Below are 922,746 nucleotides of genomic sequence, written 5' to 3'. Positions count from 1 at the left end.
ATTCGGTGGTGCAAACAGGCGTATAATCGCCCGGGTGCGAAAATAGCACGCCCCAGCTATCGCCTAAATAATCATAAAAATTAATCTCACCTTGTGAGGTTTGTGCTGTAAAATTTGGTGCGGTATCGCCTAATCGTAAACTCATGATATTTTAAATTATAATGTCTATAGATTTAATAGATAATATCACAAAGCTAAAAGGTATTTCTTTTATTTTCAAGTTTATTTTTAATACCAATGTAAAGATAATGCTGCTTGTCGTTGCGAGGCACGAAGCAATCGCACATAAGCCGAGCCGCTATACCGGGCGAATTGTCTGCGTGCGGTTGCTTCGTGCAACGACAGCCTTTTTAATACTTTTTTAAACATTATACCACCTCCGCCGTTATCAATTCATTATGGAAAAACACACCTATCAAACAGGCATTATTGGCAATTGCGGTTATTTGGCGCATGTACATAAAAATACCAATATTGAGTGGCTTTGCTGGCCCCGCTTTGATAGCACCTTTATTTTTGGTGGCTTGCTGGACAAGCAAAAAGGTGGCGAATTTTCCATTTTACCCGAAGGCGATTTTACATCCAACCAATACTATCTGGAAAATACCAATGTACTGATAACCGAAATTACCTGCCACGATGGTTCCAAATATAAAGTTACCGATTATGCTCCCCGCTTTCGCGAGCACGACCGCTATTATAAGCCACTGATGCTGATACGCCAGATTGAACCTGTAGAAGGATCGCCGCGCATTAAAGTGAAGTGCGAACCCGTGTCGGACTATGGTGCCACCAGGCTAACCGTAAACCGTGGCAGCAACCATATTCAGTTTTTAGGCGGCGAAGAAAAGATACGCCTCACCACCAATATACCCGTGAGTTATGTGTTTGATGAGCAGTTATTTGTGCTTAACGAGGTTAAATATCTGGTGCTAACCTACGGCGAACCGTTAGAAGCTCCCCTGATAAGCACTTGCACCCGCTTTTTACGCGAAACCATACAATACTGGCGCATATGGATAAAACACTCGTCTATTGCAGGGTTTTATCAACCTTATGTTATACGCTCGGCACTGGCCCTTAAAATACACCAGTTTGAAGATACCGGAGCCATTATAGCTGCCAGTACCACAAGTTTGCCCGAATCGCCGGGAAGCACCCGCAACTGGGATTACCGCTATTGCTGGCTGCGCGATACTTACTATGTTATTACCGCCCTCAACCACATTGGCCATTTTGAGGAAATGGAGAAATACTTTGCCTATGTAACCGATATTTCCTTTTCGGAAGATTTTAGGTATCAGCCCTTGTACAGCATAACCGGGCAAAAAAACATTGAAGAGAAGGTTTTGGATGACCTGGATGGTTATTTAGGTAACAAACCGGTGCGCATTGGTAACCAGGCCAGTGAGCACATTCAAAATGATATTTACGGCCAGGTTATGATTTCGGTACTTCCGCTTTATACCGATCACCGTTTTGTGTACAGCGAACGTAAAGACAGTGCCCGCTGGATTGACTACCTGCTCTATAAAATTGAAAGAACCATTGATGAAAAGGATGCCGGAATTTGGGAGTTCCGCAACTTTGCCAATATACATTGCTACAGCAACCTGTTTCAATGGGCAGGAGCATCTGCCGCCGAAAAAATGGCAAAAACCATAGGCAACCAGGAGTTAGAGGCCCGCGCCGTTACCTTAAAAAACAGAGCAGCAGCGCACATTGAAAGTTGTTACGACCCGGTACGCAAGGTTTACACCAACAGCGTTGGCAGCCAAAACCTGGATGCCAGCACTCTGCAACTGATAATGATGAACTACCTAGACCCGGCAAGCGACCGCGCCAAAGACCATTTAATTGCATTGGAAAAAGAGCTAAAAGCCAGTAATGGCTTATTTTACAGATATTTATACAAAGACGACTTTGGCAAACCTAAAACCACATTTTTAATTTGCGCCTTTTGGTACGTTGAGGCCCTGGCCGCAGTGGGCCGAACCGAAGATGCCATCCGCGAGTTTGAGAACTTGTTGCAGTTTAGCAACCACCTGCTCCTCTTTAGCGAAGATGTTGACGAAAACGACGGCAGCCAATGGGGCAATTTCCCGCAGGCATACAGCCACGTTGGGCTAATGAATGCCGCCTACCGCATAGCCATGAAATTAGATAGGCCAATATTTTTATGATGGAAGATGTTAAAGGTAAAATGGAAGATGTAATCGCCTAAGTTATAAATAAACGTCAGTGGTCATCAGTTAGTCCCGATTTTTAATCTTTCGTTACGTTAGTCCGGATTTTTAATCCCGGACTAAAAAGAAAGGGGATTTGTAATCCGCGTAAGCAAAGTGTTTCGTGGATTATAAATCCACCGTTAATGTGGTCGGGGATTATAAATCCCGACCAACGGTGGTCAATCTCTTAATACTAACTAACGTTAGTCCGGATTTTTAATCCTGGACTAAAAAGAAAGGGGATTTGCAATCCCCGTAAATTAATGTGGTTATATCCGCATCATAAATCCCAACCAACACCAACATCATCTTGCAAAATTAAATTAAATTCATTTACTTTGTATATCAAAGTACTTTTATAAATGAATTACAAATACACCGCTTTCCTACTGTTTTTAACAGAAGTTATCATAGGCCGTTACATACACGATACCATTATTCGCCCTTACATTGGCGATTTATTGGTTGCCATTTTAATTTATTGCATAGTTAAAAGTTTAGTAAATACACCCGTATTTAAAACCGCCGTTTGGGTACTTGTATTTTGCTATTTGGTAGAGGTTTCGCAGTATTTTAACCTAATTGGCCTGCTTGGCTGGCAAAACTCAAAATTAGCTCACATTATATTAGGAAGCCATTTTTCGTGGATTGATATGCTTTGCTATACCATAGGCATACTCCTTGTATTGGTAGTGGAAAGATTGACTTTAAACCTTAAAACAAAAACAGTATGAAGTATTTTGTTCATCCAAATTCAATTGTCGGCAAATTTGGGGTAAAGGCGATACCATCTTGTTTATTTTTGCGGGTGCGTCTGCGGAGTTTGCGCTTAACAAGGCTGTAGATTGGTTGTACTATACAGGCAAACTCCCTACCGATCCACTCGGTCGGCTTTTTTCAACTGTGGCTTATGCCAGGCAAATCATCTTTTCGGAGTACGATGCCGCAATTGCCGCTATCGATACAATAACGGCCATTCACCAAGGTGTTGAGCAAAGCCGCGGCGCACAAATTCCGGATTGGGCTTATCGCGATGTGCTTTTTATGCTTATAGATTATTCAATCCGTTCATACGAGATATTGGAACGCCCACTTACCGACCACGAAAAGCACGAGGTATTTGAAGTATTTAACCAAGTAGGCAACCGAATGGGCCTTACCGGGCTGCCGCAAACATACCCGCTTTGGCTTATTATGCGCCAGCAGCATCTACAACAAAACCTTATCTATAGCAATTTCACTACCCACTTATATCAACAGTATCAAAAGCATCTCGGTTACATCAGGTATCACTTGCTCAAACAGGCTCAAATACTGGTAACACCTGGTATTGTAAACCGTTTACTTAAACTGGGCAGCATTAAGTGGTTAAACCCGGTTATTGGGGCGTACAAGTTAGCCCGCGCTGTTAAGTTAGCAAACCTGTTAAAAAATGCCATACTACCGCCCCAATACAAAGCGCAAATAACAGACCTTGATGTAGCTTAAAATGCAGCATGAAAAAGCCCCTATTGCATTGCAACTATCTAAAAATGATACTAAAGTGTCGTTTACATCGCTTACGCGCCATTTAGCTGTATTTGGTGTTCAACAGGCGCTCTCCTGCATATTCCCGGTATTGGTGTTCACACCGTTGGGGTTATCGCACTTCGTTACCCATTGGCTTCCGCGATACGATTTTATGCTCATCATGTGCATTACCATACAAATGCTGATGTACTTTACAAAAATTGAAACCCGTGACGAAGTGTTGGTGATCTGCATCTTCCACCTGTTAGGTTTAATGATGGAGCTTTTTAAAGTGCATATCGGCTCATGGTGTTACCCCGAAGATGCCCATACCAAGTTTTTGGGTGTACCCTTATACAGCGGTTTTATGTATGCCAGCGTAGCCAGTTACATGTGCCAGGAATGGCGACGGTTACATTTACAGATAGCCAATTGGCCAAACCATATTGCAGCACGGCTTGTTGCAGCATTAATATACATCAACTTTTTTAGCAATCATTTCGTGCACGATGTGCGCTATCTTATCGGTATGGTAGTTATATTTCTTTTTAAACGTTCAATAGTGCTTTTTACCATTCAATCTAAAACATACCGTATGCCAGTGGTATTATCTTTTGTGCTAATCGGTTTCTTTATTTGGCTTGCCGAAAACATCGCTACCCATTTAGGTGCCTGGCAATACGCTTACCAGCACAACGCCTGGCAAATTGTAAACTATCAAAAGCTAAGTTCGTGGGCGTTTTTGGTTATTGTAAGCTTCATCATTGTTGCCGAATTAAAAATGTTTAAGCAAAAAGCATAATCAAATCATTTTCAGTGAACTAATGCCTATACCTCAATTCGCTTTTTAATCCGCAGGGGGGGTATACTGGTGATTTTTATAATAGTTTCTAAAAAAAACAACATATGCAGCCAGTAAGTTAACACATACCAAACCCCATATTAGCCTAAACATCACTACCCAAAACAGTACTATAAAAAGTGCCAATACCCAGGTAATGTATTTTTCCATATCCAGCCCAAACTTATAAAGCAGGCTATGGAAAAGTAAAGTCAAGCTTAACGCGAAGGCCAATAAACCTAAAGCCATCAATGGCGAAAACCTCACGAAAAGCCATACCGCCTCTGGCGATAACAAGATCAGGTAAACGGCTAAAAACGACAAAAACAGTTTCAATCTTGAATACGGAAGCGTTCGCGAAAAAACTAAAAAGGTCTCTTCAAATTGCCGCTCGTCAAATATCAATACCGAGTGCGATACCGCAACGGCAAGCAAGGCAATACCTGCAACCCGCAAATCATGACTAACATCGGCAAACATTAAAAACACGCCGGTAATAATAAGATACGATAGTGCTTTGGTTACCAAATATTTAACCTTCAGCTTATCAAGTATGTGATAAACATATAAACTAAAATAAGGTTTCTTCCAGCTTTTTGTCAATTTGAGTATAACCGATTGTGTACTGCCGTCGATAAGTTTGTTTATCAATCGCATATAAAACCAGGCTCCTATCGCATTAAGCGCCATGCAATAACCTAAAACCGCCAGTGCGCCCAAATAAAAATGATTTTTTACGCCCACTCCCACTGCAATAAAGGCGTAAACTAATATTGGCGTACTTAAAGCTGCTTGTAAAATAAACCATGCCGCAAACTGCCTGGTTTTTTGGTACGATGTGCTGCTATAAAACAAAAATTGCTGGTTAAGAGCAAAAATATGCCCGGCTACAAAGTGCCAGCACTTAACAGCATAAAGCAGCCAAAACAAAAATACAAGCCCCATCATTAACCAACTGCTTATAAAAGCAAGCATTAATGTTTTATGGTAATTGAGCAATTGCGATGGCTCAACCATACCAAACATTACAAATAGCGCAAAGGCAAACATGCCGCCATGTGCCTTGTAAAAACCATTGGAAAATATTTTGAGCAGTATTTTAGCTAAGGGCGATGTTTTCATAAAATTAAGCAAGCTGCAATTGCGCTTTATAATAACTAAAATAAAATACTGTAAATGAAATAATTAAACACAATGGAATAAGCATCCACATTAAGCCAAATAATACCATACAAAACAAAACGGTAAACGTGGCAAATATAAACGGCAAGTATTTATTAACCGCCAAACCAATTTGATATAACAGGCAATGGAACAATAAAATTAAACTTAACATTAAAAGCAATAAACCAATGGTAATAAACACATTAAAACTAATTACCAACCAAATAACTTCGGGCAGTAGCAGTATGGCATAACTAACAATGTACTTAATATATAGGTTAACCATACTAAAAGGCAGGTTACGCAACAGCCCCAAATAAATTAGCTCAAACCTGTGTTGCTGGTAAATGAGGATGCTATGTGTGGTTACTACGCCTAAAACAATTAACCCGGCCACACGCACATCATTCTGCACATCAGCAAACGAAAACATGATGGTAACAATCACTAAATACGATAACAGCTTGGTTATAACATAAGCAACTTTAAACCTGTCGAAAACCTGGTAAATAAACAAACTAAAAAACGGTTTGCGCCAGCTTCGGCTCACCTTAAACATCCACGAGTTATTTTTGGCTGTAACCAATTTATTAACCACCAATACGTATAACCATGCACTTGCACAAATGAGCAAAGCAGCAAAAAGCAATATGCAGCCAACCATCAAATAACGATGGAAAATAATACCAACAACGCCTGCCACCAAAGCATAAAATACAAAAGGCAAACTGATGATAAACTGCATATACAGCCAGCTTTTAAACTGCCTACCCCGTTTAAAGGCCGGTGCCGTGTAATACACAAACTGATGGTGCGGCACAACCAATTGCGAAGCAACGTAACCCCAGCTTTTTATGGTGTACAACAACCATGTTAAAAAAAACAGGCCCGTCATCAACGGGTCGCTTATAAAGGTCACTAACAAAATAAAGTTGTAAAAAAGTGCTTTCGATGGTGTTAAAAGCTTAATATCGCCGGCAGTATTAATAAAAAAACAATAGCTAATAAAGGCCACAAACAAAAACACCAGCATACCGGCGTGTACCTTATAAAAGCCACGCGCAAATATCTTGCTTAAAATATGGCTAAGGGGCGCAGCCATTAGCCGTTTATAGTGAGTGTTTGGTTTGCTACCAGCAACTCCCCTGCCCTGGGCAGTTCATCGGCATCAAGGGGTTGGTGCGATGATAGCATAAAGCTAACGCCATGTTGGGTGCTTTGCTCGCTTATCCAGCTATACAGTATTTTTAGGGCCGCGGTATCTATGGTAATCAGCGGTTCGTCAAGCAATATCAACTTGGGGTTACCTAAAAAAGCCAGCACGAGCGATAGCTTTTTGAGCATCCCGCTTGAGTATGTACCTATTGGGCGTTCCATATAGGTTTGTATACCCATACTTTCAATGTATTGTTTCTCCTGTCCTTTAGGTGCATCTTTAGCGTCGGCAAACAAGCTTATCATTTCGGCCCCGGTTAAAAACTCGGGGAACAGCGGCTCGGCTTCGGCAAAGTTTACCAGTTTTCTAAAACCTACAGGTTGCTTTTTTATGCTCACATTGCCGTCTAAAACAATATCGCCGTTAAACGCCAGTATACCTGCTATAGATTTTAATAAAGTACTCTTTCCCGATCCGTTTACGCCCTTTATCCAGTAAATGCCCGCTTCCAATTCCAAATCGGGTATTTGCAGGGCCGGATAATCGCCGTAAGTTTTTTTATAATTTACAAATTGCAGCATGGGCAGGTTTTTATTTTTTTAGATGGTTTACCAGATAATTTGTTACAACTACCGTAAACCGCCTACTATCAATGCATCATAAAAATCCTTAATATCAATTCCCGCTGCGCGCACCTGCTGTGGTATCAGGCTGTTGGCTGTTTGGCCGGGCGTGGTATTAATTTCAATAAAATAAAAATCCAAAGTATCTTCCTGCAAAATAAAATCCAGGCGGGTCATGCCGTGGCAGTTAAGGCGTAGGTAAACATCGCTCACAATACGGCCAATGGTTTTATACTGCTCGGGGCTAAGGTCGGCCGGTGTTATTTCTTCAGACACGCCATCGGTATATTTGGCTTCGTAATCAAAAAACTCTTTCGAACTTATAATTTCCGTAGCAGGCAAAACCTTCAGTTCGCCATTAAGGCGCACAATACCAATGCTAAATTCGCGGCCCTTAATAAACTCCTCAACCAAAACCTGGTGGTCTTCGTTAAAAGCTTTTTCAAGTGCTTGCGGTAATGCAGCAACATTGTGTACCTTGCTCATGCCCACACTGCTACCACCATTATTGGGTTTAATAAATAACGGAAATTTTAACCGTGCGGCAATGCTGGCAACATCGTGCCCGTCGTGCTGAAATAACTGCATCGATTTTGCAGCATGTAAACCCTCAATACCATTTACTATCGCCTTGGTATAAGCCTTGTTCATGGTAATGGCCGATGTTGTAGCATCGCAGGTATTATAAGGGATGCCTATCATATCAAAATAACCTTGCAGTTTACCATCTTCGCCGGGAGTACCATGCACGGTAATAAAAGCAAAATCAAATGTTATTTTTTCGCCGTTAAGGGTAAGGCTAAAATCGTTTTTATCAACATTAACTTCTTCGTTGCTATCGGTAACGTAAAACCAGCGTTCTTTGGTTATTAAAATGGTGTAAACCTTATATTTATCAGTTTTTAAATTGGCGGCAATGTATTTAGCGCTTTTTACCGAAACTTCGTATTCGCCGCTAAAACCGCCGGCCAACAGGGCTATGTTTTTCATTAGTATATTATTGTTTTTTAAGGCTGTGAAAACGCAGTAAGCCAATAATTAATATGGCTTGGCCCACCTTGCTTCACTATTAAATTATTTTTTTCAAACTAACTGCTTCCAATTTGTTATAGGTTTGAAAACAGATTAACAGGCTTCCAAATATAAACCTTCGCAATCATTTTCCGCGTTAAAAAATTTATTCATTGTTATTTAAAATGCCCGGTTAAGGCTTCAAATTTGGAATTTTTAAGCTATGTTTGGTCAACAAATAACAAAACAACAAGAAAGTTTAAATTTAAATGAGTAAAGTTTTAGATTACCTGAAAACCCGCAATTTTTACATCAATTTGGGCGTAGCCATAGCAACCGTTGTTGTTATCGTAATGATAGCGTTTTTTAGCCTTGGTTATTATACCCGCCATGGCTCGGGCGTTCCGGTGCCTAATCTGGAGGGTATGCAGGCCGATAAGGCCATTGCTTTGCTTGATGCACAGGGCTTTCACGATCCGCATATCGATTCGGTTTATGTACTGGATAAAGAGCCCGGCACCGTTATTTTGCAAGATCCCGACGCCGGTACTAACGTAAAAGAGAACCGCGCCATTTATTTAACCGTTGTAAAACGCCAGGCTCCCGATGTTTCCCTGCCCGATTTAACACAGGATACTTACCGCACGGCTGTTGCTAACATTTCAAACTTTGGCTTAAAAGTGGGCGATACAACCTACAAACCTGATATTGCGCGCGACCGTGTACTTGAAGTACGCTTTGGCGGACAGGTTTTAAAACCAGGAAGCCGCATACCTAAAGGCTCAAAAATTGATTTGGTTTTGGGCGACGGCGCAGGCGCAAGCGAAGTTGAGATACCCGAAGTAGTAAATTTAGAGTTGGACGAAGCACGGTTTGCCATTAAAAACTCGGGACTGGTAATTGGCAATATAACTTACCAGGGCACCATAACCGATACCACAAAAGTTACCGTTGTAGCGCAAAACCCAATGAAGAGCGATTCGGTAGGTAAAGTGAGTATTGGCACACATATTAACCTTACGGTGACGCAAAAAAATTAACAATGAATATTAGTGCAGCCGCTTTAATTGAAAAATTGCAAAGTGGCGAAATTATAAATTTATTAGACGTGCGCGACGAACTGGAGTTTCATACCTATAACATAGGCGGCTCCAATATACCATTAGGCAAACTTCCAACTATGTTGGATGATTTGGATTGGGATAAAGACGAAGAAATTATTGTGATTTGCAAAATGGGTTTACGCAGTAAAACCGGCAAACATATATTACAGCAAAACGGTTATCAAAACGTTAAAAACCTGGAAGGCGGTTTAACGGCCATCCAAAAACTCAATACTAAGTATTAATAACATGGATACTACCCAAAAAAAGGATAAAGGCGGCATTTTCCGGAAGTTTATCATAGCACTCGTTATCATTATTGTATTCGCATTAGGGGCAACCGGCCTTTTTTATTACCTCAGATACTACGGCCCTAACGTTACCGATCAGCAGCAGTATCTTTACATCCGCACAGGTTCAAATTTTAGCGACGTTTATAAAACTATCCGTGAGCAAGGTATCGTGCGCGATTCAACTACCTTTATGTGGGCCGCCCATAATAAAAAATACGTAAACCATGTTAAGCCGGGCCGCTACCGCCTAAAAAGCGGCATGAGCAACCGCGACCTGATTAATATGCTGATGAGCGGCAGGCAGGAAGCCGTTAAAATAACCCTCAAAAACCTGCGTAAAAAAGAAGATTTTGCAGGCTATATGGCAAAAAAGCTGGAGGCCGATTCGTTATCCATAATTAACCTGCTCGACTCTGCCGAATATGAGCAGAAACTCGGTTTCACCAAGGATAATATTTACGCAATGATATTGCCCAATACCTACGATTTTTACTGGAACTCATCTCCTAAAAAATTACTGGCCCATTTTTATGGCGCCTACCAAAAGTTTTGGACGCCGGAACGTAAACAAAAAGCCCAAGCCATTAATCTTGATCCTGCCCAGGTTTCAACTTTAGCTTCTATTGTTGATGCCGAAGCAACGTACGACGCCGAAATGCCTGCTATTGCCGGGCTGTATTTAAACCGTTTGAAAAAGGGAATGAAGTTAGAATCGGACCCAACGGTAATATTTGCCGCTAACGATTTTACTATTCATAGGGTATTAAACAAGCAACTGGCCATTGTTTCGCCATACAACACCTATATGTACAAGGGTTTGCCTCCCGGCCCTGTTATGATGCCTAGCATCAATGCCATAAAGGCTGTATTGGATTATCAGCATAACGATTACATATACATGTGCGCTAAGGAAGATTTTTCGGGCTACCACAACTTTGCCACCACAATGGCGCAGCACTTAATAAACGCTCATAAATTTCAGAAGGCTTTAAACGAACGTAATATTAAACGCTAATGTTTGTAACCACCAACAAGTTGCGGGTAAGGTATGGCGAAACCGACCAAATGGGCTATATGTACTATGGTAATTATGCCGAGTTTTACGAAGTTGCCCGTGTTGAAATGCTGCGAACCCTGGGCCTAACCTATAAGGGGATGGAAGAATATGGCGTAATGATGCCCGTTTTAGAGCTGCACTGCAAATACATTAAACCCGCTCTATACGATGAGGAAATAACCATTAGGGTAACGGTAGAAAAAATGCCCGGCGTGCGCATCCATTTTAAATACGAATTGTTTAACGAGAAGGAAGAACTAATTAATATTGGCGAAACCCTGCTCGTTTTTGTAAACATGGAAACCAAACGCCCATGTATGCCCCCAAATTACTTTCTGGCTAAAATGAAGCCGTTTTTTGCTTCGGCGCAGTAATTGTATTAACTTTCGGGTAGCGCAATTTCTTAATCAGGATTCATTTTTTGTGACTGCATTGTTGCCCAACTTTGTATCAACAAAAAAGATATAGAAATGATGAGCAACAGAATTAACGTCCTAAAAACCGAACCCGCCGCATACAAAGCCATGCTTGGTTTAGAGCAATACCTCGAAACAACCGGCTTATCCAAAACACACCAGGAATTAATAAGGATAAGGGCATCGCAAATTAATGGTTGTGCTTATTGCATAAACATGCACACCAAAGATGCCCGCAAGGCAGGTGAAACCGAGCAACGTATTTACGCCCTAAACGCCTGGCACGACACCAACTATTTTACTCCCGAAGAAGAAGCTATTTTGGCACTTACCGAAGAAGTCACGCTAATTACCAACCGCGTATCCGACGAAACCTACCAACGCGCCGCGCAATTATTTAGCGAGCATTACCTGGCACAAATCATAATGGCCATAGTTGCCATAAACGCCTGGAACCGCATTAGCATAACTACGCGACTGTTACCTGCCGATTAATGCGCATTATCTGTATAACCAAAGCATCCTTTTTTCAGGATGCTTTGGTTGATATTGAAAAATGATTATTTTTTTATTAACGATGCTGCTGGCTCATCTAAAAACCAATGAACATCGGCATCTGTGCGAATCAACTGAGCCGGATATTCTTCAATATTCCGCTCATCTTCAAGTACATGATGAACGGCCTCGGCCTTGCCCTGCCCGTAAACTAAAAATGCAATATACCTGGCCTGGTTAATTAGCAAGGCCGTAAACGATATACGGAAAACCTGCTGATCTTCTAAAAAAACCGGCTCAACGGATGCACTTATATCATGTAAAATATCGGTATGCGGAAACAGCGATGCCGTATGTGAATTATCGCCCAAGCCAAGCAATACCAAATCAAAAACAACCTCCTGGTGATTAAAAAAGGCTTTAATATCATAGGCATATTCTTTTGCGGCCTCATCCGGACTGTGCAAGGTGTTTACCTTAAATATTTGCTGTTGCGCAATGTTTAAAGGGTCAAATAAAGCCTTCTTTACCATCAGCGCATTACTATCGGGATTGGTGTCGGGCACGTTGCGCTCATCTCCAAAAAAGAAATAAACTTTATCCCACTCAACCTGTTCCTTATAAGCTGCCGAAGCCAAAAGCTCATACAATTTTTTTGGCGAGCTTCCGCCAGATAAGGCAACGGTAAACCGTTCACGCTCGGCAATAGCCTCCGTTGCCGATTGTACAAAAAAATCAGCAAGCCCGGTTAAAACTTCGTCGGTAGTACTAAAAATATTCAGCGTGGCCATATTACTTCTTTTTGCTGTTATTTAAAGGCAAAGTAAACCAATGGAAACCATCGCGGGCAATAAGTGCTTCCGCAATTTCTGGCCCCCACGAGTCTGCCGCGTAATTAGGGAAACTCAGGCTCTTTTTAGTTTGCCATGCGTTTAATATCGGCATTATCAGTTCCCAGGCTGCTTCAACCTGGTCGCCGCGCATAAACAGGGTTTGGTCGCCCAGCATGGTATCAAGCAATAAAGTTTCATAAGCTTCGGGTGCCTGGCCATCGTAAGTGCCGCTGTAATCAAACACCATATCAACGGCGTTCAGTATCATATCTAACCCCGGGCGTTTAGCTTGCACCTGTAAACGAATGCTCATTTCGGGCTGTATGCTAATAATGAGCCGGTTTTGCTGCCAGCTCTCGGTTGCTTCGGACGGAAAAACAAAGTGCGGAACATCCTTAAACTGTATGGTAATTACCGAAGCCGATTGATGCAGCCTTTTACCTGTACGCACGTAAAAAGGCACACCCTGCCAGCGCCAGTTATCTACAAAAAACTTAACAGCCGCAAAAGTCTCGGTGTTCGAATCGGGGTTAACCTTATTCTCTTCGCGGTAACCGGGTACTTGCTTCCCTTCAATCCAACCAGTACCGTATTGCCCGCGCACTGCCGAGTGGCGTATATCGTCGGCTGTAAAGCGGCGCATGGCGCGTAAAACTTCCACCTTGCGGTTGCGTAATTCGTCGGCGCTAAAATTAATTGGCACTTCCATTGCTACCAAACAAAGCAATTGGAGGATATGGTTTTGTATCATATCGCGCATAGCACCTGCACCGTCATAGTAATCGCCACGCTCGCCCATACCCAATTGCTCGGTTACCGATATTTGCACATGTTCTATGTAATTACGGTTCCAAAGCGGCTCTAAAATGGCATTTGCAAAGCGGAATGCCATAATGTTCTGCACGGTTTCTTTACCCAGGTAATGGTCAATACGGTAAATTTGCTTCTCATCATACAAACCCGCAAGTAGCGAATTTAAATCGCGTGCGGTTTCAAGGTCATGGCCAAATGGTTTTTCAATCACCACACGTACCCGCTCTTTATCAGCGGCCAAGCCAGCCTTAGCAATATTGCTTGATATGATAGGAAAAAAGTTTGGCGACACGGCCAAATAGTATATCACATACGGCTCCTGCCCCCACTCCTCGCGCTTTTCTTTTATCTTGACGCCAAATTCTTTATAGGTTTCGGCATCGTTAGCGTCCGACACCTGGTACATTACATTTTTAGAGAAAGCGTTCCACTGCGCGTCTTTTGTTTTTCCGCTGCGCGAAAAGCTGTTGATACCATCGTGAATTTTTGTTTGAAAATCCTCGTCGCTCAATTTGGTACGGCCCGTGCCCACAATGGCAAATTGCTCGGGCATAAAGCCGTCTAAAAACAAATTGTATAATGCGGGTGCCAGTTTACGCGAACTTAAATCGCCGGTTGCACCAAAAATAAAGAATATGGTAGGTTGTGATTTGATGGTTTTCATTTTGATAGTTTAAAAAATTCATAGATCATAGTTAATGGCGAGCAGAAACCTCATTGCATTATTTCTGCCATAAACCACGATCTATGAACTATTCACTAATTTATTTAGGCATCCATTGCGTATGGAAAACGCCCTCTTTGCCAATTAAGGCATAGGTGTGCGCTCCAAAATAATCACGTTGGGCCTGTGTTAAGTTTGATGGCATATCTTTAGTGCGGAAGTTATCAAAATAACTCAATGATGCCGCGTAAGCCGGAACGGCAATACCTGCACTTACAGCAGTTGCAATAACATTACGCGCACCAGGCAAAGCGCCCAAAACCAAATCTTTAACATCGCCGTCTAAAAGTAAATGCTCAAGGTTGGTATCTTTGCTGTAAGCATTATAAATTTGCTCTAAGAAGGTAGAACGGATAATGCAGCCACCTCTCCAAATTTTAGCTATCTCGTTAAGTTTTAATTCGTACTTGTATTCTGTTGAGGCCTTAGATAACATGTGCATACCCTGCGAGTACGTAATAATCATACTAAAAAAGTAAGCTTCTTCAAGCACCGCCAAAAATGCATCTTTATCAACTGCCAGTGCATCGCTATGGCCATACAATTGGGAGGCTGTGGTACGTAATGATTTGTATTTAGACAAATCGCGCATAGAAACTGCCGAATCAACCGATGGAATTGGAGTTTCCAAGTTCATGGCTTCTTGCGATGTCCACTTACCTGTCCCTTTGGCGCGGGCTTCGTCCTTAATATCGTTTACCAATAAATGGTCGGTACCTTCGGCTTTGTAAGTAAAAATATCACGGGTTATTTCAATCAAAAACGATTGTAAACGGCCTTCGTTCCATTTCTCAAACACACCATGTATTTCGGTATCGCTTAGTTTTAAGCCGTTACGCAAAATTTCGTAGGTTTCGGCAATTAATTGCATCAAAGCGTACTCAATGCCGTTATGCACCATCTTAACAAAATGGCCTGATGCTCCGGGGCCAATGTAAGTAACACATGGCGCCCCATCAACCTTAGCGGCTATGGATTCCAGTATGGGTTTCATTACGTTGTAAGCTTCCTTATCGCCACCCGGCATCATGCTCGGGCCCTTGCGCGCACCTTCCTCGCCACCAGAAACGCCCATTCCAAAAAAGTGGAAGCCCTTACTTTCCAGATAGTCAACCCTGCGGTTGGTATCAGTAAAGTGCGAGTTGCCGCCATCAATCAGTATATCACCTTTGGCTAAAAACGGTAATAGCTCTTCAATAACCTCATCAACAATTTTACCTGCCGGTACCAGCATCATAATAGCTTTAGGGCTATTTAAACTGGCAACAAAAGGTTCAACTTCGCTAAAGCCTTTCACTTTTTTGCCTGTACCTTCTTTTTCAAGTTGCGCACCTTTGGTGGCATCCTTATCAAAACCGGCACCGGCAACACCGTGGTCGGCCATATTTAATAACAGGTTCCGGCCCATTGTGCCCAGCCCTATCATTCCAAAATCGTATTTATCGTTCGTACTCATTATTATAGTCGAGTTTATTGGTTATTGAGTTTATTTCACCACCATCGTTGCTAGGTACGAGGCAATCTCTATTCTGTACAGAGAAACCTGCTTAACGGCTCTGCATATGTAGAGATTGCTTCGTACCTCGCAATGACGCGTTTGTTTAATCGTTTTCCTTTTTCAATCTCTCAAGTATCGCCTTAGTTTTTTCAAAATCGGTGTACTGATAAGCCTGTATGCCAAGTTTTTGCGCCGTGGTAACAAACATTACCCTATCGTCAAAGTAAACGCATTGCTTTTCGGATACCTGTGCAATACCCATGGCAAGTTTAAATATACCCGGATCAGGTTTTCGCATCTTTACCTCGCATGATGATATAAAAGCATCAAAACACTCGTGAAGCCTGAATTTTTCAACCCGGTAATCGTTTAACTCCTTGCCCTCGTTATTGATGGAGATGATGCGGAAACCGCATGTTTTTTTCCATTCTTTTAACCAGGCCAGCATATTTGGCAGCTCAACCGATTGGGCGTAAATAAACTGTTTAAAATCTTCCCTTGTAAAATCTCTTGGCTCGTTAAAAATAACGGTATCAAGGTAATCATCCAAAGTTATGCTGCCAATTTCGTACACATTAAATATAAAATTGTGCAGCACATTAACCTCGGCATAATCCAAACCAAATTTTTCGGCAGCCACCTTGCGCGATTCGTGCCCCCAGCCATTGGTAAGCAAAATACCGCCAACATCAAAAAATAATACTTTTATGGGTTGAGGTTTCAAAGCGTTTTATACTTTAGTTTTTTGATCTTCAATGGCTTGCAGCAATTTTTCAAAAGGTTTGTTAAATTTATCAATACCCTCATCTTCTAATTGTTGCGTTATCTCGTCAATATTAATACCGGCAGCTTTTATTTTCTCCAATATTTCGGTTGCAGTATCTAAACCATCTTCCAAAACGTCGGCAGCAACACCATGATCGCGGAAAGCCTCAATAGTTTCTAACGGAACGGTATCAACAGTGTCTTTACCAATAAGCGCCTCAACATACTTGGTATCTTTAAAAGCAGGGTTTTTGCTGCTTGTACTTGCCCATAATAAACGTTGTGGTTTTGCTCCGGCTGCAGCTAATTTTTCCCAACGCTCGGTACTAAACACGTTTTTATAAATTTCGTAAGCCTTTTTAGCCGATGCAATAGCTACTTCGCCTTTTAGCTCACCTAAGCCTTTTTCATCTAACATGGGGTCAACCAAAACATCAATACGGCTTAAAAAGAAACTCGCTACCGACGAAATGTTATCAATAGCTTTACCGGCAGCCAACCTGTCTTCCAAACCTGCAATATAAGCTTCGGCAACAGCTTCGTAGCGTGGCAAACCAAACAATAGGGTAACGTTAATATTTAAACCTTCGCTAATTGCTTTGCGGATGGCGGCCAAACCCGGTTGCGTTCCAGGTATTTTAATCATTACGTTTTCGCGGTCAACTTGTTTCCAAAGTTTTAAGGCTTGCGCAATAGTTTCGTCTGTTTTTAACGCTAAAAACGGCGATACTTCTAAGCTAACATAGCCATCGGCACCTTTAACTTCTTCGTTATAAATACCGCTAAATAAATCGCAGGCTGTTTGAATATCCTTTACAGCCAGGCCAAAAAACAATTCTTCGTTGCTGGTGCTGTCTGCTGCTAATACTTTAATATCCGCATCATAGTCTGAACTGCTGGTTATCGCTTTTTCAAAAATGGCCGGGTTTGATGTTACACCTCTTACTCCATCTTCGTCTATCAGTTTTTGTAATTTCCCGGTCGAAATGATTGCCCGGTCTATAAAATCAAGCCATATACTTTGGCCAAAACTGTGTATCTGTTTTACTTTATTTGTTGACATTGTAGGTTATTTTTAATTTAATGTTTTTAAATAGATCGCGATCTGTGAGTTAAAGTTGGGAATTAATATTTTTTGTTTGATAATGGCAGTATCATTATTGCGCTATGGCATGGTAAAAATGGCTATTTATTTTCGGCTTCTAAAATATTAACGTTGTAACCTATAAAAAGCCCACTTTCAATAACGCCGGTTATGCCCTTTATGTTTTTTTCCATGTTGCTGTCAATATCATTAAACTTGCAATCGAGTATAAGGTTATTGTTTTCCGAAATTATCGGCCCGTCTTTTCCCTTCGCGGGCCTTAAAAGTATGTTTGTTGCGCCTAATTGCTTTAACTCCTGCTCAACGTACAACAACGATTGCGGAAAAATTTCGATAGGCACCGGGAAATTAGTTCCCAGTTTATCTACTATTTTCGATTCATCCACAATAATATAATTTACCGGGCTGCAACTTATCAGCAGTTTTTCTTTAAACATTGCCCCTCCCCTGCCTTTTATCAGGCTTTTGTTAGGGTCAACTTCGTCGGCACCGTCAAATAGCCAATCGGGTTTGTTTTCAAACAGGGTTGTTAACGGAATACCCAACTTGCTGCAAAACATGGATATTTCCAACGAAGTTGGTATACCTTTAATGTTGAGTTTCTCGTTTTTTATCCTGTCGGCAATAGCAAGCAACGCCAAATAAACTGTAGAACCGGAGCCAATACCTAACACATCGCCATCTTTAACCTTTTCGGCAATTTGGGCTGCTACCTTTTGCTTACCGCCGATATTGATAATATCGGCACTCCAGCCAAGGTTTTTAATTAAGCTACTTTCCCAGTTCATATTTAATCAGAAGTAAGAGCCAAGAATCAAGAAGTAAGACAAAAAGTCCTAATTCCTGATTCTGGCTTCTTGATTCTCATTGCTTATTTCCCCAATACTGCTTTAGCCTTAGCAACTACATTATCAACTGTGAAGCCGAAATGTTTGTTCAACTCTTCTGCCGGGGCAGATTCGCCAAAAGTATTCATGGTTACTGTATCACCTTCGTCGGTAACGTATTTATGCCAGCCCAAATAAGAACCTGCTTCAATAGCGATACGTTTTTTTAACGCTTTAGGCAACACGCTTTCTTTGTATTCGGCACTTTGTTTTTCAAACAACTCCCACGATGGCATACTTACCACTGTGGCAGCAATACCTTCTTCTTTTAATTTGGCTTGTGCTTTCATAGCCAAATCAACTTCCGAGCCTGTACCAATCAAAATCAGTTCGGCATCGCCTTCAGCCGGCGAAAGTACGTATGCACCTTTAACCAAATCTGTTGCTTTACCGTATTTATCCTGATCTAAAATTGGTAATCCCTGGCGGGTAAATACCAATACAACCGGGCCGGTAGTATGCTCTATAGCTACTTTCCAGGCTTGAGCAGTTTCGTTAGCGTCAGCCGGGCGAATTACTGTAATGTTAGGGATAGAACGTAGCGATATCAATTGCTCAACCGGTTGGTGAGTTGTACCGTCTTCGCCCAAACCAATACTATCGTGTGTGTAAACAAATATCGAACGGATCTTCATAATGGCCGCCAAACGGATAGGCGGGCGCATATATTCGCTAAACATCAGGAAGGTTGCGCCAAAAGGGATAATGCCAGGCGTTAAAGCCATACCATTAAGAGCCGAACCCATAGCGTGTTCACGGATACCGAAGTGGAAGTTACGGCCACCGCGATTCTCGGATGTAAACGAATCGAACGATTTTAAGTTTGTTTCTGTGGAAGGCGATAAATCGGCAGCACCGCCAATTAGGCCCGGTATTTTACCCGCAATAGCGTTTAATACTTTACCAGATGCCTGGCGGGTTGCCATTTTCGGGTCGGATGCTTTAAAGGTTGGTAACGATTCTAACCAATCGGCAGGAAGTTTACCGCTGGCAGCTAATTCGTATTCGGCAGCAAGTTCAGGGAACTGTTTTTTATAATCAGCAAATAACGCATTCCATTTTTCTTCGGTTTTAGCACCCCTTGCACCAATTTCGTGGTAGTATTTTAAAACTTCGGGATCTACGTCGAATGATTTTTCGGGATCAAAACCAAAAAATTCTTTCACCAATTTAATCTCGTCGGCACCCAGTGGCGAACCGTGCGAACCTGCAGTACCCGATTTATTTGGGCTACCGTAAGCTATTAACGAACGCACGCGAATTAATGATGGTTTTTGCTTTTCGGCCTTAGCATTTGTAATGGCTAATTGCAGGGCATGAACATCGTTAACATCATCAACAAACTGCACATGCCAGCCATAGGCTTCAAAACGTTTGTTTACATCTTCGTTAAAGGTAATATCTGTGCTGCCTTCAATTGATATTTTGTTATCATCGTATAAGTAAATCATGTTACCCAATTCCAGGTGCCCTGCTAACGAAGCCGCTTCCGCAGAAACACCTTCCATCATATCGCCATCACTGCAAATTGTATAAATATGATAATCAAAAAGATCAAAATCTGGCTTGTTGTAAGTTGCTGCCAAATACTTTTGGGCTATTGCAAAACCAACTCCGTTAGCAAAACCTGCGCCTAAAGGGCCTGTTGTTACTTCAACGCCGGGGCACAAACCATACTCCGGGTGACCAGCAGTTTTGCTGTTCATCTGGCGGAAATTTTTAATATCATCCAAACTTACATCGTAACCGGTAAGATATAGAATGCTGTATTGCAATATACAGGCATGGCCCGCAGAAAGAATAAACCTATCGCGATTGGCCCAGTGTGTGTTTTTAGGGTTGTAGTTTAAAAACTCTTTCCATAAAACGTGCGCCATTGGTGCAAGCGCCATAGCGGTACCCGGGTGTCCGGAGTTTGCTTTCTGAACTGCATCTGCAGATAATACCCTAATGGTATCAATACCTTGTTCCTCAATGCTTTTTGTTGTTGTACTCATTGTTTATTATGTGATAATTATTGATTTTTTTTTAGTGATGTTGTTAAATGTTCGCGGGTATCTTCTTTCCATAACCTCGCCCCGCCCTTAATGCCGTCGCGGTTTGATGTTAATTTAATATTATCGTCAAGCTTAAAGGTTATTTTACGGGCATTACCGCCGCCTATATATAAGGTATCGTAATTAAACACTCTTTTTAAAATATCAATTACCTGTTTTACGCGCTCGTTCCATTTTGCATCACCCTCTTTTTCAAGGGCTTTTTCGCCCACATACTCGTCATAAGTTTTGCTTTTGGTAATGGGATGATGCGCTATTTCTAAATGCGGGAGCAAATACCCGTCGGATAATAAGGCTGTGCCAAAACCTGTACCCAGGGTTACCACCATTTCAAAACCCTTACCATCAACAACGCCTAAGCCTTGCATATCGGCATCATTAACAACTTTGGTTGGTTTACCTAAGGCTGTTTGCAGGGCAGCGGCCAAATCAAAACCTTTCCAGGCTTCGGTACCTAAATTAGGTGCCGTAAATATAACGCCGTTTTTAACGTATCCGGGGAAACCAACAGATACCTTATCATAAGCCGGGAAAGCCTTAATGAGTTTTTGTATTACCTCAACCAGTTGTTTTGGTTTTGGCGATGGCGGGGTTTCAATCTTCTCATAGTCCATTTGTAAAGCGCCATCATGGTCCAATATAGTCGCCTTAACATGCGATCCACCGATATCAATTGATAATATCCTATCGCCCAGATTTATTTCTTTCATAAATTTTATTCAGTTCGTACCCTTGCGACAGATACATTACAAGTATAGATATATGTTACAATTAAAAAAGCTTTGTGTTTGTAAAACTTGTGTGGTTTAAAAACAACAGCGCGGGTAAATATATAAAATTACAACCGATTGCATAATTAAAATTTATCTTAACGGTAAATCAAATATGAGGCAAAACAATTAAACTCTTTCAAATTTATTGTTAAATATTTAATTAACATACAATCAAAATTATTTAAACCCCGCCTTAACTAATTTATGAAGGAGTTAAAAAAGGCATTGTTCCGGCTTAATAGGCAATTACCACATTTTATAATAGCCCGCCCCAAATTATTGCAAATGTTTGAACTGTTTTTTTAGTTATTATTTACATTTTGATATATTAGTGCTTTTAAATTATCATATGAATATAAAAAAACTTGGTTTCACAATTTTACTTAGCGTGGGTGCCGCTGCAACTTTTGCACAAAGCGCCTTTGTTTGGAAACAGGCAACATCGGGCGGCTATACTTATAAGTATGTAACCGGCGATCCTACCCATTCGCGGTTTTACACGCTTAAAAACGGGCTCACCGTTATTTTAAGCCCAACGCCTAAGGCCCCGCGCATACAATCGTTTATTGCGGTAAAGGCAGGCAGTAAAACCGATCCGGCAAACCATACCGGCTTGGCACATTACCTTGAGCATATGATGTTTAAGGGAACCGATAAATATGGTTCGCTTGATTGGGCCAAAGAAAAACCACTGCTCGATAAAATAGATGCCCTTTACGAGCAATATAACTCAACCACCGATACCGCTAAACGTAAAGCTATTTACGTGGAGATTGACCAGGTATCGGGCCAGGCAGCAAAATTTGCCATTGCAAACGAGTACGATAAAATGATGTCGTCAATGGGTGGGCAGGGTACAAATGCCTTTACCTCATTTGAACAAACAGTTTATACCGACGATATTCCATCATCGGCGGTTGATAAATACCTGGCCTTACAGGCCGAGCGTTTCCGTAAACCTATTTTGCGTTTGTTCCATACCGAACTGGAGGCTGTTTACGAAGAAAAAAACCGTGGTTTAGATAACGATGGCGAAAAAGTTTTCGAGGCTACATTTGCCGCCCTTTTCCCAAACAATAACTATGGCAAACAAACTACCATTGGTACCATTGAGCATTTAAAAAACCCATCGTTAAACCACATACGTAATTATTATTACACGTATTATGTACCTAACAACATGGGCGTCATCATGTCGGGCGATTTTAATCCCGATGTAATGGTGAAAAAAATTGACGAGAAGTTTGGCTACATGAAAGCGAAGGTTGTACCTCCCTATACTTTCGCGCCCGAAAAACCAATCGCCGCGCCTATCCGCCGTGATGTTTACGGGCCAAACCCCGAAAACCTCACTATTGCTTACCGTTTTCCTGGTGGCAATACACGCGACGCCCGTTTGTTAGATTTATTGAGCTCGATGCTAACCAATGGCAAAGCCGGTTTATTTGATTTGGACCTCATCAAAAAACAAAAATTATTAAGCGCACGTGGCGAATCAAACACGCTGAAAGATTACTGCGACCTTGAGTTAACAGGCTTCCCAATTAAGGGCCAATCGCTTGATGATGTTAAGGATTTGATGCTGGCCGAAATAGAGAAATTAAAAAAAGGCGAATTTGCTGACGATTTGATCCAATCTATCGCTACCAATACTAAAAAGAACAAAATACAACAAAACGAGGGTTACTACGCGCGTGCATCAAACCTGATGAACGATTTTACCACCGGAATTGACTGGAAAAACGATGTTGCCAGCGTAAGCGAATTAACCACCATTACAAAACCTCAAATGGTAGCCTTCGCCAATAAATATTTGGGTACCGGTAACTATGTAATAGTTTACAAGCACCAGGGCGAAGACAAAAACATTATTAAGGTTGATAAACCACATATTACCGCTGTAGAAGTTAATCGCGAAGCTGCTTCGCCATTTTTAAAAATGGTTAACGATATTCCGGCAAATAGCGTAAAACCTGTTTGGTTGGATTATGATAAGGACATCCAGAAAGCCAAACTTGGCCCGGTTGATTTGCTTTCGGTTCAAAACAAAGACAACAGCATTTTTAGGTTATACTACCGTTACAACATGGGTAGCTGGAACAATAAGCTATTTGCATTGGCCGCCCAATACCTGCAATATTTAGGTACCGATAAAATGAGTGCCGATGATATTAGCAAGGAGTTTTATAAACTGGCATCGTCATTTAGCGTTTCAACTACTGCCGAAATTACCACAGTTAGCATCAGCGGTTTGCAAGAAAATTTTGGCAAAACCGTTAGCCTGTACGAAAACCTGATAGCCAACTGCAAGCCCGACGAAGCTGCACTGGCGGGTTTAAAACAACGCCTCAAAAAATCGCGCGAAAACGCTAAACTAAATAAAGGCGCTATTATGCAAGGCTTGGTGAGCTACGCCATGTATGGCGAAAAAAACCCGTATAACAATGTATTGACTGACACGGAGTTGGATGCTGTAAAAGCCGACGACTTAGTTGCCATTTTACACGGCCTTGCCGATTTTAATCATACCGTATTATATTATGGCCCGCTAACTGCCGCCCAGGCCGCCGTTACCTTAAAACCATTGCATAACATACCGGCCAGCTTTAAACCTTACCCTCCGGTAATGGTGTTTACTAAATTAACCCAGGACAAGCCTAAGGTATTATTTGCCAATTATGATATGGTACAAGCTGAGATTGACTGGATACGCAATTCGGATACGTTTGCCGATAGCCAAACACCAACAGTTGAGTTATTTAATAACTACTTTGGCTCAGGCATGAGCGCTATTGTGTTCCAAACCATTCGCGAATCAAAGGCACTTGCCTACTCAACTTACGCCTTCTACGCCCCTCCTGCTAAAAAAGACGATCGTTACATTATACAGGCTTATGTTGGTACCCAGGCCGATAAATTGAACGAAGCTATCAAAAGCATGAACGAGTTGTTGACTGATTTACCACAATCAGAAAAAGTTTTGGTATCTGCAAAAGACAATATCCGCAAATCGTTAGAAACCGAGCGTATTACGCAAGACGGTATTTTATTTGATTACCTGGCCGCAAAACGCCGCGGTATTAACTACGATACCCGCAAAAACACCTTCGAAGCTATTGATAAATTAGGATACCCGGATATTAAAACCTTCCACGAAAAGGAATTTAAAGATAAGGCTTACACCTACTGTATTGTTGCTTCGGATAAACGCGTTAGCGATGACGATTTGAAAAAGTATGGCGAATTAACCAAACTTGATTTGAAAACCATATTTGGTTATTAACAACCATCTTTCCATAAACAGCAAGAGCGGCAGGTTTTATAAACTTGCCGCTCTTGCCGTTTTATAGGTATTTTTTGTCAATCTACATTCCAGCCGTTTAAGGTAATTTTTGCATCTTTATTTTTAAGCACGCTCAAAGGTGCGCTTACGGTAACCGTAACCGATTCGTGCGGGGCAAGGGAAAAGTAATTTGCCGACCAATAGCTTGGCCGCAGCTCTTCCCCATTGCTTATCAGTTGCGGATTGATGAAAAAAGCTACCTGCTTGCTGGTATTACTTACTGATACTATCCATTTTTTCTCAGTTGCCGTGTTGCCCGCCTTTAAAACCTTTACCTGTAGTTTTACACGCGGCATAGTAGCCATATCTTGATAGTTATTGCCCGGAGCCAGCCAGTAAACATTATGCGATATAATATTACCTGCGCCATCCTTAATTTTGAGCATCACAAAAGCGGTGCCTTCAACTTTAGGAAATACGTAAGATAACGAGAAAAGCTCTTTAACACCCGTTGATGATAAATTAAATTTCTCTGTTCTATGTTCAACCAATTTGCTTGCTGTGCTATAAACATCGGCATATGCAGTTAAATTACCCGTTGCGTGGTAGGTGCGGTTTACAATAGCCACCGTAGAATCGTTTTGATTGAATTGGATGTGTATTGGTTCGCAGGCATTTTGCATAAAGTAATAGCCAGCATTGGGTTGCAAATACCAATCGTAAACCTGCCATATAACACTCGGCAAGGCAGCATTAAGTTTCCATAGCATTACGCCGCCGGTTTCGTTTAGCTTATGGCCCGCAGCCTCAAATATTCCCTGGTAACCTATAGCGTTTAAAAGCTGCATCTTTATCGAAAAATCTTTTAAATTATTAGGCTTGCCATACCGGGCAATCATTTCATTGTAATACAAATCATACCGGCCTGCGCCGGTTGCAGCATCATGATAGCCCCAGCTATTATTTAAGGGGTAAGGCAGGTTTTTATCCCAGGTTAAATCGGGAATATTTTTTTGTAACGACGAATATGGCGGTTGCGATGGCAGGCCTGTTTCATCCTTAAAAACCCAATCTTTTGCGGCATCTGCCAGTTTGTAATATTCTTTAGGGTCTTCCCATTGGTATGGGCCGCCACTGTAAACACCCGACGGACGATCGTCGGGCCAGGAGCCTTTCCAACCTGCCGGCAGTTTAGCAAAGCCCGACGAACTGGGTATAAACGGCCTTGTACCATCCAGTTCAATAATGCTGTTGCGCATAGCATCATATAACGGCTTTCGGGCATGGCCTTCGTTGCCGCCTGTCCAAACTAAAAGGCTTGGGTGGTTGCGTATGCGGTATAGGGTACTCACCACATTGTCTACAAAAACATTACCTTCCAGCGGCCAATCTGCCGATCCTTTAAACTCACCCTGCGTATCGCCGGTAATCCAAAAGTCCGACCATATCATCAATCCGTATTTATCCGCGGCATCAAAAAAGGCATCGGGCGGTGTAACGCCGCCACCCCAAATCCTAACCAAATTTACGTTTGCGTTTCGGCAAAGGTGCAACTCGGCATCATACCGGGCCGAATCGCGGTTTACCATCATATCCGGCACCCAGGCACCACCAACCAGGTTTACTTTTTTGCCGTTTACAAAAAAACTACGTCTCACAAAGTTGTTCACCGTATCAACCTTACTTCCCACGGTGCGGATGCCAAAAACAAAGCTTGTATCGTCGGTAATACCGCTTGCATTACTGTATTGTAGCCTGATGCGGTATAAATTAGCTGCACCATAGTTATTGGGCCACCAAAGGTGCGGGTTTTGAACCAACAATTGCTTTACCCTATCGGCATCCAGATATAAATTTATAGTAGAATCGGCAGGTACGGTTATTTTTTGCGAATACTGTATGGGCGCCGGCCCCTGGAAATTTTGCGGCGTTATGATAAATTTGACGGAGCCATAGTCAACCACATTACTGTGGTTTGATAAATAAAAACTTACAGCAAGCTTTGCCGGCCCGTTATTGGGCTGATTAGGCAGGTCTGTTTTAATTTTGGGTCTGCCAATAGTTATTGCTCCCGTTGTGCGCAGATAAACCGGTTGCCAAATACCCATGTTTCTATCGCGCACAGGCGGCATCCAATCCCACCCTACCGAGCAAAGCATGGTTACATTTTTACCAATATCGCCAGTAGGGCCGCCGTTTTCGTAAAAAGGGCCAAGGGCCTGCAATTGCTCTTTGGCGGGCAGGCCCGGATAATCAAGCGGGTAAATTTTTACGGCTAGTACATTTTGGGCACCGGGTAGTATATAATTGCTAACCTGTAGGTTAAACTCGGCAAACATGCCAACCATACGGGCCGAATCGGCAATTTGGTGCCCGTTTAGCCAAACTGCGGCGCGGTAATTAATACCCTTAAATATCAGTTGAAAATTTCGCCCTTTATCGGCAGCAGCTACTTTAAAACTGGTGCGGTACCAATACGGCTTTCGCCAGGGGTTAGCTTTATTGGGCAGATAGCTAAATTGCTGCAAATTATACAGCTTGTTAAACTCGTCGGACGCATCGGGGATAATCATGTTATTTAAGCCCTGGTATGGGCTGGGATAAACCCCATTGGCAACAAGCCCTGTTAGCACGGTTGACGGTACTTTAACCGGATACCACTTTGAATCGGGATGATAAGCCCCCACGGATAATTGGGCACCGGTGGCACTAATAACTTCCGTCGATTGCAGTTCAAAGTCCGATAACTTAACTTGTTTTATCTTTCCGCCCTGCGCCAACAGCCCATTTGCGGCAATTAAAGTACTCCAAAAAACCAAGCAAGCTATATACTTCATGTTTGTTATGTTTATCCTATCAGCAATTCAATTTTATTAAGCAATTCGTCAATATTAAAAGGCTTTTCCAAAAAATCATCAGCACCTGCCTCCGTGGCCGACCGTTTAAGTTCAGGGCTGGCCGAAATCATAATTACGGGTATATTGCTTGTTTCGCTCTTCATCTTCAGTAACTTGCATATATCGCGCCCGTCATGGCCAGACATCCATACGTCTAACAACAGTAAATCCGGAAAATTATCGCTCATGCTGATAATGGTATCGCCGGTTAAGGTGGTAACAACATCGTATCCTTCAAAGGTCAGGGTCATTTCTATTGCATCCACAATGCCGGGGTCGTCGTCGGCTATCATTATTCTTTTACCTTTATTCATCTTCTACAAAGTATTGGCTTTAAGTGTGTTTATTGTATTTTTTTAACGGGCAGTGCAAAACAAAAAGTTGAACCCTTACCTATTTTGCTATTTACCCATATCCGGCCCCCCTCGCGCTTAATAATCTCCGACGAGATGTATAAACCGAGCCCCAGGCCCGGAAACGTATGTTGCATTTCGCCGCTTACCCTGTAAAACTGCTCAAAAACCCTTTCTTGTTTCTGCTGAGATATACCAATACCAAAATCCTGCACACAAAGCCTAACCTCGTTACCCTCTTTTGATGCATACACAATAATGGTATCGGCATGAGGTGAATATTTGATGGCATTGGTAATTAAGTTGGTTACCACCTGGCTTATGCGTTCTCTATCGGCATACACCATCCCGGTATATTCAAGGTTTTGTATAATGGTATGTTTGTCAAATGTATGTTGCAAATCGTCCGTCAACTCCTTGATGAGCGAATTAAAATCAAACTCCCTGTCGTTAAACTGCAACCTGCCCGAGTTTATTTTGGTAACGTCTAACAAATCGCCTATTAAACTGGTGAGCCGGTTTATTTGCGAATCCATTTTGCCTATCATCCCCGCTTCCCGGTTATTGCCCTGGCTGATGAGCATTTTTTCGAGTATCTGTGTATACGCCTTTATACTGGTTACAGGTGTTTTTAATTCGTGACTTGCAATACCAATAAAATCATCTTTTTGCTGCTGCAGATGCTTTTGCTCCGTAATATCCGAGCACGAACCTATGTAACCTGTAAATTTTCCGTTATTATCATACTGCGGTTTACCCGTTGCCACGCACCAATGTACGGTTCCGTCGCTATGGTTTAACCTAAACTCGGTCTCATACAATACCCGTTGCCTTAAATCGCCTAAAAATTTATCTATGGCGCGCAGCCTGTCGTCTTTATAAATGGCATTTGCCCATTGTTCGCCAAGGTTATCTTCAAATACAGTTCCTGTCCAGTCTACCCAGGTTTGGTTTACATATGTTATAGCACCTTCCTTGTCGGCCATCCATAGCGCCGTTGGCGCGGCGGTTGTAATGTTACGTAGTAGTTGTTCGCTATCGGCGAGGGCTTGTTTGGCCGCAAGTTCGGGCCGCAAATCGCGCATAACGGCTCCAACGGCAATTGGTTTCCCCGAAACAGGATCATCAATACGAAAACAATTGTTAAATACCGGGAAAACTTCACCGCTTTGCAAATGTTTAACCATCATTGTGCCGGCCCAACTCCCCTTATTCATTACGCTGGGTAAAACCTCCGCCTCTATAAACGCAAGTTGCTCGGCGGTGTGCAGTTGGGCTATGGGGGTTGTTTCAACCTGTTCTTCGGTTTCAAAACCAAGCAGGCGCATACCTGCTTTGTTGATATAAGAGTTTGTACCATTGACGGCTAAAATGCTCATTAAATCAACACTATTGTCAACCAGCGATATTAATTTGCGTTGTTCTTCCCCAAAATTCCGTTGTTCGGTAATATCCAGCGTGGTTCCTAACAGGCGGGTGGCCTTTTCACCCTCATAATAAACCTTACCTTCAACACGCATCCAGTGTACGGTTTCATCCGGCCATATTACCCTGGCTTCATAAAATATGCGGCCTTTTTCTATAGCAGCCTTGTGCGCCTGTGTACGGGTTTCTCTGTCATCGGGGTGAATAACGTTCACATATTCCGAATGGTGAACGGGCGCATTAAATCCAAATATTTTATCAAACTGTGCGCTGGTTATCATGTTGCCGTTCTGTAGGTCCAAATCAAACGTACCCAATCCAACGGCGTCTACGGCAAGGCGGGCCCGCTCTTCGGCTTCTTTAAGCTTGTGTTTTGATTTAATGGTTTCGGTAACGTCAATAGCAATGGCTATAACACCCGAAACCCTTCCGTCTGCCTCAACAAGCGGCTCATAAGAAAAATTAAAATATAAGTTTTCGGGTACACCATTACGCACAATATGCACTTCCAGCTCGTTGCCCTGGTATGCTACACCTGTTTTTAAAACACCCTGCAATAAACTGCTAAAAGTTTGGCTCTCAACTTCGGGCATACCCTCCAATAGGGGCCGGTTTTCAAATTCTTCACGCTTTTTACCAACCAGTTTAAGGTAGTTGTCGTTCACAAGCTCAACAAAAAGGTCGTTCCCCTTTAATATCAATATGCCAACGGGTGCCTGCATAAATACCGAATAAAGCTGTTGCCGTTGGTTGTTAAGTGCCAAAACCCCAGCTTTTTCGCGTTGCCTTAATTTGTATGTTTCGGTTACGTTTGCCGGCGAGTGGATAAAGTAAATCACCTCGCCTTCGGCGTTTAGTATTGGCGTATTGCTGGTTGTCCAGTAGCGTTCCTCAAAATCGTTGGTGCCGGGGATGGGAATATCATACCTGTAGTTACTCATGGTATGGGTTTGTTTAGTTTTGATGGCTTCTTCAAAACTAAACAGGGTACGTTCTATATTTTTTGATCCAATATCGCTGGGGTTGGGAGGAAATACCGCGAATACCGATTTGCCCACGAGCAATTCGCGCGTACTGTTGGTTGCTTCCAGATACGCTTTATTTACATCTAAGATAGTATAGAATGGTGCATCGATACTCATGATGAGCTTGGCCGACGGACTGTAATAAAAAATGTCCTTATACCCCCCTTCGGGAACTTCGAAAATGGTGTCTTTCATCTATATCCTATGAAGTTGCTGATCACATTTAACAATACAGGTTACAAACAGAGTTTTGTATATGGCACAATAATATTTTGTATTGATAAATGGCTTACTAATTTACCCGTAGTGCATTATAAAGAAAGTTGTTCATTTCGCCAATAAATGGTATATTGTATTGACTGACAATCAATTACAAACATGAACAACTTGATTCAAAATTACACTTTTATTTTAGAAGAGTTTAGGAAACTGTCAATAAAAGAGGACTTTTATTACAAACCAGTAAGGCCAAGACTGTCTGATTTAGAGTTAATTACGTTAAATTTGACCGCTGAATATTGTGGAATAGATTCTGAATATCAGTTATTTAGAAACCTGAAAGGTACCCCGCTTGATATCTTGATCGAACGAAGTGTTTACAATAAGAGAAAAAGAAAATTGTTCCCGCACATAAATGAGGTGAGAAAAAAGCTTGTTCAGAAACTGAACGCTGTCCAGGACTGTTTCATTGTCGATTCAATGCCTTTAGAGGTATGTAAAAATGCCCGTGCAGCAAGAAGTAAAATCTGCAAAGAACAGGAATACGCTTTTCCAAACCATGGTTTTTGTGCTGCGCAAAGTTCGAGGTATTATGGATACAAACTGCATGCAGTTTGTTCAGTAGATGGTGTTTTTGAGAACTTTGACCTAAGCCCTGCTTCCGTACATGACATACATTACCTGAAAGATATACAACAACAAATGACTGATTGCGTGCTACTTGGAGACAAAGGCTATTTGTCCGCAGAGGTACAGGTCAATCTTTTTGAATCTGTAAACATTAGATTGGAAACCCCGATGAGAAACAATCAAAAGAAATTCAAACCGTATCCATACCTATTCAAAAAATCAAGGAAAAGGATTGAAACGCTATTTTCGCAACTGTGCGATCAGTTTATGATCAGAAGAAATTATGCCAAAACTTTTGAGGGGTTTAAGACAAGGACGTTAAGTAAAATAACTGCCCTGACCACCATTCAATACCTCAACAAATTTATCTTTAAAAGGAACATGAATCACATTAAAATAAATTTAGTCTGATAATGCACTACGGGTTAATTTATAAATAATTTTGGTGTTAAAACTAATAATTAGCCGCCACGAATAATAATCCGGCTTTTTGGTAGTTTAAGTAACAATTTAAACGCTGTGCATAATATCTATCGTAATTTTGTTTTTTAACTAATATCTTAGTATTTGTGATAAAGTATCTGCTCCTACTACCACTTTTTTGCAATACCCTGCTATTACAGGCACAAACAGATACGGTTACCAGCAAAATAAACAAGATACCCCATAAGCGCGTTGATGCTATTGCCAAATTTTTGCAGGGCGATTTCAAAAATTACATTACCACAAAGCTGCAAACTAACCATACAGTTGCCTATAGTATAAAAGGGCAAATAATTTTGGTAATGACCATTAATGCCGATGGCAGTGTGTCGCACGTATCGGTACTAAAAAGCCTTTCTCCGCAGATAGATCCCGAAGTGGTGCAGGTAATTAAAACATCGCCTAAATGGCAGCCTGCCACATTAAACGCACAAAACGTGAGCATGGATATGGTTTTAAATATTGATTTAGCAGTTAACGGCGTTACCCCTGCAACTGTAAAACCTAAACCTGTATTGGTTACAAACGTTAATTTGCCGCCTATAAACAAACCTGCACCGCTTACAGTTAAAAAAGCTACTCCCCCTGCTATTGCCAAAGCAAAGCCACCTTTACCACAAAAAGCACCGTTAATTGCTTTAAAAAAGCCAACTGTGCCGCCGGTAAAAAAACCAGTACCTGCGCCTGTTAAAAAAGTTACTACCCCGGTAGTTAAAAAAGCAACACCGCCAGTTGTTAAAAAAACGGAGCCCCCGGCAGCCAAAAAAACACTAATAGCTAAAGCACCTGCTGTGCCTGTTGTTAAAAAAACACCTCCACCGGTAATTAAAAAGCCCCAACCGCCATTGGTAAAAAAACCTATAGCACCTATAGCAAAAAAGGTTGAGCCACCTATTGCAAAAAAGCCACCTGTTATAGCAAAAAAGGTTGAACCACCCGTTGCAAAAAAGCTACCTGTTGTAGCCAAAAAGGTTGAGCCACCTATTGCCAAAAAACCCGAAGTTAAGCCTGCTGCTAAAGAGCCGATTTTGGCCAAAAAGGCCGAACCTGTTGTGGTGAAAAAGAAGAAAAGAGTTGTTGCTAAAATGGACCTGTTTCACCCAAGCAGCCATAATGCGGAGTTTCCGGGTGGCCTCTCGGCTTTTTTGCGTTACCTGAGCGAAAATATTACTTATCCTCCCGATTCGAAAAAAGCTAATGTACAGGGCAAAGTTTTTATCACCTTTACAGTTGAGGAAGACGGAAGCGTTAACGACGTTGAGGCCGTTAGCAGCCCCGCCGAAGATTTAAGCCAGGAAGCCATACGGGTGTTGCTTGCATCGCCAAGATGGAAACCGGCATCGCAAAACGGGCGCAATGTGCCGGTATCATACACTATCCCAATTAACTTTACCTTAGCCGATAAAACAACTAATTAAACCATATTACGTTATTAAACCATGACACGATTTATTTTTGCTTTGCTTTTATTTACAGTTCCTTTTAACTCAATAGCACAAAAGGTTACTGTAACCAAACTTTCGGATAGTAAATTTAACAATAAGGCTATTGATTTTGAGCCTCAGTTTCCGGGCGGTGCAAAAGCATTTTATAAGTATATATCCAAAAATATTGCTTACGATAAAGATGCGAAGGTAAAAGATATGCAAGGAGCCGTAACGGTAAGCATGGCCATTGAAACAGACGGGCGTATAACCGATGCCCAGATAACAAGCGGTATATCGCCAATTGTAGATAAGGAAGTGCTGCGCGTTATCAATGCTTCGCCTTTATGGAAACCCGGCAAGCAGCATGGTAAACCTGTTAAAGTGCGCTATACATTTAAAATTGTATTAAGCAATACCAAATAACCAAAAACCCCACAAACTAAAAAAACCTGTTGGATTTGCCCAACAGGTTTTTTTATATCTATTAATTGCTAATTAAGCTTCTTCTTCTTCGGTTGAATCAGCAGCTTTTGCTTTTGGTGCTTTTGGCGCCTTTGGTGCTTTTGCAGGAGCTTCTTCTTCAGTTGCAGCTTCAACAGCCACTGGTGCTTGTTTTGCTACCGGTGCAGCATCTTCGGCTACGGCAGTAACCTGGAATGGAAGTACCGATACGTACGAACGGTTATCAGCTTTCTTTTTGAAAACTACTTCGCCATCAATTAAAGCAAATAATGTGTGATCTTTACCTATGCCAACATTTTTATCAGGGTTGTGTTTTGTACCACGCTGACGAACGATGATGTTACCGGCAATTGCTGGCTGACCGCCAAAAATTTTAATACCTAAACGCTTGCTATGTGACTCGCGACCGTTCCTGGAACTACCGGCTCCTTTTTTGTGTGCCATTTTTTTATATTTTTATAAGCCTTAACGGCTCTTATGGTTAAACTTAAATTATAACGAAATACCAGTGATCTCGATCTTAGTGAATTGCTGACGGTGACCGTTTTTCTTTTTGTAACCTTTTCTTCTTTTCTTCTTGAAGATGATTACTTTATCACCCTTTAAATGAGACACGATTTTAGCTGTTACTTTTGCACCTGTTAAATCAGAACCTAATTTAATAGCACCTTCGTTTTCTGCTAACAATACCTTGTCAAATTCAATACTAGCGCCTTCATCTCCCTGTAAACGGTGTACAAAGATCTGCTGGTCTTTAGCAACTTTAAATTGCTGTCCGGCTATACTTACTATTGCGTACATTGTTAATTATTTTGTTTGTTTAAAATGAGGTGCAAATATAGGGTTTTACTTTTAAATTAGCAATAGCACGTAAGTTATTCGTTTTATGGTTTAAGCTATCCGCGCAAACCCAGCACCAACAGGCCAACAGAAACCAATATCAAAAAAATACCACCATAAATAAATACCGGACTCAAAGCCTTCGACCGGATATCATCCAACAAAAAACGACCAGGGTTTTGCGGGTCGTAAATCACTTTCACGTCTTCGCCTTCTTTATACGTCCATTTATTACCGCCAATTTTGTATTTTTCGGTTACACGGTCGTGTTGCTCCGTAAAAAACCTAACCACTGCATAATAAGTTGGGCTGCTGCTTTTACCATCGTTAATAATCTGGAAGATGATGCCATTAACACGTATACCATTGCGCAGCAGTTTCCGTTTTTCGTTGCTGCGTGCAAAACCAATTAACAGGGCCGCAAAGCCTATCACAAACAATACCATCACTGTTTCTACCGATTCCATTTTTATTGATAATGAAGATAATTGAAGTTTTTACGCTGATGGTTTCAAATTTAATCATATTCCAGTAATTCCACCAAGTTTCCGTAAGGGTCGGTAAACATAAACCGTTGCCTTCCGGGGATGGCTTCAGTGTCGTCTATCTCAATATTATTGGCTTCTAAATGCGCGCGGGCGGCAGGCAAATTGGTAACTTCCAAGGCAAAATGCCGTTTAGATGGGCTCACAACTGTTTCCGTGCCTAAATGCAGCTCTATCCCACCCATATCATACCAATACCCTGCCGATGTAAACACATCCGGCCTGGGCTTAGGCGTTAGGCCCATTACCTGGCTATAAAACTCATTAGCCTCATGCATCTTGCCCGGCGGCACAGATACATAAACATGGTCGGCCCGTTTAATATTTATCATTGATGTAATAGAAAAAATGTATCATCTAAATGTTGGATATAAAAAAAATTCCAAATTGAAATTCCCAAATCCAAAATCAGGTTTGTATCACACCTACATTAAATGCGCGCTCAATTGGTGCATGGTTAGCAGCCTCAATGCCCATGCTAATTACCTTGCGGGTATCTAACGGGTCAATAACGCCGTCAACCCAAAGGCGTGCGGCTGCATAATAAGGTGTGGTTTGGCTATTATACCTGTCGGTAGTTTCTTTAAGCAGGTCATCTTCCTGCTTCTGGGTAACCACCTCTCCTTTTGCCTTCATGCTTGCGGCCTGCATTTGCACCAATACTTTTGCTGCTTGTGCGCCACCCATTACCGCTATTTTAGCCGATGGCCATGCGTATATCAATCGTGGGTCGTAAGCTTTGCCGCACATGGCATAATTACCCGCTCCGTATGAGTTACCCACCACAATGGTAATTTTGGGTACAACCGAATTAGCTACCGCATTAACCATTTTGGCTCCGTCTTTTATAATGCCGCCTTGCTCACTGCGGCTGCCTACCATAAAACCGGTAACATCCTGCAAAAAAACCAGTGGTATTTTTTTCTGGTTACAATTCATAATAAACCGTGTTGCCTTATCTGCGGAATCCGAATAGATAACGCCGCCAAACTGCATTTCTCCTTTTTTCGATTTGAGTACCGTGCGCTGGTTAGCCACAATACCCACGGCCCAGCCGTCAACCCGGCCCAGGCCGCAAATTATAGATTGCCCAAAGAGTGCCTTATATTCTTCAAACTCCGAATCGTCAACCAACCGTTTAATAATTTCTTTCATATCATACGGTTTGTCGCGGTTCTCGGGTAATATGCCATAAATATCCTGCTCATCCAGTTTCGGTAATGATGGCTTAATGCGGTCGAAACCAGCCTCGGTATTATGGCCGGTTTTACTCATGATATTGCGGATAGCATCTAAACAAGCCGCATCATTGGGATGCTTATAATCGGTAACGCCGCTAATTTCGCAATGCGTGGTTGCGCCGCCCAGGGTTTCGTTATCCACATCTTCGCCTATTGCCGATTTTACAAGATACGACCCTGCCAAAAAAACCGAACCCGTGCCATCAACAATCATGGCTTCATCGCTCATTATAGGCAAATAAGCCCCTCCGGCAACACAGCTACCCATAATGGCAGCTATCTGGATTATGCCGTGGCTGCTCATCCAGGCATTGTTGCGAAATATCCGCCCGAAATGTTCTTTGTCAGGAAATATCTCATCCTGCAAAGGCAAGTACACCCCCGCCGAATCTACCAGGTAAATAATGGGCAAGCGGTTTTCCATCGCAATTTCCTGTGCGCGTAAATTTTTCTTAGCCGTTATCGGGAACCAGGCCCCCGCCTTTACCGTGGCATCGTTAGCAACAATAACACATTGCCTGCCGCTTATATAACCAATACCGCACACCACCCCGCCCGAAGGGCAGCCGCCATGCTCGGCATACATGCCATCGGCTGTAAAGGCACCAACCTCAAGCCAGGGTTTATTTTTATCAATAAGATAGCTAACCCTTTCGCGGGCAAGCATTTTACCCTTTTCTTTTTGTTTGGCAGCGGCCTTTTCGCCACCGCCCAGGTATATCTTTTTGAGCTTTGTTTTCAGTTCGTAAACCAACTGCTTGTTAATGTCTTCGTTCTTGTTAAATTCCAGGTTCATAATTAGCGTTAGTAGAGAAAGCTATAAAATTGCGCAAAATTATTGATTTGAAATAGCGGTAACTTTTAAGCCTTTAGCCAAATAATACAGTAGCGTTACTTTGCATTTTGTAAATTAGCCCCTAAGTAGCCTTTATCATGATAGCCCTTATTAACCACATTAAAAAATTTGTGCCTTTAACTGACGAGGAAGCGGCTCTTATCTCCAATTCGGTAACTATTCAAAACTTCAGGAAAAAGGATTTGCTTTTACAGCCCGGTAAAGTTTGCAAAAGCACCTATTTTGTTGTACAGGGTTGTTTACGCCTTTATTTTATAAACCGTAAACAAAACGAACAAATTACGCAGTTTGCGATAGAAAACTGGTGGATAACCGATCAGGATAGTTTTGATAACCGCATTGCCACAGGTTATTACATTCAGGCTGTTGAAAACACGCAAGTAATTGCTTTAAATAAAGATGTACTTGATGAGCTTTTTATCCGCATACCTAAATTGGAACGATACTTCCGCCTTGTTTTGCAAAAGGTTTATACCGCTTGGCAACGCCGGATGAAGTTTATTTTTGACCAAACCGATGAAGAACGCTATGGCCATTTCAGTAGTAGTTTCCCCGAATTTATGCAGCGCGTTCCGCAGTATATGATAGCATCGTACCTGGGCTTTACACCGCAGTTTTTGAGCAAGATACGGGCTAAAAAGCAGTAAAAGCAACAGCTTGCTTATCAGCATATCAAGCTATAATGTTTGGCATGTTGCAAATGCCATGATATTAAAATGTGATTTTTTGCGTATTTTTGAACTAAATGGATTGGCTGCACCGAAACTTACTACGATTAAGATTTTACCGTTATATACTTGATTGGACAAAGGTTATCATCCTTCCGGGTTTTAGGCCCCTGCCGCTTTATACCGTAGCAACCTTTTTTTTTGAAGAAATAAAACAAGAGTCGCTGGTTAACAAAGCTTCGTCGCTGGCTTATAGCTTTTTGCTGGCTATTTTCCCCGGCACTATATTTTTATTTACGCTAATACCATACATACCTATACACAAATTCCAAAAAACCTTGTTGGATTTGTTGCAGCTCATTTTACCCAAAAACGCTTACGATGTATTCCAGTCAACTATTATTGATATTGTAAAAAACCAGCACGGCGGCCTGCTTTCATTCGGCTTTCTATCGGCAATGTTTTTTGCTACCAACGGCGTTCATAAATTAATGCGGGCCTTTAACAAATCGTCGTTATTGTTAGAAACCCGCACCTGGTTACGGCGGCGCTGGGTAGCGTTGGTGCTTACCATGCTTATTTTGCTATCGCTTATTGTGGGAATTTTTATTTTGGTGATGAGCCAATCCATTATAAGTTACATACAATTCAAGCTAGATACCCGCGGTAAATTTTGGATATACCTTATCACGCTGCTGCGCTGGTTTATAGTGGTTATCTTATTTTTTGTAACCGTTTCAATTTTATACCGTTACGGCCCCGCCCATAAACGCCGGTGGAAGTTTTTAAGTCCGGGCTCTATAATGGCTACTTTTTTAGCGTTGCTAACATCGTGGGGGTTTACCTTTTACATTAACCACTTTTCGGCATATAACAAACTGTACGGCTCAATTGGCACCCTCATTGTTATTATGCTTTGGTTGTATATTAACTCCATCATTATTTTGGTTGGTTTTGAACTAAATGCAAGCATCGATCTTTCAAAGCAAAACATCAAAATTGCTAAACCCGAGTACAATAGGTTTAAAACAAAAAATGCCGAGATAGACAGAAACCAACAACGGGAATTTACCGATTAACTATCTGTGGCCTAATCGTTGGCAATCTATCAAGCCAAACAATTGTTGCGCTACATATTTTATTGTAGTATCGGCGTATTTACTTGAGTTTAAATACGGTGCGTTACCCGCATTATAAAAGGTATGCAAAGCCGAGGCCACCTTGGTACCTGCTGCAGCCGAATCTATTGAGAAACTTCCATAAACCCTCGTTTCGGTATATGGACCAGCAATTGCCGATTTGTAGGGCATCACGGCATCATTAGTGCTATGTACCATAATTACAGGCATACTGCCATTGTTTAACCAGTTAACATCCAGCATAGCGCCCGATAAGCTTATCACCCCAGCTATTTTTGATGAATAAGGCAAGGTAGTAGTACCCTCTATACCGTTTAGGTTGCTTAGTATTAATGCATCGGCAGTTTCGGCAAACTCGGCTGTAGTATTTAAATAACCCATTTGCAGGGCCACAATAGCTCCCGATGATTCTCCGGCTATATAAATCTGCGCAGTATCAATACGGTATGGATTGCCTTGCTCAATAGCGGTTTGTTTAAAAAAACGCACGGCAGCCTTGGCATCCTGCACGGCACGTATTTGTGCGCTAATTACATCGTTATCGCCATTGTTACCAATGCCCAGGCGGTAATCAATACTTGCAGTTACATAGCCGCGTTTGGCAAAGGCTTGGCAAAATTTATTTGCAAATGCCCCATTGCGGGTTCCGGTTGTAAAACCGCCGCCGTGGCAGTAAATTATTAAAGGCCGGTGGGCCAAAGTATCGGCAGCCGGTTGGTTTAAATCCATTTGCAGGCTTTGGGTTTTACCGGTATAATCAATGGCTTGCCCGTATAACACTGTTGAAGTTACATACGTAAATTGCTCGGTAATAAAACGATTTGCCGGACACACATACGAAGGTGCCGCGCCATTACCAGCGTTTTTACAGCAGATAAATAAAGTAGATACAAGTAACAGCAACAACGGATAACGTAAATAATTACGCATAATTTAATGGTTAGATATAGGTAAGACAATAAATATCACAAAAGGTTTAATTGTAATAATAATATTATTAACCACATACTTTTAATTATATGGCTATGATAAAATAGATTAACAAAATTATGTTAGGAGAATATAGCCTTAGCCGTTAAACAATTTATGCCGTTTAATTGGCTTATCTTTCCTGATGCGGAAGGCGTGATAAAGTGTTGGAATATCGTTTGTCCACTTTTTAATTACAATAAGCATCAAAATAATTTCCAACCGGGTTAGTAAACCCAGGTAAAAGCAAATGTTAAACAATATTACCGAATTACCAACGGCTATCAATTGTATTAATGTTGCAAATAACACCAGTGCCCAAAGTTTTGAACCTATGGCATGGGTAGCCACTTCTTTTTTAAATTTGATATAGCTAAACACGTAACTAACAAGCTCAAAGCCAATTAACAAACAAAGCTTCAACCAGTTTTCCCGAAAAAATAAAGGGCTTATGACGTAAGCGGCCACAATAATGCACACCCAAAATATCATATCGACGTTAGAATCCATACGTCGCAGCTTTACGCTTGATATTTTTAACTGCCTTGCTATTATACCGTCGAAAATATCAGTTAATAAACCAACTGCTACCAGTGTAATAATGATAGCCCTGAAATGAGGTATTGCATAAATGGCCAAAAGCAAAATAACGACCCCAATAAAAATTCTGGACAAGATCAATGCCTTGGGTATGTTTTTCATCCTTATTGATATAATAAAAGGTAAATTATTATTAGGGATGAGCAATAGTAAACAAAATAAAGTATTTAATAGCAGGCCGGTGCTTTATTTAACATTTAACTGTTTTCTTTTTTTTGCCTATTGTTCCTTTATCTTGTATTTTTTTTATGTACTCGGCTGCCGGGGGTACTTTGCAGGCCGTTCCGTTGGCGTCGACAAATACAGTGCCTATTTTATTTGCTGTAGCTATGGCATCGTGGGTTAACGGAGCCACGTAACTGCCTGCCGCAATAACAAACGCATTCATAACCTGCCGCACCCGGTTTGGTGCTTTGTGAATATTTTTTTCTACCCTGTATAATAATGTTTTTAGGCTTGTTAGGTTTAATTCGCTATCCGCTTTAAGTGCCAGCAGGTTTGATAGTGTTGACCATCCGGCTACGGCAATATTTTCGTTAGCGGACTCTATCCAATCCATTGCCATTTCATAACCATAATTGCTCCCGGCAGCAACCCACGGAACGGTGTAACCATTAACATTGCTTGATAAGGCTTGCTCCACCCAGCTTTGCAAATCGGCTTTGGTCATTTTTTTATCATCGGCAATTAACCCGGCAAGGTACATCGCGTCCGCATTGCCGGTGGCATACAAATCTTTCGCGAGATGGTAATCTGTTTTAACCTTTTTTTGAATGGTTTTTAAAAACTCAACCTTCACCCCAAAAAATGGTTCTTTTACACCGTGTTTAAGTAAGGTTTTTTTGATGCTTTCGCTACCGTTTGCCTGTAGCTCGGCCATGATGGTTTGTAAGGTAAGCATAGGTTTTTAAACAATAATAGATACTGCAATTTAATACTTATTACCGAATGTTTTATGGCCTTTCTAAAAGCATTGAAATAAATCCAACTTGCTGTCAAGCTTTAACATCAACCTGCCCCTGCAACATTGCCTACTTTTTATTTAATAAAAAAGGCCGCTCTTTGCCGAGCAGCCTCAATGTTTATATTGAAAAAATAGTCGTTACTACAACATTACTTAACCTCTTTAAGATAATCGGCCATGTTATCGGTCAATTTTACGTTTAAATTATTGAGTTTACTCAGATAAAAGGCCCGCAATGCCTGCCACTGATAATAAGGAAATAATTTAGTAGCCAGGCCGTTTATATGCACCTCGCGCTCGTTAAGCAATATTTTGACCAATAAATTACTGCTCCCTTTTTTGCGGTAAAAAACCCATTGAATATTTGAACTGAGCGATATAACCTGATCCGACCGCCAGCTTTGGCTCAATTGGTTGATATCGGTAGCTAAAAGGCTCGCCTTGTCTATCCCCAATAGCGTAGCAAATGGCGAAATGGTTTCAGCATGAGCAAAACGAAGTTCGGCATTGATATCACCATTTTTAATAAACTGATCTGTTGTATTAATAAAGTTAACCAGTAAGGGTACGGCTATCCTAACCTGGATACCGTTTTTATTGGTACCCGGCCCTTTTTTAAGGTAATCGTCGGCTACATCAATTTTGCTTAAAGCTTCAATTTCGTCGCAATTAAATAAGCTGATAAAATTAACGCTACCGGGCTTCATATCAGCTTTAGCTATTTCAACTCTTAACGATGGTACAATGGTAGCAAAGCCAAAAATATCGCTCACTAATTTTTCTATTTCGGCTGGTTTTAGTGTTTCGGTAAAAGCCGGTTTTATCCATCGGTTTATTATTTTGGTATCAACATCGGCAATTTTAAGTTTTTGCTCCAGTTGGTGCATTACTGTTTGCCAGTTGCCGCCATCTTCAAACGCTGTGTAAGTTGGCGAAGCATCATAAAAGCGTAAATCGGTGTCATCGGTGTATTCACTAATTTTCGCACTATCTAAAAAGCCGGCTTTTAATCCATTCAAAAAAGCATCAGCACTTTGCTTGGTTCTAATTTCCTTGGTAATGGCCACATTTAACCGGGGCGAGCCGGCAAATACCTTGGGGTAATTGTTAAACATTCGCTGCCCAATACCTTGCAACTCCTCCCTACCTCCGCCCGATATGGATTTAACCTTTCCGTGTTCAACTTTATCCAACGCCATCACCATATCTTTAAGCTTTTGCCCCTCTGCTGTTAAAGCACCGGCACTATCGGCATGCATTAGCAATTTATAGGCAAAGCTGGTGTTTACCTCCTTGGTTAAATGCCTGGCACCGTGCCTACCCACATGGTTAATAAATATGGGCTGGTACCGTGCTGGCGGTACCGTGTTTTTGTAAACCTGCACACTGTAAAGTGTTTTAGTACCCAAATAAGGATAATTGCAGGTTTGTGCCTTTAACTTGTATGTTGTACAAAGTACAAGTAATAACAGTGTTGCTTTAAAGTATTTTAACATAAAATATATTATACAAATAAACCCAGATTAGCTTTACTAACCTGAGTTTATTTAATTAAAACGGATTAACTATTAATGTTGATTACCTGTACCATCGCTTTGGTAAGCACCCAAATCGCGGCCCGGCGGCGTAATGGTGGCACCGTATGTGCCGGTAGCTGTAACCGTGTTTAATGGTAAAAGCGAAGTATTACCCTTACCTATTGCAGGCGATGCTGCCGTTAACCTAAAGTTAGCCGCGCCCATAGCTACTACAACAAAGGGTTGCAAACTGGCCGAAATTGGGCCGGGGTTAGATGTAAAATTATATTGGTTTACGTCGTAACCGTAAAATAAAGGGTTATTGGTTTGTACCGTGGTTGATATAATATCGCTGCTGCCCTTTGGAATACCCAGGTAACTATCGGTGGTATAAAACTGCCCAACAATTGCTGTAGAATAACCATAAAATAAGTTGTTGTTGTATGATACATTGGCAATATCGGCATCGCTGGTTACACGCATGCTAAAGCGGCAGTTAACAAACAGGTTGTTAAAGGCTTTGCCTTTAGCCAATTTTTCATAGTCAATAGCGCCACCGCGGCCTGTTTTTGTTTGCCTGTAACCGCCGTTAACCATGGTATTGTTGTACATATTTACGTTGGCCTGTACGCCTGTGCTACCGGCATCTGATAGCTTTAACGAGTTAGTTGCCGAACCGATACACATGTTGTAAGCCACATCGCCAACGGTGCCGCTTTTCATGTTTAAAAACTCGCCACCTACGCCGCCGCAAAGCTCAAAGGTATTGCGCATGATGCTTATTTTACCACCATCTGTACGAATGTTATCGTCTTTTGCGCCAAAAAACCACGAATCTTCGATAATTAAATTTTTGGTGATGTTTGCGAAATAAATATTGTAACGGGCGTTTCCGGTTGCGTAAAACGCCTGATTATCGGCAGAGCCCGCAGGACCGCCGCCAAATTCAATATGCGTCCATTTAATAATGGCATCGCCGCCTTTAGGGTTTGGGTTAGTTGGCGTAACAGCCGATGGCGTGCAGGTAATACCGCCCCACCAGCCAAAAAACACGTTAACATAATTTTGTTGGGCCGCCTGCGCATGCAGGTCGTCGGCATTTTTAACGGTAATATAATTTGGCTGGTCTTTAGTTCCCAGGCTTATAAAAGTACCGTGCATAAATATTTCGGGGGCTGTTGCAGGTGTTTTTCCATCGCACAAGGCAATAAGGTGTACACCGCTTTGCAGTAACAGGGTATCACCGTCGTTTACGGTAATATCGCTGCTAAAGTAATATGTTTTCCCACTCAACAAGGTACCTTTTATAGTTCCCTTTAAGGTGTCGGATGTGATGGCGTTTGCCGTTTGAATTAACGCTGGCGAGATATTAGTTATCTCTTTTTGATGACAGGCGCTCAGTGCAAGCGCACCGCACAACACTACCAATAACTGCTTAAATATCTTTTTCATGTAAATTAAAGTTTATAGTGTAGGCCCAAAATATAATACTGTTGATAGTTGTCTTTACGGATAAAGGTATTTTTGCCCGCTTCCTGGTATTCAATAGCCTGGCCCGTAGAACCTGGAAGACCCAGCGGTGGGTATGGCAATTTAACAAACAACTCGTAAGGAGTATTGAGTAAATTGGTAGCTTTTGCATAAATAAAAAGGTTTTTAAACACCTTCTTTTCGGCCGAAACATCTAAGGTTACAAAACCTTTTTGCCAGATGTCGTTATCCAAATAAGTAGACACGCTGTTTATCCTCTCGCCGGTATAAACCGCTGATATTTGAGCGTCGAGCCCGCTTTTGGCGTCTTTGTAAAGTAACGACAGGTTGCCAATATTTTTTGACTGGCCTTGCAAAGGACGGGTTTGATCTACCAAACGAGTTACTACGTTACCGGTAGCATTGCGGTATTGTTGGGCCTTGCTAGATGTAATTTCCGAATTGGTGTAAGAGTAATTTGCCCGGAAACCAAAATGATGAATATATTTGGTTATATCGGCCTCAAAACCATAATTATGTGCCGTACCAAAGTTGCTTGCCTGTAAAGCAAAACCACCAGAACCCGCGGCCATTTGGTTTACTAAAGCATATTCTATGGGGTTAACTATTTTTTTGTAGAAAACACCAACCAACAATTGGTCTAAAGCTTTAGGGAAAAACTCGTAACGCAAATCGTAATTATCGGCAGTGGTGTGTTTTAAATTTGGATTACCTTTTTCCTGGTAATCAGCATCGGGGTCGCCGCTGGTGTGTGGCACCAACTCATAAAAATTGGGGCGACTAATAGCCGAATAATACGCTGCACGTAAATTTTCCTTGTCAGATAAGGTGTACTTCAGGTTTAAACTCGGCAATATATCGTAGTATTTAATAGAACCCGTTTTGCCTACCGAAGTGGCTGGTAACGCATCGTAATAGTTTTGATCGGTATGTTCGTATCGGGCACCGCCAACTGCTTCCAGTTTATCAATATTAAATTTAAACTGCAGAAAGCCTGCTCCAACATTTTCGGTAAAGTCGTAATTTAACGGATCAGAAGCTGTTCCTTGTAATGTGGCTACCGAAAAAGTATTGTGATCGATATTACCATCATAAATTTGGGTGGATGCTATAATTGACGGCAGCGACAAGGTGTATTGATCGAAAGTACTGCTCCGGGTTTTATTGCGGTACATACCACCGGCGGTAAAAATCACCTTAGTATCAAACAGTTTAGGCGTGTAAACAACATTTAGGTACCCGCTTTTATCCTGGTCGGAGTTATAACTAAAGGTTTGTGTTTGGCCCTTAGAAGCGTCAATTGTAGTAGGTGCTTGTAAAACCGATCCATCTGATTGCAAAGTATTGCTGGTTATTAAACCCAGGTCGTAACGGTTACCATTGGCTGTAGCCTTGGCGTAAACGCCGCTATAGTTAAAGCTTAGGATATCAGTTAAGCTATGTTCGCCGTGAAGGGTAAAGTTATATATTTTTTGCACATCGCGCTCGCTGCGTGGGTCTTGCGTAACGCGGCCCTGGCCTATAGCCGTGCGGGCCAGCGTTAAGGCTGTATCCGATGAAAAGCGGTATAAGTTTTGAGCCAAATTAATGTAATCGGCGTCTAAAGTTAATTTGTTACGTTTGTTAAATTTGTAATCAAACCTGCCAATAGCACTGGTGCGTTCTTGTTGAATATTGTATATCCTCCGGGTAATATCGGTAACCTGCGGCGAATTATTTGCGTCAACGTCCGACCCAAAAAGAACGCTCTTGTTATCCTTGTAAATATTTTGATAACTTAACGATACCAAAGCTCCAAACTTTTTATCTGCCGACCGGCCACCTACGCTTAAACCTGCAATGGTACCAACCGGCAATTTTGAGTTGGTAAAACGCTGACCGTCGTAAGAAAAATCGCTCAATACCGCGTTATACGAACTACCATTAATAATACGTGGCGAGCGCACGGTAACATTGTTGGCTTTAAAGTTTGTAAAGCCATTATTAATAACACTTTGCGAAACGCCCATACCCAGGTTAGCTTTAACCGTAAATTCGTCGGGCGCATCTTTTAAAACTAAGTTAACACCGCCGGCTATTGCATCGCCTTCCATAGATGGGGTTAATGATTTATAAACCTCTAAACGGCTCACAATATCGGCAGGGAAAATATCAAGCGGTATATAACGGTTTTTGTTATCAGGGCTCGGTATTTTAAAACCATTAATAAGGGTGTAGGTATAGCGTTTTTCCATACCGCGGATAATAGCATACTGGCCCTCGCCATTGTTACTCCGCTCAATTGATACGCCCGATACGCGTTGCATAACGTTTGCAACAGTAATATCCGGAGATACTTCAATTGTTTTGGCCGATACAACATTCATCACCTGGTCTGCCTGCTTTAAGGTTCTGATAGCCGACTGATCTGTTTCGCCCGAAGCACGGCCTCCAATGGTTATCTCTTTAAGCTCGCTCCCTTTGGCCACGAGTTGAATTTTAACAATTGTTATACCGGCATCTTTAACATTAATACTTTTTGTTTCCTCTTTAAACGAGATGTACTTGCCCTCTATTTCATATTCTCCCGCAGGCACATTTTTAAACGAGAAACTACCATCCAAACCACTGCCTGTTGACAGTTTAAATTTGGTATTTTTGCTTTTGATGCTAATTGTTGCACCAATAAGTGGCTCGCCGCTATTTTTATCAGTAATATTCCCTTTAATTATACCACCTGCAAAAGCAAAGCCGGTAAAAAGAAACAAGGATAAGATTAAGGTTAATGTTCTCTTCATGTATTGTGATTTTAGCGCAAAGGAACGCCTACACTATGAGAAAAATATCAATAAAACATTAAGAAATTGTAAATAAAGTTAATGAAAAGTTAACAAATAATAGTGTGATGCAGATTAGAAGCCACCCGAAATTTTAAATTTGTTACCCGTCGCACTGCTTAAAATCATAAACTAAAATGATTGCCGTCATTCCGCAGGCTCATTTTAGTAGCGAGATTTGGATAAACAAAAACCGCAAACCATGAAAACCATTATTGTGCCTACCGATTTTTCGCCCGCAGCAGATAATGCGGCAAGATATGCGTTGCAATTAGCCAAGTTTATAAACGCCGACGTTAAACTTTTTAATGCGGCCAAGGTTCCTGCCAATTCACTTATGGCATTGCAAACCGCCTGGCCGGTTGAAGATTACCAAACTATTAAAACCGATGTTGACCACGAGTTAAGCATATTTGCCAAACGTTTGATGCTGGAGCAGTCGCACCAAAACAATGTGGAAACACATTATAAACCTAAAGTTACTTACTGTATCCAAATTGGTAGCGTAACTGATGTTACAACAAACCTGGCTGCAAACCATGATGTTAGCCTTGTGGTTATGGGGCTAAAAAGTGATAATGCCATAAGCCGCTTTTTAGCCGGCAGCATAAGCAACGATGTGATTGATAAGGCAAATTTCCCGTTGTTACTGATACCGCCTGCCGCAAAATTTAAAAAATTAAATACCATAGCCTTTGCCACTAACTTAGACGACCAGGAAATTGATGTTATCCACTCGATAGTGAGCCTGGCGCGGCAATTTAATGCCGAGTTGCTATTGGTACATATTATGGATGATGGTGGCAAGCAAAAGGACTACCGGCATAAAGTGAGCAATTTTTTAACTAAAGTGACCAATCTGGTTAATTACCCCCACATTTACTACCGGGATGTTAAAAGTAAAGATGTTGATTTGGGATTAACCTGGCTTTTAGATCATCGTGAACTTGAAATGCTGGCTATGGTCCATCTCAAACATGATAGCTTTGAACGGCTATTTAACCAAAGCCACACCCAGCACATGGCCCGCAATGCCGATTTGCCCGTATTAGTTTTTCCGGCTGTAAATAAGTCGGTTGTGTTTTAGCATTTTTTTAATTGCAATACCTGTACAATCTATAAAAAAACAGCAGGCCCTAATTTAAAAATATGGGCCTGCTGTTTTTATATTTACTTATTTAGGCGTGTTCAAAACGTTCCAAATACGCATGGTGGAGGCTTTCGCGATGGTTGGGATGTGCAAGCTCAATTAAAGCCTTGGCGCGTTGTTTAAGGTTTTTACCAAATAAATCAACCATACCGTATTCGGTTACTACCCAGTGTACGTGGCCCCGTGTAGTAACTACCCCGGCACCCTGCTTTAAAAACGGAGTAATGCGGCTAATACCCTTGTTGGTTTGCGACGGCAGGGCAATAATAGGCTTTCCGCCTTCGGATAAAGAGGCCCCGCGAATAAAATCCATCTGACCACCAATGCCGGAGTATTGGTAGGTGCCAATAGAATCCGAACATACCTGGCCAGTTAAATCGATTTCGATGGCGCTGTTTATAGCCGTAACTTTAGGATTTTGCCTAATAATACTAGTATCGTTTACATAACTAATATCCATTACTCTTACCCCAGGGTTATCATCAACAAAATTATACAACTTGCGGGTTCCGGTAATGAACGCCGTAACCGACCGGCCTTTGTTTAATTTCTTTTGGCTGTTATTAATAACGCCGCTTTCAATTAGCGGAATTATTCCGTCCGAAAACATTTCGGTATGTATGCCAAGGTTTTTATGGCCTGTAAGGTTTTTCAAAACCTGGTCTGGAATGCTGCCTATGCCTAATTGCAATGTGGCACCATCCTCTACAAGCGAAGCAACATGATAACCTATTTTTTCAACTATCGCATTGGTTTCGTTGGCATAATTAACTTCGGGTAAGTCGGCTTTATGCCAAACCATGGCGTCAATTTTATCAACGTGAATAAAACTCTCGCCATGCGTTCGGGGCATTAACGGGTTTACCTGCGCCACTACGTGTTTAGCCATATCAACGGCAGCGCGCGCAATATCAACCGATGTACCTAACGAACAAAAGCCATGCACATCGGGCGGCGAAACGTGAATTAATGCTACATCTACCGGCAAAATATTTCTGCGAAAAAGCTGCGGAATCTCGCTTAAAAAAACCGGAACATAGTCTCCCCTTTCGCTATTTACAACGTTGCGCGTTGCTGCCGAAACAAACAGAGAATTGAAGAAAAAAGAATTGCGGTGTTGGGGGTTATCAAAATTAACGTTGCCTAAGGTGGTAATACTTACCAATTCAACATCATGGAGTTCGGCATGCCTGTTTTGCAAGGCCTCCACCAGGCAAACCGGCGTTGCGGCACTACCGTGAATAAAAACCCGGTTTCCGGGGTTTACAAACTTCAAAGCCTCTTCGGCTGATATATATTTAATTTCGGTCATGTAATTTAAGATGGTGCTTTTAGCAATTAAAATCACACACAAAGAAAGCAAAAAATTTAGCTACCCTTGTGATGATTGGTTTTATGGTTTAGCTATTTCCAGAACTATGCGTCCGTCAATTTGCTTTTTTTTCATTTCGTCAAATACAGCGTCTATATCTTCCAGTTTAGCCGCCGCTGTTACCGTTGCTTTAACTGGACCTCCATTGTTATAGGTTATCCAGAGCGGTTATTTTGAGGTGAAACTGAACGCTCAGCTTATCATTGGTTTTAATCATACCACCTAATTTTCTGGGTGCTATCAAATTAAAATCCGAAAAATTAACGTCGCGCGTGCCCAATAAATGAATACATTTTTTTTCATCAACCGAGGCCTGATAGTTAACTTCAAACCGTTTACTAACGCCCGCAAGTTCAATATTTACAAAGCCTGTTATGGGTTTAGGGGTTAGGGTTAGCTCGGGCAGCTCGCTAAGGGTTAAAAAATTAATGCGCATACGCGGGAATAGTTTTTCTTTCAGCGTGTTCCGCAAATCGTGGGTCATTATTGAGTTATGGCAATCAAAACTTTGTATTTTAAGATTAATACAACCCGATAATAAAATTTCTTTACTACCCTTCGCTTTCGAGAGGGTTAGGGTATCGGTATGGTCATAATCCGGAATTTCACATGCAAACTTATTGATGTTTGTACTGCCGTTAACACAAAGGCTGCTGCTTTGGTTAATTACCCATACCTTGCCTGTGGCAGCCGGCCCCGGTGCATGGGCAGGTAAGGCGGGCACGGTAATAACAGCCAATAACCAAGTACACCAAGCGTTTTTAATTAACATTGGATCGGGATTTTATCGCTTAAAAAATAAACTGGGTTTCGGTATTTTATAAATGCGTTTTGGCTAGGGGTTGATACGGGCAAAAACAACGCCGGCAATTAAAGCCTGGCCCAAACCATAGGCAAACCAGCTGAGCACCATGGTTATTGTAATATCTAAAGCGCTAAACGATATCCACATAACGGGTAGCAACGCAATAACAGAATACACAAGGCCAAACTCCAGCCCGCGAAGCAGTATAGCTCCCTTAAACATGCCTTTAAACCTTTCCCAAAACCAGGATAAGGCAAAACTGATAATGAAGGGATGGAGATAAAAAAGCACATCGCGGCTGCCGGTAGAGTTAAATAGCGGACTATTATATTCCACAAAAAACTGCGGGAAAAATTTAACGGCAAAAAACAGTCCGCCGTAACTCAGCATAAATAAAATGCACCCTGCAATCAGTGCCGAAGTCAATACTTTTTTCATCGCTATTATAGATATAACTGTATGTATTTATAAGTAACGATCCCGAAGATTACCTTCGGGATCGTTGTTATTAATTGTGAGTTATTTGTTATCATATTAAAAACCAATGGCGGCAGACACCATGAAGCCTTTAAATTCACCACCGTTTAAAATGTTGGTTGAGTCGAAGTTCTTATATTGTTGACTTACGTATTCGCCTTTAAGCATAATATTGTTAGTTAAAAACCAACCTGCCGAGCCAACATTACGGTTAACGGTAACATCTGTTGAGTTACCCACAATAGTGGCGCTTACAGTGTTGTAACGGTATGCTACCCAAAAGTTTTCGGTTTTAGCCGGAAACCTGTATATCACGTCGGCTGCGTATTGTTGAGCGCCACGGTTTGAGGTTTCGGTAATGGTACGGCCTTTAGCAGTTTCGGCGGTTCCAAAAAACTCAAGGCCTTTGTATTTTACAAACAGGTTACCCATAAAGCTGTGGTTCTCTTCGCTAAAGCCAGGGTTAAACCTGCCCGAAAATGCATTGTAATCAATTGCCTGTGTAAGTACTGTACCAGCAGCTGTTGTTGGGTTTGACATTACGTTGTAGTAGTTTGATCCGGTACGGTCGCCACCAAACAAAGTGCTGCTGTTAGCGCTATTTACCGAGTATGCTGAACCGGTTATTCTTAACCTTAAATCGGATGTAAGTTGTTTATCGTAACCTAATTTACCCAATACAGCCGGTGGATATTTGTTAAGCTGGCCGGTTTCGGCATCTGTTTTTGTAGCTTCGATGGTGGTTGGGTTTAACTCGCCATTGGTTATACCTGCCATAGCAAATAAGCCGGTTTTTTGGCATTTGTAGTACACCTGCATACCTAACTCGGTTGCAAACTCATCCATTATATAGTTTTCTAAAAAAGGATTGTAAATGGTATTACCACCGTCTGATCTTCTGTAGTGCTGATCGCCGTAATCCAAATCATATTCGCCAATAGTAAAGGTTAAGCTCTTCATCAGCTTATCAATCAACTGGCTGTGTAAAAACGGCAGTTTATCAATTTGCAGGTAGCCACCTTTTACCCAGGTTTCTTCGTGGTGCCTTGATGCCAGGTACGATGTAAGGTTTAAACGGATACCATCGGCCAATTGCACGTCAAAATTAAGGTTGGCCATTGGCAGGTTAAAACCATCAATTAACGGGGTTAAACTATTAACGTTGCCGGTAGCTGTACCAACTGTTTTAATTAGCGGGGTGGCTGTATTAGAGGCCCTTAACGATTGAAAGTTGAGCGTAAAGCCACCACCAACTTTTACTTTTACACCGGTAAAAGGTATAGTATCGGCTTTACTGGTTTCAAACACGTTGATACCCAATTTGTTATTCGGACGAAAAAATTGCATTTGCTGTTCTTGTGCGCTGGCATTACCTGCAACAAGGGTTAAGCCGGTTATAACTACCGACCCTATAAGGGTAAAAATTTTTGTTTTCATGATGCTATTATTAATTGTTTGATTTAAAGAGTTAATTACTTTTTGTAGTTAATGTTAAATTTTATAGTAAGGTCGTTAGCCACCTTCATGGCACCCAGCATAAAGCTTGGTGGGTCAATTTTGTAGTCTCTCAGTTGTAATTTTTGCGCTCCGGTGCAAGTGATTGTATTATCCGGATTAACGGTGGCTGTAACATCCAGAGTAATGTTTTGGGTGGTTCCGGCAATGGTTAGGTCGCCTTTGGCTTTAATTAAAAACTTTCCCTTTTGCAATTCTGTGATGGTTGTTGAATTGAGTTTGAAAACTATTTTAGGAAACTGCTCGGCCTTTATAGTTTTATAGGTGCGGTCGTCCATTGAAGAATGCTCGCTTTTTAACGATTTGGCATCTACCGAAAAAGTAAATGATGTGAGCGATTTGAGCTGATCGCCCTCAAACTTAAAATCGCCCTGGCTATCGGTTGTTGCCGAGGTCATTGTCCAATCGTGAACGTTGGACGAACCCAATACCTTAATAAAGCTCTCTTTGCTGTTTACCACTTTATAAATGCTTTGCGCTTTTGAAAACTGAACCGTACTAAATAGAACTAATGCAGTTATTAAGCTGTATAGAACCGATTTGCTTGTGCTTGAATTTTTCATGTTGGTTATAATTTTTATGATGGTCAAAAGTATACCCGATGTGCCTGGTATTAAATGACTGGCATCAGTTACTATAATGAGTGAAAGCAGTATATTAAGTGACGGCCATCATTATAATATATGCCTGATTATTTGATATTTACGCTATTAAACCATATCAAAATGAAAACTATACTCGTATTAACCAACCTATTATATAAAGCCGAAAACGCCGCTTTATATGCTGTTAAGCTGGCCGAGAAAACCGAAGCCAATGTTATTTTATATCAATCAATTAAAATTCCGGTTTACCAGGCATCAGGCGCAAATGCCGACGCCGACTATAACTTTGCCGAGTTGCAAAGCGACAGCCTGGCCCAGCTAAACAATTTGGCAGCGCGTTTATCAAGGCACCACCCGGTTAGTAATTTTAAACCACATATTGAGGTACTGAGTGATTTTGGCGAACTGGCCGCTAACGTTAATGACTTGATAGCTACACGCAATATTGACCTTGTGGTTATGGGTGCCAAAAGCGACGGCAACCTTGCACACATGGTTTTTGGGGAAACCAATGCGATAATAACTCGCGTAAAATGCCCGGTGCTGTTTGTTCCTTATACGGCTTTTTTTGAAGAGATGAGGACGATTGTATTTTCGACCGATTTAAAGAAAGCTTACCCCAAGGCTGTTGCCTTTTTGGTTGACCTGGCAAAAGTTGATGAATCGGACATCATTATCACTCATATTGGAAGCGACGAAAAATTTAACCATGTGCAATGCCTGGATTTGTTTCAAAACATATTTGAATATCCTAACGTTACCTTTAAACAATTACCAAACGGCAATGTAAGCGAACAGTTGGAAAGGTTTGCCGTAGCTGTAAATGCCGACCTTACCGTGATGATACACCACGAACACACCTTATACGGCATGCCATTACCCGATAACAGCACTAAAATGTTAGAAAAGCGCGCCTTACCACTTTTGGTACTGCCAGACTAAGTTTTGATAAAAAGGAAAGAGGCTGTCTCAAAAGTGAGGCAGCCTCTTGTTATTTTAGAGTGATTTTTGTTAACTTAAAGGCATGGGAGCGAAAGTAGTTTTTAAGCCATATGACCCTGACCAGTTAACATTTTTACCGTATAAACTGGAGGAGTTAGTACCTGAGGGCCACCCGGTACGCATAGTCAAACAAGTAGTTGACTTGATAGACGTTAAACCGATCAACCGCAAGTATAAAGGCGGCGGGGCATCAAGCTTCCATCCGCGGCTGATGCTGAAACTGCTGGTGTATGGTTACCTGACCAATACCTATTCATCAAGAAAGCTGGAAGACCAGGCGGCACAGAACGTCCACTTTATGTGGCTGTTGGGGATGAAGAAGCCCGATCACAATACCATAAACCGTTTCCGGAGCGAAAAGCTGTCGGGTATCTTAAAGCAGATCTTCTCTCAGATTGTACTGCTGTTGGCAGAACAGGGTATCGTTTCGCTTAAAGAGACTGTGTTTACCGATGGCACCAAGATCGAATCGGTGGCGAACAAATACACCTTTGTATGGGGCAAAAGCATCAAGAACAGTAAAGAGAAGATCAAAAGCCAGCTGGATGAACTATGGAAGTACGCGCAAGGCCTTGCGGCAGAAGAACTAAAAGATACCACGCCAATATCTTTTGAAGAGATCAACCCTGAAAAAGTAAAAGAAACCATAGCTAAGATCGATGCCGCTTTGAACGACAAGGAAGAAGTAAGCAAGCAGGTCAAACAAAAGCTGAACTATGCCAGAAAGAACTGGCCTGCAAACCTGGAACGTTATGACCAGCAGGAAAAGCAGTTAGGTATCCGTAACAGCTTTTCAAAGACCGACCCGGATGCGACTTTTATGCGGATGAAGGAAGACCACATGCTGAACGGGCAGCTTAAACCTGGATATAACCTACAAATATCCACACAAGATCAGTTCATCCTTAACTACAGCCTGCATCAAACCTCTACCGATTATCAGACCCTGCCATCTCACATAGACCAATACGAAGCACTATACAACACACTTCCCCAAGCAGTTGTGGCCGATGCCGGCTACGGTTCAGACGAGAACTACGGCATCTTACAGCAAAAAGGCATCGAAGCCTATATCAAGTACAATACGTTCGACAAAGAACAAAAGGAAGGCATCAAAGCGTTCAGTAATGACAGCCTGCATTACAACGAAGGGGAAAACTACCTGACCTGCCCGATGGGCCAGCGGATGGCACATATCGGTGATGGTCAAAGAATAACCACATCGGGCCATGTACAGCTGATCAGCCGTTACCAGGCAAAGAATTGTAATAACTGCCCCATGCGTGGCGTATGCCATAGCGGGCAGGGCAACCGGATCGTTGAGGTGAACCATTCCCTGAGAAAACACAAGCAGGAAGCAAAGGAAAGATTAAATACAGAACAGGGCATCAAATACCGAAAGCGAAGGCCTGCCGATGTGGAACCGGTATTTGCCCAACTGAAGCATAATCATGGCTTCAGGCGCTTTCTGCTGAAAGGCATGTCCAAAACCGAGGTCGAAATAGGCCTGTTATCCATCGCTCATAACCTCAGAAAGTGGAAAGCCTGAGGCTTTTCGCCCCCTTTTTCCAAAAAACGCTCTTAGAATCGATCAGAAACGAAATATCTGCACAATAGAGCTTCAGCCCCTAATAGCACAATCCAAATATATTCCATAAAAAAACCGCCTCATAATTGCTTATGAGACGGCCTCATGCCTTTTTATCAAATAATATACAAAAAACCAATATTAACAAGTTAAGAGAATTGATATTAAAAACCTGCTGATGAGTTTTTTGTATCGGATACTTATCCAATTGTTAATTTAAGTACATGATAACACGATATTACGCCCGCGGGGGTACAAAAGCTAAATAAAAACGGTTTGCAGCGCTAACACTGCAAACCGTTTTTATTTAGTACTTTACCAATGAGCAAGGCAGGTAACAGCCACCAATTTATTAATTTTTTAAGCCTGCATTAATAACGGTTTCGGCACAGGCAAACAAGCTTTTTTTGGTAGTTTTTACCGCCGCAAATAAAGCTTTTATTTCATGGTCCAACCCGTTGTACTGTTCAAGTAAATTTAGGCTCATTGCTTTTTTAAGGTCGGCAACGTAGGGCTTTAGGTGCTCTAAAAATTGCGGTATAGCCTTTTTAAGTTGAACTATATGTTGTTCCTGCTCATCAATTTTTTGGCTAAACTGGGCCCACTGAGCCACAAGGTTGGTTTGGGCCGCACCTCCCTGGTATTTTTTTAAAAGGTTTTTAAAAAAATGCAGTTCATCTTCGGCAAACGAAATATCTTGTAGCCTGTGTTTGGCCAAAATATATAACTCTTGTATCTCATACTCAAGTTCGGTATCGGGTTGCACAATCGTCATGATTTTTTTTTATATTAAAGGGTAAGTATTTTAGTTAATTCTCTCTTCCGGCTGATAAAACCAGCATTGGCAGGCAAAGCCTGTCGCTCATTTTTTTAGTGTGGCTGCCTTTAAATAGCGATAAAAAAAAGCCTTGGGCATGGTGCGCCATAGCCAGCATTTGTATATTACCATGCTCACAAAGCCAGTTAAGCCCGGCTTCTACATCTTTATCTTCAATTAAAAGCGTTTTTATTTGGGCGTAGCCTGTTTTTTTGGCCAGGCCGGCTAGTGTTTGATTTAAATATTCCTGCTTTGCCAAACTGGGTTGTTTGCGGGTATCAATGTGGGTAAGTAAAATTTCGGCATCTAATAGCTTCGCTATCGCTATAGTTCTGAGCAAGGTTGCCAGGTCTTGATTCAGGTCATCAAAATCAAGAGCCAGAGCTATTCTTTTAACCGGTTTAAAGGTGGCTGCGGGCGGTACAATAAGCAATGGTTCGGAGGTGGTATCAATAAGATTGCGGGTATGGTTGCCAATAACAAATTCGGCAACTCCGGTACTTGAATGCGTGCCGGCAATAACCAGCGATGCGCGGCTTTCTGCCGCGGCATGGCTCACAACATCGCCTACAATGCCGGCCGCATTTACACACCTGATGCGCGGCTGGAATGAGCCGTTGCTGCCTGTAGATGCTTGCAGTAATTTCCGCAGCTGGTCTAATTCGTTGCTGCTGCTTTGCATCATCGCCTCGTATTCATTATCGGGCCAACTAACAAAACCGGTTTGCGGTATTTCGGCTGGTATAGTAATGGCGTTACATAATATCACGTCGGCCTTAAGCTGACAGGCAAGCTCGTAGCCATACATAGCAGTTAGCTTTGCGTTTTCAGAAAAATCGGTGGCAATGAGTAAAGTTTTCATGGTTTTTATATTTGGTTTAACCACTGTAAAACTCATCATTTATGACCACTGAAACCATGATTAGCATCACATTTTACCATGACTGTTAACCACTTATCAAAAATAAAATGATGCTGACAGGATTTGTGACGCCGGGCATTTTTTTAATAAATGCTTATGCGGATTTTTGTATCCACCACTAGCAGAACTACACGTTTATGATAATATTTAAAAAATTTACTTTTGATTGTGCCCATTACTTACCCAAAGTACCCGTAGGCCATAAATGCCGTAACATGCACGGCCATACTTACCACGTTACCTTTTTTATTGATGGCCCGATAGACGATAATTTGGGATGGGTGATGGATTTTACCGATTTAAAAAACATTGTGAAACCGGTAATACAACAACTAGATCATGCGGTGCTGAACGAAATACCGGGCCTGGAAAATCCAACAGCCGAGAATCTAGCGGTTTGGTTATGGAACGAGCTAAAACCGGCGATACCTCAGCTAGATAAAATTGAACTTATGGAAACGCCAACTTCGGGTGTGATATATAACGGGAGTTAACGGCCCCAGGCTTCGCTCCCACCCCAAAAGTTTCAAACGGAGTGTAACGGATGGCTGCTATGGTTCCTTTAAAATACTCAAAGTCGCCCTCGGGTCGACGCCATATTGTAGCAAAAGCTGATGGAATATTACCGCCATGATGAGGGCGGTAACTATCAACCCTTGCTAACCACCTGGTTTGCACGTATTCTCCGGTTTTTGTGGTATAATAGCGGTCGTTAGTTTCAAAACTCAAAATCTGGCCGGCTTCGCCAAAATAAAACAAACCCGATGCACATATGCCTTTGTAATTTATAGTCCCTTTAACACAATTAGGGTTAAGTTGCTTCCACGTAATATAATACTGCAAGGCGTATGCCGGTATCAATATAGTTTCGGCCAAAATGGTAACCAGCTCTGCTTTATCCATTTCTTTACCAGTAGCATGGCTCACCGTAAAAAAATTTAATAATTTGATAAGCATTTGACTATTGTTTTGCATAAACTCGTCAATAGCCCCAAAAGGAAAAACACCCAATAGCTTTCTACGTATATAAAACAACCTAACAGGCTGTGGCAAAACGTTTATTTGTGTGCATACCACTTTTTTCCATTTCCCTTTTAAAGCGAGTTTGAGCCAGGCACTTTCCCAATCAACAGTTACCGCCCTGGCGCACTCTTTGCCGGTGTACCCGCAAAACTCAAAATACCGTTGCAACGGAACAGGCAAATCTGTTACAACCCTGCAAAACTGGGCAGCCATTTTCAATTGCTTTATTTTTGCAAGCTCAGTTTTAAAAACCGATTGTAACGATTTTAGGGCCATTTTTTTGCTAATTGTAAGTCAATGCCGTTTAGCTAAGCTATAAAAATGCAACCCATGGGTTCCGCCTCTTAACTAAACAACATTAACTTGTAAGTACTGGTACTTTAAAATATCGGGCAGTTTTTAGTTAAGCACTAAAAGGCTGTTCAATTTGCTTTCCATAAAATCAAGCTCTGCCGTAAGCGAACCAATAAGGCCGGATGTTTGCTGCGGTAACTGCTCCCAAAGCTGTTTGTAATACTTTATTCCTTCGTGCAGTTGAGCCCTAAACTTATCAAAATACTTTTTCTTCTTGTCGTTTAAGTCATTCAAATGAGCTTGCATGTCGGCCTGCAAATAATCAATATAAAGTTCAAGTTCTTTAATAAACAAGTTGGGCCTGCTAATATTCTCAAGTAAATCAAGCTTGCCATAAATATGTTTCACCATATCATCAAGCGAGTACACTTTAGTAAAGTAGGCCAAATTGGGTCCGGGGCAAATAGCCACGGCCTTGCTTTCTTTTGGTTTACTGATAGCATATTTAACATAGGCCGATGAGCATAGTCCCTCGCACAAACATATTTTTTCGGTTATGGCTTCAAATTGCTTGTCGTGCTCGTCTGGTGTTAGTTGCAAATTGTCAAGCTGTTTTAACTTTAAATTTTGATACTCCCTAGATGCCGTGCATATAGGCTGCGGAGTAAACTCGGTGTTGGTGCATAAATATTTTTTAGTGCAGGGGCTGCCGGGCCGTCCCTGGTTTAAACGTTCAAGCCGTTGAACGTCAATACCGCTGTGCCTGAAATTATTGAACAATATGCCCAAAGGCGATGAGTTGCTTAAGTAATAGTCGTCCTCGCCGGCGTTGGCTAATTGCGTTAGGGTATCATCATCAACATTGGTTACTTCGGGCACCAGCAAAAACGGACTTCCCCAGCCCGTTGCATCCAGGTTATAATTTTGCAGCAAAAAATTATTCTCACCGGCAGTACCAATACCACCCTGTACGCTCACCTTTTGTTGCGGGGCATCCTCAATATTAATCTCCCTGGCGGCCAGGGCCGGGTGGTACAGGCTAAAAAGTTCGTTAACCATTTCGGTACGTTTTTGCTTAAACTCTTCCAAAATGGGGCCAAGCAGGTAACCCTCTGTTGCAAAAGCGTGGCCGCCGCAGTTTAGGCCCGATTCGACTCTGAATTCGGACACCCAAATACCCTTTTTTGCCAAAAACTTGGCTTGTATTAATGCCGACCTGAAATCGCTAACCTTGAGGATGACCTTCTTTTTGATGCGACCTGTTTTATCAGGAAAGAAATCCGCAAAATTTTCGATATAACTATACAATCGGGGATTCATCCCAGCCGATAAAATAATTGACGACTCCAGGTTGCTTTCGGCAAAGCCGCGCAATGCAATCAAGGCATCGGTATTTTCGTTTCCTGTGTATTCGCCGTCGGCGGTAAAGTTCATTTTATCAACTTTGGCCATAATGTTTACATCAATGGCTCCCAATGTCATCCGGCTACGCAATATGTTTTGAAATATTTCCCTTCGCGTATTATCCGGGTATTCCATCATTAACTCATATCCCTGCCTCAGTTGAGACGATTCTGGCAATAGTTCAAAATAACGGCACAAATCGTTACCTGCCGTAAACGGTTGGGTCTTCATTTGCTCAAACTGTTCGGATACGTACCGGTTAACCAAGTTTAGGTAGGCTGTTATGCGTTTTGCCCGGCTATCCGGTTCGGCTTTTGAGATTGGCGTAAATACCTCGTTATGGTTGTTGGTGTGGTATTCCCTTATTCGTTCAATCAACTCATCGTCAACTATAGACATAACGGACGAAATACCGTAACGGGCTACTTTAAGTGGCGTATCTATTGAATAGCCCAAACCTAAAACGGGTATGTGAAATGTATGGCTCATGTTTTATTATCCTTATCTGCCAAAATTATGCAGAACGCCGTTGCTAAAAACTGACGAAAATCACCTTTTTATCTATTTCAGATCATTTTTTAGCCAGCCATATTCCCGCAGTTTTGGTTGCTAAACCAGTATTGTAAAATGAAGCAAAGCGCAACACTTGAAAAAACCACCTGTTACCATTGCGGCGACGAATGTTTAACTAAGGCCTACACTATTGAGGAAAAGCATTTTTGCTGCCACGGCTGTGAAAGTGTTTACCACATATTATCACAAAATAACCTGTGCAGCTATTACAATTACAACGATCATCCGGGTGCTACGCGAAACCGTACCGATAAACGATTTGCCTATTTAAACGAGCCCAGCATTTTAAGCAGTTTGCTTGATTACAGCGACGGGCAAATTAGCATTGTAACGCTTTATATCCCTCATATTCATTGCAGCTCGTGTTTGTGGTTGCTTGAGCAGCTAAACAAAATCAACCCGGCTATACACTATTGCAGGGTTGATTTTTTAAAGAAACAATTGAATATCCGTTTCGACCATCAAAAACTGAGTTTGCAGGGCCTGGTTGAGATATTATATGATATTGGCTATGAACCACTAATTAGTTTGCACGATATTATTAAAGAGCAAAACACAACAAATGCAGATAAGCTGGTACAAAAAATTGCAGTAGCAGGCTTTTGCTTTGGCAATGTAATGCTATTGAGTTTTCCCGAATATTTTGGGCTATCGGTTTACGAGCAAACGTTTAAACACTTTTTTGGCTGGCTCAATATTTTATTTGCCTTACCCGTGGTTTTTTACAGTGGCAAAGATTATTTTATTTCGGCCTGGCAAAATTTAAAGGCTAAGGTACTGAGTATAGATTTTCCGCTGGCCTTAGGTATAGCAGTTTTGTTTTTACGAACAGTGGCAGAGGTGTTAACCGGCACCGGCGCCGGTTTTGCCGATACCCTTTGCGGCCTGGTTTTCTTTTTACTGGTGGGGAAATTTGTTCAGAAAAAAACCTATCATCACCTGTCTTTCGAGCGCGATTACCGCTCATTTTTCCCGGTAGCTGTACATTTGATTAATGGCAACCAAGAGCAGCCCATACCGTTATCGCAATTAAATACCGGCCATCGTATTATTATCCGTAACAACGAGATTATTCCGGCCGATGCTATTTTATTAAAAGGTGAAGCCCTGGTAGATTTTAGCTTTGTAACCGGCGAAACGCTCCCGGTAACCAAAGTACTTGGCGAAATTATTTACGCCGGGGGCCGCCAAACCGGCTATGCCATTGAAATGGAGGTTATTAAACCCGTATCGCAAAGCTACCTTACCCAACTTTGGAACAACGAGGCCTTTAAGCGCCATAAAGATACCCGCATACAAACCTTTAACCAACGGGTAAGCAAGTACTTTACCATTGTTTTGCTGGCCATTGCTATTGGCTCGTTACTGTTTTGGTTACCAACAAGTGTTACACGCGGCCTCTCGGCCTTTACGGCTGTGCTGATAGTGGCTTGCCCCTGCGCGCTGGCCCTGAGCACGCCTTTTACCATGGCTGCCGCTTTGAGCGTTTTTGATAAAAACCTGTTTTATTTAAAAAACACCAGTGTTGTAGAACAGATGGCCGGGATTGACACCATAGTGTTTGATAAAACCGGAACCATTACTACCCGCGAAAACACGCAGGTGCAAGTACCGCCAAATTTAACTGATGAGCAAAAACAGCTAATTTACAGCGCATGTATAAACTCCGCACATCCTTTATCTGCTATGATATGCCGGGAACTGGCCGGTGTTAAAAAACACGTGCCAACGCTTTACTTTGAAATAGCCGGTAAAGGCATACTGGCTACCATTAACGGGCATAAGTTGCGGATAGGTAACTCCGCTTTTGTGCTTAACCAAACCGAAGTTAACGCAGATGTAACTAAAGTTTATGTGATGGTGGATGAGCATTATCTGGGTTATTTTGCGCTGTTGCACCAATACAGGGGCGGGTTAAACATTATATCACAGCTAAAACAAGCCTATCAAACGTATCTCCTCTCGGGCGATAGAGACCATGAACGCAACGCTTTGCAAACCTTTTTTGTTGAGCCGGGCCACATGCTGTTCAATAAATCGCCGCAAGACAAACTGGATTTTATTGACTTGCTACAGCAACAAGGTAAAAAAGTAATGATGATTGGCGACGGCGTAAACGATTCGGGCGCGTTGCAACAAAGCAACCTGGGTATAGCCATTACCGACAATGTAAACAACTTTACCCCCGGCAGCGATGCCATACTCGACGGAAAATCGTTTGATAAGTTGCCCGCCTTTATGCGTTTTTCTAAAGATGCCGTTAACATCATTCATCTATCTTTTCTCATCTCGGTAACTTATAATGTAATTGGTTTAAGCTACGCCGTTACCGGTATGCTTTCGCCGCTAACGGCAGCTATTTTAATGCCGGTAAGTACGGCTACTATTATTTCATTCACCAGTATAGCTACACATTTCGCAGCTAAAAAACGTAAATTAAAATGAGCATTATTTATTTCTTAATCGGGTGCAGCGTTTTGCTTGCCCTGGCATTTTTATCCGCTTTTTTTTGGGCGCAAAACAGCGGCCAAAACGACGATCTATACACACCCTCGGTGCGCATATTGCTTGACGAGGACAACGATATCGAACAAAAGTGACAATAGTCACGCTTTTGTATAACACGCGTCATTCTCTCATCTATTACATCACCATAATTTTACAGCCATAAACAATCACAATTTTATGCAGCCCGAAAAATTTTACTATGACAATAAAATCGTCCGGAATTTTGGTATAGCTACCGTTATCTGGGGGATTATCGGCATGACGGTTGGACTGATCGTTGCCATACAGTTATACCACCCAGCGGCAAATATGGGTAACCAGTACACCACCTATGGCCGTATACGCCCGCTACACACCAACGCCGTAATATTTGCCTTTGTGGGCAACGCCATATTTATGGGTGTTTATTACTCGTTACAACGGTTACTTAAAGCGCGCATGTTTAGCGATGTATTAAGCTACATCCATTTTTGGGGATGGCAACTCATTATTGTTTCGGCAGTAATTACCCTGCCACTTGGCTTCACAACATCGCACGAATATGCCGAGCTGGAATGGCCGATAGATATTGCCATAACGCTCATTTGGGTGGTATTTGGTATCAACATGTTTGGCACCATATTTAAGCGCCGCGAAAGGCACCTTTATGTAGCCATTTGGTTTTACATTGCAACCTTTGTAACTATAGCTGTTTTGCACATCGTTAACTCTGTTGAGCTACCGGTTTCGGCCTGGAAAAGTTACATGGTTTACGCCGGCGTGCAAGATGCTTTGGTACAGTGGTGGTACGGGCATAACGCGGTAGCCTTCTTTTTAACCACACCCTACCTGGGCATGATGTATTACTTTTTGCCTAAAATGGCAAACAGGCCCATCTATTCGTATAAATTAAGTATTCTGCATTTTTGGGCGCTCATTTTTATTTACATCTGGGCGGGCCCTCACCATTTATTATATACCACCTTGCCGGGATGGGCGCAATCGTTAGGTGTAGCATTTTCCATTATGCTCATCGCGCCAAGCTGGGGCGGTATGATAAACGGGCTGTTAACCCTGCGCGGCGCCTGGGACAAGGTGCGAGATGATGTTACCTTAAAGTTTATGGTTGTTGCACTAACCGCCTACGGTATGGCAACCTTTGAAGGGCCTATGCTATCGTTAAAACAGGTAAACAGCATTGCCCACTTTAGCGATTGGATTATTGCCCACGTACACGTTGGCGCCTTAGGCTGGAACGGCTTTTTAACATTTGGTGTTTTATACTGGCTGATACCACGTATTTATAAAACCGATTTATTTTCGAAAAAACTGGCCTCCTTTCACTTTTGGATAGGCACGCTGGGCATATTGTTTTATGCTATACCCATGTATTGGGCCGGCTTTACACAAAGCCTGATGCTGAAAGAATTTACACCCGAAGGCTTGTTGAAATACCCCAATTTTTTAGAAACAACCTTGCAGATATTGCCCATGCACATTATGCGCTCGGTTGGTGGAGCAATGTATTTGTTGGGTGTAATTGTAATGGCTTATAACCTTTGCCGTACAGCTTTGCAGGGCAAACTGGTAGCTAACGAAGCCGCCCAGGCCATGCCTTTAGCACCCATTGAAACCGTGGCCAGAGAAAGCGAGTGGCACCGCAGGCTGGAGCGTAAGCCAATACAAATGCTTATTGCCGCTTTGCTGGTAATTTTGATAGGCACTTTTATTGAGTTGATGCCAACCTTAACCATATCATCAAACATACCTACTATAGCCGCTGTTAAACCTTACACCCCGCTGGAGTTACAGGGCCGCGACCTGTATATTAGAGAAGGCTGCTCAAACTGCCATTCGCAAACAGTGAGGCCTTTTAGATCGGAAACGGAACGATACGGTGAGTATAGCAAGGCGGGTGAGTTTGTTTACGACCATCCCTTTTTATGGGGCTCAAAAAGAACCGGCCCTGATTTGGCCCGCGAAGGTCAAAAATACGGTAACGCCTGGCACTATAATCACCTGATGGACCCCAGGTTAATGTCGCAGGGAAGCATTATGCCAAATTACGATTGGCTGATTACGCAAACATTAGATACATCGCTTACCAAAGCAAAAATTAACGCTATGCGCAAGTTAGGCGTTCCGTACCCTGCCGGATATGAAAATATAGCCAATAACGATTTGGATAAGCAAGCCAAAGCAATTGCAGACAACTTGTACACAGACCATATTAAGGTTAAAAAAGACAAAGAGATTATTGCCCTTATTGCTTATCTGCAACGTTTGGGTACCGATATTAAAGCAAATAAAACAGCCAATAAATAAAAAGAAATCATGTTTAAGCAATTTACAGAAAACATTAACGCTAACCAGGCCTACCTGCTTTTCTCCCTGGGTATATTCTTTGTATTTTTTATTGTGGTAACCGTTTTGTTGATCCGTACGCGGAAACAACATGTAGAACACATGAGCGATTTGCCACTGCAAGACAGTTATACCGATTTACCACAATCCATCTAATCATGAATTACAAAAGGATCATATTATTATCGGCTTTATTTTTAACAGTACAGCCGGTTATGGCGGCTAACGATACGCTTATTCCGGCTGATGTGCGGGATTATCTGGGCTACGGCCTCATTTCAATAACCTTGCTGTTATTTATTGCAGTATTGTTGGTGATGCTCAAAACTTTCAGAATATTAACCAGGGTAGTTTTTAAATATCAGGGTACAACCGAAGAAGCAATAATTGCAGCCGAAAAGGAAGAAAAAGCAGCAAAAAAAATAGTTAAACCCAAAGTAGAGGTATGGAATAAATTACTTTCGTTAAGGCCGTTAGAAGAAGAAAAGGACCTGCTCATTGCTCATGATTATGACGGCATCCAGGAACTGGATAACCCTATACCGGCTTGGTTTATGTACCTGTTTTATGGCACCATTATTTTTGGCATTTGCTATTTGCTTACCTACCACGTATTTGGCTTGGGGCAATTACAATACGACGAATACAAAACCGAAATGGCGCAGGCTGATGTTGCAAAAAAAGAATACCTGAGTAAAGCTGCCAATTTGGTTGATGAAAACTCGGTAAAATCGTCGTCAGACCCGGCAGTGATTAGCGCTGGCCAAGCCATATTTACCCTACGTTGTGCACCATGCCACGGCGACCACGGCCAGGGCAATGTTGGCCCCAATTTAACAGACGATTATTGGTTACACGGAAGCAAAATTAACGACCTTTTTAAAACCATTAAATACGGTGTTTTAGCAAAAGGTATGCCCACCTGGGAAAAACAATTATCGCCAAGGCAAATAGCCGATGTAGCCAACTTTGTAAAATCAATACATGATACACACCCGGCGGGTGCCAAAGCCCCGCAAGGCGTTTTAGAAAAAGAGGAATCAAATAAACCGGCTTCAAAATAAAAACATGACCGACGCAACACTGGATAATAGGGAGGGCAAGCGAAAATGGATGTATCCGCTTTTACGTGCAGGTATTTATTACAAATGGCGCAGCGCCATTAGCTATGTTTATTTAATCTTCTTTTTTGCCGGGCCTTTTTTGCGCATCAATGGGCAGCCACTGTTGTTACTCAATTTTATGGACAGGCAATTTGTCCTGCTGGGCCAGGTTTTCTGGCCCCAGGATATTTTTTTATTCGTTTTGGCTACACTGGTTTTTTTGGTTTGCGTAGTACTGTTCACCATTGCATTCGGTCGAATATTTTGCGGCTGGATATGCCCCCAAACCATATTTATGGAGATGGTTTTCCGCAAGGTAGAAACATGGATAGAGGGCGATGCCAACACGCGTAAAAAACTAGATGCCGGACCGTGGACTAACAACAAAATTTATAAAAAAACAGCAAAGCACATTGCATTTTTACTCATTTCGTTTTTAATAGCCAATACCTTTTTGGCCTATCTCATTGGTAGCGCTTCGTTAATCAAAATCATCATCGAGCCTGTTAATTTGCATTGGGTTGGCTTTTTCAGCATCTGGGTATTTACATTTATTTTTTATGCCGTTTATAGCCAGGTGCGCGAGTTGGTTTGTACAGTTATTTGCCCCTATGGTCGTTTACAAACCGTATTGATTGATAAAAATACGTTGGTAGTTGCCTATAATGATGTGCGTGGCGAACCTCGCGGAAAGCTTGAACGTAACCCCAACCCTTTAAATTTAAAGGGCGACTGTGTGGATTGCGGCTTGTGTGTATCGGTTTGCCCTACCGGCATAGATATTAGAGAAGGTACGCAATTGGAGTGCATTAATTGCACCATGTGTATTGATGCCTGCGACGAGGTGATGGATAAGATACACAAGCCCCGAAACCTGATTGGCTTTTATTCGGAAAACATGATCCACTCCAAACAAAAGCCATCTTTTACCGCCAGGATGAAGGGGTACACGGCGGTTATTGTTGTAATGATAAGCGTTTTAAGCTACTTTATTTTGAGCCGGAGCGATATGAATATAACCGTAATGCGTGGCGCGGGCATGTTGTATCAGCAGCAAACCGGCGGCTACATCAGTAATATTTACAATGCCGAGGTTATCAACAAATCAAACACAGCTAGAGACTTTGTAATTACAACCAACGACCCGGCAGTTAAGATAAAATACATACAGGCACCGGGCAAAGTTGCTGCAGGTGGCTCGGTTAAAATGATGTTTTTTTTGATGGTGCCAACGGCAAATATTCATACCCTTAAAACCGACATTAAATTAAACTTAACACTTAACAATAAAGTATTACAAACTGTAAGCGCCACGTTTGTGGGGCCAACTAACGATTAAAACTATGAATTGGGGAAAAGGAATTGTTACCGGGATGCTTGTTTTTATACTTTTTATTTTGAGCATGTGCATTTACATGTTTACCACACCGCAAGACGAATACGACCATCAGTATTACGAGAAGGGTTTAAACTTTGACCAGGATTACAACAAAGAAATGCAGGTTACCAAAGACAAAGCCCGCCCCCTGGTTAAAATAAACGGTAATTTTTGCAACATCGGTTTTATTGAACCGGCCATTGGTACTGTTAAGTTCATCAGGCCATCCAGCCAGGCTATGGATAAAACAATAGCGCTCAATACGCAACTCGGCAACAGCGCCCAGGTTTCCGTAAAAGATTTGGTTAGCGGCAAATGGAAGGTGATTTTGGAGTGGAAAAGTGCCCGCAAAGCCTATTTGTATCAACAAGATGTTACCATTCGATAATAATGAACAGTAACGAGATCGCATTTTTTATTGGCCTTTTTGGAAGCATTCATTGCATAGGCATGTGCGGGCCGTTAGCCTTCGCCATTCCGGTTTCCAATAACAAATGGTGGCTGGTTGTGTTTGATAAAGTAACCTACAACATTGGCCGCTTGCTCAGTTATACCTTTTTGGGTGCTATTATAGGGTTGCTTGGCAGGCAGCTTTGGCTTTTGGGCGCACAACAAGGGCTAAGTTTTATAAGCGGCCTTTTAATTATTATGGCAGGTTTATCGCGTTTGTTTAAGGTAGGTTTTGCCAACAATTCAAGGTTGGCCAGGTTGTTATCGCCCATTAACCGGCTTATTGTTTACGCGTTGCAGCACCGGGCGGGGCATTTAATTATTGGTGTGCTCAACGGGTTTTTACCGTGTGGTTTTGTTTACCTTGCGCTGCTTGGCGCAGTAAATACTCCTTCGCCAGCCAGTGCTGCACAATATATGTTTTGGTTTGGCCTGGGCACCTTCCCATTAATGCTATTGGCCACATTAGGCTCGGGCTTTATAAGTGCAGCGCTGCGCAGGCAGATAAACCGCGCCATACCCTATTTTATGATATGCCTGGGTTTTTGGTTTATCATTCGCGGCATGGAGCTTAATATACCCTATTTAAGCCCGGCAAAAGGCCAGGTAAACGTATGCCATTAATTACCTTAATTTTATAATATGCTGCCTACTCGTAATTTGCCTGGGCAGATTTATCTGTTATGCTTTTAATAACATCATCAAGCTCGTTTGCCGATTGCTGAAGATACGTTATCATCACTTCGCCATCATTATATTTTTCGCTGATAAGGGGTATTAAGCCCAATATGCGCGCCAGCGGCGATCTGATAACGTGTGACTGTATCCAGGATATTTCTCTAATTTTTTCGTTCTGGTCTTGTAAATTTTGATTGAGAACCATTAATTGGCTCTCGGCCTCCTTTCGGTGCGTTATGTCTTTAAAATAAACCGATAACCCGTTTTCCGACGGATAGGCACTCACTTCAAACCAGCGGTTAAGTGCCGGATAAAAGTCTTCGAAATGTTCGTTTTGAGCACCAACCATCGCCTTTTGATATTTATTAAACGACTCTGATCCCACCGACGATGAAAACACGGCCCACAAATTTTTATTCAAAACATTAACCCTATCGATTTCCAGTACTTTTTCGGCCATATTGTTCCAATAGGTTACCGTCCAGTTGTTGTCAACCGCAAAAAACGCGTCGCCTATACTTTCTAAAATAGTATTCTTTTCTTTTAACGAAACCGTAATCTCTTCGGTGAGCTTGCGCTTTTGTTCCTCCTCATTTTTAGCCTGCGTTATATCGCGTTCAATAGCTATAAAATGAGTGCTTTGCCCTGCGCCATCCTTCACGGCACTTACCGAAAAGTTGATCCAAAACTCATCACCGTTTTTTTTATAATTAACGGTTGTAACTTCACACGGCTCCCCTTTTTGTAACGCAACGCGTAACCGTTGCAACTCAATTTTATCGGTTTTTGGGCCCTGTAAAATACGTGGGGTTTTGTTAATCATTTCTTCGGCACTATAGCCGGTCATCCTAGTAAATGCTTCATTTACGTAAACTACGGCGGGGCCAGGCTCATCAAGCGGAGAAACCTTTGTAATTAAAACAGCGTCGGTTGTATTGGTTATAACGGATTCTAACAATCGCAGATGCTTCTCTTCGTCTTTGCGCTGCGTAATATTCCGTATAAAAATTGATAACCCGCCATCAGCTGGGTAAACCCTGTTTTCGTGCCATAAATTAAGCGGCGCATAGTAATCCTCGTTGCAAACATATATTTTTTCGGTAAAGGCGGTGTTTATAGCATCCCAGGTTGGGGTGCGCACGCCATCCGGAAAAATGTCACCTATACTTTTGCCCACCATTTCAACTTCTCCCCAACCAAATATTCGCAAAATTTGCTTATTTGCATAGGTGCAGCACAGGTTTGCATCAAGAGCTATAAAGCCGTCGGGTATGTTTTCGAGCAGGTTTTCAATTTGACTGTTTTTTTCAACAATCTTCATTTCTGCCTTTCTAATATCCGTGTAATCACATACTAACGAAAAAAAGCCTTTTACAACGCAGTCCCGAATATCGGGCACATACTGTGTATGCGCGTAAATAGTTTGATTATCCCCTTTATAAAACGAGCGATAAAATTTTTGAGGCGCACCTTTTAAAACAGCCCTTACGTAAGGCTCGCAATTTGCATATTCGCCGGCGTCCATTAACTTTTTTTTGTGGATGCCTTTTACTTCATCGGCGGTTTTGTTATACCAATCGAGCAACATTTTATTGGCAAATAAACACTGTTCGTCGGCATCCCAATAGGTTATCATTGCCGGCAAATTACCGGTAATTGTTTTTAAAAAACGTTCGTTAGCTGCTATACGTTCTTCGTTTAATATGCGCTCTGTGATGTCTGATCGGATGGCGATATATTGATAAGGCTTACCCTGGTTATTAACAAAAGGCACAATAGTAGTTTCAACCCAATAATAAGTACCGTCTTTGGCTTTGTTTTTTAAGGTACCTTTCCAAATTTTACCATTTGCTATGGTTACCCACAAATTTTGAATATAATTTTTTGAGTGGTGCGACGAATTAATAATACGATGGTCGTGCCCTATTAACTCCTCGCTGTTGTATTTGGATATTTTGCAAAAATTATCATTAACGTGTTGAATAATCCCCTTCTGATCGGTTACGGCCACTATGGCCGATTCATCCAAAGCATACTTGTAAGCCGAAAGTTCGCCTATGGTTTGTTTTAGTAATATTTCGCTTTCTTTTTGCCTTGTAATATCATGAAAATCGCAAACTATTGCGTTTATTCCATCCTCGTGCAGCATATTTGTATACGTACACTCCAGCCAAATATAATGCCCTGCGTAATGTTTAGACTGAATAATGCAGGTTTTAGGAATGCCGGGGCTTAATAAAACATCCGCAAGCAACTGGCTCACCATTGCTTGATGGGATGGATGAGTAACTTGCTCAATAGTGACGTTTGCTCTCTCAATATCGTTCCAGCCACCTATGCGCTCGGCAGAGGGGCTTCTGTAAAATATTTTTAAATTTTTGTCAAGTAAAGTTATACCCGAATAACTGTTCTCTATTAGTTTTTTGAAATGAATATCGTCGCGAATAGTTTTTTTTATCGCCAAAATCATTCTGTTGGTCCATACACTTAATAACGGAAATTGGCTATAGCAATTACCGTTATTAAATTTAAGTATTATTTAACGGGCACAGCCTAATTTCGCTTTAATATTAACGTTAATATAATTTGAGCTTTTCGAAATTAAAACACCACTAACTTAAATAAATTGCTTGTATCGTTATACTTTTTTTAACAATTACGCAAATAAATGCGTTTAAGAAAATTATTCTAGCACATTAGGCTGATGATTGCTCTAATCGAAATCGTTAAAAGCGTCGCGAAATGTGATTTATATCACCTTTTTTTGCGTACTCCGTCATACCCCATAACCAATTATATACGGACGTTTGTTGTATTAAAACAACAATAACATGACAACTTTAGCAGCTAAAACACCCTTAAAACAACAAACTATAAACAGCTTAACAGGCACCTCGGTATGGACCAAATGGCTCGCCTTTGCCGATAGCCAGGCACCAAAAAAAACTCTTTGGTTTTTAATTTCGCTTGTTTCGCAGGGCGTACTTTTTTTACCTATACCGGCTTTGTTAATGTATTATTTTAACGCGCCAATTGCCGTTTTAGCGGTAACACTTATATTATTTTTTGCAAATTTTATAGCCGGTATGGGCGGCTCAAATATCAGAACAACGCTTACCCTGTTTGCTGCAAGTATAGCAATACATGTGCTTATGTTACTGGTTTATATACTGTAGTTAGCCACTAGCATTGTTTAATAAATATCCCCTTTAAGCTATTAGCTGCCAACGCACTAATAGCTTAAAGGGGATATTTATTATAGCTATACATAACTATAGCACCAATGTTTATAAACAGCTATCAATTAAAAGCAGATAACTGATGTTGAAGATACACAGCACAGCAAATGCGCCTACCCTTTCTTTTAAAGTCGGCGCTAAAATTTGGTTGTTGGTGAAGCTTTTTACCAATGAAGCTTACCTGTAAAGAGGATTAACCCTAATAAGGTTATATAGACATGCTAAAAAGTTGTGTAGTAGGTTGATGGGCCCATAAGCGGGCGTCAATAGCCATACAAATATTTCTGAGGAAGCGCTTGCCAACCGGTGTCACCTTTAATCCGGAAGGGTTAAGTACAATTAATCCATCCTGGGCTATGGTTTCCAGGCGTTTTATACCTTCTTCCAAAGCAGGGCATGGTTCGGTATCGTGGTTCCAGGTGGTTTCGCCTTTGCACATAATATTTAAAATATGCTTTTTGATGACCAGATCGTCGTTTGTTAAAAAGTGGCCTTTAAAAGTGGGCAATAAATCATCATCAATATAAGCCAGATAAGCTTCAACCATTTTTACGTTTTGGGCAAAGGCGTTGCCCGTATCGCTAATAGACGATACACCCAAACCCACCAGCAACTGCGTATGCTGGCTGGTATAGCCCATAAAATTGCGGCTAAGGCTGCCATTTGCTTCGGCAATACAAAGGTCGTCGTCGGGTAAGGCAAAATGATCCATACCAATTTCTTGATAACCATAGGTTGCAAAAAGGCTGCGGCCTATCTCATAAAGTTTTCTTTTGAGATTGGCATCGGGCAAGTCGTTCTCGGTAAACTTGCGCTGCCCGGGCTTTATCCAGGGCACGTGGGCATAGCTATAAAATGCAATACGGTCTGGCCGCAATTCAGTAACCATTTGCACCGTATTAATTAGCCCTTCAACCGTTTGCAGCGGCAGGCCATAAATTAAATCGTAATTGATAGATGTGTACCCAATACGGCGGGCGTCGGCTGTTATATTTAATACCTGCTCAAAACTTTGTTCGCGATTAATGATGAGTTGCACCGTTGCATCAAAATCTTGAATACCGATACTAACCCGTCTAAAACCCAGGTTATATAGTGTTTGTAAATGGATGGCGGTAGTATTTGCCGGGTGCCCCTCAAAGCTAAATTCGGCTTGAGCATGTACGGTGGCATTTTCAAGTATGCCGCTAATTAGCATATGCAAATTTTGCGGACTAAAAAATGTGGGCGTGCCTCCACCTAAGTGCAATTCGCTTATTATTGGGGTTTCGTCAAATATTTTGAGGTACATGGCCCACTCTTTCAATACCGCTTGAATGTAGGGTACTTCTACATTATGGTTTTTTGTAATACGTGTATTACAACCGCAATAAGTACAAAGGTTTTCGCAAAAAGGCAGGTGGATGTACACGCTAATACCTTGACTTGCATTGCTTTGTTTAAAGGATACCGAAACCGATTTTTTCCACTCCCAAACATTAAAATCATCAACGTGCCAGTAAGGCATAGTAGGATAACTGGTATAACGAGGAGCAGCTATATTGTATTTATTAACCAATTGTTGCAAAAGTATTGCCATAACCTTAACAATTATTTTGTGTTGTTTAGGTTAGTTCGGCAACTGTTGGCGCAGGCACATGCATCGCCCACACATTTGTTTTGTTGCCACAAATCGAGATTTTTAATGGTTTGATAGGCTGCCCGCTGCAACTCGTCAATATCTTTTTCGTTTTCGGATATAAATATTGGCACGTTAGATATTTTGATACCCAGGCGCGATGCGGTTTCTTTATCAATATGCGCTGTGTTTAATGTACGCGTAACGATAAACCGAACACCCATTGCAGCAAGTTTTTCAATAACCGGACTAAATACGTCGTCTTCGGCCGTAACGATAACTGCATATTTGCCCTTGGCGTAGGCAACGGTATCCAAATTTAACGGATTTGAAATTAGCGTTATATCGTGCTTTTTGTGGTTGGCTTTAGCCAGGTGTTCTTTTTCGAAGGGTTTGATACTGTATGCTACCGCTTTCATGCGCAAAGTTTTATTTAAACAAAATTACGCTCTGGGCAGCATCCGCAGAATGAGAAAAATCAATAAGAAAAGTGATTTGGATCAGTTTTTCATCCGCGACAGGCGTTTTTCGTCCAATACAGTGATTGAACTGCCCTTTTTAGCAATCAATCCCTCCTCTTTAAAGTCTGATAGTGTGCGGCTAACCGTTTCGGTGGCCATCCCGGCCATAGCGGCCAAATCTTCACGGCTAATCTTAAAGTTTTCGGATTGGTTTGCTTGCTGGTGGTGCAAACGCAGTACAGCCTCGGCCATACGTTTACGTACAGAGTTATAGGCAAGCCGTAACAGTTGTTCTTCTTTTTCGCGTATATCGGCAGCCAGCAATTTAATAAACTCGCGGGCAACTTCGGGGTGCTGGTTTAACAAAGGCTCCAACAAATCTTTAGGTATCAAACACAGGGTACTATCTTCCAGTGCTGTGGCGGTATCATTGTAAGCCTCGTTGGCCAGCATGGCGTGTATACCCAAATAATGGTCGGTAGCGTAAATCCCGGTCATTAACTCCCGGCCATCTTCGGCCAGTTTAATTGTTTTTACCCGGCCTGCTAATACAATATAAAGCCCGCCAGCCTTATCGCCCTCGTAATATATAACCTGGTTTTTACCAAACTGGCGGCTTTTACGTTCCTGTATTATCTTTTTCAGTTCGGCAAGCCCGTTATTTTTCGAAACCAGCATACCCAAATTATCCAAAGATTTGCTGTAAAACGTATGCTGCAATTCCTTTTTTTTCAAACGGCTTTCTATGGCATTTAATAAGTCCATATCATCAAAAGGTTTGGTAAGGTAATCGTCGGCGCCCATCTCCATACCCTTCCGCAAATCAAGGCGTTCGGCTTTAGCAGTTAAAAATATAAAAGGTATTGCGGCCGTTTCGGCAGTTTTACCCAGCATATATAAAACCCCGTAACCGTCTAACTCGGGCATCATAATATCGCATAAAATTAGGTCGGGCAGGCTTTTAGTTGCTAAATCAACCCCGGTTTTGCCGTTGTTGGCTTCAAATACTTCGTAACCGGCCAATTGTAATATCTCAACAACATTGTCGCGTATGTCATTATTGTCTTCAATTATCAGTATCTTTTTACTCATGCTATTGGAAATGAAATTGTAAATAATGTACCTTGATTTACGTCGCTCTTAAAATCAACTTTTCCCTTCATCAAATTAACGTAGCGGGCCACAATATTTAAACCCAAACCCGTACCGGGGATATTGCCGGTATTGTGCGCTCTAAAAAACGCCTCAAACAAATGTTTTTGATCCGCTTCCGGTATTCCAATGCCGTTATCTTTAATGGTTATCACACACCCGGATGGTGTGATTTCGGAGTTGAACTCGATAAAAGTATTTTCGCCCGAATATTTTATGGCATTGCCAATGAGGTTAATTACGCAGTTTTTTAGCAAATTGGGATCCAGGTTAATTACACCCGCGGTACCCGTGTGCTGATAGATAATGCTTTGATTTTGCTTTGCCATCATTTGCATTTCTTCGGTAATCTCTTCGGATAGTTTAACCAAATCAAAATTATGAAAAGTTGGCTCTACTTTCCCGGCCTCCAGTTTTTCTAACGACAAAAAATCGTTTAAAATAGTGGTGAGGTTGATAACCGCATTTTTTATTTTTGAAACATGCTTGGTAATGTTAACATTATCAAACGGGGCGGCATACTTATCTATCAACGATGCCGATAGCTGTACTGCACTTAATGGCGTGCGAAACTCGTGCGAAGCCATAGAAACAAAGCGGCTTTTTAACTGCCCAAGCTCTTTCTCCTTTTCAAGCGACATACTAACTTCCTCCTTAGCAAGCTGCAAATCGTATACTGATTTTTTTAGGGATTGGGTACGATGCTCAACCAGTTCTTCCAGATGGGCGGCATATTCTTTTAATGTTTCTTCGGCTTCTTTTTCGCGGGTTAAATCGTGTATAAAACCGGTATATATTTTTCGTCCGGAATACTGAACCTCGCTCACCCCCAGCCTGAAAGGAAATATAGTACCGTCTTTACGCAGTCCTTTTACTTCGCGCCCTATGCCTATAATATGCGGCACACCGGTTTGCCGGTATCGGCTAATGTACTCATCGTGCAAATCCCTATCTGGCGGAGGCATCAGTACGGCCACATTTGCCCCAATTATTTCTTCGGGTAAACGTTGAAATAACTTACATGCAGCCGGATTTATACTTTCAATTTTACCCCTGTCATCAATAGTAATTATACCATCTATCGCGTTTTCAATAATGGCTTTTAACAGCGCTGCATTTTCCATAGATAGTTTTACTGGCAAATTGTGACAGACGTCACAAATATGATCAATGATTTACAAACAAAATGTAATTATTATCAACTAAAAAAATGATGTTAAACACATTTTTTATTAATTAACAAGCAAATTAAGCCATAAAAATTATAACCGGCAAAAAGTGGCTCCTATGCAACACCTTTCGGGATATAAGCTCTTGCTGGCCGCTTACTTAAAATTAGGGCAGTGTTATAAGCAAAAAGGGTTTAATTGATGTAATAATCAAAACAAAAAGTAATAATCGGATATTTTACCTTAAAAACCTATGCCAGCATTGTTAAAAACCATACTCAAAATTGTAGGCAGCCTTATATTGGTAATTGCATTATTAATAGTTGCGGCTTTTGCCTATATAACCTTGCGGAAAGATAAATTTTTAAAAATGGTTAATACCGAACTTAACAAAAGTGTTGATGGTACGGTTATTATAGGCAATATGCACCCCATGTTTTTTAAAAGGTTCCCTAATATATCTCTTGGCCTGGAAAACGTACTGATCCGCGATAAACGCTTTAATGAGCATCATCATACCTTGCTCGACGCTAAGAATTTTGACCTATCGGTAAATACCGCCAACCTGCTTACCGGCACCATCGCAATTAACCATCTGGCAATTAGCAATGCCTCAATCGATTTATATACCGATAGCACGGGCTACAGCAATACCTCATTGTTTAAAAAGGGACCAAAAAAAACAGATAACAAATCGTCCAAAAATGAGTCTCCGGCTCAAATCGGCCAATTCAGCCTTACCAACGTGGGCTTCAAGGTTGACGACCAAAGAGCCAGGAAACTGTTTGATTTTGTGATTAACAACATCGACGGAAAAATGCGCTATCCGGATTCGGGCTGGTACGCCGCTTTCCATATGGATATAACAGCTAAAAGTATGGCCTTTAGTACCCAAAACGGCAGCTTTATAAAAAACAAAGCTTTGGAAGGTAACTTCACTGCCGGATTTAACGCGGAAAACGGTAAAATAAATGTGCAGACGGACAGGCTTGCCATAGGCGACGATCCATTCCAAATCAGCGCGGTTTTTGAAACCGGAAAACCGGCGGCCACCTTTTTGTTCCATATCTACTGCAACGAATTACTATGGCAGCACGCCTCTGCACTGCTTGCACAAAATATTGCCGTAAAGCTCAATCAGTTTAATATGGCCAAACCCATAGCCGTAAAGGCAATTATATCGGGTAGCTTTAGCGGTGGCGACCCTTATTTATATATTACCGCAAAGGTTAAAAACAACACCGTTACTATCCCCGGAAGTACAATAGATGATTGCAGCTTTGATGGTGTATTTACCAATAATTACAAAAAAGGAAAAGGATTGTCTGACTCGAACTCCGTTATCAGGCTGATTGGTATGACAGGCAGCTACCAGCACCTGCCCTTTAAAATAGATACCGGTAACATTATTAACCTTAACAAACCCATTGCCACAGGTAATTTTAGTGCTAACTTTCCGGTGGCTAACCTTAATTATTTATTAGGTGCCAAAATTGCTAAATTTAGCAAAGGCAGCGCAAACATAAATTTGCGCTACAAGGCAGATATTGTTGATTACCGTATTAACAAACCCACAGTTGCCGGCAGCATCAGTTTTAAAAATACCGATATTTATTACCTTCCGAGTAATCTTAAATTAAACAATACCTCGCTAACACTTAATTTTGAGGGCGACAATTTAATTTTAAGCAACATAAGGCTGCAAACCGGGCGCAGTATTGTGTTTATGAATGGCCGCGTTAACAATTTCCTCAACCTGTACTATAATTCGCCCGAAAAGATTTTACTAACCTGGAACATCAGCAGCCCGCAAATGTACCTTGGCGAATTTTTAGGCGTGCTTGGCGGCAATGGGGCCAGCAACCAAAAAACCAAAAACAGCGGCAATGCCATTGACCAACTGAGCAACGTATTACAAAAGGGCAGCGCCAAAATGCACCTGGAAGTGGCTAAATTACATTATAATAAATTTTTGGCCACCAATGTAAAGGCCGACCTGCTTACATCGCCAAATGGAGTAGCAATACAAAACGTGGGATTAAAAACCGCAGGCGGATCATTGAGCCTAAATGGGGGCATCAAAAAAAGCGGTGCCCGTAACGGTTTGAACCTTAACACTACTGTTCATAATGTAAACGTGCAGGAATTTTTTGAGTCGTTTAATAATTTCGGGATGAAGGATTTTACTTCCGATAATTTGAGAGGTACTTTATCTGCCAAAACTCAAATTACGGGTATTATGGATAATAATGCCTCGTTAATTGGCAAATCGATTAACGGTAACCTAAATATTAGCTTAACAAACGCGGCCCTTGTTAATTTTAAACCGCTGGTTAGCGTGGGCAAGTTTGCCTTCCCCTTCCGCGACCTGAAAAACATCAGGATACCTAAACTGGATGCCAAATTTGCAATTAAAGGCGAAAAGATAGAGATCAGCCCGATGCAGATCAGTTCGAGCGTTTTGAATATGGACGTGGCAGGCACTTACGGCTTAAACAAAGGGACCAATATAGCCCTCGATATTCCGTTACGTAACCCCAAGGGCGACAGCACCATTACCGATAAGCAAGAATTGCAAAAGAAACGCTTTAAAGGAATTGTTATCCATTTACTGGCTAAAACCGATGAAGAGACAGGTAAAGTTAAGATTAGCTTAAACAAACATCACAAGGATACTGATAAGTAGCAACAAACCAATCGGCTTTTTGACGCTTTCATAATACAGTCGAAAATTAGCATTAAGGACATTTAAAAGGCTTCGGCCAGGTTTACGGAGAAAGAGCTGTAACCTTTGCTCACGCCATAATCTACACCGATATTGGTTTGAGATTCTTTGTTAAATTTAACCCGCAAACCGCTACCAACAGCCGGGTGCCACGAAGTTAAAAAGGTGCCCGAGCCACTTACCGAATTGGCGTTGGTGAATACCACGAAACCAAAAAGGCCATCGTTAGTTATATCGCGGCGGTATTCTGCCTCCAGGTAAGCTAAAGACTTGCCACGGTAGCGGTTCTGATCGAACCCGCGACCTGAGCGGTTAAAAGGATCCCAACCCAGGCTCGGCAAATCCAGATAAGGGGCGTTGCTATCAAAAACCGTCCACAGGTATCCCCAAAAAGCCAGTGTATTTTGCTGATTTGGCCGTGCCGGATTCATGGAGACATATTTCCGCAGATCGACATATAGGGAATGCCAGTAATTATTGCTCCCCAAAAATGTGGGATTAATACGGTAAACAATACTGGCATAAGCTCCGGGCATGGGGTTAATATCGTTATTACGCGATTTGCTGCGGGTATCGTAAACGGCATTTAAACTAATGCCGCTGGAAACGGAACTGCCGGCAATGCCATTGTTGTAACCTGTAAATTTAGCCAAATCAACCTGCGGATCATCCGGGCCGATGCCGAAGTGATAATCGAGGTTATAACCTACCCCCGCAAAAAAATAGGGTGTAATACGTTTAAGTGCGGCCTGGTAAAAGCGGATGTATTCGTAATTAATTTGCGTTTCGTCGTCGTTACCACGAGAACTCCCTAAACCCCACGAATTTTGGGGATAGCGCAAAAAACGAACATCACCCTGTACTGTCCAGGTGTTTCCCGGCAGCCAAACACTGGTACGTAAAGGTAAACCAAACCGATCGCCCAGATTCCAATAAGGCGCAAACGAAGCACTCGACAAATTTGTTGTTTTACGCGGCCCTAAATATACGCCCGCCGTAGTGCTGGTAATTAATGCCCGGCCCGTACCGCCGGGAACGTTGGCCCCTATCGGCAGGAACGAAAAAAAGTACTTCTTGTCTTTATCATCTTTTACCGGCTTGGACTCGATATGCACTATTTTTTTAGCAATGTCAATCAAATCGCGCTGCTCCGAAGTATCGTTAAGCGTTTTATTAACAGGAATTATATCAGATGCGTTTTGTGCAAAAAGCACCGACGGCAAGAGGCAAAGCAATAATAAAGTTTTTTTTAACGGCATGATAAAGGATAAATTGGGAATAAACTATAAAAACACTTAACATACAGGCGAAACGCCGCAACTGTTTTGCCCTACCTAACCAGAGCGCGGAGTTTGACAATTGCGCGACAAACTGAGGCGGAATGACGCACCTCCGGCTACGTTACCTGGTCTTGAGGTAATACCGCTTTTTTCTTCCTGCGGTCGCGCCATCGGTCGCCCATGTGCCTGGTAGGAATGTTATCGCCAAGCAATTTACCCCAGGGTTTCAATTCGTCTATCCTATCAAAAACAATTTTCAACACGGCAACAAAAGGGATTGATAAAAACATACCAGGTATTCCCCAAAGCTGGTTGCCCAAAAGCACCACAATGATTGACATGAGCGCATTAATTTGCACCTTGGACGAAACAATGCGCGGTACAAGTATATTATTATCAATAAATTGAATGATGCTATAGGCAGCTATGACACCGATTTGTGTGGAGAAGCCGTCTTTGGTAACGGTAGCCATTAATACGGGCAGCGCAATGGCAATGATACCCCCAAGGTAAGGAATGAGATTTAATATTGCCCCCAGGCTACCTATTAAAATACCGTATTTAACGCCAAGCAGTAAAAGTGCCACCGAATTCATGACACCAACTATCAGCGTTTCAATCAGCAAGCCCACAATATAGCTTTGTATGGCACCCTTTGTTTCAACAAGTACCTCGCTTACCTTTTTAGAGTTTTCTTCGGCAAATACCTCAAACAGGAAATTGAGAATCAAGGTTTTGTACAGCATCATAAAAAAAATGTAAACCGGCAGCAGTACCACAATACCCAATATGCCTAAAAGGCTGTTTAAGGTTTTGCCTACCAAAGTCTGGCTGCTGTTTATTACTTGCTTTACCATTTGGTCCTGCTTGCTCTCGGCTACACCTAGGTGCTGGCTTACCCAAACTTTAAGGTTGGCAAATATTTCTGAGAATTTTTGTTTTAGCATCGGCAGAGATTCGCCGAACTGCATCATTTGGGTAGACAGGAAATAAAACAACGCGGCCACCAAAATAATGGCGATAAGCAGCGCGAGCGAAATGGCCAGTACCCGCGGCATCTTTAGCCGCTGGAGCCAGTTACTGAGCGGATTAAGTAACACAGCAAGAAACGCGGCAAAAGCCAGCGGAATCAAAATATCCGCCAACACCGAAAAGGCATAAATTAAGGCGATAATACCAATTAGCACCGTAGTGCTTTGTTTGTAAAAAGGGGCGTCTTTGATATTAAGGCGTACCATAGCGTTGGTGTTTTTTTTAAAGATTGAGTGATAATTACTCCCTTTAACAGGTTTCGAACACTATTGTTCGCCCAACAAACTAAATACTTTAAGGTAAAACGCGGAGATTTTTAAAATGAGACTGCAATAACTATTGCGCTATAAAAAAAACAGTTATTGATATTGTAAATTGGGGAGATGTAAAAAACCCTGGCGGGTTACTTTACATCTCCCCAATTTTAGCTTAAAAAAGCTTATTTTTAGCTAAGGCTTACCTTACTTGAGCAAAAAAGCATCCATAGCCACGGTGGGTTTGCCCGATAGGTCGAAGGCTCCCAAGTTATATCCCTGCCAGTTGTAGCATTCGGGTTCCCAATAAAATACGCCAAGCCCATTACCGCCACTTACCGAATTTACTTTGGTTATCATATCGGTAATAAAGGCCTTGCTAGTGGTTGGCGAAGCATAGTCCATACCAATTTCGCATATCATTACCGGCTTGCCGTAACGGCTAACCATATCGTTCATATTAACAAGGCACTGGTTATCTAAATCGGCCCAATTGGTGGTGCTGGGATATAGCGACATGCCTATCACATCGTAGTTGGCACCGTTTGCCTTTAAGCCGTCAAACATCCAACGGAACAGTGAATTATCAAAACCGTTTGAAATATGTACAATTACTTTAATGCTGCTGTTTGCCGCTTTTACTGCCGAGCAACCGCTATTAATTAGCGCGGCAAAGTTAGCCATTGATTTTGATGCCCGGCCCTCTTCCCAAAGCATGCCATCGTTGGTTTCGTTACCAACCTGTACCCACTCGGGGGTAATGTTATTGGCTTGCAAAGTGTTAAGCACATCAAGTGTATGGTTATAAACCGATGTTTTAAGCGCATTAATATCCTGCCCTACCCATGCCGCAGGTTTAGGCTGCTTGCCAGGATCGGCCCACGAATCAGCATAATGAAAATCGATCATGATGCGGAAACCCATATTTTTTGCGCGGATGGCTTTTGCCAGTACATCGGCTTTATTGCACCATCCATCTGTTGGGTTAACCCAAACCCGTAAACGGATAGCGTTAATACCTTTATCTTTCAATATCTGCAAACAATCTTGCTGAACGCCGCTGCTGTTATAAAACTTATAACCTGTGGCTTCCATCTGCGTAAGCCAGCCCACATCGGCCCCTTTGGCAAAGGTTGATGGTAAACCAATGGTTGCAGTGTTAGTAGTTTGCGCGGTAGTATCGGTATTGCTACCGCTTTTACCACAACCTGTGGTGGCTATGAGCAATAAAAACAAGAGGCATTTCATACTCTGCATGGCGTTAGTTTAATCTGGCCGAACTGTAAATATGGTATTCGCCCGGTTGGAGGGTTAAACTGGTTAATGCTGTTGCTACGGTAATGCTTGTGCCGCTAACGTAATCATAATAAGTGCCCGTTGAGGGGAATGTTACCGCCCCGGTTGCCGGTACTACATCAAAGTTACCTACCACCAAAACATTGGTACCTGTACCCGTTAAACTCATTGATTTGATGCTGCCAGTTGCCACATATTGTACCGCCGATGTATTAAAAACATCGTTCTTGATCTTCATTTTAACAAACTTGGAGTAAGCGGTGTACAATGCCTTTCGCAACGGATCGGCCATGTATTCCCAATGCGCGGGTTTATCGCTTAGGCGGCCACCATTATCAATACTAATATCATAACCGCGTTCGCCAAACTCCCATATCATTTTAGGCCCCGGAATACTTAAAAAGAAAGCCGCCGCCATTTCTTGCCGTTTTAAACCTGTAGCCATTGTTTTTACGCTGTAGCTACCGCTTGCATTGCCATAGTTCTCGTTCTTAAACATCAGGCGTTCCTCGTCATGGCTTTCCATGTAAGTAACCAGGTTATCGGGTGCGGTAAAGGTATGGCTCGCAAAGAAGGACCGTGTTAAATCGGATGTTGACACCCAACCCATTGTAGCCTCGTTGTAAGCATAATTGAGGTTGTTCCATTGCATCATGCCTTCGGCAGATTCTTCACGCTCTTCCTGGTCGGAAGCAAAGTTCTCCAGTATCACATAAAAGTTATTGGCATCAACACTTTTAATGTAGTTGTTATAATCTTTCCAAATGGCTACGCGGCTGGCATCATAAGCACTCCATGCGTTTACATCGGTAGGGTTATTTTTTTGTGTGAAGCCTTTGGCCAAGTCAAAACGATAACCATCAATTTTATACTCGGTCATCCAAAACTTCATCACATTTTTAGCAAAGTATTTGGTAGCCGCACTTTCGTGATTAAAATCGTACCCTACGTTGTAAGGGTGCGTAGCATCAACATTAAACCAGGGGCTTGATGCTAAAGGCTTTTGCGTAGTTTGGTCGAAATATAATTGTACCATTGGCGATGAGCCGAACGAATGGTTTAATACCATATCTAGTATCACTGCCATGCCGCGCGAGTGGCATTCATCAATAAAGGCTTTCAAATCATTTTTTGTACCGTAATATTTATCGGCAGCAAAATAAAAATCAGGGTTATACCCCCACGAGTCGTTGCCCTCAAATTCGTTAACAGGCATCAGTTCAACCGCATTTATACCCAAATTGGTTAAATAATTAAGGGTGTCTTTCAAGGCTTTATAATTGTGGGCGGCCAAAAAATCGCGCACATGCAATTCATAAATAACCAGTCTTTTTTTATCCGGGCGGGTAAAAGTCGTGTTTTTCCAGCTATAAGCGGTTGGCGCACCTTGTAATACACTCACTATACCGGTTGTTGAGCCCGTAGGGTATGCTTTAAGGTTAGGGTAAACATCGGCACCAATATATTTATCGTTATCGGGGTCTAAAATTTTTTCAGTATAGGGGTCGGCCACTTTCAGTTTGTTATCAACATAGTACTGATAAGCATATTCTTTACTGGCATCAAGGTTATCTATTTGTACCCACCAGCGTGTGCCGTCGGGAGTTTGGTTCATGGTTGTTGGCTGCCAGTTGTTAAACTCGCCGATAAGGCTAACCGAAGTTTTGTTAGGCGCGTATATGTTGAATATGGCCGACGTACCCGAATTAAGATAAGTAACACCATCAACCGCTCCGGCAGGTAGTGCTTTACCATTGGCTACTACTACGGTTCCGCCACCGGTACCAGTGCCATCATCTGATACCGATTTTTTACAGCCAAGGCCGGCAATAACTATTGCGCTGGCCAGTATAAAATATTTTATTTTCATTTTGGTTTGATGTTTTTTATTAAAATTGTTTTACCATTTGTTATGCCGCAGTTTGCTTAAACATTACATCCGTGTCGTCCTGAACGTATAGTACCGATATAGCGGCGCAAAGCATAAATATACCAGCCAATACAATGGCATAAATAGCTTGTCCACCAAAAAAGCTTTTTACTATCCACCCGCCAAAAAAGCCATTTATAATTTGAGGGAAGGTGATAAAGAAATTAAATATGCCCATATATACCCCCATTTTTTTGGCAGGGATAGAACCCGATAAAATAGCATAAGGCATAGCCAAAATACTTCCCCATGCCAAACCTATACCTACCATTGATATGATGAGCGTAGTTGGGTTTTGTATAAAAAAGATAGAAAGTAAACCTACCCCGCCCGCTATTAGCGAAAATGCATGTGCAATTTTACGACTGGTGGCCCGGGCAATAGCCGGAAGTACCAAAGCGTAAACAGCCGATACACCATTATAAATACCAAAGCAAATGCCTACCCAGTTACCGGCATCGGCAAAGGTGGCGGATGTAGTATCCTTTGCAGAAACGTGGTAAACATGCTGTGCAATAGCAGGCGCACCAAATACCCACATAGAAAACAACGCAAACCACGAAAAAAACTGAACCAGGCCTAACTGCCGCATAGTGCGCGGCATGTTTGCAAAATCGGTAAATATGGTTAAAATACCTTTGGGCTCGTGCGCGTCAACTTCCTGGGGTTGGAACGCGGCATATTCTTGCGGCGAAAACTCTTTGGTGCGTAGCACTGTCCACAACAAACAGGCAATCATAGCGAAAGCGCCCACATAAAAAGAGAAAATAACGTTGTTTGGCACATGGCCCGGCGCCGCAGTTTTTGATATATGCAACCACTCCGAAAATATGTAGGGCAACCATGAACCCAATACCGCACCCAAACCAATTAAAAAAGTTTGTACCGAGAAACCCAAACCACGCTGACTATCGGGAAGGTTATCGGCAATTAAAGCTCTAAAAGGTTCCATGGCTACGTTAAACGATGCATCCATAATCATTAACACCCCTGCCCCAATGATCACCGGAGGCAAAAACAACAGCATTGATGCGTTTGGCATAAAAACCAACGCCAGTGCCGCCAAAACACCGCCCACTAAAAAGTAGGGTTTACGCCGGCCTAAACGGTTCCAGGTTTGATCGCTGTAATGGCCTATAATGGGTTGAACAATCATCCCGGTAATGGGCGCGGCCAGCCAAAAAAGCGATAAATGCTCAACATCGGCACCAAAGGTTTGCAGTATGCGCGATGCGTTGCCATTTTGCAGCGCAAAACCAAACTGAATACCCATAAAGCCAAAGCTCATGTTAAATATTTGCCAAAAGGTAAGTTTTGGGCGTTCCATAACTTTCCTTATCGGCGATATTCCGGGTTCGGTAAGGGTAAAATTCTGGTCCGTTATCACGTTTGCCTGTATTTGGTTGCCTGTCATGATGCTTTATTTTTTCAGTTCGATAACCACGGTAGTTTTGGCCGGTATCGTCAGTTCATTTATTGATGCAACCTTATCTTTTGTAACTACATTTACGCCGCTGCCAAAGCCAACTGTGCGTTCGGCAAAACGATCGGTATTGAGGGTTGAAGTTTTGTCGTTACTGTTGTATACTATCATCACTGTGGATTTAGCATCGTAGCGGAAGTAAACGTAAATTCCGTTTTGCGGGGCATATTGCATTTGTTTACCGGTTTGTATTGCCGATGACGATTTGCGATAATTGGCTAACGTTTTAACATAATTAAAAGCCTCGTTCTCTTTATCGGTACGCCCGGCAGCCGTAAACTTATTACTCTTATCACCCGGCCAGCCTCCCGAAAAATCGGCACGTACCAAACCATCCGGATTGGAGTAGCCTGTCATCAATATCTCATCGCCATAATAAAGCTGCGGAATGCCGCGCATGGTTAACAACATGGCCATACCCGATTTATATTTATCGAAATCTTCCTTAACTACCGAAAAGAAACGGCTCATATCATGGTTATCCAAAAAAATACAATTGCGCATCGGGTTTTGGTACATAAAATCTTGCGCCAAGGTTGAGTACAGGCGGTTAACGCCGCCATCCCAACTATCCTTACCGTTAAGTGCTTCGGCTATAGCATCTTTTAAAGCAGCATCGGTAATGCCGGGTAGGTGTGTATCAAAACCACGGTTAACGGTATTACCTTGTGTAAAATAAGCTTCGAAGGCAACCTGCGAATCAAGCACTTCGCCAAAAATGGAAAAATGCGGATATTCGGCCTTTACTTTTTGAGCCCAGTCGGCCATATAAGCAGGGTCGTTATAAGGGTAAGTATCCAAACGGAAACCATCAACACCGGCATATTCCACCCACCAAATGTGGTTTTGAGTTAAATAATTTTGTACGTAAGGGTTACTCTCGTTCATATCGGCCATACGGCGGTCAAACCAACCATCAAGCATTTGTTTACGATCACTTGCCGGGGCATTAGGGTCGGTGAGTGCGGTATATCTAAAGTTAGAATTTGTATATTTTGGCCACTGGTGTACCCAGCTTTTCATGGGCATATCGGTAATAGTCCACCCTTCGGTACCGGCGTGGTTGTGTACCAAATCTTTAATAACCTTTAAACCCATGCTGTGGCATTTTTCTACATAGGCTTTGTAAAGCGCGTTGGTGCCATAACGCGGGTCGGTTTTGTAATGGTCGGTTACGGCGTAGCCGTGGTATGATGCATGAGGTTCGTCGTTCTCAATTTCAGGAGTCATCCAAACAGTGGTAATGCCCAATTCTTTCAAATAATCCAAATGATTCATCAAACCCTGAATATCACCGCCATGACGTGAGTACATCGAATCGTGGTTTAAACCGGTTTCGCGCATACCCTTTACCACATCGTTTGATGGATCGCCGTTAGCAAAACGATCTGGCATCAATAAGTAAATTAAGTCTTTACTGGTAACACCCTGCGCGCGGTTAGCCGAGCGGTCGCGTTGGTTCAATACGTATTTGTAAGTTAAATCCCTGGCTCCTGCTTTGGTAAATACAATGTTGAAAGTACCGGGTTTGGCTGCGGCTGATATTTCCAGATCAAGAAACAAATAGTTAGGGTTTTCAACCTGGTGTACCGACGTTAACTTTACACCAGCGTAGGTAAGTTTAACCGTACGCTCTGCTATCTTATCGCCATGAACAATTAATTGCAATTTCGGATTTTTCATTCCGGCCCACCAAAAGGCAGGCTCAACACGTTCTAAAGCGGGTAGCTGCGCAAACACCCTTGCCGATATTAAAACAAATAACAAACCTGTAGATAACCTTAATTTCATTTGTTTAGTAATTGATAGTAAACTGGGCACTGCTATTTTTTATCACCATACTCTTTACCTTTTCGCCCTCAGCCGCGTTAGCATTGCCCTGTGGGTCAAATTTGGATATGGGTGTTAGGTACGATGCAAAATCGTCATTCCAGTCGCCTTTATTTGTTGCACCAAAGCCATGTAAAACCAGCTTAATGTTATTGAATTTAGATGCTGCCGACCCTTCAACTTTATCAAAAGTGATGGCTTTTTTAGCCGGATCGTAGCTTATGGTACGTTTGTAAAAGCTGCCATTTTCGTAAGCGTAGCTTTCGCCGTCGTCTTCGTAGTAAACATATTTGTTTGGTATTTCGCCCTGGTAAACATTTACCACCAGGGTATCGGTAGGTTTTTGCGAGGTTGACTGCACCAGCGATTGCATTGGGATAATACTGCTTTGTTTAACATACACCGGCAGTTTGTTTGACGATAGCTGAATGATTTTTTCTTCGCCACCGGTTTGAACTGCACCGCTATACAAATCGTACCATTTGCCTTGCGGGAAATATACTTTGCCAAATTTAGCGTCGCCCTCAAAAGGCATTACTAAAAATGCGCTGCCAAACAGGTATTGGTTTTGAAACTGCTCGTTATAAATATTTTGATCGAACGTATAATCAATAGCCAGCGAGCGCATAACCGGGTGGCCGTTTTGTGTTGCTTCGTAAAAAGTAGAGTACAGGTACGGAAGCAATTTGTAACGCAGGTTAATATAGTTTCGAGATATCTCCAAAACTTCTTCGCCAAACGTCCATGGTTCGGCAGATTTTGTATTTACTGCGGTATGGTTACGGAAGTATGGATTAAATGCGCCAATCTGAATCCATTTAGCAAACAACGATGGCGTTGCGTTACCGGTAAAACCGCCAATATCCATCCCTGTAAAGGCTACGCCGCTTAAACCTAAACTGTTTAATAAACGCACGCCCAACAGCATGTGGCTGTCTTCTGATCGGTTATCACCCGTCCAGATAGCTGAGTAACGCTGCAAACCGGCGTAACCCGCACGCGTTAAAATAAACGGACGCTTACCCATAGCCGCCTTTGCACCATCATAACTGGCACGGGCCATTTGCAATGCGTAAACGTTGTGTGTTTGCAGGTTAGATGCTTTTTTGCCGTCGTAATCAAAAATAATATTATCAGGCATTTTTTGGCCCCAGGTGGCAATCTCGTTCATATCGTTCCAGATACCGCTGATGCCGTCGTCGCCATATTTTTTCATCTCGGTTCCCCACCAGGCACGGGCCTTAGGGTTTGTAAAATCCGGAAAGTGGCATAGGCCCGGCCAAACTTCGCCGCTGTAATTGGTACTATCGGGGTATTTGGCAAATATATTTTGAGTTAACCCGCGCTCGTAAGTGCCATAACCTTTTTCAACCTTAACGCCTGGGTCAACAATTACGGTAAGTTTAAAGCCCATATCCTTGAGCTTATTGTTCATGGCTTTAGGGTCGGCGAAACGGTTTTTATCCCAGGTGAATACCTTGTAATGATCCATGTAATGAATATCCAGCGTAATGCCATCGGCAGGAATTTTCTTTTCGCGTAAGGTGCCCGCTATTCTGAAAACTTCGGTTTCCGGGTAATAGCTGTAACGGTTTTGCTGATACCCGAGGCTCCACAACGGCGGCATTTTCATGCGCCCGGTAAGTGCAGTGTACGATGTAATAATATCAGCTATATGTGTATGATAGATGAAGTAATAATTCATTTCGCCCCCACGAGCGCCAAATGATGAAAAACGGTTATTACTTGCACCAAAGTTAAAATCGCTTTGATAGGTGTTATCCATAAAGATACCGTAATTGATACCGTGATGAATACCGATATAAAATGGAATAGTAGAATAAATAGGATCGGCATTGGTGGCATAGCCGAACGAATCGGTATTCCAATTGGTGTAACCGTTTCCCTTACGGTCGAGATTACCGGTTTTTTCGCCTAAGCCGATAAAGCGTTCGCCGTCCTGCATTTTTTTGTAGGTAGTAACCGATTCGTTTACCCACGAGGTGGTAAAGCCGGTTTCGTCCTGATTGATTACTTTACCATCAGGCGTGTAAAATGTTACTAAGAAAGGTATTTTGGTGATACGCGCATGTAATGAATCGGTAACAATATCCACTTCCTGAGCATTTTGGGTAATGGCAGCTTTGGTTTGCTGTGGGGTTTGAATAACTGCGTACGAAAAATCGGCAGCGAGCTGTTGTTTATCAATGCGCACACGGATAACATTGGCACTGTATACACTTATGGTAGCAAAGGCATTATCGGTAACAATATCCACCTGCTGATTGTGAATATTTACACTGGTTACCTTACCCACACTTTTAACCTGGGCATTGGTGCTTATTGATGCAAGGGCTAATAAAAATACTAAAAAGCCGGATTGTTTGATGTTCATTATAGGTGCGTTAATAACAGGCCATATAAGTTAACCCGTTGCTAAGTAATTACCGGCTCATTTAAGCCGGATGTTAAAACTAACCCGCAATTGCTTGCGGGTTAGTTGGCATTATGAGGTCAGTTAAAAAAATTATTGTTTTACCACACTATACGTTGCCGTTGTAGAAGCCGGTGCAGGCGGCGGCGTTGTTGTGTATAAAGTTATTGGCGCGTTAAATGTAACTGCGTAACTACCGCTCGAAGTAATGGTGATGTTATCATTACTTGTTCTGTTTAGCGTATTAGCTATACCATATCCGTCAGTATTTGCTTTCGGGATACCCCAACTGTAGGTCCAATCGACATCTTCCCTTATTTTAAACGAACCAGACGACAGCAATGGCAGCGTTACCGCCCAGTTGCTGTTGCCATCGTTTACATACTTCATTGCAACATCGGTACCCCAACCTTGTGCTGCGTCGCCAATAATGGTGTAGTAATCTACTAGTGCAAATGTAATTTTATTGGTATTCAAATTTAGGGTTACCAAATACTGCCCTGCCACTGTTGGAGCCGAAAAATTATTTCCTCCACCTTGCGCTACGTTGCTGCTCGTTACATTGATAGCATCGTTGGTAGCATATTTATTATCATAACTACCTTTTTTAGGTACCACCAAAAACTGATTGTTACCTGCAGTAAAATTGGCGATACCGATATAGATATTATTACTTGTTGCAGAGTATAAACTATCTGTTCCATTAATGTTCCACCCTTGAAAAGCACCTACCGTATATAACCACGATTTTAAATTGAACGGTGTAATAGTTAATGCTGCTATATTGGTGTATACAAAAGTATTGGTACCAATAGCGCTTTTTACCCTTACATTAACCTGGCCGGCCACTCCGCCTTTAAGGCCAATTTTTAACATAATGGCATTAAAATCGGGAGTGTTGTAGGCCTGCGTAAACACATTAGTACCTAATGCTACGGTGTAGGGGTTAGCCCAATTATCACTGGCGGCATCTATCTGCAATGTGTTGGTTATTGCCGATTGATAACCATAACTGGCCTGGGTAAAATTGAAAGTAATAATGGTACTTACATCTGTAAGTTTTGCGCTATTTAACACCAAAGTATTTGTGGATGAAGTAAGCGTGCCCCCGGTGCCATTTGTAGCAGTTACTATGGTGCCGTCTTTTTTACATGATGACGATAGCACAAGTAGCGTTAAACTACTAACAGCTAATAATTTATTTAAAAATGATTTCATTTTAATAATTTTTTTAGGTTAAAAATTAGTAGCCTGTATTTTGTTTAAGATTTGGGTTGGCCGTAACATCTGTTGCGGGCAAAGGATATAGGGCGCGGAAATCAGGAATTGCTGTACCGCTAAGTACTCCTCCTTTAAATGGCCACAGGTAAGAGCCTCCCGTAAACTTACCGAAACGGATCAAATCTGTTCTGCGGGTTGCTTCCCAGTATAACTCACGTGATCTTTCGTTTAAAACATCGTTTAACGTGATGGTGGTTACATTACCCGATGGGCCACCATAAGCGCGCGTGCGCAACGCATTAAAATATTGTAATGCTTGTGTAGTAGTGCCGCCTGTACCTCCACGTAAAACAGCTTCAGCATAATTTAAATAAACTTCGCCTAAACGGAATAACGGAAAATCGGTTGAACAATAAACACTCGCCCCTGGTAAAGTAGCCCCGGTAGAAGTTAAGTTGCTAAATTTAGTTACCGCAAAACCCGAAGTAAATGATGTAACATCGGTAGTGTTTTTTGTTGTAGGGGCAGTGGTATAAAACATAGCGCGTTTATCTGTAGCACCACTGTAGTCGCCAAATATATTTGGTAAAGCCTCGGTAGTGTGATTACCAGACCAACCACCTCCCGGCACGCCAAAATTGGCCGGCCCTTCTGCGCCACTTACCGAACTGTTGATGATAAAGGTAGTACCGCCGTAATTTTGTGTATTTACCAAATCGTAAGCAATAGGCAAAATAACTTCGGGGTTATTTACATTGTTATCGGCCAAAAATAAGTTTTTATAAACCGGGTTTAATGAGTAGCCCGCAGCTATAACTTTGCTTGCATAGGTAATAGCATCGGTATTCCGGGCTGTACCGGTATAAACCTGCGCATTTAAATACATACGTGAAAGCAAGGCCCAGTCGGCACCCTGATCTACGCGTGCATATTCATTTTTTGCAGGTGCTACTAATAAGGGGTCAATAGCCTTCAGTTCCGATTCAATGTAAGTGAAAAGATCAGCTCTGCTAATTTGCGGCGGAAGCGTTTTACCAATTGGTGTTGCTTCGGTAACAAATGGCGGATTGCCAAACATATCCATTAATACCCAGTATTGGTAAGCCCTCAAAAAACGTGCTTCGGCGCGGTAGTAACGAACATTGGTAGCATCGCTGCCGGTAATGCCACGTGCAGATAAATTATCGTCGGACGACTCGTTAATGAACGAGTTTGCCAACGTTATCTGATAAATACTGCGGTTGTACAAGCCTAACAATATCAAATTGTTAGATGTCCAGTTGTTGTTATGAAAATCGGGCACACCCGGGTCATTCCAGATACAAACAGCCTCATCGGTAGGTAGTTCTTCGGCATTCCAATATAAACGGATAAAGTCGGATGTTCCTGCATCTATACCCGCAATATCTCCCGATCCCGAACCGCTGCTTCCAGTTGTGGCGAAGGCACTGTAAACTTTAGCCAGGCCCTGTTTGTAACCCAGGGATGTACTAAATGCCACAGCATCGGTAGTTGTATTAATTGGTGATCTGTTCAGATCTTTTGAGCATGAAAATAAAAATCCGGTAGTGGCAAGCAGTAACAAGGATTTTTTCAGTATTGTATTTTTCATTCCTTTATTTCTTAAAATTTATTTTAAACCAATGTTTAAACCAACAGTAAATGTTCGCGGCCTTGGATAAGTGTTATTATCTATACCCGAATATACTTCGGGGTCTAAGCCGGTATATTTGGTGATAACAAAAACATTTTGGCAGTTAAATGCAGCACGCAAATTAATGTGGTTGTTAAAAAGATTGCCAAAATTATATCCTAAACCCGCGTTGTCCATTCTAACAAACGAAGCATTTTGAACCCAATAATCGCTCAGGTAATTGTAGCCCGTAAATCCCGATCCGTAAATTCCGGTAGTGGCGTTATTTACTACTCCAACGTTATTGATTATACTACCGCCTGTAGCCAGGTTGGCATCAACGTTATTATACACATAATTGCCAATGTTGGCGCGTATAACAGTACTTAAACTCCATTTTTTATAGTTTACCTGAGTGCTGAAACCCATGGTAACCGGTGGAGCTGCACTATGATAAAGGTACCTGTCGGCAGCAGTAATAGCACCGTCGCCATTTAAGTCGGCAAATACACCTTCTAACGGTTTACCGTTTGCACCGTAAACTTGTTTGTATAAATAAAATGTACCTGGTGTTTGGTTAAGTGCGTTTAATTGTACGTAATTACCTGTACCACCAGATATACCTCCGGTTTGAACACCTACGCTGGTTGGGTTAGGTACCAGGTACAAGTTTGTAATACTAACCTTATTGTAAGCTATGTTGTAGTTAAGCGTCCAGCTTAAGTTTTTAGTTTTTACCGGTATGGCGTTTATGTTTAATTCAACACCGTGGCTAATTGAATTACCAACGTTGGTTGTTAACTGGTTAGTAAAGTTAGTACCCGATGGTATAGGCACGGTAGCCAGCAAATCTTTTGTTTTACGTGAGTAAAAATCAACCGAACCATAAAGCCTTTGGTGGAAGAAACCATAATCAATACCCGCGTTAAAGGTGTTTGTGGTTTCCCATTTCAAGCTGGTATCATATGCCGACGGGGTATAGCCATTGTAATAAGTATTACCAAATTGGTAACGGGTATCATTAGTGGTTAACGAATAAATAGGCAAATAACCATAGTAGCCTATTCCGTCCTGTTGGCCGGTTACACCATAACTTACCCTTAGTTTAAGGTCGGAAATAGTTTTGCTGTCTTTTAAAAAATCTTCGTCACTTACGCGATAAGAGAATGCTCCTGCAGGAAAAATACCCTGACGCGTGCTTGGTGAAAATTTAGAAGTATTATCAGACCGGATAGATCCCTGTAAGGTGTACTTCTCATCGTAGGTATAAATTAAACGGCCATAGTACGATATAATAGTATACTCGCCCTGGCTATAAGGATATAACGGGGCAGATGAGTTTGGCTGAGGTTGATTATTAGCACTCAACGCCTGGAAATTATAATTGGTGTTTAAAAAATTATAATATCCGTAACCTGCCTGAGCGTTAATGGTGCTCTTAATAGATTTGATGTCGTTGGTATAATTTAAATAATACTCAACTGTTGTGTTTTGATTTTTTTGCAGGTATGGTGTATTATTACCCAACGAATTAAATGCTTGTGCAGCACTTGCCGGAATAGATGTTACACCTTGCCCCTTTGATACATCATACCCAAAGTTAGCACTTGCAGATAAAGCCTTTAAAAATGGAAATTTATAGTTTACAACTGCATTACCAAAAGAACGGTAAACCTGCGATGTGTTTTGATCGTCAAACAAAAGGCCAACCGGGTTTCTTGGTGTGTTAGGATTTAAGCCGCTGCTGATTAAACCGGGGGTATTGTACGACTCGTAATAGCCATTGTAAGGCGATTTTGGATCATAAACCGGTTGAGTTGGATCAAATGATAAAGCCGCACCAATTGCCCCTGTATTTGCAAACCTTGATTGCTGATAGGTTCCGTTAGCATTGATATCAACTTTAAGGGAGTTATTAAAGAATGTTGGATTTAAACGCAAAGCACCAGATGTGCGTTTAATATTATCGGTTTTTAAAAGGCCATTCTGATCGAGATACCCAACAGAAACACGGTAAGGCATATTTTTAACAGAGCCAGAAACATTTACGTTATTGTTGCTTGTAAATGCCTTTTGAAAAATTTGATCCTGCCAGTCGGTATTTGCAGTACCCAGCGTACTTGAAAGTGATGGCTTGTTTGCGGCAACATAGGCGCGAACCTGATCTGCCGACAATACCTGAATCCTTCTAGCCAAAGTGCCTATCGAATTTTCGGTAGAACCATTTACCTGAGCTGCACCTTTAGCACCCTTTTTAGTAGTAATTAATAATACTCCGTTTGAAGCCCTTGAACCATATATAGCGGTTGAAGCAGCATCCTTTAGCACAGTTACACTTTCTATATCATCCGAATTTACAAGGCTTAAGGCACTGGCCGCACCACTTATTCCATTGGGGCTCAACGGAACGCCATCAATAACTATTAACGGATCGTTGCTGGAGTTTAATGATGCTCCCCCACGTATACGGATGGTACTACCAGAGCCCGGCGAACCATTGGTGGTAATTGACAACCCGGCTACTTTACCTTGAACCAATTGATCGGCAGAAGTAACGGTACCTGTTTGAAAATCCTTAGATGATACCGTGGATATCGCGCCCGAAACCTCACGTTTACTTTGCGTACCATAACCAATAACAACTACCTCATTTAAATTTTTTGAATCGGGTTTCAAATTAAAGTTAACTATTGCTGTCCCGGATGTTACTGTAACTACGCTTTGCATTGGCGCATAACCAATAAACTTTGCCTCAAGCGTATACTTACCGGCCTTTAAGCCTTTAATTAAAAATTCGCCATTTGTTTCTGTAGCGGCGCCCTGGGTGCCACCAATAACCGAAACTGTTGCACCTGGCAAGGGTTGTTTGTTTTCGTCAACAACCTTACCGGATATGCTTCCCGATTGTGCAAACAATAAGTAAGGGATAAAAATGAATGCACTTAGGAGCAGATACTTTTTAAAATAAAATATTCTCATTTAATTTAGTTTTTACTGTTGTTAATTAAAAAGCTTTGTTGTGTTTATAATTGGTTTATAATAAAAAAAGCTGTAGAATGTAATTGCTCAACAACTTAAATGTTGAGTGCTGTTGGTGCTACGTTGGGTAAAGTTTTATCATCTGTTGGTTTTAAAGGTTTACAAAGTTTATTGCAGCACATTTACCCGCACAAAAGCGCATAATACCAAATCAGTTTACTTGCAGGACTACCCTACCGTGACCGAAATATTTGTACAGATAAAAATTGGTTATATTGGTTTGTGTCTTTTCAACTCAATGTGCAATGCATTTTAAAACTAAATGCCAGCGCGCCTGGATTTGATTGACAATACAAATGTGTGTGGACTTATGACAGAAAACTATTTGTTTAAAAATAATTTAAAAAAATATCACCATTTTTAATTTTAAAATACTAAAAATCAATTAATTGCAAATTAAACAAAATGAAAAAATTTAAATGAAATTTCATCTTTTTATGCATGCATAGCAATTTTTAGCTTAAAAAAAACTGCTTTATCACTGTAAAAACAGTTTTAAATAAGGCCCTAAGCAGTAAAAAAACAGGGTTTTAAATTGCGGTGTTTCCGCATAAAAAAGCGGTATTACTTGTTAGGCGTGTTTGAAGCATCAACAGCTTTTATGGCCATTATTCTATGGTCAAATTCATCGCCCTGTATTAAGGCTTTTGCTTTGATGCGCATTTTGTACACGTAAATGGTTTTTTCGGAGTATTCTAAAATCTTGGCTATAGTTTCGGTATCGTTTATACCCATCCTTATCAGGGCAAATATCCTCAGGTCGGTTGTTAATACTTCATCTTCTTTTGGCCATATCTGGTCTTCCTCTTTAAACAAAGCGTTAAAAGCGGTAACAAAGTTTGGAAATATTTTTATAAACACGTGGTCGAAGGTGTAAAACAGGTTATCGCGTTCCTTTTTAATATTTATCCTGTCAATCAATATCTGTATGTCGTCATACTTTTTAGCATGCAGTTTCATATCAACCGATCGTTTAAGTTTTTCGAGCTGCAAAATATAGCCCGATATTACATTAAAAAAGTAACCTATATAATCTTCCTTTATCTTAGTTCCTTCAACCAGCCTTTCGTTTATCTTTTCGAGCAATACGTTTTTATCGTCGATGATTTTCTCTTTAATCTTAACCTTTTTTAATTGTTTAAACAGCGTTACCGCAAACGAAATAACCAGCAAAGCCAACACCGTAATAGAGCTTAAAAATATCAGGAAGCGGGTATTTTCGCGTTCTATATAATTTACCTTTTCTGATGCAACGATGGGTAACAAGGTATTGATTTGTATTTTTCGTTGCCTGGCACCATAAAATTCGGCATCATTTAACGCCTGCTGCAAAAACTGATATACATTTTCGGTATCGCTACTTTTGTAAAGCAATTGAGCCAGCCACAAAAGCGCAACCGTTTCTTTGGTTGACGATTTGATATCGCTTATAGCCGCCCTAGCCAATAAAGCAACGCGCTCGCTGTTATCGGGCGTTATTTCACTCAGGGTTGACGAAACTATGGCATATTGATGTGTGCTTAATTTATAATTATTGAGCAGGTTTAAAAAAAATGGCGAAGCTTGTTTATACAAGCCGTTTTTAAGCTTTTTAAAACCGCTGAGGTATATTTTATCATACGAATTGGGTGCTGAAAGCGCAATGGCCGAATCAATATACTTATTGGCTAACTGACGGTAAACGGGCGAATAGATTTTGTCGTTATCATAAGCGGCTACATCATAGTAGGCGCGGGTTAGCAAGGAGTAATATTCAATTTTAGTATCAACATCCAGATCTTTAACACGCACACCTTTTAAATTTTCGAAGGTTTCCTTAAACATTCCCGACGAGATCAGAATGAAGGCGATTTTTATCTTACTATAATCTTTTTTCGATTTATCTTTTAAGCCCCCACTCAGCTCAAGCATTTTACCGGCATAAACGTATGCCGAATCGTACTGGTACGATTTATATTCGTCGTAAAGTTTAAGGCAAATATTGTACTGCACTTCAAAGTTACTTTTAGAAACCGAGGCCAAACTTTTTTTGAGTTTTAAAATGGCGTTTTCCTTTTGACTGTCATAAACACTTTTTTGACTGAATTCGTACTTCAACCGATCAAACAAACTGTCTGTTTTTGATGATGAAAATGCAGTAAAAGGAATAACTAATAAAAGGTATAACAGATAGCTCCGCATAAAAGGGGTTTACAAACACAAACTAATATAATTTAAACTAAAAAATAAAAAATATATTACAAGCCGCAATGAAAATTACATTTGGGCATTAATATTAAATATATATTATATTGGTAACAACTTGCAAGGTAAACTAATTTATAAAGCTCATGCTATTTATACCTTTACAAAAATTAATTACTTTGCCATATATCAAACGTAAGAATGAGACAATCAATTATTCACGTTACTCTTTTAGTTAAAGATTATGATGATGCTATTGAGTTTTATGTAAATAAACTAAATTTTAAAGTAGTTGAAAACACAAAGCTTTCTGATGTTAAGCAATCGGTTTTAATTCAACCGCCTGGTTTTGGCAGATGTTATGATATTGCAATTAGCCATTTCAGCGTTGGATAGCTTAAATGCATACTTGTAAATTTAGAATATAATCACAGTTATATTCTAAATTTACAAGTAATACCCCAAATTATGATTTTATAATATTTCTGGCGATATCACCACATAATCATATTTTTCAATTAGCTTATAGGTGTCTAAAGTTAATGAGCCATCATTTTTAATCCTGCGTCTTAAACTTCGGATATCTATTGTTACCCATTTTTCCCTATCGTACAACCTGGAAAACACTTTAGGGTTTTGATGCTCATCGCTTTCAATATCGTCAATAACCTTGTCTTTATCTTTCCAATACCTCACCATAAAATATACATTTGCAAAGCCGGTTCCGTTATGTTCAGATAGTTCAAAAATCGTGTTTCCAATATCATACAAATTGGTTTCCAGGTTCATTCCCCTTGCCAAATGATTGCTTCCCATTTTAAAAAAAATCTTCTCGTTTTTTGATTTAAGAGCATCAAAGTAGTTATAGAAATTGCGTTTCATTAACGTTGCTCTGGTTTGCGAATCGCCGGTATTATAAATATCTCTCGAAATTTCAACCTCATCTATTAAGTGTTTTAAATCCGGCCTTTTAACAACCTTCCTCAAACTATCCAGTAATTTAGCATCGGGCATCCACCATTTGGCCAGCAAGCTATCGCGTACTGCTTTATAAAGGGGTTTTGAGGCATTGGGTACACCCGCAAATATTTTGCTGATACAATACGGAAAGGTCAATTGAAATTCCTGGTCAATTCCCCAAATCCGGTAGTTAAGTTTGCTGGCCGTTTGTAGCATTTGTATATCAGCTCTGCTTTCAAAAAAAGGAAATGTGGGCGTTAAATGATTGGTTTTGGAAAAACTGATAATGGTATCGTAAGGGTTACTTGTTTTGGCAATCCAGGTAAGTTGGGATGCTGCAAAAGGGCTGGTTTCTGTACACCAGGTTTTATATCCGTTTTTTGACGCGCTTGCCAAAGCAAAACCCGTGAGCTGCGATAACAAGGGCGAATTATGATATTCGCCCCAAGCCACAAACTGATTTTGCGCAAATAGGTTTTCGAGCCTGCTCCACCCCTCTCCCGCCGGTTCTGCGCCGTTAAAAGTAAAATAGGCTGTGTTTTCTAAAATGCATTTATTAAGCCGGGCATCATCGGTAATTGCTTTTTTAGCTTGCCCGTAACAAAAACAGGATGCCATGAGCATTGCGGATAGTAATTTTTTTTTCATGATTGTTATTGGTTTAAAGGCAAAGGTCATCTGGCGAAACCGTGTTGTATAATTTATTATCCCAATGCCTAAAAACGTTATATTAACACCGAATATTAACTTCAGTTATCCCAACAGCACGCAAAAAATGTTTTCGGATTCTAAAAAGGCATGTTGGGATAATAAATTTATGGATTTAGCTTAGGCTATTATATTTGATGCATGAAAAAAAACCGGCTACATGTTTATTACCTATTGGTTTGGGCCTGCCTGGTACTCTATCTGTATGTAGATAATGTAGCCAATAACCGGGGTTCGCAGCCTTACGTTTGGTCGAACCTGATGGCCAGTTTTGCCGAATTTTCTTTTTGTTTCTTTTGGGTTTACCCGAGGTATTTAAAATTAAAGAAAATGCCATTATTAATTGCGGGGCTAATATTGGCTGATATTTTATTTGTAGGGTGCCGTTATTTGATAGAAGAAGTAATTTACCTATGGCTATTGGGTTATAGAAACTACGATCCGTCGGTTAAGGCACTGCATTATTTAAATGATAACTGGTGGAGGGCTTTGAAACCGGTGCTATTCAGTTTTATTGCCTGGTCGTTATTGGATATATACCGCAAGGAAAAAGAAACCGAACAACTGAAGCAAGAAAAAATTAAAGCCGAACTCCTTTTTCTAAAAACTCAGATTAACCCACATTTTTTATATAATACGCTCAATTATTTATATTCACTAAGTTATCCTATTTCAGAAAAACTGGCCGATGCCATCATCAAACTTTCGCAATTGATGCGTTATATGCTTGATAACAGCATTGATGGCCTGCTTAACTTGCAGCAAGAAATAGATTATCTTCAAAATTATATAGCTATTTATAAACTAAGATTTGAAGAAAACTTTTTTGTTGATTTTAAAGCAGAAGGTGATATTGGCAACAAAAAGATAGCTTCGCTTATACTGATACCATTTGTAGAAAACGCATTTAAGCATGGGGTTATCAATAATGAGCAGCGGCCCGTAAAAATTCACCTCAAAGTGATTGAGAGCCGGTTATCGTTTATGGTAAGTAACAAAATTATTTATGGCGAAAAAGACAATTCAAGCGGCATCGGGCTGGCGAATATCAAACGCCGGTTGGAATTGATTTACCCACAAAAATTTGAATTGCTAATAACAAACAACGGCGAAACCTTTAAAACCACGCTAAACATCAAGCTAAACTAAAACAACTTAAAAACTAAATCCATCAAATATGATACGCTGCCTTGCGGTTGACGACGAAGCTTATGCCACTAAAATGATGGCGGGATATATTGCCAAGGTGCCTTATTTTGAACTTGCCGGGATAGCCAATAATGTGGTTGATGCATTGGGTATCATCCAAAACGATAAAATTGACCTGGTTTTTATGGACATACAGATGCCGGAATTAAACGGTATTCAATTTTTAAAACTTTGCGGAAATAAATGTAAAGTTATTTTAACTACCGCCTACGCTCAGTACGCGCTTGACGGATTTGAACACGATGTGGTAGATTACCTGTTAAAACCTATCGCTTTCGACCGCTTTTTAAAAGCCGCCGCAAAAGCATGCAGCGTTATTGAAGCCACAAAATTAAAGGCTGTTATTGAACCCTTACCTGCGGCACCAGTAGCGCTTGCCGCTAATGATGAATTGCGATACATGTTTGTTAAAGGGGAAAGTAAAAACAAGTTTTTAAAAATTGACTACCAGGATATACTTTACATTGAAGGACTTAAAAACTACGTTTGCATTTACACCAAAACGCAACGCGTGGTTACCTATCAAAGCCTTCGCGATCTCAGCACTCAACTACCGCAACAATCGTTTCAAAGGGTTCATAAATCGTACATTGTTTCTATGGATAAAATAAGAATGGTGGATGGTTATACGATATTTATTGGCGACCAAGCCATACCCATTGGCGAAACTTACCGGAATAGTTTTTTGAAACTGGTTAAGGAGATTTAACAACACATTTCCCAAAAAAGCAATTACTAACCAACCAATTATATACCTATGCTAACCCAAAACGTGGAATAAGAGGTCCTCTATAAATCGGGTAGTAAAGTCGGGCTGTTCTCCGGGAGATATATCTGTGAGTTTGGGAAGATTTACGCTAAAAAATTGCTGATGATGAGAGGTTTCTATCAACGTAGTACTTAACGACCGCGGGAATTTGTAGGCAGGATTATAAGAGGTAATCACTTCGGCAATTTTTGCGCATAAGTCTTTATAGGGTTTAAATACTTCGTCTTTATTTATTTCTGCCACATCCTTCACCAAATACACCTTACTGCTTTCGGATATAACAATTTGATTGAGGTACTTTTTATTGTAATCAAACTGATTGGCACTTTGGGCAAACTCATGGGTTAATAATTTTACAATAATTTTTAACTGTTCTTTTTTATCGGTAACGTTTTCTAATTTAAACGTTACTAAAAACTCCATATAGCACCAATACCAATTCAGTATATAAAGTAACAAGCGGTGTTTGTTTTCAAAGTAGCGGTATATGGTAGCCTCGGTCGAGCTTATTTCGGTAGCTAATTTTTTAAAAGTAAACTGTTCAAAGCCCAACTCATATATCAGGTCAATCGCTTTTTTCACCATCAGCTTGCCAACCTCACTCGTTTCGGGGTTACGTAAAAATATCTTTTCGTTGATAGCAAACTTTACCTGAAATTCCATAAATCCCAAACTTTTAACAAAGATAGCAATTTAGTAAAACAAAACTCCATTTTCACTATTTACAATAGCAATACTATTATTGTAAATAGTTTTATAACTTCGTTTTGTAATTAAACAAATTTATGCTTCTTAAAAAACGAATCCCTGTTTCGTATATACTCCAAAAAATATGGTTGGAGGTATTGTATGTACTGGTTGTTGGGCTGTTGGTAAATTATTTAACGGCTAAATACAAAAACCTGATACCGGCAATGCCCATCGCTATCCCGGCCTTCATCGGTACGGCTATTTCGGTAATTCTATCTTTTAAAATCAATCAGTCTTACGATAGATGGTGGGAGGCCCGCAAAGTGTGGGGAAGCATTGTGAACGAAAGCCGCAGCTTTGTGCTTCAACTACAATCGTTTGTTGCTAAAGAAAAAGAAAAGGAAATTAAACAAATTGCTTACCGCCAAATTGCGTGGTGCTACAGTTTAGGGCAAACCTTGCGCGGCCTGGATGCTTTAAAAAATTTGAGCAATTATATTTCGGCAACCGATTTGGATAAAATTAAAAAGCACAATAATAAGCCTTTGGCACTTTTGCAGTTAAATGCATTGCAAATTACCGACCTAAAAGATAGCGGGAGTTTAGAGCTATTCAGTCATATCCAAATCAATAGCACATTAGTTAATTTTTCTAATGCGATGGGCATGGCCGAGCGCATTAAAAGCACCGTGTTTCCGCAAACCTATCGTTTATTTTTGCACTTTTTTATTTACATTTTTGTGGTAACGCTTGCTATCGCTTTAATTGATATTGATAGTTTTTTTGAAATCCCGTTACTATTGGTAATCTCGTCGGCCTTTTTTCTTTTAGAAAAATCGGCCACTCACCTGCAAGATCCATTTAGTAACCGCCCTACAGATACAGCGATGACAACAATTGCTACAAACATTGAAATTAACATTAAACAACTATTAGGCGAAACAGAGGTACCCCAACCCTTACAGCCACAAAGTTTTTATTCACTCTAACACCAATTCAACTTTAAAAGTTATGCGTACACAATCAAAAGAAACTCAAGGTAGCTTAAACCCGGCAACGGCTTTGCAAATTTTGAAAGAAGGTAACCAACGCTTTGTAAATAATTTAAAAGCTAACCGCAACCTTTTACAGCAGGTAAACGAAACTTCGGCGGGCCAATTTCCTTTTGCTACTATTTTAAGTTGCATAGACAGCCGCACGTCGGCCGAACTTATTTTCGACCAGGGGCTTGGCGACGTGTTCAGCATCCGTATTGCCGGAAACATATTAAATGAAGATATTCTGGGCAGTATGGAGTTCGCCACCAAGGTTGTTGGCACCAAAATTATTATAGTGCTCGGTCATACCAAATGCGGGGCAATTGTTGGTGCCTGCAACCATGTAGAATTGGGAAACTTAACCACCTTGCTCAATAAAATTCAACCTGCAATTGTTAGCGAACAAACAATTACCGGAAACAGAACCGGCACCAATGCCGAATTTGTAAATAAAGTTACCGATATACATGTACGTTTAACAATTGACCGGATAAGAAGAGAAAGCCCGATAGTGGCCGAATTAGAAAACCAGGGAAACATTAAAATAATAGGCGGCATGTATGATGTAGAAACCGGCATTGTTACCTTTTTTGAGTAAAACCTTGTTGATAGCCAGCTAAATTGCCATAAGCAACATCATTTAGGCCGGGTATAAAATCTGTTTTTATCCGGCCTAAATACAGTATCATTAATAAATAATTACCTCAAAGGCAACCAATAGTTAACTGGTACAGTAATAACAGTAATTAACAAACTAAATAATTACTACCACATGAAACTATCACTCAAACTTGCATTAATTGCCACCACACTATTACTAATCAATATTAAAGTAAATGCCCAAACAACCGCCGCCAAAACCTTTGGTTTGAGTTTGGGATTAGAGCCGGGTTTACCAACCACAACACAATCCACCTATACAGCCTTTACTTTAGGCGGAACAATTCGTTTACAATACGGCATCACCAACAATTTATCGGCAACGTTTACAACCGGCGGTTACCACTTTTTTAGTAAAACCATACCCGGCACCGATATCCGGTACGGCAGTTTTGGCGTTGGCCCGGTTAAGGCAGGGCTAAAAGAGTTTTTTATACCTAATTTTTACATTAATGCAGAAGCCGGTGTTGGTGTAGAAGTTACCCAGCAGGGCTTTAGCGGCGGCCAAAAAAAATTACTATTATCCCCGGGCTTTGGCTATGGCGATAAACATTGGGATGTAGGCTTCCATTTTGAGAGTTTAACCGGGCAGCAAAACAATTATGGCATATTTGGTTTACGCATAGCCTACGGCTTTAAACTGTAAGTAAATATAAAACAGGCATTAGCAACTCATGATTAAGCCCCAAACGTTAGTGATATTAACGCCCGGTTTCCCGGTGAATGAGTTGGATAGCACCTGCCTGCCACCGCAACAAATTTTTGTACGATCATTAAAACAACAATATCCAAACCTCGATATTGTTGTTTTAACGTTTGAATACCCGCTGGCAAAAATAACTTACAATTGGTTTGGTGTTAAAGTTATTGCCCTTGGCGGGAAAAATAAAAAGCGCCTATACAGAGCATTGAACTGGGCGCGCGCCTGGCGTGTTTTGCAACAACTTAATAAGCAGCAAAACGTTGTTGGCTTACTTAGTTTTTGGTTGGATGAATGCGCTTTGGTAGGCCATTATTTTGCAAAAAAACACAACATACAACATTTTAGCTGGATACTTGGCCAAGACGCAAAGCCTGGTAACCGGTATTTTAAAATGATGAAACCTACAGGCGATTCGCTAATTGCGCTATCGGATTTTATCCGGAAGCAGGTTTACACCAATTATGGTATTATGGCTAAACATACCATTCCTCCGGGAGTTGATGTTTCGGGGTTTGAGCCCGGCAAGCCTGATAAAGACATTGATATTTTGGGAGTAGGCTCATTGATAGCGCTAAAGCAATATGATGTTTTTATTGAAGTTATTAAAACGATATCGCGTTACTGGCCAGATATTCGTGCGGTGCTTTGCGGAAAGGGTCCTGAAAAAGAAAATTTGCAAAAGCTCATCCATAAATATGGCCTGGAAAAAAACATCCTGCTTTGCAACGAGTTATCGCATAGCGAAGTGTTAGCGTTAATGCAGCGGAGCAGGGTATTTCTACACACCTCTAACTACGAAGGTTTTGGTGTTGTTATTTTAGAAGCCTTATACGCCGGCGCCCAGGTAGTATCGTTTGTTAAACCAATGGATGAAATAGCAGAACATCATTCGGCAGTAAGTAATTTGGAACAAATTCAACAGAAGGTGTTAGAGCTTTTATTAGATGAGCAAACAGATCATTCCTCTGTTTTGCCTTATCCGATAGAACAAACAGCCGAAAAGATTATGCACTTATTTATTCAAAGCGACGATGCTATCTGCGATATTTTACCTGCAATTGCAGAAAAGGAAAGTTCGGTTTTGTAATGGTCTAAGATAGTTACTTGCGCGTCTTGTATGTTCACCTCCGCTGTTTTTAACAAGCAGTTTAATAATTCTTGTTTATTTCCCGCCTCATAAAGCAACCCAAATTTCCCGTTGCCTGTCATCATCTGGAATGATGGAATTGCTGTTAATACAGGGAACAGTCCACATGATATAGCTTCGCAAATAGCCGTACCCGCTCCTTCATAAATTGAACCGGAAATAATAAAATCGGCACTGTTATACCAATATATCAGATCGTCGTGTTGGAGTTGACCAACCAGAACTATCGAGCCGGATACATCTGCATATTCATTTAACACTTCGTGAATGTTGCTCAGCAAGTCATCTACATGATAGATCATGTATAACCTTGCCCCGGTATTGATCTTTGCAAATTCTAGAAAGGCCCTGACTACATTCAACGGATCTTTCTTTTGTTCAAGCCGCGCCACCCACAAAAATACCGGCGCACCTTTAACACCTGTTTTACTAATTGCCGATTGCCTATCAATTGGATAAAATACCGAAGATACTTCCATTACCTCGTGTATCTTTTGAACCGAAGCCAAATTGCCCCTGTTAACCCAGTTTAATCCCAAATTATGCGAAGCAAATAAGTAAGCATTGATATACCTGTCTGCTAATTGTTGTAATATCTCTATCATGCCATTGCCCGGGAGCTCGGCATGATGTTGTACCATAATTTTAACCTGGCTACCGAGATATGCCCGCAATTGCAACAGTTGTAATGGAAAATGCAGCCCGTGAACAAACACAAAGTCGGATTCTAAGCTCATAATGAATCGGTGCAGCCTGACCGGAAACTTCCTTCCGAATTTAGAGGTTCGTTTAAAATAATATTGTACCCCATTATGTAAAAGCGCTCCTTCATAATCAATTTGCTCAATACTGATCACGGTATGATGCAGCGCCAACGCTTCCAGAATACCACCATAAAATTTCACGCGGTTGAGCCATTCTTCCGGGCGCTTATATTCTGGTGTATAGCAGTAGCTGGCAAAAACAAAACGCATGGCTTAAGTTGTTTGATGCTGGTTAATTTGCACCGGAAAAACGGCATTTGGATAATACTGATGAATTTGGTTGATCAAAGCGGGTAAATCACCTTTTAAATATTTACAGGTACTATTAGTATAAATTTTGCTAAAACCCGTTAAATCAAAACTATCATTTAACTGATGCAACAATTCTTCGTCAAATAACCGGATGTTTCCCTGGTGAATCACCAATAAAATATCTTCGGGCGTGGTATCAAAAAAGTTAGTCGAACCATTTATTTTTTCCTTTACGATGATAACATCCGCATCCTTACCCGGTTCAATAATTCCGGTGTTTAGCTTCCATATCTTTGCTGCCGCTGATGTTAACGACTGGTACAACTCACTATCGGTAAGTAAATCAGTTTTTCGCGCCAATCGAATGTGTTTCCAAATATCCCAACCGGCAGTTAAGGCAGAATCCGAACCAAATAAGATGGTGGTATTATTTTTAAGCTTATCAATTTGCGCCGTTTTATTGAGTAAAAAATAATTGGTTTCGGGGCACCATATTAAAGCTTTAAAACTGCGGGCCTGTTGCGGTTGCATGGCAACGCCATGTACACCTACCAAATCACGATTAAAAATATTCCAGCGTATCAATTCATTAATTTCCCATACAGCTTGGGCATCCGTGCCTTCGCCAATGTGCATTACTGCAGGTGTGCTTATTTTTAATGGATTATTTAACCGGAGCCTCCAGTTTTGTTGTAGTTTAACCGAGTGGAGCGTTTCACAGTGGTTAAAAACCGTAATTGGCGCATCCGGGATATTAAAATCAGGCCCATGATTTACAACTGTGGTTACACCGCAAAGCAGGTTTTTATAAACACCCCATCTGGCACGTAAACCAATAGGAATATTCAAAACTTCATCGATCTCTTTTTTATAATGCCGATGAATATATTTGCCCCATTCCACGTAATTGGCATAAATCTTATCGCCTAACTGCGGAAACAAATTAAACTCCAGATGATCGTGCGAATTGGTTAATCCCGGAAAGGCCCGGGTATTTTTGAGGTTCAGCCTAATAGTATCAGCTTCTGTTTCAATAGTTTCTTTGGTAACCGAAGCTATTAACCCGCCCGTTATCCGGATGTTAAATGCACCTTCAAAACCAGCCAATTTTACCCCGTTTAAAACCATTACAATTTTTTAAAATGCAAGCCGTAAATCATCGGCATCCCCCTAAATTTTTGATATACGTGAATGGCATTTTGCTTAATATAATAATGCATTACAGTGTTATCAATTACTTTTTCTACCTCGTTAACCAGTATAAGGCCATTATCCAGCAAAATTCTTTTAATTAATTCGGTATCATGTACATAATTCACAATCGGGATATGTTCGTTATGGTATTCAAAGGTACGCTTACCACCTGCCGCCAATGCTTTGGGATGAAAATCAGTGATGATCATATCACCGCCGGGTTTTAAAATACGCGCCCATTCCTGCAATGCTTCTTCAATGTTTTGGATGTGGGCCACCGTTAATGTGGAGAGTACAAAATTGTGCGTAGCATCTTCCACATTGCTTAAAATACTATCGGTTATTTTAACCGTATTAGCATCCGGAAACTTGAGTTTTAAACGTTTCAGCATTCCTTCAGATATATCATAACCCGTTAATTTTGCCGGCTTATTTTGAAATAAAAAAGGCCAGTGCCTGCCGGTGCCACAACCCATATCAGCAATTACTTTTCCGCGTAATTCAATATCGGGCATAAACTCGTTAAAAACAAGCTGATCCAAATAAAACATGAGGTTATCAGGCTGGTCATCATAATTCTCGGCCCAAAGGTTGTACGCTTCATCGGCTGCTTTATCCGGTATGCTAACCGACTGGTATTTGATTAAATTTTTGATGGTTTGTATCACGGCTTGTGTTCTTTACAAACAATACGCTTGGTTTTGAATCAGGGTTGCCAATCACTAATTATTTACAACACAGGCAACGGATGCTAAGGTGCAAGCGTATTTGTTAAACACGATTATTGAATATCTAATCCGCATGAACAAGGTTTTATTATTTAATCCACGAAGCGCCAACAATACTTTTCGTATCCCAAACTCTATTCTAAATATTGCCGCCTCGATAGAGAACCGGTACGAATGGGTAATTGTAGACGGTAACCGAGAAACCAATCCGCAGCAAACCATTCTGGATTATTTGGCTACCGGCCAATTCAAATACCTGGGTTTTACCGTAATGCCCGGCCCGCAACTAAGGCAGGCCATCCCGATAGCCAAGGCGGTTAAAGAGCAGTTTAAAAACACCACTATGATTTGGGGCGGATACTTCCCTTCAAACCATTCCAAAGTTGTTTTAGATTCTGGCTATGTAGACTTTATTGTGAATGGCCCCGGCGATAATTGCTTCCCCAAGTTACTTGATGCCTTAGAAAGATTTGAGCCCTATGAATTTTTAAAGAACCTGATTTATAAAACAAACGGAAAAATAGTAAAAACGGCTAAAGAAGATCTGATAGATCAGGATTCGCTACCACCGCTCCCCTATCATCAGCTCAACCGGTTTTACCCGATGGAAAAGTACCTGGGCAAAACCTTTTTGGGCGACAGAACCTTTGCGTATCATTCCAGCATCGGCTGCCCGTTTACCTGTTCTTTCTGCGCTGTGGTGCCTATTTATGAGGCTCGCTGGAAAGCCAAATCGGCCATTACGGTATATAACGATGTAAAATACATCAAAGAAAAATGGGGTGCCGATGCTATCGAATTTCACGACAATAACTTTTTTGTATCAGAAAAACGCGTAGTTGATTTCTCAGGCATGGTAAAAAATGATAACATGACCTGGTGGGGAATGGCGCGTATTGATACCATGGATAAATTTAAAGATGCCTCGCTTGCTGCCATCCGTGAAGCAGGCTGCAAGATTATTTTCTTCGGCGCCGAAAGTGGTAACGATAAAGTACTGGCGCAAATGGATAAAGGCGGTACGCAAACCGGAGAGCAGATTATCCGTTTTGCCGAGCGCATGAAAAAGTTTGATATCATTCCCGAATATTCGTTTGTACTTGGCACGCCTGCCCCAACACAGGCCGAGGTACAGGAACAGATTGATTTCGACATCAATTTTATTAAACAGGTAAAGCATGCCAACCCAAATACCGAAATTGTTATCTATACTTACAGCCCGGTGCCTACCGAGGGATCGGAAATGTTTGAGGAAGTAATTAAAAGCGGGTTTGCCTTCCCAGAAAAACTGGAAGACTGGATAAGCCCGGCATGGGAAAGCTTTGATTTGCGAAAAAACCCGCTTACACCGTGGTTAACAGCTGATATGATAGACAAGATTAGAAATTTTGAGACCGTATTGAATGGCTTATACCCAACGGTTACGGATATCCGCTTAAGCTTACTTAAAAGAAAGGCCATTAAATTAATGGCCGGATTGAGATACAAAGCCAACTTGTTTGATTACCCATACGAGATTAAGCTATTACAAAAGGTTTGGAAATACCGCCAACCCGAGATCCAGGGATTTTAAGATTAATGGATATGAATAACATTCTTTTCACCCATTCGTACTTTTTACGTTTTGACCCCAAACAATGGGCGCAGGGCCAGCCCTATCCGCCATTAGGAACATTATATGCAGCAGCCGTTATGCGGGATAAGGGCTTTGATGTGGAAGTATTCGACACCATGTTTTCAAAAAAGGCCACCGAAATTTTGCAGCCATTGCAAAAGCATGCTCCCCGTTTTTTTGTTATCTATGACGATGGGTTTAACTACCTTACCAAAATGTGCCTCACTAATATGCGCGAGGCAGCTTTTGAGATGTGTAAATTAGCAAAGGCTAATGGCTGTACGGTAATCGTTTCCAATTCAGATTCTACTGATCGTTACGAGGAATACCTGCAGCATGGTGCCGATTTTATTTTGATAGGTGAAGCCGAAGCTACTTTATCAGAATTAATTGATAGCATCAAAAACAGAAACGATAACTACGAAGCGATAACAGGTTTAGCTTTCTTACAAAACGGACTAGTAAAAAAAACTCCGGGCCGGGCTGTACTGAAAGACCTTGATCAACTGCCGCTACCCGCCTGGGACTTGATTAATATTGAAGCATACCGGGAAATGTGGTTAAAAAGCAAAGGTTATTTTTCGTTAAACATCACCACTACCCGTGGTTGTCCGTTTAAATGCAACTGGTGCGCTAAGCCTATTTACGGCAGCAGGTATAATTCGCGCAGTCCGCAAAATGTGGTTGCTGAGTTAGTGATGCTGAAAAAACAATTCAATATGGACCATATTTGGTTCTGCGATGATATATTTGGCTTAAAACCCGGTTGGCTAATTGAATTTGCACAATTAGTAAAAAAGGCTAACTTAAACTTTAAATACAAAATTCAAACCCGTGCCGATCTGCTTTTACAGGATGACCAGATTAGCGCACTGGCAGCATCAGGATGCGAAAATGCGTGGATTGGCGCCGAAAGCGGATCACAGGCAATACTTGATGCTATGGATAAAGGCACAACCATTGAGCAGATATACCGTGCAACTCAACTTTTAAAAAAGCATCACATTAAACCATCCTTCTTTATTCAGTTTGGTTACCTGGGCGAAACCAAGACCGATATTGATAAAACAATAAAAATGATTAATGATTTGCTTCCTTTTGAAATCGGTATATCGGTATCATATCCGCTGCCAGGCACAGTTTTTTACCAAAAAGTAAAAGCCGCCATGCAGCATAAAACCAACTGGACGGATAGCGACGAAATGGCTTTAATGTTCAACAATACTTATCCGCCGGCATTTTACAAGCAGTTGCACCGTTATGTACACCAAAATTACCACAAGCATTTGGCCAAAGATAGTATTGCCAAATTGTTTACCCAACCTTTAAACACCAGCGCTAATACCATTAAAAAAGCACTATCCATTTTATATTATACACCGGTTACTTTTATGGAGAAGCTAAAGTTGCGTTATACCGAAAGGGCAATATCATGACAGCTATTACCAGCAATCTTAACGAGCAGGCCACAGCCGAGGCCTTTAGCAGGCAATCGCGCGTTTTTGATGAGATATATGCCGGCAACACCATTGTTACCTACAAGCGTGAACGCGTTAGGGCACGTGTATTAAATTATTTAAAACCCAACAGCAATATACTGGAGTTAAACAGCGGCACCGGTGAAGACGCTACCTTTTTCGCCGAAAAAGGCCATCGCGTACATGCTACGGATATCTCCACTGGTATGCAGACACAATTACGTAAAAAAGCGGCTCTATACGGTCTTGACCAACAGATAAGTACCGAGCTTTGCTCATACACTAACCTTAGCGCATTACAAAACCAGGGCCCGTATGACCTGATATTCTCGAACTTTGCAGGACTAAACTGTACTGATAAGTTGGATGGCGTTTTGTTATCGCTTTCCCCGCTACTTAAAACAGGTGGTTTTGTTACACTTGTTTTGCTGCCCAAATTTTGTTTGTGGGAAACGCTGCTCATATTTAAAGGAAAATTTAGAACTGCTTTACGTAGGTTTAATAGTAAAGGTACCACAGCGCATATTGAAGGCACCTATTTTAAATGCTGGTACTACAATCCAGCTTTCGTAATCAGTACATTACAATATAATTTTAATGTACTGAATGTAGAAGGTTTATGCACATTGGTACCGCCATCATACATCGAAAATTTTGCCGAAAAGCATCCTAAAAGTTATGATTTTTTAAAGCGACTAGAAGATAAATTGAAGGGTAAATGGCCATTTAAATTAATTGGCGATTATTACATCATCACTTTACAAAAGCGCTAACTAAACCTGCGCCATGCTGCTTTCTATACCCTGCAAAAGCTCATTTAAGCGATTTTCATAACGCTCAATTAGCCTTTGTTGAAAGTTGGCGGGATCGGGCTTGGCAAAATGCTTATCAGCTTTCATACCCATAATTATCCCTTTACTGTTTACCTTACCTTGCTCGGTTTTTTTGTTCCAGCGGTATGCTGTAATTTTTTTAAGTACATTATCTAAGGTATTGCCTGCAGAATTGTTAAACAACGCTTCAATAATAATTTTAAACAAATACCTTTTTAAGGGCCTTGCCGATGATATACGCATGCAGTTATTGGGTAAATAAAACCGCGTCCAGGCATTTGCCGAATAAAATTGATCCAGTATCAAATCACCTTCTATCGGTATTAATGTTACCACCTCCGTTGCTGTGTAAATATTTTTTTCGGCTATTTGCAGCGCCTCCTCATCAATAAAATAGTTCATGCAAAACAACTGCTCTTTATTAACCAAAAAGCTAAGTTTTTTAAGCATATGCAGCAATGTACGAGCTATCCAGAGACGATTTGCGGCGGTGATGATAAACAGATCAATATCCGAGTTATCATCAGCAAAATTCTTCGACAGTGAGCCTGATATAGCTATCCCTCTAACGTATGGAAACTTAATGAGCAGCCTGCCCACTTTGTGCGCCACTTTAATTAGCTCGGTAGCTTTTTGATTGCCTGTCCGTCTTCTAATCGCAATTTGCGGATCATTTTTCAGCGTAAAAAAAGTATCAAAGCAATAAACGCTATCATTAATCAACAAATAAGATAAAGCGCTGTTAAACGTTTCCTGGTCGCATTTAACAGTCATAAACAAAAACATCTCGCCCCGGGTTAGCGGGTAATTAAACACATCGAAATAAGCGAGTGTTGCGATGATATTTTTGTTAATGACTGACACTTTTCTCAAAATTTAACTCACAGATACTATTGCTGAATCTTCATATATAACACGGTTGGAATCGGCTTTTGGTTGCCTGCCGGGTAAATATTTATCCCGATCAACCGAAATATTTTTTTGTTGCGAACACATAAAAAAGGAGAAGAACAAACCGTAAAATATAGTGCCTTTATCTACATCTAAAACATTTTCTGATAAGGATACAATCGCAATCAGCAGCAAAAAAGTACAAAATATTACGTCGCGCTTATTAATCGCTGTCTTGAATCCGTAAGCCAGCGTAGCCAGGTAAGTCAATAACCCAATAATACCCGATTTTAATAAAAAACTCAGGTATTCGTTGTGCGCGTTTAATCCATTGAGATACGAATTGTAAAGCTTTTTTGAAAAATAAGCTTCCTTAAGCATTCTAATTTCCGAACCGGAACCATGACCAATAACCGGCGACTGGCGGATCAATTGCAAAGCGGTTTCCCATCGTGCCAGTCGTGGATCAAAAGGTTCGTTTAAAGATGCCTGCGACATATCTTCTTTCAGCCCATAGATAAATCTATCTTTAAAAGCTGCTGATTGAGATACCACAAAACCTAGCAACAAAATTATCGAAACAGAAAACCCGATGAACCAATAACGTTTTTTACCACTCAAAACAAAATAGGGAACAACCAAACATACAGCAATTACAATAGCTGCAACCGCAGATTTTGAACTTAACTGTAATATACCTGCCGAAAGAATAACACAGCAAAACATATAGAAAAGCTTACCGGATAATGGCTTAATTTTTAATACTAATGTGATGAGATAAACCAATGCCAACCCTACCTGCAACGAAAAAAAGGTAGCATGCATTTCAATCGGATCTGAAAAATTATGATTGGTAAATGCTTTACCGAAAAGCATTTTGGTAGGATAATGGTAAAAACGAATAACATGCAAAGCATCAAAATACAGGTAAGCTACGATTAGTGTACAGCATAAACTAAAGCCCAGTAATAACTGTTGCCTGTACCTGTATATATCAAAACTGGTTAGCACCATCAGCACAGGTATTAATAATATTAATGTGCGCCTGCCTAATTCGTTATAAGCCTCGCTTTTATCGGGGCTGTGAATAGTAAATATGAGCGATACGAAAAAAACGGATTGCAGTATCAATACCTTTTTAGTAAACAACTTTAGCAAGTTTGCTTTTTTTATATGTAATAATGTATGTATTGCAAAGCTAATGAGGATAATGTGACTGTAAAACATATCAAAAGGTAAACTGCACAGCAATAGCAATAAGTGGTAATAACTTATTTTATTGCTGAGGCTATCTTCGATAACAAATATATTTTTCATGGATGGCTCACAATGGTTTCGAATTTGGAATGATGGTGACAATCCAAAATATATTCCTCATACTGATCAATAATGCGCTCCCAGTTAAATTGGTTCTGAATTTTATACAGGTTATTTTTAACCATATCCGTTTCAACCTGTTGCCGCTGTACGGTTTCAACCAAATATTTCACTTCTTGCGCGTTCGAAAAATAAAAGGCATCTGTGGTTAAAACCGCCTGGTTAAACGGGTTTTTATGCGCAGCAATTAATGCTTCACTGGCCATAGCCTCCAATAACGACGGATTAGTACCGCCTACGCTATGCCCGTGAAAATAGAGGTGCGAATTATTTTGCATGGCCCTAACCTTTACGTTATCAAAAATTGCTCCCTGGAACTGGATGCGATCGTCGTTATTAAATTTGTTGGTGATAAACTTACCGAAGCGGTTACCAGTATCGCCAATTACTTTAAAGTTTTTGCTGGAGTTACTGCTGTTAAAACCATCCAATATAGTCTCAATATTATTTTCAGGTTCCATGCGTGCCATCAGCAAAAAGTAATCTGGATTTACGTTGGCGTTTAACTGGTTCTCTTCTCGCTCCTCTTCGGCTAACAAATCGGCACCATAAGGTATGTACTCACTATCTATCGCGTACTTTTCGCCCAGGTATGATTTAATGGCTACCGAATCCGAAATATAGTAATCGCTATATTTTACCGCCAGCTTTTCGGCATATTTTAAAAACTGCTGTACCTTTTTGGAGTACTTTGATCGCTTCCACTCCATCCCATCCATATTAGTGATGATCACACTTTTTTCGGGATACAACATTCCCCAAACCGAACTGCTGGTATACCCCATAAGCAATACCACATCAAACTTTTTGCGGCGTGCATCCATAATACAGTTAAAATCATACACAAATTGGCCCGCGGTGCCTATTACGTATTCCGGATCGTAGCAATGCACAATATCAACCCCATTCCAGGTTGCTTGCTGGTATGGGTGATTATGCGAATTATATACCGTTACCGAATGCCCGCGTTTAACCAGGCCTGCCGACACATATTCTGATATATGTTCAAAGCCACCATAGTAGTTGGGTATTCCGCGAGTGCCTAATATTGCGATCCTGAGTTTCATATTAATGAACTATTTGATTGGTTAAATGGTATAGTTTGGTTACTGGTTTGTGTACTTCATGGCGCTCCGGGAGCGCTGTTAGCAAATCGTGAAATAATTTTGCGCCGGGTTGCCATTGATATTTTACAGCTATTACTTTTGTAATATTATCAAGAAAACTTTTAGTTGGTGGGTTGGCTATCATGGCCAGCAGCTTGGTTTCAAAATCATGTTCATCATCTGGGTTAAACACATGTGGTTTAAAAAAATCAAAGTCGCTCATGGCTGTGGCCGATGAACATAGTACCGGCACACCACATACTGCCGCTTCCAGTGGCGGAATACCAAAGCCTTCGGCTTTAGATGGATACACAAATAGCTTGCAACCTGCATAAAAAGCTTTCACATCAACATCATCAACCTGTGGAAACCAGTGAAACATTGAGCTTTGGGCTAAAGTCAATCCCTTTATTATAGCTTCTAAATTTTTATCAGCAATTGAATTTTTACCAATAAATACCAGCGGGATATTTTGTTTATATAACTGCAGTTTTAGGTAGGCTTTTAAAACCAACGTATGGTTTTTGCGCGGTTCTACCCGGCTTACATAAAGTACATAGTTTGAAACATTGTATTTGGCCTTTACAAACTGCCTTGCTGTTTCGTTTGCAGGCACCCGGGTGCTAACTCCATTTGGAATTACTTTAATATCCGTTTCCGGGATGCCATAATAGCGGGCAATACGTAATTTTGAATAGTTAGATACTGTAGTTTTAATAGCTGCATTTTTAATACTGCGGCCAAACAAAAAGTTTCTGCTTAAGCGATAAGCTAAAGAAAAATATTCAGGAAAATCGTTAAACAAAACATCGTGTGTAGTTACAATGTACTTGCATCCGCGTATTTGCACCGGCAACAGGTACTGGAAATGCGCATAATCAAACTTATACTTTTTAATATACTGCGGAATATCAACAGCAAACCTTAAAATTGCCAGCTTCCAATTTTTATAAGATAAAATATGATCCGATTCAACAGAAGGAAATGCTTTTTTAACCGCTTTTACATCGTAAGCTCCAAAATAAATATCCAGATCGGGATAGGTAAGTAATATTTGCGTATATAATTCACGGATAAAAGTTTGCGTGCCCTGAAATCCGGTATCAAATGAATGGGCGTCTACAAATAAGCTGATGCGTTTATTGCCCACTATACACCTCCATTTCTTCCCGGTAACGGATCAATTTTGCGGGTACACCGCCATAAATATTGTTGGCCCCATATACGCCTGCTTTTAAAACTGCACCGGCGGCTATAATACAACCATCTTCCATCACCACGCCATCCAGTACAGTTACCTTGGCTCCTATCCAGCAGTTTTTCCCTATTGTTATGCCTCTATGGCTCACTCCTTGTAAGCGTATAGGCTTTTCCAAACTATTAAACACATGGTTCTCGGAGTGGAAGCTCACATAATTACCAATGATGGTATCATCGCCAATCGTTATTCCGCCAGAGCAACCATAAAAACTATCGTAGCCTAAACCTACATTGTTGCCTACGCGCATGCCTTTACCCAATACCTGTAAGTTACCGGTACCTTCTATCCGGGTATTAATTCCCATAGCTACATTGTTACCTAACCGGATTCCTTTTTCCGAAAGCGCATCTATCAAACATCCATCGGCTATACTAACCGAACGGCCAACCTTTAATTTAAACCGCGCCTTAACTTTGGCTTTTCGCGATAGAAAGAACAACCCTTTATTGCTAATACCGCTTAGGTAACCATTAACTAACATCATACACCTATTCAATACCAATAAAATAATGTAGTACATAGGAACACGCTTATCTATTTGATAATCAAAACCCTTCCAGGTGCTAATCATTTTATTCAGATATCGTTTCAGCATGGCTATTTAATAATATTGTAAAGTCTCAATAGTAGCCCCTTCGGTAAAAAAGAGAGCAGAAACAGCGCATAACTCGTGCCGCCGAAGCGGTTAACCTGTATTACCGCTTTCAAATTTTCACGTGCCTTGGCGGGTTGGTGATTGTTCCACAAAAACTTCTTAGCAAGCAGCACGTAATAGGCACCCTGTTTTATTTGAGGTTTATATTGAGATTTGCTAATTTGTTGTAGCTCGTTCCCTTCAACTGGTGTGATGTAACCTTTTTCCAAGATGTGATACTTCAGTTCTCTAAATCTTGGGGTACACCAACTTTCATCTATAGTTACAGATTCTGGGTTGAGCCGTACTTTAATTAAAGATTGCGAAAAGTTAAATAGCTTGCCTTTAGTGCCAATGTTTCGCCATAACAAATGATCTTCAAAACCCAGTGCGTTTACGTTATAACCGCCGGCGCTAATAACTACATCCTTTTTATAAAATACGGTAGAATGAATAAAGGGGCAATTTGCGTAAGCCAATTGCTGTAATTGCTCGTTACTATGGCCGGGAGGTTGATAGTTAAATACATAAACACCATTTTTATCTACATAATTGGCAGCCGAACCGATGATATGATACTCGGGATTGGCCAGCATAAACTGGTATTGGGTTTCTAACCGTTTGGGATGGCAAATGTCATCTGCATCAAAACGTGCTACATAGTTTGCTTTCGCATGTTTTAGGCCGGTATTTAATGCCGCGGCTACGCCGCCATTGGGTTGTTTAATAACTACTATCCGATCATCCGAAAACGAGCGCACCACCTCAGCTGTATCGTCGGTACAGCCGTCGTTAACAATCAACAATTCAAAATTCACAAAGCTTTGCTGCAGTACCGATGCAATGGCCTCTGCAATATATTTACCGGCATTATAAGCCGGCATTAAAACGGTTATAGCCGGGTTATTGCTTGGCATAACTTAAAGTTTTAGGTGCCGGTTGTTTAATATCAACCAGCATTAACAATTCAAAAAAAACGATCACCGAGAGCTGCTCAAACCAGTAATCAATAAAAAATACACCGCACATTAATAACATCAGCGCAACGCCGTAACTCATACTTTTATAATGCTTTAAAAAGTAACCTAAATAATAAATGGCAAAGGCTAGTAAACCAATCAGTCCGTATTCACTAAGCAACTGGTCGTACACCGAATTGGGACTATTGATCAACGAATGGAAACCATCGGCCCGACTAAAAAAATTGAGGTAAACATCTAAATGGTTTGTTAAAAAAAGCGGATTGATATAATCATATTTAGCCGGAAAGCCACCCGAATTTCCTAAACCGGTAACTTTAAAAGCCAACTTTGAGGAAAAGTTACCTATACCATTTCCGGTTAATGCCTTTTGGGGATAATGTTGTAAAAAGCTTAATGTTTGCCCTAAAGCTACAACTTTACCCGGCGTTGCCGATGGTTTAATACTTTGCAAGCTAGCAGTTGGCAAACTATATTGGTGGGCTTTTACAAAATCAAGCAGCCTTTGTTTCTCAGGGCTTAAAGCATCAACATGCTGAAACGGCGCGGTATGAATGCTTGGAACAGGAATATCGGGCTTAGTTACCTCTGCGGCAGTGGTTGAACTATTTATAAATTGCTTTTTAACATCTAAATTAAAAACCGGTTTTTTTATACTATCCAGGTATAGTTTCGCTATTTTTTGTTTCCGCTCATCGGGAGATAATACACTATCGGGTTTTTGTGTGACCGGGATGGTGTGGACAACAAATAAGCGGTCGTCATATTTTTTATGGAAGTGTAAGCGGTAATAGGTTTTAAAAATATAATCATCGTTTTGTGGTGATATTTTAAACATAAAAACTGCCAGTAACATCAGGCAAATTACAATCACACTTTTTTGATCGAGGGTGCTTTTTACAATAAACAAAAGTGTTAGTATACCCACCAGCATCAAGTTAATGGTATTACTTCCGGTTAGCAGTAATACAGCCATACAAGCCAACACCATTACTACATTTTTGCGGCTTAAAAAATAAATTACGCCAAAAGCGTTAAGCACCGCATTGGTGGTAGATACATCGAAAGTAATGCCCTTAATATAATCGCCGGTACCGATAAAGTATTTTTGATAGTTACCCTGGTACCGGTATGGGTTAATGGTATGTATCTCACAGATTATATTAAGCAACGTTAAACCCGAAACAACTGCATTGAGTATAAAAAACAGCAAAATAGTACGATGAACAACAGCAGGCTCATTACGCTCTACCGATAATTTAACCTGATGAATAGCCAATACACAAAGTAGCCAAAAGCCTATCCCGGTTAAAAAAACAACATTGTAATTAATGCTGGCATAGCCCTTATAAATTATCCAATTTATAATAGAAATTGCAATGGCAATGAGATAAAACAGCGGTAGTCTCGAATTTTTAAAGCTAAAACCCAGTTTAAAATCAAACTGAAGCAAATAAATCAACATGAGGGCCATTATTTTAATCGCTATCTTAACATCCAAAAAAAGCACCAAAAAAGCAAGTAGCTTCCAATCTACCAAAGTGGTATATTGTTTCAGATCCTTAATTTTTGTTTGAATACCCATAACAATCTAAGCTGGCTAACGGTATTGTTATTGATACCGTTCAACATCATAGTTACGTGCCGAAAAATAGATTGGTTGCCTGTGCAAGCACGGCAGATGATGATAAATTAGCTTAAAGCGTGTTTGATGATTTGCCAATCGCCAAGGCGGATTTGCTTTAATGGCAACAGCATTATCAAATACATCATAATGGCAGATAAAAGAATAAGCCAAACATTTTGGAAAAGATAGCGTGCCATTATGCCACTTGTTATAGCGCATAACAAACAAATAAATAAGGGCCGCCAACTTCTACGTAGTTCTTTCAAATCAGTTTTAACCAGATACATCATCAATTGAACCAGCATGGCTAACAGATAAGCAAGTGCCGCGCCGTCGCTTTTATATAATGGGATGAGTAAAACGTCTCCAACTAAATTTACAACAAAGGTTATCATGATAATCCCGAAGATCATTTTTAACCTGCCCTGCGCAAAACTAATGCTCCATAAGTAATTATTGATGTACAAAAAAGGCATGCACATAGCCAGGATAAGGATAGTTACTGAATTTACCGCACCATATCTCCCCGCAGTTAACCAATCAACCAATGGCGACCATACCAGGTACAAAACAAGCGCTATCAAAATAGATACCACCATTTCCATCCGCAACAGCAGTTGCATTTTGCTAATAGATAGCTGGCCGCTTTTTAACAGCCGTGTAAGGCGTGGCACAAGTAACGGAGCCAGGGCCAATAATGGCAAAGTACTCATCTCAAATATTTTATAGGCAAAGCTATAATCGGCAAGTTTTGCCGCAGATACCATGAGGCCGATAAATATCCAATCGAAACGCGCCAATGCGGAGGTAAATATTACTACGCCAACCTGCGGAAAAGATTGTTTAAGCAACACCCTATAGGCTTTAACATCGGGTTTAATTTTAATACTTATAAGCGAGTGGCACTGGAAAAGAACAATACTCAAAATCAGTTCGGCAAAATCGCCTGCTATAAATACGATGATCACACTATTGATGTTAACCTGGTGCAGCCATCCCAAAATTAGCAATGCGCCTCCGCGGATGATATTAGAAATTACCGACATTACCGATAACAGTTTAAATTGCTCAAAACCTGCCGATAACTGCTTGAATGGCATAGAAAAAAAGATCATCAGCTTTCCTGCCCCTATTAATAATAACAACGCATTGCCACCTAATAATTGCGGATCAAAATAATGGAGCAGGAACAGAATAGCATAAAATAACGCACCCGTTATAATCACATGAAAAAGGTAGCTTGATAATAACGATTCCGCATCGTCGCCAGCGGCTATTTTACGAACAATAACCTGGTCGATACCGAAAGAAAGCACATTAAATATGGCCAACAACATGGCCAACACTAAGTTGAGCTGCCCGAAGTTTTGCTTATCCAAATGGGCAGAGAGTACGAAAAAAATAACTACCCCGAACAATTGATTAACAATAAGCTGAACAGAGTTAGCCGAAAGGTTTTGCAGCAGTTTACCTTTCATTTATTAAACCGCATTTTGCTGATAGCGAGAGGGGGCTGTTTCATCAAGTTAATACTCTATAGCAAACTTTTTTTGGATGTATACCTTTTTCGCTACCTTGCTGTTGTTCATTTTTTGCAGTAATAAGTATTTTAAATGGGTATGCTTAAAGGTAGTTCTAGCTATTTGCCAACCGGCCTTCCCATCCAAAAAGCCTAAGCAAAATAAGTAATTTTTTATAAAGTTAAACACCGGCGAAACGTAAAGTTTAAGCATACTTGCTTCCTTGCCTTCCCCATAGTATTTTACGGCATTGAGGGCAGCATAGGTTTCGGATTTAGTTTGCAGTTCGGCAACATCTTTAACCGAATAATGGTGAATATTCCCTTTAATGCGCTCGCGTTTTACTCCTTTTGGTATCAGTAAAGTTTCGTGTACCTGGGCGGCCATCCATTTTACCTGCGTACGGTTAAACAACCTTACGTGGTGATCTCTGCCCCATTTCCCAAATCGCACCTGTTTTTTTCCAATGTACGATCTGAATTTGATATCATATACCTGATTACAATCGCATAGTACAAGTTGATGCAGGCTTGCTATCAACTTGTCATCAGGTATCTCATCTGCATCTAAACTCAATATCCAATCGTATTCGGCCAGTTCAATTCCTTTGTTTTTATTGGCACCGTAGCCGTCCCATGCTTTTTGGTAAACACGGCAGCCGTTTCGGCGTGCAATCTGCACGGTATCATCTGTACTGCCATTATCAATAACAACAATATCATTACTTATCAATTGCGCCTTTGCAATGGTTTGGCCAACAATGTGGGCCTCGTTCAATGTTATAATAACCACCGATACAGGGATCATAAAAACTTTGGGTTAGTGAGTAATTATAATCCATCACGATGGCCAGCCATAAATGGTTGCTTAAATACAACAATATTTAATTTAACTTTAGTTAAATACCAGGTACATCAATAATTATCCCAATAAAACAACTTATTATCAATTAATTAATAATATTTTTAATTTTTTATAGCATTAAGGCAACTATTTGGTATTTTACCGCGTAATGCTAAAAAGGTTTGATTTTATATTGCAAAAGATATCACAGCCTACATGACTGAACAAGAGTTTCATCAACTGATCATCGACTGTAAAAAGCACGACCGTAAAGGTCAGAAATTGCTCTATAAGGCATTTTATGGCTTTGCTATGGGTATATGTTTGCGTTATGCGGGCAACCGCGATGAAGCAGCCGATGTGATGAACCAGGGCTTTTTTAAGGTATTTACCAATATTGACAAATATGATACCGAAAGACCCTTTAAAGCATGGCTCGGCAGGATAATGATGAATACTTCGATTGACTATTACAGGTCGAACCTAAAAATGGCTTACGCCGAAGATCTGGACAAGGCCGAGCATTTAACCGATGGAGAACTGCCAGATAGAAAATTAAACTACGACGACCTGCTGAACATGATTCAGCGCCTGCCGCAAGCGTACCGTACCGTGTTTAATTTATTTGCAGTTGAAGGTTACACGCACGACGAAATTGGCGTGATGCTAAATATTAACGCAGGCACATCCAAATCAAACCTGCATAAGGCCAGGCAAAAATTAAAGCAGATGATACTTGATGCCGATGCACAAGGGAACAATGCCACTAACTATAAAGGCCTCAATTACTCTTCGGTAGTGGCAATTAATACCACGCAGATCAGAGAATTTTTTAACAGGAGTATCCGGTAATGAGAACAGAGAGAGAAAAGGAATTAGACGAATTATTCAGGAAGGGACTTGAAAACCCTACCCGGGATACTAATTTCCGTGATGACGATTGGGATGCCATGGAGGCCCTGCTGGATAAAAACAAAAAACGCCGCGGAATTATCTTTTGGCTGCCAATATTGGGTAGCGTAGCCGCTTTACTTATTTTAGCTTTAGGTTGGTTATTCATAGGCAATAAACATAATACCCACGTTACTGATAAAATCACTCATGTAAACAAACCTGTTAGTGGTAATGGTAGAAAGTTAGACACTGTAACTGTTACTGCCACCGCCCGCGCCGGCCAACCCTTGCTTACAAATAACAGTACAGCTAACAGCTCCAATAAAATCAACAACAGCAATAATACGAGCCAAAAAGCAGGCGCATCCAGAATACGGAATAGATCACTGTTAAATAAAAACTTCGCCTATAATGCGCACTTAAACAACAGGTATTCTGATAGCTATCAGCAGCCAAACCAAACTGACAATGCAGGCCATATTGATATTTTGCAAGTAAGTAACAGCAACTTACTCTCGGCAAACCTGCCATCCATTAATCTGCCCGATATGAATAGTGAATTAGCCAATGGTAAATTACCTATGGCTACGCTTAAACCAATAGTTAATACGCTGGTTGGTAAAAACAAACCCACTATTAAAAAAACGGGTTCTTTCCATCCCAATTTAGCTATTACGGTATTGGCTTCGCCGGATATTAACGCTGTTAGCAGTTCGTTTCAAAACAGCAAAGTTGGCACCAATGTGGGTATACTGTTCTCTGTTGGTGTGAGTAAAAAATTCACTATCAGTACAGGTGCTTTATACTCAAATAAACCCTATATGACGGATTTTGGTAATTATCATACTAACTATCGATTTAGTACCAATCCCGAAAGTGTGAGTGCTAACTGTAAAGTTTTAGATATACCTATTAACGTAGATTACCAGTTTTACAATAAATACAAAAATAAATTTAGCATAGGCTCTGGTTTATCATCGTACTTTATGCTGCGCGAAAACTACCATTATAATTACGAATACGCCAATACAGCCGGCCCAGTTGAATATAATATAGCGAACAAAAACAAATACTTTTTGGGTGTGCTAAACCTTGATGTTACCTATCAGCGTCAAATCAATGCTAAATTTAGCCTTAACGTACAGCCTTATCTTAAAGTACCGCTTACCAATATTGGTTACAGCCAGGTTAAGCTACAATCTACCGGTGTTGCAGTTGGGGTAACCTGGAATGTGGGTTCATCGCCTAAACACTAACAACGTTACTCTGCGAAAGTTAAATTATCAGCTAAGAAGGTAGCTGGAGTATTCGCTGTCGAGATCAACGTTCCTGAATGAGGAAAAATTATAGGAAGATATTATTGAGCTAACACCTTCCTATAATCATCAGCTTTTGCTGCTATTGGCAAAGCACTTATCATTTGGTAACCGGTACAGTTAAATTAACTGTAACCTCATCGGGAGTACCCGCTCTATCTACACCAAACTCTTTAGGAATAACTTTAAAGCTTCCTTTAAATACACCCTGATTACCTTTATCATCAAACGTAAAGCGGATGGTAACCGGTTTGGTAGCACCCTTCATGGTAAGATTACCTTTTGCCAGATAAGCATCACCGGCTTTGCTAACCGATGTTGAAGAAAACTTTATTTGGGGATGCTCATCTGCACCTAAAGCATCTTTAGCGTGGCTATTCTTCAAAAAAAAGCCGGTAGCAATAGTCGGCACTTCTATAGATGCCGAAATTTTAGCCTGTTCGGGATGCTCTTTATCAAACACAATATCGGCCTTAAGCCCTTTAAAAGAACCGCTGATTTTGCCGCCTGTAAATTCAACCACGGCTTCATCGCCTTTCACTTTCCAGGTGCTACCGGCCAAAACCAGTACAAATAAACCAATAAACAATAGTACAATAGATTGATGGATGTTCTTTTTCATAGTTTTAATGTTTACAATAACTTTTACTAATAGGTACGCAGTTTTTTATCATGAGGTTGCTTTAAAACAACGCATTTGCCAGTCACATTTTATAAATTATATGTTTTGGCTGAGAGTACAACATCTATCGACATGAAAATCGATTGGCTGTTTAAAAGGCACCTCAATTATTTTCAGGCATAAAAAAAGCTCACTACGTTATGTAATGAGCTTTTCTTTGTTTTGGTGGCGGAGAGTTAGGGTTTTGTAACACCTCTAAATGGGGTTGATAACCAATGTCTTATAAGTGGGATAAAGGCTTACGCACCGAATTACGCACCACTTTTTTGCTACAGATTAATTGCAAATCTTATGACATAAAGATACGAATTAATACAATATTTATCAAATTATATGCTTTGTAATTTAGCAATTCGGGTTTGAAACTTCAAATAAGATTCAGTAGGTCTTGACCGGCTTTTAAGATTCTTAGAATACAAACGCTATAAGGATTGCCGCATGTCCTTCATTTGCGTTTTAAAATCCCTGTAAGGCTTAAAAAACGGAATATGATGGCATAATGAACCGACAGCCAAACCCAACCCGCCCCCTGGCTGTAAGAGCGGACATGGCCGCCTTGCAAGTAATTACGCACACCAACCCATTTTCATCGCTTAGCCACCAAAAGCGCGTAGCCGGGTCAACTGTCAAGGCCGGACGGGGCCGCTGAAAGCGAACAACTCCCGTCCGCTCGTTATAGCCTTGACGGGTGATCCCGGCATGGGCTATCTTTGCGACTGCGGTGTAATTGGGTTCTCTTTCTTTTTTCACCAGCGAGGGGAAAAGCAAGTCGGTTATGAGCGCAGCGAATCTCCGTCTTGCTGCGCGAGGAGAGGCGGGCGGTGGCAGGTAACCCGCCTTATCGCGGGTGGCGTGTCGCCGCTGGCCGCAACCGGGGCATTAGCTTTTGGTTTCGTCATCTGTTAATGAGCGTACCTCGTTTTTGATCCACGCCTCAACCTCTTTCTTCGCGTCCTTGCTGACTTTGGCGATTTCATCGCATGGGGGTATCAGTTCCAGGGTCATACCCCGGTCGGGATGTTTTCTCGTTCTATCGACAGCATCGCGGGTGATGATGAAATTGCGGCTGGCCCGGCAAAAGATTTCCGGGTCGAGTAGCTTTTGTACTGCGTTGAGTGATTCCCAGAAAATGACCGAACTTGCATCGTGCCGCCGAAGCACCAAAGGGCCTGTTTCCGTGCGATAGATATAAGCAATATCGCTTACCCGTACCCGGAGTTCTTCCTTTTCATCCGAAATCCGCAGGTACAGGTAGTCTGCATAGGATGGCTGCCGTTCTATTTCCGTTATGGCTATTTCTTTTACAGGTTTGTTCTGATGGTGGTAATAGAAATTGCAGAACAGGTATAAGCCGTTAAAGTTAACGGCCATATTGAGGATCTCTTTAAGCATATAGCCCGTATAGGCATAACGTGCGCTATGCTGATCGAACGGAAAAAATAGCCAGCTGACCAATAAGGATGCAATAACGGGAAGCGGTAAGCCTAACAAGAGCTGCCATACGAGCCTTAACCAAAACTGTGTCTCCCAGTCATACTTTATATCCAGCCGCTTACAGATCAAGTTAATGATAATGATCTGTCCATTAGCAATCGTAAAGAGCGCGGTAAAAGAATAGAGAAACCACAGGTGAGTGACCAGCTTAAAGAACGGTTCAGATGGTAAAGGACATAACGCGTAGATCCCGGCCAAAAAAGCGAGCAGCAGCAATAGCGGGCTATTGGGATACGGACCTTCCCTTAAATGTAAACGTAACCATGCCACTGCGCGTTTTTTCATCGGCTTAAGTTTTTACACCCGGCGATAAAGCGGTCATTGGCATTTATTCCTGTTAGGTGTAGCGTAGACTGCTTATGATGTTTTCATCAGCGGGTATATGTTAACCTAAAATTACAAAATCAACCTAAGTGAAATTGCTTACACCGGGGGATTCAGCAAAAAAGTTGACGGTTCAACCCCTGTTTTTGTACGTTTCACATAAAATAACACAAACGGCTTAAAAAAAATGACGGTTCAAGCCCGTTTTTGTACGTTTCGCATAAATTGGTTCCGTCCGCCTGAAAAATTTCAGTAAAAACCAATATACCTTTGTATTAAGCAATTAACCAAATGGCAATAAAGAATCCTCAACCGGATGGCGATGATGAAGGGCAAGAGGTTAACCGTTATGACGGGCATAACGAAATGAAAAAAGAAAGCTGGCTAAGTCGGGTGCTTGGGGCTTACATGCGTATCCCGTTACTGCGAAAGATTGACCCGGTCAAGTTGTGCGTGTTCTTATTGATCATGCTGATAGAAACAACGCTATTAAGGCTTTTCATGCCACCGGGCTGGCCAATTCCAGTGGTAACCTGTACTTGTGAAGACCAGTACAGCGATACGACACTGGAAGCGATGGCGAAAGCAGGGAACCAAGATGTAAAACGTTACCTGGCTCAAAAGGACAACCCCATCAATTGCGCAGGAAGGCGGAAGGAGCTATTAGACAAATTGGAAAAGGCAAAGCATAAAAGCCAGCCAAAACGATAGGCGGGCGGTCGATAATATTAAAAATATGGATGGGGAATACCGGCTTTTCATAGCGCCCTTTCCGGGCGTAGAAGTGCATAGAGCTACGATGATCGCCCCCTTCAATTGAAGCGATCATCAGTGCAGAAACCGGCGGTATTGGCAAGTTTTTACCGGAACGGCACAAGGAACGTTGGCACGACGATAAGTGCAAATAAGCAAACAGGGCAGGCCATATCAAGGTCGTATGGCCGGGTTAAGCAAAGTGAAAAAATGTAAGCAGATGAAAACGTTAGATGCAGCAACAATCAGGGACATGGCAGAGGCAATAGCCTACAAGACCATGCTGGCCGCTATAGCAACGCTATGCAGCCGTTTCATCCTGAAGTACATGGCTGTAGGTCTGTGTTATTACCATAACATCCGGCCTTTTCTTTATCGCGCTTACGCCCAAAAGAGAATTGCTAACAAAAACATCCATGACCGTAAGTTTGCCTTATTCACGGGTTGCACCGAACAAGGAGATACCCAATCAATAGAAATGAAAAAGACCAGTCTGAAGCAGACCGGTCTTTCTCTCGGGCAGCCGTGACGGGCTTGCCTTAAAAATTAATTAACCTAATTTTCAAGTTAAAGGTACGCATTTCCTGTAAAATGCATAATACTGCTTATGGCAACTTCACAAAAAAAATGGCAACGCGCCATTTCATTTATAGCATTGTTTTTTGCAATTGTAGGTATCGGCTTTGTTGTTAAAGCTGAAGGTAATAAAACTGCTGATTCCAAAGGAAATTCCGCAGTTAATAAGTCAAACCACCACAAAAAAGCTGTGCGCAAATTTGCGACAGAGGTTTGGTATTACACCCCTGATACCGCCCCCTCCGGTTCTGCTATTTATACCAGTAGCAATTATACAAGCACGGAACCTGACAATTGCGGCGGGGCAACCACCGTGCCTTGCGAAATCTCGTTTACGGAGAACGCTAATTATTCAACATTAGCGCAATATCTTTCGTATCAGCAAGCGCATAGTTTGCCTGTGAATATTGTTAGCTTTAAGGACTTATAAATAATTTATAAACCTTAAATAAAACGAGTATAGTGTATTTACTATACTCGTTTTTATTTAGCGCGGATTCTGTGGCATTCCAGACAATGCAATCACGTCTTCAGGAATGGGTAGCGCATACTTTGGGTCATTTGGCGGCAAAGTGTAGGTTTGTCCGTTTACCGTTCTCGTTAAAGTAATATTGGCACCGACTTTATTTAAACGCTTCAAGTCCATCCATCGTAAACAGCGATATAGCAGTTCCTTTCTTCTCTCTACCAAAATAATATTTAAGGCATCATTCGCTGTTGCGGCACTCAAAGGAGTGTAAACAATTTTGTTAGAATATCTTGTTTTCAACAGGGTGTTCAAGTCAGTCATAGCTTGCGTTGCGTTTCCCTGCCTTGCTGCACATTCAGCCCGTATTAAGTAAACTTCATCTGTTGCTATACCCCCAAACAGGCCATTACTTCCCTCGTAACTGCCTTTAAATCCAAAACTTCCATCACTATTCTTACTGAAAAAGACCGATTTTCGTAGATCATTACTGGAATAGGAGTTGTATAGATCGGCTACAATTTTCGCTCTGACTTTACTAAGGTTCGGGGGGACAGGCACGAAATTTTCTACGAGCACCTCGGCATTGAACTGTTTGAATGGAAATGTAGCGGTTGCTGAAAGGGTATTGTAATCTATGAGTGTGCTATTTAATTGCAAACAAGAATCAGCGTGTAAACCTGCTTTATTATAATCCCGCATAAAAAGGTAGGTTCTGGCTAATAAAGCATAAGCTGCTGGTTTTGATGAGCGCATTACCTGAAGTGGTTTTACAGGTAGCAGACGGATAGCTATGTTAAGGTCTGTTATGATTTGCTGATAGGTTGCTGCAACTGATGACCGAACAGAAGGTTTATTGAAGTCCGGGTCTAATCTTAATGGCAGTCCCAAGTCGGTCGATGCTGTATTCGGATCATAAGCTAAGCACCAAATCGCTGCGGCTTGCAAAAAGGATTGTGATCTCAAATACAATGCCTGGCCTTTAGCATTGTCCCAATCGGCTGCATTGGCGGATGACCTTTCTATACTGCTAAGGCTCAACAGACTGGTATTAGCAATATTAATTACGTCATATAATTGCCCCCATGTATTTGGCGAAGTCGTAAATAGGTGATCCTTCCCCCAAATATACATTCGCTGGTTGTCCGGATTGGTTAAAGCCGACCAATCGGCATCTGTCAGGTAATAATTATCAGCACTTGATTCGCATGCAGATGCGCCAAAGTTGTTCACCCTCGGATAGTAGTCTAACAATGCCTGCACGTCGCCGACTGTTGACGGCACAACCAGTTTACTGTCCGGTTTTGCGTCCAAGAATTTTTTGCAACCATACAATGAACTGGCAACCAGTACGATATATAGTAAAATGATAGTTCTTTTAATATTTGACATAACTGTATTTTTACGATATGAGATATAAATCTTAAAATGTTCCTTTAATGCCTAAACTAATTGATTTAGAAGGTGGTATAACCGAACTGTTATAATCAGGATCTACGGGTGCATGGGTTGCTTTCCAGATTATTCCTAAATTGTTAAACACAACAAATGCCTGTAGCTTATTGAAGCCGCTGGCAGATGGTCTAAGCTTAAAGGAATAATTGATATTGATGTATTGTAACCTGATGTTATCAGCCCTGTCAACCAACGCCTCTGATCCATTATAAAATGCATCACGTGCCGGGTCGGCAGGGTAAACAATGGACGGCACATTAGTGGCTTTCTCATCACCGGTTTTCTGCCAGCGCAGACTATAATCAGAATGACCTACGTTATTGGCAAAAAGAGAAGAATAACTGATTGATTGTCTTTGAAAATAATAGCCAAACTTATATAGAACCCTTGCGGTAATAGACAGATTCTTATACGAAACTGTATTACCCATCGAACCAAAAATAACAGGGAATGCCGGGCCATTATATTTCAAATCATTTATCGTGGTACCGCTCCCCGTTATATTCAAATAATCTTTGCTAACCTGCCCGTTTAGATAACCCTGTGGGTCGCCCGTGGCCGGGTCTAATCCAGCCCATTTATAGGAAAATATTGAATAAACCGGTTTGCCGATAATGCCAGCAATTAACTGCCCGCCATTGACAAAATTACTGCCTTGGTATGAACTCAAATAATAGTTGGTTATCTTGTCCCGATAGTAGCTCAAATTGATATTGGTTAACCATTTGACTGCCCCGTCTAAGTTGATGGAATTAAGTTCCAGGTCGGCACCATTACCCTGCATACTCGCTACATTTTTAACAATAGTGGTATTGACCAAGCCTACCGTATAATCCACAGGGACACTACCAAAAAGGTCAGTGGCATTTTTACGGTAATATTCCAGGCTTCCGCTTATCCTGTTATTCAGCATTTTAAAATCAAGACCAATATTTAAGATACCGACTTTTTCCCATCTTAAATCGGGATTGTAAAATTTGTCAATCACCGCTGTAGGTGTCTGTGTATAGGGTGAGGTAATATTATATGCAACTGTCGTAACTGCGGTTGCATCAGGGTTTACATTGCCACTGTACCCATAAGTTGCCCGCAATTTCAAATAGGGAACAAGCTTACTATTATAAAATTTCTCTTTTGATATATCCCAACTCAACCCCGAAGACCATAATGGTGTCCATTTATTATTCGTGGAAACGCCAAACAGGTTTGAGGCATCCCTGCGCCCGCTTAGTGACAGTGTATATTTTTCATCATAAGTTAGCGCGGCGTTTGCATAGGTGGATACATAGCGGTTCAGATTTTTAAGGAAATTAACGTTGGATGGAATAAAGCTGTAAATTCCCTGAACGAAGGTCGGATAAGAATTAGCGTAGTCTACATTAGTTGTTGTTAAGATGTTGCCGTCATAACCATATACCCGGTAACTGTTTTGATCTAATGCCTTTTGACTAATTTCACCGCCTGCAATGGCGCTGATGTCAAATTTGCCGCTTGTCTTATTGAAGTTTAACTGACCTCTTACGTCATTTGACGTGATATTATTGATAGAAAGATCATAGATGCCCCCTTTCGGAATTACATTTAGAACGGTATTAAAAGTCTGGTTAATTTGCGTAAACTGGTTAATCAAATTGCGAGCATAATAACTGTTTGCATCATAAATGGTATTGTTTGTGACCTGCTGCTTCTCAAACTGGTATTTAATATCAGCGTTCAGCCATGATGTTATTTTGTAATTTAAGCCAAGATTGGCTAAAAGGTCATTGCCTTTAATAGTTTTATTTACATGCTGGTAGTCGGTGAGCGGATAATAGTTCCAGTCCAGCAACTTTCCGCTGCCAGCTGAATTGATATAGCTTAATCGGTAATCTTTCGCAACAGGCAGCGGGTTGCCGTTTGCATCAGCTATTTGAGTATAAGGCGGAATACTGCCAATACTGGTTGATATATCGGAATAGGAAGGTTTGCCGCTTGTGTTATTCGTCTGTGTGTATACTGCCCCGACAGAAAGTTGCAGATTCTTGGCAAGACTAAAAGTATTTTGGGTTCTGATATTGAGCCGGTCATTCTTGGCGTTCAATTCATTGATATTCTTATCATATCCTGCAAAGACCAACCAGGCAATATTATTGCTTCCACCGTTCATATTGATTGAGTATTGCTGGTTGACCGCTTTCTGATAAAAATATTTATTCAAATCATTTCGGACATCAAGATTACGGAGCGCATTAATCTGTGCGGTTGCAGCCGCCTGGGAAAGCTGGCCGTTCTGTTGTTTTAATAGGATTTCATAAACTGGAGAAAAGGGCGGGTGACCTGTACTGGCAGTATCGGAAAAACGATAACCTTTACTAAATAAAAACTGCTCCACATTGATAAAATCGTTGGATGACATCTGTGGCAGATAAAAAAGGTTCGGTTTGTCGGTAATAGTCGTTATGGCATTTCCTTCAACCGCGGTTTTTTGATTGAATTTCCCTTTTTTAGTAGTGATGACAATTACACCATTCCCTGCTTTAGTGCCCCAAACAGATGCGGCAGCGGCATCTTTCAAAATGGTAATATCCTGTACCTCATTAGGGTTAATGTTATTGATATCGCCATCGTAAGGAAAATTATCAACGATAATCAAAGGTTGCTTCACACCTTGTATCGTGCTCAATCCGCGTACCATTAGTTGAGCAGTATTTCCTGCCGTTTTTCGGGACACGGAAACACTGTTGGCCACTGCCTCCAACCGGCTAATAACATCAGTGCTGACCTGTTCATTGAATGTTTTATTATCAATTTGCGTAAATGAACCTGTTGCCCTTTCTTTTGGTAAGGTTTGATAACCTGTGCTTACTGTAACTTCTTTCAATTGCGAATAAGTGCTTTTCATCGAGATCAACAATTGTGACGAGTTAGCAGAACTTACAGGCATTGCTAAACGTGCATAACCTATATGAGTTACAATTAATGTGTCTGCACGGGTAAGAGATATTCTAAAATGACCATCTATATCTGAGATCGTATATTGAGCATTTTTTTTAAGGATAATCGAGGCTCCCTGTAAGGGTTGGTGAGATTCCGCGTCAATTATAGTTCCTGTAATTTTTGTCGTCTGTGCTGAAGCATAAAAAAGATCTGAAACCAAGATTATAAAAAGGTATATTTTTTTCATGTGGGGTGCGGTTTAAAATGAGAATGATTTTTTTGTTACCCATTCAGTTAGTGATCACACACATTTCTATTGTGCGTTTTTGCCGGATGAGGGTAAAGCCATATCTTTTTAAAGAAGTATTCAATGAATTAATGTCATCCATTCCAGCGGATGAAAGAAGCATATCTACTGGCGTTGGATAATTGGTTTCGTCCACCACTATAGGCATCGTGTCTTTAAAAGAAGGGTAGTAATTCAGGTAATCTGTAAGTTCTTTTACGGTTGTATTAGTGACAACCAAACTGTCTTGACGTTTATTTAATCTAATGGCTTTTGCTTCTCCGGCATGAGGTAATAGCGTAATGTTATTAGAACGGGACAAGACATAACAATCTACGACACGCTGTTCTTTTTTTCCATCCAGTTGAAAATACAGGTTAAGGTCGGATAGCATTTTTGCACATACCCGGTCTTCCGGTTCTGTATTGGGTATGATCAGTTCGTATGAAAAAAGGTTATTCTTACGCCAATCGCCCATTTCATCACTTTTGACATTTTTATTTTGATATGGAAATTGCCGTCCGTCCTTTGTATCTACCAGGATACGGTTTGGTGAACAATTGAATGCAAACTGGTAGAGGCTAATTAGTGGCCTGTTTATAAAATAGTACCTTTTCCTGTTTCCATCCTCATAATTATTTTTTGAACTGACCAATCCCGGTAGGTAACGCATGATCATGCTGGTGGTCAACATCGCGGAATCGGCCTCTTTACCTAAATTTGTCCTGAAAGATTTTCGGTAATCAAAACTGATCCGATCAGATTTAACAACAAATGAATGCGCAGGGTCTTTTAAAACAGCAGCAATATTTTTCCCTGTAACTTCATAAGAGTCAGTAGATGCCAATATCTTTCCCTGATAAATCCACACATAGTGAGGTAGTATGTTGTGTGGAAATAATTTGTCAAATACCGTGTCATTAGCAATGGTAGGTACTGAAAATAAAGTAGCCTTTGTTGTTGTTATGCGTTTGAATACGGCATCTATTTTGGCTTTAGTATCTCGTGTGCGTTTTGCATTAACGAGTAAGATTTTGACATCTACAGTACTGGTGCTCAAAGAGTCAAGTTTGGGAAAAGCGTTAATACATGAGCTGCACCAGGTAGCCCAAAAATCAAGAATGATTAATTTTTTATTGCGGTAATCATTTAGAGTGATAGTTTTCTTACCCGCGCGTTCATTGATGACCTGTAAAGGTATTTTCCAGATAACTTCGGAAATAGTATCACCAATAGAAAGAGGTTTTATAATATTATTTCGGCCCTGTGCATTGGCATTAAAATTTAAGCAAAGCGTGGCCAATACTATGGTGAGTAGCGTTTTTTGCATAGTGGGTTGAGGGTTAAAAACCCGCGACCGGCTATGTTAATTGCTTTTACACCCGGCTCACGGGTGGTTAGATAATCAGAAAATGGAGCGGTCAGGCTCTTTAAAAAAGGGGAATTATTATATAGGGGCTTTCGGTTTTAGGGGAAAGAGCATTTGTTGCGGGCTGATACCGGATGGAATCGCTTTGTAAAGAAAAATAAACAAACTATGCCTGGCCTTAATATTGAGGCCCTCAATTTCTTTGTAAAATTTAGTTATGGCTTGTTGTTTCATATTTCAATCAGCAAAAAGACTAACTGATAATACGAGCCTTATTATTGGGAATTATACATAATCAGAATACTACAGTCATGGTTCCCAACTTATCGTTCTATAGCTGAATATAGGCATCCCGGCTTCTCATGTTGTGTCCATTTACAATGCTAATTTTCAGAATAAGGCTCGAAGCGAATGCTTTAATTTCATTTTAAAGTATTCGCAAAATCATCAATTCTATTCTGGGATCTATATCAATACATCATTTATTTGACCGATTGGATCACATAATGACAAAATAATTCCCTTTAACAAATATAATTAATTGACTTAATAAATCAATTAATATACTCAATAAATCATTTAATTGATTCAATAAGAATTATAAATACTTGATTTTCAGAGATTTAATTTTAATTTATATTTGATGGAATAAACAGTTAATGAGCGGAAACAAAAATAAGATTTACAGAATTGGGGCTGTGCTTGCAGATAAAGGAATAGATAACAAGGTTTTAGCTGAGTTAATGGGCGTAAAAGCGGAAACTGTTTCAAGATGGTGCAATAATGAAATTCAACCCAAGCCTGATAATTTGTACAAGATCGCACAGCTAACCAAAACCAATCTACAAGACCTGCATATTGCAACTTTAGATTGGCCGCCAGGCCTTTCAGCGGCAGAACTTGCCCAAACTGAATATGATGCCAAGCAAAAGGCCGAACGCCAAAAGAATTTGAAAAACAAAAGTAAAGGGTAGTTCAACTGTTAGGAAACGTTTTAACTAAATAAAATGATCAAAACCATCACCATAAAGAACTTCTTCGGGTTTAAAAACTTTGAGGCCAAAAGGTTGACAAATGTGAATGTTATCATTGGTGCAAATGATAGCGGTAAGACTGCTATATTAAAATTATTTTATGGTATCTCTAAGTCACTGGAAGACTTTACCCAAAAAAACGCGCACAACCCATCACCTTATAAAAGATTACTTTCAGAAAAACTCATCAATACTTTTCAGCCCCGTAAAAACGGATTGGGTGAATTAGTTACCAAAGGGTCGGGTGAAAAGCTGAGTGTTAATATCACTTATGAGGGAAAAAGTAAGCAACAGATACAGTTTTCCTTTGGTGAAACCACGACAAACAGTATTGTAGACTGTACTGAAAACAACCATATAGAAAGTTTCGCTGATCAATATAATGCGCTTTTTATCCCGGCAAAAGAGGTTTTAACTGCATTCGATGCTATCGCATTGACCAGGGAGCAATACAACATGATAGGATTTGATGATACCTATTACGACCTTATTCTCGACCTTCGGGTTCCTACCCAACAGGGCAATGTTAACTCGGAATTGAGAAATGTAAATAGCGATCTTGAAGCATTATTTGAAGGTGTCATTACACAAGGGCCAAAAGACAATCCTTTTATATTTAAAAAGGGCAAGACTGAATTTAGTATGCCGTTGACGGCTGAGGGGATCAAAAAAATCGGCATTCTTACTACCCTGATTAAAAACAGAAAGCTAAGAAAAAATACAGTATTGTTTATGGATGAGCCGGAAACAGCTTTGCACCCCAAAGCTGTCCGTAACCTTGCTGAAATGATCGTATTGATGAGTAAGGCTGGGGTACAGATTTTTATCACAACACATAATTATTTCCTCATTAAACAATTGGCCATTATCGCCAAAAGGGACAATACCGACATCAATTGCTTTTCTTTAAATAAAGTTCAAGGCCAGCCTATCGGTTATACATTGGGCAATATGAAAGATGGTTTGCCTGAAAATCAGATCATCGATGAGGCCTTAGCCATGTTTAATGAAGAAATTATAAATTCTTTAGGAATATGATGCCGCATTCAGAAAATGGTGTTCAAGTGCATTTTCCAGATAATAATTATTTCTTTTTTGGCAATTGCGCGGCGTATAAAGTCATCAGTGCTCATTCTGTCAAAGAAATGGATATTTGCTGGTTGGATACTACTTTGAATACGCTTTGGTGCGTGGAATTAAAAGCATTTGATGACCCCAGCAATGCAAAATTTTTACAGCAGGATTTATCAAGTGGTGGGATTGTTAAATATTGGATAGACGAACTGTATAAAAAGACTTTGCATACACTTTGCATGTTGGAAACTGACAGGTCAAACACCAACTCCTGCATAGTTCAGGGAATTACTGATCAAACCATTTTTAAGCTGGTACATTTAATTAATGTTCTGCCTGGTCAGGAAACATGGTTACAGTTTATTCAGGATGAACTAAGAATCATGTTGAAGCCTATATTGGCTATTTATAATGTTCATTCTTTAACCGTTATTCCTTATTCACTGGCTAAAAATAAAGCGATCTTGCCGTGGATTGTGTAATAAGTTTAATTTATTCAAATCCCTTTATATGGATAAGAGGCAAGTAAGCCAAAAGCTTATATCGGTAAGTTAACTGATTGTTGGTAAAAAACTCATTAAACGATAGAAATCTAATTTAACTTTTAAGAAAATTTACCGGGATTTTTAGTTGGTTACAACTACGAATTTTCGGCAGCCCGATGGGCTTATAGGTAGTAATTACCCTCTGCGATTATGGCGCTTTGCGCCATAATCGTATTGGCTACCATAAAGTTTTTACGTTTTTGGCTGTTTTCCGTTTTGCACTTTTTCGGTGCCATAAAGAACGTTCGTTAGGGTAAAGATAAGCGTTAGTTTTTCATTTGCAAGGCGGCGTTTGTTGGTAGTTTTATTGCCGGGTGGCCGTGGTTGGTTAATCATCTGTTACAGCAAAGGTAGCCTCCGAAGCCAGGGCAGTAAAGGGACTTTCGCGGCATAAACCCGCTGGGCCATTCACCCACAAGGCAATTTATTCCACGTTCCCTTGACGGCCCTGTCTTCTCCCGCTTTTGGTTGCTTAACAGAAGATCACCTGAACCCTTGATGATTAGGAAAGGTTTAACGGATGGTGCTTGTTAAGTGCATCTTTCAAGTCTTCAAGATTATTGGTCTTGTAGCGCTCTGTGCTGCTGATATAGCGGTGGCCCGCCATGTATTGCACCGTTCGCAGGTTCTTATCTTTCAGCCATTCAGTTATTACGCTCTGCCTGATCTGCATCCCATGTTTATATTTAGGATTTATCTTTCGTAAAGCATAGTTGAGGTGCAGCAAGCTGGCTTTGATCGTGTCCTGCCCATTCATCGTGACAAAAAGCCGGTGTACATCTTCCACCGCTTTATATTTGTCCGGCTTTCTGCCAGAACGCTCGGCCATACGTTCAGCCAGTATCTTAGGCCGCACGACCAATAGATATTCCTGCAAGTCTAAGATTTGATGGGGCTGCAAACCAAGTTCCCGGCTATTCAGTTTGCCGGTGGGCGGTATATGTATTTTGCCCTCCCTCAATTTTAGGTGTTCAGGGCGCAGGGTTTCCAGTTCTTCCCTCGTCAATGCCTGGTAAACCAATAAGCCTACAATCACCTTATTGCGATGGGTTCGTTCGTCTTTTACCGGGTAACTTTCATAAAGTACTTCCAGTTCGGGCAACGTTAACAGGTCATGCGGAATATGCCTGATCGTGCCTTTCAGAATAATCCCGGCTGCGGGATTATAACCTGCCTGTCCATCCTGTTGCAGCCAGTTAAAGTAATACCTTACGGCAAGCATCACCCGGTTGATTAGCCGGATACTATCGCCGTTTTGTTTAAGCTGGTCTGCAAACTCCAATATATCCGCATGGGTAACCTGTTCGACTGCAAGGCTTTCTTCCTCTGCCCATTCCAGGAATATGCCTGCATAGTTTTTATGCTGACGGATATAGCCTTTGCCATAATGTTCCTGTTGTAAATAAGCTTTGAAAGGCTCTAAAGCTGCCAGTATTGCGGGGGCAAACTTATATTTGTTCATGCTTCAAGTGCGTGTAGATCTGTGTGCTTTCCATGCTGCTATGCCCTAAAAAGCGCTGGATCTGTTCCAAAGCCATACCTGAATGCAGCAAATGACTGGCAATGCTATGGCGCAGGGTATGCAAGCCTGCGGGCTTTTTTATCTTCGCTATGGCCTTTAACTTTTGTAGCCGTTCATAGGCCATGTGGCCGCTTAAACGTGTGCCGTTTACGTTCAATAACAAAGCATCCTCTTTTTTATCAGTTGCCAAAAGCGGACGGCCATAAAGGATATAGTTCTCCAAATCGGCTTTTCCTGTACCTGCAAGCGGTACGTAACGCTCTTTGTAGCCTTTGCCCTTACGAACGTAAACCAGGTCTTTATCTAACAGGATGTCTTTAACATTGATATTGGCACCCTCGTTTTTACGCAGGCCGCAACCGTAATACAAGGCCAGTATCGCTTTATCCCGCAAACCCAACGTATCATCTTTGACCGCTTCGTATAAGCTGCTGATCTCTGCCATGTTAAGAATACACTTCACGTTGGTGCTTTTGCCTTTGATGCGCAGTTTCACCGTAAAGCTTTCCTGTCCGCTTTCGGTAAGGTAACGGCTGAACTTGCGGATTACCTGCAAGTGCTTGCGGATATAGTTGAGGCTGATCGCACCGGCGGCTGTTTTGCTTGGCCGCTCATGCAGGTGTTCCATGTATTTTTTCAAATGCTCCTGTTGTATGTCGTGCGGACGATGGCAGTTGTGATCTTGCAGATAGATCAGGAACTCGGTGAGGATTTTAGGCATATCCCGTGGGCTGCTCGGTTCAAAGTTGAGGATGCGCAGCCATTGGCTAAAGCCTGCCTGCAGGCGGATATAAAGCGGATTATAAAGGGTGCCTTGCATTTTCTGTTACTCGTGGGTTACTGGTCGTTCTCCGCTGATTTTCTGCATTTTATGTAACCCATTAAGGCTTTGGGTTACTGGTGGGATACGGGTTACTAACTGGATGTTTTCAAGGATAGATTTAACCATGCTTTGCGCATCGTTTGCTAAGTTTTCGAGGTCGTTCCAACTTTGTATTTTATACTCAAAGCCTTTGTAACGGCTTCCTTTGGCGATTTTGATATAGCCCATCCGTTCCAGTTCATACAGGTATCGGCCTATACTGCTTGGGCTTAAACGGAATGCAGCCCGTACTTCCTTGCTGTAAAAGGTGTCGGTATCCTTTTCTTTCAGGTAGGTTTTAAGCTTTTCAAAGAAGTCCCGGCAGGCATCGTTTAACTCATCGCTCTTTTTAAGTAAGGTGGTTTCCAGTAAGCTAAAAGCGGCCTGTATGTCCTCGATGGTGGTTTCAATATACTGCTCCCCGGTGTCCTCGTCGGTTTTCAGTTCCCTTTGATACTGGTGGTAGTAAGTAATAGTTTCCGTGAATAACAGCAATAAAAGCATGGTGCGCCGGGGCTTAAAAACAGCCTCCGGCAGTTGCAGGTAAGGGGCGTAAGGATTTTTAACACTAACAGGTTTTAACAGGCGCTGCACGTTTTTAAGCTGCTCCCGTACTTTCTTTTCTGCGTACCGGTCAATCAGGCCTGCGCTCATTTTACGCTGGTAATCCATGATTTTTACATCCTGCTCGGGACTGTTATCCATATAAAGCAGGATGCAGCGGTTCGCATTGTCTTCATACATCTGCTCCCTCGTGGTGCAGCCGCTGATACAAACAGGTCCCTCCACTTGCAGGGTGATGGTTTTTGGGTTGCCCTTGCTGTCTTTCAGCGTTACTGTTTTGCTGATCTTACGCTTGCTTTGCAGTTCCCTGATCGGGTACAGTACATCCTCTGCGCCGTCCATGTCTTCGAGCAATAACAGCTTATATTTCAGTTCATCCTTACCGAAGTAGTAAAAAGCGTTTACGCTAAGCGTGGTGATCTCCAGTTTATCTTCTTCGGGTATCAGCTCGCCCACTTTCTCCTGTAACCAGGTCTTGCCTGTGCCGCTTGCGCCCAGGCATAACAGGTGTAAAGGATTTTCACGGGTTCTTGAGGTGTAAATGAGATAGGCGATCAGGGCATTGGTTTCTTCGCCTACGATACCGCTTTGGCCGATAGCCTGCTTGGTTCTGCCCAGCAGATCAGGGTTTTTCAAGTAAGCTATGGCCGCTTTGCGCTCGGCTTCTGATAGCTGTTTCTTTTCGGGTTGTTTGGGCTTCATGGCCTCCAAACGTTCGGAACGGTATTGTTCTAAAGAGGTGGTCAGCCCGGTTATGGCCGTGCTGATCTCACGGGTGCCGATGTTTAGCGCATCGGCTGATTTCTCGATCAGCTGCTCGGCCTGGATGCTATTGTAAAGATCTAAGTTGTGGCGAAAGACGTTAAGCTTATCATCTGTGTTCACCAGTTTAAGCGTAACCTTTAAACGGTCAAAGCCGGTCAGCTTAATGCCGCCCAATACAGTAATGTGTAATTTGCCGTCTAAGTACAATAGTAACTCCGGGTTGTCTGTGATAAGACCTATAGGTTTTTTCATGAATAAACTTTATGGCATATTTAACAACTGCTAAAACTACAATATTTGATTTATTTATCAAATTCATCGATGTATTTTATTGTTAAAGTCAAGTAACCTTTAGATTAATGTTATTAACGCTTGTCTTTACATTAGACAAAACACTTGATAAACAATAAGATTAGGCCTTTTCAATGAAACCAAGCGCTTGGACTGCTAAAGAATGCTACTTTTACACAATATGGCCAATATGATTTATTAGTCAACAAACAAAGTGGAGATTATCGCAAAGGCTTGAATAATCAAGCATGAATGACGAAATTAGATGTGCTATTGGGCATTACATGGACATTGGAGAGCAAATAAAGAAAACAAGAACAGCTAAGAACCTTTCACAAAAGGAAGTGGCACTGGCGCTTGAAATGGATCAGGCACAATTCTCACGTATTGAGAATGGTAAAACCGACCCGTCTTTCTCTACTATTGAAAAGATAGCCAAGGCATTAGGTGTTGGCCTTGTTGAGCTGGTTAATGCGGATGATATATTTAAAGAGGTAAACTCTTACGATAAATCCATCTTTGAAAAGCTGGCTTTAGTAGATCAGCTTGAAGAAAAGGAAAAGTCAGCTTTCTTTTCAATACTCGATGCATTGGTGTCCAAAAAGAGATTGAAAGATACTTTAGCCCACGCCCTTAATATGATATAACAAGAAAGCCGCCCATTCGGGCGGCTTCTTCATTTAGCTTGTTTTTTTCTTGGGCTTTACCGGTGCTTTCTTAGTCTTTGTACTATCAGCAAAAGCATAGGGATTATTTTGCTTAGGGTCTTTTTTACGCATAAGATGATATTGCCGGTGAGCGCTATCTTGCTGCGCAGTTTGCGCCTCGGCTGTAAAAGCCAAGTTTAGCAACAGTAGTAAGATTAGATTTTTCATGCTCTAAAAGTTACGTTTATGTTTACAATGGGAAATGATGCCCATTAGATATATATATATCTATTAACCAATAACCTAACAGGCCGATTAAAAGTATTGGAATGATTAAAGGAATAAACATATATTTTTTATACCATCCCCAATATAAAATTGGGGACACTAAGCTGATTAATATAAGACCAATGACTGCTATATTCGCTGTGTGTCCTAAAAGTGTTAATGGCACTTGTTCGCCATCAGCATGACCCATGCTTAATCTTAATATTGGAATCCCTATAATGCAAAAAAGTAATAATGCAATGAACCATAATAAATAAACGCCCATTGGATTGCTTGAAAGTCTTACTATTATATTTCTTCGGGGTGTGTCTTGCATAATCATAAATTAATCTGTTTTAACAAATTGACCATTTTCATATTTGTATTTTCCTGGTGCGAGACCGCTTACTGCTTTCATAAAGTCCGTTATGGAATGCCCGCCTTTGGGGTTAACATTATCATTGCTTCCTTTTTCATCCCGGCCCTTTTCATGTGCATGATGGCTATTGTTCATTCTTCCAAATGTGCCATCCACAACCGCATCACCTTTATTGTCAAATTGATATAGTGTTACTCCTTGATCAGGTGCAGGTAATTCATTTTGCTGGAATGCTGCAAAATCATACTCTGTAATACTTAATCCACGAGTTTCTTCGGGATGCGCTTTAACATATTCAACAATTGAAGCAATTAACCCCCTTGCATAAGCCGCACCCATACTGTGAGCTACAACTTTAATACTTTCAGTTATAACACCATTTGTTCTTTGCAAACTATTTATTAAATCACCTACATCAATTCCAGAATGCTCATATCCAGCCACTAATCTATCATCAACATTCAAATTAGATGGTGTTGAACCCCAATGATTGAACGTGTTACTCCACCCACCTAATCCTCCATCAATATATAATGCACCATTTACAGCACCTTTCATATAAACATCAGTAGAGCCACCAGACACATAATTGTCTGCATAATTTTGATTATAATCATTAAAGTGTTGTTGCACCGCTCTATTAAAGCCTCCCCAATACCCAGGAGTTCCACCTGAACCTGCATGCTGACCATTCACGAAAATTACTAAATGGCCATCAGGGTCAATAGCGTTAACCGGGGTATTAGCTGCATAGGCATAAGGTGTAATCTGGAAATATAACTCTGCTTTCGGATCAATGTGTCCCCATCTCGCTATCACAGGATCGTAAAAGCGCGAGCCATAATCGCAGAGGGTAATTACTACCTATAAGCCCATCGGGCTGCCGAAAATTCGTAGTTGCAACCAACTAAAAATCTGATTTCTATTGTAACTGGATAAAACACACCAAAAGTAACTATTAGTTAACCCAAATGTGGGTCTTTCTGATAAATCAATCATTGAAAATTAAATAAACCTGTTATAGTTCCAACACTTCAATTAGTTATTAAAGGGCAAAATAGCAATAAAATATCTATTGAAAAAAGTAGTTCGTTATTTTGCCCTGAAGGAATTAAAATAGTCCTATCCTCATTTTAGCTGCCACGCTTTGCGGACGTTTATCTATTATTTGCTTTGCAAATGAAATGGCAATTTTATCGCTTAGTGGTTTCTCGGGTATCTGATTGTAATAAAGCAAGTATTCAAGAATATCTATATTATCAGGATCGAGGCGGGAAGCTTGCAAACCATGATATAGCCCAATTGATTCGGCGTTCCTAATGTGATTAAGTGTAACACCCATTAATTTACTGATTAAGAAGTGTAGTTCTGAAGTTTCATGCTTGCAAAGCAGGTAATATAAAAAGGTATAAACCAATAAATTGCTTTCCTCTTTAACAGAATCATAAGCTAACCTATTTATAATATCCTCCATTACATTAAAAGGCATCTCCATTAGTTTTTGTTCAAGCTTATCAAATTCTAATCCGTTTAATAAATCGATATAAATACTTATCTCCATTTATTTATCTGAAATTATCGCTTTTAAATTAATTGTTATTGATGTAATGATTAAACCTATAAATCCACCCGCTATTACTGTAACTATTACATTGCCATATTGATGATAAGAAAGCCCTGCCATTAACCTAACTGCAAGTATGATAATGGATATAACAAATATTTGAACCCAAAAAACTACTACATGATGGTTCTTTTTGGGATTACCTAATGGCAAAGTGTAAACAGCCAATACAATAACTATTACTCCGATTATTGAACTCCCATGCTGAATGATTTTATAAACGAATAGCTGGTGTTCTCCTAAGTGTATTGTATCGGATAGGACTGGCATCACTTTCACAAAATAGCCATTCGGATGTGTAAATCCGTCCCAAAGAATATGTGATGCAGCCCCAATTAAAATAGAAAGAATAACAATTAATAAGTATTGTAAAAATGAACCTTGTTTATCGACGCCTCTAAACCGTGAAAACCGTCGATTTAATGCTACTGGCAGATGTAAAATAACCCTATCCTTAATTAATATCTGATAAACAAAGATTATTATCAAACCTAACGGAAGATCAAACCAAAACAATCCCGGCCATGTGTGGCTATAAATGCTTTTAACCCTCATGCGTATAAAATACTCAAAATCAGGCACCATACTACCAATTATTAGACCTGTTAATGAAGCCCATCTTTTAGGTAAATACCTCAATGGCAGAACAATAGCAGGATGGGAAAAGGTAAAGGGCATGGTTCTTACTTTATAGGCAAAAAAAAAGCTGGATTAATATCCAGCCTTTGTTATGATTTTTAAATGTTTTATTTCTTATTTTGACCAGGCAATCCAACCCTTTGAAGGGTCTGTGTGGCTTCTTCTAATTTTTTGATAAAAAACTGCTCATTGCCGTGACTTTTAACGTAATCGCTAACAGTCCCCGAACCAAAACTTTTTATCGTTTTCAATTTTTTCACTACAATAGGCATACTTACTCCTTTCATTTCGTAATATTCAAATATAATTAATTACTTCTGTTTTACCAAAAGCGCTTCGTAATTGAAAGTGTTGGGCTTAAACGCGTGACAAGTATCAAGGCTTGCCCCTCATTTTCCTCAAACTGTCCGCCTCCATTTCCAATTGTTTAATCCGCAATTCCGTTGTCTGAATTTCCAGGTAACGTTCTATACTATCCGTTCGATATTGATTGATCGCCGGTACATTCAGGCTGTCCAGCTGGCTTTGTAATTTCTGCCTTTTAGAACTATCTGCAATCAAATAATTCCAGTACCAGGCTTTACGGTAGCGGCTGTTCTGGCTGTCCCTATACCAATATCTGAAACCGAACCAACTAACGAGGCCAACAACGATAGCTATAGCAGTTAAGTACATACTGCGCTTAGCCATAGTCTTTAAAAAACCTTTCCCAGCGTCCTCCGGCAATACCAAAATCCTATTTTTGGAAAACAGTTCATGCAGTACCTGTATGACGGCAGTTCTCGTGGCAGTCATACCCTCACTGGCAATTTGGGAAATGGGTAAAATACTCGGTGGTGGTAAGGTGACCTCAATCTTCTGATATTTCTGTTCAAAGTTGCTAATCAGTTTTTGGGTATGATTATCCTTTTCTGCAATAAGCGCATTCTTTTGATCGATCTGCTGCTGTTGTTCTTTTATAAAACTTTTGATCTCCTTTAAATCAGTGGCGTGCTCGTTTAACACGGATGTTAAGGTGATTTCATCTATTGGGGTTTCTTCGTTTGATTTCATGATGTTATCATTAAATTTTATTATCTGTTCATTGTTGCAATAGCGCAGGTTAACGGCCAATGCTCGGCGTATGCTTATGTTGTTGCTGTTGTTCCTTTTCCTGCTGTTGCTGTTTCTTTAATTCATCCTGCTGTTGTCTTAGTAATTGTGCCTGCCTGTTTTGCTCCTGCTGCTGACGTAAAAGCTGTTCCTGTTTTAGCTTCTTCTCAATATCCATGAGGGCGTAGCCAACCTGGCTGCCTTTAAATCGCACATGCTGTGAATCCGTAAAAGCGATACCCCGACCTAACTCCACTTCGTAGCCCTGCTGCTCCATATATTTTTTGACCTGCTGTACATCTTTACTTTGTTTGATGGCGGCCCACAAGTGCTTTTTCAAAGCTTCCTTACGGTTGTCAACACGCTGGCTTTGCGCGACCCTTTGCTCCGGTTTTAAAAATTTATTCGGGCTTAACACCTTTTCTAATTTGTATTCCAGTTCCATCTGCCGCGCGAACTCGGCCACATGCTTATAGCTATTGCTGTCACTGGCTGTCTTGCCGTCAAAGCCGATACGGTTAGCGACGATATGCAGATGCTCATGATCGGTATCTTTGTGCGCTACTACTACATACTGGTGATCTTTAAAATCAAATTTTTCTGCCAGCTTTTCTACCATGTCGATCTTGTCCTGCAAGCCTAATTTCCCGGCATCGCTGTGGGCGAAGCTTAATGAAAAGTGAAACACCGGTTTGGATTGGTCAGGGTTTAACTTGGCTACTTCGATCATTTCCCGTACCAACTCCAAACGAGTGCCGAAACATTGGTTATAGGCGATGACCTCCACCTGCTTTTTTTCAAGTTCCTGCATTTGCCGTTCTTTACTTTCCTGTCGCCTGCCCTCAAAGAGGTAATGCAGCACGCCCCGGAAACTCTTACCTGTGCCGACTTTTCCGATCATGATACATAGGCGTTAATGTTCTTAATTAAGCTCCGCAGGCTTCGCACCTCCTGATCGAGCAAAGCCCGTTCCATTGCATTCAAGTCATCGCCCCGGTTGCGCCTCCTGGCAATTTGGTTGAGGTTGGCGGCAATGTGATTGAGCGTACCGCGCATTTCCAAAACCGGCTTGGGCAGTGTCTTGACCCTGACCTCTATCCGCGTATTCAATCCCAGGTTCCTCAGGAAAACGGATGCGTTCATGCCTGCACGTTTCGCGTTGGCCTCAATGACTTTTTTTTCGATGAGCGTACACATTACGCTCACATTACTGCGCCGCTTATGCGGTACGCTCGGGCGGCCGCCTTTATTAACCCGGCCCACCGGGGCCAGGTCTTTTGTACTTGTTGTCTTTTTAACTGCACTTTCCATAAGCTTCAATTCGTTAAAAAATTCTCGAAAAAATCCCCCCGAATGCGATAGCATGAGCGGGGGCCAGCAAGTTTCGGCATGGCCGAAACATAGCTGGCTCCGCTTACAGGCCAAGGGCCTGTTCCGCTATCTGTATATATGGCTATCGCCATATATACAGAGGTGCTGCCCCGCCAAAAGCGGCCTGCCGCTTTCGCGGTTCTTCGATAATCGCTCTTGCGATTATCGGACTGTTTAAACGGTGGCACCAAAGGTGCCGCCCGTTCTTTCCGTCGGCTTGCCGCCGGTACTGCTTAACACCCGCTTGCGGGTGCCGGGCTTTCAGCATACCGCCTGCGGTATTGCTAATCTGCCCGTTGTTCTTTTAGATGCAAGCACCTTTGGTGCTGCATCTGGGGGTGCAATTTTAGCCTGACCAATCCGGCCAGTAAATTAAACTTCCCTTTGTCGGATGGTAGGATGGCATGTAACGGATATACCCAAACTCGTCCAGTTCCCGGATGCATTTGTGATAGGTCGCTACTGATGCGATGCGGCTGTAAGCCATTAGCGTTTTCCGGTTAACGGAAAACGGATCTTCAAATCCGCTCCGCTGCCAGCAAACGAACAGGCCCGCAAACAGGCTTACATGAGTAGCCAGTATTCTGCTGTCTGCGCTCATGCGCCTGACCCATCGGCTATAGTCGGCTGCTTCCTGTTGGATTGCTGTCGGTATCATGATTGGCCTCCCTCTAATAGCTTGGTGATGTCCTCCAATTTGTAGTAAATCATCCCGCCGATCTTAGTGTACCTAAGCGTTCCGTTGATCCTTAAATTTTGCAGGGTGCCCGGTGAGATGTTCAGTAGCTTACGTACTTCTGCGCTTTTAAGCCATTGTTTAGCTTGCCCTTGTTCCGGTTTAACAAGCTGTTTGATCTCCGTTAATAATTCACTTTTAAATTGTTTTAAATCTTCCCTGGTCACGATTTCAATTGCTGTCATAGCTGATATATGTTGATGATGAATAATATTTGTGCAAATTGTACAAGTCATGTTTTATTGCTTGGTGACTTGTATGGGGTGTCCCCTAATTTTGTCTGTAAGCGACTGGTTTACAATGATGGTTGGCCTCCTTTCTTAACCTTGCTGTTTTGCTGCATGATTTCCAGCACCTCACTCTTTTTGAAATAAACCCGTTTATGCAGGCGCAGAAAGGGCAGGCCCTTTTTCATCCAATCGGTCACTGTCACGAGCGACACGCCTAAATCGGCGGCAAGTTCCTGTTTGGACAATAGCCGTTCTTCGGCTGCCCGGCTTGGGCTGCCCGCTGTTTTAAAATGTTGCTGTAGTTCTGCCCTTACTGCATCCTTGACGCACTGCCTAAGGGCTTGTTCGTTGATAATTTCCATAGCCTTTGTTTTGGAACAAAAGAATGCTATGGAACTGTCTTTTTGTTACCACGACGACTGCGTGGTAAATTTGAAGGGGTTTGGCTATACCTGAAGCAGAGTATTAAAATACTCTATATCAATTTGATACAGGACTATTGCTTTTGAAGATGCCGATCAGCAACATAAAGGATTATTTGCCCTTTTTTTTCGGTGTGATCGTGTATAGTTTGTGTTTTGCGGGTATTTCATTCTCCCGTTTTAGCAAATCTTTAGGATCAAGGCCTCGCAAATAATACCTTAATTTGTCTACTTTAATTTCTTTTAGTTGACCTGGGTTTTCTTCATCAATCTCCCTAAAGTACTTGCTGATCATCTTTGCCCAGGTGTTCTGTGCAGGCGTGATCAACAATTCTTCACCATCCGTGGCTTTCAGTTCCTGCATTTGTATGCAGAGATCAAGTACAGCCAACCCCTGACCATCTCTGACTATAATATAACCGTCCCACTGGCGGGCCTCTTTCAGTTCCGCTGTTAAGTCTGCCACCTGTTGTTTAAGCGTAATGATTTCAAACTCTTGCTGTGCAATGACCGTATCGTTGGATTTGTGAATATTCCAGCGGTCAACAGAGATCAGCATGTCGGTAAATAGGTTAAGCTGCCTGATCTGCCGCTCGTTTTCGATGTGGTCTTTATCGTAAATGTTTTTTCCCATCAATACTTTTAATTGCCTTTCGATCAAACCCCATAAATATTTAAAGAATACTTCTTCACTGCCATCGGTATGTTTTGCCAAGTAATAAGCCAGGTGACGTTGATAAAATTCTACTATACGGTTTTCACTGATCGCAAAAACCCTTTTAAAAAGGTGCTTCAAAAAATGTTTACGATCCCATTGTAAGGGATTGCCAATGTCCAGTGTATCCTTTGAAAAATCAAAACGATCACGGGGTTTAAAATAGTTAACGCTCATAAGTAAGTGGATTTACTCAAAAATAAGCAATCTTAACTTTTTCTTAAATACGTAGCGGTGTACCGATCGTTAAATAAAATGTATACTTTGCATTAATTATTTAAGCCTAACCACGCCTTATGTACAATTATCGAGCGATCACAGATGAATTGGTCAGTAGCAGAATTATTCCGCAAGCGGACATTTACGACTATGCAGCCGATCCGATAGGTGAAATCTACAACCGTTATTTCCAATATTGCCAAAAGGCACTTTCCGAATTTAGTACGGAGTTTAATATACAGCCCGCAAAGATTTATTTTAATAATTTACCCACTGTAAATGCGGCGGCAGGAATGGGCAATTCCTATTATGTAATTAAAATAAACAAGGGGCTAATATCAACCCTATACAATTTGCTTTATGTAAACAATAAAGTATTCGATCAAAGCGAGCTGAAAGAAACCTATGATCGTTTGGCATCTTCTTTTGATACTCCATTGGAGTATGTTATGTATCAATTGGCCACATACTTTACTTTCTATCACGAAAGGGCCCACTTAGTTCAGAAATCTCCGATTTTAACCAATTATCTGGACGAAATAAACTTAGGGCCAACTGTCGCGAATTATTCCAGCCTCCACCATTCATTAGAGTTTGATGCGGATATTGATGCCGCACACAGGCTAATATTCGTAATCCTCGAATATTGGGATAAGTTACCTGAACAATATCGTGATGAAGCTTATGCCACTGAAATACTGGCGTTGACCACAGCCAGTATTTTTACCTATTTTATGTATTTAGAGGAGAAATATAGCGAAATCTATTATAAGGAAGGTACGCATCCTCACCCGGTCATCAGGATAACCTATATCCTCGATGTAATGATCGGGGTAGCACAACAGAATTTCCAAAATATCACGCTGGACGACAAAAAAATACTAAGGCAGTGTTTGAGAATTGCAACCGGATTTTGTGAAGCAGGGCAACATGCAGACATGGTTAAGGGATATGCAGAAATGTGGCAGAAAGAAAATGATCTTATTGAAGATTTTATCAATAATGTGCTTATACCGGAATCTGTTGCTGTTCCTTGTCTAATTAAAAACAGAAGATAGTATGAACCCTAAAGTAAGAGAATACCTGATTAACGCAGCAAGAACAAAGGATAAATTCGTTTTCTACAGTGATGTAGTAAAAGACTGTAATCTTGGCTTTGACCTAAGCAACGAATACGGACAGCATCAACTAAGTATAACTTTGGGGGAGGTTTCGGAATTTGAGCACCAGCACAAAAGGCCGTTAGTAAGCGCGTTAGCTATTTATAAAAATGAAAAAATAAACGATCATGGAGATGGTTTTTATAAGCTTGCACAAAGTTTAGGTAAAGGTAAAATTAAACAGTTAAGGGAAGATCTTTACGCTTTTGAGGAAGCTAATGCCAGCCGTATCTTTTGGCAAAACGAAGAAAATTACAACCAGTTTTTTAAGCTTGACATAACGACCGGCACATCGGAAGAACCAGTTTTTTTCACCCAGGAAGAAATTGACTTTTTTAAAGAATGGCAATACAAGTCATACGACCCCAAACAAAGCGAGCATGTGAATGCGAAGAATAAGCTGATGAATACGGTATGGAACAAAAGTATCTATTTGGGCAATCAGGTTGTAAAAAGATTAGCTGGATTTCAATCGGATGGAAAAAGGTATTGGAGCCAGCGGGGTTGGACGAAAAATGATGGGATAAATATACAGGCTGCAATATTTAAGCCTTATACCTGGATAAAGATTTATCGCGACACGGATAAGGGGAAAGATGTCTTTTTTACATTTGGCATTGATGTACATCCAAGTACCAATGCCTTTGTGTATAAAATTGATTGCCAAAGAACACGGGATTCAAAACTGAGCAATAAACAAATCCAGTTGGCAGATGCCCTGATACCTCAATCCGCTAAATGGAACACTATACCGTTCGATAAATTATTAGCCGGAAATTGGACATCATTGATTGACGTATGTGTTGAGTTTATCCGGGACAACCTGGAACGGTATGACGCTACGGTGGATGCGCTTTGGGGCGCGGATATTCCAAGCCAATTATTTAAGGATACGCTTATTTGCAGGGATAAACCCAAAGATGGTAAATCTGATATACCACAAACACCAAAGACTTTTGAGGGAGTTGATGTTGACTTTGTGCAGAAAGCCAAAGATCAAAAGGATTTGGGTGACGCTGGTGAGGGGCTTGTAAAACAATATGAAATTGCCGAACTCAATTTAAAAGGAAAAACGGATTTAGCGGACTTGGTGGACATTGTGAAAGACGGCATGGGCTATGATGTTCTTTCTTACGACGAGTTTGGCAATGAGAAATACATAGAAGTCAAAACAACAACCGGCAACGAATATGCCCCATTCTATCTGAGCGACAATGAAATTGAATTTTCAAAGTTTCGCAAAGGTAAGTATCATATTTACAGGATATTTAAATATGATGCGGAAAGCAACTTTGGTGAGTTCTACAAAATATCAGGAGATATAGAAAGTCAGTTATTGTTTAAACCGATTAGTTACCAGGTGTTTTTAAAGAAAGAATAATAAACTGTATAAATCATGGTTTTTCAGAAAGTGTTAAAGGGAATAAACGGATTGGATGCCATTAAAGCGCAGCACATCGTTGATAATGGTTTGCTATCCAACTGGTGGCGAACAGCCGGAGAAATCACCCCGGCAGAAATTAAGTTACACCTGAACAGCGTCAATGCAGAGCTGCATTTGAACCATTACCACAAACCCGTGCCCATAGGCAATCCGCTTTCCAAATATAGTAAAGCTAAATTCGGCGATGTAACACCCTTTATCTCCACAACGGCGGGCGTGGTAGAGCGTGATTGGAAGTCAAGACAAAATCTGTTTTTTCCTCCCTTTATGACGGCTTTGAGATTTGCTACTGATAATTTTAAATCTACGGGCTATATTTTTTATGCATACTTAATAACAATTGGAAAAAAAGCAATAGAAATGGAACAGTTTTCTGAAGAAATCAGGGAATTACACGTTTACAGGGACTACCAGCCTTATTTCAGACAGGGAGAAATTATGGCAAAAATCCTAATTCCATCAGTTCAAATTGAGAAAGCAATTGGTTATAATGGCCCCTCGGCATTAAGGGACTTAAAGGCAGGTAGAATACCGGCTTCTATTCAAACAATTACCAATTCAAGCTATCAGGAGCCTGAAAAATTGTCGAATATACGGGAGATCTTATCATGAGCAGATATACCGAAATTTTAAATCTTAATACGGATGATGTTAGCAATATTGCAGATGCTTATACCGGATATGCGGAGGCTTTAAGTGAACGAGCGGAAACCCAAAAATTGCCCTTTGCAGCGAGCTGCTGGTTAATCGGAGCACTTTACAAAGCTATATTAGCCCCCCAGCAAGCCAGGGATTTATTTGCCCGTTCGTCGGAAGCTTACCGACAGTTAGGAATGCCGATATGGCGTCTATGTAGCATATGCGCTCAAAATAATAGTGATCGTATATATAGCGAAGAAATACCACTCAATTCATATGATGATGAGGATTCGTTTTATGCTAATTTACAACGGTTTGATTATAGCCAGAAAATTGAGGGGGAATTCAATTATACATGGGGTAATGAAAATGAACGACCGTACTCCGGTAGGGTTCCAGGACTAAACATCCCCTACAGCTTGGTGCTACAAGTGCTAAACGATACACGATATGGTGTTTATACAAATAAATTCTCTGGTTTGGATAGTTTTTCAAACCTGCTTGAACGGTTGGGGGAACTTACAGAACTCTATCAGTCTGATGAATACCATTGGGAAAATCTCGAAGGCGCAATAGTACCGTTTGAGCCTGCGGCATTGGCGATTGTAATTGTAGCATTAAAAACATGGTTGCGTGTGCAAAGCTATGATATGATATTGAGCCGCTTAAATAAACTCGATCAACAGCAGACGGTTTTACTAAATATAGCCCATGATATACTTCAACCCAATAAGGGCTAAAACTTAAACTAATGAAGAGCAAACAATATTGGAAGATTAAATGCACTGAACATTTGAAGACGCTTTTCGAGTGTAAAGTAAGTGTTAATCATCTTTCGGAGAAACGGTTAAAGGAATTTATGCAAACGTTAATAGCTAAATACATACTTACACCGCAAGAGATCCTGGATGAACATAAATCAATTCCGTTTAAGAAAAAAACGCAATATGTCCATATTACCCGCACCAATGAAAAACTGTCGGGTAAAACGACTATCAACTTTATGGCAGATAGTGCAGGTATATCCGTAATTGCCTATTTAATTGAAGAATTTGAATAAAGGATTATGATTTTTTTTGCCTTGCATTAAAATAAGCATCATGCAGCAGCCTAAGCTCAGCATTCTGTGCCTCGTCCATTTTTCTTAGTCCGAACAGACTGGCAAAAACATCAAAATTAAAGACCTTCTTTTCTACTCCGGAAAATAGTTTTTGAAATTTTTCAATTGATACCAATAGGTCAGCTGCAAGATTGGCCAAATCAGGATGCTCCAAGTTTGATTGTTCTATTTTTATGCATATCTCATCGGTAAAATCATAGAAGACATCAATATGCTGCAAGTTTATTTTTAGATTTTCCTGTATTAGTTCGTTCTTACTTTGATTTAGTTCTCTTAAATGCTGCACCTTGAACCGGATGGTTTGAATATTTTTTAGGAATATGTTGGCTAATGCCCGCTTGCAATGTACTTCATCGTCTATGCTGCCTTTATCTTCGAAATACCCTCTAAACTTCGTTTTCAAACTACTGTCCAATTGTTGCACGACCGACAGCAAACTGCTAAATGAGATATCATGGAGTAATTTATTTCTAAAGACGCTCAATAACTCCATTTCAGCGTTTTCAGCTTTTGTAAACACTTCCAGATCAAATAATAAATCAATCTTGTTTTTAAAGCTAATACCTGCTTTATTACTGGAGATTATGATGAATGAGACCACACCATTTCGGCGCAAGATTACCAAAAAGCCTGGTCGATTTGCCACCATCAAGTATGCCCAGGTTAAGAAGTAAAAGACTATTTACACCCTCTTCCAGATGCAGGGAATATCCCAAAACCTCTGATCGTAATTCTAAATTTAAGTCCTGCATGTGTCTGTTTTAAACTGGCAAAAGATAGCACAAAAAAGCTGAAGTTATCTTAAAAGCCACCCGAAAGTGGCTTTAGTTCTTGTGGAAAGTTTGCATTAGCCTGAATACTTTTGCCGGAGCAAAGCCATATCGGCACCCACCTTAATATCTAATATTTTAGCATAGTGCTGTGTGGTTTGAATGTTGGTATGGCCTAACATCTTGGATACGCTTTCAATCGGTACGCCGTTTAATAGCGTTACCGTGGTTGCAAAGGTGTGGCGGGCAATATGGAAGGTGATGGGCTTGTTAATGCCGCATACGTCCGCTATCTCTTTTAAGTAGCTGTTCATCTTCTGATTGCTCAATACCGGTAAAACGCGCCCGCTGTTCTCACAATGCGGGTGATCGGCATAACGTTGTATCAAAGTCATAGCTGTTGGCAATAATGGGATGCGTGATGGCACATCGGTTTTTAGCCTGTTGATTGAAAGCCATTTTTCGCCATCCACGCCGGTTACAATTTCCCATCTGCGCAACTTCTTCACATCTGCATAAGCCAAACCTGTAAAACAGCAAAAAAGAAAAATATCACGCACCTGTGTCAAACGGTCTGTGGCCATGTCTTTAACCGCCATTTCCTGTAGTTCCTCTGTTGTTAAATAAACCCGGTCAACGGTTTTGATCTTGTTCTTATAGCTTAAAAACGGGTTGTAGGTCAACCAGCGGTTAGCCAGGCAAATACGGATAATCTTACCAAAGTTCTTAATGTATTTAACAGCGGAATTATTGGCACATTTTCTTTCGGAACGCAGATAAAACTCATACTCCGTGATAAAGGCGTGGTCGACCTGCTTAATGTCAATATCGGTCAGGTTATACTTCCACTTTAAAAAGTCCTGTGTGTGTTTTAAAGAGGTTTTATAGCGGCACAACGTACCTTTGGTGTATTCCTTGCCTAACAGGGCTTCCATCTTTTGATTATGCTCCTTAAAGATGGCAATTAGGGAGCGGGGCTTTTCGGTCTTGCCCATGAATTTATTGCGGATAGTTTCCGCAGTAATAAGCGCATCCGTTTCGGTCAACTGACGGTGGGCCTCATAAACTTTGCTTTGCAGGTCGTCTAAATAAGCGTTAAAGGATTTTACTTCTTCTTTTGTGCCTTTTTGGCGGCCTGCCGCATTGTTCCATTGGGCTGGCTCACATTCCCGGCCTGATGGCGTTTCGGAACGTTTGCCGTTTACAGTAATACGTACCCATACAGGTATGGGGCCGCCAACATAATTTTTTGGCTTTCTGATATAGAATAACAAACTGAATTTAGTTTTCATAACAATGATGTTAAAAGTGAAACAAAATTAAGCTTGCAATCAATCGCAAACAAGATGTTCAACTATTGAACTGGTTGATATTCAATTAGATATATCATGTTCGGTGCGTAGGGTATTAGTGAAAAATGACGCACCGAAATACGCACTTTTTTGTTGCTAATTGGTGCATAAATTGGGGGTTTGGCACCAAAAGAAAAGCCTGCAATCATTTGATTTGCAGGCTTTTAGCTGTTTTTGACAGGGTTATTCGCGGAGAGTTAGGGATTCGAACCCCAGGACCCTTTAACAAGTCAACAGTTTTCAAGACTGCCGCAATCGACCACTCTGCCAACTCTCCGGGGTCAAAAGTACAAATCCCGGTTGAATTGGCAAATTTGATGTTAACTTTTTTTTAATGTCCATAAAAAGAGCTTTTTTTGTACAAGAATTACTATATAAACATTTGGTTACTAAATTATTAAGTAAATATTTAAAAATTTAAATCCTTTGGTAAAACCGGCTTTTATTGCTCATATGGGCCCAAAAACTTGAACAACTTGCTGTTGATGAGTTGCTTTTTCGGCGTATTTTGTTCAGTTTCGGCGTAAAGCTTGTTGTTTTTTTAAGTCCATTACATGCCTTTTGTAGTTAATCCGTTTAAATTACCTCCGTTCCCATCAAATGAATAATCGTATTGTTATCCGCAAGGTAAATGCCACTGAGGCTGATGCTTTGTTGCAATTAAGCAAAAAAACGTTTTTTGATGCTTTCGCGGCTATTAATAATGCAAACGATATGGAGGCTTATGCTGCCGTTAGTTTTACGCATCAAAAAATAGAGATGGAGTTAAATACACCTGGTTCTGCGTTTTACTTTGCGGTTTATAATAACGAGGTGGTTGGTTATGTTAAATTGAACACTGGCGATGCCCAAACCGAATTTCAAGACAGCTATGGCTTTGAGATTGAGCGTATTTATATTTTAGCTAAACACCAGGGTAAGGGGTTTGGCGAGCAATTGATAAACTATGCTATTGCAACCGCAAAACGCGAGGCTTATAAATACATCTGGCTGGGCGTTTTCGAAAAAAATGTAAACGCCATTCGTTTTTACGAACGACATGGATTTTCCCGCTTTAGCGATCATTATTTTATGCTTGGTACCGATAAGCAAAAGGATGTTTTGATGAAAAAAGAGCTATAACAAAAAAACGGGGAGATATGCATTTCCCCGTTCATTTTTTTTAACTGTGTTTCTATTCATAAATAAAACTACCATCGCCACGGCGATTCATTTTCTTGCCGTTACGTGTTGGCGCGCCGCTCCATTTTTGCAGTCTTAAACGTATACCAACTAAAAAATAGCGGCTTAACGAGTTCGAGAGGGTATTGGTTACTCCTCCGGTGGTTAATGTTTGCTGTATAAAATTGTTTTGGTGCAGTAAATCGTAAGTATTTAGGGTTAACACCAGGCTTTTCTTTTTAAAAAATTCTTTTTCGAAACCTGCATTAATAACTAACGGATTGGTACTTAGGTTACCTAAACCTGTAACGTAACTTTTGCTTGCATTATAGTTAACCTGCCAGGTTTTAAAGAAATAAAAGCGACCATCTACAGCTAATGATGTGGTTTGCACCGATGTTGACATAGCGGTAGCTAATGAAGTGAACGAGCGCGACAGATCGTAACCAATATAAGGGTTAATCTCTATCGATTCGGTTGGGTTTAATCTCGGACCAAAACGCTCGTCAAACCGCCAGTTGGTATTGTGGTATTCTACATTGTTGCTAAAACCAACATTATAACTGTAGGTAATGTTGCCGTTTAAGGATAGATTATAGCGACGATCGTCAAGCTGTTTGGCAATGTTATAGCGGCCAACTATGGCGTGCGAACCATTGAAGTTTACGTAATGGGTTTCGTATATGGTTTTATAGAGTACCGTATCGCGAGCGCCGTTAGTACCTTTTTTTACGCCGATAGGCTCAGAAAAAAACAACCTGTTAGAACCAATCTGGTTATCTGTTAATGTATAATTAACGCCAAAGGAAAAATTTAGCTTTGAGTTAGCGATGTAGTTGTTGTATTGTGCCGTAATTGAGTGTGCAAAGGATGGCTTCAAATCGGGGTTACCAACAATTAAGTTATCAGGGTTAGTTCTGTCGGTAAATGGCTGTATCTGTTGGAAACTTGGTTCGGTATTGGTGCCAGCATATGCCAACGTAAACCGCTCGGTACGCGACCACGAATAAGCGAAACGAAACACTGGAATGGCCCTAAAATCGTTACGTATTGATCCGTATGTGTTTTGACTGCTGTTATCAAGCTTTTTACCCTGCAATGAACTTGGTACAAGCGTTGTACCTAAAGACCAGTTCCATTTAATACCATTAAACCGGTAGTTAAAGGTTAGGCGTGTTTCGGTAAACGAGTAATCGTAAATATTGTCATATCTGGTTACGTCAACCAGTTGATTGTTAATCACGGTATCGGTGGTAGCAATGTTGTTATATTCCGACCTTCTGGTTTGCCCATTAAATTCAAACTGCGAATAGATGCTAAACGGCTCAACATAGGTAAAGCTCGCCCTATATGTAGTATTGATACTGTTTCGGAAAGTGAATAAGTGCGCAGTTGAATCTTTAACAACAACGTTAGTGGTGCTATCGGCATAGTTTTTGGTATCGGCATTTCTTTCGCCATCTGCGTCGGTATTTGCTTTGTTAACACTAAACTGAACAGATAAATTTCTGCGAGGCTTTTTAAATATGTGCTGATAAAACACAATACCGCTATAATTAGGTGCCGTGTTTATCGAACTGCTTAAACTTTGTACCACCGGATGTTCAAAACCGGTAACGTATTTGTTAAAATTATCGGTAAATGAATTTGACGAATTGCTTGAATTTGCATACGTAAAAGTTGGCGTTACCTGTAAATAGTTGGCGCTATCAATTGTATAATCCAATTCAAAGTTAAAGCTATGGTTTCGGCTATTGCGCTGCGCTGTACTTTTATCGGTAAAGTTGCTATTTCCTTTGTCGGAGTAGTTGGTTCCATAACTCTGGTTAATCGAATTATTGTCCGAAAAATTATATCCATAACCAGCCGTAACCTGTACCTTTTTGCTCCATTGGTCGCGGTAATTTAATTGTGGTCCGCCAGATTTTGTGGTACCGGGGCTGCTGCTTCCAGCTGCTCCCGCGCCAACACCAGTACCTCCCCCGCCGCCGTTGGTTGCACCACCTGCAACGCCGCTTGATGCCACTCCGTTAACGGTGTTACGTATATTGGCAATTACGCCCAGTTGCTGGTTGGCATTAATGCGCTGCACAAACAAATTGGCGTTATACCTGTCGTCGCTTCCGTATTGGGTTGTTAAGGTACCCGTTGTACCTACCGATCTATCTGCCTTGGTTGTGATGTTAAGTACTTTTTGAGGGTCGCCATCTTTAATGCCGGTTCGGGCTGCCTGGTCGCCGTAATCATCAACTACCTGTATTTTCTCAACAATATCTGCCGGCAGGTTTTGTATGGCTGTAGCCACATCGCCGCTGGCATAAATTTTACCGTTTAATTTGGCTTTGGTAATTTGCTGGCCCTGGTGTGTTACCGTCCCGTCAGATCCTACTTCAAAGCCTTCCATTTTTTTCAACAGCTCGTCAATAGTAGCATTGTCGCGCACCTTATAATCGCTGGCTTTATACTCAACGGTATCTACCTTGTAAACAATACTTGGCGTACCATTAATTTTTACCTCGTTCATCATAATAGTGCTCGATTTTAATATGATGGGTTCAAGCACCAGCCTTTTAACGGCATCGTTTTGTAAATATTTACGTACCGATGTAATAAAGCCAACCTCGCTAATGGTTAAAGTAAAAGTAGCCAGCTTTACGTTTTTTAATACAAAAACACCATCGGCATTGGTAGTGGTACGCAAGGTATCTTTACGGGATGTTAATGTAATTGTGGCACCTATCAGGGTATTATCACTTGTATCCCTCACTACTCCGCTCACCTCGCGAAACAGCACGGGCGGCGCAGCGGGAGTATTACCCCGGCCCCCGTTCCCACGATTTTGGGCGAAAAGGTTTGCCGTTGTTAATGAGATAACAAAAAGTAAAAGTAATTTTTTTATCATTATATACTTATAATTGAATAAGTTAAGGTAAATGTATATCAGAAATTAATTGTATGATCTATCAGCATACCATTGGTTGCAAAAATCTGATGGCAGCATAGCTAATGTTATGGTAAAAAAATTATTTTTTTATGAGCGTGTATTTACCCCAAAAATCGGTATCGCTTAACAAATCGTTCATGGCTATGTTAATGTTGCCTCCTCCCCCATTACCGCCGCCACCAAAACCGCCGCCACCACCACCGCCAAAGCCGCCACCGCCGCCTGCACCACCAAAACCACCGCCGCCGCCATTTCTGGCACCACCCTCGCCACCGTTTCGGCCACCGCCATCGTTGTTTCTTCGGCCACCCATTTGTATGCCGTTAACCTTAATATTGTAAGCAAACTCCTTTGGTTTATCGGCTGAAAGGCTAAGTAATGATAGTGGTACCGATAACTCAAATTGTAAATTGCCTTGGGCATCGTAAGCCGCTATCGCTTTAATACCGTATACATTGTAAATAGATATCAGGGTATCCGTTATATCTTTAAAGCCGAGCACTTCAATTTCTTTTATTGCCGCTATGGCTTGTTTGCGCGCTGCGGCAGCTTCGGCCATTGAAGCCGAATCCATCACGGTGGTTGAGCTTGCACCGCGCGGCCTGCGTATACCCCGCAATAACGAACGTTCGACTATGGGGAAACGAATGCTGTAGGCGTTCTCTTCTTTCTTTTTATTAGCTGTGTTTATGGTTAAGGTAACGCCGCCACCCATTATTTTGGTATTGTTTTGCAAATCGGTAGATTTTACAACCAGATACAGGTTTTTATCATCATTAGCCAAAGTGTAAAACAACTTGGTAGCTTTATTAAAGGCCTCAAAATCGCCTCCCCACTCGTCTATCTTACCATCAACTTTTACTTTTGGTGGGGCCAGCAAACTCCCGGTTTGTACGGCGTTTAGTTTTTGAGCCTTTGAACTGATATTTATGCCCATTATAAGCAGAACCGGCAAAATAGTTTTTGTAAATAGTAATGCTCTCTTCATTGCGTTTGTATTGTTATAGTTTATATATAAATTAGGTTGTATAAATTTACAGGGTATAAAAACACCTGCTATATTGTACTTTGGGCTTATTGACTGTGAAAATACCACGAAGTTTAATCAATATGGCATTTATCCCTTACATTAACCCAATTGTTACATTCAGTCATAGTAATGTAACATTATCGTTAGATACATGCCTCTGATTGACTTATAGTTTGTATGTTTGGGTTAAACCAAATGATTTAATATCAAGAAACACAATGGGTAAAGCAGGGGCGGGTATTGAAATTAAACACAAAAAGAGCGAGGTTGATTGCGATGTAAAACAACTTAGATTAAAAATAGGTGCTCTTATTTCTGAATTTAGAGATAAATACAAAGATGCTATTTTGGTTACTTTTGGTAGTAGCGAAGAGGGTAGTTATGGCATTGGTGTTATATGTCATGAATTATCTGTAGAAGATAAATGATAGCTTTCTAAATTATGCTCAAATAGCATAGTATTTGATTTGGTTAAGAATACAATTCTGCACTCTCTATATAATAGAAAATTAGAATATTCTAAATCGTAAGGATTCTCCCACTTATGATGGCTTTCCCACTTTAAATCTGCCGGAACTACCGTAATTAAGCCAATCAGTATCGACTTATTTGTCTCTTTATTAACTATTCTTGTTCTTAATAAATAGTTATAGCTATTCAATTTCTTTAAGGCTTCTTGATATGTCATCCGATAAATATATAAATTACACCGGATATTTACACGGGTATTATTTATATTAGCACCCAGTAAGATATTTGTACTTAACATTCGCTTGTCGTCACGAATTACCACATAGACAATCCAAGCCGTGAATGATTATGGTACGCTGTAATGGCGTAACCGTGTCATTTGCTTTGGTAGGCTGTGGTAAGCCTGGTGACGGCGTGATATTGGTTACGCCTATTTTATTTAGATCAGTCACCAAATTACCACATATAATGAAACCTCTCTTTATTTTATCGCTATTCATTAGCGGGGCTCTTTGCCATGCGCAAGCGCAATCTTCCAGGTGGATGCTGTATTCAAAATCTCCCGGCTATACGTACAAAATAGATACACTCTATTCTGACATAAAACAATACAATAAGTATGACGATCATTATAGTGTTGTTATATTGTGGTGTAGCACAATAAAAGAAACACATTCTAAAAACATCCATCACGTATCTGAATATAGGTACAAAATGGCTATTGATACTGCTAACCTGCAATATGAAATAAAATCAGCTATAGAATATTTAGACAAAGAGGTTGTTCATTCAGAAGTGTTTGACGGAATAAATTGGCAAGAAATCATCCCTGATACAATTGCTTAATTGGTAGTAAACTGGGCAAAAAGATTACAATAGATAAGATATGAAACCACTATTTGTATTGCTCATCATATTTTTTCTAAATAAGCCAGACAGTGTCTGGATTTGCACCGGCAAGTATTCTAAGGCCTATCATAAAAAAGCTTATTGCAAGGGCTTGCGTAATTGCAAAGGCGACGAAATAAAAGTGCCTCTTAAAGATGCTATATATATTTATCACAGGAAACCATGCGGTTATTGCGAAAGATAAATCTTATAAACCATTAATCACCAAATTACCACTCAATGAAATATCTATTAACTACTCTTTTAATAACTGGGCTGTCATGCTCGTGTTATTCGCAAACCTCACGATGGAAAACACTTTTTTATTCCGATGATGGAAAAAAGCAAACTTGTGTCGATACTATTAGCCCGGTTAGGGTTGAATTTTTTGATGGGCATTCAAACGTTATTTTGATTTGGCTTAGAGAAAATTCAATGCCAACACGGGAAGGTGAATATGTACAAGTAGAAGATCAAAGAATGGCTGTTGATATTAACAAACAGCAATATGAATTTAAATCACGTGTCATAAAGTACAACAAAGTTATAATATCTAATAAAGACTATGATTTACCCGAATGGTCTAATATCGTACCTGATACTTTTGGAGAGTTAATTCTAAATTACTGCAAATACTATGTATCACTAACTAAAAATAAATAGTCCTATTTTGTTTTATCTTTAGGTGGATTAGCCAATATCTTCATTACTTCCTCAAATGGCATATTTAGCCCGTCAATCTCCTGCTTTTCTTTAGGGGTTGGCGGGCTTACTGCTTTTGCTTTCTTTTTGGCCATGATCTGTTAACGCTTTATATGTTATCCTGTGATTGCTCAAAGATACCAATTTATCAAAACGTTGCGCCTCTGTTATATTCCTATTGTTAAACCTAAATGCAAACTCTTCTAAATAGTTCTGTACGTGCTTTACCGTGATGAAATGATATGTACCATAAATACCCCGCTTTAATACCGACCAAAAGTTTTCAATCGTATTCGTATGCACATCACCCCTTACATACTCCTTTAACATATGCTTGATTGTCTTATGCTTGAATAGCCTTTTAGCCGTTGTGTAAACCGAATGCTCGTCGGTCATTAGCTTAGTGCCCTGATGTACATTTTTTATAAGGAATGGTATTATATGCTCATAGTTGGTTTTTGGGATGTACTGCGCTCTAACCTCTCCACCGCGTTCTATTGCCCCGGCTATGGTTAGTTTTTGCTGCTCTCCGCTCTCTAATATCTTTGCCAGTTTCTTTTTATGCATATTGGCCTGTTTGCCACCTATGTAGGATTCATCCATCTCAACAACCCCGGTTAGGCCTAATTTATCCCGGTTGAATGATTGCATCTTTACCGCATATCTAATGCGCTGCATCATAAACCATGCTGTTTTTTGCCTTACTCCAATATCCCGGCCTACCTGTATACTGCTTATACCTTTCTTATGCGTGCTTAATATGTAGATCGCCATAAACCATTTACTTAATGGTATCGCACTATTTTCAAATATAGAGCCTTTCAACGCGCTAAAATGCTTCCGGCAGGCCGCGCATTTAAAATGTGGCTTGGCTCCCTGAATGTTATATACTTTTTTGTGATCGCAAAATGGGCATTCTACCCCGTTAGGCCAGCGTAATTTAATCAGATAGTTAATACAGGTCTTTTGCTCCTGAAAATATATTGCTATGTCGTTAATCGTTTTAAATGGTAGTGTTTTGCCTGTGGCTTCCATATTGTAAGTATTTGTATTAATCGTTAACTATACTTACATTTGAAGTAAGTAATGCCAATTAGGGGGCTGAATATTCGTCTTGACAACTCTATTCAACCCCATTAAAATGGCTACGTAAAACAAATGTTTGTATGATATAGCGGGAACATCTCGCTGTAACATATATCATTACTAACCATTGTTATTTTCTTAAAACCACATTTCAAAGCTTGAGACCCGGCGAAATGTGGTTTTCTTATTTAATTATATTTCTATCCTATTATCATTAAAGCTTTTATCTATTTTGGTTAATTGAAAAACACTTTTTTGATTTTCCCAAAGATTGTATTTTAATGCTCGTTCTACTTCTTCTTTAAGCTCATTCTTATTTGTAAACCATGTTTTAAATCCATAGAAAAAACCTTTAAAGCCAGGTAATGACATACGATATAATAATCCGTTATCGCACTGAGCATTTAATGCAATAGAAAGGGCATTAATATAATTTCTCCTTTTAATGGGTTCAGTAATATTTAACTTTTTATCTTTTTCACACATACAGTTAAATATATCAATTGTACGTAAAGGATGAACATGTATTTTAAGACAATCTAAGGCGCTATTTTTCCAATCAATTGGTTTTTCTTGATTCCCTTCTAATGCCTTTATAGCATCATCTAATGATGCAGCAGCCGAAAGTAATTCAGCTTTTCTTTGCTTTAAGTCTCTTATCTGAGCAAAAATCATATCCGGCTTTAACATAATCTTCAAATCTATGTAATAACTATATACAAACCAAACTTTATCCTAACAATCTATAAACATTTTTATTCTTAATCTTATAGGCATCGATTTTACCAGCCTTATACATCCGGCTCGCTACCCATGTTAACCGCTCATATATCTTTGCTCTTTGGCTTGGATGAACTGTACTGTCTATCTCCATTAAATAATTGGCTATATCATTTATATCACCCTCGCCAATCTTACCCAGTACGTAAATTACTTTTTGTTCCCTCGTCATCCGCGCGTTGTACATTAGCTTTGTAATCGCTAAATCTTGGCTCTCTGCCTCACTCATTCCCTCCGCATCTTCTTCTGCACTTTCATAAGCCTCTATTGCTATCTCAACCTTTGCTAAATCGCTTTTTAAACGCTCTCGCTTTACTTTTAACTGTGATAAAATGTAAGATTCTGTCAGTTCCATAATATGCTGATTTTTAATAAATTTGGGGAAGGTAATTATTTCAATCACTATTCTAAACTTGTGATATGCCACAAAAGGTATTGGGTCGATCTAAGGGATAGATGCCATCAATATCCTATTGTCATATAATTGTTGCTTGATTGTCATATCATTGTTGCAGTAACAATTAATAATAGCATTATTGGTATAGTTGCCTTTAGAACCAACTTTGTATATGAATTATAAATTAACCGGCTTAACGCCCATGTTAGAAACCCAGGATATGGAAGCCACTATTTACTTTTATACCGAAGTACTCGGCTTTAACTTGCGCAGCTATAATGCTAAATGGGGATGGGCATCGTTTAATTTTGATGAGGTGAATATGATGTTTACCATACCCAATGAACATCGCAACATGCCAAAGCCCATTATGAGTGGTTCGTTATATTTTAACCCCGATGATGTGGACAAGGTTTGGGAACATGTTAAAGAGCACTGCCTGATTTGCTACCCCATTGAAAACTTTGATTATGGTATGCGCGAATTTGGCATTTACGATAATAATGGCTACTTATTGCAATTTGGGCAAATAGTTGCCGACGATTAGGCAACAACAAACAATAACGATTACAAGCAACCAATTTAGTGTTGGTTTTTCTGTTAAATAAATTTTAACTATGCCCGAACCTTTACATTTTAAGCCCGTCCGGTTTTCTGAAACCACCATTACCGAACTGATGATACCCTCCTACTCAAACTTTGGCGGTAAAATACATGGTGGTATTTTGCTTTCGCTGATGGATAAGGTAGCCTACGTTTGCGCCGCGAAACACGCCGGTAATTATTGCGTAACGGCATCTATTGATACTGTTGATTTTTTGGCACCCATAGAGGTTGGCGAACTGGTATCGTTAATGGCATCGGTAAATTATGTGGGGAAAACATCATTGGTGATAGGTATACGTGTAGTATCCGAAAACGTAAAAACAAACTCGGTTAACCACACCAATACCAGTTATTTTACGATGGTTGCCAAAGACGAAAACAACGCGCCAACCATAGTACCCGGCTTAATACTGGAAAGCCAAAATGAGGTTAGGCGTTTTGTTGAAGCCATACGCCGTAAAGAATTGCGCCAAAATTACCGCCAGGAGGTTGAACAAATAAAGGCCCCCGTAAATTACGACAAATACGAGCATCTACTTTTAAACGAGCGTTGCAAGTTAGCTGTTGATATTTAATGTTTTTATATATGGTTTAGGAAAGGCAAAACCATTTTCTTAGCCTTGTCTATAGCAACGGTATCATAAATAACTTAACCACCATTGCTTGTGGCTCATTTTGTATTTCATAAACCAGCGGCAGGGGAAATATAAAATAAATATTGCCAACGCCCATACCAGGTAAACTACCGGCAAACCAAAGTTTGGCTTAATATTTTGATATTGAGCTACTTTAAATACTACACCGGCCATTAACTGTAACAAATAAATGTGCATGAGGTAATAAAACAGCGGCACGCGGCCAAACACCAATAATATATTTGTTAAACGGTTATGTATCCCTTCTAAAGCGGCTAAAACCAACATACCGGGGCCAATGGTTATCAGCAAATAATCCAGCGAGGGCGGGTATTTTTGGGCGTTTATAAAGGATAATATGGTACGATACCATACACCCTGATCTTTCCAGGTATTAGGATCGCCGTAGATATTAAAGGAGCGGATGATGATGAACAGCAAAATTGCCGATGCGCCAATAGTAACTAATATTTTTTTGCGTTTGGCTTGCTCCATTTTAAATAGGCTGCCAAAGCTAAAACCGGCTGCCATAACGCCTACCCAGGGTATTAGCGGGTATAATATAAAAATATGCCTTTGTTTGCTGTAAGTAATAAAGCTCTCTACATGTAAAAACTCCCATATTACCGCCCCGGTTGGGCCAAAACTTTGGGGGCTTACTTTATCAAAAGCATTATGCCCCAAAATTAAAACCAGGCCTATGGTTGCAATGGCACCTAAGGGCAAATAAATTAGTCCGGCTAAAATAATCATGCTCCATCCTATCACCCAAAAAACCTGTAAAAAGAAAAAGCTATAATCCATGCTAAACCGCCACGAACCATGATCCATAGCGAAACCCCAGTTTACCAAAGTTAGCTCTAATACCAATATCCATATCCCGCGCGATAGTAAAAACCTGGCAGCCTGCCCCTTTGTTTTTCCACGACTTATAGATAAAAAGGCACCTGTTCCGGCTAAAAAAACAAACAGAGCTGCACAGTAATGGGTTATAAAGCGGGTTAAAAACAAAGCTGTGGATGCCTTGCTCAGGTCGGTAGGGTCAAAATCGCTATTGGTGAAAAAATCGCGGGTATGGTCGAGCACCATAATAACCATCACAATTCCGCGAAGCACATCTATTGATTCTATTCTCTTTTTAGGCGCGGCAAGCTCAGTCGTCATTCAACAAGGTTTAGAGGTACAACTTACAAATTAGCTGTTAAATATGCAAATTGAATTTACCCCTAAAAAAATCCTAATTAAATCAAAAACAACTACTTATTACCAAGCAATTCATCTTTTTTGCGTTCATCAATGTCGGCTTCCAGCCTCACTTTTTTCAAATCAATTCGTATAAGGGCAAACAGGCTCATGTAAACATTAGCAACAAATACCAATGCAAACCCAGCTATCATGTAGCCGCGCCAATTATCAAACAATAAAGTATAGTTGGTAATGATAAGCATAAGCACGGTTACATAATGGCTAAAACAATACTCGCAGGTAAACAGGTAAAAAAACTTACGCGTGGCAATTGTTTTGCCCGCTTTGCTTCGCTCAACGCAGTATTCGCGGGGCTCTCTAAAAACCTCTTCGTGCGTAACCGTCCAGGCTATGCAAGCTATGGGGATAGCCAAAGTAAAAAGCCATACTATTTGTGTGCCTAATGCCATTATATACAAATGCTTAAAAGGCGCAAAATGTTTGATAAATGGCCAAAGCAATACAAAAAATTTGTGTGATAAGTGTCATGCAGATAGTTTTTGCGGTAAAACTTAAATGTTACCTATTAAACCTTATTTTTGCTATTCAATATTTACCTGTTACCCCGCATCCCGGGGCAACGCAACACTATAATTATTTATGACAGTAGGGCTGTTCATTCCTTGTTATGTAGATCAGTTTTATCCTGGTGCAGCTATAGCCACCTTGCAATTGCTTGAAAAATTAGGGGTTAACGTAGTTTATCCGGCAAACCAAACCTGTTGCGGGCAACCAATGGCCAATTCGGGCTTTGAGCATTTAACCGGGGGCTGTAACGAGTTGTTTATCAAAAATTTTGCCGAGTTTGATTATATCGTGGCTCCATCCGGAAGTTGTGTGCTGCACATTAAACATCATATCCATGATGAAAAACAGCCCGAAAAGGCTGCAAGCGTGAGCCATAAAATTTACGAGCTTACTTCGTTTTTAACGGATGTTTTAAAAGTAACTTCGTTACCTGCTAAGTTTCCGCATAAGGTGGGTATGCACCAAAGTTGCCACGGGCAGCGCGGGTTGCACCTATCGCAAATGACGGAGCTTGTTGCACCTTACTACTCCAAACCGGGCAGTTTGCTCAACATGGTTGAAGGCATTGAACTGATAGAACTGAACCGCGCCGACGAATGCTGTGGTTTTGGCGGCACGTTTTGCGTTGCCGAGGAAGCGGTATCGGTTAAAATGGGGAAAGACCGCGTGGCAGACCACTTAAAACATGGTGCCGAATACATTACCGGGGTTGATATGAGTTGCCTTATGCACATGGAAGGCATTTTAAACAGACAGGGCAGCAAAGTGAAGATATTGCACATTGCGGAGATACTGAACGGAGGCCCCCTAAACCCCTGAAGGGGGAAACAAATGGATTTACTGAAGGGAAGTACCATTAAGTTAGAGAAATTAATAATGAACACGGAACATCCAATGCTGAATGATGAAGTACGATTGTAGTGTTACAAAATTGAATTAAGATGAGCCAAAATATAACTACCCATACCGATAAAAAGCTCCCCCTTCAGGGGGCGGGGGGGGCTGACCATGCGGCCTTAGCTGATATTTTTAATAAGGACGAAGACCGCGTTAACTGGCACGACGAAACTTTGTGGTGGATAAGGGCGAAGCGCGATCTGTCGGTTCATAAAATTCCGGAATGGGAGGCTTTGCGCGATACGGCATCGGCAATAAAAAACAATGTATTATCAAACCTCAACAGCTATTTACAGCAGTTTGAGGCCAATGCGCAAGCTAATGGCATTGTTATACACTGGGCCGCTGATGGGGCAGAACATAACGCCATAGTGCATTCGCTTATTAAAAAGCACAATGTTACGCGCATGGTTAAAAGTAAATCCATGCTTACGGAGGAGTTACATCTTAACGAATACCTTGCCGAAAACGGTATTGATGTGATAGACTCGGACCTGGGCGAACGTATTGTGCAATTAGCTAAGGAACCGCCCAGCCACATTGTTTTACCTTGCATCCACAAAAAGAAAGAGGAAATTGGCGAACTTTTCCACCAGTTTTTAGGCACACCGGCAGGTAACGCCGATCCGCAATTTTTAACCGAAACTGCGCGCCATCATCTGCGCGAAACATTTTTATCCCGTAAGGTTGCCTTAACCGGCGTAAACTTTGCCATTGCCGAAACCGGCGAATTTGTGGTTTGCACCAACGAGGGCAATGCTGATATGGGCGCACACCTGAGTGATATACACATTGCCAGCATGGGGATAGAAAAAATTATCCCCGAGAGGAAGCATTTGGGCGTATTTTTGCGCTTATTAACACGCAGCGCAACCGGGCAACCCATAACAACCTATTCCAGCCATTTTAGTAAACCACGGGACGGGCAGGAAATGCATATTATTATTGTTGACAACGGCCGCACGGTACAGTTAGGCCGGGAAGATTTTCGTAATTCGTTAAAATGTATTCGTTGTGGTGCTTGTATGAATACCTGCCCGGTTTACAGGCGCAGTGGTGGGCATAGCTATCACAATGCCATATCGGGCCCTATAGGTGCTATATTGGCGCCAAACCTGGATATGGAAAAGTATGCCGACCTACCCTTTGCATCAACACTTTGCGGATCGTGCTCAAACGTGTGCCCGGTAAAAATTGACATTCACGACCAATTGTACAAATGGCGACAGGTGATAGTGCAAAACGGTTACGCGCCAACTGCAAAAAAACTGAGTATGCAGGCTATGGCAACAACACTGGCTTCGCCTTTTGCGTACCACATGGCCGGTAAAGCGGGCCGCCTGGTAATGAAGTATGCGCCTTTTGCTTTAAACAACAAACTTAACCCCTGGTACAAACAACGCGATATGCCTAAACCTCCCGATGAATCGTTTGGCGAATGGTATAAGAAGAACAGGAAAGCCCCCTAACCCCCTAAAGGGGGAAAAAAGTTGACGACTCGTATAATAGAAACATTGCTTTAACTATGAACCAAGAAATTCAAAACCCTGCCAATCAAAAGCTCCCCCTTCAGGGGGCTGGGGGGGCTCGCGAAAAAATATTAGCAGCGGTGCTGCAAAACCAGCCTGCTTTGCAGAATTTGCCCGATATTACCTTTGTGAAGGGAGATGTTGAAGGCGCGCAGGAGCGGTATATCACTACGCTTACCACCATTGGCGGCAAGGTTTTTAAGGTAAATAGCTTTGACGAGATTAAGGCTTTGATACCTACACATTTTGATGCCAGTAAACGCGTAGTAAGTACCCTACCCCAATTGAGCGATATTGCCGAACTGAACCAGGGCGAGCCGATAGACCCGCATAGTTTGGAGGATATTGAGTTGAGCATTATCAGGGCTCATTTTGGTATTGCAGAAAATGGCTCCGTTTGGGTTACCGAAGATTTGATGGGCCAACGGGTGCTGCCCTTTATTTGTCAGCATTTGGCGGTTGTTATTGATGCCGAAAACATTGTACCTACTATGCACGAGGCTTACCAGCGTATAGGTTTAATTAAATATGGTTTCGGCACCTTTATTGCTGGTCCTTCTAAAACAGCAGATATTGAGCAATCGTTAGTGTTGGGTGCGCATGGCCCCCGCAGCATGACGGTGTTTTTACTAGGATAAAATGGATACAGCAAATAACCAGGGCTATGTGAATGCCATAACGCTCGAAAACGGGATAACTACTATTTCGTTTTTTCATCCGGCGCAAAACTCGCTGCCTGGTAATTTATTACTGCAATTGGCACAAAGCATTCAAAATGCAGGTAAAAACCCCTTAACTAAAGTTATTATATTAAAAAGCGACGGCAACCACGCCTTTTGTGCCGGAGCAAGCTTTAACGAGCTTTTGCAGATTACCAATAAACAGCAAGGGCTTGATTTTTTTGCTGGCTTTGCTAACGTAATTAATGCGTGCCGCACATCAACTAAAATAATTATTGGCCGCGTGCATGGTAACGCAGTAGGTGGCGGAGTAGGTATTGCAGCCGCTACCGACCATTGCCTGGCAACCAGCAACGCAGCAATTAAATTAACCGAATTAACCATTGGCATTGGCCCCTTTGTTATTGAACCCGCTGTAAAGCGCAAAATTGGTTTGAGCGCATTTACGCACATCACGCTAAACGCCGCCGATTTTTATAGTGCGCAATGGGCTAAAGAAAAAGGTTTGTTTGCGCAACTGTTTGATAACGAAGAGCAAATGGATAACGCCATTAATTTGCTAACTCAAAACATCATAACATGGAGCCCCGATGCTGTTTCGGCATTTAAAAAAATGCTGTGGGAGGGCACAGAAAATTGGGAAACCTTACTTACAGAACGCGCGGCTATTAGCGGCGAACTTATACTTTCGGCATTTGCTCAAAATGCTATCAGCAAATTTAAAGCTCACAAATAGTTTATTTTATAGGCCAGAGTGCCGGTAATTATGCTCGGTTTACTCAATCCCAAATCAAAAAACCCAATCTTAATAATTTCATATCGGCAAACGCAACTTTGTTTAAGCCGCTTTCGTAATAGATAACAAAAGCGAAACATTAAGTCATTTATCCCATGAATTACTTAACTTACATTAGCACTTCGGTTAAACTATTTTCGGACAGTGATTTGAAAGAGATGCTGGAGCAGAGCCTGATTAATAACACGCAAGCCGGTATAACGGGCCTTTTATTGTACAATAAAGGCACCTTTTTCCAGGTGCTTGAAGGTGAGGCCGAGCAAATAAAAGCGACATTTGAAAAAATAAAAGCCGACCCGTGCCACCACAACATTATAAAAATGAAGGAAGGTAAATTAGCCAAAAGAAATTTTAGCGACTGGCGCATGGGTTTTACAACACCCACGGCTTACAACTTAACTAACGCGGCTGGATTTGTAAACACTGCCAAAGGCGACTTTATTTATCAATATCAAGCTAAACACCCGGCAATTGATTTGCTAAAATCATTTGTGATGGCTAACAATTTTGCCTACTGAAGATTAATCCCGAAGACCGATAAAATTTGAGTTAATAAATCTGTTGCTTAGCTAATATTTTAGTGTATGCCGTTGGCATGAGATAAACCTTTGCGGATACCAACCAATTTTAATGCCATCTTAATTTATTTATTGCCGCCGCTTTATTAAAAACAATTGCAGGTTTTCTATATTTAGCGAAACATTTTAATAAAGGCAAGCTTCACTTCATGGCAAAAAAAATAAACAAACTCAAGATACGAACTTCTAAGAAGTATGGCAATATTGGCGACAGCCCCGGTATGATTCATATTGATGCCGATGCTAAGAAGCCTTTGCTCACGCTATACTCGTACAATAGCGAAGAAGTGCAGGAGTGCGACGGACGCGACTTTGAAACCATTTTAAAACAGCTTGACCATTGCCACACGCATACCCATTGGCTACAGGTAAACGGCCTGGGCGAACAGCGCCTGATAGAACAGGTGGGCGAACATTTTAATATTAACCGCCTTGTACTTGAGGATATTGTAAACACGCACCAACGCCCCAAGTTTGACGATTATGATACTTACTTTTTTGCTACCAGCCGCATAATTACTTACAACGACGATGAATTGAGCAATTGCCAAATATCATTCATTGTAAAAGACAACCTCATTATAAGCTTTCAGGAAGATTATACCGATAATTTTGCGATGATTGTAAAGCGGCTGATTAGCGGCAAAGGGCTTATACGCACTGCAGGCCCGGCTTACTTGTGCTATGCCATGATGGATACCATTTTTGACATGTATTTTAGCCTGCTCAGTAATTTAGGCGATAGGCTTGACGATGTTGAGGACCGGCTGTATGATAATCCGGACCGATCAATCATGTACGATTCGCAAAAAATTAAGCGTACCATGATTATGCTGCGCCGAGCCATTTGGCCAGAGCGCGACAAGGTTAATGAAATGATACGCGACGATATATCGCTGATAAGCGCCGACGTTAAAGTTTTTTTACGCGATGCCTACGACCATTGTATCCAGATTATTGATATGATTGAAAGTTACCAGGAAATTACATCGAGCATTATTGATGTGTATTTATCCATTATCAGTAACCGGATGAACGAGATTATGAAGGTGCTAACACTTATTTCGGTAATATTTATGCCCATAACCTTTATAGTAGGTGTATTTGGGATGAATTTTGCCCGGCAAGACCCGCTTACCAACAAAGCACTGCCCGATAATATGCCCGAGCTTTACAGTCCGCATGGTTATACCTATTGCCTGGTAGCCATGTTTGTTATTACTATAGGCCAGGTACTATTTTTTTGGAAAAAAGGCTGGTTCAGTCGCTTTTAATTGTAGCGGGGCATCAATAATTTACCACTTAGGTAAGGATACCGTTGGTTTATAATACTTTACTATTTTCTCGAACAAAATTTCGGGCACAAATGGTTTTGTTAAATAGTCGTCCATACCATGTTGTTCGGCTTTTAAGCGTGTCTCTGGCATTGCATCGGCACTTAGTGCAATAATGGGCAAGTCGGGCTGCGTTTGCTTTATAATTGCTGCAGCCTCAAAGCCGTCCATTACCGGCATTTGCAAATCCATAATAATAATATCATAATTATGCTGCATTGCCTTTTCAACGGCAATTTGCCCGTTAATTGCCTGGTCTACATTGGCATGCCAGTTTTTAAGAAATTTATTGGCTATCAGTAAATTCATTTTATTATCATCTACCAATAAAATTTTCATGCCTGTTATATTAGTTTCGGTAGGCTTAGAACCTTCTATCGTTCGCTGATCTGTTTCAAACACGTTTGCTTTTTCAAACACAATAGCAAAACTAAACTCGGTTCCTTTACCCACCTGGCTAACCAGGTTGATAGTGCTGTTATGAAGTTCAACTAGCCGCTTTGTAATTGCTAAGCCTAAACCAGTACCTCCATAGTCGCTCTGCGTTGAGCTGTATTCCTGTGTAAAGGGGTCAAATATTTTATCAATATTTTGGGGCGCTATGCCAATGCCCGTATCTTTTATTGAAAAGTTTATAACTACGCTATTAGTTTTTTGTTGCTTTACACTTAATGTTATTGTTACACTACCCTTTGGAGTAAATTTAACGGCATTACCTATTAAATTATTTAGTATTTGCCCTAACCGAAGTTGATCGCCAATTAGATTTTGGGGTATATTTTCGTCAATATCCAAAACCAGTAAAGACTCCGAATCGTCGGCCTTGGTTTTAAACGATTGCAAGATATTTTGCACCATTTTTTGTATGTTAAATGGTGTTTTATAGAGTTCCAGCTTACCTGCCTCAATTTTGTTATAATCCAAAATGTCGTTAATTAATTGGAGCAGGGTATTACTTGAGTAGCGCAGCGTGTGCAGATATTCTATTTGGCGCGGTGCCGGGTTGTCTTGCAATAGTAAATTGGTTGTGCCTATTACCGAATTCATGGGCGTGCGTATTTCGTGGCTCATGATAGATAAAAACTCCGATTTAAATCGCGACGATTTTTCGGCATTTTCTTTAGCTATAATAAGTGCTTCGCGTGCTTTTTTAATATCGGTAATATCCTCGCCTATGCTTGTGGTTTGCTCAATTTTGCCAAACTCATCATAAGTAACTGTGTTTTTCCAGTTGATCATGCGCTGTTTACCATTGCGGCAAATTATAGGGCTGGTATGCTGTGAGTAAAAACTATTGCTATTAAGCCAGGCCCTAAATTGGTCTTTCAAATGCTCGGCAACAAAAGTATCTATCCAATTCATACCCAGCAGGTCGGCTTTGTCATAGCCGGCAATATCTGCCAGGTATTTGTTACAAAAAACAATATCGCCTTTTTTGTTTAGCGTAACAGCAGCCATGTTAATGGTTTCGAGTACGTTTTTATACTTGTTTTCGGCGCGCTCAAAATCAAAATCAACTTTTTTCCGGTCGCTTTGGTCCTGTAATGTGCCGGCAATGCTTTTTATACCATGTTCGTTAATAAGCGTTTTGCCAATAATCAAACTCAGATATTTTAGGTTACCTGCAGCGGTAATAATGCGGTACTCAAAAAACTCCTTGTCAATTTTTAAATAGTTTTTAAATATCAGTGCAATATTCGGCCTGTCGTCGGGATGAATAAACGATAAAAATAGTTGAATATGATCTTCATGTTTAACTACTTCTCTATCCAATTCGTATATCTTATATACCTCATCGCTCCATGTGAGGTTATTTAACGAAATATCCCATTTCCAACCTCCTATTTTGGCAGTGGCTTGAATTTCAGCCAGTTCGGCTTGTTTCTTCTTAATGGTTAGTATGTCTGTTTTAGTATCGGTAATATCCTGAATAATGCCGACAACTTTAATGAGTTTACCGTTTTCGTCTTGCACGGGATAGCCGCTTACAACTTTTAAATATTTGAGGTTGCCTTTAGGTGTTGTGAGCCGGTGTTCAAATTCAATTAAAGGTTTATCGGCCAGTGTAGTAAAAAAGTGTTGGGCACCGTCTCTATCTTCAGGATGTATCAAACTGATGTAATAGTTTAATTTGCTGCGTTCGGGTGGTATTTCTGAAATTTCGAGGATAGAGAAAAGATTGTTTGACCATGAAATATCGCGCCCGGTAATATCCGTCCACCAGCTTCCCATTTTGGCAACAACTTGTTCATTATAAAGTACCAGGTCGCTCTCTTTCAATGCGTTAAATACCTTTTTAACTTCGGTAATATCGGTTAGCGTTAGGGTTAAACTTCCGGTAAACCGCAACTCATCATTAAACAAAGGGTTAACAACGGCTCTATACCAAACACGGTTACCAAATAGCGACTGAAACTCAAAAACCGATGGTTTAAGTGTTTTTAACGCCATTTTAATTTGACCGGGCAAGGCATCGATATATAAATGGGTAATTGATTTGCCGGTCATGGCTTCAACTTTAGGAGCCAAATCATCATCGGCGGGGCACCAGGCATTAACGCATATTTTATACTGGTTAAACTCAAAAACCAGGTTTAAATTACTTGAAGCTAAACTTTGTAGTTTTGAACTATTTTGTTCGAGCAAACTGCTTGTTTTTGTTAATAAAGCATCCTTTTCATTCACCTGCTCCCTGGTGGCTAAATATTTAACAATAAAGGCGCGCCTGTACAAAAACATCATGCAACCTAAACCCGAAAATAAAGCTACCGTTAATAGCTTTACCGGTATATCATCAACAGGGTTTGTGGTTAAGCGCGATGCCACGGCAAAAGCAACAAAATTTATAAGTATAAATAAGGCAAGTTCCTCAATTTTGGTGCAGGTATAGGTAATAACAACTAACCCGATTAACGAACCCAAAAAGTATTCGCCTGTATAATTGTTAACACCAAGTAAATAACAATTGTTAACCGCTAAAAAAACAACCACCGCAAAGTAGCCGCCTATTTTAAAAACCGAAGCCTGGCCAGAAAATGAAAGAAGAAAGGTTATTAAAAAACAAAAACTGCAAATTATCCTTATAGCTACAGGATCAAACGATAGCGAGGCATAACTTAAAAAAAGGAAATGCAGTAACAGATTTAAAAGGCCGATAGCAATAAAAATAAACCGATAAAGGTTTTTATCGACATCACTTTTTAATAGTCTCTGTAAATTCAAAAACATACTCTAAAACTCAAAAACATACAAAGTGGAACTATTGACGTTAAATATTGGTTATAATTGTTTATTAACAAAGCGAAAATAAAAATTTACATTACCCGGCAATTCATATCCATAAAAGTACGCAGATTTATTTACATTTGCCAATAACAACCAATTTTCTATGTCAGAATTAATACAGTTAAAAATCGAGGATAAAACGTACGACCTTCCAGTTATTAAGGGTACAGAAGATGAAAAAGGTATTGATATTTCTAAACTTCGTGACCTTACAGGGTATGTAACTTTAGATATTGGATATAAAAATACCGGTGCAACCAAAAGTGCCATCACTTTTTTAGACGGTGAAGTTGGTATATTAAAATACCGCGGCTACCCTATTGAGCAACTGGCTCAAAAATCGTCGTTTTTAGAAGTTGCCTATTTGCTGATATATGGTGAATTGCCAACTGCCGAGCAAATTAAAAACTTTCAAACCCAAATTAATCACCACACGCTGGTGCATGAGGATATGAAGAAATTTTTTGACGGCTATCCGTCAAATTCTCATCCTATGGGCCAGTTAACCGGTTTAATCAGTTCGTTATCGGCATTTTATCCAGAATCATTAAACTCTAACCAAACTGCCGAAGAGATAAACCTTACTATTGTTAAACTGCTTGCTAAAATGACTACGATAGTATCGTGGATATACAAAAAATCATTAGGGCATCCGGTTATCTATCCGCAAAACAGGTTTGACTATGTAACCAACTTTTTATACATGACGTTTGGCCAGCGCACCGAGGAGGTTGTTATTGACCCGGTTGTTGTTGAGGCCATGAATGTACTGCTTATTTTACACGGCGACCATGAGCAAAACTGCTCTACATCAACTGTACGTATAGTAGGCTCGTCCGAAGCTAATTTATATTCATCTGTTACGGCTGGTATTTGTGCCCTTTGGGGCCCGCTGCATGGCGGTGCTAACCAGGCCGTTATAGAAATGCTTGAAAAAATTAAGGCCGATGGCGGCGATACCGAAAAATGGATAAACAAAGCTAAAGATAAGAACGATCCTTTCCGCCTGATGGGATTTGGACACCGCGTTTACAAAAACTTTGACCCACGCGCCAAAATTATTAAGAAGGCCTGCGACGATATTTTGGAGAAATTAGGTATTGACGATGAAGTGTTAAGCATTGCTAAACAACTTGAAGAAGTAGCCCTAAAAGACCCTTACTTTATTGAACGCAAACTATACCCTAACGTTGATTTTTACTCGGGTATTATTTACCGCGCCCTTGGCTTCCCTACCGAAATGTTTACCGTGCTGTTTGCATTGGGCCGTTTACCGGGATGGATTGCACAATGGAAAGAAATGAAAGAAAATAAAGAGCCTATTGGCCGCCCACGTCAAATTTACGTAGGCGCTGTTGACAGGGATTATGTTGATATTGACAAGAGATAAGCTATTTTAGCTAACAAACAAAAACGGCTCCCAAATTGGGAGCCGTTTTTGTTTGTGTTATGTTTTGATAAATATTGCTCAGCGATCAGATTTTTTCGAGTAGTATTTTTTGATCGTTAAATGCAGAGGCAGTTGCTATCAGCTCTTTTACCAATGGCCAATCGGCAGCTTTTTCAAAGTTATTAGTGTATGAGCGGCTTAAAGTAATAGTTAGCATATTGCCCTTAACAGATGCCACGGATGTAAACGAACCCGTTTTATTTGCTTTTTTCTGGTTCATTTCTTCAACACCCTTGGCGCTGAATCCTGCGGGAATTTCTATTGTTATGTTATATTTAAAGGTGCGTGCCGATGGCATATAAACATCAATGCTGCGCACTTTATCTTTCTCGGTAAGGGTTAAAAAGCTTCCGGTTAATTTACCGGCATCGATAATATAATTGCTGCCAGCCTTTTTAACCAGGTTATCCAACACAAACGATGCGCTGAATTGAAACACAGGATTGTCGTTTTCCAAAGCGGGGTTAACAATTTTGTAATTGCTCAATTGTTGTGGTTCCTGGTCAAATTGCTCTTTTATTTCGTTGCTGAAATTTTTGCTCATTTCCTCGCGCTCTTTATTGAATGAGAAGGCATAATCTTCTTTCATCTTTTTTGTATCCCTATCGCGCGATAAGCGTTTGGCAAGCGGCTCGCCGTTAACCATCGTCATAAAACTGTTATCAACATCCTGTACCGGGATCAACTTGCGTTGGGCATCGTGCCTTAAGCTTCCGGCTTGTTTTACGGTACGGTTTATTTTTAACTTTTGCATGTTGGTTGGTAACAGGCTTACCTGCAAAGTCTCTTCCATATAGTTTTTATGGCTGGCGGTAACGGGCAAAACAATATCACTATAGGTGGCGGAGTAATTGGAACTACTGCGGCGTTTAACGTGCATTTCTACGGCCTTTTCGCCCTGAAATTGTGCAGGAATCTCGTTAAAATGCGTTGTCACATCGTCAAATGCCATGTACGTTGGGGTATCGCCGTTTATACGTATCATGGCACTAAAATCGCTCATGTTATATACGTTTTCCAGGGTATTGCTATTGCGCGATGATACCAGTATCACATCGTGCGAAATTTTCATATCCGTGAGTATCATGCTCATATTTAGTGCGGCATAGCGGCTGTTGGCCCGTCGATAATTCAAATCGCGAACGCTTTCCAACTCGTTGCCCTGGTAGCTACAAAAAGTTAGATATTTCCATTCGTCGTATAAAATTTTCATTACGCTATCCTGCGGGGCATTTTTTAAGGCCTTGCCACTTTTAAAATATTCTTTTAATTTTTTCTCTGCCTCATCAAAACCGGGATACTCTTTAAACGATGCGATGTAGAGCGATTCGTTACCGTCGAGCATTGACGGTCCGCTGCTTATTTTTTTATCGCCGGCACCGTAAATATCCATAGTGCCCGTGTACGAACTTCCTATTTCGATGTAAGGATACTGCCGCAGCGGAACCATCCACAACTGGCTTTGGTACTTGGCCATATTTTTAACGGTAAGGCTTAACAGCAGATCGCCGTCGGCATTACGTGTTACGGTAAAATGCGGCGCACCGTTTGCATAAATGTACCTTACGTTTACCTTTTTATTGAACTGAAAATCAATATTGTAATATAAAACGGGATACTCGTCGGCCAGTATAAATATATCGTCGTTATCTTTATAAGTATTGCCTTCGTTGGTTTCGTTGGTACTCATGTTACATACGTAATAATCCAATATGTCGCCAACCTGTAAACCCGGAATAGCCAGTTTGCCCTTTTGATCTTTAGTTTCGTTTTTGGTTAATACCTCTTCACTTGTATTTACAATGATCTCTTTACCATCGGGCTTAACAATTTTTGCCCCTATATAAGTATTATGCGAGTTTTTGAATGATGTAATGAGAAGGGAAACTGATTTGTCGAGCTTTTTTTGATATTCAAGCGTCGAATAATTTTCCAGGGCTACCTTATCGTTTATTTTAACACGCTCGTGCATGGTGTTAATTTTGGTGGTGCGCGTGGTTACAGTTGCGGTAATAATTAAATATTTAAACTTGCCAGCAGATGAGCGTTGCGAACTGTATGAACGAGCCATTACTACCGCGCTCTCGTTAGTGAGGTTTGCCGGAATTGTTGTTGACTTAAATTCGGGAACGGTAGTGCCCCATATCTCTTTTTGCAATTGGGCCGCCTTTTCTGAATAAGGCATTTTATCCTGAGCAAAAAGGCTTAGAGAAGTTAATAAAGCTAATGAGAAAAGTAAACTTAGTTTCATTGGTTGATAGGTTTTAGTACTACAGATTCGTTATAGGTTTTGGCGAGTTGTTCAATATCCTTGTTCCATTGCTCAAACTTTGTAGCTGCAAGATGTGTGTTTTTAATGAGGATAGATTTTTTGTAATTCAACTTACCCGTTTGAGCGGTGTATTGGATATGGAACTCGTAATCGGCATTCACAATATCTAAATTTGGCGGAATGCTTGAAGCTTTATAATCTACAGGGATAGTTAGTTCCGTTTGCTTTACAATGTTCATGCGGTGGTAAAACCAATAGTCATGCTTTCTTTCGGCGGTTTTAATGGCGGAGGTTAAAAATTCTTTTTTAAGATCGAGATCAACATAATAAGCTTTGCTGAAAGATGATACCGCATTTTTATGGTCTACGTTGTAAGCAACGGTTAATTCCTTATCGGGATCATCCATGTTCTGCATCTTTAAATCGTGGATGCCATAATTGGTATTTTCGTCTGATAAAAAACGGATCATGGCATCATCCGTTTTTTCCTTTTTGATGCTGTTTAATCCGCTAATTACCATTTCCCTGTCCTCCCCTTTCCATAAATGGTCTACATTGCCTGTTAGGCTGTTACCCGTAATAGTGAGCTTGCTGTTTTCAAAATCGTAGTTTTGAGTTGATGTTGCAACCGGTATGCGGTTTAAAAGGTATTTATCTCCATCTTCCATTAAAACCTGCCTGCCTTGTATGCGTTCGGCGTATTCGTTAATGCCAAGGTATGTTTCTGTGGCGTCCAGGTAAATGGTTTTGCCCTGGTAATTTAAACCGCATATCATGTGGTTATCAACCGCCATTGATGGGGTTTGATAATCATAAGCAATATGGTCGGTACCTAACCAGCATAAACGGGCATCATAGCCTAAGGCTACGAGCAGGGCTTTTGTTAAATTAGCCATGCCTTTACAATCGCCATATTTTTTGCGTAAAACCTCGTCGGCTTTTTCGGGTTTAAAGCCTGCCATACCGTCCTCAAAAGCAATGTAACGAATGTTATTTTGCACGTAGTAAAAAACTGCCTTAATTTTATCCATGCCGGTTGCCAAGCCGGCGGTTATTTCTTTGGCTTTAGCAGCTAGAATATCTTTATCGTTCACAACACCTTTTACAAGTTCGCGATACCAGCCGTACTGATCGGCCAGGGTATTGAAATAGGTAAAGCTATGGCCGCCTGCGGTTGCCTGTTTACATAACACCATTAAATGCGGGTAAATGTAGGTTGGCCCCGGGCTATTGCTTTCCCTATACATAGCGGGCAGGTTTTGAGCTGTATAAGTAATAATGTCGGCATCGGCCCCGCTATCATACACGGAAGTTTTTTTGATGTTAAAACCCCCGAAATTCATTTCTTTGAGCTCAACTTTCATCCATCGGGGAATTTTGAGCACAACATCCTTAGTGGTAACGGCCAGGTTTTCCGGAAAAAATATTGATGTAAAATACCGGGGATCTGTTATGGTTTCATTAAAGGTAACATTGGCCGTGCTGCCCTTTTTGTTTAAAAATAACGGAAAGTAGCAAATCCGTTCGTCGGAATAAAACACATCGCTTACAGAATAGTATGAATCGAGCGGTTTAAAATCTTTGGGGGTATGGTTATCTACCTTGCAATCAATGTCGTCAATTTTAACCTTATTATTATAAGTTTCACTTATAGGCAAATTAACCTGGTAGTTATTGCTAACATAGTTTGTGGTGGATATTTGTTTAATTTCAACTCTGTCTTCCTTGTGATTATAAACAAACTGGAAACTACTCTTTGCTGATGATATGAACGCCGAAGAATCGGGCGGGGCAGCATAAGCGCAAACAACCGAGAATAACAAAACAACACATAAATATAAACGCCTGTCCATAGTGAGATTTGAGTAACGCTCTAATATATCGTATTATTTTTAAAATGATAACCCGGCTGTTATAAATTGTAAAACATTGCTACAGTTATTTCAATTGAGAATAATTAGAACTACAGTTTGTTAACTAATTAAACCGCCATCAACTTCAACCATCTCGCCCTCCCATTTGCTAACTACGGCTGTTGCCATTGCATTGCCTAACACGTTGGTGGCCGATCGGCCCATATCTAACAACGGGTCAATACCGATGAGCAGTGCAAGGCCTGCTTCGGGTATATTGAATGTGGCTATGGTACCTGCTATTACAACCAGCGATGCGCGGGGTACACCGGCAACACCTTTACTGGTTAACATTAAAATGAGCAGCATGGTAAACTGTTGCGCGGTTGAAAGGTGGATGCCATAAGCCTGAGCGATAAAAAGCGAGGCAAACGTCATATACATCATGGAGCCATCTAAATTAAAAGAATAGCCTAAGGGTAATACAAAGCTTACTATTTTATCTTTACAGCCAAAACGTTCCAGTTCTATGAGTACCCGCGGGTAGGCGGCCTCGCTGGTTGAGGTGCCGAAGGCTATGAGCATGGCATCTTTAATGCGGTTAACTAAGGTAAACACCCGGTTTTTTAGTACGAAGTATCCCGCAAGGATAATGATGAGCCACAACAACAAAAGTCCCGAATAAAACTCGCCGATAAAAATGGCATAGGTTGACAGGATACCTAAGCCCTGTTTGGCTACAATAGCTGTAATGGCACCAAATACGGCCAGTGGCGCCAGTTTCATTACGTAGCCGGTAATTTTCATAATAACGTGCGCAATGGCATCCATAGCTTTAATAACTACTTTGCCTTGTTCGCCTACGGCTGCGGTGGCTACGCCAAAAAATATGGCGAATACAACAATCTGCAATATCTCGTTATTAGCCATTGATTCGATAAAGCTTTTGGGTACTACGTGGTTCACAAATTCCCGTAATGAAAGGGCCGATTTTTTAATATCGGTACCTAAATGACTATCAGGCAAAGGGATGTGCATGTGGCTGCCGGGCTGGTACAGGTTAACCAATACCATACCCAACAACAGCGAAATTAGTGTGGCACTGATAAACCACAGCATGGTTTTGCCGCCTATGCGGCCTACGGCATTAATATCGCCAACTTTGGCTACGCCTACCACCAACGTGGTAAACACCAGGGGCGCTACTATCATTTTAATGAGACGTAAAAATATGTCGCTTAAAATGCTGAAGCCTTCCAGTTTATCTTCGCGAATGGTGTCACTTTCTTTACGTGCTTTAACCTGTATGGCCCGTTGGGTTTTTAAAGCTTTGTAATTTGTGGTGGTAGTATCTTTTATTAAAACAATAGCGTTATCAAGCGTTTTAATAGTAGTTTCTGCATTACTAAGCCGGGTGTTATAGGGCTTTAATACGGTTACGTTATAAATATAACCGGCAATAACACCGGCAACAAGGGCTATAAAAATGAAAAGCGTAAGTTTGTTTTTGGCCATTTAGAAAATGTTAAGATTCTAAATCTACAACTAATTAATATTTTGTTGAAATTTAAAGCGCATAATGAGCATTAAACAATATAGCTTACTCGAAATAAAAAAAGAACTGCAACAGCTTAACGGCAAACAAGCTGCCGAACTGGTTTTGCGCATGGCCCGTTATAAAAAAGAAAATAAAGAGCTGCTTGCCTATTTACTTTTTGATGCCGATAATGAAATGGCTTTTGCGGATAGCTTTAAACAGGATGTGGGGTTAATGATGAGTCAGTTACCATCGTTAAGTTACCAGGCGGCCAAGGTTTTGCGAAAAACTTTAAAGCAAATAACTAAATATGCTAAGTTTACAGCATCTAAACAGGTGGAGGTTGAGTTGTTGATGAATTTTTGCCGAAACTATGTTGAATACGTTGACCGCCGTACATCGTACAAACCTTTACGGCTGATATTGACCAAGCAACTGGAAAAAATAAAAAAAGTGATTGCCAAACTACACGAGGATTTACAGTTTGATTATACCCGCGAATTTGACGAATTGCTGGATGACGCCGTTACGCGTTTGCCCTGGTTATATAAACATGATTTAATGTTGTAACATTTTTTTAGTCCGGTAGTCTAAACTTCAAAATCTATTAACAAAGTGCCGAACAAGGAAGCAGTTTTCAAGCAAATATTTGAAGCTAATTCGAAAAAGATATTCCATTTGTGCCTGGGGTATGCCGGCGACGATGATGCCGCCAACGATTTGCTGCAAGAAACTTTTTTAAAAGTTTGGCAAAACCTTGATAAATTTAGAAACCAGGCTATGATATCAACCTGGATATACCGCATTGCGGTTAATACCTGTTTAACCTACCTCCGGTCGGAAAAGCGGCAAGGTAAAGAGGAACTTACTCCCCTTATTGCCGATACACAAAAAGAAGAGTTTAGCGAAAAAAATGAGCAGGTTGCCCTGTTATATAAGTGTATATCCAAACTGGAAGAATCGGAAAGAATTATTATTACTATGGTGTTAGATGAGTTACCTTATCCGGAAATTGCCGATATATCGGGCATATCCGAAGGCAACCTGAGGGTTAAAATTTATCGTATTAAACAAAAGTTAACAGATTTATATAACCACTATGAAAGACTTTGAGCATTTAATGACGGTGTGGCAAGGCCAACCCGTTAAAGAGCAGCTTTCGGTGGATGAGGTGCTAAAGCAAGTGAAGAAAGGGATGGGGAGTTTGAGGTTTAAAACCTTACAGGGCATTATAGGCATCTCGGTTGCATTGGCGGTTACGGCTATAGCTTTGTTATTTGCCGTATTTACGTCGTGGGCAAGCTACATAGGGCTGATAACTCTCATCATCGGTATGAGCATTTACCTTTCGTTACAAATTGGCGATTACCGCACCATATCCAGCCACGACCCTACCATCGACCCGGTTAAATACCTGGATACACTTAAAATTTACCAAAAACGCAGGGCTTACCTGTACGATAAGTTTTATTACATATACGCCGTCATCATCACCATAGGCGTAGGCTTTTACGCCGTAGAGGTGCTTGAAGATAAACCGTTAATGGTAAAACTGGTGTACTACAGTTTAACAGCGGCTTTCATTATATTTTGCTCCCTGTTTTTAAAAGACAAGATCATCAAAAGTGAAAAAGAAAAGGTGAGCCTATTGATTGAGAAACTGGAACGGTTGCAGGAACAGTTTGAGGGTTAGTTATTAGTTATTGGGTTGATTGAGTTTATTAAGTTGACTGGTTTTATCGCTTCTGTAAAACGGGTAATCCACTTAATAAAGTATTCTTATATAATCCCGGGTTGGGAATATTTATTTTGTAATATAAGTATATAAATAAACCGTAGTAGTGGTAGCTGTTGATGTACTGGTATTTTGCACATCAGTTTGCTTTACCGGGAAACCCTGGCTATTATATTCGTATGTGTCTTTAACAATTATCGGCACGTGATTAGGATAAACAAAATCAGTTGCTATTATTCCGGTGATATTATTAAGACCAATGGTTGTGGTGAATAGATATAAATTACCTTTTACATTGGTGAAAGGACTCTTTTTTTGGTCGAAGGTAGCGATTACCTGAGTTGTTGGGGTAGTTGAACCATTTAGGTAACCAATCCGGGTGGATAAATTGCCTGCCGCATCATAAGTATATACCTCGTAGTTGTTACCGGAATTATCAATATTATATCTAATAAATTGTTGTTTATCATTTAAAACATAAGAATAGCTACTTGTAGTTGTCGATGAACTCTGGTATGACCTGGTACATGTATTTACATTTATGGTATTTGCGGTATAGGTGAAATTATTTTGTTGATAACCTGTTTTAAAGTTAAAAGTTGCCTGTATAATACGATCGTTATTGTCATAAACGTAGGTATAATCATGTGCTGTCAAATCGTCATAGCGTTCTATTAGATGGTTTTGATCGTCATATTTTAAAGTAGAGATTTCTCCAGTATTAACATTTGTTATCGGGCTTAGTAACAACGTTCCTTGCGGTTGCGCATCGTTAACTTTACGGCAGCCGGTAATAACACTAAATGCTACGCCTATTATAATTGATAATTTTACTTTCATGAGGTAATATTTAGTATTTAGCTAAAATATTAATAAATACTAAATATTACCCATGAAATAAAATATAACCTAATCAATTATCTTGTATAATTAGGTGCTTCTTTAGTTATTGTAATATCGTGGGGGTGGCTTTCGCGGATGCCGGATGCGGTGATGCGCACGAACTGGGCTTTTTGGAGGGCTTCGATGTTGGCGGCGCCGCAGTAACCCATGCTTGCGCGCAGGCCGCCTACGTATTGGTACATCACTTCGGCAAGGGTGCCTTTAAAGTTTACGCGGCCAACAATACCTTCGGGAACGAGTTTTTTGATGTCGTCTTCCACGTCCTGAAAGTAGCGGTCTTTTGAGCCTTGTTCCATTGCTTCGATAGAACCCATGCCCCGGTATGATTTGAATTTACGGCCTTCGTAAATGATGGTTTCGCCCGGCGATTCTTCAACACCTGCAAATAACGAACCTGCCATTATTGAGCTTGCACCTGCGGCTATTGCCTTTGCAATATCGCCAGTGTGCTTAATGCCACCATCGGCAATTACGGGTACGCCTGTGCCCTGCAATGCGCGGGCGCATTCGTAAACGGCATATAGCTGCGGTACGCCCACCCCTGCAATAATACGGGTAGTACAAATAGAGCCGGGCCCTATACCTACCTTTACAGCATCGGCTCCGGCATCAGCAAGGGCCCTGGCACCGTCGCCCGTGGCTACGTTGCCTACAATAACCTGTAATGCTGGATAATGCGCCTTAACTTGTTTAAGCTTATCAATAACGCCTTTGGAGTGGCCATGTGCGGTATCAATAGCAATCACATCAACCCCGGCCTTTACCAGGGCGTCTACACGCTCCAATGTATCGGCGGTAACGCCAACCGCAGCACCAACGCGCAGGCGGCCATGCTCGTCTTTACAGGCTTCGGGGTAATTTTTAAATTTCTGGATATCCTTAAAGGTAATTAAACCGCTTAAACGGCCCTCGTTATCAACAACGGGCAGTTTTTCTATCTTATAGTTTTGTAATATCTCTTCGGCTTGTAGTAAGGTAGTGCCTTCGGGGGCAATAATGAGGTTTTCTTTGGTCATTACCTCCACAACCGATTTACCCATGTTTTTTTGGAAACGCAGGTCGCGGTTGGTGATGATGCCTTTTAATTTATGATCGCCATCAATAACCGGGATACCGCCTATTTTATGCTCCTTCATTATCTTAAAGGCATCGGCCAATATCGCTGTTTCGGGAAGGGTAACCGGGTCTTGTATCATACCACTTTCAGATCGTTTTACCTTGCGCACCTCATCGGCCTGCTGGGCTATGCTCATGTTTTTGTGCAGCATACCAATGCCGCCTGCCTGTGCAATAGCAATTGCCAAAGTTGCATCGGTAACGGTATCCATAGCGGCCGAAACAATGGGCACATTAAGCCTGATGGTACGGGTTAAAAACGACCGGGTATCAACTTCGCGAGGTAAAACTTCGGAGTAAGCGGGTAACAGTAAAACATCATCGTACGTTAATCCTTCGGCAACAAATTTGGCGGGGTCTAATTGCATGGCAAACAATTTTTTGGGGTTATTATTTGCCGGGCAAAGATAGGTAAAAATATTGGACTACGGATGTGTGGTTAATGAATTATTGCTTAAAATGATGCTTAATTAAAATATTTTATAAATTTGACATACCACTATGACTTACACTAACACCAATATTAAAGTTATTGCCTTTGATGCCGACGATACCCTTTGGGTTAACGAGCCTTACTTCCGCAAAACAGAAGAGAAATTTTATGCCCTGCTGGAAAACTTTTTAACCGGGCATAATATTGAGCGCGAACTGCTGAAAACCGAAATTGGCAATTTAGCACTGTATGGTTACGGCGTTAAGGGCTTTACGCTATCGATGATAGAAACGGCACTCAATGTATCGGACAAGAAGATAAATGTTGATATAGTTGAGAAGGTGATAAAGATGGGTAAAGAGCTGCTGGAAGAACCCATTGAGTTGCTTGAAGGTGTTGAAGATGTGCTTGCACAACTGAAACCGAAATACAAGTTAGTGGTTGCCACGAAGGGCGACCTGCTTGACCAGCAACGGAAGCTACATAAATCGGGCCTAGGGCATTACTTTCACCATATTGAGGTGATGTCGGAAAAAGGCGAGGAAGATTACAGCAAGCTGATAGGCCGGCTGGATATTAAACCGGAGGAGTTTTTGATGATAGGTAATTCGCTAAAATCGGACGTGCTGCCGGTGGTAAAAATAGGCGGGCACGGCATTCATATCCCGTTCCATACTACTTGGGCGCATGAAGTTGTTGATACCAATTTCGAGCATCCTAACTTTAGGATTGCGGAGAAGATTGCGGATATTTTAGAATGGATTGAGTAATAATACGAGAAAACGATGCATGTTTTATTTTTACTGGCTTCCCTGATTATAAAACCTCATTTAGACACAGTTGATAACTGGCAGGTTTATCAAAATAAAAAACTTCTGGCTGCCTATAATACTACGGGCGAGACAATTGCATTGAAAAGGAATCAAATTAAGCAAGGCGATTTAATAACCATAAACTATTTTAGAGACACACCGTGCAGCACTTGCAGCACACAGCTTTATATTGAGGATGCTAACAATGCGATACTAAAAACGCTTAAAGCAAAAGGCACTTTTACTCCTTTTAAATTTACGCTCAACGACATTTTAAAAAACACTAAAACCAGCACCTATTTATTTTACCGGTTAGAAGATGGGCAAAATAGTAGGAAGTTGCTATTTAAATTGATGATACGATAATTTATTATGCCATCTACCCAACTCCTTAATATTGCCAAGCGGCTAAAAACGATGTCGCATTTAGGTTTAACCTATGCCAATAATGATTACGATATTGAGCGTTATAAGGAACTTGAACAGATAAGCCTGGAAATGATGCACCTGCTTACCGAACACCCTTTACAAGCACTTGCCCTGTATTTTAACGACAAGAAGGAATACATTACGCCAAAGGTTGATATACGGGCAGTGATATTTAACGAGCACAAAGAGATTTTGCTGGTGAAGGAAAAAGCAGATGGAAAATGGTCGTTACCGGGGGGCTGGGCAGATATTGGCCTCTCGCCTACCGAAATTGCTGTAAAGGAAGCTTTGGAAGAAACGGGTTTTACCGTTGAGGCTAAAAAATTACTGGCCGTTTTAGATAAGCGGTGCCACCCGCACCCGCCGCAACTGGATTATGTTTATAAAATTTTTATCCAATGCGAAATTGTTGGCGGCGCATATGTACAGGCCTTTGATATTTTAGAAGTGGCTTTTTTTGCGCAAAATGCAATTCCGGAGTTATCGATAGACCGGGTTTTGCCGTCGCATATTGATTTGATGTTTGAGTATTTGAATGATGCTGATAAGGCGGCAGTTGTTGATTAAGCGGTAGTGTGCTAATCAAAATCTCTGTGCCCTTCGTGTAAAACCTTTGTGAGCTCTGTGGTTAATTTTTTCACCACAGAGTACACAAAGAGAAAATCACAAAGAGCACAGAGCTAATCATGTTTAATAAGTGATTTAACTCTGTTTTTTAAGATAGGATGTTTAACCCTTCATCACCTCCAACTTTGTTCCATTCCATTCGGGGAACAGAACCCGGTCGTTTTTGAGGCCGAGGTGTTTATCGGCAACATCGCTAAACACGGCGCGGAAATCGGTGGTAACGGCCAAATCGCGGCCATCTTCTAAATTATCTACCGATAGTGGTTTCATATCGCCATATACTTTGCCCCCGGCAACATTGTTACCTAAAATAAAGTTACACGATGCACGGCCATGGTCGGTGCCGCCGGTGCCGTTTTGGTGTACGGTGCGGCCAAATTCGGTCATGGTCATGAGGGTTACATCGTCCTGGTATTGGCCAAGGTCTGTCCAAAAAGCTACAATGCAATTACTTAAATCGTTTACGTTACGGGCAAAAATGCCGTTCTCGGTACCCTGGTTAAAGTGGGTATCCCAACCGCCCGATTCGGTAAAGGCAACCTCTAAACCAACGTCCATTTTTATTAACTGGGCAATTTGTTTTAACGAGTTACCTACAGCAGTATTGGGATAAATGGCACCGTTAGCCGGCTTGTAATTTTTGGTATCGGTTTTTTGCAGCATTTTAACGGCATCAAAACTTTCTTTGCCGGTTTGTTTTAGTAAGCCGGTTGATGCCTGTCCGTACAAATCTTCGAAACTTTTAGCGGCCATGTTAGCTCCCGCCGGGTTGCCGCGCATTTGTATTGCAAAATCCTGAAGGTTGCTTATAGCCAACGACGGATTATCGCCGTAGAAAGAACGTGGCATGGCCGATGTTAAGCTAACCGCCTGGAAAGGCGTTGTAGCGGCATCGTGCCCCAGCAAACCAACAGCGCGGTTTAACCAGCCACTGGCGGTGCCCTTGTTAAACGGCGTGCCCGATTCCATGTAGTCCTGCGCATCAAAGTGCGAGCGGGTATTATTTGGCGAGCCTATACCATGTACTATCCCCAGGCGACCATCGCGAAATAAAGGTTCGAAAGCATTCATTGACGGGTGCAACCCAAAACGGCCATCCAAATCAATTAATGGTTTGTTGGTTCCTCCCTTTGCTGCCGACATAAACAAGGTTGGCCTTGCCGCCTTTAAATATTCGTCGGTAAATGGGGTTACTGCCATTAAGCCATCCATTGCTCCGCGTTGAAAAATACAAACCATTGTTTTTTTCTTTTTATAGGGAGCATATATTTTATCACTGGCAGCGGCTTCGGCTAAAAAACCGGGGATGCCGCCAGCCAAACTCACGCCGAATAACGCCAGTCCGCCTGCTTTTAAAAATCCTCTTCTCGATGTCATGATATTGATATTTAATAGTTAGATGTGTCTTAATTATCTTCTTTGATACTCCGGCGAACCGATAATAACCCCTACCACCTGCGACAGCATATTGTTATTGCCTTTGGCGTTTTGCATAGCATAATCAACATTACTCAGCCTGTTCAAATTACCGGCAGCCTTTTTAGGTTTTGCAGTACCATCAGCGTTCATCATATCATTACTTGGCGCCATGTTCATTTGGGTAGTTGGGGTGGTTTTGCTGGCCGCGGCATCAACCTTGGTTATCAGTTCGGGGTCGTTAACCATTGGCGTTAAGTATTTTATGGTTTGATCGAGGTTTCTTTCCGGAATAATCAGCTTGCTGTACGTTAGCAGGGCCGATTGCGCGCTCTCCGGTTCGTGATGATTGTTAAGCGCAGCCAAATCAAACGTGATACCGGGGATACGTTGCGTAGCGAGTGCCAAACCAAAGTTCATGCGGTTAAGCAGCGCGCCGGTGTTTATCCAGTACTGCCCTTTATCGGGGAAACCTGTTGGAGCCTGATAAAAATACATTTTTTGGCCCATTTTGGTTATCCAAACATACAACTGGTATGGCTGACGGATGGTGGCATTCAAGCTCCTAACCGAACTAATAGCCAACTCAAAAGGCGATTTTGTTTTTTCGCGTAAGGATTCTTTACTCCAAAACTCGGGCGACGAAGCCATTGTTATCATCACCTCGCGTATATCGCCATCATGGTCTGTAAATGATTGGGCCATTTTGTTAAGCAAGGTTTGCTGAGGTGCATCGCTTACAAAGCGTACCGCTAATTTTTTGGTTATAAACTTTGCTGTTGATGGGTTATGAGCCAACATCTCCAACAAGGCCTCCCCTTCCTGGTAACCATCGTTAGGGCCAAAGTATTTACCTAATACCACCTTTTCGCCTACTTCGTGGCGGTTGGGTGTGAATAAAAAATCGCCTTTGCGCAAAAAACCGGGTTGGTTAACGCGGTTTTCAACCAGCTTTTTTAAAGGGTTAGCGTAACCATTATCCATAGGGTAAACCGTCCAACCGGTTAACACGCGGGCAGCTTGTGTAACATCATTTTGAGTATAACCGCCATCAACACCTAAAGTGTGCAGTTCCATTACTTCGCGGGCATAATTTTCATTAAGTCCTTGTGTTTTTTTGGCTTTGATGGCTTGCTTAATAAATTTGGCGCGTTGCGATGTAGAATCGGCACCCATCATCATTTCGGAGTTTTGAATAAATTGGTTTCTGGCTGGCCTTGCGTTGGTGTTGGTGCCCACACTGCTAACCAAATCCAGATAGTACAACATAGCCGGAGATTGAGCAGTAGCTATCAGTAATTTATCAAACTTGCCCAGCACGTTGGGGCGTATCACGTCGCGCTCATAATCGGGTATAAATACGGCGCACTGGTTTTTGGTTATAGATACGTTAAAGTGGTTAAACCAAAAATCGGTTAATACCTCTTGTAACTGGTTGTTGGTATAAGTAGCCCTCAATATTTTTTGATTGATAAACTGGCGCAATAGCTCCTGCTCGGGTTTGTAACCCTTTTTAAGCATATATTCGCTAAGCTGTGTGCGGTATTCTTTTTTGTTGATGGCATTGCCTATGGAGTCTTTACTAATAATGCCATCTTTAACGGCCATCCGGGCTACGGCTCCGCCGCGCGGAAACTCGGCAGCTATTTCGCTATTGCTCAGTTTTAAGTCGGGGTATTGCTGTAACATTTGTTTAAGCGAGTCGTCGGGCTGTTTGGCATCCAGTTGTTGCTCAAACCATTTTTCGAGGCCCATATTAACTACCGCATCTATCTGGCCGGGCGTGGCACCATAGGTAAACCGGTTAAGTAAATGGGCGGCAGCCTGGCGCTCGGTTAAGCCGGCCTGTTGATAAGGAAAGGTAAAACGCTTGGTTGTTGATTTTGGCCCGCTTAAAAAAGAAGATGCCATAAAACCCGTTGTTGCAACGGCCACCGCTATACCTATATACTTTAAAGCCTTCATAATAAAAAAGATGAGCTGTTAATTATATGTATCAGACAAATAAAAATGGCCGGGGTTTAATCATTTGTATAAATTTATAAAAAAGCTGTTACACGGGTACCCGTACACTACTTGTTAACCTTACAGTTATCGTAATTTGCTTTTAATTACATATTTTTACGCACTATGAACATCATGAAAAAACTTATTTTAATTGCCCTGTTTTTTTACATCCCGGTACAGACTATGGCCTGGGGACAATTAGGGCACCGCGTTGTGGCACAAATAGCCGATGCTTACTTAACGCCCAAAGCGCGTATTGAGCTGGAAAAGATATTAGGAAACGAATCGCTGGCGATGGCTGCAAACTGGGCCGATTTTATTAAATCGGACCCTAATTATAAGTATCTATATACCTGGCATTACGTGGATTTGAAAGAAGGAATGACGTTTGAACAGGCAGAAGAATACCTTAAAACCGATACCATACCCAATGCTTTTAATAAGCTAAACTTTATGATAAAGGAGTTAAAAACCAACAAAACTTTAGCTAAAGATAAAAAGCTATTGTATGTACGCATGATAATACATGTTGTGGGCGATATACACCAACCCTTCCATGCGGGCCGTGCCGACGACCAGGGTGGTAACAAGATACAGTTGATGTGGGGAAATGAGCAAACCAATATGCACAGCATCTGGGACACCAAGTTAATTGAAACACAACAATACAGCTATACCGAATATGCGCACAACCTAAACCATACCACAGCCGCACAACGCGCAGAATGGCAAAAAACCAGCCTGGCGCATTGGATATATGAATCGAACCAAATTGCAGAATCGTTATACGGAGAGATTAAAGAACCTAACCAAAAGTTGAATACCTATAACTACATTTTTTTACACATCCATACCGCCGAAGAGCAAATGCTTAAAGGTGGCGTAAGGTTAGCGGGTATATTGAACCAGATATTTGGTTAATAAGTAATTCTCTCGCAAAGGTGCTAAGAAGGGAAGTTTAGTACGCTTTCTTAACTGCTTTGCGAGAGATATAAAATCTGCGCTTATTTACTTAGCCTACTTCCGAAAATAAACTCCTTGTTAACAATCATTATATTATTGATAATTTTTTATTCTCATTAAATAATCTTCCGTTAATTTGGGTTTTATATTCAACTGATAAAAATATACAACTCCGTGAAGATCGCTAAATTAATACCGTTTACTTTTTCGTTTCTATTAGCCACTTTAGCAGCTACTTATTGTAACGCTACCGACCCGGCTACCATTATTGCACGCAAACAGGTGCCCATTTTATGTTACCACCAAATACGCGACTGGACAGCCAAAGACTCCAAAACTGCTAAAGATTACATTTGTCCCATAGCTACTTTTAAGGCCCACATGAAAATGCTGGCCGATAGCGGTTACCATACTATTTTGCCCGATCAGCTTTATGCTTACCTAACTACTGGTGCTGCTTTGCCAAGTAAACCTATTATGCTCACTTTTGATGATACCGACCTTGACCAGTTTACCATTGCCAACCCGGAATTAAAAAAATACCACTACAAGGCTGTATATTTTGTAATGACGGTTTCGTTAGGACGGCCTCACTACATGACTGCCGACATGGTTAAAAAACTATCTGACGAAGGCAACATCGTAGGCAGCCATACCTGGGACCACCACATGGTATCAAAATACACCCATAACGGTGTATTTAAAATTAAAGGCAAAAACGGAAAAATAACCACGCGCCCTGTTGACGACTGGGTTACACAAATTGATAAGCCAACCAAAAAACTGGAAGAAATTACAGGCAAAAAAATGGATTACTTTGCCTACCCCTTCGGGATATGGAACAAAGCTGCCTTGCCCGAACTAAAAAAGCGCGGTTTTAAAGCCGCATTCCAATTAGCTGATAAACGCGACCCGGTTGACCCGCTAATGACCATACGCCGTATTATTGCCAGTGGCTTTTGGACAGCAAAAAACTTGAGCAATAGCATTAAGGCAAGTTTTAAATAACCACATGCAATTGCATATGGAGGCCGTTAACAGCGAGTACTTTTAACGGCCTCTATCTTAAACCGATTGTTTTTTTTACTGATATTTTTCTAACTGTGGAAATGCCAGCGACTTTAATATTCGTTTGTTATTTCCACATTTTGGTAAATCATGGTTGTGATATAAAAACGCCCTTCAACTTAAAGCAAGCTGTTTCGCCTAAATACAACGCACCTGTTACATGGTATAAGCTATCGTTGGTTAGTTTATAATTGATGTTAATATTAATGAGGTTATTTACAGCCGGATTAATTAATTGAATAAATTTTAAATGATCTGCTTTTTTTAACCTTAGGTTTAGCTTTAAGGTTTGCTCCAACACCTCTTTAGTTATTTGCAGCATACATGCACCGGGCAATACAGGCTGACCGGGGAAATGGCCCTTTAAAATATCATGCTGTGCGTTAATTTTTAAGGCGGCTATAATATTGCCATCGTGGTGGGAAGTTGACTCGATATGGTACAGTGAATCCCTCAACATGAGCAGGCAGCAATAAGCATTAACGAATGATACATATTTTGGTAATGATTATAAATCAATACCATTTTTGGCGATTGGTGCTGCGCATCAGCCTCCATTACTACGGTTGGCAACGCTCCGGTTTTAACAATATTTGATGCCAGCCAAAGCGCAAATGACGACGAGGTTGAATATTCGCCGCAAAGGTGTTTGTAATTGGCTAACGTTTTATTTTTAAATAGCGAAATACTGAGTTGCTTGTATACTTCATCGTTTTTAGTATCGCCGTTTTTACCTGTTATAACAAGGTGTAAGTTGGCTATATTGATGTTTTGTTCTTCAAAAAACCCGATGATGCGGTTTTCAATTTGCTGGTTATCAAATTTGCCATAAAAGGTTTTAATCCCTTTTAATTCGGCTAAATTACCTGGCGAAGGTTTATCCGTTATCAAAAAAAATGCAGCCCCCTCGCCACCAATTGTACCCTTTGATGGTGTATTGTACAAATTGAGGTTTGAAATTGGCCAGCGTTTATAAAATGCCAAACGCGTTAAAACCTTAAAACTGGTATCAACCATTTCTTCGGCACCACCTACCAGTACATCGTTAGCTTCGCCCTCATTAAGCAACATCATGGCATCAAACAAAGCACTTTCAAACGAAATACCTTTGTGTACAAAAGTGTTGTTATAGTTGTGGCATTTGAGCATGAGGGCTATTTGAGCGGCCACCGTGTTATGGGTAGATTGTATAAACGCCGTAGGCGGCAGCATTTCTTCGTCAAGCTCAACAATGCGGGTTAAAAACGTTACCGTATCTTCCATACAGCCAAAGGCCGTGCCGGTAATTATGGCGCCGGGCATTTGTACACCGGCATCGGCCAAACATTGTTTTGCGGTGGCTACCCCCATTTTTATCACGTGGCTCATGCGGCGGGCCAGCTTGGCATCAATGTATTTGGTATAGTCAGGGTTGATGGTTTTGAGGCGATTACCTGTGTGTTCAACAACATCGGTTAAAAAGCCAACATCGCCAAAGGTGTTTTGCGGTGATATGCAGGCGGCAGAACGGATATACAGCCTCATATTTTTGAGAATATTAATGATGTACAATTACCACCGAAGCCAAACGAGTTAGACATGACATGGTTGATTGGTTTACCCCTCAGCAGTTCGGTTTCGGGCGTAAAAGGCACCTCTTGCATTTGTGTTTCAAAGCGTAAATTAGGGTAAATTACGCCATGCTTAATAGCCAATACCGAAAATACGGCTTCAACCGCGCCGCTGGCACCCAGGGTATGCCCGGTATACGCCTTGGTTGAACTCATTGGCGGATAGTGCGATGCAAAAAGGCGTTTTACGGCTATTCCTTCGGCACTATCGTTATTGGGCGTGCCTGTACCGTGCAAGTTAATGTAGCTAATATCGGTAGTTTGCAATCCGGCTTTTTTTAAAGCCCCTTGCATGGCCAGGTACGAGCCCGTTCCATCGGGCGAAGATGCCGTTTGGTGATAAGCATCGTTACTGTTGTTATAGCCACTCAATTTTGCGTAGGGTTTTTTGTTTAAGGCATCAGCCACTTTTTGCGATACCAAAACTACATAACCCGCCCCCTCGCCCAGGTTAAGGCCCTGCCGGTTTTCGTCGAAGGGTTTGCAAAGCTCCTTATCTAATATCATTAAAGTATTAAAGCCGTTGAGGGTAAACTTGGTTAAAGCATCGGCACCACCTGCAACTACAACGTCAAGCAAGCCGCTTTTAATCATGCGCGCGCCATAAAAAATGGCGTTTGCCGATGATGAGCAAGCGGTGCTAATGGTGGTCATGTAATCGTTAATGCCCAGTTTTAGGGCTACGGCCTCGGTCATGCTGCCGCATTCGTGGTCAAATACGTTTTTGAGTTTACCTTTGTTATTGTCGGCCAAAAACTCAACAAAAAAATCTTCACTTTTATCCATACCGCCAACAGTATTTGCCGAAACAAAACCAGTACGAAAATTCGATAAATCGCCTATTTCGGCATCATCGAGCGCTTCGCGGGCGGCTGTAAAGCTGAGTAAGGTTGTGCGGCTCAAATTTGCCGGCATATCTGCCCTTGCAGCCAGTTCTTCGTTGGTTAATTTTACCTCCGCTACCGGGAGTTTTTTCCGGTGAATGGTTTGCATTTGTGTAATATCGCCTATCCCCGCTTCGCCGCTTTGCAGGGCGGCAAAACACTGCGCTACATTGTTACCAATGGCAGTTACTACGCCTAAACCTACTATATATACCTCGTTATTCATTATTTTGTAAACACCTTTTCCATATTTTTTGCGGTGAACGGTATTGCTCCGCCGCCTTTTTCAACTAAAAATAAAATGGCCTTAAAGTTGTTGCCAAGCACATCAACCCAACCGCAAATACACGATTCAAAAATATTATTATTGAACAAATGATTAACGTATTGTTCAATAAATTGCGGGTTGAAAGCTGGAGATATAAACAGGGCAGATTCCCCTTTAAAGTTATTCCTGATGCTTATTTCGCCCATCATAATATTTGGCAGCGTATATACAAACAAGGCCGGGCTGGCAATATCGGCTACCGAAGCCATGTATTTAACATCCGAATCTAAACTTGAATTGGCGTTACTCAATACAATGCCGGTTTGGTAAGGTTGATATTTATTTTTATCAAAACTATCTTTCAGCAATACTTCCGATGCCAGCCAACCCAGTTTGCTCAGGTTATCCATTTTGTAAAAGCGCGTATAGCTAAACTGAAAATGCTGATATATGGCAACAAGCAAAGCCTGCAAATTGGCCCCGGTGCCTTTAAACAACTCCTGGCCATTTTTACAAACCGATAGGCTATTTATAGTAACGCTTGCGCTGATATGTGTATTTAACGGCATCAATTTGTTTTGCTAAATATAACTGCCCCGTTACAACCGCCAAAGCCCGATGCCGTTTTAAGGCAATTTGTTAATTTACCCGTTGTTAACTCACTGCTCACGTTTATAGGGGTTGTTACGCCAATTTGCTTGAAACCGGGAGTTGGTAAAATTACGTTTTCTTTTAACGATTTTATGCTCATGATAGATTCTAACAAACCGGCAGCACCCAGGGTATGCCCGTAAAAGCCTTTTAAGCTATTGACCGGTATATGCTTTAAACCAGCCAGGGTTATGGCCCTTGCCTCCATCTCGTCGTTATAAAGGGTTGCTGTGCCGTGGGCGGATATGAGGCTGATTTGATGCGGCAGTAGTTGAGCCTCGCTTAAACTTGTGTTAATGGCCTGTGCCAGCTCTTCGCCCGTGCGCGACGGGGCTGAGATATGGTTGGCATCATTACTGGTAGAACCGCCTGTTACCTCTACGCCCGTGCTGTATTTAGAATTGGATGACAGGATAATAGTTGCTGCTCCCTCGCCCAGCGTAATGCCATCCCTATCGGCATCAAAGGGCCGACAGGGCTGCGCGCTAATGGCATTGAATGACTGAAACCCGGATAAAATAAATTGTGAAATAACATCGGCACCGCTAACAATAACGGTATTAAACTGCCCGGACTCAATAAGCCGTTTAGCAGTTAAGATGCCCAAAATACCCGATATGCACGCGTTTGATACCACAACAGGCTGCGTGGTGATACCAAAATAACCGGCCACTAAATTTGCCGAAGTGTGTAGTGCAATACGCTTGTTTAATTGTGGCGTTTGAATATTGTTTTCTAACAAACCAATGTTGCCTTTGGTGGACGAAATAATAAGCCCCGTTTTGCTACCGGCAATATCAGCAGTTGTATTTTGTAAGGCCTGCTCAATTGATGCAATGAGCAATTGCTCAAATTTGGTATAAACGGCGTTATCTGCATAAGCACCTGCCTTAAATAAGGAAGCATAAAACGGCAGTGCCGCCATTTGGGTATCATGATGAAGGCCAATGCCCGAAACACCTTTTTTTATTTGCTCAAAATTAGCATCGGTTGTTAGGCCTATTGGCGATATGATGTTATCAGAAACTACGTAAACCCCTGCCATTATTTGCTTATAAATATCTTCATCTCGCATGTTGCCATTAGGGCATCATTGCAATGTACCGTTCCGGTAATTACGGTAACATCAAAAATGTGGTTTTCTATTTTAATTTCGGTAATCAATTGGTCACCAACTTTGGGCAGGGCAAATATTTCTAAATTTTTAACGGCGGCAATATAGCCAGGTTCTACAGCTTTATTTTGGCTCATGGCCTGGTAGCCCGCTTTTGCTGCTGCGGTTTGAGCTATGTTTTCCATTAAGCCCGCCTCGGTAAACAGGCCGTTTTGTACCATTACGTTATTACCGGTTATCGTAAATATGGTGCGCGCTCCGCTATCATTTGCATCCAATAACGCATCTACCATTACAAATGGCGGCCTTTGCGGAATGAGGTTAAGAATATCGGTTTGGTGCATTGTTTTTACTATTTGTTATTGCGATGGCTTTAGGCACAACAAATATGTTCCTTTTTTCACTTATTCGTGCATAAATTATGGTGTGAGGGTTAAAAACCAATATAAAGCGTAACCAGTGTTATTGCCATATAATTGGTAATGGTTTGAATACTAATGAAGTTGAAAATTTATGCGGCCTAGCTGCCACCATTTTAGGATAAATAGAAAAACCCTGGCCCTGTTTTGGCTTCAAAACCAGATTAATTAATTTACTTTGCATAGCTTAATTAGCGTTTAACGAACACGTATTACTATGACTTATTGTTTAGGCATAAAGGTTAAAAAGGGATTGGTTGCAGTTGCCGACACGCGCATTACCTCGGGAACGGATGTAACTACCAAGAAAAAGATATTCACTTACCAAAACGACAATTGCTCGCTGTTTATTATGACGAGCGGATTGCGCTCTGTGCGGGATAAGGCCATTGTTTACTTTCAGGAGGTGATGGAACAGGAGTTTGAACAATTTACTAAACTGTACCAGGCCGTTAACGCCTTTGGAGAACAGGTGAAAAGGGTTGGTATTGAGGACAGAGAATCGCTTGAAAAGGGCGGTTTTAAATTCAATTTAAACACCATAATTGGCGGGCAGTTAAAAGACGACGAAGACCATAAACTATTTTTATTATATCCGGAAGGTAACTGGGTTGAGCTTGGCGAGGGCGCTCCTTATGTTATTATTGGTAACGCAGCACAAGGCAAAGCCATTTTGAACCGCATACTTAACAACGATACAAGTTTAAAACAGGCTTTAAAAGCTGGCTTTTTATCGTTTGATTCAACGCGCATTAGTGCAGCCGATGTTGATTTCCCGATAGATATTGCCTTGTATAAGGCTAACAGCTACGATATGGTTGAACAGCATTACGAAAAAACGGATCTGGAAAACGTATCGGCACAATGGGACAGACAATTAAAATCGGCATTAAAAAACATTTCAAACCAATGGATGGATCCTGCGTTTGATAAACTCGGTAAAACGGTAAAAAAACGAAAAAAGGTATGAAATTTAATGTTTCGGGTAAACTAACATATGATATAAAAGAACACTCAACCATTATCCTCAACATACATGCTATACGGTCGGCAGCCCAAACGGTGTTGCGGGAAACCTTTAGTATTGAACCTTACCATAAATCCGAAGAACTTATACCGGTACAAGGCGAAAACCGTTACATCAGGTTTGAAGTGCCCGAACCTGTGGTTATAAATATTGATTATAGCGCCCTTATTGATACTTCGTTTAAAAAAATAACCGGCAGCTTGCTCAATGATGTGCCGGTTATGCAGTTGCCGCCACAGGTACTACCTTATTTATCGCCAAGCAGGTATTGCCAGTCGGACAAGTTATACCGCTTTGCCAATAGCCGCTTTGGTAAAATAGATAACGCCTTTGAACGTGTACTTGCCCTTACCGACTGGATATTTGAAAACGTGGAATACCTAAGCGGATCTACCAATTCGGAAACATCGGCTTATGACACCGTTACCGAACAGGCCGGCGTTTGCCGCGATTTTGCCCATTTGGGTATTGCTTTGTGCAGAGCGTTATCTATCCCGGCAAGGTATTTTACGGGGTACTCCTATCTTTTAAAACCATCCGATTTTCACGCTTGTTTTGAAGCTTTTTTGGGTAACGAGTGGGTACTGTTTGATGCTACTAAACTGGCACCGCTTAACGGCCTGGTAAAAATAGCAACCGGGCGCGATGCTGCCGACACCGCTATTGCTACCATATTTGGCAACGTTGTATGCACAGCCATCTCGGTATCGTGCGAGTTAGCCGAAGAAAAATTTAAACCATTTAATTACGACAGGAAAAAACCACGCGGCCTAACCTATTTGTAGTTTATGCTATAATTAAAAATCCCGGAGCGCAGTTGGCCATCCGGGATTTTTTTTGGTAAGCTGTTAGTTAAATTATGCTCAATAGTAATAAGCGTTTTTTTGTATATCGGCACTAAAAAGTGTTGCGCCCGTGCCTGCTATTAAACCATGCGCCCAGATAGTGTATACCGACCCGGCGTTGAGCTTAATATTAATAAGGCTTGATAATACTGCCGAATTACTGTGCTGACGTACCTCTACCGTGTAATTGGTACCTGCCGCTATGGATACAAAAGACGAGTAAGTTCGGTAAGTTTTGTTTGAAGCGAGCAAAGCGCCGCTCCGGATACCCAGATCAAGTGCAGGAGCATCGGGGCTAACGTTTACCAGGCGTATGGTAGCCATGCCTGCTGCAGGTTGCACCAATGTATCGCGGGTAAGCAAATAATCGGGTTTGCTGGCCAGGTTTGCCAAGTAAAGCGTATAGTAACGATTTGCATTTAAGGTTATGGTATCGCTTTTAACAACGGTTTTTGTACCCGCCGAATAAAATGTTGCGGTGCGTTTGCCAATGTAGGCGGCCAGGTAATCTAACCCGTCGTTATAAACTATTGGCGAACGGTTGGCCTTGTTAGCATCGAGGTAAAAATCCAGAGATGGGGCATCCGGTGAGGCATCTATTACAGATATTAAAGCTGCCGGTGTAACATCAACACTATTGTTGCTGTTGTAGTAGTCGTGATCTTTTACGCACGAAGACAATGATGCAGCTAACAAACATATCATCCCGACTATGCCTGCCCGCCTTTTTAATTTTTGTTGAACTTTTTTCATGTTTTTATCAGTAGTTAATGTGTTTTTATACTATTGATATACGCACCCGGGCCTGCATTTGCTACAACCCGGGGTTGTTTTTATCAAAAGCATTTTTTCAGATTAACGCAGCACCCTGCATTTTGGTATAACGTAATGATATTAAGATAGTTCAATACAAAATTTTGAAACATGGGGTGTTTAAACCCTGTGCTTTAAATGGTCGGTCTCTCCCGGTAAGGGAACAAAGCCGGTTTCGCCGGGTACTTTTGCAAAGTTTTGCGCCAGCCATTGTTGTTTAGCTGCCTCTATCCTACCATAGTCTGACGATACAAAGTTCCAGAAGATAAACCGCTCTTCGGGGAAGGGCTCACCACCAAAAAAATAGATAATGGTATTGTCGGCCATCGTAAATTCGCACAGCTGGTTGTTTTTAGCTACCAATAATTCTTTGGGGCCAAAGGTAGTGCCTTCGCTTTCAATACTGCCTTGCAATATGTACAGTCCGGCTTCGCCAAACAGGTGTTGGCCAATGTTTACGGTTTGCCGGTGAGTATTTTTCAATTGTAAAAAATAAAGCGGACTATAAACCGGCACCGGCGAGGCTTTACCCATTATATTACCTGCAATAAGTGTGTAAGCTATACCATCGTTTTCCCAATACGGTAAATCGCTGGTATCGGCATGGTAAAAGGTGGGGTCCATTTCTTCTAAAGCTTTTGGTAAGGCTACCCATATTTGCAGGCCGTGCAGGTTTTTACTGGTATCTCTTAAATATCCGGGTGTTCTTTCCGAGTGTGCAATACCTTTACCGGCTGTCATCCAGTTTACCTGGCCGGCCTTAATTTCAACTTCGGTGCCAAGGCTGTCTTTATGCATTACGTTGCCCTCAAAAAGATAGGTTAAGGTTGAAAGGCCAATATGCGGATGCGGCGGAATATCTAAATTTTGGCCGGCAGCCATGTGAGCAGGGCCCATATGGTCGATAAAAATAAAAGGCCCCACCATTCTTTTATCTTTAAACGGCAGCAGGCGGCCAACCATAAAGTTACCAATATTGCGCGGACGTTCTTCAATTATCAGGCTGATGTTTGACATGGCTATCAGGTTTTAAACGTTATATTAAGCAAAGATACTTATTTCTGTACGTTACCAAATTGGCAATGGATAGTTGAAAAATTTCTTTTTTTAGCAGTTGATTAATAAACCAGCACTCATGATAACGCATTAGCCAGGCACATATTCGAAAAAGATGGCAGGTTAAAAGTTATTTTGTCATTTTTCATAAATTCTGCTAACTTTATCGTAAAGACGCATAAAAAAAAACAATTTTGATTAAATTCATTCTAAATAATACAGAAATTACTACAAGCATGGCACCGGGCATGGTGCTGCTTGACTATATACGCTATGAACGAAACCTTAAAGGCACTAAAATTGGTTGCCGCGAGGGCGATTGCGGAGCCTGCACCGTTTTAATTGGCGGGGTAACAAACGGCGTGTTAAAGTATTCGTCGGCAACCTCGTGCCTAACGGCTTTAGGCAATATTCATCATAAACACATTGTAACAGTTGAGGGCGTAAATTTTGATTATGAACCTAACCCTATACAACAAGCCATGTGCGACCAGGCAGGTACGCAGTGCGGATTTTGCACGCCGGGCTTTATTGTATCAATGGCTGGTTTTTGCCTGAGCGATAAACAACCAACGCAGCAAAATGCCATCGCAGCAGTAGATGGCAATATTTGCCGCTGCACGGGATACAAATCGATAGAACGCGCACTTGAGCAGGTTACCGAGCTGATAAAAGACAAAACGGGCGATACGGTGGAATATGTAACTTCTAAAAATATACTTCCATCCTATTTTAAAAATATAAAGGAACGTTTGCAATTATTAGCTACGCAAACCAACGGTGAAGCAAATATGCAAAGTATTAACACCCGTTTCCTTGGCGGTGGTACAGATTTATATGTGCAGCAACATGATAAAATGGTTTATGCCGATATTGATTTTTTAACCCGCAAACAGCAATTAAAAGGCATTACCAAACACGGCGATAAATGTGTAATAGGTGGCGCGGCAACCGTTACCGACTTGATAACCTCGCCTGTTATATTAGCGCATTTCCCTAAAATTGCCGAAGTTGGCAAACTTATTTCGTCAACCCCAATACGTAATATAGCTACCCTTGCGGGGAATTTTGTTAATGGCTCGCCTATTGGCGATTTTTCGATATTCTTTTTGGCCCTCGGCGCGGTTTTAACTTTGAGCGATGGCGAAAACAAAAGCGATGTTGCTTTAGAGAAATTTTACAAAGGCTACAAAACCCTGGATAAACAGCCTAACCAATTTGTTGAATCTTTTTGGTTTACCTTGCCCGATAAAAACACCTGGTTTACTTTCGAAAAGGTGAGCAAGCGAACTCATTTGGATATTGCCAGCGTAAACTCGGCCATGAGTTTAACTATGGATGGTAACATCGTTACCCATGCCCGCATATCTGCCGGTGGTGTGTACGCGTTCCCATTATATCTTGCCAAAACCTCAGCATTTTTAGTTGGAAAGGAATTGACCGAAGAGTTGGTAACCGAAGCTACCGAACTTTTACAAACCGAAATAGCACCCATAAGTGATGCCCGGGGCACGGCCGAGTATAAACGTTTATTGTTGTCGCAATTAATTAAGGCGCATTTTATTAAACTATTCCCGCTGTTGGAAATTGATAAATTACTGGCTTAATTAACAGTTTAAGATACCGAAGATGAAGAATATAGATAGCAGGACACATACACGCGGCGAATCGGTTTACCTTGACGATGTACCTTTAATACAGGGCACCTTGTTTGGTGCATCATTCGGTTCGCCAATAGCTAACGGGCACATTACTTCGCTCGATTTGAGCGAGGCCGAAAAAATACCCGGCGTTGTGCGCATCCTCACTTACAAAGATATTACCGGCCAAAACCAGATAGGCGGCATTATACCAGACGAACCACTATTGGCCGAACATCATGTTGATTTTTGCGGAATGCCCGTAGCATTTGTTGTTGCCGAAACTTACGAAGCTGCACATGCCGCCGTGAAAAAAATTAAGGTGGAGATAGACCCCTTACCCATTATTACCGACCCGCGCGACGCCCATGCTTTGGGGCAACTCATCGTTCCGCCGCGCACGCACCGTTTGGGCGATACCGAAGCCGCCTGGCAAAGTTGCGAATACATTTTTGAGGGCCTTGCCGAAACTAACGGGCAAGAACATTTATACATTGAAACGCAGGGCGCCTACGCCATTCCGCAGGAGAATAACGCGTTAAAAATATATTCGTCAACGCAAAGTCCGCGTGCAACGCAGGCTGCAACCTGTAAAGTTTTAGGCGTTGCCATGCACCAGGTTGAGGTGGACGTGATCCGTTTGGGCGGTGGTTTTGGAGGTAAAGAAGATCAGGCGAATGCCTGGGCTGCACTGTGTGCCTTAGCTGCACACATCCTCAAAAAACCTGTAAAATACGCGCTCGACCGTATGGAAGATATGGCCATGACGGGTAAGCGCCACCCCTACTCGTCCGATTTTAAAATTGGGCTCGATAAACATTTTAAGATACTGGCCTACGAGGTTCAGTTCTACCAAAATGCCGGTGCCGCCGCCGATTTGTCGCCCGCGGTGTTAGAGCGCACTTTGTTCCATTGTACCAACACTTATTTTATACCCAACGTACACGCCGTGGCTTACAGTTGCAAAACCAACTTACCGCCCAATACGGCGTTCCGTGGTTTTGGCGGCCCGCAGGGTATGTTTGTAATAGAAGCCGCCATAGTTAAAGCTGCCGAAAATTTAGGTGTCGATGCATCGGTTATCCAACAAATAAACCTCAATAAAACAGGCGACGAGTTCCCCTACGGGCAAAAAGCTGTGAGCGAGGCACACGCCTGTTGGGATAAAGCCATGGACCGATTTAACATCGAAAGCGTTATTAAAGAAACCCATTATTTTAACAGTACAAATAAACTCTATAAAAAAGGCATTGCCATGATGCCGATTTGCTTCGGCATATCGTTCACCAATACCATGATGAACCAGGGCCGTGCGCTGGTACACGTTTATACCGATGGCAGCGTGAGCGTAAGTACCGGCGCGGTAGAAATGGGCCAGGGCGTAAATACCAAAATGCTACAGGTTGCGGCTTATGTTTTTGGTATTGATGCCGATAAGGTAAAACTGCAATCAACCAGTACCAGCCGCGTTGCCAATACTTCACCATCTGCGGCAAGTGCAACGGCAGATTTAAACGGGAAAGCTGTTTTTATGGCATGCACCGAAATTGCCAACAGGCTAAAGCAAGTAGCTGCCGATGAAATGCACATCCCGATAGCAAGCATTACTTTAAAGGATAACCACATCCACGTAAGTGACCAAAAGCACGAAATGACCTGGGAACGGCTCATTATGTCGGCATTTTTTAAGCGGGTAAGCCTATCCGAACATGCACATTACGCCACTCCCGAAATACATTATGATAAACTAAAAGAGAAAGGCCACCCCTTTGCCTACCACGTTTACGGAACGGCTATAACGCAAGTAACTATTGATTGCCTGCGCGGAACTTACCAGGTTGACGCCGTTAAGGTAGTTCACGATTTTGGAGTGAGCATGAACCCGTTGATAGATCGCGGGCAAATTGAGGGCGGCATTGTACAAGGGATAGGTTGGATGACCTTAGAAGAATTGATTTATGACAAGGAAGGTAAACTAAAATCGAACGCGCTATCAACATACAAAGTGCCCGATATTTATTCGGTACCCAAGGTTTTGGAGATTGATTTTTTAGAAACCACTGCCGATAACCTGGCAATATTTAGATCTAAAGCGGTTGGCGAACCGCCGTTAATGTATGGTATAGGTGCTTACTTTGCGTTGCGTAATGCCATTAAGGCGTTTAACCCCGATGCGCATATCCCTTTATCGGCACCCATGACGCCCGAAAAAACGCTGATGGCGCTGTACTCAAAACCGTTGAAACCCGACCAGGAAAAGAATGAGGAAACAACAAGCAGTCTGGAAGTTAATCAGCGATAGTTTATCGCAGGGGGCACAGGTAATGTTGTTGTATGTTTTACAAAGCAGTGGCAGCAGCCCCGGCAGGCAGGGTTTTGCTATGGCGGTAAACCAAAGCGGCCAAATAGCAGGCTCAATAGGCGGCGGAATTATGGAACATAAATTTGTTGAAATGGCTAAAGAGCAATTAAAACAAAACCAGCAAAGCATAACGTTGAGGCAACAGTTTCATGATAAAAAAGCCGCCAAAAACCAAAGCGGTATGATATGCTCGGGCGAGCAAACGATATTGATATACCCGGTTAAAGCTATCGAAAAACCTTACATTGATGCTCTAATTAAAAGTATTGATGCCGATAAAAATGGTTTGCTCAAACTTTCGCCAAAAGGTATAGAGTTTAGTGACGAAGCTGCCGAAAGTGATTTTGTTTTCGGCATGGAAAGCGAAAACATTTGGCACTACCAGGAAAAAACAGGTTATAAAAACCACCTTTTTATTATTGGCGGCGGCCATTGCTCGTTAGCGTTATCGCAATTAATGAGTACGATGGATTTTTATATCCATATTTACGATAACAGGCCGGAGTTAAATACCCTGGCCGATAATGATTACGCGCAAGAAAAAACGTTGGTTAATGATTACAGCGAATTGAAGGATGTGATCCATTCGGGCGCAAGCCACTACGTAATCATCATGACGTTTGGTTACCGCACTGATGATGCCGCATTACGGGCCTTGCTGGATAAAAGCTTTAAATACACAGGCCTATTAGGCAGCAAAACCAAAATAGCCGAAATGTTTAACACTTACATTGCCGAGGGCCTGGCTACAGAAGAACGGTTAAAAAAGATACATTCGCCGGTAGGTATTCCAATAAAAAGCCAAACGCCCGAGGAGATAGCGGTTAGCATTGCAGCCGAGATTATCAAAGTAAAAAACGCGCATTTAAATTGAATTTTTATATATTGATATATATTTAGCAACATGCACTTAACACCCAGGGAATCGGAAAAATTATTGTTATTTCTGGCCGGCGAATTGGCCGAAAAACGCAGGGCCCGCGGACTGAAATTGAACTATCCGGAAGCCATTGCCTTAATAAGCAGCCAGTTGCAGGAAGCGGCGCGCGACGGTAAATCGGTTGCCGAATTAATGCAGTTTGGCGCCACCATTTTAACCCGTGACGATGTGATGGATGGCATTGCCGAAATGATACACGAAATTCAGATCGAAGCAACATTTCCGGACGGGACAAAATTGGTTACCGTGCATGATCCGATAAGGTGAGCCCCCCGACCCCCTAAAGGGGGAGGAATAGTCCTAAATATGTTAAGACATCAAAAAAAAAGAAAAAAGCATTTATGACAAACCCAAATGAACATAATAACAATACAGATAAAGCTCCCCCTTTAGGGGGCGGGGGGGCATCCCCGGAGAATACATCCTAAAAACCGAACCTATTGAATGCAATGTTGGCCGCCAAACCATTAGCATAGTGGTAACCAATACCGGCGACAGGCCGGTGCAGGTTGGTTCGCATTTCCATTTTTTTGAGGCCAATAAACAGTTGGAGATGGATAGGGAAAAGGCATTTGGTATGCGCCTTAACATTGCCGCAGGTACAGCCGTGCGTTTTGAACCCGGCGAAGAAAAGGAAGTTACCTTGGTAACTTTTGGCGGTAGCAGGCATGTTTACGGCTTTAATAATTTGGTAAATGGCGATACCACATCGGCACAGGTTAAAGCAAAAGCGATGGAAAAAATGGCGGCTTTAAATTTTAAACACAAACCACAATGAGCCTAAGCATTAACCGGATAAAGTATGCCAATATGTTTGGCCCAACCACAGGCGATAAAGTGCGCCTGGCCGATACCGACCTCATTATTGAAATAGAAAAAGACTATACCGTTTACGGCGACGAGGGTAAATTTGGCGGCGGCAAAACCATTAGGGATGGTATGGCGCAATCGGCCACCAAGGTACGGGCCGATAACGTGCTCGATTTTGTGATTACCAGCGTAATGATTATTGACCACTGGGGAATTGTAAAAGCCGATATTGGCATTAAAAATGGCAAAATTGTAGCGATAGGCAAAGCCGGCAACCCCGATACTATGGATGGCGTTACGCCCAACATGGTAATAGGTGCCGCTACCGAAGTACATGGCGGCGCAGGCTTAATTGCCACCGCTGGCGGTATTGATACCCACATTCACTTTATTTGCCCCCAGCAGATAGACCATGCTTTATTTAGCGGTGTAACCACCATGATAGGCGGCGGCACCGGCCCTGCCGATGGTACCAATGCCACAACGGTTACGCCCGGCGCATGGAACATTGAAAAAATGCTGCAAGCTGCCGAAGCCTTCCCCATGAACCTGGGCTTTTTTGGTAAAGGCAACTGTGCCGAAATTGCCCCCCTGGAAGAGCAAATTGAAGCCGGTGCGTTGGGCCTGAAAATACACGAAGACTGGGGCTCCACCCCTGCCGTAATTGATGCATCGCTACAGGTTGCCGATAAGTATGACGTGCAGGTTGCCATACACACCGATACCCTTAACGAAGCCGGTTTTTTAGAAGATACCCTGAACGCCATTGCAGGCCGGGTTATCCACACCTTCCATACCGAGGGTGCAGGTGGCGGCCATGCGCCCGATATTATTAAGGCGGCAATGTATCCCAATATTTTACCGTCGTCAACCAATCCTACGCGCCCATACACCGTTAACACCATTGATGAGCATTTGGATATGCTGATGGTTTGCCACCACCTGGATAAATCGGTACCCGAAGATGTGGCTTTTGCCGATTCGCGCATCAGGCCCGAAACCATTGCGGCGGAAGATATTTTGCATGATATGGGCGTGTTTAGCATGATGAGTTCAGATTCGCAAGCCATGGGCCGTGTGGGCGAAGTGATAACCCGCACCTGGCAAACTGCCGATAAAATGAAAAAACAACGCAGCTTTTTAACCGAAGACGAGGCAAACAATAACGATAACTATCGCGTAAAGCGCTATGTAGCTAAATACACCATTAACCCGGCAATATCACACGGTATTTCGGAGTATGTGGGTTCGATAGAGGCCGGTAAACTGGCCGACCTGGTGCTGTGGAAGCCTGCCCTGTTCGGCGCAAAGCCAGAAATGATAATCAAAGGCGGGATGATAATTGCCGCCAAAATGGGCGACCCGAATGCATCTATACCAACACCGCAGCCGGTAGTTTACCGCCACATGTTTGGTGCTTACGGCAAGGCTTTGTTTAAAACCTGTGCAACCTTTGTGTCGCAGCTTTCGCTGGATAAAAATGTGGTGCAGGGTTATGGTTTGGAAAAAATGCTACTGCCTGTTAAAAACTGCCGTAACATTGGTAAAAAAGATCTGATCCATAACGACGGCACACCGCAGATAGATGTTAATCCGGAAAATTACGAAGTAAAGGTTGATGGCGAACACATCACCTGCGCACCGGTTTCGGTTTTGCCATTAGCGCAACGGTACTTTTTATTTTAGAAAAAAATGCTCGTTAAAGAAAAACTCGGCAACATCAATACAATTCCCGCAGGAAACCAAACTATCGATTGGCTTGATCTGCAATGGTACGAAACCAACAAGCGCATTATGCACAAGCGCAGTACCGCAGGCGTAGAGGTGGTAATGAAGTTTATGAACGAGGGACAGAATTTAACGCAGGGCGATATTCTTTACCAGGATTCGGAAACAATAATTGCCATTAATATTCCCGCTTGCGAGACTTTGGTTATTAAACCGAAGAATATGTTCGAAATGGCTTCGATATGCTATGAAATAGGCAATAAGCATTTACCACTATTTTACCAGGACGAAGAGGTATTGGTAGCCTTTGATGCACCATTGTACAGGCTTATTTCATCATCGGGCTACGAGGTTGAGCAAGGCGAACGCAAGCTTATTAACCCTTTAAGAACATCGGTATCGGCACACGCCCATTCATCAGGCAATAGCGAAACCTTGTTCTCCAAAATTATGAGGCTCACAAATCAATCGGAATGAACACCGAACTATTAAGCCTGCTGCAACTGGCCGACCCTACCTTGCCCATAGGCGGTTTCTCCCATTCGTCGGGCCTGGAAACCTATGTGCAGGCCGGTATTGTTAAAGATGCAGCAACGGCCCAAAGTTTTGTGGTTGAAATGCTTACGCAAAATTTGCAATATACCGATGCCGCCTTTGTATCATTAGCTTATGATGCCGCTTTTAACAACAATATTGAGCAGCTAATTACATTAGACGAAGAATGCACCGCAGTAAAGTTACCTAAAGAAATGCGGCAGGCCAGTCAGAAATTAGGAACACGTTTACTCAAAATATTCCATGAATATTGCGACAACAAATTGATAGATGAGTACAAACAAGCTATTGATACCAGGCAAACAAATGGCAACTATTGCATTGCATTTGGCCTTATAGCAGCGGTGCAGCAAATACCAAAAGCCCAGGCGTTAACAGGCTTTTACTACAACGCCGCAATGGGCATGATAACCAACAGCGTTAAACTGATACCACTCGGCCAGCAAGACGGGCAAAAATTGCTATTCGCCATTAAACCGCTGATACAAAAGCTCACAGAACAATCATTAAACCCCGACAGGGATTTGATAGGCTTATGCTGTGCCGGTTTTGATGTGCGGTGTATGCAGCATGAGGATTTGTATTCGAGGTTGTATATGAGTTAGTTAACCACAATGTAATCCAATTATGCATCCCCTGCAATTACTAAGTACCAAGTAATCTCTAAACGATACAGAGCGGCTCTGTAAGTCCGTTTTGTGCTGCATAGAAATGCTTCATACCTTTAAAGTAACTCAATCTGTTTGGGATATTTTTAAACAGACGCTGTTTTACTTTAATAGTGACCTTAGTGGCAACCTACCGCTAAGATACCCGGAGATTTTGCACAGAGAAACATGGAATTTTATTAGCCATTTTATTTCTGTTTCTGTTAAAGCATACCTTTTAACCTTAAACCTTCCAGCGGCTTACCCACTCTTTTTGCTGCTCATCGTCTAAAAACGTCCAGCATACCATGCGGGTTTTTTTTTGGCCCTGAGCCATGTTAATCAGGGCCGACGCATTAGGAATTTGTTTTAGCGATTAATTGTAATGAAAGAAGAAATTTATGGTTCCACCCGGCCATTTTTCTTTTTGCTTTCAGGCTGGCCTTACTGGTTTTGTCGGCTTTTAGGATATTTAGGGCTATCTTTCTGACTACGGCAAGGTTTTGGGCGGTCTGTTTGTTCCGTGTGGTATTGTAATCTTCGCCAAATCCGACATCCAACTGCCAGTGCAATTGGTTCTCAATGCCCCAATGTGCGCGGATGGCTTGGTTAAAATAGGCAGCATCAGCACGGAGGCTGGAGATATAGTAGCGGTCTTGTATGGAGTGGCTGTCACCTATTATCCTTTCCGAGGTTATTTTGATGATGGTCTTTATTCCCTTCCAATTTTCCTTTTCGTCAACCCAGTTAAGTTCATGAATGACTTTGCAGTCTCTGATCTCCGCCCGCCCGTGGCCCTTATCCAGGTGCTGGCTGTAACTGTCTTCTTTAAAGTTGAACTGATTGATTACCTGTTCATAAAGTGTTTCCTGGTTCTGTTTCAAAGCAAGGATATAATCGCCCTGGCTTTCGACAATCTGTTCAGCAATCGCTTTCTGTGTACCCATTGCGTCGATGCTTACTACCGCCCCTTTGATGTTCAATAGCGATAACAATGCTGGGATCGCCGTAATCTCATTGCTCTTGTCATCCACTTTTTGTTGCCCCAGTACCAACTGGTTACGACCCGACCAGGCGCTTACCAAATGCAAGGCCCCCAACCCCTGGTGTTTGCAGGCGCTGTTACAGATGCTCTTTCCATCGATAGCGATCAACTCCTTTTCGCCAGACAGGCCCGACTCCTCAAGACCCCGGCTAAGTTCCGCTGTCCAGGCACGAAAACACTGTTCAAAAAGCGCCGAATCGATCAGCATAAAAACCCGGTTGATCGTGTCATGACTGGGTATGCCGTTTTCAAGAGGCAGCAACTGCTTTAAAAAATCTTCTTTCTCCTTCCCGAATTCTTCCATCTCGTACCAGCTTTCTGCACCACATAGAACGGCCAATACCGACAAAATGATAACTTCCAGTAAATTGTGTTTCTTATTATTACCTGTACGAGGATCAGGTATCCATCTAAAATGATTGTGAAGTGAAGTCGTCATATGCTTTTACAAAGAAAAAACGCTAACCCGACTCTAATCCTCCCGAAACCACAAAAGTTATACCTACGTTTCCAACACTTTGTTCATAACCATATCAACTTTTAACTATTCTTATGCGTCAGCCCTGCCATGTTAATGGTTTGCACTTCAAAAACGTTTACTTTTTTTAAGGCTTTATAAATATTGTGCAGGTTGTCTTTTTGAGATACCAGCGTGGTGTACCAAAAACATTGCTGCGGTGCCTTTGAACTTTGGTAGATCATTTTGCTGATAAAGGCCGATTCGCCGCCGGGATACCATAATTCGGTATTTTGGCCGCCAAAGTTTAACATGGGCTTATCGGTTTCGGCTTTGCCTAAATTAGATTGTTTGCGCATATTGGCCTGCTCGGCCTCTTGCTGCGATGAGTGGAAAGGCGGGTTGCAAATAGCCACATCAAATAATTCGCCGGGGTTAATAACGCCTGTGTAAATGCCCGAAACGTTAGTTTGCTTGCGCAGCTCAATCACATCAGCAAGTTTGTTATCGGTAACAATCTTCTGTGCCGATTCGAGCGCGGTGCTGTCTATATCCGTCCCTACAAAACTCCATCCGTACTCGTGGTTACCTATTAAAGGGTATACGCAATTTGCACCCACGCCAATATCAAGCACTTTAATGGTTTTTCCGCCGGGGATATTGCCGTAATTGTAAAGCGCCAATAAATCGGCAACGTAGTGTATATAATCTGCACGGCCAGGTATTGGCGGGCACAGGTAACCCTCGGGAATATCCCAACTACTTAATTTATAAAAATGGCGTAACAAGGCTGCGTTAAGCATTTTAACAGCCTGGGGGTCGCTAAAATCAACCGATTGATCGTTAAATTTATTTAACGATACAAAGGGTTCCAGTTCGGGGCAAGTAAGCACCAAAGCATCAAAATTATATCTCGAACGGTGTTTGTTGCGGGGGTGCAGGCCATTCTTTTCGGCAACGGGCGTTTTGTTTTTATCGGGCAAAGTGCAATTATTTTAAGCCACAAAAATAGCTATAATAGTTAAGGCCAATAAAAGTTAATTTTAGTACATAATTGTTACTTAAAAGCAATAACTAGTTTACTAATAACCAGATGGTTATTAAAATTTAATTGCAATACTTGTAACAACAATAATTATATTTGGTCATAATCGTATCACAAAATAAAAACATTATGGATTATTCATTAATAACAACCAGCATTAGTTTAGATGGCTACAAGGTAACTAAACATTTGGGCGTAGTACGTGGCATTACCGTGCGCAGCCGCAGTGTGGTGGGCAATATAGGTGGCGGCATACAGGCCCTTTTTGGCGGCAGGCTATCAATATACGTTGAGCTTTGCGAACGTGCGCGCGAAGAAGCATTTCAGCTACTGGTACAACACGCCCGCGAGCGCGGCGCAAACGCTATTATAAATATGCGTTATGATGCTAACGAGGTTATGAAGGGCGTAACCGAAGTTTTAGCATACGGCACGGCTGTTGTTGTAGAAAAAATATAATAGGCCACAAAAAGCGTGAAGCCGCTAAGTTAAATTTTAGCGGCTCCTCACTTATTTTGCTCATTTAAGCGTTACGGCTTAAATTTTAATGCATAAAATATTGACGGAGGCAAGGTTTTAAGATCAGCCGGATCGTTAAACAATACAAAGCAATAGGCGTAGCCAATACTATCTTTCTGTATGGCAATTATCATACAATTTTTATAATCCTGGGCAAAGGCTGCGCCTGCTAAGGTGATGCCCGTCATGCCTCTGTCGGCATTGTATTCCCTTTTAACAGCCAGGCTATCATAAGCTTTAGTCTGTGGCATTCGCGCACCGCTTGATATATTCATTAGTATAGCCACTATTCCCGGTTTAAAATAAGTATTGGGGTGTAATATTACACTGCCTTTATCTTTCATTTTTTGGTATTGAATGAGTAAGGAATCCATCGGCCTTATGGTGTAACGCAACTCAATGTTTTTATCGGGGCTTTTAATGGCATAATCGTAATGCATTTTACTGTTGCTGATAACGGGCACTTCAACCCAACCCGTAGGTTGTTCAAAGTTTAACTGGGCGCGGGCTAATAGTTTAGTAAACCTGTAGGGAGGTGGTGCATAAAACGAGCACAAAGCCAACAGTAGCAAACCCGCTAAAATTTTAAAACGTAATTTCATAGGTATAATTTAAGGATTATTATAAATGCAGATGAGTAGGTATTGCCTATTCCATAAAACAAAAATAATTTTTCTTTTATTTATATAATTCGGCTAATCTGTAAAAACTTATATCCGGTTATGGTGTTTAGCTTATACGTCAAAAATCCTATTTTATGGAAACCACAGTCATCGTTATTATTGTTCTGCTGGCCCTTGCCTTCATCTTTTTTTTGATTAGGCGTAATGCTAAGGATGAAAATGATATTAACCCCGACTTAACAGACGAACTTGAAAAACGAAAAAGCGAGGGTAAAGATATTAAGTAACCACCGCCTAAACGTTACCGTTGCGTATCACAATTGGCGCACGGTTAATATTTTAACTTAATTATAAATTATTTGTACATTTGCGCCCTGAAAATATTTTTTTTATCGTATGAAATTATCCCAATTTAAATTCAATTTACCCGACTCATTGGTGGCCCACTCGCCATCAGAAAACCGCGACGAATCACGCCTGTTGGTGTTACACCGCGATTCCGGAAAAATTGAACATAAAATATTTAAGGATGTTCTGAATTATTATGACGACAAGGATGTAATGATTATCAATAATACCAAGGTTTTTCCGGCCCGTTTATATGGCAATAAAGAAAAAACCGGTGCTACTATTGAAGTTTTTTTATTACGCGAATTAAATAAAGAACTGCGCCTTTGGGATGTTTTGGTTGACCCGGCCCGTAAAATACGCGTAGGTAACAAATTATATTTTGGCGACGACGATTTGTTGATTGCCGAAGTTGTTGACAATACCACATCGCGCGGCCGTACCATTCGCTTTTTGTTTGACGGCACCGACGAAGAGTTTCGCCGTAATGTTGAAATACTGGGCGAAACACCACTGCCAAAATACATTAAGCGTAAAGCTACCGAAGAAGATAAAGAACGTTACCAAACCATATTTGCCAAAAACGAAGGTGCTGTTGCTGCACCTACCGCCGGCCTGCACTTTAGCCGCGAATTAATGAAACGCCTTGAATTAAAAGGTGTTGAATTTGCCGAAGTTACCCTGCATGTTGGCTTAGGAACATTTAGACCGGTTGAGGTTGAAGATTTGACCAAGCATAAAATGGATTCGGAACAGTTTATTATTGAGCAAAAACAGGCCGATATTGTAAACAAAGCTATTGAAGATAAACGCCGCATTTGCGCCGTTGGTACTACATCTATGCGTGCGGTTGAATCGGCTGTGTCGGCAAACAAAACATTAAAATCTGCTAACGACTGGACGAGCAAATTCATTTTCCCGCCATACGATTTTAGCATTGCCAACAGCATGATAACTAACTTCCACACGCCCGAATCGACATTATTGATGATGATTTGCGCCTTTGGCGGTTACGAAAACGTAATGAATGCCTACGAAATTGCAGTAAAAGAAAAATACCGCTTTTACAGCTACGGCGATGCGATGATGATTATATAGTATTGAGATTTGCGTATTGAGTATTGAGATAAAAAACTGAAGCAATTAACTGTGGCAGCAAACAATCTCGATACGCAATACGCATTAAGCAATACTACCTACTATGCCATTATAGTAGCCGGTGGTTCGGGCAGCCGTATGCAGTCGGCATTACCTAAGCAATTTTTGCTGTTGAATGGCAAACCTGTGCTGATGTACACGGTTGAGGCCTTTTATAAAAGCAATTCGCGCCCTTCCATTATTATTGTACTTCCTAAAGATTATCACCAGTATTGGCTGGAACTCTGCAAAGATCACGATTTTAGGATACCGCACCATTTGGTTAACGGTGGCGACACGCGTTTCCAGTCGGTTAAAAACGGATTGGCTTTGATAGACAACCCCGATGCTGTTATTGCCGTGCATGATGCCGTTAGGCCATTAACCCAGGTTACAGCTATTGATAACGCCTTTACCTACGCACAGCAACACGGCAACGCCATTGTAGCGGTAAAAAGCCGCGATTCGATAAGGCAGCTAAAAAACGGTATTTCGGCGGCCCTTATCAGAAACGAAATATACCTGGTACAAACACCGCAAACTTTTCAATCGGGTTTACTGCGCCGGGCCTACCAACAGCCCTACCGCGACGATTTTACCGACGACGCCAGTGTAGTTGAATGCCTGGGTATTAACATCAATATTATTGAGGGCAGCTATACCAACCTTAAAATAACCTTCCCCGAAGATATTGCCATTGCGGAAATGCTGTTAAGTAACCAGCAATAACGCGGGGGGAGTAGATAAAAAGCAAAAAAAATGTTAGATTTGAGATTACAGACAGCTTTGTGCCTCTCATCCCAAATCTAACATCTTATATCTAAGTTATCAGGCGCGGCGTATCACACCTAAAATTAATGAAATAATGGCTATCACTAATAATACGTGAATAATGCCACCTGCTGAGTAATAGAAAAACCCGAAAGCCCATCCAATAATGAGTATAACGGCAATTAGATACAATAAACTTCTCATGATAATATTTTTTAGTTTGATAATATTTGTTTCATCAATAACTAAAACCATTCCAAAAAGCAATATTGTATTATATTTAAACAACAAAGGCCTCTACTATGCAGAAGCCCCTGATAATATGGCATTTAACTAAATTTAGTATTCGTCTTCGTTAAAAAAGAAATCATCCTTTGTAGGGTAATCAGGCCATATTTCCTCTATATTTTCGTACGGTTCGCCGTCATCTTCCAAAGCTTGCAGGTTTTCGATAACCTCAACTGGTGCTCCCGAACGTATAGCGTAATCAATTAACTCATCTTTAGTAGCCGGCCATGGCGCATCTTCTAAGTGCGAAGCCAATTCAAGTGTCCAATACATATTTTTAAACGTTTTTCTTTAAAATCCTAATTTTGCAAAAGTATAATATTTTTAATGTGATTATCAAATTATTTTTTTTTCTAATTTAATTGTTTTGATTAATGATAAAACCGGGTATCGTTATTTTTCCGTTTTATCAAAATTTAAAACCGTCATACCCTTGGTATCCATTCATTTTCAATCACTTGCTGCTCGTTGCCAATTTTACGGCTTAGGGTAAACAGGTAATCACTTAGGCGGTTAAGGTAAATAATTACCTTTTCGTTAACATAACTATCTTCGCTCAAATGCACCGAAAGGCGTTCGGCCCTGCGGCAAACGCATCTTGCAATATGGCAAAAAGAAACCGCATTGCTGCCACCCGGTAAAATAAAATGACGCAGGGCGGGTAGTTCGGTATCCATCCGGTCAATTTCCTGCTCCAAAAGTTCAACATCGGCATCGCGCAAATCGGGTATTTTCATTTTCGATTTCTCCGGGTCGGCGGCCAGGCTGGCACCAATGGTAAATAATCGGTCCTGCACTTCTTTCAGCAAAACTTTATGGCCAGGAGCAATATCCTGATCGCGTATGAGGCCGATATACGAGTTTAACTCGTCTACAGTTCCATAGCTTTCAATCCGCAAGTGATGTTTGGCAACACGTGTGCCGCCTATTAGCGAAGTAAGCCCTTTATCACCCGTTTTGGTATATATCTTCATGCTGATGCAAATAAATATGATTTATGCATTGTTTTATAAGTTGTTGATAAATTTTAGTGATCACCTTTTTAACTGCACATTTTGATTTTAATTTTTTTTTATTATATTGTAGTAATTAGAAAAACAACATAACAACATTTGCCTTTATATAAAATAAAAACTCTTACAATTTCCCCCCCTCGTAATAAAACAAACGGTAAACCTTTATACCCATATTTACCCATGTATCTAAAAAACACAATCAAACTTATTGCCATCATCCTATTGTTTACACTGCCCGGCTTTAAATGCGGCATAGATAGCGGCAGTGCGGCGCGGCCAACTGTATCGTCAATTTTTTCGGAAAAAGATTTTAACGATATTTTTCCTATGCGGGATAAATTTTATAGCTATGCCGCATTTATAAAAGCCTGCAACCAAATGAGCGCAATAAAAGTAAAGGTTGAAAAACGCTCGGTTTCAATTTACAAAATTACCCGTACAGATAGCCAAACGGGCATTACCAAAGTGGTACGGCAGGATGATGAGTGGGAAGAAACCTGGGCCAAGGCCAAACCTTACAGTACGGTAGATATTAGTTATGTCGATTTTTGCACCGAAAAAGACGCGGCAACCAACAAAAAAGAACTGGCTGCATTTTTGGCCCATATTGCGCATGAAACCCGCCACGGCGAAAATGGCAAATATAACGACGGCCTAATGTACACCCACGAACTGAACACTGCCTTACCATATTATGCCGAAAATGACACCTACCCGCCGGTAAAGGGCAAAAATTATTACGGGCGCGGGCCTTTGCAATTAAGTTATAACGGAAATTACGGTTATGCTTCCGACTGTATTTTTGGCGATAAAACTATATTGCTTAACAACCCCGACCTGGTAACTACCGACGCTGTTGTGGCCTTTAAAACCGCCATTTATTTTTGGATGACGCCGCAAACCTTCAAACCATCGGCACATAACGTTATGGTTGGTAACTGGAAACCCAATGCCGATGATATTGCCAAAGGCCGCGTACCCGGCTTTGGCATGACTATTAACATTGTTAACGGCGCCGTTGAGTGCAACAAAGGCGAAGACGTTTTTAGCATGACCGACAGGATTGGTTATTACCGTTACTTTTTAAAAAAACTGGCCGTTACCGACGACAACTGCCAATGCTCGTGCGGCAAGATGCAGCCTTACGAGTAGCCTCACCCCGGCCCTCTCCAAACGAGAGGGAGGTTTTGGGAAAGGCCAATTTAACACATGCATTACATTTAAAACTCTTAAATAAACGTACCTTAGTGTACAAATAATTAATATGTCTAAAAAAGAAAAAAACCACTCTATCAAACAAGTACTTACACAATTGGTACTTAACGTGTTTGAACAGAATGGCAACCTGGCACTAAACCACAAGCAGGTATCTGCAAAGCTTAATATACTCGAACCCGAATCAAAAGCTGTTATACTCGAAATACTTAAAGACGAAGCCTTTAATCAAACTTTAAAAGAAACTTCGCCAGGCAAATATCAATTGCTTGAACTAAAAACATTTGTTGAGGGCAAGGTTGATTTAACCAACGATGGCTCGGCCTTTATTGTTACCGACGACGAATTTGAAAGCGATATTTACGTAGCCCCACGCAAGTTACGAAACGCCCTTAACGGCGATATTGTAAAAGTTTACGTATATGCCAAAAGCAAGGGCAAGCGTAAAGAAGGTGAAGTGATAGAGATTATTAAACGCCATAAAATGGAGTTTACGGGCATTGTAAAACTATCGGAACGGTTTGCATTTTTTGTTCCCGATGATCGTAAAATGCTACATGATATTTTTATCCCGCTTAACGAAATAAACGGTGCAAAAAATGGCGAGAAGGCTTTAGCCGAAATAACCGATTGGCCGCCCGAAGCTAAAAACCCGGTTGGCCGCATTAAAAGTGTACTAGGCAAACAAGGCGAAAACGATACCGAGATGAACGCCATACTGGCCGAATACGGTTTCCCCCTATCTTTCCCCGCCGAGGTTGAGCATGAGGCTAACGCCATATCCGACGTTATTACCGCAGAGGAAATTGCCAAACGCCGTGATTTTAGGGATGTGCTAACCTTTACCATTGACCCTTTTGACGCCAAGGATTTTGATGATGCCATATCGTTTAAATACCTTGATAACGGCAATTACGAAATTGGTGTTCATATTGCCGATGTATCGCATTACATCATTCCCGATTCGGCATTGGATAAAGAGGCTTATGAGCGCGGCACATCGGTTTACCTGGTTGACAGGGTTATCCCGATGCTTCCCGAAAGGTTATCAAACGGTTTATGCTCGTTGCGCCCTAACGAGGATAAGCTTTGCTTTTCGGCAGTGTTTGAATTAGATGCCGAGGCCAACGTAGTTACCGAATGGTTTGGTAAAACGGTTATACACAGTAACCGCCGTTTTACTTACGAAGAGGTGCAGGAAATTATAGAGAACGAAGACGGCGAATACATTAAAGAGATAACCATATTAAACCAGCTTGCCTACAAACTACGCGACCGGAAATTTAAAAACGGCGCAATTAGCTTTGAAACTAAAGAGGTTAAGTTTAAACTTGACGACACCGGCAAACCCATAGGCGTTTATGTAAAGGAGCGTAAAGACGCCCACAAACTAATTGAAGATTATATGTTGCTGGCAAACCGCAAGGTTGCCGAGTTTATAGCTAAAAAAGGCAAAGGAAAACATCAATACACCTTTGTTTACCGATCTCACGATTCGCCTAAGCAAGATACGCTGGCCGGCTTTGCGCTGTTTGCGGCAAGGTTTGGTTATAAAATTAACACCAAAAGCGACAAGGAAATTGCCCGATCGTTAAACCATTTGATGGAAGATGTTGAGGGTAAAAAAGAGCAAAACGTGTTAACGCAATTAGCCATACGCTCAATGGCAAAAGCCATTTATACCACCAAAAAAACAAGCCACTACGGTTTGGCTTTCGATTTTTATACCCACTTTACCTCTCCAATACGCCGCTATCCGGATGTGATGGTACACCGCTTGTTGCAGCTTTATTTAAGCGGAGGCCAATCGGCCAATGCCGAAAATTACGAGGTGCTTTGCGTACACAGTTCGCAAATGGAGAAAAAAGCCGCTGATGCCGAACGCGCATCGGTTAAATACAAACAGGCCGAATACCTTAAAGACCAGGTGGGCAACTTGTTTACCGGCATTATTTCGGGCGTTACCGAGTGGGGCATGTATGTGGAGATTATTGAAAATAAATGCGAAGGCATGATACGCCTGCGCGATATATCCGACGATTTTTATACCCTCGACGAAAAAAATTACGCCATTATCGGTCAGCGTAAAAAGAAAACTTACCGTTTGGGCGACGAGGTGAAGATAAAAGTGAAGAGTGTTGATTTAACAAAAAAACAGATTGATTTCACGCTAATTCACGAACAGTAGTTTTAATTACCGGATAGCAAGTATTTTTGAATGCTAAAGTTTTAAATTTGGTGTAAAATAACGTTGGCTTTAGCACTTGATACTAACTACTTGCTACTAATTATTACTTTTGCAAATTATAGGTTACAGGTTACACATGCAGCAAATACAGCAGTTACAAAATTCAATAAATCAATACATTGCCAATAAACGCTACGGCGCTTCGCCTGCAGAGCTTTACGACCCGATAGGCTACATTATGTCGCTCGGTGGTAAACGCTTGCGCCCATGCCTGCTATTGATGGCCTGTGATATGTTTGGCGGCGATGTTGAACAAGCCCTTGCGCCCGCCCTGGCTATTGAGGTTTTTCACAACTTTACGCTGATGCACGATGACATTATGGACAAAGCTCCATTACGCCGTGGCAAACCAACCGTACACGAAAAATGGAACGCCAATGTAGCCATCCTTTCGGGAGATGTGATGATGGTAGAATCAAACAAACTCATTATGCAGGTTAACGATAGCATTTTGCGCCCTGTATTGGATGTTTTTAATAATACTGCCGTTGGCGTTTGCGAAGGCCAGCAAATTGACATGAATTTTGAAACACGTGCCATTGTTGGTATAGACGAATATATTAACATGATACGCCTAAAAACTGCCGTGTTAGTTGGTGGCGCACTAAAAATGGGCGCACTAATAGGCGGTGCTACCGACAGCGAAGGCACTTTGCTATACAACTTTGGCGAACAACTGGGCATTGCTTTCCAACTACAGGATGATATTCTGGATGTTTACGGCGATCCTGAAAAATTTGGCAAACAGGTTGGCGGCGACATTATATCCAATAAAAAAACTTACCTGCTTATTAAAGCTCTTGAATTAGCCCAGGGCGAAACCCTTACCCAACTTAACCAATGGCTTGCCGCCGATGATTTTGACCCGGCAAAAAAAGTTGAAGCCGTGAAAAGCATTTACAACCAACTGGGCATTCGCGAGCGTGCCGAAGCCGAAATGAGCCAATATGCCGAAAAAGCCTTACAAAACTTCGAAAAAATTAACCTGCCCGATAACCGCAAAACAGTTTTGAAAGAGTTTGCTGATGCGCTGTTGGTGAGGGAATATTAAAGTTATGAGAAAGCTGGTATACATAATTCTGTTAATATGTCTGCCGCTTTTTTGTATTGCTCAAAAAGCAGAGGTCGATACCACGGTTTATAATGCTGTTGAAGTGCAGCCAAAGTTTCCGGGTGGTGAGGCGGCACTTGGCAAATTGCTAATGGATAACGTACATTATCCAAAAAATAATGAAAATGTGATGCTGGAAAGTCGCACGGTTATTCAGTTTATAGTTGAAAAAGACGGTACATTGACTAATTTCGAAAAACTTAAAGGTGCAGACGTAATATACGACCAAATAGTTAACAGTCTAAAAAAGGCACCCAAATGGACACCAGGTAGTTTAAATGGAAAAGTAGTGAGAGTGCGATATTTCATACCCATTCAAATTTGCTTAGGGGAATAATAGCTTCCTGTTATAAGGAGCAAATTCATATGCTTGATACTATCAAATGATACTATCAAAGCTAAATTCAATCAATATCCACAAGTTCAACCTGCCAGCTTTTACGGTTGGCCCAGTCGCCACCGGTAAATTTTAGTTTAGTTGTCCATTGTTGCTTTATAAACCTGCCGCCTACACTTTGGGCATTTACATAGCCGTTTAAAACGTATGTGTTGGTTGAGGTATCAATATTTGCGTGAAAATTATTTTTAGAAAAATCTGCCGAGGCCGGTAGTTTCAGTTTGTCTTTCACAAAACTTTGTGCCATGCTGTAGGCCTGTTGAGCATTAGGTTTAACGCTAAGATGGCGGGTTTCGTTTTTATCGATGCCAAAGATAAATAGCATCGCAAAAAGAAATAACACTACGCCAAATAAGCTGGCGGTTTTAATGTGCGGACTTTGTAGCAACTTTCCCTTTTTGCTTTCATCCACACTTTGCGTTCCCGGTTCCAAAAAACTCATAACAATATATTTTGCTTATATTAAGCGTTATTAGCCCGTTTTGTTTTACATTAACAAACAAAACATTTCACTCTCCGTATGCTAAACAATACCGTTTTGATAAAATACCTGCTTACAGCCACGCTGCTCATCTTAGCCATGAGCACAAAAATGTATGCGCACGCTATGGTAACCGATACCATGACACGTGCGCAATACATTCGCTCGCAAACGGTAAAAGCCGATACATTAAACCGGTTGGCGCTTAAGCTTGCCGTGCCTACAGCCACTCAAAAAGAATTAAACCAGGCTATTGAATATATTATGAAGGGTTTGCACATGTATTCCAAATTTAGGGATACCATAGGGGTGCGAGAAACCTTTGACCATTTGGCATTGGTTTACCATTTGCAAAAAAAATACACCCAGGCTAAATGGTTTTCAGTTCAGTCTAATTCGCTATCAATACAACTTAAAGATACCGGCAACATCATAAACTCGCTTATTGCCCTGGCCGTTGTAAAAACCGAAACCAAAGACTACGCTATAGCCAGGAAAGATTTACATGAAGCAATGAGATTTGCCAAACTCACACCAGGCATAACGCTCCAGATAAAGGTTGAGGAAGCATATGCTGATTTTTATACGCAACAAGGTGATTCGAAAAAAAACAAACAGATTACAAACCGGATTGCTTTTTTGAAAGATTCGGTAAGCAAACAACAAAACGCTCAAAAAATCGCATTGCTCAAAAAACAAAACGATTCGTCTCAACTTAAATTAAAGCAAAAACAAGCCACAACTCAAAAAGGTCCGGGCTCGCAAAGATCTGAGTCAAACCATATTTTTACTACGCTAATTGTTGGGGGCGCCATAGCGGTTACTATTTTACTAGTACTGTTTTATTTTAAAAGGAAGCGGCGCTAACAATTTATAAAGTGTGGAAATTGCTCCTTTTATTGGAATAAAAAAGGGGTATTGAAACCCCAGAGCGTGCAAGCAATACCACTTACATAGAAGTAACCACCTGATAAACAAATAACTAAATTGATAAAACCTATTGGCACCGCTATTGCCATTATCTTTAATATCAAAAACATTAAGATAATGGCAAATACTTTGTTTATAATTTCGGCGTTGGTTATTGGAGTTTTAGTGTTCGACGCACTGATGCATAAGTTTATTGATTTTTTCAATAAAATGCGCTAATTGCAATCTTACCTATTGTTTGCCAGCTTTAATAAGGCTTAACTACGCAATTAGCTCAGTATTTGGGCTAAACTTGTGGTTTCGCTATCGGCTAATTTTTGTAACGGTCCGCTTACCAGCATTTTCATCATCATGTTTAAATCGGCAGCAATTTTATAAACAGCAGTTGTTGTAGTGCCATTATCTTCCAACACCCATTTTAGCTCCAAATCAAAAGGCGCAGCCTCAGCCGGTACAATTGATATTTCTTTATTTTCAACGCGGTTGTTCACTTTTAAAACCAGCTTGGCCATGTTTTGTATAGTAAAGCGGGCCTCATCGGCGGTTGATGTCCAATTATAAATGTTTTCGGGCATCAACTGTTGGTGGTTATTCAAATCGGCCAAAAAGCTATAAACCTCACCTACAGGTTTATTAACGGTAACGCGGCTTTCAAAATCAGTCATATCTCAAATGTTTTATGTGGTAGCTATTTGTCCCCATTCAGCCGGGTTTTCGCGCCATTGCTCCAAAAGGTAAACATCACTTTTAGAGATGTACTGATGTTGCTCGGCATACTCAACAAGGGCTTTATAGTTTGATAAGGCAGCAAATTTGCAACCTGCATCTTTAAAGTTTTGCACAGCCAAATCAAAACCATAAGTAAATATGGCTACCAGGCCGGCAACATCACAACCGGCGGCGCGTAGCGCGTCAACCGCCTGAAGGCTGCTTTTCCCGGTTGATATTAAATCTTCAACCACTAAAACCCGTTGGCCCTCAAACACATCGCCCTCAATTAAATTGCCGGTGCCGTGTTCTTTGGCTTTGGCACGCACGTAAACAAAGGGCAAACCCAACTCCTGCGCCACTAATACTCCTTGCGGAATACCTGCGGTGGCAACACCTGCAATACAGGCTACGGGGCCAAATTCGTCTTGTATTAAACGCACTAATTTTTGGCGGATATAGGTACGGATAGCCGGATGCGAAAGCGTAACACGGTTATCGCAATAAATAGGAGATTTCCAGCCCGATGCCCAGGTAAAAGGATCGTTAGGTTGAAGTTTTACAGCTTTAATCTGTAGTAAAAATTCGGCAACTTCTTGTTCAGTCTCACTTTTATCAAACATAGTTAGATGATGTATTTAATTTAATTTTTATCTCTTTTTAATTTTCGAGGAGATTTAAAGAGAGTTTAGTCAATATTTATCGGCTATAAAAGAGTTAAAAAAAGCGCTGCTTTGTTGGTCAACCAGTGCTTTCAAAACCACACCAATTGCAAAATGATAATTCAAAATCTCCTACTTTCAATTAAGCAAAGTTAAAAAACCAAAAGATTTTATATCTACCCAACCGCAGATTTATTTTTCAACTTCAAATTTGTTTTATTTGATGATTGCAATAAATTGCGCCCTTAGTAAAATACCTAACCAGTATTTTGTGCATATTAGGCAAGTAATTAAACACAATTGAAAATGCCGATTAACAATATTACAGGGATGTTTGAGATTAGGAAATCAGTTTTTACATTACTTTTTTTGCTAACCGGTATACCTGCCCTGGCCCAGGATAAAGGTACCTGGAACAATAAACAGTGTGCAGTGGTACTCACTTACGATGATGCTTTGGATATAGACCTTGATAATGTGATACCCGCGCTGGATTCGTTAAAGCTAAAGGGTACTTTTTATCTCATTGGCTCATCGCCGGTGATTAACAAGCGGCTGGGCGAATGGCGCACAGCGGCAATGCATGGCCACGAACTGGGTAACCACTCGTTGTTTCACCCTTGCAGCGGCGGACCGACAAGAAGCTGGATAACACCCGAAAACGATTTAAGTAAATACACTGTGGCCCGCGCCGTTAACGAGATAAGGCAAAATAATACTTTACTAAAAGCAATTGACGGTAAAAACCTGCGCACCTTTGCTTTCCCTTGCGGCGATTTAACCATTGGCGGCGAAAATTTCTATACTGCACTCAAACCCGATTTTGCGGGTGCCCGTGGTGTAAGCCCCGGTTTGCAAACTGCAACAGACGTTGATTTGGATAATATAAAATGCTATGCCATTAACGGCCAAACTGCCGATTATATGATAAACCTGGTGAAGCAGGCCCAACAAAGCCATACGCTGCTTGTATTTTTATTTCACGGCGTAGGCGGCGGCCACAACCTTAACGTTAGCCTGGCCGACCACAGCAAGCTGATACACTATTTAAAAGCCAACGAAAAAGAAATTTGGATAGCCCCAATGGTTGATGTTGCAACCCGCATCAGCGCTTTGCAAGCGTCAAAAGGTTCGGCAAAGTAATATCGGAAACAAACAAACTATCAAACGGATAGTTACCCTTACCAGTATTTTCCACAAAAGCCAAAGTGCTTTGCTGTGTTATAATATGACCGGACGCTGTCCGAAGTTTCCAACTTCGGACTAATATGCAAATAGTTTACAACTACATTCAACAGAAAAAAGCCTCAAATCTTCTGATTCAAGGCTTCTCATTCTCTCTGTAACCGACGAACCCGAATTTTCGAACCATTTTTTACAAGATTTGAAAAATTTGGCGGCTACAGCGGAAAATATTTTAAAAAAGGTCCAAGATAAATTGGAGTAATAATATTATTTGCTGTTGACCTCAATGATCATATTCTTCGCAAATAATTTCTCTTCTTTAGAAGTAATTTGAAAAGCCTGTTTACTATTATAAAATTGATCAATTTTTGAAAGTATAATCTTGGAAAACAGGTAATCGCAGCTGGTGGCAAACTCGGGGTCAAGTTCCGGCACTTCAGGGATCAGCACGCTTTGCACCTCTACGCCACGCACAAATAACAGGCTATCCAGTTCAGTTGCCCCGAGGCGATAGTACTGGTAATAAAATGCAATCAGCCTAAAGAAACGCTGGATCACCTTCAGTTCCTCGTTATAGGCGGCTTTCAACACTTCTTTGTCCCCGGCAGGGATGCCGGTTACGATCCCGTACCATTCCAGGTAGTAAATACGCAGGGCAAAGAATTTAGGCTTGATGTGCTTAAAGAAATGTATCTGGGCGGCTTCATCGGCAAAGGGGTTTTTAAGCACATGGTCTTTTAACTTTTTAAGTGCTTCTCTGACACATTTCAGCACCGCAGACAGAATTTTAAAAGGCTCTGTTTCCCTGGCAACAATTTTCTCAATGTCGCCGGTAAGCTGTCCGTACAGCTTTTCACTCATCTTTTCTAACATAGTAAACAGGTTAAATGATTCCTGCTGCCTGCCGGATTTTCCGACGATCAGCCTCACAGGAGATGCGTATCCGTTCTTTGCATAGTACTTCTTTTTTTAAGATGAAGCGACAAATTTGAGGGAGATTTCGAGCTTTTAAGTGAGCAATTGATGCGTAATTTGCTACGCATTGTTTGCGTAATTGAGATTACGCTAAGGTTAAGCAATCGAAATAAAGCCGATTTTAACACTAACTTAAAAACTATTCATTTTACGGACCAGTTCAGAACGGGTGGTAACCTCCACTTTGTTAAATATGTTCTGGACGTGTTTGTTGACCGTTCTTTCGGAGATAAATAGTTTTTCCGCGATCTCCTTGTAGCGAAGCCGCTGGCAGATCATGTTAACCACATCATTTTCCCGGGGCGAAAGGGCAAAACGCTTGCAGTTCGCGTCAATTGCAACCTGATCAATGGGGATAACTTCCAATTCTGCATACATTTCTCTTTCCTGCTTGGCACGCCTGGTCGCCTTAAAAATAAACATGCCTGTAATGAACAGGAACCCCAGATTTGTAAACAGCACTTCTATGGCCTGACTGAAATGAAAATAAGTGATCGGCACCATTGCCACCCAAGGCACAACAGCGCAATAGACCGCTATCTCCTCGATATAAAAACGCCGATTCCGGTTCTCCTTATAATGTACCCTGATCGCAATGAGTATGGCGCGAAGCACGATAAAGGAATAAAAAAAAGGGATAATGATCCCGTACTTGACCGCAAAATCAATATTGTCGTTCAGGGAATAGGAAATGATAAAGAATACAACATAGGGCAGCAGCAGGAACAAGGGAACACCGTAAATGGCATGGAAACGTAACCGTTTTAGCTCGAAAGCCATGTAAAAATAAAACGGAAAATAAGAGGCCATGAGAAAACCACTGCCGTAGGCAATGATGTTCTGCGTCCGGATGGATATAAAAGTAATTTCGCTATCAGGGAACAATCCGCCTGAAACGTTATAGACGATCAGCAGCCCCAGTAACAACAGGTACCAGAAACGGGGCTTGTCCTCCGGCTGGTTCAGATAATAGCCAAACTGCACCCCAAACATCACCAGTTCCAGTGTGACAAAAAATAAAGTAACCACATGCATCTCTGTTCCAAACACCAGCATAGCCCGATTTATTTAGGTTCATATTTCAGGAAATGCAATATGTAACCCAGATCAAGGGTATCGTAAACAGCAAAACCATGTTTCTCGTACCATGACAGGTTTCGTTCTGTCGAGGTTTCAAGGTATACCGGAAGGCCAAGGCCAGTCGCATGGCCGAGCACTTCTTTTAGTAACCTGCCGCCTGTGCCCTGGTGCTGGTAAAGCGGGCTGACCCCAATAAACCAAAGGTAAGCCATCGTTTTTTTAGGCCGTTTTGCCTTAATCCTTGCTTCCTGGTTAAGCGCCTTTCTAATGCCGCTGACCCCTACAGCTTTTAAGATCAGCTTTATATCCAGCCATAAAGAAGCAAAAGTGGTTCTTTTTTGATGGGGGAACAGTACCAGGGCGCAGGCTTTTCGGTCTTCCGATAGCCATACCTCACCAAACCGGTAACACACTTCAAAGGAATAGTCCATCAGCGCCAGGATGCGCTCTTTGCGTTTATCGTCCTGTCGGATGATATAATTTACACTTAAATTGTCGTTAAAGGCGGCGGATAACAGCTCGGTTACCAGGCACTTGTCGGTTCTTTTCGCATTGATCATAATCTTCTCACTGTCGGTGTTCCAGTTTAGGTTAAATGCGAAAGGGCGGGAATGACCCGAACTGTCTGAGAGGTACGACTAAATACCCAAAAAACAGAACAAGCCAGCCCGCACTTTCGCAGGCGTAAACTTGCTCCTGTTTTTTATTCAAAAATTTAGTCGTTTTCTCAGACAGGAAGCGTGTAGACGCAGAATGTGTATATTTTGTTATAGTTTAAATTGTAAAATTACATCATAGGCATTTAATTAATAATTGCTGTATTTTCAATAGTGCTATTCTTTTTTCCAATCATCCCAAAAACGTTTTTCCCTCCGGGTGTCATTGATGATGGCTATAATGACACCGATCAAAAAAACGATCAACATTCCAAAACCGATTATCGTCGCAGTTTCCATAGTTTAGCTTTATTGTAATGGCATTAATTGCGTTTATCTTATTTATGCCCTAAACATACCCAGGCAAAGCCGATCAGGGTGTAGATCAATAAGCCGCCGCCTGCGGCAACTATACCTAATGATACCATGTTAGGGTTGTCAATCGGCTCTTTCTTTTGTTTCATTACCGTTTCTAAGAATGGCACATAATACCGCATGTCAAACCAGCGGGTCAGAAGTAAAACCGCGATGTCCAGAACCAATAAAATCGAAACGGCGATATAGATATTACGCATGATCTATAGTTTTTAAAAGGGCAGGCATTGCTGCGCTGCCCTTGATTACAATTATATATTCAAGTTTCGGCTAAGTACCGTAAGCTATCCTAATGTTTTGCACCAGCACCGGGAAACCCGGCATCTCCACCGAAATTTCTTTTTTCAGTTCTTTCAGCTTTTTGCCCAGGAATTGAATTTTAACATGGCTGTACATCACCTCATAATTCGTGATTTGCCGAGCCAATTCTTCGAGCAATCGTTCATAATTACTGTGCATGTTTTCCAGGTCCACTCGGTATTCCGTCGCCTGCTGCAAACACTCGCATTCCTTTCCTAAAAGCGTTTCCAACTGAAGCAGGGCATCCATCAAATGCACATGCCTCGATTTTGAGATGCCCTGCATAAATACCTGTTGTTAATAGTAGAATACGATCTTATCAAATAGTATCGGGGCGGCATTTGGGCTTCCTGTAAATGGCCTTGATGCGTTGTAGATCCGGAACTGAGGATTAGCTATAAAGGCAGTCGCCCTGTCAGCACTCACACCTTTCGCAATCAGTTCGTCTTTAGTCGGTATTGTATATTCAAAGGTAAAGAACTTGCCTTTTTGATTATAAGCTGGAGAAAGTGCCAGAATGGGTTTAACGGCGTCGTAGCTCATGTTATCGCCAGCATCTATTAAAGGCATGTTATCAGGCAAAATGGGTAACACGGCTATTTTTACAGAATCTGTAGTACCAAATGTAAATGCATATTCTCTTTGACTAAGTACAGTAACCACTTTTTCGGCAGAGGTTGCAGCAAACGAGATCGCTACCTTTTTAAGTCCCTGGTTGTTTGTGAAGTTTGATCGCAAACTTGCACCTGTGGTATTTACACTGGTATTGAATGCATATAGATAAGTTCTCGTCGGTGTAGTGAAAGTTGCATCATAGGTCGCGCCAGGGTAGAAATTAAATGATTGGGCGGTTGACAACCATTGTCCTACAGCCGTAGTGAACGGCGCATTAGCTGTAGATGGGACCACGATGGCTGACCCATCGCTAACTTTTTTCAAGTTTTGGAAATCTTCAGTTACGATACGTGAATACGGGCCGGATGCGAGGTCTGCCGTAGTTCTGATGTCTACCCTAAGATTGCTTCCGTCTATCCGCAAAATACCAGTGATATTACTTACGCTAACCGGGTAATCTGTGTTTTCAAAGGTTGCACCGGAAAGAACTTTTGAACCGAATGTTTGGTTACCTTTTTGAACTACCAGATTGCCTGTAAACTTTCCATTACCACCTGTTAACCCGTCAACAGGCAGGCTCACTAACATACCGTTCCAGGCGGTTTGATTGGTTACCAGATCAGCCGCCGTAGTCACTTTGGCAGTAATGGCTCCCGTTCCGGTTTTTTTAGCGTTAGCAACCGGGATCTTGTCAAGTATGATCTCGCCATTTACCTGGCTTAACTGCTGTTTCGAGATCGTAACCTCTACTTCGTCGTTTAAAGCGAAGTTGTGCGCGCCATCGAAATTAATGATGATACCGGGTTTATCAGTCGCTTCCTGTAACACGATACTTTTGGCATCGATGTTTTTGGCTGAGGCGTCCGAAATAACAATACCCTTGATCTTTCTGCCATCCGGCACAGTTACCGATGCGGCAGTACTTAACTTTTTCAGATCGGAGACAGCGATATTATCTACCGGAACCGGCCCGGTATTATCGTTTCCATTGTTCTTTTTACACGAGGTCATGCCCAAAGCCAGTAATAAAACCAGCCCGGCGGCTCTAAAAGTAATTTTCGTTTTCATTGTTTTTGTTTTATGGCCCTTTTACCGGCCGGTTTTTATGTGTTTTTAATTGTTATTCTTTTTTTTGACAAAGGCATAGCCTAAGCATACCTCTCCGGCATCTTTATTTATGTCTTATTTCTATTTTTTATTGATCCATAGGCTTAATAGCTCCGCCTAAGATTGGCCCGGAAGTTGGGCTGAACAGTTAACATTTCATATACAGGGCTACCATCGGCATTATGTCCGGTAAGTATCCGTCTTGATGTTGCCTGCCTAAAACCTTGAATTAACACGACGAAAGAACCGTTAGGTTCGGCTGGTACTGCCGCCGAAAGAATCACATTATTCGGAGCATCCTTTTCACTTATTTTCAGAATGATGTTACCTGAATTTCTGGCTGCGCCCACGGTGTCAATCTCCGTATAACCGGAAAAGGAACCAAATGCAAGGTCTTGTGGCAGCCCTGCTGTTTTGAGATTCCCCGTCGCATCCAACTGTTTAAGCATCAAATTTTGGCTATCAGTTCCTAAATGGACAATCCTGATCCTGACTTTTCCGGGAGTGCCCTGATATTCTTCCGGTACCTTAACTATCCGGTAAGCATCCATTGCTTCGGGGCTTTCGACAAGGTAAAATGATTGTAACTCATTCCTTGCAACTAAAGTCGTTTGTATGTCTTTAAGAAATACTTTGTCCGTGCCTGAAAAAATGAATTTATAATTACCCAAAGCAACGGGCATGTAATACATGTACTGGTAACCTGTAGGTACAAAGCCGGGATTAGGAAATATAGTGCCTGTGGCATTATATGGGTATTGCCGCAAATCGCTGGTTTCAGTGTAAACATCCTGATACTTAGGAAAAAGGAGAAATGGGCCATTAGGAACGCTATCGTTAATAAATACCAAGTTGTTTTTCCGCAAAGATTGGCGGCTGTTCAATACTTCTGAACCATTGTAGAAGTTTACGCCTCCGCTTATATCTCCCGGCAAAATTTCTTTTACCTCTTTTTTGCAGGATACTACCAATAAGATTGGCAGAAGGCTGCAAATAAATATCGATTTAATATTTCTGATCATTTTTTTACAGTTTTTACGATTACGGTTTTATTGTTGGCGGTACTGTAAATCATACCTTCTTCATCATAATTCAGCAACTGATCCTGTCCCGAATCACCGCTGAACATTTTGTAACTACCTGTTTCAACAGCGCCTGGCGCATAACGGTCGCCACGTTTTTTTATAAAATCCATTGTGCCGAAAGCCGGAAAACGATGATCGGAAAATGAAGCCGCTCTTTGTTGATAGTAGTAGATTAGTATGCGCCCTCCCGGTAAAGGCATAAAACCAAACAGGTCTGGGGTATCGAATGATCCGGCATTACACACAGCCGTTAATGTATTGAACACCCCGGATATATAGGGTTTATCGGTCGTGGGCGGCATGCTTAATTTTGAGTATTTATATAAGGTCACAGTGTTTTCCAGGTCGTACTGTAAAATATCTGTTAAGGCATTTATATTGCCCGAAGGAGCAAGTGCGTAACAATACATCCGCTGTTCGTCCGGCATGATATTACCCTGATTATAAATAATGCCAGTACCAGGAATTTTAAGGATTGAGGCGTTATATTCAGTTTGCAGGTTGGAATCATAATTAGGCGCAAGGGTTGTTTTAAACAGATACTTTATTGAACCGTTACTATTTAACAATGCAGTCGCGTAGTTATTGGCAAATGCGTAACCTCCACTGATGATAGTTTTACCAAGCCTTAGGTAGACATTGCCCTTACTGTCGGGATAAATTCCTGAAACGTCCATCAGGTTAACCTGGTTTATTGTTCCCTCTAACGGCAGAGCAGTGGGAATAACCGGTAATGCCATTGATTTTGGATAAAGCGTTTTATTTAACGTCGTGAGGGTTTTGGTTTTTAAGTCTATTTTACAGAGCCTATATATATAGCTGGTGGTACTGTTGGCCGAACCGTCAGTGGTCAGGGCCGAGAAATACAACGTGGATTCCTGGGGATCAGTTCCACCAGAATTAAAACCGGTGATGGCGAACGGGCCATCTGCGTCACTAAAGGTGGTCGTATTGATTACCGTTTGAACATTTGCAGATTTATCGATTTTAACGATCTGTCCGCTGGCGTTCGAATAAACATAAACGCTCCCTTTGCCGTTCAGGCAATACAAAACAACATCATTAGCTTGCGGAACAAAATGGCTTTGCAGCTTTAATTGAGCAGCAATAACTCCCGGAGACAAGATCTCGATAGATGGGCAATCAATAGTGTTACCGGCAGAAGTAATCTTAACCGGCCTGTTTTCGCCGATTCCCATTGCATTGGTAATGGTGATCGTCGCCTGGTCGCCTTCATACGGGTCCGACTGCGTTCCCCCAACTGTTACTTTTTTCAGGCTTACAATTTTTGCCTCAATACCGCCGATCTCAATTTTAAGGCCTTTCTCCGGATTTAGTCTTCCGGTAATAACCATTGTACTGTCCACCTCGTATGCCTTGTTATAGTTGTTCACTACTTCTGGCATGTCTACCAACTTTTGATAAAAATCCTGTGATTTCTTACATGCAGCTAAAGCGGATATAAGCATCAGGATAAGTACGATCTGACTTGATTTTTTGAATTTATATATCATTGTGCGCTTTATTAAAATGAATAAGAAAATGACAATACATAATGCCTGCCCGGATTGTATCTTGATGCGATATTGTCTCCTTCAACTTTGGTAACGCCATCAGTTACCACGGTTTTTACAGGTTCATATTTAGAAGTAAAATTGTAATCTTCCGCCATTTCGATTGGCTTATTCAACAGGTTTTGAACCGAAAATCTGGCCTGGATGGTTTTCACGATACGTTGTGTTACCGAAATATCAACCACATGCCGCGGCAGTTCCATCAGGCTTCCCCGGAATTGAGATCCATTTAAAGTTGGGTCAGCAGCAAACCCTCTTCCCGCCGCATAGATGCGGGTGCCCACGATATTGTAAATGCCTGATATTTTCGTCCCTGTCGATGCGTTATCATAGTATAAGCCGACGTTTACAATATAGGGTGCCTGGCCCTGTAGCGGGCGTTTGATGATAAAATTGCCTATCCGCTTATCAGGTTGATCTTTTTGCTCATTGGCTACGTCGGCGCTGTCTTTAATGGCTTCGCTTTTGATCAGCGTAAGGTTACCGATCACCGATAAACGCTTGAACAAGTTACCCGGAATGAAATCCAGATTTTTTCGCAATTCAAATTCTACTCCTTTAATGGAAGCCCTTGCGGCGTTCTGAAAAGTAATCAGCGCAGGGCTATTTAAAATCCTGTCGCTTGCATTAATTCGTTCAATCGGATTTTGCAGGGTCTTGTAAAAAGCGCCAATTGAGATGGTTTCCCCATATTGGTTCTTACGGGGATAAAACTCCAGCCTAAGATCGTAATTAGATGCGGTTGCCGGGCGCAAATAGGGATTACCTTGTCTTCTGGTATTGTTTTCCAAGTCGTAATCATTAAACGGAGAGATTTCCGTGAACTCGGGACGGTTAACCGTTTTACCGTAAGCGGCCCTGAGCACCCAATTATCATGCGGCCGATAGCTTGCATTAACAGATGGCAATATATCCAGTTTGGAAATATTGACCAGCACCGGACGATTGATCCCAGTCTGATCGGTAGGCTGAACGGCAGCGCCTACCCGCTGACGGTCGTATTCAATTCTAACGCCGCCGTAAACTTCAAATTTCCGGTGAGCAGGTGTAAAGCTCATAAGCGCGTAACCGCTGTTGTTCTGTTCAGTAGCCGTGTAAGCGTCGCTACCTTGTGTATTATCGACAACCAATAAGCCGGTCTTGTCATCCCGCAGATAATTGGCAGACCAGAGTCTGCTGAGATCTTGTTGCTTGAACGCTGTAAGGGCGGGGTCAACGTATGTGCCATATCCCCCCGGTGCCGTTATGTAATCGCTGTAAGTGCCTGTAAAGTCACCTTCGTGTACGGTATAAACCCTTCTGAAAACTTTTCGCTCCTTCCATTGCTGAAACGTTCCAGCTTTAAGGAACAGCCAGGGCTTAAACTTGTAAGTATAATCCAGTGAAGCATTGTAAATCCCTTCGTTATTGCGCGTCCAGGTGCGGGAAATCATACCCTGGTTGATCCTGCTTTGATTTTCGGAATCTTCCGGATCACCCTTTCTGCCCCTTGCGAACCAGTAAAGGTTGGGGTCGCCGGTTGTAAAAGCAGTTAGCGGAGCCTGCAACCGGATTACCCGCTGATCCGGAAGTTCCTGGCTGCTGTAGGTTAAGCCACCATTCCAGTCAAAACGATGTTTACCGCCGCCGTAATAGTGTGTTCCGCCGACATTACCTGCATATAAAAAACGCTGGCTGTAGGAAAGCACAATATCTTTATTGTCAAACGCTCTTTGATCGGCCATCACTCTGCGGTGAAATACCTTTTCTATGGTTGTTGACACGCCTTGTTGTAACAAGAAATTTTTAAACTGTAAGTTACTGCTATCCCGCAGCCTGTAAGTGAAGTTTTGCAGAAGGTTTAATTGAGCGCTTTCCCGGTTATTATTTTCGAAGGTTATCGCGTCATTCGGTATGGTACTTTTAAAGGCATCATCTATACCTTGCTGGCGATAAATATTGGCTTGCTGATCTTCGTGTTTGTAACTGAAAGAAGTTAGCATCGACAACGGTTTCCCAAACAACTTGTAGCTATCATAGTAATTTGTTGTTATCTGAATGGTAGGTAATGCCTGTTTTTGCCCCAAATACAAATAAGGGGAAAAGCCTTTAGCATATTGCTGCTGGGAGATGGTAGCTTTTTGTAAACTACCGTAGGCTGGTACTACAGTTGGTAGTTTGCGCGTTCCGTCGTCAAAACCTAAAAAATCAAATTTTCCGCCCTGATAGGTAAGCACATTTTTAAAGGTTGTACCCTCTCGCAAGCCAGTCTGCACTTCGATGTCGAAATGCTTTAAATTTTTTGCATCCTTGGTGTAGATCTTGACCACGCCGCCTGTGGCATCGCCCTGGTTTTCGGGTGATGGAGATTTGAAGACCAATATTTTATCAATGATCCTGCTTGGTATCAGGTCGAGCGCGAAAGCCCGGCTATATAACTCGGTACTTGGCGCTACGTTATCATTAAGATATGTTAAATTATACCTTTGATTCAATCCGCGAACAATGACAAATTTGTCATCTACAGTAGTTACCCCCGATACGCGTTGCATAACTTCAGCGGCATTTCTGTCGGCAGATTTGCTGATCTGTTCAGAGGAAATGGCCGATACCACCATTGATGCCTGCTTGACTTCTTCCAATACCTGGCGTTCAGAGGTATGTGAAACGGGGGCACGGCTTTTTTTGACACTGCTGATCACTACCTCTTTTAATGAGTTAGATCCCTGCAATTTAATATCATAGGTCGCTTCTTTGCCTGGCTTGACTTCTACAATTACTTTTTCTGTTGCGAAGCTGACATATGATACCTGAACCGTATATTTACCAGATGGAATATTGGTGAAGCTATAATATCCATCGATATTGGACTGCATACCTTTTTGTAGTTCAACAATGTATACTGACGCCCCAGGCAGGGGCTGCGAGGTTTCAAATTCTACAACGCGACCTTTAAGGGTGCCGGGGCCGCCGCCGGCTGATGCGTTTGGGCTTTTCGGAGCAGGGGTTTTAAGAACCACATACGACAAGCCGTTCTTCTGATAAGTAAAACCACTGCCTTTCAACACCATTTCCAGCAGCTGATCAACAGAAATGTTTTTAAATTCGCCACCTGCAACCTCAACAGCCTGAATATCTGATTTATTGTAAGCGATAACTACCCCGTAGGTAGTTCTGATGTTTGCAATCGCTTTTTCGAGTGTACTTTTCTCTATTTTCAGCGTCTTTTGTCCCTGCGCCTGTGTATACAAAGGCAACAGTAAAAATGTTAAGGCTACTAAGCGGGTTAACCATGTGCGGCCTGATAAACGCCGATTTAATTGCGGCGTAAGGTTCAATTTCATAAATTCGTGCTCTATTTTAAAATTTAACATGGCAAGGTGCCTTGGTTCCAAGCAGGGCCCTTGCTTTTTTTATTGGGGTTTAATATAATTCTACTTCAGTTTTGCTTATCCAACGGAATTTGCAGTCTCCCAGCAGACAAAAAGTGCTGATGATCTCTTCTGCGGTTTGTCTTTTATTAAAATTGGCGCTTACTTCAACTTTGTCCAAAGATTTTTTAGTATGCTTTAAAGTGATACCATATTGGTTAAACAGGACAAGCGCGAGCCCCTCTACACCACGTCCCCTTAATTCCCATTGTCCGGTGCGCCATGATGCCATGGTTTCCGCATTTTCGATCCTTTTATCAAATGTTTTTGTTGATCTGTTAAAGCTGATCATATCGTTCTTGACCAAGACACCTTGTGCTTGCTGGCTGATCTTTCCAACCTTAACCCGGCCCTCTAAGACGGCAACCTGGGTTTCGGTCAGCCCGTCATAGCTGCTGATATCGAACTGTGTTCCTAAAACGGTAGTTTCTATACTATCCTGGGTCTGAACTTTGAAAGGGTGTGTTTTATCGTGCGTTACCTGGAAAACGGCCTCGCCATTCAGCCGGAGCGATCTGTTGTTTTTAAAATCTGGAGAATAAGAAAGCTTCGTACGTGCATTCAGCCATACAACGGAACGGTCAGGCAGGGTCACTTTTCTTACTTCACCCTTGCCGGTGCTGATCTGTATGTATGCTGTTTCCTGCTGTCCTGAATTTCTGATGCTCTTATTGATCCATAAGCCCGATAGTACTAAAATGCCGACCATTGAAGCCGCCACTGCAATTTTTTTCCAAGCCGGGAACATAGAAATGATACGGTTTTTCCCTTTCGCGAAGCGTGGGCTTTTCCTCAGTGAATTGAGCATGCGGTGCTGGTCGGCACTACTTAGGTCTTCGACTTCCTGGTTTTCGCCAATGCGAGTGAACCAAGCCTCTAACAGTTTGGTTTCTGCTGGACTGCATTTGCCGGAAGCGTATTTTTCAAGCAGTTTTTTTAATTCCTTTTCTGTGGGCATCGTATTTTATTTTTCAATTGAGCGCCCCATGATCAGGCCCTCTATTTATATAGTAACCGAAAATGAAATTTCGGCTATATGAAAAATACGATTTAACGATTTGTTAATATTCGGATAAATTACTTAACATTGAAATTTTAAAAAAAACAGCCTCTAAGGGCTAGAAAAGAAGTGTTTTGAGATAGGACAATTATTATAAAAGAAAGCTCGATTTTCGAAGCGCAGAGGTGAAACGTTTACGAACTTCCTTTAAATGATTGTGAACGGTATTGTGAGATATGGAAAGACCATCAGCAATTTCAGCTATACTTAACCTCTTTTCGTAGCGTAACTCATATACACGACGCATTTTCTCGGGCAGGTTTGATCGTTCTTCTTCCAGCAAATGTTCCATTTCTGTTACCTCGGCAACTTTGAACGCCTGGGGCAATTCTGCCAACTGAGCAAGATCTTCTGGTAAGGTCTCCCAGGTCTCAATAAAGTTTGCCGGTATTTTGTTCGATCTAAAATAATTAAAGACCTTATTAATAGCAATCCCATATATATAGGGGTATATGGCTCCTTGTGGATTACTGGTCACCCTTTTTTCCCAAAGGGACAGGAATACTTCCTGTGTGAGATCCTCGGCCTGATCACGGTCACTGATACGTTTGTTGATCTCGGTAAAGACAGATTTCAAATACCGCAGGTACAATGTTTCAAACGCAGTATGGCTGTCCTGCTTTATCAGTTGCCATAATTCCTCGTCCGTTTGAATGTTTTCTGTCATACAATTTCGATCACCATTTGCAGGTGATTTCCATTTTGTTTTTTTACAAAGGTATTTAATTCATATTAACTTTATATTATGGTTACGTTTCACATAAGTGCGGTAAAGCATTGCCACTACCTTGATAGCGGTTTTTCTTCCGAAAACTGTTCATTTTTATCAATCTTTTTCCGTTGGGTCAACATTCTTTTTTCTTTCCTGGATTGCCGTTTTCCAGGCTTTTTACTGTCTGTTTCTATAATTTCTTTCGACGTAACAGCAGTTGGCTTAATCTCCGCTTCTGCGTGCTTCTTGACTTCTTGCTTTGCCGCATCCAGCGCTTCTTTTCTTGCAGTCAAAATGCCAATTTCCCTTTCGATCAGGTCTGCGATTTCAGCTTTGATCGTCTTGTAATTCTCTTCCACATCCAATGTGCTTACGTTTGCAACAGCCGGAATGGGTTGGTAATTATCTTCCTCAGCCTTGATAGCCGCATGGTCATTCTGTATCTCGCTGTGAAATATCTTCAGCTCGATCTTTTCGTCCGGGTTATCTGCCACCATGCCTACAAATGAACCTGAAGACAGGCTGGAGATCTTTGATGCCGGTACGGCATATTCCAGTTGTGTGGATTTGCTAACCGAAGTATCGGAGCTGTTGATGCTGACACTGTTGCGCTCCTGCATGATCTTGCCCAGCCGCTCGGAAAGCTGCTTGGCCGTATCACCGGTGACCTGCCCGCTGATAATATTACCGACAATATTCATGATGACCTCCGCCTGTTCCCTCCCGTAGTCCTTCTTTAACTGGCTGTAGTCCTGTATCCCAAGCGTGGTAGACACCTTGTTCGAACGAGCGGTAGCGATCAGGCTATCTATGTTATTAAAATAGATGGTAGGGAACTCATCAAAGATCAGGCTGCTTTTGAGTTGGTTCTTCCTGTTCGCCAGTTTGATCACCCTGGATATGTAGAGCGATAGCACCGCGCCGTAGGTTTGCAGTTTCTGCGGATTATTCCCCATGCAAACGATCTTTGGGGATAAGGGGTTATTGATATCCAGCGTAAAATCGTTACCGGATAATACATAATACAATTGCGGTGAAGACAATCGAGCGAGACTGATCTTGGCGCTGGCTACCTGTCCCTCCAGCTGGTCGGTGGCTTTGTTCTGGTAGGCAGAGATAAAGGGATTGATCAATACTTTGATTTCTTCCTCTTCCTTCAGCAAAGGAAACAGCTCTTCATAGTCGGCCTGCATCAGTTCGATCACATGCGGAAGGGTACAATACCTGCCATCGCGGTACCTGCGCAAGTACCAGATAATGGCCGTTAAAAAGTTGATCGGGCTTTCTACGAAGAACTCGCCCTGTTTTTTTATCCAATCCCTGTTCAGTCCCAAAAGTATTGTTCTTGAAGCTTCGGTCGCATCGGTAATGTCTTCCATGCTCTGCGGGTCGAGGGGGTTACTGCGATGGGTACGCGAAAGGTCATCAAAATTGATCAGGTAGAATTGCGGCTTAACCTTGAAGTTTTCTTTGTATCTGATCAATTTATTATAGGCGATCTTCGTCAGGTCATCAAACTTAAAGTCGTAAATGAACATGCTAAAGCCCTTTTTCAGGTGCTGGTCGATTACATGGCGGATCACGAAATACGATTTACCTGCACCGGGTGTACCAACTACAAGCAAACCCCGGAAAGGGTTGATAAAATTGATCCAGGAACTGCGGATCTTCTTTCTAAGGGCATACCGTGCCGGAAGGTTGACCGAGTATTCATTTTCCAATAGCCGTTCTTCCTGGGGAAAGGTTTCATTTTCTGTATTAAAAATATCTTTGGTCAGCCCCAGGCTGATCAAGCGGGATAGCCGTACGCCACCTGTTAGGATCAATAGGTAGCCTAAAGCGGTCAAACCTATGTAGCTGATGGTAATAATCGCTGGCGAAGCTATAAGGTAAAATGATAAGCCGCTGATAAAATATAATAGCAGTCCTGCACCCAGATAAATGGCAATCGTATCCTTTCTGATCTTTTCCTCCTTTTTGCCTTTGGCACCGATCAGGGAAATAAGCAGGAATACCAATGCGGCAAGCTTGGGTTTGAGCATACCCATGAACAGCCCGGTCTTTCCGATATTGAGCACAATTCGCGTGGTGATCTCTGCCGTCAGGTGCCAGGCCTGAAAGGCGGCATAACAGCTGATGTAAAAATGGATACTAAGTATAAACAGGCTGATGAGCCTTGTAAAATCGATGATCTTTCTAAGTCCCTGGGAGTCTTCTCCGGTCTGCATAGCTGTATTTATTTAATGGTTAATGGATGGTCAGAAGCGTATGCCCTTGCGTTTCTTTCGTTTTTTTCTTGGCATGAGTGGGCTGCCGTCTTCCCTGTTCGGGTTTTCCAGCAGGGATTGCAGTAAACGATCGGGTTCCCTATGTAACAGGTTTGGCAGGTCTTTCTGTTCCTTTTCCAGCAGGTTTACCGATGGCCTGTTTTTGGTGAGCAGTGATGTCTGTTGCGGTTTCACTTTTAGTTTATCTGAAGTGGCGAACTGCTCTATCAATGCTTTTGCGCTGTAGGCCTTGCCCAGGTCGCTGCCGTTAAAGACTGATTTATTACCGTGGTTGATATAAGTGATGCCATAGGTTCGGCCTTGTTCATTAGTGCGAAAAGCAACCTGAATGTTGTAATTTTTAAGCTCTGCCACAAAGGTGGACTTGCTGATGGCCGTGTATTTATTCAGCGTTTGATCAAGGGCGTTCTTTAGCGGTTCTTTGTAAACCTTTCGCTTCTCAATATTCTGCTCAAACTTCTTTTCCAGGTTCCTTAGCGTTGGCTTGCTGTAAAATGAGCTGGCCTTGATCGGTACGCCAAGTGTTTTGCCATTTACATCGATCAGCGAAAACATCAGGCCTTTCTTTTCAAACATCGCGGTATGCTCGGCACCACGCATCGCCACTACGTTAAAGCTTTTGAGCACGGCATTCAGTTCGGCGAGGCTCGTGTACTTATAATCCCTTGTTACCGCTGTCACCACATTGCTGATCGCCCGTTTGGTGGGCAACTGTCCATATTGTGCTTTGGTCAGGTCGGCAGGCTTAATGCCGGGTTCCTGCTTGAACTTCCTGCTTTCGGCTCTAACCAGCTTAAACTCCTGCTCGATGGCCTTACGGGCAGGTTCCGATAGGAGTTTGCCGATGTTGTGCAGGTCGATGCGTTCGCCTGCCGCTGTAATATTGGTCGTGGTAACATGGATGTGCTGGTGGGCGGCATCATCATGGCGGTAGACCAGGAAAGGCTGGTCGCCAAAACCTATCCTTTCCATATAGGCAATGGCAATGTCCTGTAATTTGGCGTTGCTCAGATTTTCGCTGGCATCAAAGTTCAGCGAGATGTGCAAGGCATTGGTTTTTACATTGGGTTTTAGTTCAGTGAGGTGATTAAAACGTTGCAGCTTCTGCTGAAAATTCATTTTTTCTATCTCTCCCGCAAACCCACTGGCCAGGATCAGGCTGGCTTCTCCGGCTATTACCTTGTTCTCGTTGTAGTGCAGCATTCCCCTGATACTTTTGCCGGTACTTATTTTTGCAACCATTTTTCAGCGAGTTTGGACATGATCTTTAGCAGGCGGTCTACCTTTATATCTACCTGCTGATAGAGTTCTGCCACTTTTGTAACATTGTACGCCCGGCTGGTTCCGGTTCTGTCCTGGTTAAAACTGCGGGTGATCTGGTTGATGTTTACGCCGATGGCTTTCAGTTCCTTTCGGATGAGGGCTAGTTCTTCCATAATTGGGTTTAGCGAAACATCATGGTGATAGAGGTTGATCTTTTGGCCGGACAGGATCTTACGGGCCACCGCTGCTATAGAAAGATTTTTACTGTCTTTCCTTAACTTTTCCAGCCGGTTGTAGGTGCTTTCTGTAACTCGGATGATGAGGTTATGGCTAAGCAGGTCTTCGGGTTCGTTCACTTTCTTTCGTGTCATAAACTACACTTTTTGAAAGTTCAGGGTTTGCGAGTTCCGAGCAAATCCCCTGGCCTCGAGGCCAGCAAAGATTCTTTTGCGCATGCAAAAGTACATCTTTGCTTAGACCACGCGGGCTACAGGAAAGCTCCTTCGGGAAGTTGTCCTGAACTTTGGTGATGTGATGAATAAATGTTATGGGTTCGCTTTAAAAAGCGGTGCCGGAATTAGCGGATTTGTCAACTGTTTTTTCGTTGGATTGGAACTTTTCCAGTGGTACGAAGCTTATTAAAAGCTGCAGGATCTTTTGGCGCGGCTCCTGGCGGATGCGCTTGATTTTCGGCAATGATGTGCCGTTGAATTTTCGGCCTTTCAGGTCGGTTATTGTCTTTGGATTTCTCATGACTATCTGAATTGATAATCAAAGGTGATGAGGTTGAACGGTGGGTGTTCGCAAGTGGGACGGTAGTTGCGAACGATTTAGGTTTCTGCCACGTATGCGTATGTTATTGGTTATTCAAATTCATGCATCACAATACGGCTATAGATTCAATGTTTAATTAGAATTATGCTATGATTAAATATTGCAATAGCGACTATTTAATCAATGTAACTTTCTGTAAATTAGCCTAATTAACCTTAATCCTTTATAAGATGTCACAGAAAGTATCTTTAGTCCCGACTGGCATAGTTACGCCTGTTGTACAGGCGTCTCCGCCAATAATATCTGTTTGCTCCAACAATGACCAGGTGATTGTTGCCTGGAAATACGCCGAGCCCATCAAAGATTGTATAGGGTTCGCGGTGTATCGTAAATTGAATAATGAGAGCGATACAGAAGCGGACGCGTTGATGAATCGTGTCGGCTTTGCAGACGAAGCCTTTAAAAAAGGCGAGCAAAGACCAAGTTATGAATGGCCGATCCAAAGGTTTATCTGGACTGATTTTTCCGTCAGCGAGGGTGATACCGCCAGTTACAAGATTGTTCCTATATTATATGACGGCGATCAATTATCTAAGGATATGCTAAATGCTTCAGCATGGTCGGCTGTGGCCCAAATGAAAACGGGGATAGACGCAGCAGGTAACCCATCACCATACCATGTATATTTCAACCGAGGTATAATTTCCTCTCAGTTCTTCTCCCGTATGAAGGAGAACCTTTCTTCCGAATTGCCGGGTACAACGATTAAAGCGATCATAGGCGGGGCAAATAATAAACTAAGGGATTTCCTTGGTGGTTTTCTTGATAACAGGCTTTTTTCTTTATTAGACGATGTGATTGGTAATCCTGACCTGACCATTTATTCGGCGCTATATGAACTCCATCAGTCCGACCTGCTGGATAAATTAAAAAAGATCGGATCAAGGGCTCATGTTATTCTAGCAAACGGCGCGGCAAAAAAGAAAGGCGAAGATAAAAATGAAGATAGCCGGAAAGAAATCAGGGATGCCGGTGTGGATGTTTACGACAGGATAGTAGATGTTACCCAAAAACACTTCGCCCATAATAAATTTGTGGTAATTTGCCATAAAGGCGACCCTATACAAATCTGGTCTGGAAGTACGAACTGGACACCCGGCGGATTGTTTTCGCAAGTGAATAATGGTATCTTCATCGAAGATCCTGCATTGGCAAAAGTTTACAAAGCGGAGTGGGATGCGCTTAAATACGATGTGGTAACAGATGACAGCGGTTATGGTACTGCTTTATATGATAAGAACAAGGCAGCCCATTCGTTTGGCAGCGCAAATAGCAGGGTATGGTTTGCGCCGACACCTGCTTTCGATGATCTGAAAGATGTGGAATCATTGATGGAAGCTGCTACCACCGGCATATTATTTTTGATGTTTAACCCCGGCCCAAAAAATACATTCTTTAACTATATAATTGATCTACAGACGAGGAAACCCGATCTGTTTATTCATGGCGTAATTAATCAAGACCCCGGTGCGACAGGTAAGATCCCGGCACCATTGATATTCTTTCACCAGGGGCAACAGACCGAGACGGATTGGAACGCCATTATGCCCGAAACGATTTCTGAAGAGTTTAGTTTTTGGTATAAAGAGGTAAGCGCGGGAATGGTTACTATTCATAGTAAAATCCTGGTAATTGATCCGTTCGGGCCAAATCCCTATGTGGTAACAGGCTCCCACAATTTCGGGCCTAAGGCAAGTTCAACCAATGATGAAAACCTGCTGATCATCAATGATAAAAAGGTAGCGGAACAATATGCGGTAAATATTATGGCTGTATATGACCACTATCGCTGGAGATATTCGTTATTCAAAAAAAACACGGATTTCAAGGGCTTGAGCAAGGACAGGGAATGGATGGCTGATTATATGGAGAATAAACTGCGGGCCAAAGAACTTGATTTCTGGTTGTAATTGTTCATTCTATATGATAACAAAGAGTTGTTGTTATCATCACTTTACACTCTTACTTTTGCCCCACATTTATTGGGCTTGCAGGGTGTTCTTTATACAATGGATAAGATCAGTTAATAATTAAATTAAAAGAGTAAGCAAAGCACTCTTCAATATGAATTATAATTAAGCAATCATTAGTAGAGGGCTGGACGGCAGCAGTTGAAGGTTCGATTCCTTCCTCTACATCTAAGTTTTAACAGTCAGAAAGACATCATACTGGTTGATTTAAACAAAAGAATCCAAATTATAACCACCAATGACTTAATATGTAATTAACCTGAAACGGAATATCTTTGTGTGATGGAACATGCTACGGATAAAGAACTCATCAGGCTGATCCGCCTATCGGATTACGCCGCTTTCGATGAGCTACACCACAGGTATTGGGCCAGTTTGCGCAGGCTCGCTTACCGGAAAACCGGCGACCGGGCGGACGCCTTTGATTTGGTACAGGAAATGTACATTGAGCTTTGGGAAAAAAGAGAAACGCTGGCATTTGGCGATGAACTGAACGGCTGGTTGCACAACCGGCTTTGGTTTAAGCTATCAACCTATTACCGCACAAAGGGCTTCCAGGAAAAGCACCTTGAAAATATCAGGATAAATCTGGAGGCGGATCTGAGCTTCCCACAACACGATGTATTGGAACTGGTGGAAAATCAAAAGAAATATGACCGGTTACTGGATGTGGTCAATCAAACCATTGAAGAAATGCCGGACAGGATGCGCGAGATATTCCTGCTGAACCGGAACGAGCAAAAAAACGTGTCCGAAATTTCCGAAAAACTGGGTATCTCTCCCAAAACTGCACGTAAACAGTTAGACAGGGCCATGGTCAGGCTGCGGCTCTCTACACAAAATTACAAAGCCTCGACGATGGAACTCCTGTTTATTGCCTGGATAATCTACAGTTAGCAATTATTTAATCATTTCTTAATATGAATCTTGTACGTCTTTGGGTGCATTGCTGCTTTATGTAAGTAGCAGTATATTTATGGAAAACCAAAACGATCAACAAGAACAAGAATTCCGGCACCGGCTCTCCCGGCTCAATTTTACGGACGGGGACCTCATTGAAGAACAGCTCAAGGCCGAACAGTTGTGGTCAAACCAGGAATTACGCTTGCTGCTTAAACCAAGAAAGATCATAAACATCAGGAGATGGATGTCAGCAGCATCCATCGTACTTATGCTTTCGGCTGCATTTATTTTTCAGTACATCAGGAAGGAAAAGGCCGATGTTACAGCTGCAATAGCTTACGGCCAAATCCGTACTACTAAAGGCGAGCGTAAAACGGTGATCTTATCAGACGGTTCCCGCGTCACCATGAACAGTGCTTCTGTACTGAAATATCCGTTGGATTTTATTAAGAAAAACAGGGAGGTTGAACTTCAGGGGCAGGCTTTTTTCGAAGTAAAACATGACAGCGCACATCCTTTTATTATTCAGACCTCCAAATTAGCGGTACAAGTTCTTGGGACAACGTTTGACGTCAATAATTATGAAAATGAACAGGAACTTGCGGTAACAGTAAGTTCCGGAAAGGTCAGCGTTCTGGCTGCAAAAAAAGCCGGTTACCGCATATTGCTGCCAGGCGACCGACTGGTTTATCATCCGGAAAACGGAAAGCTGGAAATGCAAAAGGTACAACCGGATGATTATACTTCCTGGCAAAAAGGATACTACGTATTTGAAGACAAAAATCTTTCTTACATCTGCAAACAGCTGGAAAAAACCTATAACGTAGAATTCTTTTTTCAAAATCCTGAGCTAAAAAACAAGAAAATGAGCTTCAGGATCAGGGGGGAAAATATCACCAGGGTAACAGGAATGCTATCGCTGGCGGGCGGTTTCGATTACACCATCAAGGGCAGAAAGATCACATTAACGCATAGATAACCACCTTTATTAACCTCAAACCCCATACACTATGATATAAGCAAACATACCACCCCTTAAAAATAAAATGGCCTGTAAGCAGAAACGGAGGGCCTTCACCTCCTCCGTTCCCATAAGCTTCAGCGATCATTTGCAGTTAACACAACAAATTCATTCCAATAAGCTATGTACAATTTTACAAAAAAAAGTGTAATTAAACTCCTATATCAAATGTCGAGACTAACTTTTCTCGCAGTGATCGCCGTATTGACTACTTCAGGCCTTTTGATGGCCAGGGATGTAAGATCTCAGGACCTTAAAGAAATAAAGGTAAACGTCACCAAAACCTCATTGCTAAAAAACGTCTTTAAAGAACTTGAGCAGCAATCAGGTATCAGCTTTTATTATGCAGCGGACATTGGCGACGTTGCGAACGTCAGGCTGAAAAACAGAGCCGCGAGCATGCAGGATGTGCTGCAGGATATTTCCCGGATATACCGTTTAAAATTTACCCAATCCGGCTCGATGATCGCCGTTACAAGAACCCCGGTTCCCGCCAAACCCGGCCACATTTCTGGCAAAATTGTTGACGACAAAGGAGAAACCCTGCCCGGGGCAAACGTTAAAGTTGTGGAAACCGGTGCGGGTACGCAGGCCGGTGCGGATGGCAGTTATATCTTAAGCCTGCTGCCCGGTACCTATACGCTGGAATTCAGCTACGTATCTTTCGCTACGCACCGGGTTACCGGTGTGATCGTAACAGAAGGTAAAAATACGCCGCTTGATATTTCTTTGAAAACAGATTCGAGGGGATTGAAAGAAGTGGTGATTACTTCCGGGTACAAAAAGGCCTCTGTGGAAGGCCTTCTGGTCAAGCAAAAAAATGCTTCCGAGATCAGCAATGGCATCAGTGCAGAGCAACTGGCCCGAACGCCCGACAAAAATATAGGTGAAAGCCTGAAAAGGATCAGTGGTGTAAGCACGGTAGACAATAAGTTTGTGCTGGTTAGGGGAATTGGCGAGCGTTACAATACCGCCATGATGGATGGAACCGTGTTGCCCAGTACCGAAGCCCAAAGCCGTAATTTCTCGTTTGATATGATTCCGTCAGGCCTGGTAGATAACGTGGTAGTAAGCAAAACGGTTACTCCGGATATGAACGCCAGCTTTGGCGGCGGCCTTATACAGGTTAATACAAAGGATATTCCCAACGAAAACTTTATGAGTTTTACCGCCGGTGCTTCTTATAATGACCAAAGCACCGGTAAGGACTTTCTGAGCCATCAACGCGGCAAGTATGACTACCTGGGTTTTGACGATGGTCGAAGGGATTTCCCTACGGGATTAGTACAGACCAACAGAAACACGAGCCCTAACACCCAAAGTGAGCTTTCGGAAGCGGATTTTCAAAAAAAGGTAACCGATCAAAGTAAAAAGTTTACGAACGATAATTTCACCGTCTATCAATATAAAACGGCACCCTCACAAAATTACCAGTTTTCTATTGGACGTTTGTTAAAGTTAGATACGAGCAGCAATAATAAGCTGGGTTTTACCGGCGCTATCAGTTACCGCAATACGCAAAATATCAATATTATCCATAACCAGAACAGGGGCGATTGGAACCCGAACGCGCCCGATAATCAGGGAGCAGCGTATAGTTTTAATACCACCCTGGGCGCTTTGTTTAACATGGGTTTGCAATTGGGGAAAAACCGGTTCAGTTTTCGTAATACCTATACGCATGTTTACGATAATACCCTGGTGAGAATTAATGGCTCAACAATCGACGGAAGTGACTTCATGCGGATCAAGGAAGCTGATGATCCAACCTATACTGATCTATTGCAAAACAAACTAAGCGGACAGCATCAGTTAGGAAAAGTAAAAATTGACTGGGATTTTGCCAGAACTTCTATAAACAGGCAGGAAAAGGATGCCATTATTGCCTCAAGCAGATCCTTTTTGGTGGGCGATGAATATAAATATTTTTACTCTACTGGTACTATTACTGAACCTTCGATAACACAAACTTCACGTCAGCATTCCGAGAATAAAGAGCGCCATTATTCATGGAACTTGTCGGGCACCTTGCCTTTTACCCTGGCGGGAATCCGTAGTAATATAAAAACCGGTTATTTTGGCAATCAAAAAAAGGCAGAATTTGCTTGGCAGATTGCGGCCCTCGTAGCCAATAACCGACTCCCCGATAGTTTAAGTTACATACCCATAAGCCAGATGATAAGCCAGGGTAACCTTACTTATGATAAGTACAGTTATGGTATCCAACCATTTTTTGTAGATAATTACGAGGGTAAAAGCCAAACGCACGCAGGGTATATCATGCTCGACAACAGGATCTTAGATAAACTGAGGTTAGTATGGGGAATCCGAAGTGAATATTACAAATATACCGAGATCAAATACGGAACAAATAACAAAGAATCTGTAGGCGTATTCAGCGTAAAGCCCGACAAGCTTTGGCAATGGCTCCCATCGGCAAATTTAACCTATAGCCCTATACAATCCCTCAATATCAGGGGAGCGGTTTCCAGCAGTGTGGTAAGGCCCGAATTGATGGACAATAACCCATTTTTCAGATATAGCCCTTACCTGGATGGTTTATATGGTAATAAAGGTTTGTACAGTACCCGCATTAATAGTTATGACCTGAAAACAGAGTGGTTCCCGGGGTTGGGCGAGATTATTTCTGTAGGGGGCTACTATAAGCGTTTTGATAAACCTGCAGAACTGACCTACTTTTACAATGGTAGCGATAATTATTACCTGCAAAGCGCCGATTGGGCAAAAGTATACGGTTTGGAATTTGAGGCGCGTAAAAGCCTCGGCTTTATCGCTGCTGAGGGCATCTTAAAAAACGTAACGGTTTATGGCAACCTTACCCTGCAAAAATCAACCGTTCAGGCAACCTACGCTGTAGAAAACCCGGAAGCTGGAAAACCCAACTTGCAGGTTCCTGTTGCGCAAAAGAGGGCCATGTACGGGCAGTCTCCCTATTTATACAATGCTGGTTTTCAATACACAGGCAAACATTTCGGTTTGAATGCAGCTTATAATAAATCTGGTTATAAAACCTATATCGTGAGCGATGATCCCACGCTTATTGATTATGAAAAGCCGCGGGAACAGTTTGATCTTCAGGTTAGTTACCGGTTTTTGAAAAACAAAATAGAAATTAAGCTCAACGCCGGTAACCTCACCAACAATGCCTCAGTTTTTTATAGGAATACAGCCAGCTATGAAATGGGTGGCGATAAAAGCAAAGGTTACCGCCTGAAACCCGGGTTCAGCAATAATTATGAAAATGGCGACCAAATTAGATTTCAACAGAAATTTGGCCGCACCTACAGTACATCGCTTACTTATAATTTTTAACAAAGCGCATATATCATGAATACAGATTTGATATTAACAGGGCTATTTAAAACTTTGAATAAACCGAATAACCGGGGCGAAAAAAAACACTACTTTAAATTATATGATATGCATAAAATAAAATACATCGTTTTTCTTTTTCCGATTCTTTTGTCGGCTTGTAAAAAGGAACAGTTATTAAACCCGGAGAAGGGTACAAGCCCTGTAAACTTTAATATCCGGGGTGCGGTACTGACCACAGATACCCTGGAGCTGATTTTTAATAATAAGGTATTGGGTACGATTCCTGCTGGCAAAGTACCGTTTACAGGAGGGCTCTTTACTCCCGGAGATAAGATACAATTGCGTAAAAAAGCGGATGGTAAAATAATTAAAGAATTTGAGGTTGCCGAAAAGCCGTTTAATCAGGTTAAAAATTTCTTTTATGATGGTGCCACGCTGTCTGATAACATAGTGCTTACGCCTGTTAGCAACCCTGATAATATGGGTTTCCGGTTCAGGTTCAGCACCACTTTTAAAGATTTTTACGGTGGCCCGGTAGATCTCGAATTTTTGGACGTTGACGACAATACATATGAAATTGTACCTTATATCAAGGTAAAAAATATTACCGGGACTTTCGGCGATTTTATAGAATTTGCGCCTTTAAAACCAGATCACTCTTATTACTTATTGGTTTACAAAGCCGGCACAGAAGATCTACCTTATACAAGTCTGGAAAATGTTTCAGACGATGCGCAGTCAAATCCCTATCAACGATTTCTAACTTTCACTGATTTTAAAAAGGGAGACAGTCAATTACTTTCAATTTCACCCTATCTGTCTGAAAAGAATAAGGTATTGCAAGGCTACGATATGTCTGATCTTTCGGCTATTTTCAAATAAAAAATAAGCTTATATGCGTATCAGTGGAAAACGGCATGAGTATCTAAAGGAGCTTTACTGAAAATGGAGCCAATAGACCTGATAAGGAAATCCCAAATAAGAAGGCTGCTATTTTAATGCTGAAAGCAATTGTTAGGTTGGCTTATGGTGCTTAACAAGAATAAAGAGGCTGTATCAATCAAGGTACAGCCTCTTTTATATTTGTAGTATTCAGGGGATTTCACGGTTGAGCATTTATATTGATAATCTGATCTTCGGCACTAAAGTGCCAGCAATGGTCACGGCGGTGGGAATAACGCAGTAACATCCGTATAAAAGACGACGAGCTTGCCCAAGCAGGTAATGGTCGTTATGTCGCCAAATTTTCATCTTTGACATTGCCACCAAATAGCGGCGACAAGGGCATAAACCACCAACCCGCCGCCTGCGGCCATCAAGCCCAGGCGGATCAAATACGGGTTATATTCCGGTTCTTTTTTTTGCTTATTCATAGCTATTAGGAAGGGCACATAATACCGCCGGTCAAACCAGCGGGCCAACAGCAAAACGGCTATGTCCAGTACCAGTAAAATTGAAATGGCGATATAAGTGTTGCGCATCATTAAAGTCTTAAAAAAGGGCAGGCATTGCTGCACTGCCCTTGGTCACAATTCATATTAAGGTTAGGTGCCGTAAGCCTGCTGGATATTTTGCTTCAGCAGGAAAAACACCAGGGATTCTTGCGGGATCACTTTCTTCAGTTCCTTCAGCTTGACGCTTAAGAATTTGATCTTAGCCTCGTCGTACTGTTCGCGGTAGGCGATGATCTGGGTCAGCAATTCGGCAAGCAGCCGCTCATAACCAGCCATCATGCTTTCCAGCTCCTCCTGGTAGATCGCGGCTTGTTGCATGGCCTTTACCTCGCCGTTTTGCGCTAGTAATTGCTGCAATTGTGTTAAGGCAGCGATGAGGTGCCCGTGCTGTGTTTTGTTGATGCCTTGCATATATATCATCTTGAACTACCCGTGGTGCGTAGTTATCGTGTTCTTTTTTGAAAGGAATTGGCAGGTTAAAACGGCTGCCGCGTAAGGGCAGCCGTTTTTATAGCTGTTTATGTTGCGATTTTGCCTGCTGGCCTAAAGGTCAATGGCTGCTGAGGTGAACATGAATCCGGTGCCGGTTTCATCGGCGTTTAAAATAGCGACGGCGTTTGCTCCGCTGCCGGAAGTGAAATAAAACTGGCCCGTACCGTTCTCATCGGTGATCACCGCCCCTGTGGCCCGGTTGACCAGCTCGATATAAGCAATGGTAAGGGCCGGTATCAGGAATGTTTTTGGATGGAACTTATTGCGCTGAATGTCTTCATAGATGCCCACATCGTAAAAACCGCCCGCATTCGGGTCATACGAAACCAGGTGCGCGTCGATGACCGTGCCGTTTGGTTGTACACTGGCCGGTAACTTGTTATACAGCTGCACAGCGGCAGAATCGGGCGAGACCTGTAGTCGTTTGGTGAAACCTGATATCCCATAGAGTTCACTGTACGCGAAAACGAGCTCGATCGTTTTGTCCCTGATCATCGTTATGGTGGTATCAGCGACCAGGTCGCCCTTTGGAGCCAGGTAGATTCGTACCCGTCTTTTATTATCAACTATAAATGTTCTTTCGGGATAACTGTTCGATCCCGCCTTTAGCGTACCTACGAAATCATCGTCATAATATACGCTCAGATCCGGAAGGTCCGGCGTGTTCAGTGCGGAAACCTTCAGGTTGCCGTAGTAGTATTTTTCATCCCGAAGTTCCTCTTTTTTACAGGAAAACAATGCGGCAAGCATGGTCAGGATCAGGATGGCAAGTTTTATATGTTTCATGTTATTGGATGGTTAAAACTGATAACTGAATGATAAACTGAAGGTGCGGCCGGGTTTTGTCTCAAAGTCAACGACGTCCTTGTCCTTCTGGTAAAGTAATTGCTGCGTGTTCGGGGCTTTTTTAAAATTATTGATCTCCGGATCGTCGTAACGGTTAATATAAACCACAGAGGAACTGCCCAACAGGTTGCTGACGTTCAACTTTACTTCAGCGCGTTTTTTGAGCAGCCGGAAGGCCAACTGGCCGTCGAGGGATTCCAGGGGGCGTTCAAATAATGAAAACGCATACTGTATGTTCGGCCTGAACATCCGGTTGGTTACATAGTTGTAGGACATACTCAGCGAAAAAGGGCCGTCGTCATAATAAGCCCCGGCATTGTACATAAAGTTGCTCGCTCCTGTTTGGGGACGTTTTTCTTCTTCGCCGATATTTTCAATAGGCGTGATCTTGAGCGGATTGTCCGGGTTCCGCTGATTATAGCTCAGCAGCATGGGCGTAACCCTGGCGTCCAGGGCGGTGAAATTCCCATACAGGGTGAGGTGTTTGATGACCGGCAGGCCGGTGAAGGCCAGCGATTTACGCAATTCGACCTCGATCCCCCTGTTTTTTGCCGATTTGTTGTTGCGGAGCTCGTACTCGCGATTATCACCCACCTTGTAGATCTCCATCGGGTAATCGAGTTTCTTATAGAACAGCGAAATGGAGATGATCTCGCCGGGATTCGGATACCATTCATAACGAAAATCCAGGTTGTGGATGAGGGTTGAACGGATCAGTCCGGCTGTGTAGGCTCCGCCCAGCTCAAAATCATATTCCCTGAAGTAAGACAGCTCGCGCAGGTCGGGACGGACGATACTTTTGGCATACGCGAGGCGGAAGTTCATTTTCGGGGTCAGGCTATACGTCAGGTTCGCGGAGGGGAAAAGGTTCAGATTCGGCTCCCGGTTGAGCAGGTCGGAATAGTCGTACTGGTCTTTTTCGGGTTTGCCCTTATTGATATTGGCAAAGGCCGTGTCGAGCACCTGGTTAACTTTGTTAAGGTTGACATATTCTGCGCGCAGGCCCCACACGAGCCTGAGCTTTTCGCCGATGCGGTTGTCGAACATCAGGTGAGGCTGTCTCAAAAGTGAGGCAGCCTCTTGTTATTTTAGAGTGATTTTTGTTAACTTAAAGGCATGGGAGCGAAAGTAGTTTTTAAGCCATATGACCCTGACCAGTTAACATTTTTACCGTATAAACTGGAGGAGTTAGTACCTGAGGGCCACCCGGTACGCATAGTCAAACAAGTAGTTGACTTGATAGACGTTAAACCGATCAACCGCAAGTATAAAGGCGGCGGGGCATCAAGCTTCCATCCGCGGCTGATGCTGAAACTGCTGGTGTATGGTTACCTGACCAATACCTATTCATCAAGAAAGCTGGAAGACCAGGCGGCACAGAACGTCCACTTTATGTGGCTGTTGGGGATGAAGAAGCCCGATCACAATACCATAAACCGTTTCCGGAGCGAAAAGCTGTCGGGTATCTTAAAGCAGATCTTCTCTCAGATTGTACTGCTGTTGGCAGAACAGGGTATCGTTTCGCTTAAAGAGACTGTGTTTACCGATGGCACCAAGATCGAATCGGTGGCGAACAAATACACCTTTGTATGGGGCAAAAGCATCAAGAACAGTAAAGAGAAGATCAAAAGCCAGCTGGATGAACTATGGAAGTACGCGCAAGGCCTTGCGGCAGAAGAACTAAAAGATACCACGCCAATATCTTTTGAAGAGATCAACCCTGAAAAAGTAAAAGAAACCATAGCTAAGATCGATGCCGCTTTGAACGACAAGGAAGAAGTAAGCAAGCAGGTCAAACAAAAGCTGAACTATGCCAGAAAGAACTGGCCTGCAAACCTGGAACGTTATGACCAGCAGGAAAAGCAGTTAGGTATCCGTAACAGCTTTTCAAAGACCGACCCGGATGCGACTTTTATGCGGATGAAGGAAGACCACATGCTGAACGGGCAGCTTAAACCTGGATATAACCTACAAATATCCACACAAGATCAGTTCATCCTTAACTACAGCCTGCATCAAACCTCTACCGATTATCAGACCCTGCCATCTCACATAGACCAATACGAAGCACTATACAACACACTTCCCCAAGCAGTTGTGGCCGATGCCGGCTACGGTTCAGACGAGAACTACGGCATCTTACAGCAAAAAGGCATCGAAGCCTATATCAAGTACAATACGTTCGACAAAGAACAAAAGGAAGGCATCAAAGCGTTCAGTAATGACAGCCTGCATTACAACGAAGGGGAAAACTACCTGACCTGCCCGATGGGCCAGCGGATGGCACATATCGGTGATGGTCAAAGAATAACCACATCGGGCCATGTACAGCTGATCAGCCGTTACCAGGCAAAGAATTGTAATAACTGCCCCATGCGTGGCGTATGCCATAGCGGGCAGGGCAACCGGATCGTTGAGGTGAACCATTCCCTGAGAAAACACAAGCAGGAAGCAAAGGAAAGATTAAATACAGAACAGGGCATCAAATACCGAAAGCGAAGGCCTGCCGATGTGGAACCGGTATTTGCCCAACTGAAGCATAATCATGGCTTCAGGCGCTTTCTGCTGAAAGGCATGTCCAAAACCGAGGTCGAAATAGGCCTGTTATCCATCGCTCATAACCTCAGAAAGTGGAAAGCCTGAGGCTTTTCGCCCCCTTTTTCCAAAAAACGCTCTTAGAATCGATCAGAAACGAAATATCTGCACAATAGAGCTTCAGCCCCTAATAGCACAATCCAAATATATTCCATAAAAAAACCGCCTCATAATTGCTTATGAGACGGCCTCTTGCCTTTATAACCGTCATTGAATTTGCTGGAATTGATTTCACCCTGCGGGTTAATGACCGGGTCAAAGCGTTCGCTGATCGGCTGGTTGTTGCCAAAGCGGGAAGAGGTCGTATTTAATACCCAGAACAGCCTGTCCTTACGCCAGCCTGCGTACCCGGTTTTTAAGGTGTTGCTTACTTTTAACTTACCGGCGTTGAAGGCAAAGGGCACCGAAAGCGCAGCATCCCAGCTCAGATTTTTTTCATAAGCGCGGTTCCACCAGCGCAATACGCCCTCGCTGAAATTACTCTCCGCGGAGCCAACGGTAAAATCAGTATTGCCCGAAAAAGGATCGTCAGGTTGAGGGAAGTAGCCGAAGTTCATCGCGCGGTTATCCGGTTTTTGCTTGTCCAGAACCAGGTAACTGCCGCTCCAGTTGATCTTTATGCCTTTGCTGCCCAGGCGGTGTTCGCCTTTGAGCTGGTTTTGCCATAAAGCCGTATAGGTGGTGAGGTCATACAAACCGCCCGGGCCTTTGCTGTTTTCACCGGTGCCCAGTATTAACAACTGGTCAAGCGTACGGAAATAGAGCGCCTGGTAGCTGAGCTTGTTTTTAGCGTCGGTATAGCCGATTCCGGCCAGACCGCTGAGGTTTACATTAAAATCATAACGCTTACCGGCAAAATTGGTCAATTCATTATTGGTAGGCTCATAGCCGTCCCTGGTCATGCGCACATCCTGCGTTTCCCAGGTATTGCGGTAGCCGGCCGAAGCGATAACGCCGATCCGTTTGTCATCCTTTAAGGGGAATATATGTCCGTAGGCTGCTTGAAAATTAGGCGATACGGGCGGACTGTACCGGTATAAGGCCCAGTTATTCGCGATGTTTTTAGCAGAAACCGCACCGGCGGCCACGATGTCCTGGCTGCTTTGCCAGTCCGTGCGCCCGAGCAGTTTCCGGTGATCCGGGATCGCGCCGAAATATTCCTTTTTTTCGATCTTCAGCCCGGTGAAATATTTGCCGGTAGTCTTATTGTTATAACTTTCCCCAGCGGTTATCGTCAGGAAATTTTCGGTAGGAATGGTCTTGGTTTCCACGCCGACCAGGCCCCCGCCGAACTCTGCGCTGAGATCGGGGGTGATGGTTTTGCTGACCACGACGTTCTCGACCATGTTGGCGGGTATGATATCGAAGGAGAATTGCTTGCGGTTGAGTTCGGTGCTGGGCATGAGCTGCCCGTTCAGCATGGCGCCGTTGTATCGTTCACTCAATCCGCGTACGACGACGTATTTGTTATCAACGGTAGAAAGGCCGCTGATGCGCTTCAGCGTTTCGCCTATGTTCTTATCGGGCGTCCTGGCAATCTGTTCGGCACTGATCCCGTCGGTAATACCGGCATTGTTTTTCTGGCGGGCATACAGGCCATCTACCGATGCTTTTTTATAGCTGGAACTGATCACCACTTCGTTCAGTGCGTTGTTCGCAGGTTGGAGGGCGACATCCAGCTGGGTAAGCTTTCCTTCGCTAATAATCAGCTCTGTGATCCGTTTGGTTTGGTAAGACACAAAACTGACTTCCAGGGTATAAGTGCCCGGAACGAGGCTCAACTGGTAGGTACCATCTGTTGCAGATTGAATAGCTTGTCCCGTTTGAATGACCTTGATGGTCGCACCGGGCAGGGGTTCTCCTTTTTCGTCGATCACCTTCCCCAACACCTTGCCCGGTTTCAGGTCTGCCGGCTTTTCATCGATAATGATATAAGTGCCGTACAGCCGGTATTGCAGATGGGTATTCCGCAGGATCTTGCGCAGGGCGTCGCCCGCCATCATGCTTGCGTTGCTGAGCGTGATGCGCTTGCTCTCCTTTTGCAGGGTTTCTTCCGAATAAGAAATACGTACGCCGCTTTTTTGTTGCAGCAGCACGAGGCTTTCCTTTACGGTAGAGCCGTTGAGGCTCAGGTTGATTTTGATCTGATCTATGTTCTGCCCCTTTACCATGCCGGCCAGCAAAACGCCCGTAAAGGTGAGCTGGAGCGTTAAAAGGGCAAAGGTCAATTTCATGATAAATGGTATATGGGCACGTAGTTGTACTACAAATTGCATAAATTTGAATGTTAAGGTTGTGTAATGCACTTTAATCGGGCTTTCATGAGCATCGCGTCTGGTAAACAGTTGCTCTGAAGCTTACAAAACGCCGTTTCCGGCCTGGCCGGAGCGGTTTTTTTATCTGTCAATGTCCTGGCTTTAGTCCTCCTCTTTTTTAATGGTTATCCGTACTGATCACAAATGCGGCCTTGCCCGTTGCACGGTATTTCAGGTGCGCGGTGGCGCATAAGATATCGAGCGCGCCGTTGACCGGCCGGGTGCCGTTTACGCTGAATGAAAAATGTCTTCCCGTTATCTGACTATCGTCGAGGTAGATGCTTACATTATACCAGTTCTCCAGTTCGGCGGCAATCTCCCGGACGGATCTGGATGTAAAGGTGATCTCACCGTTTTTCCAGGCCCGCAAAGTTGCCGGATCGGTTCCGATGGCTGCTGTCTTTTCATTCGCCTTATCCCATAGGATGCCCTGGCCCGGTGTCAGTACGGCCAGTGAATGCAGGCTGCCGCTACCTTTTATATGACGATCCACCCGGACTTTTCCGGTGGCTACCTCGACCGAGAAGGCCCGGTCCCGGAAGGCGGTGACCTTGAAGGAGGTGCCGAGTACTTTGGTTTGGATATCGCCAGTGCGGATCAGGAAGGGATGGCGGGGATCTTTGGTGATCTCAAAAAAGGCTTCCCCCGAAAGGCTGATCGCTCTTTCGTTAGCGGCGAAGTGTTCCGGGAAACGGATACTGCTGCCAGGCCCGAGGTAGACCTTGGAACTATCGGGCAGCGTAATGACCGAACGTGTGCCGCGCGGATTGCTTTTTACAAGCATCGCAACGGCTTGCTGTTTACCGGCAAGGCCGAGGCCTTTTTGCAGGAAATATGCTCCTGTGCATAATATCAAAAGACAGGCGGCGGCATAAGCCAGCCAGGAGCTGCGCCACAATTTTCTTACCGGGGTTGTCTTCAGGTACTTGTCCCTGAACTCGCGGTTCCAGTCTTCCAAAGCCGCACCGGGTGCGCCCTCGTCGGCCATCGTTTCAAAATCAGCCTGCAGCAGATCGGTCAATTCCTGCTGCCATTGCGGCCGCTGCAATAATTCCTTTACGCGACGAAGTTCCTGCGGGCTGCAGTCATCCCTGATATAACGTTTTAATAATTCCCTGTCCTGGTCGTCCATATCTTACAAACCGTAAAAACCGGGCGGGATGACCAATCAAAATGCAGAAAAAAAAATAATTTGTGAATTTCTGTCATTATTCACAAGACCAAACTAATTCAACTTCCTGTATTCCTGCGGAGTTAGTCCCGTCTTATTTTTAAACAAGCGACTGAAATAGTGCGGAAGTTAAACCCTAAACGATAAGCTATTTGATTGACGGGCTCTGCTTCGCTCAATAATAATGTTTTGGCTTTTTCAATAATAAAATTATTGACGTGATCGGTTACCGTATAACCCGTTTCTTTTTTTAACAGGTCGCTTAAGTAATTTCCGGAAAGATGGATCTTATCCGAGAAATATTCAATGGATGGTATCCCTGTTTCCGCAAATTTCCCGCTTTTGAAATAGCTGTTCAGCAGGGCATGAAACTGGCTCACAATATCCGAACTTTGGGCCGACCGGGTGTTGAACTGCCTTTCGTAATAACGCCTGGCTAAGTTCAATAACAATTCCAGCGAAGAGGCGATCACGGTTTGGCTATGATTGTCTATGCGTTGCATGATCTCATTTTGGATCATATGCTGGCAATCGGTAATCGTCTTTTGTTCAGCATCCGACAAATGAAGCGCTTCATGAACCTCGTAATTAAAAAAGCTGTAATCTTCAATACGATGGCCTAATGGCGTGTTGCGAATAAGATCGGGATGGAAGAATAACATCCATCCCTGTATCTCATCTAATTCCTGTGCTTTTGATACGGACTGTACCTGGTCGGGTGCGGTAAATATCAATACCCCTTCATTAAAATCATAAGTGTTCCTTCCGTATTGCAAACCACAGCTTTTGTCTTTTAAACCAATTGTGTACAAATTAGAGGTATATTTTACGCCGATAAATTGTTCCGGGATCTCCCATTTGGAAACATCGATAATACTGATCAATGGATGGGTAGGTTTGCCAAACCCAAAGATCTCATGCAGCTGGCTGATCGACCTGATATTTTGAATGTCTTGCTTCATTTTATTGGCTGTTTTCAATGTTGCTTTTTAAAAGGATATTGTGTTGTTCAAATGCCAGTTCCATTTTTTTGACAAAACTTTTCGGCAAAAAGTACGAAAAAAGGCCCGTAAAGTATTCCCCGTGCTGCAATTCGGTCTGGGTGTCTGAAACCACTTTTAGCCGGTAATAATGTTTGGCGGCCAGCAAAAACTTTGCACCCAGTGCGCCCTGCCAAAGCAGTTCCCGGTTCTCGTGATAACGCAGCAAAACAGGATAGAACGTGCCTTTTAAAGGAACAATATAAGTAGAAATCTTTTTACCTTCCTTCATTTCCCCTGTTAATTTGCCTACAATAGGGTTCCAGTCGGGGTAGCTTTTAAAGTTGGTCAATTCCCGCCAAACCTCGTTTGGCATACCGTTGATGGTTATGGAGGTGTGATATTGCTTCATGACACTTTTTATTACTTAACCTGGCTCATAATTACTTTATCGAATACCTTATCACCAAACCATTTTCTTATCGCTATGGTTAACGCAGCCATATAACCTTTTACATACCTGGTTTTTGGCTTTTTGTCGGTAGCCGCCTTCGCAATTGTTTGCCCTAATACTTCGGCTTCAGTTGGTTGCTTGCTGGCGTTCATTTGCTCAAAATTGGCTGCAATTTTATTGGCTAAACTGGCATAAGCACCGCTACCCGAAGTTTTCCTTAAATTTTCTGTAGCGATTGCACCCCAGGGAGTTTTGATGATACCCGGTTCTACAACGACTACGTCAATGCCAAATTCTTTTAACTCTAAGCGCAAACAATCGCTCCAGCCTTCCACGGCATGTTTGGTGGCGTGGTACCAGGCGCCCATCGGTGTATAAATTTTACCACCCATTGATGATATATTCACGATCCTTCCCGACTTCTGCGCACGCATAGTTGGTAATACCAGTTGCGTTAATCTGGCCATGCCAAAAAGATTTACTTCAAACTGTCTCCTGGCCTCGTCAAGGGGTACATCTTCAACCGCGCCGTAAGAACCATACCCGGCATTGTTCACCAAAATATCAATCCGGCCTTCTTTTTCAAGGATGGTGTTTACGGCCTCCATAATGGAACTGTCGTTGGTTAAGTCCAGTGAAACAATACCCATTCCTTTGGCTTTGAGGTCGTTCATTTCGTCGGTACGTCTGGCCGCGCCGTAAACTGTATAGCCCTGGCTATAAAGGATGTTAGCTGTTGCTTTTCCCATTCCCGAACTTGCTCCTGTAATTAATGCTACTTTTTTCATGGTTGCTAAATTTTAAATTGTTGATGAATTATTTACAATACAAATTTAGCCCGGGCAATCAGGGTGGATTAACACAGTAAACGGGATGTATAACACAAATTCCGGAATGTGAAATTAACCTGTTTGGCGATTGATGAAGTTAATTTAGAGGATTTAGGCTGGAGGAAGAATTGAATTTAATTTGGGTATGATTACCTCGGCTGATAATCCGTCTAATAACCGGCCAGCAAAGTAATAGCAAGCAGTAAGGCGATATCCCCCTTTTCCCGCAGGAACTGCCGGACAATGATAAAGGCATCGGTCAGGTGGCGGTTAACGGTACGGTTGGAGATGTTCAGGCAGTCAGCGATCTCCTGGCGGCTCATGCCCTGTTCGTGCCGCATTTCCAATACCAGCCGCCTTTGCGGGGAGAGTTGTTGCAGGCCTTCACGGTACAGGTTTGTCAGTTCGCGGTAATGCAGGCGGTCATCTGCCCGGTCCGCCGATACCGGATCACGGGCGGTATCATCGTCAAACGCCAGCAGTTCGATCCTTTTTTTGCGGTACTGATCGATCAGGGCACATTGCAATAGGTGGAAAAGAAAAGGAAGGATACCGTCGGCACCAAAGTTCAGCGTCTCTTTTTTTTGCCAGGTTTTGAGCATCACGTCCATGACCATTTCTTTGGCCAGTTCCGCGTTTTTGGTATAACCGGTGGCAAACCGCAGCAATTTATAAAAGTGTAACTGGAAAATCCGGTCAAACGCGCGCTCGTCACCGTTTTGCCAGGCCTGCAGTAAGGCTGATTCATTTTGCTGGTTTGCACTCATTTCACACTTCTATCCACGGCAAATTTATCAACTGCATGTTAGCTTAATGTTAACGATATAACACCAGGCTGTGCAAATGGAATCAGTTGCTGCGCGCTTTGAAATTACCGTGCCAACCCCCAAATGATTATTCCCCATAGTACTGTACCACCAATTGCCGTCAGCATCCCGCTTAACAATAAGTTAGGATTATGAGTGCATTGCTCTTTTGTATCTTCACTAAACCGTGGTATCACAGGAAATGTATTATGCGAACGTTATCAAAATCAGCCCCGTAAATGGCAGTGGCGCTTTTTGCATCAGGAAAAAAGTATAAAAGGCAGGCTTTTCAGGGCGCTGCCTTTGTTGCTGGTTGTTAGAGATCAATTCCCTGTACGTCAATGATCCCGGCCGCGCTTGTTAACGAGACGATATGGGTACCTCTTTCCACTCCAATGTCAAAGTTGAAATAGTCCCTGTTTCTGGGTGGGTAGGTGATGAATTGCCCCGTCGCGTTATCTTTGAACTTCACAGAATATACATAGGTCTGATAACTTGCCCGATCATGGTAATAAGGCAAAACGACCGGCGCAGACAAGCCTGTCTTTTCGAAATTATGGATCACGATCCCGGTTTCGACCCGCTGAAAGGTGGTATAATCCAGGACAAATATATACAGGTCAACAGATGGATGCGCCGTATAAAAATCCCCGATCTTGTTAAAAAATACCAGGGCGGCAGAATCTTCACCCACCGGTTTGGTATTCAGCCAGCCCTTTATACCCAACTCGGGGATATAGGCCACCCGAAATGCTGAGGTTTCGTTTTTTTTGACCGTTATTGCAGTATCAGCGATCTTTTCGTTGGTGCCTTTGATGTAAACTTCCAGCTTGCCGGGAGCGCCTGCTTCAACCTGTACAGCAGGGTTTAATGGCGCATTTCCCAATACTACATTGTTGTAACGCACTTCTAAAGCAGAGGTATCCTCAGGGAGCTTTGACGCAGTAACCTGTAGTTTTCCATAAAAGGTCTGATTGGGTTTCTCCTGTTTTTTAACACAGGCAGTCAGTACAGTAATAAACCAACTGTGGTGTATAATACTTTTTTTATGTTGTTTTTCATGTTGATCAAATTAAAAGTTATAGTTAAAACTTAAGCCATAGGTACGCCCGGGTGAAGCCTGGTAATCAATAAAATCGCCTTTTTCATACAAAGAGGTAGTGGCCAGGTCCCCCTGCCTTTTTTTATAAACCCGGTTGGATTTATTGAGCAGGTTACTCAGGTTCAGTTTGAACTGCCCTTTATTTTTTAACACATTAACCGTCACTTGTCCGTCGAGGGAGGGCAACGGGGTTTCGAATAAGGATTCTTTGTAAACCTCTGATGCCCGGAATACGCGATTAGTTACGTAATTGTAGCTCAGGCTGAGGGATACCGGTTTGCTGTCGTAATAAATGCCCGCATTGTAGGTATAATTACTTGCACCGGCCTGCGGCCTGTCTACTTCTGGCAGCGCCACATCAACAACCGTTATTTTGCCTTCACGGCCCGGAAAAGCACTGTTGTAAACCACATTCATCGGCGTTACTTTAGCAAACAAGCGTGTAAAATTGCCATACAAGGTGAGGTTACGTAATACAGGCAGTCCGGTAAAAGCGAACGACTTGCGGGCCTCCAGTTCGATGCCTCTATTCTTTGCGGACAGGTCGTTCCTGAGCTCGTAGGTCCGGTTGCCCAGGTCATAAATCTCCATGGGGTGCAGCAGCTTTTTATAAAACAGGGATACGGATAGTATATCGCCAGCGCTGGGATACCATTCATAACGAAAATCCAGGTTATCGATCTTGGTGGAACGTATCGGCGACTGGCTTTGGTAGATGCCGCCCAGTTCGAAATCATATTCCTGGAAAAAAGAAAGTTCCCGCAGGTCGGGGCGGATAATGCTTTTAGCGTAAGCCAAACGCAGGTTCATCTTTTTTGTTAAACCATAAGTAAGCGCCGCCGATGGAAAAAGGTTAAACTTGGGTTCCTTTCCGTACAGATCACTGTAATCCGTCACGTCCTTATTCTTATCGATCTGGTTTTTCACAAATCGGTCCAGTACCGTGTTGACGCTGTTCAGATCATAATACTCTCCGCGCAGGCCGCCGGTAAGCCGGAATTTACCGCCTATCTTGCTGTCCAGCATGACGTAGCCGGCCTGCAGTGCGGCTTTATGCCGGTAATCGTCGCCAAAGCCGCTGATATTGATGCTGCCGCCGGGGTGAAGGCTTTGGTCGAAAACCTGGCTGAGGGGTTGCGGATCGGAAGCATTGTAGTTGGAACCCGTATTCACTACCCAGAACAGGCGGTCCTTGCGCCAGCCTGCATAGCCGGTTTTTAGGGTATTATTGAACGCCGTTTTTAAGAAGTCGAATTTTACGGGGACACTCAGGTCCAGGTTCCAGCCCAGGTTCTTTTCAAATGACCGGCTCCAGGAACGCAGCACGCCTTTGTCGAAGTTACTTTGGGGAGCAGTAATACTGAAATCGGAAGCGGGCAAATCCGGGCTGTCGGTCGCGCTGCCGATATAGTGAGCGTCCAGCTGGTGATTATCGGGCTTTTGGCGGTCAATGACCGCGTAGCTTAACAACCCTTCCAGTTTGATACCGTGGCTTCCAAATTTCTGCTCCGCCCGGAGCTGGTTTTGCCAGAGATTGGTTTGCGTGGTCAGGTCAAAATAGCCAACCGCCGGCCCGTAATCGTATTTGTCGCCTTTACCTAATAATAGTTGCTGATCAAAGGTGCGCAGATAAATGCTTTGCAGGCTGACTTTGAACTGTTGACCGGTATACCCGGCGCCGACGATCCCGCCCAGATTGGTCGTGAAACCATACCGTTTACCGGTAAAACCGTATAATTCATCTTGCTTATCATTGCCGGGATAGCCGTTACGCCCGGAAAGCACATCCGAGGTTTGCCAGGTGTTGCGGTAGCTGGCCGAGGCGTTGAAACCGATCTGGTCATTGTGCTTTAGGTTAATGACACGGGCCAACGATGCCTGGAAATTGGGCGATACCGATGGGGTATAATTGTACAGTTTCCAATTGTTGGAAAACAGCTTGGGGTCTGAATGATTGGCCGCATAATAGGTCCGGACATCTGCCGCGCTTGTCCAGTCCGTCCGCCCAAACAAAGTACGGTCTCCGGTTGCCGATCCGAAATAGCTGCGGGTTCCGATATACTGCCCCGTAAAATTTTTGCCGGTGGTTTTATCATTGTAACTCTCCCCGATAGTGATGTTGAACGAATTTTCGGTGGGGATGCTTTTGGTATTCACTTCGATCAGCCCGCCGCCAAACTCGGCGCTTTTATCCGGGTTAATGGTTTTGTAGATCGTGACATTGTCCACCATGTTAGCGGGAATAATGTCGAAGGAAAATTGCTTACGGTTCAGTTCGGTGCTGGGCATTACCTGCCCGTTCATCATCGTGCCGTTATAGCGTTCGCCCAGGCCGCGGACCACCACGTATTTGTTTTCCAGCACGCTCCCCCCGCTGATGCGCTTCAGTGTTTCGCCAATATTCTTATCCGGCGTGCGGGCAATTTGCTCCGCGCTGATGCCATCGGTTATGGCTGTATTGTTCTTTTGTTTGGCATACAGGCCTTCGACAGATGATTTTTTATAATCGCCGGTAATGGTGACGGTATTTAAGGCATTGGTAGCCGGTATCATGGCGATATCCAGCGGCGTGTTTTTACCCTCCGTTACCAAAATCCCGGTAATGCGTTTGGTCTGGTAGGAAATATAACTGACTTCGAGCGAATAGGTGCCGGGAGCCAGGCCGATTTGGTAGGTGCCGTCTACGTTGGACTGGATACCCTGCCCGGTTTCTACGACTTTGATGGTAGCCCCGGGTAGTACCGCGCCTTTTTCGTCCAGCACTTTGCCGATGATCTTGCCGGGCGCAGGCCTTTTATGGATATAAATATTCTCGCCCTCCTGCCGGAATTCGATATTGGTATTTTTAAAAAGCGATTCCAGCACGGCTTGCAGGGATTGGTTTTCCGCTGCGATGCTGACTGCTTTTTTGGCACCTATTGCGTTTACATTATACATCAGGTTAAAGCCTGATTGTTGCTGCAGGTCCTGCAATACCTTGTCGAGGCTTGCTGATTTGACGTTAATGGAGACTTTTACGTTATTGATGTTTTGCGCTTTACTGTTATTCGCCCACAGCGTGCCGCTCATGATAACGATGGCCGTGAAAGTGATAAAAGAAAGTTTCATTAGCTTAAATAAATTAAATAGTATCCCATTTAATGTTTTTTTCATTACTTTGATTTGTTTTTAATAAGTATTAAGACCCTTGTTGAAGACATTGAGCCGGGGTTGCTGTCAACAATTCCCGGTTTTTTTATGCTTATAATTTGAATAGTGTTTAGTTCATGCTGCTCTCCTTATCTTTTAATGTGTATTAATTGCACGGTGGGTTGTCTATCCACAATGTTTTACCTTTCATCCTGTATTTAAAATCATTGATCTGTTGCAGGGAACGCAGCACCTCGCTGATGGATTTGTTTTTGAACCTGGCGGTGAACAGGCAGTTCCCGCCGGCCGGGCGTTGGAGGATCACCGTGAGTCCATACCAGTTTTCCAGTTTTCTTTTGATCTCCCCGAAACCGGCATCTTTGAATAACAACATATTATCCTTCCAGGCATTTTGCATTAGCATCCCTGTAGCGCGTGTTTTATATTTTCCTGTAAGCGTATTTAACACCAGGCCCTGGTCGGGGCTTAACAGGGCCAGCACCTGGCGCTGTTTCCTGTCGATCCGCATGACCGACACCCTGCCGGTGTTTACAGATACGGCGAACTGGTGGCCATCGGGATCATTGCTGATGTTGAAAGAGGTGCCCAACACCCGGGTATCGAGATTGCCTGAATGGACAATGAAGGGCTGCTGAGCCTTATGCCTGACCTCAAAGAAAGCCTCTCCCGAATCCAGGAAAACCTCGCGGGTTTTAGCATTAAATGCGGCAGGATACCTGAACCGGGTGGCGCTGTTCAGCCAGATCTTTGAGCTGTCGGGCATGGTCAGTAAAACGCGTTCACCTTTTCGGGTTTGATAAATGTGGTAGGCTGAAGTTTGTTCAGCAACCGGCGCGGAGCTGAAATAGCGGTAAATAAAAACAACTGAGATACCTATTGCCAGCACTGCTGCGATACGAAGGAAGGGTCTGATCATTGTATAGCTAACGGCCTTCGTCTCGCGGAAAGGCAGGACTGTCGCCAGCCTTGTCCGCTGCAACAGTTCACCCGCTATCCTGTTGCGCTCAGCCGGCGTTAATACCACCTCGGTCTTTTCAGTTTGTTCAAACCAGCGGTCTACGGCGGAACGTTCGATGGGCGAAGCGTTGCCTGAAATGTATTTGGTAAATAATTTTTCGAGTTGTCTGATCTCCATATATTGCCCTATATACACATGCGTGTCAAAGGGGCAAATCGTACCATCCTATACGTGTTATTAAATTGTTAAATAATTAACAATGAATTCTAAAGGCGGGAAAGTAAAATGAGGATGAACGCTTCTTTCAGCCCTGCGCGGAGTTTTTTTAAAGCCGCGCTCAATTGGTTCTTAACAGTCTGTTCCGACAGGTTCAGCCGAAGGGCTATTTCTTTGATGCTCAGGTTTTCTTCCTTGCTCAACTGATAAATTTCTTTTAAACGGGCCGGTAGCGCCGAGATCTCCCGGTCGATAGCCAGCATCAGCTCGCTTTGCTCCAGGGGATCAAGCGTGGCAATGAAATCGGGCAATACAACGTTCGTGTAATGGAGTAATTTTTCTTCCTGTTTATTGGCGCTGGCGATCTTGCGCAGTACTTCGTAGCGCACGGCGCTGAATAAATAAGCTTCCAGGGTACCGGTCAGCTCCAGCGTAGCTGCGCGTTGCCAGTAACCGATGAAGACATCCTGAACCGCATCTTTTGCCTCGTCCTCGTCCTTCAAACGCTTAAAAGCAAAAATATACAAATGCTCCCAAAAGCGTTTAAAGACCTCCTCAAAGGCACCTGCATGGTTCACCCTAACCTTTTCTGCTAACGCGTTATCTGCTAATGCTTTTAAATCCATGCCTTGACAGGCAAAGGTAAGGGTAATTTATTACCGGGATATTAAATTGTTCTTTTCCGGTACGGGAATCAGCGGGAAAGGAAGTTCAGTACCTGGAAAATGAGCAGCCAGCAGACAGCACCCATCAATGCAACGAACAGCCCCCGGCTCAGCAAGCCAGGGTTGTGGAAGTCCTGTTGATCATTTTTTCCGTTAAATTGGGGCATGTAGGGATTTGACTAATGAATAATTGCGGGGTTGCCTATGGTATATATTTTAAATATATAAGGCAGGCTTTTCAGGGCACTGCCTTTTTATAGAATAATAAGCGACTATAATTTTATGCCTGGCACCGATGTGTCGATATTAGCATCATTGATACTGTAGATTAAAGAGGAACCACCTAAATCTTGTTCAAAAATGAAAAAATCGTTACCGGAACCAAAAGTGACAAACTGGCCTGTAGCCCTGTCTTTTAATTTACCCAGGTAGTAAATGGGGGTGGACAGGTCTGTCGGAAAGGCCCAGGGCAACGTGATCGCTGTGGGGTATAATTTAACTTTTTGAAAATCAGGAATCACGAATCCCTGCGGTACCGCATCCCCTATATTAAAGTCGAAATAAAAAAGGTAAAAATCATATACCGGGTGCGTTTTATTAAAGTCCGACAAATTGTTCAGGAATTGAAAGGAGATACTGTCTGCTGCTACCGGCTTACTGTTGAGCCAGCCCGCAATGCCAAGTTCCTTATTATAGGCCACCCTGTAGCTGGTGAGTTCGCCGCCTTTTAAATGCAGTGTCGTGTCTGCCACCAGTTCATCCGTGCCTTTTACATACACAGACAGCTTGGTAGTTGCCGCTGCTTCTACCAGCGTTCCTGGGATCCGCAGCGGTGCCTCACCGATCAGCTGCCCCTGGTAGCGTACCTCCAGTTTTGGGGTACCGGGCAGGTTGGCCACGTCTACCACCACCTTTGCGTACTGGGTTTTACCGGTAATTTCCTCTTTTTTTGTGCAAGCGCTGAATAAGACCGAAAATACGGTAAGCAGGGCTGTTAATATTTTGATATTTTTCATAAATAGATGTCTAAAAATTATAATTAAAACTCAAACCATAGGTACGGCCGGGGTTGGCCTGGTAATCGATAAAATCACGCTTTTCGTACAACAATGTGTTCGATAAAGGGCCGTCTCTTTTTGAATAGATCTTACCGGCACGGTTCAGCAGGTTGCTGATGTTGAGCTTGATCTGCGCCTTGCTTTTTAATAGGTTGACGGTCGCCTGTCCGTCAAAAGACGGCAGTGGGGTTTCAAACAACGAATTCTGGTACACGGTTGATGCCCGGAAGACGCGGTTCGTGATATAATTATAGCTCAGGCTTAACGAGAAGGCCTTATCATCATAATAAATACCCGCATTATAGGTATAGTTACTGGCACCGGCCTGCGGGCGTTCTACTTCGGGGCCGGGGTTATCCGTTACGATGATCCTGTTGGGATGCGCCGGGTCTGAGTTGCGGTAGATAACGGTCATCGGGGTTACTTTGGCGAACAGCCGGGTAAAGTTGCCGTATAAGGTCAGATTACGCAAAACCGGCAGGCCTGTAAAAGCGAGTGATTTGCGGGCCTCCAGTTCGATCCCCTTGTTTTTGGCAGACTGGTCGTTCCTGAGTTCATAGGTAGCGCTGGTTTCCGACTGGTAGATTTCCATCGGGTACTTCAGCTTTTTGTAGAACAGCGAAAAGGACAGGATCTCGCCTGCACGAGGATACCATTCGTAGCGGAAATCAAAGTTGTCGATCTTGGTGGACCTGACCGGGGTATTGCTCTGATAGATACCGCCCAGCTCGTAATCAAATTCATTGAAGTAAGCCAGCTCGCGCAGGTCGGGGCGAATGATGCTTTTCGCATAAGACAGGCGCAGGTTCATTTTCTGAGTAAGACTGTAAGTAAGGCCCGCCGATGGGAACAGGTTAAACTTTGGTTCCTGGCGCAGGACATCGGAATAATCGGTCAGGTCATTATTCTGTCTGATCTGGCCTTCCACAAACCGCTGCAATAAGGTGTTAAACCGGTTCAGGTCATAGTACTCGCCACGCAAGCCACCCGTTAAACGGAATTTACTGCCGATCTTGCTATCCAGCATCACATACCCGGCATGCAGGTTTGCCTTATTCTTGTACTGATCGCCAAAGCTCAATATATTGATCCGGCCGTCCGGATGCAATACCGGATCGAAGGCCTCGCTCAGCGCCTGCGGATCTGAACCGGCGAATCCCACACTGTTGGTGTTGGCAACCCAGAACAACCGGTCCTTCTGCCATCCGGCATACCCGGTTTTAAAGCTGGTATTCAGGGGGACTTTCCCGATGCTGGCTTTCACCGGCACCGTCAGGTCCAGGTTCCAGCTCAGGTTGTTCTCATGCGAGCGGCTCCAGTTACGCTGCGCTATTCCGCCTGCCCGGTTCCGGGGATTGAAAATGGAAAAATCCGAATTGAGTACATCGGGGCCGTCCGCTTCGCTGCCGATATAATTGGCATCAAACTGGTGATTATCCGGCTTCTGCCGGTCAAGCGCGGTGTAGCTCAGCAGCCAGTCCAGCTTGATGCCGTTTTTGCCAAAACCCTTTTCGCCCCGAAGCTGGTTTTGCAGCAGGCTGGTCTGTGTAGCCTGGTCATAATAGCCTACCGCGCGCGGGAAATCATTCTGATCGCCGGTACCCAGCAACATTTGCTGATCATAGGTGCGCAGGTAGGTGCTTTGCAGCGAAACTTTGAATGAGCCCCCGGTATAACCGATGCCTGCGATGCCCCCGAGGTTGGTGGTAAAGCTATAACGTTTACCGGTAAAGCCATAACGTTCCGGCTGGTCGCCGTCGGCTCCGAGATAACCGAAGCGGGACATGACAACATCAGCCGTTTGCCAGGTATTGCGATAGCTCGCGGAGGCGATAATGCCGATCTGGTCATTGTTTTTCAGGCCGATAACGCGTCCGAAGGAAGCCTGGAGGTTAGGCGAGGGAAGCGGTTTGTAGTTATATAATTTCCAATTGTTGGCGAACAACGCGGCAGATGAACCCTGTGCGGCATAAGCAGCCCGGATGTCGTCCAGGTTCTTCCAGTCCGTCCGCCCTAGCAAAGTCCGGTCATTGGGGGCCGAGCCGAAATAGCTGCGTGAATCGATATTCAGCGACCGGAAGTTTTTACCGGTGGTTTTATCGTTGTAATTTTCCCCGAAGCTGATGCTCAAGAAATTTTCTGTGGGAATGTTCTTTGTATTGACTTCAACCAGGCCGCCGCCGAACTCCGCGCTTTTGTCCGGTGTAATCGTTTTGTAGACTGTAACATTATCGACCATGTTACTCGGTATAATATCAAAAGAGAACTGCTTGCGGTTCAATTCGGTGCTGGGCATCAACTGCCCGTTCATCATCGTGCCGTTGTAGCGTTCGCCCAGGCCGCGGACGACCACGTATTTGTTATCCAGCACGCTGACGCCGCTGATGCGTTTAAGCGTTTCACCGATGTTCTTATCCGGCGTACGGGCGATCTGCTCGGCACTGATGCCATCGGTCATGGCTATATTGTTTTTCTGTTTGGCATACAAGCCTTCGACAGATGATTTTTTATAATCGCCGGTAATTGTGACGGTATTCAGGGCATTGGTAGTGGGTATCATCGCGATGTCTAACGGCGTGCTTTTACCTTCGCTTACGGTGATCCCGGTAACGCGTTTGATCTGGTAGGAAATATAACTGGCCTCCAGCGTGTAGGTGCCGGGTGGCAGACTGAGCTGGTAGGTACCATCCACGTTGGACTGGATACCCTGCCCGGTTTCTACGACCCTGATGGTCGCTCCGGGCAGCACCAGCCCTTTTTCGTCCAGGACCTTCCCGGTGATCTTACCGGGCTTCACCTGTTCGACGATCTTGATGGCAATAAGCGGGCCGACCTGCATATAGGTAAGGTGCATGGATTTTGAAAGGGCTGTTAGCAGATCTGACAGTGGCTGTGCCTTTGTTTCATAGTGGTCAAGCGGCAGTTCGCCTAACTTCCTGGCATAGGAGAAGGTAAATCCGGATTGCTGTTCTATGCGGTTCAGCAGGCCGGCAATATTGCCGTTATCGATCTTTACGGTGATATTGGTGCTGGAGAGGTTTTGTGAGCGCACATTGGCCGCCATTAAGATCCCTGTCAGTGTAAGGCTTACGATAGTTACCAGGAAGGCAAATCTGGTCATAACAAACAAGGTTTGAATTACATTACTTTTTGTATAATTGTTCATAGTTTTTTTAAATGATTTGTTGTCTCGAAAATGATGGATCGTAAAAGCTATACCGAGCGGAAGTGTACCACCACTTTCGCTCTATTTTTATCGCCCACCTTTGATGGATATTCAGCGTTTTTTACATAGGCAGTTTTTTTAAGGTTAATCGTTTTTTTGCTGCTTTACCAGATCAGCACCTGTTTGTTCTTGATGCTATAGTTAAATTCACCGGCAGAACCCAGTGCCTTCATCACCGATTCCAGGCTTAGGTTGTTCGCTTTCAGGCTTAATTCCGTGGCCATCAGTTTTTTGTTCTTAAAGCGGATTTTTACACCGTAAAACCTTTCGAGCCTGCGGGCTATCGCTTCCAGTTTTTCGTTCTTGAAAACCAAAGTGCCTTTTTGCCAGGCAATGATCGCCGCCGTTGCTATCGTGGAGGGGCTGAAGGCCAAATTCTTACGGTTATAACTGAGTTGTTGGCCGGGCAGTAGCATATAAGTCTTGCCGTCCCTGGCACCATTGGCGAAAACGCCCACCTTACCGCTTGCTACCGCAACGTCAAGGCCGGATTCATCCGGATAGGCCTGTATGTTGAAGGACGTTCCCAATACCTGCACAGCCAATTTATCCGTATGCACCCTGAATGGCTTGTTGGCATCATGTTTTACCTCAAAGAAGGCCTCTCCCGTCAGGAATACTTCCCTGGTGTTTTGATTGAATTCTTCGGGGTATTTTATACTGGTTTGATTGTTCAGGGTAATGCGGCTGCCATCAGACAAAGTAATGATCTTCATTTCACCGGCATGGGTGCTTGCCGTTGCCAGCTTCAATGCTTGTGGCGCCTGGCGGATACCAGCCTGGTAAATCAAAACGCCGGCTGTTAAGAACAGCAATATACCGGCTGCCGCCAGCCCCGTGCGGACGATCATCCGGCGGACCCGGCCATAACCGGCAGCGGCAGGCCGCAGCAATGCCCGAAGTTCCGTCTCCGATCTTTGACGTTGCGCTGGAAAAGAGCGAATCGTTTTATCCTTCCGCAGGTCAAGGCTCCGGAGCCAGCGCCCTATTTGCGCCTGCTCCGCAGCCCCTGCGTTACCCTCGCTGTATTCCTTAAACCTTTCGTTTAATCCCTAACTCCGCTAATTTAGGTAGTCTATGTCAATAGATTTAAAGAGGTCTTTTGTCTTTTTTGTTATTTCGGATCTTACCCAGGTGTTTCGGATTTTAGTTTGGTAGATGCTTTTTGATATTTCTACTATGTCCTTTGGTGCATATTTTGAAAGTTTGTTTGCTGTTTTTAGTCGTGTATACAACCTGTAGTATGCGATCATGGCTATAAAATTTGCCATTAACCATCCTTCCAGCACATATCGGTTCTGCATGTAGGTTTTGTCTGCAAGCAGGAAGTGCTTGTAGGCGTCAAACATGACTTCTATTTCATTGCGCTGTTTGTAGGTTTCATATAACATTTGTGCGGACACCGCTTCAGGCAGGTGATTCGTGAGTGTAAGTGTTCCAAAACGGTCAACCCGTTCAAAGAAATCAACTTCTTTATACTTATCAGGATGTGTTTGAGTACGGGTAAGGAAATCAGCTTCTTCTTCTACTCTAAGGCGCTCGTCAAGGTAAGTAGTTAGCATCAGTCCTTCTTTTTCATATTCATAATACCAGACCACCCTCTTCTGATAGGTGAAATAATTCTTTATACCTTTTTTAAAATTGGCTTGCTGTAGCGGTTCATAATCTATGAGATTATTATTTCTGTATAGTGGGATAATGAAATGAATGGAGGCAGTTTTGAGGTCAGCGACGTTTTTCTTGCTGTAAAATCCCTTGTCGGCAATGAAAACCACATCTTTGATATTTAGTTCGTCTACACATATCTTCATCGATGTAACGTCAGTAATATTCCCATTGATAAGTCTATAATACACCGGTTGTTGCATTTGTGCAGAAAAAATGTACATCAGGCGTATTTGTGGATCATAGCTATGCTGTGGATTATAACCCATTGCGTTGACTGAAAGATGTTCTGAAAGGGATGGTATGTGCGTAGAATCAATCATTACAAATTTATCCTGCATAGCTTCCCTTACCCCTAATCTGCCTTTCATCCAGCCCAGCAATAGTTCTCTGTTTTCTCCTACATATTTCAATGCAGCTGTAATTGCTTTGTCATCAAGACCTTTTGTGACCCAGTTCAGAGAACAGTAGTCATGTGCATGTTGAAACGGCATACGCTTTATTGGGTGCTGATAAGCAAAACGCATCATTGCTACTGTCAATAATGTTTGACTAACAGGCTCTGGGAAGAGTGTAAGTAAACTGGGAAGATCCTCAGCAAGCAAAGACGTAAAGAGATTATACAATCCGTATGTTTTGATATCTACTACCGGCAGGCTGTTGCCTTTATCTTTTATTAGTTTTTTATCCGACGGGACAAAGCCCTCCTTCTCGGTGATTTTACCAAGAAGTTCCAGGGTTATTTTATCCGTCCGCTTTTTTTCAGAATTATAACGATACTCAACAGCGTACTTGTAAAATGTACCCTTGATAAGCCTGATCTCTGTTTTTGGCTCTTTAAATTTTTGAATCCAGGAAGGTAACGACATAGACAACCTAATTAGGTAGCCCAAAATAAACAAAAAAAGGAACAATCAAGCGTTGTTCCACTATATTTTTCAAAATAGACGGGGTAATTATGCGGAGTTAGGGGTTAATTTGTTTTCTTCCTGCATATGCCCTTATAAGTAGCAAACCGGAAAAAGTACCAGAAAGAAATCGTTAAGTTATTATTAAATATTTGTTAAGCAGACCAGGGCGAGTAAGCCGGCGGCGGATAGTCCCGATTGGGCGGTTGCCTGCCGCAGGCGGGTGAGCGCGTTGCTGATCTGGTTTTTTACCGTTTGCGGGGAGAGGTCCAATTGCGCGGCGATCTCCGCGATAGAATAATCGTTGCTGCGGCTCATCACAAAGATTTCGCGCATTTTCTCGGGCATCGCCTCAATAGTCCGGTTAATGGTATCGATCAGTGCTTCGTAATTGAGCTCGGCCTCGTAGATATCTCCTGCTGCTGTTACAGGCCCGGTTTCCTGTTCGCTTTTCAGGAATTCAGCAAAGTGACGGAACTGCTGCTGCCGGAAACCCTTGGCGCGGAAATGGGAAGATAACTTGAACCATAAACGGTTCTTCAGGTAATTTTCCAGCGGGTTATGGATAAAAAGATCCGCCCGCTTAAGCCATAGCTCGGTAAAAAGATCTTGCAGCAGGTCGTAGGCTTCGTTTTCGTCCCCCAATTTTTTAAGGGCTAGGCCAAACAGCAGGTCGTAATGCCGGCGGTGCATTTCCCCGAACGAATCGTAATCACCCTTGCGGATCATTGCCAGTAATTGCTGTTCGCCTGTTTCGGTCATCATCGCCGGTAAAGGTAATCACTGTTTATTAAATTAGTTTAAAGAGATCAGACGCCTGAAAACGTTTGATTTTACCCACCCGATGAATGCAGGCATCCGATTACAGCGAATTGTTTTTAGCTACGATCTGCTACCCCGGATTCAGGACAGGAGGTAATAGATCCGAAAAATGACCAGCCAGCATACAGTGCCGCCCAATGCCACGCAAATCCCAAGGATCAGTAAGCCGGGGTTGTGGGTGTATCGTTGCTGATTTTCTTCGTTAAATTTGGGCATCGCTCAAATAGTATAAAAAGATCGTGATGAAAAGAAGTCCGGTAAGCAGCAAGCCGCCTCTGCTCAGTAAAAATCGGTTGACCCGCTCGTCGTAATCCGGGTTGCAAAAGAAATGACCGGCTCCGGATTTTTGCAAGGTACGTTGCCGGTAAAGTTGACGGTCGACGCTATGGGCGAGTACCAGGATGCTCAGATCAAGTACCGAGAGGATGGTAATAGCTGTTTGGGTATTGTTCATCTGCTGGTTGAATAACAGGCGGTCCTTGCGGGACCGCCTGTTCAAGAAAGGATGGATCGATCGAGATAGCCTGGCCTATAAAGGAAAATACAGAAAGGGGCTGTTATAGAAATTGCCATATAGCGGATCGCTGATAATATCGACTTTAACGACATTGTTTTTGCCGGGTTCAACAGTTACCTGCCCGTAGCCACTGAAACCGGGAAAAAGATTCGAAAGGATAGTGCCGGTATCCGGATCAACTGTCTGGATATAGTAGGTTGGCATAACGCCCACCGCGTCTTTGGTTAAGGGGAGCATCAACGGAGCCGCCAGTTTTCCGTTCTCCAGGTTTTTGACTTCGTAAGTTGTCGGATTAAATGTGTTCGCATTATCGTAAGTGGTGAAAAGTTTGAAGGTCAGACCTTTTCCTGTCATTCCGCCTACTACTGAATTACAGAATAGTTGCACACTACCGCTGTCGGCTGGAATGGGCTTGGTGGATGGTGTATAAAATGTGGCGATACCGAGTGAATTGTCGACCAATACGGTAAAGCTGTTCTTAGGTTTGACCGTAAATGTAGAATCCAACAGCGTTTTACCAGTTTGCAGGTTTTTGATCGTCAGCTTCATGGTCGTTTTTTTGCGCTCGATCAGTATGGTACCAGCACTGCCACCACCTACCGTATCCAGCAGTACACTATCTACGTAAACCGTTAGCGGGGGGACATCCAGCAGGGCCTTACTGATCACCGTGATATTGGCAAAAGATTTCTCGGGCAATGGTTCGCCTTTCTTACAGGCATTCAACAGAACGGCGAATGCGAACAGGTACAGAAGCGTCGTGTATTTTTTCATGGGATAATGCTTTAGAAATTATAAGTAAATGCCAGTGAATACGTCCGGCCCGGCGACGCTTTGTAATCCAGCCGGTCGCTTTTGGGATCGTATAACAGTTGTTTGGTAGTTGGAGCCGGGTAATCAACAAAACTCCCGCCGGGCGTTTGCAAACCGTCGTAGTAGTTGGTATAGACAATACCCGAAGCGTTTAGGAGGTTGGAAACATTGAATTTAACCTCGGCCTTTTTCTTCAGTATCCTGAAGGCCAGCTGCCCGTCCAGGGAGTTGATCGGCCTTTCGAACAAAGACTGCGGGTAGATGTCTGTGAGGCGATAAGTGCGGTTGGATACATAATTATAGCTGATATTGAGGGATAGCCCGCTATCGTCATATTGAAAGCCGCCGTTATAAGTATAATTGCTGGCCCCTGCCTGTGGCCTGTGTTCCGTTTTTCCAAATACCTCTATCGGCGTTATCTTTAATGGATTATCCTTATTAAGGGCACCGAAATTGACCGTCATCGGCACAACGCTGGCATCCAGCGCGGTGAAATTGCTGTATAGCGTGATGTGTTTAATGAGCGGCAGGCCAGTGAACGCGAAGGATTTACGCAATTCCAGTTCAATACCTTTGTTTTTAGCCGACTTGTTGTTACGCAGGGTATATTGCCGGTTACCGCCCAGGTTGTAGATCTCCATCGGGTAATCCAGGTCTTTGTAGAACAAGGAAAAAGAGAGGATATCGCCGGGTTCCGGGTACCATTCGTACCGGAAATCATAATTATGGATCGTAGTAGAATGGATCGGATCATTGGCTTCGTAAGTACCGCCAAGCTCAAAATCATACTCCTTGAAAAAAGAAAGTTCGCGCAGGTCTGGCCGGATGATACTTTTGGAATAGGCCAGGCGCAGGTTCATTTTGGGTGTCAGGCCGTAAGTAAGGTTGGCAGAGGGGAAAAACTGCATATTCTTTTCCCGGTTCGTCAAATCCGAATAATCGTATTGGTACTTGTTGCCTTGCCCCTGGTTAATCAGTACGAAAAGGGAATCCAGTACACCGTTCACCTTGTTCAGGTTATAAAACTCTGCCCGCAGTCCCCAAACGAGGCGCAGCTTTCCTATTTTTTGATCCAGCATAACGTAACCGGCGTGCAGAGCGGCCTTACGGTGAAAGTCATCACCAAAACGGCTGTACGTAATACCGGTTACGTGTTCATTGTCAAAAGCCCGGGATAAAGGCGGGTTGTCGCTTACGTCGGACAGCGTTGTGGTATTGAACACGTATAAAAAACGATCCTTATACCAACCGGCATAACCTGTTTTAAAAGTATTGCTCAGGTCAGGTATCAGATGAAGTTTCAACGGCACCGCAAGGTCGGCATTCCAGCCCAAATTCTTTTCACCGGTGCGGTTCCACCAACGACCCGCACCGCCGTCGGTTTCAAAACCACCGTCAACCGGGCCACTAGTGTTGATCTGATCAAGCGAAGGGTTATCTTTCGTGATCCCGACACGGACGATATGGTTATCAGGTTTCTGGCGGTCAAGATCCGTATAAGAGACATTCCAGTTGAGCCTGATGCCCTCCTTGTTTGGGCTGTATTCGCCTTTCAGGGAATGCTGAAAAAGCGTGGTCTGGGTGGTGATGTCGTATAAGGCCGCCTGGTAGCCGTTGTCCCCGTGAGCGCCCTGCCCCAGGATCAGTTGCTGATCCAGCGTGCGCAGGTACATGCTCTGCAAGCTGATCTTGGTATGGCTATTGGTATAGCCGACACCGGCAAGCGCGCCGATATTGGTAGTAAAACCGTAGCGTTTTCCCGTAAACGTTCCGGTGCTGTCATTGGCAAAACCATCCCGGCTCATTTGGATGTCCTGGGTTTGCAAGGTATTGCGGTAACTGGCCGAAGCGATGATACCGATCTTGCCATCTTCACCTGCTTTGGGAAACAGGTGCCCATATGCCAGTTGAAAATTGGGTGATGGCGCTGGGTTAAATTCCGACAATCCCCAGTTATTATTGAATTCCGAATTGTTTTTCAGGTAGTTGACATTATTCCTTGTCTCAAACTTTCCGAGTGCCAGGATCTCACCGGTATTTTTCCAGTCGAAGGTGCCGAACAGTTTGCGGTGATCGGAAAGGCCGCCCCAGTATTCCTGGCCTTCCAGTTTAAGTGAGCGAAACCTTTTACCGGTCGTATGGTCGTTTACGCTTTCCCCTACGGTTACCGAAAGGAAATTTTCGGTGGGGATGGCTTTGGTGTTGACCGCGACCAACCCGCCGCCGAATTCGGCGCTCATATCCGGGGTGATGGTCTTGCTGACCACGACGTTATCTACCAGGCTGGAGGGGATGATGTCAAAGGAGAACTGCTTGCGGTTGAGTTCGGTGCTCGGCATAAGCTGCCCGTTGAGCATAGCCCCATTATAGCGTTCGCCCAGGCCGCGTACCACCACGTATTTGTTATCGATGGTGCTCACCCCGCTAATTCTTTTTAAGCTTTCACCAATATTTTTATCGGGAGTACGGCCGATCTGCTCGGCGCTGATCCCATCTGTGAAGGCTGCATTGTTTTTCTGGCGGGCATATAATCCTTCTACCGAGGCTTTTTTATAGCCCGAAGTAACCACTACCTCGTTCAATGAGTTCTTGGCAGGCTGCATGGCGATATCCAGCTGGGTCAATTTACCTTCCGTGACCAGCACGCCGGTGACGCGTTTGGCCTGGTAGGAAATATAGCTCACTTCAATGGTATAGCTGCCGGGGGGCATGCTGAACTGATAGGTGCCATCCACGTTGCTTTGGATTGCCGTACCCGTTTCAGTTACCTTGATCGTCGCGCCAGGTAAAGGTTCGCCTTTTTCGTCGAGCACCTTTCCACTGATCTTTCCCGGCGTTGCCGGTGCCGATACCTCGCTAACAGAGATCATCTGGTTGATCCGGGTGAACTTCAGCTTATTGGCCTGAGCCAGTATTTGTAATATTTCTTTTAAAGATTGATCTTTAACCTGAATGCTGACCGGGCTGATATTGGCCATTCTTGTGGGATAGGTAAAGGAAAAGCCGGATAGTTTTTCCAGTTCGTCGAGTACTTCGCCGAGCCGGGCCTTTTTTAGATTAACGGAAATATTGGCTTTGTCCATATCCTGGGCATTACCGCTGAAAGCGAGTAAGGTACAGGTTAAAGAGAGCAGGAATATGATCACCATAAAGGTTAATCTCATCATAGAAAACAGTAGTTTAATTACAGTTCTTTTTGTAGAATTGTGCATTGTATTTAATGGTTATTGTTGCGTTAGAAACTCGATGGATCATGAATACTTTAACAAGCGGAAGTGGTGGTACACTTTCGCTTTTTTATTGATCCATTATTTAATAGATAATATCATCAGCTTTATTTTTTCATATTGCGGTTTTAGGGTTAAATACTCAGTTAATTATAAGCTTACCAGATCTGTACCTGCCTGCCTTTGATCCGGTAATGGAAGCCGTCGCCGGAAAGGCTCAGTGAGGCCAGAACATGGTCAAGGCTTTCGTTATTTTGTTTGATATTGAATTGCTCCTGTTGCAGCCTGGTGTCCGGTATACTGATTCTGACGTTGTACCAGCGTTCGAGTTGCCGGGCGATCTCCCGCAGGTTTTCGCTTTTGAGGATGAGGATGCCCTGTTGCCAGGCGTGCTGATCGTCTGGGTTGACCTGACTGGTGCTATACGTTGCCGTGGTACCGTTATAGGTAAGCTGCTGCCCGGGCAGCAGCATTTGCGTAGCTGTTTTGTGCTGGGTACTATATACGCCAACTTTACCGGAGGCGACGGTCACTTTGGCCTGCGCTTCATCGGGGAATGCTCTCACGTCAAAGGAGGTGCCTAATACCTGGATATGCAATTGGCCCGTGCTAACGATGAACGGGCGCGTAGCATCATGGCGTACCTCGAAAAAAGCCTCACCGGTTAGGGTGACGGCCCGGGTCTTCCCATCGAAGTTGTCGGCGAATCGAATGGCAGATACGTTATTTAAACTGATATGGGTGCTATCAGGGAGGATGACGGTCTTGCGTTCGCCGGCCTTTGTGCTGATCGTAGTATAAGTGATGTGCAAGTCTTTTGCAGAGTATAATTGCCTGTAGCCGAAAAGACCTGCCATGAAGGCCAGCAGCAGCACCGCCGCGATCTTTAGAAAGAAAAAGCCGTTTTGTCGTTTTCGCTGCGGCGACCGGATCGCCCGCAGGACGGCGCGGTTAATTGCTTGTACGGATCGCCTGCGCAACAGCGGCGGTACGCCTTCATTTTCCTGCGCGTCGAACCATTCATCGACCTGCCTGGCTTCTTCAGGGGTACAGGTGCCTGCTCGGTAACGTTGCAGGAGTGCTATTTCGGGTGTTGTTTCCGGTGTCTTTGCCATTCAACAGTATAATCTGTTAAGACGCCCTGATATACCGTTAAGAAATCATTAAACTTCTGTTAGGGAATTAATTTGCCATTGTTCATGGCTCATCATACACCTTAACTCTTCTGATAATTAAACCAAGAAAGTTGATAAAGGCGTATTTCGCATCTTTCCTGACATGGGCTTTCCCTTGAGTTCATTAAATAGTTTACTATGCAGATTCTTCCAGATCGTGGTTGATGCAAACAGGAGGCATCATTTATCACTAATTTTCTTTCTGTGGTTTTGCCCCCATAAGATCATTTCTTTAATAACAGGCAATAGGGAATGCATATAATTCGGTACTTTGTATTCAACGGCAAGCGGAGCGTGATAAACCGTTCTGATCACTAACTTGTTCTCTTCCAGATGTTTTAATTCTTTTGATAACACCCTGGTCGTAATCAAGGGCAAACTTCGTTGTATATCACGAAAGCGGTAATTTCCGCTGTGTATGGCTCTCAATATGGGGAGCTTCCATTTACCGCCAACGACGAATAAGGTATCTTGTAAATACCTCATTGCCTGTTCCTCCGTCATTCCTTTCATAATTAAACCGCTTTGGTATCCTTCAGGATATTGATATCAAAAGTACAGTGGATTTAGAAATACATTTGCATAAAACAATGATAATAATGGATAAGAACACAGCGATCATTAACGATATTGACGGTAATATTTATCATACCATATCCATCGGAACACAGGTATGGATGGTAGAAAATCTAAAAACCACCAGATACAACGATGGCACGGAGATCCCATTGATAGTTGACACGGCTGAGGCTTGGTATAAACTGAATTCACCAGGCTATTGCTGGTACGATGATCAGGAGACGAATAATGGAGCTACAGGCGCATTGTATAACTGGCACGCTGTAAATACCGGCAAACTTTCCCCCAAAGGCTGGCACGTCCCAACCGAGAAGGACTGGTCATTATTGGCAGAATTTCTTGGTGGCGAAACTGTAGCGGGCGGAAAAATGAAAGTAACAGGTACGGTATCCTGGTCAGGCCCGAACACAGGCGCAACAAATTCAAGCGGATTCACCGCTTTATACAGCAGTTTTCGTGGCCAAAGCGGATTTATTCCTTCAAGCAATGGCACTTTACTATTTTGGAGTAGCACCGCGTATGACGATGTGGATGCCTGGGCGTGGTATTTGCGATCCGACAGTGAAGCATTAGGCAGCAACCACGGCGGAAAGTATCACGGCTTTTCTGTGCGCTGCCTGAAAGATTAGCTGATAGTAAAAGTGCAAATGCTTTACACGTTGTTTAATGCTAAAAAGAATGTATGATATGTTGTGAAAAAAGTGGTTGATAAACTCTGATTAATGACTAATGCGCGGCCAGGGCGGAAGAAATGTACAGGCTGAGCGGCAATAAAACGATCAGTTGGTCGGAGCCGAGGCTAAGCCGCAGCTTTTTCAGGGCCAGCGTAATGTTATTTCTGACGGTTTGTTCCGAGAGCTGTAATTGCGCTGCGATCTCCCTGGCGGAGAGGTGCTGGTCACGGCTGAGCCGGAAGATCTGCTGCATGGTACCGGGCATCCGGGCGACTTCTTGTTCGTATTGCTGCCGGAGTTCAGCGGCGATCAACGAATTTTCAGCGGGATGAATAAATGGCTCGTCCTGTTTGGCTAACAAGCTTTGATAAGCGCTGACGCGTTGGTTTCTGACAGCCAGGTCAATGACGGCATACTTGGCCGAGCGGTGAAGGTAAGGATAAATAGAGTCTTCGATTCTGATCTTATCCCGGTTGTTCCAGAACGATATAAAAATGTCCTGCAAAATATCTTTGGTATCGTCATCGTCACGGGTACGCTTGTAGACCAGGTCATACACCCGGGCGCTGTACCTTTCCAGCAGGACAGCGAACGCGCGTTCATCATGGTCCTGAACCAATGCGAACAGGGTTTTATCGGGTAGCTCTTTCACCTTTTCAAAGATAAGCCGGCCAGGTTAACTTGTTGTTAATAAATAAGAGCTTAGGCATTCCCCAGGCACTTAGGCTATTTCTCCGCATAAACCAAAGCCTCATCAATCCCTTTCCCAAAGTTTTTCACCGAATAAGCAATCGCCACATCCGGCATCAGCGGGCCGTCATGCCCCTTCCAGTTTTCCCAATACCGGGTAGAATAACCGATCACGATTTTCGTGTGCGGCAACCTGAAACCCCTTACCTCCCCATAATGGTTTACCGTACCGCTTGTCGCTTCACCTAATAAAATAGCATTGGTGTTCCGCTTAAAATCAACCGCGTTCATCAAAGCAGATGAAAAGGTTTGTTTGCCAATAAGGACAAACAATTTTCCTTTGGCATTTAAATAACTTCGTTTGACACTATCGATAAACGGCGTCAGCACGCCCGAATTACCACCACTATTATCCCTCAGGTCGATCACCAGCCGTTTGGGCTTTTTTTGATCGATCAAAGCAAAGAGTGCATTATTAAACGCCGCGAACGGATGCGCATCGTTATCCTGGCAATTATTATAATTAAAATAAAGCGTGCCTGTCCGGGCATCATAATTATCCCAGTAATTCCCCTTTCTTTGTTGTTTCTGCGCTGCCACCAGCGGCAGATTGCCGGCATCTGTACCCGGCACAGACTTCATAACGCGCCTGGTCGTTTTGCCGTTTGGGGCAGTTAAATCAAATGAAGTTTCATCGGTGCTGCCCGTTAACTGCAAGCCTTTCAACATCACCGGGTTATTGATCAGGTGCAGGAAGCGTGAGTCAAAAAATGATGAATTCCCGCTTTGAATGATCGCTTTAAAACGGCTAATGACCTCACCGATCGGGTGCCCGTTTATGCCGTCCAGCTTATACAGCAGGACATCCGTATCAGCCGAATCTGTGGCGGTAACAAAGATCCCCTCGGAGAACTTGTCAAAACGGATGGGGGCCGCTTTGGTAAAAACAGGCTCAATATGGGTGTGCTCATCGCCAATGGCAACCGGCAGTTTATAAAGCTCAACGGTAAAGCTTTCCATATCGGGATCGGTCAGCCGGGCTGCCATGGCAGCGATGGTATGCTCAAAATCGGCTTTACTGATCTTCGCAAAAAGGTTGATATGCCTTTTGGGCAGGGTATCTTTTAAATAGTACAGGTCTGCCAGGTAATCGGCTTTCGATAATTGCTGGCAAAAAACCAGACCGCTCTGAAACAGGATAAAGCAGAGGCTAATTATTTTTTTTATCATATACAGCGAAAAGACGATAAGTAGGTATTAAATGTTGCAGCAATTTAAAATTCTTAATCTTTTTCCAGGTTAAGTTCTTTATATAACGAGGCCAGTTCTTTGGTGCGTTGTTGCATCAGCTCCAGCGCACTCCTGAGCAGGGCTTGGTTGTCCAGGCCGAAACCCATAAACTTCCGGATCAATTCATCTGCGGACGCATCAAAACCATTCCGCAGTAAGGCCGCGTAACGCCGCCCGAAATCAGTAGGATCACGGTGCGCCTGCTCATAAAGTCGGCAGGTAAGCAGCATCGCATACAGGTAGTTGACATTGTACAACGGGTCGTCAAATACCAGGCGTTTATTGATCCACTCGCTCCGTCGTTCCGGCTCTGCCTGAAAAAACAGGTCATAGCGCCCCATGATGCCCGCATATAAACTGTCCACATCCTTGCGGTCATGCATGCGCCCGGCAGCCACGCCGTCATAAAGGCCCTGTTCGAAACTGCCTTCTTCGGCAGCGGTAAATATTTCCAGGGAAAGCTTATCGAGGAAAGCCTGGGTATAAAATGCCTTGGCTTTGGCAGTGGTGGCCTGCTGCTGCAATTCATCCAGTACCAATAACTCGTTGAGCATGGCATAGGCTTCAAAAAGGAAACTTGGCCCTGCGGCATAGGAAGGAACGATACCGGCCTCACTCATCAGTCGCATGTGAATGGCATGGCCGCCCTCGTGGGAAAGCCTTAAAACTTCCCCAAGGCTGCCGCCGTAACTTTTCATATACAAAGTCACCGGGACACCGGGGTAGCCCACTGACGTATTTTCATTGACCCTGTCCGGTCCGGCGGCTATATCCAGCGCCCCGTTGGCCGGGTCCAGCAGCCAGGCAAATAGATGCTGGTAAGGTTTGCCCAAAGGCAGGAACGCCCGGAGCGTTAAGGCTTTCACCTGCCCGAAGGGCAGCTGCTGAAAGCTGTAGCCGGACGGCAACGACATATCCCAGCTGTGTACGGTATCCAGCCCGTTAATCAATTTAACCTGGGTAGCCTGCACCCGCTGGTAGTTCTTCAGCACTGCCGCAAGGCCCATCATTTGCCGGAGCATAACCCGGACGCTGTCTTCCGGCAGTTGCAGGCGGCGGGCATAGGTGGCCTCCGGGGAGCTTTTAAACCCCCTTAACTGCGCCAGCTCATTTTTTGAAGCGGTAATATCGATCAGTGTACCCGCCAATAGCTCCGCATGCGCGCTATAGGCATTATAATACGCTTTCATGCCGCGGGCACGAACCGCCGCATCCGGGTACTGTAATACCTTATTACGGTTAGTGACAGGATTCAGTTTTTGCCCGTCGGGCAGTAACAGGTCGGGTGCCCTGATATCGTCCATCAGGTTATCATACCTGTCCGTCAGCCTTTGGATCAGCGGATCGCTGAGCCTGGCAGCGATAGCCGCAGGGACAGGATTCAGCTCGTGTTCCGCATCCGAACGTGTTTTTTGCAGTAAATAATGATAGCGGTAGGCCTTATTATCGGCCTGCACGCTAAAAAGCGGCCTGCGCAATTGCCCTGCCGTATACCGGTCCAGGCTGTCTATTAACTGATCCACTTGATCTTTGGCGCTCCTTGCCGCTGTATCCCGTTTGTCCCGGTAGCCCAGCAACTGAAAATAAGCGTAGTGCCTGTTCAGGGAAACCAGCAGCTTTTCGTAAAGCGCCAGTTGATCGTCCAGCATGGCAGGCGTCCAGGGTTCGTTTTTCGTGAAAACAGCTGTCTTATCCAGTAAGCGCTTCCGCTGTTCCAGCTCTTTGGCCGGGCTGCTGAAATAACGTTCCGGACTGGCCCGGAAGGCGGTTGAATGCCCGTCGAAAGGGTCAAATGATTGTGCCGCAGCGGGCGCAGCATTCACGCAAAGCACCAAAGCCAGCCAATAAAAACGTGTCCGTAACATCTGCTGTAAATTAGCCCGCAAGCTAAAGCGAAAGGCTGACTTAAAATAGAACAGGATTAACCTGCTTAAATTTTCCGGAATTGTTTCGGCAGATAACCGGTTACCGCTTTGAAGGTGCGGGTGAAATGGGCATGGTCGGCGAAGCCGCATTGATAAGCGATGTCGGTCAGCGACAGCTTTCCATCGCCGAGCAGCGGTAAGGCCCGCTCGATTTTCAGCTTACACATGTATTCACCTAAAGTAGTAGAGAAATAGACCGGGAAGTAGCGGGAGATCGTGACGGGGTGTACACCTACCTTTTGGGACAGTTCCCCGAGATCATAGCAGGCAGACCATTCATCCTGCAATAACTCCTTCAATTGCATTACCCATGCTGGCGTATAGCCTTCTCTTTTCCCTTCCGGGTGTAGCAAAGCCGTCAGCAGCAACTGCGCCGAAGCCTGCGTTTCAACCGCCGGGTCCTCCAGCGCATGGTAAAGCTGAAGCAGCAGAAATTTAGAATTAAGTTTTGTACTGAGGAGGCTATCCAGCCGGTCTTCCGCATGTTCTGCTAATATACCGGGCCGGAACGATAGATTGATCTTCAATGTTCCCGGCTGATAGCGATCGCACCGATGAACCTCTCCTGCGGGGATAAATTTCAGATCGCCGGGTTGCCGCTTGTGATATTTACCGTAAAGATATTCGTCGTGCCCACCTCTGACCAGCAGGCTGATACTGGCTTGTTCATGGCTATGCCATTCCTCCAGCTCCTTATCGGCTGAATAAAGCGTGGGCATCACGCCGCAGCCATCGACCATCTTCACGGACCGCACACGGCCAAGGAATGTATCACCGCTTTGCTTCATATTATTAAATTTGGGCGTTTTGCACGAATTCATTTTTGCTGTCGAAGGCTATTGATCTTTTCTTTAGCCCCCGCATTGGAGGGGTCCAGTTCCAGTGCACGTTCGTAATTAAGCAGGGATTTAGCCTTGTCGCCCTGATTGAAGTAAGCTTCCGCCAGGCTGTCAAAAGCGTTGCCGGAATGGGGGAACAAGATGGTATTGTATTCAAAAACCGCGATAGCGCTGTCATAGCGTTTCTTACCCAATAAAGTATAGCCGACCACGTTCAGCGCCGGTTCATTGAAGTTGTAATCGTTGGGATATTTGGCTTTCAATTCCTGATAAGCTTTGATCAATCCGGCTACGCTTGCCGTATCCAGTTTGTCCTGCCAGGCCGTAATCAACTGCTTCTTCGGCTGTACATAAGTTTGACCACCGAGTATATTTTGTATAGCCGCGTTGATGTCGTACAGGCTGTTTTGCCGGTTATTGGTCAGTAAGATCACGGTACGACCCTGCTTTACGTCGGCGGTCAGCAAAGCCTGGTATTGCATCGCCGTGCCGTCATGCGTGTGTTTACCGAGTTGATCGCCAGCCATTTCACCGCCACCTAAACCGCATTGCTTGCCGGATGCAAATGGCGTCAGCAGGATTTTGGTGGAAGCGGGACTGATCAGTTTGAATTGCTCCAGGCTTTGTTCCCATTTGTAAAAATCATCCATCGTAACCGCTGTCCAGCCGGAGATAGCCGATACCAGCGGGGCTTGTACCAGTGCGTTGGTATAGGATTTAGCCATCAGTGGCGCAGCATCGTCCGGATCAACCAGTGAGGCGCTCATTTTCAGGGGCCGGAGTATATTTTGTGTCACGAAGCTGGCGAAACTCCTGCCGCTTACCCTAGCCACGATCTGGCGCTGTAATAAAGTATTGCTGTTATTATAGGCGTATTGTGTACCCGGCGCAAAGTCAGGCTTGACCGCCTGTTTGATGGCATCCATAGCCAGAGCATCACTGGTGATCGTTTTCCATTGGAGGTCCGGCAGGCCGCTGCTGTATTGTAACAGGTTCCTGATGCTAATTTTATCCGCCCAGCCCGGCAGTCCGTCCAGGTATTTGGTAATCGGGTCATCGATGGATAGCTTTCCCTGTTCCTGCAGCATCATGATGGACACCGCGTTGAACTCTTTGGCGATCGAGCCGATATGGAACCTGTATTGATCTGTCAAATAGCTTTTGCCGGAAGCATCAGCAGCGCCTATCGCTTTGCGGTACAGCTCTTTTCCGTGATCGATCACCAGCACATTCCCGGTGAATAAACCCAGCCGGTGGGAGCGCTCGATGAGTGTATCGATCATTGCTTGTTTGGTTTGTGCCTGGCTAAGTTGGACTGCAAGGCTAAAGCTGACCAGCAGCAGAGTCTTATGAACGCTGAATTGCATAATTAGATATTTTGTATATAGACGGATTTTACGCCCATACGTTACAGGTAAGGAGTTTTTAAGGCTTCAACCGCTCCGCCAGTTCACGGGTATGGGCATTCGGTACCAGCAAATAGGCGCGTTCCGCCCATTGCTGCGCATCTTTCCGGCCCGAATCGTTTGACGGTAGTACTTCGGCAAAGGCGTCGGCGACATTGTAAAGGATAGCAGCTGCCTGCCCGGAGAATTGGGCCATGGCCAGTTTTTTTTCTTCGGCAAAGTCCTTTTTTTTGGCCGGGTCAGCAGGCTCATTCGTGTAAAAACTTTTCACCTTTTCATACATCACTTTGTCCTGCTGCCGCGCGAAGGCGGTGTCAATGGCCATTTGTTTTCCGGCCAGCCGATAGCCCACCTTTCTCAGGCCGGTTATGTCCCGGAATTTGCGGCAATGGAACAAGGCCACGTTATCAAATGATGCTTGTTGCTGTTCGCCCAACAGGGGGTGCAGCCTTTCCGCAACGGCCATGGATTGTTCGGCTTGCGGCTTGTCGCCTGTTTTGGCTGCATAACGCCAGACATTATACACCAGGCGGCTATACAGGTCATTCGCCACGGTTTTTTGTTCGGCAGTGTCCAGCTGATCCAAGTGATTAACTATCTGGGGCACCGCTGCCGACCAGGTATTGCCGCTGTTGGCTACCAGGAACCGGAGCTCTTCTGAACCAATCTTTCCCTTACTTGGTCTGATAGTGATATATGCATTCAGAATTTCTGCGTTGTCCAAACGGAGACTTGTCCGCTTTTCCAGGTATTGGTGCAGAAATGCGCTATCGCGCTCCCCGCCCTTAAATCGGGCAGAAAGGACGCTTAGGCTATCCGCCACAACGCCCTTGCCCAGGGCTACTTTTGCAGATGCTATAAAATCGGCAGATGGCATATAAAGCATCCTAAAGCCTGGGGTACGTGGAAGAAACAGGGCCAGACTTTTTTACTGACGAACAGCAAAGGGCAAACCAATGATTACAAACTTGGTGAAGGCAATTGGTTTCCGGCCTATGCCTATACAGGCGCACTTAAACTAAAGCCTGCTTACGAAAAAAGTAAGCGGCGGTGATTATGGTAACGGCCTGAATGCGCTATCTATTAAAAAAATCACTTTTTTAGATGCCACCCATTTTAACGAAGGATTAAACGCAGGCATGTCAACCGGAAATGCTGCGGCCTGGAAGAAATCGGCAACTGGCGGAACCTACCGCATATCTGGGCATTCGGTTGAGTTTACCTATAACAATGGTACCGTCGTTAAAACATCATTTGCATTGGGTGCAAAAGGTGGGCCTATCCGGCCAGACAACGCACTCATCTTTATTGGCGGTTATGCTTATACCGACGTAGAATAAGCCATCTGCCAACAGCCTAGGATTTAACGGATTTATCAGCTGTTTTTGATACTGATGCTTTTTTAGGAGTTTTTGGTGCTACATTCGTCTTTGCTGCTGATGTACTTGTATTGGTAGCAGTATTTGCTGTTGTTACTTGTGGCTCAGCTTTTTCCTGCTTGTTCGCTGCCACCAAGCCTGCTTCGTCTATAGCTATTTCTTTAGCAATTTTTTTTGCTAAGCCTTTAGCGTCTTTTTTGATCGCCTTGTCTATTTTCTTTGAACCCGGTACAACTTTATCCGCTACCGCTTTAAGTTCCCTAACTAAAGTAGATGCGATATCTTTTTTTGCAGTTTTCCTTGCGGTTTTTACCAGTGTTCTAATTTTCTTTTTTGTCATAAACTTAGGATAAACCGCAAAGGTAGGTTATGTAAACATCAATTCAATGTTATATTTATGTTAACTATCTAACTTTAAGTTACCTTGATGTATCTCTTAAACCCAAATTATTCGACGCCTATTAAATTCGTTTTGTTTAAAGCCCGGTTTTGAAATAATCATTCGCAAGTTGCGAGCCGCTTGCGAAAATGACAAAAGCCTTTCTGCCAGATTTGCTACTTATGAAAGGAAAGGAGCAATCAAATGGTTAGTGAAAAACGTAATATTACACCGGAAAAAGCCGTTAAAATATTAAGCGAAAGCGGTGTGAAAATAACTGAAAAAAAAGCCGAAGAATTGTTGGAATTTATGTATTTTTTAGCTAAATTGATTGTAAATCAGAACTTTAAAAAATGAAAGTAGCCGATCTATATATACGGGTAAGTACCGACGAACAGGCGGATAAAGGGTACTCCCAGAGAAGCCAGGAAGAGGTACTTCGCAAGTACTGTGAAATTAGCCGGATCACTGTCCGAAACGTGATTTTTGAGGATCATTCCGCCAAGTCATTCATTCGTCCCGAATGGACAAAGCTGCTTGTATTCCTCCGCAAAAACCGTAATAAATCTGACCTTATACTTTTTACCAAGTGGGACAGATTCAGTCGTAATGCACCGGATGCCTATCAAATGATCAACACATTGAAAGGACTTGGTATTGAGCCGCAGGCGGTAGAACAACCGCTGGATATGAGTGTGCCGGAAAATAAGATGATGCTGGCAATTTACCTGACCGCTCCTGAAATTGAAAATGACCGCCGGGCATTAAACGTATTCTATGGTATGCGCCGCGCAAGGAAAGAAGGCCGGTATATGGCCACAGCGCCGATTGGCTATGTTAACCGTACACAAGAGGGTGGTGCGAAGCGGATTGTTTTTAAAGAACCTCAGGCATCTATCATGAAATGGGCATTTAACGAGATCAGCGAAGGAAAATACTCTACCGAGCAAGTTTGGAAACGGGCAAACGAGCTTGGATTGAATTGTAGCAAGAACACGTTTTGGGTAGCTATTCGTAATCCGGTCTATTGCGGCAAAATTGTCATACCGAAATTCAAAGATGAAGATATGTTTACCGTACCGGGCGTACATGATCCTTTGATTTCAGAAAGCTTATTTTATGATGTTCAGGATGTTTTAAATGGAAGGAAGCGCGAGAGTACAGGTACTACCATAGTGTCTATGAATATGCTGCCACTAAGAGGATTTTTGAACTGTTCAAAATGCACAAGAGTTTTATCGGGCAGCGCATCTAAAGGTAGAACCCAATACTACCACTATTACCATTGCTCGTCATACTGCGGGTACAGACAGAAAGCAGAAGATGTAAACGAAACATTTGTTTCTGGCTTGAAAGATTATGTGCTGGACATCAGGGCGGCAATACTATTCAAAAAAGTGATACTCGATGCATATAGCAATAGTACGCAGACTGGACGTGATGCCCGCAGACAATACATAGATCAGATTACTATTCACAATAACAAGCTAACCAAAGCCCGCGAACTGTTGCTAAACGGCGACATTGATGGTACAGACTACAAGGCTATCAAATCAGAAAATGAGCACAAGATAATCGTACTGGAGGCCAAGCTGTCAGAAATAGGAACTGAGGTGATAAAGGTGCAGGATTTGGAGCCGATTGTTGACGGTGCAATTAGTACCTTGACTAAGATTGACGTAATCTATTGGAAATCAGAGCCTGACACACAAAGAAAAATTATTGGTTCGATCTACCCCGAAAAATTCACTTTTGAGGAATTGAAAGAACGAACCGCTACGGTGAGTGATCCATTCAAAATTACCTATCTGATAAACAAGAAATTAGGGGAACAAAAAAGCGGGACAACGAACCAAGATTTGGTGTTGTCCCGCTGGGTGACCGAGGATGAAGAATTTTCGGAACATTTCATGGAAGATTTCAAGCGTTTGTCGAAGTCGGCGGAGAACGTTCTTAAATATGTCCAAGATATGATCGATGACAAGCCGGAAGAGATAAATTATGTATTTGGGGCGAAGAAGGATGCGAAACGTTTGACCAAAAAAGCCCAAAAAGCGCTGGCAGAAAAATCAAAGTTACATAATGATCAGGATTTTATAGAATTTTATAGAAAGGAAAAATCTAAAGATTAAACGGTATTAAGATGTTCATTTCAGTCTGAAAAACTACATTTTTGTGATGCCTGATATAGCATCTAATTTTAAATGGGCAGGAAACAAGATATTATTACATTAATAACAGAACAGTTAGCAAAAATCAAGGGTAACAAGTACGCTTATATTGGGCCTGATACAGTCCTGGATGAAAATTTGATCTCGATGAATTTTTCTGTGACGGTGCGCCATGCAAAGAGTGTGGTTACGGTAAGGAGTTTTATTGACGAGCCGATACGTTTAAAGGCGCAATACGATATGCGATCTGATTTTTATGACCAGGTGAACTTGCAACAATTGATTGATCGTGATTTATTGGAAGTTTCGGCTTATGTGAACCAACATATTTAGGCTTGGGAATATTGGAGCAATGACGTTACTTTTGCTTATTAAACGTTACCAGTCATGATACCTGCAAAGTTTATAGATATGCTACTGGCAAAGACTAACTTGCCAGAATTGATAACGGAGTTTAGTGAGCTTACCCGCGAAGGTGAAGAATATAAAGGCTCTTGTCCGTTTCATGGCGGTACTAATCGCACATTTTCGGTGTCGCCATCGAAACAGATATATAAGTGTTTTAAATGTGGCAAGGGCGGCAATGCGATCCGTTTTATGGTTGAATACAAAAAGCTGGACTATCCTGCGGCCGTGCGTTATTTAGCGGATCGGTTAAACCTGGAAATACCTGTTTGACCTGAATAACACCTAATCAGGAAATTTTTTACAAAAAAAGCCCTGTGTCTGTTATAACACAAGGCTTTAGCTGAATCGCCGGGTTTATATTTCTACGATCAGACCCTCTTGGCAGTCGGAAGCTTCTGCATCGGCATCCGCGCGGCTATCAAATACACGATTGTTACCGTCTTCGTCCGTGGCGATGACGGCGTGTTCCGGCACGCCGTGTAATTCCAGTACGATATAGCTGTAATTCCTATTATTAATTGGCTGAACAGGTAAATAAAAAAGATCAATAGCCAGTTTGAATTTTGGCGATTGTGCTTTATTAATGCTGTACTGTTCTAAGCAATGATTGCTGAATATGGCTAAATACCCATCAAAAAGTTGATCGGTGAATAGGCTGCCGCTTTTTGTTAAGTTTTTGCCGTACTTTTTAATGGCGCTATTCACCTGTTCGGAAATTTGAAGCCACTGGTGATAACTCAAAAACGGGTTTGTCCAGTTCGCTAATAGTTCCTCTTTGTCATTGGCTACTTTATCGGCAATGGCTTGGGTATAGCTTAAAAATTCAGGGATTTCGTCTCTAAATAAATCGAACATGATCTTTGCTTTATCAAGGTTCATTAACTGATCTATCGTTTTCATGATCTTTACATTTAATAAGGGATAAAATTGCAGGGGGAATATTTCCCCCCTGCAAATGATTAATTGAGTAATAAGGCATTACCGTATTTTGCAAACTCACCGCATAGGTCAAAGGCGGTTTGGTTGCGCTGTAGTCCCGTACCCTGCATGATGGATTTGAATTTGGCTTCATCGTCCCGGTAATTGCGGACGTTTTGATGATACCCGGTGATCGCATTATAAAAACCAAACAAAGTTCCTTTGGTCGTGTCTTCCAACTGGCTTGGGCTGTTGTAACTATAATCGAAAACTGCGGAAATGGTATTGTTGAACTGGCTGGATAGTTCGGTTTCCTTGCGTGGTCAATAGCTGATAGGTTTCTTTGTTCGGCACCATAGCCAGTTGAATGAGCCTTTTTAATTGAGGGTCGCTGATACGGATACGTGACCAACGGTTAAATATGGCTTCCAGTTCTGTACTTAACTGATCGGTTAGCCCTAACATTTTATGCGCTGATTTCAATTTTTCGGCGGCACTGGCGGTATGCCTGATCTTAATGGCGTTATTGCAGTTCTGCATAGCGGCATTTAAAGTATTGGAACACCAAATTCTGATCGGTGTAAAAGCAATGGTTATACTGCCAGTACCGTCATGCGTTGATGAAAGGAACAAGTATTGGTCGATCAGATCATCCCGCCCAATACGGATATGTTCCGGCAATTTAGCTGTCAGGAATACATTGCCCCCAAAACCAAGACTTCCGGCATAATCAAATTTAATTAAGCCGTAGTTTTTAATGATCTCATCAAAAAAAGCAAATGTTTCGGTATTCTGTACCACCTGATAATCTGCGCCAATTTTATCGCCTAATACCGCCTCGGTATCGGTACGAAAAGTAAAGAAACTGTTATCGGAAATAATATTGTTACCGCTCGGCAGCGTGTGTAGGTTCGGGTGTTTAAGTACCGTAAAATCCAGACCTGCTTCCTGTATCGCCTCTGTACTGGTCTTGCAATGGCTGACTTTCGTTCCTAAAATCTGCCATATTTGGGGTTTTACCCCGATATGTGGTGTGTTCATGCTTTTTTAAGTTTATAGTCCATTAATGTTAGTTCGTGTATTTTTACCTTTTTGGTATTGGTAATCGTGCAGGTGGCTGTTTCCTGTATTTCGGCAATGGCTTCATGCACATTTTTATGCGTGGTTTGTATGGTCGCTTTGACCAATAAAAAGATGGTATCGTACATGATTTTATAGAGTATAGCAGTTGATAAAATCTGTTAATTCCCGCTGAAACCCGGCGGGGTTCTCCTTGGCCAATTGTTCGGCGTAACCTTCCCAAAAAAGTTGGTTGGTTATCTCGATGAAAATATCTATCATTGTTTTGTAGGTTAAAGAAATTTAACAATCAAAACGTCCCCTGTACGTGCGAAATACAGGGGCGTTTTACCTATTTATTTTAAGCAGTAATGACAATTTTGGCTTCCACTTCGCCCAATTTAGCCACGCAAATGCTATTGATCTGCTGTGCTACCGTCCAAATAATCAGCGGGTTTTTAGTCGTAAACTTTTTGCGGGTATCGTCCTCAATGGTGAGGATACAGCCCGTGTAATAATTGCCCTCTGTTTCGTCGAAGTCCTCTTTCAACCCCACCTCGAAACTTTCCAGATTGTCGATAGTCGCCAGTAACTTATTGCGTTGTAAGGTCAAACGGTGCAGTTCTTCCAACACCTTGATGGTTTCGGTCAGGTTACGTACAGGTTTAACAGGTTCGGCCTTTAGTTCGGGTTTGAAATGTTCCGCTTGCGGTTGTTCGGCGACCGGTGCGGTTGAAGCCTTGACCTCTTCTTTCGGCTTTTCCGTTTCTGCGGGTTTGGCGCTGTCCTTATTAACCGGGTTACCCGCCACAAATTGCGGGTTCTTGTTTTCCTCGGTTACCGGGTTAGCGGCTTTATTAACTACTGCGTTATTTGCTCCTTTTTTGCTTTCTAATTCTGCGGTTTTCATAATTTCTATTTTTTATTGTTTCTATCTCCATTCTTATCAATTCTCTGTGTGAAAGGTCTGCGGTAACATCCTGTCCGTGTGGTGGGGCTCTGCCGTTTGTTGTTTCCATGTGCTTTTTTTTAAGTCCGCTCGCATACGCTCGCTCTCGCTTTTTATTGAGCACCTCACCTAAATAAGCCGGACGCTAAGGCAAGCCTTTTGGAAAAAAAATACGCTCCCAACACCCGCCGCGATAGCGGCAGCCAATGAAAAAAGGAGGAAGATTTTTTTTTCAAAACCGGAGGCCCGGGCTTGACGTGCGGCCGGCTTTTGAGAAATTTGTGTCAATAAATGGTGAGAAAGGGCTTAAAATCAGGGCTTTAATAAGCGAAGCCGTAAAAAAGAAAAGCACGGGCGAAAGCCGGTGCTTAAATGCGGGGAAGCTGCTGAATTGAGGTACGAAATGAAGCGGCTGGTGCCGCTGACCTGAAATTATTCTATATCAAACCTGATATCCCGCACATCAATGGTTTCTTCAAAAGCGCTTTGGCCGTATTGCGCACCAATCAGCTGGCTGTTCAGTTGTTCGAGGTCGCGAAGCAGTATATCTTCCTGTGCTGTGGTGTCACGGTATGACCAGATCAAAGACAGGTCGCACAAGTTCAATAAGTCCCCCGTCAGCTTGATAAGTTCCGGCCGGGTCAACCAGCAGGTTTCCTGGAACTGGTAAACAGAATGCACCGGCGCATCAATGCGAAGCCTCATGTATAGGCATTCATGGGCAAACCTGTACAGGTCACGCATATATTCCCGTATTTGCATCCTATCCCAATCATAGACCGGTTTCAAACCGGGGCCTTCAAGTTGCCAATAGAGCAGCGAAGCTTGTAGTTCGTCGAAATATTTTTGCAGATTTTCCAGACTGACCGGCTGATTTTTCATGGTTTGTTCTTTTCATGAATTTACGGAATATGAAGAAAATATCAAAACAATCCGTTTATAGACCTTTAGAGCCGTATATCAACGCCCGGCATCATAAAGCGCTTTATCCTGGCGTTTTAATATCTCCATCAGATCCCCGCCTGACTTAATGTATTTAAGCAATAGATTTTTATTGATCCAGGGCATCGTTTCCGCCCCGGTACAGTGCGCCGAGGTAACGGTTTTGAACTGTAATTTTTGCTCAGGCGATAAGTTTGCGGTCTTTGCTCTGCACCAGTGATGCACCAACACGGGTTTATTTGTGATACCCGGTTCTGGCAGCTGTACGGCCTTTTTAGCCCACATCAGCAGTTTTTTATACAAGGGCTGGCCTAATCTTGCCGGTACGATATCAAAGGGCATGGCGCAATAAAAGCATTCTTCAGCTTCACCGGGCAACTCATCTTTGACACGCTGTTTGATCGCTTTATTCGACAATCTTTCGGTCTTAACCGCATGCAGGTGCAGCCAGGGCGGGCTTTGCTGTTCCTGAACTTGTTTAGTCATGGTATCTTTGAATTCCAGCCGCCCGTCATGCGATAATGGCCGCGAGGTAATATTGCACCAACTGTGCGCCAAAACGAACTGTGGGCCACGCTCATCTTCCAGCTTGCCGGGCAAGTAAAAATGCTGGGTCGTCTTTTTCGCGTATTTAGAGAATTGATGATACAGCGCGTCGTCGGCAGGGAGCGGATTCTCCCCAAATTGTAACCCGCAATAAAAACAGTGTTCAGCTAACGGCGCATCCACTGTGACCGCTAAGGTATTATGATCCATAGGTGATAATTAATGAATGACATAATTAGATCAGCAAATTTAAAAAACTCTGCCCGATAAAGAAAATGCCCCACTTTTCAGCAGGGCATTCGGACATTTGTAGCTATCTTCAGGATCTTAGCGGTAATACTAAGCGATTATTTTTTCGCTTTGTGCTTTAATCCGGTGATCTCCGCCCGGCAGCCGTGGGCCAGGTTCTTGATCTCCATACAGGCTTTGCGCAGTCTTACACCTGCCGATTGGTTACCTTTGCCGTAGAATTTCACTGCGTCGGTTTCAGCAGCGTTTACCATTGCTTTCAATTTTTCAAATGTGTTCATGAATTTAATTTTAGGGTTAATATTTATTGATTCGTTTTTTAGTGATTAAGCGCAGCTTAAATGCTCATGCCCATATCTTCGCCTTTGTCTTTGGACTTACCTCTGTCTTTTCCGAGGTCAAGGTTTTGGGATGGCGCTTTCTGGAACAGTTCGCGTTTTAATTTATCGCCTTTGCCGCTATAGAAATCCATCGTTTTATAGCGGGGCTGGGCTTCCAGTAGTACTTTTTGCTCTTTATTGTCCTTGCCGGTTACAGTTACTTCGATACGATCGCCGTTTTTAATACCCTGCACGATGGCGGCTTTTTGCGCGGGATCGGCCAATTCCTTGATCTTAAACTTGTTCAGGGTCTTATCCAGGTCAAAACCGAAATTGGGATCGTTCATTTGTTTCAGCTTGTAATTGCCGTGATCGTCTTTAGGTATGCCCTGATCCAGATTGATCCAGGCGCGGTAAGTCTCGCCGCTGTTCGGATTGAGCATATTATCCCGGTGTACCGTGCGGCCCTGCACCATATTGGCCGCTTGCTGGGCGCTAAAACCGACACCTTTCTGCACGTAAAAGGTCTGGCTCACGGCGCTGCCGAAATAGGCCTGTTTAAAATCATTGTTCACGTAATTGACTGTTCCCTGCTCTTTACTGGCCAGGTTCTGTTTAGCTTCCGGGCTTTCGCCTATGGCCAGTTCACTGTTGCCTTTTTGCTTTTTAAAGAACTCAATGGCCTCATAGCCACTGTCAAAAGCTTTGACCAGCGGCCTTTCCGGGTTATCCTTATTCTCCGATATGACCATATACTGCTGCCCTGGCACCACGGGCGGTATCTTACCCGCGACCGCTTCAAACTTGTTCAGGTTATAATATTCCGATTCGTTCGATTTGCGCAAATGCAGGGTCAGATCGACGGGTAGCCCGTTGTCACCGGGCAACTGTTCCCGAACGTTAAAATAACCGGTACCTGTCCGCATCTGCGGTTCCAGTTGGTCAATACTCTGCTGGCTGAACCCCAGGTTCGCCACTTCTTTTTTGATATCTTCCAGATTGTTCAGATTCATAGCTTGTCTATTGTTTAATGAATGAGTTGTTTGTAATTCTTCGAGCAGGCGGTCTATTGGCCAGCAATAAATATGTCGGTCGTCATGACCAGACCAGCCGCCTTTATCCGCTAAGGCCTGCCGTTGCTCTTGTGCGGCACCCATCGTTTCGAAAACCTGCCAGTGATGCGGCTGCATCGTGCGATCATCCGCATACAGTTCAAAGACCACATGCGAGAAGCCCACATCCTGGGCGTCTTCCAACTGGCTGATAACCCCCGCGGCATAACTACTGCTTACCATCCGTTAAGATTTATTTACCCTAAGCAGTACCGTTACGCCGCCTTTCAATTTGACCCGGATCTTTTTAACCTTTTTGGACAGCAGCCCCGTCGCGGCGGAGATACCTGCCGTTGCGGCCTGGGTGCCTATACTTTGATCCATCGACAGGAACTGCATACCCGATAAGGCGTTAGCTGTGCCATTGCCTGCCGCTTCGCCCAGTTCTGCTTCCGGGGCATTAATGCCCGTCAACCCATCCAGAGAGAACACGGTCAGGTTGACCGGGATAATGGCCGTTCCAAGGCGAATGTTCCGAATATCCAGCAACAGCCGCTGGTTGGTAATGCTGCACGCCCCAAACAAAAGCTGCCCTTTAGGGATAATCAATTTACCCAGGTGAATGGTATCCGAAAGGCGAAGCTTAACCACGCCGCCTGGCGCGACTTTTTGGTTGCCGTCAATGATGGCTGGTATCGCTTTGAAAGCCGTATCTTCCCGGCTGAGGCTATCCGGCCGCTGCTTCAATTTGGCCGAAACCCGTTCAGGATGTTGCAGGTCAAGCAGCTTATTCATCAGCCCATCGATTTGTTTGAGTTCCGGGTCTTCAGTATTGCTTTTCTTCAAGGCCTCCACCATTTGCTGCAATTTTTCAGTTTGCGCATCCGTAGAATTGCTACGCTCACTGTAGTTTACGGGCGCAGCAGGCCTGTTCACTTCCCGGTTGATCCGCGCCAGTTTTTGATTGATCTGCGCCACACTTTCTTCCGGCTTCGGGCTGGACGACAAACGCGCCGTATCAAAACCCATCCCGGAAATAAAGCCGGACGCATCATGCTGTTTGGCGTTTATCGAATCCCGCTTTTGCTTTTCGTACAGGCTGAATTTGTCCTCCGGTGCTTTGCCCTTTTCAAAGGTGGCACCTGGTAAACTGGCGTTGATGCCTTTTTGAACAGCAGCGGTTTGCTGACCGCCCTGGCCGCCGCCCATCGCGTAGAAGATGAGGGCAATAAAAGGTATCAAAAACAAAGGCAGGAAAAGCAGGAATTTGCGCTTCCGCCTGAATTGAATGGTTTGTTGTTCCATAATGTTATTGAATTGATATTTGTTTAATAATTAATAAATGGCCCGTATCAGCAGCCAAAGGCTGGCCCCGCCGAAGGCCAGGCAGAATAAGAGCAGGGCGATCAGCTTGGAAGCTTTATCCCAGTACTGCGTTTTGCGCGACAAATAGCGGGCAACACGTAACTGGTAATTGATTATGCGATCCGCCAGTCTTTGGGCAACCGCTTCGCTACGCTGACTAAGCGGCTTTTTTTGATTTTTTACTGAACTTCCACATGGCTACTGACTTTTCGTGCTGATGTCCTTGTTTTCCAATGTTTCCCATTTTTCAATCAGGAACCCGTGCGGGTTATTATCGCTGCGGGATACATTGCGGGCAAATCCCTGTGTGACCAGGCTGCGGTTCACCGTTCCGCTCGTGCGGATCAGTTTTTCGGTAGCATAGCACTTGAAGTAAAAAGGATACTGGTTCATATCCAGCTGCACACTGTCCACTTGTACTTGCTGTGAGATATTCCCCGATACCAGGCCGGAATAAAAGTTGCTTTCCCGCAGGTTGTCATAAGCCGTTTTAGCGCTTCCATCGGCCAAATACAAAGCTTTCGTTACCGTCTCCTGTACCTGCTTTTCATCCGGATCGAGGTTGAAGAAATACTGGTGGAACATGCGGATATGATCGCGCAGCTCCACGGGTATATTATCTTTCCGGTCGGCCGCATAGGCTTCCAGCGCCTTGCCGTTGGCCAGGATATAGATATGGCTGCGGTAACTCTCCGATGAGCGGTAGCTTTGATAGACGGCAAAACAGGTGATCAGAACGCAGGCCGCGATGAGCAAATAGCTGAATCGCTTGATATGCTGAAAAGCCGTATCGATATTTTTAAGTTGTTTGAACATGGTCTTAGTCTCCTTTCAGTTTACTTTTTTGATAATCATTGCCGGATTGACCACTGCCATTATAGCCCTCCATGACGTTTTTAGGTAGATTAGCAATATTGGTTAAGCCGCGCCCCATGCGCTGGGCACCGGCACTGCCCAAACTGCTGGCGGTGCTACTCACGATGGTGGCACCGGAAGCGGTCAGGCTGGTAATGCGTTGCAGCATACCGTTGCCGCCCTGCGCGTGGACGATATAACCCGCCACGGTCGGCACCGAGAAATAGCCCACAATACCGATGAGCAGGAAAACGCAATAGGCCGTGTCGGTAGGGCTAAAGAAGGTGTCCCCGGCAGCATTGATCTGCGCGATATCCAAACGCAACATATTTTCCTGTACCTTACCGATGATGCTGCCGAAGATGTTGGCGACCGGCAGCCATAAGAACACGTTGATATAGCGCGCCAGCCATTGCACCAGACTGTTCTGCAAGCCGTCGAATACTGAAAAGCCCAGGACAAGCGGCCCGATGATAGCCAGCACGATCAAAAAGAAAGTACGCAGCGTATTGATACACAGCGATGAAGCGGCGTAAAGCACTTCCAGTACCTCCGATAACCATTGCTTGATACTGTTGCGGAACGCATAATTCTGCTTGGCCAGCCAGAATTTCACATCGTTGCCGATACCCTCGAAAACTCCCTCATTGGTATGATCGGGATCGTCCGGATGCGAATACCGATACCAGCGATCCTGGTCGCCATTCCCGTCAGTGCCCTCGTACATCTGGTAAGCCGATGAGTGTTTGATGGCATCTTCCTTTTGCTTCAGCAATTGTGCCACCGCTGTATTCGAGCTTTTGACCATATCCCCGGTTGCCACGACAATAGGCTGTAAAATCCCGTTCATGACCGGGATGACCACCGACTGAAAAAGCAGGATAGCCAGCCCCAAAGCGAAAGGCCGCAATAAAGGAAAGAAGTCAATAGCCTCGGCGCTGGCGATTTGCCGCCATACCCGGATGGCGATATACCAAAGCGCCCCGAAGCCCGCCAGGCTGCTGGCCACGCTGATGAGTTTGCCGCATTGCGGCAGCATCTCTTTGTACACATTATCCAAAACGGGCTGCAAGCCCGTCAGGCTGTTTGCCAAATCACTCATGATACATATTTTTAAGGGTTTGTAATTGATCTGCTTCCCGCTGCCGGTTCGCCTGGAGCAAACCAGCCTTGCGGTTAAAGGCCCGCAGGAATTGCAGCTTGTTATTGGTATCCGCATAGATCCGGTCAATGGCGTTCAGCCGCTCATCATCCGACATGCGCAGCTTCCCGGCGGTAATGACATTCGCCAGTTCTTCCAAGTCGGCTAAGGCCGCCTTGTTCAATTGCCCGTAGACCTTGCCCATATAGTCCAGCTCATCCAAACTGAACCTGCCGCTATTTTGAAAGCGGCTATAGGCTTTTTTGTATTCAGATACGATATGGCTTTCATCGCTGATGATATCCGCAATCCGGGCATACTTCCGTACTTCCGGGCTGACCTGTAACAAACCATCCAAAAAGACCTGGTGCAAACTGAAATTGCCTTGTGTCAGGTTCTTTACGGTGCCATAACCCTGTGTTAGAATGCTGTAGCCGTCGTACATCTGTTTGAGGATGCCTTTGAACTGCGCCAGCTTCTCCACATCCAGGATCAATTGCTGCACCTCATAGGATTGAGCGGAAGAACGTTCAAAACTGAAAGCCGAAACAAACACTACCAGCAGTACTTTAAGGCACTTCATACAGCCTCCTTTCTGTCTCCAAAACCAACAACCTGACTTGATTGCAGAAATGTTGTGTAAAACGGTATTTATCCTGCGCCGCGTCGTATAACTGATCTAACCGCTTCAGTCGTTCATCATCCGTCATTTCGGTCTTACCCGAGGTCATAACCAGTTGCAGTTCCGAAACATCCCGGTCGCATTCGGTCAGCATTTTATCCCTAACCGAACCGATATACTGTCGGTTATCAGCGGACAGGCCGGACAACTTCAGCACCTGGTCAAACAGTCCCGGAATCGCTTGCAGGTATTCCTCAATGGCGCTGGCTTTCGGATTATCTTTAATTCGCGGGTTTACGGTCTTTAAAGAATTATAATAGCCACGATGCAAGCTAAATTCGCCGTCTTTCCAGTCACCGATCACGCCTAAACCATGCTGGGAAATATCGTAACCCTTTTTTAAATAGCTGGCATAGACCTGTAAGGCTGCGATCTGTTGTCCGAGATAGCTGATCTGCGTTTTTTTCTGCGACCACCATTCCGCCCAGGTTTGCGCTCTCGCGCAAGAGCCAAGAATCAGGAGGCAGGATACAAGCCCCAAACCCCTGGTCAATAGACCTTTCTGTTTAATGGATGCCATAATAGTTTTTTAAGGTCAATAATTCGTTTTCGTCTTTTGCCCGGTGAAGACTGAGCGTAAAGTTTTCCGTATTGAAGCGCTTGAGATCGCTGCAATTGGTATCCATACGTTTAGCCGCCGCATCGATCAGCTCCAGTCGCTTTTCATCGCTCATCTGAGTTTTAAAGGAACTGATGAGCAGCATGATCTCATCCAGGTTCTTGACGCTCTCTTTCAGGATACCGCTGTAAACGCCCTGCATGTGTTCCAACTCGGTGCTGCTGAAATGCTGATCCTGCCTGAGCAGGCCCCAGGCGTGGTTATACTGGCTGACCAGCGTGGTTTGTGTTTCGGTCACGTCGCGGATACGCTGGTAATACCGGATCAATGATTTGACCGCCTGTAACTCTTTATAGTACTTTTCGTACAGGTCTTTTTGCTTTTGCGACCAGCCTGATATTTCATCGAGCTTCAGTTTGGATAACTGGTTCTCGATGGCTTTTTGCGCGTTCTGTAGCCAGATGGTCTGGTTTTGCAGTCGCTGTACTTTGAGGTCGATGGCCTTGACCACCTTTTTGATCGCTGCCTTGATCACTTCGGCGATAGCGAATTGCGCGTCTGCCTTTTCCGGCAGGGACACGAACAGCATCATCGCCGAAAGCGGCAGGATGACCATATATTTTGGTTTCATAAAAAAATGCCCCCTTTCCCCCGAACCGCAATTGCGGCTCGGGCGGTAATTGTTAGCCCCCGGCCCCCTAAAGGGGGCGAGGGATTGGTAAATAAATTTTAGTGAATTTTGTGGTAGATGCCCTTGCTGCCTACGGTGAGTGTTTGTTTTTCGGGGTCAAATGTGAGCGTTCGCCCTTTGACCATTTCCTGCAAGATGTGCGTTTGCGGGTCGTAAACACCGGACAAAGTTTCCGTTTTGTGTTTGGTGGGCTGTTTCTTGCCATTCCGGATGGCCACATACGCCGCACGGCGGGCAATCGTATAGTGCAGGTCGGTACCGGTGGTACTAACGGTTAGCGTATCACTGACGGTACTGTATTCTCCGCTCACACTTTTAACATAGGTGCCGGATATGAAATTTTTGATCGGATCGTTGCCACAGCCGGATAGGCTTACTATGGCTATCGCAGCTATTAAAACATACTTTTTCATAATTGTTGATGTTTATTTGGTTTGACGTTCTTGTTCGATCACTTCGGCCAGAGCTTTGATCCCCTCAGCCATACTGCCGTATTTTTTGGCGTATTCCTGTACCCGGATCATTTCATCTTCTTCCGTGGTGTAGCACAAATATTCGGGTACGGATAGCTCGTTACGGTAGACCTTCAGGTCTTGCCCGCCCTGGTCGATAAACACCTCGCGGTACACCCGGCCGGGTTCATTGGCTTTGTTCAGGGATAAGACCATCGCTTTAGCTTTGGCGGATAGGCCTAATACTTCCTGCAACTTATCGAACTTGTTCATGAACTTGCGCATATCCAGCAGCAGCTTGGTATCCGACAGGTTAATGACCGTTTCCTTAATGATCGGCGAACTGAGCAGGTCGTCCACTTCCTGGGTAATTAAAGCGGCGATACCGTTGAATTTACGGATCGTTTTGTAGAGAAACTTAACAAATCCTGCCATACCCGCCTTGGCGATGGCCACCCATGCCTCATCAATGGCCAGCAATTTACGCTGGCCTTTGAGCTTGCGCATCTTGGAGATAAACATTTCCATAATGATGATGGTGACCACCGGGAATAGGATGGGATGTGACTTGATATTGTCCAGTTCAAAGACAATAAAGCGCTCGTTCAGCATATTCAAATTCTCCGTAGCATTCAGCAGGTAATCGAATTCGCCGCCTTTATAATAAGGGTTGAGCACGTAAAGGAAGTTTGACATTGAAAAATCGCGCTCCTGTACCTTACCGTTCTCCAACACTTCCAGGTATTCTTCCATCAGGAAATCATAAAAGGAATTAAAGCCGGGAAAGATCAGTGGGTTCTTCGCCAAATGCACATAATACAAAGTGATCGCATTGGAGATCGCCACATATTCTGAGCGGCTATGCGGTTCATCCTCTTTTTTCCAAAGCGCCAGCAGTAGATTCTTCAAACTTTCCTTTTTCTCGGTATCCAGTACCTCACCTTTAGCCAGATAGAAAGGGTTGAAGCGGATCGGGTTATCCTCGGTATAGATAAAGTAATACCCGCCCAATAGATCGCAAAGCCCTTTATAGCTGCCGCCGATATCGATGGTCACGCAGTGGGTGCCCCGGTCATACTCGGTGCGCAGCAAATGGTTCATCACCATTGATTTACCGCCACCCGAACCGCCGCAAACAAACATATTGCGGTTGGTGATCAAACCGGTTTGCATTGGCTTATCAAACAAATCAACCTGTACGGGCCTGCCGTAAAGCCGTTCGGATAAGCGCCATCCTTTTTCCAACGATGCGTAATTGCCATCGCTGTTAAAAAAGCAGGCGGCCTGCTCTAAAAATGTATCAAATGTATCATTCATCGGAAAGTCCGCCGCGTTACCCGGCAGGCCAGCCCACCAGATCTGCGCTGCGCCATCGGTTTCCAGTTTGGCATTGGCATCCAGTTTCGCCATCGCGGAACTCACTTTGTTGCGGATCTCCTGCTTTTCGCTTTCCCTGTCCGTCCAGGTCAGTACATTGATATGCGCTTTGACCGGCAGCCTTTGCTCAGTGATCGCCTCATCCAAAAAGTCAGATACCGCGTCACGGGCAATACCATTCTCCCGGCTATAACCGGATAAGGATTGCAGCCGCAAGCGCTTTTTCTCCAGGTCTTTAAGCGTTTTCGGCCCATCACCAATAAAGATATACTGGTTAACCATATGGTTGGTATCCAGCAGTAAACCCAAAGGCGCGGCAAACCCTACACTGAAACGGGTCTGCTCCGTGCTATAACCCTCATAGTCGATCCGGCTGCCACAAAGCGCGGGCAGGTCTTCCGCATCCGAAAGCGTAAATAGCTGGCAATGATCTTCCCCAATGCGGATACCATCTTTAAGCTGTACATCCTTAATAATAGGCCGCTCATCCATACCGCTCAAAAAACAGTAACTCTCCAAAATACCGGCACGTCCTTTAGTACCCGCCAACTCATCATCGCACAGGCGGCGCAACCGGATACCGCCATCGCGCAGGATGCGCTCAAAGGCACCTGCCTTTTCCCCGAACTCTTGCAGGAATAAAGGGTTAAGGGTCTGGACAGGCACCGGGCTTTTGCGGAGTAAGACCGAGCTGGCGCTGGAAGCGGCTTTTCGGCCATTGGGTATTTTCGTCAGGAACAGGAAGGAGCGCTGGGCCAGGTAAGGGCGGCCGCTAAAGGAAGCTTCCCCGGCGGCAGACAGGAAGCTATCGCCGGGACTTAATTGCTCCCTGTAAGGCATCCGCATAAACCTGTCCTGCTGGTGGATGATCGTAAACGGCGACAATACTTTGATCGCTTTAACCCGTGCCTGGTGCATCGCTTCGTATTCCTGCGCCGAGCGGGTAAAGATAGCGGGCAATTCCACCTCGTAGCAGATCGTGATATCGCCCTGGCGGGAAATGATCATATCATTTTCCACCTTATACACCGGTAAATTATTTGCTATATCGACCATCATCAACCTTTTTTAAGTTTATAAATAGTTTTCTTGACCTGAATTTCAGGCAGCGGGGCAGGCCGTGTTTGGCCGTCTTTTTTAGTAGTCCATACTGACCGTACTTATGGCTGAGACGGAATACCGTACTGACCAAACCAGTACCCAAACCGGCTATTAAAAACAGGCAGACATATGTGTTCAGACCAGCGATATACAGGATCGCGAACAGTACCAGCAGGCCTACCAGGCCACCGGCCAGGTAACCGATATACTGCGCTTTCAGTCCCTTAAAAGTGATCGCGCGGTTAATGCCCTTATTGATCTGATAGACGCTGCTCATACGCCAAAGAATGATTTGATGACGGTTGCCACCACCACTAAGAAGATACAGGAGCCGAACCAGGCGGCTGCGACCTTATTGGTATCATGATCACCTTCATTCCATTTTCTAAACACTTTAATTGCCCCGACGATCCCCAGGATCGCACCAATGGCATACATCAGGTTACAGCCCGCATCGAAATAACCCTTGACCATACTTGTTGCCTGCTGAATCCCGGCGGCACCATCCTGCGCCTGAACAAAAAACCCTAACAAAAGTAGGGCGCAAACCAATAAAAAACTCTTTTTTAAGCGTTCCATAGGCCCTCCAACTCTTCGTTAGTGATCTCAAAGGATACGTTCTCCCGGATATGCGCATGGATCGCCGGTAGCTTAGCGCTATCCTTCAGCTCAGGATACTTTTCCGTTACCTCGCCGAACAATTCCAGAAAGTCGGCTTTGGTTCCATCCGTCTGCTCCAATTGGTAAAAGATATACTTCAACTCTTCCAGCACATCCGGTACCAAGCCCAGTTCTTCGGAACCTGGCTGCGACGCGAAATGCAGATCCTGCATACTCACCGTTTCCATCCCCTCCGGTTCCAGTCCTTTGCCCATCAGGCCGCCGTCCTGTTCCTCCTCCAATTCTTCCCGCCAGGCATCTTCCTCGCTTTTTCCCCGGCCTTTGAACAGCCCTTGGAATTCTTCCCGGTAATACAAAGCCGCTATGGCCAGGCACCAAAGTCCTCCGAATACCCCCGCAGCTACCAGGAACTGCGGCCAACTAATTGCGTGTAACATATGATTTGCTTTAGCCCCCGGCTCCATTGCCGGAGGTAAAGCAAAAGTGGCCTGACCGGCCCTGGCGGAAGCCAAAGCCGGAACCGGCGGGGAAAGAAAAAAATAAAATTATTGCGGTTTCCGCTTGGGTTTAAGCGAAAGATCATCATCGATACGGCGTATGATCGCGTCCCGCATCTGGTCAAGGAAGTTGGTCGGGCTGAGTAGCTTCCGATCTTTGATCTCCGTAAAGCGCCGGTAGAAACGATCCAGCTTCACTTTAAAAATCTCGGCGAAGAAATTAGCGATCTCCTGCAATTCCGCTTTCCCGTGGTTGATCTGGCCTGTATCATAGATACCATAAATCAGTTCGACCAAATTACAGGCATCACCCGTCCAGCGCATATCCACGCCGTTCACGCCCAGGTCAGGCAGACGCACTTCTTCCAACAAGCGTTCACGCAACCTTTCATAAGCCATAATCTTGGCAAATACATAATCGCAGCAGGTCGAGAACTCCGGGTCAATTTCCACCAATTCGGGAAGAATGATCGTATCCAGCGACTTACCGCGTATAAAGCCCAGGTGGTCGATCTCCGTGGCTTTCATTTTAAGGTACTGGTGAAAGAAAGCCACCATATCCAGGTAACGGTCAACCGCCCTGATCTCATTTAAAAAGTAGTGGTTGGTCAGTTCATCATCGCCTACAGGAATACGGCGCTCAATATGGTGCCATTCCGTATGATAAATATGCCAGCTCATTAACTGCGGCTTGGCGATCTTGAAACACCAGATCTCTTCCGCATCATCCTTGAAACCTACTTTAACTACCTGGTCGCGCAAACGCTTCAGGTGTTCCCTGATACAAGGTACACTGGCCGCTAAACGATCCATACCGCTGCTCTGTTCTTCGGCGATCCTGGCCATCTCATTCATAAACTCCATGTAGAGTTCGTCATAAAACTTTCTCAGCATAAAATAAAATTTACAAACAGCCCGGCACACGACCGGGCATAAGTAGCGATTTATCCATAGGCCATCATTTGATCTATTCCTCAAAGGAGTATCGCAAATGTGTCCGTTAAAATATCTTCCGGCAATAGCCCGATGGGTATATTTTATGCTTATCCCTTTCGGCACAGATCAGGTTTCAGTAGTAGAAGACCCCAAAGGGCCATGTTCGAGCAAATGGATCAGTTCCGAACGCGTGGCCACCTCTGTTTTTTTAAAAATATTTTTGAGGTGGTTCTTGATCGTGCCCTCCGTCCGAAAAAGATGGTCGGCTATTTTCCGGTTCGTCCAGCCTTTACGTACCAACAAAGCCACTTCTGTTTCGGTCTTTGTCAAACCAAAAGTCACGCAATGCTCCAGGTAAGCCAGTTCGGGTGCTGAACCCGCTTCCGGGCTGGTAAACAATTCAAACTCACGACGGCTCCGGCGAATATGCTTCACGATCAGGAATATTGTGACCACAGATAAACCCAAATTCCCCACCACCAGCTTCAGCCATTGCGGGAGCGTAAAAAAAGGAAAAGCACATAACATCTCCCAAAACAGTACCGCCAGCCAAACCGCTAAGGCTTCAATGAACGGCGAACGCTCCGAAGTTTCCTGGAACCGATCTATTATTGCCTTGACTATAGCCATCAAGGCTACCAAACCGTAGACCGCAGGAACCATCACGCCCCATTGCCGGTCAATCGTTAACTGACCATTGATATTATACAAAACCACCTCAAACACCAGGAAAGGCAATAAAACAAAAACCGGAGCACCATAAACCGCATGAAAACGCAACTTATCAAGCTCATACATCTTATAAAAGTAAAAGGGGAAATAAGCACCGACCAGGTAGGACGAACCATCCGAAAGCAGGTATTGCAGTTTAAGAGAAACAGCTGAGCTATAATCCGGAAAATTGCCGTTTGTCACATTGAAAAAAAACAACAGCGCTACCAATACCAAGTTCCACCATTGCCAGCGCTCCTTCGGCCTGCGCAGCACATCATATACTTCTAAAACCAGGAAAATTGCGGTAAGGATAATAAATGCCAATGCCAACCAGTGCATTTGCAGCTCGGAAATATTCATAGGAATAGGCTTTGTGGCTCCGCTTAGGGGAATGACGGGAACCCAGTCATCAAATCGGTTAGTAAAAAAACCTGCCCCCGTTGCCAGGGACAGGCAAGGCGAGGGTGATGACAAATTCAGGCAGTCCAACCGCAACCACGCGGCCAAAACCAGAAAAGTCAGCCCGCGCTTTTGCAGCGCGTTCTGATCTTCCCGTTTTAGTCTTTTTGTGGTTGTATTTGGACTGCGGAAAGCGTATAAACGCTATATTTTGTAAGCCCGAGGGCTTATGATGAATCTGTCGTAAAAGTAAACTTTCGTGTTAACATATTCGACTATAATTTAAGTTTCAACATTCCGACTAAAAATGGCCAACCGCTCCATTGGTGGACACATTACATTTAATTAACTATTATTTTCTCATAACTGACATGAAAAACTAAAGAACAGGGAGAATTATTAATTACTTATTTTTATTTCCATTTACCGGGTTATTTTTCTCTTTGATCATATCCATTACCTGCCAAACGATCACACCAATAATGAACAAAAGAAAAACACCGAAACCGATATAGTACCATATTTCCATATAAGGTTGTTAAGAGCTGGTTTAAATTTTGTTTCGCGATTATGCTATACTGTGTATCAAGCATAATTGGGTAATGGTTAAAGGGCTAAAAAACGATGAGAATAATTGAAATTTCTATTCAAAACGCCGACAGCAAAATACTTTAATTAGATTTAAACAGGCTCTTAATTAACCGATCTCATAAAGAACTAAAAGAGTATATTATGTCAGTAGCGCGTTTTTTTAATTACTATAACGTCGACTTCCCTTTGTTTTAGTGTAATACTTAAACCCGATTTTAAAAGTTCATTTTGTAGAGCAACTAAATCCTCGGTGTTAGCATTTACCACTAAATCAATTGGTTCTTCGTAACCAGTATCATCGATAATTGGCGTCGGCAATTTTCGGTATTGATTAGCAAGAAGCATAATGAGGCTATTAATCGGAAGATTTTTAAGAATAAAATGATTTTTATCCGACTGAAAAACTGAATCTCCTCCTTTACTTTTGAGCGACTGATATCCAGGGACTTTAGAAATAACCAAGCACCCTAAAGTCCGCTTTTCAATCTTCGCGTTTATATCATATTTTGATTCAAAAAATCTATTCAAGTCGGTTTGCATTATTGAGGTTAAATCACCACTATAATTTGGTGGCAGAACTAAATCATAGCAAAAACCGTATTGTTTCATCCACTGGTGAAAGTTTGAATTGGCGGGTCTTACCAATTGAATTTTTAGTGAATCAGGGAGATCAATAACCGTTCTATTGTCAAATGCCAACAATGGGTCCAAATGTTTAAATGCCTGATGATACAGACTAATTACATTTGCGTTAATTGACGAAGAATGGACCATTTCCACATTTTTATAATAGGTTTCTAAACTTCTTAGTCCTTCAATGTAGGGTGTAATTAATGAATGATAGTATATACTGCTTTTACCACCGTTACCATTGATAAGTAGTGGTTCCATATTATTAAAGGATAAATTATCCTGTTTAATATCAATATTAATAAGCTGGTTGTTAATCGCCGCTATAATTGTCTTTTCATTTACGTCCTCACCATAACCTATTGAAATTACCTTCCCATCTTTTATCCATACTTCATGTGGAATGGACGTATGCGGAAATAGTTTAGCTAAGGTTATATCGCTTGTCGCTGAGGGCAATGTGTAATGAAAACGATCAAGTAATGCAGTCGCTTTTTTGGCGCTCTCACTTGTTACTAATAATATTTGAAGTTTATCACCCAATTTCTTCTGTAATGAATCATACTTTGGGAACAAATGCAAACATGGAGTACAGTAGGTAGCCCAAAAATCGAGTATTACCAATTTGTTTTTAAAGTCTGAGATTTTAACAGTTTTATAGGGATAATTAATAACGTTATTGATGGTTATGTCTGGAATTATGTCACCGATTGATATGCTTTTTGATTGTGCTTTTGAATCGCTTACAAACAGAAATAAGCCTATGAATGCTAAATAAGTGCCTTTTTTCATTTTTGATTTATTTTCATGATCTTACTTACCTCGCGTTTTGTTCAATTCCACTAAGCTGTATTACTAAATCAGGTATAGGAAACACGTACCTGGCATTATTCGGCATAAGTGTATAGGTCGTACCATTCAGGTTTCTGTTCAATATAACTGCGTATTTACTATCCTGATTTAATCGCCTTAGATCACTCCATCTCAATCCGCGGTAAAGCAGTTCTTTCCGCCTCTCCTGTAGAATAAATGTCAGTGCTTCGTCTGCGGTTGCCGCTGTGTAAGGCGTAAAAGTTCCGCTAACCCAACGCTTCACCAATAAAGTATTCAGGTCAGCTAATGCCGCGTCTTTGTTATTCTGTCTTGCGTAACATTCTGCTCGGGTTAGGTATAGTTCGTCGGTTGTAATACCGTTAAAGAACTGAGAGGCACCGCTATAACTGCCTTTGTAGGTATTCACTCCTGAACTAACCCTGAAAAATAGCTGTAGGCGCAGATCATTCGTTTTGTACGTTTTATATAGAATAGTATCAATAATTAAGCGAGAAACATTGGACATGGATGTCGATAGCATCGTACTGTGAAAGATCACTTCATCGTTATAACGCTGAAAGGGAAAGGAAGCTGTTTTGCTAAGGTTGTTATAATTAAGTAACGTTGGATATTGTTTTAAACCGGCGTCTGCATTAGTTAATGCCCCGCTATAGTCCCCCATAGCAAGATAAACCCTGGCCAGCAATCCAAAAGCAGCTGTTTGATTAGGCCTTGTTTTGACGCTAACCGTTGGAGGCAGGAGATTGATGCTGCTTTTGATGTCTGTTATGATTTGGGCATAAGTTTCCGCAACCGTCCCCCTTGCACTAACCTGGTTAATATCCGATTCTGTCCGAACGGGCACGCCCGGATCGGTGGATGCGGTTGATGAATACGGCTTGCAAAATAACTGTGCTACCTGAAACAATGAAAAAGCTCTATAGAACAAAGCGCTGCCTTTCTCTGCCGCGAATTGTGGGTCTGCCTGCTCACTTGCACCAAGCTTATCTAAACCTTCTAATACAATGTTAGCATAGAAAATTTGACGGTAACGATAATTCCAATCAGATACATCAGGACTTCCGGCGTAAATATCTTTGTTCCAGGTGTAGGAATTTTTGTACATGGCCACTGTTACGGATTGATATGATGCATCCTTAATATAATAATCATCAGAGGAAATTTCCTGAAGGCTGGGCATGTTGATGTTCATCACATCGGTGTTGTCCAATAATGCCTGAAAATCTTTTAGGGTCTGCGGAACTACGAGCGATTTATCCGGCTTAATGTCCAGATATCCTTTTGTACATGCCGTAAAAAGTATAATAATAAAACTTAATGTTATGCTGATCTTTTTCATGTTGACGATTTTAAAATTGTGCCCTAAATCCGATGGAGAAGTTTTTTACCGGTTTGATCGCGGAATAATTGTAGAAATAATCCGGGTCAAGTCCATGCTTATTTGCCCGCCAAATGATCCCTAAATTATTGGCATATCCGTAAACAGTGAGTCCTTTAATAGGAAAATTTATGTTTTTGAAACGGGGCAGTGTATAGGCAACCTGTAAATCCTGCAATCGGATATTGTCTCCTTTCTCTACAAGGATGCTGGATCGACTGTATGCCAGGTCGCGATTTACGTCACCTGAAAGGGATAGTGACGGCACATTTGTTGTTTGCTCATCTCCTGGTTTTTGCCAGCGTTCTGTAAAGTCCTGATGTCCCTGCCAATTATAGATCAGGTCGGAGTAAGAAATGGAACTTCTATGAAAGTAATAACCGAACTTATAGATAACATTGGCGCTTACAGTAAAGTTTTTATAGGATATAGTATTTAGAACAGACCCAAAGTATGGGGGTATTGCGGGGCCATTGTAAATCAGATCATTCATTGTTGCTGTCGTAGCGATGGCGGTATAGTCCTTGCTTGGAACGCCGTTCAAATAGACAATTGGGTCGCCGGTTGCATGATCCAGCCCGGCCCATTTATAACTATAAATACCTAATACCGGCCGTCCAACTAAAGGTGGAGAATCAGGTGAGAAATAATCGCTCAACGGACTTTCATATTGATATTTTGTTACTTCGTCCAGTGCATAACTGAATAGTATGCGGCTTTCCCATTTGACCTTTCCACGAGTATTGATTGTGTTTAGTTCAATATCAATTCCTTTCCCCCTAATAGAGGCCCCGTTAATAGAATAGCTATATCGTGTATCAATAAAATAACCCGTAGTCGGGTCTAAAGGTGCGCTGCCTAACTGGTCTGTTCCTTTTTTGGTATAGTATTCCAAACTGCCACTAATCCGTTTGTTGCGGGTTTCAAAATCTAATCCCAGATTGAGAGTCCCTACCTTTTCCCACCGCAGATCAGGGTTGGGGGGCGTTGCTATCATGGCACTGGGTAATCCGGTTAACAGACTGGTCATATAGCCTGCCGTTGTATAAGCCGTAATGGATTTGTTCACATTACCCGTATAGCCATAGGATGCGCGGAGTTTAAGATAGGGCAACCAGTCCAGATGATAGAAATTCTCTTTGCTAATTTGCCAACCCACCCCTGCGGAATATAAAGGAATGCCTTTCTGGTTGGTGTTTACTCCGAATAGATTGGAAGCATCTTTTCTTGCGCTGGCGGACAAATAATATTTCTCTGCGTAGTTGTAATTTGCATTAATATATTCTGACACGTAACGATCGGTCAAATCACTTTGGGTAGCGATGTAGGGAATCTTTCCGGAATTTGTACCGGGATTGAGTGTGAAATAAGTCAAATAGTCAACAGGTTGATTAAGCAACAGGTCAGCATCATAGCCATACAGGCGATTATTACTGCTCAATGCATGAATGTTGCGTATTTCCGCTCCTGCGACAGCGGTTAAATGGTGAAGTCCTGTAAATAGTTTATTGTAGTTCAACTGGAACCTGCCGGATTGAGAGTTTAAGGCGCTTCGTGTGGTGTTTAATATCCCTCCTAACGGTACAGGGTATTGATTTCCGGCCTGTTTGTACTGATTTATCAGGTTGCGGGTAAAATAAGTATCCTGGCTAAAAAGAAAATCTCCTGTTTGATTGGCATTCTGATATTGGTAAATACTTTCTGCGGAGAATCCAGGTATAATGATATATTTCAAACTAAATTTCAAACGGACATCCTTTAGCCCGGTCACATTATTTGCCAAATTAATTTCATCTAATGGCTTGTATTGCCAGTTTAAAAATCCCAGGGTGGTGGCATTGTTGGTATAAGACAAAGGATAGTCTTTTGCAATAGAAAGAGCGTTGCCATTTGCATCAGCCAGTTGAGCATAAGGATATAATACATTTTTTCCGCTTCCACTATTAATGGCGGACATCCCTGGATTGTCTGAAGTGTTTTTTGTTGCCGTGTAGTTAATGCCCAAACCAATCGAAAGGTTTTTAAATGGGTTGAGGCTATTTTGTAAATTGAGGGTGTATCTGTCATCACTATTCCCGACGAGGTTTGCGCGGTTGGCATCATATCCGCCGGAAATATAAAAGTTGTACTTTTCGCCACCACCGGTTAATGCCAGGCTATATTGCTGTAAAACACTCTTGCGGTAAAAGTACTTTTCAAAATCATCACGTACGTCATAGCTTTTTAATTTCTCTATTTGCGCGTTTGCTGCGGGGGTGCCAAGTTGTAAAAGTTCCACAACAGGGGATAGTACCGGTTTGTTGTCAGCACCAATATCAGCAGCATAGAAGCCGGCTGCATAAAGTTTCTTTTCTACTTCAATGAAATCCGATGAGTTTAGAAAGGCTGGATTGTAAAAAAGATCTGGTTTACCTCCAATAGTTAAGTTACTGTTGAAGTCCACACGGCTTAATTGATTAAATTTTCCACGTTTAGTAATAATCACAATTACACCATTTCCGGCCCTTGCCCCCCATATAGCGGCAGAAGCCGCATCTTTCAAAACTGTGATGCTTTCTACATCATTTGGATTGATATTGTGCAGGTCGCCATCATAAGGGAAATTGTCCAAAACAATTAATGGCGCATTATCTGAGAGGATCGTGCTTCTTCCCCTAATGCTCAAATTCTGCCGGTCTGTTGCTCGGTTGTCAAATACCAAAGCGGGGGTGATTCCATTTAGACGTGGTATAATATCTGTTGAAACGCTGCGCTCCAATAATGCTTTATTCAGTTCTGCGTACGAGCCTGTAGTATGGCTTTTGTTTAACTGCTCGTAGCCGCTGCTGACAATGACTTCACTTAATTTATTAAAACTGGCATGTAACACTATATTCTGAAAAGGCAAATTATTGGTTACTACAAACGTATAAGGCTGATATCCAATAAACGTCACAGTTACCTGCTCTTCTGGTTGAGCTTTAATCGTGAACTCACCCTGATTGTTCGTGATCGAAGCACTGCTTCCTTTTATAACTACAGTAGCTCCGATTAATGGTGTACCTGTTGAATCAGTCACTCGTCCAGTCACATCAATAGCCGCCAAAACAGCTTTAACCTTATCAACCACCGTTTTTTCTTTAACTTTTATGATCACAGTACCATCCTGTATATCATAAGTCAATTGCTGATCCGCCAAACTGGCTTTAAGCGCATCCTCTAATGCAACATTGCTTACCTTAACACTCACTGGGCCAGCGGCATCCAGCATATCATTACTATAAATAAAATCGTAGCCGCTTTGCTGGCGGATCTTAGCCAGCACATCTTTTAAGCTGGCGCGCTTTTCATTCAGAGTGATCTTTTGCGCATAAGAAGCAGCGCTGACGGTCAGAACTGAGATCAGCAATAAAACTGTGGTGATCCTCATGACTAAAAAAAATTTACGCGGGACATGGAAATGCGCACCGCTGATGCGTATTGCATTAAAATTCATATTTTTGATTGTTCGGGTTTTAAATATTGTTTCTTGACAAAATTTTTTATCCCCAGGGCGGCCTGGCCGCTCAGGAAAGGGTAACTCGGACGTTAACGTATCCCGGGGCTCAAGCCGGGGTGCGTTTTTTTATCCGCTTACCATATCTCTTTTCTAATTGCGTAAAATTTTTTTCATCGTTTTGAATAGTTTGGTGCGTTTAACAAATAATTTATTTTAGTTCATAGGTATATCAAGATGTCTTCTTCTTCATTACTTTAACCGTTTTTCCTTCCACAATAAAATCTACCTTTCCAGTTCCCCGGTAAAAGTTCAATACTGACGATAATTTTTTGGCATAATTAAACGAACCACCGAACCGGAGTTTACGGGCGCTTTCATCGATCCAAACCACTTTAATATCATAGATACGCGCAATACGGTTCATGATTACTTCCATTGGCTCATTATCAAATACCTGTTTACCTTGCAGCCAGGCAGTCGTTTCCTCCAAATTCGCGGGTTTATCTTCAAAACTATTCGCGGTTGCAATAGTCTGATGACCGGGTTTAAGCAATATTGCTCTATCTTTATGTCTGACGTTAACCGCGCCATCGATCAGCGTGGTTTTCAAAGCCGGTTCATCATCATAGGCGTTAATATTAAACTCTGTGCCGATATCCTCAATGACCTCATCCTTAACCGTTACCCGGAAGGGCTTCGCACCATTATGTTTTACTATAAAATAGGCCTGGCCTGTAATACTGACACGGCGTTCTTTACCATTAAAAGCAACCGGATAGGTGATCGATGAAACGGCATCCAAATAAACAGCGGTGCCATCAGCTAACACCAGCGCATATTTGCTACCCGTATTATTGGTTAGTGTATGTACCACCGGCTCAGTTTCATCCTTGGACTGATAGTAGGCGAGTCCGCTTTCGGACTGCTGTGCGAGGGAACCATCTGTCGTATTCAAAGTACCCTCGTGACCTTTATTTAAGATGATCTTTTTACCGCCCGCCAATGTCAATACCACGCCTTTATTCATCGGCGTTAATTCTTCGGGACGAAGAGTTGCCATCTGATTAGATGGAGCTGAACGATGTAATATAAAATAAGCACCCGCGCTAAAGAAAATAAGAATAGCCGCCGCCGCTGCAATCTTGTACCACCCGATAGAAGGGTTACGTCGCGACCTGATAGCCAATGTCAACCTGTTCAGCATTTTTTGCTCCAGTTCTTCACGAGCGCCTAAAACACGCGCGTCCCATTCTGTTTCTTCCTGGAAGCTCTCAAAAAAGTTTAGCAATAATTGTTCTTCGTCCAGTGAAGCCTGGCCGGCAAGGTATTTATCTACGAGTGTTAAGAATTCGGATTTGTTCACCTGTATGCGTATTTATACAGGTGAGTAAAAAAACAGGGGTAGCCCCCACGCGTTATGGAATTATTTTTTCAGCAGGTAAATCACCAGTTCCAGCGACAGCACACTTCCTAAACTTGTACGGAGGTGGTTCAGCGCCTTTGTGATCTGGTTTTCTACCGTTTTAGTAGAAATATCGAGCCTTTCGGCAATCTCCTTGTGAGATAATTGTTCTTCCCGGCTAAGCTTATAAACCTCGCGGCACCTGTCCGGCAAAGTATCTACAATAGAATTGATTTGCTGTAATAACTCCTTATGTTCCAAATTACCATAAGCCGCTGGCGTATGCAGGCGCTCGTAGATCGCATCGAAGATATCCTCCCGTACATTGCCGATCTTGATCTGCCGGTAAACCTCATAACGCATCGCGGCATATAAATAAGCTTTGAGCGATACCTGGATTTCCAGTGTTGCCCGCCTGTCCCATATTTTGATAAATATTTCCTGGATAATATCTTCACAGGCAGCCTTATCTTTAAGTAAATTGAATGAAGACCGGAATAAGCTTTGCCAATGCCTCTGGTAAATTAAAGTCAGCGCACGTTCATCGCCCTTTTTCAAAAGGCCGACCATTTGGATGTCGGTCAGTAAGCTTGAAACGTTCATTACGCTGATTTAAACACCTAATATAATTCATAGAACGTTAAAAATCAATTTACAATGCGTTAATATTTACATCCTATTAAAAATCCGCCTCGGTTCCAACCAGTGTCTTTAGTATTTGTGCGTTCTATTCCCCGTGGTGGCTCATATACTTGGTTTGATGCAATAGGTCACGTTTCAGTTGTAGAAGATCCCAAAGGGCCATGTTCGAGCAAATGGATCAGTTCCGAACGCGTGGCCACCTCTGTTTTTTTAAAAATATTTTTGAGATGGTTCTTGATCGTGCCCTCCGTCCTAAAAAGATGGTCGGCTATTTTCCGGTTCGTCCAGCCTTTACGTACCAACAAAGCCACTTCTGTTTCGGTCTTTGTCAAACCAAAAGTCACGCAATGCTCCAGGTAAGCCAGTTCGGGTGCTGAACCCGCTTCCGGGCTGGTAAACAATTCAAACTCACGACGGCTCCGGCGAATATGCTTCACGATCAGGAATATTGTGACCACAGATAAACCCAAATTCCCCACCACCAGCTTCAGCCATTGCGGGAGCGTAAAAAAAGGAAAAGCACATAACATCTCCCAAAACAGTACCGCCAGCCAAACCGCTAAGGCTTCAATGAACGGCGAACGCTCCGAAGTTTCCTGGAACCGATCTATTATTGCCTTGACTATAGCCATCAAGGCTACCAAACCGTAGACCGCAGGAACCATCACGCCCCATTGCCGGTCAATCGTTAACTGACCATTGATATTATACAAAACCACCTCAAACACCAGGAAAGGCAATAAAACAAAAACCGGAGCACCATAAACCGCATGAAAACGCAACTTATCAAGCTCATACATCTTATAAAAGTAAAAGGGGAAATAAGCACCGACCAGGTAGGACGAGCCATCCGAAAGCAGGTATTGCAGTTTAAGGGAAACAGCTGAACTTTCATCCGGAAAATTGCCGTTTGTTACATTGAAAAAGAACAATAGCGCCACCAATACCAGGTTCCACCACTGCCAGCGCTCCTTCGGCCTGCGCAGCACATCGTACACTTCTAAAACCAGGAAAATTGCGGTAAGGATAATAAATGCCAATGCCAACCAGTGCATTTGCAGCTCAGAAATATTCATAGGTATAGGCTTTGTGGCTCCGCTTAGGGGAATGACGGGAACCCAGTCATCAAATCGGTTAGTAAAAAAACCTGCCCCCGTTGCCGGGGACAGGCAAGGCGAGGGTGATGACAAATTCAGGCAGTCCAACCGCAACCACGCGGCCAAAACCAGAAAAGTCAGCCCGCGCTTTTGCAGCGCGTTCTGATCTTCCCGTTTTAGTCTTTTTGTGGTTGTATTTGGACTGCGGAAAGCGTATAAACGCTATATTTTGTAAGCCCGAGGGCTTATGATGAATCTGTCGTAAAAGTATCCAATTGTATCAACATCATCATTTATTTTTTTTATTCCTCAATTCCATTACTTAATGCATCGGCCATGATACTATCGGCTAATTCAGTAATCTCCGGTGCAGTTAAAAGTGCCTCCGGTTGCTGTTTTCGCACATATTCTTTTTCGTACAGGCGGTCTTGGTTAACACAGGCGAAGATCCGAAGGATCATTTTATAGCGTAGGGCATTGATGACAGACATTTTGTGCTTGCCTTCCTGCACCGTCTTACGTTCGTAATAAGCTCTTAATTCCGGGATATTGCGCATGGCCTGTATGGCCGCCAGGTGAAGCAGCGCCTTCATTCGTTTATTGGCAAATTGTGATACCCTTGTTTTACCCTTCATGGTTCCCGATACCTGCATAAAAGGCGCTACCCCCGAATAGCAAGCGAACTTCTTTGGGTCCTTGATATCCCGGAACTCATTGGTACAAACGATGATCTGAGTTGTAATAACCGGGCCGATCCCGACCACGGAGTTCATGATCTCCGACAAGCGTGCCAGTCTCTGGTCAGCGGCGATCAAACGGGCAATAGTTTTCTCGACATCCAGGATATCGGCTTTGATGGCTTTTTGGGTTCGGCTGCTCAGTTGCTTGCTCATTTTCACAGTGCCCTTTTTATTAAAATCGCCCTCTTCTTTGAGCGGGATAGCAATACTGCCCTCCAAAATGACCAAGCGGTTCCGCAGGGCGGACAAGTTCGCCAGTTGCAGAATCACCGGCCGCTTGGGTATCCACAGGCGCAGGTGTTCACGGTTCTTGTACGCATATTCCGCGATACGTTTCGCGTCCAATTTATCCGTTTTGCCCCGTATCTGGCCCAAAGAGTTCCTGATCTGCAAAGGCCCGTCAATGACGACATTGGCTTTGACCGTTTTTAAACGCCCCAGCAAATGGTTGGTATAGATACCGGTTTGTTCCATACAGAACACTGCCCTTGTCATTACGAAACCGGGTAATTGCTTCAGTTCCATAATAAAAGCCATGATGCTTTCCGGATCGTTACCGGTTTCCCGGTGAAAGAGCATATCCCGTCCACGGAATACGGCGTGGTCAAGTTTATTACGGGATACGTCGATCCCGATAAAGTAGGTGTATTTTTTAACTTTCGTTATTTCCATTATATCAAATTATAAACAGCATGGGATTTGTTCGGATTACAGGTCATTCCTGGACTTCGGCTAATGCACCCATGCTGTTAAATTTTAAAACGGCGGTTATTAACTCCACTTAAAAGGCCTCCAAGCCTGGAACGCAGGGTAATACCACCGCCGTTAATTTTTTCGCACACCGCAAGGGATGCGTTCATATTACAGGTCTTTAACCTGGAAACCGCCTTATGCGCCCTTGCGGTGAACGGTTATATTTAACGGCAGCGATTAACTCCACTTAAAAGGTCTGTAAACCTGGAACTCAGGCTAATGCCACTGCCGTTATTTTTTACCCGGTTACCACAAGGGATGCGTCCTAATTGCAGGCTTGTATTCCTGGAAATCATCTCATGCGCCCTTGCGGTAACCGGTTATGTTTTTAGAACGGCAGCGATTAACTCCACTTAAAAGGCCTCGAAGCCTGGAACGACGGGTAATGCTGCTGCCGCTGTGTTTTTTACCAGTCAATTACAGCAAAGGATGCGTTCCATCAATAGGCCCTGTCGCCTGGACGGCCGCTCATGCGCCTTGCTGTAATTCACCCTTTATCATTTAAAATCGCGACAGCTATTAACTCCACTTAAAAAGCCTCGAAGCTTTGAACTCCGGTCAATACCGCTGCCGCGATCTTTTACCGGTCAGCGCAAGGGATGTGTTCGTACAACAGGCCTTTAATCCTGGAGACAGCCTCATGCGCCCCTGCGCTAACCGGCATAATCATATTAACGGCAGCTATTAACTCCACTTAAAAAGCCTCGAAGCCTTGAACGCCGGAAAATGCCGCTGCCGTTATACTCTTCCTGGCTACGTGACTGCCCGGTAGGATGGGTTCCAAAGAAAGGCCTTATTCCTGGAATGGCTCTCATTCCCCATACCGGCAGTCCACAACCAGGTAAACGGCAGTCATTATATCCACTTAAAAAGCCCTCAGCCTGGAACAGCGGTTAATGCCACTGCCGTTTAGGTTTTGCGTAAACTTCTGTTTAAGAAGCGTACCCGTTTCACAGGGCACGCTCATTCTATTAACTCAAACTAAAAAAACGTACTCGCTCCCAAGTACGTTTTACTATTAACTGACCTTATAAAGAACGAAAAGAGTTTTTAGGTTATAGGGTTTCTACTCCTGCGCAAACTTGCGTATTCCTGCTAAATACAGCCTTTATCAGTTTGCGCATTCTCATTTATCTGTTTGTATTTTTGCCTGAAATCTGAAGGGGAAATCCCCTTGTATTTCTTAAAAAAAGTCCACAAATGCGAGGAGTCGCCAAAGCCTAATTCGTAAGCAATCGTTTTGAATGAACTATCAGTTGAAGCAAGCAATGCTTCACTTTCTGCCAGCCGCCGCATAGCTACCATATCCTGAACCATGATTCCCATATTGCTCATTGCATATTCATTCAACTTTCGCGTAGGTAATCCTAAAATTTCACTATAAAAGGGTGCAAACCGTTCCTTTTTATAATTAGCTTCAATCAGGATTTTTAGCTTTCGCATCAGATCAGCTTGTACTGAATTTTCCGTAAAATGGTTCGACTGTAAATGCTGCTTACCCGCATATAACAATAGGATAGATAGGTAATGCTGGTTAAGCGGCATATTATACACTTTCGCCGTTTCCTCTTTCAGCATATTAACGATGTAAGAGAATGTGTGCATCATCGTTTCATCCAGGTCAACAAACGGTGAACGGTTGAAATAATCAAATAAGCCCGTCTGCTCCATCTGTTGGTTGTGCTTTAAAAAAGCCTGGAAATACATTTGATTAAACAGCACCATATAGCCATCCTCTGGATAGGTTACCACTTGATGCACCTGGTTCTGCTGCAAAAAGAAAACCCGTCCCGGTAACATTTCATATTCCCTAAAACCAATCAGGTGCAACCCTGTACCCGCCGTGGTCCAATATAGCATATAAAATGAATGGCGATGGGGAAGTAAAGACGGCTCATTAAAGAAGCCGCCCATTCGGATTATTTGTATAGGTTCATCGCTCAGCATGGGCTGAAAAGGTAATTGCATTGTTGCCGATGAATTCATCAGTGTTATCGTTATTTTATGGGAATGGAAAATTCCACGTCATTAGGCGGCAAGCATTTCTCATCATTACAAACCATAAAGTTTGATTTGCCTTTTAAAATGAACCGCTGTTTGAAAATTTTAATCTTTTGCTGAAAGATGACCGACTTTTCAAAGAATATAACGTTAATTTCAAATGATTTTTCGTATTTCTTCAAAGGTTTTGGTTCGATGAGATCACCAATTATGCAATAATTCGGGGTTTGCGTAAAGCTAATTGTAGTCTTTAATGGTCCGCCATCCTCTTGGCGCGTGGAGTAGATATGCCAACCCTTATCAATCGTCGCCTTGATAAATATAACTGCTGTATTTTTACCAGTTTTTTTTGCTGCATAACTCCACTTTACAGGTGTTAAGATTTGACCAAAAATTGATTGAACGAAAAATACAAAACTTGTTATAATTAAAGTTGTTTTCATGGTGTATGTTAACTTGGTGTTATGTTATATGAGCTTACAACGCTCAATTATTGTTTTTTTTCGTGTCTTTTATAATCAATACATCTAATAATCTCGTTTCCTGTAATAGATCAAATCCGTACTTGCGTAAAGATTCCCTCACTTTGGACAGATCTTTTAAATCGCCCGTATTAATCTCTAAATCTACTTTTAAATTCAAGTCCTTATTGACACCAGATTCATCGATAAAAGCCGTCAAAGTTTTTACATCGTCAATTTCGTCCATAAACGCATATGGGATTCTATACATATTGTAGTTAACCCATTTATGTAAAGTTTCAGATTTTATGTATTTTTCTTCCTTGGAGGTAGATCCTTTTAATAACCCATCCTTTGTTTTAATAAGAATATAACAATTGAAAGGTCGCTTTTCGATATTACCTTCTATATCTCTCAGATTACCAAAAAAACGATTCAAATCCGTTTGCATAAATTGATTTATATTCCTTTCATCTTTTAGAGGCACACATATTTCATAGGAAAATAGATTTTGGATGCTCCAACTATCGACTTTGTTTCTATCCAACGGTAATTCGAATTGACTTTTGTTTTTTACCTCTACCAACATTCTGTTTGTTCCCGCAAATGCCAATTCATAAAATTCTAAGATTGGGCGATTAAATGAAAATCGTCTAATCGTTTGGTTTAAAGTATCAATAACTTCCCCTCTTCCTCCATGCATGCCATTGTTAAAGCTGAAAAATGAGGAGTAAAAGATTGGTTTAAGTGAAGGGTGTGCTGGCTTGATCAATCCCTCTTTCCATGCATCATAACCTTGCCTGGCTTTGAAGTCTAAATTTTCCACCATTAAGGGTTTTTCTCCATCCAAAGCTTTCTGAATATTTTCTTCGCTGGTGTTGTATGCCAACGGCATTGACAAAACTTTTCCTTTACTATTAATCCATACATGATATGGAACACCTGAATGCGGAAAAAAAAATTGCCATTTGCTATCACCATATACCGTAGGAAGTGTTGAAAGTCCTACGCCTGGGATGAACTTTTTATATTTTTGAATTCTTCCTAAAATTTGATCTTTTCTTTCGGAAGAATTTAACAGGATAATTTGTATCTTATCTCCAAATTTCCTTTGCAGAGTTTCCATTTTTGGAAAAGCGGCGAGGCAACTACTACAGCCTGTGGACCAGAAATCAAGAATTATAAGTTTACCTTTAAAGTCAGATATCTTTGGCGATGAGAGCTTATAATTGACGATGTTATTAAAAGTGCTATCTGGCACTTGGTCTCCTATTTTTAAGCCTAATGGTACTATATTTTGGGCATATGTTCCATAGAGGCAAAGAAAGAAAACGGCTGACAATAATGCCTTTTTTATACTACTTTTCATATCTTTCATAATCATTTTATCTTAAATTTTGATTCATACCGCTAAGCACAATCACATCTTCAGGAATCGGTAACGCGTACCGTAAATCATTTGACGGCAAAATATAAGTCTGTCCGTTCACTGTTCGCGTCAAACTTATATTGGCACCTTCTTTATTTAAACGCTTCAAGTCCATCCATCGTAAACAGCGGTATAGCAGTTCCTTTCTTCGCTCTATCAAAATAATATTTAAGGCATCATTAGGAGTTGCGGCACTAAAAGGATTGTACGCAACTTTGTTAGAATATCTCGTTTTCAACAGGGTGTTTAAGTCAATCATCGCTTGCGTTGCGTTTCCCTGCCTTGCAGTACATTCGGCCCTCATCAGGTAAACTTCATCGGTGGCAATGCCTCCAAACAGGCCATTACTGCCTTCATAACTGCCTTTGAATCCAAAACTTCCGTCACTGTTCTTGCTGAAAAAGACGGTTTTTCGCAGATCGTTACTGGAATAAGAGTTATAAAGATCAGCTACAATTTTTGCTCTGACTTTACTAAGGTTCGGGGGTACAGGTACGAAATTTTCTACAAGCACTTCTGCATTGAACTGTTTGAATGGAAACGTAGCAGTAGCTGAAAGGGTATTGTAATCTATCAGTGTGTTATTTAATTGCAAACAGGAATCAGCATATAAACCTGCTTTATTATAATCCCTCATAAAGAGGTAGGTTCTGGCTAATAAAGCATAGGCCGCCGGTTTTGATGAGCGCATCACCTGAAGTGGTTTTATGGGTAGCAGACGAATAGCTGTGTTAAGGTCTGTTATGATCTGCTGATAAGTTTCGGCGACCGATGACCGAACCGATGGTTTATTGAAGTCCGGGTCTAATCTTAACGGCAGTCCCAAGTCGGTCGATGCTGTATTCGGATCATAAGCTAAGCACCAAATCGCTGCGGCTTGCAAAAAGGATTGTGATCTCAAATACAATGCCTGGCCTTTAGCATTGTCCCAATCGGCTGCATTGGCGGATGACCTTTCTATACTGCTAAGGCTCAACAGACTGGTGTTAGCAATATTGACTACATCGTATAATTGCCCCCATGAATTTGGCGATGCGGTAAATAGATGATCCTTATTCCAAATATACATTCGCTGATTGTCCGGGTTGGTTAAGGCCGACCAATCGGCATCTGTCAGGTAATAATTATCGGCACTTGATTCGCACGCGGATGCGCCGAAGTTGTTGACCCTCGGATAGTAGTCTAACAATGCCTGCACGTCGCCGACTGTTGACGGCACAACCAGTTTACTGTCCGGTTTTGCGTCCAAGAATTTTTTGCAACCATACAATGAACTGGCAACCAGTACGATATATAGTAAAATGATAGTTCTTTTAATATTTGACATAACTGTATTTTTACGATATGAGATATAAATCTTAAAATGTTCCTTTAATGCCTAAACTAATTGATTTAGAAGGTGGTATAACCGAACTGTTATAATCAGGATCTACGGGTGCATGGGTTGCTTTCCAGATTATTCCTAAATTGTTAAACACAACAAATGCCTGTAGCTTATTGAAGCCGCTGGCAGATGGTCTAAGCTTAAAGGAATAATTGATATTGATGTATTGTAACCTGATGTTATCAGCCCTGTCAACCAACGCCTCTGATCCATTATAAAATGCATCACGTGCCGGGTCGGCAGGGTAAACAATGGACGGCACATTAGTGGCTTTCTCATCACCGGTTTTCTGCCAGCGCAGACTATAATCAGAATGACCTACGTTATTGGCAAAAAGAGAAGAATAACTGATTGATTGTCTTTGAAAATAATAGCCAAACTTATATAGAACCCTTGCGGTAATAGACAGATTCTTATACGAAACTGTATTACCCATCGAACCAAAAATAACAGGGAATGCCGGGCCATTATATTTCAAATCATTTATCGTGGTACCGCTCCCCGTTATATTCAAATAATCTTTGCTAACCTGCCCGTTTAGATAACCCTGTGGGTCGCCCGTGGCCGGGTCTAATCCAGCCCATTTATAGGAAAATATTGAATAAACCGGTTTGCCGATAATGCCAGCAATTAACTGCCCGCCATTGACAAAATTACTGCCTTGGTATGAACTCAAATAATAGTTGGTTATCTTGTCCCGATAGTAGCTCAAATTGATATTGGTTAACCATTTGACTGCCCCGTCTAAGTTGATGGAATTAAGTTCCAGGTCGGCACCATTACCCTGCATACTCGCTACATTTTTAACAATAGTGGTATTGACCAAGCCTACCGTATAATCCACAGGGACACTACCAAAAAGGTCAGTGGCATTTTTACGGTAATATTCCAGGCTTCCGCTTATCCTGTTATTCAGCATTTTAAAATCAAGACCAATATTTAAGATACCGACTTTTTCCCATCTTAAATCGGGATTGTAAAATTTGTCAATCACCGCTGTAGGTGTCTGTGTATAGGGTGAGGTAATATTATATGCAACTGTCGTAACTGCGGTTGCATCAGGGTTTACATTGCCACTGTACCCATAAGTTGCCCGCAATTTCAAATAGGGAACAAGCTTACTATTATAAAATTTCTCTTTTGATATATCCCAACTCAACCCCGAAGACCATAATGGTGTCCATTTATTATTCGTGGAAACGCCAAACAGGTTTGAGGCATCCCTGCGCCCGCTTAGTGACAGTGTATATTTTTCATCATAAGTTAGCGCGGCGTTTGCATAGGTGGATACATAGCGGTTCAGATTTTTAAGGAAATTAACGTTGGATGGAATAAAGCTGTAAATTCCCTGAACGAAGGTCGGATAAGAATTAGCGTAGTCTACATTAGTTGTTGTTAAGATGTTGCCGTCATAACCATATACCCGGTAACTGTTTTGATCTAATGCCTTTTGACTAATTTCACCGCCTGCAATGGCGCTGATGTCAAATTTGCCGCTTGTCTTATTGAAGTTTAACTGACCTCTTACGTCATTTGACGTGATATTATTGATAGAAAGATCATAGATGCCCCCTTTCGGAATTACATTTAGAACGGTATTAAAAGTCTGGTTAATTTGCGTAAACTGGTTAATCAAATTGCGAGCATAATAACTGTTTGCATCATAAATGGTATTGTTTGTGACCTGCTGCTTCTCAAACTGGTATTTAATATCAGCGTTCAGCCATGATGTTATTTTGTAATTTAAGCCAAGATTGGCTAAAAGGTCATTGCCTTTAATAGTTTTATTTACATGCTGGTAGTCGGTGAGCGGATAATAGTTCCAGTCCAGCAACTTTCCGCTGCCAGCTGAATTGATATAGCTTAATCGGTAATCTTTCGCAACAGGCAGCGGGTTGCCGTTTGCATCAGCTATTTGAGTATAAGGCGGAATACTGCCAATACTGGTTGATATATCGGAATAGGAAGGTTTGCCGCTTGTGTTATTCGTCTGTGTGTATACTGCCCCGACAGAAAGTTGCAGATTCTTGGCAAGACTAAAAGTATTTTGGGTTCTGATATTGAGCCGGTCATTCTTGGCGTTCAATTCATTGATATTCTTATCATATCCTGCAAAGACCAACCAGGCAATATTATTGCTTCCACCGTTCATATTGATTGAGTATTGCTGGTTGACCGCTTTCTGATAAAAATATTTATTCAAATCATTTCGGACATCAAGATTACGGAGCGCATTAATCTGTGCGGTTGCAGCCGCCTGGGAAAGCTGGCCGTTCTGTTGTTTTAATAGGATTTCATAAACTGGAGAAAAGGGCGGGTGACCTGTACTGGCAGTATCGGAAAAACGATAACCTTTACTAAATAAAAACTGCTCCACATTGATAAAATCGTTGGATGACATCTGTGGCAGATAAAAAAGGTTCGGTTTGTCGGTAATAGTCGTTATGGCATTTCCTTCAACCGCGGTTTTTTGATTGAATTTCCCTTTTTTAGTAGTGATGACAATTACACCATTCCCTGCTTTAGTGCCCCAAACAGATGCGGCAGCGGCATCTTTCAAAATGGTAATATCCTGTACCTCATTAGGGTTAATGTTATTGATATCGCCATCGTAAGGAAAATTATCAACGATAATCAAAGGTTGCTTCACACCTTGTATCGTGCTCAATCCGCGTACCATTAGTTGAGCAGTATTTCCTGCCGTTTTTCGGGACACGGAAACACTGTTGGCCACTGCCTCCAACCGGCTAATAACATCAGTGCTGACCTGTTCATTGAATGTTTTATTATCAATTTGCGTAAATGAACCTGTTGCCCTTTCTTTTGGTAAGGTTTGATAACCTGTGCTTACAACTACCTCGTTTAACTTACTTGAACTTACTTTTAAAACAATACTTTGAAAAGGCATGTTATCAATTACCCTAAACGTGTAAGGCAGATAACCAATAAAAGTTACTATTACTTGTTGCCCTAATTCGGCCTTGATCGTGAACTCGCCCTGGTCGTTAGTGGTCAGCGCGTTGCTACCCCTTATGGCTATGGTTGCCCCGATTAAAGGTGCCCCCGTGGTGTCAGTTACCTTGCCGGATACGATTATAGGAACAGCAAGGGCGCTTTTTATTTTATTAATAAAGCTTTCCTCTTTAACCTTAAAAACCACTGCACCATTTTCAATCTTAAAATCAAGTGCCTGATTTTTTAAACTCGCTTTAAGCGCCTCATCCAGCGTCGCATTTTTTATATTTACCGTAATAGGCGATGCATTCAGAAACAAATCTTCACTATAAACAAAATCATAACCGCTTTGCTGGCGTATTTTGTTCAGCACCTGTTCCAAACTGGCATTCTTTTCACTAAGGGAGATCTTTTGTGCCAGGCTAGTAGCGCTGACAGTCATTATAGTCATCAGCAGAAGAAAGGTCGTAATCTTCATGACGAGTAGTGTTTTACGCGGCACACATAAATGCACGCTGCCGCTAATGCGTATTGCATTAAAATCCATAACTTTGATTGTTCGGGTTTAAATAAATTTGTTGTCATACACGAATTATTTTTTTCCATTGCGGCTCTGCCACAGGGGAGGGTTCCCGGACGCTTAACGTATCCCGAGGCTCAATTCGGGGTGCGTTTTTTTATTTCCGTTCACCGTTGGCCTGCGGCCCTTAATGAAGTAAAATTTCTTTCATCGTTCTTTGGGGTTAGCGTGTTTAATTTATAGGGTTAATTATTATTTCTTCTTTTTAAATACCGTTACGGTCTTTCCATCCACTGTAAAATCCACTTTGCCCGTATTACGGAAAAAGTTCAGAATATTGCTCAGCTTTTGGGTGCGGCTGACCGCTCCACCAAATTTCAATTGCTTCAGGCTGGCGTCCTGCCAGATAAACTGCACATCATAGATACGGCCGACTTCGGTAAGCACACTTTCCAATGTGCGGTGATTCAGCGGTATCTTGCCCTGCAACCAAATCGTCGCCATTTCCAAATCGGCTGTGGTACTAACCAATTCGTTATTTTCCAGATAAGCTTCGTTACCCGGCTTCAAGACAAGTGATTTTGTTGCACCTGTATGGATACGAACAGCGCCCTGCACCAATGTGGTTTTAATGTTATGATACGCATCGATATTGAATTCCGTACCAATATCCTCAATAACCTGATCTCTCACATGAACACTAAAAGGCTGTGCTGCATTATGCTTTACCTTAAAATAAACCTGCCCGGTCACAGTAACATTTCTTTCTTTACCGCTGAAAGCTACCGGATAGGTAATACTTGATGCAATATCCAGATAAGCCTGGCTACCATCAGCCAATACCAAACTGTATTTAGCGTTACTATTGTTGGTGAGCGTATGCACTTGCGGTTCCGTAGCAGCATTTTCTTGTTGATAGCTTAATTCGTTGCTGTTTTGATCGAGCTGTGTGCCATCGGCTACTTTTTTGCGGCCAATGTGTTTTTGATCGAGCGCTATTTTTTGACCATTAGATAAGGTAAGGTAAACACCCTTTTGAACAGGGGCTATCAATTCCGCAGTAACGCTGTTTTGTCCTGGTGCCTCCCGGTTCATTAAGTAATAAGTACCAAAAGATAAGATGAGAAGAATAGAAGCTGCGGCAACGATCCTCGGCCAAAGCCTCCGGGTTTTTTCAGATGTTTGGGGTTGTATTACTACATAATCGTAAATCGCTTTTTCGGTGTCCTGATCCATTACAAGTTCTGAAACCTCTGCTTTTGACCACTGATTTTCCAACCACTCAGCAAAGGCAGGACTTTGCTCACCAGAGTTAACATAGCTTTCCCACTCTAGCCGTTCATCAGAGCTTAGTTTTCCTTGTTGGAATTGTTCAAATAAATACTGGAGTTTGTTTTCGTCCATCATTAATATAGCCAGCCATAGCGCTGTTTATATTGTTAGTCGAACGGGACGGTGGTTTCGGGGTAATGAAAAAGTAAATTTTTTAACAAAAATTTAAAAATAAGGTAACATTGGTGAATTTTTGTGCCTATAAACCAATGACGCTTCCGAAAACACCAATAAAATGCGTGAGTTTTCACTCGAAAATATTTCTAATCGCGTTAATGCAAAAAGATTAGTGAGCTAAATGTCTAATTTGTTGCGATTTTACAGAAACTTTAAAATTATAAGCAGCGCCGCATAGGAAATATTGTTTTTTAACTGCTCCCGCAACGCGCGAAGGGCTAATTTCATGTGCTTTTGCACCGTGCCGTGAGATATTTTCAATTGTTCAGCCGCTTCTTCGTATTTCAGACCCTGTTGGTAACACAAGCGGTAAACCTGTTGTTGCTGGTTTGGTAATTTGCTTACTGCCGCTTCGATCTGGTCACGAACATCTTTCAGCAACATACTTTGTTCGGTTTCATTCTCGGCTTCCTGCCAGTTCCGGCCAAACGTAGCCTCGCTCTTTTGCGCGGTCAATTGTTTGCGGAGCATATCAATACCGCGACGTTTGACATACGTTTTCAGGAAAGCCAAAGGCTTTTCCATCATGCTCAATTCCCCGGCACGCTGCCAGACGTATAACATGGTTTCCTGTACGATATCCTGCGCCTCCTGCTTAGAGCCGGATAAATGATAGGTGAATGCGAAAATGACCGGGTGGTATTTTTTGTACAATATCCGGAATGCACGCTGGTCACCCCCCGCAATCAATTGCAGCAGTTCATGATCAGTATGCAGGGCTTTGACGGACATTGAAGTGTTTTTTTCTTCCAATAAAAATAAGGAAAACAATTCAATGATGCCAATTTTAGTGATTTTCAACAATCCAATGATGTAAGATTTACCTATAAACCGTCACATACTTAGCTCCGGTGGTGTACCTGGCTGGTCGTTCTTTTTAATATCCTCTGCTGGCTTTTGCGTTTCAATTGTTTGTTGCTGCTCTTGCGTTTTCTGCTTTTCCTTTTCTAGCTCTGCCTTTTTACGTTCGAGCAAAGGCGCTAACTCCGTCTCTACCAAATCCCTGATCTCCTCTTTGATGCGTTCATAATTCTCCATAATATCATCCTCAGTCACAACACGAGCAGCTGGAATCGGCTTATAAGCGTCCGTTTCCTTTCTGATGGCTTCATGGTCATTCTGTATCTCACTATGAAAAAGTTTCAGATCGATCTTATTATCCGGGTCGTCGGCAACCATCCCCACAAACTCACCCGAAGACAAAGCCGAAATACGTGAAGCCGGTATGGCATGCTCCAACTGCTTGGAGCGGCTAACCGAAGTATCCGAACTGTTGATAGATAAACTCGTCCTGTCCTGCATGATCTTGCCAAAACGCTCCGAAAGCTGCTTGGCTGTGTCCCCGGTCACCTGGCCGCAAATGATATTCCCCACTATATTGGGGATCACATCCGCCTGCTCTTTACCGTAATCCTTTCTTAGCTGGCTAAAATCTTGTACGGCTAAAGTTGTCGATACTTTATTGCTACGCGCCGTAGCGATCAGGCTATCCATATTATTGATAAAGATCGTCGGGAACTCGTCGAACAACAAACTGCTTTTCAACTGCCCCTTGCGGTTGGCCAGTTTGATCATCCGGGAAACAAATAAGGACAGCACGGCACCATAGACCTGCTGCTTCTGCGGATTGTTACCGATACACACGATCTTCGGTGCCGCTGGGTTATTGATGTCCAGTGTAAAATCATTACCGCTTAATACATAGTATAATTTAGGTGATGACAAACGCGCCAAACTGATCTTCGCACTTGCTATCTGACCTTCTAACTGGTTCATGGCCTTGTTACGGTAAGCCGAAACGAAGGGATCAACCAGTATAGATATTTCCGGTTCTTCCATCAGGATCGGGAATAGCTGGTCGTATTCCGTCCGCATCAGTTCGATCACATGCGGCAGCGTACAGTACCTGCCATTTTGATACTTGCGTAAATACCAGATAATCGCCGTCAAAAAGTTGATCGGGCTTTCCACAAAAAAATCACCCTGCTTGCGTATCCATTCTCGGTTGAGGCCCAGCATGATGGTTCTCGATGATTCCGAAGCATCGGTTATATCCTCCATACTTTCCGGGTGAAGCGGATTGCATTGGTGCTGTATATGGTCAAAGTCGATCACCCAAAAACTGGGCTTGACCTTGTAGTTATGCCGGTATTTCAACAGGGCATTATAAACGATCAGGGACAAGTCAGGGTATTTAAAATCATACAGGAACATCGAAAAGCCCTTTTTGATATGCTGTTCAATGATATGGCGGATCACAAAGTAAGACTTACCCGCACCGGGGGTACCGGCTACCAATAAACCACGGAACGGATTGATGATGTTGATCCAACTTTTCCGACTTTTATCTTTATAATGATATTCCGCAGGCAGGTTGACCGAGTATTCATTTTCCAGCAACCTTTCTTCCTGCGGGAAAGTTTCGTTCTCCCGGTTGAAAATATCTTTATTCAGGTTGGCTTTGAGCAGACGCGACAAACGACCGCCACCCGTCAGAATGAGCAGGTAACCCATGCTGGTAACCGCCATATAAGTAACCGCAATAAAAGTATAGCTCGCCCGCAGGTATAAACACAAGATGCCGCCAAGGTAGAATAGCAGACCGGCCCCGATATACATGGCAATGGTATCCCGCCTGATATGCTCATCCTTTTTTCCCTTAGAGCCGATAAGCGAAACGGCCAGCAATAACAGCGCTGCCCATTTAGCTTTCCACAATCCGCCAAATAAGCCTGTACGTGCAATATTGGAAATCAGATGGTCGGTAATATTTGCTGTCCAGTGCCAGCCCGCAAACACCTGGTAACAGGTAATATAAAAGTGCAGGCACAATATCGCAATGCTGATACCCCTGGTCAGGTCGATGATCTTGCGTAGTCCGTTGGTGTCTTCCCCGGTTTGCATAAAAATGTTTTGGTTGGATTATAAACTCATTTCCTGGTCGTTACTATGACCTTTACGTTTGCGGCGTTTAATGCCCAATAAACTGGCCGTCGCTTCATCCCTTGTCGGCATGAGCAAGGCTTCCAGCACATCTTTGGTGCTGATCGTATGGTTTTGTACGGTAGCTTGCGTAGTTGGGGCAGTGGGGTTCATATTGGCCTGCTTGCTTTCCGATGGTTTTGCTGCCTGCTCATTGTTCAGGTTCTGCCTTTCTTCGGCTGTTCCATTTTTGATACCGTTGGCATAACGGAAGCTTTCGGACAGGCCACGTTCAAAAGCGAATGTCTGGTCGAAAATGTGCTCGCCGGATGCCTTAAATGCTACCCGGTCGAACTGGCCGACCTTTTTAGAATGTTCTTCGTTGCTGCCCCTTGACTTATTCTGCGGGCTGAGTTTGATCTTATTGGTGGCATCCTTGCGGGAAACAATGACCTGTATATGCAGCTGGTCACCCTCTTTGCGTGCACCGTTCTGTTTTTTGCCTTGCCTGACCTCTTTATCTTTATAAGAGTAGTAGCGGTAGTGTTCCAGTTTACCGAACCATACCAGGTCTTTACTGCCGCTGATACCCGGCCTTTTAAAGTTGCGGGCGTATTCGTCCATAATCTTTTCAGCATACCTTTTGAGTTGTTCCTCCCGGCCTGCATCCCCGTAATTTTCCATCAGGTGGCGCAGCTCCTTTTGACTGGGACTGATATTGACCAGGAAAAATTTTGCGTCCACCCGCAGCAGCTTGGCTACATTTTTGTCTATTGCCGCCCGTACCTCGTGCGGCTGTATATCCGTGCGACCATTGCTAAACCAGCGTTCGGATTCTTTTTCGGGCTGCTGTTTGGCAGCCTGCCGGTTCTCTTTTTCGAGGTAATGCACCAATTCTCCGCTGCTGCCTTTATTGTTACCAGTCTCGCTAGCTGTAATATTGATATACATGGCTATAAGTTTTTAACCTGTTCCTTTATTCTTATTAATAAATCGTCTTTGTTGATGCCGCCGCCCTGACTGCTGGTTTTGGCGTAACTGTCCAGTAAATACAGAAAGCGTGCTTTGAGCTGCTCTTTGTTTTGCTGTCCTTGTACTAATTGATTTTGCATTGCCGTGAGCTGCTGTTCACTCTGCCGGTTATGCTCCAGTATTTGCTTGTTAAAACATTCCAGTATTTTCTTCTGGGAGCCGATCATGCGATCCATATCCTGCTTCATCGGCATGAGCAGGGTTTGTTCCTGCACCCTGATAAAACCGGTCAGGTTTTGATGCCCTTTAACGATAGTGTTCTTTAGCAGTTCATCATTAATATCCAGCGGGTCTTTCTTGGTACGATAGAAGTATTCGACCATTTGCTTAAAGACCGTGAGCTTTGTCCGGCCAAGTTTTTCGGCCAGCCTGATCAGGTGCTTATCGGTTTCTACCGGGAAGCGGATATTCTTGATATTTTGATCTTCCATAAGCGATGGTGTACCGTAGCGTGTACTTTTTGTATCGTTCTTAGTGATGCCGCAGCTAAACAGTACACCCGGAGTGTACTGCAAACCTTGTTCGCCGGGCGAACAGGGCAAGAGTAGGGCTGTAAGTCCAACTCCCGCTTGCTCCGTTTTTCTTGCGAAAAATGGACGCACCTTTAAGTTCTTTCCGGCTCTTTTAAAATGGTGATCCTGTGTAGTGTGGGTTTGTCGCGGCCGTTCAGTTCGACCTGTAAAGCCACAGTGCTGCCAATAGGGAGATTAGGCACATAGACATTTTGCAGCCGGTATTCTTCTTCCTGATCCCGGAATACTGTCATGCAGATACGCTGGCCTGTTTGGGTAAGGGTGCAATACAGGTCAACACCTGGCACCTTGTTAGCCCAGATCATAAAGTCTAAAGTAGCGTGGTATTCGCCGGTGGGTATATCCGTTGCCTGGTAGCTGTAATCGCGTGGGTTGTGGCCGTTATTGATGGCGGTATTAAATGCGAGTACGTTGTGGTGTTTTGTTGTGGTATTCATGGCTCATTTGTTTGAGCCAAAGGTGGGGTTGGTTGTTTAGGGGGATTGCAAAGGTGGTTAGGGTGGGGAGAGAAAAATTGAAAGAGTTATTATTTATCTTTGATAGTAATGGATTTACACGCAGATACAGAAACGTCAGTACATTTGGAAAACCTCATGGTTGAGGTAGGTGAATTGGTTAGAAATAAAATTTCCTCTGATAAGGTTACGCCCGACGTAGACGAATCCTATAGTTGGAAAATTAACAACTTTTCTTACAACCAGGACGGAGTGGAGATCGATCAGGCATCACGTATAATTCACAAAAAGAAGAATTGGACAAAGGCTAGTTTTGATTTAAGTTCTGATATTTATAAGCTTCCGACATTTCTTGCCGCAGAAAAATACTTACGTGAACGACATGCAGATCAATATGCCATTATTCCCATTCAGAGTTTTATTTATAAAATTCTTCCGGTATATTTTGAAGGGAACGGAAGCCCAGATGAAAGCGCCTTACAAGCAATAAAAAATAAAGTCCTTTCGGAATTAAGTGGTGATCCTGTATATGGCACAGCAACAGTGCAGTTATCAGGTCTAATTTTAGATTCCCAAGAGTTTATTATAGATGAACATGCTGTTTTGAGACAAACTAAGCAGTCTGATTTTGAACAGCTCGAAGTTCAGGATTTACCAATTCAACATATTTTTCCTTTTAATACAGCCATTCTTGAGATTACTTATATTTCAAAAGATAGAAATGGCGCTTTGCTTCAACAAAAGGTTGAAGAATATATGGCCTTGCTAAAATTATATTTCCCTGGCAGTATTCAATACAGATCAAATTAAATTCGATATAATAACACCACTTTCTAACGGCGGCAACATGGGCATACCCGCTAAACAAATATTCCCCTGGCAAAAAAGTATATTTATAAAAGAAAAGGAATCGTCTTTTAAAAACTTCATTTCAAAATTGGTTGTTCCAACAAACTTTTATGCTATTGAAAAAAAGGTAGATTACCTATCAACTGCTTTCGATAGATATAATGAGGCTCTAACTGAAAATGTTCCTATTGAAAGAAGGATAGCCAATGCTATGATGGGAATTGAAGCACTTCTATCTAATGATACGCAAGAATTGTCCTTTAAGATGCAAACCCGAACAAGCAAAATTCTGGGTATTTTAGGCTTTGAGCCATTATTGGTTAGAAGTCACCTTAGTAAAGCATACAGTATTAGAAGCAAATTTGCACATGGTGGCTATTTAACTGACGGCGACAAATCAAAATTTATACAAGAATTTACCAGCATTGATAGTTATGGAGTAATTATTATCAACTATGTGAGAATGGTGTTAGTCACCTCTATAGCAATTGGTCTGAACAAAAACACATTGATAAGTCTTGTCGATGATTCTTTTATAGATGATACTAAGGCTGCTGAACTTAAAAGTAAACTCGAAAACGTAAAAGAGCTTGTAATCTGATACGAATAGTAATACTTCCCCGCCGTTTCCGTCTTTGCCTACCATTTGTATGTTTATCCAAAGCTTTGCTGTTTAATAAAACTGCTATGGAAACTATAGTACCTGAACTAACAGCCTTTGATGTGGTTAAAATCTATGAAAAAAATGGGGAGAAAATCACCGTAGATGAAGCCCGAGAGGTCTTGACCTTTATGGATAAAATGATTAAATTGGTGAAAAAAGAACTCGATACAGATGAAAACAGCCGATTTATATATAAGGGTTAGTACCGACGAACAAGCCGATAAAGGATATTCTCAAAGAGACCAGGAAGAAAGATTGAAGCGTTATTGTCATTATAGCGGCATACAGGTCAGGCATGTGATTTTTGAAGACTTTTCTGCTAAAAGCTTTAAACGACCTGCCTGGCAAAACTTGTTGATCACCTTAAAAAAGCAACCTAATAAAACACAGTTCGTCTTATTTACCAAATGGGACAGATTCAGCCGTAACGCCGGGGATGCTTACCAAATGATCAACATCTTAAAACACCTCAATGTAGAACCGCAGGCCATTGAACAGCCTTTAGACCTGTCCATCCCTGAAAACAAGATCATGCTGGCGGTTTACCTCGCTTCACCGGAAGTAGAAAACGACCGCCGTGCCTTAAACACTTTTAACGGTATGCGCCGTGCTGTGAAAGAAGGGCGTTTGATGGGATGTGCGCCGAAAGGTTACTTAAATAAAATCACTGAGGATGGCCGCAAATATATTGCAGTTGACCAAACCCTGGCACCAATTATTAAAGCGGCTTTTGAGGAAATCGCCCGCGGACGCTATACGGTATCAGATATATGGCGTAAGGCTGTAGATGACGGCTTAAATTGCGCACAAAACAGTTTCTGGAAAATGATCCATAACCCAGTGTATTGCGGCAGGATATTGGTCAAAGCTTATAAGGATGAACCGGAGCAAATCGTGGAGGGCAAACATGAGGCTATTGTGTCTGTTACCACATTTAATAAGATACAGGAACTGATTAATGGTAAGAGCGCCAGCCGTACCACCTTTGTGGCAAGCGATGAAATACCTTTGCGTGGTTTCCTAATTTGTCCGCTTTGCGGTAGGCATTTAACGGCCAGCGCATCCAAAAGTAAAACTGGGCGTCGTTATCACTATTACCATTGCTATAAAAAATGCACTTTCCGGCACCGGGCAGATCACACTAATGAACTATTTGTCCAGCAACTTAGCCGTTATATTGTCAATACTTCGGCTGCGGAAGTATTCAGAAAAAAGGTAGAACGGGAATTTGCCAAACCAAGCGCCGGTAATCATAAATCGGAGATACAAACCTTATCGGCACAAGTTGCAGAAGCCAATGAAAAGATCAAAAAAGCACGGGAATCCTACCTAAGTGGTGCCTTTGACGAAGTTGATTTTAAAGAAGTAAAATTGTCGAATGAGAAAAAAGTGTTACACCTTGAAGATAGAATTTTCGAACTCCTCCGGAACCGGGAGACGGTAGACCATAACAAGATGATAGACAATATTTTACGATTATTTAATCGTCTGGTAGAGTACTATAAATTCATGGGTTCAGAGGGTAAAAGGGACTTATTGAGTTCGATGTATCCCGAAAAGATCGTTTTTGACGGGGCGGAAGTTCGAACTCCGAGAATTAACGAAGTTGTCGCGCGTATGTATCAGATTAACAGTGGATTGGATGTAAAAAAAGAGAGGTTGAGCGAGAAAAAATCTCGTCAACCTCTAAAGGTGACCCCTCAGGGACTATTAACACAAACGAAGGCCAAAAAGGGTAAAATAAAAAACATTGATTTATAGACACATAAAGCTCATTTATACAAAATAAAGCTAAGTCAAACAAAATAAAACTAAATAAATCCGCACAATTTGAGCACATAATATTATCTTTGGGTAGATGAAAATTTATCACGATGCCAATATTTAAATACGCCGTAAAATTCGTTTTACAACAAGTAAAGGATAAAAAGAAGCCAACGCCGCTACGCTGCTTCGTAAGGTATAATAATACCAGGTGTGTATTCAAAAGCGGGGTTGTAATTGAACCCCAGTACTGGCTTGTAGAGCCTCAAAAACCAAGGCAGGTATCAGCTATCGATTATAAAAGTATTGATAGCGGTTTGGAAAGTGTAAAAAACTGTGTAAAAACGGCATTCGATTACTTGTCGGATAAAAACAAGGAATATCCAGATCCGGACAAATTAAAAGATTTGGTGTCGCTTATCATGAAAAACAATGGCGATAATCCTTACATAGAGAAGCCGGCAAAAAACTACACGCTATTTGAATTTATAGAAAAACTAATCCGCGATACAAAAGAAGGCAAGCGCGTTTTAGGTAGTGGCAATAGGTATAGCCCTGGCACCATTAAAGCCTATGGCAGTGCTTTTGGCGTGCTCAAAGGCTACCATGATTACAAAGTATCAAAGATTACCCGGGGCAAGGCCATTGAGCCTATACGATTTGAAGACATTGATCTTAATTTTTATGAGGATTTTAAAGACTGGTGTTATCTGTACAGATCGGAAACGTTGTCCGATAATTACTTCGGCACGGTAATAAAATTCATTAAGACCGTAATGAGTGAATCACTGGAGCAGGGGCTGCACGCTAACACCAAATATAAAAGCAAAAATTTTGTCAAGGTCAAAACGGAAGTAGATAACATTTTTCTAAATAAAGACCAGTTAGAAAAGTTTGCAGCGCATGATTTCTCAAAAAATAAAAAGCTTGAGCGTGTACGAGACTTGTTTTTAGTCGGTTGTTGGACAGGCCTTCGTTTCTCCGACTTTACAAATATTAGCCCGAAAGACATTGCAGATGGCTTTTTTGAAATCAAAACTCAAAAAACCAAAACCGATGTAGTTATACCCATATTTCCGGTTGTGTTGGACATAATGACGCGCTACCAAGGTATTACACCCAATTCGTTGCCGCCAACATTATCAAACGTTAAGCTAAATGAATATATTAAGGAAGCTGCAAAGGAAGCGGGTTTTACTGAAATAGTAACCCTTGAAAAATCAATGGCCGGGCGTAAAGTTAAGATCACGGAACCGCTTTATAAATTAATTACCACACACTCGGCCAGGCGCTCTTTCGCTTCTAATATGTATCATATCGGGATGTCAACCAACGTAATTATGGCCGTAACCGGGCATAAAAGTCAAACCGCATTTAACACGTATGTAAAAGTAAAGCCCAAGGAAAAAGGCGAAATGATGAAAAAAGAATGGGATAGATTGAATATGAAGGTTGTCAACGAATAAATTATGAAAATAAATTATACAGATTTCAACAAGTTCCTCAAAACTGGTTATGACATTCTCAAGTTAAAAGGTTTAGAAGAAATTGATCATTATATTGAGGCAAGAATCGCTGGCGATAAGTCCTTTAACAAGCAAATTGCATCCGGTTTAAAAGATCATATGATTTACTACCATGGGTTAGTTTTAACCTTGGAGTTGCCTACTGAAAATGAAATAAAATTAAACATAGCAGCCGTAGACGATGGGCGGGCATTAAGATACCTAAATCTTATTTATGAAAAAATTGAACCAATTACAGAGCAAATGGGGATGGTTTTATGTATGTATAGCCTGAGCGAAAAGAGTTTAACTATGGAATTATTCAATGAAAAAAAAGCGGATGATTTCGGAACGTGCGCCACCATATTATACTTTATCTTAGATGTCTACGTAAATATGTCTGTATTAATTGAAAACTTAGCTGCCCGTAGCAATTTTAAATTAGTAAGTGATAGGTCTGTATACTTTGATAGAAAAGAATTTTTAAAAATAAGGGGTGTCGATTTTAATCTTGAGGGATTATGCAAAAAATATAATGTTATCGACAAGGTAGATAATGATGAAGCAATAGGCACTACTCCCGATGATATTGGTAAGGCAAAAGCTTTGCCGTCCGGGTTTGAAGTGTATTTAAATGATACCTCGATAATTAACAAATTAAAAACGGAATATAGTAGTAAGAATGGATCAAATAGTTTTGCCCTAATGGTCGTTGCTTTATACAATCTTAAAAAATTGAATATAAACGCATTTGAAATCGACCAAACAAAATTAGCAAACGCACTTAAATTAACTTTTGGCTTTAATCAAACACCTCAAGGCATTGGGGCAGCAATGAGAAAATATAAAAATGACACAAAGAAACATTTCAATACAGAAGTCAAATCAATAGAAAAAAGCATAACAAATCTTATTACAACTACTGACTGACGTGTGGATTAGTTTCGTTTGTTTCATTTTTTGCTGAAAATAACGAAAAGCAAATTAGTGCAAACTTTGACCTATAAATAAAAATAGGTCATTATGTATAATCCACATGCCGAAATTTTAGAACGTTTTGAAAGAGTCGAAACGTTAATTAATCACCTTATTGAAGGTAGAAGCCCAATAAATGTATCAGCGAATAGTACCGAGCCACCGGCTACAAGGGGGCACGCTGCATCCTATTTAGGTATCTCCCTACCTACGCTCGACAACCTTATTAAATCAGGTCAAATTAAGTCCTTTAATATAGGCCGCCAGGTTCGCATTAAATGGGCTGATCTTGAAGCGTACGTAAACGGTAAAGGAGTATCTGCCTGATGGAAACTTCATCACATCAAATCGGCATCCCAGATTGGGAAACAACTGAAAAAATAAATCAGTTTCTTAAAAACGTTAATAGCCTGGATTTCTCTTCTACTGGCATCGAAAATATTGCGAACAGCTATAACGTTTCGATCGATCAAGTAAATCAATTAATCTATCGTGCCAGAAGATCGCGGCGAAAAGCATGAATTATATAGACCTCGTTAATAATTTTTGGCTTGTGCATGAAGAGCACCCACTAACACCAAATGAGGGTTTTCTATACTTCCATCTTTTAAAAGTTGCCAATATGCTGAGGTGGCCGGAAAAATTTAACAGGAACAGCACTAAGATAATGGGAGATATAGGAATATCCAGGTCAACACTGGAGAAGAGCAGGGTTAAATTGAAATCTTTGGGATTGATTGACTTTGTATCAGTCAATGGTACCGCAAATATTACATGGACTATTAACGACCTGCGTTTTAAAAACGCAGGTACGCAAGCAGCTAACCAAAAGGGTAAGCAAGCATCTGCCGAAGGGGCTAAGTATACAGGTAACGGAGGACTAAATAAAGACAAAATAAAGACTAAACTAAACCAAAATATATACAGGGAATTTGAGCACTTGGCCATTAGTGTTGATGAGTTTGATTTGCTTATTGATTTGGGGTATTCAAAACATGAAATAGACGAAATAATTGATGCTGTACACAATTACAAGGATAATAAAAAGTATACCTCGCTGTATTTAACTGTAAAAAACTGGCTTGGAAAAAATGCCGAACAAACCAAAAAAACAGGCAAGAAGTCAACCGATACACCCGCTAAATCGGACGATAAAAAGCTGGTTAATAAATCTATAGAGGCCTTTGAAACTTATAAATCAAAAGGACTATACACCGATTGGGATAATATAATTTACGATTTCTTGCATATAAAAAGCCTAATTGTTTTTGCTGATAATGATAATAGGCTTCCCGAAATTATAGAGCTTGATAAAGCTGGCCGGTTGCCGGAAGCAAAACAAATTGCTCTGATCGCCTACTTCCACGATCTGGCCGAGGCTGGCCGCGAGCTAAAGGATTTACTTAATTAAAAAATATGCCGATAGATTATAATGATTACCCGCCAAACTTCAAAAGCGAAATTATACCCCGGATATTATTAAGGGCCGGTAACTGTTGCGAACTGTGTAAGCTGGATAACGGCGTAACTGTTTACTCGGTGCAGCTTAAAATTCAGGACGAAGATGGCAGGTATAAGAAAAAATCTATTTGGTTTCAAATGATTGGTGACGCGTTAAGGATTGCCAAATACAACATGGAGTTGATTAAACCGGTAAAGGTTGTAATTGCAATTGCCCATCTCGATCACGATGAAAAGAACTGGCAAGTTACGGATGATAGGCTAACGGCCATGTGCCAGCTCTGCCACCTCAACTATGATGCGGCGGAGAAATACCGGCGTCGCCAAACAGGAGTGTATAGTAGGCCACTTAACCAGGTTAAAAAGACAATAGATACTAACAAACACCACCTATGAATTTAACAGATAGATTTTGGCGTTTTCACGAAGAGTACTCATTTAAAGCGGTGGACGCTTTCTTGTACTTCTACCTATTAAAAATATACCGCAACAGCAAGTTTAAAGAACGCTTTACTCATAGTAACAAAATGATACTTGCCCAGCTAAATATTACCAAACCGATGTTTGAAAGAAGTAGGAAAAAATTAAAAAGCGTGGGATTGATTGACTATGTATCGGTACCCGGAAGCCAGCAGATAACCTGGATAATGAAAATTCAAAAAAAGCCAAGCATATATGAAGTTTAGCCAATTAAAAAGCGAATGCATGGGGAAAAATTGTACCGGTAAGCGCACCGCAAATAGTGCTAAAAACCTAAATAAAAAGGTAAAAAACTGCAATATGATCCTTAAAGGACTACTTCATACCGCCTCTATTTATATCAATAGAGCTTTTTACCAAAATTCTGTGCGGATTATGTGCTAAGTTTTCAAAATGCATGAAATAAAGCAAAAAGAGTTAAGATTTTGAAAAATACAAAAAAATACAAAAATGGGACTTAAACCAGGACAAACGAACAATAAAGCCGGGAAACCAAAGGGTGCGAAGAACAAAATTGATGCAGATTTAAGAAAGAAAGTAACAGACTTTCTAAGCGGGAAATTCCCGGACGTGATGAATCAATATGAATTGTTAGCACCAAAGGACAAAGTAAAATTCTATACCGAGATGCTTCAGTATGGTTTGCCAAAACTTCAGTCAGTTGATATGACAATGGAGATTGACAAAACCCTATCGGCACTAAATGATGAGCAACTCGACGCGATTATTGAAAAATTAACATCGTGAAAATTGAGTTCGACTCGTAATCGGTTTAATGACTAATAAATAAAATTTACTAAATAACTTACAAAATGGCAACCGAATTCCAGAAAAAGGAAAAAATTGAAATAATTAAAGATGTTGCAGCAGGAAGACTTGATCCCAATGTAGCCAAATTATTATTAGAGCACTTTCACACAAATAGACTTGTAATACTTGTGCATGATGACCAGACCCGAGAGCTGGTGCCCGAAAGTCAACTCAAGAAAGATCTGCTTGATAAACTACCCGAAAAATACAAGAAGTCAATCTGTGTAGTTGAAATTGATGAACAAGATGTGCAAGTGGGAATGGCAACCGAATTTTAAACATGAATAAACAACCAAAAAGAAGCGATCTGCTCCAGGAGCGGAACCTTAAAGTAATCAACAATGCATTGCAAGCAATAGAACAGCTAATGGCGTCAACGGCCCGGACGAGGCGGGAGCTGGCCGAGCGAAGCGGGGTAGCGAGGTTTACTCAAAAGATGAACCAGCGAAGGGCAATGTACAAAACACACAATAAAAAACAGAGAAAGTAAAAAAGAGCATGGGAAAAGAAAAAAGAATTTTTATTTCGAGAGACCAGAAAACGATTGACGAATTTAGGGATAGCCTTGATTTAATGATACCTCACATCAGGAGTTTTGTATCATTATTCAATAAGTTAGGCGTTGGCGAAATAAAAGATAGCGGAGAGTTATATGCTGCTTATGAAGATTGGAAAGGTTTTTACTCCAAAAAGCAATTTGATTCCTTTGAAATGAACGACGCTTTTGTTCAGATGAAAATCACAAAGGAGAACTGTATTAAAATGCGGGATTGGATTGATCCGAAAGGATTTTATGAAGCGGTTGAAGTTGTTTTCAGTAAATTACCTTGGCAAAAATGTAGCATAAAGGATTTTGTGATCGACGAGCACGGGGCCGTTGTAATAGATAACGAGTTGTTTGATGCCTATGTGGAGGCCAACACCGTATATGCCGAAACGGAAAACGAGATTAAATTACACACCGCCTTAACTAAAGCTGCCGATATTTTAAACGAAGTAAATTCGATATACAAAAGCATCACCGGCAAGGCAGCATTTATAAAATCATGGTCTGTTCAAGATAGGTCGCACACTATGCCTATTAATTTTATAACCTGTGAAACAAATACATACAGCCGAGAAGGTGCTATCGAAAATATAACACCCAATTTCGACCTAATTTCTAAAGCACAAAAACAAAAAAAGCCATGATTAAAATCAAATTAAACAATAAACCATATAATTTCCCAACCAACCTAAACGAGATACGCCTGGGCCAGTGGTTACAGTTAAGAACAGCAAACGGCGGCCAGATAGGAGATATTGCAATATTAACGGGCCTGGATGCCAGCCATATTGCCGGGTTTAAAACCGACGACGATTTTAAAAGATGCCTGGCCTTGCTTCAGGTATTGCGTAATAATTTTGAAAGCGATCTCAAAAAAGCCAAAATACCCGACACAATACAATTGGGCGATAAAACAATCACAATACCTAAAAAATTGGAATTAGAGCCCATTGGTGCCTATGTTGGGGTTTATAATGTTATAGCGTCAGAGTATAACACATTTGAGGCTAACGGCAATAATTTTTCTGATGATAAGATGATTGCTGACATACTCGCCTATTACTTATGGAAGCCTTATAACAATGAAAGCGCAGTATACAGCGACGAGGCGGTTGATGATCCCGAATATCGAAAGTTGATACTCAACATCGGGTACCTGGATGCCGCAACCATAGCAATGTTTTTTTTTCGGAAGTTTCCAAACTTATAAGGCAAAATCTGCAATTGTTTAATAGGAAACCTGAATTTGATGAAATACGGGCAAAGCCCGAAAAGCTGAGTCAATTCGGGTGGATGCTCAATATCGACATATTGGCAAACCACGATATTACGAAGTGGGCTGAGGTGATGAACCAGTCTTACGAGCGGATTATTATAAAACTATTGATGAACCGGGAACGTGAAGAATATCAACAACGATATAAAGAAATTATCCAAAATAATAAGTAATGGAAGATACTAAAAAATCACTGTTAAGTGTCGATATTGATACTTCAGCATTAATAAAAAACACGGCGGACGCTAAACAAAAGGTTGCCGACTTAACGGCGCAACTCAAAGCACTCAAGGGCACCACTAACGAAAACTCTGCCGAAGCGGTTAATCTGGCCGCTCAACTTAAAAACGCCCGTGCGGAGGTTACCCAGGGTATAAACACGGCAGCGCAATACGACAAGGCAATTAAAAGTAATACCGGTTACCAAAACGGTCTCAAGCTGGAGCTTTCATTACTGCAAAAACAAATAGGTGAGTTAAGCAAGGAGCAGCTCAATAACGCGGAGGTAGGCGGAAAAATGCAAGCCAAGGCCCAGGCATTGTCTAAAGAGATAATGGGTCTTGACAAGGCGATGGGTAGTAACAAATCAACCATCGGGGATTATGAAAACAACATTGTATCAGCTCTTAATAAAACCGGTCTGTTTGGCGACGTTTTAGGCAAAGCGGCAGCCACGGCCAAAAGTTTTAAAGATGGAATTACAACCGTTAAAGATGGGGTTGAATCAGCAACAACCGCGCTAACAAATTTCGCTGCTAGTTCGGGTGCGTTTGCCAATGCAAATTCTGCATCAACCATAGGGCTAACCAAAACCGGGGCCAGTGCCGAAGCGGCAGGTGAAGGCATTGAGGTAATGACGGTAGGCACGGCGGCAGCCGGCGCGGGCATGCTCAAGCTATCAAAGGATGCGCAAGAAACAGGCACCGAAGTAAAGACTTTTACAGATACCACCGGGATAGCCAGCAAAGGCCTTGACCTGATGGCAGCAGGAACTGAAAAAACTTCGCGCGGATTCAACATATTAAAACTGGGTATGAAGGCAACCGGTATAGGCTTATTAATATTTGCCTTTTCAGCACTCATAACCTACTTTGAAAAAACAAATGAAGGGTCAAAAAAACTGAAAGTGATTATGGCCCAGTTAGGATCAGTAACCGAAAGCATTTTTAAAATTTTAGGCCCGATAGGTAAGGCGATATTTGACGTTTTTACCGAGCCACAAGGAGCAGTAAAATTAATGACTTCTTTATTTAGCATCTCAATAATACCCATAAAAACCTTGTTTTCAGTTTTATACGATCTCTATAAAGGAAACTTTAAACAGGCCTTTTTAGATATTGGCAATGGAGCCATTGAGTTTGCACAGGGTGTTAAAGAAGCGGGTGTAGCAGGCATTCAGATGTTTAAAGATACTGTTAAGGCCTCTGGCGAGGCTGCTGATGCCATTAGTAAAGTAAGCTTTAAGAAAAGTTTTGAAAGCACTGGCGATGCTATAAAGGCCCGTCAAGCATTAACAAAAGCAGAAAGGGAATGGTCAACAGAAAAGCTACAGCAACAAGATACGCTTGGTAAAATAAATAGCAGTTTAAAAAACGTAAATATCACCGAGGCGAACAGGATTAAGATGATAGAACAGGCCAAAGCAATTAGAGAAACGATTTATAAGCGTGATCTTGAAATTGCACAAGAAAACCTTCGCATCATTACGGAGCAGCAAAAATTTAAAAGTATGGAGAATAAGCAGGCCGTTACCGATGCCAAAAATCGGGTGCAGGAGCTTACCAATTCATACGATGCTGAAATAGCAGCCTACGATACCAAAACAAGTAAATTGCAAAAAAGAGGGCTTACAGCGAAGCAAGCCGAAGATAGATTATTGAAAGAGGCAGAAAGCGACCGTGTTGCCTCTCTTTCCAGAACCCAGCAAAAGCTTTACGATTCATACGCTGAAGAAATTTTAAAAAACGACGAAAAATATCGCAAGCTGGAAGAAAAATATAAAAATTACACCGGTAAAAACCTCGAAATAAGAGCAAAATACTTACAGACAATTGCCCAGTTGGAGCGTGAAAAGGCCGCCGAGCAAAAAGTTATACAAGATAAATTTAACAAAGAGGCGCAGGATAACCTTGAAGCCTTAAACAAACGCCTGGCCGATATTCGTTCGAAACAAAGCGATGACGATACGCAAAAGCAACTGGACGAACTTCACCAGCAAACCAAAGATCAGCTTGATGAAATAGATAAACAATCTATTGCCCTGGTAAACAAAATGGCCGAGCAACAACAAAACATGTATGATTTGAAAGCCGCTGGGGACGATAAAGCCGCCGCCGCTTTACAGCACGCATTAGACACTGAACTTAAAGAGCTCGAAGTATCCGGCCAGTTAAAAGAAGAGATACTGAAGGATCAAAAGAAAAAGGAAGATGCAATAAAATCCGGTGTCGACGACAAGAAAACAAACGATAAAATTTCAGGCGACATTAGTGACGCCCAAACTTCAAACAGGCCACTCAAAGAATTTCAGAATAGGCAAAAGCAACTCGATGCCGAACATGACCAGGCGGTAAAGGCGGCCAAGGGAAATAAAGAAGCGATTTATAAAATCGATATGGACTATCAAAAGAAGACGAAAGACCTTGGCAAAGAAAAATTAGATTTTGAAATAAATCTTGCCAAAGGAGTTATAGGGCTACTTGGGAAAAACACCGAAGCTTACAGAATAGCATTCAAAGCTTATCAGGCTTATCAAGCGGCCAGCACTATAATAGCTACCGAAGCTACAATAATGAAAATCTGGACAGCTACAGCCGACGTGCCATTTGTTGGCGTACCTATGGCCATTGCCGAAACGGCCATAGCTGCCGCCCAGGGAGCAATTGCGCTTGATGCAATTTGGAGTGCCAAAGCTTTCGCCACTGGCGGGGTATACCGTTCCGATGGTACTGGTGGTAAGCTATCCGGCCCGGGCACCGGCACATCGGACAGCATAAATGCCCGGTTATCTCATGGCGAATCAATTGTAAATGCAAGGTCAACGGCCATGTTCGGGCCTTTATTGTCGGCATTAAATGTTGCCGGTGGCGGTCGCCCGTTTGATGTGCCAGCGTTAAACCAACACTTCGCAATGGGCGGCTACTTTAATGCTGGTGCCAGCTTAAATATACCAACGGATATGACGCCAATAACGGATGCAATAAACAATAACTTCGAGAACCTACCTGCAAAAATTGGCGACCATATCGCGGCGAGCATGCCAAAGCAAGTTGTAGTTATAGAAGATATTCAGGCCGCGCTTGCAAACAAAGCAATGCTAAAAAACAGAAGTAATTTTTAACTATGCTTATAAAGTTACTCGAATTGCAAAAAGATGGAACTTTAAAACAACTGGTAAAACATGGGTTATTATCTTCTAAAGTGTTTTCTTATATGGAAATATACATGTGGGTGGATGCAAAAGAAAAAGCGACCTCAAAAAGCCTTAGTGAAATTGTGATAGATGCCGAAATTACTTTTGATGTATCCAGGGCTACAGTTTTCAGGGCATTAAAGGCAATGAAATAAATTTTAATAAATCAATGATTTATTAAAATAAATGGCTATTTTAGTAATGCAAAAGAGTTAATTAATAGATTGTTTCACTAACGCCAAATCACCAATTCAAAGCTTAGTTTATTAAAATACAACCGGGGGAGGATTTTAGAAATCCATTTTCTAATTGGCATAAACAATGTTAATTGGCTCTTTTGCAGCCCCCGGTTTACTTTATTTGAAATTTCATAGAAATGCAAAAGAGCCATGAAAATTCAATGACCGGTACAGCGTGTACCGATTCAATGACGAATAACCTACGAAACAGGTTAATCCAGTTCGAAGCTGCTTTAAACAACAGCAATCAATTATTAAAGGTAATTTTATCACACCCGCTCACCCCTACCGAACAGAAGTCGGCAATTATACAACGGGTTGTCATTAATAACTTTGCGTTAGGAAGAAAGGATTTGATCCATGAATAATAGTAACAAAATTTTTATTCAACTTGAACTATCAACCAATCTAATTAACGCTTAAACAAAACATCATGGAAACTAAAAATATAAAAATCACAGAAAAACAACATAAAAATTTAGAAGTTTTAAAAACAGTAATTAAAGATTATTTCTATGAGTCCTCACTTTCCGAACATTTAGATGATCTTTTTTCCACGCTTAACAATGCTTGTGAAACAACACTTCACCCCGAATCTATGTATGTTCCAAGTTACGTAAGAAACTTAATATATTCTACAACAAGGACCGCCTTGTTATTAGTAAGATTGAACGAAGTAAATACCAGGTTGGACGATCCTGAAAATTGATTAACAAACGTTTTAAAACAGTTGAGCCGGGTAATACCGGCTTTTTTGTTGTCGTTTGAATTTTCCGTGTCAGTATACGCGCGCGTGCGATGCTTACCGGGATGTTTTAATTTTCGGAGTCCATGAATACGCGCGCACAAAGCACATGTTTATTTGAGCTTAATTTTAGCCGAGCAGCAATATGTAATAAAGAAGTTAGGATTTATTCGTTGAAAATGTAAAGCGGCTTAAAACGCCTTATTTCATCCTCGCGGTTAACCTGCCTATTGCGCGTTGGTATGCTTTTTCCCCATCCACTTCTACAGTTTTTTCATAATTCTCCATGTGCGCCTTCAAATCAATATAAAACTGGGCTCCCGTTTTATCAATTCGTTTGTTTATCTCGTCCATAGCCTGTGTTTTAAATTCAAGTTTAAAGGATGGATTTCGCTTTTTCATTTCAAAAATATCACGAACCCTTGTACGAATTTCTGTAAGAAAATATGTCCTGTCTAATCTACCAATAAGTTCTTTTCTTCTTTTAAAATCAAGCTGGCTTTTTGTCGGTTTGGGAACTGCCGCGGCGATTGGTTTTACTGTTTCAATCGTATTTACCGGGTCGGCAACGGAGTTAATACCCATCTTCTCATTGATCTGGGTTAAAATGGAAATAATTTGATCGAGCTTTTCTTCAATGGTGGTCATGGTAAATATTGAATTTTGAGGGAAAAACAATAAAACAGCACACTATCCGCACAATAAAAACAACAAAACCGCTTAATAATCATAATTAAGCGGTTGTAAGTGACCCCTCAGGGATTCGAACCCTGGACCCAATGATTAAGAGTCATTTGCTCTACCAGCTGAGCTAAGGAGTCTGGTGTTTTTAGGGAGGGCAAATAAACGAATTTTTTTGATGGTCTCAAAGAAGATTTTTAATTATAATCCCTCGTTCGTCAATTGCCAACTCTTCAGGCGTACATTTCTTCGCGTTGTTTTTGTACAGTTTCGTTGTTAATATACTCGTCGTAATCCATTAATTTATCAATAATGCCTTTAGGTGTAAGTTCAATAATGCGGTTTGCAACGGTTTCTATCAATTCATGATCTCGAGATGTAAACAGCATAGTGCCCCTAAAATCTTTCATGCCGTTGTTAAGTGCCGTTATCGATTCCAGATCGAGGTGATTGGTAGGCTCATCAAACAAAAGCAAATTGGGTTGTTGCAGCATCATGCGGCTAAACATGCATCTCATTTTTTCGCCTCCCGATAGTACATTACATTTTTTCAAAACTTCCTCGCCCGAGAAAAGCATGCGGCCCAAAAATCCACGGATAAACTGATCGTCTTTTTCACCTTCCGAATATTCGCGCAACCAATCAATCAGGTTATCATCTTTTCCGGTAAAATAGGCCGAGTTATCCATAGGTATATCTGCCGCTTTAATGGTAACCCCCCATTTAAATTCGCCTTTAAAATCTTTATCACGGCCGGTTAAAATATCGTAGAAAGCGGTTGTAGCTAAACTATTTTGCGATAGTACAGCAATTTTATCGCCTTTGTTAACCATTAGCCTAACGTTATCAAACAGTATTTCGCCGTTTAATTTTTTGCTCAGGTTTTCTATCTGTAAAATCTGGTCGCCGGCTTCGCGGCCAAGGTTGTTGAATATAATGCCCGGATATTTACGCGTAGAGGGTTGTATCTCGTCGAGATTAATCTTATCCAAAGCTTTTTTACGACTGGTGGCTTGTTTTGATTTGGATGCGTTGGCGCTAAACCTGCGGATAAAATCCTGAAGCTCCTTAACTTTATCTTCCAGTTTTTTATTCTGGTCCGACCGTTGTTTTAAAGCGAGTTGACTTGATTGATACCAAAAGGTGTAGTTACCGGTATAAATAGTCATCTTACTAAAATCAATATCCACAACGTGGGTACACACGGTATCTAAAAAGTGCCTGTCGTGCGATACTACCAATACTATCGCTTCATATCCTGCTAAAAAATCTTCCAGCCAGGCAATGGTATGTATATCTAAATCATTGGTAGGCTCATCAAGCAGTAAAATATCGGGTTTGCCAAAAAGTGCCTGTGCAAGCAATACACGCACCTTTTGGTTACCATCAAGCTCTTTAAGTAGTTTGTAATGAGCCTCTTCTTTAATGCCCAGGTTACTTAATATGGTGGCAGCGTTACTTTCGGCATTCCATCCGTCCATTTCGGCAAACAGGTTTTCAAGTTCGCCGGCGCGTTCGCCATCTTTATCAGTAAAATCTTCTTTTAAATAAATGGCATCTTTTTCCTTCATAATGGCATACATCTCTTTGTATCCCATTAAAACGGTTTCAATAACCGGTATCTCGTCAAACTCGTAGTGGTTTTGTTTTAAAACGGCCATACGTTCGCCCGGCGAAAAACTGTAACTGCCACTGGTAGGGTCTATTTCGCCCGAGAGTATTTTTAAAAAAGTTGATTTACCCGCGCCATTGGCACCAATAATGCCGTAACAGTTGCCGGGAGTAAATTTAAGGTTAACATCTTCAAAAAGGGTGCGTTTGCCATAACGCAAGGAAAGATTAGAAACGGTAATCATGCTGCAAAGATACGGTTTTTGAGTTTAAATGCTGAATGCGGTAAATATATTGTATTAAATGCGAAACCCGTTTGGGCACCTTTGCGTTAAAAATGCTTGTGTATTATTTTGAATGTATTTCCCCGATGCATCTAAATGATAGAGTAATTTTTTTATTTCTCAATTATTTATTCTATTTGAAGCATCTGTGGAAACAATTAAAGATAAAGACGAACTTTTGTTGCACATATCCGAAACTATAGGCAAAAGCAAAGTGCTTAAGTTAACCGATATATTGCATAACCGCCAATTTGATATTACCGATTTGATTGAGCTTACCTTTACCCGCCAAAGAGAAATAGCCTTTAGGGCCGCCTGGATACTGGAAAACCTACTTTTAAGTACACCAACCAAGTTTGTTAACCATTTAGAATACATCATAGCGCAATTTCCTGAGGTTAAAAACAAAAGCTGCCAGCGCCATTATGCCAAAATAATTATGCATTTAACCCGGCCCGATGCAGATAAAGCAGTTAAGCAAAAGTTAGATGCCATAAACATGGAGGCCATTGTTGAGCGTTGTTTTGATTTGCTGATAGAACCTAAAACTCCCGCCGCAGTAAAGGCTTTTGCAAGCGAAATATTATTTAATATGCGCCTCCGTTATACATGGATAGGTGCAGTATTAAGCGAACAACTACAAATTATGATGCCCGGCGGTAAACCCAGCATACAGGCCAAAGGCCGCCGCCTGCTGAGTTACCTTCAGCAAGGTGAGTAAACCCTTATTGGTTTACCTGATGGTAATTTAATTTAGCATCAATAGCCGATGAACTGTTGTTGGCATAGGTGCCGAAGGCATTAACCAAAACGCCCTTTAAATTATACTTTGCCGATTCCACGGCGTAAACTATAGACATATCTGAGGGGTTTGACGCGCCTTCGAAGCGATAAAATTCGTTAATTGTAAAGTCGTCGGCAGTCATTTTGATGCCTTGCGCTTTATCGTCAATAGTATCTCCTTCAAGGCTTAAATTAGCTGTATATCCTCTTTTATTCAGATCTTGGATAGCTTCAAGAGATGTTTCAAAATTTTTCATGGCCTGGTTGTATTAGATTATTAAGTATTGACATAACCTAATTTTTGGCCGTTTTGTTTCAATAAATATTAACGGGGTTTAAATATCTTATCCGCCTCTATCAGGTTATTTTCATCTGCCGACTCCTCGAATGATAAAAGCACCTCATCTTTTTGGTCATCAGTCAATTCATCCCATAGTTTGCCTGTTTGTGGTTTAATTGATTCCATAGCTATAAAACTACAAAATCTTTCATACAAAAAAAATCCCCGGCTCGTTGGCCAGGGATTGTTAGTAGTGTATTTGAAATTCTCTTAAACCGTTTCGGGCTTAACATCTTCATTTAAAAATACAAACTGATTGTCAAAGCTATCCAGTTTTATTTTACTGTCTTTATCAATTTTGCCGGCCAGTATTTGTTTGGATAGCTCGTTGAGTATTTTTTTCTGTATAACCCGTTTTAAGGGGCGCGCGCCATATTGAGGGTCGTAACCTAACTGGGCCAGCCAGTCTAACGCTTCGGGGCTTGCGCTGAGGTTTATACCCATTTCGGCGAGGGTGTTTTGTAACTGCGCAAACTGGAGTTTTACTATATCGCCAATTTCGTCGCGGCTTAAAGGTGTAAACATAATAATCTCATCTATCCGGTTTAAAAACTCCGGACGGATAGTTTTGCGCAACAAATCAAACAACTCATTTTTAGTTTTGGCTATCACCTCATCCTTATCCCGTTCCTCGTAACTCTGGAAATTCTCCTGTATAATGTGCGACCCGATGTTAGACGTCATGATGATTATAGTATTCTTAAAGTTTACCACGCGGCCCTTATTATCAGTTAAGCGGCCATCATCCAGCACCTGTAACAAAATGTTAAATACATCGGGGTGAGCTTTTTCAATCTCATCAAGCAATACCACGCTGTAAGGTTTGCGGCGCACGGCCTCGGTTAACTGCCCGCCTTCATCATAACCCACGTATCCCGGAGGGGCACCTACCAGGCGCGATACCGCATGGCGTTCCTGATATTCCGACATATCTATCCGCACCAATGCGCCTTCATCATTAAACAGATATTCGGCGAGTGCCTTGGCCAACTCGGTTTTACCTACACCGGTAGTTCCTAAAAATATAAACGAACCAATTGGCTTGCGCTTATCCTGCAAACCGGCGCGGCTGCGGCGTATCGCATCGCTAATGGCCTCAATTGCTTCCTCCTGCCCCGCTACGCGTTTATGCAGTTCATCTTCCAGGTGAAGCAGCTTTTCCCGCTCGCTTTGTATCATTTTGCTAACCGGGATGCCTGTCCAGCGGGCTACCACGCCAGCAATATCTTCGGCGGTAACTTCTTCTTTAAGCATTCGCGTCTCATCCTTGTTTTCCAGCAGGGCTTGTTTTAGTTTTTCAACCTCTTCCTGCGTTTCGCGGATGCGGCCATACCTTAATTCGGCCACTTTGCCATAATCACCTGCACGTTCGGCCTGGTCGGCTTCCAACTTAAAGTTTTCTATCTGCTCAATTTTATTGTTAATATTGTCCACAGCATCTTTTTCGCCCTGCCATTTGGCGCGTAACGAATCACGGTCTGCCGAAAGGTTGGCTATTTCTTCGCTCAACTCTTTCACCCGTTTATCATTATGCTCGCGTTTAATGGCTTCGCGCTCAATTTCCAGTTGCATAATGCGGCGTTCCAGTTCATCCACAACTTCGGGCACCGAATCCATTTCTATACGCAGTTTGGATGCCGCTTCGTCCATTAAATCAATAGCCTTATCGGGAAGGAACCTATCAGAAATATAACGTTGCGACATTTCTACCGAAGCGATAATTGCTTCGTCCAAAATCCTCACCTTATGGTGCGATTCGTATTTTTCCTTCAGGCCACGCAAAATAGATATGGCATCCTGTGTATCCGGCTCATCAACCATTACTTTTTGAAAACGGCGCTCTAAAGCCTTATCCTTTTCAAAATATTTTTGATACTCGTTTAAGGTTGTTGCGCCAATGGCTCTTAGTTCGCCACGGGCCAGTGCAGGTTTTAATATATTGGCAGCATCCATTGCACCGTCGCCGCCACCTGCGCCAACCAGGGTGTGTATCTCGTCGATAAACAAAATTATATCGCCATCGGCCTGTATAACCTCTTTTACTACCGATTTTAAGCGCTCTTCAAATTCGCCCTTGTATTTAGCTCCGGCTATTAAAGCACCCATATCTAACGAGTAAACCGTTTTTGATTTAAGGTTTTCGGGCACATCGCCTTTTAATATCCTGAAGGCTATACCCTCCGCAATGGCGGTTTTACCAACGCCGGGTTCGCCAACAAGTATGGGGTTGTTTTTGGTACGGCGCGATAATATTTGTATCACGCGGCGTATCTCGTCATCGCGCCCAATAACCGGGTCAAGCTTGCCCGATTCGGCATACTCGTTTAAGTTGCGGGCATATTTGTTTAAGGCGTTGTAAGTAGCCTCGGCATTTTGGTCGGTTACCTTATTGTCGCCACGTAATTCAATAATGGCTTTTTTAAGGTCCTTTTCGTTAACGCCCATATCTTTTAACAGGGTGGCGGGTTTATCATTGGCAGCCAGCACCCCTAATAAAATATGTTCAACCGATACAAAATCGTCTTTAAACTCTTTTAAATAATTATTGGCCTTTTGCAGGGCCGTATTAGCGCCCGATGATAAGTAGATATTGCTGCCACTAACTTTAGGGAAACCCGCAATTTGCTGATCTAAAGCCTCGTTTAAACGGTTAATATTTACGTTGAGCTTTTTAAGCAAATAGGTGATAACGTTTTCGTCAACAAGCAATAATCCCTTTAATATATGGGCATTTTCCACCGCCTGCTGCTGGTTACCAGTGGCAATTTCCGAAGCTTTTTGAACGGCTTCCTGTGCTTTGATTGTAAAGTTGTTAAAATTCATAGTGATTAGTGTTGTTCAAAACTATTGCCATTCTCCGCGCACCTGATAAAAAGTCAGCATAAATTAAATTGAGATGACTAATTGACTGTAAACACCTCAAGATTATGCTATTAACCTGCAACGTTAACACGCCGTGCCTCAATAGTTAGTTTCGGTACCTGCCGGATAAAAGCGTTGGTTAAAGTTAACCAAAAACAATGCAGTTGTGGCGCGCGTACATGCTGTATAAAACCAGCGCAAAAAATCGTTATTTACCATCTCTTCGGTTAAATAACCCTGGTCAACAAAAATAGCATCCCACTGGCCGCCTTGCGCTTTGTGGCATGTAACGGCATAGGCAAACTTAATTTGCAGGGCATTGTAATAGGGGTTAATTTTCAGTTCATCAAATTTTGCACGCTTGTTGGTAATATGCTCGTAATCCTTCATTACCTCAAGGTAAAACCGTTTCTGATCGGCAGGTGGCAGTGCCGGAGCCTCAGATGTTAAGGTATCAAGCATTACCTTGCAATTGATGGTAAGGTTTTCGGCATAATCAATAAACTCCACCGAAGCATCTGCAAAACGGAAACCATATAAATCCTGAAAATTGCGTATCTTTTTTATCCGCGCAATATCGCCATTGGCAATAAAGCCGGTACTGTTTTCCTCTTCCTCTTTGAGCCAAAAATAATTGTTGCGCACCACCATAATCTGGTCGCCGCCGGTAATTTCTTCGTCCCTAAATAAAATACGTCCGCGTATTTGCTGGTTATACAGGTTTGCGTTTTTGTTCGATCGGCATATCACCAGTGTGCGGTCCATACCATATTTTTTATAAGCGTAGTTTAAACCTTCTTCAAGTTTATCGCCATTAAGGCGAAATACATCTTTAAAACCTTTGGTTACAATATGTGGTATTTCGTTTTTGTTGTTTCTAATCAGTTCGCGTATTCGGGTAACGTTCATCAAAATTCCCGAATCCTTTTCTTGCCTAACAACATCGGTTAATTCAAAGGAAAAAACATTTAGTCCAAAGGTGTCTTTCAACACCTTTGGCTCCAAAGCCGGGCTGTTAACCGAGCCAACCGGCGGCAATTGCGCGGTATCGCCAACCAACATTAGTTTGCAGTTTTTGGTGTTGTAAACATAGCGTACCAAATCGTAAAGCAGGCTGTTGCGGTTATTGCCGCCGGCCTCGTCGGATATCATGGAGGCTTCGTCAACAATAAACAAGGTATCGGTGGCAACGTTATCACCCGGCTGGAATGATTCATCTAAACTCATTGCCGATTTTTTACGGTAAATGCGCTTATGAATGGTATATGCCTTTTTAGCCGAATAACCCGATATAACCTTTGCCGCCCTTCCGGTTGGCGCAAGCAATACATACTTATAATTGTATTTGCGCAGTGCTTTAACCAACGCACTTATTACGGTTGTTTTACCCGTACCGGCATAGCCTTTAAGTAAAAAACATTCGTCGCCGTCGTCGCTAATTAAAAAACTGTGCAGTTTGTTAAATAGTTCCAGTTGCTGCCCGTTGGGCTGGTGCGGAAACGAACTGATTAAATAATCGGCATTGGTATTCACACTTCAAAAATGCGCAAAAAAGCCTTAACCATACATGTGTTATTTTTTTTACTTTTGCTTTATGAGTAAAGGCCGGTTTAATTATTACGACCCTGAATACGACCCGAAGGTTACCGATGGTAACGAGTTGTTGCTGGTAGTTAACAATAATACATTTGGGTTTATTGTTTCGCAAATACGGACTAAAAAAGTGCTGGTTTGGGGCGAAGATTATGATAACGACGAATTACAAAACCCCGAAGCTTTAAAGGATATTTTGTTGGGCAATTACAGCAGCGTAAAGGCCGTTGTACCATCGGTTACCTTTACAATTATACCCAAGGACCTTTTTAAAGAGACCGACATTATAGAGTACAGCAGGTTTTTAACCCCCGAGCCCGATGATGTTTTGCTAACCAATGAGTTTGATGTAACCAATAACGTGGTGTTTGCGGTAAGCAAAACCATAATGGAGGTACTTAAAAACAAGCTTAATAAGGCATCTATCTTTTTTGCGGGAAAAGTTTTTGCCGCTACCGTAAATTTTGCCAGGCATGACAATGCCAATTTATACGCGCATATAGAAGGCAACAGGTTGCAATTGCTTTATTTTAGAAATGCTGAGTTTGCCTTTTATAATAATTTTGAGTTTAACAACCCCGACGAGTTAATGTACTTTGTTGTGCTGACAGCTAACGAATTGGGCCTTAATTTAGACGAAACATCGGTTATATTAAGTGGAGATGTTAACATATCCGACAAAAAAATACATCGCGTAAGCGATTTATTGCCAAAGGTTTACCTCAACCAAACCAAAATGGTACAGCTCCCTCAGGGGTTTTTATCCCACCAAATATTATTACTCTCGGGCCTTACCCTATGCGAATCATTGGTGGAAAACTAAAAGGGTTACGGCTAAATACGCCTAAAAACCTACCTGTACGCCCTACAACCGACCTGGCCAAGGAAGCACTTTTTAATATATTGAACAATCAGATTGATTTTGACGATATCAAGGTGCTTGACCTGTTTAGCGGCACGGGCAATATTTCGTTAGAGTTTGCGTCGCGCGGGGCTGCCGAAGTTGTATCCATCGATAGAAGTATACAATGCATCAATTATTTAAAAGATACCGCGCGCCAGCATGGTTTAACAAACATTAAAACCTTTAAGGCCGATGTGTTTAAGTATCTTGAAATGGAAACCGAGCAGTACGACCTGATATTTGCCGACCCGCCATACGATTTGAACCGAATCCCCGATATACCCAAAATAGTTTTTGAAAAGCAGTTGCTTAACGCCGATGGTTTACTCATTGTGGAGCACCAATCGATGCAAAACCTGAGCCAGCACCCTGCCTTTGTTGAGCAGAGGAAATATGGACATTCGTCTTTTTCGTTCTTCAAAATGTTAGTATCTTAACCCAGTAAAAACTGATACCTGATATTTTATCGCATTCTTAATGAAAAAACATTTACTCATTTTGCTTTTGGTTTGTGTAGTATGCGCCTTGCTGCCAGGCTGCTATTTTAACTTTAATTTTAACAAAGTGGGTACGTGGCGAAATAAAACAATTGATGAAGATGTTAGAAACGAAATTGACGTACTGGATAAAAAGCTTTTTAAAGGCATCATGACCCAGGATGTTAAAGCCGTTAAAAAATTAATGGCCGAGGGATTGATTAAGAAAAAAGGAAAAACCGTTGACAGCGTTGTTACCGAATTTGGCGCGCTTTTTAAAGCGAAAGATTATCGGTTACTGGACGAATTTTACTGTAAAAGTGCCACCGAAAACACTAATCATGTATTACAATCTGATAAAGAAAATAATAACGATTATAAAATAGAATTTCTGGCGTTAAATAAAGAAACCTATGTATCGGTAATGGTATCAACTAACCTGCCGGTTAATTGCTTAATTTTGGCAATTTACGGCAAATACGAAACCGGCTGGAAGTTGAATATTTTACGCATTGGTGAATACTCGGTAATGGACCAAACCGCGCCCGAATATTATGATTTGGCGGTAAACCAATTTACAAAAGGCAATATTGTAGATGCCGTGGATATGATAGTTATGGCAGCGCGGCTGGCTTATCCGGCTGGCGATTACCTTATCTATAAAAACGATTACGAGATGAAGGATACGTATTCGGTAATTTTGAAGGATGCGGGAGCAAAATATAAGCTACCCTATATTATAAACGAGGTTAAAACTAAACCCGCAATTTTTGCTATTGGGCCCCTTTTTATCAGTGATCCGGCAAACAGGGGTATTTTCCCCTTAGTACGTTATCAATCGTCAATTCCAATCAGCGATACCATTGCTTTAAAAGCCGAGAATCAAAATGTTCAAAAAGCCATAGGAGGTATATTTAAAGGTATCGATAAAAACAAGTATGGCATCATTTATGATGCTTACAATAGCATACCCGACTCGCTTACACCGGGCAAGTATTTTACCATTTTACAAAAGTTGAAATATGGCAAAGAGTGAGTTTTTAACCTTCAACTAAAATGCAATAATATCTGTACTTTCGGGTATTGATAACTGTGGTATATTACAAACATCCCATCATGAAAATCGCACTTTTCCCAGGCTCGTTCGATCCGGTAACCAAGGCCCACGTTGATATATTAAAACGATCGGTAGCTTTGTTTGATAAGGTTTACGTTGGCATTGGCATCAATAGCACAAAAAAAAGCTTTTTAACAGTAGAAAAGCGCGAGCAAATGTTACGTGCAGTTTTTGAAAACGAGCCCAAAGTACATGTTATTGCCTACGAAGGCCTAACAGTTAACTTTTGCCGCGAAATTGGTGCCGGTTACATGATACGTGGCATACGCACCGTGTCGGATTTTGAATACGAAAAGGCAATAGCCCAGATGAACCACGCCCTTGAGCCCGATATTGAGAGCATATTTATTGTAAGCAAACCGGGTTACTCATCAATAAGTTCTACCATTGTGCGCGAAATTTTGCGCTATAACGGCAACGCAGAACAGTTTATCCCGAAAGAGGCTCTTCAATATCTTTAAACAACTCTACCTGTTCCATCACCTGTAAAATTGATGGGAAGGTGTTTTTTGTAATGATGTTTGTTTTATCGCGCGTAAACCAGCGTACGTCGGTAATGCCTTCTTCTTTTTGAGGTTTTAGCTTATCCTGGCCAACGCATTTCATTTTAAACCAGTATGTTTTTTTAAGCACTACCTCGCCCTTGTAAATATAGGCGTGGTAGGTTTTGCATATTTTGCTGCCCAGTTTTTTAACCACTATACCGCACTCTTCCTCAACCTCGCGTACGGCTGCTATTTTTATTTTTTCGTCTTTTTCAATTTTGCCTTTGGGCAGGTCCCATTTGCCGTTTCTAAAAATGAATAAATATTCTTTACGCTCATTCTTGGTTAAGCCGCCTGCCGCTTCAATTACCTGTACCGACTTAATTATCTTTTTAAAAAAAGCCTTGGCATCGGTGCAAACCACAAAAAAATTATAGCCGGGGTATTGATCCAGTATTAGCGGGTATACTATCTTTAAATCAAAGGCCTGATGGTTGATCTGTTGAAAGTTTCTGAGATTTGTAGGTACCGACTCTGTTATTAACAGCGTTTTTTGGTTGATATATATTTTATAGATTGACCCTGCCATATGATTTGCAAAAGCGCCGCTCAATTAACCTTGCGACCTGTTTTAGGAATTAAAATAACCGTATTTTTTGCTTTGTGCGATATTGATAAACTTGCCGAAGCTATTAAATTAAGCTAACACTCCCTAAATTTAATTAGCAAGCCCCAAAATATGTTGTAAATAAACTGAATAAAGCTGTAATAATAGCAAAATTGACTTTTTATCTCAGTAAAATTTATCAATGTATTGCGCTGTAACAACTAATAGTTAACATAAAACACAAAATTTATACTAAAGGTAAAAAAAACATCAATTTATTATTAATTAATTATAAAAACAACTAAAAAATTACACTAATTAACGTATTATGCAATTCTTAATGCAAATTTAATATCTTTTCAAATCTAATTTAGTTATATTAGTGAAAATAAATCAGCACATTAATTTGCCGTGCAAAACCGGAAATGAAAAACATGGAAGACTCAAACGAACTTTCAAAAAAAGAGCCCTTTTGCCGGAGATGCAAATTGAAATTAACCAGCAGGGTTCCCCGCGGCTTTCTTGTTAAAACGCTTTTGTTTTTTTTGCCAATAAAACGGTACCGGTGTTCCAAATGCAATCGTAAAATGTATGTTTTAAATTAATTTTACCTCAAACAACCAAATGCAATATTAATACGTATTTGACAATACCAATTAGTATTGCTATTGAATGAGAGATAAATTTAGCCACAATAATTATTTTTGCCCTGTTTGCGGAAAGCCCTATCATTACCAATTACCCAGAAGCTGGTTTGTTAAAAACATCCTCGGCTTTTGGAAAGTACGAAAGTTTTTTTGCGCCAGTTGCCAAAAAGCGCGCTATGTTAACATTGGTAAATGATGCTATTTCGATTTTTTTGAAGTTACCGTTGCAACACCCAACATAAAAAAACTATGCCCGCCTTGGCCGTTTAGGCCTGGGCGCGTCTGGGCGGCTTTGTTGCCGCGAATAGTCTTTTTTTAAGGTATTCTGCTCCACGGGTTTTGTTGCATTCTTCTCTTCTGCAAAACGCACACTCATGGTTCTGCCGTCAATTTCAACACCATCAAGAGCTGTTATGGCCCGGCTGGCACCTGCGTCGTCGGTCATGGTAATAAAGCCATAACCTTTACTTTCGCCGGTGTCTTTATCTGTAATAACGGTAACCGTATTTACCGCGCCGTGGATGCTAAATATTTCCATCAGCTCTATTTCCTGCATGTCTTTGGGGAAACCCACTATAAAAAGCTTTGCCATAACAACAACAAATATACAATGCTTTCCTTTCATAACAGCCCCTCTAGTTTCAAACTAAATATATTTAGTTTAAAACTTTACTAAAATTATGCTCAAAGGCCTTTAAAATAGGTGATATTATTGGTTCTTTCGTTTAAAAACCCAAAAAACGGTTTAGTTTACGGTTTTACCACAATGCTGATACTTTGAGTAGTATGGGCGCTAAAGTAACCCAGTGCGGCAGGTGTTATGTTAGTTGGCGGGTTGGTTGGGGTAACTCCACCGCCCGGGCCGTTAGGCTGTTGTTGCATTAAGGTGTACCAATAGGTGTAAATGCTGCTATCAATACACTGCATTTCTACCAACACGGTATCGCCGGGATAAATGTCAATATCGGTTTGCCTCAAATCTGTATGGGCGTACTTTCCGTCGTTAAAGTTATCGTTATAAGCAAACACACTTTTTACCTGTACACCGTTAACATACATTACAAACCTGTACTGGTTGGCTACACCTAACGGATCCTGATAGTGTACTGTTATTTGCTTGCGGTTTTTACTGGCATTAATAACAGTATTTTTTGAAGTAACCGAATCGAGCGTTACAACCGCTAGCAGGGTTGAAGTTGCCGTGTAGCTTTTGCCGTTAGTTAACACATTGAGTGTATAAACATTACCGGGAATACCCGCAAGCTGGCTTACCGAATATGTACCGGCAGGTGCTTCCGTCATTTGATAGGTATTGCCTTTATTATCACTAACTGCAACGGTAGCACCAGAAACTGCCGGATAAACATTGGTGCTGGTAAATGCCACGTTTTGAGTAAGTTTTACCGATTGCACGCCCTTAACATTGGTGATATTACCTTCAACAACTAATTTGCCGGTATCGGTACCCAATTGCAAATCAACCACCCTTGTACACGATGTTGCTAACAATGCAGTAACTGATACTACGCCACATAACTTAAATGACTTGCGGAAGGCTGATAAAATATTCACATGCAATTATACGAAATATGGCCGAACTATCAGCCCATTTACCCAGGCATCCACTAAAAACCACTATTTAAGCAAAAAATAAAAAATCTAATTTAAAGTTTACTTAACGCTTCTTCCACATTGTTCTGCACTCGTTCCAACACATTCCCGGCTTCGGGCTTAACAAAGGTTTCGCCAATAATTTGTTCGTAAAGTTCAATATACCTTTCGGAGATTGATGCTACCTTTTCCGGCGTCATTACCGGTACAGTTTGGCCGTCTTTCCCCTGGAAACCATTTTCTATCAGCCAACGGCGCACAAACTCCTTACTTAACTGCTTTTGCGGCTCGCCGGTTTGCTGGCGTTCCTGGTAACCTTCCTTGTAAAAGTAACGTGATGAATCGGGCGTGTGTATCTCATCAATTAAATAAATAACGCCATCGGCTTTGCCAAATTCGTATTTGGTATCCACCAAAATAAGTCCTTGTTTATCGGCCATCTCGGTGCCTCGCTGATACAGGGCGCGTGTATAAGCTTCTAACTGGATGTAATCACTTTCGGATACGATACCTTTCGCCAAAATATCCTCGCGCGAAATATCCTCATCGTGCCCAACAGATGCTTTGGTTGTTGGCGTGATAATGGGCTCTGCAAGTTTATCGTTTTCTTTCAATCCTTCGGGCAGGTTAACGCCGCAAACCGTGCGCCTTCCGGCGGCATATTCGCGGGCGGCATGCCCGGCCAAATATCCGCGAATCACCATTTCTACCTTAAAAGGTTCGCAAATACGGCCAATAGTCACGTTCGGGTCGGGTACGGCAATTACCCAGTTGGGTACAATATCCGCAGTGGCACTCAAAAATTTAGCAGCTATTTGGTTAAGCACCTGCCCCTTAAATGGTATTGCCTCGGGCAAAACCACATCAAAGGCCGATATTCTGTCGGTAACCACCATGGCAAGGTATTTATCGGCAATGGTGTAAACATCCCTAACCTTGCCTTTATAAAAAGCTGTTTGGTTTGGAAGTGTAAAGTGTGTTTCTTTTATTGAATTCATTTGTTAGTACATAGTAGTTAGTACATAGTAGTTAGATAAAGTACTGCAATTAGTATTTGGCACAAACCAAAGGTCTAAATACTATGTACTAAATACTAACTACTCTTCTTATTGTATATCCCCGTAAGCTTCTAAAATTTTCCTAACCAGTTTGTGGCGCACTACGTCTTCGCCGGTAAGGTAAATTATATCAATGCCTTTAATATCAGTTAAAATACGCAGGGCCGTATGCAAACCGCTTTGTTGTTTTTTAGGTAAATCTATCTGGGTAACGTCGCCGGTAACAATAAATTTGGCTGTTGGACCCATACGGGTTAAAAACATTTTTAATTGCATGTCGGTGGCATTTTGCGCCTCATCTAAAATAACAAAGCAATTATCCAATGTACGGCCACGCATAAATGCCAGGGGCGCAATTTCAATGGTACGGTTTTCAAGGTATAGCTTTAGCTTATCTACCGGTATCATATCATCCAGCGCATCGTATAAAGGGCGCAGGTATGGGTCAATCTTTTCTTTTAGGTCACCGGGTAAAAAACCAAGGTTCTCCCCTGCTTCAACAGCCGGCCGGGTTAATATAATGCGTTTAACCTCTTTATTTTTAAGTGCGCGTACAGCCAAAGCAACGGCAGTATAGGTTTTGCCTGTACCTGCGGGGCCAATGGCAAAAATAATGTCGTTTTTTACAATGGTATCAACCATGCGGCGCTGGTTAGCCGTACGTGCCTTCACCATAATACCATTGGGGCCAAATACAATTACCTCGCCCATGTTTTTTTCGGTATTGGCTTCGGCAGCAGTGGGTTCGTGTATTTTGGCACCGAGTATGCGGCCCAGTTCGTTGGTATCTAAAGTTTCGTATTTTTCAACGTGCTGTATCAGCTTGTTAAGCTTCTCCTGGAAAATGTTTAATTCGGCTTCGTCTCCCAGTACTTTAATCTCGTTGCCACGCGCAACTAATTTAAGCTTAGGATATTGCTTTTTGATGATCTCGAAATGATCGTTATTGGGGCCCCATAAAACTGCGGGGTTAATATGCTCAATAGTTAATTTTAGTTCGTTCAAGCTATGGATTTTTTAGTTTTCGGGTTTTTTATTGAATTAAAAATTGAATATTTGTAGCCGCTAAGGCGTTTACAAGATTAGCAATAATATTTAAAAAAATTAATGGCAATTATAACTTTAACTACTGATCTGGGCGATAAAGATATTTATCAGGCCGCCCTTAAAGGTAGTATTTTAAAGTTACTGCCCACAGTTACCATTGTTGATATTACCCACTCGGTTGCCGCGTTTAATGTACAACAAGCGGCTTTTATTTTAAAAAATAGTTTTCATTATTTTCCCGAAGGAACAGTTCACCTTATCGGGATAGATACTGTTTATAACGAATACACCAAATATCTTGCCGTAAAATACCGTAACCATTATTTTGTTGGTGCCGATAACGGGATATTCTCGCTCATGTTTACGGATGATGTGGAAGATATGTTCGAGATCAATATTATGCAGGATCTTAAATTTTTGCATTTTCCGCTTGCCGATATTTTTGTAAAAGCCGCCTGCCACCTGGCCCGGGGCGGTGCATTGCAGCAAATTGGCTTACCCATAACCACGCTGGAGAAGAAGATGAACCTACAGCCAGTGGTTGAAAAAAATGTAATAAAAGGCAGCGTTATCTACATCGATTCGTTTCAGAACGTAATTACCAATATTACCAAAGAGTTTTTTAACAGCGAACAAAAGGGCCGCAGGTTTGTATTGTATTTTAAACGTAACGAAACTATTAACCACCTGAGCTGGCACTACAATGAAGTGCCCGAGGGCGAAAAGCTTTGCATGTTTGGTATAAGCGACCACCTGGAAATTGCTATTAACAAAGGCAATGCAAGCGGACTGCTCGGACTAAACCTTGGCGATAGCGTAATTATCGATTTTCAGTAATTCAAATCAAATTCATGAAAACTTTATTCATGTGCCTTGCCCTGGCACTTACTTTTTTGGTTGCCCGCGCGGCAGATACCGATTCGGCAACATACAATTTACAGCGTAAAAAAATAAATATGCTATTGGCCGAACGCAGTGCAAAGTTTAGCCAATATAGCCAAAGCCTCAACACTAAAACCGGAATTTTTGGCTGGCAAACTAAAAAAGACATTCGCCGATCGGGCGAGATACTGATGGATATTGCCAAAACCGACGAGGTAATATTTCGCGAAATTAAAGTACTGCTCGATTTTAAAACGTTTCAAACCACGCAGGTCATAGCCAAATCTAACGATTCGGAAGATCGTAGTTATAATTACATGGTAACTATTAACAAGCTACGCCAGCAAAACGAACAGTTGGAGTTACAACGGGCGCAGGAAGTTAACCAATACAGGCAAAAACAAACCATCCACGTTATTATTATACTGTTGCTCATATTAACGTCAATTTTTTTGTTTTTCCGAAAGTCGCCGGTTAACAAAGCTTAATTGGTTAGTTTTGTAGTTATGCCATGCTTAAATAGTACACCTTGGTTAAAGTATTTTAACGTCAATACCGTCCTCTATCTAAATACACCTTTAAATTAAATTTATGGCACGAGGACGAAACAGCGGTAACATATCAGCACCAGAACTACCCAAAGCTAAGATCAATAAAGAAGGCATAAAAAACCTGCGAAAACTGTTAACATATATTAAACCTTATCGGTTTAAATTTGCGGCAGCACTGTTGTTCCTTATTTTATCCAGTTTAACTGGTTTAGCCTTCCCAAAACTATTGGGCGGAATAATTGACGCAGCCAAGGGCGAGGTAAGCAAAGGCATTCTGCCATCAAATTTAAATACCATTGGGCTCATATCTTTCGCTATATTATTTGTTCAGGCATTCGTTTCATTTTTCCGGGTTACCTGGTTTGTACAAATAGCCGAGAATGCCCTGGCCGATATACGCCGCGATACTTATTTCAAGCTCATTACTTTACCAATGAATTTCTTCGCCAACCGCCGTGTTGGCGAACTGAATAGCCGCATTTCTGCCGATCTTTCCCAAATACAAGATGTGTTAACTACATCCTTTGCCGAAATATTGCGCTTACTCATCATCTTGGTAGGCGGTATCAGCATGATGGCCATCGTATCGGGTAAATTAGCCTTGATCTTATTAATTATACTACCCGTAATTGCCCCTTGCGCCATATTTTTTGGCAGGTTTATCCGCAAAATATCGCGCCAGGCGCAAGATCAGTTGGCCGAATCAAATACCATTGTTGAAGAAACCCTGCAAGGAATTGCCAATGTAAAAGCATTTGTTAACGAGGCCTTTGAAGCTGGCCGCTACAATAAAAGCATCCGCAAAGTAGCAAGTTTGGCCATTAAGGGCGCCAAATTTCGTGGGTTGTTTGCTTCGTTTATTGTATTTTGCTTGTTTGGTGTAATAGTAGGTGTAATTTGGTATGGCGCCCACCTGGTTAGCTTGAAGGAACTTAAAGTTGGCGAGTTAACCGAGTTTGTTTTATATGCCATATTGGTTTCGGGCACGCTTGCTGGCCTGCCGGAGCAATATGCCAATATCCAGCGCGCCGTGGGCTCAAGCGAGCGGGTAGTTGAAATTTTGAATGAGCAAGGCGAAACCATTAATATTGGGGAAACAGAAAATTATATAACACAAAACATTAAAGGCAATCTTACTTTCAGGGATGTAAAGTTTCACTACCCTTCCCGTCCCGAAATTGACGTTTTAAAAGGTATCTCATTTGAGGCATCGGCCGGGCAAAAAGTTGCCATTGTAGGCCCAAGTGGTTCGGGAAAATCAACAATGGCGGCACTTATATTACAATTCTACCATCCCCAAAGCGGGCAATTATTATTTGATGATAAACCGGCGTGTGATTATTCACTAACCGACATCCGCAACCAGGTTGCAATCGTTCCGCAAGATGTTATGCTATTTGGTGGCACTATCCGCGAAAACATTGCCTATGGTAAGCTAGGCTCCAACGATGACGACATTATACAAGCAGCTAAACGCGCTAACGCCGATAGCTTCATTACCACCTTCCCCGAAGGTTATGACACGGTAGTGGGCGAACGCGGTGTAAAACTATCGGGCGGCCAGCGCCAGCGCATAGCCATTGCACGCGCATTATTAAAAAACCCTTCAATTTTAATTTTGGATGAAGCCACCTCATCGCTCGACTCGGAATCGGAACGTTTGGTGCAGGAAGCCTTAGAAGAGTTAATGAAAAACCGTACATCCATTATCATAGCGCACCGCCTTTCAACCATCCGCGAAGCAGATAAAATAATTGTATTAGAAAAAGGTGTTATATTAGAAAGCGGCAACCATAACGAATTACTTAAAAACGAACAGGGTTTGTACCGCTATTTAAGCGGATTACAATTTGAACTGGGGTGAAGAGCCCCACCCAACCCTCCCCGGAAGGGAGGGCTTTTTTTAAAGTCTCCGTTACCAGGGGAGATTTAGAAGGGGCTAAATAGACTAAAAAACAAATGAAACTAACCATACATGGTGCTGCTCAGCAAGTAACAGGTAGCATGCACCTGCTCCAGGTGGGCCAATACAAAATATTAATTGATTGCGGACTTGATTATGAGCGCGACCATAACGTACAGCTTAACGAAAACTTTGCCTTTAGGCCCGAAGAAATAGATGTTGTTGTTTTAACCCATGCTCATATAGATCATTCGGGTAATTTGCCCACACTTGTGCGCAGGGGTTTTAACGGGCAAATTTTATGTACCGCACCAACTGCCGAATTAAGCGAACTGCTATTGCTCGATTCGGTTAACATATTTATGCGCAAGGAGCAAACTTCGCGCAAGCACAACCGTAAGCGCCCCGGCCAGGGCAGGCAACCGCTATACCTGCAAAAACATGTGATGGACACGGTTGACCGCTTTGTTACCATTGGCTTTAACCGCCCTTTCCGCATAAACGGCGATATTGAATTAACGTTTATACCTGTAGGCCACTTGTTAGGAGCAGGTGCAGCAGTTTTTAAGGTTAACGATAATGGAACCGAAAAAACAATTGCCTTTACCGGCGATATTGGCCGCAAAAACTACCCCGTATTAAACGACCCGCAACCCCTGCCACCGGTAGACTATTTGGTTTGCGAGTCAACCTATGGTGGCCGCTACCACACCAAAGACAAAACCATTGAAGAAACGCTAACCGAAGTTATTGACCGGGCCTGCATTAAAGAATCGGGCAGGTTAATTATACCGGCATTTAGCATTGGGCGTACACAGGCGTTGGTTTTTTCGCTCAATAAAATATTCAGCAAAGGCTTATTGCCTCCCGTTAAGGTTTTTGTTGATAGCCCTATGGCCAGTATGGCTACAACCGTATTTCGCAAACATCACAGTATGCTTAACGGTGATGCACAGGATTTTTATCAAAAATTGGGCGATGAGTTTGAATTTGAAAACCTAACTTATATTGAAAGTTTAAAAGATAGCCGCCAGGTTTCAAATTATTTTGAACCTTGCATCATCATTTCGTCGGCAGGGATGTTGGAAGGTGGCCGCATTCAGGATCATTTGTACAACAACATTCAAAATTATTACTGTACCATATTATTTATTGGCTATTGCGCCAAGGGAACGCTGGGTTTCCGCCTTTTGCGGGGCGACCCTATTGTACATATTAAAGACCGCGACCTGGCTGTTTATGCAACCATTAAAAAAACAGATTTGTTTAGCGCGCATGGCGACCACGAAGATTTGATTGATACAATAAAACAACAAGACAGCGGTAAGTTGAAAAACATTTTTTTGGTACACGGCGAAACATCAAGCATGCAGGCCATGGCCGATGCACTGGATAGCGACGGCTATAAAGTTACTATTCCCGAAAAAGATTTAACTTATGAATTTTAATAGCTAAAAAAACAAAAAAGTATTTAATTTTAACCATGTTTTTGATGCTAAACGCCACATTACAGCACCGTTGGAAATCCATTTTATTAGCCTTTGCTCTTACAGCCCTGGCGGTGCTTTCCTCATGTGGTAAGCATCAGGATGGTTATTACATTGCATCAAAAAATGTTACCAGGATTATTCAAATTAATACCGATGCTACGGCCTACTCCATTACCTCCGCACCGGATATTGTTACTTTTACCACTCAGTCTGTAAATCCAAATTTGCCTAATTACCGCCAATATTTATTGAGCGGTACAAGCACAAACAACGGCACAAGCTTTACCCTGAGCTTCCATACCGATATTGTTGGCAGCGGAATTTATGTTTTGGATGGTTCGCAGTTTACTACCAGCTCCAAAACCTATATCTCCCTTGCAGCCAAAAGTACCGATAGGGTTAGCGAGATAAAAATAGACGATTCGGGCAAGGTATATAGTGGCAATTTTAGTTTTTACTCATTCAATAAAGTGGCACAAACCGACTCGGTTTTTTTAACGGGTGCCTATAGCGTAAAATAATTTAACTATTGGTTTTATCATATTATTACAATAACTTTAACCAGTTTACCAAATACCTATGAAAAAAACAATAATAACAATGAAAAACGCGCAAAAAAAATGGCGTACAGGTTTGGCGGCATTAATAATATTCACAGCCGTAATATCTTCTTGCCGAAAAGTTCCGGGGCATGATGTAACACCCAGTGGCGGCACAGGCACCACAGGTACTACAGGTACAACCACAGGCACATTTACCTTTAGAGTTAATGGCGGTGCTGTACAAACATGGACATTGCCTACCTATTATATGGGATTGGGCACTACACCCACTACCGGAACTAACGCTTTCTCAAACGTACCGAACACCCTAATTACCGGCGGCCCGGCAGATTTTAACTTAGCTTTAACAACCGCTGTAAGTGTGTGTTTTGCAGCCACAACTCCAGGTACTTATCCGGCGTCGGCATTTGGAACTTTTATCAAAACTCCGGGAGTATCATTAACGGGCGCCGGTGGCACTGTAATGATTACCGTAACCGACGAAAATATAACCATCACATCCACATCATTAGGTACAGTAAAAGGTAGTGCAAAGGGCACTTTTGCAGGTAACATGTTAGATATGAACACCTTTGCCCCTGTACCTGTTTCGGGAACGTTTGATGTTCAAATACAATAATTTGTGGATATGAAAAAAAAGTACTCACTAATTTTTTTGTTCTGCGCAGCAATTAGTACTGTCTCCTTATTTCCATCGTGCCGAAAAGTACCTGGACATGATGTAACTCCTTCCGGAAGCGGAAGTGGTACAGGTACTGGTACAGGTACAGGTACCAATACCATAACTTTCCAATTTTCTGGTAAAACATATACATGGAGCAGCCCTACTTATTTTGTGGGCTTAAACAGCGTCCCGGTTATGATGTCGCCCAAGTATTCAACCGAAATATCTTTCTTTGATTCGGGCTTAACTGGTTCTATTATTTTAGGTTATGAGGATACTGTCCCCGGCACTTATCCTATTGACTCGTTTTTCCTTACCATGACGGGCGTAAACCTACAGCAAACGGGAGCCACAAAATCTTTTAAGGCAACCATAACTTCCGAAAACATCCACGTTACAAATGTGGTTGGCAACTACGCCGCCGGAACAGTAAAAGGCACTTTTGATGGCTATGTTACCGATACTAATAGTGCGAAAAGCGACTCGGTTCGGGTTACAGGCTCGTTCAACGTTGCTCAATAAACCAATAAAGGCCGAAAATTTTCCGGCCTTTATTGGTTTGATTTCAAACTTTAATTACTTGTTAAAATAGCCGATAATTAAATTGGCAAGTTCAACACCAATGCGCTCCTGAGCCTCATTTGTGGCAGCACCAATATGCGGCGTAAGCGAAATTTTGGGGTGTTTCAATATTTCTTCGCGCGGGGTGGGTTCGTTATCAAAAACATCTAAACCTGCAAAACCAACTTTGCCACTGTTAAGGGCATCAATAAGTGCCAACTCATCAATGGTTCCGCCGCGTGAGCAATTAACCAGGCCAACGCCTTTTTTCACTTGTGCAAGCTCTTCGGCTCCTAATACCGGTTTATCGGTAAAGGGTACGTGTAAGCTTATAAAATCACTTTGCGTAATAACTTCTTCTTTGGTAGCAACCTTTACAGATGCTTTTACCTGTATACCACCACCTAAGGTTAATTCAACTTCGGGGTTAAACGGAAACAGATCGTAGGCCAGCACATCCATGCCCAAACCAATGGCTACTTTGGCTACTTCGCGGCCAATACGGCCAAAACCTAAAATACCTATAGTTTTACCACGCAGCTCAATACCTTTAGCATACGCCTTTTTCAAATCGTTAAATTTGGTGTTGCCTTCGGCCGGCATGCGGCGGTTGCTTTCGTATAAAAACCTTACGCCTGTAAACAGGTGGCCAAAAACCAATTCGGCAACAGATAATGATGATGATGCCGGAGTGTTAAATACGGCAACGCCTTTTTCTTTAGCGTAGTCAACATCAATATTATCAACACCTACACCGCCGCGGCCCACCAACTTAATGTTAGGGCAGGCGTCCAATAAAGCTTTGCGTACCTTAGTTGCACTGCGCACGGTTATGGCATCATATTCGTTTAAACGGGCAGGTAATTCATCCTGCGGAATATTTACGGTATCAATAAAAAAGCCGGCAGCTTCTAAAAGCGCCTTACCGGCAGGGTCAATACCATCATTAGCTAATATTTTGATCATCTTTTATGTTATTGTTTAGCCCCCCGGCCTCCCTAAAGGGGCAGTTATTGTCCTCGTTTAGAGTAGCCGGGAGTTAGTCGTTTTAATTTTGTTCCCCCTTTAGAGGGTTAGGGGGTTTATTTATACTTCTCGGCAAACTCCTGCATGGTTTCTATCAGCACATAAACACTGGTAATGGGCAATGCGTTGTAAATAGAAGCCCTGAAACCACCTGCACTGCGATGGCCCTTTATGCCAACAATATCCTTTTCATCGCAAAGTTTAAGGAACGGTTTTTCGTGCTCCGGGTTTTCGGTTAAAAAGCAAACATTCATTTTCGAGCGATCTTCGGGCACGCATACACCTTTAAACAAAGGATTACGGTCAATCTCTTCATACAAAGCAGCGGCTTTGGCATTATTGGCTTTCTCAATAGCTTCAACACCACCGTTAGCCTTTAACCAGCGCAGGGTAAGCATAGATACGTAAATAGCAAAACAAGGAGGCGTGTTGTACATTGAACCACCTTCTATCTGTGTTTGATAGTTTAGCATGGCCGGTATTTTACGATCAACCTTACCTAAAATATCATCCTTAACAATTACCAACGTTGTACCCGCCGGGCCCATATTTTTTTGAGCACCTGCATAAATTAAACCAAAATCGGCAACGTTAACTTTGCGGCTAAATATGTCTGAAGACATATCGCAAACCATTGGCACCGGTGACTTAGGGAACTCATGCAACTGGGTACCATAAATGGTATTGTTTGATGTTATATGGAAATAAGCAGCGTCGGCAGGTATCGCATAATCTTTAGGGATATGGCGGAAATTATCCTCTTTAGCGGTAGCCAAAACGTTAACACCGCCAAAATATTTAGCCTCCTTTATAGCTTTGTTTGCCCAAACACCGCTTTCAACATAAGCTGCTGTGCCGGTTGATGATAAAAGGTTATAAGGCACCATAGCAAACTGTGTGCTTGCGCCGCCCTGTAAAAATAATACTGAATAACCTTCGGGTACGCTAAACAACTCTTTTACCAAACGTATAGCCTCATCTAAAACAGCCTCAAATTCAACCGACCGGTGCGATATTTCTAAAATTGATAAACCAATTCCATTCAAATCAACTACGGCCTCGGCGGCTTGTTTTAGTACTTCGTGTGGTAAAATGCCTGGTCCGGCACCAAAATTATGTTTCATGTTCGTTGTATTTAGTATTCTGTATGTAAGCCTTTTGCGTTTTAACCTAAAAAACTATAGACTTTGTATATTATCATTGTCTCGAAAAACATTATACTCTGTTAAGAGTATGGAAATTTTTACGGCCCGAAGTTAGTAATTTGAAATTGTCCAGCTACTTTTTATCCAAAAATAATTCTTTAAAAAATCAATTATTACAAACCAACCATAGGGGGAATTTTCAACATAGCATTTTGTTTTTATACAATATGCTTCAGTAAACTTATGGCATCAATAGGGTTAGCTGCCGAAAACACGGCATTACCCGCCACCAATACATTTGCACCTGCGTTAACAAGCTTTGCGGCATTACTATCATCAACCCCACCGTCAATTTCAATATAAACCTTAGGGTTGCGCAATTGGCTTAGCTTTTTTAAATCGGCAATTTTTTTGTATGTATTATCTATAAACTTTTGAGCGCCAAAACCCGGATTAACCGACATAATGAGCACCAAATCCAAATCCTCAATAATATCATCAAGTAATGCAACCGGCGTGTGTGGGTTAATGGCCACCCCTGCCCTGCAACCCAGTTCTTTTATTTTATTAACTGTTCGGTTTAAATGTGTACAAGCCTCGTAATGTACGGTAATACCATCGGCCCCGGCATTTTTAAATTCTTCCAGATACCTGTCGGGGTCAACAATCATCAAATGCACATCCAATGGTTTTTGGGCATATTGTTTAATGGCCTTTATTACCGCGAAACCAAAAGATATATTGGGCACAAAAACGCCATCCATCACATCAACATGTATCCAATCGCCTTCGCTTTGGTTAAGCATCTCAATGTCGGTTTGTAAATTGGCGAAATTAGCCGTTAATATGGATGGGGAAAGCAGATGTTTCATGCGGCCAAACTTACGCAAAATTTTAAAACTATGCGTTTTGTAACCGCATTGCGCAAGCTTTTTGTGCCATACCAAGCAACAAAAATTGATGCTTTGAAGAAGTTATATAAAAACTAAGCAGTTTTTTGAATTGGATAAAATGCCGTAAAAAGCATTGATCAATCACAATTTAAAAGCAAATCGTAATACTTTTTCATTAAAACAGTATCGTAATCTACTAACGATTTATAAGCCTCGGCAACCAGTTCGGTGAGGATAGACGAACCCAACTGCCCGGCACCATTTGGTATGGCATCGTAATATTTGATGAGATCCTTAACCCGGATAATTTCATACAACAGATCTTGTATTAAATCTGTCTGATCGTTAGTCCTCCGGGGCGGATCGGCCGAGGAATTGTTTAAAAAACCTAATGGATCAGTTGGTGTTGGTATCATTTGTATCAAACAGAGAGATCGGTTATTAGGTTTATATTAGTTATAGCTTTACTTAGGTGAAATAAAATACACGTAAAAATGTTTGCAAGTTTTTAAAAAAAAATGCAATTTCCTATATATTGCAACAAATTCTTACCTATTCGTCATCATATTAAGGCATATAAAAGCAAAAACCTCCGTTACGGGAGGTTTTTGCTTTTAATTTAATAAGTATTAGTTTTTAGCAGGTGCTTCCGGGCGCGGCAATAAAGCTTTGCGCGATAGTTTTAATTTACCTTGCTTATCAACATCTAAAAGTTTCACTCTCACTTCGTCGCCAATTTCAAAAATACCGTCCATTGTTTCAATGCGTTTGTGGTCAATTTCTGATATATGCAACAAACCATCTTTACCTGGCATAATTTCAACAAATGCACCAAAAGGCATAATTGAACGAACCTTGCCTTCGTAAATTTCGCCAACCTCTGGTTTGGCAACTATTTGGCGGATGCGGGTAACAGCTTTGTCGATAGATTCTTTGTTATCACCAAATATCTGGATGATACCCTGGTTATCTTTTTCTTCGATAGAGATGGTTGCGCCGCTTTCACGTTGCATTTCCTGAATAATCTTTCCACCGGGACCAATAATGGCTCCTATAAATTCTTTATCAATACGCATTGATACAATACGCGGAGCGTGCGATTTGTAATCTTCGCGAGGTGCGGTAAGGGTTTTAGCCATCTCGCCTAAAATATGTAAACGGCCCTCTTTAGCCTGGTTTAGCGCGTTAGTTAAAACTTCGTATGATAAACCATTGATTTTCAAATCCATTTGTACGGCAACAATACCATTTTTGGTACCTGTTACTTTAAAATCCATATCGCCCAGGTGATCTTCATCACCCAAAATATCGCTAAGGATAGCGTACTTAGTACCCATTTCGTTGGTAATTAAACCCATAGCGATACCTGATACCGGGTTGGTAATTTTAATACCGGCATCCATCAAAGCTAATGTACCGGCGCAAACCGTAGCCATTGATGATGATCCGTTTGATTCTAATATATCAGAAACGATACGGATAGTGTAAGGGTTTTCGTTTTCGGCAGGTAATACACGTTTTAACGAACGCATAGCCAAGTTACCATGACCAATTTCGCGACGGCCTGCTCCCCTGTTAGGGCGAACTTCGCCGGTTGAGAAACCAGGGAAATTGTAATGCAACAAGAATTTTTGGTAACCGTTAATAAACGCACCATCAATCATTTGCTCATCATCCTTAGCACCTAAGGTAACGGTAGTTAACGATTGAGTTTCGCCACGGGTAAATACAGCCGAACCGTGAGCAGATGGCAAATATCCAACTTCACTCCATATAGGGCGTATTTGTGTAGTTGTACGGCCGTCTAAACGTTTGCCTTCGTCTAAAACTAGGTTACGGATAGCATCGTACTCAACATCGTGATAGTATTTTTTTGCTAACGATTTAGTGATGTCATCTATCTCACCTAAAGTTGCAATGTAGGTATCTCTAACTTCTTTAAACTTAGCACCACGCTCGTCTTTACCTGATGCAGCACTGGCTACGGCGTAAACCTGATCGTATGTTGCAGCGTAAATAGCTTTTTTAAGCTCTTCATTGCTATGCTCGTGACTGTAAGCGCGTTTTTCGGTTTTGTTAAGTTCGGCAGTTAATTCCTTTTGAACTAAACATTGTATTTTAATAGCAGTATGTGCAAATTTAATAGCCTCAACCAGTTCAGCTTCTTGTATCTCGGCGCTTTCGCCTTCTACCATGTTAATATCGTACTCGCTACCTGCAACTATAAACTCTAAAGTGGCAGTTTGCAATTGCGTTAAAGTTGGGTTGATAACTAATTTACCATCAACTTTAGCTACGCGTACTTCGGATATAGGGCCGTTAAACGGAATATCTGAGCAAGATAAGGCTGCTGATGCAGCTAAACCAGCTAAACAATCGGGCATAATATCTTTATCGGCAGATATTAACGAAATCATCACCTGGGTATCGGCATGATAATCACTCGGGAACATCGGGCGCAATGCACGGTCAACCAAACGCGAAATCAAAACCTCATAGTCGGACAAGCGAGCCTCGCGGCGTAAAAATCCACCAGGGATACGGCCAGTAGCAGCGTATTTTTCCTGATAATCAACCGAAAGTGGTAAAAAATCAACACCTTCTTTTGCATCCCTTGATGATACTACTGTAGCTAATAACATGGTATCACCCATTTTTATCACTACAGAGCCATCGGCTTGTTTGGCCAGTTTTCCTGTTTCGATCTCGATAGTGCGGCCATCACCTAAATCGATCACTTTTTTAATTACGTTTAAACTCATCTTCTTTTTTGTTAAACTGCATTTTTCATCTTTAGAATGCAGCAATTGTATATGGTGTATTTTGTTTAGGAACAAAAGTAAAAAAGCCATCTGCATATGCGATGGCTTTTTTATTGATTTTTGAAAATATTTACTTAATAATATCGCGCAGCTCTAAAGCCTTGATAATGGCACGGTACCTGTTAATATCTTTTTTGTATAGGTAAGCTAACAAACCACGGCGTTTACCTACTAATTTTTGAAGAGACAACTGTGTAGAAAAATCTTTTTTGTTTTTCTTTAAGTGGCCGGTTAGGTGAGCAATACGAGCTGTAAATAAAGCTACTTGCCCTTCGGTTGAACCTGTGTTTGTAGCTACGCTACCATGTTTTGCGAAAATCTCTGATTTCCATTCGTTACTTAAATACATTACGTAAATAATATTAAAGCGTTAATACTTTTGTTAATTGAGGTGCAAAGGTAGTATTTGTTTTTTATTTATACAAGTAAATGCAACAGCATTTGTTAACCATCTAAAGCTTTAAAAACCTTGGTAGCTTTTAGGTAATTACTTGCTGCCTTTTTCATTACGTAGTTAACCAATAAAGGGGGTATAAGGGGGTAAAAAATGAGCCGAATTTACAAATGCCTTATCGGGGATGTCTTACGGCTGTGTATAGTAATACATACATCGTTTATCGCCATTTTATTAACATAAAATAAAATGTGGCATAAAAATTGATAATTATTTATCTATAAAGTGATTTTTATTATTCACACACCCGTTGGTGTAGGTTTTTGTATACAAACACTCAAACCATGATAACACTACCCGAATAAGTAATTTTAAACTTTTACAATATTATATGTTGCTTCCCTATTGCTATTTAAGCTAATGTTAAAAAAAGTACTTGCAGTTGACGATGATCCTTATATTTTAGATGCACTTGTTGAGCTTTTAAAGTATTCGGGATACGATGTTAATACAACACCGAAAGGAGATGAGGTGTTTAAAAAAATAGACGAATTTTCTCCGGATATCATTTTACTGGACATTATGCTATCGGGACTTGATGGCCGCGAAATATGCCGGCAAATAAAATCTGATAAAAAAACAAGCCAGATACCTGTAATTATGATTTCGGCAACGCCAAATTTAACCCAGTCCGTTTTAGAATCGGGGGCTAATGATTTTGTGGCTAAACCTTTCGATATTTTTTTATTGTTAGATAAAATAGAAAAACAAATACTTAAAGCATCCTGATGTAATCCAAAAACAGCTGCATGGCTTCTTTCTTCTCGGCCGTAGCGTTAAAATCTATCTTGTTCATCAGGTAATCCTGCACGTCAAAATTATCAATTGCCGACAACTCTTTAAAAAGCTGCTGGCGGCTATCCAAGCCCAGTTTTAGGGCCTGGTTAAACTCGGCAATAAAATCTTCGGGAATAGGTTTATTAGCTATCCAACCGGCAAACATAAATGGTAAGCCAGTAAATTCTGCCCATTCCTCGGCCAAATCGTACACAAAAGCATAATCGTTTTTCTTACCAAAGGTTCTGTCACCAATTTGTACAAAGGCAGTATTGGCATCACTTGCTTTGCCGTAATCATCGGCATTGGTAATCAATTGAGGAGTAAGCTCCCAATAATTTTTGAGCAACACCTTAGCCAGGTTATTTGATGAGCGCGATTGAGGGTCTAACTGCAAGGTTTTTACATCCGCAATTTTACAATTGCTAAAAATAAAAACCGAATTAACGGCACCCACGGCCCCAATACAATAATCGGATACTAATTCCCAATGAGGGATATTCAATACAGCAGCAACCGGTATCAGGCCAATATCAACCACATCGTCAATCAGCTTTTGGGCGCAGTCTGCCGGGGCATCAAGGCTCAGTTCAATTTTATTGAGGATATTTGGAGAGTGCTGTATACCGTATAAAAAGGGTTTGGTATTGGTATAACTAACGGCAGATATTCTAATTTTTTTCACAGATCGGGTGCCAGGTTTTTTAGATGGTCGGAGTTGTTAAACTCCGCTATTTCAAAGGTGCTACCATCAAAGGTAACTTTATACAATATAACATTCTGGTGCGGAAACTCATCCATATGCGTTAGGCTTTTGCCGGTTAGCAGGCATAAAAACAAACGCAGCGCGCGGCCGTGCATACATATTAACACTTTTTTTTCTTCGGGATGGCTCATTATAACTTCAAGAGCCTGCTTTTGTTTAGCCTGTAACTCGTTAGGGCTTTCACCACCTTCCAGTTTTTCGTCCAAACGTCCTTCCAGCCAATCGCGCATTATTTTTAAAAAGGCAGCCTTGTTTTCGGGGGTACTTGTTTTGCCTTCGTAAATGCCCCAGGCTAATTCGTTTAAACCGGGCAGTTTTTCAAAAGGGAAACCGGCATCAATAAATTTTTCAACCGTTTGATAAGTACGTTTAAGGCCCGATATATAAATTTTATCAAAACCAACGCCCTTGTAAGCCTCATAAAAGGCTGCTCCCTGTTCGCGCCCTCTGTCGTTTAAATCGGCATCAATACCGCTGCCTTGTATTATGCCCTGTTTGTTAAGGTCGGTTTGCCCGTGGCGAATAATGTATAGTGTTTTTTGTATCATTCAATAGGGTTCATTAGTTTATTGGTATTCATCGATCGCAAGCCTATTGTTTTAGTCAACAGTCCCGCTTAAGTCGGGGTCTAAGCATAACAATGCTTAGTTATTAATAACTGATAACTTAAGTATTTGCACTTTATTTAGTATGATAGTGCCCCATCGCCGATATAACGAATACGGTCACTACATCTTCTTCAACTTTGTATATCAACCGGTCTTTTTGATTTATTCTTCGCGACCAAAAACCCGAAAGTTCATATTTTAATGCTTCGGGTTTGCCAATGCCTGTATAGGGAGATTCTGTGAGCTCAATCAGTATCTTTTCTATCTTTTTAATAGTCGCCCTATCGCCAGCTTTAAAATGCATCTTGATGTGCAATTCAGCTAATTCTTCTATTTTAAGTTTAAACTGCCCCACACATCCTCCGGGTCAATAGTTTTATAATTGCCGCGTTTTTCAGCACCCTTTACCATCGCAACAAAATCAGGATCGTAAGAGTCCTTTTGAGTCTCAACGCTTATTTTTAATGCCTTGGCAACCGCTTTCAAAGCTAACAATTGCTCCTTATTTTCGGGATGCATTATCAATGTTTCCATATACAAAAGTACAAATTTCTAACTGTTTGAAAAAGGTTGCATCATTTAGGCAAAACCCAATCAACTTTAATCAACCAACTGAACTAATTAATTACAGGCAATTTATAAAATTGCGGTTTCGGCGCGTCGGCAAACTCAAAATTATTGTAGTCGGTAATTACGTTATACAGGGTATCGCGCTCTATGGGGTACCTGCCCACATGTTTTATCAGTTCAACCAATTCTTTAGTACTCATACCCGGATTTTTTTCCTCCGCTCCCGCCATCGAATATATTTTGGTGGTATCATCAAGTGTACCGTCAATATCATCAACACCAAAGTTGAGCGATAATTGGGCAGTTGTACGGCTTATCATGGCCCAATAGGCCTTAATATGGTCAAAATTATCAAGGTATATCCTGGCTATGGCGTAGTTACGCAAATCTTCAACAACGGTTGATTCGGGCACATTGCTCATTTGGTTATCCTGATTACGGAACTTGAGCGGGATAAAGGTTTGGAAACCTCCGGTTTTATCCTGCAAGTTACGTAGCCTGTCCATATGGTCAACCCGGTGCCAAAATTTTTCTATATGGCCGTAAAGCATGGTCGCGTTCGATCGCATACCCAGTTTATGCCATTCCTCGTGTATCTGCAACCACTGCTCTGCGTTACATTTATCTTTGGCTATTTGCTCGCGCACTTCGGGATGGAATATCTCGGCACCGCCGCCCGGCATCGATTCCAAACCAGCATCCTTCATTAAAGCCATGCCCGATGCATAATCCATTTTAGCTTTCTTAAATATGTAATGGTATTCAACCGGGGTTAAAGCCTTTACATGCAGTTCGGGCCGGTGTTCCTTTATTCTGCGGAACAGTTCGGCATAAAATGCTACATCATACTGAGGCAATACACCACCAACAATATGCACTTCGGTAACGGGCTCATTATCGTATTTTTTTACGATGTTAAGCATATCCTCCATAGTGTACTCCCACCCTTGCGACCGCTCTTTGATTAATACCGAGTACGAGCAAAACTTGCAATCGTACACGCAAAGGTTAGTTGGCTCAATATGGAAATTACGGTTAAAATACGTTTTATCGCCATGCCGCTTTTCGCGGATGTAGTTTGCTAAAGTACCCAGGTAAGCCAGTTCGCCTTTTTCGTAAAGTGTAACGCCTTCGTCAAAAGTAATGCGCTCGCCATCGTAAACCTTTTGGGCTATTAATTTAAGTTCGGGAAGCAAAAGCGGATTATTCAATAAAACGGATAAAGATAGTTGGGAGTCCATTGTTAAAGCTTTGGCTACAAAAGTACAATAATGAGGGTAATTTCATTATCATTTTGATGTAACAAACTTTGATTATAATTACCTTTGAAATATTAAGCAACCTTTATTCTGCCACTTGATGAAAACCATCGCTGCATTATTATTTTTCTTATGTCCCTTAACAGGATTTTCGCAAGCTATATTTGACGCTATCGCCAATAAAGATTACGACCAATTGCTGTTACTATCAAAAACGCCGGGGAATTTGAGTGTGACAAACAAAAATAAAATGACGCCTTTATTAGCTGCTGCAAATTCTGCCGACTTTAAGTCGATAAAAATATTGGTTGAAAGCGGTGCTGATGTAAATGCAGTTGCAAAAGCCAAATGGAATAGTTTAATGATAATTTGCCAGGTTGGAAATATTGAAATGGCCAATTATTTAATTGAAAAAAATGCTGACGTTAATGCCCAGGACGATCATTATTGGAACCCCCTGATTATTGCATCAAGAAACGGGAAAACCGACATTGTTGCTGCATTAATAAAAAAAGGCGTAGATGTAAATACTAAAGCGCTCGATAAAAGTACGGCATTAATTATAGCGTCGTTTAAAGGGCACACAAAAATTGTAAAAATATTACTCGAGAATGGTGCCAAAACGGATGCTGTGAATCGGGATAAGGAAACAGCTTTATTTTTAGCGGCAAAATATGGCAATGAAGAAATTGTAAAACTGCTATTAAAATACCATGCGGATACAACATTTATTGGCGCGGATGGCCAGACCATTTGCCAGGCCGCCAAAAGTAATGGACACGCAGAAATGTGCGATCTATTGCAGTAGCGATTGCAATGTAAGCACTGTTTTACCAAACACCCCATCACCATGAAAATAGAAACCATAGCCATACACGCAGGCAACCATACCGATAAAGCAACGGGTGCTGTAATACAGCCCATCACTACATCAACAACTTTTTTACGCGAAAATGGAGGTTACCCCGGCGGTTATATTTACAGCAGGGCCGGCAACCCTAACCGCACATCGTTAGAGAACGTGCTGGCTAAGTTGGAAGGCGGGTTAGATGCTGCCGCTTTTTCATCGGGCAATGCAGCGGGTATGGCCGCATTCCAATCGCTTAAACCAGGCAGCCACATTATTGCGCCCGATGATATGTACCACGGCTTGCGCAACCTGCTGAAAAATGTTTTTGTGGGAATACTGGAGTTTGATTTTATTGATATTAACGATACCGATACACTGCAAAACCATATTAAACCCAACACCGTTTTAATATGGTTAGAAACCCCATCGAACCCTTTATTAAAGGTTACCGACATTAAAAAAGTAGTTAGCATAGCTAAAAAGAACCAGCTTTTGGTAGTTGTTGATAACACTTTTGCTACGCCCATTTGCCAGCAGCCCTTAACTTTAGGTGCCGATTTGGTGATGCATTCGGCAACCAAATATTTTGGCGGCCATAGCGATTTAATGGGCGGAGCCCTCATAACTGCCCATACTAACGATTGGTGGCAAAAAATAAAGCAAGTGCAAGAAATGGGCGGCGCCATCCCCTCGCCTGCCGATTGCTATATGCTGGTGCGCAGCATTAAAACCCTGCCATACCGCATGAAAGGCCACGTACAAAATGCACAAATACTGGCCGAGTTTTTAGAGAAACACCCTAAGGTTGAGCGCGTAATGTATCCGGGCCTGCCATCGCACCCGCAACACCAAATTGCCAAACAGCAAATGTTAAGCTTTGGCGGTATGCTTTCTTTTTGTGTAAAAGGTGGTGTTAACCAGGCTGCCACCGTAGTTAACGCCGTAAAGCTTTTTACACAGGCCACCAGCTTAGGCGGCGTTGAGAGCCTGATAGAGCACCGGGCAACCATTGAAGGGCCCGACACTAAAACCCCTTTTAACCTGCTCAGGGTATCGGTAGGGTTAGAAAATATAGAGGATTTAATAGAAGATATATCACTGGCTATCAATACGATATAAAAATACTCGAAATATAGTTTTGAAAAATGATTTTTCATACACTATATTTGAAACATTATTTGGTAGCGATACCAAAAATCAATACCTCTAAAAAGGTTTGATTTATAAAGAAGTGGCGAGAGATCAGGCTCATTAACCCACTGGCAACCCTCCAAAGCGGAGAAGGTGCCAAATCCTGGCCCGGTGAATGGATCATCGGGGAATATAAATGTACAACCATGAAAATACTGTTGTTGCTTTTAGACACTTTTAATTACCGCACCAAGCCTTTTAACGCTTATGCTTTGGCCCCTGTTTTAAACCGCCAAATGTATATGTGTTGCTGCCGTTATTGCTAAACGACAGAAAGCGCGTATCTTTTTCACTCACCCGAAAATTTCGTGTACAATTTCAAAAATGGATGCAGGGCATCCCTTTGAAATTTGCTTAACCGGACATTATTAAATTAAAATTGGTAAAAAAAACATTAAAACAACATCCCCATGTCAACTCCAAAATTTGAAACTCTGCAACTCCACGCCGGCCAGGAAGCCGACCCAACAACAGGTTCGCGGGCGGTACCATTATATCAAACCACATCATACGTATTTAAAAACGCCGAGCACGGTGCCAATTTATTTGCCCTAAAAGAGTTTGGCAACATATACACCCGCTTAATGAACCCCACTACGGATGTATTTGAAAAACGTATTGCAGCCCTCGAAGGTGGTGTTGCAGCCTTAGCCACAGCATCTGGCCAGGCGGCGCAATTTTTAGCACTCAATAACATATTGCAGGTTGGCGATAACTTTGTGAGTTCGCCATTTGTTTACGGCGGCACTTATAACCAGTTTAAGGTAGCCTTTAAACGTATTGGCATTGAGGCCCGCTTTGCCAAAGACGATACCGCCGAAAGCTTTGAAAAACTGATTGACGAAAACACCAAAGCAATTTACCTGGAAACTATAGGTAACCCCGGCTTTAATATTCCCGATTTTGATAAGATAGCCGCACTGGCTAATAAATACGATTTGCCTTTTATTGTTGATAACACTTTTGGCGCAGGTGGTTACCTTTTCCGCCCGTTAGAGCATGGTGCGCATGTTGTGGTAGAGAGCGCCACTAAATGGATAGGCGGCCACGGCACCAGCATTGGTGGTGTTATTGTTGATGGCGGTAATTACAATTGGGGTAACGGCAAGTTTCCGCAATTTACCGAGCCGTCCGAAGGGTATCATGGGTTAGTATTTGCCGATGTTTTTGGTATTGGCGGGCCGTTCGGTAACATTCAATATATTATCCGTGCGCGGGTTGAGGGCTTACGCGATTTTGGTGCTTCGCAATCGCCATTCAATTCGTTTTTGCTGATACAGGGTTTAGAAACCTTATCGCTCCGTGTGCAACGCCATGTTGATAATACTTTAGAACTTGCTAAATGGCTGGAAAATCATCCGCAGGTAGCTAAGGTAAACTACCCGGGCTTGCCATCGTCACCTTATCATGCTTTAGCTAAAAAATATCTTAAAAATGGTTTTGGGGCAGTACTGTCATTCGAGCTTAACGGCGAAAAAGAAAACGCAGGCGAGCTGATTAACAACCTTAAACTGGTTAGCCATTTAGCCAACGTTGGCGATGCTAAAACTTTAATTATTCAGCCGGCAGCTACTACCCACCAACAATTAACTGATGAGGAACAAGCGGCAGCCGGTGTTACACCTACCCTGCTGCGCGTTGCCGTTGGCATTGAACATATTGACGATATAAAGGCAGATTTTGAACAAGCCTTTGCAAAAGTAGCACAACTGGAGCTGGTATAAAAAAAGCTAATCTCTAACTTTCCCCGCAAGGGAGAGAACTAAAATAAAAACTAAAAACAAAAAGCCCTCTCCTTTGGAGAGGGTTGGATGAGGCTAATGAGCGCAGAAACATTTAAGTACTCAAAAACTATAACGCTGGAATCCGGGCAAAAGCTGCACGGCTTACAAATTGGGTACCATACTTTTGGTAAACTTAACAAAAACCGTAATAACGTAATATGGGTTTGCCATGCGCTAACCGCAAATTCCGATGTGATGGATTGGTGGGCCGGCTTGTTTGGCGAAAACGATCTTTTTAATCCCGAAGAACATTATATAGTATGCGCCAACGTTTTAACCTCGCCCTACGGCACAACTAACCCGGTAAGTATTAACCCGCTAACGCAGCAGGGTTATTTTTTGTCGTTTCCGCAGGTTACCATCAGGGATATGGTGCAGGTGCATCAAATACTGGCCGGGCATTTAGGGGTTGATCAAATTAAGGTATTAATTGGCGGCTCGTTAGGTGGCCAGCAAGCTATGGAATGGGCCATTAGCCAGCCTCAAAAAATAGATAATTTGATATTGATTGCTACAAACGCCAAGCACTCGCCATGGGGTATTGCCTTTAACGAATCGCAAAGGTTAGCCATCAGTACCGATCGTACATTTTACGCCAACAAACCCGATGGCGGCAATAAAGGTTTAAAAGCCGCGCGCAGCATGGCCCTGCTATCATACCGTGGCTACGAAGCCTACCATGCTACACAGTTAGATAAAGACAATGAAAAACTGGACGATTATAAAGCAGCATCATACCAAAATTACCAGGGCGAAAAGCTGGTAAAACGTTTTAACGCCTACAGTTACTGGTATTTAAGCAAAGCGATGGATTCGCACAATGTGGGCCGTAGCCGCGATGGAATAGAACAGGCTTTAGGTACAATTAAGGCTAAAACGCTGGTAATTGGCATCACGTCCGACTTTTTATTTCCGGTTAGCGAGCAGCAATATTTGGCCAGGCATATCCCGAACGCCGTTTACTCGGAGTTTAACTCGATGTATGCACACGATAGCTTTTTAATTGAAACAGAGATATTAACCAAAACCATTGCCGATTTTTTAGATGAAAGTTTGGATGGCAAAGTGGTAAAGATGCAAACGGCGTAGAGCTTAATTGTTATTGCGAGTGATAGAATGCTGCGGCCTATGAAAGTGAACTGACGAATAAGAGCGTTGGCTTGTGCGATTCCCCTCTTGAGAGGGGCGGAGGGGTGTGTTATTTTCGAGATGCCTGGCGTACAACACACCCCTGCCACCACACGTTTCAACGCGCCCCCTCTCGAGAGGGGAATTAAAAACGTCATGGGTAGGAACGAAGCAATCGCAAACTATGCGAGGCCGTTTTGCTTCCGTGCGGTTGCTTCGTTCCTCGCAATGACATTTTTTTTAAGATTTAGAAAAAGAATTGAATACAAACATATAATGAGTAAAAAGTTAAAACTTGGCATTTTTGGCTTCGGTGTTGTGGGCCAGGGACTGCATGATATTATCCGCACCAAAGCGCTAAACTTCGAGATTGTTAAATTTGCAATAAAAGACGCCAGCAAAAAACGTACTTTACCTGCCGAATTATTTACAACCGACAAAAACGAGATACTTAACAATGCGGAAATAAATACCATTGTTGAATTAATAAACGACCCTGTTGCCGCTTTTGATATTGTTAAAAGAGCATTAACATCGGGCAAAAATGTGGTATCGGCCAGCAAAAAAATGATTGCCGATAATTTGGAAGAGTTAATATATCTGCAAAAGCAACACGGCACATCGTTACTTTACGAAGGATCTGTTTGCGGCAGCATTCCCATTATCCGTAACCTGGAAGAATATTACGATAATGAGTTGCTGCACTCTATAAGCGGTATTTTTAACGGTTCGTCAAACTACATCCTATCCAAAGTTTATAACGAGGGTTTAGATTATGATACGGCATTAAAACAAGCACAAGACCTCGGTTTTGCCGAAACCGACCCAACATCGGATGTGGGTGGTTTTGATGCTAAGTATAAACTGGTAATTGCATCGGCACATGCCTATGGCGTTGTGGTTAAGCCAGAGGATGTGCTTAACATCGGCATACAAACCCTGTCGGCCTATGATTTGCAATACGCCAAAGAAAAAAGATTAAAAATTAAACTGGTACCCGTTGCCAAAGAACTTGACGACCAGCATGTAGCCATGTTTGTTTTACCACGCTTTGTAAACAGCGATCACTTTTTATACAACGTTGATAACGAGTACAACGGGGTTGTGGTGCAGGCCGCTTTTGCCGATCAGCAATTCTTTTTTGGTAAGGGCGCGGGTGGCCACCCTACCGGCTCGGCTGTATTGTCGGACATTGCTGCACTGCGTTACGATTACCAGTACGAGTACAAAAAGGCGCACGAAAAGAAAGACCTGAAGTTTACCAATGATATTGAATTAAACGTTTATGTGCGTTACGAAGATGAAAGTTTAATTGAAGCTTTAGCCTTTGATTACATCCACGAACGCTTTTACTCGGGCAACTTCCGTTTTGTAATAGGGACTATCAAATTAAAAAATCTGATTGCCAATCAATCACGTATATCAGCAGAGGGTGCTTTTGTTGCCTGCACCGGCGACTTAAAAGAAATAAAGCTCCATGTGCTGACAGATTTGGCAACCGAAGTTTTGTAGAGATTTCTTCGGGTTGATTTAAGAGGCTCCTTAAACGGGGCCTCTTTTTTGTTTTAGCCGCCGCGTATTTAATAACAATACCGGGTTTGTACAACACATATATTTTATATTTTTGCAAGGCTAAATTTACAATCCCCTGTTTTGATAGAAAAAATTAAAAAACTGTTTACCAATAAATATTTTGTTTTAACGCTGTGGTTTGGTTTAAGCTTTGTTGCAGCCCTTAAACAAGCGTTGTTGCATGTTATTAACAACTACAAAATATACAAGTACACGTTTTATAACCTTATTCATCAGCAGAATTTATTTTTGCAATACCCGCAGTTTTTTGAAGATAAAAACCATTACGGCCCTGTTTTCGCGCTGGTAATAGCACCTTTTTATATGCTGCCAGATGGCCTTGCGGTTATGCTTTGGAATATTTTTAACTCCTTTATGCTTTATAAAGCGGTAACGCTTTTGCCTATAAACAACAAAAAGCAGATTGCCATATTTTTAATTTGCGCCCACGAATTAATGACGGCATCTTTTAGCGTACAGGTTAACCCCTTTGCAACAAGCCTAATTATATTGAGTTATGTACTCATTAAAAACAAACACGATTTTTGGGCAGCCCTTGCAATAGCCCTGGGTACCTATATTAAGCTTTACGGTATTGTTGGCCTGGCTTTCTTCTTCTTCTCCGAAAACAAATTGAAATTCACCCTGAGCATGGTGTTTTGGACAGTGGTTTTATTTGTGTTACCCATGCCATTTTCGTCGCCACGCTTTACGGTACAATGTTACCAGGATTGGTACCACAGCCTATCCGACAAAGACATTGAAAACTCCGGCTCCACCATGCAGGATATATCTGTTAAAGGTATGGCAAGGCGTATTTTTAATATACCAACGCTATCAAACATCTGGTTTTTGGGGCCGGGGATTTTGTTATTCTTTTCCTCGTACCTGCGCATTAAATCGTTTAAAAACACGCAATTCCAGCTCTTAATACTGGCTTCAACTTTAATATTCCCAATCATTTTTAGCAGCAGTTCCGAGTCGCCAACTTATATTATCGCTTTTTTGGGCGTGGCTATCTGGTTTATTAGTTTGGATAGGCCAATTACTAATTTTGAATGGTTCCTGCTTATTTTTGCTGTTGTAATAACCAGCTTTTCACCGTCGGATTTGTTCCCAAAATACATCAGTACACACATTACAAAACGATACGCTTTAAAGGCCCTTCCCTGTTTTATGATATGGCTCAAAATTATATACGAAACATGGACGCGGCCATTTGATAACCAGGATTTACAACCCGAATTAGAACCAGCATTCACCACATGAAAAGGAAAATATCGGTAGTTGTACCATCGTTTAACGAAGAGGGAAATATTGAGCATTTAGCAGCCAGGCTGCTGGCAACGCTTAAAACCTTTACAGCCTACAGCTACGAAGTAATTTTTATTGACGACGGCAGTGCCGATAATACACTGGATAAGCTAAAGGCGCTTTCGCAGATGGATGCCAACTTTTATTACCTGGAGCTTTCGCGGAATTTTGGGCACCAAAATGCGCTAAAGGCAGGGTATGATTTTGCAACCGGCGATTGCATAGTAAGTATGGACGGCGATATGCAACACCCGCCCGAACTGATAGGCCAGTTTATTGAGAAGTGGGAAGAAGGTTACGATGTTGTGTATTCGTGCCGCGAATACCAGGACGACGCCACCATATTTAAAACCAAAACTTCGGATCTGTTTTATAAAATGATAAACTCCTTATCGGATACCAAACTGGAAAAAGGGACTGCCGATTTTAGGTTGATTGACCGTAAGGTGGCCAACGTACTGGTACAACTTAACGAGAATGGGTTGTTTATGCGCGGCCTTATTAAATGGCTGGGCTTTAAACAGTACGCTATACATTATCAGGCCGATCCGCGGTTTTCGGGTAAAAGCAAATACACCATTAAGCGCATGGTTAAGTTTGCGGTTGAAGGTATTACCGCTTTTAGCGTGAGGCCGTTGTACCTGGCTACGGGGGTTGGTGTTTTTTTCTCATTCATGTCGCTATTATACATACCATACATAGCCTGGACGTTTTTGTACGGGCACGAAGTACCGGGCTGGGCATCGGTATTGGCTTCGGTGGTGTTTTTTGGTGGGATGCAGTTAATGGTATTGGGCATTATTGGCACATACTTGGGCAAATTGTTTATGCAGGCCAAACAACGCCCCAATTATATAATCAGATCTACAAACCTACCAGATATAAAATAATTGATTTTACTAAGCTTTGATATTGAAGAGTTTGATATGCCGTTTGAATACGGCAAACAAATTGACTTTGCCCAACAAATAGCCATATCAACCGAAGGCACCAATAAAATATTGGCCATTTTGGCTCAATACAACATTAAGGCTACCTTTTATTGCACAGCAACCTACGCCTTAAACAAGCCCGATATTATTGCACGTATGGTAAGCGAGGGCCACGAAATAGCATCGCACGGATATTATCATTCGGATTTTAAGCCAGAACATTTAAAACAATCTAAAGATGCGCTGGAGAAAATTTCGGGGCAAACCGTAAAAGGCTACCGCATGGCGCGCATGATGCCTGTTGATGAGCAGGAAATATTTAAGGCTGGTTATCAATACAATTCGTCCATTAATCCCACTTATTTGCCGGGCAGGTATAACAACTTTAGCAAGCCGCGTACCTGGTTTTATCAGGATGGTGTTTTGCAATTACCATCGTCGGTTTCGCCATTGGTAAGGTTTCCGCTTTTTTGGTTATCGTTCCATAACCTGCCTATGGGCATTTTAAAATGGCTAAGTAAAATCACCCATCGTAAAGATGGCTATCTAAACCTATATTTTCACCCCTGGGAATTTACAGATTTAAAACAACCCGAAAAATTTGGCTTTCCCGGCTACGTAAGCAAAAATAGCGGTGCCGATTTTGAGTTGCGAATAAGTAACTTTATAAACTGGGCGCAAAAAAAAGGATACCAATTTAGCACCACGGGGGGTTTTGTTGCCGGGCTTAAACAGTATTAAAAAGGCCATTGGAACACCAATAGCCTTAATTGTTTTAATCATTATGTTGTATATTAAACCCCTCGGTTAATATCCCAATTTTCTAAATAATTGGCTACACGCTGGATAAACATCCCACCCAATGAGCCATCAACTACACGATGATCGTATGATAACGAAAGGTACATCATATGCCTTATGGCTATTACGTCCCCTTCGGCAGTTTGAATAACAGCAGGTTTCTTTTTAATTGCACCCACTGCCAATATAGCTACCTGTGGCTGGTTAATAATGGGCGTACCCATTAAATTGCCAAACGAGCCTATATTAGTAATGGTAAAGGTTCCGTTTTTAACTTCGTCGGGCGTTAGTTTGTTTGTACGGGCGCGGGCAGATAAATCGTTAACGGTTTGGGTTAAACCAACAATATTTAATTGATCGGCACGGCGAATAACGGGTACTATAAGGTTACCGCTTGGCAAAGCTGTTGCCATACCTATATTAATATCCTTGCGTTTAATAATTTGCGTACCATTTACAGATACATTAATCATAGGCATATCTTTAATTGCCCTTGCTACGGCCTCAATAAACAGGGGCGTGAAAGTTATTTTAGTGTTTTCGCGCGCTTCAAAGGATGCTTTTATTTTTTCGCGCCATAGCACCATGTTGGTTACGTCGGCCTCAATAAACGAGGTTACGTGTGGCGATGTATGCACACTCATTACCATATGGTCGGCAATTAAACGGCGCATACGGTCCATTTCAATAACCTCGTCGCCTGGGTTTAATGATACCGCCGGGCGTTGCGGCTGCACTGCCTGAACTGTTGTATTTTGCTGCGCAATTGGCTGCTGATTGTTTTGTGGTTGTGGTGGCAAAGCAACTTGTTGCACCGGCTGCGGCTGATTGCTTTGTGGTTGCATTACTACAGGCTGTGGCACCGCCTCTTGTTGTACACTTGGCTGCACACGTGCAGGTTGCACTGCGGGCGGGGCAACTTGCACCGGCTGCGGCTCTGCCTGTTGTTGCTGCACAATATTAGGTTGCGCTGCTACAGGTTGTGGTATTGGCTTAGCAACAAGCGGCCTGTTGGCGCGTTCTTTTACATAAGCCAGTAAATCATCTTTAGTTAAGCGTCCGTCGGCTCCGCTACCCGGGATAGCATCCAGTTCGTGCGGGGTAACTTTTTCTTGTATGGCTATATTTTTTACTAATGGCGAATAAAACCGGGTACCTGCAGGTGCTTGCGCCGGTGCCGGGCGTGGTTGCTGTATTTGGTCAACAAAAGGGGGTGTATATTGCGGCTCGGCGGCAACAGGTGCTGCCTGTTGTACAGCAGGCTGGCGTTGCGGAGCCGGTTGCGGCGGGGCAATAACCACCGGGTTATTTTGCGGCGCAGGTTCGTTAGCATCGGCAGTATCAATTACCGCTATTGCCGAGCCTACCTGCACAACATCATTCTCGTTATAAAGCTGCTTTACTAATTTACCCGATACAGGCGACGGTACTTCGGAGTCAACCTTATCGGTAGCAATCTCCATAACAATATCGTCCATCTCAATGCGGTCGCCTATGCTTTTGCTCCATTTAATAATGGTTGCTTCGGCAACACTCTCCCCCATTTTTGGTAAAAGTAAATTATACAAGGCCATTTATGCTGTTAGAATTAATTGGATATACATGATAACGGCGCAAATTTACGAATTTTCTCTGAGTAAATTTATAAGCATCCCCATCGCAGTAATTGCAGTACGCTCAATATTTTGAATGCGTTTTTTTCCGAAGGTGAATTTGCGGGCAACCGTTTTATTTTTATTTGCTGCGGCTATCCACACGGTTCCCACCGGTTTATCGTCGGTTCCACCATCGGGGCCGGCTATGCCGGTAACGGCAATGGCATAATCGCTTTTATAGTTAAGTAAAGCACCTTCGGCCATTTCTATAACGGTTTGTTCACTCACTGCACCATGATGCCATAGCGTTTCGTTTTTTACGCCCAGCATACTCTCTTTTAAATCGTATGAGTAGGATATGGCTCCGCCTAAAAACACTTTCGACGAGCCGGGGTGCTGGGTAAACAAATGCGCAATATAACCACCTGTACAGCTTTCGGCAACAGAAAGGGTTAAGTTACTTGCCCCCATTTCATCTAAAATCGCTTTTTCTATCGGTACATCTACATCGGTTACCACACTTTTGCCAACCCGCTTAATAATCTCACCGGCGTATAGGTTTATCTCCTGCTGCAGGGTTTCTTCATTTTCGCCATAAGCACTTAACCGTAACCTTACCGAACCCAGTTTAGGCAAATAAGCCAGCTTAATATGGGCCGGTAACGAATCTTCAATATCGGCAATTTTTTCGGCCAGAAACGACTCGCCTTCGCCCACCGTTAATATAGTTTTATGGCTGATAACGGGCAGCTTTAACGTTGCCTTTAATTTAGGAATAACCGATTCTTCAATCATATACATCATTTCGTGCGGTACACCCGGCATCGAAACATATATTTTGCCATCAACATTAAACCACATACCCGGCGCGGTGCCGTTGTGGTTTACTATTACTTCGCAATTGGCCGGCACATCGGCCTGTTTAATATTAACTTCCAATAAAGGGCGGTTGTATTTGGCAAAAATGCTGGCAACATTAGCTAAAGCCTCCTCATTTTGCACCATGCCCACGTTAAAATATTCGGCTATTGTGGTTTTGGTAATATCATCTTTGGTTGGCCCCAAGCCGCCGGTTATCAATATAATATCGGCCCGTTCGCGGGCTTCGCGGAGGGCGGTGAGGATATGCTGCTTATTATCAGACACGGAACTGATTTGCTTAATGCGGATGCCGATAGCATTTAACTGCTGGGCCATCCAGGCCGAATTGGTATCAACAATTTGTCCAATCAATATCTCGTCGCCAATGGTTATAATTTCTGCCAGCATGTTAGTAGTTATTGTAATAATCTTTTCTCTTAGTCAATTTCAAATCCTGCAACACGGAGGCTTTAACCTTTAAATCTACACTGTAAAACTTATAATATCCAAACGGTATCCATTGAAACGACAGATCCCAGCAATGCAAATTGCGGTAAATAGATAACGATGTAGTACTTATTTGCCCCGCCTTAATATCATAGCCCGATGTATATTGCAATTTCCAGTTTGGCGTAATGTTTAAATCGCCATTAAAATTGAGCGTGTTTGTTGTTGTGGTGGTAACACCCGTATTGGTATAAAAAAAGCTATAGCTCACGTTAATATTCCACGGAATGTTAAAATCAACATACGCGTTAGGGTCGCTGTTAATAAGGGCCAGTTTATCCCGTTGAGATTTTGTTGCTGTAGCCAAAGTGTTAACCTGTTGCTGCCGGGCCACATCAGGATGCTTTAACGACTCGGAGTTAAGGCTTATATCCATTGATAGGTTAAAGCTGGTTAGGGTTGGAAACTTACCATCTTGCCAGGTATAACGGTTAATTTCGTTGGCATACCTCACTATCTGCCCATTTGATATAGAATCGCGAACACGGTTAACGTAGGGGTTTAGGCTGCCGCCAAAACTGATACCTAATTTTTGATTGAATAACGCCGTTCGTCCCGAAAATGATATGGCCGAAAGCTTTAATGAATCGGCTACAAAGTTATAAAAGGTTGAAAGCGAAAATCCTTGTAACAATGGAATAATTTTTTCCTTACCGGAAGTATCCGAGCTTTTGGCCGCCATTTTTGCCTCTATCGTATTATCCAAACTAATGGAGAGACCGGCGGATTTACCAGATCCGGGGTAACCATACACACCCTGCTCAAAAATAGAATAGGTTGACGTTGTATAGGGGTAAGGTATGGTAGCATTGCTTACAATGGTATTATAGTAGCCGTACTTGGGGTCGGAAAAATCTGGTCGGTATTGAAAGCTTACATTTGGCGTAATAACCTGCCTTATGGCTTTTAACCTTCCCTTTTTAAATAAAACCATACTATACAATTTGGTTGACAGGCCGGTTGATATACTATAATCGCCGGCTCTTCTAAATCCCTGAACGGTATCAACCACCAAAGTTTGGTCGCTGGAGATACTTCCGCGTTCGTAATGCTTGCGTATAGTTTGAAAATAGTCGCGCTCGTTATAGGTAAAACTTGAGCTAAACTGAAAATACTTTAAAACATTTAAGCTTAAACTTACCGGCACCGACTGGTTGAAGCCGTTTTGCAGCTTTTTAGGGAAAGTGGCTGCCGTAAATAATTCGGCTTCGGGAATATTGGTTAGCTTATTGGTTCCTTGCAAACTATAGCCTACGGTAATACGCTGATACCACTTCTGCTCCCCTATTCGGTCTTTAGAGTCAAAAGGGCTTACGGTAGTCATATTTAAACTAAACGAGGGCAACTCCAGGTTGGTAATTACCTTACGGCTAATATCCTGATTGTGAGATACGCTAGCGGTAAAATTAAACAACGAGCCGGGCCAGGTTTTACCATATGCAATACTCGAACTTAATTGATTTTGTGTTAATGCCGTTAAATTATAAGCTCCATCGGCACGGGTATTTTGGTAATAGCTTGATGTACCAGCGTTAACCGATGCACTGAATGTTGTACCGGGATGCGCAGCGGCATCTTGAGTGTGGTTCCAGTTGATGTGAAAATCTTTACTGGCCGGGTCGGTTTCCAGCCCTGTTTTGGTTGAGGCAAAGCTTAATGTAAGTTGCCCCTGGTACTTGTATTTTTTTAAGTACCGTGCCGTGCTGGTAATACTGTACGAACCCTTGGTGTAATAATTACCTAAGGTTGTGAGGTCTACATAATCATTAAGGGCAAGGTAATAACCAAAGCCTTTTAAATAGAAACCCAGTTGCTGGTCTTCGCCAAACGTTGGCAATATAAAACCCGACGACTTTGAATCGGGCTTCGGGAAAAATCCGAAAGGGAGATATAAAGGCAGCGGTACACCCTCAATTTCCAGATAGGCCGGGCCAGATATAATGGTATGCTTTTCGGCAATACCCTTAGTGATTACTATACCAAAGTGAGTAGCCGGATAAGGCAAATCGCAGGTGCTAAACAGCACATTACTATAGGCAACTTCCTCGTCGTTTAGCCGTTTGGCTGTTCCGCCCGATAAAAAATTGCCATCCTGCTCGGATGCTGCATTATAAATTAACCCTTTTTTGGTAACATAGTTAAACCTCAACGAATCGGCAATTAAAGGCTTATCGTTTTTTTGTTTAAATATGGGCCTGTTGTTATATTTTTTGGTTTTAGGGTCGGGCAAACCACTGGCGTAAACAATGTGATTTTTTTGATCAACTTTAATAAAATCGGCGTCCAGCTCAAAATCGTCATAAGTTACCCTGGCATTGCCCCACAGGTAAAGTACTTTGTTCACATTATCTGCCCGCGACGAATCTGTTGATACGTATTTCAGCTCGGTAGTTATCCCGTTCTTGTTTTTCCGGACGGTATCAGAAGGCAGGGTTTTTAAGCCTTTTATCTTTACAGTGTCTTTTATTGCCGTTGACTTACCTTTGCTTCGGTTATTTCTAATCAGATTCTTATCTTTAACCGGATCTAGCTTAATGATAGTATCGCGCACACTGCGGTAACTAACTTTAGCGATGAGTGGTGCTGAATGCACCCGGATAAGAAAAGTGAACAATAGCAGAAAAAAGAGACTTATAAATTTCAAAATTGATTATGAATAGTATTTTTGCAGATATTGATTACTTGCGGCTTCAAAAATAATGAAAAATAAGGCATTGAAAAGATACATTTATAGTTTGTCACCATTACTTTTTTTATTTCTGCTATGTTCGTTCAAAACCGATGGCCCGGAAAAAAAAATTAAAAGGGATACAACAGTTGCTAGTTTTAAATTACGTACCATAATTGTTGATGCCGGGCACGGCGGCCATACGGGCGCCAGCGGTTCGTATTCTACCGAAGAAGGTGTAACGCTTGCTCTGGCATTTAAATTGCAAAAGGCCATCGAAAAAAATTTGCCGGGCATCAATGTAGTGATGACAAGGACTACACCTGCCGGTGTACCGTTACAGACACGATCGGACATTGCGAACAATAACAAGGGAGATCTGTTTATATCACTCCACTGCAATTCATTGTCCGACAGGATATCGTACCGGCATGGAAAAAAAATACGGGTGCCTGATCGTTCGGGCCGTGGTGTTTTAGTATTGGTTTACGGTTTCCACCGCGATAAAGAAGAAGCAGCTGCATTACGCGAAAACTTGTTTGAAGAAAAAGACGGTGGCAAAGGTGTTTCGATGGGTTTTGACCCTAACGACCCCACTGCGATGATACTTTTAAACGCTTTTAAAGCTAAATACCGTAAAAATAGTTTACGTTTTGCAAACTTAGTGAACAGTGAATTTGTAGATACTGATGGCAGGCATAGCGACGGCGTAAAAGAACAAGGTGTTTTGGTTTTATGCCATAGCGCCATGCCGGCTGTATTAGTTGAAACAGGATTTATTAATAACCCTACCGACGAGGAATACTTAAACTCGGAAGCTGGACAAAACGAAATAGTGGCCTCCATAATTAGGGCACTTGTTGAGTACAAAAAAGAAGTTGAGTAACATTTAACCTAACAAAATAACATTTTGAAAATATCAAACGAAACAAAAATAGGCGCATTAACAGTAGTTGCATTAGCTATATTGATACTGGGCTACAGCTTTTTAAAGGGCAATGATGTTTTTAGTACCGAGAATAAGTTTTATGCTGTATACAGCGATGTTTCGGGCCTTGCGGTTGCAAAGCCTGTGCTGGTAAATGGTTTCCAAATTGGGCGCGTATCAAAAATGAGGTTACTGCCCAGTGGCCACACCTTGGTTGAATTTAAGGTGCAAGACAAGTACGACATTCCTAAAAACACTATAGCCAAACTGGAAGGCGATATTTTAGGCAGTAAAACCATTAATTTTGAATATGGTAACAGCAAAACCTTTGCCGTTAGCGAGGATACTTTGCAGGCGTTTGTAAAAGGCGGGATAGCCGAAAGTTTACAGCCTGTGCAAAAAAAGGCCGAACTTATTATTGGCAAAATGGATTCGATTTTAACTTCTGTTAATGCAATAATGAACCCGCGTTTTCAAAAAAATGTCGACCGTAGTTTTAACAGCATAGCCAACACACTGCAAGCTCTTGAAGGTACTACTCAAAAGGTTGACGCGCTGGTGGGCAACCAAAGCGTGCGTATTAATAACATTTTAGCTAATGTTGAATCCATATCGGCAAACCTAAAAAGCAGCAACAAGTATTTAAGCGGCACCATGGCCAACTTTAATAAAATAAGCGACGATGTAGCCAAAGGCCATATTAAGGAAACTTTAGAAAACGCCAACAAAGCCGTTGCCGATTTACAGGCTACCATAGCTAAAATTAATGCCGGCCAGGGTTCGTTAGGTTTATTGCTAAATGATGATAAGATGTATAACAACCTTAAAGATGCATCGGCCAACCTTAACAACTTGTTTATTGATATAAAGGCACATCCCAAAAATTACGTGAGCTTCTCGGTATTTGGCGGAGGGAAAAAGAAGGATTAACATTAAAAAACGGCGTTATTGTTACTCAAATGAAAACTCCAAAGCTTAATTTAACCATTGCCGAAAAAGCCTCGCTAAAAAAGGCCGGCATACTGATAAACCAGCTGAAGGATTACGCTGCTGACGAAATTTGCGAAATTTTACAGATAACACAGCACCGTGCTAAACAAATTGCCGCCTTAATTGAGTTTCAAGCTATATCCTCTATCGGCCCAAAATTTGCGCAGGATTTGGTAGACATGGGTATTTATGCCCTTGCCCAACTTAAAGATAAAAACGGTGCCGATTTATTAAATGAACACGAATTGCTTATTGGTGCCCACACCGATCCATGTGTAGAAGACCAGTTTAGGCTGGTTGTTCACCACGCCAATAATCCGGGCAACCATAAACAGTGGTGGCATTTTACCGCCGAGCGCAAAGCATACCGGTTGCAACACGGCTACCCGGCCAACCGGCCACAAAAAAAGTGGACTGAACTGGAGCAATACAACTAACCCCCAATTATCAACACTAAACCCGCGCGTTATAATTTTGTTTATATAGAAACTGTTGGTACCTATCAATTAACTTAGCTCAAAATAACCTAAGCAAACCATGCACACATACTTTAAACAATTGTTTCAGTACGATAAATGGGCAAGCAAAATGCTGCTGGATAAATTTGAAAAACAATTTCCGCAAAATGAGCGCATTTACGGTTTAATGTCGCACCTATTATCAGCCCAGCGCAACTGGCTCGACCGTTGTTTGGGCATCCCGCAGAGTGCTGTACTATGGGGCCAGCGTTTGCCGGATGAAATGCGCCAAGACCTCGAAAACTACAACCTGGCCTGGATTGACTTTATTGAAAGCCTGCACGATGCCGATTTTGCAAAACCAATAACCTATACAACAGCGGCAGGTATTACCTACACTAACACCCTCACCGAAATTATTGCGCACGTTATTAACCATGGCACACACCACCGGGGCCAGATTTTAATATTAATGAAAGAAGAAGGTTATGTTTTACCTGGTATTGACTTAATAAGCTACCTAAGATAATTACCTTTGCCATCAATATTAATCCGATCCCTAAAAACTAATGAAAAAACTATTTTACATGGCCCTGGTAGCGCTTGCGTTAACCGGATGCGCAAATGCCAAAAAAGAAGAAAAAGCACTACAAAAAGAAGTGTTAGACAGTCATGATAAAGTAATGGGTGATGATGAAAAGGCCATGATAAACAAAATGAAGCTTGACACCCTGATACAAAAAGCCGACAGCCTTAAAATAGACCAACAAACCGCTAAAGCTTTAAGTGCCAAAATTGTTTATGCCGACGACGCGATGAGCGACTGGATGAAAAACTTAAACCTCGACAATTCGGGTAAAAACCACGACGATATTATGAAATACTGGCGCAGCCAGCACACACAAGTAAAACAAATAGATTCGTTACTGGTTAGCGCAACAACCGAAGCAGACGTGTTTATAAAAAAGATTATCAAAAAATGAAACAACTCAATTGGTTAATAAGCGGGCTATTATTTTTAACAGCCTGCCACTCGGCAACAACCGGCACAACTACCCTGCCTATTTTTGGCGACCGCCAACCCATCACTAAAACCGTTGATGGTAAACAAGTTACCGATACCCTTTACCAAACTATACCGGCCTTTAAGTTTGTTAACCAGTATGGCGATACCATTACCAATAAAAGCCTCGACGGTAAAATTTACGTGGCCGACTTTTTTTTTACGAGCTGCCCCTCTATTTGCCCCATTATGCAACGCAATATGCTAACCGTTTACAACGAGTTTAAAAACGACCCCAACATTAAAATACTTTCGCATACTATTGACCCTAAGCACGATACCATACCCGTTTTAAAAAACTATGCCGATAAACTGGGCATTAGCGGCAACTCCTGGTGGTTGCTTTATGGTAAAAGGGAAGATATTTACCAGTTAGCCGAAAAACATTACCTGGTTAGCGTTAAAGACGGCAAAGAAGGTTTAATACACGAAGGCTGGTTTTTACTGGTTGATAAACAAAAACGCATCCGCGGATCGTATGATGGCACGGTGCCCGAACAGGTTGCCAAACTAGTTGCCGATATACATACCTTACAGCAGGAAAAGTAGAATGAAATTTAAAGTTATCGTTATTATCGGCATGTTTGTAACGGCTTTGGCTATCATATCATCGTGCCAGGGTGAGACCGAACTTAACTTTAAGCGTTATTATGTTAATGGCTCAACAGTATATCAGGCGCATTGCCAAAACTGCCACGGTGCCAACGGCGAAGGTTTGGGAGCGCTGATACCTCCGCTTACCGATTCGGCTTATTTAAAAACCAATTTGCACCAGTTGCCTTGCTTTGTAAAAAATGGGCTTACGGGAAGTATAACCGTACATGCAAAGCCCTATGCCCAAGCTATGCCCCCTGCCGAGCTAACAGCTATTGAACTTGCCGAAGTGCTAACCTATGTAGGAAACTCGTTCGGCAATAAGCTTGGATTGCTTGATGTAGATATGGTTACCGGCGATTTGGCAAAGTGCAGGTAAACTCCCGTATATTGTGTGCAAAATATCAATATTAGGTTTGTAAGTTAGCCCAATCAACCAAAATCACATCATGATAAAAAAAGGTATTATTATAGCCTGCATACTATTGCTTTGTAGTGTTTGTTATGGGCAAATGCATGTTATCCCCGCAAAGGGTATTGTGCTGCCAAAAGATAGCACCGCTTTAATTAACGCTATTGAGGGTTTCTTGAGTAGGGCAAAGCCGAATAAAGATAACCCTTACATTCTGAAAGAAAACCTGATAGAAACATCGGCATTGTTAGATGAAATGAAAGGCATGCAAAACGCAGGTGCAACTAAACCCGATTTTTATAAATGCTATTTAAGTAATGTATCAGCTTTGGATAGCAACGGTTATATCATCCAGCTTTCGTATCTCGGTGGTGATGGTCAGGCTCCGGTTTTAAGGGCAGTTTTTAAAATACTTGCATTAAAAAAAGACGGGCAGTATTACCTAAGTTCGCCACTAAAGCGAAATACACTTACCTGGAACAAGCAAAAAACAGGCAACTTTACAGTTTACCGCAACACTACCGATAAAGTACAATTGCTGGATAAGTACATAAAAACGGCCATGGAGTTTGATAAAAAACTGCATGCCAATAACTACATAACGCAGATTTACTACTGCTACAACTTTACCGATGCCATGGCTTTACTTGGCGAAGATTATAAGCTTGACTACAATAGTTTGGCTAATGATAATAATTCGTGGTTTGAACCTGGCGATAATTTACAAATCATTGGTGCCAATAAGGATGATAAGGTAGCTTTTGATTTGCACGACCTGTGGCACAACAGGCTGCACCATGTGGTATCAACCGACATTATTAACCGCCCAATTGACGAGGGATGTGCTTATTTATACGGTGGTAGCTGGGGTGTTTATACCTGGCAAACAGTTTTTGAAACATTTAAAACCTACATGGGCACCGACCACGACTGGCTTAAAGCATTTACCGACCACCGCAGGTTTGGCGGCGCCAAAACGCCTTTGTATACCGACTATGTAATAAACGCCCTTATTGCTCAAAAAATTGAAAAGGAAAAAGGCTTTGCACAGGTAATTGCCTTTTTAAGCTGTGGCAAAAAACAACCGGATAACGCCAATTACTTTACCGCTTTGGAGAAGATAACGGGTATAACAAAAACAACGTTTAATGCAGAGATTGAGAAGCTGGTGATGGAAAAATAGAAGCCGAATGCAATGAGAACTGGTTCATAGATGATGGTTGATAGTTCATGGTAACACTCCCCTACTTGCTATGAACTATCAACCATGATCTATGAACTAATTATGAACCAAAATTTCTATCTTTGCACCAAAGTAAACCGATCTATCGCTGCTCTCTCGGGAGCGGAGGAAAGTCCGGGCAACGCAGAGCATCCTGCTTCCTAACGGGAAGGCGCCTTCAGTGGGCGACGGCAAGTGCCACAGAGAATATACCGCCTGTGTTTACACAGGTAAGGGTGAAAACGTGAGGTAAGAGCTCACGGCCTTGTATGGCAACATGCATTGCGGTAAACCCCAGGAGTTGAAAAACCAAATAGGTCCCGAAAGTGAGGCTGCTCGCTTCCGTGTGGTGCGCAAGTGCCAACGTTGGGATGGGTAGGTTGATAGAGCCGGTTAGCGATAACCGGACCAGATTAATGATAGATACCCGGCAACGGGATACAGAACCCGGCTTACAGGTTTGCTACTGAAATTTATAACCCCTTTTGGCAACAGAAGGGGTTAATTTTTTTATTAGGATATTGTAAAACATTGCAGCACTTTTTGTGTTTACTTTTCTATACAAAATGTTACTAACTTAGTTACTTATTTAACCCTATCTACAAAAACCATTACAATTTATGTCCAAGATCCTGATAATTGACGACGAGAGGGCGATCAGAAATACACTTCGAGAAATTTTAGAATACGAAGACTACCAGGTAGACGATATAGATAACGGCATTGACGGTTTAGAACTCATCCAGAAGAACGATTACGACCTGGTACTTTGCGATATAAAAATGAACCGCATGGATGGTATGGAAGTACTATCCGAAGGGTTGTTGTTAAAACCCGATCTTCCGTTTATTATGATAAGCGGCCACGGCACGGTTGAAACCGCCGTTGAGGCCAGCAAAAAAGGCGCCTTTGATTTTATATCCAAACCGCCCGACCTTAACCGCCTGCTCATCACCGTTCGTAACGCGCTCGACCGTGGTTCGCTAGTTACCGAAACCAAGGTATTAAAGCGCAAAGCATCAAAAACCCGCGAAATACTGGGTAATTCGCAAGCTATAGGCAAGATAAAAGAAACTATCGACCGTGTAGCCCCTACCGATGCCCGTGTGCTGGTTACCGGTGCTAATGGTAGCGGTAAAGAGCTGGTTGCCCGTTGGCTGCACGAAAAATCAAACCGTAGCAATGCGCCTTTAATTGAGGTTAACTGCGCCGCCATACCATCGGAGTTAATTGAAAGCGAGCTATTTGGTCACGAAAAGGGTTCCTTTACTTCGGCCATTAAGCAGCGTATAGGTAAGTTTGAATCGGCAAGTGGCGGCACCTTGTTTTTAGACGAAATAGGCGATATGAGCCAATCGGCCCAAGCCAAAGTATTACGTGCCCTGCAAGAAAACAAAATTACCCGCGTGGGCGGCGAAAAAGAAATTGATGTTGATGTACGTGTAATTGCGGCAACTAATAAAGATTTGCTTAAAGAAATTGAAGCCGGTAACTTTAGGATGGATTTATACCACCGCCTAAGCGTTATTTTAATACATGTACCCCCTTTGGTTGAGCGCCGCGACGATATTGGCCTGTTGGCGCAAAGCTTTTTAGAAGAAATTTGCAACGACTACGGCATGCCTGTTAAACGCATAAGCGAAGCTGCCCTAGAAGCATTGAAGGCACTACCCTGGACTGGTAACATACGCGAACTACGCAATATGATTGAACGCTTAATTATTTTAAGCGACAAAACTATAACAGACGGTGATGTAAAGGCATTTGCAAACCCCTCGGCTCCTGTAACCGTTGCCAGCACCACCGCCGCACAGCCCGATTTTGACCAGTTTAAAAATTTCCAGGAGTATAAGGATTTTGCCGAACGCGAGTACATCAAATTTAAGTTGGAAAAAAACAACTGGAACGTATCAAAAACCGCCGACGATATTGACATTCAACGTAGCCACCTTTATAGTAAAATAGAGAAGTACGGGTTGAAAAGAGGCGAATAAGGCTTCTCTCGGTAAATTTTAAAAAACAGCTTCCCTTATCAGGAGGCTGTTTTTTTATGCTCGCTGATTTTATTGACAAGGGCAACCTGCCGGCGCTTTTGCCAACATTGCCATCTAATTTAAGTTGTTATTGCTGGCCTGTTGTTAACAAATGTTATTTATAAAATGGCAAATATCTTTTAACACTTATTTTAAAAAGTAAAGCAAAATATTTAATATTACAGGTAATAACCCTATCAAATTACCATTATGGAAAACAACGTTTCAATAGAAACAACACAACCAACTTTTTGCGGAGCCTGCTCTGTTACAGTAAATGATAGCGATGCATTTTGCGACAGTTGCGGCTACCCGTTAAAAGGTACAGAGTTTGACCAGCGAAATTTTATTGCCAACCGCAACAGCAAAGAAATTGACCTTGAAGAATATCAAAAAAACATAGCTAATGCAGGCAAAGCTTTATATTGGGTTGCAGTGGCCTGTGCCGTAAGTGGGCTGGTATTATACGCCGTTAGTAAAGATGAACAAACCAAAATGGGAATCCTGGTTATTAACCTGATACTAACTATCATATTTGTAGCACTTGGAGCTTGGAGCCGTAAAAAACCTTTCGCTGCAATTATATCAGGTGCAACACTTTATGGAATAACTATAATACTGAACGTAATTGATAACCCGCTAACACTTGTAAAGGGTATAATATTTAAGATAATCATAATTGGCGCATTTATAAAAGGCATAAAAGCAGCTATTGAAGCCGAAAAAGTAAAAAAAGAATTGAATATTGAATAATACTGCCTTAGAACAAGATTCGGTTGTCCAGAAAAGCTGCATCAACTGCAACGAAATTATTGCTGTTGAAAGTAGGTTTTGCAAACATTGCGGATCATCGCAAACAACTACAGATGAAAACACTGCAACCGGTGGATGGACTAATATTAAACACGCCGCCCTACTTTTTGGCGTTGATGTTGTTATTTGCTGCGTAGCATCGTTTATAGATGTTTTTAAAACGCTATTATGGTCGGTAGTTTTTGATGTACTGCTTGCTGTTGTAGCCCTGGCATTTTTTTGTGATAACTGGAAAAAAAATATGGTTATTTTAAGATGGCCACAATTTTCTGTACTAAAGCTTTTGGGTTATGGAGGTGCAGCAGTTTTGGCTTCGCTGGCAGTAAGTTTTTGTGTACACTGGTTAAATCAGGCGCTATTTTCCAAAGAGTTTTATTACTATGGTTTTTATGCCCATCAAAAATACGCGGCAGCGTTAATGATATTTTTTGTTGCGGTTATGCCTGCCTTATTTGAAGAATTAGCTTACCGGGGCTATTTGCTTCAAAACCTTTTGGGAGTTGCCGACAAAAACCAGGCAATATTTATCACATCATTTCTATTCGCCATTTTACACTTGTCGCTCCTTTCTCTTTTTTGGCTAATTCCGTTCGCATTGCTTTTAGGCTATGTGCGTGTAAAAGAAAAAACCTTATGGTATGGCGTTTTTATGCACTTTTGCTTTAATTTAACTGTTTGTATAGTAGAGCTATGGAGGTATAGCTAAAAAATTTCTTTCCGTTCAATTTGGGGTTTAAAAAATCTGAAAGATAAAACTTTACCTAATTTGCAGGAAGCTTTGGAATAGTATTTCAATAATATTTAAAACTGTGGAAGACAAAATCTCAATTCAAGATGATGAATTATTAATTTGTGATGTCTGCTTTATGAAGGTTTACCATAATGACATGATGTGTAATCACTGTGGTTATCCCCTAAAAGGCAATTCGGCTAAACAAAAGATATTCATAAAAAATCGAAATATTAACGAGATTGACTTTGATGCTTATAAAAAAAATATCAAAACCGCTGGTATAGCACTTTATTGGGTGGCAGCCAGTTGTGCTTTATATGGGATACTGCAATACCGGGTAGACGCAGATGAGGAATTAAAATTTTATGTATTAATAGGCAATTTAATTGCAGCAATGGCATTTGTTAGTTTAGGTTCCTGGAGTCGTAAAAAAACATTAGCCGCAATATTATCAGGAACTGCATTATATGTTACCTTACAAGTGCTCAACATGGCTTACGATCCGGCAACGATACCCCGGAATTTTATTGTTAAAATTTTAGTTGCAATAGCTCTTGTGAGAGGATTGATATCAGCCATCAACATCGAAAAAGTAAAGAAAGAGTTGAATATCCGGAAATAGTTCTTCCTCAAATTCACTTTCTAAATCATTACTTTTTTTTCTCAATTTAGCTTTTCACTTTCTTGATAACTCCATTCCCTAATCTCACCCAAAAAAACTATTTTTGCGGTTGAATGAAGCATATCCGTAATTTTTGTATTATCGCCCACATCGACCACGGTAAGAGCACACTTGCCGACAGGTTGTTAGAATATACCCACACCATTACCCAACGCGAATCGCAGGCCCAATTGTTAGACGACATGGATTTGGAACGCGAACGTGGTATTACCATTAAGAGCCATGCCATACAGATGGATTACACGCTCAATGGGCAGAAATATATATTGAACCTGATTGATACCCCCGGCCACGTCGATTTTTCGTACGAGGTTTCGCGGTCTATAGCTGCCTGCGAGGGCGCTTTACTAATAGTTGATGCATCACAGGGCATACAGGCGCAAACCATATCAAACTTGTACCTGGCTTTGGAGAACGACCTGGAAATTATCCCGGTATTAAATAAAATGGACCTTCCCGGTGCCATGCCCGAGGAGGTTAAGGACCAGATAGTTGAACTGATAGGCTGCAAACGCGAAGATATACTGGCTGCATCCGGTAAAACCGGGATGGGCGTTCATGAGATACTGGAAGCCATTGTTGCCCGTGTACCTGCACCCGTGGGCGACCCGGAGGCACCTTTGCAAGCTTTGATATTCGATTCGGTATTTAATTCTTTCCGCGGTATCATCGCCTATTTTAAGGTTGTTAACGGCGAGATACGCAAAGGCGATAAGGTAAAGTTCTTCGCTACCGAAAAGCAATACATTGCCGATGAGGTTGGCACGTTAAAACTCAATCAACTACCTAAGGATGTTATTAAAACCGGCGACGTAGGTTATATCATATCGGGCATTAAAGAGGCCCGCGAGGTTAAGGTTGGCGATACCATTACCACCATAGCGCGCCCATGTGCCGAAGGCATACAAGGTTTTGAGGAAGTTAAACCGATGGTATTTGCGGGTATTTACCCGGTTGATACCGACGAATATGAAGAATTGCGCGAGGCAATGGCCAAGCTGCAACTCAACGATGCTTCGCTGGTGTTTGAGCCCGAATCGTCTGCTGCTTTAGGCTTTGGTTTCCGTTGCGGTTTCCTGGGTATGCTGCACATGGAAATTATCCAGGAGCGTTTGGAGCGCGAGTTTGATATGACGGTTATTACCACCGTACCCAACGTATCGTACCTGGCCCATACCACCAAAGGCGAAGAACTGGAAGTAAACAACCCGTCGGATTTGCCCGACCCAAGTAAGCTTCAATTTGTTGAGGAACCTTATATTAGGGCCAATATCATCACCAAGTCCGAATTTGTGGGCTCGGTTATGTCGCTTTGTATACAAAAGCGGGGCTTTATAGCCAACCAAAACTACCTAACCAGCGATCGTGTTGAATTGGTATTTGAGATGCCAATGGGCGAAATTGTATTCGATTTTTACGATAAACTCAAAACCATATCCAAAGGTTATGCGTCTTTCGATTATACGCAGATAGGTTATCGCCAGAGTGATTTGGTACGTTTGGATATCCGCTTAAATGCCGAACCTGTTGATGCATTATCATCATTAATTCACCGCAGCAACAGTTACGATTTTGGTAAAAAGATATGCGAAAAGTTAAAGGAGTTAATACCCCGCCAGCAATTCGAGATCATCATCCAGGCATCTATCGGCGCCAAGATCATCGCCCGCGAAACCGTAAAAGCATTACGTAAAGACGTAACCGCCAAATGTTATGGTGGTGATATATCGCGTAAACGTAAACTGTTAGAGAAACAGAAAAAAGGTAAAAAACGCATGCGCCAGGTTGGTAACGTGGAAATACCGCAATCGGCATTTATGGCGGTGTTGAAACTGGATTAGCCCCCCAGCCCCCTAAAGGGGGAGCTTAAAGGCATATTCAAATATTTTGTGAAATAACGATAAACTATAAACTTTTGTTCCCCCTTTAGGGGGTTAGGGGGCTCTACTTCATGCAACTACTCGACGGAAAATACGTATCAGAAAAATTAAAAACCGAAATTGCCGAACAGGCAGCCGAATACTTAGCGCAAAGTGGCCGTAAACCACATTTGGTGGCAGTTTTGGTTGGGCACGACGGTGGCAGCGAAACCTATGTGGCCAGCAAGATGAAAAATTGCGAAAAAGTTGGTTTTAAATCGAGCCTGGTTAGGTACGAGGATAATGTTACCGAAGAAGAATTACTGGCTAAAGTTGCCGAGTTAAACGCTGATGAAGATATTGACGGTATCATCGTTCAGTTGCCGTTACCCAAACATATCGACCCTGAAAAGGTGACCGAGAAAATAGATCACCGTAAGGATGTGGACGGCTTCCACCCTATTAATCTGGGTAGGATGCAGCGTAACTTGCCGTCGTTTATTCCGGCTACGCCTTATGGTATTACTTTAATGCTTAAAGAATACGGCATTGAAACTGCGGGCAAACATTGCGTGGTTATTGGCCGCAGCAATATTGTTGGTTCGCCAATGAGCATTTTGATGGCACGAAACGCCACCCCCGGTAATTGCACCGTAACCATTTGCCATAGCCGCACTCCGGATATTAAAAAGTTTACGCTTGATGCTGATATTCTGATTGTAGCCATCGGTAAAAAGAATTTTGTTACTGCCGATATGGTTAAAGATGGCGTAGTAGTAGTTGACGTGGGCATGAACCGCGAAACATCAACCATAACCAAATCGGGCTACAAATTATATGGCGACGTTGATTTTGAAGGTGTTGCCCCTAAAGCATCATGGATAACCCCGGTACCGGGCGGCGTTGGTTTGATGACTATTATTGGGTTGTTGAAGAATACACTGGCTTCGGCGAACAAGACGGTGTACCAGTAATGGAAGATGTATCAGGTAAGATGGAAGATATAAAATAAATATTGATGTCATTTCGAACGATAGTGAGAAATCTTTACGCGCAACAAGTCTACAGCAACAAAGCACGTGTTTATCCATATTTTAGAAGATTTCTCAGTCGTATCTCCTACGAAATGACAACTTTTTTTATCATCTAAACAGTTTTTTTACAAATCCCCACTTTTCCTTAATTCCAACATACACCCCGTCTTTCCTAATTTCAACGGGATAGGTATCAACATAGTCGCCCTGGCCTGGGTTGCCGCGCCCGGTGTGTATATCGTACGAGTAGCGGTGAACAGGGCAAACCAATTTACCGTCCTTACACCAGCCAGAGCTTAAATCTTCGCCTGCATGTGGGCACCGGGCGGCTAAGGCACAAATTTCATTTTCTACACCAACAAGGGCTATGGTTACGTTTCCGACTTTTACCTTTTTGATGAACGGATATTTTACGTCCTCCGTGTTTAAAACCTTGTGCCACTTCATTTAAAATCAAAAATCAATTTTAAAATTCATTACATCCGGATCTTTTAACACCTCGTCAATATTCGTTTCTATCGTTATCGATTTTTTATCGGCAGATAATGTTGCCTTTTTATTGTCAATTTTGCTTATCGGGTAAGGCAAATTTACGGTTACCTTATAAGGCATTTCTATCAACATTGCTTTAGACATGGTGAAGGTTGATTGATTTACCTTTACATATTTTTTAAACTTTACCATATCAATAGTGCGGTAAAATTTATGGGTTGTAATTTCGTAATTGTAATAATCCTGCGTTAAGGCAAACGGGTTTTTATCAGCCCCCTGGCTCACAGCCTTTTTTGATTTTAACAATGCACCCAACTGGTCGTTAGATGTCATTTTTGATAAATTTTTGAGATAATAATTCAAATCAGCAACATTATCCGACGAATGACGCAAGCTGATCCGCACCAGGTTTTTTTTAAGATTCAACATCATCACCACATCGCTGCTCCTGGCTGTTGAAACCTGTATCGAATCCATGCGGCGGTGAACACTGTCGGCTAAAATATTGTAGTAATTAACGGTGGTATCCTGCACCATGTTAAACTGTGGCGTTTGCCTCACCGAATCGGGCAAGAGGTTTACCAATACCGATACGGCCTTACTCATGTCAAAATTATAAGTTACATTGCACGATCCGTCTGCATGAAAATCGTAGGTTTCATCAACATCTACGCAAGCAGTAAGGCAGGTTACCAGTAATGCGCCAATAATAATGTAAAGCTTTTTCATGCGTAACAAAACTAACTGATTTTATGGAAGATGTTTAATGTAAGATGGAAAATGTAATGTAAGATGTGCAAATGAGTAAATGTGCGTATATGCAAATTGTTTTTAATTCTTTTAGCTATCTATTACATTTTCCATCTTACATTAAACATCTTACATTACATTGCACATCTTACATCCTCCTGATACATCTTACATCTCCTTTTGCTTATATTTGCGGCTTATTATGGTGAATCAAATTCCGGAAGACGGTACTTTACTTCCATTAATGGAAGAGTTTTATACAATACAGGGCGAGGGATATAATACCGGCAAGGCCGCATACTTTATACGTTTGGGTGGCTGCGATGTGGGCTGCCATTGGTGCGATGTTAAAGAAAGCTGGGATGCGTCTATCCACCCCTTAACCCTTGCCGACACCATTGTTACTAATGCCGAAAAATTTCCGGGTAAGGCTGTTGTGGTTACCGGCGGCGAGCCCTTAATTTACAATTTAGACTACCTTACCGCGCAATTACAGCAGCGGGGTATTAAAACCTTTATTGAAACATCGGGTGCTTACCCGCTATCGGGATCATGGGATTGGATATGCTTATCGCCCAAAAAATTTAAGAGCCCTAACCCTAACGTTGCTCCCTTTGCGCATGAGCTGAAGGTAATTGTATTCAACAAGTCGGACTTTGTGTGGGCGGAGCAATATGCTGAACTGGTTTCGCCGGACTGCAAGCTGTATTTGCAACCCGAATGGTCAAAATCAAAAGAAAACATCCCCTTAATAGTTGATTATGTGATGAATAACCCGAAATGGGAAATTTCGTTACAAACACATAAATACCTTAATATTCCGTAGATATTTGTAACTTGTTAACCTGTAACAAGTTCAAATATTAATGAAAAGCTTTTTGTTTGTAATATTGCTTTACTTGCCGGTGCTGTTATACGCCCAGGACAGACAATATACCACCAACAACAGAGAAGCTATCCGCAATTATGGCAAGGCGCGCCAAAGTCTCGATTATCAACTATACGACCAGGCCATTGGCCAACTTAGTTACGCAGTTGGCCTGGACCCTAACTTTTTAGAAGCACAAAACCAACTGGCCGATTTACTGCGCCTCACCAAAAAGTATAAACCGGCAGTTGAACATTATTTAAAGATTATTGCCGTTAACCCCGAATTTAACCGCGCGGTTTATTTAAGCATTGGCGAAGCGGAAGTGAACACAGCCGATTACAGCAATGCACAAACCCATTTGCAAAAGTATCTGGCTTACCCAACCATAACGCCACAAAACAAGCAATATACAAATTTGCTGCTTAGCGATTGTGCCTTTAGTATTGTTGCGATACAAAACCCGGTTAAATTTAACCCGGTTAACATTGGCCCCGAGATAAACAGCGTAAACGACGAGTATATGCCCGTTATAACTGCCGACGAAAGCGAACTTATTTTTACCCGTAAGATAAACAATAACGAAGATTTTTATAAAAGCAACAACTTAAACGGCAAATGGACACCTGCCGTTTATTTAAGCAACCAAATTAATACGCCCGATTATAACGAGGGAGCACAATCCATCACTCAGGATGGGCAGTATTTATTTTTTACCGGTTGCGACAGGCCGCAGGGCCTGGGTAAATGCGATATTTATGTAGCCAAAAAAAACGGTAACGATTGGGATGTGCCCTATAACTTAGATGCGCCAATTAATACCCGTAACTGGGAATCGCAACCGTCGATAAGTAGCGACGGGCGTGTTTTATACTTTGTGAGCAACCGTAAGGGGGGTTATGGAGGGTACGATATATGGAAATCAACACTTACGGCTAAGGGTTGGGGTGAGCCCGAAAATTTGGGCCCAAATGTAAACACACCTTTTGATGAGCAATCGCCGTTTATTCACCCTGATGATAATACGCTCTATTTTTCATCAAACGGTTGGCCGGGGTTGGGTAATATGGATGTTTTTATAAGCAGGCGCGATGCCTATGGCAAGTGGCAAAAGCCCGAAAACTTGGGTTACCCCATTAATACCAGTGCCGATGATAGTGGCTTAACATTAAACGCTAACGGCGATTTGGCCTATTTTTCGTCGAACAATTTAAAGGGCTACGGTGGTTTTGATATTTATTCGTTTGAGATGCCGGTTGCCTTGAGGCCGCAGATAGTTACCTATGTTAAGGGCGTCATCCGCGATGCAAAAAGCAAGGCACCGTTAAATGCCAATGTAGAAATTATTGATCTGCAAAACAATAAAACCGTTTACCTAAAAACATCCGATAAGGAAGGTAAGTTTTTATCAACCCTCACCTACGGTAAAGATTATGGTTTAAATATCTCGAAAAAAGGGTATCTGTTTTATTCGGAAAATTTTTCGTTGCATGGCTTAGATAATAAAAAGCAATACATTATTGATGTGCCCATGCAGGGCATTGAAAACGGCAACAAGGTGGTTTTAAAAAACATATTTTTTGATACCAATAAGTACGACATCAAAAAGGAATCGAAAACAGAACTTGAAAAATTGATTTCCTTTTTAAGCGACAACCCCAATGTTAGGGTTGAGATATCGGGCCATACAGATGATGTTGGCGACGATGTATTAAACAAAACACTATCGCAAAACCGGGCCAAAGCGGTGTACCAATACCTGATTATGCAACGTGTTGACGCCCGGCGATTGGTTTATAAGGGCTATGGTAAATGGCAACCCATAGCGGTTAACACAACCGACGAAGGGCGGCAACTAAACCGCCGAACTGAATTTAAGATTATATCAAACTAAAAAGGAGTGCTTTGTGGGGCACTCCTCTCCTTTTACTCGGATAAGCTATAAACGTAAGCTTTGCTTTTGTCTATTTTACACTTGGCCCTTTCCAGGTTATCTTCAACTTCTTCTTTAAGTTGTTTATCGGTAACCTGCATCAGGGCTTCGTTATAGTGGCTAATGGCCTGGTTTAGCTTCCGGTTAATTTCGCAACACAGGGCCATTTGGTTGTAAATGGCGGCTGCGTACACACCCGGAACGGCAAGAGCTTTTTTTGCAACTCTGTTTACCTGCAACTCCATGTTTAAAAAAACAAGCAACCTAAGGTAATGAAAATACACATCCGGAAAGGATGGCTCTATCTCGGTACAAAGTTTAAAATGATACCCTGCCGACTTATAATCCTTTAAATCGTAATAATAAAGTTTACCCATCTGGAAATGTGCGCGGGCATACGAGGGGTCGTCGGCTAATATTTCGTTCAGTAATTTTAACGATTTTGGTGCTTCGCCATAGTTCAATTCCTCTACTGCCTGCAAGTATTTCTCTTCAATAGTATAGTAAGTGTCCATAATAAATAATATGCTTTCATCCGCCTAAGCGAACGATAATGTTTTATGATAAATTTTGATTTTAACTGTTAAAGCCCCTGGCTAAACAGCGGTTGGAGAGAGATACTAAGCAAACGCAAAATCCCCCTGTTGCAGCACAATGGGCCGCATGGATTGTATGCACAGGTTAGTTAGGATTAGCATTGTTTTAATTTTTTGCTAAGATACGGAGTTTTGCGGGGAATTGCAAAATAGAAGAAAATGCCATTGCTATTTAAAAAGCAATATATAACGAGCGAATATAATGGGCGCATAATATAGGGGTTACTTCTAATAGTATAAATACTCTTTAATATTTTTTGCCCGAAAAACGGCCAATACATTACCTAAACACAGCTTTTAATATTTTTTGCCCGAAATGGGAACCAATCAAATCGTGTAAAAAGTTGAATTGATGTTTAACCGATGTTTAATTATGAGCCTGGGGGAAGTTGAATTTACTTTAACTGTTTAAGCGCAATTCAATTTTTGGGTTTGGTAACTTTAACTGTCAAATCGTTTTTGCCCTGTATTTGTCTTAATACCTCGTTCATTATGGTCAAATTGGCTTCCATATCGTTCATTCGGTTATAAAAATCGGAGGGATCAGGAATCGACCTAATTAATGCGCCGCGCCATTCCCACAGTTCAACTATCTCGTGGTGATCTAAGGTATAGTTTGGATAGTCGCGCTTGTTGGGGTTATCGCTTATAAGCACCAAAATACGCTCGTTGGGCTGATTAATTACCCGTTTCAATACAATACCATCGTTTTTACTTACTACAATGTACACGCGCCTATTGCGTATATCCTCAATCTTCTCCACAAACCTACCAACCGCCAACGAACCGTCATGGTTTGGCGGCATGCTATTACCCTTTACCTCAAAACAGCGGTGTAGCGCACCTTTAAAGCCAGGTGCGGCAATGGTAGGTAAATCCTGTATAAATTCTTCATCTGCGTAGCCGTTTAAGTAACCGGCTGCGGCCTTAACGTTAACAATCGCTATTACATCTTCATTCCTGTCATTAACGGTAATTACCCTGGGTAAATAGGGCTCATTAGGCTCTGATAAAAGCATGTTATTTTGCGATAGGTTACCATTTGGGTTACCATTTAGGTTACCATTGACTGGCTCCCCTTCGCCCGTAACAAGCCACCTACCGTTTAAGTCTTCAAACTTGTTTGTAATATCTTCTATAATATCGAAAGACGGCTTGTTATTCGGGTCACGAATTAGCCTGTTTATCTTCTCGGATGAAGCATAACCCATGTGTTTTGCAAACTCATTTGCATTACGAAACCCCTTTAATTTGAAAAGGAGCAACAATCTATCAGAAAAGGTAGTTTTAGTTGACAAAGTAGTTTGTATTTTACAAAGTTGTTTGTATGTTTGTCACACAATGCAAACAAATGTATCATGCAGATAGCAGAAATCAAAGAAAAAAAACAAGATGGTGATATGCAAACGGCTGCGAGGATAGTCGGTATCACCCCTGCAAATGCCCGTCAGGCGTTCAAACGCCCAGATAGTAAGCATCATTCAGCCGTTGTTTCGGCTCTTGAAACGCTAATAATCACACGTGAGATACTAATTGAACAAGGGGCATAGCACCAATGGACTACCGGCTACATAATAATTCACTTACACTTTGTTTAACCGTTCCCGAAATGGTAAAAGCAGGCATAGTTTCCGAACCTTACTTAAAAAAAGCACTGAACCAACAGCGCAATGGTAAGGTTTCGTGCTGGCCGCACCATAAGGAGGGCAAATTAGTGTTTGTACATTATGATGGCCTTAACCCGCAATACAAAGCCCGCATAGAAACCATTATATGCGGTAATGTTGAGCCTCACCTATACGTTACCACAGCCAACTCGCAAAAGCGTAACCAGGCTTTAGAACTAATTAACTCCGACCTGCCTAACCAGGTAGAAACCAACCCGGCAGATATTAAAGAACTTTCGCGCACGGGCTACTACACGCCAACCGAGGTACACGCCATTGCACGCGCCGCCGCCTGGCTGCGTTTGTGGAACGAGTTTGATGTTAAACGCGCACGTGCTGCAGGTTACCCTAAGGTTACCGATTTTCAATTGGCGGCGTTTAAACACGTGCTTGCCGAACAGAGTAAGGGCATGGTTAGGTTTAAAAAGCCACTTAATAATGAGCGTGTACTTGATAGAAACGCCCGTTTGTACGAAAATGAGGGGTTAAAATCGCTTATAACCGGATTAATGGGTAACAATAACCGCAGGCAAATAAACGACCTCAACCACGCTATTTTGATGGAATTGGCGGGCGACAGGCTTAAATACAGCTTTGAAGACATTGCCATGATGTACAACGACATGGCTAAGGATACCGGCCTTGTCATGCTTACGGTATCGGCAATTAAACAGCACTTAAACCAGCCGAAGTATCGCCGGGTTTGGTATTTCGCCCGTCACGGAGAGCAAGCCGGTAACTTGGAATATCAGTCGGAAGCAACACGCCGCGAAGTATCACGCCCGGATGCCCTTTGGAGTATTGACGGTACAAGTATGCAGCTTTATTACCGCGCTGGTGACGGGAAGATCAAAAGTGACCTCTACACCTACTTTATTACCGATGCACACAGCGGTGCGATTATTGGTTGGTCAATCGGCTACACCGAAACCTCGCAGGTGGTAACACAAGCCTTGCAACGTGCAGTAAACTTCAAAAATTACAAGCCTTACCAATTACAATATGACAACGGTTCGGCAAATATCAGTAAGGCAGTCACGGGCTTAATGACAAATATGAGCCGGGTACACTTTGCTTGCCGCCCATACTCCGGTAAATCAAAATATATTGAAACCTATATAGGCCACTTCCAGCAACGCGAATTGCATAAGATGGAAAACTTTAAAGGCGGTAACATCAATACCAAAACCAACGATGCTAAAGCCAACCCCGAGTTATTGGCCGAATTGAGAAAGAACCCTGAGCGTTTGCCGGATTTTGACCAGGTGATAGCTGATTTTGAAGCTGCTGTTATTACATGGAACAAAAGAAGTAGTGAACGCGATAGCTATGGATACTTTACCGGCCAAAGCAAATTAGAACGTTATGAAGCCGCCCACCCCGAGCGCACAAGCGTTAACTACTTCGATAAAATAAGCCTGTTTATGGCCGATGTAGTTAATACAAAAACAACGGATGGTGGCTATAAATACACTACTGCCGGTATTAAAATGACCATCAATAAACAGGATTATTGGTTCATTGTACCGGATGAAGGTGGCAAATACGATCACCAATTCCAACGCCATAACCTCGGCAAAAGCTTCAACATTCGCATAAATACCGAAAATCCGGAGTTCTGCATACTGTTTCAGGATGGTAAACAGGTAGCAATTGCTCGCGAAAAAGAACTTTTTGCGGCTTGTGTGGCCGATTATAAAGAGGGCGATGCTTCAAATATCCGCGAATTCTGCCGCCGACAGGAAGAATTTGGCTACCAATACAGCAAAGCAGAGATGCAAAAGACCCGCATACTGATGGAAGCAAGCGGGACGCTTAAAGCAACCGGTACCGATGGCATTATGCATTACAGTATGCAGGATAAAACATCGTTTAACCGTGCTGAAAGCGATATACAAGACCAGTTAAACGGTATGGCCGAACTAACAAGCCTGGAAAAGAAACTTTTAAAATTAACCCGATAAATAACCATGAGCATACTAAAAAAAACGAGGATAGCCGAAATATGTAAGGAGTTAAACGGCTTAGAAACCCAAATAGAGGCCCTGTATGATGTTAACCCCTTGGATGAAGATTCTACAATGGCCCTGCTTACCGCGATGAAACATATCGTATCGGCTACAGCAATTTTAACAGCAATTAATAAATAAAAAAGGCCCTTGCAGGGGCCAATTCAATAATTAAAAACTCAAAATCAAAAGTATGAAAACAGCAGAGAAAGCGCAACTGATTGAACGGCTAAAATTAGCCATGCAAGAAAGCGGACTAAGCAACAACAAGTTTGCCGAACGCCTGGGCATTACCAAAGGCATGATGAGCCAGGTATTGAATAACTGGGAGGCCGATAACATTGTAGGCGAAAACACCTGGAACCTGATTATTAAGTACCTGGGCAATAACGATGATTACAAGTTTGTAGGCACCGAAAACCTGCAAAAGGCTTTGGATGCCTGTACTGCCGCTTACACGCACAAGGTATTTGTGCCGCTTATTGGTGACGGTGGTTATGGTAAATCAATCGGTTTGGAGTACTACAAACGCCATCAGGAACGTACCCAGGGCCACAAGGTTTATTACATCAACTGCGAAAGTGTTAACACCCGCAAGCAATTGAATGCCCTTTTGTTAACGGCGGTTGGCGTTTCTACCGATGGTACTTACAAACAACAAATTTTAAAGATAAAAACCACACTGGATAAGCAAGATTGCTTGGTGCAGATAGACGAAATATCGGCCCTTAAAGATCATTTGGTGGTGGCTGTAAAAGACTTAATGACGGCCTTAAAAGGTACCTGCGGTATTGTACTGGCCGGTACTCCATACTTTATCAATAACCTGCTAAAGGGAGCCAACAAAAACAAACACCTGTTTAGCGAAACGCTCGACCGCCTGTTTATGGTTCACTATACCATGAGCGCGCCAACTGATACCGAGGCCGAGCGCATTTTTATAGCCAATGGCCTAAGCGGCGAAGCCCTCAACATTGTAATGGGCCGTGTTAAAACACAAGCCATGAAGCCGTTTCACTGGCGTTCAAAAGTAACGTTCCGTGGCATATCCGATAGCCTAACCGCTATTAAAATAGCCCTTAGCGACAACCTGATAACTGCACCGCAAACCTTTAGCCTGTAAGTTATGGACACTAAAACACGCAATAAAAAGCTACAGCAATTGCACGTAATGCTTATAAAGCTTGGTGCAATTGACTGCAAAGGCGACTTACTGAGTGACTATAACGTAACCAGTAGCCGCGATTTAACCGATAAAGATTTGGACGCTTTATTAAACCGGGTGCAAGCCGGTGCGGCTAACCGCTATAGCGATGATCCGAAAATTAAGGCCTGGCGCAGTAACGTGTTGGTGAACCTTACTAAGTACGGTATTTACTCAACACCTGCCGACTGGAAGCGTGTAAACCATTTCCTTATGGATAAAAGGATAGCGGGTAAGCTGCTCTATGAAATGAGCGTACCCGAAATGCAAGCCCTGTGTAAAAAGCTGATTGCTATGGCGAAAAACCGCCAGGAAAAGCAATTAAGCGAGATATACCAGGCGGTGCATAACTGATTTGATGAACAAAAGACTACATAAAAAACAAGTTAACCATTACCTAAGGGTGCTCGCTGTTCAGGAGATATACTACGCCAATGATGGCCGGACAAACAAGTGGATATATGAAAACGCTGTTAAGCCCCGCTTTATCACCATCAGCCGGAGTACATACTTCAAGTACTTAGCCATAAACGCAAAAGGTAAACTAAAAGAGTTGGAGAATGAAAAAAATCAAGCTAAAACTAACCAGGGATGAGTTAAGCAACCTTGCCCATTTTATTGAATTTTCATTGCATCGTGAGCAATTCCGCGAAACAAAAACCGATGCGAGTAAACTCGTAATGGCAACGTTAGCCGAGTTACTGGTGTGGCTAAATAAGGTTTGGGATATGTTTCAAACCGAATACAAGTTTAGCATTTCCATACCTCACGGCCTGGCCCTTTTAGAGTACTGCCAAAATGAACGGTGCAAGATAGCTTCCACCAGTGCCATAACCATCAACAAAGTAATAGGAATTATACACCAAAAAACCAATTGAATATATGGAAATACACCTTATTGACGCACTACGCGCCCATGAAGAACTATGTATGATTTCACTTATCCCTTTCGTGGATAAAGAACCTACAAACGAGGCTAAAATGATCTATAAAGAGATGATTGAAGCCCAAAACGAACGCAAATTATTACAATCTCAAATAGTTAAAAATTAAGAAAATGAATATTAACGTAGACCATCTAACAACCGAACAATTAGAGGCGATATTAAAAGACCGCCATGAAAAAAACGTAGCCGCCGCCAACGCCAAACGTGCAGCGTATGAGCAATTAAAGGAAGATACCATTGTGGAGTTATCCCTTGAAGCTATTGCCCTGGGTGCCACCCTTGAATTATTTAAAAGCAAGGTGTTTAATAGCCTGGGCACCCTGTACGAATTATTGCAGGAATACAGCAAACGCCACAGCGATGGTAAAGGCAACTTTACTATAGAAAGCCGCGATGCCATGTATAAAATTGAGTTTAGCCGCCAAACGCTGGGCCATTTTGACGAACGGGCCGACCAGGCCGAACGCCACATGATAGACTTTTTAAACAGCCAGTTTTCGGGCGACGAAAAAACCAAAAAGTTTATTATGCAGATACTGGAACGCAGTAAGGATAAGCTTGATGTAAAGCAGATACAAAAGCTTTACGCGATGGAAAACGACTATCAGGATTCCAATTGGTTAGAGGGCATCAAGCTGTTTAAAGAAGCCTGGACACCATCCGAAACTAAGGATTACACCCGCTTTTGGGTTAAGGAAAACGGCGCGTGGAAAGCAATTAACCTCAATTTTTCATCTATAGTAGTAGCCCTTTCAACATGTGTAAAGTAGATATTTTTTGCGCCAACTGCGGCGCAACCATCCTGCTGGATGAATCAACCGAGTGCGAAATATGTAAGGATACCCTTTGCCCTGATTGCATTTGCGAGGCTTGCGAACGCGAGGTGCAACTGGCACATAAAGAAATGGCCGAGCGTGCCGAACCGGCAAATTAAAACCCGACTGGAAGTCACCCCCGGTTCGAGGCCGGGGCGGGTTCAATGGCAATGGTGCCAGGATAAACAAATTTAAAATATGTGGCCACAATACTTGGTAATCATATCTCACATACTTCAATGGGGAATTAGCCTTGCAAAACATGGCGAAAAAAAAAGCGGTCAATATAACTTTTTTGGAGCCTTAATAGGCTCTGCAATTACCCTATGGATATTATATGAGGGCGGCTTTTTTGCAAGATTATAACCCGACTGGAAGTCACCCCCGGTTCGAGGCCGGGGCGGGTTCAAAATATAAAACAATTAAAAATGATTACAGAAACGAACACAAAAAAGCTATTGGAGGTACTCACAAATGTATTCCCAGGCAGCCCGGCTAAAACCAATAACAAAGCCGGTGGCGGTGTTTACACCGCTACAATTATGGTAAGCAGTTTAGGGAAATTGGAGTTGAGCGCTTTAGACCAATTAGGTGTTTTGTGTGGCGCAATTGACATTAAACCGATAAGCGAAAAAGTAATATCAATCCGCTTTAGCTAATCAGAATATGAAATATATCATGATTAACCAAAAGATGGATAACGGCATGGTCGCCAAAATGCCAATAATATTTCCAAACCTATTAGTACATGCTGATATGGCCGAGCTCTGCCTTGACCTGGTTAAAAAGATGTGGCCGGACAAGGAATGTACAGTTGTAAACGCCGGTGAAATAAGTGTGCGAGATGTAATGACCGGCAGCGAAAGCACTACGCTAAAACTTAGGGCTCACCCACTGGATGGGCGCATCATTTCAATGATAGACTATCAATTTATGTATCCCGACTTCAACTTAAAACCATGACACCCGAACAAAAAGAAAAGCTAAAAAAGATTTACGAGCTCGTTAAGCGCGGTAGTACCGAGGGCGAGAGAGCTGCCGCCGAAAAGGCATTGGATAAAATGCTTGAAAAGTACAACATGAAAGGTGTTGACCTGGATTCGTTGGATATGGATTGGTACGGCCTGAGCTATACTACCGATTTGGAATTAAGCTTAATGGAACGGTTGATAAAAACCATGTTGGGCGACTATCCAAAGGATATTGGCCGGATGCAGAAAGGGAGCAAAACGATCCACATGCGGGTAACTTACTTTGATTACATCACGGTATCATCTGCATACGAGTACTTCCGGAGGCACATGAAATTACAGTGGCAAAAGTTTGCGGCCCCGCATGTGGCTAAATGCCGCACTACCAAAACCAAAAACGCCCGGCGCAAGCAGTTGCAGGATGTGTTTTTTAACAAATATGCCATTGCAAGCAATTTTTACAAACCCGAAGAATTACAGCCGGTGGACTGGGATAGCTTACCCAAAAAAGAGCAACAAGATTATATCAAGCTGCATAAAGTTGAGGGCGGTACATACAATGTGCAAGTAACTAACGGGCTGCTATTAGAAAAGTAGTCATGTAAAATACAAAGGTATGGCACACGATAAGGCACCTACCGCAAGGCAAGGCCCGGAAGTTAGTTCCCAACCTTTAATGTAACCCGGCTTGGAGCATGCACCCGTTCGTTTCGGGTGCCGGGTTCCCACTAAAACAATTAAAATGAATTATACAAACAAACAGTCATTCGCCCAGGGCGATAAGGCTATCATTACAACAACGTATCGAACCAACCGCACCACTTTTAGGCCCGGCAAAGTTATCAAGGTAGCCGATGTTGAACTAAAGCAAGGCGAATGTGAAGCATGGTTAGGTATTAAAACATGGGTTGAGAGTATTCGCCAATATGTATGGTTACCTGCTCACGTACTCGAAAAATGCTAATCATATTCTTAGCTGCTTTTATAAGCTGCTTTTACCGCAAACCAAACTATTAAAATCATTCAAAATGGCAAAAAACGCAGGCGTAAGCGATATAGAATCGTGGAATTTCGTCGAATTAGACTTACCCCCGGAGTGGAAAGAACACCTGGGCGACTTATGCGAGAACTTTAGGATACACATTGAAGGCCCGGCCAAAAATGGTAAAACCGAGTACGTGTTTCAATTGTGCCAGGCACTTTGTGAGCATGTAGGCAAAGTAAACTTTAACAGTACCGAACAATACAAAACACGTGGCTTTCAAATGGCTTTTAAGCGCAATAACATGGGCCGCTTTAAAGGCAAATTTAGCCTTGCCGACCGTACACAAAGCAAATTCCCGGCATGGTTTAAAAAACTACAGGGTAAAAGCATCGGTAAAATTATCGTTTTAGATAGCACCAATTACATGGGCCTAACCTTTGCCCAGTGGTGTGAGCTTAATGATCGTTTCCCTCACAAGTCAATCATACTAATCTCGTGGAAAGGCAACCCCCTGGGCAAGCAGCTTGAATTTATGATGGATGCCATTATAGAGGTTAGCGGCTTCCAGGCTAAGGTAGTTAGCCGCTTAGGCGGCGGTAAAACCTGGGATATATGGCCCGAAAAAATAGCCGAATTAAAACAACTAAAGAGCAGTAAAAACAAACCCACTAACCAACCACAACTATTTTAAAATTTTAAATCAATAAACATTATGTCAACAGCAACAACAGAAATTAAACCACTTAGCAAAGATGCTATTGTTAGCAGGTGCTTAAACATGGTAACCGACAACCAATATTCATTATTGAATACTAAAAACCCAAAGGAAATACGCCGTTTTGAATACAATGTTGCCTTTTATGGCGGCATAGCTAAATACCTAACGGAAGTTCAGGAGCCGAAGGTAATCAATATCAATATCCAACATCTTGTAAAGGAGATTGTAACTACAAATTTTGCCTCTGTAGATGCTGAAAGGGAGTTAACCGAGATGTTGTTAAGGGTTGTTAAAAACGCAGAAGCAAATATTTAAGCCATGAAACTTTACAAAAAGAAAGTAATTCAAAGAATAGATAATAAGCCGTACCTCATCAGGTATAGCTTGTTTACCTGCCGGTGGTTTGCTGTAAAGGTTCACAATATCATACTGAGTGATTTTGAGTGTCAACATGACCATCCCTGGGCGTTTGTTACCATCCTTTTAAAAGGCGGTTACGTTGAGTACACCCAAACCGGCAGCAAGGTATACGGGCGCGGATCAGTATTGTACCGCCCTGCCGAAAGTCTGCACAGGTTAGAAATTCATCAACCCGTTTGGTCGTTGGTCATAACCTTTAAAAAGGTTAGGCAGTGGGGGTTTTTAACACCTCGCGGCTGGATTAAATGGTTTGATTATTCGTCAACCGATAGTTGTAAATAACCAATTAAACACCATTTAAACAGCCCAAATGAAACGTAACGAAATAACAGAAGCCAAACACCTGAAGCTTGGCGACAGGTTTTACAAACAAAGCGATGCCAAAAAAACAGTACTGGAGCTTGTAGCCGGTAAGCCTGATAAAACGCATAATGTTTTTGCGCGCGAACCGCATAAACGATACCCCGAACCGCTAAAGCGCGATACCAAAGTGGTGTTTTTAAGGCACGGTATCATATTTAGCTAACCCGTTATGGTAACGCCCCGGTTCGATTCCGGGACGGGTACATGAAATATCAATTTAAAAACAAAGTTAAGGTGTTCCGCAAATGGGATGGCTCCAACTGGTTAGTGTCGCTCCAATACCAAGAAGCGCCCGGCATGGATAAGTTTGCTACGGGTGTCTTTTATAGTGAAGATTTTGCAAGTGTTAAACACATGCTTCAAACGGCCATTGCAGAGTTACACTTTGCAATATTTATGAACGTAGACGAATTATAATAATGAAAACAGAAATAATTACATGCGATTTGTGCGAGTGCGTTTTAGAGCAAAAAAAGCTGTTTGGTATCACTTTTTACTCGGTTAAACGGCAATTAAACGGTATTCTTTGGAGGTTTACCTATTCGCCCGGCGGTTGGGGAAGTGCCACACAATACCCGTCATTTAGCGGCGAGGTTTGCGATGAATGCTTTGCGCATTATAAAGAACAGGTAAAGCAATTCAACAGCATGATGGATACCCGCAAAGGAATCAACAAAACCAAAATCCTATTTCAAAACGACAATCAGAAACCCTCAATAGACTTTGAAAACCTACACAATAATATTTAACCACGAAGTATGGCACATCTGCCAGGCATGCGGCGAGGAGTACGATGCGCGCGCCTGGATGAGCTGCCCTGTATGTCGCGCTAAACCTTTTAATAATGAGATATAACCTTGTTAACCTTTGGTATCAAACCCCAAACTGCCTTTACAATTTTAAAGGCCGCATACCCGAAACAATAGTGAACGGCAAGGCCGTTTGTTTCCCCTTGTCAATTTTTAAACAAGCGTTTGGCTTTGACCTGCCGCCGCAATCAATAATTACCCAGGAATGAAAAACACACCAACATCCAGCGATAGAAAGCGGTTAACGTATGCTGATCTGCTTGAATTTAAACAGAAAATGGAAAGTGCAAAGATTACGCCCCAGGACTGGCCCGGTAATGCTGTGGTTTACGAAGCTAAGGACGTGCCCGGATTATATCGTGTGGCTTATCCGATGCCGCGCCGCAAATTTGTTTTTTGCCCCGCTTGTGATATGGAAAAACGCGGCGCAAAAGGTTTATTAATGATACCCCATAACTGCAACGTTTATGAATAGATACTTAATAACAAGTGCCCGGTTTGATGGCGAGATGGAATTTCGTTTTGATGCCGATGGTAATCTCAAATATTTTGAGAACCGTGCCGCCATGACGGATGAGATGTTGGCGTATTTGTACAAGTGTTTCCCTTTTAACCTGCAACTTTTGGGCGACCTATGCAAAAGTACAACAACATTGCGGATGGTGCAGGTAACCGTACAAGTAACGTTTAAGGAGTTTTACGATGCCTACGGTTACAAAGTTGGCAATAAGGGCCGCGCCGAAAAGCTGTTTAATGCCCTAACCCATGCCGAGCGTTACCTTGCAATGGAGGGTATAGCCAGGTATAAGGCTTGGTTAGCCGCTCACCCACGCACGGATATGTTATACCCCGAAACGTATTTAAGCCAACGCCGTTGGGAAAATGAATTACCAAAATAAATTATATTTGAAAAGTATATCACAAATGAAAAAACTACTATTTATTATTTTAGCTTTTAGCCTGGTAACCCCGGCAGATTCACAAAAGCGGTACAAACGCTGGCCTACCTGCATGGGTAAAACGCCATGCCATGCCTGTAAAAATTGCAAATACTGCAAGTTTTGCCACAAAAACGGCGGCGTATGCGGTACTTGTTTAAAAAAGGGAGCCAAACCAAAACCACAATTAACCGAGCGCGATACCGCTCTTTACAAATAACAGCATGAAAAAAATATTTAAAATAGTACTTGCCATTTTTGCCGTTTACCTTTTATCTGTAGGTGTATTTATGATATTTCGCAATAAAAGCGTGATGCCTAAAACTGAACGGTTAAGCGTTGTTAAGGACACCGTAAAAGAGTACGAAAACCACAAGAATGCGGCTTATATCATTTCTAAAAACTACGTGAGCGAAAAACTTTCACACGCAACATCAACAAGTTTTCCGTTTTTACCTACTGATGTTAAAAGTGATCCTGTTAAACAAAATTACATGGTTTATTCGTATGTCGAGGCTGAGGTTGACGGTTCTAAAATAAAGCGCGAATATCATATGATAATGCATTTCAATGGCGGTGATGAGGCCAATGATAACAACTGGACAATTAACGCGTTGAATTTTAATTAATCATGACACAAACACAAGCAATATTTAAAGCTATAAGCGAACTGAATAAGGTTTGCGCAAATAAAACATTTGAGGTTGGCGATAGGCAAAACATCGACCTTAACTTTAAACCAGGTACCGAAGCTTTGGTAATGGTAGGTAGAGAGCCATTAGACGGTTGGGGGGACTTTCAAAACCTGCCGCTCCGCTTTACCTTTGAGTTTACCGAGGCCCCGGACGAATGGCGCATTGTTGATCCGTTTGAGTCTTTGGATATTGAGGCTATAGAAAGGAAGTATCAAAATGATAAGATTTGTTGATGTTTCACAAGCAATGGCTCCAGGCCTTGAAGTTGAGGAGCCTGCGTTTAGTTTTTTTGACACGGTGATTGACAGGTACGTTGATTTAGCCGGAGAACAAGTTTTTGATAGCGTTGATGACTTGCGAGAGGCACACCGGATAGAAAACGGGTATCCTTACAAGGTGGATATAGAAAGATTGATTAGGCTAATACCTGGTGACTATTTCACCCAATTCCAAAATAAGTAAGAAGCCCCTTTCGGGGCTTTTTTTATAAACTAAATCTACTCTTTATTTCGCCGCTTATACCCAGTTCGTCAACCTCACCGGCAGCGTAACGGCCTTTTGCCTTGCCGCTTAGGTTATCCATTTCGGTGGTGTAGTTGATGATGTGATATTTAAAATCGGGCGTGTACGATGGGCTTTCGTGTCCCCTGGTTAAACTGGTGTAATGCCTGCCGGTAACGGTATCTAAAACATCCTTAACAAGGCCATACCAAATAATTTGTTTAAGGCCCTGGGTGCGGCGGGGGCTTATGCTGCTTGCCGATGGTGCAATCTCTGGTATGCAATGGAAACTTAACGTTGTGGCATTAACCCACAATAGGCCCTGCTTCATGGGCACAATAGAGTAATCCATAAAAACAGCCGGTAACGTAAATTCAAAAAACTCCGGGTGTTCGGGTTGGCCCATGTAAAAATCAATAAACGGTGCTTTTAACCCCGCACCGGTAAACAAAGCTTTTTTACTTTCAAACTTTGCTATCACATCTTCAAATAACTGATCCATATTTAACTGTTTAAGTACTGTTTAATTATGCAGCCTGTTGGGCGGCTTTAACTATCTCGTTAGCCATTAACCGCTCAAGGCGGCGGTTTAAATAGGCCGAATTGCCCATGAAACGCCTTCGCGGCATGTTAATTTGCATTTTGCGGGTAAAGGCCCTTACCTGCACTACACCCGTTTGCTGTTTAACATACCGGGCCGTGCGCGCTCCGGGCCTGCTAACTTCTTCCACGCTGTTTTGCTTGCGGGTGTAGGCCTTAACGTGCTGGTTAAATTTAAACCGCCCCCCGTCATTATGCATTTGCGCGTAGGGTACATCGGTGCCAATAACTACCAGGTCGGCACGGGCTATAATTTTGCGCACACTGCGAAACAGCCGTCCGGTATCAACCAGTATACCCCGGCCCTTACGGGATTTACGGCCCCAACTTTCGGCCTTGCGTTTTTTCCATGGCTCGGTACTGTTATCAATCCAGTTTTGTTGCCTAAAACGCTCCTTGCTAAAGGCCACAGCTTCGGCGGCTATCAGGTTGGGGAAGCGGTCAATTGCCCGGCTAACATTGGCAAGCAGCCTTATAAATTGCGCGGTTTCGGGTATGTCCATTAGCTGTAGCTTGTTTCTAAATTCCTGATGGTGCGCTCAATCAAATCCGAAACCCATTTTTCAATGTCCTGGGCATTCATCCCTTTAAGGCCCGGCGTGTTTGCGGCGTTAATGCTGCCAACAATCTCTTTGTTAAAGTTTACGGTAATGTTATGTACCTGCTTGCTGCCGCCTGTTATTTTGTTTTCGCTGTCGGCTTCTAATTTATTATCCTTTTTAACAGGCTTTGTAGTTGTTTTTTTACCTGTAAAGGCATCCTTTGTGCCTGCCGCAGCCGGTGCGCTAACATTGGCGGCAATAGAATCGCTATAGCCCTTGTTAAATGCTTTGGTTATGCCGCCGCTCATAATACTGGTTAAGGCTGCGGCTCCCTGGTTTAAGCCCTCTTTTACCAGGGCCGGGTTAAGAGTAAAAGCACCAAGCAGGGTTTTACCGAACCCTACAACCAAGTCCATTAATATTTTAGCAACCTCAATAATGCCCATGATACCGGCCCTGAACTTTTCGCAATGGTCGTATGCATAAATAAACCCGGCAACCAGGGCACCTATCGCCATAATAACCAAGCCAATTGGGTTAGCATCCAAAGCCACGTTAAGCAACCATTGTGCTGCCGTTAATGCATAAGTAGCTATCGTTAGCCCGGCTGTGGCTATGCCATTTAAAACCAGTGCCCCGGTATAAACTAAAACCGAAGGGTATAGTACCGCAAGTGCTGCGGCAGCAATTCCTATACCCATTGCCAGGTCTTTAATAATCTCAAATGTTTTATTTACAACCTTGCCGCAGTTTAACAGGGCATCGCCAACGCTGTTAATTATGGGTAATGCTGTTTCTCCGATAGTTTCAAAAGCAATACCTATCTTATTCAAAATAATATGCCAGCTATCGGTGCTTTGTGTGGCGTTTTTGTATGAATCATCAAGCTGTCCGGCACTATTAGTTGTAAATTTTATAATGTCGTTCAATTTTCCAGTGTCCTTTAATAGAATAGTTAATGCCTCGTGACTTTCATTATCTAAGCCCAAACCTCCGAGTATTGAATTTTTCTTACGGTCTGATAATCCATCGAGCCTGTGTTTAACTAAATCAATGATCTGCACAAGTGGTTTCATTTTACCTTGGGTGTCATAAACTTGTATTCCTATATCTTTAAAGTTTTTGGTTACTGTTGGGCTTGCCAATTGTTTAAACATGTTCATTAAAGTAGTTGTTGCTTGTTCCGGTTGCAGGGTGTCCGTTAGGTAAGCCCAGGCTCCCGCTGTTTCTTGTAATGAAAAACCTGCCGCTGTCGCATTGGCGACTATTTTAGGCAGGTAATTAGCTACGTTTTTAAAATTAGCATTACCCTTATTTACTGTAGCATAAACTACGTCCCAAACGGTTTTGATACTTTCGCCAGATGCGTTCATTACCGAAACGCCAGCCGTGGCCGCAGTTTCTACATCTGTAAAGCCTGCTTTTGCAGCACGCAACGTTGGCTCTAACGCCTCCATTGATTGTTTTACAGTTAAACCCGCAGATAAAATTCGGTTAAAGCCGTCGCCAACTTGTTCAAATGGTGCAACATTTCGCCCGGCAATCTCTTTTAGTTCATCTGATATTTTTTTTAGCCCTGCCGGGGTCTCCTGGGCGGTTACGTTAATTTCGGCCATCTTGGCCTCCCAGTTTAAAGCTGAGTTGGCGGCATTATAATAAGCCCCTCCTAAAGCCAATACTCCTGCCGTTAGCAAAGCATAAGGGTTAACAAGCATTTTAAGCGCATTGCTCAAGCCTGGTATTTGGCTTTCCATAGCCGAGAACGCTTGTGTTTGCGATGTTTTTAAGCTGTTAAACTGCTCTTTCATCGCCGATACGTTATCATTTACGTATTGCCTGGCCCGGCCCATTCCGGCCTTAATTCGGTCTTTCAGTTCTAAGTACAGCGATACTCTCGCGCTTCCATCCATATTTTATATTTAAAAATTATACTATCTTTGTTTCAGATCAGAGCGTGTTATGCACTGCTTTGGACTTTTAAGGCTATCCTTCGGGATGGCCTTTGTTATTTTACAATTTTATCAAGCTTGTAAACCGTAGCCTTACCCTTGCGTAGTACCGTTATGGTGCGGCCTTTCAGTTCCTCGGCCCGGTTTTTATAACTATTGTACACCTGGTCTTTTATGGCCTTTTTAATCCGGGCCGGTTTGGTATCATTACTTACCGCTATGGTTACATCCTGCGCCTGTTTCAAACCTTTACGCACCTGCATTTTTAATGAGTTTACCGTGCCCTCGTGGTTGGTTTTAAACTCGTTGGTGCGCCCGTTAATTTTGGCATCGGCATTAAGCTTGCTTTTAACCAGGCTATCCGGCAACGTCATTTTGCGCAAGGCTAACTGGCTTGGGCTGTTCGGGTCAATGCTCGGCATCAGGGTAACCATATCGCCCCGGTCGGCATAAAACTTAGCTATGGCTAAATTGTCTTTTAGCTCACCGGCACCGTGCAGGTTGCTAACCCATACCGAGCCGCCTTTATCACTGCTATACTGCCGGTCGTATATAAACGGGTTGTTGTTATCCGCAGCTTGCAAAATATCATCGGGCACGTGTTCAAAGTACGGGTGATCCGGAGGGAACGCTAACCCCTCCTTAGCCAGGTTGCGCCTAAACATAGGCGGTACATCGGTAGGCGTTACAATTTTGCTTTGCGGTGTTTCTTTTGCATTACCCGCATCAATGGCATCGCAACGGCAACGCCAGCCGTTAGGCGGGTAATACAGGCTCCAAAACGCATCGGTAATTTTACGGATGATACCGTCGAGCTCCTGGTGCGATGGCCTTACGCGGCTATCACCTACGGTTTGGTATTTCAGTAACTTAACCTCGTCGGCAATGTACTGCACCCAACGTGCCGCCATTTGTGCGCTGCCTATGCCTGTATCATATTCGGTTTTTAAGTTGCGTACATTGTAATCTCCGTTAATGCGTTCAACAATGCTTTTAAACTCGCCCCAGGGCGTAACCTGGTTGCCGGTTTGTAGTGCCAGGCTTGCGGCCTTTAACTCCTCATAGTTTTTTGCAAAGCTGAACTGCCACACCTGTTTTTCAATGTGGCTGTACATTTCAAAATCGGGCGTGTCAAAATCAAGCTTCGGAAACTCCTTGCCAAAACCCTTTAAAATAGCCTGGCTAATAACGGTTGCAACTTTACGTGCCGATTTTAGATCAATGTTACCGGCCTGTAACTTACCACTGTATAGCTGCGCACAAATCCGCTTTATATCCGGCCCGAAAAGATCACTTAACTTTTCTTCATCGGCGGCAGCATCGGGGTATTTATTACCCCCGCAGCGTGGACACACGCACGAATACATTTCATCAAGCTTGCTTTTTGGTATATAGGCAATAGGCTTGCGCCCCGGCAGCGCGGGGCTTAGTCGAAAAAAGAGGCTGCGGGTTTAGGTTTTTTGCCTTTAACTGGTGGCTCCTTTACCGGTGGCTCATTTTCGGGCGGCTCATCGGCAGGCTCTTCGTTTGGTTTAACGCCACCTGGTTTGGTAGGTAGCGCGGCAACTATCTTTTTAACGGCATCAACCGGCATGTTAAAGGTTTTGCTTATCCAGTCGATAGAAATATCAAAATATTGCAGGCCCTGGAAAACGATAGTCCAGTGATCCATCAAGGACAGGTCAAACGATTTCGGGAATACAAAAGTTCTCTTTTCGGGAATAGGCCAGCCCCAGGTGCGCATTAAGGGTATAAGCTTATCGTTAACTAAAAACGAAAACAATAAGCGGTCTTCTGATGCTATCTTATCATCCAGGTTACGCTCGTGTACTTCGCTTTGGCTCCGGCTGCTGCCGTTATCGGTTGCCATTGTGCCGCCTACAATAGGTTTGCTTATTTCGCTGTTGCATCGGTTTATCTGTGCATCGTAAACCTGGTAACTATCCTTACCTGCAAATGGTGTTACGTTGATGCTTGTACCGGCAGGTAATACAGCCCTTGCGCTTTCGCCCAGGGCCTCCAAAAGCTGTTCAAGCTTATCGAGGTCGCGGTCGTTGGTTTTGCTTGTGGTGGCCGTTACTAAAGGCATGCCAAACTTTTCAGAAAACTCGGCCCAGCTTTGTTGCGCGTTACGCTTCCAAATCAGTTGCGGTATAATGTCGTTCATTAAACCCAGGTCGTCGGTTTCGCCTACTTCAATAATTCTGTTTTCGTAACCTCCGGTGGTATAGTCTATACCATCCTGATCCATAACCGATAGTACAATAACCTTTTTATTGGGCAGCACATTGCGGCGCGGCACAATTTTAAATTCCATTGTGGCCGGGTTAATGAGTTCTAAAAGCGTGTAACCCTTTTTGTGTACGGTTAAGGCCTTTTTCATAAACTGGTAAAACCAATTGCTTTGAAACAACTTTGTAGTTTCTTTATCAACCTCGCCCGTTGCATCGTCTATTAATTCAAAGTTATAACCCAGGGTAGCGGCGAAGCGTAATATAAACTGGCTCTGAAAGTGCCCGTCTGTTTCCAAATCATCATACAAATCCTGCAACAAGTACCTGCGTGGAAAAATCACATCGAGTGCCGACCGCAACGCATTGCGCCAGTCGTCAATCATTTTACGATTGAGGTTTTTGTATTCGGTAATTATTTTACCTATTATCGTTTGCCCGTCTAACTGCTTATATTTTGGTTGCCCTATGGCACTATAAACGCGGCCAATACGGGCGTTGTGGTGAATTAAGTGTGATGCAGGTGTGTATATTCTTTCTTGCATTAATAATTGATTTTAAACGGGGCTTAAACGGGTTGTTTGTTAATATTTATTGTTGTTAGGACGGCGCGATACAATACGGAAGTCTGCCGGGTAATCTTCGGCGGTTTTTTCGGGCATATCTCCGCCGCCGCCCTCGCCCTTACCATCGCTTTTCATCCACTCCAAAGCATCGTTATACCTGGCCGACCGGGTTTCGGGAATTTTACCCGCCGCTACGCCCGTCCACAAGTGGTAAAGCATAATGTCAATTACTGTCATTACAATGAACGGATCGCGTAAATCGGGCTGGCCGTCCACAGCGGGTGCAAACATGACGTCCATATCATATCGTTTGGCTAACTTTTTTTTCATTTGACTGATAGCGGTTCGCTCAGCCAGTGCTAATTTTGTTTTGTCTTCAGTTCCGTCCAGTAAGTCTAAAATTTCCTCCCTGGTCGAAAGCGTGTAATCATTATCTTGTATAAATCCTGCCATGTTAATACCTGTTCTTTTGTTTGCTAATTAATTTCTTCCTGCTTGTTACCCTTGTTTTATCGGTTCGCTCCACCCGCATTATGGTTTGTAATTCGTGTATGGTCATTTCGTCGGCATCGGGTGCATCATCATGGCTGTTGTAGCCCGGTTCAATACCGAATAGCTGGGCGTTAGCCACAGTCATATCGTTATCATACCTTTCTGATTGTGAATATTTGATGCGCTTGCGCTGATAAAGCGGGTGCATGGTGAGTATTCTCAAATACTTATCCATTCGTGAGCGTTCAATCACCCGGATGTTTAGCGAGTAGCCATATTCCTCCTCCATATCTTCCAGGGCATCCTCAACCGGCTTTTCCCAAAATTGCTTTTCAACCATCCAAACAACCTCGGCACCGCTTTGCGCCGCCTTTTCGCTATACTCATACATGAAAGCAATTGGTGCCGACATTTCGGATTGCTTGCAGAATTGTTTTACCTTCCACAGATCGCGGCCATGCAACCCCCAAACTGGCACCGCATTAAAATCGTTGTTGCCTGAGTAAGCCACATCCCACACACCTGCCAAAACCTCAAAGTGGTCTAAATCGGGCCGTTTCGCCCATTCAATCATTTCCGATTTAAAAATATCGCCCTCAATTACACCGTCATTATTGTATTCGGCGTTGGCGGCAATGGTGCCTAACTCTTCCTCAACTTCCTGGTAATATTCGGGCGTGTACTTACTTGCCCATGCCGGTTTATAGGTTATCGGGTCGTAAGCGTTTACGCGTTGCAGCCACCACTTGGGTTTTTTCTTACCGGTAATGTGGAGTTTCTCCAACATGTTTTGGATGGTTACCGGGGCAAAGTCGTTGTTAGGGTGCAGGTAGCGGCGGCGCGGCCCGTCCATCGTTGGCAATAAATCCTGCTCAATCCATTTAACAATTTCCTTTTGGCGTTTCGGGTTTTTGGCGGTTTCCCTGTCTTCCAAATCATCACAAACAATATAATCCGGGCGGCGGCTCCTAAGCCTTAAACCCCGTGGGCTCTGGCCCATGCCCAGGGCTTTAGCCACAAAACCGTTTTTGGTACGGAAGTAACCTTTAGTCCAGTCGCCTTTGCTGATCTGTTGCCCGTAATCATGTATAATGCGCGGGTTGGCTTCAAACTCGGCTTGCAAGTCGCTCAATAAAATACATGCCTTATCATAGTTGTTGCCAACCAAAACCATGTAAAATATATCATCGTTTATCCATAACCATAGTGGTATAATAAGATCACACCACACGGATTTAGCCAGGCCCCGGCCCCAACGAACCAGGGCTTTAATGGTAGGGTTTAGCTTAACCATTTCGGCTAACTGTAATTGAAACTCCGCGCACTCGGCACTGGCATACTCTTTTAGGTAATATTCAACCATTGCGGCGGGGTTACCTTTTAAGTAGGTTTTCCGTTCGGCAGCTTCGGCAGCGGTTTCCCAAGGGTTTGCCGCCGCCCCGTTGCGTATCATTTCAAGCTTGGCCCGGTAAGCCTCTTGTACTTCTTTGTCAAACCTTTTCATTAATTGTACCGGCTTGCCACTTTGTTTAAATGCTGTTCCTGAAAGTCAATGGTTTGGAGATAAAATTTTTCGTTCCATAGTCTTAGGGCCATAAAAATCTCCTCCATAACCTTCATGTATTCCGGGAATGATATTTTGCTTTCTTTTTGGAGGCCTGAGCGTGTTTTGTTCCACATGATTACGCCATTATCGATAGATGCGAGGTTTTTTCTGATCTGTTGAATGGTGTTTACAATCAGGTTCTTTTCAACTATATCCGTAGTCTTTTCTAACTCGCTCTCGGCTTTTTTTAATTGTGCGGCAAGGTTTATCCTATCCTCGCATAAGCCGTTTATCAACTGGTTTATGTTTTCTACACCTACCTCAGCATTGCTAACTTTTGCATTGCGCTGCTCTTTCCAGTTCTCCTCCGGGTCGTTTATCCACTTGCTTAAAGTCTGTTCCGAAACATCAATTAATTCCGCAATCTCTTTGGCCGTCTTTCCTAAATCCACATAGTAATTCCGGGCTATCGAACGCTCTTTCTTTTTTGCCATACACACGTATTTAGGCCAAAAGTGTAGCAAAAAACAAGTTTTAAAGCGGCGGTGTCAGGTGTCCGGACGGTTTAGTCTACACACCGGACGGAAGTTTTGAAAGGCCTTTTTGCTGCCCTACACTTGTGCCATTAACAGCACGAATGGTGTACTAAATGATGTTTTCATGGTTAAATTTTAATTGGTTTTTTAAGTGGTAAAAATTGAGATGCAGGCCGATAAGGCTACGGTTTGGATATACGCTTACGTTGGAGATTGTGACTTTAACGGCCCTGCTTTTCAATTGCTAATTGATGACCTGGTGCAACGCGGCGCAAGCGAAGCACTTATTAAATTTCACTGCTATGGCGGTGTTGTGTTTGATGGCAACATGATAGCCAACACTATTGAAAACTCACCTTTCCCAATAGATATTTTAATCGTTGGGGTGTGCGCAAGTATGGCGGCAATATTGATGCTCAAGGCACGCAAAATATCAATCGTTTCAAACGGGTTTGTGATGATACACACGCCGAGCGGTTTTTGCGATGGTAACGCCGAGGCTCACTTATCAACAGCAAAACTTTTACAATCCATGCAGGGTCAATTTGCAATTGACCTGGGTACGCGTACCCGCAAGGATGCAACATATACAGCTAAATGGTTGGACGGACAAGATCATTGGATAGATGCCGGTGAATGCCTGGCAGAGGGACTTGTTGATGAAATCGTACCAGTCGCTACAGATGCCCCAGAGCCGTTGACCGTTGAGGCGGTTGCAACGCTCGGGGCTAAAGCTGTTTTTAACCGCTTCAAGGCATCACTTGAAGCCCCCAAACCCAACAATAAAAAGACGATGGATAAACAAAGAACTATTGATAAGTACAATTTGACCGGTGTAACGGCTGATAGTACGGATGAGCAGGTAGAAGCTGCTTTAGAGGCGCATGTTAAAAGTATTACCGACAGTGCAACCAAAACAGCCGATGAGGTTATTGATGCGATGGTGGAGGCTTTAGGCCCGGATGTTACGCCAACTGCAAAGGCAAGCTACAAAGCCGTTGGTAAATCCCTGGGCGTGGCAACTTTAAAAAGCATTATAGGCGAACATAAGCCTTACGCGGCCATTACCGATGTGCTTAAAAGCTTTCAGGCGCAACCAAAGGACGATACCGGCACGGCAGGTTGGGACTGGGATAAGTACCAAAAGGAAAACCCTAAAGCCCTGGTAGCCCTTGAAAAAACCGACCCTGCAACATTTAAAAAGTTGTACACCGCCAAATACGGTAAAACACCGGGCGCGGAAAAATAAGCGCACCGATCAGAAATAAACATTTTAATTTTTAAAAATAGATGAATAGATTTTTTTTAAGGAAGGTTTTACGCCTTTTGGTTTATTATACGCCTCTTATCACACGGGCGTTTATGGGTGCAATTACCATGCTTTTTGGCGTGTTTTGCGCTATGATAGTTGGCGGTGTGCCTTTAATTGGTGCCGCTGCCGGCCTGGCCTTTTTCGCCCTGGCTTATCGGTTTCGCCATAGTATGCCACGCGCTATTGCTATGGCCGGTGTGTATGTTGAGGTTTGGACGGGCGAACTGGTTAAGCAGTTTAACGAGTGGGAAGACGGTACCTTTTTAGATGGTATTTCCGACTATTCGCAGTACGCCGATAAGAACGTTATTCACCTGGTTGATGTTGGCGTTAACCCGGACGTGCTGATAAACAATACTACTTACCCTATTGCCGTGCAAAACCTGGGCGATGGTGACATTACCATTAGCCTGGATAAATACCAAACCTTAGCCACCAGGATAACGGATGATGAGCTTTACTCTATCAGTTATGATAAGATTGCTTTAAAGCGCGAACAGCACGGCGATGCCATTATGAACGATAAGTTTAATAAGGCTATACACGCTTTAGCACCGGCGGGTAATACTGCCAACACCCCGGTATTGATGACAACCGGCGCAGATGACGGCACAGGCCGTAAACGCTTAACCATGATTGACCTGGTTAACTTTAAAACCGCACTGGATAAATTGAAAGTGCCTAAAAAAGGTCGTCGCCTGGTGTTGTGTAACGACCATATTGGTGACTTACTATCCCTGGATCAAAAATTTCAGGATCAGTATACCAACTACACCGAGGGTATCATTTCAAAAACTAAGGGTTTTGATATTTACGAATACGTTAACTGCCCTTACTTTAACATCAGCACTAAGGCAAAATTAGCTTTCGGTTCTTTGCCGGTGGCGGGTACGCATAACGAGGCTTCGGTGTTCTTTTTGCCAAGCCGGATGTTTAAGGCTACCGGTACAACCAAAATGTACTTTAGCGAAGCGGCCATTAGCCCGTTAACACAGGAGAATTTAATCAATTTCCGTCACTATTTCATCGTGCTGCCTAAAAAGCAACAATGCATCGGTGCGATAGTTTCAGCCGCAGCATAACCGCAACATGGGAGCAAAGAAAGTTGTAACCCCACAGCCGGGACAAGGTATCCCGGCTGTGGTTGACCCTAATAAGTCGTTAACCGCCAGTAACAAGGCCGAAGCTGCCGCAGATGCTTTAACATTAAAAGCGGCCATAGCGGCTAAAGCAGCCAACGAGCAGGAACACAAAGACCAGGTGCAGACAGATGCAGAGGCGGCAATAATTGCCGACCAGGAAAAGGAAGCCGAGGCTAACGAACGCTTTGCGGCCATTGATTCGGATATGGCTTTGATTTACCAGTTGATGGACGATCACGGCGTTGACACCTTGTTTGAAAATTCTAACCAGGAATATTTTACCGCTTTAGATCGCGCCGTTTTAAGCGAGGGCGGCGATGTATCGCGTGTTAAAACCCACACTTTATAATGAATAAAAGAGACGGAGTATATATAGGCAAAGGCACCGTAGGGGCCGATGTTGTAAACTCAACCGATGGTATTTCGGCTATCCTGGCTTCAACCGGGGTAGCCCCTACGGGTTTAGCCTTGGGCGTAACCAAAAAGCTTACAGGTGTGAGCGATGCCGAAGCTGTTGGTATTAACGCCGCTTATGACACCACTAATGCGGTACGTGTTTACAGGCACATTACCGAGTTTTATCGTATGGCCGGTGAGGGCGTGATTTTATACCTCATGCTTTACCCGCAAACCGTGCTGCCGGTTGCCGCCCTGGGCGCAACGTACGCGCAAAAAATGATTGCCGATGCCAAAGGCGCAATTAAAAAATTTGGTTTGGCATGGAACCCGCCGTCTGATTATGCACCTGTGCAGTTGGATGGTATGGAAACAGCTATACGCAGTGCGATAGCTCCCATGCAAGCCTTTGCAGACTGGACAGATGCAACCTTTCGCCCGGTGCATACCATTTTGGAATGCCGGGGCTTATCGGTTGCCTCTGCCGCTGCGTTAGATTTAACGGCCTTAGTAGTCAATAGCCTGGCGGTACAATACCCACAGGTAACCTTAGCCATTGCCCAGGATTGGGACTTTGCCGATACGCAGGATGCTATAGGTAAAAAGTTTGCCGATATAGGTACGCTGATGGGCGCACTGGCCGGTAGGCAGGTGAACGAGAACCCCGGCGAAGTAGGCGCGGTTAATTTAACCGATGTTAAAAAAGGCAAGTGGTTAACAGCCGGTATATCAAGCCACATTAAAACGAGCGATATAGAGGCCGATTTAAGCCAGTGGGCTAACAAAGGATACTCCTTAGCCTGGGATTATCAAAGCGAATCGGTAAGCGGTTTCCGCTTTAGCGGCGACCCCGTTTGTGCGCCCGTAATTGAGGATGCAGATGGCAACCTGAACGAAAGCAGCATAAGCCTAAGCTGCACAAACGCCAAGATACGCCGCGCCCTGCGCGATGTGTATTTACCCAAAGTAAACTCGGTACAACAGGTTGACACCGCTACGGGCCTTCTGCCTATTGGCCGAATTAAAGCCCTGGAAGATTTAGGCAACGATGTGTTTAAGGGCCTTTCAGATGCAGGTATTATAAGCGGCGGTAATGTGAAAGTAGACCGGAACAGCAACCTATTATCAGGCACTAAAACGCTTGGCGTAAGCTTCAACTGGGTACCCGAAGGCACGATAGCGCAAATTAACGGAGTAGTAAACATCAAATCAACACTAAGCTAATGTCAACAATAAGAAAAGACGGTAAGGCCTACGATGGGGGCGATGTGAATGTTGATATACTTGGTGCAATTGCATACGAGGTTGAAGATATTTCTTACAACACTAAACAGGATCATCAATTAAATTACGCTTTAGGCAGTAATGAGCCGGTAACCTGGAGCCGGGGAAAAAAGGCTTACGAGTGTTCGTTAACCATAGCCATGACCGAGGGTATTCAATTTGAATCCATCGCGCCAAATGGCGACCTGATGGCGATACCACCCTTCCCCATCAACGTAAGTTTTGTAAACGAGTTTAACGCTATCGTTAACGATACCATTACCTGTAAGTTTCAGAACCAGGGCCGCGAAATATCGGGCGAAATGGGCTTAAAATTCAAGTACGATATGTTTGTACTTGGTATTTCCTACAATAACGCATAAGTAATTAACGCCCCTTATGGGGCTAAACCATAACTAAAACCAATTAAAAAGTGGATAAAAAAGAAACCAATACACTGATGCACTACGGTACAACAGATGCGCAAATTGAAGACTGGAAATTACTTTGGGGTAAAGACCAGGTGATGAAATGCGAATTACCATTAGACGATAATGGCGATGCCTTTTTAGGGGCGGTGCTTAAAGCACCTGATAGAAAGGTATTAGGCGAGTTTGAAAAATGGTCGGACAAGAATCCCGACAAGGCTAAAGAAATTATGATAAACGGTTGCTTTTTAACCCGTAAAGATGAGGTTAAAGCCAATGCCGGTTTATTCGCCGGTGCCTTTGATGCCTGCGCCCAGCTAATCCCTATAAGGAGAGCCATCCTAAAAAACTAATTGACCTTTGCCCGGCCATCCAGGATGTGCCGGGTGAAGATTACTATAGAAAACAGGACGCATTAATGCAGTTCCATTTTAAGGAAACGCGCCCCTGGGAATTGAGTGATGATGATTGGATTGAGAATATCAGGCGGTTAGAGTGGCTGGCCGAAAAGGGCATATTAGGTGTTAAGGAAAAGAAATGAAGTTTAAAATTGATTTATTACCGCGCTATCAGGCTGCTTTTGGCGCGGTTGCTTCAAAATTTCATTTGCTGTCAAATGTAGGTATCGGCACGGTAGAGGCATCCGCTAAGAATAGGCTTTTACATCAATTTTCGATGCCCAAACAAAGCGGAAGCGCAAGCAATAAAAACCCGTTTACCGCGCCAACGCCTTACTCAACATCTAACTTTTGCTTTGCCGACCTGGCACTTAAATGCGGCGATTTTGAAATACAGTTCGGCAACTTTAATTATAGCATAACCAGTGCCGACTCGTCTGTTTTTGTGGCCCCGCCCATGATAACCACTTCCAGGGAAAAGGTTATCAATACCACAAAGCCCGACCGGGGCGAGGGTGAAGTGGTGGAGAATTTCTCCAAACGATCATACGAGATTGAACTGAAAGGCATCATCGTAGATATGGAAAACCACCTTTACCCAACCCGTCAGGTAAAGCAATTGAGGCAGTTCTTTGAAATTGATGATGTGTTTGATGTGGTATCGTGCATTTTGTTTGAGGATTTGGGCATTAAGTCGCTGTATGTTACCGACTGGACTGATTTAAGCGGCGTTGAAGGGTTTGAAGATACCCTAAGTTACAGCTTTAAGGCACGCAGCTTGCAGCCCGTAGCATTCCAGGTGTATGGCAAATAACGGCTACTACCGCATGCATTCGCGTTTGGTGCTTACTAAACATGATGGTACAATGATAGACTTTGGTACAACAACCACCGGGGCTATACAATCCATCGAGGTGAGCGAGAGCGTAAAGGAAATGGGCGACACGTGTACTATTGTGATACCCCGTAATCTTATTAACCTGCAAGGTAAAAACCTGCTTAATTTACTTACACCCGGCGATAAGGCCCAGGTGTATTTTGGGTATAACGATGATGTGCCGTTAGAGTTTACCGGCTACCTTAAAGAGATAGGCGGCACGGCACCGGTAGTGCTAAAGTTTGACGATGAATTTTACCCTTTACGTAAAAACGAGGTTAGCAAAAGCTATAAATCGGTAACCCTTAAACAGCTCTTAAACGATATAGCACCAGGTTATCAAATTCAATGCCCCGATGTTAATTTGGGTAAAACGATACTTACTAAAGTAACAAGTTACCAGGCCTTAAAGCAACTGAACGAGTGTTACGGCTTTTACAGCTTTATTAAGGATGGTGTTTTGCACACCCAATTTGCCTACGATGTGCGCGGATTTGGCGACGAGCACACTTATTACCTGTGTGATGAATTTAAAAACGGCAGGCGCATTTACCGTGCAAATACCCGCCCCGGCAGTAACAACCTTGTTTTTGAGCACAAGGATAGCACTAATGTACGGGTAGAGGCAGTTGCTAACCGGGCCGATGGCAAAAAGTTTAAATACAGTGTTGGGCCAAAGCTTGAAGATACATCGGTACATAAAATGAGTTTCCCGGTGGGTACAAGTGATGCCCAGGTAAAGCAGTTTGCCGATAAGGTTTTTAGCAGCCTGAACTTCGACGGCTATAAAGGTTCAATTACCGGGTACGGAATACCCAGGACAAAGGCGGGGGATAGTTTAAACATTATTGATTTTGACTATCTGGAACGTGACGGTAAATACCTGATTGAAAAAGTTGTGAAGAAATACGACGAAAACGGCATATCACGCGATAACACCATCAGTTTTAAAATATAATGGCGGCTATAGAAGATCTTTTATTAAAGCTTTTACAAAAGCATGTATCACGCTTACCCGCCCAGGTTACAACCGGCACGGTTACCGAGGTAGATACCGATAGCTATACCTGCACTGTTGAAAGGGTTGACAGGCCCGAACTGTTTAACGTGCGTTTAAACGCTACGGAATTTAACGGTAATCGGATGGTAACCATACCGGCCATTGATTCGGTAGTGTTGGTTTGCATGATTGAAAACGACGAAGCCGAGGCCTATTTAATGGCCTGTAGCGAGGTTGAAAAAGTATTAATAGTGGTTGATACCACCAAATTTGAGTTAAACACAAGCGGCACATTAATAAGCAAGGGCGATGAAACCCTGAATAGGATTTTAAATGAGATGGTAGACCAGATGCTTAAAATTTATGCCCCTAAAGATGTGCCAGGCATAACAGCATTAAAGCAGCGCATTAATAATTTATTGCTATGAGTTTAGATAAAGACAGGTTGAAAAGCGATTTAACGGCCTTACTGGATAAAACCGAAACCAGTACCGGCAATGAGAATGATAGCAAAGAACAGTATGTAAACGACCTTGCAGATAGTATAGAGCGGTATGTAAAAGGAGCGCAAATTAAATATATAAACGGCCTTACTGCCGGGTCGAACGCCGTAGTGGGCACCTTTAACGGTAGCCTGCAATGAGGGATTACCTGTGTACAAATACCGGCGACCTGCTGATTACAAACGGCGACTTTGCCAAAGGCCGGTCTGAGCAAAAGCATGTGAGGCTTTTGATGATGGCCCGGCCCGGATCATTAAGGCTTTACGGCCTTTCGGGCGTTGGCGCAATTGATTATAAAAACGCATCGTTCGCCAAAATGGCGGCTTTGCGAAACAAGATAGTACTACAGTTAGAGCTTGCGGGGTTCAAATCTCCGCAGGTAACTATTAACCCCGATAAAACGATAGATTTTGATGTTTAAAGCACGGTACACCCTTTTATTAGTTTTAACCTTTGCCCTGGCTGCATGCCGCACGGTTAAAAAAACAGAATCGAAAACAAGCGATACGCTTAATTCTGATTCTACAAAAACGGCGTTTAAGCGCAGTTTAAGCGATGTTAATTCCACTAACACCAATGCCGAAATAACAACCGTAGAATTTGAATACCCGGCCATTACCCCGGAGCAAAAAGCGCAGGGCCAAACCGAGCCAAAGCCCAGGGTAAAAAAGGTTACTAAGGCAATTTACAACAAGGCACAGGCCCAGGTTAAAACCGATGACATTAATACGGCCAATACCAATGTAAAAAAGCGGGAAGTTAAAAAGGTTGAAAATATTAAGGTTGAAAAGAAAGGCGGTTTTCCCTTTTGGATACTTATACCCATACTGGTTGGGGGTGGCATTTTCCTTTACTTCCGTTACGGCAACCTGTTTGCCCTGGCTAAAAAGTTGTTTACTAAATGAAGCAAATTACAACCGAAAGCGGCCAAAGCATTATTGATATAGCGATGCAGGAATACGGCACGCCCGAAGCCCTGGTAACTATATGCGCTGATAATGCGCTTGAATACGATGCCGACCTGATGCCGGGCCAAAGCCTGAACATCCGCGAGCCGGGCGTTGATGTGATACCCTATCGTAACGATCAGATCGTGGCGCAATACGCTAACACGGTTATCAATACCCATACAAGCAGCATACCGGTAACGCCGCCAAGCAATGTTTTGCCATGCTTTTACGGCCCAGGTGCAGCGGGTTTAAATGGTGCGGGAATTTTACAGCTTGCGGTTGTTTATAAAGATAAAAAGGCGGCTACGTTAACATATACCGCCGATATGCAAAGGCTGTACTACGTGTACCCGGCAGATCAGGGCGCACTTACCCACATTTACGAACCGGGCGGTTACGACATTGTCAGTTCGTTTACCGCCGAAACAGTAAACTTAACTATTGACGGCGTAGCGGTGGCTTACATTGTGCGCTGCCTTGAACGCGATACCTATTTAACCACAGCGGATAATTTTATTTTGAATTTTATTTAATGAGTGCAGTAACCGTAGCCGGATTTGACAACCGCTCTAACGAGCCATTGGATGCAAAATACATTGTAACCGACTTGGCCGCGTTAAGCACTTTGCGCTTTTACCATCAGGGGATGGTACGTTGGGTACAAGCCGAAAATTGGTTTTATGTATTATCAAACGACCTGATTACCTGGAAGCAGCTACCAAAAGGCAAGGGTGTGCAAAAATGGGTGGCCGGTAGTTATAACGAATTTGATTTGGTGCTGTACAATGGTAAAATTTACGAAAGCCAAATTAATAACAATAATGTTTTACCGGACACCGATGCGGATAAGTGGGTAATTATTACCGGCGATGCCATAACTATAGATGAGGTAAATTCCGTTGTAGCCGATGCCGTTAACAACCTGCTCACTGCACTTGCTAACGAAGCAACTAACCGGGTTAACGGTGATGCCGCGTTGCAGAGCAATATAAATGCGGAAGTAACTACAAGAAGTGCCGCCGATGCTACGCTACAGGCCAATATTGACAGCAATACCACTGCAATAGCTACCGAGGCAACCAACCGGGCTAACGGCGATGCCACGTTGCAAACCAATATAAATGCAGAGGCCACTACAAGACTTGCCGCCGATACCGTACTACAGACCAATATTGATAATAATGCCACTGCAATAGCTTCGGAGGTAACTAACCGAACTAATGCAATTGCTGACGAAGCAACTAACCGCGTTAACGGTGATGCTGCCTTACAAACACAACTAAGCGCGTTAAGCTCCGCGCTCATACCGCACCCAACCTACACCACGCCAACGGCTGTTTTGAGTTCAACTCAAAGTACGTCCGGGTTGGAAGTGGGCCAAACGGTCAACATCCCGTTAACGGTTGCCTTTAATCAAAATGACGGCGGCGCACAGGGCGCAATGAGCGTTAAAAAAGACGGCACACAAATAGCAACCGCTTCGCCTTATACCGATTCGGCGGTGGTGATGGCTTTAACGGCTAAAGTTTATCAGGCAAACGTAGCCTACGCGCAAGGGCCTATTAAAAATAACATCATCGGCGTGCCTGATGCTACGGGGCGCATTGCGGCCAGCAGCGTAAATAGTAACTCGTTAAGTTACCAGGGATATTACAAAATATTTTACGATGCGGTGGCCGCGTTCCCAACTAACAGCGCAACGGCGAGGGCGTTAACCAATTCAAGATTTAGCAATTCGGGCAATACGTTCACGCTCAACACGGGCACGGTGCAAACAAAATTCTGTTTGATACTTCCACCGGGTAAAACATTGGTTAGCGTGATCGATCAGGATGCTTTGAATTTGGACATCACTTCGCAATACGTTGCAAGTTCTATAACTGTAAATGATGCTGCCGGTAATTCGGTTACAACTTATACCATTTACGCAATGAGCCAGTCAATCCCTTATACAGCTTCGCACCGTCACAATATAACTATCGCATAATCATGTCAGCAAACTTAGAAATAGGCGGCGCGGTAAAGCGCACACAAAAAGGGCCTGCCGATTGGTACTATAGCGGTGGCGATAACGAAGCATGGGCAAATTTGGCAGCCGCTATAGCCGGGGTTCCCGCTTCAATCAGGCCGGGCAAAACGGTTGGTGTATATGTAGCCGGGGCCATTGTTGAATACTGGTGGCCTACCACAGCCGTGGGCGATTCCGACCTGGTTATTAAAGTACCGCCGATAGTTACCGATGCAACGCCAACCAGTGCAAGTACTAACCCGGTGCAATCGGGTGGCGTGTACACAGCTTTGGCAAGTAAACAAGCCTCATTAGGCTTTACAGCAGAAAACACAGCCAATAAAAATGCAGCAAACGGGTACGCTGGATTAGACGGAACAGGCAAGGTTCCGAGCGCACAGCTACCGAGCTATGTTGACGATGTTTTAGAGTATGCCAACTATGCCGCCTTACCCGGAACGGGCGAAACGGGCAAAATTTACGTAACCATTGATACCAACTTTGAATACAGGTGGAGCGGCTCCGCTTACATTCGGCTGGTAGCTTCGCCGGGCACTACGGATGCGCTGACCGAGGGCACTACAAACTTGTATTTTACAACCGGGCGGGTACTGGGAACATTATTAACAGGTTTGAGTTTAGCAACGGCAACGCCAGCAGTGGCGACTGATAGTGTGTTAACCGCCATTGGTAAGTTACAGGCCCAGGCAACGGCAAATTTGAACAATAAGGATGCAAGTAACGGATATGCCGGGCTAACTGGTTTTAAAATCAATTTTAAAAATACTGCAAATACCTTTACAAGCTTTTTTACAAACGCTAATACCGCCGCGCACACCTACACCTTTCCCGATAAGGACATGACAGTTGCCGCCGTTGGCGACTGCTTTACAAAAACGGAAACCAATAATGCTAACCTGTATTTAGATTCTACCAACGGTCGGGTTGGGTTAGCTACTTCCGCGCCAACGCATACCTTAACGTTAGGCTCGGCAGCTACTGGTTTAGCTTATTATAACACAGCAGATCAGACAACCAACTATGAACGTTTTAGAACTTACTGGAATAGCAATACATTCACTTTAACTACTGAAAAAGGTGGAACAGGTACTGATAGAGGGTTTTCTTTATCTGGAAATGCTACTTCAACAATAGGTGTAAACGGTAGGACTTTAACTATTACCGGAATAGGTATAAATCAAACAGGCGGCTTTGCTTTTAATTCGTTAACAACTGCAAATGGCGCTTCGAACATTTCTTCTATAGGAGCTTTTACAAGTAGTGCTTTAAATAATCAGGGAGTCGCTATTTTGGATAGCTATACACTATCTGGCACCGCTGGTTATAGGGCATTGTGGGTTTCGCCTTACGAGGTTTCGGTTGGTAGTGGTAATAGATTCTTGATAGACTTAGGCTTAAATACCGCAGCAAATGGAGCCGGAACGCATACTTCAAAGTTCTCGGTTAACTATTCGGGCGATACTCTAATAGGAGGACAATTAGCAGTACCAGGTGGACCTATTCAAACTGCAACTAATTTTACGGCTGGTAATTTTTATTCTGTAGGCTTTAATGCTGCCAGCTTACCGAACACACAAAGTACGTGGTTATTCGGGGGTGCAAGTTCAGTGCAAGTGCGCGTTAACATAGGTGGAACAACAATAGGCACTTTAACAGCAGCAAATAACTATACCAATGCTTTAATAGCAAATACAGGCTATAACACAGCAGCTACCGGAACGCATGCCTTTGCAAATAGCTTAACTGTGCTGCCTGTAACGTTGGGTACAAACAATGGTGCATCTGTAACTAATACGGCTTCGGTATACATTGAGGGTGCAGGAACCGGGGGCACTAATAATTACGCCTTGTATTCCAAAGCAGGGGCTAACTACTTTGGCGGCAACTCGCTGTTTGGTACTGCTACCGATAACCTGACTGATAAGGTACAGGTAAGCGGCAATTTAAACCTAATTACAGCAGGCAATAAAATAAAAATAGCTACGGGTACCAATGCATCAATAGGCACGGCCACGCTGGTTAGCGGTACGGTAACCATCAATACAACTGCTGCCGCAACTTCAAGCATCATCTTACTAACCAGGGCAACGGCAGGCGGTACAACAGGTACTTTATCCTATACCATTGTAAACGGTACATCATTTACAATTAACTCATCAAGCAGTGCAGATACATCAACAATAGCATACGTAATTATCAATTAAACAAAATGGCAAAATTCAATTTTAAAAATCAGTTGCTTGACATGGAAGGCAACGTTACCGAGGTTCAACTTAATAAATTATTAGCTGGAATGCTGATGCAGTCAAACAGTAAATCACCCGTAAAGCTGTTTGATATGGCTTTAACCTTAATGTCAGACGGTGAACTGGAACTTGACACAACCGATAAGGCTTTGCTGCAAGAAACCATTAAGGATTCGGAATTATTAACCGTGCTTGCCAAAGGCAGGCTATTGCAAGTGCTGGCATGATAAAAACACTTTCAATAGAGCCCAAAGAAATAAAGCACCCCATTACGCAAGCCGTACAGGGCACGGCCATAGCCGTTGATTTAACAATTCAATACTTCGTAGGCGAACAAACGGCAAAAGGCTATTACGAATTTAAAGACGAAAACGATTCTGCTATTGAGTATGGCCGTGGCAATATGGACATACCAACAACTGATTGGGCCGACGATGATACCCTGATGTTTAGCCGCTTTGCGGCGTTGTTGGGGGTTGTTGTTGTAACGATTTAATAATTTAATATGAACCTGGAAACATACACACTAACAACTATTATTTCAATAGTATGCTCATTTGGGTTTGGTTCGGTGGTAACCATGCTTGCATCGAGGCGAAAAAATAACGCGGAAACGCGTTTGGCAAATGCCGAAACCAAACTAAAGGAAATTGAAACTTACAGTAAAATGGTTGGCGATTTCCGCAACCAGTTGGAGTTTCAAGCCGGGATATTAAAGAACCAGGCCGAGCAAATTACATTGCTCCAGGCTAAGGAACAGCAGTATTTACAGATCATCGCAAACCATCAGGTAACCGAGCGCGAATTACGCAAGGTAATTGAACAGATGAAAGGGCAAATAAAGACTTTACAAAAACAGTACAATGAACAAAATTAACATATACCTATCTCAAACCAGGTTTGCTATAGGGTGCTTTGCAAATAAGCACAGAGAGTATTTATCCATTTTGGTAGCCTTGCTATTACTGCTTATCACGCCTACCGTATTACGCGGCTTTGACCCCTCGGCGGCTCCGCTTGATCCCGGCGTGCTAAGTGCTATTGTAATGGCAGTGGTTGCCGTTATGGTATTTAAGTCGGTAACCTGGTGGCTCATCAAATCAATATGGCCGGTGTTTGCCGACTACAGTAAAAACCATTTTGAACGGAATTTTAAAACCCTAACCCCTTTACAAAAATGCGCAATCTATTTAAGTTTTTACTCGTTCCTTATGGCCTGCTTCTTTGTAGCCCTGGTTGCACTGCTTTAGCCCAAACACGTGAAAAGGTAGCGGCTGCTTATACCTCGCAAATTGGTGTACGCGAAGCTACCGGCCACAACGATGGTGTAATGGTTGAAACCTATTTACATTATTGCGGCCTCGGAAAGGGAGAGCCCTGGTGCGCATCTTTCGTGTGTTGGACTTTCGGCCAGGCCTCGGTAAGCAACCCGCGTTCGGGGTATTGCCCTAATCTGTTTACACCTGGGCACGTGATCTATAAACGCTCCATTCACAAACCGCAAAAAGTACCTGAGCAGGGCGATGTTTGGGGTTTGTACTTTCCCGATAAAAGGCGGGTTGCACATGTGGGATTTGTTGACCAATGGGGCTCTAAATATGTGATAACAGTTGAGGGTAATACCAATGAAGCCGGAAGCCGTGAGGGTGACGGCGTTTACCGAAAGCGCAGGCCCATAAGTTCAATTTATGTGGTTGCAAAATATATAAAATAAATGGCGAGGGCACTAAGTGATATAATTGCGGTAATACGCGGGACAAGGGCAACCAAGCCGGAGCTTGCCGATTTGGACGGGCCGCTTTCCGCTTCCGACTATGCCGTGTGGGAAGAATCTATCGGCTATAGCCAATGGTTGTTTGAAAACAAGGTTGATGCCCTAAAGGCCGAAATACAGACCATTGTAGATAGCAACGTGTTTGGCACCGACGAATGGTGGCACGAAAAGATTTTGGAGTTTCAGTATGACCCGGCTAACCCGCAGGTAATTGAAGAAATTGCCTTTGTTGCCCGGTACGCTGTAATAGATGTAACGTTGCGTATCATCACACGCGCATCGGTGCGCACTATCAATGTAGACAATCGCCGCCAGGTGTCCGTTAAGGTAGCAAAGTTAAGCGGTTCGGCACTCGGGCCGCTTAATGATGCCGAGTTGGCGGCATTTACCGATTACACTTTAAAGCTAAGGGGTACGGGTATTTCAATGGAAATAGTTTCCTTGTTTCCCGACCGCTTAAAGTTGGTTGCCGATGTTTATTACTCCGGCTTATACGGTGCTGATCTTGTCCGTACCAATGTTATAGCCGCAATTGAAGCCTATTGCTTGTACATCTCTCAAACCAAACTCGACGGCCAGGTGAAGTTATTAAACCTGGTTGATTTTGTGCAAGCCGTACCGGGCGTTTCTGATTTTGTAATTAACGCAGCTTATGGCCGCGACCAGGCAACGGCTGTTGGCAGTGCAACCTTGTTCAATCGTATCTATCCAACGGCAGCCGGTTACATTATACCCGAAGATACGGCGGGTAGCACATTAGCCGATACCTTAAATATGATTGCCAATGTATAGTTTAAACTTTACCAGGATCATCCGCTCGTACCTGGCTACCTGGTTGGCACCGGTGCGGTTAGCCTGGCTAACTGCACTCGTGTCGCCATTAGAGCAAACAAGGGATGATGTTTTTATCACGTTTCGTAACGAGGCGATAGAAAAGGCGCGGTACAACTGCCAAACTATCATTTTGCAATCTATACTAAACAAGGTGTTCAACACCGGTAATAAAACCGACATCTATATAAAAAATTCGGATGAGTTTACCGAGCACACCAATTTGTTTAACGAAGCCGAGGGATACCCGGCCATATACCTGTACAATGAGGGCGAGGGTAGGCCGATATACTTGTTTAATGAATCTGAATTTGAACAGGTATATGATTTTGTGGTGTACGTGCCAACCGCAATTTATAATGCATCGTTAGATGTGTTAAAAGCCTGGATTGATAAGTACAAGTTTTCCGGCATCAATTATAATATTATAGCATACTAAATGAAAAAATTAGTTACCCCTGCAATTCCAAACGGCGGGTTGCCGTTATACGCAGCCGAAATGATAGGCTGTTTTCAAACCGAAATATACAGGGCTATTTTAGCCCCCTACCTACAATACGGCGAACCATTGATTATTAACGGTTGTATTGTTGGCGATACCGAGGGCGGTGTTTGTACCATAACGGCAGGTATGGCCCTGATAGATGGTGATTTAATTGATGTACCGGCTTATAACGGCGCGTGGCCCGTTTACCTGCACCAGGATGCGCCAACATACGTTCAAAAACCATATAAAGATCAAACCCCGCGAAACGTAACGGTAGAAAAAAAATGTACCTGGCTACCAACCGTGCCACCGGTAACCGGTGAATACATTTTGTTCGACCCATACACAAGCCAGTACCTGCGTGATGTTAAACGCCGGTACGAAACGGCGATATACCAGTTAGTACCTTTTGCCGATTACCCGGATGCAACCAGGTTTGATGTAAACGGCGTTGGCAAATGGGAGTGGAAGGGTTTTGCCGTACCGAACGGATGGGGAGGATTAACGTTTAACCTATCGGGTAAGGCGTTTGTACAGTTCGATCCCGCCGATGCAGACCTTGCACTTAGAAACACGCACGGTTCAAAAACAAATACCATTACCCAGGCTAATTTACCGAACATTAATTTACCGATTGATATATATGAAAATGGTACCGGGAATGGTGATGGTAAACACATAGCGGCAAGCGATAATGAAAATATGCATGAAGGAACAGCCAGTATACCGCTTGGGGGTTCAGGCACCGCGCTCAACAACATGCAACAATCATATATGGGTACTTTTTTACAGCGGTATGCTGTTTAAGTAGCGTTTAAAGAACGCCCCGGCTCCTTCCTGTAATTTCTCACTAAAACAAAAAAGCATGCACAAAGTACACGTGCCGAGGCGTAAGCCAACGGATGTATATTTTGTGCATTCTGTTTTAGTGAGATTACAAAGATAAGAAATGGAAGAGTTAAGAATAATAAAAAAGACAAGCAGTTTAGGTGACCTGGTTATTAAGCCAGTCGAAAAGAAGTTAGCAAAGGAAATGATAGTTAAAAACCACTATTCGCATAAATGGAATGATTCGGGTTTTGGTATATATAACTTTGGCATTTTCAAACTGGACGAACCCGATAGATGTATAGGCGTTGCCGTTTACGGCCTGATGAAGAACCCTAAAGCTAAAATATTTGAACATCCCAGGGATAACGCCTGGATGTGTGAGTTAAACAGGATGTGGATTGCAGACGAATTAGGTATGAATGCCGAAACTGTTTTAATAGGCGCATCGATCAAGCTGTTAAAGCGCATTGATAGCAATATTGTAGCTATACAAAGCTTTGCCGATGGTCGGTTAGGGTGTGGTACAATATATAAAGCGGCAAATTTTAAGTATTATGGGTATCATTATACCAAGTTTTTAGAGAACAAACGCACTGGCGAGGTGATACATGAACAATTGTTTACCAATAGCACAAACACATCGGGCTATATGCGTAACAATCTATCTTATTTAATTGGGGACTTTACTACCTACCAGGTAAAAACATATAGGTACATTTACCCGCTATGTAAGCATTTTAAGTTTAACTTAAAGAAAGAACAACCGTTCCCGGAGTATGAAAAGTCATCAACAAAAGTACAGTGGGAGCGCAACACAACGCTAATAAAAGAGCGACTAATAAACATGATTTACACCATGAAATAGCATAAAGTAAAAGATATTATGAGCCTTTATTTACCTTAAATATACAACGAAAAAACCGAATAATCAAAGCAATTATTCGGTTTTTATGCATTTAAAATAGCATTTAAACAGGTTTAAAATTTATACGATTTAAAATTTATTTTTGTACGATTGGATTCGCCGATTATAATAAAATTATCCGCCCATTGCAATTAATAGACTTTTATAATTTAAGATACTTGACTGAGCAAAGAAAGGGTTTAAGCCACCTTTCTGCTTAAACCGGGCTCGGTTAACGCTTTGCTACCAATTTCGTAATCATTCATCAGTTCGCTTTCGGTAATCAACACACCAAAATCCTGATACATTACGCCATTATCAACCGGATAGGCCATATAGCCCCTTTTATCAGCCTGGTATGCGGCAAGGGTAAATATTTCTTCGGGGTATTGTTTTGCACGGATATGGGCACCTTCTACCAATTGGTAGGCATCAAGTATGGTTTCAAATTTGTTGTTTTTCATAGTAATTACGGTATAGCAATTACTTTGCCATTAAGCAAACCACTCAAATAAATCGGTCTGTTTAAGGTTGCTTTTTTCGTTACCGGATATGTCGCGCATCATCTTTCCGTCACCCATTTGTATAATGCGGTTGCCGTAGGTAAAGGCATCTTTAAGGTTATGGGTAATGAGGATGGATGTGAGGTTAAAATCATGGATAAGTTTATCGGCAGTTTTCATCACCACATCTGCCGAACGGGGGTCCAAAGCGGCAGTTGGCTCGTCAAGCAGCAGTATTTCGCATTTATCCATTACGCTCATTAGCAGCGTTAAAGCCTGCCGCTGCCCGCCCGAAAGCGTACCCATTGGCTGGTGTACCTTATTTTCGAGGCCCATACCCAACGTGGCTATACGCTCTTTAACCAACTGAATAAAATTATTGTCTACACCTATTGTTAAACCCTTTTTTGTGGTTCGGAGGGCCGCCAATCTAAAATTATCCAATATACTTAAATCGGGAGCGGTGCCGCTTAACGGGTTTTGGAAAACACGGGCTATCCATTGGCTGCGTTTATAATCGGGCAGGTTTGTAACATCTTTACCGGCAATATTAATTTTACCTTGTGTGGGCAGGGTACTGCCTGTTATCATATTCAACAGTGTAGATTTTCCTGAACCATTCGATCCTATTATGACAACAAACTCGCCTTTTGCAATGTTCAGGTCAATCCCATTAAGGGCATTAACCTGGTTAGGCTTGCCGCTATTAAATGTTTTATGTACTTGCTGCAGGTTTATCATTGTTGCTTAATCAAATTTAACCGTGGTAAACTTACTATCAACAATACAAAAACAGCGGTAACCAGTTTAAGCAGGTTGGCATCAATACCAATGGTTAGGGTTAGCGCCAATACCATCTGGAAAATAACGGCACCCAAAAGCACCACAGCCAAACTTAACCATACCGATGTAATAGCAAACCAGTTGATAAGCGTTTCGCCGATAATTACCGAGCCCAGGCCAACTACTACTATCCCTATACCCATATTGATGTCGGCATAGCCCTGAAACTGGGTAATTAGATAGCCGCTTACCGCGGTTAATGCATTGGCAATTGCAAGGCCGGTTATCTTCATCCTATCGGTGTTAACACCCAAAGCCTTTATCATCGATTCGCTATTACCTGTGGCGCGCATGGCTATGCCAAAATCGGTTTTTAGCAAGTAGCCTATAATAAAGGCTATCAAAACCACAAAAACTGCTATTAAAAACAAAGAGTTTTGGTTAGGATTGGCTAAAAGCTTCACCAGATCAAACAAGGTTGGCACATTTAACGGTAAGTTGGAACGCCCCATAATAATGAGGTTTACCGAGTATAAAGCCGTCATTACCAAAATACCCGCCAGCAAGGCGTTAATTTTAAGTTTAGTATGTATTAAACCCGTTAAGGCTCCGGCAATGCCACCTGCAACCATAACGGCGGGCAATATTAAGCCGGCTTGTAAGTGGTGGTTTAGCAAAACTGCTGTTACAACACCACCCAGGGCATAACTACCATCGGTAGTAATATCGGGGATGTTAAATATTTTCATCGAGATGTAAATACCCAAGGCAATGCCCGAAAAGCAAAGCCCTTGTATAAGCGCGGTTAAAAAAAAATCCATTACTTAACCACCTCAAATGATGCCGGGATGGCAATATGATACTTTTTTGCCGATGTTGGGTTGTAAACCCGCTTGCGCACTTTAACCATTTCGGGTTTCAAGCCATCGGTTTTATGGGTTTTTAAATATTGGGCAGCCTGCTCCCCGGCCTGGTATCCCCATTGGTAAATATCGGCACCAAAAGCGGCAACTGCGCCGCGCTCCACTAAACCGGCTTCGCTGGTAAAAATAGGGACTTGCTTTTGATCGCAACTTTTTACAATGGTTTCAAAAGACGAAAAAACCGTGTTATCCGGGTTGGCAAAAAAAGCATCGATATTTTTACCCAATAACGATTGTGTAACCAGCTGAGCATCTGCCGAAGCATTTACCGGCAAAGCCACAAGGCTCACGTTCAGTTTATCGGCCAAAGCCTTAATGCGGTTCATGGCATCAACAGATTGCGGTTCTGATTGATTATAGATCATCCCGACTACCAATTTCCCACTTTTAGGTTTAACCAGTTGGGTTATAATAGTAAAAGAGGTATCAATATAAGCCAGGTCCTCTTCCACTCCAAAGCGGTTAGCGGGGCTTTTGCCGGTCGCGTCGTCAACCTTCATTAAGGCAGCCGTGGGTGCTACCATTTGGAAAACCGGGATAGTTTTGGTTTTTTGCAAAGCGGCAATAGTTGATAGCGTGGTGCAGGTAGCCAGCAAATCAACCTTTTCACTGATGAAATAATTCACTATTTGTCCTAAAACAGGTTGTGATAGCTGTGCGTTCCTGAAAATAATTTTTACATTTTTCTGATCTTCGCTAAAGCCATTATTCTTCAAAGCATCAACAAAACCGGTGCGTGCCTTGGCTAAAGTGGCATCTTCAAGGGCATCAACAAAACCAATAGTGGGCACATCGCTTTTTTTTGAACTGCAAGCGGTTAATAATAAACTAATTAAAGTAAGTAGTAGTAAAACCTTTTTCTTCATTAGGCTAATTTAAACATTTTAGTGCATAGGCAAATTTATATATGGGCATTAGTTTGATACTGGTTAACTTTTTTGGTTATTTTTACGAGTATGATACGTATAGCTTCAAAACTGCCGCAAGTAGGTACAACTATATTTACCACCATGTCTGCCCTGGCGGCAGAGGTTGGGGCCATTAATTTATCGCAGGGCTTTCCTGATTATGATTGTCCGCCCCAACTGGTTGAACTGATTTATAAAGCCATGAAAGATGGCTATAACCAATATGCACCCATGCCGGGCCTAATGAGTCTGCGCGAACAGATAGCCATTAAAATTGAGAAGCTATACAGCGTTAACTACAACCCCGATACCGAGGTAACCGTAACCGCCGGAGCCACACAAGCTATTTTTACGGCCATAGCGGCAATTATACACCCTAACGACGAGGTAATTGTTTTTGAACCTGCTTACGATAGTTACGCGCCCGCTATTAAGGTAATGGGCGGCATTGTTAAATCGCTTGAGTTGGCACCGCCAGATTACCGTATCCCCTGGGATATGGTGCGGAAGTTGCTTACCGCGCGTACAAAAATGATTATTTTAAATTCGCCACATAACCCTACCGCTACCATATTACAAAAAAGCGATATTGACGAACTCACCATTATTGTAAAAGATCAGGATATTGTAATTTTGAGCGACGAGGTTTACGAACACCTGATATTTGATGGCCAAACCCACCACAGTATGGTTAAGTATGAAGAGTTACGGAAGCGTAGCTTCATCGTATCGTCGTTTGGTAAGCTGTTTCATAGTACCGGTTGGAAAATTGGCTATTGCGTTGCTCCCGAACAGCTAATGCGCGAATTTAGAAAGGTACACCAGTTTTTAGTGTTTAGCGTTAACTCGCCCACGCAACACGCCATTGCCGAATATTTAAAGGACGAAAATACTTATAATGGCCTCGCCGGTTTCTTTCAGCAAAAGCGCGATCACTTTCGCAACGCCATGGCGCAAACCAGGTTTGAGTTGCTGCCTTGTGCGGGCTCCTACTTTCAATCGGTGCGGTACGACAGGATAAGCGACGAAAAGGATGTTGATATTGCACTGCGTATAACCAGGGAGTTTGGCGTGGCCTCTATACCCACTTCGGGTTTTTATACCCGCAATACCGATCACCGTGTTTTAAGGTTTTGTTTCGCCAAAAGGCAAGAAACGCTGGACAATGCCGTTAATAAATTAATGAAAATTTAATTATGACTTGCTGATACACCTATTGGCCCTAAAAAAATTAAATGGATAATTTAAAGATCACCGTTTTCCAGGCATATTTATTCTGGGAAAATATTGATAAAAACCTTCAAAATATAACGCTCCGCTTAACCAGCATCCGCGAAAAAACCGATCTGATTATTTTGCCCGAGATGTTTAACACGGGTTTTAGCATGAATGTGGATACCCTTGCCGAACCCATGAACGGCAAAACAATGCAATGGATGCACACCACGGCAAAAAAATATGATTGCGTTGTTACAGGCAGCCTGATTATAGCAGAAAACGGTCAATCTTATAACCGCCTGATTTGGATGCTGCCCGACGGCACTTTTAAACATTACGATAAGCGCCATTTATTTGCCCTGGGCAAAGAGCACCAAACTTATACCGCCGGAACAGAACACCTGATAGTTGAACTGAAGGGCTGGAAGATATGCCCCGTAATTTGCTACGATTTGCGTTTCCCGGTATGGTTGCGTAATAAGGATGCCGCTTATGACTTGTTGCTGATTGTAGCCAACTGGCCCGAAAAACGCGCCCTGCACTGGCGAACCCTCATCCCCGCAAGGGCGGTTGAAAACCAGTGTTTTGTTATAGGAGTAAACCGGGTTGGGCACGATGGTAACGAGGTTTACCATTCGGGCGATTCAACTTGTATTGGCCCTAACGGCGATGTGGTTTATTATAAACGCGACGAAGAGGATGTTTACACCTTCACCATTCATCCCGAAGAACTGATTAAAATAAGGCGCGCCCTCCCCTTTTTAAAGGATGCCGACGATTTTACAATAGCATTGTAAGAAATTGTGTCACTGATAAGAAAAACTCTGTCATTACGAGATACGAAGCAACCGCACGAAGGCATATTCGCCCTGAATAGCTGCTCGGCTTATGTGCGGTTGCCACGCTTTCGCTCGCAATGACACAATGGAGCCACAACATTTCCATAACCGGGTTTATGATAGAAAATAGACAAAAGCCGGCCTTTGTGGTTTCCAATAGTTTTAATTTCCAATTAAAACCCTGTAATGTATTTGTTTATATGGTTTAAAGAGCGCATTATTGCTAACCATAAATTTTGCCCATTATAATCACAAGTCATAATTATCGTTATCACTCCATATGAAATACAAGTACTTTTGCTTTTTATTGATAGTATTAACCTTACAGGCAACGGCCCAAAAGAAAAAACCTATTGACCATACCATGCTTGTTAACCCATTTATTGGCACAGGCGGGCACGGGCATACTTATCCCGGCGCAACCGTTCCTTTCGGGATGGTGCAGTTAAGTCCCGATACCAGGCTTGAGGGCTGGGATGGATGTTCGGGCTATCATTACAGCGATACTACAGTTTATGGTTTTTCGCACACGCATTTAAGTGGCACCGGCATAGCCGATTACTGCGACATTTTATTTATGCCCACCACCGGCGACCCTAAATTGCTCAACACACAATACAGCTCAGGCTTTAAAAAGAAGAACGAACAGGCCTCGCCGGGATGGTACCACACCAAACTGGATAAGTACAATATTGATGTAGAATTAACCGCCACCAGGCGCGTTGGGGTTCATAAATATATTTACCCCGGCGATAAGCAGTGCAACATTATTATTGATTTAAAACACCGCGACGAGGTAATAGATGCGTGGATAGAGGTTGTTAACGACCATGAGATACGGGGTTTGCGTCGTTCAAAATCATGGGCCGACGACCAGTATGTGTATTTTTATGCCAAATTTTCTAAACCGTTTAAAACCTATGGTATTGCCTTAAACGATAAAATACAAACCGGGCAAAGCAAGGTGCAGGGTACTAATTTAAAAATGTACATCCAGTTTGATAATCCCGGCGAAGTGGTATCAAAGGTAGGTATATCATCAGTAAGTACCGAAGGCGCCCTAAAAAACCTGGACACAGAGGTTGCCGATTTTGATTTTAAAAGGGTACAAAAAGCCGCAAAAAACGATTGGCTAAACGAGCTGGCCAAAATTGATGTGGAAGGCGGCGCAACTGCCCAAATACAAATACCTCAACCAAACGGCAATCAAAGCTACGGCGGTAACAACCCTTACGGCTCGCCAAAGCCCAAAATACCTTTTGTTGACTACGCCAAAAAAAAGCAAACTATATTTTATACCGCGCTATACCACACCCTATGTGCCCCAAATGTTTACAGCGATGTTGACGGCCAGTACCGTGGCTTAGATAAAAAAATACACAAAGCCGAGGGCTTTGATTATTACACCGTTTTCTCGCTCTGGGACACTTATAGGGCCCAGCACCCCTTGCAAACCATTATTAACCGCAAACGCACGCTCGATTTTATCAAGAGCTTTTTAGCCATGTATGATGAAGGCGGCCTGCTGCCCATTTGGCCTTTAGCATCAAGCGAAACTTATTGTATGGTGGGCAACCACTCCATACCCGTAATTGTTGATGCTTACGCTAAAGGAATTAGAGATTTTGACGCCGAAAAAGCTTTAACCGCCATGAAGGCCGTCGTTAACCGCAACCAGTTTGGGTTAGACTCGTACCGTAAAAACGGCGCGGTGCTGGCTGCCGATGAGGAAGAATCGGTATCCAAAACATTGGAATACGCTATTGATGATTGGTGTATTGCCCAAATGGCTAAAATGATGAATAAGCCGCAGGATTATGCCGAATACATTAAACGCGGCCAGTACTGGAAAAACGTTTTCGATAACCAAAGCAACTTTATGCGCGCGCGCAGCAACGGCGGCTGGTTTATTCCGTTTTTGCCAACCGATGTTAATAATAATTACACCGAAGGTAACTCGTGGCAATATTCGTTTTTAGTGCCGCAGGATGTGCAGGGCCTGATTGACCACATGGGTGGAAAGGAAACCTTTGAAGCCAAACTGGAAGAACTTTTTACCACCAGCGACAAATTAACAGGGCGCGAACAATCGGACATAACGGGCCTCATTGGCCAGTATGCCCACGGTAACGAGCCGAGCCACCACATGGCTTACCTGTTTAACTTTACCGATAACTCTTATAAAACCCAGTTATACGTTAGCCGGATAATGCGCGAGCAATATAAAGATGAACCCGATGGCTTAGCAGGAAACGAAGATTGCGGGCAAATGTCGGCCTGGTATGTAATGAGTGCCCTGGGCTTTTATACCATAGCACCCGGCCAGCAGGACTACCAAATTGGTTTACCCTTATTTGATAAAGCTGTTATCAATTTAGAAAACGGCAAAAAATTCACCATAACGGGCACAGGCAACACAGCATCAAGTTTTTACCTGCAAGGGATGACGCTTAACAAAAACCCTTACGAAAAACTATTTTTAACCTATAACGATATTGCCAACGGCGGCGATTGGGAAGTGTTTTCGGGCAAGTTGCCTAACAAATTGTTTATGCAGGATTTAGAGAAGCCGGTATCTAAAATTACCGATAATTTAATTGTAGCCAACCCATACATCATATACCCATCAACCAACATACAAAACAGCCTCGATGTATCATTTGGTTGTGCCGATGCCAACGTGCGCATATACTATACGCTGGATGGCTCCGCTCCTACCAGTAACTCCACATTATTTACCAAGCCAGTTACGCTTACCAATACAACAACTGTAAAATGCATTGCCATTAAAGATGATAAGCAAAGCTTTATAGCCGAAGGCACGTTTACCAAAATACGCGGCGATGTAAAAGTTGTTTCGCTTAGTAAATATCACCCATTATACAATGGCGGAGGCACTAATGCTTTGATAGATGGCTTTCATGGCACCACAAAATGGCGTATGGGCAACTGGCAGGCTTTCCAGGGAAACGACCTGGAGGTAGTGTTGGACCTCGGCCAGAGCCGCGTGGTTAAAAAACTAGGGCTTAATACTTTACAGGATAGCCGCGCCTGGATAGTTTTCCCAAAAAGTGTTGAATTTATGACCTCGGATGATGGAAAAAATTTCAAATCGGCAGGATCAGTTATCAGCAAAATAGCTATTAAGGATACGGCGGTGCAAACGCAGTTCTACGGCATCGATCTCGGCCTTAAAACCCGCTATCTTAAAATTATAGCACACCAGTACGGCCCCCTGCCCGATTGGCACGAAAGCAAGGGCAAACCAAGCTATATTTTTGCCGACGAAATTGTGTTGGAGTAATGCCCTTTAGGGATAATGTAAAATTGGTTGTCTTAAAAGGAAAACCTATTTAAGTAAACAGCATAAAGCCCGGTTAAAAATCTCTGTGGCTCTCTTTGCAAAACCTCGGTGCTCTTTGTGGTTAATTTTACCACAGAGAGCCCGGAGAGAAAAGCACAAAGGGCACCAAGTACTGCCGCCTTATTTACGAGACATTTTGTTGATTTTATGCCTGATTAGTTACGCATGTTAATGTATTGTAGCGGCTGTCCAAAATCTTCGCCGCGGCAAAGGCTTATTACGGCCTGCAAATCGTCAATACTTTTGGCGGTTACACGCACCTGGTCGTCCATAATAGCAGCCTGCACCTTTAGGTTGCTGTCTTTTATTTTTTTAACAACCTTTTTTGCAGCCTCTTTATCAAGGCCTTCTTTTATCTTGATACCCTTGCGTATCATATTGCCCGATGCGTATTGTTCCTCGCCAAAATCAAGCGCTTTTGGGTCTAACGATTGCTTAACCATTCGGCTGATGATCGAACCTTCAATAGCTTTAAGGCGCATATCATCTTCGGTAACAACGGTTATTTCGTTAGTTTTTTTATCCAGTTCAATGGTGCTTTTCGATCCGTTAAAATCGTAACGGTTCAATATCTCTTTCTTGGCGTTGTTAATAGCATTATCCAGCGTTTGAGCATCAATTTTGCTCACAATATCAAATGATGGCATATGTTAGGTTATTAATGTTGTTGCAAATTTATCCTATTTAAATACATTTACACAAGCAACAAGTTTTATTTTAACTATTTAAAAACATTAAGGTTATAATTCTATTCTTTACCTTTATACAAGTATTCAAATTATTTTACCTAACCATGAAAACCAGCACAAAAAAAGCAGCCAAAAAACAACTGGAAACCAGTATTACCGATAGGTTTATGCACGCACTAAGCGAACTTGGACACGATGCCGAAAAACTGAAAAAAGAAGTAAAAAAAGTAAGCAAGGCGGTAGCTAAAAAAATAAGTAAAGAGTTTGACGTAGTGAAAGAAGTTGTACAGGCAAAGTTGGATAACGAGCCGGTTAAAAAGGCCGTTAAAAAAGCAAGCAAAGCAACCGATGCCGCAAAAAAAGATATTGTAAAAAAAGTAGTAAAAGTTGAAAAGGTAATTGCCAAAGCAGCAAAAACAGCCGAAGAAAAGGTAAAAAAAACAGCCGCTCCAAAAGTTGAAAAAGTTACGGCCATTATACCCGATACCGTAACGGTTGTTACACCTGCCACTGAACCTGTTTCCCCAAAAACAACAACGGCAAAAAAGGCAACAATTGCCACAGACAAACCAGCAGGATCCACTGCAAAAGCCCAAACGGCAAAAAAGATTTAAATAGTGTAAATAAATTGGTTAAGTATTAACATTATCTTAACAAATAAATAAGCAGTTTTGTAGTCCCGGGCTTTAAGGCCGGGGACTTTTTATTTTATATGGATATTAAGCGTATACCACTAATTAACAGAGAAATAAGTTGGCTTTATTTTAACGATAGAGTTTTGCAGGAAGCCGCCGATCCTACTGTTCCATTAATTGATCGTATTAAATTTTTGGCTATATTTTCGTCTAACCTTGACGAGTTTTACCGTGTACGCGTAGCTACCCTTAGCCGTTTAACCAGCCTTAACGAAAAAGCAAAGGAAGTTTTAGGCTACAATCCTAAAAAACTACTCAACCAGATAAAAAACCTGGTAGTAAAACAGGAAAAAAAGTTTAACAACTTATACGAAAATATCATTGTTAAACAGCTTGCCGAAGAGAAGATATTTATACTGAACGATACCCAGCTTAACGTAACGCGCGGGGCCTTTGTTAAAAATTACTTCCGCGAAAATATATTGGCTACCCTGGTACCTATTATGCTGAACGACGGCGACCCCTTGCCCGAACTGCGCGACCGTGGTATTTACTTTTTTGTACGCCTTAGCAAAAATAAAAAAACCAAGCTGGCCCTTATTGAAATTCCGGAAAGTTTATCGCGTTTTGTGGCCCTGCCCCAAACCAACGACCTCAAGTTTATTATTTTGGTTGACGATATTATCCGCTACAGTTTGGAGGATATATTTTTCATTTTCGACCACGATACCATCGAGGCTTACTCCATACAGCTAACCCGCGATGCCGAACTTGATTTGGATAAAGAAGTAAGTGATAAATTTGTTGATCTGCTTTCGCGAAGCCTGCTGAAACGCAAAAAGGGTAAACCGATGCGTTTACTGTACGATACCGAAATGCCGATGGATATGCTGGCCTTTTTGATAACCAAAATGGGCGTAAATTCCGAAAGCTTAATTCCGGGCAACCGTTACCATAATTTTAAGGATTTTATTGGTTTCCCTAACGTGGGCAGGCCCGAACTGGAATACCCCAAATATGATATTCTCCCCGTTCCCGATCTTTCATTCGGGAAGAGTTTAATAGGCATGATTGAAAAGAAAGATTTTTTGGTGAGTACGCCTTATCAATCTTTCGATTACATTATCCACTTTCTGCGCGAAGCAGCTATTGATCCTAAAGTAAAAGAAATTAGCGTAACCCTTTACCGGCTGGCTAAAAACTCGCGCGTAGTACATGCGCTTATTAACGCCGCCAAAAATGGCAAAAAGGTAAATTGCTTGGTTGAACTAAAAGCCCGGTTTGACGAGCAGGCCAATATTACCTGGAGCCGCCGCCTGGCCGAAGAAGGCGTAAATGTTATTTATGGCATATCGGGCTATAAAGTTCACTCCAAAATAATTTTGGTTTCGCGGTTAGAAAAAGGAAAAACGGTTAATTATGCTTGTTTATCAACCGGTAACTTTAACGAAAAAACGGCTTCAATTTATGCAGACCATAGTTTGCTAACCATGAACAAAAAAATAACCGACGATTTGGTTCAGGTTTTTAAGGCGCTTACCAAAAACACGGTACCCAGCGGTTTAAAAAACTTAATTGTTTCGCCTGTGGATTCGCGCCCGGCATATTTTAAGCTGATTGATAACGAGATAAAAAATGCCAAAGCAGGCAAGCCTGCATACATGATTTTGAAAATGAACAGCCTGGCCGATGAGCAAATGATAGCCAAGCTATACTCGGCCAGCAATGCCGGGGTAAAAATAAAACTGATAGTGCGCGGTATGTGCTGCCTGGTGGGCGGGTTAAAAAACTACAGCGAAAATATTGAGGTAATAAGCATTGTAGATAAGTATTTGGAGCATGCCCGTGTACAAATATTTGGTAATGACGGCAAAGAGCTGATTTACCTTACCTCGGCAGATTTTTTGAGTCGTAACCTTGATAGCCGCGTTGAAGTTGGCTTCCCGATATATGATGAAACGCTGCGTAAGGAGATAAGAGACATTATTGATATACAATTACAGGATAATACCAAAGCCCGCGAAATTAACGGGCACAACAGTAACAAGTACGTAAAATCGAAAGAAAAGATACCTTACCGTGCTCAAATTGATATCTACAATTACTTAAAATACAAAAACTAAATACTTTGAAATACGCTGCTATTGATATTGGATCGAACGCTGTAAGGCTGCTTATTGCTAACGTTGTTGATAATAACGGATCATTTTCTTTTAAAAAGGATACCCTGATCCGCGTGCCTCTGCGTTTGGGCGACGATGCTTTTCTGGATAGGCGCATATCCGACAAAAAGATAGCCGAGATGGTGAAAACCATGCAAGCCTTTAAAAACTTGATGGATGTATATAAGGTAAACGATTATCGCGCCTATGCCACCTCAGCTATGCGCGAGGCTGCCAATGGCCCCGAAATTGTTGCCCGTATAAAGGAGCAAACGGGTTTGGAAATTGAAATAGTACATGGCGAAAAGGAAGCCAACATTATTTATTCAAACCACATCGAGCAATCGTTGGATAAAAATAAAAACTACCTTTATATTGATGTGGGTGGCGGTAGTACCGAGCTTTCCATTTTTTCGGAAAATAAAATTGTGGCTTCACACTCATTCAACATCGGCACCATCCGCATTTTGGATAACCAGGATAAAGAAGAAACCTGGACCGAAATGCACGATTTTGTTAAACAACACACGCGCAATTACAAATCAATAATTGGTATTGGCACTGGTGGCAATATCAATAAATTATTTAAACTATCGGAAGAAAAGGAAGATGTTCCGTTGAGCTTTAATAAGTTAAAATCGCTTCATCAATACCTCGATTCGTTTTCGCTTAAAGACAGGATAAACGTATTGGGCCTCAATAACGACCGCGCCGATGTAATTATCCCGGCCTGCGAAATTTACATTACCTTAATGAAATGGGCAGCAATTAAACACATATATGTACCTAAAGTAGGCATGGTTGATGGTATTATACAAATGCTTATTGATAAAAACCTGGTAAACAAGCCATAACACATTTTACACATCGTTTTTTTTATGTAAAAAACATTAACAATAATTTTACAATTAAGAAATGTGTAGCTATATTTGTACTGCCCCTTACAGGGCATGTTTTTCATAGGTAGATGTAGGGTCGAATATTCGTATTCGGCCCTTTTTTTATGCACGCTTTTTAACATAGCTTTGCATAAGAATGAGGAAAAAAATAGTTATTGCTATTACCGGGGCCAGTGGGGCCATTTACGCCAAACTTTTGCTTGATAAATTACAGACCCTTGGCGATCAAATTGCCGATGTTGGCATAGTAATGAGCGACAACGCACGCCAGGTTTGGAAGTTTGAACTGGATAACGAAGCTTATCAAAACTATCCTTTCAATTTTTATGATAAAACCAATTTTAGTGCTCCGTTTGCATCCGGCTCGGCCCGGTATGATACTATGGTAATCGTCCCATGCTCAATGGGCACCCTTGGCCGTATAGCGGCAGGCATATCAAACGATTTAACAACACGCGCCGCCGATGTAATATTGAAAGAGCGTCGTAAACTTATTTTGGTGGCCAGGGATATGCCCCTCAACCTTATCCATCTGCGCAATATGCAAACCGTAACCGAGGCCGGTGGCATAATTTGCCCCGCGGTACCCTCCTATTACAGCAGGCCGCAAACTGTTGAGCAAGTTGCACTAACCGTTGTTGACCGTGTTATTGACCTCATGGGCCTGGAAAGTAAAAGCTTTAGATGGAGCGAAGGCGAATAATTACTTTTCGTGTTGCATAACCGCAAAAACTGTAGCTGTGTCGGCTTTTGTTTGAGCATCGCCGCTTAGCGTTGGCTGTACGTTTGCAAGTGGTTTGGCATCAAAAGTTAGCGGCAAAGGCCATTGGCTTTTTGCTTTTAGCAAAGCCAAATATTTTCTCTCTTCGGCTTTGTGTGTTTTAGCTTTTTGTAAGGCTATTTTGGCTTGGTTGGCTTGGTTTATTTTAGCAACTAAAGCCATTTTAACTGCATTGGCCTTGGCTTTTTGCGCGGCTATTTTAGCTTGTTCGACCATTCGTACCTGGTTTTGTTTGGCTTGTTGTGCAGTTATCTTGACCAAGTTAGCCGCTAAATAGGTACAATGTTTTTCGGTAGCTACAGCTAATTTTGCACGCCCGGTATTATCGTAAAGTGTGGCAAGGCATTTTTCAATAGCTATCTCCCGTAAAACGTCGTTTTTATATTTAGATAAAACAATGGCTTCGTTAAAATCCTTTTCGGCCATTTTATAATCCTTAATGGCAATTTTTATTGTAGCTAACTGCATTAACGAATTAATGGTAGCATAAACATCCTTCCGCGCGCGCGATATGTAATTTGATTGTAAAACAAACCACTTAGCCTGTGCATATTTATGTTGAATAACGTAAGCCGATGCCAGGCAATTAAAATTATTACGTAGGGCAAGGGTATCATTATTTCGGGCGTTGTAATGTATAGCTTTCAGTACACAGGCAATAGCCCTGTCGGCCTCCGCGTAGGTAATTTCGCGGGTTTTGGGGCCGTTAAATTGTATAAGCTGGTCGGCAATATTGGTATATAATTCGGCTTTGACGCAGGCGTTACTGGTTGTATCCAATTGTTTTTGTAATGAATCGATGCTTTTTGCATCTGCGTTAACAAACAGGGCACTCAATATCAGTATTAAGGTATAAGTATTATTATTCATAGCGCAAAATCTTTACTAGCTGTAGGCATTATGCCATTAGCCTGGTAATTGCAATAAATGTGCCCGTTTAAGGTGTAAAGCTGCGGGTGCGGTAAAAATAAAAAATTCTTATCTTTGCAGCGTTAAAATGAATAAGAAAGTCGCTTTTTATACTTTGGGCTGTAAGCTCAATTATTCGGAAACCTCAACAATAGGCCGCCTGTTTAATAAGGCAGGTTTTGATACGGTTGATTTTACCGATACACCCGATGTATTTGTGATAAACACCTGCTCGGTTACCGATAATGCCGATAAAAAGTGCAAAAAAATTGTTAAAGAGGCCCTTAAAATATCGCCCAATGCTTACGTAACCATTGTGGGTTGCTATGCCCAACTAAAACCGCAGGAAATTGCCGATATACCCGGTGTTGACATGGTTTTAGGCGCAGCCGAAAAATTTAACATTGTTGAGCATATAACCGACCTAACTAAAAAGCCTAAAGCACTGGTTTACAACCAACCCGTAACCGAGGCCAACCAGTTTGTAGCATCATATTCGTTTGGTGATAACCGTACCCGCACCTTTTTAAAAGTGCAGGATGGCTGCGATTATTCGTGTACGTTTTGCACTATCCCATTGGCACGGGGCTCCAGCCGGAGCGATACCGTTGAAAGTGTGATAACCCAGGCTCACGAAATTGCAGCATCGGGCGTTAAAGAAATAGTTTTAACGGGCGTAAACATTGGCGACTACGGCATTCGCGACGGGCAGCGGCAGGATAAATTTATTGATTTGGTTAAAGCCGTGGACGAGGTTGAAGGGATTGACCGGATACGCATTTCATCCATAGAACCTAATTTGTTAACAGACGAAATTATTGCCTTCGTAGCGCATTCAAAACGTTTTGTACCGCATTTCCATATTCCGCTACAATCGGGTTCAAATAAAATATTGTCGTTAATGCGCAGGCGCTACAAGCGCGAGTTATATGTGGATAGAGTTACCCAGATAAAGCAACTGATGCCCGATTGTTGCATTGGTGTTGATGTTATAGTGGGCTTCCCCGGCGAAACAAGGGAGGATTTTATTGATACCTACAACTTTTTAAACGAATTGGATATATCGTACCTGCACGTATTTACCTATTCGGAGCGGGAAAATACTTTGGCAGCCGAGATGAGCGGCAAAATACCGGGTTCAACAAGAGCGGAAAGAAGTAAAATGTTGCACATTTTATCCGACAAAAAACGAAGGGCATTTTACCAAAGCCAACTGGGCAAACACGTTGAGATACTTTTTGAACGCGATATTACCGATGGTTACATGCACGGTTTTAGCCGTAACTACGTTAAAGTAAAAACCAAATACGACCCTATACTGGTGAACGAACTTAAAGCCGTACAGTTAACAGCAATTTCACCAGATGGTGACGTTGAAATAACCGAGGCTGAAGAAACATTGGTACATTAATTTTTATATTAGCCAAAAAAACACTACCTCAATGTTTCCAACCATAACCGAACTTATTAAATATTTTACGGGATACAACTTTCCTTTACCTATTCAAACTTTTGGTTTTTTTGTGGCCATTGCCTTTATGGGCGGTTTTTGGGCATTTGAGCAAGAGTTTAAGCGCAAAGAGCAACTGGGCCGTGTTCATTCATTTAAAAAAATGGTTTTGCAGGGCGAACCAGCCTCGATAGGTGATATGGCCATGAATGCCTTTTTTGGTTTTTTAATAGGTTATAAAATTTTAGATGCTGCCTTAAACTACCGCGCTATGGTAGATAATCCTCAGGATTTTTTATTATCGGCACACGGCAACTGGCCGGGTGGATTTATTTTGGCCGCTGTGTTTGCTTATTGGGCCTATTACGAAAAGAAACAACAACAACTGCCTACCCCAAAAAATGTTGAGGTTACCGTACACCCTTACGAGTTGATGGGCAGCATACTGCTTTGGGCCGCCGTATGGGGATTTTTGGGTGCCAAAGTATTTGATGGCTTAGAAAATTGGGACAGGTTTATGGCCGACCCGGTAAAAGAATTAATTGGCTTTAGCGGATTAACCTTTTATGGAGGCCTGATATGCGGCGGTGCGGCGGTACTATACGTGGCTGGCAAAAACGGAGTAAAATGGATAGATATGCTGGATATTGGCGCACCGGGAATGATGTTAGCCTATGGTGTGGGCCGCATAGGCTGTCAAATGTCGGGCGATGGCGATTGGGGTATCAATAATACTGCGCCTAAACCGGGCTGGTTAAGCTGGGCGCCCGATTGGATGTGGGCATTTAAGTTTCCGCATAACGTAAACAGCGAGGGCGTACACATACCCAATTGCGTTGGTAAGTTTTGTGCCGAGTTACCGGTAGCTGTTTTTCCAACATCGTTTTACGAATCGGTAATTTGCCTTTTGTTATTTGTTTTACTTTGGAGCCAGCGCAGCAAATTAAACTTGCCGGGGTTAATGTGGGGTGTATATTTGGTTTTAAACGGTTTAGAACGCTTTTTAATTGAGCTTATCCGTGTAAACACCAAGTACCATGTTGCAGGTATACCATTTACCCAAGCCGAATTGATATCACTAATTTTATTTATAACAGGAATTGTTTTTATAGCCAACGCCCTACGCAATAAAGAAGCCGAAACCAGCCAGGCATGACAGTGAGTAACCAACCAGGCTTGTGGAAACGCCTACTTAAAAACCAGGTGGTACGTTTTGTACTTTCGGCAGGGGTGGGTTTTGCGGTTGATATGCTTGCCTATTACCTGCTTTACGATTATGTGTTTAGCAATAACTTGTACAACGTGCTCGGCCTTGATGTATCGCGGTATGTTTTATCGTTTGCCATTTCGTTTTTTTTAGGCGTAATGGTTAACTTTTTAATAACCCGGTTTCTGGTTTTTTCGGAATCGAGCTTGTCGCCGGGAAAACAGTTTGTCAGATTTTCGGGCGTAGCAACATTGGGTTTTTTTGCCAATTTGGGCATTTTGGCTATTCTGGTTAAGCGTTTAAATATCAACCCCATCATAGCAAGGCCTGCGGCCGCCCTGAGCTTGTTTTTTTTAAGCTTTTTTGTACATAAATTTTTCTCTTTCAATTTATCATTAAGACATCATGCAGCTCGAAACCATAGCAAATGAAGTTATTGCACTATCAAAACAGGTAGGCGATTTTATCCGCCAGGAGCGTAAAAAATTCAACCAGGACAGTGTTGAGTACAAAGGCTTGAACGACCTTGTATCGTATGTAGACAAAGGAGCCGAAGAACAAATTGTGGCCGCCCTGGAAAAAATATTACCCGAAGCCGGTTTTATTACCGAAGAAAAAACAAAGAACCAAATTGGAGAGCGTTATACCTGGATAATTGACCCGCTGGATGGTACTACCAATTTTATACATGGCCTACCCGTATTTTCGGTTAGTATTGCCTTGCAGGAGTATGATGAACTGGTGTTAGGCGTTGTGTACGAAATAAACCAGGACGAATGCTTTTATGCCTGGAAAGGTTCGCCGGCTTACTTAAACGGTAAGGAAATTAAAGTAACCAAAAGCCTTAAAATTGCCGATACGTTATTGGCTACCGGTTTCCCGTATTACAATTTTGAGAAACAACAGGCTTTTATTGATTTATTTGCCGAATTAATGCGCGGTTGCCACGGCTTACGGCGTTTAGGATCGGCTGCGGTGGATTTGGCATATACCGCCTGTGGACGTTTTGACGGCTATTACGAGTACAATTTAAACTCGTATGATATGGCCGCAGGTATTGTTATAGTGCGCCAGGCAGGCGGCGAAGTAGTTAATTTTACTGGCGGAACCGATTTGTTTAACACCCGCGAGGTGGTAGCCACAAACGGCAAAATAACAGCCGAGTTGTTAGCTACCATAAAAAAGCACTTCGGTTAAACAAGGTGCTTAGGTTGGCTTGCTATATAATGCAAACAAATTGGCGGTTATGGGGTTTTAAATTTATATCGATAATTTAAAAACATCAAATAATCTACAACATTATGAAAAAGCAAGTTTTAAGTTTCGCCCTTGTCGCGGCAATGATAGGTTCAATAGCTGCGGGTTGCAGTTCAACAAAAAAAACTGACGGTAGCGATACCACCAGTACTACAACTACGGTAAAAGATTCAACATCAACCATGAGTACGCCTACTGATACCACTAAAAAAGACACAACCAAAACTCCACCAAAAATGTAAGGAGTATGTTAAAAAACAAAAAGCCCCGCTTCGGTACTTCCGAAGCGGGGCTTTTTGTTTAGGTTGATTTACCAGCCCGGTGCAAAGTTTAGCCCAAATACGGGGTAAGTAACATCGGTACGTTGGAAAGGTATGGCTAAGTAAGGCTCTAAAATTAGCGCCCCAAATACGTTTATCCGTAATGATATACCTACACTTGTTGACGGTACGTGGCTATAAATGCGGGTAGTAACCGGCTTACCCGTTGTTGGGTCCACCCCGGTTTGTTCGGTGCGTAAATATTGAGGGTCAAGGCCATAGGTAACTTTATCGCCCGCGCTCCAGGCTAAACCCGCATCAAAAAACACGTTCAAATCGGTAAACAACAGTTTCGATTTAATAACGGCTAATTTTTCGGGACCGGTAAAAGGTAAACGGGCCTCCAGGTTAAATAATGCTATCCGGTTACCAAACAACTGGTCGATACTGTAACCGTTGGTTGACGTCTTGGTTGAGTTGTAAAAGCTCTGCGATTCATACCCCCTGATAAGATAAGGATAGCCCAAAAATAAAGGATACAAACCATTGGTTGCACTGTTAGCGGCAAACCTGCCGTAGCCGGATAGCCTTGCGGCCAGCGTTACGGGCTGTAGGCGAAAGTACTTACGCAAATCGATAGTTGGTGAGATAAACTGATAAGTGCCGAAATTAAAATTGGCTCCTATGCGGTAACGGAAGCCCTCTAAAGGTGCTGCTATACCAAAAAACGAGTTATCGCCAACAAGGCCCACATTAAACGAATATAATGCATAAGCCCTTAAATTATAATTGGTTAAGGTGCTTTCATCATCGTTTGATACCTTTTTCTTATCACTACCTACATATTGGCCAGGTTGAAGGTTGCCAGCTACTGTATCAATGGTATACAAATCGTTATACCTGTCAACACGGAAGTAATTGTATGATATACCCGCACCAAACTCTATACGCGTAATTTTTGAGATTGGGTACGATGTAAAAACATTGGTACCATCCTGAAAGTTACGGATGATATCGGTATTGTAGGAAAGTAACGGAACGTTTTTCCCGCTTATGGTTTGGTGCTCAATAGTGGTTGTACCTATACCAAACTGGTAGGGTATGTGCGATACAGATACGCCAAAATCCCAACGATGGGATTGGTTGATGTAGGCAAATTGGCCACCAAAATCGTAAATTTCGCCATTAATAGCTGCACCTACATAAAGCTGGTTGCGGCCCAATATATCGCTAAAAATACCTTGTACACCACTGGCAAGGCCGGCGCCGTACTGTGTGTTTACACCAACGCCCACGCCACTGCTCGCCAGGTAGTCGAGCTTAAACTGCGGACGGTATTTAATTGTTTTAATAGAGTCGGTTGGTATTTTTTGATAGGCCAGGTAATTGTTAAGGTTGGAGTTAATCAAATCAACCCCTACTGCTTTTAACGGCGGCAGCATAGCGGCATCAAAGTTAAGTTGCTGCGGGCCAACGGTTACCGGTTTAAAATCAGTAGCCTTGGCATTGTAAAGCGCATACTTTTGGGCGCGGTAATACGAGTAAGCAATATCGTTATTGTTAGAAATACTTAGGGCCGGAGCATATTCGGTAATGCCGCTTATGCCGGTAAATAAATCGGTTAACTGCTCAACTTTGCCATCGGCCAGGGTGTATCGGTACAGATTACGGAAACCATCGCGGTTGGAAAGAAAGTAGATTTGCTTATCGTCTGAAGAGAATTGCGGATTTAAGTTATTGGCGCCATTAAAAACATCAATATCGGTTACCTTACCTGTGGCTACATCCATTACGGCAAGGTTAAAGGTGATGGTCTGGCTTAACGATTTATCGTAAGTAGTGCGGTCGCTGGCAAAAACTATTTTGCTGCCATCGTGCGAAAAACTTGGCTGATAATCGGAATATTTATCGTTGGTTAACTGAGTAAGTTTTTTACTTACGAGGTTATAGCTATACAAATCGCTTTCCCCGTTAGACATGCCCGAGAAAACTATATCCTGCCCGTTTGGCGACCATGATACATAGCTAAACTGTTCGGCCTTACCCATTGATAACTCGTTTAGTATGCGGCCAGATGCAACATCAACAATTATCAATTTATTGCGTCCGCCGCCAAAAACGCTGAATGCAAAGCGTTTACTATCCGGCGACCAGGCTCCTGCCGATTCGATAAAGTTAAATTCGTCGATATGGGTGTTAGATACTTTACTGGTTAATTTTTTAATTACCTTTCCCGTATGCGCATCGGCCAGATAAAGGTCGATAGTAAAGAGATTTTTTTCGGACAAAAAGGTTAAATACTTACCATCCGGACTAATAGCCGGGGCCACGTTCATTTCGCCGGAGTTGTGGAAATCAATCAGCTTTTTACCTACCGGGGTTTGTGTGGTATCCTTTAGGTAAGGTTTATACATGGATTGTATAGAGCTTTTCCATAAGCGCGACAATGTTTTTTCGTCGTAACCAAAGGTTTTGCGGATGCCATAATCGAGCCCGAAACGCGCCACATTTTTAAAGAACGGAACAATAATGGTATCGCCATAGGTTGAACCGATGTACGACCAAAATGCCTCGCCATAACGGTAAGGGAAGTATTTATTAGTTTCGGTAAGGTCCTTAATGCTTGGTATATCTTTATTAAGGTAAGCATCGCGCATCCACATAGCGGTGTAGGCATCCTTTTTTCCTAACGAAAGGTATTCGGCCATACCCTCTATCATCCAGAGCGGCAGGTTATTTATTTCAGAAAAACTAGTAGTATCGTTATCAAGCAGCGAGTGGTATTGAAAAGCATGTACCAACTCGTGCCCTATTACGTGCCTGGTGGTTTGGTTGGTTTCCATAAAAGGCATTACAACCCGGTTTTTTAAACCTTCGGTAACGCCGCCGGTGCCTACGCTAATTTCGCCATCAATGGCAGTAGTTTGTTGAAAATCGGGGTGATCGGCATATAATATAATGGGGTTAGGCTTTTTAAACGTATCGCGAAAAACCTGCTGGTGCAAGGTGTACCATAGCTCGCTCTCCTGTGCAAAACGCTTAATGAGGCTGTCGTTTTTAATGTAGTAGTAAATCTCGAAGTGAGGGGTTTTGTAAACCTTAAAGTCCAGGTTTTTATACCTCACCTTATTTTGCCCAAAGCCTTGCGCCAGGGCTGTGCCCGGTGTTAAAAACAGCCCTGCCAACAAAAACAGGAACAAAAAAACAGTTAATAGTATACGCGGAAATGAGTAGCGTTTATTCATATGCAAAGGCGTTTAGTACAGGATGTTGATGTTTTATTCGTAAAATTAAACTATTTAAATTAACGAGCAAGTACACTATTTATTTGCGCCGGGCTGATTTTCTTTCTCCTTATTTTCTTCAGCCGGTAGCGGCTCAGGTGTCATTGCAGAATCGGTGCTTGAACTGTCCGACGAAAGGGTATCAGCCTTTATCTGCGGCGACGGGCAATCGTACTGTTTGGTTATTTTAGTCCAGGGTTTAGGGAACAATCCGTACGTGTAGCCCGATTGCGGGTCGGCATATACTTTTTCCATAAAGCGGCCAAAAACAGGAAGCGCAGTGTGCGAACCTTCTCCCGATTCGGCAGTGGTAAAATGTACGCTGCGGTCGTCGGCACCAACCCAAATACCGGTAATCAAATCTTTAGTGATACCCATATACCAGCCATCAACAAAACCCGATGAGGTGCCGGTTTTGCCGCCTATCTGGTTGCTTTTTTTCCATAAGCCGGGGTATTCCCATAAAGCTTGCGATGTACCGCCCGGTTCTTCCATCCCACCACGAAACATGTAGAGCATAAGCCAGGCCAGCTCGTCGCTTAAAACCTTCTCGGTTTTGAGGGTAAACTCCTGTAAAACATTACCCTCCTGGTCGGTAATTTTGGTTACCAGCAAGGGGTCTATCTTACTGCCTCTGTTTAAAAATGTACTGTAGGCCCGTACCATCTCAAAAACAGAAACATCGTTTGTACCTAACGATACCGATGGCACCGATTCGAGGTGACTTTCTATACCGCATTTGTGCGCGTACTGCACTACCTTGTCCCAGCCAACCTTTTCGGTAAGCTGCGCCGTTATGGAGTTAACAGATTTACCCATTGCCCAACGTAACGACATATCCTGGTACGAAAATACCCAGTTTGCATTTTTAGGTTCCCAAACTTCTTCTTTACCCTTATCGGTAAATTTAATTGATACAGGTTTATCGGTAAATTTATCGCAGGGTGTAAAACCATTGTCTAAAGCGGTTAAATAGGCAAAGGGTTTAAATGTTGACCCTGCCTGGCGTTTAGACTGGTTAACGTGATCGTAATTAAAATATTTATGATCGATACCGCCAACCCAAACTTTAATTTTACCGCTTGTTGGCTCAATGGTCATCATACCGGTATTAAGCAGGCGGGCATAATAAGCTATCGAATCCAGCGTAGAAAAAGTAGTATCGCGTTCGCCCTTCCAGCTAAATACCTTCATGCGTTTTGGCCGACTAAAAAACTTGCGGATAGAATCCATATTACCCACGTACTTTTTATCAACCAGTTTGTAAATGGGCAGCTTTTGGGCAACCTTAATGGTGTAGTCTTTAATTTCGTTACCATCGGGATCAATCCACGGGTTTTTTTTGCCCCAAATACCATCAAAGCGCTTTTGCAGCATTTTCATTTTTTCGGCAACAGCCTCTTCGGCATATTCCTGCAAACGCGAATCTATTGTGGTATATATTTTAAGGCCATCTTCGTAAAGGTCAACATCGTTTTCGGTACACCATTTGGCCAGCCATTTTTCAACCGCACGGCGTATGTATGAGTCGCCCTGCGATTCATCCTCAACATAACTTAAATCCAAGCCCAATGGTTGCTGGGTAAAAGTGTTTAAAGCGGCCTGAGTAATATAATTATACTTAGCCATTTGTTTAAGCACGGTGTTGCGGCGGTCCACAGCCTTTTCGGGATTACGGATGGGGTTATAGGTTGATGTTGCCTTTAACATACCGATCAGCGTGGCGGCCTCAGCGGTGTTTACGGCATCGGGGTTTTTATTGAAGTATTTTTTTGATGCCGTTTTAATGCCAAAAGAGTTATTGCCGAATGGCACGGTATTTAAATACAGGGTTAATATTTGTTGTTTGGTGTAAACGTGTTCAATTTTATAAGCCGTTATCCACTCTTTACATTTAAATACAATGGTGCGAAAAATGGGTATGCGCCTAATTAAGCCCTGCGATTTGCGTTTGCGTGTTTCGAAAAGGTTTTTTGCCAACTGCTGCGTAATGGTGCTGCCCCCGCGCCTGCCCCCTTTTGCCGTTGACCGGATGCTGCTGAAAAAGGAAAAAAAGTCGACCCCGTTGTGCTGGTAAAAACGGGCATCTTCGGTTGCCACAAGGGCGTTAATTAAGTTTGGCGAAATTTGTTTAAACTCTACCGGCGAACGGTTTTCTTTATAATACCGGCCCAATAACTTACCATCGGCCGAATAAACTTCGGACGAGAGTGACATCGACGGGTTACGGATATCTTCCATACTGGGCGAATAGCCGAATAGCCACAAAAAATTAAGTTCGATGGCGCAGAAGAATATTACAATAAAATATATAAAAATGACGAAGTAGCGTAGGAAACGGTTTTTTATACGTTTAAACATTGGGTAAAGATGTGAAATAAAGGTTCCAGTTCATAACCAAAACAACAAATATTAATAACGATGGTTTTAATGATAAATTTTAGGGTAACTTGGCACAAATCTATTTTTTAGATGGAAAATATCATCAAAAAGTTTAAAATTTCTAAAGGCGATCATTTCGATCTGAAAGATCACGCTACCGATTACACCGCAGGTTATAAAAAAGAGGATGCCGAAGCGATATTAGCGGATTTGATAGAAAAAATATCGGCCCTGCAAACCGAACTTTACGCCGAGAACAAACATGCCTTGCTTATTATTTTCCAGGCGATGGATGCAGCGGGTAAGGATAGCGCAATTGCGCACACCATGTCGGGCTTAAACCCGCAGGGCTGCCAGGTGTACAGCTTTAAACAACCATCGGCCGAAGACCTTGACCATGATTTTTTGTGGCGGCACTACAAAGCCCTGCCCGAACGCGGCAGAATAGGCATACATAACCGATCGCACTACGAAAATGTGCTGGTTTGCAAGGTACACCCGCAAATTGTAATTGACCAGCGCATACCCGGAATTGATACTCTTAGCCAAATTACCGACGATTTTTGGGATGAACGTTATAACAGCATCCGTAATTTTGAAACTCATTTAACCGGGAACGGTACTACTATTGTGAAGTTTTTTTTAAACGTATCTAAAGACGAACAGAAGGCGCGCTTTTTAAAACGGATAGACAAGACGGATAAACACTGGAAATTTTCGTCGGCCGATATTGCAGAGCGGCAATACTGGAACGATTATATGGCGGCCTACAAAACCGCTATTAACCAAACTGCCACCAACCAGGCACCCTGGTACGTTATACCGGCAGACAACAAGTGGTTTACGCGCATAGCCATATCAACCATTGTGTTACAGGTTTTGGAGGATATGAAACTGAAATACCCGGTGCTGGATAAAACCGAAAAAGACAAGTTAACAGAGGCCGCCAAAATCCTTAAAAGCGAATAACAAAAAAACGGGATGTTGCCTAAGCAACACCCCGTTTAAACTAAACTAACAACCTATATGAAATACCATGTATATACTCACAAATCAATTACACTATGCCGTACATGGTAGCCCATACTATATATAGAAAACCCTTATTTCACAGAAATTTCGCGGGTTTGAATTTTAGCTTCTTCTTTTTTGGCTACGTTTAGTTTCAAAATACCATCGGTGTAGGTGGCGTCAATTTTTGTATAGTCTACACTTTCGGGCAAGGTAAATGTGCGGGTGAAGGCGTTATAGCTAAACTCCTTTTTGCTGTATTTTTTGTCGGTGCCTTCGGTTTCAGCTTTCTTTTCGGCAGATACAGTTAAGATGTTTTTTTCAACGCTGATTTTAAAATCCTCTTTGCTTAAACCCGGAGCGGCCAATTCAATATGGAACTCGTTTTCGGTTTCGGCAATGTTTACGGCAGGTGTTTTAGCGGTGAACCTTTCGCTTAAAAATGTATCGTTCAATATCGAATCAAATACATCGGTGAATAATGGGTTTAAACCATTGTTTTTTTGTCCGTTTGCAAATTTTACTAATGTCATTTTTATATCTCCTTAATTTTTTGTTTTATTATCTTCGTATCTTGTTAATCAATTGATGTACCAATTGATTATTTTGCGCAAAACAGAACAAAATAACAGAACAGCAAGACATTTTGTCGTGCAGGAATTTTTATTAAAGACATATTGACCGATTATGACCCCAAATATTGCCCACTTTAAGTATACCACCCCTATCCACATCCGTTTTTCGGATATGGATGCCTTTGGCCACGTTAACAATGCTGTGTACCTAACCTATTTCGAAATAGCCCGCGGCAACTACTGGCGCAATATTATTGAGTGGGACTGGAACGAAATGGGCATTATCCTCGGTCGCTCCGAAATTGATTACCGCAAACCCATCACCTTAGATGATGAAATTAAATGCTATGTACGCACATCGCGAGTGGGAAATAGCAGTTTTGATGTAGAATATATTTTGGTAAAAATAGTTGACGGCAAAGAAGACATTTGCACCACAGGCAAAACCGTTTGCATCAGCTACGATTACAAAGCCGGAAAATCAAGCCCGATACCAAAGAAACAACGCGACAACATGATTGCCTATGATGAGCCAAGGCTGATTATGAATAGTAATTGATGGAAGATGTTTCAGGTAAGATGGAAGATGTAAAAATCGGTGTGATTGAAAAAATACAATTAAAAACCATGTCGTTGCGAGCGATAGCGTGGCAATCGCACGTATAACGGCAAAATATGCAGGACGAACATGCCTCTGTGCGATTGCTTCGTACCTCGCAAAGACAGTTTTTACTTCTACCTTACGTCGTACTCTTTCCCATAAAAACATCTTCCATCTTACCTATTCCATCTTACATCCCTAAAATATCTTTCCCGGATTCAAAATTCCGTTCGGATCAAATACCCCCTTAATCCCCCTCATCAGCGCCAGGTTTATATCCGGATATTTAATGGGCATAAATTCGCGTTGCACCAGGCCGATGCCGTGTTCACCGGATATTGTGCCGCCTAACGATACCGTTAGCTCGAAAACCTCGCGGATGCCGTCTTTCAATTTGGTGTTCCAGTCTTCGTCGCTCATACCTGCTTTGATGATATTGACGTGCAAGTTTCCGTCGCCGGCGTGGCCATAGCAAACAGATTCGAAGCCATACTTCGCTCCTATTTCTTTAATTCCTTTTATCAAAGCCGGTAGTTCGGCTCGGGGCACTACGGTATCTTCTTCCTTATAAATTGAGTTTGATTTTACCGATACACCCATAATGCGGCGCATGTTCCAAAGCTCTTCCTTTTGTGCCGATGAATCGGCAAAGAGGATGTCTTTACATTCAAATTCTTCGAGGGCGGTGTTTATCTTTTCACATTCGGAAAAAATCACGTCGGCGTTATTGCCGTCAACTTCTATCAGCAAATAAGCCGCTATGCCATCCTGTAGGGCAAAGTTTATGTTATCGTGTTCAATAACCCATTCTACTCCGCGGCGTTCCATAAATTCTACCGTTGATGGAATAACGCCCGCCCTAAAAATTGCCGATACCGCGCCGCAAGCCTGCTCGTTAGTAGTAAACGAAGCCAGCATCAGCACATTTTGTGTTGGTTTAGGTATAAGTTTAACCACTATTTTGGTTACAATACCCAGGGTGCCTTCCGAGCCTATCATCAATTGGGTAAGGTTATAGCCCGATGCATATTTGAGGGTATTGGCGCCCGTCCATATCACTTCGCCTGTAGGCAAAACCACTTCGAGGTTTAACACATACTCGCGGATGGTGCCATATTTTACCACACGCGGCCCGCCGGAACAATTGGCTACGTTGCCGCCAATAAAGCAACTGCCTTTGCTTGCCGGGTCAACCGGGTAAAGCAGGCCTTTTTCTTCAACGGCGTTCATAAATACTTGGGTTATTACACCGGGTTCAACGGTGGCTTGCAGGTTACGCTCATCAATATTGATGATTTGGTTAAAGTTTTCCATTGATATAACCAGCCCGGCATTTACAGCCAGTGCGCCTCCGCTTAAACCGGTGCCCGCGCCGCGCGGCGTAACCGGTATAAAATGCTCATTACACAGTTTTAATAGCTGCGCTATCTGTTCTGTTGTTTGCGGACGGGCTACTACCTGCGGGAAATACCGCAGATCTTCGGTTTCGTCGTGACTGTATTTTTCCAGATCATTGCGATTGGTATATACAAAGGCCTCTCCTGCTATATTGCGTATTTGCCTAACAATATCGTCGCTGATGCTATTGAAGGTCGTCATTAGGTTTGTGGTAGGTTATTTGGATAAACGAAGCCGCAACCTCGCCGGCCAAAGGTGGGTTTTGCTTGGTGATGCTTACTTTGATGATTTCCGCAAAGGTATAAGCAACCTTAACCCTGTCGATAATGCCTTGTACTACAGTTTCCAGCAGTTTGCGGGTATGGCACATTTCGGTATCAACCATCGCGTAAAGCTGTTCGTAATTAATGGTATGGGCAATCTCATCATCACTATAATGGTGTTGCTGCGGAAATTCTACAGACACATCAATTATAAAATGATTACCTAAAACCTGCTCTTCGGGGTAAAAACCGTGATAGGCAAAAAATTTAACGCCCTGCAATGCCACTTTAACCATGAGGCCAAAGTTAGGCAAAAGCCTTTTAAACCCCTAATAGTAGAAAGCCCCCTAACCCCCTAAAGGGGGAACTACTTGTAGGTTAGCTATAGTACTCAATTAGTGTGCATTTTATCACAATATAACTTTAGCGCGTTTAAACGCTATTGTTTAATGAGGATGATTTGTCGAGATTTGTTATATACAACAACCCGTAGTTATGCCTAAAACCGACCAATACCAAGCTCCCGATTATTATTTGCTTGACGAATTGCTTACCGACGAGCATAAACTGATACGGCAAACTGCCAGGGATTGGGTTAAAAAAGAGCTAAGCCCCATAATTGAGGAATATGCACAAAAGGCCCAATTTCCCAAACAGTTGTTGAAGGGCCTGGCCGAAATTGGCGCTTTTGGCCCAACCGTACCAACCGAATATGGCGGGGCCGGTTTAGATTATATTGCCTACGGTATAATTATGCAGGAAATTGAACGCGGCGATTCGGGAATACGCTCTACGGCTTCGGTGCAGGGTAGTTTGGTGATGTACCCTATTTGGGCCTATGGATCGGAAGATCAAAAAATGAAATACCTGCCCAAATTAGCTACAGGCGAACTGATGGGTTGCTTTGGTTTAACCGAGCCCGACCATGGTTCGGACCCGGGAGGTTTAACTACTAACTTTAAGGATGCAGGCGACCATTATATATTAAACGGCGCTAAAATGTGGATATCGAACGCCCCCTTTGCCGATATTGCCATTGTATGGGCGAAAAACGAGAGCGGCAAAATACAGGGCTTAATTGTGGAACGTGGCATGGAAGGCTTTAGCACGCCCGAAACGCATAACAAGTGGTCGTTACGGGCATCGGCAACCGGTGAGTTGGTATTTGATAACGTAAAGGTGCCAAAGGAAAACCTTTTGCCCAACGTAACCGGTTTAAAAGGACCGTTAGGTTGCTTAAACCAGGCCCGCTACGGCATAGCCTGGGGAGCTTTGGGTTGCGCTATGGATTGTTACTACACCGCTTTGCGCTATGCCAAACAACGGCAGCAGTTTGGAAAGCCTATTGCAGGCTTTCAACTACAACAAAAAAAACTGGCCGAAATGATTACCGAAATAACCAAGGCGCAGTTGTTAGTATGGCGGTTAGGCATGTTAAAAAACAACAATCGGGCTACGGCGGCGCAAATATCAATGGCTAAACGCAACAGTGTTGAAACTGCAATTACCATTGCGCGCGAGGCGCGCCAAATGTTAGGCGGCATGGGCATTACAGGCGAATACTCAATTATGCGGCATATGATGAATTTAGAATCGGTGATAACGTATGAGGGAACGCACGACATTCACTTACTTATTACTGGTATGGATATTACAGGCGAGGATGCTTTCAAGTGAAAAATATTGCCCAAAAACAAACTAATTTTATAATAATAATAATTGACTAACTACTGCAAAAAGCTATATTTGATAATTAATTAAGATTAATGCCCTATATTACCGGAGACTATCGTTATCTGCACAAAAATTATCATCCTATTTTTTGTGCGATTACGTGTCTAATAATTTTTCTTTTAACCTCCTGCGATAAAAAATCGCATACGTCTGCTCCTGATCTCAGCGCCATATTTGATAATACAAACAGCATTTACGATACCAACCCAACCCGCGCAATACGCTATATGGATTCGGCAATGGCAAAACAAAAAAACGTTAGCATTCCTGATCAGGTTGAATATTACCGGATGCACTTTTATTATAACGATCAAAATACAAAAGATTATAATAAAGCTTTGCTATACACCGATAGTATGCAAAACCTTATAGAGGTTACTCAAAGCGAAAAAAAATATGCTAAACAATATAGTGTGGCTGCATTTTCAAAAGGAGATGTGCTTTTTAAAATGGGTAAGTTTTCGGATGCGTACCGTTGTTATTACCAGGGTAAAAAAATTGGCAGCAGTAGTTTTGATAGCTGTACCATGGGCGAATACAGCTACCACATGGGTATGATAATGTATAAGCAAGAACATTATAAACAAGCTGCCAGCCATTTTATACAAAGCTTTAACGAAAGCAAAACCTGTACTGATAATTTTGCAACCTTCTATCGCAACCAGGAATTGTTAGATAATGCTGCTTTAAGCTACCACAGAGCCGGGATGTTAAGCGAGGCAGAAAGCTACTACCAAAGGACCCTGGAATATATTAAAACGGAGGGCGCAAAATACAGTTCCAAAACCCGCATCATGGAGGTTTCACTAAGCGTGGTTTATGGCAATTTGGCGGGTTTATATTTAGAAAAAAACAACTTTGCCAAGGCAGAACCCTTATTAAAAAAGAGTATTGAAACTAATTTAAAAAAGGGCAATGATAACCGCGATGCCGAGTTAACTGAACTAAAACTGGCACATTTGTATATTGACGCCCACAAACCTGCTTTATTATATAACCTGCTCAAAAATATAAGGGCACAGTTAGATAGTGTGAAAAACATAGACGCCGAGGTGGACTGGAATTACCTAATGGCCGACTATTACAAAAAAACAAACGACCTTAAAAAAGCACTTTATTACTTTGATGCTTATGATGAGATTAAAGATTCGGTAACCAACGCAAACCGCAAACTGAAGGAGAGCGACTTTAATCAACAATTTAAAGATCTGGAGGACCAATCAACAATAAAAACTTTAAGGAGCGACAACAAGGTACAGCATATGTATTTAATTGTGGCGCTGGTTTATGCTATAATGGCGCTGATTATTATTTTGCTGATATTTTTAAACTGGAGAAGATCGAAAAACAGTGTAAAAACCTTGAGCGACCTTAACAAAAAAGTTAATGAACAAAAGTTACAGTTAGAAAAATCGTTAGCAGAACTGGAAAAGAACGGGCACGAGAAAGACCGTATATTAAGAGCCGTATCGCACGATTTGCGTAACCCTATTGGTGGTATTGCATCGTTAACAGCCATGATGCTAATGGAAGAAGGCCTTGACAGTGAACAGATAGAACTTTTAAACCTGATACAAGCCACTACCAATAACTCGTTAGAGCTTATCAATGAGATACTGGAGGCTACAACTACACTATCGGCAAAAACTTTAAACAAACAATATGTTGATATTAACGTACTGTTAACCCATAGTGTTGAATTGTTGAGGTTTAAAGCCGCCGAAAAAAACCAGAAAATAATGCTGGACGTACTTGAAGATCCGGAAGAATTATATATAAGCCGCGAAAAAATTTGGCGCGTGCTTAGCAACTTAATTAGCAACGCCATTAAATTTAGCCCCAACGGTGCGGTTATTACTGTAAAGGTTTTTTTAGAGAACGACAATATCAAAATATCAGTTAACGACCACGGAATAGGCATTCCTGATAAAATTAAGGACCAGGTGTTTCACATGTTTACCGAAGCTAAACGGCCCGGCACATTGGGCGAAAAATCATTTGGTTTGGGCCTATCAATATCCAAACAAATAGTTGAGAGCCATAACGGTGAAATATGGTTTGATAGCGACCCCAGCAACGGAACTACTTTTTACGTGCGGTTAAAAAAACAACCAGCAAAAAAAAACCGCCTCAAATTGCTTTGAGACGGCCATTTTGGGAAATCAACAATTAAAATCTACCACCTCTTCCTGTTCTGCTATCGTTATCTCCCCTGTTGTTATCGTTACCACGGGAGTTTTGGTTGTTATTTTGCTGACGATCGTTTCTGTTATCGAAGCGTCCGCGGTCATCATTTCGTTGGCCATCTCTCCTGTTATCATTATTTCTAAATCCGTTATCATTACCTCTAAAACGGTTGTCATTATCTCTAAAACGGTTACCGTTATCTCTAAACCTGTTATCAAAACCATCTCTATCAGCATATACCCTGCTGCGGTCGTCTCGGTAATTCCAGTCTCTGCGGCCGTCAAACCCACCATATCGTGCCCTGTAAACATCGTTATGCATGTATGGGCGTGGTTCGTTTACGGCAAACCTACGTGCATGTTGCCAATCGTAATCATGGTACCTACCGGGTAGGTAAGCGGCCGATACCCATGAGCCACCATCCTGGTAAAAGTAACATTGTTGCCCAACCGAGTAATAAGCTTCCACTTCGGGCAGGTAATAAAAATCAGAATCATAAGCCGGGGCAATAACTACTGGCCTTGAGCCTAAATGAATGTTAAAATGAACACCTATTTGTGCGTTAGCAGTTTGATAAACTAAACCGCTCATTATTATTGCTGCTGATACTAAGGTTAACTTTTTCATGATCGTTGTTTTGATGTGAGTGATACTTTTGGAAGGATTGTTTGTTAGTTTTTGGTTTCTTCCGCTTATCGTTTTTTGTTGTTGTTTTATATATCTATGACGGTGTTTTAACCAATAGGTTTAATTAAAATAAACTATTATATTGTTAAAAATACCATGTTAAAAATATAAATTTTAAAAAATAGACTTTTTCAAAATTAAATTCTAAAAAACACAATACTATGCATGCATAATAAAATATTGTTCGGATAGAATATCAAATAATTATTTTCTGTTTTTTTAAAGCGGGAGTTTTATTAAACCAAAGCTTAACCATAAACGTATATGAGTGAACTAACATCATCCCCTATGCATAAAATAGATACGTTTAAAGGCTTGTGTAACTCCATTAATTTAAAGCGGCTTTTTTTTATAGCAGGCTTTATTGTTTCAAGCAGCAATATTACTATTGCCCAAACATACCAACCGCAAACAGGGGTAATTACCGATACAACTGCCAATAAAACAAAGGTAACGCGCACCATCAATCAAAATTTTGATAACATCTATCTGCAAAACGCAAGGGTGGCAAGCTTTGGCAACGAGTACGGCAACCCGGTGCCTACCAGCCTGGTGGCAGATTTAACCGGGAATTTTGTATTGTTTAGCACGCCAAAATCGCGGTTTGCGTTTATATTTAACCCCAGGGTAAAGTTGCGCCTGTTAAATACACCGGGCGCGCCGGTAAAATCGCCCAGTTATATGCCGGGTGGTACGTTATATTACAGGCTTAACCGCAATTACTACCAGCCGTCGTTTATTTCGGTAGCTTATTCGCACCATTCTAACGGCATACGGGGGCCAACATTAAACCCCAACGGTACCTTTAATACCGATAGCGGTAAGTTTACAACTAACTTTTATACGCTGGCTTATACGCACGGCAAACGCGTTGACCATAAAAACACCATAAGCAACCGCTACGAAAGCCTGGGCCTTGAGTTACATGCCGCCTTAATTGGCCTGGGCTATGCCCGCGCGCTTAAAGACAAATATGGCTTTGTGCGGGTTAATGGTAGCTGGATGTACAACTTATCAAAAGCGCAGCCCGATGCTATTAAGCCCGACACGCGAACATTTAATAACTGGATGCGCCTGCAAATTGATTTTATGTATATTATGGATACCTACAATAACTACAGCTTTACCGATTATAAAAAAAGGCTGAATATTGGCGCAACGTACTATTATCAGTTTCCGTTTATGCAAAATGTAGCACTGATGTTTGGCGGCGGCTACCGCGGGCAAGACGATTATAATATGTCATTCCAAAACAGTTACACTTATATAACAGTGGGCGTGGCAGCCGGGGTATCATTTGGGTTTCACCATCAATAACCTAACGGTGCAGCAAAAAAAATAGCGATGAGTAAAACTCAACGCTATTTTTATATTTCTAAAAAAATTGATTATTTGTTAGTTGCCCAACTCGCTCATAAACTTAATGCGCATTAGCTGCATTTCTTCGCGGGTATATTCGTTGGGGCCAAGCTCAACCAATGCATCATCTATGGAGTCGATCTCGCTCGATTTAAAGTAATCAAATACCTCTTCCTGCCTGTCTTCATCAATCATCTCGTCAATATAGTAATTGAGGTTTAACTTGGTGCCCGAGTTCACTATCGATTCCACTTCGCGAATAATATCTTCGTAACTGATACCCTTTGAATTGGCAATATCTTCGAGCGATAAGTGGCGGTCGATATTTTGGATAATGTAAACCTTTAATGCCGATTTATTGGCCGCACTTTTAATCACCATATCAATAGGGCGGTCTATATCGTGCTCCTCAACATATTTTTTAATGAGATCGATAAAAGGAGCGCCAAATTTTAAGGCTTTGCCTGCGCCAACGCCCGATATTTGCTTCAACTCTTCGATGTTGATTGGGTAATGCGTACACATTTCCTCTAACGATGGGTCCTGAAAGATAACGAAAGGCGGTAAACCCTTTTGTTTAGCAATTTTTTTACGCTGGTCTTTCAACATCTGCAAAAGCACGGTATCCAGTGCGCCGGTTCCGCTTTTCGGCCCGTCTTCACCATCATCGTCGTCTGTAGAACCCATTGGCCTGTTCAATACATAACGTAACGAATGCGGGTTATCAATAAAAGCATTGCCCGATTTGGTTAAACGCAGTAAGCCATATTGATCTATATCTTTAGATACAAAATTATTAAGCAAAGCCTGGCGCATTAATGAGTTCCAAAGGTTTTCGCCTTCTTCTTTTCCCGAACCAAATTCTTCTATCAGGTGGTGCTCGTAATTGTGTATCTGCGGGTTATCAACTCCCATTAAAACGCTGATGATGTGATGGTCGTCAAACTTTTCGCCCAATTTTTTCATCAGGCTTAAAGCCTTGTGCAAAGGTGCTTCGGCATCAAAATGTTGTTTGGTTGCGCTGCAGTTATCGCACATGCAATTACAGCCGGCCTCGTTAAAGTTTTCGCCAAAATAATGGAGTATCTGCTTACGGCGGCACACGGCCGATTCGGCATAATCAATAACTTCCTTTAATATCTGTGTACCTATTTCCCTTTCGGCCACAGGCTTATCTTTCATAAACTTTTGCAGCTTGTCAATATCTTTTTCGCTGTAAAAAGCAAGGCAAACGCCCTCGCCGCCATCGCGTCCGGCCCTACCGGTTTCCTGGTAATAGCCCTCCATGCTTTTAGGCACATCGTGGTGTATTACGTAACGAACATCGGGCTTATCAATACCCATACCAAAGGCAATAGTTGCCACAATAACGTCAACATCCTCCATCAAAAACCTATCCTGGGTATCGGCGCGCACCTTGGCATCCAGGCCGGCATGGTAAGGTAATGCTTTAACGCCGTTTAACGATAGTGCTTCGGCAACCTCTTCTACTTTTTTGCGGCTCAGGCAATAAATAATACCCGATTTTCCCTGGTGCTGCTTAACAAACCGTACTATCTCTTTTAAAACCTGGCGCTTGGCCCTAACCTCATAAAAAAGGTTACCCCGGTTAAACGACGATTTGTAAATGGTTGCATTATTCATTTGCAGGTTTTTTTGAATGTCCTGCTGCACTTTGGGTGTTGCTGTAGCTGTTAAAGCTATAATTGGTATATTATCGCCAATGTTACTAATTACCTGACGGATTTTGCGGTACTCGGGCCTAAAATCATGCCCCCACTCGGATATACAATGCGCTTCGTCTACAGCCACAAACGACACCTGATTTAAACGCAAAAAATCAATGTTCTCTTGCTTGGTTAGCGATTCGGGAGCAACATAGAGGAGTTTGGTTTTGCCCGAAAGAACATCCTCCTTAACCTTGGTTATTTCGGACTTGGTTAAAGACGAATTTAAAAAATGTGCAATGCTGTCTGATCCTCCAAAGGCCCTGAGCTGGTCTACCTGGTTTTTCATTAAAGCAATAAGGGGCGAAATAACAATGGCCATCCCGTCGGTCATTAATGCTGGTAATTGGTAACACATGGACTTACCACCGCCCGTTGGCATGATAACAAAAGTATCGTTGCCAGATAATATGTTGGTTATTATAGCTTCTTGCTCTCCCTTGAAGTTGTCGAATCCAAAAAAATTCTGAAGATTATCGAACAGTGACTTCTTCGTTTCAATCATTATGATAAAATTATGCGAGATATGTAAAAAAAATTAAAGATCAAAATAACAAAAAAATTTAAAGAAATGACACTTAAAGTTTACTTTTTTAAACAGATATGATATTGAAAGTATAATGTACGAATAAGTTTTATATAATGTTCCCTTTTTTTTAAAATATTTTTAGCATTAGTTCTCCGTAGTTTCAAAAATATTATTCAATTTCACCCACGCAAGTACCATTCAAAAATTGCATAACAAATATGAATAGTAACAATTACGCCATTATTATGGCCGGAGGTATAGGAAGCCGTTTTTGGCCAATCAGCAGAACCTCACACCCCAAACAATTTATTGACATATTGGGCACAGGTAAAACATTGATACAACAAACGTATGATCGCTTTTTAAAAGTATGCCCAAAGGAAAATATTTACGTTGTTACCAACGAAATATATACCGACCTGGTTAAAACACAATTGCCGGATATGGCCGACGGGCAGATATTGACAGAACCTGTAATGCGCAACACCGCACCCTGCGTAGCATACGGCTGTTTTAAAATTGAAAGCCTTAACCCCGATGCCGCAATTGTAATTGCCCCATCGGACCATTTAATTTTAGATGAGCAGGGTTTTGTAAATACAATTGAAAAATCGTTGGCAACAGCAAGCACGCATGGTTGTTTGGTAACTTTAGGTATCAAACCATCAAGGCCGGATACCGGATACGGCTATATACAGTATACTGATAAAATTATTGACGGCGATTTCCATAAAGTAAAAACCTTTACCGAGAAGCCAACGATAGAAATAGCTAAAACATTTATACAAAGCGGCGACTTTTTATGGAATGCCGGGATATTTATATGGTCGGCTAAGGCGATACTGGAATCGTTTAAAAAATATTTGCCCGAGATAAACGACATTTTTGCTGATGCCAAATCGGTTTATAACACAACCGACGAGAAACCTTACATTCACAATGCCTACCAGCAGTGTACCAATATATCGATAGATTACGGTATTATGGAAAAGGCCGACAATGTATATGTACTCCCGTCGGAATTTGGCTGGAGCGATTTAGGAACCTGGGCATCTATTTACCAACTTGCCGAAAAAGATTATGTAGGCAATGCCGTTATCCCTGCCGAAAAGGTTATCATGTACGATTCATCAAATTGTATGGTTAATGTACCTGCCGATAAACTGGTTATACTAAAAGGCCTGCATGATTTTATAGTAGTAGAATCAAACAATACTCTATTGATTTGCCCACGCGAAGACGAACAAAACGTTAAAAAAGTAGTAGCCGACGTAAAGCAAAAGTTTGGAACGAAGTATATTTAAAGAAGACTCAAGAGGCAAGAATCAAGACTCAAGACAAAAATGACCTTTAGTAAAATAAAACAGGCAAGAATCCAGATATTGTTTTAATCATCTTGATTCTTGCCTCTTGATTCTTGATTCTCTCTTTAACCCCTCCTCTGCCTGATGGCTTCGTATAAAATAACGCCGGTTGATACCGATACGTTGAGGGATTCTATCTGGCCGTACATAGGTATTTTGGCCAGATGATCGGCCATGCGGATAATTTCGTTGCTTACGCCGTCGTCTTCCCCTCCCATTATAATGGCTGTGGGTGCGGTGTAATCGGGCGCATAAATATAATCCTGGGTTTTTTCGGTGCAGCAAACTATTTGCAGGCCCGATGCCTGTAAAAACCTGGCGGTTTGCAGCAAACTGCTCTCGCGGCAAACCGGAATGTTGTATAACGCCCCTGCGGATGTTTTAATGGTATCTGGATTAATTTGTGCCGTACCTTTTGACGGAACTACGATGGCATGCACACCGGCACATTCGGCAGTGCGGGCAATGGCACCTACGTTGCGCACATCGGTAACGCCATCTAAAATAAGTATCAAGGGCACCTCTCCCCTTTCAAACACCATAGGGATGATGTCTTCAATTTTTTGGTAGGTAATTGGCGATATAACAGCGATAACCCCCTGGTGATTTTTAAGTGTTATCCGGTTTAGTTTTTCTACAGGTACCTGCTGCGATTCTATCTTGTATTCGGTTAATAAGGTTCTGAGTTCGTAAATTAATTCGCCGCCAAGGCCACGCTGAATAAAGAGCGATTCGATATCCTTTCCCGATTTTATAGCCTCTATAACGGCCCGGATACCAAACACCATCTGGTTGTATTCGCGCTTGGGCTCCCTGTTGTTAAAACTCATAATTTACTGCTGTATAAGTCAGCAAAATTAGCATATTAATTGGTTTCGGGGTAGTTATACTTAAACTTAGCATTGGTTTTTTAAAAGTAATTAACATTATGTAGGGTTATTAACATTAAGGTTAAATGCTTAATAATGAATGGTGCTTTTATTTTTATCAACACTTAATTAACAACGGCTGTTAATTACAATCAACACTAAAAATATATTTTTTTTCATTATCCACATTTTCCATTTTTATAAAAATTAGCATTGTTAGCAACATTGCAGCCGTTGCCAAACCTTTTTGTATATTTTTGTACAAATGATTTTTGAGAACGAGAACCAGGCAGGCAAACCCAATTTTACAGGTGAAAGACGCAGCAGATTTAGCAGTACGGTACAAAATGGAGTAGGAAAATTACCCCCGCAAGCAACTGATTTAGAGGAGGCTGTACTGGGTGCACTGATGCTGGAAAAGGATGCCCTATCATCGGTTATTGATATACTAAAACCCGAGGTTTTTTACCGGGATAGCCACCAAAAAATATTTCAGGCTATACGCGTTTTGTTCGAAAAAACGTCGCCGGTTGATATTTTAACCGTTACCGCCCAACTGCGTTTGCAGGGCGAACTTGAAATGATAGGCGGTGCCTATTACATTACCGAATTAACTAACCGCGTTGCTTCGGCGGCAAATATTGAGTATCACTCGCGTATTATAATTCAGAAGTATTTGCAGCGCGAACTCATCAGGATATCAACCGATGTTATTAATAGCGCCTACGAGGATACTACCGACGTTTTGGATTTGCTTGACAAGGCCGAAAAAGGTTTGTTTGATATAGCCCAAAATAACCTTCGCCGCGATTCGCGCAAAATGGATGATATTTTGCACGAAACGCTAAAAGAAATTGAAGCTTTAAAGGATAAAAAGGATGGTTTAACAGGTGTTGCATCCGGCTTTACCGATTTGGACAGGATGACATCGGGCTGGCAAAAATCAGATTTGGTTATTATTGCTGCCAGGCCGGCTATGGGTAAAACAGCATTTGTTTTAACCTGCGCACGCAATGCCGCGGTAGACTTTAACCGCCCGGTTGTAGTGTTCTCGCTCGAAATGTCGTCGGTGCAGTTGGTTAACCGTTTAATATCCGGGGAAACCCAAATTGAACAGGAAAAAATACGCAAGGGCCGCTTAGAAGAGTGGGAATGGGAACAGATACACTCTAAAATTGGCCGTTTAGAACAAGCACCGCTAATTATTGATGATACCCCGGGGCTTAATATATTTGAGTTTAGGGCTAAATGCCGCAGGCTAAAATCGCAGCACGATATACAGCTTATTATTATTGATTACCTGCAACTGATGCAGGGCAAGGCCGATGGTAAAAATGGTAACCGCGAGCAGGAAATTGGTAGTATATCGAGAGCATTAAAATCGGTAGCTAAGGAATTGAATGTACCGGTTATTGCACTATCGCAGTTAAGCCGGGCGGTTGAAAGCAGGCCAGGTGGTTCAAAAAGACCCATGTTATCGGATTTGCGCGAATCGGGTTCAATTGAGCAGGATGCGGATATGGTACTTTTCCTTTACCGCCCTGAGTATTACGGACTGGAGTTTGATGAAGATAATAACCCAACAGCAGGCGTAGGCGAGGTAATTATAGCCAAGCACCGTAACGGCGAAACAGGCCGCGTGCGCTTAAAATTTGTTGGCAAGTATGTTAAATTTACCGATTTAGATGATGGCCCTGATAACTTTGGCACGGGCGGCAGCGGCGCTCCAAGTCCGTTTGCAGGTTTGGCCCCATCTCAGGATTTTGATAAGCCGAGTAATTTTATCATCAGGCCATCAAAAATGAACGATGAAGAACCACCGTTTTAAGGCTGGTAAATAAAAACCGTATCATTGCGAACGATAACGTGGCAACCGCACGTAAAGCTTTGCGTTATGCAGGGAGAATATACCTCCGTGAGATTGCTTCGTGCCTCGCAACGACATCTTTATCGAGCTTTATATTCCAATTAAAATATAAAACCCAACGCAACCCCGATCACGATAATGAACGGGGTTTTTATTTTTGTGTATTTTAACAGCAGGAATGTTGCAACAATAATGCCGTTGGCTAACAAATTGATACCTACCGGCCTGTAAAGCAACAAAAAAGCTGTAGCCATAAAACCCACCGCTACGGCGTTAATACCGCTTAATGAGTTTTTTATGCGGGTTATTTTTTTCAAATCTTCCCAAAACGGAACGATGAATAGTATCAGTATCATGCCGGGCAGGTTAATACCTATTACGGCTACAACGCTACCCAATATTTGGCCGCCTATGCCGTAACCTTCGTTGCCCAAGGCTATGCCGCCTAAAAAAGATGTGAACGAAAATGTAGGGCCCGGCAAGGCTTGTTGCAACGCATAGCCCGACAAAAATTCGGTAGGGAGCAGGTAGTGTTTTACTTCAACAAACTCGGTGTACATTAAGGGTACCAATACCTGTCCGCCTCCAAAAATAAGGATGCCATTACGGTAAAAGTTTTCGAACAGGCGGATTGGTAAACTAAATGGCGATGTACGGTTAACAATGGCACCTAAAGCTGCAAACAACAATAAAATACCAATAAAATACGCCACCTTATTGGGGTTAACATTGGCAAAAAGCTTTACCCGCAATTCGTTTTCCTGCGGCTGAGTTTCCATCGCCGATGACAGTATGCCACCCATCATAATAAGGATAGGGAAAGCATAAGGGGTTTGCAAAATAAGCGTTGCTATAAGCGAGCCAATTGCCAGCATGGCACTCACCTTGGTTTTTATAAATTTATGCGCAAAATTAAAGGTTGCATAAGCCACTATACCTATGGCCACAGGTTGTATAAAACGCAGAATATCGTGAAACCTTTCGCGTGAAGCAAACATTTTAAAGCTTATTGCCGCCATGCACATAATGGATGCCGATGGCAGTATCCATATTAAAAACGTGATGATGGATAAGGGCAGGCCGCCAACCTTCCAGGCTATACCAATAAGGGTTTGGGTTGACGATGGGCCGGGCAATATCTGCGAAAGCGCATTAAGTTCCATCAACTCACTTTCGGTAATATAGCGGCGCTTATCTACAAACTCGCGCATCAATACTGCTATATGGGCCTGCGGCCCGCCGAATGATGTGAGTGTATAAAATAATACATCGCGCAGAAAGATGATTTTACGAGCCCCCCCGCCCCCTAAAGGGGGAGTATTTTGATTTGTGTTGTTTGTCAATTTCATAACAGCTATTTAACAACTAAACTTCCTCCCCCTTTAGGGGGCCGGGGGGTTTAATCGTCGTCCTCATCATCAAAACCCTTTAGCTGCATGTAAACACCTTGCAATTCCGAAAACGCATGGTTATCGCGGGCCGCTTTGGTTACCAGCATTCCTTTTTCGTAGGTGGCAATGGCATCGTCGGTACGGTTAAGGGCTTCGTATAGCTTGCCTAAGTGGTAATAAGTACCCACGTATTGAGGGTGGTTGTTTACTAGGTCCTCATAATACATTAAGGCCTTATCTGTTTCATTTAAACGCAAATATTCGGTTGCCAATGCATATTTTAAAAACTCATCGTTGGGTTCGTTCTTAAAAAAATCCAAAAGCTTATCTAATCGTGTCATCTCCATTTTTATCTCTGTCTTTTTTAGCTAAATTTGCTGTACCAATTTTTTTATGGAAACATCAAATAGCAGTAAATTATTCAAACAAATTAAGCTTGCTGCGCTTGTTGTTTCAAACCTATAATCAAAATATACCATGAAGATATTAGTTTGTATAAGCAACGTACCCGATACCACCACAAAAATAACTTTTACCGATAACAACACGCAATTTAATACAGCCGGAGTTCAGTTTATATTGAATCCTTACGATGAAATTGCTTTGGCACGCGCGGTTGAACTTAGCGAAGGCGGAAAAGGCACGGTTACTGTTATTAATGTTGGCGAAGTAAGTACCGAGCCCACCATACGCAAGGCACTGGCCATTGGTGCCGACGACGCCGTTAGGGTTAACGCCAAACCACATGATGCTTATTTTGTAGCCTACCAGGTTGCACAGTATGCCAAAGACAAAGGTTTTGACCTGATATTGACCGGGCGCGAATCGATAGATTACAATGGATCGAAGGTTGCCGCCATGTTGGGCGAATTTTTAGATATCCCATCCGTATCCATCATAAAAAAGCTGGATGTAGACGGCAGCAGCTCAACCGTTGAGCGCGAAATTGAAGGCGGTAAAGAAGTATTAACCATCCCCTTCCCTTTTGTAGCCGGTACAGCCGAAGGAGTTGCGGAGTGGAAAATACCAAACATGCGTGGCATTATGTCGGCCCGTACCAAGCCTTTAAATGTAATTGAGGCCGTTGAGGTTAAAACATTATCAGAAATTACGGGTTACGAAACCCCTGCCCCACGCGGCACGGTTAAATTAGTACCCGCCGATGATGCCGCCAAATTGATTGATTTACTGCACAGTGAGGCGCGGGTAATTTAAGGGAGTAATTGCGATGTGCGTAATGCGGTTACACCTCAAATAATACTTTATAAAAAACTATTAATTAAACATAAAGCGTAAAAGAATCTCAACAACTCAATACGCCTATCTCAATACTAAAATTATGTCAGTACTTGTATTCGCAGAAAATGCCGACGGGAAGTTTAAGAAATCAATTTTTGAAGTGGTTTCGTATGCTAAGGCTATAGCTGCTCAAAATAACACCAGCTTAGTTGCTATATCTATAGGCGATGTGGCCGAAGACGAATTAGCCGGATTAGGTAAATACGGCGCCGATAAGGTGCTTAACGTATCAACAACTCAATTAAAAACTTTTGTTAACCAGGCCTATGCATCGGTAATTGCCGAAGCGGCCAAAAAAGAGGGTGCAAATATCGTGGTGCTATCCAACTCGTTCTCGGGCAGGGGTTTGGCACCACGTGTAGGCGTAAAGCTGGAAGCCGGCGTGGCCGATGGTGCAGTAAGTTTGCCCCAACAAACCGACGGCAAGTTTTCGGTTAAAAAAACAGCCTTTTCGGGAAAGGCCTTTGCTACAGTAGAGCTTACCTCTGCTAATAAGGTTATTGCTTTAACGCCCAACTCTTATAAAGTAGTTGATGGGGGCAACGCAGCCCCTGTTGAAACTTTTAGTGTTGAGGCCAAAGAAAGCGACTTTAAAACCATGGTAAAAGAAATTGTTAGGGCAACCGACAAGGTTTCGTTACCGGATGCCGAAATAGTTGTTTCGGCTGGCCGTGGTTTAAAAGGGTCAGAAAATTGGGGTATGATAGAAGAGTTGGCCAACCTGCTTGGCGCAGCTACAGCCTGCTCAAAACCGGTATCGGATGCCGGATGGCGCCCGCATAGCGAACATGTTGGGCAAACAGGCATAGCTGTCAGTCCAAATTTGTATATTGCCGTCGGTATTTCGGGAGCTATACAGCATTTGGCTGGCATAAGTTCGTCAAAAGTTATCGTAGTGATAAACAAAGACCCCGAAGCACCGTTTTTTAAGGTAGCCGATTATGGTATTGTTGGCGATGCTTTTGAAGTGGTACCAAAATTAATAGAAGCTGTTAAGCAATATAAGGCTTTGGCATAAGGCTTTAAAAATAGAATTGTTGTTGATGTGATGGGTAATAGCATGAAAAAGATTAAGCTCGATATTGTTGGGCTTTCGTACAGTCAAACTCAATCGGGCGCATACGCGTTGGTTTTGGGCGAAGTGAATGGCCGCCGCAGGTTACCTATTATTATTGGTAGTTTTGAGGCCCAGGCTATTGCGATAGAAATTGAAAAGATGAAGCCCAGCAGGCCGCTTACGCACGATTTGTTTAAGAGTTTTGCCCTGGCCTACCAAATAACCATTAAAGAAATTATAATTTACAACCTGGTTGACGGTATATTTTACTCCAAACTAATTTGCACCGATGGCAAAAAAGAAGTGGAGATTGATGCACGCACATCCGACGCTATTGCTATGGCGGTTAGGTTTGAATGCCCTATTCATACCTACGAGTTTATTTTATCAACCGCAGGTATTGTAATTGAGGGTAATGATTTTGTTTACCTCGAAAACATTAACGATACTAACGAAGATAGCACCACCGTTACTACACACTCAGGCGGCTTTGGCGCTTTAAGTACCGACGAACTTAAAACCAAACTACAGGAGGCCCTAGGCGATGAAGCCTACGAAAAGGCAGCCAAAATTAGGGATGAATTGAATAAGAGAAAAGCATCTTAAAATAAAAAAGGGAAGGTATTAATAAACACCTTCCCTTTTTTTATTGGCTTTAAATTCTATTAAAAATTCAAGCCGATGTTGATAGCCGAAACACTGTTGCTGATTGTTGACCCTGAATTACTTTTCGCAATATCTATTACGCCACCTTGTCCGCTAACTTCAATAAAGAAGTGGGCAGTACCAGATACCGGGAATTTTACGCCTATACCCAAGTCCAGGCCGGCATCGTTATCATTAAAAATACTTTTCACGTCCTGACTATTTACCGCTGTTTTAGCACTTGTTAAAAAGCTAACGTATGGCCCAAAATTTAAGTACCAATTTTTAGTGTGCCCAAAGTGCCAGTTTGCCAATAACGGCACGGTTAAATAATCTAAGTTAAAATTTGTGATAGTGCTGCCAATATATCCGTTGGCCCAACCTTTTTGGTCGTAAAGCACCTTGGCTTTAAAACCCCAACTATCAGAAAAATAATATTCACCGCCAATGCCTGCGTTAAAACCGCTCCTGTAGTCGGCATTTGTGTTGGTGGTGGTTACTGTAGAACCGTTATAACCAAGGGTTACGCCAAATTCGGTACTACCTTTGGTTTGTGAAAACGCCGCCGGGCATAAACCTAATACTAAAATTAATGTTGATAATAGTTTTTTCATAAGTGTGATAATTTTGTGCGAATATATAAATTGTATAATAATATATGTTTACCTACCAATATTTTTTAACGTAATTTTATATGGCCAAATCCCAGGCATTAATTTCATAAATGTTTAATCGCTAAGGGGGGGCTTATATTACTACGGTTGTTAAGCGAGCTATGGCTTATACCCACAATGTGTAGCACATAAGCGAAATTATTATTTTAAAAACAACCCGTATTTAAAGCAAAAATTGCTGTTTAAGGCACCAATTGTAACAAATAAAATTTTTTCTTCGGTCCTCTTTTATTTTTTTTCCTTCATAGCTTTTAGTATTCACATTTAATTCATTACTTTCCGTTTTTAATTGCTACTAATAATTACAAACACATTTTAAAACAGGTAATGTATGAATATTAAGTTCCGCTTAATACTGATGAATTTTATGCAATTTTTTATTTGGGGAGCATGGCTACTTACGATAGGTCATTACTGGTTCGATAATAAACTTGGTTCGGCTACACAATTCACAGCAATTTTTTCTACTATGGGTCTATCAGCTATTTTGATGCCCGCACTTACCGGTATTATAGCAGACAGATTTATAAATGCTGAGAAATTATATGGGATGATGCATATTTTGGGAGCACTAGTTCTTTTTTGTATCCCAATGGTGAAAGATCCAACCATGTTTTTTTGGGTGATGCTACTTAACATGATATTTTACATGCCTACACTTTCACTTTCAATTACGGTAGGTTATACAGCACTAAAAAATAGTGGTTTAGATGTGGTAAAAGTTTATCCGCCTATACGCACAACAGGTACTATAGGATTTATCGCTGCTTTATGGACGGTAAGTCTAACCGGCAACGAATCATCTGCAAACCAATTTTACATCGCATCGGTAGTGGCTTTGATACTCGGGTTGTTTGCATTTACATTACCAAAATGCCCACCGCTATTACGCAAAATTGAAAGTGGATCGTTAATAGACATGTTAGGTTTAAGAGCCTTTACTTTATTTAAAACTCCCAAATTCGCGATATTTTTCATTTTTTCGATGTTATTGGGTGCTGCATTACAACTTACTAACGCTTTTGGAGATGTTTTTTTGGGAGACTTTAGTAAAACCCCACTATATGCAGGTACGTTGGCGGTAAAATATCCGGCGATGATTATGTCGATATCTCAGGCATCCGAAACGCTGTTTATATTAACGATACCTTTCTTTTTACGCAAATTCGGTATCAAAAATGTAATGTTGTTTAGTATGTTAGCTTGGGTATTACGGTTTGGTTTATTTTCTTTCGGCAATCCGGGTGATGGCCTTTGGATGATAATTCTATCGTGCATCGTATATGGTATGGCTTTTGATTTCTTTAATATCTCTGGTTCGTTATTTGTGGAAACTCAGGCTGCTCCGGAGATACGCGGTAGCGCACAAGGTTTATTTATGATGATGGTTAATGGCTTTGGTGCATTTGGCGGAAGTATCGCCAGTGGCTTTATTATTGATAAATTCTTTCTTCATACAGATGGAAGTAAAGACTGGCATGGCATATGGCTAACTTTTGCCGCGTACGCTTTAGTGATAGCTATTATATTCCCGTTTGTATTTAGGTATAAACATAATTTGGCTTTAGCGCATGCTATTCAGGATGCACACCCTCCTATGAAGGGCGGGCTTGATTCGCCTTTGTAAATAAAGGCAATTGCCTGGTTTATTTTTTGCCCCCAAAACGTTACAGCTATTTGGGGGCATTTTTTTATTAGCAAAGCAACAATACTACTGGCTTACCTAAACAAAACCGGTATTAAAAAATGCTTTTTATTACACCCACAAATACCTATATTTTGTTATTGCGGTTATTTTATGTGAATAGCAGCTATTTTTGCTATTTTTAGTGGCACAACATGCTATCACATTTTATGAAGCGCCTATCCTATTCATTGGTAAATAAAAACAGATCTGCTGAATGAAAAAACATTACCGCCATGATAACGACTGCCTGAATTGCGGAACTGAGTTACAGGGACATTTTTGCCATGTATGCGGGCAAGAAAACCTGCACGTTAAGGAACCATTCTGGCATTTTTTGAGCCATAGTATTAGCCATTATTTTCATTTTGATGAGAAGTTTTTTGCTACATTAAAGCCGCTGTTAACTCAACCCGGTTTTTTAACACAGCAATATCTCGAAGGCAGACGCACCCGGTTTTTACACCCGGTGAGTATGTACATTTTTGTTTCTATCGTTTACTTTATTGTGATTCCGACGCTTCACCCAAAAGAAACCGAAGTACTTAAGACGCCTGCTGAGAACAGCGCACCAATAGTATCGGCAAAAGGGGACTCGGTAAAAACGGTGCAAACCAGTAAAACGGTAGTAAAAAAGCCAGTAAACAAAGCTGTTAAAGACACGACTGACGATGATGATGATGCGGGATCAGCGATCACCAAAAATGTAATGAGCCAGCCCCTTGTAAAAAAAGCTATGGCATTAGATAGCTTGAATAAGTTGTACAAGCAAAATCCTACAAGCGGTTTAAAAAAACAAATTGATAGCATATCGGCAACAACTACATCAACTGATGAAGACATCGAGGCAATCGCTAAAACCACTAAACACACGGGTTTTGTGCGCTGGTTGTTGAATATAGGCAAGGCAATCCGCAGTCCGGAGTTTAAAAAGGAATTTGAGCATTATCAGCCCAAACTTTATTTTGTACTGATGCCTTTGTTCGCATTCTTCCTGATGTTAAATTTCCGAAAAAATCACCGGTATTATGTTGAACACATTGTATTTACGATACACTTTTTTACAGCATTCTTTATTTTCGAAACTATTGTTGAGCCTATTAATCACTTCGTTTTTCACAATTCGGAAATCATTGAACTGCTTAGGGTAGCCGTTGTTTTGTGGTACAGCTATAGGGCGCTGAGGGTATTTTATGAACGGCGCCGGTGGGTAACTATTAGAAAAATGATAACCTTAGGTATATTTTTAGCTATCGCATTCAGTATATCGTATACCATTATTGGCTCGATAGTTTATATGCTGATCGAATAAATTGATGACAGCATGATTATAGTTATACAATGTAAAGATCAGGTGGGCCTGGTGGCGGCCATATCTGGCGTGCTGGCTAAACAGCAGCTCAATATTATAGCCATGCGCGAGCATGTTGATACGCAGGAAAGCCGCTTTTATATGCGCCTGCAAATTGAGCAAAGCACCAACGAACAGGCCCTTGCACTCGAAATGCAAACCGTACTGCCCACCGATGCAGTTATTACCATTAACCCGGTTCCGCAAAAAAAGATAGTGGTGCTGGTAACTAAAGAGTACCATTGCCTTGCCGATATTTTGATACGCCATTATTTTGGCACTTTTGGCGCATCGGTACTTGCGGTAATTGGCAACCACGCCACTTTGCAGGATATTTGCGCACGCTTTGATGTCCCCTTCACCCTGGTATCGCACGAGGGCAAAACCAAAACCGAATTTGAACAACACATAACCCGTATTGTAAAAGATTATAAGCCGGATTATATTGTACTTGCCAAGTTTATGCGAATACTATCGCCCCAGTTTGTGGCCGAGTTCCCCATGAAGCTGATTAATATCCACCACTCTTTTTTACCGGCATTTGTTGGCGCAAACCCCTATAAACAAGCGTTTGAGCGCGGTGTTAAACTAATTGGCGCAACAGCGCACTTTGTTACCAACGATTTGGACGAAGGGCCCATTATTGCCCAGCAAATAATACCCGTTAATCACTCGCTAAACGCTGCCGATATGATGAAAGCGGGTAAAGAGGTTGAAACATCGGTACTGGCTAAAGCATTGCGGCTGGTTTTTGAAGACAGGGTTTTTGTTTATCAAAACAAAACTGTTGTGTTTGATTAACCCATTTAGCACCAGCATAAAAAAAACCGCCTTCAATCATCAAATTAAAGGCGGTTTTTTATGTTTGTATTTGTACCGAAAACTGTTATTTCACCAACGTAACCTTTATGCTTGCTGTTGGCAAACCACTCGCCGATGCGGTTAGGGTAGCAACGCCTGGCGTTAACTTTGATTGTACTATGGCTAGTGCCAAACCATGAAAGGCTTTACGGCTGCTTAATTTAAACGAATCGTGGTCTACCGGGTTACCATTATCGGTTGCAGGTATAAACGCCTGGCCGTTTATTTTAAATTGGATAGCGTTATCGGCGTTAGGCACTACGTTGCCATCTTTATCTAAAATTTTTGCTGTTATAAACGATAAATCGCTACCATCGGCTTTAATTGTTTTTCTATCTGCAATCAGTTCAATTTTTGCGGGCGCACCGGCAGTTTTAATTTCGCTGGTTAAAACAACCTTTCCGCTTTTTCGCGACACTGCTTTAAGCGTTCCCGGCTCATATTTAAGTCGCCACATTACATGCAGGTCGTCACCGGTTTTATGCTTCACTCCCACCGATTTACCGTTTAAATACAATTCAACCTCGTCGGCATTGTTGTAGTACGCCCAAACGTCAACTGTTTTACCTGGCTCCCAGTTCCAATGCGGAAAAATATGTAATACAGGTTTAGTTGTCCATTCGGATTGGTACATATAGTACACATCTTTGGGGAAACCCGCCAAATCAACAATACCAAAGTACGAACTGCGCGAAGGCCAGCTATATGGTGTGGGTTCGCCTAAATAATCAAAACCCGTCCAGATGAACATGCCCGAAAGAAAATCATATTTCTTCATTACCTTCCAGGTGGCTTCGTGGGTTGATCCCCATGGTGGCCTGGTGTTATCGTAGGCAGATACATTGTTGCCTTCTCTTATAAAAGGTTTATCCCATCTTTCGGGCCAAACGCGGATACTATCCGATGGCATTTCATAATACCCGCGGGTTTCTAATCCCGAGGCAGTTTCGGTAGCAATGAATTTTTTACCGGGGTAACGGTCATGGAATTTGGCATAGTTATACTCATGGTAGTTATATCCAATCAGGTCAACAGCGCCCGATTTAACAATTTTATTACTGGTATCAGGCCTGTCATTAGCGGTAGTGATAGGCCTTGTTTTATCCAGGCTATGAATAATGGCAGTCAATTCAGGTGCAATCCTCAAGGCACTTGAATCGGCCTGCTGCGGAATTTCGTTACCGATGCTCCAGATCATGATGCTGGGGTGGTTACGGTCGCGCAGTACCTGGTCTTCTAGGTCGCGTTTATGCCATTCTTTAAAAAACAGGTGATAATCGTAGGTAACCTTTTTCCATTCCCAGCAATCAAAGGCCTCATCCATTACAATAAAACCCATTTTATCGCAAAGGTCTAGCAACTCAGGCGCGGGTGGATTGTGCGAGGTGCGGATCCCGTTGCAGCCCATTGCTTTTAAAATTTGCAATTGGCGCTCAAGGGCCCGGTAATTAAGGGCTGCACCAAGGCTACCCAAATCGTGATGATCGCAAACGCCTAAAATTTTTAGCGGCTTGCCGTTTAAAAAAAAGCCTTTATAGGCATCAAACTCAAAATAACGTATGCCTAATGGCGTAGTATACTCATCGGCAATAACACCGGCGTTTAAAACCTTGGTAACTACCCGGTACAAATACGGCCTATCAACCGACCATAGTTGCGGCTTGCTTACTTCTATATCCTGGTTAACGTTTATTACCGAATCGGCAATGGTTACTGTGTTTGTTTTTTTAGTGGCAACAATTACACCTTCCTGGTTAAAAATACTGGTTATCAATTGTAATTGCTGTGGTTTACCAACATAATTTTTAACAACTATTTTTAAATTAACCGATGCCTTTTGTTCGGTAACTTTGGGCGTAGTTACATAAGTACCCCAATTATCAACCGCCAGTTTATTGGTTGTTATTAACCAAACGTTGCGGTATATGCCCGAACCCGAATACCACCGTGAGTTGGGCTGAACAGAATTATCAACCTTTACAGCAAGCGTATTTTGACCGCCAAAATTTAGGTACGGGGTTAAATTGTACCTAAACGAGATATAACCATTGGGCCTGAAACCTAATTTATGGCCGTTTATCCAAACAGTACTTTTTTGATAAACGCCATCAAAGGCTATATAAACCTGTTTGTTTTTTGATGTAGCCGCAACTGTAAATGTTTTACGGTACCAGCCTATGCCGCCGGGTAACGCGCCGCCTTCGGGCGTAGCGGGGTTGTCTTTACTAAATTCGCCTTCCACGCTCCAATCGTGCGGTAAATTGAGCTTGCGCCATTTTGAATCATTCAGATCTGTTTTTTCACCGTCGCTAACGTCGCCCAAATTAAACGACCAATTTTGATCGAAATTTAACGTTTTCCGAACGGTTTGCTGGGCTAACGACGGTATAGTTAGCACGGCAATAGATAACAACAAAAGGTATAGTCTTTTCATTTGAGGTTAGTAAGGTGTGGTTATAATTATTAGCTAATGTATAATAAACACTTAATATTGGCAAGTTTGTAATTTATCAATATCCAACGGAATTAAAAACGCCCATAAAAAATTCAGGGGCACAAAAAAAGAACCAGATGAATAATCAAATGGTTCCTTTTTTTTACAGATAATTAATTTTACGATTGCTTAATTTCGTCTGCCTCCATTTGATGGGCAAGCGCATAATACTTTAGCTCTATCATATCGCCCGGAATGGTTTTACTGTTCCAGTGTTTATGGATGGATAGTGCTGCGCCAATAGCGGTTGCCTGCGCAACCGATGCCGCAAAAACTTCCAGATGTGGAAAGGCGGTGGCAAGCATATTCATATAAACTACGTTTTTACCAAAACCGCCGTCAACAAAAATGCGCTTAACGCCGGTATCTTGTATCACCAGCGTGGTTGATACTTGTTGCTGGGTCATGATGTCTTGTATCAAGCAATGGTAAGCTTCGTCATAAGATGAAAAAGCCGAAAGGTCGCGATCTCCAAATAACGATTGCTGCATGAGCACAGGGGTATTTGCATCGTCATTTTTGGCGGCCTTAACAAAACCGGCATTGTATTTTACCTTTTTGTATTGATCCAGCGGTTTTTTAAAATGTTCGGCTATGCGTTTGGTTTGCTTTTCGTGTTCATTACCGGCAAATAAACGAGATGCCTTTACAGGTTTACCATGATATTCCATGTAGCAAAGGCAATCTTTATTCAACTCATCGGTGGTAAGCGGGTTATTGTTGAACGGATTTAAACTGATGCACCATGTACCTGTAGAGATTAAAATAAACGGCTCCGAAAAACTGGTTAAATATGGGATAAGCGCCGCCGAACTATCGTGCAGCCCCGCTCCTACGTGATATTCATGCCCATCAATAACCTTGTTCATGGTAACATCCGACGGAAATATTGGTGCAAGTATTTTATCAATACCTTCCTGGTAAACCCAGTTGTGGTAATCGTTTTTAACAAAATCCCATAATTGGGTATGGCAACCGATGCTGGTAATATCCGAGTAGTACGAGCCCGTAACCAAAAAATTAAGGTACTGCGGTAAATGCAACGAGTATTTTATGCGGTTAAATAATTCGGGCTTTTTGTGCTTAATACGATATAACTGCATACCCGAGTTTAAGTTACCCAAAACCGGTGAAGCCGTTTGGCTTGATACCAGGGTTTCGCCACCGTATTTGGCGTAAAATTCGTCCTTAAGTTCGGCAGGGAAATCTTTAAGATAATTGCATAAAGGTGCGGTCACTTTTCCATCGTTATCTATGTGTACAAAGCTTGCCCCATAGGTTGAAAAATTAAGCGCCTTTACCTCAAATTTTTTAAGGCTCAATATATCAGTAAGCGATTGTTTAACCCAATTTGCTAACAGGTCGATATCTTCGCAGGGGTCGCCGTCATCGTCAACGGTTTCTTCAAAATTAACCGTGCGTTCCAGTACAATTTTGTAGTACTCATCAATTAAAAAGAATTTTTTGTTCGTCTTCCCAATATCAAAAATGGCTATTACCGGAACGCTCTTCATAGTCTAATTATAATCCTGTTGCTACTGTTTTCTCTCCACGTTCTTTAATCAGGTTCTCCCGCACTTTAAGGCTGCGATAAGCGCCAATAGGGTCTATAGCACCACCGGCACGCAGGCTTGCTTCGGATACCAAAGCACGCACATCCGTGCGGTAAGCCTTTTGTAAAATTTCCTGAGCCAAGGCTACATCGCTCACTTTTTGAGCAGCCTGCAAAGCAGCTTTATCAACTATTAATGCCTGTGCATAAGCTATCTGGATGGCCTGTACAGATTGTAATAAATCTTCGATAGGATCTTTAAGGTTGTGCGATGCATCTATCATCCAACCCAAATCAGTAGCATGGTTCATGCCACGGGCATCCATACCTTCAACTAATTCATTAAATATCAAGAACAATTGATAAGGGTTAATGCTACCTACGGTTAAATCATCATCGCCGTATTTTGAATCGTTAAAGTGGAAACCTGCTAAACGGCCCTCCATCAACAATAAAGATACAATTTGCTCGATGTTGGCATTTGGCAAATGGTGACCCAGATCAACCAAGGTAAAGGCTTTAGGGCCCAATTTGGTAACATATAGTAACGACTGGCCCCAATCGGCAACGGTAGTTGAGTAAAAATTTGGCTCGTAACATTTGTATTCTAAATACAATTTCCAATCATCGGGTAAGGCAGCATAAATTTGCTTTAAGCTATCTAAAGTGCGCTCAAATGCACCACGGAAATTTAACTGACCGGGAAAGCTCGATCCATCTGCCAACCAAACGGTTAACGATTTTGAACCAAGCGCAACACCCTGTTTAATAACCTCGATGTTGTGGGCTATAGCCTGATCGCGAACGGCCTTATCAACATGCTGCAACGAACCAAATTTATAACTTTCGGGAGCATCGGTCTGATCTTGAAACGTATTTGAGTTCATGGCATCAAACACCAAACCATGTTGTGCGGCAAGGGCTTTAATCGCCTGGTGGTTTTGTGGTATATCCCACGGAATATGCAAAGAAATGGCACCGCTTGATTTGTTTAGCGCATGCAAAATACCAACATCTTCTATTTTTTCTTCCAGACTACGTGGCTCGCCACCGCCGGAGAAACGACCAAAACGTGTACCACCCGTACCCAGCGCCCAGCTTGGAATAGCAATTTGGAACGCCTCCAATTTTTGCAAAACATCGTTTATATTGGCAACATCGGCTGCAACAAATTCAAACCGGCGTTTGTGATCGGCCAACAATTCGTTGTTAAAACCGTCAATTTTATACTTCTCTACTTGCATAATTTTTAGATTTGAGATATGAGATGTTAGATATGAGACATTAACTCTGTCTCTTTATTTTTTACTCCCTTATCTGTTAATAATTGGTTTCTTGTTATAACGATGTAAATTGATATTGAGATATGATTTCCGAAAACAATGTCTCAAATCTCATATCTCAATACTCAAATCTTACCTAACAAAGCCCATAGCAACGCCGCCATCAACGTTTAACACATTACCTGTTGATTTTGCAAGTAAGCCGCCCGTGAAAGCGAAACATGCGTTTGCAATATCATGAGGTAAAATAATTTCGTTTAATAAGGTGCGCTTGGCGTAATAGGCAGGCAGCTCGGCAACGGTTATACCGTATGCTTTTGCGCGACCCTCGGCCCAGCCACCGGCCCATATATTACTATCGCTTATAACAGCATCGGGGTTAACCACGTTAACCCGTATTTTATCGGCACCCAACTCGGCCGCATTTAAGCGGCTCAAGTGTAACTGTGCCGCTTTAGCCGAACCATAACCTGCGTTATTTGGCCCGCTTACCAAAGCGTTTTTGCTTACAATGTTAATAATATCGCCACCGGTAGCTTGCTTTTTCATTACGGCAACGGCAGCTTGGGTTACAAAAAACTGGCCCTTTACCAATACATCGTACAACAAATCCCAATCCTTTTCGGTATGGTCGGCAATTGATTTGGAAATTGATAAACCGGCATTGTTTACAATAATATCAACACCACCAAAAGCCAGAGCTGCGGTATCCATTGCCGCCAAAATCTGATCTTCTTTTGTTACATCCATTACCGCCGTAGCGTAAGAATCTTTACCATAAAGGCCCTTAAACTCTTCAGCCGCCGACTCCAAACGTTCGGCATTCATATCGTTCAAAATCACTACGGCACCTTCGGCTACAAACTTTTTGGCAATAGCTTTACCAATACCGCCTGCGCTGCCCGTAATTAAGGCAATACGGCCCGATAAGGCTTTAGGCTTTGGCATGCGTTGCAGTTTGGCTTCTTCCAACAACCAATATTCGATGTTAAAAGCTTCCTGGCGCGGTAACGAAGTGTATTCGGAAACAGCTTCGGCACCTTTCATTACGTTAATGGCGTTGGTATAAAACTCGGCAGCTACGCGGGCAGTTTGTTTATCCTTTGAGAAAGAGAACAAACCAACACCAGGGTACAATATAATTACCGGGTTAGCATCGCGAATGGCGGGGCTGTTTGGGTGTTTACAGGTATCGTAGTAATCCTCGTACATTTTGCGGTAAGCCTCAAATGCCGGGGCCAAACGTTCTTTAATAGCGGCAACGTCGCTCAAATCTTCATCAGGTGCTAACTCCAATACCAGCGGACTGATTTTGGTGCGCAAAAAGTGATCGGGGCAACTTGTACCCAATGGTGCCAAACGCTCCAGATCGTTAGAGTTGATAAACTCCAATACACGGGCATCATCAGTAAAATGGCCTATCATCAGCGTTTTGCTTGATGTAAAGCCGCGCAATATAGGTGCTAATTTAGCAGCCTGAGCCTTGCGGGCAGTTTCGTTTAAACTTTGTATTTTTTGGCCACCAAATACAGGGCCTTTTTTACCATAGTTGGCTTCAAGGTATTCGGCACATTTTTCAATTACCTCTAAGGTGTTGATGTAGCTTTCGTAAGCCGTATCGCCCCAGGTAAATAAACCGTGCGAACCCAACATAATACCACGGATGCCGGGGTTTTCATCTAAACAAGCTTTTAATTGTAAACCCAATTCAAAACCAGGTTTTTTCCATTCAACCCAGCCAATGGTTCCGCCAAACAGGTCTTGCGTAATTTGTTTACCATCTTTTGCGGCGGCAATGGCAATGGCTGCATCGGGGTGAAGGTGATCGATATGTGCAAAAGGTAAAAAACCGTGCAAAGGCGTATCAATTGACGGTGCTTTTGACGACAGATCGAAAATACAATGGTTAAACAGTTCAACCATTTCGTCTTCGTGCTCAACGCCGCGATAAATATTTTTAAGGCTGCGTAAACGATCAACATAAAGCGCCGCTAAACCGCTCTTTTTTATCGAACCCAGGTCGCCACCGGAGCCCTTAACCCACATTACTTCTGTTTCCTGACCGGTTAATGGATCTTTAGCCATAACCTTGCATGATGTATTTCCACCACCATAATTGGTCAACCTTAAATCGGCACCTAATAAATTAGAGCGGTAAATTAAAAGGGCAACTTCGTCGCCGGCCAATTCAGCGGCTTTCGCTTCGTCCCATAAATAGCTCACGTGCTTAAATTGTGTTGTGTTGATAGACATTGTTTGCTTTTTTGTATTAGTGTTTACTATTATTTTATTGCTTCAATTTGTGCTGTTTTAACCACTTCTTTATCCTTTACGTTATTACCGTAGCCAACCAGTATAACCGAAAGTAAAATAGTAATGATACCTATAATAAGGGTTGTTAACGCCTTTTTGCTTACACCCTTCCACTCTTTTAAAACGAGTCCCCACATGTTGGCAATCAGTATGATAAAAGCCATGTGTAATATCCACGAACTGGCCCCGTTACCTAATTTGCTTTCGCCCATACCGTAGAAAAAGAATTGCAGAAACCAGGTTGTACCAGCTAAGGCCGAGAAGATGTAGTTTTTTAATAATGGTGTTTTACCATCGGTATAGTTACCAAATGTTTTGTTACGGGCGTTCAATACCATACACCATATAAAGTTGGTAGTTAAACCGCCCCATAGTATTACTATGTAAGTAACATTGTTTTTGTATAAAAAATTGCGGGTGTCTGTAATGTGTTCGGCAGTTCGCCATGCCGCGTTAGCAGCATCGGCCATATGTGCGCCTGCATCAATACCAAAGGCAAAGCAGGCACTTAACACGCCAGATACAATAGCCACAGTAATGCCTAAGCCAAAGCGGTAATCTTTATTTTCGTTAACAGCAGCGCCCTCTTTGTTCAGGTCGCGTTCCTTTAAGGTGCCGGCCCTGCCGCAAATAACAATACCAATAACACATACAGCAATCCCTATTAAAACCAGTTGGCCCCAATGTGTTGAAGCCAGTGTACCGATACTATCCTTACCCGCACTTGGCGAAAACTCATAAAACACTGCCGGAACCAAAGCGCCAAATACCGAGCATAAGCCTAATATAATGGTGCTACCTAACGATACCCCTAAATAACGAACGCCTAAACCATAAGTTAAACCGCCTATTCCCCATAATAAGCCAAAAAAGTAGGTTAGCATTAATATACCACCATCTGTGGCTTTAATAATATCAACAAAATGCGGTACTGTTAACCATGCCGCTACCGGCGGAACGATGAGCCAGGAGAATATACCCCCAACTATCCAAAAGCTTTCCCATGCCCACCCCTTTACCTTTTTGTAGGGGATGTAAAAACTACCGGAGGCGAAACCGCCAATAAAGTGAAAAATTACACCGAAGATTACTTCCATTTATATTTAGAATTTGTTTAATGAATTGGTTTCATTTTTGAGAAAATAAAAATAGAAAAGGTGTTGGGTATAGCCGTCATGCACTGTCATGAAATTAGTGCTTTTATATTTAATTAAAGGTTAAACAGCTTTTTACCGGCTATTGATACCACAGGGCGGCCAAATAATAGCTTTTAACTTGCTCCATCTAAAATGCTTTTACCTGGCTGTTAACTTAAAATACTTGGTTGCCTTTGTACCATATTATTTAAAATGTGCGTAATCTTGCTGTTGTAAACCTATATGTGTTATTTAACGTTTTACCAATCTGCCCAAAACTGCAAGCCGGACCAATGAAACAACCACCAATATTCGAATGCATTTTTATTGATTATTACTCGTCTACGCCAAAATATCTGCAACTGGCAAATTCCATTATTAAAGCTATAGGCGAAGGTAAAATAAGCAAAAACGATATTCTGCCGTCAATCAACGAGTTAAGCTACAACTTTGAAATATCGCGCGATACTGCCGAGAAGGCCTATAAATATTTAAAAAAGATAGGGCTATTAGGTTCGGTGCCGGGTAAGGGTTATTATGTTAAAAGTACCGAACTTGGCCATAAACTAAAGGTGTTTTTACTGTTTAACAAACTTAGCTACCACAAAAAAATTATATACGATGCCATTGTTGCCGCCCTAGGCGAAATGGTTACGGTAGACCTATATATATACAACAACGATTTTTCGCTGTTTAAAAAGCTGCTCCAAAACAAAAGCGACGATTATACACATTATGTTATTATTCCGCATTTTGTGGAAGGCGGCGAAAAGGCTCACGAAATTATCAACACCATACCCAAAGACAAACTGATATTGCTGGATAAGGTTATACCCGGTGTTGAGGGTAATTACGCCGCCGTTTACGAAAACTTTGAAATTGATATTTACCATGCACTGGAGCAGGCCCTTCCACAGTTAAGCAAATACAATACCTTAAAAATCATCTTCCCCGAACACAGCTATTTCCCAAGCGAAATTTTAAAGGGCTTTTATAACTTTTGCCATCAGTACGCCTTTAATTTTAAGGTGATACATGATATAGAAACCGAAGAAATTGGCAAGGGTGAGGCTTATATTAACCTGATGGAAAACGACCTGGTTACCTTAATAGAACGCATTATTGCAACAGAGTTAAAAGTAGGTACCGATGTGGGCGTAATATCGTATAACGAAACACCGCTTAAAAAAATAATTTTGAACGGCTTAACAACCATATCAACCGACTTCCAGTCGATGGGCGAAAAAACAGCTTATTTGATACTAAACGGGTTAACAGAACACATCGAAACACCTTTTTATTTAACACTTCGGGCGTCGTTATAGTCTATAAAATCCGTGTGCTATGTTATTTTTATGTAAATAGCGCAAAAACTAACGTCAATTTGCCTGTTTTCCACCAAAAATCCGATCCGTTTTCTCAACAAAATTGGCTAAATTGAGCATCCTAAGCAATTTTTTTGGTGCATACCGCTAATACGCCGGTAAATTTTGCAATAACCAATAATTTGCCGTTCTTTATATCCGACTTTACACGTTTTCCGATATATGCTTTCTAAAAAAACTAAATATGCAATAAAAGCTTTGGTAAGCTTAGGTAAAAACATGGGAAATCCGCCTGTACAGATATCTAAAATTGCTGAGGAAGAAAAAATACCAAAAAAATTTTTGGAACAAATACTTTTGGACCTGCGGAATGCCGGCTTTTTATACAGCAAAAAAGGTGCGGGGGGCGGCTACAGCTTAAACAAAGACCCTAAAGAAATTTACCTTGTACAAGTAATGCGTATAACCGATGGCCCTATTGCTATGGTGCCGTGCGCCAGCCTTAACTTTTACCACAAATGCGAAGAATGCAAATCGGAACTAACCTGTGGCATCAGAAGTGTTTTTATTGATGTGCGCGATGTTACGCTAAAAATTTTAAGCGAAACCAGTATTGCCGATATTATTGATCGCGAAGTAAATTTGATTTCTTTAATCTAATTTAATTGTAACAATTGGGCCAACTCAAAATATTATCATATTAAGACTATCTTTTCTATATACTTTATATATATTTGTACCGGTGAGGCTGTCGGCACTTTTTTAACAATAAAACACCCGCTATACACTGTTGTATGGCAGGCAAATGAATAGTTTAAATAACGACAGAATTGTTTTAACGATTAACAAATACCTCTTCAGCCGTATGCCGAAGGGGAATTTTTTTTAAATGATAGCATTAAACTTAATATATGCAAAGCTTTAGAACCGAGTTAGAAAATCCGGTTATTGAAAAGGACATTATTGATCTGGAACAAAAGATACGTGCTTTTCGCGAAGGAAAAATTCATGACGAAAAATTCAGGAGTTTGCGTCTTGCCCGGGGTGTTTACGGCCAAAGGCAACCCGGTGTGCAAATGGTACGCATTAAATTGCCCTTTGGTAAAGTAACCTTTAAACAGCTTTTAAAAATTGCCGATATAAGCGACGAGTATGCCAGCAGCAACCTGCATTTAACCACCCGCCAGGATATACAGATACATTACGTGAGCCTTGAGCGCACACCCGAACTATGGGCAAAGTTAGAGCAGGACGATGTTACCCTGCGCGAAGCCTGCGGTAATACGGTGCGTAACGTTACCTCCTCGCCTACCTCGGGTATTGACCCTCGTGAGGTTTTTGATGTTTCGCCATACGCGCATGCCATGTTCAAATTTTTCCTGCGCAATCCTATTTGCCAGGAAATGGGGCGCAAGTTTAAAATCTCGTTTTCGGCTACCGAAGCCGATACCGCATATTCGTTTATACACGACTTAGGGTTTATCCCCAAAGTAAAAATTGAAAATGGCAAAGAAGTGCGTGGTTTTAAAATAATGCTTGGCGGCGGCTTAGGCGCACAACCGGCATTGGCCCACATTGTACACGAATTTTTAAACGAAGATTTAATTATACCTTACACCGAATCGGTAATAAGAGTGTTTGACCGTTATGGCGAACGTAATAACCGCAACAAGGCCCGTTTAAAATTTTTGATACAGAAAATTGGATTGGAAGAGTTTTTAAAACTTGTTGACGAAGAAACTATTGCCAACAAAGTTAAAACTTACATAATTGACCGTGATGCGGTTACCCAGCCAGAAATACCTGCCCAAACACAATTGGCCGAAGCTGTAATTGCAAATGAGTTACGTTACAAACACTGGCGGGCCACCAACGTGTTTGAGCAAAAGCAAAAAGGTTTTTTTGGCGTATATATAAAGGTAGAGGTTGGCGATATACCAACAGAACAGGCACGCCGGTTAGTTGCCGCTATAAAGCCTTACGTAGCCGATGAAATACGCATTACCCAAAACCAGGGTTTGCTTTTAAAATTTGCCCGCGAAGAAGCTTTACCCCATTTGTTTAATGGCTTAACCGAGCTTGGTTTAGCCGCGCCTGGTTTTGATAGTGTTGCCGATGTAACTACCTGCCCTGGTACTGATACTTGTAACCTGGGCATATCAAACAGCATGACGCTGAGTAAAGTGTTGGAGGATGTTGTTTACAGCGAGTTTGAGGACTTAATTTACAACCGCGATATTAAAATAAAAATTAGTGGCTGCATGAATAGCTGCGGCCAGCATGGTTTGGCACATATTGGTTTTCACGGCAGTTCGTTAAAAGCGCAGGGCAAGGTATTGCCATCGGTACAGGTATTGTTAGGTGGTGGTGTAGTTGGCGATGGCGTTGGCCGTGCTGCCGATAAAATTACCAAAGTACCTGCCAAACGCGCTACCACTGTTTTACGTGCCGTATTAAACGACTACCAGGCCAATACCAACGATAACGAATTATTTAACGACTATTACGACCGCCAGGGTAAAGATTATTTTTATCAATTGCTGAAACCAATTGCCGATTTAACCACCCTACAGGATGACGAATTTGTTGATTGGGGCCACGAAGAAACCTTTGCTACCGCTATTGGTGTTGGCGAATGTGCAGGTGTGGTGATAGATTTGGTAGCTACCTTGATATTTGAAGCTGAAGAAAAATTTGCCTGGGCGCAACAAGCCCATAACGAAAAACGCTTTGCCGATTCTATTTACCATTCCTACAGTGTATTTATTAGTGCTGCCAAGGCTTTGTTGTTAGATAAAGGTGTAAACAGCAGCACCCAGGCCGGTATTATACGCGAGTTTGATACCCAATATGTAGCTACCGGCGAAATTGAACTTACAGGCTCAACTTTTAATGATTTGATATTACAGATTAATAAAAACGAGCCGGGCGAAGATTTTGCAACTCAATATTTACAACAGGCAAATAGTTTTGTACAAAACGTTAAGGCCAAACGCGAAGCGTTAATACAATTACAATAAGTATAAATGGGTTCTTTGCCAAAATATCAAACACCGGGCACGGCGGCAGGTGGTACCAGCGAAGGTAACCAGTTGTTCCCTGTATTTTTAAAGCTTAACCAATTGCACACCCTTTTAATAGGTGCGGGCAATGTTGGGCTCGAAAAACTGAACGCCGTGTTAGCAAACAGTCCGCTTGCCAGGGTAACCATTATTGCCGATTACGTTTCGGATGAGGTTTACGAGCTTGCAGGCAAATTTCCGCAGGTAACCATCCATAACCGGTTGTTTACCGAAAGCGACCTTAACGATGTCAACCTGGTTATAGTAGCCACCGGTAACGAATCGTTAAATAATTACATTCGCGATGTAGCGCACCAACACAATTTGTTACTCAACGTGGCCGATAAGCCATCGTTATGCGATTTTTACCTCGGCTCTATCGTACAAAAAGGAGATTTAAAAGTTGCTATATCAACCAACGGAAAATCGCCAACGGTAGCCAAACGATTAAAAGAAGTGCTGAACGAAGGCATCCCCGACGAACTGGATACTACTTTGCAACAAATGAGCCGCTTACGCGATACCTTAAGCGGAGACTTTGCTCACAAGGTTAAAAAACTAAACGAAATCACCTCTGTATTAATAGAGCCCAAAGATGAAATCGCCGAAAGGAAGAATTTTAAATGGCTTATCTGGTGCTCTATCGTGGCATCTATAGCTATCACAATTACTGCCTTCTGGCTCAAAAACCCAGGCTTTCAAAGTTTTGTACAAACTATAAACCCGGTATTTTACTACTTTTTAGGAGCCAGTTTTATATTTGCTTTGGTAGATGGTGCTATCGGGATGAGTTACGGCGTTACTTCAACAACCTTCTCGTTAACTATGGGTATCCCTCCTGCTGCGGCAAGTATGGGAGTACACCTTTCCGAAATTATGAGCAACGGCATTGCCGGTTGGATGCATTACCGGATGGGTAATATCAACTGGCGCTTATTTAAGCTATTGTTAATACCAGGCATTATCGGTGCCGCTTTAGGGGCTTATGTAGTATCCTCGTTAGAGCATTACAGTATGTACACTAAACCTGCTGTATCGGTGTATACCCTTATATTAGGTATTGTTATTTTTAAAAAGGCCTTTAAGGGCAAACATAAAAAAGCAGATAAAAAAATTAAACGTATTTCCTTATTAGGTTTTGGCGGTGGTTTTATTGATGCTGTTGGCGGCGGTGGCTGGGGTTCTATTGTTTTATCGTCGCTCATAGCAGGGGGCCGCAATGCGCGCTTCTCATTGGGCACAGTTAAACTTTCCCGGTTTTTTATTGCCATGGTAAGCTCGGTAACGTTTATTTTAATGTTGAGCCACGGCAACCACTGGGAAGCCATTTTCGGCATGGTAATAGGTAGTGCGCTGGCCTCTCCTATTGCCGCAAGGGTATCAAACCAAATATCAACCAAAGCTATTATGGTTTCGGTAGCTGTTATTGTAATTTTGATTAGTTTATACAGCATACAAAAGTTTGTTGTAAAAGTGTTGTAAAGCCATGAGCAAAGCCGTACATAATATAAACGAGATAACTAGAGGGCTAACACCAGTTGAAGCGTTGAGCAAATTAGCTACCTTGTTTGCAGGTAAAATTATATTTTCTACCAGCTTTGGCTGGGAAGACCAGGTGATAAGCCACATTATATTTGCTAACAAGCTGCCTATTAAAGTTTTTACCTTAGAAACCGGCCGCCTGTTTCCCGAAACTTATTATGTATGGAACCGTACACTGGAAATGTATGATGCCAATATACATGCGTATTACCCGCAGGCTGCCACTGTAGAAAAAATGGTAAGCACCAAAGGCCCGAGCAGTTTTTACGAATCGGTTGAAAACCGTAAAGAATGTTGCGGCATACGTAAAATTGAGCCTTTAAAACGAGCTTTGGCCGGAAACGATGTGTGGATAACCGGCATCAGGGCCGATCAATCTGCCAATCGCGAAGAGATGCACAATGTTGAATGGGACGAAGGCAACCAACTGGTTAAATTTCATCCTATATTTGACTGGACTTTGCAAGAAGTAAAACAATACATAAAAAACAATAACGTACCATACAATCCTTTACACGATAAGGGTTTCCCCAGCATTGGCTGCGCACCCTGTACGCGTGCCGTGCAACCGGGCGAAGATTTTAGAGCTGGAAGATGGTGGTGGGAAGATCAATCAAAAAAAGAATGCGGCTTGCATGCAACTGAGGCACACGAAGAAACTTTTTTTGAAGAAGGTAGTAATTAGCATATTGATATGAGTAGAAACAAACTGGATTATTTAGACGATCTGGAAGCTGAGGCGATATATATTTTACGCGAGGTAGCCGGGCAATTTGAAAAGCCTGCCCTGATGTTTTCGGGCGGTAAAGATTCTATTACGCTGGTGCGTTTGGCCGAGAAAGCTTTTCGGCCGGGTAAATTTCCTTTTCCGCTGGTTCATATTGATACCGGACATAATTTCCCTGAAACCATTACCTATCGCGACGAGATGATTGCCCGCATTGGCGAAAAGCTGATAGTTGGCCACGTGCAGGACTCGATAGACCAGGGTAAAGTTATTGAGCAAAAAGGCAAAAATGCCAGCAGGAATGCCTTACAAACCGTTACTTTGCTTGATACCATTGCCGAACATAAATTTGATGCCTGCATAGGTGGTGCCCGCCGCGATGAAGAGAAAGCCAGAGCCAAAGAGCGTATATTTTCGGTACGCGACGAATTTGGCCAATGGGACCCAAAGCGCCAGCGCCCCGAGTTATGGAACATTTACAACGGCAAGATACATAAAGGCGAAAATGTTCGTGTTTTCCCGATAAGCAACTGGACGGAATTGGATGTATGGAACTACATACGTCGCGAAAACATTGCGCTACCATCAATTTATTTTGCACATGAGCGCGACGTGATAACCCGTAACGGGCAGCTAATGGCCGCTGCCGAAGCTTTGAACATGGATGCCGATGATATTATTTCGCGCAAAAATGTACGCTTCCGCACTGTTGGCGACATGACCTGCACTGCAGCGGTAGAATCGTATGCGTTTGAAATTGACGATATTATTAACGAGATAAGCGAATCGAAAATAAGTGAACGCGGTGCCCGTTTGGATGATAAGGTGAGCGAAGCCGCTATGGAAGACAGGAAAAAGGGCGGTTACTTTTGAGTTAAGACTCAAGAAGCGAAAATCAGGAATTAAGATAACCGTCTTAAACCAGAATTTTTGGAATTTAGGAATTGACAGAATTGCCTTCCAAAACGTAAATTAAAACAAACTACAAAGCGTCATTGTGAGGTACGAAGCAATCTCTAAGCTTTACAGGGTGAACTTAAAAGACGTTACCTTATAACAACGGGTGACATAACACAAATAAAAATAAAAGTCTTCCCTTGCGGGGGGTAGATTTAGACAGGGCTCATGGACATATTAAAATTTTTAACTGCTGGTAGTGTTGATGATGGTAAAAGCACATTAATTGGGCGTTTACTGTACGATAGTGAATCTATTTTGGCCGACCAGCTTGAGGCTTTGCAAAACTCTAATCGTAAAAACGACGATGGCACCATCGATCTGGCTATATTAACCGACGGCTTAAAGGCCGAACGCGAGCAGGGCATTACCATTGATGTTGCCTATAAATACTTCCAGACCGAAAAACGTAAGTTTATTATTGCCGATACCCCGGGTCATATTCAATATACCCGTAATATGGTTACCGGAGCATCAAATGCCGACCTGGCTATTATATTGATAGATGCCCGTAAAGGGGTTATTGAACAAACCATTCGCCATTCGTACCTGGTATCGTTATTGGGGTTGCCGCATGTGGTAGTTGCTGTTAACAAAATGGATATGGTTGATTACGATGAGGAAGTTTTTAACAATATTGTTAAAAATTACCGCGCCATGGCTGCCAAACTTAACCTTGGCGAAATAACTTACATACCCGTTAGCGCCTTAAAAGGTGATAACATTGTTTACAAAAGCGACCGTATAACATGGTACGCCGGCAAAAGCCTGCTTAACCATTTAGAAACCGTAAAAATTGCCGTTGACGACAGCACCGACCATGCCCGGATGCCCGTACAATGGGTGATTAGGCCACAAACCGACGAACTGCACGATTATCGCGGATACGCTGGTCGGGTATTAAGCGGGTCGTTTCGTGTAAACGATAAAGTTACCGTGCTGCCATCTGGCTTTAGCTCAACCATTAGCCTTATCGAAATATTTGATAAGCAGCCCCAGGAGGCTACCGCAGGCCAAAGCGTAACCCTGCATTTAACAGATGAAATTGACATTAGCCGCGGCGATATATTGGTTAATGCCGCCTACCAGCCAAAAGTTGCACAACTGATACAGGCCGATGTTTGCTGGATGGATACCAAACCTATTGACCAAAGCCTTACCTACCTGGTGCAGCACAACAGTAAAATAACGCGCTGCAAAATAGCCGAGATTTTATATAAGGTTAATATTAACACTTTAGAAAAAGTGGAAACCGATGTTTTTAATCTTAACGACATAGGCTCTATCATTATAAAAACTGCCGAGCCCCTGGCCTTTGATGCCTACCAGGACAATAAAGCAAACGGTGGTGCCATAATTATTGATAGCCGCACCAACTTAACCGTGGGCGCATTAATGTTTAGAGCCATAGCCGATTAAAAATGAGACCGTTGTTGCAAACATGTTATTAAAAACATAAATTTATAGCCATGGAAAAAACCACCATTAAATGGAGATTAGCAACCGCAATTATTTTAACTTCGTTAGGTTTTTTGTATTACCTCGCTTTTGTGCTATACCTGATGATGGGCATCCCGGTAGACAAGGTACATGCTGAGATGACCAATAGCTGGCCTTCGTTCCTGGCAGATTATGTTTCTTTTTTGGTTCCTGTTTTTTTAATGGTATCGTTATATTTTTGGTACACCTACTCGGTAGATACCAAGCCTCAAAAAGCTGCTGAGCCCGAATATTTTTTTGAATTTAAAAAGGTTGAAAAACCTGCCCTAATAACCCGCCAACCCCAAACTGATTTTGAACGCGTTAATATCAAAGCAAGTGGCACTTGGCAGGCTGAGAACGGTGAATAATTATGGCCGATAGCCGGCAGTAATAATTATGCAATTAATATACTCGCTTTCAAAGCATTAAGCCGTAATTTCATCGTGCATTCAAGTGAACTAAGTTTTAAACCATTGTTGACAATAATATTACATGTTTAAACAACAATTTGCGTTAGTTTGTGTTATTAAACAAACTAATTAAAAACATTTACCATTATGGCAACTACAAAGTGGGTATTAGACCCAATGCACTCTGAAGTACAATTCAAGATCAAACATTTGGTGATCTCGACAGTAACAGGTTCATTTAAAACATTTGAAGGCAGCGTTGAAACCGAAGGTGATACCTTTGAAGGCGCTACAGTAGAGTTTTCGTTAGATGTGGCGAGCATTGATACCAACCAGGAACAACGCGACGGGCATTTAAAATCGGCTGAGTTTTTTGATGCTGAAACTTATCCTAAAATAACCTTCAAATCAACTTCGCTTACCACCGATACCTTAACCGGCGACCTTACTATTAAAGATATAACCAAACCGGTTACATTAGATGTTGATTTTGGTGGTACCGCTACCGATTTTTATGGTAACTTAAAAGCAGGCTTTGAAGTAAGCGGCAAAATTAACCGTAAAGAATTTGGCCTGGTATGGGATGGTGTAACCGAAGCCGGAGCTATTGTTTTAGGTGCCGATGTTAAATTGAACATCAACGTACAATTTGCTAAACAAGCTTAATTAGCTTTTATAACATATAAAGCCGTCCTGTTTATTAGGGATGGCTTTTTTTATGCGTAATTTTGCAACCATTTTTAGGCTCAGGCGTTTTACTATTACCATGCTAATTAAAATATACCCCGAAAACCCTAACGAAAAAACCATTGAGCAAGTAGTGCAGGTTTTAAAACGCGGGGGCATCATCATTTATCCTACCGATACCGTATATGGTTTGGGCTGCGATATTACCAACCACAGAGCAATTGAGGCAATTTGCAAAATAAGGCATATCAAGCCCGAGAAAGCTAACTTTTCGTTTATATGTTACGATTTGAGCCACATCTCGGATTATATTAAGCCTATTGATAACGAAACCTTCCGTGTACTTAAAAAGGCTTTACCAGGCGCATTTACGTTTATTTTTAACGCCAACAGCCATGTACCCAAACTGCTGAGTTCGAATAAAAAAACGGTAGGTATACGCGTGCCCAATAACAATATTGCGCGCTGCATTGTAAAAATGCTGGGTAACCCCATCCTATCCACATCTATACATGATGATGACGACATTATGGAATACTCAACCGACCCCGAATTGATTCATGAGAAATACGAAAACCTGGTTGACCTGGTGATTGACGGCGGCTACGGCGATAACGTACCCAGCACCGTAGTTGATTGCACCACCGGCGAGTTTGAAATAATACGCGAAGGCAAGGGGAACCTGGATATGTATTTGTAATTTTCCCTACTTGATCTTCTAAGATTTGACAACTTTTAAAAAGTTGTCAAATCTATTCACCAATACGGAGGCCAAAACAACACCCGCAATACTTGCCGAAATGGCGGTAACCAAAACATTCCAGTATTGGTGAATGTTTAGCGATAGCCATATTCTAAACACGATAACTGTGCAAGTTACTCCTATTACGGTTAGCCAGTAAAATGCTTTATTACTTTTTAACCGCAAGTTACCTGTCGGCATTTTATAAATGGCTGCTATAATAACCAAGCCACCCAATAACGTGCTTAAATGTTGAATAATTTTGTACAACGGTAATTGCACCGAAAACAAAGATACAGGCGTACTCATATTCCAAAGGATAACAAAGTAGCCGCTTGCATGCGTAAAGCTATCCCAAAACAAATGCGAGGCACAACCAACCATAATGGATAGTGTTACTACCGGGATATTTTTTATAAAATACTTATTCCAATTGAAAGAAATGTATTGAGAAAAGCGGCTTGTTAAAGCTACAGGTAAGTTAGCTATAAATTGAGCTTTTACTACATCGTGATAAATAAAAACGAGCATTAGGCTCACGGGTAAATCAAACCATAAAAGCCCGAGCCAGGTGTGGCTGTAAATACTTTCAACCTTCATCCTAAAAAAATATTCAAAATCGGGAGCCACACTACCTGCTATCAATCCGGTTAACGATACCCAGCGTTTGGGTAAATAACTTAGCGGTAAAACTATTGCCGGATGAGAAAAGGTTAAGGGCAATTTGATTTGGAATTTAAGAAATACGAATTCGGACTTATTTTTAGAACGGTATTTATTTCAACAACGGATCCTTTTCCTTCGCAAACACATTATAAACCATTTTATCTAAAAATGAGGGTAAAATTTTGCTTAAAAAAACCGTTAACTTACCCTGGAAGGTGAGGATAAGGGTGCGCTTGCGCGATTCAACACCATTGGCTATGAGTTTGGCTACCTCTTCGGATGTCATCATTTTTGATTCATCCATACTACTTTCGCCTTGCTGGCTTCCGTCTTTAGCCAGGGCGGTGTTACGGATGTTGGAAGCCGTAAAGCCTGGGCAAGCCGTCATCACATGTACGCCGGTTTTAAGGTTCTCAATCCGTAACGAATCCAAAAAACCATTCATAGCAAATTTAGATGCCGAATAGCCGGTCCGGCCCGGCAAACCTTTATACCCCGCAATTGACGATACGCCAACTACGCTGCCTTTTGTGCTGATAATTTGCGGCAACGCATATTTGGTACAATAAACCGTTCCCCAAAAGTTAACATCCATTAGTTTTTTAAGCACGGCTAAGTCGGCATCGTTAAAAAGGGCCCGCATAGATATGCCTGCATTATTTATCAATACATCAATACGGCCAAAGGTAGCCATGGTTTGCTTTATTAATAATTTACAATCCTCCTCAACAGATACGTCGCACTGTACGGCTACCGCTTTAATGTTGTACTGCTGTTGCAAGCTTTGGGCAATTTCGCACAGGGTAACGTATTGGCGTGCCGCCAGTATCAGGTTAGCACCGCGGGCTGCAAACTCGGTAGCCAGGGCTTTACCTATCCCGCTTGATGCACCCGTTATTATAACTACTTTGTTATTGAAGCTCATAAAATGTTAAATGGATTTTTATTTTGCCGTAACGCCATCATAAGGCACACGGGTTGTTATGGAACGGCCAAGGGTTATCTCGTCAACATATTCCAGTTCGCCGCCAAAGGCAATGCCACGGGCTATGGTTGATATATTGATGTTAAAATCTTTCAATCGTTTATGCAGGTAAAATATGGTGGTATCGCCTTCCATTGTGGCACTAAGGGCAAATATCACCTCTTTAACCTCATCGGTGCGCATACGTTCCACAAGCGAATCTACTTCCAAATCCGAAGGGCCAATACCATCCATTGGCGAAATTAACGCACCCAATACATGGTACAAACCATTATACTGGCTGGTATTTTCAATGGCCATCACATCGCGGGTATCTTCCACCACGCAAACCAGCGAGCGGTCGCGCTTGGGTGCCGAGCATATTTCGCACAAAGTCAAGTCCGAAATATTATGGCACACACCGCAAAACTGTATCTCGTTCCTTAATTTACTAATGGCCTTGCTAAATGCCTCCACCTCATCCTTATCCTGATTTAATAAATGCAGTACCAATCTTAAAGCGGTTTTTTGCCCTACCCCGGGCAGTTTGCTAAATTCGCCAACTGCCGTCTCCAATAACTTCGACGAAAAGTTCATGTTGCGAAAATAGCATTTTTGGTTCATGGTTCATAGTTGATGGTTCATGGGTTGAGATGATAGATTGCAATTTTCACATCTCGTTTATTGTTATGAACTTTTGCTTAAATTCCATATTATTGATTTTACTAATTATAATTTATATGGCCTTTAGGTTTGAAGATTTACATGTGTGGCAAAAAGCATTAGATTTGGACGATAATATCAATCAATTAACTAAAACGTTCCCAAAGGATGAGTTGCATATTCTACACATCGCAAATTAAACGTGCAGCCGATTCGGTGGTGTTAAATATAGCCGAAGGCTCAACCGGACAAACCAAACCTGTATTCAAACAATTTTTGGGATATTCGCTTAGGTCGGCGATAGAAGTGGTAAGTTGTTTATTTATTGCTAAGAAACGAGACTACCTAAAACAGGATCAATTTTCTCAGCTATACTCTGACTACGAAATACTTGTTAAAATGATTACTACTTTAAGAAATTCACTCAATTAATATATTTATGGTTGATTTTAGTTCATAGTTGATGGTTCGTAGATCATGGTAAAACACTGATAAGAATTTTTCTCTAAACTACGAACCATCAACCATGAACCATGAACAAATAACTATACCGCAATAGCATGTCACCAGCAATACTTCTCTCCTTTATCATCGGTTACTTTCTCGTGTTGATCGTGATCTCGTTTTTAACATCGCGAAAATCATCGGATAACGATACCTTTTTTGTGGCTAACCGCAACTCTAAATGGTATTTGGTAGCCTTTGGTATGATAGGCACGGCTTTAAGCGGGGTTACCTTTATATCCGTTCCCGGCAAGGTTGGCGCACCCAGTGGCGATCAGTTTGCGTATTTCCAGTTTATATTGGGTAATGCGGCAGGCTTTATCATTATAGCTACGGTATTGCTGCCGCTTTATTACCGCTTAAAGCTCACATCAATATACAGTTATATTGAGGGGGCCTTAGGCACCTGGAGTTATAAAACTGCGGCGGCTATATTTTTAATCAGCCGGACAATTGGCTCGGCATTCAGGTTGTACCTGGTGGTTATTGTATTGCAGAAATTTATTTTCGACAGTTATCACATCCCTTTTGCAGCAACGGTATTAATTTGTTTGATATTAATTTGGCTATACACTTACAAAGGCGGACTAAAAACCATCATCATTACCGATAGCTTGCAAACCTTTTTTTTGGTATCGTCGGTATTCTTGTCCATCTATTTTATTTGCCGTAGTTTAAACATGAATGTTTTTGAGGCGGCGGATGCTATTAAAAACAGCAGTTACTCTAAAATATTTTTCTTCAGCAATTTGCTGGGTAGTAAATTTCACTTTGCAAAGCAATTTTTTGGCGGCCTGTTTATCACCATTGCAATGGTGGGCCTGGATCAGGATTTGATGCAGAAAAACCTGAGCTGCAAAAACATTGGCGAAGCACAAAAAAACATGTTCAGCTTCACCACGGTATTTGTAATTATCAATATCTTTTTTTTAAGCGTGGGTGCTTTGTTATACATGTATGCACAAAAAAACGGCATCACGGTAGCCAAAACCGACTACCTATACCCTACCATTGCCCTAAACTACCTGGGCTTAATACCCGCCGTAGTTTTTATGCTTGGCCTAACGGCAGCAACCTTTGCCACTACAGATTCGGCACTGACGGCACTAACCACATCATTTTGTGTAGATTTTTTAAATTTTAACAAACGTGCCGACGTAAACAGCAAAGCCAATATAAGCGCGCGGCATTACGTACACATAGCCTTTTCGGGATTAATGTTTTTAACCATCATTATTTTTAACTCCATTAATAACGATGCCGTGGTGAGTGCCATATTTAAAGTAGCATCGTACACCTACGGGCCCCTGCTTGGCCTTTACTGTTTTGGCTTGTTTGTAAGCAGCAGGCAGGTTAAAGATAAACTGGTGCCCTTCATCTGCCTCATATCGCCGGCAGTATGCTATTATTTAAGCATGAACTCTAAAACATTATTAGGCGGTTATGTTTTTGATAACGAACTCATTATTGTAAACGGCCTTATTACCTTTGTGGGCTTATGGATAACATCGTCAAAGAAGGTTGGTGTAGTTCTTGGTTGATAGATCATCGTTGATAGTATGAAACTGAAAGGATCTTTTTTTCTATGATCTATCAACTATGATCTATGATCCAAAATCATCTACCAACTCCAAACTAAAATCCTAACTTTGCTTCTCAGATTTTAAATTAAAAAGAACCTCCGCAAACGGCGGAGCAGATGCGTTATTATGACAAGTGAAGAAAAAATCAGACAGGCGTTTGAAAACAAAAACTGGCAGGAAATTAAAGTAACTGATAGCTGGCAGATTTTTAAAATTATGGCCGAATTTGTTGACGGCTTCGAAAAAATGGCCAAAATTGGCCCGTGTGTATCCATTTTTGGATCGGCGCGTACAAAAAACGATAATCCATATTATACATTATCCGAAACTGCGGCCCGCTTACTAACCGAGCGTGGTTATGGTGTAATATCGGGCGGCGGCCCCGGCATTATGGAAGCTGCCAACAAAGGTGCTTACGAAGCCGGTGGTAAATCGGTAGGGTTAAACATTGAATTACCTTTTGAGCAATTCCACAATAAATATATCGACAGAGATAAAGTGATGCAGTTTGATTACTTTTTTGTGAGGAAGGTAATGTTTATGAAATATTCGCAAGGCTTTATCATCCTTCCGGGTGGTTTTGGCACTATGGACGAATCTTTTGAAGCCATCACCCTTATCCAAACCGGTAAAATTGCCCGTTTCCCTATTGTATTTGTAGGTACCGATTATTGGGGCGGCCTGTTTAAATGGATTGAAGACAAAATGCTGAATACCGAAAACAACATTAAGGCCGACGATTTGAACCTCTACAGGTTGGTTGATACCGCCGAAGAAGCTGTTGAACACATCTTCCGTTTTTACGATAAGTATGTTTTGAAACCAAACTTTTAAAGAAGTATTCAAAAAATTTCGAAGAGTCCCGGTTCAACAGTCGGGACTTTTTTGTTACGTTTAAGCGATGAAAAAAAAGACGGTAAACCTGTTGGCGGAATTAAAGTCTGAAATTATTAAAGAATCTATATCTCCCGTTGACTACACGGAGCATGCGCATGTAGCCTGTACGAGGGGGATATAGTATTTGCTTTAAAAATTCATCCAAAAATTAAGTTTACAGATCATGAAAAAAGAAGACTTTAAACTCCATTACATGACACTGGAAGAAGCCTTTCAGATTATTGAATTAAATCCCATTAATGCAAAACAAATTGGCCTTGATGCTCCCTGCATTACAAACGTAGCGAAACCATTTCGTAAAAATAAAAAATGACTTTTTATAATTGCCCATCTAAACAACTTCTATCCAAATATGGATTTAAAAGAACTCGCTCCGACAACAAGAATATCCTATGTTACAAATCAAATACTATACAACCCAACACTAAGACATCATTGACTTTCATTGAGGGAATGATTGTTGTAGAAGACTTCCATAAGATAAATGACAAGACATATAATCGTATTAGACTTAATAGAATAACAGTAAATAGTAATGACGAACTCGACATTATCTTAAGGCAGACATATCCATTATTTATGATTTAAAGCCCCACCATACTGAATGATGTTTGCGCACCACTTAAATCTATTCGTAATTGTTTTTTTGCTTTATAAAATGCTTCCTCATAGTTTTTTTGAGTTTTTCGCTTAAGGGCATTATTTATTATTGCTAAATCAAGTTCAATATTTCTTCTACATTGTTTTTTTATCATTGTAAACTGCTCATCTTTTTCAGGGATTAAATCAAACGTGTACATTATGGCTTCAGTTAATTCTTTAAGTTCCAAAAGCGATTTATAGTCAATAAAAATCATAGATGAAAGAACTATAGAATACTCATCAAAACTTTCACTGTACTTCATTCGATAAATATAATTAATTCCCCTTCTGCTTCAATCTGTAATACATGATAATTGTATCAAGTTCCTGTTTATTAGCACCACTCAAATATGCGTTATGTAATATAGTTATTAATTCATCATCCCCAGATCCAGAGTTGCCAATTTTTATATCCTCTTTTTCATTGTTAATCGATGACTCATTATTAGCTTGTGATTTATTTTCTTCGACACCAAAAAAATTACCGGCAATAGCAATCCAATATTCGGATGTGTCATATTCTCCATAAATGCTGAAAATAAAAAAATTATGGTTCCTATATAACCCTTCATATTTTGAAACACCTAAGTGCTCTTTAAAATCTTTTATAGTCGGGTTAGTTATAATAAATAGCAGTATTATACAGGCAAGACCAATTAGTCCCTTCCGTTTTATAGTTAGAGTCATTGTTTTTCGTACTTAAGGTTAAAAAAATAGGCGTGACTAAATATCACTGGCCAACCAAGGGGTACGAAACCCTACCGGACACAAAGATACAGCCACGCCGTTACAGCGCACTATCAGTCTTTGTATTTGCCGGCTTACCATCTTCGTACTTTAGGTTGGCAATACTCAACGTAGCACTATACGTTCAATATATTAGTTAAGCTAATGGGTTAGCCTGTGTGTATTCCTATCATAGTGTGGTTATTTTAAAGGATGAAAGTGTTCTGTTGATTGCAGTAAAAATAAGAAAAAATATTATTTTAACTGGTGAGGTATTAGACCCAGTTTTATATATTTATCGGCATGAAATTAGGCCAATCTAAAACAAAGCATTTTAGACTTGATATAGATGAGAATGAATTGAGAAGACATTTGCCATATCTTAAAGCGAGCTTGATTCCTGATGCACAGATTGGCAAATCTGAAAAAATGGATAATTTTTGGATAGGGTATCGACTTAGAATGTCTTTTTATCTTACAGACCCAAACATAGAGATAGTAGGATATCTTGGCGAATCCAGGGCTGAAATATTTAACACAACATCTCCAATTGAAGATTATAGTGACCTATCTCGTTTTATCCAAAATGCCAACTTAAATATGGACGTATTTATAAGAGATAAACTACCTAAAGATTGTCCTTTATATTATTCAAATCCGAATATTCACGATTTGGTTCAAACGTATATCCATCTTTTCCAAGAGTATAAACTTTACAAACAGTAGGAGGTAAGGAAATACTTTTTAAAGGCTTTGACTTCATCATCGATTCAGCTTGCTCATGCGTCATTTCACCCTCTATCAAATCAATCTCCATAAAAATTTTAGTTGATCTCCCCATATCTAAAGGTAGGTAATTTTTGTTTTATAGTTACCCATTTTTTATAAACAAATTGGCGTAACCCCCTCTCAATGTCATCCTTATGGGTAACCACACCCGAAGCATTAATCAGCAGCTACGCCAAAATCTTAAATAAAATATTATTACCAATTTTTTAAATTAATAATCCACGTAGTATATTTGACTATCCTTATGGATAACCACGAGTTTAAGCCTGGGCATATTGCCTGGGTTTATTCATTTATTAATTAGCCTGTGATAGGGTTATTGACTACTATAACTTAGTAGTGCAATATTAGCAAAACTATGTTAGCATAACAAAGAATATCATTCAGATAAAATATTTTACTTTGCACAAAAAAAACTATGCCTTTATTCTATTACATGACAGAAGATTTTCCTTCACGAAAAAGGAAATTTCAAAAGGCTTTATTAAAATTAGAACTGGAATATGTTGATTTCTTTACCGAAGTAAACAAGGAATGGCCCAATGATTATGTGTCAATTAATAGCTATATAGTCTTCGGTACACATAATCATATCAATGGCCTACAGGTTTATTTTACTTTTTCACACGAAGGGCTTCCGCCTTTACCCTACGACTTGCGAGAAAAATGCATTAATCTATTTACGATGATTTTTGAGTCCTTTCGTCCTTTATAATAACCGGATTACCATCCCCTGAATTTTTAATGACACGCAATAAAGTATTTGGGGTAATTGTACATGTTTCCACGCCTCCTTTAACCTTAAAAACAAGATTAACAAACTCATTATCATCGAATTCAATAAAATCTTCTTCGTGATATTTTTTTATACTAACTCCCATATATTAAAGATAATTAAGTTTTTATGAATTTTATAACAAAGAATATTTAACTCGCCCAATTGGTTTATTATTCAACTTGTTTATGTACTGTAGTATAGTCAATCCAGATACCTTAGATAGTATCCTAACCCTATACCCCCAAAAACTCTTTGCATAATTCCGCTGAATCATAAACTGATCTACCAACTGAGAAAATACTGTCTCGATGCGTTTTCTTATTCTGCGCAATTCATGCATTATTCTAGGTTTCCCTTTTTGATTTCCCCTATATGGTGTTTCAAGGCATATCCTTGATTCATTCCATAAGTAATCTTTATGCCCTATATATCCCCTATCGCCAGTTATCAAGGAATTTTTAAATACATGCCTTATGTCATTTAAGAAATGAACGTCATGAACAGAAGCTTTGGTTAGATCAAATAGCTTTATAACGCCAGAAACTGAACAAGTAGCATGAATCTTATACCCAAAGTAATAATCTTTTTTAGAAGCGCAATACCCCTTGTCTGGGGAATAGTACTCTAATGTCTTAACCATAGTATTCCGTTCAGCTCTAGCTAATTTACATATTTCCAATGGCATTGAATCAACGCAAAAAACCTCAGCCATTTCATTTAATTTATCTGATAACTTAACTCTTATTACCTCTATAAGCCAAAATAATGATTTACGTCGGTCATTGTATTGCCGCCGGCTAATTAAAAATGGAAAATCTTTTTTATATGTTGAATTTAGTTGGTTAAAAAGCAAGTTCTCACTGTCTATCCCCATACACTCTGCCGTTAAACTCAATACTACTAAATCTAAATCCGTAAACTTAGGCACCGGCCCCGGTCGCCTTATATTACCAGTTGATGGTAATTCATGTCCTAAAACATCTTTTAAAACATGCATAATCTTATCAAAGTTCTTCTTGATGCAATGCATAGAAAATTTTGCACGTAGCCAAATTTTTCCTTACTTTGCCGCTTAGAAAATGGCTTACGCTTCCCGCGTTTGTTTTTTCAAGAAAGCCCTCTACGTCGTCGAAAACTTGGGGGCTTTTCTTTTTGTTAATAATCCTGTTAATTACTCGATATATGAAAGATTTTGTTGTTTTATGCAAACCACTTAAGTTTGATAGCCTATCAGACAATAAAATTAGTGCTGATATGATTAATGTAAATTATTTAATGAATGAGGCTAATAAAATACATCCTTCATTAAGTAATTATGAAATCGATCCGGCAACCATAAAAATAGAAATGGTAAAGGGGGTTCTTTGCGTAATATTTATAGCCTTTAAGACAAAACCTTGACTACGCTATTTTCCAATAACCGATAATTTGTAACCGAATCAAGAATCCCCCTTGCTTGATTTAATGGGATACCATCAAGCAAATCAAGAATACTCTTGATAATTTCTTCGCTTTTTTTATCGTAATCGCTTAATATTCTTTCCATTTTTATTGAGATTTTAAAAATGTACCAACTTTTAAAATAAGTTGGTACATTGCGAATGAAAAAGTGAACGATGTTAATTAGATTATTAGCTACATGCCATCAGGTAGGTTTATTCAGAAGGAATATCCTAATGTAACAAGCAAGACTAAAAAGCAAAAGGCTTTCTTACTTGTTAGATGATGCAGTGAAGACTATTAACTAACTCACATTCAATGGGGGATTCTTTAAGCAGGTCCTCCATTTTTTTTATTACCAGGTTTCAATCTGGCAATTTCTTTTATATTTACTTTTTAATATTATCAAAATGAAAAACTTTATAGAAACTAATACCAATAATGGAACTGGTAAACGCATATCCATTGCCATCTCGTCTATTGCCGCTGTTGAAGAAATATCATCTGTTAAATGTCGAATAATTCTAAAAGAATCAATAGATCCATCAGGTATAAGTATAATTATAGAACCTAATTTTACTTATACTGCAATCATGCAACTTATTCGACAGGGGCTTCAATAATTTTAGCATTATTATTAATTAAACCCTTAACAATACTTAAAGTCAATTCGACCTCTGCTACTGTATAGCCAGCCATTGACTTCAATATCTCTATTGCCTTACCTTGAACTTTTTGTATTTGATTTTCATCCATGATAAAATATTTTACACTTTTTAAAGCAGTAGTATTTTTAATTCCGCCAACGGGTGACGGTAATAAATATAGTGCTTTGCTTGGTACAGATAGTTATTTTTAGCTGGATTGTAGGGCGGTTAACGCACACTATTGGCTATTATACTTTTGCTACCGAATCTAACATGCCTACTCACCATGTTGGCGAAATATTTTTTACATCTAACTTAAAAAAGCCGGATTATAACCGCTTTGTATGTTTTAAAAACGAAGCCACAAAAAATTCCATTTATATTTTTAGGGTTATTGGTAAACCCAATGATGTTATTGAAATAAGAGATGGTTATGTGTATCGCAACGGCAGTAAACTAAATGAGCCTTTTACCTGGAACCAATATCAGTTATCGGCAGAAGAGTACCAGCGTATTGCCGGGTTTGTTGAAAAAAACCATAACCAACTGGACGAGATTGGAAATAATTACATGGTTTCGTTAACTGATGGTGAGTTGCAGCAATACCACTTAACTATGGCAAGGTATGCAGCCTTTAAAGGCAAGGAAACAGATTACATTTATCCCGACTTTAAAGCGAAGGGCTATAATGCAGATAACTTTGGCCCTGTAAAAATACCCGCCGGAAGTTATTTTTTATTGGGCGATAACCGCCACAATGCCCTTGATTCGCGCTACTTCGGTTTTGTGAAGGCCGAAGAAATTTTGGGCGTTAAACTGGGCGACTAACCAATTACTATTTAAACATTTTACTATACTTATGGAACAAGCTATTAAACCCAAACGCCCAGCGGGATTAGGGTTTATATTTATAACCCTGCTGATTGACGTTATTGGCTTCGGAATTATTATACCCGTTTTTCCGAAACTGATTGAAAAACTAACTCATGGCGACATACGTACCGCCTCGGTGTATGGCCTTTGGTTAACCATTGCCTATGCAACCATGCAGTTTGGTTTTTCGCCTGTTATTGGTAACCTGAGCGATAAATTTGGCCGCAGGCCGGTTTTACTGGCCTCGTTATTAGGCTTTGGTATCGATTATTTGTTTCTGGCCTTTGCTCCCACTGTATGGTGGTTATTTGTTGGCCGCATTATAGCGGGCATTACCGGCGCCAGTTTTACAACCGCTACAGCTTACATTGCCGATATTAGTACCGACGATAACCGCGCGCAAAACTTTGGCATGGTTGGCGCCGCTTTTGGCATGGGCTTTATTATTGGCCCTGTTTTGGGAGGTTTTTTAGGGCACTACGGTACGCAAGTTCCCTTTTTAGCGGCATCCGGGCTGGCATTGCTCAATGCTTTATATGGCTTTTTTGTTTTGCCCGAATCGTTAGCGAAAGACAAGAGACGGCCATTTGAATGGAAAAGGGCCAACCCTGTGGGCTCGCTTATCCAGCTTTCAAAATATCCGGCTGTGTTGGGTTTAACGGCTTCATACGTGCTAATTTATCTCGGCGCACAATCCGTTCAAAACGTGTGGACATATTATACCATCGAAAAATTTGCATGGACTGAACGTACCATTGGCTTATCATTAGGTATGGTTGGTTTATTGGTGGGCCTGGTACAAGGGCTGCTCATCAGGCTGGTGATACCCAAATTAGGTAAAGAGCGAAGTATTGTAATAGGGCTGATATTGTATAGTGTTGGCTTGTTTTTATTTGCAATAGCCGGGCAAGGTTGGATGATGTTCGCATTTTCAATCCCCTATTGCCTGGGTGGTATTGCCGGGCCGGCGTTACAGGGCATCATCACATCGCAAGTGCCGCCTAACGAGCAAGGCGAATTACAGGGAGGCTTAACCGGCTTAGTAAGCCTTACGCAAATTGCAGGTCCGCTTATCATGAACAGCCTGTTTTTTTACTTTTCGGGAAAAACCCAATCTATCTATTTCCCGGGAGCACCATTTTTGGCAGGGGCCTTATTTATGTTGCTTAGTGCCCTATTTGCAGTAAGAAACTTTAAAAAAGAAGCAAAAAAGCAATAAGCTTAACACCTGCTTCACACCTATCTCATAATTTAACTGCTTTATTGCAGCCTTTTAAATGAAACAGCTTTACACCAAATATAAACCCCATTACCGCGAAAATTTAAAACTGGCTATCCCGGTTGTTATCTCGCAAGTAGGCCACATGATGGTTCAAATATCCGACAGTGCCATTGTTGGCCACTGGGCCGGTACCATCGCGCTGGCTGCGGTATCATGCGCGGGTGCCGTTTTTATGATAATTTTGGTAACCGGCCTGGGCATCAGCTACGCCATTACTCCGCTGATAGCTCAAGAAAACGGTCGCGCAAATTTTGGCGAATGCGGGCGTTTACTCATCAACAGTCTGCTCATTAATTTAATTACGGGTGTACTGCTTTTTTTAATCGTTTATTTTTGTGCGCATGGCTTGCTGGCTCACCTGCATCAATCGCCATTGGTAGTTGTGCAGGCTAAACCGTTTTTAACGCTGCTGGCGGTATCTATTGTACCGCTAATGATATTCAACACCTTTAAACAATTTGCCGAAGGCCTGGGCTTTACCAAGCAGGCCATGAAAATATCCATCTGGGGAAACCTCCTTAACATTTGCCTGGGGATAATATTTGTAAAGGGCTTATTGGGCATTGCACCTATGGGCATACTTGGCGTGGGTTACAGTACCCTTATTGATCGTTGTTTAATGGCTACGGTAATGTCGGTTTATATTTTACGCTCTCCACGCTTTAAGGTTTACCTTAAAGATTTTGCCATCCGTAATATCGACCGCGCCCGTAGCTGGAAACTACTGCGCATAGGCGCACCCGTTGCCATGCAATACACGTTTGAAGTGGGTGCCTTTGCCGGGGCCAATTTTTTAATAGGCTCTATAAGCCCCATTCAGCAGGCGGCACACCAGGTGGCACTTACCCTGGCATCATTTACCTACATGATGGCTACGGGCGTATCCGCAGCAGCGGCCATAAAATCCGGCAATAACTTTGGGCAAAAAAACTTTATGGGTTTAAGGCAATCTGCCATATCCAGTTACCATATCGTGCTGGTGCTGATGTCGGTAACGGCATTAATCTTTACCTTTTGCAATCACCTGCTGCCCTGGCTGTTTACTTCGGATAAGGCCGTGATAGATTTTGCCGCACAGCTACTTATACTGGCAGCCATATTCCAACTGTTTGATGGTACACAGGTAGTGGGCCTTGGTGTGCTGCGGGGCATGGGCGACGTTAAGTACCCAACAATCATCACCTTTTTAGCTTATTGGGTGTTAGGCTTGCCTGTTGGGTATTACCTTGGTCTGCATTTACACATGGGTGCTATCGGCATTTGGTACGGGCTGGTGCTGGGCCTTGGCGTAGCATCGCTGCTGCTGTTTTTAAGGTTTCAGTTGATAAGTAAAAGAAATTCTCTAATCGCATCCCCTAAAACCCCCTAACCCCCTGAAGGGGGAACGAATTGGGTACAGGGCCCTTAAATGCTGGGACTTTTGTACGATAATGGTGGGGCTTCTTTAACGAACGATCTGTAACGAACTATAAATAGCGGATTAAGTATTGCATCTAACGGAGCAAAAATAAAATCCGTATTATTTTCTACCGACCTGTTGCACCTACGGCGCATTTTTTATTGGGGTAGCATATGAAAGTTTTTTTGGGGATATATGAAAGACTGTGCAGATGATAGCCTTAAAGAAAAGCGTTGAAGAAAGTTTCCGCTATTGTTCCCCCTTCAGGGGGTTTTAGGGGGTATGTGTTAAAAATACAAATCAACCGCAACCCGGTACGTATTGCAGTGCGCATCCACAATGTCCCTCACATTGGGCGAGTAGCCGCCGCCCATGCTTACCTGTACCGGGATGTTGTTTTTAATACATTGCTCAAACACAAACCTGTCTCGGGCTTTACATGCTTGTTTGGTTAAATCAAACTTGCCAAGCTTATCGGTGGCAAGTACATCTACCCCGGCAAGGTAAAATATAAAATCGGGCTTGCTTTGCGCGATGAGTTTGGGGAGGGTATCATACAAAATACTGAGGTATTCATCGTCGGCCATATGATCGGGCAAGGGAATGTCCAGATCTGAATGCTCTTTGCGGAACGGGAAATTATTGGCGCCGTGCATAGAAAATGTGAACACCCGGCTTTCCCGCTCAAATATTTGTGCTGTGCCGTTACCCTGATGCACATCTAAATCAACTATTAAAATTGATGAGGCTAAATTATTTGCAAGCAGGTAATTAGCCGCTATGGCCTGGTCGTTAAGCATACAAAAACCTTCGCCCCAGTTTGTACCGGCGTGGTGCGTGCCACCTGCTGCATTAAAGGCAACCTTGTTTTCAAAAGCGTGGTGGCAGGCAACAACGGTGCCTTTTGAGATGGTGGCCGAACGCTCAATTAACCTTGCCGACATGGGAAAGCCAATGCGCCGAGCATCCTTTGCCGATATGGTTAAATCTCGGAGTTGCTCCCAGTAAGCTTTCTCGTGCGTAAGCAAAATGGTGGCTTCGTCAATTTTTCCGCCGGGGCTAAATAAGTTTTCGGCGGTTATCAATCCCTCGTGCAGCAATTGTTGCGGTATCAATTCGTACTTGAGCATCGGGAAGCGGTGCCCTTCCGGGAGTTGGAACGCGTAGATGGGGTCGTAGGCTATTTTCAGCATGTAGCAGCCCTTCCCCATTTGTCGTTGCGAGCGATAGAGTAGCAATTGCACACAAGCCGGGCCGCTATACAGGGTGAAGATGCCTCTGTGCGGTTGCTTCGTACCTCGCAACGACAAATTTTTTTATCCATGCTATTTTACCGCCTCCGCTAAAAATTTCCCGGCAAGGTAAACGTCGGTAAACGAATTGTAAAGCGGCACCGGGCTTAAACGAATTACATCGGGTTCGCGCCAGTCGCCTAAAACACCATTTTGCACCAGCTTATCAAAAATAGCTTTACCATTTTCACAAACGATGGACAACTGGCAACCACGCGCATCCGGATTTTTCGGCGTGATGATGCGGAAAATTTGTTTTTGATGAGCGGCATTAATGCCTTCTATCAAATATTCGAGGTACCCGGTTAGCAATTTACTTTTGCCACGGAGCTGTTCTATTCCGCCGGAATAATCAAACGCGTTTAGAGCCGCTCTGTGAGCCGCCATTAATAAAACCGGACTACAACTTACCTGCCATCCTTCCGCGCCGCCCTGGGGCTTAAAACCAGGCTTCATTTCAAAGCGGATATCTTCCCTGTATCCCCACCATCCGGCAAAGCGATGAATATCGCTGTTTTCGAAATGCTTTTGGTGCACAAACGCCCCGCTTATACCGCCCGGACTGGAGTTGATGTACTTGTACGAGCACCAGCACGCAAAGTCAACCTGCCAGTTGTGCAACTGCAACGGCACGTTGCCCGCGGCGTGTGCCAAATCAAAACCCACATACGCCCCAGCCTGGTGCCCGGCCCGCGTTATAGCTTCCAGATCAAAAAACTGGCCGGTGTAGTAATTGATGCCACCGAACAGTACCAAAGCCAACTCGTCTGTATTTTGGTTTATCGTTTGGATAATATCTTCGGTACGCAGGGTATCTTCCCCGCTGCGCGGAAATACTTCGATGATGGCATCATTGGGCTCGTAACCGTGAAACCTCACCTGGCTCTCTATGGCATACTGGTCTGAAGGGAAAGCACCGCCCTCCATCAGTATTTTAAATCGTTTACCTTTTGGCTTATAAAAACTCACCATCAAAAAATGAAGGTTAACGGTAAGCGTGTTCATGGCTACAACCTCGGCCTCCAATGCGCCAACTATCCCGGCCAACGGTTTTGTTAAATGTTTGTGATAGTGCATCCACGGGCTGTCGCCATCAAACCATCCTTCAACTGCAAGGTTGGCCCAGTTGTTTAGCTGTTCGGCAATAAATGTTGCGGTTGCCCTGGGTTGCAAACCGAGCGAATTACCGCACAGGTAAATCATGTCTTTTCCGGCGTGCTGCGGAATAATAAATTTTTCCCGCAAGGGCGCAAGTTCATCCTGCTCATCCAGTTGTTGGGCAAAGGCTAAAGTATTTTGGTAGTTAATCATTTTAAAGTTTTTGGTTTTGAGGATAACTAAAAGTTCATCAGGAAAATTTGCCGCTGTGTTAAACTTCTAAAAATTATTTATTGGGTTTGCTTACGTATGGGTTACCCATAACAAAAAAGCGGTAGGGCAACAAGGCATCGTCACCAGCATAATCAACCCCAACACGCGGAACGGCTTTAACCTCGTCGTCGGTAAATGATAATCCCCTGTCTTCAAGCCATACCACATCGCCATTTAAATCGACAGCATTGGTGCGGCCCGATATACCTAGTGCCCTGGCTACCGAACCCGGCCCGCTTGTGAGGTTAGGTTTTGGCATGGCCATATTACGGCGCAGCAACATTTCTTCCACACCGTCTGTAGGCACAATGGCACGCACCAATACAGCATGAGGTTCGCCGTGGTTTGATGTTACGATGTTGAACATTTGGTGAATGCCGTAGCACAGGTAAACGTAACTAACGCCGCCCTGCAAATACATGGTTTGGGTGCGCGGGGTTTGCCGCCCGCCATAGGCGTGCGACGCCTTATCGATGATGCCATTGTACGCTTCCGTTTCAACAATGTAACCGCCGGTAATTACACCGTCAATTTTGGTGAACAAATATTTGCCCAGTAAATTACGGGCAATGCCAACCACATTGTTGTGGGTATAAAATTTTAGCGGCAATTTCATTCGTTGACTATGTTTTGGACAATCAAACTAATTTCGGCGGCGCGGGTAAAAACCATCATGTGGTCGCCCTTCGGAATTACGATGGCATCCTTGATGAGCTTGTGATTGAAAATTAAATCGGCATCGCCAATGAGGTGATTTATTTTGCAAGGCGCGGGTTGGCCATTCCAATGTAGCGTGGCGCCGGTTGCCCAGCTTAAAAACTTAGCGTTGCTATTTTTCAGCATGGAATAAAAAAGCGGCGACTCTTTGCTCCCGGCAAACCGCCCAAATAGCGGGCGTATGATGGGGCCTAACGATTTGATAAAACCACCCGAAATTAATTTATAAACCGGCACTCGCCGAAAGAAACTAAAGTACCACGGAGCCTCGGTTCCGCTCTTGATGCTTGATATAATAATGGCATGTTTTAACTCCACTTGTTTTGCAATTTCTACAGTGAGCATCCCGCCTAACGATACACCAATTACACTCGACTGTGGCTCTATCCCGAACCGGTTAATGAGCTTGCTTGCATAGCTGGTTAGGCTGTCGTTTTTATCGGGCTCTATCCAGGTAACAGGCACAACGTTGTAAGCCGAAAGGTTAAGGTTTTTGAAGAGCCGCTCATCGGCCCCCAAACCAGAGATAAGAAACAGTTTAGACATGGAAATTAATAAGCTTTACAATTTGCTCAAGGTACTCAACATCGGTAGCATCAAAGTGATTGAGGTATTCGCTGTCCACATCCAAAACACCTGCAACTTCGCCATCATTAAACAAGGGCACCACCACCTCCGACTGTGATAAAGAACTGCACGCGATATGCCCCGGAAAGGCATCAACATTTGGCACCAGCAAAGTTTTGGCTTGCTGCCATGCCGCACCGCAAACACCCTTGCCCAAACCAATACGCGTGCAGGCCACCGGACCCTGAAACGGGCCGAGCACCAGCTCATTATTTTTAACCAAATAAAAGCCAACCCAAAACCAATTGAACTGCTGTTTTAGTGCGGCGCAAACGTTGGCCAGGTTTGCCACAAGGTCGGGCTCGCCGTAAAGCAAAGCTTCAATTTGCGGAATGAGTGATTGGTATTGTTCAGCCTTATCGGCGGAAGTAAGTATGGATAAATCGTCTGCCATAAAAGCAAAAATACAAAATCAATTTGGTGGCATATTCAATGGCAAGTAAAATGTTGAACGAGCACTCTGTTTAACTTATTAACATTTAAAAATAACCTTGAAAACTAATTGAAGCCCTTTAGTTTTTTAATTTTTTACTTAGCCTGCATGATAGTTAGCCTAACCATAGTGCGCTACCGCAAGGCACTTATACCTTTCGCCCTGCTGGCCATGGCGGTGCATCGCCTACCCCTGATGTTAACCCGCAGCTGCAATTTTTGGAAACTTTTAGGATGCGGCCAAAATGGCAGCTTTGACTTACAACCCGATTGGCAACAATGGGGGCTTTTAGCCGTGTGGAACAACCGAACAGACTTTGACCAATTTTACAAAAAATCATTCATCGCGAGTTGGTGGCGACTCCTCACTTATGAAAGCTGGACACTGCTTTGCGAACCCCTCCAAAGCCATGGCACCTGGGATGGGAAGGAGCCTTTTGGCAAGCCCAATGTTAAAGATTACGCCGGACCAATTGCCATACTAACCCGGGCTACCATAAACCTAAACCGATTGAAAAATTTTTGGAGCCATGTTGACGAAGCTGCCGAAATGCTCACCACTTCGCCGGGCTATATTACATCGGTTGGTATTGGCGAAGCACCGTTGTACCGCCAGGCAACTTTTTCGATTTGGGAAAATTTTGAGGCTGTAAAAAACTACGCCTACCGCTCGCCAAAACACGCCGATGTGATAAAAAAAACGCGTACCGAAAAATGGTATAAAGAAGAACTTTTTGCTCGCTTTAAACCCCTTGAAACATGGGGTACCATTAACGGCAAAAACCCAATAAAAACTTATTTAAAATAACACCCCGAAACATGAGAACAATTGCCGAATTACCACACCCCGAATTTAAAATTACCATAATGGCGATGAACAACAAATTCATCATCAAACTGGAGCAAGGCTCGTTGGAACAGATTTACAAGATACCCGAGATGGACCTCACCGACGGCGTTAACAGTGTTTTTGAATTGCTGGACGAACCATTTTTAAAAGCCGTTGGCGAACGTTTTGTTACCATGCGCACCGATTTTAAAGACACTTTTTACCGATATAACTTTTAGTACAGATAAACTTCATAAATAACTCAATATCAATTAATAAAACACTATAAATAACCCATACAGAATTTAATTTGGCACAAATATTTTGTGTTATTTCCATGCGCTACCAAGTATAAAGTTTAACTTTACTTAATATAATTTAAAATTTTGATTATAAATATTTTATAATCGATACAAAATTTAATTTGGCAAGCCAAAACAGCTAAAAATTGGCAATAAAAGGCGTTTTTTAGGTACCTAACATCAGTCGGTGTCATTCTGCCTAAACATGGTTCATTTTGGAGTCTGTTGCAAAAAACAAGAAAGAATAGGCAGGAAAAAATTGAGAGAAATTAAGCCAGATAATTCGACTACCGCATGGGGTATAAGAATGCGATAGCCGATCGTTCGCCCTCCTATTTTCAAAATGAGGTGGTGTTGCCATGCCAATTAAATTTGGACACGGCATTACTTTACATCCCAACTTAATTGAAGCAAACCATTAAAAATACTACGCCAAACACACTTAAAATACGGGTTGAATTTTTCGATAATTAGGCTTCTGTTCGTTTCCAATTGCCGACAATGGCAACACCAATTTCAAGACAAAAAGCGTAAATAGTTCGCGGTAAAATATCCAAAAGTTTAAGCTGCCAAAGCAATTAAATACTTAGCATTTCACCAACATAACCAGGTGGAAATAAAAGCTAATAAAAGCAGAAGTCGGCAACCCCACCCAGGCTAAATTTGCTTTGGAAAGTAAAGAGAATACCTACGCAATTTTGGAGAGATCACCGCCGTCAATAGCTGTGGAAATAATAATTTATCGGTTAAAACTTTCAAAACCCAATCTATATTTTCCGGTAAAAACATCGTTCTATATTTGCTAACGTGTCTGTAATTTTGTTACCTAAAATGCGTACTTGCGCAAGTGATTATACCAGCAAATAGCTCCACAAGCTTTAACATTTTCCCAATTGCGTTTACTTATTGTCTGCTATTTTAAGCTTAAAAGTGATCATTTTTGGTAGTCAATAACGCAGTTTTACCGGCTCAAAATGGCGATTTCCATCGCTTATGTTAGTCACTTAACCAGTATTTCTATTGTTGCAATATCTGCCATTTTGACAAATAGATATTTATAAAATCAAAATAAACACTACCAATGTTGGGTACTACACCAGCAATTTTCCTCTTTTAACCAAGTTCATTTTGGGGAAAGCGGCGGAAGATATAGGGGGTATTTCGATGACTTCGGAGTTGCTATTTGCGTTTTTCGGTTAATCAATTTTTCTTAAAAAGAAATAACATTTAGCAGGCTTACTTGCAAAACCGGGCAGATGTTGTTCGAATACGAGGCTGCATGATGTTGAAAAGTAACACCACACTTTAGCTTTTGGGTTGTAAACACAGCAACTATTTCTCTCCGCATTGCCCTTGATTAAACTAAAAGTGGAACTCCAAACCTGGTTGGCTGCACGTCGAAAAATCAAAAACTACCTGCAAATTCGCACTCGGCTTTACGCGTTTTTGACTTTAGCGAAGCGACAACAACTTGTAAAAACAGGGGTATTATACCGCAAAAGCAAAACTTCGCAATGGCAAAAATCCCACCCTAAAATTGCTGGTGTCACCTCAAATCCAACACCGATTATCGCATTAAAATGGGCTATCCACACACCCTCTTTCCCTTCAATCTATAACCTGTTCCGAGTAGTTTTTCCCAAGTGAAACACGCTCAAAAGGATGCCTTAATTTGGGCTATCAAAGCATCGGATTCACCCTACTTATTGTTAGATGAACCATACTATTCAACCGAAATCAAAGCGAGAAAAACACTGAATGGAAAGCTTTTTTTTTGCGCAAAACTTAGTCGGCAGGCAGCAAATCGCAGTACCAAAACCCCGCAATTTGGGGCGCCTGAGTTATAGAAACACAGCTATCATCGCTGCTTTTCGGGGCCATATATTCTTTAAAAACAAGCTCGCCGGTTTTATAATTTATGGGGTTTTTAAATATTGGCCCCTTAAAAGTAAAGGTATGGAACTCGCCATTTTCGCCGCAAACATCTACTTCGCGGGGTAGTAAATTAATCAGTTCGTGGCTAATTTCGCGGCCCGCCAGGTGGCACAAACTCGCCTGTGTACACGCTATCACGGTACCAAATCCGAGGCTTAAAAACTCATTGATGAGCTCACGGGTATCACGTTTCCATAGTGGATAAACACCCGTTATACCAACCTCGGCAAGGCGTAAATCGCGGTAGGTTTTGAGGTCTTCCAGGAAAATATCACCAAATATACTATGGGTTATTCCTTCGCTTTTAAAGTGGTTTAAGTGGGTACGCATGGTGTCGTCATACTCCTTCATACCGGGTATTTCGGGCAGCCTTATCTGGTATAATGGTATACCAATAGCTTGTGCCTGGCGTATCAATAACTCTTCCCTAACGCCATGCATCGATACCCTATTTACGGCATCGTTAACAGTTGTCACCAGGTATTTGATGTCAATATCTTTATCCTGCAAGCAGTGGTATAATGCCAATGCACTATCTTTTCCGCCGCTCCAATTAAATATACAAGCTTTCAAAATGGCAATATTTGAGTTTCAATTTAGCCCTTTCGGGTACCAAAAATTTGTTAAATGTGGGCCGGTATTTACCTCAATTTATACCGCTTTTTCAAAATCATTACCGCAATTAAAGCAGTGCCATTGGTTATTATCAATGTACGAATCCAGCTTTATGGCCGAAAATAAGTTGGCAAACCAGCCTGTATTTTCGCCCGTAGCGGCTCCATACCGCACGTTGTTCGACCCACAATGCGGGCAAATCACCTCGCTGTCGGCTGGTAAATTTTCAATGCTAAGTGTGTTATCTTCGGCTACAATGGCCGTGCATTTCTCCAAATCGCGGGCAAAAACTTTAAGCTTTATACCCCCTATTGCAGCGTTATAAATTGGATAAATAGTGCCCATATTCTCGTCGGCTATAAAGCAAGCAATGCCATTATCTTCCAGGCGGGTGCGCACAATATGGGCCAACATAGGGTCGTAATAAGTCTTAAAAGTAACAATCTGATCTTCGTTTTCCATAATTTACAGGTAATAAAATGCCCCAATACCGGCTATACAGCATTGGGGCACAAATATAATTTAATAACTTATTCTATCTTTTTTAATGTAGAAGCGCCCGATTTATTGTTGTTAATTTTGGCAGGATTACCCTTGTATTGCACATCGGCAACGCCACTGCTGTTGATGTTTAACTGGTTAAGCACATTTATTTTACAGTGACTTACGCCGCTGCTTTCAATGTCATATGTAGCCACAACAAAATCCAACGCATTAAGCTGCCCCGACCCGGATAGTTCGACATTATGGCTGCTAGCCTGCCCTGTTAAGTTAATTTCGGTAATGCCGCTGCCGGTGGTTGTAACGCTATTGGCATCCACATCCAACGTTACTTTTGACGCTCCCGACATATTCATATCTAAATCTTTCGCAATTATTTTACCGTTTGAGCTAACCTCAACAGCCCCCGAAGTTTTAAGTGCCGACAAATTGCGTAAGCTTATAGTAAGCAAAAACTTGCCCGAACCACAAATATTTCCTTTTGAATGTACCCGTAATTTATCGCCATCGAGGTTAACTTTTACGTATTTCATCAGGTTATCATCAGCAGTTACTGATATGGATTCGACAGAATCCTGCTTAATAACTACGGTGTAACTTCCCGAAATATCAAGCTTTGAAAAGCCTTTAACATCACGTTTTTCGGTTATCATTTTGCCCGAACCACTTTTACAAAGCAAGCCGTTACAGCTTGACAGAGCAACTATAAACGACGATGCCGCAATTGCTAATACAACTATATTTATCTTTTTCATGGCACTATCTATTTGCTTTAACGGTGGTTAAGTAAATGAAGTTACACCTATTAGTGCATAAAAAAAAGCCACCCCTAAAATAAGGATGGCTTGCTGTAATATATGGTGTGATTGGGTTAAATACTATTAGTTAAGAGCCAGTTCGTCGGCCTCAACTTTTGCTGTTACCACTGGTGTAATGCGTTTTTGAGTAAGACGCTCGGCATAAAACTGAGTGCTGTTTAACGTTGCTGCCTGGTTAACCACGATAGAACTTTCGGAAGCCATACCGCTGATATTGGCTTTAGCGTCGTCGTTAAGGGCTATGTTGGCTTCTGCACAATCCATATCAAAACTGGCACTGGCATTATTGTTTAGGCTAAGGTTAAAATCTAAACCAGAGAACTTGCCAAACGATTCAACCGTTGCGTTATCATAGGCCGATATACCGCGTAAATCTGCAACGGTTACCCAAACTACCAGCTTTTCGGCTTTGTATGATGATATACGTAACACGCCGTTTTGCTCTTGTACCAATGCATTTTGGCTGTAATAGCTATCATAAACCTTCACTTTGTCGCTCACTCCGTTTGATATAAAGAGCTGCACGTTACCATGAACTTCAATTTTGTTGATGTTACTCATATCTGTTAAAGTGGTTGTAACATCATTGTTATTACTTACTGCAAATGATTTGCTGCTTATTGAAAATACTACAAAAAGTATTGTTGCGATGGATAAAATTTTTGTTTTCATTGTTGTAACTATTTTATAATCAATTGATTATTGTTATTGTTTTAATTAATATATCCATAAGACAGCTACCACCACAAAAGGTTACAGCTATTTTAAAAAATATTTGTATATAGTTTGTTACACTTTAAAAACCATCAAAAACATAAAGCACTTACAATAAAAAAACTTACTATTTTTATGGCTGTAAATGGAAAACACGGAACTATATATAGAGGCATTAATTTTTGCGTCGGAAAACAGCATCAGGCTGGAAGAGATTATGTATTGCCTTCAATTAAGCTTTGAGCGCGATTTTAGCGATGCCGAAGTTGCAACGGCCATACAAACTATAAAGCTTAAATACGCCCAGCCTAACTTTGCCATCGAACTGGTTAATATTAACAACGGCTACCAATTTTTAACCAAAAAAGATTATCACATTATTATAAAACAGCTGCAATTACAGCGTTCCAAAAAAAAATTAAGCCAGGCAGCGCTCGAAACCCTGGCAATTATTGCCTACCAACAACCGGTAACCAAACTGGAAATTGAACAAATACGTGGTGTTAACTGCGATTATTCAATCCAAAAGCTGTTAGAAAAGGAGCTTATCGCCATAGCCGGCAAGGCCGAAAGTGTTGGTAAGCCTATAATTTATGCCACCAGCCCTTTCTTTATGGATTATTTTGGAATTAATAATTTAAACGAATTACCTCAATTAAAAGAACTTACGCCTGATAATTCGGCAGTTGGAGAGCAGTCGGAATAATTTTCAAAGTTTTTTTCATTAAAAATCATTTTCTTTATTTTTGATTTGATGAAGGCTTAAAAGCACCGTCAAAAAAAATTCAAAAAAAGCCTTTACATATTCTATTTCTTAGTAAATTTAAATTACGATAACCAAATTACAACCGCTAATCTATTTTCAATGGAAACCCCCAAGAAACCGGCAAAAAAGACAAGTGCAAAAGCAGCCCCAATAAAAGGAAGTGAAAAAGCCCCGGCCCCTAAACCTAAAAGCAAGTTTATAGATGATGATGACGATGATGAGTTTGATACTCCTATTGAAGAATTAGGTGCTTACGAGAAGTTTGACGACTTGGATGAAGAAGACGATTATTAATTAATCTCCCATAAAATATTGATTAAAACAAGGCATTCGGCGCTGCGCCGGGTGCTTTTTTTATGCCGTATTTTGCTGCTTGTGGCTGCAATACGCATTAATGTACTTTAATAATTTACAGCAATGCGTAGCTATTAGCCTATCCATTTGCGCCATATGGCAAACTATAATTATCTTTAAAGCATGACGATAACCGAAGTTATTACCAGGGCAGATAAAAAAGCCTTTTTAGATGCTGCCCGCATTATTTACAAAAACGATACCGTTTGGATATGCCCCCTTGATATTGATATTGAGGCAGTTTTTGACCCCGAAAAAAATAATTTTCATACCCATGGCAAAGCCACGCGCTGGGTTTTACGCCATGATAATGGCCAAATTATAGGCCGCATAGCTGCCTTTATCAACAACGAAAAAGCATACAATTATGAGCAACCCACCGGTGGCTGTGGCTTTTTTGAGTGTATTGACGATAAACAGGCGGCATTTAAATTATTTGACACGGCTAAAGCCTGGCTACAACAAAACGGCATGCAAGCTATGGACGGGCCCATTAATTTTGGTGAGAACGATAAATTTTGGGGCCTGCTGGTTGAAGGTTTTACCGTACCATCGTACGGAATGAACTATAACCCGCTTTATTACAAAGGCTTTTTTGAGGATTATGGCTTTAAAACGTTATACGAGCAAATAACCAATCACCTAACGGTTTACAAGCCTTTTCCCGAACGTTTTACTAAAATTGCTGAGTGGGTAGCCAAAAAGCCTGGCTACGAATTTAAGCACCTGGAAACATCAAAAATAGACCAATATGCCGACGACTTTTTGGAAATTTATAATGATGCCTGGAAAAACTTTGAAAACTTTGTACCCATTAACAAGGTAACCATTATGGAAAGCTTTAAACAAATGAAGGCCATTATGGACGAAAGCCTGATATGGTTTGCCTATGTAAACGGCGAACCTGCATCCTTTACCTTGATATTGCCTGACGCCAACCAGATGATAAAAACACTAAACGGCAAGCTAAATCTTATTGGTAAACTTAAATTTTTGTATCACCGTTGGAAAGGGGTATCGCGTATGCGTGCAATTGTGATGGGAACGAAGGAGAAGTTTCAAAAGCACGGTTTGGAATCGGCAATGTTTATTAAGTTGAAGGAATATGTGTACCCGCTAAACCAATATTTTGAATTAGAACTATCGTGGGTGGGTGATTTTAACGACAAAATGATAGCCCTGCACGAAGCTACAGGAGCAACGTTTGGTAAAAGGCACCTCACCATGCGGTGTATATTCTAAACAAAAACCAACTAAAAACCCGGCTTAAAACCGGGTTTTTTCTATATTATTATGCGGTTACTTTATTTAAGCGCAATTCTTCGTAAAGCTCAATAACCTTTTTTTGCAGGTCAATCACTTCAGTATCGCGATCGCTTAGTTTTTTGCTCACGCTATCAAGTTCATTAGTATACTTTTGCTCTTGATCGGTATCGTTAAAGGTGAGTAATTGAACAACGGTCATATCAAACAAAATTGATATTTGTTCAAGCCTTGATAAGTTAATATCAGTTATGCCAGTTTCAATTTTAGAAAAAGCGGGGATGGAAATATCGAGGCGCTTAGCAACGTCTTCCTGGCTCCAACCTCTTTGATGCCGTAATAGTCTGATTTTTTTCCCGAGGGTCTTCATGCAATAATTAATTAAGGATAAGGTTTGTAATAGAATTATATAAAGTTACGATAATTTTTTAATTAACATTTCAAATTTGCGCGGCTTTTTTTAATAATTTTTGAGTTAAAACGTTTAAATTCAAGCCTCCAAAATTACCCGAACTCATCAAGAGCAGGTTTGTATTATGCAGATCTACATTTTCCAAAAAGGTTAATAAATTATCCGTTTTGTTAAAAACTAACATATCATTTTTCGCGAAAGCTTGTTTTAATATCTCTACCGGATAAGGCTCAATATTTTTTTGCTTAAAGGTATGCTCGTCAATAAACACAATAGCTTCGTCGGCCATATCCATTGTGCCGGCATATTCGCTTAAAAAATTTTTATTAAGGCTGCTAAACGTATGCAATTCAATAAGCGCAATCAATTTCCTATTCGGAAATTGCGTTTTTACAGCGTTTATAGTAGCCGTAAGCTTTGATGGCGAATGGGCAAAATCCTTATAAATATTGCCGGTTTCGGTTTTAGCAAGTACCTCTAAACGGCGGGCAGCACCTGTAAAAGTGGTTATATAACTATAAAAATCGGCTTCAATAATACCCAATTCAAGGCATATTAACTTGGCGGCTTCTATATTGAGCAGATTGTGTTGGCCAAACACCTGTAAGGCATATTTATTACCGCTGTAAATAATTTGGGTTATGCCGTTATCAATCTCAAATTGAGGCAAGTGATAAGGCACCTTTTTAATTTCCGATTTGTTTTCGGTTACTACAGCTTTAAGTACGTGGTCGGTTTCGCTATAAATCACCGTTCCACCAGGCTGTATGGTATCTAAAAATAAGCTAAACTGCTCGGTGTAATTTTCAAAAGTGGGGAATACATTAATATGGTCCCAGGCTATGCCGCTTAAAACCGCAATGTTGGCTTTATATAAATGAAATTTGGGTCGGCGGTCTATTGGCGATGCCAGATACTCATCCCCTTCTATCACTATCACCGGAGCGTCGTTGGTTAACCTAACCATTGTATCAAAACCGGCCAACTGCGCACCTACCAGATAATCAAAATCCCTTTTTGCGCACTTTAAAGCATGCAATATCATGCTGGTAATGGTTGTTTTACCATGACTGCCACCCACAACCACCCGTATTTTGTTTTTTGATTGCTCGTAAATATACTCCGGATACGAATATATTTTAAGCCCCAGGTGTTGCGCTTTTAATAACTCGGGGTTATCAACACGGGCATGCATACCTAAAATAATAGCATCAATATCGGCGGTTACCTTTTCGGGATACCAACCTTGTGCTGCAGGCAATATACCCTGCCCGGCCAGGCGCGATACCGAAGGCTCAAAAAGTACATCGTCTGAACCGCTTACTATAAAGCCTTTTTTATGTAATGCAATAGCCAGATTATGCATTGCACTACCACCAATGGCTATAAAATGTACTATCATGTAAATTTATTATCTTTAAAGAAAGTTATATATTACAAATAAACAAAATTACTTATTTAATTAAACAATTGTTTTACTGCAATACAGGTTTAAAATTGAAAAATGTTAGTATTTATTGCACTTGTTGAAAACTCAATTGCTAAACTTTACGGCTACCCAGCTTTTATCTTCTTTATGAGATAGGTATTTCAATCCGTACTTAGCCGCTTCTGCGGTAATAATGTCCATATCAGGGCTTTCGTAAAAACCGCTGAAAAAAATATGACCGCCGGGTTTTAACACCTGTACATACCTATCCATTTGCTCAATCAAAATATTGCGATTAATATTGGCCAAAATAATGTCGTACTCATAATCGGGAATGGCATCTTTTGAGCCGCAAATGGCAATAATATTGCCAATGTGGTTTAGTGGTGCATTTTCGAGGGTGCTTTCGTAACAAATCTCGTCGTAATCAATAGCGGTTACACTTGTTGCACCCATTTTTGAGGCCAGTATTGCCAATATGCCTGTTCCGCAACCCATATCCAAAACGGTTTTATCTTTAAAATCGGTTTCAAGCATCCATTCCATCATCATAGATGTAGTTTGGTGGTGCCCGGTACCAAAAGCCATTTTAGGGTCAATAACTATCTCATAGGCAAAACTGGGTTTAGGCTGGTGGAAGGTAGCCCTAACGTAAACTTTATCCTTAATTTCGATAGGCTCAAAGTTACTTTCCCAAACCTCGTTCCAGTTTTTTTGCGGGATAAGCGTTACCTCATAGCTAAAAGTAAACAGATTGTGGTAGGGTTTTAAAGCCTCATCTAAAGCCTTTTTATTAAACCCTTCAGCCGGAATATATGCTTTAAAACCGAAATCCATATCCTCAAAAGTATCAAAACCAAACTCGGCAAGTTCGTTAATGAGCAGGTCTTGCTGGTAATCGTCGGTAATAATGGTGGTGAAGAGGAGTTCGTAGTAATTCATGGGGAAGTATCAAGTAGTAAGTATGTGTCGGAGAATTATATGCAAGGAGCAAGTATACATATACCAAAAAAAAATCTTGATACATGATACTTGCTCCTTGATACTAATTATTAAACACCTTTAATATATCAACAAAATCTCTTGCTTTTAATGATGCACCACCTATCAACCCGCCATCAATATCTGCTTTAGCAAAAAGTTCGGGGGCATTTTTGGGGTTACAGCTTCCGCCGTAAAGTATGGTAATTTCGTCGGCAACAGCCTGGCTGTATTTTGTGGCAATTTCCTTGCGGATAAACTCATGTATCTCTTGTGCCTGTTCTGCGCTTGCGGTTACGCCTGTACCAATTGCCCAAACGGGTTCGTAAGCTATTACCAACTTGGCAAAAGCGTCAGCCTCTAAATGGAAAACGCCTTCAACCAATTGCGCCTTAATTACGTCAAAGTGGGTATTGGCTTCGCGTTCTTGCAATGTTTCGCCAATGCAAAAAATGGGGATCAGGCTGTTTTTTAAAACTGTATCTGTTTTTTTAGCCAACAACTCGTTGGTTTCACCAAAATACTGGCGGCGCTCCGAGTGGCCTAATATTACATATTCGGCACCTACCGATTTTATCATTTTGGCAGATATTTCGCCGGTATAAGCTCCGACCTCGGCCTGGTGCGCATTTTGAGCGCCTATTGATACCTTATCGCTTGCTGTAGCGGCCTGGGCCAGACTATGCAAATGTATAAACGGACTGCATACCACAGCTTGTTGTGCCCCGGTTATCTCGCTTTTTACAAGATCAATCATTTCGCTAAACAGGGTTAAACCTTCGTTATAATCCATGTTCATTTTCCAGTTACCGGCTACTATTTTCTTTCTCATTTTAAAAATTGCTTCTATATGATTTGGTTAATTCAAATACTGTTTGTAAAATATCCTGTTCAATTTGGTTAAACTCACGATGCTCCCTGCGCTCAAACACTTTTTGGTTGGTTTCGAAAGCTTTTTTTGCCGAATAAACCTCAAAGCCATCGGCACCACCCCAGCTAAAATCGGGAATAAAATTTGGTGGATAACCGGCTCCAAAAACATTGGCATTTACACCAACAACTGTTCCGGTATTAAACATGGTATTGATACCGCATTTGGAATGATCGCCCATAATGAGGCCGCAAAACAGCAAGCCTGTTTTACGGTAGTGTTGAGTAGTATAGTCCCAAAGTTTAACTTCCGAATAATTATTTTTAAGGTTAGAGTTATTGGTATCGGCACCCAAATTACACCATTCGCCTACTACCGAATTACCTAAATATCCCTCGTGCCCCTTTGCCGAATACCCCCAAAGCACAGCATTATTTACCTCGCCGCCAACCCGGCAATACGGGCCAACAGTAGTACCGCCATAAATTTTAGTGCCCATTTTAACCTGCGAGTTATTACAAAGCGCAAATGCTCCACGAATATTGGTACCTTCCCAAACTTGGGTAGTTTTGGCTAAATAAATGGGCCCGCTTTTAGAGTTAAAGGTTGAGCATTCGGCTTCGGCACCTTCTTCGGCAAAAAAATCATCACCAATAAAGGTATTGGTGGAGCTTAATTGCGCACTGGTACGGCCGTTTGTTATCAGCTTAAAATCGTTAGCTATTTCGGTGGCATTGTTTTTAAAAATATCTTCGGGGTACTTAATGCTTACAAAATTACCGGTATAGTTTACAGGTGCGTAAATGGCCTGGTTTAAGGAGTTGAAAGCCCAGGCGTCGCCTTCGGTTAGCTTTACGGCTATAAATAAATCATCTTTTATTAAAGCCTCGCCTATACCCAAATTATAAATAGCTTCCAGCAAGCCTTCGTCAGGGCAAACCGAGCCATTAATAAAGATATTATCTTCGGATATTTTGAGTGGGAATTTGGCCTGTAAGTAACCTCGTGTTAAAAACGAATAGCTCTGTTTTAGGCAGGTTGCCCACTTTTGAGCTATGGTTACTATACCAATACGCAAATCGGCAACGGGCCGGGTAAAGGTTAGTGGTTGTAGGGTGTGTTGCGCGTTATCGTCAAAGAGGATGATTGCCATTGCGCAAAAATAAAAAAAGTCCCGGCTGGAAAGCCGAGACTTTAAAATATTTATTTAAATACCGATTATCTTTTGTAACGAGTTTTGAATTTATCAATACGGCCGGCAGTATCAATCAACTTCATCTTACCTGTAAAGAACGGGTGCGATGTGTGAGATATTTCTAATTTTACTAAAGGGTACTCATTACCGTCTTCCCATTTAATGGATTCTTTAGTATCAATGCATGATTTTGTTAAAAAAGCATAGTCGTTAGACAAGTCTTTAAAAACAACAAATCTATAGCTGGATGGGTGCAAATCTTTTTTCATTTTGTTATATTCCTTTTCAAAAGAGGCGCAAATATACTTTTTTAAATTAAACTGTGAAAATTAAAAAGTAAAAATTATCAACACTCTTACAAATATGTATGGCTATATATGCTATTGCCTTTTAAACGTATACGGCAGGTTATTAAACTCCCCGCTTGATATTACTGTTGACGTTAGCGACACAATGTTGCCATTACTATCGTAATTATACTTGGTTTCGTTAAATACAAAAGTACCGGTAACTAATTTTTTTGATACATCAATTGATGATATATTAATACTGCCTGCCTTTAACGTGCCTACCGGCGTGTACACATTATTCACCAATTTATTATAAGCCAAGGTAACGTTTGATGTAGCTGTTGTATCGGCAATATAATTTTGCGCAGTAAATGTACTATCCAAAGCCGATGCCGGTTGTTTTATCGTCATTAATATCTGGTCTTTTGTGCTGTCGGCCTCAAAGCTAAAAGTTTTGGTTTTTGCAGTGGCATTGTATGTTAATGTAACCTTGGTTGAGGTTGGTGTCCAAACGGAACTGTTGACATACGCCTGGAAAAGCACTGCGGTAGTGGTACTGTCGGTCGAGTCGCCAGACTTTTTACAAAACTGTAGTAAAGCGGTTAACAACAGTAAACAAATTATGGAACATTTTTTCATTCGGATGGAGTTAGTAATTTACGCTACAAAAATACGTTACAAAATGAAATTACAATGAAGATGAAGCGATTTATGACACATTAGTACGTTTTTTAACAAGCTTTAACATTTTAGGCCTTAATTTAAGGCCGGTAAGCACATTTTTAATAGCCATATTAATGAGGAGGCGTAGGTTAGCTCATTAAAAAATTCTCTCCTGGCAAAGTTCTATCAATACGCCATTAACGTCTTTAGGATGCACAAAACAAACCAGTTTATTATCGGCACCGTTTTTCGGTTCGTTATTCAGCAGTGTAAAGCCTTCGGTTTTAAGGCGCTGCATTTCGGCGTAAATATCAGTTACGGCAAAAGCAATATGGTGTATCCCCTCCCCTTTTTTTTTAATAAATTTAGCAATAACGCTATCAGGATGTGTGCCTTGCAGCAGTTCAATTTTATTGGGTCCGGCCTGCAAAAAAGCAGTACTTACCTGTTCGTTATCAACGGTTTCGGTTTTATAAACTACAGTATTTAACAAGCTTTGCCAGGTGGCCTTGGCAGCATCCATGTTGCTTACAGCTATGCCAATATGCTCTATTTTATCCATAGCCAAATATTGCAAAATAATGACTACCAAACACTATTTTGACAGTTATTTTGAATGATTGTAAATAATGTTTACTTATATTTGCACTTGTTAATTATACATAATTAGGATTAAGCCATGAACCTTCCAATATATTTAGATAATAACGCCACAACCCCAATGGATCCGAGGGTTTTAGAGGCTATGTTGCCATACTTTACTACTAAGTTTGGTAATGCTGCAAGCCGTAACCACCCTTTTGGTTGGGTAGCCGAAGAAGGCGTTGATTATGCCCGCGAACAAGTTGCCAAATTAATTGGTGCTAACGAGAAAGAAATCATCTTTACTTCGGGAGCTACAGAAAGCGATAACTTAGGTATTAAAGGTGTTTTTGAAATGTACAAAGACAAAGGCAACCATATTATTACCTGCACTACCGAACATAAAGCCGTTTTAGATACCTGCAAACATGTTGAAAAACTGGGCGCACGTGTTACTTATTTAGATGTACAATCTGATGGTTTAATTAACCTTGCCGACCTTGAGGCCGCCATGACCAACGAAACCATTTTGGTTTGTATTATGTATGCCAACAACGAAATTGGTGTTATACAACCAGTTAAAGAAATATCGGCCATAGCCCATAAATATGGTGCTTTATTTATGACAGATGGTGTGCAGGCTGTTGGTAAAATACCTGTGGACGTAAATAAAGACGGTATTGATATTTTAGCCTTATCGGCACATAAAATGTATGGCCCTAAAGGTGTTGGTGCTTTATACGTTCGCCGTAAAAACCCAAGGGTTAAGGTTACCGCTCAAATGGACGGTGGCGGCCACGAACGTGGTATGCGTAGTGGTACTTTAAACGTAGCCGGTATAGTTGGTTTAGGCAAGGCCTGCGAAATTGCCGGTTTAGATATGGAGGCAGATGCTATCCGTTTATCTGCCTTGCGCGATAAATTAGAAAAGTCTTTAACTGTTTTAGAAGAAAGCTATGTAAACGGTAATGTTGAACATCGCCTGCCACATGTTGCAAACATATCTTTTAAATACGTTGAGGGCGAAGGCTTAATGATGGCTATGAAAGATTTGGCAGTATCATCGGGTTCGGCTTGTACATCGGCATCTTTGGAGCCTTCGTATGTGTTAAAGAGCCTGGGCTTATCTGATGATTTGGCACACTCTTCTATCCGTTTCGGACTGGGCCGCTTTACTACCGAAGAGGAAATTGATTACGCTATTGAGGTAACCAAAAACTCGGTTAATCACCTGCGCGAACTATCGCCGCTTTGGGAAATGTTTAAAGAAGGAATTGACCTTGACTCGATTGAGTGGGCAGAGCACTAAGACGATTTCGGAAGTCGGATTTACGATTTCGGATTGATTTTTGAATAATAAATTGAGGATTGATTTTTGCGGCCTTAATAACTAATAACACAACAACAAATAACTAATAATTAAAGCTATGGCTTATTCAGATAAAGTAATTGATCATTATACCCACCCACGTAACGTTGGCACTTTAGATAAAAGTAAAAACAGCGTAGGAACAGGCCTTGTTGGCGCACCAGAGTGCGGCGACGTAATGCGCCTGCAAATTGAAGTGAATGCTGATAACGTTATTACCGATGCTAAATTTAAAACATTTGGTTGCGGTAGTGCTATCGCCTCATCATCATTAGCCACCGAGTGGTTAAAAGGTAAAAGCATTGACGATGCCATGAAGATTGACAACATGGACATTGTTGAAGAACTGGCTCTTCCTCCGGTAAAAATACACTGCTCGGTTTTGGCCGAAGATGCCATTAAAGCTGCAATTAACGATTACCGTGTTAAAAATGGTATGGAAGCTTTGGTAAGCGAAAAAGCGCACCACTAAAGGAAGAAACAAGAAGCTAGAATCAGGAATCAAGAGTTGATTCTTGTATTCTATCACTTGGATTTAATCTTAATAAAGCCAGGCCTCGCAAATTGGGGTTTCTATCTTGATTCTTGCATCTTGGCTCTTGACTCTAAATAAAATGGTTACTATAACAGATAAGGCAAAAAGCAAAATTGATCACCTGATGCAGGATGCCGGGATGGATACATCTTATTTTTTGAGGGTATCGGTGCAGGGAGGAGGCTGCTCTGGTTTATCATATAATCTGGATTTTGATAACGAAGAAAAAAAGGGCGACCAGTTTTTTGAAGATAAAGGGATACGCATGGCACTGGATATGAAATCGTTTTTATACCTGGCCGGCACAGAGCTTGATTTTACCGATGGTTTAAACGGTAAGGGTTTCAATTTTCATAATCCGAATGCAACGCGTACCTGTGGTTGCGGCGAGAGTTTCTCGGTATAAGGCCAATCAGCTTTCTAAAATATTAAAGGTTCATAGTTATGCTATGAGCCTTTTTTTGTTTTTATAATTTATCGTAAAAATTCTAAAAATGTTCTTACATTAATTTATTATAGCACAAAAACGCGGTCGAAGATTTTTTAAAAATCTTTTATGGAATAAATGCTTTTCTGCATCATCTGCCAAAACAAAACCAAGATGAAAAACTTATCTCTCACCATTACTCTGCTCGCATTAAGCTACTTTACCTTTGCGCAGGAAGCACCCAAAACAACTATCTCAGTTATCGGGCTGTCCCAAAAAACATTTTATCCTAATGCCTACAAGGTTACCTTTTTACTGCAGGAAGAAATAAGATCTGAAAGTGCAAAAACAATGGATAAAACCTGGTTAGATACCATTAGGCATACTTTTTTTGAAAATGTTAAAGCCTATGGTTTAAAAGAAAGTGACTTTTTAACCATCAGAAAATCAAGTACGCCTTCCAATGGTTATGGCGGACGTAATGCCAGCCCTTTATATAACATTGTTTATCAGCTCAGAAATATTAAATCTGACCTGGCACAAAAACTGGTGGACGATTTACGCACCCCAGGCTTAAAAGGCATTGTGGCCAAGCCCCAATATGGCACTATTTTAAAACCCGTTGTTGATAGTTTGTATTCGGCAGCGTTAGCCGATGCTCATATCAATGCGTTTAGTATGGCCAAACAACTAAATAAAACGGTGGGACAGCCGTTAAATGTGGGCACCGGCTATAATACCCTGCACGATTTTAATACCGAGTTTGACGCCAACGATTATTATAGCCTTTCCAAATTTGAAATAACCCTTATTGATAGCAAGCCCTTTCCGGTAACGGTAACTATAACTTACGAACTTAAGTAGCGCACCGTTATGAAAAAGCTATACATTGCAGCCATAACAGTTATTTTATTTAACTGCGCTTTTACATCAAACAAAGCCTTAACCCCAGCACACTTGGCAAACGACACCTTAAAAGTTAGCCTAAAAGTTAAACATGCCAATGATACTCTAAAGGCTGATAACATAACTGCCCAAGTAGAATTTACCAATGTTTCGGCGGCAGGCATCAGGTTGCCAGGTATTTTTAAAGATGCCAATACCTACCTATCGGTAACATCAGGTAACGATAGGATTGTAACTCCAATTAAATTGGCGATGGTTGATTATAGCGACGAAAGTCCATCAAAATACATTACCCTTGCGCCGCGTAAATCATTTAAGCACACTATCAATATAAGTGATATTTTAAAAAGTAAAAACGTGCCTTTGGCAGGCGGCACATACAAGCTTGAGGTATGCTATATTAATAACAAGGGGGCTGATTGCATTAAAGGCACTTATTACAGCAATGCGGTAACATTTATAGTTGCGCAAACCCCGTTAACGGTAACATTAATTGTAACAAAACAAGCCCCGCAAAAGCAGGTTGCTGTAAGTAATGTGGTAACTTTTACTGCCGTTAAGGATACCTTGCATGTAAAGCCCTTTAAACCGTCTACAAAATCAACAAACCGTACAGGCACATTTACCGATAAACGCGACGGCCAAACTTATACATGGGTAAAAATAGGTAAACACACATGGATGTCGCAAAATTTAAATTACAAATCAAAGGTTGGTGTTTCCTATTATTATAATAACGACAGTACTAATACCCTCAAATATGGGGTTTATTATAGCTATGCCGCCTTACACGATGCCGCACCCAAAGGATGGCATGTACCAACAGATGCCGAATGGCAAGATTTAGAAATTGAAGGCGGCATACCTGCCACCGAGGTTACTAAAATGGGTTGGAACGGCGATGATATATCGGCATTTTTAGTGGGTGGCTCAACTGGTTTTAATGTGTTGTATGCCGGCCGGGGCAATAATACCGCACCAGGCCATGTAAACGAACGTGCCTATTTTTGGACCACCCGCGAACCGGGCGAGCCTTTATACATCTTCCGGCGCATTTTTATAAAAAGCTATAACCGGGTAATGCGTGCTACGCAAGGTATTGCCTTTAACCTTAATTTACGCTGCGTTAAAGATGAATAAAACACTAACAAACACTTTTGGTTATATAGATATGAGCAATAAAACTTTAATAATTTTAGCCAGTGCCCGCCGGGAAAGTAACACCGAAAAATTTGTGAAAGAAATTTATGGGGATAACAATTATCAGCTTATTAACCCCTAACTCCGCATAATTACCCCGTCTATTTTGAAAAATATAGTGGAACAACGCTTGATTGTTCCTTTTTTTGTTTATTTTGGGCTACCTAATTAGGTTGTCTATGTCGTTACCTTCCTGGATTCAAAAATTTAAAGAGCCAAAAACAGAGATCAGGCTTATCAAGGGTACATTTTACAAGTACGCTGTTGAGTATCGTTATAATTCTGAAAAAAAGCGGACGGATAAAATAACCCTGGAACTTCTTGGTAAAATCACCGAGAAGGAGGGCTTTGTCCCGTCGGATAAAAAACTAATAAAAGATAAAGGCAACAGCCTGCCGGTAGTAGATATCAAAACATACGGATTGTATAATCTCTTTACGTCTTTGCTTGCTGAGGATCTTCCCAGTTTACTTACACTCTTCCCAGAGCCTGTTAGTCAAACATTATTGACAGTAGCAATGATGCGTTTTGCTTATCAGCACCCAATAAAGCGTATGCCGTTTCAACATGCACATGACTACTGTTCTCTGAACTGGGTCACAAAAGGTCTTGATGACAAAGCAATTACAGCTGCATTGAAATATGTAGGAGAAAACAGAGAACTATTGCTGGGCTGGATGAAAGGCAGATTAGGGGTAAGGGAAGCTATGCAGGATAAATTTGTAATGATTGATTCTACGCACATACCATCCCTTTCAGAACATCTTTCAGTCAACGCAATGGGTTATAATCCACAGCATAGCTATGATCCACAAATACGCCTGATGTACATTTTTTCTGCACAAATGCAACAACCGGTGTATTATAGACTTATCAATGGGAATATTACTGACGTTACATCGATGAAGATATGTGTAGACGAACTAAATATCAAAGATGTGGTTTTCATTGCCGACAAGGGATTTTACAGCAAGAAAAACGTCGCTGACCTCAAAACTGCCTCCATTCATTTCATTATCCCACTATACAGAAATAATAATCTCATAGATTATGAACCGCTACAGCAAGCCAATTTTAAAAAAGGTATAAAGAATTATTTCACCTATCAGAAGAGGGTGGTCTGGTATTATGAATATGAAAAAGAAGGACTGATGCTAACTACTTACCTTGACGAGCGCCTTAGAGTAGAAGAAGAAGCTGATTTCCTTACCCGTACTCAAACACATCCTGATAAGTATAAAGAAGTTGATTTCTTTGAACGGGTTGACCGTTTTGGAACACTTACACTCACGAATCACCTGCCTGAAGCGGTGTCCGCACAAATGTTATATGAAACCTACAAACAGCGCAATGAAATAGAAGTCATGTTTGACGCCTACAAGCACTTCCTGCTTGCAGACAAAACCTACATGCAGAACCGATATGTGCTGGAAGGATGGTTAATGGCAAATTTTATAGCCATGATCGCATACTACAGGTTGTATACACGACTAAAAACAGCAAACAAACTTTCAAAATATGCACCAAAGGACATAGTAGAAATATCAAAAAGCATCTACCAAACTAAAATCCGAAACACCTGGGTAAGATCCGAAATAACAAAAAAGACAAAAGACCTCTTTAAATCTATTGACATAGACTACCTAAATTAGCGGAGTTAGGGTTTAACCTGCTTGACTATCATATACAGCCCTACAATTACACGGGCCAATACTCAACCGACGATGGTTTTATTAATGTGGTGAACGCCATGCAGCAATACGACGATTATGTATTTGCGACCCCGGTTTATTGGTACAGCATGAGCGGCCTGATGAAAACCTTTTTTGACAGGCTTACCGACTTAACTGCCGAACACAAAAAATTAGGCAAGGGCCTAAAGGGAAAATCGGCATCGGTAATTGCCGTTGGTACCGATTTATTGTTGCCTAACGGTTTTGATGCGCCATTTATGCTAACCGCTCAATATTTTGAGATGATATTTAAGGGTAGTGTGTATAAAGTTTTTACCGAATAACCAATATCGGGGCAAAACTACTGCTTCACAATTAAATCTTCTTTTGCGGCCCACAAACCAATATCTTGCTTGGTGAGTGCCGCTGCCATTAAATCCGGAAATTTATCGGGCGTACAAGCAAAAACAGGCACACCTAAATCGGCCAAAAATTGCGCATTACGATGATCGTAAGACGGTGCCCCATCGTCACTCAGTGCCAATAAAACTACCAATTGCACACCGGCGGCAACCAATTCGGCAGCGCGGCGGCGCATTTGGTTAACATCGCCACCTTCGTACAAATCGGTTATCAACACCAGTACGGTATCGGCAGGTTTACTAACTATTTGCTGGCAGTAGGTTAGGGCGGCATTAATATCGGTACCACCTCCAAGTTGTACGCCAAATAGTAATTCTACAGGGTCGGTAAGTTCTTCTGTTAAATCGGCTACGGCGGTATCAAATACCACCATTTTAGTTTTTATTGCTGGTATGGATGCCATTACACTACCAAATATACCCGAGTATACCACAGAAGAACCCATCGAGCCACTCTGATCTAAACAGAGAATAACATCTTTTAGCGACGACCGCCTGCGCCCATACCCCACTCTGCTTTCCGGAATAATGGTTTGATATTGAGGTTGGTAGTGTTTAAGGTTTTTTAATATAGTGGCGCCCCAGTTAATTTCATTATGCCGGGGCCTTGTATTCCTGATGCTTTTGTTAAGGCTGCCTGTAATGGCCTGCCGTGTAGGTTCGGCCAGTTTTTTTACCAATTCGTCAACCACCTTACGCACTACCTGCCTGGCGGTATCTTTGGTTTTATCGGGGATAACGCGGCTCAGGGTCATTAAGGTAGCCACCAAATGAACATCGGGTTCAACGTTTTCGAGCATTTCTTTCTCAAAAAGCATTTGCGTTAAATTCAACCGCTTTAACGCATCCTGTTGCATTACCTGTACCACGCTCGCCGGAAAAAATGTACGGATATCGCCCAGCCATCTGCTCACATTTGGCGACGATGCTCCCAGGCCACCGCTCTTATCGCTATCATACAAGGCTTCAAGGGTGCGGTCAACCTTTAAGTCGGCATCGTTTAAATCAAACTGAGTTCCTTCTTGCTTGTGGCCGCCTAATATTAAACGCCATTTGCGCAAATGCTGTGGTTCAATTTCCATTTGGTTAGCTTTTTTTAGTGGTTAAACCCAATAGTTCCATTATTACAGGTAAACCTTGTTTAGCACGTTCGGTATCAAAGTTTGTAATTGCGGTGGTGTGTTGCTGCGCCCCGCTTCCGCCGGTGCGTACCTTTTCGCCAAGTTTACGGCGTTCCGGGTCAGAAAAATTGGCAAACGTACGGCGCATTAATGGCAGTACCTGTATAAAGGTATCATCGCTTAAACCTGCAACCCAGTTATCAATCACTTGCCATAGGCCCTCGTCGAGCAATAATAATGTACCGCTGCCCTTTAAAAAACCCTCTAACCAGGCCGCCGAAATAACAGGCGCCGTTGCTGCCGACATGGCATAGCCAAAGTGTTGCATTAACTCATCGCCAGTTAACAACTTGCCATCGTTAAGTAAGCGTGTGCTATACCCGCCAATTACCGGCGATGTATTTTTATTAACAGCAATTATCCCAAGGGTTTGGTGCCAGCCCGCAGTGGTATCGGCTTCGTTTAGCAGGTTAATGCCATCGTTCAACTTATAAAACAAGCCGAGTAATTGCTGCGCTGCATCATCATCAATAGCTACGCATGCATTGGGCAAGCTAATGCATATGCGGGTAATAACGCTGCCTATAATACTTAATACCACCGCCGAATCAGTTTTGCGCACATTGCCATAACGCGCAACGGTAATTAAGCCCGGCACTATCTGCATCAGTTCAATTACGTCGGCTGATGCGGCGGCTAAATTATTTAATCTATAAATCAATACCTCAATGGCGTCGGGCAGTTCTGCCGGAATGCTTTTTTCAAGCAAATCGCTAATTATTTTTAAGTCCGTAGCTTCGTTAGCCTGGTTTAATACACTATTTGTTGCGGCTTCGCTAACGGTATTCCCTAAATTACCACGCTCAATAATTTCCACCGAATAACCGGGATCCCATTGCAGGCGCCATTGCTCTTTAAAAGTACCTTTACCTGTCACATATTGCTGTCGCCCCCATTGTATACCCAACAAAGTAAGCCTGCGCAAAAAAACACTGCGTTCCAAATCGGTGTCTTTACGCAAATCGAGTGTGTAATCTTTAAAATCAGCAGTAGCTGGTAACCTCAGTTTCTTTTGGAGTTTTTCAATATCCAGTTGTAAAGGTGGTTTGGGTATTTCCGCCGGTACCTCTCCTATCTCGTGGCCAACAATCAACTCATCGTGTACCAATTTTAACAAAATACTTTCGCCGTTGCACAACACACTCAGGGTAGCCTCATTCAATTCTTCCAGGCCCGCCTTCGGCAAGCCACGTAGCGATGCAAGGGATTCTGCCAAACGCACGGCCTCTATAATATGCGCAACCGATGTATCCATTTGCTGTTTGCGAAACAGTTGCGCAACATGTGCCATCCACAATGTACCATCATCGTGAGGGTGTTGCCAAACATGATTATACCAACCCGGCGAATTGATACCCGCGCCGTAGCCACTGTAAAAGCTTAAGCGGTTAAACGTCCAGGGTATCCAGGTGCACTCTGTTTTTACTTTAGGCAAGCCTTTTAGTAATTCGTTATCATCCTTTTGCGAAACTTTATTTTGCAGGGCCGGTACATGCCAGGCACCGCAAATAACTGCAATGGTATGAAACATTTCTTTTTCGGCCTGCCTTATTGAGCGGCGCATAAAAGCTTCGCGCAACAGCTCCAGTTTTTTGTTTTTTTGTGGGATGCTTTCGCGAAGTGCCTGCATAGCTTCGGCTACGGCATCAAAAACCTCGTGGTTATCTAAGCGATATTCAAAGGTATGCTCCCACCATTTTTCGTCGTCGGCGAAACCGGCGGCATCCGATAAATAACTTATCGGGTTTTTATTGACTTGCAACTCCTCAAACGTTTGTGCTTCGAGGCTAATGTGGTCGGATGTTGGTTCTGTTGCCTGCTCTTTGTGTTCGCGCTGTTCTTTTTCTATCAGCATTTGGTTGCCTGCCGGCAGATCCATAAAACGCACATGGATATTTTGCTTACGGGCATAAAGTATGGCCTGCCATTCGGGCGAAAAATCGGCGAAGGGATAAAACACCGAGCGCTGTGGATCGTCTGGCTGATAACACAGCAAGGCCACGGGCGGTTTTAAACCCCGGTGGCCAACCCATTGCAGCATACCATCAGCTTCTGGCGGACCCTCAACCAGTACAATATCCGGCTTAACCGATTCCAGAAATGCTTTTACATTCCGTGCCGAACCGGGGCCATGATGGCGTATGCCTAATATATTTATTGCCATATGCTGATGCCTGGTTTATTATAAATCGCGGCAGGCGCGGTAAATATCACTCCAATCGCTGCGTGTTTTTACTACGGTTTCCAGGTATTCCTGCCAAACCAATTTATCCTGTACAGGGTCTTTTATTACCGAGCCAATAATACTTGCCGCCACATCCGCCGCTTTCAATTGCCCATCGCCAAAATAAGCGGCCATAGATAAGCCGCTGTTCACTACCGAAATTGCTTCGGCGGTACTTAATGTACCTGTTGGTATTTTAATTTTGGTTTTACCATCCAGCGTTACACCGCTGCGTAGTTCGCGAAAAATGGTTACTATCCTGCGTATTTCCTGCAATGCAGGCGGTTCGGCAGGCAATTCCATTACTTTTTCAAAGCTCTCAACGCGGCGGCGCACAATATCAATTTCTTCTTCGATAGAATCGGGCAAAGGCAGTATCACCGTATTAAAACGGCGCTTTAACGCGCTCGATAATTCGTTTACACCTTTATCGCGATTGTTTGCAGTAGCAATTACGTTGAAGCCCTTTATAGCCTGCACTTCCATATTTAACTCCGGCACGGGCAATGTTTTTTCGGAAAGGATAGTTATCAAAGTATCCTGCACGTCGGCACCTATACGGGTAAGCTCTTCCAGCCTTACTATTTTGCCATCTTTCATGGCCCGCATTACGGGTGTTTCTACCAACGCACCGGCAGATGGGCCTTCGGCTATTAGCCGTGCATAGTTCCATCCGTAACGTACCGACTCTTCGCTTGTACCGGCTGTGCCCTGGATAATAAGCGTAGAATCGCCGCTAACACCTGCGGCCAAATGCTCGCTTACCCAACTCTTAGCGGTTCCGGGTAAACCGTATAATAACAAGGCGCGGTCGGTAGTTAGGGTTGCAACGGCTATCTCCATTAAGCGGCGGTTGCCAATGTACTTTGGCGATACTTCGAAACCGTTTTTGAGCTTGCCACCAATTAAATAGGTAACCACCGACTGCGGCGACAATACCCAGTTTGCCGGGCGCTTGTCTGTATCCTGCTTTTTAAGTTCTTCCAGTTCGTGTGCAAACAATTGCTCTGCATGCTGACGTAGTAGCTGTGACATGTTAAGGTTTTTATGCGTTAAAAGCTTTAAGCACTAGTTGCTTTAGGCCCAGTAATTTAATTAAATGTTCTCTTACCTTTTCCCAGGTATTTTGCAGATTGGCATCTTTGGTATCAATTCTTTCAAGTTGCGGGATAATGCCTGCCGGGATAAGTTTAATATGCTTGTTAAAAAATGCGCGGTTATATTCGTAGGGGTAATTGGCCATTTGGCGTAACACCGTTAATGCAAAATTTGGCTGCCACTCCTGGTTTAACCTAACGGCATAATACAATATGTTTTGCGCATCGCTGTTTAAAAAACGAGTAAGGTATTTTTCCTGTTCAGCAGGTTCCATCAGTCCCAAAAAATCAATATAAAAACCCGGTTGATCCAGAAAATAGGGAACCCACTCTTTTTGTTTAAACCGCGACACCGCCAAGCCTAAAGCCGAAACTTTATCATTACCATATTTTTCAAAATACTCAACCACTTGCGCAGGCGAAGCTTCAAACTGCGTTTCCCAAAAAGAAGGCGGCACGGCGCTAATGAGCTGATGCAAAATATAACCCTCATCGGTTAGTGCCGACTTTGGCCCGGCTAACTTTTCTATCCCCGATTTAAAAATATGCTCGTCAACAGTTGCAGGGAGTTTTTGCTGAATGGAAACTTTGGTCATCATCCCCAACAAAGCTTTTTCTTTTTTCAGAACGACGGACTCCCGCAATAAATCCTGATATTGATTAACGATAGACGACCCGGGAATTTGTTTAAGTAAGGCCAAAGCCTCATCTTTTACTTTTTGCCCCTTTTCGGTTAATAAACCTTCCAGCCATTCCAAATCGGTAGTGCCAACATTAAATCGCAGTGCTTTAAGCAAATCAACCTTACTTGCTGCTGTTTCCTGCGCCCAGGTTTGTTGCAACCATTCGTGGGCCAGTTGGGCATCTGTTTCTCTTAACTTTTTAAGCACCTCAACCCTTTCTTCGGGCTTACCGGTTTGCCAAACTTCCTCGGGCGGTTGTATTGTAAAATACTGCCACGCCGGGTTAAGCTGGCTTAGCCATAGTGCCCTGTTACCACCGCAAGCAATAACAAGCGGGCGCAAGGCAACGTCTTTTTGGGCCAAATCTAAAAGTAGCGGTAAAAAGTCGGGTAAAAATAATTGTCCGCTTTTATTGCATTTACTTAGCCAAAGCTCCAATAAGGCCGCGTTATCTTCGTTAAAAACATCTTTTAAAACGCTTGTTGCTGCGTTGCTGCAATAGGGTTTTATTTCGGGCTGCGCAGTTGTTACCGGCAAATCGCTTTGCCGCAATGGCTCAAAGCCCGATTGGCGGTAATTATAAATAACCAAAGCTTTTTGCAAAAACTTAGCCTCTTTATCTAAAAGCTCAACACCATCAATAATGGTGGTAATTTCGGCTACTTCATCCGGTAATTCGGCATTTGCAGGCATCGGTTTATCGGTGCCCAGCATAGCGGTATTAATCACATATTCCCAGGCTTTCATCAAACAGTTTTATAATTATTTTGATGCCAAACTCCCATCGGCCTATACTCGTTTTCTTTGCCCAAAACCGTCATGGTTAAGGCCTCGCCGCCACTTAAAGCCACCAGTTGCCAAATATTTTTATACTGAGGGGCTATGCGGCACAAATATCCCTGCCCATCTTGCAGCCACCATTGCTTTTGGTATTGCACAGGTTTTAAGGATGCTACCATAATTGGCGTTTGGTTTAAAAAAGGTAGTTTACTATTGAGCACCGTTTGGTGTGCGGCAACTTGCTGCCAACCTTCAAAGCTTTGTATTTGGGGTGTTGTAACAAATTGGTTAATGGTATAGTTTTTTACAATAGCCCTATAGGGCACAGCCGAAGGAAAATAACTTAGCTCGGCATCTAAATACATACCCGCACTCCATGATAGTTGTGCAACCTGCCCGCGCACAATAAATTGTAAAACCAAAGCATATTGGTTGCTTTTTAAGCCATAAAGCCAATTTTGTTCAACAGTTATTTGCTGCTCATCGCGGCTTTCTTTACCTATTACAAGCCAGGTATCGGTAACGCCGTTTTGCTTTTTAAGTTCGTCCTGGTTAATTGTAAAACCAATGGCCGACCGTACATCCTGCTGCAAAGCAGGATTGATACCGGGCAAATGCTGATAACTCTCGGCAACCAAATATAACTGCAATAACTTATCCATAAAGCTGCTTTGCCAGCCTTCGTTCCAAAAATTTGTTGCCCCAAGGCTTTTAACCATTGCTGCCAAACCGGATGCCTGGGCATCAACCATGCGGCGTGCCATGTTATCCCAATAAGCCGGGCCCTTTTCGGGAACGGTTAAAATACCGTTACGTACAATATCTTTTATCCAAACCACCAACTCGCTAATGCCGGCACTCACCTTTTGCTCACGCGATTGCTGGCGCCTCGCCTGTGCATTTTCGTCAATTGGTTTTTCGGCTTTTTCGGTTTTCTTTTCTTCCTTATCGCTTCGCTTACTTATCCAGTCGTTAACCCAGGCGGGCATATCTGCGCTGCTAAACAAACCCGGCTGCCGGGCACATAACAGCAACAAGCCAAGCCCATGTTTACATGGAAATTTACGGCTTGGGCACGAACATTTAAAAGCTATAGCAGCTAAATCAACCTGGGTTTGATAGGGTTTACTACCACTCCCCTGACATTCGCCCCAAAGTGCATGGCTGCTGATGCCTTTAGTAACCCATTTGGCGGGTGCTGCCAAATCGCGCCCCGCTTTTTTTGAAGCTTCATCGGGAGCAAGGGCATATATTTGGTCTTCGGTTAGCTGCAAAACAATGTTATTATTGATAAAAAAGGTTGATGTTGTTTTGCATTAAAAATAGAATAAAATTTAAAAAATACGATAGTATTAGCTATAAAAAAACCGCCTCGTAATAGATGACGAGGCGGCTGGTTTTGTTTTTAAATTGTGATACAATATCTAAGCTGGTGCGCTTCCCAAAAGGCGGGTACTTCAGGATTAATTTAAAAAAGTTCGGCCTCTATTATTTTAATTTGATGAAATTGGCCTATTTATCAAATGGGTCTTTGCTTTTGGTGCAAAGGCTGCGCAGATAAACCAGAGCATTGTACACACGTTCTGCATCTTTTTCTACGCTAAAGCCTCCAATAGTTATTCTACCTATGGATGAATCGAGTGCCAAACTAACATAATATGGATGATTGAACCAAATTGCTATTCCCTTATCATATTGTGAATAAAAAGCTATGTGAGTTTCGGGCAAATCAAATAGATTAACTGTTTTATCACCAGCAGTAACCGTTCCATTCCTTGTCACGGTAATTTTTGACCACCTAGACGTATCAATTTTATCATTTATATATTTCACCGTTTCATCAAAGGTCATATTTTGAGCTTTAACTGTAAAGGCTGTTATTGAAAGCAGGAGGATGAGTAGTATTTTTTTCATGTTGGGGAATATTGCATTTAATTTATTTTGATATAAATATAAAAAGCTATGTTTCTTGGACGGGTTTCGTTTCCAACGCCGGAAACTGCATAATCATATTCCGAACCTCTTGGATAATGATAAGACTTTTGCGTGGGATCAGTCGACCTCATAGACTCGGGAGAATGATGTTGCTCTGCCTTATTGGGATATCCGTCTCCGGCATTTCCTGTCCAGCCGTGATTATGCGGCCCAACGATATCAGCTTCAAATTGCCCAACCAGCCTTACACGACCATATTCTTTAAAAAAAGGATCAATACTGGCGTCTTGCCGGTCGTAATTCAGTCCACGTAAAAACATCCCCCTGGCATCCGGTATATTGATTATTGAAAAACGCTTTTGAAGCTGGCTGCCATCTACCTTTCGACCATCCAACAGCACCCATCCGTTGCCATTTACTTTTTTAAATTGATCCGGAGACAAGATGGAGTACTTAACATCGCCCAAACTATCTGTAGAACTTTGATCCCTTTGCGTAAAAGCATATCCGGTAAGTATAAGCCCAATTACGGACACGGTGATAATAAATTTCTTCATGTAATTATCTGATTATGTGATTATTAAAAGGTATAATTATTGTTGGCACGTATAGCTAAAAGATATCATTGTTACCTGGTGGCCAGCTTTTTTTTCGTAAGCTATCGTTTCGTACATATCGTCCTGAGCTTTTTGACGGGTTAAGAAGTCGCTACCATAGCTGGCGCAACTGTGTTCCACTTTACCAAGATCAAATTTCTCGTCGGTATTTGCTCTAAGATATTTACCAAAACTCTTTTCAACATTTAACCAAAACAAATGATCCCTACTCTCTTTACACTCGGAATACGGAGGTTCATAAATGATCTGGCTAAACATGGCCTTATTCGATTCAGACCCTCTAACAAATGCATAGCCGTAAATGCCTTTATAGCCTTTGGCAGCTATCTTAACATGATGAAGTTCGTTTGTATGTCTGATTTTACTTTCAAAGGCGCTAAGGCACATGGTTGTTAACAGCAGGAAGAATAATAAAAGCGATTGTCTAACTTTCATAATAATTAAATATTTATTGTTTAATAGTATTCTAATTACATATCGGGTTTTAAAATATCCGGTATTATATTGAATAAAATGTCAAGCAAATTTCTGGTGACAGTTACTAAGGTATCAGCTATTGCATAGCTAAATAATATAAAAAAAACACTTTAAAAAATACCCGTTTCCGGGTATTTTTTAAAGGCAAATAATGCCTAATTACCCTATAAACCTGAGTTCGATTAATAAATGAGATAATATTTGTCAATCAAAGGAAATGTAAGTATATTTAAGTATCTGACATTCAAATATTTAAATACATTTCCAGATGATTGACTACGATAAAATTACTGATATTTTTTGTATTGTTGACGAGTTTTGCAAGGACTTTGATGCCACTACCCAGCCATTCCTGTTAGGTAAGCCATCTAAACGCCCTCCAACCATGTCTAAAAGCGAGATCATATCCATTTGTATGCTTTTTCATTTAAGTGGCTTCCGGTGTTTTAAACACTTCTATATCTTCTATCTGCAAAGGCACATGCAGCGTGAGTTTCCTAACACCGTATCCTACAACCGCTTTGTAGAACTTAGCCAAAGTGTGCTGATGCCCATGTCTATCTTTCTCAAAACCTGCTGCTTAGGCTTATGTACTGGCATTTCGTTCGTTGATTCTACACCGATAAGGGTATGCCATACCAAACGGATTAAAAGAAATAAGGTATTTAAAGGCATTGCCGAAGTAGGCAAATCAACCATGGGCTGGTTTTATGGCTTTAAGCTCCATATCGTCCTTAGCGACAAGGGTGAAATACTCAACTTCGCTATTACACAGGCCAACGTAGATGACCGGGAACCACTTAAAAACGAAGCTTTCCTGAAAGCTGTTTTTGGCAAACTGTTTGCCGACAAAGGCTATATATCAGAAAAACTGACCAAAATATTGTTTGTTGGTGATATACACCTCATAACCAATATCCGTAACAATATGAAAAACAGCCTGATGACCATGAACGACAAAATCATGCTCCGCAAGAGATCGGTCATAGAGACTGTTAATGATGAACTCAAAAACATCTGCCAGGTCGAACATTCAAGACACCGCTCTTTTACTAACTTTATCACTAATATCGTATCCGGATTGATCGCTTACTCATTTCTCCCTAAAAAACCTTCCATATCCTACCAACAAAATCGATCTAATCAAATTCTTGCTTTCTGATTAATCGAACTCAGGTCTATAATATTGTTATTTTAGCAGTAACCTTCTTATTATGATTAAAAACGGCATCAGACACAAATGTCAAAATTACCCCGGCTCACATAACGAGCCATCCGAGGCTATTAATGTTGTATAGTCTTTTAAGCTGGCAAAAAACATTATTCTTTACATTCCCCAATGGATATAGAAAGCAAAATCCGCAACCAGATTGAACAAATAAATGCAGTTGCCAACCTGTTCCCTGGTGTTATAATTATCCACCGTATGCCCGGTTTTACGTTGGAATATATGTCGCCAAACGGGCTGGCGCAATTGGGTATCAGCTTAGAAGAATTTAGAAGTTATACCGTGCTGGAGTATACCGAAAAATATTTCAACCTGAAGGATGCGGAAGACTATACCCCCAAATTACACCACATGATTGATTGTAATACCGACGAGGAGGTTACCTTTTTTCAGCAGGTGAAAATAAATGGCAGCCCGGATTGGGCCTGGCACATGAGTATCATAAAAATTTTAATGCGCGATGATAAAGGTCTTCCGCTACTGATAATTAATGTGGCCTTTAAGGTTGATCCTATGCAACACATTACCACAAAAGTTGAGCGTATTTTAAAGGAAAACGACTTTTTGCAAAAAAACATGCACCGGTTTTCGCAACTAACAAAACGCGAGTGCGCCGTTTTAAAACAACTGGCATTGGGCAAAAGTTCGGCAGAAACCGCCGATGAGCTTTTTATCGCCATTGGTACCGTAGAAACGCATCGCAAAAACATCAGAAAGAAATTGAATACCACAGCTTATTTCGAGCTGTGTGAGTATGCAAGAGCTTTTGATTTAATATAACCCGGCAGCATTCTGCCGGGCCTTTACCTGAGGTAATTTGTATCATCATCTTTTCCATACTACTCCTTATTCATTCTAACAATACGTGGATAAAACTTGCCCTGAATATCAACCAGATCGCCTTGCGCAGCTATTACAGTCTCGATATCCTTGTAAGCCAAGGGGTTTTCTTCAACTGTGCCGCCAATTAGTGTTACACCTGCATTGGTCAACAACTTTTTCATAGCCGAAACCGTCATATTATCCTTAGCCTTTTGCCTGCTCATGGCCCGGCCCGCACCATGTGATGCGGAGTACAAAGCATCATTCGCGCCCTTGCCAGCCACCAAATATGCGGGTGTTGTCATACTGCCTGGAATAATACCCAGTTCTCCGGCGTGTGCGGGTGTGGCACCCTTACGGTGGATAATCACATTCCGCCCATCAGCCAACTGATCTTTCCAGGCAAAATTGTGGTGGTTCTCTACCACGTGCAAAGCTTTCAAGCCTAACGCATTTAAGAGGTTGGCGTGGATACGCTCGTGGCAAGCTTTGGCATAATCACCCGCTAAAGTCATGGTTAGCCAATATTCTTGCCCTGCTTCGCTGTTCATATCCAGCCAAGCTAGTTGCTGTGCATGGCGCGGAAGTTTACAGGTATTCATGGCTATTTGCGTGTAATGCCTTGCTATTGCCGATCCCAATCCTCGGCTCCCCGAATGCGTTAACAAAGCCGTGTACTTTTTAGCCGGTAAGCCTAAGATGTTATCAGCCAAAAGCTCGATCTCACCAAATTCCACAAAGTGGTTACCGCTGCCCGATGTGCCCAATTGCCTTACCGCTTTACTGCGTAGCGGTTTCAAAAATGGAATTTCATTAAATACCGGGCTATCCAGCACTTCATGCTCCTGCCTTACCTCCAAGCCACCCTCCATACCAAAATGGGTATGATTTTTTAAGGCTTGCTTAATTTGGTAGTCAAACCGTTTTAAAAAGCCGTCGCTCTCATCAATAATGGATAGCGCCATGCGGCAGCCAATATCCATACCTACAGCATACGGTATCACGGCGTTATCTGTAGCCAAAACACCGCCAATAGGTAAGCCAAAGCCCATATGCGCGTCGGGCATTAATGCACCTTGTACGCTTATGGGAAGCAAGTTAGCCAACTCCATTTGTTTTTTTGTCGATTGCTCAATGCCCTTGCTGCCATAAGTTTTACAAAACACCGGTTCATCCCGCAATTCAAATGTTTTAAACAATGGCGCATCCGTTTTGCCGATCACCTTTTCGGCTATCTTGCTTGTTAATTCATCATCCAGAAATGCTTCCGGATCGTTCTTAATATTCACCAGCAGGTCAAGCAATTGCTGCTTACTGTGGTGTTTGAAATTTTTAGAGGCTATACCAATAACCAGGCTTCGCAACTGATCGTTATGGTAACCTATTTTACTTAAATCTTTTGTTCGTAAATTGCCCATGTGGGTTATGTTTCTAATTCCAGGTATACCTCTTTAGGGCTGTACCTGGGTATGTTTTTAAATTTGTTAATGTATTTGGCCGGCTCGTAATACCAACTGTGCCAACGATAACGGCATCCGTATTTAAGCTTGTCTATGCGCGGTGTTAAATAGTGGTTATCAACGTGATTCTTGGTTTGCGATAGTTCCCGTTCAATATCCACATCTAACAATTTAGTATGAGTAACCATGTTAGGCTCAACCTTCAATACATAGCGCCAAGGTTCGTTAAACACATATTTCATATTTGCGCGCCTTGTTTTTATATCAAAGGTTTCAACAAGGGTAAAGCAGGCCATTTCCTGTTCGGTTAAGCCTATCTTGTTATTGTTCCAGCAATATGCCAAAAACTCCTTTAACGCTTGTTTAGTTTGCACGTAGCCATACCTGCTTCTCCGTCGCTTTTTCCGTTTAAACGCTTTATCACGATCATGCTGAACCGTATTTATTTTACTGAGCAACGTGGTATAAAACTCAGCCCTTGGGCTATGCTTTAAATCGTCGCGAAGTACAAAAAAACGTTTCCAACCGCGTTGGTACGGATATTCAAGGGGCACCATTGGCAAAAGTGCCCGTTGCTCCCAAAGCTCCTTTCTGCGTTTATATAGCTGTATCAGTTGCTTATCCCGGTGTGTTTTTACGAGCCGCCTTTTGCGCCGTGCCGTTTTGATACAGCGCGGCCATTCATGTGTGTTCATCACACTTGGTATTTAATTTTGCTTTGAAATGTTATTAGATCTCCGTTTCGTCCTTGAATAAGGATATACCCTTTTTATGAGTGCTCAACAAAAACCCAATAAATTAATTCGGCAGGCAAAAACAAACAGCGTGGCAGCTAAAGCAGCCTCAACTTATTTTTAATAAAAAAGCATAGTGTTTGCCTACCTAATGGGCAATGAGCGAAAGGGGCGATATGTAGCGTAGCTCTGTCATGATTCCTTGATATTTAAATGGTTAACAAATAAGGAATTGGATGCAAAGATATAATTTTATTTATATTTTGGCACAACAAGATTTTTTTTTAGAATTTGGGCAAAAAACAAAATCGTTTAGCTTAATTGATTATCAATCAATTAAGCTAAACGATTTTGTATAAGTGTTGTTAATTTGAGCCCTAAAAAAGGGCTTCGCTTTATAATTCTTTGCGCAACCTGGCTACCGGGATATTCATTTGCTCGCGGTATTTGGCAACGGTGCGGCGGGCTATGTTATAACCTTTATCTTTTAGTATTTCGGTAAGCTTTTCGTCGGCAAGGGGATGGTGCTTGTCTTCGGCACCAATAAAATCTTCCAATATTTTTTTCACTTCTTTGTTTGATACCTCTTCGCCACTTTCCATTTGTATAGCTTCGCTAAAAAACGATTTCAGTAAAAAAGTACCGTGTTCGGTTTGTACATATTTGGAGTTGGCCACGCGCGATACGGTTGATATATCCATCCCTATCCTATCGGCTATATCCTTCAATATCATCGGGCGCAGGTTACGGTCGTCCCCTGTTAAAAAGTACTCGTATTGGTATTGCATTATGGCATTCATGGTTTTAAGCAAAGTTTGCTGCCTTTGCTTAATGGCATCAATAAACCACTTTGCCGAATCCAACTTTTGCTTTACAAACTGCACTGCCTCACGCAATTTTTTATCCTTTTGCGACGATTTATCGTAATGCTCAAACATATCCTGATACGAGCGACTTACGCGAAGTTCGGGCGCATTTTTTGAGTTAAGCGTAAGTATGAGTACACCATCGTTATTGCTGATATGAAAATCGGGTATCACCTGCATTTGCTTGGTGTTTACCTCGTTGCTATCGCCGGGTTTGGGGTTAAGTTTAAGTATCTCGTTCACAACACCCTTTAACTCGTCGGATGTCATGTTGAGTTGCCGTTCCATTTTATCGTAATGTTTACGGGTAAACTCGTCAAGGTAATCCTCAACCACCATAATTGCCTTTTTTACAATAAGGTCATGCTGGTCTTTTTTACGTAATTGTATCAGCAGGCATTCCTGCAAATCGCGTGCGCCCACACCGGCGGGGTCAAAGCTTTGTATCAGCTTCAGCATTTCCTCTACTTCTTCGTCTTCGGCCATTACGTTTTGCGAAAACGCCAAATCGTCCGTTATCGACATAATGGGCCGGCGGAGGTAACCATCATCATCCAAGCTTCCAATTATTTGCTGGCCTATCCTAAAATCCTTGTCTGATAAGGGTACAAGGTCCAGTTGTGCCTGTAAACTCTCAAAAAACGACGATTGGATAGCTATCGGTATTTCCTTGCGTTCCTCGTCATCGTCGCCATTTTGATCGTAACGCGAGCCGTAGTCGTTTACGTTGTCTTCTTGCAGATAGTCGTCTATATTAAACTCATCAAAATCGCTCTGTTCGGCATCGTCTTTATTAAAGGTATCATCATCAGGATCACGGTCGGGATACTGTTCCTCAGGCTCCGACATGTTCGACAAGCTAAAATCTTCGAGGGCAGGGTTTTCCTCCAATTCTTCTTTAATACGGGTATCTAACGATACAGTGGGCACCTGCAACAATTTAATAAATTGTATTTGCTGAGGTGATAATTTTTGTAAAAGTTTTTGTTGTAAATTTTGTTTTAGCATAACTGACGTGCAAAAATACATTAAATAGCCGAAGAATAAAGCAAGCCTATGCCCTCAATTTAGTGCCGGTTTTAATATACTTAGATACGATAATGAGTTTTTATGAAAATATTAAACTAAACAAATCAAAAATTGTTCGACTTTTGCGATTATTTAATTCAACATAAATTAGCATTATGGGTTTTTTATCAGAATTTAAGCAGTTTGCTGTAAAAGGAAATGTAGTTGACCTGGCAGTGGGCGTTATTATTGGAGCAGCTTTTGGTAAAATAGTTGATTCGGTTGTTAACGATTTAATAACACCGTTAGTTGGCATATTTTTCAAGGCCGATTTTAGCAATATTTACGTACCACTATCATCAAAAGTACCCAAAGGACTGGCTTTAGCCGATGCTAAAAAGTTGGGACCCGTATTTGCATGGGGAAATTTTTTAACCGTTACGCTTAACTTTTTAATTTTAGCATTTATAGTTTTTTTAATTGTTAAAGGCATTAACGCCCTTAAACGCCGCGAAGAAGCTAAACCCACCGAACCAGCTGCACCAAGTAAGGAAGAGGTTTTATTGACCGAGATAAGGGATTTATTGGCTAAAAAAGCTTAATTAGCCGCTTTAAAATCTGTAAGAATAATATAATCGGCCAGGTTGGTGTATTTGCTCCAATCTGGTTGATTTATATCCGTACCGGATAAAGACGCGATGTTTAAAACCCTTAGGCCTGGGCTATATTTTTTTAATTGAGCTACGGCACCCAATTTTTCTTCGCTGTGAAAACCGCCGTTCATCTGGAATATTTTAATGCCCGGATGCACCTTTAAGTATTGTGCAATTGACCACGCCATTGTTGCATCCCAAAGGTTTTGCGATTGATAAATTTGCATACCCGGCATACTGCTGTGCCCACCCATTATGGTTTCAAATTTTTGATAGTATTTGCCCGCAGCGGTATCAATAGGCAATGGTGGCAAATGCGATTTGCCCGTGGCATCTAACTTATCCAAACCGCTTAAGCCCATCCGGGTAACCATATTGGTATACCGGGCCGGTGCGTTAGCGGCTATTAAATTGATATTACTTGCCTTAGCTAACTCTACAAGCGGGCGGTAATCTTTATAATTAGGCCATGCACGGGCATCGGTTATAAAATTTTTTTCGCGTATCAATCCTTTTAAATACTCGTTTACTACGGGTTGGGTATCGGTTTCAAACATTTCCATAGATAGCGCAACGCGGGCAGGGTATTTTGCTATTAGCGTTTTAAGGATGGTTAATTCCATGTAGTGCGCTGTTGTATCATTATGCTCTTCGCCAAAAAACAACACATTAGCACTGGCCATATCGGCAACAATATCATCAATGGTTACTGTTTTACCGGTTGCGGTGTTGTATATTTTATAATGGTCCGCCATTTTTTGCTGCCCAAAGGCCAAAAAAGTGCTAAATAACAGGCTAACTGCAAGTATGTTTTTCATATATTAAAGCTAAAGTAAGGCTTATGTTGGTATGTGGATAATTTTACTATAAAAAATATACCGAAGGTTTGAATTATAAAAAAAGTACGCTATATTTGCGCTCTTGTTTTTAAAACAGCGAATATAAGTAAATAGTCATGAAAAGAACGTTTCAGCCTTCTCAACGTAAAAGAAGAAATAAACACGGATTCCGTGAGCGCATGTCAACAGCAAATGGTAGAAGGATTTTAGCTTCCCGCAGAGCCAAAGGCAGAAAAAGATTAACAGTATCTGACGAGCGTCGTCATAAAGCATAGTACTTAATTGCTTTCTCCGGATATTTTTGGAGACTGATGCCGGTATATTTTTTGTTTTCGGTTCAGTAGCAATAGTATGTATACATTTAAAAAAGAAGAACGGTTGTGTAATAAAAAGCTTATTGATAAGCTTTTTCATAACGGTTCTTCTTTTTTATGTTACCCCTTTAAAATATCCTGGCTTGCCGCTCCGGCAAACCAACAAGTGCCTGTGCAGGTAGTTTTCGCGGTAGCAAAAAAACGTTACAAGCACGCTGTAGATCGTAACCTAATCAAACGCCGCATGCGTGAGGCTTACCGTATTTTAAAGCAACAAGCCTTATACGATAGCCTATGTGCCGCCGATAAAAACATATTACTATCAATAGGTTTTATTGGTAAAGAAATAGCGGACTATAGCATGATAGAAAAAAAGATGCTCAAAACGTTGTTGCAGGTTAACACTCAGGCTTTAGCAGCATTACCATGAAATTTATAGGCAATATATTAAACACTATTGTTGGTGGTTTTTTTATTGTTTTAATTAAGCTATACCAGTTCACTTTATCGCCGTTATTGGGTGCGCAATGCCGCTACACTCCCACTTGCTCCCAATATGGTATTCAAGCTATAAAAAAACATGGCGCCTTTAAAGGCGGATGGTTAACTTTGAAACGTATTGCCAGTTGCAACCCATGGGGTGGACACGGGCATAACCCTGTACCCTGAAAATATAGCATGAGCCTAATACTACTGATAGAAACCGCCACTACAGCTTGCTCTGTTGCTTTGGCGAATGACGACCAAGTTATCGCCTTACGGGAAGTTGACCAGCGTAATATCCATGCCGAGGTGATTACCGTTTTTATTGACGAACTTTTTAAACAAACCGATAAATTATTTACTGATATTGATGCGGTAGTGGTTAGTGCAGGGCCAGGATCGTACACGGGTTTGCGCATTGGGGTGTCGACCGCTAAGGGGTTGTGCTTTTCGATAGATAAGCCCTTGGTTGCCGTTGAAACCTTATTAGCCATGGCTTACGGTTTTATTAAACGCGGCGACATCAATATAACGCCAGATACCCTGCTTTGCCCAATGATAGATGCCCGTCGCATGGAAGTTTATACTGCATTATTTGATGCAGCCGGAAACGAATTGAAGCCTACAACAGCCGACATTATTGATGAACAGAGCTTTGCCGCCGTACTTGCTACAAACAGGGTGATATTTTTTGGCGACGGTGCTGCAAAATGTAAGGAAGCTTTAAGCCACCAACCAAATGCTATTTTTGCCCAAAGTTTTTCAAATTCGGCAACTGATTTATTGCTCCCTGGCATTAAAAAAATAAACAACAACACCTTTGAGGATGTTGCCTATTTTGAACCCTTTTATTTAAAAGACTTTATTGCGGGTGTTAAAAAGAAATAACACATTAACGAAAGATAAAACTGCGATTAGCGTATACATAAAGCAATATTTTTAATTTATATATAAAACGATTAACTATTTTGTGCTTTTGTAACTGCCTTTGTTTTTAAACTTGTGTTTGGCAAAAGCAATTTTATTTAAAGCACCCCGGTTACTATATATACAATAATTAAACCTAAATTAAAAACAGCAAAAAAATGTTAAAACACACCATAAAGGCACATTTACAAGCGTTTAGAAATTATTGTTTAATTAAATAGTAGAAATTAGATTTACATTTAGGGAAAGTATTTCCCCAATCACATAACGAGTAAAAAGATGGCAGAAATAGAAGACCCCACCGAAGCATTGAACGAGCATATTCACGAAGGTGCACACCACGCAGAAGCCGAGGGTAATAAGTGGATAGTTTATGTTGCACTTACCACAGCAATTATAGCCGTAGTAAGCGCCGTTACCAGCCTTGTTGCAGCCTATCACTCGGACGAAGCAATGTTGAGCCAGATACATGCCAGCGACCAGTGGGCATATTACCAGGCCAAAGGCATCAAAAGCGAAATATTGGAATCCGACGGAAAAATATTGAAAGCTATGGGCAAACAACCTATCGCTGCCGATGAAGAAAAAATTAAGGATAACAAAAAGGAACAGCAAGAAATAATGGACAAGGCTAAAGAAGCCGAAGCCGAATCGCGCGAGCATGTAGAGAGTCATAATATATTGGCTCGCTCGGTTACCCTTTTCCAGATAGCTATAGCAATAGGCGCTATTTCTATACTAATTAAAAAGAGAATTTACTGGATAATCAGCTTATCGTTTGCTGCACTGGCTACCTTCTTTTTTGTGATGCAATTGTTAGGGAAGTAAAGAGTTAAACTCTGGTAACGCCAAACTAACTATTCTGTAAGCAATTTAAATCGTTTTCTCAGGCGGGCCATAAAACTTTAGACCCATAATACCAACAATTATCATAATGATAAAGCAAAACTCTACTACAGATATTTTTTGTTTAAAGTAAAGCAGTTCTATTAGTTTGAGCACAACTATGGTCATGGCCGTCCAAACGGAATATGCGGTAGAATTACTGAGTGATTTTAAAGCAAGCGAAAAGAAAAATATATTGCCCACGCCAAAAATGATATAGCCTAAAAGCGGTATCAAGGCAGGCAAGCCGCCATCTAATTTATAAAAATTATCAAACCTGATGGTTTTGAGCTGGGCCAAACTAAAGTATTTTACTGAGTAAGTCCAAAGGGCTTCAAACAGGGATGCGATAAACAAAAATAACCAGCGCAAATTTGATATGTATTAGTGAATAATAATTAGGTAACTAACCTGCAAGATATAAAATTGTTTTTAAACATCTTGCAATTCTGTTTGAACAGCATAGTCATTATTTTTCACAACTCCTGTTTTGCTTGTACCGGCTTTTTGTTTTGAGGTAAACTGCAGTTTAAAAAATTTAATAATATTGGGCCTTAGGTTATAATAATGCCTAAACCATTTATATTTTAACAACTTATTTTCATCAAAACGTTTTATTGAAAAAGCGTGTTGCAAAAAGTAATCTTTTGGGAAATCATAGTGCAAGCCCCAGTTTTCGGGTTCGTTGCCGGGTTTAAAACCGGGATCGTAAACGGTGCCGAACAAATAATCCCAAATGGCAAACTTGGTAGAAAAATTAGCATGAAAAACCTCCTGGTAATTAGCATGGTGCCACTGGTGCAGTGTGGGGCTGTTGATGATATACTTTAACTTACCCAACCTAACGTTGATATTGGCATGTATAAACATACCTTGCACGGCATCTAACATAGCCTTAATAGGCACCACTACCGAATTTGGCCCAAGCAATATAATAATGGGGGCAAACTCAACGGTTTGGTTAATGATGATCTCGACGGCGTGCGAACGGGAGCCAGCCATAAAATCGACATGCTTGCCCGAATGGTGTGCCTCGTGCGTGCGCCAAAAAAACTTACTATAATGCTGAAAGCGGTGGAAGAGATAAATATATAAATCGTGAGTAACTACAAAAAAAACAACCTGTAACCAAACAGGCCAGGCTTGAAACGCTTGTACCCCATCCCAATGCACGTGTTGCTGCATGGGTGCTATAATGTAATCAAAGATCAATATCTTTAAAAAAAAGCTTTGAATAAGGGTGTACCAAACCAAGTCGACCCAAAAACCATCGCGAAAAAATGGCAAACCTTTACGGTAAGGAGAAATGCGCTCCCATGCTATCATAACTCCTATCCAACAAAATAAAATGATGGAAGTTACTACGGTTACGTGCTGCAAATGTTCGTCTGGACCAGTCATTGTTTTACTTGAATTATTAATCAACCTTGTCATTGCGAGGTACGAAGCAATCGCACGGTGTAGGGCATATTCGCCCTATAAAACGCCTTTCCTCTGTGCGATTGCCGCGCTACCGCTCGCAACAACAAAAATTTATATTTTCCGGCTATGCTTACTTTACTTCACTTGGCGTGTTGATGTTAACACGAAGGCGTTTCATCGGGCCAATTTCACTTTCGTACACTTTTTTCACACCATCGCCTAGTGCGCTTTCAACATCACGAATATCGCGCACCATACGTTGAAAACCTTGCGGCTCAACTGAAGCTGCATGGTCAGATCCCCACATGGCCCTGTCAAGTGTAAAGTGGCGTTCAACAAAGGTAGCGCCCATCACGGCAGCAGCCAATGTAGTTGCCAAACCTGTTTCGTGGCCCGAATAGCCTATAGGTGCTTCCGGATATTTTGCCGCCAGCGTTGGGATCATTTTCAGGTTCAATTCTTCGGGTTTACATGGGTACGCCGAAGTAGAATGAGCCATCATTAAAGGGTAATTAGGATCGAAATCATAAACCAGTTTCATGGCGTCTTCTATCTCCTGCATGGTTGACATACCTGAAGATAACATTAACGGACGACCGGTGGCTAATATTTTCTCTATCAGCGGAAAATCTGTTAATGATGCCGAAGCCAGTTTATAAACCGGGGTGTCAAACTGTTCCATAAAATCAACCGAATCAACATCCCATACCGATACAAACCAATCAATACCTAATTTTTTGCAATAAGCATCAATGGCACTGTATTCGTCAAAACCAAACTCGGTTTTACGTTTGTAATCAATATAGCTCATGCGGCCCCAAGGGGTATCCCGCATAATTTCCCACTGATCTTTAGGCACGCATATTTCGGGTGTGCGCTTTTGAAACTTAACGGCATCTACGTGTGCAGCAGCGGCTTCGTCAATTAATTTTTTTGCAATATCAAGCGAACCATTGTGGTTAATGCCAATTTCGGCAATAATATAACATGGCTCTCCGGCTCCAATTTTACGACCGGTATTTAAACTGATAACTTTACTCATTTTAGTTTTTATTACTATTTGATTGAACCGAAATTATTAACTCGGCAAATTCTCTAAAACATCCATTGCCACCATTGGCCTGGCATATATAATCTACCTTATCTTTTACAAAATACAAACCATCGGCAGGGGTTGCGGTAAAACCAACCATAGCCATAATTTCTAAATCGTTGGCATCATCGCCTATATAGGCTATCTGCCACGCTTCCAGTTGCAAACTGCTCAAAATATGGCGCAACACTGCAGGTTTATCTTTAATACCCAAATACAGTTGGGTTATTTTTAATTTTTCGGCACGTTTAGCCACTGAGGGCGAAAGTTCGCCGGTAATAATACCTGTTTCTATGCCTGCTAAATTGCGTAACCGCTCCACTCCCATCCCATCGCGGATGTTAAATTTTTTGAGCACTTCACCCGCTTCGCCATAATAAACGCCTGCATCGGTTAGTACACCATCGCAATCGGTTATCAGCATTTTTATTTTTTCGGCTTTAGCCTTTAGTTCAGTAGTCATTAGTTCATTAGTCATTGGTCTTATCTCTTTTAAATTGTTAGGGTTGGTTCATTTATATATTGGAATAACAACCAAATAAACTAATGAACCAGTGAACCAATGAACTAAATAGCCGTCCAGCCTCCGTCAACAACTAAATTAGCCCCCGTCATGTATGCCGAGGCATCGCTGGCTAAAAACACTAATGCTCCCTGGTAATCATCGGCTTTTGCCATACGGCCAAGTAAGGTTTTTGACGAATAATTGCCAACAAAAAACTCATCCTGGCTATTCTCAACACCGCCTGGCGACAAGGTATTTACCCTTACACCCTTATTGCCCCAATAGGCCGCTAAAAAACGTGTAAAATTGATAACTGCACCCTTAGTAACCGGATATGCTGCCGATTTAAAAAAGGTTTGTTCGCCACAGCTATTTTTATAAATGCTTTGATCGGGACCAACCATACCATAGGTTGAGGCTACGTTAATAATGCTGCCGCTACCTTGCTCGGCCATTACGGTGCCTAATATTTGCGAGCATAAAAACACGCCGGTAACGTTAACATCCAATGATTTTTGAAAAGCATCCAAAGGATAATTTTCAAATGCCGAAAGATCTTTAGCCATTGCCGGGTTTTCGAACATATCGTTAATAGCGGCATTGTTAACCAACACATCTATCGAGCCATATTTGGCTACAATTTTATCGCGGGCAGCTTTTAACGATTCCTGGCTGGTAACGTTAACACCCAAACCTAAATGCTGTGCGCCCAGTTCGGCAGCAAACATTTTTGAATATTCTTCATTTACGTCGGCAACAACAACATTAGCACCGGCGTGTGCCAAAGCTTCGCAATGCTTTTTACCTATCAGGCCCAAAGCACCGGTAACAACGGCAGTTTTATCTTTTAGTGAAAACAAATCCATTTAAACGGTTGCTTTTTTAGGTTTAATGTTATAATCGCTCACCTTACGGAAAACGGCTTCAAGCACTTCGCCCTTCAGGTAACTTTTTACATTTCCGCTTTCAATGGCTTCCTTCATTATCGGCATTACATCGCGGTAAGCAGATAAGGTATAGGCCAAATCTTCGTTGCTGTGGCTAAAACACATGTTATGGAAACCAGCCCAAAGCACACCGCGTTTTATCATTTCCTGCTGCATTAAGGCTTTTACTTCTAATCCGTTTCCGGCATCGGGCGTAAAGGTTACCATGCTGCGGCAGTTGTAACCAACGCATTTAGTGTATTTGTCCATCCCGGTTTCAATAGCAATGGTATTGTAACCATCTTTCATAATAGCACCTTTTTCGTCGAGATATTGCGGAACGTTTTTGTCTTGCAATTCTTTAATAGTTGCTATGGATGCCGCTAACGATAATGTTTCGCCACCAAAAGTAGTATAGCTAAACACTTCCGAATTGAAAAGCTCCATCACATCCCAACGGCCTGTAAGGATAGCGATTGGCATACCATTAGCACAAGCTTTTGAGTACACAGCCAAATCGGGCTTTACATCAAAATATTCTTGCGCGCCGCCTATGGCTATGCGGAAACCTGTCCACATTTCATCAAATATTAAAAGCGTTCCGTTTGCTTTACAAACTTCGGCAAGCTCTTTTAAAAAGCCTGGCTTAGGTGCTTCAAAAATAAAAGGTTCTAATATTAAAGCGGCAACGGTTTCGTCCAAAGCTTCTTTTATGCTTTCGATATTGTTATAATCAAAAGTGTAAGTCATGTTTTGGATGCTTTCGGGTATACCTGCATTACGGCTGGTAACGCCTATATACCAATCGTGCCAGCCGTGGTAACCGCAGCAAAAAATAGTTTCGCGGCCTGTAAACGCACGCGCCACGCGGATGGCTGCCGAACAAACGTCGGCACCTGTTTTTGATATTTTTACAGCCTCAGCATTTGGGATGATAGATTGGATCAACTCAGAAAACTCAACCTCCAAAGGGTGCATCAGCGAAAAGGTAATACCTTCTTCTAATTGCTTTTTAATGGCTTCATCAACAGCGGGGTATGCATAACCCAAAGATATAGGGCCAATAGCGGCGTTAAAATCAATGTATTCGTTACCGTCAACATCCCAAACATGTGAGCCTAAACCTTTTTGAATGTATTTTGGGGCCACGCCTTTTGTCCACTGGCCGGGGCCTTTGGCTAAGGTTTGGGTAACCGGGGCCTGCACTTTAAGCGCACGCTCATACAGTTCGTTTGATTTTTCGATAACCGGATAATCGGTATTAAATTTTACAGTATTTGGCATTATTTTAAGTTAAAAGTCAAAATTAAAAAGTCAAAAAATTTGAATATCATGAAATAAAAATGCGTCATTGCGAGGTACGAAGCAATCCCCTACTTACAGAGCCGCACTTCAGGTTCGCTTGCCCTAAAGAGATTGCTTCGGGCCTCGCAATAACGTGGCTGCAGGGGATGACCAAACTTTTCATTTTTAGATACTGTTGTCTATCGTTTATTATTCAGCAAATTCGGGAGTTGCAATTTCCGGCTGGATGGCGTTTGTTGTATGGCCCAATATTTTTTCGGCAATTTGTTTGCCTGTAAAGCCTTCGTACTCTAATACTGCCGGTAGTAAAGCTGGCTTAAACCATTTACCATCTAAACCATAAGGCATTACCTTGGCTGTGGTTTGGTGTTTTAACAAGGTTTCGGCAACTATGCTGTATAAACCGCCAATGTTAAAATGATCTTCTAAAGTAACCACCAGGTTAGATTTTGCCGCCTTTAAAATAGCTTGCTCATCAACCGGTTTTAGGCTGCGCATGTTAACCAACCCAACCGATACGCCTTGCTCTTTTAAAATATTAACGGCTACTAAAGCCTGCTCAAACAACAAGCCGTAAGTTAATATGGTAACGTCTGTACCTTCGCAAATCACTTCGGCTTTACCAATTTCAAACGGAGTATGGTTATAATCTGTTTGGCGGGTGTTAATACGCACGTATGCCGGGTTTGGCGATGCCCAGATTGCTGGCAACATACCAACCAAATCTTGCTCATCGGCAGCCGCAAAAACGGTTACGTTAGGTATGCCGCGCATGATAGAAATATCCTCTACCGCCTGATGTGTTGGCCCGTTACCGTCCGACAAAAAGCCGGGAATAAATGAGCTTAATTTAACAGGCAAATTAGGTATACCGGCATCTGTGCGGATAAATTCGAAAGCACGCATGCTTAAAAAAGTTGCCAGTGCATGTAATACCGGGATACGGCCACGCAGTGCTAAACCGGCGGCAGCACCAACCATGGTTTGCTCGGTAATACCGGTATCAACAAAACGCTTGCCTAATTTTGCAGGCAGGTTACGTACCAAAGCACGGTTCTCTGCCGTCATCACTACAAAGCGGTCGTCTTCGAGGGCCAGTTTGGTTAATAATTCTTCGTACGACATATTATCTTACTACTAAAGTTTCTGATGTTAATTCGGTTACTTCTTCTCCGGCCAATTCTTTTAATAACGATTCTACTTCGTCGTGATTAAAATTGCAGAACCAGCGGTCGGCACGGGCCTCAATGCTTGGTAAACCTTTACCGCGAACGGTATCGGCTATTACAACGTTCAACTTTCCTTCCTGAAATGGATATGCATTAAACGCTTCGCGCAAGGCTTCAAAGCTATGGCCATCAATACGTTTAACGGCTGCGCCAAAAGCTGTAAATTTATCATGCAATGGCTCCAACGGAATTAAATCTTCGGTGGCCATGTTAGCCTGGAAATGGTTACGGTCAACCACAAAAATAAGGTTATCCAGTTTATGCGCACCGGCTACCAAAACAGCTTCCCAGCACGAGCCTTCGTTTAATTCGCCATCACCTAAAATACATATTACCTTGTTGTTGCCACCACGCATTTTTATATCCAAAGCAACACCCAAAGCTACAGATGGTAAATGGCCAAGCGAGCCCGAATGGAACTCGATACCATCTATTTTGGTATTAGGGTGCCAGTAAATATGATCGGATGTAGAAAGGTGATTTTTTAGCCTTTCGGGATCCATTAAACCAATCTCGGCAAATGTTCCGTAAAGGGCCGGCACATCGTGTCCTTTAGAAAGGAACAAGTAATCGCGGTTCGGATCGTCCAGATTATCTTTATTGATGTTTAAATACTCGGCGTAAAGGTAAACGATAAGGTCGGTTGCGGATAAAGAAGCGCCTACAAAGCAGCCACCATCTGTTGACATGCGGATAATGTGCTGGCGAACTTTAAACGCGATATCCTTTAAATCACTCATATTAAAAATTGTTATTTATTTATCATTAGCGTTATTGCGAGTTACAAAGCAATCTCTAAGTTAAACAAACGAGCCTTATAATAAGCGGCTCTGCATAGCTTAGATGTTGCTCGCGCTACGACGCGTTTTTATTGTTTTTCATTCCAATTTAATCTTACAAATATAGCAACAATGTTACTGATTTGTTAATGATCTGGTGTTTTGAGCACTCACAGTTTTTAACTCATCCAGGTGGTTGCGGTACCAGTTAACACCCGCGTAATCGGCATTTATCTGGTAAATTCCGGGCTTTTCATTAAGTAAGGCTAAAATATCAGCACACGAAAAATTTACTTTAGCAGGATATAACTCCTGGTAAACCCGGTTAATAAAATCGTAATCGGATTGATAGTCTATAGTAAAACGGTGCGACATGGAATAATCTAAACCTGTTGACCAGGTTACATTGGCTATCCTAAATTTATCCGGGTGTTCCCAAATATAAGGCGTGGTATGTTCCAACTCTAAAGGGCGGGAGGCCTCGTGCCATGTTTTTTCGAGGCAAGGCATTGTCATAATTTCTACATCATTACCATCCGGAAAAGTGGCTGGGTGCAGGTTACTTACAAAGTCGTATTCGCCCTGGTGGTTAAAATAAAAATCAAGCACCTCGTCAATAATCTGCGGGTCTATCAGCGGGCAATCCGATGGGATTTTAATTACCAAATCGGCATGGTACTGCTTGCCTGCCTGGTAATGCCTGTCTAGGCAATTATCTAAACTGCCCCGGTAACAGGGCACGCCAATAATGCCAGCTTCGGCTTCAATTAAATCGTCTTTAGCATCGGTAGATGTTGCAATAACAACCTGTACCTGGTGTTTTACCATTAGCAAACGTTCTACCATGCGGTAAAGCAAGCTTTTGCCCAAAATGGGTAACAATACCTTGCCCGGTAAACGGCTTGACGACATGCGTGCCTGCACAACTATTACTATTTTTGTTAACCCTTGAGCCATTATATAATTAGGCGGATGCCACTTTTAATGCCGAGTTACCGGTGTATTTAAATAAAGCGGGCCTAAACTTATAGTTTTTAGCGAAATCTTCTTTAGGGCCTTTAAAATCAACAAAACTGCGACAAACGTTGGCAATATTGCGCGACGATGTGCCACCGTTTTGTATGGGCGTAAGGCGTTTTAAATCGTCGATATTAAAATAGGAATGTACTTTTTTACCTAAGGCTATACCGGTGTAAACTACGGTTGAGTATTGGGTAATCAATTCTTCACAATTAGCTATCATCTCGTTAGTGCTGCCGGCCTGAAATATAAGTGCGTTTTCGGGAGCATACTTGCGTATTTCGCGCTGGGCACGGGCGTATTTTTCGTTAGGATGAAGTTTAAACAGCATTTGGCGGCCATTGGCTATTTGCACGCAGCGTTTTATAAATGCCGGCCGGTTTTCAAAACGATAGGTTTCGCGCATATCCGTGGTGGCAACCATTACATAACCGTTATACGGAAAATCATTATTTACAAACTGCTCCAAATTATCATAATTGGGCATGCCGGTAACAATAATTTTCGAAGCCTCGGTTCCCGAATCCTCAAAATACTTTTTATAGCCAGGCGAGGCAGTGCAATAAATGTCGCAAATGTTAGATGAGCCGTTGAGCGAGGTATCGCAGCTTAACCACAACGGCAAGCCAAGGGCCTTAACAACTTTACTTTTTACGTTAAATTTATCAACCATGCCCTCCTGCACCCAAATTGTTTTGGTGTTGGTCATCCTTTTGGGGATGATAAGATCGGAGCAAAAAACAACCAAATCGTAATCGTTTTTTTCGGCACGATAATCTATCGGCAGGTTATGACTTCTGAGATAGCTTTCAGATTTTTCTTTAAAATTATTGCCAAGTGCGCTGCCATTAATAATTGTTGTGTGCTTTAAAGCCGTATTAATAATGGGCGAATCGGTAAAAAGATGGCTGAACCAACAATCATACTCCGGTAACTCCCTCGAAATCTGGTGCATCTGAATCGTTTGATTTGGCGATCCGGTAGTAAATAAAATTTTCCTTCGCATTTTTTACACTTAGGTATAATTAATTAGACCACAAAAATATAAATTAACTGTTCGTATTCCATACACTAAGCCATTTTTTAATCAATAGTTTACATAACGTTAATATAAAAACATTACATTTTTTAAAAAACCAGATATAAATAATGCTTTTAAACAAGTGGCAACCTTAAAATTAATACATTTTTAATAAATATCATCAAACATCAGCAATTTTAATTTTTGTTTTTAATACACTACTGTTAAATTAATATTACTAAGTATTGAGTCAAAAGTTAGATTATTCTTTTTTTCACTCAAGACTCAAGACTTGTGGCTAAAGACTATCCGTCATTACACCACTAACATTGACACTACTATATTTAGCTTTATACAGGCCCACAACACCTAATGTGGCTACTAAACAAACTCCGGCCAGCAGCCACCAACAAACAGCAAACCCGTAAGTGCTAATTAAACGGCTGCCAATAAAAGGCCCCAAACTTTGTGCCACAGACCAGGCTATGGTATACAATGCAGCATATTGCCCGCGGTTGTAGGGTGTGGTACGGGCTATCCAAAACGAATTCATGAAAGGCATGGCCATAATTTCGCCATAGGTTATCAGGATCACGACTACCAGTGCCGACCATGTTGAAGCCGGTAGAATATTTAACATAACAAAACCCGAGCCTACCAATAAAATACCTATCGGGATGTATTGCAGCGGATGGCGGCGCCCCTCTAAACGATGGATAATTACCATTTCGGTAAAGGCTATAATTATGCCGTTGAGCGACATTAAAAAGCCGATAACGCGCACATTGATATGCCAGTAAACTTTGTAGAATACAGGCTGCATAGTAAATAGCTGGAAAAAACAGGTGGCAAAAAGTACAACTATTAACAAAAAAAACAGGTAAACCTTATCGCTATAAGCGGATAAAGCCTTTGCCGATTCACCCGAGGGTTTAACAGGCCTGGCGGTTTTAACGCGGGGTATTAGTATTAACAGAATAACAGCGGCCATTATGTTTGTACAGCCATCAACCCAAAACAGTAAATGAAAGTTGAAGGATGCTAAAAAGCCGCCAATTGCGCTGCCAAACGCCCAACCCAGATTAACGGCAAGCCGGTTTAAGGAGTACGACCGGGTTTTATTGCTATCATTACTATAATGGGCAACAGCGGTACTGTTTGCGGGCCTAAAAGATTCGTTACAAATACTTAGTAAAAATGTGCCTGCTGCCATATTTATAAACGTGGTTTGGAAACCCAGCAGTATAAAAAACAGGCCACCGGTAAACAGGGCAAATATTTGCAGATCGTAAAAGCCCCATTTATCGGTTATTTTACCGCCAATAAATGCGCCTGTAATAGCACCCAAACCAAAAATGCCCACTATGCTGCCCGCCTGTGTAATGGTAAAATGCAATTGCTGTGTGCAATAAATGGTTACAAAAGGGATAACCATAGTACCGCTACGGTTAATAAACATAACCAGGCACAGGTACCAGCTATTTCGCGATAAACCGGTGTAGGCATTTTTATAGAGTTGGAGTATCATTTTGTTGTGCTGATGTGCTTATTAATATGGGCAAACTACTGTTTGAAACCTTGGACAAATTCGTTAATGAATCCATATGGCTCAATACCTAAATAAGTACTTTCATACACAATGTAGTCCTTAAATTGCTTATAGTTTGCTATATAAAACGATGATATTAAGACCATTCGCTTTCCATTTTTAAATAGGTAAAGGTGTTCGTAAGATTTTGTTTTAGAATGCACTTCGGCTAACTTATAACCATCAAAATTAGATAAGATGTATGATTTTGTAATCCCCAAACTTTTTACCGTTATCCTCTGTTCGTGGATTTTTATTACAATTATCTTATTTCTTACCTCCCACCAAATAATATAAAAAACAATCCAACCAAAGACAATAAATTCCCCAATTAAATCCAATGATCCGTCGTTCACTTGTGTCACAATTGTCAAAACGCTACTTACAATTATTAAAACAACACCCGCAATTGTGAGGTATGAAGCTATACTGAATTTGGATTTAATGGCTTTCATTGTTAATTTGAGCAATGACGTAGTGTTGGGCTTATTGTATATTGTGTTTATTAAACAAAAATAGCGATGAGTTAAACCCATCGCTATAAATTTTATCAATTTATCCCGTAAAGGGTTTACCACAAAAACAACGGAACGTACCAGATTGGCGATACATACCAGGGGTCGTAATAAGGTTCGTAATATTCTACAGTTTCGTAAACTACTGTATCGCCGCCGTCGTAGGTGTTGTTTTGGATGTCTTCCTGGCGCTGGCGTTCTTCTTCTTTAAGCAGGTCCATCATCAGGTCGGTGCCCTGGCGTATCATGTCTTCCATCGCATCCAAGCCAACCTCTCCTGGTTTTATTGCGGTATCAACTATAGCTGCTATCTCGGCCCAGGTATTATCAGACACTAAATCCATTTGCCATCCCGCCGACTGCGTATCAAACCTGTTCTCGTTTATAAACGACATGAACACAATTTCGTTAGGATCAATCTTTTTAAAAATGGCTACTGCAATGCGTAAATCATCAAACCGCTCATCGTTAACAAAATCGTCCCATTGCTCATCCGTATCAAAGTCAAAATACCGGGCAAAAGCAAATTCGCCTTTTTCAAGGTCGACAAAGCTAAAGACATCGTAAACCTTTAAATATTCGGTATAGCGTTGCATAAAGCTGGCAAACACATCTTCGCCTTTGTCTGTAGGCGCATAGTTAACACCGGCAGTAGTTACATAGCCTTTGGCCATTAACTCAATAAAAAGAGGTTCCAGTACCGAATCGTCGCCGTTGGAAACAGTTTGAAATTTATGAGTGCCGTTAATAAGCTCGTTGAGCAAAATTATGGCTTTGTATGTTTTTTTGTTATCTTCAGTTAAAACCATTGCCGTTGTTTAATAATTTGGGTGTATTGGCTTGTTGCAAGCGTTTGGCCTTAATAGCATCTAACGCTGTTGACGAACCGCCTGCGCCTAAAGCCTTGTTAATTTCCTGCTCGGTTGATAGGGTTGAATCTTCAATTTGGGCATAGGCCGCCGCACGAAATTCCTGCGCCGAAGCACGCTCGTCCATACGGTTAAGGGTTTGCATTAAGCCATCAGTATCTACGTTTGATAAGGTTTTGTTTATCTTCTCAGATACTTCGGCAGTTTTTGCCCGCGATTGGATCATCTTAGCGCGGTTCTCGGTTTCCTCTATCTGATCTTTAATTTGTTTAATCTTCAAATCCATCACGCTAACAGCACTCTCTTCCTTTTCGGCCATTCCCTTGTATTGCTCGGCTTCTTTAAGGGCGTCGGCATGCGCCTGTGCGGCTTTTATGGCGAGGTCGTTACCCTGGGCTTCGTCTAATTGCTTACTTTCTATCCTGTCTAACAGGCCATTAGTTTTGTTTTCCCATTCCTCGGCTTTGTTACGGGCCTGTAACTCGCTTGCACGGTGCGATAGTGCCAGTGCCTTAATTTCGGCTTCGCCCTGTATGGCCTGCTGATAGTTTGCACGCAACTCGCGCAATATCTGATCGGCCATTTTTGATGGATCTTCTAATTTATCTACGGCGGCGTTAGCCTCGGCTTTGCCGATACGAAATAATCTATCGAATATGCTCATTGTTTAATGATTGAATTTTGATTGACTGATTTATTGAATACACCTTGTGTGTATGTTGATACTAAATTATTATTTTATATTGATACTTGATGCTACTGTTTAAGTTAATAGTACTAAGTATTGAGTTGAAAGTTAGATTATTCTTTTTTTTGACTTAGAACTTAACACTTGTGCCTAAAGGCTAATAACTGAAATTATCTTCTACGGCCAAAACTACGGCTGCTGCCATAACTGCGGCGGGATGACGAACCGCTGCCAAAGCCCGACGAACGCCTTGAGCCAAAGCCGCCGCTACGTACACCTTGCGACGTATTGCGTGTACCGAATGACCGTTGCGAACCCGACCCACTTAAACTACTGCGGCGTGGTGAACTTACAGCCGAACTGGTGGTTGGCCTAAAGTTGCTTACAACTGTACGACGGCTATAGTACGATGGATAATAACCGTAATGGTACATAGGCACATAATAACTGTGCGGACGCATAAGGTAGCTTAACAGCAAAAAATCGGTAAAGGAAAAGCTGGAATGGTACATGTAGTTATTGCCAACATAATCCGGATTGCCCTGAATGTTTAGGTTGGCGGTATTATTGTTTGTAGGGTCAACCTTAATGCTTGCTACCGTAATGGATTGATTATTGCCTGTATCGTCAACAACGTCCAACTGGTTTTTACCGGGTTCTTTTACGGTTAGGTAATCAATCTTACCATCTTTATCCAGGTCAAGGTTATTGATGTTATTTTTGGGGTCGTTAATGGCTTTTTCTAAAACTTGCGGGTCGGTACTGGTTTTTACTATTTCGCCAAGTTTGTTTACATCAAACCCTGCGGTAGTATTGCTTGCAATGGTTACATTATTTTGCTGCGGACCCGAACATGCTGCAAGCAAAGTTGCGCAGGCCAGCGTTAATACTATCTTTTTCATGATTGGTTTTGGTTTTTGAGAACAGAAAGAATTCATTGTCCTTTTAAAATGTTTTGAATTTAGATTGCCCAACAGGTAATTTGTTACATTACCCTAACACTTCGGTTTTAAAATTGTTGTGATACAAATTGACGGTTTTATTTGCTACCTGCAAACACTTTTTGGGCAGAAGGAGCATAATTATCGGTAAAATGAGCAATTGGAGCGGCAGATGTAGTACTTTTAGGTAAGTTTATTTATTGTACCTTTTTTTAAGTAAGCTAACACCTTCTCTTCTAATTTTAAACAATTGTTTTCGGTTTTACTTAAACTGCATATTGCAACCGTTGTTGGGATACTTCCAAAATACTTTCTCGTCCACGCTGTGTCTACAGTTGTTAAATGTAATTCATATTCCAACGTATCTTTAGAAACTACTTTACCGCTATTGGGCATAATGGCATGAGCGTAAGTATAAACATTTGCTATTTTTTGCTGCAACCAAATGCCTTTAAAGGTGTTTACCAAAAACTCGTGAGGAATATTGATATTATCTCCTTTGGGATCATAACGCTCCATTGAGCTTTTTAATGAATCAATATAATCACAGGTCTCTGCATTTAATTTGGCCAAAGTATCGGCTCGTAAGTACGTCTGCTTATCGGCTTTATGTAGAACGGCGTACATTGCTTCTCCATTTCTTAGCCTAATGAACTTGTTTGATTTTTCCAACGAAACGTTAATCTGTTTAAAATCATTCATTAGGCTGTCGGAAATAAAACAACCTGTCGTTAAGATGCTGATAAATAAAACTAAGAAGCGGATATGTTTCATAGTTTTATTTATCAATTGGCAATTGGCTTATGCATATCGGGAATAACCAAGCCATCGGGATAGGTTGGGAATAACTTTTTGATATTTTGATTTTTGAGCGGAACGGTATCTACAAAGTACCAGCGCAACCCATTGTTACTGGAGTAAGCCAGCAGATATGAGCTTGAAGTAATCAGCGTGCCATTCATTGATATCTGCAATATATCTTGCACAATACTATATAAATCATTTTTTGATTTTACAATATCCTTAACATCACCTATAGTTATCGATTTAAATGCGATACCCTGGCTTTGCATTTGTGCCGCCGTGGCTGTTAGTTTAGTGGCCATTTTATCGGCACCGCCCATAGCTTTTATAAGTGGCGGGTAGGTATAAACAGCCAGTTGCTTAAAGTTTTGTTTCATCATGGCATCGGCACAGGCTTCGGCTTGCTTTTTTAGCGCGGCAGTTTGGGCCGCGGTAGCCTTATAAGGCTTGCTTTGCGCGAAGGTTAGCCCGGTGATGAAGAGTAAAATTATAGAGGTAATAAATTTCATTGTGATGTTGAAAGTATGATGTTAGAAATAGGCTATTGATTTTCTGAGATTGTTTAGTGCCTTTGCATCATCGTGAGTAACGAAGCAACCGCACGGAAGCATGTTCAACCTTGCAGAGCCGCTTTGCTTACGTGCGATTGCGACGCTATCGCTCACAACGACAAATTTTTTGTAACTCCTTATGCAACAGGCAATTTATAAGCCTGCCTGGCCAGCAGTTTCCATTGGCTGTGTTGTTTTATAAACACCAGTATAATACCCAGGTTTACGGTACCAGGTTTGCCGCCATCGGCAGTTGTGGCGGCTAATTTATGGCGCACTATGGCTGTATTACCGGTTACTTTTATGGTTTGATCTGTTAAAGTTATAGCTACAAATACCGAAGCTTTAGTTAAAAACGAATCCATAAACTCGGTTTTGGTTTGCAGCTTTCCGCTGGAGTGTCCGTAGGTTAAATCTTCGGAGGCCACGGCGTCCAGGTCGGCCTTTTGGCCGCTTATCATGGCAAGGCGCATTTTTTCAACCGCGGCGGCTACTTCGGTTTCGCTTTTTGTTTGGGCCCGGCTTCCCATAGCCATGGCTATCATGATGGTCAATAAAAAAAATGTCTTCTTCATAATGTCAAACTTAGGCAAAAAAACATGGAAGCTAAAACTATATCAATCTTCCCTCAACCGCTCATCGGTATAAGTTATTTCGGTTTTGCCATGTGGCACAGGAACTCCTTTTTCATCAACGCTAACAAATACTATTTTATCAATAGTTAATATGGTTTTGAGGGTTATTTTATTGCGTACCTCGCAGGTTAACGTTAACGAAGTACGACCAAAACTGACAGCCTTAATACCCAGCTCAATAATATCGCCCTGTTTAGCCGAGTTTACAAAATTAATTTCGGACATGTATTTGGTTACACAGCCGTTGGTACCCAATTGTATAATGGTATAAATAGCAGCTTCTTCGTCAATCCAGCTTAACAAGCTGCCGCCAAATAGTGTGCCGTGTGCATTCAAGTCTTCGGGTTTAACCCATTTACGCGTATAAAAATTCATGGTTTAGAAATATAACGGCTGAAGATAAGATTTATTTAAATCCTGAACCAAATCACGATCTTGAAAAGATTTACGACATCAAATAAAGCAACGAAAAAAATCTTCTATAGCAGATTTTATCGCTTGCAGAAGATTTCTCTTTTCGTCGTAACAAAAATTTTTTATCCCTTAATCCTTCCCGTTTAAACTATGCCCAAACGGTGGCAATCCTTTCAACTGGTAATAAACCGGTAAATCTCCACGGGGCGATTTTGGTAACTGGAAATGCGTACAATAATAAGTAGCCAAGTGTACTTCTTCCCTGCCGTTGCGGGTTATGATAATATCGGGCACGCGTTTTACTTTAGCGAAGAATGGTGTTACATCTTGGTATAAACTCGTGGTATCGTTTTGCATAATCACCACGGCATCATAACCCTTTAGGGTACCGGGGTCAACTAAAAAAGCAAGGTTTCGCGGGTCAAAACTAAAGCAAACTATTGGCTTTTGGCCTTTTAACGCCCAATCAACCTTGCCGGTTAGCCACCAGCGGGTGCAACCTGCAAATAGTTTGGGGTTTTTCATCCAGCCTTCTTTTTCAAAGCGGGCCTTAATATCCAGGTAATCGGTACCTTCAATAGTTGGGTCGTCAATACCTAAGTGCGTATGGGTTACAATGTATTTAGGGCCGTACCACTGCCAAAAACCGGTAATCATGTGCAGGCTTAAAAAGGCTATGGTAATTAGCGTAAACGATGCCGAAAACCTGAGCCACCTGCGCGTTCCCCTTGCTCTGGCCGGATCGCTTAAATTTTTGTCGATAGCATAACCAACAGGTATAAAAAGCATTAAGTAACCGGGAGCCTGCCAGTGAAAGTGGTATTGCAAATCGGCCCAAAGGGTGATAACTGTAAAAAATATAATGGGCAAAACTGATGTCCAAAAAACAAAACTATACGGCAACGAACTGTTGCGTTGTTTAAACGATTGGAAAAGTTGCTTCATTACCGGCAGCCATATCCAGGGTAATATCCAGCAAGCCTGGCCAATAAAGCTGCGCAGAAACCAATCGGGGTGCAACACAAATTTACCGTCGGACACGGCACGCGATCCCTGGAAAGCAAACGATACCCAGTTGTTATGCGCATTCCACCACAAAATAGGCGATGCTATGATAAGCGTTATTAAAACCGCTAAATACGGCCCGCCATGGGTTAACCAGCGGCGCTGGGCCTTATTGGCAATAATAAACATTAATACGCCAACAAATAAAAACAGTACATGGTATTTACTTAACGTAGCCAGGCCCATAAATACACCTACCAAAGTCCAAAGGCCATACTCTTGTGCGGTGGTGCGCGGCTTGGCGTTTGCATTGGGCATTAGCAACTGTATGATGAAGTAAGTTGCCAACAGCCAAAAAAACATAAGCGGGGCATCGGGCTGAAACCAGGTAGCTACCGGTATGGTAAACACGGCACTCAGGTTCATAATCAATACCGCCCAAAAGCCAGAGCGGGCATTAAAAAACTTGCGGGTAATTAAAAACAATAGCCAGCTTGTGCCTGCAAACAATATAATAGCAGGCAACCTTAACGTTAAATTACTAAGGCCAAATAACTTTATCATGATGCCGCTTAACCAAAAAAACAATGGCGGCTGATCGAAATAGCTTAAACTGAGCGTTACCGCTCCTCTGAAATAATAGGATTCGCCTATGCCTAAGCCTGTGTAAGCACCAATAAGTACGCGCACAACAAAGGTTAGTGCAATAAGAATAAGGGTGTATTTTACGGCGTTCCCTTCTGTAATTGTTTTGGAAGATGATTGCTCGTTATGATTTGGATCAGATTCGGAAGCGTCGATTTTATTCATAATTTGGATGTAGAGGTTAACCAAACAAATTGACTAATTTGGCTTAAAAGTAAAATCATAAAAATGCCATTTTATGATTTTACCATGTAAAATATTAAAACGATATAAACTACAGGCCAAAAATACAGCTTTTATTTCATTTTTGATAAAATTTATTGCGGCAGGCAGGCTAGCATATTGGCAGCTATACGTTGTATTAAATTTTGTTTGAATGCTTTTTTTAGATACTTATCCGAACATTATTCCGATATATTAAAAAAATAAAAATTAGCTATTGACAAATAAATTTAAAACTGTACATTTACAGCGTTAAACAGAAAAATGAAAACATCAAACGCATTCTGGTTCGGTTATTACTTTTACTTTATGAGTACAAGCCGGGACTGATATGTTGTTACAGATATAAACAAAAACAAAAGTCCCGGCCCAACAGCCGGGACTTTTTGCTTTAATACAAATATGGAAAAGCAAAAACCAAGAGTAGCCATACAAGGGATAAAGGCCTCGTTTCACGAAGAAGCGGCGTTTAAGTTTTTTGGTGAAGACATTGAAACTGTTGAATGCAACTCGTTTAAACAAACGTTTGAAAAATTGCAGAACAAAGAGGCTGATTATGTTATTATGGCCATTGAAAATAGCATAGCAGGCGCTATACTACCCAATTACAGCTTGTTAATGAACTATAATTTCCCGGTGGTTGGCGAGGTTTATTTGCCTATACAGCTACATTTACTGGCTTATCCGGGTGTTAAGTTTGAGGATATTAAAGTGGTTACATCGCACCCCATGGCTTTGCGCCAGTGTTTGGATTTTTTTGATGATTACCCGCATATTAAATTGGTTGAAGGCACCGATACCGCCGCCTGCGCCAAACGCGTACACGACGAAAAGCTAACCGATACCGTTGCCATTGCCAACGCACTTGCCGCCAAGTTATATGAGCTGGATGTTTTGGAACGCAGAATAGAATCAAACCGGACCAACTATACCCGCTTTTTGATATTAACGGATATGGACAATACCGAAAAGATAAAAGCCGACAAGGCTTCGTTATGCTTCCAGGTGGGTAACCAGGTTGGGGCCCTGGCCAAAGTGTTAAATATTTTTGCCGAGCACGATTTAAATATGAGCAAAATACAATCGATGCCGGTATTGGGTAAGCGCAACGAATATAATTTTTATGTAGACGTTGAATGGAACGAGCAGCAACAATATGATATTGCCATAAGGCAGATACTTAAATACACGCAAAACTTTAATATACTGGGCGAATATGTGAAGAACGACAGCCCCCCGGCCCCATGAAGGGGGAGTGTAGCAACCATTAAACTAAATAATCACAAAAAAAATCTCAATACTCAAATCTAATACCTCATATCTAAATAAGATGAAACTAAACTTTAACATACAGCCATTCAATTCCTGGGCTAAAGTAACCAAGGAACCATTTTTAATTGCCGGCCCTTGCAGTGCCGAAACCGAGGAGCAATTAGTTGCTACCGCACATTTGTTAGCCAAAACTGGTCGCGTATCAGTATTACGCGCCGGTATATGGAAACCACGTACCCGCCCCGGAGAGTTTGAAGGTATTGGCAGCATTGGCCTTGAATGGTTAAAACGCGCCAAAGCCGAAACCGGTTTACCAACAGCGGTTGAAGTAGCTACCGCCAAACACGTAGAAGAAGCGCTTGCTGCTGGTGTTGATATTTTATGGATTGGCGCACGCTCAACCGCAAACCCGTTTACTGTTCAGGAAATTGCCGACGCGCTACGCGGCGTTGATGTACCTGTAATTGTTAAAAACCCGGTTAACCCCGATCTTTCTTTGTGGATAGGTGCTTTAGAGCGTGTTAATAACGCCGGTATTACTAAATTGGCAGCTATACACCGTGGTTTTTCGTCGCACGAAAAAACTGCTTTCCGTAACGAGCCGATGTGGGACCTGGCTATCAGCTTAAAAACACATGCCCCTGAGTTGCCTATTATTTGCGACCCAAGCCATATTTGCGGTAACCGCGAGCTGATACCTTACATTGCCCAAAAAGCACTTGACCTGGATATGCAAGGTTTGATTATCGAATCGCACATTGACCCATCGGTAGCCTGGACGGATGCCAAGCAACAGCTTACACCATCGGCATTGGACGAGCTTATGGGCCGTTTAGAAATCCGTAAATCTGGCGCCGGCACACCCGAGGTTAAGGATAAATTAGCCGTACTGCGTAATGAGATTGATAAAATTGACGATCTGGTTATTCAGAAAATAGCTGAAAGAATGCAGATAGCCGAAAAAATTGGTCAGCATAAAAAAGATAACGGTATCACCATTTTACAGGTTAGCCGTTGGGACGAGATATTGAACAAACGCATCAGCTACGGAAAAGCCTTAAAATTAAGCGAAGAGTTTACAAGCAAATTGCTGGAATTGATACACAGCGAATCTATCCGTAAACAAACCGAGATTATGAATACGGATGGTATAGCAGGTAGCCAGCAAGAACATTTAACCCACGTTTAAATAGCAGCAATGCAAGGTAACATCATTATATCTAAGGCTGATAAAACACTTAGCGGAACCATACAGCTTACCGGTTCTAAAAGCGAATGCAACAGGGCACTCATTATTGAGGCCCTGAGCAAAGGCAAGGTGAAGGTAAAAAACATGAGCGACGCTGCTGATGCTGTTACGCTGAAAGGGGTTTTGAATCAGGAGTCGGTAGTCGGTAGTCAGAAGACGGAGGTCAGAAGTCAAGTAGTCATAATGGCTGACGGGGATTCGGAGCCTTCCAAATCCGAAATCGTAAATCTCAAATCCGAAATCGTAAATCTCAAATCCGAAATCAACATCGGCCCTGCCGGCACTGCGATGCGATTTTTGACCGCCTATTTACCCTTGCAGGATAAAAATGTAGTGCTAACAGGCACACAACGTATGCAGCAACGCCCCATTGGCGTGTTGGTTGATGCTATGCGCAAGCTGGGTGCTAAAATTGATTATGAAATTAACGATGGCTTCCCTCCTATTAAAATTCATAGTGGCTTTGAACAGCAAACCAACCGCATTGCTATTAAAGGCGATATCAGCAGTCAGTATATTACAGCATTGCTGTTAATAGCTTCGAGCTTGCCTCAGGGTTTAACATTGGAGATTGAGGGCGAACTGACTTCTAAACCGTATGTTGAGATGACTCTGGCCATGCTACAGCAAGCCGGCATTGCGCATACTTGGGCAGGTAACAGTATTGGCATAGAAAGCCAGCCTTTTAAAGAAACCGATTTGGTGGTTGAACCCGATTGGAGCGCGGCTTCGTACTGGTATGCTATTGCGGCATTATCAAACACTGCCGAACTATTTTTACCTGCTTTAAAGGCTTACAGCCTACAGGGCGATAGTGTGATAACGGAAATAATGGCAAATTTTGGAATTACATCGCAATTTAAAGATGGCGGCGTATATCTGCAAAAGGAAGCTAAACCCATTTTACGCAAGATATTTGATTTTAAGGAATGCCCGGACCTAGCTCAAACCGTTATTGTGGTTTGCGCCGCGTTAGGCCATGATGCTACCTTTACGGGATTGGAAACCCTTAAAATTAAGGAAACCGACCGTATAGCCGCCCTGCAAAATGAGTTGGCTAAAATAGGCGTGAAACTCACTGAAAAAGGACAGGTATATAAATTGGATTGCAGCGAAAAGCGTATTCCCGAAAAGGTGATTATTCATACTTACGAAGACCACCGCATGGCTATGGCTTTTGCCCCCCTGGCCCTGGTAATTCCACAGGTTGAAATTGAAGACCCCACGGTGGTTGAAAAATCGTACCCGGCATTTTGGTCGGATTTGGAAAAGGTGGGATTTTCAATTAAAAAATAAACTAAAACTGTGTCATTGCGAGGTACGAAGCAACCGCACGGAAGCAAAGCGAACCTGCAAAGCCGCTCTGTAAAGCAAGCGGTTGCTTCGTTCCTCGCAATGACAAACTATGTATCTCAATACTCATATCTAACATCTCATATCTTACACAATGGCTGGTAATTCATTCGGACAAATATTCAGGATAACAACTTTTGGGGAATCGCACGGCGAGGCTATCGGGGTGATTATAGATGGCTGCCCTGCGCAATTGCCTATTGATATGGAATATATTCAGGGTGAGTTGGATAAGCGCAAGCCTGGTCAAAGTAAAATTACTACGCAGCGTAAGGAGAGCGATACGGTTAAGATACTTTCGGGCGTATTTGAGGGTAAAACTACCGGAACGCCTATTGCCATGCTGATACCGAATGAAGACCAGCGATCGAAGGATTACAGCCATAATACTGATGTTTTTCGGCCATCACATGCAGATTATACTTATCAAACCAAGTATGGCATCCGCGATCATCGTGGTGGGGGCCGCTCATCAGCGCGCGAAACGGCTGCACGCGTGGCTGCCGGGGCTGTTGCTAAATTGTTGTTAAAAACACAGGGGATAGAAATATTGGCCCATGTTAGCAGTGTTGGTAAAATTGATGCACCTAACGTAACCATAACAAGCGCGAAAGAGTTTTTAGCTATCCGCGAAAGCAACATTTTACGCTGTGCCGACCCCGGTACTGCTGTTGAAATGATTGATTTTATTGATTCGGTACGTAAAGATGGCGATACCGTTGGCGGCAAAGTGAGTTGCCACATATTAAACTGCCCGGTTGGGCTAGGCGAACCTGTTTTTGATAAGCTGCACGCCGAATTAGGCAAGGCTATGTTGAGCATTAACGCCGTGCATGGTTTTGAATTTGGTTCGGGTTTTTCGGGCAGCGAAATGCGGGGCTCGGAGCATAACGACATTTTTGTTAAAAACCATTTAGGCGATGTTAAAACTATCACCAACTTTAGTGGTGGTATACAAGGCGGCATAAGCAATGGTATGCCCATTGAGTTTAAGGTTGCCTTTAAACCCGTTGCCACTATTATGCACAACCAGCAAACTATAGATGCCGCAGGCAATGCCGCCGAAATAAGTGGCAAGGGCCGCCACGATCCTTGCGTAGTACCGCGCGCCGTGCCTATTGTTGAAGCTATGGCAGCCTTGGTGATAGCCGATCATTGGTTGAGAAATAAAAATTCGCACTTATAAAGAGATTTTAATACCCACTCATGAATACCGGGATATTAGAGGGGTAAATTTCTTTTGCTAAAACATGCATGTAAAAAACAGCGCACTAAGATTTCCGTGAAATTATAGTATTGCTCTTTCTGTGTGCTTCGGTTAATAATTTTCAGAACCTTTCCCCAAATTTTTGAAACGAAAAAGGAGCTTATTACTAAGCTCCTAATCAACGTATTTATTATCAAACTTTTGGCTGGCACCATAATTTGATTGCTATGCGTTCGACGGTATTGTATAAAGTTAATAACCTGAAACTAAAAATTCAAACAATCCATGGTTCTTTTTAACCTTTTTATTTTTGAACGCTTTTAATGCAATTTTATTACGTTTAATGCAACAAAAAGCCCCAAACAGTTAAGTTTGAGGCTCTCGGGTTAGTACAATATTATTCCACGCCTGTTATATCGTCATGCTCGGGGTCGGGTTTGTAGTTGGCTTGCATTTCGTCAAGCTTCTTTTTACCATAGGCAAATTTGGTAATCAACACATAGAGCACGGGCACAATAAATATAGCCAGGAAGGTTGCCGAAAGCATACCGCCAAAAACCGTCCAACCTATGGTTTTACGGGCCTCGGCGCCTGCGCCAGATGCTACAACTAATGGTAATACACCTAATATAAACGCCATCGATGTCATGATAATTGGGCGCAGGCGCAAGTGTACAGCCTCTAAAGTGGCTTTAACAACTTCCATCCCACGGTCAACCCGTTCCTTGGCAAACTCCACTATCAGGATGGCGTTTTTGGCAGCTAAACCTATCAAAGTTATCAAACCTATTTGCGCGTACACGTTATCGGTAAGTAATGGCCTAAAGGTTAGTGCTAAAATGGCCCCAAAGGCACCCAACGGCACCGCGAGTAATACAGAGAACGGCACCGACCAACTCTCGTACAGAGCCGCTAAAAACAAGAATACGAACATGAGCGAAAGAATGAAGATATATACGGTTTTTGAACCGGATAATATTTCTTCGCGGCTTAAGCCCGAAAACTCGTAACTGTAGCCTTGCGGCAGCGTTTGAGCAGCTACTTCTTTTAAGGCATTTAAAGCGTCGCCGCTACTATAGCCCGGTGCAGGGCTACCATCAATTTCGGTTGAGCGGAACAGGTTAAAGTGCGATATTAACGGGGCACTCTCGGTTAACTTATAGCTGGTAAGCGTGCTTACAGGCACCATTGTACCGCCGGAGTTTCGTACAAAATATCCGCTCAGGTTCTTAATGTCGGCGCGGTAATTAGTATCGGCTTGTTCAACTACGCGAAAATTACGGCCATAAATTGTAAAGTCGTTAACGTAAGCACTACCCAGGTAGGTTTGCAAGGCGTTACCCACGTCGGATATACTTACACCCAGCTTTTTACACTTTTCACGATCGATGGTTAACTGGTAACCCGGTGTGCGCGCCGTAAAGAATGAGAAAGCCTTGCCAATTTCTTTTCGCTGGTTTATGGCGGCAACAAAAGTCTGCACCACTTTTTCAAAGGCTTTTATATCACCGGTTTCGCGTTGTTCTAAGTTAAATGCAAAGCCTGCAGTTGTGCCTAAACCGGGTATTGCCGGTGGCGAAATAACTACAACGTTTGCCTCTTTTATGGTAGTCGAAAATTTCTTTTGAAGTGATGCAACTAAACCTTTGGGCCCTAATAACTGGTCTTCTGGTTTTGTACGCTCATCCCAGGGTTTTAGCTGGCAAAATATGGTTCCACTGTTTGATTTTGTTGCGAAGGAAACAACGTTTAAGCCACCCAAGGCAGCATAATGCTGTACGCCGGGCACACTATCCAACATATGCATCATCCGGGTTATTACGTTAACTGTTCTACCGGTTGACGAGGCCTCGGGTAAATCAAAGGTTATGTAAACGCGGCCATCATCTTCCGTTGGTATAAAACCGCTTGGTTTGTACTTAAATAACATTACAGCCCCAATAATGATACACAATAATATTACTATAACAAACTTGGAGTTTTTTATACTTCGCGCAACACCATTTTGGTATTTGCCGGTTACGCGGCCAAACCAACCATTAAATTTAAAGAAGAACTTATCCAACCCTTTAGACGACTCGTCCAGTTTCATCGGCTTCAGTATCAACGTACAAAGCGCAGGAGTTAATGAAAGTGCCACGAAAGCCGATATCATTACCGATATGGCAATAGTGATGGCAAACTGCTGATACAAACGGCCTACTATACCCGGTATAAAACCTACCGGAACAAACACCGCCGCCAATATTAAGGCAATTGCAATAACGGGCGCCGATATATCGCGCATGGCGTTCATGGTAGCCTCTTTAGGGTCCATGCCTTTTTCGTCAATATAATGTTGTACGGCCTCAACCACCACAATGGCATCATCAACCACAATACCAATGGCCAATACAAAACCAAACAGTGTTAAAGTATTAATAGTAAACCCTAACGGAATAAAGAATATGAATGTACCGATAATTGAAACCGGGATAGCCAACACAGGGATAAGCGTTGCCCTCCAGCTTTGTAGAAACAGGAATACTACCACAATAACCAGGGCCAAAGCTATGAGCAAGGTTTCAACAACCTCATGCACGGATACCTTTACAACCGTTATCGATTCGAACGGAACCACGTAATCAATATCAGCCGGAAAAGCTTTCTTTAGCTCATCCATGGTATCATAAATGCCTTGTGCGGTTTCGATAGCGTTACTGCCCGGAGCCTGGTACACCAGCAGGTATGATGCCTTTTTTCCATCAACAAATGAGTTACCAGAGTAGTTAAATTTACCTAACTCAATGCGGGCAACATCTTTTAAATAAACCACGCTACCTGTGGCGGCGTTTGTTTTTACTACAATGTTGCCAAATTCTTCGGGTTGAACCAAACGGCCTTTTACGTAAACCGTATATTCAAACGTTTGTGCGTTTTGTTGCGGCGGCGCACCCACAGTACCGGCAGCTATCTGTGCATTTTGCTCTTGCAGGGCAGCAGTTACTTGGGCGGCTGTTATACCCAAAATAGCCAGTTTATCGGGCTTTAGCCAAATACGCATACTAAAATCGTCGGCGCGGCTAACAATATCTCCCACACCCTTTGTTCTTAAAAGGGCATCGCGGATAAAAATATTGGCGTAGTTATCGGTAAAAGTTACGTTGTGCGTACCCTTTGGCGAATAAATTGCCACCAGCATTAAAATACTTGGGTTACGCTTTTTGGTGGTAATACCTAAACGCTGTACTTCCTGCGGTAAGGTAGGCTGTGCTATACTTACCCGGTTTTGCACATCCAGTGTGGCATTGTTAATATCGGTACCCACTTCAAAATTGGCCGTCATGCTCATGGCGCCGTTACTGGTGCTGTTACTGGTAAGGTATGTCATACCGGGTGTACCATTCACCTGTACTTCTATGGGCGTAGCTACAGTTTGCTCAACTGTTTGGGCATCGGCACCGGTATAGGTACTTGTTATTTGTACGGTAGGCGGTGTAATTTCGGGATACTGGCCTATAGGTAAACTGGTAATAGCCAGCACGCCTACTATCAAAATAACTATTGATATAACAATTGCTGTTACCGGCCTTTTTATAAAAGTTTCTGCGATCATGCTTAAATCTTAAATTATTTTGGTGCTTGTTGCTGGCCCTGTGCCGATTGTTTTGGCGGCCCAACCTGTATCTTACCCTTATCGCGCAAGCGGTTCAAACCTTCGGTAACAACCTTATCACCTTCGTTTATACCGCTCATTATCACAATTTTATCGCTAACACGCGGCCCAACCTGTACCTTGTGCTGCACAGCTATGGTATCGTTTTGCGATACAAACACAAAAAATTCGCCCATTTGCTCGGTAATGGCTTTGTAAGGTATTAAAACCTGTACGCCCGATTGCTGGTTCAATACTTTTAATACCACGCTCATTCCGCTTATTAATTCCTTTTTGGGATTAGGGAACTGGATACCAACCTTGATCGTTCCTGATTGGTTATCAACACCCCTATCAATCACCAATATTTTACCCGGTTGCTTGTAGGCTACCCCGGTTGACGAACTCAACATAAAGGTTGAATCGGCCTTAATGGCCGGTTTGCTCTGCATGGCCGCAAAACGCGGAATATCTTTTTCGTCAACCACAAAATCAACGGCAATCGGGTCTTCGCTCGATATGGTGTTTAACAGCGTTGTACCGGGGCTAACCTGCGCACCCAGTTTAACCTGGGATATACCAATACGGCCCGTAAAAGGGGCCCGGATTAACGAATAATCCAAATCTGTTTTAGCTGATACTACGCCTGCCTTTGCCGATTCAACCTGGCTTTGGCTGCTGGCTAATGTGGCCGTAGCATTATCAACCAGTTGCTTGGCAACAGCATCCTGCTTTAAAAGCTGGTTGTACCTGTCGGCATCTTTTTGCGAGCGTATCAGGTTTGCCTGGGCGCTGCTTAAATTGGCCTGGGCCTGCAAATACGCCGATTGATATTTACGGCGGTCTATCTCATATAATGGCTTACCTTTTTCAACCACGTCACCTTCCTTAAAAAAAATGCCCGTTAAATATCCCGCCACCTGCGACCGTAATTCAACACTGTTTAAGGGCACTACAACGCCCGGGTATTGATCGTAATAAATGGCGTTGCCTTTTTCGGCTGATACAAGAGTTACAGCAGTTGGCGGCAATGCAGTAATTTGTTTGGGGGCTTGCTTGCATGATACCCACATCAGCATTGCTACAGGGCCAATTAAAAAAATGTATCTTTTATTCATAACTAAGTAGTGTATTAATATTGGGTGGAAAGTGTTCCGAGTGATTTTTGAAGATCTATTTTGCTCGAGAGCAGGTTAAACAAAGCGTTGTAATAATTAAGCTGCGAGGTGCGCAAGTCCGACTGGGCGTTAATTACATTGAGGTACGTTTTTATACCTTCCCGGTATTGTAACGTTACCACATTATACACATCGGTAGCCAATTCAACATTTTGTTTTAAGATGCGGTAATCATTAAAGTTGCTTTTATAACCTGCCAGGGCCTGTGTATATTGCGTGTTTATTACGTTGCGCGTGTTTACTAAATCCAAATCGGCACGCTCAACCTGTAACCTGGCCTTGCTTAAGTTTTGTAACCGTTTGGTACCCGTAAAAATAGGGATAGACAAGCTTACGCCGGCATACGAGTTAGGGAACGAGCGGCTATACAAATCTTGCACGTTAGGGTTAAAATACCCCAAATTATAATTGCCGAATGCCGATACCGACGGCAACCAACCCCACCGGTAATAATCAACATTAATGTTTTGCAGTATTTTTTGGGTTTGCAGCAACTTATACTCAATACGGTTATTTACATCTAAAATTTGCGTAGTATCAATCACAGTTTCCTTTTCCAACTGGGCCGAATCGTAGGCAAGTTGTACGGGTTTTGCCGGATCGAAACCCATTATTTGCTTTAAATAAGCCGTTTTACTCAATATTGCTTCCTGCGCTTGCTTGCGGCTTGCAAACTCGTTATTAAGCGCTATGGTAGCTTGTTTATAATCAATTTTATCAACAATACCGGCTTGATACTGCGCGTAGGCGTCTTTTAAACTGCGTTGCAGGCGCACAATATCCTGGTTAATTATCGATAATTGCTTTCCGGATAGAAGCACATCATAAAAAGCATTGCTTACATCGGATACTACATTAATTTGGCTGCTCGCTGAGTTTTCTTTAAAATATTCGCGGCTATATTTTGCTGTATGGGCAGCAAGTGCTACGGTATTATTGTATAGTACCTGCGTTGCACCCACACCCAATGTAGAGGTATTTGGCGCGCTGGTTGGCTGGTAGCTATTATTAATATAAGTTACCGGCAATTGAAAGTAATGCTGGGCACTGCCTGTGGCATTAACCTGTGGCAACCAATCGGCAAGGCCGATAGATATGGTGCGCTCGTTTATTTGCTCGTCAATACTGGCTTGCCTTGTAGCCGGTTGATTGCGCAAGGCAAAACTGATGCATTGCTGAAGCGAAACTACCGATGTTGTGGTGTCGTTTTTTATTTGTGCAAACCCGTTTGCCCGAAATAAAAAACAAATGATTATAATTGTTAAAACATGATACAAAAGTTTTTTCATAATTTTAGAACAGCAAAGCGATTATTATAAATACAAAATAAGTGCAATAGTTTAAACTTCTTCACCTATTTAGTCAAAAAATTACTAATACGTCATTTAAATTGGGTGTTGTGACAATATTATTACAAAGAGGGTTTTTAAACATTCAAATTGTCTTTTTAAGGTTAAAATAACGTAAAAAGATCAATTGGTTTTTACTTTTAGGAATAAAAACGATTAATTTGCTCTCCGAAAATTTTAGTAATAATACCGCAGTGTTAAAAAATTATAAAGTAAAGGAGCGGTATATTAGGATTTTCGTGGTATTTTTACAAAAATTTTAAGTAGGGTTAACATACATGGGTAAAAAGCTACATGAGAAAGTTGCTCAATTTCAAGATGCAATTTCAATAAAAGAGTCAGGATTATATCCTTACTTCCGTCCTATCGAATCTGGTCAGGATACTGAAGTAATGATTGATGGTAAGAGGGTATTAATGTTTGGTTCAAACTCCTATTTAGGGTTAACCAACCATCCCAAAATTAAAGAAGCATCAAAGAGAGCAATTGACAAATACGGAACGGGTTGTGCCGGTTCCAGGTTTCTAAACGGCACCTTAGACATTCATATTGAGCTAGAAAACAGGCTTGCTCAATATGTAGGCAAAGAGGCTACGGTAATTTTTAGTACAGGGTTCCAGGTTAACCTGGGCGTATTATCGTGCATTACGGGCCGCAATGATTATTTGATATTAGACGAGTATGACCATGCTTCGATCATCGATGGCAGCCGTTTATCGTTCTCGCGTGTAATTAAATATGCGCACAACGATATGGACGATTTGCGCCAGAAATTAAAGAATTTACCCGAAGAGGCTGTTAAAATGATAGCTGTTGACGGTATATTTAGTATGGAAGGCGACATTGTTAAATTGCCCGAACTATCGGAAGTTGCAACTGAGTTTGGTGCTAACATTATGGTTGATGATGCGCACAGCTTAGGTGTTATTGGCCACAAAGGCGCAGGTACTGCTTCACACTTCGGGATGACAGATCAGGTTGATCTTATCATGGGTACCTTCAGTAAATCGTTTGCATCATTAGGCGGTTTTATTGCTGCTGATAAGGATGTGATTGAATATATTAAACACAAAGCACGGTCGTTGATATTTAGCGCAAGTATGACTCCGGCTTCTGTTGCCAGTGTTATTGCCGCTTTGGATATTATTGAAAACGAACCCGAGCATATAGAAAACCTTTGGAAAAACACCAATTACGCCAAAGCGTTATTGCTTGACGAAGGTTTTGACATGGGTGTTACCGAAAGCCCTATATTGCCAATTTATGTTAGAGATAACGATAAAACGTTTATGGCAACCAACATACTGCAATCGCAAGGTATTTTTGTGAATCCTGTGGTTTCTCCTGCTGTTCCGTCCGATTCATCGTTACTGCGTTTCTCGCTAATGGCAACACATACGTTTGACCAGATTGACGAAGCAGTAGACAAATTATCTAAAGCCTTTAAACAGGTTGGCGTAACTACGGTTAAAGAAAGAATATGATACAAATAGTTCCGGTAAAGTCAAAAAAAGACCTTGGTTCTTTTATTGACTTTCCGCACGATTTATATGAGGGCGATGGCAACTACGTTCCTGAACTTTTTATCGCTCAAAAAGACCTTTTAACTACACATCCGTTTCACAAACACTCATCGTTACAGTGCTTTTTAGCCTATCAGGATGGTAAAATAGTGGGGCGCATTGCAGCCATATTAAACAATAACCACAACACCTTTAACAAAAGAAACGATGGTTTTTTTGGTTTTTTTGACTGTGTAAACAACCAGGAAACCGCAAACCAACTTTTTGCAGCAGCCGATAAATGGCTGAAAGACAAAGGCGTTACCCAGAAAGTAATTGGCCCGGTAAATTTTTCGACTAACGAAGCCTCCGGGCTTTTAGTTGAAGGTTTTGATAGCCCGCCATTTTTAATGATGACTTATAACGCGCCCTATTATGCCGATTTAATTGAGCGTGCAGGTTACGTTAAACAAATTGATTTGATAGCCTGGCACTGGGATGGGCAGGCTTATGATGATAAATCGGTAAGATTGCTTAATGCTTTGCAGGAAAGGTTGAAGCGCAATAACATCCTCATCCGTAAAGTAAGCCTTAAAAACTTTAAAGAAGAAGTTGCTAAACTGCGCGAAGTTTACAATTCGGCCTGGGACCAGAATAGTGGTTTTGTACCCTTGACAGATGCCGAATTTGCCCATTTAGCCAAAGACCTCAAGCTGATATTGGACACAGATTTTGCCTATGTTGCCGAACAAAATGGCAAAATAGTAGGCTTTGGGCTGGCGCTGCCAAATTTTAATGAAATTTTAATGAAGGTAAAAAGAGGGAGGTTATTGCCCACCGGTATCTTCAAAATACTCTTCAATAAAAGCAAAGTTAAAAGCTTGCGCATATATGCTTTGGGTGTTATAGATGGTTACCGCAAAATGGGTATTGAGGCCTGCTTATACGGCTCCATTATTAGCGAGTACAAACGCAAAGGCTTTACCCATGCCGAAGCCGGGTGGACACTTGAAAACAATACATTAATTAACGAAGCCATTATTGCTATTAAAGGCGACCCTTATAAAAAATACCGCATCTACGAGAAACAGATATGAAGGAGCGGGTTTTAATAACCGGCGCAAGTGGTTTTGTTGGTTATCATTTGGTAAAAAACGCCTTAAAAAACAACCTCGATGTTTACGCCGCGGTTAGGGAAAGCAGCAAAACAAATCATCTCGCAAAATTTGATATTCAATATACCTTTCCGGATTTTAGTAGTGTTGATGCCCTCGCCAAAGATATTGAAGATAAGCAATACACTTACATTATACACGCCGCAGGTGTAACAGCCGCCAAAACCGAAGAAGATTATAACCGCGTAAACGCCCAATACACCCTTAACCTTGCCAAAGCAGTTTTGCAAAGTAAAGTGCCTATAAAAAAATTTATTTTTTTAAGTAGCCTTGCTGCATTAGGGCCATTACCTACACTTAACGGCATTATTACCGATGATACTTTACCCAACCCGGTAACCGCCTATGGCCGTAGTAAATTGCTGGCCGAGCAAAAAATAACTGCACTACCTGGCCTGCCACTCCTCATTTTAAGGCCAACTGCGGTTTACGGCCCCAGAGATACAGGCATTTTTATTATACTAAAACAGTTTAGTAAAGGTTTTGAACCTTATATTGGCCGTATTGAACAACACCTCAGTTTTATTTACGTTGATGATTTGGCAAAACTAACCGTAAGCGCGTTAAAGCTTCCAATTAAAAACAGAGCTTATAACGTGAGTGATGGTAAAACTTACAATAGGTATGCCCTGGCAAATTTTACTAAACAGGTGTTAAATAAAAAAACAATTAAGGTACATTTGCCCTTATTGCTTATAAAAGCCCTTGCCGCATTGTTACAAAAACTATATGCACGCAGTAATAAAACCCCAGCCTTAAATATTGAAAAGCTGAGTGAACTTAATGCCGTTAACTGGATTTGTGATATCAAAAATGTGACACAGGATTTAAATTATTTACCTGAATATGACCTAAAAAAGGGGCTGGAAAATACCTTTGCGTGGTATAAAAAACACAACTGGCTTTAAATTTTAATATATTACTACTAATAAATATCTATAATGAAAACCTTTTGATTTTGCCAATTAAGGGCTAAACAAAGGTTTTATCTCAAAACAAATATCGAATGAAAACAAACATTGAACCAGCCGAAGGTAAATTAGGCATCCTTATTCCGGGTTTAGGAGCTGTTGCTACAACGCTCATAGCCGGGGTTGAAGCAGTTAAAAAGGGAATATCACAGCCTATTGGCTCGTTAACGCAAATGAGCAGCATACGTTTAGGCAAACGTACCGAAAACCGCTACCCCAAAATTAAAGATTTTGTACCTTTGGCGAGCCTTGAAGATATTGTTTTTGGCGGATGGGATGTTTATGACGATAACGTTTACCAGGCGGCATCAAACGCAAAAGTTTTAGATCAGCACCTGCTAGATGCCGTTAAGGGCCCGCTTGAGGCAATTGTGCCTATGAAGGCCGCTTTTGACCACAACTACGTAAAAAACCTTACCGGCACACACATTAAAGAATTTACCACCCGCCATGACCTTGCCCAACAGGTTATGAACGATATTGAAGCCTTTAAAGCGGCAAACGGTTGCAGCCGCATTGTAATGGTTTGGTGCGGATCGACCGAGATATATTTTGAAGAATCGGAAATCCACCAAACGGTTGAAAGCTTTGAGCAAGCTTTAAAGGATAACGACGAACGCATTGCGCCAAGTATGATATATGCTTACGCTGCCTTAAAATTAGGCGTAGCCTTTGCTAACGGCGCCCCTAACCTTACGGTTGATATACCTGCACTGGTTGAGCTTTCAAAAATTACAAATACACCAATAGCCGGAAAAGATTTTAAAACCGGCCAAACTTTAATGAAAACCATTTTAGCACCCGGTTTAACAGCAAGGGCACTGGGCGTAAAAGGTTGGTTTTCTACCAACATCTTAGGAAACCGTGATGGTTGGGTTTTGGATGATCCGGATAATTTTAAAACTAAGGAAGTATCAAAATTGAGCGTTTTGGAAGAAATTTTCCAACCCGAGATTAATCCCGAACTCTATGGCGACTTGTACCATAAGGTGCGTATCAATTATTATCCGCCCCGCGGCGATAATAAAGAGAGCTGGGATAATGTTGATATTTTTGGCTGGCTGGGTTATGAAATGCAAATCAAAATTAACTTTTTGTGCCGCGATTCTATTTTAGCGGCTCCAATTGTTTTGGATTTGGCTTTGTTTATGGATCTTGCCAAACGCGCCAATATGAGCGGCATACAAGAGTGGTTATCGTTTTACCTAAAATCGCCGCAAACGGCGCCGGGCTTAAAACCAGAACACGATATTTTTAAACAGTTAATTAAACTGCAAAATACCCTGCGCCATATGATGGGCGAGGATTTAATAACACACCTTGGTTTAGATTATTACCAGGACCTGGTAGAATCGATGTAAAATATGTTTTTTGATAAACCCGGTGCCGTTTAATGCAAATTAGATAGGCTCCGGGTTTTATTAAGTTGGCTATAGCTAAGCTGCTTTAACTGCCAAAACCCCGCAACATATTGCTGATAAAAATAAAAAGCTTGCTTGTTTGGATGTTAATTTAATAACATGCGTGCTTTTTAGGGCAAATTAATGTAACATTAACACGTTTTTAATACCTCTATAACAATTGAGATTTGACTTTTTGACCACAAACGTCTAACATGATTTTTTTTACATTTGCGATGTTTGATTACCGGTAGTTTTTAGTCAAAAAATCTATAGGGTACAATAAAACGTATTAATAACAAAATGAAGCATATTCTTTTATTCTTTTTTATAATTTTCTCAATAATTGCTAAGGGCCAGGTTACCGTTGTAAAAGGTATAATTACCGATGTAAATACCAAACAGCCTTTGCCTTATGTATCTGTAGCATTTCCTGGTACTAATATTGGCACAAGTACCGATGCTACCGGTAACTATATTTTAAAAACCGGCAAAACATTAGATAAAATAAAAATAACCTACCTGGGTTATAAAACAGTTACCATTAACATTATACCCGGCGAAGTTCAAACCTTTAATATCAGGCTTTATCCCGAAGGGCAAACCTTAAACGAGGTTAAAGTAAACTCGGCCAAAAAAACGCGTTACCGTAATAAAGATAACCCTGCGGTTGAATTAATAAGGAAGGTGATTGAACATAAAGACCTTAACCGCATACAAGGTTATGATTACGCCGAATATCAGCAATACGAGAAATTACAGTTCTCGTTAGCCAACCTCTCAATGGATATTGGCAATAAAAAAATATTCCGTTCGTATAAATTTTTGTTTGATAACCGCGACTCAACAATTGTACCCGGCAAATCGTTACTACCTGTATATCTCGACGAAAAATTAACGCAGGTTTATTATCGCAAAAAGCCCGAGGTTAAAAAAGCAGTGGTAATAGGTTCGAAAAAAGTAAATTTTGGCAGTTTTATTGATGACGACGGTATGAATGCCTACCTCAACAGGATGTACTCTGATGTGGATATTTATTCGAACAACATTTTTTTAATGACCAATCAGTTTTTGAGCCCTATAGCTGATGAGGCGCCTACCTTTTACAAATTTTTTATTACCGATACCGTAACAGATGGTACTCAAAAACTGGTTGAACTTAGCTTTACCCCCCGTAACACAACCGATATGCTGTTTGAGGGAAAACTTTACGTTACTATTGATACCAATTATGCTGTACAACAGGCTAAATTATTAATCAACAATAAAATAAACCTCAACTGGGTGCGCAATATGAATGTGAACCTTGATTTTGAAAGAAACCAGTATGGCCGATACCAATTGATAAGAAGCGATATGATGGCCGATTTTGGTATCACCAAAAAGGGAAAAACAAGTTTGTTTGGCCAGCGTACCGTATCATACAGAAACTATTTATTAAACAAAGCGAGGCCCGATACTACCTACGAGGGATTAAGCGGATATGTATCTGACGAGGCCAAAGAGCGCAGCAATAATTTTTGGGTTGAGAGCCGCGGTAAAGACACGCTTACAACGGCAGAATCAAAGGTTTACAAAAATATAGATAGTTTGCAAACCATCCCGTCGTTTAGGCGCACCATGGATATTGCATCATTGTTGCTGGCTGGTTATAAATCGTTTGGTCCGTTTGAAATTGGGCCGGCAAATACCTTTTACAGCTTTAACCCCATTGAGGGCCTGCGCCTGCGTTTTGGCGGACGTACAACGCCCGAATTAAGCAAACGCTATTACTTTGAAACCTATGGTGCCTATGGCTTTAAAGACGAACGCTGGAAATATTTTTTAAGCGCAACATACTCCATCAATAATAAAACCATTTACAAGTTCCCACAAAATTACATTAGGGCCAGTATACAGCGCGATACCAAAATACCGGGTGCCAATTTACAGTTTGTATCCGAAGACAACTTTTTACTATCGTTTAAACGTGGCGTAAACGACAAATACCTGTATAACGACTTTTATAAAATAGATTACGTGCGCGAATTTGAGAGCCATTTCTCGTACTCGGTAGGGTTAAGAAACTGGAAACAATCGCCGGCAGGATCGTTGTATTTTAATAATACAGTTGATGGCGTGCCCAACTCCATACCCAGTATTACTACAACCGAAGTTAATGTAGGTTTCCGTTATGCGCCTCACGAGCAGTTGATACAGGGTAAAATATACCGCATTACCATACCAAGCAAATACCCTATTTTGGAGTTTGATTATACGCAAAGCTTTAAGGGTGTTTTAAACAGCCAATACACCTACCAAACGTTGCACGCAAAAATTGATAAACGCTTTTATTTATCGCAATTAGGGTATACCGACTTTAGTGTTGAGGGTGGTTATACCTTAGGTAAATTGCCTTTTCCGTTATTAACCATACATAGGGCAAACCAAACTTACGCTTATCAGTTTGACTCGTATAACTTAATGAATTTTATGGAGTTTGTGAGCGACCATTACGCAAGCGTAAACATTGACCATTGCTTTAACGGATTTATATTTAACAAGATACCGTTATTTAAACGATTAAAGTTTCGCGAGTTTATAACCTTTAAGGCATTATACGGCGGCATTCGCGACGAAAACAATCCGGCCCTTCATTCGTCGTTAATACAATTCCCGGTTAATAGCGCGGGAGTACCTTTAACCTATAGTTTAAACGGTAAACCTTATACCGAAGGTAGTATTGGTATAGGCAATATATTAAAGTTTTTTAGGGTTGACCTGGTAGAGCGCTTTAACTACCTTGACCACCCTAATGCGCCACAGTTTGGTATTAGAACCAGGGCAAGATTAGATTTTTAAAATAAAAAAGATACTGCTATGGCACAAGCAACTACTGTACGGGTTAACCTGCAATTAGGAATATACAAGGTTATTGACCCATTGGTAAAAATACTTATCAAAATTGGGTTAACGCCAAATGCCATAACCACCATTGGGTTATTGTTAAACTTTGGCGTTGCCGGGATATTTATACTTGGAGCCGAAGAAGGCAACCGTGGCGATTTAAGCTATGTAGGCTGGGCAGGCGCGCTTGTATTATTTGCCGGATTGTTTGATATGCTTGACGGCCAGGTTGCACGCCTGGGCAAAATGAGTTCGCAATTTGGCGCTTTGTATGACTCGGTGCTGGATAGGTATAGCGAATTGATTATGTTTTTAGGGATTTGCTACTACCTGGTTGCCCACCACTACTTTTTAAGTTCCATATTTGCCTTTATAGCCCTTATAGGATCAATGATGGTGAGCTACGTGCGCGCACGTGCCGAAGGCTTAGGAATTGAATTAAAAGGTGGCCTGATGCAACGCCCGGAAAGGGTGGTTACTATTGGTTTATTTGCCATTATTTGCGGCATATCATCGTCATACATTGGTGGCGATTATAAGTTGTATATACCCGGCATACCTTTCCACGTATTTGAAACTATTACCATTTTTACTGTTCCTATTGTAATACTGGCCGTGCTATCAAACATAACGGCCTTTAAGCGTTTATACGACGCCAAAAAAGCTATGGAAGCCTCCGAAAGTAAAATAAATAAAGAAAGCTGATACCAATAATGAATATTGCCCCTGCCCTGCTGTTAAATTTCGCCTTGCTATTTCACCTATGTTTACCTTCGGACAGATTAGTTAGGGTATCGAAATTAACAGATATTGATACAACCTCCCGAAAGGCTAAAGTAATTAATTTCCCTGTGCCTAATGTGGCCAAGCTGTTTTATGTGCAGCGCGACCCCAATACCAATACCATAATTTACGATATAAATTTAAACGGTAAAGGAGAGCCCGACCCTGCCAATCCGGTGCATGTTTATTGGATTAAATACAACGAAAAAGGGCAAAAGGAAGAACTTAACTTTATTCAGCGTAAATTTGCATACGGACTTGTGACTAAGCCACTGGATAATGGTAAATTTGACATCCGTTTTGTATCGTACAAAAAGTATCCCCTTTATTTAATGAAGGCGGAAACAGACAATAAATATCATATTTTTGCAACAATTGCTAAAAAGCAAGCCATACTGAACCGTATATTTATTAAAATTGAAGGCGGAACCTTTTGGCTGCCTAATGTGGTATACGTTGAGGTTAAGGGCACCGACCCTGCAACCGGAAAAGAAATAGTAGAACGTTTTAAACCGTGAAAGCGCAATGAAGAAGAATTATGTGTCAAATTCCAGTGAATCTGTAAGGATGTTTAAAAGTGACCTTTTGGAGTTTTTCTCTAAGGTGTACTTTTTTATTCCGCTGGTTATTTATATACCTGTTATTGTTTTTTTAATTTATAAATCGTTTTTTGACGCCGGTATTAGTGTACTTACTTTTACAGGCTTATTTTTGGCCGGCATATTTGTGTGGACGTTTATTGAATACGTTATGCACCGCTTTGTTTTCCATTATGTACCCAAAGCAAAATGGGCCTACCGCCTGCACTTTATTTTTCACGGTGTACACCACGATTACCCTAACGATTTAAAACGCCTTGTGTTACCCCCATCGGCAAGTATACCGCTGGCTTTGGGCTTCTACCTTTTGTTTAGTGCCATTTTGCCCGGTAACTATGTGTTTGCTTTTTTCCCTGGGTTTATAGGTGGCTATTTGGTTTATGACATGACACATTATGCCATTCACCATTTCAACTTTAAATCGGGCTTGTGGAAAAAAATTAAACAACATCATATGCTGCACCACTACCAGGACCCAACCAAGGGTTACGGCGTAAGTTCGGCTTTTTGGGATAACATTTTCCGCTCTCATTTTACCAACAAGTAAGCATGAGTAACGGCTCTGCCGCAAATGGGGCAGTTAGCATCAACCGTAAAACTATAACGGTTACGTGCGGCGTTTCTGCGGCATATTTGCTGTTATCGGCATTGGTTGTTGGTTACAAAACCGATCAGTTAGTGTTGGTGTTGTTGTTTAACCTAGCTTTTTATGCTTCGGCCATATCGCGTAAGTTTATTACGGGGTTTGCCATCTTTATCGTTTATTGGATTACATACGATTATATGAAGGCCTTCCCAAATTACAACTACAGCGCAGTACACATAGCCGATTTATACCATACTGAGAAACATATTTTTGGTATCAACATTAGCGGCAAAGTTTTAACACCAAACGAATACTGGCGCTACAACGGCAATAGTTTTTTAGACCTCATGTGCGGCATTTTTTATTTATGCTGGATACCCGTACCTATGGCTTTTGCCGTTTATCTGTTTTTTAAAAAACGCAGGCAGTTTTTATTGTTCCTGCTTACTTTTGTGCTGGTTAACTTTATCGGCTTTATTATATACTATACCTTTGCCGCAGCACCGCCCTGGTACGTTGCCTATAAAGGTTTTAACTTTGTGGCGCATACCCCTGGCAATACGGCAGGACTTGCTAAGTTTGATGCTTATTTTAACATCGGTCTGTTTAAATCCATCTACGCCAAGGGTTCAAACGTTTTTGCGGCCATGCCTTCCCTCCACTCCTCTTACCCGGTTATAGTTTTGTATTATGGCTTAAAAAATAAACTGGGTGTTATTAATGTGTTTTTTGCTACTGTAACAGTTGGCATTTGGTTTGCGGCTGTTTACCTCAGTCACCATTATGTTTTGGATGTGCTTGCCGGGATAACTTGCGCCATTGTTGGCATAGCATTGTTCAACCTATTACTATCGCGATCCGGCTTTTTTAAGCGGTTTATTGATGGTTACGAGCGGGCTATAATGTAGTCTATTTTTTAATATTTTAGTGGTGCTGTTTATGTTGGCTCTTGTGCAACAAAACCGGCGGTGCCATGTTTATATTATTGAATGCGAAAATATTGGATATGAAAAAGTTATGTCTTGCTTTTTTGATAGTATTGGGGACTTTACCCTTGGTTAATGGTCAATCATCGTTACGTATCGATAATCAACAATTCAAAGATCAATTTTTGACTATCATTAATGCAAAACGAGCAAAAGGGTGCAATTGTGGGGGCGTTTTTATGAAACCTGTATCGCCCTTAACCTGGAACGACCTATTGGCCCAGTCCGCCACAGAACATGCGAAAGACATGTACAAGCACAATTACTTTAACCATGAAAGCAAGGATGGCAGTACATCAGAAGACCGCATTATTAAAGCCGGTTATATTTACAAAGGATACCAAAAATACACTACCGGCGAGAATATTGCATACGGTCAGCAAAGTATTTTAGAGGTTTTAGCTAATTGGTTTAAAAGCGATGGGCACTGCAAAAACATAATGAACCCAGATTTTAAGGAAATAGGTGTTGCCGAATACAACTATTACTGGGTGCAGGATTTTGGTGGCCGCGTAAGTTTTGCTGCACATTAACAAGAGATAAACGTTGATAATTATATTCATTGTAAATGTTATATTTATCAGATGTTTAGAGTTGTATTACGCCGCTTACTCTTTATTGTTTTGGCTTTTGTAGGTATACTTGGCACCTATGCTATACTCGCCCTTTTGCTCCCACATATAAAAGTTAACCGCAATTTTACCGAAACGCCAAACGGCGTTACCATTTTTGTTTGCTCAAACGGTGTACATACCGATGTGGCAGTGCCGGTTAATACCACCTATATTGATTGGCGAAAACAATTTAACCCGGCATCGTTTAAAGCCGTTGACAGCAGCTTTCAATATATTGAGATTGGCTGGGGAGATAAAGCTTTCTTTTTAAATACACCTACCTGGGCCGATCTTAAATTTTCTACAGCCATTAACGCCTTGTTTTATCTGGATAGTTCGGCAATGCATGTTACCTATGATAAATTTCCACCAAAGGTAACGCCAAAGTTTTGCCAAAAAATAGTGATCAGTCCGCAACAGTACCGGCAGTTGATAGCTTATGTTCAAAATTCGTTCAATTTACACTCCGGGCAGGTAGCTGTTTTTCCTGGTCGTGGTTATGATGTTACAGATAACTTTTACGAGGCTAATGGCCGGTACAGCTTTGCCAAAACGTGTAATGTATGGACAAGCGGCGCACTCAAAGCCGCCGGAATACAGCAGGGTTTGTGGTCGCCGTTTGAAAGTGGAGTGATGGATGGGTACAAGTACACGAAATAGATTGAAGTAAATACCTTACCTTCTATTCAAGCATCAAGTATCTACACACCCATTTTATGCTCAATAAAAATGATAGCACTGCCTTGAGTTATCAAACTTATCGGAATTGCCCGACCGGGACGGGAGTGTGGTTTCGTAACTCAAACTGCCTTCGGTTGTGCCACTGGTATTGCTGTAGTTGATGCCCGAAAAGCTCATATCGTGGTCTACACCTAAGCGCACTTTTTCGCCGGTATCGCGGTTAATATTCAAATCGAATATCAACGAAAGCACAACCGAATTAGGCCCGTCGATACCGCCACTATTGCGATACCATAAACCAAAATTGATGTTTTTATGCTTGTATTGCGCACCCACGCTAACAGATTGAAAAACCGTTTGCTTATAAAAAACAACCGAAGGGATAACAAATGATTTTTCACTTTCTTCCATATTGTCGGACGGATTGAGATCCAGGCGATAGCTGACGTGCGCATTATACCGCACGGGCACTTTAACAGGTGCCCCGGTGAACGACTCGTTGGGTTGGTTGATGTGTTGCAAAGAGGTGCCAACCATTAAGTTGCCTGTAACCAAATTTACCCCCAGGCCCGAATCGAAATAGTATTTATTGTTAAAAAGCGGTGTTTCCGCCGAAGTAGGCGTACCCGGTATATAACCCAGGCGCGAATCGATTTGATCGCTAAATACCAATTTACTCCAATCAACAGTTCTGTTTGTAAAACCAGCCTGCAAGCCAAACGACAAAATAAAATTATCAGAACCAACACTGTACGAGTAAATACCCGCTATGTTATTGGTATTTAAATAGGCCGTGCCTTCGCTGGCTCGTGTAAACATCAGGCCTACTCCCCCACCAAACTGCGGTATCTTTAAATCTATGGAAGCGGTGTAATACGTAAGGTTACCCGGCGAACCCGTCCATTGGTTACGGTAAATAAAATTCATGCGCAGGTCGCCTTCAAACTGCCCGTTAAGCGCGGGGTTAAGGTAAACCGGTGAATTAAAAAACTGGGAATACATATGATCCTGCGCGAAGCCAGAACGTGATGCCGCAACCAGCATAAAAACCAATAAAAATAATTTCTTAAAATCCCTCATCACTTATCGTATTAAATTTACTGATCCTGAACGCTTTGGCAACCCCCCATTGTACGACATCCCTTTCCAATCGGTACCGTTTATAAAGGTGGCCGATGCCTGCCAAACATATACACCCTGGGGTGCCAATGCGCCTTTAAACGTACCGTCCCAACCATCTATTGGTGTGCCTTGCGGGCCAAGTTTGGTGGTTTCCCAAACTACCTGGCCCCAGTTGTTAAATATTTGCATGTGCCACTCTTTAATGCCCGAGCCTTTGGCGGCAAAGGCGCGCAACTCGGTATTTAAACTGGTAGGCATAAAAGCCGATGGCATAAATAGTTGGCCCGGCACTCCGGTAATACGCACGCGATGTGTTACACTGCTGCTGCAACCTTGCGGGCTCAGGGTAGTTAAGGTAACCTTATAGGTGCCGGTATCTGTATAACTATGGTCGGGATTGCGCAGTGTTGATGTTTGCCCATCACCAAACAACCATCGCCATGCTACTACGCTGCCTTGTGTGTTATCAACAAACGAGAACCGGTAATCAGGGATATTAATAACCGAATCGGGCTTTACAATAAAGTTGGTAACGGGTGGTTTGCTAACATTGATATAATTGGCTATTACAACCGAATTTGAACATTGAGATACCGAATTGGTAACTGTTAAGGTAACCGTGTACGATGCCTTTTGGGAAGTGTAAAGGTGCGGCAGAGGAGTAACCACCAACGAATGCGGCGACCCATCCCCAAAATCCCAGTCGTAAGTGTATGCAAGCACCTCTTGGGGGTTTGCACTTGTGGTGAGGTTTGCAAACTGTACCGATACCGTGCCGCAGCCGCTTGTTACATCGGCAGTAAATTTGGGTACAGGTGGGGCAAATACATCAATCCTTGTTTTATCCGATTCTATAACCGAGCAATTGTCCATTGCCGTTATACTTACAAAATAGGTTCCCGGTGTATTAAAAGCATACGGTAAATCGGTGGTGCCTGCGGTTCGTTTGTCTATAATTTTGTTGTTAACATCATAAATATTGTAAGTAAAACTTGTGCCTCCGTTGGTATTGTTTACAAATGTTGGCACAAAAGGAGCGCAGCCTTTGGTATTGTTACCCTGCACAAACATTTGAGGTGTAATGCTAGCCGGGGATATGGTTAGCGGGATGTGTTTGGTTTCGCTGATATTGCCGCAATAATCGGTTGCCGACATATATATTATATACGTTTTAGTTGTAGTTGGGCTAACCGGGTTAAATACCGCCGCCGATTTATCGTTCAATGCAATTTGCTGTACCAACGTACTGCCATCGTACAAGTAAAAGGTATAGCTTTTGTTGTTACCCGGCGATGTGTTTTTAACGCTGATAGCAAACGGAGCGCAGCCGTTCAGTTTATCGGGCAATATTGATACTACGGGTGCCGCGGGCCGTACCAATATCGATAATGTGAACGCAGGCCGTATTGTACAGTTGTTTACTACGCTAAGGGAAACTAGATAAGTGGTATCCTTACCATCGGTGCGAGGTTGGAACATGCGCGACGGGCTTATGGCTGACGATTGCGTACCATCGCCAAAATCCCACAAAAATTTACCTGTAAGCGAATTTGAGGTATTTGTAAAATTAACCGTATAAGCACCGCAGCCGTTGCTTTTATCGGCGGTAAAGGTTGGGGTAATATCTATCAGGTTGGTAATAATTACTTCATCTTCGTTGTCAATACAAGGGGCAAGGCCCTTAACCACCCATGCAAACTTGTAAACATTACCTGCCGCTAAACCTATTATTTGTGTTTGCGCGCTGGCTGGCGATACGATGGTAACTAAAGGCCCGGCGGTTTGTTTCCATAATCCGGTAAACGGAGTTGGGTCGTTACCACTCAAGTAAGTTGTAGTTAAACTGCACAAAGTTTGGTCGGCCCCGGCATTGGCTGTAACTGCAGGTGGGTTAACCGTTACTATACTAACGGTTGATGGTAATATGCTGCATACCCCGCTTTGCACAATTGCCCTGTACTGGGTTGTTTGTGTAAGGTTTAAATAGTTAAGGCTGGTTGTGGTATTGTTAACCATTTGCCACGAAGCACCACCATCAACAGATGCTTCCCAACGTAATATTTTGCCGTATTGGTTGGTTAAGTTTATGGTTGAGCTGTTATTGCCAAAGCAGGTTGTAATAGTACCGTTGGTGGTGCCCCCAAGTGTTGGTTTATCAATAGTTATAGTTACCAAATTAGTGGTTGGCGAGCAGGTTGATGCATTTGTAATAGTCCACCTAAACTTGTAAACGTTACCCGGTATTAAACCCGATGCGGTTGCGTCTGGCCGTGTATTGTCCGAAAAGATTACTCCAGGTTGCCCGGAGTCTAAAGTCCATTTTCCTGTTCCGGGTGATGGGTCGTTAGCATTAAGCTGGTATGTGGTGGCGCTGCAAATCTCAGCATCCGGCCCTGGTACCGAAGGTGCAGGTAAAGGCTGAACAGTTATTTTTATAACTACCGGCTGGCCCGCGCAGTTACCTACTGGTGTTATGGTATAGGTTACTGTTGCCGTAGCTGCACTGCTGTTAACCAAAACATCCTGAATGCTGCTTGCTGATATGGGAAAAGTTTGATTGGTGTTACCGGTAACTGCACCTGTACTGGTACTCGTCCAAACGTATTTGATATTTGGAGTATTTGCAGATAAAACAATATTGGCAGGTTGGTTACTGCAAATTACATTATCGGTTGCACCCAGAATAACCGGAACAGGCGATACCGTAACCGTTAAAGTAAAAGGCGCGCCATCGCATCCATTACTATGAGGGGTTATGGTGTAGGTTATAATGGCATTGTTTGTTGCATCATTATCGGTAATTATATCGGCAATGGTGCTGCCGTTTCCGTTGGCTGTAAAACCTGTGGCACTACCCGATGTTAGCGCGGCAACCCAGGTATAAGTACTGCCTGCAACTGTTGATGTAATGTTATAATTTAATGCGCTGCCTGTACAGGCGGCCAGTGTTGCCGGGCTGTTAATGGTATTAAAAGGATAAATGCCTATGGTAACGTTTTTTTGAATATCGCTGCATTGGCCCAGCAAATCGGTAGTAACGTCCAGCGTAAGCGTAACGGTTCCGGCGGCTATTTCTGCGGCACTGGGTGTATAGGTTGGTGTTAATGAGGATGTGCGGCTTGGCGAAAATGTACCGCTACCACCTTGCCAAACAAAGCTTTTGTAAGTACCATTGGTTACCGACCCATTGATAACTACAGATGTACCGGGGCATATAGGCTGTTGTACCGTTGCATTTACGGTGGGTGCCTGCTGAAAAGTTATGTCCTGGGTTTTTGTATCCGTTCCGCAACTGTTGGTGCAGGTTACAGCTACGGTATAGGTGCCATAATCGGGAAATTGAATTTGCGGGTATTGGCTGCTTGCAGTTGTTCCGTTTACAAAAGTGGCGGGTGCTAAGTTGTTACTGGAAGTAACCGTCCAGGCGTATGTGGCCGATTGATCGGTAGTGCCGCTAAACGTGGTTGCTGTTGGGCCGGGATCGGTATTGAAGTTTAGCACCTGATTGTTACCGCACAACGGAACATTGGCCGACAGGGTAACAACCGGGGACGAATTAACGGTAATGGTTTGTACCGGGGCAGTTATTAAGCCGCAAGAACTGGTAATATCCATTTTTACCTGGTAGACACCTGTTTGGCTAAAAACAAACTGCGGTTGTATACTTGCCGCAGTGGTGCCACCAGCGTAGGTAACGTCGGCAGGGCCGGTAATAGTCCAGTTGTAAATGGGCGGGGCGTTGCAACCGGCATCAATTACCGATGTATTAACCGGCATAACCGGGTCGGCAGATAAACAAGCCGTTGCTGGGATTGTAAAGCCTGGTTTAGGAGGATCCTGAATACAAATATCCTTGGTAATATCAGGCGCAGGGCACAGGCCATTATTGTTTTGGAGCCGCAATGTTACATGATGTATACCGGTTGTGGTAAAAGTGTGAACAAATGGTTGGCTAAGGTTATAATTAGGGTATTGAACGCCATCGGCTACCCAGGTGTATTGTGCATTTGCATAGGTACAATCAACGGCTTCAGCATTGGGATCCTGACCGGGGAATGAATCGTTTGAGAAGGTGACGCTGGTACCTGTACAGGCCACCGACGGAAAATCAAAATGATTGGTTGCCGGGTTAAGCACCTTGGCATAACTGGTTACCTGTGTGCCAACATTGCCACAATAGGGGCTTGTTGCCTGCAAATCAACCTCAAAAACATTGTTTTGCGCATTGGTTATGTTACCGCACGACGATTTTGTGTAAATGTGGGCAAGCTTGCCGCCGGCGTTAACAATATCGCAAAGAGTTAACCAGTTGGATAGCCCATCGCCCCATTTCACTTTATATATTAAACCGGGAAAGTTTTTTTGTATACCGTTTGCCGATACGATATCAACATTATAGGTAAGCCCCTCGTTGCTGGTTTTACTTAAACAAATTGTGTTGCTACCTGTGGTACCAAAGCTTGAATTAATAACATTATTAATTAATGTATACGATTTTGTACCCACTATACCATTATTAACGGCCTTTAAGGTAATTGTGTAGTTGGCGGCCTTTGCATTAAAATTTATGCTTGGCGCAAGGGTTAATGAATCTTCTTGAATTTGCGATAGCTCGTTATAAAATGTAGCGCTAACTGCCGAACCTGTGGTAGATTTATCGGTGAAACCGTAGGTTGTGTTATCGGTTCCGTTGCATGAGCCAAAAACTTCGGGAAAGGTGCTGTTAATGGTTTGCGATGTGACGCCCGCAGTAGTGCCTGCCGAGGTGCTTATGGTTATAGGGCCGGATGCAGCGCTCACAACAACCGGACTTGTTGATTTTACACGCACCTTGTAATTACTGCCTGCCGCTGTATTTGCCGGAATTATACCGTTTACAAATGTTGCATAAAAGCCCGTGTAACTACCTATCAATTTTTCGGAAGAAAAACTACCCGCAGCATCCGACAAGTAAAGGTTAAATACGTTTGTTTGGCCAATGCAACCGGTAGCAGTTTTAACATTAATACGCACACTAATAGTTGAATTTTGCCCGTACGGCCCGGCATCGGTGCCACCGAGCGTTATGGTTTGGGCATAAGCTGATGTTACGACTAAAATATTGAATAACAATAACGTAAATAAATTCCTTTTCAGTTTCCGTCGCACAATACCTCCTGCCGTTAGTTGCGCTTTTATACGAGAGTGTTTTAAGTATGGTTACATATTTTAAATTAAGACTCAATCGATTTTTAAAAAATGAAACTAAAACACAAAATCCTCTTATCTAAAACGGTAAGCAACGTTTTTGATTAGTATAAAATAGTTTTAAAGCAATTAGTTAAATTGAGGTTTGTTATTTTTTTTAAGGCTTTTGGGCAAATACAAGCGATGAGAAATTACATGGGCACCTATAAAAAAAGCTAAAAAACCTTGTTTTTGTGCGGGTTGCATACATCACGTTAATAAAGTTGCATTCTAATTAAACCAAACTCGTTATCAATCGTCATAACAATACATCACCTAAAGTAAATTTTTATGAAGACGAGTAAATTTTTAAGCATTACCCTTACTGTATTGGTAGGCGTTATTGTACTGTCGTCGTTTTTTATGGGCCCTGGCTCGCCTGTAACCACTTATAAATTTCCTTATAAACGTGCCGGTTTAACCGAGCGACAGGCTGCTGCACACCTGTTAAACCGGTTTACTTATGGCGCAACTCCAGGCCAGGTAGACTCGGTGGTGAACATGGGTTTAGAAAAATGGTTTGCGCAACAAATGGATGCCAGCCTGACCGACGACACGCTTAACAACAGACTAAAACAATACGATGCTATTAACCTAAGCAATGCCGACGCGCTGAAAAAGTATCCGCAAGGTTTTGTAATTACTAATATGGCTATTAAAGATAGCGTTATCAGTAAAGATTCGGTTGGCAAGGCAGTTAACAAAAAGGCGTTTGACGATACCATTAAAGCTTACATGGTACGTAAAGGCATAAAAGCCGACTATGAATTAACCAAGCAATTTATTGATCAAAACATATTACGGGCCGTTTACAGCCGTAACCAATTGCAGGAAGTATTAACCGATTTTTGGTTCAATCACTTTAATGTATCCTTCACCAAAGGCGAAAGTGCATCGTTTATACCTGCTTATGAGCGCGATGTGATACGCCCTAATGTGCTTAATAAGTTTGATAAGTTGCTGCTGGCTTCGGCAAAATCGCCGGCTATGCTGTATTTTCTGGATAACTTTACCAGCGTAGGCCCGCCTCCGCCGCCACAACCTGCATCACCAAAAAAGGTAAATAAACCAGTACAAAACCCTGCTAACGATATGATAATGAACGGTGCCGACGGTATGACGGCTTCGGCTGCTAAAGCACCCGCCAAGCCCGCGCCAACAAACAACGGCGATATGATGATGGGCGCAGACGCTATGGCAGCCACTGCAAAACCGGCACCGGCTAAACCTGCGCAAACACCCGCCGCAGATATGATGCAAATGGCTATGGCACCACAAACACCAGCCGCAATTGCAAAAAAACCATTGCCAAACCCACAAAACAAAAATGTTAACGGCCTTAACGAAAATTATGCCCGGGAGGTGATGGAGCTGCACACCATGGGTGTTGACGGCGGTTATACCCAAACCGATGTAACCCAGGCCGCACGTGTATTAACCGGGTGGACTATTTACCCTATAAGCAGCTATGGCTATGGCAGTGCCATGAAAGGCCTGGTTGATAAAGTTGGTATAAATAACCTTGAAGCAAAGGGCTATGTACACGAGGGCGATTTTTTATATACACCTAACCGCCACGATATGGGCGAAAAAGTGGTATTGGGCCACCACTTTGATGGTAAAGGCGGTTACCAGGAAGGTGTTGACCTGTTAGAAATGCTGGCACACCACCCATCAACAGCCAAATTTATATGTACCAAACTTGCGGTGCGCTTTGTGAGCGACAAGCCACCCATTAGCCTGATAAACAAAATGGCAAAAACCTTTACCGACCAGGATGGCGATATTAAACAGGTTTTAATTACAATGGTTACTTCGCCCGAGTTTTGGAGCAGTAAAGCTTTGCGCGAAAAAACAAAATCGCCGTTTGAATTGGTTGTGAGTTCGGTACGGGGCTTAAATGCCGACGTTAAAGATCCCTATCAACTATATAACTGGATGACCCGTATGGGCCAAAAAATATATTATTACCAGGCACCAACAGGTTTCCCCGATAGGAGCCAGTATTGGATAAATACAGGTTCATTGCTTAACCGCATGAACTTTGGTTTGGCACTTGCACAACAACGCATACCGGGCGTTAAAGTTAACCTTGCCGCGCTTAACCAGCACCACGAGCCCGAAAGCGCGGATGCTGCATTAATAACTTACAGCAAACTTGTAATGCCCGAGCGTAACCTTGATAAAACTTATAAGCAGTTAGCACCCTTATTAAACGACCCTGCGTTGGCAGACAAGGTGAACACAGCAGCAACCAAGGCCCCCACTCCCACTCCCACCGCGCCCGACCACCCAACCATTGGTGCCACAGGCGATATGATGACTATGAGCCCCGGGCAGGAAAACGTTGCCAAACCCATAGTTAAAGACCCGCCGAAGGTAACCGCGCAGGCCAATAACCAAACCAATAATATGCTATCGCAGGTGGTTGGTATAATTATCGGGTCGCCAGAGTTTCAACGACGCTAAAGTAAAACAACTACCAATTAAGGACTTTTCTTTAAAGGAAAGTCCTTTTTTTATTAACATTAACTTAACTATTTAACTACAATAGTCAAATAGCAAAATTTACAATTGCGTGAACTTTGTATTTTTCAAATCAACTTAATTTGTAAAAGAAATTTTACAAAGCCTAGAATTTCGAAAATATGATTGCAATCAGCATGAAAAAAATACTATTTATTACGGGTTCACTTAATCAAACTTCGCAAATGCACCAAATAGCCCAGCAATTGCTGGATTATGACTGCTGGTTTAGTCAGTTTTTTACCGATTTGCCTTTTATCAACTATATCATCAAACATACTACTGTATTGGACAATACCATATTGGCTGGTCAATTCAGAAAAAAATCAGAGGATTATTTGTTGGCGAATAATTTACAGGTAGATTATCAGGCCAAAAAGAACCAATACGACCTGATTGTTTACTGCAGCGACCTGCATATACCCCAACGCCTACGCCATACCAAAACCATCTGGGTGCAAGAAGGTATGACAGATAAATACACTTGGATAAGCAAAATTGTTAAGGCGCTAAATTTGCCTCCAATATTAAGCGGTGGCACATCGTTAAACGGCGCATCAAACCTTTGTGATATTTACTGCGCAGCATCCGAAGGTTATAAAAACCAGTTTGCCGCTTTAGGTACCGATGCCGATAAAATAGTGGTTACAGGGATCCCAAATTATGATAACCTTAGCCAGTTTATTGATAATGATTTTCCGCACCATAATTACGTTATGGTAGCCACTACCGATATGCGCGAAACTTACCGGGCCGAAAACAGGCCGGCGTTTATTAAAGAAGCCGTAAAAATAGCCGATGGCCGCAGGCTTTTGTTTAAACTACACCCCAACGAAAAATTTGACCGCGCACAGGCCGAAATACGTAAATACGCACCCGAAGGCACATTAATTTATCAAAGTGGTAACACCAACCACATGATTGCCAATTGTGCCGAACTGATTACCCAGTACTCAACCGTGGTGTATGTTGGCATGGCGCTGGGCAAAAAAGTACATTCGTATTTTGATATTGACCAACTTAACCAGCTTGCACCACAACAAAACGGTGGCATGTCGGCCTATAATATCGCGTGCATTTGTCGCAACTTTATTGAGCACAATACCATTGTCGAGGTTTCAGCAAATCCATATTATCAGCTTGAGCAGATATTAGATGGTTTAAATATCGCGCAAAAAGTTTAATTTATTAAGCACATCATAGGGTTTATTCTACTTTTGCAAACAGGCCCTATGCCTTTACACAATGAAGAAAAACGTATTAGTAATGTTTGCCCTATTAACGGTGTTTTGTGCGTGCAACAGTAAAAAAACCGAAGGAACCATTAACTACAGTGTTGAGTATTTATTGCCCGATAGCCTGCAACAGTATGCCCAATATTTGCCTAAAACAGCCATTGTATATTTTAAAGGCGACTCGACAATAAGTATACAAGAAGCACCTGAAGAAGCAACAAGTGTTATAACCGACAGTAAAACGGGCTTTATGCGCGCGCTGCTAAAATCGACCACGAAAAAACAATTTTACGCCGTTGACTATGACAAAGCCGCCCAGGCCGAAGAGTTGGCGGCGATACCATCGTATACATTTACTAAAACCAACGATCATAAAACTATTGCCGGTTACGATGCTGTACGTTATATTTTGAAAGAGAAACTTACTAACCAGGCTGGCGAAGCCTGGTTTACCAAGGATGTAGCAATTATCCCCAATTCATTAACCAGCAGCTTAGATAGTACACTTGGCGTACCGTTATCGTTTTCAATGAAACAGAACGGTGCTGTGATAAAAACTACCGTAACCCAAATTAAGTTTGAACCCGTACCCGCAGGTGCATTTTCGACGCCAAAGGGTTATGAGTTTTTAACGCCGAAACAGTTTAAGGATATGACGGGCGGAAATTAAAAAACCTTATCTTTAAGGTAATGCCTACAGAACTTATTTTACAAAGTGTTACCCGCTATATTTCGCTCACGGAAGACGAGAAGCTATATTTTATATCGTTACTGCATCCAAAAAGCATTAAACGCAAGCAATTTATTTTACAAAACGGCCAAATTTGTAAAAACTCTACCTTTGTAACTTCGGGTTGTTTGCGGGGTTTTACTGTAGATGAAAATGGTTTTGAACACGTGCTCAACTTTGCGCCAACCGGTTGGTGGATAGCCGATATGTATAGCCTGATTAGCCAGAAACCAGGCATTTTAAATATTGAAGCGATAGATGACACCGAATCGTTAACGCTATCTAAAACCGACCAGGAAAAATTATATTTAAAGATACCGCAGTTTGAAAGATTTTTCCGGATTATTACCGAAAACTCGCTGGTTGCCTACCAGCAGCGGTTAATAGATAACCTGAGTTTACCCGCCGAAGACAGGTTTCACAACTTTTGCAAGCGGTACCCATCGCTTATTAATGCCCTTCCCAAAAAACAAATAGCAGCCTACATTGGCGTTACGCCCGAATTTTTTAGCCGTATGCAACGTAACTTGTTAAAAATGGATAGGAATGCGCCGATAAAACGGTAAAGAGCCCCCCTCCGCCCCCTAAAGGGGGAACTTTTGAATAGCAAATACCGAATTTGAATTACAACAAACTGACTATCATTCGTTTATTATTCTCAATTTACTAATCCCTATAAACTTATTCACTACTTACATTTCTTATCCTACATCAAGTTGTATCGGCGTAAGGCAGGGTATATTTGTACTATAAACAAGGAGAAAAACATCATGTCGAAAACAGTATTACACTTAGCCAACACCCGCGGAAACGTTGATATGGGCTGGCTAAAAAGCTTCCACACTTTTAGTTTTGGAGGTTATTATAACCCTGAGAGAATGAATTTTGGTGCGTTGCGCGTTTTAAACGACGATACCGTTGCCGGAGGTAAAGGCTTTGGCGAACACCCGCACGATAATATGGAAATTATTTCAATTCCGCTTGTTGGTGGTTTAAAACATAAAGACAATATGAATAACCAGGCCGTTATCAGCGATGGCGATATACAGGTGATGAGTGCCGGTACAGGCATATTTCACAGCGAACACAATAACGACCCTAACGAAACTGTAAAGTTTTTGCAGATATGGTTGTTCCCTAATGTGCGCAATGTTGAGCCCCGTTACGACCAACTTACCTTAAATAAAGAAGAGCGGCATAACAAACTGCAACAAGTACTATCTCCCAACAAGGATGACGCCGGGGTTTGGATACATCAAAACGCATGGTTCCATTTGGGTAGCTTTGATAACGGTATTGAAACCGAATACACCATAAAAGCATCCGGTAACGGCGTTTATGCTTTTATATTGAGCGGTTCGGTTGAAATTGATGGCCAGGTTTTAAATACCCGCGATGGTTTTGGTATTTGGGATACTGATAAATTTACCATTAAAGCTTTAAGCAATGTCGAGTTTTTATTGATGGATGTACCCATGAAATTTTAAAGATGGATACCGCTAAAATACTGGTGATTGGTAATCATCCCGAAATTATGCAAATCATATTGCGGCTAATTAACAATAAACCGGAGTGGAATGGCACCGGGGCATTTACCTGCGATGAAGCTATTGCTATGCTAACCGAGCAACCTTTCCAGATGGTATTAATGGGTGCCGGAATAAGGGAAGAGGAAAATAACAGGCTCTGCAAATTTGTATCAACCAATATGCCCAATATACCGGTAGTTCAGCATTATGGCGGGGGAAGCGGTTTGCTTTTTGCAGAGATATATGAGGCTTTAGCACCCAAATAAAACAAATTAAAATAGGCGTTTATAAAATTATAGGCGCCTATTTTATTGGGTTATAGCACAGCATGCTTTACTTTTGTAGTGTATGCAAAACGCTAAACCTTTAAAATTATTTATGTTGTTACTCGGTTGCAAACCACCGGGACGCCATACCGAACAGCATGATGTTTTTTTTGGAATAGCGGGCAGTGTTAAAGAACTTGTTCCGCAGATAAAACTTTTTTGGCCCGAAGCCCAACAAGGTATACATGTTGATGCCTGGCGCGAAGTAACCCATGTTGATGGCTTTAATATCCGGATTATTGATAAGCCGTTGGCTAATAAAAACCCAAACACTTTGTTTTTTATTAACCTGGGTGGTTACACCAAAAATATTTTTGCCGAACAGCATTATACAATGCTAAGTGTACAAGCCAACAAAGCATCGGCAATAGCCAATGCCAAAGAAACTTTGTTTTATAAACAGGTTAATTTTGCCGGAGCACCATCGCACATTGACGACCATTACGGCATTGATGTAGACGACCTGTATGCTGTTGAAGATATACTAACACCTTCCCAAAAAGCAATATACGGCATCCAAATTTCAGCGTGTTTAGGGGAGGTTGAGGCAGACGAAATTCACCTCGGTTACTTTAAACTTGATAAATTGCCATAAAGCAAATAAGTAATTTATGTTTTAAGCATAATGCGATGAAGCCGTTATCGCATTATGCTTAATTAGGCGTAGGGCCGGTTTAAGTTTTGCGCAACAGCCGCTATTTTTTTAAAGCTGCCAGTTTTGTAAACAGCTCTGTTTCTTCGGCGGATAGGTTTTTAGGGGTTACTATTACCATACGCACATAGGCATCTCCCCTTTCTTCGGGTTTATTAAAAACAGGCATACCCATTCCTTTTAGCCTTAGGGTTTTATGGCTATCGGTTCCGGCGGGTATGTTCATGTTAACGGCTTTATCAATACCATTTACGGTTACCTTGCCGCCCAATATGGCGGTATAAACATCTAAAGGCTGGTCGAAATACAAATCGTTTCCTTTTAATTCAAACCGTGGATGCGGGGCCAAATGCACCGTTATCAGTAAATCGCCGTTTTCGCCGCCGTTATAACCAGGGTTGCCCTTGCCCTTCAATCTTAAAACCTGGCCTTCGGCGGTTCCGGGTTTAAATTTGAGGTTGAGTTTACTGCCATCCAGGGTAACTTGCCGCGTTGTTCCGTTAAACGATTCCTCTAAAGTAAGCTCAATAGTTGCCTCGGTATCCTGCCCCCTATTGGGCCTTGAGCTTTTACGCTTTGAGCCGCCAAAACCAGCACCACCGGCACCACCAAATATCGAATCGAAAAAACTGGAGAACTGGCTCCCGTCGCCATAAAAATCTTCGGTGCCGTAGCTTTGTCGGCCCGGCCTGCCTTGCGCATAGGGGTTGTTGGCATATTGCTGCCAGTTTTCGCCCATTTCATCATACTTTTTACGCTTTTCGGCATTGCCGAGTATTTCGTTGGCTTCGTTGGCTTCTTTAAATTTCTCTTCCGCGGCCTTATCACCGGGGTTTTTATCGGGATGGTACTTAACGGCAAGTTTCCGATAAGCTTTCTTTATCTCGTCGGTAGATGCGTCTTTTTTAACTCCTAAAACTTTATAATAATCTTTATAATCCATTACGGTACAAAAGCTAATTTATTGGTTAACAAATTTACACAATGGTTTAATACAAACCGCCACTGCAAAAAATTAAGCATTACAAATGTTAGTTCTTCAGCATAAGTGCAATTTAATCATATTTTTGCGCCTGTTATTTCGGGTTCCACAAAATAGTAATATTGAAACCGAAAAGATGTTTTTTTAATTACCAATTACACCTATTCCTCACACTTTTAACACATGAAAAAAAATTTACTTTTTTTTATTTCAATTTTATGCACCATTGTGTGCAGTTGCGAAGAAAATAAAAAAGAATTTAAAATTTACCCGTTAAGTCCTTTTAGTTCGCAGGTTAGCTTTGCTAAAGACCAGGAAATTAGTAACCAGGCAAACGCAACCCTTAAAACACAATATTACATAGTTGACGAAGATGTTGACTTTACCGACAGAACTAAAATAAGGCTGGAAAACTATATCAAAGAAAAACTTAGCCAGGATATATCTAACAATAAAGCCATTTACTTTACTTTTTACAAGGGCTCGTTTTCGTTCACAAAAAATTCGGTGCAAACTAAAGACGAACTTGAAAAAGATCACGCGGTTGATAAGTTAGCCGAATTTGAATACAAAGACGGAAAACTTTACAATTTTGACTTTTATAAAGAGGGCAGCTATTACCAGGAGCAACCCACACGATAAGTTTTAAAATATGGATAAGCAACGGAATTGGTGTACACCCTCTTCCGTTTTTTTATGCGCTATTATTTTTAAAATGGTAGTTTTGCGCCTTGTTAATATGCCATGAATACAGCTATCCTTGCAATAAAAAACATTACCGTACGCAACCTTGAGCAAATTATTTTTAAGGATCTCACCTTCCAGATTAGCAAGGGCCAGCACTGGGCGTTGGTTGGCGAAAGCGGAGCAGGCAAAAGTGCATTACTGCAAACTATAGCCGGTAAATTTAATGTAAGCGGCGGCACTATACACCATTATTATTTTGATGATTTTATTGCATTGCACCCCGTTGTTGATGCTTACTTTACCCATCATAAATTAATTGCAATGGTATCGGCTAAGCATAGCTTCCGTAACTTATCAAACACTACCGACTTTTACTATCAGCAACGTTTTAACTCGTCGGATTCGGAAGATTCGCCAACGGTTGAGCATTATTTATCGCATATTGAACCGGCCACCAATACAAAACAAGTGTGGACTTACGAGCAAACTGTTGACAAATTAAACTTAGGTCCGCTTTTAAACAAGCAGCTCATCAAATTATCAAACGGCGAAACTAAGCGCCTGCTTATTGCGGCGGCTTTATTAAAACACCCCATTATTTTATTATTAGATAACCCCTTAACAGGACTGGATGTGCAAAGCCGTGCCGCCTTTAACAGTATTTTAAATGAGATAACGGCCTCGGGAATTACTGTAGTTATCGCTACATCGCCAAACGAAATTCCGGATGCTGTTACGCATGTAGCCGTTTTGCACGAAGGTGAAATTATTGGAAGCCTGGATAAAAGCAACTTTAAACCCGAAATGGTTAAGATTGCAGAAACAAAAAAAATTGACACCCACGAATTGAATAGTTTACTATCGCTTACGCAGCAAACCGTTTTTAGCAACATGGTTTTAATGCAAAACGTAACCATTAAATATGGCGACAAAGTAATACTTGATAAAGTAAACTGGGATATTAAGCAAGGCCAGCACTGGGCTTTATTAGGCCCTAACGGCGCCGGAAAATCTACATTGCTAAGCTTAATTAATGGTGACAACCCACAAGCCTACGCCAACAACATTGTGTTATTTGACCGCAAACGCGGCACCGGCGAAAGTATATGGGATATTAAAAGCAAAATAGGTTTTGTATCGCCAGAGCTGCACCAGTATTTCCCCACAGATAATAGCTGCCTACAGGTTATCGAATCGGGATTTTATGATACCCTGGGTTTGTTTAGGCCCAGCAACCCGCAAAACGCCGCAATAGCCCTGCGCTGGATGAAATTACTGGAGTTAGAGGTTTATGTGCGCAAGCCGTTAAAAAATGTTTCGGCCAGTACGCAGCGTTTGGTGCTGCTTGCCCGCGCATTGGTAAAAAACCCACCATTGCTAATTTTTGATGAACCCTGCCAGGGTTTAGACGCCCATCAGCAACAACATTTTAAACATATTGTAGATGCCATTTGCCAAAGCGGCAACACAACGTTAATATACGTAACTCATTATCAGCATGAAATACCGGATAGTGTGGATAGGGTTTTAAAACTGGATAAGGGTTTGGTGGTTTAAGGTTGGGATATTGATGACAGTATATGCTATAAAAGCTTGCTATCGCAAGTTTAGCGCAGCATAACTTGTGATTATATAACGGCAAGTTTTTAACTTGCCCACCAAATGAGTAGAAATTATAAATTCCACACCCAGGAAAAACCACACTTTATTACATTTTCGGTTGTTAAATGGATAGATGCTTTTACCCGGATACAGTACCGGGAAATTTTACTTGATAGTATTAAATATTGCCAGCAAAACAAAGGTCTTGAAGTTTATGCGTGGGTTGTTATGAGCAATCATGTTCATATGATAATTGGCACTCAAAATTTGCCTATGCAGGGCATTATACGCGATCTAAAAAAGCATACTTCAAAATCTATAGTAAAGGTCATTAGGGAAAATGAGCAGGAAAGCAGAAGGGACTGGTTGATATGGATGTTTGAGCGTGAGGGTAAAAGGAACCCGAATAATGAAGTCCACCAGTTTTGGCAGCAGGATAACCACCCGATTGAATTATATAGTAATGAGGTTATGCAACAAAAACTTGACTATATACATAATAACCCCGTAAAAGCCGGTTGGGTTGACGAACCACAACATTATCTTTATAGCAGTGCACGTGATTATGGTGGCGGTAAGGGGCTGTTAGATGTTATTTTGATGGTTTGAAGATTTTTTTATTTGGGAAGTTAAAAACTTCCCAAATGGGGTATCACAAGTTGTGCTGCGCTAAACTTGCGACAGCGATGGTATTCTTAAAATGCATCAACAACAAAATAATTCAGTAACTACAGCTTCTGTTCTTAATAACAAATAACTAATAACCACCCAACTTTTGACTTTCAACTTATACCTTTTCATTACCGCATTACGTATCTTTGTACATCATGAATACAGCCGATCTGTTACAGCGTGCGTTGCAATTTGAGTTTTTAACTAAGGAAGAGGGTTTGTTTTTATATGAACATGCCCCTACTCCGCAATTGATGTATGTGGCTAACGAGCTGCGCAAAATACAGGTTCCGCATGGGAAGGTTACCTGGCAGATTGACCGGAACGTTAACACCACTAACGTTTGTATTGCCAACTGCAAGTTTTGCAACTTTTTTAGAAGGCCCGGCCATGAGGATAGCTATATTACTGATATTGAAACCTATAAACAAAAAATTGAGGAAACCTTCCGTTACGGTGGCGACCAGCTTTTATTGCAGGGCGGCCACCACCCCGATTTGGGTTTAAAGTTTTATACCGATTTATTCCGTCAGTTAAAAGATCTTTATCCGAAGTTGAAGCTGCATAGCCTTGGCCCACCCGAGATTGCGCATGTTGCCAAACTTGAAGGCATGAGCCATTATGATGTGCTGAAGGCCATGAAAGAATCGGGATTAGACTCGCTGCCCGGTGCCGGTGCCGAGATTTTGAACGACAGGGTTAGAAGACTGATTAGCAAAGGTAAGTGCGGCGGTAAAGAATGGCTGGATGTGATGCGCGCCGCACATCAGTTAAACTTACCATCATCTGCTACGATGATGTTTGGGCATGTTGAAACCCTGGAAGAGCGCTTTGAGCATTTGGTTTGGATACGCGAAGTACAGGCCGAAAAACCCGAAGGTGCTTATGGCTTTGTTGCATTTATACCCTGGCCTTTTCAGGATGATGGCACGCTGCTTAAAAAAGTGCGTGGCATAACTAACAATGTAACCGGCGACGAATATATCCGTATGATTGCTTTGAGCCGCATTATGCTGCCTAATATTAAAAACATACAGGCATCGTGGCTAACTGTGGGTAAACAAGTTGCACAAATATGCTTACATGCAGGCGCCAACGATTTTGGCTCTATTATGATAGAAGAAAACGTGGTATCGGCAGCCGGTGCACCACACCGTTTTACCGCCAAGGGCATACAAGATTCTATCCGCGATGCGGGGTTTGAGCCTCAGATGCGTAACCAAAAATACGAATGGAGAGAAGTACCCACCGAAATTGAAGAACAGGTAATTAATTACTAAGCACGCTACCGATTATTTTATTGGGAAGATATTTAGCCCCGAAATGTTGTAAAAAACTTTCGGGGCTTTTTTATTTGCTTTTGATGTGAGCTATATTTTTCGGGGAAAATTGTTTTCATAAAAAAAGGGTCGTTAACTCTCGCAGTTTTCGACCCTTTACATCTACCTATGAAAAACGTCCTTATAACAAAAGGACATTAATAGGTATTCAAAGGCTATGCCAAACAATAAATACCAGTAAATTAGCTATTTATCATACTATACAGTTTAAGGTAATGGAAAAGCATAGCTTTATACACCCCAAAATGAGGTTTTTTTTCCCCGCTTTATAAATAAAAACGTTCGCCATCTGTTTTAATTTTCCCTGCATCAAGTAAGGTTCGTATTACTGTTATCCTTTCTTTTTCGGTTCCGGCCGCTATGTTGTTAACCAGGGTATCCAGGGTATGAGGGTCAACACTTAACCAGCGCACAATTTCGTTAGTTATCAGGTCGGTAGTGTCGCTGGCGTTGGCATCCCTTTTTTCATCCAGGCAAACGTCGCATACGCCACATTTGTGGGTATTTGTTTCGTCAAAGTAAGTTAATAACATGCGGCTTCGGCAATGGCGGGCCTCCGCATAATGAAATACAGCATCCATTTTTTGCCTGAATATTTGTTTGCGCTGCTCAATATAGCGCTTATCAATCATCACCTGTTTTACATCTTGCCGGGGCGATATAAAGGTTAGCTGCGGCTTATCGGTTTGGGGCAGGTAATTTAACAATTCCATTTGCTGCAAAAAGTTAAGGCCCTCAATTACCTGCTGCACGCTGGTATTCATACGCTGGGCCAAATCAAACTCGCGGATGTGGACGTAATTATCAAACGCCCCGGCATACGAACGCAGCAGTGTTTTGATAAACGAATCCCAGGCTGCATTTTGAATTTGAAAATTGTATAACTCCTCGTTCATTACCTGGAACCGGAAGCGCGATGGCAAAAACACGCTTTCGGTAAACGAAACGTATTCGTTACGTTCTAAAAATTTTAGACAGTTTAATGTTTTAATTACATCGTACTTATATTTCGAACAAAAATTACCAATATCAAACTCAAGGCTGATTCCCGCGCCCGAGCCATAAGCTAACTGAAAATAATTACCCAGGTTGTGGTATACCTGTTTTATCTCCTCCACCGTTGGAAAAGCCAACTCAAATTTTCGTTCAAGCTTAAAACGGTCGGATTGATTGTACAGTAAAACTGCATAAGCCTTTTGCTCGTCGCGGCCTGCGCGGCCTGCTTCCTGGTAGTATGCTTCCAAACTTTGGGGCACATCTTTATGAATTACAAACCGTACATCGGGCTTATCAATACCCATCCCAAAAGCATTGGTTGCAACCATAATACGGGTTTTGCTGCTTTTCCAGCTCTCCTGTTTTTTTGAGCGTTGCTCGGCCTCAAGGCCTGCGTGGTAATAATCGGCATTATAACCATGCTGGTTTAAAACCTGTGCTATTTCAAATGTTTCTTTGCGGCTGCCGGCATAAACAATGCCACTGCCCTTTACACCCTTTACCACATCAAGCAGGCGCTGCATTTTGTTTTCGTGCTGCTGCACTACGTAGCTTATATTTTTACGCTCAAAGCTTTTTGTAAAAACATTGGGTTGTTTAAATAAAAGCTTTTGCTGAATATCTTCGCGCACATCGGCAGTGGCAGTGGCGGTTAGGGCCAGTATGGGTACTTCGGGGTGGATTTGACGCAAGTCGGCAATGTGCAGGTATGGGGGCCTAAAATCATAACCCCATTGCGAAATACAGTGCGCCTCGTCAACAGCAAAAAGGTTCACCTTCATGTATCTGATGCGTTCCTGCACCAGTTCGGATAAAAGCCTTTCGGGAGAGAGGTATAAAAACTTTATATTGCCGTAAATGCAGTTGTCCAGAGCAACATCAACCTCGCGTTTGCTCATGCCCGATACAATGGATATGGCTTCGATACCTTTAGCCTGCAGGTTTTCTACCTGATCTTTCATGAGTGCAATCAACGGAGATATTACAATGCATATACCTTCTTTGGCCAGAGCCGGAACCTGAAAACATACCGATTTACCTCCGCCTGTGGGTAACAGTGCCAGGGTATCGTTACCAAGCAAAACGGATTGAATAATCTCTTCCTGTAAGGGCCGGAAGATATTATGCTGCCAGTAATGTTGTAGGATTGCTTGTATAGTCATCAAATAATTATCCTCAAAAACCGAATATAGTAAATGCGCGGCAAAGCAGAAATATAACGGTTAGATATTATGCGGATTGGGTTTTGGCAGTTAGCCGGGGTAATTGATAATATAATCGGCCACTTCTTTTTGCGATTGGGCCGATAGCAGCGTTCCCTGGTATGCCCAACTATCACTTGTAAATACAATACTGCCCAGGTTTGAAGCATGAGTTAAAACTGAATGGCCTGCACGTGTAAGAAACAAATGATATTCGGCACCTTCCGGAACGATCAAAATATTATTTAACTCATCGTTGGGGTAAATACCTATGGTAACTTCGTCTGATAGCATGGTTTATACTTAATTAGCTAAAGTAAATTATTTTTTTTGACTGTGTAACCGCTTAACCAAAAAAAAATTTAATACAGGCTTAATTTTTTTATTTGCCTTTTTATCAAATATTTAGTAATTTAGATTACGAAAAAGATATGAACAAACCCAATCCATATATCAACACGCTTTACCTGGCTGTACACCTTGCGCTTAATATTTTGGTGGTGGTGGCCATAGTGAATGTTATTGATGTTTTTTTTCCTATCAAACACTTTTTCTCTGGTTATCATTTTAATATAAATTTGCGCAGCGTTTACCCGCCTACTACTACCGAAAAAAATGTAGTCGCCGTTTTAATGTTAGGCGTTGCGGCATGGTACTACCAAAAACGCAAGGCGCGCAATGCCGATGGTAGCGAAAAACACTACTTGCCAAATTTGCGCCAGCTCGAAGAATATTTTAGGAGCAAATTTTAAATTGCCCTTGCTCCCCTTCCCTAAAATTACTTTTAAAAACTAATTTGCGTTTTTTTTCAGCCATTAATGCCGCTTATTGCGTGGTTTCCCAATGTGCAAAAAATTGTATATTGCGCAAAAACCAAACCATGAAATCGCAAAATTATGACAACCATTCCCGATTTGTAACCGGGTTCCATTTTATTTTAAGCACACTGCTTTTTGCAGGCTTAATAGTATCCATAATTAACCTGTGCAGGCACTGGCAGCAAAATGGGAAAGCCGTTACGTTAATGCTTGTGTTGGTTTTTGTTTGTTTGCTTTTTATATTTTGGTTTATGAGGCAATTTGCACTTAAAGCGCAAGACAGGGCCATACGCGCCGAAGAAAGTTTGCGCTATTTTATATTAACCGGGAAGGCTATTGATAGCCGGATAACCATAGGCCAAATAATTGCGCTGCGCTTTGCGCCCGACGAAGAAATTGTTTTGTTAACCGAGAAAGCTGCTGCCGAAGGCCTATTGCCAAATGACATTAAAAAAGAAATTAAAAACTGGCGTGCCGATAACCACAGGGCATAATATTAATTTTTAAAACTTAAATGAAGAAGTACATTTTTACCTGCTTTGCTGTAATAGTTGCGGCGTGTTTAATTTCGTGGGGGGTAATAGGGCACAGGGCGGTTGCCAAAATTGCCGAAAACCATTTAACACCCAAAACAAAAGAAGCTATAAAAGATTTACTGGGCCGCGAAACGCTACCCGATGTAAGTACCTGGGCAGATGAAATACGCAGCGACCCTAATTATAAATATACAGGTGCCTGGCACTACGTTAACGTGAGCGCCGGGCTTACCTTTGAGCAATTTGCAAATGCCGTAAAAACCATGCCCGAAGACAATGTTTACAAAATGGTAATACGTTGCGAACTTGACCTGAAAAACCCTGCGAAAACCAAACGGGATAAGGTTATGGCACTGAAATTTTTGGTGCATTTTATTGGCGACCTGCACCAGCCCATGCATGTTAGCCATGTTGACGATAAAGGAGGTAACAATATATCGATATGGTTTAACGGTGCCGATGGTAATTTGCACGGCTTATGGGATAGTGATTTGATTGACCGCGATGGTTTAAGCTACGAAAAAATGGCTGCAACCTACGATACTGCCACACCCGAACAAATACAGAAATGGCAAAGCGATAGCCTGATGATATGGATTTGGGAAAGCTACCAGATAGCCGAAATTTTATACAGCGAAGCAGCCGATAACCCCAAATTTGACCACGACTATTATCAAAACCATTTATCAACCCTGCACAGCCGCATTGAAAAGGGCGGGATTAGATTGGCAGGTGTTTTAAATAATATATTTGATAAGTAAGGTGAAGGAGATTTGTCAACTTTTTAAAAGTTGACAAATCTGAAAAGATAGGATTGTGGGCTGTTTTAGTATCCGTGCATTCTTTGTTCACCCGGATTGGGCAAGACAGGGGCTTGGCCGAATGATGATAAACCTTTGCGAAAGTGCTGTTAGGCAACAAGGCTTTAAACGTTTTGAATTAGGAAGTACACTACCGGGCCAGCCTTTGTATAAAGCAATGGGTTATCGGCATATAGAGCAGGTTGATGTACCCTTGGCCGATGGGGAGTTTTTACAGATAATTAAGATGGGTAGAGTTGTTTGAAATAATTAACAGGTAAAACACAAAAATCAAAATTTAAAACCTACAAATATCCACAAGCTCCGCATGTAAGATGCGAAATGGGAAGAGGAAATTGCAACTTCAAACACCCATCAATACCCATATTATCCATGTAAACAAATTACATCAAAACAACAACTTGGGTCACTAAGCTCCGGCGCAAATTATTAATTTAGCGGCTTCAAAAAACTGACTCCTGATGAAAATCCTTTATACCGCGGCCTTACTTCTGCTAATTAATAGCTTTACCAAAGCTCAAAATAAATGGAATGTTGAAACGCCGCCAGGATTATCCAAAAAAGTAACTTTTACTACCGATGAAGGTACCTGGATGGATTTGGATGTTAGTCCGGATGGTAAAAACATTGTTTTTGATATGTTGGGTGATATTTACACCATGCCCATTACAGGCGGCAAAACGGTGTTATTGAGTGGCGGCAAGGCCTGGGATGTGCAGCCCCGTTACAGTCCCGATGGTAAAACTATATCGTACACGAGCGACCACGACGGCGGCGACAATATTTGGCTGATGAATGCCGACGGTAGCAACAAACGCCCGCTAACCAAAGAAACTTTTAGATTATTAAATAACGCAAGCTGGACGCCCGATGGCCAATATGTTGTTGCCCGTAAACATTTCACGGGATCGCGCTCGTTAGGTGCGGGCGAAATGTGGCTATATCATAAAAATGGCGGCGACGGCATACAACTAACCAAACGAAAAAACGACCAGCAGGATGCCGGCGAACCTGTAGCATCGCCGGATGGCAAATACATTTACTGGAGTGAGGATGTTACCGAAGGGCCGTACTTTCAATACAACAAAGACCCTAATGCCGGTATTTACGCTATTAAACGCCTTAACCGTGATAAGGGGAATATAGAAACCGTATCGGGTGGTGCAGGCGGGGCTTGCAGGCCACAGCTATCGCCGGATAATAAGCTGATGGCCTTTGTGCGGCGCGACAGGTTAAAATCGGTATTGTACCTCAAAAATTTAGATACGCAGGAAGAATGGCCAGTTTATGATAACCTATCGCACGACCAGCAGGAAACCTGGGCCATATTTGGAGTATACCCAAATTTTGCCTGGACACCCGATAGCAAAAACATTATTTTTTATGCTAAAGGTAAAATATTGAACCTAGATATCAGCACCTTAAACGCGGTAAATATTCCGTTTGAGGTAACATCTACCCAAACCGTTAGCGATGCCCTGCACTTCCCGCAAAGGGTGTTTCAGGACGAATTTAATGTAAAAATGATAAGGCAGCTAACCACATCTCCGGATGGTAAAATGGTTGCCTTTAACGCAGCGGGTTATATTTACACCAAGGCATTAAGCCCAGATAGCTTGCCACACCGCATAACCAGCGGAACTGATTTTGAATACGAACCACAATTTAGCCCCGATGGTAAATCGTTGGTGTATGTTGACTGGGCCGATGAGGTGAAGGGATCCATTTACACTATCGAATTGGCAACGCATATGGTGAGTAAAATAACAACAGATAAAGGTTATTATTATTCGCCAAGGTTTTCTAACAAGGGCGATAAAATTATATACCGTAAGGGCGAGGGTAACGATATTCTGGGTTATTTTTTTGGCAATAGCCCCGGTATTTATATCATCCCGGTAACGGGAGGTAAACCGCAACTGGTTATTAATAACGGTATCCATCCGCAGTTTTCGGCAGATGATAGCCGGATATATTACCAAAGCTATGAAGGCGATAAAAAAGCTTTTAAGGTGATGGATATTAGCGGTGCCAACCAGCAAACGTTATATACTTCAACCTATGCTACGCAATTTGCGCCAAGTAACGATGGCAAGTGGATGGCGTTTACCGAATTGTTTAACTGCTACATTACACCGATGGTTAATACAGGTACCGTGCAGGACCTGTCTGCCAGCAACAAGGCTATTCCGCTTAGTAAGGTTACGCGCGATGCCGGTACGTACCTCCATTGGAGCAAAGATAGCCAACGCTTAATGTGGACGCTGGGGCCGCGTTATTTTACCCGCGATATACGCAACGCTTTCCCTTTTGCTGATGCGGCAACCGACAAAACACCGGTTATTGATACCGTAGGAACTGATATTAACCTCAAATTAAAAACAGATTTACCAACCGGGAAAATTGCCTTTAAAAACGCACGCATTATAAGCATGAAGGGCAATGAGGTGATAGAAAACGGAACCATACTTATAGACCAGAATAAAATTACCGCAGTAGGCAAAAACACCGATATAACTATACCCGCCGATGCAAAGGTTTATGACATTGCCGGCAAAACCATTATGCCCGGCATTGTTGATGTACATGCACATTTACATACCAGCCCTGATGGTGTATCGCCGCAACAGGATTGGAACTATTATGCAAACCTGGCATTCGGGGTAACCACATCGCACGATCCGTCGAGCAATACCGAGATGGTTTTTAGTCAGGCAGAGGCGGTTAAATCGGGAGCCATGATAGGTCCGCGTGTGTACTCAACAGGTACCATACTTTACGGTGCCGACGGCGATTTTAAAGCCGTTATTAATAGTTTAGATGATGCCCGTTCAAACCTGCGCAGGCTAAAGGCGGTGGGCGCGTTTTCGGTAAAGAGCTATAACCAGCCGCGCCGCGAGCAAAGGCAACAAATTATTGCTGCCGCCCGCGAACTGCAAATGCAGGTAGTGCCCGAAGGTGGTTCTACCTATTTCACCAACATGAACATGATATTAGACGGCCATACCGGTATTGAACATAACATACCCGTTGTGCCAATTTATAAAGATGTTAAGGCTTTATGGAACGGTAGCAAAACCGGCTATACACCTACCCTGATAGTGAGTTATGGCTCTCAGTTTGGTGAAAACTATTGGTACGACCGTACCGAGGTTTGGAAAAATGAGCATTTACTAAGTTTCACACCCAGGAGCATCATCGATGCCCGATCGCGCAGGAGAACAACATCCGAGTATGGCGATTATGGGCACATTGAGGTATCAAGAGCGGTTAAACAAATAGCCGATGGCGGTACCAAGGTAAACCTGGGGGCGCACGGGCAAATACAGGGTTTAGGTGCGCACTGGGAAATGTGGATGCTGGCCCAGGGCGGTATGGCACCTTTGGATGTTATTAAATGCGCTACTATTAATGGAGCAGGTTATTTGGGTATGGATAAAGAAATAGGATCGTTAGAGGTTGGTAAACTGGCCGATTTGGTGGTGATGAACGAAAACCCTTTAGACGATATCCGCAATAGCGATAAAATAAAATACGTGATGATTAACGGGCGTTTGTATGATGCCGACTCGATGAACGAAATTGGCAATCACGAAAAACCACGCCTGCGCTTTTGGTGGCAGTTAAACCGTGGCGATATGGCTAACTTACCCGTAGGAAATTTAGAAACGTATACATACACCGTTCAGGATGGCGACTAATGAACCGGAACAACAGCTAACGAATAAAAGAGGAATAAAAGGTTTAAGAAACGGCAGACAGTGCAGCCAATTTTTTGGCCCTTGCCGACCTGATATAAATTATAACACGGGTTACGATGAAAGCAATTATCATTTTTTAGCCTTTGTTAAGTGTTAATCAATATAGCTGCTATAAAACATTAGGACAATTACAGCAACATTTGTGTTACAAACATATAGCAAATAAATTAATTTTCCAATAAAGAAATAATCTATTTAAAACATTCGATTTTTTACTATTTAAAAGCACATCAGGCTTATTGCAATTACTTATAAGCACAAGCTTGTAAACCTTTCATCGTTTACATTGAGATGTTTTTATTTTTTAAACAGCAATTACTATAAGCTTTAACTTTGCATTTTAACGCAGCAAAATGGAACAAGAAAAATTGAAGGTAGAGATATGGAGCGATGTAATGTGCCCCTTTTGTTATATAGGCAAACGCAGGTTTGAAAACGCCTTGCAACAATTTGAGCATAAAGATAATGTTGAAGTTATTTGGAAAAGCTACCAGCTTGACCCTACTATGCAAAATAACACGGGCCAAAGCCTAAACCAATACCTTGCCGAGCGCAAGGGAATATCGGTTGAGCAATCTGTAAATATGCATAAGCAAATGACGGAGATGGCAGCCGAACTTGGCCTTGAATATAATTTTGATAAGGCTATTATTGCAAATTCGTTTGATGCACACCGCCTGTCGCATCTGGCAAAGGCGCATGGTTTACAGGACGAGTTGGAAGAAGCCTTGTTTAAAGCCTACTTTACCGACGGCAAAAATATTGCAAACGTAGATACGCTAATTGAGTTGGGCATTGCGGTAGGCCTTGATGCCGATGCGGTTAAACAAACATTAAACACCGATACCTACGCACAAGAAGTTAAACACGATATTTACCAAGCTAACCAAGTAGGTGTGCGCGGTGTACCGTTTTTTGTATTGGCCGATAAGTATGCAGTATCGGGCGCGCAGCAAAGCGAAACATTTTTAGGTGCGCTACAGCAAACCTGGAACGAAGTTGCTATTAGTAGCGTTAACGGGCCCGTTTGTGGGCCGGATGGTGATTGTTAAGCACTTCGGAAATCGGATGTTCGATTTCGGATTTGTTCAGGTTTACGATTTAAAAGTTTCTTATTTCGATAGTTTTGAAAATCTAAAATCGAACATCCAAAATTCAAAATCAAATCCCTTGCGCAATAACAAAGCCGCTTGCCCAGGCCCATTGAAAGTTGTAGCCGCCTAACCAGCCGGTAACATCAACACATTCGCCGCCAAAGTATAGGCCGGGTATTTTTTTTGATTCGAGGGTTTTTGATGATAATTCGTCGGTAGAAACCCCTCCGCGCATTACCTCGGCCTTATCATAACCTTTGTCGCCGGCAGGCTTTACCTTAAAATGATGGATGAGGTTGTTGATGCTTTCCATGTCCTGTTTGGTTAAGGATGCCATATTTTTTTCGATAGGCAGGTACTTTGCCAACGCTTCGGCAAACTTGCGGGTGTACAGGCTTGATAGCAAACCGCCTAAAGGGCGCTTGCCGTTTTGTACACGCTCGGCATCTATAATTTGCAATATATTATCATGCGGCAGCATATCCAAATTAATGGTTTCGCCAGGCCGCCAATAGGATGATATTTGCAAAATGGCCGGTCCGCTTAAACCCCAGTGAGTAAATAATATATTTTCTTCAAAGCTGATCCGGTCATTAGATACCCGGCAAAAAATAGTATTGCCGGATAATGCCTCATACCATTCCTGGTCTTTACCTGTAATAGTGAGTGGTACAAGCGCGGGTGCTGTTTCGGTAACCTGCATGCCCAGTTTACGGGCTGCCCTGAGGCCAAAATCGGTAGCACCCATTTTAGGTATGGGCGGCCCGCCCGAAGCGATAACCACTTTGGGTGCATAAATTTTTTCCTCGCACCCGTTACGTTCACAACTGACGATGAAGCCACCGTTACTGTCGCTTTCAATATTCTTAACTTCGGTATTGCACCATATTTGTTGCTCCATATCGCGGCAAAGGCCGGTAAAAACGTTCACAATATCTTTTGCGCTATCCGTTTCGGGGAAGAGCTGGCCCAGGGTTTTCTCTTTGCCTACAATTCCGTAAGTTTCAAAAAAGATAATGGTATCTTCAACCGACCATTGTGAAAATGCCGATTTACAAAAATGCGGGTTGTTAGAAATAAACTGCATATCGGTAGCATACATGTTGGTATAGTTGCACCTGCCGCCGCCGCTGATGAGGATTTTTGCCCCCACTTTATCGTTCTTCTCTAATATGAGGGTGCGTTTACCTAAAAAACCGGCTTGCACGGCGCACATTAATCCGCAGGCACCGCCTCCAATTATTATGGCATCTAAATGAGTTTGTTTTATTAAATTTGCTGTCATGGGCGAAGTATCGCAAATATCAGAATTTGGAAAGATATTGATCTTTTTAATTACCGGTTTTATACTGGTTGGAGGAACTCTTTTTATAAACAGGCTTTTGGCCCCCCACAACCCTACTCCGGAGAAGCTAATATCTTACGAATGCGGCGAAGAACCCGAAGGAAACTCGTGGATACAGTTTAACCCAAAGTTTTACGTAATAGCACTGGTATTTTTGTTGTTTGATGTGGAGATGGTATTCATTTTTCCGTGGGCTACGGTATTTGGCAATCACGAAATTATTAAAAACAACCCAGGCTGGGGCTGGTTTAGCCTTGCCGAAATGTTTGTTTTTATGGGCATTTTAATATTGGGACTGGTTTATGTTTGGGTAAAAGGCGATTTAGACTGGATTAAAGCCAAGCCTTTAGTACCTACCGTTGATACTAAAATACCGCCATCGGTTTACCAAAAATTGAACCTGGAGCAAGGTGCTTATAAAATTACACCTTTTAGCATGGCAACCGCACCTGTAAAGGAGACTGCACCGCCGGTAACTGCGCCCGAACCCGCGACCCCACGAAAACCGATGTTTAAACCATCATTTAAAAAGCCCGAAACTAATGAGTAGCGATATTACAAATGAAGGCGGCGGCATCATAGTTACCAAGCTTGACGATTTGATGAACTGGTCTCGCCTGTCATCATTATGGCCCCTGAGCTTTGGCATTGCCTGTTGCGCCATTGAAATGATGGGCAGCATGGCTTCTACCTATGATTTGGATAGGTTTGGTGTTTTCCCGAGGCCATCTGCCCGGCAAGCGGATGTTATTATTATAGCCGGAACAGTTACATTTAAAATGGCCGAACGTATTAAACGCCTATACGAGCAAATGCCAGAGCCTAAATATGTAATATCGATGGGATCTTGCTCCAACTGTGGCGGCCCTTACTGGCAGCACGGTTACCACGTAGTAAAAGGCGTTGACCGAATAATACCTGTTGATGTTTACGTACAAGGCTGCCCCCCACGCCCCGAAGCCTTAATTGGCGGGATACTTGAATTACAGAAGAAGATTGAAGGTGAGCATTTGATGAGGGATAGAACCCCCTAACCCCCTGAAGGGGGAACCATAGTTTGATATAACCATTCAGATATAAATTAATAAATACGATTATCATGAATAATAAAACTAAACCGGATGAATCTATGATTTTCACTTCTGAACAAAAGGAACGCATCTTGATTGGCTTAGGCGAATTAATTTCGTGCAAAACAACAAGTAATGAAAGCCTTGAAACAGAGGAAGATGAATGGCTAAATAAATAAAATCCATAAAAAAAGCCCGGAAACTTTTTAGCATCCGGGCAATTCAAATTTTCAAAAAAACGGTTATTTAGGCATCAATATACTGTTAATGCCATTAACAACTCCGTTGGTTCCCTGCAAATCATACAAAGTAACTTCGGCACTATTGCCGGTTTCGTCAGTTAATTGTACGGTATGGTTTGGTGTTACGGCTAATTTTAAAGTTTCGCCATCAACGGTGTTTAAGGTGGCTTTACCCTTACCGGCAACCAATGCCTTTACAATTTCGGCTTTCCCGTATTTACCGCTAACAACGTGTTCTTTTAAAACGCTGGCCAGTTTTGCGGTGTCTTTCATTAAACTATCCAGCTTATTTGCAGGCAATTTGCTAAACGCAGCGTTATTAGGTGCAAAAATAGTGTATGTGCCGGTAGCGGGTAATTTGGCACTCAAATTAGCAGCCTTGGCGGCCGTTGCCGCTGTTGAATAATCTGCATTGCTTGAAAGGGTACTTACCACGTCGCCGGTGGCTTGTACAGTGGTTGTGCCTGGAGTTGTTGTTGGGGCACTTGTTTTAGTGCTATCCTGTGTTTGGGCAAAGGTATTGTTCACCATTAAACCAACACACAAAGTAGAAGCTACTATTAAAATGGACTTTTTCATGATTATTAAATTTAATTCACAAATTGGTTAAATAATAAGTAGTGCCTTTTTCTATATCTTTTTATTTTGGTGATATTTTTTGTTTGTTTACTATTGTTTAACGATAATTTTTTGCCTTTGTTGGTTCTAAATTGCCGTATAAGTGTTAATCAACTGAATACCAAACCGAAAAAATTAATATTTCATTGTAGAAACCATGTAGTTTAGGCATAAAAAAGCCCGAATGCTGTTTGAAGCATCCGGGCAAATTAAATTTGTGCTTATACTTTATTGTCCCTGTGCAAGGGTGTATCCTATTTTACCATCAAAGTTCATTAAAAATTCAACTGAGCAAACTTTTACCGCTTCGGATAAGTCGGCGGCTATGTGTAGTATTTCTTTTTGTTTGATGCTTGTTCCCGGTTTCTTTTCAAAGCGAATGCGGTATTCGTTTACCAGTTCGGTGTAAATTGAGCCGGTTGGCCATACTTGCGTGCCACGGTTAGATATCATTACCAGTTCAAAGTTTTCGTTAAAGCGCAGGCTCTTTTTGGCAACCGCGGCCAACTCATCTGGCTGCACGTTCGATTCAACAAAAACGTCAACACCTATCATCTCTTCAACAACGTGAGCTCCGGTAAGGGTAAGCTTGTTTTTAATAGGTGTACGGTGGTGGCCTGTTTCAAAATCGCTGCTGGCAAATACACCGCCATCGGCAGGTAATTTGCCCAGGTTAGCTATAATGGCATCCGCGAAAGCGTCGGTTCCTAACGAAGGCGTGGCAGTTTTGTCGCCAAAATCGCCGGTATGGGCACCTTGCTCTAAAGTGTATAACAACGCATTTTCGATAGCTGCGGCATTGGCCGAATAACCTAAAAAACGCAACATGCCAATACCCGAAAGCAGCAAAGCGGTAGGGTTAGCAATTCCGCGGCCAGCAATATCGGGAGCAGTGCCGTGTACGGCTTCAAAAATGGAAATGTTATCGCCAATATTGGCCGACGGTGCAAAACCTAAGCCGCCAACTAAGCCAGCACAAAGGTCGGACACGATATCGCCTTGCAAATTGGTTAAAACAATGGCCTCAAACATTTGCGGTTTAGATACCAGTTTCATACACAAATCGTCAACAATAATATCCGAAGCTTCAATATCCGGATATTCTTTAGCTACCTGCTGAAATACCTCCAGAAACAAACCATCAGTTAGCTTCATGATGTTGGCCTTATGTCCGCAGGCTAACTTTTTGTAACCTTTACGGCGAACCATTTCGAAAGCATAACGGATTACCTGCTCAGAACCGGGGCGGGTAATGATACGGCGGCCAACGGCTACATCATAAGTTAGCAAGTGCTCAATACCTCCGTAGGTATCTTCAATATTTTCGCGAATGATAGTTAAATTGATAGGGATACCGGCTTTTGAAAAAACGGTATCTACACCGTTAAGCGTTCTAAAATCGCGCTGATTGGCGTAGGTATTCCAAACTTTGCGTGCAGTTACATTTATACTTTTTACGCCTTTTCCTTTTGGTGTTTCCATAGGCCCTTTAAAAAGGATACCATATTTTTCGATAGCTTCTTTTGCAGCAGCCGTCATCCCGGTTGAGTGGCCGGCATCAAAATACGATTTACCCATTTCAACAAACTCATATTCAAGCTGTACATCATTGGCTTTAAAAATTCGTAATACGGCGTCCATTATTTCCGGACCAATCCCATCGCCCTGGGCTACTGCTATTTTTGTTTTCATTAAAATGTAGTTCTATGTGAAAAAACAGTGCGAATATAAAGCTTTTAGGGTAATTGGCGGATGACAAACCGCCACAATATTCAATAATTAATGGGAACGCGCCCAATATTGAGCCGTATTTTTAGTACTTTTAAATGAAATGTTAATGCAAGTTCTAAAAAATATTACGCTAAGTTTCATCATATCGTCATTAATAGCTGTTGTTGCTTTAATTGTAAACCACCACTTTGATGATTTTTTTGATTTGGACTGGGGGCTTGATGGTTTGATAGCGTTTGCAGTTACGTCGGGCTTTCTGTTATCGGCACTGTCGTTGTTCGCCTTATTTATTTCGAAGCAATTTATCCGGAAACATTGGGTATTACGCATCTTAGTGTATTATACTGGCATAATTGTTTCGCTGGTATATGTTACCGTACCACTAATTACCATTGAATACCAATACCCGGAAGATTGGCTGCCTACTGTTATTGTGCTTAATTTTATGATACCTTACACATTTTTTTACCTCAAAACGTTTAAAAAAAGACTTATCATCACATAATACTTTACGCTTTAAAAGATTTGCCCTAAACTTGTATCATTAAAATGAAAGCGTTTTACGGAGATTTAAAATTAGGCATACTGGGCGGCGGTCAGCTTGGGCGTATGCTGATACAACAGGCCATTAATTACAATGTAAATATTAAGGTGCTCGACCCCGACCGCGAGGCACCCTGCCGCAAACTTTGCGATGAATTTATACAGGGCTCATTAAGTGATTACGAAACAGTTTACAACTTTGGCAAAAAGGTTGACCTACTAACCATAGAAATTGAAAAGGTTAATGTAGATGCGCTGGAGCAACTGGAAAAAGAGGGCGTAATTGTTTATCCGCAGCCGCGCGTTATCCGCCTGATACAGGATAAGGGCTTGCAAAAGCAATTTTTTAAGGAAAACAATATACCAACGGCGCCTTTTAAGGTAATTACATCGCCAGAGCAATTGAGGGAGAGCGAATTTGCTTATCCCTATATCCAAAAATTACGTAAAGACGGGTACGATGGCAAAGGCGTGTACAAGGTTACCGATGAAACCTACCTAACCAATGCCTTTACCGCGCCAAGTATTATTGAGCAGTTGATTGATTTTGAAAAAGAGATAGCTGTTATTGTTGCCCGTAACGATAAAGGTGATGTAAGCACCTTCCCGGTGGTTGAAATGGAATTTAATCCGCAGGCTAATTTGGTGGAATTTTTAATATCGCCCTCTACCCTGCCACCCGCTATACAGCAGGAAGCCGAGCGCATAGCCAAACAAATTGCTGACAGCCTTAAAATAGTTGGCCTGCTTGCCGTTGAAATGTTTTTGACTAAAGACGGTAAAATTTTGGTTAATGAAGTTGCTCCACGCCCGCATAACAGCGGCCACCAAAGTATTGAGGGTAATGTGGTTTCGCAATTTGAGCAGCACCTGCGCGCCATATTTAACCAGCCCCTGGGCAATACTGCTTGTATTAACAATGCCATAATGGTTAACCTATTAGGCGAGCAAGGCTATGAAGGCCCGGCTATATATAAAGGGATGGAACAGGTTTTAAATTGCCCGGGTGTTTATATACACCTGTATGGCAAGGCGCTAACCAAACCCTTCCGTAAAATGGGGCACGTTACTATTGTTGATGCCGACAGAAATAAGGCTATTGAAAAAGCTAAATTTGTGCAAAATACTTTGAAAGTAATAGCTTAACTTACAGGCTAAATACAAGCCGCATGAAAAAACTGATTGTTATTATTTTACTATGTTGTACCCACGTTGCTTTTGGGCAAACGGGTGTAAGGGTAAGCTTAAATAATCTGGTTTCGGTTACGTTTCCGGCAAAGCCTGTTATATCAAAACCGGATTCAAATACAACAGTTTATTCTATTAATCGTAATGGTGCCTTTTATACGGTTACGGTTGAAGATTTGAGTAAAAAGGCCTACCTGCATAACAATGTGGATAGTTTGCTGCATTTTTACGATGGCCTATATAAAAGCCAGATAAAAGCCCAGGGCGGCACCCTGGCTTACAAAAAAAGGATGGCCATAAACGATGATGTAGCTATAGAGTTTGCCTATACGCTTAATGCTAAAGCCAGTGTACCCGATACCCGCTTTCAGCAGAGTGTTTATATAGATAATACACTCGTAAGCTTTGCTTTTTGGACTTTTAAAGACAAATTAAAGGCTAATGCTGCGGATAAGGATATTTTTTTTAACTCCATTGTTGATCCCTCGGAACCGGCACCGCCTACCCCCTATCAGCCCGAAATAAAAGCACCCGCTGATAGCATTGCAGTTAAAACACCTGCCCCACAAACAGTCTCTAAAGCAACTGAAAGCCGTTTTGGATATTCAGTTGGATATTTACTGGGTGCGGCAATTTTTACAGCATTCATTATTGGGATGCTGATACTGATTAAAAGAAACTCCAGGAAAGATAAAAATGAGTAACCCCAAAGTAGGAATAATTATGGGCAGCAAAAGCGATTTGCCTGTTATGCAGGATGCTGCCGATGTGTTAAAAGAATTAGGTGTTGATTTTGAAATTACAGTAGTATCGGCACACCGCACTCCCGACCGTATGTTTACCTACGCCCGCGGTGCTGCCCAACGTGGCATTAAGGTAATTATAGCCGGTGCAGGCGGCGCAGCGCATTTACCGGGTATGGTGGCATCGTTAACACATTTGCCGGTTATTGGCGTGCCTGTAAAATCAAGCAATTCTATTGATGGGTGGGATTCTATCCTGTCTATCCTGCAAATGCCTAATGGCATACCGGTAGCTACCGTAGCACTCAATGCATCAAAAAATGCGGGGTTACTAGCTGCACAAATACTGTCAACTGCGGATGATGCATTGGTTAAAAACCTGATAGCCTACAAAAACTCGTTGAGGGAAAAGGTTGAAGAATCGGCAGAGGAGATGAAGAGGGATGGGTTGTTTACGGAGTTTTAGCCCCCTAACCCCCTGAAGGGGGAACGAAAAGTTTGCATAATAAAGTTGAACACATTATGTATATTTGTTTAAATAGCGTTTATTATGCTTACTGCGATTAAAGGATATTTCGAAAATGGACAGATTATAATGGAAGAACAGGCTCCTGTTCAATCCAGAACAGAGGTTATTATTACTTTTTTAACAGAGGAGCGCCCATCCAACAAGGGCAAAAGAATACCGGGGGGCCTGAAAGGAAGAGTTAGCATACCGGATGATTTTAATGAGCCTTTAGATGATCTTAAAGATTACATGTAACGGTAATGGCTCTTAATCGTTATCTTCTTGATACCCATGTTTTGATTTGGTTTCAAGAAAGCAGCCCTAATCTTCACAAACAAATACTTGATATAATTCAAAATCCTGATAATGTAATTCTTTTTAGTCAGATCAGTTTATTTGAGATTACTATAAAACAAACAATTGGCAAGTTGCCATCTTTCGATGCAAGTAGTCAAGAGGTATACCTGCAGGCGCTGAACGATAGTTTTACATTTGTCAATATTCAAAACGTTCACATTTCTACTTATAATAAAATTGATTTAATGGAGCATCATCGTGACCCATTTGATCGCCTGTTAATAGCCACAGCGCTATATGAAAATGCCATTATTTTATCTGGGGATGCTAAGTTTATGCTTTACAATGATATTGTAGAAACCTTTTGGGTTTAATTACCTTATCGCTTACAAAAATGATTGAAAAAAATAATACCCATGCAAATTACAACCATACAGCAACTTGATGACTGGATGACGACAAATTGTTACAACGAATATACCTTTGGTGTTGGAAATAGAAAGCTGGTTGAAGGCAACGGTATAAAAAAAACGAATGATGGATTTATTTGGTATTATACCGAACGTGGCCAGGAACAAGATTTACAATATTTTGAAACGGAACAACAAATTGTAGAATTTGCTTTTAAAAAAATTAACGGTTGTATAACAGCTCTTTCGCACATGGTGGGCTTTATTAAAGATACCGAAGACAAATTTGAGGAAAACGCCTTACTTGCTGAACTTGAAAAACGAAATATTAAATTCTCGAAAGATCAAATTCCATACAAAGTTAGTGATACCAGAATAAGGGTTTTTGTTTTTGGCTGTGATATTAACCAATGCCTTGATCTAAAAGAAACATATTATCCAAAGGCTTTTAGGTAAAACTGATTTAAGATGCCTCTTATTGGTGTTTGACTTAAATTTTACTGAAATTTAAAATTTTCTAACAGCACGAGTATTTGCAGTTGGAAGCGGACTCCACCAAGATATTGAACTGTTATAACCGCTATTCATTTGCGTAAAATAAGTAATAGCTTGCCCGGTATTGAAATTGAGCACCCGCACGGTATATGGAACATTGCTGTATCCAAAGGAAGTACTACTCCAGTAAACACCGGTTGAAAGTTGACTTACATACGTTCTATTTTTGTAAAGTTGCCTCAATTCATCTATTGTTGGCAAATACCAGTCATTGTGACCGCCTCCTCTATAATTTCTGCATGAAGCCGCAATATTGCCACTAGTTCCGTATTTATTAAGTATTGTATCTGTGCTGGCCCCACCGCGCTCAATGGTACTATCCAAAAAATTCCTGTTAATACCCCAATATGGCCAAGGATTTACAACTGCATCACTAAATGTAACATTTGTGCTTTGATCGGATATAGAACATACTAGTCCATGAGAATTATCAGCATCTAAATAAAAAATGATTCCGCCGAATGCTACATCACCAATTTTATACTGTGGGTTGGACGAGTCATTTTTCTTACATGAGTTTAAAATAAACACTGTCAATGCAATAAAAAGAAGGGGAAAATGTTTTTTCATAATATTACAACATGGAATAATTACTTTTTTATTATTTTACATTACAACCTTATTAGATCAAATATACATATTTATTAAAACAAATCAAATACATATTATTATCCTGATCGCTTATTTAACAATATGTCCATATCCTCATCGCTCATTCCTTGTTTGTCCCATAGTTCATCAGCAGCCTTTATAGCTTTGTTTGCAAAGTAGTTTGACAACATTTTTTTCAGATCAGCTAATTCATCATCCGACAGATTGGTGCCAAATAACTTCATCAACTCAATCTGTATGTTGCTTAAGGGATATTTTAAGGTAGCCATTTTTTAATATCATGATGTACTATCAAAAATACTCATTTACAAAGAAATGATATACTATTACTAAGCGCGACAAAAAAAGCGGATAGGTAATCACCCCTATCCGCTTTAATCAGAAAAAAACTAACTCACTTAAACAATATATTTTTGCCTAACAAATTGTATTACAATACATAGCGTAAGGTTATACCAAAAGTTCGTTGGTCGCCAAGTACGCCTGCATATTGGCCGGCATTGCCCCCGGCAACTAATAATTGCTCATAATAGTTTTGATCGAATATATTACGCCCCCAGATATAAGCTGATATGCCTCGTGTTGCTCTAAAACCTAACCTTGCATTAACCAAAGTGTAACCAGCAATATTTAAATATGCTGATGGCGTTGCGCTTGAAGAAAAACGTGAGCGGAAGAAATCATCTACACCGATAAAAAATTTAGAGTTTTGATTGAAAATTTTAGCGTCGGTTGCAAACTCTGTTCCTGCCGATGTTGACCACTTTGAAATACCCGGAAGTTGTGAACCAGAGATATCTTTCAAAAACACAGCAACACCGTTCACTGTTAAACCAGTTTCTTCGAGCGGAAGCGGTGCATTGGTGAATTTTACATACTTGGCATCGGTATAAGAACCCGAAACGAAGAATGAAAAGTATTTCCCAGCCAGATAATTGGCATCAAGCTCAACACCTTTAACATTTACCTTTTCGGCAGTAGCTAAATACCCACGATTCACACTCGGATCTGGCGCGTTAACGTTAGTTTGGTAATCACTGATATCAGAATTATGGAACGTAACATTCAAAGTTAAGTTTTCGGCAGGATTGGTTTTAGCACCAATTTCATAGTGTTTTGTTTTTTCGGGTGCAATTACTGCCAAATCAAGTGCCGGCACGCCATTTATAGAAGGCAGGCCTGCTACGTTAACACCAGATGGCTTGTAGCTGGTTGAGTAGGTAGCAAACGCGTTAATTCTTTTATTTGGCCTGTATGATGCCGTAACCTGGTAAGTAAAGTTTTTCTCATCAAAAGTAGTGGTATAAAACTGGCTGCTGTATAAAGCTGTCCTATATCCTAATAATACCGGGTCTGTTATAGTAATACCACCATCGGCTATCCTGTTGTAGTAAACATCCTTTTTATCGTAGTTTAAACGTACACCCGGGATAATGTGGAACGCGCTGCCAAGTGTCCAATCAACGTTAGCAAATATTGCAGCTGATTGTGACTTGATTGATGAATTGGTTGTTATACCGTAACCTTCAAACAGGCCAGGGGTTTGCCACAGTGCGGTATTGGTATTACTTTGCGCGAAACGCCATTGAGCCGAACCGGCTTCCTCTCTACCGTTAACTGTTATTTGCTGGTCGAGATAATACAAACCAATCACACCGCTTAATTTGTCGGTCAAGTTACCTGCATACCGAACTTCTTCGGATACCTGGTGTTGCTTTGAAAAGTTTGCCGATTTAGTTAATACCGGTAAACCTGTAAAGTCGCGGTCGCTGTTAGGCTTCCAGTCCCAGTAGCGCCATGCTGTAGTGCTTGTTAAGGTGCCCTGCCCTATCTTAAAATCGCCATTTAAGGTTACACCACCTAATTGATTACCTGATCTCCACGGCGCATCGGTATCACTAATCCGATCGAACGCATTTGTTGATGGTAGCGAATAATGCAAATCGGCTATAATGGCATTAAACTGGCGGTATCCGGCGCGAAGCGTTGGTGCTACACCCGCGAATACCTGCGCATACCCATTAGGGTTTTGATTTGATACGTCGCCTGCTAAGGTAATGGTAACTTTATCTGATGGCTGAAACAGTAACTGAGCACGACCGCCAAGGTTGTTGATGGTATTAAGCGGCACTGAAGTTTTTACATTCTGAATTAAACCATCGCGATCCGTGCCCGAGAAAGACAAGCGGAATGCAAATTGTTGGCTTAAAGGGCCCGTAACCGAAGCTTTTGTTTGCACATAGCCATAGTTACCAAAGCTGCTTTCGAGCGCTACACCCGGTGTAAAGCTGGCCTTACGGGTGGTAATGTTAATGGCACCGGCAGATGTATTTTTACCGAATAAAGTACCTTGGGGGCCGCGTAATACTTCAATATTTTCAACGTCGATAAAATCGAGCGTTGCGGCTGCAGGGCGAGCGTAATATACACCATCTACATAAAAACCTACACCCGGATCCAAACCATCATTAGTTAAACCGAATGGTGAGCCTATGCCGCGAATATTAATACCGGTGTTACGCGGATTTGATGTATAAAGCTGTACAGATGGAATAAGCTCTTTAATACGGTTAACATTGAACCCTCCGGTTTGATCAACCTGTGCGCCGCCTATCACCGAAATTGGGATAGGTACATCCTGTGCAACCTCTTTACGCCTGCGCGATACCACAACAATTTCCTGTAACTGGTCGTCGTCTACCAATACATATTCTGAGGGAGCGCTTTGAAAACTTAAAATTTGAAAATCCTGGGGTTTGAAGCCTACTGAACTGATGCGGATATAAAACGGAGGTTGCACGTTAGCCTTTAGCGAAAACTGGCCATTTTTATCGGCACTTGCACCTTTGTTTGTGCCTCTTATTAATATAGATGAACCGGGTAGCGGTTGGCCCTTGCTATCTTTAACAATACCTTTTATGATATTTTGGGCAAAGGAAAAGCCTGCCGAAAGTATAAGGGTAAATAAAATGAGTAAACTTTTTTTCATTATTTTAAGATTGGTGGTTGATTGATTATTTATTTCGGATATCGAAATTTCGATTTCGGATACCATTGATCTGTGCTTTAATCAGCAACAGCAGCATGCAATTGAGCATTGCATTCGGGAGATTTGGATAATTAATTGACGAGTATTCATATAAAGTCTATAGATTTAATAGACAAATATATAACGAGATAAGCTTAGTGCAAAATATATTTGAAAATATTTTTCAATATAATTGATTTACAATACTTTAACACGTAAAATACCTTGCTATTACGGAGCATGAAGGTATATTGACCTTGTATAGCGGCCTTGCTTCCGTGCAATTACTAAGCTATCGCTCGCAACAAAATGGGCTTTTTTTTGATTATTGAAAAATAAACCCCACAAAAAAAGCCGGTGATTAGCCGGCTTAATTGATTGAATATAGGGTTTGATTTGTTAAGTGAAGCTTGTTTAAAATGCTTGTTCAAACATGTTAATGGCATCCTTGCTTTCCAGCGTGGTGTGGCCCATTAAAAACTCATCAACCTTGCGGGCGCACTCGCGGCCCTCGGATATTGCCCATACTACCAACGACTGGCCGCGGCGCATATCCCCTGCTGTAAACACTTTGCTTACATTGGTGCGGTAAACACCTTCGCGGGCCTTTACGTTTTTGCGCTCATCAAGCTCAACGCCCAATTGCTCAAGCATACCTACATATTGCGGGTTAACAAAGCCCATGGCTAAAAAAACGGCCTGACAAGGTATTTCCCTTTCGGAGCCTTCTATTTCGTGAAATTTAACCGGGCGGTTCATTACATCAAGTTCCCAGTTTACATCGGTAACTTTAAGGGCACGCAGGTTACCGTTTTCGTCGCCTAAAAACTGTTTGGTGTTTATCCCCCAATGGCGCTCAACACCTTCCTCGTGCGAACTGGTAGTTTTTAACACCATAGGATAGGTTGGCCAGGGCATATGTTGTGTACGTGCGGCAGGCGGCTGTATCATTACCTCAAACTGACGTACTGATTTTGCGCCCTGGCGGTTTGAAGTGCCTACGCAATCGCTGCCGGTATCGCCACCGCCTATTACAACCACATCTTTACCGGTGGCTAAAATATCTTCGGCTGCAAAGCCTGTGCTACTTACGCGTTTATTTTGCTGTTTTAAAAAGTCCATCGCAAAATAAATACCTTTTAACTCTCGGCCCTCAATAGGCAGGTTACGCGGTATGGTTGAGCCGCCCGAAAGTATAACTGCATCGTTATTACGCATTAACTCATCAGGAGCAATATCTTTACCCACTTCGGTATTTAACCTAAAGGTGATGCCATCTTCTTCCATCAATTTAACGCGGCGTTCAACAACCCATTTTTCCAGTTTAAAATCGGGGATACCGTAGCGCAATAAGCCTCCGGGTTTATCGTCGCGCTCAAAAACGGTTACAATGTGGCCGGCTTTAGCCAGTTGCGCAGCCGCAGCTAAACCAGCCGGGCCCGAACCTACTACAGCAACCTTTTTGCCTGTTTTAACTAACGGCGCGGTTGGCTTAACCAAGCCTTTAGAATAAGCTATCTCGATAATATGTTTCTCAATTTCTTCGATAGCTACGGGCGGTTTGTTAATGCCTAACACACATGCCGATTCGCAAGGTGCAGGGCAAATGCGGCCCGTAAACTCGGGGAAGTTATTGGTTGACGACAGAATGGTATAAGCCTCTTCCCAGTTTTTGCGATACACGGCATCGTTAAACTCGGGAATAATATTGCCAAGCGGGCAGCCTGAGTGGCAAAATGGTACGCCACAATTCATGCAGCGGGCCGATTGCTCGTTCAGCTTTTCTTCGGGGTAAAGGTTTACAAACTCTTTGTAGTTGGTAACACGCTCCTGCGGAGCTATTTTAGTTGGAAGTTCTCTTCCAAATTCTTTAAATCCAGTTGGTTTTCCCATTGTATATTAACTGATGGTTTGATATTGTGCCTGTTGCAAAACGCGTTTGTACTCTTTAGGAAATACTTTTACAAATTGAAGCAATGATTCTTCCCAATTCTCTAGCAGAGTTTTGGCAACTGTACTGCCGGTAATTTGTACGTGCTTGCGCAGCAGTGTAACAACCTGTTCTTTATCTTTTGCCGATAGCGGGTCCAGATCAACCATTTCGGTATTGCAATTTTCGGTAAAGGTATTTTCCGGATCGTAAACCCATGCTATACCACCGCTCATGCCTGCCGCAAAGTTACGGCCCGTACCACCAAGGATAAGGGCGCGGCCCCCCGTCATGTATTCGCAACCATGATCGCCAACGCCTTCAACAACGGCAGTTGCGCCCGAGTTACGTACTGCGAAACGCTCGCCAGCCATACCCCGCACAAATAACTCGCCCGATGTTGCGCCATAAAGGGCAACGTTACCGATGATGATATTTTCTTCGGGAATAAAAGTTGCCTCTTTGGATGGATAAATTGCCAACTGCGCACCCGACAGGCCCTTGCCTACATAATCGTTTGCTTCGCCTTCTAACTCAAAAGATAAACCTTTGGTTGAGAAAGCACCGAAACTTTGCCCTGCCGAACCTGAGAATTTAAAGTTAATGGTATTCTCGGGCAAACCCGCCGAACCATAGCGTTTCGAAATTTCGTTTGATAGCATGGTGCCGATGGTACGATCGGTATTCTTTACATCAAACGATGCAAATACCGGGCTTTGATCTTCCAGAGCGTTTTTTGCAGTTTCCAGCAATTTCCAGTCTAAAATATCATCCATACCATGGTCTTGCTTTTCGCTGTTGTAAAGGGTTAAGCCTTTAGCGTTATATACCGGGTGAAGGATAGATGAAAGATCGATCTTTTTAGCTTTCCAATGCTTGATACCCTCTTTAACTTTAAGGAATTGTACGCGGCCAACCATCTCGTTAATGTTGCGGAAGCCTAATTCGGCCATAATTTCGCGCATCTCTTCGGCTAAAAAGCGGAACAGGTTAACAATATGATCTGGCTGCCCGGTAAAAAGTTTGCGCAATTCAGGGTCTTGCGTGGCAACACCTACAGGGCAGGTGTTTAAGTGACATTTACGCATCATAATACAACCGCCTACAACTAAGGCTGCTGTTGCAACGCCCCACTCTTCGGCACCCATTAAACAGGCTATGGCTAAATCGCGACCGGTTTTCATTTGTCCGTCGGCCTGTAATACCACACGGCTGCGCAGTTTGCTTCGTACCAGGGTTTGGTGAGCTTCGGCCAGGCCAAGCTCCCAAGGTAAACCCGCGTGTTTGATGGAGCTTATTGGCGATGCACCTGTACCACCATCGTACCCGGCAATTAATATAACATCGGCATGTGCCTTTGCAACACCGGCTGCTATGGTACCTACACCAGCTTTTGAAACCAACTTAACGTTGATACGTGCGGCGCGGTTAGCATTTTTTAAATCGAATATCAGTTGCGCCAAATCTTCGATAGAGTAAATATCGTGGTGCGGCGGCGGCGATATTAAACCTACGCCCGGCGTAGCATGGCGGGTTTTGGCAATCCAATCGTCAACCTTATGGCCGGGTAGCTGGCCGCCTTCGCCTGGTTTTGCACCTTGCGCCATTTTAATTTGCAACTCGTCGGCATTGGTAAGGTAGTTTGAGGTTACCCCAAAGCGTGCCGAAGCAATTTGCTTGATGGCCGAGCGCATCGAATCGCCGTTAGGCAAACGCTCATAGCGCATTTCGTCTTCGCCGCCTTCGCCGGTATTGCTTTTTGCGCCAATGCGGTTCATGGCTATGGCCAAAGTACTATGCGCCTCGTGCGAGATAGACCCGAACGACATGGCACCTGTAGCAAACCGCTTCATGATGCTTTCGGCAGGCTCTACCTCATCTATACTTATCGATTCGCGGTGATGAGCAAAATCAAGCAAACCACGAATGGTAAAGTGCTTTTCGCTTTGCTCGTTCACTACCTTGGCGTAGTTTTTATAAACGCTGTAATCGTTAGTGCGGGTAGCGTGTTGTAATAAGTGGATGGTTGTTGGGTTAAACAAGTGAGCCTCTCCCCTACGTTTCCACTGGTAAATACCGCCTTCGGGCAATATGTGTTTTTTATCTTTGGTTTCGCCGAAGCCAATTTTGTGCTTGCATAAAGCTTCGCGGGCAATATCATCGGTACCTAAGCCACCTATACGGGTAACGGCGCCAACAAAATACTTATCAACCACGCTTTTGTTTAAGCCCAATATCTCAAACTGTTGCGAACCGTGGTATGATTGCAAGGTTGAAATACCCATTTTACTGAATATTTTTAACAAGCCATCGCTAACAGCTTTGATGTAGTTTTTTGATAGTGTTTTGGTATCAAGGCTGGCATCAATTTTACCGTCGGTTTTTAGGGTATCAATAGTAGCCAGGGCCAGGTATGGGTTAATTGCGCTTGCGCCAAATGCCAGTAAGCACGCAAAATGGTGTACTTCCCAAATATCACCGGCTTCAACAACTAAACCCACCGAACCGCGGCAGCCCTTTTTAATGAGGTGATGATGTACGGCAGACACCGCCATTAACGAAGGTATAGGTGCGTGTTCCGAATCGATAGCTCGATCCTGAAGAATCAATACTTCAAAACCATCTTCAACTGCATCTTCGGCATAACGGCAAAGCCTTGCTATACCCTTTTCCAACGAGCCTGGTTGCCCATCGGCCTTGAAATAGGTTTGCAGTGTTTTTGCGTGGAACAAACCAGTATCAATACTACGCAGTTTTTCCAGTTCGTGATTGTTTAGGATGGGTTGTTTAAGCGTTACGCAATGGCAATGCATTTTATCCTCATCCAACAAATTGCCGTTATTACCTATAAAGGTGGCCAAACTCATTACCAAACGCTCGCGGATAGGGTCTATCGGCGGGTTGGTAACCTGGGCAAAAAATTGTTTAAAGTAGCTGGACAGGTGCTGTGGCTTATCAGACAAAATGGCCAATGGCACATCGGTACCCATAGAGCCGATAGGCTCTTTACCATCAACCGCCATTGGTAAAACAATGGTTTCGATGTCTTCGCGCGAGTAACCGAATACCTGCTGGTAACGGAAAACAGAATCGGCAGATAAATTGGAGAACGACAAGCGTGGCTCGGGCAATTCTTCTAAACGTATCTTATAATTTTCTAACCAACGGCCATAAGGCTGTTTTGAGGTTATTTTTCGCTTGATCTCATCGTCGGTAATAATTTTGCCCTGTTCGGTATCAATCAGGAACATTTTACCGGGTTGTAAACGGCCTTTCCTTACAACATCGCCTTCGCTCAGGGTGGCTAAAACACCAGCTTCGGAGGCCGCAATAACGCGGTTATCTTTAGTGATAACATAACGCAGAGGGCGCAAGCCATTACGATCTAACAATGCGCCTATCAACTTACCATCGGTAAACGATATGGCAGCCGGGCCGTCCCAGGGCTCCATTAATGTGGCATGGTACTCATAGAACGCCTTTTTTATCGGGTCCATTTGTTCGTTGCCATCCCATGCTTCGGGAACCAGCATCATCATTACGTGCGGTAATGAACGGCCTGAATGCAATAGGATCTCGATAATGTTATCCAGACAAGCAGAATCGGACTGGTTGTTATCAATTACCGGTAACAACATTTCCATTTCTTCCTGCGTAAAGTAGGGCGACATGTACGATTTTAAACCGGAGTAAAACCAGTTTAAGTTACCTGTAAGAGTATTGATTTCGCCATTGTGCGCTATCATGCGGAATGGCTGCGCCAAACGCCATGAGGGGAAGGTGTTGGTAGAAAAACGCGAGTGAATCATACCAAAACCGGATGCCATACGCGGATCGGAAAGATCGGTAAAATACTGGCGAACCTGGTAAGTAGTTAACTGGCCCTTAAATATAATGGTTTTGCAGGATAGCGATGTGAAATAGAACAAATCGGCTTCCTGTAATGTTTCTTTAACTGTTTTGGTAATAAAGCGGCGCAATACGTAAAGTTTGCGCTCAAAATCGTCGGCATTGGTAATATGGTGTGGGCGGGCTATAAACAATTGCTCAATATCCGGCTCGGCAGCGCGTGCAGTTTCGCCAATGCCCGAATTATCAACAGGTACCTTACGGTAGCCCAGGTTAATTAAGCCCAGTTTTTCGATGGCGTTTTTAATTATGGTGCGGCAAGCCTTTTTAATTACCGAATCTTTAGGGAAAAAGATCATCCCAACACCATACTCGCCCGGTTCGGGCAGGCTAATTTCGAGGCTGGTACACTCTTCCATAAAAAACTCGTGGGGCAGTTGTATTAAAATACCTGCGCCGTCGCCTGTAAGCGGGTCGCAACCGCAAGCGCCGCGGTGCTCCATGTTTTCTAAAATGGTAAGCGCATCAATAATTATCTGGTTAGATTTATGCCCGTTAATGTTAGTAATAAACCCTGTACCGCATGAGTCGTGTTCAAATTCGGGGCGGTATAAGCCCTGCTGGTGAGAATCGGTTTGTTCCATAGCTTGTTAAAGCCTTCTATAAAAAGGTGTAATAACGAAGTTAAACAAACAGAATAAATTATAAAAGGATTAAATAATTTTTAAAAAAATATAAAAAATGATGGGTTTTAGATTGAAAATTTACCAAATAAACAATAAAAAACCAATTTATTTAATAAAAGCGAAATTAAGATTACATAATAATAGTATGTTAGCATAATATAAAGCCTACATAATCAATAGAATTTATATCAATAATTCGTAAAAACAGGCAAGCCTGTTAAAATTATGTTTAAGCACACTCTTTTTAAAAACATAACTAGCCTGCAATTGTATTAGTGTTGAGCCGGCGCACATGCTATTGAGGATAAAGCCAAGCCCAAAAATGTTTTAGTTTACTATTATTTATACCAACAGAAAATGAAAATAGGGATTATTGGTGCAGGAAAAATAGGCGTAACTGTGGCACAGCTATTTATTAAAGCCGGGCACCAGGTGGCCATAAGTAATTCGAGAGGGCCCGAATCATTAAAAAATATTGTTAAAAAACTGGGAGACAATGCTGTAGCATTAGACGTTAACGATGCTGCTGCGTTTGGAGATATGGTATTATTAGCTGTGCCGTGGATAAAGCCCGAGGCCCTGCCCGACCCCAAAAACCTGAAAGACAAGATTGTTATAGATGCCATGAACCCTTATCAAACAAACGGTGAAGTTGTTGATTTGGGCGAAAGTACATCGAGTGAGGAAACTGCAAAGCGGTTGCCAGGTGCCCAAATAGTAAAGGCTTTTAACACCATTCATTTTACACACCTGGCCAACGGCCCGCATAAAGAATTACCCTTGCAGGAACGGCGCGCCATTTTTTATGCCGGCGATGACGAAGCGGCAAAGGCCAAGGTATCGAGATTGATTGAGGAAATTGGCTTTGGCGGAATTAACACGGGTACCCTGCACAATGGCGGCAAATTGCAGCAACCTAACGCCGAGCTTTATAATAAGGAGATAACTTGCGGCGAAGCACTGGAGATTTTGAAGCGATAAATAGCGTATTTTGCTTATTTTTGTGTGAAAGGTTTTTGAAACGACAATTGTGAAAAGTATTGAAAAAAAATCACCTTATTTCCCCCCCTGCTGTATTAACCATGTTATGCAGAAGGTAGGTTTTAAACGTTGGCCTGTGCGATTCCCTCCGAACTGGAGGGTGCAGGGAGGGGTTTATGCAAAAGCAGGGCGAATAAACCCCTCCCTGCCAATCACAACCTAACACACCCCCTCCCCGAGGAGGGAATAAAAACCCATCTGCTATATGAATGGGCCATTGGTTGTGTTTAATGTAGCTGTTTAACCGGGTGGGCGGTGGCGTTGCACTTTGCAATAACAGATGGCGAATAACATTAAATTAATACCCATATGTACCCATGAACCATAAAAAAATATTTGCATTTACGTTATGTATCGCATTGCATATCAGTGCGTTTTCGCAGAGTTTAAAAGTTGCTGTGGCGGCAAATTTGCAATCGGTTATTAAGGTGCTGGATGCCGATTTTAAAAGCAAAACAGGTATTGCGGTTGAGCCAATTGTTGGTGCATCGGGCAATTTGGTTGCGCAGATTAAAAACGGTGCGCCGTTTGATGTTTTCCTTTCGGCAGATATGAGTTTCCCCGATGCTTTGTATAAATATGGTTTTACAACTGAAAAGCCTGTGGTTTACGCGCGGGGTATATTGATAGTTTGCAGCACCGAAAACATTGATGTTAAACATTGGCAACAACTGGTTTTAAAACAGAGCGTTGCTAAGGTGGCAATAGCCAATACCACTACCGCCCCCTATGGCAAGGCCGCCAAGGAGGCCCTGGTAAAGCTACAATTGTTAGATAAACTGAGCCCAAAAATAGTTACCGGCGAAAGCATTAGCCAAGTTAATACCTATATATTTAACGATGTTGTATCGCTGGGTTTCACCAGCCAATCGTTTATTTACGATTCGGGGCAAAGCAAAAAGCTTTATTATGCCGTGGTTGCCCCGAAACTATATGCCCCGATAGAGCAAGGCGTGGTTGTTTTAAAACACGGTGCAGATAATTATGCCGCCGAGGCTCAAAAATTTTATAAATACCTGCTATCTTCATCCGCGAAAGCTATATTTAAAAAATATGGTTACCATACGGATTAAATGAAGAACAATAAAATAGCCTGTTACTGATGGATTGGTCGCCAATTTGGTTAACCTTAAAGCTGGCAGGTATAACAACCTTGCTGCTTGCTGTTGTTGGTTTGCCGCTTGCCTATTGGCTGTCGCGTGGGCGTTCTGTTGGTAAAATTATTATAGAAGCATTAATTACCATGCCCTTGGTTTTGCCACCGTCGGTATTGGGGTTTTATTTGCTTATCGCTTTTAGTCCGCAGCATGGTTTGGGTAAATGGCTGGCCACTCATTTGAATGTCAGGCTCGTTTTCTCATTCGAGGGTTTGGTGCTGGCATCGGTTATTTATAGTATGCCTTTTATGATAGGGCCCATCAAATCGGCATTGCAACAATTGCCTTTGTCGCTTTCGCAGGCATCATACACACTCGGCAAAAGCCGCATGGAAACCTTTATTAAGGTATTACTGCCAAACATCCGTACATCGCTGTTAACAGCAATTGTACTCACCTTTGCTCATACCTTGGGCGAGTTTGGTGTGGTGCTGATGATTGGCGGAAACATCCCCCACACTACCCGCGTAGCATCCATAGCCATTTACGATGCTGTTGAAAACATGGATTATGCCAGTGCCAATAACTATTCGCTGGTGTTGTTTGCCTTAACGTTTATTATCGTGATGGCTGTTTTTATATTCAATAAGTATAACTCAAAAAGCCCGCTGGAATGATAGCTATTGATATAGAGCAGAAAATGCGCAGCTACCAGGGCCATACAATTTTAAAGGTAAAGGCTCAAATTGCGTTAAACAGCGTTACTAAAATTTACGGGCCATCGGGCTGTGGTAAAACTACGCTGCTTAAAATAATTGCGGGGCTGGTTGTTCCCCAAAAGGGCAAAATAAGGGTTGGTAACGATGTATGGCTGGATAGCGAGGCAAAAGTGAACCTATTGCCACAGCAACGCAAGGTAGGGTTTATTTTTCAGGATTATGCGCTTTTCCCTAACATGACGGTTGTAAAGCACCTGCAATATGCCACTGATGATAAGGTATGGATAAACCGCTTGTTACACTTTGGCCGGCTGGAAACATTGCAACAGCACAAACCGCAGTATTTATCGGGCGGGCAACAGCAGCGACTGGCTATTTTGCGGGCACTGGCCATAAAGCCCAGGATATTGCTGATGGATGAACCGTTTTCGGCACTTGACCAGGATATGCGCGGTGTAATTATTAACGAATTGAAAGTACTTATTGATGAATTAAGCTGCACTTGTTTAATAGTTAGCCACAACCCCGATGAATTAGCTTTTATTGCCAACGCAGAGTTGCGCTTATAATTCACTACTCGTGATACACCGTAAAGCGGATAGAAAATGTGGTGCCGCTGCTTTGGTTTGCTTTAACAGACAGCGTGCCATTATACAGCGAAATAATGCTATTGGCGATAAATAAACCCAGCCCATGCCCCGGAATTTGCGCCACACTTTTTGAACGATAAAAGGGTTTAAAAAGGTTAGGCATATCCTCAAGCTTAATACCCGACCCGGTATCTTCAATGTCGATTTTAATTTGATTATCGGCACTGCTTAAAATACATTTAACGGGCTGGTTGCCCGAAAACTTGAAAGCGTTGGAGATGATATTGTTAAGTGCAATGTACATTAACGATTTATTGCAGTTAATGATAAGTGCATTTTCGTCGGCAATTACCTTGTCCATTTCAATGTAAAGGGCGTTTACTTTTAGCCTTTCGTTCCAATAGGTCCAAAGTTCCCACAATACCTCGTCAATGCGTACCGGTGTAAGCGTTGCGCGCGAAAAATCCATGTCAATTTCGGCCAGCTCCAGCAACCCGGTTATGGTATGTCCCAATCGTTCCGAGTCAAACAAAACCGAGCGCAGTACTCTTTGATATTCGGCGGGTTCGCGCTCTTTGGCAAGTGCTATTTCGGCCTCGCCAATAATACTGGTTATAGGTGTACGCAACTCGTGCGATGCATTGGCTACAAACGTTTTTTGCAGCTCAAAGGCGTTTTCTAAATGCTCAAGCAGGTTATTAAAATTACGGGCAAGCAGGCTAATCTCGTCGTTACCGCTACCTTCGTCAACACGCATATTAAGGTTGTTGGCCCTGATGATTTGCATACGACTTATGACCTGGTTTATTGGCGAAAGCAGGCTGTTTGCCACCCAACGGCCCATTAAAAAGCACAAAACAATGATGACAAAAAATATCACTATCATGGTTTCGAGCAGGTTTTGCATGTGCGCCTCGGTGGCGGTATCGCGGGCCGATGCCAATACAACAAAATTGCCCTGGTTATCCTTAAAAAAGATGCCAACAACCTGCTTTTCGCCATCTATATATTGCAGGTAACCGTTACGGCGCACCTTTTCAACTATTTTTTTTACAAAGGTATTGCGGCCAACAGAGTCGTTTTGCAGTATAAACTGGGCGTTATTCTTTGAATCGTAAATACGGATCACCTCAGTTGGGATCTTCTCGAAATAATGGTTACGGATAAGCGCCAACGAATCTTGCGAAACCTCGTCGGCCTTTAAATAAAGCTGGGCGGCAACTGTAGCGCGGTCTTTAAGCCGGATAAAAAACTCAGCCCGTAAAATGTTAAGAATGGTGAAGTAAACCGAGCCTATACCTACAACCAGTATAATAATGCTGAGGAGTGTGAAGTATAAAGAAAGACGATCTTTTATCTTCATCTATTGTTTTAAAATGTAGCCCATGCCTATAGCGGTGTGTAGCAGTTTGCCGTCAAAGCCCTTTTCTATCTTGTTGCGTAAAAAGCTAATATATACATCAATAAAGTTGGTACCTGTATCAAAGCCAATACCCCACACCCGCTCGGCAATAAACTGGCGGCTCAATATTTTACCCTGGTTACGCAAAAACAGCTCCAGCAGGGCATATTCTTTGGCCGTTAGGGTGATTGATTTACCATTGCGGCGCGCTGCTTTACTGGCTGTATCTAATTCCAAATCGGCAAACTTAAGTATTTCGGCCTCGGGCCTGTCAATAGTTTGGCGGCGCAACAAGGCTTCTATCCGCGCAAGCAATTCGGTAAAATGGAAAGGCTTTACAAGGTAATCGTCGGCACCGGCTTTAAGGCCAAGCACCTTGTCTTCAACAGCGCCAATTGCCGACAGAAAAAGGATGGGTATATGCGGGTTAGTTTGCCTCACGTGCTTACAAACATCAATACCGGTTACAAGGGGTAACATAATATCCAAAATCAGCAGGTCGTAGTTGTTACTGTCAATAAGTTCAATGCCACGGGCGCCGTCTGTAGCAACATTAACAAGGTACTCGTTTTCTTCGAGTCCGTTTTTAATAAAGGCTGCTACCTTATGCTCATCTTCAACAAGGCAAATGCGGTTCATTTTACTGGGCTATTTTGTACAAATATGGCATTATTGTTCATCGGTTAAACATCAATGTGGGGCTATTAAGGTAATTTCTTTCAAACACATTTTAAATCTGCATTAATTCATTCTAAATCATATACTTTACTATGGCTGCGTTACGCCCTTTCGCGGTTTGTTTTTATATGTGCCGATTAATAAAAATACTATAAATTTGCGTAACCGTAATTATACCAAAATGAAATTAACTATATTATTTATTGCTTTTGCATTAGCAAGCTCCGTAACCTTTGCGCAAAGCAAAATTACACCTGCCAGGGCGGGCGTTACATATGGCAAAACCGTTACGGCCGATAAAGCTGTTGGTGTTGCCGCCCTTAAAACCGAACTGAGTAAAGATTCGGTTTATAAAGGTAAGATAAGCGGCGAAGTGGTTGAGGTTTGTAAAAAGAAAGGCTGCTTTATGAAAATTAAACAGCTTGATGGCAGCAGCCCTATTATGGTTCAGTTTACCGATTATGCATTTTTTATGCCTCAAAACATTGTAGGTAAAAAAGTTGTGGTTGAAGGTGTTGCCAAATTAAACGAAACATCGGTAACCGAGCTAAGGCATTATGCTGCCGACGCCGGAAAAACCAAAGACGAAATAGCCAGCATTGTTGAGCCTAAAAAAGACATCCATATTATGGCAGATGGTGTGCTGGTTGTTGAGTAATATTGCCTTAATAAATGTTTTGTAATCTGTTTTGATGAAGGATATTTTAGGGCAAGCCTTACATAACCACTATTACCAGGATAAACCTGCCCCGCTTTGGATACATAACCAATATGGCCCAAAAGAAGAGATGCCTGTTGAAACCTTTTTTAGAGAGCAGGAAGATATGCCCGAACTTGAACTGCTTGCATTAAAGCAATGCCGGGGCAAAGTACTTGATATTGGCGCCGGGGCAGGCAGCCATGCGCTTGTTTTGCAGCAAAATGGTTTTGATGTTACAGCGTTAGAAATATCGGGCATGGCAGTTGGGGTAATGAAGGCCCGCGGCGTTGATAAAGCCATTGAAGCCGATATTTTTAACTATAGTGAAGGCAGGTACGATACCTTGCTTTTACTGATGAATGGTATTGGCTTAACCGGAACATTAGCTAACCTAAAACTTTTTTTAAACCATATTAAAACCCTGCTAAACCCGGGCGGACAGGTAATTTTTGATTCATCGGACATTGCTTATTTGTATGAAGACGGATTGCCCGATACCGATAATTACTATGGCGAACTATAGTACCAATACGAATACAAAAAGCAAAAAACAGAATGGTTCCGGTGGTTATATGTGGACCAGGAAATGCTTAAAGAGGTAGCCACCAGTGAGCATTGGCTGGTTGAAATACTTTACGAAGACGGCTATGATCAATATTTGGCGAAGTTAACCTTGGTGATGTAGCCAGAGATACGGTTATGGGATTAATCATGAACACCGAATATAGAACACTGAATTAAGAAGTAAACTTCGGCATTGGATATTCAAAATTCGGTGTTCGATATTTGTTCTAATCCTTAACTTAAAAGAATTAGGCATTATACTTTACCAGGTGTGCCTTGGGCTGGTTACGTTATAATTATTGTTCAGCAAAATACCAATCATTATTTCGTGGGTACCACCACTTACGCTTTTTAGCTGCGAGGTTGTATAATCGTAAGAGTAGCCTAATGTTAAAAAGCCATTGAGGTTAAAGCCAAAGCTGCCTGCTACCGCATCATTTTGGCGATAGGCACCTCCTACCCAAAAAACATCGCGAAAAGCTATCTTCATATTGGCATCGTAACTCAATGGCATTTGCGATGCAGGCCTCACAACTACCGATGGCAAAGCGGTTACATCTTCCGAAAGATATACCCTTAAACCTGCGGTTAAAAAATACTGTGCATAGGTTTTACCACTCACATCGCCTGCATCACTGGCAAAGCTAACCGCTGTTGGCAGTAATTGCTGTACCGATGCGCCAACAAAAAAGCCTGCTCCGTATCCCCATAAGCCCACTCCGGCTTCGGGTTTTATCTGGCTGTTGGTTCCCTGGGTAACAATAGGATCTAACGGGTTTGAAAAAGTTAGCTGGCTGGTATTTAAACTTAAATTATTAATACCTAACGATGCGCCCACGCCAAGGTTAAAACCATCGCTCATGCGGATGTGATAAGCGTAAAGAGCATCCAGATGGGTTTGGTTAATTTGCCCTATCTTATCGGAAACGATACTCATACCCAACCCGCTGTGGCTTGCCGATGCCGAATAATCATTAGCCGCGCTTCTGCCCATGGGGTTATAACTATTGCTTATCATTTGCGAATAGTCGGTAAGTGTAAAGTCTCTGTCTAACGGTATACTAAAAGTCAAATAAGCAGTTTTAGGCGAGCCTTGTAAACCACTCCATTGGTTGCGGTAACCTGCCTTAACATCCCAATAACTTTCAATGCCGGTAACTGCCGGGTTTATTAACAACTCGTTAAAGGTGTATTGTGTATATTGAGGCAATTGCTGTGCACCCGCCTTTAACCCGGCTATTAAAAAAATAATTGCTAAAAATCTTTTCATCTATTTAATCAGATTAACCGACCCCGACATAATTGCCAAGTTATGGCCCGGGCTAATGATATAAAAATAAGTTCCAACGGGTAGCGGGGTATTTTTGTAAGTGCCATCCCACGGTACCGCGTACCCGTTGCTTGAGTAAACCAGTGCGCCTGAACGGTTAAATACTTTAACGGTACACTTATCATACCTGTCTAAATATTTAATTTCCCAGGTATCGTTAAAGCCGTCACCGTTGGGCGTAAATGTATTTGGTATAATAGGGAGGCGCAGTAAACGCACCATAACCGAATCGGACACGGGGCACGATATACCACCCGATGTTAACGTAACCGTAAGTTTATAGCGGGTATCGGCCTGCGGCGTAGCTACAGGGTTTAAAATAGTTGGGTTGCTTAAACCTGTTGAAGGGGTCCATAAAACGCTTATGTTACTTCCTGATGCGGTACCGTTTAAGGTAACCGATTCGCCAGCTAAAACATCCTGATCTTGCCCGGCAGATACGGTAGGTATTGGCGCTACGGTAATAATTTGATCCGGAATAGTATCCGCGCAGCTTGATGTATTTGAAGTGTATATCAACGATATACGGTGTTGCCCCAAACCTGCGGTTGAAGGGTCAATTTTACTGGTAGGCAAAAAAGTGCCATCCATATAAAATTTAGCCGTACCGTTACCGCTCAGGGTTGTATAGGCTAACAAATTAACCACAGATGCATTTTGGCAAACCGCAGAAGGCATGCCGGTAAAAGTTGCCTGTGGTACAGGCAGTACTGTAACACTTACATCCTTAGCCTGGCCAATACATGTTGCGCCAGAGTAAGCCACCATACGTACTGTATAAGTATGTGGGGAAGTAATTTCTAACGGATAAGTATGGCGCAATAATTGCCCGTATACAGGCCGCGAATATACTTGCGGCGTGTTATTATTAGGGTAATCATAATACATTTCAATTTTAGTAACCAAATCGTTTAAACCGGGGATGGTAGCTTTATTAACAAATATCACTTCGTTGCTGCTACACAAATCTTTACCACCGGCAGATAGTGCAAAATCTGCCACAGGAGTTGACCCGTTTACGTGATATTGTTGTGTAGTGTCGGACAAGCAACCATTTGCAGTTGTAACCGTCAGTTTAGCATAATAAGTACCCGAGGAACTTACTGCATGCGTTACCGTTGCGCCGGTAGCTGTTGTAGTTGTGCTGGATGTTAAGTCGCCAAACGTCCATACGTAGCTTATCACCCTGCTATCCGGTACAGCCTTAAATGTAGCTGCCCCATCCTGGAAACATACGTCGGGTAAAATAAAACTAGCCTTAGGTTGCGGATAGACCGTTATTTGTTTGATTGCCGGGGTGCTGATGCAACCCAAATTAGTAGTAACGGTAAGCGTTACGGTGTAAGTGTTTGATGGGTTAAAAATATGTGTAGGATTTTGAATGTTTGCTGTAGTACCATCACCGAAATTCCATTTCCAATCGGTAATGAAACCCTCCTTAGGTACAGATATATCCGTAAAGGATACGCTTTTGGTCTCGCAAGCCGGTAGTACATAACTAAAGTCCGCTTGCGGTTTTTGATTGATGTGAATATTTTGACTGTAGCTTGTTGTAGAACAACCGTTATGGCCCGTTACAGTTAATACCACCGTATAATCGCCGGGTGTTGCAAATGGGTGTTTTGGATTTTGCAGTACCGATTCGGCGCCATCTCCAAAACTCCAGTGCCACGAACTTACAACCGTGTTTGAGCCGTCGGTTTTATCAGTAAACAAAACTGTATCTGCCGGGCATGCGCTTGCAGGTGCGGTAAAATTAGCTTGCCCGCTAATGGTAAAGTCTTTACTTAAAGTTACCGAACAGGTGTCTTTAGATATTACCGTTAAACTAACATGGTAGGTTCCTGCTTTTGTAAACTGGTGTGTAGGGCTTTTTGTAGTAGCCGTGTTAGGGTTTGCAACTGTAGCAGCAGTGGCATCGCCAAAATCCCACAGGTATTTAAATTGCGACATGGTACTATCCGCAATAATTGATTTATCGGTAAACTGCACCGTTGCATTAGCCAAACAAACATCGGGCAATGTGAACGAAACTACCGGATGTGGATGTACTACAATGGTTTTAGTGATAGTAGTGCTAAAACAGCTTTTATCGGTTAGTATTTGCAGTTTAACCGAGTAAGTTCCGGCGGTAGCGTAGGTATGTACAAATGGCAGGTTATCCGTTCGGTTATCGGTTGCGCTGCCGTCGCCATAGTTCCATATCCATTTAACTATTTTACCCTCTCCAGGGTTTGATTTATCGGTAAAGGTAACGCCCTGCGTTTCGCAATCGGGAGTTGAGCTATTAAAGGCCGCAACGGATGCCGCCCTCACGTGAACTGTTTTTGTATATAACGACTGGCAACCGGTTGGTATGGTAACCGTTAAGCCAACAGTATAATCGCCGGGAGTTAGGTATTTGTAAACCGGGTTTTGCACAATAGAGGTATCGCCGTTGCCAAAGGTCCATTTCCATGATTGTATAGCGCTGCCATTACCCGAACTCTGATCTTTAAACCCGATGGTATCAGTTACGCAAAGGGTATCGCGCGAGCTAAACTTGGCCTGCGGCGGATCGGCAACGTTAAAATTAAGGTCAACCTCTTCGTTAGAACCGCAAAGTGTAATAACCGGGTTAAACACCGTTACCTTGATAGAATACCCCCCTGCGGTATAAGTTACCGACGAGCCATAATCATACACATAAAGCAACACACCATTTTTATAAAAAGTACTTTTAGGTTGAGGGTTAGTTTGCACAACTGGTGTTGTACCATTGCCAAGGTCCCAGGTTATACTTGTAGTTGGATACGGCAATACAACTTGGGGATTAAGTGCTGTACCCGTACAGCCGGATGTTGCCACCTGGTTAGTTACCGGGTTGTTATACTGCACATACTCGTTTAAGTTTTTAACATTTGTACCGGCAGCATAGCCGTATGACTCGGCATTGCCAAAACCGTAGGCTATAGCATTAAAACCCTGACTGGCAGACAAAGTATGTGTAGCTCCCGACGTTACCGCCAGTTGCTTGTACGAATAAGCCGTATTACCCGGTACAGCCGTAAACCCGGTTGATGATGTTGCTCCGTCAAACAAAAACGATGATGTGGCAGCCGTAGGCAGTACCACATTAATATAACTTTTTGTGATGAGGTACTCGGTTGCCGAGTACAAAATAACATGGTCTATGGTTTGCTCAAGCGGATTAAGGAAAATCATTTCCGGGTCGCCCACATCGCTTGCTATGGTGCCCACACCTGTAATACCATTGCCCTGTGTTACGGCGTATTGTATTACCTGTATCGGTTTATCAGATGATATATAGTTGGTAGCCTGGCTATTAAAATCATAATAAAAGCCTTTGGTAAATTGCGCTGCTGTAAGCAAAGTTCCGTTTAAGGTAACTTGCGCCGTTGGGTCGCTCAATACGATACGTATAATATCATAATTACGATCTTTAAGCGGAACGGTGATGTAATTTTTTCCCCATGATGTTGTTGGATATACTTGCTGAAAAAGATTGTCCGACGTCATGTTAGGTTTACCGATGTAAATTTTGTTACTGCCCGAAAACACCGCTATCTTTTTACAGCCCGAAGCGCCGTTAATTACTGATGTAATGCGGGTTCCCGTTAAATCGGTATTGGATATTCCCTGGTATACCTGCCCTTTGGCAAGGGTTATGGTAAATGTTTGGTTGGCCGCCTGGCCGCCAATTAATGCGGCGGTAGGTGTAATATTTACTGTGGTATTGTCCTCGGTACCGATAACGGTAAACAAAGAATACGAAGGCGATGCATTTGAAAGCTGAGTATAGTTAAGTGAATAATAATCGTTAGATAAAGTATTTACCGGCAGCAACAGCGTTGCACCCGAAACAGCACTTGCGTAAATGTGGGCATAAACAGCTATGGGGTTTTTACTGGTAATGTGCAAACCTTTGTTTTGCAAACCATTTGTGTTACCCAAAAAGGCGCTATTGGGTACGGGGAATTTTTTTATCACATTAGGAACAACTGATACCGTTGTACTAAAACTGCCATCGGCAGATGCCACTGTAACCGTAGTTGCCACATCGCAAGCTATGTACAAATTCATTTGCGAAGTTGGGGGCCCGGTGATATGATCCATCCAGCACGTCCAAAACTCGGTACCAATGTTTGAATTACCCGATTGTCCTCGGGCGCTTCCGGCGGCTAATACAACGACAGCAAAAACTGCCCATAAAAGTTTATTCATATAGCGTTTTAAATCAAGGTGGGCTTAAACTAACATCCAACTATAGTTTCTGGCAATGGTTTAACGGCTAAATGTATTAATTTAAAATGAATTTAAAATGAAATGGGATATTAAAACAGCATTGACGCCGAGATAGCCCACTTTTTTGAGTAAACCCCACTCAAAAAGCAAATTATTTACATATTACGATTAGGGGCGTGTATAATTTAAGCAAAACATAACCTTGTCAAAGTTTTGCCGCCTTGTATACGCAAAACTTTAATTCAATATTTATAGTATTTAAGCCTTTGGCAAGCAAACGCTAAACGGCAAATTTGATTTAATTAATTTAACAAGGTAATCATATCCTAAATATCCCCTTATATTTGTAGCGTAGCAGCGCATATAAAACAGGTAGCTTATTTCAATTTTATTTTTTTAAATTAAAATGTTAAGGCACTTAGGAGCAAAACGAACCGCGGAGCATAATTTGAAGTTAGCTACGCTACTGGGATTAACCGCGGGTTTTGTTAATGCAGAAGGATTTTTGGGTTTTGCTGTACTAACCACAAATGTTACCGGCCACGCCGCTTTGCTTGCCGAACGGATAGCTTTTGAGGATTGGAAAACCGCCGCAGTTATTGCGCTTTGGATGTTTCTTTTTTTAGCCGGTGCATTTTTTACCAGCATTGTACTTTCTTTTACAGGTAAAAATGAGCGTTTCTCTTATTTTATACCGGTAATTGCCGAAGTGCTTATATTACTGGTATCGGCCTTATATGGCCATCATTATAATGGCACGCTTGCATCAAAAGAGTTTTTTGCCGGGAGCTTACTTTTTGCAATGGGCCTTCAAAATGCGTTGGTATCGATGGTTTCGGGATCAGTTGTGAGAACTACGCATCTCACCGGCACATTTACCGACCTGGGCATTGATCTGGCTCAGATACTTCGTTCGGATAAAGCCGACAGGCCAAATTTAAAATCAAAGATTAAACTGAGAATGTATATCATTTTCTTTTTTTTGGCGGGGGCGGTAGCGGGTGCCTACCTGTTCCATCGTTTTCAGTTTCCTTCTTTTTTTGTTCCCATTGCCATATTACTGTTCGCTCTGGTTTACGACCTGCTCCGGATTAAGGTAAAACGCTACTACCGCACCGGCGTTAATGCCGTTAAACGCACAATAAGGCACCAATATTAAGGCTCGTTGCCCATATATTTAACGCACACCACTCAACAGCCATTAAGCTCTGATTGTATTTTTTAAACAGAAACTTGCTCATTTAAGGCTTCGCTATCGTTTACAAAATTTTTCAGATCTGCTTTGGTTAAAATGGTCTTCTTTTCGTAGTGTTCCAGATGAAAGTTTTCAAGCTTTTGCAAAAGGTACTGCAAGGTAAATTTTTCGGCAATCGTTAATTTTCCGGTAATCATTTTGCCAACATTGTCCATATCAACAAATACGCGGTACAATAATTCTTTACCTTCAGTTGTAATGGCTATATGTTTACTTCGTTTATCCTTTAAATCGTCCCATTGTTTCACCAATCCTGCCGAAATTAATCTTCTTATAACTTCTGTACCAGACGTCTTTTCCTGTAAATTATAGCTAATCAGTTCGCTTTTTGATAAATTATCATGAGTAAGCAAAATAGCAAGTGCAGTAAAATCCTCGCCGGTTTGCAAGGGCGTTCCTTCCAGAGCCTTTTTTATGTATGATTTTGCGTACCGGCTCATAAAAACAAATAACCGGCCAATGTTATTATCCAGTTTATACGCAATTGCCAAAGCATCGGTATCGTTATCGCCAAATCGCACTTCATTGTTAACAAAACTCCCAGTTGAATCGCCAACTTTACTCAGCAGAAAACCTGCGAAATCCTGAATAGAAAGTTCCTCCGCCTGGCTTTCTGCTTCCAGCTGCTCCACAAGGTTTATTAACTGATGAATGAGTTTATATGTTTTCATATTTGGTAAGGGTAGCGGCAAATTTGTCAAATTTAAGTTCTTTTACTCAGTTCCCGATTCTCTTTTTTAAAAGTAGTATAAGCTATCTTATAACTCTTAATGCTATCGCCCTCTTGTTTAAAGCTTTTCATCACATTAATTATTTTAATGAGTAGCAGTTTGTAAGCTGGTAATTGCGGTGCTTTTATGGCCAATAAATTGGCAATTTCATCGCCAAGCAAATAACGCATTAGGCCCAATATGTCGTTTGCGGTGGCTTTACTTTGGTTAACGGCAAGTATATGATCTGTTAAAGACCGGGTAAGCTCCTGCCCGTGCGTCGAAAACCTAAACTGTCGCTGCTTAATTGCCAAATCAAGCTGTTGGGCCATTTTTGCATTTTGCGGAATAAGGTCTTCATTTAAACCAGTTAAATAACCCACTACCGCCCAGGTATGCATAAAGGCCATCTGATCTTGATGGCTCACGCTAAAACCAATCATACGGAGCCCCCGCACCACAATAAGTGAGAAAGAAAGGTTGGTACCAGCCATATCTTCCTGGTTGATAGGGAAACCCCATGAGTGATCCCACTTTTGGCTCTGGAGGGTATAATAACGCACTGCCGCGTGCATAATACGTACCCTTAAAACTTCTTCAAACCCGTTACCTTCAATACCAAAGGCATCAGGGGCCATTACCTCCCAAACAAAAACGGCGGTATCATAAAGGCGTTTTGTTGTTTGCTTTTGTATCAAGCCGGATAAGTACAAAACCATTGCACCGTTGGCGGCGGTATAGCAATACGGCAATGATAACAAACCAAGCAAACTCATAATAATTTGCGAATGCCTGGCAAAAAAAACTGAGCCGGCCTTCATTAAATCTGGTTGCGCCCACGAGGGTAAGTTTGCCGCGTTATTTATAAAAGCAACCTCCGGAAAAGTAGTGGTTAAAAAACTTAAATGCTCGCGCCCGCACTCACCTTTCAACCACTGTTGTAACTGTTGTTTTTTCTCCGCATCTGCAAAAACGTGGCGTATAAATTCATCCGCAGGTGGGTCGCCAAGCAGCCTTTTACTATTTAATAAGCTATTGCTAAAAAAATCGCTGCCAGTCATCTTTTAACTTTATGGTTTTTATAATAGATTCTGCTGCCAATCTTCCACTCCTCATGGCAGCGTTAATTGAGCCATTCATCAAATGGTCGCCGCAAATAAAACATTGCGCAATTAACCTAATGGTTTTATTTTTTGGCTCGTTGCTCACCTCGTCGTCATCAGGCAAGGCATAATTGATATGATACGTTTTCAAATGCTTCCATTTATCAGCTTCGGGATACCAGCGTTTCAGTTCGGCTCTAACGCGCTCCTGTAGTTCTGTTTCGTTCGCTTCGGCGTGGTTGCCTATTAATGATAACGATATTAAGGCGTCCCCATTAGTAGAATAACCGGGCGAAATTTGATTCATCACTGCAATATTATTAACCAATTTTCCATTTAAGGTATTTAGCGCAATTAACGGCGAGGTGTACGGTTTTTGGGATGCCGTGAAGTACATATTGGTAACCGACCGGTATTTTGTTACCACCTGTTGATAGGGCGCCGGCAAACTGATTTGATTAGTAGCTATCAAAATGTAATTTGCCTGATAAGTTGTGCCAGAAACAGTTGTTACCGTATTACCCAAAATTTGCTCCACTTTATGGTTAAAAATAATTTCGTTAGCCGATAAGCCTGATGCTAACTGAAAAGGAATCATACCCATCCCTTTAGCAGGGATGGCTGCATCTCCTTCGCTAAACATTTTAAATACAAACTCAAACATGCGGCTCGATGTACTGAGTTGATATTCCAGGAAAATACCCGCCATAAAGGGTTTAAAAAAATTACTCAATATGGTTTCGCTAAAACCCTCTTTTTTAAGATAGTCTATTGTTGCGATCTCCTTTTCCGAAAATATCTCTTCAATGCTTTTTCGGGATAGCTTGATTTTCAACCTAAGCATCCGCATTTTATCGGCAAAAGTACCTGCGGAAGAAAACAAAGTGCTGATTAATGCGGTAGGTTGCCTCAACGGATCGCCAATTTTTGACACGCCGCCTTCACTCAAAAGTAAAGCACCGGGGTCAAAGCTGCAAAGTTGAAGTGCCTCATAGTCTAAAAAACGTTTCGTTTCCGGATACGCAGTCAGCAAAACCTGGAATCCACGGTCAAGCAAAAAACCGTTTACTTCGTCTGTCCGCACTCTACCTCCAACCGCATCGGAGGCTTCTATTATCAAAACCGATTTGCCTGCTTCTTTTAATACCCTTGCAGCGGTTAATCCGGCTAAGCCCGCACCAATAATAATCACATCTGCGTTGTTTTCCATAGCACTGTTTTTATTGTATTAGCACTCCTTTGTTAATTGCCGGGGTTCAATACCCGGTTTGGCATACGCCAGGCGGCCAACAGGCTGGGGTAAAAAATAAGCGTCAAGCCCGGCCACGGTCATGGTTTCTGCCTTGGTATGGTCAATCGTACCATCTTCGGCTATCATGGCGTCATCTGTTAATATTTGTACTATCTCGCCTATAACAATGGTTGTTCCGTTAATATCCATGTCAATAAGCTCACGCACATCCAGACCTATACGAATAGTAGACTGCGCTACAAAAGGGGCTTTAAAGCCCTGAACGTATTGCTTTTTAAAACCACAGGCATCAAACTCCGATACGCCTGCCGGGTAGCTGGCACTGGTTTGGTGCGCCTGCATATACCAGGCAGGCAGCACATTATTTAAAGTAAACTGGCCGGTTAACCTTATATTGTTGAGTGTATCGTTATGCTCGCGTTGCGGGCGCATTACAATGCCTAAAAGTGGCGGGTTTGCACCAAGGTGGAAAGCCGAACTGATAAGGCATAAATTGGTAATACCATCGTTACTGCTTGTACCCAACAGGTTTAACGATTTATAGCCTATTAAGCTATTAATTAAACTTATTCGGTAATGTTTTTCTAACTCATAAATCTGCTCGCTTTTAATACTTATCATATTAACTCGTTTTTAATTTACCCAGGCCACCGTCTACTCCTATTACCTGGCCTGTTATCCAGTTACTTTCCTCGGATAATAAAAAGGTTATTAACCTGCTAATATCTTCGGGCTGCCCTACCTTTGCTAAGGGATGCCGTTTAGCCGACGCCTCCCTTTTCTCCGGCGAACTGAGCAGGCTTTGAGCCAGTGGTGTATCGGTTAACGATGGTGCTACCACATTTACGCGTATTTGCTGAGAAGAAAGTTCGGCAGCTAACGAAATGGCAAGACCCTCAACGGCGCCTTTTGCTGCGGCAATGCTAGCATGATAAGGCATCCCCGTTTTGGCAGCAACAGAACTGATTAAAACAATTGATGACCCGGCGGCATTTTTTATGGATTTAAGTGCCTTTTGAATTATTCGGGCTGCGCCCAAAACATTCAATTGAAAATCATTCAAAAAATCGTCGGTTGTTAGCCTGTTAAACGGTTTAAGCGTTATACTGCCAACCGAGTAAACCAAGCCATGTAACTGTTGGGGTAAAAACATTTCAACAGCATCAATATTGCCGGTAACGTTAGCCTCCAGATAATGAACATCCGCCGGCCAATGGTCAGAAACCGACCTTGAAATTACATAAACATTGGCCTTTTGCTCGTGAAGCAATTTAACCAGTGATAAGCCTATGCCCGAGCTACCACCCACCACCAGGATATTTTTCCCTTCAAAATTCATCATCCTATGTATTTAAGAAATTCATTTTTTGTTTCGGCAATTAAAAATTGCCCGCAGTACTCGGCTGTAAGGGTGCTGCTATTGGCATCTCTTATACCCCGGCTTGATACACAATGGTGATGGGCATCTATAATTACAGCTACATCATCGGTACCCAATGCTTCTTTCAGCATATTGGCAATCTGCATGGTGAGCCGCTCCTGTACCTGCGGCCTTTGCGAACAGTATTGCACAATTCTGTTCAGTTTTGAAAGGCCTATCACTTCCCCGTTACTGATGTAGGCTATATGAGCCTTGCCAACAATAGGTACAAAATGATGCTCACAGTTACTAAATACAGCTATATTTCTTTCCACCAGCATCTGCTTGTATTGAAAAGGGTTTTTAAACAATGTTGGTACAGGCTTATTAGCGGGGTTAAGCCCGCTAAATATTTCTTTCACATACATTTTAGCAACTCTGGTTGGTGTATCTTTTAAACTATCGTCGTCCAAATCCAGACCAAGTACCTGCATAATACTTTTAAAATGTTTGGCAATCAATTCTATCTTGGTGTCGTCGTCCATTGCAAAGGCATCGGCCCGCAAAGGGGTATCAAAAGAAGAACTGTAGTGTTCCTGCTCAATAGTCAAATTATCTAGGGTATTGTTATTTAGCATTAAATTATGTTATAGTTAAGGTGGTTAATAAATTGCGTACGTTTTAATAATATCAGCAAACCAGGTTTATAAATTAATTTGATGGTAGCGTTGTATCACTTCATCAAAACATATTTTAAACCATGCGGTATACTCGTGTGGCTGGTTAGCTACACTCAACAGCACAGTGTTTATATCCAAATATTTAAAACCGGCTACCTCCGCCGCATTAGGTTGCGGCATTTCGTCGCTTACGCCCATAAAAACATGGTCGTATTCGTGTTCAATTAGCCCATTGTCAAATTCATGGCGATAACTGAATTGAAATAGCTCTTCCAGGTGGCAAGCCATTCCCATTTCCTCTTTAAGGCGGCGATGGGCGGCATTAATAGTTATTTCGCCCAATCCGGGATGGCTACAACAGGTATTGGTCCACAATCCGCCCGAATGATATTTGCCGAAGGCCCTTTGTTGCAGCAATAGCTCGCCCTTGCTGTTAAATATAAAAATAGAGAACGCCCTATGTAGCGCTCCCTTTTTATGAGCAGCCATTTTATCCATTGTTCCCACAACTTCATTGTTGGCATTTACCAACATTACACTTTCTTTCAATATATAGTTTTTTAATTATTGCTGTTTGATAACTATAAAATGGATATTTAGTTATAGCACATTTAATTTGTACCTTACCAATGAATCAAACATCAAATAAAATTTGTGACCATTTGAAACCCTTATCCTTTCGGACATTACCTTTTCGGCAGGCACTTTTGATATTTTCCGGTAAAGCTGTTTGTAATAAACGTATGCCAAGTAAACCCCTTTGCGGCACGACCGCGGCAGTTCTCTAATTCCGATCAAGGCGTCGTTTAGCTCCGAAAGTATGTCCTCTTCAATAACCCGTTTATTTTCATCGGAAAATGCCGACAGGTTAACATTTGGAAAATAAGTGCGGTTTAATTCCTGGTAATCCGCATTCACATCCCTAAGGAAATTCACTTTTTGAAATGCCGAACCCAATTTCATTGCCGGTTTTTTTAACCGCTCAAATTCTTCGTTATTGCCGTTGGTAAATACATGCAAACACATAAGCCCAACAACCTGGGCAGAGCCCATAATGTATTCCTCATATTTTTCGGGTGTATACTCCTGCTCACCCAAATCCATTTCCATGCTGTTTAAAAACTGCTTAACAAGTTGATGATTAATACCATATTGATTAACCACCTGCTGAAACGAATTGATAACCGGATTTAGGCTAATACCCCTTTCAATAGCTGTAAAGCAATCGTTACGCAATTCGGCAAGCATTAACGCTTTGGGATAATCATGAAAACTATCAACTATTTCATCGGCCAGCCTAACGAAGCCATAAATTGCATGAATAGGATAACGAACTTCCTTATTAAAAAACAATATCCCGAGCGAAAAACTGGTACTATAAAGCCGGGTTGTTTCCCTGCTGCATTTGGCAGATAACGTGTCAAATTTTTCTTTCATCTATGATTAAAGTATTGGATAAGCAGTTGAGCCGAAATTTTGCCGGAAATGATGGATAGTGCCCAGTTTTGGCCATATATGCCGTAACACTTAAACCAAAAGCCAGTACCTATAACAGATACAGAAGGCTTACAAGCTTCGGGCATTTCAACATTAACATTTGAAACCATCTACATTAGGGACGTGCAAAAATCAAAACATCTCAATTTTCTCTACAAATATAATACAATATTGTATCACATTTAAAAATGTAGTATAATTATGTATATAATTATAGAAATTATATACTACTCTAAATTATTTAGATGGATGATTGCTTTTGATCAGAAGAAGCACTTCTGTCCAATTTACCCAAAAAATTATTGTGATTTCGAAGATGATTCATTAAAGGATATTTAACTTGCAGGCACCAAAGACGATAAAACCATCCTTGGGATTAAATATACTGGAGTTTAGTGAGAAAATTCCAACTCAACTAATAAAAAGTGTTGTTAACACTTAGCTGCTCAAATTTAATAGCTGATATTACCGGTAATTAGCCCGTTTTACCAGCAAGCGAACGTCCTTGATGATAATTTTCCTGCCTTCTGTTACCAGTATGCCTTCTGTTTTAAATTCCTTGAGTAACCGAATCACATTTTCTTCGGCAATTCCGGCCATGTTCGCCAGGTCGGCGCGGGAAATATTTAGCGAAATGGTTGCGTGATCATCCAATCCCTGTTTGAATTTCTCCCTTAGCACGATGAGCGCAATAGCCAGCCGCTCGGGCCCAGTTCGTTGCGCAATCACCGAGATGCTATTGGTTAGCACGGTAAACTCATGGCTCATTGCTTTCAGCAAGCGCTGCGCGAAAACGGGCGACCTGGCCAACATATCCATAAAGTCTTCTTTAGGGATAAACGAAACCAGGGTATCTTCCATAGCAGCGGCCGAGTCGGCATAACGTTCTCCCGAAAGCACCGGATGGTAGCCTATCAGTTCACCGGGCCCGGCTACGTAAATAATCTGTTCCTTGCCAAGTTGGTCCACCTTGTACTTTTTAACCCTACCGCTGCGCACCAGGAAGATGCCGGAGGGTACTGCTCCCTCCCGGAAGATAACATCTCCCTTTATTAACCGCTGTTCAGAAACATGCCTGGTAATGACTGCTGTTTCTTCATCAGAAAGCACACTTAATACCGAATGCGTAGTGAAATTCCAGCGGTCGATCGGAAAAATTCCGTTTAGACTCATAGGACAAAGTTACGAAATTTTAAAACTGATAAACATCAGCTTTTCGGCTGATCTGCTTCAGGTGCAGTAAGCGCCGGAATGATGGAACTTTGCAGGATGGATGTTTATCCCTTTTCTTATTTTCCTCCGGAGCCCGAAGCGCAGCAGCCCAGGTTAGGCCCGCCGGAGGAACGGCGTCCTAACGACTGTTTCTTCCGGAATGATGCGGAATTTGACTGGTTGTACCCGGAACATCTGCAATTGATATCCCTGAGGCACTGGACGCCTCTGGCTGTTGCAAGAAAAGCAGCCGACTATTTAAATGTTAGGGGCAATATCCTGGATATCGGCAGCGGCACTGGTAAGTTTTGCCTAACGGCGGCCCACCGCCACCCACATTGCAATTACTATGGGACAGAACAGCGACACGAACTGGTTCATTATGCCAACGTAACGGCCAGTTACCTCGGTTTGGTTAATGCCTGTTTCATCCACGCAAATATTACGCAGATCAATTTCCGTGAATTCGATCACTTTTATTTTTACAATTCTTTTTTTGAGAATATCGACCAGGAAAATGCCATCGACGATACCATCGAAGTTTCGCAGAGCCTCTACGAATATTATAACCGCTACCTATTAGCTATTCTCAAGGATAAACCCGCCGGTACACGTGTGGTAACCTACCAAAGTCTGGGAGAAATGATTCCCGCCAGCTATGTACTGGCAGAGCAGTCCTTTCATACGCTGCTCCAGTTATGGATCCAACAATAAGGCATTCATATAATTGTTTACTTATAAAACCTACCTCAAATAAAAGAAGCTATTTTACATGTACACTGATACCCCGAATACATCCTACTTCCGCAAGGACGCGGCATTCGACACTTTATATCCCGGACATATCAGGGAGCTTTCCCAATTGCACTGGACCGGGCTTGGCGTTGCGCTGGAAGCCAGTAATTTCCTGGCCAGTCCGGGTGCCCGGGTTTTGGATATTGGCAGTGGCGTTGGCAAGTTCTGTATCGCGGCAGGCGCCTATCACCCCGAAGCGAGCTTTTACGGAATTGAACAGCGTAAAGATCTGTACGGATATGCCGAAACCGCAAAGGAACAAATTGGTGTACAGAATGTATTTTTCAAGCATGGTAATCTCACCGACCTGAATTATGACCAATACGATCACTTTTATTTTTACAATTCGTTTTACGAAAATATAGAACCGGGAAGCCGCATTGATTATGCAGTGCATATCTCTTACGAATTGTACAACACCTACACTTTTCACCTCCGTGCGATGCTCGACAGTAAGCCGGCGGGCACAAAGCTGGTTACCTATCATGCACCAGACAAGCAGGTGCCTGCGGGCTATAAGTTAGTAGGTAACTCATATAGCAGATACCTGAAAATGTGGGTAAAGAAATAGAGAAGATGATGTAAAAGCGAGTTCGTTGAATGCCAAAATGGGCACAGTTGTGAAAAACATTTGCCTGGTAAGTGATAATACCGACCAGATTGAGGGTAAAATAGACGGGCACACGATCGTAATCCTCACCAAGTACCTGCACAGGCAGAAAAGTTAAAGTAATCCAACTATGATCATCAGAAAAAAAAAGAACTGGTTCGCGATGCTATTCGTTTGGAGAGGATCGGTCTTACCGCAACTGCTGCCTCGCCTCAGCGTGCTTTTCGCCTTTACCGCAATTGTTGTTTATTTCAAATCAGACCTGGACAGGGTTCATGGCGAACTCTCGACCAATATTTATACCATATTTGGTATAGCGCTGGCCATATTTCTCGGATTTAGGAACACCGTAAGCTACGACAGGTTTTGGGAGGGCAGAAAGCTTTGGGGAGCCTTGCTAAACGATACCCGCTCACTAGCTCAGCAGGTGCATAATTTTATCCCTAATGACGAACAGCACAGGTCAGAAAAATTAGTATTCATCAGGCAAATGGCAGCTATGGCCTACGCGCTTAATCACCAGTTACGCCACACAGACGCGATGCCGGAGTTGCGCAAGCTGCTTGGACTTGAGATGGCAGAAAAGCTGGAAAATGTAGCGTATAAGCCGGTGTTGATTATGAGGGAACTTGGCACACGGATTAATGGTTGGCGGTTACGCGGCTCTATAGATACCATTTTACAGGCTGCCATGGACAGGAACCTGGCTAACTTTTCTGACATCATTGGTGGCTGTGAGCGTATTGCCGGTACACCCATACCGTTCTCTTATGATGTATTACTCCACCGCACCATTTATATCTATTGTTTTTTGCTACCCTTAGGTTTTGCCGGTCCCCTGGGTTGGTTTGCGCCGTTTATTATTACCTTCGTTGCCTACACATTTACGGCTTTGGAGGCTATTGCCGATGAATTGGAAGATCCCTTCGGAAATATGCCCAATGATCTGGCCCTCGATGCCATGTCGGCCAATATCGAGCGAAGCATTGCAGAAATCGAAGATATGCCGGCAGTTGATAATGAACCCATTAACTCATTTTATATTACATAAGCCACCGAATTGGAAAACAGGTATTATAGCCGTTTAGGAATTAACCGCCATAACACTAAATGCCTGTTTTCATAAATTGCTTAATAGGATATAGAAATTATTTGCCATTTTAACGGGCAGCCGGTGGTTAACGACAGCCTTGAGGTTGATTCAATGCCTTGTTTGCCCAATGTTTATCGGGTTTATCCTGCATTTCAATATCAAGTTTACCGCCTTTTATAACATCTGTGTATTTTATATAATTGTTCGGCATCTTCCGTCCGTTTAATCTTACCTCATGTATATAAATAGCCGCTTTGCTGGTTTTATGAGCTGTTATTAAAAACACTTTACCGTTAGGTAAGCGGATAGAAACCTGATCAAAAATAGGTGAACATATTAAGTATTGGCCCGATACCGGGTTTAACGGATACAGGCCCATTGCCGCAAACATATACCAGGCCGACATTTGGCCGGCATCATCGTTGCCACTTAGGCCTCCAGGGCCGTCGCCGTATTCCCTGTTCAATATATCACGAACCTGTTTTTGTGTTTTCCAGGGCGAACTTGTAAAATTATACATAAACGGTATCTGGTGGCCTGGTTCATTTCCGTGCCAGTATTCATTTTTATTAAAAATACTATCTAATTCATTTTCCAGTTTTTTGCGTCCGCCCATTAATTGGGCTAAACCTGTTACGTCTTGTGGCACATAAAATGTGTATTGCCTGGGCGTCCCCTCTGTAATATAGTAAGCCTTACCGTCAGGCAGATAGGGTTTAACCCAGCTACCATCGGCATGTCTCCCGCGCACCATGCCAGTAGTGTGGTCAAACACATTTTTATAATATGCGGCGCGTTTAATTAGTTGTTTATAATCGGCAATTTTTCCTAGTTTTTTAGCCATCATGGCAAGCGCGTAGTCGTCATAAGCATATTCCAGGGTACGGCTAACCTGTTCTTTTTTATGAAATGCATCCGGTACGCTGTCTTCTACCGGGATATAATGGTATTTAAGATAGCTATCCAGCGCCCTGCGGCCTTTACCTTCAATGTAATCGGCTTTTAAAGCTGGCGTATCAAAGGCATTTTGGCGCATTAACCGATAAGCCTCCTTTACATCAAAATTGCCTATCCCCTTCAAATAGGCAGAAGAGATAACCGAGCTGCAATGATCGCCAATCATTTCGGACGTATAGCTGTTCCAACAGGGGAAAATTGGCAACCAACCACCTTGCTGCCCTTTCAGTATTAATGAGTTGGCAACGTTGTTTACCACTTCCGGCTGCAATAACTCAAACAAGGGCAAATGGGCTCTGTAGGTATCCCATAACGAAAAATCATCATAATAGTTCCCACTTTTAAGTTTAGCCAGTTGATGATCAGATGCAAACTTAGGATAGGCGCCATCAACGTCATTATATAACCTTGGCTGTTGCATGGTGTGATAAAACGAGGTATAGAATATCCGTTTATCTTTTTCCGACGAAGTTTTGAGCCCTATCTGGGATAAAGATCTTTCCCAGGTAGCTTTACTTTTAGCAGCAATAGCATCGAAATTCCATTCGGGTATTTCGGCCTGCAGGTTTTTGCGGGCACCCTCAACACTGCTGAACGACGTGCCGACGCGTATACGGAGCGATTCGCCTGCCTTCATTTTAAAACCAAGATAAGCACCAATACTCTTTTGATTACTGATGCTGTTATCCATAAATACTTTATCGCCCGCAAAAGTTCCGCTGTTACCAATTGTTTTATCAATTTTAATAACAAAATAGCCACTAAAACCAGCCTCTTTACCCCATCCCTGATAAATGCGGTGTACCGGGTTATAACCGGTTACTTCTCCATTAGCTGCATCCACTTTAATATGGCCCTGGTTATAATCGCTGTTGGGCGTAATCAGCAGGTAAACACTGTCGGCCTTATCAGCAGTAAACAACATAATTGCGCTTCTTGCGGTTGATGTAACCGATGCATGTAATCGATAAGCTTTTATATTGATGCTATATAGGTAAGGCGATGATGTTTCGTCATCGTGAGAAAACTTCGCCGTGTAATCAGCGACGAGTGTTTTTAACTTGCCGCTGATGGGCATAATGGTTACACTGCCATAATCCTGGGTACAGGAGCCGCTTAACCAATGCGATCCGCGAAAACCGGTAAAGTGATCGTCTTTATAATAATAAGGGGGCACGCATTTACTTTCGGAGGATTGGGTTTGCGGTGTCCATTGGGTCATGGCAAATGGTGTTGTTACAGCTGGTATAGTATTTGCAAAAAGTGCAAAACCTTCGCCATGCTTAAGTGCCGCCGGTGTAGTAGCCACACCGGTACCGGCCATTGGCTGTACGTATTGGACAAGGTTTTGACCTTTTGAGCTTAGGCTGAAGATAAACAGCAAACTCAGGTTACAAACTAATCGGCAATAAATTATATTCATTTGATAATAGATTCTTTATTATTTCTCGAGGGTTACTACACTTTGGTTTCCCTGAGGCAAGGCGATATCTTTACTGATGATTTTGCCGGTGTTTTTATAAACGATGGCAGGTGTTGGAGCTGTTAGGGGCAAATAGGCCTTTTGCAGCGTAAGGCCCCAAACATCATCAAAAACCAGTGCAGGACGAAAGTCGGGCCCTTTTAAAGCAACCTTAAAATTGCTGATCTTGATGTCTTCGGCATGCCTTATATAAAGCGCCCAGGCGGGCAACTCCCCAAACATCGTAAACTCCGGGTATCCGGCGGCGTTTTCCGTCACTGAGGATAAAGAGTCGATGCCGATATGCGCTACTTCCCTCTTAGCACCGCCGCCGTAACTAATCTCGACGTTAGAGATCGAAACGTTTTGAACGCGGTGCCCGGGTAAACCTGTAATAGAAGCAGGCACCAGATTATGAGGAGCAACCTTTGGCGGCGGACCCTCAACCGGATAACCGATATCGGGTTTTCCACTTGGCACCTCCACCTTAATATCATCGATGGATACGTTTGAAATAGTGCTGTACACCTCGTCGTTATTACGATGGCCCAGCCTGATAAATATCGCGTTACCTGTATTTATACCTCTCACGTGGCTCACATGAACATCCTGTAAACTGCCGCCATCAACCGTTTCAATGGCTACTGCGGAGCGATAGGTATCGTAAACCGTAAGGTTTTTTACGGTAATGTTTTTAAACCCGCCTAGTGAACCCGTGCCAATTTTAAAGCCGTTAGCGCTCGAACGGGCGACACAATTTTCAATCCACACATTTTCGCAGATTTGCCCCCTGGTTTCAGACTTGATGCAGATGGCATCGTCTGCCGCATTAAAAATGCTATTGGTTATCTTTACATTTTTGCAATCAACAATATCTATACCGTCGTTATTCCAGTATTCATTGCTGTGCACTTTGATGCTGTCTATCACTATGTCTTTGCACTGCTTATAATCCTGAACCCAACTGGCCGCATTTCTTAAAGTGACACCAGTAACTTTAACGCGTTCACAATCAATAAAATAAATAATATTAGGCCTTCCAAACTCGCTCGGGCGTTTATTTAAATACTGGTCATCGGTCAATTTGCCGGCACGCAATAATTCCAAAAAGTTTTCAACCACGTCGCGCCCTTGTCCATTGATCGTTCCTTTGCCCGTTATGGCTATATCGTGTACGCCCTGGGCACGGATAACTGCCATGGCATTTTCACTGTAGTCGAGCCGGTTAGTGCTGCCGTAAAGTATCGCATCGGGGGCCAAATAAAGCTCTACAGAACTTTTCATGTGAACGGGTGCGGTAACAAAATTGCCGGCAGGTACTACCACCCTACCACCTGTTTTTGAAGCTGCATCAATCGCCTTCTGAATCGCAATCTGGTTATTAATACTCATACCTGGTTTGGCTCCGTATTTTAAAATATCGTAATCCTGCTTTTGGCCGTATACACATAAGGTGCCAAAGGCCAGCAACCAACTTAATAACATTACTTTCATAGTTAATTTAGGTTTAAATGATCAAAATCGGAGGTGCATCAAATAAGATGCACCTCCGGAATTCATCGCATGTTTAATAACCTGGATTTTGCGGGAATGACGCACCGCGGTTAAGGTCAATTTGTGACTGAGGAATAGGGCGCAGTAAGTGGAACGACTTGAGGGCGTTTGTAGCTTTTGCTTCATCATTAAAAGCTAATGTGCGCGACAGTAGTTTACCTGTCCGTTTTAGCTCAAACCACCTTAATTCTTCGCCAGTTAGTTCTCGTGCTCTTTCGTCCAGTATATCGTCGAGTGTTAATGTACTCGCCTGCATTTCTGTAGCATAAGCAACGCCGCTACCCGGGTTGATACCAGTTTTAGCGGCCCGAGTTCTCATCGCATTATAGTATTGAAGTGCTTTGCTTAAATTTCCGGCCTGTAAATACGCTTCCGCAGCTATCAGATAAGTTTCACCCAATCTAAATACATAAGTATCTCTGGTGCCGCTATTATCTGTGTATGCCAGATTTAATTCACGGAATTTTTTGAATTGAGGGTAGGTTCTGGTCAAACCGGAAAAAGGAGACGAATGATATTCGTCGGGGTTAAACACAAAGTATTTTTTTGCTGCTTTCTGTACCGCTGTAAAAGCAACATCGGGATAATAGATAACCGTATCGCCTACAGCAAAGGTTTTGCCATTAACGGTTCCGGCAGCCTGTGCAATAAGTGCGTTCCAAACTGTGGCCTGATAACGGCTATCGCGCGCTTTATCAAAAAGGGTAAAAAAATACGGATCAGGAACGGCGTTAGTTACAATAGCTTTATTGTACAGCGCACTCCTCCCGATGACAGATATTGGGTTGGTTTCCCAAAGAAAATTTTGATGCAGGTTATTGCCCACGATAGGCGTAGTTTGTGCCTTGCCCAGATAATAAACGGGATTGGTTGCCGCATTGGTGCTGTATTGAACAGAGAAAATAACTTCGGAATTGATCTGAAAGTTGGCAACAGTGGGATCAAATAATGATGAGAACGTTGGCCTTAACGAATAAGGGCCGGTTGTGATGAGGTTTTCGGCCAGTGTAGCCGCCTGAGTAAAATCGGCCGTGCCGCCGCCATAAGTTTTATAGCCGCGTGTTAGGTAAACTTTGGCGAGCAAATGTTGTGCAAACCCTTTGGTTACTCTTCCCTGGTCGGTTGTTGTAATGGGCAGCGCAGCAATAGCCTCGGTGAGGTCTTTAATAATCTGCACGTATACCTGCTGTTCCGGAGTCCGGGTGAAAGATACACTGGCCGAAGTAGCCCGCTCCAAAACCAGCGGTACATCGCCAAATGTTTCGGCAAGCATATAATAGTAATAAGCGCGAAGCGCCTTAGCTTCGCCGGTACGGGTATTGAGCGTTGTGGCATCCATACCTTTTACCTGGGTTGCCCAGTAAAGTGTGTTGTTTGTTGTGCCTATGGCGTAATAAAGCTGTTTCCAATAAGTATCAATATCGGTTATGGATGAGTTTAACGAACTGTTGTACGAATTTAGCGGAACAACATCGGTAACCGCGTATGACGAAAAAATATCGGTACCAAAGTTGTAAAGCGTGTTGTTATCGAACAGGAAGCGTAGGTTGGGGTAATTTGATTTAACCAGATCTTCAAAACCGGATGGGGTGATATAATAGGTTTCGGCTGTTTGGCTGCCCAGGTTGCTTTCTTCCAGGTATTTTTTACAGCCGAATGTGAAGGATACTATGATTAGGCACGCAAACCATAGTATTTTATTTTGTGAGTATTTCATATGATTTTATACTATGAAGTTGAAATTATAAGGTTACGTTAACGCCCAAGATGAAAGTACGGGTGCGAAAATCCTGCAGGCCGAACGAGCTTAAGTCGGCAGTTTCGGGATCCCAGCCAATAAATTTGGTGAAGATGAATGGATTGTATGCGGTAGCGTAAATCCTCAAATTACTCAAACCGATTTTAGTGGCTGCTGTTTTTGCCAGCGTATACCCCAGCGTAATGTTACTTATTTTGGTGTAAGATGAATTTTGATAAGTAGCGGCAGTTCTCCTGGTGGCATCAGTTTCGAGGGCGTTGTTTGCCCAGGTATTGCTTGGGTTGGTGGCTGTCCAATAGCTGCGCTGATAAGCACCGAAACGGGCGCGGCCCTGGTCCTGGTTCATAAACTGATCCAGAAAAGTACTTTGCTGTACCGTGCCCTGGCGGGTGTATACGGTAAAACCCAGGTCGAGCGCTTTATAATTGAAGGTATTGGTAATACCGCCAAACCAATCAGGTATATCACTGCCCAGTACCACACGGTCGTCGGCGGTAATTTTACCGTCGTTATTGGTATCCTGTATTTTATACTGGCCTGGTTTCTGGCCGTAAACAGCAGCTTGTGCGGCTTCGCTGGTTTGCCATACACCAATAACTTTGTAATTATAAATTACACGCACTTTCTGCCCTATAAACCTGGCGTTGCCTACATCGTTGGCACCATTGCCAAACAAATCCAGAATTTGATTTTTGTTATGCGAATAGTTGATATTGGTTGTCCAGCCGAAATCTTTGCTCTTCACGTTGGTTGTATTCAGGCCAATCTCAACACCACTGTTACGGATGGAGCCAACATTAGCAACTACAGTGGGAAAGCCGTTGGCCGCAGGTATCTGTGCATTTGTAATAGCTCCTTCAACTGTTTTATTGTAGTAATCGAATGTAAGCCCTATGCGGTTCTTCAGTACATTTAATTCTAAGCCCGCGTTGTATTCTGCTGTTTTTTCCCACGTCAGGTTTGTGTTGGCTAATGCCGAAACACCTGAGCCATTGGCGGTAGCACCATTAAAATCATAGAAACTTGTTGTCACTGCCGACTGTGTAACATAGGGAGAAAAGTAAAGAGAGTTAACCGCTGCATTACCCGAACGACCGTAGCTAAATTTAAATTTCAGGAAATTAATGGCGGATATGTTTTTAATAAAGTCTTCGTTACTGGCAATCCATCCTAAAGCTGCGGAAGGAAAGAATCCCCATTTGTGCCCATCGGCAAAGATGGAGTTACCATCGGCCCGGCCCGTTACCGTTAGCAGATACCTGTTTTTAAAGGTATAGTTGCCCCTGAAGAAAAAGGAGCTCACGGTTTGCTTGGTATAACCGCTTGAAACGGTTGTTGTTGGCTGGATAGTGGTGCCGTTAATGGTTACCGCCGTAGCGCTGCTTACATTGTACCACAAAGAGCGGTAAGGCAGGCCGGATACACTGATGAGGTTATTATCGGTTTGGTAGTAGTTTAATGAAGTGCCTGCTGTTAAATCAAACTTGTTATTATCGTTGATGATTTTATTGTACACCAACAAATTATCAAACGTATAATTAAAAATGTGATTGCTGCTGTTGGTGGCCGAGCTGGGTTTTGTGCCTGCTCCGATCTTTGAGAACTGATCAGAATAAGTGCCCGCACGTTGAAAAGTAATATCGGGGGTAAATGAAGAACGGAACGAAAGGCCTTTAACGAGGTTGAGCTCGGTATAAATATTGGGCAATACCCGTACATACTGCGTTACCCTTAAATCGTTTTCCAGATCAAAAAGCGGGTTGGTAATCTGGGCTTCGGTTTCGTAAGCAAAAAAGCGGTTACTGCCATCTGCGTTGTAAGCGCTGCCTGTAGGCCTTAAACGGTAGGCGCTGCGGAAAACCTCGCCGCTTCCTAAATTATAATCGGCATAAGTACCGTACATTGATGCGCCTACTTTAAACCAGTTGTTAACTGTTTTATCCATCCCTACCTTAAGCGTGTATTTTTTGGTATCCTCCACTTTAACGGCTCCCTGGTAATCCTGGTAACCGGTAGACATGAAGTAAGTAGTTTTTTCGTCGCCACCGGTTATAGAAAGGTTATGATTGGTTTGAATGCCATTCTGTTTGATCAGGTTAACCCAGTTGGTGTAATTGCCACTGGCAATGTTGGACAGCTCGGTTGGCGAAAATATCTGCGCATCGGTATAATTAACCTGCGGGGTAACACTGGCACCCAGGGTGCTGTAAAACTCACGGGCGTAGGATACAAATTCGGGGCCGGTCATCACACGGGGCAGGTTGTAAGCATTTACCACGCCTACATAGCCATCATAGTTAATTTTGGTTTGGCCGCGTGTTCCCTTTTTGGTAGTTACGATAACCACTCCATTGGCACCGCGCGAACCGAAGATGGCGGTAGACGAAGCATCCTTCAATACGTCCATCCGTTCAATATCCGAGGGGTTAATATCATTGATACTGGATACTGGTATGCCATCAACAACGTATAACGGTTGCGTATTCCCGTAAATGGAGTTAACACCCCGAATCTCCACCGTCATATCTGACCCCGGCTTTCCCGACGAGCGTTTCACATCCACACCCGGGAGCCTGCCTTGTATCGCTTCCTGTGCGTTGGGTGCTTTTGACTTCACAATTTCGTCGGCGCTTAAAGAGGCTATGCTTCCGGTGAGGTCGCTCTTCTTTTTAGTGCCATAACCAACAACGATAACTTCGTTGAGCGACTTGGAATCAGCCGTCATTTTGATTGTTAGCGGTAATTTACCTGTAGCGGGAATCTCCAGCGTGGCATAGCCAATGTATTTAAACACCAGTATATCCTCGTTAACGCTGGCAACTGTAAGTTTAAAATTCCCATTAACATCGGTAATGGTACCCTTGGTTGTTCCCTTAATAGTGACGCTAACCCCGATAAGGGTTTCGTTTTTTTCATCAATTACTTTACCGGTGATCTCAACACCAGCAACACTGGTGATACCAGCCGTACCTATCGAACTACTTTCAGCCGGGTGGGCGTCTATCAGAATTACTTTATCTTTAAATAGCTGGTAGCTGATATGGTATTGCGTCAATAACTGATCCAATACTTCTTTAAGATTTTTATTTGCGAAATTTACCGAGATCCTGTCGGTTGCAGTAATAACGTCCTGGTTATAAACAAATTCAACTTGATTTGCTTTGGCCATCAAAGTCAAAACATCTGAAAGGGTTTTATTCTGCACAGATAAACTGATTTTTTTATTCAGTACCCCCTGCGCGGACGTTGGCTTTGAATAAGTGATGCCGGTCATCAGCAAAACAAGCAATAACTGGCTAAATGTAATTCTCATGATCTTATACCAGAAATGGGAATGGAGTAAACAAAAATTCATAAATTTGAAATGTTGTATTTGTGAAAAAATATAATAGAAGGCCCCGTCACCAATATTATTGATGTCATCTACGGGCTTGAAATTTCCAGGTACAGGGGTGTAGCAGCACTCCTGTACCCTTTTTGGAAAGGTAAAAAACGGAGGGGGTTATGTTGGTGTAGTCTTTCTCATCATCTTAAAATTAGGTTAATTATTAATTGGTTTTCTTCAGTACAATGAGATCGCCTTCAATCTCATAATTTATTTTCATCGAAGCTTTGAGTACTTCTAATACTTCAGGTAGGTTAAGGTTCGTTAAGCTGGCGGTCATAACCGCGCTGTTCAGTTGCTTACTGTTTATTATAATATGAGCAGCAAATTTTTTATTAAGCACCGTAACAATGTAGGGAAGGGTGGCTTTTTCAAAATCAAGGTCGATATGATCATATAATGCCAGATCGGAAACGTCGGCATTTTTACTGGCAATTAAATCAGCCGTGTTACTTTTTAATACAACCTCCTCATTAGGATGCAAGAGCACCTCGTTGCTGTTCAATTTGGCAACCGGGGCCAAAGCCTGCCTTTTGCTCACCGATACTTTGCCAGTTACAACCGTAACTTTGACCACTGCACTATTTTTACCATCTATAACCCTGAAACTTGTTCCCCAAACTTTGGTAACCATATGTTCACTGCTGATGATAAAAGGGCGGCCAGGGTTTTTAGTTACCTCAAAAAAGCAATTCCCCGTCATGGTTATGTCCCGATATTTTGCATCGAATTTTTGGGGCCAGGTTATGCTTGCTTCCGGGCTTAACCAAACAATACTACTATCGGGCAACTGTTGTTTTAAAACATTTTTGGTATGATTACTAAAGGTAATCGCTAACCTTGGCCCTGTGGCATCCTGAACAGGGTTATTAGCAACAAAAAATTTAAGCACAACAAACAATAAGGCGGCAGCGGCAATTCCTATCCACCATTTAATATGCACTTTACGTTCAGGCAGTATTACACTTTCTTTGGGAACCGTATTTTCCCGGATTATTAGAAACATTCTTTCTTTTAACAACCTTTGCTTGTCATCAGCCAATGTATCGGTAAAATCGGGCTGTTCTTCCCATTGCTTGTACCAGGCTTCTACAACATCTGCTTCTTCTGGTGTACAGTTATTTTTCAGATACTTATCCAGCAACTCAGCAATTTGAATTTTATCCATAGAAAAGAAAGATTTAAAACAGGCTTATACTATATAGTCGGAGTAATGGGTGTATACCCTTGCTTTTATTAAAATTTATTTTCTTAAAAAAAAGACTATAAAAAAAAGCAGAGCATCCGTCATTCTGGATCGGATTATTTGCAGGGCTTTGGTAAGGTGCCCTTGAACGGTTTTTTCGGAAATATTTAAGAGCCGAGAAATTTCCTTATGGCTTTTATGTTCAAGGCGGCTAAGTTCATATACACTTTTGCATTTGCCCGGAAGATTATCTACTAACTTTTGAAGATACTTGGCGAGATCTCTGGCAAAGATCTGGTCAACGGTCGAATTATCATATTCAGAATGCTCTTCCGAAACCTGGAACTTATCATTTAAAAATTGCCTCCGGTAATGATCAATTACCTTGTATTTTATCGCAACAAATAAATAATTTTTAAGGCCAACCGAAAAAGTTAATGTTGTGCGTTTTTCCCAAAGATTGATAAAAATATCCTGAACTATCTCTTCGCAAAGCGCCTCGTCACGCAGGCGTTTATAAGCTGTGTTAATTAATTTTTTCCAAAACCTGTTGTAAATCACCTCAAATGCTTCCGCATCACCCTGCTTTAATAACAAAGTAAGTTCTTTATCGCTAAGGGCGGAAAGGTCTTGCATGGGTTTATAACTCGGAAAGCCGTGATCGATTATTTTTTAAAGTACGTGTTATTTTGTGAGTTTAGCAAGAATTGATAGCCGCCAGAAAAGAACGAAAATTAGGTGTAACCTACATTTTAAAATGTCGCTCAAGATTAAGACCTTCAGGTAAGATCAAACGGACAAGGGTTTCGTGTGGTGTAGACAAGGGTATTCGTATTCGTTATTCCTATCCGCAAATCAAATACTTTTTTTATTACCCCACAAGAATTCTGCTTGATCCGAAAGTCGGGCATTCATGATGCCAAAAGCGTAATACGGCAGGCTGGAATGCCGGTAGGTAAATCTGCCCGCAGGAGTTCTGTAAATCTTGGTGTCCTTGACGGTCACCGAACTTATCTCGTAAACCCGTTCGGGAATGTATCCCCAATAAGATAATGCGCTTTCAAACGATACGTAACTAGGCCCCCACAGGTGGTTTGCAATCAGGAAAGGCTCCGCTTTATCAGCTGCTTTTAGGACCAGCGATGTATAAGCCTTTTTTTACCGTTGTTAAAACACCTGAACTGACTAATTCAGCTATTTTATCATTAGGACGTTTGTAATTTTTTAGCAATGATAACATGAGCTGCCGGGTTAGCGGCCCCTCTCCATAATCTTTTAAACGCTCCTCTGCTTTTATTGTTAAAATTTCTATCAATAATCGGAAAATCTCCGATTATAACCAAAAACATTATCAATGTTAAGCAATTGATAGATAATCGGATTATTTCCGATTATTAACCGAATATATTACACTATAAGAATTTACAGAATCAATCTTTTATAAAATATTCTTTTTCTGCGGCATAGGATCAACTGTATTTGTCGGATATTTGGATAACGTGTATCATTGATAATGAACAACGTAGCTGATTAAAAAAAATCAATCAAAAAAGTATCAAGCATGGAAAGTAAAGATGAAAAAGAAAAGCGTCGGGAAGATTTTTTAAAAAAGAAAGAACTTAGGAGGCAAGCAGAGGCCAAGACAACCATACAGATCATCGAGGAAGCAAAAAAACGTTTCAGTACTGATGCCTCGAAAGATTTTTTTCTTAAACTGGCTGAAAACAAATTGTAAGTGGCTTATTTGGTGTTAAATAGATCACCATCTTTTGTCTTATGAGTAATTTATATTATATCAATTAAGTTCAAAATGCTGCTTTACAATTAATTGCCTAAAAACTAAAATTACCGTTATGTGGCCGGATTGGTGTTTATGATGACGAATAAATCAGCATTCCTCTAGTTTAGGCAAAATAAAACAAATTAAAAATCAATGACTTATAGTAATTCATTTTCTATAACCGACCCAAAATGCGCCTACTAGGCGCATGATTTAAAATCGTCTATCTGTATCAGTATCTTGCATTAGTAATGCGTCACCAATTAGTATATTTACGTTTTATCTGAACCAGGAATTCATGGATATTATAGCCAAAATTAAACCTCTTTATGATAATCTTATAGCCATTGGATTTCCGGTTTTTATGGGGGACAATGAGTTTATTAGAATCGCCAATGATTTCAATTTTACCAATGATTATGCTGAAGCCGTTAATGAAGTCACCGCTAAGCAGCAAACTAATTGGCTGGGTTTATTGATGGAATTTCGTATCCCGATGTCTTAGCGGTATTTCTAAACCGGCTTTATAATGCTAATCCCCATAGTTTACCAAAGATACTGGTCCCTGCAATTTGCAAATGCATAATCTTCAGCTATTTTATACCATATATTAATGATTTAAAACGGGATCTCCAATTATTGGGTGCAGCCAAGGAACAATTAGATGAAATAGCTGCCGCATGGAATGAAGTCTCTAAGAATTATTATAAAAAGGTCACGGTCTTAAAGAGCCTTATTACCTAAAGAGCGACCGGAGGTGACGGAAACGAAGAGCATTTCCAGGTTATCCGCAAAGATTTGCTCGCCTATCCAAAGCTAAAGGCCTTATATGCGGAGACACCTGAACTTCGCTACGAGCGGTTTCTAAAAAACCACGCCGATCTGCAGCAAAGAATTTCCCAATACCATATCGCCTCTTTTGTCGGCGTAAAACCGCAATCACTCAGCCGTATCCGTAAAAGAATTTTTACCCAGTTCTGATAGTTAACCCAGGTGCACAAATTCTGGACTGATTTCTCAGGCGCCTTCCCGCGTAGAGGAGATCAGCATATCGATCTTTTGGAAGTCCGGGTGTTGTATTTTCGGCCGCGTATTTATTAACGCATCTAACTTTTAGAAACAATTAAAAAAATGCTGGGAAACCCCACACAAAGGCCTGTATTCATTAATTCACTCAAAAAAATTAAAAAAGCGTCCCTGCTCTTTCAGCAACGCTTTTTCTATTAACTGACTTTTTACTATTATTAATGAAGATAATATAAAGAACGAGAGAGTATCTTGCTGTTATATTTATTTATAAGTTGCTGCCAGTTGCAGCGCCCCGTAGGCATTGACAATGCCTCCCGATAGGCAAAGGCTTGCAAATGGAATACTTTTGGAGCGCCCATTTTCGATGTAACTAACATTATGACCAATTTTCACGACCGATTTCATAATAATCTCCTTAACCTGAACCGCAGTTAATTTGGGGTAATATTCCCTGATCAATGCCGCTAAGCCTGTAACCACCGGGGCGGCCATACTGGTTCCACTGAATTCTACATACCTATTACCAGGTATAGTTGATTTGATCTTTACGCCAGGAGCGAAGACATCAACTGTGGTGCTACCATAATTGGAAAAAGAGGCTTTCAAGGTTTCATCATCCTTCCAGTCAGAAGCGCCAACAACGATCCATGCACCGGCTATCTCGCCGTTTTCGTACTTTCTGTTCGGGAAGTTGGGTTCCACATCCATATTCTTGTTGTCGTTGCCGGCGGCTTGTACCAGTAACACATCTTTAGACAAGGCGTATTTTACGGCATCATCAACCGCTTTTTTATCTTGCGAATACGATTTTCCAAAACTCATGTTGATCACTTTTGCACCATTGTCTGCCGCGTAACGGAGGGCGTTAGCCACATCTTTATCACGTTCGTCGCCATTGGGAACAGCTCTCAGGACCATGACCTTCACATGATCTGCGACGCCTTTTATCCCGATTTGATTATCACGTATAGCACCAATGATACCAGCTACATGGGTGCCATGGGTAGCCTCGGGACCCATGACATCATTATTGCCATAATCATGCTGCCGGCTATTAAAATAATCATCATCAACCAGGTCACGCGGGTCATAGTTGATGTTCAGCTTATAATTCAGTTCAATCTCTCCTTGTATGATTGCTTCATCTAATTGTTTTTCGACCAGTGATTTCAGGTTTTCCCCATGTTGCAACTGTAAAACAATGAACGCCCTAACCCGGTCTTCGGTTAAATCCTTCGTATCATAATCCTGAAAGTCTTTTAAAGTTGGATCGGGCTTACCTATGCTTTGAACCATATTTTCCACTATTTTCTTTAAACCCTTTGCACTGTTCACTCTGTTTTTGCTCAGCGCTAATAGCTGATTAAGTTCTTCCTTCTCTTTCAAAAACAGCCTGAACGCAGGTTTTTCTGACGGTTGGATTGTGGTAGAATCCTTACCGGCAAATTGGACTTGATTTTGCCTGATTTGCCTTACTAATTCAAGGTTATCATAATGGACATTGCCTTTTGACGACCCAATAAAATCCCAACCATGAAAATCATCGATATACCCATTTTTGTCGTCATCTTTGCCATTCAATTTTTCTTTCGGGTTTTGCCAAAGTACCGGTTTCAGGTCTTCGTGCAGCGTATCAATTCCACCATCTATAACTGCTACCAAGACCGTGCTGGCTCTTTTATTTTTTAACAACTCTAAATAGGCCCTTTCAGTGCCGATGCCCATGGTTGAATCTTTTTGCAGATCCAGGTTTTGCCAGTTTGGTTTTTGGCCAAAACACCAGGCGGAAACACTTAATAAGAAGATTAAACAAATCGTTTTCATTTTAATAAAGTTTAAAAAGCAATTTTAGTTGCCGTTAGGTTCAGGTAATAAAACCAATCGTATGTAATTTTTGCCGCTTAGATATTGGGCAGCCATCTCTTTGATATCCGATGGGGTAATACTTTTTAACTGCGTGAAGTAGCCATCTACCTGATTAACATCTTCGTTATTTTGCAGTTGTGCTAAAACATAATTCAGCCAAAATCCATTGGTTTCTAACTGGGTTTCCATGCCGCGCGAATTTTCTGCTTTAAACTTCTCCATATTAACCGCTAGTGGCCCATCGTTTTTTAACTTATTGATCTCATCCAATGTACTGGCGATCAATTTTTCTACATTTTGGGGCGCGCAGCCTAAGGAAATCGTCAGGCTATATTTTGAGGTTGGATATTTAGTGATATTGATTCTCGTATTTGGTGAATAAACACCACTTTCGTCTTCGCGCAATCTTTCCAGCAATCTGATCTGAATAACCTCTTTCAAAGCCTCCATTTTTAATTTATTGAAAAAGCTGTAATCAAATAAGCCCGAAAAGGTAAGATTTAAGCTTGCTTTCTGTTCAGTTCCCTTATATACGGTCCGTTCAATTATTCCTGAAGGCGTGTTGATATTGAGGCTGCTGGTAAGTCCTTTGTCATTGTTCGCCGGTAAACTTCCGAGGTATTTTTCCACCAAAGGGTTAATGCTTAGGGTATCGATACTGCCAACGAAAACAAAGGTGAAACCGGAGGCATTTCCAAATCGTTCATGGTAAATGTCAAACGCCCTCTCGAGATCGATCATTTTGACTTTGGCAACCGATGGTCCGGTTTTGCGCGGGTTATGGTCGCCTAGAATCGCATTGATGGTATCCTGAAAAACGGTTTTAGGGTCGTTCGCCCGGTTGGCCATGCCGTCCAATGAACGGGTTATGATATTATCAAACCTGACCGGGTCTTTAATCGGCTCGGTGAAATAGGCATAAGTCAATTCCAGTGCCGTCTGAATATCGTTTGAGGCAGACGCGCCGTTGATACCCTGAAAACGCTCATTGATAAAAGGCTGAACCCTGAACTGTTTCCCTGCAAAATATTGGTTTAATTGGGAGGGGTTATAATTACCGGCTCCAAACGACGGAACAACATTGGCCGCCATAGCTGATTCATAATCACGATCATTGTATAATGAACTGCCTCCGGAAGCAAAGCCTGAAAATAAGATCTCGTTATTTTTGAAATCAGTAGGTTTGAGCAATACTTTTACGCCATTGCTCAACATGATTGTAGTGATGCCGGACTTCGTATCTTTTGTCTCACTCACAATTTTTCCAGGTATAGGTTGTGCGATTAGCAAACCTGCGGTATTCATATCCTCCTTATAAGGAGTTATATTTTCGCTTTCAACTTCGTTAATCCACTTGTTAATAACAGCTTCAGTTGGCAACCCGGCTTTATCCTTTTCCGGGGCCATGACCACGATATCACGGTCCGTGTTTTTGACATAATCATTGATTACTTTTTTGATATCCGCAAGTGTAATTTGGGGCAGGTCGTTTTTTACAATCTCCAATTCAGCTTCGATTCCGGGAGCCGCTACCCCGTTTAAAAAATATTGTAAGTATTCCTTTACATAGGCCAGCGAATTGGTTTTATTCTTTTCTTTGAATTCAGCTGTTATTCGGCCCAGGTAATTTGTTTTAGCCCTATCGAGTTCTGACTGGGTAAACCCCAATCGGCTAATCCGCAAATTCTCACGCCATACTACTTTAAAACCTTTCTCCAATTCGGCCGATTTTGCAGAAACCGTCAGATTATAACTATTGAGTCCCCCGATAAATCCTTGAATACCTGCAGTTCCAGAAAGGAATGGAACGTCTTGCCGGTGTGCTAATTCAGCAAATCTCGAGGCTAATAACTGGTTAACCAATGCTCTTTCAATAGCGTGCAGATAATCATCTGCGGTTTTGATCTTTTCGGGAAGATGTTTGATGATTACCTCGGCTACCGTACCTGTCATTTCCCGGTCTGTTACCGAAATGAATTGATTTTTACCAGTCAGCGGGATGGAATAAATGACCCTTGACTTCTCTGCTTTAGGGTTTTTAAGGTCGGAAAACTTCGCTTTGACCTCTTTCTCCATTTGATCCACATCAATATCGCCTACTACAATCAATGCTTGCAGGTCAGGCCTGTACCAATCATGATAGAAACGCCTGATCGTTTCCGGTTTGAAATTGTTGAGTATCTCATCCGTGCCGATAGGTATGCGGTTGGTGTACCTGGAGTTATTGAGAATAAGTGGCCAGTATTTTTGCAGCATCCGTTCGCTCGCTCCTTTACCTAATCGTTTTTCCTCTAAAACTACACCACGTTCTTTGTCAATTTCGACAGGGTCGAGCGTAGCGCTTTGGGCCCAGTCTCGCATAATTTGAATCCCGTTTTGAACAAGTTTTGGATTGTCAGAAGGCAGGGGTAATTCGTACACCGTCTCGTCGAACGACGTATAAGCATTAATATCGGCTCCGAAACGGACACCTGATTTTTGCAGATAATTGACCAACTCGTTTTTTGGAAAATGCCTGGTGCCGTTAAAACTCATATGTTCCATAAAATGGGCCAGCCCCCGCTGGTCATCCTCTTCAAGCACCGATCCGACCTTGTTTGCCAGGTACATGATCACCCGTTTTTGGGGTTCGGTATTATGCCTGATATAATACGTAAAACCATTGGGAAGTTTGCCTGTACGAACGGCATGATCCAACGGCAAAACCTCCTGGCCGCGAACATCGCTTAAAGAAATCAGGCACAACAATCCCAAGGCTAAAAGCCCGTAAATAAATTTGCTCATGGAGAATAAAATAGATTCTTTATACAACCGGCTGAAGACCTCAGCCGGTTTATCTGTAAATGGAATTAATTAGTTATGCTTTTTAGCTATAGCTTCTGCATCCTTGATCGTAAACTTTCCGTCAACTAATAATTGCAGTACCTCTTCATTCAGCATATTGGGGTCGGTTTGCCAGACCAGGGTGTTGTTTTGAATAATAAATGTTTGCGGAATAGAATTTACCCCGGCTGCACGTACCCATTTGGTATCGAAATCAGAACCACGCATACCACTGAATGCAACCCGGAAGCTCATTTTATCACCATTCTCCTTAACAAAAGCGAGCACTTTCTGCACATCGGCCTCCATCACATCCTGCGCGATAAATACGACCTTTTTATCTTTAAATTTTTGATGGAGACCATTCAAATGTGGCATGGCGGCTATACAAGGTTTACACCAGGTCGCCCAAAGTTCCACGACGTAAATTTTGTCTTTATCGAAATGGCTTATCGGTTCTCCCTGAAGCCAATCTACCTTAGGGTAGTCGGCAATGGCACTTCCCTCATCCAAAAATGGCACCTGCTGGGCTAAGCCCCGCAGTATCATCAGGCATAATAATATTGATAGATATATCCTTTTCATAAAATTCTATTTAAGTAGATCGCCGATGGTTTTTGAAAGGTTATTGTCCGCTAAAGCCAGATGCCTTGCGAGGATTTTACCATCAGGCCCGATCAGGTAGGCTATTGGCAAACTTTCGGGGCCAAGCGCATAAGCCGTGGCTGTCGCGCTCTTAACCGAGCCCGTTCTGTAATCAATTCCACCTATATCTTCGACATTCAGCCAGTTCATGCCAGACCTTTGCAATAATTCTTTCCAGTATTCTGTTTTATCGGACCCCTTATTGACACTATTGTAGTATACCCCAAGTATGACAAGGTTTTTATCATGCAGCCGTCTGTTAATCCGTTGCAGGTTAAAGGCAAACGTTTCATAACTCGAAAAGCCGTTGTACCAAAAACATAGCATGACATTTTTGCCCCGTAACGATGATAAAGAGACCGGATGACCAAGCGTATCTTTTAAGGTAAAATCAGGGGCTTGGCGACCGACATCTAGCATTTTTGCTTTAGCTATCTTTTCGCCGATAATTTTCCCTTCTCTCGAATTTCTGATCGCCGGTGTAAAATGTAAAAATGCAGGTTCAATAACAGGATCGATGGTTGATCGCATTTTTTTTGCCCACAAGTCAAATGCAACAAAGCTGTCGGGATGGTTTTTAATTAATGTACTATCTATTTTAGCTCTTTTTAACGTAACAATTCTTGCAGCTTCCTGTACTTCTTTAATTCCTGCCTCATTCATATCCTGCCGATAAGCGGCCATCTTTTCATTTAAACCTGCATTTTCCTCCTGAAGAGGTTTATATTGCATCATTAACTCCGCGAACTCAATCTGGCTTTTTCCGCCTTTTATTAAGGCTGCTTTTATTTTATCATCGCCAGTAACGGTGATCGCTGTCGCTTCGAGGTAAAAATCCTGCCTGTCAAACTGGCTGGCGGCTGGCCGTGAGGACATTTCGGGCCTGTTTAGGTCAAGCGTTGCATAGCAGGGCCGCGATACCTCACCCTTAAATAAAAACGAGCCGTTTACCACTTTTAAAGTGTCTGCCTTTCGCTTGTCACCATCTGGATAAGTTAAAATAATTTGTCCTTGTTTATCCTTAGCCATTTGGCCTTTAATTGTAAAGGTACGCTGCGCATGCACGGTAAGCCCCGAAAACAGGGCAATAGTTAGTGCTAATGCACCTTTGAGCATTCTATTTAAATTCATATTTTTTAGTATTTAGCTATTTATGGATTATCGGTAAATTGTGGATTAGACAACATGATATATGGCGAAAGCCTTTGAGTAAGCCTTACCGGGCTAAGCGGATAAATCGTGGTATTGGTGCTTGTCGCATCGTTATACAAAATATGGTTATAAGTCGGTGCGGTTAGTAGTGGATCGACAGATATTCTCCGCATATCAAACCAACGGTAACCCTGTGTAGCAAACTCACGTTCGCGTTCATCAAAAATATACTGTAACAACGCAGGTTGACTGGCTACTATCGCGGCCGGCACGGTGGCATTGGCCACCGGCATCCTGCATTTGCGCAAAGTCTCTATATCCGTTTCTGCTCCTGACAGGTTATTTAGTCTTGCCTTAGCTTCAGCGCTCAATAAATACAACTCGGAAATTTGAAGACCATATTTAGCGTATGGTGTGCCAAACGCTTTATATTTGGCCAGCCTGCCCGACGGGTTGACCACGTTGTTGATATAATGTGCTGTATAAAAATTTAAGCGGAGGTCCGATGGTGCAAACAGCGCAACCGCCTGCGGACTGAGTACGATAAAGTCGCTTCCAAAGCTATTTCCGTTGTAATTGCCATTAAAAAAAGTATAGGCCAGAACAGATTCCGTGACATCTGTATAATTCACCTCTGGCGAATTGGTCGGCCCGTTGGTTGTGATGGGATAAAACTTACCACCTACCGCAAACTCCTTATTGTAATCGTATAAACGCGCCGGTGTCGTCGCTGCCGCATTATCAGTTAATGCAGCAGTAATTTGTGTTAAAGCGGCGGAGCCATTATTCATAAATAGATATACCTTTCCCAATAAACCTTCAGCGGCCGGCCTTGCGAAACGGGTGGCGGATGTATTTTGTACCGGCAGATTCGGTATCGCTGTTGTGAGATCGTTTACAATAAAGTCATATACTTCCTGTACGGAGTTTCTGCTATATCCGTTGGCGGTTACATCCGCTGTTGTAATGATCGGAAACGCTGGATCTGTAGCTGCTGTGGAGGCTTTGTATGGTTTACCGTAATAGTTAACAAATTGAAAATATAACCATGCGCGGGATGCCCGGGCTTCCGCCTGTAACGCACTCTTTTGCTGGGCAGTGCCACCTGTTGAACTCATAACCTCGTTGATCACCTTATTGCAAAGGTATAGGTTGGTTATCCAGTTCCGCAGATCCGTGGGCGTATCTGAAGGCTGATAAATATCATCTCCCCATTTAAAAGCCTGTTGTGACCGTGCCTGAGCTGAATTAAAATAGGTTGCTTCAGCAGATACATCGTCTCCCATAAGCGCGGGTCCTGCCCAGCCGCCGGTCGGATTGGCCAGGTACATGTCCTGATTATTCATGATCAAACCATAATCACTGGTTGTTACCGCCACCTGTTTTCCTAAAGGCACTACACTCAAAAAATCCTTTTTGCATGAAATCAATGAGCAAAACAGTAACACTGCCATACTCAATATATATCGATATTTTTTCATTTTTTTTATATTAAAGTCATTAAAATGAGGCACTGATACCAGCGCTATAGGTATGTCCATAAGCTGGTAAAGGCCTCGAAATGCCGTTACCAATGTTATATTCCGGGTCAATATCATTTCTATTAGCCTTCCAAACCATAAAATTTCCGGCCTGAACAAATACTCTGAATGATGATATCCTGAGCATTTGCAGAATTGCCGGAGATAAATTGTATCCCAGGGTAATGTCTCTTAACTTCACATAAGAAGCACTCACAACATTGATATCGGCATCTTCATAGTACAGTACATTCCTCCGGGTATTACTTGTCCCCTGGTTTGCTACATAGGAAGGAATGTTTGTTGTTGCTTCATCGCCCGGAACTTTCCAGCGATTCGCGAAATCAGAACTGATATTCCCACTAAAGGCTCCGGCTGTACCCGTTAAACGACCTGTATAAAAGGTATTCACATCACTTCTCATGACCGCACCAAAACTATAGGCCAAATTGCCGGTTAATGAAAACTGTTTATAGCGGAAAGTATTAGTTAAACCGCCATTATAAACCGGTAATGTACTTCCCATATAAACCATATCGTTAGCCTTAGCCGCTCCCGGCTTCTTGGTAATGGTACCATTGGCCAGTTGGATCTGCGGATCCCCCAGGTTGTCTAAGCCGGCAAATTTATAGGCAAATAAAGACGGGGTGCTGTAACCTACCGCGTATGCTGTTGAAAGTTGGAAAGAATCCGTCAGCTGAATTGCCGTTGGATTGGTATAGCTCAATAGCTTATTATTGTTATAGCTAAAAACGAAATTCGTTGACCAGCTGAAATTTTTAAATTTTAGATTAAGCGATTGCAGGCTCAATTCTATCCCGCGATTACGCAAATTACCTAAATTACCTGTCGTGGTGGCTGTTCCGCTCAGGGGGTCAAGTTGAATAGGGCCTAACAGGTCGGTCGTATTTTTTTGATATAGATCAATGCTACCATTTAAACGGTGGTTAAGAACGCTATAATCTACACCAATGTTGAACGTATGTGTAGTTTCCCAAGACAGCTTATTGTTTGCGTATGTGCCTACGACCAAGCCGTTCCCGGTTGTTGTATTCTGTACAACCGCTAAAATATCAACCAGGGATCCGGAACCGACGAATGGTGAGTTTCCGGTTACGCCGTAAGTTGCCCTTAATGCAAGCCCTTTTACCCAGTCTACATTTTTCATGAAACTTTCCTGGTACACCTGCCATTTACCGCCTACACTATAGGCCGGCTTCTTTTGCCCGGATACATCATCGCCAAAAAGATTGCTGTGATCGGCCCGGATGCTGCCATTGAAGATATATTTATGGTTAAATTCATAACTCAGTAAACCAAAGTAAGAGGTAAACCGGGTTAGTGTTTGCGTATAAGTGAAAGGCAATTCGGTAAATTGGCTGAAACCAGAACCGATTGCGCCTGTTACAGTACTTAATGTGGCATAATTGAGTGCGGAATAGGTATTGAGCATGGTATTATAACCGCGCACTGTGGATGTGTTTGATGTGGCCAGCTGCTCCTGGGCTTCCTGCCCGATCTGAATATTCAAATGGTCTTTGCCATTTCGTGGGTCGGTGGTATAGAGTAATTGGTTTCTCACCGTCCAGTTGCGCTGATCGTTAGCGATTGTTTGATATCTTCCGCCGGTATTGGGTAAGTTATATACAGGAACAGATGCGGTCGTCGGGGCTACTGTAAAATTCAATAACTCTCTGCGTTGCGAATATTCGCTAATGTCATCGTAAGACGTTCCCCCACCCGGAGCTTTTGAATAACCATAAGTACCTTCAAAACTTAAACCTTTCCAAAGTTTTACAGCAACGTCGGCCGTTGTATTGATGGTCAGGTTATTCGTTTTTGTATACCCGCTATTCATCTCGTCAAGTGGAGAATAATCCAGATTGGTACGGCTTCGGGCCTGGTAGTCTGCGCGTGTTGCGGCAGTGAGGCCCTGTACGTAATTCAACAGGATATTGTTGCCGCTTCCATCCTGGAATATCTGGTATGGCAAAAAAGCAGCACCGATGCTGATTGGCCGAGCACTGCTGGTTATAGTATTATTTAAAGATGTGGTTAAGCCAATTTTTATCCAGCTATTGGGTGTTATATTCTGACTCAGGAATATGCGGTACGCATTATTCTTGGAGCCGATGGTATTGCTGTTATTATCGGTATAAGAGATAGAGCTGTAAAAGTCATAATTATTATTACCTCCCGAAGCTGAAACAGTGTGCTGCATAGTATAGGCATTGCGGAACCATAAATTTTCAACCTGGCTTTTATTATCGATGTTTGACAAACTATCAAGGCTTGCACTGGCTTTTGCCACCGAAATTAGGCCTAGGTTGTACAAAATGGTTTCGTGCGGTGCAACGAATTGTGTAGATAATGTGGCATACGGATAAGTTACCGGATCGAATATTTCTTTGGCGGCCTGGATATACTGGCTGCTGGATAATTCATGACGGTAAACATAATCGAAATTCGGTTTACCCTGGTAATTAAAATATCCGCTGTAATTGACCTTGACTTTATGATTGCCGCCTTTCTTAGTTACGACTACGATAACACCATTGGCCGCTTTGGCTCCCCATATGGCGGTTGCGGCAGCGTCTTTTAATACGGTGATATCCGCTACATCATCCGGGTTGATGGCGCTAAAATCTGTTACCTGTATACCATCAATTACATACAATGGATTTGCGACCAGGCTGATACTGCTCCTGCCACGGATAACGCTTTGCTGTTGTGAAGCACCATTGCCATTAGGGTTAACGGTTACGTGGGTTGGCCCATTCAAAACGGTAAGGCCTGGAACTAGCCCGTCAAGCCTACTGACAATATCATTGGAGCCAGTGCGTTCGCTAAAGGTTTGCATATCGGGTTTGCCGAATGCCCCCGAGGCGCGCTCTTTGCTGATATTTTGATAACCTGTTGAAACCACCACTTCCTGTAATTTGCTTGAAGAAGAGTGAAGGATGATATTAAAATAAGGTATGTTAGCAGGAGAATTTGGCGGAACGGTGACAGTAACCGGTTTATATCCAACATAAGATATAATTAAAACGTCGCCAACTTGTACATCAATACTAAATTCGCCATTATTATTACTAACAGCAACTTTATTTGAACCCTTTGCCAATATGGTTGCTCCCGGCAAAGGTGTTCCGGTTGTATCGGTTACTTTGCCGGAGATCGTAAATGGGACGGCCAAAACATCAGTTACTTTATCGATCAACGATTTCTCTTTCTGCTTAATAACAACCGTTTTATCGATCACTTCATAAGTTAAAGATTGACCAGTCAATATATTGTCCAGCGCTTGTTGCAAAGTGACGTTGTGGAGTTCGGCGGAAACATTGATATTCTCTATCAATTTGTGTTTGTAGAAAAAAGAATAGCCGCTTTGCTGCTGAATAGTTGATATGACTTTGGAAAGCGGGGCGTTTTTTTCAGACAGGTTTATCTGCGAATACACTTTGGCAGATACCTGAAGGCAAGCAAGGGTTATTATAAATACCGTTAGCTTCATTACCTTAATTATTTGTGGTGCAAAAAATCGCTTTATACCTGCAACTTTTGCACATAAGTTTAATTGCATACTTTTGTACGGTTAGGGTTTACGTAATAATTTCTGTAGAACTGATTTTATCTAAGGTTGCCCAAACATCTGCCGGGAGTGTTACAAGCGCTTCCGGCTCTTTTTTTGAGGCATCCTATCCGAGTTTTTTGTATTTATTTTTCCATGGGTTATAAATTCAATTAGGGGTGAATACTTTTGTTAATTGCCTTTTTCTCATTAAGGTTTTATGATTAATGTTTTAGTCGTTCCATTATTTTCAATCTCGAAATGTACTTGGTTCGATGCTAATATTTTCAACAATTGAGATAGCTTAACATCCCGTGGAATTTGTCCGTCAAATTCATCATTGACTACACTGCCCTGGTAAACCACGTTAAGATTGTACCAGCGGGAAACCTGCCGCATCAAGGTTTTTAACTCGGTTTGATCAAAACGGAACAATCCATCTTTCCAGGCAATGGCCTGTTGAATATTCGCCTTGCGCACCAATATTTTATGAAGAGAATGAGTCGCTAAAGCTTCTTGTCCAGGCTTCAACAAGACACTTTGGCCGTCTTTATTCACTTTGATACTACCTTCGACAAGAGTTGTTACTATGGCTGGTTCATCATCATAAGCATTAATATTAAAATGCGTACCTAAATCTTCAATAGTTTCACCTTTTACTACTACACGGAAAGGTTTGGAAGCATTATGAACCACTTCAAAATAAACCTGGCCGGTGATTTCCACTTTACGTTCACTGCCGGTAAAAGCCACCGGATATTTGATTGAAGACGCAGCGTCTAAAGTCGCTATGGTCCCATCAGCCAGCACCAGGTTATATTTCCCTCCGCGCGGGGTGGTTATGGTATTGTAAGCTATTTGCACCTGTTTTGTTGATGGCGAAGCGGTTTGGTTATAAACTATTTGGCCATCGGCTGTCTTATTAATTGTTGTATTATTTTGCTGCGCCAATTTACCCTTGCCAGCATCGGTTAGGCTAATTTGCTTACCATTAGATAAAGTAAGAATGGCTTTGTTGCCACCAGGGGCAACGTCATTTTTAGCAAGGTTCAGTGTAGGTTGAGGTTGTTTTTTATGTGTTAAAAAATATCCCCCAAATGATAACGCAATTATAATTGAAGCGGCCGCCGCAATTCGAGGCCACAAGCGAACCAGACGCTTTTCTTTTAAATGCGGTAATAAAGCCGCATAAATCAATTCTTCCTTTTCCGACAAGTCAGGTAGTTGCAGGCCCGGTATATCTTCTTCATTCTTTAATTGTTCCAGAATTATTTCCCGCAATACCGATTCATTATCGCCACTGTTAAATTGTGCTAATAATGCCTCGATTTCTTCCCGGGTGCATTCATTCCTGATGAACCGTATAAAAAGTGTTTCTTGAGATTCCATGGATGTTAATCGTATATAGAGGGAATACGGAGCAGACGGATTTAACAATGAACCTAACATTACTAAAATGTTAATAATTTATAATGAACTGAAAATCAGTGCAATAAAAAACAGCCTGGGTAGTTATAAAGTCGTGTCTGTAAATTGAATATGCGTTTATCGTGAATTGAGTTAATAATTTCTTAAATTAGCTATCCTTAACGATTGGTAATGAAACTCATTGATGACTCGGAACTGCCTGTATTGCTGGAACAACTCCGGCAGGGTGAGGAACGGGCTTTCAATACTATTTATAAAGCCTATTTCAAGCCCCTGTACCGAAAGGTATTTTCGATGATCAAAGATGAAATGATTGCGGACGAACTCATTCAGGATCTTTTTTTAAAAGTTTGGCACAAAAGAGAAGAAATTAATCCCAAGCAATCTTTCCAGGCTTATTTATATACAGTGGCCAATAATCTGGTATTTGATTATTTCCGGAAAATTGCCAAAGACAAACGGCTTACCGCGCGCCTGCTTATCCATGCAACCGACTTTTATATGCACTCGGATGAGTTGCTGGAATCAAAAGAAAGTATGCAGTTATTGCTGAAAGCCATTGACCAACTGTCCCCACAACGTAAACTGGTTTTCACTTGCTGCAAACTGGAAGGAAAAAGCTATGAGGAGGCCAGCAAAGAGTTAGGCATTTCTGTAGCCACAGTTAACAGCCACATGACCCAATCCCTGCGTACCGTCAGGGAGTATATTTTGAAAAACTACGATGTTGCGGTGGTTTCCGTATTGGTTTGCTCCACTATTACAGTTACAGAACATATCCTGTATCCACACTTATTGTAATATAAATCCGATTAGTTTTTGATCCGTTTGCTGGATATCCGGGACCGGTTGTAATTTGGATCTGAAATTATAATCAATCAATTCCGACGCAATGATGTAAATTCTGTCTGTTGGCTTTGGATTGCTTGCATAAAAATCGTGCTCCGTAAGCGACCTTACCAACTTGTCCCTCCCCAATAGGAGCGCGAGTGCTTCGATAATGGTTGTTTTGCCGCAATTATTTGGACGTTGTAACCGACTACCAGTTTGTTAGTGGCGTTTTTATTTCTCTCATTTAACATGGTGGTGTCGAACTGATGGTAGTGATCCAGCGAAAAGCCCCAACCTATTTTAAAAATATTGCCATATGCTGGTCTGGGGTAAATATTTACATGGTGACCTTCGGCATCGACATATAAACATTTCAGTTCTTTATTATGTTTCTGCTCTAATCCCGGCCAATAATAATCTTCCAGTTCCATGTCATTATGATGCATCAAGTCGAACATGCCATAGTAGGCATGCTGACAAAGCATATTATCAGGCATACCGCAATCGTATGCTACCTGTATTTCATGCCGCTTAATCTGGACGAATACATGATGAGGTTTGTCATTAATAGCCTCTACTAGGCCGTAAAGAAGGATCAGTTAGTATGGGAAAATGTTAGCGACCTACGCGGTGATAAGAATCAAGTTGCACTGATGTACAGCATTGGTGCCATCCCCAGTAATTTCCTGATCGATAAAAGCGGAATTATCATAGCCAGAAACCTACGTGGAAAAGATCTTGAAGCGAAATTAGAAGAGTTATTTCATTAAAATAAAGTCAGCTGTCTCGCGTTAATATGAAGATTAATTAAAGTATAATTATTCACTTTGCTGATAGTGCAGTAAGTTGAGAAGAATTTAGGACAATTTAATTATTTTAGACCACATATGATCAAACTAACCTTCACCGTCATTTTTGTTCTAATTTTACAACTCACTTTTGCTCAGGTCAGCATAAATGGTAAAATCACTAATGATACTCAAAAGCCCCTGCAATTTGTTACTGTTAGCTTATTACAAAATAACAATAAGGTTAGCCTCGCTATTTCGGATAGCAACGGCAATTACCAGTTTAAGAAAGTAGTTGAGGGCATTTATGCTTTGAATTATAAATTTATCGCTTATAAGGATACTACGGTGAAGGTTGCTGTTAACGCAGACACCACAATTAACGTGCAGCTAAGAAGATCCTCTCAGCTGCTATCGGAAGTTGTTATAAAGGCACAGAAACCCGTTTTTGAAAGGCAAATAGACCGCTTCCGGTTTAATGTCGGTCAAACAGATTTAGTTCAGGGCAATAATGTGTGGGATATACTCGAAAAAACACCGTTGGTGCAAGCTACTGAAGACGGCGCTATCGCAATTAGTGGGAATAGCGGGGCAGTAGTTTACATTAACAATAAAAAGAAGGTATTATCCGGTAGTGCTTTAAAATCTTACCTAAGTGGTTTACCTTCCGATAACCTGGAAGCCATCGAAGTGATCACAACTCCTCCAAGCCGTTACGAAGCCGAAGGGGGGGCAGGCATCATCAATATCGTTACCAAAAAGAATAAGGAAGAAGGGTTGATCGGTAGTGCATCTTTGAGTACCCGTCAAACAGCAGTTAATTCTGAGGCCGGCAGCCTTTATCTTAATGAACGTTCAGGAAAGTGGAATTTATATTCCACAGTATATATGGGTAATCGCAGCCGTAAGCCTTTAACAAACCGTGATATTCTATATCCTGAAAGTTTTGCTGGTGCAGTTATGGAACGAAACATAAGCTCTGTAAACCGGTACACCGAACTTTACCCGGGCGCCAGTTTTGGTACAGACTATCAGCTTTCTGCGAACCATGTAATAGGTATGCTATTAGATTTTTCCGGCAACATCCATAAGGAAACCCGAAATGCCTTGACCCGGGACTTTTACCCAGTAACAGATTCATTAACCCAAACCGTAAACCAAGATCAGATTAACTCACAAACCTATGCGCTCAACATGAACTATCAGGGCAAATTGGATGCTACAGGCAAAATATTAAGTGTAGATTACGACGCTTTAGCTTACCGCTCAGGTAATACCTCTAATAGTACAAATACCGAATTAAACCCGTTCACAGGCGGCACTATCAATGATCTGGATATTTTTAGAACTACATCACCGCAGCACATCAATAATCAATCAATTAAAGCTGATATAGATTGGCCGCTGCGCGATAAAAAAGGTACGCTCAGTTTCGGCGGCAAGGCCTCCTTTTCCAAAATTAATAATACTTTCTTATTTGAAAACTTAGCAAATGGCGCTATTTGGATAGCTGATGCCCATCAGAGTAACCAGTTCTTGTATCAGGAAAACATTAACGCGCTTTATGGCAACTTTAATTATAAACTGAATACGGTATGGTCATACCAGGTTGGCTTAAGGCTGGAAAATACGATTGCCAAAGGTTGGCTTGAAAATAACGAGGTGGTTTCCCGCAACTATACAAATCTTTTCCCCACGGCCTTTTTAAAACTGGCTACAAAAACCGAAGGCGCGTATGTGCTTGCTGTCACCAGCCGAATTACCCGGCCTGGCTATTGGGACTTAAACCCTTTCCGTACCTATACCACAGACAAAGCTTATTTTGCAGGCAATCCATTGCTGAAACCGGTGAAATATTATCGTGAGGAACTAAGTCACAGCCTGAATGAGCAATGGGGCACACTTACCTTTCAATTGGCCGGCACCCAAATAATAGGTGAAATTTACTCGCTTCCTTATAACTTGGGCGATACGATCATCAATCAAAAAACCAACTATGGTAACCGTTACAGCCATTCGTTAACGGCCAGCTACAATAATCAGTTTAAACCATGGTGGCGCTTTTCGGGAACTGCCTTGGTTAATTACGTGCTGACTAAAGGAACTTACGCTAACAATATTGCAATTAACAATCAAACGGTTGCGCTAACGCTGTCTACTAATCAAACATTTACTATCTCCAAAAAAGCAGGATTAACCAGCACATTAATATTGAACAACTCTTTTCCTGGTACTATCGTTAACACGCGCATTGGTAACCGGCTGGAGACCGAAATACGGCTGAGAAAGACAACCGGCCCTTTTGGAATCTCCCTTTCCGCTCAGGATTGGTTTAAGAGTAACAAAGATCGGTTCGACTATACGCTTGGTGCTTTACATGTTAAGGATAGTTATTATAATGATACGCGAAGCATTGCATTGGCGCTTAGTTACAATTTTGGCAAACAGTCTGTCAAGGACAAGCGCGACAGAGATACCGGCTCTCAAGATGTAAAAGGAAGATTAATTTAGCTTTGTTAAATATTTCATAAACTGAAAAAGAAAATTTGTGGTGATAGCACTACCTGTAACCGTACAATGTTGAATTTCTTGGCTTCAATCCCTGCCAGTTCGTCTTTAGTTAAGTATTCCCGTTCAACCTTATCAAACTTCAACTGGTAAGCGTGAAAGGGGTCGCGGTCTATCCATTCCAGCCTTACAGCAAGATTAATCATCTTGCAAAACCTTTCAATGTGTTTCATCAGGCCATTGTTATTTAGGCGTTTTTGGCCTTTCTCCGGCGTTCTGTTGCGCAGGTAGTACTCGAAGTCCGTAATAAACTTATAGCTTAATTCTGATAGGTATTTATCGCTGGTTTTAAAGCGCTCTTTGATGAACTCTTTAATATACTTCTGCGTAGTATAATAGTTTTTCATCGTGCCTGGCTCCAATAACTGCCCTTGATCTGAATTATGATACTCCATCAATTTACAGATTGTAAACTCGGCCTGATCGCTCCCGGTAACCTTTTCTTTTAAGAGTTCTGCGGTGATAAATTTTTTCTGCAATAAAAGCTGTTGGTAGCTGTCAATAATTCCGGCCTTAAATTGGTCAAGGTACTTATTCACTTTAACGGTTCCTTCCCGGCTTCCCTTTGCCATTCCTTTAGTAGCGTTCCAGTTATGTTCCTCAATAGAACGTTTAACAGAAATTTCGATACGCTTGCCGTTTACTGTCATGCGGGCATAAATCGGTAATTTTCCCGCTTGGGTGGTCTTTTGCTTTTTAAGGTAAAAAGCAACGCCGAAGGTGTTGTTTGTCGTATTTATTGCCATTTACAGAAATACGGGCAAATACGGTTGCGGGGTCGTTCTTTTGTTGTTTGGACAGCCTGATTACAAACTGAATACCAAATGTGTTACTGCTCCTCATATCAATTCATTTTAATTTTACTTGATAATCATTGACGCAGGTGATGAATTTTACTCACAAAAACAGGTGTTAAAACTCATCAAAAGCAATCAAATAAATGTAAAACACTTAATTTACTCACGCAATTGCTCACATCTTCTTTGATATTGATTGGTAGTTTTTGGTAGGAATTAAAACAAAAAACCCGCAAATCAGTGTGATTTGCGGGTTTTCGACTTCGATTGGTATCGCTTTTTGTCGGGATGGCAGGATTTAAACCTACCCTCTATATCAATTGATTATCAATCAGTTATGTATTGTCAACACTATACAGACCACGAATAAGACATGGCCTAAATTTGCGACATTTTCAGTCGTTTTGATTGCTGATAAATAGTTAAGAACGTTATACTCAAATATACGCAAAATCAGGCAATCCGAACAATTAAATTATGTAATCATCTTAGCTATTCTTTTTGACTTGTAATCGTCTGGAAAAAAGTCAATAAAATCCGCGGATGTTATTTTGTTGTCTTTATCGGAATAGCTGAGCGTAAATAAAAATAGAATCTCATCGTCAAATATCGGCCTGCCCTGTTGGTCGAACGTGTCTAAATCAAATAGGTTTTCCAATCTACTGCGTTCAAGATAGTTTCTTAAAGCTTCCATATCATGCTCAGGTTCAAATACCATATTTACTTTAACTTGGATATGAGCGATAATGTCAACATCGTCGGATTTGGTCTCCTTATGTGCGTAAAAGGATTCAATTCTTATTCCTTCAATAGCGAATTTTTCAAGTTTGAATTCCCGGATGGTATCATAATAAAACCGGCTGATGTGGCTTGGAATAGAATTTTTATCATCGAGTAATTCTTGCTTTATTACTTCGACTGGTATATGCTCCAATATTAATTCACCTGTTAAAAGCGGTGAGTTAAATCCGTATTCACTAAGATAGGCCGGAATGTTTTTATAGATGCTGATATTCTTGACCTTGTATTTTTGTTTCAGGTGCTGAAAATGTTCATTTTCTGTAAAGATCTTATCGTCAGAAATCAACATCACATGATAGTCTTCGTGAACTACTGCAAAAGATATGGCATTAAGCCAAATCAAATAATCCCTGGTATTATCTTTTTTCCCCTCCTGCTTATTCTCTATCAAAAAATCCAATAAATCTGCTTCATTTAAAAGATCGTTCTTTCTTGATAGTTTATTGGTTTCTAAGAGCTTTCGTCGAATGAAACTCAGCTGAGTGTCGGCACGTTTTTTAAGCTCGGGTGTTTTTATCTTTGTGAACTTATCCAGCTTTTTGAGTTTATCATATCCACGCTGTATCTCGTTAATAGCCTTCCCCAGGACTTCATTTTGATAGAAATCCAAATATTCATTCAGAACCGTTAATGGCACTACCAATTCTGACCCTGAAGCATAGGAGTAATCCTTTAGACTTTTATAATCGATGTGGTCATAAAAATGAGTGCCTAACTGGCGGTAAATATTAGTATCGAGAATAATGAATTTATACATGGATGCAGTAAAGAGTAGATATTAGTAATCAGATATATTTATTAGCCTTAATGTTTTTGTAAGCATGGTATAAAAGCCAAAACGGGTTTGGCTTTACTACTGCAGGGTTATCGTTTTTATCTTCTGTTAACTCGCCGGACAAGGTGCATCGTGTATAGTTCACCCAGGTATAGTTCCGATGGAAATCCTCCCCAACCGTATAAACAATAAACACATCCTGATCATGTTCATTTTTGAACGGAAAGGTATACTGTTTATCTCGCTCATGATCACCCTCAAAAATTTGTTTTGGACTTAAAATGAAGGGCAAAGCATAACGGATCAAAACGTCCGCCATATCATCATAATCACCCCTCCCTCGTTTGACATCGGTTATAGCCCGATAGTCACCCGGATACTGCCGATACAGCATTTCAAACGCCTTTTCCAAATCCGACGGCCTGGCGAAAAAGCGTTCTAAGTTGTTTACTAAAACTAATAACGGGTAGAAAACGGCATACCAATTACGGTCAGAAAAAGTGGTGCTGGGGACAGGGCTGACGCATAAGAATAGTTAAAAGTTGATATGGTTATGAACAAAGTGTTGGAAACGTAGGTATAACTTTTGTGGTTTCGGGAGGATTAGAGTCGGGTTAGCGTTTTTTCTTTGTAAAAGCATATGACGACTTCACTTCACAATCATTTTAGATGGATACCTGATCCTCGTACAGGTAATAATAAGAAACACAATTTACTGGAAGTTATCATTTTGTCGGTATTGGCCGTTCTATGTGGTGCAGAAAGCTGGTACGAGATGGAAGAATTCGGGAAGGAGAAAGAAGATTTTTTAAAGCAGTTGCTGCCTCTTGAAAACGGCATACCCAGTCATGACACGATCAACCGGGTTTTTATGCTGATCGATTCGGCGCTTTTTGAACAGTGTTTTCGTGCCTGGACAGCGGAACTTAGCCGGGGTCTTGAGGAGTCGGGCCTGTCTGGCGAAAAGGAGTTGATCGCTATCGATGGAAAGAGCATCTGTAACAGCGCCTGCAAACACCAGGGGTTGGGGGCCTTGCATTTGGTAAGCGCCTGGTCGGGTCGTAACCAGTTGGTACTGGGGCAACAAAAAGTGGATGACAAGAGCAATGAGATTACGGCGATCCCAGCATTGTTATCGCTATTGAACATCAAAGGGGCGGTAGTAAGCATCGACGCAATGGGTACACAGAAAGCGATTGCTGAACAGATTGTCGAAAGCCAGGGCGATTATATCCTTGCTTTGAAACAGAACCAGGAAACACTTTATGAACAGGTAATCAATCAGTTCAACTTTAAAGAAGACAGTTACAGCCAGCACCTGGATAAGGGCCACGGGCGGGCGGAGATCAGAGACTGCAAAGTCATTCATGAACTTAACTGGGTTGACGAAAAGGAAAATTGGAAGGGAATAAAGACCATCATCAAAATAACCTCGGAAAGGATAATAGGTGACAGCCACTCCATACAAGACCGCTACTATATCTCCAGCCTCCGTGCTGATGCTGCCTATTTTAACCAAGCCATCCGCGCACATTGGGGCATTGAGAACCAATTGCACTGGCAGTTGGATGTCGGATTTGGCGAAGATTACAATACCACACGGAACAAACAGACCGCCCAAAACCTTGCCGTAGTCAGAAAGATAGCCCTAAATATCCTAAAAGCCGACAAAACCAGTAAGGCCAGCCTGAAAGCAAAAAGAAAAATGGCCGGGTGGAACCATAAATTTCTTCTTTCATTACAATTAATCGCTAAAACAAATTCCTAATGCGTCGGCCCTGGTGCTGGGGATGGCAAAGAATTTAAAACGTTGAAAATTTCGGATACGGACCTGATGTAAATCAATCAACCTATTCATCACATAGGCCACCAGACCATAAAAACCGTCATGTTTATCTAAGCGATATTTTTCAACAAACGAATTATCCAGGCTATTCTCGTCCGGGAAAAATCGGCGCAGTTGGTACCTTGACATAATAAGCGGTTTCAGTGATTCCTTTAAATACTGCGTGATGTCGAATTTAAATATTTCCGAAGAATAAAACTTATCGATATAGCCATTGAACTCAACGCTAATTCCATAGCGGTGGCTAAACATCTGCTGGACATTATTTATATCGCAGACAAAAACAATCTTATCGAAGCCGAATTTATTGGTTTCTGTAACATCGTCGTAGTGTGCTGAGAAAACATTGAAGAGCCTGAATACGTGTTCAGGATCTAACCTGTCCAAATCGTCGATCAGCAAAACGGTGGTAACCTTTTTTTCGCTGTCATCACCAATTTTTGCGGTTTTCACCCGTTCAAGCATATTAATGATAAGTTCAGTAATATCATCGGACTCATGAACATGGCCGGTTTTATTCTTAAACGACTGGATATACTTGTTTAGCTGATCCCATTCGGTAGTGTTCATTTTACCTTTAAAATCGGAAAATTCCCCAATCGCAGTTGTAATCCCGTCAATAGTTTCTTTTTCCGGAATCGGTGTGCCCGTAACAGCGCCCGCAGCTTTTAGCATGAGCTTGAGAGGCAGGTCTATTTTCATCCGATGCAATAAAAACATCTGACTGATCAGTAACCACGAATATTGCTCCTGCTCAAGCTGAACATCATCAGGGTATTTACTCAATAACTCATATAGTAAGTCATATTTAATTAACTCAAAAACATCCTGGTTCTGCGCAATTGAGTAATTTACAGGAAATAATTTCAGCACGACAAAATCGCCATGGCAATCAAAATAGTTTTTTAGGAAAGTTGATTTACCGGCACCAAAGGGCGCGGAAAATAAGATTCTTTCATTAAAGTCATCTCTAATATGCTCATCAAAGCTTTCATCCAAACTTTTAGTGGCAACGGTGGGTATTTTTTCTATCGGCATTAGGGTAAGATTTAGATAAGGTTATTGCAATAATTTATGGCGCATCGATAATATTTACATCAATAAAATTTAATTTGTAGTCTGTCGGATGTAGTTCGGCCTGCACATAATTCACATTCGTATAACCAAGCCTAACCATTAACCGGCATATCGCCGTTATCTGGTCTTCCGTCATTTTTAGTCCGAAAGCAATGCCAGTGATTGCGTGCATTGGAAAAGAGATGAGACCGGAATTCTTTATCCAAATCCTGATCTCCCGCTCATAGCTCCAGTGGTTGGATTTATAAAAAGGCAGCGAGGATAAAATTTCCTCTTTGTAGACTTCCAAAATATTAATATCAGGCATTGATTCCTGATAATTCACCCGTTTGATCTCTTTAAACCATTCCTGCATGGTCTTGACATCAAACTCTAAAGAGACACCTTTGTGGCAATTTGCGTAATGCGCCCACAATAATAGATTATCATAGTTCTCAGAGAAACAACAAATCCCAACGTTGCTGATCAATTGTTTTAACGGTTCATAAATGTCGTTTAATTTATGAGGATTCTTTTTAAAATAAGCAACCAGGGTTTCTTCATCGAACTTGCTTTTTTCTATAAAATCTTTGCCTTGCGCCAAAAGCCGCAGTTCCTTTTCATTGAGGTCTTCCTGTAACCTGATATTATTATCGAAAGGGTCATTGAAGTCTTTCGGGTTTGAAAACCACAGCTTGGGATTAATCAACAGATCATAAAAATTCTGGTCTACCTTAGTGTACTTATACATTTTTTCCGGTAGAGGTGTCGTTTCAAATTGCATATTCAAATTACAAAACTGGCTTGTTGCAATAATGTTGTGGTTTCGAACCTATTTAAACATAAATCCCGGAATGATCAGAATTAACAAACTACGTATCGTTAAAACCTAATTTTCAAGCCGTTCAATAAATATAGCCTCATTTGCATAAAGTACGCAAATATGACAACATTTTACTATAAATATCGTTTTTAATTCTTTATATTTGAATAAAATCTACACATCATGTTAGTTTATTTTAAAGTAGGCAACTATAAGTCTATAAAAGACCCCATCCTCATCAACTTTAGCGCTGCTGCCATTGGCGAACATCAGGACACCAATATTTATGCAAAAAATAAGGAAGAATTGCTCAAGACGGTGTTACTCTATGGTTCCAATGCCAGTGGCAAATCCAAAATCATGGATGCATTTGTGTTTTTCAGATGGTCAATTATTAATTCAGCAACGGACAAACAGAGTAAACAGCCAATCGACACCGAACCCTTTTTACTTAATACCCGTACGAGAAAACAGCCAAGTTATTTCGAGGCAGAGTTTTTGATCAACAAAACAAAATACCGCTATGGATTTGAAGCCGATGCCAAATCGATCCAAAAAGAATGGTTATTGGAGGTAAAAGCAACCACCTCAAACCCTTTATTCTTAAGAATTGACCAGAAATTTGAGATCAATGAAGCTAAGTTTCCAGACGGAATAGGATTAGATAAAAGAACGCGTAAGAATGCACTTTTTCTTTCGGTTGCCGCTCAATGGAATACCCGCTTAGGAGAACAGATTGTTAGTTGGTTTGATAGTATTTATACGGTACACGGCATGATGGATGACGATTATAAAAATCTGACTACCAGCATGCTAAAAGAATCAAATTATGCTAAATTAATTAATGAATTAATTCAAAAAGCTGATCTTGGAATTAATGGCATAGACGCTCTTGACATATCTGAACTTAAGGAGGAAATACTGGACAAGATTCCTCCGGAACTCAGGGAAGAATTTAAAGAACGGATGGAGCGCGACATGAAACCGGTATTTGCAACACACAATGTTTATGATGATCATGGTAAAATTGTTGAGCAGCAACCTTTCAGTATGGCTGGAGTGGAGTCAGAAGGAACGCGAAAATTTTACAACCTGTCCGGCGTATTAACGGACGCCGTTCTGAATGGCAGACTTGTAGTAATCGATGAATTGGATGCAAGACTCCATACTTTACTGACGAGAGCAATTATCCAGTTATTTAACTCCAACAAGATAAAAACTGAGGCTCAATTATTTGCGGTAAGTCATGACACTGCGTTATTAGACAAAGACCTTTTAAGACGCGATCAAATTTATTTCGTAGAAAAAGACCAGTTTGGAGCTACTAAAGTGCAAACTCTGGTAGGTTATAAAGCACGGAAGGAAGCACCGTATGACAAAAACTATCTTGAAGGAAAGTATGGTGCTATACCTTTTATTGAAAATCTTGAAACAGTCTTAGCTGATGGCGAAGAATAAAAACAGCGGATTTAGCTTTAAAGATTTTGTAAAGCAACTGGAAGAAACCAAAGTTCAGCCTACCGAGGTTGAAGTAAAGCAGGAGAGAAAATATTTTCTTATTGTTAGTGAGGGCGAACGTACGGAGCCAATATACTTTGAATATCTAAGCACGCAATTGCCCAAAAACCTACTGCGGACGATTGAAGTACATGGCGAGGGCGACAATACGATTAATGTGGTCAACAAAGCGATAGAATTGCGGGACGAAAGAATTGCGAATCACCAATTACCCAATTATGATGAGGTGTGGGCCGTTTTCGACAAAGATGATTTTCCGGCAGAACGCTACAATGGTGCAATACAACTAGCAGCTAACTCCGGCATCGAGAGTGGTCATTCTAACCAGTCTTTCGAACTTTGGTACGTATTGCATTTTCAATTTCTTCAAAACGCTCTCCATCGTGATGATTACATCAAAATTCTGACCAAACAGCTGAAATTCAAGTACGCTAAAAACACACCGAAGGTAATTGAGAAAATCGCCAGAACTGGCAATGAGGATCAGGCTATATTATGGGCAGAAGAATTGGAACGAATGCATGAGGGTGTGCCGCCGGCAGAAGCTTGTCCGCATACGCGCGTCTATGAATTGGTGAAAAGATTAAGGGTATATATGAAGGGTAAAACAGAGAACGAGGAAGATTAACGTTAAGCCAAATTAAAATGAAGATACTGATAAACGATAGCCTGGAGAATGAGGAGCGGCTGGTGAAAATTTTTCAACGAGGTGGATACGAACGCAATCATCTGATCTTCGTTCATTCTTTCGAGGAATGTAGAACATTCTTTGAGTTACAATTATAGGGAAGCTGTGACGTTGTTTAGGCGACCTTCTTAGCGCAGTCTGTTTTAGGATTTCTTCTCCCTTTAAACGTTCGTTTAAGGCATTAGCACTATAAGTTTTGCCTAAGTTGCTGCCATTAAACACCACCTTGTATTCGTTGTCAACGAAGGTCGCGCCATACAGTCTGCCTTGTTCATTCGTCCGTAAAAGTGCATATACCTGTTGCCGGGACAATGCTTTGATCAGCTCTCCTTTGGTGGTAATAGCTGGGTTCGCCAACACCCGGTCAATTTTATCCTTAACTGCCTTTTGGTATCCTCTCCGGCTTTCCTCATTCTTTACAAATTGTTTTTCAAGTTCGGGAATGGTTGGCTTGCCATAAATACTGCTGGCTTTGATGCCGACACTTTTTTTATTTCCCTTTTCGTCGGTGATATAATAAAGCAGTCCTTTGTTTTCCTGCATCCGTGAGCCTTTTTCCCCGGCGTCTGCCACAACGTTATACTGCTTTAACACTGCGTTATATTCAGGCAAACTGGTGAAAGCATAATTTTTAATGACGGCATTCACGGTATTACTGACCGCCCGCTTGGTTTCCGTTTTGCCGTAATCAATCTTTATTAAAGGCTTTAAAATATATGGAGCTGATAACTTTTGTGCATCCGCTTTGACCAAGCCAAATTCTATTTCCAATTCCCGCGTGGCGGGACCGGAACGGTTCATGCCTATGTTATGCAGGTCGATGCGGCTACCGTCGCTTTGAATATTGGTGGTCATAATATGGATGTGATCATGTCCGGCATCAGTGTGCCGGTAAACCAAATAGGGCTGTTCGCCAAAACCTATTTTTTCCATGTAGCTGGCGGCAATTGTTCTTAATAAATCATCGCTTGGCTTTTCTGACGGATCAAAATTCAGGGAGATATGTAAAGCGTTAGTTTTCGCTTTGGGATTTAAAGCTGTTAGGCGCTGCATCCTGTTCAGCTTCTCATAAAAAGATAGTTCGCTGGCTTCCCTGCCATAACCGACTGCATCCATGCAAATGGCATGGCCTTCCTTAACCTTGTTCTCATTATAATTGAGCACACCGATCAGGCTTTTACCGATACTTATTTTGCCAACCATTTTTTCGAGAGTTGTGAAATGAGTGATAAAAGCAGGGGTATGCGGTTGGCTGCTTCCTGGTATTGCGCCGCCAGTTTGAGCGCGTAAAAAGCTCTGGTGTTTTCATCCCGGCTTTGATGATAACTTTTTGTGACCTGGTTCATATTGACGCCAATGGCTTTAAGTTCTTTACGGATTAGTACGAGTTGTTCCATCGGCCCATCCATGCTGGCATCCTTTTGAAATATCGTGATGGTTCCGCTTGAAAGAATGCGCCTGGCCAGTTCGCCGATGGAACGACAATCGCTGAACGTGCGTAATTTTTCCAGCCGCTCTGCGGTAGCTTTGGTGACACGTGTCCTTACCGGCACGATAAAAAGTTATTCCTGTTCGGCTGCTTTCTTCCTCGGCATGATACTGATCTGTTGGTTTTAACCGGACTGACTTCGGAAGGGAGGGCGAGGAATTTTTGTGGACAAAAATACTCCTCGCTCACGCGGTGAGGCGTGTAATTTTTATAAGAAATTTTGATAAATCTTATAAATTCCCTCATTCAGGTAGCCCTTTTCGGGTGCTATATCTTGTTAAAATCTGTTGGCTTGATCCGCCGCCAGTTCTGGGCGGATAGGATTTCCCATATCCATTTATTGGCTTCTTCCTTCCAGTCGCGAATGGGCTGTCCGCCAGCGTAAGTCCAGTTGTTGGCTTCGTAGTGTTTAATGAAGTCGGCGGCTTCCTGTTCGGTCATACCTTGCTGGTCGAAGTAAATTTGAACGTGGATCGGTAAGGGCGGGATACCCCACCCAAAACCCTGCGGTTTATTTGTGGCCATGCGGTAAAGTCTTGAGTTCTTCAAATACTTTTTGCAGGTCGTTATAATCGAAATAAAATACGCCCCCAAGTTGTGTGTAGGGCAGCGTACCGTTATTTCGAAGGTTCTTTAGGGTGTTTGGGGAAAGGCCAAGTAATTTGCGGACTTCTGCCGCTTTGAGCCAGCGTTTAGGGGTTTGTCCGCCGGTATGTTTTACAATACCTGCTATTTCAGTGAGTAAGTCGGTCTTGAAGGTTTTCAGATCGCCTACGGTGATCAATTGATCACGACGGATGGATGTTTTGCTGTCGATGTGGTTATGTACTGCTGTCATAATTTGATGATTTATGACAGCAAAGGTGGTGGGGTTAAATGAGGAGCTTACATAAGCTTTACTAAAGTTTGGTACGATTTATTACCACATACCAAAATAAAGCTATACTATTTACATCGTACGATAACTATTGGTAATTAAGAGTCTACAAAAGCAGAACGGGAGATATTACAGATTTTATAGACTTTCGGTTGGTAGCTTTATCTATAAAACCATTCGCCATATTTTATGGTATTAATTCCGCCAGTTTATCTTCCAGTTCCTTTCCCCTCAGGTCTTTGTCTATGATAGTTCCGTTTCCATCGATCAGGAAATTACTGGGGATGGCATGAATGCCGTACATCAATGCAACCTTGTTGCGATCACCATTTAGGTCGCTAACATTTTCCCATACCAACTGGTCTTTCTTTACCGCCTGCAGCCACTGATTTTTATTTTCGTCTAAAGAAACCCCCAGTACCGCAAATCCCTTCGTTTTAAACCGGGCGTAGGTCTGTGCCAATTGGGGGTTTTCCTCGCGGCAAGGCCCACACCAGGAAGCCCAGAAATCAAGCAGGATGTATTTGGCTTTGATCTGCGAGAGTTTGACAGGCTTTCCCAGTGTGTTCTGCTGTTCAAAATCTGCAAAATGGTCGCCCACTTTAAGGTTCTTAACCAATGCCAGGTAGTTCCTGATCTCCTGGCCATCAAGTGTTGCCTTCATTTCCGGTGAAAGCTGCTGGTATAGCGAGCCGGTCGCTTCCTTGCCCCAGGTAGTGGAATATAAATTAAGCAAGTAGGCTGAAATCAACGATCCAGGATAGTTTTTTACCCAGTCTTTTTCGACCTGTTTACTCTGAACTTCAAAAGAATTGATCCTGGCGATCAGGGTTCTCCTGGTTATGGTGTCTTTTGTTTTAGCCAGGATACGGCCTATGCTGTCCGCCGCATCGCCCGAAGGTTTACGTAGTTGGTCAAGCCGCCTGTCTTCGTCTTCAGTCGCTGAACCAGTGATCTGCCCTTTTTTGAATTCCCCGGCCTTTAGTGTCATGCTGATGGTGGTATTTTCCAACCAGAAATGTACATAATTGGTGTATTTAGCTGTATGCAGGTAAACCGGCACCGCTTTTTCATTGATATGCCCGCTCATACTGAACTGACCACCCAGCACTCTACAGGAATCGATATCTTTGTCAGGTTTTGCGGTACGAAGATAGAGCCAGGTACTGTCCGGCAATCCGGTAACGGTTCCATTGATCCGGTAACCTGGAGCAGGTGGCAGGAATGCAAAAGCAGAAAAGATGCAAAAGGCTAAAAGCAAAAAAAGATATTTCATAGTGCTGGTCGGATGATTTATTATTCCAAAACTACGTCTTGAATTCTTGGCATTTTTAAAAATTAGACCAGCCCTGCTAAATTTTCGACTGGTCGCAGATCACAGGCCTTAGTCGAAAAAAAACGGTGCTTGGTCGAAAAAGAAACCGCACTTGTTCCCTGCTAAGGAGATTATCTCTATTTTGCGTCATGAAGCCAAGACAGTTTAACATTACCCGGAAATATTTCTGGATGGAGTTAGGCTTTATCTTTTTCCTTTCTTTCGCGATCGCACTGATCAGCGACCTGGAATACAGCGCTTACGAAGAACATAATATTGCCAACTTCAAGAATGATTTTGGTTACCGCGTGGTTACAGAGTCCTTTGCACTAATTGCTTATTCCGCTTATTACTGGGGATTTTTAAAAGGTTATGTGTTCCGGCGCAACTTACCGGGTATCATTTTATGCAGCTTCGCTTTTGTAATCCTTGATCATTTATTTAATAAGTATATCACCAATTGGGTATTGATACATACTTTTTTTATCTCGCCGGAGTTCCGCCAGCGTGCACTTAAGGAATTGCTTAACCCAAGGATGTTTTTCACATTTAACTATCCGCTGATCTCGACTATCTTCCCGTTGACAGGGTTGGCTTTCCTTGTACGTTCACTCAACCAAGACAGTGAGATGAAGGCCTTAAAGGAGCAACAGCTGGTATCAGAGCTCAATTATCTCAAAGCCCAACTTCACCCGCATTTCTTTTTTAATACGATCAATAATATTTACGGGTTGGCGCTCAAACAATCCGCGCAAACCGCGCCCATGGTCGCCCGGCTGGGGGAAATGATGCGGTATATTTTGTATGAGGCTGATCAGCAAACCGTACCCTTATCCAGGGAACTCATTTTTTTATCGAATTATATCGAAGTAGAGAAAATACGCCATCAGAAAGGTATCGACATCCAATTTGACGTACAGGGTATCCGGCCGGACTACCGTATTGAGCCGTTGCTACTGCTGCCTTTTATCGAAAATGCTTTTAAGCACGGCCTGGAAGAAGAAATAGAGAGCGGTTTTGTCAGTGTCGTAATCTGTCAGACCGAACAAGAGTTGACGCTGCAAGTCAGCAACAGTGTACCGGAAGCCGTTAAAGAGAAAGAGGCCCCAGGCCTCGGGATCAAGAATATTCGTAAACGCCTGGATATCTTGTATCACGGCAAGTACCAACTGGAGATGAACGAAGCGCCGGGAAATTATGAAGTCAGCTTAATTTTGTCGAACGCATGATCCGATGTATGATCGTTGACGATGAACCGCTGGCGCTGGAGATCCTGGAGCATCTCATCAATCGTTTTCCAGCGTTAGAATTGATCGGCAAGTGCAGCAACGCGATGGCCGCTTTTGAAATGTTCCACAATCAACCGGTAGACCTAATATTCCTGGATATCAAAATGCCGGGCATCAGTGGACTGGATTTTATCAGTTCGCTTAAAGAGCCTCCGTCTGTCGTATTTACTACCGCTTTCGCCGAATACGCGGTTAACGGATTTGAGCTTGATGCGATTGACTACCTGCTCAAACCGATCACACATGAGCGGTTTGAGAAATGTATCCAAAAGATCCTGAAGATCCGCCCGCCTAAAGTTGAGGAAACAAAAAATTACACTTATTTTAAAATATCTGGTCGCTTAATAAAAGTTCCGCACACACAGCTGCTGTATGCTCAATCTGTCAAAGATTATATTCTCCTTTGTACCAAAACCGGCAATTATCTGACCCATATGACGATGAAATACTTGGAGGAACTGCTGCCCGCAAATGCCTTTCTAAGGGTGCACCGCTCATACCTGGTAAACCGGGAATTAATCAACCTAATTGATAAAAGCAGTCTACTGATCGGTGAGGAACGTATTCCTGTTGGCGAGAACTATCGCAAGACGGTGGAGAAGATAGCCTAACGTCTCAACCACTTTGGACAGCACCGTTATTTTTGTCAAGTCCGGGGATTGGGTATAAGCTACTGATTAATTAGAATCAAGGCACAAATAACAAGTACGGGTTGTAGCGATTGGACACTGAATACCGTATTATCGATATAATCAGGAATGCCGTTAACATTTAAAAAGAACTATAGTATGAAAATCAAAAAGTTACATCTGTTGATATCCTTATCTACCCTTATTGCCGCCGCAAACACAGCCAACGCTCAGACCACAGTTGGTGTAAAAGCCGGGGTAAACTTTTCCAATGTAATGATGAAAGACGAAAGCGGTAATAAAATTAACACCCAATCGATACCAGGCATGGTCGTGGGACTTACCGTTGATGTACCTGTCGCCGGTGACTTTTATATTCAGCCTGCGGCGCAATATTCCCGTAAAGGATACAAACAGGAAACTGGAGGCTTTTATGGGTCCGCCACAAATTTCAAAGTTAACGCCTCTTATATCGAAGTGCCCGTCAATCTGCTCTATAAGCCACATGTAGGTACCGGCAACTTATTGCTTGGCGCGGGGCCTTATATCGGGTACGGAACCGGCGGCAGTTGGAAGTCAGACAATGATGCGACTATCGGAGATATCAATGTAGGCAAAAAAGGAGATGTTATTTTCAAAAATAATGCAATGGACGGCGGAGATGTAAATTCATACCTGTATGGAAAGCCTTTTGATTATGGATTGAATTTTTTAGCGGGCTATGAGTTGTTCAATAAGTTGTCTGCGCAATTAGGCGCACAATTGGGTTTGGCCAATCTTCAACCCCACGCTGATGGGGCGACTCGCGAGGGGAAATTAAAGAACTCTGGGTTCGGAATTTCACTAGGGTATAAATTCTGATGTAATTGAATACTTTCTTCGGAATAGTATTGTCGCTGGCTTTTGCGTCCTTTTGACGTTCAATTTTTATTAATCTATATATTTTACAAGTCAATGTGTAAAATAGCAGGTTGGCTAAATTGAACAGCAGGCCAAAAGATATCAAAGCGTTCAAAATCAGACAATTTGCAAATTGCAGTAGCGTTTTTAATGTAATCTACGAATTTCTATATATCTCTATAAAATAAGGCAAATGATATCGCACTTAACAAAAGCTGAAAGTCTTAATTTTAATATTGGGGGACTTTCAATGAGAAATCTTTTTGAGCGGCAATTATCAATAAATTAAGGTGACACATTTTGTGACACCTTAATTTACCAAGTCGTACTCTTTAACCAGCGCCGAGGTGGGTAAATGTAACAGTTCACTGAATTTCCTGATCATCGTAAGTGATAAAGGCTGTTTATAATTTAGCACTTTACTTACGGTGCCTTTATCACCATATACGGCTGCAAGATCGGCTGCTTTGTATCCAAAATCTTCCATTCGGATCTTGATCATTTCTACGGGATCTACCTCAGGGAGATCCCATGACCGGTTCTCATAATCCGCGATCAGGTGCACCAGCAGGAGTTTTTCTTTATGAGCAGCTCCCGCTGTTGCATCTTTGACCGTTTCGTACTGGGCAATAGCATTGTTGTACTCTTGTTCGGTTTCAATTAAAAACCACTGTGGTTTTTCATTCATCTTTTTAAGTATTATCCGGCTCAGACCGAACCCGCATCTACTTGGTCGTATTCGGCATGGGTTCCGATGAACCTGACCTCTACGATCCCGTCGTCATAATCCACCTCGATGATAAGGCGGTATTTATTACCGACAATCTTAAAACGGGCCCGCTTGGCGGGAATAAGTTTTGCCTTGGGGAAATCAGCTAAAATATCTGTTCCCTTTTTCCATTTGGCCTCCAGCACAACTTTGCGCCAGGTGCTTACACTGTTAGCAGCATCCGCGTGTTTCTTCGCAAAATCCCGCAGTTTTTTCTGATAGATAATTTCCATCCTTGTAAAAATTTTTGTTAACCATCTGCGATCTCCTTTCTTTTAATTTTTCTATCTGTTGGGTTCGAGTTGTTCTGCTATCGCCCATTGCCGGATTTTCCGGCAACAGAGCAAAGTAAATATAAAGTTGGCAAATAACCAACTTTATTTTAATATTATCATTTCCCCGTCAGGTACCGTTTTACGACTAAGTTTTGACCGTAAAGCCTGCATGTCCTCGCTAACCTTTCGCTCAACAACCTTAGCGTATATCTGCGTCGTAGATATTTTGGTATGACCTAGCATTTTGCTAACGGTTTCTATGGGCACCCCGTTTGCCAGTGTGACGGTAGTGGCAAAAGTGTGCCGTGCTAAATGGAAACTGAAATTTTTATCGATACCGCATTCACGGGCTAAATCTTTTAAATAATCATTCAGTTTCTGATTAGAGATCGGACGGAATATCGTACCGTTGCTGATAGCACGCGGATCGTGCCTATGTTTAGTAATAAGTTCTGCGGCCACCGGTAGTAAGGGTAACTTAACAGGCTTAGCAGATTTCTGCCGTTGAGTGATCAGCCAGTGTTCTTTATCTATACCGATCATTAAATTGTTTGCGGTTAAATTGATAGCATCAATATAGGAGAGCCCGGTATAGCACCCGAACAAAAAGAGATCGCGTACATACATTAACTTATCTGTTTTAAGTTCTTTGGTTTCCACCAAAGCCAATTCTTCTTCGCTCAGATAACCTCGTTCCTTGGAGTTGAATTTGAGTTTGTGTTTAACGAAAGGGTCTTTGTCCAGCCATTCAATAGTAACCGCCATATTGATCATTTTCTTAAAACGTTCCAAATGTTTCATCACGCCGTTATTGTTAAGCGGCTGCGGGTCGTCTTTCTTTTTAAACGTGCGCAGGAATAATTCAAAATCGGCGATGAATTTATAGGACAACTGGCTGATGTCCCATTCGGCAGGTTTTTTACTTTTTTTCAGGAATTGCAGGATATAATCCTGGGTGGTATAATAGTTTTTCATAGTACCTTTAGCAAGCACTTGTTTTTCATGTTCGTTGTGGTAATTAAAAAGATCTTGAAAAGGATGGGCGGCTTCATCCTGACCTAAAAAGGCGTTTCGGATGTTTTCGGGGGTGAGTGGCTTTTGTTGTATGATCGCTTCCTGGTAGGCATCTACCACGCCTGAACGGAATTGTTCAAGATAGTCGTTGACTTCGAGAGATTCCTTACTGGTGCCGCGGGCCATGCCTTTGGCGGAGTTCCATAAGATCTTATCGACTATCCGTTTTGTAGACAGGTCAACGCTTTTACCATTAATGGTAATACGGGAATAAATACGGCATTCGCCATTTTCATTGGCTTTTTTCGTGAAGAAAATAAGGCCAAATGTGCTTCTTGTTGGGTTCATCGTCCTGATTTTTTGTTTTAAAAAATTAACAATCAGATACTTGCCGATTTAAAGAAACATAATTCACGCGTTTTGGAATGTCACTTGTCGTCAAAAAGTATCAAACGACGTTCTTAACTAACTTACAGTCAATTGATTGAGAACTTCAAGGAGCGAAGATAGGCCTTCAAAAACAGACCACGAATAAGACATGAAACTGATGATATTTATTGATATTTTCTGATTTAGAAAACATAAAAAAACCCTTTAAATCATTGATTTAAAGGGTTTTAACGACTTTTGACTTTCGTCTTGGTCGGGATGGCAGGATTATTATCCTACTCCTTAAAAGGTTGATTATGTTAAAGTTATCAAGTTAAATTTAGGAAGTGGTAACCGAATGGGTCTCGTTTTATTAGACGTCATTTGATCTCATTTGAATCCTTAAAGCACTCGTAATAGATAGTCAATGAACTTGTTATACAAATATAATGAATGTTTTTGAAGAAAAAAAGTCGTTTTTTAGGATGCCACGCCCTTTTTCGCCGCCGTGCTTGCACACTCTGCAAGTCAGGCTCAAGGCATTCCATTCTTACCAGTTGAGCAACTAACAGCGCGTAGCCGGATAAAATGTCAAGGCGGGCGGGACCGCTGAAAGCGAACAAATACCGCCCGCTTGTACAGCCTTTACTTTTTATCTGGCGTAGGCTATCTTTGCTTTACTGGTAAATGAGAATGTAACTTTGGGATAGTCGGAATCCACTTGTATTATAAGTAAGAAAAATGTCAAGGCCGGAAAAGTCATTAAAAACACGCAAAGGATGTTTGGGCTTTGGCAATTCCAGAATGACGTGCAGTTCTGAAATAGATTGAAACTGGTATGGCGGATTTGACGGTTTACTCATAGTTAATCGAAATCTGTGGACAAGGTTACACTTTTCCAGTTGGCAATTTCCTGCTGTTCATTTTCACAGTAGCCAAAAAGACGTTTGCTATATTCAAGCCTATTAAAAATCATTTTAATGACTGAAGATAATCATCAAATTCCTTCAGAAATATGATGTAGTAAGCTTTGCCCAGCACTTTTCCCATATTACGTACGCCATGATATAAGGTAATAACGTGCAGGGCAATTGCTCCTGTATCATAATCATCGCTCAATTGCCCGGTGTTTTGCGCTCTTGTAATTTCATCTTCGATGGCTTTCTGCCATTCTTTTAAATTCTTTTTCAATTCTTGACGGAACGGATCGTTCAGCGGTGCCATTTCCTGGATCAGGTTAACAGCCGGGCAACCATATTCTGCTGTCATGAATGGGTGATCTATCAGTAGATCTTTAAGCATCTTATAAAGATTCTTTCGGAAATCAACGCTAGCGACAGAATTTTTTACAGCTGGTCGGACTTCTTTGTGCATAATTTCTTTAATGATTGCCAGACCCATTTCCTCTTTATTTTTAAAGTGGTAATAGAAAGCGCCTTTAGTTACCTGGGTGGTCGCCAATATATCATCAATACTTGTAGCCTGATAACCTTTCTGATAAATCAGACCGAATGCTTTTCTAAGAATCTCTGTTCTTGTTTCTTCCGCTTTTGACATTTACATACTAATTAGTATGGCACAAAGTTATATATGTTTTTAATTTATTTGCGGCTTGGATGTCGTACGCAAGTCATAGCCATTTTTTTTAGTGAACTTTTTATTAAAAAACCGTATTTGTTTGATAACGAGGGACAACCATCCAATAACATTAATTGCTTTTTTATGACATTGGTTTTTATAAAATTAAAAACCAATTAGCTACGTTTGCAAAACATACTAAGCGGTATCTTTTGATGAAATGAATATACTTATTTATAGTAATATGAACTCTTCTGTGAAATTTATTAAAGTATGGTGGCAGCTATTTTTTTTAACCTAAAACATACTATTTGGTATGTTTAATTAGTATCTTATGCATCCTTTTCTGCTTTTTCTTCATTCATTTTGGCGGTGGCTTGTCTTGGGCAGTCTCATTTATTCTATTTACATTTCTTACAAGGGAAAAACAAATAAATTGGTATTCTCCAGTGCAGCAAACAAATGGCGTCACTGGACGGCGACAATTGCGCATATACAGTTGATGCTCGGGATGGCTATATATGTACAAAGTCCAATTGTCATGTATCAAATAGCCGATAACCCTAATAAATTATTTAATGAACAGTCCTTTTTCAGGTACTTTCATATCAGCATGATGCTGTTCGCGGTAGTGCTGATCACAGTAGGTTCTGCAAAAGCTAAAAGGCAAATTAAGGACGCGGAAAAATTTGGCACGATGCTTACCTGGTTTAGCTTGGCACTCTTAGTGATTTTCATCGCCATCCCCTGGCCGTTTTCCCCACTTACAAGCAGGCCATTTGCGAGGGGCTTTTAATTGGATATTGGAGATGCATTTGTTAAACGTAGCGATGCGGATAACAATAATGTGGTGTCTGCGAAAACTTTTAATCAAAAAAACATGATCAAATTAATTAAAACTTCAGTTGGCCGCTTACGGCTTGTTGGCTATTTGGAAGGCACCTCTCTTTTGGTGTTGCTATTTATAGCAGTCCCGTTGAAATACATAACGCATAACCCCGAATTGGTAAAATCAATGGGCCCCGTTCATGGCCTTTTATTTCTGCTATTCGTTTTTAATACGCTAAGTGTTGGCGTGGAACAACACTGGAAATTCAGGCAAACAACCTGGAAGGTACTTATTGCCTGTATCATTCCTTTCGGTACATTTTATATCGACAGATATATATTAAAAGATGTTAATACAAATGTAAACCCGGAGGTTTAAATGGTTTTTCATTTTCTGCTCATCTTGCATTCCATGTTTCGTTGGTTGGTATTCGGCAGTTTGCTATCCACGTCAGTATTGGCATGGATCAGCTTGTTCAATAAAAATCATTTTGACAATCGACACCGGCAGTTAGTCAAATCAACCCAAATTTTGGTCGTTTTATCTGTAATGATAGGCATCAGCCTTTACATGGCCAACCCGTTAAGAGCTTATTTTTTTCGGCATCTGGCCGATGGACGTCAAACGGGAGAAACAACTTATTTCGCCCTTTTTCATAGCGCAGTAATGCTTGCTGTTCCGATAGTAACCAGCGTTGGGGTTTACCAGGTAAAAGTGGCAAAACCAGACAATAAAAAATTGAAGTTTATGGCAGTATATTTTACCATTGCCCTGATTCTTGTGCTGGCATTTTCTCCGTGGCCATTCATGTCAGTTGTACACAGACCCTTAGTACGGTAAGTTAATGGAGTATAAATATTAAAATTAAAGAAAATGAAAATTGTAGGAATATTTGCGGTCATCGCATTAGTGATCTATTGTGGTTATAAAGCGTATAGCACGGCAAATGTAGACGCAGATTTGAGTAAGCACCTCAAACAAAATCCGATTATTCTCGATGTCAGGACGGTTTCAGAGTTTAGCGGAGGGCATATTGCGGGCGCGGTGAACATACCACTATCCCAACTCAAGACTTCAGCATTGTCAGCTCTCACCGGCAAACGGCCAATCATCACCTGTTGCTCTCATGGGCTTAGAAGTATTAAGGCTGTAGAAGTGCTCAAAAAGCGCGGATTTACTCATGTTTACAACGGCGGGGCCTGGACAGAACTTGAAGGCAAATTGGCTGTTCAAAAATAAGAGTGAAATGTGCCCAACCTTACAAACTACAAATAGTTAGCATTTGAATTAAATTCATTATAAGACAATCTCATTTAGGTTGGGTCGCGGCCTAACAATCATGCGCAATCAGTATATAAAGTCAGATCTTACTTATTTATTGATAAGAAAGGTAATCTTTAACCAACTTAGCGCTGACACGTGTAAAATTATCCAATATATTAACGTTGCGGCTGACGATATACTCAAGCTATTGTTAACTATAGGTTTTTCTTTGAACGCCAGACTGAATGTTTGCTGGAAGATATGCGCATGACGTACGGGGCGGGGCAGTGACAATTAGTTGGGGTGTACAGCGTGTAACCGGGCTGTCTACGAGAGATTTCAAAGCATTTGCCCAAGACTTTGCGAAAGTATTCGAAGCCTGAAAATAAGGGTGCCTTCCGTTTCAAATAGCTGATCACCATATCGGATCACGATATGGCCTGTATCGAGGGATATCTTATAGTAATCCCTTCTGTTGAATGAAGGCGCTGCCTTAAAGCTGGAATCAACCTCATAAATTTTAAATCCCTTTAGCTTTAAGTCGCTTCGGGAAAAATCCTGTGATGGCGCTAAATGATTATCCATATTCCAAATATAGATAAATTATGGAATTCAAGTTGATTTACAGTATCTGTTACCGTTAAGCAATAGCTATTTTAACGAGGCGCAATACTATTATGGCAATATCAATTTAACATTCTGTAATCATTTGGGGTGAAACCTGTATGCTGTTTAAAAGACCTTGTAAAGTGCTGCGGGTATTTAAACCCCAATTCATAAGCGATCTCACTTACTGACTTAGAGGTGTCAAATATTTTCTCTTTGGCTACATCCATCGTTTTCAACTGGATGTATTCCTGGGCAGATTTGCCTGTTTCCTTTTTGATCAGGTCGCCGAAATAATTAGCCGATAGGTTGAGTTGGTCTGCACAATAAGTGACAGAAGGTAACCCCAGGTCTTTGGGTTTGCCCGATGTAAAATAGTCATTCAGTAACTCCTCGAATTTTTGGAGTATGCCCTTATTGACGTTTTCACGTGTGATAAACTGCCGGTCATAAAAGCGCACGCAGTAGTTAAGCAAAAGCTCGATATTGCTTACGATCAATGTTTTACTATGTTTATCGATGCCGCGTTCAAGTTCATTCCTGATCTTGTCGTAGCAATCAAATATGATTTTACGCTCGCTTTCGGATAAGTGGAGCGCCTCATGCACTTCATAGGAAAAGAAATTATAGTCGGTAATATGACGGCCAAGTGAAGTGCCCCTTAAAAGATCGGCATGAAAAACCAATGCTTGTCCTTTGGGCTGGTATAGCTCACCATTGTTTTCCACACCGATCACTTGGCCTGGCCCGACAAATACTAAGGTTCCTTCTTCATAATCGTAGTAATTACAGCCGTAATGCAGATCACCACATTTGATCTCTTTCAGAAATACAGCATAAAAACCATAGTTGCTGCGGCGGTTCGGTCTTTTGTCTGCCTTTGACAGGTCAACAATATTAACCAGCGGATGCAGGGTTTCGTTGTTGTTAAGCGCGTTGTACTGACCGATGGTATCGACCTTCATCACATTTTCCATTTGCTTTTTTTTATCTGAATCAAAGATAGTTATCCGGTAAGTGATTTGTTCATGCGACGGTTCCAATGAGTAATAATGGTAGGTAATGCAGTGATCTGTATAACAAAACGCACCAAATTGCGACCGAACTTTGTACCTATCAGAGGATAGGATAACAAAACATTTATAAAATGGAAAAGAGAAAATTAGGAAACAACGGACTGGAAGTATCAGCACTTGGATTAGGCTGCATGGGTTTAAGTTTTGGTTACGGGCCCGCTACAGATAAACAGCAGGGGATTCAGCTGATCAGAGAAGCATATGAACAAGGGATCACCTTCTTTGATACGGCAGAATGTTATGGACCCTTTACCAATGAAGAACTGGTTGGTGAGGCTTTGGCCCCTTTCCGCAAGGATGTGGTGATCGCTACGAAGTTCGGGTTCGAAGATGGCGATTCACATAAAGGATTAAACAGTAAGCCGGAACGCATTAAACAGGTGGTTGAAGCTTCGTTAAAAAGGTTAAGAACCGATGTGATCGACTTGTTTTACCAGCACCGTGTTGATCCCAATGTACCGATGGAGGATGTTGCAGGTATTGTAAAAGATCTAATTGCAGCAGGTAAGGTAAAGCACTTTGGCCTTTCAGAAGCCGGGGTAGAATCTATCCGCAAAGCGCACGCTGTGCAACCTGTAACCGCTTTACAAAGCGAATATTCGATCTGGTGGCGGGAGCCTGAAAAAGCAATCATCCCTGTACTGGAGGAATTAGGGATCGGTTTTGTGCCCTTTAGTCCATTGGGTAAAGGCTTTTTAACTGGGGCGATCAATAAAGATACCAAATTTGACAGCACAGATTTTCGTAATTCAGTACCCCGCTTTAACGAGGAAAACCGGAAAGCGAATCAGAAACTGGTTGATCTGTTAGGCAATATTGCCAAACAAAAAGAAGCAACACCTGCACAGATCGCATTGGGTTGGTTACTGGCACAAAAACCATGGATCGTACCTATTCCCGGCACCACAAAGTCTCACCGTTTAACAGAAAATATTGGCGGTGCATCGGTAGACCTTTCGGAAGAAGAAGTTAAGGCTATTGATGATGCCTACGCGAATACCACTATCCTAGGCGACCGCTATCCCGCGCATTTACAACAAAGGGTGGGGAAATAACCATCACCATGATGAAGTCAATGAATGCTAAAGCGATGGTACTGGTCATAGCGATATGTCTTTTTTCATTCTGTTCCCATGCTCAAAATACTACCCTACCGATGCCGAAGTTTACAGGTGATCAAAAAATACTGATCGTTTATCTGTCCCGTACCAATAACACTAAAGCTATTGCCGAAATAATCCGGAAAAATACTGGTGGTGATGTAGTAGCGATAGAATTATTAAAACCATATCCCCAAGATTACAAAACTACGGTAGCACAGGTAGAACACGAAAATGAAACAGGCTATTTGCCACCACTAAAAACGAAGATAGACAGTATGGGAAAGTACGATGTTATTTTCGTTGGCTTTCCAACCTGGGGCATGCAATTGCCACCGCCCATGAAGAGTTTTTTGCATCAATACAACTTATCAGGCAAAACGATCATTCCATTCAATACCAATGCGGGATACGGCATCGGATCAACATTCCAAACGGTGAAATCGCTTTGCCCTAACAGCAAAGTGCTGGAAGGTTTTACGATGAAAGGCGGGATAGAACGCGACGGCCAGTTACTGGTGATCAAAGGAGATTATCAAATTCAGGCGGAGGCAGATGTGAAAAAGTGGCTGGCTAAACTGCCCATCACCAGTAATAATGGTAGGTAATGCAGTAATGTGTATAAGCAGTAAGTGAAGCGGACAGCAGACCTTTGTCTTATTGAATCAGTACTAACAAGAATCTGTTTAGAAATTCAATTATCGAAAATGAAAGAGAATAAAGATATCATCGTATTGACAGGAGCTGGCCAACTGGGCATGGCCATCGTCAGAAGGATGGGCTATGGAAATAAAATTTTTATAGCAGACTGGAAGCTGGAAAACGCTCAGGCCATTGCTAAAACATTGACCGAAGCAGGCTTCGACGTAGTTCCTGCCGAAGTAGACATTTCATCGAAAAAGTCTGTTCTTAAATTGATCGCAGCCGCGCAGGAAGAAGGCGAGATCTCCATGTTTATCAATGCAGCGGGCGTATCACCAAGCCAGGCATCTATTGAGCATATACTGAAAGTGGATCTGTATGGAACATCAATGTTATTGGAAGAATTCGGGAAGGTGATCAAAACGGGAGGAACAGGTGTTGTTATTTCCAGTCAATCCGGTTACCGGATGCCTGCTTTGACCGCCGATGAAGACAGGCTTTTAGCCACAACACCAGTTGAAGACCTGCTGCAGCTGGATATGCTGAAACCTGAAAATATCAAAGACACCCTTCATGCTTACCAGATGGCTAAGCGTGCAAATGGGAAAAGGGTGATGGCGGAAGCTGTTAAATGGGCTGAGCGGGGCGCAAGGGTCAACGCCATTTCACCGGGTATCATCATCACTCCTTTAGCTTTGGATGAAATTAACGGGCCAAGGGGAGATTTCTACAAGAATATGTTCGCCAAAAGCCCTGCCGGTCGTCCAGGTATCGCCGACGAGGTAGCCAATGTTGCCGAGTTATTGCTATCAAAAGCCGGGGCATTCATCACCGGTTCGGATTTTCTGATCGACGGTGGCGCTACGGCATCTTATTTCTACGGCCCGCTTCAACCGGAAAAGAATTAAAAAGACCGGCATGTCAACACTCATCAAATTTCATTACGGTTATGTGATCGTTTTTTGTTGCTGCCTCATCATGGGTATCAACATCGGGTTAGTGATGAGCTGTGCCGGCATATTTTATAAGCCTGTAAGCTCAGAACTGAAGGTCTCAGTTGGCGACTTTGGCTTATACATGACCTTTATTTACCTGCTTTCTACGCTGATGCTGACTAAAGCAGGTCAATTGATGGATAAATACAGTGCAAGGTGGCTGTTAACATTAAGCTCGGCCCTGTTAGGGATCGTCTTATTGGCCATGTCTCAATTAACCGCTGTCTGGCAGTTTTATGTAGCTGGCGGCCTGATCGGGTTAACGCTGGCGTTCCTGTTATACCTCAGTTATCCTACCATGATCAACCGCTGGTTCAATTCCAACATCGGTTTCTTCATTGGCCTTTGTAGTGCGGCTTCAGGAATCGGCGGTGTGATCTTTAATCCTTTTGGCGGCTATTTAATTGCGCATTATGGCTGGCGTACTACCTACCTCATTTTTGGGGCAATCATACTTGTTTTGGTTACCCCCTTGCTGGCTTTATTATTAAGGAACTATCCGGGAGACAAAGGGCTTCAAGCCATAGGCGAAAAACAAGCCGAAACTGTGAAATCAGGCGTTGATTATGCTCATGCGATAAGATCCCCTGTATTCTATGCCCTGATCGTTTTTGCTTTCCTGATGATCGCGGTTTCCACCATCAATTTATTTCTCCCGGCTTATGTGGTGAACGTTGGCTATTCAGTAGAACAATCGGGTATCGTAGCATCTGCCATTATGTTAGGCGTTACCATTGGGAAAGTTGCTTTAGGCTGGCTGAATGATAAAAGCCCGCGTTACGGAATATTCGCTTCAGCGGGATTGGGTATGGCTGGTTTTGTGCTTTTATTATTGGGCAAAACCGGAATGGCTGTGATGGCAGGAGGCGGTTTTTTATTCGGCTGGGCTTATGCGGGTGTTACCGTAGAGACAGCCTTACTGGTTAGAACCGTTTTCGGAGGAAAAGATTATGCAAAGATCTTCTCCAATATTGCCATAGCCCTGGCTGCAGGAGGCGCATTAATGGCAGGCGGCTGGGGTTATTTAGCTGACCTGATCGATTTTAAAGCTATTCTCAGCGCCGGAATTGTGTTATTAGGCGTTTCGGGAATATTAGGATTTTATGCGCTGCGGAAAAGCGAAAAGTTTAAAACTGTTTAATCATCATTTAAGACAATGAAAAAGCTATTGCTGTTATTCATCACCCTGATGAGCTTGTTTTCAAGCGATAGCAATGCACAAAACAAACCCATAAATACGCAAAAGAACATGAAAAAAGTATTAGTGATCGGCGCCAGCGGGAGCTTGGCCAAATATGTAATAGATACCGTGCGAAATTTACCCGGTGTTCAGCTCACTTTACTGGCAAGGAACAGAAAAAACATTACCAATGATACCACCAACTGTACCGTTGTAGAAGCCGACGTGATGGATTATGCCAAGCTTAAAAATGCCGTCTCGGGCCAGGATATCGTATACATCAACCTTGCCGGTGATCTGGAAGCAATGGCCAAAAACATTGTAAAAGCCATGCAGGAAACCGGTGTAAAAAGAGTAATTGCCATTAGCTCCATTGGCATTTATATAACGCCTTTGAAACCGGTGTTGGTTCCTTACAGAAAGCTGGCAGATGTGATCGAAAGTTCAGGTTTGGATTATACCATACTTCGCCCGGAATGGTTTACCAGTGCCAATGAAGTGGATTATGTCCTCACCCACAAAGGCGAACCGGAAACGGGCTCGGCCATCTCCAGGAAGAGTATCGCTGCTTTCGTCGCTAAGCTGGTCAAAGATCCTGACCTGTACAAAAATGAGAATCTGGGGATCAGCAAACCTCAGTAATCTATTTCAAATAATTAAACACCTACAAAAATCTACATCTATGAAAAAATTACTCAGTTTAGCCATGCTATTGGCAATGACGCTCTTCTCAGCAGTTTACGCGCAAACCGGGCGTATCCCGGCCAAAGGCCTGGCCGTGTTATCCGGCGACGGCCAGTTTAAACCTTACAGCTTTTCACGCCACGCGGTGGGAGACAATGACATCCAAATTGAAATACTTTACGCGAGTATCTGTCACAGTGATGTCCATCATGTCCGCCAGGATTGGACCAAAGAAACCTTTCCGATGGTTCCGGGTCATGAAATTGCAGGCCGTGTTGTTAAAGTCGGAAAAAGCGTTACCAAATTTAAAGTCGGAGACTACGCAGGTGTAGGGTGCCTGGTCAACTCCTGCGGCCATTGTGAGTATTGCAAGGCCGGGTTAGAGCAATATTGTAAGCAGGCCGTATTTACTTACCATTCCAAGGACCAGTTCCACGACCATGAAACTACCCAGGGCGGTTACTCCAACAACATTACACTAACCGAAAACTTTGCGATCAAAATACCTGCTAATGCGGATTTGAAAAGGGTGGCCCCACTGCTTTGCGCCGGTATCACGACCTATTCCCCGATCCACTACGTGGGGATCAAAAAAGGCGTTAAAGTTGGTGTTGCCGGTTTCGGCGGTTTAGGTCACATGGCCGTGCAATATGCCGTGAAGTTAGGCGCTGAAGTCACCGTTTTCGATATTACAGAAGACAAGCGTGCGGATGCCCTGCGCCTGGGCGCTGCCCGTTATGTGAACGTAACCGATACTACCCAATTGAAAGGTTTGGATGACTCGCTCAATTTTATCCTGAGCACGATTCCTGCCGCATACGATCCCGGTATGTACCTGAAAATGTTAAAAATCGATGGACAGTTAGCTATTGTAGGCTTGCCGCCAACAGCTAAAATGCCGGTTATACCTATTGATAAACTGGTATGGCAGGGTAACCGTAAAGTGTTCGGTTCACAGATCGGTGGTATTAAAGAAACCCAGGAAATGCTGGATTATTCAGTAGCCAACCATATTTATCCTGAAGTGGAAATCATCAAAGCTGATGGCCCCACCGTTACTAATGCTTATCAGAACGTACTGGACGGCAAGGTAAAGTTCAGGTATGTGATCGATATGAAAACACTAAAATAAAATTATTAAAAAACGACAGATCATGGCTATTAGAAAAGAACTCCTGTTCGCGATATGTTTATGCCTGTTTTCAGCAAACCAGTCAATGGCCCAGGTCAGTAAAAACAATAAGATATATAACATGACATCAATAACAGGTAAGGGGCAACCTGCCCCAAAAGAAAATTTCACCGGCAATGTGTTCGTAACCATGGCGGTAAACCCGGACGATAATCTAAACAGCACCGTAGGTAAAGTAACTTTTGAAGCTAAGGCACGAACCAACTGGCATACCCACCCGCATGGACAGATCCTGATCTTAACGGCAGGCGTGGGCTACTACCAGCAAAAGGGCAAGCCCATACAGGTGATTAAAGAAGGCGATGTGGTTAAGATCCCGGTAAATGTAGAACACTGGCATGGCGCTTCGCACGAAAGCGCGATGACGCATATCGCCATCGTTCCATCGGCAACAAACGGTACCATCTGGATGACCCCGGTTACTGATGCAGATTATAACAAAGATCATCAAAGCAGTGCTCAGCCAAAGCCACTGAAACTGACAGAAGCAGCCATCAAAAACCACGAAGAATTGCTGCCCAACTACGTTTCAACCATGCAAAAGACCGACCCGGAGTTTATCGAATTGTTTGACAATTTCGCTTTTGACGAAGTGATCGCCTATGGCAACCTGGATACCAAAACAAGGGTGTTGATGATCCTCGGTTCTACTATTGCATCCCAGGCCCTGACCGAATATAAAGTAATGGTCGGTGGCGCTTTAAATGTAGGTGCAACAGCGATTGAAATTAAAGAAGTGCTTTATCAGTCTGTGCCTTACGTTGGGGTCTCCAAAGTGCTTGATTTTTTACATGCTACGAATGAGGTATTACTTAGCCGGGGTATCGAATTGCCGCTACCCGGGCAGTCTACCACCATGCCGCAAAACAGGCAGGAAAAAGGTCTGGCTTTACAAAAGGAGATCGTTGGCAGCCGGATCGACGAGATGTATGCACAATCACCTCCGGAACAGCTGCACATTCAAAAGTTCCTCTCTGCAAATTGTTTCGGGGATTATTATACCCGCACCGGACTGGATATTAAAACACGTGAACTGCTTACCTATTCCATGCTGATCAGTCTTGGTGGTGCAGAATCCCAGGTTAAAGGCCATATCCAGGCCAACTTAAATGTGGGCAACGATAAACAGACCTTATTGACCGTAACGACACAACTATTGCCCTACATCGGTTATCCGAGAACCTTAAATGCGATCAGTGCCATCAATGAAATAACAGGTAAAAAATGAAAACAATAGTTATTTCAACCGGATTAATGCTGCTGGCCTTGGCAGGATTCTCCCAATCACCGGACGAAGCGGCAATTCTTAAACTATCCGGCAAGGTTTTTTCCTGGGAAGTGGAAAATAAAATTGACTCTTTGGATCAAACATTAGCCAAAGGGTTCACGGCCTTCACCAGTGCCGGTGATCGTCAGGACAGGTCAGCGTATATGGCTACCTTAACCGGGGGCAAGGTGGTTCACAATAATATCGTTATAGAAGAGAACTTCGCCAGTGTAGTTAACAATACGGCTACGGTTGGTGGTAAAGGAAAATTTACAATTACCATTAACGGTTCTCAAAAAACAATACACTTGTCTTATCTGGAAGTCTTTATCAGGGCCAATCCGCATGATCCCTGGAAAATGCTGGCTTTACATGCCGGTCTATTACCGAATTAAACATCATTACTATTCATACTATCAAAATCAATATGGAAACTAAAAATGTAAAAGCCTTTGGTGCGGAAGTTGCCAAAGCACCGTTAAAAGAAATGACAATACAACGCCGTGCTGTTGCGGCGCACGATGTAGAAATTGAGATATTATTCTGTGGCATTTGCCACTCTGATCTGCACCAGGCACATGATGATTTCGGCGGCGCTCATTTCCCGATGGTCCCCGGGCACGAAATGGTAGGCCGGGTGATCTCGGTGGGAAACCATGTTACCAAGTTTAAAGTGGGCGATCTGGCCGGTGTTGGCTGTATCGTTGACAGTTGCCGGGAGTGTGAGTATTGCAAGGAAGACCTTGAAATGTTCTGTAAAGTAGAAACTACCATGTCTTTCAACTCACCAGACCACAAGTCAGGTGCTGGCGAATTTACTTATGGTGGTTACTCTGAAAGCATCGTGACCGATGAAAATTATGTATTGCATATTCCGGAAAGCCTGGACCTTGCCGCTGCAGCACCTTTGCTTTGTGCCGGTATCACCGTTTATTCACCCTTTAAGCACTGGAATATAGGCCCGGGTAAAAAGGTTGGGGTTTTGGGTATCGGCGGTTTAGGCCACGTAGGTATCAAAATTGCAAAAGCCTTAGGCGCTCACGTAGTGGTGTTCACTACTTCGGCTAAAAAGGTAGATGATGCCAGGCGCTTAGGTGCCGATGAAGCCGTCTTATCTTCCGATCCGGATCAAATGGCAAAATACAACAGCAGCCTCGATATGATCCTGGATACCGTTTCAGCCAAACATGATATTAATGTTTATTTGAACTTGTTACGGGTGGATGGAAGTGTCGTGCTGGTTGGCCTTCCACCGGAACAATTGCCTATCGGCGCGTTCAATGTGATCAAAGGCAGGCGTAGCTTCTCGGGTTCCAACATTGGCGGTATTGCCGAAACCCAGGAAATGCTGGACTTCTGCGCTGAACACAACATCACCGCTGATATTGAAATGATCAACATTCAGGATATCAACGAGGCTTACGAGCGTTTGGAAAAAGGTGATGTGCATTACCGCTTTGTGATCGATATGGCATCGCTGAAAAAATAATAACCTGCTTAGTTCAGGTGTAAAGCACTGCCGCCCTGAGAAAGCGTCGGTAATTGATCAGCATAAGGTTGATTGATTTAGTTGATTACTGTGAAGGTAATTTGGCGTTCCGGTGTGAGATCCGGAACGCTTTATAAGGCTTATGGGTAGTTAATATAATACTTTTGCAAATGTCACCTCCTTCCAATAGGTCGCTCTTATTTTTTACCGACACCTTAATTCCCGGTTTAAAAAGGTCAAGATATTCGGGGACATGGGTGAGATGTAATTGATAACGGCTTTAAGTATTTCCATTGACGAAGCTTTGTTTCGTTTCTGCTAAGATCAAACTTATTCAACAGAAAAGCTAACTTGTGCAGTTCTGCAATGTTTTATGAGCTTTGTAAGCCACGAAACGACTAGATAGACTAAACCTCATCGTAATTATTTAGGCGCAGGTGGGTATGGTTTCCTGATCGGTAATGGGAAATTGAATTACGCACCTTAAATGATTGCTGAAACTTATTACAAGGTCAACGCTTATCAGCGTAAATTATGGCTATCGCCAGATTACCAGTTATCATCAATCAGGCTTGTAATAAAGGCCAGGGCCGGTAAATATGTTGGGCATCAGGGCGAATGTTGAGTTTTAAGGCTATAATACTTTCTTAAAATTTGCTAACCAACATTGCCAACAAATCATCGTTAGTGCTAAATCATTACGGATGCCAAAACGTTCAATTGGCTTCCGATAAACAAACTTACGGTGGATTCTGTTGAAATCTTGAATATTTGCAAATATTTCACTTTTTGTCTTAATTCATAAAAGGTCTAATTATCAATTATTTATAATTTAAACTTCTACTTTAAAAAATGGTAATTTCGTTACATATCCTTAAATCATATTGTGGAACTAGAAGAACATTATACCAATAGGAGCGGATGGTTACGAGCCGCAGTTTTAGGAGCAAACGATGGCATCCTTTCGACTACAAGTATTGCTATTGGTGTTGCGGCTGCAAGCAATACAAGAGGCCCTATTGTCCTGGCGGCATTAGCGGGTCTGGTAGCTGGTGCGCTTTCTATGGCAGCAGGTGAATATGTTTCTGTTAGTTCACAATCAGACATCGAATCTGCAGATCTGGAACGGGAAAAAAAGGAACTTGAAACAATGCCGGAAGTTGAATTAAAAGAGCTTGCCAAAATTTATCAAAAAAGAGGACTGGATAGCGAATTGGCTCTTCAGGTAGCTATACAACTGACGAAGCATGATGCGCTTGAAGCTCATGCCAAAGACGAATTAGGCATTAATGAATTTTCTACACCTAAACCACTTCAAGCTGCCTTAGCTTCGGGGGCATCTTTTATCTCCGGCGGTCTACTACCTTTTTTAGTTTCCTTATTTGCTCCGGTAAGTGTTATGGTTTATTTGTTATACGGTTTTTCTACTATATTCCTTGCTTTTTCTGGCGGCGTTGCCGCAAAAGCAGGAGGATCAAATGTCACGAAAGGCATCATAAGAATTTGCTTTTGGGGAACTATTGCAATGGGTATTACTGCACTTGTTGGTTATATATTCGGCGTAAAGACCGCATAATTGCACCATTGGTAATTACGTTATTAACAATGATCCAAGTACATTCTCAATAACGTATTAACTGTCAAAGAAAATCCTATATATATTAAACAAAAAAAACTCTCAGCACAGCTGAGAGTTTTTTTGTTTAAAGCTAAGTCCTTTATTTTCTAGCCGCAGGCAAAGTTTCAGTTACCTTACTGCAATTAGCCATACCCATGTAAGGATCTTTTCCTTTATCAGATTCACTTAGAAAATAGCGTTTGGTCATGGTGCAGTACTGGCGGTAAAGCACGTTATTATTTACTTTCAGTTTTTTAACCAAAGTGTACAGGTTGTTGGAAAGGCTGGCGAAGTGTTCGCGCTGATGATCGATCTTGTTCACTTCGCTGATATGCCTGCTGTCAAATTCAAGTTTAGGCAGCAAAGCGGCCTCATCCGCATTTAACCCTGTTTTCGGGATTTCCCCAATGGATGCCAGCAAAGTTTTCGCTTTAGCCTCGGCCACTGTACCATCACCACTTACTAAAGCATCTTTTAGTGCCAGGTAATTGGTGATCACCGTATTGATAGGTTTTGTTTGGCCGTTTTGTGCTTTAACGGTTACGATTGATAGCAATGTCATTGCTAAAAATAAGGCTGTTGTTTTTAAAGTTTTCATTTCTGTTGTTTTTAAATGGTTTATGTTTTAAGATTTTATTCAGGTGCCTGGAAACGCTTGTCGTTCACAAAGTCCCTGTCGGTTAAGGTTTTGAGAAAGGCGATCAGCTGGTTTTGTTGGATGATGCTAAGTTTTATCCCGTAAACATTGTTTTGATGTAAAATGGGGTCAAGGTTTGCAGTCGGCTTTACGCCGGAATTATAATGGGCTAATACTTCTTTCAATGTTTCAAACCTGCCATCGTGCATGTAAGGGCTGGTTAGTTCGATGTTGCGCAAAGACGGTACGCGGAATTTACCCCGGTCTGTTTCCTGGTGTGTGATGCTGTCCCGGCCAATATCATCCGGCTTCAGGTCAAGGCCATTGCTACGGTAAGATAGGTCTGTGAATAACGGTTCCTGATGACAGGTGCTGCATTTTTGTTTAAATAAGGCATAACCCGCCGTTTCCTCCTCGGTAAGATCGCCGCCTTTTTCTTGTCTGATATACTTATCATACTTGGAATTAGCCGAAACAAGCATACTGGTGAACTGTGCCAATGCCCTGAACGTGCGCTGTGAATTGATCTCCGTTGTGCCAAAAGCCGCTTTGAATAAAGTAGGGTAAGCTTTCGTTTCCTGTAGCCTGCTCACGATGGTATTCAGGTCGGTTGCCATTTCGCAGGGGTTGGTCATCGCGTTCATCGGCGAAACTTCAATATGATGCACACCACCATCCCACATAAACTCTTTTTGCCAGGCGAGGTTAAATAAGGGCGGCGCATTTCTTGTGCCTAAGCATTCATCTACGCCGTGGCTTACCGCATGGTCGAGGTTAGCAAAGGCGGCAAAAGACTGGTGGCAATTCGCGCAGGATATGGACTTATCTTTTGATATGATCGGATCGTAGAATAAGATCCTCCCCAACTTAAACCCATTGCTGGTTACCGGATTGTCTTTAAAATCATATACGGGCTTAGGGAAATTGGCAGGTACGGCGAAGCGAACGCTATCTGCTGTGATACCATAATTGATTCCCTTAAACCCATAATTGAATGCCGTGCAAACAGTAATAAAACCGAGCAGCACTAAAAAGACAATTCCCTTAGCTTTCATATCAGTTCGTTACTTTGGTGATCTTAAAAAGTCCATCCGCGTAATTATCCGCCACGACAACTGAATTCGGCCCGCCCATCGTGAAATTGAGTTTGGCAAAATCTACAGTAGTTTTGCCCTGGAACAAAGCCCCTGCATTAGCCACCAATTCCAGTTCAGGTAATTTGCCATCGCTGATCTTTAAGGTCTTCGGGAACTTTTGCGTGAATGTGCGGATTGTGTTATTCGGGTCTTTAGCACCGCCGATGTGGAAGGTCAAACGGTGTTTCTTAGCCGTTGATTTTGGAGATTCTCCTTCCAGTTTCACAAAGATATAACCGCTGTTCCAACTCCAGAACATTCCTTTAGCGGGGTCAAGTACACCGGTTTGCGCACCAGCGAAATTACGCAAGCTGTCCACGCCAATAGTAAACGTGATGCCCGTGTATTTTCCTTCGGGAATATTGGTGATCTGCTGGTTTAGCGTAGTGGAATCCGCCGCGTTCACCAAAAAATAAGAATCAGGTATCGCTATCTTATCGCCATTCTTTGCGATGAGGCTAACGTTGCTGATATAGTATTTAAACGTGGTGATCTTAAGATCATCACCATTAGCGTTTTGATACAGCGATAAACTGTCATTCAATTTCAGGGCTTTGCCGTCCATTACGTTTTTGAAATGAACCGCAACTGTACCAGTTTTAGCAGCCTTTTTAGGGTCACCGGGGTTTGGTTTAGCACTTACCGTTAAGCCGGTGATTGCCAGCATTAGCAGGGTGATTAATTTTTTCATATTGTTTAATGATTTAAGTCCCGTTAATTATTTAATTGTATGAATTTCGTAAGCGGTCGGATTTCTCTGGAAACCTGCTTTGCAACGTGCTGAACAAAAGCCGATGATCTTTCCTTTGTAATGAACCGTATCGGCATAACCGGCCAGGGCCATTCCACAAACCGGGTCTTTATCATTGTCAATTTTAGCTTTTGCGGAAACGGTTTCTGGGTGCAGCAAAGGTTGTAAAGCACTGTTATACATGGTGCGTACACTTTCAACTATCGCTTTATCCGTGTTATGCTCACTGCCGCCTTTGACCGGTGGTTGAGGATCGTACTCCAGGTCAAGCATCACGGTTTGGGTGTACTTTTCACCCATGATTTCATTGATCAATCCGAGGCTCATATCGATTCCCGCAGAAACTCCTGCACTTGTCCAATACTTACCGCTTTGAACATAACGTTTATCTTCTGCGGTGATACCGAACTGATCTTTTAAAATCTGCTTACCGAACCAATGCGTAGTGGCTTCATGACCTTTAAGTAAACCAGTCGAGGCCAGTATCCAGGCACCTGTACAAACGCTGGTGGTGTATTTGGAGTGGACATCTATCGCCTTTATCCAGTTCAGCAAAGCGGTATCTTTCGTGGCGGTAAAGGTTTCATTCAGGCCGCCGGGTATAACCAGGATATCCAATTGCTTGACTTCGTTAATGGAGGTATCACATTGCACCTTCATACCGCCACCGGTGGTGATCAATCCTTTATGACGACCCACAAAGAACACTTTAGCGCCCATGAGTTCACTCAATACATGGTAAGGCCCCATCGCATCCAAAACCGCATAGTTATCATAAAGGAGGATGCCTATTGTCTTGATCTGCACTTTAGGTTCAGGAAGTATATCTGCCATTTGTTGCTCATGGTTTTTTGTCGTGGCCGTTGCTGTGTCTTTTGATTTGTCTTTACACGCGGCCACCATCAAAATGAGAGTTGCTGCAAAAAATAGTCTTTTCATCAGATCTTTTATTTAAAATTTCGCTATTAAAGTCGTTCCGTAAGTTTTCGGGCTTCCCAAAAGGAAAGTACCGAATGAGCCGTAAGCGACGTACTTTTTATCAGTAATATTCCGCGCCCAGAAGTTCAGTTCAAAGTTCTTACTGCTGATACCTGCTTTAGCGTTGAACAAACTATAAGCTGGCTGGCTTAAGCCATTCACAAAATCAAAGTAGTACTTGTCTAAATAACGATATTCACCCCGGACGAATGCGGCTAATTTCTGTTTACTTCCAACGAAATCATAAGTGTATTGGGCTGCCAGCATCGAACTAACCGGCGGCGTATTGATAGGCTGGTCGCCCTTGTAATTCACTACGGCTTTGGCATCTGCGCTGTATAGCAATAGCGAGGTATAACGTGCATAGGAATAGCTGGCATTCCAGTCAATTTGCAGGCCTTTTACGGGCAGGGCTGTTACTTCCAGTTCCAAACCTTTATTGTGCATTTCGCCAACATTCAGGATCAGTGCGTTGATGCCGTCCATAGCCGTACTGATCTGCTGGTTATGCTGTTCGAGGTAAAATGCGGTCAGGTTAAATTTTAACTTGTTATCCAAAAACGTGTTTTTCCAGCCTATTTCGTAATTGTCAGAATGTTCCGGTTGGTAAGGAACTTGTGCCGGATCGGTCGCATTGGTGTTTAATCCGCCTGCACGGAAGCCCCTTGCATACGAACCGTAAAGCAGCATGTTGTCCTGGATTTTGTAGCTCAATACGAATTTGGGGGTGACCGCGTTAAAGCTGGCCCGGTAATCCGCATTTGGGTTTAACAAGGTTGCAGGGGCAGGATCTTTCTGGTAATCGGTATATTGGCTAAGCCCGCGGTTTTCGTGATCGTAACGTATGCCTGCGGTAAAGTCCAGTTGGTTAGTAAGCGAATAGGTGGCCTGTCCGAAGAATGCATAGCCTTTATTGTTGCCGTGGCTGTTACCGATGGTGGTAAATGGTGCACCGGAAGCCGGGTCAAATTGCACGTAATCCGGCCCATAAAATGTCGGCGTGATCATGTGCAGATTTTGCGTAAACCCATAAGCCCCGGCTACCCACTTTAACTTGCTCGTACTTGCCGACTGTGAAGAAAGACGGATCTCCTGTGCGAAGATATGCTGACGCTGATCTGGAGCGGTACTCAAAGCGTCTAAAGGGCTGAAATCATAATCAACGCCTCTATATAGTACCGCAGAATTCTATGGTTACAGAATATTCTAATGTGGGACCGTTCGCTATTTCTTCCAATAAGGATTTTACTGGTTACAGAATAGATATCTCGCCCGTTATATATTTGTGCTGCAACCTATCAAGAACGGGATACTTGACCCGGAGTTATTATCCGTGTTCATCCAAGAAATTTATCGGAACACGTCTATTTCTACCTCAGTGGCAACTCCCTTATTCATATCGCAAAGCTTCGATCGGGTCGAGCTTTGACGCTTTTGAGGCCGGGTAATAGCCAAAGAAGACACCGATAATTGTACAAAATGAAAACGAAACAATAACAGATGTTTTATTAAACACAGGTTCCCAAGATAGCAGGTGCAAAATGAGAAAACCTAGGGCTTCGCCCAATACGATGCCGATGAGCCCGCCGGCAACGCTGATTATGATCGCTTCAGTCAGAAACTGGTTGAGGATATCAATTCCCCTTGCACCGATTGACATTCTTAATCCTATTTCCTTTGTCCTTTCCACAACAGATACATACATGATATTCATGATCCCTATACCGCCGATAAGAAGGGAAATACCCGCAATGCCTGTTAATAAATAGGTCAGCAAGGTGGTTATAGTAGTTAAAGTTCTCATCAGTTCCTCCTGTGTCCTGATCACAAAATCATCGTCTACGTTATCGTGTAGCCGGTGGGAAATCCTTAAAATTCCGGACAATTCTTTCGAAGCCTGATCAGACAATGCTTCTGATCTTGCAGAGGCATAAATACTTCCAAAATAAATGGAGGAGATTATTCTTTTTTGGACAGTCGTATAAGGTGCTAAAATGATGTCATCTTCGTCTTGGCCAAAAGTATTCTGCCCCTTTGGAGCTAATACGCCTATGACCTGGAAGGGGATCTTATTAAATCGGATTACCTTACCAACCGGGTTAACACCTTTTGGGAATATATTTTTCACGACGGTTTTACCTAAAAGACAAACTTTAGCATAGGTGCGGATATCCCTTTCAGAAAAGGAAATTCCATCCTGAACGGACAGGTTACGAATAGTTAGAAAATCAGCATTTACACCGTTAATTGTCGTCGGCCAGTTTAATGATCCGTTGATAGCCTGTCCAGTTGCCTGTGAGGAGGGCGATACAAAAGCGACATAAACAGCACGTTGTTTTATTGCTGTTATATCCTTATAAGTGAGTGTTTCCACGTTAGAACCCTGAAGCCTGGCACCACCCGGAACATTACTGTTTGGCAATATGGTAATCAGATTAGAGCCTAAGCCCGAAAGCGAGCTATGAATACTTGCCGTAGAACCATCTCCGATAGCGCCAATGGTGATCACCGAGGCTACACCGATGATAATACCGAGCATGGTTAAAAAGGCCCTTAATTTATTCCGTTGTAGCGCCCTTAATGCAAGTAATACCAGGTTGTATATTTTCATGTGTTATTTTATATTATTGACTGCTAATAATCGTCGGTAACCGAAAGCAACGCCAGCATTTCTTTGGCACTGCGCTTATTCGCATTGATACTATCTTTCATTATTCTTCCGTCACGTAAAGTGATCGTACGGCCGCTGAAAGCTGCGATGTCCGGTTCATGGGTTACAAAAACGATGGTCTTTCCCTTGGATTGGTTCAGTTCCTGCATCAGCGACATGATCTCGTAGGATGTCCGGGTATCCAGATTTCCGGTGGCTTCATCAGCTAATATCATCACCGGCTCGTTTACCAGGGCCCTGGCAATCGCCACCCTTTGCTGCTGACCTCCGGATAACTCATTAGGCATATGGTACATTCTTTCGGAAAGCTTTACCGCCTCTAAAGCTGCTATTGCTCTTTCCCTTCTTTCTGTAGCCGTGACCGCAGAGTTGTAAAAAAGCGGAAGTTCTACATTTTCCAGAGCGGTAGTACGAGCCAGTAAATTATAGGACTGGAAAACAAATCCGATCTTTTCGTTCCTGAGCTTAGCCAGCTCGTTCCTGTTAAGCTGCCCGATGTTGGTCCCATCTAATAAGTAACTGCCTTCGCTCGGTTTATCCAAACATCCAAGGGTATTGAGCAGGGTCGTTTTCCCGGAACCACTGCTGCCCATAATCGTTACGAACTCTCCTGAAAAAACGTCAAAGGAAACCCCTTTGAGCGCGTTCACTACCTCTGTTCCCATCTGGAAATGTCTTTTAATATCAATTAATTCAAGGATCTTGTTTTTCATCTCTTTTTCGAATTGCTTTCAGGCGGTTTAGGAAGTATAGATGATGATGTGTTGATATTCCCTGGAATTGGATATGATATAACTACCTGCTGGCCGGGAAGCAGGCCGTATAAGATCTGCACATGATTATTGTCATCTAAACCAGTTACCACTCGCACCTGGCTGATTTTGTTACCTGATGTAACCCATATATATGCGGTTTTTCCATTTATCGTGTCCTTGTGCTTCCCGAACTCTTTGATGTAATACTGAATGATATAGTCATTTTTCAATGTGGAATCCGGAACAAAATTCAAAGCTTTGGAACTTACCAGTATGGCATGGCTTGCCTCCTTGGTATATACTACAATATTGGCTGTCATTCCGGGTTTTAGCTTCATGTCGCTATTTGGCGCATTGATGATCGTTGTATAGGTGACTACGTTGGAGGTAACTTTTGGATGCAAACGTATATCGGCCACGGTACCGGTGAATAAGTCGTCTATATAAGCATCCACCGTAAATTGAGCTCTTTGCCCTTTTTGCACTGTACCGATGTCTGCCTCATCTACTGCGGCCTCTACCTGCATTTTCGTGATATCCTTGGCAAGGACGAACAAAGTTGGCGTTGTGAAAGCTGCCGCGACCGTTTGCCCTATACTAATGTTACGCGACAGAACAACGCCATCTATAGGGGAATAAATATCGGCGTAAGAGAGGTTTTTGCTGGCAGATCGCAATAAAGCCTGCGCATTAGCTACTGCAGCACGGGCGGCATTATAGTTATTTAGTGCCGTTTCATAATCCGCTTTGCTGATCGCCCCGGAGGTATATAGCATCTTTTGCCGCTGATAGGTGCTTTCATTTAAAACCAGAGAACTTTTTTGTGTTTGAAGGTTGGCATCATCCTGGTCAACTACCGCTTGTAAAAGTGATTTGTCCAGTTGGGCCAGTAACTGCCCCTTTTTTACTTTTGAGTTAAAGTCGGCGTTGATGACGCTGATAGTGCCTGAGACCTGTGTGCCAACTGAAACCGTATCGACAGGTTCAATAGTCCCTGTGGCGGTAACACTTTGGGCTATGTAACCATAGGCTGGCCTTTCGGTTACTAAAACGATAGGTTTAGCTCGTTTATTAAAAATAAGCAACCAGCCGCAGAGCAAAACGATGATTAAGATGATGGCTATGAATATATTTTTTTTAGATTTTTTCATGAATGAGTTGTGATTAAAGTTTCACAGGCAAGCCGTTATAAAAATTATAGATTTCGATGGTAAGCGCTGCATTGTATTTGGCCTGTATAAACTGCTGAAGGGCCTGAACATATAAGGCCTTTTGCTGTAAAAAATCTACCATGGCGGTAGCACCTAATGACAACTGCTCATTTGCAATCCGGTAGGTTTCCTGGTTATAATGTAAAGCTTCCAGGGCTGCATCAAACTGGCTTTGTGCGTTTACAACATTGAGATATGATTTCTCTACATTTTGCAACAAGTTGGTCTTACTGTCTTTCAAAATCAAATGGGCCTGTTCAATATTGATTTTAGCTTCTTCAACGTTAGTTTTATTGACCCGTTTATTGAAAATGGGAATAGACAAAGTAAGTCCGGCCTGCTGGTTAAAATAATTATTCAGCTGCGTAAAATAGCCGGGGGATGTCCCTGTAAAACTTGTACTTGCGGAACCGAAAGCGGTCAAAGTTGGCTGATAGCCAGACTTTGCTTTTGCCAGGCTAAATTCAGCGGTTTCAATACCCAATTCGCTGATCTTAATTTCGGGACGGAACGATAGCGAATTCGCTTGTACGGTATGTAAGTCCGGTATTGACTTTTTTGAAATAATGGTGTCTGGTTCCACAATGTCAAACAAATATCCGGTCGGTAATTGCAAAACCTGTTTAAGGTTCAGCAAATCCTGCATTTTGGTATTTAAAGCAGTTACCAGCGTGTATTTATCATTGGCCAGCTGTGACTCCATTTGGGCGACGTCTTTCCGTGCAATGCTGCCTGCTGCATATCGTTGCCTTGCCTGTGCTACCTGCGCCTTTGAGGTATTCGCGATTTGCTGCTCATAAATAATCGTTTCCTTATCCAGTAATACGGCAAGGTAATACTGTGTGATGCTTAAGGTAATGTTATTCTCCTGTTCCTGAATGCTGAAGCCTCCAGATTGAAGTGATAAATTCTTTTGCCGGATATCCTGCTTCAGGTAGCCTCCCTGGTAAAGCACAATAGAAGTATTTACACCATAGCTACCTGCCGGGGTAAAACCTGAGCTGTATTGGCCGGTATTGGCATCCAGACTTTTACCATGGGTTAAGTTTTGACTGGCTGTAACTGACAATCCGGGTAATACGGCGGCTTTGGAAAGTAATAACTCCTGTTGGCTTGTTTGTTGATCCAACCGCAATGAATTGAGCTGAATATTATTTTTTTAGCGTAATCGAGGCATTTTTGCATACTCCAGGAAGTCGAATCAACCTTCGGGATATCTTGGGCAAAAAGGCCAGAAGGCACAACTACCAGGCAGATGCCCAATGCGAACTGCCAAAACTTTATCCTGGCCAATAACCGGAAATGCATTTTCATAATTATTATTTGGCTATTATGGTAATGGATTGGGTAGTATGGGCACTAAAGTATCCCAGGGATACTGGGCTGATGTTTGTTGGCGGGTTGGATGGTGTAACACTACCGCCGGGCCCGTTAGCGCTTTGTTGTGACAAGGTGAACCAATACGTATAAATGGGCTTGTCGAGGCATTGCATTTCCACCGTTATTTTATCACCTGCGTGAATATCAATATCTGTTTCCCTGAGCACTTCGCTAACTGCGAGTCCGTCATTAAACTCGTCATCAAAGGCAAAAACATTTTTGACCTGGACACCGTTGATAGACATCACGCAGAGATAATAATTCGGGACACCTGCTGGGTCGTGATAATGGACCGAGATTTCTTTGGTGGGGTTGCTGCCGCTGCTAAACGCGTTATTTTTTGAAGTAACAGAATCGATCGCTACGCTAGCGGGCATCTTAGAACTTGCGGCATACGTTATGCTCCCCGTCAGAACGCTCATGGTATAGGTATAGCCCGCAATACCCTTTAATTGACTGTTGGTGTAAGTACCTGAAACCCCCTCGGTGAAACGGTAAATTTGTCCGGTCTGATCGGTAACCGTTACCGTAGCACCGGATACCGGGGGATAAGTGTTTGTAGTGGTAAAGGCAACGTTTTTGCTCAACTTAATAATTTGAGGCGCATTGGCATTGGTTACATTGGCTTCTATAACCAGCTTTCCACTGTCATTTCCCAGCTTAAGGTCGATCACCTTGGTGCATGCTGATAGGATCAGTGATAATGAGAGGATCGTATATAGTTTGCTGTTTTTCATAAGATTAAAATTTAAAGTTCCAGGTAACTGATGGTATCGGTGTCGCGAAAATGCTGGTCTCTACAGCCTCCGTGGTATTCGGCACCGTCTTGCTGTCCCTGAAAGTTATCGAATAAGGCTCTCTGCTGCCGTATAAATTGTAAATGCTGAACGTCCAGCTGGAATGGAACTTCTTATGCTCTCTGCCTTCCAACGTTGCGCCGATATCCAGCCGGTTAGTTGCAGGTTCGCGGTAACCGTTCCTTTCTGAATAAGAAAAAGTGGTTAGTCCGTTAACACTATATTTGCCTGTCGGATAGGTAACCGCATTGCCCGTTCCGTAAACAAATGCGCCGGATAATGACCAGCGTTTGGTTAGTTGGTAAATACCAACTACCGAAAGATCATGCGTGCGGTCCTGCCGGGCCGGGAAATAACTGTCATTGTTAATGGTCGCGAATTTATCCTCCGTTCTGGATAGGGTGTAACCGATCCAGCCGTTGAACCGTCCGTACTTTTTCTTCAGGAAGAGTTCTAATCCATAAGCCCTGCCCGAGCCGTAGACCAATTGTGATTCCACATCCTGGTTAGCAATTAACTGCGCACCATCTTTATAGTCGATCTGGTTCTGCAGCCATTTATAATATACCTCTGCGGAAAATTCAAACTGGTTATCATCAAAATTCCTAAACCAGCCGGTGGACACTTGGTCGGCAATTTCCGGCTTAATGTTATTGCTGCTCATTACATACAGGTCAGTAGGCGAACTGCTGTTCGAATTGGTCAGCAGGTGAATGTTTTGGGTGTTCCGGTTATAAGAGAATTTGACCGAGCTGACGCTATCGAGCTGATAACTGGCAGAAAACCGGGGTTCCAGATTAAAGTAATTTCTGACGGCGCTGCCTGAATTGTATGTTTTCGTAGCGATGACGTTCCCAGCTGCATCAAAAGTATTGAAGCTTCCCGGCCCCAGCAGGGTAAAGTCACTCAGCCTCACCCCATACAGGATGTTGAGCCGGTCGCTTACTTTCCAATCATCACTGACATAGGCAGCGCTTTCCAGCCCGTAACGTTGCTGCACGCTTCTCGCATTAACATTATCTGCAGAAGATGAAATATCACCCGGTTCGATACTGTGGTGCAGCACATTTACGCCAAACTTGATGTGATGGCCGTCGCTGGCAGAATATTGGAAATCCTCTTTAAAATTAAGGTCGGTTATTTTAGAGGTTGCTTTGAAGCTTTGGTCAGTCTCATAACTCTGGATGACGTAATTATAATTGCTGTAAATCAGCGAGGTATTTGAAAAAAGTTTTGAACTGAATACATGGTTAAAACGGACAGTGCCGGTAGTGTTTCCCCAGTTGGTACCGAAGGTGTTTTTCAAACCGATCACATCTTTACCGAAATAGCCCGACAGAAAAATGGCGTTATTACTGTTAAAATGATAATTGGCTTTGGCATTGAGGTCATAAAAGTAAAGCGAGCTGCCCTTAATGCTCGAATCGGAGGATGCTTTCAGAAAAAGATCGATGTAGGTCCGCCTTGCACTCACCATGAAAGAACCTTTACCACCATCAATGGGCCCCTCCACTTTTAGCCGGGACGCAATAAGTCCAAGGCCTCCCTGAACAGTAAAACCTTTGGCGTTCCCATCATACATTTTTACATCGAGTACTGATGATAACCGCCCGCCATATTCTGCAGGCATTCCGCCTTTATATAAGGTCACATCTTTTATGGCGTCAGAATTAAAAGTGGAGAAAAAGCCGAACAGGTGGGAAGCATTGTAAACCGGCGCTTCATCCAGCAGGATCAGGTTTTGATCAGAAGCACCGCCACGTACGTAAAATCCGGTATTGCCTTCGCCTCCTGATTTTACGCCGGGCATCAGCGTAATCGTCTTGAGAATATCTTTCTCCCCAAAAACGACCGGCACGCTATTTATTTGCTTCATGTTGAGCTTTTCGACACCCATTTCCGGGGAAAGCACCTGGTCATTATTGGGTCTGTTTGAACCAATCACCACTTCTTTAAGGGCACTGCTTGGTGCCAGCATCATATCGATGACCTGATTTTATGTAGCGATACCGGTTTCGAAGTGGTTTCATAACCGATATAACTATAGATCAGGGTATACTCACCTTCAGGAATGGTTATGGAGTAAAACCCGTAACTATTTGTCGAGGCACCTTTCTGTGGGAGTTCTTTAATTCGGACAGAGGCGGCTATTAAAGTTTCACCGGTCGCATTATCCTTTATCGTACCACTGATGGTCGTATTTTTTTGCCCGAAGGCGGATACCGCGGTGAATGCAATGCAAATAAGTAAAAGTAATCTGGCCATTTTGTTGATTTTGGCACTAAAGTATGGCTGGCATCAGTACCAAATTTTGATATTATACCAAACCATTTACTTATTATACCAAAGTGGTACTGCCGTATAGAACCCCCAAAAAACGATTGCCATTATTCCCGATTTACACTTGACCTGACCTTTTATAAAAGGGGGCTTAAATACTTGTTTGGTATAATAACTGGTTACTTTCGTATAAATACACAAACTGAATACCTCCGTTTGCCTACCTTTAAGACCTATTAACGAAATAACATGGATCCGGAAAATAAATTTAAAACCTTTAACAATGATATTATCCTGAGACTTATCATCGAAAGGAGATTCAGGATGCTACGGCATTTATGTTTGATCGTACTTCTTGGAGCTGGATTTTATAACAGCAGCGTAGAGTTTTCAGAACCTGTCAATACTTATTTAAAAATCTGGCTCTTTTCTGTTCTGCTTTTTTTATTTTATATTAATATGTACCGGTTGGTTCCCCGGTTATTGTTTAAAGATAATTACTTGGGGTATTTCCTTTGGTTAATTGCTTTATTTGTGCTAATTCAAACCGCCGCCTTTAGTACCAGGCATTTTGTATCAACCTATTTAAAAGCACCGCTGGAGACACACCGGTCGGAACCAAACTTATTTGCCTTTTATTTTATTTTTATCATCCTTATGGGTGCTTCGGCGGCGGTTAAGCTTTTCCAGCGATGGGTAGTCGATTCACAAAGGATCAGTGAACTGGAGACAATTACTATCCAGTCGGAACTTGAAAATCTGAAAAAACAGATCAACCCACATTTTCTATTTAACACCTTGAATAATGCCAATGTGCTTACCCAAATAGACCCGGAAAAGGCATCGCAGGTTTTAATGAAATTAAGTGACCTTTTGCGTTATCAGCTGTATGACAGTGCAAGAAATAAAGTGTTCGTCACATCTGATATTCATTTTTTGGAGGATTTTCTGAACCTGGAAAAGATCAGGCGGGATAATTTTGATTTTACTATTACCTTAAAAGGCGAACTTCAGGGAGTGGAAGTAGCACCCTTACTATTCATTACCTTCGTTGAAAACGCAGTTAAACATAACATTGATGCAGAAAAACGCTCCTATGTATACCTGTTTTTTTCTATGATAGACGATGAGCTGAATTTTCATTGTATAAATTCGAAACCGCATATCAAAGTTGCAAAAAGTGTAAACGGGGGATTGGGGTTGACAAATGTTACGCGAAGATTGGAATTGCTGTATCCGGATCGCCATGAGTTAAAAGTGACTGATACACCGGAAACCTTTAATGTGCATTTAACCATTAAGACATGAACAGCATTATCGTTGATGATGAACCCCTGGCTAGGGAGGCAATACAGTTATTAGCATCCAAATTTCCGGGCCTGGAAGTAAGTGGGTCATTCAGCAGTGCAATCGCAGCATCAAAATATATCAGCGAAATAAAAGTTGACCTGATTTTTCTGGATATAGAGATGCCGGGCATGAACGGAATTGAATTTGTTAAAAACATCCCAAAAAAAACCCTGGTTATATTTACTACCGCCTACCCCGAATACGCGTTAGAAGGTTTTGAACTGGATGCGATAGATTATCTGATCAAACCCGTAAAAACAGATCGCTTTGAAAAAGCAGTTAATAAAGCGATAACATACCACAAACTATTAGAAAGTGAAATTTCGACAAGCGAAATACAACATCCGGGAGATGATTATTTCTTTGTGAAATCAGAAAGGAAATTCATAAAAATACATTTCAAGGACGTCCTTTTTATTGAGGGACTCAAGGACTATGTGGTAATGCAAACTGCTGATCAGAAGATCATGACGGCGATGAATATCAAAACGATTCATGAGCAATTGCCGCAGCACATTTTCGTGCGAATAAGTAAGTCTTATGTTATTAATGTAAAAGAAATTACTTCGTTTGATAATAACACCGTTTTGATTGGAAAATATGAAATACCCATAGGGAATTCATACCGAAATTATTTTTTTGATAATTTCATCATAAAGAAACTTATTGGAAGGTAATCTGGATAAAACACACCAAAATACCCTTTTTGGTCTACTCAAAAAGGACCCCTTTGCTAGTTGAAGGTTAGGTCTATGAACGGATTTTTAAACTGGTATTGGCAATGGGTAATGATTGAAAACATTGATGGGGAAGGAACTTTCGAGAAAATCCTGGCCATCTTGCTTGATAAGCCAGTAATTAAATTGGCAGGGGTACCTATGGAACTGCGCGGCTACCGAACATTTTATAAATTAATTATAAGCAAAATTATAAGTGCCAATTAGCAGCCTTCGCGAAAAATAAGGTAAATCGTTTCACACCAAATTTAATTGATGATATTTTGGATATCTTTAGAATGTTAAATGGTGAAAGAACTAAAGCTGGTTTGAAAAGCTTGCAAGTAACACTATCGTACATAACAATAAATTACCAGCATCTAAGCAGAAAATTAAGGTAAAAACTCGTTTTAGTCTTATTGCTTAGGTAACGCACTATTAAAGTTTTTTGTGATTGAATGTCAGAAATGTCCAAATAGAAGGCGGTGATTACTAAACCGCCTTCTTAAATAATTATTATAACCCTAATTTTTCGCTTAACCTAGCCATATCATCGGCTAACTTACTTTCTACCACCTTAGCATATATCTGGGTGGTTGTTAATTTACTGTGGCCTAATAATTTACTTACCGTTTCTATAGGCACGCCATTGGTCAATGTTACCGTTGTTGCGAATGTATGCCGGGCAATATGAAAGGTAAGAGGTTTGGTAATACCGCACGTATCTGCAATTTCCTTTAAATAGCTGTTTAGTTTCTGATTACTTAACTTTGGCAACACCTTCCCCTCGGCTAATGACTGCGGATGCCCTTTGTATTTTTCAATAATCGCCAGAGCTTTAGGTAACAAAGGCACTCTTACGGGTTCATTTGTCTTTTGCCTATTGGTAGCAATCCAAATATTATTTTCGGATTTCGCCACCAAATTAGCAGGTGTTAAATTAAAGACGTCAATATAGGCCAATCCTGTATAGCAACTGAAGACAAAAAGATCTTGAACTATCTGCAAACGTACGATATTGAATTTTTTAGCTTCGATCCTTGCCAACTCCTGTTTGGTTAAATATTCGCGTTCTACCTTATCAAACTTCAACTGGTAGGCGTGAAAAGGGTTGCGGTCTATCCATTCCAGTCTAACGGCAAGATTTATCATTTTGCAAAACCTTTCAATGTGCTTCATCAGGCCATTGTTATTTAGGACTTTTTGGCCTTTCTCCGGCGTTCTGTTACGGAGGAAGTACTCGAAGTCCGTAATAAATTTATAACTTAACTCGGAAAGGTATTTGTCGCTGGTTTTAAACCGTTCTTTGACGAACTCCTTGATATACTTCTGCGTAGTATAATAGTTCTTCATCGTGCCTAGCTCCAATAGCTGCCCTTGGTCAGAATTATGATACTCCATTAATTTACAGAGTGTAAATTCGGCCTGATCGCCTCCGGTAACTTTTTCTTTTAAAAGTTCTGCGGTAATAAATTTCTTCTGCAATAAAAGCTGTTGGTAGCTGTCGATAATTCCGGCTTTAAATTGGTCAAGGTACTTATTCATTTTAATGATTTCTTCCCGGCTTCCCTTTGCCATTCCTTTGGTGGCGTTCCAGTTATTTTCCTCAATAGAGCGTTTAACAGAAATTTCGATACGCTTGCCGTTCACTGTAATGCGGGCATAAATCGGTGACTTTCCCGATTGAGTGGTCTTTTGCTTTTTAAGATAAAAAGTAACGCCGAAGGTGTTGTTTGTGGTACTCATAGCTATTTCATTTAATAATTTACAAAAGCATGGTTTTGACTGGTTTGATACCTCTTTTGAAAAGGGGCACAGATTTGATTAGAGAACAGGCATCAAATCGCATCAAAACAGGTCAAAATAAACTATTCAATTAATTGACTATCAATATATTGCATTGATTTTGGTGACCCAAACCTAAGAATTTAAAATGGGTAACCGAATAGGTCTCATTTTCTTTGGTTTTACTTGAATAACTTGGGGTGGAATAAAATAAAAAAACCCCTTAAATCATACGATTTAAGGGGTTTCGACTTCGATTGGTATCGCTTTTGTCGGGATGGCAGGATGCATCCGAAACTCTCTATATTGTTGTTAATCTGCAACTTACAAAGTTAGAAGTTTGACGGGGTGCAGAATAGGGCATTTTTCAATTCATAACAAAATGAACTATTTCACAAGGTTTGACTGTTTTTCTTGTCTAATCCAATGATAGACAAAGATAGAAACTTGTCGGCAATTAAAAAATTCTATGTCAAATTATTGTCTTTTTTTGAAATATTTTCCTATAAAGCAACCGGTAATCAGTCCATTTTTTCCCGTTGGTTAATTCTCCAACAATCTAAAATATTTAACTGTAAATTAGACGTTTCAACATTCTAATCATCGAATTAATGCTATCAAGCCACCTTTTTCAATAACAAGCATTCATTAAATTACCATTAACTGGACTTGCAATTATCAGAGTAGTTAACAACCTTTACGAATATTTTACGTAAAGAGAAAAGAGTAGCGTCTCTTTTTGCCTACCAGTTAAAAGCATTACAAGGCTGTCTCGGATGCCTATCTATTTGTATTTAATTTGGCTAAGGCATAATTACCTGAACCAAATAATATGATAATAATATGCTTTATCCAGACCCATCACGTTTTTCAAATGATTTTAGAAACTATTTGAAAGAAATCGCCCACCTCGAACATTACCCAAGGAACCATAAAATTTTAACACCTGGAGAAATGAGCAATAAATCATGGTTCATAAAAAAAGGGATGGCTAAAATATATTATTATGTGTGGGTTCCCGACAAAAAAAACAAAGACATCAAAGTTGAAAAGGAAGTTATAATATGTTTTCTAAAAGAAAAGGATACCCTAAATTGCGTCGATAGTTTCTTCGGAAGGGAACCCGCGCAGTATTATATTTCCCCAATTGAACCTTGCACACTTTATGCAGTTACCAAAGAAAACTTTGATAGATGTTATACTGTGTTCCCTGAAATTGGGCAAGTAGCCAGAGAAATAATATTGGGCTATAAGCAAAAAAGTGATCTTAAAGTGAAAATACTTAGCTTAAATGCTGAAGAAAGGTTTGCGGAGTTCCACCAAAGCTTCGATACCAGCCGGATATCAACAGCTGATCTGGCGGCATACCTACATGTTTCCCGTTCCCACTTAGCCCGCGTTAGAAAAAAAAGCAGTCTTTCGAAAAATACGCCACGTTCCTAAACTGCAAACGCTAAGCTTTAATTCTTAAAAATGTGCGTAAAACTCACTTAAACGCCGTTTTGTCTCATTTGAGACATCAAAAGCTCTCATTTAATACATCATTTTGTTGCAAATGAGACTGCATTTTGTAGCAAATGAGACACCTAAATTCTTTCTCCAGAAGTAGATTTGACTTGTGGATGTTAAACAATTGCATCCTAAAAAATAACAAGATCATCTACCTCTTACTTATTTTATAAGTAATACAAATGGAAAGGAGTTTAGTGACAAACAGAATCAATTTAAAATGCAGGCTATGTACCTGCCGATAACTGACGTTATCAATTAATTAAAGGATGGCCAGTCTACAAGCTCATGGAAAGTGTAATAACAAACAGCTCGAAATTTCAAATTTCAGATCTAACAAAGGAAAAAATAGTAATTGCGATACGATGGTTATGTATGGCTTTATTTATCTATACTGCATACGCTAAAATAACAGATCATGACCGTTTTTTAAACGGTCTGCTAAGAGTACACCTGATTAGTGGTTTCGCTGTGTTTATTTCTATTGCTGTTCCGATAGTTGAAATTATTATAGCGACATTATTACTTATCCCAAAAACTTCAAAGATCGGTTTATATTGTTTCACGGCTACAATGGCGGCGTTTACAATATATATTATTAGTGCATTGATTTGGGAGAAAAACTTGCCTTGCCTTTGTGGGGGCGCCATCGAAAAACTTAGCTGGACACAGCATATATGGTTAAATCTCGCATTTATTACTTTAGCCATTTTTGCTCTCTGGCTCGTCAATTTAAATACATCTTTCAAAAATTAAAAAAAATGAAAAATTTTAAACAAATCGCTTTTGGCCTGTTAGTAGGTGCAATGGCATTAGGATTTAGTGCGTTTACTTCAGCATCTAAAAACGCTATCAAAGTTACAAAAGATGCTAAAGGTCGCCTTTTGTTTACAGCTTCGTATTATAACAAAACTGGTATCGCTGGCGATTCTAACGCCGCTGACTTTGTTTATCGTAACACTGCTGGCCCATCATGTGCTTCAAATCCTTCAGATGAATGTACAGCTGAATGGACAACTTCAAATGCACCTGTAAATAACGCTGCACCCTCTGGCTCACCATCAAGGACTGGCAGTGCTACCACCGGCGATTATAACGGACATTAAAATAGCACCTTTAATAAATAAAGAGCGGACAATAAATTTCACCCGCTCTTTATTTTGTTTGCAAGATGTGATAGGATTAAAATTTATCACTTTCCGAAAATATTAGCACGTCAATCTTCTTTACTTTCTTAATAAACTTTAAGCCATATTTGTCAAGAGCCGCATTAATACTTTCTAAATTATTCATATCACAACTCAATTCTAAATCCACATTCTCGGTTATCCCACACTCATCTATAAAGGATATTTTACTGTCTTGAAAAAAATAACCTTTTAACAAGCCCGTAAAGTGACTTAGCGGCATATTATGCTGTACATACATATATCTGTCATGACTTTCCTTAGCAATTCCGCCCGTTGTTGAAAGTGCTATGCGACTATTAACGCGTTTTAGGACTTGAGAGTTACTATCAATTCGTTTTTCTACGTGAACTTTAAAACCCATAGGCTTAGAAAAAGATCGATCAAGATCTTCTCTTACGAGTTCCATTTTGGCTTTCCAAGTGATCCCTTTCGGATAAACCATTTCGTAACTCACGGAATAATCTTTTGCCCACTGATCCATTTCTTTTGTTCCGCTTTTTATGGATTTTGGCAAATTAATGCTATCCAATAATTTCTGATTCCTAAATTCAAACACATGATTTTTTTCTGAATTAAAAGCACCTTGAGTTGGTTCATCATAATAGCCTGCATTATAAGCCCAACGATAAAGATGTTCTATACTGACATTGTATGCAGTAAAATGGTCTTCATCAAAATATAACTGCCCCCATGCATTAGGAATATATTTTGTTGCAATAGAATATGATAAAATATTTGGTCCAGTTATTTTGTCGCTATCGGTTGATGTATCTTTTATATTAAAGTTATTTTTCAGGACAAATAAATTGTGTTCCGCCGTTACCTTTAATTCCCGATACTGGATATCATTTCTATTTTCAAATGTTGGGGTTTGTCCTTTTAATACTGCATCAATGTTTTTAGCAGTTATTTCTTCGGCACCTGTGTTTGCTATTACCTTGCCGTTAGAATCTATCCAAACATAATATGGAATTTGAGAATATTTAAACAGCTCACTGAATAAGGTATCATTGACCACTGAAAAAGGTCTGATATGCCTTATTTTGTACATGTGGTTTAGAAAGTTAACTACTTTTTTTTCAGATTCTTTTGTAATCGGCATTACCTGAATTTTACCCGCAAACTGTTTTTCCAATGAATCCATCTTCGGAAACATTGCTACACATGGGGAACACCAGGTTGCCCAAAAATCCAAAATGAGTAATTTGCCTTTAAAATCAGAGATTTTAGCGCTTGTTGAAGTATAATTTACAATTTCTCTAAATGTTGCGTCAGGGACTTTTTCACCAACAAGTGTTTCAGTGGTTTGGGCTTTTGCCAAAATGGGTATAAGAATTATTAAAATCAACGTAAATAATAACGATTTTAAAAGATTGTAATTAGCTTTTATCATAATGATATTGTTAAAATTAATTGATACTTACCTTGGATTTTGTTGTAATCCAGCTTGAACTTCAATGGGGTCTAAAGGCAATACATACAAGGGTGAATTGGGGGCCAGAGAATAAGTTTTACCACTTACGTTTCTTATTAAAGTCACCTGGAAACGGGGATCTTTATTTAACCTGCGTAAGTCCGGCCATCTTAAGTTTCTAAAACAAAGCTCTTTTCGCCTTTCTGCTATTATTAGCGCTAATGCTGCGTCTGCCGAGGCTGCGGTTTTATTAACATAGGTACCCGTTTTCCAACGGGTTGACAATAGAGTATTCAGGTCATTGATAGCAGCTGTGGTGTTTCCAGTCCTTGCATAGGCTTCCGAACGGATCAGGTACATTTCGTCGGTAGCCAACCCACCAAAAAATGCATAAGGGGCACCTGTATAATTACCCCAATAAGTCATATTTCCATTAACATTTAGGAAAAAAATTGACACCCTTAAATCATTGGCGTCATAAGACTTATAAAGAGTTGAATCAACAATAAGGCTGTATGTATCAAATGAAGCATACGTACTTAATTGAGAATGAAAAATTACTTCCTTATTAAATTGAGCTATAGGTATGTAATCGTTGGGATTTAGCTGATTGTAATCCATTAATGCACTTTGTAAATGCAGGGAAGAATCCGCATAAGTTAGGGCTTTACTATAATTTCCCTGCGCTAAATAAACCCTGGCCAATAATCCAAAAACAGCGGGTTTGGAAGGGCGGGTAGGATATAATGGCTTTGCAGGTAACAACGGAGCAGCCTGCAACAGATCATGTGTAATCAAGTCATAGGTTTGTTGCAACGAGGATCGACTTACAGTAAGGTTTACATTTGAAGATACTCTTAATGGCAATCCGAAATCTGTAGTTGCTGATGTCGCGTCATAAGCCTTACAATATATCTGCGACAAATTATAAAAATCGAAACTTCGATAAAACAAAGCTGATCCTTTTACATTGTTATAGGCCGTCAAAGAGCCAACATCAGTTTTTACCGTAGCAATTCCATCTAATACAACATTACTTTGCAAAATTCTGGCGTAGGCACTTATCCATTCAGACGAGCCCTGTCCGTTATAAAAATCTGCTGTCGGAGCCCAAATATATGCGCTTTTCTCAGGCGCATATCTCAATCTTGTATAGTCGGCATCAGCTATATGATAATCCCCATCACCTACCATACTAAGACTTGGCTCATTTTGGTTCATCCCGGGAGAACCAATGGCATTATCCAATAGTGCCTGATAGTCCGAAACCGTTGTTGGTACCACTAAAGCTTTATCTGGTTTGGCATTTAACCAGTCTTTTTTACATGCACTAAACATTATAATAGGAAGCAGTATTAAACTTAAGCAGCTTATTTTTATTGACTTATTCATATCAGTTCAATTTTGAGGGTTTAATAATTTTTCTGCCAGTTCTTCCATTAAGTACGGATGTCCCGGCCATCTTTTAAAAACTGCCTTTCAGCCCAAAAGAAATTGACCTCGGGTTGGGCATAGTATTAATATCGCCAGACGCTGGCACTGCGTCAGGATCAAGTCCCTTATGATTGGCGCGCCATATGACGCCAATGTTATTTGCATAAATAAAGAGTTGTATGTTGTTGAAAGGGAGCCTGTGGAACATCGACTTATTTAAGTCATAGCTTAAACTAATGTCCTGAAGACGAACATGATCCCCTTTTTCGACAGTGGCTTCTGAAAACTGGTAAAAGTTATCACGCGCTTGCGTTGACGGATAGATAAGGGACGGTACGTTAGTATTTTTTTCGTCTCCTGGTTTCAGCCAACGATTGTCAAAATCACGATTCACCCGCAGGAATGAACCTGAAGAAGTTATTTGGTAGTAATTAATTGTAGGACTTCGAAAATAATAACCAAACTTATAATTGATTTGCACAGCGAGACTAAATCCTTTATAACTCAAGCGGTTATTGAAGCCACCAAAATAAGTTGGTCTTGCAGGGCCCGCATACACTAAATCGCTAATCGGCGTTTTAGTAGTAATAGTTGCATAATTTTCACTGGCAGTGCCATTTACAAAACCAACAGGGTTGCCTGTTTGCCCGTTCAAGCCATCCCATTTATAGCTGTATATACCAAAAACCGATTTACCCACAACCGGTACTGCAATACCAGATCCGGAACTTACCACCGTTGAAGTCAGCGGGTTCACATCATAGCGAGTAACCTTATCCGTTGCATGGCTAAAAAGAAGAGTTGTTGTCCATTTTATGCTGCCTTTTAAATTTTGTGAGGTCAACGATAAGTCAAACCCTTTGCCGGTCATATCCGAGTAATTACCTTCGAGCGTTGTAATTCCACTATTTTCAGGAAAAGTTTTGTAACCTAACAGGTCTGTTTCCTTTTTAAAATAATATTCCAGGCTACCTGTTAAAACGTTGTTTTTGGTACCAAAGCCAAGGGCCAAATTGGTAATTCCTGTTTTCTCCCAACGCAGGTCAGGGTTGCCAATATTGGAGATTGCCGCATAATTAAGATTGGTTAAGTATGTTGCCAAATTCGAATACCTAAAAGTAGTGACTCCTGTTATTGATTGGTCAAGATTGCCATTATATCCGTAACTTGCTCTAAGTGCTAAAACGGGCAACCAATCCAGCGTATAGAAGTTTTCTTTGGCTATGTTCCATTTGGCCCCGGCAGACCACAGTGGAATGTTTTTTTGATTAGTTGCAACGCCAAAATAATTTGTGCCATCTATTCTGGCGCTTCCCGAAAGCGTGTAGCGATCCATATACGTATAAGCCGCATTAGCAAAGGATGATCGGATGCGCGATAACGTCCCGCCGATACCAAGGCCGCTATTTATAGATGTGCTGCCGGATGGATTGATTGGAAAGGACGTCGTTGGATCTACGTTGATGAATGTTGCCAGATCATCATTATAACCATACAGGTTTGAACCATTGCTTTCAACAGTGGTTTGTGACAGTTCATAACCAGCTATTGCACTTACGTTATTATTCCCCCAGGTTCGGTTAAAATTCAACTGTCCGCGCACGTTATTGGTCACCATATTGGCGTTTGCCAAACTGAGAATACCACCTAAAGGGACATTATAGCCAGTAACTTGTCCGTTATTTAGAATTGAAAATTGATTAATATAGTTGCGTGTGAAATAGGTTTGCTGACTTTGATAGTCCCGGTCTTGACTATTACTTCTTTCATACTGGTACTTTATTTCGCCGGTTAATCCGGGTATGAATGCATACTTCAAGCCAGTTGTAAGTCTTATATCCAAGTCTTTGGTACTATGATTTGTTGCGCCCAATTCTTTTAATGGATAATAAGACCAATCTAAAAACCCATTGGCTGGAGCGCTTTGAACGTAATTTCGGCTATAATTAAAAGGAATTGCTAATGGATTTCCGCTTGCATCCGCTATTTGTGAATACGGAAAAACACGGGTGTTAAACTGACTTAAAGTATTATCAATCTTATTATAATCCTGTACTATATTTAAGCCAGCGCTTAATTCGAGATTTTTAACCAGATAAAAAGTATTTAAGGAGTTAATCGTAATCCTTTGGTTTGTATTACCTTTTAAACCCGGCAAATTGTTGTCATAGCCTGTTGAGAGGTAATACGTGGCCTTATCTGATCCCCCGGAAAGCGTAAGTGCATACTGTTGGTTGGTAGCCTTTCGGTAAAAATAATTACTTAGCTGGTCGTTTACATTAATCCCCCGTAGTGTATTTAATTGGGAGGCTAAATCATTAGAAGATAAACTGCCTGCCCGATTGGCAGCCAATAGTTCCACAGCTGGTGAAATTACCGGGTAAGTGCTTGTATTAGTTAAGTTCGAATCATAATATCCTTTACCGAACAGGAATTGCTCCAGACCGATAAAGGAAGAAGCACCTAACTGGTTGGGATTGTAATTCAAATCTGGTTTATCAAAAACAGTTATATTGGCATTAAAACCGATCTTTAAACTCTGATTTAGTTTTCCCTTTTTTGTTGTAATAACAATAACACCATTACCAGCCCTTACACCCCAGATACTGGCGGACGCTGCATCTTTCAACACAGTCACGCTCTCAACATCGTTAGGGTTAATATTGTTAATATCACCGCTGTATGGAAAATTATCCACCACAACTAATGGCTGGTCATTGGCAAATATTGTACTGCGCCCACGAATATTTATATCTATTCCATTCCTTGCCGCAGTAGTGTTCGCATTAAACAAAAGTCCGCTTGTAATGCCGTTCAATTTTGACAATACATCAGTGGCTACTCTGGCCTCAAATTCTGTTTTAATCGGTTGAGAAAAGGATCCCGTAGCCCGTTCTTTTGGAATATTCTGATATCCTGTAGAAACTACTGATACTTCATTTAGTTGATTACTTCCATTTTTCAGCGAAATAGTTAGATAATTTGCATTGGTTACAACAATCTCTTTGGTTAAATAGCCGACAAAGGAAATTTGCAAAACGGTACTATCAGAGACATTGCTTATTTCAAATTCACCGTTGCTATCAGTAGTTGCCAAAGCTGGTCCATCCTTAATTTTAATGGTGGCCCCAGGCAAAGGTGAACCCTTATCATCGGTGACCTTTCCCTTTATCGGAATACTTTGTTTTACTGGTTGTCCTTGCGAGGGAGGCCGAGAACTTATATTATCGAACTTTACAACAATCTGGTCACCTATAATTTCATAAGTGAGAGTGAGCGGTGATAGCAAATCATTTAATACTTTACTAACCGGCTGATCTTTTGCGTGGATAGTTACCGGATTTTTCAGGACTCCTCTTGCATTGCTATATATTATCCCTACGTGGGCCTGTTTGGAAACTTGGTCAAGCGTTTCTTTTAATGTTTTCTTTTCTACATCTATTGAAATGCGCTTATTTAAGTCTTGTGATCGCGCTATTTCGGTTGCCAGGGCGCAGTTTAAAAAGCAGGTTGTGGCAACGGTTAATACAAATGATTTGTACCTTAATATGGAGCGTAAATTTTTAAGCATAATGTTTAATTAAATTGGTTAAGGGAGAGTTTAGGCGAAAATCTAATCGAAGGATTAGTGGCGGCGACTGTCGAATGAGCCACAAAAAGGGCAATAGCATTCCTGTAAAGCAATTTTTCATTTTTTTGCAGTTAAGTTTGTTCCTTAAAATTTGGTTAGGCGGCTACCTGAAACAGTAGTCCTGATTATCCATTGTTATTCTACCTATCACTACATCCCCCCTCTAAAAAATACCCTTTGTCTGTTTGCCGGACGGTTGCGCCGATAGCCGCGGCCAATTGGCGCAGTACAATATCTATCGGCTTCGACGTATCAAATTCACCGTAACATAGGCAGGTTGCCGACTTGTTTTGCAGTTCAATGGATTGATTATAATAGCGCCTGAAGTCCACGACGACTTCCGGCACTGGCATTCCGTCATAGCTTAATATGCCGTCTTTCTTTTTTATAACGGCGTCAACGGTTGATATTGATTTGTCGGCTAACGTTGCTTGCACACTGTTGTAGATGGCCTGTTGCTTCGGTTTTAAAATGACCTCTGACAGCTTCTCCTTTTTTGCCGAAAGCATAGAAACCTTTACAATCCCGGTAACTACAGTGACGTTGTAGATATTTTGTTTGCTATAAGATTTTACGTTAAAAGAGGTTCCGACTACTTCTGTCTGCATTCGGCCACTATGGATGATAAAGGGATGCGCCTTATCTTTGGCCACTTCAAAAAAGGCTTCCCCATCCAACATTACTTCTCGATAACCATTAACTAACTGATCTGAAAATTTTATCGTGCTGGAGGGGTAAAGCCATACTTTAGTGCCGTCGAATAATTGGATGAATTTTCTCTGGCCGTTTTTTGTAACTAATTGTTGAGTGTGCTGCTTGATTTCAGAGTTATATTTGTCGGAAAAATGTCGGAAAAGCAGGAACATAGTCGCTGAACCTACCACCAGCCATAATGCCGCGATCTTCAACCAGGTATTAGGAATTTTATAGCGGGATTTAGATTTTGCGGGGATTTGAGCGCGAATTTCGCTTAGAAGGACGGATTTAACTTTGTTTACGGCTCTATCTTCCTTTTCTGAATGGAGCGGCTCAAGTGAATCTTTAGAAAGTTGTTCAGCAACTAAATAACTAAAAATTTCCTCATTTTCTTTGTTTCCGATTAACCTATACAATTCTTTAATCTCATCGGGCGTGCATTGCACGGTGAGATATTTTTTGAAAAGGTTTTCGATATGGATTTGATCTGCCACTTTGTTGGGGAATTTACCAACAATACGTAGTTTATTTATATTAGGACTATTCTAAATTTTACATTTTGTTAATAGTGACCAAAATGATTTATAAATCATACAGGTTTTGAACTGCGTTTATAGACAAGCCAAAGGGCAGAATATAACTTTCGCAAATTTTCGTAAGGTAACACTACTTCCTTTGCTGAAAGGGTTTCCCCGGCTGATTTATTTGATAAAGCAAGCCGTAGCCACTCATGAAATACATCTTTATATTCTTGAGCACTAAATGCTTTAAAAAAGTTTCGGATTGCTACGGTAGGATTTAAAATTTCCTTTTGAGACATTTTTTTCGGGAAATATGACCATTCACTTTGCTCCATATTGACTATACATATAGGTACTATAGATGATGACCCTACTAAATCTTTATGTCGGTTACATATATCAGCAACTTCAATAATTTGAATAGTTTCTTCATAATTACCGAATACTCGTGCCGCACCATGCTGATCATTATATTTTTTTTTATTTATAACATGATTACGCCATTTTTTTAAATCCTTACGGTGTTCTTTAGGGAAACCTAAATCAAAAAAATCATTAAGGTAATTTATTGCGCCCTCAAGTTCTGAATTAATAAATGTGCTCTTAATCATAATAAATATTGGCAAGTATGGCAAATAGTCAAACCTAATGAGTAGCCTATGAGAATCAACACCAGTTTATTATTTATTAGGAAATATTCTTTAAGAGATTTGTTGGCTGCGACAATTTGATTGCGGATAGTTATTGGCGATATTCCCAAAAGTTCAGCCGCTTCCTTATAGCTTTTGCCATCAATTTTACACATCTTGAACGCTTCCTTGCGTTGAACCGGTAAACTTTCAATTGCTTTGGTTAAGAATGCGTAAGTTTCCTTATCGATTAATTGATCTTCAGCATTCAAGACAGGTTCGACTGTAGTTGAAATTAAATGGTTTATAATACGTTGATTTTTAGCTACTTTCCTGAAGTGATCTATTACCATGCGGTTTGCAATTTCATATAGATAGGATAACCATTTACGATTAGGGTCAATATATTCGCGCTTAAGCCATAGCTTTAGAAACAGGTCTTGTAAGATTTCCTGGGCGATATCTTCATCCTTAACTAAGTAAAGTATGTTGCGGTAAAGGGGTTTGCTATAGAGATCGTAAATTTTAGAAAAAGCCTGTTCGCTGCCGAGTTGCAGTTGTTGAAGAAGTAAGGTTATATCTAAATTTTCGGTACCCATCAAATGCTGTTACTATATTTAGTAAGCCTTTGATGGCAATGGGATTAAAGTAATTGTAAAATTACAATAGGGCCGACACTGCCAATCATATTGTACCGTGGCTCTGACAAAGCCATCCAGCCCCAAGGGGCTGGTACCATACAAATGAATAAGCAAGTGCCGGCCCTATTGCAAAATAGGGCCGGGCCGTCTTACTTACACTTGCATGGTAAAATTGTCAGATTTCGGTGCAAGGCTCGTAAGCGATCCTATATTTCGATATAATCGCTAAACTATCAAATTTTTGTTCAATCGTCGCAAATTTTTGCCACGATAAGGTTTCTTAAACCTTTAATCAACTAATATATCAAGCAATATAAATATAAATCAATTAAAATCAATGTTTTTATCAATTAAATATAAAATAATGCAGGCATAAATTTAGATGTACTTAAAAAAACATCAAATTGATAGACGTAAAAAAATTAAAAGGTAGAGGACGAACTTTATATTTAACAGTACAAGCAAGTAAATTCAGCAATAAGGTAGCTGCCGAAAGGGCGGGGTTTAAGGAGAATACCTATTATACGCATGTAAAAAAAGAAGACTTGAGCTATGTTATACTGGCTAAATATGGTATAGCAATAAATCATGATTTTTCTATTGACTATCCAGAAATGGATGAATACTTTCCCGATAATTTAAATAACAACGCCAAAACGCCAACAGAAAAAGAACATCTTCAACTTAAAGATAAATATACAAAACTACTTGAAGCTCATAAAGAACTTCAAGAGCGATATAGTGACTTGCAGGTTAAGTACTTTCAACTTCTAAATAAAAAGGACGAATAATTTTTATTTGTCTTTACAATCATAGCTGTTAGTAAAAGTCTATAGATTAGTTTCAGAAAAATCATTTAATATTAATATAGCATCACCAATTTGATGTTGATTTAATTCAATAACGCATTTTTCTTCGATCAGACGGTTTAACCGTGACTCTCCATTGTCGTTGTGCTCTATTAAGTCAAAAACGCAGATCATTGCACTGGCATCCAGCGTTGGGTCTAAGAAGCCTGCATCATTTAATCCGCTAACCCTTTCTGTAAGGCTTTTTTTACCAAGCTGCTGTAACTGGTAGTCCGCTAAATACTGCAATATGGCATCTTTCGGTAATTCACCATATAGAAAGTCAGGATAATCCTCTACCAGTACTATAGCTTCATCGATATGCTGTTCCGTTACATCTTTTAAATATCCTTTTTCTTTTAAATTTTCTATTCTTGACTTGCCATCAGGAGCCTTCTCTACTAAGTCAAAGACGTCGATCATTTCTTCAATGTTAAGTTCTTTACGTAAAAAATGTCCCACGTAAATTCTAAGTACCATTTCTGTAATGGATTGCCTCTCAGGTTGTGTTTGTTGATTTTCCATGTGGGAAAGATAATAACTATAATATTCCGAAAATTACGGGAAACCGTAAAATCCCAAATCATTTATTATTACGCGCAAGCTGCCTTTCAAATTCTCTAATTTTATTAACTAATTTTTGAGAAATGATGGAACAATACAGAGCCGATATTTGGCAATTTTATCAATACAAAAAAAGCTCAGGTGAGCTATCCCTAAACCTAAAACACCCGACTGCCGCCAAGCTACGCAATGAATGCTTATTGCTTTTTAGAAAAGGGCTTGACAAATCTGATTATCGGATGCTCAGGTCATTTTTGGAAAGGCCGGATAAAGAAGAAATTTATGAATCATCAATCAGGCGCTTTGACCCTGATAAATTTAAGCCACTAAATAACTTCTTAAAAAAAGGCACTAACACCGATGAAAAAAACATTGAACTTTTAGCCTGGTTGATTGACTTCCGGCCGCGGCCTTTTTCCAATTATAGGCTTACGCACAGTTATTCTACGGATGTCGGTCAGGAAGCAACAGTTGCGGAAAAAAGGCTTGATCGTAAAGAAGTCATATTGGAATATCCGTCAGGGGTAAAACTGTTTGTGGATGCGTATGATTTTTCGTTGATAGCGCAGTTGGTCAGGCTTTAAAGCTTAAAACATGCTTGTACTCTCATCCGTTGTATTAATTAAAATAATTTGAAATATTTAATAACATGGAACACGGGCAGAGGAATACTGGCCCTATACAGTTTAACGGCTATCGGATAGATTAAAGCCATCAAAGTCAAGCAAGCTATTAGGGGCAAGTTCAAGTGCTTTGGCAAGCTCTCTAAGCGTAAGAATGGTTATGTTAACTTTGCCGCTTTCGATCTTTTGAATATCGCCGTAGTCAATATTACAGCGCAACGCCATTTTACGATAAGTCAGTTTCTTAGCAAGACGTAAGGATTTAAGGTGTTTCCCAAATAAAATAAGTACTTCTTTATCAATGTCGCTAATCATTTGTCCCGGTAACTGAACAGGAAAGATGAAATAATAATCAGGGAAATGTGTTGGTGAATTACCCAACAAAACTTTAGCTTTGAGACAAATAACTAAACCTTTGACCTTTAAATTAAATGTTATGAAAGGATATGAATCCAACCTGGAGCAGACCATTGATCAAGTATTCGGAGCGGAACCGTATAACGCGGTTGACGAACAACTGTTTAAATGGCTAATATATGCGCTCATTGGTAATGGCCGGTATGTTCGTACGCTTGATGCTTTAAATTTCACTTTGTTTAAAGAAAAACTTAGTGTTTTGCTGGATGCAGTTTATCAATGGCACCTTGACCAAGAAGAGATCAGGAAAAATGGTGTTTAATTATACTGACAATATGTTGTCACCACTTATTAAAGTTACCACCTTTATTTTTGCAGGTATACTTTGTATTTTCTCCTCCTACCATAATTATTTTTGGAAAATCATACAAGGAACTTAAATATAATTTAAATTTAACTGCCCTAAACATATTCACAATATGAAGTACCCTTATCTGTTCCTAATTATACCCCTACTCTTAGGCTTCAATGCAAATGCACAAAAAAATAAGCAGGCATATAGGCAAGCATTTCAGGAACAATCCGCCATGCTTACTGGTAAAGAACCTCTTAGCTTTAAACGATCAGTCTTTTTAACAGAGAGTGCCTATTATTCCGACAAACTAAACTATCAGGCTTTTTGTCAGGATATATCAAATATTGCTTTTCAACTTAAAGAATTAATTAAACAAAAACATATTGAAAGGCACCCAACAGCGGGAAATTTTGTTACCTTTTCTTTTATGGCTGATACCATCGCAGCCAATGGTTTTAAGCCTTTTACTTATGATTTTGAGGATTTTACCGGTACTAAGGATTGGTCAAAACAGTTTGTTACGAAACTCTTAAAAACGCACTCTGGTAATTGTCATTCGCTGCCGTTCCTTTATAAAATACTCTGTGAGGAAATGGGCGCTAAAGCATATTTAGCATTGGCACCAAACCATGTATATATTAAGCATCAGGACGAGCGAGGCCAGTGGACAAATGTGGAACTTACTAATCCCGGTTTTCCCCGTGACCAATGGATAATTAAAGAGATGGCAATTACCGTTGAAGCGATCAAGAAGAATATTTATATGGCCCCACTTTCACCAAAAGAAAGCGTGGCAATGACCATGTTCGATCTGGCATGTGGTTATAAATCTTTGTATGGCTACGACCAATTCGTTTTAAGAACGGCTAATACAGCACTGAAATATTTCCCCAGATGCGTGCCATTAATTCAATTGAAAGCTAATTGCTTACTTACCATGATTAAAGCGGAGCAAAAGAAATCAAAGCCAGACAGTTCTGCCCTTTTGAAAGATATAGCTATGCATAAGCAAACGATGGCCTACGTAGCCGCTTTAGGTTACAAAGATATGCCGATAGAATTGTACAATGAATGGGTAAAATCAGTTGAAACAGAAAAAGCAAAAAGAGCCGCCAATAGAAAAAATTAAACCTTGACCAATGAAAAAACTACTCATCACCCTCGGCATTTTAATTGCCAACCTTGTTATATGTTATGGGCAGGACAACCCTTATAAGATTTTTGGCTATAAACCCAAAGTAGATTACAAAGACAATCCGCTTGACATTTATCAGGTAAAAAATGCAGACCCAAAATCCAAAATCCGGTATTTAACGCTTGATCGTCAAAACAAGGTTATCAAGCTGATCGGTGACCGGGATAGTCTTATAAAGACAATTACTTACACGGATGAGGACTTGTTGCGGTGGGTAACAGTTGACCCCAAAGCCGAAAAATACCCTCAATTATCTCCCTATAATTATGTGAATGATAACCCTATGAATAATATTGACCCCAATGGTAAGGAAATTATCGGTACAGACGGCAAGGCAGTTACTTATTCTGTAAATAAAAGCGGTGCCGTTTCATGGTCAAAGAATGCTTCAGCAGGTACGCAGATTATCGGGAATGCACTTGCCAAAAGCGGGGGCATATCTGACTTAAATGCCTATAGGGACTCAAAAGTACAAGTCACATTAGTTTATTCGTCAGAGAATAATGCGACAGAAATCGGACACACGGATAATTCTTATATTCACGGCACAGATCAGGTAGCAAAATCGACGGTGACCATCTACGGCGGAGCAATTGATGATATGGCCAGCCAGGTAGCCAACGGTTCGGTATATGGCGGGGACAAAGGTCATTTGCAAACAGCCGCATTGCAATTGGGCGATAAGGATGCGGTAGTAGCTGCCGCGGCTGGCCACGAGCGTATTCATGCGACTGATCAAACCAATCAATCGCAGGTAAAGTCGAACCTTGATAAGGGAACTACTTTTGATACTGAAAAAGCCCCGAATGCCAACGAAACCAAAATCCTGCAAAATAACGTTATTAAAGATGTGTTAAAATCAATCCCTTTACCATTACCTGCGAAACTATGAGAGCTTACCGAATTATCTTTATAATAGCATCCTGTTTCTTTTTTTTCGACGCGGCTTATGCTCAGCAAACAAAGGAAAAGAAAATAGAAATCGCTATGCTTAAATTCCTGTATAATCAAAAGGAATTAACCAACCCACAAGATACCGTGCCATCTAATTTAGATGTGATGTATCACCGGCCCATTTTAATCAACAAGGCACCTGCAAAGCCAGGAACAATATATGTATTCGGATCGTATTCTCCACATGGAAAACGTTTTATCGGACTGGCTGACCAAACAGCAATGAATTTATTGGAAGCAAAAGATCTGCCCACCGATTTGCAAACCATTTTGGCTTTTTTTAAAAGAAACAAGATTAACAGCCTACAAGGATACAAGTGCCTGAATGTAATTGCTGATACTTACCTTTATAATGAAAAAAGAAATTTCAGGCCAATACCTGAAGAAAAGTGATACGGTTTAGTGTCTTTCATTAAGCACATTTCAAGAGGCACGGCTAACCTCGGAGGGTTCAGAGATGAACCCTTTTTTCATTTCAGTTTATCATCACTGGCAATAAAAGGTTTGAACAAATGGTGCCTGTATCTAAAGTAAGCTATATATCCCTGCTTTTGACCATCATTTAAACCCATATACATAGGCCGGACTTTATTACGAAAATCTTTAAATTCAACATAAATGCCATCCCTTTCTGCAGGACTGACCAATCCCTCATCTATCATTAATTGTATCAGGCCGACAATAACATCATAAGACAGTATGTTATAAACAGGATGCTGTTCAAAGTAGGTATCTTTTTTCATTGTAGAATCTTTTCATCGCTTTCTGCATCTATTAAAACCAACTCACCAAATTTTATATCCCACCTTGCACCAGCCGGTTTTATCCTTTCCACCGCCTCTACAGTATTATTTATATCATGCAATAAATTTTCAAATTGTTTAGCTTGTTTGCTGATACGGTACGCCTTGTTATTTGTCAATTTCCGTTCATGGATGTTCTGTACCCTGTTCAGCGTTTCACGTTTCAGGGAACCGATCCTTTCGTTAAACTTATTCAATCCTTGTATTCTACTCATAATAAGGTTCGGTTTAGATTTATACGAACGCAATATTTAAAATGTTGGCGAATTATCCAACATATTTTGGGAAAATATTAGGATTTATAAAATAATAAAAAGTAGATTTGGTTATTATTTTGAACTGGCAATCTCGCCAGTTTAATTGTGATAAGGTTTCCTCTAAAAATCTTTGTACAAAAACACAGCCAGTTAACCAGTTTTTTCGAGTACTTCTGCTGTAACAAGTGGTATTAACAACACTCTAATAAAAGTTGTTTATGACACACTTATCCATATGAAGTTAATTGCTGTTTTCGTTTGTGTAATTGCAGGGTGCCTAATTCTTTTTGGAAATACCTTTTTTGGTAATAAGCAGCCCTATGTTACAAGTGATATAGCTAATTTCTGGGAGGCTGTAGACAGCTTGAAAGATGCAAAGAGTACAGAAGATAGCCTTCAGGTGATGAAAACAATATACCTCGATAGAATGAGCAGTGAAGGGCAAAAGTTTATTGAGATACGTGAATATACAGCTCCTGAATATCTGCGCACCATACGTAGATATCCAAAATATCTTAGGCAATTACGGTCAAAAACCACAAATATAGCGGTCAATTTGGCTGCCCTTGACCGTACGTTTAAACAGTTGAATAATGTTATTCCCAATTACCAAATACCACGAGTTTGCTTTGCTATCGGTTGTTTCAGAGGAGGTGGAACAACCAAAAAGGACCTAATTCTTATGGGCAGTGAGATTGCGTTGGCAGATTCATCAATGGATTTCTCCGAGTTTAAAGGAAATTTACAAGTCACCCTATCGCGGGGTGTAAACTTGAGCGAACTTGTAGCGCATGAAAGTATTCATTGCCAGCAGCATCACGCCAAAAATAAGACTTTGTTATCAATTACTTTACAAGAAGGAGCGGCTAATTTTCTCCCTGATCTGATACTAAATCAAGGTCGGTTACCAAATAAAAGCGAATACGAGACTCAGCACGAATGCGAATTATGGAAAGAGTTCAAGCCAGATATAAACAGCACTGATTTGTCAAAATGGCTTTTCAATACCGGCACGATCAAAAACAAGCCACCTGATTTAGGCTACTTCATTGGTATGCGTATTTGTGAAGCCTATTATAATAAACAGGCGGATAAAAAAACGGCGATAAAAAACCTTCTTGACCGTAGTAAGTATATGGAAGTAATGGAGCAAAGTGGCTATAACGGCAACTGTCGCAACATGCAAAATTAACCCACTCAAAAAGATATAAGTTGTAATATCAACTGATGATGTATCAAACTTATTCACCCGTTCTACTTATTTGATCCGCTCCAATTCCTCTTTATTGCTTTGAATTTTTTTAGGCGCTGTTACTTTACCGCCAAACTTATAAGAAAGGCTCACATTAAACCTGCGGTTTTCGTTCCTGTTATAGTAGGTGCCATATAAACCCTCAAAATGGTTTACTCCCTGGTTGATATAAGTATAGAAAATATCTGTTACGCCTAATTTGATGGTGGCTTTGTTTTTCAGCAAGCTGTATTTCAAGGCCGCATCCGCACGATATTTGCTATCAATCGTTCGGGCCAGTACCACGCGTTTAGATTTGTAAAGGTTCAGGATTTCCAATGACAGCTTTGGATTGAGCTGAAAAGTGTTTAGAATATTAAAACTATATCCGGCACGCTGAACATCGATCAAGGTACCCAAATAAGGTGTTTGGTAACGGTCATAATTAGCATCGCCGTTTGCCGTAAGCGTCCACCATTTTAAGATGTCCTTATTATAGCTGATCGAGAAATTCCAGGTATCATATTGCTTAAAATTGTCAATCGTTTGTTTGGTAGCACCGCTACTGTCGGCCAGCGACGTGAAATAATTATAATAATCGCTTGTCCGGCTATAACCCAGGCTGATATTCAGATCCGTGTCGTAGTTGTAGTTCACTTCCAAAGAATGCGTAGTTTCCGGTTTTAAAAGCGGGTTTCCCTGAGTGTAGAAATAAGGCGATGAATAATCGATGAACGGATTCAGATCCTCATAGCTGGGGCGGCCGATCCGGCGGCTGTAAGAAAAGCTCAAGGCGTTTGGCCCGAAATTATGCAGTATAAAAAGACTGGGGAATAATTGCAGGTAATCACGGCCTACGGTTTGACCCGTAGTAACGGATTTCCCGGAGTAATGCGTATTTTCTCCCCTTAAGCCTGCCTGAAAGCTTGTTTGTTCGCTAAGTTTAGTTACATAGTTGATATAAAGTGCACTGATGTTTTCATGGTAATCAAATGTATTGGTCCTGTTCGTGTCAGTGACCAGTTGACCGGCGGGATTACCGGTTTGGAACAAAATGTTACTGTTAGAATGTGTGGCGGCTATTTTTCCGCCTGCTTCCAGTTTTGTTGATGGGCTTATAGCGTGGCTGTAATCTGCTTTTGCAGAAAACAGGTCAATCGCTACCGAAGCATCATTTAAAATATTTTCAGGTTTCCTGGATAAATTTCCTGATGAATTGAAATAGCTGTTGATATAATAGTACGGAAGACTGGATCTGTAGGAGGTATAATCGGCATTAAAAAGCAGCGCATCACCCTTAGTACCCAGGATATGTTTCGAGTTAATGTTAAATCCATAAGTCCGGTTACGTTCACGGCCATCATTCACAGAAGAAAAGCTTGAATCTGGTTGTTGCGTGATGTTGCTTCTAAAGTAAATGCCGTCTTTAAAATTCAAAACGCTGTTGTATGTATTTAATGTTCCTAATATGCCGATGGTGTTTTTAGCGGTCAGGTCGTAGTCCATTCCCAGGCGCGCATTATGTGCATCCCAATTCCGATGGTCATTTTCTTCCTGATCATATTTAATGGGGTTCTGGCCGCTAATACTGATATGGCTGATGTAGGAACTGGTACTTTTGCCATGTGTGTAACTGTAATTACTAAATATATTCAGCTTGTTCAATTTATAATTCAGGGTAAGGCCCTCCGTAAACCGTGGATATACCCCTACGGTAAGGCCAGAAGTTATCGTTCCATTGAAACCCATGTTGGTGCCTTTTTTTGTTTTAATATTGATGATACCACCTTTACCTTCCGCATCGTATTTAGCGGAGGGATTAGAGATCAGTTCAATTTGGGAAATAGAGCTGGCAGGCATACTTTGCAATAAACTGCTGATCTGTGAAGCAGATAATTTGACTACTTTATCATCGATCATCACCGTTACACCCTGTTTGCCTTTTAAGGTGATCTGGTTGTTATCCACCGATACACCTGGCGCGATTTCAAGCACATCATTAACAGAGCCTCCGGCAGCCAGTGCGCTGCTTTCTACATTGACAATAGTGCGGTCAATCCGGCGCTCAAACAGGGGCTTTTTGGCTACAACTTTTACTTCCGCAAGTTGGTTTGGTGATGTAGCCATGATAATGGCGGGGATAGCTACCGGGGTATTGGTGACCACAAGAAACGTTTGCGAGTAAGCTTTGAGATACCCCATCTGCGTCGCCCGGATCAGGTAACGCCCACCAGCAATATCTTTAAACCTGTACCGTCCCAATGAATCAGCCAACACGCTTTTGATATTACTTGAATCGCTTTTTAATAAGGTGACCGTACTGTATTCCAACGGATGGTTTGTTTCATCCAGTACGATGCCGCTGATCGAAGCGCTTTGAAGTGTATCAGCGGGTAAAGGATGACTGGCAGTCGTATTTGCGGGATTTTCCTTTATTGCAGCAGGTACTTGTTTAAAGAGCGCATAGTTTTCCTGATCAACAGGATAATAGCTTATTCCCACCGGTTTGAGTAATCCTTTCAATACTGCTTCCAATTTTTGCGTTTTGAAGCTTCGCCTATCAACTTCTACTGTCCCTTTGCCAATGAGGTCTGTTTCGTACATAAAATTGACGTGAAATATTTTGCTTACTTCCTGTAAAGCATCCTTCAGTTTTACAGCGGATTGCGGTAGTTCCTGTTGTTGTGCATCCGCATCAGCGCAGTTAATGAGTAATAATATGATGGATAGAGAAATTGTAATATAGTATTTGAAAAAAGTCATGTCGGATAAGTCGATAAAGTGATTATTGAACAATAAGCGTGTGATTGGCCACATCTTTTTTGATGGATACCCCTAAAGCAAGGGAAATGGCTTTAAAAAGCTTATCCTCATCATTACTGGTAAACCTGCCGCTTATCTTTTTTAGTTTAATCTCCGGCCGTTTGATGACCACTTTATATCCAAAAATATCCGATAACTGATCAAATAATTCACCGGCAGTAAGTTCCTCAAACACCAATACACCATCTTTCCAGGCTATCTTGTTAGCCGTTTTAGTGTGCCTCTGAATAATCGTATCCTGTTTGGCCAGGTATTCCAATACATCGCCCGGCTGCATGATTAAAGGCGGTTTATGCGTTGCTGCAACAGTCATGCTGACCTTGCCGGTCACCAGCGCCACATTAACTAAGCCCCTTCGGTCATTGACATTAAAAATAGTACCTAATACCTCGACATTGACCTTACCTGCATGGACTATAAACCGGTCGCCTGCAGTGATCTTTCCGGATTTGTGGAGGTGGTTGACCTTAAAGAAAGCTTCCCCGGCTATCCATACTTCCCTGATCTTGCTTTTATTCCAGTTATGAACATATTGCAGCTGACTGTTGGCATTCAGGGTAACTGAGGAACTGTCCGGGAGCACGACCGTTCTGACCTGTCCGTAAGTAGTGCTGATCTTTGTTGTCCTGTTGTTATAAAAATAGAATGCCGCGCTAAACAGGATACCGGCCAATAAAGCCGCCGCTGTGCTGCGCAGCCACATCGGGATAATGCGGCCTGATTTCTTCTTTTCGATGGTTTGCGCCGCGATCTGCTGCCAGAGCTGTTGCTGCTCCTCGTCGCTTATGCGATCTTCTTTAAATTGCATTGATAAGACCAACTTGCGGGCCGGTACGATTAGGACGGGTAAATTAGAATGATTGTTTTGTGCCGTTTGCCAGTAAACGGTTAGGGTATCGTTTGGGAACAAAACCCAGTTGATGAAATTGGGGTCATCGAGCAGATCGTTCAGGGTATAAGTGCTGAAATCGGTATTCCTATTTTCCATAATTTGCCTTTCAGCTCCGATTAGCTGCGACCTTCCTATTTTACCCCATCAGAATTGGGAAGTTTTACCTTGCATTTATAAGTAGCTAATTGTCAATGAAATAATTTCAACGAAAACAGTGTAAGCAATAATAAAAAGTCGTCAGGGTCAAGCTTATCACGCAAAGCATCAATTGCCCTGGCCATCACTTTGTATGCTCCTTTGACAGAAATATCCATTATCTCCGCGATTTCTTCATAGCTCAACCCCTCGTAAAACTTTAAAAAGATCGCTTCCCGCTGCCTGGCAGTAAGCTGGTCAAGGGTGGCTTGCAGCCTGCGTTGCAGGACGGCGTTATCCTCACCGGTAATGATCTCCTCTTCAATGGTAATCGAGGCATGGAAATCGTAATGCTCGGTTTCTTCATAACGTACCTGTTTTTGAAGCATATTCCCTTTTTTGAACAGGGAAAGCCGGAAGGCTTTAAACAGGTAGTTCCTGACATTTGGTGGTTCGCTCAAATATTCCCGGCGTGTCCATACGGTCACAAACAATTCCTGGATACATTCTTTAATAAGGTCCTTATCATCTGTAAACTTGGACCCGTAGTTATAAAGGGTGTTCGCGTACAGCTTATAAAGTGACTCTATACCCTCACCATTACCCTTTTTTAAAGATATCCAGTGATGCTCCGGGCTTGCGGCATGTGCGTTCTGCGTCCTGATTGCGAAATATTTTCAGCTATTATAAGCATTTTATCAGAATATGAGTTGATGATTTATATCATTCAGAGTTAATCATCCTTGCAAGAGATAAAGCCGACGATCTTGTCCTTATGCATGTCCAGGCCGCAAGCCTTGTCCAGCTGGGGCATGATGCTCACATCGGTGGTGTTCTGCTGTTTCATAAATGTCCTCCTTCTTTTTATATTAAAGACATTTTTATGGGCCTGGGTGTTTCTTGAACCATATCACTTAGGTTGAAAGCTTCCCGGTGCAAGACTTGGGGAGCTTTTATTTTTTAGACCTTTTTTTGATTTGCTTTTTAGCAGCAATTTTACAGGCTTCCAATAACCTTTCACATGGGTAAGGCTTATGAACAATTGTAATTATATCCATTGCATATTCCCTTATCCTACTTTCCATTTCGGATGAAACAATAATGACTTTTACTGATGATGGCAACTCTTTAATAAAGTCAGCAGCGGTTATTCCGATTAAATTAAAATCCAGAAAAATCAAATCTACAACACCAGATGAGATTAAGGCGCGGGCGGCAAAGGGCTCTGTAAACGTGGCGATCAGCTCTATAAAAGGGATGTTGCTACAGCAATGCTTCAGATATTCATTGTTGTATTCCTCATCATCAATCCCGATACAAGTCAACATAAGCAGTTAGTTTAGTAAACACTTCTATCAAATTTAAGGAATCCATTTCTTACTGGCCGATTAATACCCACAGAAATAAATTAGGGATATCCCTAAATGCCTCAATTTAAAATTGGCACCCTTTCTTCTTTTGTATTCACAAAGGCAGCAGAACTGTCAAGAATATAAAAGCAAAGATATGACCACATTAGATTTAATTACGAAAGATGACCTGGAACAGTTCAAGACCGAATTGTTCGCAGAGTTAAAAAAGCTTGGCGTCGGACGAGCGAATGAGCAAGCATCAAGGCAATGGCTTAAAAGCGCCGAAGTGCGCAAACTATTGAATATTTCACCGGGAACCTTGCAAACGCTGCGCAGTGCCGGCATTATAACTTACACTAAGGTTGGCAGCCTGCTTTACTATAACCAGGAGGATATTATCAAAATGCTGGAGGGCAAAAAATCATGAACACACCTGCCAATAAAGAAAGAACAGTGCTCGGGTTTAAGCCTGCTTTGGATGCCGGTTACGAACCGCGCAATTATTCCTGGTTACCGGATGTGGTTGCGGTAGGCAACTACGAAGCTACCCTCGATTTTATGATCTGGTCAAAGAAGCATGTCGCCGTTGACTGCTACCTGACCGTCGTTGGCGACGGTAAACAAATACGGTTGACCGCCTATCGGAACAAAGCGGAAGATTACATGGCGGGCGAATTGGCGGTCACTTATCTGCCATTCGGAACACGGCTGATTGTAACGGTCGCCCTCAATGGAGCAGGCTACCCAAAATGGACTAATGCGGCGGTCATCGATGACGGCGAACCGGCTGCCGGATGAAGCCACCGGCCAAAGGCCGGACTACCTTTTAAGATAGAAAAACAGCGTCCAATTTTAAAAAAAATTGGAGCAAGCGGGAATTGGGCAGTGGCCCTATTCGCTTGCCATTTGCGCTGCAAATGGGGTTTGATGTATACTCCGGGTATACATTGTGGCTCGTAAAGTACCGGCAAGCCGGAAAAATGTATACAGTGCTGTATACAGTGACCTATAATTCATTATGAAAGAACAAAAGGACATCAATATCAAAACGATACGTTTCCCGGTTGCTCTTGATGATAAGATCATCAAGCTGACCAAGAAATTTGGGCGTGGCAAACTCGAAATATTCGGGCAGATGTTAGAATACTTTAACAAGACCGGGAAAGATCCCGCCGATATTAATGACGATTTGTTAAAGAACGCACTTGTTAAAAATCACGACACCTACATCCGGTTTATCAGGACGCAGGAAGAGAAACTGCTCATCCCCATCAAGGTAGAGATCGACCGTATGGTTAGTTCACAGATCAAGATCATTGATAGTTTTAATAGCCAGGTCTTAAAGGCAAATAAAGACATCCTTTCCGGTCAAACCAATCAGTTTGTTGAAACTGAAAAGCTATTCAAAGTGATCACCGAGAAGTTAGATAATAAGGAAAGCCTGAAGTTGAAATTCCTTTACATCCTGAATTACTTCCATAAGGCAAGCCTTAATGCATCGTCAAAAGATAAAGAAACATTATTACAGGAAGCACGCCAGCATATATCAAAACTTTAAAACCATGTACATTAATATAACAGACAGCCCAACATCAGACAATAAAGGCAGCAGTCATGACCTTGTGCATTATCTGGAAAAAGAAAACCGGATAGATAAGGAAATTCAACCCGAACTTTGGTTTAATCAGGACCGCACGACAATTTCAGCGTTCGATACGAGGCAGGCCATTGATAACAACATTGCCAAACTTAGTAAACAAGATGCTAAATTTTTCCTGCTCAATATCAGCCCGAGCCAAAAAGAGATCACTTGGCTAAAGGAGCGTTATGGCGACGAGGGCGCAAAAGAGCAGCTTAAAGCTTATGCAATTAAAGTCATGGATGAGTATGCCAATAATTTTAAGCGCCCGGGCATCAATAGCAGCAAAGACCTGCGATGGTTTGGCAAGCTTGAAAACTTTCGCTATTACGGCCATAAAGACCCTGAAGTTAAACAAGGGTTGAAAAAACGGGGTGAACGTAAACCCGGCGAACAAATGCATATTCAGATCATTGTAAGCCGTAAAGACATCACAAACAAGATCAAGCTTAGCCCGAAGAATAATTCTAAAGGCAGGAATGCGGAGCATTCCCGCAAAATGGGGCAGTTTGACCGCTCTGCTTTTAAACAGTCCGGCGAACGGGTTTTTGATGAACAGTTCAGCTTCGACCGTGGATTAGATGAAACCTTTAAATATGCGAATGCAAAGAAAAAAGGTTTGCTCGATGAACGGGTGGCCATGAGAACTGAACGTATCAAGAACGAAACGCAATGTAAGCCCGCCCTTAAACCGGAATTTACGCCACTTCAGGCAGACAGTCAACTCAAGCTTTCATTTGGTAAGACGCAGGCCGAAACAGCTCCATATATCCCCATAAAAAAGAGAAAGAAAAAAAGTAAAGAGCAGGAACAAGATCAGGGCCTGACATTTTGAATCAATAAAAATAAATCTGTTTAAGCTAAGGACGACATTATGAATACAGGTGAAGATACCCAAGGACTAAGGAAGATCGTAGATTTTACGAGGCTGATCAGCATCTTTATTTTAGCCATACATTTTTACATTACTTGCTATCATGCCTTTGAAGCGTGGCACTGGACGGCAGGCATCACGGATAGGATAATCAGCAATATTGCTAAAACAGGCTTATTTAATGGAATAATAAAACCAAAACTGGCAGCATTGCTTTGCCTGGCTATTTCATTAGTAGGTATCAAGGGTCGTAAGGATGAAAAGATAGGCTATAAAAGTATTATCGCCTATCTTCTAAGCGGCATGTTGCTTTATTGGTTAAGCGTATTGTTTTTTTATATGCCTGCCAGTCTCACCGTTATCGCTGCCTGTTACATCATATTGACAGGCATTGGATATCTGCTTATGCTAACAGGGGGTGCCTGGTTATCACGCTTGCTTAAAGATAAGTTGAGTAAGGACGTTTTCAATACGGATAACGAAACCTTTCCCCAGGAAGAAAGACTGCTTGAAAATGAATACTCTATTAACCTGCCCGCCAAATATAATTTGAAAGGTAAGGTCAGGGATAGTTGGATAAACGTTATTAATCCCATGCGCGGCCTGTTGGTGTCAGGTTCCCCAGGCGCAGGTAAATCGTACTTCGTTATTCGGCATGTGATAGATCAGCACCTAAAAAAAGGGTTTTCCATGTTGATCTACGATTTTAAGTTTGACGACCTTTCCAAGATCGCTTACAATAAACTGATGATGTACAAGGGGAATTACGAGGTTAAACCTGCTTTTTACTTCATCAATTTTGACGACCTCAACCGTTCCCACCGCTGTAACCCGCTTGAACCTGATGGGATGCTTGATATTACCGACGCGGCAGAGGCAAGCCGCACGATCATGATGGGCCTTAACCGCGAGTGGATACGTAAACAGGGTGATTTTTTTGTGGAAAGTCCGATCAACTTTTTGACGGCACTAATATGGTATTTGCGCAGATATGAGGACGGTAAATTTTGTACGCTTCCCCACGTAATTGAATTAATGCAGATCGATTACGAAAAGCTTTTTGCGATCTTACAGCGAGAGGAAGAAGTGCAGGCCTTGATCAATCCTTTTATTTTAGCGTATAATAATAACGCCAAAGCCCAGCTGGAGGGGCAAATTGCCAGTGCCAAAATTGGCCTGTCCCGCTTATCTTCGCCAACACTTTACTATGTTTTATCAGGCAACGATTTTACACTTGACCTCAACAACCCTAAAGCGCCTAAGATCATCTGCTTGGGGAACAATCCGCAAAAACTGCAAACGTATGGCGCAGTACTATCGTTGTATATTTCGCGACTGATCAAACAGGTCAATCAAAAAGGGAAACTGAAAAGCAGCTTGATATTTGACGAGTTTCCAACCATATTTTTCAATAACATGGATAGCCTGATCGCAACGGCCCGTAGCAATAAGGTAGCGACAACACTTGCGGTTCAAGATTTTAGCCAGCTTAAAAAGGATTATGGGGCTGAACAAGCGGACGTGATAACCGGAATAGTCGGCAACATTATCAGTGGGCAGGTCACCAACGATACCGCAAAAAAATTATCTGAAAATTTTGGTAAGATCGTACAGGATAAAAATAGCCTGACCATCAATAGCAGTGATACTTCATTCTCAAAAGCTACGCAGCTTGATTATGCTATCCCGGCATCAAAGATCGCTTCGCTGTCATCGGGGGAATTTGTAGGCATAGTTGCCGACAATCCCGAAGAACGCATCAACCTGAAATTATTTCATAGCGAAATTCAGAACGATCATGACGCTATTGCCAGAGAGGAATCCGCTTTTAAACCTATTCCCCTGATCGGTTACGTTTCCCCCGAAGATGTGGAAGAAAATTATAAACAGATCAAAGCTGATATTGCAATGCTTATCAAAACAGAGATGGAAAAGGTTGAGGAAAGCAAACCGAAAGAAGAAGAAAAAGACAAGCAAACAGAGGGCACAACCCAAAAACAAGAGAAAACCCCCGAGAGTAAGCAAAGTCCAGGTACAGCGCAGATTGTGCCCGACATACAACAAAAAGAACAAGACACCACCGCTCAAAAAGTCGAGCAACAAAATCTTGAACAGGCAGATGAACAGGGAATTAGTTATTGAGAATTTGTTTTAACAAGAAGTCAATCATTGCTAACAGTACAAATTAGCTTATAACCCTGTCCCCTGATATTTAAAATGTTCACGCCTGGATCATTTCTTAAGTATTTACGCAACTTTGCCATAAAAACATCCAAGCTGCGGCCAGAAAAATAATCGTCATTATCCCAAAAAGCGAAAAGCAATGTTTGGCGGCTCAGGATCTGGTTTCGATTGAGAATTAGCATTTGCAATATCTCGCATTCGCGTGTAGTCAGCACTCTCTCCGTGCCGGCGAAGCTTAAAATACCTTTAGGGTATTGAAATCGGTAATTACCTATGCGGATATTTTGGGTATCTGGTTTTATGCTAACCGCCAAACGGTTTTTGCTAAGTAATGCCTTCATCCGAATAATCAGTTCCTCCAGGCTAAAGGGCTTCTTTAGATAGTCATTGCCGCCGCTTTCAAAACCCTCTACCACATCTTCCACCAGGGAGCGTGAGGTGAGAAAAATGACCGGTGTAGCCACATCTGCAATCCGGATCTGTTTGGCAATACTAAAGCCGTCGCCGTCGGGTAACATTACATCGAGTATAATAATATCCGGTGAGTACTCATTATAAAGTTGCAGTGCATCTTGAGCGGACGATGTATGCGTCACTGAAAAACTCCGCGACTGCAAACTTTCCCGGATGATCTCAGCAAGCACCGGTTCGTCCTCTACCAATAAAACCTTTGTTGTCGTCATAGTGGCCAGGCTAAATATAACGTGCTTCCTTTTCCAAATTCACTTTCCATTTTGCACCACCCGTGGTGTTTTTCAATAATACTTTTCACATAACTAAGGCCCAGACCATGCCCCTTTATATGGTGTTGCTTGGATGGCACCCGGTAAAACTTCTCGAAAATATAAGGTAAATGTTCGGTACTAATACCGGCCCCTTTATCTTTCACCGCAATCACGAAATGGCCTGGTCGAAGTTTACAGTCAACAGTGATCTCCGCTTGCTTATCTGAATATTTAATAGAATTGTCAATCACGTTACTGATCGTATGCTGGAAATATACCTTATCGGCAAAAATAGTGGCAACGCCCGAATTGTTCATATAATTAAACTTAACCGGTTTAGTGACTACGAGAGAACTCTCGTTTAAGATCGCGTTAATCATTTCGTCTACATTCAGTTCCTCGGGCCGTATATCAAACTGTTGGTTTTCATAGAGAGAAATGTTCAGTACTTTATCGACCAGGGTGGCTAAACGATTTAACTCGTTCTTAGAATGATGGAGATACCGCTGTGTTTTTTCCCTGTCATCCAGCACATCAAAACTGGTCAGTGCTTCAACGGCGGCGGACACAGTGGCTATCGGTGTTTTAAATTCATGGGTAATGTTGCTGATAAAATCGTTTTTAATAGCAGAAATCTTCTTTTCCTGGAACAATGACCGTAGCAAATAAAACATACTGAAAGCTACACCCCCTATTAAAAATACAGAACCGGCAAAAAGCAGTCCCATGTGTGACCATATGTAAGGCGATGGGGCCTCAAATAATGCCCGTACATAATGATCGGTCTTACTTTTTTTATATGTGATAAATGCTTTGCTGATTACCGGATATTTAGCCGTCAAAGATGGGCTTAAATGGCTTTTGTTCACCGTGCTGTCTTTAATTCGTAGGTAAAAGGTAAAGGGCATATGAATGTCCCGGTCGGCTAACAGTTGTTTTAACACCGGGCGCAGGCGGGTAGTATCGAAATCATATTTATTTGTTTCGTCGGTGATGAATTTTCCCAAATTTTGGGTGTAAAATAAAACGAAGTGCCCCATTAGGTCATCATTACGGATTTGCCTGGCAAAATGCCGGGCCAGCTTTTGCTTAAAAACCAAATCTGTCGCGGAAGTCGGCACTTGCAGGAGACTATCGGTACGAAAGGAATTGCTTTGTTTGAGATCATGTTTATTAGATACGGTAAACATCGGGGCTTTGTGCTTTTGGTCGTAGCGCCAGGTTAGCGCTATTTCATTAGTATCGAGTAGCATTTTATAAACATGCTGCTCAATGCTGTCGCAACGGATATCGAACTCTTTTTTAACCGCATCCTCCATGGCCAGGTTAACCTCTTTTTCAAAAGTGGCTTTGTTTACTTCATAATAGCTCCTGATCCAATAAAGCTGCAAAACCAACACCCCGGTAACCGCCGCAATACATAAAGACAGTAAGTAGCCCGTATTTTTTTTCATGCCCCTCAAATATAAATGGTTGCTTTGGCTAAAGCTGTGTCGTTAACATAATATAACCTAAATTAACCCAGCTGATAACATAGTTCTATTTTTTTGATGCGCATTTTTGTCGCATGAAAAAAATAATATTGGTTGTCCTGGTCTTTGTCGCTATGCAGGTTAATGCGCAAAACTATATGCTTAAACCTGGCGATCATTTTCCGGCCATTAACATCACCCCGATCATAAATGCACCGGTTAAGACGCTTAATTTAAGCACCTACTCATCGAACAAACTGTTTATCATTAATTTGTGGGGCACTTGGTGCAGTCCTTGTATTCCGGAAATGGATTCCCTCGCTAAATTACAATCCAAGTTCGCCCAGCATATCCAAGTAGTCGGGCTATCCGATGAACCAGTTGATAGAATAAAGAAATACCTTGCCAAAAAACCGTCTAAAATCTGGCTTGCCTCCGATACTGCTTCATTGTTATACCGGATGCTTAACCTCGCCTATGTCGGGCAGTGCGTTGTGATCAATGCTAAGCATGAAATTGTTGCCCTCTTGAAAACCGATTCTGTCAATGCCAAAGTCATCAACCGGCTTATTAAAGGAGAAAAAATAAAATCTAACGGTGAAGTTCAGAACCGGCTTAACAGTACCGATAAAGACCCGTTTGGCGTAGACAGTTTGTTGGCCAGTAATTTCACTATCCGTTCCTATATGACAGATCAGCAGGCCATGGGAAAGAGGCCCAGCAGGGGTGCCTTTGGTGGCAGGCGAATAAGCTATTATAACGTTGGGGCGCTTACCATGTATAAAGAAGCCTATAACATCACCTCATCAAAACAAATTGTATATGAAGGTTCAGCTAAGAAATATGATAATTATCAGGACAAAAATTTATCGTACTGTTTTGACCTGTTGGTTAAACCCGGCCAAAAGGACAGTTTGCTGATCATCATGCAAAATAAATTACAGCAAAATTTACCTGTAAAAGCACGTATTGAGCTGCGAGATACGGATGTTTACGTTTTAAAACTAAAAGATACAGCTAAGCTATTGATACCGAAATCCAAACTCATGACAATAACTTATGGGTTTAGCGGACGCGGTTTCGATGGTCAGGGTGTCACTTTAAACGAATTTGCAAACCTATACCTAAGCAATGAATTTGATCTGCCGGTAGTAGACGAGAGTGGGTTGAAAGGACGTTACGATATCAAGACAAATGTAGAAATGCGCACCAAAGCAGGGGTTTTGAAATCAATAGAAGACCTTGGATTTTTATTAAACAAAGAACGCCGCAAGGTTAGGATCATGATTTTATATACCGATAAAAATGGATTATGATTTTAATACTTTAAATCTCTTTCTTGATTTTTTGAGTGTATTCGTAAACTCTTAATCCATATCACGGCTTCTAACCCTGTTAGTACAGTTTACAATAATCGGGTGCAACAGCTCATAAACAGACTGGAAGTTAGAGGTGTCAGAAACGGGTATAATAAACTTTTCACCAGTTAACCTGATCTGCTCCCGATATTCTTGCGGTAGTTCCTGCTGTAAATAGATCAGCACTTTATTAAGGTAATCTGCATTCATTTGATCTCAATTATATCACTTAAACGTGTTGTAAAAAAACCGCTTAAACTTTCCTGTTTCATGCGCCAGTCGGCAACAAAACCCTGTTGTGCCGAACGCACCGTATCACGGCCAAGTAAACGATTGATACGATCTACCTGCTTAATAACGGTTATTTCCTTTTGGCGGGTATATGGACAAAACAAATTTAACGTACCGTCACTGGCATCCCTTATATCAGTCAGCATCACCCCGACACGTTTGTAAAGAAATTCTTTGCGGTAGATTTTTTTCAATCCAGTTACCGCCCGTTTAATCAGATAAGGCGTATAATCTGTTGGTATATCGCAAACGATATGAATTGACGGAAAATATTGTTTATCCGTTTTTGAAAAATTATTAGTCCCTAACCAAACTTCTATACCCCCTGCAACGCATTTTTGCCGCCGCAGCTTTTCGGCAACGCGTGCTGTATAGTTGGCCAGGGCCTCAGCTATTGGCTCCAATTCTGTTTGATAAACACCAAAGCTTTTTTGTGAAGCAATATTCTGTTTGCCGGGCGGTATAAGTTCCAATGGTATGCAGGGGATGCCTTTTAATTCATAAACCGTCCGCTGTAGGACAACGCTGAAATTAGCTTTTGCCCAATCCGTATCAAGTAAAGACAAATCATAAGCCGTGTAAATCCCCTTAGCATTCAAGCGCTTAGTTATCCTGCCACCTATCCCCCAAACATCATTTATTTCGGTTGACCTTAAAGCCGATAAACGCTTTTCCTCGTTATCTATAATGTAAACGCCGATTTTCCTGTACTGCTTCTTTGCTATACGATTAGCGAGTTTAGCGAGTGTTTTGGTTTCGGCCACCCCTATGGAAACAGGCACACCAAACCAATGACTAATTTTATCCCTTGCCGTTTTGATATAGTCGAAGAAAACACGGTATTCCAGTCCATCGCAATCTACGAAAGACTCATCAATACTATAATCTTCAACATCTTTAAAGAATGTGCGTATAATGGCTTTTATTCGCCTGGACATATCACCGTAAAGCGTATAATTACTGCTAAAGCCTTTTATATCATGCAGCTTCATCAATCGCTTTATTTCAAACATCGGAACAGCCATGCCAATGCCTAATGCTTTGGCTTCCTCACTACGGGCAATGACAGCGCCATCATTGTTGCTATAAATTATAACTGGCACATCTTTAAGTGCCGGATTAAATACCCGTTCGCAACTCGCGTAAAAATTATTGCAATCAATAATTCCAATCATGGGAACGATTTTTAATATTCTGAATGATATAAGTAACCACTCCCCAAACTCGAAAGTCGGTTAGTTCATTGATAACAATGGGTTGAAAACCGGGGTTAGCTGATAATAGCCGTATACCCTGCAAATCGTCAAGATGCAGGATCTTCGCGTTAAACTCTCCATCAATAGCACAAACCACCAGGTCACGGTGTTCGGGTTCAAGCGATTTATCAATCACAACGATATCACCCTCATAAACGCAAATATCTTTTAGGGATTGGCCTTTGACCCGTCCCAGGAAAGTACTCGCCGGATTGGAAATACAAATATCATCGAGGCTTATTGCATCCTCTAAATAATCATCCGCAGGGGATGGAAAACCAGCTTGTATTGTGGAAAGAAATAGCGGTAATTCCGTCACAGACTTTAAAACTTTGAAAATTTGAATATTGGCCAATTTCATTAACGACAAAAGTGCTAATATTTTTAGCAATTAAAAACACAGTTGAAATTTTATTAAAAAGTAAGTTTTAATTATGTGGTTATGAACCCAACAAAGTATCGCTATATCATGCCAATTTAATTCCAAAAATCCGTTTAAACGAAGCCTGCCAAGAATTATGATTAACTTTAAACCAAATGGGACAGGATCTAATTCACTATCAATTTATCAATTCTCAAACGGGCAATGTAATTGCCTACCTGTCTCTGCCTTCCCACATGGACAAAAAACAACTGGCGCAACAACTTGAAATAAAAAGAGCCGAATTAGCTACCTCAAATAGATTAAACTTAAACCTGATCTATTGGCAGGATAAGGATAACCCTATCCGCTAAACATCTTATAAACATGGACATGGAAACACTTCAGGAAAGTACATTAAATATCATCCGTGAAAAATGTTCACCTGATTGGGTATTGGGTATATTCAATGGTCATGTTATCGTTAACCTACCCAATAGCGGAGAAGAACCCCGTTTAGCTTACAAAAAAGCCAAAAAGGAAATTACAGGCTGCATCAAGGAATATTTGCCTGAAAGGAACATTGATATTTTAATCGAAGTCCGAAGCGGCTCGTTAAATTGTAGTTTCAAGTTGGCTTTAACGTTATAACACGTAGCTAATTGAACAATTATTTTCCTTTTTAACTCCTCAAAATAATAACCCGCATATCTTTATTTTTAATCCCATTTTGCTTATAAAGTAATTTACATGTCAAAATTTGATAGCAAAACAACCATTGGGAATAATGATGCGTAAAACTTAATAATATTGAAATAAATATTAAATCCCCTATTTAATACTGTTACCTAAATTATTGCTGTTTTGTTTGCCTTCCCCCTGAAGCAAAATAGTACTGACACTTATCTTATATACACATGATAAAAGCAGATAATGTTGACAAAAAACTTGTAATTGAATTACTCAGCCGAGCATTTGATGACAACCAAAGTGTAAACTATATTGTCCGTAACGACAATATGCGAACCGAACGCATAGCAGCATTGATGGATTATTCATTTGAGATGTGTTCCTTATTCGGAGAAGTATGGCTATCAGACGACCGAAAAGCATGTGCCTTAATACTTTATCCGCAAAACAAGCAAACCACTTTCTCCGCTATTTTACTGGATATCAAATTGATCTTTAAAGCCATTGGAATAAGTGGTATCAAAAAGGCGCTTAACCGCGAAAGCAAGATCAAATCCAAGCAATCAAAAGAGCCGATGACCTATTTATGGTTCATAGGGGTCGAACCAACAGAACAGGGCAAAGGCATTGGAAGTAAGCTTTTGCAGGAGGTCATCAATCATGCGGATACGCGGCAACTACCTGTATATCTTGAAACATCGACCGTAAAAAATCTGCCCTGGTATGAAAACCACGGCTTTAAAACCTACGAACAACTTGACTTAACCTATACTCTATATTTTTTAAAAAGATAGCGCATATATTGAGCGGATATTTACAGCCAGAATAAACCTAACTACCTTATTATATGCTCGTCTTTGGAACACAAATTCATATCGTTACTTTCATTTTTATTGTACTGGAACTAATGATGCTCAGCTTCCAGTTTTTTTACTACCTGTTCAGGCCGGAAGACAAAAACCGACTATGGTACTTAGTATTATTGGTATTAATGCTTTTCTATAACATTACCGGGGGCCTTTTCCCAGACCCAAACATCAAAATCTCCATCGCGTTACAGGTAATGATTGCCTATGGCAGCGGATTTTTAATGGCTTCTTATTTCCCGTTCTATTTTTACAAGGCATTTGATCTGAAGTCGTTACGCTGGCATGCGTATTACGGCGTTCCCTTATTTTTGATGCTTCCCTACGTCATCTTTTTTATTATCGATTATGCGATAAACGGTAATCTTGAAGCAGATTTAAAATATGGCATGATTGCACCATTTGTATACGCGCTTGTGTTGCTTTGGGTAATGTTTCGGGCGATCAGAAAACAACAGGAAGAAAGCAGGAATCATAAAAAGTATGTCGAAGAAACCGCTATGTATCTGGCAATTAGTCCGTGGGCAGCGCTGGCATTCTTCGGTTTTGTAGAAGAAAGCCAATTAATCGAGGTCTTATGTACTAATACAGGTATTGTCGCTATAAGCTCCTTATTCATCTGGAAATCTGTTAAAAAAGCACGTTATGAATACCGTCGTATATTAAAACTAAATATGGATGGCACGCCCCCCGAGATCCTACAGGAAAATTTTATTCGGTATCAACTAACCAAAACTGAAATAGAAATAACACAGGCGATATTAAGAGGATCGAATAATAAAGAAATCGCCGATGCTTTACATATCTCTGAAGAAACGGTAAAAAAACACATCTACAATACGTTCCGAAAAATGAAAGTTAAAAACCGCGCAGCTATGATCTACAAGTTGCAAAACGTGCATTTTAATATCTTTTTGGCACTTTTCTTATAAAAATACCACTTTTTTAGTAGCAGATTTACACCTTTTTGGTATTTTTTGAATGCGGCATTCCTTATAGTTTTGACCCTGTTTTTACAATGCTCAAAATTATTAGAAAGGAATCTATGGAAAAAATTTACGCATTTCCCGCCAAGTGAAAGTTGTCGCCAGTGAACAGGCAGGGCAGGAATTACTTAAATAAATTTCTATATGTTACAGGAACAAAATTCCCGGCTGTTAATACAGTTGGAACAGGATTTGGAACATCTATCGTTCCAGAACTTTGAGCCGCTTGAAAAATTGACAAGTGCTTTAAAACTGATCAGGCAGGCCCTAAACAAATTGAAAGAGTTTTTAGGAGCCTACCCATTTAAAGATGCACACGAACAGATTAACTTTTTCAAGTACATCAAACCATCTTTTTATCAATGGCAAATCTATTATACGGAACTGTATACCATTGAAGCCGGTTTCCCGTTCGGCGATACCGATAAGCAAGTCGATTATCTAAATCAGGAACTGCACTATTTTGAACGTTTTTTTCAGCAGTACGCATTTTTATATCAATACTATAAACTGGATGCCGATGAACTGGATAATATCTACTTTATACGCGGCGAAGAAATTCAAAGCGTTCTCTTGCCTGAAGTACCGGACGTAAACCCAGGTTTTGCAACAAGTTGCGATTACCTTTTCTCTAAGTTTAAAGCATTTGAAAAACTCAAATCATGGGTTATAGAGAAATTGCTTTACCTGAAGAAAAATCCTGCATCGCCCTTACAGTTGTCGAGCGACTCCGATGAAATGAAATGGACAGGCGACACAATCAATCTTGCCGAGATCGGTATTGGCATTTACCATACCAAACAACTCAACAATGGCACGGCCACCCTGACTGAAATTTTCCGTTGGCTGGAAGACAGGCTTCAGGTTAAGATCGGCATTCCCTCTAAGCGGCTTTCCGAATTACGCCGCAGAAAAAGGTTAAGCCGGACGAAATACCTGGACGAAATGAAAGAAAGTGTTGTCCTGAAACTTGATAAAGATGACGAGTTTGAATCTATCAGGTAAAAACACAACCAATTGACCTGAAAAACCACTTGCGTAATCGGTTAATTTTCAATTGCTTATTGTTTATTTAAGGGATATCCCTCAATGGTTCAAACCAAAATTTGCAGTCTTTGAAAATTTGCTTTTGAAAATCCCGGCATAATGGTGTGCCGGGATAAAAGCAAATTATTATGGTACTACAACATTTCACATGGCAGCAGTTTTTAGTCGCCGCCACTATCCTGACAGCCATCTGGTATGCCGTTATTATCCTGGTCTTTTACAGGCAGCGGATACAGGATCTGCTGCAAGGTAAGAAAAGGGATAACGACCCGCCGGAACCATTAGGCCACGCATGGGACGCTGATTTTGAGGATGAGCCGGAAGATGAAACAGACGATCTGATTGGTAAATCAGCGATGCCGGAAGGCATGACAAAGGTAAGCATGAGTATGTTCGGTTTCGCCCCAGGCATTAGTGAAGAAACTAAGGAACAGGAGACAGTAACTATCGGTAATGAGGACGACGAATTAAAAAACGACACCGGAGACGATGACCGGGAAAGACAGCAGAGCGTGATACCTGATGTGATCGAAGAACTCAAAAGCATCTTTCACATTCTGGAAACCGAAAAAGGCACAAAGGCCGATTTCTTATCTCTTTTTGCTTTGGTAAGCTCCAAGTATCAGCGCATTCGCGGCACTTCAAATCAGCAGGCATTAAATGATTTTATCCGCGAAAACCTGCCTTTCAGCATCACCGACGAAGAACTTAACAGCCTTTGGGCATAAGTACTTCACCCCAATTTAAACAAGTCATTTTTTTATCCGTGAAATCAAAAAAATTAATAATGAAAAATCACATCCCTTATACCCCGAAACAACAGGCGCTTTTAAAAACATTAATGTTTGCCTTCGCGCTGCTTACGATCAATTATTGCTTCGCTCAGGACGGAAATTCCGGCATTAATTCGGCTACCACACAAGTTAAAAGCTATTTTGAAAGCGGCTGTAACCTGATGTATGCCATCGGTGCCGTAGTCGGCATAATTGGCGCTATTAAGGTTTTCAATAAGTGAGACAGCGGGGGCTTTAGGTTACGGCGAAACGATTTTTATAACCGCTAAGCTGCCCGAGCATATTCGTGTAGGCAGGGACGATTTAATTGACAATTACCTGTTTTTGACGTCAACCCACAACGGTACAGGCTGTATAACTATCGCCTTTACACCCGTGCGCATTTGGTGTTCAAATACCCTTAATGCTGCTCTAAGGAACTGTACCAACGCCGTAAATATCAGGCATACCGCAAGTGCAGAGGAAAAACTGAAAAGCGCACACAAGATGTTAGGCTTATCCGATCAACTAACCGTTGAACTGGAGGCAATATTTAATCGATGGGCAAGGGTTAGGATAACTGACCCACAGGTAAAACGGTTGATACAGTTAGCCATGATACCGAATAAGGAAACCTATCAAAAATTAAAAACAGGTCAGGAAGCCGAATTATCGAGCCATTATAACAACATGGTGAGCAGCGTTTTTGATTATGCCATGACGGCCAACAGGAACATACTACAAAGGGTACGTTGTTCGGAGCGTATAATAGTATCACAGGCTATTTTCAGAACGTCCGCAATTTCAGGGATGAAGAAAGCAAGTTTAAAAGCATCATGTACGGCACAGGTTCTCAAAGGGGGCAGACCGCCTTTGACCTTTGTACAGATTTTGCCAAACACGGCACGGATGCGCTGATACTTAATTAATTCCATAAGGCGGGCCAGTCCCGCCTTATTCAACTTTAATGCAATGGAAGAATTAACAATATGTTATGAATATGATTTTGCCCTTACCGTCCGAAAGAAGAACGGAAAGCAATATAAAAATCATCATATCGCAGGAATAGGTATCAGTTATAGCACCGCCTTATTCGATGCTTATACCATCCTGAAAAAGCGAAAATGTGAAATACTGACTATCAACTACGTGAAAGCCAAAAGCATTGCATTCGCTTTTGATAAGGACGGAGCATCTGTAAAGGTCAGCTTAAACGAATACCCGCCCCCGATACCTGATGATTATGAAAAGGAACTAAACCGCTTACCAAAAAAACAATAAAATGAAAAATTTAAGAAATCTCACTAATGCCGATAAAGCCAAACTGTTACACGAGCTTTTTCCTGATGAAATACCCTATCTGTTAGACCGCATAATAATAGTGTGCGCCGACCTGAAAACCAATCAGGAGCAACACCGCAAAACATGGGACTTTGGTTTAATGACCTTTGATATGTGGCTACAGTTATCCGAACAGGTAGAGGAACGGATAAATAAGTACCGTTCAAGTTTAGTTAAAAGCAGTAAGGTATTTTCAGACCGGTTGTTTAGTTCGTTTGACTATACGGTGCTTTTTGTAAATGACCGTATCGTTAAGTATGCGCAGCACAATAGCGAAGACGAGAAATTTAAACTGGCCGTAGAATTATTGTTTAACGCTTAATGTTTAAATCATGGCAAACGAAAAATGTCTATATGATAGATGGATAGGTAACGAAAAATTGAATCTTAATAAATTTACGATTACTTTATTTCAGCTATTCCAATTTGCAGATGGAGGAAACCGCCAAATCATATTGGATAACTGGCCGGAATTTTTTATAAGTTCTGAATATATTTAATTTTTCAGCCAACGTAAAATACGTTAAATTAAGGCATTTAAGAGCCCCGAAAAACTAACTATATATTATTGTTCGGGGAGTGAGAAACGGCCTTATATCGCTTGTATTGGCCTTGACACAAGTGATATAAGGCCGTATTTAGGTCGCGCGATAACTTCGGTTAACCTCTTTTAAGCCATTACCATGCTTTCTAAAATTGGTTTTGTCCGTCGATGTTTTCCAAAAATTCGCTCAAATTTTTTACTACATTATCCAGTTCGAGTGCAGAAACCTGAAGATATTTACAGTGTTCGCTAATGTCAGCCGGAGTAAGCAATGCGAAATCAGTATCTATATTTTCGATCAAACCTAATATATTGGCTACCGGCTTTCTAACCTGGTGAGAAGCCATGAATAACAATTCTTCCAGAGCTTTTGAATACGCTTGTTCTTTCAGAATGCTGGCTTGATAAAGTTTCCTGTAACGAATAGCAATAGAAGATGTTATAAAAATAGCTAATATGGATATGCCCCGATTAGTCCAAACGGATATGTCCTGACGAGCCTTTAAATCAAAAACAAACGCGTTTATCATGATAAGTACGCAGGCCGCAATGGTAAACCCGGCAATGATCTCCTTTTTTTGTTTGAATGTAATGACGATACAGCAGATATATAGCGTGTCAACTACATAGTGACTGGGTGTAAACACATCAATGGCGAAAACCAGCAACAAACTTATAGCAGCCAAATACTGCACCTTCGTAATTTTGATCATTATTAAATTTCTTAGATTTATATGTTTACCTTTAATTATGAAATGTACCACTTCGATTGGGTTTTTATGCCTTGCTGCTTTATTCGCCTGCGGACAGGTGCACCATAAGGAGGTGAAAATTTCATCTGAAGATAGTGTAAAATTGAGGCGCTACGAATATCGAAGCAGCTTTTATCAAAATAAAAAACCCGATTCTGCTATTTATTTCGCAAATCAGGGTCTGAAACTCTCAAAGTCTTTAAATTACCCTCTGGGCGAGGCTTGGATGCTGAACAGGTTTGCGCGCATCAATGAAAAATACGGAAACCTGAAACTCGCTGTAAAATATCAGAAGGGTTCATTGGCCATCTTTAATAATTTAAAAGATATTTTAGATTCGGCAGATGCTTCGGCCAACCTGGGATTATTGGAAGGACGGCAAGGGAATTTCAAGTTTGGTAACCAATACCTTCATAATGCCCTGACACTATACCAAAAAAGCAGGAATACAACAGGCATCATTAAAGCCTATACCAAGCTGGGAGAATTAAACGAGTTGAGCGGAAACCGAGATCTGGCTTTACAGGATTATGCACAGGCAGAAAAATTCAACCAAGGTAAACCATTATCAGATGAGTATTTCTTACTCATTAATAGCATAGGCGTTTTGCATACTAAGATGGGTAATCACAAGCAAGCAGCCGACTATTTCGAAAAGGGTATCAGTCAAACCGGTGCGGTTCAGCATGTCAAAGCGCATATCGCATTCTTAAATAATGCCGGTAAAACTTACGATCAACTCGGAGACAAACAAAAAGCCTTAAATTATCATCAGATGGGGCTTGTAAAGGCCAAAGCGAACGGGCTCCACGAGGAAGAAGCACGTTCACTCATGGGCATTGCTAATGTCCTTAAAAATAAGGACGCCGAGCAGAGCATTCAGCATTTAAAAAACGCCTTGGATATTGCACATACAATTGGCCATAAACAATTAGCGGCGGAGATATATCGGAGCCTGTCTGATCTGTACCGTCAACAATCCCGCTATGCGGATGCACTGAATGCCTTGGAAAAGCATCACCGCTTATTGGATAGCCTTCAAAATGCCAATGTTGGCCATAAAATTGCCGTTTTACAGAGTAGTTATGAACTTGCGGAATCAAAGCTTCGCATCGAAGCATTAGAGTTAGCCAACCAGCAAAGGACGTATCAGCGAAATGAAGGCTTGTTTACCGCAGTTGCAATTTTGCTGGTTCTTTTGATTGTAGGCGTTTATTTTTATAAGACTACCCGTTTAAATAAAAACCTTGCGGCATCGAATCTGATCAAAGATAAATTATTTTCGATCATCGGTCACGATCTTAGGAACCCTATCGGTGGTATCACCCAGTTATTGGAAGTGCTGGAAGATGAAAATTTAACAGAAGATCAACGGGTGATGGTTTCCGAAATGCGGAAGCAGGGTAAAGTCTCACTGGATATTCTCAATGCTTTGCTGAATTGGGGCGAAGCGCAACTAAAAGGCATTCACATCGAAAAGGTGAGTTTCAATGCTAAAAACAGTATTACCAAAAATATCTTGGCCTTACAAAAACATGCTGGCGATAAATCGATTCTCATTACCGATGCAACCCCGGACGATCTGACCTTATTCGGCGACATCAACCACTTTGAATTTATTATACGAAACCTCCTTTCCAACGCGATCAAATTCAGTTATCCATCTGGAAAAATAGAAGTTGCGGCAATCAATAAACCAAGCTCGAATATCGTTATCTTTTCGGTAAAAGATCATGGAAAAGGTATAAGCGGGGCACAGCAGGAAATTTTCCTAAAAGCTAACCTTGATATTGCTTATGGAACAAAAGGTGAAAAAGGAACGGGCATTGGCTTAATGTTGAGCAAGGAATTTATCAAAGCGAATAAAGGCCAGCTTTGGATCGAAAGTAAAGAAGGTATAGGAAGCACATTCTTTTTTACGTTCCCTGCCATCATTGATGTATAAAAGAAAAGCCACATAAATATGTGGCTTCTGTATTAAATTAATTAGGGGGAAATTAGATTATAATTTTTCTACTTCTTCAATAGATAGTTTCGTTGTTTTGGCAATAAAGTCATTAGCCAAACCCTCACTTTTCAGTTCTTTGGCGATAGCCACAGCCTTTAGGTGTTCGCCTTCTTCTTTGCCTTTTGCTTCACCTCTTTTATACAGCGGGTCTTTTTCTTCCTTGAAAAATTTAGTTACTGTTTCCATAGCTTCATCAAATTGTGTTTCTAAGTTACGCAATTGTACCAATATACGCAACTGGTTAAAATATCTATCTTCCGCCAAGTCACTTTTAGCAAATGATTTTACTTCTGTTAAAATACTTTTTAACGCGATAACCGGATCATCATTTTTAAAATCTGCCAACACCGCGAGTAATTTTTCTTCCGGTTCGTTCGCGCTCAGAAAGATTTTGTAATCAACAGAAGAAAGAGAGAGCAAGTGATATCTAAAATAAAAATCCTCTTTTTCAATACTCTCCGTCATCTTAGGACTGCCGGCACCGATAAATACTACATATTGCTTGATATCCGTTCGATACTTCCATTGCAGCATGATACTGTATTCTGCCATCCGATAGACCATATCTTTATCAGCCTTAGCCTGGTATTCTATATGTAATATATAATTCCGGCCATCCGCATCTACGACCTTTTTCAATAGGTCTGGTTTACGTTCCTTTGTATGCTGTATTTCGTCCGGTACTTCTTCACTGCTGACAATATCTAAGCCCAAAAGATACCGGATGACGCCCGGCAAAGCGATCTCCATATTCTCCCTGAATATTTTATCGTATCGGTTTGTCCGATTGCTATCTTTTATTTTTGCCATGGTTTTAAGCTTGCTTTAAGCGTTCCCGCAATACCTTCATATCATTACTAACTTTTTTCTTTTTGATTTTGGAGTAAATTTGTGTAGTGCGCAAGCTGGCGTGTCCAAGCATCCCTGATACAGTTTCCATTGGCACCCCGTTTTCCAAAGTAATTGTTGTAGCAAATGTGTGTCGGGCGATATGAAAGGTCAATTTTTTATCAACCTTTGCCTCTTTAGCAATCGCTTTGAGATAACGGTTAGTAGCCTGATTTGAAAATACCGGAAAGATCGTTTTTGTGTATCCTGCCATCGGATGATTTCTGTACCTGTTTATCAGTTCAATAGCTTCAGGAAGCAGCAAAACAAAGAATTTCTTGCCGGAAAAATTTGCCGTCTTATGCCTGATCATCTCTATCCACTTTTCGCCCTCAATATCTGTTACTAAATGATTATTATTTAATAAACACATATCGGCAAAAGACAAGCCGGTGTAGCAACTAAATATAAAAACGTCCCGAACAATTCTTTGCCCGTCTTTATCCAGTTTTACCCCTTTAATATTTTCAATTTCTTCCAGTTCAAGCGCTTCACGATCTTTATTAACGATTTTACGCTCAAAACGCAAAAAAGGGTCTTTAATCAACCATTCGTTTTTAACCGCTATGTTAATCATTTTGCGCAAGCGTTCAATGTGTTTCATCACGGTATTGTTCGCACATGGCCTTTGGTTTTTATCCGGCTCTCTTTGGCGTAGATAGATTTCAAAATCCACAACAAATTTGTAATCCAGTTGGGAAAGATAAATGTCGTGACGCTTTTTCTTCTTTAATAGAAACTCCTTTACGTAGCGTTCGGTAGTGAAATAGTTTTTCATTGTGCCATCTTCAAGTAGCTTTTTGATCTCCGTATTATGATAGTTCATCAGCCACAAGAGAGTAGTTTGTTCCTCGTCAATACCTTCAACCTTTGCTTTGATAGCTTCAGCATTGACCAATTCCTTATTAAACCGCAGTTCATCATAAGCGTTATTGATCTCCGTTTTTGTCTGCCGAATTTTTTCCTTGATGTCCCTGGCTTCAGGGCTGTTACCCGTTACCTTTTGATCGTCCTGTTCCCACGTGTCCATTTTGACACGGCGCTTTAATGACATGTCTACAAATTTGCCATTTACGGTAATGCGGACATAAATCGGCGCGTTTCCTTTACTTGCCTTATCTTTTTTGATAAAAAAGTTAAGACTGAATGAATTTGTTGTTTTCATACACTTTATCCCGTTTTAAATGACAATGGCATACTTTTATCGAATCAATGGGCCCAGCCGCAATATCAAAACGGCCTAAACACGCACAAAACAGATATAAGCATTTCATTATCAATTGATTAATAAAATTCATCGGTTAATAGTACGAAAAAAAAACAGGGTGCAGAATAGGGCATTTTTACTTTGATATTCAATGCCGCATTTTGATATGAAAAATTTAAAAATAAATGAAAAAACCCCCTAAATCTTACAATTTAGAGGGTTTTTGACTTGATTTGGTATCGCTGTCGTCGGGATGGCAGGACGATTAATCCTTTCCGCAAATAACTATATATCAATTAGTTGATAGAGACTTTTTAGAACTACTCACTGTTTTACTCACAAATATTTAACAGTGACTGATACAAATTTAATCATCGTTATCAATTTGTGCAACAATAATTCAGATAAAATGCTGTGCCACGTATAATGCGTATTTATTTTATAAAAGCTTGAAAAGCTTTATAGTCTAACTCTGCCTGTTGCAACTTTGGATTAATGTCTAAATACTGTTTTTCAGCCATCGCTGCAGAAGTAAGAACATCACTTTTCATTTTTTGTAAATTTAAATATTGAACTTTTAATTCTCCTTCTAATTTTTTCTTCGTCCTACCAATTTCAACTGCCAATATACCTATGTCTTTTTTAATGGCTATGTCATCTGGAATATATGTAAAATTCAATCCTATCCTCTGTTGCCAGCGTTCAAGTACGTGAATATTGGCGGGGCCGATTCCCGCTATCCTGGTACTGCTAAGTCGTGAAATATCGGCGGCAGTTCTAATTCCGTTTTTTTGCAGTAATAACTTTTTAGCTGGCCCAAACGTGGGAATCGTATAGTATAAAATATCAAATCGCTGAAGGAAAGCATGATATTTAACTTCGTAATGTCTTTGTTCTATTCTCTTACTTTTTAAGGTATATTCATTTGGAAGATTCTTAAAATCAGAAATTTGTCTATTTAACTTACTTGCTGATTGATTGTAAGATTGAAGAATAATAGGATTATTATAGTGCTTCGTAATGTTATCAAAAGCAAATTTCAAATCATCGTATGTTTTTTTCCTGTTCGCAAGCTCCTTTCGTAATTTACTGTCCATCTGCAGAATAGAATCGAAAATAGCGATGATGATACCACCACCTATAAAAAACGCTAAACTTATAAAACATAAGCCTATTGTTGTTATAATTATAGCTGCAATTACACCTTTATGAATGTGTTTTAAATGGACATATTTCTTAGGAATAGGTGAGGCTCTTAAATCTTTATTTGTGTAAGAATTGGGTATTGGTTGGATTTCTATTTTTTCTATTTTGAACCCGTTGACAAACTGATCGATATCGTTTAGTTCACTAAGTTCTTTAAGATTAGCATCATCAAAAAAATAAGTTATACCCACTTTTTTTTTAAAGTCACACCACGGACAACTCGGCATTTTCTTGGGATAAATGTGTAATTCAGAGTGAACGCACATTATCACTTCTTTGTTGAAATTCGCAATTCCTTGAGCCCAATGGATTGGTAGCGGTCTATCAAGGTTTTTTTCGAAAGCGTTATGAAACAGTTCGATTAATTCTGTAGTTAAATTTTCTATAGCGAACCCGTACTTGGCTGGAATTAATTTTTTGTGTTTGTTTTTGATTGAATAAGCAAATTCATTAGTTATTATTGCTTTTTCTTCTTCGATCTCCTCTGTTGTAGAGTTTATGCCTGTAAATGGAGCTCGGCCTAAAAATAATAATTGAAATATGAGAGTGGCGAGGGAAAAAGAATCCGTATTAATTGATCTTAAAACGTTTTCGAAAGAGTTCTTTACTAATATTTCGGGCGGTGTATATCGAGGCACACCAACTTCACAAAAATGATATATATTACGGTTTTTAACTTGAAATGAATCACAATCAAGAAACGCAATCATAGCTTCTTTATTGACCAATATATTTACCTCATTCACATCTCCAACCACCACATCAAATTGATGGATCTTATGAAATGCAATGGCCAAATTCCTCGCCACGTGAATTAAGAAATTATACCCTTTGTCTGGAAATAGCATTTTCCTATCCATTGGGCTAAATAATTTATGTATTGGAACATACCCCTCAAGCTTTCTCATGACAAAGCCACAGGTCTTTGATGAGTTATCTTTAACTATATCAATAGGCCATGCAGCGAATTTCTGTAATTCTGAGTTTCCAATAGAAGACATATATATCAGTTTGTCTACTTTGTTTTGCTCTAAATCATCTCGATATAATTTAATTACAAGGGTTGCGTCTTCTAAAATTTCTGACACGATTCCCTCTCCACCGCTCCCTATTTCATTTCCAAGGGAATATTTCTTTCCCTGTAACCCATTAAAAACTTGGCTTCCCATGTCTAAGTTTAGTAGCTAATAGCAATGTCTTATCATCATCGGTCTTACTATTAATTACATCCCCATTTAAAAAACTATTAAGTTTATTGTTTAAAATATCCACTTGCTCGCTATTTTCAGCAACCCTTAACCATTTCATTAAGTCGTTAAAAAAAGGCTGATGCACAGTAGTAGATTCGTAATCTAAAGCAAGCATTTGTAGGCCATCGGTGAAAACAGAAATTTCAGTTATTGTTTCTTCAAGCACTTTAACATTAAGATTTTTTAAGTTTATATTATTGGTGATGCGTTAAGTTTTCAAAATTTGTTGTAAATATCTGAATATAAATATATTATAGCCGTTCTTTGATTTTTTGATTTGATTTGACCTTTAGTTTTGGCCTTTTATGATAAGGCGATGAATTCAGGGAAATACGTTTTTGCGCAACTTTTGCACTTTGTTGACCGGTATGAGTTTGAGAAATATGTTTCAAAGTATAACGGCGATTTCAGGACAAGGGACTTCGACTGTTGGAACCAGTTTATTCAGCTGTTCTTTGGGCAGTTAACCTCCCGTAACTCTCTTCGGGATATTTGTGTTTGCTTAAAAGCCCATAAAAACAAATTGTACCATCTCGGTATCCGGAAATACGTAAACCAGTCTACTTTATCCCGTGCAAACGAAAACAGGGATTGCCAGATATTCGCGGATTTCGGTAATTACCTGATCGGAAAGGTTAGGCCGCTCTATGTCAATGAACCGGTTGCTAATGTGGATATTGCCAATGAAGTGTTTGCTTTAGACTCTACAACGGTTTCCCTGAGCCTGAAGCTGTTTAGTTGGGCTCCCGGAAAATATTCGCGCGGTGCTATTAAAATACATACGCTTTTAGACTTAAGGGGGAATATACCCGCTTTTATCCTGATCACCGACGGTAAATACCACGACAGCAATGCCCTTGACACAATAGTTCCGGTTTCAGGGGCCATATATGTTATGGATAAAGCCTATGTCGATTTTATTGCATTATATAATATACACAACAGCGGCGCGTCATTTGTTACACGGGCAAAAGACACCATGGATTACACTGTCATTGAGAGCAACTTCAACATTGACCCACGATCCGGTCTCAGAGGGGACAAGACCATCCTGTTGAATGGATACAGGTCTAAGAAACTTTATCCCGAGCAACTAAGGCTGGTGGAATACTATGACGATGAAAAAGGTGCTGAACTGATATTCTTGACTAATAACTTCGAGGTTTCTGCCCTGGAAGTTGCAAGGCTGTACCGCAACAGATGGCAAATAGAGACTTTTTTTAAATGGATCAAACAGAATTTGACCATTAAATCTCTCTGGGGGCAATCGGAAAATGCGGTAAATACTCACATTTGGGTCGCAATCTGCACTTACTTGATCGTTGCTTGCGTAAAGCATAAGTTGAAAAGCACCCTTTCCATTTACGAAATAATGCAGATTCTTGGGATCTCAGCTTTCGATAAAACTCCTTTGAAGGAGTTATTAACAGAAGATCAAATCATTCAAAATGTCAAAGAACAATCAAACTTGTTTAGTAAAACTTAACGCATCAGTAATAAGTTTATATCATCAATTAAAAATGTTGTTGTATTGTGATATTCACCGTTATGTGGCCACCAAAGGAAATTAAAATTTTCGTCGTTCCCATGTTTTACTATTGCACCATCACCAATTTGAAGAAAACATGCTTTGCCTGGGAGAATAATAAAACCTAATAGAGTACAGGAAAACTCGTTTAAGGCTGCGCTATATTGCCCGGCAAGAGCCACTAAATCATCATAAACAATTTCTGCAAGTTTAATTAAATCACATTCTTGAATTTCGACGCCATCTATTAGCCATTGCTGAACTATAGCAATGCCTTGTTCCACCGCGAGTGTGGATGCTTTGGCTGCGTATTTTGCACTCCCTGCGCCATCGCTTATGAAACCAATCAACGTTTCGTTTTCTTCGCCTGAGTTTATTACACAATATTTTATGGCATCTTCACATCCTTTGCTCAATTCGGTATGTGAAGAACCAATAACACTCTGTCCAATAACTTTCCAATTCATATTTCTGCCCAACCGGATGGTGGAAGTAATTTATTATGCTCACCTGGATTTTTTCTTGAAACATCTTTTATTGATCCTGATACCCACAAAAAAAACTCTTTAAACGAATGCTCTCTCAACCTTAATGGTGGCCTGACTGAGGATAATTTACTTAGCATATCCATATCGGCATTATCAACAGCAATTGAAAAAAAAGCAAGTTGATTTTTTTCTTCGTTCTCTTTTATTATTTGAGCCGCTTCTGACCAATTATCTGTGGGCGCTCCATCTGTTACAAGAATAACCCAAGGTTTGTAATATCCAACTCCGTTTTCTTTGTACACCTTAATTCTCTGTAAAACCATATCAATCCCCAATGTTATTGCCGCACCGATTGGAGTATCGCCATTTGCGGACAATTTTTGAGGAATAAAATTGTCCGCTGTTTGAAATTGACATTCAATATTCACTGGTCCAAAAGTAATTATGCTAACTTCAACACGCTTAGATGCCAATGAATCTTTCATTAAGTCATCTTTAAAAGCCGTTAATCCCACGTTCAATTGTTCTATTGAATGTCCACTCATAGAGCCAGATGTATCTAAAAGTAGCATGCAGGGGCAACGCCTTTCCGGGTTAAGTGCGAAATCTTCCGTCCCAAAAGGGATTTGCTCAAATGAAATATAATCGTCCATTGTATTAACTGTGATTTAAGATTGATGAATTAAAGGTATTATTATTAAATGATATTGTTATTGTAGTTAGTTGTTGTTGTACTGTTTGCAGTAATCAATATATAAAAAAAAGGATGTTCTGGAAAGATAATATGATTTTAAAAAAAAGCGGTGTTGATTTTTAGATATTTACCTCTCTTGCTTCTTAAGATTTTCATTTTATCTTCGATATAGTAATCGACTTGCTATATTAAACAAAGGTAAGTTCTGTGTTTTTTAGCTTTTTACACACCATCCCATTTCAACGCTTAGGCACCAAAAGCGCGAGCCGGATTAAATGTCAAGGCCGAAGCACCGCTAAAAAACAAAACACCAATGCTTCGCTTGTATAGCCTTTACTTTTAATCCGGCGGTCGGTAACTTTGCCTACGCGGTGAAATTGGTTTTTTCTTTTCAATAGGAGAAAAAACAGGTGTGTTGTGAGGAACGAACTTCACTCCTGTATAAGGCGGAGAGGCTGGCACCGTAGGCACGTAGGTGCTTGCCGCACACGCCTATACGCCATGTAAGTAATGAATGATTGAATAATCGTCACATATCTACCGGGCTGTCTTTTAAAGCGGTCTTATTCAGATGCTGGCAATATTTAAAAAGGTCGTCTATGAAGTCGTCAAACATTTCATAGTACATGAGCATATCGGTAATTTCTTCCGCGCTTACAGTTACTGCTGAATTGTAAACCCATCCCCGATATAACTCCCAATGGATTGTTTTCAGTCGTTCAACAGGATAGTTGATAAATACATATCGTATCGAAAGTTGTAAATCTCTTACCGCCTCCGGCGTTAAATTTTCGTTTTCTTCATTTTTCATAACAAATCATTAAGAAAGGTGATTTGATATAACTTCAAAATCATACGGCACAGTTTTTTTGCTATTAGGGTCGATGAAATGTACCGGATAAAAAGTGCTCAATTCGGCGAAAAATGTATCCTGAAATTCCCTAAAATGTTGTTTGAGAATAGTCATCCGATTATTGTATAATAACATCCAGCGCAATAAATCATCATCCTGAACCGAAGCCATCAGGTAAATCAAATCGGTAGCCTTATCGACTACAAAAAGCGGTAGTTTGTTCTTAAATTGTAGCGGGTTACCATTTACTGTCACTATGGCTTCTAAAGCGAAATGATCCTGGTATAGTTTCAATTGTAAACTTAATACAGGTCTTTCCAAACTGTACTTACAATCTCGCATATCCGATTTCCGTGGCTTGCTCCTCAAATACCTTAGCCAGTAAGTATAATAGCTGTAGTTATACCGTTCGTTTAAAAGCAAGGGGATTGCCTGCTCCCACAAGGTGAGCATTTCTTGTTTTAGACTTTGTTCCTCTTGTTTTTTTCCCTCACCAGGCATACCGTATTGCCGTTTTGCAATATCATGCTGTTGCAGGCTTATCGCATTAAGCATTTGCTGATTAGCAGTGTAGGATACGTTTGGGATCAACTTTTTTTGATGGTTGAATTGTTTAAAGCTTACAATATCGTTGCCAAGCTTACTCGTAACACCTAAACATGCCATTAAAATAGGCAGGTGTACATGATGCTCGCCTAAATTGTAGGCCATACAATAGGCGATGGCCTCCTGTCCTCCGATGGGATATGCCAACGTTTTAGCGGGTTCTATTAGCGAAAACCTTTCCCGCTCCGCAAAACCAATATTGGATTTAAAAATGTTGCCGAACTTCTCTTTTGGTTTAACTTTAATCCAATTCTTGGTTACTTCCGTCGTAAGGAATTTGTCTTTAATTTTATCATCGTCAACTATCCCCGGCCAATAATAATCTTCCAGTTCTAAGCGCCGAAACCACGCGAGATTATGCAAAGTCATAAATCCATGAAAACAAAGTTTTTCACCAGGCATACCACACGTACAAGCTATATCTAATTCCGTTAACCCGACATGCAGGTATAACATATTTTCAGAACCATCGGATAACTTGGCTTCTACTGATATTAGCGCATTTTTGAAACCTTTATACTCTACATGATTACCCATGTAAACTTTGCGCCCCTTTGGTACCGGATAGTGCAATTCAAGCATTTCCCGTGTTAAACCCTGCCCGCTTTCCAATGAAATGGTGTAGAAAAAAGTATTCTTTGGCAAAATTATGCCTGGCTTCATATTTTTTTTCATGATGCTTTTGGGAGTTTACGCTACCGGTTCAGTAGTATGATTTTCTATTAAACTAATAACTGTTGGTATTTCGTTACGATATTGCTCTAACCTTTTATTACAGAGCATTTTGATAAGATTAAGAAATTCTACAACCTGCGTAAATAATTTATCAGCATCGGCACTATCAATTTTATATTGATCTTTATAGCGGGTTTCCGAATAACTCCGTATCAGTATTTGAAATTGCCGTTTTTCTTCTGCGGTTTTTCTCGGAAATAGTTCAAACGGTTCATCCGAAAAGCATCTGCATAGATTGATCAACCGGGCAAGATTGTGCATATCTGAACGGTAACCCATATAAATACGAATAACCATGATACAAGCCTGTTCGATGGCTTGGTGCAATTGAAATACACAATTGTTGTAATACCCGTGTTCTAAACAGGTGCTGGCCGATTGCAGAAAGCCCAACGCCATGCCCTCCCTATGATCGTAGTGTTTTTGTGCACTGCTTAGTGTAGTAGATGGATTTAAATTGCGGAAATCTGTGTTCAAACGTAAACCGTTAAAAGAATACAATTGCAAACCATCCCGGCAAACCGTGTTAAAAAAACGATTGCCCTGCTGTATTTCATTAGTAACCGTTTCTATACCATGAACAAGTATAGTAATGTTCATTTGTGGAAATGCACCAGTTACGTGATCCTGTACCGAATGTTCAATACGTGTTATATCTGTAGTGAGCATCAATAAAAAATAGTGGTTATCTGCTATTGTAACATCTTCTATAAAACAACTGGCCGCCGATCTAACGTCGTTTAAGCAGCCAAAGCAATAGATGTATTCCACATTGTACTTGGTAACGAGGGAATTAATGACCTCAATAAGCTTGTTATATTGGGGCGTAGTGAGAGTTAAGTTCTGTCTGTTCATGGCCTTAATTTTGATTGTTTATCAAAATTGCTGTATGCTTGTAGTGTACCGAACCATACCAGGTTGTGTTTTACAATACCGGGGTTGTTTTGTACCTTTACAATAATCACATTACATTTGAGCTATGGTAGAACCTACTTTACATATTGGTAGAAAAATCAGCAAGGTACGCGAGCTGAAGGGCATTAAACAGGAAACCTTGGCCAGCTTGATGGGGGTTAGTCAGCAAGCTATATCTAAAATTGAGCAAAGCCCTGATGTGGAAGATTTGGCTTTAGAAAAAATAGCCCAAGCGTTGGGAGTTACTGCCGATGCGATAAAAAACTTCACTGAAGAAGCAGTTTTCAACTACTTCAATAATTTTCACGATAACAGTACAGGTGATTTTCGTCACCATTGCACGTTTAATCCATTGGATAAACTAATGGAGCTTGTTGAAGAAAACAAAAGTCTATACGAACGCCTTTTGGCAAGTGAGAAAGAAAAAAACGAACTACTTAAAAAGTAGAAGCATTATTTAAATTTTTGGATGTGAATCTTTATTGATGTGTTCATTCTTTAACTAATAACTTCAAATACACGAAAATTTTTCCACTATGTTCCGCTTCGTGATAGTTGGCGGCTTGTAGCGCCTCTACATGATTTTTCACTTTAAATCCCATGGGTAACTCAAAGGGCTCATAGTTGACAAATAATCTGGATTCCAGATCGGATTCAAGGTGGTTAACTGTATCAATCAATAAATGTTTGACCTCATTAACATCAGGAGTGATTTTCCAAGACCTTGGAGATGAACCAATTTTGAAAGAATCCTCAAATTCTTTAGATATGTGCATTGGTAATCCGCTACGCATATACATATGCCTCTGTTGAGAAGTGATACAATGACCAATTTGCCAAATAATATTATTGTTAAAACCTTCCGGAATTTTAAATAATACTTCGTAATCACTTTTTTCAATCAATTGCAATAGCCTGGTTCTGCTGGCTCTTAATATTTCACATTCAAAACGCTCATTAATCATTTGAGTTGGTTTGAGGCTTCAGCAAAGGAAGAATCCATAAAGTCATCTAAACTAACCTTTTCATATTTAAGTTCAAATTGACAGCTCATTTTTTAGGAGTTTACGCGCAATCGGCAACTATCTTTTATGTTTACTTGTGCTGTTTGTTTTACCTTTTAGTTTTCTTAGCTTCTCGTTGGCAGCTTTACTCTCTTCGGCAGCTTGCTTTGCCTCAATGGCAGCCTGGTACATTATTTCCCTTTCATCTATGTTAGCCTGTGCTTTTCTGATGAGGCTATCAGGATTATTGCTATAGGCGCTATCAATCTGCCGGGCCACGTCGGGATAGAACCCGCGTAGTAACAGAAACTTATTGTTCGCATCACTTCTTCGGTTGTTTTCCAGATACAGGTTTATTGCAATGATTAGGAGAATACAAAAGCCAAGTATAAGCCCTAAAACAGTTTTAATAATGAATCTGGATTTAGGATCGAACTCGTGCTTGATAGGTATCGCTTTTGGAATGGCATCCAGTTTTCTATCGAAGCCGTTTAACTGGCCGTCGAACCGTTCCAGTTGTTTACTATTCCCCAACGTTTTCATTTCCGCTGTTTCTTTGACCTTTGTTTCTAAATCTTCTATTTTTGAGGGTAGACCAGCCAAATCAAGTTCTTCTACTTTTAATTGCCTTTTTTCAAGCTCGGTCATTTTTTTTGCCAGGCTATCTATGATTTCCTGCTGTATGTTGTTTTCTTCGTGATTTTCCATTGTCTTAATGATTAATGTTACCTGCTTATTTTATAGGTCTGACTTGGCTTTTTTGCGCTTCTTCTTTCGCTCGTCCGTGTCGTAGATATAAGGCATCGGCTCAATATATTCAGGGGTAAGCAGCACTTCGAGCAATGATTTACCACCTGTACTTTGCCGTTGAGGGAATGCAGAGGTTTGTGATTGGACGGCTGCTTTCAGGTCGCTGACAAACTGTTTATGCTGTACCTGTTCGGATTCCCGTTGTTGTACATTTTGCTGTATGGCCTGGGTTATTTTGCTGTAACTTAAACTGCGGTCGATTTCCGAACCTTTGAATTTATACTTGCCCTTACCAAAACTGATACCTTGTATCTCCGATGTACCACTCCTAAATTTGAAGTACGTATCAATACCTTGCTTAGCCAGTTCCTTTTTTAGTTCTGTAATATTGTTTACTTTTTTAATCGCTGCTTTTATCGTGTCGTGCAATTCGTACTTTAATTTATCAATGCCCTTTAATTGTGGGCGGTTCACTTGTTCTTTACCCTTGGCCATGTACATGCCGTATTTTAAGGTAAGTTGCTTGCTAAACTTTAGATTGTTATAATGCTGGAACTTGTCGGTAATGGTTTTGCCTTGGTTGTTTACCCGGTTATAAACGATGTGTAGATGGGGATGCTCTTTATCCTTATGCCTAACCATCAATACCTGTGTATCCTGAATTTTCATTTTCTGCAAATACTCTTTGGCGATCTCCACCATTTTTTCATCGTCTAACTTACCCTTATCGTTCGGACTCCAACTCAATGCAATGTGGCCGACTGCCTGACCCAAGCTGGGGTTCATTTTGCGCTGCATGTTGAAATCATCTATGGTGTGTGCAACCTTGTCGATACGAACACCATCCGCATACAACACAGCGGCATCTTTTTTAAGCACGTTATATTCTATACAGCCGCCAAAGCTTTTACCGGGTTTGGGAACTTTACCTATCATCGCTATTGAAATATTTTAGTGCCTGATCTATCTCGGTCATCAGCCCATCACACTTACGGGCTACTGATAATAAGCCATCTTTATGCGCCAACTTTGTAAGCTGATTCAGGTTGTTAGCCATTCCGGTAAGCATCCTCATGATCTGCATGTCTTCTGGATTTAGCCGAGCTACAACTCTTGCGGCTTTAGCTGCCGACCTAAACCAATCACTAATTCTCATACCTGCATCCTTGGCTCTACCGGCTATCACAAAATGCTCCGTTGCGGTTAATCTGACCCTAACAAAAGCCTCCCGTTTAATGGTCAATTTCGGCCTACCGCCTTTATGTTTCGGTTTCTCTGATACCGTTCCGGCCGTCTCTTTTAATCCTGTTTTCATACTCACCGATCTTTCATACTCAATCCTTTTCTGTCTTTTTTCTTTTTGCAACCAACGGGCGCAAAAAGCAAGTTTGCCCCCTTGCCGAAGGCTTGGGGGAGTTTTTGTGGAACAAAAACACAAACTTGCTTCTTATCGGCAAATGACTTTGGTTAACGACCTTCGGTCGGTGTAGACAGCTATGCAGCTATACCGCAAGCGGTACGCTGCGCTGCTTTTTCTCCAAAGCTTCGCTTTGGGTTCTGCTTGCAGAACCTTACTTGCTATCACCCTCCAATAACTTTTCAATGTCCTCCATTTTGTAGTAAAGCATGCCACCGATCTTGGTGTATCGTAGCGTTCCGTTAACCCTTAAATTCTGTAGGGTGCCGGGCGAAATGTTTAACAGCTTTCTGACTTCGTAGCTTTTCAGCCATTGCTTACTTTGACCCTGACCAGGCTTTAACAAACTTTTAATCTCGGACAACATTTCATTTTTAAACCGCTTCAAATCTTCCCATGTGATTAATTCAACGTTCATCTTTTCCTCCTTGCTCTTTAGTTTTTTGTACCATGATTTTGAGCACCTCGCTCTTTTTAAAATACACCCGCTTATGCAGGCGCAAATAGGGTAGCCCCTTTTTCATCCAATCTGTAAGCGTGACTAACGACACGCCTAATTCTTCGGAAAGTTCTTGTTTGGATAATAGCCGTTCATCCTGCGGCGGATTTCCACCTGCATTAAAATGCTCTTGTAATTCTGCCCTTACTGCATCCCTGACACACCGGCTTAGGGCTTCTTGGTTTATTATCTCCATGCCGCAAATGAAAAGAGAAAAAAAGTACGCGCGTGACCACGCAGATTTGCGTGGTTAAATTGATGGTGTTTTTAGCAACCTAAAACAAGCAAGTAGTGTATTGAAATACAGACTGTTAGGACTTATAGGAAATAGAGGTAAGTATAGTTAAGTTATGCAAGTTTTAACTTTGCTTCTTCTTAGCCTTCAATTGAAATAACTGTAATTGGGATGGAATTTTGGCATACTTGCTACCGGGGTTTTTGCGATCTGCGGGAAAATATCGACGTATGGTTTCGAGGCTTATTTCGTTACCCCCCTCCCTGAAATACTTGGCGATCATCTTGCACCACACAATTTGTGTTTGTGATAAAACCAATTCTTTTTTGCCATCGGGCAAAAGGGTTTCATCCTGAATTTGCAGGCATATATCTAAAAAGGTCAACAGGTAACCGTCCGCGATATTAATAAACTCTTGGGTTTCTAATTTCTTTGCTGCCTTTAATTCATCTTTTAATCCAGCAATTTCTTCTTGTTGTTTCCTAATCATCTCCTGCTGGTCGGCGATAATTTCAGGTAAAGTTCTTTGGGTATCCCATTGGTCAATTGAGCGGAGGTATTTTTGAAAGTTTAAGAGCTTTTCCAATATCTCTACATCCAAAGCATGACTTGAATTGAAAGGGTCTTTTATTTCAAGGTAGTTAATACGCCTTAAAACGATCTGCCAAACAAAAGAAAAAAACTCCTGCTCACCCTGTGGCTCCTTGCTTAAAAAGTAATCGAGGTGGTATAGGTAATACGGCTCATATTCAAGCTCCGGCAGTTCAAGTACCTTTTTAATAAAAAGATTGTCTTCGTAACCATCCTTTAATCCGGTGAGTACGCCAACATCGTATTTGTGTGAGTTAAGGTCGAATGATTCGTGCGGCTTGAAGTATTTGTTGGGCATGGCTTCAGTATTAATCCTAAATACATGCTACAACCGTAAATTATCGTTTTGGTTTCTGAACTATAAAGGCATTCTTTAACAACGGTCAGGCTCTATTGGCCAACCTTAATCGCAAGCAAATATTTATTAGCTTTAACCCTATTAATAATCAACCTCCATGTATGCCGGTATAAACCAAAAACTTGCTCCAATACGATTCTTTTTTTTCATTCAACCGGATAGCAACTTGCGATTCCAGCGAGCTATGGAAGTTGCTTGCCATGTGTGGGGTGGTGCGTTTGCACCAATATTTGCTTTTTATGAAAAACTACCGATAGCTTACCGTCGGGAATTTAATATTGATATTACTACAGTTGATTATTACCGTTTTACGGTAGAGAATTATGATCCTGATGTCATTCTATACGATGAAGATCTTTCTGAAGATGCTGTAAAAAAAATTGCAGGCGAGCGAGTTTTAAAATCTATCAAGGATTACACAGATGAAATTGATAAAGGAACAAATGATCGTGCAATCAGTACTTTAGAAATTGCAAAGTACTATCACGAAAATGAGTTTAAATATCTCCGAAATGACGAGTTGGTATTTAGTTTGTCAAAAATTGCACCCGAAAATATCCTGCTGAATGCGTTAATGGGTATTACTTGTGAAAAGCTAAGAAAGGGGATTGAGAGGTTATTTAAAGGAAATGATATTTTAGAACAACCTGTAATAGGCTGGGATGAAATGTTGGAGTATGCTGTATCCGATAAAATAGATATTCTTGACTTGATTTATCATAAATTAAGAACGTGGTCAAACAAGCCTTATAAAATGGGTTCGGGCATTTACTTTATGCGTTCTGATCGCTTACAGGATGTAATGAATTTCTGGAACCTTCGGGCTGCAGGCTGGAAAATTGTACCACTGGCAACTGATCTGTTGGATAAACCTTACTTTAAAGATTATGTACTGCGTTTTACAGAATGGGCAGTACAACGCGATGGTGGGTCAATAGGTTCTATCAGGTTATTAATCGGTCATGGTTTTATGAAGGACCAGATCGATACCGCGTGGGAAAAAGTTAAGCCGGAGGTTACAGGAAAAATACAGGCAGCAAGTTTCTCATGGCAAAGTTGGTTCCCACGTTTTTGGGCAAATTACGAATATCAAGACGCTGACCACATCAAAAGTGAAGTGCCTTTTTATGATACTTTTTACGATCAGTATGATGTAGAGGAAAGCCGAGTTGAATTTAAGGCACAGGATCTCCCGTTTTTTTACGACTGGAATCTCGTTAGAGAGTCTGCCTATAAAGTAATTTTAGATATTTCGGTACATGATAGCCACGCTGAATATGCCAACCTGTTGTTTGGAATTACAGACATGCAATTGCGACAGTTAGCTGCACCGATAGATTTTCGGGAATGGCGGTTATCATCAGGCGGAATACACCGCACCATAAACCGGAGTGACAGCAAGATTATGTTGTCGTTACCCAAAGCGCTTGATTTTTTCAAATTATATTTTTCCAATTTAGGTCAAAAGCTTAAAGAAACTCCTAATAGCAAATTAGCGAAAGAGGTTTTAAAAAATATTGGCGGACTGATGTTAGGTAAATTTTTGCTGCGAGCAGGCCCCCTAAAAATCATCGAACTTTTTGAAGGTGGCAAAGCAATTTCTTACAGTCAATTAATTGCAGAGATACAAAAGACATTATCGATCAAAAAGGTCGCCGACGCACAGGCATTTATTGGCAGGCTATTGGAACATAAAATCGTTGAAATGGGAGCGCAAATTCAGTGCAGCGTATGTGAGCAACACGGCTTTTTTTTGCCGGAGAACATAGCTGTTCAAATAACCTGCCCAATCTGCCGTAACCAATTTGGCTTACCCATGGCCGCGCCTACCAGTATTAATTGGTATTATAGAGGTATTGGTCCCTTTTCAAGGGCAAATAAGGCAGATGGTGTAATGGCTGTATTTGCGACATTAAGCCTGTTTCAAACTGAAATAACAGGTCACGATGAAAAAATATCTGCGTTATTTGGTTTTGAGCTAATCAGTAAAAAACAAAGCCAGACACCAAAAGAAATTGATCTGTGCTTGTTATTGCAAAGCGGCCGTGACGAGTATAAACGACCGGACTTACTGTTTTGCGAATGTAAGACCTATAAGCGTTTCACCGTCGTTGATATCGAAAGAATGATAGCGCTTGGCGATGAATTTCCTGGAGCTATATTGGCAATGGCAACTTTGAATGAGCGTTTGGATGAAAATGAAATAAAGCTATTGACAACGTTGGTACAGCATTTCCAAAAAGGAAACGACAGTCGCCCGGCTAATCCAGTATTAATCCTAACAGCCACTGAACTATTACCGGAAGATTATCGCGCCGGTTTTAGAGCTTATAAAAACAAGATTAAACCTTATCACCGCTATAATGATTACATCGGCGCATTGGCTGAATTTAGCGTTAACGAACATTTAAAAATCAAAAACTGGTGGGATGTCAAGGAACAAGTTTGGCAGGAAAATATATTTGTTCGTCAAATGGCATCTCATATCGTAAACAGCTTACAACTACGACTGACGAACCCGAAAAAATAATTTTAATAAGGTATGGGCCAACATGAAAAAGGCGGTACTTATAATACCACCTCCTCATTGTTTTTATAATTTAATTGAAAGTTCAAGATGACCGCCTAACCCCACTTCAATTATTTTGCGTAGTGTTGCTACGCGAACATCTTGAACATCATTTTCAACTTTAGATATATAGGCTTTTGTTGTACCGCACTTATCAGCAAGCTGGGTTTGCGTTAGTCCTTTCGCCTTTCTTGCTTCGTGGATCAAAGCACCTAATTTGAACTCCGAATAGCCTTGCTCGAATAATTCCCGTTTTGTCGTTCCTCTATCGCCATATTCTTTTTTAATAAAATCGTCCAGCGTAGTTAAATTATCATTTTTCTTCATGATACAATTGCTTAATTTTTAATGCTTTTTCTATTTCCTTAGCAGGGGTTTTTTGTGTCTTCTTCTGAAAACCATTAGCAAGTACGACTAATTTCCCTTCGTCAAAAAAGCAAAATATTCTAAAAATATCGTTACCCGATTGCACTCTGATCTCAAATAGTCCCGAAGTACCTTCCAAATGCTTTAGGTAGGTTTCAGGCACGTATTGTATTTCCTCTATTAGCTTAAATGTCCAAATAATTTTATTCTTAACCTTTTGACGCTGTTTATCAAAAAACTCGTGGAAATACTTTTTATAAATCGTTATGGTTCTAAATTTATTACTTCCGCTCATAACATGTACAAATATAAGAAAAGTTGCCATTTTAGGCAACTTTCGATTTTAATTATTATTGATTAGCCATTCTCTTTTTCAGGTTCAACATATCTTCACTAAGCTTTTGCTCAACAACTTTCGCATAAACTTGAGTAGAACGTATTGTAGTGTGACCCAGCATCTTGCTAACGGATTCAATAGGAACACCATTGCTTAAGGTTACCGTCGTTGCGAATGTGTGCCTGGCAATATGAAAGGTTATGGCTTTATTGATATTACACAGATCGGCTATCTCCTTTAGATAGGCATTTGTTTTTTGATTTGAAATAGTTGGAAATAATGTACCCTGATTAATGGCTTTAGGGTGATTCTTGTATTTTTCAATCAATTCCTCTGCTTGCGGTAATAGAGGGATACGTACATCGGTGTCTGTTTTCTGCCTACTGGTAATCAACCAATCGTTGCCATCGATGCCCTTTACCAAATTTCCTGTTGATAGGTTCATAGTATCTATATAGGCTAAACCTGTGTAACAGCTAAAAAGAAATAGGTCTTTAACTATCTGTAAACGTTCGATAGTAAATTTCTTTTTTTCGATAGATGCCAATTCCTCTTTAGTCAAATAAAAACGTTCCACTTTATCAAAATGCTGTTTGAACTTTGCGAAAGGGTCTTTAGCAATCCAGTCCATCGTAACGGCCATGTTAACCATCTTACAAAGGCGTTCAAGATGTTTCATAATACCATTATTACGTAATGGCTTTTGATGATCCTTTGGTTGATGTTTGCTTAAGAAAGTTTCAAAGTCGGCAATAAACTTGTAGTTCAGTTCGGCAAGGCTAATGTCGGCTCGGCGATGTTTTTCTTTTAGAAACTTTACAATATACTTTTGAGTAGTATAGTAGTTCTTCATCGTACCATCAGCCAATTTGTCTTTCATCTCGGTGTTATGATACTCGCCTAACTTTATTAAAGTCATTTCATTTTCATCGTCACCGAGGAATAGGGATTTAACTGCATCAACCGTTATAACTTTTTTCTGTTGTACCAGCTCATGATAACCATCGGCTATCAAGGTGCGCACTCGCTCGATGTGTTCATTAAGCTTACGGATTTCGTCTTTCGTACCCCTGGCTTTACCCTTAACCTCGTCCCAACTTTTTGGGTCAACTTTCTTTTTTAGCGAAATTTCACATCGTCTGCCATTTACCGAGATACGGGCAAATACGGTTGCGGGGTCATTCTTTTTTTGTTTGGACAGCCTGATTACAAACTGAATACCAAATGTGTTACTGCTCCTCATATCAATTCATTTTAATTTTACTTGATAATCATTGACGCAGGTGATGAATTTTACTCACAAAAACAGGTGTTAAAACCCATCAAAAGCAATCAAAATAAATGGATTAATAAATTGATTTACAATTAGTTAATCCAATTTCTGTGAGTAAATGTAAAACACTTAATTTACTCACGCAATTGCTCACATCTTCTTTGATATTGATTGGTGGTTTTTGGTAGGAAATAAAACAAAAAACCCGCAAATCAGTGTGATTTGCGGGTTCTTGACTTCGATTGGTATCGCTTTAGTCGGGATGGCAGGATGATTATCCGACCATTTATATCTATGATATTCAGTCAGTTATACCGAAGTCAAACAGGAACGGGCACCGAATAGGGCACATATAATGTGCATTACTTTAGTGGCCTTTTTTGCGTGTCTGTTGGTATAAGTGATAGTCAATGAACTTGTTATACAAATATAATAAATGTTTTTCATTTAAAAAAGCACTATTAACCCGCCATCCTGTGCACTTTTTAAGCGAAAAGAACGACAACTCCTTAATTACCATGTAAGCAACTAAAAGCGCGTAGCCGGATAAAATGTCAAGGACCTTTAGATTTGCTTTGTGATTATAATTGAAAGTATCTTGTTGACAAAGAACAGGGTGAACCAAGTCAAGGCCCAGGTTCAAGACCTATGCTTCGTATTAGTCCCTATTCCAAGTCCTTTAGATGTTCTTTGTGATTACTATTAAACTATCTTGCTGACAAAGAATAGGGTGAACCAAGTCAAGGCCCAGGCTAAAGACCTATGGCCCGTATTAGTCCCTGTTCCGAGTCACAAGTCGATGTCAATGACAAGTTAGAATTTTAGACACCAGGTCTTATAAAGGTTTTAGTCTGAGTACATCACATTAATTTATTTAGTATGAAATACAAAGTATTTATCGGCATCGATGTATCAAAGCTTACTATTGATGCCCACCTGCACGGAATCGGTGCTTCTAAAACATTCAGTAACGAGGAAAAAGGATTTGCTTTATTTTTAAGTTGGGTAAAAAAGTATAGTAAACAATCGGAACCGGCGGAGATGATCATATGCTTCGAACATACCGGTATGTATTCAATTAAACTTGCCACCTATCTAAATGATATTGAAATCCCATTCGCTATGCTTCCTGCGCTTCAGATCAAACAATCTATAGGGATCAGAAGAGGAAAGAATGACCAGATCGATGCACAAAGAATCGCTGAATATGCTTGGCTACACCGCGAAACCATTCAGGAAACTCTATTACCAGCCAAAAGTATTCTCAAACTTCAGTCGCTGCTTACATTACGAAATCGCTTGGTATGTGATCGTGGAGGGTATGAAGCCACATGGAAAGAACAGAAAAAGGCATTGGAAGGAAAAGAGCACAAGGAGATATTTCAAGTTTATAAAAGCCTGATAATGAACCTAACGGTTCAAGTTAAAAAGATTGAAGAACAAATAAAGGCGGTAATAGAAAGTGATGAAGCAGTTAAATTAAACTATCAATTACTGACCAGTATTAAGTGTGTAGGACCTGTACTGGCCGCAAATATGATTGCTTATACGCACAACTTTACCCGTTTTGCTACCTGGCGAAAGTTCGCCTGCTATGTGGGAACTGCCCCTTTTGAACATCAGTCTGGCACGAGTATAAAAGGAAAAACACGAGTCAGTAGTTTATCCAACAAGCAGCTAAAAAAATTAATCCACATGGTGGCTATATGTGCTTGCGCATATAATCCAGAGATGAAAAGCTATTATAAAAGAAGAGTGAGCGAGGGGAAAAATAAGATGAGTACGCTAAATGTTATACGCAATAAGATCATTTCCAGAATGTTTGCTGTTGTCAATCGCGGCTCGGGCTATGTGGATCTGATGAAATATGCAGCTTAGGGTTTATCATCTAAACTCTTAAACAACTCCTCTTATTTTGGACGGGTTCTGTCAAGGGCAGCGAAGGGCGGGCTTGTGTGGCCGTGCTGTTTATGTACCCTTGACGGGTTCCGGCCAAAATGAGAATTTTGTTGTCGAGTTAAGATGAAGAAAATAAATTTGGAAAAGTCTTAGAAACGGGCCACCGCTGAAAGCGAACATCACGGCCCGCTTGCTATACCCTTGACGTTTTATTCCGGCGTTGGCTACCTTTGCGGCTATGGTGATTGAGGCAAGTTTCCTATTTTACGTGTTGCTGGTTGGATTGACTGACCCGAAATTTTGTGTAGAACCTGTTAATGTGGTTGATTGTTGTGGTTGCGTAATAATTCCTGATTTTTCAGACAACTCTTTTGCCAGCTTGTGAGCTGCGCTCCAACCTCCAAATTGTAACCAGTGAACAAAAGTTGCACTTGCCTTTTTAACCGCTTCAAACAAGGGTTTCAACATTAATTTTTCAATTTCGCCTAACGAATTAAATTTGAAAATCTCATCAGATTTAATACCAATGTCCATAAATTGAAATGGTGGTAATGTGCTATTATGAGTAGCTACAGAGCGATATTTTTTGTAAAAGTCTGAAATAACAGGTTCGGTTAAGTTTAAACCAAATAGCAATTTGTCGTTTAGGATGAGAAAATGATCACTTGCTGTCTCAATCTTTTTCTTTTGTCCGTCAACATCTATTTCTAAATTGGTGCCTCTGAAATAGGCTCCCATTGTATCAATAATAGCAGATAATAATATCAAGGCAGGCATCCCTAACATTCCTCTGTTCCCTGACTTCCAATTTTCCTGCTCTTCTTTATTATAATCAAAACAATAATCCAAAGCAGTTAAGTTTTCCTGTATCGCTTCAATTGTTGATAGTTTATAATCGTTGATTAATGCCGTTATAATATTGTTTCTTGTATAACATCCGAACTGGTTTCCATTTGTAATAATTTCTTTAAATAGGAAACAATCAGCTTTTCTCTTTTATTGAAAACTTCAATAAAGTTGGTTATAGATAAATCGACATTTGGCAGGTAGTGCTTTTTGCGAAAATCCCTGATTTCGTCTTCGTCGTATAAAGCAGCCAACCAAGTATCGAAATCCTTATTCTGTTTTTCGATATTCGGTATTGCATCCAATAACTGGAGATTTCCTATATAATCTGTGTAGGATATGTAGGTCTCAATATTTTCTTTAGAAATTCCCTTTTTCTTTAAATGCCTTTCTGTCATCCTGCTCTTAGGATAAATATGATCTATATGAAACTTATTCCTGAAATCTAAGGATGGATATAGCAGTGACAACACTGCGAATGTATTGCTTTGTCCATATTTCGACCAGGTAAGGTTTTCTATATCCTCATCAGTAAACAACAATGTCTTATTAGTTCCTTTAAATTGATCGATAATGTGATTGAGTGGGAAACCACCCGGCTTTTCTTGGATCGCCTTCCGAACGACTCTTAACACATTGTCCGATTGGCCGCCAAACACTCTTTTTAGAAGGGAAAAAATTAGCCATTTTTTTAAGTCTGCTCTGTCTTTTATGTAGTTGGTTGACACCTCATAATTCTCCGGTAATCCAATGGTTTTCAAGTAGTAGGCAATCGGCACCATTACATTATTTGACGTAAGAGTATCACGATTAAAGCCAAAACTGGATACGAGGTTTACCGCTAACCTGATGGCTTTTGATATTTCGTCCCAATTATTTTCTATCTTTAACATATTGGATTTGTTAAAGTTATCGACTTTGAAGGCAATGTTAGAAAAGTCGCCAAGTACCAAACATGTCTTAAGAACAAAATCTTTATTGAAATTGAAGCCTCCGCCAATCTCGTTAATTTCGTCGACAAATTTGGTAATTTCCTCTCTGGCATCTTTGTATTGCCACTGCGCGGTAGCAATAGAAAGCAAGAGGTCAGAATAACTTAATATAGTACCACCGCTGTTAATGCGGATGAATATATTAAGTACTTTATCGAGTTCAGTACTGGTTTCTAAATAATAGCTGATCGTGGGCTTTAGGTGAATTATTTGATTGAGCTTGGATAACGCAAGGTTTGCAAAGTTTGCTTTTTCTTTATCGTAACCCGCAAAGAAAACATGGTCAATCAAATATTGATTTACCTGATGTAATTCCTTTAAATTTAGTATTTCTCCTACAGGAAACCAAAAATGGCTATCATCACTCGATTCGGCTTCCTGTTGTGTTAAAAACAGGAAAGAGTACTGTAATTCCGGTTCCTCAGAGGGACTGAGCAAGTTCAAATAAAGCTTCCGCTGTGGGTAAGCCTGTTTGTTATCATAGCGCTTACGGGGCAACTTGTAGGCATAACTGCCTTTTAGCCCAATATAAAGCGATGTAAGTCTTTGTTGGCCATCAAGAACGGCAATTATTTCTTCCTCACCACTTACATCAGCTTTTGGGTTATGACGTTTATTCCGCTCATGGTAATCTCTTAAAAATTCATAAAACTCATACTCTTTAACGTGTTCCTTCTGAACTTTCCAGAACAGGAATGAATTTATGGGATAATCACGCATTAAACTGTCGAAGAGCCGTTCTATTTGGAAGGTACTCCATACAAATTCTCTCTGTATAGCTGGCAGCAAGTATTTTTTCCGATGAACATCATTGATTACATCAGCGATAGGAAGTGCGGTTTGATAAGACATTTGTTAATAAGGTTAAGTCCCGATTGTAATATTATCAAATATTTCCCGCAACCTAAAAGTAAAATTTTGCCTTAATAAATCATTATCTGCAAACGGAGAATGCTGTTTTTTTTCTTGCGAGGCTGACGGCGTAAGTATAGAGCCGTTTGCCGCAACCGCTGGCTCGCTTGCAAGTTATAACCCAAGTGTGTTTCTTACAAGTTTATAGTCATATCCTATCCTCAAACCTCTGTCCAAATAGAAAATAGTATATCTGATTTAGTCTCGTTGTTTCATCTTCCTATTAAACCAACTTACCAATTACTAAGTTCCTTAAGCGGTCTGAAATCTTCCATACGGCTGTAATCAACCAGCAATTCCCCATCCAAATAAAATAAGTCGCCCTGGCCATGATAGGCCTTTTCGTGAACCAGCCCGCTATTTTCTGCCAATCGTTGTGGTTGCGCGAAATAGCTTACCCATCCTAACCGATTGGTGGACTGTAAAGTGCGAGATAAAGTAGATGATTTTAATATAACTATCTCCGGATCCCAATTATCAATCAGGATATTTATAACAGATTTCACCTTATCCAGCCTCAACAAGCGGCTACGCGCTTCCCCGTCATCCGGAATACTTACTATACAGTTGTTAGCTATATGGTCTGAATGGGTACCAGCTATTATCGATATATTGCTGGTTTCATCATCACTATGTCCACTCCATAAACTGAATTGGAAGCCGACTTTACTATACCCTTGCTGATCAATATCATTTTTTCTGATCATTTTCTGATAGGCCTCGTTAACAGAATCATGATCAGTGTTAAACATTTTTTCCAAGGCTTTTTTCCTGCTACCGCCTAATTCATACCAGGTCATAAACTGTTTATCCACTTTCTTTAATCCATTTAACACGCCAACAGTTTTCTCAACAACAGGTTGAAGCCTTTCTTGTCGATACTTCCAATATGCTCCTATATAAAACGTATCTATCATGTGTTATTATTGTACTCTTGGTGTGTATTCAAGCGTTATACCACTGATCCCATTTGCTTCAAAAAGATTTTCTATGGCATCAAAGGTTTTCTTTGTTTCAATGTGCCAAACAATCTTTTTACCTGCAGCATCGGTCAACTGTCGTCTGGCCTGGTCCACTAAAGATTTGGCTCCTTTGAACCAACCGTAAAACTGGCCGGTCCCTTTTTTAACAAAGTTATCATAAGAACTTTTGGCTTCGAGCAACGTACCATCTTTTGCTATGCCATCAAACTTTGTTCCCTTGACGAGGTAAGCCTTGCCGGCCGGTTGACCGGTAATTTGCTCCTGATACTCCTTAGCTGCTTTAGACCATCCAGTAGTACTCTCGTCTACCCAGTTACCAAGTTCCCGTTTTATTACAGCAGCCTCTGCTTTTGATGCGGCTGAAGATGTGAACCGTGAACCGATCACCTTTATGCCCTTATCTAGAAATTTCCCACCAACACCTGCGAGGGCTCCGGTCACAGCATCAGTAGTCACAGAGCCTGCGGTGATTTTTTTACCTTGGATAAGCCTGTTTGCCGCTCCTCCTATAACATTAGCACCGGCTGAAGCACCCGCGGTAGCCAGCAAACTGGCACCGCCAGTAAACCCGGCTACTCCACCGGTAACAGCTCCCTGTAAAGCACTGCCGCCAACGGCTTTCCAACTAGTGATCTTTCCACTATGATACAACTGAGAGCCAGCTTCAAACAGGCCACCTATCAAACCACCCACACCAGCCCCGATCGCTGCGGTAACGCAGTTAGGACATTTCCCATCGGGGTCTGAATTGCCGATAGGGTCATTGTAAGCGTAACCGTATGGAGTTGTGGACTCCTGCCCAACCTCCACCAGCGGATCAATAGTTGTCCACCGGCCAACTACAGGATCATATATTCTTGCGCCGTAATCGTATTGGCTACCATAAAGTTTTTACGTTTTTGGCTGTTTTCCGTTTTGCACTTTTTCGGTGCCATAAAGAACGTTCGTTAGGGTAAAGATAAGCGTTAGTTTTTCATTTGCAAGGCGGCGTTTGTTGGTAGTTTTATTGCCGGGTGGCCGTGGTTGGTTAATCATCTGTTACAGCAAAGGTAGCCTCCGAAGCCAGGGCAGTAAAGGGACTTTCGCGGCATAAACCCGCTGGGCCATTCACCCACAAGGCAATTTATTCCACGTTCCCTTGACGGCCCTGTCTTCTCCCGCTTTTGGTTGCTTAACAGAAGATCACCTGAACCCTTGATGATTAGGAAAGGTTTAACGGATGGTGCTTGTTAAGTGCATCTTTCAAGTCTTCAAGATTATTGGTCTTGTAGCGCTCTGTGCTGCTGATATAGCGGTGGCCCGCCATGTATTGCACCGTTCGCAGGTTCTTATCTTTCAGCCATTCAGTTATTACGCTCTGCCTGATCTGCATCCCATGTTTATATTTAGGATTTATCTTTCGTAAAGCATAGTTGAGGTGCAGCAAGCTGGCTTTGATCGTGTCCTGCCCATTCATCGTGACAAAAAGCCGGTGTACATCTTCCACCGCTTTATATTTGTCCGGCTTTCTGCCAGAACGCTCGGCCATACGTTCAGCCAGTATCTTAGGCCGCACGACCAATAGATATTCCTGCAAGTCTAAGATTTGATGGGGCTGCAAACCAAGTTCCCGGCTATTCAGTTTGCCGGTGGGCGGTATATGTATTTTGCCCTCCCTCAATTTTAGGTGTTCAGGGCGCAGGGTTTCCAGTTCTTCCCTCGTCAATGCCTGGTAAACCAATAAGCCTACAATCACCTTATTGCGATGGGTTCGTTCGTCTTTTACCGGGTAACTTTCATAAAGTACTTCCAGTTCGGGCAACGTTAACAGGTCATGCGGAATATGCCTGATCGTGCCTTTCAGAATAATCCCGGCTGCGGGATTATAACCTGCCTGTCCATCCTGTTGCAGCCAGTTAAAGTAATACCTTACGGCAAGCATCACCCGGTTGATTAGCCGGATACTATCGCCGTTTTGTTTAAGCTGGTCTGCAAACTCCAATATATCCGCATGGGTAACCTGTTCGACTGCAAGGCTTTCTTCCTCTGCCCATTCCAGGAATATGCCTGCATAGTTTTTATGCTGACGGATATAGCCTTTGCCATAATGTTCCTGTTGTAAATAAGCTTTGAAAGGCTCTAAAGCTGCCAGTATTGCGGGGGCAAACTTATATTTGTTCATGCTTCAAGTGCGTGTAGATCTGTGTGCTTTCCATGCTGCTATGCCCTAAAAAGCGCTGGATCTGTTCCAAAGCCATACCTGAATGCAGCAAATGACTGGCAATGCTATGGCGCAGGGTATGCAAGCCTGCGGGCTTTTTTATCTTCGCTATGGCCTTTAACTTTTGTAGCCGTTCATAGGCCATGTGGCCGCTTAAACGTGTGCCGTTTACGTTCAATAACAAAGCATCCTCTTTTTTATCAGTTGCCAAAAGCGGACGGCCATAAAGGATATAGTTCTCCAAATCGGCTTTTCCTGTACCTGCAAGCGGTACGTAACGCTCTTTGTAGCCTTTGCCCTTACGAACGTAAACCAGGTCTTTATCTAACAGGATGTCTTTAACATTGATATTGGCACCCTCGTTTTTACGCAGGCCGCAACCGTAATACAAGGCCAGTATCGCTTTATCCCGCAAACCCAACGTATCATCTTTGACCGCTTCGTATAAGCTGCTGATCTCTGCCATGTTAAGAATACACTTCACGTTGGTGCTTTTGCCTTTGATGCGCAGTTTCACCGTAAAGCTTTCCTGTCCGCTTTCGGTAAGGTAACGGCTGAACTTGCGGATTACCTGCAAGTGCTTGCGGATATAGTTGAGGCTGATCGCACCGGCGGCTGTTTTGCTTGGCCGCTCATGCAGGTGTTCCATGTATTTTTTCAAATGCTCCTGTTGTATGTCGTGCGGACGATGGCAGTTGTGATCTTGCAGATAGATCAGGAACTCGGTGAGGATTTTAGGCATATCCCGTGGGCTGCTCGGTTCAAAGTTGAGGATGCGCAGCCATTGGCTAAAGCCTGCCTGCAGGCGGATATAAAGCGGATTATAAAGGGTGCCTTGCATTTTCTGTTACTCGTGGGTTACTGGTCGTTCTCCGCTGATTTTCTGCATTTTATGTAACCCATTAAGGCTTTGGGTTACTGGTGGGATACGGGTTACTAACTGGATGTTTTCAAGGATAGATTTAACCATGCTTTGCGCATCGTTTGCTAAGTTTTCGAGGTCGTTCCAACTTTGTATTTTATACTCAAAGCCTTTGTAACGGCTTCCTTTGGCGATTTTGATATAGCCCATCCGTTCCAGTTCATACAGGTATCGGCCTATACTGCTTGGGCTTAAACGGAATGCAGCCCGTACTTCCTTGCTGTAAAAGGTGTCGGTATCCTTTTCTTTCAGGTAGGTTTTAAGCTTTTCAAAGAAGTCCCGGCAGGCATCGTTTAACTCATCGCTCTTTTTAAGTAAGGTGGTTTCCAGTAAGCTAAAAGCGGCCTGTATGTCCTCGATGGTGGTTTCAATATACTGCTCCCCGGTGTCCTCGTCGGTTTTCAGTTCCCTTTGATACTGGTGGTAGTAAGTAATAGTTTCCGTGAATAACAGCAATAAAAGCATGGTGCGCCGGGGCTTAAAAACAGCCTCCGGCAGTTGCAGGTAAGGGGCGTAAGGATTTTTAACACTAACAGGTTTTAACAGGCGCTGCACGTTTTTAAGCTGCTCCCGTACTTTCTTTTCTGCGTACCGGTCAATCAGGCCTGCGCTCATTTTACGCTGGTAATCCATGATTTTTACATCCTGCTCGGGACTGTTATCCATATAAAGCAGGATGCAGCGGTTCGCATTGTCTTCATACATCTGCTCCCTCGTGGTGCAGCCGCTGATACAAACAGGTCCCTCCACTTGCAGGGTGATGGTTTTTGGGTTGCCCTTGCTGTCTTTCAGCGTTACTGTTTTGCTGATCTTACGCTTGCTTTGCAGTTCCCTGATCGGGTACAGTACATCCTCTGCGCCGTCCATGTCTTCGAGCAATAACAGCTTATATTTCAGTTCATCCTTACCGAAGTAGTAAAAAGCGTTTACGCTAAGCGTGGTGATCTCCAGTTTATCTTCTTCGGGTATCAGCTCGCCCACTTTCTCCTGTAACCAGGTCTTGCCTGTGCCGCTTGCGCCCAGGCATAACAGGTGTAAAGGATTTTCACGGGTTCTTGAGGTGTAAATGAGATAGGCGATCAGGGCATTGGTTTCTTCGCCTACGATACCGCTTTGGCCGATAGCCTGCTTGGTTCTGCCCAGCAGATCAGGGTTTTTCAAGTAAGCTATGGCCGCTTTGCGCTCGGCTTCTGATAGCTGTTTCTTTTCGGGTTGTTTGGGCTTCATGGCCTCCAAACGTTCGGAACGGTATTGTTCTAAAGAGGTGGTCAGCCCGGTTATGGCCGTGCTGATCTCACGGGTGCCGATGTTTAGCGCATCGGCTGATTTCTCGATCAGCTGCTCGGCCTGGATGCTATTGTAAAGATCTAAGTTGTGGCGAAAGACGTTAAGCTTATCATCTGTGTTCACCAGTTTAAGCGTAACCTTTAAACGGTCAAAGCCGGTCAGCTTAATGCCGCCCAATACAGTAATGTGTAATTTGCCGTCTAAGTACAATAGTAACTCCGGGTTGTCTGTGATAAGACCTATAGGTTTTTTCATGAATAAACTTTATGGCATATTTAACAACTGCTAAAACTACAATATTTGATTTATTTATCAAATTCATCGATGTATTTTATTGTTAAAGTCAAGTAACCTTTAGATTAATGTTATTAACGCTTGTCTTTACATTAGACAAAACACTTGATAAACAATAAGATTAGGCCTTTTCAATGAAACCAAGCGCTTGGACTGCTAAAGAATGCTACTTTTACACAATATGGCCAATATGATTTATTAGTCAACAAACAAAGTGGAGATTATCGCAAAGGCTTGAATAATCAAGCATGAATGACGAAATTAGATGTGCTATTGGGCATTACATGGACATTGGAGAGCAAATAAAGAAAACAAGAACAGCTAAGAACCTTTCACAAAAGGAAGTGGCACTGGCGCTTGAAATGGATCAGGCACAATTCTCACGTATTGAGAATGGTAAAACCGACCCGTCTTTCTCTACTATTGAAAAGATAGCCAAGGCATTAGGTGTTGGCCTTGTTGAGCTGGTTAATGCGGATGATATATTTAAAGAGGTAAACTCTTACGATAAATCCATCTTTGAAAAGCTGGCTTTAGTAGATCAGCTTGAAGAAAAGGAAAAGTCAGCTTTCTTTTCAATACTCGATGCATTGGTGTCCAAAAAGAGATTGAAAGATACTTTAGCCCACGCCCTTAATATGATATAACAAGAAAGCCGCCCATTCGGGCGGCTTCTTCATTTAGCTTGTTTTTTTCTTGGGCTTTACCGGTGCTTTCTTAGTCTTTGTACTATCAGCAAAAGCATAGGGATTATTTTGCTTAGGGTCTTTTTTACGCATAAGATGATATTGCCGGTGAGCGCTATCTTGCTGCGCAGTTTGCGCCTCGGCTGTAAAAGCCAAGTTTAGCAACAGTAGTAAGATTAGATTTTTCATGCTCTAAAAGTTACGTTTATGTTTACAATGGGAAATGATGCCCATTAGATATATATATATCTATTAACCAATAACCTAACAGGCCGATTAAAAGTATTGGAATGATTAAAGGAATAAACATATATTTTTTATACCATCCCCAATATAAAATTGGGGACACTAAGCTGATTAATATAAGACCAATGACTGCTATATTCGCTGTGTGTCCTAAAAGTGTTAATGGCACTTGTTCGCCATCAGCATGACCCATGCTTAATCTTAATATTGGAATCCCTATAATGCAAAAAAGTAATAATGCAATGAACCATAATAAATAAACGCCCATTGGATTGCTTGAAAGTCTTACTATTATATTTCTTCGGGGTGTGTCTTGCATAATCATAAATTAATCTGTTTTAACAAATTGACCATTTTCATATTTGTATTTTCCTGGTGCGAGACCGCTTACTGCTTTCATAAAGTCCGTTATGGAATGCCCGCCTTTGGGGTTAACATTATCATTGCTTCCTTTTTCATCCCGGCCCTTTTCATGTGCATGATGGCTATTGTTCATTCTTCCAAATGTGCCATCCACAACCGCATCACCTTTATTGTCAAATTGATATAGTGTTACTCCTTGATCAGGTGCAGGTAATTCATTTTGCTGGAATGCTGCAAAATCATACTCTGTAATACTTAATCCACGAGTTTCTTCGGGATGCGCTTTAACATATTCAACAATTGAAGCAATTAACCCCCTTGCATAAGCCGCACCCATACTGTGAGCTACAACTTTAATACTTTCAGTTATAACACCATTTGTTCTTTGCAAACTATTTATTAAATCACCTACATCAATTCCAGAATGCTCATATCCAGCCACTAATCTATCATCAACATTCAAATTAGATGGTGTTGAACCCCAATGATTGAACGTGTTACTCCACCCACCTAATCCTCCATCAATATATAATGCACCATTTACAGCACCTTTCATATAAACATCAGTAGAGCCACCAGACACATAATTGTCTGCATAATTTTGATTATAATCATTAAAGTGTTGTTGCACCGCTCTATTAAAGCCTCCCCAATACCCAGGAGTTCCACCTGAACCTGCATGCTGACCATTCACGAAAATTACTAAATGGCCATCAGGGTCAATAGCGTTAACCGGGGTATTAGCTGCATAGGCATAAGGTGTAATCTGGAAATATAACTCTGCTTTCGGATCAATGTGTCCCCATCTCGCTATCACAGGATCGTAAAAGCGCGAGCCATAATCGTACTGACTAAGCTCATCTTGTAGCTCCTTCTTATTGTAAAGATATTTATTATTACCAAAAACAAGAGCTTTTCTTAAACCAAAAGGATAGTAATCGTCAGCCTGAACTACGTCTAACTGAAGTGTTGATGGATTTTTCTGGAAAGATGTTCTGACATCTCCAAGATGATCGGCCACATCATAAACATAATAGAAGGTGCCATCATTTCTGCGTACTGCACGTCCCTCCTCGGTGGCTACGAAGTTGATTTGCTGTGTTCCAGTACTGTTGTCATATCGAAACCCGTTGATGTACTGCGTAAACAAGCCTGTTGAGGCATTGTATTTGCTCAGCTTGTCGCCGGTAGCGTCATATGTAAAGCCAACATTCTGTGAGCCGCTTACATGCGCAGGTAAATCCAGCAGGTTGTAGCTGATCTGTATATTATTCTTTGATCCGTCTATAATGGTATTTCCATTGTAGTCGTATTGATATACAGCGGTATTCAATCCACCGCCTGATACGTTGTACAACCTGTTGCTTTTATTGCTGTTGTAATAATTATAACTTATGGTATTACCATCGCGGGTAAGCGCTGTAATGTTACCCAACTGGTCGTACGCAATATTTCCTTCAGACATAATGCCTGATGTTCCGGATACAAGCCGGTTTACGTTATCATATGCGTAGGTAAAAACCTGTTGCGGCTGATAATCGTTGTTCCAAACCTGGCTGCTGATATTACCGTTGTATTGCTGTGAGTTATTCTCGTTATAGTTAAGCTGTAGATTAAACACGTTGGTAGCAACGCCGCTGCTGTTTGTTGTAGTGATATTTTTCAACCATCCACGCTCATTATACAGCTATGTCTTTATCTGGTTATATGGGATACTGCCAAGTATCCTTTTTTCTTTTCTTTCGCCAGCGAAAACGCCCTTAAGTATCCCCGGAGGATACGCCAAACCCTTTTTGCAGCGCAAAAAGCAAGCAAAGTAGGGCTCTGCCCAACTTCCGCTTGCTCCCTTTCTTTTGCAAGAAAAGGACAGTTGTTTGCGCCATGCCAAAACCTTTTTGACCCTGACAGCAGAGCGGCTCCTAAAGCCGCACTGATAAAAAAATGAAACAATAATTTGCATTTCATAATAATATCTTGCTGCTTCTTCGCCCATAGGATGGGAGCTACATCTATACAGATATGCCGCTTTTTACCTGCTGTTTTCTTCCAGTAGTTTGGTAATATCTTCGCGTTTGTAATAAAGGAGTCCGCCAATCTTCGTGTACCGAAGCGTGCCGTTTACACGAAGGTTCTGTAAGGTGCCGGGCGATATTTTTAGTAGCTGCCTGACCTCGTAACTTTTCAGCCATTCTTTAGATTATCCTGTAGTGCCGGGTTTGATAAGCTGTTTCATCTCGGCCAGCATCTCATTTTTAAACTGCTTTAAATCTTCCCTGGTTATTAATTCAACTGTTTGCATTGTTCTTGCCCTCCTTATCGTTCGTTTGTTGTTGCATGATCTTCAGTACCTCACTCTTTTTGAAATACACCCGTTTGTGCAGGCGTAAAAAGGGCAAGCCTTTTTTCATCCAGTCTGTTAGGGTGACCAATGACACGCCTAACTCTTCGGCCAGTTCCTGTTTGGATAATAGCCGCTCGTCATCAGGCGGTGGACTGCCGCCTGTCTTTAAATGTTGTTGTAATTCTGCCCTGACTGCATCCCGGATACAGTGGCTAAGGGCCTCGTAGTTGATTATTGTCATGCCACAAAAAAATATAAAAAAGGTGCGCGGGCATGACCACGCAGATTTGCGTGGTTAAATTGGAGTTGTATAAGGCAAGTTGATATAGTTATGTAACTTGCTGAAATATAAAATGTTGCCTATGTTGGTAAGATTGGCAAAGCACCGGGACTATTTATCGGAATGTGTGCGCCTTTTGGATGGTGTTATTTCAAAAAGCCGCATTTGCGGCGGTATAACAGAATACTTTTTGCCTGGATTTTCCTTGTCTGCGGGAAAATAACGGCGTATGGTTTCCAAGTTGATTTCCTCGTTGCCCTCTCTGAAATACTTAGCTATCATCTTGCACCATACCATTTGTGTCTGTGAAAAAACAAGTTCCTTACGGTTGTCTGGTAAGATAGTGGACTGTAATTTTAGACAGAGGTCTAAGAAAGTTAACAGGTAGCCCTCGGGAATATCTATGTACTCTTTTGTTTCCAATTTCTTTGCTTCCTTTAACTCGTTTTTAAGTTGAGTGTTTTCTTCTTTCTGCCTTACAATTTCCTCGTGCTGCTCGGCTATGATCTCCGGCAGGGTCTTTTCGGTATGCCATTGATCTATTGAGCGCAAGTATTTTTGAAATCGGGAAAGCTTGTCCAGTATTTCCATGTCCGTAGCATGGCTTGAATTAAATGGATTTTTGGTTTCTATATAACGGATGCGCCTTAAAACGATTTGCCAAACGAATGTAAAGAACTCTCGTTCACCCTGAGGAAATTTACTTAGGTAATAAACTAAATGATATTCGTAATACAAGCTGTATTCTCGTTCGGGTAATTGGAATAGCCGGTAAATAAAAAGGTTATCCTCATAGCCTTTTTTCAATCCTGTTACAATACCAATATCGTACTTATGTGGGTTGAGATCAAACGGTTTACGGGCTTTAAAATATCGGTTCGGCATGGCTTCGGTTGTTAATTTCCTATTACATGCTATAACGATAGTTTTCCGTTTTAGTTTATTACAGTCAACTCTGGGATTTGATAATGGAGATTATAATTAGATATTTAGTGAGGACTAATGAACATTTACGAAGGGGGATAATTGGAAAAATGGTGTAAAAAACAAAGCCCCCAATGAAGGGGGCTTGTGAGACTGTCCAGTTAAAACGCCTGCCGTTAGGCTGTCCAGCTTTTTCTCCTGTCTCAAATACTAATACAAATATAAAGATTTTTTGTATGCAAACATTGATTTTTGCAAATAAAAAATTCAATTATAATGTGTACTGTGTTAACGGAAACGGTAATAAAAGGTTTTAGGGATTTGTCGTGATCTCGATTAACCGTCTATTATCCATTTTCTTCAAGCTCGATTCGTCACCATCTATTAATATCACATATTGACCATCGCTTATTCTAAATGTATCTGTTACCATAGCGGTAAACACGGTAACTTCATATTTACCTATCTTACGTTCGTAAAAACCAACGGCAACATTGAGTAACCCATCGGCTGTATCTTTCTGTAAAACAACACGTAGTGAATGGCTGGCCGGGTTTGTAGAATTAACAAAGGCAAAGTTTTTCACCTTAAAAGCATAGTTTATCAAATGACTAATCGAATGTTTTACCAACTCTTTAATGGTTTCTTCATCTATACCCTCTCGCTTTTCACCATCATCGCTGCCAAACTGAACGCGGTTTAAGTAATGCTTATCAAACCAAATCTCAATGTGTAACTGCTCGGATTTCTCACCGATCTTCCTTGCATTTTTTGAACCTATGTTTTCTGAAAAGGCTAATTCATCTACTACGATTTCACCTATCAGTTCTTTTGTTATACGTTTACGTTTTGGTCTGCCCATTATTAGAAAAATTATGACAACTGCCTATGCAAGACTAAACTATCAGGCAGGGTATTTAGCAAATATAATCGAAAGTAGCCCCATACCAGAAATATGGGGCTAAAATCTGTTATGCCCTAAACGCTCACTTAGTCGGGCCATATCATCGCCTAACTTACTTTCGATCACCTTAGCGTATATCTGCGTGGTGGTCAGTTTGGAGTGGCCTAAAAGTTTGCTTACCGTTTCTATCGGCACGCCGTTGGTTAATGTTACTGTAGTGGCGAAAGTATGCCGGGCGATATGAAAGGTTAATGGTTTAGTTATATCGCACATATCAGCAATTTCCTTTAAATAGCTGTTTAGTTTCTGATTGCTTAATGTTGGCAATACTTTTCCCTCGGCCAATGCCTGGGGATGGCCTTTGTACTTTTCGACAATTTCTAAAGCTTTTGGCAATAGCGGGACTTTAACCGGCTCATTGGTCTTTTGCCTGTTAGTCATAATCCAAATATTATTTGCGGATTTTTCAACCAGGTTGGCCGGGGTTAAATTAAAAACATCTATATAAGCAAGCCCAGTGTAGCAACTGAAAATAAACAGGTCTTTGACAACCTGCAACCTTACGATATTAAAATGTTTGTTTTCAATTCTTGCCAGTTCATCTTTAGTTAAAAACTCCCGTTCAACTTTATCGAACTTTAATTGGTATGCGTGAAACGGGTTGCGGTCTATCCACTCTAACCTGACAGCAAGATTTACCATCTTGCAAAATCTTTCGATGTGTTTCATAAGCCCGTTATTATTTAATGGCTTCTGCCCCTTGTCAGGTGTCCTGTTACGCAGGTAATACTCAAAGTCCGTAATGAATTTGTAGGTGAGTTCAGAAAGGTATTTGTCTTTCGTCCCGAAGCGCTCAATGATAAATTCCTGAATATACTTTTGCGTTGTATAGTAATTCTTCATCGTCCCCGGCTCCAACACTTGGATTTGTTCTGTATTGTGGTACTCAATAAGTTTACAAACGGTAAATTCTGCCTGGTCTTCACCAGTAAATTTATCCTTTACTAATTCGGAAGTAATGAGCTTTTTTTGTAGCAGCAAATTCTGATAGCTTTCTACAATACCTGACCGATACTGCTCCAAAAAGTTATTTAATTTCACCACTTCTTCCTTGCTGCCTTTTGCCATACCTTTATTGGCATTCCAGTTTGCAGGATCAATCGAACGTTTTACTGATACATCGGTACGATGACCATTAACCGTAATTCTTGCATAAATAGGTGCTTTTCCGTCATTGGTCGCCTTATACTTTCTTAAGTAGAAGATCACGCCAAAGGTGTTGTTTTGTGTTTTCATATTCGTCAATTTTTATTTTGCAATAGCTTCAGATTGACAGGTTTTAATATGCTTTGGCAGTTGGGCGAATTGCCCCATGAATTAAGGGCACTGCAAAGGGCAATAAAACCAATCAAAATAAATCAAATAACAAATTGACTATCAGTTACTTAATGCGCTATCTGTGCCCAAATATAAATGATAAATTTGGGGCACCGAATAGGGCACATTTTCCTTGATATAACTTGAATGAATTGGGCTGAAATAAAACAAAAAAGCCTCTAAATCATAGATTTAAAGGCTTTTTGATACTGATTGGTATCGCTTTAGTCGGGATGGCAGGATTCGAACCTGCGGCCTCCACATCCCAAATGTGGCGCGATACCGGGCTACGCTACATCCCGTTTGTTCCGTTTGGGATTGCAAAGGTAGCATTTTAAAGTGCTTTAGCAAATAGTATTTGAAATAATTTACAACACAATTTAAAAAATCTTTAATTACCAACTCAATAAAACTGATAATCAACCTATTGCATACAACAATAAAAAAAGCATCTTCTACAACTTTTAAATCTTTGATCCAAAATAAGTGCCGCAAAAACGAATTGAATTCTTTTAGCACAGAAATCCCCTATCAAGAATTTGTAACTGCCTCTTTATTTTTCATGTAGGGTTGGTGGTATTGCTCCAAAAATTGCTTTTTACTATCGCGATAAAAGCTTACCCCCCCTATCATGTTTAAAAATTTGATATAACACCAGGCAAAATCAACCTGATAAGGCATAAAACCGGTACGCGCGCTCTTAGGATAAAGATGATGATTGTTATGCCACTCCCCCGCCACGAAACCAGGCCAGAGCTGATTAATAGACATATCCTTACGATTATAATCTACCCCATCCCGGCGCTTATCTTCGCCTTTGCCATGCCCTTCATAATTAAAAGTACGCACACCAACGGCCCAAAAACCCGCTGCTCCAAAAATAGTGCATGCTAAAGCGTGGCCTCCAAGCAAAAAGAAAATACCATACCAAAAGCCCCAATTAATAATCCAATAAACAATAGCCAAACCCGGGTGTGCCAATGAACCCCATTTTTGGTATTGACTGTAACAATTGGTTTTCAGCCCGGTATGTTTCATCAACAGTACAGCACGGTCGTAATCTTCAGAGGACAGGCTTTTTGATATGGGTTGATGGTTAACATCTGCCAAGAAACAATAAAGAAACCCACCGAAGGCATTGTAGGGATCACCAGGCTTATCGGATTTTGCATGGTGAACATGGTGCGACACAACATAAATTTCTTCCGGAATAATCTTTAGCGTTAAATTTTGAGTGAAAAAACGCCAAAATTTATTTTTAAACTGGTATGCTCTGTGTGTACAATATCTATGATACCAAATAGTGCCATGCGTCCCCATTATAATCATGCTATATAAAAATGCAATCAGCAACATCCAGAGGCTAAAGAATTTAAATACAAACAATAAAAAAAATGGAACGAGGCACAATACCTTTAGCCAACTAAAAAAGCCAAGCCAGTTTTTACGATCTTTAAATACATTTAAACGAAAAAAAAACTCTTTCCAGAGTTGATTTGGAGAAGGTTTGATGAGGTTTCCCTCGTTGTCCTGCCAACCGTAAGAAGGCGGTTCCAGGGCATGATCTAAAAATGCCATTTTGAGTTTTTTAATTAAAGGCTAAATAATTGGGGTAAGCAATGTAACTTAAATTACTAAGTTGCTAATGTATAAATGTTATTCTATTATAACGACACACTTTAGTTTTTATGCTTTATGAGCAACAGTTTTGATAAAAAAAAAATAATTAGTGTAATTTTCTTCGATAGATTGAAAAAGTGAAATAATTGATAATTATATTATACTACCCGTAGTGCATTATCAGACTAAATTTATTTTAATGTGATTCATGTTCCTTTTAAAGATAAATTTGTTGAGGTATTGAATGGTGGTCAGGGCAGTTATTTTACTTAACGTCCTTGTCTTAAACCCCTCAAAAGTTTTGGCATAATTTCTTCTGATCATAAACTGATCGCACAGTTGCGAAAATAGCGTTTCAATCCTTTTCCTTGATTTTTTGAATAGGTATGGATACGGTTTGAATTTCTTTTGATTGTTTCTCATCGGGGTTTCCAATCTAATGTTTACAGATTCAAAAAGATTGACCTGTACCTCTGCGGACAAATAGCCTTTGTCTCCAAGTAGCACGCAATCAGTCATTTGTTGTTGTATATCTTTCAGGTAATGTATGTCATGTACGGAAGCAGGGCTTAGGTCAAAGTTCTCAAAAACACCATCTACTGAACAAACTGCATGCAGTTTGTATCCATAATACCTCGAACTTTGCGCAGCACAAAAACCATGGTTTGGAAAAGCGTATTCCTGTTCTTTGCAGATTTTACTTCTTGCTGCACGGGCATTTTTACATACCTCTAAAGGCATTGAATCGACAATGAAACAGTCCTGGACAGCGTTCAGTTTCTGAACAAGCTTTTTTCTCACCTCATTTATGTGCGGGAACAATTTTCTTTTTCTCTTATTGTAAACACTTCGTTCGATCAAGATATCAAGCGGGGTACCTTTCAGGTTTCTAAATAACTGATATTCAGAATCTATTCCACAATATTCAGCGGTCAAATTTAACGTAATTAACTCTAAATCAGACAGTCTTGGCCTTACTGGTTTGTAATAAAAGTCCTCTTTTATTGACAGTTTCCTAAACTCTTCTAAAATAAAAGTGTAATTTTGAATCAAGTTGTTCATGTTTGTAATTGATTGTCAGTCAATACAATATACCATTTATTGGCGAAATGAACAACTTTCTTTATAATGCACTACGGGTATTATACTTTAACAATTAAATCACTAAGTGGATTAAACCTAGCGAATGTACATTTCAATTGACAGGCAAACAAAAAATACATATAATTAATTATTAGTTAACTACACAATAAGCCAAAATCAACAGGAATCAAAATACAATATTTATATACAAATACCATTTTCATTAACTTTTTAGCGAAAAACACCACGAAAAAATTTTATCCTGATTGTTAAATGCCTAATTTGTTTGTTTTAACGATTTCTTTTGATATTTTTACGAAACGAAAATTGCAGTCTATGAAATTTAAAACTTATCTACTTTTTAAAAATAAAACATACTTATTTTCATTTATGGTAGTTATGCTGGCAAGTATTCTTTGTCCGCATAGGGGCTACAGCCAGGTCGACTATTATTACGGCCAGCATAAAAGAGGCTTGTCTATAGGTATCGGTGGCGGCGTATCTATCTTAAACGCCCACTACCGCGACAATCCTTTAAGCGGCGTAGGCCTGGTTAAAGTTGATTACGACTTTACCCAATATATCAGCGTTGGCGTTGAAGGGCAAATGGGTCAGTTACTGGGCCAGGATGTGGTGCCAAACCGGCAATATTTTCCTTTTTCGCTCGATAATTATTCGTCAGTGAGTTTGGGCGTGCGCGTTAGCGTAGGTGCCATTAAAGATTACCCTACTTCTACCGCTTTGCAGGATGTGATAAAAAAGATATATCTTGGAGTTGGCGGAGGTGTAGTGATGACGCACATTTCATTGGGCGATTACAGGCTTTCAACTAACAAGGGAAGCTATAGTACCCCCCAAATGGACAAAACCTGTTTCGTTATACCGATCAACATCGGCACCAATATTAATTTACCCGGCATACTCGGCGCAGACAAGCTGGAGCTGAACCCCAACTACCAGTTCAATTATTCACGGGATCAATACCTTGACGGAATCGGACCGGCCGATCAATATACCAAGCATGATTATACCGGTTATTCCCTGATATCATTAACTTTAAAATATAAATTCTAATAACAAAATTCCTGAGCGTAGTTTTGTTGATACAGCCATTTAATTATTCAAATATAAAAGATGAGTGCAAATTATAGAAAGATAGCCATTATTCTTGGATCGGCATTGTTTTGTGCGTGTAAAACGTCAAAAATCATATATGAGGTACCAACTGATGTAAGGCCGTACACGGGTAAAACCCTTACCGCCCCTCCGGGTATGATCTATATTCCGGCAGGTACCATATACGAAAGCAGCACCATAAAAGATTCTATAAACGCCGATACCAGCACGCGCCGGGTGAGCTTAAGTTCCTTTTTTATGGATATGACCGAAGTAAGCAACAAACAATACCGCAAATTTGTGGATTGGGTTGCCGATTCTGTTGCTGTGACCACCTATCTGAAAAACGACCCTAAATTCTTTTATAACGCCAAGCTGAAAAGCAAAACCGCCAGCGCCAAGGGTGCTAAGGCCGATTCGGTTGCCCGGATGATTAACTGGCGCAATATCGATATCAATGGTAAGGTTCCGTTCTGGCAGTCGCACAGCGAAAAATTCCCCGGCCTGGTATCTATGGTTAACGGAAGGAAAACGCTGAACAAGGATATGCTCAAATTTGCTTTTACACATGTGCAGGCAGGCGGGCCCAATGCAGGCAAATCAGTAACCGATACCATCAAGATAATGCCCGATAATAACGTTTGGCAGGAAGATTTCCCGAATTCACAGTCAGACTTTCTGGTGAATAACTATTTCCAGTTGAAAGGCTTTGATAATTACCCCGTTGTTGGCGTAACCTGGAAACAGGCCCGTGCCTATACCGGCTGGAGAAATATCATCAGTGCCAGCACCCTGGACAGGAGTTTGGTAGAACTGGGCCTTTCGTTCAGTTTGCCTACCGAGGCCCAGTGGGAATATGCAGCATCGGGCGGTGAGCAGAACATGGAAAATGCAACAGGCAACGTTCAGTCCAAAGATCAGAACGTGGTACCGTCATACATCCAGAAGAAAACAAAAAAGATATTACCGATAGCCAACTTTAAACAGGGCGAAGGTGACTATACCCGGGATGGAGCCATCCAAACCGTACCGGTAAAATCATACGCGCCAAACGTGTTCGGCCTGTATAACATGGCCGGTAACGTAGCCGAGTGGGCCCTTGATGCCTACAGCCCTTCGGCTTTTGAATTTGTTGAAGACCGCGACCCGGTATTGTTACTGGATGCAACAGATGAGGATGCCGACGTGATGAAACGTAAAGTAGTAAGAGGCGGATCATGGAAAGATAATGCAACCGACCTGAATACGGCAACCCGTAATTACGAAGTACAGAATGTGGCCCACTCTTACATCGGCTTCAGGTGTACAATGGCAGCTCCGGATCTGATTACCGAACAGGTAGGAACCCGGAAATACCTTGCTCCCAAAAAGGACAAGAACGCCAAAGTAAAGGCAAGCGGAAAATAGTGACAAAGGCAAGTAAAATTGAATAGGAACAGCAACGTACCCAGTATGAAAAAGAAATTTATTATTGTTTTGTTTATTACATTAGCGGCAAGCTTAACCCTGATGGCCCAAACCAAAAAGAAAAAAGCAAAGGCCCGTACCACGGCTAAAAGAACAATTCACACGGTAAGAACAAAACCCAAACCAAAACCGGTTGATACTACAGCAAAAGCTGCAGTTAACCCCGTGGTTGTTTTGCCGGCAAACAATAAGATAGACACCATCAGATCGGTGCCTGATAGTGCAGACGGGTATTTGAAAAGCGTTGTGCTAACCAAGGCCAGGCCCTTCCCAATATTTGAGCCAAGCCCCAATAACATCAAATACTACCACCAGTATAAACGCGATATCAGCTTTAAAGATGCCCGTAATGCCAAGTTTAATACCACAGGCGCCACCCTCATCGAAGCTATTTTACAGGGCGTTAAAGATCACATCATCACAGCTTATGACCCTACTGCCGTAACCAAAATTAACCCTACAGGTGATGCATTTACCATCCCGATGACGTATAACCAGCTGATGGGCCATTTGGTAGATACCGCACTGGTTGACCAACTGGATAAGGATGGTAACAAGATAGGCAGCGTAAAGCAACTGAATGATTTCAGTCCGGATAAAGTGGTAGGTTACCGCATTAAAGAAGATGTTTACTACGATAAACAACGGGCCAAGGTAGAAACCCATATTGTAGGTATTGCACCCCTAATTACCCTGAAACTATCAAACGGCGATACCGTGGGTACACAGCCGGTATGCTGGTTGCGCTACAGCCAGTGCCGTATTGTATTTGCCAAAATGGACGTATCAGACCCGGACCACAATATGTTTGACGTGAGTATGGATGATATGTTCCTGCAGCGCCAGTTCAACAGCGTAATTGTTGAGGAATCCAACCCGAAAGGCAACCGCATTAAGGACTACATGAAAACCCCTGAAGACCAGGCAAAAGAAGCGGCCCGTATAGAAAAGAAACTGGCCGATTACAAGAAAAACATGTGGAACTACCGCACCGATATTACTGCCGTTTCGGTACCCGATAAAACCAAAACTACCAAACCTAAAAAAACAACTAATGACAATAACACTGGTACGCCTGTGAAGCAATAAAAATATTAAAAATCTCAAACGCAAAATGCCCGGATCGTTAAGTTCCGGGCATTTTGCGTTTGAGACACACCTTCACGCTATAAATTTTTTAGATTATGCAATTAAATGTATAAGCTAAAAACGCACTTCATCGTACTTTTAAACCAGTATTTTTTTTTCCAGTGAAGCCAAAAAAATTGATGGCAACGGAGTAAACTTTTTGGCAATCACATCATAAAATTGAGCATCAAATTGCTGCTTTTTATTTAAAAAATTTGCTTGTTTGCTTCCATAGCAATTAGATACACACTAGCAATGTTTATCTGAATATCATTTTTTAGATTGGTGTTGTATAATCAAAAAATTATAGCATATTTTGCACTAAATTTTAAAGCTAACAAAAACTTTAATATAATGAACAAGCAAACCTTAAATACGTCGGCAACCAGAGCAATTTTTGCTCCGGCAACCCGTGCTTTGGTTTCTACAGTTTTTGTATTCTCTACGTCCCGACGAAGGCTTTATATTCCACGGGTTTGATTGATAGCTCAATCAACCTAAAAATGGAAAAAGAAAAAAACAACTCTTTTTCAAATTATTTGTTTCAATTAAGGCAGTTAAAGCCCTTTAATTTTCCAATTAATATTTCCGTCTAAAATAATGACCATACAAGATTTTGATATTCAGGTTGCTACCGGACAACATGTTGAATATGCGCAGCAGATATGTGATGAGATGGCCGAATCGGCAAAAGCACGCGGTACAGGTATAGCGCGCAGGTCGCCGGAGTATGTTGCCAACAAAATGCTGGAAGGTAAAGCCGTAATAGCTTTATTTAAAGATGGCACCTGGGCTGGTTTCTGTTATATAGAAACCTGGAGCCACGGCGATTTTGTGGCTAACTCGGGCCTAATTGTGAACCCCGAATTTAGAAAAGTGGGTTTGGCCAAGGCCATTAAAGAGCGGGTTTTTGAGCTTTCGCGCACCAAATATCCGCATGCCAAAATATTTGGCCTAACAACAGGCCTGGCGGTGATGAAGATAAACTCCGACCTAGGTTATGAACCGGTTACCTACTCGGAACTTACCCAGGACGAGGATTTTTGGCATGGTTGCACTAGTTGCGTAAACTATGATATTTTGATGAGCAAGGGCCGTAAAAACTGCATGTGCACGGCTATGCTTTTTGACCCCGCCGAAAAGCAAAAAGAATACGAAGAAAAAATGAAAAAAATTACGCACAAGGCAACATTACTTGAGCGGATAGAAAATGCACTTAAAAAAATAGGTCAGGATTATTAGTTAAACTATTGATTATAAACAATAAATATAGTCAACAGGTAAATAATAATTGAAGACGATAGACTAAACAACACAATGAAGAAAAAAGTAGTATTGGCTTACAGCGGCGGTTTAGATACCTCTTTCTGCTGCATCTATTTAACCCGCGACCTTGATATGGAGGTACACTCGGTAATTGTTAATACCGGTGGTTTTAGCGATGACGAATTAAAGGCTGTTGAAAAACGCGCCTACGAAATGGGTGTAACATCCCATCACGTGGTTGACGAAACTATCAATTTTTATAATACTTGCATACGTTACCTTATTTATGGTAACGTATTGAAAAACAACACCTATCCCCTATCGGTAAGTGCCGAGCGTGTTAGCCAGGCTACCGCCATTGCCAATTACGCCAAAGAAATAAATGCCGAATATGTTGCCCACGGCAGCACAGGTGCCGGTAATGACCAGGTTAGGTTTGATATGATATTTAACATATTAGTGCCCGAAGTGCAGATATTGACCCCTATACGCGATTTAAAACTAAGCCGTGAAGAGGAAATTACCTACCTTAAAAAGCATGGTGTTGAAATGAACTTCGAGAAAAACAAATACTCTATTAACAAGGGTATTTGGGGAACATCAGTTGGTGGTAAAGAAACACTAACATCAAACCTGGGATTGCCCGAGGAAGCATGGCCAACACAAATAACCGAAACCGAGCCCCGGAAACTTGAACTTACCTTTGAAAAAGGCGAACTAAAGGCCATCGACGATAAACAATACGATCATCCTACCAAAGCTATACAGGCATTACAGGCTATTGCGCAACCATATGGCATTGGTCGGGATATTCACGTGGGCGATACTATAATTGGTATTAAAGGCCGTGTTGGCTTTGAGGCTGCTGCACCTATTATCATTATCAAAGCTCACCACACGTTAGAGAAACATACGTTAACCAAATGGCAGTTATCATGGAAAGATCAATTATCTACCTTTTACGGTAACTGGTTACACGAAGGGCAGTTTCACGACCCTATTATGCGCAATATTGAGGCCTTTTTAAATGATACACAGTTACAGGTTAGTGGTAAAGTGTTTGTTGAACTAAATCCGTATCGCTTCCAGGTTATTGGCATAGAATCGGATCATGACTTGATGTCGAATAAATTTGGCAGCTATGGCGAAATGAACAATGCCTGGAGCGGCGAAGACGTAAAAGGTTTTTCGAAAATATTTGGCAATCAGGTAATGATATATCACAAGGTAAACACCCCAAACTCGTAAAAGGGATTTAAAAGATGATGAACAACGAAGATCAAATTACAGCCATGGTGCTTTCCAGAGGGAATTGCCTTAAGCAATACACTTGGGGCGATGATTGCTACGGCTGGGATTTTGTTGATACCGATGCATTATCTGTTAAACAAGAGCTAATGCCGCCAGATACCCGCGAGCAATTACACTATCATGAAATTGCAAACCAGTTCTTTTTTATTTTAAAAGGGAAGGCCTGGGTTAATATCGACGGCGTGGAGCATGTTTTAAAACCTAACGAGGGAGTGGAAGTTAAGCCAGGGCAAAAACATTTTATTAGTAATAAAGACGATGTTGACCTGGAATTTTTATTGTACTCGCAGCCGTCAACAAAAAATGACAGGCACAATATGAAGTAATTGGGGATGATTATTAAAAGGATACTTGCCGACGAAGCTAATTTGGTAGTAAAATTATTTGATAATTACCGGGTATTTTACAAGCAGGCATCGGATATTGAAGTGGCCAAATTGTTTATTAATGCGCGATTGAGCAATAATGAGTCGGTAATATTTGTTGCTTTTGATGCTGATGATATAGCGGTTGGATTTACGCAATTATACCCCAAATATTCGTCGGCAAGGGCTTCAAAAAATTGGATATTAAATGATTTGTTTGTTGCCGAGACCCACAGGAAACAAGGCATCGGCGAAAGTCTGATTAAAACAGCGATGGAATTTGGTAAAAATAACCAGGCCACATTTATACAACTGGAAACAGCAAAAGATAATTATACCGCTCAAAGTTTATATAAAGCCATGGGCTTTGTTGAGCAACCAGTGAGTGACGATTTTTTAATGTTTAAGATAGCAGTATCTTGAAATTAACTATAAAACGATGATAAAAGTTAAAGCAGGAATAGTTGGCGGAGCCGGATACACCGGCGGCGAATTACTGCGCATCCTGATAAACCACCCCAATGTTGATATTGCCTTTGTGCATAGTAACAGCAACGCGGGCAACTATATTTATGAGGTTCATACCGACTTATTTGGTGACACCGAATTAAAATTCAGCGGCGAAATATCGGATGAAATTGACGCGCTGTTTTTATGCGTTGGGCATGGCGATGCGCGGAAGTTTTTAGAGGCAAATGCTATTGCGGCGCATGTTAAGATAATTGATTTGAGCCAGGATTTTAGGTTAAGTAAAAACTCAAAATTCAATATTCAAAATTTGACTGCCGATCCGGAGCCGAGCTTTAGGCAATTCGTTTATGGTTTACCCGAGTTGAATCGCGAAGCTATTAAAACGGCTAAAAACATTGCTAACCCAGGTTGTTTTGCCACTTGTTTGCAGTTAGGGTTGCTGCCGCTGGCTGCTAAAGGTTTGCTAACCAACGAGGTACACATTACCGCAACTACGGGCTCTACAGGCGCAGGGCAAAGCCTGGCTCCTACTTCGCACTTTACGTGGCGTAATGATAACCTATCGGTTTACAAGGTGTTCGATCATCAGCACTTGAACGAAATTGGAGAATCGTTAAAGCAATTACAGTCCGCAACAGAAGTTGGCGCATTGAATTTTGTGCCCTACCGCGGAGATTTTACAAGGGGCATTATTGCATCAATTTATACTGAAAGCAGTTTGAGCGAAGTAGAAGCAACTCAACTTTATACCGAATATTATGCAGGCCATCCGTTTACGCATGTAACTAACCGCAACATTGATTTAAAACAAATTGTGAATACCAACAAGTGTTTTATTCAGGTTAAAAAGCATGGGAATAAAATATTTATTGTGAGCATCATGGATAATTTGCTAAAAGGTGCTTCCGGACAGGCTGTTCAGAATATGAATTTGCTTTTTGAATTGGAGGAAACCTCCGGATTAAGATTAAAAGCGGTAGCTTTTTGAGCTGAAAAACAAACAGCGTCATTGCGAGGTACGAAGCAATCTCTACACATGATAAACGGACCTACGGAGCCGCTTTGTATAGCATATAGATTGCTTCGTACCTCGCAATGACGGCGAAAGAGAAATAATTGAATTAAATACCCGTGGACTTAAATATGTTCACACAACATCGAAAACATGAATTTATTCGACGTTTACCCGATTAACCCCATTAATATTGTAAAAGGTGTGGGGAGCCTTGTTTATGACAACAACGGCACTGAGTATTTAGACCTGTATGGCGGCCATGCCGTTATCTCTATCGGGCATACGCACCCGCATTATGTGGAACGATTGGAAAGCCAGTTGCATAAACTTGGGTTTTATTCAAACTCTATCGAAATACCTTTACAGCAGGAACTGGCTACTAAATTGGGCCATGTATCGGGCAAGGAAGATTACCAGCTATTTTTAATAAACTCGGGTGCCGAGGCTAACGAGAATGCTTTAAAACTTGCGTCGTTTTATAACGGTAGAAAAAAGGTAATTGCTTTCCGCAAAGCATTTCACGGGCGTACTTCGTTAGCGGTTGCCGTTACCGATAACCCAAAAATTGTTGCCCCAATAAACGAAACCGACAACGTTATATTTTTGCCCTGGTGCGATGAGGACGCTTTGGAACAAGCTTTTGCTAACCACAAAGACGAAATATGTGCCGTTATAATTGAAGGTATACAAGGTGTGGGCGGTATACAGGTAGCTACCGACAGCTTTTTGCAAAAGATACGCACCCTGTGCAACCAAAACAACACCGTATTTATTGCCGATAGCGTACAATGCGGATATGGCCGTACCGGAAAATTTTACTCGCACGATTTTGCCGGCGTTAATGCCGATATTTATAGCATGGCCAAGGGTATGGGCAATGGCTTCCCTATTGGTGCCATTTCTATCGCTCCAAAAATAAAACCTGCGTATTTTATGCTGGGTACAACATTTGGCGGCAACCATTTGGCTTGCGCCGCCGCGCTTGCAGTGTTAGAAGTAATTGAGCAAGATAAGCTAATGGAAAATGCTGCCGAGGTTGGCGGCTACTTAATAAACGAGTTAAAACAGTTTACCGAAGTAAAAGAAGTGCGTGGCCGTGGTTTAATGATAGGCATTGAATTGCCCAACGAATTGGCGCACGTTAAAAAAGAGCTATTATTTAAACATCACATTTTTACAGGCGAAGCCAAACCAAATGTTATCCGCTTGTTGCCTGCTTTAAATTTGAGTAAGGCTCATGCCGATAGATTCCTTGAGGCTTTTAGTACTATTTTGAAGGAAAGCACGGTGGCAAGCCACTAAAATTTATTGTCATTCGTATCGCATAAAGATATGACAACTCCTTTAAAAGTTGTCATATCTGAACCGCCCAATGGCGTTTGGTTTTTTAATATTCACATCATACAATGAAACTATTCTCTTCCGTTAACGACGTTACCGACATTAACCAGTTAGTTGCCGATGCTTTGGCGTTAAAGCAAAACCCGTATGCGCATCAGCATTTGGGCAAAAACCGCACATTGGGGCTTATATTTTTAAACCCAAGTTTGCGTACACGCCTAAGCACCCAAAAAGCAGCAATGAATTTGGGTATGAATGTAATGGTGATGAATATGGACAAGGAAGGCTGGGCACTTGAACTTAACGACGGCGTGGTGATGAATGGCACCACTGTTGAGCATATTAGAGAGGCGGCAGGCGTTATGGGCCAGTATGTTGATATATTGGGTGTGCGATCGTTCCCCGGTTTAAAAGACAGGGAGTTGGATTATAGTGAAGAGATATTTAACAAGTTTGTAAAATACTGCGGTATACCGGTGGTTAGTTTAGAATCGGCAACGCGGCACCCGCTGCAAAGCCTTGCCGATTTGGTTACCATTACCGAATTAAAAACCCGCCCCTGGCCAAAGGTTGTATTAACCTGGGCGCCGCATGTTAAACCATTACCGCAAGCCGTACCAAACTCGTTTGCCGAATGGATGTGTAAAGCTGAGGTTGATTTTGTAATAGCTCACCCACCGGGCTATGAGTTATGTACCGATTTTACCCAGGGCGCAACTATTACACATAACCAACAGGAGGCTTTACTTGATGCCGATTTTATTTATGTAAAAAACTGGTCGGCTTATGAGCCTTATGGCAAAGTTACAGGCGGTTATGAAGACTGGATGTTAACCAACGCCAGCCTTACCGAAACCAACAATGCCAAAGTAATGCACTGCCTTCCCGTAAGGCGCGATCTGGAGCTGTCTGCCGAAATATTGGACGGGCCAAGCTCAGTTGTAGTGCATGAAGCCGGTAACCGCGTGTGGGCTGCGCAAGCGGTATTAAAGAAAATGTTAGAGAGCCTTACTTAAAAATTAAGATGTACATACCAAAGCACTTTGCAAATAACGATACAGGCGAGATAGTTGCTTTTATGCAAAAATATAGCTTTGGGAGCATTGTTACATCGGCTAATAATTTGCCGGTTGCTACGCATCTTCCTTTTATTATAGAACAGCGCGACGGCGACATTTACATTTTGTCGCACTTTGCCAAGGCAAACCCGCAGGCTAACCGTTTGGATAATACCGTTTTGGTGATATTCACCGAGCCACATGCTTATATTTCGCCTAAACATTACCAAAAAGAACAAAGCGTACCAACCTGGAACTACATTGCCGTACATGCCTATGGCGAGGCTACAATTATTGCCGATACTGAGGGAATGCTGCAATTAATGGAGAAAAGTATAACCTTTTATGATACCGCCTATTTAGCACAATGGAACGGTTTGCCCGATGAGTTTAAATTGAGGATGCTTAACGGAATTATAGCTTTTGAAATTAAGGTAACAGATTTACAGGCAAAAAACAAATTAAGCCAAAACCGCAGCGAGGTTGAGCGCAAAAACATTATTACCGAGTTTGAAGCGAGCGCCGATAATAACGAGGTGATGATTGCCCAATACATGAAGAAGGGCTAACAGGCCCTTTTAAATTGCCTTTTTATTCGGGTTTGATTACGTGGGGTTATATTTTCTGATAATTAACCTCGAACCGCTATTGTTGCTAAAGTAGCTGTCTACCCAGTTAATAAAAACGATGATACGGTTACCGGCGCTAATCAGCTAGAAAAGGTGCACCACGCCCCAAATCATATAGGCAAAAAAGCCTTAAAAATGTAGTTTCCCTAAATCGGCAACAGCCAAATTTTCACCTATGGTTGCCAGATAGCCCTTGGTTCATTGGTGTTCGCAGTTGTAGAATACCCATATTTACCATGTTTTTGTCTCTTCGGTTATAGAAGTTACGCAAAGAGCGGAGGCCTGATTATAGTAGACTCTAAGCAGGTGTCCCACGGCAGCTTTGGGTAGTACTCAGTAGATATCGCTCGGTATTTGTTGCTTGTCAAACCTGAACAAAAAGCTTTCTGCTACATCTTTATTTTGCCAAAAGAGATCAGTAATTAATTTTTTAACTATTTCTTTTGCTTGTGCCTTAACCTCTTTACTTACAAGAATCTCTTTAAAACTACCGTTATATGTAAGATCCTTACCTTTAACCGCACAAACCAATATTAAGCCATTATATAGTTTTTTGCGCTTTATATTAAATGTTGTTGAGCCATTATCTTTTAAAAATTGTCGAGATGCGGACATTAAACCGCTTAAAACACCATCAACCAGGTCTCCTCCCCTGGTGGTAGTAATATTATTGGCAAAACTTAAAATAACGGGTGAGGGATACCAATCTGTACGATATGCAAGTCCTATTCGATAATGAAAGCCTTGCGCCATACCCTCAAAAGTAACTTTAAACCGGGGTTTGCCTGAAGCTTCATTATTCAGCCGATCAAACCAATAAAAAATGCCTTGAGGGAAATTATAATAATTTTGACTCGTATAGTTTAGCCTAAGATCTTTTACAAAAATTTCTATCTGGGTATTTAACATCGCCAACAGGCTAATTTCTTCACATAATTTTTGATAATCGGCGGTTAGATCAAGGTTTATATCACTATCTAAGTTAAAATTAAATTCGGTCTGATTCATGACACCATTTTGGACCTCGAGTTTTTTTGAGATCACTTTTAATACCTGAACAAAAAAAATGGCATTGGCAGATACTCTGGAAGTTTCTTTAGGCATAACAAGGCGTTCTTTAAGCTGGATATTAAAAGAAAAGATATTAGCTCCGAGGATCGTAATCGTAAAAAAAATATTGCTGGTATTATAGAGTTCAATGTAATCGGTAATAAGTCCTGCAAAAAGACCTATGACACCATCATTACCCAGATACATGTGCGGGCGCTCCCTTACCGACCGCTCGAAAGTCTTTTGACGTTGATCCATAAACCCCTTGTATAGTTATACAATATAAGTAAAATACGACTCGAAAACAACGTTTAACCCTAATTTTTCATCTTAAATTTTATTTAATTGCATTTCCAAAAAACATCATTACATTTGTACTGTAATAATAAATATTACAGTAATGAATAACAGTCGCTTTTCTATATCGGTACACATATTAACACTTTTGGCGAGTGCTAAAGGCGAAGTATTAACGTCCGACTTTATAGCTTCGAGCATTAATATTAACCCGGTATTGGTACGTAAAGAACTCATTAATTTGCGGAAGCACAATTTAGTGGGCAGCCGCGAAGGTAAAAACGGTGGCACTTTTCTAAATAAACCCGCCAGCGATATTTGTTTATCGGATGTTTACCAAGCCCTAAAGCAATTGCCATTATTGGGCAAATCTAAAAACACGCCAAACCCGGCCTGCCCGGTTGGCAGGCAAATTGAAAAGCACCTCTCTAACTTATACCACGATGCAGAATGTGCCCTGGTTGCACAGTTAAAAACAACTACCCTACAACAATTTGTAAATCAATTTGAATAATTTTTTTATACATAACTGTAACAAAATACATTACAATTAAACAACAAATAACATGAAAATTGCAATTATTGGAGCCAACGGAAACATAGGCTCACGAATTTTAGAAGAAGCAATAAACCGCGGCCACCAGGTAACAGGCATTGCGCGCAACCCGGAGAAACTACAATTTAAACACGCCAACTTAACGTTTGTAAAAGGCGATGCGTTAAACACAGACCAACTTGCCCAAATAATAAAAGGACATGATGCCGTAGTAAGCTCGTTTGGGGTTGATTGGAGCAAGCCCGAAACCTTCCCGGTGTTTAGCGTAGTGGCGCAATCGGTTATTGATGCTGCGAGGCAAGCTGGCGTTAAGCGCATCATTAACGTTGGTGGTGCAGGCAGCCTTGAGGTTGCCCCAGGTTTACAACTGGTTGATTCGCCAAACTTCCCGCCCGAATATAAACTGGCTGCTAACGAGCAACGCCATTCGCTGGAAGTATTTCGTAAAGCCAACGATTTAGATTGGACATTTTTTAGCCCGGCAATTATTATTGAACCCGGTACACGCACCGGTAAATTTAGGTTAGGCAAAGATAACCCTGTATTTGATGATTATGGTAATAGTAAAATTACGTATGACGATTACGCTGTAGCTTTGATTGACGAATTAGAAAAGCCGCAATTTATTAAACAACGGTTTACTGTTGGGTACTAATTATTGTTTATGGCTGTATGTAACTGATTAAACGAGGCAATTTCTTTTAAAAAAGCTATCACAACCCAAAGTGTTATGTTTTATAAAAGAAATTGCCTTTTTTTATTCAGGTTTAATAGCGTCGGGATCATATTTTCTGATAATTAACCTCGAACCGCTATTATTGCTAAAGTAGCTACCTATCCAGTTAATAAATACGATGATACGGTTACGGGCACTAATCAACGAGAAAAGATGCACCACACCCCAAATCATATAGGCAAAAAAGCCTTGAAAATGCAGTTTCCCTAAATCGGCAACAGCCAAGTTTTTACCTATAGTTGCCAGTGAGCCCTTATCAAAATACTTAAATGGCTCGGGCTGTTCTCCATTAATTATTTTAATCAAATTTTTGGCTAGTTGCTTGCCCTGTTGCATTGCTGCCGGGGCTACGCCAGGGTACCCTTCGGGTGTTTCGGGTGTTATTATGGCGGCAACGTCTCCAATAGCAAACAAATTAAGATAACCCTTAATACGGCTAAACTCATCAGTCTGGATGCGGTTTCCACGCACTATCACACCTTCCGGAATGCCTTTCAAAACCTCGCCTTTTACGCCGGCAGCCCATAGCACATTGCGGGTTTGTATAATTGTGCCATCATCAATAACCAGGGCACAGCCATCGTAACTTTTAACGTGAACGCTATTATGTACCTCTATGTTAAGGCCAATTAAATAATCTTTAGCTTTTTGCGAAGCCTGGGGCGACATTACAGCCAACACTTCCGATTTACCTTCAACAAGGTAAACCTTCATATCTTCTTTCTTTAGTTCGGGATAATCGTAGGTCAGTACATAATTGCGCATTTCGGCCAGCGCTCCCGATAGTTCAACGCCGGTTGGCCCCCCTCCTACCACTACAAAAGTAAGCAGGGCATTGCGTTCTGCGGCATCTGTGGTAACCAGTGCTTTTTCTACGTTTTGCAGTATCAGGCTGCGCAGGTTAAGTGCCTCGGGGATACTTTTCATGGGCATGGTGCGCTTTTTAAGCTCATCATTACCAAAGTAATTAGTGTCCGATCCGGTTGCTATTACTGCATAGTCATATGGTATTTCGCCAATATTTGTATCAACTGTGTTCTTTTCCGGGTTAATGCGCTCAACCGTTGCCATCCGGAACGTAAAGTTTTTTTGCCCGGTAAATATTTTACGGATAGGAAATGCTATCGAATCGGCCTCAATATCGCCCATAGCAACCTGATAAAGCATGGGCTGGAAGGTATGGTAATTGTTTTTATCAACCATCAAAACCTCAAACGGTTTATCTTTCAGCTTTTTGGCTAACTCAATACCGCCAAAACCGCCGCCTATAATAAGCACCCGCGGATGCTGTATGATCTCGTTTAACTGCATAACATATTACTAAAACACATCCATTTAAAATAAAGGTAACAATTGCTTTTATGTTTGCAATAAATTGAAATCTTATTAACTAAACGTTGACAATTTATCAACAAAAACATTTTTTACAACTATATATTACAATATTAAGAGGATAGCAAAATGTTAGTTATTTTGGCTGTATCTTAATTAAAAGCATGAAAAAATTAGCATACCTTATTCTCGTTTTTTTTATAACAAGCAATGTTACTGCACAAATTAAAAAGGTTGATAGCTGGACCGACGGCAAATACATAACCGTTAACGGCGCAAAACTTTGGGTGGTAACAGTTGGCCAGGGCGACCCTATTATTTTTATTGCCGGCGGACCCGGCGGCACGCACTTGGGCCTACGCAGCTTTGACCCACTTGCAGATAACCACCACCAGTTAATTTACTTTGACGCCTTTGGCAGGGGAAAATCTGACACGGCAAAAAACGTAAGCGAATACACACTGGAGCGCGATATTGACGATATTGAGGGCCTGCGCAAAGCTTTAAAATTTGAGCAGGTTACAGTTTTGGGACACTCGTATGGTGGCGTTGTTGCACAGGGCTATGCGTTAAAGTACCCTCAACATTTAAGCCACGTAATTTTAGCCGACACTTTTCACAGCTTTATTATGTGGCAAGAAAACGACGATAACTCCAACCACGAAATTAAAACAAACTACCCTGAGGTGTGGAGCGAACTGATGCAGATACGCGAACAAGGAGCAGTATCAAGCGACGAGCGGCATCAGGATATTTACGGGCGCGTGCCTTATGGTTTTTTGTATGCCTACAATCCGGCCCGGTTTGAGGGTGGCAGCAATTATAAACCTTACCCTAACCCAAACAATACCAAGCTATATTACCAAATGGTAGGTAAAGACGGCGATTTTATTGTAGGCAGCGATATTGGGAATTTTGATTATCGCAAACAGCTGAAAACTCTTAAAATGCCGATATTGATAATTGGTGGCCGGTATGACAGGGTTGCCGTACCCTGGATGATGGTTAAGTTTAAAGAGTATTGCCCGCAGGCAACCTTTGTGATGTTCGAAAAATCGGGCCATAACCCACAGGTTGAGGAGCCCGAAAAAGAATTTGCCGTAATTAATCAATTTTTAAGTAAGTAGGCCTATTGCCGCTTAACTCGCTATATTTGCACATTATAGTGATAAATTTTTCCTTTTTTGGGAAGTTAAGGCTTTATGAACTTACATATTATTAAAATAGGTGGTAACGTAATTGATAACTCGGAGAATTTGCATCGTTTTTTAAAAGATTTTGCGGCTCTGGATGGTTATAAAATATTGGTACACGGCGGCGGTAAGGTGGCTACGCAATTGGCAACAACGCTGGGTATCGAATCGAAATTGGTAGATGGCCGCCGCATTACCGATATTGAAACTTTACGCGTTGTAACCATGGTTTACGCGGGGTTAATTAATAAAAATATTGTAGCCGCTTTGCAGGCGGTTAATTGCAATGCAATTGGTTTAACCGGGGCCGACGGAAATTTTATTTTAGCAAAAAAAAGGCCGGTAAAAACAATTGATTACGGCTTTGTTGGCGATATTGACGATAACTCAATTAACCCCGGCAACTTAAAAAATTTGCTTGATGCCGGTTTTGTACCTGTATTTTCGGCTTTAACGCACGATGGTGCGGGGCAATTGCTTAACACCAATGCCGATACTATCGCTTCGGCTTTGGCAGTGGCACTGGCTAAAACTTACCAAACTACCCTTATTTATTGCTTTGAAAAAAAGGGTGTTTTACAGGATATTGACGACGAAGATTCGCTGATACGGGAAATTGACCCGGAGCGTTATGAAGAACTTAAAGAAAAACAAATTATAAATGGCGGCATGCTGCCCAAGCTTGATAATGCCTTTACGGCGATAGCTTGTGGCGTAAAAGCCGTTATTATTGGCAAGGCCGATGAATTAGGCCTGCTCAAACAAAACCATTCATTCGGAACAAGGTTAAGTACCAGGATATGAGCACACAAAAAAACATCGCTATTTTAGGAAGCGGAAATATTGGTTTAGCACTGGCTAAGGGTTTAGTAAAAGCGGGCATTTATCAGCCACACCAAATTACGCTTACGCGCCGCAACGTGGCTCCGTTAGCCTACCTTGCCGAAGAAGGTTATAAAATAACCGATGATAACGAAAAAGCCACCAGCAAGGCCCATATTGTGGTTTTGGCAATACTGCCCCAGCAACTTAACAAACTGCTTGACGAAATAAAGGAAGGTATTAAACCTAAAAAGCATTTGCTGATATCTGTTGTATCGGGCGTTAGCTGTGCCGATATACGCCAGTACCTTGATATTGATGTACCCGTAGTGCGCGCCATGCCCAACACTGCAATTGCCATTGGCCAATCCATGACTTGCATTGGCAGCGATAATGCCGATAAGAGCAGCATTGCGCTGGTGAAAGAATTGTTTGATACTGTTGGCGTTACTATACCTATAAACGAAGAACTCATGACATCAGCAACGGCGTTATGCGCCTGCGGTATCGCGTTCTTTTTGCGTTCGATACGTGCAGCATCGCAGGGCGGTACCGAAATTGGGTTTCACGCGCCGGATGCGCTTAAAATGGCGGCACAAACAGCCAAAGGCGCTGCCGATTTACTGTTGCAACTGGCATCGCACCCCGAATCGGAAATTGATAAGGTTACATCGCCTAAAGGCTGCACCATTGCCGGACTTAACGAAATGGAGCATAATGGTTTTAGTTCGGCCATGATAAAGGGTATTAAAATGTCGGCAGATATTGCGGCTGTATTGTATAAAAAAGATTGAGTTGAGTCCGCTTAAAGCTTTATCTCCAATTAATTTAACAAACAACACAAAACCATAACTGCCAAATTATTATGAATACAAAACAATCAGGTTTCGGCTATTGGGCGTTGTTAGTTAGCTTATTAATAACGTTAAGTATTGGCGGGGTGGCCAGCTTTTTCACAATTCCACAAATTTCAACCTGGTATGTTTATTTAAATAAACCAGCGTTTAATCCACCAAACTGGTTGTTTGGCCCGGTATGGACATTGCTTTATATCATGATGGCTATTGCCGCATTCCTGGTATGGCAAAAACGAGACGGTAACATTAACTATATAAAGGCACGCAACATTTATTTGCGGCAATTACTGTTTAATTTTTCATGGTCGATAGTGTTTTTTGGAATGCACCAAATACTGGGAGCTTTGCTAATTATTGCCTTGCTTTTAATCAGTATTGTTTTCAATATTGTTTATTTTGGTAAAATAAGCAAAGTAGCCGCCTGGTTGTTGGTTCCTTATTTGTTGTGGGTAAGCTTTGCCAGCATATTAAACTTTGCTATTTACATACTAAACAAGTAATAAAAGCCGTATTTTCATTGCATGGTTTGCGTGTACCGCATACATTAACGGTTAATGAAACAACTACGGCTTGCGCTTTTACTATTGTTAACTTATTTTAATGCCTCCGCCCAAAAGGTTGGAGTTGTTTTTAGTGGTGGCGGCGCCAAAGGGCTTGCCCACATTGGCGTTTTAAAGGCTCTGGAAGAAAACAATATTCCGGTAGACTACGTTGTTGGCACATCAATGGGTGGCGTGGTGGGCGCCATGTATGCCGCCGGTTATTCACCTGCTCAAATAGAGAAGATTGCGCTTGGTAGTAATTTTCAGGATTGGGTGAGTGGCAAATATGATAGCAAGTACAGGTATTTTTTTCAAAAAAAATCCGAAAGCCCTTCGTCGTTTACCTTAAAACTACAGATTGACACCGGGTTTCAGGCCAAATTCCGGTCTACCATTGTTGGTGATATACCTTTAAATTTTGCATTAATTGAGCTTTATACCCAAGCCACAGTAAATGCCCATAACGATTTTAATAAACTATTTGTGCCTTTTAGATGCATTGTTGCCGACGTGTTTTCGCAAAAAGCAATTGATGTTGACCACGGTAGCCTTGCCGAAGCTATACGCGGCACCATTACCGTTCCGTTAGTTTACAGGCCCATTAAAGTTGACGGGCGATATGTGTTTGACGGAGGACTATACAATAACTTCCCGGTAGATGTAATGAAGCAGGATTTTAAGCCCGATTATATCATCGGCGCCAATGTATCGTCAAAAACGTTTACCGACTACCCCAAGGATGATGAAAAACTGATGGGCAGATCATTACTCTACATGTTCCTTTCAAAATCCGACAGTACAAGTATTGGCAAAAACGGCATTTATATTCAGCCCGACCTGCACGAGTACAGCACTACTAATTTTTCGCCTGTAGCACAAATGATTAAAGCCGGATACGATGCCACCATTGCCGATATGCCCCGCATAAAAGCACATGTTACCCGCCGCACAGACACCGCAGAATTGGAAAAAAGGCGCACGGAATTTCATCAAACCGAAAGCCCAATAATGTTTAAAAACATTATTGTTACGGGCGTAAACTATCAGCAAAAACGGTACATCGAACGTATTTTCCATAAAGACGAAAACCAACCGGTTAGTTTGAATGATATTAAAGAAGGTTACTACCGGCTGGTTACCAATGATAATTTTGAAACCATTTACCCACGTATTGTTTACCATGCCGAAGATAACTCGTACGATTTCGCCATCGATGTAAAATCGAGCAAAAACTTCAAGGCCGATATTGGCGGTATGGTATCAAGCAGGCCAATAAGTACCGCTTACCTTGGCCTACAGTACGATTATGTGAACCGAAACTCGTTCACAACGGCTTTAAATTTATATTCGGGCAGGTTTTACGAATCGGTACAGGCAACCTTACGGTCTGATTTCCCCACCCGGCTACCTTTTTACCTCGAAGGGGAGTTTACCTACAACTACTGGAACTATTTTAACGATAACCAAATATCCGTTGAACGCACAAACCCTTTATATATATCGCAGTCGGATAGAAAAGTAATGCTTAAAGCCGGCATACCTGTAGCCAACAACAGCAAACTGGAAATACAGGGCGGCTACATTAACACCGGCGATGAATACAGCCCTAACAATACCTATCAAAGTGGCGACACATTGGATGTGAGCCGTTTTAGCGCCTTTAAAGCATCCATATCGGTAGAAAAAAACTCGCTTAACCGTAAGCAGTATGCAAGCAAGGGCAATCATTACTACCTTGGCTTGCAATATTTTAACGGACGCGAATATTACCAAAACGGTAATATTTTAGTAGGCAAAACGGGCTATGTACCTATAGCCAAGTTTAATACCGTAAGGCAATGGTTTACGGCCAAAATAAGCCAGGAAAACTATTTTTATGCAAAAAAGCACCTTAGCCTGGGTTATTTATTTGAAGGGGTGGTGAGCAATAAGCCGCTATTCCGCACTTATGAAGAATCCATTTTGAGTTCGCCTGCATTTTACCCTTTGCAAGATTCGCATACCCTAATTTTAACTAACTTTAGAGCACCGAGTTATGGCGCAGGCGGCTTAAAAAGCGTGGTAACCATTGAAAAAAACCTGGAATGGCGCAGCGAAGGCTATTTATTTGTACCGTTGCACGGCATTAAGCGCGATAATTTGCAAGATGCAAGTTATACCAATATACTTGGAGTATATAAAGTTGCAGCAAGCACAGGGCTTGTTTACCAAACTTTTTTGGGCCCTATAAGCCTTAACTTTAATTATTACGACGACGAACAAAAAAGGTATGGCGTAATGTTTCATGCCGGATTTTTAATTTTCAATAAACGAGCCTTAGAATGAGCAAAATTTTAAAAGCACTATTGTGTGTAGTTATATTGATAACAAGCGCTAACATCGCTTATGCTGATAAAATAGCTATTAAACAGTTTGTTGTAAAAGATAATCCGTTCGGTAAAAACGAGATTGCCGTAGTTGCTGTTGATACCGCAGGTGTGATACAGGAAGCTGTAAGCGGCGATTTTTTGTTTAGCATAAATGGCTTTCAGGAATTGTTAAAGTTTGAAAACGGCACGGCCTTTTACCATCATAAATTAACAAAATCGAGCTTTATTTACCTCAAGCACGAAAACGATACCGGCACCCACTCAACCCTGTTTTACGTTTATAAATCTGATTCGAAAATGATACCTATCCACATTAGCTGGATGGTGCTATTTGGCATACCCGTTATATTGGCAGTTTTAGCTTATGTTTTTAAACGCTTTATAATTATAGCCGTTGCGCTATTTGCCATTTTTATATACTTTAACCATAGCGGCGGCTTAGGCATATCTACTTTTTTTGAAACAGTTGTTGATGGGATTAAGCACATTTTTAGTCCGCTAAGTTCCTGAAAAGTGTAGCGTAAATTAAAATCGACACAATTAAGTTAAAACGGAAGCCCGATGCCAAAGTTAAGCTGCATAAAGTTATAGCTTTCGCCGTTGGTTAGCAGGTAATTTTGTTTAAAACTTCCGGCCCTGAAAAGTTCGTTATAATGTTTGGTAAGCACCCATTGGTCGCTGCCGGTAAACTGCGGGTCTTTTAACTTGAGTGCCGCATCTAAACGGAAAACAAAAAAACCAAGGTCAAACCGTAACCCTGCGCCAATGCCTATTGCCGTTGAAGCGTAAAGATTATTAATATTAAACGTGCCGTTAGGGCTATCGGTTTCGGGTTTAAGCCTCCATACGTTACCAAAATCGGTAAAAACAGCTCCGTTCATTTTCGAGCCATAAAAGTTGCCTATCAGCGGAAAGCGGTACTCTATATTACCCACAATTTTTATCTCGCCAAACTGATCCAGATATTTTAGGCGGTCGCGCAAACTTTGGGCAAGGCTATCGGTTGCGGGGCCATACACTGCACGGTTAAACTGGCCAGGGCCAAGGGTACGCGGCAACCAGGACCTTATATCATTTGCACCACCGGCATAAAAGTTTTTTTCAAATATCAACTGGCTGCTATTACCGTAAGCCAAACCAATACCCGGGTTTATCCGGAATATAAGCACACGTTCGCCACCAAGGTTTTTATAATACCTAAAGTCGGTTTCCAGTTTGGTGTATTGCGCATAGGTTTGCCCAAAAATGGTACGCTGGCCCGAACTGTCCCTCGGCGTATTTAACAAATTACTCATCAGGCCAAGCGTATTACCACCAGCATCGATAGAACCACGGAAATAGCCGAATGTATTTACCGAATACAGCTTGTTAGCGTTATACTGATAGGTGTACTGGCTACCCGATGTAAATATTTTCCGGCCAATAAGGTAAACATACGAGTAACGCCCCTGCGCTAACAACTGAGCCTGTGCCACGGGATCAATAATCCCCTCGGATATTTCAATATTGATGGGGGTTAAGGTGTGCAACTTTTGGCTGGTTTCGGCCCAATCGTATGTTAAGGAGTTGATGAAGCTTTTTCGGGAAACTAAGCCCTTTTGGAAAAACAACTGATATGTTGATGATATGGTGGTATGCGGCACGCCATATTTACCCGGAATAGGTAAATTAAAAGGCGAAATAATACGCGGATAAATGAGACTGAGCCCCACCCTAACATCCTGGTTTTGAATTGCGCTTGAGCCAATTGCATCGGTTGAGTTATCAAAAAGTACGCTCCAGTTTAATTTAACCTGCAAAATTTCGGCCCCTTTAAACAGGTTTCTATCGGTAAAGGTATTGCCAACATTAAAACCGTTTCGGCCACCGTTAAAAATAAACTCACCCTCAACCCTATCCGTCATGTGTTTTAACGGTACAATATCTATTTTGCTGTTTAAACGGTTGGTACTGTCGGCAGTTTTGGTGTAGGCCGGGTTAGGCACATTGCGAAACACATTTAACTCCGACAACCTTGATGTAGTTAAATTTTGCTGATCGATATCATACAGTTCGCCCTTTTTTTGGAAGATATAATTTTGAACCGCCTTAGGTTTAAACTTGTGCGAATAATCAACAAAGCGCAATTGCGAATCAACCTGTAAGGTATCGGCAGTATTGTTTTTACCGGGCTTGCCGTTACTTTTATATATCACAACTAAAGTGTTGTTAATGGTAAACTGAGTATGTTCGGCCTTTTTAGGGGGGTTATCAATAATCATTTTAACATCGGCAACGCTACTGTTAAAAGTGGTATCAAATTCGTACCTCACGTACTGGCGGTAAAAATCGTAATACCCGTTATGTTTCATCAATTGAAAAATCTGATCACGATCATAGGCCAAACTATCCTTATCAAACGGGTTGCCTGGTTGCACGTGGCTAAATTCGGTACGATGGCTGCGGTATAAATTCCGCACCTTTGCATCCACAATACTATCCTGAAACTTACGTATGCGGAACAATGGGCCTTTGCTAGCCGTAAATATGAGTTCGGCTTTGCGGTTTTTTACTTTTATTTCGTCGGTAACCTTTGCCGTTACAAAACCTTTGGTTTGCAAAAACTTCTCTATCTGTAGTCGCGAAAACTCTACCAGGTTACTATCTAATATGCGGGGTGCTTCGCCAAGTTCGCGTTTACCGTGGTTGCTAAAAAGGTAGTAAAACTGTAAATTGAACCAGTTATTAGGCTGTTGCTCTTTATCAACGTAATTTAGTGTCGATTCCTGGTACTGTTTATCAACGCCTTTAATGGTTATTTTATGTACCAGGGTTTGATCTTTACGGATGCCGCGCGTTACACTACAGCCCGATGCCCAGAAAAGAATAATAATACTTAAAATTGCAAGGCTGTAATAATCTAATCGGGTATATGCTTTCAAAGTCTCAAATCAGTTTTTTAAAATCCTTACAACAAAAAAAAATCAGGAAAACACACGGTGTTTTTTTAGCCGAGGGTATTAAATCAATTACAGAGTTTATTTACTCTGACTATAAAGTTGAAACCCTTTACCATACACCGTCGTTTGTACCAAAGTTGCCTAATTTATCACAAAAAATAAATTTCGAACAAACATCAGCAACCGATTTGGCCAAATTTAGTAGTTTAACCACACCGCAGGAAGTAATTGCACTAATAAAAATTCCGCAATGGCCTGCTTTGCTAACACAAAACCTGCAACAAGGTTTTTCAATAGTGTTAGATGGCATTCAGGATCCGGGCAACCTGGGTACTATTATCCGCACGGCAGACTGGTTTGGCATAAAAAACATCATTTGTTCGGAAGATACGGTAGACGTTTACAATCCCAAAGTTGTACAGGCAACCATGGGTTCGCTTTCGCGGATACGAGTACATTATACCGATTTGAACGATTTACTTAAAACCACCCAACTGCCTATTTTTGGCGCCTTGTTAAATGGCCAAAACATTTATAACACCAATTTTGGAAGCCATGGCCTTATTATTATGGGTAACGAGGGTAACGGCATCCGCCCGGAAATTGCAGCATTAATACAACAGCCTGTAACTATACCGCTATTGGGCAAGGCAGAATCGTTAAATGTGGCCATTGCAACCGCTATATTTTGCTCGGAAGTAAGCCGTGGGCAATATGTTAATAAAACAATTTAAATAAAAATTGTAACGGTGCAAATAATTGCTATTTTTGCAGTCCAAATAAAGGTCGGGTGGCCGAGTGGCTAGGCTGAGGTCTGCAAAACCTCCTACAGCGGTTCGAATCCGCTCTCGACCTCGTTATAGTAAAACATTAAAAAAATAAAGCAATGGGTGTTACACGTTTAAAAAGAAAAGATAGAAAAAACAAGACTGTTTCTCGTTTAGAGGTTCAGCATTTAAAATTGGCTACTAACTTAGAAATTGGAAGCCGCTCAAAACAATCTGCAAAAAGCCAGGTTTCCAAAAACAACGAGATTTTAAATAAGCTTTCTTCGGAAGCAAAATAATTAAAGCCTTTTTAGGTTCTGCAAAATCCTGTTGGTTTATACCGACAGGATTTTTTTATTGATACGGGTAATTAACTCCGGCCCTTCGTAAATAAAACCTGTGTATAGCTGCACCAGTGCCGCGCCAGCTTCCAGTTTATCCAAAGCATCCTGGGGCGAGTGTATCCCTCCTACCCCAATAATTGGAAACGCACGGTTTGATTTTGAGGTTAAATAACGTATCACTTCTGTTGATCGTTGCGTTAACGGTTTGCCGCTTAAACCGCCAGCTTCGCTTTTATTGGCATTAGTTAATCCCTCGCGACTGATGGTGGTATTGGTAGCTATTACACCTGCAATTTTTGTTTCCTGTACTATTTCAACAATATCGTCTAATTGTTCGTTTGTCAAATCGGGTGCTATTTTTAATAGGATAGGCCGGCTTAAACCGTTTTTTAAATTACGTTGCTGTAAAGTGTTTAAAATATGCTTTAGTGGCTCCTTATCTTGCAAGGCACGTAAATTAGGCGTATTGGGCGAACTTACGTTCACTACAAAATAATCAACCACGTTAAATAGTTTGTCAAAACATTTTACATAATCGCTAACGGCATCCTCGTTAGGGGTATCTTTATTTTTACCAATGTTACCACCAATAATAAGGTTACTTTGGTTATACCGCGAGTTACGGTAAGCTTTTATTCGCTCGGCGGCAACATCAACACCTTGGTTATTAAAGCCCATGCGGTTTATTAATGCGCCATCTCCTGGCAAGCGAAACATGCGCGGCTGCGGGTTGCCCGGTTGCGGCAAGGGGGTAACGGTGCCAATTTCAACAAAGCCAAAACCCAAATTACCCATTTCGGCCATCATCTCGGCGTTTTTATCAAATCCTGCCGCAAGCCCAACAGGGTTTTTAAATTCCAGGCCAAAAACGGTTCGGCGTAATTTAGCGTCGTCAAACCCCCATATTGTTTTACTTAGGGCTGCGCCGCCCGGCAAGCGGTTAAAACGCTTTAAAGCACCCACAACAAAATGGTGTACGCTTTCGGGAGAAAATTGGAACAGCAGGGGTTTAATTAGCCTATACATGGCACAAATTTAATAGTTTTTACTGAATGAGCTTTTGCCTATTCGCGTAAAGCGAGTATCTTAGTTAAAAAATTATTGCATCCCTATGTCATCTAAAAGTTCACGTCGCACTTTTCTCGCAAACTCGGCAATAGCCACTATAGCGGGTTTAACCTTGCCGGATGTTGTTTCGGCAGCTACTGCATCTGCAAAAAAAATAACGCTGCAAAAGGATGATGTTATTCTGTTTCAGGGAGATTCCATAACCGATTGGGGCAGAAACCATACCGAAATGGCGCCAAATACAAGCCAGGCTTTAGGAAACAGCTACCCGTTTGCGGCGGCTATTAACCTTTTAACGCAGTACCCAGCCAAAAATTTAAAGTTTTATAACAAGGGTATCAGTGGCAATAAAGTATTCCAATTAGCTGCCAGATGGGATGCCGATTGCCTTGACTTAAAGCCGAATGTGTTAAGTATACTGGTTGGCGTAAACGATTTTTGGCATAAGCTAAACGGTAATTATCCCGAAGGTACCATTGACAAATACCGTAGTGATTACAAAGCCTTGATTGAACGCACCAAACAAGCCCTGCCCGATGTTAAACTAATTATTGGAGAGCCATTTGCATATGCTGGCTATAAATCAGTTGGTGCGGGCTGGTACCCTAAATTTAACGAGTACCGGTTAGTGGCGCGCGAAATGGCCGATACTTACCATGCCACTTTTATACCTTACCAGTTTATTTTTGACGAGGCCTTAAAATTGGCTCCTGCCTCGTACTGGAGTATTGATGGCGTACACCCATCGGTTGCAGGTGCAGGCTTAATGGCAAAAGCCTGGCTGGAAACCGTAAAGGGATAATTAACAAATTTGCCTTAGCTATTATACAAATGGAATACAGAAATTTTAAGGATGTTAAAATTGCCGAAGTTGGCTTAGGCACATGGCAATTAGGAAGTGCCGATTGGGGAGCTGTTAACCAGGAAGACGCGTTTAAAATATTAAAGGCCTATACCGATAACGGAGGTAATTTTATTGATACTGCCGATGTTTACGGCATGGGCGTGAGTGAAAAAACCATAGGCAGCTTTTTAAAAACCCAAAATAAAGATATTTATGTGGCAACCAAACTTGGCCGACGCGGCGATGCTAACGGATGGCCACCTAAATATACTTACGACCTGCTTAAAAGCCACGTAGAAGACTCGCTAACAAACCTTGACCTTCCGCAATTGTTTTTAGAGCAATTGCACTGCATACCTACCGAAGAAATGCGTAGCGGTACCGTGTTTAACCATTTGCGTGCTTTGCAACAACAAGGCTTAATTAAACATTTTGGCGCCAGTGTTGAAACTTCCGAAGAGGCTTTAATTTGTTTAGAACAGGAAGGCCTGGCATCACTGCAAATTATTTTCAACCTATTTAGGCAACATGTTGCTGATGAGGTTTTTGCCAAGGCTAAAGAAAAAAATGTAGCCATAATTGTTCGCGTGCCCCTGGCAAGCGGCTTACTATCGGGCAAGTTTGAAGAGAAAACTCATTTTGCTTTAAACGACCATCGTAACTTTAACGCCAATGGCGAAGCTTTTAACGCCGGTGAAACATTTTCGGGAATTGATTTTAAAGAAGGAGTACGCCTGGCGAATAAAATAAAAGGTATGCTGCCCGATAGCCGCATGCCGCAATGGGCCATCCGCTGGATATTGGACCATCCGGAAGTAACCACAGTAATTCCCGGTGCAAGCCGTGTAACGCAGGTTTATGCCAATGTTGAGGCATCTGATCTGAAAAACCTTTCTCCCGAAACACATCAGGAATTAAGAAAACTTTATGATGAGGAAATACAACATGAAATAAGAGGGCATTATTGATTGACGTACAAATAGCATCCTATTAATTGCCGTTACGGGAGTGACAACCGCACACAGATGGAAAACGTGAAGGTAAACATTCGCGGTGCTGAAAACACATTTAGTTAAGAGGCGACCTCCATCGGTCACAGGTCGGTAGCAAAACGAATTAAATAAAAAATTGTGACGTAGGTACAAAATCTGGTTGAGTAGTATACCTACGGCATGCAAATTTGCAATTGTTACTTAACTACCGACCTTTTGCACCGATGGTGCATTTTAAAATCACTTAACTAAACTACATTGGATTGAGTATATTAATCCCAACTGTAACACCAAACCGTACTATTTGAAAATCCCTGGGATTGGCGATGACCTGCTTCATTTACCAATAGCTTCTTATATTTGTATAAGAGCTCATGGAGACCCAATTAAACACCTCTCACCGCAAAATTATCCATATTGATATGGATGCCTTTTATGCTTCGGTTGAGCAACGGGACAATCCTGATTACCGGGGCAAACCTATTGTAGTAGGTGGTTTGCCCGAAGGGCGAGGCGGCGTAGTGGCTACTGCAAGTTATGAGGCCCGTAAGTTTGGTGTCCGGTCGGCAATGCCATCTAAACAGGCACTTCAGCTTTGCCCGCAGGCTATATTTGTGAGGCCACGGTTTGCGGCCTATAAAGAGGTGTCGCAACACATCCGTGAAATATTTAGCCGCTACACCGATTTGATAGAACCGCTTTCGCTGGACGAAGCGTATTTGGATGTTACCACCGATAAGCTCAATATCGGTTCGGCTATTGAAATTGCTCAACAAATAAAACAAGCCATAAAAAACGAACTGAACTTAACAGCCTCAGCCGGTGTATCCATCAATAAATTTGTAGCAAAAATAGCATCAGACATGAATAAGCCCGATGGCCTGAAATTTATTGGGCCATCGGGAGTTGAAAGTTTTATGGAAGTGTTGCCTGTAGAGAAGTTTTTTGGTGTAGGTAAGGTTACGGCACAAAAAATGAAAAAGATGGGCCTACATACCGGTGCCGACCTTAAAAAATTATCCGAAGAAGAAATGCACCGGCATTTTGGCAAGGCGGGTCGTTTTTATTTCAAAATAGTACGCGGCGTTGATAGTCGCGAAGTACAACCCCACCGCGAAACAAAATCGATGGGTGCCGAAGATACTTTTGCATACGATTTAACTACACTGGATGAGATGAACGCCGAATTGGATAAAATTGCGGTTACTGTAGCTAACCGACTGGAAAAGTACGAATTAAAGGGCCGAACAATTACGTTAAAGGTTAAATACAGTGATTTTAAACAGATAACACGTAATCAATCATTCCCTGCACCGGTGGGCGATTTGGAGATTATATCGGCAACAGCTAAACAATTAATGGCTGTTAGTTTTGCTGAGGGGCAGCGGGTGAGGTTGCTGGGTATTTCGTTATCTAATTTTAATGAGGTAACTATAAAGCAAAAGCCCGATAAAGATACCGGGCAGTTGCTATTATTTTAACAGGAATAATTAATTTGTCCGGATAGCTTCCACCGGGTCAAGCCGGGAGGCAAAATAAGCCGGCACAATGCCCGAAATTATGCCAATAATAACCGATATGCCAACCCCTAAAATGATGTTGTTTAAATAAAGTACTACTCTAACATCAAAAACGGCCTTTATACCAAAAGTAAGCAGGTACACCAAAAATATACCTATTGCTCCTCCCATAAGGCAAAGCAATACAGCTTCTATCAAAAACTGAAACATAATAAAATACCCTTTTGCGCCGAGCGACATCTGGATACCGATAATATTAGTACGCTCCTTAACCGAAACAAACATAATGTTGGCTATACCAAAGCCACCAACCAATATCGAAAATATACCAATTACCCAACCTGCCCAGTTAACAATGGTAAATAACGAATCTAACTGATTTGATAAAATGGTTGATTTATTGAGTGCAAAATTATCATCGGTGCCGGGGCTCAGTCTGCGTATCGAGCGCATTACACCCATCAATTCACTTTCAACTTCCGCGCTGGCTATACCCTCTTTACCACGTACAGTAACTTGTGGGTTATATTTTTCATTTTGCACATCTATTATATTCCGCGCAAAGTTGATGGGGATAGTTATTTGTTTATCCGGCGATACGCCAAGCATGTCTTCACCCTCTTTAGCGTACACACCAACTATGGTAACCGAGCGGCCCAAAACTTTAATTTGCTTACCTATTGCAACGTCAACATCGTTAAACAGACCTTCGGCAACATCGTGCCCTACTAATGCAACCGGGGCGCCGGTTCGTGATTCCACATCAGTAAAGTAGCGGCCATCCTGGTAATCATGCGACCAGGTTTTATCAAAATCTGCCGATACCACGTTTACATCCACATTATCAACAACATTACTCATGTATTTAAGTGTACGGCTGCTTAGGGTTATCTCGTATGATATACCTTGTGCCGTTTGCACCCGTTTTTGTAATTCGTTATAGTCACGTAGTTTGGGTACAGGGCGCTGTATATATTTCCACCACGGATAATCGTTCCCAAACGACCAGGGCCACTTTTGTACAAATATACTATTGCTACCAAGCTTGTTAACGCTGGCCTGCAAGTTATCGCGCAGCGTATCAACAGCCGAAAAAACTGTGATAATGGTAAATATACCAATGGTAATGCCCAGTAACGATAATACTGTACGCAATTTGTTTTGCCTGAGCGCATCAAAGGCAAAAAGAAAACTTTCGCGAAGTAGCTTTAAGAATATCATACTACCAATTTAGACAACAGATATTCAATTGAGTTACAGCAAATACAAAATATTTATTAAACAGGTAAAATTAATTTTCGATTGAGAGCGGATAGGCCTCACAGCGCAAAAAAAGGTCATAAAAAAAGCCTCTCCTATTATCGGAAAGGCTCTCTTTATTTTTATAAAGTTATTTTTAATAATGAGTTGTTTTAGTAACAGTAGTTGTAGTGGTTGAACGCGGCTTAACATACACAACACGGGTAGTACGGCGGGGATGAGCACGCCTATATGCTTGCCTTTTACGTAGGTTAGAGCGGTCTTTGGCATCGCCAATAACATAACCGCCACCAGCACCTAACCCGGCACCAATTAATGCGCCGCCTACATTGTGGCCTATTAAGCCGCCAACTACGGCACCCCCTGCACCTCCAATAATGGCACCTTTTGCACGGTTGCTCATTTTACGGTGTGTTGTAGTTTGTGCATTTACAAGGGTGCTACCCGCTATCAAAAACGAAAGCGATAGAGCTATTGATGTGATGTACTTTTTCATAATTGCTATAAGTTTATTATATACCGGCCATTAAACTGCCGGTATACATACCTATGCAAAACACCTGCCATGTATTAAAACACGGTGTGATAAGGCTAAAGTATAGGTATAAGCATTTAAAATTAACTCAAAATTAAATACCGATAACCTATAGTGTATATAAAATAGTTCAATTGTATTGATATGAACAGATAAACCAAAATGACATTTTATACATGTTAATGACGAACAATTTGCCAATCTTTAATGTTAAACAAGCAAAATAATTCATTTTAATATGAGTACTACAACTTTCAAAAAAACATTCGCCATCGGTAACGACCTTATAGTTAACCGATTGGGTTACGGTGCCATGCGCATTACTGGCGAAGGCATATGGGGGCCACCCAAAGACAAGGCCGAAGCAATACGCGTATTAAAACGTGCCGTTGAACTTGGCGTAAACTTTATTGATACTGCCGATAGCTATGGCCCATATATTTCGGAAGAATTGATTGCCGAAGCTTTGCAACCTTATACACCAGGCCTTGTTATTGCCACAAAAGGCGGTTTAGAACGTACCGGCCCCAACGAATGGCCCATTAACGGCAAACCCGAACATTTAAAAGAAGCTTTAGAAGGTAGTTTAAAACGCCTTAACGTTGAACGGATAGACCTCTATCAGCTTCATAGGATAGACCCCGAAGTACCGGCGGAGGAAACTTTTGCCTTTTTGCAAAAAGCACAGGAAGAAGGTAAAATTAAGCATATTGGCCTATCCGAAGTGCACATTGCCGATATTAAGCTGGCCCAGGAGTTTTTTAAAGTGGTATCGGTACAAAACATGTATAGCGTTGATAACCGCAAATGGGAAACCGAGTTGCAGTATTGTAAAGATAACGATATAGCCTTTATACCCTGGTTCCCGCTAAATGCAGGTAATGTTAAAGGCCTTGAGGCCATACAAAAAGTTGCCGACAGGCATAATGCCACCACTCACCAGGTAGCATTAAACTGGCTTTTACAACACGCACCAAATATTTTGCTGATACCGGGCACATCAAGCGTAGCCCATTTGGAAGACAATATGAAGGCTGGCGAGCTTATACTTTCGGTTACAGATTTAGATGAGCTGGATAAAATAGCAGGATAATTTACCTGTTAATCATTTCAAAAAAAATAGGCCGTCTCACAGTGAAGTGAGACGGCCTATTTAATATATTTCAAACTGTATTATTGCCCTATTACGCCGGCAAATTTAGCGCGGTAATCTCGCCATTGAGCTTCATACTTACTGCTTAACTCTGTTTGATGGTATTGCTTGGTAACTGACGCCATCGACTCTAGTAAATGCACTCCATATTGTATTTCCTGTACATTTAAGCCGCTTTTGTTATTTTCCAATACATAGTAATCGTAATTTAATTGGTCGGTTACGTAAGCATCAATGCTTGCCATCATTTTATTGGCTGAGGGTGCATCATGCACATCGTATAAAGTTTGGGCCAAATAATTTTTACGCAGGGCTATGGTAATGTCGGGATAAATATCGGGCATTACATCAAGATATTTATGGACCAAGTTAGATGCCAGATCGGCATGACCTTCGGCCATTAAATTTTGCGAAAGGTTGATAAACATGGATAATATAACCGGATAAAACATATTGGTTGATTCATGATCCAGAAAACGGGCATTTTTCATGTTACCCCATTTAAGCTTGTTCATCACGTTATTATACATCACCAAAGTGTTAGTTTTATCCTGATCTTTTGCTGCGCTATCAACTTTTAAAGGCATCAGGTGATAAGCAAAACCTTCTTTGTACAAGTATGGCTGTAAACCTATCAGGTTTTCGCTGCCTACGGTTACGGCAAAATAAACAGGGCGCTTCCAGTTATTATGTGCTAAAATATCAAGCATAGCCAGGTTATCCTTGGTAACATAGTTTGAGGTATACTTCCACTCCATAACCGGTGCTATTTTATCTTGCTGGGCAGCCGGCACTACATTGTTTTTAATAACATCAGCAGCATTAACGGTAATCTTGAAGTTTTTTGTAGGCAAATAATTCAAGGTTTCGCCGCTTTGGTATTCAACTTTAGCGTTCGGGTCGTCGGATGTTATAAAATCAAAAACATCTTTTAACTCAACCGAACCAGGTATCTTTTTATCATCATAATAAATTACATCGCGCACACCCAATTCAAACTTTTCGTTCGGCATGGTAATAGGTAGCGGCTCCGATTCATTCATCTTATGTTTCATACCACGTATATACCAATCGGTACCCAATAAGCTTAGGTTAACTATACGCACATCCGGACGTATGCCTTCAACTTCCTGGTCGTACCATAACGAATAAGTATCGTTATCGCCGTAGGTAAACAAAATAGCATTAGGGGCACAACTGTTCAAATAGTTGTAAGCCATATCGTGCGGTGTCCACTTGGTCGATCTATCGTGGCCTTTCCACTCTTTGCTCGCCATTAAAACAGGGGCAGCAAGTAAGCACACACCAGTAGCTATTAAACCGGATATTTGAGGATTTTTAACCGCTTTACGTATCAAATCGGCAAGGGCAATAACACCCAGTCCTATCCAAATGGCAAAAGCGTAAAACGAACTTACGTAAGAGTAATCTCGTTCGCGAGGTTGTAATGGTGGTTGGTTAACGTATAAAATAATTGCCAGTCCGGTAAAAAAGAACAGCAATGCAACCACCAACGCATAGCGCCTGTTGCGGCCAATGTGGTAAGCTGCACCCAGCAAGCCTATAATAAGCGGCAAGCCATAAAGCGGGGTATATGATTTACTTTCGAGTACAGATTTGGGCAGGTTTTTACTGTTATCAAAAAATCCGGTGGTCCAGTTACCATCAATTCCGGAAATATTGCTTTGTCCGTCTATGTCGTTATAGCGCCCAACATAGTTCCATAAAAAGTACCTGATGTACATTTGATAAATTTGCCAGCTAAACATAAACTTAACGTTATCTGCAAAGTTGGCAGTTTGCCCATCGGCTATGTGCAGCCAGTCTTTATAAAACTGAGGGTGATCACTCTCCTGGTCGTAAATACGGGGCATAATGGTGTTACGCTCGTAAGGGATAGAATATTTATGGTTTGCTACCTCGTACTGGGTTTCACCTTTACGATAAACTATACTCCCACTATTGCGCACATCGGCGGCCTCTTCGGCAGTCAAGTCTTTTTGTTTCGAATCAAAGTATTGGCCATAAACCAGGGGCCTATCGCCATACTGATCGCGGTTTAAATAACTTAATAACGAAAAAGCATTGTTAGGATCGGTATTGTTTAAGTTAGGATCGGCCGTTGCGCGGATGGGAATATAAGCGAACGAGCTATAGCCTAAATAAATAAAAGCAATACACAAAAATGCCAAATTGTAACGTGGCAGGTTTTTGCGGATGGTGTATAAAATACCATATACAATGGAGCCTATTAATATCACAAAGAAAACAAAGGCGCCTGTGCCAAAACCCATTTTAAGACTATTTACAAAAAACAGGTCGAAATAGGCTGCAAACTTTACAGTATATTGTATGATGCCAAACTGTACAAACAGCAAAATACCAACACCGCCTAATATGGCTATGATGGTGTTTTTACCATCAATAACTTTACCTCGGCGTAAAAAATAAACCAGGGCGATGGCCGGAATGGTAACTAAGTTTAACAAGTGGATACCTATTGATAAGCCCATTACATAAGCAATAAACACTATCCACCTATCGGCGCCGGGCTCATCAGAGTGGGCATCCCATTTTAATATCCCCCAAAAAACAACTGCTGTGCAAAGTGTTGAGGTTGACCACACAATAGTTTCAACAGCCGAAAACCAAAAAGTATCCGAAAAAGCAAACGCCAGTGCGCCAACCAAACCTGCACCCATAATTAATATGGTACGTGGGCCGGCGGCAACATCGTTAGTTTTTGCAGTTAAGCGTTTAGCTAATGCAGTGATGGTCCAAAACAGAAACATAACCGTAGCAGAGCTGGTCATGGCGGTACCAAAGTTGGTATAAAAAGGCACTTTAGCTTTATTACCCAACGATAGCAGCGAGAACGCTTTTTCTATCATGGCAAATAACGGGTAGCCGGGTTGGTGCGAAACCTGTAAACGGTAAGCGCACGAAATAAATTCGCCGCAATCCCAAAAGCTTACTGATGGTTCTAAAGTTAAAGTGTAAGTAACTGCCGCTATGACAAAGCAAAGCCAGCCCAATAGATTATTTAGTCTGTTGTATTGCATAGCTTTTTCAGGAAATAAAAAATATCATGTTTAGGTTTATATAAGTATAATTATTGTTGTGCAGGCGGATGCGTTTGATTTACTGGTGTATAATCAGGCAAATCAGACTTGAAACCTCCGGCTGGCGGTGCTTGTTGCACTGGTGGTGCAGCAGGCGGGGCCTGATAAACCGGCGGAGCCTGGTTTACGCTGCTTTGCGGATCGGACTTGCTGCCATCGGTAGCATCTTTAAATTCTTTAATACCCTGACCAAGACCACGGGCCAGCTCAGGTAATTTTTTCCCGCCAAATAAAACCAGGGCTGCTACCAGTATTAGTGTAATATCGCCTGGGCTTAAAAATAATAATGTTGAACTTAACATATCAGTAAATTTAAAAACAATTAATAACAATAAACTTATATCGACTAAACCGACAAAGAGTTAGTGACAAAGATATGGCTAAAAAATAAAGTATCCGAATTTGAATAAAATTAGCAAAGGTTTATATATAGCTTACATTATAACGACAAATATAATGCCTGTGTTATTTATAAGTCGATAAAAGTTTGGGTTTAACAGTTTTTAACAAATGGAGTTAATGCGCCATAGCGTATTTATCGTATTTTTCACTCGCCAGCTGCTTCTAAAATGCGGCTTATCAATACTGTCGATATCCGAAAGTTTGTTTTTTCAATTTGCTGGATATAGGGCTTAATGGCTTTAATAATACCCTTTTGTTTAGCGTATATTAAAACGCCTACTGATCCCTTAACCTGCAAACCCAAGCTTTCGGCAAATTTCCTGGCTGCTCTATCATCAGTAATTAAATATTGGCAAGGTGTTTCATGAGCCAAGGCTATGGCGCTGGCTTCGCCGGGATCAAGTAAATGGTTAAATTGTTGCTGAAGTTTGGTGTTACCAACACGTTGTATTGTTACCCACGAAGGTAAGGGGTGCCCATATTCAAAAGCAATTTCAGGTGTTGTTAAAACTATATCAAAAATTTTATTTAAAAATTCGAGAGCATGAATTTTTTCGAGAATAATAAAACAACTGGTATCGGTGATAACTACGGCAGAGGTATTAAGTTCAGACATTATTTAAATCCGAAGATATACTTGAATCAAGATAATGAACACCATAATTAGCCAATATTTCAGCAAAATTCCATTTTCTCATCCCGCACATATCCGCAGCCTGGCTTAAAGATAATTTATCAGCCTCGTATAATTTTGCTGCGAGAAAACGAACGGTTTCGTCGTGTTCCTTTTCAAGCACATCCGGAACCTGTAGTGTCATCGTAGTCATAACATAAAGATAAAGATAAATCTTTAATACAACAATCACATCGCCCAAACCTTCGTCACTATTATTTCCCCAACTCGGCAATAACATCCTTAGCCGTTTGGTTAGTTGGGTCAAGTTGTAACAAGCGCTTATAGTTTAGCAAGGCCTTCGGTTTATTGCCTTGCTTGTAATAAGCTTCGGCTAAACTATCAAAAACATTGCCCGATTGCGGGAATAGCGCGGTATTATATTCAAACACAACAATGGCATCGCCTATACGCTGTTTCCCTATCAGGTAATAACCTATGGTATTTAGGGTTGCTTCGTCGTCGAAACCAAAATCGTAGGCATTGGTAATCTTTAGTTTTTGATAAAAGGCTATTATTTTTTTACCGCTTAAGGTATCCAGTTGTTTTTGATAGGCATCAAGAATAGCTTTTTTGGGCTCGTGATAAGGTTTGCCATCCAGAATATTTTGGATGGCCGAATTAAAATCGTAAAGGCTAACGTTTTTATTGTTAGTCATTAATATCACCGTTCGGCCTTGCGCGGTGTTTGTTACTTGCAGGGCCTGGTAGTTAAGGCTTGTACCGTCGTGTATATGGGTTATCAGCTTATCGCCTTCCATTGTTCCGCCCCCTAAACCGGCTTGCTTATTTGGGCCAACCGGTATTAAAATTGCCCGGGTAGCTGCCGGACTTATCAAACTAAAATTGGCTATTACCCTTGTCCATTTATAAAAATCGCCAAGCGTAACACATGTCCAGCCAGATATTGGGTATACCAGGGCATCTTGCTTACGGTTATTGTTGTAACTGCGGGCAATTAAAGTGTCGTTATCCGTAGGGTCAACAATGGCAGTATTCATTCCACAGGGTTTCAATATCTTTTGCTCAACAAACTGCTTAAAACTCATACCTGTAATGCTTTCAACTATCCGGCGCTGAAGAAATACGTTGTTGTTATTATAAGCATAATTAGTGCCCGGCTCAAAATCAAGCTTGGTTATCCGTTTTATATCTGCCATGTTATCGGCATCGTTTTTAACGGTTTGCCATTTAACATCGGGTAAACCACTGGTATATTGCAACAAGTTTTGTATGCTAATTTGGTTTGCCCAGGGCGGCAAACCCGGCAGGTATTTATTTATTTTGTCGTTCAGGTTAAGCTTGCCTTGCTCTTGCAGCATCATAATAGCTACGGCATTAAACTCCTTAGCAATAGAGCCAATATGAAAACGATATTGCGGAGTAAGAAAGGTTTTGCCTGATGCATCGGCGAAACCAATGGTGGCCTTATAAATTATTTTACCGTTATCGGCCACTACAACATTACCATTAAACAAACCATGCCTATTGGCCCTAAGTATTAACGAATCTATTTTAGCGGGTTTATCCTGAGCTGATGCATTGTTTAGCAAGAGTATAAAACATAGGCAAAGGCGTAAGCTTGTATTAAATATATTTTTCATCGGGTTAATGTTAATGCAACTGTAAGACGCCTGTATGCGGGTGTAGTTACAGCCAATGATAACAAGCCGCTAAATATTGCATAAAGCAAAGCATCAAACGTTATAAACCTTACATTTACGACAGAAAAACCATTGGTATGGAACCACACAAAGCCCCTATTAAAAGCAAAACCAAGTTTGTTAAGTTTTTTAGTTTACTTGGGCCGGGTTTGGTTACCGGTGCGGCAGACGATGATCCGTCGGGTATTGCAACTTATTCGCAAACGGGCGCGCAATTTGGCTACGGCCAATTATGGACAGCCTTATATATGCTACCTTTTATGACCGCCGTACAAGAGGCCTGCGCACGGATAGGCCTGGTTACCGGCATGGGCATATCGGCAGTGGTAAAAAAGCATTATAGCCGCACAGTACTTTATAGCGTGGTTGCCCTGGTGGTTATAGCAAACATAATTAATATTGGTGCCGATATAGGTGCCATGGCCGCCGCTGCACAATTAATTATACCTGCGCCTTTTATTTTGCTCACCTTTGCCTTCACCATTATCATTTTACTGCTCGAAATATATACCAACTACAAGGTATATTCTAAAATATTGAAATGGCTTGCTATAACCTTGCTTGCTTACCCATTAACGCTTTTTATTGTACACCAGCCATGGCTAACCATTTTAAAAGCAAGCGTAATACCGCACTTTGAATTTTCGTTTTCGTTTTTATTTATCATTACGGGTGTGTTGGGTACTACTATTTCGCCGTACATGTTTTTTTGGGAGGCATCGCAAGAGGTTGAAGAGCAAAAAAACAAAGGCCAGGTTAAAACAAGCTGGCTACATATTAAAAGAATGCGTTTTGATAATAATTTTGGGATGATATTTTCCGAATTTGCCACCTGGAGCATCATTGTAGTGGGCGCAACCGTATTGCACAATAGCGGCGTACACGATATTAAAACGGCTGCCGACGCCGCAAAAGCATTAGAGCCGCTGGTTCACACCTTCCCCCATGCGGGTTTTATATCCAAACTTATATTTTCGATAGGTATTATTGGCCTGGGTATGTTGGCTATACCTGTGCTATCGGGTTCGGCGGCCTATGCCGTTGCCGAAGCATTTAACTGGCGGGCAAGCTTAAACTATAAAATTAAAAAGGCGCAAGGCTTTTATGGTGTTATTATAGTGGCTACACTTATTGGCCTTATAATTAATTTTATTGGGATAGACCCCGTAAAGGCCCTGGTTTACGCAGCCGTACTAAACGGTGTAGCGGCAGTGCCGCTTTTGTTTTTGATTGCCCGGATTGCTGCCAACCAGGAAATTATGGGCGAATACCGAAGCAAACTATTATCAAAAATTTTATTGTGGGTAACCTTTATTGCAATGGGCTCTGCGGCGATAGCTATGTTTTTTACCTTATAACCTGAGTTCGATTAATAAATGAGATAATATTTGTCAATCAAAGGAAATGTAAGTATATTTAAGTATCTGACATTCAAATATTTAAATACATTTCCAGATGATTGACTACGATAAAATTACTGATATTTTTTGTATTGTTGACGAGTTTTGCAAGGACTTTGATGCCACTACCCAGCCATTCCTGTTAGGTAAGCCATCTAAACGCCCTCCAACCATGTCTAAAAGCGAGATCATATCCATTTGTATGCTTTTTCATTTAAGTGGCTTCCGGTGTTTTAAACACTTCTATATCTTCTATCTGCAAAGGCACATGCAGCGTGAGTTTCCTAACACCGTATCCTACAACCGCTTTGTAGAACTTAGCCAAAGTGTGCTGATGCCCATGTCTATCTTTCTCAAAACCTGCTGCTTAGGCTTATGTACTGGCATTTCGTTCGTTGATTCTACACCGATAAGGGTATGCCATACCAAACGGATTAAAAGAAATAAGGTATTTAAAGGCATTGCCGAAGTAGGCAAATCAACCATGGGCTGGTTTTATGGCTTTAAGCTCCATATCGTCCTTAGCGACAAGGGTGAAATACTCAACTTCGCTATTACACAGGCCAACGTAGATGACCGGGAACCACTTAAAAACGAAGCTTTCCTGAAAGCTGTTTTTGGCAAACTGTTTGCCGACAAAGGCTATATATCAGAAAAACTGACCAAAATATTGTTTGTTGGTGATATACACCTCATAACCAATATCCGTAACAATATGAAAAACAGCCTGATGACCATGAACGACAAAATCATGCTCCGCAAGAGATCGGTCATAGAGACTGTTAATGATGAACTCAAAAACATCTGCCAGGTCGAACATTCAAGACACCGCTCTTTTACTAACTTATCACTAATATCGTATCCGGATTGATCGCTTACTCATTTCTCCCTAAAAAACCTTCCATATCCTACCAACAAAATCGATCTAATCAAATTCTTGCTTTCTGATTAATCGAACTCAGGTTTATAGCTTTTTTTCTTCCCAATAAATGGTTTCCACATATATACCATGTTGAACTGCCAGTTCTTTTCTTCTTTTTTCCAGCATCACGGTGAGTGCTTCTGGGTAGGTATCAACAGGTATGGATAGATATGCAATTACATAGCCGGTTTGGCTATTAACAAAGTGATATTGTTTTTTTTCGTCTTCCATTTTTTTGCCCCTTAATTTTAACTTTTCATTACTTGGCTTTTAACAATTTATTGCAGAAATTTAACTCCGGCTGTATAGAACAAACAAGCCATTAACTATTATGTTCGCTTATTAGCTAAGTAAATTTATGCGGCAATTAAACACCTAAAGCCCCAAATATTTCTCTCAACGAAAAAGTAGCTCCGCAAACAAATTCATCTGCTGCGCCATAATATATAGTAATGGTATCGCCATCAATAACATGGCCGTTGGTAAATACTACTTCGCCAAAAAAGCCTGTTAATTCGTAAGTTTCGGTGGGTACCATAATAGGGTCAACAGTGCGTGCTATTACTTTCGACGGATCGTTAATATCAAGCAAAAAAGCTCCTAAACAATATTGGTGCTGGTAATTAGCCCCGTGGTAAATTTCGAGCCATCCCTTTTCTGTTTTTATTGGGGATGCACCAGCCCCTACGCGGGCATTATCCCAGCTATTGGCACGGGTTTTTACAATGCATTTGTGGTTTCCCCAATGCAGCCCGTCAGGCGATTGTGCAAGCCAAATGTAATTACCGCCAATATCAACACTGCTGGGCCGGTGCAAGGCATAAAACATACCGTTCACTTTTTCTTCAAAAATGGCGCAGTCTTTATTATGAGGTGGTAGTATCATGCCGTGCTGTTCAAAATGTTGCCAATTTTTAGTGGTGCGCAGCCCCACCCCTACACCACTGGCCGATACTGCGGTAAAGGTGAGGTAATAAGTACCTTCTAACAAGGTAACCCGGCAATCTTCAATACCAAAAGTTTGCAATGCGCCTGCTCCGTACAAGGCCGGGTAATTATCGGGCTCGTAAAATTTAATACCATCATCGCTGCAAAGCAAACGCAGGTGCGATAGTGTTGTTAAATAATCCACCCCTTTATATTTAACAACCCGGGCATCGGTGGCTATCAAATCGGCGTCATCAAGTGCTATTTCCATAATTTCGGTTGTACCGCTTTCGGTCAATATTGGGAACGATATAAATACCTCGCTTTGTTCGGGCCTTTCGGCCACACGCACCAGCAGCCATATTTTATTATCAAACCTAAATACACCGGGATTTAACAGGCAGGCTACTTTTAAACCTGCTAAACTGGGCACCAAATCGGCAGGCGAAAGCAAAGGATTTTGAGTAAAGCGACGGGCAATATCTTTCATAGCATGTTTATTGTGCTATTTAAACAGCGGGTTTGCAGAATAGGTTTTGATTATCTGCTATAGTTATCGATACGATAATGTGTGTTTTGATATTCCTTTCGCTGATAAGCTATATTATGGTGCGAAAAGTTAAATTAATTCGGCCTTTAAGCACTTTGGCCGATTTTGGAACCTGATGCTCCCATTGATGTTGCACGTCGCCTTTCATAAGCAACAGCGAACCGTTTTCGAGGTTAACAGAATATTTTTGCTTGTGGTTTGCTTTATGCCGCACATCAAAGCGGCGCGTTTGGCCAAAATTTACTGAGGCTATTAAAGGATTAATGCCTAATTCTGGTTCATCATCACTATGCCAAGCCACAGAATCATTATTATCACGGTAGTAATTCAATAAAACACTGTTAAACAATACCCCGGCGGCGGGTTCTATCTTTAACTTAATATTCAACAATTGATCGGTCCACTTGAGTGGTATAAATTGCTGACCGGAAAACTTGTAATAACTACTTTCGTCGCCGTACCAGGCCGTAAGCCTCGGCGTTTTCACTTCTCGGCCATACATATATTGCGACTCCTGTTTCCAGGGAGTTTGCTCCAGTAATGTTTTAAATATCTGCCTGCTTTCGTTAGCATCAAAAAAATTGGGTTTATATTCCAGAATATCTTGCGGCAAATTATCCTCGGTATCAAAAAAGCTTAATTGTTCCATTATATATTCAGAGTAAACCTACAATTACTTTATCAAGTATAAAACATTCAATCTCAACTATGTTTTTACAACTATTTTGAGCTAAATTTTATATTTTCATCATAATAAATCATCAAAAAATACAACGTTTTACACTTTTACATCAAAAACGGAAGTAAATTGATATTTTTTATAGCAATTATTGAAATAATTACTAATTTTAGGCATGTTTAGCAGATTTTTTAAGTCTACTTTCTTTTTTATACTCGCAATTAGCCTTAGCGCGCATAGCACAACGGTTGATTTGCATCGCGTAGCCTATGCCAAACATACTTATAAACCTGCAAATACAACTTCGGTATCAAAAAGCCGGCAGCGAAGCACTATCGATTTGCTACTGGGGCAAAACAGCGCCGCGCATTTAACCCAACAAAATTACCGGCACACCCATGTTATTAAGCAGTCGGCAGATTTTAACCAAATAGTTTTTGCAAGCGTTAGCTGCTTAAAATACATTTCGCGAAGCAGCCAACTCAGTTTTTCGCGCTTCCGCAAGCTTGTACTCTTTCCTTTCCATGCCTTTTGGTAAACGGCTGTAAGCCCGCATTTTTTTACCGTACTTGAATATGCCTTGCTGTATTGTTTTAATGCACCAAGCGTTCAATACAATTTATCATAGCCTACTTCCGGATGTAATCACCCCGGTTAAAAGTATGTTATGGTGTGTTTAACCAAATCAAATCTTACAGAAACTCCTTATCATGAAAAAGATAATACCTTTTGCGCTGCTTGTTATTGTAGTAATACTTGCCCTTATATTTCCATCGGTTGAAACCGTTACGGTTGCCAACAGTAAAATAGATACCGGCGACACCGCCTGGTTGTTAACCTCAACAGCCCTTGTACTTATTATGACGCCTGGCCTTGCCTTTTTTTATGGCGGCATGGTAAACAAAAAAAATGTACTATCAACCATGCTGCAAAGCTTTGTATGTATGGGTGTAATTACTGTATTGTGGGTAATATTTGGCTTTAGCCTTGCCTTTGGCGATTCGATACACGGCTTTATTGGCGACCCGCGTACATTTTTTATGATGAAGGGCATGCTTGGCAACGCTACATGGAAACTTGCACCAACCGTACCTTTGGTACTTTTTGCCATGTTCCAGCTTAAATTTGCGGTAATAACCCCGGCGTTAATTACAGGCGCATTTGCCGAACGTATCCGCTTTAACTCGTACCTCATTTTTATTTGCCTCTTTATGATTGTTATTTACGCGCCGCTTGCCCACGCAACCTGGCACCCCGATGGCGTATTTTTTAAATTGGGCGTACTTGATTTTGCCGGCGGAACGGTTGTACACATGTCTGCCGGTTGGGCGGCTTTGGCTTCGGCATTATATTTAAAGCAACGTAACGCTCCGGTACATTCTCCGGCACGTATCAGCTACGTAATATTAGGCACAGGTTTACTATGGTTTGGTTGGTTTGGTTTTAACGCAGGTTCGGCATTAGGTTCGGGTGCATTGGCGGCTACCGCTTTGGCAACAACCACAACAGCATCGGCTGCGGCGGCAATGTCGTGGATATTTTTTGATATACTTTTAGGTAAAAAACCATCGGCCATGAACGCCTGTATTGGCGCAGTTGTGGGCCTGGTTGCTATTACCCCGGCTGCGGGTTTTGTTACCATATCGCACGCGCTAATTATAGGTATTGTTGCCGCTGTAATAAGTAACCTGGTTGTAATGTGGCGCTCACGCACCTCTATTGACGATACGCTGGACGTTTTTCCGTGCCACGGAGTTGGCGGTATGGTTGGTATGGTACTAACAGGCGTATTTGCTAATACCAACGTTAATAGCGGCAATACAACCGGCAATGGCCTGTATTATGGCGAAACACACCTGTTTGTGGTACACATGATTGCGTTGGTAGCGGTATCGGCATTTGCCTTTTTTGGCTCGCTATTGCTACTTAAAGTTACCGACATGATTAGTCCGTTAAGGGTAACCAGTGAAGAAGAAGTGATAGGTCTTGACTTGAGTCAGCACGGCGAAGAGCTCTGACCTGGTTTAGTTTAGTTTGATTTAGTGAGTAACACCATGCTCCCGAGGCATGGTGTTTACTTCCAAATATATTCGTGTTAAATAAGCCCCTTTTCTATATCAGGAAAAGGGTTTCGGTAAGGTATTGTGCAATATTTTGACAAATTATTTGCCGTTGGGCGAAAAGATTAAATACGGGTAATTATCTGTAATCTGCCTTCTCAAAGCCAACAATTAGTTTAAAATGCTGTTATCAATAAACATGAAACAGCAGATAGCCTCCTTATCTAACCAAATGCCCGACTGGGCCTGGAACCTCATTGTTTTCGCAGCAGCCATCATTATCGGCATGGTGCTCAAATTCGTTATTACTACACTGTTAAAGCACTATAAAAACGTATCTGGCTATTCGTTATTCAAATCGCTGCTTACGCACTTGGGTGGGCCGCTAGATTATTTTGTGCCATTGTTCACCCTAAACCTCATGACTCCCATTATGCAATTGAGCAAAGGTTATCTCGACCCGCTCGATCGCATTTTAGGCATCTTGCTCATCATATCCTTTGCCAACCTGCTTATCAATGCCATTAAGGTGCTCGAAGACTTTGTATATTTTAATTACGACCTTAGTAAAGAAGATAACCTTAAAGAGCGTAAAATACGCACCCAATTGCAGTTTATCCGCAAAATCATCATCGCGCTTATTGTACTTATCAGCCTTTCAATTATACTACTCAGTTTTGATAATGTACGTAAAATTGGAGCGGGCCTGCTTACCGGCGTGGGTATAAGCGGTATTATTATTGGTTTTGCGGCGCAAAAGTCACTGGGGAATTTGCTGGCCGGTTTCCAGATAGCCTTTACACAACCCATCCGGATAGACGATGTGCTGGTGGTTGAAGGCGAGTGGGGCCGCGTTGAGGAGATAACCCTAACCTACGTGGTACTTAACATTTGGGATCAGCGCCGCCTTATCCTGCCCATTAATTACTTTATCGAAAAGCCATTCCAAAACTGGACCCGCAGTACTGCCGAAATACTCGGAACCGTTTTTGTTTATGTAGATTATACATACCCCGTAGATGAGCTTCGCGACGAATTTACGCGCTTGCTTAACCTATCACCTTTGTGGGATAAACGCGTACAAGTGCTACAGGTAACCGATGCCAAAGAGCATACTTTAGAACTACGCGCCCTGGTAAGCGCAAGCAACTCCTCCAAAGCTTTCGATCTCCGTTGTTACATCCGCGAAGGGCTGGTAAAGTTCATCGCCCAAAACCACCCGCAAAGTTTGCCATTAAACCGTTGGGTTACCCATGGCGGCAAAAAAGCACCCACCGATGGCGAAGTAAAGCAGATAGACAGCAAAACCGGTAACCCCAATAGCCCGGATAAATAAGCTATTTGCAAAAGTAGCTTCCCTACATTCTATTTCATAGTTTTAATAACCACAATAACCCAGCAAGGGGGGAAATTGTAAGATTTTTTTTCTTCTAAAGCATAAATTAGCCGTTACAACAAGTACGTACATCTGTATAAAGCTTGCTTAAAACCGTTTCTTTTGCTTATTTTACATCAGCAATGGTTAACTTTCTACTCATTTTTGTTTGCATGGCTGCTGGGTTACTTTTCAGGCGAAGTAAAACCCTACCTGCCGATGCACACCGGGGTATTAACGCCTGGATAATTTATTTAGGTTTACCCGCCGTAAGTTTTAAGTATTTGCCGCACATAGTGTGGAGCTCTAATTTGCTGGCACCTGTATTGGCACCTATAGTAGTGTGGCTGGGCGGCTGGTGCTACGTAAAAGTGTACAAAAAAGCCACTTCCGTAACCGATGGTACCGAAGGAGCCTTGCGCCTAACCAGCGGCTTGGCCAATACATCTTTTGTTGGTTTCCCACTTATAGCAGCCTATTTTGGCGAGCAATATTTAAGTACCGCAATTATTTGCGATCAGGTTACTTTCTTTTTACTGTCAACCGTGGGTGTTGTAGTTGCCATTAATTCATCAAAAAAACATCCGCTATCGGCGGGTATTGTATTAAAAAGAGTGTTGCGTTTTCCACCGTTTTTAGGTTGCGTGGCGGCACTTACCATACCGCATTTAATAAATATTGATGTACTTAGCCCTTTGTTTGATAAATTAGGGAGCACGGTTGCCCCATTAGCACTGTTCAGCATTGGCCTGCAACTACGTTTTGACGGCTGGCTGCAACAATTGAAGCCAATTTTTAGCACCTTGCTTTACAAACTTTTTATTGCACCTGCGGTAGTGATGTTGTTGTTTTGGCTCTTGCAATTTAAGGGCATCATACCGCAGATTAGTATTTTTGAGGCCGCAATGCCAACCCTGCTCACCTCCGGCGTTATTGCCGACGAATACGGACTAAACCCTAAACTCTCAAACCTCATCATCGGTATCGGCATTATCCTTTCGCTAATAACAACGGGCGTATGGTATTTGGTTTTAGCAAAATGGTGATAGCACACGGCCTATTTGGGCATAATACCATAAACAATTATTGTTAAAGTCCCCCTCTTTAAAATAAAAAAAGCCCTTCACCTTAGTGGGAGGGCTTGTTTTTAACTATTGCCTTGTTTGCTATAAACTGCGGGGCCATTCATTATCAACTCATTTATTAATAATTAAACCGGCACCACATCATTTAAATTAAGCATTACGCACAACCATTTATGCAGTAAGCATTTAAAATTATTTTGCAGGTGGCGTTGTTGTTACAGGCGATGTTGGCACACTGCCTGCTGGTGGTGCCGGTGGTGTTGAACCAGCCGGAGCAGCCTGCGGCTTTTGACCCTGACCTGGTGCCCTTGGCGGACGCGGCGGTGCTATACTTTCGGGGTGTGCGGTACCATGGTGGCAAACATAGCAGGTAATGGCAGCCGTCATCGTTTTATCGTCTTTATCGGCCTTAAAGTATTTGCTGTTAATTTTGGCCGTCATGGTCATCATTTTACGGGCGGCTTCCTTTTCGGGCTTGGCATCACTCGCAAAATCATTTTTGTTAGTTTCGGCATTACGGGCGTGGCAAAAACCACATCTCACACCAAGTGCATCCCTCCAATCGTCCATTACCTTATCCAGGTCTTGTTTACTTATTTTTTTTGGCAAAACCTTTAAGTTTTTCCATTCAGGCTTTTCCGGCTCAGTTGTTTGCATCGATGCCGTTGCTGCAAAAACAACCGTAGCGGTTAAACATACGGTTACAATTATTTTTTTATGATTAAACATAGTAAGTTGCTTTATATTCATGCCAAAGTAAAAAAATCATTTAAAAAATACAAACTAAACAACGTAACAAAAACATAGCGCAAGTTAACTCGGCATACTCACTTATTTATTTTTCAAACACAAAAACCAACAAAACTGCTTTAGCAAATCATTATTTAGGTTTAAACACTGTTGCGCAATGTTAATTTCAATACATTTACCAAACATCTGCATCTGGGCAGCATCTTTTTAATAACACACTGGTAAATAAATCATTCAAATCAATTAACTACATATTTTAATTGTAAAAAACATTGCAACAAACTAAATAAATTAGCATTTTTTATATATTTGCCTAACACGCCATAACACCATGTACGCTATAGTAGATATTGAAACAACGGGGGGCCACGCCAGCGCACACGGTATTACCGAAATTGCTATTGTAATTCATAACGGAAGCATTATTGTTGATCGTTTTGAAACCCTGGTTAACCCCGGCGTGCCTATCCCGGCATATATACAGGCCCTTACTGGGATAAACGATAGCATGGTAAAAAATGCTCCGGCGTTTAGCCAAATAGCCCAGCACGTTTACGAAATATTGCAGCCCTGTACCTTTATAGCACATAACGTAAATTTCGATTACTCTTTTGTTCGTCACCACTTGCTATCTGCCGGGTTTGATTTGCAATGCCCTAAGTTATGTACCGTTAGGCTGGGCCATAAAATATTCCCCGGGCTGCCATCATATAGCCTCGGCAAATTTTGCCGGTTAATGGGTATTGATAACGATGCCCGCCACCGCGCTATGGGCGATGCACAGGCAACAGCACAGCTTTTTAGCCTGATGTTGCTGAACGATAAAGACGGACATATCCCGCAATCGCTTAAACAGCGAAGTAAAGAATCGTCATTACCATCTAACCTGCCCCAACAACATATTACCGGTTTGCCCAATGCCCCTGGCGTTTACTATTTTCATGATGCCAAGGGTAAAGTTATTTATGTAGGTAAAGCTAAAAATTTAAAAAAACGTGTTAAAAGCCATTTTACAAACAACCGTGCCGACCAGCAAAAACAGGAATTTTTAAAAAACATTCACCAGATAACCCACCAAACCTGCGGTACCGAATTATTGGCTTTTATTTTAGAAACCGTTGAAATTAAACGCCTGTGGCCAAAATACAACCGGGCCCAAAAGCACCACGAATACACCTACGGTCTTTACCAGTACGAAGACCAACGCGGTTATCTGCGCCTGGCCATTGATAAATGGACCAAATACTCGGCCCCGCTATATACCTGCAACTCCATGTTAGACGGTTACAGTTTGCTAAATCAACTCATTGAAGCCTTTGATTTATGCCCCAAATTATGCTTTGTGCAGCGCAACGAAGAGCCCTGTTCGCGTAACCTTACCAAGCCCTGCGCCTGCCAGGTTACCGAAACAACAAAACGCTACAACAGCAGAGTGGATAAAGCCCTTGCACATTTAAAAGCTGCGCTATCAACTTTCGCCATTCGCGACAAAGGCCGTAATGACGATGAATACAGCTATATTTTGATAGAGAATGGCGAGTTTTACGGTATGGGCTACATCAGCAACAGCACAGTTACAGATGATGGCTTGCTCAGTATAAAAAGCCAGTTAACCCCATACCCGGGCAATGGTTACATCAAAAGCCTGGTAGCCAATTATGCAGTGAGTAACCCCGATAGAAAAATTGAGTTTGTAGCGTAATAACTAACGTTGCTATAGTCACCTCTTTTAATTTTCAATTGCGCTGGCTTATCAAAAGCAAAAAAAGCCAATCAACCAACCACTAGTCAATAACTTCGGCTTCGTAAAAAACAGCTTCGGTATAAACCGTGGTGTCCATACTGTAATATTTAATGCATAAACCCATTATAACAGTAAAAAACAACCATCCCACTAACCAACTTATATCCGGGTTAAATAACGCCATGGCAAATATTATATTAAACAGCATGGTAAACTGGGTAGCCAATAAAATGCATAGCCGCTTGCCGCGCGTTTTAAAAGGCTTTACCGTAAAATAATGCGTTGCAAACGTTAACGCGGCAAAAGTAATGCTGCCCACCCCACTAATTGTTACAACAGTTCGTAGGTACACATAAAACATGTACCCTATGTTAGTAAACCTGTAGCTAAAAACAATTACCAGCAACAACGGCGATATAAACAAACTGGTTACCCAAACTTTTAAACTAAACTTAAAATTGCGCACCAAACTATGTTCAACCTCCTCAACAAACGAAAAAATTAACAAACAAATAGTGCAAAAAAGGCCCAACAAAAAAAAACGCAAAGGTAAGCCGCTAAGGGCGTTTACAGGATATTTGGGATTAGTAACTTTAGGTTGTATGCTTTTAAAAATCAACAAAATAAGGCCCGCTATATTTGAGCCGGCACAAAAAGCTATGGTATCGCGCTGCCGTTGCCTAACGTATGCTTTTGCCTCGGGGCCCCGGCCATAATTATACAGGCGCGTTTTCTGAAAAATATTATTTTCGCGAAGGCTTGGCCAGCAAACCCGGACAACCAACGCCACAAACATAATTGTTGTTACAATTATCACCACTATAGGCGCTACCGACGAACTGTTTTCCTGCGTTTCTACTAACACCAAAAGGTTATTCATTATCGTTAACGGGGCGGCCTTTTTTCCACATTACATACGTTTGCCTAAAGCAACCCGTCATAAAAATCAGAACCAGGCCTATCAACAATTTATAATCCCGAAGCTCATACGAACCCGGAAAATCTGTCATCGAAACAATAAGCATAACCAGGTTGGTATACCACAGTACCCCAAGCGTACTCAGCAATATAACGGATTTGGTATAATCGGTCATCTTTTTATGTGTATAGGCACTAAAGTTATAAACTAGCTGTTTTGCAAAACCCATCAATTGGTTTGGCGCAAATTATTTACTACTTCTTTTTTTTATCAAGATAATTTTGCCTTATTGCTATCATATCAATACCGGCGCAATCGGCAATTAATTGGGCCGCTATCTCCAATGGCATTTGGGCCTCATTTTTAAAGTTAATACAACCCTTTTGTAATTTGGCATTAGGTAACAATTCAACATACCTGGCATGTAACAGCGCATTACCATAAATAGGCAGCACATGTAACGTAATATGATCTTTAGAACCCGCCAAACCGTATTTAAAACTCCCCCTATCGGTATACAATATCATTTGCTTACCCATCATACTCCCAACTGTTGCAATAACCGTAGTGTCATTCTTTAAAATAACCCGGTGTAACTCGCTCATTAAAGGTATACGGGCAGTTTCTTGTTGATTAAGATGATCGGCAATCGTCATATTGTTAGCTTTAAGGTTCAGGGTTGGTCGGCAATTCTCGAGTAATGCTCATAAATATCACAGGTGCGCTTTTTTATCAATTGCAAATACAGTTCGGCGTCAATTGGTGCCTGCATAGTGCCACCTGTATATTTATCGCCACCTATCACCCCTATCAATTTAGATTCGCTATCGCGAAAAGCTATCCAGTTTTTTTGAGTTTGCAACAATACCTGTTTATCAGTATCCTTTAAAACCGACATCAGTTTTTTGTAATACTTATTCAACAATAAATCATATCCTCTTGACGCATCGCCAGCGGTGATTATCATGTCCGATGTAACATAGCTGGTATTCAACCGTTCGGCCATCAAATGTTCAACCTTAAAAGTATCAATTGCAAACTCACTTTCAATGGCCGAAACTTTCAAATTCACCAATTTAGCTTTAAAAACAGCCAGTTTTTGCTCCACAGCGTTGGCAATGGTTTTGTTTTGCTCGGGCGTAAATGATAGTTGTGCCCGTAAACTAAACGATAAAACAAGCAGCGCGGCTAAAGCAACAATTCTTTTCATAATTAAGCTAATATGTAAAAAAATATGCAATTATTAAATACCGGGATTAGTATTTACTAACGGTGTACCCTCATCTTTAACCATTGGTGCAAATGACTGCGCCGTAGGTGCAATAGGTGGGTAGAAAACAACGCCAAATCATTTTTTTGCGCCGGTAGGTGCAATACTTAACCTACAGTTTACAGGCCGCTGTATCCAAACCAGCCGATTTCGCGCCTACAGCACGCACTAATTGCAAGGCATTTTCATACTACCGGTATTGCACCCTCTACGGGTTCAGAAAAACATGCAATATTTACACTATCCTCAACTTCGCAAACTTTAATAACAATTGCTTTTGCCCTACGTCCTTAAAAAATATAGTGGCTTTAATATCAGGTTTATTGCCGTCTAAGGTTAATACCTTGCCAAAACCAAAACGCTCGTGTTCAACCTCCATGCCTACCTGTAGGTTACTGGTGTCGCTTGGTGTATAACCTGCCGATGGTACGTGGGCTTTAGCCAGTATGCTTGTTGTTTTAATATTGGCTTTGGTTGCCGGGGCTGGTGCTTTGGGCTTGCTAAAAGCATCTTTACTGCTGCCGCCGGCCCATGCGGCACGGTCGTCATCAAAAAACGGATTACCGGTTGGTGCTTTTTTGGCGGTAAAATCAAGCTCCAAATATTGCGCGTCTATTTCATCTAAAAACCGGCTTGGCTCACAGTTAATTAGCGTACCAAACTTAAAGCGCGAAGTAGCGTAGCTAATAGTCAGTTTACTTTCGGCCCGGGTAACGGCCACATAAAATAAGCGGCGTTCTTCTTCCAAATCTGTACGTGAGTTGAGCGACATTTGCGATGGGAACAAATTCTCTTCCAAACCAACCACATACACGTGCGGAAATTCAAGTCCTTTACTGGAGTGTATCGTCATTAACGATACCGTGTCGGCATCCTTATTTTTATCCTTATCGTCGTTAGTAAGCAGGGCAATATCCTGCATAAACACGTCAAGGCCTTTTTCTTCCAGGTCCTCGCGTTCGCTAAACTCTTTTATACCGTTTAACAGCTCTTGTATGTTTTCATAACGGTTTAATCCTTCAACCGATTTATCTTCGTACAAGTCTTTCAATAGCCCGCAATGCTGTGCAATATATAGTGCCGAATCGTAAGCAGACATGGTTTTGGTGATAACCTGGAAACTTTGAATCATCATACCAAAATTCACCACCGTGTTAGCCGTGCGGCTATCCAAAAACTGCGCCGAGTTAACAATCGCCTCCCAGGGCGTAATATTATGCTGTCCGGCAGCTACAATAATCCTGTCAACCGTAGTATCGCCAATGCCGCGTTTGGGGTAATTGATAACGCGCTTTAACGCCTCCTCGTCGCTTGGGTTAAAGGTTAGCCTAAAGTAAGCTATCAAATCCTTAATTTCCTTACGTTGATAAAAAGATAATCCTCCGTATATTTTGTAGGGGATATTGAGTTTACGCAAACCCTCCTCCATCGAGCGTGATTGCGCATTGGTGCGATACAAAATAGCAAAATCATGCCATTTCATCCCCTTATTGGCATGGTCCTGAAAAATAGATTCGGCAGTTATCTTGCCTTCCTCATTGTCGCTAAAGGCACGTAAAACCTTAATTTTATCGCCATGTTCTTTTTCCGAAAAAACATTCTTTTTAAGCTGCTCCTTATTGTTTGATATAATGCTGTTGGCAACATTTACAATATTTTGGGTTGAGCGGTAGTTTTGTTCCAGCTTAAATACTTTCAGATCGGGATAATCCTTCTCAAAATTTAAAATATTTTGGATGTTGGCACCCCGGAAAGCGTAAATACTCTGCGCATCATCACCAACCACACAAATATTCTGGTTAATTGAAGCCAGCTTCTTCACAATTAAATACTGCGAAAAGTTAGTATCCTGATACTCATCCACCATCAGGTATTTGAACTTGTTTTGGTATTTATAAAGTACGTCGTTATGGGTTTTTAAAAGCTCGTTGGTTTTAAACAGCAAATCGTCAAAGTCCATCGCCCCGGCACGGAAACAGCGGTTAACATAGTTTTCATATATCTTACCAATATGGCCCCTGCCGCTCGAAAAATCTTCGGCCTGTATAGCCTCATTCTGCTGATACTCCTGCCACGATACCAGGTTATTTTTTGATGCCGAGATGCGGTTCATCACAAAATTTTGGTTATACAGCTTATCGTCCAGGTTCATTTCTTTGATAATGGCGCGCAGCACACTCTTGCTGTCGTCGGTATCATAAATGGTAAAGTTGCTCGGGTAGCCTATTTTATCGGCCTCAACGCGTAAAATTTTGGCAAAAACCGAGTGAAACGTACCCATCCAAATGTTTTTGGCTTCGGTGCCGGCCACGCTCATAATACGCTCACGCATTTCGCGCGCAGCTTTGTTGGTAAATGTAAGTACCAGTATATTAAACGAGTCCACACCCTTTTGTATCAGGTGTGCCACTCTATAAGTAATAACCCTTGTTTTACCCGACCCGGCACCTGCAATAATCATCACCGGCCCCTGAATTTGTAAAACAGCCGCCTGTTGCGAAGGATTTAATCCCTTTAAATAATCCAAAATCTTCTCCCCTTTTCTATTGTGGCGAAATTAAGTAATACACAGCAAAGGGCATAACGCAAATAGTATGGTGTTGGTAAAAAGTGATCTGTTGAAATAGCTGCCGCGAAATATAAAACTCTTTTATTTTAATTTATCTTAGTTATAAAATATCAATATGGATGAAGTTGAAAAATTAGTTCCCGACGTAAACGTTGAAAAATGTTTAAAAAAAGAACGCCTTGTTTATGTAAAAGATGGTTGGTTTTGGTTTGAGATATTGTCTATCAGTACCCTTCTGATAATAGAAATGGTTGGTGGTTCGTATGGCGCTATACAAACGATACCAGACAATGGATATTGGGCAATCGTTTTGATGCTATTAATTAATGTTTTTATCATCGCCAATTTTTGGTTACTAAATACCTTCGTTAAAGTAAAGGGGATGGGTACACTTAGAAACAAAGAAGATGCAATAACAACACTTAATTTTTTTTACGAAGATTTAACATTTAGTGCAAGTAAAACCAACATGCTGCGTAACATTAAACCCTCTACATTTTCAAAATGGGGAAGCGCACTCACCGACATTTTCAACAACGATTACGTCTATTTTCATCGGGCTACGATCACCGACCGTATAAGCATATCGCCTTTATCAGGTATTTATAATTATTTAAAATGCAAAAAAATTGCCGAACACTTTCAACAGATACAACAATCTGTGGCCAAAGCTGAGTCAGTATAATAAATTTGTTCAATTAGCATAATCTGCTTTCCAAGCCCAATACAGCACCCACCCAAACGGGTACATCCAAATAAAATCGTTAAACCCTAACTCCGCTAATTTAGGTAGTCTATGTCAATAGATTTAAAGAGGTCTTTTGTCTTTTTTGTTATTTCGGATCTTACCCAGGTGTTTCGGATTTTAGTTTGGTAGATGCTTTTTGATATTTCTACTATGTCCTTTGGTGCATATTTTGAAAGTTTGTTTGCTGTTTTTAGTCGTGTATACAACCTGTAGTATGCGATCATGGCTATAAAATTTGCCATTAACCATCCTTCCAGCACATATCGGTTCTGCATGTAGGTTTTGTCTGCAAGCAGGAAGTGCTTGTAGGCGTCAAACATGACTTCTATTTCATTGCGCTGTTTGTAGGTTTCATATAACATTTGTGCGGACACCGCTTCAGGCAGGTGATTCGTGAGTGTAAGTGTTCCAAAACGGTCAACCCGTTCAAAGAAATCAACTTCTTTATACTTATCAGGATGTGTTTGAGTACGGGTAAGGAAATCAGCTTCTTCTTCTACTCTAAGGCGCTCGTCAAGGTAAGTAGTTAGCATCAGTCCTTCTTTTTCATATTCATAATACCAGACCACCCTCTTCTGATAGGTGAAATAATTCTTTATACCTTTTTTAAAATTGGCTTGCTGTAGCGGTTCATAATCTATGAGATTATTATTTCTGTATAGTGGGATAATGAAATGAATGGAGGCAGTTTTGAGGTCAGCGACGTTTTTCTTGCTGTAAAATCCCTTGTCGGCAATGAAAACCACATCTTTGATATTTAGTTCGTCTACACATATCTTCATCGATGTAACGTCAGTAATATTCCCATTGATAAGTCTATAATACACCGGTTGTTGCATTTGTGCAGAAAAAATGTACATCAGGCGTATTTGTGGATCATAGCTATGCTGTGGATTATAACCCATTGCGTTGACTGAAAGATGTTCTGAAAGGGATGGTATGTGCGTAGAATCAATCATTACAAATTTATCCTGCATAGCTTCCCTTACCCCTAATCTGCCTTTCATCCAGCCCAGCAATAGTTCTCTGTTTTCTCCTACATATTTCAATGCAGCTGTAATTGCTTTGTCATCAAGACCTTTTGTGACCCAGTTCAGAGAACAGTAGTCATGTGCATGTTGAAACGGCATAC

At 41.8% G+C, this 922,746-nt stretch carries 907 protein-coding genes, 4 tRNA genes, 1 other RNA gene, 8 pseudogenes and 1 riboswitch (2 of these 921 only partly in view); of the genes and pseudogenes, 433 read left to right on the top strand and 487 right to left on the bottom strand.

Annotation, left to right across the window (positions count from 1 at the left end):
* A protein-coding gene (locus tag BDD43_RS18720; RefSeq protein WP_121199106.1) for a peroxiredoxin crosses the window boundary here: on the bottom strand, positions 1–145 show its start. 491 nt of this gene lie to the left of the window's left edge; 145 of the gene's 636 nt are visible here — the first part of the coding sequence; its start codon is at positions 143–145; its stop codon lies beyond the left edge, outside the window.
* 253 nt (positions 146–398) lie between these two features.
* Here BDD43_RS18720 and BDD43_RS18710 point away from each other — a divergent pair, with 253 nt between their 5' ends.
* The 4 genes from BDD43_RS18710 to BDD43_RS18695 all read left to right on the top strand — a co-directional run bounded on the left by BDD43_RS18710 (position 399) and on the right by BDD43_RS18695 (position 4,539).
* On the top strand, positions 399–2,183 hold the full coding sequence (locus BDD43_RS18710) for a glycoside hydrolase family 15 protein (protein ID WP_121199104.1): 1,785 nt from the start codon (positions 399–401) through the stop codon (positions 2,181–2,183).
* A 407-nt stretch (positions 2,184–2,590) separates the two neighbouring features.
* Positions 2,591–2,962 carry a ribosomal maturation YjgA family protein gene (locus tag BDD43_RS18705; protein WP_121199103.1) on the top strand — a complete coding sequence of 124 codons (372 nt, stop codon included), beginning with the start codon at positions 2,591–2,593 and terminating at the stop codon, positions 2,960–2,962.
* A 58-nt stretch (positions 2,963–3,020) separates the two neighbouring features.
* The gene (locus BDD43_RS18700; RefSeq protein ID WP_246001659.1) at positions 3,021–3,716 is read left to right on the top strand and encodes an oxygenase MpaB family protein; all 696 of its coding nucleotides are present in this window, start codon (positions 3,021–3,023) and stop codon (positions 3,714–3,716) included.
* A gap of 1 nt (position 3,717) precedes the next feature.
* A complete protein-coding gene (locus BDD43_RS18695; RefSeq protein ID WP_121199101.1) occupies positions 3,718–4,539 on the top strand; it encodes a DUF817 domain-containing protein in 822 nt (273 codons plus the stop codon).
* A 45-nt stretch (positions 4,540–4,584) separates the two neighbouring features.
* On the opposite strand, the gene BDD43_RS18690 is transcribed toward BDD43_RS18695, so the two are convergent.
* From BDD43_RS18690 to BDD43_RS18675, 4 genes are read right to left on the bottom strand one after another with little or no spacing between them, the layout of a single operon-like run.
* Complete coding sequence (locus BDD43_RS18690) at positions 4,585–5,700, bottom strand: hypothetical protein (protein ID WP_121199100.1); 1,116 nt, start codon at positions 5,698–5,700, stop codon at positions 4,585–4,587.
* Positions 5,701–5,704: 4 nt separating this feature from the next.
* Positions 5,705–6,844 (bottom strand): hypothetical protein, encoded by a 1,140-nt coding sequence (locus tag BDD43_RS18685; protein WP_121199099.1) that lies wholly within the window; start codon positions 6,842–6,844, stop codon positions 5,705–5,707.
* On the bottom strand, positions 6,844–7,479 hold the full coding sequence (locus BDD43_RS18680; RefSeq protein ID WP_121199098.1) for an ABC transporter ATP-binding protein: 636 nt from the start codon (positions 7,477–7,479) through the stop codon (positions 6,844–6,846). The genes BDD43_RS18685 and BDD43_RS18680 overlap by 1 nt, the downstream gene beginning before the upstream one ends.
* A 48-nt stretch (positions 7,480–7,527) precedes the next feature.
* The gene (locus BDD43_RS18675; protein WP_121202033.1) at positions 7,528–8,511 is read right to left on the bottom strand and encodes a D-alanine--D-alanine ligase; all 984 of its coding nucleotides are present in this window, start codon (positions 8,509–8,511) and stop codon (positions 7,528–7,530) included.
* 290 nt (positions 8,512–8,801) lie between these two features.
* On the opposite strand from BDD43_RS18675, the gene BDD43_RS18670 reads away from it, so the two are divergent.
* The 5 genes from BDD43_RS18670 (at position 8,802) to BDD43_RS18650 (ending at position 11,896) form a co-directional block, all read left to right on the top strand.
* Entirely contained in the window at positions 8,802–9,572 is a 771-nt protein-coding gene (locus BDD43_RS18670; RefSeq protein ID WP_121199097.1) for a PASTA domain-containing protein, read from the top strand.
* Positions 9,573–9,574: 2 nt separating this feature from the next.
* A complete protein-coding gene (locus tag BDD43_RS18665; protein WP_121199096.1) occupies positions 9,575–9,880 on the top strand; it encodes a rhodanese-like domain-containing protein in 306 nt (101 codons plus the stop codon).
* 4 nt (positions 9,881–9,884) lie between these two features.
* A complete protein-coding gene (gene mltG / locus BDD43_RS18660; RefSeq protein WP_121199095.1) occupies positions 9,885–10,943 on the top strand; it encodes an endolytic transglycosylase MltG in 1,059 nt (352 codons plus the stop codon).
* Complete coding sequence (locus BDD43_RS18655; RefSeq protein ID WP_121199094.1) at positions 10,943–11,359, top strand: acyl-CoA thioesterase; 417 nt, start codon at positions 10,943–10,945, stop codon at positions 11,357–11,359. The genes mltG and BDD43_RS18655 overlap by 1 nt, the downstream gene beginning before the upstream one ends.
* A gap of 99 nt (positions 11,360–11,458) precedes the next feature.
* Entirely contained in the window at positions 11,459–11,896 is a 438-nt protein-coding gene (locus tag BDD43_RS18650; protein ID WP_121199093.1) for a carboxymuconolactone decarboxylase family protein, read from the top strand.
* Positions 11,897–11,961: 65 nt separating this feature from the next.
* Here BDD43_RS18650 and pgl read toward each other — a convergent pair whose 3' ends face one another.
* From pgl to BDD43_RS18610, 8 genes are all read right to left on the bottom strand, one after another.
* Positions 11,962–12,687, bottom strand: a complete 726-nt coding sequence (gene pgl, locus BDD43_RS18645; protein ID WP_121199092.1) for a 6-phosphogluconolactonase — start codon at positions 12,685–12,687, stop codon at positions 11,962–11,964.
* A gap of 1 nt (position 12,688) precedes the next feature.
* Entirely contained in the window at positions 12,689–14,206 is a 1,518-nt protein-coding gene (zwf, locus tag BDD43_RS18640; RefSeq protein ID WP_121199091.1) for a glucose-6-phosphate dehydrogenase, read from the bottom strand.
* Positions 14,207–14,306: 100 nt separating this feature from the next.
* A complete protein-coding gene (gene gndA, locus BDD43_RS18635; protein WP_211339696.1) occupies positions 14,307–15,722 on the bottom strand; it encodes an NADP-dependent phosphogluconate dehydrogenase in 1,416 nt (471 codons plus the stop codon).
* A 145-nt stretch (positions 15,723–15,867) separates the two neighbouring features.
* Positions 15,868–16,488 carry an HAD family hydrolase gene (locus BDD43_RS18630; RefSeq protein WP_121199089.1) on the bottom strand — a complete coding sequence of 207 codons (621 nt, stop codon included), beginning with the start codon at positions 16,486–16,488 and terminating at the stop codon, positions 15,868–15,870.
* Between the two features lie 6 nt (positions 16,489–16,494).
* Positions 16,495–17,592, bottom strand: coding sequence for a transaldolase (tal, locus tag BDD43_RS18625; RefSeq protein WP_121199088.1), 1,098 nt, complete (start codon positions 17,590–17,592; stop codon positions 16,495–16,497).
* 122 nt (positions 17,593–17,714) lie between these two features.
* Positions 17,715–18,422 (bottom strand): ribose 5-phosphate isomerase A, encoded by a 708-nt coding sequence (gene rpiA, locus BDD43_RS18620; RefSeq protein WP_121199087.1) that lies wholly within the window; start codon positions 18,420–18,422, stop codon positions 17,715–17,717.
* Positions 18,423–18,505: 83 nt separating this feature from the next.
* A complete protein-coding gene (gene tkt / locus BDD43_RS18615; RefSeq protein ID WP_121199086.1) occupies positions 18,506–20,518 on the bottom strand; it encodes a transketolase in 2,013 nt (670 codons plus the stop codon).
* A 17-nt stretch (positions 20,519–20,535) separates the two neighbouring features.
* Positions 20,536–21,288, bottom strand: a complete 753-nt coding sequence (locus BDD43_RS18610; protein WP_121199085.1) for an ROK family protein — start codon at positions 21,286–21,288, stop codon at positions 20,536–20,538.
* A gap of 412 nt (positions 21,289–21,700) precedes the next feature.
* Here BDD43_RS18610 and BDD43_RS18605 point away from each other — a divergent pair, with 412 nt between their 5' ends.
* Positions 21,701–24,634 carry a M16 family metallopeptidase gene (locus BDD43_RS18605; RefSeq protein WP_121199084.1) on the top strand — a complete coding sequence of 978 codons (2,934 nt, stop codon included), beginning with the start codon at positions 21,701–21,703 and terminating at the stop codon, positions 24,632–24,634.
* Between the two features lie 77 nt (positions 24,635–24,711).
* Here BDD43_RS18605 and BDD43_RS18600 read toward each other — a convergent pair whose 3' ends face one another.
* The 3 genes from BDD43_RS18600 to BDD43_RS18590 are packed head-to-tail and all read right to left on the bottom strand — an operon-like array spanning position 24,712 to position 30,529.
* Positions 24,712–27,471 carry a glycoside hydrolase family 2 protein gene (locus BDD43_RS18600; RefSeq protein WP_121199083.1) on the bottom strand — a complete coding sequence of 920 codons (2,760 nt, stop codon included), beginning with the start codon at positions 27,469–27,471 and terminating at the stop codon, positions 24,712–24,714.
* 11 nt (positions 27,472–27,482) lie between these two features.
* Complete coding sequence (locus BDD43_RS18595) at positions 27,483–27,845, bottom strand: response regulator transcription factor (protein ID WP_121199082.1); 363 nt, start codon at positions 27,843–27,845, stop codon at positions 27,483–27,485.
* 29 nt (positions 27,846–27,874) lie between these two features.
* A complete protein-coding gene (locus BDD43_RS18590; protein ID WP_121199081.1) occupies positions 27,875–30,529 on the bottom strand; it encodes a PAS domain S-box protein in 2,655 nt (884 codons plus the stop codon).
* A gap of 183 nt (positions 30,530–30,712) precedes the next feature.
* Here BDD43_RS18590 and BDD43_RS18585 point away from each other — a divergent pair, with 183 nt between their 5' ends.
* From BDD43_RS18585 to BDD43_RS18575, 3 genes are all read left to right on the top strand, one after another.
* Positions 30,713–31,594: an IS982 family transposase gene (locus BDD43_RS18585; RefSeq protein ID WP_121196630.1), complete on the top strand. Its 882-nt coding sequence runs from the start codon at positions 30,713–30,715 to the stop codon at positions 31,592–31,594.
* Positions 31,595–31,752: 158 nt separating this feature from the next.
* Complete coding sequence (locus tag BDD43_RS18580; protein WP_121199080.1) at positions 31,753–33,084, top strand: energy transducer TonB; 1,332 nt, start codon at positions 31,753–31,755, stop codon at positions 33,082–33,084.
* Between the two features lie 21 nt (positions 33,085–33,105).
* On the top strand, positions 33,106–33,516 hold the full coding sequence (locus BDD43_RS18575; protein WP_121199079.1) for an energy transducer TonB: 411 nt from the start codon (positions 33,106–33,108) through the stop codon (positions 33,514–33,516).
* Between the two features lie 72 nt (positions 33,517–33,588).
* Here BDD43_RS18575 and rpmA read toward each other — a convergent pair whose 3' ends face one another.
* From rpmA to BDD43_RS18550, 5 genes are all read right to left on the bottom strand, one after another.
* Positions 33,589–33,999: a 50S ribosomal protein L27 gene (gene rpmA / locus BDD43_RS18570; RefSeq protein ID WP_121199078.1), complete on the bottom strand. Its 411-nt coding sequence runs from the start codon at positions 33,997–33,999 to the stop codon at positions 33,589–33,591.
* A 48-nt stretch (positions 34,000–34,047) separates the two neighbouring features.
* Positions 34,048–34,356 (bottom strand): 50S ribosomal protein L21, encoded by a 309-nt coding sequence (gene rplU / locus BDD43_RS18565; protein ID WP_121199077.1) that lies wholly within the window; start codon positions 34,354–34,356, stop codon positions 34,048–34,050.
* Between the two features lie 95 nt (positions 34,357–34,451).
* On the bottom strand, positions 34,452–34,862 hold the full coding sequence (locus BDD43_RS18560) for a DUF3592 domain-containing protein (protein ID WP_121199076.1): 411 nt from the start codon (positions 34,860–34,862) through the stop codon (positions 34,452–34,454).
* 50 nt (positions 34,863–34,912) lie between these two features.
* Entirely contained in the window at positions 34,913–35,272 is a 360-nt protein-coding gene (locus BDD43_RS18555; protein WP_121199075.1) for a VOC family protein, read from the bottom strand.
* A gap of 76 nt (positions 35,273–35,348) precedes the next feature.
* Positions 35,349–36,977 carry an acyl-CoA carboxylase subunit beta gene (locus BDD43_RS18550; protein ID WP_121199074.1) on the bottom strand — a complete coding sequence of 543 codons (1,629 nt, stop codon included), beginning with the start codon at positions 36,975–36,977 and terminating at the stop codon, positions 35,349–35,351.
* 137 nt (positions 36,978–37,114) lie between these two features.
* Here BDD43_RS18550 and BDD43_RS18545 point away from each other — a divergent pair, with 137 nt between their 5' ends.
* Both BDD43_RS18545 and BDD43_RS18540 read left to right on the top strand, forming a co-directional pair.
* Complete coding sequence (locus tag BDD43_RS18545) at positions 37,115–37,684, top strand: Crp/Fnr family transcriptional regulator (RefSeq protein ID WP_246001658.1); 570 nt, start codon at positions 37,115–37,117, stop codon at positions 37,682–37,684.
* Positions 37,685–37,782: 98 nt separating this feature from the next.
* Positions 37,783–38,784, top strand: coding sequence for a YihY/virulence factor BrkB family protein (locus BDD43_RS18540; RefSeq protein WP_121199072.1), 1,002 nt, complete (start codon positions 37,783–37,785; stop codon positions 38,782–38,784).
* Here BDD43_RS18540 and BDD43_RS18535 read toward each other — a convergent pair whose 3' ends face one another.
* The 6 genes from BDD43_RS18535 to BDD43_RS18510 all read right to left on the bottom strand — a co-directional run bounded on the left by BDD43_RS18535 (position 38,785) and on the right by BDD43_RS18510 (position 47,162).
* Positions 38,785–39,774: an alpha/beta hydrolase gene (locus BDD43_RS18535; RefSeq protein WP_121199071.1), complete on the bottom strand. Its 990-nt coding sequence runs from the start codon at positions 39,772–39,774 to the stop codon at positions 38,785–38,787.
* A gap of 138 nt (positions 39,775–39,912) precedes the next feature.
* Positions 39,913–40,515: a CDP-alcohol phosphatidyltransferase family protein gene (locus BDD43_RS18530; protein WP_246001656.1), complete on the bottom strand. Its 603-nt coding sequence runs from the start codon at positions 40,513–40,515 to the stop codon at positions 39,913–39,915.
* An 88-nt stretch (positions 40,516–40,603) separates the two neighbouring features.
* Positions 40,604–41,314 carry a DNA alkylation repair protein gene (locus BDD43_RS18525; RefSeq protein WP_121199070.1) on the bottom strand — a complete coding sequence of 237 codons (711 nt, stop codon included), beginning with the start codon at positions 41,312–41,314 and terminating at the stop codon, positions 40,604–40,606.
* Positions 41,315–41,526: 212 nt separating this feature from the next.
* Positions 41,527–42,873, bottom strand: a complete 1,347-nt coding sequence (locus BDD43_RS18520) for a histidine-type phosphatase (RefSeq protein WP_121199069.1) — start codon at positions 42,871–42,873, stop codon at positions 41,527–41,529.
* A 72-nt stretch (positions 42,874–42,945) separates the two neighbouring features.
* Complete coding sequence (locus BDD43_RS18515) at positions 42,946–44,346, bottom strand: hypothetical protein (protein ID WP_121199068.1); 1,401 nt, start codon at positions 44,344–44,346, stop codon at positions 42,946–42,948.
* 5 nt (positions 44,347–44,351) lie between these two features.
* A complete protein-coding gene (locus BDD43_RS18510; protein WP_121199067.1) occupies positions 44,352–47,162 on the bottom strand; it encodes a TonB-dependent receptor in 2,811 nt (936 codons plus the stop codon).
* A 241-nt stretch (positions 47,163–47,403) separates the two neighbouring features.
* On the opposite strand from BDD43_RS18510, the gene BDD43_RS18505 reads away from it, so the two are divergent.
* Positions 47,404–48,288: a universal stress protein gene (locus tag BDD43_RS18505; RefSeq protein WP_147425684.1), complete on the top strand. Its 885-nt coding sequence runs from the start codon at positions 47,404–47,406 to the stop codon at positions 48,286–48,288.
* A 91-nt stretch (positions 48,289–48,379) separates the two neighbouring features.
* Here BDD43_RS18505 and BDD43_RS18500 read toward each other — a convergent pair whose 3' ends face one another.
* From BDD43_RS18500 to BDD43_RS18475, 5 genes are all read right to left on the bottom strand, one after another.
* Positions 48,380–49,663 carry an acetyl-CoA hydrolase/transferase family protein gene (locus tag BDD43_RS18500; protein ID WP_121202031.1) on the bottom strand — a complete coding sequence of 428 codons (1,284 nt, stop codon included), beginning with the start codon at positions 49,661–49,663 and terminating at the stop codon, positions 48,380–48,382.
* A gap of 208 nt (positions 49,664–49,871) precedes the next feature.
* Complete coding sequence (locus BDD43_RS18490) at positions 49,872–50,495, bottom strand: YceI family protein (protein ID WP_121199065.1); 624 nt, start codon at positions 50,493–50,495, stop codon at positions 49,872–49,874.
* A gap of 63 nt (positions 50,496–50,558) precedes the next feature.
* Entirely contained in the window at positions 50,559–50,966 is a 408-nt protein-coding gene (locus BDD43_RS18485) for a hypothetical protein (RefSeq protein ID WP_121199064.1), read from the bottom strand.
* A gap of 96 nt (positions 50,967–51,062) precedes the next feature.
* Positions 51,063–52,442, bottom strand: coding sequence for a hypothetical protein (locus BDD43_RS18480; protein ID WP_121199063.1), 1,380 nt, complete (start codon positions 52,440–52,442; stop codon positions 51,063–51,065).
* A gap of 35 nt (positions 52,443–52,477) precedes the next feature.
* Positions 52,478–53,083: a YceI family protein gene (locus tag BDD43_RS18475; protein WP_121199062.1), complete on the bottom strand. Its 606-nt coding sequence runs from the start codon at positions 53,081–53,083 to the stop codon at positions 52,478–52,480.
* 162 nt (positions 53,084–53,245) lie between these two features.
* Here BDD43_RS18475 and BDD43_RS18470 point away from each other — a divergent pair, with 162 nt between their 5' ends.
* Together BDD43_RS18470 and BDD43_RS18465 are read left to right on the top strand one after the other, a co-directional pair.
* Positions 53,246–54,067 (top strand): universal stress protein, encoded by an 822-nt coding sequence (locus BDD43_RS18470; RefSeq protein WP_162847114.1) that lies wholly within the window; start codon positions 53,246–53,248, stop codon positions 54,065–54,067.
* An 82-nt stretch (positions 54,068–54,149) separates the two neighbouring features.
* On the top strand, positions 54,150–55,676 hold the full coding sequence (locus tag BDD43_RS18465) for an IS1182 family transposase (RefSeq protein ID WP_121195523.1): 1,527 nt from the start codon (positions 54,150–54,152) through the stop codon (positions 55,674–55,676).
* Positions 55,677–56,067: 391 nt separating this feature from the next.
* Here the strand turns inward: BDD43_RS18465 and BDD43_RS18460 are convergent, their stop codons facing one another.
* Both BDD43_RS18460 and BDD43_RS18455 read right to left on the bottom strand, forming a co-directional pair.
* A complete protein-coding gene (locus BDD43_RS18460; protein ID WP_121199060.1) occupies positions 56,068–56,490 on the bottom strand; it encodes a hypothetical protein in 423 nt (140 codons plus the stop codon).
* A gap of 34 nt (positions 56,491–56,524) precedes the next feature.
* Entirely contained in the window at positions 56,525–57,394 is an 870-nt protein-coding gene (locus tag BDD43_RS18455; protein ID WP_162847113.1) for a universal stress protein, read from the bottom strand.
* A gap of 197 nt (positions 57,395–57,591) precedes the next feature.
* On the opposite strand from BDD43_RS18455, the gene queD reads away from it, so the two are divergent.
* A complete protein-coding gene (gene queD, locus BDD43_RS18450; protein WP_121199058.1) occupies positions 57,592–57,948 on the top strand; it encodes a 6-carboxytetrahydropterin synthase QueD in 357 nt (118 codons plus the stop codon).
* Here the strand turns inward: queD and BDD43_RS18445 are convergent.
* Positions 57,905–58,753: a DUF6920 family protein gene (locus BDD43_RS18445; RefSeq protein ID WP_121199057.1), complete on the bottom strand. Its 849-nt coding sequence runs from the start codon at positions 58,751–58,753 to the stop codon at positions 57,905–57,907. The genes queD and BDD43_RS18445 overlap by 44 nt on opposite strands.
* 123 nt (positions 58,754–58,876) lie before the next feature.
* Positions 58,877–60,664: a hypothetical protein gene (locus BDD43_RS18440; protein ID WP_121199056.1), complete on the bottom strand. Its 1,788-nt coding sequence runs from the start codon at positions 60,662–60,664 to the stop codon at positions 58,877–58,879.
* 138 nt (positions 60,665–60,802) lie between these two features.
* Between BDD43_RS18440 and BDD43_RS18435 the strand changes: the two genes are divergently transcribed.
* The 8 genes from BDD43_RS18435 to BDD43_RS18400 all read left to right on the top strand — a co-directional run bounded on the left by BDD43_RS18435 (position 60,803) and on the right by BDD43_RS18400 (position 69,154).
* Positions 60,803–63,193, top strand: a complete 2,391-nt coding sequence (locus BDD43_RS18435) for a heavy metal translocating P-type ATPase (RefSeq protein WP_121199055.1) — start codon at positions 60,803–60,805, stop codon at positions 63,191–63,193.
* Complete coding sequence (gene ccoS, locus BDD43_RS18430) at positions 63,190–63,348, top strand: cbb3-type cytochrome oxidase assembly protein CcoS (RefSeq protein WP_121199054.1); 159 nt, start codon at positions 63,190–63,192, stop codon at positions 63,346–63,348. Before BDD43_RS18435 ends, ccoS begins: the two co-directional genes overlap by 4 nt.
* An 85-nt stretch (positions 63,349–63,433) precedes the next feature.
* Entirely contained in the window at positions 63,434–65,560 is a 2,127-nt protein-coding gene (gene ccoN, locus BDD43_RS18425; RefSeq protein WP_121199053.1) for a cytochrome-c oxidase, cbb3-type subunit I, read from the top strand.
* A gap of 9 nt (positions 65,561–65,569) precedes the next feature.
* Positions 65,570–65,755 carry a hypothetical protein gene (locus tag BDD43_RS18420; RefSeq protein ID WP_121199052.1) on the top strand — a complete coding sequence of 62 codons (186 nt, stop codon included), beginning with the start codon at positions 65,570–65,572 and terminating at the stop codon, positions 65,753–65,755.
* A gap of 2 nt (positions 65,756–65,757) precedes the next feature.
* A complete protein-coding gene (locus BDD43_RS18415; RefSeq protein ID WP_121199051.1) occupies positions 65,758–66,663 on the top strand; it encodes a cbb3-type cytochrome c oxidase N-terminal domain-containing protein in 906 nt (301 codons plus the stop codon).
* A gap of 4 nt (positions 66,664–66,667) precedes the next feature.
* Positions 66,668–68,041: a cytochrome c oxidase accessory protein CcoG gene (gene ccoG / locus BDD43_RS18410; RefSeq protein WP_121199050.1), complete on the top strand. Its 1,374-nt coding sequence runs from the start codon at positions 66,668–66,670 to the stop codon at positions 68,039–68,041.
* Between the two features lie 4 nt (positions 68,042–68,045).
* Positions 68,046–68,468, top strand: a complete 423-nt coding sequence (locus BDD43_RS18405; RefSeq protein WP_121199049.1) for a FixH family protein — start codon at positions 68,046–68,048, stop codon at positions 68,466–68,468.
* A gap of 2 nt (positions 68,469–68,470) precedes the next feature.
* Entirely contained in the window at positions 68,471–69,154 is a 684-nt protein-coding gene (locus BDD43_RS18400) for a sulfite exporter TauE/SafE family protein (RefSeq protein ID WP_121199048.1), read from the top strand.
* 25 nt (positions 69,155–69,179) lie between these two features.
* Here the strand turns inward: BDD43_RS18400 and BDD43_RS18395 are convergent, their stop codons facing one another.
* On the bottom strand, positions 69,180–71,672 hold the full coding sequence (locus tag BDD43_RS18395) for a PAS domain S-box protein (protein WP_211339695.1): 2,493 nt from the start codon (positions 71,670–71,672) through the stop codon (positions 69,180–69,182).
* 367 nt (positions 71,673–72,039) lie between these two features.
* Here BDD43_RS18395 and BDD43_RS18390 point away from each other — a divergent pair, with 367 nt between their 5' ends.
* The gene (locus tag BDD43_RS18390; protein ID WP_121199046.1) at positions 72,040–72,384 is read left to right on the top strand and encodes a hypothetical protein; all 345 of its coding nucleotides are present in this window, start codon (positions 72,040–72,042) and stop codon (positions 72,382–72,384) included.
* Positions 72,385–72,655: 271 nt separating this feature from the next.
* On the opposite strand, the gene hemN is transcribed toward BDD43_RS18390, so the two are convergent.
* From hemN to BDD43_RS18370, 4 genes are all read right to left on the bottom strand, one after another.
* A complete protein-coding gene (gene hemN / locus BDD43_RS18385; protein WP_211339694.1) occupies positions 72,656–74,026 on the bottom strand; it encodes an oxygen-independent coproporphyrinogen III oxidase in 1,371 nt (456 codons plus the stop codon).
* Positions 74,027–74,037: 11 nt separating this feature from the next.
* The gene (locus BDD43_RS18380) at positions 74,038–74,484 is read right to left on the bottom strand and encodes a Rossmann-fold NAD(P)-binding domain-containing protein (RefSeq protein ID WP_121199045.1); all 447 of its coding nucleotides are present in this window, start codon (positions 74,482–74,484) and stop codon (positions 74,038–74,040) included.
* Between the two features lie 81 nt (positions 74,485–74,565).
* Positions 74,566–75,618, bottom strand: coding sequence for a response regulator (locus BDD43_RS18375; RefSeq protein WP_121199044.1), 1,053 nt, complete (start codon positions 75,616–75,618; stop codon positions 74,566–74,568).
* Positions 75,615–76,802: a PAS domain-containing sensor histidine kinase gene (locus BDD43_RS18370; protein ID WP_121199043.1), complete on the bottom strand. Its 1,188-nt coding sequence runs from the start codon at positions 76,800–76,802 to the stop codon at positions 75,615–75,617. Before BDD43_RS18370 ends, BDD43_RS18375 begins: the two co-directional genes overlap by 4 nt.
* Positions 76,803–77,100: 298 nt before the next feature.
* Between BDD43_RS18370 and BDD43_RS18365 the strand changes: the two genes are divergently transcribed.
* Positions 77,101–79,533 (top strand): AsmA family protein, encoded by a 2,433-nt coding sequence (locus BDD43_RS18365; RefSeq protein WP_121199042.1) that lies wholly within the window; start codon positions 77,101–77,103, stop codon positions 79,531–79,533.
* Between the two features lie 62 nt (positions 79,534–79,595).
* On the opposite strand, the gene BDD43_RS18360 is transcribed toward BDD43_RS18365, so the two are convergent.
* The 11 genes from BDD43_RS18360 to BDD43_RS18310 form a co-directional block, all read right to left on the bottom strand.
* A complete protein-coding gene (locus tag BDD43_RS18360; protein ID WP_121199041.1) occupies positions 79,596–80,831 on the bottom strand; it encodes a BamA/TamA family outer membrane protein in 1,236 nt (411 codons plus the stop codon).
* Between the two features lie 137 nt (positions 80,832–80,968).
* A complete protein-coding gene (locus tag BDD43_RS18355; RefSeq protein WP_121199040.1) occupies positions 80,969–82,090 on the bottom strand; it encodes an AI-2E family transporter in 1,122 nt (373 codons plus the stop codon).
* A 255-nt stretch (positions 82,091–82,345) separates the two neighbouring features.
* The gene (locus BDD43_RS18350) at positions 82,346–83,395 is read right to left on the bottom strand and encodes a glycoside hydrolase family 53 protein (protein ID WP_121199039.1); all 1,050 of its coding nucleotides are present in this window, start codon (positions 83,393–83,395) and stop codon (positions 82,346–82,348) included.
* A 4-nt stretch (positions 83,396–83,399) separates the two neighbouring features.
* Positions 83,400–85,304 carry an alpha-amylase family glycosyl hydrolase gene (locus tag BDD43_RS18345; protein ID WP_121199038.1) on the bottom strand — a complete coding sequence of 635 codons (1,905 nt, stop codon included), beginning with the start codon at positions 85,302–85,304 and terminating at the stop codon, positions 83,400–83,402.
* 40 nt (positions 85,305–85,344) lie between these two features.
* A complete protein-coding gene (locus BDD43_RS18340) occupies positions 85,345–86,778 on the bottom strand; it encodes an MFS transporter (RefSeq protein ID WP_246001654.1) in 1,434 nt (477 codons plus the stop codon).
* A 6-nt stretch (positions 86,779–86,784) separates the two neighbouring features.
* Positions 86,785–88,638: a glycoside hydrolase family 13 protein gene (locus tag BDD43_RS18335; RefSeq protein WP_121199037.1), complete on the bottom strand. Its 1,854-nt coding sequence runs from the start codon at positions 88,636–88,638 to the stop codon at positions 86,785–86,787.
* Positions 88,639–88,642: 4 nt separating this feature from the next.
* Positions 88,643–91,072 (bottom strand): glycoside hydrolase family 31 protein, encoded by a 2,430-nt coding sequence (locus BDD43_RS18330; protein ID WP_121199036.1) that lies wholly within the window; start codon positions 91,070–91,072, stop codon positions 88,643–88,645.
* Positions 91,073–91,204: 132 nt separating this feature from the next.
* Positions 91,205–92,329 carry a SusE domain-containing protein gene (locus tag BDD43_RS18325; RefSeq protein WP_121199035.1) on the bottom strand — a complete coding sequence of 375 codons (1,125 nt, stop codon included), beginning with the start codon at positions 92,327–92,329 and terminating at the stop codon, positions 91,205–91,207.
* 25 nt (positions 92,330–92,354) lie between these two features.
* Positions 92,355–93,944 (bottom strand): RagB/SusD family nutrient uptake outer membrane protein, encoded by a 1,590-nt coding sequence (locus BDD43_RS18320; protein WP_121199034.1) that lies wholly within the window; start codon positions 93,942–93,944, stop codon positions 92,355–92,357.
* A gap of 18 nt (positions 93,945–93,962) precedes the next feature.
* Positions 93,963–96,944, bottom strand: coding sequence for a SusC/RagA family TonB-linked outer membrane protein (locus tag BDD43_RS18315; RefSeq protein WP_121199033.1), 2,982 nt, complete (start codon positions 96,942–96,944; stop codon positions 93,963–93,965).
* A 624-nt stretch (positions 96,945–97,568) separates the two neighbouring features.
* Complete coding sequence (locus tag BDD43_RS18310; RefSeq protein WP_121199032.1) at positions 97,569–99,185, bottom strand: DUF6377 domain-containing protein; 1,617 nt, start codon at positions 99,183–99,185, stop codon at positions 97,569–97,571.
* A gap of 204 nt (positions 99,186–99,389) precedes the next feature.
* Between BDD43_RS18310 and BDD43_RS18305 the strand changes: the two genes are divergently transcribed.
* Positions 99,390–99,584 (top strand): VOC family protein, encoded by a 195-nt coding sequence (locus BDD43_RS18305; RefSeq protein ID WP_121199031.1) that lies wholly within the window; start codon positions 99,390–99,392, stop codon positions 99,582–99,584.
* A 78-nt stretch (positions 99,585–99,662) separates the two neighbouring features.
* Here the strand turns inward: BDD43_RS18305 and BDD43_RS18300 are convergent, their stop codons facing one another.
* Positions 99,663–100,796: a hypothetical protein gene (locus BDD43_RS18300; protein WP_147425683.1), complete on the bottom strand. Its 1,134-nt coding sequence runs from the start codon at positions 100,794–100,796 to the stop codon at positions 99,663–99,665.
* 201 nt (positions 100,797–100,997) lie between these two features.
* Between BDD43_RS18300 and BDD43_RS18295 the strand changes: the two genes are divergently transcribed.
* Together BDD43_RS18295 and BDD43_RS18290 are read left to right on the top strand one after the other, a co-directional pair.
* Positions 100,998–102,005: a sensor histidine kinase gene (locus BDD43_RS18295; protein WP_121199029.1), complete on the top strand. Its 1,008-nt coding sequence runs from the start codon at positions 100,998–101,000 to the stop codon at positions 102,003–102,005.
* 28 nt (positions 102,006–102,033) lie between these two features.
* Positions 102,034–102,774, top strand: coding sequence for a LytR/AlgR family response regulator transcription factor (locus BDD43_RS18290; RefSeq protein WP_121199028.1), 741 nt, complete (start codon positions 102,034–102,036; stop codon positions 102,772–102,774).
* Positions 102,775–102,825: 51 nt separating this feature from the next.
* Here the strand turns inward: BDD43_RS18290 and BDD43_RS18285 are convergent, their stop codons facing one another.
* The gene (locus BDD43_RS18285) at positions 102,826–103,497 is read right to left on the bottom strand and encodes a TetR/AcrR family transcriptional regulator (protein ID WP_121199027.1); all 672 of its coding nucleotides are present in this window, start codon (positions 103,495–103,497) and stop codon (positions 102,826–102,828) included.
* Positions 103,498–103,619: 122 nt separating this feature from the next.
* Between BDD43_RS18285 and BDD43_RS18280 the strand changes: the two genes are divergently transcribed.
* The 4 genes from BDD43_RS18280 (at position 103,620) to BDD43_RS18265 (ending at position 107,011) form a co-directional block, all read left to right on the top strand.
* The gene (locus BDD43_RS18280; RefSeq protein WP_121199026.1) at positions 103,620–104,513 is read left to right on the top strand and encodes a bestrophin family protein; all 894 of its coding nucleotides are present in this window, start codon (positions 103,620–103,622) and stop codon (positions 104,511–104,513) included.
* Positions 104,514–104,535: 22 nt separating this feature from the next.
* Positions 104,536–105,159, top strand: coding sequence for a carbonic anhydrase family protein (locus BDD43_RS18275; protein WP_121199025.1), 624 nt, complete (start codon positions 104,536–104,538; stop codon positions 105,157–105,159).
* 174 nt (positions 105,160–105,333) lie between these two features.
* Positions 105,334–105,867 (top strand): hypothetical protein, encoded by a 534-nt coding sequence (locus BDD43_RS18270; protein ID WP_121199024.1) that lies wholly within the window; start codon positions 105,334–105,336, stop codon positions 105,865–105,867.
* A gap of 28 nt (positions 105,868–105,895) precedes the next feature.
* A complete protein-coding gene (locus BDD43_RS18265) occupies positions 105,896–107,011 on the top strand; it encodes a glycosyltransferase family 4 protein (protein ID WP_121199023.1) in 1,116 nt (371 codons plus the stop codon).
* Here the strand turns inward: BDD43_RS18265 and BDD43_RS18260 are convergent.
* The 3 genes from BDD43_RS18260 to BDD43_RS18250 are packed head-to-tail and all read right to left on the bottom strand — an operon-like array spanning position 106,945 to position 109,949.
* Positions 106,945–108,045: a glycosyltransferase family 4 protein gene (locus BDD43_RS18260; RefSeq protein WP_121199022.1), complete on the bottom strand. Its 1,101-nt coding sequence runs from the start codon at positions 108,043–108,045 to the stop codon at positions 106,945–106,947. The two genes, BDD43_RS18265 and BDD43_RS18260, sit on opposite strands and share 67 nt — an antisense overlap.
* 3 nt (positions 108,046–108,048) lie before the next feature.
* Positions 108,049–109,215: an amidohydrolase family protein gene (locus BDD43_RS18255; protein WP_121199021.1), complete on the bottom strand. Its 1,167-nt coding sequence runs from the start codon at positions 109,213–109,215 to the stop codon at positions 108,049–108,051.
* A complete protein-coding gene (locus BDD43_RS18250) occupies positions 109,215–109,949 on the bottom strand; it encodes a class I SAM-dependent methyltransferase (RefSeq protein ID WP_121199020.1) in 735 nt (244 codons plus the stop codon). Before BDD43_RS18250 ends, BDD43_RS18255 begins: the two co-directional genes overlap by 1 nt.
* Positions 109,950–110,082: 133 nt before the next feature.
* On the opposite strand from BDD43_RS18250, the gene BDD43_RS18245 reads away from it, so the two are divergent.
* Genes BDD43_RS18245 through BDD43_RS18235 form a run of 3 tightly spaced genes read left to right on the top strand, consistent with a single transcriptional unit; the run spans position 110,083 to position 113,875 of the window.
* Positions 110,083–111,582: a B12-binding domain-containing radical SAM protein gene (locus tag BDD43_RS18245; RefSeq protein WP_121199019.1), complete on the top strand. Its 1,500-nt coding sequence runs from the start codon at positions 110,083–110,085 to the stop codon at positions 111,580–111,582.
* 11 nt (positions 111,583–111,593) lie between these two features.
* Complete coding sequence (locus BDD43_RS18240; RefSeq protein ID WP_121202028.1) at positions 111,594–113,060, top strand: B12-binding domain-containing radical SAM protein; 1,467 nt, start codon at positions 111,594–111,596, stop codon at positions 113,058–113,060.
* Complete coding sequence (locus BDD43_RS18235; RefSeq protein WP_121199018.1) at positions 113,057–113,875, top strand: class I SAM-dependent methyltransferase; 819 nt, start codon at positions 113,057–113,059, stop codon at positions 113,873–113,875. The genes BDD43_RS18240 and BDD43_RS18235 overlap by 4 nt, the downstream gene beginning before the upstream one ends.
* Here the strand turns inward: BDD43_RS18235 and BDD43_RS18230 are convergent, their stop codons facing one another.
* From BDD43_RS18230 to BDD43_RS18190, 9 genes are all read right to left on the bottom strand, one after another.
* Positions 113,876–114,799 (bottom strand): nucleotidyltransferase domain-containing protein, encoded by a 924-nt coding sequence (locus BDD43_RS18230; protein ID WP_121199017.1) that lies wholly within the window; start codon positions 114,797–114,799, stop codon positions 113,876–113,878.
* A gap of 12 nt (positions 114,800–114,811) precedes the next feature.
* The gene (locus BDD43_RS18225) at positions 114,812–116,143 is read right to left on the bottom strand and encodes an O-antigen ligase family protein (protein WP_121199016.1); all 1,332 of its coding nucleotides are present in this window, start codon (positions 116,141–116,143) and stop codon (positions 114,812–114,814) included.
* Complete coding sequence (locus tag BDD43_RS18220; RefSeq protein WP_121199015.1) at positions 116,140–117,270, bottom strand: DUF1972 domain-containing protein; 1,131 nt, start codon at positions 117,268–117,270, stop codon at positions 116,140–116,142. The genes BDD43_RS18225 and BDD43_RS18220 overlap by 4 nt, the downstream gene beginning before the upstream one ends.
* 1 nt (position 117,271) lies before the next feature.
* Positions 117,272–118,459: a glycosyltransferase family 4 protein gene (locus tag BDD43_RS18215; protein ID WP_121199014.1), complete on the bottom strand. Its 1,188-nt coding sequence runs from the start codon at positions 118,457–118,459 to the stop codon at positions 117,272–117,274.
* On the bottom strand, positions 118,449–119,165 hold the full coding sequence (locus BDD43_RS30610) for an acyltransferase (RefSeq protein WP_121199013.1): 717 nt from the start codon (positions 119,163–119,165) through the stop codon (positions 118,449–118,451). The genes BDD43_RS18215 and BDD43_RS30610 overlap by 11 nt, the downstream gene beginning before the upstream one ends.
* Before the next feature lie 2 nt (positions 119,166–119,167).
* Positions 119,168–120,121 (bottom strand): glycosyltransferase, encoded by a 954-nt coding sequence (locus tag BDD43_RS18205; RefSeq protein WP_121199012.1) that lies wholly within the window; start codon positions 120,119–120,121, stop codon positions 119,168–119,170.
* Positions 120,108–121,769 carry a hypothetical protein gene (locus BDD43_RS18200; protein WP_121199011.1) on the bottom strand — a complete coding sequence of 554 codons (1,662 nt, stop codon included), beginning with the start codon at positions 121,767–121,769 and terminating at the stop codon, positions 120,108–120,110. Before BDD43_RS18200 ends, BDD43_RS18205 begins: the two co-directional genes overlap by 14 nt.
* A 107-nt stretch (positions 121,770–121,876) precedes the next feature.
* The gene (locus BDD43_RS18195) at positions 121,877–123,289 is read right to left on the bottom strand and encodes an oligosaccharide flippase family protein (RefSeq protein ID WP_121199010.1); all 1,413 of its coding nucleotides are present in this window, start codon (positions 123,287–123,289) and stop codon (positions 121,877–121,879) included.
* A gap of 48 nt (positions 123,290–123,337) precedes the next feature.
* Complete coding sequence (locus tag BDD43_RS18190; RefSeq protein WP_121199009.1) at positions 123,338–124,138, bottom strand: glycosyltransferase family 2 protein; 801 nt, start codon at positions 124,136–124,138, stop codon at positions 123,338–123,340.
* A gap of 252 nt (positions 124,139–124,390) precedes the next feature.
* Here BDD43_RS18190 and BDD43_RS18185 point away from each other — a divergent pair, with 252 nt between their 5' ends.
* A complete protein-coding gene (locus BDD43_RS18185) occupies positions 124,391–125,026 on the top strand; it encodes an RNA polymerase sigma factor (RefSeq protein ID WP_121199008.1) in 636 nt (211 codons plus the stop codon).
* On the top strand, positions 125,026–126,324 hold the full coding sequence (locus BDD43_RS18180) for a porin family protein (protein ID WP_121199007.1): 1,299 nt from the start codon (positions 125,026–125,028) through the stop codon (positions 126,322–126,324). Before BDD43_RS18185 ends, BDD43_RS18180 begins: the two co-directional genes overlap by 1 nt.
* A 160-nt stretch (positions 126,325–126,484) precedes the next feature.
* Here BDD43_RS18180 and BDD43_RS18175 read toward each other — a convergent pair whose 3' ends face one another.
* The 4 genes from BDD43_RS18175 to BDD43_RS18170 form a co-directional block, all read right to left on the bottom strand.
* Positions 126,485–127,006: a YceI family protein gene (locus BDD43_RS18175; protein ID WP_121199006.1), complete on the bottom strand. Its 522-nt coding sequence runs from the start codon at positions 127,004–127,006 to the stop codon at positions 126,485–126,487.
* Positions 127,007–127,540: 534 nt separating this feature from the next.
* The gene (locus tag BDD43_RS29755) at positions 127,541–127,816 is read right to left on the bottom strand and encodes a hypothetical protein (RefSeq protein ID WP_147425682.1); all 276 of its coding nucleotides are present in this window, start codon (positions 127,814–127,816) and stop codon (positions 127,541–127,543) included.
* 23 nt (positions 127,817–127,839) lie between these two features.
* A complete protein-coding gene (locus BDD43_RS30850) occupies positions 127,840–127,965 on the bottom strand; it encodes a hypothetical protein (RefSeq protein WP_262707422.1) in 126 nt (41 codons plus the stop codon).
* Positions 127,946–128,845 (bottom strand): LytTR family transcriptional regulator DNA-binding domain-containing protein, encoded by a 900-nt coding sequence (locus BDD43_RS18170; RefSeq protein ID WP_121199005.1) that lies wholly within the window; start codon positions 128,843–128,845, stop codon positions 127,946–127,948. Before BDD43_RS18170 ends, BDD43_RS30850 begins: the two co-directional genes overlap by 20 nt.
* 330 nt (positions 128,846–129,175) lie before the next feature.
* On the opposite strand from BDD43_RS18170, the gene BDD43_RS18165 reads away from it, so the two are divergent.
* The 3 genes from BDD43_RS18165 (at position 129,176) to BDD43_RS18155 (ending at position 130,643) form a co-directional block, all read left to right on the top strand.
* Complete coding sequence (locus BDD43_RS18165) at positions 129,176–129,595, top strand: hypothetical protein (protein WP_121199004.1); 420 nt, start codon at positions 129,176–129,178, stop codon at positions 129,593–129,595.
* A gap of 262 nt (positions 129,596–129,857) precedes the next feature.
* Entirely contained in the window at positions 129,858–130,166 is a 309-nt protein-coding gene (locus BDD43_RS18160; protein WP_147425681.1) for a hypothetical protein, read from the top strand.
* 78 nt (positions 130,167–130,244) lie between these two features.
* Complete coding sequence (locus BDD43_RS18155) at positions 130,245–130,643, top strand: hypothetical protein (protein ID WP_121199002.1); 399 nt, start codon at positions 130,245–130,247, stop codon at positions 130,641–130,643.
* Positions 130,644–130,700: 57 nt separating this feature from the next.
* On the opposite strand, the gene BDD43_RS18150 is transcribed toward BDD43_RS18155, so the two are convergent.
* The 3 genes from BDD43_RS18150 to BDD43_RS18140 form a co-directional block, all read right to left on the bottom strand.
* Positions 130,701–131,993, bottom strand: coding sequence for a RagB/SusD family nutrient uptake outer membrane protein (locus BDD43_RS18150; RefSeq protein WP_162847112.1), 1,293 nt, complete (start codon positions 131,991–131,993; stop codon positions 130,701–130,703).
* A 109-nt stretch (positions 131,994–132,102) separates the two neighbouring features.
* Positions 132,103–135,297 (bottom strand): SusC/RagA family TonB-linked outer membrane protein, encoded by a 3,195-nt coding sequence (locus tag BDD43_RS18145; RefSeq protein WP_121199000.1) that lies wholly within the window; start codon positions 135,295–135,297, stop codon positions 132,103–132,105.
* 43 nt (positions 135,298–135,340) lie between these two features.
* Entirely contained in the window at positions 135,341–136,666 is a 1,326-nt protein-coding gene (locus BDD43_RS18140; protein ID WP_121198999.1) for a thioredoxin domain-containing protein, read from the bottom strand.
* 698 nt (positions 136,667–137,364) lie between these two features.
* Between BDD43_RS18140 and BDD43_RS18135 the strand changes: the two genes are divergently transcribed.
* Genes BDD43_RS18135 through BDD43_RS18125 form a run of 3 tightly spaced genes read left to right on the top strand, consistent with a single transcriptional unit; the run spans position 137,365 to position 139,295 of the window.
* Positions 137,365–137,679, top strand: a complete 315-nt coding sequence (locus BDD43_RS18135; RefSeq protein ID WP_121198998.1) for a helix-turn-helix domain-containing protein — start codon at positions 137,365–137,367, stop codon at positions 137,677–137,679.
* Positions 137,680–137,712: 33 nt separating this feature from the next.
* Entirely contained in the window at positions 137,713–138,777 is a 1,065-nt protein-coding gene (locus BDD43_RS18130; RefSeq protein WP_121198997.1) for an AAA family ATPase, read from the top strand.
* A complete protein-coding gene (locus BDD43_RS18125; RefSeq protein ID WP_121198996.1) occupies positions 138,774–139,295 on the top strand; it encodes a hypothetical protein in 522 nt (173 codons plus the stop codon). Before BDD43_RS18130 ends, BDD43_RS18125 begins: the two co-directional genes overlap by 4 nt.
* A 255-nt stretch (positions 139,296–139,550) precedes the next feature.
* On the opposite strand, the gene BDD43_RS30155 is transcribed toward BDD43_RS18125, so the two are convergent.
* From BDD43_RS30155 to BDD43_RS18110, 4 genes are all read right to left on the bottom strand, one after another.
* Positions 139,551–139,694 (bottom strand): hypothetical protein, encoded by a 144-nt coding sequence (locus BDD43_RS30155; protein ID WP_162847074.1) that lies wholly within the window; start codon positions 139,692–139,694, stop codon positions 139,551–139,553.
* A gap of 166 nt (positions 139,695–139,860) precedes the next feature.
* Positions 139,861–140,820 (bottom strand): tyrosine-type recombinase/integrase, encoded by a 960-nt coding sequence (locus BDD43_RS18120; protein WP_121198365.1) that lies wholly within the window; start codon positions 140,818–140,820, stop codon positions 139,861–139,863.
* The gene (locus BDD43_RS18115) at positions 140,807–141,700 is read right to left on the bottom strand and encodes a tyrosine-type recombinase/integrase (protein WP_121198364.1); all 894 of its coding nucleotides are present in this window, start codon (positions 141,698–141,700) and stop codon (positions 140,807–140,809) included. The genes BDD43_RS18120 and BDD43_RS18115 overlap by 14 nt, the downstream gene beginning before the upstream one ends.
* 6 nt (positions 141,701–141,706) lie before the next feature.
* Positions 141,707–143,323, bottom strand: coding sequence for a hypothetical protein (locus BDD43_RS18110; RefSeq protein WP_121198363.1), 1,617 nt, complete (start codon positions 143,321–143,323; stop codon positions 141,707–141,709).
* A 287-nt stretch (positions 143,324–143,610) separates the two neighbouring features.
* Between BDD43_RS18110 and BDD43_RS18105 the strand changes: the two genes are divergently transcribed.
* Positions 143,611–144,009 carry a helix-turn-helix domain-containing protein gene (locus BDD43_RS18105; RefSeq protein ID WP_211339676.1) on the top strand — a complete coding sequence of 133 codons (399 nt, stop codon included), beginning with the start codon at positions 143,611–143,613 and terminating at the stop codon, positions 144,007–144,009.
* Positions 144,010–144,042: 33 nt separating this feature from the next.
* Here BDD43_RS18105 and BDD43_RS18100 read toward each other — a convergent pair whose 3' ends face one another.
* The 9 genes from BDD43_RS18100 to BDD43_RS18060 form a co-directional block, all read right to left on the bottom strand.
* On the bottom strand, positions 144,043–144,237 hold the full coding sequence (locus BDD43_RS18100; RefSeq protein WP_121198362.1) for a hypothetical protein: 195 nt from the start codon (positions 144,235–144,237) through the stop codon (positions 144,043–144,045).
* Between the two features lie 22 nt (positions 144,238–144,259).
* Positions 144,260–144,613 (bottom strand): hypothetical protein, encoded by a 354-nt coding sequence (locus BDD43_RS29750; protein ID WP_147425644.1) that lies wholly within the window; start codon positions 144,611–144,613, stop codon positions 144,260–144,262.
* 9 nt (positions 144,614–144,622) lie between these two features.
* The gene (locus BDD43_RS18090; protein WP_121198995.1) at positions 144,623–145,513 is read right to left on the bottom strand and encodes an RHS repeat-associated core domain-containing protein; all 891 of its coding nucleotides are present in this window, start codon (positions 145,511–145,513) and stop codon (positions 144,623–144,625) included.
* A gap of 253 nt (positions 145,514–145,766) precedes the next feature.
* Positions 145,767–146,216 carry a hypothetical protein gene (locus BDD43_RS18085; protein ID WP_121198994.1) on the bottom strand — a complete coding sequence of 150 codons (450 nt, stop codon included), beginning with the start codon at positions 146,214–146,216 and terminating at the stop codon, positions 145,767–145,769.
* A complete protein-coding gene (locus BDD43_RS18080) occupies positions 146,217–146,957 on the bottom strand; it encodes a DUF4184 family protein (protein WP_121198993.1) in 741 nt (246 codons plus the stop codon).
* Positions 146,958–147,025: 68 nt separating this feature from the next.
* Positions 147,026–147,205, bottom strand: coding sequence for a hypothetical protein (locus BDD43_RS18075; protein ID WP_121198992.1), 180 nt, complete (start codon positions 147,203–147,205; stop codon positions 147,026–147,028).
* A gap of 88 nt (positions 147,206–147,293) precedes the next feature.
* Complete coding sequence (locus tag BDD43_RS18070; protein ID WP_121198991.1) at positions 147,294–147,971, bottom strand: hypothetical protein; 678 nt, start codon at positions 147,969–147,971, stop codon at positions 147,294–147,296.
* A 49-nt stretch (positions 147,972–148,020) separates the two neighbouring features.
* The gene (locus BDD43_RS18065; protein ID WP_121198990.1) at positions 148,021–148,911 is read right to left on the bottom strand and encodes a relaxase/mobilization nuclease domain-containing protein; all 891 of its coding nucleotides are present in this window, start codon (positions 148,909–148,911) and stop codon (positions 148,021–148,023) included.
* The gene (locus tag BDD43_RS18060; RefSeq protein WP_121198989.1) at positions 148,908–149,321 is read right to left on the bottom strand and encodes a plasmid mobilization protein; all 414 of its coding nucleotides are present in this window, start codon (positions 149,319–149,321) and stop codon (positions 148,908–148,910) included. Before BDD43_RS18060 ends, BDD43_RS18065 begins: the two co-directional genes overlap by 4 nt.
* A 241-nt stretch (positions 149,322–149,562) precedes the next feature.
* Between BDD43_RS18060 and BDD43_RS30150 the strand changes: the two genes are divergently transcribed.
* The gene (locus BDD43_RS30150; RefSeq protein ID WP_162847110.1) at positions 149,563–149,736 is read left to right on the top strand and encodes a hypothetical protein; all 174 of its coding nucleotides are present in this window, start codon (positions 149,563–149,565) and stop codon (positions 149,734–149,736) included.
* On the opposite strand, the gene BDD43_RS18055 is transcribed toward BDD43_RS30150, so the two are convergent.
* From BDD43_RS18055 to BDD43_RS18040, 4 genes are all read right to left on the bottom strand, one after another.
* Positions 149,728–150,039 carry a hypothetical protein gene (locus BDD43_RS18055; protein WP_121198988.1) on the bottom strand — a complete coding sequence of 104 codons (312 nt, stop codon included), beginning with the start codon at positions 150,037–150,039 and terminating at the stop codon, positions 149,728–149,730. The two genes, BDD43_RS30150 and BDD43_RS18055, sit on opposite strands and share 9 nt — an antisense overlap.
* On the bottom strand, positions 150,036–150,302 hold the full coding sequence (locus BDD43_RS18050) for a helix-turn-helix domain-containing protein (protein WP_121198987.1): 267 nt from the start codon (positions 150,300–150,302) through the stop codon (positions 150,036–150,038). Before BDD43_RS18050 ends, BDD43_RS18055 begins: the two co-directional genes overlap by 4 nt.
* A 110-nt stretch (positions 150,303–150,412) precedes the next feature.
* Complete coding sequence (locus tag BDD43_RS18045) at positions 150,413–150,709, bottom strand: helix-turn-helix domain-containing protein (protein ID WP_121198986.1); 297 nt, start codon at positions 150,707–150,709, stop codon at positions 150,413–150,415.
* Positions 150,710–150,881: 172 nt separating this feature from the next.
* Complete coding sequence (locus BDD43_RS18040; protein WP_121198985.1) at positions 150,882–151,661, bottom strand: hypothetical protein; 780 nt, start codon at positions 151,659–151,661, stop codon at positions 150,882–150,884.
* A 119-nt stretch (positions 151,662–151,780) separates the two neighbouring features.
* On the opposite strand from BDD43_RS18040, the gene BDD43_RS18035 reads away from it, so the two are divergent.
* Genes BDD43_RS18035 through BDD43_RS18015 form a run of 5 tightly spaced genes read left to right on the top strand, consistent with a single transcriptional unit; the run spans position 151,781 to position 156,006 of the window.
* Positions 151,781–152,761, top strand: coding sequence for a hypothetical protein (locus BDD43_RS18035; protein WP_121198984.1), 981 nt, complete (start codon positions 151,781–151,783; stop codon positions 152,759–152,761).
* A gap of 1 nt (position 152,762) precedes the next feature.
* Entirely contained in the window at positions 152,763–154,244 is a 1,482-nt protein-coding gene (locus BDD43_RS18030; protein ID WP_121198983.1) for a DUF3883 domain-containing protein, read from the top strand.
* A gap of 15 nt (positions 154,245–154,259) precedes the next feature.
* On the top strand, positions 154,260–154,919 hold the full coding sequence (locus tag BDD43_RS18025; RefSeq protein WP_121198982.1) for a hypothetical protein: 660 nt from the start codon (positions 154,260–154,262) through the stop codon (positions 154,917–154,919).
* Positions 154,916–155,686 carry a hypothetical protein gene (locus BDD43_RS18020; RefSeq protein ID WP_121198981.1) on the top strand — a complete coding sequence of 257 codons (771 nt, stop codon included), beginning with the start codon at positions 154,916–154,918 and terminating at the stop codon, positions 155,684–155,686. The genes BDD43_RS18025 and BDD43_RS18020 overlap by 4 nt, the downstream gene beginning before the upstream one ends.
* Positions 155,687–155,697: 11 nt before the next feature.
* Positions 155,698–156,006: a hypothetical protein gene (locus BDD43_RS18015; protein ID WP_121198980.1), complete on the top strand. Its 309-nt coding sequence runs from the start codon at positions 155,698–155,700 to the stop codon at positions 156,004–156,006.
* Positions 156,007–156,010: 4 nt separating this feature from the next.
* On the opposite strand, the gene BDD43_RS18010 is transcribed toward BDD43_RS18015, so the two are convergent.
* The 3 genes from BDD43_RS18010 to BDD43_RS18000 form a co-directional block, all read right to left on the bottom strand.
* Positions 156,011–156,718, bottom strand: coding sequence for a hypothetical protein (locus BDD43_RS18010; protein WP_147425680.1), 708 nt, complete (start codon positions 156,716–156,718; stop codon positions 156,011–156,013).
* Between the two features lie 195 nt (positions 156,719–156,913).
* The gene (locus BDD43_RS18005) at positions 156,914–158,128 is read right to left on the bottom strand and encodes a site-specific integrase (RefSeq protein WP_121198978.1); all 1,215 of its coding nucleotides are present in this window, start codon (positions 158,126–158,128) and stop codon (positions 156,914–156,916) included.
* Between the two features lie 250 nt (positions 158,129–158,378).
* Positions 158,379–158,465: transfer RNA gene (locus BDD43_RS18000), tRNA-Ser, on the bottom strand.
* Between the two features lie 323 nt (positions 158,466–158,788).
* On the opposite strand from BDD43_RS18000, the gene BDD43_RS17995 reads away from it, so the two are divergent.
* Positions 158,789–159,310, top strand: a complete 522-nt coding sequence (locus BDD43_RS17995; protein WP_121198977.1) for a GNAT family N-acetyltransferase — start codon at positions 158,789–158,791, stop codon at positions 159,308–159,310.
* Positions 159,311–159,362: 52 nt separating this feature from the next.
* Here the strand turns inward: BDD43_RS17995 and BDD43_RS17990 are convergent, their stop codons facing one another.
* Both BDD43_RS17990 and BDD43_RS30395 read right to left on the bottom strand, forming a co-directional pair.
* Complete coding sequence (locus BDD43_RS17990; RefSeq protein WP_121198976.1) at positions 159,363–162,251, bottom strand: outer membrane beta-barrel protein; 2,889 nt, start codon at positions 162,249–162,251, stop codon at positions 159,363–159,365.
* A gap of 121 nt (positions 162,252–162,372) precedes the next feature.
* Positions 162,373–163,281, bottom strand: a complete 909-nt coding sequence (locus BDD43_RS30395) for a hypothetical protein (protein WP_211339692.1) — start codon at positions 163,279–163,281, stop codon at positions 162,373–162,375.
* Between the two features lie 260 nt (positions 163,282–163,541).
* Between BDD43_RS30395 and BDD43_RS17980 the strand changes: the two genes are divergently transcribed.
* The 3 genes from BDD43_RS17980 (at position 163,542) to BDD43_RS29745 (ending at position 165,345) form a co-directional block, all read left to right on the top strand.
* Entirely contained in the window at positions 163,542–163,751 is a 210-nt protein-coding gene (locus tag BDD43_RS17980) for a hypothetical protein (protein ID WP_121198975.1), read from the top strand.
* Positions 163,752–164,262: 511 nt separating this feature from the next.
* Positions 164,263–164,640 (top strand): hypothetical protein, encoded by a 378-nt coding sequence (locus tag BDD43_RS17975; RefSeq protein ID WP_147425679.1) that lies wholly within the window; start codon positions 164,263–164,265, stop codon positions 164,638–164,640.
* 282 nt (positions 164,641–164,922) lie between these two features.
* The gene (locus BDD43_RS29745; protein WP_147425678.1) at positions 164,923–165,345 is read left to right on the top strand and encodes a hypothetical protein; all 423 of its coding nucleotides are present in this window, start codon (positions 164,923–164,925) and stop codon (positions 165,343–165,345) included.
* 2 nt (positions 165,346–165,347) lie between these two features.
* On the opposite strand, the gene BDD43_RS30845 is transcribed toward BDD43_RS29745, so the two are convergent.
* The 4 genes from BDD43_RS30845 to BDD43_RS17950 all read right to left on the bottom strand — a co-directional run bounded on the left by BDD43_RS30845 (position 165,348) and on the right by BDD43_RS17950 (position 167,605).
* On the bottom strand, positions 165,348–165,479 hold the full coding sequence (locus tag BDD43_RS30845) for a hypothetical protein (RefSeq protein WP_262707421.1): 132 nt from the start codon (positions 165,477–165,479) through the stop codon (positions 165,348–165,350).
* Entirely contained in the window at positions 165,436–166,419 is a 984-nt protein-coding gene (locus BDD43_RS17960) for an IS1595 family transposase (protein ID WP_121198971.1), read from the bottom strand. Before BDD43_RS17960 ends, BDD43_RS30845 begins: the two co-directional genes overlap by 44 nt.
* A 243-nt stretch (positions 166,420–166,662) precedes the next feature.
* Positions 166,663–167,160 carry a hypothetical protein gene (locus BDD43_RS17955; protein ID WP_121198970.1) on the bottom strand — a complete coding sequence of 166 codons (498 nt, stop codon included), beginning with the start codon at positions 167,158–167,160 and terminating at the stop codon, positions 166,663–166,665.
* A gap of 40 nt (positions 167,161–167,200) precedes the next feature.
* Complete coding sequence (locus BDD43_RS17950) at positions 167,201–167,605, bottom strand: hypothetical protein (protein ID WP_147425677.1); 405 nt, start codon at positions 167,603–167,605, stop codon at positions 167,201–167,203.
* Positions 167,606–167,819: 214 nt separating this feature from the next.
* Between BDD43_RS17950 and BDD43_RS17945 the strand changes: the two genes are divergently transcribed.
* On the top strand, positions 167,820–168,194 hold the full coding sequence (locus BDD43_RS17945) for a VOC family protein (protein ID WP_211339691.1): 375 nt from the start codon (positions 167,820–167,822) through the stop codon (positions 168,192–168,194).
* 70 nt (positions 168,195–168,264) lie between these two features.
* Positions 168,265–168,828: an acyl-CoA thioesterase gene (locus BDD43_RS17940; RefSeq protein WP_121198968.1), complete on the top strand. Its 564-nt coding sequence runs from the start codon at positions 168,265–168,267 to the stop codon at positions 168,826–168,828.
* Positions 168,829–168,891: 63 nt separating this feature from the next.
* Here BDD43_RS17940 and BDD43_RS17935 read toward each other — a convergent pair whose 3' ends face one another.
* Positions 168,892–170,052, bottom strand: a complete 1,161-nt coding sequence (locus tag BDD43_RS17935) for a DUF1624 domain-containing protein (RefSeq protein WP_121198967.1) — start codon at positions 170,050–170,052, stop codon at positions 168,892–168,894.
* A 92-nt stretch (positions 170,053–170,144) separates the two neighbouring features.
* Complete coding sequence (locus tag BDD43_RS17930; RefSeq protein WP_121198966.1) at positions 170,145–170,543, bottom strand: hypothetical protein; 399 nt, start codon at positions 170,541–170,543, stop codon at positions 170,145–170,147.
* A gap of 190 nt (positions 170,544–170,733) precedes the next feature.
* On the opposite strand from BDD43_RS17930, the gene BDD43_RS17925 reads away from it, so the two are divergent.
* From BDD43_RS17925 to corA, 6 genes are all read left to right on the top strand, one after another.
* Positions 170,734–171,480: a (Fe-S)-binding protein gene (locus tag BDD43_RS17925; protein ID WP_121198965.1), complete on the top strand. Its 747-nt coding sequence runs from the start codon at positions 170,734–170,736 to the stop codon at positions 171,478–171,480.
* Positions 171,481–171,602: 122 nt separating this feature from the next.
* A complete protein-coding gene (locus BDD43_RS17920; protein ID WP_211339690.1) occupies positions 171,603–173,027 on the top strand; it encodes a lactate utilization protein B in 1,425 nt (474 codons plus the stop codon).
* A gap of 56 nt (positions 173,028–173,083) precedes the next feature.
* Positions 173,084–173,725 (top strand): LutC/YkgG family protein, encoded by a 642-nt coding sequence (locus BDD43_RS17915; RefSeq protein WP_121198964.1) that lies wholly within the window; start codon positions 173,084–173,086, stop codon positions 173,723–173,725.
* Position 173,726: 1 nt separating this feature from the next.
* Positions 173,727–174,503 carry an enoyl-CoA hydratase/isomerase family protein gene (locus tag BDD43_RS17910; protein ID WP_121198963.1) on the top strand — a complete coding sequence of 259 codons (777 nt, stop codon included), beginning with the start codon at positions 173,727–173,729 and terminating at the stop codon, positions 174,501–174,503.
* Between the two features lie 155 nt (positions 174,504–174,658).
* Positions 174,659–175,081 (top strand): BLUF domain-containing protein, encoded by a 423-nt coding sequence (locus tag BDD43_RS17905; protein ID WP_121198962.1) that lies wholly within the window; start codon positions 174,659–174,661, stop codon positions 175,079–175,081.
* A gap of 209 nt (positions 175,082–175,290) precedes the next feature.
* A complete protein-coding gene (corA, locus tag BDD43_RS17900) occupies positions 175,291–176,415 on the top strand; it encodes a magnesium/cobalt transporter CorA (RefSeq protein ID WP_121198961.1) in 1,125 nt (374 codons plus the stop codon).
* 21 nt (positions 176,416–176,436) lie between these two features.
* Here the strand turns inward: corA and BDD43_RS17895 are convergent, their stop codons facing one another.
* On the bottom strand, positions 176,437–179,697 hold the full coding sequence (locus BDD43_RS17895; RefSeq protein ID WP_162847109.1) for a PAS domain-containing hybrid sensor histidine kinase/response regulator: 3,261 nt from the start codon (positions 179,695–179,697) through the stop codon (positions 176,437–176,439).
* Positions 179,698–179,863: 166 nt separating this feature from the next.
* Between BDD43_RS17895 and BDD43_RS17890 the strand changes: the two genes are divergently transcribed.
* Entirely contained in the window at positions 179,864–181,150 is a 1,287-nt protein-coding gene (locus tag BDD43_RS17890; protein WP_121198959.1) for a citrate synthase, read from the top strand.
* Positions 181,151–181,235: 85 nt separating this feature from the next.
* Here BDD43_RS17890 and BDD43_RS17885 read toward each other — a convergent pair whose 3' ends face one another.
* The 3 genes from BDD43_RS17885 to BDD43_RS17875 all read right to left on the bottom strand — a co-directional run bounded on the left by BDD43_RS17885 (position 181,236) and on the right by BDD43_RS17875 (position 186,850).
* Complete coding sequence (locus BDD43_RS17885) at positions 181,236–183,461, bottom strand: DUF3857 domain-containing protein (protein ID WP_121198958.1); 2,226 nt, start codon at positions 183,459–183,461, stop codon at positions 181,236–181,238.
* Positions 183,458–185,335, bottom strand: coding sequence for a transglutaminase-like domain-containing protein (locus BDD43_RS17880; protein WP_121198957.1), 1,878 nt, complete (start codon positions 185,333–185,335; stop codon positions 183,458–183,460). The genes BDD43_RS17885 and BDD43_RS17880 overlap by 4 nt, the downstream gene beginning before the upstream one ends.
* 120 nt (positions 185,336–185,455) lie before the next feature.
* Positions 185,456–186,850, bottom strand: coding sequence for a dicarboxylate/amino acid:cation symporter (locus tag BDD43_RS17875; protein ID WP_121198956.1), 1,395 nt, complete (start codon positions 186,848–186,850; stop codon positions 185,456–185,458).
* Between the two features lie 64 nt (positions 186,851–186,914).
* Here BDD43_RS17875 and BDD43_RS17870 point away from each other — a divergent pair, with 64 nt between their 5' ends.
* Genes BDD43_RS17870 through BDD43_RS17860 form a run of 3 tightly spaced genes read left to right on the top strand, consistent with a single transcriptional unit; the run spans position 186,915 to position 188,565 of the window.
* A complete protein-coding gene (locus BDD43_RS17870; RefSeq protein ID WP_121198955.1) occupies positions 186,915–187,442 on the top strand; it encodes a hypothetical protein in 528 nt (175 codons plus the stop codon).
* 45 nt (positions 187,443–187,487) lie between these two features.
* The gene (locus BDD43_RS17865; protein ID WP_121198954.1) at positions 187,488–187,985 is read left to right on the top strand and encodes an RNA polymerase sigma factor; all 498 of its coding nucleotides are present in this window, start codon (positions 187,488–187,490) and stop codon (positions 187,983–187,985) included.
* A complete protein-coding gene (locus BDD43_RS17860) occupies positions 187,972–188,565 on the top strand; it encodes a hypothetical protein (protein ID WP_121198953.1) in 594 nt (197 codons plus the stop codon). The genes BDD43_RS17865 and BDD43_RS17860 overlap by 14 nt, the downstream gene beginning before the upstream one ends.
* A gap of 111 nt (positions 188,566–188,676) precedes the next feature.
* Here the strand turns inward: BDD43_RS17860 and BDD43_RS17855 are convergent, their stop codons facing one another.
* Together BDD43_RS17855 and guaB are read right to left on the bottom strand one after the other, a co-directional pair.
* Positions 188,677–189,447, bottom strand: coding sequence for a hypothetical protein (locus tag BDD43_RS17855; RefSeq protein WP_121198952.1), 771 nt, complete (start codon positions 189,445–189,447; stop codon positions 188,677–188,679).
* Positions 189,448–189,524: 77 nt separating this feature from the next.
* On the bottom strand, positions 189,525–190,994 hold the full coding sequence (gene guaB, locus BDD43_RS17850; protein ID WP_121198951.1) for an IMP dehydrogenase: 1,470 nt from the start codon (positions 190,992–190,994) through the stop codon (positions 189,525–189,527).
* Positions 190,995–191,127: 133 nt separating this feature from the next.
* On the opposite strand from guaB, the gene BDD43_RS17845 reads away from it, so the two are divergent.
* Genes BDD43_RS17845 through BDD43_RS17835 form a run of 3 tightly spaced genes read left to right on the top strand, consistent with a single transcriptional unit; the run spans position 191,128 to position 192,867 of the window.
* The gene (locus BDD43_RS17845) at positions 191,128–191,829 is read left to right on the top strand and encodes an HAD family hydrolase (RefSeq protein ID WP_121198950.1); all 702 of its coding nucleotides are present in this window, start codon (positions 191,128–191,130) and stop codon (positions 191,827–191,829) included.
* Between the two features lie 15 nt (positions 191,830–191,844).
* Positions 191,845–192,237, top strand: a complete 393-nt coding sequence (locus BDD43_RS17840) for a hypothetical protein (RefSeq protein WP_121198949.1) — start codon at positions 191,845–191,847, stop codon at positions 192,235–192,237.
* A gap of 6 nt (positions 192,238–192,243) precedes the next feature.
* Positions 192,244–192,867, top strand: coding sequence for an NUDIX hydrolase N-terminal domain-containing protein (locus tag BDD43_RS17835; RefSeq protein ID WP_121198948.1), 624 nt, complete (start codon positions 192,244–192,246; stop codon positions 192,865–192,867).
* Between the two features lie 162 nt (positions 192,868–193,029).
* Here the strand turns inward: BDD43_RS17835 and BDD43_RS17830 are convergent, their stop codons facing one another.
* Together BDD43_RS17830 and BDD43_RS17825 are read right to left on the bottom strand one after the other, a co-directional pair.
* The gene (locus tag BDD43_RS17830; RefSeq protein ID WP_121198947.1) at positions 193,030–194,304 is read right to left on the bottom strand and encodes a DUF1501 domain-containing protein; all 1,275 of its coding nucleotides are present in this window, start codon (positions 194,302–194,304) and stop codon (positions 193,030–193,032) included.
* A 33-nt stretch (positions 194,305–194,337) separates the two neighbouring features.
* The gene (locus BDD43_RS17825; protein WP_121198946.1) at positions 194,338–196,308 is read right to left on the bottom strand and encodes a DUF1800 domain-containing protein; all 1,971 of its coding nucleotides are present in this window, start codon (positions 196,306–196,308) and stop codon (positions 194,338–194,340) included.
* 174 nt (positions 196,309–196,482) lie between these two features.
* Here BDD43_RS17825 and BDD43_RS17820 point away from each other — a divergent pair, with 174 nt between their 5' ends.
* Positions 196,483–197,271 (top strand): S1/P1 nuclease, encoded by a 789-nt coding sequence (locus BDD43_RS17820; protein ID WP_246001652.1) that lies wholly within the window; start codon positions 196,483–196,485, stop codon positions 197,269–197,271.
* Between the two features lie 234 nt (positions 197,272–197,505).
* Entirely contained in the window at positions 197,506–198,321 is an 816-nt protein-coding gene (locus tag BDD43_RS17815) for a polysaccharide deacetylase family protein (protein WP_394339636.1), read from the top strand.
* Between the two features lie 148 nt (positions 198,322–198,469).
* Here the strand turns inward: BDD43_RS17815 and BDD43_RS17810 are convergent, their stop codons facing one another.
* From BDD43_RS17810 to BDD43_RS17785, 6 genes are read right to left on the bottom strand one after another with little or no spacing between them, the layout of a single operon-like run.
* Positions 198,470–198,841 carry a hotdog family protein gene (locus BDD43_RS17810; RefSeq protein WP_121198943.1) on the bottom strand — a complete coding sequence of 124 codons (372 nt, stop codon included), beginning with the start codon at positions 198,839–198,841 and terminating at the stop codon, positions 198,470–198,472.
* Positions 198,835–199,905, bottom strand: coding sequence for a beta-ketoacyl synthase chain length factor (locus BDD43_RS17805; protein ID WP_211339689.1), 1,071 nt, complete (start codon positions 199,903–199,905; stop codon positions 198,835–198,837). The genes BDD43_RS17810 and BDD43_RS17805 overlap by 7 nt, the downstream gene beginning before the upstream one ends.
* The gene (locus tag BDD43_RS17800) at positions 199,902–201,101 is read right to left on the bottom strand and encodes a beta-ketoacyl-[acyl-carrier-protein] synthase family protein (protein WP_121198942.1); all 1,200 of its coding nucleotides are present in this window, start codon (positions 201,099–201,101) and stop codon (positions 199,902–199,904) included. Before BDD43_RS17800 ends, BDD43_RS17805 begins: the two co-directional genes overlap by 4 nt.
* A complete protein-coding gene (locus BDD43_RS17795) occupies positions 201,101–201,712 on the bottom strand; it encodes a hypothetical protein (RefSeq protein ID WP_121198941.1) in 612 nt (203 codons plus the stop codon). Before BDD43_RS17795 ends, BDD43_RS17800 begins: the two co-directional genes overlap by 1 nt.
* On the bottom strand, positions 201,712–202,839 hold the full coding sequence (locus BDD43_RS17790) for a beta-ketoacyl-[acyl-carrier-protein] synthase family protein (protein WP_121202024.1): 1,128 nt from the start codon (positions 202,837–202,839) through the stop codon (positions 201,712–201,714). The genes BDD43_RS17795 and BDD43_RS17790 overlap by 1 nt, the downstream gene beginning before the upstream one ends.
* Positions 202,839–203,252: a 3-hydroxyacyl-ACP dehydratase gene (locus BDD43_RS17785; RefSeq protein WP_121198940.1), complete on the bottom strand. Its 414-nt coding sequence runs from the start codon at positions 203,250–203,252 to the stop codon at positions 202,839–202,841. The genes BDD43_RS17790 and BDD43_RS17785 overlap by 1 nt, the downstream gene beginning before the upstream one ends.
* Positions 203,253–203,544: 292 nt before the next feature.
* On the opposite strand from BDD43_RS17785, the gene BDD43_RS17780 reads away from it, so the two are divergent.
* Together BDD43_RS17780 and BDD43_RS17775 are read left to right on the top strand one after the other, a co-directional pair.
* The gene (locus tag BDD43_RS17780) at positions 203,545–204,297 is read left to right on the top strand and encodes a peptidase (RefSeq protein WP_121198939.1); all 753 of its coding nucleotides are present in this window, start codon (positions 203,545–203,547) and stop codon (positions 204,295–204,297) included.
* On the top strand, positions 204,294–205,139 hold the full coding sequence (locus BDD43_RS17775) for a transglutaminase-like domain-containing protein (protein ID WP_121198938.1): 846 nt from the start codon (positions 204,294–204,296) through the stop codon (positions 205,137–205,139). The genes BDD43_RS17780 and BDD43_RS17775 overlap by 4 nt, the downstream gene beginning before the upstream one ends.
* A 78-nt stretch (positions 205,140–205,217) precedes the next feature.
* On the opposite strand, the gene BDD43_RS17770 is transcribed toward BDD43_RS17775, so the two are convergent.
* On the bottom strand, positions 205,218–205,952 hold the full coding sequence (locus BDD43_RS17770; RefSeq protein WP_121198937.1) for a DUF4397 domain-containing protein: 735 nt from the start codon (positions 205,950–205,952) through the stop codon (positions 205,218–205,220).
* A 180-nt stretch (positions 205,953–206,132) separates the two neighbouring features.
* On the bottom strand, positions 206,133–207,029 hold the full coding sequence (locus BDD43_RS17765) for a pirin family protein (protein WP_121198936.1): 897 nt from the start codon (positions 207,027–207,029) through the stop codon (positions 206,133–206,135).
* 233 nt (positions 207,030–207,262) lie between these two features.
* Here BDD43_RS17765 and BDD43_RS17760 point away from each other — a divergent pair, with 233 nt between their 5' ends.
* The 8 genes from BDD43_RS17760 (at position 207,263) to BDD43_RS17725 (ending at position 215,708) form a co-directional block, all read left to right on the top strand.
* On the top strand, positions 207,263–208,675 hold the full coding sequence (locus tag BDD43_RS17760) for an FAD binding domain-containing protein (RefSeq protein ID WP_121198935.1): 1,413 nt from the start codon (positions 207,263–207,265) through the stop codon (positions 208,673–208,675).
* 22 nt (positions 208,676–208,697) lie between these two features.
* Positions 208,698–211,010, top strand: coding sequence for a xanthine dehydrogenase molybdopterin binding subunit (locus BDD43_RS17755; protein ID WP_121198934.1), 2,313 nt, complete (start codon positions 208,698–208,700; stop codon positions 211,008–211,010).
* Positions 210,970–211,944 (top strand): XdhC family protein, encoded by a 975-nt coding sequence (locus BDD43_RS17750; RefSeq protein WP_121198933.1) that lies wholly within the window; start codon positions 210,970–210,972, stop codon positions 211,942–211,944. Before BDD43_RS17755 ends, BDD43_RS17750 begins: the two co-directional genes overlap by 41 nt.
* Positions 211,945–211,974: 30 nt before the next feature.
* On the top strand, positions 211,975–212,277 hold the full coding sequence (gene ureA, locus BDD43_RS17745) for an urease subunit gamma (RefSeq protein WP_121198932.1): 303 nt from the start codon (positions 211,975–211,977) through the stop codon (positions 212,275–212,277).
* Between the two features lie 139 nt (positions 212,278–212,416).
* Positions 212,417–212,788, top strand: a complete 372-nt coding sequence (locus tag BDD43_RS17740; RefSeq protein WP_121198931.1) for an urease subunit beta — start codon at positions 212,417–212,419, stop codon at positions 212,786–212,788.
* Positions 212,785–214,506 carry an urease subunit alpha gene (gene ureC, locus BDD43_RS17735; RefSeq protein WP_121198930.1) on the top strand — a complete coding sequence of 574 codons (1,722 nt, stop codon included), beginning with the start codon at positions 212,785–212,787 and terminating at the stop codon, positions 214,504–214,506. The genes BDD43_RS17740 and ureC overlap by 4 nt, the downstream gene beginning before the upstream one ends.
* A 6-nt stretch (positions 214,507–214,512) precedes the next feature.
* Entirely contained in the window at positions 214,513–215,025 is a 513-nt protein-coding gene (ureE, locus tag BDD43_RS17730; protein ID WP_121198929.1) for an urease accessory protein UreE, read from the top strand.
* Positions 215,022–215,708, top strand: a complete 687-nt coding sequence (locus tag BDD43_RS17725) for an urease accessory protein UreF (protein ID WP_121198928.1) — start codon at positions 215,022–215,024, stop codon at positions 215,706–215,708. Before ureE ends, BDD43_RS17725 begins: the two co-directional genes overlap by 4 nt.
* Positions 215,709–216,106: 398 nt before the next feature.
* On the opposite strand, the gene BDD43_RS17720 is transcribed toward BDD43_RS17725, so the two are convergent.
* Together BDD43_RS17720 and rlmF are read right to left on the bottom strand one after the other, a co-directional pair.
* Positions 216,107–217,234 (bottom strand): ISAs1 family transposase, encoded by a 1,128-nt coding sequence (locus BDD43_RS17720; protein ID WP_121196770.1) that lies wholly within the window; start codon positions 217,232–217,234, stop codon positions 216,107–216,109.
* Positions 217,235–217,335: 101 nt separating this feature from the next.
* On the bottom strand, positions 217,336–218,235 hold the full coding sequence (rlmF, locus tag BDD43_RS17715) for a 23S rRNA (adenine(1618)-N(6))-methyltransferase RlmF (RefSeq protein WP_121198927.1): 900 nt from the start codon (positions 218,233–218,235) through the stop codon (positions 217,336–217,338).
* 191 nt (positions 218,236–218,426) lie between these two features.
* On the opposite strand from rlmF, the gene BDD43_RS17710 reads away from it, so the two are divergent.
* Complete coding sequence (locus BDD43_RS17710; protein ID WP_121198926.1) at positions 218,427–218,756, top strand: YbjQ family protein; 330 nt, start codon at positions 218,427–218,429, stop codon at positions 218,754–218,756.
* Between the two features lie 71 nt (positions 218,757–218,827).
* On the opposite strand, the gene BDD43_RS17705 is transcribed toward BDD43_RS17710, so the two are convergent.
* Positions 218,828–219,418, bottom strand: coding sequence for a hypothetical protein (locus tag BDD43_RS17705; protein ID WP_121198925.1), 591 nt, complete (start codon positions 219,416–219,418; stop codon positions 218,828–218,830).
* A 155-nt stretch (positions 219,419–219,573) separates the two neighbouring features.
* Between BDD43_RS17705 and BDD43_RS30140 the strand changes: the two genes are divergently transcribed.
* From BDD43_RS30140 to BDD43_RS17695, 3 genes are all read left to right on the top strand, one after another.
* Positions 219,574–219,726: a hypothetical protein gene (locus BDD43_RS30140; protein ID WP_162847108.1), complete on the top strand. Its 153-nt coding sequence runs from the start codon at positions 219,574–219,576 to the stop codon at positions 219,724–219,726.
* A 109-nt stretch (positions 219,727–219,835) separates the two neighbouring features.
* On the top strand, positions 219,836–220,885 hold the full coding sequence (gene queA / locus BDD43_RS17700) for a tRNA preQ1(34) S-adenosylmethionine ribosyltransferase-isomerase QueA (RefSeq protein ID WP_121198924.1): 1,050 nt from the start codon (positions 219,836–219,838) through the stop codon (positions 220,883–220,885).
* A 51-nt stretch (positions 220,886–220,936) separates the two neighbouring features.
* Positions 220,937–221,653 carry a 2-C-methyl-D-erythritol 4-phosphate cytidylyltransferase gene (locus BDD43_RS17695; RefSeq protein WP_246001648.1) on the top strand — a complete coding sequence of 239 codons (717 nt, stop codon included), beginning with the start codon at positions 220,937–220,939 and terminating at the stop codon, positions 221,651–221,653.
* A 99-nt stretch (positions 221,654–221,752) separates the two neighbouring features.
* Here BDD43_RS17695 and BDD43_RS17690 read toward each other — a convergent pair whose 3' ends face one another.
* The 3 genes from BDD43_RS17690 to BDD43_RS17680 form a co-directional block, all read right to left on the bottom strand.
* The gene (locus BDD43_RS17690; RefSeq protein ID WP_121202022.1) at positions 221,753–221,899 is read right to left on the bottom strand and encodes a lmo0937 family membrane protein; all 147 of its coding nucleotides are present in this window, start codon (positions 221,897–221,899) and stop codon (positions 221,753–221,755) included.
* A gap of 135 nt (positions 221,900–222,034) precedes the next feature.
* Entirely contained in the window at positions 222,035–222,256 is a 222-nt protein-coding gene (locus BDD43_RS17685) for a DUF2795 domain-containing protein (protein ID WP_002996718.1), read from the bottom strand.
* Between the two features lie 152 nt (positions 222,257–222,408).
* Positions 222,409–222,957 (bottom strand): cob(I)yrinic acid a,c-diamide adenosyltransferase, encoded by a 549-nt coding sequence (locus BDD43_RS17680; RefSeq protein WP_121198923.1) that lies wholly within the window; start codon positions 222,955–222,957, stop codon positions 222,409–222,411.
* Positions 222,958–223,179: 222 nt separating this feature from the next.
* Here BDD43_RS17680 and BDD43_RS17675 point away from each other — a divergent pair, with 222 nt between their 5' ends.
* The 4 genes from BDD43_RS17675 to BDD43_RS17660 all read left to right on the top strand — a co-directional run bounded on the left by BDD43_RS17675 (position 223,180) and on the right by BDD43_RS17660 (position 227,910).
* Positions 223,180–224,151, top strand: coding sequence for a chitinase (locus tag BDD43_RS17675; RefSeq protein ID WP_121198922.1), 972 nt, complete (start codon positions 223,180–223,182; stop codon positions 224,149–224,151).
* Positions 224,152–224,263: 112 nt separating this feature from the next.
* Positions 224,264–226,402: a ribonuclease R gene (gene rnr / locus BDD43_RS17670; RefSeq protein WP_121198921.1), complete on the top strand. Its 2,139-nt coding sequence runs from the start codon at positions 224,264–224,266 to the stop codon at positions 226,400–226,402.
* Between the two features lie 136 nt (positions 226,403–226,538).
* A complete protein-coding gene (locus BDD43_RS17665) occupies positions 226,539–227,513 on the top strand; it encodes a polyprenyl synthetase family protein (RefSeq protein ID WP_121198920.1) in 975 nt (324 codons plus the stop codon).
* Between the two features lie 4 nt (positions 227,514–227,517).
* On the top strand, positions 227,518–227,910 hold the full coding sequence (locus tag BDD43_RS17660) for an energy transducer TonB (RefSeq protein ID WP_121198919.1): 393 nt from the start codon (positions 227,518–227,520) through the stop codon (positions 227,908–227,910).
* Between the two features lie 67 nt (positions 227,911–227,977).
* Here BDD43_RS17660 and BDD43_RS17655 read toward each other — a convergent pair whose 3' ends face one another.
* Positions 227,978–228,412 (bottom strand): hypothetical protein, encoded by a 435-nt coding sequence (locus tag BDD43_RS17655; RefSeq protein WP_121198918.1) that lies wholly within the window; start codon positions 228,410–228,412, stop codon positions 227,978–227,980.
* A 78-nt stretch (positions 228,413–228,490) separates the two neighbouring features.
* Here BDD43_RS17655 and BDD43_RS17650 point away from each other — a divergent pair, with 78 nt between their 5' ends.
* The gene (locus BDD43_RS17650) at positions 228,491–229,318 is read left to right on the top strand and encodes a hypothetical protein (RefSeq protein WP_121198917.1); all 828 of its coding nucleotides are present in this window, start codon (positions 228,491–228,493) and stop codon (positions 229,316–229,318) included.
* A 332-nt stretch (positions 229,319–229,650) separates the two neighbouring features.
* On the opposite strand, the gene BDD43_RS17645 is transcribed toward BDD43_RS17650, so the two are convergent.
* Both BDD43_RS17645 and pyrE read right to left on the bottom strand, forming a co-directional pair.
* Entirely contained in the window at positions 229,651–230,046 is a 396-nt protein-coding gene (locus tag BDD43_RS17645) for an SRPBCC family protein (RefSeq protein ID WP_121198916.1), read from the bottom strand.
* 12 nt (positions 230,047–230,058) lie between these two features.
* A complete protein-coding gene (pyrE, locus tag BDD43_RS17640) occupies positions 230,059–230,712 on the bottom strand; it encodes an orotate phosphoribosyltransferase (protein ID WP_121198915.1) in 654 nt (217 codons plus the stop codon).
* A 345-nt stretch (positions 230,713–231,057) separates the two neighbouring features.
* Here pyrE and BDD43_RS17635 point away from each other — a divergent pair, with 345 nt between their 5' ends.
* Positions 231,058–231,894 carry a polysaccharide deacetylase family protein gene (locus tag BDD43_RS17635; RefSeq protein ID WP_246001647.1) on the top strand — a complete coding sequence of 279 codons (837 nt, stop codon included), beginning with the start codon at positions 231,058–231,060 and terminating at the stop codon, positions 231,892–231,894.
* Between the two features lie 309 nt (positions 231,895–232,203).
* Here BDD43_RS17635 and BDD43_RS17630 read toward each other — a convergent pair whose 3' ends face one another.
* The 16 genes from BDD43_RS17630 to BDD43_RS17560 form a co-directional block, all read right to left on the bottom strand.
* Positions 232,204–232,809, bottom strand: a complete 606-nt coding sequence (locus BDD43_RS17630) for an RteC domain-containing protein (protein WP_121198914.1) — start codon at positions 232,807–232,809, stop codon at positions 232,204–232,206.
* Between the two features lie 234 nt (positions 232,810–233,043).
* Positions 233,044–233,967, bottom strand: a complete 924-nt coding sequence (locus BDD43_RS17625; RefSeq protein WP_121198913.1) for a helix-turn-helix transcriptional regulator — start codon at positions 233,965–233,967, stop codon at positions 233,044–233,046.
* An 8-nt stretch (positions 233,968–233,975) separates the two neighbouring features.
* On the bottom strand, positions 233,976–234,551 hold the full coding sequence (locus BDD43_RS17620) for a GNAT family N-acetyltransferase (RefSeq protein WP_121198912.1): 576 nt from the start codon (positions 234,549–234,551) through the stop codon (positions 233,976–233,978).
* A 273-nt stretch (positions 234,552–234,824) separates the two neighbouring features.
* Complete coding sequence (locus BDD43_RS30840; protein WP_008507988.1) at positions 234,825–234,947, bottom strand: hypothetical protein; 123 nt, start codon at positions 234,945–234,947, stop codon at positions 234,825–234,827.
* Positions 234,948–234,985: 38 nt separating this feature from the next.
* Positions 234,986–235,222, bottom strand: coding sequence for a hypothetical protein (locus tag BDD43_RS17615; protein ID WP_121198911.1), 237 nt, complete (start codon positions 235,220–235,222; stop codon positions 234,986–234,988).
* A gap of 70 nt (positions 235,223–235,292) precedes the next feature.
* Positions 235,293–235,607 (bottom strand): hypothetical protein, encoded by a 315-nt coding sequence (locus tag BDD43_RS17610; RefSeq protein ID WP_121198910.1) that lies wholly within the window; start codon positions 235,605–235,607, stop codon positions 235,293–235,295.
* 12 nt (positions 235,608–235,619) lie between these two features.
* Entirely contained in the window at positions 235,620–237,005 is a 1,386-nt protein-coding gene (locus tag BDD43_RS17605; protein WP_147425676.1) for a DUF5689 domain-containing protein, read from the bottom strand.
* A 143-nt stretch (positions 237,006–237,148) separates the two neighbouring features.
* On the bottom strand, positions 237,149–238,066 hold the full coding sequence (locus BDD43_RS17600) for a hypothetical protein (protein ID WP_246001645.1): 918 nt from the start codon (positions 238,064–238,066) through the stop codon (positions 237,149–237,151).
* Positions 238,063–239,643 (bottom strand): hypothetical protein, encoded by a 1,581-nt coding sequence (locus BDD43_RS17595; protein WP_121198908.1) that lies wholly within the window; start codon positions 239,641–239,643, stop codon positions 238,063–238,065. Before BDD43_RS17595 ends, BDD43_RS17600 begins: the two co-directional genes overlap by 4 nt.
* A gap of 11 nt (positions 239,644–239,654) precedes the next feature.
* Complete coding sequence (locus BDD43_RS17590) at positions 239,655–243,026, bottom strand: TonB-dependent receptor (protein WP_246001641.1); 3,372 nt, start codon at positions 243,024–243,026, stop codon at positions 239,655–239,657.
* Positions 243,027–243,105: 79 nt separating this feature from the next.
* Positions 243,106–244,071 (bottom strand): FecR family protein, encoded by a 966-nt coding sequence (locus BDD43_RS17585; RefSeq protein ID WP_121198907.1) that lies wholly within the window; start codon positions 244,069–244,071, stop codon positions 243,106–243,108.
* Between the two features lie 193 nt (positions 244,072–244,264).
* Complete coding sequence (locus tag BDD43_RS17580; protein ID WP_121198906.1) at positions 244,265–244,840, bottom strand: RNA polymerase sigma factor; 576 nt, start codon at positions 244,838–244,840, stop codon at positions 244,265–244,267.
* A gap of 116 nt (positions 244,841–244,956) precedes the next feature.
* Complete coding sequence (mobC, locus tag BDD43_RS17575) at positions 244,957–247,113, bottom strand: conjugal transfer protein MobC (protein WP_121198905.1); 2,157 nt, start codon at positions 247,111–247,113, stop codon at positions 244,957–244,959.
* A gap of 30 nt (positions 247,114–247,143) precedes the next feature.
* Positions 247,144–248,415 carry a relaxase/mobilization nuclease domain-containing protein gene (locus BDD43_RS17570; protein WP_121198904.1) on the bottom strand — a complete coding sequence of 424 codons (1,272 nt, stop codon included), beginning with the start codon at positions 248,413–248,415 and terminating at the stop codon, positions 247,144–247,146.
* Positions 248,400–248,807, bottom strand: coding sequence for a plasmid mobilization relaxosome protein MobC (gene mobC / locus BDD43_RS17565; RefSeq protein WP_121198903.1), 408 nt, complete (start codon positions 248,805–248,807; stop codon positions 248,400–248,402). The genes BDD43_RS17570 and mobC (BDD43_RS17565) overlap by 16 nt, the downstream gene beginning before the upstream one ends.
* Before the next feature lie 187 nt (positions 248,808–248,994).
* A complete protein-coding gene (locus BDD43_RS17560) occupies positions 248,995–249,189 on the bottom strand; it encodes a hypothetical protein (RefSeq protein ID WP_121198902.1) in 195 nt (64 codons plus the stop codon).
* A gap of 251 nt (positions 249,190–249,440) precedes the next feature.
* Here BDD43_RS17560 and BDD43_RS17555 point away from each other — a divergent pair, with 251 nt between their 5' ends.
* The 5 genes from BDD43_RS17555 to BDD43_RS17535 all read left to right on the top strand — a co-directional run bounded on the left by BDD43_RS17555 (position 249,441) and on the right by BDD43_RS17535 (position 257,382).
* Positions 249,441–251,180 (top strand): phospholipase D-like domain-containing protein, encoded by a 1,740-nt coding sequence (locus tag BDD43_RS17555; protein ID WP_121198901.1) that lies wholly within the window; start codon positions 249,441–249,443, stop codon positions 251,178–251,180.
* 342 nt (positions 251,181–251,522) lie between these two features.
* Complete coding sequence (locus BDD43_RS17550; protein WP_121198900.1) at positions 251,523–252,137, top strand: RNA polymerase sigma factor; 615 nt, start codon at positions 251,523–251,525, stop codon at positions 252,135–252,137.
* 79 nt (positions 252,138–252,216) lie between these two features.
* Positions 252,217–253,122 carry a FecR family protein gene (locus BDD43_RS17545; RefSeq protein ID WP_147425675.1) on the top strand — a complete coding sequence of 302 codons (906 nt, stop codon included), beginning with the start codon at positions 252,217–252,219 and terminating at the stop codon, positions 253,120–253,122.
* Positions 253,123–253,332: 210 nt separating this feature from the next.
* A complete protein-coding gene (locus tag BDD43_RS17540; protein WP_162847107.1) occupies positions 253,333–256,497 on the top strand; it encodes a TonB-dependent receptor in 3,165 nt (1,054 codons plus the stop codon).
* Positions 256,498–256,512: 15 nt separating this feature from the next.
* The gene (locus BDD43_RS17535) at positions 256,513–257,382 is read left to right on the top strand and encodes a hypothetical protein (protein ID WP_121198897.1); all 870 of its coding nucleotides are present in this window, start codon (positions 256,513–256,515) and stop codon (positions 257,380–257,382) included.
* 365 nt (positions 257,383–257,747) lie between these two features.
* Here BDD43_RS17535 and BDD43_RS17530 read toward each other — a convergent pair whose 3' ends face one another.
* From BDD43_RS17530 to BDD43_RS17515, 4 genes are all read right to left on the bottom strand, one after another.
* Positions 257,748–257,984, bottom strand: a complete 237-nt coding sequence (locus tag BDD43_RS17530) for a hypothetical protein (protein ID WP_246001639.1) — start codon at positions 257,982–257,984, stop codon at positions 257,748–257,750.
* Positions 257,985–258,044: 60 nt separating this feature from the next.
* Complete coding sequence (locus BDD43_RS17525) at positions 258,045–258,374, bottom strand: hypothetical protein (RefSeq protein ID WP_246001637.1); 330 nt, start codon at positions 258,372–258,374, stop codon at positions 258,045–258,047.
* 123 nt (positions 258,375–258,497) lie between these two features.
* Positions 258,498–259,232 carry a hypothetical protein gene (locus tag BDD43_RS17520; RefSeq protein ID WP_121198896.1) on the bottom strand — a complete coding sequence of 245 codons (735 nt, stop codon included), beginning with the start codon at positions 259,230–259,232 and terminating at the stop codon, positions 258,498–258,500.
* A gap of 12 nt (positions 259,233–259,244) precedes the next feature.
* Positions 259,245–260,339, bottom strand: a complete 1,095-nt coding sequence (locus BDD43_RS17515) for a TonB-dependent receptor domain-containing protein (protein ID WP_121198895.1) — start codon at positions 260,337–260,339, stop codon at positions 259,245–259,247.
* Positions 260,340–260,408: 69 nt separating this feature from the next.
* On the opposite strand from BDD43_RS17515, the gene BDD43_RS17510 reads away from it, so the two are divergent.
* Positions 260,409–261,935 carry an IS1182 family transposase gene (locus tag BDD43_RS17510; RefSeq protein WP_121195523.1) on the top strand — a complete coding sequence of 509 codons (1,527 nt, stop codon included), beginning with the start codon at positions 260,409–260,411 and terminating at the stop codon, positions 261,933–261,935.
* Positions 261,936–262,054: 119 nt separating this feature from the next.
* On the opposite strand, the gene BDD43_RS17505 is transcribed toward BDD43_RS17510, so the two are convergent.
* The 20 genes and pseudogenes from BDD43_RS17505 to BDD43_RS17415 form a co-directional block, all read right to left on the bottom strand.
* Entirely contained in the window at positions 262,055–264,121 is a 2,067-nt protein-coding gene (locus BDD43_RS17505) for a TonB-dependent receptor (RefSeq protein ID WP_246001635.1), read from the bottom strand.
* 199 nt (positions 264,122–264,320) lie between these two features.
* On the bottom strand, positions 264,321–265,334 hold the full coding sequence (locus BDD43_RS17500; RefSeq protein WP_121198894.1) for a FecR family protein: 1,014 nt from the start codon (positions 265,332–265,334) through the stop codon (positions 264,321–264,323).
* A 93-nt stretch (positions 265,335–265,427) separates the two neighbouring features.
* Positions 265,428–265,481, bottom strand: coding sequence for a hypothetical protein (locus BDD43_RS31095; protein WP_394339635.1), 54 nt, complete (start codon positions 265,479–265,481; stop codon positions 265,428–265,430).
* Between the two features lie 80 nt (positions 265,482–265,561).
* Positions 265,562–265,876 (bottom strand): annotated as a pseudogene (locus BDD43_RS31090) (AraC family transcriptional regulator); the annotation flags it as partial.
* Between the two features lie 460 nt (positions 265,877–266,336).
* Positions 266,337–266,765, bottom strand: a complete 429-nt coding sequence (locus tag BDD43_RS17490; RefSeq protein ID WP_121198893.1) for an SRPBCC domain-containing protein — start codon at positions 266,763–266,765, stop codon at positions 266,337–266,339.
* Between the two features lie 11 nt (positions 266,766–266,776).
* Entirely contained in the window at positions 266,777–267,595 is an 819-nt protein-coding gene (locus BDD43_RS17485) for an oxidoreductase (RefSeq protein WP_121198892.1), read from the bottom strand.
* Between the two features lie 212 nt (positions 267,596–267,807).
* Positions 267,808–268,404 carry a sigma-70 family RNA polymerase sigma factor gene (locus BDD43_RS17480; RefSeq protein WP_121198891.1) on the bottom strand — a complete coding sequence of 199 codons (597 nt, stop codon included), beginning with the start codon at positions 268,402–268,404 and terminating at the stop codon, positions 267,808–267,810.
* A 355-nt stretch (positions 268,405–268,759) separates the two neighbouring features.
* The gene (locus BDD43_RS17475) at positions 268,760–269,350 is read right to left on the bottom strand and encodes a hypothetical protein (RefSeq protein WP_121198890.1); all 591 of its coding nucleotides are present in this window, start codon (positions 269,348–269,350) and stop codon (positions 268,760–268,762) included.
* 165 nt (positions 269,351–269,515) lie between these two features.
* Positions 269,516–272,698: a TonB-dependent receptor domain-containing protein gene (locus tag BDD43_RS17470; RefSeq protein WP_121198889.1), complete on the bottom strand. Its 3,183-nt coding sequence runs from the start codon at positions 272,696–272,698 to the stop codon at positions 269,516–269,518.
* Positions 272,699–272,840: 142 nt separating this feature from the next.
* Complete coding sequence (locus BDD43_RS17465; RefSeq protein WP_147425674.1) at positions 272,841–273,848, bottom strand: FecR family protein; 1,008 nt, start codon at positions 273,846–273,848, stop codon at positions 272,841–272,843.
* Between the two features lie 71 nt (positions 273,849–273,919).
* A complete protein-coding gene (locus tag BDD43_RS17460; RefSeq protein ID WP_121198887.1) occupies positions 273,920–274,495 on the bottom strand; it encodes an RNA polymerase sigma factor in 576 nt (191 codons plus the stop codon).
* 311 nt (positions 274,496–274,806) lie between these two features.
* Positions 274,807–275,550, bottom strand: coding sequence for a hypothetical protein (locus BDD43_RS17455; RefSeq protein ID WP_121198886.1), 744 nt, complete (start codon positions 275,548–275,550; stop codon positions 274,807–274,809).
* 10 nt (positions 275,551–275,560) lie between these two features.
* Positions 275,561–278,758 (bottom strand): TonB-dependent receptor, encoded by a 3,198-nt coding sequence (locus BDD43_RS17450; RefSeq protein ID WP_246001633.1) that lies wholly within the window; start codon positions 278,756–278,758, stop codon positions 275,561–275,563.
* Positions 278,759–278,922: 164 nt separating this feature from the next.
* Positions 278,923–279,711: a FecR family protein gene (locus tag BDD43_RS17445; RefSeq protein ID WP_121198885.1), complete on the bottom strand. Its 789-nt coding sequence runs from the start codon at positions 279,709–279,711 to the stop codon at positions 278,923–278,925.
* 168 nt (positions 279,712–279,879) lie between these two features.
* Positions 279,880–281,352 (bottom strand): transposase, encoded by a 1,473-nt coding sequence (locus tag BDD43_RS17440; protein WP_121195838.1) that lies wholly within the window; start codon positions 281,350–281,352, stop codon positions 279,880–279,882.
* 183 nt (positions 281,353–281,535) lie between these two features.
* Positions 281,536–282,156, bottom strand: a complete 621-nt coding sequence (locus BDD43_RS17435; protein WP_246001632.1) for an RNA polymerase sigma factor — start codon at positions 282,154–282,156, stop codon at positions 281,536–281,538.
* A gap of 259 nt (positions 282,157–282,415) precedes the next feature.
* The gene (locus BDD43_RS17430) at positions 282,416–282,667 is read right to left on the bottom strand and encodes a hypothetical protein (RefSeq protein ID WP_147425672.1); all 252 of its coding nucleotides are present in this window, start codon (positions 282,665–282,667) and stop codon (positions 282,416–282,418) included.
* Positions 282,668–282,742: 75 nt separating this feature from the next.
* Positions 282,743–283,429, bottom strand: a complete 687-nt coding sequence (locus BDD43_RS17425; protein ID WP_147425671.1) for a hypothetical protein — start codon at positions 283,427–283,429, stop codon at positions 282,743–282,745.
* 86 nt (positions 283,430–283,515) lie between these two features.
* Positions 283,516–286,710 carry a TonB-dependent receptor gene (locus BDD43_RS17420; protein WP_246001629.1) on the bottom strand — a complete coding sequence of 1,065 codons (3,195 nt, stop codon included), beginning with the start codon at positions 286,708–286,710 and terminating at the stop codon, positions 283,516–283,518.
* 218 nt (positions 286,711–286,928) lie between these two features.
* A complete protein-coding gene (locus BDD43_RS17415) occupies positions 286,929–287,627 on the bottom strand; it encodes a FecR family protein (RefSeq protein ID WP_246001627.1) in 699 nt (232 codons plus the stop codon).
* Between BDD43_RS17415 and BDD43_RS30605 the strand changes: the two genes are divergently transcribed.
* Entirely contained in the window at positions 287,626–287,838 is a 213-nt protein-coding gene (locus BDD43_RS30605; protein ID WP_246001624.1) for a hypothetical protein, read from the top strand. The two genes, BDD43_RS17415 and BDD43_RS30605, sit on opposite strands and share 2 nt — an antisense overlap.
* Positions 287,839–288,125: 287 nt before the next feature.
* On the opposite strand, the gene BDD43_RS17410 is transcribed toward BDD43_RS30605, so the two are convergent.
* Positions 288,126–288,458 carry a winged helix-turn-helix transcriptional regulator gene (locus BDD43_RS17410; RefSeq protein ID WP_246001622.1) on the bottom strand — a complete coding sequence of 111 codons (333 nt, stop codon included), beginning with the start codon at positions 288,456–288,458 and terminating at the stop codon, positions 288,126–288,128.
* A gap of 86 nt (positions 288,459–288,544) precedes the next feature.
* On the opposite strand from BDD43_RS17410, the gene BDD43_RS17405 reads away from it, so the two are divergent.
* On the top strand, positions 288,545–289,153 hold the full coding sequence (locus BDD43_RS17405) for a fibrobacter succinogenes major paralogous domain-containing protein (RefSeq protein WP_162847106.1): 609 nt from the start codon (positions 288,545–288,547) through the stop codon (positions 289,151–289,153).
* 97 nt (positions 289,154–289,250) lie between these two features.
* Here BDD43_RS17405 and BDD43_RS17400 read toward each other — a convergent pair whose 3' ends face one another.
* From BDD43_RS17400 to BDD43_RS17375, 6 genes are all read right to left on the bottom strand, one after another.
* Positions 289,251–289,850: an RNA polymerase sigma factor gene (locus BDD43_RS17400; RefSeq protein ID WP_121198878.1), complete on the bottom strand. Its 600-nt coding sequence runs from the start codon at positions 289,848–289,850 to the stop codon at positions 289,251–289,253.
* Positions 289,851–289,924: 74 nt separating this feature from the next.
* On the bottom strand, positions 289,925–291,118 hold the full coding sequence (locus tag BDD43_RS17395; RefSeq protein WP_121198877.1) for a S41 family peptidase: 1,194 nt from the start codon (positions 291,116–291,118) through the stop codon (positions 289,925–289,927).
* Between the two features lie 53 nt (positions 291,119–291,171).
* Positions 291,172–293,043: a M3 family metallopeptidase gene (locus BDD43_RS17390; RefSeq protein WP_162847105.1), complete on the bottom strand. Its 1,872-nt coding sequence runs from the start codon at positions 293,041–293,043 to the stop codon at positions 291,172–291,174.
* A 65-nt stretch (positions 293,044–293,108) separates the two neighbouring features.
* A complete protein-coding gene (locus tag BDD43_RS17385; RefSeq protein WP_162847104.1) occupies positions 293,109–293,891 on the bottom strand; it encodes a helix-turn-helix domain-containing protein in 783 nt (260 codons plus the stop codon).
* Between the two features lie 29 nt (positions 293,892–293,920).
* Positions 293,921–295,225, bottom strand: a complete 1,305-nt coding sequence (locus tag BDD43_RS17380; protein WP_394339634.1) for a serine hydrolase — start codon at positions 295,223–295,225, stop codon at positions 293,921–293,923.
* 142 nt (positions 295,226–295,367) lie between these two features.
* Positions 295,368–296,234 (bottom strand): hypothetical protein, encoded by an 867-nt coding sequence (locus BDD43_RS17375; protein ID WP_121198873.1) that lies wholly within the window; start codon positions 296,232–296,234, stop codon positions 295,368–295,370.
* 253 nt (positions 296,235–296,487) lie between these two features.
* On the opposite strand from BDD43_RS17375, the gene BDD43_RS17370 reads away from it, so the two are divergent.
* Complete coding sequence (locus tag BDD43_RS17370; protein WP_121198872.1) at positions 296,488–296,688, top strand: hypothetical protein; 201 nt, start codon at positions 296,488–296,490, stop codon at positions 296,686–296,688.
* A gap of 16 nt (positions 296,689–296,704) precedes the next feature.
* Here BDD43_RS17370 and BDD43_RS17365 read toward each other — a convergent pair whose 3' ends face one another.
* Positions 296,705–297,067, bottom strand: a complete 363-nt coding sequence (locus BDD43_RS17365; protein WP_121198871.1) for a hypothetical protein — start codon at positions 297,065–297,067, stop codon at positions 296,705–296,707.
* 243 nt (positions 297,068–297,310) lie between these two features.
* Here BDD43_RS17365 and BDD43_RS30135 point away from each other — a divergent pair, with 243 nt between their 5' ends.
* The 4 genes from BDD43_RS30135 (at position 297,311) to BDD43_RS17350 (ending at position 299,955) form a co-directional block, all read left to right on the top strand.
* A complete protein-coding gene (locus BDD43_RS30135; RefSeq protein ID WP_162847103.1) occupies positions 297,311–297,463 on the top strand; it encodes a hypothetical protein in 153 nt (50 codons plus the stop codon).
* Positions 297,460–299,238: a recombinase family protein gene (locus tag BDD43_RS17360; protein ID WP_121198870.1), complete on the top strand. Its 1,779-nt coding sequence runs from the start codon at positions 297,460–297,462 to the stop codon at positions 299,236–299,238. The genes BDD43_RS30135 and BDD43_RS17360 overlap by 4 nt, the downstream gene beginning before the upstream one ends.
* Before the next feature lie 72 nt (positions 299,239–299,310).
* Entirely contained in the window at positions 299,311–299,610 is a 300-nt protein-coding gene (locus BDD43_RS17355; RefSeq protein WP_121198869.1) for a hypothetical protein, read from the top strand.
* Between the two features lie 54 nt (positions 299,611–299,664).
* Complete coding sequence (locus BDD43_RS17350) at positions 299,665–299,955, top strand: CHC2 zinc finger domain-containing protein (RefSeq protein WP_121198868.1); 291 nt, start codon at positions 299,665–299,667, stop codon at positions 299,953–299,955.
* Positions 299,956–300,039: 84 nt separating this feature from the next.
* On the opposite strand, the gene BDD43_RS17345 is transcribed toward BDD43_RS17350, so the two are convergent.
* The 41 genes and pseudogenes from BDD43_RS17345 to BDD43_RS17155 all read right to left on the bottom strand — a co-directional run bounded on the left by BDD43_RS17345 (position 300,040) and on the right by BDD43_RS17155 (position 343,838).
* Entirely contained in the window at positions 300,040–300,585 is a 546-nt protein-coding gene (locus BDD43_RS17345) for a hypothetical protein (RefSeq protein ID WP_121198867.1), read from the bottom strand.
* Between the two features lie 59 nt (positions 300,586–300,644).
* A pseudogene (locus BDD43_RS17340) lies at positions 300,645–301,644 on the bottom strand (DUF932 domain-containing protein).
* Positions 301,641–301,811 (bottom strand): hypothetical protein, encoded by a 171-nt coding sequence (locus tag BDD43_RS30130; protein WP_162847102.1) that lies wholly within the window; start codon positions 301,809–301,811, stop codon positions 301,641–301,643. Before BDD43_RS30130 ends, BDD43_RS17340 begins: the two are co-directional and overlap by 4 nt.
* A 4-nt stretch (positions 301,812–301,815) precedes the next feature.
* The gene (locus BDD43_RS30830) at positions 301,816–301,944 is read right to left on the bottom strand and encodes a hypothetical protein (RefSeq protein WP_262707418.1); all 129 of its coding nucleotides are present in this window, start codon (positions 301,942–301,944) and stop codon (positions 301,816–301,818) included.
* Between the two features lie 79 nt (positions 301,945–302,023).
* On the bottom strand, positions 302,024–302,572 hold the full coding sequence (locus BDD43_RS17335) for a hypothetical protein (RefSeq protein WP_121198866.1): 549 nt from the start codon (positions 302,570–302,572) through the stop codon (positions 302,024–302,026).
* Between the two features lie 471 nt (positions 302,573–303,043).
* On the bottom strand, positions 303,044–303,493 hold the full coding sequence (locus BDD43_RS17325; protein ID WP_121198864.1) for a hypothetical protein: 450 nt from the start codon (positions 303,491–303,493) through the stop codon (positions 303,044–303,046).
* Between the two features lie 78 nt (positions 303,494–303,571).
* Positions 303,572–304,309, bottom strand: a complete 738-nt coding sequence (locus BDD43_RS17320) for a hypothetical protein (protein WP_121198863.1) — start codon at positions 304,307–304,309, stop codon at positions 303,572–303,574.
* Positions 304,310–304,446: 137 nt separating this feature from the next.
* Positions 304,447–304,629 (bottom strand): histone H1, encoded by a 183-nt coding sequence (locus BDD43_RS17315; RefSeq protein ID WP_121198862.1) that lies wholly within the window; start codon positions 304,627–304,629, stop codon positions 304,447–304,449.
* A 56-nt stretch (positions 304,630–304,685) separates the two neighbouring features.
* On the bottom strand, positions 304,686–305,963 hold the full coding sequence (locus BDD43_RS17310; protein WP_121198861.1) for a hypothetical protein: 1,278 nt from the start codon (positions 305,961–305,963) through the stop codon (positions 304,686–304,688).
* A gap of 3 nt (positions 305,964–305,966) precedes the next feature.
* A complete protein-coding gene (locus BDD43_RS17305) occupies positions 305,967–307,025 on the bottom strand; it encodes a conjugative transposon protein TraM (protein ID WP_121198860.1) in 1,059 nt (352 codons plus the stop codon).
* Between the two features lie 258 nt (positions 307,026–307,283).
* On the bottom strand, positions 307,284–307,901 hold the full coding sequence (gene traK, locus BDD43_RS17300) for a conjugative transposon protein TraK (protein ID WP_121198859.1): 618 nt from the start codon (positions 307,899–307,901) through the stop codon (positions 307,284–307,286).
* A gap of 4 nt (positions 307,902–307,905) precedes the next feature.
* Positions 307,906–309,042 carry a conjugative transposon protein TraJ gene (gene traJ / locus BDD43_RS17295; RefSeq protein WP_121198858.1) on the bottom strand — a complete coding sequence of 379 codons (1,137 nt, stop codon included), beginning with the start codon at positions 309,040–309,042 and terminating at the stop codon, positions 307,906–307,908.
* On the bottom strand, positions 309,035–309,664 hold the full coding sequence (locus tag BDD43_RS17290; RefSeq protein ID WP_121198857.1) for a TerB family tellurite resistance protein: 630 nt from the start codon (positions 309,662–309,664) through the stop codon (positions 309,035–309,037). The genes traJ and BDD43_RS17290 overlap by 8 nt, the downstream gene beginning before the upstream one ends.
* Entirely contained in the window at positions 309,651–310,256 is a 606-nt protein-coding gene (locus tag BDD43_RS17285) for a hypothetical protein (RefSeq protein WP_246001618.1), read from the bottom strand. The genes BDD43_RS17290 and BDD43_RS17285 overlap by 14 nt, the downstream gene beginning before the upstream one ends.
* Positions 310,257–310,269: 13 nt before the next feature.
* Positions 310,270–310,914, bottom strand: a complete 645-nt coding sequence (locus BDD43_RS17280) for a conjugal transfer protein TraI (protein ID WP_246001616.1) — start codon at positions 310,912–310,914, stop codon at positions 310,270–310,272.
* A gap of 137 nt (positions 310,915–311,051) precedes the next feature.
* Complete coding sequence (locus tag BDD43_RS17275; RefSeq protein WP_121198854.1) at positions 311,052–311,426, bottom strand: hypothetical protein; 375 nt, start codon at positions 311,424–311,426, stop codon at positions 311,052–311,054.
* A gap of 12 nt (positions 311,427–311,438) precedes the next feature.
* Positions 311,439–313,898 (bottom strand): TraG family conjugative transposon ATPase, encoded by a 2,460-nt coding sequence (locus BDD43_RS17270; protein WP_121202013.1) that lies wholly within the window; start codon positions 313,896–313,898, stop codon positions 311,439–311,441.
* Positions 313,879–314,220, bottom strand: a complete 342-nt coding sequence (locus tag BDD43_RS17265) for a DUF4133 domain-containing protein (RefSeq protein WP_121198853.1) — start codon at positions 314,218–314,220, stop codon at positions 313,879–313,881. The genes BDD43_RS17270 and BDD43_RS17265 overlap by 20 nt, the downstream gene beginning before the upstream one ends.
* Entirely contained in the window at positions 314,217–314,522 is a 306-nt protein-coding gene (locus tag BDD43_RS17260) for a DUF4134 domain-containing protein (protein WP_121198852.1), read from the bottom strand. Before BDD43_RS17260 ends, BDD43_RS17265 begins: the two co-directional genes overlap by 4 nt.
* Complete coding sequence (locus BDD43_RS29740; protein ID WP_147425669.1) at positions 314,510–314,818, bottom strand: hypothetical protein; 309 nt, start codon at positions 314,816–314,818, stop codon at positions 314,510–314,512. Before BDD43_RS29740 ends, BDD43_RS17260 begins: the two co-directional genes overlap by 13 nt.
* Positions 314,819–315,109: 291 nt before the next feature.
* Entirely contained in the window at positions 315,110–316,120 is a 1,011-nt protein-coding gene (locus BDD43_RS17250; protein WP_162847101.1) for an RteC domain-containing protein, read from the bottom strand.
* A 3-nt stretch (positions 316,121–316,123) separates the two neighbouring features.
* Positions 316,124–317,071 (bottom strand): helix-turn-helix transcriptional regulator, encoded by a 948-nt coding sequence (locus BDD43_RS17245; protein ID WP_121198849.1) that lies wholly within the window; start codon positions 317,069–317,071, stop codon positions 316,124–316,126.
* Positions 317,072–317,513: 442 nt separating this feature from the next.
* Positions 317,514–317,639, bottom strand: a complete 126-nt coding sequence (locus BDD43_RS30825; RefSeq protein ID WP_262707417.1) for a hypothetical protein — start codon at positions 317,637–317,639, stop codon at positions 317,514–317,516.
* 206 nt (positions 317,640–317,845) lie between these two features.
* Entirely contained in the window at positions 317,846–319,123 is a 1,278-nt protein-coding gene (locus tag BDD43_RS17240; protein WP_121198848.1) for a TlpA family protein disulfide reductase, read from the bottom strand.
* Positions 319,124–319,148: 25 nt separating this feature from the next.
* Complete coding sequence (locus tag BDD43_RS17235) at positions 319,149–320,504, bottom strand: RagB/SusD family nutrient uptake outer membrane protein (RefSeq protein ID WP_121198847.1); 1,356 nt, start codon at positions 320,502–320,504, stop codon at positions 319,149–319,151.
* A 10-nt stretch (positions 320,505–320,514) separates the two neighbouring features.
* Positions 320,515–324,018, bottom strand: coding sequence for a SusC/RagA family TonB-linked outer membrane protein (locus BDD43_RS17230; RefSeq protein ID WP_121198846.1), 3,504 nt, complete (start codon positions 324,016–324,018; stop codon positions 320,515–320,517).
* Positions 324,019–324,250: 232 nt separating this feature from the next.
* Positions 324,251–325,384, bottom strand: coding sequence for a FecR family protein (locus BDD43_RS17225; protein ID WP_121198845.1), 1,134 nt, complete (start codon positions 325,382–325,384; stop codon positions 324,251–324,253).
* Positions 325,385–325,444: 60 nt separating this feature from the next.
* Positions 325,445–326,026, bottom strand: coding sequence for an RNA polymerase sigma factor (locus BDD43_RS17220; protein WP_121198844.1), 582 nt, complete (start codon positions 326,024–326,026; stop codon positions 325,445–325,447).
* 167 nt (positions 326,027–326,193) lie between these two features.
* A complete protein-coding gene (locus BDD43_RS17215; RefSeq protein ID WP_121198843.1) occupies positions 326,194–327,141 on the bottom strand; it encodes a helix-turn-helix transcriptional regulator in 948 nt (315 codons plus the stop codon).
* A 323-nt stretch (positions 327,142–327,464) separates the two neighbouring features.
* Positions 327,465–328,574 (bottom strand): transposase, encoded by a 1,110-nt coding sequence (locus BDD43_RS17210; protein ID WP_121198842.1) that lies wholly within the window; start codon positions 328,572–328,574, stop codon positions 327,465–327,467.
* A gap of 1,176 nt (positions 328,575–329,750) precedes the next feature.
* Positions 329,751–330,569 (bottom strand): helix-turn-helix domain-containing protein, encoded by an 819-nt coding sequence (locus tag BDD43_RS17205; RefSeq protein WP_162847100.1) that lies wholly within the window; start codon positions 330,567–330,569, stop codon positions 329,751–329,753.
* 83 nt (positions 330,570–330,652) lie between these two features.
* A complete protein-coding gene (locus BDD43_RS17200) occupies positions 330,653–331,099 on the bottom strand; it encodes a protein-disulfide reductase DsbD domain-containing protein (protein ID WP_121198840.1) in 447 nt (148 codons plus the stop codon).
* Positions 331,100–331,142: 43 nt separating this feature from the next.
* Positions 331,143–332,495: a TlpA family protein disulfide reductase gene (locus BDD43_RS17195; protein ID WP_162847099.1), complete on the bottom strand. Its 1,353-nt coding sequence runs from the start codon at positions 332,493–332,495 to the stop codon at positions 331,143–331,145.
* Between the two features lie 7 nt (positions 332,496–332,502).
* Positions 332,503–333,873, bottom strand: coding sequence for a RagB/SusD family nutrient uptake outer membrane protein (locus BDD43_RS17190; RefSeq protein WP_121198838.1), 1,371 nt, complete (start codon positions 333,871–333,873; stop codon positions 332,503–332,505).
* Between the two features lie 31 nt (positions 333,874–333,904).
* Positions 333,905–337,432, bottom strand: a complete 3,528-nt coding sequence (locus BDD43_RS17185; protein ID WP_121198837.1) for a SusC/RagA family TonB-linked outer membrane protein — start codon at positions 337,430–337,432, stop codon at positions 333,905–333,907.
* Between the two features lie 225 nt (positions 337,433–337,657).
* Entirely contained in the window at positions 337,658–338,812 is a 1,155-nt protein-coding gene (locus tag BDD43_RS17180) for a FecR family protein (protein WP_121198836.1), read from the bottom strand.
* Positions 338,813–339,055: 243 nt separating this feature from the next.
* Complete coding sequence (locus tag BDD43_RS17175; protein WP_121198835.1) at positions 339,056–339,715, bottom strand: RNA polymerase sigma factor; 660 nt, start codon at positions 339,713–339,715, stop codon at positions 339,056–339,058.
* Between the two features lie 33 nt (positions 339,716–339,748).
* Positions 339,749–341,818, bottom strand: coding sequence for a conjugal transfer protein MobC (mobC, locus tag BDD43_RS17170; RefSeq protein ID WP_121198834.1), 2,070 nt, complete (start codon positions 341,816–341,818; stop codon positions 339,749–339,751).
* 18 nt (positions 341,819–341,836) lie between these two features.
* A complete protein-coding gene (locus tag BDD43_RS17165) occupies positions 341,837–342,787 on the bottom strand; it encodes a DUF5712 family protein (RefSeq protein WP_121198833.1) in 951 nt (316 codons plus the stop codon).
* Positions 342,788–342,789: 2 nt separating this feature from the next.
* Positions 342,790–343,410, bottom strand: a complete 621-nt coding sequence (locus tag BDD43_RS17160; RefSeq protein WP_147425667.1) for a BfmA/BtgA family mobilization protein — start codon at positions 343,408–343,410, stop codon at positions 342,790–342,792.
* 62 nt (positions 343,411–343,472) lie between these two features.
* Positions 343,473–343,838 (bottom strand): hypothetical protein, encoded by a 366-nt coding sequence (locus BDD43_RS17155; protein ID WP_121198831.1) that lies wholly within the window; start codon positions 343,836–343,838, stop codon positions 343,473–343,475.
* 108 nt (positions 343,839–343,946) lie between these two features.
* Between BDD43_RS17155 and BDD43_RS17150 the strand changes: the two genes are divergently transcribed.
* The 20 genes from BDD43_RS17150 to BDD43_RS17050 all read left to right on the top strand — a co-directional run bounded on the left by BDD43_RS17150 (position 343,947) and on the right by BDD43_RS17050 (position 358,547).
* Positions 343,947–344,666 carry a hypothetical protein gene (locus BDD43_RS17150; RefSeq protein WP_121198830.1) on the top strand — a complete coding sequence of 240 codons (720 nt, stop codon included), beginning with the start codon at positions 343,947–343,949 and terminating at the stop codon, positions 344,664–344,666.
* Between the two features lie 37 nt (positions 344,667–344,703).
* Positions 344,704–345,306, top strand: a complete 603-nt coding sequence (locus BDD43_RS17145; RefSeq protein ID WP_121198829.1) for a HEPN domain-containing protein — start codon at positions 344,704–344,706, stop codon at positions 345,304–345,306.
* Between the two features lie 86 nt (positions 345,307–345,392).
* Positions 345,393–345,572, top strand: coding sequence for a hypothetical protein (locus BDD43_RS17140; RefSeq protein ID WP_121198828.1), 180 nt, complete (start codon positions 345,393–345,395; stop codon positions 345,570–345,572).
* Positions 345,541–347,130, top strand: coding sequence for a recombinase family protein (locus BDD43_RS17135; protein WP_121198827.1), 1,590 nt, complete (start codon positions 345,541–345,543; stop codon positions 347,128–347,130). The genes BDD43_RS17140 and BDD43_RS17135 overlap by 32 nt, the downstream gene beginning before the upstream one ends.
* Before the next feature lie 113 nt (positions 347,131–347,243).
* Positions 347,244–348,599: a site-specific integrase gene (locus tag BDD43_RS17130; protein WP_121198826.1), complete on the top strand. Its 1,356-nt coding sequence runs from the start codon at positions 347,244–347,246 to the stop codon at positions 348,597–348,599.
* A gap of 3 nt (positions 348,600–348,602) precedes the next feature.
* Positions 348,603–349,568: a penta-EF hand family protein gene (locus BDD43_RS17125; protein ID WP_121198825.1), complete on the top strand. Its 966-nt coding sequence runs from the start codon at positions 348,603–348,605 to the stop codon at positions 349,566–349,568.
* Positions 349,569–349,661: 93 nt separating this feature from the next.
* Complete coding sequence (locus BDD43_RS17120) at positions 349,662–349,940, top strand: helix-turn-helix domain-containing protein (protein ID WP_121198824.1); 279 nt, start codon at positions 349,662–349,664, stop codon at positions 349,938–349,940.
* Positions 349,940–350,134: a hypothetical protein gene (locus BDD43_RS29735; RefSeq protein WP_147425666.1), complete on the top strand. Its 195-nt coding sequence runs from the start codon at positions 349,940–349,942 to the stop codon at positions 350,132–350,134. Before BDD43_RS17120 ends, BDD43_RS29735 begins: the two co-directional genes overlap by 1 nt.
* A 146-nt stretch (positions 350,135–350,280) precedes the next feature.
* Positions 350,281–351,024 carry a hypothetical protein gene (locus BDD43_RS17115; protein WP_147425665.1) on the top strand — a complete coding sequence of 248 codons (744 nt, stop codon included), beginning with the start codon at positions 350,281–350,283 and terminating at the stop codon, positions 351,022–351,024.
* A gap of 5 nt (positions 351,025–351,029) precedes the next feature.
* Positions 351,030–351,470: a hypothetical protein gene (locus BDD43_RS17110; RefSeq protein WP_121198822.1), complete on the top strand. Its 441-nt coding sequence runs from the start codon at positions 351,030–351,032 to the stop codon at positions 351,468–351,470.
* Positions 351,467–351,760, top strand: a complete 294-nt coding sequence (locus BDD43_RS17105) for a hypothetical protein (RefSeq protein WP_121198821.1) — start codon at positions 351,467–351,469, stop codon at positions 351,758–351,760. The genes BDD43_RS17110 and BDD43_RS17105 overlap by 4 nt, the downstream gene beginning before the upstream one ends.
* Positions 351,761–352,004: 244 nt before the next feature.
* Positions 352,005–352,301: a hypothetical protein gene (locus tag BDD43_RS17095; RefSeq protein WP_121198819.1), complete on the top strand. Its 297-nt coding sequence runs from the start codon at positions 352,005–352,007 to the stop codon at positions 352,299–352,301.
* A 65-nt stretch (positions 352,302–352,366) separates the two neighbouring features.
* Entirely contained in the window at positions 352,367–352,642 is a 276-nt protein-coding gene (locus tag BDD43_RS17090) for a hypothetical protein (protein ID WP_121198818.1), read from the top strand.
* A gap of 2 nt (positions 352,643–352,644) precedes the next feature.
* Positions 352,645–352,854 carry a hypothetical protein gene (locus tag BDD43_RS17085; RefSeq protein ID WP_121198817.1) on the top strand — a complete coding sequence of 70 codons (210 nt, stop codon included), beginning with the start codon at positions 352,645–352,647 and terminating at the stop codon, positions 352,852–352,854.
* An 8-nt stretch (positions 352,855–352,862) separates the two neighbouring features.
* The gene (locus BDD43_RS17080; protein WP_121198816.1) at positions 352,863–353,555 is read left to right on the top strand and encodes a hypothetical protein; all 693 of its coding nucleotides are present in this window, start codon (positions 352,863–352,865) and stop codon (positions 353,553–353,555) included.
* Positions 353,552–354,121 (top strand): hypothetical protein, encoded by a 570-nt coding sequence (locus BDD43_RS17075; protein WP_121198815.1) that lies wholly within the window; start codon positions 353,552–353,554, stop codon positions 354,119–354,121. Before BDD43_RS17080 ends, BDD43_RS17075 begins: the two co-directional genes overlap by 4 nt.
* A gap of 14 nt (positions 354,122–354,135) precedes the next feature.
* Complete coding sequence (locus BDD43_RS17070) at positions 354,136–354,360, top strand: hypothetical protein (RefSeq protein ID WP_121198814.1); 225 nt, start codon at positions 354,136–354,138, stop codon at positions 354,358–354,360.
* Positions 354,360–357,527 carry a hypothetical protein gene (locus tag BDD43_RS17065; RefSeq protein ID WP_121198813.1) on the top strand — a complete coding sequence of 1,056 codons (3,168 nt, stop codon included), beginning with the start codon at positions 354,360–354,362 and terminating at the stop codon, positions 357,525–357,527. The genes BDD43_RS17070 and BDD43_RS17065 overlap by 1 nt, the downstream gene beginning before the upstream one ends.
* 2 nt (positions 357,528–357,529) lie before the next feature.
* The gene (locus tag BDD43_RS17060; RefSeq protein WP_121198812.1) at positions 357,530–357,754 is read left to right on the top strand and encodes a hypothetical protein; all 225 of its coding nucleotides are present in this window, start codon (positions 357,530–357,532) and stop codon (positions 357,752–357,754) included.
* 517 nt (positions 357,755–358,271) lie between these two features.
* Entirely contained in the window at positions 358,272–358,547 is a 276-nt protein-coding gene (locus BDD43_RS17050) for a hypothetical protein (protein ID WP_121198810.1), read from the top strand.
* Positions 358,548–358,784: 237 nt separating this feature from the next.
* On the opposite strand, the gene BDD43_RS17045 is transcribed toward BDD43_RS17050, so the two are convergent.
* The 3 genes from BDD43_RS17045 to BDD43_RS17035 form a co-directional block, all read right to left on the bottom strand.
* The gene (locus tag BDD43_RS17045; protein ID WP_121198809.1) at positions 358,785–359,231 is read right to left on the bottom strand and encodes a hypothetical protein; all 447 of its coding nucleotides are present in this window, start codon (positions 359,229–359,231) and stop codon (positions 358,785–358,787) included.
* Between the two features lie 100 nt (positions 359,232–359,331).
* Positions 359,332–359,404: transfer RNA gene (locus tag BDD43_RS17040), tRNA-Lys, on the bottom strand.
* Positions 359,405–359,497: 93 nt separating this feature from the next.
* Entirely contained in the window at positions 359,498–361,120 is a 1,623-nt protein-coding gene (locus BDD43_RS17035; protein WP_121198808.1) for an ABC-F family ATP-binding cassette domain-containing protein, read from the bottom strand.
* A 187-nt stretch (positions 361,121–361,307) separates the two neighbouring features.
* Between BDD43_RS17035 and BDD43_RS17030 the strand changes: the two genes are divergently transcribed.
* Complete coding sequence (locus BDD43_RS17030) at positions 361,308–361,880, top strand: hypothetical protein (protein ID WP_121198807.1); 573 nt, start codon at positions 361,308–361,310, stop codon at positions 361,878–361,880.
* A gap of 4 nt (positions 361,881–361,884) precedes the next feature.
* Here BDD43_RS17030 and BDD43_RS17025 read toward each other — a convergent pair whose 3' ends face one another.
* The 4 genes from BDD43_RS17025 to BDD43_RS17015 all read right to left on the bottom strand — a co-directional run bounded on the left by BDD43_RS17025 (position 361,885) and on the right by BDD43_RS17015 (position 366,677).
* Positions 361,885–362,199 carry a phosphoribosylpyrophosphate synthetase gene (locus tag BDD43_RS17025; RefSeq protein ID WP_121198806.1) on the bottom strand — a complete coding sequence of 105 codons (315 nt, stop codon included), beginning with the start codon at positions 362,197–362,199 and terminating at the stop codon, positions 361,885–361,887.
* A gap of 68 nt (positions 362,200–362,267) precedes the next feature.
* Entirely contained in the window at positions 362,268–362,408 is a 141-nt protein-coding gene (locus BDD43_RS30125; protein ID WP_162847098.1) for a hypothetical protein, read from the bottom strand.
* An 84-nt stretch (positions 362,409–362,492) separates the two neighbouring features.
* Positions 362,493–365,105, bottom strand: coding sequence for an ATP-dependent chaperone ClpB (gene clpB, locus BDD43_RS17020; RefSeq protein ID WP_121198805.1), 2,613 nt, complete (start codon positions 365,103–365,105; stop codon positions 362,493–362,495).
* A gap of 138 nt (positions 365,106–365,243) precedes the next feature.
* Positions 365,244–366,677, bottom strand: a complete 1,434-nt coding sequence (locus tag BDD43_RS17015; RefSeq protein WP_121198804.1) for an ATP-dependent DNA helicase — start codon at positions 366,675–366,677, stop codon at positions 365,244–365,246.
* Between the two features lie 61 nt (positions 366,678–366,738).
* Here BDD43_RS17015 and BDD43_RS17010 point away from each other — a divergent pair, with 61 nt between their 5' ends.
* From BDD43_RS17010 to coaD, 4 genes are all read left to right on the top strand, one after another.
* A complete protein-coding gene (locus BDD43_RS17010; RefSeq protein ID WP_162847097.1) occupies positions 366,739–367,560 on the top strand; it encodes a DUF3822 family protein in 822 nt (273 codons plus the stop codon).
* Positions 367,536–368,078: a 16S rRNA (guanine(966)-N(2))-methyltransferase RsmD gene (gene rsmD / locus BDD43_RS17005; RefSeq protein WP_121198802.1), complete on the top strand. Its 543-nt coding sequence runs from the start codon at positions 367,536–367,538 to the stop codon at positions 368,076–368,078. Before BDD43_RS17010 ends, rsmD begins: the two co-directional genes overlap by 25 nt.
* 40 nt (positions 368,079–368,118) lie before the next feature.
* Entirely contained in the window at positions 368,119–369,153 is a 1,035-nt protein-coding gene (locus BDD43_RS17000; protein WP_121198801.1) for a hypothetical protein, read from the top strand.
* A gap of 80 nt (positions 369,154–369,233) precedes the next feature.
* Positions 369,234–369,695 (top strand): pantetheine-phosphate adenylyltransferase, encoded by a 462-nt coding sequence (coaD, locus tag BDD43_RS16995; RefSeq protein WP_121198800.1) that lies wholly within the window; start codon positions 369,234–369,236, stop codon positions 369,693–369,695.
* On the opposite strand, the gene BDD43_RS16990 is transcribed toward coaD, so the two are convergent.
* The 5 genes from BDD43_RS16990 to BDD43_RS16965 all read right to left on the bottom strand — a co-directional run bounded on the left by BDD43_RS16990 (position 369,664) and on the right by BDD43_RS16965 (position 374,647).
* Positions 369,664–370,308, bottom strand: coding sequence for an NUDIX hydrolase (locus BDD43_RS16990; protein ID WP_121198799.1), 645 nt, complete (start codon positions 370,306–370,308; stop codon positions 369,664–369,666). The genes coaD and BDD43_RS16990 overlap by 32 nt on opposite strands.
* Positions 370,309–371,220: 912 nt before the next feature.
* Positions 371,221–371,565, bottom strand: a complete 345-nt coding sequence (locus BDD43_RS16980) for an RNA recognition motif domain-containing protein (protein ID WP_162847096.1) — start codon at positions 371,563–371,565, stop codon at positions 371,221–371,223.
* A gap of 158 nt (positions 371,566–371,723) precedes the next feature.
* Positions 371,724–372,545 (bottom strand): DUF4249 domain-containing protein, encoded by an 822-nt coding sequence (locus BDD43_RS16975; protein ID WP_246001615.1) that lies wholly within the window; start codon positions 372,543–372,545, stop codon positions 371,724–371,726.
* Positions 372,546–372,637: 92 nt separating this feature from the next.
* A complete protein-coding gene (locus BDD43_RS16970; RefSeq protein ID WP_121198796.1) occupies positions 372,638–373,582 on the bottom strand; it encodes a phosphoribosylaminoimidazolesuccinocarboxamide synthase in 945 nt (314 codons plus the stop codon).
* Between the two features lie 108 nt (positions 373,583–373,690).
* Positions 373,691–374,647 (bottom strand): PhoH family protein, encoded by a 957-nt coding sequence (locus BDD43_RS16965; RefSeq protein WP_121198795.1) that lies wholly within the window; start codon positions 374,645–374,647, stop codon positions 373,691–373,693.
* Positions 374,648–374,749: 102 nt separating this feature from the next.
* On the opposite strand from BDD43_RS16965, the gene BDD43_RS16960 reads away from it, so the two are divergent.
* The 7 genes from BDD43_RS16960 (at position 374,750) to BDD43_RS16930 (ending at position 381,264) form a co-directional block, all read left to right on the top strand.
* Positions 374,750–375,526, top strand: a complete 777-nt coding sequence (locus tag BDD43_RS16960) for an SAM hydrolase/SAM-dependent halogenase family protein (protein WP_121198794.1) — start codon at positions 374,750–374,752, stop codon at positions 375,524–375,526.
* 14 nt (positions 375,527–375,540) lie between these two features.
* Positions 375,541–376,059 (top strand): hypothetical protein, encoded by a 519-nt coding sequence (locus tag BDD43_RS16955; RefSeq protein ID WP_121198793.1) that lies wholly within the window; start codon positions 375,541–375,543, stop codon positions 376,057–376,059.
* Between the two features lie 103 nt (positions 376,060–376,162).
* Positions 376,163–377,986, top strand: coding sequence for an ABC transporter ATP-binding protein (locus BDD43_RS16950; protein ID WP_121198792.1), 1,824 nt, complete (start codon positions 376,163–376,165; stop codon positions 377,984–377,986).
* Positions 377,987–378,081: 95 nt separating this feature from the next.
* Complete coding sequence (locus BDD43_RS16945; protein ID WP_121198791.1) at positions 378,082–379,473, top strand: MBL fold metallo-hydrolase; 1,392 nt, start codon at positions 378,082–378,084, stop codon at positions 379,471–379,473.
* 44 nt (positions 379,474–379,517) lie between these two features.
* Positions 379,518–380,036 carry a hypothetical protein gene (locus BDD43_RS16940; protein WP_147425664.1) on the top strand — a complete coding sequence of 173 codons (519 nt, stop codon included), beginning with the start codon at positions 379,518–379,520 and terminating at the stop codon, positions 380,034–380,036.
* Between the two features lie 79 nt (positions 380,037–380,115).
* Entirely contained in the window at positions 380,116–380,697 is a 582-nt protein-coding gene (locus tag BDD43_RS16935) for a hypothetical protein (protein ID WP_162847095.1), read from the top strand.
* Positions 380,698–380,706: 9 nt separating this feature from the next.
* Complete coding sequence (locus tag BDD43_RS16930; RefSeq protein WP_121198788.1) at positions 380,707–381,264, top strand: hypothetical protein; 558 nt, start codon at positions 380,707–380,709, stop codon at positions 381,262–381,264.
* Positions 381,265–381,318: 54 nt separating this feature from the next.
* On the opposite strand, the gene BDD43_RS16925 is transcribed toward BDD43_RS16930, so the two are convergent.
* From BDD43_RS16925 to rpsO, 6 genes are all read right to left on the bottom strand, one after another.
* The gene (locus tag BDD43_RS16925; protein WP_211339687.1) at positions 381,319–382,269 is read right to left on the bottom strand and encodes a D-2-hydroxyacid dehydrogenase; all 951 of its coding nucleotides are present in this window, start codon (positions 382,267–382,269) and stop codon (positions 381,319–381,321) included.
* A gap of 116 nt (positions 382,270–382,385) precedes the next feature.
* Entirely contained in the window at positions 382,386–383,453 is a 1,068-nt protein-coding gene (gene serC / locus BDD43_RS16920) for a 3-phosphoserine/phosphohydroxythreonine transaminase (protein WP_121198787.1), read from the bottom strand.
* A gap of 239 nt (positions 383,454–383,692) precedes the next feature.
* A complete protein-coding gene (gene rpe / locus BDD43_RS16915) occupies positions 383,693–384,346 on the bottom strand; it encodes a ribulose-phosphate 3-epimerase (protein WP_121198786.1) in 654 nt (217 codons plus the stop codon).
* A 158-nt stretch (positions 384,347–384,504) separates the two neighbouring features.
* Positions 384,505–384,783, bottom strand: coding sequence for a hypothetical protein (locus BDD43_RS16910; protein ID WP_121198785.1), 279 nt, complete (start codon positions 384,781–384,783; stop codon positions 384,505–384,507).
* 213 nt (positions 384,784–384,996) lie between these two features.
* Positions 384,997–387,129, bottom strand: coding sequence for a polyribonucleotide nucleotidyltransferase (pnp, locus tag BDD43_RS16905; RefSeq protein WP_121202010.1), 2,133 nt, complete (start codon positions 387,127–387,129; stop codon positions 384,997–384,999).
* A 130-nt stretch (positions 387,130–387,259) separates the two neighbouring features.
* Complete coding sequence (gene rpsO, locus BDD43_RS16900; protein ID WP_121198784.1) at positions 387,260–387,538, bottom strand: 30S ribosomal protein S15; 279 nt, start codon at positions 387,536–387,538, stop codon at positions 387,260–387,262.
* A 465-nt stretch (positions 387,539–388,003) separates the two neighbouring features.
* Between rpsO and BDD43_RS16895 the strand changes: the two genes are divergently transcribed.
* The gene (locus BDD43_RS16895) at positions 388,004–388,372 is read left to right on the top strand and encodes a response regulator transcription factor (protein WP_121198783.1); all 369 of its coding nucleotides are present in this window, start codon (positions 388,004–388,006) and stop codon (positions 388,370–388,372) included.
* Here the strand turns inward: BDD43_RS16895 and BDD43_RS16890 are convergent.
* From BDD43_RS16890 to mqnE, 5 genes are all read right to left on the bottom strand, one after another.
* Positions 388,359–389,105, bottom strand: coding sequence for a menaquinone biosynthetic enzyme MqnA/MqnD family protein (locus BDD43_RS16890; RefSeq protein ID WP_121198782.1), 747 nt, complete (start codon positions 389,103–389,105; stop codon positions 388,359–388,361). The two genes, BDD43_RS16895 and BDD43_RS16890, sit on opposite strands and share 14 nt — an antisense overlap.
* The gene (locus tag BDD43_RS16885; protein ID WP_211339686.1) at positions 389,102–389,734 is read right to left on the bottom strand and encodes a histidine phosphatase family protein; all 633 of its coding nucleotides are present in this window, start codon (positions 389,732–389,734) and stop codon (positions 389,102–389,104) included. Before BDD43_RS16885 ends, BDD43_RS16890 begins: the two co-directional genes overlap by 4 nt.
* Before the next feature lie 133 nt (positions 389,735–389,867).
* Positions 389,868–390,098, bottom strand: a complete 231-nt coding sequence (locus BDD43_RS16880) for a Txe/YoeB family addiction module toxin (protein ID WP_211339685.1) — start codon at positions 390,096–390,098, stop codon at positions 389,868–389,870.
* Between the two features lie 26 nt (positions 390,099–390,124).
* Positions 390,125–390,328 carry a DUF2683 family protein gene (locus tag BDD43_RS16875; RefSeq protein ID WP_121198780.1) on the bottom strand — a complete coding sequence of 68 codons (204 nt, stop codon included), beginning with the start codon at positions 390,326–390,328 and terminating at the stop codon, positions 390,125–390,127.
* 83 nt (positions 390,329–390,411) lie between these two features.
* The gene (gene mqnE, locus BDD43_RS16870) at positions 390,412–391,605 is read right to left on the bottom strand and encodes an aminofutalosine synthase MqnE (RefSeq protein WP_121198779.1); all 1,194 of its coding nucleotides are present in this window, start codon (positions 391,603–391,605) and stop codon (positions 390,412–390,414) included.
* 118 nt (positions 391,606–391,723) lie between these two features.
* Between mqnE and BDD43_RS16865 the strand changes: the two genes are divergently transcribed.
* The 8 genes from BDD43_RS16865 (at position 391,724) to BDD43_RS16830 (ending at position 401,135) form a co-directional block, all read left to right on the top strand.
* Positions 391,724–392,431 carry an ankyrin repeat domain-containing protein gene (locus BDD43_RS16865; protein ID WP_121198778.1) on the top strand — a complete coding sequence of 236 codons (708 nt, stop codon included), beginning with the start codon at positions 391,724–391,726 and terminating at the stop codon, positions 392,429–392,431.
* A 42-nt stretch (positions 392,432–392,473) separates the two neighbouring features.
* Positions 392,474–393,592 (top strand): trans-sulfuration enzyme family protein, encoded by a 1,119-nt coding sequence (locus BDD43_RS16860; protein ID WP_121198777.1) that lies wholly within the window; start codon positions 392,474–392,476, stop codon positions 393,590–393,592.
* A gap of 99 nt (positions 393,593–393,691) precedes the next feature.
* Positions 393,692–393,803, top strand: a riboswitch (SAM riboswitch).
* A 271-nt stretch (positions 393,804–394,074) separates the two neighbouring features.
* Positions 394,075–395,388 (top strand): O-acetylhomoserine aminocarboxypropyltransferase/cysteine synthase family protein, encoded by a 1,314-nt coding sequence (locus BDD43_RS16855; protein WP_121198776.1) that lies wholly within the window; start codon positions 394,075–394,077, stop codon positions 395,386–395,388.
* 96 nt (positions 395,389–395,484) lie between these two features.
* Complete coding sequence (locus BDD43_RS16850) at positions 395,485–396,537, top strand: homoserine O-acetyltransferase family protein (protein ID WP_121198775.1); 1,053 nt, start codon at positions 395,485–395,487, stop codon at positions 396,535–396,537.
* A gap of 315 nt (positions 396,538–396,852) precedes the next feature.
* Positions 396,853–398,088, top strand: a complete 1,236-nt coding sequence (locus BDD43_RS16845) for a homoserine dehydrogenase (RefSeq protein ID WP_121202008.1) — start codon at positions 396,853–396,855, stop codon at positions 398,086–398,088.
* Between the two features lie 141 nt (positions 398,089–398,229).
* On the top strand, positions 398,230–399,417 hold the full coding sequence (locus tag BDD43_RS16840) for a glycosyltransferase family 87 protein (RefSeq protein WP_246001614.1): 1,188 nt from the start codon (positions 398,230–398,232) through the stop codon (positions 399,415–399,417).
* Positions 399,414–400,352: a glycosyltransferase family 2 protein gene (locus BDD43_RS16835; RefSeq protein WP_121198774.1), complete on the top strand. Its 939-nt coding sequence runs from the start codon at positions 399,414–399,416 to the stop codon at positions 400,350–400,352. The genes BDD43_RS16840 and BDD43_RS16835 overlap by 4 nt, the downstream gene beginning before the upstream one ends.
* A complete protein-coding gene (locus BDD43_RS16830; protein WP_121198773.1) occupies positions 400,353–401,135 on the top strand; it encodes a polysaccharide deacetylase family protein in 783 nt (260 codons plus the stop codon).
* 53 nt (positions 401,136–401,188) lie between these two features.
* Here the strand turns inward: BDD43_RS16830 and BDD43_RS16825 are convergent, their stop codons facing one another.
* The 3 genes from BDD43_RS16825 to BDD43_RS16815 form a co-directional block, all read right to left on the bottom strand.
* A complete protein-coding gene (locus BDD43_RS16825; RefSeq protein WP_246001613.1) occupies positions 401,189–402,739 on the bottom strand; it encodes a dihydrolipoamide acetyltransferase family protein in 1,551 nt (516 codons plus the stop codon).
* Positions 402,740–402,814: 75 nt separating this feature from the next.
* A complete protein-coding gene (locus BDD43_RS16820) occupies positions 402,815–404,059 on the bottom strand; it encodes a competence/damage-inducible protein A (RefSeq protein ID WP_121198771.1) in 1,245 nt (414 codons plus the stop codon).
* Between the two features lies 1 nt (position 404,060).
* Positions 404,061–406,751, bottom strand: a complete 2,691-nt coding sequence (locus tag BDD43_RS16815; protein WP_246001610.1) for a putative LPS assembly protein LptD — start codon at positions 406,749–406,751, stop codon at positions 404,061–404,063.
* A gap of 106 nt (positions 406,752–406,857) precedes the next feature.
* Between BDD43_RS16815 and BDD43_RS16810 the strand changes: the two genes are divergently transcribed.
* The 15 genes from BDD43_RS16810 (at position 406,858) to BDD43_RS16740 (ending at position 419,587) form a co-directional block, all read left to right on the top strand.
* Positions 406,858–407,712, top strand: coding sequence for an N-acetylmuramoyl-L-alanine amidase family protein (locus BDD43_RS16810; RefSeq protein WP_121198769.1), 855 nt, complete (start codon positions 406,858–406,860; stop codon positions 407,710–407,712).
* 24 nt (positions 407,713–407,736) lie between these two features.
* Positions 407,737–408,684, top strand: a complete 948-nt coding sequence (locus BDD43_RS16805; protein WP_121198768.1) for an MlaD family protein — start codon at positions 407,737–407,739, stop codon at positions 408,682–408,684.
* A 29-nt stretch (positions 408,685–408,713) separates the two neighbouring features.
* Positions 408,714–409,181: a helix-hairpin-helix domain-containing protein gene (locus tag BDD43_RS16800; protein ID WP_121198767.1), complete on the top strand. Its 468-nt coding sequence runs from the start codon at positions 408,714–408,716 to the stop codon at positions 409,179–409,181.
* Between the two features lie 100 nt (positions 409,182–409,281).
* Positions 409,282–409,731, top strand: coding sequence for a DinB family protein (locus BDD43_RS16795; protein WP_121198766.1), 450 nt, complete (start codon positions 409,282–409,284; stop codon positions 409,729–409,731).
* A gap of 40 nt (positions 409,732–409,771) precedes the next feature.
* Positions 409,772–410,185, top strand: a complete 414-nt coding sequence (locus BDD43_RS16790; protein ID WP_121198765.1) for a hypothetical protein — start codon at positions 409,772–409,774, stop codon at positions 410,183–410,185.
* On the top strand, positions 410,182–410,814 hold the full coding sequence (locus BDD43_RS16785) for an SCO family protein (protein ID WP_121198764.1): 633 nt from the start codon (positions 410,182–410,184) through the stop codon (positions 410,812–410,814). The genes BDD43_RS16790 and BDD43_RS16785 overlap by 4 nt, the downstream gene beginning before the upstream one ends.
* A 1-nt stretch (position 410,815) precedes the next feature.
* Positions 410,816–411,238, top strand: coding sequence for a c-type cytochrome (locus BDD43_RS16780; protein WP_121198763.1), 423 nt, complete (start codon positions 410,816–410,818; stop codon positions 411,236–411,238).
* 70 nt (positions 411,239–411,308) lie between these two features.
* Positions 411,309–412,454 (top strand): hypothetical protein, encoded by a 1,146-nt coding sequence (locus BDD43_RS16775; RefSeq protein WP_147425663.1) that lies wholly within the window; start codon positions 411,309–411,311, stop codon positions 412,452–412,454.
* Positions 412,455–412,583: 129 nt separating this feature from the next.
* An RNA gene (gene rnpB, locus BDD43_RS16770) (RNase P RNA component class A) lies at positions 412,584–412,964 on the top strand.
* Positions 412,965–413,113: 149 nt separating this feature from the next.
* Positions 413,114–414,487, top strand: a complete 1,374-nt coding sequence (locus BDD43_RS16765) for a sigma-54-dependent transcriptional regulator (RefSeq protein WP_121198761.1) — start codon at positions 413,114–413,116, stop codon at positions 414,485–414,487.
* A gap of 249 nt (positions 414,488–414,736) precedes the next feature.
* Entirely contained in the window at positions 414,737–415,279 is a 543-nt protein-coding gene (locus BDD43_RS16760; protein WP_121198760.1) for a hypothetical protein, read from the top strand.
* Complete coding sequence (locus BDD43_RS16755; protein WP_121198759.1) at positions 415,272–416,045, top strand: CPBP family intramembrane glutamic endopeptidase; 774 nt, start codon at positions 415,272–415,274, stop codon at positions 416,043–416,045. The genes BDD43_RS16760 and BDD43_RS16755 overlap by 8 nt, the downstream gene beginning before the upstream one ends.
* A gap of 103 nt (positions 416,046–416,148) precedes the next feature.
* The gene (locus tag BDD43_RS16750) at positions 416,149–416,694 is read left to right on the top strand and encodes a hypothetical protein (protein ID WP_147425662.1); all 546 of its coding nucleotides are present in this window, start codon (positions 416,149–416,151) and stop codon (positions 416,692–416,694) included.
* A gap of 113 nt (positions 416,695–416,807) precedes the next feature.
* On the top strand, positions 416,808–418,595 hold the full coding sequence (lepA, locus tag BDD43_RS16745; protein ID WP_121198757.1) for a translation elongation factor 4: 1,788 nt from the start codon (positions 416,808–416,810) through the stop codon (positions 418,593–418,595).
* 110 nt (positions 418,596–418,705) lie between these two features.
* The gene (locus tag BDD43_RS16740) at positions 418,706–419,587 is read left to right on the top strand and encodes a bifunctional 5,10-methylenetetrahydrofolate dehydrogenase/5,10-methenyltetrahydrofolate cyclohydrolase (RefSeq protein ID WP_121198756.1); all 882 of its coding nucleotides are present in this window, start codon (positions 418,706–418,708) and stop codon (positions 419,585–419,587) included.
* A gap of 168 nt (positions 419,588–419,755) precedes the next feature.
* Here BDD43_RS16740 and BDD43_RS16735 read toward each other — a convergent pair whose 3' ends face one another.
* A complete protein-coding gene (locus tag BDD43_RS16735) occupies positions 419,756–420,094 on the bottom strand; it encodes a Rieske (2Fe-2S) protein (protein ID WP_121198755.1) in 339 nt (112 codons plus the stop codon).
* 6 nt (positions 420,095–420,100) lie between these two features.
* Positions 420,101–420,868, bottom strand: coding sequence for a hypothetical protein (locus BDD43_RS16730; protein WP_121198754.1), 768 nt, complete (start codon positions 420,866–420,868; stop codon positions 420,101–420,103).
* A 223-nt stretch (positions 420,869–421,091) separates the two neighbouring features.
* On the opposite strand from BDD43_RS16730, the gene BDD43_RS16725 reads away from it, so the two are divergent.
* Entirely contained in the window at positions 421,092–421,715 is a 624-nt protein-coding gene (locus BDD43_RS16725) for a 7-carboxy-7-deazaguanine synthase QueE (protein WP_121198753.1), read from the top strand.
* Positions 421,716–421,755: 40 nt separating this feature from the next.
* Positions 421,756–423,651, top strand: a complete 1,896-nt coding sequence (locus tag BDD43_RS16720; RefSeq protein WP_121198752.1) for an OmpA family protein — start codon at positions 421,756–421,758, stop codon at positions 423,649–423,651.
* A gap of 32 nt (positions 423,652–423,683) precedes the next feature.
* Here the strand turns inward: BDD43_RS16720 and BDD43_RS16715 are convergent, their stop codons facing one another.
* Positions 423,684–424,205: a hypothetical protein gene (locus BDD43_RS16715; RefSeq protein WP_121198751.1), complete on the bottom strand. Its 522-nt coding sequence runs from the start codon at positions 424,203–424,205 to the stop codon at positions 423,684–423,686.
* Between the two features lie 500 nt (positions 424,206–424,705).
* Positions 424,706–425,584: a S24 family peptidase gene (locus tag BDD43_RS16710; RefSeq protein ID WP_147425661.1), complete on the bottom strand. Its 879-nt coding sequence runs from the start codon at positions 425,582–425,584 to the stop codon at positions 424,706–424,708.
* A 60-nt stretch (positions 425,585–425,644) separates the two neighbouring features.
* Here BDD43_RS16710 and BDD43_RS16705 point away from each other — a divergent pair, with 60 nt between their 5' ends.
* From BDD43_RS16705 to BDD43_RS16590, 27 genes are all read left to right on the top strand, one after another.
* Positions 425,645–425,836: a hypothetical protein gene (locus BDD43_RS16705; protein WP_121198749.1), complete on the top strand. Its 192-nt coding sequence runs from the start codon at positions 425,645–425,647 to the stop codon at positions 425,834–425,836.
* 5 nt (positions 425,837–425,841) lie between these two features.
* Complete coding sequence (locus BDD43_RS16700) at positions 425,842–427,917, top strand: integrase catalytic domain-containing protein (protein WP_121198748.1); 2,076 nt, start codon at positions 425,842–425,844, stop codon at positions 427,915–427,917.
* Between the two features lie 6 nt (positions 427,918–427,923).
* Positions 427,924–428,103: a hypothetical protein gene (locus BDD43_RS16695; protein ID WP_121198747.1), complete on the top strand. Its 180-nt coding sequence runs from the start codon at positions 427,924–427,926 to the stop codon at positions 428,101–428,103.
* A gap of 52 nt (positions 428,104–428,155) precedes the next feature.
* Positions 428,156–429,085, top strand: a complete 930-nt coding sequence (locus BDD43_RS16690) for an AAA family ATPase (protein WP_121198746.1) — start codon at positions 428,156–428,158, stop codon at positions 429,083–429,085.
* A 3-nt stretch (positions 429,086–429,088) separates the two neighbouring features.
* Positions 429,089–429,520 (top strand): hypothetical protein, encoded by a 432-nt coding sequence (locus tag BDD43_RS16685; protein WP_121198745.1) that lies wholly within the window; start codon positions 429,089–429,091, stop codon positions 429,518–429,520.
* Between the two features lie 4 nt (positions 429,521–429,524).
* Complete coding sequence (locus tag BDD43_RS16680; protein WP_121198744.1) at positions 429,525–429,761, top strand: chitobiase/beta-hexosaminidase C-terminal domain-containing protein; 237 nt, start codon at positions 429,525–429,527, stop codon at positions 429,759–429,761.
* Positions 429,727–430,044, top strand: a complete 318-nt coding sequence (locus BDD43_RS16675; RefSeq protein WP_121198743.1) for a hypothetical protein — start codon at positions 429,727–429,729, stop codon at positions 430,042–430,044. Before BDD43_RS16680 ends, BDD43_RS16675 begins: the two co-directional genes overlap by 35 nt.
* Before the next feature lie 4 nt (positions 430,045–430,048).
* Entirely contained in the window at positions 430,049–430,219 is a 171-nt protein-coding gene (locus tag BDD43_RS30120) for a hypothetical protein (RefSeq protein WP_162847094.1), read from the top strand.
* A gap of 4 nt (positions 430,220–430,223) precedes the next feature.
* On the top strand, positions 430,224–430,883 hold the full coding sequence (locus BDD43_RS16670; protein ID WP_121198742.1) for a DUF3164 family protein: 660 nt from the start codon (positions 430,224–430,226) through the stop codon (positions 430,881–430,883).
* Complete coding sequence (locus BDD43_RS30115) at positions 430,871–431,047, top strand: hypothetical protein (protein WP_162847093.1); 177 nt, start codon at positions 430,871–430,873, stop codon at positions 431,045–431,047. Before BDD43_RS16670 ends, BDD43_RS30115 begins: the two co-directional genes overlap by 13 nt.
* Before the next feature lie 309 nt (positions 431,048–431,356).
* Positions 431,357–431,587: a hypothetical protein gene (locus tag BDD43_RS16665; protein WP_121198741.1), complete on the top strand. Its 231-nt coding sequence runs from the start codon at positions 431,357–431,359 to the stop codon at positions 431,585–431,587.
* A 7-nt stretch (positions 431,588–431,594) separates the two neighbouring features.
* Complete coding sequence (locus BDD43_RS16660) at positions 431,595–431,891, top strand: hypothetical protein (RefSeq protein ID WP_121198740.1); 297 nt, start codon at positions 431,595–431,597, stop codon at positions 431,889–431,891.
* A complete protein-coding gene (locus tag BDD43_RS16655) occupies positions 431,888–432,496 on the top strand; it encodes a hypothetical protein (protein ID WP_121198739.1) in 609 nt (202 codons plus the stop codon). Before BDD43_RS16660 ends, BDD43_RS16655 begins: the two co-directional genes overlap by 4 nt.
* Before the next feature lie 145 nt (positions 432,497–432,641).
* A complete protein-coding gene (locus tag BDD43_RS16650; RefSeq protein ID WP_121198738.1) occupies positions 432,642–432,863 on the top strand; it encodes a hypothetical protein in 222 nt (73 codons plus the stop codon).
* 64 nt (positions 432,864–432,927) lie between these two features.
* Positions 432,928–433,575: a hypothetical protein gene (locus tag BDD43_RS16645; RefSeq protein WP_121198737.1), complete on the top strand. Its 648-nt coding sequence runs from the start codon at positions 432,928–432,930 to the stop codon at positions 433,573–433,575.
* 21 nt (positions 433,576–433,596) lie between these two features.
* Positions 433,597–433,917: a hypothetical protein gene (locus tag BDD43_RS16640; RefSeq protein ID WP_121198736.1), complete on the top strand. Its 321-nt coding sequence runs from the start codon at positions 433,597–433,599 to the stop codon at positions 433,915–433,917.
* 3 nt (positions 433,918–433,920) lie between these two features.
* A complete protein-coding gene (locus BDD43_RS16635) occupies positions 433,921–434,304 on the top strand; it encodes a hypothetical protein (RefSeq protein WP_121198735.1) in 384 nt (127 codons plus the stop codon).
* 28 nt (positions 434,305–434,332) lie between these two features.
* The gene (locus BDD43_RS16630; RefSeq protein ID WP_121198734.1) at positions 434,333–434,548 is read left to right on the top strand and encodes a hypothetical protein; all 216 of its coding nucleotides are present in this window, start codon (positions 434,333–434,335) and stop codon (positions 434,546–434,548) included.
* 41 nt (positions 434,549–434,589) lie between these two features.
* On the top strand, positions 434,590–434,802 hold the full coding sequence (locus tag BDD43_RS16625) for a hypothetical protein (protein WP_121198733.1): 213 nt from the start codon (positions 434,590–434,592) through the stop codon (positions 434,800–434,802).
* 2 nt (positions 434,803–434,804) lie between these two features.
* Entirely contained in the window at positions 434,805–435,134 is a 330-nt protein-coding gene (locus BDD43_RS16620; RefSeq protein ID WP_121198732.1) for a hypothetical protein, read from the top strand.
* Positions 435,135–435,229: 95 nt separating this feature from the next.
* The gene (locus BDD43_RS30110) at positions 435,230–435,403 is read left to right on the top strand and encodes a hypothetical protein (RefSeq protein WP_162847092.1); all 174 of its coding nucleotides are present in this window, start codon (positions 435,230–435,232) and stop codon (positions 435,401–435,403) included.
* Positions 435,400–435,669 carry a hypothetical protein gene (locus tag BDD43_RS16615; protein WP_121198731.1) on the top strand — a complete coding sequence of 90 codons (270 nt, stop codon included), beginning with the start codon at positions 435,400–435,402 and terminating at the stop codon, positions 435,667–435,669. The genes BDD43_RS30110 and BDD43_RS16615 overlap by 4 nt, the downstream gene beginning before the upstream one ends.
* A complete protein-coding gene (locus BDD43_RS16610) occupies positions 435,662–436,093 on the top strand; it encodes a hypothetical protein (protein ID WP_121198730.1) in 432 nt (143 codons plus the stop codon). The genes BDD43_RS16615 and BDD43_RS16610 overlap by 8 nt, the downstream gene beginning before the upstream one ends.
* A gap of 25 nt (positions 436,094–436,118) precedes the next feature.
* Positions 436,119–436,352: a hypothetical protein gene (locus BDD43_RS16605; protein WP_147425660.1), complete on the top strand. Its 234-nt coding sequence runs from the start codon at positions 436,119–436,121 to the stop codon at positions 436,350–436,352.
* 4 nt (positions 436,353–436,356) lie between these two features.
* Positions 436,357–436,761: a hypothetical protein gene (locus tag BDD43_RS16600; protein ID WP_121198728.1), complete on the top strand. Its 405-nt coding sequence runs from the start codon at positions 436,357–436,359 to the stop codon at positions 436,759–436,761.
* Positions 436,762–436,763: 2 nt separating this feature from the next.
* Positions 436,764–437,060 carry a hypothetical protein gene (locus BDD43_RS16595; RefSeq protein ID WP_121198727.1) on the top strand — a complete coding sequence of 99 codons (297 nt, stop codon included), beginning with the start codon at positions 436,764–436,766 and terminating at the stop codon, positions 437,058–437,060.
* Positions 437,044–437,289, top strand: coding sequence for a hypothetical protein (locus BDD43_RS16590; protein ID WP_121198726.1), 246 nt, complete (start codon positions 437,044–437,046; stop codon positions 437,287–437,289). Before BDD43_RS16595 ends, BDD43_RS16590 begins: the two co-directional genes overlap by 17 nt.
* Before the next feature lie 22 nt (positions 437,290–437,311).
* Here the strand turns inward: BDD43_RS16590 and BDD43_RS16585 are convergent, their stop codons facing one another.
* The 8 genes from BDD43_RS16585 to BDD43_RS16550 all read right to left on the bottom strand — a co-directional run bounded on the left by BDD43_RS16585 (position 437,312) and on the right by BDD43_RS16550 (position 445,748).
* Complete coding sequence (locus tag BDD43_RS16585) at positions 437,312–437,830, bottom strand: hypothetical protein (RefSeq protein WP_121198725.1); 519 nt, start codon at positions 437,828–437,830, stop codon at positions 437,312–437,314.
* A gap of 25 nt (positions 437,831–437,855) precedes the next feature.
* A complete protein-coding gene (locus BDD43_RS16580; RefSeq protein WP_121198724.1) occupies positions 437,856–438,431 on the bottom strand; it encodes a phage virion morphogenesis protein in 576 nt (191 codons plus the stop codon).
* Positions 438,431–440,380, bottom strand: a complete 1,950-nt coding sequence (locus BDD43_RS16575; protein WP_121198723.1) for a phage tail tape measure protein — start codon at positions 440,378–440,380, stop codon at positions 438,431–438,433. Before BDD43_RS16575 ends, BDD43_RS16580 begins: the two co-directional genes overlap by 1 nt.
* Positions 440,381–440,475: 95 nt before the next feature.
* A complete protein-coding gene (locus BDD43_RS16570) occupies positions 440,476–441,786 on the bottom strand; it encodes a phage head morphogenesis protein (RefSeq protein ID WP_121198722.1) in 1,311 nt (436 codons plus the stop codon).
* A gap of 59 nt (positions 441,787–441,845) precedes the next feature.
* On the bottom strand, positions 441,846–443,195 hold the full coding sequence (locus BDD43_RS16565; RefSeq protein ID WP_121198721.1) for a phage portal protein family protein: 1,350 nt from the start codon (positions 443,193–443,195) through the stop codon (positions 441,846–441,848).
* Positions 443,196–443,234: 39 nt separating this feature from the next.
* Positions 443,235–443,669: a phage protein Gp36 family protein gene (locus BDD43_RS16560; protein WP_121198720.1), complete on the bottom strand. Its 435-nt coding sequence runs from the start codon at positions 443,667–443,669 to the stop codon at positions 443,235–443,237.
* 1 nt (position 443,670) lies between these two features.
* Positions 443,671–445,212: a hypothetical protein gene (locus BDD43_RS16555; protein ID WP_121198719.1), complete on the bottom strand. Its 1,542-nt coding sequence runs from the start codon at positions 445,210–445,212 to the stop codon at positions 443,671–443,673.
* The gene (locus tag BDD43_RS16550; protein ID WP_121198718.1) at positions 445,212–445,748 is read right to left on the bottom strand and encodes a hypothetical protein; all 537 of its coding nucleotides are present in this window, start codon (positions 445,746–445,748) and stop codon (positions 445,212–445,214) included. Before BDD43_RS16550 ends, BDD43_RS16555 begins: the two co-directional genes overlap by 1 nt.
* Positions 445,749–445,941: 193 nt before the next feature.
* Between BDD43_RS16550 and BDD43_RS16545 the strand changes: the two genes are divergently transcribed.
* The 25 genes from BDD43_RS16545 (at position 445,942) to BDD43_RS16430 (ending at position 463,122) form a co-directional block, all read left to right on the top strand.
* Complete coding sequence (locus tag BDD43_RS16545; protein WP_147425659.1) at positions 445,942–447,039, top strand: ATP-dependent Clp protease proteolytic subunit; 1,098 nt, start codon at positions 445,942–445,944, stop codon at positions 447,037–447,039.
* A gap of 41 nt (positions 447,040–447,080) precedes the next feature.
* Positions 447,081–448,184: a hypothetical protein gene (locus BDD43_RS16540; RefSeq protein WP_211339684.1), complete on the top strand. Its 1,104-nt coding sequence runs from the start codon at positions 447,081–447,083 to the stop codon at positions 448,182–448,184.
* Between the two features lie 7 nt (positions 448,185–448,191).
* Complete coding sequence (locus BDD43_RS16535; RefSeq protein WP_121198716.1) at positions 448,192–448,593, top strand: hypothetical protein; 402 nt, start codon at positions 448,192–448,194, stop codon at positions 448,591–448,593.
* Positions 448,593–449,864, top strand: coding sequence for a DUF2586 family protein (locus BDD43_RS16530; RefSeq protein ID WP_121198715.1), 1,272 nt, complete (start codon positions 448,593–448,595; stop codon positions 449,862–449,864). The genes BDD43_RS16535 and BDD43_RS16530 overlap by 1 nt, the downstream gene beginning before the upstream one ends.
* Entirely contained in the window at positions 449,864–450,286 is a 423-nt protein-coding gene (locus tag BDD43_RS16525; protein ID WP_121198714.1) for a hypothetical protein, read from the top strand. Before BDD43_RS16530 ends, BDD43_RS16525 begins: the two co-directional genes overlap by 1 nt.
* 50 nt (positions 450,287–450,336) lie before the next feature.
* Positions 450,337–450,684, top strand: a complete 348-nt coding sequence (locus BDD43_RS16520) for a hypothetical protein (protein ID WP_121198713.1) — start codon at positions 450,337–450,339, stop codon at positions 450,682–450,684.
* Between the two features lie 65 nt (positions 450,685–450,749).
* Positions 450,750–450,872, top strand: coding sequence for a hypothetical protein (locus BDD43_RS30820; protein WP_262707416.1), 123 nt, complete (start codon positions 450,750–450,752; stop codon positions 450,870–450,872).
* Entirely contained in the window at positions 450,869–451,543 is a 675-nt protein-coding gene (locus BDD43_RS16515; protein WP_121198712.1) for a DUF6046 domain-containing protein, read from the top strand. The genes BDD43_RS30820 and BDD43_RS16515 overlap by 4 nt, the downstream gene beginning before the upstream one ends.
* Positions 451,533–452,564, top strand: a complete 1,032-nt coding sequence (locus BDD43_RS16510; RefSeq protein WP_121198711.1) for a hypothetical protein — start codon at positions 451,533–451,535, stop codon at positions 452,562–452,564. The genes BDD43_RS16515 and BDD43_RS16510 overlap by 11 nt, the downstream gene beginning before the upstream one ends.
* Positions 452,564–453,034 (top strand): hypothetical protein, encoded by a 471-nt coding sequence (locus BDD43_RS16505; protein WP_121198710.1) that lies wholly within the window; start codon positions 452,564–452,566, stop codon positions 453,032–453,034. Before BDD43_RS16510 ends, BDD43_RS16505 begins: the two co-directional genes overlap by 1 nt.
* Positions 453,031–453,249 (top strand): hypothetical protein, encoded by a 219-nt coding sequence (locus BDD43_RS16500; RefSeq protein WP_121198709.1) that lies wholly within the window; start codon positions 453,031–453,033, stop codon positions 453,247–453,249. The genes BDD43_RS16505 and BDD43_RS16500 overlap by 4 nt, the downstream gene beginning before the upstream one ends.
* Complete coding sequence (locus tag BDD43_RS16495; RefSeq protein ID WP_121198708.1) at positions 453,246–453,530, top strand: hypothetical protein; 285 nt, start codon at positions 453,246–453,248, stop codon at positions 453,528–453,530. The genes BDD43_RS16500 and BDD43_RS16495 overlap by 4 nt, the downstream gene beginning before the upstream one ends.
* Positions 453,523–454,014, top strand: a complete 492-nt coding sequence (locus BDD43_RS16490) for a hypothetical protein (protein ID WP_121198707.1) — start codon at positions 453,523–453,525, stop codon at positions 454,012–454,014. Before BDD43_RS16495 ends, BDD43_RS16490 begins: the two co-directional genes overlap by 8 nt.
* Positions 454,011–454,592, top strand: coding sequence for a hypothetical protein (locus BDD43_RS16485; protein WP_121198706.1), 582 nt, complete (start codon positions 454,011–454,013; stop codon positions 454,590–454,592). The genes BDD43_RS16490 and BDD43_RS16485 overlap by 4 nt, the downstream gene beginning before the upstream one ends.
* Positions 454,592–456,046 (top strand): hypothetical protein, encoded by a 1,455-nt coding sequence (locus BDD43_RS16480; protein WP_121198705.1) that lies wholly within the window; start codon positions 454,592–454,594, stop codon positions 456,044–456,046. Before BDD43_RS16485 ends, BDD43_RS16480 begins: the two co-directional genes overlap by 1 nt.
* 2 nt (positions 456,047–456,048) lie before the next feature.
* On the top strand, positions 456,049–458,292 hold the full coding sequence (locus BDD43_RS16475) for a beta strand repeat-containing protein (protein WP_121198704.1): 2,244 nt from the start codon (positions 456,049–456,051) through the stop codon (positions 458,290–458,292).
* Positions 458,293–458,297: 5 nt separating this feature from the next.
* Entirely contained in the window at positions 458,298–458,561 is a 264-nt protein-coding gene (locus tag BDD43_RS16470) for a hypothetical protein (RefSeq protein ID WP_121198703.1), read from the top strand.
* Positions 458,558–458,830 (top strand): hypothetical protein, encoded by a 273-nt coding sequence (locus BDD43_RS16465; RefSeq protein ID WP_121198702.1) that lies wholly within the window; start codon positions 458,558–458,560, stop codon positions 458,828–458,830. The genes BDD43_RS16470 and BDD43_RS16465 overlap by 4 nt, the downstream gene beginning before the upstream one ends.
* Positions 458,831–458,839: 9 nt before the next feature.
* On the top strand, positions 458,840–459,211 hold the full coding sequence (locus tag BDD43_RS16460) for a hypothetical protein (RefSeq protein ID WP_121198701.1): 372 nt from the start codon (positions 458,840–458,842) through the stop codon (positions 459,209–459,211).
* A complete protein-coding gene (locus BDD43_RS30105; protein WP_121198700.1) occupies positions 459,198–459,584 on the top strand; it encodes a hypothetical protein in 387 nt (128 codons plus the stop codon). Before BDD43_RS16460 ends, BDD43_RS30105 begins: the two co-directional genes overlap by 14 nt.
* The gene (locus BDD43_RS16450; protein ID WP_121198699.1) at positions 459,512–460,048 is read left to right on the top strand and encodes a CHAP domain-containing protein; all 537 of its coding nucleotides are present in this window, start codon (positions 459,512–459,514) and stop codon (positions 460,046–460,048) included. The genes BDD43_RS30105 and BDD43_RS16450 overlap by 73 nt, the downstream gene beginning before the upstream one ends.
* Positions 460,049–460,900 (top strand): hypothetical protein, encoded by an 852-nt coding sequence (locus BDD43_RS16445; RefSeq protein WP_121198698.1) that lies wholly within the window; start codon positions 460,049–460,051, stop codon positions 460,898–460,900.
* Entirely contained in the window at positions 460,893–461,378 is a 486-nt protein-coding gene (locus BDD43_RS16440) for a hypothetical protein (protein WP_121198697.1), read from the top strand. Before BDD43_RS16445 ends, BDD43_RS16440 begins: the two co-directional genes overlap by 8 nt.
* A complete protein-coding gene (locus BDD43_RS16435; protein WP_121198696.1) occupies positions 461,379–462,233 on the top strand; it encodes a hypothetical protein in 855 nt (284 codons plus the stop codon). It abuts the gene before it with no gap.
* Between the two features lie 142 nt (positions 462,234–462,375).
* Entirely contained in the window at positions 462,376–463,122 is a 747-nt protein-coding gene (locus BDD43_RS16430; RefSeq protein WP_121198695.1) for a Mom family adenine methylcarbamoylation protein, read from the top strand.
* Positions 463,123–463,361: 239 nt separating this feature from the next.
* Here the strand turns inward: BDD43_RS16430 and BDD43_RS16425 are convergent, their stop codons facing one another.
* The 4 genes from BDD43_RS16425 to BDD43_RS16410 are packed head-to-tail and all read right to left on the bottom strand — an operon-like array spanning position 463,362 to position 466,236.
* Positions 463,362–463,625: a hypothetical protein gene (locus BDD43_RS16425; RefSeq protein WP_121198694.1), complete on the bottom strand. Its 264-nt coding sequence runs from the start codon at positions 463,623–463,625 to the stop codon at positions 463,362–463,364.
* A gap of 30 nt (positions 463,626–463,655) precedes the next feature.
* The gene (locus BDD43_RS16420) at positions 463,656–464,405 is read right to left on the bottom strand and encodes an ABC transporter ATP-binding protein (protein WP_121198693.1); all 750 of its coding nucleotides are present in this window, start codon (positions 464,403–464,405) and stop codon (positions 463,656–463,658) included.
* Positions 464,402–465,268, bottom strand: a complete 867-nt coding sequence (locus tag BDD43_RS16415; RefSeq protein WP_121198692.1) for an ABC transporter permease — start codon at positions 465,266–465,268, stop codon at positions 464,402–464,404. The genes BDD43_RS16420 and BDD43_RS16415 overlap by 4 nt, the downstream gene beginning before the upstream one ends.
* A complete protein-coding gene (locus tag BDD43_RS16410) occupies positions 465,268–466,236 on the bottom strand; it encodes an ABC transporter substrate-binding protein (protein ID WP_121198691.1) in 969 nt (322 codons plus the stop codon). The genes BDD43_RS16415 and BDD43_RS16410 overlap by 1 nt, the downstream gene beginning before the upstream one ends.
* 90 nt (positions 466,237–466,326) lie before the next feature.
* Between BDD43_RS16410 and BDD43_RS16405 the strand changes: the two genes are divergently transcribed.
* The 3 genes from BDD43_RS16405 (at position 466,327) to BDD43_RS16395 (ending at position 471,639) form a co-directional block, all read left to right on the top strand.
* Positions 466,327–467,472, top strand: coding sequence for a methionine aminotransferase (locus tag BDD43_RS16405; protein ID WP_121198690.1), 1,146 nt, complete (start codon positions 466,327–466,329; stop codon positions 467,470–467,472).
* Between the two features lie 41 nt (positions 467,473–467,513).
* On the top strand, positions 467,514–468,293 hold the full coding sequence (locus tag BDD43_RS16400) for an amidohydrolase (RefSeq protein WP_121198689.1): 780 nt from the start codon (positions 467,514–467,516) through the stop codon (positions 468,291–468,293).
* A gap of 322 nt (positions 468,294–468,615) precedes the next feature.
* Positions 468,616–471,639 (top strand): GH92 family glycosyl hydrolase, encoded by a 3,024-nt coding sequence (locus tag BDD43_RS16395; RefSeq protein WP_121198688.1) that lies wholly within the window; start codon positions 468,616–468,618, stop codon positions 471,637–471,639.
* Positions 471,640–471,854: 215 nt separating this feature from the next.
* On the opposite strand, the gene BDD43_RS16390 is transcribed toward BDD43_RS16395, so the two are convergent.
* The gene (locus BDD43_RS16390) at positions 471,855–472,346 is read right to left on the bottom strand and encodes a YajQ family cyclic di-GMP-binding protein (protein ID WP_121198687.1); all 492 of its coding nucleotides are present in this window, start codon (positions 472,344–472,346) and stop codon (positions 471,855–471,857) included.
* Positions 472,347–472,492: 146 nt separating this feature from the next.
* On the opposite strand from BDD43_RS16390, the gene BDD43_RS16385 reads away from it, so the two are divergent.
* The 4 genes from BDD43_RS16385 (at position 472,493) to BDD43_RS16370 (ending at position 476,787) form a co-directional block, all read left to right on the top strand.
* Positions 472,493–473,002 carry a hypothetical protein gene (locus BDD43_RS16385; RefSeq protein WP_121198686.1) on the top strand — a complete coding sequence of 170 codons (510 nt, stop codon included), beginning with the start codon at positions 472,493–472,495 and terminating at the stop codon, positions 473,000–473,002.
* Positions 473,003–473,100: 98 nt separating this feature from the next.
* Positions 473,101–475,146 (top strand): polyphosphate kinase 1, encoded by a 2,046-nt coding sequence (ppk1, locus tag BDD43_RS16380; protein ID WP_121198685.1) that lies wholly within the window; start codon positions 473,101–473,103, stop codon positions 475,144–475,146.
* A 5-nt stretch (positions 475,147–475,151) separates the two neighbouring features.
* Positions 475,152–476,039, top strand: a complete 888-nt coding sequence (locus BDD43_RS16375) for a Ppx/GppA phosphatase family protein (protein ID WP_121198684.1) — start codon at positions 475,152–475,154, stop codon at positions 476,037–476,039.
* Between the two features lie 181 nt (positions 476,040–476,220).
* Positions 476,221–476,787, top strand: coding sequence for a UbiX family flavin prenyltransferase (locus tag BDD43_RS16370; RefSeq protein ID WP_121198683.1), 567 nt, complete (start codon positions 476,221–476,223; stop codon positions 476,785–476,787).
* On the opposite strand, the gene BDD43_RS16365 is transcribed toward BDD43_RS16370, so the two are convergent.
* A complete protein-coding gene (locus BDD43_RS16365; protein ID WP_121198682.1) occupies positions 476,788–477,735 on the bottom strand; it encodes a hypothetical protein in 948 nt (315 codons plus the stop codon). It abuts the gene before it with no gap.
* A 127-nt stretch (positions 477,736–477,862) separates the two neighbouring features.
* On the opposite strand from BDD43_RS16365, the gene mtaB reads away from it, so the two are divergent.
* The 5 genes from mtaB (at position 477,863) to BDD43_RS16340 (ending at position 481,930) form a co-directional block, all read left to right on the top strand.
* A complete protein-coding gene (mtaB, locus tag BDD43_RS16360; protein WP_121198681.1) occupies positions 477,863–479,185 on the top strand; it encodes a tRNA (N(6)-L-threonylcarbamoyladenosine(37)-C(2))-methylthiotransferase MtaB in 1,323 nt (440 codons plus the stop codon).
* Between the two features lie 31 nt (positions 479,186–479,216).
* Positions 479,217–480,380 carry a prolipoprotein diacylglyceryl transferase gene (locus tag BDD43_RS16355; RefSeq protein WP_121198680.1) on the top strand — a complete coding sequence of 388 codons (1,164 nt, stop codon included), beginning with the start codon at positions 479,217–479,219 and terminating at the stop codon, positions 480,378–480,380.
* Positions 480,377–480,862: a GtrA family protein gene (locus tag BDD43_RS16350; protein WP_121198679.1), complete on the top strand. Its 486-nt coding sequence runs from the start codon at positions 480,377–480,379 to the stop codon at positions 480,860–480,862. The genes BDD43_RS16355 and BDD43_RS16350 overlap by 4 nt, the downstream gene beginning before the upstream one ends.
* Positions 480,837–481,628, top strand: coding sequence for an inositol monophosphatase family protein (locus BDD43_RS16345; RefSeq protein WP_121198678.1), 792 nt, complete (start codon positions 480,837–480,839; stop codon positions 481,626–481,628). Before BDD43_RS16350 ends, BDD43_RS16345 begins: the two co-directional genes overlap by 26 nt.
* Positions 481,629–481,732: 104 nt before the next feature.
* Positions 481,733–481,930 (top strand): hypothetical protein, encoded by a 198-nt coding sequence (locus BDD43_RS16340; RefSeq protein ID WP_121198677.1) that lies wholly within the window; start codon positions 481,733–481,735, stop codon positions 481,928–481,930.
* Positions 481,931–481,998: 68 nt separating this feature from the next.
* Here the strand turns inward: BDD43_RS16340 and BDD43_RS16335 are convergent, their stop codons facing one another.
* On the bottom strand, positions 481,999–485,193 hold the full coding sequence (locus BDD43_RS16335; protein ID WP_121198676.1) for a DPP IV N-terminal domain-containing protein: 3,195 nt from the start codon (positions 485,191–485,193) through the stop codon (positions 481,999–482,001).
* A gap of 75 nt (positions 485,194–485,268) precedes the next feature.
* The gene (locus BDD43_RS16330; RefSeq protein WP_121198675.1) at positions 485,269–487,593 is read right to left on the bottom strand and encodes a transglycosylase domain-containing protein; all 2,325 of its coding nucleotides are present in this window, start codon (positions 487,591–487,593) and stop codon (positions 485,269–485,271) included.
* Positions 487,594–487,704: 111 nt separating this feature from the next.
* On the opposite strand from BDD43_RS16330, the gene BDD43_RS16325 reads away from it, so the two are divergent.
* Entirely contained in the window at positions 487,705–488,583 is an 879-nt protein-coding gene (locus BDD43_RS16325; RefSeq protein WP_121198674.1) for a polyphosphate kinase 2 family protein, read from the top strand.
* A 134-nt stretch (positions 488,584–488,717) separates the two neighbouring features.
* Here BDD43_RS16325 and BDD43_RS16320 read toward each other — a convergent pair whose 3' ends face one another.
* Positions 488,718–489,158 carry an Hsp20/alpha crystallin family protein gene (locus tag BDD43_RS16320; RefSeq protein WP_121198673.1) on the bottom strand — a complete coding sequence of 147 codons (441 nt, stop codon included), beginning with the start codon at positions 489,156–489,158 and terminating at the stop codon, positions 488,718–488,720.
* Between the two features lie 154 nt (positions 489,159–489,312).
* On the opposite strand from BDD43_RS16320, the gene BDD43_RS16315 reads away from it, so the two are divergent.
* Positions 489,313–489,759 (top strand): acyl-CoA thioesterase, encoded by a 447-nt coding sequence (locus BDD43_RS16315; RefSeq protein ID WP_121198672.1) that lies wholly within the window; start codon positions 489,313–489,315, stop codon positions 489,757–489,759.
* A 240-nt stretch (positions 489,760–489,999) separates the two neighbouring features.
* Here BDD43_RS16315 and BDD43_RS16310 read toward each other — a convergent pair whose 3' ends face one another.
* On the bottom strand, positions 490,000–491,400 hold the full coding sequence (locus BDD43_RS16310) for an FAD-binding oxidoreductase (RefSeq protein ID WP_121198671.1): 1,401 nt from the start codon (positions 491,398–491,400) through the stop codon (positions 490,000–490,002).
* On the bottom strand, positions 491,384–491,758 hold the full coding sequence (gene folB / locus BDD43_RS16305) for a dihydroneopterin aldolase (RefSeq protein ID WP_121198670.1): 375 nt from the start codon (positions 491,756–491,758) through the stop codon (positions 491,384–491,386). Before folB ends, BDD43_RS16310 begins: the two co-directional genes overlap by 17 nt.
* A gap of 199 nt (positions 491,759–491,957) precedes the next feature.
* On the opposite strand from folB, the gene BDD43_RS16300 reads away from it, so the two are divergent.
* Together BDD43_RS16300 and BDD43_RS16295 are read left to right on the top strand one after the other, a co-directional pair.
* Positions 491,958–493,139 (top strand): acyl-CoA dehydrogenase family protein, encoded by a 1,182-nt coding sequence (locus BDD43_RS16300; RefSeq protein ID WP_121198669.1) that lies wholly within the window; start codon positions 491,958–491,960, stop codon positions 493,137–493,139.
* Positions 493,140–493,435: 296 nt separating this feature from the next.
* Positions 493,436–495,340 (top strand): tetratricopeptide repeat-containing sensor histidine kinase, encoded by a 1,905-nt coding sequence (locus tag BDD43_RS16295; RefSeq protein ID WP_162847091.1) that lies wholly within the window; start codon positions 493,436–493,438, stop codon positions 495,338–495,340.
* 25 nt (positions 495,341–495,365) lie between these two features.
* On the opposite strand, the gene BDD43_RS16290 is transcribed toward BDD43_RS16295, so the two are convergent.
* Positions 495,366–496,010 carry a hypothetical protein gene (locus tag BDD43_RS16290; RefSeq protein ID WP_121198667.1) on the bottom strand — a complete coding sequence of 215 codons (645 nt, stop codon included), beginning with the start codon at positions 496,008–496,010 and terminating at the stop codon, positions 495,366–495,368.
* Between the two features lie 348 nt (positions 496,011–496,358).
* Between BDD43_RS16290 and BDD43_RS16285 the strand changes: the two genes are divergently transcribed.
* On the top strand, positions 496,359–497,387 hold the full coding sequence (locus tag BDD43_RS16285; protein WP_147425657.1) for a hypothetical protein: 1,029 nt from the start codon (positions 496,359–496,361) through the stop codon (positions 497,385–497,387).
* Positions 497,388–497,465: 78 nt separating this feature from the next.
* On the opposite strand, the gene recQ is transcribed toward BDD43_RS16285, so the two are convergent.
* A complete protein-coding gene (gene recQ, locus BDD43_RS16280; RefSeq protein WP_121202005.1) occupies positions 497,466–499,658 on the bottom strand; it encodes a DNA helicase RecQ in 2,193 nt (730 codons plus the stop codon).
* Between the two features lie 245 nt (positions 499,659–499,903).
* Between recQ and BDD43_RS16275 the strand changes: the two genes are divergently transcribed.
* Positions 499,904–500,989: a mannose-1-phosphate guanylyltransferase gene (locus tag BDD43_RS16275; protein WP_121198665.1), complete on the top strand. Its 1,086-nt coding sequence runs from the start codon at positions 499,904–499,906 to the stop codon at positions 500,987–500,989.
* A 125-nt stretch (positions 500,990–501,114) separates the two neighbouring features.
* Here BDD43_RS16275 and rlmB read toward each other — a convergent pair whose 3' ends face one another.
* Positions 501,115–501,879 (bottom strand): 23S rRNA (guanosine(2251)-2'-O)-methyltransferase RlmB, encoded by a 765-nt coding sequence (rlmB, locus tag BDD43_RS16270; RefSeq protein ID WP_246001608.1) that lies wholly within the window; start codon positions 501,877–501,879, stop codon positions 501,115–501,117.
* A gap of 304 nt (positions 501,880–502,183) precedes the next feature.
* On the opposite strand from rlmB, the gene dnaB reads away from it, so the two are divergent.
* Positions 502,184–503,746, top strand: coding sequence for a replicative DNA helicase (gene dnaB / locus BDD43_RS16265; protein WP_121198663.1), 1,563 nt, complete (start codon positions 502,184–502,186; stop codon positions 503,744–503,746).
* A gap of 140 nt (positions 503,747–503,886) precedes the next feature.
* Here dnaB and chrA read toward each other — a convergent pair whose 3' ends face one another.
* Positions 503,887–505,134, bottom strand: coding sequence for a chromate efflux transporter (gene chrA, locus BDD43_RS16260; protein WP_246001607.1), 1,248 nt, complete (start codon positions 505,132–505,134; stop codon positions 503,887–503,889).
* Positions 505,135–505,184: 50 nt separating this feature from the next.
* Positions 505,185–505,523, bottom strand: a complete 339-nt coding sequence (locus BDD43_RS16255; protein WP_121198662.1) for a tetratricopeptide repeat protein — start codon at positions 505,521–505,523, stop codon at positions 505,185–505,187.
* Positions 505,524–505,653: 130 nt separating this feature from the next.
* On the opposite strand from BDD43_RS16255, the gene BDD43_RS16250 reads away from it, so the two are divergent.
* From BDD43_RS16250 to BDD43_RS16240, 3 genes are all read left to right on the top strand, one after another.
* A complete protein-coding gene (locus BDD43_RS16250) occupies positions 505,654–506,391 on the top strand; it encodes an electron transfer flavoprotein subunit beta/FixA family protein (protein ID WP_121198661.1) in 738 nt (245 codons plus the stop codon).
* A 124-nt stretch (positions 506,392–506,515) separates the two neighbouring features.
* The gene (locus tag BDD43_RS16245; protein WP_121198660.1) at positions 506,516–507,493 is read left to right on the top strand and encodes an electron transfer flavoprotein subunit alpha/FixB family protein; all 978 of its coding nucleotides are present in this window, start codon (positions 506,516–506,518) and stop codon (positions 507,491–507,493) included.
* Positions 507,494–507,535: 42 nt separating this feature from the next.
* Positions 507,536–508,138 (top strand): bifunctional nuclease family protein, encoded by a 603-nt coding sequence (locus BDD43_RS16240; protein WP_121202003.1) that lies wholly within the window; start codon positions 507,536–507,538, stop codon positions 508,136–508,138.
* A gap of 59 nt (positions 508,139–508,197) precedes the next feature.
* Here the strand turns inward: BDD43_RS16240 and BDD43_RS16235 are convergent, their stop codons facing one another.
* Positions 508,198–508,791: a porin family protein gene (locus tag BDD43_RS16235; RefSeq protein WP_121198659.1), complete on the bottom strand. Its 594-nt coding sequence runs from the start codon at positions 508,789–508,791 to the stop codon at positions 508,198–508,200.
* A gap of 391 nt (positions 508,792–509,182) precedes the next feature.
* Here BDD43_RS16235 and BDD43_RS16230 point away from each other — a divergent pair, with 391 nt between their 5' ends.
* From BDD43_RS16230 to purU, 3 genes are all read left to right on the top strand, one after another.
* Positions 509,183–510,478 carry a nucleoside permease gene (locus tag BDD43_RS16230; RefSeq protein ID WP_121198658.1) on the top strand — a complete coding sequence of 432 codons (1,296 nt, stop codon included), beginning with the start codon at positions 509,183–509,185 and terminating at the stop codon, positions 510,476–510,478.
* Between the two features lie 274 nt (positions 510,479–510,752).
* Positions 510,753–511,847: a DUF3667 domain-containing protein gene (locus BDD43_RS16225; protein WP_121198657.1), complete on the top strand. Its 1,095-nt coding sequence runs from the start codon at positions 510,753–510,755 to the stop codon at positions 511,845–511,847.
* A 12-nt stretch (positions 511,848–511,859) separates the two neighbouring features.
* Positions 511,860–512,687, top strand: coding sequence for a formyltetrahydrofolate deformylase (purU, locus tag BDD43_RS16220; RefSeq protein ID WP_121198656.1), 828 nt, complete (start codon positions 511,860–511,862; stop codon positions 512,685–512,687).
* 85 nt (positions 512,688–512,772) lie between these two features.
* Here purU and galB read toward each other — a convergent pair whose 3' ends face one another.
* The 5 genes from galB to rhaT all read right to left on the bottom strand — a co-directional run bounded on the left by galB (position 512,773) and on the right by rhaT (position 521,486).
* Entirely contained in the window at positions 512,773–515,181 is a 2,409-nt protein-coding gene (galB, locus tag BDD43_RS16215) for a beta-galactosidase GalB (RefSeq protein WP_121198655.1), read from the bottom strand.
* Positions 515,182–515,360: 179 nt separating this feature from the next.
* The gene (locus tag BDD43_RS16210) at positions 515,361–516,755 is read right to left on the bottom strand and encodes an FGGY-family carbohydrate kinase (RefSeq protein WP_121198654.1); all 1,395 of its coding nucleotides are present in this window, start codon (positions 516,753–516,755) and stop codon (positions 515,361–515,363) included.
* Positions 516,756–516,762: 7 nt separating this feature from the next.
* The gene (locus tag BDD43_RS16205; protein WP_121198653.1) at positions 516,763–518,037 is read right to left on the bottom strand and encodes a TIM barrel protein; all 1,275 of its coding nucleotides are present in this window, start codon (positions 518,035–518,037) and stop codon (positions 516,763–516,765) included.
* A 171-nt stretch (positions 518,038–518,208) separates the two neighbouring features.
* The gene (locus BDD43_RS16200) at positions 518,209–520,329 is read right to left on the bottom strand and encodes a bifunctional aldolase/short-chain dehydrogenase (RefSeq protein WP_121198652.1); all 2,121 of its coding nucleotides are present in this window, start codon (positions 520,327–520,329) and stop codon (positions 518,209–518,211) included.
* Positions 520,330–520,358: 29 nt separating this feature from the next.
* Positions 520,359–521,486 (bottom strand): L-rhamnose/proton symporter RhaT, encoded by a 1,128-nt coding sequence (gene rhaT, locus BDD43_RS16195; RefSeq protein WP_121198651.1) that lies wholly within the window; start codon positions 521,484–521,486, stop codon positions 520,359–520,361.
* Positions 521,487–521,818: 332 nt separating this feature from the next.
* Here rhaT and BDD43_RS16190 point away from each other — a divergent pair, with 332 nt between their 5' ends.
* From BDD43_RS16190 to BDD43_RS16145, 10 genes are all read left to right on the top strand, one after another.
* Positions 521,819–522,850: a GntR family transcriptional regulator gene (locus BDD43_RS16190; protein ID WP_121198650.1), complete on the top strand. Its 1,032-nt coding sequence runs from the start codon at positions 521,819–521,821 to the stop codon at positions 522,848–522,850.
* A gap of 222 nt (positions 522,851–523,072) precedes the next feature.
* Complete coding sequence (locus BDD43_RS16185) at positions 523,073–523,510, top strand: RrF2 family transcriptional regulator (RefSeq protein ID WP_121198649.1); 438 nt, start codon at positions 523,073–523,075, stop codon at positions 523,508–523,510.
* A gap of 251 nt (positions 523,511–523,761) precedes the next feature.
* The gene (locus tag BDD43_RS16180; protein ID WP_121198648.1) at positions 523,762–525,870 is read left to right on the top strand and encodes a HEPN domain-containing protein; all 2,109 of its coding nucleotides are present in this window, start codon (positions 523,762–523,764) and stop codon (positions 525,868–525,870) included.
* A gap of 6 nt (positions 525,871–525,876) precedes the next feature.
* Positions 525,877–527,394, top strand: a complete 1,518-nt coding sequence (locus BDD43_RS16175) for a TSUP family transporter (RefSeq protein WP_121198647.1) — start codon at positions 525,877–525,879, stop codon at positions 527,392–527,394.
* 4 nt (positions 527,395–527,398) lie between these two features.
* Positions 527,399–528,139: a phosphoadenylyl-sulfate reductase gene (locus tag BDD43_RS16170; protein ID WP_121198646.1), complete on the top strand. Its 741-nt coding sequence runs from the start codon at positions 527,399–527,401 to the stop codon at positions 528,137–528,139.
* 9 nt (positions 528,140–528,148) lie between these two features.
* Positions 528,149–529,054: a sulfate adenylyltransferase subunit CysD gene (gene cysD, locus BDD43_RS16165; RefSeq protein WP_211339683.1), complete on the top strand. Its 906-nt coding sequence runs from the start codon at positions 528,149–528,151 to the stop codon at positions 529,052–529,054.
* Positions 529,055–529,306: 252 nt separating this feature from the next.
* Positions 529,307–530,557 carry a sulfate adenylyltransferase subunit 1 gene (locus BDD43_RS16160; RefSeq protein ID WP_121198645.1) on the top strand — a complete coding sequence of 417 codons (1,251 nt, stop codon included), beginning with the start codon at positions 529,307–529,309 and terminating at the stop codon, positions 530,555–530,557.
* A gap of 50 nt (positions 530,558–530,607) precedes the next feature.
* Entirely contained in the window at positions 530,608–530,988 is a 381-nt protein-coding gene (locus tag BDD43_RS16155) for a hypothetical protein (protein WP_121198644.1), read from the top strand.
* A 189-nt stretch (positions 530,989–531,177) separates the two neighbouring features.
* Complete coding sequence (locus tag BDD43_RS16150) at positions 531,178–531,696, top strand: YceI family protein (protein WP_121198643.1); 519 nt, start codon at positions 531,178–531,180, stop codon at positions 531,694–531,696.
* 100 nt (positions 531,697–531,796) lie between these two features.
* Positions 531,797–532,417 (top strand): L-threonylcarbamoyladenylate synthase, encoded by a 621-nt coding sequence (locus tag BDD43_RS16145; RefSeq protein WP_121198642.1) that lies wholly within the window; start codon positions 531,797–531,799, stop codon positions 532,415–532,417.
* Between the two features lie 18 nt (positions 532,418–532,435).
* On the opposite strand, the gene BDD43_RS16140 is transcribed toward BDD43_RS16145, so the two are convergent.
* From BDD43_RS16140 to recR, 3 genes are read right to left on the bottom strand one after another with little or no spacing between them, the layout of a single operon-like run.
* Positions 532,436–533,182 (bottom strand): DUF4184 family protein, encoded by a 747-nt coding sequence (locus tag BDD43_RS16140; protein ID WP_121198641.1) that lies wholly within the window; start codon positions 533,180–533,182, stop codon positions 532,436–532,438.
* A gap of 52 nt (positions 533,183–533,234) precedes the next feature.
* Positions 533,235–534,050: an SDR family oxidoreductase gene (locus BDD43_RS16135; RefSeq protein WP_121198640.1), complete on the bottom strand. Its 816-nt coding sequence runs from the start codon at positions 534,048–534,050 to the stop codon at positions 533,235–533,237.
* 18 nt (positions 534,051–534,068) lie between these two features.
* Positions 534,069–534,686, bottom strand: a complete 618-nt coding sequence (gene recR / locus BDD43_RS16130) for a recombination mediator RecR (RefSeq protein WP_121198639.1) — start codon at positions 534,684–534,686, stop codon at positions 534,069–534,071.
* Between the two features lie 234 nt (positions 534,687–534,920).
* Here recR and BDD43_RS16125 point away from each other — a divergent pair, with 234 nt between their 5' ends.
* From BDD43_RS16125 to BDD43_RS30100, 4 genes are all read left to right on the top strand, one after another.
* A complete protein-coding gene (locus tag BDD43_RS16125; RefSeq protein ID WP_246001604.1) occupies positions 534,921–535,184 on the top strand; it encodes a four helix bundle protein in 264 nt (87 codons plus the stop codon).
* A gap of 128 nt (positions 535,185–535,312) precedes the next feature.
* A complete protein-coding gene (locus tag BDD43_RS16120) occupies positions 535,313–536,797 on the top strand; it encodes a sodium:solute symporter (RefSeq protein ID WP_121198638.1) in 1,485 nt (494 codons plus the stop codon).
* 168 nt (positions 536,798–536,965) lie between these two features.
* Complete coding sequence (locus tag BDD43_RS16115; RefSeq protein ID WP_121198637.1) at positions 536,966–537,673, top strand: LOG family protein; 708 nt, start codon at positions 536,966–536,968, stop codon at positions 537,671–537,673.
* Positions 537,674–537,899: 226 nt separating this feature from the next.
* Positions 537,900–538,049, top strand: coding sequence for a hypothetical protein (locus BDD43_RS30100; RefSeq protein WP_162847090.1), 150 nt, complete (start codon positions 537,900–537,902; stop codon positions 538,047–538,049).
* 271 nt (positions 538,050–538,320) lie between these two features.
* Here BDD43_RS30100 and BDD43_RS16105 read toward each other — a convergent pair whose 3' ends face one another.
* On the bottom strand, positions 538,321–538,641 hold the full coding sequence (locus tag BDD43_RS16105; protein ID WP_147425656.1) for a hypothetical protein: 321 nt from the start codon (positions 538,639–538,641) through the stop codon (positions 538,321–538,323).
* Between the two features lie 13 nt (positions 538,642–538,654).
* Positions 538,655–539,065, bottom strand: a complete 411-nt coding sequence (locus tag BDD43_RS16100; protein WP_121198634.1) for a hypothetical protein — start codon at positions 539,063–539,065, stop codon at positions 538,655–538,657.
* Between the two features lie 342 nt (positions 539,066–539,407).
* Between BDD43_RS16100 and BDD43_RS16095 the strand changes: the two genes are divergently transcribed.
* Positions 539,408–539,830 (top strand): hypothetical protein, encoded by a 423-nt coding sequence (locus tag BDD43_RS16095; RefSeq protein ID WP_121198633.1) that lies wholly within the window; start codon positions 539,408–539,410, stop codon positions 539,828–539,830.
* Between the two features lie 743 nt (positions 539,831–540,573).
* Here the strand turns inward: BDD43_RS16095 and BDD43_RS16090 are convergent.
* Positions 540,574–540,774 (bottom strand): hypothetical protein, encoded by a 201-nt coding sequence (locus tag BDD43_RS16090; RefSeq protein WP_121198632.1) that lies wholly within the window; start codon positions 540,772–540,774, stop codon positions 540,574–540,576.
* Between the two features lie 30 nt (positions 540,775–540,804).
* Positions 540,805–541,668 carry an IS982 family transposase gene (locus BDD43_RS16085; protein ID WP_162847089.1) on the bottom strand — a complete coding sequence of 288 codons (864 nt, stop codon included), beginning with the start codon at positions 541,666–541,668 and terminating at the stop codon, positions 540,805–540,807.
* Between the two features lie 185 nt (positions 541,669–541,853).
* Between BDD43_RS16085 and BDD43_RS16080 the strand changes: the two genes are divergently transcribed.
* Positions 541,854–542,072 carry a hypothetical protein gene (locus BDD43_RS16080; protein ID WP_121198630.1) on the top strand — a complete coding sequence of 73 codons (219 nt, stop codon included), beginning with the start codon at positions 541,854–541,856 and terminating at the stop codon, positions 542,070–542,072.
* Here the strand turns inward: BDD43_RS16080 and BDD43_RS30095 are convergent.
* Positions 542,056–542,217, bottom strand: coding sequence for a hypothetical protein (locus tag BDD43_RS30095; RefSeq protein ID WP_162847088.1), 162 nt, complete (start codon positions 542,215–542,217; stop codon positions 542,056–542,058). The genes BDD43_RS16080 and BDD43_RS30095 overlap by 17 nt on opposite strands.
* Before the next feature lie 304 nt (positions 542,218–542,521).
* On the opposite strand from BDD43_RS30095, the gene BDD43_RS16075 reads away from it, so the two are divergent.
* Positions 542,522–542,734, top strand: a complete 213-nt coding sequence (locus BDD43_RS16075; RefSeq protein WP_121198629.1) for a hypothetical protein — start codon at positions 542,522–542,524, stop codon at positions 542,732–542,734.
* Here BDD43_RS16075 and BDD43_RS30090 read toward each other — a convergent pair.
* Positions 542,712–542,867 (bottom strand): hypothetical protein, encoded by a 156-nt coding sequence (locus tag BDD43_RS30090; protein ID WP_162847087.1) that lies wholly within the window; start codon positions 542,865–542,867, stop codon positions 542,712–542,714. The genes BDD43_RS16075 and BDD43_RS30090 overlap by 23 nt on opposite strands.
* An 80-nt stretch (positions 542,868–542,947) precedes the next feature.
* On the opposite strand from BDD43_RS30090, the gene lepB reads away from it, so the two are divergent.
* The 3 genes from lepB to BDD43_RS16060 are packed head-to-tail and all read left to right on the top strand — an operon-like array spanning position 542,948 to position 546,282.
* Positions 542,948–543,586: a signal peptidase I gene (gene lepB / locus BDD43_RS16070; protein ID WP_162847086.1), complete on the top strand. Its 639-nt coding sequence runs from the start codon at positions 542,948–542,950 to the stop codon at positions 543,584–543,586.
* A gap of 31 nt (positions 543,587–543,617) precedes the next feature.
* On the top strand, positions 543,618–544,850 hold the full coding sequence (locus BDD43_RS16065; protein ID WP_121198627.1) for a TCR/Tet family MFS transporter: 1,233 nt from the start codon (positions 543,618–543,620) through the stop codon (positions 544,848–544,850).
* Positions 544,851–544,908: 58 nt separating this feature from the next.
* Entirely contained in the window at positions 544,909–546,282 is a 1,374-nt protein-coding gene (locus tag BDD43_RS16060) for an MATE family efflux transporter (protein WP_121198626.1), read from the top strand.
* Between the two features lie 317 nt (positions 546,283–546,599).
* Here BDD43_RS16060 and BDD43_RS16055 read toward each other — a convergent pair whose 3' ends face one another.
* The 5 genes from BDD43_RS16055 to BDD43_RS16035 form a co-directional block, all read right to left on the bottom strand.
* The gene (locus BDD43_RS16055) at positions 546,600–547,505 is read right to left on the bottom strand and encodes a histone deacetylase family protein (RefSeq protein ID WP_121202001.1); all 906 of its coding nucleotides are present in this window, start codon (positions 547,503–547,505) and stop codon (positions 546,600–546,602) included.
* Between the two features lie 132 nt (positions 547,506–547,637).
* Positions 547,638–548,915: a kynureninase gene (kynU, locus tag BDD43_RS16050; protein WP_246001602.1), complete on the bottom strand. Its 1,278-nt coding sequence runs from the start codon at positions 548,913–548,915 to the stop codon at positions 547,638–547,640.
* A 73-nt stretch (positions 548,916–548,988) separates the two neighbouring features.
* Positions 548,989–549,591: a DNA-3-methyladenine glycosylase gene (locus BDD43_RS16045; RefSeq protein WP_121198625.1), complete on the bottom strand. Its 603-nt coding sequence runs from the start codon at positions 549,589–549,591 to the stop codon at positions 548,989–548,991.
* Positions 549,588–550,238: an alpha/beta hydrolase gene (locus BDD43_RS16040; RefSeq protein ID WP_121198624.1), complete on the bottom strand. Its 651-nt coding sequence runs from the start codon at positions 550,236–550,238 to the stop codon at positions 549,588–549,590. The genes BDD43_RS16045 and BDD43_RS16040 overlap by 4 nt, the downstream gene beginning before the upstream one ends.
* Positions 550,231–550,713 carry a GAF domain-containing protein gene (locus tag BDD43_RS16035; protein ID WP_121198623.1) on the bottom strand — a complete coding sequence of 161 codons (483 nt, stop codon included), beginning with the start codon at positions 550,711–550,713 and terminating at the stop codon, positions 550,231–550,233. Before BDD43_RS16035 ends, BDD43_RS16040 begins: the two co-directional genes overlap by 8 nt.
* A gap of 147 nt (positions 550,714–550,860) precedes the next feature.
* Between BDD43_RS16035 and BDD43_RS16030 the strand changes: the two genes are divergently transcribed.
* The gene (locus BDD43_RS16030) at positions 550,861–551,559 is read left to right on the top strand and encodes a DUF3291 domain-containing protein (protein ID WP_121198622.1); all 699 of its coding nucleotides are present in this window, start codon (positions 550,861–550,863) and stop codon (positions 551,557–551,559) included.
* An 11-nt stretch (positions 551,560–551,570) separates the two neighbouring features.
* Positions 551,571–551,819 (top strand): hypothetical protein, encoded by a 249-nt coding sequence (locus tag BDD43_RS16025; protein WP_121198621.1) that lies wholly within the window; start codon positions 551,571–551,573, stop codon positions 551,817–551,819.
* Between the two features lie 1,848 nt (positions 551,820–553,667).
* Here the strand turns inward: BDD43_RS16025 and BDD43_RS16020 are convergent.
* The 4 genes from BDD43_RS16020 to BDD43_RS16005 all read right to left on the bottom strand — a co-directional run bounded on the left by BDD43_RS16020 (position 553,668) and on the right by BDD43_RS16005 (position 556,423).
* Positions 553,668–554,390 carry a Dph6-related ATP pyrophosphatase gene (locus BDD43_RS16020; RefSeq protein WP_246001601.1) on the bottom strand — a complete coding sequence of 241 codons (723 nt, stop codon included), beginning with the start codon at positions 554,388–554,390 and terminating at the stop codon, positions 553,668–553,670.
* Between the two features lie 78 nt (positions 554,391–554,468).
* Positions 554,469–554,894, bottom strand: coding sequence for a putative signal transducing protein (locus tag BDD43_RS16015; RefSeq protein WP_121198619.1), 426 nt, complete (start codon positions 554,892–554,894; stop codon positions 554,469–554,471).
* A 68-nt stretch (positions 554,895–554,962) separates the two neighbouring features.
* A complete protein-coding gene (locus tag BDD43_RS16010) occupies positions 554,963–555,688 on the bottom strand; it encodes a head GIN domain-containing protein (RefSeq protein ID WP_121198618.1) in 726 nt (241 codons plus the stop codon).
* Positions 555,689–555,814: 126 nt separating this feature from the next.
* Positions 555,815–556,423, bottom strand: coding sequence for a GIN domain-containing protein (locus BDD43_RS16005; RefSeq protein WP_121198617.1), 609 nt, complete (start codon positions 556,421–556,423; stop codon positions 555,815–555,817).
* Between the two features lie 187 nt (positions 556,424–556,610).
* Between BDD43_RS16005 and scpB the strand changes: the two genes are divergently transcribed.
* The 3 genes from scpB (at position 556,611) to BDD43_RS15990 (ending at position 558,827) form a co-directional block, all read left to right on the top strand.
* On the top strand, positions 556,611–557,171 hold the full coding sequence (scpB, locus tag BDD43_RS16000; RefSeq protein ID WP_121198616.1) for an SMC-Scp complex subunit ScpB: 561 nt from the start codon (positions 556,611–556,613) through the stop codon (positions 557,169–557,171).
* Positions 557,172–557,330: 159 nt separating this feature from the next.
* Positions 557,331–557,525, top strand: a complete 195-nt coding sequence (locus tag BDD43_RS15995) for a hypothetical protein (protein WP_121198615.1) — start codon at positions 557,331–557,333, stop codon at positions 557,523–557,525.
* A 183-nt stretch (positions 557,526–557,708) separates the two neighbouring features.
* On the top strand, positions 557,709–558,827 hold the full coding sequence (locus tag BDD43_RS15990) for a GNAT family N-acetyltransferase (RefSeq protein WP_121198614.1): 1,119 nt from the start codon (positions 557,709–557,711) through the stop codon (positions 558,825–558,827).
* A gap of 49 nt (positions 558,828–558,876) precedes the next feature.
* Here BDD43_RS15990 and BDD43_RS15985 read toward each other — a convergent pair whose 3' ends face one another.
* The 8 genes from BDD43_RS15985 to mce all read right to left on the bottom strand — a co-directional run bounded on the left by BDD43_RS15985 (position 558,877) and on the right by mce (position 565,251).
* A complete protein-coding gene (locus tag BDD43_RS15985) occupies positions 558,877–559,218 on the bottom strand; it encodes a helix-turn-helix domain-containing protein (protein WP_121198613.1) in 342 nt (113 codons plus the stop codon).
* Positions 559,219–559,288: 70 nt separating this feature from the next.
* Positions 559,289–560,662: a UDP-N-acetylmuramate--L-alanine ligase gene (locus BDD43_RS15980; RefSeq protein ID WP_121198612.1), complete on the bottom strand. Its 1,374-nt coding sequence runs from the start codon at positions 560,660–560,662 to the stop codon at positions 559,289–559,291.
* Positions 560,663–560,794: 132 nt separating this feature from the next.
* Positions 560,795–561,631, bottom strand: a complete 837-nt coding sequence (gene prmA, locus BDD43_RS15975; protein ID WP_121198611.1) for a 50S ribosomal protein L11 methyltransferase — start codon at positions 561,629–561,631, stop codon at positions 560,795–560,797.
* 103 nt (positions 561,632–561,734) lie between these two features.
* Positions 561,735–562,502 (bottom strand): triose-phosphate isomerase, encoded by a 768-nt coding sequence (gene tpiA, locus BDD43_RS15970; protein ID WP_121198610.1) that lies wholly within the window; start codon positions 562,500–562,502, stop codon positions 561,735–561,737.
* A 1-nt stretch (position 562,503) separates the two neighbouring features.
* The gene (locus BDD43_RS15965; protein WP_121198609.1) at positions 562,504–563,694 is read right to left on the bottom strand and encodes a putative sugar nucleotidyl transferase; all 1,191 of its coding nucleotides are present in this window, start codon (positions 563,692–563,694) and stop codon (positions 562,504–562,506) included.
* 65 nt (positions 563,695–563,759) lie between these two features.
* The gene (locus BDD43_RS15960) at positions 563,760–564,005 is read right to left on the bottom strand and encodes a type B 50S ribosomal protein L31 (protein ID WP_008510416.1); all 246 of its coding nucleotides are present in this window, start codon (positions 564,003–564,005) and stop codon (positions 563,760–563,762) included.
* Positions 564,006–564,116: 111 nt separating this feature from the next.
* On the bottom strand, positions 564,117–564,665 hold the full coding sequence (locus BDD43_RS15955) for a hypothetical protein (RefSeq protein ID WP_121198608.1): 549 nt from the start codon (positions 564,663–564,665) through the stop codon (positions 564,117–564,119).
* 181 nt (positions 564,666–564,846) lie between these two features.
* Positions 564,847–565,251 (bottom strand): methylmalonyl-CoA epimerase, encoded by a 405-nt coding sequence (mce, locus tag BDD43_RS15950; RefSeq protein ID WP_121198607.1) that lies wholly within the window; start codon positions 565,249–565,251, stop codon positions 564,847–564,849.
* Positions 565,252–565,368: 117 nt separating this feature from the next.
* Here mce and BDD43_RS15945 point away from each other — a divergent pair, with 117 nt between their 5' ends.
* From BDD43_RS15945 to BDD43_RS15915, 8 genes are all read left to right on the top strand, one after another.
* Positions 565,369–566,580, top strand: coding sequence for an IscS subfamily cysteine desulfurase (locus BDD43_RS15945; protein WP_121198606.1), 1,212 nt, complete (start codon positions 565,369–565,371; stop codon positions 566,578–566,580).
* Between the two features lie 118 nt (positions 566,581–566,698).
* Positions 566,699–567,112 (top strand): Fe-S cluster assembly scaffold IscU, encoded by a 414-nt coding sequence (iscU, locus tag BDD43_RS15940; protein WP_121198605.1) that lies wholly within the window; start codon positions 566,699–566,701, stop codon positions 567,110–567,112.
* A gap of 142 nt (positions 567,113–567,254) precedes the next feature.
* Entirely contained in the window at positions 567,255–567,581 is a 327-nt protein-coding gene (locus BDD43_RS15935) for a HesB/IscA family protein (RefSeq protein WP_121198604.1), read from the top strand.
* A gap of 195 nt (positions 567,582–567,776) precedes the next feature.
* On the top strand, positions 567,777–568,466 hold the full coding sequence (locus BDD43_RS15930) for an SIMPL domain-containing protein (RefSeq protein ID WP_162847085.1): 690 nt from the start codon (positions 567,777–567,779) through the stop codon (positions 568,464–568,466).
* Positions 568,467–568,475: 9 nt separating this feature from the next.
* Entirely contained in the window at positions 568,476–569,648 is a 1,173-nt protein-coding gene (locus tag BDD43_RS15925; protein ID WP_121198602.1) for an FISUMP domain-containing protein, read from the top strand.
* The gene (locus BDD43_RS30085; protein WP_162847084.1) at positions 569,641–569,790 is read left to right on the top strand and encodes a hypothetical protein; all 150 of its coding nucleotides are present in this window, start codon (positions 569,641–569,643) and stop codon (positions 569,788–569,790) included. The genes BDD43_RS15925 and BDD43_RS30085 overlap by 8 nt, the downstream gene beginning before the upstream one ends.
* 97 nt (positions 569,791–569,887) lie before the next feature.
* Entirely contained in the window at positions 569,888–571,360 is a 1,473-nt protein-coding gene (locus BDD43_RS15920; protein WP_121195838.1) for a transposase, read from the top strand.
* Positions 571,361–571,377: 17 nt separating this feature from the next.
* The gene (locus tag BDD43_RS15915) at positions 571,378–571,725 is read left to right on the top strand and encodes a flavodoxin family protein (RefSeq protein ID WP_121198601.1); all 348 of its coding nucleotides are present in this window, start codon (positions 571,378–571,380) and stop codon (positions 571,723–571,725) included.
* 17 nt (positions 571,726–571,742) lie between these two features.
* Here BDD43_RS15915 and BDD43_RS15910 read toward each other — a convergent pair whose 3' ends face one another.
* The 8 genes from BDD43_RS15910 to BDD43_RS15875 form a co-directional block, all read right to left on the bottom strand.
* Positions 571,743–572,885, bottom strand: coding sequence for a VWA domain-containing protein (locus tag BDD43_RS15910; protein ID WP_121198600.1), 1,143 nt, complete (start codon positions 572,883–572,885; stop codon positions 571,743–571,745).
* A 4-nt stretch (positions 572,886–572,889) separates the two neighbouring features.
* Positions 572,890–575,148 (bottom strand): DUF5682 family protein, encoded by a 2,259-nt coding sequence (locus BDD43_RS15905; protein WP_121198599.1) that lies wholly within the window; start codon positions 575,146–575,148, stop codon positions 572,890–572,892.
* 18 nt (positions 575,149–575,166) lie between these two features.
* The gene (locus BDD43_RS15900; RefSeq protein ID WP_121198598.1) at positions 575,167–576,243 is read right to left on the bottom strand and encodes an ATP-binding protein; all 1,077 of its coding nucleotides are present in this window, start codon (positions 576,241–576,243) and stop codon (positions 575,167–575,169) included.
* A gap of 10 nt (positions 576,244–576,253) precedes the next feature.
* Positions 576,254–577,735 carry a DUF5691 domain-containing protein gene (locus BDD43_RS15895; protein WP_121198597.1) on the bottom strand — a complete coding sequence of 494 codons (1,482 nt, stop codon included), beginning with the start codon at positions 577,733–577,735 and terminating at the stop codon, positions 576,254–576,256.
* A complete protein-coding gene (locus BDD43_RS15890) occupies positions 577,735–579,042 on the bottom strand; it encodes an SWIM zinc finger family protein (RefSeq protein WP_121198596.1) in 1,308 nt (435 codons plus the stop codon). Before BDD43_RS15890 ends, BDD43_RS15895 begins: the two co-directional genes overlap by 1 nt.
* Before the next feature lie 238 nt (positions 579,043–579,280).
* Positions 579,281–579,682, bottom strand: coding sequence for a hypothetical protein (locus tag BDD43_RS15885; RefSeq protein ID WP_121198595.1), 402 nt, complete (start codon positions 579,680–579,682; stop codon positions 579,281–579,283).
* 17 nt (positions 579,683–579,699) lie between these two features.
* The gene (locus BDD43_RS15880; RefSeq protein ID WP_121198594.1) at positions 579,700–580,260 is read right to left on the bottom strand and encodes a hypothetical protein; all 561 of its coding nucleotides are present in this window, start codon (positions 580,258–580,260) and stop codon (positions 579,700–579,702) included.
* A 36-nt stretch (positions 580,261–580,296) separates the two neighbouring features.
* Complete coding sequence (locus tag BDD43_RS15875; RefSeq protein ID WP_121198593.1) at positions 580,297–580,755, bottom strand: hypothetical protein; 459 nt, start codon at positions 580,753–580,755, stop codon at positions 580,297–580,299.
* 310 nt (positions 580,756–581,065) lie between these two features.
* On the opposite strand from BDD43_RS15875, the gene BDD43_RS15870 reads away from it, so the two are divergent.
* Together BDD43_RS15870 and BDD43_RS15865 are read left to right on the top strand one after the other, a co-directional pair.
* Complete coding sequence (locus BDD43_RS15870; protein WP_121198299.1) at positions 581,066–581,959, top strand: IS982 family transposase; 894 nt, start codon at positions 581,066–581,068, stop codon at positions 581,957–581,959.
* Positions 581,960–582,136: 177 nt separating this feature from the next.
* Entirely contained in the window at positions 582,137–582,805 is a 669-nt protein-coding gene (locus BDD43_RS15865) for a helix-turn-helix transcriptional regulator (RefSeq protein ID WP_121198592.1), read from the top strand.
* A gap of 59 nt (positions 582,806–582,864) precedes the next feature.
* On the opposite strand, the gene BDD43_RS15855 is transcribed toward BDD43_RS15865, so the two are convergent.
* From BDD43_RS15855 to rpoN, 3 genes are all read right to left on the bottom strand, one after another.
* Positions 582,865–584,265 carry an RtcB family protein gene (locus tag BDD43_RS15855; RefSeq protein ID WP_121198591.1) on the bottom strand — a complete coding sequence of 467 codons (1,401 nt, stop codon included), beginning with the start codon at positions 584,263–584,265 and terminating at the stop codon, positions 582,865–582,867.
* A 5-nt stretch (positions 584,266–584,270) separates the two neighbouring features.
* A complete protein-coding gene (locus BDD43_RS15850; RefSeq protein ID WP_121198590.1) occupies positions 584,271–585,002 on the bottom strand; it encodes a hypothetical protein in 732 nt (243 codons plus the stop codon).
* 434 nt (positions 585,003–585,436) lie between these two features.
* A complete protein-coding gene (gene rpoN, locus BDD43_RS15845) occupies positions 585,437–586,915 on the bottom strand; it encodes an RNA polymerase factor sigma-54 (protein ID WP_121198589.1) in 1,479 nt (492 codons plus the stop codon).
* A gap of 176 nt (positions 586,916–587,091) precedes the next feature.
* Here rpoN and mscL point away from each other — a divergent pair, with 176 nt between their 5' ends.
* A complete protein-coding gene (mscL, locus tag BDD43_RS15840; RefSeq protein WP_211339682.1) occupies positions 587,092–587,517 on the top strand; it encodes a large conductance mechanosensitive channel protein MscL in 426 nt (141 codons plus the stop codon).
* Here the strand turns inward: mscL and BDD43_RS15835 are convergent.
* Positions 587,514–588,386: a ChaN family lipoprotein gene (locus BDD43_RS15835; RefSeq protein WP_121198587.1), complete on the bottom strand. Its 873-nt coding sequence runs from the start codon at positions 588,384–588,386 to the stop codon at positions 587,514–587,516. The genes mscL and BDD43_RS15835 overlap by 4 nt on opposite strands.
* Positions 588,387–588,523: 137 nt before the next feature.
* Here BDD43_RS15835 and rpmH point away from each other — a divergent pair, with 137 nt between their 5' ends.
* From rpmH to BDD43_RS15810, 5 genes are all read left to right on the top strand, one after another.
* Positions 588,524–588,682, top strand: coding sequence for a 50S ribosomal protein L34 (rpmH, locus tag BDD43_RS15830; protein WP_121198586.1), 159 nt, complete (start codon positions 588,524–588,526; stop codon positions 588,680–588,682).
* Between the two features lie 76 nt (positions 588,683–588,758).
* A complete protein-coding gene (rnpA, locus tag BDD43_RS15825) occupies positions 588,759–589,151 on the top strand; it encodes a ribonuclease P protein component (RefSeq protein WP_121198585.1) in 393 nt (130 codons plus the stop codon).
* Entirely contained in the window at positions 589,148–589,390 is a 243-nt protein-coding gene (yidD, locus tag BDD43_RS15820) for a membrane protein insertion efficiency factor YidD (protein ID WP_121198584.1), read from the top strand. Before rnpA ends, yidD begins: the two co-directional genes overlap by 4 nt.
* Before the next feature lie 9 nt (positions 589,391–589,399).
* A complete protein-coding gene (gene tsaB, locus BDD43_RS15815) occupies positions 589,400–590,092 on the top strand; it encodes a tRNA (adenosine(37)-N6)-threonylcarbamoyltransferase complex dimerization subunit type 1 TsaB (RefSeq protein ID WP_121198583.1) in 693 nt (230 codons plus the stop codon).
* A 318-nt stretch (positions 590,093–590,410) separates the two neighbouring features.
* Positions 590,411–590,959, top strand: a complete 549-nt coding sequence (locus BDD43_RS15810) for a DUF4337 domain-containing protein (protein WP_121198582.1) — start codon at positions 590,411–590,413, stop codon at positions 590,957–590,959.
* 45 nt (positions 590,960–591,004) lie between these two features.
* Here BDD43_RS15810 and BDD43_RS15805 read toward each other — a convergent pair whose 3' ends face one another.
* The 20 genes from BDD43_RS15805 to BDD43_RS15710 all read right to left on the bottom strand — a co-directional run bounded on the left by BDD43_RS15805 (position 591,005) and on the right by BDD43_RS15710 (position 609,136).
* Complete coding sequence (locus BDD43_RS15805; protein ID WP_121198581.1) at positions 591,005–591,388, bottom strand: DMT family transporter; 384 nt, start codon at positions 591,386–591,388, stop codon at positions 591,005–591,007.
* A 60-nt stretch (positions 591,389–591,448) separates the two neighbouring features.
* On the bottom strand, positions 591,449–592,417 hold the full coding sequence (locus BDD43_RS15800; protein ID WP_121198580.1) for a sterol desaturase family protein: 969 nt from the start codon (positions 592,415–592,417) through the stop codon (positions 591,449–591,451).
* A 151-nt stretch (positions 592,418–592,568) separates the two neighbouring features.
* Positions 592,569–593,480 (bottom strand): N-acetylneuraminate synthase family protein, encoded by a 912-nt coding sequence (locus BDD43_RS15795; protein ID WP_121198579.1) that lies wholly within the window; start codon positions 593,478–593,480, stop codon positions 592,569–592,571.
* 1 nt (position 593,481) lies between these two features.
* The gene (locus BDD43_RS15790; RefSeq protein ID WP_121198578.1) at positions 593,482–594,009 is read right to left on the bottom strand and encodes a KdsC family phosphatase; all 528 of its coding nucleotides are present in this window, start codon (positions 594,007–594,009) and stop codon (positions 593,482–593,484) included.
* Between the two features lie 89 nt (positions 594,010–594,098).
* Positions 594,099–594,902 carry an SDR family oxidoreductase gene (locus BDD43_RS15785; RefSeq protein ID WP_121198577.1) on the bottom strand — a complete coding sequence of 268 codons (804 nt, stop codon included), beginning with the start codon at positions 594,900–594,902 and terminating at the stop codon, positions 594,099–594,101.
* Positions 594,903–596,246, bottom strand: coding sequence for an aminotransferase class III-fold pyridoxal phosphate-dependent enzyme (locus BDD43_RS15780; protein ID WP_121198576.1), 1,344 nt, complete (start codon positions 596,244–596,246; stop codon positions 594,903–594,905).
* 210 nt (positions 596,247–596,456) lie between these two features.
* Positions 596,457–597,392 (bottom strand): transketolase family protein, encoded by a 936-nt coding sequence (locus BDD43_RS15775; protein ID WP_121198575.1) that lies wholly within the window; start codon positions 597,390–597,392, stop codon positions 596,457–596,459.
* 1 nt (position 597,393) lies between these two features.
* Positions 597,394–598,236 carry a transketolase gene (locus BDD43_RS15770; RefSeq protein WP_121198574.1) on the bottom strand — a complete coding sequence of 281 codons (843 nt, stop codon included), beginning with the start codon at positions 598,234–598,236 and terminating at the stop codon, positions 597,394–597,396.
* A gap of 174 nt (positions 598,237–598,410) precedes the next feature.
* Entirely contained in the window at positions 598,411–599,232 is an 822-nt protein-coding gene (locus BDD43_RS15765; protein ID WP_121198573.1) for a cytidylyltransferase domain-containing protein, read from the bottom strand.
* A gap of 7 nt (positions 599,233–599,239) precedes the next feature.
* The gene (locus BDD43_RS15760; RefSeq protein ID WP_121198572.1) at positions 599,240–600,301 is read right to left on the bottom strand and encodes a hypothetical protein; all 1,062 of its coding nucleotides are present in this window, start codon (positions 600,299–600,301) and stop codon (positions 599,240–599,242) included.
* Between the two features lie 313 nt (positions 600,302–600,614).
* A complete protein-coding gene (locus BDD43_RS15755) occupies positions 600,615–601,844 on the bottom strand; it encodes an MDR family MFS transporter (RefSeq protein ID WP_121198571.1) in 1,230 nt (409 codons plus the stop codon).
* 35 nt (positions 601,845–601,879) lie between these two features.
* On the bottom strand, positions 601,880–602,359 hold the full coding sequence (locus BDD43_RS15750) for a hypothetical protein (RefSeq protein ID WP_121198570.1): 480 nt from the start codon (positions 602,357–602,359) through the stop codon (positions 601,880–601,882).
* 116 nt (positions 602,360–602,475) lie between these two features.
* A complete protein-coding gene (locus tag BDD43_RS15745; RefSeq protein ID WP_121198569.1) occupies positions 602,476–603,228 on the bottom strand; it encodes a hypothetical protein in 753 nt (250 codons plus the stop codon).
* The gene (locus BDD43_RS15740; RefSeq protein ID WP_121198568.1) at positions 603,215–603,952 is read right to left on the bottom strand and encodes a PspA/IM30 family protein; all 738 of its coding nucleotides are present in this window, start codon (positions 603,950–603,952) and stop codon (positions 603,215–603,217) included. Before BDD43_RS15740 ends, BDD43_RS15745 begins: the two co-directional genes overlap by 14 nt.
* 194 nt (positions 603,953–604,146) lie before the next feature.
* Positions 604,147–604,878, bottom strand: coding sequence for a putative periplasmic lipoprotein (locus tag BDD43_RS15735; protein WP_147425655.1), 732 nt, complete (start codon positions 604,876–604,878; stop codon positions 604,147–604,149).
* A 222-nt stretch (positions 604,879–605,100) separates the two neighbouring features.
* Positions 605,101–605,691, bottom strand: a complete 591-nt coding sequence (locus BDD43_RS15730; protein ID WP_121198566.1) for a hypothetical protein — start codon at positions 605,689–605,691, stop codon at positions 605,101–605,103.
* An 11-nt stretch (positions 605,692–605,702) separates the two neighbouring features.
* The gene (locus BDD43_RS15725) at positions 605,703–606,230 is read right to left on the bottom strand and encodes a hypothetical protein (RefSeq protein ID WP_121198565.1); all 528 of its coding nucleotides are present in this window, start codon (positions 606,228–606,230) and stop codon (positions 605,703–605,705) included.
* 179 nt (positions 606,231–606,409) lie between these two features.
* Positions 606,410–606,847: a nuclear transport factor 2 family protein gene (locus BDD43_RS15720; RefSeq protein ID WP_121198564.1), complete on the bottom strand. Its 438-nt coding sequence runs from the start codon at positions 606,845–606,847 to the stop codon at positions 606,410–606,412.
* Positions 606,848–606,889: 42 nt separating this feature from the next.
* Entirely contained in the window at positions 606,890–607,282 is a 393-nt protein-coding gene (locus tag BDD43_RS15715) for an acyl-CoA thioesterase (protein ID WP_121198563.1), read from the bottom strand.
* 168 nt (positions 607,283–607,450) lie between these two features.
* Positions 607,451–609,136 (bottom strand): ArnT family glycosyltransferase, encoded by a 1,686-nt coding sequence (locus BDD43_RS15710; RefSeq protein WP_121198562.1) that lies wholly within the window; start codon positions 609,134–609,136, stop codon positions 607,451–607,453.
* Positions 609,137–609,595: 459 nt separating this feature from the next.
* Between BDD43_RS15710 and BDD43_RS15705 the strand changes: the two genes are divergently transcribed.
* From BDD43_RS15705 to aroC, 4 genes are all read left to right on the top strand, one after another.
* Positions 609,596–610,441: a prephenate dehydratase gene (locus BDD43_RS15705; protein ID WP_121198561.1), complete on the top strand. Its 846-nt coding sequence runs from the start codon at positions 609,596–609,598 to the stop codon at positions 610,439–610,441.
* 82 nt (positions 610,442–610,523) lie between these two features.
* Complete coding sequence (locus tag BDD43_RS15700; protein ID WP_121198560.1) at positions 610,524–611,654, top strand: chorismate mutase; 1,131 nt, start codon at positions 610,524–610,526, stop codon at positions 611,652–611,654.
* A gap of 9 nt (positions 611,655–611,663) precedes the next feature.
* Positions 611,664–613,010: a 3-phosphoshikimate 1-carboxyvinyltransferase gene (aroA, locus tag BDD43_RS15695; protein WP_121198559.1), complete on the top strand. Its 1,347-nt coding sequence runs from the start codon at positions 611,664–611,666 to the stop codon at positions 613,008–613,010.
* A gap of 151 nt (positions 613,011–613,161) precedes the next feature.
* A complete protein-coding gene (gene aroC, locus BDD43_RS15690) occupies positions 613,162–614,253 on the top strand; it encodes a chorismate synthase (protein ID WP_121198558.1) in 1,092 nt (363 codons plus the stop codon).
* Between the two features lie 418 nt (positions 614,254–614,671).
* Here the strand turns inward: aroC and BDD43_RS15685 are convergent, their stop codons facing one another.
* Genes BDD43_RS15685 through BDD43_RS15675 form a run of 3 tightly spaced genes read right to left on the bottom strand, consistent with a single transcriptional unit; the run spans position 614,672 to position 620,375 of the window.
* Positions 614,672–617,869 carry an efflux RND transporter permease subunit gene (locus BDD43_RS15685; protein WP_121198557.1) on the bottom strand — a complete coding sequence of 1,066 codons (3,198 nt, stop codon included), beginning with the start codon at positions 617,867–617,869 and terminating at the stop codon, positions 614,672–614,674.
* 14 nt (positions 617,870–617,883) lie between these two features.
* The gene (locus BDD43_RS15680; protein WP_121198556.1) at positions 617,884–619,026 is read right to left on the bottom strand and encodes an efflux RND transporter periplasmic adaptor subunit; all 1,143 of its coding nucleotides are present in this window, start codon (positions 619,024–619,026) and stop codon (positions 617,884–617,886) included.
* Between the two features lie 14 nt (positions 619,027–619,040).
* Positions 619,041–620,375 (bottom strand): TolC family protein, encoded by a 1,335-nt coding sequence (locus tag BDD43_RS15675; protein ID WP_121198555.1) that lies wholly within the window; start codon positions 620,373–620,375, stop codon positions 619,041–619,043.
* 338 nt (positions 620,376–620,713) lie between these two features.
* On the opposite strand from BDD43_RS15675, the gene spt reads away from it, so the two are divergent.
* The 11 genes from spt (at position 620,714) to BDD43_RS15620 (ending at position 632,597) form a co-directional block, all read left to right on the top strand.
* Positions 620,714–621,919 (top strand): serine palmitoyltransferase, encoded by a 1,206-nt coding sequence (gene spt / locus BDD43_RS15670; RefSeq protein WP_121198554.1) that lies wholly within the window; start codon positions 620,714–620,716, stop codon positions 621,917–621,919.
* A complete protein-coding gene (locus BDD43_RS15665) occupies positions 621,916–623,034 on the top strand; it encodes a hypothetical protein (protein WP_121198553.1) in 1,119 nt (372 codons plus the stop codon). The genes spt and BDD43_RS15665 overlap by 4 nt, the downstream gene beginning before the upstream one ends.
* Complete coding sequence (locus BDD43_RS15660; RefSeq protein WP_121198552.1) at positions 623,031–624,020, top strand: NAD-dependent epimerase/dehydratase family protein; 990 nt, start codon at positions 623,031–623,033, stop codon at positions 624,018–624,020. Before BDD43_RS15665 ends, BDD43_RS15660 begins: the two co-directional genes overlap by 4 nt.
* A 98-nt stretch (positions 624,021–624,118) precedes the next feature.
* Positions 624,119–625,444, top strand: a complete 1,326-nt coding sequence (locus tag BDD43_RS15655) for an inositol-3-phosphate synthase (protein ID WP_121198551.1) — start codon at positions 624,119–624,121, stop codon at positions 625,442–625,444.
* A 342-nt stretch (positions 625,445–625,786) separates the two neighbouring features.
* Complete coding sequence (locus tag BDD43_RS15650; RefSeq protein WP_121198550.1) at positions 625,787–628,324, top strand: DUF5686 and carboxypeptidase-like regulatory domain-containing protein; 2,538 nt, start codon at positions 625,787–625,789, stop codon at positions 628,322–628,324.
* Positions 628,325–628,342: 18 nt separating this feature from the next.
* Entirely contained in the window at positions 628,343–629,074 is a 732-nt protein-coding gene (locus BDD43_RS15645; protein ID WP_121198549.1) for a CDP-alcohol phosphatidyltransferase family protein, read from the top strand.
* A gap of 8 nt (positions 629,075–629,082) precedes the next feature.
* Positions 629,083–629,670: a DUF4833 domain-containing protein gene (locus BDD43_RS15640; RefSeq protein WP_121198548.1), complete on the top strand. Its 588-nt coding sequence runs from the start codon at positions 629,083–629,085 to the stop codon at positions 629,668–629,670.
* A gap of 7 nt (positions 629,671–629,677) precedes the next feature.
* Positions 629,678–630,298, top strand: a complete 621-nt coding sequence (locus tag BDD43_RS15635) for a sterol desaturase family protein (RefSeq protein WP_121198547.1) — start codon at positions 629,678–629,680, stop codon at positions 630,296–630,298.
* 2 nt (positions 630,299–630,300) lie between these two features.
* Positions 630,301–631,245, top strand: a complete 945-nt coding sequence (locus tag BDD43_RS15630; RefSeq protein WP_121198546.1) for a phosphatase PAP2 family protein — start codon at positions 630,301–630,303, stop codon at positions 631,243–631,245.
* A gap of 257 nt (positions 631,246–631,502) precedes the next feature.
* On the top strand, positions 631,503–631,856 hold the full coding sequence (locus BDD43_RS30080) for a CAP domain-containing protein (protein ID WP_162847083.1): 354 nt from the start codon (positions 631,503–631,505) through the stop codon (positions 631,854–631,856).
* A gap of 51 nt (positions 631,857–631,907) precedes the next feature.
* Positions 631,908–632,597, top strand: coding sequence for a TIGR02117 family protein (locus BDD43_RS15620; RefSeq protein ID WP_121198544.1), 690 nt, complete (start codon positions 631,908–631,910; stop codon positions 632,595–632,597).
* Positions 632,598–632,657: 60 nt separating this feature from the next.
* Here the strand turns inward: BDD43_RS15620 and BDD43_RS15615 are convergent, their stop codons facing one another.
* Positions 632,658–633,698 (bottom strand): PorP/SprF family type IX secretion system membrane protein, encoded by a 1,041-nt coding sequence (locus BDD43_RS15615; RefSeq protein WP_121198543.1) that lies wholly within the window; start codon positions 633,696–633,698, stop codon positions 632,658–632,660.
* A 3-nt stretch (positions 633,699–633,701) separates the two neighbouring features.
* Positions 633,702–638,888 carry a PKD domain-containing protein gene (locus BDD43_RS15610; protein WP_147425653.1) on the bottom strand — a complete coding sequence of 1,729 codons (5,187 nt, stop codon included), beginning with the start codon at positions 638,886–638,888 and terminating at the stop codon, positions 633,702–633,704.
* 369 nt (positions 638,889–639,257) lie between these two features.
* Here BDD43_RS15610 and BDD43_RS15605 point away from each other — a divergent pair, with 369 nt between their 5' ends.
* From BDD43_RS15605 to BDD43_RS15575, 7 genes are all read left to right on the top strand, one after another.
* Positions 639,258–641,435: a DUF1800 domain-containing protein gene (locus BDD43_RS15605; RefSeq protein ID WP_121198541.1), complete on the top strand. Its 2,178-nt coding sequence runs from the start codon at positions 639,258–639,260 to the stop codon at positions 641,433–641,435.
* Positions 641,436–641,629: 194 nt separating this feature from the next.
* Entirely contained in the window at positions 641,630–642,676 is a 1,047-nt protein-coding gene (locus BDD43_RS15600) for a UDP-N-acetyl glucosamine 2-epimerase (RefSeq protein ID WP_121201999.1), read from the top strand.
* A 61-nt stretch (positions 642,677–642,737) separates the two neighbouring features.
* Positions 642,738–643,397, top strand: coding sequence for a DUF4412 domain-containing protein (locus tag BDD43_RS15595; protein ID WP_121198540.1), 660 nt, complete (start codon positions 642,738–642,740; stop codon positions 643,395–643,397).
* A 20-nt stretch (positions 643,398–643,417) separates the two neighbouring features.
* Positions 643,418–644,023, top strand: coding sequence for a Crp/Fnr family transcriptional regulator (locus BDD43_RS15590; protein WP_121198539.1), 606 nt, complete (start codon positions 643,418–643,420; stop codon positions 644,021–644,023).
* Between the two features lie 204 nt (positions 644,024–644,227).
* Positions 644,228–644,944 carry a pirin family protein gene (locus BDD43_RS15585; protein ID WP_121198538.1) on the top strand — a complete coding sequence of 239 codons (717 nt, stop codon included), beginning with the start codon at positions 644,228–644,230 and terminating at the stop codon, positions 644,942–644,944.
* Positions 644,945–644,946: 2 nt separating this feature from the next.
* Complete coding sequence (locus BDD43_RS15580) at positions 644,947–645,252, top strand: hypothetical protein (RefSeq protein ID WP_121198537.1); 306 nt, start codon at positions 644,947–644,949, stop codon at positions 645,250–645,252.
* Positions 645,253–645,334: 82 nt separating this feature from the next.
* Positions 645,335–645,907: a DUF1543 domain-containing protein gene (locus BDD43_RS15575; RefSeq protein ID WP_121198536.1), complete on the top strand. Its 573-nt coding sequence runs from the start codon at positions 645,335–645,337 to the stop codon at positions 645,905–645,907.
* Between the two features lie 100 nt (positions 645,908–646,007).
* On the opposite strand, the gene BDD43_RS15570 is transcribed toward BDD43_RS15575, so the two are convergent.
* Positions 646,008–646,907 carry a DnaJ C-terminal domain-containing protein gene (locus tag BDD43_RS15570; protein WP_121198535.1) on the bottom strand — a complete coding sequence of 300 codons (900 nt, stop codon included), beginning with the start codon at positions 646,905–646,907 and terminating at the stop codon, positions 646,008–646,010.
* 222 nt (positions 646,908–647,129) lie between these two features.
* Between BDD43_RS15570 and BDD43_RS15565 the strand changes: the two genes are divergently transcribed.
* From BDD43_RS15565 to mqnC, 4 genes are all read left to right on the top strand, one after another.
* Positions 647,130–647,588, top strand: a complete 459-nt coding sequence (locus BDD43_RS15565; protein ID WP_121198534.1) for a hypothetical protein — start codon at positions 647,130–647,132, stop codon at positions 647,586–647,588.
* 102 nt (positions 647,589–647,690) lie between these two features.
* Entirely contained in the window at positions 647,691–649,190 is a 1,500-nt protein-coding gene (locus BDD43_RS15560; RefSeq protein ID WP_121198533.1) for an ATP-binding cassette domain-containing protein, read from the top strand.
* 105 nt (positions 649,191–649,295) lie between these two features.
* Positions 649,296–649,844: an REP-associated tyrosine transposase gene (locus BDD43_RS15555; RefSeq protein WP_121198532.1), complete on the top strand. Its 549-nt coding sequence runs from the start codon at positions 649,296–649,298 to the stop codon at positions 649,842–649,844.
* Between the two features lie 218 nt (positions 649,845–650,062).
* On the top strand, positions 650,063–651,187 hold the full coding sequence (mqnC, locus tag BDD43_RS15550) for a cyclic dehypoxanthinyl futalosine synthase (protein WP_121198531.1): 1,125 nt from the start codon (positions 650,063–650,065) through the stop codon (positions 651,185–651,187).
* 326 nt (positions 651,188–651,513) lie between these two features.
* On the opposite strand, the gene BDD43_RS15545 is transcribed toward mqnC, so the two are convergent.
* Positions 651,514–653,406: a RecQ family ATP-dependent DNA helicase gene (locus BDD43_RS15545; RefSeq protein ID WP_121198530.1), complete on the bottom strand. Its 1,893-nt coding sequence runs from the start codon at positions 653,404–653,406 to the stop codon at positions 651,514–651,516.
* Positions 653,407–653,496: 90 nt separating this feature from the next.
* The gene (locus tag BDD43_RS15540) at positions 653,497–653,739 is read right to left on the bottom strand and encodes a hypothetical protein (protein WP_121198529.1); all 243 of its coding nucleotides are present in this window, start codon (positions 653,737–653,739) and stop codon (positions 653,497–653,499) included.
* A 137-nt stretch (positions 653,740–653,876) separates the two neighbouring features.
* On the opposite strand from BDD43_RS15540, the gene BDD43_RS15535 reads away from it, so the two are divergent.
* The 6 genes from BDD43_RS15535 to BDD43_RS15510 all read left to right on the top strand — a co-directional run bounded on the left by BDD43_RS15535 (position 653,877) and on the right by BDD43_RS15510 (position 660,433).
* Positions 653,877–654,197, top strand: a complete 321-nt coding sequence (locus tag BDD43_RS15535; protein WP_147425652.1) for a hypothetical protein — start codon at positions 653,877–653,879, stop codon at positions 654,195–654,197.
* A 128-nt stretch (positions 654,198–654,325) separates the two neighbouring features.
* A complete protein-coding gene (locus BDD43_RS15530) occupies positions 654,326–654,757 on the top strand; it encodes a DUF6526 family protein (protein WP_121201998.1) in 432 nt (143 codons plus the stop codon).
* Positions 654,758–654,777: 20 nt separating this feature from the next.
* Entirely contained in the window at positions 654,778–655,560 is a 783-nt protein-coding gene (locus BDD43_RS15525) for a S1/P1 nuclease (RefSeq protein WP_121198527.1), read from the top strand.
* A gap of 55 nt (positions 655,561–655,615) precedes the next feature.
* The gene (locus BDD43_RS15520) at positions 655,616–655,864 is read left to right on the top strand and encodes a GNAT family N-acetyltransferase (RefSeq protein WP_162847082.1); all 249 of its coding nucleotides are present in this window, start codon (positions 655,616–655,618) and stop codon (positions 655,862–655,864) included.
* Between the two features lie 217 nt (positions 655,865–656,081).
* Entirely contained in the window at positions 656,082–659,321 is a 3,240-nt protein-coding gene (locus tag BDD43_RS15515; protein ID WP_121198525.1) for an amidohydrolase family protein, read from the top strand.
* 413 nt (positions 659,322–659,734) lie between these two features.
* Positions 659,735–660,433 (top strand): DsbA family oxidoreductase, encoded by a 699-nt coding sequence (locus BDD43_RS15510; RefSeq protein ID WP_211339681.1) that lies wholly within the window; start codon positions 659,735–659,737, stop codon positions 660,431–660,433.
* Positions 660,434–660,542: 109 nt separating this feature from the next.
* On the opposite strand, the gene BDD43_RS15505 is transcribed toward BDD43_RS15510, so the two are convergent.
* The gene (locus BDD43_RS15505; protein WP_121198524.1) at positions 660,543–661,760 is read right to left on the bottom strand and encodes a BaiN/RdsA family NAD(P)/FAD-dependent oxidoreductase; all 1,218 of its coding nucleotides are present in this window, start codon (positions 661,758–661,760) and stop codon (positions 660,543–660,545) included.
* Between BDD43_RS15505 and BDD43_RS15500 the strand changes: the two genes are divergently transcribed.
* From BDD43_RS15500 to BDD43_RS30075, 3 genes are all read left to right on the top strand, one after another.
* Complete coding sequence (locus BDD43_RS15500; RefSeq protein WP_121198523.1) at positions 661,759–662,370, top strand: NADH-quinone oxidoreductase subunit A; 612 nt, start codon at positions 661,759–661,761, stop codon at positions 662,368–662,370. The two genes, BDD43_RS15505 and BDD43_RS15500, sit on opposite strands and share 2 nt — an antisense overlap.
* The gene (locus tag BDD43_RS15495) at positions 662,363–662,854 is read left to right on the top strand and encodes an NADH-quinone oxidoreductase subunit B (protein ID WP_121198522.1); all 492 of its coding nucleotides are present in this window, start codon (positions 662,363–662,365) and stop codon (positions 662,852–662,854) included. The genes BDD43_RS15500 and BDD43_RS15495 overlap by 8 nt, the downstream gene beginning before the upstream one ends.
* Positions 662,855–662,919: 65 nt before the next feature.
* Positions 662,920–663,069: a hypothetical protein gene (locus BDD43_RS30075; RefSeq protein WP_162847081.1), complete on the top strand. Its 150-nt coding sequence runs from the start codon at positions 662,920–662,922 to the stop codon at positions 663,067–663,069.
* 63 nt (positions 663,070–663,132) lie between these two features.
* Here BDD43_RS30075 and BDD43_RS15490 read toward each other — a convergent pair whose 3' ends face one another.
* Positions 663,133–663,711, bottom strand: a complete 579-nt coding sequence (locus tag BDD43_RS15490; RefSeq protein WP_121198521.1) for a fasciclin domain-containing protein — start codon at positions 663,709–663,711, stop codon at positions 663,133–663,135.
* A 267-nt stretch (positions 663,712–663,978) separates the two neighbouring features.
* Positions 663,979–665,442: an NADP-dependent isocitrate dehydrogenase gene (locus BDD43_RS15485; RefSeq protein WP_121198520.1), complete on the bottom strand. Its 1,464-nt coding sequence runs from the start codon at positions 665,440–665,442 to the stop codon at positions 663,979–663,981.
* A 145-nt stretch (positions 665,443–665,587) separates the two neighbouring features.
* On the opposite strand from BDD43_RS15485, the gene BDD43_RS15480 reads away from it, so the two are divergent.
* The 7 genes from BDD43_RS15480 (at position 665,588) to BDD43_RS15450 (ending at position 669,626) form a co-directional block, all read left to right on the top strand.
* Positions 665,588–665,986 carry a hypothetical protein gene (locus BDD43_RS15480; RefSeq protein WP_147425651.1) on the top strand — a complete coding sequence of 133 codons (399 nt, stop codon included), beginning with the start codon at positions 665,588–665,590 and terminating at the stop codon, positions 665,984–665,986.
* A 44-nt stretch (positions 665,987–666,030) separates the two neighbouring features.
* The gene (locus BDD43_RS15475; protein WP_121198518.1) at positions 666,031–667,170 is read left to right on the top strand and encodes a 5-(carboxyamino)imidazole ribonucleotide synthase; all 1,140 of its coding nucleotides are present in this window, start codon (positions 666,031–666,033) and stop codon (positions 667,168–667,170) included.
* A 23-nt stretch (positions 667,171–667,193) separates the two neighbouring features.
* Positions 667,194–667,916, top strand: a complete 723-nt coding sequence (locus BDD43_RS15470; RefSeq protein WP_121198517.1) for a hypothetical protein — start codon at positions 667,194–667,196, stop codon at positions 667,914–667,916.
* Positions 667,909–668,421 carry a 5-(carboxyamino)imidazole ribonucleotide mutase gene (gene purE, locus BDD43_RS15465; protein WP_121198516.1) on the top strand — a complete coding sequence of 171 codons (513 nt, stop codon included), beginning with the start codon at positions 667,909–667,911 and terminating at the stop codon, positions 668,419–668,421. Before BDD43_RS15470 ends, purE begins: the two co-directional genes overlap by 8 nt.
* Positions 668,422–668,505: 84 nt before the next feature.
* Positions 668,506–668,718 (top strand): DUF2281 domain-containing protein, encoded by a 213-nt coding sequence (locus tag BDD43_RS15460; RefSeq protein WP_121198515.1) that lies wholly within the window; start codon positions 668,506–668,508, stop codon positions 668,716–668,718.
* A 5-nt stretch (positions 668,719–668,723) separates the two neighbouring features.
* Positions 668,724–669,134, top strand: coding sequence for a type II toxin-antitoxin system VapC family toxin (locus BDD43_RS15455; RefSeq protein ID WP_121198514.1), 411 nt, complete (start codon positions 668,724–668,726; stop codon positions 669,132–669,134).
* Between the two features lie 24 nt (positions 669,135–669,158).
* On the top strand, positions 669,159–669,626 hold the full coding sequence (locus BDD43_RS15450) for a hypothetical protein (RefSeq protein ID WP_121198513.1): 468 nt from the start codon (positions 669,159–669,161) through the stop codon (positions 669,624–669,626).
* A 51-nt stretch (positions 669,627–669,677) separates the two neighbouring features.
* Here BDD43_RS15450 and BDD43_RS15445 read toward each other — a convergent pair whose 3' ends face one another.
* The 5 genes from BDD43_RS15445 to gltB form a co-directional block, all read right to left on the bottom strand.
* Positions 669,678–670,295: a DUF1566 domain-containing protein gene (locus BDD43_RS15445; protein ID WP_121198512.1), complete on the bottom strand. Its 618-nt coding sequence runs from the start codon at positions 670,293–670,295 to the stop codon at positions 669,678–669,680.
* Between the two features lie 98 nt (positions 670,296–670,393).
* Complete coding sequence (locus BDD43_RS15440; RefSeq protein WP_121198511.1) at positions 670,394–670,606, bottom strand: hypothetical protein; 213 nt, start codon at positions 670,604–670,606, stop codon at positions 670,394–670,396.
* A gap of 161 nt (positions 670,607–670,767) precedes the next feature.
* Complete coding sequence (locus BDD43_RS15435; RefSeq protein WP_121201996.1) at positions 670,768–673,326, bottom strand: TonB-dependent receptor; 2,559 nt, start codon at positions 673,324–673,326, stop codon at positions 670,768–670,770.
* Positions 673,327–673,779: 453 nt separating this feature from the next.
* Positions 673,780–675,258, bottom strand: a complete 1,479-nt coding sequence (locus BDD43_RS15430) for a glutamate synthase subunit beta (RefSeq protein WP_121198510.1) — start codon at positions 675,256–675,258, stop codon at positions 673,780–673,782.
* Positions 675,259–675,264: 6 nt separating this feature from the next.
* Positions 675,265–679,788, bottom strand: coding sequence for a glutamate synthase large subunit (gene gltB, locus BDD43_RS15425; RefSeq protein WP_121198509.1), 4,524 nt, complete (start codon positions 679,786–679,788; stop codon positions 675,265–675,267).
* A 399-nt stretch (positions 679,789–680,187) separates the two neighbouring features.
* Here gltB and BDD43_RS15420 point away from each other — a divergent pair, with 399 nt between their 5' ends.
* The 4 genes from BDD43_RS15420 to BDD43_RS15405 all read left to right on the top strand — a co-directional run bounded on the left by BDD43_RS15420 (position 680,188) and on the right by BDD43_RS15405 (position 683,256).
* The gene (locus BDD43_RS15420; RefSeq protein WP_121198508.1) at positions 680,188–680,811 is read left to right on the top strand and encodes an NADPH-dependent F420 reductase; all 624 of its coding nucleotides are present in this window, start codon (positions 680,188–680,190) and stop codon (positions 680,809–680,811) included.
* A gap of 377 nt (positions 680,812–681,188) precedes the next feature.
* Positions 681,189–681,944 (top strand): molybdate ABC transporter substrate-binding protein, encoded by a 756-nt coding sequence (gene modA / locus BDD43_RS15415; RefSeq protein ID WP_121198507.1) that lies wholly within the window; start codon positions 681,189–681,191, stop codon positions 681,942–681,944.
* A 29-nt stretch (positions 681,945–681,973) separates the two neighbouring features.
* Positions 681,974–682,645, top strand: coding sequence for a molybdate ABC transporter permease subunit (modB, locus tag BDD43_RS15410; RefSeq protein WP_121198506.1), 672 nt, complete (start codon positions 681,974–681,976; stop codon positions 682,643–682,645).
* Positions 682,642–683,256, top strand: a complete 615-nt coding sequence (locus tag BDD43_RS15405) for an ATP-binding cassette domain-containing protein (RefSeq protein WP_121198505.1) — start codon at positions 682,642–682,644, stop codon at positions 683,254–683,256. The genes modB and BDD43_RS15405 overlap by 4 nt, the downstream gene beginning before the upstream one ends.
* A gap of 4 nt (positions 683,257–683,260) precedes the next feature.
* Here BDD43_RS15405 and BDD43_RS15400 read toward each other — a convergent pair whose 3' ends face one another.
* Positions 683,261–684,640: a sensor histidine kinase gene (locus tag BDD43_RS15400; RefSeq protein ID WP_121198504.1), complete on the bottom strand. Its 1,380-nt coding sequence runs from the start codon at positions 684,638–684,640 to the stop codon at positions 683,261–683,263.
* A complete protein-coding gene (locus BDD43_RS15395) occupies positions 684,641–685,318 on the bottom strand; it encodes a response regulator transcription factor (RefSeq protein ID WP_121198503.1) in 678 nt (225 codons plus the stop codon).
* Between the two features lie 220 nt (positions 685,319–685,538).
* On the opposite strand from BDD43_RS15395, the gene BDD43_RS15390 reads away from it, so the two are divergent.
* Positions 685,539–686,015: a DUF4920 domain-containing protein gene (locus BDD43_RS15390; RefSeq protein ID WP_121201995.1), complete on the top strand. Its 477-nt coding sequence runs from the start codon at positions 685,539–685,541 to the stop codon at positions 686,013–686,015.
* A gap of 34 nt (positions 686,016–686,049) precedes the next feature.
* Positions 686,050–686,580, top strand: coding sequence for a class I SAM-dependent methyltransferase (locus BDD43_RS15385; RefSeq protein WP_317128797.1), 531 nt, complete (start codon positions 686,050–686,052; stop codon positions 686,578–686,580).
* 303 nt (positions 686,581–686,883) lie between these two features.
* On the opposite strand, the gene BDD43_RS15380 is transcribed toward BDD43_RS15385, so the two are convergent.
* Positions 686,884–687,891, bottom strand: a complete 1,008-nt coding sequence (locus tag BDD43_RS15380; protein ID WP_121198502.1) for a PorP/SprF family type IX secretion system membrane protein — start codon at positions 687,889–687,891, stop codon at positions 686,884–686,886.
* The gene (locus BDD43_RS15375) at positions 687,892–692,175 is read right to left on the bottom strand and encodes a PKD domain-containing protein (RefSeq protein WP_121198501.1); all 4,284 of its coding nucleotides are present in this window, start codon (positions 692,173–692,175) and stop codon (positions 687,892–687,894) included.
* A 427-nt stretch (positions 692,176–692,602) separates the two neighbouring features.
* Here BDD43_RS15375 and BDD43_RS15370 point away from each other — a divergent pair, with 427 nt between their 5' ends.
* Positions 692,603–693,355, top strand: a complete 753-nt coding sequence (locus tag BDD43_RS15370; RefSeq protein WP_121198500.1) for a YoaK family protein — start codon at positions 692,603–692,605, stop codon at positions 693,353–693,355.
* A gap of 62 nt (positions 693,356–693,417) precedes the next feature.
* On the opposite strand, the gene BDD43_RS15365 is transcribed toward BDD43_RS15370, so the two are convergent.
* The 9 genes from BDD43_RS15365 to BDD43_RS15325 all read right to left on the bottom strand — a co-directional run bounded on the left by BDD43_RS15365 (position 693,418) and on the right by BDD43_RS15325 (position 701,226).
* Complete coding sequence (locus tag BDD43_RS15365) at positions 693,418–694,122, bottom strand: MarR family winged helix-turn-helix transcriptional regulator (protein WP_121198499.1); 705 nt, start codon at positions 694,120–694,122, stop codon at positions 693,418–693,420.
* 32 nt (positions 694,123–694,154) lie between these two features.
* Positions 694,155–695,222, bottom strand: a complete 1,068-nt coding sequence (locus BDD43_RS15360) for an oxygenase MpaB family protein (protein WP_121198498.1) — start codon at positions 695,220–695,222, stop codon at positions 694,155–694,157.
* Positions 695,200–696,474, bottom strand: coding sequence for an NAD(P)/FAD-dependent oxidoreductase (locus BDD43_RS15355; protein ID WP_121198497.1), 1,275 nt, complete (start codon positions 696,472–696,474; stop codon positions 695,200–695,202). Before BDD43_RS15355 ends, BDD43_RS15360 begins: the two co-directional genes overlap by 23 nt.
* Before the next feature lie 18 nt (positions 696,475–696,492).
* Positions 696,493–697,137 carry a flavin reductase family protein gene (locus BDD43_RS15350; protein ID WP_121198496.1) on the bottom strand — a complete coding sequence of 215 codons (645 nt, stop codon included), beginning with the start codon at positions 697,135–697,137 and terminating at the stop codon, positions 696,493–696,495.
* A gap of 1 nt (position 697,138) precedes the next feature.
* A complete protein-coding gene (locus tag BDD43_RS15345; RefSeq protein WP_246001598.1) occupies positions 697,139–697,858 on the bottom strand; it encodes an SDR family NAD(P)-dependent oxidoreductase in 720 nt (239 codons plus the stop codon).
* Positions 697,855–698,514, bottom strand: coding sequence for a GTP cyclohydrolase I FolE (gene folE, locus BDD43_RS15340; RefSeq protein WP_121198495.1), 660 nt, complete (start codon positions 698,512–698,514; stop codon positions 697,855–697,857). Before folE ends, BDD43_RS15345 begins: the two co-directional genes overlap by 4 nt.
* A gap of 66 nt (positions 698,515–698,580) precedes the next feature.
* On the bottom strand, positions 698,581–699,105 hold the full coding sequence (idi, locus tag BDD43_RS15335; protein ID WP_147425650.1) for an isopentenyl-diphosphate Delta-isomerase: 525 nt from the start codon (positions 699,103–699,105) through the stop codon (positions 698,581–698,583).
* A gap of 51 nt (positions 699,106–699,156) precedes the next feature.
* Entirely contained in the window at positions 699,157–699,993 is an 837-nt protein-coding gene (locus BDD43_RS15330; protein WP_121198493.1) for a phytoene/squalene synthase family protein, read from the bottom strand.
* A gap of 525 nt (positions 699,994–700,518) precedes the next feature.
* A complete protein-coding gene (locus BDD43_RS15325) occupies positions 700,519–701,226 on the bottom strand; it encodes a Crp/Fnr family transcriptional regulator (RefSeq protein WP_121198492.1) in 708 nt (235 codons plus the stop codon).
* 240 nt (positions 701,227–701,466) lie between these two features.
* Between BDD43_RS15325 and BDD43_RS15320 the strand changes: the two genes are divergently transcribed.
* The 4 genes and pseudogenes from BDD43_RS15320 to BDD43_RS15305 all read left to right on the top strand — a co-directional run bounded on the left by BDD43_RS15320 (position 701,467) and on the right by BDD43_RS15305 (position 703,721).
* Positions 701,467–701,979 (top strand): class I SAM-dependent methyltransferase, encoded by a 513-nt coding sequence (locus BDD43_RS15320; RefSeq protein ID WP_162847080.1) that lies wholly within the window; start codon positions 701,467–701,469, stop codon positions 701,977–701,979.
* A 58-nt stretch (positions 701,980–702,037) separates the two neighbouring features.
* The gene (locus BDD43_RS15315) at positions 702,038–702,631 is read left to right on the top strand and encodes a class I SAM-dependent methyltransferase (RefSeq protein WP_121198490.1); all 594 of its coding nucleotides are present in this window, start codon (positions 702,038–702,040) and stop codon (positions 702,629–702,631) included.
* 19 nt (positions 702,632–702,650) lie between these two features.
* A pseudogene (locus BDD43_RS15310) lies at positions 702,651–702,788 on the top strand (PhnA domain-containing protein); the annotation flags it as partial.
* A 12-nt stretch (positions 702,789–702,800) separates the two neighbouring features.
* Positions 702,801–703,721 (top strand): bestrophin family protein, encoded by a 921-nt coding sequence (locus BDD43_RS15305; RefSeq protein ID WP_121198488.1) that lies wholly within the window; start codon positions 702,801–702,803, stop codon positions 703,719–703,721.
* Positions 703,722–703,848: 127 nt separating this feature from the next.
* Here the strand turns inward: BDD43_RS15305 and BDD43_RS15300 are convergent, their stop codons facing one another.
* From BDD43_RS15300 to BDD43_RS15270, 7 genes are all read right to left on the bottom strand, one after another.
* The gene (locus tag BDD43_RS15300) at positions 703,849–706,143 is read right to left on the bottom strand and encodes a GH92 family glycosyl hydrolase (protein WP_121198487.1); all 2,295 of its coding nucleotides are present in this window, start codon (positions 706,141–706,143) and stop codon (positions 703,849–703,851) included.
* 18 nt (positions 706,144–706,161) lie between these two features.
* On the bottom strand, positions 706,162–707,676 hold the full coding sequence (locus BDD43_RS15295; protein WP_121198486.1) for a glycoside hydrolase family 28 protein: 1,515 nt from the start codon (positions 707,674–707,676) through the stop codon (positions 706,162–706,164).
* Between the two features lie 73 nt (positions 707,677–707,749).
* On the bottom strand, positions 707,750–709,453 hold the full coding sequence (locus tag BDD43_RS15290; RefSeq protein ID WP_121198485.1) for a RagB/SusD family nutrient uptake outer membrane protein: 1,704 nt from the start codon (positions 709,451–709,453) through the stop codon (positions 707,750–707,752).
* 25 nt (positions 709,454–709,478) lie between these two features.
* The gene (locus tag BDD43_RS15285; RefSeq protein WP_162847079.1) at positions 709,479–712,808 is read right to left on the bottom strand and encodes a TonB-dependent receptor; all 3,330 of its coding nucleotides are present in this window, start codon (positions 712,806–712,808) and stop codon (positions 709,479–709,481) included.
* 235 nt (positions 712,809–713,043) lie between these two features.
* Positions 713,044–714,048, bottom strand: a complete 1,005-nt coding sequence (locus tag BDD43_RS15280) for a FecR family protein (RefSeq protein WP_121198483.1) — start codon at positions 714,046–714,048, stop codon at positions 713,044–713,046.
* Positions 714,049–714,123: 75 nt separating this feature from the next.
* Positions 714,124–714,702 carry an RNA polymerase sigma-70 factor gene (locus BDD43_RS15275; RefSeq protein ID WP_121198482.1) on the bottom strand — a complete coding sequence of 193 codons (579 nt, stop codon included), beginning with the start codon at positions 714,700–714,702 and terminating at the stop codon, positions 714,124–714,126.
* Positions 714,703–715,186: 484 nt separating this feature from the next.
* Positions 715,187–715,381, bottom strand: coding sequence for a hypothetical protein (locus BDD43_RS15270; protein ID WP_121198481.1), 195 nt, complete (start codon positions 715,379–715,381; stop codon positions 715,187–715,189).
* Positions 715,382–715,627: 246 nt separating this feature from the next.
* On the opposite strand from BDD43_RS15270, the gene BDD43_RS30070 reads away from it, so the two are divergent.
* On the top strand, positions 715,628–715,801 hold the full coding sequence (locus BDD43_RS30070; RefSeq protein WP_162847078.1) for a hypothetical protein: 174 nt from the start codon (positions 715,628–715,630) through the stop codon (positions 715,799–715,801).
* 343 nt (positions 715,802–716,144) lie between these two features.
* Positions 716,145–716,351 (top strand): hypothetical protein, encoded by a 207-nt coding sequence (locus BDD43_RS15265; protein WP_121198480.1) that lies wholly within the window; start codon positions 716,145–716,147, stop codon positions 716,349–716,351.
* Between the two features lie 785 nt (positions 716,352–717,136).
* Here the strand turns inward: BDD43_RS15265 and BDD43_RS15255 are convergent.
* The 7 genes from BDD43_RS15255 to BDD43_RS15225 all read right to left on the bottom strand — a co-directional run bounded on the left by BDD43_RS15255 (position 717,137) and on the right by BDD43_RS15225 (position 729,841).
* Positions 717,137–718,699 carry a S8 family peptidase gene (locus tag BDD43_RS15255; RefSeq protein WP_121198479.1) on the bottom strand — a complete coding sequence of 521 codons (1,563 nt, stop codon included), beginning with the start codon at positions 718,697–718,699 and terminating at the stop codon, positions 717,137–717,139.
* Positions 718,700–718,723: 24 nt separating this feature from the next.
* Positions 718,724–721,525: a M16 family metallopeptidase gene (locus tag BDD43_RS15250; RefSeq protein ID WP_121198478.1), complete on the bottom strand. Its 2,802-nt coding sequence runs from the start codon at positions 721,523–721,525 to the stop codon at positions 718,724–718,726.
* Positions 721,526–721,594: 69 nt separating this feature from the next.
* Positions 721,595–722,149: a TlpA disulfide reductase family protein gene (locus BDD43_RS15245; RefSeq protein ID WP_121198477.1), complete on the bottom strand. Its 555-nt coding sequence runs from the start codon at positions 722,147–722,149 to the stop codon at positions 721,595–721,597.
* 6 nt (positions 722,150–722,155) lie between these two features.
* Complete coding sequence (locus BDD43_RS15240; RefSeq protein WP_121198476.1) at positions 722,156–723,340, bottom strand: DUF4369 domain-containing protein; 1,185 nt, start codon at positions 723,338–723,340, stop codon at positions 722,156–722,158.
* Positions 723,341–723,360: 20 nt separating this feature from the next.
* The gene (locus tag BDD43_RS15235) at positions 723,361–724,842 is read right to left on the bottom strand and encodes a RagB/SusD family nutrient uptake outer membrane protein (RefSeq protein WP_211339680.1); all 1,482 of its coding nucleotides are present in this window, start codon (positions 724,840–724,842) and stop codon (positions 723,361–723,363) included.
* Between the two features lie 19 nt (positions 724,843–724,861).
* Positions 724,862–728,464, bottom strand: coding sequence for a SusC/RagA family TonB-linked outer membrane protein (locus BDD43_RS15230; protein ID WP_121198475.1), 3,603 nt, complete (start codon positions 728,462–728,464; stop codon positions 724,862–724,864).
* A 198-nt stretch (positions 728,465–728,662) separates the two neighbouring features.
* On the bottom strand, positions 728,663–729,841 hold the full coding sequence (locus BDD43_RS15225; RefSeq protein ID WP_121198474.1) for a FecR family protein: 1,179 nt from the start codon (positions 729,839–729,841) through the stop codon (positions 728,663–728,665).
* 210 nt (positions 729,842–730,051) lie between these two features.
* Between BDD43_RS15225 and BDD43_RS15220 the strand changes: the two genes are divergently transcribed.
* The gene (locus BDD43_RS15220; RefSeq protein ID WP_121198473.1) at positions 730,052–730,681 is read left to right on the top strand and encodes an RNA polymerase sigma factor; all 630 of its coding nucleotides are present in this window, start codon (positions 730,052–730,054) and stop codon (positions 730,679–730,681) included.
* A 155-nt stretch (positions 730,682–730,836) separates the two neighbouring features.
* Here BDD43_RS15220 and BDD43_RS15210 read toward each other — a convergent pair whose 3' ends face one another.
* Positions 730,837–731,169 carry a hypothetical protein gene (locus BDD43_RS15210; RefSeq protein WP_147425649.1) on the bottom strand — a complete coding sequence of 111 codons (333 nt, stop codon included), beginning with the start codon at positions 731,167–731,169 and terminating at the stop codon, positions 730,837–730,839.
* 429 nt (positions 731,170–731,598) lie between these two features.
* On the opposite strand from BDD43_RS15210, the gene BDD43_RS15205 reads away from it, so the two are divergent.
* Positions 731,599–734,010: an outer membrane beta-barrel protein gene (locus tag BDD43_RS15205; RefSeq protein WP_121198470.1), complete on the top strand. Its 2,412-nt coding sequence runs from the start codon at positions 731,599–731,601 to the stop codon at positions 734,008–734,010.
* A gap of 14 nt (positions 734,011–734,024) precedes the next feature.
* Here BDD43_RS15205 and BDD43_RS15200 read toward each other — a convergent pair whose 3' ends face one another.
* From BDD43_RS15200 to BDD43_RS15190, 3 genes are all read right to left on the bottom strand, one after another.
* Positions 734,025–734,813, bottom strand: coding sequence for a phage integrase SAM-like domain and Arm DNA-binding domain-containing protein (locus BDD43_RS15200; RefSeq protein ID WP_246001594.1), 789 nt, complete (start codon positions 734,811–734,813; stop codon positions 734,025–734,027).
* 526 nt (positions 734,814–735,339) lie between these two features.
* Complete coding sequence (locus tag BDD43_RS15195) at positions 735,340–736,422, bottom strand: PIN domain-containing protein (RefSeq protein WP_121198469.1); 1,083 nt, start codon at positions 736,420–736,422, stop codon at positions 735,340–735,342.
* A gap of 28 nt (positions 736,423–736,450) precedes the next feature.
* Positions 736,451–736,834 (bottom strand): hypothetical protein, encoded by a 384-nt coding sequence (locus BDD43_RS15190; protein ID WP_162847077.1) that lies wholly within the window; start codon positions 736,832–736,834, stop codon positions 736,451–736,453.
* Positions 736,835–737,080: 246 nt separating this feature from the next.
* On the opposite strand from BDD43_RS15190, the gene BDD43_RS15185 reads away from it, so the two are divergent.
* Complete coding sequence (locus BDD43_RS15185; RefSeq protein WP_121196770.1) at positions 737,081–738,208, top strand: ISAs1 family transposase; 1,128 nt, start codon at positions 737,081–737,083, stop codon at positions 738,206–738,208.
* Here the strand turns inward: BDD43_RS15185 and BDD43_RS15180 are convergent.
* Together BDD43_RS15180 and BDD43_RS15175 are read right to left on the bottom strand one after the other, a co-directional pair.
* Positions 738,185–739,324 carry a P-loop NTPase fold protein gene (locus BDD43_RS15180; RefSeq protein WP_121198467.1) on the bottom strand — a complete coding sequence of 380 codons (1,140 nt, stop codon included), beginning with the start codon at positions 739,322–739,324 and terminating at the stop codon, positions 738,185–738,187. The two genes, BDD43_RS15185 and BDD43_RS15180, sit on opposite strands and share 24 nt — an antisense overlap.
* Before the next feature lie 34 nt (positions 739,325–739,358).
* Complete coding sequence (locus BDD43_RS15175) at positions 739,359–740,126, bottom strand: DUF2971 domain-containing protein (RefSeq protein WP_121198466.1); 768 nt, start codon at positions 740,124–740,126, stop codon at positions 739,359–739,361.
* A 222-nt stretch (positions 740,127–740,348) separates the two neighbouring features.
* On the opposite strand from BDD43_RS15175, the gene BDD43_RS15170 reads away from it, so the two are divergent.
* Together BDD43_RS15170 and BDD43_RS15165 are read left to right on the top strand one after the other, a co-directional pair.
* Positions 740,349–741,623, top strand: a complete 1,275-nt coding sequence (locus BDD43_RS15170) for an AAA family ATPase (RefSeq protein ID WP_121198465.1) — start codon at positions 740,349–740,351, stop codon at positions 741,621–741,623.
* Entirely contained in the window at positions 741,610–742,311 is a 702-nt protein-coding gene (locus BDD43_RS15165) for an RloB family protein (RefSeq protein ID WP_121198464.1), read from the top strand. Before BDD43_RS15170 ends, BDD43_RS15165 begins: the two co-directional genes overlap by 14 nt.
* 12 nt (positions 742,312–742,323) lie before the next feature.
* Here the strand turns inward: BDD43_RS15165 and BDD43_RS15160 are convergent, their stop codons facing one another.
* The 5 genes from BDD43_RS15160 to BDD43_RS15140 all read right to left on the bottom strand — a co-directional run bounded on the left by BDD43_RS15160 (position 742,324) and on the right by BDD43_RS15140 (position 746,013).
* Positions 742,324–743,574: a relaxase/mobilization nuclease domain-containing protein gene (locus BDD43_RS15160; protein ID WP_121198463.1), complete on the bottom strand. Its 1,251-nt coding sequence runs from the start codon at positions 743,572–743,574 to the stop codon at positions 742,324–742,326.
* Positions 743,559–743,924 (bottom strand): mobilization protein, encoded by a 366-nt coding sequence (locus BDD43_RS15155; protein ID WP_246001592.1) that lies wholly within the window; start codon positions 743,922–743,924, stop codon positions 743,559–743,561. The genes BDD43_RS15160 and BDD43_RS15155 overlap by 16 nt, the downstream gene beginning before the upstream one ends.
* Positions 743,925–744,127: 203 nt before the next feature.
* Positions 744,128–744,385 carry a hypothetical protein gene (locus BDD43_RS15150; protein ID WP_121198462.1) on the bottom strand — a complete coding sequence of 86 codons (258 nt, stop codon included), beginning with the start codon at positions 744,383–744,385 and terminating at the stop codon, positions 744,128–744,130.
* Positions 744,372–744,698, bottom strand: coding sequence for a helix-turn-helix domain-containing protein (locus tag BDD43_RS15145; RefSeq protein ID WP_121198461.1), 327 nt, complete (start codon positions 744,696–744,698; stop codon positions 744,372–744,374). Before BDD43_RS15145 ends, BDD43_RS15150 begins: the two co-directional genes overlap by 14 nt.
* 226 nt (positions 744,699–744,924) lie before the next feature.
* Positions 744,925–746,013, bottom strand: coding sequence for a TlpA disulfide reductase family protein (locus BDD43_RS15140; protein WP_121198460.1), 1,089 nt, complete (start codon positions 746,011–746,013; stop codon positions 744,925–744,927).
* Positions 746,014–746,201: 188 nt separating this feature from the next.
* Here BDD43_RS15140 and BDD43_RS15135 point away from each other — a divergent pair, with 188 nt between their 5' ends.
* From BDD43_RS15135 to BDD43_RS15125, 3 genes are all read left to right on the top strand, one after another.
* The gene (locus tag BDD43_RS15135) at positions 746,202–747,281 is read left to right on the top strand and encodes a sensor histidine kinase (RefSeq protein WP_121198459.1); all 1,080 of its coding nucleotides are present in this window, start codon (positions 746,202–746,204) and stop codon (positions 747,279–747,281) included.
* Entirely contained in the window at positions 747,278–747,952 is a 675-nt protein-coding gene (locus BDD43_RS15130) for a LytR/AlgR family response regulator transcription factor (protein WP_121198458.1), read from the top strand. Before BDD43_RS15135 ends, BDD43_RS15130 begins: the two co-directional genes overlap by 4 nt.
* 177 nt (positions 747,953–748,129) lie before the next feature.
* Positions 748,130–748,831, top strand: a complete 702-nt coding sequence (locus tag BDD43_RS15125; protein ID WP_121198457.1) for a porin family protein — start codon at positions 748,130–748,132, stop codon at positions 748,829–748,831.
* 349 nt (positions 748,832–749,180) lie between these two features.
* Here the strand turns inward: BDD43_RS15125 and BDD43_RS15120 are convergent, their stop codons facing one another.
* From BDD43_RS15120 to BDD43_RS15105, 4 genes are all read right to left on the bottom strand, one after another.
* Positions 749,181–749,558, bottom strand: a complete 378-nt coding sequence (locus BDD43_RS15120) for a helix-turn-helix domain-containing protein (RefSeq protein ID WP_121198456.1) — start codon at positions 749,556–749,558, stop codon at positions 749,181–749,183.
* Between the two features lie 20 nt (positions 749,559–749,578).
* On the bottom strand, positions 749,579–749,872 hold the full coding sequence (locus BDD43_RS15115) for a type II toxin-antitoxin system HigB family toxin (protein WP_121198455.1): 294 nt from the start codon (positions 749,870–749,872) through the stop codon (positions 749,579–749,581).
* A gap of 144 nt (positions 749,873–750,016) precedes the next feature.
* Positions 750,017–751,276 carry a site-specific integrase gene (locus BDD43_RS15110; RefSeq protein WP_121198454.1) on the bottom strand — a complete coding sequence of 420 codons (1,260 nt, stop codon included), beginning with the start codon at positions 751,274–751,276 and terminating at the stop codon, positions 750,017–750,019.
* 993 nt (positions 751,277–752,269) lie between these two features.
* On the bottom strand, positions 752,270–752,854 hold the full coding sequence (locus BDD43_RS15105) for a TetR/AcrR family transcriptional regulator (protein WP_121198453.1): 585 nt from the start codon (positions 752,852–752,854) through the stop codon (positions 752,270–752,272).
* Between the two features lie 355 nt (positions 752,855–753,209).
* Between BDD43_RS15105 and BDD43_RS15100 the strand changes: the two genes are divergently transcribed.
* From BDD43_RS15100 to BDD43_RS15085, 4 genes are all read left to right on the top strand, one after another.
* On the top strand, positions 753,210–753,671 hold the full coding sequence (locus tag BDD43_RS15100; RefSeq protein WP_121198452.1) for a hypothetical protein: 462 nt from the start codon (positions 753,210–753,212) through the stop codon (positions 753,669–753,671).
* An 84-nt stretch (positions 753,672–753,755) separates the two neighbouring features.
* A complete protein-coding gene (locus tag BDD43_RS15095; RefSeq protein ID WP_121201992.1) occupies positions 753,756–754,082 on the top strand; it encodes a DUF3817 domain-containing protein in 327 nt (108 codons plus the stop codon).
* 78 nt (positions 754,083–754,160) lie between these two features.
* Positions 754,161–754,544, top strand: a complete 384-nt coding sequence (locus tag BDD43_RS29725) for a hypothetical protein (RefSeq protein WP_162847076.1) — start codon at positions 754,161–754,163, stop codon at positions 754,542–754,544.
* Positions 754,545–754,577: 33 nt separating this feature from the next.
* Positions 754,578–754,943 carry a rhodanese-like domain-containing protein gene (locus tag BDD43_RS15085; RefSeq protein ID WP_121198450.1) on the top strand — a complete coding sequence of 122 codons (366 nt, stop codon included), beginning with the start codon at positions 754,578–754,580 and terminating at the stop codon, positions 754,941–754,943.
* Between the two features lie 363 nt (positions 754,944–755,306).
* Here BDD43_RS15085 and BDD43_RS15080 read toward each other — a convergent pair whose 3' ends face one another.
* Positions 755,307–755,552 carry a hypothetical protein gene (locus BDD43_RS15080; protein WP_121198449.1) on the bottom strand — a complete coding sequence of 82 codons (246 nt, stop codon included), beginning with the start codon at positions 755,550–755,552 and terminating at the stop codon, positions 755,307–755,309.
* Positions 755,553–755,653: 101 nt separating this feature from the next.
* On the bottom strand, positions 755,654–756,550 hold the full coding sequence (locus BDD43_RS15075) for a helix-turn-helix domain-containing protein (RefSeq protein WP_121201991.1): 897 nt from the start codon (positions 756,548–756,550) through the stop codon (positions 755,654–755,656).
* 170 nt (positions 756,551–756,720) lie between these two features.
* Here BDD43_RS15075 and BDD43_RS15070 point away from each other — a divergent pair, with 170 nt between their 5' ends.
* The 11 genes from BDD43_RS15070 to BDD43_RS15020 all read left to right on the top strand — a co-directional run bounded on the left by BDD43_RS15070 (position 756,721) and on the right by BDD43_RS15020 (position 766,774).
* On the top strand, positions 756,721–757,704 hold the full coding sequence (locus BDD43_RS15070) for an aldo/keto reductase (protein WP_121198448.1): 984 nt from the start codon (positions 756,721–756,723) through the stop codon (positions 757,702–757,704).
* A gap of 101 nt (positions 757,705–757,805) precedes the next feature.
* Complete coding sequence (locus tag BDD43_RS15065; RefSeq protein WP_246001591.1) at positions 757,806–758,357, top strand: flavodoxin; 552 nt, start codon at positions 757,806–757,808, stop codon at positions 758,355–758,357.
* A 99-nt stretch (positions 758,358–758,456) separates the two neighbouring features.
* Complete coding sequence (locus BDD43_RS15060) at positions 758,457–759,299, top strand: SDR family oxidoreductase (RefSeq protein WP_121198446.1); 843 nt, start codon at positions 758,457–758,459, stop codon at positions 759,297–759,299.
* Positions 759,300–759,309: 10 nt separating this feature from the next.
* Positions 759,310–760,527 carry an MFS transporter gene (locus BDD43_RS15055; RefSeq protein ID WP_121198445.1) on the top strand — a complete coding sequence of 406 codons (1,218 nt, stop codon included), beginning with the start codon at positions 759,310–759,312 and terminating at the stop codon, positions 760,525–760,527.
* 15 nt (positions 760,528–760,542) lie between these two features.
* Positions 760,543–761,208 (top strand): NAD(P)H-binding protein, encoded by a 666-nt coding sequence (locus tag BDD43_RS15050; protein WP_211339679.1) that lies wholly within the window; start codon positions 760,543–760,545, stop codon positions 761,206–761,208.
* Positions 761,209–761,248: 40 nt separating this feature from the next.
* The gene (locus BDD43_RS15045; RefSeq protein ID WP_121198444.1) at positions 761,249–762,382 is read left to right on the top strand and encodes an NAD(P)-dependent alcohol dehydrogenase; all 1,134 of its coding nucleotides are present in this window, start codon (positions 761,249–761,251) and stop codon (positions 762,380–762,382) included.
* Between the two features lie 22 nt (positions 762,383–762,404).
* Complete coding sequence (locus BDD43_RS15040; protein WP_211339678.1) at positions 762,405–763,670, top strand: cupin domain-containing carboxymuconolactone decarboxylase family protein; 1,266 nt, start codon at positions 762,405–762,407, stop codon at positions 763,668–763,670.
* Positions 763,667–764,104: a DUF4440 domain-containing protein gene (locus BDD43_RS15035; protein WP_121198443.1), complete on the top strand. Its 438-nt coding sequence runs from the start codon at positions 763,667–763,669 to the stop codon at positions 764,102–764,104. The genes BDD43_RS15040 and BDD43_RS15035 overlap by 4 nt, the downstream gene beginning before the upstream one ends.
* Positions 764,105–764,136: 32 nt before the next feature.
* Positions 764,137–765,198, top strand: coding sequence for an NAD(P)-dependent alcohol dehydrogenase (locus BDD43_RS15030; RefSeq protein ID WP_121198442.1), 1,062 nt, complete (start codon positions 764,137–764,139; stop codon positions 765,196–765,198).
* A 487-nt stretch (positions 765,199–765,685) separates the two neighbouring features.
* The gene (locus BDD43_RS30065) at positions 765,686–765,823 is read left to right on the top strand and encodes a hypothetical protein (RefSeq protein ID WP_162847075.1); all 138 of its coding nucleotides are present in this window, start codon (positions 765,686–765,688) and stop codon (positions 765,821–765,823) included.
* 261 nt (positions 765,824–766,084) lie between these two features.
* Positions 766,085–766,774: a VIT1/CCC1 transporter family protein gene (locus BDD43_RS15020; RefSeq protein WP_121198441.1), complete on the top strand. Its 690-nt coding sequence runs from the start codon at positions 766,085–766,087 to the stop codon at positions 766,772–766,774.
* Between the two features lie 142 nt (positions 766,775–766,916).
* Here the strand turns inward: BDD43_RS15020 and BDD43_RS15015 are convergent, their stop codons facing one another.
* The 12 genes from BDD43_RS15015 to BDD43_RS30600 all read right to left on the bottom strand — a co-directional run bounded on the left by BDD43_RS15015 (position 766,917) and on the right by BDD43_RS30600 (position 779,397).
* Complete coding sequence (locus BDD43_RS15015) at positions 766,917–767,414, bottom strand: DUF3347 domain-containing protein (RefSeq protein ID WP_121198440.1); 498 nt, start codon at positions 767,412–767,414, stop codon at positions 766,917–766,919.
* A 35-nt stretch (positions 767,415–767,449) separates the two neighbouring features.
* On the bottom strand, positions 767,450–768,508 hold the full coding sequence (locus BDD43_RS15010) for a cytochrome-c peroxidase (protein ID WP_121198439.1): 1,059 nt from the start codon (positions 768,506–768,508) through the stop codon (positions 767,450–767,452).
* Position 768,509: 1 nt separating this feature from the next.
* Positions 768,510–769,280 carry an MbnP family protein gene (locus tag BDD43_RS15005; RefSeq protein ID WP_121198438.1) on the bottom strand — a complete coding sequence of 257 codons (771 nt, stop codon included), beginning with the start codon at positions 769,278–769,280 and terminating at the stop codon, positions 768,510–768,512.
* A gap of 27 nt (positions 769,281–769,307) precedes the next feature.
* Entirely contained in the window at positions 769,308–770,279 is a 972-nt protein-coding gene (locus tag BDD43_RS15000; protein ID WP_008507868.1) for a DJ-1/PfpI family protein, read from the bottom strand.
* A 12-nt stretch (positions 770,280–770,291) separates the two neighbouring features.
* Positions 770,292–771,452, bottom strand: a complete 1,161-nt coding sequence (locus tag BDD43_RS14995; RefSeq protein WP_246001590.1) for a TonB-dependent receptor — start codon at positions 771,450–771,452, stop codon at positions 770,292–770,294.
* Positions 771,453–771,708: 256 nt separating this feature from the next.
* On the bottom strand, positions 771,709–772,929 hold the full coding sequence (locus BDD43_RS14990) for an ABC transporter permease (RefSeq protein WP_121198437.1): 1,221 nt from the start codon (positions 772,927–772,929) through the stop codon (positions 771,709–771,711).
* A 23-nt stretch (positions 772,930–772,952) separates the two neighbouring features.
* Positions 772,953–773,702 (bottom strand): ABC transporter ATP-binding protein, encoded by a 750-nt coding sequence (locus BDD43_RS14985; RefSeq protein WP_121198436.1) that lies wholly within the window; start codon positions 773,700–773,702, stop codon positions 772,953–772,955.
* Positions 773,699–774,895, bottom strand: coding sequence for an efflux RND transporter periplasmic adaptor subunit (locus BDD43_RS14980; protein WP_121198435.1), 1,197 nt, complete (start codon positions 774,893–774,895; stop codon positions 773,699–773,701). The genes BDD43_RS14985 and BDD43_RS14980 overlap by 4 nt, the downstream gene beginning before the upstream one ends.
* A 13-nt stretch (positions 774,896–774,908) precedes the next feature.
* Positions 774,909–776,084 (bottom strand): TolC family protein, encoded by a 1,176-nt coding sequence (locus BDD43_RS14975; RefSeq protein WP_246001588.1) that lies wholly within the window; start codon positions 776,082–776,084, stop codon positions 774,909–774,911.
* 190 nt (positions 776,085–776,274) lie between these two features.
* Positions 776,275–777,072 carry a DUF4249 domain-containing protein gene (locus BDD43_RS14970; RefSeq protein WP_121198434.1) on the bottom strand — a complete coding sequence of 266 codons (798 nt, stop codon included), beginning with the start codon at positions 777,070–777,072 and terminating at the stop codon, positions 776,275–776,277.
* 4 nt (positions 777,073–777,076) lie between these two features.
* Entirely contained in the window at positions 777,077–779,113 is a 2,037-nt protein-coding gene (locus BDD43_RS14965) for a TonB-dependent receptor plug domain-containing protein (protein WP_246001586.1), read from the bottom strand.
* Positions 779,110–779,397: a carboxypeptidase-like regulatory domain-containing protein gene (locus tag BDD43_RS30600; RefSeq protein WP_246001585.1), complete on the bottom strand. Its 288-nt coding sequence runs from the start codon at positions 779,395–779,397 to the stop codon at positions 779,110–779,112. Before BDD43_RS30600 ends, BDD43_RS14965 begins: the two co-directional genes overlap by 4 nt.
* 264 nt (positions 779,398–779,661) lie before the next feature.
* Between BDD43_RS30600 and BDD43_RS14960 the strand changes: the two genes are divergently transcribed.
* From BDD43_RS14960 to BDD43_RS14950, 3 genes are all read left to right on the top strand, one after another.
* The gene (locus BDD43_RS14960; RefSeq protein ID WP_121198433.1) at positions 779,662–780,720 is read left to right on the top strand and encodes a sensor histidine kinase; all 1,059 of its coding nucleotides are present in this window, start codon (positions 779,662–779,664) and stop codon (positions 780,718–780,720) included.
* Positions 780,717–781,439, top strand: coding sequence for a LytR/AlgR family response regulator transcription factor (locus BDD43_RS14955; RefSeq protein WP_121198432.1), 723 nt, complete (start codon positions 780,717–780,719; stop codon positions 781,437–781,439). The genes BDD43_RS14960 and BDD43_RS14955 overlap by 4 nt, the downstream gene beginning before the upstream one ends.
* Positions 781,440–781,514: 75 nt before the next feature.
* On the top strand, positions 781,515–781,706 hold the full coding sequence (locus tag BDD43_RS14950) for a hypothetical protein (protein ID WP_121198431.1): 192 nt from the start codon (positions 781,515–781,517) through the stop codon (positions 781,704–781,706).
* Between the two features lie 288 nt (positions 781,707–781,994).
* Here BDD43_RS14950 and BDD43_RS14945 read toward each other — a convergent pair whose 3' ends face one another.
* Entirely contained in the window at positions 781,995–783,224 is a 1,230-nt protein-coding gene (locus tag BDD43_RS14945) for a site-specific integrase (RefSeq protein ID WP_121198430.1), read from the bottom strand.
* 882 nt (positions 783,225–784,106) lie between these two features.
* Between BDD43_RS14945 and BDD43_RS14940 the strand changes: the two genes are divergently transcribed.
* The 3 genes from BDD43_RS14940 to BDD43_RS14930 all read left to right on the top strand — a co-directional run bounded on the left by BDD43_RS14940 (position 784,107) and on the right by BDD43_RS14930 (position 785,878).
* A complete protein-coding gene (locus BDD43_RS14940; RefSeq protein ID WP_121198429.1) occupies positions 784,107–784,706 on the top strand; it encodes a Crp/Fnr family transcriptional regulator in 600 nt (199 codons plus the stop codon).
* Between the two features lie 354 nt (positions 784,707–785,060).
* On the top strand, positions 785,061–785,528 hold the full coding sequence (locus BDD43_RS14935; RefSeq protein WP_121198428.1) for a MauE/DoxX family redox-associated membrane protein: 468 nt from the start codon (positions 785,061–785,063) through the stop codon (positions 785,526–785,528).
* A 5-nt stretch (positions 785,529–785,533) separates the two neighbouring features.
* Complete coding sequence (locus BDD43_RS14930; RefSeq protein WP_121198427.1) at positions 785,534–785,878, top strand: hypothetical protein; 345 nt, start codon at positions 785,534–785,536, stop codon at positions 785,876–785,878.
* A 76-nt stretch (positions 785,879–785,954) separates the two neighbouring features.
* On the opposite strand, the gene BDD43_RS14925 is transcribed toward BDD43_RS14930, so the two are convergent.
* From BDD43_RS14925 to BDD43_RS14900, 6 genes are all read right to left on the bottom strand, one after another.
* Positions 785,955–787,355 carry a TlpA family protein disulfide reductase gene (locus BDD43_RS14925; RefSeq protein WP_121198426.1) on the bottom strand — a complete coding sequence of 467 codons (1,401 nt, stop codon included), beginning with the start codon at positions 787,353–787,355 and terminating at the stop codon, positions 785,955–785,957.
* 27 nt (positions 787,356–787,382) lie between these two features.
* The gene (locus BDD43_RS14920) at positions 787,383–788,768 is read right to left on the bottom strand and encodes a RagB/SusD family nutrient uptake outer membrane protein (protein WP_121198425.1); all 1,386 of its coding nucleotides are present in this window, start codon (positions 788,766–788,768) and stop codon (positions 787,383–787,385) included.
* A 73-nt stretch (positions 788,769–788,841) separates the two neighbouring features.
* A complete protein-coding gene (locus BDD43_RS14915) occupies positions 788,842–792,381 on the bottom strand; it encodes a SusC/RagA family TonB-linked outer membrane protein (protein WP_121198424.1) in 3,540 nt (1,179 codons plus the stop codon).
* 200 nt (positions 792,382–792,581) lie between these two features.
* Positions 792,582–793,631: a FecR family protein gene (locus BDD43_RS14910; protein WP_121198423.1), complete on the bottom strand. Its 1,050-nt coding sequence runs from the start codon at positions 793,629–793,631 to the stop codon at positions 792,582–792,584.
* Between the two features lie 95 nt (positions 793,632–793,726).
* A complete protein-coding gene (locus tag BDD43_RS14905) occupies positions 793,727–794,269 on the bottom strand; it encodes a hypothetical protein (protein WP_121198422.1) in 543 nt (180 codons plus the stop codon).
* Positions 794,266–794,886, bottom strand: coding sequence for an RNA polymerase sigma factor (locus BDD43_RS14900; protein WP_121198421.1), 621 nt, complete (start codon positions 794,884–794,886; stop codon positions 794,266–794,268). The genes BDD43_RS14905 and BDD43_RS14900 overlap by 4 nt, the downstream gene beginning before the upstream one ends.
* A gap of 446 nt (positions 794,887–795,332) precedes the next feature.
* Here BDD43_RS14900 and BDD43_RS14895 point away from each other — a divergent pair, with 446 nt between their 5' ends.
* On the top strand, positions 795,333–795,719 hold the full coding sequence (locus tag BDD43_RS14895; protein ID WP_121198420.1) for a hypothetical protein: 387 nt from the start codon (positions 795,333–795,335) through the stop codon (positions 795,717–795,719).
* Positions 795,720–795,758: 39 nt separating this feature from the next.
* On the opposite strand, the gene BDD43_RS14890 is transcribed toward BDD43_RS14895, so the two are convergent.
* Positions 795,759–796,301, bottom strand: a complete 543-nt coding sequence (locus BDD43_RS14890; RefSeq protein WP_121198419.1) for a hypothetical protein — start codon at positions 796,299–796,301, stop codon at positions 795,759–795,761.
* A 122-nt stretch (positions 796,302–796,423) separates the two neighbouring features.
* On the opposite strand from BDD43_RS14890, the gene BDD43_RS14885 reads away from it, so the two are divergent.
* The gene (locus BDD43_RS14885) at positions 796,424–796,924 is read left to right on the top strand and encodes a hypothetical protein (RefSeq protein ID WP_121198418.1); all 501 of its coding nucleotides are present in this window, start codon (positions 796,424–796,426) and stop codon (positions 796,922–796,924) included.
* A 102-nt stretch (positions 796,925–797,026) separates the two neighbouring features.
* On the opposite strand, the gene BDD43_RS14880 is transcribed toward BDD43_RS14885, so the two are convergent.
* The gene (locus BDD43_RS14880; protein WP_246001583.1) at positions 797,027–797,347 is read right to left on the bottom strand and encodes a helix-turn-helix domain-containing protein; all 321 of its coding nucleotides are present in this window, start codon (positions 797,345–797,347) and stop codon (positions 797,027–797,029) included.
* Between the two features lie 52 nt (positions 797,348–797,399).
* Here BDD43_RS14880 and BDD43_RS14875 point away from each other — a divergent pair, with 52 nt between their 5' ends.
* From BDD43_RS14875 to BDD43_RS14860, 4 genes are all read left to right on the top strand, one after another.
* Positions 797,400–797,642, top strand: coding sequence for a hypothetical protein (locus BDD43_RS14875; protein WP_121198416.1), 243 nt, complete (start codon positions 797,400–797,402; stop codon positions 797,640–797,642).
* A gap of 157 nt (positions 797,643–797,799) precedes the next feature.
* Complete coding sequence (locus BDD43_RS14870) at positions 797,800–798,804, top strand: hypothetical protein (protein ID WP_121198415.1); 1,005 nt, start codon at positions 797,800–797,802, stop codon at positions 798,802–798,804.
* A 10-nt stretch (positions 798,805–798,814) separates the two neighbouring features.
* Complete coding sequence (locus BDD43_RS14865; RefSeq protein WP_121198414.1) at positions 798,815–799,762, top strand: RHS repeat-associated core domain-containing protein; 948 nt, start codon at positions 798,815–798,817, stop codon at positions 799,760–799,762.
* Entirely contained in the window at positions 799,759–800,217 is a 459-nt protein-coding gene (locus BDD43_RS14860) for a hypothetical protein (RefSeq protein ID WP_121198413.1), read from the top strand. The genes BDD43_RS14865 and BDD43_RS14860 overlap by 4 nt, the downstream gene beginning before the upstream one ends.
* 77 nt (positions 800,218–800,294) lie before the next feature.
* Here the strand turns inward: BDD43_RS14860 and BDD43_RS14855 are convergent, their stop codons facing one another.
* Positions 800,295–800,567, bottom strand: coding sequence for a hypothetical protein (locus tag BDD43_RS14855; protein WP_121198412.1), 273 nt, complete (start codon positions 800,565–800,567; stop codon positions 800,295–800,297).
* Entirely contained in the window at positions 800,564–800,842 is a 279-nt protein-coding gene (locus BDD43_RS14850; RefSeq protein ID WP_121198411.1) for a hypothetical protein, read from the bottom strand. The genes BDD43_RS14855 and BDD43_RS14850 overlap by 4 nt, the downstream gene beginning before the upstream one ends.
* A gap of 277 nt (positions 800,843–801,119) precedes the next feature.
* On the opposite strand from BDD43_RS14850, the gene BDD43_RS14845 reads away from it, so the two are divergent.
* Positions 801,120–802,076, top strand: coding sequence for a gliding motility protein GldB-related protein (locus BDD43_RS14845; RefSeq protein ID WP_121198410.1), 957 nt, complete (start codon positions 801,120–801,122; stop codon positions 802,074–802,076).
* A 66-nt stretch (positions 802,077–802,142) separates the two neighbouring features.
* On the opposite strand, the gene BDD43_RS14840 is transcribed toward BDD43_RS14845, so the two are convergent.
* The 4 genes from BDD43_RS14840 to BDD43_RS14825 form a co-directional block, all read right to left on the bottom strand.
* On the bottom strand, positions 802,143–804,932 hold the full coding sequence (locus BDD43_RS14840) for a TonB-dependent receptor (RefSeq protein ID WP_121198409.1): 2,790 nt from the start codon (positions 804,930–804,932) through the stop codon (positions 802,143–802,145).
* Positions 804,901–805,926, bottom strand: coding sequence for a FecR family protein (locus tag BDD43_RS14835; protein ID WP_121198408.1), 1,026 nt, complete (start codon positions 805,924–805,926; stop codon positions 804,901–804,903). Before BDD43_RS14835 ends, BDD43_RS14840 begins: the two co-directional genes overlap by 32 nt.
* A gap of 92 nt (positions 805,927–806,018) precedes the next feature.
* A complete protein-coding gene (locus BDD43_RS14830) occupies positions 806,019–806,555 on the bottom strand; it encodes an RNA polymerase sigma factor (protein WP_262707453.1) in 537 nt (178 codons plus the stop codon).
* Between the two features lie 363 nt (positions 806,556–806,918).
* Positions 806,919–807,293, bottom strand: coding sequence for a response regulator (locus BDD43_RS14825; RefSeq protein WP_121198406.1), 375 nt, complete (start codon positions 807,291–807,293; stop codon positions 806,919–806,921).
* Between the two features lie 178 nt (positions 807,294–807,471).
* On the opposite strand from BDD43_RS14825, the gene BDD43_RS14820 reads away from it, so the two are divergent.
* From BDD43_RS14820 to mobC (BDD43_RS14800), 5 genes are all read left to right on the top strand, one after another.
* A complete protein-coding gene (locus BDD43_RS14820; protein WP_121201988.1) occupies positions 807,472–807,744 on the top strand; it encodes a helix-turn-helix domain-containing protein in 273 nt (90 codons plus the stop codon).
* Positions 807,741–808,115, top strand: coding sequence for a hypothetical protein (locus BDD43_RS14815; protein ID WP_121198405.1), 375 nt, complete (start codon positions 807,741–807,743; stop codon positions 808,113–808,115). Before BDD43_RS14820 ends, BDD43_RS14815 begins: the two co-directional genes overlap by 4 nt.
* Before the next feature lie 220 nt (positions 808,116–808,335).
* A complete protein-coding gene (locus tag BDD43_RS14810; protein WP_121198404.1) occupies positions 808,336–808,875 on the top strand; it encodes a BfmA/BtgA family mobilization protein in 540 nt (179 codons plus the stop codon).
* Between the two features lie 4 nt (positions 808,876–808,879).
* Positions 808,880–809,791, top strand: a complete 912-nt coding sequence (locus tag BDD43_RS14805) for a DUF5712 family protein (RefSeq protein ID WP_121198403.1) — start codon at positions 808,880–808,882, stop codon at positions 809,789–809,791.
* A gap of 39 nt (positions 809,792–809,830) precedes the next feature.
* Complete coding sequence (gene mobC, locus BDD43_RS14800) at positions 809,831–811,972, top strand: conjugal transfer protein MobC (protein WP_121198402.1); 2,142 nt, start codon at positions 809,831–809,833, stop codon at positions 811,970–811,972.
* A 20-nt stretch (positions 811,973–811,992) separates the two neighbouring features.
* Here the strand turns inward: mobC (BDD43_RS14800) and BDD43_RS14795 are convergent, their stop codons facing one another.
* Entirely contained in the window at positions 811,993–812,697 is a 705-nt protein-coding gene (locus BDD43_RS14795; RefSeq protein WP_121198401.1) for a response regulator transcription factor, read from the bottom strand.
* The gene (locus tag BDD43_RS14790; RefSeq protein ID WP_121198400.1) at positions 812,694–814,193 is read right to left on the bottom strand and encodes a sensor histidine kinase; all 1,500 of its coding nucleotides are present in this window, start codon (positions 814,191–814,193) and stop codon (positions 812,694–812,696) included. Before BDD43_RS14790 ends, BDD43_RS14795 begins: the two co-directional genes overlap by 4 nt.
* 113 nt (positions 814,194–814,306) lie before the next feature.
* Between BDD43_RS14790 and BDD43_RS14785 the strand changes: the two genes are divergently transcribed.
* Positions 814,307–815,527 (top strand): redoxin domain-containing protein, encoded by a 1,221-nt coding sequence (locus BDD43_RS14785; protein ID WP_121198399.1) that lies wholly within the window; start codon positions 814,307–814,309, stop codon positions 815,525–815,527.
* A 51-nt stretch (positions 815,528–815,578) separates the two neighbouring features.
* Here BDD43_RS14785 and BDD43_RS14780 read toward each other — a convergent pair whose 3' ends face one another.
* From BDD43_RS14780 to BDD43_RS14770, 3 genes are read right to left on the bottom strand one after another with little or no spacing between them, the layout of a single operon-like run.
* Positions 815,579–815,779 carry a hypothetical protein gene (locus tag BDD43_RS14780; protein WP_121198398.1) on the bottom strand — a complete coding sequence of 67 codons (201 nt, stop codon included), beginning with the start codon at positions 815,777–815,779 and terminating at the stop codon, positions 815,579–815,581.
* Entirely contained in the window at positions 815,776–817,035 is a 1,260-nt protein-coding gene (locus BDD43_RS14775) for a Y-family DNA polymerase (RefSeq protein WP_121198397.1), read from the bottom strand. The genes BDD43_RS14780 and BDD43_RS14775 overlap by 4 nt, the downstream gene beginning before the upstream one ends.
* Positions 817,019–817,477, bottom strand: a complete 459-nt coding sequence (locus BDD43_RS14770) for a LexA family protein (RefSeq protein ID WP_121198396.1) — start codon at positions 817,475–817,477, stop codon at positions 817,019–817,021. The genes BDD43_RS14775 and BDD43_RS14770 overlap by 17 nt, the downstream gene beginning before the upstream one ends.
* 176 nt (positions 817,478–817,653) lie before the next feature.
* Between BDD43_RS14770 and BDD43_RS29720 the strand changes: the two genes are divergently transcribed.
* The 12 genes and pseudogenes from BDD43_RS29720 to BDD43_RS30060 all read left to right on the top strand — a co-directional run bounded on the left by BDD43_RS29720 (position 817,654) and on the right by BDD43_RS30060 (position 823,680).
* Entirely contained in the window at positions 817,654–817,851 is a 198-nt protein-coding gene (locus tag BDD43_RS29720) for a hypothetical protein (RefSeq protein ID WP_147425647.1), read from the top strand.
* 13 nt (positions 817,852–817,864) lie between these two features.
* The gene (locus BDD43_RS14765) at positions 817,865–818,128 is read left to right on the top strand and encodes a hypothetical protein (RefSeq protein ID WP_121198395.1); all 264 of its coding nucleotides are present in this window, start codon (positions 817,865–817,867) and stop codon (positions 818,126–818,128) included.
* A gap of 266 nt (positions 818,129–818,394) precedes the next feature.
* Positions 818,395–818,961 (top strand): GNAT family N-acetyltransferase, encoded by a 567-nt coding sequence (locus tag BDD43_RS14760; protein WP_121198394.1) that lies wholly within the window; start codon positions 818,395–818,397, stop codon positions 818,959–818,961.
* A 53-nt stretch (positions 818,962–819,014) separates the two neighbouring features.
* The gene (locus tag BDD43_RS14755; RefSeq protein ID WP_121198393.1) at positions 819,015–819,965 is read left to right on the top strand and encodes a response regulator transcription factor; all 951 of its coding nucleotides are present in this window, start codon (positions 819,015–819,017) and stop codon (positions 819,963–819,965) included.
* Positions 819,966–820,163: 198 nt separating this feature from the next.
* Complete coding sequence (locus BDD43_RS14750; protein ID WP_121198392.1) at positions 820,164–821,024, top strand: RteC domain-containing protein; 861 nt, start codon at positions 820,164–820,166, stop codon at positions 821,022–821,024.
* Between the two features lie 170 nt (positions 821,025–821,194).
* Positions 821,195–821,794, top strand: coding sequence for a hypothetical protein (locus BDD43_RS14745; RefSeq protein WP_121198391.1), 600 nt, complete (start codon positions 821,195–821,197; stop codon positions 821,792–821,794).
* Positions 821,795–821,853: 59 nt separating this feature from the next.
* A pseudogene (locus tag BDD43_RS14740) lies at positions 821,854–822,078 on the top strand (DUF4134 family protein); the annotation flags it as partial.
* Positions 822,053–822,469: pseudogene (locus BDD43_RS31085) on the top strand (DUF932 domain-containing protein); the annotation flags it as partial. The pseudogenes BDD43_RS14740 and BDD43_RS31085, both read left to right, overlap by 26 nt.
* 122 nt (positions 822,470–822,591) lie before the next feature.
* Positions 822,592–822,768, top strand: coding sequence for a hypothetical protein (locus BDD43_RS31080; RefSeq protein WP_394339625.1), 177 nt, complete (start codon positions 822,592–822,594; stop codon positions 822,766–822,768).
* Between the two features lie 43 nt (positions 822,769–822,811).
* Positions 822,812–823,120: a hypothetical protein gene (locus BDD43_RS14730; protein ID WP_008504198.1), complete on the top strand. Its 309-nt coding sequence runs from the start codon at positions 822,812–822,814 to the stop codon at positions 823,118–823,120.
* Between the two features lies 1 nt (position 823,121).
* A complete protein-coding gene (locus BDD43_RS14725) occupies positions 823,122–823,502 on the top strand; it encodes a hypothetical protein (protein WP_008504197.1) in 381 nt (126 codons plus the stop codon).
* A gap of 10 nt (positions 823,503–823,512) precedes the next feature.
* Positions 823,513–823,680, top strand: a complete 168-nt coding sequence (locus BDD43_RS30060) for a hypothetical protein (RefSeq protein WP_008504196.1) — start codon at positions 823,513–823,515, stop codon at positions 823,678–823,680.
* A 190-nt stretch (positions 823,681–823,870) separates the two neighbouring features.
* On the opposite strand, the gene BDD43_RS14720 is transcribed toward BDD43_RS30060, so the two are convergent.
* Positions 823,871–824,437 carry an ATP-binding protein gene (locus tag BDD43_RS14720; RefSeq protein ID WP_008504195.1) on the bottom strand — a complete coding sequence of 189 codons (567 nt, stop codon included), beginning with the start codon at positions 824,435–824,437 and terminating at the stop codon, positions 823,871–823,873.
* A 37-nt stretch (positions 824,438–824,474) separates the two neighbouring features.
* Here BDD43_RS14720 and BDD43_RS14715 point away from each other — a divergent pair, with 37 nt between their 5' ends.
* A complete protein-coding gene (locus BDD43_RS14715; RefSeq protein WP_008504194.1) occupies positions 824,475–826,421 on the top strand; it encodes a tetratricopeptide repeat-containing sensor histidine kinase in 1,947 nt (648 codons plus the stop codon).
* Between the two features lie 57 nt (positions 826,422–826,478).
* Here the strand turns inward: BDD43_RS14715 and BDD43_RS14710 are convergent, their stop codons facing one another.
* The 4 genes from BDD43_RS14710 to BDD43_RS14695 all read right to left on the bottom strand — a co-directional run bounded on the left by BDD43_RS14710 (position 826,479) and on the right by BDD43_RS14695 (position 831,228).
* A complete protein-coding gene (locus BDD43_RS14710) occupies positions 826,479–827,294 on the bottom strand; it encodes an RpnC/YadD family protein (protein ID WP_121198389.1) in 816 nt (271 codons plus the stop codon).
* Between the two features lie 4 nt (positions 827,295–827,298).
* A complete protein-coding gene (locus BDD43_RS14705; protein ID WP_008504191.1) occupies positions 827,299–828,537 on the bottom strand; it encodes a site-specific integrase in 1,239 nt (412 codons plus the stop codon).
* 476 nt (positions 828,538–829,013) lie between these two features.
* Positions 829,014–830,954 (bottom strand): protein kinase domain-containing protein, encoded by a 1,941-nt coding sequence (locus BDD43_RS14700; protein ID WP_121198388.1) that lies wholly within the window; start codon positions 830,952–830,954, stop codon positions 829,014–829,016.
* Positions 830,935–831,228 carry a hypothetical protein gene (locus BDD43_RS14695; protein WP_394339633.1) on the bottom strand — a complete coding sequence of 98 codons (294 nt, stop codon included), beginning with the start codon at positions 831,226–831,228 and terminating at the stop codon, positions 830,935–830,937. Before BDD43_RS14695 ends, BDD43_RS14700 begins: the two co-directional genes overlap by 20 nt.
* A 123-nt stretch (positions 831,229–831,351) precedes the next feature.
* Here BDD43_RS14695 and BDD43_RS14690 point away from each other — a divergent pair, with 123 nt between their 5' ends.
* Positions 831,352–832,521: an IS4 family transposase gene (locus tag BDD43_RS14690; RefSeq protein WP_121196589.1), complete on the top strand. Its 1,170-nt coding sequence runs from the start codon at positions 831,352–831,354 to the stop codon at positions 832,519–832,521.
* On the opposite strand, the gene BDD43_RS14685 is transcribed toward BDD43_RS14690, so the two are convergent.
* From BDD43_RS14685 to BDD43_RS14665, 5 genes are all read right to left on the bottom strand, one after another.
* Positions 832,518–833,030: a protein phosphatase 2C domain-containing protein gene (locus tag BDD43_RS14685; protein ID WP_121198386.1), complete on the bottom strand. Its 513-nt coding sequence runs from the start codon at positions 833,028–833,030 to the stop codon at positions 832,518–832,520. The genes BDD43_RS14690 and BDD43_RS14685 overlap by 4 nt on opposite strands.
* Positions 833,027–833,704 carry a vWA domain-containing protein gene (locus BDD43_RS14680; RefSeq protein WP_121198385.1) on the bottom strand — a complete coding sequence of 226 codons (678 nt, stop codon included), beginning with the start codon at positions 833,702–833,704 and terminating at the stop codon, positions 833,027–833,029. Before BDD43_RS14680 ends, BDD43_RS14685 begins: the two co-directional genes overlap by 4 nt.
* Before the next feature lie 570 nt (positions 833,705–834,274).
* Positions 834,275–834,556, bottom strand: a complete 282-nt coding sequence (locus BDD43_RS14675; RefSeq protein ID WP_121198384.1) for a hypothetical protein — start codon at positions 834,554–834,556, stop codon at positions 834,275–834,277.
* A gap of 9 nt (positions 834,557–834,565) precedes the next feature.
* Complete coding sequence (locus BDD43_RS14670; protein ID WP_121198383.1) at positions 834,566–835,879, bottom strand: hypothetical protein; 1,314 nt, start codon at positions 835,877–835,879, stop codon at positions 834,566–834,568.
* Between the two features lie 15 nt (positions 835,880–835,894).
* Positions 835,895–836,794, bottom strand: a complete 900-nt coding sequence (locus BDD43_RS14665) for a HEPN domain-containing protein (RefSeq protein ID WP_121198382.1) — start codon at positions 836,792–836,794, stop codon at positions 835,895–835,897.
* A 124-nt stretch (positions 836,795–836,918) separates the two neighbouring features.
* Here BDD43_RS14665 and BDD43_RS14660 point away from each other — a divergent pair, with 124 nt between their 5' ends.
* Complete coding sequence (locus BDD43_RS14660; RefSeq protein WP_121198381.1) at positions 836,919–837,302, top strand: helix-turn-helix domain-containing protein; 384 nt, start codon at positions 836,919–836,921, stop codon at positions 837,300–837,302.
* A gap of 43 nt (positions 837,303–837,345) precedes the next feature.
* On the opposite strand, the gene BDD43_RS14655 is transcribed toward BDD43_RS14660, so the two are convergent.
* From BDD43_RS14655 to BDD43_RS14625, 7 genes are all read right to left on the bottom strand, one after another.
* Entirely contained in the window at positions 837,346–837,819 is a 474-nt protein-coding gene (locus tag BDD43_RS14655) for a DinB family protein (protein ID WP_121198380.1), read from the bottom strand.
* A 117-nt stretch (positions 837,820–837,936) separates the two neighbouring features.
* Positions 837,937–838,566, bottom strand: coding sequence for a hypothetical protein (locus BDD43_RS14650; RefSeq protein WP_121198379.1), 630 nt, complete (start codon positions 838,564–838,566; stop codon positions 837,937–837,939).
* A gap of 30 nt (positions 838,567–838,596) precedes the next feature.
* Positions 838,597–839,544 (bottom strand): relaxase/mobilization nuclease domain-containing protein, encoded by a 948-nt coding sequence (locus tag BDD43_RS14645; RefSeq protein ID WP_121198378.1) that lies wholly within the window; start codon positions 839,542–839,544, stop codon positions 838,597–838,599.
* On the bottom strand, positions 839,534–839,923 hold the full coding sequence (locus tag BDD43_RS14640) for a plasmid mobilization protein (protein WP_147425646.1): 390 nt from the start codon (positions 839,921–839,923) through the stop codon (positions 839,534–839,536). Before BDD43_RS14640 ends, BDD43_RS14645 begins: the two co-directional genes overlap by 11 nt.
* A gap of 256 nt (positions 839,924–840,179) precedes the next feature.
* Complete coding sequence (locus tag BDD43_RS14635; RefSeq protein ID WP_121198376.1) at positions 840,180–840,443, bottom strand: helix-turn-helix domain-containing protein; 264 nt, start codon at positions 840,441–840,443, stop codon at positions 840,180–840,182.
* A complete protein-coding gene (locus BDD43_RS14630) occupies positions 840,433–840,720 on the bottom strand; it encodes a helix-turn-helix transcriptional regulator (RefSeq protein WP_121198375.1) in 288 nt (95 codons plus the stop codon). Before BDD43_RS14630 ends, BDD43_RS14635 begins: the two co-directional genes overlap by 11 nt.
* A 163-nt stretch (positions 840,721–840,883) precedes the next feature.
* A complete protein-coding gene (locus BDD43_RS14625) occupies positions 840,884–841,648 on the bottom strand; it encodes a hypothetical protein (RefSeq protein ID WP_121198374.1) in 765 nt (254 codons plus the stop codon).
* A 244-nt stretch (positions 841,649–841,892) separates the two neighbouring features.
* Between BDD43_RS14625 and BDD43_RS14620 the strand changes: the two genes are divergently transcribed.
* Complete coding sequence (locus tag BDD43_RS14620) at positions 841,893–844,238, top strand: hypothetical protein (RefSeq protein WP_147425645.1); 2,346 nt, start codon at positions 841,893–841,895, stop codon at positions 844,236–844,238.
* Positions 844,239–844,301: 63 nt separating this feature from the next.
* Here BDD43_RS14620 and BDD43_RS14615 read toward each other — a convergent pair whose 3' ends face one another.
* The 3 genes from BDD43_RS14615 to BDD43_RS14605 are packed head-to-tail and all read right to left on the bottom strand — an operon-like array spanning position 844,302 to position 846,223.
* Positions 844,302–844,604, bottom strand: coding sequence for a helix-turn-helix domain-containing protein (locus tag BDD43_RS14615; RefSeq protein WP_121198372.1), 303 nt, complete (start codon positions 844,602–844,604; stop codon positions 844,302–844,304).
* Entirely contained in the window at positions 844,591–844,938 is a 348-nt protein-coding gene (locus tag BDD43_RS14610) for a type II toxin-antitoxin system RelE/ParE family toxin (protein WP_121201987.1), read from the bottom strand. Before BDD43_RS14610 ends, BDD43_RS14615 begins: the two co-directional genes overlap by 14 nt.
* A gap of 55 nt (positions 844,939–844,993) precedes the next feature.
* The gene (locus BDD43_RS14605; protein ID WP_121198371.1) at positions 844,994–846,223 is read right to left on the bottom strand and encodes a site-specific integrase; all 1,230 of its coding nucleotides are present in this window, start codon (positions 846,221–846,223) and stop codon (positions 844,994–844,996) included.
* A 909-nt stretch (positions 846,224–847,132) separates the two neighbouring features.
* Between BDD43_RS14605 and BDD43_RS14600 the strand changes: the two genes are divergently transcribed.
* Positions 847,133–848,131 carry an IS110 family RNA-guided transposase gene (locus BDD43_RS14600; RefSeq protein ID WP_121198370.1) on the top strand — a complete coding sequence of 333 codons (999 nt, stop codon included), beginning with the start codon at positions 847,133–847,135 and terminating at the stop codon, positions 848,129–848,131.
* Positions 848,132–848,416: 285 nt separating this feature from the next.
* Here BDD43_RS14600 and BDD43_RS14595 read toward each other — a convergent pair whose 3' ends face one another.
* The 9 genes and pseudogenes from BDD43_RS14595 to BDD43_RS14565 all read right to left on the bottom strand — a co-directional run bounded on the left by BDD43_RS14595 (position 848,417) and on the right by BDD43_RS14565 (position 856,549).
* Entirely contained in the window at positions 848,417–849,001 is a 585-nt protein-coding gene (locus tag BDD43_RS14595) for a hypothetical protein (RefSeq protein ID WP_121198369.1), read from the bottom strand.
* Positions 849,002–849,063: 62 nt separating this feature from the next.
* Positions 849,064–850,842 (bottom strand): DUF262 domain-containing protein, encoded by a 1,779-nt coding sequence (locus BDD43_RS14590; protein WP_121198368.1) that lies wholly within the window; start codon positions 850,840–850,842, stop codon positions 849,064–849,066.
* A 293-nt stretch (positions 850,843–851,135) separates the two neighbouring features.
* Positions 851,136–851,819 carry an Imm52 family immunity protein gene (locus tag BDD43_RS14585; protein WP_121198367.1) on the bottom strand — a complete coding sequence of 228 codons (684 nt, stop codon included), beginning with the start codon at positions 851,817–851,819 and terminating at the stop codon, positions 851,136–851,138.
* Between the two features lie 6 nt (positions 851,820–851,825).
* Positions 851,826–852,578 (bottom strand): Tox-REase-5 domain-containing protein, encoded by a 753-nt coding sequence (locus BDD43_RS31075; protein WP_394339632.1) that lies wholly within the window; start codon positions 852,576–852,578, stop codon positions 851,826–851,828.
* Positions 852,579–852,629: 51 nt separating this feature from the next.
* Positions 852,630–852,749: pseudogene (locus BDD43_RS30810) on the bottom strand (RHS repeat-associated core domain-containing protein); the annotation flags it as partial.
* A gap of 27 nt (positions 852,750–852,776) precedes the next feature.
* Positions 852,777–852,920, bottom strand: coding sequence for a hypothetical protein (locus tag BDD43_RS30055; protein WP_162847074.1), 144 nt, complete (start codon positions 852,918–852,920; stop codon positions 852,777–852,779).
* Positions 852,921–853,086: 166 nt separating this feature from the next.
* Positions 853,087–854,046 (bottom strand): tyrosine-type recombinase/integrase, encoded by a 960-nt coding sequence (locus BDD43_RS14575; RefSeq protein ID WP_121198365.1) that lies wholly within the window; start codon positions 854,044–854,046, stop codon positions 853,087–853,089.
* Complete coding sequence (locus BDD43_RS14570) at positions 854,033–854,926, bottom strand: tyrosine-type recombinase/integrase (protein ID WP_121198364.1); 894 nt, start codon at positions 854,924–854,926, stop codon at positions 854,033–854,035. Before BDD43_RS14570 ends, BDD43_RS14575 begins: the two co-directional genes overlap by 14 nt.
* Before the next feature lie 6 nt (positions 854,927–854,932).
* Positions 854,933–856,549: a hypothetical protein gene (locus tag BDD43_RS14565; RefSeq protein WP_121198363.1), complete on the bottom strand. Its 1,617-nt coding sequence runs from the start codon at positions 856,547–856,549 to the stop codon at positions 854,933–854,935.
* A gap of 287 nt (positions 856,550–856,836) precedes the next feature.
* On the opposite strand from BDD43_RS14565, the gene BDD43_RS14560 reads away from it, so the two are divergent.
* The gene (locus BDD43_RS14560) at positions 856,837–857,235 is read left to right on the top strand and encodes a helix-turn-helix domain-containing protein (RefSeq protein WP_211339676.1); all 399 of its coding nucleotides are present in this window, start codon (positions 856,837–856,839) and stop codon (positions 857,233–857,235) included.
* Positions 857,236–857,268: 33 nt separating this feature from the next.
* On the opposite strand, the gene BDD43_RS14555 is transcribed toward BDD43_RS14560, so the two are convergent.
* The 12 genes and pseudogenes from BDD43_RS14555 to BDD43_RS14500 all read right to left on the bottom strand — a co-directional run bounded on the left by BDD43_RS14555 (position 857,269) and on the right by BDD43_RS14500 (position 866,391).
* Entirely contained in the window at positions 857,269–857,463 is a 195-nt protein-coding gene (locus BDD43_RS14555; protein ID WP_121198362.1) for a hypothetical protein, read from the bottom strand.
* Positions 857,464–857,485: 22 nt separating this feature from the next.
* On the bottom strand, positions 857,486–857,839 hold the full coding sequence (locus tag BDD43_RS29715; RefSeq protein ID WP_147425644.1) for a hypothetical protein: 354 nt from the start codon (positions 857,837–857,839) through the stop codon (positions 857,486–857,488).
* Positions 857,840–857,848: 9 nt separating this feature from the next.
* Entirely contained in the window at positions 857,849–859,549 is a 1,701-nt protein-coding gene (locus BDD43_RS14545) for an RHS repeat domain-containing protein (RefSeq protein WP_121198360.1), read from the bottom strand.
* A 21-nt stretch (positions 859,550–859,570) separates the two neighbouring features.
* On the bottom strand, positions 859,571–859,876 hold the full coding sequence (locus tag BDD43_RS14540; RefSeq protein WP_121198359.1) for a hypothetical protein: 306 nt from the start codon (positions 859,874–859,876) through the stop codon (positions 859,571–859,573).
* Positions 859,877–859,912: 36 nt separating this feature from the next.
* Positions 859,913–860,182, bottom strand: a pseudogene (locus BDD43_RS14535) (helix-turn-helix domain-containing protein).
* Positions 860,169–860,465 carry a helix-turn-helix domain-containing protein gene (locus BDD43_RS14530; RefSeq protein ID WP_121198358.1) on the bottom strand — a complete coding sequence of 99 codons (297 nt, stop codon included), beginning with the start codon at positions 860,463–860,465 and terminating at the stop codon, positions 860,169–860,171. The pseudogene BDD43_RS14535 and the gene BDD43_RS14530 overlap by 14 nt, the downstream one beginning before the upstream one ends.
* Before the next feature lie 150 nt (positions 860,466–860,615).
* A complete protein-coding gene (locus BDD43_RS14525) occupies positions 860,616–861,389 on the bottom strand; it encodes a hypothetical protein (RefSeq protein ID WP_121198357.1) in 774 nt (257 codons plus the stop codon).
* 352 nt (positions 861,390–861,741) lie between these two features.
* Positions 861,742–862,290, bottom strand: coding sequence for a hypothetical protein (locus tag BDD43_RS14520; protein ID WP_121198356.1), 549 nt, complete (start codon positions 862,288–862,290; stop codon positions 861,742–861,744).
* Between the two features lie 99 nt (positions 862,291–862,389).
* On the bottom strand, positions 862,390–863,628 hold the full coding sequence (locus BDD43_RS14515) for a site-specific integrase (RefSeq protein ID WP_121198355.1): 1,239 nt from the start codon (positions 863,626–863,628) through the stop codon (positions 862,390–862,392).
* Positions 863,629–863,937: 309 nt separating this feature from the next.
* A tRNA-Pro gene (locus BDD43_RS14510) sits at positions 863,938–864,011 on the bottom strand.
* A gap of 229 nt (positions 864,012–864,240) precedes the next feature.
* A complete protein-coding gene (locus tag BDD43_RS14505; RefSeq protein ID WP_121198354.1) occupies positions 864,241–865,287 on the bottom strand; it encodes a fatty acid desaturase in 1,047 nt (348 codons plus the stop codon).
* Positions 865,288–865,509: 222 nt separating this feature from the next.
* Positions 865,510–866,391: an IS982 family transposase gene (locus BDD43_RS14500; RefSeq protein ID WP_121196630.1), complete on the bottom strand. Its 882-nt coding sequence runs from the start codon at positions 866,389–866,391 to the stop codon at positions 865,510–865,512.
* A 357-nt stretch (positions 866,392–866,748) separates the two neighbouring features.
* Here BDD43_RS14500 and BDD43_RS14495 point away from each other — a divergent pair, with 357 nt between their 5' ends.
* The 11 genes from BDD43_RS14495 to BDD43_RS14445 all read left to right on the top strand — a co-directional run bounded on the left by BDD43_RS14495 (position 866,749) and on the right by BDD43_RS14445 (position 877,519).
* Complete coding sequence (locus BDD43_RS14495; protein WP_121197898.1) at positions 866,749–867,486, top strand: hypothetical protein; 738 nt, start codon at positions 866,749–866,751, stop codon at positions 867,484–867,486.
* Positions 867,487–867,546: 60 nt separating this feature from the next.
* A complete protein-coding gene (gene porK / locus BDD43_RS14490; RefSeq protein ID WP_121198352.1) occupies positions 867,547–868,935 on the top strand; it encodes a T9SS ring complex lipoprotein PorK/GldK in 1,389 nt (462 codons plus the stop codon).
* Between the two features lie 45 nt (positions 868,936–868,980).
* Entirely contained in the window at positions 868,981–870,084 is a 1,104-nt protein-coding gene (gene porN / locus BDD43_RS14485; protein WP_121198351.1) for a type IX secretion system ring subunit PorN/GldN, read from the top strand.
* 639 nt (positions 870,085–870,723) lie between these two features.
* A complete protein-coding gene (locus tag BDD43_RS14480) occupies positions 870,724–871,365 on the top strand; it encodes a GNAT family N-acetyltransferase (protein ID WP_121198350.1) in 642 nt (213 codons plus the stop codon).
* Between the two features lie 75 nt (positions 871,366–871,440).
* On the top strand, positions 871,441–872,637 hold the full coding sequence (gene argG, locus BDD43_RS14475) for an argininosuccinate synthase (protein ID WP_121198349.1): 1,197 nt from the start codon (positions 871,441–871,443) through the stop codon (positions 872,635–872,637).
* Positions 872,638–872,651: 14 nt separating this feature from the next.
* The gene (locus BDD43_RS14470; protein WP_246001581.1) at positions 872,652–873,026 is read left to right on the top strand and encodes a cupin domain-containing protein; all 375 of its coding nucleotides are present in this window, start codon (positions 872,652–872,654) and stop codon (positions 873,024–873,026) included.
* 6 nt (positions 873,027–873,032) lie between these two features.
* The gene (locus BDD43_RS14465; RefSeq protein ID WP_121198348.1) at positions 873,033–873,488 is read left to right on the top strand and encodes a GNAT family N-acetyltransferase; all 456 of its coding nucleotides are present in this window, start codon (positions 873,033–873,035) and stop codon (positions 873,486–873,488) included.
* 16 nt (positions 873,489–873,504) lie between these two features.
* The gene (argC, locus tag BDD43_RS14460) at positions 873,505–874,524 is read left to right on the top strand and encodes an N-acetyl-gamma-glutamyl-phosphate reductase (protein WP_121198347.1); all 1,020 of its coding nucleotides are present in this window, start codon (positions 873,505–873,507) and stop codon (positions 874,522–874,524) included.
* Between the two features lie 177 nt (positions 874,525–874,701).
* Positions 874,702–875,853, top strand: coding sequence for an aspartate aminotransferase family protein (locus tag BDD43_RS14455; protein ID WP_121198346.1), 1,152 nt, complete (start codon positions 874,702–874,704; stop codon positions 875,851–875,853).
* 104 nt (positions 875,854–875,957) lie between these two features.
* The gene (locus BDD43_RS14450) at positions 875,958–876,908 is read left to right on the top strand and encodes a Rossmann-fold NAD(P)-binding domain-containing protein (RefSeq protein ID WP_121198345.1); all 951 of its coding nucleotides are present in this window, start codon (positions 875,958–875,960) and stop codon (positions 876,906–876,908) included.
* A gap of 8 nt (positions 876,909–876,916) precedes the next feature.
* A complete protein-coding gene (locus BDD43_RS14445) occupies positions 876,917–877,519 on the top strand; it encodes an FMN-binding negative transcriptional regulator (RefSeq protein ID WP_121198344.1) in 603 nt (200 codons plus the stop codon).
* 393 nt (positions 877,520–877,912) lie between these two features.
* On the opposite strand, the gene BDD43_RS14435 is transcribed toward BDD43_RS14445, so the two are convergent.
* Positions 877,913–878,887, bottom strand: coding sequence for a DNA topoisomerase subunit B (locus tag BDD43_RS14435; RefSeq protein WP_121198343.1), 975 nt, complete (start codon positions 878,885–878,887; stop codon positions 877,913–877,915).
* Between the two features lie 142 nt (positions 878,888–879,029).
* Between BDD43_RS14435 and BDD43_RS14430 the strand changes: the two genes are divergently transcribed.
* Positions 879,030–879,440 carry an RrF2 family transcriptional regulator gene (locus BDD43_RS14430; RefSeq protein ID WP_121198342.1) on the top strand — a complete coding sequence of 137 codons (411 nt, stop codon included), beginning with the start codon at positions 879,030–879,032 and terminating at the stop codon, positions 879,438–879,440.
* Between the two features lie 52 nt (positions 879,441–879,492).
* Complete coding sequence (locus BDD43_RS14425) at positions 879,493–880,137, top strand: NAD(P)-dependent oxidoreductase (protein WP_121198341.1); 645 nt, start codon at positions 879,493–879,495, stop codon at positions 880,135–880,137.
* A gap of 102 nt (positions 880,138–880,239) precedes the next feature.
* Here BDD43_RS14425 and BDD43_RS14420 read toward each other — a convergent pair whose 3' ends face one another.
* Positions 880,240–881,529: an NAD(P)/FAD-dependent oxidoreductase gene (locus tag BDD43_RS14420; protein WP_121198340.1), complete on the bottom strand. Its 1,290-nt coding sequence runs from the start codon at positions 881,527–881,529 to the stop codon at positions 880,240–880,242.
* Between the two features lie 185 nt (positions 881,530–881,714).
* Between BDD43_RS14420 and BDD43_RS14415 the strand changes: the two genes are divergently transcribed.
* The 6 genes from BDD43_RS14415 to BDD43_RS14390 all read left to right on the top strand — a co-directional run bounded on the left by BDD43_RS14415 (position 881,715) and on the right by BDD43_RS14390 (position 887,843).
* A complete protein-coding gene (locus BDD43_RS14415; protein ID WP_121198339.1) occupies positions 881,715–882,677 on the top strand; it encodes an alpha/beta fold hydrolase in 963 nt (320 codons plus the stop codon).
* Positions 882,678–882,752: 75 nt separating this feature from the next.
* The gene (gene argB / locus BDD43_RS14410; RefSeq protein ID WP_121198338.1) at positions 882,753–883,547 is read left to right on the top strand and encodes an acetylglutamate kinase; all 795 of its coding nucleotides are present in this window, start codon (positions 882,753–882,755) and stop codon (positions 883,545–883,547) included.
* Entirely contained in the window at positions 883,544–884,359 is an 816-nt protein-coding gene (proC, locus tag BDD43_RS14405) for a pyrroline-5-carboxylate reductase (protein WP_121198337.1), read from the top strand. The genes argB and proC overlap by 4 nt, the downstream gene beginning before the upstream one ends.
* 71 nt (positions 884,360–884,430) lie before the next feature.
* Positions 884,431–884,922 carry a TspO/MBR family protein gene (locus tag BDD43_RS14400; protein WP_121198336.1) on the top strand — a complete coding sequence of 164 codons (492 nt, stop codon included), beginning with the start codon at positions 884,431–884,433 and terminating at the stop codon, positions 884,920–884,922.
* Between the two features lie 54 nt (positions 884,923–884,976).
* The gene (locus tag BDD43_RS14395) at positions 884,977–887,289 is read left to right on the top strand and encodes a patatin-like phospholipase family protein (RefSeq protein WP_121198335.1); all 2,313 of its coding nucleotides are present in this window, start codon (positions 884,977–884,979) and stop codon (positions 887,287–887,289) included.
* Positions 887,286–887,843, top strand: a complete 558-nt coding sequence (locus BDD43_RS14390) for a hypothetical protein (protein ID WP_121198334.1) — start codon at positions 887,286–887,288, stop codon at positions 887,841–887,843. Before BDD43_RS14395 ends, BDD43_RS14390 begins: the two co-directional genes overlap by 4 nt.
* A gap of 35 nt (positions 887,844–887,878) precedes the next feature.
* Here the strand turns inward: BDD43_RS14390 and tamL are convergent, their stop codons facing one another.
* Positions 887,879–890,254 carry a translocation and assembly module lipoprotein TamL gene (gene tamL / locus BDD43_RS14385; RefSeq protein WP_121198333.1) on the bottom strand — a complete coding sequence of 792 codons (2,376 nt, stop codon included), beginning with the start codon at positions 890,252–890,254 and terminating at the stop codon, positions 887,879–887,881.
* On the opposite strand from tamL, the gene BDD43_RS14380 reads away from it, so the two are divergent.
* The 3 genes from BDD43_RS14380 (at position 890,245) to BDD43_RS14370 (ending at position 891,338) form a co-directional block, all read left to right on the top strand.
* Positions 890,245–891,006 carry a TrmH family RNA methyltransferase gene (locus BDD43_RS14380; RefSeq protein ID WP_121198332.1) on the top strand — a complete coding sequence of 254 codons (762 nt, stop codon included), beginning with the start codon at positions 890,245–890,247 and terminating at the stop codon, positions 891,004–891,006. The two genes, tamL and BDD43_RS14380, sit on opposite strands and share 10 nt — an antisense overlap.
* Before the next feature lie 50 nt (positions 891,007–891,056).
* Positions 891,057–891,127: transfer RNA gene (locus tag BDD43_RS14375), tRNA-Cys, on the top strand.
* Positions 891,128–891,158: 31 nt separating this feature from the next.
* On the top strand, positions 891,159–891,338 hold the full coding sequence (locus BDD43_RS14370; RefSeq protein WP_121198331.1) for a spore protein: 180 nt from the start codon (positions 891,159–891,161) through the stop codon (positions 891,336–891,338).
* 36 nt (positions 891,339–891,374) lie between these two features.
* On the opposite strand, the gene BDD43_RS14365 is transcribed toward BDD43_RS14370, so the two are convergent.
* Positions 891,375–892,409, bottom strand: coding sequence for a quinone-dependent dihydroorotate dehydrogenase (locus BDD43_RS14365; RefSeq protein WP_121198330.1), 1,035 nt, complete (start codon positions 892,407–892,409; stop codon positions 891,375–891,377).
* Positions 892,410–892,494: 85 nt separating this feature from the next.
* Between BDD43_RS14365 and BDD43_RS14360 the strand changes: the two genes are divergently transcribed.
* From BDD43_RS14360 to dinB, 3 genes are all read left to right on the top strand, one after another.
* Positions 892,495–893,253 (top strand): SGNH/GDSL hydrolase family protein, encoded by a 759-nt coding sequence (locus BDD43_RS14360; RefSeq protein WP_121198329.1) that lies wholly within the window; start codon positions 892,495–892,497, stop codon positions 893,251–893,253.
* Positions 893,254–893,282: 29 nt separating this feature from the next.
* A complete protein-coding gene (locus BDD43_RS14355) occupies positions 893,283–894,263 on the top strand; it encodes an aldo/keto reductase (RefSeq protein WP_121198328.1) in 981 nt (326 codons plus the stop codon).
* Positions 894,264–894,661: 398 nt separating this feature from the next.
* A complete protein-coding gene (gene dinB, locus BDD43_RS14350; RefSeq protein WP_121198327.1) occupies positions 894,662–895,768 on the top strand; it encodes a DNA polymerase IV in 1,107 nt (368 codons plus the stop codon).
* Between the two features lie 9 nt (positions 895,769–895,777).
* Here the strand turns inward: dinB and BDD43_RS14345 are convergent, their stop codons facing one another.
* Entirely contained in the window at positions 895,778–897,028 is a 1,251-nt protein-coding gene (locus BDD43_RS14345) for an ABC transporter permease (RefSeq protein WP_121198326.1), read from the bottom strand.
* A gap of 175 nt (positions 897,029–897,203) precedes the next feature.
* Positions 897,204–897,563: a glycine zipper domain-containing protein gene (locus BDD43_RS14340; RefSeq protein WP_121198325.1), complete on the bottom strand. Its 360-nt coding sequence runs from the start codon at positions 897,561–897,563 to the stop codon at positions 897,204–897,206.
* Positions 897,564–897,840: 277 nt separating this feature from the next.
* Between BDD43_RS14340 and BDD43_RS14335 the strand changes: the two genes are divergently transcribed.
* Positions 897,841–898,695 (top strand): aldo/keto reductase, encoded by an 855-nt coding sequence (locus tag BDD43_RS14335; protein WP_121198324.1) that lies wholly within the window; start codon positions 897,841–897,843, stop codon positions 898,693–898,695.
* Positions 898,696–898,775: 80 nt separating this feature from the next.
* Here the strand turns inward: BDD43_RS14335 and BDD43_RS14330 are convergent, their stop codons facing one another.
* The 5 genes from BDD43_RS14330 to BDD43_RS14310 all read right to left on the bottom strand — a co-directional run bounded on the left by BDD43_RS14330 (position 898,776) and on the right by BDD43_RS14310 (position 904,556).
* Positions 898,776–901,817 (bottom strand): glycosyltransferase family 117 protein, encoded by a 3,042-nt coding sequence (locus BDD43_RS14330; protein WP_121198323.1) that lies wholly within the window; start codon positions 901,815–901,817, stop codon positions 898,776–898,778.
* Positions 901,818–901,867: 50 nt separating this feature from the next.
* Positions 901,868–902,179, bottom strand: a complete 312-nt coding sequence (locus BDD43_RS30985) for a Sec-independent protein translocase subunit TatA/TatB (RefSeq protein ID WP_121201984.1) — start codon at positions 902,177–902,179, stop codon at positions 901,868–901,870.
* A gap of 245 nt (positions 902,180–902,424) precedes the next feature.
* The gene (locus BDD43_RS14320; protein ID WP_121198322.1) at positions 902,425–902,895 is read right to left on the bottom strand and encodes a DUF3368 domain-containing protein; all 471 of its coding nucleotides are present in this window, start codon (positions 902,893–902,895) and stop codon (positions 902,425–902,427) included.
* Positions 902,888–903,193: a UPF0175 family protein gene (locus BDD43_RS14315; RefSeq protein WP_246001579.1), complete on the bottom strand. Its 306-nt coding sequence runs from the start codon at positions 903,191–903,193 to the stop codon at positions 902,888–902,890. Before BDD43_RS14315 ends, BDD43_RS14320 begins: the two co-directional genes overlap by 8 nt.
* Positions 903,168–904,556: a serine hydrolase gene (locus BDD43_RS14310; protein WP_121198321.1), complete on the bottom strand. Its 1,389-nt coding sequence runs from the start codon at positions 904,554–904,556 to the stop codon at positions 903,168–903,170. The genes BDD43_RS14315 and BDD43_RS14310 overlap by 26 nt, the downstream gene beginning before the upstream one ends.
* Positions 904,557–904,693: 137 nt before the next feature.
* Here BDD43_RS14310 and BDD43_RS14305 point away from each other — a divergent pair, with 137 nt between their 5' ends.
* A complete protein-coding gene (locus BDD43_RS14305; protein ID WP_121198320.1) occupies positions 904,694–905,974 on the top strand; it encodes an NRAMP family divalent metal transporter in 1,281 nt (426 codons plus the stop codon).
* A 97-nt stretch (positions 905,975–906,071) separates the two neighbouring features.
* A pseudogene (locus BDD43_RS14300) lies at positions 906,072–906,964 on the top strand (IS982 family transposase).
* A 16-nt stretch (positions 906,965–906,980) separates the two neighbouring features.
* On the opposite strand, the gene BDD43_RS14295 reads toward BDD43_RS14300, so the two are convergent.
* The 3 genes from BDD43_RS14295 to BDD43_RS14285 all read right to left on the bottom strand — a co-directional run bounded on the left by BDD43_RS14295 (position 906,981) and on the right by BDD43_RS14285 (position 909,064).
* Positions 906,981–907,169, bottom strand: coding sequence for a hypothetical protein (locus BDD43_RS14295; RefSeq protein ID WP_121198319.1), 189 nt, complete (start codon positions 907,167–907,169; stop codon positions 906,981–906,983).
* Positions 907,170–907,305: 136 nt separating this feature from the next.
* Positions 907,306–908,355 carry a glycoside hydrolase family 130 protein gene (locus BDD43_RS14290; protein ID WP_121198318.1) on the bottom strand — a complete coding sequence of 350 codons (1,050 nt, stop codon included), beginning with the start codon at positions 908,353–908,355 and terminating at the stop codon, positions 907,306–907,308.
* A 109-nt stretch (positions 908,356–908,464) separates the two neighbouring features.
* The gene (locus BDD43_RS14285) at positions 908,465–909,064 is read right to left on the bottom strand and encodes an alpha-ketoglutarate-dependent dioxygenase AlkB family protein (protein WP_121198317.1); all 600 of its coding nucleotides are present in this window, start codon (positions 909,062–909,064) and stop codon (positions 908,465–908,467) included.
* A 205-nt stretch (positions 909,065–909,269) separates the two neighbouring features.
* Here BDD43_RS14285 and BDD43_RS14280 point away from each other — a divergent pair, with 205 nt between their 5' ends.
* From BDD43_RS14280 to BDD43_RS14265, 4 genes are all read left to right on the top strand, one after another.
* Positions 909,270–909,632, top strand: coding sequence for a hypothetical protein (locus tag BDD43_RS14280; protein WP_121198316.1), 363 nt, complete (start codon positions 909,270–909,272; stop codon positions 909,630–909,632).
* Positions 909,633–909,804: 172 nt separating this feature from the next.
* Positions 909,805–911,112, top strand: coding sequence for an ammonium transporter (locus BDD43_RS14275; RefSeq protein ID WP_121198315.1), 1,308 nt, complete (start codon positions 909,805–909,807; stop codon positions 911,110–911,112).
* A 241-nt stretch (positions 911,113–911,353) separates the two neighbouring features.
* Positions 911,354–912,490, top strand: coding sequence for a mechanosensitive ion channel family protein (locus BDD43_RS14270; RefSeq protein WP_121201982.1), 1,137 nt, complete (start codon positions 911,354–911,356; stop codon positions 912,488–912,490).
* A 182-nt stretch (positions 912,491–912,672) separates the two neighbouring features.
* Entirely contained in the window at positions 912,673–913,575 is a 903-nt protein-coding gene (locus BDD43_RS14265) for an AEC family transporter (RefSeq protein WP_121198314.1), read from the top strand.
* A gap of 231 nt (positions 913,576–913,806) precedes the next feature.
* Here BDD43_RS14265 and BDD43_RS14260 read toward each other — a convergent pair whose 3' ends face one another.
* Positions 913,807–914,343 carry a c-type cytochrome gene (locus BDD43_RS14260; RefSeq protein WP_121198313.1) on the bottom strand — a complete coding sequence of 179 codons (537 nt, stop codon included), beginning with the start codon at positions 914,341–914,343 and terminating at the stop codon, positions 913,807–913,809.
* A gap of 352 nt (positions 914,344–914,695) precedes the next feature.
* On the opposite strand from BDD43_RS14260, the gene BDD43_RS14255 reads away from it, so the two are divergent.
* The gene (locus BDD43_RS14255; protein ID WP_121198312.1) at positions 914,696–916,066 is read left to right on the top strand and encodes an exonuclease domain-containing protein; all 1,371 of its coding nucleotides are present in this window, start codon (positions 914,696–914,698) and stop codon (positions 916,064–916,066) included.
* Positions 916,067–916,148: 82 nt separating this feature from the next.
* Here BDD43_RS14255 and BDD43_RS14250 read toward each other — a convergent pair whose 3' ends face one another.
* From BDD43_RS14250 to BDD43_RS14230, 5 genes are all read right to left on the bottom strand, one after another.
* Positions 916,149–916,988 carry a hypothetical protein gene (locus BDD43_RS14250; RefSeq protein ID WP_121198311.1) on the bottom strand — a complete coding sequence of 280 codons (840 nt, stop codon included), beginning with the start codon at positions 916,986–916,988 and terminating at the stop codon, positions 916,149–916,151.
* Entirely contained in the window at positions 916,981–917,202 is a 222-nt protein-coding gene (locus BDD43_RS14245) for a hypothetical protein (protein WP_147425643.1), read from the bottom strand. Before BDD43_RS14245 ends, BDD43_RS14250 begins: the two co-directional genes overlap by 8 nt.
* A 79-nt stretch (positions 917,203–917,281) precedes the next feature.
* Positions 917,282–917,683, bottom strand: coding sequence for a DUF1801 domain-containing protein (locus BDD43_RS14240; protein ID WP_121198309.1), 402 nt, complete (start codon positions 917,681–917,683; stop codon positions 917,282–917,284).
* Positions 917,684–917,700: 17 nt separating this feature from the next.
* Positions 917,701–918,237: a lysozyme inhibitor LprI family protein gene (locus BDD43_RS14235; RefSeq protein WP_121198308.1), complete on the bottom strand. Its 537-nt coding sequence runs from the start codon at positions 918,235–918,237 to the stop codon at positions 917,701–917,703.
* Between the two features lie 295 nt (positions 918,238–918,532).
* Positions 918,533–920,824, bottom strand: coding sequence for an ATP-dependent helicase (locus BDD43_RS14230; protein ID WP_121198307.1), 2,292 nt, complete (start codon positions 920,822–920,824; stop codon positions 918,533–918,535).
* A gap of 157 nt (positions 920,825–920,981) precedes the next feature.
* Here BDD43_RS14230 and BDD43_RS14225 point away from each other — a divergent pair, with 157 nt between their 5' ends.
* Positions 920,982–921,551: a hypothetical protein gene (locus BDD43_RS14225; RefSeq protein ID WP_121198306.1), complete on the top strand. Its 570-nt coding sequence runs from the start codon at positions 920,982–920,984 to the stop codon at positions 921,549–921,551.
* Positions 921,552–921,646: 95 nt separating this feature from the next.
* Here the strand turns inward: BDD43_RS14225 and BDD43_RS14220 are convergent, their stop codons facing one another.
* Positions 921,647–922,746: the 3' portion of a transposase gene (locus tag BDD43_RS14220; RefSeq protein WP_121195838.1), read on the bottom strand. Its footprint extends 373 nt past the window's final position; 1,100 of the gene's 1,473 nt are visible here — the last part of the coding sequence; the start codon falls outside the window, past its right edge; its stop codon occupies positions 921,647–921,649.

The sequence above is a fragment of the Mucilaginibacter gracilis genome (assembly GCF_003633615.1).
Classification (GTDB): domain Bacteria; phylum Bacteroidota; class Bacteroidia; order Sphingobacteriales; family Sphingobacteriaceae; genus Mucilaginibacter; species Mucilaginibacter gracilis.
This window is presented reverse-complemented; position numbering and strand designations above follow the sequence as displayed.

Coding starts and splice junctions, on each gene's coding strand:
- BDD43_RS18710 (WP_121199104.1), top strand. CDS start 399: ATGGAAAAACACACCTATCAAACAGGCATTATTGGCAATTGCGGTTAT.
- BDD43_RS18705 (WP_121199103.1), top strand. CDS start 2,591: ATGAATTACAAATACACCGCTTTCCTACTGTTTTTAACAGAAGTTATC.
- BDD43_RS18695 (WP_121199101.1), top strand. CDS start 3,718: ATGCAGCATGAAAAAGCCCCTATTGCATTGCAACTATCTAAAAATGAT.
- BDD43_RS18690 (WP_121199100.1), bottom strand. CDS start 5,700: ATGAAAACATCGCCCTTAGCTAAAATACTGCTCAAAATATTTTCCAAT.
- BDD43_RS18685 (WP_121199099.1), bottom strand. CDS start 6,844: ATGGCTGCGCCCCTTAGCCATATTTTAAGCAAGATATTTGCGCGTGGC.
- BDD43_RS18680 (WP_121199098.1), bottom strand. CDS start 7,479: ATGCTGCAATTTGTAAATTATAAAAAAACTTACGGCGATTATCCGGCC.
- BDD43_RS18675 (WP_121202033.1), bottom strand. CDS start 8,511: ATGAAAAACATAGCCCTGTTGGCCGGCGGTTTTAGCGGCGAATACGAA.
- BDD43_RS18670 (WP_121199097.1), top strand. CDS start 8,802: ATGAGTAAAGTTTTAGATTACCTGAAAACCCGCAATTTTTACATCAAT.
- BDD43_RS18665 (WP_121199096.1), top strand. CDS start 9,575: ATGAATATTAGTGCAGCCGCTTTAATTGAAAAATTGCAAAGTGGCGAA.
- mltG (WP_121199095.1), top strand. CDS start 9,885: ATGGATACTACCCAAAAAAAGGATAAAGGCGGCATTTTCCGGAAGTTT.
- BDD43_RS18655 (WP_121199094.1), top strand. CDS start 10,943: ATGTTTGTAACCACCAACAAGTTGCGGGTAAGGTATGGCGAAACCGAC.
- BDD43_RS18650 (WP_121199093.1), top strand. CDS start 11,459: ATGAGCAACAGAATTAACGTCCTAAAAACCGAACCCGCCGCATACAAA.
- pgl (WP_121199092.1), bottom strand. CDS start 12,687: ATGGCCACGCTGAATATTTTTAGTACTACCGACGAAGTTTTAACCGGG.
- zwf (WP_121199091.1), bottom strand. CDS start 14,206: ATGAAAACCATCAAATCACAACCTACCATATTCTTTATTTTTGGTGCA.
- gndA (WP_211339696.1), bottom strand. CDS start 15,722: ATGAGTACGAACGATAAATACGATTTTGGAATGATAGGGCTGGGCACA.
- tal (WP_121199088.1), bottom strand. CDS start 17,592: ATGTCAACAAATAAAGTAAAACAGATACACAGTTTTGGCCAAAGTATA.
- rpiA (WP_121199087.1), bottom strand. CDS start 18,422: ATGAACTGGGAAAGTAGCTTAATTAAAAACCTTGGCTGGAGTGCCGAT.
- tkt (WP_121199086.1), bottom strand. CDS start 20,518: ATGAGTACAACAACAAAAAGCATTGAGGAACAAGGTATTGATACCATT.
- BDD43_RS18610 (WP_121199085.1), bottom strand. CDS start 21,288: ATGAAAGAAATAAATCTGGGCGATAGGATATTATCAATTGATATCGGT.
- BDD43_RS18605 (WP_121199084.1), top strand. CDS start 21,701: ATGAATATAAAAAAACTTGGTTTCACAATTTTACTTAGCGTGGGTGCC.
- BDD43_RS18600 (WP_121199083.1), bottom strand. CDS start 27,471: ATGAAGTATATAGCTTGCTTGGTTTTTTGGAGTACTTTAATTGCCGCA.
- BDD43_RS18595 (WP_121199082.1), bottom strand. CDS start 27,845: ATGAATAAAGGTAAAAGAATAATGATAGCCGACGACGACCCCGGCATT.
- BDD43_RS18590 (WP_121199081.1), bottom strand. CDS start 30,529: ATGAAAGACACCATTTTCGAAGTTCCCGAAGGGGGGTATAAGGACATT.
- BDD43_RS18585 (WP_121196630.1), top strand. CDS start 30,713: ATGAACAACTTGATTCAAAATTACACTTTTATTTTAGAAGAGTTTAGG.
- BDD43_RS18575 (WP_121199079.1), top strand. CDS start 33,106: ATGACACGATTTATTTTTGCTTTGCTTTTATTTACAGTTCCTTTTAAC.
- rpmA (WP_121199078.1), bottom strand. CDS start 33,999: ATGGCACACAAAAAAGGAGCCGGTAGTTCCAGGAACGGTCGCGAGTCA.
- rplU (WP_121199077.1), bottom strand. CDS start 34,356: ATGTACGCAATAGTAAGTATAGCCGGACAGCAATTTAAAGTTGCTAAA.
- BDD43_RS18560 (WP_121199076.1), bottom strand. CDS start 34,862: ATGGAATCGGTAGAAACAGTGATGGTATTGTTTGTGATAGGCTTTGCG.
- BDD43_RS18555 (WP_121199075.1), bottom strand. CDS start 35,272: ATGATAAATATTAAACGGGCCGACCATGTTTATGTATCTGTGCCGCCG.
- BDD43_RS18550 (WP_121199074.1), bottom strand. CDS start 36,977: ATGAACCTGGAATTTAACAAGAACGAAGACATTAACAAGCAGTTGGTT.
- BDD43_RS18545 (WP_246001658.1), top strand. CDS start 37,115: ATGATAGCCCTTATTAACCACATTAAAAAATTTGTGCCTTTAACTGAC.
- BDD43_RS18540 (WP_121199072.1), top strand. CDS start 37,783: ATGGATTGGCTGCACCGAAACTTACTACGATTAAGATTTTACCGTTAT.
- BDD43_RS18535 (WP_121199071.1), bottom strand. CDS start 39,774: ATGCGTAATTATTTACGTTATCCGTTGTTGCTGTTACTTGTATCTACT.
- BDD43_RS18530 (WP_246001656.1), bottom strand. CDS start 40,515: ATGAAAAACATACCCAAGGCATTGATCTTGTCCAGAATTTTTATTGGG.
- BDD43_RS18525 (WP_121199070.1), bottom strand. CDS start 41,314: ATGCTTACCTTACAAACCATCATGGCCGAGCTACAGGCAAACGGTAGC.
- BDD43_RS18520 (WP_121199069.1), bottom strand. CDS start 42,873: ATGTTAAAATACTTTAAAGCAACACTGTTATTACTTGTACTTTGTACA.
- BDD43_RS18515 (WP_121199068.1), bottom strand. CDS start 44,346: ATGAAAAAGATATTTAAGCAGTTATTGGTAGTGTTGTGCGGTGCGCTT.
- BDD43_RS18510 (WP_121199067.1), bottom strand. CDS start 47,162: ATGAAGAGAACATTAACCTTAATCTTATCCTTGTTTCTTTTTACCGGC.
- BDD43_RS18505 (WP_147425684.1), top strand. CDS start 47,404: ATGAAAACCATTATTGTGCCTACCGATTTTTCGCCCGCAGCAGATAAT.
- BDD43_RS18500 (WP_121202031.1), bottom strand. CDS start 49,663: ATGACCGAAATTAAATATATATCAGCCGAAGAGGCTTTGAAGTTTGTA.
- BDD43_RS18490 (WP_121199065.1), bottom strand. CDS start 50,495: ATGTTAATTAAAAACGCTTGGTGTACTTGGTTATTGGCTGTTATTACC.
- BDD43_RS18485 (WP_121199064.1), bottom strand. CDS start 50,966: ATGAAAAAAGTATTGACTTCGGCACTGATTGCAGGGTGCATTTTATTT.
- BDD43_RS18480 (WP_121199063.1), bottom strand. CDS start 52,442: ATGAAAACAAAAATTTTTACCCTTATAGGGTCGGTAGTTATAACCGGC.
- BDD43_RS18475 (WP_121199062.1), bottom strand. CDS start 53,083: ATGAAAAATTCAAGCACAAGCAAATCGGTTCTATACAGCTTAATAACT.
- BDD43_RS18470 (WP_162847114.1), top strand. CDS start 53,246: ATGAAAACTATACTCGTATTAACCAACCTATTATATAAAGCCGAAAAC.
- BDD43_RS18465 (WP_121195523.1), top strand. CDS start 54,150: ATGGGAGCGAAAGTAGTTTTTAAGCCATATGACCCTGACCAGTTAACA.
- BDD43_RS18460 (WP_121199060.1), bottom strand. CDS start 56,490: ATGACGATTGTGCAACCCGATACCGAACTTGAGTATGAGATACAAGAG.
- BDD43_RS18455 (WP_162847113.1), bottom strand. CDS start 57,394: ATGAAAACTTTACTCATTGCCACCGATTTTTCTGAAAACGCAAAGCTA.
- queD (WP_121199058.1), top strand. CDS start 57,592: ATGATAATATTTAAAAAATTTACTTTTGATTGTGCCCATTACTTACCC.
- BDD43_RS18445 (WP_121199057.1), bottom strand. CDS start 58,753: ATGGCCCTAAAATCGTTACAATCGGTTTTTAAAACTGAGCTTGCAAAA.
- BDD43_RS18440 (WP_121199056.1), bottom strand. CDS start 60,664: ATGAGCCATACATTTCACATACCCGTTTTAGGTTTGGGCTATTCAATA.
- BDD43_RS18435 (WP_121199055.1), top strand. CDS start 60,803: ATGAAGCAAAGCGCAACACTTGAAAAAACCACCTGTTACCATTGCGGC.
- ccoS (WP_121199054.1), top strand. CDS start 63,190: ATGAGCATTATTTATTTCTTAATCGGGTGCAGCGTTTTGCTTGCCCTG.
- ccoN (WP_121199053.1), top strand. CDS start 63,434: ATGCAGCCCGAAAAATTTTACTATGACAATAAAATCGTCCGGAATTTT.
- BDD43_RS18420 (WP_121199052.1), top strand. CDS start 65,570: ATGTTTAAGCAATTTACAGAAAACATTAACGCTAACCAGGCCTACCTG.
- BDD43_RS18415 (WP_121199051.1), top strand. CDS start 65,758: ATGAATTACAAAAGGATCATATTATTATCGGCTTTATTTTTAACAGTA.
- ccoG (WP_121199050.1), top strand. CDS start 66,668: ATGACCGACGCAACACTGGATAATAGGGAGGGCAAGCGAAAATGGATG.
- BDD43_RS18405 (WP_121199049.1), top strand. CDS start 68,046: ATGAATTGGGGAAAAGGAATTGTTACCGGGATGCTTGTTTTTATACTT.
- BDD43_RS18400 (WP_121199048.1), top strand. CDS start 68,471: ATGAACAGTAACGAGATCGCATTTTTTATTGGCCTTTTTGGAAGCATT.
- BDD43_RS18390 (WP_121199046.1), top strand. CDS start 72,040: ATGACAACTTTAGCAGCTAAAACACCCTTAAAACAACAAACTATAAAC.
- hemN (WP_211339694.1), bottom strand. CDS start 74,026: ATGGCAATACTTTTGCAACAATTGGTTAATAAATACAATATAGCTGCT.
- BDD43_RS18380 (WP_121199045.1), bottom strand. CDS start 74,484: ATGAAAGCGGTAGCATACAGTATCAAACCCTTCGAAAAAGAACACCTG.
- BDD43_RS18375 (WP_121199044.1), bottom strand. CDS start 75,618: ATGAGTAAAAAGATACTGATAATTGAAGACAATAATGACATACGCGAC.
- BDD43_RS18370 (WP_121199043.1), bottom strand. CDS start 76,802: ATGGAAAATGCAGCGCTGTTAAAAGCCATTATTGAAAACGCGATAGAT.
- BDD43_RS18365 (WP_121199042.1), top strand. CDS start 77,101: ATGCCAGCATTGTTAAAAACCATACTCAAAATTGTAGGCAGCCTTATA.
- BDD43_RS18360 (WP_121199041.1), bottom strand. CDS start 80,831: ATGCCGTTAAAAAAAACTTTATTATTGCTTTGCCTCTTGCCGTCGGTG.
- BDD43_RS18355 (WP_121199040.1), bottom strand. CDS start 82,090: ATGGTACGCCTTAATATCAAAGACGCCCCTTTTTACAAACAAAGCACT.
- BDD43_RS18350 (WP_121199039.1), bottom strand. CDS start 83,395: ATGCAGAGTATGAAATGCCTCTTGTTTTTATTGCTCATAGCCACCACA.
- BDD43_RS18345 (WP_121199038.1), bottom strand. CDS start 85,304: ATGAAAATAAAATATTTTATACTGGCCAGCGCAATAGTTATTGCCGGC.
- BDD43_RS18340 (WP_246001654.1), bottom strand. CDS start 86,778: ATGACAGGCAACCAAATACAGGCAAACGTGATAACGGACCAGAATTTT.
- BDD43_RS18335 (WP_121199037.1), bottom strand. CDS start 88,638: ATGAAATTAAGGTTATCTACAGGTTTGTTATTTGTTTTAATATCGGCA.
- BDD43_RS18330 (WP_121199036.1), bottom strand. CDS start 91,072: ATGAACATCAAACAATCCGGCTTTTTAGTATTTTTATTAGCCCTTGCA.
- BDD43_RS18325 (WP_121199035.1), bottom strand. CDS start 92,329: ATGAAATCATTTTTAAATAAATTATTAGCTGTTAGTAGTTTAACGCTA.
- BDD43_RS18320 (WP_121199034.1), bottom strand. CDS start 93,944: ATGAAAAATACAATACTGAAAAAATCCTTGTTACTGCTTGCCACTACC.
- BDD43_RS18315 (WP_121199033.1), bottom strand. CDS start 96,944: ATGAGAATATTTTATTTTAAAAAGTATCTGCTCCTAAGTGCATTCATT.
- BDD43_RS18310 (WP_121199032.1), bottom strand. CDS start 99,185: ATGCGGAGCTATCTGTTATACCTTTTATTAGTTATTCCTTTTACTGCA.
- BDD43_RS18305 (WP_121199031.1), top strand. CDS start 99,390: ATGAGACAATCAATTATTCACGTTACTCTTTTAGTTAAAGATTATGAT.
- BDD43_RS18300 (WP_147425683.1), bottom strand. CDS start 100,796: ATGAAAAAAAAATTACTATCCGCAATGCTCATGGCATCCTGTTTTTGT.
- BDD43_RS18295 (WP_121199029.1), top strand. CDS start 100,998: ATGAAAAAAAACCGGCTACATGTTTATTACCTATTGGTTTGGGCCTGC.
- BDD43_RS18290 (WP_121199028.1), top strand. CDS start 102,034: ATGATACGCTGCCTTGCGGTTGACGACGAAGCTTATGCCACTAAAATG.
- BDD43_RS18285 (WP_121199027.1), bottom strand. CDS start 103,497: ATGGAATTTCAGGTAAAGTTTGCTATCAACGAAAAGATATTTTTACGT.
- BDD43_RS18280 (WP_121199026.1), top strand. CDS start 103,620: ATGCTTCTTAAAAAACGAATCCCTGTTTCGTATATACTCCAAAAAATA.
- BDD43_RS18275 (WP_121199025.1), top strand. CDS start 104,536: ATGCGTACACAATCAAAAGAAACTCAAGGTAGCTTAAACCCGGCAACG.
- BDD43_RS18270 (WP_121199024.1), top strand. CDS start 105,334: ATGAAACTATCACTCAAACTTGCATTAATTGCCACCACACTATTACTA.
- BDD43_RS18265 (WP_121199023.1), top strand. CDS start 105,896: ATGATTAAGCCCCAAACGTTAGTGATATTAACGCCCGGTTTCCCGGTG.
- BDD43_RS18260 (WP_121199022.1), bottom strand. CDS start 108,045: ATGCGTTTTGTTTTTGCCAGCTACTGCTATACACCAGAATATAAGCGC.
- BDD43_RS18255 (WP_121199021.1), bottom strand. CDS start 109,215: ATGGTTTTAAACGGGGTAAAATTGGCTGGTTTTGAAGGTGCATTTAAC.
- BDD43_RS18245 (WP_121199019.1), top strand. CDS start 110,083: ATGAACAAGGTTTTATTATTTAATCCACGAAGCGCCAACAATACTTTT.
- BDD43_RS18240 (WP_121202028.1), top strand. CDS start 111,594: ATGAATAACATTCTTTTCACCCATTCGTACTTTTTACGTTTTGACCCC.
- BDD43_RS18235 (WP_121199018.1), top strand. CDS start 113,057: ATGACAGCTATTACCAGCAATCTTAACGAGCAGGCCACAGCCGAGGCC.
- BDD43_RS18225 (WP_121199016.1), bottom strand. CDS start 116,143: ATGAAAAATATATTTGTTATCGAAGATAGCCTCAGCAATAAAATAAGT.
- BDD43_RS18220 (WP_121199015.1), bottom strand. CDS start 117,270: ATGAAACTCAGGATCGCAATATTAGGCACTCGCGGAATACCCAACTAC.
- BDD43_RS30610 (WP_121199013.1), bottom strand. CDS start 119,165: ATGCTGAAACGATATCTGAATAAAATGATTAGCACCTGGAAGGGTTTT.
- BDD43_RS18205 (WP_121199012.1), bottom strand. CDS start 120,121: ATGCCAAGCAATAACCCGGCTATAACCGTTTTAATGCCGGCTTATAAT.
- BDD43_RS18200 (WP_121199011.1), bottom strand. CDS start 121,769: ATGGGTATTCAAACAAAAATTAAGGATCTGAAACAATATACCACTTTG.
- BDD43_RS18195 (WP_121199010.1), bottom strand. CDS start 123,289: ATGAAAGGTAAACTGCTGCAAAACCTTTCGGCTAACTCTGTTCAGCTT.
- BDD43_RS18190 (WP_121199009.1), bottom strand. CDS start 124,138: ATGATCCCTGTATCGGTGGTTATTATAACATTGAACGAGGCCCACATT.
- BDD43_RS18185 (WP_121199008.1), top strand. CDS start 124,391: ATGACTGAACAAGAGTTTCATCAACTGATCATCGACTGTAAAAAGCAC.
- BDD43_RS18180 (WP_121199007.1), top strand. CDS start 125,026: ATGAGAACAGAGAGAGAAAAGGAATTAGACGAATTATTCAGGAAGGGA.
- BDD43_RS18175 (WP_121199006.1), bottom strand. CDS start 127,006: ATGAAAAAGAACATCCATCAATCTATTGTACTATTGTTTATTGGTTTA.
- BDD43_RS30850 (WP_262707422.1), bottom strand. CDS start 127,965: ATGACGAAACCAAAAGCTAATGCCCCGGTTGCGGCCAGCGGCGACACG.
- BDD43_RS18170 (WP_121199005.1), bottom strand. CDS start 128,845: ATGAAAAAACGCGCAGTGGCATGGTTACGTTTACATTTAAGGGAAGGT.
- BDD43_RS18165 (WP_121199004.1), top strand. CDS start 129,176: ATGGCAATAAAGAATCCTCAACCGGATGGCGATGATGAAGGGCAAGAG.
- BDD43_RS18160 (WP_147425681.1), top strand. CDS start 129,858: ATGAAAACGTTAGATGCAGCAACAATCAGGGACATGGCAGAGGCAATA.
- BDD43_RS18155 (WP_121199002.1), top strand. CDS start 130,245: ATGGCAACTTCACAAAAAAAATGGCAACGCGCCATTTCATTTATAGCA.
- BDD43_RS18145 (WP_121199000.1), bottom strand. CDS start 135,297: ATGAAAAAAATATACCTTTTTATAATCTTGGTTTCAGATCTTTTTTAT.
- BDD43_RS18140 (WP_121198999.1), bottom strand. CDS start 136,666: ATGCAAAAAACGCTACTCACCATAGTATTGGCCACGCTTTGCTTAAAT.
- BDD43_RS18135 (WP_121198998.1), top strand. CDS start 137,365: ATGAGCGGAAACAAAAATAAGATTTACAGAATTGGGGCTGTGCTTGCA.
- BDD43_RS18130 (WP_121198997.1), top strand. CDS start 137,713: ATGATCAAAACCATCACCATAAAGAACTTCTTCGGGTTTAAAAACTTT.
- BDD43_RS18125 (WP_121198996.1), top strand. CDS start 138,774: ATGATGCCGCATTCAGAAAATGGTGTTCAAGTGCATTTTCCAGATAAT.
- BDD43_RS30155 (WP_162847074.1), bottom strand. CDS start 139,694: ATGATTAACCAACCACGGCCACCCGGCAATAAAACTACCAACAAACGC.
- BDD43_RS18120 (WP_121198365.1), bottom strand. CDS start 140,820: ATGAACAAATATAAGTTTGCCCCCGCAATACTGGCAGCTTTAGAGCCT.
- BDD43_RS18115 (WP_121198364.1), bottom strand. CDS start 141,700: ATGCAAGGCACCCTTTATAATCCGCTTTATATCCGCCTGCAGGCAGGC.
- BDD43_RS18110 (WP_121198363.1), bottom strand. CDS start 143,323: ATGAAAAAACCTATAGGTCTTATCACAGACAACCCGGAGTTACTATTG.
- BDD43_RS18105 (WP_211339676.1), top strand. CDS start 143,611: ATGAATGACGAAATTAGATGTGCTATTGGGCATTACATGGACATTGGA.
- BDD43_RS18100 (WP_121198362.1), bottom strand. CDS start 144,237: ATGAAAAATCTAATCTTACTACTGTTGCTAAACTTGGCTTTTACAGCC.
- BDD43_RS29750 (WP_147425644.1), bottom strand. CDS start 144,613: ATGCAAGACACACCCCGAAGAAATATAATAGTAAGACTTTCAAGCAAT.
- BDD43_RS18085 (WP_121198994.1), bottom strand. CDS start 146,216: ATGGAGATAAGTATTTATATCGATTTATTAAACGGATTAGAATTTGAT.
- BDD43_RS18080 (WP_121198993.1), bottom strand. CDS start 146,957: ATGCCCTTTACCTTTTCCCATCCTGCTATTGTTCTGCCATTGAGGTAT.
- BDD43_RS18075 (WP_121198992.1), bottom strand. CDS start 147,205: ATGAAAGGAGTAAGTATGCCTATTGTAGTGAAAAAATTGAAAACGATA.
- BDD43_RS18070 (WP_121198991.1), bottom strand. CDS start 147,971: ATGAAATCAAACGAAGAAACCCCAATAGATGAAATCACCTTAACATCC.
- BDD43_RS18065 (WP_121198990.1), bottom strand. CDS start 148,911: ATGATCGGAAAAGTCGGCACAGGTAAGAGTTTCCGGGGCGTGCTGCAT.
- BDD43_RS18060 (WP_121198989.1), bottom strand. CDS start 149,321: ATGGAAAGTGCAGTTAAAAAGACAACAAGTACAAAAGACCTGGCCCCG.
- BDD43_RS18055 (WP_121198988.1), bottom strand. CDS start 150,039: ATGATACCGACAGCAATCCAACAGGAAGCAGCCGACTATAGCCGATGG.
- BDD43_RS18050 (WP_121198987.1), bottom strand. CDS start 150,302: ATGACAGCAATTGAAATCGTGACCAGGGAAGATTTAAAACAATTTAAA.
- BDD43_RS18045 (WP_121198986.1), bottom strand. CDS start 150,709: ATGGAAATTATCAACGAACAAGCCCTTAGGCAGTGCGTCAAGGATGCA.
- BDD43_RS18040 (WP_121198985.1), bottom strand. CDS start 151,661: ATGAGCGTTAACTATTTTAAACCCCGTGATCGTTTTGATTTTTCAAAG.
- BDD43_RS18035 (WP_121198984.1), top strand. CDS start 151,781: ATGTACAATTATCGAGCGATCACAGATGAATTGGTCAGTAGCAGAATT.
- BDD43_RS18030 (WP_121198983.1), top strand. CDS start 152,763: ATGAACCCTAAAGTAAGAGAATACCTGATTAACGCAGCAAGAACAAAG.
- BDD43_RS18025 (WP_121198982.1), top strand. CDS start 154,260: ATGGTTTTTCAGAAAGTGTTAAAGGGAATAAACGGATTGGATGCCATT.
- BDD43_RS18020 (WP_121198981.1), top strand. CDS start 154,916: ATGAGCAGATATACCGAAATTTTAAATCTTAATACGGATGATGTTAGC.
- BDD43_RS18015 (WP_121198980.1), top strand. CDS start 155,698: ATGAAGAGCAAACAATATTGGAAGATTAAATGCACTGAACATTTGAAG.
- BDD43_RS18005 (WP_121198978.1), bottom strand. CDS start 158,128: ATGAAAACTAAATTCAGTTTGTTATTCTATATCAGAAAGCCAAAAAAT.
- BDD43_RS17995 (WP_121198977.1), top strand. CDS start 158,789: ATGAATAATCGTATTGTTATCCGCAAGGTAAATGCCACTGAGGCTGAT.
- BDD43_RS17990 (WP_121198976.1), bottom strand. CDS start 162,251: ATGATAAAAAAATTACTTTTACTTTTTGTTATCTCATTAACAACGGCA.
- BDD43_RS30395 (WP_211339692.1), bottom strand. CDS start 163,281: ATGAAGAGAGCATTACTATTTACAAAAACTATTTTGCCGGTTCTGCTT.
- BDD43_RS17980 (WP_121198975.1), top strand. CDS start 163,542: ATGGGTAAAGCAGGGGCGGGTATTGAAATTAAACACAAAAAGAGCGAG.
- BDD43_RS17975 (WP_147425679.1), top strand. CDS start 164,263: ATGAAACCTCTCTTTATTTTATCGCTATTCATTAGCGGGGCTCTTTGC.
- BDD43_RS29745 (WP_147425678.1), top strand. CDS start 164,923: ATGAAATATCTATTAACTACTCTTTTAATAACTGGGCTGTCATGCTCG.
- BDD43_RS30845 (WP_262707421.1), bottom strand. CDS start 165,479: ATGGCCAAAAAGAAAGCAAAAGCAGTAAGCCCGCCAACCCCTAAAGAA.
- BDD43_RS17960 (WP_121198971.1), bottom strand. CDS start 166,419: ATGGAAGCCACAGGCAAAACACTACCATTTAAAACGATTAACGACATA.
- BDD43_RS17955 (WP_121198970.1), bottom strand. CDS start 167,160: ATGTTAAAGCCGGATATGATTTTTGCTCAGATAAGAGACTTAAAGCAA.
- BDD43_RS17950 (WP_147425677.1), bottom strand. CDS start 167,605: ATGGAACTGACAGAATCTTACATTTTATCACAGTTAAAAGTAAAGCGA.
- BDD43_RS17945 (WP_211339691.1), top strand. CDS start 167,820: ATGAATTATAAATTAACCGGCTTAACGCCCATGTTAGAAACCCAGGAT.
- BDD43_RS17940 (WP_121198968.1), top strand. CDS start 168,265: ATGCCCGAACCTTTACATTTTAAGCCCGTCCGGTTTTCTGAAACCACC.
- BDD43_RS17935 (WP_121198967.1), bottom strand. CDS start 170,052: ATGACGACTGAGCTTGCCGCGCCTAAAAAGAGAATAGAATCAATAGAT.
- BDD43_RS17930 (WP_121198966.1), bottom strand. CDS start 170,543: ATGGCATTAGGCACACAAATAGTATGGCTTTTTACTTTGGCTATCCCC.
- BDD43_RS17925 (WP_121198965.1), top strand. CDS start 170,734: ATGACAGTAGGGCTGTTCATTCCTTGTTATGTAGATCAGTTTTATCCT.
- BDD43_RS17920 (WP_211339690.1), top strand. CDS start 171,603: ATGAGCCAAAATATAACTACCCATACCGATAAAAAGCTCCCCCTTCAG.
- BDD43_RS17915 (WP_121198964.1), top strand. CDS start 173,084: ATGAACCAAGAAATTCAAAACCCTGCCAATCAAAAGCTCCCCCTTCAG.
- BDD43_RS17910 (WP_121198963.1), top strand. CDS start 173,727: ATGGATACAGCAAATAACCAGGGCTATGTGAATGCCATAACGCTCGAA.
- BDD43_RS17905 (WP_121198962.1), top strand. CDS start 174,659: ATGAATTACTTAACTTACATTAGCACTTCGGTTAAACTATTTTCGGAC.
- corA (WP_121198961.1), top strand. CDS start 175,291: ATGGCAAAAAAAATAAACAAACTCAAGATACGAACTTCTAAGAAGTAT.
- BDD43_RS17890 (WP_121198959.1), top strand. CDS start 179,864: ATGTCAGAATTAATACAGTTAAAAATCGAGGATAAAACGTACGACCTT.
- BDD43_RS17885 (WP_121198958.1), bottom strand. CDS start 183,461: ATGAAACTAAGTTTACTTTTCTCATTAGCTTTATTAACTTCTCTAAGC.
- BDD43_RS17880 (WP_121198957.1), bottom strand. CDS start 185,335: ATGGACAGGCGTTTATATTTATGTGTTGTTTTGTTATTCTCGGTTGTT.
- BDD43_RS17875 (WP_121198956.1), bottom strand. CDS start 186,850: ATGGCCAAAAACAAACTTACGCTTTTCATTTTTATAGCCCTTGTTGCC.
- BDD43_RS17870 (WP_121198955.1), top strand. CDS start 186,915: ATGAGCATTAAACAATATAGCTTACTCGAAATAAAAAAAGAACTGCAA.
- BDD43_RS17860 (WP_121198953.1), top strand. CDS start 187,972: ATGAAAGACTTTGAGCATTTAATGACGGTGTGGCAAGGCCAACCCGTT.
- BDD43_RS17855 (WP_121198952.1), bottom strand. CDS start 189,447: ATGAAAGTAAAATTATCAATTATAATAGGCGTAGCATTTAGTGTTATT.
- guaB (WP_121198951.1), bottom strand. CDS start 190,994: ATGCAATTAGACCCCGCCAAATTTGTTGCCGAAGGATTAACGTACGAT.
- BDD43_RS17845 (WP_121198950.1), top strand. CDS start 191,128: ATGACTTACACTAACACCAATATTAAAGTTATTGCCTTTGATGCCGAC.
- BDD43_RS17840 (WP_121198949.1), top strand. CDS start 191,845: ATGCATGTTTTATTTTTACTGGCTTCCCTGATTATAAAACCTCATTTA.
- BDD43_RS17835 (WP_121198948.1), top strand. CDS start 192,244: ATGCCATCTACCCAACTCCTTAATATTGCCAAGCGGCTAAAAACGATG.
- BDD43_RS17830 (WP_121198947.1), bottom strand. CDS start 194,304: ATGACATCGAGAAGAGGATTTTTAAAAGCAGGCGGACTGGCGTTATTC.
- BDD43_RS17825 (WP_121198946.1), bottom strand. CDS start 196,308: ATGAAGGCTTTAAAGTATATAGGTATAGCGGTGGCCGTTGCAACAACG.
- BDD43_RS17820 (WP_246001652.1), top strand. CDS start 196,483: ATGAAAAAACTTATTTTAATTGCCCTGTTTTTTTACATCCCGGTACAG.
- BDD43_RS17810 (WP_121198943.1), bottom strand. CDS start 198,841: ATGTTGAGGGATTCACTGTACCATATCGAGTCAACTTCCCACCACGAT.
- BDD43_RS17805 (WP_211339689.1), bottom strand. CDS start 199,905: ATGAGGCTGTATATCCGTTCTGCCGCCTGCATATCACCGCAAAACACC.
- BDD43_RS17800 (WP_121198942.1), bottom strand. CDS start 201,101: ATGAATAACGAGGTATATATAGTAGGTTTAGGCGTAGTAACTGCCATT.
- BDD43_RS17795 (WP_121198941.1), bottom strand. CDS start 201,712: ATGCCGTTAAATACACATATCAGCGCAAGCGTTACTATAAATAGCCTA.
- BDD43_RS17790 (WP_121202024.1), bottom strand. CDS start 202,839: ATGGCAGGGGTTTACGTAGTTTCTGATAACATCATATCGCCAATAGGC.
- BDD43_RS17785 (WP_121198940.1), bottom strand. CDS start 203,252: ATGCACCAAACCGATATTCTTAACCTCATTCCGCAAAGGCCGCCATTT.
- BDD43_RS17780 (WP_121198939.1), top strand. CDS start 203,545: ATGACTTATTGTTTAGGCATAAAGGTTAAAAAGGGATTGGTTGCAGTT.
- BDD43_RS17775 (WP_121198938.1), top strand. CDS start 204,294: ATGAAATTTAATGTTTCGGGTAAACTAACATATGATATAAAAGAACAC.
- BDD43_RS17770 (WP_121198937.1), bottom strand. CDS start 205,952: ATGAAAAAAGTTCAACAAAAATTAAAAAGGCGGGCAGGCATAGTCGGG.
- BDD43_RS17765 (WP_121198936.1), bottom strand. CDS start 207,029: ATGTCAAACATCAGCCTGATAATTGAAGAACGTCCGCGCAATATTGGT.
- BDD43_RS17755 (WP_121198934.1), top strand. CDS start 208,698: ATGAAGAATATAGATAGCAGGACACATACACGCGGCGAATCGGTTTAC.
- BDD43_RS17750 (WP_121198933.1), top strand. CDS start 210,970: ATGAGGAAACAACAAGCAGTCTGGAAGTTAATCAGCGATAGTTTATCG.
- ureA (WP_121198932.1), top strand. CDS start 211,975: ATGCACTTAACACCCAGGGAATCGGAAAAATTATTGTTATTTCTGGCC.
- ureC (WP_121198930.1), top strand. CDS start 212,785: ATGAGCCTAAGCATTAACCGGATAAAGTATGCCAATATGTTTGGCCCA.
- ureE (WP_121198929.1), top strand. CDS start 214,513: ATGCTCGTTAAAGAAAAACTCGGCAACATCAATACAATTCCCGCAGGA.
- BDD43_RS17725 (WP_121198928.1), top strand. CDS start 215,022: ATGAACACCGAACTATTAAGCCTGCTGCAACTGGCCGACCCTACCTTG.
- BDD43_RS17720 (WP_121196770.1), bottom strand. CDS start 217,234: ATGACGACTTCACTTCACAATCATTTTAGATGGATACCTGATCCTCGT.
- BDD43_RS17710 (WP_121198926.1), top strand. CDS start 218,427: ATGGATTATTCATTAATAACAACCAGCATTAGTTTAGATGGCTACAAG.
- BDD43_RS17705 (WP_121198925.1), bottom strand. CDS start 219,418: ATGAAATTACGTTTTAAAATTTTAGCGGGTTTGCTACTGTTGGCTTTG.
- BDD43_RS30140 (WP_162847108.1), top strand. CDS start 219,574: ATGGAAACCACAGTCATCGTTATTATTGTTCTGCTGGCCCTTGCCTTC.
- queA (WP_121198924.1), top strand. CDS start 219,836: ATGAAATTATCCCAATTTAAATTCAATTTACCCGACTCATTGGTGGCC.
- BDD43_RS17690 (WP_121202022.1), bottom strand. CDS start 221,899: ATGAGAAGTTTATTGTATCTAATTGCCGTTATACTCATTATTGGATGG.
- BDD43_RS17685 (WP_002996718.1), bottom strand. CDS start 222,256: ATGTATTGGACACTTGAATTGGCTTCGCACTTAGAAGATGCGCCATGG.
- BDD43_RS17680 (WP_121198923.1), bottom strand. CDS start 222,957: ATGAAGATATATACCAAAACGGGTGATAAAGGGCTTACTTCGCTAATA.
- BDD43_RS17675 (WP_121198922.1), top strand. CDS start 223,180: ATGTATCTAAAAAACACAATCAAACTTATTGCCATCATCCTATTGTTT.
- rnr (WP_121198921.1), top strand. CDS start 224,264: ATGTCTAAAAAAGAAAAAAACCACTCTATCAAACAAGTACTTACACAA.
- BDD43_RS17665 (WP_121198920.1), top strand. CDS start 226,539: ATGCAGCAAATACAGCAGTTACAAAATTCAATAAATCAATACATTGCC.
- BDD43_RS17660 (WP_121198919.1), top strand. CDS start 227,518: ATGAGAAAGCTGGTATACATAATTCTGTTAATATGTCTGCCGCTTTTT.
- BDD43_RS17655 (WP_121198918.1), bottom strand. CDS start 228,412: ATGAGTTTTTTGGAACCGGGAACGCAAAGTGTGGATGAAAGCAAAAAG.
- BDD43_RS17650 (WP_121198917.1), top strand. CDS start 228,491: ATGCTAAACAATACCGTTTTGATAAAATACCTGCTTACAGCCACGCTG.
- BDD43_RS17645 (WP_121198916.1), bottom strand. CDS start 230,046: ATGACTGATTTTGAAAGCCGCGTTACCGTTAATAAACCTGTAGGTGAG.
- pyrE (WP_121198915.1), bottom strand. CDS start 230,712: ATGTTTGATAAAAGTGAGACTGAACAAGAAGTTGCCGAATTTTTACTA.
- BDD43_RS17635 (WP_246001647.1), top strand. CDS start 231,058: ATGCCGATTAACAATATTACAGGGATGTTTGAGATTAGGAAATCAGTT.
- BDD43_RS17630 (WP_121198914.1), bottom strand. CDS start 232,809: ATGTTAGAAAAGATGAGTGAAAAGCTGTACGGACAGCTTACCGGCGAC.
- BDD43_RS17625 (WP_121198913.1), bottom strand. CDS start 233,967: ATGCTGGTGTTTGGAACAGAGATGCATGTGGTTACTTTATTTTTTGTC.
- BDD43_RS17620 (WP_121198912.1), bottom strand. CDS start 234,551: ATGATCAATGCGAAAAGAACCGACAAGTGCCTGGTAACCGAGCTGTTA.
- BDD43_RS30840 (WP_008507988.1), bottom strand. CDS start 234,947: ATGGAAACTGCGACGATAATCGGTTTTGGAATGTTGATCGTTTTTTTG.
- BDD43_RS17615 (WP_121198911.1), bottom strand. CDS start 235,222: ATGCGTAATATCTATATCGCCGTTTCGATTTTATTGGTTCTGGACATC.
- BDD43_RS17610 (WP_121198910.1), bottom strand. CDS start 235,607: ATGCAGGGCATCTCAAAATCGAGGCATGTGCATTTGATGGATGCCCTG.
- BDD43_RS17605 (WP_147425676.1), bottom strand. CDS start 237,005: ATGAAAACGAAAATTACTTTTAGAGCCGCCGGGCTGGTTTTATTACTG.
- BDD43_RS17600 (WP_246001645.1), bottom strand. CDS start 238,066: ATGATCAGAAATATTAAATCGATATTTATTTGCAGCCTTCTGCCAATC.
- BDD43_RS17595 (WP_121198908.1), bottom strand. CDS start 239,643: ATGATATATAAATTCAAAAAATCAAGTCAGATCGTACTTATCCTGATG.
- BDD43_RS17590 (WP_246001641.1), bottom strand. CDS start 243,026: ATGAAATTGAACCTTACGCCGCAATTAAATCGGCGTTTATCAGGCCGC.
- BDD43_RS17585 (WP_121198907.1), bottom strand. CDS start 244,071: ATGCCCACAGAAAAGGAATTAAAAAAACTGCTTGAAAAATACGCTTCC.
- BDD43_RS17580 (WP_121198906.1), bottom strand. CDS start 244,840: ATGACAGAAAACATTCAAACGGACGAGGAATTATGGCAACTGATAAAG.
- mobC (WP_121198905.1), bottom strand. CDS start 247,113: ATGCAGACCGGAGAAGACTCCCAGGGACTTAGAAAGATCATCGATTTT.
- BDD43_RS17570 (WP_121198904.1), bottom strand. CDS start 248,415: ATGGTTGCAAAAATAAGTACCGGCAAAAGTATCAGGGGAATGCTGCAC.
- mobC (WP_121198903.1), bottom strand. CDS start 248,807: ATGACACGAAAGAAAGTGAACGAACCCGAAGACCTGCTTAGCCATAAC.
- BDD43_RS17560 (WP_121198902.1), bottom strand. CDS start 249,189: ATGAGAAATCCAAAGACAATAACCGACCTGAAAGGCCGAAAATTCAAC.
- BDD43_RS17555 (WP_121198901.1), top strand. CDS start 249,441: ATGTCACAGAAAGTATCTTTAGTCCCGACTGGCATAGTTACGCCTGTT.
- BDD43_RS17550 (WP_121198900.1), top strand. CDS start 251,523: ATGGAACATGCTACGGATAAAGAACTCATCAGGCTGATCCGCCTATCG.
- BDD43_RS17545 (WP_147425675.1), top strand. CDS start 252,217: ATGGAAAACCAAAACGATCAACAAGAACAAGAATTCCGGCACCGGCTC.
- BDD43_RS17540 (WP_162847107.1), top strand. CDS start 253,333: ATGTCGAGACTAACTTTTCTCGCAGTGATCGCCGTATTGACTACTTCA.
- BDD43_RS17535 (WP_121198897.1), top strand. CDS start 256,513: ATGAATACAGATTTGATATTAACAGGGCTATTTAAAACTTTGAATAAA.
- BDD43_RS17530 (WP_246001639.1), bottom strand. CDS start 257,984: ATGATGCGCAACACTTATATCGCCATTTCAATTTTACTGGTACTGGAC.
- BDD43_RS17525 (WP_246001637.1), bottom strand. CDS start 258,374: ATGATATATATGCAAGGCATCAACAAAACACAGCACGGGCACCTCATC.
- BDD43_RS17520 (WP_121198896.1), bottom strand. CDS start 259,232: ATGAAACATATAAAACTTGCCATCCTGATCCTGACCATGCTTGCCGCA.
- BDD43_RS17515 (WP_121198895.1), bottom strand. CDS start 260,339: ATGTTCGACAACCGCATCGGCGAAAAGCTCAGGCTCGTGTGGGGCCTG.
- BDD43_RS17510 (WP_121195523.1), top strand. CDS start 260,409: ATGGGAGCGAAAGTAGTTTTTAAGCCATATGACCCTGACCAGTTAACA.
- BDD43_RS17505 (WP_246001635.1), bottom strand. CDS start 264,121: ATGAAATTGACCTTTGCCCTTTTAACGCTCCAGCTCACCTTTACGGGC.
- BDD43_RS17500 (WP_121198894.1), bottom strand. CDS start 265,334: ATGGACGACCAGGACAGGGAATTATTAAAACGTTATATCAGGGATGAC.
- BDD43_RS17490 (WP_121198893.1), bottom strand. CDS start 266,765: ATGAAGCAATATCACACCTCCATAACCATCAACGGTATGCCAAACGAG.
- BDD43_RS17485 (WP_121198892.1), bottom strand. CDS start 267,595: ATGAAAAAAGTAGCATTAATTACAGGAGCAAGTTCGGGAATGGGAAAA.
- BDD43_RS17480 (WP_121198891.1), bottom strand. CDS start 268,404: ATGAGTGCAAACCAGCAAAATGAATCAGCCTTACTGCAGGCCTGGCAA.
- BDD43_RS17470 (WP_121198889.1), bottom strand. CDS start 272,698: ATGAAAAAAACATTAAATGGGATACTATTTAATTTATTTAAGCTAATG.
- BDD43_RS17460 (WP_121198887.1), bottom strand. CDS start 274,495: ATGGATTTAAAAGCATTAGCAGATAACGCGTTAGCAGAAAAGGTTAGG.
- BDD43_RS17455 (WP_121198886.1), bottom strand. CDS start 275,550: ATGAAAAATATCAAAATATTAACAGCCCTGCTTACCGTATTTTCGGTC.
- BDD43_RS17450 (WP_246001633.1), bottom strand. CDS start 278,758: ATGAACAATTATACAAAAAGTAATGTAATTCAAACCTTGTTTGTTATG.
- BDD43_RS17440 (WP_121195838.1), bottom strand. CDS start 281,352: ATGTCGTTACCTTCCTGGATTCAAAAATTTAAAGAGCCAAAAACAGAG.
- BDD43_RS17435 (WP_246001632.1), bottom strand. CDS start 282,156: ATGATGACCGAAACAGGCGAACAGCAATTACTGGCAATGATCCGCAAG.
- BDD43_RS17430 (WP_147425672.1), bottom strand. CDS start 282,667: ATGAACAATACCCAAACAGCTATTACCATCCTCTCGGTACTTGATCTG.
- BDD43_RS17420 (WP_246001629.1), bottom strand. CDS start 286,710: ATGATGAGATTAACCTTTATGGTGATCATATTCCTGCTCTCTTTAACC.
- BDD43_RS30605 (WP_246001624.1), top strand. CDS start 287,626: ATGAAGGCCAGCAGCAGCACCGCCGCGATCTTTAGAAAGAAAAAGCCG.
- BDD43_RS17415 (WP_246001627.1), bottom strand. CDS start 287,627: ATGGCAGGTCTTTTCGGCTACAGGCAATTATACTCTGCAAAAGACTTG.
- BDD43_RS17410 (WP_246001622.1), bottom strand. CDS start 288,458: ATGAAAGGAATGACGGAGGAACAGGCAATGAGGTATTTACAAGATACC.
- BDD43_RS17405 (WP_162847106.1), top strand. CDS start 288,545: ATGGATAAGAACACAGCGATCATTAACGATATTGACGGTAATATTTAT.
- BDD43_RS17395 (WP_121198877.1), bottom strand. CDS start 291,118: ATGATAAAAAAAATAATTAGCCTCTGCTTTATCCTGTTTCAGAGCGGT.
- BDD43_RS17390 (WP_162847105.1), bottom strand. CDS start 293,043: ATGTTACGGACACGTTTTTATTGGCTGGCTTTGGTGCTTTGCGTGAAT.
- BDD43_RS17385 (WP_162847104.1), bottom strand. CDS start 293,891: ATGAAGCAAAGCGGTGATACATTCCTTGGCCGTGTGCGGTCCGTGAAG.
- BDD43_RS17380 (WP_394339634.1), bottom strand. CDS start 295,225: ATGATCGATACACTCATCGAGCGCTCCCACCGGCTGGGTTTATTCACC.
- BDD43_RS17375 (WP_121198873.1), bottom strand. CDS start 296,234: ATGCTTTATATGCCATCTGCCGATTTTATAGCATCTGCAAAAGTAGCC.
- BDD43_RS17370 (WP_121198872.1), top strand. CDS start 296,488: ATGTCAACCGGAAATGCTGCGGCCTGGAAGAAATCGGCAACTGGCGGA.
- BDD43_RS17365 (WP_121198871.1), bottom strand. CDS start 297,067: ATGACAAAAAAGAAAATTAGAACACTGGTAAAAACCGCAAGGAAAACT.
- BDD43_RS30135 (WP_162847103.1), top strand. CDS start 297,311: ATGGTTAGTGAAAAACGTAATATTACACCGGAAAAAGCCGTTAAAATA.
- BDD43_RS17360 (WP_121198870.1), top strand. CDS start 297,460: ATGAAAGTAGCCGATCTATATATACGGGTAAGTACCGACGAACAGGCG.
- BDD43_RS17355 (WP_121198869.1), top strand. CDS start 299,311: ATGGGCAGGAAACAAGATATTATTACATTAATAACAGAACAGTTAGCA.
- BDD43_RS17350 (WP_121198868.1), top strand. CDS start 299,665: ATGATACCTGCAAAGTTTATAGATATGCTACTGGCAAAGACTAACTTG.
- BDD43_RS17345 (WP_121198867.1), bottom strand. CDS start 300,585: ATGAAAACGATAGATCAGTTAATGAACCTTGATAAAGCAAAGATCATG.
- BDD43_RS30130 (WP_162847102.1), bottom strand. CDS start 301,811: ATGTACGATACCATCTTTTTATTGGTCAAAGCGACCATACAAACCACG.
- BDD43_RS30830 (WP_262707418.1), bottom strand. CDS start 301,944: ATGATAGATATTTTCATCGAGATAACCAACCAACTTTTTTGGGAAGGT.
- BDD43_RS17335 (WP_121198866.1), bottom strand. CDS start 302,572: ATGAAAACCGCAGAATTAGAAAGCAAAAAAGGAGCAAATAACGCAGTA.
- BDD43_RS17325 (WP_121198864.1), bottom strand. CDS start 303,493: ATGAAAAATCAGCCGGTCAGTCTGGAAAATCTGCAAAAATATTTCGAC.
- BDD43_RS17320 (WP_121198863.1), bottom strand. CDS start 304,309: ATGGATCATAATACCTTAGCGGTCACAGTGGATGCGCCGTTAGCTGAA.
- BDD43_RS17315 (WP_121198862.1), bottom strand. CDS start 304,629: ATGAACACATTTGAAAAATTGAAAGCAATGGTAAACGCTGCTGAAACC.
- BDD43_RS17310 (WP_121198861.1), bottom strand. CDS start 305,963: ATGGTAAGCAGTAGTTATGCCGCGGGGGTTATCAGCCAGTTGGAAGAC.
- BDD43_RS17305 (WP_121198860.1), bottom strand. CDS start 307,025: ATGGAACAACAAACCATTCAATTCAGGCGGAAGCGCAAATTCCTGCTT.
- traK (WP_121198859.1), bottom strand. CDS start 307,901: ATGTTCAAACAACTTAAAAATATCGATACGGCTTTTCAGCATATCAAG.
- traJ (WP_121198858.1), bottom strand. CDS start 309,042: ATGAGTGATTTGGCAAACAGCCTGACGGGCTTGCAGCCCGTTTTGGAT.
- BDD43_RS17290 (WP_121198857.1), bottom strand. CDS start 309,664: ATGAAGTGCCTTAAAGTACTGCTGGTAGTGTTTGTTTCGGCTTTCAGT.
- BDD43_RS17280 (WP_246001616.1), bottom strand. CDS start 310,914: ATGATGCTGTTCGTGTCCCTGCCGGAAAAGGCAGACGCGCAATTCGCT.
- BDD43_RS17275 (WP_121198854.1), bottom strand. CDS start 311,426: ATGAAAAAGTATGTTTTAATAGCTGCGATAGCCATAGTAAGCCTATCC.
- BDD43_RS17270 (WP_121202013.1), bottom strand. CDS start 313,898: ATGGTCGATATAGCAAATAATTTACCGGTGTATAAGGTGGAAAATGAT.
- BDD43_RS17265 (WP_121198853.1), bottom strand. CDS start 314,220: ATGAGCAGCGTCTATCAGATCAATAAGGGCATTAACCGCGCGATCACT.
- BDD43_RS17260 (WP_121198852.1), bottom strand. CDS start 314,522: ATGGAACGCTTAAAAAAGAGTTTTTTATTGGTTTGCGCCCTACTTTTG.
- BDD43_RS29740 (WP_147425669.1), bottom strand. CDS start 314,818: ATGGGCAAAGGACTGGAACCGGAGGGGATGGAAACGGTGAGTATGCAG.
- BDD43_RS17245 (WP_121198849.1), bottom strand. CDS start 317,071: ATGAATATTTCCGAGCTGCAAATGCACTGGTTGGCATTGGCATTTATT.
- BDD43_RS30825 (WP_262707417.1), bottom strand. CDS start 317,639: ATGGAAATATGGTACTATATCGGTTTCGGTGTTTTTCTTTTGTTCATT.
- BDD43_RS17240 (WP_121198848.1), bottom strand. CDS start 319,123: ATGAAAAAAGGCACTTATTTAGCATTCATAGGCTTATTTCTGTTTGTA.
- BDD43_RS17235 (WP_121198847.1), bottom strand. CDS start 320,504: ATGAAAAAGATCAGCATAACATTAAGTTTTATTATTATACTTTTTACG.
- BDD43_RS17230 (WP_121198846.1), bottom strand. CDS start 324,018: ATGAATTTTAATGCAATACGCATCAGCGGTGCGCATTTCCATGTCCCG.
- BDD43_RS17220 (WP_121198844.1), bottom strand. CDS start 326,026: ATGAACGTTTCAAGCTTACTGACCGACATCCAAATGGTCGGCCTTTTG.
- BDD43_RS17215 (WP_121198843.1), bottom strand. CDS start 327,141: ATGAATATTTCTGAGCTGCAAATGCACTGGTTGGCATTGGCATTTATT.
- BDD43_RS17210 (WP_121198842.1), bottom strand. CDS start 328,574: ATGGAAATAACGAAAGTTAAAAAATACACCTACTTTATCGGGATCGAC.
- BDD43_RS17205 (WP_162847100.1), bottom strand. CDS start 330,569: ATGGGCGGCTTCTTTAATGAGCCGTCTTTACTTCCCCATCGCCATTCA.
- BDD43_RS17200 (WP_121198840.1), bottom strand. CDS start 331,099: ATGAAAACAACTTTAATTATAACAAGTTTTGTATTTTTCGTTCAATCA.
- BDD43_RS17195 (WP_162847099.1), bottom strand. CDS start 332,495: ATGAAAGATATGAAAAGTAGTATAAAAAAGGCATTATTGTCAGCCGTT.
- BDD43_RS17190 (WP_121198838.1), bottom strand. CDS start 333,873: ATGTCAAATATTAAAAGAACTATCATTTTACTATATATCGTACTGGTT.
- BDD43_RS17185 (WP_121198837.1), bottom strand. CDS start 337,432: ATGGATTTTAATGCAATACGCATTAGCGGCAGCGTGCATTTATGTGTG.
- BDD43_RS17180 (WP_121198836.1), bottom strand. CDS start 338,812: ATGATGGACGAAAACAAACTCCAGTATTTATTTGAACAATTCCAACAA.
- mobC (WP_121198834.1), bottom strand. CDS start 341,818: ATGCAAACCGGGGAAGACACCAACGGACTACGCAAGATCATCGACCTG.
- BDD43_RS17165 (WP_121198833.1), bottom strand. CDS start 342,787: ATGTATATCAATATTACAGCTAGCGAGACTGGTAACAATAAAGGCAGC.
- BDD43_RS17155 (WP_121198831.1), bottom strand. CDS start 343,838: ATGAATACCACAACAAAACACCACAACGTACTCGCATTTAATACCGCC.
- BDD43_RS17150 (WP_121198830.1), top strand. CDS start 343,947: ATGGATTTACACGCAGATACAGAAACGTCAGTACATTTGGAAAACCTC.
- BDD43_RS17145 (WP_121198829.1), top strand. CDS start 344,704: ATGGGCATACCCGCTAAACAAATATTCCCCTGGCAAAAAAGTATATTT.
- BDD43_RS17140 (WP_121198828.1), top strand. CDS start 345,393: ATGGAAACTATAGTACCTGAACTAACAGCCTTTGATGTGGTTAAAATC.
- BDD43_RS17135 (WP_121198827.1), top strand. CDS start 345,541: ATGAAAACAGCCGATTTATATATAAGGGTTAGTACCGACGAACAAGCC.
- BDD43_RS17130 (WP_121198826.1), top strand. CDS start 347,244: ATGCCAATATTTAAATACGCCGTAAAATTCGTTTTACAACAAGTAAAG.
- BDD43_RS17125 (WP_121198825.1), top strand. CDS start 348,603: ATGAAAATAAATTATACAGATTTCAACAAGTTCCTCAAAACTGGTTAT.
- BDD43_RS17120 (WP_121198824.1), top strand. CDS start 349,662: ATGTATAATCCACATGCCGAAATTTTAGAACGTTTTGAAAGAGTCGAA.
- BDD43_RS29735 (WP_147425666.1), top strand. CDS start 349,940: ATGGAAACTTCATCACATCAAATCGGCATCCCAGATTGGGAAACAACT.
- BDD43_RS17115 (WP_147425665.1), top strand. CDS start 350,281: ATGGGAGATATAGGAATATCCAGGTCAACACTGGAGAAGAGCAGGGTT.
- BDD43_RS17110 (WP_121198822.1), top strand. CDS start 351,030: ATGCCGATAGATTATAATGATTACCCGCCAAACTTCAAAAGCGAAATT.
- BDD43_RS17105 (WP_121198821.1), top strand. CDS start 351,467: ATGAATTTAACAGATAGATTTTGGCGTTTTCACGAAGAGTACTCATTT.
- BDD43_RS17095 (WP_121198819.1), top strand. CDS start 352,005: ATGGGACTTAAACCAGGACAAACGAACAATAAAGCCGGGAAACCAAAG.
- BDD43_RS17090 (WP_121198818.1), top strand. CDS start 352,367: ATGGCAACCGAATTCCAGAAAAAGGAAAAAATTGAAATAATTAAAGAT.
- BDD43_RS17085 (WP_121198817.1), top strand. CDS start 352,645: ATGAATAAACAACCAAAAAGAAGCGATCTGCTCCAGGAGCGGAACCTT.
- BDD43_RS17080 (WP_121198816.1), top strand. CDS start 352,863: ATGGGAAAAGAAAAAAGAATTTTTATTTCGAGAGACCAGAAAACGATT.
- BDD43_RS17075 (WP_121198815.1), top strand. CDS start 353,552: ATGATTAAAATCAAATTAAACAATAAACCATATAATTTCCCAACCAAC.
- BDD43_RS17065 (WP_121198813.1), top strand. CDS start 354,360: ATGGAAGATACTAAAAAATCACTGTTAAGTGTCGATATTGATACTTCA.
- BDD43_RS17060 (WP_121198812.1), top strand. CDS start 357,530: ATGCTTATAAAGTTACTCGAATTGCAAAAAGATGGAACTTTAAAACAA.
- BDD43_RS17050 (WP_121198810.1), top strand. CDS start 358,272: ATGGAAACTAAAAATATAAAAATCACAGAAAAACAACATAAAAATTTA.
- BDD43_RS17045 (WP_121198809.1), bottom strand. CDS start 359,231: ATGACCACCATTGAAGAAAAGCTCGATCAAATTATTTCCATTTTAACC.
- BDD43_RS17035 (WP_121198808.1), bottom strand. CDS start 361,120: ATGATTACCGTTTCTAATCTTTCCTTGCGTTATGGCAAACGCACCCTT.
- BDD43_RS17025 (WP_121198806.1), bottom strand. CDS start 362,199: ATGAAAAATTTTGAAACATCTCTTGAAGCTATCCAAGATCTGAATAAA.
- BDD43_RS30125 (WP_162847098.1), bottom strand. CDS start 362,408: ATGGAATCAATTAAACCACAAACAGGCAAACTATGGGATGAATTGACT.
- clpB (WP_121198805.1), bottom strand. CDS start 365,105: ATGAATTTTAACAACTTTACAATCAAAGCACAGGAAGCCGTTCAAAAA.
- BDD43_RS17010 (WP_162847097.1), top strand. CDS start 366,739: ATGAGTAAAGGCCGGTTTAATTATTACGACCCTGAATACGACCCGAAG.
- rsmD (WP_121198802.1), top strand. CDS start 367,536: ATGCGAATCATTGGTGGAAAACTAAAAGGGTTACGGCTAAATACGCCT.
- BDD43_RS17000 (WP_121198801.1), top strand. CDS start 368,119: ATGAAAAAACATTTACTCATTTTGCTTTTGGTTTGTGTAGTATGCGCC.
- coaD (WP_121198800.1), top strand. CDS start 369,234: ATGAAAATCGCACTTTTCCCAGGCTCGTTCGATCCGGTAACCAAGGCC.
- BDD43_RS16990 (WP_121198799.1), bottom strand. CDS start 370,308: ATGGCAGGGTCAATCTATAAAATATATATCAACCAAAAAACGCTGTTA.
- BDD43_RS16980 (WP_162847096.1), bottom strand. CDS start 371,565: ATGGCAAAGCTTTTTATAGTGGGTTTCCCCAAAGACATGCAGGAAATA.
- BDD43_RS16970 (WP_121198796.1), bottom strand. CDS start 373,582: ATGAATTCAATAAAAGAAACACACTTTACACTTCCAAACCAAACAGCT.
- BDD43_RS16960 (WP_121198794.1), top strand. CDS start 374,750: ATGGCAATTATAACTTTAACTACTGATCTGGGCGATAAAGATATTTAT.
- BDD43_RS16955 (WP_121198793.1), top strand. CDS start 375,541: ATGAAAACTTTATTCATGTGCCTTGCCCTGGCACTTACTTTTTTGGTT.
- BDD43_RS16950 (WP_121198792.1), top strand. CDS start 376,163: ATGGCACGAGGACGAAACAGCGGTAACATATCAGCACCAGAACTACCC.
- BDD43_RS16945 (WP_121198791.1), top strand. CDS start 378,082: ATGAAACTAACCATACATGGTGCTGCTCAGCAAGTAACAGGTAGCATG.
- BDD43_RS16940 (WP_147425664.1), top strand. CDS start 379,518: ATGCTAAACGCCACATTACAGCACCGTTGGAAATCCATTTTATTAGCC.
- BDD43_RS16935 (WP_162847095.1), top strand. CDS start 380,116: ATGAAAAACGCGCAAAAAAAATGGCGTACAGGTTTGGCGGCATTAATA.
- BDD43_RS16930 (WP_121198788.1), top strand. CDS start 380,707: ATGAAAAAAAAGTACTCACTAATTTTTTTGTTCTGCGCAGCAATTAGT.
- BDD43_RS16925 (WP_211339687.1), bottom strand. CDS start 382,269: ATGATCAAAATATTAGCTAATGATGGTATTGACCCTGCCGGTAAGGCG.
- serC (WP_121198787.1), bottom strand. CDS start 383,453: ATGAAACATAATTTTGGTGCCGGACCAGGCATTTTACCACACGAAGTA.
- rpe (WP_121198786.1), bottom strand. CDS start 384,346: ATGAAACATCTGCTTTCCCCATCCATATTAACGGCTAATTTCGCCAAT.
- BDD43_RS16910 (WP_121198785.1), bottom strand. CDS start 384,783: ATGATACCAACACCAACTGATCCATTAGGTTTTTTAAACAATTCCTCG.
- pnp (WP_121202010.1), bottom strand. CDS start 387,129: ATGAGTTTAAACGTAATTAAAAAAGTGATCGATTTAGGTGATGGCCGC.
- rpsO (WP_121198784.1), bottom strand. CDS start 387,538: ATGTATTTAAGTAACGAATGGAAATCAGAGATTTTCGCAAAACATGGT.
- BDD43_RS16895 (WP_121198783.1), top strand. CDS start 388,004: ATGTTAAAAAAAGTACTTGCAGTTGACGATGATCCTTATATTTTAGAT.
- BDD43_RS16885 (WP_211339686.1), bottom strand. CDS start 389,734: ATGATACAAAAAACACTATACATTATTCGCCACGGGCAAACCGACCTT.
- BDD43_RS16880 (WP_211339685.1), bottom strand. CDS start 390,098: ATGCATTTTAAAGCTGGCGATAGGGCGACTATTAAAAAGATAGAAAAG.
- BDD43_RS16875 (WP_121198780.1), bottom strand. CDS start 390,328: ATGGAAACATTGATAATGCATCCCGAAAATAAGGAGCAATTGTTAGCT.
- mqnE (WP_121198779.1), bottom strand. CDS start 391,605: ATGGACTCCCAACTATCTTTATCCGTTTTATTGAATAATCCGCTTTTG.
- BDD43_RS16865 (WP_121198778.1), top strand. CDS start 391,724: ATGAAAACCATCGCTGCATTATTATTTTTCTTATGTCCCTTAACAGGA.
- BDD43_RS16860 (WP_121198777.1), top strand. CDS start 392,474: ATGAAAATAGAAACCATAGCCATACACGCAGGCAACCATACCGATAAA.
- BDD43_RS16855 (WP_121198776.1), top strand. CDS start 394,075: ATGTCAACTCCAAAATTTGAAACTCTGCAACTCCACGCCGGCCAGGAA.
- BDD43_RS16850 (WP_121198775.1), top strand. CDS start 395,485: ATGAGCGCAGAAACATTTAAGTACTCAAAAACTATAACGCTGGAATCC.
- BDD43_RS16845 (WP_121202008.1), top strand. CDS start 396,853: ATGAGTAAAAAGTTAAAACTTGGCATTTTTGGCTTCGGTGTTGTGGGC.
- BDD43_RS16835 (WP_121198774.1), top strand. CDS start 399,414: ATGAAAAGGAAAATATCGGTAGTTGTACCATCGTTTAACGAAGAGGGA.
- BDD43_RS16825 (WP_246001613.1), bottom strand. CDS start 402,739: ATGGGGGAGAGTGTTGCCGAAGCAACCATTATTAAATGGAGCAAAAGC.
- BDD43_RS16820 (WP_121198771.1), bottom strand. CDS start 404,059: ATGCTGGCAGAAATTATAACCATTGGCGACGAGATATTGATTGGACAA.
- BDD43_RS16810 (WP_121198769.1), top strand. CDS start 406,858: ATGAAAAATAAGGCATTGAAAAGATACATTTATAGTTTGTCACCATTA.
- BDD43_RS16800 (WP_121198767.1), top strand. CDS start 408,714: ATGAAAACTCCAAAGCTTAATTTAACCATTGCCGAAAAAGCCTCGCTA.
- BDD43_RS16795 (WP_121198766.1), top strand. CDS start 409,282: ATGCACACATACTTTAAACAATTGTTTCAGTACGATAAATGGGCAAGC.
- BDD43_RS16790 (WP_121198765.1), top strand. CDS start 409,772: ATGAAAAAACTATTTTACATGGCCCTGGTAGCGCTTGCGTTAACCGGA.
- BDD43_RS16785 (WP_121198764.1), top strand. CDS start 410,182: ATGAAACAACTCAATTGGTTAATAAGCGGGCTATTATTTTTAACAGCC.
- BDD43_RS16780 (WP_121198763.1), top strand. CDS start 410,816: ATGAAATTTAAAGTTATCGTTATTATCGGCATGTTTGTAACGGCTTTG.
- BDD43_RS16775 (WP_147425663.1), top strand. CDS start 411,309: ATGATAAAAAAAGGTATTATTATAGCCTGCATACTATTGCTTTGTAGT.
- BDD43_RS16765 (WP_121198761.1), top strand. CDS start 413,114: ATGTCCAAGATCCTGATAATTGACGACGAGAGGGCGATCAGAAATACA.
- BDD43_RS16760 (WP_121198760.1), top strand. CDS start 414,737: ATGGAAAACAACGTTTCAATAGAAACAACACAACCAACTTTTTGCGGA.
- lepA (WP_121198757.1), top strand. CDS start 416,808: ATGAAGCATATCCGTAATTTTTGTATTATCGCCCACATCGACCACGGT.
- BDD43_RS16740 (WP_121198756.1), top strand. CDS start 418,706: ATGCAACTACTCGACGGAAAATACGTATCAGAAAAATTAAAAACCGAA.
- BDD43_RS16735 (WP_121198755.1), bottom strand. CDS start 420,094: ATGAAGTGGCACAAGGTTTTAAACACGGAGGACGTAAAATATCCGTTC.
- BDD43_RS16730 (WP_121198754.1), bottom strand. CDS start 420,868: ATGAAAAAGCTTTACATTATTATTGGCGCATTACTGGTAACCTGCCTT.
- BDD43_RS16725 (WP_121198753.1), top strand. CDS start 421,092: ATGGTGAATCAAATTCCGGAAGACGGTACTTTACTTCCATTAATGGAA.
- BDD43_RS16720 (WP_121198752.1), top strand. CDS start 421,756: ATGAAAAGCTTTTTGTTTGTAATATTGCTTTACTTGCCGGTGCTGTTA.
- BDD43_RS16715 (WP_121198751.1), bottom strand. CDS start 424,205: ATGGACACTTACTATACTATTGAAGAGAAATACTTGCAGGCAGTAGAG.
- BDD43_RS16705 (WP_121198749.1), top strand. CDS start 425,645: ATGCAGATAGCAGAAATCAAAGAAAAAAAACAAGATGGTGATATGCAA.
- BDD43_RS16700 (WP_121198748.1), top strand. CDS start 425,842: ATGGACTACCGGCTACATAATAATTCACTTACACTTTGTTTAACCGTT.
- BDD43_RS16695 (WP_121198747.1), top strand. CDS start 427,924: ATGAGCATACTAAAAAAAACGAGGATAGCCGAAATATGTAAGGAGTTA.
- BDD43_RS16690 (WP_121198746.1), top strand. CDS start 428,156: ATGAAAACAGCAGAGAAAGCGCAACTGATTGAACGGCTAAAATTAGCC.
- BDD43_RS16685 (WP_121198745.1), top strand. CDS start 429,089: ATGGACACTAAAACACGCAATAAAAAGCTACAGCAATTGCACGTAATG.
- BDD43_RS16680 (WP_121198744.1), top strand. CDS start 429,525: ATGAACAAAAGACTACATAAAAAACAAGTTAACCATTACCTAAGGGTG.
- BDD43_RS16675 (WP_121198743.1), top strand. CDS start 429,727: ATGAAAAAAATCAAGCTAAAACTAACCAGGGATGAGTTAAGCAACCTT.
- BDD43_RS30120 (WP_162847094.1), top strand. CDS start 430,049: ATGGAAATACACCTTATTGACGCACTACGCGCCCATGAAGAACTATGT.
- BDD43_RS16670 (WP_121198742.1), top strand. CDS start 430,224: ATGAATATTAACGTAGACCATCTAACAACCGAACAATTAGAGGCGATA.
- BDD43_RS30115 (WP_162847093.1), top strand. CDS start 430,871: ATGTGTAAAGTAGATATTTTTTGCGCCAACTGCGGCGCAACCATCCTG.
- BDD43_RS16665 (WP_121198741.1), top strand. CDS start 431,357: ATGATTACAGAAACGAACACAAAAAAGCTATTGGAGGTACTCACAAAT.
- BDD43_RS16660 (WP_121198740.1), top strand. CDS start 431,595: ATGAAATATATCATGATTAACCAAAAGATGGATAACGGCATGGTCGCC.
- BDD43_RS16655 (WP_121198739.1), top strand. CDS start 431,888: ATGACACCCGAACAAAAAGAAAAGCTAAAAAAGATTTACGAGCTCGTT.
- BDD43_RS16650 (WP_121198738.1), top strand. CDS start 432,642: ATGAATTATACAAACAAACAGTCATTCGCCCAGGGCGATAAGGCTATC.
- BDD43_RS16645 (WP_121198737.1), top strand. CDS start 432,928: ATGGCAAAAAACGCAGGCGTAAGCGATATAGAATCGTGGAATTTCGTC.
- BDD43_RS16640 (WP_121198736.1), top strand. CDS start 433,597: ATGTCAACAGCAACAACAGAAATTAAACCACTTAGCAAAGATGCTATT.
- BDD43_RS16635 (WP_121198735.1), top strand. CDS start 433,921: ATGAAACTTTACAAAAAGAAAGTAATTCAAAGAATAGATAATAAGCCG.
- BDD43_RS16630 (WP_121198734.1), top strand. CDS start 434,333: ATGAAACGTAACGAAATAACAGAAGCCAAACACCTGAAGCTTGGCGAC.
- BDD43_RS16625 (WP_121198733.1), top strand. CDS start 434,590: ATGAAATATCAATTTAAAAACAAAGTTAAGGTGTTCCGCAAATGGGAT.
- BDD43_RS16620 (WP_121198732.1), top strand. CDS start 434,805: ATGAAAACAGAAATAATTACATGCGATTTGTGCGAGTGCGTTTTAGAG.
- BDD43_RS30110 (WP_162847092.1), top strand. CDS start 435,230: ATGAGATATAACCTTGTTAACCTTTGGTATCAAACCCCAAACTGCCTT.
- BDD43_RS16615 (WP_121198731.1), top strand. CDS start 435,400: ATGAAAAACACACCAACATCCAGCGATAGAAAGCGGTTAACGTATGCT.
- BDD43_RS16610 (WP_121198730.1), top strand. CDS start 435,662: ATGAATAGATACTTAATAACAAGTGCCCGGTTTGATGGCGAGATGGAA.
- BDD43_RS16605 (WP_147425660.1), top strand. CDS start 436,119: ATGAAAAAACTACTATTTATTATTTTAGCTTTTAGCCTGGTAACCCCG.
- BDD43_RS16600 (WP_121198728.1), top strand. CDS start 436,357: ATGAAAAAAATATTTAAAATAGTACTTGCCATTTTTGCCGTTTACCTT.
- BDD43_RS16595 (WP_121198727.1), top strand. CDS start 436,764: ATGACACAAACACAAGCAATATTTAAAGCTATAAGCGAACTGAATAAG.
- BDD43_RS16590 (WP_121198726.1), top strand. CDS start 437,044: ATGATAAGATTTGTTGATGTTTCACAAGCAATGGCTCCAGGCCTTGAA.
- BDD43_RS16585 (WP_121198725.1), bottom strand. CDS start 437,830: ATGGATCAGTTATTTGAAGATGTGATAGCAAAGTTTGAAAGTAAAAAA.
- BDD43_RS16580 (WP_121198724.1), bottom strand. CDS start 438,431: ATGGACATACCCGAAACCGCGCAATTTATAAGGCTGCTTGCCAATGTT.
- BDD43_RS16575 (WP_121198723.1), bottom strand. CDS start 440,380: ATGGATGGAAGCGCGAGAGTATCGCTGTACTTAGAACTGAAAGACCGA.
- BDD43_RS16570 (WP_121198722.1), bottom strand. CDS start 441,786: ATGTATTCGTGCGTGTGTCCACGCTGCGGGGGTAATAAATACCCCGAT.
- BDD43_RS16565 (WP_121198721.1), bottom strand. CDS start 443,195: ATGCAAGAAAGAATATACACACCTGCATCACACTTAATTCACCACAAC.
- BDD43_RS16560 (WP_121198720.1), bottom strand. CDS start 443,669: ATGGCAGGATTTATACAAGATAATGATTACACGCTTTCGACCAGGGAG.
- BDD43_RS16555 (WP_121198719.1), bottom strand. CDS start 445,212: ATGAAAAGGTTTGACAAAGAAGTACAAGAGGCTTACCGGGCCAAGCTT.
- BDD43_RS16550 (WP_121198718.1), bottom strand. CDS start 445,748: ATGGCAAAAAAGAAAGAGCGTTCGATAGCCCGGAATTACTATGTGGAT.
- BDD43_RS16540 (WP_211339684.1), top strand. CDS start 447,081: ATGAATAGATTTTTTTTAAGGAAGGTTTTACGCCTTTTGGTTTATTAT.
- BDD43_RS16535 (WP_121198716.1), top strand. CDS start 448,192: ATGGGAGCAAAGAAAGTTGTAACCCCACAGCCGGGACAAGGTATCCCG.
- BDD43_RS16530 (WP_121198715.1), top strand. CDS start 448,593: ATGAATAAAAGAGACGGAGTATATATAGGCAAAGGCACCGTAGGGGCC.
- BDD43_RS16525 (WP_121198714.1), top strand. CDS start 449,864: ATGTCAACAATAAGAAAAGACGGTAAGGCCTACGATGGGGGCGATGTG.
- BDD43_RS30820 (WP_262707416.1), top strand. CDS start 450,750: ATGCAGTTCCATTTTAAGGAAACGCGCCCCTGGGAATTGAGTGATGAT.
- BDD43_RS16515 (WP_121198712.1), top strand. CDS start 450,869: ATGAAGTTTAAAATTGATTTATTACCGCGCTATCAGGCTGCTTTTGGC.
- BDD43_RS16510 (WP_121198711.1), top strand. CDS start 451,533: ATGGCAAATAACGGCTACTACCGCATGCATTCGCGTTTGGTGCTTACT.
- BDD43_RS16505 (WP_121198710.1), top strand. CDS start 452,564: ATGGCGGCTATAGAAGATCTTTTATTAAAGCTTTTACAAAAGCATGTA.
- BDD43_RS16500 (WP_121198709.1), top strand. CDS start 453,031: ATGAGTTTAGATAAAGACAGGTTGAAAAGCGATTTAACGGCCTTACTG.
- BDD43_RS16495 (WP_121198708.1), top strand. CDS start 453,246: ATGAGGGATTACCTGTGTACAAATACCGGCGACCTGCTGATTACAAAC.
- BDD43_RS16490 (WP_121198707.1), top strand. CDS start 453,523: ATGTTTAAAGCACGGTACACCCTTTTATTAGTTTTAACCTTTGCCCTG.
- BDD43_RS16485 (WP_121198706.1), top strand. CDS start 454,011: ATGAAGCAAATTACAACCGAAAGCGGCCAAAGCATTATTGATATAGCG.
- BDD43_RS16480 (WP_121198705.1), top strand. CDS start 454,592: ATGAGTGCAGTAACCGTAGCCGGATTTGACAACCGCTCTAACGAGCCA.
- BDD43_RS16475 (WP_121198704.1), top strand. CDS start 456,049: ATGTCAGCAAACTTAGAAATAGGCGGCGCGGTAAAGCGCACACAAAAA.
- BDD43_RS16470 (WP_121198703.1), top strand. CDS start 458,298: ATGGCAAAATTCAATTTTAAAAATCAGTTGCTTGACATGGAAGGCAAC.
- BDD43_RS16465 (WP_121198702.1), top strand. CDS start 458,558: ATGATAAAAACACTTTCAATAGAGCCCAAAGAAATAAAGCACCCCATT.
- BDD43_RS16460 (WP_121198701.1), top strand. CDS start 458,840: ATGAACCTGGAAACATACACACTAACAACTATTATTTCAATAGTATGC.
- BDD43_RS30105 (WP_121198700.1), top strand. CDS start 459,198: ATGAACAAAATTAACATATACCTATCTCAAACCAGGTTTGCTATAGGG.
- BDD43_RS16450 (WP_121198699.1), top strand. CDS start 459,512: ATGCGCAATCTATTTAAGTTTTTACTCGTTCCTTATGGCCTGCTTCTT.
- BDD43_RS16445 (WP_121198698.1), top strand. CDS start 460,049: ATGGCGAGGGCACTAAGTGATATAATTGCGGTAATACGCGGGACAAGG.
- BDD43_RS16440 (WP_121198697.1), top strand. CDS start 460,893: ATGTATAGTTTAAACTTTACCAGGATCATCCGCTCGTACCTGGCTACC.
- BDD43_RS16435 (WP_121198696.1), top strand. CDS start 461,379: ATGAAAAAATTAGTTACCCCTGCAATTCCAAACGGCGGGTTGCCGTTA.
- BDD43_RS16430 (WP_121198695.1), top strand. CDS start 462,376: ATGGAAGAGTTAAGAATAATAAAAAAGACAAGCAGTTTAGGTGACCTG.
- BDD43_RS16425 (WP_121198694.1), bottom strand. CDS start 463,625: ATGAAAAACAACAAATTTGAAACCATACTTGATGCCTACCAATTGGTA.
- BDD43_RS16420 (WP_121198693.1), bottom strand. CDS start 464,405: ATGATAAACCTGCAGCAAGTACATAAAACATTTAATAGCGGCAAGCCT.
- BDD43_RS16415 (WP_121198692.1), bottom strand. CDS start 465,268: ATGGATTTTTTTTTAACCGCGCTTATACAAGGGCTTTGCTTTTCGGGC.
- BDD43_RS16410 (WP_121198691.1), bottom strand. CDS start 466,236: ATGAAGAAAAAGGTTTTACTACTACTTACTTTAATTAGTTTATTATTA.
- BDD43_RS16405 (WP_121198690.1), top strand. CDS start 466,327: ATGATACGTATAGCTTCAAAACTGCCGCAAGTAGGTACAACTATATTT.
- BDD43_RS16400 (WP_121198689.1), top strand. CDS start 467,514: ATGGATAATTTAAAGATCACCGTTTTCCAGGCATATTTATTCTGGGAA.
- BDD43_RS16395 (WP_121198688.1), top strand. CDS start 468,616: ATGAAATACAAGTACTTTTGCTTTTTATTGATAGTATTAACCTTACAG.
- BDD43_RS16390 (WP_121198687.1), bottom strand. CDS start 472,346: ATGCCATCATTTGATATTGTGAGCAAAATTGATGCTCAAACGCTGGAT.
- BDD43_RS16385 (WP_121198686.1), top strand. CDS start 472,493: ATGAAAACCAGCACAAAAAAAGCAGCCAAAAAACAACTGGAAACCAGT.
- ppk1 (WP_121198685.1), top strand. CDS start 473,101: ATGGATATTAAGCGTATACCACTAATTAACAGAGAAATAAGTTGGCTT.
- BDD43_RS16370 (WP_121198683.1), top strand. CDS start 476,221: ATGAGGAAAAAAATAGTTATTGCTATTACCGGGGCCAGTGGGGCCATT.
- BDD43_RS16365 (WP_121198682.1), bottom strand. CDS start 477,735: ATGAATAATAATACTTATACCTTAATACTGATATTGAGTGCCCTGTTT.
- mtaB (WP_121198681.1), top strand. CDS start 477,863: ATGAATAAGAAAGTCGCTTTTTATACTTTGGGCTGTAAGCTCAATTAT.
- BDD43_RS16355 (WP_121198680.1), top strand. CDS start 479,217: ATGTTTCCAACCATAACCGAACTTATTAAATATTTTACGGGATACAAC.
- BDD43_RS16350 (WP_121198679.1), top strand. CDS start 480,377: ATGACAGTGAGTAACCAACCAGGCTTGTGGAAACGCCTACTTAAAAAC.
- BDD43_RS16345 (WP_121198678.1), top strand. CDS start 480,837: ATGCAGCTCGAAACCATAGCAAATGAAGTTATTGCACTATCAAAACAG.
- BDD43_RS16340 (WP_121198677.1), top strand. CDS start 481,733: ATGAAAAAGCAAGTTTTAAGTTTCGCCCTTGTCGCGGCAATGATAGGT.
- BDD43_RS16335 (WP_121198676.1), bottom strand. CDS start 485,193: ATGAATAAACGCTACTCATTTCCGCGTATACTATTAACTGTTTTTTTG.
- BDD43_RS16330 (WP_121198675.1), bottom strand. CDS start 487,593: ATGTTTAAACGTATAAAAAACCGTTTCCTACGCTACTTCGTCATTTTT.
- BDD43_RS16325 (WP_121198674.1), top strand. CDS start 487,705: ATGGAAAATATCATCAAAAAGTTTAAAATTTCTAAAGGCGATCATTTC.
- BDD43_RS16320 (WP_121198673.1), bottom strand. CDS start 489,158: ATGACATTAGTAAAATTTGCAAACGGACAAAAAAACAATGGTTTAAAC.
- BDD43_RS16315 (WP_121198672.1), top strand. CDS start 489,313: ATGACCCCAAATATTGCCCACTTTAAGTATACCACCCCTATCCACATC.
- BDD43_RS16310 (WP_121198671.1), bottom strand. CDS start 491,400: ATGACGACCTTCAATAGCATCAGCGACGATATTGTTAGGCAAATACGC.
- folB (WP_121198670.1), bottom strand. CDS start 491,758: ATGGTTAAAGTGGCATTGCAGGGCGTTAAATTTTTTGCCTATCACGGT.
- BDD43_RS16300 (WP_121198669.1), top strand. CDS start 491,958: ATGCCTAAAACCGACCAATACCAAGCTCCCGATTATTATTTGCTTGAC.
- BDD43_RS16295 (WP_162847091.1), top strand. CDS start 493,436: ATGGCAAAACAAAAAAACGTTAGCATTCCTGATCAGGTTGAATATTAC.
- BDD43_RS16290 (WP_121198667.1), bottom strand. CDS start 496,010: ATGAAAAAGTTAACCTTAGTATCAGCAGCAATAATAATGAGCGGTTTA.
- BDD43_RS16285 (WP_147425657.1), top strand. CDS start 496,359: ATGCATAAAATAGATACGTTTAAAGGCTTGTGTAACTCCATTAATTTA.
- BDD43_RS16275 (WP_121198665.1), top strand. CDS start 499,904: ATGAATAGTAACAATTACGCCATTATTATGGCCGGAGGTATAGGAAGC.
- rlmB (WP_246001608.1), bottom strand. CDS start 501,879: ATGAGTTTTAACAACAGGGAGCCCAAGCGCGAATACAACCAGATGGTG.
- dnaB (WP_121198663.1), top strand. CDS start 502,184: ATGATTTTTGAGAACGAGAACCAGGCAGGCAAACCCAATTTTACAGGT.
- chrA (WP_246001607.1), bottom strand. CDS start 505,134: ATGAAATTGACAAACAACACAAATCAAAATACTCCCCCTTTAGGGGGC.
- BDD43_RS16255 (WP_121198662.1), bottom strand. CDS start 505,523: ATGGAGATGACACGATTAGATAAGCTTTTGGATTTTTTTAAGAACGAA.
- BDD43_RS16250 (WP_121198661.1), top strand. CDS start 505,654: ATGAAGATATTAGTTTGTATAAGCAACGTACCCGATACCACCACAAAA.
- BDD43_RS16245 (WP_121198660.1), top strand. CDS start 506,516: ATGTCAGTACTTGTATTCGCAGAAAATGCCGACGGGAAGTTTAAGAAA.
- BDD43_RS16240 (WP_121202003.1), top strand. CDS start 507,536: ATGAAAAAGATTAAGCTCGATATTGTTGGGCTTTCGTACAGTCAAACT.
- BDD43_RS16235 (WP_121198659.1), bottom strand. CDS start 508,791: ATGAAAAAACTATTATCAACATTAATTTTAGTATTAGGTTTATGCCCG.
- BDD43_RS16230 (WP_121198658.1), top strand. CDS start 509,183: ATGAATATTAAGTTCCGCTTAATACTGATGAATTTTATGCAATTTTTT.
- BDD43_RS16225 (WP_121198657.1), top strand. CDS start 510,753: ATGAAAAAACATTACCGCCATGATAACGACTGCCTGAATTGCGGAACT.
- purU (WP_121198656.1), top strand. CDS start 511,860: ATGATTATAGTTATACAATGTAAAGATCAGGTGGGCCTGGTGGCGGCC.
- galB (WP_121198655.1), bottom strand. CDS start 515,181: ATGAAAAGACTATACCTTTTGTTGTTATCTATTGCCGTGCTAACTATA.
- BDD43_RS16210 (WP_121198654.1), bottom strand. CDS start 516,755: ATGAAGAGCGTTCCGGTAATAGCCATTTTTGATATTGGGAAGACGAAC.
- BDD43_RS16205 (WP_121198653.1), bottom strand. CDS start 518,037: ATGCAAGTAGAGAAGTATAAAATTGACGGTTTTAACAACGAATTGTTG.
- BDD43_RS16200 (WP_121198652.1), bottom strand. CDS start 520,329: ATGTCTATCAACACAACACAATTTAAGCACGTGAGCTATTTATGGGAC.
- rhaT (WP_121198651.1), bottom strand. CDS start 521,486: ATGGAAGTAATCTTCGGTGTAATTTTTCACTTTATTGGCGGTTTCGCC.
- BDD43_RS16190 (WP_121198650.1), top strand. CDS start 521,819: ATGAAACAACCACCAATATTCGAATGCATTTTTATTGATTATTACTCG.
- BDD43_RS16185 (WP_121198649.1), top strand. CDS start 523,073: ATGCTTTCTAAAAAAACTAAATATGCAATAAAAGCTTTGGTAAGCTTA.
- BDD43_RS16180 (WP_121198648.1), top strand. CDS start 523,762: ATGCAAAGCTTTAGAACCGAGTTAGAAAATCCGGTTATTGAAAAGGAC.
- BDD43_RS16175 (WP_121198647.1), top strand. CDS start 525,877: ATGGGTTCTTTGCCAAAATATCAAACACCGGGCACGGCGGCAGGTGGT.
- BDD43_RS16170 (WP_121198646.1), top strand. CDS start 527,399: ATGAGCAAAGCCGTACATAATATAAACGAGATAACTAGAGGGCTAACA.
- cysD (WP_211339683.1), top strand. CDS start 528,149: ATGAGTAGAAACAAACTGGATTATTTAGACGATCTGGAAGCTGAGGCG.
- BDD43_RS16160 (WP_121198645.1), top strand. CDS start 529,307: ATGGACATATTAAAATTTTTAACTGCTGGTAGTGTTGATGATGGTAAA.
- BDD43_RS16155 (WP_121198644.1), top strand. CDS start 530,608: ATGGAAAAAACCACCATTAAATGGAGATTAGCAACCGCAATTATTTTA.
- BDD43_RS16150 (WP_121198643.1), top strand. CDS start 531,178: ATGGCAACTACAAAGTGGGTATTAGACCCAATGCACTCTGAAGTACAA.
- BDD43_RS16145 (WP_121198642.1), top strand. CDS start 531,797: ATGCTAATTAAAATATACCCCGAAAACCCTAACGAAAAAACCATTGAG.
- BDD43_RS16135 (WP_121198640.1), bottom strand. CDS start 534,050: ATGAGCTTCAATAACAAAGTAGTTATAATAACGGGTGCATCAAGCGGG.
- recR (WP_121198639.1), bottom strand. CDS start 534,686: ATGAACTTTTCGTCGAAGTTATTGGAGACGGCAGTTGGCGAATTTAGC.
- BDD43_RS16125 (WP_246001604.1), top strand. CDS start 534,921: ATGAGTTGCATATTCTACACATCGCAAATTAAACGTGCAGCCGATTCG.
- BDD43_RS16120 (WP_121198638.1), top strand. CDS start 535,313: ATGTCACCAGCAATACTTCTCTCCTTTATCATCGGTTACTTTCTCGTG.
- BDD43_RS16115 (WP_121198637.1), top strand. CDS start 536,966: ATGACAAGTGAAGAAAAAATCAGACAGGCGTTTGAAAACAAAAACTGG.
- BDD43_RS30100 (WP_162847090.1), top strand. CDS start 537,900: ATGAAAAAAGAAGACTTTAAACTCCATTACATGACACTGGAAGAAGCC.
- BDD43_RS16105 (WP_147425656.1), bottom strand. CDS start 538,641: ATGAAGTACAGTGAAAGTTTTGATGAGTATTCTATAGTTCTTTCATCT.
- BDD43_RS16100 (WP_121198634.1), bottom strand. CDS start 539,065: ATGACTCTAACTATAAAACGGAAGGGACTAATTGGTCTTGCCTGTATA.
- BDD43_RS16095 (WP_121198633.1), top strand. CDS start 539,408: ATGAAATTAGGCCAATCTAAAACAAAGCATTTTAGACTTGATATAGAT.
- BDD43_RS16090 (WP_121198632.1), bottom strand. CDS start 540,774: ATGGGAGTTAGTATAAAAAAATATCACGAAGAAGATTTTATTGAATTC.
- BDD43_RS16085 (WP_162847089.1), bottom strand. CDS start 541,668: ATGCATGTTTTAAAAGATGTTTTAGGACATGAATTACCATCAACTGGT.
- BDD43_RS16080 (WP_121198630.1), top strand. CDS start 541,854: ATGAAAGATTTTGTTGTTTTATGCAAACCACTTAAGTTTGATAGCCTA.
- BDD43_RS30095 (WP_162847088.1), bottom strand. CDS start 542,217: ATGGAAAGAATATTAAGCGATTACGATAAAAAAAGCGAAGAAATTATC.
- BDD43_RS16075 (WP_121198629.1), top strand. CDS start 542,522: ATGAAAAACTTTATAGAAACTAATACCAATAATGGAACTGGTAAACGC.
- BDD43_RS30090 (WP_162847087.1), bottom strand. CDS start 542,867: ATGGATGAAAATCAAATACAAAAAGTTCAAGGTAAGGCAATAGAGATA.
- BDD43_RS16065 (WP_121198627.1), top strand. CDS start 543,618: ATGGAACAAGCTATTAAACCCAAACGCCCAGCGGGATTAGGGTTTATA.
- BDD43_RS16060 (WP_121198626.1), top strand. CDS start 544,909: ATGAAACAGCTTTACACCAAATATAAACCCCATTACCGCGAAAATTTA.
- BDD43_RS16055 (WP_121202001.1), bottom strand. CDS start 547,505: ATGCTGAAAATAGCCTACGACCCCATCTACGCGTTCCAACTCCCGGAA.
- kynU (WP_246001602.1), bottom strand. CDS start 548,915: ATGATTAACTACCAAAATACTTTAGCCTTTGCCCAACAACTGGATGAG.
- BDD43_RS16045 (WP_121198625.1), bottom strand. CDS start 549,591: ATGAAATTGCCGCTAAAATTTTATACCCACAACAATGTGGTTGGCATT.
- BDD43_RS16040 (WP_121198624.1), bottom strand. CDS start 550,238: ATGTCTAAACTGTTTCTTATCTCTGGTTTGGGGGCCGATGAGCGGCTC.
- BDD43_RS16035 (WP_121198623.1), bottom strand. CDS start 550,713: ATGGCAGACGATTTATCCATACTTACTTCCGCCGATAAGGCTGAACAA.
- BDD43_RS16030 (WP_121198622.1), top strand. CDS start 550,861: ATGATAGTTAGCCTAACCATAGTGCGCTACCGCAAGGCACTTATACCT.
- BDD43_RS16025 (WP_121198621.1), top strand. CDS start 551,571: ATGAGAACAATTGCCGAATTACCACACCCCGAATTTAAAATTACCATA.
- BDD43_RS16015 (WP_121198619.1), bottom strand. CDS start 554,894: ATGGAAAACGAAGATCAGATTGTTACTTTTAAGACTTATTACGACCCT.
- BDD43_RS16010 (WP_121198618.1), bottom strand. CDS start 555,688: ATGAAAAAGATAAATATAGTTGTATTAGCAATTGCGGCATCGTCGTTT.
- BDD43_RS16005 (WP_121198617.1), bottom strand. CDS start 556,423: ATGAAAACAAAAATTTTATCCATCGCAACAATACTTTTTGTAGTATTT.
- scpB (WP_121198616.1), top strand. CDS start 556,611: ATGGAAAACACGGAACTATATATAGAGGCATTAATTTTTGCGTCGGAA.
- BDD43_RS15995 (WP_121198615.1), top strand. CDS start 557,331: ATGGAAACCCCCAAGAAACCGGCAAAAAAGACAAGTGCAAAAGCAGCC.
- BDD43_RS15990 (WP_121198614.1), top strand. CDS start 557,709: ATGACGATAACCGAAGTTATTACCAGGGCAGATAAAAAAGCCTTTTTA.
- BDD43_RS15985 (WP_121198613.1), bottom strand. CDS start 559,218: ATGAAGACCCTCGGGAAAAAAATCAGACTATTACGGCATCAAAGAGGT.
- BDD43_RS15980 (WP_121198612.1), bottom strand. CDS start 560,662: ATGATAGTACATTTTATAGCCATTGGTGGTAGTGCAATGCATAATCTG.
- prmA (WP_121198611.1), bottom strand. CDS start 561,631: ATGAATTACTACGAACTCCTCTTCACCACCATTATTACCGACGATTAC.
- tpiA (WP_121198610.1), bottom strand. CDS start 562,502: ATGAGAAAGAAAATAGTAGCCGGTAACTGGAAAATGAACATGGATTAT.
- BDD43_RS15965 (WP_121198609.1), bottom strand. CDS start 563,694: ATGGCAATCATCCTCTTTGACGATAACGCGCAACACACCCTACAACCA.
- BDD43_RS15960 (WP_008510416.1), bottom strand. CDS start 564,005: ATGAAAAAAGATTTGCACCCATCCAGCTATAGATTTGTTGTTTTTAAA.
- BDD43_RS15955 (WP_121198608.1), bottom strand. CDS start 564,665: ATGAAAAAATGTTCCATAATTTGTTTACTGTTGTTAACCGCTTTACTA.
- mce (WP_121198607.1), bottom strand. CDS start 565,251: ATGGATAAAATAGAGCATATTGGCATAGCTGTAAGCAACATGGATGCT.
- BDD43_RS15945 (WP_121198606.1), top strand. CDS start 565,369: ATGAACCTTCCAATATATTTAGATAATAACGCCACAACCCCAATGGAT.
- iscU (WP_121198605.1), top strand. CDS start 566,699: ATGGCTTATTCAGATAAAGTAATTGATCATTATACCCACCCACGTAAC.
- BDD43_RS15935 (WP_121198604.1), top strand. CDS start 567,255: ATGGTTACTATAACAGATAAGGCAAAAAGCAAAATTGATCACCTGATG.
- BDD43_RS15930 (WP_162847085.1), top strand. CDS start 567,777: ATGAAAAACTTATCTCTCACCATTACTCTGCTCGCATTAAGCTACTTT.
- BDD43_RS15925 (WP_121198602.1), top strand. CDS start 568,476: ATGAAAAAGCTATACATTGCAGCCATAACAGTTATTTTATTTAACTGC.
- BDD43_RS30085 (WP_162847084.1), top strand. CDS start 569,641: ATGAATAAAACACTAACAAACACTTTTGGTTATATAGATATGAGCAAT.
- BDD43_RS15920 (WP_121195838.1), top strand. CDS start 569,888: ATGTCGTTACCTTCCTGGATTCAAAAATTTAAAGAGCCAAAAACAGAG.
- BDD43_RS15910 (WP_121198600.1), bottom strand. CDS start 572,885: ATGGAAATTGAACCACAGCATTTGCGCAAATGGCGTTTAATATTAGGC.
- BDD43_RS15905 (WP_121198599.1), bottom strand. CDS start 575,148: ATGGCAATAAATATATTAGGCATACGCCATCATGGCCCCGGTTCGGCA.
- BDD43_RS15900 (WP_121198598.1), bottom strand. CDS start 576,243: ATGTCACAGCTACTACGTCAGCATGCAGAGCAATTGTTTGCACACGAA.
- BDD43_RS15895 (WP_121198597.1), bottom strand. CDS start 577,735: ATGAAAGCCTGGGAATATGTGATTAATACCGCTATGCTGGGCACCGAT.
- BDD43_RS15885 (WP_121198595.1), bottom strand. CDS start 579,682: ATGAAAAAAATACTACTCATCCTCCTGCTTTCAATAACAGCCTTTACA.
- BDD43_RS15880 (WP_121198594.1), bottom strand. CDS start 580,260: ATGAAGAAATTTATTATCACCGTGTCCGTAATTGGGCTTATACTTACC.
- BDD43_RS15875 (WP_121198593.1), bottom strand. CDS start 580,755: ATGAAAGTTAGACAATCGCTTTTATTATTCTTCCTGCTGTTAACAACC.
- BDD43_RS15870 (WP_121198299.1), top strand. CDS start 581,066: ATGATTGACTACGATAAAATTACTGATATTTTTTGTATTGTTGACGAG.
- BDD43_RS15865 (WP_121198592.1), top strand. CDS start 582,137: ATGGATATAGAAAGCAAAATCCGCAACCAGATTGAACAAATAAATGCA.
- BDD43_RS15855 (WP_121198591.1), bottom strand. CDS start 584,265: ATGGGCAATTTACGAACAAAAGATTTAAGTAAAATAGGTTACCATAAC.
- BDD43_RS15850 (WP_121198590.1), bottom strand. CDS start 585,002: ATGAACACACATGAATGGCCGCGCTGTATCAAAACGGCACGGCGCAAA.
- rpoN (WP_121198589.1), bottom strand. CDS start 586,915: ATGCTAAAACAAAATTTACAACAAAAACTTTTACAAAAATTATCACCT.
- mscL (WP_211339682.1), top strand. CDS start 587,092: ATGGGTTTTTTATCAGAATTTAAGCAGTTTGCTGTAAAAGGAAATGTA.
- BDD43_RS15835 (WP_121198587.1), bottom strand. CDS start 588,386: ATGAAAAACATACTTGCAGTTAGCCTGTTATTTAGCACTTTTTTGGCC.
- rpmH (WP_121198586.1), top strand. CDS start 588,524: ATGAAAAGAACGTTTCAGCCTTCTCAACGTAAAAGAAGAAATAAACAC.
- rnpA (WP_121198585.1), top strand. CDS start 588,759: ATGTATACATTTAAAAAAGAAGAACGGTTGTGTAATAAAAAGCTTATT.
- yidD (WP_121198584.1), top strand. CDS start 589,148: ATGAAATTTATAGGCAATATATTAAACACTATTGTTGGTGGTTTTTTT.
- tsaB (WP_121198583.1), top strand. CDS start 589,400: ATGAGCCTAATACTACTGATAGAAACCGCCACTACAGCTTGCTCTGTT.
- BDD43_RS15810 (WP_121198582.1), top strand. CDS start 590,411: ATGGCAGAAATAGAAGACCCCACCGAAGCATTGAACGAGCATATTCAC.
- BDD43_RS15800 (WP_121198580.1), bottom strand. CDS start 592,417: ATGACTGGTCCAGACGAACATTTGCAGCACGTAACCGTAGTAACTTCC.
- BDD43_RS15795 (WP_121198579.1), bottom strand. CDS start 593,480: ATGAGTAAAGTTATCAGTTTAAATACCGGTCGTAAAATTGGAGCCGGA.
- BDD43_RS15790 (WP_121198578.1), bottom strand. CDS start 594,009: ATGACTAATGAACTAATGACTACTGAACTAAAGGCTAAAGCCGAAAAA.
- BDD43_RS15785 (WP_121198577.1), bottom strand. CDS start 594,902: ATGGATTTGTTTTCACTAAAAGATAAAACTGCCGTTGTTACCGGTGCT.
- BDD43_RS15780 (WP_121198576.1), bottom strand. CDS start 596,246: ATGCCAAATACTGTAAAATTTAATACCGATTATCCGGTTATCGAAAAA.
- BDD43_RS15775 (WP_121198575.1), bottom strand. CDS start 597,392: ATGTCGTACGAAGAATTATTAACCAAACTGGCCCTCGAAGACGACCGC.
- BDD43_RS15770 (WP_121198574.1), bottom strand. CDS start 598,236: ATGAGTGATTTAAAGGATATCGCGTTTAAAGTTCGCCAGCACATTATC.
- BDD43_RS15765 (WP_121198573.1), bottom strand. CDS start 599,232: ATGGCTCAAGGGTTAACAAAAATAGTAATAGTTGTGCAGGCACGCATG.
- BDD43_RS15760 (WP_121198572.1), bottom strand. CDS start 600,301: ATGCGAAGGAAAATTTTATTTACTACCGGATCGCCAAATCAAACGATT.
- BDD43_RS15755 (WP_121198571.1), bottom strand. CDS start 601,844: ATGATACTCCAACTCTATAAAAATGCCTACACCGGTTTATCGCGAAAT.
- BDD43_RS15750 (WP_121198570.1), bottom strand. CDS start 602,359: ATGAAAGCCATTAAATCCAAATTCAGTATAGCTTCATACCTCACAATT.
- BDD43_RS15745 (WP_121198569.1), bottom strand. CDS start 603,228: ATGGTTTTAACTGAAGATAACAAAAAAACATACAAAGCCATAATTTTG.
- BDD43_RS15740 (WP_121198568.1), bottom strand. CDS start 603,952: ATGAGCATATTCGATAGATTATTTCGTATCGGCAAAGCCGAGGCTAAC.
- BDD43_RS15735 (WP_147425655.1), bottom strand. CDS start 604,878: ATGAAAAAGATAGTATTAACGCTGGCCTGCGCAACTTTGCTTGCAGCA.
- BDD43_RS15730 (WP_121198566.1), bottom strand. CDS start 605,691: ATGAAACATATCCGCTTCTTAGTTTTATTTATCAGCATCTTAACGACA.
- BDD43_RS15725 (WP_121198565.1), bottom strand. CDS start 606,230: ATGAAATTTATTACCTCTATAATTTTACTCTTCATCACCGGGCTAACC.
- BDD43_RS15720 (WP_121198564.1), bottom strand. CDS start 606,847: ATGAAGAAGACATTTTTTTTATTGACCATCATGATAGCCATGGCTATG.
- BDD43_RS15715 (WP_121198563.1), bottom strand. CDS start 607,282: ATGAATTTTTATACGCGTAAATGGGTTAAACCCGAAGACTTGAATGCA.
- BDD43_RS15710 (WP_121198562.1), bottom strand. CDS start 609,136: ATGAATAAAATCGACGCTTCCGAATCTGATCCAAATCATAACGAGCAA.
- BDD43_RS15705 (WP_121198561.1), top strand. CDS start 609,596: ATGGAAAAGCAAAAACCAAGAGTAGCCATACAAGGGATAAAGGCCTCG.
- BDD43_RS15700 (WP_121198560.1), top strand. CDS start 610,524: ATGAAACTAAACTTTAACATACAGCCATTCAATTCCTGGGCTAAAGTA.
- aroA (WP_121198559.1), top strand. CDS start 611,664: ATGCAAGGTAACATCATTATATCTAAGGCTGATAAAACACTTAGCGGA.
- aroC (WP_121198558.1), top strand. CDS start 613,162: ATGGCTGGTAATTCATTCGGACAAATATTCAGGATAACAACTTTTGGG.
- BDD43_RS15685 (WP_121198557.1), bottom strand. CDS start 617,869: ATGATCGCAGAAACTTTTATAAAAAGGCCGGTAACAGCAATTGTTATA.
- BDD43_RS15680 (WP_121198556.1), bottom strand. CDS start 619,026: ATGAATAAAAGATACATTTTTTTAATTGGCCCTGTAGCAATGCTGATG.
- BDD43_RS15675 (WP_121198555.1), bottom strand. CDS start 620,375: ATGAAAAAACTTTTGTATCATGTTTTAACAATTATAATCATTTGTTTT.
- spt (WP_121198554.1), top strand. CDS start 620,714: ATGGGTAAAAAGCTACATGAGAAAGTTGCTCAATTTCAAGATGCAATT.
- BDD43_RS15665 (WP_121198553.1), top strand. CDS start 621,916: ATGATACAAATAGTTCCGGTAAAGTCAAAAAAAGACCTTGGTTCTTTT.
- BDD43_RS15660 (WP_121198552.1), top strand. CDS start 623,031: ATGAAGGAGCGGGTTTTAATAACCGGCGCAAGTGGTTTTGTTGGTTAT.
- BDD43_RS15655 (WP_121198551.1), top strand. CDS start 624,119: ATGAAAACAAACATTGAACCAGCCGAAGGTAAATTAGGCATCCTTATT.
- BDD43_RS15650 (WP_121198550.1), top strand. CDS start 625,787: ATGAAGCATATTCTTTTATTCTTTTTTATAATTTTCTCAATAATTGCT.
- BDD43_RS15645 (WP_121198549.1), top strand. CDS start 628,343: ATGGCACAAGCAACTACTGTACGGGTTAACCTGCAATTAGGAATATAC.
- BDD43_RS15640 (WP_121198548.1), top strand. CDS start 629,083: ATGAATATTGCCCCTGCCCTGCTGTTAAATTTCGCCTTGCTATTTCAC.
- BDD43_RS15635 (WP_121198547.1), top strand. CDS start 629,678: ATGAAGAAGAATTATGTGTCAAATTCCAGTGAATCTGTAAGGATGTTT.
- BDD43_RS15630 (WP_121198546.1), top strand. CDS start 630,301: ATGAGTAACGGCTCTGCCGCAAATGGGGCAGTTAGCATCAACCGTAAA.
- BDD43_RS30080 (WP_162847083.1), top strand. CDS start 631,503: ATGAAACCTGTATCGCCCTTAACCTGGAACGACCTATTGGCCCAGTCC.
- BDD43_RS15620 (WP_121198544.1), top strand. CDS start 631,908: ATGTTTAGAGTTGTATTACGCCGCTTACTCTTTATTGTTTTGGCTTTT.
- BDD43_RS15615 (WP_121198543.1), bottom strand. CDS start 633,698: ATGAGGGATTTTAAGAAATTATTTTTATTGGTTTTTATGCTGGTTGCG.
- BDD43_RS15605 (WP_121198541.1), top strand. CDS start 639,258: ATGAAGACGAGTAAATTTTTAAGCATTACCCTTACTGTATTGGTAGGC.
- BDD43_RS15600 (WP_121201999.1), top strand. CDS start 641,630: ATGAAAAAAATACTATTTATTACGGGTTCACTTAATCAAACTTCGCAA.
- BDD43_RS15595 (WP_121198540.1), top strand. CDS start 642,738: ATGAAGAAAAACGTATTAGTAATGTTTGCCCTATTAACGGTGTTTTGT.
- BDD43_RS15590 (WP_121198539.1), top strand. CDS start 643,418: ATGCCTACAGAACTTATTTTACAAAGTGTTACCCGCTATATTTCGCTC.
- BDD43_RS15585 (WP_121198538.1), top strand. CDS start 644,228: ATGTCGAAAACAGTATTACACTTAGCCAACACCCGCGGAAACGTTGAT.
- BDD43_RS15580 (WP_121198537.1), top strand. CDS start 644,947: ATGGATACCGCTAAAATACTGGTGATTGGTAATCATCCCGAAATTATG.
- BDD43_RS15575 (WP_121198536.1), top strand. CDS start 645,335: ATGCAAAACGCTAAACCTTTAAAATTATTTATGTTGTTACTCGGTTGC.
- BDD43_RS15570 (WP_121198535.1), bottom strand. CDS start 646,907: ATGGATTATAAAGATTATTATAAAGTTTTAGGAGTTAAAAAAGACGCA.
- BDD43_RS15565 (WP_121198534.1), top strand. CDS start 647,130: ATGAAAAAAAATTTACTTTTTTTTATTTCAATTTTATGCACCATTGTG.
- BDD43_RS15560 (WP_121198533.1), top strand. CDS start 647,691: ATGAATACAGCTATCCTTGCAATAAAAAACATTACCGTACGCAACCTT.
- BDD43_RS15555 (WP_121198532.1), top strand. CDS start 649,296: ATGAGTAGAAATTATAAATTCCACACCCAGGAAAAACCACACTTTATT.
- mqnC (WP_121198531.1), top strand. CDS start 650,063: ATGAATACAGCCGATCTGTTACAGCGTGCGTTGCAATTTGAGTTTTTA.
- BDD43_RS15545 (WP_121198530.1), bottom strand. CDS start 653,406: ATGACTATACAAGCAATCCTACAACATTACTGGCAGCATAATATCTTC.
- BDD43_RS15540 (WP_121198529.1), bottom strand. CDS start 653,739: ATGCTATCAGACGAAGTTACCATAGGTATTTACCCCAACGATGAGTTA.
- BDD43_RS15535 (WP_147425652.1), top strand. CDS start 653,877: ATGAACAAACCCAATCCATATATCAACACGCTTTACCTGGCTGTACAC.
- BDD43_RS15530 (WP_121201998.1), top strand. CDS start 654,326: ATGAAATCGCAAAATTATGACAACCATTCCCGATTTGTAACCGGGTTC.
- BDD43_RS15525 (WP_121198527.1), top strand. CDS start 654,778: ATGAAGAAGTACATTTTTACCTGCTTTGCTGTAATAGTTGCGGCGTGT.
- BDD43_RS15515 (WP_121198525.1), top strand. CDS start 656,082: ATGAAAATCCTTTATACCGCGGCCTTACTTCTGCTAATTAATAGCTTT.
- BDD43_RS15510 (WP_211339681.1), top strand. CDS start 659,735: ATGGAACAAGAAAAATTGAAGGTAGAGATATGGAGCGATGTAATGTGC.
- BDD43_RS15500 (WP_121198523.1), top strand. CDS start 661,759: ATGGGCGAAGTATCGCAAATATCAGAATTTGGAAAGATATTGATCTTT.
- BDD43_RS15505 (WP_121198524.1), bottom strand. CDS start 661,760: ATGACAGCAAATTTAATAAAACAAACTCATTTAGATGCCATAATAATT.
- BDD43_RS15495 (WP_121198522.1), top strand. CDS start 662,363: ATGAGTAGCGATATTACAAATGAAGGCGGCGGCATCATAGTTACCAAG.
- BDD43_RS30075 (WP_162847081.1), top strand. CDS start 662,920: ATGAATAATAAAACTAAACCGGATGAATCTATGATTTTCACTTCTGAA.
- BDD43_RS15490 (WP_121198521.1), bottom strand. CDS start 663,711: ATGAAAAAGTCCATTTTAATAGTAGCTTCTACTTTGTGTGTTGGTTTA.
- BDD43_RS15485 (WP_121198520.1), bottom strand. CDS start 665,442: ATGAAAACAAAAATAGCAGTAGCCCAGGGCGATGGGATTGGTCCGGAA.
- BDD43_RS15480 (WP_147425651.1), top strand. CDS start 665,588: ATGCAAGTTCTAAAAAATATTACGCTAAGTTTCATCATATCGTCATTA.
- BDD43_RS15475 (WP_121198518.1), top strand. CDS start 666,031: ATGAAAGCGTTTTACGGAGATTTAAAATTAGGCATACTGGGCGGCGGT.
- BDD43_RS15470 (WP_121198517.1), top strand. CDS start 667,194: ATGAAAAAACTGATTGTTATTATTTTACTATGTTGTACCCACGTTGCT.
- purE (WP_121198516.1), top strand. CDS start 667,909: ATGAGTAACCCCAAAGTAGGAATAATTATGGGCAGCAAAAGCGATTTG.
- BDD43_RS15460 (WP_121198515.1), top strand. CDS start 668,506: ATGCTTACTGCGATTAAAGGATATTTCGAAAATGGACAGATTATAATG.
- BDD43_RS15455 (WP_121198514.1), top strand. CDS start 668,724: ATGGCTCTTAATCGTTATCTTCTTGATACCCATGTTTTGATTTGGTTT.
- BDD43_RS15445 (WP_121198512.1), bottom strand. CDS start 670,295: ATGAAAAAACATTTTCCCCTTCTTTTTATTGCATTGACAGTGTTTATT.
- BDD43_RS15440 (WP_121198511.1), bottom strand. CDS start 670,606: ATGGCTACCTTAAAATATCCCTTAAGCAACATACAGATTGAGTTGATG.
- BDD43_RS15435 (WP_121201996.1), bottom strand. CDS start 673,326: ATGAAAAAAAGTTTACTCATTTTATTTACCCTTATACTTTCGGCAGGC.
- BDD43_RS15430 (WP_121198510.1), bottom strand. CDS start 675,258: ATGGGAAAACCAACTGGATTTAAAGAATTTGGAAGAGAACTTCCAACT.
- gltB (WP_121198509.1), bottom strand. CDS start 679,788: ATGGAACAAACCGATTCTCACCAGCAGGGCTTATACCGCCCCGAATTT.
- BDD43_RS15420 (WP_121198508.1), top strand. CDS start 680,188: ATGAAAATAGGGATTATTGGTGCAGGAAAAATAGGCGTAACTGTGGCA.
- modA (WP_121198507.1), top strand. CDS start 681,189: ATGAACCATAAAAAAATATTTGCATTTACGTTATGTATCGCATTGCAT.
- modB (WP_121198506.1), top strand. CDS start 681,974: ATGGATTGGTCGCCAATTTGGTTAACCTTAAAGCTGGCAGGTATAACA.
- BDD43_RS15405 (WP_121198505.1), top strand. CDS start 682,642: ATGATAGCTATTGATATAGAGCAGAAAATGCGCAGCTACCAGGGCCAT.
- BDD43_RS15400 (WP_121198504.1), bottom strand. CDS start 684,640: ATGAAGATAAAAGATCGTCTTTCTTTATACTTCACACTCCTCAGCATT.
- BDD43_RS15395 (WP_121198503.1), bottom strand. CDS start 685,318: ATGAACCGCATTTGCCTTGTTGAAGATGAGCATAAGGTAGCAGCCTTT.
- BDD43_RS15390 (WP_121201995.1), top strand. CDS start 685,539: ATGAAATTAACTATATTATTTATTGCTTTTGCATTAGCAAGCTCCGTA.
- BDD43_RS15385 (WP_317128797.1), top strand. CDS start 686,050: ATGAAGGATATTTTAGGGCAAGCCTTACATAACCACTATTACCAGGAT.
- BDD43_RS15380 (WP_121198502.1), bottom strand. CDS start 687,891: ATGAAAAGATTTTTAGCAATTATTTTTTTAATAGCCGGGTTAAAGGCG.
- BDD43_RS15375 (WP_121198501.1), bottom strand. CDS start 692,175: ATGAATAAACTTTTATGGGCAGTTTTTGCTGTCGTTGTATTAGCCGCC.
- BDD43_RS15370 (WP_121198500.1), top strand. CDS start 692,603: ATGTTAAGGCACTTAGGAGCAAAACGAACCGCGGAGCATAATTTGAAG.
- BDD43_RS15365 (WP_121198499.1), bottom strand. CDS start 694,122: ATGAAAACATATAAACTCATTCATCAGTTAATAAACCTTGTGGAGCAG.
- BDD43_RS15360 (WP_121198498.1), bottom strand. CDS start 695,222: ATGACTGGCAGCGATTTTTTTAGCAATAGCTTATTAAATAGTAAAAGG.
- BDD43_RS15355 (WP_121198497.1), bottom strand. CDS start 696,474: ATGGAAAACAACGCAGATGTGATTATTATTGGTGCGGGCTTAGCCGGA.
- BDD43_RS15350 (WP_121198496.1), bottom strand. CDS start 697,137: ATGATAAGTATTAAAAGCGAGCAGATTTATGAGTTAGAAAAACATTAC.
- BDD43_RS15345 (WP_246001598.1), bottom strand. CDS start 697,858: ATGATGAATTTTGAAGGGAAAAATATCCTGGTGGTGGGTGGTAGCTCG.
- folE (WP_121198495.1), bottom strand. CDS start 698,514: ATGCTAAATAACAATACCCTAGATAATTTGACTATTGAGCAGGAACAC.
- BDD43_RS15330 (WP_121198493.1), bottom strand. CDS start 699,993: ATGAAAGAAAAATTTGACACGTTATCTGCCAAATGCAGCAGGGAAACA.
- BDD43_RS15325 (WP_121198492.1), bottom strand. CDS start 701,226: ATGAGTCTAAACGGAATTTTTCCGATCGACCGCTGGAATTTCACTACG.
- BDD43_RS15315 (WP_121198490.1), top strand. CDS start 702,038: ATGTACACTGATACCCCGAATACATCCTACTTCCGCAAGGACGCGGCA.
- BDD43_RS15305 (WP_121198488.1), top strand. CDS start 702,801: ATGATCATCAGAAAAAAAAAGAACTGGTTCGCGATGCTATTCGTTTGG.
- BDD43_RS15300 (WP_121198487.1), bottom strand. CDS start 706,143: ATGAATATAATTTATTGCCGATTAGTTTGTAACCTGAGTTTGCTGTTT.
- BDD43_RS15295 (WP_121198486.1), bottom strand. CDS start 707,676: ATGAAAGTAATGTTATTAAGTTGGTTGCTGGCCTTTGGCACCTTATGT.
- BDD43_RS15290 (WP_121198485.1), bottom strand. CDS start 709,453: ATGAAATACTCACAAAATAAAATACTATGGTTTGCGTGCCTAATCATA.
- BDD43_RS15285 (WP_162847079.1), bottom strand. CDS start 712,808: ATGAGAATTACATTTAGCCAGTTATTGCTTGTTTTGCTGATGACCGGC.
- BDD43_RS15280 (WP_121198483.1), bottom strand. CDS start 714,048: ATGGATAAAATTCAAATTGCTGAGTTGCTGGATAAGTATCTGAAAAAT.
- BDD43_RS15275 (WP_121198482.1), bottom strand. CDS start 714,702: ATGCAAGACCTTTCCGCCCTTAGCGATAAAGAACTTACTTTGTTATTA.
- BDD43_RS30070 (WP_162847078.1), top strand. CDS start 715,628: ATGGAAAGTAAAGATGAAAAAGAAAAGCGTCGGGAAGATTTTTTAAAA.
- BDD43_RS15265 (WP_121198480.1), top strand. CDS start 716,145: ATGGATATTATAGCCAAAATTAAACCTCTTTATGATAATCTTATAGCC.
- BDD43_RS15255 (WP_121198479.1), bottom strand. CDS start 718,699: ATGAAAACGATTTGTTTAATCTTCTTATTAAGTGTTTCCGCCTGGTGT.
- BDD43_RS15250 (WP_121198478.1), bottom strand. CDS start 721,525: ATGAGCAAATTTATTTACGGGCTTTTAGCCTTGGGATTGTTGTGCCTG.
- BDD43_RS15245 (WP_121198477.1), bottom strand. CDS start 722,149: ATGAAAAGGATATATCTATCAATATTATTATGCCTGATGATACTGCGG.
- BDD43_RS15240 (WP_121198476.1), bottom strand. CDS start 723,340: ATGAATTTAAATAGAATGCTCAAAGGTGCATTAGCACTAACTATTGCC.
- BDD43_RS15235 (WP_211339680.1), bottom strand. CDS start 724,842: ATGAAAAAATATCGATATATATTGAGTATGGCAGTGTTACTGTTTTGC.
- BDD43_RS15230 (WP_121198475.1), bottom strand. CDS start 728,464: ATGCAATTAAACTTATGTGCAAAAGTTGCAGGTATAAAGCGATTTTTT.
- BDD43_RS15225 (WP_121198474.1), bottom strand. CDS start 729,841: ATGGAATCTCAAGAAACACTTTTTATACGGTTCATCAGGAATGAATGC.
- BDD43_RS15220 (WP_121198473.1), top strand. CDS start 730,052: ATGAAACTCATTGATGACTCGGAACTGCCTGTATTGCTGGAACAACTC.
- BDD43_RS15210 (WP_147425649.1), bottom strand. CDS start 731,169: ATGTTCGACTTGATGCATCATAATGACATGGAACTGGAAGATTATTAT.
- BDD43_RS15205 (WP_121198470.1), top strand. CDS start 731,599: ATGATCAAACTAACCTTCACCGTCATTTTTGTTCTAATTTTACAACTC.
- BDD43_RS15200 (WP_246001594.1), bottom strand. CDS start 734,813: ATGGCAATAAATACGACAAACAACACCTTCGGCGTTGCTTTTTACCTT.
- BDD43_RS15195 (WP_121198469.1), bottom strand. CDS start 736,422: ATGTATAAATTCATTATTCTCGATACTAATATTTACCGCCAGTTAGGC.
- BDD43_RS15190 (WP_162847077.1), bottom strand. CDS start 736,834: ATGCTGTATCGGCAGTATCCGGGTGACTATCGGGCTATAACCGATGTC.
- BDD43_RS15185 (WP_121196770.1), top strand. CDS start 737,081: ATGACGACTTCACTTCACAATCATTTTAGATGGATACCTGATCCTCGT.
- BDD43_RS15180 (WP_121198467.1), bottom strand. CDS start 739,324: ATGCCGATAGAAAAAATACCCACCGTTGCCACTAAAAGTTTGGATGAA.
- BDD43_RS15175 (WP_121198466.1), bottom strand. CDS start 740,126: ATGCAATTTGAAACGACACCTCTACCGGAAAAAATGTATAAGTACACT.
- BDD43_RS15170 (WP_121198465.1), top strand. CDS start 740,349: ATGTTAGTTTATTTTAAAGTAGGCAACTATAAGTCTATAAAAGACCCC.
- BDD43_RS15165 (WP_121198464.1), top strand. CDS start 741,610: ATGGCGAAGAATAAAAACAGCGGATTTAGCTTTAAAGATTTTGTAAAG.
- BDD43_RS15160 (WP_121198463.1), bottom strand. CDS start 743,574: ATGGTTGGCAAAATAAGTATCGGTAAAAGCCTGATCGGTGTGCTCAAT.
- BDD43_RS15150 (WP_121198462.1), bottom strand. CDS start 744,385: ATGGCCACAAATAAACCGCAGGGTTTTGGGTGGGGTATCCCGCCCTTA.
- BDD43_RS15145 (WP_121198461.1), bottom strand. CDS start 744,698: ATGACAGCAGTACATAACCACATCGACAGCAAAACATCCATCCGTCGT.
- BDD43_RS15140 (WP_121198460.1), bottom strand. CDS start 746,013: ATGAAATATCTTTTTTTGCTTTTAGCCTTTTGCATCTTTTCTGCTTTT.
- BDD43_RS15135 (WP_121198459.1), top strand. CDS start 746,202: ATGAAGCCAAGACAGTTTAACATTACCCGGAAATATTTCTGGATGGAG.
- BDD43_RS15130 (WP_121198458.1), top strand. CDS start 747,278: ATGATCCGATGTATGATCGTTGACGATGAACCGCTGGCGCTGGAGATC.
- BDD43_RS15125 (WP_121198457.1), top strand. CDS start 748,130: ATGAAAATCAAAAAGTTACATCTGTTGATATCCTTATCTACCCTTATT.
- BDD43_RS15120 (WP_121198456.1), bottom strand. CDS start 749,558: ATGAATGAAAAACCACAGTGGTTTTTAATTGAAACCGAACAAGAGTAC.
- BDD43_RS15115 (WP_121198455.1), bottom strand. CDS start 749,872: ATGGAAATTATCTATCAGAAAAAACTGCGGGATTTTGCGAAGAAACAC.
- BDD43_RS15110 (WP_121198454.1), bottom strand. CDS start 751,276: ATGAACCCAACAAGAAGCACATTTGGCCTTATTTTCTTCACGAAAAAA.
- BDD43_RS15105 (WP_121198453.1), bottom strand. CDS start 752,854: ATGTCAAAAGCGGAAGAAACAAGAACAGAGATTCTTAGAAAAGCATTC.
- BDD43_RS15100 (WP_121198452.1), top strand. CDS start 753,210: ATGCATCCTTTTCTGCTTTTTCTTCATTCATTTTGGCGGTGGCTTGTC.
- BDD43_RS15095 (WP_121201992.1), top strand. CDS start 753,756: ATGATCAAATTAATTAAAACTTCAGTTGGCCGCTTACGGCTTGTTGGC.
- BDD43_RS15085 (WP_121198450.1), top strand. CDS start 754,578: ATGAAAATTGTAGGAATATTTGCGGTCATCGCATTAGTGATCTATTGT.
- BDD43_RS15080 (WP_121198449.1), bottom strand. CDS start 755,552: ATGGATAATCATTTAGCGCCATCACAGGATTTTTCCCGAAGCGACTTA.
- BDD43_RS15075 (WP_121201991.1), bottom strand. CDS start 756,550: ATGGAAAATGTGATGAAGGTCGATACCATCGGTCAGTACAACGCGCTT.
- BDD43_RS15070 (WP_121198448.1), top strand. CDS start 756,721: ATGGAAAAGAGAAAATTAGGAAACAACGGACTGGAAGTATCAGCACTT.
- BDD43_RS15065 (WP_246001591.1), top strand. CDS start 757,806: ATGCCGAAGTTTACAGGTGATCAAAAAATACTGATCGTTTATCTGTCC.
- BDD43_RS15060 (WP_121198446.1), top strand. CDS start 758,457: ATGAAAGAGAATAAAGATATCATCGTATTGACAGGAGCTGGCCAACTG.
- BDD43_RS15055 (WP_121198445.1), top strand. CDS start 759,310: ATGTCAACACTCATCAAATTTCATTACGGTTATGTGATCGTTTTTTGT.
- BDD43_RS15050 (WP_211339679.1), top strand. CDS start 760,543: ATGAAAAAGCTATTGCTGTTATTCATCACCCTGATGAGCTTGTTTTCA.
- BDD43_RS15045 (WP_121198444.1), top strand. CDS start 761,249: ATGAAAAAATTACTCAGTTTAGCCATGCTATTGGCAATGACGCTCTTC.
- BDD43_RS15040 (WP_211339678.1), top strand. CDS start 762,405: ATGGCTATTAGAAAAGAACTCCTGTTCGCGATATGTTTATGCCTGTTT.
- BDD43_RS15035 (WP_121198443.1), top strand. CDS start 763,667: ATGAAAACAATAGTTATTTCAACCGGATTAATGCTGCTGGCCTTGGCA.
- BDD43_RS15030 (WP_121198442.1), top strand. CDS start 764,137: ATGGAAACTAAAAATGTAAAAGCCTTTGGTGCGGAAGTTGCCAAAGCA.
- BDD43_RS30065 (WP_162847075.1), top strand. CDS start 765,686: ATGATTGCTGAAACTTATTACAAGGTCAACGCTTATCAGCGTAAATTA.
- BDD43_RS15015 (WP_121198440.1), bottom strand. CDS start 767,414: ATGAAAACTTTAAAAACAACAGCCTTATTTTTAGCAATGACATTGCTA.
- BDD43_RS15010 (WP_121198439.1), bottom strand. CDS start 768,508: ATGAAAGCTAAGGGAATTGTCTTTTTAGTGCTGCTCGGTTTTATTACT.
- BDD43_RS15005 (WP_121198438.1), bottom strand. CDS start 769,280: ATGAAAAAATTAATCACCCTGCTAATGCTGGCAATCACCGGCTTAACG.
- BDD43_RS15000 (WP_008507868.1), bottom strand. CDS start 770,279: ATGAAAAGACTATTTTTTGCAGCAACTCTCATTTTGATGGTGGCCGCG.
- BDD43_RS14990 (WP_121198437.1), bottom strand. CDS start 772,929: ATGAAAATATACAACCTGGTATTACTTGCATTAAGGGCGCTACAACGG.
- BDD43_RS14985 (WP_121198436.1), bottom strand. CDS start 773,702: ATGAAAAACAAGATCCTTGAATTAATTGATATTAAAAGACATTTCCAG.
- BDD43_RS14980 (WP_121198435.1), bottom strand. CDS start 774,895: ATGAAAAAATCTAAAAAAAATATATTCATAGCCATCATCTTAATCATC.
- BDD43_RS14970 (WP_121198434.1), bottom strand. CDS start 777,072: ATGAAAAACAGCAAACTATATACGATCCTCTCATTATCACTGATCCTA.
- BDD43_RS14965 (WP_246001586.1), bottom strand. CDS start 779,113: ATGATGCTGGCACCAAGCAGTGCCCTTAAAGAAGTGGTGATTGGTTCA.
- BDD43_RS30600 (WP_246001585.1), bottom strand. CDS start 779,397: ATGGCCAGATTACTTTTACTTATTTGCATTGCATTCACCGCGGTATCC.
- BDD43_RS14960 (WP_121198433.1), top strand. CDS start 779,662: ATGGATCCGGAAAATAAATTTAAAACCTTTAACAATGATATTATCCTG.
- BDD43_RS14955 (WP_121198432.1), top strand. CDS start 780,717: ATGAACAGCATTATCGTTGATGATGAACCCCTGGCTAGGGAGGCAATA.
- BDD43_RS14950 (WP_121198431.1), top strand. CDS start 781,515: ATGAACGGATTTTTAAACTGGTATTGGCAATGGGTAATGATTGAAAAC.
- BDD43_RS14945 (WP_121198430.1), bottom strand. CDS start 783,224: ATGAGTACCACAAACAACACCTTCGGCGTTACTTTTTATCTTAAAAAG.
- BDD43_RS14940 (WP_121198429.1), top strand. CDS start 784,107: ATGCTTTATCCAGACCCATCACGTTTTTCAAATGATTTTAGAAACTAT.
- BDD43_RS14935 (WP_121198428.1), top strand. CDS start 785,061: ATGGAAAGTGTAATAACAAACAGCTCGAAATTTCAAATTTCAGATCTA.
- BDD43_RS14930 (WP_121198427.1), top strand. CDS start 785,534: ATGAAAAATTTTAAACAAATCGCTTTTGGCCTGTTAGTAGGTGCAATG.
- BDD43_RS14925 (WP_121198426.1), bottom strand. CDS start 787,355: ATGATAAAAGCTAATTACAATCTTTTAAAATCGTTATTATTTACGTTG.
- BDD43_RS14920 (WP_121198425.1), bottom strand. CDS start 788,768: ATGAATAAGTCAATAAAAATAAGCTGCTTAAGTTTAATACTGCTTCCT.
- BDD43_RS14915 (WP_121198424.1), bottom strand. CDS start 792,381: ATGCTTAAAAATTTACGCTCCATATTAAGGTACAAATCATTTGTATTA.
- BDD43_RS14905 (WP_121198422.1), bottom strand. CDS start 794,269: ATGATTAAGAGCACATTTATTAATTCAGAACTTGAGGGCGCAATAAAT.
- BDD43_RS14900 (WP_121198421.1), bottom strand. CDS start 794,886: ATGGGTACCGAAAATTTAGATATAACCTTACTTCTTCAACAACTGCAA.
- BDD43_RS14890 (WP_121198419.1), bottom strand. CDS start 796,301: ATGGAAAATCAACAAACACAACCTGAGAGGCAATCCATTACAGAAATG.
- BDD43_RS14885 (WP_121198418.1), top strand. CDS start 796,424: ATGATGGAACAATACAGAGCCGATATTTGGCAATTTTATCAATACAAA.
- BDD43_RS14875 (WP_121198416.1), top strand. CDS start 797,400: ATGAAAGGATATGAATCCAACCTGGAGCAGACCATTGATCAAGTATTC.
- BDD43_RS14870 (WP_121198415.1), top strand. CDS start 797,800: ATGAAGTACCCTTATCTGTTCCTAATTATACCCCTACTCTTAGGCTTC.
- BDD43_RS14865 (WP_121198414.1), top strand. CDS start 798,815: ATGAAAAAACTACTCATCACCCTCGGCATTTTAATTGCCAACCTTGTT.
- BDD43_RS14860 (WP_121198413.1), top strand. CDS start 799,759: ATGAGAGCTTACCGAATTATCTTTATAATAGCATCCTGTTTCTTTTTT.
- BDD43_RS14855 (WP_121198412.1), bottom strand. CDS start 800,567: ATGAAAAAAGATACCTACTTTGAACAGCATCCTGTTTATAACATACTG.
- BDD43_RS14850 (WP_121198411.1), bottom strand. CDS start 800,842: ATGAGTAGAATACAAGGATTGAATAAGTTTAACGAAAGGATCGGTTCC.
- BDD43_RS14845 (WP_121198410.1), top strand. CDS start 801,120: ATGAAGTTAATTGCTGTTTTCGTTTGTGTAATTGCAGGGTGCCTAATT.
- BDD43_RS14840 (WP_121198409.1), bottom strand. CDS start 804,932: ATGTGGCCAATCACACGCTTATTGTTCAATAATCACTTTATCGACTTA.
- BDD43_RS14835 (WP_121198408.1), bottom strand. CDS start 805,926: ATGGAAAATAGGAATACCGATTTCAGCACTTATACCCTGAACGATCTG.
- BDD43_RS14825 (WP_121198406.1), bottom strand. CDS start 807,293: ATGTTGACTTGTATCGGGATTGATGATGAGGAATACAACAATGAATAT.
- BDD43_RS14820 (WP_121201988.1), top strand. CDS start 807,472: ATGACCACATTAGATTTAATTACGAAAGATGACCTGGAACAGTTCAAG.
- BDD43_RS14815 (WP_121198405.1), top strand. CDS start 807,741: ATGAACACACCTGCCAATAAAGAAAGAACAGTGCTCGGGTTTAAGCCT.
- BDD43_RS14810 (WP_121198404.1), top strand. CDS start 808,336: ATGAAAGAACAAAAGGACATCAATATCAAAACGATACGTTTCCCGGTT.
- BDD43_RS14805 (WP_121198403.1), top strand. CDS start 808,880: ATGTACATTAATATAACAGACAGCCCAACATCAGACAATAAAGGCAGC.
- mobC (WP_121198402.1), top strand. CDS start 809,831: ATGAATACAGGTGAAGATACCCAAGGACTAAGGAAGATCGTAGATTTT.
- BDD43_RS14795 (WP_121198401.1), bottom strand. CDS start 812,697: ATGACGACAACAAAGGTTTTATTGGTAGAGGACGAACCGGTGCTTGCT.
- BDD43_RS14790 (WP_121198400.1), bottom strand. CDS start 814,193: ATGAAAAAAAATACGGGCTACTTACTGTCTTTATGTATTGCGGCGGTT.
- BDD43_RS14785 (WP_121198399.1), top strand. CDS start 814,307: ATGAAAAAAATAATATTGGTTGTCCTGGTCTTTGTCGCTATGCAGGTT.
- BDD43_RS14780 (WP_121198398.1), bottom strand. CDS start 815,779: ATGAATGCAGATTACCTTAATAAAGTGCTGATCTATTTACAGCAGGAA.
- BDD43_RS14775 (WP_121198397.1), bottom strand. CDS start 817,035: ATGATTGGAATTATTGATTGCAATAATTTTTACGCGAGTTGCGAACGG.
- BDD43_RS14770 (WP_121198396.1), bottom strand. CDS start 817,477: ATGAAATTGGCCAATATTCAAATTTTCAAAGTTTTAAAGTCTGTGACG.
- BDD43_RS29720 (WP_147425647.1), top strand. CDS start 817,654: ATGGGACAGGATCTAATTCACTATCAATTTATCAATTCTCAAACGGGC.
- BDD43_RS14765 (WP_121198395.1), top strand. CDS start 817,865: ATGGACATGGAAACACTTCAGGAAAGTACATTAAATATCATCCGTGAA.
- BDD43_RS14760 (WP_121198394.1), top strand. CDS start 818,395: ATGATAAAAGCAGATAATGTTGACAAAAAACTTGTAATTGAATTACTC.
- BDD43_RS14755 (WP_121198393.1), top strand. CDS start 819,015: ATGCTCGTCTTTGGAACACAAATTCATATCGTTACTTTCATTTTTATT.
- BDD43_RS14750 (WP_121198392.1), top strand. CDS start 820,164: ATGTTACAGGAACAAAATTCCCGGCTGTTAATACAGTTGGAACAGGAT.
- BDD43_RS14745 (WP_121198391.1), top strand. CDS start 821,195: ATGGTACTACAACATTTCACATGGCAGCAGTTTTTAGTCGCCGCCACT.
- BDD43_RS14730 (WP_008504198.1), top strand. CDS start 822,812: ATGGAAGAATTAACAATATGTTATGAATATGATTTTGCCCTTACCGTC.
- BDD43_RS14725 (WP_008504197.1), top strand. CDS start 823,122: ATGAAAAATTTAAGAAATCTCACTAATGCCGATAAAGCCAAACTGTTA.
- BDD43_RS30060 (WP_008504196.1), top strand. CDS start 823,513: ATGGCAAACGAAAAATGTCTATATGATAGATGGATAGGTAACGAAAAA.
- BDD43_RS14720 (WP_008504195.1), bottom strand. CDS start 824,437: ATGATCAAAATTACGAAGGTGCAGTATTTGGCTGCTATAAGTTTGTTG.
- BDD43_RS14715 (WP_008504194.1), top strand. CDS start 824,475: ATGAAATGTACCACTTCGATTGGGTTTTTATGCCTTGCTGCTTTATTC.
- BDD43_RS14710 (WP_121198389.1), bottom strand. CDS start 827,294: ATGGCAAAAATAAAAGATAGCAATCGGACAAACCGATACGATAAAATA.
- BDD43_RS14705 (WP_008504191.1), bottom strand. CDS start 828,537: ATGAAAACAACAAATTCATTCAGTCTTAACTTTTTTATCAAAAAAGAT.
- BDD43_RS14700 (WP_121198388.1), bottom strand. CDS start 830,954: ATGGGAAGCCAAGTTTTTAATGGGTTACAGGGAAAGAAATATTCCCTT.
- BDD43_RS14690 (WP_121196589.1), top strand. CDS start 831,352: ATGAATTCAGGGAAATACGTTTTTGCGCAACTTTTGCACTTTGTTGAC.
- BDD43_RS14685 (WP_121198386.1), bottom strand. CDS start 833,030: ATGAATTGGAAAGTTATTGGACAGAGTGTTATTGGTTCTTCACATACC.
- BDD43_RS14680 (WP_121198385.1), bottom strand. CDS start 833,704: ATGGACGATTATATTTCATTTGAGCAAATCCCTTTTGGGACGGAAGAT.
- BDD43_RS14675 (WP_121198384.1), bottom strand. CDS start 834,556: ATGAAAAATGAAGAAAACGAAAATTTAACGCCGGAGGCGGTAAGAGAT.
- BDD43_RS14670 (WP_121198383.1), bottom strand. CDS start 835,879: ATGAAAAAAAATATGAAGCCAGGCATAATTTTGCCAAAGAATACTTTT.
- BDD43_RS14665 (WP_121198382.1), bottom strand. CDS start 836,794: ATGAACAGACAGAACTTAACTCTCACTACGCCCCAATATAACAAGCTT.
- BDD43_RS14660 (WP_121198381.1), top strand. CDS start 836,919: ATGGTAGAACCTACTTTACATATTGGTAGAAAAATCAGCAAGGTACGC.
- BDD43_RS14655 (WP_121198380.1), bottom strand. CDS start 837,819: ATGATTAATGAGCGTTTTGAATGTGAAATATTAAGAGCCAGCAGAACC.
- BDD43_RS14650 (WP_121198379.1), bottom strand. CDS start 838,566: ATGGAAAATCACGAAGAAAACAACATACAGCAGGAAATCATAGATAGC.
- BDD43_RS14645 (WP_121198378.1), bottom strand. CDS start 839,544: ATGATAGGTAAAGTTCCCAAACCCGGTAAAAGCTTTGGCGGCTGTATA.
- BDD43_RS14640 (WP_147425646.1), bottom strand. CDS start 839,923: ATGAAAACAGGATTAAAAGAGACGGCCGGAACGGTATCAGAGAAACCG.
- BDD43_RS14635 (WP_121198376.1), bottom strand. CDS start 840,443: ATGAACGTTGAATTAATCACATGGGAAGATTTGAAGCGGTTTAAAAAT.
- BDD43_RS14630 (WP_121198375.1), bottom strand. CDS start 840,720: ATGGAGATAATAAACCAAGAAGCCCTAAGCCGGTGTGTCAGGGATGCA.
- BDD43_RS14625 (WP_121198374.1), bottom strand. CDS start 841,648: ATGCCCAACAAATACTTCAAGCCGCACGAATCATTCGACCTTAACTCA.
- BDD43_RS14620 (WP_147425645.1), top strand. CDS start 841,893: ATGGAAGTTGCTTGCCATGTGTGGGGTGGTGCGTTTGCACCAATATTT.
- BDD43_RS14615 (WP_121198372.1), bottom strand. CDS start 844,604: ATGAAGAAAAATGATAATTTAACTACGCTGGACGATTTTATTAAAAAA.
- BDD43_RS14610 (WP_121201987.1), bottom strand. CDS start 844,938: ATGAGCGGAAGTAATAAATTTAGAACCATAACGATTTATAAAAAGTAT.
- BDD43_RS14605 (WP_121198371.1), bottom strand. CDS start 846,223: ATGAGGAGCAGTAACACATTTGGTATTCAGTTTGTAATCAGGCTGTCC.
- BDD43_RS14600 (WP_121198370.1), top strand. CDS start 847,133: ATGAAATACAAAGTATTTATCGGCATCGATGTATCAAAGCTTACTATT.
- BDD43_RS14590 (WP_121198368.1), bottom strand. CDS start 850,842: ATGTCTTATCAAACCGCACTTCCTATCGCTGATGTAATCAATGATGTT.
- BDD43_RS14585 (WP_121198367.1), bottom strand. CDS start 851,819: ATGATAGATACGTTTTATATAGGAGCATATTGGAAGTATCGACAAGAA.
- BDD43_RS30055 (WP_162847074.1), bottom strand. CDS start 852,920: ATGATTAACCAACCACGGCCACCCGGCAATAAAACTACCAACAAACGC.
- BDD43_RS14575 (WP_121198365.1), bottom strand. CDS start 854,046: ATGAACAAATATAAGTTTGCCCCCGCAATACTGGCAGCTTTAGAGCCT.
- BDD43_RS14570 (WP_121198364.1), bottom strand. CDS start 854,926: ATGCAAGGCACCCTTTATAATCCGCTTTATATCCGCCTGCAGGCAGGC.
- BDD43_RS14565 (WP_121198363.1), bottom strand. CDS start 856,549: ATGAAAAAACCTATAGGTCTTATCACAGACAACCCGGAGTTACTATTG.
- BDD43_RS14560 (WP_211339676.1), top strand. CDS start 856,837: ATGAATGACGAAATTAGATGTGCTATTGGGCATTACATGGACATTGGA.
- BDD43_RS14555 (WP_121198362.1), bottom strand. CDS start 857,463: ATGAAAAATCTAATCTTACTACTGTTGCTAAACTTGGCTTTTACAGCC.
- BDD43_RS29715 (WP_147425644.1), bottom strand. CDS start 857,839: ATGCAAGACACACCCCGAAGAAATATAATAGTAAGACTTTCAAGCAAT.
- BDD43_RS14540 (WP_121198359.1), bottom strand. CDS start 859,876: ATGGGCGAAGAAGCAGCAAGATATTATTATGAAATGCAAATTATTGTT.
- BDD43_RS14530 (WP_121198358.1), bottom strand. CDS start 860,465: ATGACAATAATCAACTACGAGGCCCTTAGCCACTGTATCCGGGATGCA.
- BDD43_RS14525 (WP_121198357.1), bottom strand. CDS start 861,389: ATGCCGAACCGATATTTTAAAGCCCGTAAACCGTTTGATCTCAACCCA.
- BDD43_RS14520 (WP_121198356.1), bottom strand. CDS start 862,290: ATGGGCAGACCAAAACGTAAACGTATAACAAAAGAACTGATAGGTGAA.
- BDD43_RS14515 (WP_121198355.1), bottom strand. CDS start 863,628: ATGAAAACACAAAACAACACCTTTGGCGTGATCTTCTACTTAAGAAAG.
- BDD43_RS14505 (WP_121198354.1), bottom strand. CDS start 865,287: ATGGCATTTTTAGATCATGCCCTGGAACCGCCTTCTTACGGTTGGCAG.
- BDD43_RS14500 (WP_121196630.1), bottom strand. CDS start 866,391: ATGAACAACTTGATTCAAAATTACACTTTTATTTTAGAAGAGTTTAGG.
- BDD43_RS14495 (WP_121197898.1), top strand. CDS start 866,749: ATGAAATTTAAAACTTATCTACTTTTTAAAAATAAAACATACTTATTT.
- porK (WP_121198352.1), top strand. CDS start 867,547: ATGAGTGCAAATTATAGAAAGATAGCCATTATTCTTGGATCGGCATTG.
- porN (WP_121198351.1), top strand. CDS start 868,981: ATGAAAAAGAAATTTATTATTGTTTTGTTTATTACATTAGCGGCAAGC.
- BDD43_RS14480 (WP_121198350.1), top strand. CDS start 870,724: ATGACCATACAAGATTTTGATATTCAGGTTGCTACCGGACAACATGTT.
- argG (WP_121198349.1), top strand. CDS start 871,441: ATGAAGAAAAAAGTAGTATTGGCTTACAGCGGCGGTTTAGATACCTCT.
- BDD43_RS14470 (WP_246001581.1), top strand. CDS start 872,652: ATGATGAACAACGAAGATCAAATTACAGCCATGGTGCTTTCCAGAGGG.
- BDD43_RS14465 (WP_121198348.1), top strand. CDS start 873,033: ATGATTATTAAAAGGATACTTGCCGACGAAGCTAATTTGGTAGTAAAA.
- argC (WP_121198347.1), top strand. CDS start 873,505: ATGATAAAAGTTAAAGCAGGAATAGTTGGCGGAGCCGGATACACCGGC.
- BDD43_RS14455 (WP_121198346.1), top strand. CDS start 874,702: ATGAATTTATTCGACGTTTACCCGATTAACCCCATTAATATTGTAAAA.
- BDD43_RS14450 (WP_121198345.1), top strand. CDS start 875,958: ATGAAACTATTCTCTTCCGTTAACGACGTTACCGACATTAACCAGTTA.
- BDD43_RS14445 (WP_121198344.1), top strand. CDS start 876,917: ATGTACATACCAAAGCACTTTGCAAATAACGATACAGGCGAGATAGTT.
- BDD43_RS14435 (WP_121198343.1), bottom strand. CDS start 878,887: ATGGATCAACGTCAAAAGACTTTCGAGCGGTCGGTAAGGGAGCGCCCG.
- BDD43_RS14430 (WP_121198342.1), top strand. CDS start 879,030: ATGAATAACAGTCGCTTTTCTATATCGGTACACATATTAACACTTTTG.
- BDD43_RS14425 (WP_121198341.1), top strand. CDS start 879,493: ATGAAAATTGCAATTATTGGAGCCAACGGAAACATAGGCTCACGAATT.
- BDD43_RS14420 (WP_121198340.1), bottom strand. CDS start 881,529: ATGCAGTTAAACGAGATCATACAGCATCCGCGGGTGCTTATTATAGGC.
- BDD43_RS14415 (WP_121198339.1), top strand. CDS start 881,715: ATGAAAAAATTAGCATACCTTATTCTCGTTTTTTTTATAACAAGCAAT.
- argB (WP_121198338.1), top strand. CDS start 882,753: ATGAACTTACATATTATTAAAATAGGTGGTAACGTAATTGATAACTCG.
- proC (WP_121198337.1), top strand. CDS start 883,544: ATGAGCACACAAAAAAACATCGCTATTTTAGGAAGCGGAAATATTGGT.
- BDD43_RS14400 (WP_121198336.1), top strand. CDS start 884,431: ATGAATACAAAACAATCAGGTTTCGGCTATTGGGCGTTGTTAGTTAGC.
- BDD43_RS14395 (WP_121198335.1), top strand. CDS start 884,977: ATGAAACAACTACGGCTTGCGCTTTTACTATTGTTAACTTATTTTAAT.
- BDD43_RS14390 (WP_121198334.1), top strand. CDS start 887,286: ATGAGCAAAATTTTAAAAGCACTATTGTGTGTAGTTATATTGATAACA.
- BDD43_RS14380 (WP_121198332.1), top strand. CDS start 890,245: ATGCTTTCAAAGTCTCAAATCAGTTTTTTAAAATCCTTACAACAAAAA.
- BDD43_RS14370 (WP_121198331.1), top strand. CDS start 891,159: ATGGGTGTTACACGTTTAAAAAGAAAAGATAGAAAAAACAAGACTGTT.
- BDD43_RS14365 (WP_121198330.1), bottom strand. CDS start 892,409: ATGTATAGGCTAATTAAACCCCTGCTGTTCCAATTTTCTCCCGAAAGC.
- BDD43_RS14360 (WP_121198329.1), top strand. CDS start 892,495: ATGTCATCTAAAAGTTCACGTCGCACTTTTCTCGCAAACTCGGCAATA.
- BDD43_RS14355 (WP_121198328.1), top strand. CDS start 893,283: ATGGAATACAGAAATTTTAAGGATGTTAAAATTGCCGAAGTTGGCTTA.
- dinB (WP_121198327.1), top strand. CDS start 894,662: ATGGAGACCCAATTAAACACCTCTCACCGCAAAATTATCCATATTGAT.
- BDD43_RS14345 (WP_121198326.1), bottom strand. CDS start 897,028: ATGATATTCTTAAAGCTACTTCGCGAAAGTTTTCTTTTTGCCTTTGAT.
- BDD43_RS14340 (WP_121198325.1), bottom strand. CDS start 897,563: ATGAAAAAGTACATCACATCAATAGCTCTATCGCTTTCGTTTTTGATA.
- BDD43_RS14335 (WP_121198324.1), top strand. CDS start 897,841: ATGAGTACTACAACTTTCAAAAAAACATTCGCCATCGGTAACGACCTT.
- BDD43_RS14330 (WP_121198323.1), bottom strand. CDS start 901,817: ATGCAATACAACAGACTAAATAATCTATTGGGCTGGCTTTGCTTTGTC.
- BDD43_RS30985 (WP_121201984.1), bottom strand. CDS start 902,179: ATGTTAAGTTCAACATTATTATTTTTAAGCCCAGGCGATATTACACTA.
- BDD43_RS14320 (WP_121198322.1), bottom strand. CDS start 902,895: ATGTCTGAACTTAATACCTCTGCCGTAGTTATCACCGATACCAGTTGT.
- BDD43_RS14315 (WP_246001579.1), bottom strand. CDS start 903,193: ATGTTATTGCCGAGTTGGGGAAATAATAGTGACGAAGGTTTGGGCGAT.
- BDD43_RS14310 (WP_121198321.1), bottom strand. CDS start 904,556: ATGAAAAATATATTTAATACAAGCTTACGCCTTTGCCTATGTTTTATA.
- BDD43_RS14305 (WP_121198320.1), top strand. CDS start 904,694: ATGGAACCACACAAAGCCCCTATTAAAAGCAAAACCAAGTTTGTTAAG.
- BDD43_RS14295 (WP_121198319.1), bottom strand. CDS start 907,169: ATGGAAGACGAAAAAAAACAATATCACTTTGTTAATAGCCAAACCGGC.
- BDD43_RS14290 (WP_121198318.1), bottom strand. CDS start 908,355: ATGAAAGATATTGCCCGTCGCTTTACTCAAAATCCTTTGCTTTCGCCT.
- BDD43_RS14285 (WP_121198317.1), bottom strand. CDS start 909,064: ATGGAACAATTAAGCTTTTTTGATACCGAGGATAATTTGCCGCAAGAT.
- BDD43_RS14280 (WP_121198316.1), top strand. CDS start 909,270: ATGTTTAGCAGATTTTTTAAGTCTACTTTCTTTTTTATACTCGCAATT.
- BDD43_RS14275 (WP_121198315.1), top strand. CDS start 909,805: ATGAAAAAGATAATACCTTTTGCGCTGCTTGTTATTGTAGTAATACTT.
- BDD43_RS14270 (WP_121201982.1), top strand. CDS start 911,354: ATGAAACAGCAGATAGCCTCCTTATCTAACCAAATGCCCGACTGGGCC.
- BDD43_RS14265 (WP_121198314.1), top strand. CDS start 912,673: ATGGTTAACTTTCTACTCATTTTTGTTTGCATGGCTGCTGGGTTACTT.
- BDD43_RS14260 (WP_121198313.1), bottom strand. CDS start 914,343: ATGTTTAATCATAAAAAAATAATTGTAACCGTATGTTTAACCGCTACG.
- BDD43_RS14255 (WP_121198312.1), top strand. CDS start 914,696: ATGTACGCTATAGTAGATATTGAAACAACGGGGGGCCACGCCAGCGCA.
- BDD43_RS14250 (WP_121198311.1), bottom strand. CDS start 916,988: ATGAATAACCTTTTGGTGTTAGTAGAAACGCAGGAAAACAGTTCGTCG.
- BDD43_RS14245 (WP_147425643.1), bottom strand. CDS start 917,202: ATGACCGATTATACCAAATCCGTTATATTGCTGAGTACGCTTGGGGTA.
- BDD43_RS14240 (WP_121198309.1), bottom strand. CDS start 917,683: ATGACGATTGCCGATCATCTTAATCAACAAGAAACTGCCCGTATACCT.
- BDD43_RS14235 (WP_121198308.1), bottom strand. CDS start 918,237: ATGAAAAGAATTGTTGCTTTAGCCGCGCTGCTTGTTTTATCGTTTAGT.
- BDD43_RS14225 (WP_121198306.1), top strand. CDS start 920,982: ATGGATGAAGTTGAAAAATTAGTTCCCGACGTAAACGTTGAAAAATGT.